845 protein-coding genes, 2 tRNA genes, 1 other RNA gene, 5 pseudogenes and 2 riboswitches (2 of these 855 cut by a window edge) are annotated in these 912,548 nt (G+C 60.3%); of the genes and pseudogenes, 362 read left to right on the top strand and 491 right to left on the bottom strand.

Annotated features, from left to right (window positions below; all coding sequences use genetic code 11):
• The 5 genes from ACHPFG_RS09520 to ACHPFG_RS09500 form a co-directional block, all read left to right on the top strand.
• Window positions 1–1,826, top strand: the final stretch of a protein-coding gene (locus tag ACHPFG_RS09520; RefSeq protein ID WP_431702221.1) for an RHS repeat-associated core domain-containing protein. 2,902 nt of this gene lie to the left of the window's left edge; only the last 1,826 of its 4,728 coding nucleotides appear in the window; the start codon falls outside the window, past its left edge; the stop codon is at window positions 1,824–1,826.
• A complete protein-coding gene (locus ACHPFG_RS09515) occupies window positions 1,810–2,211 on the top strand; it encodes an Imm50 family immunity protein (RefSeq protein ID WP_431702220.1) in 402 nt (133 codons plus the stop codon). Before ACHPFG_RS09520 ends, ACHPFG_RS09515 begins: the two co-directional genes overlap by 17 nt.
• A 148-nt stretch (window positions 2,212–2,359) precedes the next feature.
• Complete coding sequence (locus ACHPFG_RS09510; RefSeq protein ID WP_431702219.1) at window positions 2,360–2,578, top strand: hypothetical protein; 219 nt, start codon at window positions 2,360–2,362, stop codon at window positions 2,576–2,578.
• Window positions 2,578–2,967 (top strand): hypothetical protein, encoded by a 390-nt coding sequence (locus tag ACHPFG_RS09505; protein WP_431702218.1) that lies wholly within the window; start codon window positions 2,578–2,580, stop codon window positions 2,965–2,967. The genes ACHPFG_RS09510 and ACHPFG_RS09505 overlap by 1 nt, the downstream gene beginning before the upstream one ends.
• 117 nt (window positions 2,968–3,084) lie before the next feature.
• Window positions 3,085–3,447, top strand: a complete 363-nt coding sequence (locus ACHPFG_RS09500) for a terminase (protein WP_431702217.1) — start codon at window positions 3,085–3,087, stop codon at window positions 3,445–3,447.
• 3 nt (window positions 3,448–3,450) lie between these two features.
• On the opposite strand, the gene ACHPFG_RS09495 is transcribed toward ACHPFG_RS09500, so the two are convergent.
• From ACHPFG_RS09495 to ACHPFG_RS09485, 3 genes are all read right to left on the bottom strand, one after another.
• Window positions 3,451–4,248 (bottom strand): acyl-CoA thioesterase, encoded by a 798-nt coding sequence (locus ACHPFG_RS09495; protein ID WP_431702216.1) that lies wholly within the window; start codon window positions 4,246–4,248, stop codon window positions 3,451–3,453.
• A gap of 90 nt (window positions 4,249–4,338) precedes the next feature.
• Window positions 4,339–5,100 (bottom strand): CHAD domain-containing protein, encoded by a 762-nt coding sequence (locus ACHPFG_RS09490; RefSeq protein WP_431702215.1) that lies wholly within the window; start codon window positions 5,098–5,100, stop codon window positions 4,339–4,341.
• A gap of 44 nt (window positions 5,101–5,144) precedes the next feature.
• Window positions 5,145–5,423: a hypothetical protein gene (locus ACHPFG_RS09485; RefSeq protein ID WP_003172685.1), complete on the bottom strand. Its 279-nt coding sequence runs from the start codon at window positions 5,421–5,423 to the stop codon at window positions 5,145–5,147.
• Between the two features lie 216 nt (window positions 5,424–5,639).
• Between ACHPFG_RS09485 and ACHPFG_RS09480 the strand changes: the two genes are divergently transcribed.
• The gene (locus ACHPFG_RS09480; RefSeq protein ID WP_003172684.1) at window positions 5,640–6,677 is read left to right on the top strand and encodes a patatin-like phospholipase family protein; all 1,038 of its coding nucleotides are present in this window, start codon (window positions 5,640–5,642) and stop codon (window positions 6,675–6,677) included.
• Between the two features lie 6 nt (window positions 6,678–6,683).
• Here the strand turns inward: ACHPFG_RS09480 and ACHPFG_RS09475 are convergent, their stop codons facing one another.
• The 6 genes from ACHPFG_RS09475 to kdpF all read right to left on the bottom strand — a co-directional run bounded on the left by ACHPFG_RS09475 (window position 6,684) and on the right by kdpF (window position 14,673).
• Complete coding sequence (locus ACHPFG_RS09475) at window positions 6,684–7,373, bottom strand: response regulator (protein WP_145338873.1); 690 nt, start codon at window positions 7,371–7,373, stop codon at window positions 6,684–6,686.
• Between the two features lie 37 nt (window positions 7,374–7,410).
• Entirely contained in the window at window positions 7,411–10,062 is a 2,652-nt protein-coding gene (locus tag ACHPFG_RS09470; protein ID WP_431702214.1) for a DUF4118 domain-containing protein, read from the bottom strand.
• 135 nt (window positions 10,063–10,197) lie between these two features.
• Window positions 10,198–10,743: a potassium-transporting ATPase subunit KdpC gene (kdpC, locus tag ACHPFG_RS09465; RefSeq protein ID WP_431702213.1), complete on the bottom strand. Its 546-nt coding sequence runs from the start codon at window positions 10,741–10,743 to the stop codon at window positions 10,198–10,200.
• A 63-nt stretch (window positions 10,744–10,806) separates the two neighbouring features.
• A complete protein-coding gene (kdpB, locus tag ACHPFG_RS09460; protein ID WP_431702212.1) occupies window positions 10,807–12,864 on the bottom strand; it encodes a potassium-transporting ATPase subunit KdpB in 2,058 nt (685 codons plus the stop codon).
• Window positions 12,865–12,879: 15 nt separating this feature from the next.
• Window positions 12,880–14,574, bottom strand: a complete 1,695-nt coding sequence (gene kdpA, locus ACHPFG_RS09455; RefSeq protein WP_431702211.1) for a potassium-transporting ATPase subunit KdpA — start codon at window positions 14,572–14,574, stop codon at window positions 12,880–12,882.
• Window positions 14,575–14,583: 9 nt separating this feature from the next.
• Complete coding sequence (kdpF, locus tag ACHPFG_RS09450) at window positions 14,584–14,673, bottom strand: K(+)-transporting ATPase subunit F (protein WP_003218754.1); 90 nt, start codon at window positions 14,671–14,673, stop codon at window positions 14,584–14,586.
• 412 nt (window positions 14,674–15,085) lie between these two features.
• On the opposite strand from kdpF, the gene eat reads away from it, so the two are divergent.
• Both eat and ACHPFG_RS09440 read left to right on the top strand, forming a co-directional pair.
• Complete coding sequence (gene eat, locus ACHPFG_RS09445; RefSeq protein ID WP_431702210.1) at window positions 15,086–16,450, top strand: ethanolamine permease; 1,365 nt, start codon at window positions 15,086–15,088, stop codon at window positions 16,448–16,450.
• A gap of 110 nt (window positions 16,451–16,560) precedes the next feature.
• Window positions 16,561–16,728, top strand: coding sequence for a DUF2897 family protein (locus tag ACHPFG_RS09440; RefSeq protein WP_003172675.1), 168 nt, complete (start codon window positions 16,561–16,563; stop codon window positions 16,726–16,728).
• Window positions 16,729–16,734: 6 nt separating this feature from the next.
• Here ACHPFG_RS09440 and ACHPFG_RS09435 read toward each other — a convergent pair whose 3' ends face one another.
• The 21 genes from ACHPFG_RS09435 to ACHPFG_RS09335 all read right to left on the bottom strand — a co-directional run bounded on the left by ACHPFG_RS09435 (window position 16,735) and on the right by ACHPFG_RS09335 (window position 39,617).
• Window positions 16,735–17,583 carry an urea carboxylase-associated family protein gene (locus ACHPFG_RS09435; protein ID WP_431702209.1) on the bottom strand — a complete coding sequence of 283 codons (849 nt, stop codon included), beginning with the start codon at window positions 17,581–17,583 and terminating at the stop codon, window positions 16,735–16,737.
• A gap of 15 nt (window positions 17,584–17,598) precedes the next feature.
• Window positions 17,599–18,243 (bottom strand): GntR family transcriptional regulator, encoded by a 645-nt coding sequence (locus tag ACHPFG_RS09430; RefSeq protein ID WP_431702208.1) that lies wholly within the window; start codon window positions 18,241–18,243, stop codon window positions 17,599–17,601.
• Window positions 18,244–18,422: 179 nt separating this feature from the next.
• The gene (locus ACHPFG_RS09425; protein WP_431702207.1) at window positions 18,423–18,755 is read right to left on the bottom strand and encodes a ComEA family DNA-binding protein; all 333 of its coding nucleotides are present in this window, start codon (window positions 18,753–18,755) and stop codon (window positions 18,423–18,425) included.
• A 114-nt stretch (window positions 18,756–18,869) separates the two neighbouring features.
• On the bottom strand, window positions 18,870–20,867 hold the full coding sequence (locus ACHPFG_RS09420) for a polysaccharide biosynthesis protein (protein ID WP_431703458.1): 1,998 nt from the start codon (window positions 20,865–20,867) through the stop codon (window positions 18,870–18,872).
• A 64-nt stretch (window positions 20,868–20,931) separates the two neighbouring features.
• Window positions 20,932–21,957, bottom strand: a complete 1,026-nt coding sequence (locus ACHPFG_RS09415) for an MraY family glycosyltransferase (RefSeq protein ID WP_431702206.1) — start codon at window positions 21,955–21,957, stop codon at window positions 20,932–20,934.
• A gap of 16 nt (window positions 21,958–21,973) precedes the next feature.
• Entirely contained in the window at window positions 21,974–22,936 is a 963-nt protein-coding gene (locus ACHPFG_RS09410; RefSeq protein WP_431702205.1) for an NAD-dependent epimerase/dehydratase family protein, read from the bottom strand.
• Between the two features lie 5 nt (window positions 22,937–22,941).
• Entirely contained in the window at window positions 22,942–23,691 is a 750-nt protein-coding gene (locus ACHPFG_RS09405; RefSeq protein ID WP_431702204.1) for a glycosyltransferase family 2 protein, read from the bottom strand.
• Window positions 23,692–23,695: 4 nt separating this feature from the next.
• Window positions 23,696–25,111 carry a mannose-1-phosphate guanylyltransferase/mannose-6-phosphate isomerase gene (locus tag ACHPFG_RS09400; protein WP_431702203.1) on the bottom strand — a complete coding sequence of 472 codons (1,416 nt, stop codon included), beginning with the start codon at window positions 25,109–25,111 and terminating at the stop codon, window positions 23,696–23,698.
• A gap of 301 nt (window positions 25,112–25,412) precedes the next feature.
• On the bottom strand, window positions 25,413–26,387 hold the full coding sequence (fcl, locus tag ACHPFG_RS09395; RefSeq protein WP_431702202.1) for a GDP-L-fucose synthase: 975 nt from the start codon (window positions 26,385–26,387) through the stop codon (window positions 25,413–25,415).
• A 3-nt stretch (window positions 26,388–26,390) separates the two neighbouring features.
• Window positions 26,391–27,515 carry a GDP-mannose 4,6-dehydratase gene (gene gmd, locus ACHPFG_RS09390; RefSeq protein ID WP_253394261.1) on the bottom strand — a complete coding sequence of 375 codons (1,125 nt, stop codon included), beginning with the start codon at window positions 27,513–27,515 and terminating at the stop codon, window positions 26,391–26,393.
• Window positions 27,516–27,544: 29 nt separating this feature from the next.
• Complete coding sequence (locus tag ACHPFG_RS09385; protein ID WP_431702201.1) at window positions 27,545–28,501, bottom strand: GDP-mannose 4,6-dehydratase; 957 nt, start codon at window positions 28,499–28,501, stop codon at window positions 27,545–27,547.
• A 3-nt stretch (window positions 28,502–28,504) separates the two neighbouring features.
• Window positions 28,505–29,611 carry a glycosyltransferase family 4 protein gene (locus tag ACHPFG_RS09380; protein ID WP_431702200.1) on the bottom strand — a complete coding sequence of 369 codons (1,107 nt, stop codon included), beginning with the start codon at window positions 29,609–29,611 and terminating at the stop codon, window positions 28,505–28,507.
• A gap of 49 nt (window positions 29,612–29,660) precedes the next feature.
• Window positions 29,661–30,887 (bottom strand): O-antigen polymerase, encoded by a 1,227-nt coding sequence (locus tag ACHPFG_RS09375; protein WP_431702199.1) that lies wholly within the window; start codon window positions 30,885–30,887, stop codon window positions 29,661–29,663.
• A complete protein-coding gene (locus tag ACHPFG_RS09370) occupies window positions 30,884–31,747 on the bottom strand; it encodes a glycosyltransferase family 2 protein (protein ID WP_431702198.1) in 864 nt (287 codons plus the stop codon). The genes ACHPFG_RS09375 and ACHPFG_RS09370 overlap by 4 nt, the downstream gene beginning before the upstream one ends.
• A 59-nt stretch (window positions 31,748–31,806) precedes the next feature.
• The gene (locus tag ACHPFG_RS09365; RefSeq protein ID WP_431703457.1) at window positions 31,807–33,081 is read right to left on the bottom strand and encodes a lipopolysaccharide biosynthesis protein; all 1,275 of its coding nucleotides are present in this window, start codon (window positions 33,079–33,081) and stop codon (window positions 31,807–31,809) included.
• Between the two features lie 48 nt (window positions 33,082–33,129).
• Window positions 33,130–34,230 carry a hypothetical protein gene (locus ACHPFG_RS09360; RefSeq protein WP_431702197.1) on the bottom strand — a complete coding sequence of 367 codons (1,101 nt, stop codon included), beginning with the start codon at window positions 34,228–34,230 and terminating at the stop codon, window positions 33,130–33,132.
• A 53-nt stretch (window positions 34,231–34,283) separates the two neighbouring features.
• Window positions 34,284–35,189 carry an NAD-dependent epimerase/dehydratase family protein gene (locus tag ACHPFG_RS09355; RefSeq protein ID WP_431702196.1) on the bottom strand — a complete coding sequence of 302 codons (906 nt, stop codon included), beginning with the start codon at window positions 35,187–35,189 and terminating at the stop codon, window positions 34,284–34,286.
• A gap of 223 nt (window positions 35,190–35,412) precedes the next feature.
• A complete protein-coding gene (gene rfbH / locus ACHPFG_RS09350) occupies window positions 35,413–36,726 on the bottom strand; it encodes a lipopolysaccharide biosynthesis protein RfbH (protein ID WP_431702195.1) in 1,314 nt (437 codons plus the stop codon).
• Window positions 36,727–36,752: 26 nt separating this feature from the next.
• A complete protein-coding gene (gene rfbG, locus ACHPFG_RS09345; protein WP_431702194.1) occupies window positions 36,753–37,838 on the bottom strand; it encodes a CDP-glucose 4,6-dehydratase in 1,086 nt (361 codons plus the stop codon).
• A gap of 2 nt (window positions 37,839–37,840) precedes the next feature.
• Window positions 37,841–38,614, bottom strand: a complete 774-nt coding sequence (gene rfbF / locus ACHPFG_RS09340; protein ID WP_046483522.1) for a glucose-1-phosphate cytidylyltransferase — start codon at window positions 38,612–38,614, stop codon at window positions 37,841–37,843.
• A 13-nt stretch (window positions 38,615–38,627) separates the two neighbouring features.
• Window positions 38,628–39,617, bottom strand: coding sequence for an FAD-binding oxidoreductase (locus tag ACHPFG_RS09335; protein WP_431702193.1), 990 nt, complete (start codon window positions 39,615–39,617; stop codon window positions 38,628–38,630).
• A 608-nt stretch (window positions 39,618–40,225) separates the two neighbouring features.
• On the opposite strand from ACHPFG_RS09335, the gene ACHPFG_RS09330 reads away from it, so the two are divergent.
• From ACHPFG_RS09330 to ACHPFG_RS09295, 8 genes are all read left to right on the top strand, one after another.
• Window positions 40,226–42,319, top strand: a complete 2,094-nt coding sequence (locus ACHPFG_RS09330; RefSeq protein ID WP_431702192.1) for a sulfatase-like hydrolase/transferase — start codon at window positions 40,226–40,228, stop codon at window positions 42,317–42,319.
• A gap of 59 nt (window positions 42,320–42,378) precedes the next feature.
• Window positions 42,379–45,432 carry a PEP/pyruvate-binding domain-containing protein gene (locus ACHPFG_RS09325; protein WP_431702191.1) on the top strand — a complete coding sequence of 1,018 codons (3,054 nt, stop codon included), beginning with the start codon at window positions 42,379–42,381 and terminating at the stop codon, window positions 45,430–45,432.
• Window positions 45,432–46,079, top strand: a complete 648-nt coding sequence (locus tag ACHPFG_RS09320) for a gamma-glutamyl-gamma-aminobutyrate hydrolase family protein (RefSeq protein WP_431702190.1) — start codon at window positions 45,432–45,434, stop codon at window positions 46,077–46,079. The genes ACHPFG_RS09325 and ACHPFG_RS09320 overlap by 1 nt, the downstream gene beginning before the upstream one ends.
• Window positions 46,070–46,849: an NTP transferase domain-containing protein gene (locus tag ACHPFG_RS09315; RefSeq protein WP_431702189.1), complete on the top strand. Its 780-nt coding sequence runs from the start codon at window positions 46,070–46,072 to the stop codon at window positions 46,847–46,849. The genes ACHPFG_RS09320 and ACHPFG_RS09315 overlap by 10 nt, the downstream gene beginning before the upstream one ends.
• 2 nt (window positions 46,850–46,851) lie before the next feature.
• On the top strand, window positions 46,852–47,997 hold the full coding sequence (locus ACHPFG_RS09310; RefSeq protein ID WP_431702188.1) for a CDP-glycerol glycerophosphotransferase family protein: 1,146 nt from the start codon (window positions 46,852–46,854) through the stop codon (window positions 47,995–47,997).
• 16 nt (window positions 47,998–48,013) lie between these two features.
• On the top strand, window positions 48,014–48,241 hold the full coding sequence (locus tag ACHPFG_RS09305) for a hypothetical protein (RefSeq protein WP_253394223.1): 228 nt from the start codon (window positions 48,014–48,016) through the stop codon (window positions 48,239–48,241).
• A 118-nt stretch (window positions 48,242–48,359) separates the two neighbouring features.
• A complete protein-coding gene (locus ACHPFG_RS09300; RefSeq protein WP_431702187.1) occupies window positions 48,360–49,952 on the top strand; it encodes a YidC/Oxa1 family membrane protein insertase in 1,593 nt (530 codons plus the stop codon).
• A 4-nt stretch (window positions 49,953–49,956) separates the two neighbouring features.
• On the top strand, window positions 49,957–51,321 hold the full coding sequence (locus ACHPFG_RS09295; protein WP_431702186.1) for a hypothetical protein: 1,365 nt from the start codon (window positions 49,957–49,959) through the stop codon (window positions 51,319–51,321).
• 46 nt (window positions 51,322–51,367) lie between these two features.
• On the opposite strand, the gene ACHPFG_RS09290 is transcribed toward ACHPFG_RS09295, so the two are convergent.
• The 12 genes from ACHPFG_RS09290 to mtnA form a co-directional block, all read right to left on the bottom strand.
• Window positions 51,368–52,744, bottom strand: coding sequence for a Wzz/FepE/Etk N-terminal domain-containing protein (locus tag ACHPFG_RS09290; protein ID WP_431702185.1), 1,377 nt, complete (start codon window positions 52,742–52,744; stop codon window positions 51,368–51,370).
• Between the two features lie 426 nt (window positions 52,745–53,170).
• Entirely contained in the window at window positions 53,171–53,413 is a 243-nt protein-coding gene (locus ACHPFG_RS09285; RefSeq protein WP_167656139.1) for a LapA family protein, read from the bottom strand.
• Between the two features lie 24 nt (window positions 53,414–53,437).
• The gene (ihfB, locus tag ACHPFG_RS09280; protein ID WP_017848846.1) at window positions 53,438–53,734 is read right to left on the bottom strand and encodes an integration host factor subunit beta; all 297 of its coding nucleotides are present in this window, start codon (window positions 53,732–53,734) and stop codon (window positions 53,438–53,440) included.
• Between the two features lie 131 nt (window positions 53,735–53,865).
• Entirely contained in the window at window positions 53,866–54,150 is a 285-nt protein-coding gene (locus ACHPFG_RS09275) for a hypothetical protein (RefSeq protein ID WP_431703456.1), read from the bottom strand.
• Window positions 54,151–54,301: 151 nt separating this feature from the next.
• Complete coding sequence (rpsA, locus tag ACHPFG_RS09270; protein WP_027604177.1) at window positions 54,302–55,987, bottom strand: 30S ribosomal protein S1; 1,686 nt, start codon at window positions 55,985–55,987, stop codon at window positions 54,302–54,304.
• 120 nt (window positions 55,988–56,107) lie between these two features.
• Window positions 56,108–56,797 (bottom strand): (d)CMP kinase, encoded by a 690-nt coding sequence (cmk, locus tag ACHPFG_RS09265; protein ID WP_003172653.1) that lies wholly within the window; start codon window positions 56,795–56,797, stop codon window positions 56,108–56,110.
• Window positions 56,794–59,004 carry a bifunctional prephenate dehydrogenase/3-phosphoshikimate 1-carboxyvinyltransferase gene (locus ACHPFG_RS09260; RefSeq protein WP_431703455.1) on the bottom strand — a complete coding sequence of 737 codons (2,211 nt, stop codon included), beginning with the start codon at window positions 59,002–59,004 and terminating at the stop codon, window positions 56,794–56,796. The genes cmk and ACHPFG_RS09260 overlap by 4 nt, the downstream gene beginning before the upstream one ends.
• Before the next feature lie 28 nt (window positions 59,005–59,032).
• Complete coding sequence (gene hisC, locus ACHPFG_RS09255; protein ID WP_431702184.1) at window positions 59,033–60,145, bottom strand: histidinol-phosphate transaminase; 1,113 nt, start codon at window positions 60,143–60,145, stop codon at window positions 59,033–59,035.
• A 9-nt stretch (window positions 60,146–60,154) separates the two neighbouring features.
• Window positions 60,155–61,249: a prephenate dehydratase gene (pheA, locus tag ACHPFG_RS09250; protein WP_003172650.1), complete on the bottom strand. Its 1,095-nt coding sequence runs from the start codon at window positions 61,247–61,249 to the stop codon at window positions 60,155–60,157.
• Complete coding sequence (gene serC / locus ACHPFG_RS09245) at window positions 61,249–62,334, bottom strand: 3-phosphoserine/phosphohydroxythreonine transaminase (protein ID WP_053132455.1); 1,086 nt, start codon at window positions 62,332–62,334, stop codon at window positions 61,249–61,251. Before serC ends, pheA begins: the two co-directional genes overlap by 1 nt.
• A gap of 212 nt (window positions 62,335–62,546) precedes the next feature.
• The gene (gyrA, locus tag ACHPFG_RS09240) at window positions 62,547–65,201 is read right to left on the bottom strand and encodes a DNA gyrase subunit A (protein WP_090407433.1); all 2,655 of its coding nucleotides are present in this window, start codon (window positions 65,199–65,201) and stop codon (window positions 62,547–62,549) included.
• 424 nt (window positions 65,202–65,625) lie between these two features.
• On the bottom strand, window positions 65,626–66,696 hold the full coding sequence (mtnA, locus tag ACHPFG_RS09235) for an S-methyl-5-thioribose-1-phosphate isomerase (RefSeq protein ID WP_431702183.1): 1,071 nt from the start codon (window positions 66,694–66,696) through the stop codon (window positions 65,626–65,628).
• Between the two features lie 109 nt (window positions 66,697–66,805).
• Between mtnA and ACHPFG_RS09230 the strand changes: the two genes are divergently transcribed.
• From ACHPFG_RS09230 to ACHPFG_RS09215, 4 genes are all read left to right on the top strand, one after another.
• Window positions 66,806–68,137, top strand: a complete 1,332-nt coding sequence (locus ACHPFG_RS09230; protein ID WP_431702182.1) for a TRZ/ATZ family hydrolase — start codon at window positions 66,806–66,808, stop codon at window positions 68,135–68,137.
• A gap of 64 nt (window positions 68,138–68,201) precedes the next feature.
• Entirely contained in the window at window positions 68,202–68,900 is a 699-nt protein-coding gene (gene ubiG / locus ACHPFG_RS09225; protein WP_003172645.1) for a bifunctional 2-polyprenyl-6-hydroxyphenol methylase/3-demethylubiquinol 3-O-methyltransferase UbiG, read from the top strand.
• Window positions 68,901–68,904: 4 nt separating this feature from the next.
• The gene (gene mupP, locus ACHPFG_RS09220; RefSeq protein ID WP_131698992.1) at window positions 68,905–69,576 is read left to right on the top strand and encodes an N-acetylmuramic acid 6-phosphate phosphatase MupP; all 672 of its coding nucleotides are present in this window, start codon (window positions 68,905–68,907) and stop codon (window positions 69,574–69,576) included.
• Between the two features lie 125 nt (window positions 69,577–69,701).
• Window positions 69,702–70,442, top strand: coding sequence for a YciK family oxidoreductase (locus tag ACHPFG_RS09215; protein ID WP_131698991.1), 741 nt, complete (start codon window positions 69,702–69,704; stop codon window positions 70,440–70,442).
• A gap of 91 nt (window positions 70,443–70,533) precedes the next feature.
• Here ACHPFG_RS09215 and ACHPFG_RS09210 read toward each other — a convergent pair whose 3' ends face one another.
• Genes ACHPFG_RS09210 through ACHPFG_RS09185 form a run of 6 tightly spaced genes read right to left on the bottom strand, consistent with a single transcriptional unit; the run spans window position 70,534 to window position 76,691 of the window.
• On the bottom strand, window positions 70,534–72,048 hold the full coding sequence (locus ACHPFG_RS09210) for an ABC transporter substrate-binding protein (protein ID WP_145334809.1): 1,515 nt from the start codon (window positions 72,046–72,048) through the stop codon (window positions 70,534–70,536).
• Window positions 72,030–73,049, bottom strand: a complete 1,020-nt coding sequence (locus ACHPFG_RS09205) for an ABC transporter ATP-binding protein (RefSeq protein WP_431702181.1) — start codon at window positions 73,047–73,049, stop codon at window positions 72,030–72,032. Before ACHPFG_RS09205 ends, ACHPFG_RS09210 begins: the two co-directional genes overlap by 19 nt.
• Window positions 73,046–74,002: an ABC transporter ATP-binding protein gene (locus ACHPFG_RS09200; protein WP_431702180.1), complete on the bottom strand. Its 957-nt coding sequence runs from the start codon at window positions 74,000–74,002 to the stop codon at window positions 73,046–73,048. Before ACHPFG_RS09200 ends, ACHPFG_RS09205 begins: the two co-directional genes overlap by 4 nt.
• The gene (locus ACHPFG_RS09195) at window positions 73,999–74,856 is read right to left on the bottom strand and encodes an ABC transporter permease (RefSeq protein WP_431702179.1); all 858 of its coding nucleotides are present in this window, start codon (window positions 74,854–74,856) and stop codon (window positions 73,999–74,001) included. The genes ACHPFG_RS09200 and ACHPFG_RS09195 overlap by 4 nt, the downstream gene beginning before the upstream one ends.
• Window positions 74,853–75,800 carry an ABC transporter permease gene (locus ACHPFG_RS09190; RefSeq protein ID WP_431702178.1) on the bottom strand — a complete coding sequence of 316 codons (948 nt, stop codon included), beginning with the start codon at window positions 75,798–75,800 and terminating at the stop codon, window positions 74,853–74,855. The genes ACHPFG_RS09195 and ACHPFG_RS09190 overlap by 4 nt, the downstream gene beginning before the upstream one ends.
• 3 nt (window positions 75,801–75,803) lie before the next feature.
• Window positions 75,804–76,691: a proline iminopeptidase-family hydrolase gene (locus ACHPFG_RS09185; protein WP_131698985.1), complete on the bottom strand. Its 888-nt coding sequence runs from the start codon at window positions 76,689–76,691 to the stop codon at window positions 75,804–75,806.
• A 183-nt stretch (window positions 76,692–76,874) separates the two neighbouring features.
• Between ACHPFG_RS09185 and ACHPFG_RS09180 the strand changes: the two genes are divergently transcribed.
• Both ACHPFG_RS09180 and ACHPFG_RS09175 read left to right on the top strand, forming a co-directional pair.
• Complete coding sequence (locus tag ACHPFG_RS09180) at window positions 76,875–77,639, top strand: LuxR family transcriptional regulator (RefSeq protein ID WP_431702177.1); 765 nt, start codon at window positions 76,875–76,877, stop codon at window positions 77,637–77,639.
• A 94-nt stretch (window positions 77,640–77,733) separates the two neighbouring features.
• Complete coding sequence (locus ACHPFG_RS09175) at window positions 77,734–78,666, top strand: proline iminopeptidase-family hydrolase (protein ID WP_131698983.1); 933 nt, start codon at window positions 77,734–77,736, stop codon at window positions 78,664–78,666.
• Between the two features lie 53 nt (window positions 78,667–78,719).
• Here the strand turns inward: ACHPFG_RS09175 and ACHPFG_RS09170 are convergent, their stop codons facing one another.
• A complete protein-coding gene (locus ACHPFG_RS09170; RefSeq protein WP_431702176.1) occupies window positions 78,720–80,222 on the bottom strand; it encodes a nucleobase:cation symporter-2 family protein in 1,503 nt (500 codons plus the stop codon).
• Between the two features lie 159 nt (window positions 80,223–80,381).
• Between ACHPFG_RS09170 and ACHPFG_RS09165 the strand changes: the two genes are divergently transcribed.
• Complete coding sequence (locus tag ACHPFG_RS09165) at window positions 80,382–81,215, top strand: nucleoside-binding protein (RefSeq protein WP_340054322.1); 834 nt, start codon at window positions 80,382–80,384, stop codon at window positions 81,213–81,215.
• Here the strand turns inward: ACHPFG_RS09165 and punC are convergent.
• Window positions 81,212–82,396, bottom strand: a complete 1,185-nt coding sequence (gene punC, locus ACHPFG_RS09160; protein ID WP_431702175.1) for a purine nucleoside transporter PunC — start codon at window positions 82,394–82,396, stop codon at window positions 81,212–81,214. The two genes, ACHPFG_RS09165 and punC, sit on opposite strands and share 4 nt — an antisense overlap.
• Window positions 82,397–82,518: 122 nt before the next feature.
• On the opposite strand from punC, the gene punR reads away from it, so the two are divergent.
• Entirely contained in the window at window positions 82,519–83,439 is a 921-nt protein-coding gene (gene punR, locus ACHPFG_RS09155) for a DNA-binding transcriptional activator PunR (RefSeq protein WP_131698979.1), read from the top strand.
• Here the strand turns inward: punR and ACHPFG_RS09150 are convergent.
• The gene (locus ACHPFG_RS09150; protein ID WP_431702174.1) at window positions 83,428–84,597 is read right to left on the bottom strand and encodes an aspartate aminotransferase family protein; all 1,170 of its coding nucleotides are present in this window, start codon (window positions 84,595–84,597) and stop codon (window positions 83,428–83,430) included. The genes punR and ACHPFG_RS09150 overlap by 12 nt on opposite strands.
• A gap of 104 nt (window positions 84,598–84,701) precedes the next feature.
• Between ACHPFG_RS09150 and ACHPFG_RS09145 the strand changes: the two genes are divergently transcribed.
• Entirely contained in the window at window positions 84,702–85,607 is a 906-nt protein-coding gene (locus ACHPFG_RS09145) for a LysR family transcriptional regulator (RefSeq protein ID WP_145334817.1), read from the top strand.
• Here the strand turns inward: ACHPFG_RS09145 and ACHPFG_RS09140 are convergent.
• Window positions 85,604–86,227 (bottom strand): HAD family hydrolase, encoded by a 624-nt coding sequence (locus ACHPFG_RS09140; RefSeq protein ID WP_431702173.1) that lies wholly within the window; start codon window positions 86,225–86,227, stop codon window positions 85,604–85,606. The two genes, ACHPFG_RS09145 and ACHPFG_RS09140, sit on opposite strands and share 4 nt — an antisense overlap.
• 304 nt (window positions 86,228–86,531) lie before the next feature.
• Between ACHPFG_RS09140 and ACHPFG_RS09135 the strand changes: the two genes are divergently transcribed.
• Window positions 86,532–87,701, top strand: coding sequence for an anthrax toxin-like adenylyl cyclase domain-containing protein (locus ACHPFG_RS09135; RefSeq protein ID WP_431702172.1), 1,170 nt, complete (start codon window positions 86,532–86,534; stop codon window positions 87,699–87,701).
• Window positions 87,702–87,762: 61 nt separating this feature from the next.
• Here the strand turns inward: ACHPFG_RS09135 and fabV are convergent, their stop codons facing one another.
• Window positions 87,763–88,959, bottom strand: coding sequence for an enoyl-ACP reductase FabV (gene fabV, locus ACHPFG_RS09130; RefSeq protein WP_167656127.1), 1,197 nt, complete (start codon window positions 88,957–88,959; stop codon window positions 87,763–87,765).
• A gap of 309 nt (window positions 88,960–89,268) precedes the next feature.
• Between fabV and ACHPFG_RS09125 the strand changes: the two genes are divergently transcribed.
• The 5 genes from ACHPFG_RS09125 (at window position 89,269) to ACHPFG_RS09105 (ending at window position 92,921) form a co-directional block, all read left to right on the top strand.
• Window positions 89,269–90,093 carry an aspartyl/asparaginyl beta-hydroxylase domain-containing protein gene (locus ACHPFG_RS09125; protein WP_431702171.1) on the top strand — a complete coding sequence of 275 codons (825 nt, stop codon included), beginning with the start codon at window positions 89,269–89,271 and terminating at the stop codon, window positions 90,091–90,093.
• A gap of 147 nt (window positions 90,094–90,240) precedes the next feature.
• Window positions 90,241–91,614 (top strand): nucleotide 5'-monophosphate nucleosidase PpnN, encoded by a 1,374-nt coding sequence (ppnN, locus tag ACHPFG_RS09120; protein WP_131698972.1) that lies wholly within the window; start codon window positions 90,241–90,243, stop codon window positions 91,612–91,614.
• A gap of 214 nt (window positions 91,615–91,828) precedes the next feature.
• On the top strand, window positions 91,829–92,086 hold the full coding sequence (locus tag ACHPFG_RS09115) for an AbrB/MazE/SpoVT family DNA-binding domain-containing protein (protein ID WP_131699039.1): 258 nt from the start codon (window positions 91,829–91,831) through the stop codon (window positions 92,084–92,086).
• The gene (locus tag ACHPFG_RS09110; RefSeq protein ID WP_431702170.1) at window positions 92,083–92,478 is read left to right on the top strand and encodes a PIN domain-containing protein; all 396 of its coding nucleotides are present in this window, start codon (window positions 92,083–92,085) and stop codon (window positions 92,476–92,478) included. Before ACHPFG_RS09115 ends, ACHPFG_RS09110 begins: the two co-directional genes overlap by 4 nt.
• A 71-nt stretch (window positions 92,479–92,549) precedes the next feature.
• Window positions 92,550–92,921: a hypothetical protein gene (locus ACHPFG_RS09105; RefSeq protein ID WP_167656124.1), complete on the top strand. Its 372-nt coding sequence runs from the start codon at window positions 92,550–92,552 to the stop codon at window positions 92,919–92,921.
• Between the two features lie 7 nt (window positions 92,922–92,928).
• Here the strand turns inward: ACHPFG_RS09105 and ACHPFG_RS09100 are convergent, their stop codons facing one another.
• Together ACHPFG_RS09100 and ACHPFG_RS09095 are read right to left on the bottom strand one after the other, a co-directional pair.
• Entirely contained in the window at window positions 92,929–93,258 is a 330-nt protein-coding gene (locus ACHPFG_RS09100; RefSeq protein WP_131698969.1) for a YXWGXW repeat-containing protein, read from the bottom strand.
• A gap of 131 nt (window positions 93,259–93,389) precedes the next feature.
• Window positions 93,390–94,286: a LysR family transcriptional regulator gene (locus ACHPFG_RS09095; protein ID WP_431702169.1), complete on the bottom strand. Its 897-nt coding sequence runs from the start codon at window positions 94,284–94,286 to the stop codon at window positions 93,390–93,392.
• 50 nt (window positions 94,287–94,336) lie between these two features.
• Here ACHPFG_RS09095 and ACHPFG_RS09090 point away from each other — a divergent pair, with 50 nt between their 5' ends.
• Window positions 94,337–95,050 (top strand): NADPH-dependent F420 reductase, encoded by a 714-nt coding sequence (locus ACHPFG_RS09090; protein WP_431702168.1) that lies wholly within the window; start codon window positions 94,337–94,339, stop codon window positions 95,048–95,050.
• Between the two features lie 85 nt (window positions 95,051–95,135).
• On the opposite strand, the gene mqo (ACHPFG_RS09085) is transcribed toward ACHPFG_RS09090, so the two are convergent.
• Window positions 95,136–96,782 (bottom strand): malate dehydrogenase (quinone), encoded by a 1,647-nt coding sequence (gene mqo, locus ACHPFG_RS09085; protein ID WP_431702167.1) that lies wholly within the window; start codon window positions 96,780–96,782, stop codon window positions 95,136–95,138.
• A gap of 493 nt (window positions 96,783–97,275) precedes the next feature.
• On the opposite strand from mqo (ACHPFG_RS09085), the gene ACHPFG_RS09080 reads away from it, so the two are divergent.
• Both ACHPFG_RS09080 and ACHPFG_RS09075 read left to right on the top strand, forming a co-directional pair.
• Window positions 97,276–98,463 carry an MFS transporter gene (locus ACHPFG_RS09080; protein WP_431702166.1) on the top strand — a complete coding sequence of 396 codons (1,188 nt, stop codon included), beginning with the start codon at window positions 97,276–97,278 and terminating at the stop codon, window positions 98,461–98,463.
• A gap of 159 nt (window positions 98,464–98,622) precedes the next feature.
• On the top strand, window positions 98,623–99,462 hold the full coding sequence (locus ACHPFG_RS09075; protein WP_431702165.1) for a lipopolysaccharide kinase InaA family protein: 840 nt from the start codon (window positions 98,623–98,625) through the stop codon (window positions 99,460–99,462).
• A gap of 56 nt (window positions 99,463–99,518) precedes the next feature.
• Here the strand turns inward: ACHPFG_RS09075 and ACHPFG_RS09070 are convergent, their stop codons facing one another.
• Window positions 99,519–99,740, bottom strand: coding sequence for a hypothetical protein (locus ACHPFG_RS09070; RefSeq protein ID WP_431702164.1), 222 nt, complete (start codon window positions 99,738–99,740; stop codon window positions 99,519–99,521).
• 197 nt (window positions 99,741–99,937) lie between these two features.
• Here ACHPFG_RS09070 and ACHPFG_RS09065 point away from each other — a divergent pair, with 197 nt between their 5' ends.
• Window positions 99,938–100,690: a metallophosphoesterase gene (locus ACHPFG_RS09065; RefSeq protein WP_431702163.1), complete on the top strand. Its 753-nt coding sequence runs from the start codon at window positions 99,938–99,940 to the stop codon at window positions 100,688–100,690.
• Between the two features lie 248 nt (window positions 100,691–100,938).
• On the opposite strand, the gene ACHPFG_RS09060 is transcribed toward ACHPFG_RS09065, so the two are convergent.
• The 3 genes and pseudogenes from ACHPFG_RS09060 to ACHPFG_RS09050 all read right to left on the bottom strand — a co-directional run.
• Window positions 100,939–101,187: a CsbD family protein gene (locus tag ACHPFG_RS09060; protein ID WP_167656119.1), complete on the bottom strand. Its 249-nt coding sequence runs from the start codon at window positions 101,185–101,187 to the stop codon at window positions 100,939–100,941.
• Between the two features lie 335 nt (window positions 101,188–101,522).
• Window positions 101,523–102,044 (bottom strand): annotated as a pseudogene (locus tag ACHPFG_RS09055) (methyl-accepting chemotaxis protein); the annotation flags it as partial.
• Between the two features lie 609 nt (window positions 102,045–102,653).
• Window positions 102,654–103,163 (bottom strand): annotated as a pseudogene (locus ACHPFG_RS09050) (MCP four helix bundle domain-containing protein); the annotation flags it as partial.
• A 305-nt stretch (window positions 103,164–103,468) separates the two neighbouring features.
• On the opposite strand from ACHPFG_RS09050, the gene ACHPFG_RS09045 reads away from it, so the two are divergent.
• Window positions 103,469–103,609 (top strand): DUF2256 domain-containing protein, encoded by a 141-nt coding sequence (locus tag ACHPFG_RS09045; protein ID WP_082340960.1) that lies wholly within the window; start codon window positions 103,469–103,471, stop codon window positions 103,607–103,609.
• A gap of 55 nt (window positions 103,610–103,664) precedes the next feature.
• Here ACHPFG_RS09045 and ACHPFG_RS09040 read toward each other — a convergent pair whose 3' ends face one another.
• Window positions 103,665–103,955 carry a DUF6124 family protein gene (locus ACHPFG_RS09040; protein WP_053132332.1) on the bottom strand — a complete coding sequence of 97 codons (291 nt, stop codon included), beginning with the start codon at window positions 103,953–103,955 and terminating at the stop codon, window positions 103,665–103,667.
• 413 nt (window positions 103,956–104,368) lie between these two features.
• Here ACHPFG_RS09040 and ACHPFG_RS09035 point away from each other — a divergent pair, with 413 nt between their 5' ends.
• On the top strand, window positions 104,369–105,358 hold the full coding sequence (locus tag ACHPFG_RS09035; protein WP_431702162.1) for a ParA family protein: 990 nt from the start codon (window positions 104,369–104,371) through the stop codon (window positions 105,356–105,358).
• Window positions 105,359–106,024: 666 nt separating this feature from the next.
• Here ACHPFG_RS09035 and ACHPFG_RS09030 read toward each other — a convergent pair.
• Window positions 106,025–106,942, bottom strand: coding sequence for a sce7725 family protein (locus ACHPFG_RS09030; protein WP_431702161.1), 918 nt, complete (start codon window positions 106,940–106,942; stop codon window positions 106,025–106,027).
• Window positions 106,903–107,814 (bottom strand): sce7726 family protein, encoded by a 912-nt coding sequence (locus tag ACHPFG_RS09025; protein WP_431702160.1) that lies wholly within the window; start codon window positions 107,812–107,814, stop codon window positions 106,903–106,905. Before ACHPFG_RS09025 ends, ACHPFG_RS09030 begins: the two co-directional genes overlap by 40 nt.
• A gap of 246 nt (window positions 107,815–108,060) precedes the next feature.
• Here ACHPFG_RS09025 and dusA point away from each other — a divergent pair, with 246 nt between their 5' ends.
• Complete coding sequence (gene dusA / locus ACHPFG_RS09020; RefSeq protein WP_431702159.1) at window positions 108,061–109,056, top strand: tRNA dihydrouridine(20/20a) synthase DusA; 996 nt, start codon at window positions 108,061–108,063, stop codon at window positions 109,054–109,056.
• Between the two features lie 226 nt (window positions 109,057–109,282).
• Window positions 109,283–110,209: a transaldolase gene (gene tal, locus ACHPFG_RS09015; RefSeq protein ID WP_431702158.1), complete on the top strand. Its 927-nt coding sequence runs from the start codon at window positions 109,283–109,285 to the stop codon at window positions 110,207–110,209.
• A gap of 86 nt (window positions 110,210–110,295) precedes the next feature.
• Here the strand turns inward: tal and rssC are convergent, their stop codons facing one another.
• Both rssC and rssB read right to left on the bottom strand, forming a co-directional pair.
• Window positions 110,296–110,778, bottom strand: coding sequence for an anti-sigma factor antagonist RssC (gene rssC, locus ACHPFG_RS09010; RefSeq protein WP_003172602.1), 483 nt, complete (start codon window positions 110,776–110,778; stop codon window positions 110,296–110,298).
• Window positions 110,778–111,959: a two-component system response regulator RssB gene (rssB, locus tag ACHPFG_RS09005; RefSeq protein ID WP_131698958.1), complete on the bottom strand. Its 1,182-nt coding sequence runs from the start codon at window positions 111,957–111,959 to the stop codon at window positions 110,778–110,780. Before rssB ends, rssC begins: the two co-directional genes overlap by 1 nt.
• A gap of 276 nt (window positions 111,960–112,235) precedes the next feature.
• Here rssB and ACHPFG_RS09000 point away from each other — a divergent pair, with 276 nt between their 5' ends.
• The gene (locus ACHPFG_RS09000; protein ID WP_431702157.1) at window positions 112,236–112,532 is read left to right on the top strand and encodes a PilZ domain-containing protein; all 297 of its coding nucleotides are present in this window, start codon (window positions 112,236–112,238) and stop codon (window positions 112,530–112,532) included.
• Between the two features lie 61 nt (window positions 112,533–112,593).
• On the opposite strand, the gene ACHPFG_RS08995 is transcribed toward ACHPFG_RS09000, so the two are convergent.
• Window positions 112,594–113,283 (bottom strand): MlaA family lipoprotein, encoded by a 690-nt coding sequence (locus tag ACHPFG_RS08995; RefSeq protein WP_027604219.1) that lies wholly within the window; start codon window positions 113,281–113,283, stop codon window positions 112,594–112,596.
• A 195-nt stretch (window positions 113,284–113,478) separates the two neighbouring features.
• On the opposite strand from ACHPFG_RS08995, the gene ACHPFG_RS08990 reads away from it, so the two are divergent.
• Together ACHPFG_RS08990 and ACHPFG_RS08985 are read left to right on the top strand one after the other, a co-directional pair.
• The gene (locus ACHPFG_RS08990) at window positions 113,479–114,087 is read left to right on the top strand and encodes an HAD family phosphatase (RefSeq protein ID WP_431702156.1); all 609 of its coding nucleotides are present in this window, start codon (window positions 113,479–113,481) and stop codon (window positions 114,085–114,087) included.
• 110 nt (window positions 114,088–114,197) lie between these two features.
• Window positions 114,198–114,464, top strand: coding sequence for a DUF4404 family protein (locus ACHPFG_RS08985; RefSeq protein WP_065928147.1), 267 nt, complete (start codon window positions 114,198–114,200; stop codon window positions 114,462–114,464).
• 63 nt (window positions 114,465–114,527) lie between these two features.
• Here ACHPFG_RS08985 and queF read toward each other — a convergent pair whose 3' ends face one another.
• Entirely contained in the window at window positions 114,528–115,358 is an 831-nt protein-coding gene (gene queF, locus ACHPFG_RS08980; protein ID WP_131698954.1) for an NADPH-dependent 7-cyano-7-deazaguanine reductase QueF, read from the bottom strand.
• Between the two features lie 66 nt (window positions 115,359–115,424).
• Window positions 115,425–115,946 (bottom strand): cupredoxin domain-containing protein, encoded by a 522-nt coding sequence (locus ACHPFG_RS08975; RefSeq protein ID WP_431702155.1) that lies wholly within the window; start codon window positions 115,944–115,946, stop codon window positions 115,425–115,427.
• 157 nt (window positions 115,947–116,103) lie between these two features.
• On the opposite strand from ACHPFG_RS08975, the gene ACHPFG_RS08970 reads away from it, so the two are divergent.
• The gene (locus tag ACHPFG_RS08970; protein ID WP_431702154.1) at window positions 116,104–116,784 is read left to right on the top strand and encodes a heavy metal response regulator transcription factor; all 681 of its coding nucleotides are present in this window, start codon (window positions 116,104–116,106) and stop codon (window positions 116,782–116,784) included.
• On the top strand, window positions 116,781–118,136 hold the full coding sequence (locus ACHPFG_RS08965) for a heavy metal sensor histidine kinase (RefSeq protein WP_431702153.1): 1,356 nt from the start codon (window positions 116,781–116,783) through the stop codon (window positions 118,134–118,136). Before ACHPFG_RS08970 ends, ACHPFG_RS08965 begins: the two co-directional genes overlap by 4 nt.
• A gap of 36 nt (window positions 118,137–118,172) precedes the next feature.
• Here ACHPFG_RS08965 and ACHPFG_RS08960 read toward each other — a convergent pair whose 3' ends face one another.
• From ACHPFG_RS08960 to ACHPFG_RS08950, 3 genes are read right to left on the bottom strand one after another with little or no spacing between them, the layout of a single operon-like run.
• Complete coding sequence (locus ACHPFG_RS08960; protein WP_131698950.1) at window positions 118,173–119,417, bottom strand: lipoprotein-releasing ABC transporter permease subunit; 1,245 nt, start codon at window positions 119,415–119,417, stop codon at window positions 118,173–118,175.
• Between the two features lie 58 nt (window positions 119,418–119,475).
• Entirely contained in the window at window positions 119,476–120,159 is a 684-nt protein-coding gene (gene lolD, locus ACHPFG_RS08955; RefSeq protein WP_024074097.1) for a lipoprotein-releasing ABC transporter ATP-binding protein LolD, read from the bottom strand.
• 7 nt (window positions 120,160–120,166) lie between these two features.
• Window positions 120,167–121,417 (bottom strand): lipoprotein-releasing ABC transporter permease subunit, encoded by a 1,251-nt coding sequence (locus tag ACHPFG_RS08950; protein ID WP_027604228.1) that lies wholly within the window; start codon window positions 121,415–121,417, stop codon window positions 120,167–120,169.
• A gap of 94 nt (window positions 121,418–121,511) precedes the next feature.
• On the opposite strand from ACHPFG_RS08950, the gene ACHPFG_RS08945 reads away from it, so the two are divergent.
• Together ACHPFG_RS08945 and ACHPFG_RS08940 are read left to right on the top strand one after the other, a co-directional pair.
• Window positions 121,512–122,096 (top strand): PilZ domain-containing protein, encoded by a 585-nt coding sequence (locus ACHPFG_RS08945; protein WP_431702152.1) that lies wholly within the window; start codon window positions 121,512–121,514, stop codon window positions 122,094–122,096.
• 46 nt (window positions 122,097–122,142) lie between these two features.
• Window positions 122,143–122,865: a glycerophosphodiester phosphodiesterase gene (locus tag ACHPFG_RS08940; RefSeq protein ID WP_065901990.1), complete on the top strand. Its 723-nt coding sequence runs from the start codon at window positions 122,143–122,145 to the stop codon at window positions 122,863–122,865.
• 42 nt (window positions 122,866–122,907) lie between these two features.
• Here ACHPFG_RS08940 and sthA read toward each other — a convergent pair whose 3' ends face one another.
• Window positions 122,908–124,302 (bottom strand): Si-specific NAD(P)(+) transhydrogenase, encoded by a 1,395-nt coding sequence (gene sthA, locus ACHPFG_RS08935; protein ID WP_431702151.1) that lies wholly within the window; start codon window positions 124,300–124,302, stop codon window positions 122,908–122,910.
• Window positions 124,303–124,516: 214 nt separating this feature from the next.
• Between sthA and ACHPFG_RS08930 the strand changes: the two genes are divergently transcribed.
• A complete protein-coding gene (locus ACHPFG_RS08930; protein WP_431702150.1) occupies window positions 124,517–125,050 on the top strand; it encodes a chalcone isomerase family protein in 534 nt (177 codons plus the stop codon).
• 195 nt (window positions 125,051–125,245) lie between these two features.
• Here ACHPFG_RS08930 and ACHPFG_RS08925 read toward each other — a convergent pair whose 3' ends face one another.
• Complete coding sequence (locus ACHPFG_RS08925) at window positions 125,246–126,709, bottom strand: glyceraldehyde-3-phosphate dehydrogenase (protein WP_339451136.1); 1,464 nt, start codon at window positions 126,707–126,709, stop codon at window positions 125,246–125,248.
• Between the two features lie 340 nt (window positions 126,710–127,049).
• Between ACHPFG_RS08925 and mfd the strand changes: the two genes are divergently transcribed.
• The 3 genes from mfd to ACHPFG_RS08910 are packed head-to-tail and all read left to right on the top strand — an operon-like array spanning window position 127,050 to window position 133,780.
• Window positions 127,050–130,499: a transcription-repair coupling factor gene (gene mfd / locus ACHPFG_RS08920; RefSeq protein ID WP_431702149.1), complete on the top strand. Its 3,450-nt coding sequence runs from the start codon at window positions 127,050–127,052 to the stop codon at window positions 130,497–130,499.
• Between the two features lie 11 nt (window positions 130,500–130,510).
• The gene (locus tag ACHPFG_RS08915) at window positions 130,511–131,077 is read left to right on the top strand and encodes a CsiV family protein (protein ID WP_431702148.1); all 567 of its coding nucleotides are present in this window, start codon (window positions 130,511–130,513) and stop codon (window positions 131,075–131,077) included.
• Window positions 131,078–131,086: 9 nt separating this feature from the next.
• Window positions 131,087–133,780, top strand: a complete 2,694-nt coding sequence (locus ACHPFG_RS08910) for a DEAD/DEAH box helicase (RefSeq protein WP_431702147.1) — start codon at window positions 131,087–131,089, stop codon at window positions 133,778–133,780.
• Window positions 133,781–133,842: 62 nt separating this feature from the next.
• On the opposite strand, the gene nagZ is transcribed toward ACHPFG_RS08910, so the two are convergent.
• A complete protein-coding gene (gene nagZ, locus ACHPFG_RS08905) occupies window positions 133,843–134,853 on the bottom strand; it encodes a beta-N-acetylhexosaminidase (RefSeq protein WP_431702146.1) in 1,011 nt (336 codons plus the stop codon).
• 136 nt (window positions 134,854–134,989) lie between these two features.
• The gene (locus ACHPFG_RS08900; protein WP_131698942.1) at window positions 134,990–135,697 is read right to left on the bottom strand and encodes a TetR/AcrR family transcriptional regulator; all 708 of its coding nucleotides are present in this window, start codon (window positions 135,695–135,697) and stop codon (window positions 134,990–134,992) included.
• 263 nt (window positions 135,698–135,960) lie between these two features.
• Between ACHPFG_RS08900 and lexA the strand changes: the two genes are divergently transcribed.
• The gene (gene lexA / locus ACHPFG_RS08895; protein WP_003172575.1) at window positions 135,961–136,569 is read left to right on the top strand and encodes a transcriptional repressor LexA; all 609 of its coding nucleotides are present in this window, start codon (window positions 135,961–135,963) and stop codon (window positions 136,567–136,569) included.
• Window positions 136,570–136,579: 10 nt separating this feature from the next.
• The gene (sulA, locus tag ACHPFG_RS08890) at window positions 136,580–137,053 is read left to right on the top strand and encodes an SOS-induced cell division inhibitor SulA (protein ID WP_431702145.1); all 474 of its coding nucleotides are present in this window, start codon (window positions 136,580–136,582) and stop codon (window positions 137,051–137,053) included.
• 83 nt (window positions 137,054–137,136) lie between these two features.
• On the opposite strand, the gene ACHPFG_RS08885 is transcribed toward sulA, so the two are convergent.
• The 7 genes from ACHPFG_RS08885 to ACHPFG_RS08855 all read right to left on the bottom strand — a co-directional run bounded on the left by ACHPFG_RS08885 (window position 137,137) and on the right by ACHPFG_RS08855 (window position 145,615).
• Window positions 137,137–137,370 carry a hypothetical protein gene (locus tag ACHPFG_RS08885; protein WP_010212068.1) on the bottom strand — a complete coding sequence of 78 codons (234 nt, stop codon included), beginning with the start codon at window positions 137,368–137,370 and terminating at the stop codon, window positions 137,137–137,139.
• Between the two features lie 118 nt (window positions 137,371–137,488).
• Window positions 137,489–138,010 (bottom strand): DUF6586 family protein, encoded by a 522-nt coding sequence (locus tag ACHPFG_RS08880; protein WP_431702144.1) that lies wholly within the window; start codon window positions 138,008–138,010, stop codon window positions 137,489–137,491.
• Window positions 138,011–138,258: 248 nt separating this feature from the next.
• A complete protein-coding gene (gene topA / locus ACHPFG_RS08875) occupies window positions 138,259–140,880 on the bottom strand; it encodes a type I DNA topoisomerase (protein ID WP_027604240.1) in 2,622 nt (873 codons plus the stop codon).
• 114 nt (window positions 140,881–140,994) lie between these two features.
• Window positions 140,995–141,231, bottom strand: coding sequence for a DUF1653 domain-containing protein (locus ACHPFG_RS08870; protein WP_010212074.1), 237 nt, complete (start codon window positions 141,229–141,231; stop codon window positions 140,995–140,997).
• Window positions 141,232–141,329: 98 nt separating this feature from the next.
• Window positions 141,330–142,505, bottom strand: a complete 1,176-nt coding sequence (gene fadA, locus ACHPFG_RS08865; protein ID WP_026136849.1) for an acetyl-CoA C-acyltransferase FadA — start codon at window positions 142,503–142,505, stop codon at window positions 141,330–141,332.
• Window positions 142,506–142,534: 29 nt separating this feature from the next.
• On the bottom strand, window positions 142,535–144,682 hold the full coding sequence (gene fadB / locus ACHPFG_RS08860; RefSeq protein ID WP_431702143.1) for a fatty acid oxidation complex subunit alpha FadB: 2,148 nt from the start codon (window positions 144,680–144,682) through the stop codon (window positions 142,535–142,537).
• Window positions 144,683–145,177: 495 nt separating this feature from the next.
• A complete protein-coding gene (locus tag ACHPFG_RS08855) occupies window positions 145,178–145,615 on the bottom strand; it encodes a hypothetical protein (protein ID WP_431702142.1) in 438 nt (145 codons plus the stop codon).
• Window positions 145,616–145,720: 105 nt separating this feature from the next.
• On the opposite strand from ACHPFG_RS08855, the gene ACHPFG_RS08850 reads away from it, so the two are divergent.
• Window positions 145,721–146,161 (top strand): universal stress protein, encoded by a 441-nt coding sequence (locus ACHPFG_RS08850; protein ID WP_431702141.1) that lies wholly within the window; start codon window positions 145,721–145,723, stop codon window positions 146,159–146,161.
• Between the two features lie 132 nt (window positions 146,162–146,293).
• Here ACHPFG_RS08850 and ACHPFG_RS08845 read toward each other — a convergent pair whose 3' ends face one another.
• A complete protein-coding gene (locus tag ACHPFG_RS08845; RefSeq protein ID WP_431702140.1) occupies window positions 146,294–148,213 on the bottom strand; it encodes an ATP-binding cassette domain-containing protein in 1,920 nt (639 codons plus the stop codon).
• Window positions 148,214–148,426: 213 nt separating this feature from the next.
• On the opposite strand from ACHPFG_RS08845, the gene ACHPFG_RS08840 reads away from it, so the two are divergent.
• A complete protein-coding gene (locus ACHPFG_RS08840; protein ID WP_431702139.1) occupies window positions 148,427–150,355 on the top strand; it encodes a transglycosylase SLT domain-containing protein in 1,929 nt (642 codons plus the stop codon).
• 65 nt (window positions 150,356–150,420) lie between these two features.
• On the opposite strand, the gene ACHPFG_RS08835 is transcribed toward ACHPFG_RS08840, so the two are convergent.
• Window positions 150,421–152,205, bottom strand: coding sequence for an ABC transporter transmembrane domain-containing protein (locus tag ACHPFG_RS08835; protein ID WP_431702138.1), 1,785 nt, complete (start codon window positions 152,203–152,205; stop codon window positions 150,421–150,423).
• Between the two features lie 246 nt (window positions 152,206–152,451).
• Between ACHPFG_RS08835 and ACHPFG_RS08830 the strand changes: the two genes are divergently transcribed.
• The gene (locus ACHPFG_RS08830; protein ID WP_053136589.1) at window positions 152,452–152,625 is read left to right on the top strand and encodes a PA1571 family protein; all 174 of its coding nucleotides are present in this window, start codon (window positions 152,452–152,454) and stop codon (window positions 152,623–152,625) included.
• 54 nt (window positions 152,626–152,679) lie between these two features.
• On the opposite strand, the gene pdxB is transcribed toward ACHPFG_RS08830, so the two are convergent.
• Window positions 152,680–153,825: a 4-phosphoerythronate dehydrogenase PdxB gene (gene pdxB / locus ACHPFG_RS08825; protein WP_431702136.1), complete on the bottom strand. Its 1,146-nt coding sequence runs from the start codon at window positions 153,823–153,825 to the stop codon at window positions 152,680–152,682.
• Window positions 153,826–153,994: 169 nt separating this feature from the next.
• Here pdxB and ACHPFG_RS08820 point away from each other — a divergent pair, with 169 nt between their 5' ends.
• Complete coding sequence (locus ACHPFG_RS08820; RefSeq protein ID WP_090407797.1) at window positions 153,995–155,389, top strand: MATE family efflux transporter; 1,395 nt, start codon at window positions 153,995–153,997, stop codon at window positions 155,387–155,389.
• On the opposite strand, the gene tusA is transcribed toward ACHPFG_RS08820, so the two are convergent.
• Together tusA and rlmM are read right to left on the bottom strand one after the other, a co-directional pair.
• The gene (tusA, locus tag ACHPFG_RS08815) at window positions 155,386–155,637 is read right to left on the bottom strand and encodes a sulfurtransferase TusA (RefSeq protein WP_431702135.1); all 252 of its coding nucleotides are present in this window, start codon (window positions 155,635–155,637) and stop codon (window positions 155,386–155,388) included. The two genes, ACHPFG_RS08820 and tusA, sit on opposite strands and share 4 nt — an antisense overlap.
• Window positions 155,638–155,664: 27 nt before the next feature.
• Window positions 155,665–156,741, bottom strand: a complete 1,077-nt coding sequence (rlmM, locus tag ACHPFG_RS08810; RefSeq protein WP_046490414.1) for a 23S rRNA (cytidine(2498)-2'-O)-methyltransferase RlmM — start codon at window positions 156,739–156,741, stop codon at window positions 155,665–155,667.
• A 196-nt stretch (window positions 156,742–156,937) separates the two neighbouring features.
• Between rlmM and acnA the strand changes: the two genes are divergently transcribed.
• Window positions 156,938–159,679, top strand: a complete 2,742-nt coding sequence (gene acnA / locus ACHPFG_RS08805) for an aconitate hydratase AcnA (RefSeq protein WP_431702134.1) — start codon at window positions 156,938–156,940, stop codon at window positions 159,677–159,679.
• A gap of 131 nt (window positions 159,680–159,810) precedes the next feature.
• Here acnA and ACHPFG_RS08800 read toward each other — a convergent pair whose 3' ends face one another.
• On the bottom strand, window positions 159,811–160,749 hold the full coding sequence (locus tag ACHPFG_RS08800; protein WP_431702133.1) for an aspartyl/asparaginyl beta-hydroxylase domain-containing protein: 939 nt from the start codon (window positions 160,747–160,749) through the stop codon (window positions 159,811–159,813).
• A 127-nt stretch (window positions 160,750–160,876) separates the two neighbouring features.
• A complete protein-coding gene (gene cysK / locus ACHPFG_RS08795) occupies window positions 160,877–161,851 on the bottom strand; it encodes a cysteine synthase A (protein ID WP_108574007.1) in 975 nt (324 codons plus the stop codon).
• 128 nt (window positions 161,852–161,979) lie between these two features.
• On the opposite strand from cysK, the gene ACHPFG_RS08790 reads away from it, so the two are divergent.
• The 4 genes from ACHPFG_RS08790 (at window position 161,980) to ACHPFG_RS08775 (ending at window position 165,475) form a co-directional block, all read left to right on the top strand.
• A complete protein-coding gene (locus ACHPFG_RS08790; protein WP_431702132.1) occupies window positions 161,980–163,056 on the top strand; it encodes a DUF748 domain-containing protein in 1,077 nt (358 codons plus the stop codon).
• 66 nt (window positions 163,057–163,122) lie between these two features.
• A complete protein-coding gene (locus tag ACHPFG_RS08785; RefSeq protein ID WP_431702131.1) occupies window positions 163,123–163,359 on the top strand; it encodes a hypothetical protein in 237 nt (78 codons plus the stop codon).
• Between the two features lie 92 nt (window positions 163,360–163,451).
• Window positions 163,452–164,297 carry an AAA family ATPase gene (locus tag ACHPFG_RS08780; RefSeq protein ID WP_003210690.1) on the top strand — a complete coding sequence of 282 codons (846 nt, stop codon included), beginning with the start codon at window positions 163,452–163,454 and terminating at the stop codon, window positions 164,295–164,297.
• Window positions 164,297–165,475 carry a vWA domain-containing protein gene (locus ACHPFG_RS08775; protein ID WP_017848758.1) on the top strand — a complete coding sequence of 393 codons (1,179 nt, stop codon included), beginning with the start codon at window positions 164,297–164,299 and terminating at the stop codon, window positions 165,473–165,475. Before ACHPFG_RS08780 ends, ACHPFG_RS08775 begins: the two co-directional genes overlap by 1 nt.
• 164 nt (window positions 165,476–165,639) lie before the next feature.
• Here the strand turns inward: ACHPFG_RS08775 and ACHPFG_RS08770 are convergent, their stop codons facing one another.
• From ACHPFG_RS08770 to ACHPFG_RS08760, 3 genes are read right to left on the bottom strand one after another with little or no spacing between them, the layout of a single operon-like run.
• Complete coding sequence (locus ACHPFG_RS08770; RefSeq protein WP_431702130.1) at window positions 165,640–166,548, bottom strand: biotin-dependent carboxyltransferase family protein; 909 nt, start codon at window positions 166,546–166,548, stop codon at window positions 165,640–165,642.
• Window positions 166,545–167,249 (bottom strand): 5-oxoprolinase subunit B family protein, encoded by a 705-nt coding sequence (locus ACHPFG_RS08765; RefSeq protein ID WP_431702129.1) that lies wholly within the window; start codon window positions 167,247–167,249, stop codon window positions 166,545–166,547. The genes ACHPFG_RS08770 and ACHPFG_RS08765 overlap by 4 nt, the downstream gene beginning before the upstream one ends.
• On the bottom strand, window positions 167,246–167,986 hold the full coding sequence (locus tag ACHPFG_RS08760; RefSeq protein ID WP_431702128.1) for a 5-oxoprolinase subunit PxpA: 741 nt from the start codon (window positions 167,984–167,986) through the stop codon (window positions 167,246–167,248). Before ACHPFG_RS08760 ends, ACHPFG_RS08765 begins: the two co-directional genes overlap by 4 nt.
• A 175-nt stretch (window positions 167,987–168,161) precedes the next feature.
• On the opposite strand from ACHPFG_RS08760, the gene ACHPFG_RS08755 reads away from it, so the two are divergent.
• On the top strand, window positions 168,162–169,076 hold the full coding sequence (locus ACHPFG_RS08755; protein WP_431702126.1) for a LysR family transcriptional regulator: 915 nt from the start codon (window positions 168,162–168,164) through the stop codon (window positions 169,074–169,076).
• 155 nt (window positions 169,077–169,231) lie between these two features.
• Here ACHPFG_RS08755 and ACHPFG_RS08750 read toward each other — a convergent pair whose 3' ends face one another.
• From ACHPFG_RS08750 to ACHPFG_RS08740, 3 genes are read right to left on the bottom strand one after another with little or no spacing between them, the layout of a single operon-like run.
• The gene (locus ACHPFG_RS08750; protein WP_027604263.1) at window positions 169,232–169,774 is read right to left on the bottom strand and encodes a DUF2937 family protein; all 543 of its coding nucleotides are present in this window, start codon (window positions 169,772–169,774) and stop codon (window positions 169,232–169,234) included.
• Window positions 169,775–169,785: 11 nt separating this feature from the next.
• Window positions 169,786–170,562 (bottom strand): class II glutamine amidotransferase, encoded by a 777-nt coding sequence (locus tag ACHPFG_RS08745; RefSeq protein ID WP_053136626.1) that lies wholly within the window; start codon window positions 170,560–170,562, stop codon window positions 169,786–169,788.
• A 30-nt stretch (window positions 170,563–170,592) separates the two neighbouring features.
• Window positions 170,593–171,126: a hypothetical protein gene (locus tag ACHPFG_RS08740; protein ID WP_053136629.1), complete on the bottom strand. Its 534-nt coding sequence runs from the start codon at window positions 171,124–171,126 to the stop codon at window positions 170,593–170,595.
• Between the two features lie 24 nt (window positions 171,127–171,150).
• On the opposite strand from ACHPFG_RS08740, the gene ACHPFG_RS08735 reads away from it, so the two are divergent.
• Entirely contained in the window at window positions 171,151–173,193 is a 2,043-nt protein-coding gene (locus ACHPFG_RS08735; protein WP_431702125.1) for a S9 family peptidase, read from the top strand.
• 68 nt (window positions 173,194–173,261) lie between these two features.
• Window positions 173,262–173,735 carry a cyclic nucleotide-binding domain-containing protein gene (locus ACHPFG_RS08730; protein ID WP_131698919.1) on the top strand — a complete coding sequence of 158 codons (474 nt, stop codon included), beginning with the start codon at window positions 173,262–173,264 and terminating at the stop codon, window positions 173,733–173,735.
• On the opposite strand, the gene ACHPFG_RS08725 is transcribed toward ACHPFG_RS08730, so the two are convergent.
• A complete protein-coding gene (locus ACHPFG_RS08725) occupies window positions 173,732–174,010 on the bottom strand; it encodes a hypothetical protein (protein WP_090407826.1) in 279 nt (92 codons plus the stop codon). The two genes, ACHPFG_RS08730 and ACHPFG_RS08725, sit on opposite strands and share 4 nt — an antisense overlap.
• A gap of 78 nt (window positions 174,011–174,088) precedes the next feature.
• Here ACHPFG_RS08725 and ACHPFG_RS08720 point away from each other — a divergent pair, with 78 nt between their 5' ends.
• Complete coding sequence (locus ACHPFG_RS08720; RefSeq protein ID WP_431702124.1) at window positions 174,089–174,775, top strand: spermidine synthase; 687 nt, start codon at window positions 174,089–174,091, stop codon at window positions 174,773–174,775.
• Between the two features lie 43 nt (window positions 174,776–174,818).
• Here the strand turns inward: ACHPFG_RS08720 and ACHPFG_RS08715 are convergent, their stop codons facing one another.
• Window positions 174,819–175,739 carry a ParB/Srx family N-terminal domain-containing protein gene (locus ACHPFG_RS08715; protein ID WP_431702123.1) on the bottom strand — a complete coding sequence of 307 codons (921 nt, stop codon included), beginning with the start codon at window positions 175,737–175,739 and terminating at the stop codon, window positions 174,819–174,821.
• 106 nt (window positions 175,740–175,845) lie between these two features.
• Between ACHPFG_RS08715 and ACHPFG_RS08710 the strand changes: the two genes are divergently transcribed.
• The 3 genes from ACHPFG_RS08710 to ACHPFG_RS08700 all read left to right on the top strand — a co-directional run bounded on the left by ACHPFG_RS08710 (window position 175,846) and on the right by ACHPFG_RS08700 (window position 177,289).
• Complete coding sequence (locus ACHPFG_RS08710; RefSeq protein WP_003210675.1) at window positions 175,846–176,220, top strand: YajD family HNH nuclease; 375 nt, start codon at window positions 175,846–175,848, stop codon at window positions 176,218–176,220.
• A gap of 168 nt (window positions 176,221–176,388) precedes the next feature.
• Window positions 176,389–176,856: an RNA methyltransferase gene (locus tag ACHPFG_RS08705; protein ID WP_010563721.1), complete on the top strand. Its 468-nt coding sequence runs from the start codon at window positions 176,389–176,391 to the stop codon at window positions 176,854–176,856.
• 67 nt (window positions 176,857–176,923) lie between these two features.
• The gene (locus tag ACHPFG_RS08700; RefSeq protein WP_131698917.1) at window positions 176,924–177,289 is read left to right on the top strand and encodes a YgaP family membrane protein; all 366 of its coding nucleotides are present in this window, start codon (window positions 176,924–176,926) and stop codon (window positions 177,287–177,289) included.
• Window positions 177,290–177,348: 59 nt separating this feature from the next.
• Here the strand turns inward: ACHPFG_RS08700 and ACHPFG_RS08695 are convergent, their stop codons facing one another.
• Both ACHPFG_RS08695 and ACHPFG_RS08690 read right to left on the bottom strand, forming a co-directional pair.
• Window positions 177,349–178,569, bottom strand: a complete 1,221-nt coding sequence (locus ACHPFG_RS08695; RefSeq protein WP_431702122.1) for a hypothetical protein — start codon at window positions 178,567–178,569, stop codon at window positions 177,349–177,351.
• A 13-nt stretch (window positions 178,570–178,582) separates the two neighbouring features.
• Window positions 178,583–179,032 carry a YcgN family cysteine cluster protein gene (locus ACHPFG_RS08690; protein ID WP_003172524.1) on the bottom strand — a complete coding sequence of 150 codons (450 nt, stop codon included), beginning with the start codon at window positions 179,030–179,032 and terminating at the stop codon, window positions 178,583–178,585.
• A 153-nt stretch (window positions 179,033–179,185) separates the two neighbouring features.
• On the opposite strand from ACHPFG_RS08690, the gene ACHPFG_RS08685 reads away from it, so the two are divergent.
• On the top strand, window positions 179,186–179,770 hold the full coding sequence (locus tag ACHPFG_RS08685; RefSeq protein WP_053136656.1) for a nitroreductase family protein: 585 nt from the start codon (window positions 179,186–179,188) through the stop codon (window positions 179,768–179,770).
• A gap of 60 nt (window positions 179,771–179,830) precedes the next feature.
• Here the strand turns inward: ACHPFG_RS08685 and ACHPFG_RS08680 are convergent, their stop codons facing one another.
• The 5 genes from ACHPFG_RS08680 to ACHPFG_RS08660 form a co-directional block, all read right to left on the bottom strand.
• Window positions 179,831–180,763, bottom strand: a complete 933-nt coding sequence (locus tag ACHPFG_RS08680) for a D-2-hydroxyacid dehydrogenase (RefSeq protein ID WP_145334871.1) — start codon at window positions 180,761–180,763, stop codon at window positions 179,831–179,833.
• Window positions 180,764–180,870: 107 nt separating this feature from the next.
• Window positions 180,871–181,164: a YcgL domain-containing protein gene (locus ACHPFG_RS08675; RefSeq protein ID WP_431702121.1), complete on the bottom strand. Its 294-nt coding sequence runs from the start codon at window positions 181,162–181,164 to the stop codon at window positions 180,871–180,873.
• The gene (rnd, locus tag ACHPFG_RS08670) at window positions 181,161–182,294 is read right to left on the bottom strand and encodes a ribonuclease D (protein WP_131698913.1); all 1,134 of its coding nucleotides are present in this window, start codon (window positions 182,292–182,294) and stop codon (window positions 181,161–181,163) included. Before rnd ends, ACHPFG_RS08675 begins: the two co-directional genes overlap by 4 nt.
• 122 nt (window positions 182,295–182,416) lie before the next feature.
• Entirely contained in the window at window positions 182,417–183,016 is a 600-nt protein-coding gene (locus ACHPFG_RS08665; protein ID WP_431702120.1) for a class I SAM-dependent methyltransferase, read from the bottom strand.
• Between the two features lie 99 nt (window positions 183,017–183,115).
• Window positions 183,116–184,486: a glutamine synthetase family protein gene (locus tag ACHPFG_RS08660; RefSeq protein WP_431702119.1), complete on the bottom strand. Its 1,371-nt coding sequence runs from the start codon at window positions 184,484–184,486 to the stop codon at window positions 183,116–183,118.
• A 345-nt stretch (window positions 184,487–184,831) separates the two neighbouring features.
• Between ACHPFG_RS08660 and ACHPFG_RS08655 the strand changes: the two genes are divergently transcribed.
• Together ACHPFG_RS08655 and ACHPFG_RS08650 are read left to right on the top strand one after the other, a co-directional pair.
• Complete coding sequence (locus ACHPFG_RS08655) at window positions 184,832–185,605, top strand: transporter substrate-binding domain-containing protein (protein WP_431702118.1); 774 nt, start codon at window positions 184,832–184,834, stop codon at window positions 185,603–185,605.
• Between the two features lie 50 nt (window positions 185,606–185,655).
• Window positions 185,656–186,492 carry a cache domain-containing protein gene (locus ACHPFG_RS08650; RefSeq protein ID WP_431702117.1) on the top strand — a complete coding sequence of 279 codons (837 nt, stop codon included), beginning with the start codon at window positions 185,656–185,658 and terminating at the stop codon, window positions 186,490–186,492.
• 70 nt (window positions 186,493–186,562) lie between these two features.
• Here the strand turns inward: ACHPFG_RS08650 and ACHPFG_RS08645 are convergent, their stop codons facing one another.
• Both ACHPFG_RS08645 and pobA read right to left on the bottom strand, forming a co-directional pair.
• Window positions 186,563–188,080, bottom strand: a complete 1,518-nt coding sequence (locus ACHPFG_RS08645) for an MDR family MFS transporter (RefSeq protein ID WP_431702116.1) — start codon at window positions 188,078–188,080, stop codon at window positions 186,563–186,565.
• 66 nt (window positions 188,081–188,146) lie between these two features.
• The gene (gene pobA / locus ACHPFG_RS08640) at window positions 188,147–189,331 is read right to left on the bottom strand and encodes a 4-hydroxybenzoate 3-monooxygenase (protein ID WP_431703454.1); all 1,185 of its coding nucleotides are present in this window, start codon (window positions 189,329–189,331) and stop codon (window positions 188,147–188,149) included.
• A gap of 189 nt (window positions 189,332–189,520) precedes the next feature.
• On the opposite strand from pobA, the gene ACHPFG_RS08635 reads away from it, so the two are divergent.
• Window positions 189,521–190,399, top strand: coding sequence for a helix-turn-helix domain-containing protein (locus ACHPFG_RS08635; protein ID WP_131698906.1), 879 nt, complete (start codon window positions 189,521–189,523; stop codon window positions 190,397–190,399).
• On the opposite strand, the gene ACHPFG_RS08630 is transcribed toward ACHPFG_RS08635, so the two are convergent.
• Together ACHPFG_RS08630 and ACHPFG_RS08625 are read right to left on the bottom strand one after the other, a co-directional pair.
• Window positions 190,392–190,568, bottom strand: a complete 177-nt coding sequence (locus ACHPFG_RS08630; protein WP_167656097.1) for a hypothetical protein — start codon at window positions 190,566–190,568, stop codon at window positions 190,392–190,394. The two genes, ACHPFG_RS08635 and ACHPFG_RS08630, sit on opposite strands and share 8 nt — an antisense overlap.
• Before the next feature lie 100 nt (window positions 190,569–190,668).
• Complete coding sequence (locus tag ACHPFG_RS08625; RefSeq protein ID WP_431702115.1) at window positions 190,669–191,574, bottom strand: LysR family transcriptional regulator; 906 nt, start codon at window positions 191,572–191,574, stop codon at window positions 190,669–190,671.
• A gap of 107 nt (window positions 191,575–191,681) precedes the next feature.
• Between ACHPFG_RS08625 and ACHPFG_RS08620 the strand changes: the two genes are divergently transcribed.
• Window positions 191,682–192,545 (top strand): MBL fold metallo-hydrolase, encoded by an 864-nt coding sequence (locus ACHPFG_RS08620; RefSeq protein WP_431702114.1) that lies wholly within the window; start codon window positions 191,682–191,684, stop codon window positions 192,543–192,545.
• Between the two features lie 34 nt (window positions 192,546–192,579).
• Window positions 192,580–193,194: an NAD(P)-dependent oxidoreductase gene (locus ACHPFG_RS08615; protein ID WP_431702113.1), complete on the top strand. Its 615-nt coding sequence runs from the start codon at window positions 192,580–192,582 to the stop codon at window positions 193,192–193,194.
• Between the two features lie 123 nt (window positions 193,195–193,317).
• Here ACHPFG_RS08615 and ACHPFG_RS08610 read toward each other — a convergent pair whose 3' ends face one another.
• The gene (locus ACHPFG_RS08610; RefSeq protein ID WP_431702112.1) at window positions 193,318–194,190 is read right to left on the bottom strand and encodes a LysR substrate-binding domain-containing protein; all 873 of its coding nucleotides are present in this window, start codon (window positions 194,188–194,190) and stop codon (window positions 193,318–193,320) included.
• Window positions 194,191–194,301: 111 nt separating this feature from the next.
• On the opposite strand from ACHPFG_RS08610, the gene ACHPFG_RS08605 reads away from it, so the two are divergent.
• The 4 genes from ACHPFG_RS08605 to ACHPFG_RS08590 all read left to right on the top strand — a co-directional run bounded on the left by ACHPFG_RS08605 (window position 194,302) and on the right by ACHPFG_RS08590 (window position 199,863).
• On the top strand, window positions 194,302–195,927 hold the full coding sequence (locus ACHPFG_RS08605) for a 5-guanidino-2-oxopentanoate decarboxylase (RefSeq protein WP_431702111.1): 1,626 nt from the start codon (window positions 194,302–194,304) through the stop codon (window positions 195,925–195,927).
• Window positions 195,924–197,366 (top strand): aldehyde dehydrogenase family protein, encoded by a 1,443-nt coding sequence (locus ACHPFG_RS08600; protein WP_431702110.1) that lies wholly within the window; start codon window positions 195,924–195,926, stop codon window positions 197,364–197,366. Before ACHPFG_RS08605 ends, ACHPFG_RS08600 begins: the two co-directional genes overlap by 4 nt.
• A 236-nt stretch (window positions 197,367–197,602) precedes the next feature.
• Entirely contained in the window at window positions 197,603–198,790 is a 1,188-nt protein-coding gene (locus ACHPFG_RS08595; protein WP_431702109.1) for a cyanate transporter, read from the top strand.
• A gap of 137 nt (window positions 198,791–198,927) precedes the next feature.
• Entirely contained in the window at window positions 198,928–199,863 is a 936-nt protein-coding gene (locus tag ACHPFG_RS08590) for a LysR family transcriptional regulator (protein ID WP_431702107.1), read from the top strand.
• A gap of 46 nt (window positions 199,864–199,909) precedes the next feature.
• Here ACHPFG_RS08590 and ACHPFG_RS08585 read toward each other — a convergent pair whose 3' ends face one another.
• From ACHPFG_RS08585 to ACHPFG_RS08575, 3 genes are all read right to left on the bottom strand, one after another.
• Window positions 199,910–200,272, bottom strand: a complete 363-nt coding sequence (locus ACHPFG_RS08585) for a 5-carboxymethyl-2-hydroxymuconate Delta-isomerase (RefSeq protein WP_431702106.1) — start codon at window positions 200,270–200,272, stop codon at window positions 199,910–199,912.
• 55 nt (window positions 200,273–200,327) lie between these two features.
• Window positions 200,328–201,251 carry a LysR substrate-binding domain-containing protein gene (locus tag ACHPFG_RS08580; protein ID WP_131698896.1) on the bottom strand — a complete coding sequence of 308 codons (924 nt, stop codon included), beginning with the start codon at window positions 201,249–201,251 and terminating at the stop codon, window positions 200,328–200,330.
• A 90-nt stretch (window positions 201,252–201,341) separates the two neighbouring features.
• Window positions 201,342–201,488 (bottom strand): hypothetical protein, encoded by a 147-nt coding sequence (locus ACHPFG_RS08575; RefSeq protein WP_431702105.1) that lies wholly within the window; start codon window positions 201,486–201,488, stop codon window positions 201,342–201,344.
• 201 nt (window positions 201,489–201,689) lie between these two features.
• On the opposite strand from ACHPFG_RS08575, the gene ACHPFG_RS08570 reads away from it, so the two are divergent.
• Together ACHPFG_RS08570 and ACHPFG_RS08565 are read left to right on the top strand one after the other, a co-directional pair.
• Entirely contained in the window at window positions 201,690–202,994 is a 1,305-nt protein-coding gene (locus tag ACHPFG_RS08570; protein ID WP_431702104.1) for an MFS transporter, read from the top strand.
• On the top strand, window positions 202,994–203,752 hold the full coding sequence (locus ACHPFG_RS08565; RefSeq protein ID WP_431702103.1) for a substrate-binding domain-containing protein: 759 nt from the start codon (window positions 202,994–202,996) through the stop codon (window positions 203,750–203,752). Before ACHPFG_RS08570 ends, ACHPFG_RS08565 begins: the two co-directional genes overlap by 1 nt.
• Here ACHPFG_RS08565 and ACHPFG_RS08560 read toward each other — a convergent pair.
• Window positions 203,744–204,646: a LysR family transcriptional regulator gene (locus ACHPFG_RS08560; RefSeq protein WP_431702102.1), complete on the bottom strand. Its 903-nt coding sequence runs from the start codon at window positions 204,644–204,646 to the stop codon at window positions 203,744–203,746. The genes ACHPFG_RS08565 and ACHPFG_RS08560 overlap by 9 nt on opposite strands.
• A gap of 355 nt (window positions 204,647–205,001) precedes the next feature.
• On the opposite strand from ACHPFG_RS08560, the gene ACHPFG_RS08555 reads away from it, so the two are divergent.
• Both ACHPFG_RS08555 and ACHPFG_RS08550 read left to right on the top strand, forming a co-directional pair.
• The gene (locus ACHPFG_RS08555) at window positions 205,002–205,214 is read left to right on the top strand and encodes a cold-shock protein (protein ID WP_431702101.1); all 213 of its coding nucleotides are present in this window, start codon (window positions 205,002–205,004) and stop codon (window positions 205,212–205,214) included.
• Between the two features lie 67 nt (window positions 205,215–205,281).
• Window positions 205,282–205,494, top strand: a complete 213-nt coding sequence (locus ACHPFG_RS08550) for a cold-shock protein (RefSeq protein ID WP_431702100.1) — start codon at window positions 205,282–205,284, stop codon at window positions 205,492–205,494.
• 13 nt (window positions 205,495–205,507) lie between these two features.
• Here ACHPFG_RS08550 and ACHPFG_RS08545 read toward each other — a convergent pair whose 3' ends face one another.
• Both ACHPFG_RS08545 and ACHPFG_RS08540 read right to left on the bottom strand, forming a co-directional pair.
• On the bottom strand, window positions 205,508–206,317 hold the full coding sequence (locus tag ACHPFG_RS08545) for a methyl-accepting chemotaxis protein (RefSeq protein ID WP_431703453.1): 810 nt from the start codon (window positions 206,315–206,317) through the stop codon (window positions 205,508–205,510).
• Window positions 206,318–206,365: 48 nt separating this feature from the next.
• Window positions 206,366–207,133 (bottom strand): annotated as a pseudogene (locus ACHPFG_RS08540) (MCP four helix bundle domain-containing protein); the annotation flags it as partial.
• A 567-nt stretch (window positions 207,134–207,700) separates the two neighbouring features.
• Here ACHPFG_RS08540 and ACHPFG_RS08535 point away from each other — a divergent pair.
• Together ACHPFG_RS08535 and ACHPFG_RS08530 are read left to right on the top strand one after the other, a co-directional pair.
• Window positions 207,701–208,003 (top strand): type II toxin-antitoxin system HigB family toxin, encoded by a 303-nt coding sequence (locus ACHPFG_RS08535; RefSeq protein WP_431702099.1) that lies wholly within the window; start codon window positions 207,701–207,703, stop codon window positions 208,001–208,003.
• A gap of 3 nt (window positions 208,004–208,006) precedes the next feature.
• On the top strand, window positions 208,007–208,378 hold the full coding sequence (locus tag ACHPFG_RS08530; protein WP_090407934.1) for a helix-turn-helix domain-containing protein: 372 nt from the start codon (window positions 208,007–208,009) through the stop codon (window positions 208,376–208,378).
• 263 nt (window positions 208,379–208,641) lie between these two features.
• On the opposite strand, the gene ACHPFG_RS08525 is transcribed toward ACHPFG_RS08530, so the two are convergent.
• The 5 genes from ACHPFG_RS08525 to ACHPFG_RS08505 all read right to left on the bottom strand — a co-directional run bounded on the left by ACHPFG_RS08525 (window position 208,642) and on the right by ACHPFG_RS08505 (window position 213,420).
• Entirely contained in the window at window positions 208,642–209,742 is a 1,101-nt protein-coding gene (locus ACHPFG_RS08525) for a DNA cytosine methyltransferase (protein WP_431702098.1), read from the bottom strand.
• Entirely contained in the window at window positions 209,742–210,455 is a 714-nt protein-coding gene (locus ACHPFG_RS08520; RefSeq protein WP_431702097.1) for an MAE_28990/MAE_18760 family HEPN-like nuclease, read from the bottom strand. Before ACHPFG_RS08520 ends, ACHPFG_RS08525 begins: the two co-directional genes overlap by 1 nt.
• A complete protein-coding gene (locus ACHPFG_RS08515) occupies window positions 210,452–211,582 on the bottom strand; it encodes a DUF262 domain-containing protein (protein WP_431702096.1) in 1,131 nt (376 codons plus the stop codon). The genes ACHPFG_RS08520 and ACHPFG_RS08515 overlap by 4 nt, the downstream gene beginning before the upstream one ends.
• A 142-nt stretch (window positions 211,583–211,724) precedes the next feature.
• Window positions 211,725–213,002: a translesion error-prone DNA polymerase V subunit UmuC gene (gene umuC / locus ACHPFG_RS08510; RefSeq protein ID WP_431702095.1), complete on the bottom strand. Its 1,278-nt coding sequence runs from the start codon at window positions 213,000–213,002 to the stop codon at window positions 211,725–211,727.
• Complete coding sequence (locus ACHPFG_RS08505; protein ID WP_431702094.1) at window positions 212,995–213,420, bottom strand: LexA family protein; 426 nt, start codon at window positions 213,418–213,420, stop codon at window positions 212,995–212,997. Before ACHPFG_RS08505 ends, umuC begins: the two co-directional genes overlap by 8 nt.
• A gap of 321 nt (window positions 213,421–213,741) precedes the next feature.
• On the opposite strand from ACHPFG_RS08505, the gene ACHPFG_RS08500 reads away from it, so the two are divergent.
• Together ACHPFG_RS08500 and ACHPFG_RS08495 are read left to right on the top strand one after the other, a co-directional pair.
• Entirely contained in the window at window positions 213,742–214,041 is a 300-nt protein-coding gene (locus ACHPFG_RS08500; protein ID WP_431702093.1) for a hypothetical protein, read from the top strand.
• Window positions 214,042–214,105: 64 nt separating this feature from the next.
• Window positions 214,106–214,444, top strand: a complete 339-nt coding sequence (locus ACHPFG_RS08495) for a hypothetical protein (protein ID WP_431702092.1) — start codon at window positions 214,106–214,108, stop codon at window positions 214,442–214,444.
• Window positions 214,445–214,488: 44 nt separating this feature from the next.
• Here ACHPFG_RS08495 and ACHPFG_RS08490 read toward each other — a convergent pair whose 3' ends face one another.
• The gene (locus tag ACHPFG_RS08490) at window positions 214,489–215,283 is read right to left on the bottom strand and encodes a DNA adenine methylase (protein ID WP_431702091.1); all 795 of its coding nucleotides are present in this window, start codon (window positions 215,281–215,283) and stop codon (window positions 214,489–214,491) included.
• 20 nt (window positions 215,284–215,303) lie between these two features.
• Here ACHPFG_RS08490 and ACHPFG_RS08485 point away from each other — a divergent pair, with 20 nt between their 5' ends.
• Window positions 215,304–216,011, top strand: coding sequence for a hypothetical protein (locus tag ACHPFG_RS08485; protein WP_431702090.1), 708 nt, complete (start codon window positions 215,304–215,306; stop codon window positions 216,009–216,011).
• Here ACHPFG_RS08485 and ACHPFG_RS08480 read toward each other — a convergent pair whose 3' ends face one another.
• The 31 genes from ACHPFG_RS08480 to ACHPFG_RS08330 form a co-directional block, all read right to left on the bottom strand.
• Window positions 216,012–216,530, bottom strand: coding sequence for a lysis system i-spanin subunit Rz (locus ACHPFG_RS08480; protein WP_431703452.1), 519 nt, complete (start codon window positions 216,528–216,530; stop codon window positions 216,012–216,014).
• Complete coding sequence (locus ACHPFG_RS08475; protein ID WP_431702089.1) at window positions 216,527–216,841, bottom strand: DUF6527 family protein; 315 nt, start codon at window positions 216,839–216,841, stop codon at window positions 216,527–216,529. The genes ACHPFG_RS08480 and ACHPFG_RS08475 overlap by 4 nt, the downstream gene beginning before the upstream one ends.
• On the bottom strand, window positions 216,838–217,347 hold the full coding sequence (locus ACHPFG_RS08470; protein WP_431702088.1) for a glycoside hydrolase family 24 protein: 510 nt from the start codon (window positions 217,345–217,347) through the stop codon (window positions 216,838–216,840). Before ACHPFG_RS08470 ends, ACHPFG_RS08475 begins: the two co-directional genes overlap by 4 nt.
• 434 nt (window positions 217,348–217,781) lie before the next feature.
• Window positions 217,782–218,621 carry a hypothetical protein gene (locus tag ACHPFG_RS08465; protein ID WP_431702087.1) on the bottom strand — a complete coding sequence of 280 codons (840 nt, stop codon included), beginning with the start codon at window positions 218,619–218,621 and terminating at the stop codon, window positions 217,782–217,784.
• Window positions 218,621–220,492: a hypothetical protein gene (locus ACHPFG_RS08460; RefSeq protein ID WP_431702086.1), complete on the bottom strand. Its 1,872-nt coding sequence runs from the start codon at window positions 220,490–220,492 to the stop codon at window positions 218,621–218,623. Before ACHPFG_RS08460 ends, ACHPFG_RS08465 begins: the two co-directional genes overlap by 1 nt.
• Before the next feature lie 12 nt (window positions 220,493–220,504).
• On the bottom strand, window positions 220,505–223,015 hold the full coding sequence (locus tag ACHPFG_RS08455; RefSeq protein WP_431702085.1) for a phage tail protein: 2,511 nt from the start codon (window positions 223,013–223,015) through the stop codon (window positions 220,505–220,507).
• The gene (locus tag ACHPFG_RS08450; RefSeq protein ID WP_431702084.1) at window positions 222,999–223,457 is read right to left on the bottom strand and encodes a hypothetical protein; all 459 of its coding nucleotides are present in this window, start codon (window positions 223,455–223,457) and stop codon (window positions 222,999–223,001) included. Before ACHPFG_RS08450 ends, ACHPFG_RS08455 begins: the two co-directional genes overlap by 17 nt.
• Window positions 223,454–224,314 carry a DUF2163 domain-containing protein gene (locus ACHPFG_RS08445; RefSeq protein ID WP_431702083.1) on the bottom strand — a complete coding sequence of 287 codons (861 nt, stop codon included), beginning with the start codon at window positions 224,312–224,314 and terminating at the stop codon, window positions 223,454–223,456. Before ACHPFG_RS08445 ends, ACHPFG_RS08450 begins: the two co-directional genes overlap by 4 nt.
• Complete coding sequence (locus ACHPFG_RS08440; protein ID WP_431702082.1) at window positions 224,311–224,961, bottom strand: DUF2460 domain-containing protein; 651 nt, start codon at window positions 224,959–224,961, stop codon at window positions 224,311–224,313. The genes ACHPFG_RS08445 and ACHPFG_RS08440 overlap by 4 nt, the downstream gene beginning before the upstream one ends.
• 9 nt (window positions 224,962–224,970) lie before the next feature.
• Window positions 224,971–227,841: a hypothetical protein gene (locus ACHPFG_RS08435; RefSeq protein ID WP_431702081.1), complete on the bottom strand. Its 2,871-nt coding sequence runs from the start codon at window positions 227,839–227,841 to the stop codon at window positions 224,971–224,973.
• Window positions 227,810–228,397 (bottom strand): type VI secretion system-associated protein TagO, encoded by a 588-nt coding sequence (locus tag ACHPFG_RS08430; protein ID WP_431702080.1) that lies wholly within the window; start codon window positions 228,395–228,397, stop codon window positions 227,810–227,812. Before ACHPFG_RS08430 ends, ACHPFG_RS08435 begins: the two co-directional genes overlap by 32 nt.
• A 314-nt stretch (window positions 228,398–228,711) precedes the next feature.
• Window positions 228,712–229,059, bottom strand: coding sequence for a hypothetical protein (locus ACHPFG_RS08425; protein WP_431702079.1), 348 nt, complete (start codon window positions 229,057–229,059; stop codon window positions 228,712–228,714).
• Window positions 229,056–229,811 (bottom strand): hypothetical protein, encoded by a 756-nt coding sequence (locus tag ACHPFG_RS08420; protein WP_431702077.1) that lies wholly within the window; start codon window positions 229,809–229,811, stop codon window positions 229,056–229,058. Before ACHPFG_RS08420 ends, ACHPFG_RS08425 begins: the two co-directional genes overlap by 4 nt.
• A 10-nt stretch (window positions 229,812–229,821) precedes the next feature.
• Window positions 229,822–230,274, bottom strand: a complete 453-nt coding sequence (locus ACHPFG_RS08415) for a hypothetical protein (protein ID WP_431702076.1) — start codon at window positions 230,272–230,274, stop codon at window positions 229,822–229,824.
• 5 nt (window positions 230,275–230,279) lie between these two features.
• Entirely contained in the window at window positions 230,280–230,567 is a 288-nt protein-coding gene (locus tag ACHPFG_RS08410; RefSeq protein ID WP_431702075.1) for a hypothetical protein, read from the bottom strand.
• Complete coding sequence (locus ACHPFG_RS08405; RefSeq protein ID WP_431702074.1) at window positions 230,560–230,769, bottom strand: hypothetical protein; 210 nt, start codon at window positions 230,767–230,769, stop codon at window positions 230,560–230,562. Before ACHPFG_RS08405 ends, ACHPFG_RS08410 begins: the two co-directional genes overlap by 8 nt.
• Window positions 230,759–231,007, bottom strand: coding sequence for a hypothetical protein (locus ACHPFG_RS08400; protein WP_065899730.1), 249 nt, complete (start codon window positions 231,005–231,007; stop codon window positions 230,759–230,761). Before ACHPFG_RS08400 ends, ACHPFG_RS08405 begins: the two co-directional genes overlap by 11 nt.
• A gap of 35 nt (window positions 231,008–231,042) precedes the next feature.
• Window positions 231,043–231,990, bottom strand: coding sequence for a Mu-like prophage major head subunit gpT family protein (locus ACHPFG_RS08395; RefSeq protein WP_065927361.1), 948 nt, complete (start codon window positions 231,988–231,990; stop codon window positions 231,043–231,045).
• A gap of 57 nt (window positions 231,991–232,047) precedes the next feature.
• Window positions 232,048–232,464: a hypothetical protein gene (locus tag ACHPFG_RS08390; RefSeq protein WP_431702073.1), complete on the bottom strand. Its 417-nt coding sequence runs from the start codon at window positions 232,462–232,464 to the stop codon at window positions 232,048–232,050.
• A 42-nt stretch (window positions 232,465–232,506) separates the two neighbouring features.
• Window positions 232,507–233,871, bottom strand: a complete 1,365-nt coding sequence (locus tag ACHPFG_RS08385; RefSeq protein WP_431702072.1) for a S49 family peptidase — start codon at window positions 233,869–233,871, stop codon at window positions 232,507–232,509.
• A 2-nt stretch (window positions 233,872–233,873) separates the two neighbouring features.
• Window positions 233,874–235,484 carry a phage portal protein gene (locus ACHPFG_RS08380; protein WP_431702071.1) on the bottom strand — a complete coding sequence of 537 codons (1,611 nt, stop codon included), beginning with the start codon at window positions 235,482–235,484 and terminating at the stop codon, window positions 233,874–233,876.
• Window positions 235,481–235,702, bottom strand: coding sequence for a DUF6148 family protein (locus tag ACHPFG_RS08375; RefSeq protein ID WP_074844112.1), 222 nt, complete (start codon window positions 235,700–235,702; stop codon window positions 235,481–235,483). Before ACHPFG_RS08375 ends, ACHPFG_RS08380 begins: the two co-directional genes overlap by 4 nt.
• Window positions 235,703–235,705: 3 nt before the next feature.
• Window positions 235,706–237,778 (bottom strand): phage terminase large subunit family protein, encoded by a 2,073-nt coding sequence (locus ACHPFG_RS08370; protein ID WP_431702070.1) that lies wholly within the window; start codon window positions 237,776–237,778, stop codon window positions 235,706–235,708.
• Window positions 237,741–238,235, bottom strand: coding sequence for a hypothetical protein (locus ACHPFG_RS08365; protein WP_092484766.1), 495 nt, complete (start codon window positions 238,233–238,235; stop codon window positions 237,741–237,743). The genes ACHPFG_RS08370 and ACHPFG_RS08365 overlap by 38 nt, the downstream gene beginning before the upstream one ends.
• A 209-nt stretch (window positions 238,236–238,444) precedes the next feature.
• On the bottom strand, window positions 238,445–239,176 hold the full coding sequence (locus tag ACHPFG_RS08360; protein WP_141605306.1) for a hypothetical protein: 732 nt from the start codon (window positions 239,174–239,176) through the stop codon (window positions 238,445–238,447).
• A 19-nt stretch (window positions 239,177–239,195) separates the two neighbouring features.
• Complete coding sequence (locus ACHPFG_RS08355) at window positions 239,196–239,540, bottom strand: phage holin family protein (RefSeq protein ID WP_065927355.1); 345 nt, start codon at window positions 239,538–239,540, stop codon at window positions 239,196–239,198.
• Between the two features lie 58 nt (window positions 239,541–239,598).
• A complete protein-coding gene (locus tag ACHPFG_RS08350; protein WP_092484772.1) occupies window positions 239,599–239,898 on the bottom strand; it encodes a hypothetical protein in 300 nt (99 codons plus the stop codon).
• Between the two features lie 526 nt (window positions 239,899–240,424).
• Entirely contained in the window at window positions 240,425–240,763 is a 339-nt protein-coding gene (locus tag ACHPFG_RS08345) for a hypothetical protein (RefSeq protein ID WP_409563889.1), read from the bottom strand.
• Between the two features lie 17 nt (window positions 240,764–240,780).
• On the bottom strand, window positions 240,781–243,003 hold the full coding sequence (locus ACHPFG_RS08340; protein WP_431702069.1) for a VapE domain-containing protein: 2,223 nt from the start codon (window positions 243,001–243,003) through the stop codon (window positions 240,781–240,783).
• Between the two features lie 207 nt (window positions 243,004–243,210).
• Window positions 243,211–243,720 carry a phage regulatory CII family protein gene (locus tag ACHPFG_RS08335; RefSeq protein WP_074844100.1) on the bottom strand — a complete coding sequence of 170 codons (510 nt, stop codon included), beginning with the start codon at window positions 243,718–243,720 and terminating at the stop codon, window positions 243,211–243,213.
• Between the two features lie 274 nt (window positions 243,721–243,994).
• A complete protein-coding gene (locus tag ACHPFG_RS08330; protein ID WP_141605600.1) occupies window positions 243,995–244,183 on the bottom strand; it encodes a Cro/CI family transcriptional regulator in 189 nt (62 codons plus the stop codon).
• A 98-nt stretch (window positions 244,184–244,281) separates the two neighbouring features.
• Between ACHPFG_RS08330 and ACHPFG_RS08325 the strand changes: the two genes are divergently transcribed.
• From ACHPFG_RS08325 to ACHPFG_RS08275, 11 genes are all read left to right on the top strand, one after another.
• Entirely contained in the window at window positions 244,282–244,938 is a 657-nt protein-coding gene (locus tag ACHPFG_RS08325) for a S24 family peptidase (protein ID WP_431702068.1), read from the top strand.
• Between the two features lie 266 nt (window positions 244,939–245,204).
• Window positions 245,205–245,768: a hypothetical protein gene (locus tag ACHPFG_RS08320; protein WP_431702067.1), complete on the top strand. Its 564-nt coding sequence runs from the start codon at window positions 245,205–245,207 to the stop codon at window positions 245,766–245,768.
• Between the two features lie 9 nt (window positions 245,769–245,777).
• The gene (locus tag ACHPFG_RS08315; protein WP_419480624.1) at window positions 245,778–246,068 is read left to right on the top strand and encodes a phage antirepressor KilAC domain-containing protein; all 291 of its coding nucleotides are present in this window, start codon (window positions 245,778–245,780) and stop codon (window positions 246,066–246,068) included.
• Window positions 246,069–246,230: 162 nt separating this feature from the next.
• Window positions 246,231–246,698: a hypothetical protein gene (locus ACHPFG_RS08310; RefSeq protein ID WP_141605297.1), complete on the top strand. Its 468-nt coding sequence runs from the start codon at window positions 246,231–246,233 to the stop codon at window positions 246,696–246,698.
• Entirely contained in the window at window positions 246,695–247,015 is a 321-nt protein-coding gene (locus ACHPFG_RS08305; protein ID WP_431702066.1) for a pyocin activator PrtN family protein, read from the top strand. The genes ACHPFG_RS08310 and ACHPFG_RS08305 overlap by 4 nt, the downstream gene beginning before the upstream one ends.
• An 89-nt stretch (window positions 247,016–247,104) precedes the next feature.
• Complete coding sequence (locus ACHPFG_RS08300; protein WP_431702065.1) at window positions 247,105–247,503, top strand: hypothetical protein; 399 nt, start codon at window positions 247,105–247,107, stop codon at window positions 247,501–247,503.
• On the top strand, window positions 247,500–247,721 hold the full coding sequence (locus ACHPFG_RS08295; RefSeq protein WP_431702064.1) for a hypothetical protein: 222 nt from the start codon (window positions 247,500–247,502) through the stop codon (window positions 247,719–247,721). The genes ACHPFG_RS08300 and ACHPFG_RS08295 overlap by 4 nt, the downstream gene beginning before the upstream one ends.
• Window positions 247,718–248,260 carry a phosphohydrolase gene (locus ACHPFG_RS08290; protein WP_431702063.1) on the top strand — a complete coding sequence of 181 codons (543 nt, stop codon included), beginning with the start codon at window positions 247,718–247,720 and terminating at the stop codon, window positions 248,258–248,260. The genes ACHPFG_RS08295 and ACHPFG_RS08290 overlap by 4 nt, the downstream gene beginning before the upstream one ends.
• Window positions 248,261–248,803: 543 nt before the next feature.
• Window positions 248,804–249,793: a phosphoadenosine phosphosulfate reductase family protein gene (locus tag ACHPFG_RS08285; RefSeq protein ID WP_431702062.1), complete on the top strand. Its 990-nt coding sequence runs from the start codon at window positions 248,804–248,806 to the stop codon at window positions 249,791–249,793.
• A complete protein-coding gene (xisR, locus tag ACHPFG_RS08280; RefSeq protein WP_090408080.1) occupies window positions 249,790–250,005 on the top strand; it encodes an excisionase family protein in 216 nt (71 codons plus the stop codon). Before ACHPFG_RS08285 ends, xisR begins: the two co-directional genes overlap by 4 nt.
• Window positions 250,002–251,219, top strand: a complete 1,218-nt coding sequence (locus tag ACHPFG_RS08275; RefSeq protein WP_184744345.1) for an Arm DNA-binding domain-containing protein — start codon at window positions 250,002–250,004, stop codon at window positions 251,217–251,219. Before xisR ends, ACHPFG_RS08275 begins: the two co-directional genes overlap by 4 nt.
• Window positions 251,220–251,330: 111 nt before the next feature.
• Here ACHPFG_RS08275 and ACHPFG_RS08270 read toward each other — a convergent pair.
• The 5 genes from ACHPFG_RS08270 to dapA all read right to left on the bottom strand — a co-directional run bounded on the left by ACHPFG_RS08270 (window position 251,331) and on the right by dapA (window position 255,019).
• Window positions 251,331–251,420: transfer RNA gene (locus tag ACHPFG_RS08270), tRNA-Ser, on the bottom strand.
• An 83-nt stretch (window positions 251,421–251,503) separates the two neighbouring features.
• Complete coding sequence (gene purC / locus ACHPFG_RS08265) at window positions 251,504–252,217, bottom strand: phosphoribosylaminoimidazolesuccinocarboxamide synthase (RefSeq protein WP_027604309.1); 714 nt, start codon at window positions 252,215–252,217, stop codon at window positions 251,504–251,506.
• A 27-nt stretch (window positions 252,218–252,244) separates the two neighbouring features.
• Window positions 252,245–253,003, bottom strand: a complete 759-nt coding sequence (locus ACHPFG_RS08260; RefSeq protein ID WP_027604310.1) for an MBL fold metallo-hydrolase — start codon at window positions 253,001–253,003, stop codon at window positions 252,245–252,247.
• 4 nt (window positions 253,004–253,007) lie between these two features.
• Complete coding sequence (gene bamC, locus ACHPFG_RS08255) at window positions 253,008–254,123, bottom strand: outer membrane protein assembly factor BamC (protein ID WP_027604311.1); 1,116 nt, start codon at window positions 254,121–254,123, stop codon at window positions 253,008–253,010.
• A 17-nt stretch (window positions 254,124–254,140) separates the two neighbouring features.
• Entirely contained in the window at window positions 254,141–255,019 is an 879-nt protein-coding gene (dapA, locus tag ACHPFG_RS08250; RefSeq protein WP_131697108.1) for a 4-hydroxy-tetrahydrodipicolinate synthase, read from the bottom strand.
• Window positions 255,020–255,292: 273 nt separating this feature from the next.
• Between dapA and ACHPFG_RS08245 the strand changes: the two genes are divergently transcribed.
• Window positions 255,293–255,853 (top strand): glycine cleavage system protein R, encoded by a 561-nt coding sequence (locus tag ACHPFG_RS08245; protein ID WP_003172487.1) that lies wholly within the window; start codon window positions 255,293–255,295, stop codon window positions 255,851–255,853.
• Between the two features lie 10 nt (window positions 255,854–255,863).
• Window positions 255,864–256,337, top strand: a complete 474-nt coding sequence (locus ACHPFG_RS08240) for a peroxiredoxin (RefSeq protein ID WP_431702061.1) — start codon at window positions 255,864–255,866, stop codon at window positions 256,335–256,337.
• A 60-nt stretch (window positions 256,338–256,397) separates the two neighbouring features.
• Here the strand turns inward: ACHPFG_RS08240 and ACHPFG_RS08235 are convergent, their stop codons facing one another.
• Both ACHPFG_RS08235 and ACHPFG_RS08230 read right to left on the bottom strand, forming a co-directional pair.
• Window positions 256,398–257,468: an AI-2E family transporter gene (locus ACHPFG_RS08235; protein ID WP_053136801.1), complete on the bottom strand. Its 1,071-nt coding sequence runs from the start codon at window positions 257,466–257,468 to the stop codon at window positions 256,398–256,400.
• 31 nt (window positions 257,469–257,499) lie between these two features.
• On the bottom strand, window positions 257,500–257,739 hold the full coding sequence (locus tag ACHPFG_RS08230) for a sulfurtransferase TusA family protein (RefSeq protein WP_003172483.1): 240 nt from the start codon (window positions 257,737–257,739) through the stop codon (window positions 257,500–257,502).
• A gap of 95 nt (window positions 257,740–257,834) precedes the next feature.
• On the opposite strand from ACHPFG_RS08230, the gene ACHPFG_RS08225 reads away from it, so the two are divergent.
• On the top strand, window positions 257,835–259,268 hold the full coding sequence (locus ACHPFG_RS08225; RefSeq protein WP_431702060.1) for a M48 family metalloprotease: 1,434 nt from the start codon (window positions 257,835–257,837) through the stop codon (window positions 259,266–259,268).
• A 67-nt stretch (window positions 259,269–259,335) separates the two neighbouring features.
• Here the strand turns inward: ACHPFG_RS08225 and ACHPFG_RS08220 are convergent, their stop codons facing one another.
• From ACHPFG_RS08220 to rpoE, 4 genes are all read right to left on the bottom strand, one after another.
• A complete protein-coding gene (locus ACHPFG_RS08220) occupies window positions 259,336–260,775 on the bottom strand; it encodes a DegQ family serine endoprotease (protein WP_339541923.1) in 1,440 nt (479 codons plus the stop codon).
• Window positions 260,776–261,009: 234 nt separating this feature from the next.
• Complete coding sequence (locus ACHPFG_RS08215; RefSeq protein WP_431702059.1) at window positions 261,010–261,972, bottom strand: MucB/RseB C-terminal domain-containing protein; 963 nt, start codon at window positions 261,970–261,972, stop codon at window positions 261,010–261,012.
• A 16-nt stretch (window positions 261,973–261,988) separates the two neighbouring features.
• Window positions 261,989–262,576, bottom strand: coding sequence for a sigma-E factor negative regulatory protein (locus tag ACHPFG_RS08210; RefSeq protein WP_012722767.1), 588 nt, complete (start codon window positions 262,574–262,576; stop codon window positions 261,989–261,991).
• A gap of 32 nt (window positions 262,577–262,608) precedes the next feature.
• Window positions 262,609–263,190 (bottom strand): RNA polymerase sigma factor RpoE, encoded by a 582-nt coding sequence (gene rpoE / locus ACHPFG_RS08205; protein WP_003172477.1) that lies wholly within the window; start codon window positions 263,188–263,190, stop codon window positions 262,609–262,611.
• A gap of 463 nt (window positions 263,191–263,653) precedes the next feature.
• On the opposite strand from rpoE, the gene nadB reads away from it, so the two are divergent.
• Entirely contained in the window at window positions 263,654–265,270 is a 1,617-nt protein-coding gene (nadB, locus tag ACHPFG_RS08200) for an L-aspartate oxidase (RefSeq protein ID WP_431702058.1), read from the top strand.
• On the opposite strand, the gene ACHPFG_RS08195 is transcribed toward nadB, so the two are convergent.
• Both ACHPFG_RS08195 and ACHPFG_RS08190 read right to left on the bottom strand, forming a co-directional pair.
• On the bottom strand, window positions 265,239–265,685 hold the full coding sequence (locus ACHPFG_RS08195; RefSeq protein ID WP_431702057.1) for a protein YgfX: 447 nt from the start codon (window positions 265,683–265,685) through the stop codon (window positions 265,239–265,241). The two genes, nadB and ACHPFG_RS08195, sit on opposite strands and share 32 nt — an antisense overlap.
• Window positions 265,669–265,923, bottom strand: coding sequence for a succinate dehydrogenase assembly factor 2 (locus ACHPFG_RS08190; RefSeq protein ID WP_027604321.1), 255 nt, complete (start codon window positions 265,921–265,923; stop codon window positions 265,669–265,671). Before ACHPFG_RS08190 ends, ACHPFG_RS08195 begins: the two co-directional genes overlap by 17 nt.
• A 140-nt stretch (window positions 265,924–266,063) precedes the next feature.
• On the opposite strand from ACHPFG_RS08190, the gene ACHPFG_RS08185 reads away from it, so the two are divergent.
• On the top strand, window positions 266,064–267,005 hold the full coding sequence (locus tag ACHPFG_RS08185) for a YgfZ/GcvT domain-containing protein (protein WP_431702056.1): 942 nt from the start codon (window positions 266,064–266,066) through the stop codon (window positions 267,003–267,005).
• Window positions 267,006–267,041: 36 nt separating this feature from the next.
• A complete protein-coding gene (locus ACHPFG_RS08180) occupies window positions 267,042–267,863 on the top strand; it encodes an HDOD domain-containing protein (protein ID WP_431702055.1) in 822 nt (273 codons plus the stop codon).
• On the opposite strand, the gene ACHPFG_RS08175 is transcribed toward ACHPFG_RS08180, so the two are convergent.
• On the bottom strand, window positions 267,864–269,249 hold the full coding sequence (locus tag ACHPFG_RS08175; RefSeq protein ID WP_145334895.1) for a sensor histidine kinase: 1,386 nt from the start codon (window positions 269,247–269,249) through the stop codon (window positions 267,864–267,866).
• Window positions 269,242–269,913, bottom strand: coding sequence for a response regulator (locus tag ACHPFG_RS08170; RefSeq protein WP_027604325.1), 672 nt, complete (start codon window positions 269,911–269,913; stop codon window positions 269,242–269,244). The genes ACHPFG_RS08175 and ACHPFG_RS08170 overlap by 8 nt, the downstream gene beginning before the upstream one ends.
• A gap of 235 nt (window positions 269,914–270,148) precedes the next feature.
• Here ACHPFG_RS08170 and ACHPFG_RS08165 point away from each other — a divergent pair, with 235 nt between their 5' ends.
• The 5 genes from ACHPFG_RS08165 to ACHPFG_RS08145 all read left to right on the top strand — a co-directional run bounded on the left by ACHPFG_RS08165 (window position 270,149) and on the right by ACHPFG_RS08145 (window position 275,538).
• Window positions 270,149–271,441, top strand: a complete 1,293-nt coding sequence (locus ACHPFG_RS08165) for an OprD family porin (protein WP_431702054.1) — start codon at window positions 270,149–270,151, stop codon at window positions 271,439–271,441.
• A gap of 45 nt (window positions 271,442–271,486) precedes the next feature.
• On the top strand, window positions 271,487–272,470 hold the full coding sequence (locus ACHPFG_RS08160) for a Bug family tripartite tricarboxylate transporter substrate binding protein (protein ID WP_431702053.1): 984 nt from the start codon (window positions 271,487–271,489) through the stop codon (window positions 272,468–272,470).
• 63 nt (window positions 272,471–272,533) lie between these two features.
• Window positions 272,534–272,992 carry a tripartite tricarboxylate transporter TctB family protein gene (locus ACHPFG_RS08155; RefSeq protein ID WP_431702052.1) on the top strand — a complete coding sequence of 153 codons (459 nt, stop codon included), beginning with the start codon at window positions 272,534–272,536 and terminating at the stop codon, window positions 272,990–272,992.
• A gap of 1 nt (window position 272,993) precedes the next feature.
• The gene (locus ACHPFG_RS08150; RefSeq protein WP_032888527.1) at window positions 272,994–274,508 is read left to right on the top strand and encodes a tripartite tricarboxylate transporter permease; all 1,515 of its coding nucleotides are present in this window, start codon (window positions 272,994–272,996) and stop codon (window positions 274,506–274,508) included.
• Entirely contained in the window at window positions 274,501–275,538 is a 1,038-nt protein-coding gene (locus tag ACHPFG_RS08145) for an AbrB family transcriptional regulator (RefSeq protein ID WP_431702051.1), read from the top strand. Before ACHPFG_RS08150 ends, ACHPFG_RS08145 begins: the two co-directional genes overlap by 8 nt.
• A gap of 13 nt (window positions 275,539–275,551) precedes the next feature.
• On the opposite strand, the gene ung is transcribed toward ACHPFG_RS08145, so the two are convergent.
• A complete protein-coding gene (gene ung / locus ACHPFG_RS08140) occupies window positions 275,552–276,244 on the bottom strand; it encodes a uracil-DNA glycosylase (RefSeq protein WP_027604331.1) in 693 nt (230 codons plus the stop codon).
• Window positions 276,245–276,380: 136 nt separating this feature from the next.
• On the opposite strand from ung, the gene ACHPFG_RS08135 reads away from it, so the two are divergent.
• Window positions 276,381–277,493, top strand: coding sequence for an enoyl-CoA hydratase/isomerase family protein (locus tag ACHPFG_RS08135; protein WP_431702050.1), 1,113 nt, complete (start codon window positions 276,381–276,383; stop codon window positions 277,491–277,493).
• Between the two features lie 55 nt (window positions 277,494–277,548).
• Here the strand turns inward: ACHPFG_RS08135 and ACHPFG_RS08130 are convergent, their stop codons facing one another.
• Window positions 277,549–277,938, bottom strand: coding sequence for a hypothetical protein (locus tag ACHPFG_RS08130; RefSeq protein WP_431702049.1), 390 nt, complete (start codon window positions 277,936–277,938; stop codon window positions 277,549–277,551).
• 315 nt (window positions 277,939–278,253) lie between these two features.
• On the opposite strand from ACHPFG_RS08130, the gene ACHPFG_RS08125 reads away from it, so the two are divergent.
• The 13 genes from ACHPFG_RS08125 to ACHPFG_RS08065 all read left to right on the top strand — a co-directional run bounded on the left by ACHPFG_RS08125 (window position 278,254) and on the right by ACHPFG_RS08065 (window position 291,532).
• Window positions 278,254–279,876: a methyl-accepting chemotaxis protein gene (locus ACHPFG_RS08125; RefSeq protein WP_431702048.1), complete on the top strand. Its 1,623-nt coding sequence runs from the start codon at window positions 278,254–278,256 to the stop codon at window positions 279,874–279,876.
• A 167-nt stretch (window positions 279,877–280,043) separates the two neighbouring features.
• A riboswitch (guanidine-I (ykkC/yxkD leader) is annotated at window positions 280,044–280,145 on the top strand.
• A gap of 60 nt (window positions 280,146–280,205) precedes the next feature.
• On the top strand, window positions 280,206–281,273 hold the full coding sequence (locus ACHPFG_RS08120) for a putative urea ABC transporter substrate-binding protein (protein WP_431702047.1): 1,068 nt from the start codon (window positions 280,206–280,208) through the stop codon (window positions 281,271–281,273).
• Between the two features lie 12 nt (window positions 281,274–281,285).
• Entirely contained in the window at window positions 281,286–282,101 is an 816-nt protein-coding gene (locus ACHPFG_RS08115; protein WP_131697130.1) for an ABC transporter permease, read from the top strand.
• A complete protein-coding gene (locus ACHPFG_RS08110; RefSeq protein ID WP_431702046.1) occupies window positions 282,098–282,862 on the top strand; it encodes an ABC transporter ATP-binding protein in 765 nt (254 codons plus the stop codon). The genes ACHPFG_RS08115 and ACHPFG_RS08110 overlap by 4 nt, the downstream gene beginning before the upstream one ends.
• Window positions 282,859–283,584, top strand: coding sequence for an urea amidolyase associated protein UAAP1 (locus ACHPFG_RS08105; RefSeq protein WP_431702045.1), 726 nt, complete (start codon window positions 282,859–282,861; stop codon window positions 283,582–283,584). The genes ACHPFG_RS08110 and ACHPFG_RS08105 overlap by 4 nt, the downstream gene beginning before the upstream one ends.
• 9 nt (window positions 283,585–283,593) lie before the next feature.
• Entirely contained in the window at window positions 283,594–284,223 is a 630-nt protein-coding gene (locus ACHPFG_RS08100; RefSeq protein ID WP_074844417.1) for an urea amidolyase associated protein UAAP2, read from the top strand.
• 231 nt (window positions 284,224–284,454) lie between these two features.
• A complete protein-coding gene (gene uca, locus ACHPFG_RS08095; RefSeq protein ID WP_431702044.1) occupies window positions 284,455–288,060 on the top strand; it encodes an urea carboxylase in 3,606 nt (1,201 codons plus the stop codon).
• A 48-nt stretch (window positions 288,061–288,108) separates the two neighbouring features.
• Window positions 288,109–288,315, top strand: coding sequence for a cysteine-rich CWC family protein (locus ACHPFG_RS08090; RefSeq protein WP_065938870.1), 207 nt, complete (start codon window positions 288,109–288,111; stop codon window positions 288,313–288,315).
• Window positions 288,305–288,997: a 16S rRNA pseudouridine(516) synthase gene (locus tag ACHPFG_RS08085; protein WP_431702043.1), complete on the top strand. Its 693-nt coding sequence runs from the start codon at window positions 288,305–288,307 to the stop codon at window positions 288,995–288,997. Before ACHPFG_RS08090 ends, ACHPFG_RS08085 begins: the two co-directional genes overlap by 11 nt.
• Window positions 288,998–289,301: 304 nt before the next feature.
• A complete protein-coding gene (locus tag ACHPFG_RS08080) occupies window positions 289,302–290,186 on the top strand; it encodes an alpha/beta fold hydrolase (protein WP_431702042.1) in 885 nt (294 codons plus the stop codon).
• A gap of 223 nt (window positions 290,187–290,409) precedes the next feature.
• A tRNA-Gly gene (locus ACHPFG_RS08075) sits at window positions 290,410–290,483 on the top strand.
• Between the two features lie 199 nt (window positions 290,484–290,682).
• Window positions 290,683–291,207, top strand: coding sequence for a DUF3833 domain-containing protein (locus tag ACHPFG_RS08070; protein WP_053136867.1), 525 nt, complete (start codon window positions 290,683–290,685; stop codon window positions 291,205–291,207).
• Between the two features lie 19 nt (window positions 291,208–291,226).
• Window positions 291,227–291,532, top strand: a complete 306-nt coding sequence (locus ACHPFG_RS08065; protein WP_131697138.1) for a DUF6482 family protein — start codon at window positions 291,227–291,229, stop codon at window positions 291,530–291,532.
• A 68-nt stretch (window positions 291,533–291,600) separates the two neighbouring features.
• On the opposite strand, the gene ACHPFG_RS08060 is transcribed toward ACHPFG_RS08065, so the two are convergent.
• From ACHPFG_RS08060 to ACHPFG_RS08050, 3 genes are all read right to left on the bottom strand, one after another.
• Window positions 291,601–291,840 carry a DUF6124 family protein gene (locus tag ACHPFG_RS08060; protein ID WP_027604347.1) on the bottom strand — a complete coding sequence of 80 codons (240 nt, stop codon included), beginning with the start codon at window positions 291,838–291,840 and terminating at the stop codon, window positions 291,601–291,603.
• 430 nt (window positions 291,841–292,270) lie between these two features.
• Entirely contained in the window at window positions 292,271–293,485 is a 1,215-nt protein-coding gene (locus ACHPFG_RS08055) for an MFS transporter (RefSeq protein ID WP_431702041.1), read from the bottom strand.
• Complete coding sequence (locus ACHPFG_RS08050) at window positions 293,482–294,645, bottom strand: MFS transporter (protein ID WP_431702040.1); 1,164 nt, start codon at window positions 294,643–294,645, stop codon at window positions 293,482–293,484. Before ACHPFG_RS08050 ends, ACHPFG_RS08055 begins: the two co-directional genes overlap by 4 nt.
• Window positions 294,646–294,740: 95 nt before the next feature.
• Between ACHPFG_RS08050 and ACHPFG_RS08045 the strand changes: the two genes are divergently transcribed.
• From ACHPFG_RS08045 to ACHPFG_RS08035, 3 genes are all read left to right on the top strand, one after another.
• Complete coding sequence (locus ACHPFG_RS08045; RefSeq protein WP_431702039.1) at window positions 294,741–295,634, top strand: LysR family transcriptional regulator; 894 nt, start codon at window positions 294,741–294,743, stop codon at window positions 295,632–295,634.
• Between the two features lie 78 nt (window positions 295,635–295,712).
• The gene (locus ACHPFG_RS08040) at window positions 295,713–296,048 is read left to right on the top strand and encodes a hypothetical protein (protein WP_431702038.1); all 336 of its coding nucleotides are present in this window, start codon (window positions 295,713–295,715) and stop codon (window positions 296,046–296,048) included.
• A gap of 102 nt (window positions 296,049–296,150) precedes the next feature.
• Entirely contained in the window at window positions 296,151–296,651 is a 501-nt protein-coding gene (locus tag ACHPFG_RS08035) for a methylated-DNA--[protein]-cysteine S-methyltransferase (RefSeq protein WP_431702037.1), read from the top strand.
• On the opposite strand, the gene ACHPFG_RS08030 is transcribed toward ACHPFG_RS08035, so the two are convergent.
• Complete coding sequence (locus ACHPFG_RS08030; protein ID WP_431702036.1) at window positions 296,652–297,611, bottom strand: GNAT family N-acetyltransferase; 960 nt, start codon at window positions 297,609–297,611, stop codon at window positions 296,652–296,654.
• On the opposite strand from ACHPFG_RS08030, the gene ACHPFG_RS08025 reads away from it, so the two are divergent.
• Window positions 297,610–298,035, top strand: coding sequence for a low affinity iron permease family protein (locus tag ACHPFG_RS08025; protein WP_431702035.1), 426 nt, complete (start codon window positions 297,610–297,612; stop codon window positions 298,033–298,035). The genes ACHPFG_RS08030 and ACHPFG_RS08025 overlap by 2 nt on opposite strands.
• Window positions 298,036–298,089: 54 nt before the next feature.
• Here ACHPFG_RS08025 and ACHPFG_RS08020 read toward each other — a convergent pair whose 3' ends face one another.
• The 4 genes from ACHPFG_RS08020 to ACHPFG_RS08005 form a co-directional block, all read right to left on the bottom strand.
• On the bottom strand, window positions 298,090–298,617 hold the full coding sequence (locus ACHPFG_RS08020; RefSeq protein WP_027604356.1) for a DUF4142 domain-containing protein: 528 nt from the start codon (window positions 298,615–298,617) through the stop codon (window positions 298,090–298,092).
• 117 nt (window positions 298,618–298,734) lie between these two features.
• On the bottom strand, window positions 298,735–299,376 hold the full coding sequence (locus ACHPFG_RS08015; RefSeq protein WP_431702034.1) for a LysE family translocator: 642 nt from the start codon (window positions 299,374–299,376) through the stop codon (window positions 298,735–298,737).
• A 54-nt stretch (window positions 299,377–299,430) separates the two neighbouring features.
• Complete coding sequence (gene fos / locus ACHPFG_RS08010) at window positions 299,431–299,841, bottom strand: fosfomycin resistance glutathione transferase (RefSeq protein ID WP_184744386.1); 411 nt, start codon at window positions 299,839–299,841, stop codon at window positions 299,431–299,433.
• 12 nt (window positions 299,842–299,853) lie between these two features.
• A complete protein-coding gene (locus ACHPFG_RS08005; RefSeq protein WP_260403614.1) occupies window positions 299,854–300,771 on the bottom strand; it encodes a LysR family transcriptional regulator in 918 nt (305 codons plus the stop codon).
• Between the two features lie 77 nt (window positions 300,772–300,848).
• Between ACHPFG_RS08005 and ACHPFG_RS08000 the strand changes: the two genes are divergently transcribed.
• Window positions 300,849–301,337 carry a DMT family transporter gene (locus ACHPFG_RS08000; RefSeq protein ID WP_431702033.1) on the top strand — a complete coding sequence of 163 codons (489 nt, stop codon included), beginning with the start codon at window positions 300,849–300,851 and terminating at the stop codon, window positions 301,335–301,337.
• Here the strand turns inward: ACHPFG_RS08000 and ACHPFG_RS07995 are convergent, their stop codons facing one another.
• The 5 genes from ACHPFG_RS07995 to ACHPFG_RS07975 all read right to left on the bottom strand — a co-directional run bounded on the left by ACHPFG_RS07995 (window position 301,338) and on the right by ACHPFG_RS07975 (window position 306,532).
• Window positions 301,338–302,669 (bottom strand): MFS transporter, encoded by a 1,332-nt coding sequence (locus tag ACHPFG_RS07995; RefSeq protein ID WP_053136910.1) that lies wholly within the window; start codon window positions 302,667–302,669, stop codon window positions 301,338–301,340.
• Between the two features lie 59 nt (window positions 302,670–302,728).
• Window positions 302,729–303,670, bottom strand: a complete 942-nt coding sequence (locus ACHPFG_RS07990) for a hydroxymethylglutaryl-CoA lyase (protein ID WP_431702032.1) — start codon at window positions 303,668–303,670, stop codon at window positions 302,729–302,731.
• Window positions 303,667–304,860, bottom strand: coding sequence for a CaiB/BaiF CoA transferase family protein (locus ACHPFG_RS07985; protein WP_431702031.1), 1,194 nt, complete (start codon window positions 304,858–304,860; stop codon window positions 303,667–303,669). The genes ACHPFG_RS07990 and ACHPFG_RS07985 overlap by 4 nt, the downstream gene beginning before the upstream one ends.
• A gap of 89 nt (window positions 304,861–304,949) precedes the next feature.
• Window positions 304,950–305,858, bottom strand: coding sequence for a LysR family transcriptional regulator (locus ACHPFG_RS07980; protein ID WP_131697151.1), 909 nt, complete (start codon window positions 305,856–305,858; stop codon window positions 304,950–304,952).
• Window positions 305,858–306,532, bottom strand: a complete 675-nt coding sequence (locus tag ACHPFG_RS07975) for an NAD(P)H-binding protein (protein ID WP_431702030.1) — start codon at window positions 306,530–306,532, stop codon at window positions 305,858–305,860. The genes ACHPFG_RS07980 and ACHPFG_RS07975 overlap by 1 nt, the downstream gene beginning before the upstream one ends.
• A 355-nt stretch (window positions 306,533–306,887) precedes the next feature.
• On the opposite strand from ACHPFG_RS07975, the gene ACHPFG_RS07970 reads away from it, so the two are divergent.
• Together ACHPFG_RS07970 and ACHPFG_RS07965 are read left to right on the top strand one after the other, a co-directional pair.
• On the top strand, window positions 306,888–308,114 hold the full coding sequence (locus tag ACHPFG_RS07970; protein ID WP_431702029.1) for an aminotransferase class I/II-fold pyridoxal phosphate-dependent enzyme: 1,227 nt from the start codon (window positions 306,888–306,890) through the stop codon (window positions 308,112–308,114).
• 140 nt (window positions 308,115–308,254) lie between these two features.
• Window positions 308,255–309,442, top strand: coding sequence for an MFS transporter (locus tag ACHPFG_RS07965; RefSeq protein WP_431702028.1), 1,188 nt, complete (start codon window positions 308,255–308,257; stop codon window positions 309,440–309,442).
• On the opposite strand, the gene yiaY is transcribed toward ACHPFG_RS07965, so the two are convergent.
• Window positions 309,409–310,557 (bottom strand): L-threonine dehydrogenase, encoded by a 1,149-nt coding sequence (yiaY, locus tag ACHPFG_RS07960; RefSeq protein ID WP_431702027.1) that lies wholly within the window; start codon window positions 310,555–310,557, stop codon window positions 309,409–309,411. The two genes, ACHPFG_RS07965 and yiaY, sit on opposite strands and share 34 nt — an antisense overlap.
• A gap of 125 nt (window positions 310,558–310,682) precedes the next feature.
• On the opposite strand from yiaY, the gene ACHPFG_RS07955 reads away from it, so the two are divergent.
• The 6 genes and pseudogenes from ACHPFG_RS07955 to ACHPFG_RS07930 form a co-directional block, all read left to right on the top strand.
• Window positions 310,683–311,699, top strand: coding sequence for a DUF4917 family protein (locus tag ACHPFG_RS07955; protein WP_431702026.1), 1,017 nt, complete (start codon window positions 310,683–310,685; stop codon window positions 311,697–311,699).
• Between the two features lie 392 nt (window positions 311,700–312,091).
• Window positions 312,092–312,631, top strand: coding sequence for an RNA polymerase sigma factor (locus ACHPFG_RS07950; protein ID WP_431702025.1), 540 nt, complete (start codon window positions 312,092–312,094; stop codon window positions 312,629–312,631).
• Entirely contained in the window at window positions 312,628–313,596 is a 969-nt protein-coding gene (locus ACHPFG_RS07945; RefSeq protein ID WP_431702024.1) for a FecR family protein, read from the top strand. The genes ACHPFG_RS07950 and ACHPFG_RS07945 overlap by 4 nt, the downstream gene beginning before the upstream one ends.
• A 129-nt stretch (window positions 313,597–313,725) precedes the next feature.
• Window positions 313,726–316,296 (top strand): TonB-dependent hemoglobin/transferrin/lactoferrin family receptor, encoded by a 2,571-nt coding sequence (locus tag ACHPFG_RS07940; RefSeq protein ID WP_431702023.1) that lies wholly within the window; start codon window positions 313,726–313,728, stop codon window positions 316,294–316,296.
• A gap of 102 nt (window positions 316,297–316,398) precedes the next feature.
• Window positions 316,399–317,313, top strand: coding sequence for a DMT family transporter (locus ACHPFG_RS07935; RefSeq protein ID WP_431702022.1), 915 nt, complete (start codon window positions 316,399–316,401; stop codon window positions 317,311–317,313).
• A pseudogene (locus ACHPFG_RS07930) lies at window positions 317,267–317,383 on the top strand (outer membrane lipoprotein carrier protein LolA); the annotation flags it as partial. The gene ACHPFG_RS07935 and the pseudogene ACHPFG_RS07930, both read left to right, overlap by 47 nt.
• Window positions 317,384–317,391: 8 nt before the next feature.
• On the opposite strand, the gene ACHPFG_RS07925 reads toward ACHPFG_RS07930, so the two are convergent.
• The 4 genes from ACHPFG_RS07925 to ACHPFG_RS07910 all read right to left on the bottom strand — a co-directional run bounded on the left by ACHPFG_RS07925 (window position 317,392) and on the right by ACHPFG_RS07910 (window position 320,775).
• Complete coding sequence (locus tag ACHPFG_RS07925) at window positions 317,392–318,609, bottom strand: class I SAM-dependent methyltransferase (RefSeq protein WP_167656527.1); 1,218 nt, start codon at window positions 318,607–318,609, stop codon at window positions 317,392–317,394.
• Between the two features lie 159 nt (window positions 318,610–318,768).
• Entirely contained in the window at window positions 318,769–319,386 is a 618-nt protein-coding gene (locus ACHPFG_RS07920) for a TPM domain-containing protein (protein ID WP_431702021.1), read from the bottom strand.
• Window positions 319,387–319,414: 28 nt separating this feature from the next.
• Window positions 319,415–320,146 carry a TPM domain-containing protein gene (locus tag ACHPFG_RS07915; RefSeq protein WP_431702020.1) on the bottom strand — a complete coding sequence of 244 codons (732 nt, stop codon included), beginning with the start codon at window positions 320,144–320,146 and terminating at the stop codon, window positions 319,415–319,417.
• A gap of 17 nt (window positions 320,147–320,163) precedes the next feature.
• The gene (locus ACHPFG_RS07910; protein WP_131697162.1) at window positions 320,164–320,775 is read right to left on the bottom strand and encodes a LemA family protein; all 612 of its coding nucleotides are present in this window, start codon (window positions 320,773–320,775) and stop codon (window positions 320,164–320,166) included.
• Window positions 320,776–321,013: 238 nt separating this feature from the next.
• Between ACHPFG_RS07910 and bglX the strand changes: the two genes are divergently transcribed.
• The gene (gene bglX / locus ACHPFG_RS07905; RefSeq protein WP_431702019.1) at window positions 321,014–323,305 is read left to right on the top strand and encodes a beta-glucosidase BglX; all 2,292 of its coding nucleotides are present in this window, start codon (window positions 321,014–321,016) and stop codon (window positions 323,303–323,305) included.
• A 66-nt stretch (window positions 323,306–323,371) separates the two neighbouring features.
• Here the strand turns inward: bglX and ACHPFG_RS07900 are convergent, their stop codons facing one another.
• From ACHPFG_RS07900 to ACHPFG_RS07885, 4 genes are all read right to left on the bottom strand, one after another.
• Window positions 323,372–324,529 carry a phospholipase D-like domain-containing protein gene (locus ACHPFG_RS07900; protein WP_431702018.1) on the bottom strand — a complete coding sequence of 386 codons (1,158 nt, stop codon included), beginning with the start codon at window positions 324,527–324,529 and terminating at the stop codon, window positions 323,372–323,374.
• Between the two features lies 1 nt (window position 324,530).
• Window positions 324,531–325,121, bottom strand: a complete 591-nt coding sequence (locus tag ACHPFG_RS07895) for a YceI family protein (protein ID WP_145334959.1) — start codon at window positions 325,119–325,121, stop codon at window positions 324,531–324,533.
• 90 nt (window positions 325,122–325,211) lie between these two features.
• Complete coding sequence (locus ACHPFG_RS07890) at window positions 325,212–325,526, bottom strand: amidase (protein ID WP_065938841.1); 315 nt, start codon at window positions 325,524–325,526, stop codon at window positions 325,212–325,214.
• Window positions 325,523–326,596: a serine hydrolase domain-containing protein gene (locus ACHPFG_RS07885; protein ID WP_431702017.1), complete on the bottom strand. Its 1,074-nt coding sequence runs from the start codon at window positions 326,594–326,596 to the stop codon at window positions 325,523–325,525. The genes ACHPFG_RS07890 and ACHPFG_RS07885 overlap by 4 nt, the downstream gene beginning before the upstream one ends.
• A gap of 184 nt (window positions 326,597–326,780) precedes the next feature.
• On the opposite strand from ACHPFG_RS07885, the gene olsB reads away from it, so the two are divergent.
• Entirely contained in the window at window positions 326,781–327,536 is a 756-nt protein-coding gene (gene olsB / locus ACHPFG_RS07880) for an L-ornithine N(alpha)-acyltransferase (protein WP_131697168.1), read from the top strand.
• A complete protein-coding gene (locus tag ACHPFG_RS07875; protein ID WP_431702016.1) occupies window positions 327,536–328,327 on the top strand; it encodes a lysophospholipid acyltransferase family protein in 792 nt (263 codons plus the stop codon). Before olsB ends, ACHPFG_RS07875 begins: the two co-directional genes overlap by 1 nt.
• A gap of 114 nt (window positions 328,328–328,441) precedes the next feature.
• On the opposite strand, the gene ACHPFG_RS07870 is transcribed toward ACHPFG_RS07875, so the two are convergent.
• On the bottom strand, window positions 328,442–329,026 hold the full coding sequence (locus ACHPFG_RS07870) for an ACP phosphodiesterase (protein ID WP_184744401.1): 585 nt from the start codon (window positions 329,024–329,026) through the stop codon (window positions 328,442–328,444).
• Between the two features lie 154 nt (window positions 329,027–329,180).
• Between ACHPFG_RS07870 and ACHPFG_RS07865 the strand changes: the two genes are divergently transcribed.
• The 3 genes from ACHPFG_RS07865 to ACHPFG_RS07855 are packed head-to-tail and all read left to right on the top strand — an operon-like array spanning window position 329,181 to window position 331,771.
• On the top strand, window positions 329,181–329,507 hold the full coding sequence (locus ACHPFG_RS07865) for an ArsR/SmtB family transcription factor (RefSeq protein WP_431702015.1): 327 nt from the start codon (window positions 329,181–329,183) through the stop codon (window positions 329,505–329,507).
• 13 nt (window positions 329,508–329,520) lie between these two features.
• On the top strand, window positions 329,521–330,687 hold the full coding sequence (locus ACHPFG_RS07860; protein WP_431702014.1) for an MFS transporter: 1,167 nt from the start codon (window positions 329,521–329,523) through the stop codon (window positions 330,685–330,687).
• A 28-nt stretch (window positions 330,688–330,715) separates the two neighbouring features.
• Window positions 330,716–331,771, top strand: a complete 1,056-nt coding sequence (locus ACHPFG_RS07855) for an alkene reductase (protein WP_431702013.1) — start codon at window positions 330,716–330,718, stop codon at window positions 331,769–331,771.
• Window positions 331,772–332,076: 305 nt separating this feature from the next.
• Here ACHPFG_RS07855 and ACHPFG_RS07850 read toward each other — a convergent pair whose 3' ends face one another.
• Window positions 332,077–332,709: a TetR family transcriptional regulator gene (locus ACHPFG_RS07850; protein ID WP_090408288.1), complete on the bottom strand. Its 633-nt coding sequence runs from the start codon at window positions 332,707–332,709 to the stop codon at window positions 332,077–332,079.
• 286 nt (window positions 332,710–332,995) lie between these two features.
• Between ACHPFG_RS07850 and ACHPFG_RS07845 the strand changes: the two genes are divergently transcribed.
• The 7 genes from ACHPFG_RS07845 to ACHPFG_RS07815 all read left to right on the top strand — a co-directional run bounded on the left by ACHPFG_RS07845 (window position 332,996) and on the right by ACHPFG_RS07815 (window position 344,700).
• Window positions 332,996–334,144, top strand: a complete 1,149-nt coding sequence (locus tag ACHPFG_RS07845; RefSeq protein ID WP_131697174.1) for an efflux RND transporter periplasmic adaptor subunit — start codon at window positions 332,996–332,998, stop codon at window positions 334,142–334,144.
• 3 nt (window positions 334,145–334,147) lie between these two features.
• Complete coding sequence (locus tag ACHPFG_RS07840; protein ID WP_431702012.1) at window positions 334,148–337,309, top strand: efflux RND transporter permease subunit; 3,162 nt, start codon at window positions 334,148–334,150, stop codon at window positions 337,307–337,309.
• On the top strand, window positions 337,306–338,763 hold the full coding sequence (adeC, locus tag ACHPFG_RS07835; protein WP_431702011.1) for an AdeC/AdeK/OprM family multidrug efflux complex outer membrane factor: 1,458 nt from the start codon (window positions 337,306–337,308) through the stop codon (window positions 338,761–338,763). Before ACHPFG_RS07840 ends, adeC begins: the two co-directional genes overlap by 4 nt.
• Window positions 338,764–339,001: 238 nt before the next feature.
• Complete coding sequence (locus ACHPFG_RS07830) at window positions 339,002–340,699, top strand: molecular chaperone HscC (protein WP_131697176.1); 1,698 nt, start codon at window positions 339,002–339,004, stop codon at window positions 340,697–340,699.
• A gap of 10 nt (window positions 340,700–340,709) precedes the next feature.
• A complete protein-coding gene (locus tag ACHPFG_RS07825) occupies window positions 340,710–342,323 on the top strand; it encodes a J domain-containing protein (RefSeq protein WP_431702010.1) in 1,614 nt (537 codons plus the stop codon).
• 142 nt (window positions 342,324–342,465) lie between these two features.
• The gene (locus ACHPFG_RS07820) at window positions 342,466–343,716 is read left to right on the top strand and encodes an OprD family porin (protein WP_431702009.1); all 1,251 of its coding nucleotides are present in this window, start codon (window positions 342,466–342,468) and stop codon (window positions 343,714–343,716) included.
• A gap of 84 nt (window positions 343,717–343,800) precedes the next feature.
• Complete coding sequence (locus tag ACHPFG_RS07815) at window positions 343,801–344,700, top strand: polysaccharide deacetylase family protein (RefSeq protein WP_431702008.1); 900 nt, start codon at window positions 343,801–343,803, stop codon at window positions 344,698–344,700.
• Here ACHPFG_RS07815 and pcaC read toward each other — a convergent pair whose 3' ends face one another.
• From pcaC to pcaR, 11 genes are all read right to left on the bottom strand, one after another.
• The gene (pcaC, locus tag ACHPFG_RS07810; protein WP_024073913.1) at window positions 344,701–345,093 is read right to left on the bottom strand and encodes a 4-carboxymuconolactone decarboxylase; all 393 of its coding nucleotides are present in this window, start codon (window positions 345,091–345,093) and stop codon (window positions 344,701–344,703) included.
• A gap of 53 nt (window positions 345,094–345,146) precedes the next feature.
• Window positions 345,147–345,938 (bottom strand): 3-oxoadipate enol-lactonase, encoded by a 792-nt coding sequence (gene pcaD, locus ACHPFG_RS07805; RefSeq protein WP_431702007.1) that lies wholly within the window; start codon window positions 345,936–345,938, stop codon window positions 345,147–345,149.
• Window positions 345,939–345,948: 10 nt separating this feature from the next.
• The gene (locus tag ACHPFG_RS07800) at window positions 345,949–347,313 is read right to left on the bottom strand and encodes a 3-carboxy-cis,cis-muconate cycloisomerase (protein WP_431702006.1); all 1,365 of its coding nucleotides are present in this window, start codon (window positions 347,311–347,313) and stop codon (window positions 345,949–345,951) included.
• A 10-nt stretch (window positions 347,314–347,323) separates the two neighbouring features.
• Window positions 347,324–348,619 (bottom strand): MFS family transporter, encoded by a 1,296-nt coding sequence (locus ACHPFG_RS07795; protein ID WP_131697182.1) that lies wholly within the window; start codon window positions 348,617–348,619, stop codon window positions 347,324–347,326.
• 190 nt (window positions 348,620–348,809) lie between these two features.
• Complete coding sequence (gene pcaG, locus ACHPFG_RS07790) at window positions 348,810–349,376, bottom strand: protocatechuate 3,4-dioxygenase subunit alpha (protein ID WP_431702005.1); 567 nt, start codon at window positions 349,374–349,376, stop codon at window positions 348,810–348,812.
• 1 nt (window position 349,377) lies between these two features.
• A complete protein-coding gene (pcaH, locus tag ACHPFG_RS07785; RefSeq protein WP_027604405.1) occupies window positions 349,378–350,082 on the bottom strand; it encodes a protocatechuate 3,4-dioxygenase subunit beta in 705 nt (234 codons plus the stop codon).
• 17 nt (window positions 350,083–350,099) lie between these two features.
• Complete coding sequence (gene pcaF / locus ACHPFG_RS07780; protein ID WP_431703451.1) at window positions 350,100–351,302, bottom strand: 3-oxoadipyl-CoA thiolase; 1,203 nt, start codon at window positions 351,300–351,302, stop codon at window positions 350,100–350,102.
• Window positions 351,299–352,078: a CoA-transferase subunit beta gene (locus ACHPFG_RS07775; RefSeq protein ID WP_053137056.1), complete on the bottom strand. Its 780-nt coding sequence runs from the start codon at window positions 352,076–352,078 to the stop codon at window positions 351,299–351,301. Before ACHPFG_RS07775 ends, pcaF begins: the two co-directional genes overlap by 4 nt.
• Window positions 352,078–352,935: a CoA transferase subunit A gene (locus tag ACHPFG_RS07770; RefSeq protein ID WP_145334974.1), complete on the bottom strand. Its 858-nt coding sequence runs from the start codon at window positions 352,933–352,935 to the stop codon at window positions 352,078–352,080. Before ACHPFG_RS07770 ends, ACHPFG_RS07775 begins: the two co-directional genes overlap by 1 nt.
• Window positions 352,936–353,082: 147 nt before the next feature.
• Window positions 353,083–354,423: an MFS transporter gene (locus ACHPFG_RS07765; RefSeq protein ID WP_431702004.1), complete on the bottom strand. Its 1,341-nt coding sequence runs from the start codon at window positions 354,421–354,423 to the stop codon at window positions 353,083–353,085.
• Between the two features lie 145 nt (window positions 354,424–354,568).
• Window positions 354,569–355,411: a pca regulon transcriptional regulator PcaR gene (gene pcaR / locus ACHPFG_RS07760; RefSeq protein WP_431702003.1), complete on the bottom strand. Its 843-nt coding sequence runs from the start codon at window positions 355,409–355,411 to the stop codon at window positions 354,569–354,571.
• A gap of 559 nt (window positions 355,412–355,970) precedes the next feature.
• Here pcaR and ACHPFG_RS07755 point away from each other — a divergent pair.
• Complete coding sequence (locus ACHPFG_RS07755) at window positions 355,971–356,171, top strand: hypothetical protein (protein WP_181285158.1); 201 nt, start codon at window positions 355,971–355,973, stop codon at window positions 356,169–356,171.
• A gap of 312 nt (window positions 356,172–356,483) precedes the next feature.
• Window positions 356,484–357,959, top strand: coding sequence for an inorganic phosphate transporter (locus ACHPFG_RS07750; RefSeq protein WP_131697187.1), 1,476 nt, complete (start codon window positions 356,484–356,486; stop codon window positions 357,957–357,959).
• 151 nt (window positions 357,960–358,110) lie between these two features.
• Here the strand turns inward: ACHPFG_RS07750 and ccoM are convergent, their stop codons facing one another.
• Entirely contained in the window at window positions 358,111–358,227 is a 117-nt protein-coding gene (gene ccoM, locus ACHPFG_RS07745) for a cytochrome c oxidase subunit CcoM (RefSeq protein ID WP_010563588.1), read from the bottom strand.
• A gap of 143 nt (window positions 358,228–358,370) precedes the next feature.
• A complete protein-coding gene (locus ACHPFG_RS07740; RefSeq protein ID WP_145334978.1) occupies window positions 358,371–358,676 on the bottom strand; it encodes a hypothetical protein in 306 nt (101 codons plus the stop codon).
• Between ACHPFG_RS07740 and ACHPFG_RS07735 the strand changes: the two genes are divergently transcribed.
• The 3 genes from ACHPFG_RS07735 to ACHPFG_RS07725 all read left to right on the top strand — a co-directional run bounded on the left by ACHPFG_RS07735 (window position 358,665) and on the right by ACHPFG_RS07725 (window position 361,277).
• Entirely contained in the window at window positions 358,665–359,537 is an 873-nt protein-coding gene (locus ACHPFG_RS07735) for a LysR substrate-binding domain-containing protein (protein WP_431702002.1), read from the top strand. The two genes, ACHPFG_RS07740 and ACHPFG_RS07735, sit on opposite strands and share 12 nt — an antisense overlap.
• Before the next feature lie 91 nt (window positions 359,538–359,628).
• Entirely contained in the window at window positions 359,629–360,099 is a 471-nt protein-coding gene (locus ACHPFG_RS07730; RefSeq protein WP_431702001.1) for a RidA family protein, read from the top strand.
• Entirely contained in the window at window positions 360,096–361,277 is a 1,182-nt protein-coding gene (locus ACHPFG_RS07725) for an aminotransferase class V-fold PLP-dependent enzyme (RefSeq protein WP_431702000.1), read from the top strand. The genes ACHPFG_RS07730 and ACHPFG_RS07725 overlap by 4 nt, the downstream gene beginning before the upstream one ends.
• Here the strand turns inward: ACHPFG_RS07725 and ACHPFG_RS07720 are convergent.
• On the bottom strand, window positions 361,274–361,615 hold the full coding sequence (locus tag ACHPFG_RS07720) for an aspartate-semialdehyde dehydrogenase (RefSeq protein ID WP_065926412.1): 342 nt from the start codon (window positions 361,613–361,615) through the stop codon (window positions 361,274–361,276). The two genes, ACHPFG_RS07725 and ACHPFG_RS07720, sit on opposite strands and share 4 nt — an antisense overlap.
• 218 nt (window positions 361,616–361,833) lie before the next feature.
• Between ACHPFG_RS07720 and rapA the strand changes: the two genes are divergently transcribed.
• Entirely contained in the window at window positions 361,834–364,680 is a 2,847-nt protein-coding gene (rapA, locus tag ACHPFG_RS07715; RefSeq protein ID WP_431701999.1) for an RNA polymerase-associated protein RapA, read from the top strand.
• Window positions 364,681–364,860: 180 nt separating this feature from the next.
• On the opposite strand, the gene ACHPFG_RS07710 is transcribed toward rapA, so the two are convergent.
• The gene (locus ACHPFG_RS07710) at window positions 364,861–366,207 is read right to left on the bottom strand and encodes a spinster family MFS transporter (RefSeq protein WP_145334980.1); all 1,347 of its coding nucleotides are present in this window, start codon (window positions 366,205–366,207) and stop codon (window positions 364,861–364,863) included.
• Between the two features lie 251 nt (window positions 366,208–366,458).
• Between ACHPFG_RS07710 and ACHPFG_RS07705 the strand changes: the two genes are divergently transcribed.
• Window positions 366,459–366,824, top strand: coding sequence for a YkgJ family cysteine cluster protein (locus ACHPFG_RS07705; RefSeq protein ID WP_431701998.1), 366 nt, complete (start codon window positions 366,459–366,461; stop codon window positions 366,822–366,824).
• A gap of 493 nt (window positions 366,825–367,317) precedes the next feature.
• The gene (locus ACHPFG_RS07700; RefSeq protein ID WP_431701997.1) at window positions 367,318–369,495 is read left to right on the top strand and encodes a hypothetical protein; all 2,178 of its coding nucleotides are present in this window, start codon (window positions 367,318–367,320) and stop codon (window positions 369,493–369,495) included.
• 219 nt (window positions 369,496–369,714) lie between these two features.
• Here ACHPFG_RS07700 and ACHPFG_RS07695 read toward each other — a convergent pair whose 3' ends face one another.
• The gene (locus ACHPFG_RS07695; protein ID WP_184744420.1) at window positions 369,715–370,017 is read right to left on the bottom strand and encodes a DUF2288 domain-containing protein; all 303 of its coding nucleotides are present in this window, start codon (window positions 370,015–370,017) and stop codon (window positions 369,715–369,717) included.
• 353 nt (window positions 370,018–370,370) lie between these two features.
• Here ACHPFG_RS07695 and ACHPFG_RS07690 point away from each other — a divergent pair, with 353 nt between their 5' ends.
• The 9 genes from ACHPFG_RS07690 to ACHPFG_RS07650 all read left to right on the top strand — a co-directional run bounded on the left by ACHPFG_RS07690 (window position 370,371) and on the right by ACHPFG_RS07650 (window position 378,073).
• Complete coding sequence (locus ACHPFG_RS07690) at window positions 370,371–371,498, top strand: branched-chain amino acid ABC transporter substrate-binding protein (RefSeq protein WP_090408372.1); 1,128 nt, start codon at window positions 370,371–370,373, stop codon at window positions 371,496–371,498.
• A gap of 229 nt (window positions 371,499–371,727) precedes the next feature.
• Entirely contained in the window at window positions 371,728–372,651 is a 924-nt protein-coding gene (livH, locus tag ACHPFG_RS07685) for a high-affinity branched-chain amino acid ABC transporter permease LivH (RefSeq protein WP_003172375.1), read from the top strand.
• Window positions 372,648–373,901 (top strand): high-affinity branched-chain amino acid ABC transporter permease LivM, encoded by a 1,254-nt coding sequence (locus ACHPFG_RS07680; protein ID WP_431701996.1) that lies wholly within the window; start codon window positions 372,648–372,650, stop codon window positions 373,899–373,901. The genes livH and ACHPFG_RS07680 overlap by 4 nt, the downstream gene beginning before the upstream one ends.
• Window positions 373,898–374,665, top strand: a complete 768-nt coding sequence (livG, locus tag ACHPFG_RS07675) for a high-affinity branched-chain amino acid ABC transporter ATP-binding protein LivG (protein WP_012722652.1) — start codon at window positions 373,898–373,900, stop codon at window positions 374,663–374,665. The genes ACHPFG_RS07680 and livG overlap by 4 nt, the downstream gene beginning before the upstream one ends.
• A 1-nt stretch (window position 374,666) precedes the next feature.
• Window positions 374,667–375,368 carry an ABC transporter ATP-binding protein gene (locus tag ACHPFG_RS07670; protein WP_017844798.1) on the top strand — a complete coding sequence of 234 codons (702 nt, stop codon included), beginning with the start codon at window positions 374,667–374,669 and terminating at the stop codon, window positions 375,366–375,368.
• 251 nt (window positions 375,369–375,619) lie between these two features.
• Window positions 375,620–375,916: a BufA1 family periplasmic bufferin-type metallophore gene (locus ACHPFG_RS07665; protein WP_431701995.1), complete on the top strand. Its 297-nt coding sequence runs from the start codon at window positions 375,620–375,622 to the stop codon at window positions 375,914–375,916.
• A gap of 23 nt (window positions 375,917–375,939) precedes the next feature.
• Complete coding sequence (bufB, locus tag ACHPFG_RS07660; RefSeq protein ID WP_431701994.1) at window positions 375,940–376,818, top strand: MNIO family bufferin maturase; 879 nt, start codon at window positions 375,940–375,942, stop codon at window positions 376,816–376,818.
• Window positions 376,815–377,591: an HvfC/BufC family peptide modification chaperone gene (locus tag ACHPFG_RS07655; RefSeq protein WP_431701993.1), complete on the top strand. Its 777-nt coding sequence runs from the start codon at window positions 376,815–376,817 to the stop codon at window positions 377,589–377,591. The genes bufB and ACHPFG_RS07655 overlap by 4 nt, the downstream gene beginning before the upstream one ends.
• Complete coding sequence (locus ACHPFG_RS07650) at window positions 377,588–378,073, top strand: DoxX family protein (protein WP_431701992.1); 486 nt, start codon at window positions 377,588–377,590, stop codon at window positions 378,071–378,073. The genes ACHPFG_RS07655 and ACHPFG_RS07650 overlap by 4 nt, the downstream gene beginning before the upstream one ends.
• On the opposite strand, the gene ACHPFG_RS07645 is transcribed toward ACHPFG_RS07650, so the two are convergent.
• Window positions 378,070–378,978, bottom strand: coding sequence for a LysR family transcriptional regulator (locus ACHPFG_RS07645; RefSeq protein ID WP_184744421.1), 909 nt, complete (start codon window positions 378,976–378,978; stop codon window positions 378,070–378,072). The two genes, ACHPFG_RS07650 and ACHPFG_RS07645, sit on opposite strands and share 4 nt — an antisense overlap.
• Window positions 378,979–379,196: 218 nt before the next feature.
• Here ACHPFG_RS07645 and ACHPFG_RS07640 point away from each other — a divergent pair, with 218 nt between their 5' ends.
• The 3 genes from ACHPFG_RS07640 (at window position 379,197) to ACHPFG_RS07630 (ending at window position 382,284) form a co-directional block, all read left to right on the top strand.
• Entirely contained in the window at window positions 379,197–379,796 is a 600-nt protein-coding gene (locus tag ACHPFG_RS07640) for a short chain dehydrogenase (protein ID WP_431701991.1), read from the top strand.
• Between the two features lie 96 nt (window positions 379,797–379,892).
• Window positions 379,893–380,564 (top strand): COG3650 family protein, encoded by a 672-nt coding sequence (locus ACHPFG_RS07635; protein WP_145334984.1) that lies wholly within the window; start codon window positions 379,893–379,895, stop codon window positions 380,562–380,564.
• A gap of 106 nt (window positions 380,565–380,670) precedes the next feature.
• On the top strand, window positions 380,671–382,284 hold the full coding sequence (locus ACHPFG_RS07630; RefSeq protein ID WP_092487710.1) for an NAD(P)/FAD-dependent oxidoreductase: 1,614 nt from the start codon (window positions 380,671–380,673) through the stop codon (window positions 382,282–382,284).
• Between the two features lie 59 nt (window positions 382,285–382,343).
• Here ACHPFG_RS07630 and ACHPFG_RS07625 read toward each other — a convergent pair whose 3' ends face one another.
• Window positions 382,344–383,438, bottom strand: coding sequence for a PLP-dependent cysteine synthase family protein (locus tag ACHPFG_RS07625; protein ID WP_431701990.1), 1,095 nt, complete (start codon window positions 383,436–383,438; stop codon window positions 382,344–382,346).
• A 216-nt stretch (window positions 383,439–383,654) separates the two neighbouring features.
• Here ACHPFG_RS07625 and nhaA point away from each other — a divergent pair, with 216 nt between their 5' ends.
• Complete coding sequence (gene nhaA, locus ACHPFG_RS07620) at window positions 383,655–384,830, top strand: Na+/H+ antiporter NhaA (protein ID WP_431701989.1); 1,176 nt, start codon at window positions 383,655–383,657, stop codon at window positions 384,828–384,830.
• Window positions 384,831–384,907: 77 nt separating this feature from the next.
• Here nhaA and ACHPFG_RS07615 read toward each other — a convergent pair whose 3' ends face one another.
• A complete protein-coding gene (locus tag ACHPFG_RS07615; protein ID WP_003189251.1) occupies window positions 384,908–385,372 on the bottom strand; it encodes a glycine zipper 2TM domain-containing protein in 465 nt (154 codons plus the stop codon).
• A gap of 157 nt (window positions 385,373–385,529) precedes the next feature.
• Between ACHPFG_RS07615 and ACHPFG_RS07610 the strand changes: the two genes are divergently transcribed.
• Window positions 385,530–385,790 carry a hypothetical protein gene (locus ACHPFG_RS07610; RefSeq protein ID WP_431701988.1) on the top strand — a complete coding sequence of 87 codons (261 nt, stop codon included), beginning with the start codon at window positions 385,530–385,532 and terminating at the stop codon, window positions 385,788–385,790.
• 36 nt (window positions 385,791–385,826) lie between these two features.
• Here ACHPFG_RS07610 and pdxH read toward each other — a convergent pair whose 3' ends face one another.
• The 5 genes from pdxH to dinG all read right to left on the bottom strand — a co-directional run bounded on the left by pdxH (window position 385,827) and on the right by dinG (window position 393,577).
• Window positions 385,827–386,474, bottom strand: a complete 648-nt coding sequence (gene pdxH, locus ACHPFG_RS07605; protein WP_145334988.1) for a pyridoxamine 5'-phosphate oxidase — start codon at window positions 386,472–386,474, stop codon at window positions 385,827–385,829.
• Between the two features lie 27 nt (window positions 386,475–386,501).
• Window positions 386,502–387,665, bottom strand: coding sequence for an OmpA family protein (locus ACHPFG_RS07600; RefSeq protein ID WP_431701987.1), 1,164 nt, complete (start codon window positions 387,663–387,665; stop codon window positions 386,502–386,504).
• Between the two features lie 143 nt (window positions 387,666–387,808).
• Window positions 387,809–388,954 carry a serine hydrolase domain-containing protein gene (locus ACHPFG_RS07595; protein WP_431701986.1) on the bottom strand — a complete coding sequence of 382 codons (1,146 nt, stop codon included), beginning with the start codon at window positions 388,952–388,954 and terminating at the stop codon, window positions 387,809–387,811.
• An 82-nt stretch (window positions 388,955–389,036) separates the two neighbouring features.
• The gene (locus ACHPFG_RS07590) at window positions 389,037–391,334 is read right to left on the bottom strand and encodes a beta-galactosidase (protein ID WP_431701985.1); all 2,298 of its coding nucleotides are present in this window, start codon (window positions 391,332–391,334) and stop codon (window positions 389,037–389,039) included.
• A 98-nt stretch (window positions 391,335–391,432) separates the two neighbouring features.
• The gene (dinG, locus tag ACHPFG_RS07585) at window positions 391,433–393,577 is read right to left on the bottom strand and encodes an ATP-dependent DNA helicase DinG (protein WP_431701984.1); all 2,145 of its coding nucleotides are present in this window, start codon (window positions 393,575–393,577) and stop codon (window positions 391,433–391,435) included.
• 99 nt (window positions 393,578–393,676) lie between these two features.
• On the opposite strand from dinG, the gene ACHPFG_RS07580 reads away from it, so the two are divergent.
• A complete protein-coding gene (locus ACHPFG_RS07580; RefSeq protein ID WP_167654861.1) occupies window positions 393,677–394,141 on the top strand; it encodes a CopD family protein in 465 nt (154 codons plus the stop codon).
• Window positions 394,142–394,178: 37 nt separating this feature from the next.
• On the opposite strand, the gene ACHPFG_RS07575 is transcribed toward ACHPFG_RS07580, so the two are convergent.
• Together ACHPFG_RS07575 and ACHPFG_RS07570 are read right to left on the bottom strand one after the other, a co-directional pair.
• Entirely contained in the window at window positions 394,179–394,937 is a 759-nt protein-coding gene (locus tag ACHPFG_RS07575; RefSeq protein ID WP_431701983.1) for a collagen-like protein, read from the bottom strand.
• Between the two features lie 156 nt (window positions 394,938–395,093).
• Window positions 395,094–395,789, bottom strand: a complete 696-nt coding sequence (locus ACHPFG_RS07570; protein ID WP_131697216.1) for an OmpA family protein — start codon at window positions 395,787–395,789, stop codon at window positions 395,094–395,096.
• Between the two features lie 191 nt (window positions 395,790–395,980).
• Here ACHPFG_RS07570 and ACHPFG_RS07565 point away from each other — a divergent pair, with 191 nt between their 5' ends.
• A complete protein-coding gene (locus ACHPFG_RS07565) occupies window positions 395,981–396,478 on the top strand; it encodes a DUF6231 family protein (RefSeq protein ID WP_131697217.1) in 498 nt (165 codons plus the stop codon).
• A gap of 301 nt (window positions 396,479–396,779) precedes the next feature.
• Here the strand turns inward: ACHPFG_RS07565 and ACHPFG_RS07560 are convergent, their stop codons facing one another.
• Together ACHPFG_RS07560 and ACHPFG_RS07555 are read right to left on the bottom strand one after the other, a co-directional pair.
• On the bottom strand, window positions 396,780–398,195 hold the full coding sequence (locus ACHPFG_RS07560) for a diaminobutyrate--2-oxoglutarate transaminase (RefSeq protein ID WP_431701982.1): 1,416 nt from the start codon (window positions 398,193–398,195) through the stop codon (window positions 396,780–396,782).
• A 181-nt stretch (window positions 398,196–398,376) separates the two neighbouring features.
• Complete coding sequence (locus ACHPFG_RS07555; protein WP_131697219.1) at window positions 398,377–398,592, bottom strand: MbtH family protein; 216 nt, start codon at window positions 398,590–398,592, stop codon at window positions 398,377–398,379.
• A gap of 292 nt (window positions 398,593–398,884) precedes the next feature.
• Here ACHPFG_RS07555 and fhuF point away from each other — a divergent pair, with 292 nt between their 5' ends.
• The gene (gene fhuF, locus ACHPFG_RS07550) at window positions 398,885–399,610 is read left to right on the top strand and encodes a siderophore-iron reductase FhuF (protein WP_431701981.1); all 726 of its coding nucleotides are present in this window, start codon (window positions 398,885–398,887) and stop codon (window positions 399,608–399,610) included.
• A 14-nt stretch (window positions 399,611–399,624) separates the two neighbouring features.
• On the opposite strand, the gene ACHPFG_RS07545 is transcribed toward fhuF, so the two are convergent.
• The 10 genes from ACHPFG_RS07545 to ACHPFG_RS07500 all read right to left on the bottom strand — a co-directional run bounded on the left by ACHPFG_RS07545 (window position 399,625) and on the right by ACHPFG_RS07500 (window position 433,437).
• Window positions 399,625–401,268 (bottom strand): cyclic peptide export ABC transporter, encoded by a 1,644-nt coding sequence (locus ACHPFG_RS07545; protein WP_339451219.1) that lies wholly within the window; start codon window positions 401,266–401,268, stop codon window positions 399,625–399,627.
• The gene (locus tag ACHPFG_RS07540) at window positions 401,268–405,050 is read right to left on the bottom strand and encodes a non-ribosomal peptide synthetase (protein WP_431701980.1); all 3,783 of its coding nucleotides are present in this window, start codon (window positions 405,048–405,050) and stop codon (window positions 401,268–401,270) included. The genes ACHPFG_RS07545 and ACHPFG_RS07540 overlap by 1 nt, the downstream gene beginning before the upstream one ends.
• Window positions 405,047–414,076 (bottom strand): amino acid adenylation domain-containing protein, encoded by a 9,030-nt coding sequence (locus ACHPFG_RS07535; RefSeq protein WP_431701979.1) that lies wholly within the window; start codon window positions 414,074–414,076, stop codon window positions 405,047–405,049. Before ACHPFG_RS07535 ends, ACHPFG_RS07540 begins: the two co-directional genes overlap by 4 nt.
• 2 nt (window positions 414,077–414,078) lie before the next feature.
• Window positions 414,079–423,558 (bottom strand): amino acid adenylation domain-containing protein, encoded by a 9,480-nt coding sequence (locus tag ACHPFG_RS07530; protein WP_431701978.1) that lies wholly within the window; start codon window positions 423,556–423,558, stop codon window positions 414,079–414,081.
• A 50-nt stretch (window positions 423,559–423,608) separates the two neighbouring features.
• Window positions 423,609–428,414, bottom strand: a complete 4,806-nt coding sequence (locus ACHPFG_RS07525; protein WP_431701977.1) for a condensation domain-containing protein — start codon at window positions 428,412–428,414, stop codon at window positions 423,609–423,611.
• 67 nt (window positions 428,415–428,481) lie between these two features.
• Window positions 428,482–429,474 carry a TauD/TfdA family dioxygenase gene (locus ACHPFG_RS07520; RefSeq protein ID WP_131697226.1) on the bottom strand — a complete coding sequence of 331 codons (993 nt, stop codon included), beginning with the start codon at window positions 429,472–429,474 and terminating at the stop codon, window positions 428,482–428,484.
• A 172-nt stretch (window positions 429,475–429,646) separates the two neighbouring features.
• Window positions 429,647–430,585, bottom strand: coding sequence for an ABC transporter substrate-binding protein (locus tag ACHPFG_RS07515; protein ID WP_431701975.1), 939 nt, complete (start codon window positions 430,583–430,585; stop codon window positions 429,647–429,649).
• Window positions 430,586–430,613: 28 nt separating this feature from the next.
• Window positions 430,614–431,654, bottom strand: a complete 1,041-nt coding sequence (locus ACHPFG_RS07510) for a FecCD family ABC transporter permease (RefSeq protein WP_145335010.1) — start codon at window positions 431,652–431,654, stop codon at window positions 430,614–430,616.
• On the bottom strand, window positions 431,651–432,634 hold the full coding sequence (locus tag ACHPFG_RS07505) for a FecCD family ABC transporter permease (RefSeq protein ID WP_431701974.1): 984 nt from the start codon (window positions 432,632–432,634) through the stop codon (window positions 431,651–431,653). Before ACHPFG_RS07505 ends, ACHPFG_RS07510 begins: the two co-directional genes overlap by 4 nt.
• The gene (locus tag ACHPFG_RS07500) at window positions 432,631–433,437 is read right to left on the bottom strand and encodes an ABC transporter ATP-binding protein (RefSeq protein WP_145335014.1); all 807 of its coding nucleotides are present in this window, start codon (window positions 433,435–433,437) and stop codon (window positions 432,631–432,633) included. The genes ACHPFG_RS07505 and ACHPFG_RS07500 overlap by 4 nt, the downstream gene beginning before the upstream one ends.
• Window positions 433,438–433,792: 355 nt before the next feature.
• On the opposite strand from ACHPFG_RS07500, the gene ACHPFG_RS07495 reads away from it, so the two are divergent.
• The 14 genes from ACHPFG_RS07495 to pdeM all read left to right on the top strand — a co-directional run bounded on the left by ACHPFG_RS07495 (window position 433,793) and on the right by pdeM (window position 450,754).
• On the top strand, window positions 433,793–435,943 hold the full coding sequence (locus ACHPFG_RS07495; RefSeq protein WP_431703450.1) for a TonB-dependent siderophore receptor: 2,151 nt from the start codon (window positions 433,793–433,795) through the stop codon (window positions 435,941–435,943).
• 654 nt (window positions 435,944–436,597) lie between these two features.
• The gene (locus ACHPFG_RS07490; protein ID WP_027604445.1) at window positions 436,598–437,068 is read left to right on the top strand and encodes a YchJ family protein; all 471 of its coding nucleotides are present in this window, start codon (window positions 436,598–436,600) and stop codon (window positions 437,066–437,068) included.
• A gap of 23 nt (window positions 437,069–437,091) precedes the next feature.
• Window positions 437,092–437,574, top strand: coding sequence for an LEA type 2 family protein (locus ACHPFG_RS07485; protein WP_431701973.1), 483 nt, complete (start codon window positions 437,092–437,094; stop codon window positions 437,572–437,574).
• The gene (locus tag ACHPFG_RS07480) at window positions 437,571–437,771 is read left to right on the top strand and encodes an SEC-C metal-binding domain-containing protein (protein WP_003189235.1); all 201 of its coding nucleotides are present in this window, start codon (window positions 437,571–437,573) and stop codon (window positions 437,769–437,771) included. Before ACHPFG_RS07485 ends, ACHPFG_RS07480 begins: the two co-directional genes overlap by 4 nt.
• A gap of 166 nt (window positions 437,772–437,937) precedes the next feature.
• A complete protein-coding gene (locus ACHPFG_RS07475; protein ID WP_431701972.1) occupies window positions 437,938–440,379 on the top strand; it encodes a penicillin acylase family protein in 2,442 nt (813 codons plus the stop codon).
• 140 nt (window positions 440,380–440,519) lie between these two features.
• Complete coding sequence (locus ACHPFG_RS07470; RefSeq protein WP_431701971.1) at window positions 440,520–441,524, top strand: ligase-associated DNA damage response exonuclease; 1,005 nt, start codon at window positions 440,520–440,522, stop codon at window positions 441,522–441,524.
• Window positions 441,521–443,155 (top strand): ATP-dependent DNA ligase, encoded by a 1,635-nt coding sequence (locus ACHPFG_RS07465; protein ID WP_431701970.1) that lies wholly within the window; start codon window positions 441,521–441,523, stop codon window positions 443,153–443,155. Before ACHPFG_RS07470 ends, ACHPFG_RS07465 begins: the two co-directional genes overlap by 4 nt.
• Window positions 443,156–443,387: 232 nt before the next feature.
• The gene (locus ACHPFG_RS07460; RefSeq protein WP_027604451.1) at window positions 443,388–444,167 is read left to right on the top strand and encodes a transporter substrate-binding domain-containing protein; all 780 of its coding nucleotides are present in this window, start codon (window positions 443,388–443,390) and stop codon (window positions 444,165–444,167) included.
• 57 nt (window positions 444,168–444,224) lie between these two features.
• Complete coding sequence (locus tag ACHPFG_RS07455; RefSeq protein ID WP_184744450.1) at window positions 444,225–444,953, top strand: ABC transporter permease; 729 nt, start codon at window positions 444,225–444,227, stop codon at window positions 444,951–444,953.
• Entirely contained in the window at window positions 444,950–445,660 is a 711-nt protein-coding gene (locus ACHPFG_RS07450) for an ABC transporter permease (protein ID WP_090408453.1), read from the top strand. The genes ACHPFG_RS07455 and ACHPFG_RS07450 overlap by 4 nt, the downstream gene beginning before the upstream one ends.
• A gap of 9 nt (window positions 445,661–445,669) precedes the next feature.
• A complete protein-coding gene (locus ACHPFG_RS07445; protein WP_145335026.1) occupies window positions 445,670–446,788 on the top strand; it encodes a succinylglutamate desuccinylase/aspartoacylase family protein in 1,119 nt (372 codons plus the stop codon).
• Between the two features lie 13 nt (window positions 446,789–446,801).
• On the top strand, window positions 446,802–447,566 hold the full coding sequence (locus tag ACHPFG_RS07440; protein WP_012722621.1) for an ABC transporter ATP-binding protein: 765 nt from the start codon (window positions 446,802–446,804) through the stop codon (window positions 447,564–447,566).
• 57 nt (window positions 447,567–447,623) lie between these two features.
• On the top strand, window positions 447,624–450,104 hold the full coding sequence (locus ACHPFG_RS07435) for a ligase-associated DNA damage response DEXH box helicase (protein WP_431701969.1): 2,481 nt from the start codon (window positions 447,624–447,626) through the stop codon (window positions 450,102–450,104).
• Window positions 450,104–450,754: a ligase-associated DNA damage response endonuclease PdeM gene (pdeM, locus tag ACHPFG_RS07430; RefSeq protein ID WP_184744458.1), complete on the top strand. Its 651-nt coding sequence runs from the start codon at window positions 450,104–450,106 to the stop codon at window positions 450,752–450,754. The genes ACHPFG_RS07435 and pdeM overlap by 1 nt, the downstream gene beginning before the upstream one ends.
• 15 nt (window positions 450,755–450,769) lie before the next feature.
• On the opposite strand, the gene ACHPFG_RS07425 is transcribed toward pdeM, so the two are convergent.
• Together ACHPFG_RS07425 and dcd are read right to left on the bottom strand one after the other, a co-directional pair.
• Complete coding sequence (locus ACHPFG_RS07425) at window positions 450,770–450,970, bottom strand: hypothetical protein (RefSeq protein WP_027604457.1); 201 nt, start codon at window positions 450,968–450,970, stop codon at window positions 450,770–450,772.
• Window positions 450,971–451,077: 107 nt separating this feature from the next.
• A complete protein-coding gene (gene dcd, locus ACHPFG_RS07420; RefSeq protein WP_003172320.1) occupies window positions 451,078–451,644 on the bottom strand; it encodes a dCTP deaminase in 567 nt (188 codons plus the stop codon).
• Between the two features lie 388 nt (window positions 451,645–452,032).
• Here dcd and ACHPFG_RS07415 point away from each other — a divergent pair, with 388 nt between their 5' ends.
• Entirely contained in the window at window positions 452,033–452,242 is a 210-nt protein-coding gene (locus tag ACHPFG_RS07415) for a cold-shock protein (RefSeq protein WP_002554837.1), read from the top strand.
• A gap of 211 nt (window positions 452,243–452,453) precedes the next feature.
• On the opposite strand, the gene rpoS is transcribed toward ACHPFG_RS07415, so the two are convergent.
• The 8 genes from rpoS to ACHPFG_RS07375 all read right to left on the bottom strand — a co-directional run bounded on the left by rpoS (window position 452,454) and on the right by ACHPFG_RS07375 (window position 459,571).
• Entirely contained in the window at window positions 452,454–453,458 is a 1,005-nt protein-coding gene (rpoS, locus tag ACHPFG_RS07410) for an RNA polymerase sigma factor RpoS (RefSeq protein WP_131697241.1), read from the bottom strand.
• Between the two features lie 105 nt (window positions 453,459–453,563).
• Entirely contained in the window at window positions 453,564–454,400 is an 837-nt protein-coding gene (locus ACHPFG_RS07405) for a peptidoglycan DD-metalloendopeptidase family protein (RefSeq protein ID WP_092487660.1), read from the bottom strand.
• A gap of 207 nt (window positions 454,401–454,607) precedes the next feature.
• Window positions 454,608–455,243 (bottom strand): protein-L-isoaspartate(D-aspartate) O-methyltransferase, encoded by a 636-nt coding sequence (locus tag ACHPFG_RS07400; RefSeq protein ID WP_248083845.1) that lies wholly within the window; start codon window positions 455,241–455,243, stop codon window positions 454,608–454,610.
• 41 nt (window positions 455,244–455,284) lie between these two features.
• Complete coding sequence (gene surE / locus ACHPFG_RS07395) at window positions 455,285–456,034, bottom strand: 5'/3'-nucleotidase SurE (RefSeq protein WP_131697244.1); 750 nt, start codon at window positions 456,032–456,034, stop codon at window positions 455,285–455,287.
• Window positions 456,022–457,080 (bottom strand): tRNA pseudouridine(13) synthase TruD, encoded by a 1,059-nt coding sequence (truD, locus tag ACHPFG_RS07390; protein ID WP_431701968.1) that lies wholly within the window; start codon window positions 457,078–457,080, stop codon window positions 456,022–456,024. Before truD ends, surE begins: the two co-directional genes overlap by 13 nt.
• Window positions 457,077–457,550: a 2-C-methyl-D-erythritol 2,4-cyclodiphosphate synthase gene (gene ispF / locus ACHPFG_RS07385; RefSeq protein WP_431701967.1), complete on the bottom strand. Its 474-nt coding sequence runs from the start codon at window positions 457,548–457,550 to the stop codon at window positions 457,077–457,079. The genes truD and ispF overlap by 4 nt, the downstream gene beginning before the upstream one ends.
• Window positions 457,551–457,604: 54 nt before the next feature.
• A complete protein-coding gene (fghA, locus tag ACHPFG_RS07380) occupies window positions 457,605–458,450 on the bottom strand; it encodes an S-formylglutathione hydrolase (RefSeq protein ID WP_431701966.1) in 846 nt (281 codons plus the stop codon).
• Between the two features lie 8 nt (window positions 458,451–458,458).
• Window positions 458,459–459,571, bottom strand: a complete 1,113-nt coding sequence (locus tag ACHPFG_RS07375) for an S-(hydroxymethyl)glutathione dehydrogenase/class III alcohol dehydrogenase (protein WP_431701965.1) — start codon at window positions 459,569–459,571, stop codon at window positions 458,459–458,461.
• Window positions 459,572–459,680: 109 nt separating this feature from the next.
• Here ACHPFG_RS07375 and ACHPFG_RS07370 point away from each other — a divergent pair, with 109 nt between their 5' ends.
• Window positions 459,681–460,577, top strand: a complete 897-nt coding sequence (locus ACHPFG_RS07370; RefSeq protein WP_058425273.1) for a LysR substrate-binding domain-containing protein — start codon at window positions 459,681–459,683, stop codon at window positions 460,575–460,577.
• On the opposite strand, the gene ispD is transcribed toward ACHPFG_RS07370, so the two are convergent.
• From ispD to rpsB, 23 genes are all read right to left on the bottom strand, one after another.
• Window positions 460,578–461,285: a 2-C-methyl-D-erythritol 4-phosphate cytidylyltransferase gene (ispD, locus tag ACHPFG_RS07365; RefSeq protein ID WP_431701964.1), complete on the bottom strand. Its 708-nt coding sequence runs from the start codon at window positions 461,283–461,285 to the stop codon at window positions 460,578–460,580.
• The gene (ftsB, locus tag ACHPFG_RS07360) at window positions 461,282–461,560 is read right to left on the bottom strand and encodes a cell division protein FtsB (RefSeq protein ID WP_003172294.1); all 279 of its coding nucleotides are present in this window, start codon (window positions 461,558–461,560) and stop codon (window positions 461,282–461,284) included. The genes ispD and ftsB overlap by 4 nt, the downstream gene beginning before the upstream one ends.
• A 170-nt stretch (window positions 461,561–461,730) precedes the next feature.
• Window positions 461,731–463,020 carry a phosphopyruvate hydratase gene (eno, locus tag ACHPFG_RS07355; RefSeq protein ID WP_027604464.1) on the bottom strand — a complete coding sequence of 430 codons (1,290 nt, stop codon included), beginning with the start codon at window positions 463,018–463,020 and terminating at the stop codon, window positions 461,731–461,733.
• Between the two features lie 157 nt (window positions 463,021–463,177).
• Window positions 463,178–464,023, bottom strand: coding sequence for a 3-deoxy-8-phosphooctulonate synthase (gene kdsA, locus ACHPFG_RS07350; RefSeq protein ID WP_010212442.1), 846 nt, complete (start codon window positions 464,021–464,023; stop codon window positions 463,178–463,180).
• A 5-nt stretch (window positions 464,024–464,028) separates the two neighbouring features.
• Window positions 464,029–465,660 carry a CTP synthase gene (locus tag ACHPFG_RS07345; RefSeq protein WP_053137224.1) on the bottom strand — a complete coding sequence of 544 codons (1,632 nt, stop codon included), beginning with the start codon at window positions 465,658–465,660 and terminating at the stop codon, window positions 464,029–464,031.
• 273 nt (window positions 465,661–465,933) lie between these two features.
• The gene (tilS, locus tag ACHPFG_RS07340) at window positions 465,934–467,253 is read right to left on the bottom strand and encodes a tRNA lysidine(34) synthetase TilS (protein ID WP_431701963.1); all 1,320 of its coding nucleotides are present in this window, start codon (window positions 467,251–467,253) and stop codon (window positions 465,934–465,936) included.
• Window positions 467,254–467,416: 163 nt separating this feature from the next.
• Window positions 467,417–468,364: an acetyl-CoA carboxylase carboxyltransferase subunit alpha gene (locus ACHPFG_RS07335; RefSeq protein WP_431701962.1), complete on the bottom strand. Its 948-nt coding sequence runs from the start codon at window positions 468,362–468,364 to the stop codon at window positions 467,417–467,419.
• Between the two features lie 128 nt (window positions 468,365–468,492).
• On the bottom strand, window positions 468,493–472,014 hold the full coding sequence (gene dnaE / locus ACHPFG_RS07330) for a DNA polymerase III subunit alpha (protein WP_131697250.1): 3,522 nt from the start codon (window positions 472,012–472,014) through the stop codon (window positions 468,493–468,495).
• Between the two features lie 77 nt (window positions 472,015–472,091).
• Window positions 472,092–472,724 carry a ribonuclease HII gene (gene rnhB, locus ACHPFG_RS07325; RefSeq protein WP_027604470.1) on the bottom strand — a complete coding sequence of 211 codons (633 nt, stop codon included), beginning with the start codon at window positions 472,722–472,724 and terminating at the stop codon, window positions 472,092–472,094.
• Complete coding sequence (gene lpxB, locus ACHPFG_RS07320) at window positions 472,721–473,860, bottom strand: lipid-A-disaccharide synthase (protein WP_431701961.1); 1,140 nt, start codon at window positions 473,858–473,860, stop codon at window positions 472,721–472,723. The genes rnhB and lpxB overlap by 4 nt, the downstream gene beginning before the upstream one ends.
• A gap of 2 nt (window positions 473,861–473,862) precedes the next feature.
• A complete protein-coding gene (lpxA, locus tag ACHPFG_RS07315) occupies window positions 473,863–474,639 on the bottom strand; it encodes an acyl-ACP--UDP-N-acetylglucosamine O-acyltransferase (protein ID WP_025855134.1) in 777 nt (258 codons plus the stop codon).
• Window positions 474,636–475,076 carry a 3-hydroxyacyl-ACP dehydratase FabZ gene (gene fabZ / locus ACHPFG_RS07310; protein WP_003172281.1) on the bottom strand — a complete coding sequence of 147 codons (441 nt, stop codon included), beginning with the start codon at window positions 475,074–475,076 and terminating at the stop codon, window positions 474,636–474,638. The genes lpxA and fabZ overlap by 4 nt, the downstream gene beginning before the upstream one ends.
• Before the next feature lie 110 nt (window positions 475,077–475,186).
• Window positions 475,187–476,242: a UDP-3-O-(3-hydroxymyristoyl)glucosamine N-acyltransferase gene (lpxD, locus tag ACHPFG_RS07305; protein ID WP_431701960.1), complete on the bottom strand. Its 1,056-nt coding sequence runs from the start codon at window positions 476,240–476,242 to the stop codon at window positions 475,187–475,189.
• Window positions 476,243–476,245: 3 nt separating this feature from the next.
• Window positions 476,246–476,749: an OmpH family outer membrane protein gene (locus ACHPFG_RS07300; protein ID WP_003172279.1), complete on the bottom strand. Its 504-nt coding sequence runs from the start codon at window positions 476,747–476,749 to the stop codon at window positions 476,246–476,248.
• Between the two features lie 45 nt (window positions 476,750–476,794).
• Window positions 476,795–479,182: an outer membrane protein assembly factor BamA gene (gene bamA / locus ACHPFG_RS07295; protein ID WP_431701959.1), complete on the bottom strand. Its 2,388-nt coding sequence runs from the start codon at window positions 479,180–479,182 to the stop codon at window positions 476,795–476,797.
• Window positions 479,183–479,256: 74 nt separating this feature from the next.
• Window positions 479,257–480,609: a sigma E protease regulator RseP gene (rseP, locus tag ACHPFG_RS07290; RefSeq protein WP_431701957.1), complete on the bottom strand. Its 1,353-nt coding sequence runs from the start codon at window positions 480,607–480,609 to the stop codon at window positions 479,257–479,259.
• Between the two features lie 53 nt (window positions 480,610–480,662).
• Window positions 480,663–481,853, bottom strand: a complete 1,191-nt coding sequence (ispC, locus tag ACHPFG_RS07285) for a 1-deoxy-D-xylulose-5-phosphate reductoisomerase (RefSeq protein WP_431701956.1) — start codon at window positions 481,851–481,853, stop codon at window positions 480,663–480,665.
• A complete protein-coding gene (locus tag ACHPFG_RS07280) occupies window positions 481,850–482,659 on the bottom strand; it encodes a phosphatidate cytidylyltransferase (RefSeq protein ID WP_431701955.1) in 810 nt (269 codons plus the stop codon). Before ACHPFG_RS07280 ends, ispC begins: the two co-directional genes overlap by 4 nt.
• Complete coding sequence (uppS, locus tag ACHPFG_RS07275; RefSeq protein WP_167654844.1) at window positions 482,660–483,415, bottom strand: polyprenyl diphosphate synthase; 756 nt, start codon at window positions 483,413–483,415, stop codon at window positions 482,660–482,662. It abuts the gene before it with no gap.
• 17 nt (window positions 483,416–483,432) lie between these two features.
• Window positions 483,433–483,990 (bottom strand): ribosome recycling factor, encoded by a 558-nt coding sequence (gene frr / locus ACHPFG_RS07270; protein ID WP_016974404.1) that lies wholly within the window; start codon window positions 483,988–483,990, stop codon window positions 483,433–483,435.
• A complete protein-coding gene (gene pyrH / locus ACHPFG_RS07265) occupies window positions 483,987–484,730 on the bottom strand; it encodes a UMP kinase (protein WP_003172271.1) in 744 nt (247 codons plus the stop codon). Before pyrH ends, frr begins: the two co-directional genes overlap by 4 nt.
• A 211-nt stretch (window positions 484,731–484,941) precedes the next feature.
• Window positions 484,942–485,805 carry a translation elongation factor Ts gene (tsf, locus tag ACHPFG_RS07260; RefSeq protein ID WP_065926460.1) on the bottom strand — a complete coding sequence of 288 codons (864 nt, stop codon included), beginning with the start codon at window positions 485,803–485,805 and terminating at the stop codon, window positions 484,942–484,944.
• A gap of 192 nt (window positions 485,806–485,997) precedes the next feature.
• Window positions 485,998–486,735, bottom strand: a complete 738-nt coding sequence (gene rpsB / locus ACHPFG_RS07255) for a 30S ribosomal protein S2 (RefSeq protein ID WP_003219330.1) — start codon at window positions 486,733–486,735, stop codon at window positions 485,998–486,000.
• 388 nt (window positions 486,736–487,123) lie between these two features.
• Between rpsB and map the strand changes: the two genes are divergently transcribed.
• The 4 genes from map to ACHPFG_RS07235 all read left to right on the top strand — a co-directional run bounded on the left by map (window position 487,124) and on the right by ACHPFG_RS07235 (window position 492,876).
• Window positions 487,124–487,906, top strand: a complete 783-nt coding sequence (gene map, locus ACHPFG_RS07250; protein WP_016975842.1) for a type I methionyl aminopeptidase — start codon at window positions 487,124–487,126, stop codon at window positions 487,904–487,906.
• Between the two features lie 64 nt (window positions 487,907–487,970).
• The gene (locus tag ACHPFG_RS07245) at window positions 487,971–490,673 is read left to right on the top strand and encodes a [protein-PII] uridylyltransferase (RefSeq protein WP_431701954.1); all 2,703 of its coding nucleotides are present in this window, start codon (window positions 487,971–487,973) and stop codon (window positions 490,671–490,673) included.
• A 59-nt stretch (window positions 490,674–490,732) separates the two neighbouring features.
• Window positions 490,733–491,932 carry a succinyldiaminopimelate transaminase gene (gene dapC / locus ACHPFG_RS07240; protein WP_131697258.1) on the top strand — a complete coding sequence of 400 codons (1,200 nt, stop codon included), beginning with the start codon at window positions 490,733–490,735 and terminating at the stop codon, window positions 491,930–491,932.
• Window positions 491,933–492,108: 176 nt separating this feature from the next.
• Window positions 492,109–492,876, top strand: coding sequence for a M12 family metallopeptidase (locus ACHPFG_RS07235; protein ID WP_431701953.1), 768 nt, complete (start codon window positions 492,109–492,111; stop codon window positions 492,874–492,876).
• Window positions 492,877–492,884: 8 nt separating this feature from the next.
• Here ACHPFG_RS07235 and ACHPFG_RS07230 read toward each other — a convergent pair whose 3' ends face one another.
• Window positions 492,885–494,528, bottom strand: a complete 1,644-nt coding sequence (locus ACHPFG_RS07230) for a Na+/H+ antiporter (protein WP_431701952.1) — start codon at window positions 494,526–494,528, stop codon at window positions 492,885–492,887.
• 267 nt (window positions 494,529–494,795) lie between these two features.
• On the opposite strand from ACHPFG_RS07230, the gene ACHPFG_RS07225 reads away from it, so the two are divergent.
• The 4 genes from ACHPFG_RS07225 (at window position 494,796) to ACHPFG_RS07210 (ending at window position 497,851) form a co-directional block, all read left to right on the top strand.
• Window positions 494,796–495,104 (top strand): arsenate reductase, encoded by a 309-nt coding sequence (locus tag ACHPFG_RS07225; RefSeq protein ID WP_231982825.1) that lies wholly within the window; start codon window positions 494,796–494,798, stop codon window positions 495,102–495,104.
• 32 nt (window positions 495,105–495,136) lie between these two features.
• Window positions 495,137–496,171 carry a 2,3,4,5-tetrahydropyridine-2,6-dicarboxylate N-succinyltransferase gene (gene dapD, locus ACHPFG_RS07220; RefSeq protein ID WP_027604485.1) on the top strand — a complete coding sequence of 345 codons (1,035 nt, stop codon included), beginning with the start codon at window positions 495,137–495,139 and terminating at the stop codon, window positions 496,169–496,171.
• Window positions 496,172–496,235: 64 nt separating this feature from the next.
• Window positions 496,236–497,441 (top strand): aminotransferase class V-fold PLP-dependent enzyme, encoded by a 1,206-nt coding sequence (locus ACHPFG_RS07215; RefSeq protein ID WP_431701951.1) that lies wholly within the window; start codon window positions 496,236–496,238, stop codon window positions 497,439–497,441.
• Window positions 497,438–497,851, top strand: coding sequence for a SufE family protein (locus ACHPFG_RS07210; protein WP_431701950.1), 414 nt, complete (start codon window positions 497,438–497,440; stop codon window positions 497,849–497,851). The genes ACHPFG_RS07215 and ACHPFG_RS07210 overlap by 4 nt, the downstream gene beginning before the upstream one ends.
• Window positions 497,852–497,872: 21 nt before the next feature.
• Here ACHPFG_RS07210 and tcdA read toward each other — a convergent pair whose 3' ends face one another.
• Window positions 497,873–498,688, bottom strand: a complete 816-nt coding sequence (gene tcdA, locus ACHPFG_RS07205) for a tRNA cyclic N6-threonylcarbamoyladenosine(37) synthase TcdA (RefSeq protein WP_131697264.1) — start codon at window positions 498,686–498,688, stop codon at window positions 497,873–497,875.
• A gap of 211 nt (window positions 498,689–498,899) precedes the next feature.
• Here tcdA and ACHPFG_RS07200 point away from each other — a divergent pair, with 211 nt between their 5' ends.
• The 4 genes from ACHPFG_RS07200 to ACHPFG_RS07185 all read left to right on the top strand — a co-directional run bounded on the left by ACHPFG_RS07200 (window position 498,900) and on the right by ACHPFG_RS07185 (window position 503,995).
• Window positions 498,900–501,491 carry a glycosyltransferase gene (locus ACHPFG_RS07200; protein ID WP_431701949.1) on the top strand — a complete coding sequence of 864 codons (2,592 nt, stop codon included), beginning with the start codon at window positions 498,900–498,902 and terminating at the stop codon, window positions 501,489–501,491.
• 111 nt (window positions 501,492–501,602) lie between these two features.
• A complete protein-coding gene (gene dapE / locus ACHPFG_RS07195) occupies window positions 501,603–502,754 on the top strand; it encodes a succinyl-diaminopimelate desuccinylase (RefSeq protein WP_131697266.1) in 1,152 nt (383 codons plus the stop codon).
• Complete coding sequence (locus tag ACHPFG_RS07190; RefSeq protein ID WP_131697267.1) at window positions 502,754–503,563, top strand: putative RNA methyltransferase; 810 nt, start codon at window positions 502,754–502,756, stop codon at window positions 503,561–503,563. Before dapE ends, ACHPFG_RS07190 begins: the two co-directional genes overlap by 1 nt.
• Before the next feature lie 54 nt (window positions 503,564–503,617).
• The gene (locus tag ACHPFG_RS07185) at window positions 503,618–503,995 is read left to right on the top strand and encodes a hypothetical protein (RefSeq protein ID WP_065948851.1); all 378 of its coding nucleotides are present in this window, start codon (window positions 503,618–503,620) and stop codon (window positions 503,993–503,995) included.
• Between the two features lie 132 nt (window positions 503,996–504,127).
• Here ACHPFG_RS07185 and ACHPFG_RS07180 read toward each other — a convergent pair whose 3' ends face one another.
• A complete protein-coding gene (locus tag ACHPFG_RS07180; RefSeq protein ID WP_065886074.1) occupies window positions 504,128–504,337 on the bottom strand; it encodes a cold-shock protein in 210 nt (69 codons plus the stop codon).
• 180 nt (window positions 504,338–504,517) lie between these two features.
• On the opposite strand from ACHPFG_RS07180, the gene plsB reads away from it, so the two are divergent.
• Genes plsB through ACHPFG_RS07165 form a run of 3 tightly spaced genes read left to right on the top strand, consistent with a single transcriptional unit; the run spans window position 504,518 to window position 508,187 of the window.
• A complete protein-coding gene (plsB, locus tag ACHPFG_RS07175) occupies window positions 504,518–507,022 on the top strand; it encodes a glycerol-3-phosphate 1-O-acyltransferase PlsB (RefSeq protein ID WP_431701948.1) in 2,505 nt (834 codons plus the stop codon).
• Window positions 507,023–507,073: 51 nt separating this feature from the next.
• Window positions 507,074–507,475, top strand: coding sequence for a YbaY family lipoprotein (locus ACHPFG_RS07170; protein WP_141605634.1), 402 nt, complete (start codon window positions 507,074–507,076; stop codon window positions 507,473–507,475).
• A gap of 22 nt (window positions 507,476–507,497) precedes the next feature.
• Window positions 507,498–508,187: a DUF4197 domain-containing protein gene (locus ACHPFG_RS07165; RefSeq protein ID WP_431701947.1), complete on the top strand. Its 690-nt coding sequence runs from the start codon at window positions 507,498–507,500 to the stop codon at window positions 508,185–508,187.
• A gap of 124 nt (window positions 508,188–508,311) precedes the next feature.
• Here the strand turns inward: ACHPFG_RS07165 and ACHPFG_RS07160 are convergent, their stop codons facing one another.
• From ACHPFG_RS07160 to ACHPFG_RS07145, 4 genes are all read right to left on the bottom strand, one after another.
• Window positions 508,312–508,518: a hypothetical protein gene (locus tag ACHPFG_RS07160; RefSeq protein ID WP_431701946.1), complete on the bottom strand. Its 207-nt coding sequence runs from the start codon at window positions 508,516–508,518 to the stop codon at window positions 508,312–508,314.
• Between the two features lie 218 nt (window positions 508,519–508,736).
• Window positions 508,737–509,330 carry a LysE family translocator gene (locus ACHPFG_RS07155; protein ID WP_431701945.1) on the bottom strand — a complete coding sequence of 198 codons (594 nt, stop codon included), beginning with the start codon at window positions 509,328–509,330 and terminating at the stop codon, window positions 508,737–508,739.
• Between the two features lie 2 nt (window positions 509,331–509,332).
• Window positions 509,333–512,398: an efflux RND transporter permease subunit gene (locus ACHPFG_RS07150; protein ID WP_431701944.1), complete on the bottom strand. Its 3,066-nt coding sequence runs from the start codon at window positions 512,396–512,398 to the stop codon at window positions 509,333–509,335.
• 6 nt (window positions 512,399–512,404) lie between these two features.
• Window positions 512,405–513,505 (bottom strand): efflux RND transporter periplasmic adaptor subunit, encoded by a 1,101-nt coding sequence (locus ACHPFG_RS07145; protein ID WP_431701943.1) that lies wholly within the window; start codon window positions 513,503–513,505, stop codon window positions 512,405–512,407.
• Between the two features lie 93 nt (window positions 513,506–513,598).
• On the opposite strand from ACHPFG_RS07145, the gene ACHPFG_RS07140 reads away from it, so the two are divergent.
• Window positions 513,599–514,234 carry a TetR/AcrR family transcriptional regulator gene (locus ACHPFG_RS07140; protein ID WP_431701942.1) on the top strand — a complete coding sequence of 212 codons (636 nt, stop codon included), beginning with the start codon at window positions 513,599–513,601 and terminating at the stop codon, window positions 514,232–514,234.
• 30 nt (window positions 514,235–514,264) lie between these two features.
• Here ACHPFG_RS07140 and ACHPFG_RS07135 read toward each other — a convergent pair whose 3' ends face one another.
• Complete coding sequence (locus tag ACHPFG_RS07135) at window positions 514,265–515,047, bottom strand: class I SAM-dependent methyltransferase (RefSeq protein WP_431701941.1); 783 nt, start codon at window positions 515,045–515,047, stop codon at window positions 514,265–514,267.
• 96 nt (window positions 515,048–515,143) lie between these two features.
• On the opposite strand from ACHPFG_RS07135, the gene ACHPFG_RS07130 reads away from it, so the two are divergent.
• Complete coding sequence (locus ACHPFG_RS07130; RefSeq protein WP_131697276.1) at window positions 515,144–515,764, top strand: energy transducer TonB; 621 nt, start codon at window positions 515,144–515,146, stop codon at window positions 515,762–515,764.
• Here ACHPFG_RS07130 and ACHPFG_RS07125 read toward each other — a convergent pair.
• The 7 genes from ACHPFG_RS07125 to ppc all read right to left on the bottom strand — a co-directional run bounded on the left by ACHPFG_RS07125 (window position 515,761) and on the right by ppc (window position 522,993).
• On the bottom strand, window positions 515,761–516,459 hold the full coding sequence (locus ACHPFG_RS07125; protein WP_431701940.1) for an extensin family protein: 699 nt from the start codon (window positions 516,457–516,459) through the stop codon (window positions 515,761–515,763). The two genes, ACHPFG_RS07130 and ACHPFG_RS07125, sit on opposite strands and share 4 nt — an antisense overlap.
• A gap of 3 nt (window positions 516,460–516,462) precedes the next feature.
• The gene (locus ACHPFG_RS07120; RefSeq protein WP_431701939.1) at window positions 516,463–517,290 is read right to left on the bottom strand and encodes an isocitrate lyase/PEP mutase family protein; all 828 of its coding nucleotides are present in this window, start codon (window positions 517,288–517,290) and stop codon (window positions 516,463–516,465) included.
• A gap of 26 nt (window positions 517,291–517,316) precedes the next feature.
• Window positions 517,317–518,177, bottom strand: coding sequence for a DUF72 domain-containing protein (locus tag ACHPFG_RS07115; protein WP_431701938.1), 861 nt, complete (start codon window positions 518,175–518,177; stop codon window positions 517,317–517,319).
• On the bottom strand, window positions 518,177–518,467 hold the full coding sequence (locus ACHPFG_RS07110; protein WP_065926482.1) for a hypothetical protein: 291 nt from the start codon (window positions 518,465–518,467) through the stop codon (window positions 518,177–518,179). Before ACHPFG_RS07110 ends, ACHPFG_RS07115 begins: the two co-directional genes overlap by 1 nt.
• 160 nt (window positions 518,468–518,627) lie before the next feature.
• Window positions 518,628–519,314, bottom strand: a complete 687-nt coding sequence (gene tsaB / locus ACHPFG_RS07105) for a tRNA (adenosine(37)-N6)-threonylcarbamoyltransferase complex dimerization subunit type 1 TsaB (RefSeq protein ID WP_431701937.1) — start codon at window positions 519,312–519,314, stop codon at window positions 518,628–518,630.
• Between the two features lie 89 nt (window positions 519,315–519,403).
• The gene (adk, locus tag ACHPFG_RS07100) at window positions 519,404–520,051 is read right to left on the bottom strand and encodes an adenylate kinase (protein ID WP_010212617.1); all 648 of its coding nucleotides are present in this window, start codon (window positions 520,049–520,051) and stop codon (window positions 519,404–519,406) included.
• A 296-nt stretch (window positions 520,052–520,347) separates the two neighbouring features.
• Window positions 520,348–522,993 carry a phosphoenolpyruvate carboxylase gene (ppc, locus tag ACHPFG_RS07095; protein ID WP_145335080.1) on the bottom strand — a complete coding sequence of 882 codons (2,646 nt, stop codon included), beginning with the start codon at window positions 522,991–522,993 and terminating at the stop codon, window positions 520,348–520,350.
• Between the two features lie 183 nt (window positions 522,994–523,176).
• Between ppc and ACHPFG_RS07090 the strand changes: the two genes are divergently transcribed.
• From ACHPFG_RS07090 to ACHPFG_RS07080, 3 genes are all read left to right on the top strand, one after another.
• The gene (locus ACHPFG_RS07090; protein ID WP_431701936.1) at window positions 523,177–523,521 is read left to right on the top strand and encodes a pilin assembly protein; all 345 of its coding nucleotides are present in this window, start codon (window positions 523,177–523,179) and stop codon (window positions 523,519–523,521) included.
• Window positions 523,522–523,820: 299 nt separating this feature from the next.
• Window positions 523,821–524,231: a DUF4398 domain-containing protein gene (locus ACHPFG_RS07085; RefSeq protein ID WP_178116714.1), complete on the top strand. Its 411-nt coding sequence runs from the start codon at window positions 523,821–523,823 to the stop codon at window positions 524,229–524,231.
• Between the two features lie 55 nt (window positions 524,232–524,286).
• Window positions 524,287–525,072: an OmpA family protein gene (locus ACHPFG_RS07080; RefSeq protein ID WP_431701935.1), complete on the top strand. Its 786-nt coding sequence runs from the start codon at window positions 524,287–524,289 to the stop codon at window positions 525,070–525,072.
• A gap of 408 nt (window positions 525,073–525,480) precedes the next feature.
• Here the strand turns inward: ACHPFG_RS07080 and ACHPFG_RS07075 are convergent, their stop codons facing one another.
• The 16 genes from ACHPFG_RS07075 to ACHPFG_RS07000 all read right to left on the bottom strand — a co-directional run bounded on the left by ACHPFG_RS07075 (window position 525,481) and on the right by ACHPFG_RS07000 (window position 542,181).
• Window positions 525,481–525,909: a hypothetical protein gene (locus ACHPFG_RS07075; protein WP_431701934.1), complete on the bottom strand. Its 429-nt coding sequence runs from the start codon at window positions 525,907–525,909 to the stop codon at window positions 525,481–525,483.
• Between the two features lie 94 nt (window positions 525,910–526,003).
• Window positions 526,004–526,330, bottom strand: coding sequence for a hypothetical protein (locus ACHPFG_RS07070; protein ID WP_003172217.1), 327 nt, complete (start codon window positions 526,328–526,330; stop codon window positions 526,004–526,006).
• Complete coding sequence (locus ACHPFG_RS07065; RefSeq protein WP_431701933.1) at window positions 526,327–527,232, bottom strand: alpha/beta hydrolase; 906 nt, start codon at window positions 527,230–527,232, stop codon at window positions 526,327–526,329. Before ACHPFG_RS07065 ends, ACHPFG_RS07070 begins: the two co-directional genes overlap by 4 nt.
• A 27-nt stretch (window positions 527,233–527,259) precedes the next feature.
• Complete coding sequence (locus ACHPFG_RS07060; RefSeq protein WP_131697287.1) at window positions 527,260–528,537, bottom strand: flavohemoglobin expression-modulating QEGLA motif protein; 1,278 nt, start codon at window positions 528,535–528,537, stop codon at window positions 527,260–527,262.
• Between the two features lie 21 nt (window positions 528,538–528,558).
• Window positions 528,559–529,107, bottom strand: a complete 549-nt coding sequence (locus ACHPFG_RS07055; protein WP_431701932.1) for a hypothetical protein — start codon at window positions 529,105–529,107, stop codon at window positions 528,559–528,561.
• Between the two features lie 15 nt (window positions 529,108–529,122).
• Window positions 529,123–529,839 carry a TetR/AcrR family transcriptional regulator gene (locus tag ACHPFG_RS07050; RefSeq protein ID WP_131697289.1) on the bottom strand — a complete coding sequence of 239 codons (717 nt, stop codon included), beginning with the start codon at window positions 529,837–529,839 and terminating at the stop codon, window positions 529,123–529,125.
• A 151-nt stretch (window positions 529,840–529,990) separates the two neighbouring features.
• On the bottom strand, window positions 529,991–531,493 hold the full coding sequence (gene lysS / locus ACHPFG_RS07045; protein ID WP_131697290.1) for a lysine--tRNA ligase: 1,503 nt from the start codon (window positions 531,491–531,493) through the stop codon (window positions 529,991–529,993).
• Between the two features lie 76 nt (window positions 531,494–531,569).
• Window positions 531,570–532,665 (bottom strand): peptide chain release factor 2 gene (gene prfB, locus ACHPFG_RS07040; RefSeq protein ID WP_098465888.1). Its coding sequence is split into 2 segments (ribosomal slippage): window positions 531,570–532,592 and window positions 532,594–532,665, totalling 1,095 coding nucleotides; the frame shifts between segments, so codons are not numbered across the junction.
• Between the two features lie 236 nt (window positions 532,666–532,901).
• Window positions 532,902–533,903 carry a response regulator gene (locus ACHPFG_RS07035; RefSeq protein ID WP_131697291.1) on the bottom strand — a complete coding sequence of 334 codons (1,002 nt, stop codon included), beginning with the start codon at window positions 533,901–533,903 and terminating at the stop codon, window positions 532,902–532,904.
• Between the two features lie 51 nt (window positions 533,904–533,954).
• Window positions 533,955–534,965: a chemotaxis response regulator protein-glutamate methylesterase gene (locus ACHPFG_RS07030; protein ID WP_431701931.1), complete on the bottom strand. Its 1,011-nt coding sequence runs from the start codon at window positions 534,963–534,965 to the stop codon at window positions 533,955–533,957.
• Complete coding sequence (locus tag ACHPFG_RS07025) at window positions 534,962–537,235, bottom strand: hybrid sensor histidine kinase/response regulator (protein ID WP_431701930.1); 2,274 nt, start codon at window positions 537,233–537,235, stop codon at window positions 534,962–534,964. The genes ACHPFG_RS07030 and ACHPFG_RS07025 overlap by 4 nt, the downstream gene beginning before the upstream one ends.
• Window positions 537,232–537,933 carry a chemotaxis protein CheW gene (locus tag ACHPFG_RS07020; RefSeq protein WP_431701929.1) on the bottom strand — a complete coding sequence of 234 codons (702 nt, stop codon included), beginning with the start codon at window positions 537,931–537,933 and terminating at the stop codon, window positions 537,232–537,234. Before ACHPFG_RS07020 ends, ACHPFG_RS07025 begins: the two co-directional genes overlap by 4 nt.
• On the bottom strand, window positions 537,930–539,183 hold the full coding sequence (locus ACHPFG_RS07015; protein ID WP_431701928.1) for a CheR family methyltransferase: 1,254 nt from the start codon (window positions 539,181–539,183) through the stop codon (window positions 537,930–537,932). Before ACHPFG_RS07015 ends, ACHPFG_RS07020 begins: the two co-directional genes overlap by 4 nt.
• Window positions 539,180–539,692, bottom strand: a complete 513-nt coding sequence (locus ACHPFG_RS07010) for a chemotaxis protein CheW (protein ID WP_131697296.1) — start codon at window positions 539,690–539,692, stop codon at window positions 539,180–539,182. The genes ACHPFG_RS07015 and ACHPFG_RS07010 overlap by 4 nt, the downstream gene beginning before the upstream one ends.
• Window positions 539,692–541,314: a methyl-accepting chemotaxis protein gene (locus ACHPFG_RS07005; protein WP_431701927.1), complete on the bottom strand. Its 1,623-nt coding sequence runs from the start codon at window positions 541,312–541,314 to the stop codon at window positions 539,692–539,694. The genes ACHPFG_RS07010 and ACHPFG_RS07005 overlap by 1 nt, the downstream gene beginning before the upstream one ends.
• A gap of 159 nt (window positions 541,315–541,473) precedes the next feature.
• Complete coding sequence (locus ACHPFG_RS07000; RefSeq protein WP_431701926.1) at window positions 541,474–542,181, bottom strand: tellurite resistance TerB family protein; 708 nt, start codon at window positions 542,179–542,181, stop codon at window positions 541,474–541,476.
• 191 nt (window positions 542,182–542,372) lie between these two features.
• On the opposite strand from ACHPFG_RS07000, the gene ACHPFG_RS06995 reads away from it, so the two are divergent.
• The 8 genes from ACHPFG_RS06995 (at window position 542,373) to ACHPFG_RS06960 (ending at window position 552,575) form a co-directional block, all read left to right on the top strand.
• Window positions 542,373–543,284: a LysR family transcriptional regulator gene (locus ACHPFG_RS06995; protein ID WP_145335093.1), complete on the top strand. Its 912-nt coding sequence runs from the start codon at window positions 542,373–542,375 to the stop codon at window positions 543,282–543,284.
• Window positions 543,285–543,416: 132 nt separating this feature from the next.
• Window positions 543,417–544,874: a gamma-aminobutyraldehyde dehydrogenase gene (locus ACHPFG_RS06990; RefSeq protein WP_431703449.1), complete on the top strand. Its 1,458-nt coding sequence runs from the start codon at window positions 543,417–543,419 to the stop codon at window positions 544,872–544,874.
• A gap of 71 nt (window positions 544,875–544,945) precedes the next feature.
• The gene (gene ydcS, locus ACHPFG_RS06985; RefSeq protein WP_431701925.1) at window positions 544,946–546,097 is read left to right on the top strand and encodes a putative ABC transporter substrate-binding protein YdcS; all 1,152 of its coding nucleotides are present in this window, start codon (window positions 544,946–544,948) and stop codon (window positions 546,095–546,097) included.
• A 139-nt stretch (window positions 546,098–546,236) separates the two neighbouring features.
• On the top strand, window positions 546,237–547,271 hold the full coding sequence (locus tag ACHPFG_RS06980; RefSeq protein ID WP_431701923.1) for an ABC transporter ATP-binding protein: 1,035 nt from the start codon (window positions 546,237–546,239) through the stop codon (window positions 547,269–547,271).
• Window position 547,272: 1 nt separating this feature from the next.
• Entirely contained in the window at window positions 547,273–548,202 is a 930-nt protein-coding gene (locus tag ACHPFG_RS06975; RefSeq protein WP_090408657.1) for an ABC transporter permease, read from the top strand.
• Window positions 548,192–549,001: an ABC transporter permease gene (locus tag ACHPFG_RS06970; protein ID WP_016977919.1), complete on the top strand. Its 810-nt coding sequence runs from the start codon at window positions 548,192–548,194 to the stop codon at window positions 548,999–549,001. Before ACHPFG_RS06975 ends, ACHPFG_RS06970 begins: the two co-directional genes overlap by 11 nt.
• Before the next feature lie 169 nt (window positions 549,002–549,170).
• Window positions 549,171–550,595 carry a gamma-aminobutyraldehyde dehydrogenase gene (locus ACHPFG_RS06965; RefSeq protein ID WP_431701922.1) on the top strand — a complete coding sequence of 475 codons (1,425 nt, stop codon included), beginning with the start codon at window positions 549,171–549,173 and terminating at the stop codon, window positions 550,593–550,595.
• A 354-nt stretch (window positions 550,596–550,949) separates the two neighbouring features.
• Complete coding sequence (locus tag ACHPFG_RS06960; RefSeq protein WP_131697306.1) at window positions 550,950–552,575, top strand: glucan biosynthesis protein D; 1,626 nt, start codon at window positions 550,950–550,952, stop codon at window positions 552,573–552,575.
• A gap of 48 nt (window positions 552,576–552,623) precedes the next feature.
• Here the strand turns inward: ACHPFG_RS06960 and ACHPFG_RS06955 are convergent, their stop codons facing one another.
• From ACHPFG_RS06955 to ACHPFG_RS06945, 3 genes are all read right to left on the bottom strand, one after another.
• Complete coding sequence (locus ACHPFG_RS06955; protein ID WP_131697307.1) at window positions 552,624–552,809, bottom strand: hypothetical protein; 186 nt, start codon at window positions 552,807–552,809, stop codon at window positions 552,624–552,626.
• Between the two features lie 271 nt (window positions 552,810–553,080).
• Complete coding sequence (locus ACHPFG_RS06950; protein WP_131697308.1) at window positions 553,081–554,187, bottom strand: NADH:flavin oxidoreductase/NADH oxidase; 1,107 nt, start codon at window positions 554,185–554,187, stop codon at window positions 553,081–553,083.
• 221 nt (window positions 554,188–554,408) lie between these two features.
• Window positions 554,409–556,310, bottom strand: a complete 1,902-nt coding sequence (locus ACHPFG_RS06945; protein ID WP_027604535.1) for a potassium transporter Kup — start codon at window positions 556,308–556,310, stop codon at window positions 554,409–554,411.
• 289 nt (window positions 556,311–556,599) lie between these two features.
• On the opposite strand from ACHPFG_RS06945, the gene rimO reads away from it, so the two are divergent.
• The 5 genes from rimO to tsaA all read left to right on the top strand — a co-directional run bounded on the left by rimO (window position 556,600) and on the right by tsaA (window position 560,525).
• A complete protein-coding gene (rimO, locus tag ACHPFG_RS06940) occupies window positions 556,600–557,940 on the top strand; it encodes a 30S ribosomal protein S12 methylthiotransferase RimO (RefSeq protein ID WP_005785474.1) in 1,341 nt (446 codons plus the stop codon).
• A gap of 100 nt (window positions 557,941–558,040) precedes the next feature.
• Window positions 558,041–558,514 carry a GNAT family N-acetyltransferase gene (locus tag ACHPFG_RS06935; protein WP_431701921.1) on the top strand — a complete coding sequence of 158 codons (474 nt, stop codon included), beginning with the start codon at window positions 558,041–558,043 and terminating at the stop codon, window positions 558,512–558,514.
• Window positions 558,515–558,585: 71 nt separating this feature from the next.
• Entirely contained in the window at window positions 558,586–559,296 is a 711-nt protein-coding gene (locus ACHPFG_RS06930; RefSeq protein ID WP_027604539.1) for an rRNA pseudouridine synthase, read from the top strand.
• Window positions 559,297–559,364: 68 nt separating this feature from the next.
• Window positions 559,365–559,826 (top strand): DUF1456 family protein, encoded by a 462-nt coding sequence (locus tag ACHPFG_RS06925; protein WP_131697343.1) that lies wholly within the window; start codon window positions 559,365–559,367, stop codon window positions 559,824–559,826.
• Between the two features lie 3 nt (window positions 559,827–559,829).
• Entirely contained in the window at window positions 559,830–560,525 is a 696-nt protein-coding gene (gene tsaA, locus ACHPFG_RS06920) for a tRNA (N6-threonylcarbamoyladenosine(37)-N6)-methyltransferase TrmO (RefSeq protein ID WP_431701920.1), read from the top strand.
• 116 nt (window positions 560,526–560,641) lie between these two features.
• Here tsaA and fpr read toward each other — a convergent pair whose 3' ends face one another.
• Complete coding sequence (gene fpr / locus ACHPFG_RS06915; RefSeq protein WP_024073760.1) at window positions 560,642–561,421, bottom strand: ferredoxin-NADP reductase; 780 nt, start codon at window positions 561,419–561,421, stop codon at window positions 560,642–560,644.
• Between the two features lie 124 nt (window positions 561,422–561,545).
• Here fpr and ACHPFG_RS06910 point away from each other — a divergent pair, with 124 nt between their 5' ends.
• On the top strand, window positions 561,546–562,472 hold the full coding sequence (locus tag ACHPFG_RS06910; protein ID WP_042944277.1) for a LysR family transcriptional regulator: 927 nt from the start codon (window positions 561,546–561,548) through the stop codon (window positions 562,470–562,472).
• Between the two features lie 3 nt (window positions 562,473–562,475).
• Here ACHPFG_RS06910 and ACHPFG_RS06905 read toward each other — a convergent pair whose 3' ends face one another.
• The 3 genes from ACHPFG_RS06905 to ACHPFG_RS06895 form a co-directional block, all read right to left on the bottom strand.
• A complete protein-coding gene (locus tag ACHPFG_RS06905; protein ID WP_065938722.1) occupies window positions 562,476–562,838 on the bottom strand; it encodes a diacylglycerol kinase in 363 nt (120 codons plus the stop codon).
• A 75-nt stretch (window positions 562,839–562,913) separates the two neighbouring features.
• Window positions 562,914–563,564, bottom strand: coding sequence for a response regulator transcription factor ErdR (erdR, locus tag ACHPFG_RS06900; protein WP_431701919.1), 651 nt, complete (start codon window positions 563,562–563,564; stop codon window positions 562,914–562,916).
• Window positions 563,565–563,822: 258 nt separating this feature from the next.
• The gene (locus ACHPFG_RS06895; RefSeq protein WP_431701918.1) at window positions 563,823–564,536 is read right to left on the bottom strand and encodes a tRNA-uridine aminocarboxypropyltransferase; all 714 of its coding nucleotides are present in this window, start codon (window positions 564,534–564,536) and stop codon (window positions 563,823–563,825) included.
• A 179-nt stretch (window positions 564,537–564,715) separates the two neighbouring features.
• On the opposite strand from ACHPFG_RS06895, the gene ACHPFG_RS06890 reads away from it, so the two are divergent.
• Both ACHPFG_RS06890 and ACHPFG_RS06885 read left to right on the top strand, forming a co-directional pair.
• Window positions 564,716–565,156, top strand: coding sequence for a PA3611 family quorum-sensing-regulated virulence factor (locus ACHPFG_RS06890; RefSeq protein WP_065903274.1), 441 nt, complete (start codon window positions 564,716–564,718; stop codon window positions 565,154–565,156).
• 376 nt (window positions 565,157–565,532) lie between these two features.
• On the top strand, window positions 565,533–566,645 hold the full coding sequence (locus ACHPFG_RS06885) for a TIGR00730 family Rossman fold protein (RefSeq protein WP_131697347.1): 1,113 nt from the start codon (window positions 565,533–565,535) through the stop codon (window positions 566,643–566,645).
• A gap of 185 nt (window positions 566,646–566,830) precedes the next feature.
• On the opposite strand, the gene recX is transcribed toward ACHPFG_RS06885, so the two are convergent.
• From recX to ACHPFG_RS06770, 23 genes are all read right to left on the bottom strand, one after another.
• Window positions 566,831–567,298 carry a recombination regulator RecX gene (gene recX / locus ACHPFG_RS06880; protein WP_431701917.1) on the bottom strand — a complete coding sequence of 156 codons (468 nt, stop codon included), beginning with the start codon at window positions 567,296–567,298 and terminating at the stop codon, window positions 566,831–566,833.
• 8 nt (window positions 567,299–567,306) lie between these two features.
• The gene (gene recA, locus ACHPFG_RS06875) at window positions 567,307–568,365 is read right to left on the bottom strand and encodes a recombinase RecA (protein WP_048720087.1); all 1,059 of its coding nucleotides are present in this window, start codon (window positions 568,363–568,365) and stop codon (window positions 567,307–567,309) included.
• 83 nt (window positions 568,366–568,448) lie between these two features.
• Window positions 568,449–568,949 (bottom strand): CinA family protein, encoded by a 501-nt coding sequence (locus tag ACHPFG_RS06870; protein WP_131697348.1) that lies wholly within the window; start codon window positions 568,947–568,949, stop codon window positions 568,449–568,451.
• An 81-nt stretch (window positions 568,950–569,030) separates the two neighbouring features.
• A complete protein-coding gene (locus ACHPFG_RS06865) occupies window positions 569,031–569,531 on the bottom strand; it encodes a lysis system i-spanin subunit Rz (RefSeq protein ID WP_431701916.1) in 501 nt (166 codons plus the stop codon).
• On the bottom strand, window positions 569,519–570,076 hold the full coding sequence (locus ACHPFG_RS06860; RefSeq protein WP_431701915.1) for a glycoside hydrolase family 19 protein: 558 nt from the start codon (window positions 570,074–570,076) through the stop codon (window positions 569,519–569,521). Before ACHPFG_RS06860 ends, ACHPFG_RS06865 begins: the two co-directional genes overlap by 13 nt.
• 22 nt (window positions 570,077–570,098) lie before the next feature.
• Entirely contained in the window at window positions 570,099–571,109 is a 1,011-nt protein-coding gene (locus tag ACHPFG_RS06855) for a phage late control D family protein (protein WP_431701914.1), read from the bottom strand.
• Window positions 571,110–571,118: 9 nt separating this feature from the next.
• Window positions 571,119–571,331 (bottom strand): tail protein X, encoded by a 213-nt coding sequence (locus ACHPFG_RS06850; protein WP_431701913.1) that lies wholly within the window; start codon window positions 571,329–571,331, stop codon window positions 571,119–571,121.
• Window positions 571,324–571,707, bottom strand: coding sequence for a phage tail protein (locus ACHPFG_RS06845; RefSeq protein WP_431701912.1), 384 nt, complete (start codon window positions 571,705–571,707; stop codon window positions 571,324–571,326). Before ACHPFG_RS06845 ends, ACHPFG_RS06850 begins: the two co-directional genes overlap by 8 nt.
• The gene (locus ACHPFG_RS06840; protein ID WP_431701911.1) at window positions 571,707–573,164 is read right to left on the bottom strand and encodes a tail tape measure protein; all 1,458 of its coding nucleotides are present in this window, start codon (window positions 573,162–573,164) and stop codon (window positions 571,707–571,709) included. The genes ACHPFG_RS06845 and ACHPFG_RS06840 overlap by 1 nt, the downstream gene beginning before the upstream one ends.
• A 127-nt stretch (window positions 573,165–573,291) precedes the next feature.
• Complete coding sequence (locus ACHPFG_RS06835; protein ID WP_431701910.1) at window positions 573,292–573,864, bottom strand: phage tail assembly protein; 573 nt, start codon at window positions 573,862–573,864, stop codon at window positions 573,292–573,294.
• 51 nt (window positions 573,865–573,915) lie between these two features.
• A complete protein-coding gene (locus tag ACHPFG_RS06830; protein ID WP_145335110.1) occupies window positions 573,916–574,422 on the bottom strand; it encodes a phage major tail tube protein in 507 nt (168 codons plus the stop codon).
• Window positions 574,422–575,588: a phage tail protein gene (locus ACHPFG_RS06825; RefSeq protein ID WP_431701909.1), complete on the bottom strand. Its 1,167-nt coding sequence runs from the start codon at window positions 575,586–575,588 to the stop codon at window positions 574,422–574,424. The genes ACHPFG_RS06830 and ACHPFG_RS06825 overlap by 1 nt, the downstream gene beginning before the upstream one ends.
• A gap of 2 nt (window positions 575,589–575,590) precedes the next feature.
• A complete protein-coding gene (locus ACHPFG_RS06820; RefSeq protein ID WP_431701908.1) occupies window positions 575,591–575,782 on the bottom strand; it encodes a hypothetical protein in 192 nt (63 codons plus the stop codon).
• 84 nt (window positions 575,783–575,866) lie between these two features.
• Window positions 575,867–576,103, bottom strand: a complete 237-nt coding sequence (locus ACHPFG_RS06815) for a tail fiber assembly protein (protein WP_131697358.1) — start codon at window positions 576,101–576,103, stop codon at window positions 575,867–575,869.
• 9 nt (window positions 576,104–576,112) lie between these two features.
• Window positions 576,113–576,865: a hypothetical protein gene (locus tag ACHPFG_RS06810; protein ID WP_431701907.1), complete on the bottom strand. Its 753-nt coding sequence runs from the start codon at window positions 576,863–576,865 to the stop codon at window positions 576,113–576,115.
• Window positions 576,866–576,932: 67 nt separating this feature from the next.
• The gene (locus ACHPFG_RS06805) at window positions 576,933–577,475 is read right to left on the bottom strand and encodes a hypothetical protein (protein WP_431701906.1); all 543 of its coding nucleotides are present in this window, start codon (window positions 577,473–577,475) and stop codon (window positions 576,933–576,935) included.
• Window positions 577,472–578,110, bottom strand: a complete 639-nt coding sequence (locus ACHPFG_RS06800; RefSeq protein ID WP_259242273.1) for a phage tail protein I — start codon at window positions 578,108–578,110, stop codon at window positions 577,472–577,474. Before ACHPFG_RS06800 ends, ACHPFG_RS06805 begins: the two co-directional genes overlap by 4 nt.
• A complete protein-coding gene (locus ACHPFG_RS06795) occupies window positions 578,107–579,102 on the bottom strand; it encodes a baseplate J/gp47 family protein (RefSeq protein WP_145335116.1) in 996 nt (331 codons plus the stop codon). Before ACHPFG_RS06795 ends, ACHPFG_RS06800 begins: the two co-directional genes overlap by 4 nt.
• A complete protein-coding gene (locus ACHPFG_RS06790; protein ID WP_099601229.1) occupies window positions 579,099–579,431 on the bottom strand; it encodes a phage baseplate protein in 333 nt (110 codons plus the stop codon). The genes ACHPFG_RS06795 and ACHPFG_RS06790 overlap by 4 nt, the downstream gene beginning before the upstream one ends.
• 9 nt (window positions 579,432–579,440) lie before the next feature.
• Window positions 579,441–580,052 (bottom strand): phage baseplate assembly protein V, encoded by a 612-nt coding sequence (locus ACHPFG_RS06785; protein ID WP_431701905.1) that lies wholly within the window; start codon window positions 580,050–580,052, stop codon window positions 579,441–579,443.
• A 3-nt stretch (window positions 580,053–580,055) separates the two neighbouring features.
• Window positions 580,056–580,571, bottom strand: coding sequence for a hypothetical protein (locus tag ACHPFG_RS06780; RefSeq protein WP_431701904.1), 516 nt, complete (start codon window positions 580,569–580,571; stop codon window positions 580,056–580,058).
• Between the two features lie 20 nt (window positions 580,572–580,591).
• Window positions 580,592–580,936 carry a phage holin family protein gene (locus ACHPFG_RS06775; RefSeq protein WP_131697366.1) on the bottom strand — a complete coding sequence of 115 codons (345 nt, stop codon included), beginning with the start codon at window positions 580,934–580,936 and terminating at the stop codon, window positions 580,592–580,594.
• 597 nt (window positions 580,937–581,533) lie between these two features.
• Window positions 581,534–582,277 (bottom strand): LexA family transcriptional regulator, encoded by a 744-nt coding sequence (locus tag ACHPFG_RS06770; protein ID WP_178116720.1) that lies wholly within the window; start codon window positions 582,275–582,277, stop codon window positions 581,534–581,536.
• 175 nt (window positions 582,278–582,452) lie between these two features.
• On the opposite strand from ACHPFG_RS06770, the gene ACHPFG_RS06765 reads away from it, so the two are divergent.
• The 3 genes from ACHPFG_RS06765 (at window position 582,453) to fdxA (ending at window position 585,965) form a co-directional block, all read left to right on the top strand.
• The gene (locus tag ACHPFG_RS06765; protein ID WP_145335648.1) at window positions 582,453–582,674 is read left to right on the top strand and encodes a hypothetical protein; all 222 of its coding nucleotides are present in this window, start codon (window positions 582,453–582,455) and stop codon (window positions 582,672–582,674) included.
• Between the two features lie 233 nt (window positions 582,675–582,907).
• Window positions 582,908–585,499 carry a DNA mismatch repair protein MutS gene (gene mutS / locus ACHPFG_RS06760; RefSeq protein ID WP_431701903.1) on the top strand — a complete coding sequence of 864 codons (2,592 nt, stop codon included), beginning with the start codon at window positions 582,908–582,910 and terminating at the stop codon, window positions 585,497–585,499.
• Between the two features lie 142 nt (window positions 585,500–585,641).
• Window positions 585,642–585,965, top strand: a complete 324-nt coding sequence (fdxA, locus tag ACHPFG_RS06755; protein ID WP_053137462.1) for a ferredoxin FdxA — start codon at window positions 585,642–585,644, stop codon at window positions 585,963–585,965.
• A gap of 497 nt (window positions 585,966–586,462) precedes the next feature.
• Here fdxA and apbC read toward each other — a convergent pair whose 3' ends face one another.
• Entirely contained in the window at window positions 586,463–587,557 is a 1,095-nt protein-coding gene (gene apbC / locus ACHPFG_RS06750; protein ID WP_431701902.1) for an iron-sulfur cluster carrier protein ApbC, read from the bottom strand.
• A gap of 172 nt (window positions 587,558–587,729) precedes the next feature.
• Between apbC and metG the strand changes: the two genes are divergently transcribed.
• From metG to ACHPFG_RS06730, 4 genes are all read left to right on the top strand, one after another.
• Window positions 587,730–589,781, top strand: coding sequence for a methionine--tRNA ligase (gene metG / locus ACHPFG_RS06745; protein ID WP_431701901.1), 2,052 nt, complete (start codon window positions 587,730–587,732; stop codon window positions 589,779–589,781).
• A 114-nt stretch (window positions 589,782–589,895) separates the two neighbouring features.
• The gene (gene rsxB, locus ACHPFG_RS06740) at window positions 589,896–590,858 is read left to right on the top strand and encodes an electron transport complex subunit RsxB (RefSeq protein ID WP_431701900.1); all 963 of its coding nucleotides are present in this window, start codon (window positions 589,896–589,898) and stop codon (window positions 590,856–590,858) included.
• A 138-nt stretch (window positions 590,859–590,996) separates the two neighbouring features.
• The gene (nth, locus tag ACHPFG_RS06735; RefSeq protein WP_131697371.1) at window positions 590,997–591,635 is read left to right on the top strand and encodes an endonuclease III; all 639 of its coding nucleotides are present in this window, start codon (window positions 590,997–590,999) and stop codon (window positions 591,633–591,635) included.
• A 107-nt stretch (window positions 591,636–591,742) separates the two neighbouring features.
• Window positions 591,743–591,925 carry a PA3496 family putative envelope integrity protein gene (locus ACHPFG_RS06730; RefSeq protein ID WP_431701899.1) on the top strand — a complete coding sequence of 61 codons (183 nt, stop codon included), beginning with the start codon at window positions 591,743–591,745 and terminating at the stop codon, window positions 591,923–591,925.
• Between the two features lie 84 nt (window positions 591,926–592,009).
• Here ACHPFG_RS06730 and ACHPFG_RS06725 read toward each other — a convergent pair whose 3' ends face one another.
• The 3 genes from ACHPFG_RS06725 to ACHPFG_RS06715 form a co-directional block, all read right to left on the bottom strand.
• Entirely contained in the window at window positions 592,010–592,642 is a 633-nt protein-coding gene (locus ACHPFG_RS06725) for a response regulator transcription factor (RefSeq protein ID WP_027604587.1), read from the bottom strand.
• 591 nt (window positions 592,643–593,233) lie between these two features.
• Window positions 593,234–594,451, bottom strand: a complete 1,218-nt coding sequence (locus ACHPFG_RS06720) for an argininosuccinate synthase (protein ID WP_012722490.1) — start codon at window positions 594,449–594,451, stop codon at window positions 593,234–593,236.
• A 129-nt stretch (window positions 594,452–594,580) separates the two neighbouring features.
• Complete coding sequence (locus ACHPFG_RS06715; protein ID WP_431701898.1) at window positions 594,581–595,489, bottom strand: flagellar protein MotY; 909 nt, start codon at window positions 595,487–595,489, stop codon at window positions 594,581–594,583.
• 156 nt (window positions 595,490–595,645) lie between these two features.
• Here ACHPFG_RS06715 and pyrC point away from each other — a divergent pair, with 156 nt between their 5' ends.
• Window positions 595,646–596,692 carry a dihydroorotase gene (pyrC, locus tag ACHPFG_RS06710; RefSeq protein ID WP_431701897.1) on the top strand — a complete coding sequence of 349 codons (1,047 nt, stop codon included), beginning with the start codon at window positions 595,646–595,648 and terminating at the stop codon, window positions 596,690–596,692.
• Window positions 596,689–597,360 carry a ribonuclease T gene (rnt, locus tag ACHPFG_RS06705; protein ID WP_078740972.1) on the top strand — a complete coding sequence of 224 codons (672 nt, stop codon included), beginning with the start codon at window positions 596,689–596,691 and terminating at the stop codon, window positions 597,358–597,360. Before pyrC ends, rnt begins: the two co-directional genes overlap by 4 nt.
• A gap of 65 nt (window positions 597,361–597,425) precedes the next feature.
• On the opposite strand, the gene ACHPFG_RS06700 is transcribed toward rnt, so the two are convergent.
• On the bottom strand, window positions 597,426–598,028 hold the full coding sequence (locus ACHPFG_RS06700) for a peroxiredoxin (RefSeq protein WP_003172097.1): 603 nt from the start codon (window positions 598,026–598,028) through the stop codon (window positions 597,426–597,428).
• 244 nt (window positions 598,029–598,272) lie between these two features.
• On the opposite strand from ACHPFG_RS06700, the gene ACHPFG_RS06695 reads away from it, so the two are divergent.
• Window positions 598,273–598,491 (top strand): bacterioferritin-associated ferredoxin, encoded by a 219-nt coding sequence (locus ACHPFG_RS06695; protein ID WP_078740971.1) that lies wholly within the window; start codon window positions 598,273–598,275, stop codon window positions 598,489–598,491.
• 200 nt (window positions 598,492–598,691) lie between these two features.
• Window positions 598,692–599,162, top strand: a complete 471-nt coding sequence (gene bfr, locus ACHPFG_RS06690; RefSeq protein WP_012722487.1) for a bacterioferritin — start codon at window positions 598,692–598,694, stop codon at window positions 599,160–599,162.
• A 69-nt stretch (window positions 599,163–599,231) separates the two neighbouring features.
• Here bfr and grxD read toward each other — a convergent pair whose 3' ends face one another.
• Window positions 599,232–599,570, bottom strand: coding sequence for a Grx4 family monothiol glutaredoxin (gene grxD, locus ACHPFG_RS06685; RefSeq protein WP_032858447.1), 339 nt, complete (start codon window positions 599,568–599,570; stop codon window positions 599,232–599,234).
• Window positions 599,571–599,656: 86 nt separating this feature from the next.
• Entirely contained in the window at window positions 599,657–601,765 is a 2,109-nt protein-coding gene (locus tag ACHPFG_RS06680) for a molybdopterin oxidoreductase family protein (protein WP_431701896.1), read from the bottom strand.
• Between the two features lie 431 nt (window positions 601,766–602,196).
• Between ACHPFG_RS06680 and argF the strand changes: the two genes are divergently transcribed.
• Together argF and ACHPFG_RS06670 are read left to right on the top strand one after the other, a co-directional pair.
• Complete coding sequence (gene argF / locus ACHPFG_RS06675) at window positions 602,197–603,117, top strand: ornithine carbamoyltransferase (protein ID WP_145335132.1); 921 nt, start codon at window positions 602,197–602,199, stop codon at window positions 603,115–603,117.
• Window positions 603,114–604,223, top strand: coding sequence for an ABC transporter ATP-binding protein (locus ACHPFG_RS06670; RefSeq protein ID WP_431701895.1), 1,110 nt, complete (start codon window positions 603,114–603,116; stop codon window positions 604,221–604,223). Before argF ends, ACHPFG_RS06670 begins: the two co-directional genes overlap by 4 nt.
• A gap of 62 nt (window positions 604,224–604,285) precedes the next feature.
• Here ACHPFG_RS06670 and ybaK read toward each other — a convergent pair whose 3' ends face one another.
• Window positions 604,286–604,756 carry a Cys-tRNA(Pro) deacylase gene (gene ybaK / locus ACHPFG_RS06665; RefSeq protein ID WP_145335134.1) on the bottom strand — a complete coding sequence of 157 codons (471 nt, stop codon included), beginning with the start codon at window positions 604,754–604,756 and terminating at the stop codon, window positions 604,286–604,288.
• A 326-nt stretch (window positions 604,757–605,082) separates the two neighbouring features.
• Here ybaK and ACHPFG_RS06660 point away from each other — a divergent pair, with 326 nt between their 5' ends.
• From ACHPFG_RS06660 to ACHPFG_RS06610, 11 genes are all read left to right on the top strand, one after another.
• A complete protein-coding gene (locus ACHPFG_RS06660) occupies window positions 605,083–605,946 on the top strand; it encodes an MIP/aquaporin family protein (protein WP_431701894.1) in 864 nt (287 codons plus the stop codon).
• Window positions 605,947–606,023: 77 nt separating this feature from the next.
• Window positions 606,024–607,529, top strand: coding sequence for a glycerol kinase GlpK (gene glpK, locus ACHPFG_RS06655; RefSeq protein WP_145335138.1), 1,506 nt, complete (start codon window positions 606,024–606,026; stop codon window positions 607,527–607,529).
• 95 nt (window positions 607,530–607,624) lie between these two features.
• Window positions 607,625–608,380 (top strand): DeoR/GlpR family transcriptional regulator, encoded by a 756-nt coding sequence (locus ACHPFG_RS06650; protein ID WP_027604598.1) that lies wholly within the window; start codon window positions 607,625–607,627, stop codon window positions 608,378–608,380.
• Between the two features lie 235 nt (window positions 608,381–608,615).
• Window positions 608,616–610,154, top strand: coding sequence for a glycerol-3-phosphate dehydrogenase (gene glpD / locus ACHPFG_RS06645; protein ID WP_145335140.1), 1,539 nt, complete (start codon window positions 608,616–608,618; stop codon window positions 610,152–610,154).
• A gap of 313 nt (window positions 610,155–610,467) precedes the next feature.
• On the top strand, window positions 610,468–611,394 hold the full coding sequence (locus ACHPFG_RS06640) for a glutamate/aspartate ABC transporter substrate-binding protein (protein WP_090408822.1): 927 nt from the start codon (window positions 610,468–610,470) through the stop codon (window positions 611,392–611,394).
• Window positions 611,395–611,588: 194 nt separating this feature from the next.
• On the top strand, window positions 611,589–612,335 hold the full coding sequence (locus tag ACHPFG_RS06635; RefSeq protein WP_024073702.1) for an amino acid ABC transporter permease: 747 nt from the start codon (window positions 611,589–611,591) through the stop codon (window positions 612,333–612,335).
• The gene (locus ACHPFG_RS06630; RefSeq protein WP_027604601.1) at window positions 612,335–613,006 is read left to right on the top strand and encodes an amino acid ABC transporter permease; all 672 of its coding nucleotides are present in this window, start codon (window positions 612,335–612,337) and stop codon (window positions 613,004–613,006) included. The genes ACHPFG_RS06635 and ACHPFG_RS06630 overlap by 1 nt, the downstream gene beginning before the upstream one ends.
• Entirely contained in the window at window positions 613,003–613,737 is a 735-nt protein-coding gene (locus tag ACHPFG_RS06625) for an amino acid ABC transporter ATP-binding protein (protein WP_131697381.1), read from the top strand. The genes ACHPFG_RS06630 and ACHPFG_RS06625 overlap by 4 nt, the downstream gene beginning before the upstream one ends.
• A 107-nt stretch (window positions 613,738–613,844) precedes the next feature.
• Window positions 613,845–615,746, top strand: a complete 1,902-nt coding sequence (locus ACHPFG_RS06620) for a sensor histidine kinase (RefSeq protein WP_131697382.1) — start codon at window positions 613,845–613,847, stop codon at window positions 615,744–615,746.
• Complete coding sequence (locus ACHPFG_RS06615) at window positions 615,743–617,080, top strand: sigma-54-dependent transcriptional regulator (RefSeq protein WP_131697383.1); 1,338 nt, start codon at window positions 615,743–615,745, stop codon at window positions 617,078–617,080. The genes ACHPFG_RS06620 and ACHPFG_RS06615 overlap by 4 nt, the downstream gene beginning before the upstream one ends.
• Window positions 617,080–617,418 (top strand): GlpM family protein, encoded by a 339-nt coding sequence (locus ACHPFG_RS06610; RefSeq protein ID WP_431701892.1) that lies wholly within the window; start codon window positions 617,080–617,082, stop codon window positions 617,416–617,418. The genes ACHPFG_RS06615 and ACHPFG_RS06610 overlap by 1 nt, the downstream gene beginning before the upstream one ends.
• 63 nt (window positions 617,419–617,481) lie before the next feature.
• Here ACHPFG_RS06610 and ACHPFG_RS06605 read toward each other — a convergent pair whose 3' ends face one another.
• The 6 genes from ACHPFG_RS06605 to ACHPFG_RS06580 are packed head-to-tail and all read right to left on the bottom strand — an operon-like array spanning window position 617,482 to window position 624,838.
• Entirely contained in the window at window positions 617,482–618,879 is a 1,398-nt protein-coding gene (locus tag ACHPFG_RS06605) for a sigma-54-dependent transcriptional regulator (protein WP_431701891.1), read from the bottom strand.
• On the bottom strand, window positions 618,869–620,638 hold the full coding sequence (locus tag ACHPFG_RS06600; RefSeq protein WP_431701890.1) for an ATP-binding protein: 1,770 nt from the start codon (window positions 620,636–620,638) through the stop codon (window positions 618,869–618,871). The genes ACHPFG_RS06605 and ACHPFG_RS06600 overlap by 11 nt, the downstream gene beginning before the upstream one ends.
• Entirely contained in the window at window positions 620,638–621,762 is a 1,125-nt protein-coding gene (locus ACHPFG_RS06595; protein WP_131697387.1) for a GNAT family N-acetyltransferase, read from the bottom strand. Before ACHPFG_RS06595 ends, ACHPFG_RS06600 begins: the two co-directional genes overlap by 1 nt.
• A gap of 31 nt (window positions 621,763–621,793) precedes the next feature.
• The gene (locus ACHPFG_RS06590; protein WP_431701889.1) at window positions 621,794–622,753 is read right to left on the bottom strand and encodes an alpha/beta hydrolase; all 960 of its coding nucleotides are present in this window, start codon (window positions 622,751–622,753) and stop codon (window positions 621,794–621,796) included.
• Window positions 622,750–624,144 (bottom strand): aspartate aminotransferase family protein, encoded by a 1,395-nt coding sequence (locus tag ACHPFG_RS06585; protein WP_053133503.1) that lies wholly within the window; start codon window positions 624,142–624,144, stop codon window positions 622,750–622,752. The genes ACHPFG_RS06590 and ACHPFG_RS06585 overlap by 4 nt, the downstream gene beginning before the upstream one ends.
• Window positions 624,137–624,838 (bottom strand): MtnX-like HAD-IB family phosphatase, encoded by a 702-nt coding sequence (locus ACHPFG_RS06580; RefSeq protein WP_131697390.1) that lies wholly within the window; start codon window positions 624,836–624,838, stop codon window positions 624,137–624,139. Before ACHPFG_RS06580 ends, ACHPFG_RS06585 begins: the two co-directional genes overlap by 8 nt.
• Before the next feature lie 215 nt (window positions 624,839–625,053).
• Between ACHPFG_RS06580 and ACHPFG_RS06575 the strand changes: the two genes are divergently transcribed.
• Window positions 625,054–625,824, top strand: a complete 771-nt coding sequence (locus ACHPFG_RS06575) for a MipA/OmpV family protein (protein ID WP_431701888.1) — start codon at window positions 625,054–625,056, stop codon at window positions 625,822–625,824.
• Window positions 625,825–625,940: 116 nt separating this feature from the next.
• Here ACHPFG_RS06575 and ACHPFG_RS06570 read toward each other — a convergent pair whose 3' ends face one another.
• From ACHPFG_RS06570 to ACHPFG_RS06550, 5 genes are all read right to left on the bottom strand, one after another.
• Window positions 625,941–626,345, bottom strand: a complete 405-nt coding sequence (locus tag ACHPFG_RS06570) for an EamA family transporter (RefSeq protein WP_131697392.1) — start codon at window positions 626,343–626,345, stop codon at window positions 625,941–625,943.
• A complete protein-coding gene (locus ACHPFG_RS06565) occupies window positions 626,342–626,722 on the bottom strand; it encodes a transporter (RefSeq protein ID WP_131697393.1) in 381 nt (126 codons plus the stop codon). The genes ACHPFG_RS06570 and ACHPFG_RS06565 overlap by 4 nt, the downstream gene beginning before the upstream one ends.
• Window positions 626,719–627,639 (bottom strand): arginase, encoded by a 921-nt coding sequence (locus ACHPFG_RS06560; RefSeq protein WP_431701887.1) that lies wholly within the window; start codon window positions 627,637–627,639, stop codon window positions 626,719–626,721. Before ACHPFG_RS06560 ends, ACHPFG_RS06565 begins: the two co-directional genes overlap by 4 nt.
• 116 nt (window positions 627,640–627,755) lie before the next feature.
• Window positions 627,756–628,415: a DsbA family oxidoreductase gene (locus tag ACHPFG_RS06555; RefSeq protein WP_259242206.1), complete on the bottom strand. Its 660-nt coding sequence runs from the start codon at window positions 628,413–628,415 to the stop codon at window positions 627,756–627,758.
• A 55-nt stretch (window positions 628,416–628,470) separates the two neighbouring features.
• Window positions 628,471–629,490 (bottom strand): alpha/beta fold hydrolase, encoded by a 1,020-nt coding sequence (locus ACHPFG_RS06550; RefSeq protein WP_431701886.1) that lies wholly within the window; start codon window positions 629,488–629,490, stop codon window positions 628,471–628,473.
• Between the two features lie 182 nt (window positions 629,491–629,672).
• Here ACHPFG_RS06550 and metR point away from each other — a divergent pair, with 182 nt between their 5' ends.
• Window positions 629,673–630,590, top strand: coding sequence for a transcriptional regulator MetR (gene metR / locus ACHPFG_RS06545; RefSeq protein ID WP_431701885.1), 918 nt, complete (start codon window positions 629,673–629,675; stop codon window positions 630,588–630,590).
• A 17-nt stretch (window positions 630,591–630,607) separates the two neighbouring features.
• Here the strand turns inward: metR and ACHPFG_RS06540 are convergent, their stop codons facing one another.
• From ACHPFG_RS06540 to ACHPFG_RS06530, 3 genes are read right to left on the bottom strand one after another with little or no spacing between them, the layout of a single operon-like run.
• Window positions 630,608–631,114: an N-acetyltransferase family protein gene (locus ACHPFG_RS06540; RefSeq protein ID WP_431701884.1), complete on the bottom strand. Its 507-nt coding sequence runs from the start codon at window positions 631,112–631,114 to the stop codon at window positions 630,608–630,610.
• 5 nt (window positions 631,115–631,119) lie between these two features.
• Window positions 631,120–631,533 carry an NUDIX hydrolase gene (locus ACHPFG_RS06535; protein ID WP_145335158.1) on the bottom strand — a complete coding sequence of 138 codons (414 nt, stop codon included), beginning with the start codon at window positions 631,531–631,533 and terminating at the stop codon, window positions 631,120–631,122.
• Window positions 631,534–631,566: 33 nt separating this feature from the next.
• Window positions 631,567–632,883: an HD domain-containing phosphohydrolase gene (locus ACHPFG_RS06530; RefSeq protein WP_431701883.1), complete on the bottom strand. Its 1,317-nt coding sequence runs from the start codon at window positions 632,881–632,883 to the stop codon at window positions 631,567–631,569.
• A 256-nt stretch (window positions 632,884–633,139) separates the two neighbouring features.
• Here ACHPFG_RS06530 and ACHPFG_RS06525 point away from each other — a divergent pair, with 256 nt between their 5' ends.
• The 4 genes from ACHPFG_RS06525 to ACHPFG_RS06510 all read left to right on the top strand — a co-directional run bounded on the left by ACHPFG_RS06525 (window position 633,140) and on the right by ACHPFG_RS06510 (window position 639,209).
• Window positions 633,140–635,014: a putative bifunctional diguanylate cyclase/phosphodiesterase gene (locus tag ACHPFG_RS06525; RefSeq protein ID WP_431701882.1), complete on the top strand. Its 1,875-nt coding sequence runs from the start codon at window positions 633,140–633,142 to the stop codon at window positions 635,012–635,014.
• A gap of 85 nt (window positions 635,015–635,099) precedes the next feature.
• Complete coding sequence (locus tag ACHPFG_RS06520) at window positions 635,100–636,008, top strand: cytochrome-c peroxidase (protein WP_431703448.1); 909 nt, start codon at window positions 635,100–635,102, stop codon at window positions 636,006–636,008.
• Window positions 636,009–636,018: 10 nt separating this feature from the next.
• Entirely contained in the window at window positions 636,019–637,833 is a 1,815-nt protein-coding gene (locus ACHPFG_RS06515) for a DAHL domain-containing protein (RefSeq protein ID WP_431701881.1), read from the top strand.
• On the top strand, window positions 637,830–639,209 hold the full coding sequence (locus ACHPFG_RS06510) for an ATP-binding protein (RefSeq protein ID WP_431701880.1): 1,380 nt from the start codon (window positions 637,830–637,832) through the stop codon (window positions 639,207–639,209). The genes ACHPFG_RS06515 and ACHPFG_RS06510 overlap by 4 nt, the downstream gene beginning before the upstream one ends.
• Before the next feature lie 158 nt (window positions 639,210–639,367).
• Here the strand turns inward: ACHPFG_RS06510 and ACHPFG_RS06505 are convergent, their stop codons facing one another.
• The gene (locus ACHPFG_RS06505; RefSeq protein WP_431701879.1) at window positions 639,368–639,895 is read right to left on the bottom strand and encodes a hypothetical protein; all 528 of its coding nucleotides are present in this window, start codon (window positions 639,893–639,895) and stop codon (window positions 639,368–639,370) included.
• A gap of 371 nt (window positions 639,896–640,266) precedes the next feature.
• On the opposite strand from ACHPFG_RS06505, the gene ACHPFG_RS06500 reads away from it, so the two are divergent.
• From ACHPFG_RS06500 to ACHPFG_RS06470, 7 genes are all read left to right on the top strand, one after another.
• The gene (locus ACHPFG_RS06500; RefSeq protein ID WP_431703446.1) at window positions 640,267–641,847 is read left to right on the top strand and encodes a glucan biosynthesis protein; all 1,581 of its coding nucleotides are present in this window, start codon (window positions 640,267–640,269) and stop codon (window positions 641,845–641,847) included.
• A gap of 14 nt (window positions 641,848–641,861) precedes the next feature.
• Window positions 641,862–644,108 (top strand): glycoside hydrolase family 3 N-terminal domain-containing protein, encoded by a 2,247-nt coding sequence (locus ACHPFG_RS06495; protein ID WP_431701878.1) that lies wholly within the window; start codon window positions 641,862–641,864, stop codon window positions 644,106–644,108.
• Window positions 644,109–644,189: 81 nt separating this feature from the next.
• Entirely contained in the window at window positions 644,190–645,809 is a 1,620-nt protein-coding gene (locus ACHPFG_RS06490) for an FMN-binding glutamate synthase family protein (protein ID WP_167654799.1), read from the top strand.
• Window positions 645,810–645,821: 12 nt separating this feature from the next.
• Window positions 645,822–646,106, top strand: coding sequence for a putative quinol monooxygenase (locus tag ACHPFG_RS06485; protein ID WP_131697407.1), 285 nt, complete (start codon window positions 645,822–645,824; stop codon window positions 646,104–646,106).
• A gap of 59 nt (window positions 646,107–646,165) precedes the next feature.
• Window positions 646,166–646,345 carry a hypothetical protein gene (locus ACHPFG_RS06480; protein WP_431701877.1) on the top strand — a complete coding sequence of 60 codons (180 nt, stop codon included), beginning with the start codon at window positions 646,166–646,168 and terminating at the stop codon, window positions 646,343–646,345.
• A gap of 132 nt (window positions 646,346–646,477) precedes the next feature.
• Window positions 646,478–647,611: an OpgC family protein gene (locus tag ACHPFG_RS06475; protein WP_167654798.1), complete on the top strand. Its 1,134-nt coding sequence runs from the start codon at window positions 646,478–646,480 to the stop codon at window positions 647,609–647,611.
• 66 nt (window positions 647,612–647,677) lie between these two features.
• Window positions 647,678–654,166: an NEL-type E3 ubiquitin ligase domain-containing protein gene (locus ACHPFG_RS06470; protein WP_431701876.1), complete on the top strand. Its 6,489-nt coding sequence runs from the start codon at window positions 647,678–647,680 to the stop codon at window positions 654,164–654,166.
• A gap of 50 nt (window positions 654,167–654,216) precedes the next feature.
• Here ACHPFG_RS06470 and ACHPFG_RS06465 read toward each other — a convergent pair whose 3' ends face one another.
• Together ACHPFG_RS06465 and ACHPFG_RS06460 are read right to left on the bottom strand one after the other, a co-directional pair.
• Window positions 654,217–655,635 carry an amino acid permease gene (locus ACHPFG_RS06465; protein WP_339541644.1) on the bottom strand — a complete coding sequence of 473 codons (1,419 nt, stop codon included), beginning with the start codon at window positions 655,633–655,635 and terminating at the stop codon, window positions 654,217–654,219.
• A gap of 258 nt (window positions 655,636–655,893) precedes the next feature.
• On the bottom strand, window positions 655,894–660,513 hold the full coding sequence (locus tag ACHPFG_RS06460) for a hypothetical protein (protein ID WP_431701875.1): 4,620 nt from the start codon (window positions 660,511–660,513) through the stop codon (window positions 655,894–655,896).
• A 192-nt stretch (window positions 660,514–660,705) separates the two neighbouring features.
• Between ACHPFG_RS06460 and ACHPFG_RS06455 the strand changes: the two genes are divergently transcribed.
• The gene (locus ACHPFG_RS06455; RefSeq protein WP_431701874.1) at window positions 660,706–663,849 is read left to right on the top strand and encodes a transglycosylase domain-containing protein; all 3,144 of its coding nucleotides are present in this window, start codon (window positions 660,706–660,708) and stop codon (window positions 663,847–663,849) included.
• Here ACHPFG_RS06455 and ACHPFG_RS06450 read toward each other — a convergent pair.
• From ACHPFG_RS06450 to ACHPFG_RS06420, 7 genes are all read right to left on the bottom strand, one after another.
• Window positions 663,792–664,532 (bottom strand): molecular chaperone, encoded by a 741-nt coding sequence (locus ACHPFG_RS06450; protein ID WP_431701873.1) that lies wholly within the window; start codon window positions 664,530–664,532, stop codon window positions 663,792–663,794. The genes ACHPFG_RS06455 and ACHPFG_RS06450 overlap by 58 nt on opposite strands.
• Before the next feature lie 13 nt (window positions 664,533–664,545).
• Complete coding sequence (locus ACHPFG_RS06445; RefSeq protein ID WP_431701872.1) at window positions 664,546–665,064, bottom strand: CS1 type fimbrial major subunit; 519 nt, start codon at window positions 665,062–665,064, stop codon at window positions 664,546–664,548.
• Window positions 665,064–665,804, bottom strand: coding sequence for a molecular chaperone (locus tag ACHPFG_RS06440; RefSeq protein ID WP_431701871.1), 741 nt, complete (start codon window positions 665,802–665,804; stop codon window positions 665,064–665,066). The genes ACHPFG_RS06445 and ACHPFG_RS06440 overlap by 1 nt, the downstream gene beginning before the upstream one ends.
• Window positions 665,805–665,819: 15 nt before the next feature.
• Window positions 665,820–666,743: a hypothetical protein gene (locus tag ACHPFG_RS06435; protein ID WP_431701870.1), complete on the bottom strand. Its 924-nt coding sequence runs from the start codon at window positions 666,741–666,743 to the stop codon at window positions 665,820–665,822.
• 365 nt (window positions 666,744–667,108) lie between these two features.
• A complete protein-coding gene (locus tag ACHPFG_RS06430; protein WP_237683035.1) occupies window positions 667,109–668,368 on the bottom strand; it encodes a hypothetical protein in 1,260 nt (419 codons plus the stop codon).
• Window positions 668,369–668,373: 5 nt separating this feature from the next.
• Window positions 668,374–670,899, bottom strand: coding sequence for a CS1-pili formation C-terminal domain-containing protein (locus ACHPFG_RS06425; protein WP_431701869.1), 2,526 nt, complete (start codon window positions 670,897–670,899; stop codon window positions 668,374–668,376).
• 118 nt (window positions 670,900–671,017) lie between these two features.
• Window positions 671,018–671,509 (bottom strand): CS1 type fimbrial major subunit, encoded by a 492-nt coding sequence (locus ACHPFG_RS06420; RefSeq protein WP_431701868.1) that lies wholly within the window; start codon window positions 671,507–671,509, stop codon window positions 671,018–671,020.
• 522 nt (window positions 671,510–672,031) lie between these two features.
• On the opposite strand from ACHPFG_RS06420, the gene ACHPFG_RS06415 reads away from it, so the two are divergent.
• Window positions 672,032–672,580, top strand: a complete 549-nt coding sequence (locus ACHPFG_RS06415; RefSeq protein WP_145335182.1) for a PadR family transcriptional regulator — start codon at window positions 672,032–672,034, stop codon at window positions 672,578–672,580.
• A complete protein-coding gene (locus ACHPFG_RS06410; protein ID WP_431701867.1) occupies window positions 672,577–673,344 on the top strand; it encodes a siderophore-interacting protein in 768 nt (255 codons plus the stop codon). The genes ACHPFG_RS06415 and ACHPFG_RS06410 overlap by 4 nt, the downstream gene beginning before the upstream one ends.
• 18 nt (window positions 673,345–673,362) lie before the next feature.
• On the opposite strand, the gene ACHPFG_RS06405 is transcribed toward ACHPFG_RS06410, so the two are convergent.
• The 11 genes from ACHPFG_RS06405 to ACHPFG_RS06355 form a co-directional block, all read right to left on the bottom strand.
• Window positions 673,363–674,319, bottom strand: coding sequence for a fimbrial protein (locus tag ACHPFG_RS06405; protein ID WP_431701866.1), 957 nt, complete (start codon window positions 674,317–674,319; stop codon window positions 673,363–673,365).
• 106 nt (window positions 674,320–674,425) lie between these two features.
• On the bottom strand, window positions 674,426–674,974 hold the full coding sequence (locus ACHPFG_RS06400; RefSeq protein ID WP_431701865.1) for a fimbrial protein: 549 nt from the start codon (window positions 674,972–674,974) through the stop codon (window positions 674,426–674,428).
• Between the two features lie 11 nt (window positions 674,975–674,985).
• A complete protein-coding gene (locus ACHPFG_RS06395; RefSeq protein ID WP_431701864.1) occupies window positions 674,986–675,465 on the bottom strand; it encodes a fimbrial protein in 480 nt (159 codons plus the stop codon).
• A gap of 13 nt (window positions 675,466–675,478) precedes the next feature.
• Window positions 675,479–675,991: a fimbrial protein gene (locus ACHPFG_RS06390; RefSeq protein ID WP_371920959.1), complete on the bottom strand. Its 513-nt coding sequence runs from the start codon at window positions 675,989–675,991 to the stop codon at window positions 675,479–675,481.
• Entirely contained in the window at window positions 675,984–676,565 is a 582-nt protein-coding gene (locus ACHPFG_RS06385) for a fimbrial protein (RefSeq protein WP_131697423.1), read from the bottom strand. The genes ACHPFG_RS06390 and ACHPFG_RS06385 overlap by 8 nt, the downstream gene beginning before the upstream one ends.
• 21 nt (window positions 676,566–676,586) lie before the next feature.
• The gene (locus tag ACHPFG_RS06380) at window positions 676,587–677,348 is read right to left on the bottom strand and encodes a fimbria/pilus periplasmic chaperone (RefSeq protein WP_145335188.1); all 762 of its coding nucleotides are present in this window, start codon (window positions 677,346–677,348) and stop codon (window positions 676,587–676,589) included.
• On the bottom strand, window positions 677,345–679,948 hold the full coding sequence (locus tag ACHPFG_RS06375; protein ID WP_431701863.1) for an outer membrane usher protein: 2,604 nt from the start codon (window positions 679,946–679,948) through the stop codon (window positions 677,345–677,347). The genes ACHPFG_RS06380 and ACHPFG_RS06375 overlap by 4 nt, the downstream gene beginning before the upstream one ends.
• Before the next feature lie 19 nt (window positions 679,949–679,967).
• The gene (locus ACHPFG_RS06370) at window positions 679,968–680,528 is read right to left on the bottom strand and encodes a fimbrial protein (RefSeq protein ID WP_131697426.1); all 561 of its coding nucleotides are present in this window, start codon (window positions 680,526–680,528) and stop codon (window positions 679,968–679,970) included.
• Window positions 680,529–680,578: 50 nt separating this feature from the next.
• Complete coding sequence (locus tag ACHPFG_RS06365; protein WP_431701862.1) at window positions 680,579–681,088, bottom strand: fimbrial protein; 510 nt, start codon at window positions 681,086–681,088, stop codon at window positions 680,579–680,581.
• Window positions 681,089–681,527: 439 nt separating this feature from the next.
• Window positions 681,528–682,151 (bottom strand): Pr6Pr family membrane protein, encoded by a 624-nt coding sequence (locus tag ACHPFG_RS06360; protein WP_431701861.1) that lies wholly within the window; start codon window positions 682,149–682,151, stop codon window positions 681,528–681,530.
• A 4-nt stretch (window positions 682,152–682,155) separates the two neighbouring features.
• Window positions 682,156–682,389 (bottom strand): VF530 family DNA-binding protein, encoded by a 234-nt coding sequence (locus ACHPFG_RS06355; RefSeq protein WP_016977534.1) that lies wholly within the window; start codon window positions 682,387–682,389, stop codon window positions 682,156–682,158.
• A gap of 507 nt (window positions 682,390–682,896) precedes the next feature.
• Here ACHPFG_RS06355 and ACHPFG_RS06350 point away from each other — a divergent pair.
• Window positions 682,897–685,314 (top strand): glucose/quinate/shikimate family membrane-bound PQQ-dependent dehydrogenase, encoded by a 2,418-nt coding sequence (locus ACHPFG_RS06350; protein WP_145335192.1) that lies wholly within the window; start codon window positions 682,897–682,899, stop codon window positions 685,312–685,314.
• A gap of 104 nt (window positions 685,315–685,418) precedes the next feature.
• Here ACHPFG_RS06350 and ACHPFG_RS06345 read toward each other — a convergent pair whose 3' ends face one another.
• The 9 genes from ACHPFG_RS06345 to ACHPFG_RS06305 form a co-directional block, all read right to left on the bottom strand.
• Entirely contained in the window at window positions 685,419–687,755 is a 2,337-nt protein-coding gene (locus tag ACHPFG_RS06345; protein ID WP_431701860.1) for a putative bifunctional diguanylate cyclase/phosphodiesterase, read from the bottom strand.
• Between the two features lie 214 nt (window positions 687,756–687,969).
• Window positions 687,970–689,142: an ABC transporter substrate-binding protein gene (locus tag ACHPFG_RS06340; protein WP_131697431.1), complete on the bottom strand. Its 1,173-nt coding sequence runs from the start codon at window positions 689,140–689,142 to the stop codon at window positions 687,970–687,972.
• Window positions 689,139–690,113, bottom strand: coding sequence for a CobW family GTP-binding protein (locus tag ACHPFG_RS06335; RefSeq protein WP_431701859.1), 975 nt, complete (start codon window positions 690,111–690,113; stop codon window positions 689,139–689,141). The genes ACHPFG_RS06340 and ACHPFG_RS06335 overlap by 4 nt, the downstream gene beginning before the upstream one ends.
• Window positions 690,114–690,127: 14 nt before the next feature.
• The gene (locus ACHPFG_RS06330) at window positions 690,128–690,430 is read right to left on the bottom strand and encodes a hypothetical protein (protein ID WP_065926584.1); all 303 of its coding nucleotides are present in this window, start codon (window positions 690,428–690,430) and stop codon (window positions 690,128–690,130) included.
• Between the two features lie 13 nt (window positions 690,431–690,443).
• The gene (locus ACHPFG_RS06325; protein WP_431701858.1) at window positions 690,444–691,193 is read right to left on the bottom strand and encodes an SDR family NAD(P)-dependent oxidoreductase; all 750 of its coding nucleotides are present in this window, start codon (window positions 691,191–691,193) and stop codon (window positions 690,444–690,446) included.
• Window positions 691,194–691,331: 138 nt separating this feature from the next.
• The gene (locus tag ACHPFG_RS06320) at window positions 691,332–692,093 is read right to left on the bottom strand and encodes an SDR family oxidoreductase (protein ID WP_131697434.1); all 762 of its coding nucleotides are present in this window, start codon (window positions 692,091–692,093) and stop codon (window positions 691,332–691,334) included.
• Window positions 692,094–692,103: 10 nt separating this feature from the next.
• Entirely contained in the window at window positions 692,104–693,444 is a 1,341-nt protein-coding gene (locus tag ACHPFG_RS06315) for an MFS transporter (protein WP_065948897.1), read from the bottom strand.
• A gap of 38 nt (window positions 693,445–693,482) precedes the next feature.
• Window positions 693,483–694,361, bottom strand: a complete 879-nt coding sequence (locus ACHPFG_RS06310; RefSeq protein WP_003234086.1) for a polysaccharide deacetylase family protein — start codon at window positions 694,359–694,361, stop codon at window positions 693,483–693,485.
• Window positions 694,362–694,372: 11 nt separating this feature from the next.
• Window positions 694,373–695,704: an amidase gene (locus ACHPFG_RS06305; RefSeq protein ID WP_431701857.1), complete on the bottom strand. Its 1,332-nt coding sequence runs from the start codon at window positions 695,702–695,704 to the stop codon at window positions 694,373–694,375.
• A 336-nt stretch (window positions 695,705–696,040) separates the two neighbouring features.
• On the opposite strand from ACHPFG_RS06305, the gene ACHPFG_RS06300 reads away from it, so the two are divergent.
• From ACHPFG_RS06300 to cmoB, 6 genes are all read left to right on the top strand, one after another.
• Window positions 696,041–697,030 (top strand): GntR family transcriptional regulator, encoded by a 990-nt coding sequence (locus ACHPFG_RS06300; RefSeq protein WP_027604651.1) that lies wholly within the window; start codon window positions 696,041–696,043, stop codon window positions 697,028–697,030.
• 119 nt (window positions 697,031–697,149) lie between these two features.
• Entirely contained in the window at window positions 697,150–699,570 is a 2,421-nt protein-coding gene (gene lon / locus ACHPFG_RS06295; RefSeq protein WP_131697436.1) for an endopeptidase La, read from the top strand.
• Window positions 699,571–699,760: 190 nt separating this feature from the next.
• Window positions 699,761–700,150 (top strand): protease inhibitor I42 family protein, encoded by a 390-nt coding sequence (locus tag ACHPFG_RS06290; protein ID WP_131698287.1) that lies wholly within the window; start codon window positions 699,761–699,763, stop codon window positions 700,148–700,150.
• A 1-nt stretch (window position 700,151) separates the two neighbouring features.
• A complete protein-coding gene (locus tag ACHPFG_RS06285; RefSeq protein ID WP_431701855.1) occupies window positions 700,152–700,808 on the top strand; it encodes a lysoplasmalogenase in 657 nt (218 codons plus the stop codon).
• Window positions 700,809–700,843: 35 nt separating this feature from the next.
• Window positions 700,844–701,587 (top strand): carboxy-S-adenosyl-L-methionine synthase CmoA, encoded by a 744-nt coding sequence (gene cmoA, locus ACHPFG_RS06280; RefSeq protein WP_431701854.1) that lies wholly within the window; start codon window positions 700,844–700,846, stop codon window positions 701,585–701,587.
• The gene (gene cmoB / locus ACHPFG_RS06275; protein WP_131698290.1) at window positions 701,584–702,540 is read left to right on the top strand and encodes a tRNA 5-methoxyuridine(34)/uridine 5-oxyacetic acid(34) synthase CmoB; all 957 of its coding nucleotides are present in this window, start codon (window positions 701,584–701,586) and stop codon (window positions 702,538–702,540) included. Before cmoA ends, cmoB begins: the two co-directional genes overlap by 4 nt.
• 140 nt (window positions 702,541–702,680) lie before the next feature.
• Here cmoB and tadA read toward each other — a convergent pair whose 3' ends face one another.
• From tadA to lptF, 10 genes are all read right to left on the bottom strand, one after another.
• Window positions 702,681–703,178 (bottom strand): tRNA adenosine(34) deaminase TadA, encoded by a 498-nt coding sequence (gene tadA / locus ACHPFG_RS06270; RefSeq protein ID WP_145335208.1) that lies wholly within the window; start codon window positions 703,176–703,178, stop codon window positions 702,681–702,683.
• Entirely contained in the window at window positions 703,178–704,554 is a 1,377-nt protein-coding gene (locus tag ACHPFG_RS06265) for a multicopper oxidase family protein (protein WP_431701853.1), read from the bottom strand. Before ACHPFG_RS06265 ends, tadA begins: the two co-directional genes overlap by 1 nt.
• 153 nt (window positions 704,555–704,707) lie before the next feature.
• Window positions 704,708–705,451 carry a pyridoxine 5'-phosphate synthase gene (gene pdxJ / locus ACHPFG_RS06260; protein ID WP_027604659.1) on the bottom strand — a complete coding sequence of 248 codons (744 nt, stop codon included), beginning with the start codon at window positions 705,449–705,451 and terminating at the stop codon, window positions 704,708–704,710.
• Window positions 705,452–705,503: 52 nt separating this feature from the next.
• On the bottom strand, window positions 705,504–706,193 hold the full coding sequence (gene recO, locus ACHPFG_RS06255; protein ID WP_131698294.1) for a DNA repair protein RecO: 690 nt from the start codon (window positions 706,191–706,193) through the stop codon (window positions 705,504–705,506).
• Between the two features lie 142 nt (window positions 706,194–706,335).
• Entirely contained in the window at window positions 706,336–707,238 is a 903-nt protein-coding gene (era, locus tag ACHPFG_RS06250; protein ID WP_027604661.1) for a GTPase Era, read from the bottom strand.
• Window positions 707,231–707,920: a ribonuclease III gene (gene rnc / locus ACHPFG_RS06245; RefSeq protein WP_027604662.1), complete on the bottom strand. Its 690-nt coding sequence runs from the start codon at window positions 707,918–707,920 to the stop codon at window positions 707,231–707,233. The genes era and rnc overlap by 8 nt, the downstream gene beginning before the upstream one ends.
• A gap of 147 nt (window positions 707,921–708,067) precedes the next feature.
• A complete protein-coding gene (lepB, locus tag ACHPFG_RS06240; protein WP_431701852.1) occupies window positions 708,068–708,922 on the bottom strand; it encodes a signal peptidase I in 855 nt (284 codons plus the stop codon).
• A gap of 5 nt (window positions 708,923–708,927) precedes the next feature.
• The gene (lepA, locus tag ACHPFG_RS06235; protein WP_027604664.1) at window positions 708,928–710,727 is read right to left on the bottom strand and encodes a translation elongation factor 4; all 1,800 of its coding nucleotides are present in this window, start codon (window positions 710,725–710,727) and stop codon (window positions 708,928–708,930) included.
• Window positions 710,728–710,878: 151 nt separating this feature from the next.
• On the bottom strand, window positions 710,879–711,958 hold the full coding sequence (lptG, locus tag ACHPFG_RS06230; protein WP_145335212.1) for an LPS export ABC transporter permease LptG: 1,080 nt from the start codon (window positions 711,956–711,958) through the stop codon (window positions 710,879–710,881).
• On the bottom strand, window positions 711,951–713,069 hold the full coding sequence (lptF, locus tag ACHPFG_RS06225; RefSeq protein WP_131698297.1) for an LPS export ABC transporter permease LptF: 1,119 nt from the start codon (window positions 713,067–713,069) through the stop codon (window positions 711,951–711,953). The genes lptG and lptF overlap by 8 nt, the downstream gene beginning before the upstream one ends.
• A gap of 284 nt (window positions 713,070–713,353) precedes the next feature.
• On the opposite strand from lptF, the gene ACHPFG_RS06220 reads away from it, so the two are divergent.
• The 5 genes from ACHPFG_RS06220 (at window position 713,354) to rlmF (ending at window position 719,951) form a co-directional block, all read left to right on the top strand.
• A complete protein-coding gene (locus ACHPFG_RS06220; RefSeq protein WP_131698298.1) occupies window positions 713,354–714,844 on the top strand; it encodes a leucyl aminopeptidase in 1,491 nt (496 codons plus the stop codon).
• Between the two features lie 51 nt (window positions 714,845–714,895).
• Window positions 714,896–715,324 carry a DNA polymerase III subunit chi gene (locus ACHPFG_RS06215; protein ID WP_431701851.1) on the top strand — a complete coding sequence of 143 codons (429 nt, stop codon included), beginning with the start codon at window positions 714,896–714,898 and terminating at the stop codon, window positions 715,322–715,324.
• 4 nt (window positions 715,325–715,328) lie between these two features.
• Window positions 715,329–715,724, top strand: a complete 396-nt coding sequence (locus ACHPFG_RS06210) for a DNA polymerase III subunit chi (protein ID WP_082340980.1) — start codon at window positions 715,329–715,331, stop codon at window positions 715,722–715,724.
• 150 nt (window positions 715,725–715,874) lie between these two features.
• Window positions 715,875–718,721 carry a valine--tRNA ligase gene (locus tag ACHPFG_RS06205; protein WP_131698301.1) on the top strand — a complete coding sequence of 949 codons (2,847 nt, stop codon included), beginning with the start codon at window positions 715,875–715,877 and terminating at the stop codon, window positions 718,719–718,721.
• 213 nt (window positions 718,722–718,934) lie between these two features.
• Window positions 718,935–719,951: a 23S rRNA (adenine(1618)-N(6))-methyltransferase RlmF gene (gene rlmF / locus ACHPFG_RS06200; protein ID WP_431701850.1), complete on the top strand. Its 1,017-nt coding sequence runs from the start codon at window positions 718,935–718,937 to the stop codon at window positions 719,949–719,951.
• 67 nt (window positions 719,952–720,018) lie between these two features.
• On the opposite strand, the gene ACHPFG_RS06195 is transcribed toward rlmF, so the two are convergent.
• Window positions 720,019–720,300 carry an HU family DNA-binding protein gene (locus ACHPFG_RS06195; protein WP_003188840.1) on the bottom strand — a complete coding sequence of 94 codons (282 nt, stop codon included), beginning with the start codon at window positions 720,298–720,300 and terminating at the stop codon, window positions 720,019–720,021.
• A 395-nt stretch (window positions 720,301–720,695) separates the two neighbouring features.
• Between ACHPFG_RS06195 and yejK the strand changes: the two genes are divergently transcribed.
• On the top strand, window positions 720,696–721,700 hold the full coding sequence (gene yejK / locus ACHPFG_RS06190; RefSeq protein ID WP_131698303.1) for a nucleoid-associated protein YejK: 1,005 nt from the start codon (window positions 720,696–720,698) through the stop codon (window positions 721,698–721,700).
• On the top strand, window positions 721,700–722,050 hold the full coding sequence (locus ACHPFG_RS06185; protein ID WP_431701849.1) for a glutaredoxin family protein: 351 nt from the start codon (window positions 721,700–721,702) through the stop codon (window positions 722,048–722,050). The genes yejK and ACHPFG_RS06185 overlap by 1 nt, the downstream gene beginning before the upstream one ends.
• On the opposite strand, the gene ACHPFG_RS06180 is transcribed toward ACHPFG_RS06185, so the two are convergent.
• From ACHPFG_RS06180 to ACHPFG_RS06160, 5 genes are read right to left on the bottom strand one after another with little or no spacing between them, the layout of a single operon-like run.
• A complete protein-coding gene (locus ACHPFG_RS06180; RefSeq protein ID WP_431701848.1) occupies window positions 722,051–723,028 on the bottom strand; it encodes a FecR family protein in 978 nt (325 codons plus the stop codon).
• Window positions 723,025–723,600, bottom strand: a complete 576-nt coding sequence (locus tag ACHPFG_RS06175) for an RNA polymerase sigma factor (protein ID WP_431703445.1) — start codon at window positions 723,598–723,600, stop codon at window positions 723,025–723,027. Before ACHPFG_RS06175 ends, ACHPFG_RS06180 begins: the two co-directional genes overlap by 4 nt.
• A 12-nt stretch (window positions 723,601–723,612) precedes the next feature.
• Window positions 723,613–723,939, bottom strand: a complete 327-nt coding sequence (locus tag ACHPFG_RS06170; RefSeq protein ID WP_131698307.1) for a DUF3325 domain-containing protein — start codon at window positions 723,937–723,939, stop codon at window positions 723,613–723,615.
• A complete protein-coding gene (locus ACHPFG_RS06165; protein ID WP_431701847.1) occupies window positions 723,940–725,514 on the bottom strand; it encodes a PepSY-associated TM helix domain-containing protein in 1,575 nt (524 codons plus the stop codon).
• Window positions 725,511–725,813 (bottom strand): DUF3649 domain-containing protein, encoded by a 303-nt coding sequence (locus ACHPFG_RS06160; RefSeq protein ID WP_431701846.1) that lies wholly within the window; start codon window positions 725,811–725,813, stop codon window positions 725,511–725,513. Before ACHPFG_RS06160 ends, ACHPFG_RS06165 begins: the two co-directional genes overlap by 4 nt.
• A gap of 183 nt (window positions 725,814–725,996) precedes the next feature.
• On the opposite strand from ACHPFG_RS06160, the gene ACHPFG_RS06155 reads away from it, so the two are divergent.
• The 3 genes from ACHPFG_RS06155 to fecA all read left to right on the top strand — a co-directional run bounded on the left by ACHPFG_RS06155 (window position 725,997) and on the right by fecA (window position 729,853).
• Entirely contained in the window at window positions 725,997–726,485 is a 489-nt protein-coding gene (locus ACHPFG_RS06155) for a sigma-70 family RNA polymerase sigma factor (RefSeq protein WP_431701845.1), read from the top strand.
• A complete protein-coding gene (locus ACHPFG_RS06150; RefSeq protein ID WP_431701844.1) occupies window positions 726,482–727,423 on the top strand; it encodes a FecR domain-containing protein in 942 nt (313 codons plus the stop codon). The genes ACHPFG_RS06155 and ACHPFG_RS06150 overlap by 4 nt, the downstream gene beginning before the upstream one ends.
• A gap of 90 nt (window positions 727,424–727,513) precedes the next feature.
• The gene (fecA, locus tag ACHPFG_RS06145; RefSeq protein WP_431701843.1) at window positions 727,514–729,853 is read left to right on the top strand and encodes a TonB-dependent Fe(3+) dicitrate receptor FecA; all 2,340 of its coding nucleotides are present in this window, start codon (window positions 727,514–727,516) and stop codon (window positions 729,851–729,853) included.
• Here fecA and ACHPFG_RS06140 read toward each other — a convergent pair.
• Window positions 729,850–730,722, bottom strand: a complete 873-nt coding sequence (locus ACHPFG_RS06140) for a LysR family transcriptional regulator (RefSeq protein ID WP_431701842.1) — start codon at window positions 730,720–730,722, stop codon at window positions 729,850–729,852. The two genes, fecA and ACHPFG_RS06140, sit on opposite strands and share 4 nt — an antisense overlap.
• 104 nt (window positions 730,723–730,826) lie before the next feature.
• On the opposite strand from ACHPFG_RS06140, the gene ACHPFG_RS06135 reads away from it, so the two are divergent.
• Window positions 730,827–732,338 (top strand): MFS transporter, encoded by a 1,512-nt coding sequence (locus ACHPFG_RS06135; RefSeq protein WP_431701841.1) that lies wholly within the window; start codon window positions 730,827–730,829, stop codon window positions 732,336–732,338.
• 49 nt (window positions 732,339–732,387) lie between these two features.
• Here the strand turns inward: ACHPFG_RS06135 and ACHPFG_RS06130 are convergent, their stop codons facing one another.
• Together ACHPFG_RS06130 and ACHPFG_RS06125 are read right to left on the bottom strand one after the other, a co-directional pair.
• The gene (locus ACHPFG_RS06130; protein ID WP_027604683.1) at window positions 732,388–732,798 is read right to left on the bottom strand and encodes an HPF/RaiA family ribosome-associated protein; all 411 of its coding nucleotides are present in this window, start codon (window positions 732,796–732,798) and stop codon (window positions 732,388–732,390) included.
• Between the two features lie 213 nt (window positions 732,799–733,011).
• Window positions 733,012–733,959, bottom strand: a complete 948-nt coding sequence (locus tag ACHPFG_RS06125) for a LysR substrate-binding domain-containing protein (RefSeq protein WP_131698316.1) — start codon at window positions 733,957–733,959, stop codon at window positions 733,012–733,014.
• Window positions 733,960–734,096: 137 nt separating this feature from the next.
• Here ACHPFG_RS06125 and ACHPFG_RS06120 point away from each other — a divergent pair, with 137 nt between their 5' ends.
• Window positions 734,097–735,473 (top strand): L-serine ammonia-lyase, encoded by a 1,377-nt coding sequence (locus ACHPFG_RS06120; protein ID WP_431701840.1) that lies wholly within the window; start codon window positions 734,097–734,099, stop codon window positions 735,471–735,473.
• Window positions 735,474–735,810: 337 nt separating this feature from the next.
• Entirely contained in the window at window positions 735,811–736,128 is a 318-nt protein-coding gene (locus ACHPFG_RS06115) for a DUF3509 domain-containing protein (protein WP_131698318.1), read from the top strand.
• Here the strand turns inward: ACHPFG_RS06115 and ACHPFG_RS06110 are convergent.
• The 4 genes and pseudogenes from ACHPFG_RS06110 to ACHPFG_RS06095 form a co-directional block, all read right to left on the bottom strand.
• Window positions 736,125–736,613, bottom strand: a complete 489-nt coding sequence (locus tag ACHPFG_RS06110) for a phosphate-starvation-inducible protein PsiE (RefSeq protein ID WP_027604688.1) — start codon at window positions 736,611–736,613, stop codon at window positions 736,125–736,127. The genes ACHPFG_RS06115 and ACHPFG_RS06110 overlap by 4 nt on opposite strands.
• Before the next feature lie 168 nt (window positions 736,614–736,781).
• Window positions 736,782–737,052, bottom strand: a pseudogene (locus ACHPFG_RS06105) (type II toxin-antitoxin system RelE/ParE family toxin).
• Window positions 737,042–737,206: a type II toxin-antitoxin system RelB family antitoxin gene (relB, locus tag ACHPFG_RS06100; protein WP_431703444.1), complete on the bottom strand. Its 165-nt coding sequence runs from the start codon at window positions 737,204–737,206 to the stop codon at window positions 737,042–737,044. Before relB ends, ACHPFG_RS06105 begins: the two are co-directional and overlap by 11 nt.
• 177 nt (window positions 737,207–737,383) lie before the next feature.
• Window positions 737,384–737,728 (bottom strand): DUF6124 family protein, encoded by a 345-nt coding sequence (locus ACHPFG_RS06095; protein ID WP_431701839.1) that lies wholly within the window; start codon window positions 737,726–737,728, stop codon window positions 737,384–737,386.
• 323 nt (window positions 737,729–738,051) lie between these two features.
• Here ACHPFG_RS06095 and ACHPFG_RS06090 point away from each other — a divergent pair, with 323 nt between their 5' ends.
• On the top strand, window positions 738,052–738,312 hold the full coding sequence (locus ACHPFG_RS06090; RefSeq protein ID WP_012722374.1) for a YebG family protein: 261 nt from the start codon (window positions 738,052–738,054) through the stop codon (window positions 738,310–738,312).
• A gap of 55 nt (window positions 738,313–738,367) precedes the next feature.
• Here ACHPFG_RS06090 and ACHPFG_RS06085 read toward each other — a convergent pair whose 3' ends face one another.
• Window positions 738,368–739,387: a Leu/Phe/Val dehydrogenase gene (locus ACHPFG_RS06085; RefSeq protein WP_027604689.1), complete on the bottom strand. Its 1,020-nt coding sequence runs from the start codon at window positions 739,385–739,387 to the stop codon at window positions 738,368–738,370.
• Window positions 739,388–739,571: 184 nt separating this feature from the next.
• Between ACHPFG_RS06085 and ACHPFG_RS06080 the strand changes: the two genes are divergently transcribed.
• Complete coding sequence (locus ACHPFG_RS06080) at window positions 739,572–740,375, top strand: SirB1 family protein (RefSeq protein WP_145335242.1); 804 nt, start codon at window positions 739,572–739,574, stop codon at window positions 740,373–740,375.
• Window positions 740,376–740,536: 161 nt separating this feature from the next.
• On the opposite strand, the gene maiA is transcribed toward ACHPFG_RS06080, so the two are convergent.
• From maiA to hmgA, 3 genes are read right to left on the bottom strand one after another with little or no spacing between them, the layout of a single operon-like run.
• Entirely contained in the window at window positions 740,537–741,172 is a 636-nt protein-coding gene (maiA, locus tag ACHPFG_RS06075; RefSeq protein WP_431701838.1) for a maleylacetoacetate isomerase, read from the bottom strand.
• Window positions 741,173–741,184: 12 nt separating this feature from the next.
• Window positions 741,185–742,471, bottom strand: coding sequence for a fumarylacetoacetase (fahA, locus tag ACHPFG_RS06070; protein WP_431701837.1), 1,287 nt, complete (start codon window positions 742,469–742,471; stop codon window positions 741,185–741,187).
• Window positions 742,472–742,474: 3 nt separating this feature from the next.
• Window positions 742,475–743,758 (bottom strand): homogentisate 1,2-dioxygenase, encoded by a 1,284-nt coding sequence (gene hmgA / locus ACHPFG_RS06065; protein WP_431701836.1) that lies wholly within the window; start codon window positions 743,756–743,758, stop codon window positions 742,475–742,477.
• 120 nt (window positions 743,759–743,878) lie between these two features.
• Between hmgA and ACHPFG_RS06060 the strand changes: the two genes are divergently transcribed.
• The gene (locus ACHPFG_RS06060) at window positions 743,879–744,658 is read left to right on the top strand and encodes an IclR family transcriptional regulator (RefSeq protein WP_131698323.1); all 780 of its coding nucleotides are present in this window, start codon (window positions 743,879–743,881) and stop codon (window positions 744,656–744,658) included.
• A gap of 1 nt (window position 744,659) precedes the next feature.
• Here the strand turns inward: ACHPFG_RS06060 and dacB are convergent, their stop codons facing one another.
• The 7 genes from dacB to ACHPFG_RS06025 all read right to left on the bottom strand — a co-directional run bounded on the left by dacB (window position 744,660) and on the right by ACHPFG_RS06025 (window position 751,820).
• Entirely contained in the window at window positions 744,660–746,105 is a 1,446-nt protein-coding gene (gene dacB / locus ACHPFG_RS06055) for a D-alanyl-D-alanine carboxypeptidase/D-alanyl-D-alanine endopeptidase (protein ID WP_431701835.1), read from the bottom strand.
• Between the two features lie 207 nt (window positions 746,106–746,312).
• On the bottom strand, window positions 746,313–748,730 hold the full coding sequence (locus ACHPFG_RS06050; RefSeq protein WP_431701834.1) for a TonB-dependent siderophore receptor: 2,418 nt from the start codon (window positions 748,728–748,730) through the stop codon (window positions 746,313–746,315).
• A gap of 109 nt (window positions 748,731–748,839) precedes the next feature.
• Window positions 748,840–749,775 carry a glutathione S-transferase family protein gene (locus ACHPFG_RS06045; RefSeq protein ID WP_431701833.1) on the bottom strand — a complete coding sequence of 312 codons (936 nt, stop codon included), beginning with the start codon at window positions 749,773–749,775 and terminating at the stop codon, window positions 748,840–748,842.
• A 74-nt stretch (window positions 749,776–749,849) separates the two neighbouring features.
• A complete protein-coding gene (locus tag ACHPFG_RS06040) occupies window positions 749,850–750,125 on the bottom strand; it encodes a GIY-YIG nuclease family protein (protein ID WP_090409144.1) in 276 nt (91 codons plus the stop codon).
• A 36-nt stretch (window positions 750,126–750,161) separates the two neighbouring features.
• Window positions 750,162–750,632 carry a nuclear transport factor 2 family protein gene (locus tag ACHPFG_RS06035; protein WP_431701832.1) on the bottom strand — a complete coding sequence of 157 codons (471 nt, stop codon included), beginning with the start codon at window positions 750,630–750,632 and terminating at the stop codon, window positions 750,162–750,164.
• A gap of 96 nt (window positions 750,633–750,728) precedes the next feature.
• Window positions 750,729–751,364, bottom strand: a complete 636-nt coding sequence (locus ACHPFG_RS06030) for a response regulator transcription factor (protein WP_131698327.1) — start codon at window positions 751,362–751,364, stop codon at window positions 750,729–750,731.
• 207 nt (window positions 751,365–751,571) lie between these two features.
• The gene (locus ACHPFG_RS06025; RefSeq protein ID WP_145622915.1) at window positions 751,572–751,820 is read right to left on the bottom strand and encodes a hypothetical protein; all 249 of its coding nucleotides are present in this window, start codon (window positions 751,818–751,820) and stop codon (window positions 751,572–751,574) included.
• Window positions 751,821–752,449: 629 nt separating this feature from the next.
• Here ACHPFG_RS06025 and ACHPFG_RS06020 point away from each other — a divergent pair.
• From ACHPFG_RS06020 to ACHPFG_RS05985, 8 genes are all read left to right on the top strand, one after another.
• Window positions 752,450–753,076: a DUF1120 domain-containing protein gene (locus ACHPFG_RS06020; RefSeq protein ID WP_131698329.1), complete on the top strand. Its 627-nt coding sequence runs from the start codon at window positions 752,450–752,452 to the stop codon at window positions 753,074–753,076.
• 42 nt (window positions 753,077–753,118) lie between these two features.
• Complete coding sequence (locus ACHPFG_RS06015) at window positions 753,119–753,733, top strand: DUF1120 domain-containing protein (protein WP_131698330.1); 615 nt, start codon at window positions 753,119–753,121, stop codon at window positions 753,731–753,733.
• Between the two features lie 31 nt (window positions 753,734–753,764).
• A complete protein-coding gene (locus ACHPFG_RS06010; RefSeq protein ID WP_131698331.1) occupies window positions 753,765–754,385 on the top strand; it encodes a DUF1120 domain-containing protein in 621 nt (206 codons plus the stop codon).
• A gap of 89 nt (window positions 754,386–754,474) precedes the next feature.
• Window positions 754,475–755,101 carry a DUF1120 domain-containing protein gene (locus ACHPFG_RS06005; RefSeq protein WP_431701831.1) on the top strand — a complete coding sequence of 209 codons (627 nt, stop codon included), beginning with the start codon at window positions 754,475–754,477 and terminating at the stop codon, window positions 755,099–755,101.
• Window positions 755,102–755,133: 32 nt separating this feature from the next.
• Window positions 755,134–755,838: a fimbria/pilus chaperone family protein gene (locus ACHPFG_RS06000; protein ID WP_431701830.1), complete on the top strand. Its 705-nt coding sequence runs from the start codon at window positions 755,134–755,136 to the stop codon at window positions 755,836–755,838.
• Between the two features lie 79 nt (window positions 755,839–755,917).
• Window positions 755,918–758,350: a fimbria/pilus outer membrane usher protein gene (locus ACHPFG_RS05995; protein ID WP_431701829.1), complete on the top strand. Its 2,433-nt coding sequence runs from the start codon at window positions 755,918–755,920 to the stop codon at window positions 758,348–758,350.
• An 11-nt stretch (window positions 758,351–758,361) separates the two neighbouring features.
• Complete coding sequence (locus ACHPFG_RS05990; RefSeq protein ID WP_431701828.1) at window positions 758,362–759,501, top strand: DUF1120 domain-containing protein; 1,140 nt, start codon at window positions 758,362–758,364, stop codon at window positions 759,499–759,501.
• Window positions 759,502–759,518: 17 nt separating this feature from the next.
• Window positions 759,519–760,166: a DUF1120 domain-containing protein gene (locus tag ACHPFG_RS05985; protein ID WP_431701827.1), complete on the top strand. Its 648-nt coding sequence runs from the start codon at window positions 759,519–759,521 to the stop codon at window positions 760,164–760,166.
• Here ACHPFG_RS05985 and ACHPFG_RS05980 read toward each other — a convergent pair.
• The 6 genes from ACHPFG_RS05980 to ACHPFG_RS05955 all read right to left on the bottom strand — a co-directional run bounded on the left by ACHPFG_RS05980 (window position 760,163) and on the right by ACHPFG_RS05955 (window position 766,506).
• Window positions 760,163–761,428, bottom strand: coding sequence for a CynX/NimT family MFS transporter (locus ACHPFG_RS05980; RefSeq protein WP_431701826.1), 1,266 nt, complete (start codon window positions 761,426–761,428; stop codon window positions 760,163–760,165). The two genes, ACHPFG_RS05985 and ACHPFG_RS05980, sit on opposite strands and share 4 nt — an antisense overlap.
• Entirely contained in the window at window positions 761,418–762,077 is a 660-nt protein-coding gene (locus ACHPFG_RS05975; protein WP_431701825.1) for a FadR/GntR family transcriptional regulator, read from the bottom strand. The genes ACHPFG_RS05980 and ACHPFG_RS05975 overlap by 11 nt, the downstream gene beginning before the upstream one ends.
• A gap of 259 nt (window positions 762,078–762,336) precedes the next feature.
• Window positions 762,337–763,101: an amino acid ABC transporter ATP-binding protein gene (locus tag ACHPFG_RS05970; RefSeq protein ID WP_003171943.1), complete on the bottom strand. Its 765-nt coding sequence runs from the start codon at window positions 763,099–763,101 to the stop codon at window positions 762,337–762,339.
• A gap of 11 nt (window positions 763,102–763,112) precedes the next feature.
• Window positions 763,113–764,210 carry an amino acid ABC transporter permease gene (locus ACHPFG_RS05965; RefSeq protein WP_131698338.1) on the bottom strand — a complete coding sequence of 366 codons (1,098 nt, stop codon included), beginning with the start codon at window positions 764,208–764,210 and terminating at the stop codon, window positions 763,113–763,115.
• A 10-nt stretch (window positions 764,211–764,220) separates the two neighbouring features.
• Window positions 764,221–765,402: an amino acid ABC transporter permease gene (locus tag ACHPFG_RS05960; RefSeq protein ID WP_431701824.1), complete on the bottom strand. Its 1,182-nt coding sequence runs from the start codon at window positions 765,400–765,402 to the stop codon at window positions 764,221–764,223.
• A gap of 72 nt (window positions 765,403–765,474) precedes the next feature.
• On the bottom strand, window positions 765,475–766,506 hold the full coding sequence (locus ACHPFG_RS05955) for an amino acid ABC transporter substrate-binding protein (RefSeq protein WP_065875000.1): 1,032 nt from the start codon (window positions 766,504–766,506) through the stop codon (window positions 765,475–765,477).
• Between the two features lie 345 nt (window positions 766,507–766,851).
• Between ACHPFG_RS05955 and ACHPFG_RS05950 the strand changes: the two genes are divergently transcribed.
• Together ACHPFG_RS05950 and rhlB are read left to right on the top strand one after the other, a co-directional pair.
• Entirely contained in the window at window positions 766,852–767,508 is a 657-nt protein-coding gene (locus ACHPFG_RS05950) for an alpha/beta hydrolase (protein ID WP_131698341.1), read from the top strand.
• A gap of 95 nt (window positions 767,509–767,603) precedes the next feature.
• The gene (gene rhlB, locus ACHPFG_RS05945; protein ID WP_431703443.1) at window positions 767,604–769,067 is read left to right on the top strand and encodes an ATP-dependent RNA helicase RhlB; all 1,464 of its coding nucleotides are present in this window, start codon (window positions 767,604–767,606) and stop codon (window positions 769,065–769,067) included.
• A 129-nt stretch (window positions 769,068–769,196) separates the two neighbouring features.
• On the opposite strand, the gene moaE is transcribed toward rhlB, so the two are convergent.
• The 5 genes from moaE to ACHPFG_RS05920 all read right to left on the bottom strand — a co-directional run bounded on the left by moaE (window position 769,197) and on the right by ACHPFG_RS05920 (window position 773,316).
• Entirely contained in the window at window positions 769,197–769,646 is a 450-nt protein-coding gene (moaE, locus tag ACHPFG_RS05940) for a molybdopterin synthase catalytic subunit MoaE (protein WP_431701823.1), read from the bottom strand.
• A 2-nt stretch (window positions 769,647–769,648) separates the two neighbouring features.
• On the bottom strand, window positions 769,649–769,891 hold the full coding sequence (moaD, locus tag ACHPFG_RS05935; RefSeq protein ID WP_131698344.1) for a molybdopterin converting factor subunit 1: 243 nt from the start codon (window positions 769,889–769,891) through the stop codon (window positions 769,649–769,651).
• Window positions 769,888–770,361, bottom strand: coding sequence for a cyclic pyranopterin monophosphate synthase MoaC (gene moaC / locus ACHPFG_RS05930; protein WP_431701822.1), 474 nt, complete (start codon window positions 770,359–770,361; stop codon window positions 769,888–769,890). Before moaC ends, moaD begins: the two co-directional genes overlap by 4 nt.
• A gap of 88 nt (window positions 770,362–770,449) precedes the next feature.
• Window positions 770,450–771,844: a PhoH family protein gene (locus ACHPFG_RS05925; protein ID WP_131698346.1), complete on the bottom strand. Its 1,395-nt coding sequence runs from the start codon at window positions 771,842–771,844 to the stop codon at window positions 770,450–770,452.
• Between the two features lie 347 nt (window positions 771,845–772,191).
• On the bottom strand, window positions 772,192–773,316 hold the full coding sequence (locus tag ACHPFG_RS05920) for a polysaccharide deacetylase family protein (RefSeq protein ID WP_431701821.1): 1,125 nt from the start codon (window positions 773,314–773,316) through the stop codon (window positions 772,192–772,194).
• 119 nt (window positions 773,317–773,435) lie between these two features.
• On the opposite strand from ACHPFG_RS05920, the gene yaaA reads away from it, so the two are divergent.
• From yaaA to ACHPFG_RS05855, 13 genes are all read left to right on the top strand, one after another.
• Complete coding sequence (gene yaaA, locus ACHPFG_RS05915) at window positions 773,436–774,215, top strand: peroxide stress protein YaaA (protein ID WP_131698348.1); 780 nt, start codon at window positions 773,436–773,438, stop codon at window positions 774,213–774,215.
• Window positions 774,216–775,103: 888 nt separating this feature from the next.
• Window positions 775,104–776,420 carry a nucleotide sugar dehydrogenase gene (locus tag ACHPFG_RS05910; RefSeq protein ID WP_131698349.1) on the top strand — a complete coding sequence of 439 codons (1,317 nt, stop codon included), beginning with the start codon at window positions 775,104–775,106 and terminating at the stop codon, window positions 776,418–776,420.
• Window positions 776,421–776,503: 83 nt separating this feature from the next.
• The gene (alg8, locus tag ACHPFG_RS05905) at window positions 776,504–777,985 is read left to right on the top strand and encodes a mannuronan synthase (protein ID WP_053131348.1); all 1,482 of its coding nucleotides are present in this window, start codon (window positions 776,504–776,506) and stop codon (window positions 777,983–777,985) included.
• 38 nt (window positions 777,986–778,023) lie between these two features.
• A complete protein-coding gene (locus ACHPFG_RS05900) occupies window positions 778,024–779,190 on the top strand; it encodes a PilZ domain-containing protein (protein ID WP_431701820.1) in 1,167 nt (388 codons plus the stop codon).
• Between the two features lie 2 nt (window positions 779,191–779,192).
• Window positions 779,193–780,584: an alginate biosynthesis TPR repeat lipoprotein AlgK gene (gene algK, locus ACHPFG_RS05895; protein ID WP_431701819.1), complete on the top strand. Its 1,392-nt coding sequence runs from the start codon at window positions 779,193–779,195 to the stop codon at window positions 780,582–780,584.
• Window positions 780,581–782,068: an alginate export family protein gene (locus tag ACHPFG_RS05890; RefSeq protein WP_431701818.1), complete on the top strand. Its 1,488-nt coding sequence runs from the start codon at window positions 780,581–780,583 to the stop codon at window positions 782,066–782,068. Before algK ends, ACHPFG_RS05890 begins: the two co-directional genes overlap by 4 nt.
• Entirely contained in the window at window positions 782,068–783,636 is a 1,569-nt protein-coding gene (algG, locus tag ACHPFG_RS05885) for a mannuronan 5-epimerase AlgG (protein ID WP_431701817.1), read from the top strand. The genes ACHPFG_RS05890 and algG overlap by 1 nt, the downstream gene beginning before the upstream one ends.
• Before the next feature lie 11 nt (window positions 783,637–783,647).
• Complete coding sequence (locus ACHPFG_RS05880; RefSeq protein WP_431703442.1) at window positions 783,648–785,096, top strand: alginate O-acetyltransferase; 1,449 nt, start codon at window positions 783,648–783,650, stop codon at window positions 785,094–785,096.
• Window positions 785,097–785,104: 8 nt separating this feature from the next.
• Entirely contained in the window at window positions 785,105–786,214 is a 1,110-nt protein-coding gene (locus ACHPFG_RS05875; RefSeq protein WP_090409225.1) for a mannuronate-specific alginate lyase, read from the top strand.
• Between the two features lie 218 nt (window positions 786,215–786,432).
• On the top strand, window positions 786,433–787,965 hold the full coding sequence (locus ACHPFG_RS05870) for an MBOAT family O-acyltransferase (RefSeq protein WP_053131362.1): 1,533 nt from the start codon (window positions 786,433–786,435) through the stop codon (window positions 787,963–787,965).
• 11 nt (window positions 787,966–787,976) lie between these two features.
• The gene (locus ACHPFG_RS05865; RefSeq protein WP_431701816.1) at window positions 787,977–789,161 is read left to right on the top strand and encodes an alginate O-acetyltransferase; all 1,185 of its coding nucleotides are present in this window, start codon (window positions 787,977–787,979) and stop codon (window positions 789,159–789,161) included.
• A 16-nt stretch (window positions 789,162–789,177) separates the two neighbouring features.
• Window positions 789,178–789,831 carry an alginate O-acetyltransferase AlgF gene (locus ACHPFG_RS05860; protein WP_431701815.1) on the top strand — a complete coding sequence of 218 codons (654 nt, stop codon included), beginning with the start codon at window positions 789,178–789,180 and terminating at the stop codon, window positions 789,829–789,831.
• 105 nt (window positions 789,832–789,936) lie between these two features.
• Window positions 789,937–791,388: a mannose-1-phosphate guanylyltransferase/mannose-6-phosphate isomerase gene (locus tag ACHPFG_RS05855; protein WP_027604735.1), complete on the top strand. Its 1,452-nt coding sequence runs from the start codon at window positions 789,937–789,939 to the stop codon at window positions 791,386–791,388.
• A 130-nt stretch (window positions 791,389–791,518) separates the two neighbouring features.
• Here the strand turns inward: ACHPFG_RS05855 and ACHPFG_RS05850 are convergent, their stop codons facing one another.
• Window positions 791,519–791,986: a hypothetical protein gene (locus ACHPFG_RS05850; RefSeq protein ID WP_431701814.1), complete on the bottom strand. Its 468-nt coding sequence runs from the start codon at window positions 791,984–791,986 to the stop codon at window positions 791,519–791,521.
• A gap of 203 nt (window positions 791,987–792,189) precedes the next feature.
• Between ACHPFG_RS05850 and ACHPFG_RS05845 the strand changes: the two genes are divergently transcribed.
• The 3 genes from ACHPFG_RS05845 to ACHPFG_RS05835 are packed head-to-tail and all read left to right on the top strand — an operon-like array spanning window position 792,190 to window position 793,883.
• Window positions 792,190–792,654, top strand: coding sequence for a multidrug transporter (locus ACHPFG_RS05845; RefSeq protein ID WP_431701813.1), 465 nt, complete (start codon window positions 792,190–792,192; stop codon window positions 792,652–792,654).
• Window positions 792,655–792,668: 14 nt separating this feature from the next.
• Window positions 792,669–793,481, top strand: coding sequence for an SDR family oxidoreductase (locus tag ACHPFG_RS05840; RefSeq protein WP_431701812.1), 813 nt, complete (start codon window positions 792,669–792,671; stop codon window positions 793,479–793,481).
• A complete protein-coding gene (locus ACHPFG_RS05835) occupies window positions 793,482–793,883 on the top strand; it encodes a DUF4440 domain-containing protein (RefSeq protein WP_431701811.1) in 402 nt (133 codons plus the stop codon).
• Window positions 793,884–793,985: 102 nt separating this feature from the next.
• Here the strand turns inward: ACHPFG_RS05835 and ACHPFG_RS05830 are convergent, their stop codons facing one another.
• The 4 genes from ACHPFG_RS05830 to ACHPFG_RS05815 are packed head-to-tail and all read right to left on the bottom strand — an operon-like array spanning window position 793,986 to window position 798,746.
• Window positions 793,986–794,846, bottom strand: a complete 861-nt coding sequence (locus tag ACHPFG_RS05830) for an efflux RND transporter periplasmic adaptor subunit (RefSeq protein ID WP_259192211.1) — start codon at window positions 794,844–794,846, stop codon at window positions 793,986–793,988.
• A 10-nt stretch (window positions 794,847–794,856) separates the two neighbouring features.
• Window positions 794,857–795,057, bottom strand: coding sequence for a DUF1656 domain-containing protein (locus tag ACHPFG_RS05825; protein ID WP_017738673.1), 201 nt, complete (start codon window positions 795,055–795,057; stop codon window positions 794,857–794,859).
• On the bottom strand, window positions 795,047–797,224 hold the full coding sequence (locus ACHPFG_RS05820) for an FUSC family protein (protein ID WP_431701809.1): 2,178 nt from the start codon (window positions 797,222–797,224) through the stop codon (window positions 795,047–795,049). Before ACHPFG_RS05820 ends, ACHPFG_RS05825 begins: the two co-directional genes overlap by 11 nt.
• Before the next feature lie 10 nt (window positions 797,225–797,234).
• Window positions 797,235–798,746 carry an efflux transporter outer membrane subunit gene (locus ACHPFG_RS05815; protein WP_431701808.1) on the bottom strand — a complete coding sequence of 504 codons (1,512 nt, stop codon included), beginning with the start codon at window positions 798,744–798,746 and terminating at the stop codon, window positions 797,235–797,237.
• Window positions 798,747–798,976: 230 nt separating this feature from the next.
• Here ACHPFG_RS05815 and ACHPFG_RS05810 point away from each other — a divergent pair, with 230 nt between their 5' ends.
• The 6 genes from ACHPFG_RS05810 to ACHPFG_RS05785 all read left to right on the top strand — a co-directional run bounded on the left by ACHPFG_RS05810 (window position 798,977) and on the right by ACHPFG_RS05785 (window position 805,759).
• Entirely contained in the window at window positions 798,977–801,166 is a 2,190-nt protein-coding gene (locus tag ACHPFG_RS05810) for a hypothetical protein (RefSeq protein ID WP_431701807.1), read from the top strand.
• Window positions 801,167–801,262: 96 nt separating this feature from the next.
• Window positions 801,263–802,231 carry a LysR family transcriptional regulator gene (locus ACHPFG_RS05805; RefSeq protein WP_027604744.1) on the top strand — a complete coding sequence of 323 codons (969 nt, stop codon included), beginning with the start codon at window positions 801,263–801,265 and terminating at the stop codon, window positions 802,229–802,231.
• A gap of 213 nt (window positions 802,232–802,444) precedes the next feature.
• Window positions 802,445–803,419 (top strand): 2-hydroxyacid dehydrogenase, encoded by a 975-nt coding sequence (locus tag ACHPFG_RS05800; protein ID WP_090409267.1) that lies wholly within the window; start codon window positions 802,445–802,447, stop codon window positions 803,417–803,419.
• A 99-nt stretch (window positions 803,420–803,518) separates the two neighbouring features.
• Window positions 803,519–804,421, top strand: coding sequence for a chemotaxis protein CheV (locus ACHPFG_RS05795; protein ID WP_053131401.1), 903 nt, complete (start codon window positions 803,519–803,521; stop codon window positions 804,419–804,421).
• A 3-nt stretch (window positions 804,422–804,424) separates the two neighbouring features.
• Window positions 804,425–804,907, top strand: a complete 483-nt coding sequence (locus tag ACHPFG_RS05790; protein WP_431701806.1) for a GNAT family N-acetyltransferase — start codon at window positions 804,425–804,427, stop codon at window positions 804,905–804,907.
• A 108-nt stretch (window positions 804,908–805,015) separates the two neighbouring features.
• On the top strand, window positions 805,016–805,759 hold the full coding sequence (locus tag ACHPFG_RS05785; RefSeq protein WP_431701805.1) for a YkgJ family cysteine cluster protein: 744 nt from the start codon (window positions 805,016–805,018) through the stop codon (window positions 805,757–805,759).
• A gap of 30 nt (window positions 805,760–805,789) precedes the next feature.
• Here the strand turns inward: ACHPFG_RS05785 and ACHPFG_RS05780 are convergent, their stop codons facing one another.
• Together ACHPFG_RS05780 and ACHPFG_RS05775 are read right to left on the bottom strand one after the other, a co-directional pair.
• Entirely contained in the window at window positions 805,790–806,572 is a 783-nt protein-coding gene (locus ACHPFG_RS05780) for a transporter substrate-binding domain-containing protein (RefSeq protein WP_259242171.1), read from the bottom strand.
• Window positions 806,573–806,738: 166 nt separating this feature from the next.
• A complete protein-coding gene (locus tag ACHPFG_RS05775) occupies window positions 806,739–806,972 on the bottom strand; it encodes a hypothetical protein (protein ID WP_131698374.1) in 234 nt (77 codons plus the stop codon).
• Window positions 806,973–807,185: 213 nt separating this feature from the next.
• On the opposite strand from ACHPFG_RS05775, the gene ACHPFG_RS05770 reads away from it, so the two are divergent.
• The 6 genes from ACHPFG_RS05770 (at window position 807,186) to ACHPFG_RS05745 (ending at window position 816,698) form a co-directional block, all read left to right on the top strand.
• Window positions 807,186–808,352 carry an efflux RND transporter periplasmic adaptor subunit gene (locus tag ACHPFG_RS05770; RefSeq protein ID WP_431701804.1) on the top strand — a complete coding sequence of 389 codons (1,167 nt, stop codon included), beginning with the start codon at window positions 807,186–807,188 and terminating at the stop codon, window positions 808,350–808,352.
• Window positions 808,349–811,438 (top strand): multidrug efflux RND transporter permease subunit, encoded by a 3,090-nt coding sequence (locus tag ACHPFG_RS05765; protein ID WP_431701803.1) that lies wholly within the window; start codon window positions 808,349–808,351, stop codon window positions 811,436–811,438. Before ACHPFG_RS05770 ends, ACHPFG_RS05765 begins: the two co-directional genes overlap by 4 nt.
• Window positions 811,439–811,469: 31 nt before the next feature.
• Window positions 811,470–812,147, top strand: a complete 678-nt coding sequence (locus tag ACHPFG_RS05760; RefSeq protein ID WP_145335295.1) for a heavy metal response regulator transcription factor — start codon at window positions 811,470–811,472, stop codon at window positions 812,145–812,147.
• Window positions 812,137–813,501: a heavy metal sensor histidine kinase gene (locus tag ACHPFG_RS05755; RefSeq protein ID WP_431701802.1), complete on the top strand. Its 1,365-nt coding sequence runs from the start codon at window positions 812,137–812,139 to the stop codon at window positions 813,499–813,501. The genes ACHPFG_RS05760 and ACHPFG_RS05755 overlap by 11 nt, the downstream gene beginning before the upstream one ends.
• A 289-nt stretch (window positions 813,502–813,790) precedes the next feature.
• Entirely contained in the window at window positions 813,791–815,119 is a 1,329-nt protein-coding gene (locus ACHPFG_RS05750; protein ID WP_431701801.1) for an OprD family porin, read from the top strand.
• A gap of 85 nt (window positions 815,120–815,204) precedes the next feature.
• Window positions 815,205–816,698: a sensor domain-containing diguanylate cyclase gene (locus ACHPFG_RS05745; protein WP_431701800.1), complete on the top strand. Its 1,494-nt coding sequence runs from the start codon at window positions 815,205–815,207 to the stop codon at window positions 816,696–816,698.
• A 113-nt stretch (window positions 816,699–816,811) separates the two neighbouring features.
• Here the strand turns inward: ACHPFG_RS05745 and lpxC are convergent, their stop codons facing one another.
• The 18 genes from lpxC to rsmI form a co-directional block, all read right to left on the bottom strand.
• Window positions 816,812–817,723 (bottom strand): UDP-3-O-acyl-N-acetylglucosamine deacetylase, encoded by a 912-nt coding sequence (lpxC, locus tag ACHPFG_RS05740; protein WP_003171886.1) that lies wholly within the window; start codon window positions 817,721–817,723, stop codon window positions 816,812–816,814.
• Window positions 817,724–817,835: 112 nt separating this feature from the next.
• Complete coding sequence (gene ftsZ, locus ACHPFG_RS05735) at window positions 817,836–819,032, bottom strand: cell division protein FtsZ (RefSeq protein WP_053131424.1); 1,197 nt, start codon at window positions 819,030–819,032, stop codon at window positions 817,836–817,838.
• 74 nt (window positions 819,033–819,106) lie between these two features.
• A complete protein-coding gene (ftsA, locus tag ACHPFG_RS05730) occupies window positions 819,107–820,369 on the bottom strand; it encodes a cell division protein FtsA (protein ID WP_027604757.1) in 1,263 nt (420 codons plus the stop codon).
• A gap of 15 nt (window positions 820,370–820,384) precedes the next feature.
• Window positions 820,385–821,254 (bottom strand): cell division protein FtsQ/DivIB, encoded by an 870-nt coding sequence (locus ACHPFG_RS05725; protein ID WP_131698380.1) that lies wholly within the window; start codon window positions 821,252–821,254, stop codon window positions 820,385–820,387.
• A 4-nt stretch (window positions 821,255–821,258) separates the two neighbouring features.
• Entirely contained in the window at window positions 821,259–822,215 is a 957-nt protein-coding gene (locus ACHPFG_RS05720; protein WP_012722298.1) for a D-alanine--D-alanine ligase, read from the bottom strand.
• Window positions 822,212–823,657 carry a UDP-N-acetylmuramate--L-alanine ligase gene (gene murC / locus ACHPFG_RS05715; protein WP_431701799.1) on the bottom strand — a complete coding sequence of 482 codons (1,446 nt, stop codon included), beginning with the start codon at window positions 823,655–823,657 and terminating at the stop codon, window positions 822,212–822,214. The genes ACHPFG_RS05720 and murC overlap by 4 nt, the downstream gene beginning before the upstream one ends.
• Window positions 823,650–824,720, bottom strand: a complete 1,071-nt coding sequence (gene murG / locus ACHPFG_RS05710; protein ID WP_131698382.1) for an undecaprenyldiphospho-muramoylpentapeptide beta-N-acetylglucosaminyltransferase — start codon at window positions 824,718–824,720, stop codon at window positions 823,650–823,652. Before murG ends, murC begins: the two co-directional genes overlap by 8 nt.
• Window positions 824,710–825,933 (bottom strand): putative lipid II flippase FtsW, encoded by a 1,224-nt coding sequence (gene ftsW, locus ACHPFG_RS05705; RefSeq protein ID WP_053131437.1) that lies wholly within the window; start codon window positions 825,931–825,933, stop codon window positions 824,710–824,712. The genes murG and ftsW overlap by 11 nt, the downstream gene beginning before the upstream one ends.
• A complete protein-coding gene (murD, locus tag ACHPFG_RS05700; protein ID WP_431701798.1) occupies window positions 825,930–827,276 on the bottom strand; it encodes a UDP-N-acetylmuramoyl-L-alanine--D-glutamate ligase in 1,347 nt (448 codons plus the stop codon). The genes ftsW and murD overlap by 4 nt, the downstream gene beginning before the upstream one ends.
• Window positions 827,277–827,282: 6 nt before the next feature.
• The gene (gene mraY / locus ACHPFG_RS05695) at window positions 827,283–828,365 is read right to left on the bottom strand and encodes a phospho-N-acetylmuramoyl-pentapeptide-transferase (RefSeq protein ID WP_003171875.1); all 1,083 of its coding nucleotides are present in this window, start codon (window positions 828,363–828,365) and stop codon (window positions 827,283–827,285) included.
• A complete protein-coding gene (locus ACHPFG_RS05690; RefSeq protein WP_259242165.1) occupies window positions 828,365–829,735 on the bottom strand; it encodes a UDP-N-acetylmuramoyl-tripeptide--D-alanyl-D-alanine ligase in 1,371 nt (456 codons plus the stop codon). The genes mraY and ACHPFG_RS05690 overlap by 1 nt, the downstream gene beginning before the upstream one ends.
• Window positions 829,728–831,191: a UDP-N-acetylmuramoyl-L-alanyl-D-glutamate--2,6-diaminopimelate ligase gene (locus ACHPFG_RS05685; protein ID WP_431701797.1), complete on the bottom strand. Its 1,464-nt coding sequence runs from the start codon at window positions 831,189–831,191 to the stop codon at window positions 829,728–829,730. The genes ACHPFG_RS05690 and ACHPFG_RS05685 overlap by 8 nt, the downstream gene beginning before the upstream one ends.
• Complete coding sequence (locus tag ACHPFG_RS05680) at window positions 831,191–832,933, bottom strand: peptidoglycan D,D-transpeptidase FtsI family protein (protein WP_164673122.1); 1,743 nt, start codon at window positions 832,931–832,933, stop codon at window positions 831,191–831,193. Before ACHPFG_RS05680 ends, ACHPFG_RS05685 begins: the two co-directional genes overlap by 1 nt.
• Window positions 832,933–833,226 (bottom strand): cell division protein FtsL, encoded by a 294-nt coding sequence (ftsL, locus tag ACHPFG_RS05675; RefSeq protein ID WP_003216203.1) that lies wholly within the window; start codon window positions 833,224–833,226, stop codon window positions 832,933–832,935. The genes ACHPFG_RS05680 and ftsL overlap by 1 nt, the downstream gene beginning before the upstream one ends.
• The gene (rsmH, locus tag ACHPFG_RS05670; protein WP_012722289.1) at window positions 833,223–834,170 is read right to left on the bottom strand and encodes a 16S rRNA (cytosine(1402)-N(4))-methyltransferase RsmH; all 948 of its coding nucleotides are present in this window, start codon (window positions 834,168–834,170) and stop codon (window positions 833,223–833,225) included. Before rsmH ends, ftsL begins: the two co-directional genes overlap by 4 nt.
• On the bottom strand, window positions 834,167–834,622 hold the full coding sequence (gene mraZ, locus ACHPFG_RS05665; protein ID WP_003171868.1) for a division/cell wall cluster transcriptional repressor MraZ: 456 nt from the start codon (window positions 834,620–834,622) through the stop codon (window positions 834,167–834,169). Before mraZ ends, rsmH begins: the two co-directional genes overlap by 4 nt.
• A 355-nt stretch (window positions 834,623–834,977) precedes the next feature.
• An RNA gene (gene rnpB, locus ACHPFG_RS05660) (RNase P RNA component class A) lies at window positions 834,978–835,331 on the bottom strand.
• A 96-nt stretch (window positions 835,332–835,427) separates the two neighbouring features.
• Window positions 835,428–836,300, bottom strand: coding sequence for a 16S rRNA (cytidine(1402)-2'-O)-methyltransferase (rsmI, locus tag ACHPFG_RS05655; protein ID WP_431701796.1), 873 nt, complete (start codon window positions 836,298–836,300; stop codon window positions 835,428–835,430).
• Window positions 836,301–836,509: 209 nt separating this feature from the next.
• Here rsmI and ACHPFG_RS05650 point away from each other — a divergent pair, with 209 nt between their 5' ends.
• The 4 genes from ACHPFG_RS05650 (at window position 836,510) to ACHPFG_RS05635 (ending at window position 839,956) form a co-directional block, all read left to right on the top strand.
• Window positions 836,510–838,321: a penicillin-binding protein activator gene (locus ACHPFG_RS05650; protein ID WP_431701795.1), complete on the top strand. Its 1,812-nt coding sequence runs from the start codon at window positions 836,510–836,512 to the stop codon at window positions 838,319–838,321.
• Window positions 838,321–838,692, top strand: coding sequence for a YraN family protein (locus tag ACHPFG_RS05645; protein ID WP_074843924.1), 372 nt, complete (start codon window positions 838,321–838,323; stop codon window positions 838,690–838,692). Before ACHPFG_RS05650 ends, ACHPFG_RS05645 begins: the two co-directional genes overlap by 1 nt.
• Before the next feature lie 92 nt (window positions 838,693–838,784).
• Window positions 838,785–839,378: a phosphoheptose isomerase gene (locus tag ACHPFG_RS05640; RefSeq protein ID WP_007904374.1), complete on the top strand. Its 594-nt coding sequence runs from the start codon at window positions 838,785–838,787 to the stop codon at window positions 839,376–839,378.
• Entirely contained in the window at window positions 839,375–839,956 is a 582-nt protein-coding gene (locus ACHPFG_RS05635; protein WP_027604770.1) for a BON domain-containing protein, read from the top strand. The genes ACHPFG_RS05640 and ACHPFG_RS05635 overlap by 4 nt, the downstream gene beginning before the upstream one ends.
• 72 nt (window positions 839,957–840,028) lie before the next feature.
• Here ACHPFG_RS05635 and ACHPFG_RS05630 read toward each other — a convergent pair whose 3' ends face one another.
• Genes ACHPFG_RS05630 through ACHPFG_RS05620 form a run of 3 tightly spaced genes read right to left on the bottom strand, consistent with a single transcriptional unit; the run spans window position 840,029 to window position 843,558 of the window.
• Window positions 840,029–841,663 carry a GMC family oxidoreductase gene (locus tag ACHPFG_RS05630; RefSeq protein WP_431701794.1) on the bottom strand — a complete coding sequence of 545 codons (1,635 nt, stop codon included), beginning with the start codon at window positions 841,661–841,663 and terminating at the stop codon, window positions 840,029–840,031.
• Complete coding sequence (locus ACHPFG_RS05625; protein ID WP_431701793.1) at window positions 841,660–842,184, bottom strand: sugar dehydrogenase complex small subunit; 525 nt, start codon at window positions 842,182–842,184, stop codon at window positions 841,660–841,662. Before ACHPFG_RS05625 ends, ACHPFG_RS05630 begins: the two co-directional genes overlap by 4 nt.
• 3 nt (window positions 842,185–842,187) lie before the next feature.
• Window positions 842,188–843,558, bottom strand: a complete 1,371-nt coding sequence (locus ACHPFG_RS05620) for a cytochrome c (protein ID WP_431701792.1) — start codon at window positions 843,556–843,558, stop codon at window positions 842,188–842,190.
• A gap of 627 nt (window positions 843,559–844,185) precedes the next feature.
• Here ACHPFG_RS05620 and ACHPFG_RS05615 point away from each other — a divergent pair.
• Window positions 844,186–845,826: a methyl-accepting chemotaxis protein gene (locus tag ACHPFG_RS05615; RefSeq protein ID WP_431701791.1), complete on the top strand. Its 1,641-nt coding sequence runs from the start codon at window positions 844,186–844,188 to the stop codon at window positions 845,824–845,826.
• A 63-nt stretch (window positions 845,827–845,889) separates the two neighbouring features.
• On the opposite strand, the gene ACHPFG_RS05610 is transcribed toward ACHPFG_RS05615, so the two are convergent.
• A complete protein-coding gene (locus tag ACHPFG_RS05610) occupies window positions 845,890–846,663 on the bottom strand; it encodes an OmpA family protein (RefSeq protein ID WP_431701790.1) in 774 nt (257 codons plus the stop codon).
• A 215-nt stretch (window positions 846,664–846,878) separates the two neighbouring features.
• Window positions 846,879–847,523 (bottom strand): MBL fold metallo-hydrolase, encoded by a 645-nt coding sequence (locus ACHPFG_RS05605; protein ID WP_431701789.1) that lies wholly within the window; start codon window positions 847,521–847,523, stop codon window positions 846,879–846,881.
• Window positions 847,524–847,667: 144 nt separating this feature from the next.
• Here ACHPFG_RS05605 and ACHPFG_RS05600 point away from each other — a divergent pair, with 144 nt between their 5' ends.
• Genes ACHPFG_RS05600 through ACHPFG_RS05585 form a run of 4 tightly spaced genes read left to right on the top strand, consistent with a single transcriptional unit; the run spans window position 847,668 to window position 851,113 of the window.
• Window positions 847,668–848,258 (top strand): paraquat-inducible protein A, encoded by a 591-nt coding sequence (locus tag ACHPFG_RS05600; RefSeq protein ID WP_131698390.1) that lies wholly within the window; start codon window positions 847,668–847,670, stop codon window positions 848,256–848,258.
• A complete protein-coding gene (locus ACHPFG_RS05595) occupies window positions 848,255–848,899 on the top strand; it encodes a paraquat-inducible protein A (protein WP_431701788.1) in 645 nt (214 codons plus the stop codon). The genes ACHPFG_RS05600 and ACHPFG_RS05595 overlap by 4 nt, the downstream gene beginning before the upstream one ends.
• Window positions 848,880–850,535: an intermembrane transport protein PqiB gene (locus tag ACHPFG_RS05590; protein WP_431701787.1), complete on the top strand. Its 1,656-nt coding sequence runs from the start codon at window positions 848,880–848,882 to the stop codon at window positions 850,533–850,535. The genes ACHPFG_RS05595 and ACHPFG_RS05590 overlap by 20 nt, the downstream gene beginning before the upstream one ends.
• A 17-nt stretch (window positions 850,536–850,552) precedes the next feature.
• The gene (locus ACHPFG_RS05585; RefSeq protein WP_431701786.1) at window positions 850,553–851,113 is read left to right on the top strand and encodes a PqiC family protein; all 561 of its coding nucleotides are present in this window, start codon (window positions 850,553–850,555) and stop codon (window positions 851,111–851,113) included.
• Window positions 851,114–851,125: 12 nt separating this feature from the next.
• On the opposite strand, the gene ACHPFG_RS05580 is transcribed toward ACHPFG_RS05585, so the two are convergent.
• The 5 genes from ACHPFG_RS05580 to ACHPFG_RS05560 form a co-directional block, all read right to left on the bottom strand.
• Window positions 851,126–853,855, bottom strand: coding sequence for a LuxR C-terminal-related transcriptional regulator (locus ACHPFG_RS05580; protein ID WP_431701785.1), 2,730 nt, complete (start codon window positions 853,853–853,855; stop codon window positions 851,126–851,128).
• Window positions 853,856–854,097: 242 nt separating this feature from the next.
• The gene (locus ACHPFG_RS05575) at window positions 854,098–855,462 is read right to left on the bottom strand and encodes a DUF1329 domain-containing protein (protein WP_431701784.1); all 1,365 of its coding nucleotides are present in this window, start codon (window positions 855,460–855,462) and stop codon (window positions 854,098–854,100) included.
• Window positions 855,463–855,491: 29 nt separating this feature from the next.
• A complete protein-coding gene (locus ACHPFG_RS05570; RefSeq protein ID WP_431701783.1) occupies window positions 855,492–857,366 on the bottom strand; it encodes a DUF1302 domain-containing protein in 1,875 nt (624 codons plus the stop codon).
• Window positions 857,367–857,696: 330 nt separating this feature from the next.
• A complete protein-coding gene (locus ACHPFG_RS05565; RefSeq protein WP_131698397.1) occupies window positions 857,697–859,379 on the bottom strand; it encodes a fatty acid--CoA ligase in 1,683 nt (560 codons plus the stop codon).
• A 131-nt stretch (window positions 859,380–859,510) separates the two neighbouring features.
• Complete coding sequence (locus ACHPFG_RS05560) at window positions 859,511–860,143, bottom strand: LysE family translocator (RefSeq protein ID WP_131698398.1); 633 nt, start codon at window positions 860,141–860,143, stop codon at window positions 859,511–859,513.
• An 84-nt stretch (window positions 860,144–860,227) separates the two neighbouring features.
• On the opposite strand from ACHPFG_RS05560, the gene ACHPFG_RS05555 reads away from it, so the two are divergent.
• The 3 genes from ACHPFG_RS05555 to ACHPFG_RS05545 all read left to right on the top strand — a co-directional run bounded on the left by ACHPFG_RS05555 (window position 860,228) and on the right by ACHPFG_RS05545 (window position 863,067).
• Window positions 860,228–861,193: a 2-hydroxyacid dehydrogenase gene (locus ACHPFG_RS05555; RefSeq protein WP_431701782.1), complete on the top strand. Its 966-nt coding sequence runs from the start codon at window positions 860,228–860,230 to the stop codon at window positions 861,191–861,193.
• A 30-nt stretch (window positions 861,194–861,223) separates the two neighbouring features.
• On the top strand, window positions 861,224–862,222 hold the full coding sequence (locus tag ACHPFG_RS05550; protein ID WP_431701781.1) for a methyltransferase: 999 nt from the start codon (window positions 861,224–861,226) through the stop codon (window positions 862,220–862,222).
• A 50-nt stretch (window positions 862,223–862,272) separates the two neighbouring features.
• A riboswitch (yybP-ykoY riboswitch) is annotated at window positions 862,273–862,394 on the top strand.
• Window positions 862,395–862,482: 88 nt separating this feature from the next.
• Window positions 862,483–863,067: a TMEM165/GDT1 family protein gene (locus tag ACHPFG_RS05545; RefSeq protein ID WP_005784895.1), complete on the top strand. Its 585-nt coding sequence runs from the start codon at window positions 862,483–862,485 to the stop codon at window positions 863,065–863,067.
• Window positions 863,068–863,148: 81 nt separating this feature from the next.
• Here ACHPFG_RS05545 and ACHPFG_RS05540 read toward each other — a convergent pair whose 3' ends face one another.
• From ACHPFG_RS05540 to ACHPFG_RS05525, 4 genes are all read right to left on the bottom strand, one after another.
• Window positions 863,149–863,967, bottom strand: a complete 819-nt coding sequence (locus tag ACHPFG_RS05540; RefSeq protein ID WP_131698401.1) for a M48 family metallopeptidase — start codon at window positions 863,965–863,967, stop codon at window positions 863,149–863,151.
• Between the two features lie 150 nt (window positions 863,968–864,117).
• On the bottom strand, window positions 864,118–864,738 hold the full coding sequence (locus ACHPFG_RS05535) for an SOS response-associated peptidase (protein ID WP_131698402.1): 621 nt from the start codon (window positions 864,736–864,738) through the stop codon (window positions 864,118–864,120).
• Between the two features lie 36 nt (window positions 864,739–864,774).
• The gene (locus ACHPFG_RS05530; RefSeq protein ID WP_131698403.1) at window positions 864,775–865,035 is read right to left on the bottom strand and encodes a putative signal transducing protein; all 261 of its coding nucleotides are present in this window, start codon (window positions 865,033–865,035) and stop codon (window positions 864,775–864,777) included.
• An 11-nt stretch (window positions 865,036–865,046) separates the two neighbouring features.
• Complete coding sequence (locus ACHPFG_RS05525) at window positions 865,047–865,229, bottom strand: CPXCG motif-containing cysteine-rich protein (protein ID WP_027604787.1); 183 nt, start codon at window positions 865,227–865,229, stop codon at window positions 865,047–865,049.
• Window positions 865,230–865,362: 133 nt separating this feature from the next.
• Between ACHPFG_RS05525 and ACHPFG_RS05520 the strand changes: the two genes are divergently transcribed.
• Window positions 865,363–866,526 carry a 1-acyl-sn-glycerol-3-phosphate acyltransferase gene (locus ACHPFG_RS05520; RefSeq protein WP_178116709.1) on the top strand — a complete coding sequence of 388 codons (1,164 nt, stop codon included), beginning with the start codon at window positions 865,363–865,365 and terminating at the stop codon, window positions 866,524–866,526.
• 35 nt (window positions 866,527–866,561) lie between these two features.
• Here ACHPFG_RS05520 and ACHPFG_RS05515 read toward each other — a convergent pair whose 3' ends face one another.
• Entirely contained in the window at window positions 866,562–866,819 is a 258-nt protein-coding gene (locus ACHPFG_RS05515; protein ID WP_431701780.1) for a hypothetical protein, read from the bottom strand.
• 183 nt (window positions 866,820–867,002) lie between these two features.
• Here ACHPFG_RS05515 and ACHPFG_RS05510 point away from each other — a divergent pair, with 183 nt between their 5' ends.
• Window positions 867,003–867,212, top strand: coding sequence for a hypothetical protein (locus ACHPFG_RS05510; protein WP_090409383.1), 210 nt, complete (start codon window positions 867,003–867,005; stop codon window positions 867,210–867,212).
• A gap of 57 nt (window positions 867,213–867,269) precedes the next feature.
• On the opposite strand, the gene ACHPFG_RS05505 is transcribed toward ACHPFG_RS05510, so the two are convergent.
• Window positions 867,270–867,857 (bottom strand): YajG family lipoprotein, encoded by a 588-nt coding sequence (locus ACHPFG_RS05505; protein ID WP_071491162.1) that lies wholly within the window; start codon window positions 867,855–867,857, stop codon window positions 867,270–867,272.
• Window positions 867,858–868,051: 194 nt separating this feature from the next.
• On the opposite strand from ACHPFG_RS05505, the gene ACHPFG_RS05500 reads away from it, so the two are divergent.
• On the top strand, window positions 868,052–868,285 hold the full coding sequence (locus ACHPFG_RS05500; RefSeq protein WP_431701779.1) for a hypothetical protein: 234 nt from the start codon (window positions 868,052–868,054) through the stop codon (window positions 868,283–868,285).
• Window positions 868,286–869,013: 728 nt separating this feature from the next.
• Complete coding sequence (gene mqo, locus ACHPFG_RS05495; RefSeq protein WP_431701778.1) at window positions 869,014–870,540, top strand: malate dehydrogenase (quinone); 1,527 nt, start codon at window positions 869,014–869,016, stop codon at window positions 870,538–870,540.
• A 128-nt stretch (window positions 870,541–870,668) separates the two neighbouring features.
• Here mqo (ACHPFG_RS05495) and ACHPFG_RS05490 read toward each other — a convergent pair whose 3' ends face one another.
• The 4 genes from ACHPFG_RS05490 to ACHPFG_RS05475 form a co-directional block, all read right to left on the bottom strand.
• Window positions 870,669–870,956, bottom strand: coding sequence for a PA4642 family protein (locus ACHPFG_RS05490; RefSeq protein ID WP_145335328.1), 288 nt, complete (start codon window positions 870,954–870,956; stop codon window positions 870,669–870,671).
• A gap of 131 nt (window positions 870,957–871,087) precedes the next feature.
• Window positions 871,088–871,573 carry a hypothetical protein gene (locus ACHPFG_RS05485; RefSeq protein ID WP_431701777.1) on the bottom strand — a complete coding sequence of 162 codons (486 nt, stop codon included), beginning with the start codon at window positions 871,571–871,573 and terminating at the stop codon, window positions 871,088–871,090.
• 35 nt (window positions 871,574–871,608) lie between these two features.
• Entirely contained in the window at window positions 871,609–872,076 is a 468-nt protein-coding gene (locus ACHPFG_RS05480) for a WbuC family cupin fold metalloprotein (RefSeq protein ID WP_431701776.1), read from the bottom strand.
• A 3-nt stretch (window positions 872,077–872,079) separates the two neighbouring features.
• Window positions 872,080–872,637, bottom strand: coding sequence for a hypoxanthine-guanine phosphoribosyltransferase (locus ACHPFG_RS05475; protein ID WP_131698412.1), 558 nt, complete (start codon window positions 872,635–872,637; stop codon window positions 872,080–872,082).
• 163 nt (window positions 872,638–872,800) lie between these two features.
• Between ACHPFG_RS05475 and upp the strand changes: the two genes are divergently transcribed.
• Entirely contained in the window at window positions 872,801–873,439 is a 639-nt protein-coding gene (upp, locus tag ACHPFG_RS05470) for a uracil phosphoribosyltransferase (protein ID WP_027604798.1), read from the top strand.
• A 2-nt stretch (window positions 873,440–873,441) separates the two neighbouring features.
• The gene (locus ACHPFG_RS05465; RefSeq protein WP_431701775.1) at window positions 873,442–874,716 is read left to right on the top strand and encodes a uracil-xanthine permease family protein; all 1,275 of its coding nucleotides are present in this window, start codon (window positions 873,442–873,444) and stop codon (window positions 874,714–874,716) included.
• 130 nt (window positions 874,717–874,846) lie between these two features.
• On the opposite strand, the gene hisC (ACHPFG_RS05460) is transcribed toward ACHPFG_RS05465, so the two are convergent.
• From hisC (ACHPFG_RS05460) to ACHPFG_RS05415, 10 genes are all read right to left on the bottom strand, one after another.
• On the bottom strand, window positions 874,847–875,899 hold the full coding sequence (gene hisC / locus ACHPFG_RS05460; RefSeq protein WP_431701774.1) for a histidinol-phosphate transaminase: 1,053 nt from the start codon (window positions 875,897–875,899) through the stop codon (window positions 874,847–874,849).
• Window positions 875,900–875,902: 3 nt separating this feature from the next.
• Window positions 875,903–877,222 (bottom strand): histidinol dehydrogenase, encoded by a 1,320-nt coding sequence (gene hisD / locus ACHPFG_RS05455; protein ID WP_131698415.1) that lies wholly within the window; start codon window positions 877,220–877,222, stop codon window positions 875,903–875,905.
• A gap of 128 nt (window positions 877,223–877,350) precedes the next feature.
• Window positions 877,351–877,986: an ATP phosphoribosyltransferase gene (hisG, locus tag ACHPFG_RS05450; protein WP_027604802.1), complete on the bottom strand. Its 636-nt coding sequence runs from the start codon at window positions 877,984–877,986 to the stop codon at window positions 877,351–877,353.
• A gap of 213 nt (window positions 877,987–878,199) precedes the next feature.
• Window positions 878,200–879,465, bottom strand: a complete 1,266-nt coding sequence (gene murA / locus ACHPFG_RS05445; protein ID WP_024073479.1) for a UDP-N-acetylglucosamine 1-carboxyvinyltransferase — start codon at window positions 879,463–879,465, stop codon at window positions 878,200–878,202.
• 23 nt (window positions 879,466–879,488) lie between these two features.
• Window positions 879,489–879,728, bottom strand: a complete 240-nt coding sequence (locus ACHPFG_RS05440; RefSeq protein ID WP_027604803.1) for a BolA family protein — start codon at window positions 879,726–879,728, stop codon at window positions 879,489–879,491.
• A gap of 114 nt (window positions 879,729–879,842) precedes the next feature.
• Window positions 879,843–880,148: an STAS domain-containing protein gene (locus ACHPFG_RS05435; RefSeq protein ID WP_431701773.1), complete on the bottom strand. Its 306-nt coding sequence runs from the start codon at window positions 880,146–880,148 to the stop codon at window positions 879,843–879,845.
• Window positions 880,145–880,792, bottom strand: a complete 648-nt coding sequence (locus ACHPFG_RS05430; protein ID WP_065924288.1) for an MlaC/ttg2D family ABC transporter substrate-binding protein — start codon at window positions 880,790–880,792, stop codon at window positions 880,145–880,147. Before ACHPFG_RS05430 ends, ACHPFG_RS05435 begins: the two co-directional genes overlap by 4 nt.
• A gap of 11 nt (window positions 880,793–880,803) precedes the next feature.
• Window positions 880,804–881,271, bottom strand: a complete 468-nt coding sequence (mlaD, locus tag ACHPFG_RS05425) for an outer membrane lipid asymmetry maintenance protein MlaD (RefSeq protein WP_003171814.1) — start codon at window positions 881,269–881,271, stop codon at window positions 880,804–880,806.
• Window positions 881,271–882,068, bottom strand: coding sequence for a lipid asymmetry maintenance ABC transporter permease subunit MlaE (mlaE, locus tag ACHPFG_RS05420; RefSeq protein WP_065938534.1), 798 nt, complete (start codon window positions 882,066–882,068; stop codon window positions 881,271–881,273). The genes mlaD and mlaE overlap by 1 nt, the downstream gene beginning before the upstream one ends.
• A complete protein-coding gene (locus tag ACHPFG_RS05415; RefSeq protein WP_003171811.1) occupies window positions 882,068–882,877 on the bottom strand; it encodes an ATP-binding cassette domain-containing protein in 810 nt (269 codons plus the stop codon). The genes mlaE and ACHPFG_RS05415 overlap by 1 nt, the downstream gene beginning before the upstream one ends.
• 311 nt (window positions 882,878–883,188) lie before the next feature.
• On the opposite strand from ACHPFG_RS05415, the gene ACHPFG_RS05410 reads away from it, so the two are divergent.
• The 10 genes from ACHPFG_RS05410 to ACHPFG_RS05365 all read left to right on the top strand — a co-directional run bounded on the left by ACHPFG_RS05410 (window position 883,189) and on the right by ACHPFG_RS05365 (window position 890,198).
• Window positions 883,189–884,163 carry a KpsF/GutQ family sugar-phosphate isomerase gene (locus ACHPFG_RS05410; protein WP_431701772.1) on the top strand — a complete coding sequence of 325 codons (975 nt, stop codon included), beginning with the start codon at window positions 883,189–883,191 and terminating at the stop codon, window positions 884,161–884,163.
• Window positions 884,164–884,688 (top strand): KdsC family phosphatase, encoded by a 525-nt coding sequence (locus ACHPFG_RS05405; RefSeq protein ID WP_131698421.1) that lies wholly within the window; start codon window positions 884,164–884,166, stop codon window positions 884,686–884,688.
• A gap of 8 nt (window positions 884,689–884,696) precedes the next feature.
• Window positions 884,697–885,269 (top strand): LPS export ABC transporter periplasmic protein LptC, encoded by a 573-nt coding sequence (lptC, locus tag ACHPFG_RS05400; RefSeq protein ID WP_090409415.1) that lies wholly within the window; start codon window positions 884,697–884,699, stop codon window positions 885,267–885,269.
• On the top strand, window positions 885,256–885,789 hold the full coding sequence (gene lptA, locus ACHPFG_RS05395) for a lipopolysaccharide transport periplasmic protein LptA (protein ID WP_027604809.1): 534 nt from the start codon (window positions 885,256–885,258) through the stop codon (window positions 885,787–885,789). The genes lptC and lptA overlap by 14 nt, the downstream gene beginning before the upstream one ends.
• Complete coding sequence (gene lptB / locus ACHPFG_RS05390) at window positions 885,789–886,514, top strand: LPS export ABC transporter ATP-binding protein (RefSeq protein WP_027604810.1); 726 nt, start codon at window positions 885,789–885,791, stop codon at window positions 886,512–886,514. The genes lptA and lptB overlap by 1 nt, the downstream gene beginning before the upstream one ends.
• Before the next feature lie 185 nt (window positions 886,515–886,699).
• Window positions 886,700–888,193 (top strand): RNA polymerase factor sigma-54, encoded by a 1,494-nt coding sequence (locus tag ACHPFG_RS05385; protein ID WP_065924292.1) that lies wholly within the window; start codon window positions 886,700–886,702, stop codon window positions 888,191–888,193.
• Between the two features lie 75 nt (window positions 888,194–888,268).
• Complete coding sequence (hpf, locus tag ACHPFG_RS05380; RefSeq protein WP_090409416.1) at window positions 888,269–888,574, top strand: ribosome hibernation-promoting factor, HPF/YfiA family; 306 nt, start codon at window positions 888,269–888,271, stop codon at window positions 888,572–888,574.
• Window positions 888,575–888,584: 10 nt separating this feature from the next.
• The gene (ptsN, locus tag ACHPFG_RS05375; RefSeq protein ID WP_131698423.1) at window positions 888,585–889,049 is read left to right on the top strand and encodes a PTS IIA-like nitrogen regulatory protein PtsN; all 465 of its coding nucleotides are present in this window, start codon (window positions 888,585–888,587) and stop codon (window positions 889,047–889,049) included.
• Between the two features lie 2 nt (window positions 889,050–889,051).
• Window positions 889,052–889,909, top strand: coding sequence for an RNase adapter RapZ (gene rapZ, locus ACHPFG_RS05370; protein ID WP_027604814.1), 858 nt, complete (start codon window positions 889,052–889,054; stop codon window positions 889,907–889,909).
• A 16-nt stretch (window positions 889,910–889,925) separates the two neighbouring features.
• A complete protein-coding gene (locus tag ACHPFG_RS05365) occupies window positions 889,926–890,198 on the top strand; it encodes an HPr family phosphocarrier protein (protein WP_131698424.1) in 273 nt (90 codons plus the stop codon).
• Window positions 890,199–890,234: 36 nt separating this feature from the next.
• Here ACHPFG_RS05365 and ACHPFG_RS05360 read toward each other — a convergent pair whose 3' ends face one another.
• The 6 genes from ACHPFG_RS05360 to pmbA all read right to left on the bottom strand — a co-directional run bounded on the left by ACHPFG_RS05360 (window position 890,235) and on the right by pmbA (window position 895,489).
• Window positions 890,235–891,128, bottom strand: coding sequence for a ZIP family metal transporter (locus ACHPFG_RS05360; protein ID WP_431701771.1), 894 nt, complete (start codon window positions 891,126–891,128; stop codon window positions 890,235–890,237).
• Window positions 891,129–891,161: 33 nt separating this feature from the next.
• On the bottom strand, window positions 891,162–891,773 hold the full coding sequence (locus ACHPFG_RS05355) for a superoxide dismutase (protein ID WP_131698426.1): 612 nt from the start codon (window positions 891,771–891,773) through the stop codon (window positions 891,162–891,164).
• A 1-nt stretch (window position 891,774) separates the two neighbouring features.
• Window positions 891,775–892,203, bottom strand: a complete 429-nt coding sequence (locus ACHPFG_RS05350) for a hypothetical protein (RefSeq protein ID WP_431701770.1) — start codon at window positions 892,201–892,203, stop codon at window positions 891,775–891,777.
• A 27-nt stretch (window positions 892,204–892,230) separates the two neighbouring features.
• On the bottom strand, window positions 892,231–893,607 hold the full coding sequence (locus tag ACHPFG_RS05345) for a class II fumarate hydratase (protein WP_259242158.1): 1,377 nt from the start codon (window positions 893,605–893,607) through the stop codon (window positions 892,231–892,233).
• Window positions 893,600–893,995, bottom strand: coding sequence for a FagA protein (locus ACHPFG_RS05340; RefSeq protein ID WP_339541696.1), 396 nt, complete (start codon window positions 893,993–893,995; stop codon window positions 893,600–893,602). The genes ACHPFG_RS05345 and ACHPFG_RS05340 overlap by 8 nt, the downstream gene beginning before the upstream one ends.
• 147 nt (window positions 893,996–894,142) lie before the next feature.
• Window positions 894,143–895,489 (bottom strand): metalloprotease PmbA, encoded by a 1,347-nt coding sequence (gene pmbA / locus ACHPFG_RS05335; RefSeq protein ID WP_431701769.1) that lies wholly within the window; start codon window positions 895,487–895,489, stop codon window positions 894,143–894,145.
• Between the two features lie 108 nt (window positions 895,490–895,597).
• Between pmbA and yjgA the strand changes: the two genes are divergently transcribed.
• The gene (gene yjgA, locus ACHPFG_RS05330) at window positions 895,598–896,119 is read left to right on the top strand and encodes a ribosome biogenesis factor YjgA (RefSeq protein ID WP_017138246.1); all 522 of its coding nucleotides are present in this window, start codon (window positions 895,598–895,600) and stop codon (window positions 896,117–896,119) included.
• Between the two features lie 45 nt (window positions 896,120–896,164).
• On the opposite strand, the gene tldD is transcribed toward yjgA, so the two are convergent.
• From tldD to mreB, 8 genes are all read right to left on the bottom strand, one after another.
• Window positions 896,165–897,607: a metalloprotease TldD gene (tldD, locus tag ACHPFG_RS05325; RefSeq protein ID WP_431701768.1), complete on the bottom strand. Its 1,443-nt coding sequence runs from the start codon at window positions 897,605–897,607 to the stop codon at window positions 896,165–896,167.
• 16 nt (window positions 897,608–897,623) lie between these two features.
• Window positions 897,624–898,472 (bottom strand): carbon-nitrogen hydrolase family protein, encoded by an 849-nt coding sequence (locus tag ACHPFG_RS05320; RefSeq protein ID WP_431701767.1) that lies wholly within the window; start codon window positions 898,470–898,472, stop codon window positions 897,624–897,626.
• Between the two features lie 48 nt (window positions 898,473–898,520).
• Entirely contained in the window at window positions 898,521–902,336 is a 3,816-nt protein-coding gene (locus ACHPFG_RS05315) for a YhdP family protein (protein WP_431701766.1), read from the bottom strand.
• A 76-nt stretch (window positions 902,337–902,412) separates the two neighbouring features.
• Entirely contained in the window at window positions 902,413–903,870 is a 1,458-nt protein-coding gene (gene rng, locus ACHPFG_RS05310; protein ID WP_010213134.1) for a ribonuclease G, read from the bottom strand.
• A gap of 70 nt (window positions 903,871–903,940) precedes the next feature.
• Window positions 903,941–904,537, bottom strand: a complete 597-nt coding sequence (locus ACHPFG_RS05305; protein WP_431701765.1) for a Maf family protein — start codon at window positions 904,535–904,537, stop codon at window positions 903,941–903,943.
• A 51-nt stretch (window positions 904,538–904,588) separates the two neighbouring features.
• Window positions 904,589–905,077 carry a rod shape-determining protein MreD gene (gene mreD, locus ACHPFG_RS05300; protein ID WP_027604826.1) on the bottom strand — a complete coding sequence of 163 codons (489 nt, stop codon included), beginning with the start codon at window positions 905,075–905,077 and terminating at the stop codon, window positions 904,589–904,591.
• Complete coding sequence (mreC, locus tag ACHPFG_RS05295; protein WP_145335341.1) at window positions 905,077–906,198, bottom strand: rod shape-determining protein MreC; 1,122 nt, start codon at window positions 906,196–906,198, stop codon at window positions 905,077–905,079. The genes mreD and mreC overlap by 1 nt, the downstream gene beginning before the upstream one ends.
• Before the next feature lie 138 nt (window positions 906,199–906,336).
• Window positions 906,337–907,374: a rod shape-determining protein MreB gene (gene mreB / locus ACHPFG_RS05290; protein ID WP_002555108.1), complete on the bottom strand. Its 1,038-nt coding sequence runs from the start codon at window positions 907,372–907,374 to the stop codon at window positions 906,337–906,339.
• 210 nt (window positions 907,375–907,584) lie between these two features.
• Between mreB and gatC the strand changes: the two genes are divergently transcribed.
• The 6 genes from gatC to ACHPFG_RS05260 all read left to right on the top strand — a co-directional run.
• Window positions 907,585–907,872, top strand: coding sequence for an Asp-tRNA(Asn)/Glu-tRNA(Gln) amidotransferase subunit GatC (gene gatC, locus ACHPFG_RS05285; RefSeq protein ID WP_003171764.1), 288 nt, complete (start codon window positions 907,585–907,587; stop codon window positions 907,870–907,872).
• A gap of 16 nt (window positions 907,873–907,888) precedes the next feature.
• Window positions 907,889–909,340, top strand: a complete 1,452-nt coding sequence (gene gatA, locus ACHPFG_RS05280; RefSeq protein ID WP_223012963.1) for an Asp-tRNA(Asn)/Glu-tRNA(Gln) amidotransferase subunit GatA — start codon at window positions 907,889–907,891, stop codon at window positions 909,338–909,340.
• Between the two features lie 10 nt (window positions 909,341–909,350).
• Complete coding sequence (gene gatB / locus ACHPFG_RS05275) at window positions 909,351–910,796, top strand: Asp-tRNA(Asn)/Glu-tRNA(Gln) amidotransferase subunit GatB (protein ID WP_131698438.1); 1,446 nt, start codon at window positions 909,351–909,353, stop codon at window positions 910,794–910,796.
• A gap of 159 nt (window positions 910,797–910,955) precedes the next feature.
• On the top strand, window positions 910,956–911,327 hold the full coding sequence (locus ACHPFG_RS05270) for a septal ring lytic transglycosylase RlpA family protein (RefSeq protein WP_027604830.1): 372 nt from the start codon (window positions 910,956–910,958) through the stop codon (window positions 911,325–911,327).
• A gap of 58 nt (window positions 911,328–911,385) precedes the next feature.
• Window positions 911,386–912,432 carry a calcium/sodium antiporter gene (locus ACHPFG_RS05265; protein ID WP_431703441.1) on the top strand — a complete coding sequence of 349 codons (1,047 nt, stop codon included), beginning with the start codon at window positions 911,386–911,388 and terminating at the stop codon, window positions 912,430–912,432.
• Window positions 912,429–912,548, top strand: the 5' end (the start) of a protein-coding gene (locus tag ACHPFG_RS05260; RefSeq protein ID WP_431701764.1) for a carboxymuconolactone decarboxylase family protein. Its footprint extends 261 nt past the window's final position; only the first 120 of its 381 coding nucleotides appear in the window; it begins with the start codon at window positions 912,429–912,431; the stop codon falls past the right edge of the window. Before ACHPFG_RS05265 ends, ACHPFG_RS05260 begins: the two co-directional genes overlap by 4 nt.

Here is a 912,548-nt window from a genome sequence, read left to right as displayed (position 1 = left end):
CCGCCTACGCTTACGACCTCAACGGCAATCTGCAGGAAAAAACCGAACACGGTGACGACGGCAGTCAGCTCGTTACTCGTTACGAACGCGATCACGCCGGCCGCCTCGTACGAAAAACCCTGCCCGACGGCAACAAGGTCGATTACGCCTACGACCGCCAGGGCAACCTCCTCAGCGTCGACGACGGCCACTGGGCGCTGGCCTACGAATACGACAGCCAAAACCGCCTCACCGCCGAACACCAGGGCTGGGGCACCTTGCGCTATGGCTACGACGCCTGCGGCCAGCTTCAACACCTGCGACTGCCCGACAACAACCGCCTCACCTTCAACCACGCCAAAGGCGGCCACCTCGCCACCGTCGAATTAAATGGCGCGCTGCTGACCTCTCACCTGTTCAAAGCCGGTCAAGAACACCAACGCCAACAAGGCCAACTCCTCAGCCACTACCACTACGACGACCAGCACCGCCTGCACGCCCATGCGATCACCCAGCAACAAGACCACCTCTACCAACGTCAATACGACTACGACAAAACCGGCAACCTCACCCGCCTGCTCGACACCCGCAAAGGCGAACACCACTACCATTACGACCCACTAGGCCGCCTCACCCGCGCCGACCACTCCCAAGACCTGCAGGAACGCTTCGGCCACACCCTCGCCGGCAACCTGCTGATGCAAGACCGCCCCGGCCCCGACATCGTCGCCGGCAACCGCCTGATGATCCAGGGTGACCGCCACTACGACTATGACGCCTTCGGCAATCTGATCCGTGAACGGCGTGGCCGTGGACACGCGCTGATTACCGAATACCGCTACGACTGCCAGCATCGGCTGATCGGCATTACCCAACCCAATGGCCAAACCGCGAGCTATCGCTACGACCCATTTGGGCGGCGCATCAGCAAAACCGTGGACGGCATAACCACGGAGTTTTTCTGGCAAGGCGACAAGCTGATTGCTGAGCACCACGCGGACCGCCATCGCAGCTATCTCTATGAACCGAACAGTTTCAGGCCGCTGGTCCTGTTGGAAGGTTTAGGCCCAAAAGACACCAAGCCCTACCACTACCAACTCGACCACCTCGGCACGCCGCAGGAACTCACCGCCCCCGACGGTGAAATCGTTTGGTCCGCCCACTACCGCGCCTACGGCCAGATCAGCCGTCTCGACAAAGGCACAATCGACAACACGCTACGTTTTCAGGGCCAGTACTTTGATCAGGAAAGCGGGCTGCACTACAACCGTCATCGCTACTACAATCCGGATGTCGGTCGCTACCTGACGCCTGATCCGGTGAAGTTGGCGGGTGGGATTAATGCCTACCAGTACGCGCCCAACCCGACCGGATGGGTTGATCCTTTGGGGCTCAGCGCAAATTGCCCTGGATCAATAAGGAAAAATCCCGCTTGCGCTACTCCTACTGAACCGGACGCCCCTGACGTTTCTCGTAAGGGGGCTTTCAGGCAAGCTAAAAGAGATGCCCATATACCGATGAATCAGAGCCCAGATGTGATGACCCACCCGAAAACAGGACGGACGACACAGTACAAAATAGAAAATATGACCGATTTGAATGATAAAAAAATACTGGATGCCGCCGGCCACCCCATCAAGACGAGGGTATATCAATTTACAAGAAAAGATGGCTCACAAGTCCTTATTCAAGATCATTCTGCAGGGCATAAATACGGTAGAGCAGATGGAATTGGAGATCAAATAACACATTTCAATCTACGACCTATTGAACAACCCCGGAACGGAAAACTCATCGACGCAGAAGCACACTACTTCTTCAGGAAAAAAAATGAAATACTGGAATGAATTAGATAAAAATATATTTTTTGAAAAAATTTTTAGCCAGCCTGTAGAGATAGGAGAAATCACACTCTTCTCCTTACAAATAGACAATGATCGACCGTCTTTGGGGATTGGATTCGACATACCTGATTTCCCAGATATTCTACCGGAAAAATGGAAAAACAAAGGTTACAACGTTTGCAGACTTGGTGTTGATTGTCATGGCATTAGCGATCTAAAAATACTCAACATACCCGGCCGAGATAATTTTTACGTAAGAGTAAAAAAAGAAAAGGGTCAACTCTGTTTCTATGCTGCCAACAAAAATTCCTTAATCGAATTTAAGGCCAAGAGCATCTCAATTTGCGATCCTAACGTTTACATCAGAGGTAATGATGAAAATTTTTAAAATAACAGACATTAGAAATCAAAGTCAGCCATACGCTTCTTGTGCACATGGGCGAGCATGAATTCTTTATTTTCGCATGAACGTGGCTTGCTACATTGCATTTTATTAAGTAATAAATACAGCGTATCCAAATGGAGTAAAGACCAGCATGGAAATCATTCCCAAAAAATGGCGTGTACAAATAGGCCCAAATAAATTGGCCGAATTTAATATTGATGTTCCAATACTAGTCTTAAGCAAAAAAGGGCAGAAATCACCTCATATTGTTTATCAAACACCCGAAAAGAGAGCGGACAGAGGAGCAAAAAGACGTCATACACTTGTCCAACTGGTTCCCGTTAGCCGATCAATAATTGGGAATCACTGATGAATTACCTGAAAAAAGAACTAGATGAAGCTTTCAGGAGCTTAGAAATAAGCTCTATAGAATTTCAGATAGACGAAACCACAACACTAATAAATGACCTAACAAAGAAGTTCTTCAAATCCGAGAGCAACTTCCTCGACCCAGTCGAACTGAACGAGAAAAATTCAGAGCACAACCCCAATTTCTGGAAGGAAATACAGTACCGCATTAACCAAAAAAACCTGATTTTGTTGGTACTTGATTCAACATACTCGGGCTGGGAAATCGACAATGCGCAGGATATAACCTCTATCTTAGGTGAAACGACCGGATATCCGTTCTGGGTGACGGATAGCAAACTCACGTTTCTGGTACACATGGATGATCATGACTGCGTTATTTGGGCTTGAAGATGGTTTGCCACAACTGGCCTTCTATCACCTTCATAGCCAACCCCAATTCGCCCACCCGCCCACCCCCACCTAAACTCTCCCCATATTATTTCAACGGACAGAGGGTTCACCATCATGGGCAAACGTCATCCCAATCTCCCCGCCTGGCAATGGCGTAACTACCCGCAAAACCATCAGCACCCGACCAACCTGGCGTTGCACCTGATTGCCGTGCCGCTGTTTATCATCGGGTTTCTGTTGATTGTGTCCGGTGTGTTCAGCCTGAGCCTGGCCAGTTTCGCCATTGGCGTAGTCGGCATCCTCGCGGGCCTGGCGCTGCAGCGTCATGGCCACAGCCTGGAAGCCCAGGCCAGTGAGCCGTTCAGTGATCGTAAAGACGCGGTGCAGCGTTTGGTGGTCGAGCAGTTCCTGACGTTCCCGCGCTTTGTGTTGAGCGGTGGCTGGTGGAGTGCCTGGCGGCAGCGCCACCGCCACTGAGCATCAGGCGAAGACCACCACGGTCTGGCGGCTGAGGGCGATCAACGCGCCGGTTGGGCTCCACAGCGCGGCGGCGGCGTGACCGTAGCCGTCGCGCGCATGTTCAATGCTGACGTGGTACTGGCACCAGTCCAGGGTCGTCAGATTCTGCAACGGCTGGATGAACTCGATGGTCCAGGTCAGGGTGCTGCCCGGAGCGGGCTTTTTCAGGTGCGGCAGCAGCGCCGGTGGCCAGGCATCGACCAGGGCGAGGATATGCGCTTCGGTCAGCGGTTCCTCCTTCACATCCCCGCGCAATCGAACCCACCCGCCCATCTCGCGGGATTTATTACCGGTAAACGGCAAGCCGCCAACGCTCCAGCGCATCGCCAGGTGGCGCATGAACTCAGGCGTGACGCCCTTGATATAGGGCAGTTCCTGACATTCATCCCAGTGCTTGAACGTTGGCGGTGGTTCGCTCGCTACCTCGATTTCCGACTCGCGGGACGCACCAAAACTCGCCTGGACCAGCGTCGCCACGTCACCGTTCTGCACCACGCGACCGAGCAACTGGCTGACCGCCTTGCCTTCACGCAACACTTCGACTTGATAACTGGCGGGTACATCGGGCTCGACCGGGCCAACGAAGGTGATCGCGAGCGAGCGCAATGGGCGCTCCGTCGGCACCTGGGCGCGCAAGGCTTCGTATTGCAACGCCGCGACCAGGCCACCAAAGGAAGCTCGGCCCTGGGCCCATTCGGCAGGAACGGTGATCTCCAGCGGGTTGCTACGGGCGGCGTCGAGCAAATCACTAAAGCGCATGGCGACCTCACATCAAAAGAAACAGATGGTCGATCTTAACCATGGAGCCGGCAAGGTACAGCGCTTATTCCGGCCAAAAGCCGGACCGTTTTAGAAACAATCCGCGCTGAGTTTATCCAGCACGCGATCCGCCTGCCCTTCGGCCTTGGCCATGGTGCGATGCCATATCGCAACGCAGGGCTGCAGATCGGCTTGATGCTCAGCCTGGGCCAACCATTGCCAGCAGTCATGCCAATCACCCAGTGCCGCTTGGGCTTTCTTCAGGCGTGGCAGGGCATTGGAGGGCAACTTATCCAGCTGGGGGTAAGCCTCGGCGGCATAGCGCACACGCTTGATCAACAAGCGCAAACGGTGGCGATCATGGTCTGGATCTTTCAGTGCTTGATCGAGTTTCTGCCATTGCTTGACCAGGCGCTTCTCAATGCGCGGTCGCAACCCCTTGAGCAATTTCTGGTGCTCCGAGGCGCGGATAAAGCGCGGGAATGCATCAAGGATCAGCAGCAGATGGGCAACTTCCGGGCCTTGCGCCACCTGGCGATAGGCGTCGGGTTGCAGGCGCAGACGCCGGTCAGCGGCCTCGTGATAACCATGCTGATGCAAATACGCCGCCAGCACCTCTCGGTCGCGCAGCGGCGTCGTTAACTGGCCGACCGTGCTGGCCGCCGACTCGAGCTGTTCTACACCCGGCAGCCCGCGCAAAGGACGCAACAGGCTGCGCAGGCGGCGCACGGTGGTGCGCAGATCATGCAAGGCTTCATCATCGGTGACGGCAGCGAGGCGAGCCTGGCAGCTCAGTAACCCTACTTCCAGGCCAATGACCTGAGCGACTAGCTGATCGACCAAAGCTGACATCCTGCCCTCACTCTCAGATGAAAAATCCCACTCTGCGCTGCCAGTTAACGCCCGGCACGCGACTCACGAATATAGAACCGCGCTTTCTCGGCCTTGTTGGAGCAGCCTTCAAACGCTTCGAATTGCTGCTGAGTCTTGGCGCCAGTCAACAAAGACAGGGCCTTGGAGTAGCTGACGGTACCTGCAAACCCTTCGGCCTTGGCCAGGTCGAGCTCTTTCCAGGCGGCATCCAATTGCGAGCCACAGCTGTCGCGGTATGCAGTTTTCCCGGCGCAACCCGCCAGGGCCAACATGATCACGGGCACACACATCCAGGCTTTCATCGATGACACCTCGAAATAAAGAAAAACAGTCGTACGGTGTAGACGTTGCCTACAAGAAAAAGTGCCTTGTCCTTAGCCTGAAATCGGTAGTACCTATTGCCAGAGCATACCCGAGCCTGAGCGCTATTCTTGAAAAATATTGCCAGGCGCAACGAAGATTGAAGCAGCCCCTAAAATAGGTGCATTGTGGGCACCCGTTTATGAAGGACATCGACCATGAAGAAACGTGTTGCCTTGGTGTTGGGATCCGGCGGGGCCCGGGGCTACGCGCATATCGGGGTGATTGAGGAAATCGAACGGCGCGGCTACGACATCGCCTGTATCGCCGGTTGTTCCATGGGGGCCGTGGTGGGTGGGATCTACGCCGCGGGCAAACTGGACGAGTATCGAAACTGGATTGAAAGCCTCGACTACCTCGACGTGCTGCGTCTGGTGGACGTCAGTTTCCGCCTTGGGGCGATTCGCGGCGAAAAGGTCTTCGGGCAAATCCGCAAGATCGTCGGCGAGATCAATATCGAAGAGCTGCGCATCCCCTACACCGCCGTCGCCACCGACCTGACCAATCAACAGGAAATCTGGTTCCAGGAAGGCTGCCTGCACCAGGCCATGCGCGCCTCGGCGGCGATTCCCAGCCTGTTCACTCCGGTGATGCAAGGCAACCGCATGCTGGTGGACGGCGGCCTGCTCAACCCGCTGCCCATCGTGCCGGTGGTGTCGAGCCATTGTGACCTGATCATCGCGGTCAACCTCAACGCCACCAACCAGAAGCACTACCATTTGCCGGTGATCCAGCGTCCGCCGGCGTTCAAGAGCCGCTTCAACAGCCTGGCGAAATCATTGGGTTCGCACCTGCCGTTTCGCCGCAAGCAGGCCGAGCAGTTGATGAAACTTGAGCAGGAAGCCTTGCAGGCCCAGGCGGCCGAGATCAATCCGTGGCTGGAGTCGGCCGAACCCGAATCCCAGCAACCCGCCGCCGCACCGGAAAAGCCTGGGGCGCCGAAGTCGGCCACCGGTTCGTTCATCATCGATAACGTCGGGCCGGCGTCACTGCTGGACCTGATCAACCAGAGTTTCGAGGTGATGCAGACATCGCTGGCGCAGTACAAGATCGCGGGCTACCCGCCGGATGTGCTGATCAACGTGCCGAAGCGGGTGTGCCGGTTTTTCGAGTTCTACAAGGCCCCGGAGTTGATCGCACTGGGCCGGGAAATTGCCAGCGACACACTGGATCGCTATGAGAGTGAGCAGCGCTGACAGCTGTCAGGCACTCAACAGCCGATACCCCACTCCAGCCTCGGTCACGATAAACCTCGGCTGGGTCGGATCATCCGCCAGCTTCTGGCGCAGATGCCCCACCACAATCCGCAGGTAGTGACTGTCTTCAGTGTGAGTCGGCCCCCAGATGTCCTTGAGCAATTGCTGCTGGGTGATCACCCGTCCCGGATGCCGCGCCAGTTGTGCCAGCACTGCGTATTCCTTGCGGGTCAGTGCCACCTCGGCGCCGTCCAGCAGCACGCGGCGATAGGCCAGGTCCACCATCAACGGGCCAAACTGCAACGCCGCTTCCTGGGGCTCGCCCACGGGTGCCTGACGCAATAAGGCCCGCACGCGAGCCAGGAACTCCTGGATGCCGAAAGGCTTGGTGACATAATCATTGGCGCCACCGTCGAGGGCTTCGACCTTCTGCCCTTCGCTGGCCCTTACCGACAGCACCAGTACCGGCACCGTCGACCACTCACGAAACTCGCGCAGTACCTGCTGGCCGTCCATGTCCGGCAGGCCCAGGTCGAGCACCAGCAAGTCGGGCTTGCTCAACGCCGCCTGGGCCAGGCCTTCGTTGCCGGTACCGGCCTCGATCACTTTGTAGCCCTGGGAAGCCAGGCTGATGCGCAGGAATTTGCGGATTTGCGGTTCGTCATCAATGACTAAAATCGTCGCGGTCTGGCTCATGGCGTCCAATCAACATCCGTAGAGAAAACAGGGTAGCTCACGCCTCGCCTTCCAGGCCAGGCTGTGTCGGCAAGGGCAGGAACAACGTGATACAGGTACCGCGCCCATCAATGCCATCGGCCACGCTGATATGCCCACCGTGGGCGCCGACCATGCCCTGGCAGATCGCCAGGCCCAGGCCGGTGCCCTGCCCGCCTCGATCACCGCGTGCAGCGGTGTAGAACATATCGAAAATCTTCGCCCGCTCATCCTCAGGAATACCCGGCCCCTCATCCGCCACAGCGAAAAACAATTGGTTATTTGACACGCCGGCACTGAGTTGCAATCGACCTTGGGGCGGTGAAAAGCGCGCGGCGTTTTCCAATACATTGACCAGTGCCTGTTCGATCAACGCGGCATGTACATAGAGCAACGGCAACTCCGCCGGCACATCGGTGCTCACCTGCAGCGGCGCCAGCACCGCGCGCAAACGCCCGAGCGCACTGCCGACAATATCGCCAGGCGACACCCAGTCCCGCGCCAGCTTCAACGCGCCATGGCCCAGTCGAGTCATGTCCAGCAGGTTCTGGATATAGCGGTCCAGGCGTTCGGCTTCATCGCGGGTGCCTTCAAGCAACTCGCGGCGATCCTCCAGGGGGATGGCTTCACCGAGCGCCAGCAGGCTGTCGATACTGCCGCGCATGGAGGTCAACGGTGTGCGCAAATCGTGGGACACCGACGCAAGCAAGGCGCTGCGCAGTTGCTCGGTTTCGCCATGCAAACGTGCGGACTCTAACTCCTGGGCCAACTGCGCCCGTGCCAGGGCCTGGGCCAGAGGCTGGCTCAAGGCAGTGAGCAGTCGACGCCGTTGGCCACTCAATTCCAGACCCGGCTTGGCACTGACGCCGAGCAACCCCAACGGTCCCTCTTCACCCGACAACGGCCACCACCACCAGCGCCCGAACGGCAAGGTGCCGGTGCCCATGCCTGCCGGCTGGTCATGCTGCCAGGCCCAATCGGCCGCAGCCCGCTCAGCCTCGGTAAAGGTCAGCGGGCCGCCGGTCTCGACCTTCCAGCCACCCTGACCGTCGCGATTGACCAGGCACAGATCCAGGTCGCTCCAGCCTTCCAGATGGTGGGCGGCGGCACTGATCACCGCTTGGCGGTCGGTGGCGGCGGTGAGTTTGCGGGACAGGTCGAGCAGTTCGCTGGTTTCTTCCTGGGTGTCGCGCAACGCCTGCAACTGCCGACGCTGGCGCGCGGCCAGGTTGCCGGTCAGCGCCGCCATCAGCAGGAAGAACAACAGCGTCAGCACGTCCTCTTCACGCTGGATAGCGAAGGAGAAATTCGGCGGGATAAACAGGAAGTCGTAGGTCATGAACGACAACGCCGCACACACCAGGGATGGCCCCAGGCTGCTGCGCACCGCCACCAGCAACACGGCGGCGAGAAACACCAGCGAGATATTCGGCAACGGCAACACGCTTGCCACTGCCCAGGCCACACCTGCGGCGGCGACGGTCGCCACCACGGCCAAGGCGTAATCGAACCACACCAGACCGCGCACATCCGGCAAGCGTGGGACTGCGGGCACATCGTCGCTGTCGAGGACGTTGATTTCCAAACCCCGGGCATTACGCAACAACCGCGCCGCCAAGCCGCCACCGAACAGGCGACGCCGCCAACTCATTCGCGACTGCCCCACCAACAGCAGGCTGGCGCGGCGTTCGGCGGCATGCTGGATCAAGGTCTTGGCCACCTCCCCCGCCCGCAGCAGCACCACTTCGCCGCCAAGACGCTCGGCCAGTTGCTGGGCGTTTTGCAGGCGCAGACGGGCCTGTTCATCCCGCGCACGGCCGTTGTCGATATGCACCAGGCTCCACGGCAAATGCCGACGCTGGGCGACGCGACTGGCATGGCGCACCAGGCGTTCGGCTTGCGCATCGCCATCCACGCCCACCAACAAGCGCCCACGCACCGCCGGCGCCGCCTGGCCGAGCTGGCGATAGCCCTGGGCCAAATCGTCGTCGACGTGGGCGGCGGCAGTCTGCATCGCCAGCTCGCGCAGGGCCATCAGGTTGGTCTGGGTAAAGAATGCATCGATGGCAGCGCGGGCCTGCTCCGGCACATAGACCTTGCCGTCGCGCAGACGCTCGAGCAGTTCGCGGGACGGCAGGTCGATCAGCAGCAGTTCGTCGGCTTCCTGCAGCACCCAATCCGGCAAGGTTTCGCGCACCTGTACACCGGTGATGCCGCGGACCTGGTCATTCAGACTTTCCAAGTGCTGGACGTTGACCGTGGTAAACACGTTGATACCGGCGGCGAGCAGTTCCTGGATGTCTTGCCAGCGCTTTTCATGGCGGCTGCCGGGGGCGTTGCTGTGGGCCAGTTCGTCCACCAGCACCAGCTTGGGCCTGGCGGCGAGCAGGCCGTCGAGGTCCATTTCTTCGAGCATCACGCCACGGTATTCACTGCGCAACAGCGGTTGTTGCGGCAGGCCGCTGAGCAACGCTTCGGTCTCGGCGCGGCCGTGGGTTTCAACCACGCCGGCGATCAGCTTGACGCCCTGACGCAGTTGGGTGTGGGCGGCCTGGAGCATGGCGTAGGTCTTGCCCACACCCGGCGCGGCGCCGAGGAAAACTTTGAGCCGGCCACGGCCGTCCCGGGGCAGATCGGCTAACAGGGCATCGGCGCGGCCGGAGTCGCTCATGCTGGGGTTTCCTTCAATTGTTCAGACCCAGAGAAAATCCAATGTGGGAGGGGCTTACCCCCGATTTCGGTGGTTCAGTCGATACCTGTGTTGACTGACACTCTGCTATCGGGGGCAAGCCCCCTCCCACCGAGTTCAGAGTTTTTCCAGGGCCATGTTCAGCGCCAACACATTCACCACAGGCGGCCCCACCAGCGGGCTTTCGATATGTTCATCCATCAACCGTTGCAGGGTGGATACCGGCACATTTCGCGCGGCAGCCACACGCGCCAGTTGATAGGCAATCGCCTGGGGTGGCAAGTGTGGATCAAGACCGCTGCCGGAGGTAGTCAACGACGCCAAAGGCACCGGCCCCTGGCTAGGCACCCACTGCTTGTTAGCGTCATCGAACACGCGGGTGGCCAAGGCAGGGTTGCTTGGGCCAAGGTTACTGGCGCTGCTGGAAACCGTCGCAAAGGCACCTGCCGAAGGGCGCGGATGGAACCAGCTGTCACCGGTAAACTCCTGGGCGATCAGGCTGGAGCCCCGCACCTTGCCGCTGGCATCACGCACCAGGCTGCCGTTGGCCTGGTCCGGGAAGGCAACTTGGGCGACACCGGTGACCACCAGTGGATAGGCGACGCCGGTGATCAGGGTCATGAGCACCAGCAGGCTCAGGGCTGGACGGATTATGTTGGACATTTCAAATTCCTCAATTCGGTCTTTGCAACCTGTGGGCACGGGATGGTGCCCACCGGCATCGGGTCAAACCAGGTGCAATGCAGTCAGCAGCATGTCGATTGCCTTGATGCCCACAAACGGCACCAGCAGCCCGCCCAGGCCGTAGATCAACAGGTTGCGCCGCAGCAACGCCGCTGCACTCGCGGCATGCACACGCACGCCGCGCAACGCCAAGGGAATCAGCACGACGATGATCAGCGCGTTGAACACAATGGCCGAGAGAATCGCGCTCTGCGGGCTCTGCAAATGCATCACGTTGAGCACGCCCAACTGCGGGTAGATCGAGGCGAACAGCGCCGGCAGGATCGCGAAGTACTTGGCCACATCGTTGGCGATGGAAAAGGTGGTCAACGCGCCGCGAGTCACCAGCAACTCTTTACCGATCTGCACCACGTCCAGCAGCTTGGTGGGGTCGCTGTCGAGGTCGACCATGTTGGCGGCCTCGCGGGCGGCCTGGGTGCCGTCGTTCATCGCCATGCCGACGTCCGCCTGGGCCAGTGCCGGAGCGTCGTTGGCGCCGTCGCCACACATCGCCACCAGGCGGCCGTCGTTTTGCTCATGACGGATGCGCGCGAGTTTTTTCTCCGGGGTCGCTTCGGCCAGCACGTCATCCACACCGGCTTCGGCAGCAATCGCGGCGGCGGTCAACGGGTTGTCACCGGTGACCATCACGGTGCGAATGCCCAGCTTGCGCAGCTCGGCGAAACGTTCGCGGATACCGGGCTTGACCACGTCCTTCAAGTGAATTGCACCGAGCAATTTGCCGTCGGCACACACCAGCAATGGCGTGCCGCCGCTCTGGGCGATCTTGTCGATTTCCCGTGACAGAGCCGGTTGCAGGTCGCCGCGTTGCTGACCGATAAACGCCAGCAGCGAATCCACCGCGCCTTTGCGGAACACGCGGCCCTGGTAGTCAACACCGGACAAGCGGGTTTCGGCGCTGAACGGTACGGCGGTCAGCTCATCCAGGGTTGGCTCGGCCTGCGGGTGCAGAGCCCGCAGGTATTCGACGATGGATTTGCCTTCTGCCGTGTCGTCCGCCAGGGACGCCAGCAGCGCACCTTCGGCCAGGTCCTTGCCGCTGACACCCGGTGCCGCCACTACCGCTGAACAACGACGGTTACCGAAGGTGATGGTGCCGGTCTTGTCCAGCAGCAACACGTGCACGTCACCGGCCGCTTCCACGGCACGGCCGGACTTGGCGATCACGTTGAGGCGCACCAGGCGGTCCATGCCGGCAATACCGATGGCCGACAACAAGCCGCCGATGGTCGTAGGAATCAGCGTCACCAGCAGTGCGACCAAAAACACCAGCGGCAAGCTGCCATTGGCGAAGTGGGCGAACGGCTGCAAGGTCACGACCACCAGCAGGAAGATCAGAGTCAGGCCGATCAGCAGAATATCCAGCGCGACTTCGTTGGGGGTTTTCTGACGTTTGGCACCTTCGACCAGGGCGATCATGCGGTCCAGGGTGGACTCGCCGGGGTTGGCGGTGATGCGGATCAGCAGCCAGTCCGACACCAGCCGCGTATTGCCGGTGACGGCCGAGCGGTCGCCGCCGGACTCGCGGATCACCGGTGCGGATTCACCGGTGATCGCCGCTTCGTTGACCGCTGCGATGCCTTCGACAACCTCGCCATCGCCGGGGATCATTTCCCCGGCGGCCACACGCACCACATCACCTTTACGCAGGCTAGTGGCGGGCACGACCTTGAAGCTGCCATCGGCTTCCTTACGGCGCGCACTCAGGCCTTCGCTGCCGGCCTTGAGGCTGTCGGCGCGGGCTTTGCCGCGTCCTTCGGCCAAAGCTTCGGCGAAGTTGGCGAACAGCACGGTGAACCACAGCCACACCGCGATCTGCACGGCGACATAGGTCGGCACAGTGGTGTCGGGCACGAAGCACAACACGGTGGTGAGGATGGCGGTCAGCTCGACCACCAGCATCACTGGCGAGCGTTGCAGTTGGCGCGGGTCCAGCTTGACGAACGCCTGGACCAGCGCGGGGCGCCACAGGGACGAGATGGCGGTTTTAGCGGGTTCCTGGGTTTTGACCGGAGCCGCGTTTTTTGCAGGCATATTCATTTTCATATCCCCTTTTTAGAAGCCCATGCTCAAGTGTTCAGCGATGGGCCCTAACGCCAGCGTCGGCAGGAAAGTCAGGCCGCCCACCAGCAAAATGGTCACGGTCAACAGGGTCACGAACAGCGGACCATGGGTCGGGAAGCTGTTCTGGCCAATCGGTGCGGTCTTCTTCATCGCCAGGCTGCCGGCCAGGGCCAGTACCGGGAGGATGTAGCCGAAGCGGCCGATCAACATGCCCAGACCCAGCATCAGGTTATGGAACGGTGTATTGGCACTGAAACCGCCGAACGCCGAGCCGTTGTTGGCGCTGGCCGAGGTGTAGGCGTACAGCAACTGGCTGAAACCGTGAGGGCCGGGGTTGCTGATCGCGCCGGCAGGTCCGGGCAGGCTCGCGGCGATGGCACCCAGTACCAGCACGCCCACCGGCATCACCAACAGGGTCACGACCAGCAGTTGCACTTCCTTGGCCTGGAGTTTCTTGCCCAGGTATTCCGGGGTGCGGCCGATCATCAGGCCGGCCAGGAACACCGCGATCAACACGTTGAGCAACATGCCGTACATGCCAGCGCCGACGCCGCCGAAGATCACTTCGCCGACCATCATGTTGACCAGCGCCACCATGCCACTAAGGGGGTTGAGGCTGTCTTGCATGCCGTTGACCGAACCGTTGGACGCTGCGGTGGTGGTCACCGACCACAACACAGTGCCGGTGGTGCCGAAGCGCGCTTCCTTGCCTTCCAGCGGTGCGGTCTGCTCGACGGCCGGGTTGTTCAAGGTCGGGTTGGGCTGGTATTCGGACCACAGGGAAGTGGCGCCGCCGATCAGGAACAGCGCCAGCATGCAGCCAAGGATCGCACGGCTCTGGCGCAGGTCTTTCACGTAGTGGCCGAAGGTGAATACCAACGCCACCGGGATCAGGATGATCGAAGCCACTTCGAACAGGTTGGCCCAGGCGGTCGGGTCTTCAAACGGGTGCGCCGAGTTGACGCCGAAGAAGCCGCCGCCGTTGGTGCCCAGTTGCTTGATCGCAATCTGGCTGGCTGCCGGGCCCAGGGGGATCACTTGATCCACGCCTTGCAGGGTCACGGCATCCACATAGTGCGCGAAGGTTTGCGGCACGCCCTGCCATACCAGGAACAGCGCCAGCACCAGGCATAACGGCAGCAGACCGTAGAGCGTGGCGCGGGTCATGTCGACCCAGAAGTTACCCAGGGTCTTGGCGGATTTGCGCCCGATCCCACGGCACAGCGCGACCAGGACGGCCAGGCCGGTGGCCGCGCTGACGAAGTTCTGCACGGTCAGGCCAGCCATCTGGCTGAGGTAGCTCAGGGACGCCTCACCGCTGTAGGACTGCCAGTTGGTATTGGTCATGAAACTGACCGCGGTATTGAAGGCCAGGGTCCATTCCTGGCCCGGCAATTTCTGCGGGTTCAGTGGGAGATAGTCCTGGAACAGCAGGATCGCGAACAACAGCAAAAAGCCCGCGAGGTTGAACGCGAGCAAGGCCAGCATGTATTTCTGCCAGCTTTGTTCCTGATGCTCGTCCACCCCCGACAGGCGATAACAGGCTTTTTCGACAGGCCCCAGCACCGGGCTCAACCACGTGCGCTGGCCTTCCATTACTTTGTAGTAGAACCGCCCCAGGAACGGCGCCGGCACCAGTACCACGGCAAAGAAGGCAATGATCAGCCAATAGTCATAACTGTGCATGGCCAGCTCCTAGTTCCGATCCGCGCGTAACAGCGCAACCAGCAGATAAATGAACAGCGCCACGGCCAATAGCAGTGACACCCCGTCCAGAACGCTCATGGAAGTCTCTCCGTTTAGCGGCGAGTGCCGCGTGTGGGGCAATTGTCCGCAGGAGTGGCGTAAAGGAACGAGAGCGAGGGGGTGGGCGGGGCGTAAAGATGGCGTAAAGAGTGGGTTTATGCGGGGTTTACACTGCGGGTTCCAGCGTCTGGGCGGGCGATATCGGGAGCAAGCCCCCTCCCACACTTGACCGAGTTGTCATGCCGAGCGCCAGTCAACCTGTGGGAGGGGGCTTGCTCCCGATAGCGTCGGCACCGTCACCGCCGCACCTATCTGGTGCGACGCCGGCAAATTTCAAACGCCAAACCATCCCCCACACGACAGTCGCGCCGCTTTACGACAATGATTCTCAGGCTGGCATAGCCGCTGCAACACCTTGAATCATTCCAAACCGTTCAGGGAGCGCAGCACGATGAACACACAACTCAAACCCACCTTGGGCACTCTGCATTTATGGGGCATTGCCGTGGGGCTGGTGATTTCCGGGGAATACTTCGGCTGGAGCTATGGCTGGGGCGTGGCCGGGACCTTGGGCTTCCTGGTGACCTCGTTGATGGTCGCAGCGATGTATACCTGCTTTATCTTCAGTTTCACCGAGCTGACTACCGCCATTCCTCACGCGGGCGGGCCGTTTGCCTACAGTCGTCGCGCCTTTGGTGAGAAAGGCGGCTTGATCGCGGGCCTCGCCACACTGATCGAATTTGTCTTCGCTCCGCCCGCCATCGCCTTGGCGATCGGCGCGTATCTGAATGTGCAGTTCCCGGCCCTGGACCCCAAACACGCGGCCGTCGGTGCCTACATCGTGTTCATGGGGCTGAATATTCTCGGCGTGAAACTCGCCGCGACCTTCGAGCTGGTGGTATGCGTGCTCGCCGTCGCTGAACTGCTGGTGTTCATGGGTGTGGTCGCGCCCGCGTTCAGCTTCAGCAACTTTGCCCTGAATGGCTGGGCCGGTTCCGACACCTTCGGCGCCCCGGCGATTGCCGGGATGTTTGCGGCGATCCCGTTTGCCATCTGGTTCTTCCTGGCCATCGAAGGCGCGGCCATGGCGGCCGAGGAAGCGAAAGATCCGAAGCGCACCATTCCAAAGGCCTACATCAGCGGCATCCTGACCCTGGTGATCCTGGCCATGGGCGTGATGTTCTTCGCCGGCGGTGTGGGCGACTGGCGCACCCTATCGAACATCAACGATCCACTGCCGCAGGCGATGAAAACCGTGGTGGGCGACAGCTCCGGCTGGTTGCACATGCTGGTGTGGATCGGCCTGTTCGGCCTGGTGGCGAGCTTCCACGGCATTATCCTAGGCTACTCGCGCCAGTTCTTCGCCCTGGCCCGCGCCGGTTACCTGCCATCTTTCCTCGCCAAATTGTCGCGCTTTCAGACACCACACCGGGCAATCATTGCCGGTGGCGTGGTCGGCATCGCCGCGATCTATAGCGATGGCCTGATCAACCTGGGCGGCATGACCCTGACTGCGGCGATGATCACCATGGCGGTATTCGGCGCCATCGTGATGTACATCATGAGCATGCTCAGCCTGTTCAAACTGCGTAAGACCGAGCCGCTGCTGGAACGTACCTTCCGCGCGCCGGGTTATCCGATCGTGCCCGGCATTGCGTTGGTGCTGGCGCTGGTATGCCTGGTGGCCATGGCCTGGTTCAACGCGCTGATCGGGATGATCTTCCTCGGCTTCATGGCGGTGGGTTTCATCTACTTCCAGATGACCGCGCAGGACCGTGCCGATGCACCGGCAGATGCAATGTTGACCGGGCTCTAAGGTTTCGAGGCAGAACGGGCCTACACTGAACTACTCAGAAAGCCCGTAACTCAAAGTAGTTATTGCCGTGGGAAAATTCTCCCACGGTAATCTGCCTCAAGGAGAGCCTTATGCCGTGGTATGCGTGGTTGATTATGGTAGTTGCGATCGGGTCGATCGTCGGAGGGCTGATGATGCTGCGTGACAGCGCCAACAAGGTGGAACTCACCGACGAACAACGCAAACGCGTGGCCGAACGCAACGCCCAGGCGGATGCCAAGGACGCGCAGGACCGCTAGGACCGTTTACTCCCAATCCGCCTTGGCAATCTGCAAACCGTGCTGCCCTTTATAGGCAGCACGCTCCGGCTGGCTCCAGCCGTCCAGCAACTCGTCCTCCAACCTGTAGATCTCAACCCCCAGCGGACGGCACACCGTCAGCGGGTCCTGCGCATCCGGCCCCCACATCGGCAGTGACAAATCCCCGCCCGGGCACGTCGACAGCGCGCAGAGCAAATCAATCTCGGCAAAGAACTCCAAGTAATCGCCCTTCTTCGCCGGGCACGCCTTCATAAAATACATGTCGTCATGATTGAGGCCAGTGCACTGGAAGATATTCAGCACGTCATGCACATCGAATTCCGTTAGACCGTGAGGCAAAACCGCACGGGTCAGGTTCGAGTGGCAGTGGTGGTGGAAATCCTCGCCCGTGAGCATGCGGTTCACATAGGGATCGCAGCGCGTACCGAGCAAATCGTGCAGGCGGCCGCCGTGTTCATCGATGCCGTAGCTCGCCAGGCTGTCATCGGTGATAGTCACAAGGGGACGCAGAAAGGGCAGGTTCGACCACAGCCGATCATGGGTGCTCACATGGGCGCCCTGCAGCTGGCGGGTGCGCGCGGCCCAGAGACGTTCGCGGGGATCGTTGGCGTTCCACACGTTGAAGTCCCCCACCTGCGGGCCCATTGGGGTGGTGACACGAAACACATGCCCGGCGGGTACCTTCCACGCCCTGCCCGTGCGGATGGGCACCTCGAACTGTTCGATCAGCGTGCGTTGATCCGCGTTGTTGCGAATCCGTTCATAGAACGCCGTGTCGACCTGCAGCGCCGAGCCTTTGCTGACCTGATAAGCGGCCGGATAGTCTTTGTACATGATGTAGATCCTCGATCAGGGGTGGGTAAACAGGGCCAACGACAGGCGTTCCGAATCATCCAGGTACAGACTCATCGCCTCCCCTGCCGCCAGTTTATTTCCGTGGATCAGTAACTCGTATATTTCACGATCACGCTCCAGCCAGGGCGACTGAAAGCGCTGTTCATCGGGCGCGGCGCAAAACACCAGACGCAATTGGGCGATTACCTGAGCGAAAAACTCATCGAACAGCGGGCTGCGCATCATCCCGACAATCTGCTGGTGAAACACCAGGCTGTGGGTGGCCACCGCTCGCCAGTCCTCGCGCTCGCGGGCCAGCGCGGTGGCCTCGATGGCGTTTTGCATACGCTCGGATTGGTATTGGGTGAGCGCACCGCTCTGGGCAATGGCCTGCAATTCAAGGGTGCGACGGACGACAAATAAATCCCGCACCTCTGCGCGCTCCAACCGACGCACCATCACGCCCTTGTTGCGCACATAGCGCGTCAACCCTTCCTGGCCCAAACGGTGCAACGCCTCACGAATCGTATTGCGCGACGCGTTATAGGCCTTGACCAACTCCGCCTCGACCAGCGCCATTCCCGGCAACAGTCGCCCACCGATGATGTCGGCACGCAGTTCCAGAGCGATCTGGTCGGCTAAGGACAAGCTGAGTGGCATCGTTACCTCACGATTGTTGAACAATCCTCCCTGTGTCAGTAATCACTTTCCATGCCAAGAGCTGCGCGGTGGAAAACGATTCAGCTTGGTTAACATGCATCGTGGAAATCGTGGCCGACGGTTTGAAAGCGCAGAACCCGGATGAAAAAAAGGCCGGTCACTGACCGGCCTCTCGATACTTATTTGATCTCTAACCTACCCCGATTTTTCTCCAGCAACGCCTTGCCGATGCCCTTTACTTCCAACAATTCATCCACCGCCATGAACGGACCGTTGCTTTCGCGATAGGCGATGATTGCGTTGGCCTTCGCGGCACCGATGCCGAAGAGGTCACGACGCAGGGTTTCGGCATCAGCGGCGTTGAGGTTGACCTTGGTGGATTGTTCGGTTTTGGTCATCTGGGCGGCAATGGGGGTTGGGGGTTCGGATTTGATTGATGGGGCTGCGGTGGTGGCTACGGATAGAGTGGTGAGGAAGGCGAAGATTAGGGAAGTTAGGTAGGTGTTTTGCATTGGTGAGGCTCCATGACATCGATTAGGTAGAAAAAGCAGCTTTTCCGGAGCTGCTTTTCTACGTTAGGCGATGGATGGAGGGTGTCAAAAGTGGGTGGGTTACAGAGTGTTAACTCATGGTTCCAGGCGACGTTGCTGGTAGATCCAGTCGACGATTTCGCCTTCGGGGGAGTAGCCACTTACAGTTTCGCGCAAGAGTTGGCGGACGCGGGTGTAGTCGTCCTCCTCCACGGCAGCCAACAAGTCGTCCAGTCTGGCCTTGAGTACGTCCCAAGACAGATGGTCTTCATTCGCACTCATGATCATCGGGTGCCGGGTGGCAACGACGTTGTCGCCGATGAGTAACTCTTCGTAAAGTTTCTCACCAGGACGGAGGCCGGTGAACTCGATGGCAATATCTCCATGGAGATTTTTGTCGGAACGCACACTGAGACCCGACAGGTGAATCATCTTCTCAGCCAACTCGACAATTTTCACCGGCTCCCCCATGTCCAGCACAAATACATCACCGCCCAGCCCCATGGATCCAGCTTGAATAACCAATTGTGCCGCCTCGGGGATCGTCATGAAGTAACGAGTGATTTTCGGGTGGGTGACCGTTAATGGCCCACCGGATTTGATCTGCTTATGGAATAGCGGAATGACCGACCCCGACGAGCCCAGTACATTACCGAAACGAACCATGGTGAAGCGGGTTTTATTCACATGTGAAACATTGGACCTATCACCGAACAAAACTGGAGCCAGTTCACCGCTCAGAGCCTGCAGTGTCAATTCTGCCAAGCGCTTGGTACTCCCCATTACATTGGTCGGACGTACAGCCTTATCTGTAGAAATCAGAACAAAGTTAGCCACACCCGCTCGCAGTGCAGCCTGTGCGGTATTAAGCGTACCAATCACGTTGTTTAATACACCTTCGGCAATATTGTGCTCAACCATTGGCACATGCTTATAGGCCGCGGCATGGTAGACGGTGTCGACATGCCAAGTATTCATGACATCCAGTAGTTTGGATTGATTACGTACCGACCCTAGAATTGGCAAAATCCTGACCGACAACGACTCCCGAGCTACCCGCTGTTCAAGCTCAGAAAGAATACTGTAGAGATTGAACTCACTATGTTCAAACAGCAAAAGTGTCGTCGGCTGCAGAGCGAGAATTTGTCGACATAATTCAGAACCGATAGATCCCCCAGCGCCTGTAACCAGCACGCTTTGTCCCTTGATGCAGTGTTCCAGTAGATCCGGTAGGGCCGGGACTGCGTCACGACCCAGCAAGTCGGCAATGTCGACTTCTTGGATGTCATCGACCTTCACACGCCCACTTGCCAGGTCCATGAAACCCGGGACGCTTCTCACGTGAAGAGGGAACCCCTCGAGAAAACCAAGGATTTCACGACGTCGACCGCGACTTGAGGAAGGAATAGCAAGCAAAATCTCCTCGGCCCCCGTAGCGTCGATCATGCGTTGAATATGCTTGGGCTTGTAGACTTGGAGCCCCGAAATCACGCGATCACTAATACTCAGATCATCGTCGATAAAGGCCACTGGACGCATCACTCGGCCCATACGCAGAGCGGCAACCAACTGGTTACCCGCGGCACCGGCACCATAAATTGCAACTTTAGGCAGCCCATTGTCGCGATTGGTGAACGGCACATGTTGCGCGGCAGTGAACCAGTCTCCCAAAAAGTACTGACGCATCGCTAATCGCAGCCCGCCGATAGTGATCAGGCTGAGCCACCAATAGTTGAAAATGATGGAACGCGGCACCACGTTCTGATGATTGCTATACCAATAAACAACGACTGCCAATATCAAAGACGAAAGGCTCACAGCCTTGATAATAGCGATCAACGCATCGTTACCGAAGTACCGCATGACCGCTCGGTACATACCAAAGCGTATGAACAAGGGGATTGCGATCAGGGGCGCGGAGACGAAGAGCCATGGATGCATACGGATTGGATTGATCATTTCGTCGATCCCCAAACGCACAACGAAAGCCATCCAGAGTGCTAGCCACACCAGCACGACGTCGGTGAGAACCTGAATGGATCGTTTATATCGGCGAGGTAGACCTAACAAATAGATCCGTAACATATCCATAATTACCTCCGAACGGGTGAAGCATCGCAAAAAACAGCATTAATACTGCGGATATTCAGAAGATTTACTACCTGACTTCGATCTTCTCAACTGCACCCGACTGGAACTTCCATGCCAACATGACTAACGGAATATAAGCAATTATCACACCAACAAAACCATCCAGTCCCAACAGCGCAACGCACAATGCCACGGGAAGCAGCCAGACTACGTTCACAAGACCAACGGTCAAGGTCACCGGCAAGTGACGGCCGAACTGTCGTGACGCGTACTGATAAGCATGGCTACGGTGCGCTTCATAGACTTTGTCTCCACGAACCAGACGCCTAACAAGTGTAAATGTAGCATCCACCACGAAGACGCCCATCAGAATCACCCAAACCCAAAGGAGCACTGGAGACACCCAGGCCGCTTGCAAGGACAAAATCCCCAAGGTCACGCCCAAGAATCCGCTACCCGCATCTCCCATGAAAATCTTCGCAGGGGGAAAGTTCCAATACAAAAAGCCCGCTACCGTGAATGACAGGAGCAATGGAGCCCATGCCAACGAACTGAAACCCATCAATGCACAAATCAACGACGCACTGACGCAGACAGCGATAGCCTCAACACTGGCCAAGCCATCAATCCCATCCATAAAGTTATAAAGATTGAGCATCCACACCAAGTAGAACAGGGACAGCACCACCCCAATCCAGCCCATATCAAACACGACGCCCATTATAGTCAACGGGGGTATTCCTCCCAGCCAGAACAGTGCCCACACCGCGGCACTGAAATGACCAAGTAGCCGCCATCGTGCAGCGATATGACCATGATCATCTAGGAAACCCAACACCGCGACACCACCCCCGGCGCCTATCAGCCCCCAGGCAGAAGCCCAAGGTAAAAGCGAAAATATCGAGAGCAAAGGCACCAATAGCAGGAAACTCAACACGATAGCCACACCGCCACCACGGGGAGTGGGCACCGTATGAGAGCTCCGGGCATTGGGTACGTCTATCAAGCTTTTAGAAAGCGCATAGCGTCGTAGAGCACTCGTTAGCAGCAGGGAAATGCAACCGGCAATAACAAAAAATATCCAAACCATCACATACGACTCCAACGCTTCACGAACCGACGACTTTGTTACTGAACTCTTGTCCTGCTTTGATCATTGCCGCCTCAGCCGAAACAGGTGGCACCCAACCAAGCAGTTGTCTGGCGTTGGATGAATCTATCTGCAACGAACCGCACAATTGGGTATAAACCCCCTGCTTACCCAACAATTTCGCAGACACTCTCAAAAACGATATGGGCAAGTGGACCAGCCGCGTTTTCTTACCCATGCCTTTGGCCAAGAGATCAATTATTTGTCCGGTAGAAAAATCAACGCCATCAGACGCTAAAAACACTTGGTTAGCTGCAGACGGGTGCCCCACACAAACAGCGATGAGATCAACCAGGTTTTCCAGAGCGATCATGCTCCTACTGTTATTCACTCGCCCAAAAGGCAGCGGAATACCCGAATGAACAAGCTTCAGCAGACGGCGAAAGTTGCCTGGGGCATGAGCCGCATAAACCAGGGGCGGTCGAATGATGACAACTTCCATCTCCGTGTTCTTGGAGAGTTGCATCAAACCCATTTCTGCCTCCAGCTTTGAAACGGCGTAATCTGCATGAGGGGCAGGATCAGAAGTCTCTGAGAAAGGATGGCCGGTAGTGAGTGCGCCATTCACGCCGATTGAACTGATAAAAACGAAACGCCTGACCCCCTGGGCAGCCGCCTGCCTGGCCAGGTTAAGGGTCGCTTTGGTATTGGACTCGCGGAACATCTCCAGGGCATTAGCCTCACGCGCCAGGACGTGAGCCCGCCCAGCCAAATGAACCACACAATCAACACCAACCAGCGCCTCATGCCACAATGTCTGCGCGCCGAATTCGCCCAGATTGAATACCTGACACGGGTGGCTAACGCTCGCATGATCAGATCGGGAGGCGACGACAACCGAGTGACACCCGCGCTCAAGCAAATTCACCAAGAGCTGCGAACCGACAAAACCGGTCGCGCCTGTAAGTAGGAGCTTATTCACGGACGTCATTTAAAAAAATAACTGGCGACTTTGAAAGGAATCTTCATGGCAATCATGAAAATGTTGGTATAGATGCCGTTCTCTTTACACGCCCTAACGATCTCCATGTTTTGGTGAATCTTCCACCAAAACCCCGTGGTACTAATTCCGCCTTGACGCATCTTGACCATGTTCGCGTCATGCCTGGCGAGCTTGATGCCTTGGGTGATGAAACGGGTCATAAGCTCAAAGTCGGCCGAAACACGATAACCCAACTTATAGTAACCAAACTGCTCGAAAAGGCTGCGACGCGCGTAAAAGGTCGGATGCGGAATCATGAAACCAAAGCGAATTTTCCAGGCCGAAAATCCGGATGACGAGTATTTCCGCGTCACAACCTCAGTGTTATCGCGCTCGACAAATACCAGGTTTGCGTATAACGCTTCACAGGCGGGGTTGGCCTGCAAAAACTTCACCAGTTCCTCAATGGTAGAGGTACTGGAAAACACATCGTCCGAATTGAGAATGCCGACATAGTCTCCGGTCGCACATTTAATACCCTTGTTCATCGCGTCATAGATGCCTTTGTCTGGCTCGCTCAAAACAGTCGATATACGCCCCTCATACTCAGAGATGATGGCCAGCGTCGAATCTTTTGAAGCACCATCAATCACGATGTACTCAATGTTTTCGTAGGTTTGCGAGAGTACCGATTCCAAGGTGTCACGAATGGTCGAGGCGCTGTTATAGCAAACGGTGACGATTGAAATTTTCACACTATCAACCCTTCACTCGACCATAAATATCTTCGAAACGGACAATATCGTCTTCCCCCAGATAAGACCCGGATTGCACTTCAATCAATTCGAGAGGGATCATTCCCGGGTTTTCCAAGGCATGCACCTGACCAATAGGGATGTAGGTCGACTGGTTTTCAGTCACTAGATAGGTCTTTTCACCATTGGTCACACGAGCAGTTCCGCTCACCACAATCCAGTGTTCTGCGCGGTGATGATGCATTTGGACCGAGAGTTTCTCACCGGGCTTTACGGTGATTCGCTTGACCTGATAACGCTCACCATTGTCGATCGAGTCGTACACACCCCATGGTCGGTAGACCTCACGGTGGTTTGCGTGTTCTTGACGCTTACAATTCTTGAGCTGATCAACAATTTTCTTCACGTCCTGCACTTGATCCTTGTGCGCAACGAGTACGGCGTCTTTGGTCTCGACGATGATCAGATCGGCCACACCAACAGTAGTGACCAGACGATGCGTCGCATGTACGTAACTGCCGGAGGTGTTCTCGGAAAGAACATCGCCCTTGAACAAATTCCCTTCTGCGTTTTTTTCGCCAGCCTCCCAGAGCGCCGACCACGAGCCAATATCGCTCCATCCAGCATTCAAAGGGACCATTACAGCGTCCGACGTTTTTTCCATGACGGCATAGTCAATGGAATCATCAGGGCTGGTCGCAAATACTGCGCTGTCGACGCGGGTGAAGTGCATATCCTGCTGACCGCCGGCCAAAGCCTCACGGCATACAGAAACAATTTCCGGCTGAAACAGCTCAAGCTCTTGAAGGTAGCGGCTGGCGCGGAACATGAACATGCCGCTGTTCCAGAAATAGCTGCCTTCAGACAAGTACTGCTGCGCAGTTTCAAGGTCTGGCTTTTCAACGAAGCGATTGACCTCGAATCCTCCACCCCCTACTGGCGCGCCCATTTGAAGATAACCGTAGCCGGTTTCAGGATGGGTCGGCGTAATGGCGAACGTCACCAACTTGCCCGCTTCGGCAAGTGCTTGCGCCTTGGCAATGCTCTGGTGAAACGCCTCAACATCTTGAATCAGGTGATCGGCGGCCAGCACCAGCATGATGGGGTCGTTCTGCTCGGTTAGCGCCTGCAATGCTGCCAAAGCAATGGCCGGAGCAGTGTTTCGGCCCACTGGTTCGAGAATGATATTGGCCTCTTCCAGCCCCAATTGCCGAAGCTGTTCTGCCGCCAGAAAACGATGGCTTTCATTACAAATCAATCGAGGAACGGCATGCTCCAGTCCGTCAAGACGCTTGATGGTGGCCTGCAACATAGTCAGGTCAGCGTCCACCAACGGCAGGAATTGCTTTGGGTTCAACTGACGGGACAAAGGCCAAAGACGAGTGCCTGAGCCGCCCGCCATGATTACCGGAAGAAACATTCAATCATCCTTTGATTCTTTCTTGATCAGCGCAGCGCAATACTCGCAGGTGGAGTTATGTTCGATGCAGTGACGTTTATATAGGTTGTCTGGAGCTCATCATACGCTTGGTGGTGAGGTACTGGCATTGCTAAAATACCGACCTTGCGTCGATTCAGCATCACGCTTTTGCAATACACGCAAAGGTGATGAGTCAGGTCTGCGCCCTATTGATCGAGCCGCAAAATCGATGGGTTACAAGATCGAAATTCAAGACGGATGCAGACAACGCCCACCCTGAGCGGGCGTTGCCGCAAAACCATCAGTTTCGTGCGTCCAGACGGTTTGTGACAAACCACTGATAGGCATCTCTCAAACCGTCCTCAAGCTGGATGCTCGCCTGCCATCCCATGGACTTCAGTCGAGAAACATCCATCAGCTTTCGCGGCGTACCATCCGGCTTGGACGCATCAAACGTCAGCGTCCCCTTGAAACCAGTCACTTTGGCGATGGTCTCCGCCAGCTCACGAATCGTACAGTCGATACCTGTACCGACGTTGATATGGGAAAGCATCGGTTGAGTATTGGCACGATAGACTTCGCCATCTACTTCCATGACATGGACACTGGCTGCAGCCATATCATCAACGTGCAAGAACTCACGCATTGGCTTGCCACTGCCCCAGATTGCAACTTCTTCCACCGAACTCTCTACCGCATCGTGGAAACGACGCAGCAACGCCGGAATGACATGGCTGTTATCCGGGTGGTAGTTATCGTGTGGGCCGTACAAGTTGGTCGGCATCACGCTGCGATAATCACGACCGTGCTGACGGTTGTAACTCTCACACAACTTGATCCCAGCAATCTTGGCAATCGCGTAGGGTTCATTGGTTGACTCGAGCGTGCCGGTCAGCAGCGCCTGCTCCGTCATCGGCTGTTCCGCGAGCTTCGGATAGATGCAAGAGGAGCCCAAGAACAGCAGCTTCTGCACACCCGCGCGATGTGCAGCTTCAATCACATTCGCCTGAATCATCAGGTTGTCGTAAATGAAGTCCGCAGGGTAGGTATTGTTAGCATGAATACCCCCAACGCGCGCGGCTGCCAGATACACTTGGTCGACCTTGTGCTCATCGAAATATGCCCTCACCGCACTCTGATCGAGCAGATCCAAGTTTTCGCGGCCGAGCGTCAGGATATTCTTATAACCTAAGGCAGACAGGCGTCGTACGATGGCCGAGCCGACCATTCCTCGATACCCGACAACCAATACCGCTTCGGTCAAATTACGAGCCACTGATCAGTTCTCCGTTGCAACAGGAACCTCATGGCCATGCTGCTTGAGCAAGGCATGACGCTGCGCCACTTTCAAATCTTCCCGCACCATCTCGGCACACATTTCCTGAACCGTGATTTCCGGCGTCCAGCCCAACTTGGTTTTGGCTTTTGTCGGATCGCCAAGCAAGGTTTCAACTTCCGCAGGACGGAAGTAACGCGGGTCAACACGCACCACCACATCCCCCACGCTCAGCGCCGGAGTTTTATCACCCTCAATGGCTTCAACTACCGCGATTTCATCAACGCCGGTACCTTCGAAGCGCAACTTGATGCCAAGCTCGGCCGCCGACCAACGCACGAATTCGCGCACGGAATACTGGACGCCTGTGGCGATCACGAAATCTTCAGGCTCATCCTGTTGCAACATCATCCACTGCATGCGGACGTAGTCCTTGGCATGGCCCCAATCACGCAGTGCATCCATGTTGCCGAGGAACACACATTTCTCAAGGCCTTGAGAGATGTTTGCCAACGCACGGGTAATCTTGCGCGTTACGAATGTTTCGCCTCGACGCGGAGATTCGTGATTGAACAAAATGCCGTTACAGGCGTACATGCCATAGGCTTCACGGTAGTTAACCGTGATCCAGTAAGCGTACATTTTTGCTACGGCGTAAGGAGAGCGAGGGTAGAACGGTGTGGTTTCTTTCTGAGGAATCTCTTGCACCAAACCGTATAGCTCGGAGGTCGAAGCCTGATAAAACTTGGTTTTTTTCTCAAGACCGAGCAGACGAATGGCTTCCAGGATACGCAACGTGCCCATGGCATCGACGTCAGCAGTGTACTCAGGCGATTCAAAGCTCACGGCAACATGGGATTGTGCACCCAGGTTATACACTTCATCCGGTTGAACTTCCTGGATGATACGAGTGAGGTTGGACGAATCGGTCAAATCGCCATAATGCAGCACGAACTTTTGATTATCGACATGCGGGTCTTGGTAGATGTGGTCCACACGCTGGGTGTTGAAGGACGAAGCGCGGCGCTTGATGCCGTGGACTTCGTAGCCTTTTTCAAGCAGAAACTCGGCAAGATAGGAACCGTCCTGGCCTGTAATACCCGTAATAAGCGCTTTTTTAACCGACATAATATTTTCCTTTTAAATAAAACCAGTTTCTAGCCCAGCATGCCCTTGACAACATCTGCAACTTTATATCGTGCCTTCCAGCCCAACTGCCTTTCAGCCTTGGACGGATCTGCGCGACTGACCAACAAATCGGTAGGACGCAAAAACTCAGCATCTACGACGACATGATCCTTCCAGTCGAGATCCAGGCAACGAAACACCTCTGCCACGAATTCCTGCAGGGTTACCGTCGTACCTGTTGCGATAACATAATCCTCAGGGACATCCTGCTGGAGCATGAGCCACATGGCCTCGACATATTCTGGCGCCCAGCCCCAATCGCGCGAGATATCAAGCCTGCCAAGCTTCAATTTTTCAGTCGAACCGCTGGCTATGCGCCGGGCCGTACTGATGATCTTCTGCGTGACAAAACGAGTAGGTCTCAACGGCGATTCGTGGTTGAACAGAATCCCCGTACAGGCGTACAAGTTGTAAGCCGCCCGGTAATTCTCAACCAGCCAGTAGGCAGATGCCTTTGCAACCGCATACGGGCTTGAAGGTTTCAATGCTGTCGCCTCATTGGCCGCTTCGCCAAGCGTATCGCCGAAACACTCACTTGATCCCGCCTGGTAAAGCCTGACGGGGCGCTCAGCCATTCGGCAGGCCTCCAGCATATTCAGCGTACCCAGGGTAATGCTTTGAATCGTCTCGGCCGGCTGCTCAAAAGACAAGCCCACGGAAGATTGGCCAGCCAGATAGTAAACTTCGTCGGGATCACTTTTCCGTAGTGCCATAAAGACACTACGAAAATCCTCGGGCACCATTGAGAGTGTTTTTATTTGCCCCGGTTCGATTCCCAAGCGAGCCCAGTTGCTGAAAGAAGCTCCTTGCGCATCCCTCGAGCTGGCCCAGACAACATAGCCTCTGCTCAACAAAAACTTGGCCAGATAGGACCCATCTTGCCCACTTGCGCCGCAAATCAATGCAACTTTTTGGTCACGGTCCAATACTCACCTCACCACTTGAGTGTAAACATCCATAGTTTTCTCGGCGCAGGAAGCCCACGAAAATTTTTGCAGGCGATTATAACCGGCACTGACCATGGATTGCCTGAGGGACGGCGAGAAAACTACTTTTTCCATCGCAGCAGACATTTCTTCAATGGAGTGCGGATCGAAATAGCAGCCTGCGTCCCCAACCACCTCGGGCATTGAGCTGGAACGACTGACAATGACCGGGCAGCCTTTGGCCATAGCCTCAAGGGGCGGTAGGCCAAAACCTTCATACATAGAGGGATAAACAAAAGCAGCAGCCTGACTGTAGAGATCGCCAAGAACTTTGTCGCTGCCCCCCTGATGCCTAACACGATCCTCAGACAATCCCACGCTATGAATTAGTTCCTTCTCCGCGACAGTGAACGCACCACCGCCAAAACAGGCGATGTCGTAATCTACCTTCAAGGCAGGCGATAGAGCGAACGCTCGTAAAAAACCATGAAAATTCTTGTAGCCAGCTCGGTTACCCACAAACAGTAAATAAGGGCGACGAGAGCTCTCAAGGCTGTCAGTTCTGACACTGACATCGGTAAATGTGTCAAACCCCAAGTAAACAACCGAAACTTTAGACTCGTCCACATCAAATGCCTGGATCAAGTCGTTGCGGGTGCTTTCGGAAATGCAGATGACATGATCGGCTCGCTCAACAGCGGAACGTTTGCGGACACTGATATTGCCCCACTTCGAAAACTCTTCAGGGAATTTTTCGTGGACCATATCGTATACGGTCAAGACCGTGGGGCAGGAACGGCGTGGTGCCTTGAACATTGAGAAGTAGGTTTCGTGAACGATGTCGGGCGACCATGAATTGATTTTTTTGTTTGACATGAAGTGATTCACCGGCAGAGTCAATCGCATCAATTTAGAATTGCGCTTAGCAACCCGTTCGCCTTCCACTATCTGGGCCGAGGTGCTGGACAAATACTCATTACAATGAAAGGGAGCAAATATCTTTGGACTCTGCCCCATTAACATTAGCTCCTCCGCCAAGCTAACGTAATAGCGAGATATGCCCCCATAAACCTGGAGGGCAAAAATTTGATAGTCGAAACCTACTTTCATTTTTAAACTCCCTAACCTTGCTCCGAGCGAAGACAGAGCACAGCAAACTTTAACGCAAACCGGTTGAGCGGGACAGCGTGAGATTAGAAAAAAAGGCAATCAAGGCAAAATAGCCCAAATAAACCAAGGTGAAAAATTCGTTAAAATACATATTCACCGATGACGTGAAAATCGCATATACCCAATAAGACGAAAACAAGTAAAATACAAGTGAACGACTCACCACGAGCGCCCGAGAAACATACCCAAGAAACATAGTATAAATAAAACCGAAACACCCGTAATCCATGAACGTTTCAAGATAATATCCATAGGTATTGAAGCCACCCGCAGATGGGGGCTGCAACTCAAACAAGGAATAATAGTAGTCTTTAGATTGCAGGAGATTAAAAAAAGGTTTTATGAAGGTGTGCAAACCGAAACCATACCCTTGGTCATAGTAGCCCAGAAACCCTCGAAAATTCTCCAACGGCGTAGTGAAATACAAGTAAATCCAAGCAAATGGAATAGACCAAGTAGGCCAACCATCGAGCAACCCAATCTCTAGTAACGCATTGGCGTCCGTTGACGTGCGCATGGTACCGAATACAGTAATAATAACCAAAGCGAACCCGGCACCCAAGATAAGCTTTCGCCAGCGAAATACAATATGCCTCTCCCGTATAAATACAAATGCCGCCATAAACAACTGTGTCATAAGGACGGCACGAGCAAGCGTAGCCATTTGACATATAGCTATAAACAACACCAACAAGTAACAAGTTAACCTACGATAAGAGTATCGCTCAGCGATAAAAACAAATACCGCACTTACTGCAATCCCACACACTACCAAATAATGAACAAATGTCTGAGGGAAATTATAATAAGCTGTTAACTTATCTTCCGCGAGCAAAGGCGGCACCCAATGAGACATAGCCAACTCATAAAAAAATGCAGCACTAAAAAAACAGAACCCACCTAAATTTAGAATAAAAATCTTTCGAGCGCTCCTTGGAACCTTAACCCCCTCGCCTGCGCCAGGCGACAATAAGCAGTGCATAAAAAACCCAAGTATAAACCCAGCGATATAAGAAAGCAGTAGCCCCAACTCCCACCACTGCATATAATTCAGCAATCCCGACTGGTAGGTGAAAAACATCGCAATCGAAGCGAGATGCACATTAACAAAAACAAAAACCAAGTCAAACTTCTTGAATATATATAGAGAGTTGAAAATCATCAACAGCAAAAACAAAAAAATACTTACGTAAATACCGACATCATGAGTGATCATTTTATTTTCCTAATCCAATCTGACAACCAGATAGGAAAAATCAACTTAACCTTATCAGAAACAACTATAGCAACACCTTGCGCCCACAACCAAAACTTATCGGAAACAGACAAGGTTAGTGAGGAGCTCAAAATCCGAACTCGTTGCTGATGACTACTAATCCTCCGCACATCTGAAACACCGCCACTACTTATACTACTAACCACAATACTTACATAATGAAAACTACGCCCTTCAACCCATGCACGCACGACAAAATCATAGTCCGCCGCAGTGCGATATGAGACATCAAACGGTGTAGACACTAGAATAGAGCGAGCAGCAAACAGCGACTGGTGGCTAAACTGCATGCCTTGCTTTAGATACTCTATAACACCTGCCTTTTTTATTTTTTTAAATCCACCATAATCAACTTCTACATCACCGTATATCAAATCTTTCCCGCAGAACCCAGTATCACTGAAGACATCGCTTAAAACAGAGGCATTAAAAAATACGTCGCCAGAATTCATGAAATTAATCCACTCACCCGTCGCAGCCTCGACACCTTTATTCATTGCGTCATAGATACCACCGTCTTTCTCACTCAACCAATAGTCAATGGATAAGTTATTCCTAATAATATCCAACGTACCATCCTCACTACACCCATCGATGATAACGTGCTCAACATTTCCATATGTTTGAGAGGCAATACTCTCAATAGTTCGCTGTAAATTCCCAACATCATTGAAAACGACAGTCACCACCGAAACGAGTGGAAGTCCAGTGTGCACCTTAACGCTACCATTGCCGTCGCCTAGTCTTTTACCCCCCTCTAATCGCAGGACCGCGCCATCGTTTCTTTTCTTATTACTCAAAACCACCTCCAAAACAAAATACCTAGCCGCCCAGAGGACCATACGCAAAGGTCAGCCCATCAAGGCGCCACATCTTCAGTCGATTTGAAATACCAGTACACGCAAATGGGCAACAAAATTGCTGACAAAGATACTGTCAGTATCGATCCGTATATAACTCCCGGCACCCCATAGATACGCGCGATCGTCACAGACAGAGGAATATTAATCACTGCCTGAACAACAGCCAACCACATTTGCACTTTCAACACACCTACGCCGTTCAGGAAGTAAGCATATATATCACTCCACACCCTCAGAAGGACAAACACAGACATGGCCACAAGCAGATTGAAACCGGGATCTAAATAATATCCCGCCCATAAAAAAATAATCTCGTGGCCAAAAAAACATAAAATCATGGAAGGAACAAACAATAACGCACATACCCAGTGCGACCTACGGAGCGTCGTGCTCATCCATGAATAGTCCTTGGCTGCCGCGGCATGCGTGTACCGTGACCATAGCGGCGCCAGAAATAAAGTGCTCATGATCAAAATAGCACTATAGGCCTTAAAGACCAACTCATACTCTGTCAATGCCGCCGGGCCAAAAAGCTTTATAATAATAATCTTATCAGTACTAAATATAACCAAAACAGCCAACTGTATAATAAAAAACTGCCCCCCGAGAGAAGCAATAGCTTTCACTCTATCCAGCTTAAAAAGCTTGCAGCGAGGCATTAACTTTAAATTTTTTCTATAAAAAACAAATGATATCAAAATCGTCGTAAAGACTTGAGACACACCATAAACCACACAAATTACAAACAATGATGGAGCGACTAGGGCATTAGCCAACAAGACTGCTAGCAGCGCAACGAAGTTAGCTAGAAACTGATGAGCCACAGTGAGGAATGTTTTTTTAGACGCGTGAAGCACCTGCAGAATAATTAACAATGTAAAGTTCAACAAAAACAGAAAGACCATAATAGCCATTGACCATTGAAGTTCATATCGCGGAACAACATCCGTACTAAAAACCCCCTGCCAATCAATAAAAAAATTCACAGATAGAAAAGCCGCATACAAAAACAGGCTAAGCATACCCATGGAACCATAGGCAGTACTGACCAATATCGACGACTCTTCAAAGTCACCATTAGATAGTGACTCACTTAATTTATTTCTTAAGCCACTACCGAATCCGAGATCAAAAAACACTACCCATGAAACAACGCTAAAAATAGCGACCCACACACCAAATTTATCCCCTCCCAAATAATGCAACATCAGCGGTAATAGAATAAACGAGCAAGCAATTGCGAGCACTTTAAAAAACAAAGAGCCCCACATATCGAGCAAATATAGGTTAACCTCTCGCCCTCGCAGCAATCTCAAGTTTTAAGCCTCACTTCTAACAATCAATTCAAATATATTAACTGGCACTTGTGGAAAAATAGTGCCGGCTTTATTTTCATCAGCACAAGTTGTAACTGGTGATGCGAGCAGCTTTTGAACAACAACTGCAGCGGCCTGGACATTTCTTGGGAGACGAACGAACGCATCACTGGACACAAACTCTTTTTCGTAACCAAATTCAGTTTCAACAACCGCAACTCTTTTGGCAAAAAAGATCGACTTTTGTAGGGCACCTTCAATGGGGGCAGACCAGAGACTTGGATTCAGTACCAACTCAGACGTTTGAATAGCAGTTTTCAAACCAGTCTCCCAGGTACACTCCTTAAACGTAATATTATTCGCCGTAATGGCACGACCTATGACTTGTTCGCATTGGGTTCTTGAGGAGGGAATAAAAGCGGTATAACCCTCCAGCAACTCGGAGAGTTCTATAAAATATCTTATCCCTTTGGCCAATTGAGGAGCACCATGAAAAACCAAATCGTAACGCGGTATGACCTGGCTTGAACTGGAATTTCTCTCCCGGACTTCTTGCTCCAATTCGCCTGTATCCAGCCCCACTATTCTGATTTTTGTATCAGGACCAAATCGCGCTCGGACAAGTTCTGCCTGACTCACATTTTGAGCGAGAAATGTTATCTGATGAGCTATAGCCTCCAACCGCTCCAAGTATTCTAGGTTCTTGCTTTTTTCTATCTTCACCGGAAAAGGCTGACACGCGGGAAGAGCAAGCCGAGGACTCGATACACACCTCAAACACTCGACTTCAAGTTCCGGATGCAAATTGTACGATTTAATACAAAAGAAACTATTATCCATAACATACAGATAAACCTGGTTCTTCCTAACCATATTTAATAATCTGGCGAAACCAGCAGTCTGTGGATGTACGAACACAATCACCGCATGACTGAGACCTTTGACCTTCCATGCAAATTGGACATTATCAGCTATCCGTAAACCCATTTCGACAGCCACCCTTAGGTACTGCCTTTTATTTAGCATTTGGCCTATCGGCTGTGGACTTCTACGTGAAATAGTGAGAAACCCTGCTGCCTCACCCTGCACCATAAGGTTGCGCATGAGCCTCCCTACGCCACCATTGGATATACCTAACCCACTCACTAGATACTTTTTCATAAGTCCGCTTGTAAAGATGCCTTTATTAACTCTTGAATACCCTCATCAAGATCGACTTTCTTCCAGTCAGGTTCGAGTTCAGGGAGCTTGGCAGGGCACAAAATTTCCCTTGTGCGGTACGGCCGCCCCCCGAACACCGCATTTATTTTTCCTTTCCCATTTTTTTCAACGGCGGCGACCAACTGCTTAACGGTCAATCTAGTCCCACATACAGCCCGGCTCAGGCGCACTGCCTCTGAACTTTCATATAACTTTAACGCCGCCAACTCAAAAGAGTTTGCCACATCTTGGACATGCGAGATGTCGACGATTTGATCCCCAGGGCTCATACTCAATTCAGTAGGACTCCCCAAAGATCGGATCAAAAAGTTGATCAGCTTCGGTCGTTTGTCTCCCACGCCGTAAGTATCAGCCAAAATCAATGAAATAGCTGAAATACCGAACGCATCATGATAATAATCAACGATAACTTCAAAAGATTGCTTAGTTGCAGCATATAAATTGACTGCCTGGCGCTCGTCCTTTCCGGAAAATTGCCACAGCGTACTAGCGAGAACAATGTTGCCTACGCGAGCCTTAACCATGGCATCAAGCAGTTGAGTACCAAATATAATATTGGAAGATATTAAAGAAGGGATATCCGCAGTCTCATGCTCAACGAGCACCAAAGAAGCCAAATGAAAAACAACATCAGGCTTAACCCTAGTCATTATCTCGACTAGTGTTTCCCCAAGACCATCATATAAATGCATGGTACTTTCAGTTAATACATCCTGAATAAGCGATGTGTCCGATCCGTCACGAAGGACTAAAGCGACGGACCAACCATTTTTAAGGAGACTGCGAGCTAGTACCCCACCGATGAAACCGGTTGCTCCTGTTATGAGAGCTATCTTGTTCATTTTATTGCCGCGCAAAAACAAAAGGTGAGATTGGCATGCCAGACTCAAACGATAAGATAGAAGGAGGTATCTTAAACATTACGACTCCCAGCTAGTCATAGTTATAAAAACAGTATCACCGCCATTCGAGACTCGCTTTCAAGGTATACGGTTGATGGAGCACCAGTTAATGCTGGTACAACCCAACAAACGTAATCCTTGAGGCAAGCCATGCCATCTCAACTCAGAAGTTAATACCGAAAAACTCTTCCAACTTCTCGCCGATGTATTCGAACTGTTCCGCCCCCAGGCCAGGGTAAATCCCCAGCCAGAATGTCTGGTTCATCGTACGGTCGGTATTGGTCAGCTTGCCCACTACTCGGTGCTCGACGCCCTGGAAGTAAGGTTGACGTGTCAGGTTGCCTGCAAACAACAAACGCGAGCCAATATTGTTCTGATCTAAGAATTTCAGCAGATCAACGCGTTGGATGCCTGCGCTTTCCTTCAATGTCACTGGAAAGCCAAACCAAGAAGGATCGCTGTTTGGAGTAGGCTCGGCAATTTCGAGGAAGTCTGACAGGCTGCTCAGACGCTCCTTCAGCAGTACATAGTTGCGCTTGCGGGTGTCAATGAACTCCTGAGCACGATCCAATTGCGCAAGGCCGCAGGCCGCTTGCATATCGGTGATTTTGAGGTTGTAGCCTAAGTGCGCGTACACATACTTGTGGTCGTAGCCCTGTGGCAGGCTGCCAAACTGTTGACCAAAACGATCGCCACAGGTGTTGTCACAACCCGGCGCGCAGTAGCAGTCACGCCCCCAGTCACGGAAAGACTCAGCGATAACTTTCAACTGCGGGCTATTGGTGAAAACCGCCCCCCCTTCGCCCATAGTGATGTGGTGAGCAGGGTAAAAGCTCAAAGTGCAGATGTCACCGAAAGTCCCTACCAGCTTACCGTCATAGGTAGCCCCCAAGGCATCGCAGCAGTCTTCGATCAACCACAGGTTGTACTTGTCGCAGATAGCTTTGACTGCACCCAGGTTGAATGGGTTGCCCAAAGTGTGGGCGAGCATGATGGCCTTGGTCTTGGGCGTAATCGCCGCCTCAATCAAATCAGTATCGATGTTGTGGGTGGCCATATCGACATCGACGAACACTGGGATGGCGCCGAACTGCACGATTGGATTGACCGTAGTCGGGAAGCCGGCAGCAACACCGATCACTTCGTCACCTTTCTTGATCGCACGATCACCTAGCTTTGGCGAGGTAAGTGTACTGAAGGCAACCAAGTTGGCAGAAGAGCCAGAGTTGACCGACAGCGCAAATTTAACGCCCAGAAACTCAGCCAGTTTCCGTTCGAACTCTGCATTGAAGCGCCCGGTAGTCAGCCATCCATCCAGGGATGCCTCGACCATCAATTGCAGCTCACGAGCCCCAATAACCTTGCCTGAAGGCGGGATAACACTTTCGCCAGCAACGAAAGGTTTGGGCGCCAGGGCGACTTGAGCATACTGCTCGACGAGTTTACTGATTTCCTGGCGAAGCATATCGGGTGTCATGGCGTTTCCTGCTTGAAAAATATGAGTTACTTGCCGCATGAAGACATGGCGGCCATATAGGCATTGATTTCTGCGAGGCAAAGAGCGTGTACATCATGTCCGTTGAGCCAGGCTCTATGCCAATTCACGATGTATGCCAATGTCGTCTCCAATGACCACGTAGGCGACCAATGCAGATGTGTGCGGGCTTTTGACACATCGAGTTTCAAATAACGGGCCTCATGGGGCTGGGGATTCTGATCCAGGGCCCAGCTTGCGCCTTCCCCCCAGGTGTTCACCATGTGATCCAGAATCCAGTCGACAGGCCGGGCGTCTTCATCCTTCGGACCGAAGTTCCAGCCTTGAGCCACATCCTGACCGCGCGCCCACAGGTTTTCAGCCAACACGAGATAACCACTCAACGGCTCAAGCACGTGCTGCCAAGGCCGGGTCGCCTGGGGGTTGCGGATAATAACCGGCTGCTGCTTCTCGAAGGCGGCGAGTATATCCGGAATTAGGCGATCTTCGGCCCAATCACCGCCACCAATCACATTACCGGCGCGAGCGGACGCGAGAGCGACGGGTTGCTCTTTGCCAAAAAAGGAGTTGCGATACGCTGATGTGACAAGCTCCATGCAGCCTTTGCTGTTGCTGTAGGGATCGTGCCCGCCCATGGGCTCATCTTCTCGGTAGCCCCACTCCCATTCGCGGTTTTCGTAACACTTGTCCGTGGTCACATTAACAATTGCCCGCAGCCCGGGGCATTGACGGGCTGCTTCCAAAACATGCACTGTACCCATCACATTAGTGGCATAGGTCTCGACAGGCTGTTTATAAGAAAGGCGTACCAATGGTTGGGCAGCCATATGAATCAGGATATCCGGATTAAAACTGACCATGCTCTGCGTGACAGCGTGCAGGTCTCTAATATCACCAATCTGAGAGTGCATCCCCTTCTCTATTCGGGCCTCTTCAAAAAGAGCCGGCGTCGTCGGCGGCGCAAGGGCATAACCCGTGACCTCTGCCCCCATACTTTGCAGCCACAGGGAAAGCCAGCTTCCCTTGAAGCCGGTGTGCCCAGTCAGATATACCTTTTTGCCTTCCCAGAAGGCAGGAGTTACAGCGGCTTTCATTTTCACTCCCACGTCTTCCAGGGCGCCTTACCAGACATCCAGAGTTCCTCAAGCAAATGCTTGTCGCGCAGCGTATCCATCGGCTGCCAGAACCCCTGATGCTCGTAGGCCATCAGTTGCTGATCCGAGGCCAGGTTCATCAAAGGCTCCTGCTCCCATACGCTGGCGTCGCCAGTAATGTACTTCAACACCTCAGGCTTCAATACGAAGAAGCCGCCATTGATCATGGCGCCATCGCCTTTGGGCTTTTCCTTGAAATTGAGCACCTGTCCCTGACGAATATCCAGCGCACCAAAACGACCTGGCGGGTATGTCGCCGTCAGGGTTGCAGCCTTACCGTGCTTCTTGTGAAACTCAATGGTCGCACTGATATCGATGTCGCCAACGCCATCGCCATAGGTGAAGCAGAAAGACTCTTCATCCTTCACATAGTCGGCAACACGGTGCAGACGTCCGCCCGTCATGGAGTCATCGCCGGTATCCACCAGTGTCACATTCCAGGCTTCAGCACGCTTATCATGCACCTCCATGGTGTTGTCACGCATATTGAACGTGACATCCGACATATGCAGAAAATAGTTCGCAAAGTACTCTTTTATTACATAGCCTTTGTAACCACAGCAGATAATAAAATCATTGATACCGTGAGCAGAATACATCTTCATGATGTGCCACAAAATTGGCTTGCCACCAATCTCAACCATGGGTTTGGGCCGGGTACTGGTTTCTTCACTCAACCGGGTGCCTAGTCCGCCAGCCAAAATCACAGCTTTCATCTTTTATCCTTAATTAATTTGAGCTCACAAAAGCGTCGGAGTAGAAATTTTTGTGTGGAAGGCCAAGAGTCACAAGTTTTTCTTTAGCCGAATGAATCATATGCTCGGAGCCGCAGGCGTATACCACCGCATCAGCCAAATCGATACCGTCGTGCTCAAGCACGTCCTGCACATAACCGGTGCGCCCCTTCCAACTATCATTGGGTCGTGAAAGCACAGGTACGAAAAAGACTGCCGGCGAACTAAGCTCAGGCTGCCAATAAATGTCCTTGGCGTGACGTCCGCCCCAGTAAACCCATACCTTTTTATTCGCCACCTGCTCAGGGTTGGCTTTCAGTTGCTCAAGAATAGCCTTCACTGGCGCAATTCCTGTACCCGTTGCCAAAAATACCAAATTTTCCGGTGAGGTGTTGCGCAGGGCAAACGTACCCTGCGGCCCCTCAAGCCGGAGCAAGTCATTGGTAGCAAGCTCCTCAAACCAGTATTGGCTCATTACCCCGCCTTCAACCTTACGAATCTGCAACTCCAGCCTCCCATCCTGGCGAGGCGCATTCGCAATGGAGTAGCTCCTCCTCACCCCACCCTTCCCGATGACGTCAATATACTGGCCAGGCATATAGTTCAACGGATCCTTAGGCGGCAACCGCAAGACCACCTCTACCACGTCATCGGCCAGACGCTTGAATGAATCCACGCGACAGGGAAGTGTTTTGCTCTTGATATCCGCAAATTGACTCAAATCCTCGATATCAAGCCGGACATCACTCAAAGCGGTGCGACAACATGTCAAAATGTAACCAGATGCCAGCTCTTCAGGGGACAAGATGGACTCATGATGATGAATGACCTCGGTCTCGCCGATCACATGGGCCTTACAGACCCCACATCGACCAGAACGACAGCTGTACTCAAGGACTACACCTTGCTTTTTTGCACTGTCCAGGAGGGTTACGCCCGGCTCACAGGTGAATGCTCTTTCGTTGGACAAGGTTACAGTTGACATGGTGACCACAGTTCGTTTCTGAAAATTCAAGTTGGAAAGACGCTAGAGGTATGCATTGGCAGACAACCGATCAGCTCAAGATTTGCGGTTATAAGCTTGAGGGCACATCCCGTACATGCTGCCACCCTGCCGCTTACGGCCATCAATGGGCACGAGCGCTATTATCTAACATCACCAGCCGCTTGCTCGAACAGTCGGACCTGAGCAGGCCACTTTCATAGCCACTGACGATAAAAATTGCAGAGACCCACGCAAAGCCGCTAGCCCCCCCTGAATCGAGACATCATTTGAGTGCATGAAGACATCCAGGCACGCAAAAGCTTGTGTTTTATACTCGCGGCTGATTGGCCCACGATTGATGCCGACAACGATAAATTGGCGGATTATACGTCCATTAGACGCTTTCAGTAACCTTTGTATGACTAACCACACTCCATTGCCTCCCAGACAACGGAACGCTGCTAGACGCACCTCAATATGCCAAACCGCGAACGACAACAAAAAACAAACAAGGTTCACAAAATAGCTGAATACATAGGATTTTTCCTATAAAATCGCCAGCATTATAAAAACCGCTCATTTTACCTGCAAAGGAACCGGCAAACTGAATGTCCACCATTTTAAAACGCTCAGCGCTTTCATTCTTGACTGCATCCACTCTGTTTTTATGGATTCCACTTTATGTCGTTTACCTTGCGCTAAGCGACGTAAATTTCAGCATAAAAGAATTTTTCTTTTTTTCGATAGCATTGACCGCCATAGCAAGTAGCGTCCTTTTTTTTGCATCCACAGTTCTGACTTGGTTACGCCTAAACTGGCTAGCAACGGGTATACTTTATTTTATTATATTCTGGACCTGCCTGTCAGGCTTACTATTACCCTTAGCAGGCCAAGCGGGCATGGCGTCTCCTGAGGACTTGCCTATTAACTATCGAAACTTAGTAATCGTAGGCAGCCTGGCACTCATTCTGACCCTGTTGACTTATACAAAAATCAAACCTGCAACCCAAGCGTTCGTACTGATATTGCTTTCAACATCTTTGGGCTCCGCCGCATATACACTTATTGACACAGGAGCGTCTATGGGTCGCTTCTCCGGTCTCTCAAAAAACGATAACGTCATCGTTCTGAGCTTCGACGGTGTAGCCGGTAACGTAGCGAAGCAGGTAATTGAAGAACATCCAGATTTGAAGGCTGCGTTCAAGGACTTGATTTTTTATGACAACGCCATTTCCATAGCGCCAGCAACGGTGGCCTCGCTACGCTCTGAAATTTATGGAAATATGGATTTTAGGGCATTAAGCACCGTATCAGGCGAGCTGAATAATAAGCTATCTAAAAAAATAAACTCCATAAAACGCGAGCAACTAGCTTCCTCGGATGTCATGACGTATGGGGTATACAGTTCGTTCAATGGCACATTATCAGACGTCATCATCCCTGGAACCCTTATCGATAACAGTTTCGGCGAGCAAGCGTCGATTGCCATGAGCTTTTACCCACATATTGCGGCGCGCATTGGTTCTCCCGTTTTGGCCAAATTCGTAGCCGACGAGCTTCGAACCCTTAAACAGACTTATCTGCAAGACTCAAAAGCGGAGCGAACCCTGGTCCATCAAGGCGCGCCGTGGGACGCGCAGAACACCCTACAGCGTGACGATCTGGTAGCGCTCACTCAAAATCTGCACGTTACCAACTCACGACGTACAGTGCGTTTCATGCACTTCCTGCACACCCACTTCCCCGTGGACTTTGACGAAAATTGCACTTACAGAAGCGATAGCGCAGAGTGGTTCAATTCGAATCAAAACTATCAAGGCTTACTGAATGAGACTTACTGCGCACTTCAGCAGACCGCAACTTATATAGAGAAGCTCAAAGCGCTTGGCGTTTACGATCAAACGACTCTCATCGTAAAAAGTGATCATGGCGCGCCTGCCAACTACTTCGAATCTGATCCCGACGGTATCACATTCAACGATCACCCACTATGGGGTTATAACCGATACCGCCCACTTTTGATGATCAAGGCGCCGTCCAGCGCCAATGATTCAATAATATATAACAGCGAACTTAGTAGCCTGGCCGACCTCGCAAAAACACTGTGCCTTCACGCCTCCAGCGATTCTCAATGCAACGAATACACGGGAGTTGACCTTCTAAGCGCAACACCTCAACACGACGACAATAAACTCTATTTAGATGTAGTGAAAGATCAGACTTCGTCTTTTGATTTTGATACTCAGATCACAGTCAGCATTCCCAGAGATAATGATTTTTTATCCGCACTAAAATCCACCGGAGCAATTACATTCAGAGCGTCCGAAATGACGCGCTATGAACAGCGTCTACGCGACCTAGCTGAAATCCGGGACGCTCTGGAAAAATATCACCAGGCAAAAGGCAGCTACCCACTCAGCCAGGGCTTCGACGGTTTATTCAGTATCTGGGGACGCTCTGCGGCCGATTGGATCCCTGGTTTGGCACCTACTTTTATCAAAAAGTTGCCTCGGGATCCCGAACTCAGCCAGGAGAAGACTCCTCAGTACATATATCGATCCAATGGCGCGGGCTACAAGCTACTGGCACACGGCGCTTACGCCTCCTGCACGATCGCCTCAAGGCTAAATCCAGAGTTGCTTGACCCACTCCGCAAGTGCTTCGCCTTCGGCTATTGGAGCGAAGGCGCACAAGGCTGGTAATGGCCAATGGCGCTATCGGACCAATGATCAAACCTGCTCACGGACAACGAGAAACACTCATGCAGTCAGCCATAATTTTTCTCGGGGCAGGCAAGCCCTTCCAAGGTGACGAACACGCTGCGTTACGCAGCGCTTCTGGCCACACGCGCGTTATCGACTGGCTGCTTCACGCCACGACCTCGCGCGCGTCGGACGTTCATTTTGTCGGCGGCTATAAAGTGGATACGATCAAGGAACGGTACCCCGACTTCAACTACTGGATTAACGCCGACTGGCAGGTTACCCAATCTGCCTATTCATTTCTGCAAGTTGACCTGACCGATAAAACCAAAAGCCTGGTCTCCTACTCCGACATCCTGTTTCGTCGCGGTTTGATTGACGCCATGGTCGAGTCACAGGCCGATATCAGTGTTGCAGTCGACAGCCATTGGCGTACGCGCTACGCAGGCCGTACTCGTTCAGACTTGGAGCGTAGCGAGAAAGTCTGCCTTTTCGGACAGTTGATCACGCGACTGGGACCCGACATCCCATCTAGCCTCGCGTCGGCGGAGTTCGTTGGGTGCGTTCATTTTGGGCCGCGGGCAGTCCAGTACTTGCAGGAATCCAAAGTTGACCTGCAACAGCGCTTCCAGAAGGGTCACCTCTCTGATCTCGTTGAAGCACTGCGTTGCCAGGGAATGAATGTTCAAGCGATTGACGTGCAAGGTGACTGGGCAGAACTCAATGAGCCTCAAGACCTCGCACATTTCGTATTAGGCACCAAAGCACAGACTCTTCGCCGTTTGCGTCGAATGGTCAAGCTTAGCCGAATTGAAGATCAAGTCAGTTTCACCGTTGCCCAGTGGCGGGAAATCCCCGAGTCACTCATTGACACCATCCAGCGAGACTTCCCCGATCAATACTTGGTTATTCGCAGCAGTGCGCTGTCCGAAGATGGATTTGTCAACTCGAATGCGGGCGCCTACACCAGCCTGCTGAACATCGATGGCCGTAACGCTACCAGCCTGAAAGACGCAATTGAGCACGTTATCGCCTCTTATAATGATACCAACCCTGAGAATCAGGTGCTGGTTCAACCCATGCTGGAAAAAGTGCTGGCGAGCGGCGTCGCGTTCACTCGCAGCTTGAGCAATGGCGCGCCCTATTACGTCGTCAACTACGATGATACAAGCGGCAGTACTGAATCGATCACCAATGGCAGCAGTCACGATGACAAGACACTGCTGATGAGGCGTGATGCCTGCACGCACAGCACGAATATTCCCGAACGGTTGCGCGGACTACTTCCTGCGTTACGGGAGATTGAATCTTTATTGGGTTACGATTCTCTGGACGTTGAGTTTGCGATTACAGCCGACGCAGGATTACACATCCTGCAGGTTCGCCCCATCGCGGTGGATCATTCCAGATGGGACGGCAGCGACGTGGTTATCCTGAAACGCCTGGACGAAGCCCGCGAGCTGTTCAACCGACTGCAGCAACCGGCGCCGTTCGTTGTGGGGCAGCGAGGCTTATTCGGGATCATGCCGGACTGGAATCCCGCTGAAATCATTGGAACCAAACCGACACCTTTATCAGTCAGCCTCTACCAATATCTGATCATGGATGAGACATGGGCCACCCAACGGGCCGAGTACGGCTACCGGGATGTTCGCCCACAACCGCTATTGATCAGTTTTGCCGGCCACCCTTACGTCGATATCCGAGCAAGTTTCAACTCGTTTATTCCCAAGGGGCTGGACGATGCACTTGCAGGCCGCCTGGTTGACTTCTACCTGTCCTGGTTGGAACAACACCCTCACCTTCACGACAAGGTGGAGTTTGATGTTGTCCCCACTTGCTTTGCATTAGACTTTAATCGTTGGCATGAGCGACTGAGTACGCATGGCGGATTTCTCACTCAAGAGATCGAGCTTTTACGTGACGGATTACGAGAAATCAGCCAGAACGCCATTATGCGCAACAGCAACGATTTGGCTGTCGTAACTGAGCTTGAGCAGCGCTTTGCCCACCTCGCCTCGTCGTCCCTGCCCCCCTTGGAACTTGTCTCGACGTTATTACACGATTGTCGTCGGTATGGCGCATTGCCTTTCGCGCATTTAGCACGAAGCGCTTTCGTTGCTGTAACGTTCCTGCGCTCTGCAGTCAATACCGGTATTTTGACCGAAGCAGAAATGGATGACTTCCTGAGTTCCATTCGAACTATCAGCCATACGCTAACGCATGATGCCCTGGACTGCTTCAACGGAGAGATGAGCCGCGCAGACTTTGTCCATAAGTATGGCCACTTACGCCCGGGAACCTATGACATCAATTCGCTGAGCTATCGCGCAGACCCCGAACGCTACCTGACCCCCATCGTCGAAAGCGCGACCTCGCAACCTTTGACAACCTTGGTAAATGGTCAACTATGGCAGCAGGCGAGACAACGATTTACTAAAGCCCTGAACGAGCAAGGCATTGCAGGTAGTGCTGATGAACTGGAGCTATTTTTAAGGCAGGCTATCGAGGGACGCGAGTACGCTAAGTTTGCCTTCACCCGCAACCTTTCCATGGCTCTGGATACATTGGTGAACTGGGCCGAACCTCTGGGTATTTCCCGCGAAGACCTGGCCTACATCGAAATTCAAAAACTGATGGCGCTAAGAGGCTCAACGTTAAATCCAAAGGAGCTTAGCCAGAATTTGCTTGCGCAAGCCGATACAGGTAGGACTGAACATCAGCAAATACAAGTTATTGAACTGCCCCCCCTACTGTGTTCAACAGAGGACTTCAGTGCATTCCTCTATCCAGCAACGCAACCCAACTTTGTTGGCACGGGAATAGTACGAGGCACTTGCGTGGACCTGAGCCAAAGCATTGATGAGCAGGAGCTTGCTGGAAAAATTGCAATGATCCCACAGGCCGATCCCGGCTATGACTGGCTCTTCGGTCGACAGATTGCGGGGTTGATCACCATGTATGGCGGCGCCAACTCGCACATGGCCATCCGCGCAGCGGAGTTTGGCTTGCCAGCAGCATTAGGGGTCGGCGAGACGCAATATCGCGCATTGGCGGCCGCGCAAAGCCTGGAATTGGATGCAGGGAATCGCATAATTCGGGTGATCCGCTAGTGCGTATTGCAATTACACAGCGCGTTGAACGGGTCCCTGGGTACGAAGAGCAGCGTGATTGCCTTGATCAACGCTGGTCGACTTTCATGGAAAAACTGGGGATCGACTTGGTGCCGGTGCCCAATGGGTTATCATCGGCTGACGGCTGGTTCGAGCGCCAAAATGTTGCCGGCCTTATATTGAGTGGTGGAAATGATCTCGCCCATCTTCCCGCCGCCGTCAACTCGTCACCGGAGCGCGATGCTACGGAGACAGCTCTATTAGCCAGGGCCAGAGACATGAACCTTCCGGTGCTGGCCGTTTGTCGCGGAATGCAAATGCTCAATCATTTTCTGGGTGGCAGCCTCACACCTCTCTCTGGTCACGTTAGCTGTACACACACCATCAGCGTTGTAGAGCACGCGCCACTGCTGGCAGGCTATCGAGAAGTCAACAGTTTCCATGGCTGGGGTATTCAGCCCAAGGATCTGGCAGAAAACTTGCTAGCCCAAGCTTGGGCAGACGACGGCTCCATCGAGGCATTTGTTCACCGCCAACTTCCCTGGACAGCCATCATGTGGCATCCCGAGAGGCCCTCCGCTAACGCCATCCTCGATGCAAAGCTTATTCGTCACCTCTTCTTTAGTAAGGACACACCATGCGCGTAATTATCCTAGCAGCTGGTCAAGGCACACGACTGCGCCCTTTTACGGATGATCGGCCCAAGTGCCTGGTTGAACTGCATGGACGCCCCCTGCTGCACCGCCAACTGGATGTGCTGAGAGCCGCAGGATTGAAAGATATTGCGCTGGTAGGCGGATATCGCGCCGACTGTCTTGAGGGACAAGGCGTCGAAGTGCTGCACAACCCTCGCTTCGCTAGCACCAATATGGTCTCGACTCTATTTTGTGCGCAAGAATGGATGGTTGAGGGAGAGGATTTACTTATCGCTTACGGCGACATCGTCTATGAGCAGTCAGTACTTGAGAGCTTACTAGGCACTGACGCCCCGCTTGCGATCTCAATAGATCGAGAGTGGCGCCGGTTCTGGGAAATCCGCATGGAGAACCCCCTGTCGGATGCAGAAACATTGAAGCTAAACAGCGAAAACTGCATCACCGAGCTCGGGAAAAAGCCGTCGAGCTATAGCGATGTCCAAGGGCAGTACATGGGGTTGATCAAGGTTAGAGGGGATTGCGTAAAAGCTTTTCGCGATGCCTGGTACAAACTGGACCGTGCTGTTCTACGAGACGGAAAAGATTTCGACAATATGTACATGACGACGTTTTTGCAGCACCTGATCGATACCGGGTGGAGTGCCCGGGCTGCATTCACTGATAACGGATGGCTGGAAGTCGACACCGTCGAAGATCTGAACCAATATCATGAACTGCTTCGCAGCGGGCAGTTGGACACATTCATCCAGCTTAGGGACTGAGCATGCTGACTGCTATACGCAAAATGCTCCGCGAGTGGAGGGGCTTGCAAGCGTTCAAGCGCATTCCACGCGAAGAGCGCACGCTGGTGTTCTATTCCGAGGGTCGCGGCTACTGGACTTACTTTGAACCCATCTACAAAGCACTCCAAGTGAATCATGGCGCACCGATCTTATATGTGACATCTGCCGAGAACGACCCATTACTGGAAAAACCGCTAGCAGGAATGCGTTCTTTCTATATTGGTGAAGGCACTATGCGCACACTGTTCTTTGCCACATTGGACGCAGATGTTCTCTTGATGACCATGCCTGACTTGCAGAGCTTTCACATCAAACGCTCTCCCTTTTCGGTCCACTATACATACCTGCATCACTCGATCGTCAGCACACACATGATTTACCGTGCAGCGGCATTTGATCATTTTGATTCAATTCTGTGCGTCGGCCCTCACCACGTTAAAGAGACCAGAGCCAGGGAGAAACTACTCGACCTGCGTCCAAAAACTCTGATAGAGCATGGTTACGGACGTCTTGATACGATCCTCGAAAGCGGCCGTCAAGGCCCTCACGAACGTCACGGTGAACCGGTGCAGATACTGGTAGCGCCTACATGGGGTGAAAATGGCCTTATTGAGCGCCACGGGCTTGATGTGATCAGACCGCTGATCGATGCTGGCCTGAAGGTTGTACTACGCCCCCATCCCCGCACGCGCAAATTGAGACCCGACAAATTGGATATCATTGCCGCATATTACCGCGATGAACCGCGATTCCGACTGGATGAAGACAGTGATGCCGCCACCTCGCTGCTAGATTCGGATATCATGCTCAGCGACTGGTCCGGTGCGGCATTGGAGTTTTCACTGGGGCTGGAACGCCCGGTCATATTTGCAGACGTCCCACGCAAAGTACTCAACTCAGAATACACTGCAATCGGCATTGAACCGATAGAAGTACAAGCACGCGAGCACTTAGGTGTTGTGGTACCAACGAATGAGTTAGCAGAGCTAGGAAATATTGCGTGTGCCATAGCTGTCGATTCAAAAAAATGGCAAACAGCGCTGAAAAACATACGCCAGCGCTGGATTTATAACTCAGGGCAAAGCGGCGACACAGCTGCTGCTTATTTGGTTTCTTTAATTAAGTAATAATGGGGTGCAGTTCATGAAAAATTCCAACTTCTCAATAGTCGCCTTGCTCTGCTTGGTTTTCCTGCCAATCAATGCGTTCGCCTACCTAGATCCAGGTACTGGGAGTGCCATGCTGCAAGGTATTCTGGGAGCACTGGCGGCAATTGCCATGGTGATGAAACTTTATTGGCACCGATTATTGCGCATGCTCGGTTTGCGCAAAGATGTCATGAAAAAAGAAACTGACACCGAGAAAAAGTAAGTTTACTAGTGTTCGCAAGCAGCCCGCCGCGTTAGATTAATCTGCCGGGCGCTTGCAGGCACTAGCTCGTCTGCGAACTTAAATATCTTCCCGCCAAACGCAGCCAAAAGTCATTCCCATGCCCTCGCATAAAAAATACACTCCGCGCAATTGGTTCTGCTGGTTGCTGCTGCTGCTTATTCAAGTCGCGCAAGCAGCAGACCAGTCAACGGCCGCACTTTCAAATGCAAACTTGCATTTGGACTTTAACCTATCATCGGGCGCTGTTCAGCACTGGTCGCTCCCTCAACTGCGCGGTGCATCTGGGCACGCTCAAGACATGGCCGCACCCAAGGGTCAGCTGTTTTTGCTGAGTGGCGAGCTTGACGGTAAGTCTTTGACTGATTGGCAGTTAATTGCGGGCGGATGGAAGATCGTTGAGCAGCAGCCCAACGCTATAGTGATCGGCCTGGAAAGTCCTGAGCTACCGTTCAGCATCCGGAAGACCTGGCGACTGCAGGAAAACCAGTGGCGCGTTGACTTCGCGTTGGACCTGGATCTGAAAAATGTGAAACCGAACCAGGCCGATTACCTTGTCCTGCAAGTCGGACCCGGCATTGGAGAAATACCCGCCACCGGCCTAGGCATGGGGCAAAGTATTTATTCGTTTACTGAGCTTGTTTATCGCAACCCCGAAGGCATTGCCACACATCGATTGAACAATACTGACCTGCCAGATGGATACACATCTCATGACGCGGGTCAGTGGAAGTGGGTAGGCCTTCAAAGTCGCTACCTCGCCCTGATTATGGCGCCCTCCAACAATCTCGCGAAACGCGCTACCTGGCAAGCCACCATTCCGCAATCCTCAGTTGGCGACGCCGAGCACGCCTCGTTCGAAACCAACGTCAACATCCTATTACCCGTTGGAGAACAGGACAGCCAACCCGTTCAATCCTATCAATGGAGTGTGTTTGGGGGTGGTAAAGCCTATACAGCACTCATCGCTCAAGCACCTGAATTGGACGGGTTACTGTTTTCCGGGCTGTGGGATTGGATGCGATGGTTGAGCCTGGCCATCATGCATCTATTGCACTTCATCCAACAAATAGTCGGAAGCTGGGGCATTTCGATAATCCTGCTGGCTGTACTCGTACGTTTGGCGGTATACCCCATCGCCAAGAACGCAATTCAGGCCCAGAAGAAGTTTTCAGCTATTCAGGCCCGTATCCAGCCTGAGCTACAAGATATTCGTAAAAACTACAAAGGAGGAGAGCAAAGTGAAAGAATCCTTCAGCTTTACGAGCATCACAAAGTAAGCCCGCTGGCAGGGCTGAAACCGCTTTTGATTGTGCTGATTCAGGTGCCTATATTCATTTCACTTTACCATTTGCTAGGGCAAACATTTGAATTGAGAGATGCATCTTTCCTGTGGATGAAAACACTGGCTGAACCAGACCAGTTGTTTTCACTGGGAGTCGATTTACCTCTGTTTGGCTCCCATTTCAACTTACTCCCCGTACTGATGTCTCTGACCACGATACTGAGTATAAAACTTAACCCCGCTCCGCCAGCCGACGGAACGTCAAAGCTTCGCCAAAGCCTCACTACCGGACTGATGGGACTGGGATTCTTCCTGTTGTTTTACTCATTCCCTTCCGGGATGGTGCTGTACTGGACGGTTGCCAATATTCTGCAAGTCGCCCATCAAAAAATAGTAAAGGCAGCTTAAGTCCATGATGATCGAGCGTTTTATCCGCAACTACTTGCCCGCAGCACCGACTCTTCGCAAGCAAGACGCTTACTTTGACACTGCATCTGTATTGCGCGGCGCAGCCGAGCCCGCTGCATGGACAGATGATGTACACCAAGCCATGCAATTCCTCTCAAAGCGTGTTGAGATTTCTAAGTGCATCTACGAAAGCTACCAAGAGAGCGGCGCCAAGGCGTCCGCCAGCCGCCTGACTGCCGAACTGCAACCCTTGGCACTGGCGCTACTGTTCAAAGACTTCAGGCGCTTAGCCAGCGATAGAAACATGGCTTGTGCGGTCAAAAGGCTTAACGCCATACTCAAACTTCTTGACAGCTTGGGTGCAGAAAACATTGCCGTGGACCCAAGTCTGGTATCTCTGATTAATACCGAGGCTGAACAGTTTCTGACAACGTTCCCACGCACCGATACACCGCTCCCTGAAATGATCGCGACCACCCAGATGGCGGTTGACATTGGAATACTCCCGATCACGGTCCTGTTTTGGGAAGGGCCCATCGCTCGAGCGTACCTGGCCACCCTGAAGAGCATGGGCCTGAAGCCTGAAAAAATAATTCATCTTATATCAAAGAATGACTTGGTATCCCGGAAACCTATCGGGCGCTTTCTGCCAGGAAACTTGAAGTTGGCCTATGCACAATCCAGGCAAAAAAACAGTATCCATTTTTGGTCGACGACACTTCGAAAAACAGAGAAATCTCTTTATCACTCAATAAGAAAAACCGTCGAAAACAAGCTGTGCTTTTCGGATAGGGACGTAGATGAGGCATTGGCATTAGGCGATTTGAACGGCTATTCGCCTGACGTAGAAACGCTAATGATAGAAAGCCTGGCAGACGTTGCGCTCTACGACCGACTACGCTCTCTTCCACAAACGCAGATATTATTCACAGGTGGCGGAATCGTACCCAAACGGTTGCTGGAGATCACCGCTCTCAAGTTCATTCATATACACCCAGGCCACTTGCCAGAGGTACGCGGTGCCGATTGCGTGCTTTGGTCACACCTAATGAAAGGACGCACCTCTGCGACATGTTTCTACATGGCACCGGGAATCGATGACGGCGATATTATACTAGCGAGCTACTTACCCTCCCTGACTCCTCACCTAGAAGTAGCCGGCATAGACGTGAGGACACTGTACAGAGCCACTTACGCGTTTCTAGACCCATGGGTTCGGTCTTTTGTATTACGGCGAGCGCTGGTGGAGACTGCTGGTTTCACACACATTGCAGCCCTCCCACAAAACGAAGACGCAAGCGTGACTTATCACTTTATGCATGATCGGATTAAACGAGCGGTGTTTGCTCAACTATTTTCCGAGGAATGACCACATCGATACATTGTGGGGCCTGGCGCCCCACAATCTTAGATGACTACCGCGCCGCCAGGTCCGAGTACTCCTGCCGATCTGTCAGAGCATCGCCACGTGCATGAGTCTTTAATAATGGAACCGGTGCACCTGGCATACCTTCCTTTGCACTGGAACTGCTTGAAAGGATGACATACCTCAAGAGCGCGATGCCGATTGCAAGTACAACCCCACCAAATAAACCAAGCAATACGACAAGTAGACGATTTGGGTTAGCCGGGGCCAGCGGCTCAAGCGCCAGCTGATCGACAGTCACTAATTTCAGGCTCGTCATATCGATGTTCAGACTACCCAAACGACTCATCTCTGCACGCAATGGCTGAACACCTGCGAGAAAAATATCCTCATTTTTTCGTGCATTCAGCACTTCAACTTCGCGATTGGACGCCAGCAGTTGAAGCTCCTTGGCAATCTGAGCAATGCGAGGGTCCGTGAAATCATCCGACCTGCGCTGCTGTAACGCTGTGAGCTCAGCCGTAAGCGCCTCAGCCCCCATAAAATAAAGAGGTATCTGCTGATTATTGACTTCGGTGCGCATCATACTACCTGCACCTGTATTCAGCGACTCACCGAATGAAGATGGCGTAGTCGGTTTTTGGATACCCAAGGACTTGGCAATTACTATCGCTTCATTCAGTTGAGCAATACGATCGCTACGCACAGTTTTCAATTGAGAACGAAGTGCTTTCAACTCATCTTGCAACTGTGCACGTTTTAATGAATCAGCCTCTTGCAACGAAGCAATTTTAGCCGCTTTATCCATATCGTAATTCGAACGAGCCGAGTCAAATTTACCTGACAGCTCATTGAGTCGATTTTTTACGATTACATTCAAGTCAGCAGCAATCTGCTTACGTTCACTGACGATTGCATAGTCGACAAAGCCATTGAGAATAGCGACACCATCAATCCCCTTCGGATAAGTCATCTCCAGCTTTATGTAGGCACTTGATGCGTTTTTCTTATCAGCACCAGGAAGACTCAAATGAATAGAATTACGGTTGAACTCTTCAAAACTCTGTTCCAAGGTTTGGCCTGGACGCACAAACCTTTCGAATAGGTTCTGATTGGCTCTGAAGAACGCTAGACGAGTATCGTAAGACTCCAGTGCCTCGCCAACCTTGAGAAGCGCTTCAGCGGGAGGAAGCTGATAAACCTCAGAACGATTCAGCGCGTCTAACTCATTAATAGCAGCAGGACGCAACACCGCACTGACTTTATACTCTGGCGTCGCTAAAAAGGCATAGCACACCGCAATAAAGCCAACCGCCAGAGTTACTAGAAGCAGTAGCTTTTTTTGATGCCAGACAGATTTTAAAAGCTCGACGAGATCTATTTCGTCGGAAGAACGTACTGGGGGGGCACGGAAGCTACTACTCACAACAAAAACCTGCCTTCAAAAAGAAACTGCGGGCTCGTTATGCAGACAAAATTGTGTCTTTTTTATTCTAATTAGAAGACCGTCAAAACCCAGCGTCGCTGCCAAATTTTGAGCGCACAAATTGCCCGTTATCGAGAACAGATTTCATTTTGCCATCTCTCTGACATATTGCAAGTATTAACATAGGCATCAGGTTTTCTTACACGTACAGGGCCAAACCTCATGGAACACGCCCGAGGGATCTTGAAACAGAAAGAAAATTCCGAACTATCTAGCTAAAACCCAATGAATCCGAGGGACTTCCACTTGAGGGTAGCCGCATCATTACAAGGCGCCGCTGAAATTGATGGGCGATTTTGAAGCGATTTTCTGACGAGTGGTTGCCTCAGAATGCACACGAATTTTGCAGAGCGCCAGAGCCCCCCCCTAGGCACGCCCTACAGGAACAGACTTATGACGCCGACTCCGCACCAATACGCCTAACAATGGCCCTATCAGCATGCCGACAATCAACGCCACGATCACAAACACCGACACAGGTACCTGCCCGGTCGCCAGGCCAAGGAACGAGAGAGACACGCCCTGCTGGTTTTCGAGCACAAACGCTATAACCACCAGTGCAACCACCAGCACTGTCAGCAACACTACGACGCGCTTAATCCCACGCATACTCTTCTCCTGCCCCAAAGACACTCAGACGTTTTCTTCTTCGTCTTCGTTCACCCGATCACGCAATTCCTTGCCCGGCTTGAAGTGAGGCACGAATTTTCCATCGAGACTGACGGACTGGCCCGTCTTTGGATTACGACCTACACGAGGTGCGCGGTAATGCAGCGAAAAACTCCCAAACCCACGGATCTCAATACGATCCCCGGTAGCCAGGCATTGCGACATTTGTTCAAGCATGGTCTTGATAGCCAGCTCCACATCCTTGGATGAAAGCAGCCCTTGATGGGTGACAATTCGTTCGATCAACTCCGACTTCGTCATATTTTTCCCTTCTTTTTCAAGCAGCTAGGAAAAGCGCTTCGAAGGTTTTAGCATGACTTGGTGAATTTGAACAGCCCATGTATCAACTTATCTGTTGTTTGAATAAGGCTCGCCATGAACGATCAACACACTCAATTGCAGGTCACGAGCATGGTACGGGTGACCGCTCCAGCAGGGTTCCAACCGAACAAGTAATCACCCTCTTCGTCCCTGGCATCGTTGGACCTTGTGATGACCTTATAGCCCCGCATCTTGCATTCGCGTGCTGCGCGCTTCTCGCACTTCTCCCAGTTGTTGCCCAGCCCCGAGCAATCGACCTCGATGCCGCTAACACCACGCCTCGCGTGAGTTTTGGCGCTGGTGGCGGCACAGCCTGCAAGCGCTACTACTGCGAGCAGCACGATAAGCCTGTTCATTGAAATCCTTAACAACTCGGGAGCGCCTTTATCAATACTGTATTCAGCTCTGACACCAAGCTGCAGACCTTGGTTCTTGCCTGTTGATTCAACGAACTTCAGGCACAAAAAAGGGCGACCGAAGTCGCCCTTTTTAACAGCCTTACAGAACTTAGTTCTGTTTAGCCATTGCTTCGCGCAGCAGGGAGGCCATGGTGGTCTCGCCTGTTGCAGCTTCCGGAGCCGATTTCAGGCTCTGGATGGCTTCTTTCTCTTCCACTTCGTCTTTCGACTTGATGGAGAGCTGGATCACGCGGCTCTTGCGATCAACGCTGATGATCTTGGCTTCTACTTCCTGGCCTTCTTTCAGAACGTTGCGCGCGTCTTCAACGCGGTCACGGCTGATTTCGGAGGCTTTCAGAGTCGCTTCGATATCGTCGGCCAGAACGATGATGGCGCCTTTGGCGTCAACTTCTTTCACAGTGCCTTTAACGATTGCGCCTTTGTCGTTCTCTTGAACGTACTCGGAGAACGGATCGCTTTCCAGTTGCTTGATACCCAGGGAGATGCGCTCGCGCTCTGGGTCAACCGACAGGATAACGGTGTCCAGCTCGTCGCCCTTCTTGAAACGACGAACAGCTTCTTCGCCAACTTCGTTCCAGGAGATGTCGGACAGGTGAACCAGGCCGTCGATGCCGCCGTCCAGACCAATGAAGATACCGAAATCGGTGATCGACTTGATGGTGCCGGAGATTTTATCGCCCTTGTTGAACTGGCCAGAGAAATCTTCCCATGGGTTAGATTTGCACTGCTTGATGCCCAGGGAGATACGACGACGCTCTTCGTCGATGTCCAGAACCATAACTTCCACTTCGTCGCCGACTTGTACGACTTTCGAAGGGTGGATGTTCTTGTTGGTCCAGTCCATTTCGGAAACGTGTACCAGGCCTTCAACGCCTTCTTCCAGCTCAGCGAAGCAGCCGTAGTCAGTCAGGTTGGTAACACGCGCGGTGACGCGAGTGCTTTCTGGGTAACGGGCTTTGATAGCAACCCATGGATCTTCACCCAGTTGCTTCAGGCCCAGGGAAACACGATTGCGCTCGCGATCGTATTTCAGAACCTTGACATCGATCTCGTCGCCAACATTGACGATTTCGGAAGGATGCTTGATACGCTTCCAAGCCATGTCGGTAATGTGCAGCAGGCCATCGACGCCACCCAGATCGACGAATGCGCCGTAATCGGTGAGGTTCTTGACGATACCTTTGACTTGCTGGCCTTCCTGCAGGGATTCCAGCAGAGCTTCACGCTCGGCGGAGTTCTCTGCTTCCAGGACGCTGCGACGGGAAACGACAACGTTGTTGCGCTTCTGGTCGAGCTTGATGACCTTGAATTCGAGTTCTTTGCCTTCCAGGTGCGTGGTGTCGCGCACAGGACGAACGTCGACCAAAGAACCTGGCAGGAACGCACGGATGCCGTTAACGTCGACAGTGAAGCCGCCTTTAACCTTACCGTTGATAACGCCCTTGACCACTTCTTCAGCTGCGAAGGCTGCTTCGAGAACAATCCAGCATTCAGCGCGCTTGGCTTTTTCACGGGACAGCTTGGTTTCACCGAAACCGTCTTCAACCGAGTCCAGAGCAACGTGAACTTCGTCACCGACATTGATTGTCAGATCACCAGCATCGTTGTAGAACTGTTCCAGCGGGATCAGAGCTTCAGACTTCAGACCAGCGTGAACGGTTACCCAGCGAGCTTGGTAATCGATATCAACGATAACACCGGTGATGATGGAGCCTGCCTGAAGGTTCAGGGTTTTTAGGCTTTCTTCAAAGAGTTCCGCAAAGCTTTCGCTCATTTTAATTCCTGTTGATAAGGGCGAAGAATACGCCCATCTCCACACCCCAGACGGTGTGGGTCAGTTTCAGTTAAAAGAAGCCACCGCAGGACTATGACTGGTCCCCTGCGGCCTTCTTGATCACCCGGCGATATCGCGAATGGCGATTTCACTCAAGATGCGTTCCAGCACCTGCTCGATGGACAACTCCGTGGAATCCAGCTGTATGGCATCAGCCGCCGGCTTTAGCGGGGCTACTGCGCGCTGGGTATCACGCTCATCGCGTGCACGGATCTCATCTAGCAGACTCGACAGACTAACACCATCGACTTTGCCCTTCAACTGCAAGTAGCGGCGGCGAGCCCGCTCCTCGGCGCTGGCGGTCAGGAAAATCTTCAGCGGCGCCTCGGGAAACACGACCGTGCCCATGTCACGGCCATCGGCCACCAGGCCCGGCGGCTCCTGGAAAGCCCGCTGACGCTGCAACAGCGCATCACGCACAGCCGGCAGCGCGGCAACCTGAGAGGCCCAGGAGCCGACCTGCTCGTTACGCAAATCATCGGTCACATCGTCCCCTTCCAGGATGATGCGCTGGGGATGACCTTCCGTCGCGCCGACGAACTGCACATCGAGGTGCGCGGCCAGCAGCTTCAGGGATTCTTCGTTGGTCAGGTCGACGCCATGGTTGCGTGCGGCAAACGCCAGCAGGCGGTACAACGCGCCGGAATCCAACAGGCACCAGCCCAGGCGCTTGGCCAGGATGCCGGCGATCGTGCCTTTGCCCGAGCCGCTTGGCCCGTCGATGGTAATCACCGGTGCTTTGATATTCACAATTGAGCCTCTTGGGCAACACGGATGCCGACTTGGGCACACAGTGTAAGAAAGTTCGGAAAAGACGTAGCAACATTGGCGCAGTCATGGATACGAATCGGCGCAGCCGCCCGCAGGGAAGCCACACTGAAGGCCATGGCAATCCGGTGATCGCCATGGGCATGGACTTCACCACCCCCCATCAGGCCACCGTCAATGATAATCCCATCGGGGGTCGGTTCACACTTCACCCCCAACGCCAACAGACCGTCGGCCATGACCTGGATACGGTCGGACTCCTTCACACGCAACTCTTGCGCCCCCCGCAATACGGTTCGCCCTTCAGCGCAGGCCGCCGCGACGAACAGCACCGGGAACTCGTCGATCGCCAACGGCACCAGCGCCTCAGGGATCTCGATCCCTTTCAACGCAGCAGCACGCACACGCAGGTCAGCGACAGGCTCGCCACCCACTTCGCGCGGGTTTTCCAGGGTGATATCTGCCCCCATCAGACGCAGGATATCGATCACCCCAGTGCGGGTCGGGTTGATGCCGACATGCTCCAGCAACAACTCGGAGCCTTCGGCAATCGAAGCCGCCACCAGGAAGAATGCCGAAGAGGAGATGTCCCCCGGCACTTCGATATGGGTCGCGGTCAGTACATGACCCGATTCCACCGACGCAGTAGCACCCTCCACAGCAACCGGGTAACCAAAACCGCGCAGCATACGCTCGGTATGGTCACGGGTCGGCGCAGGCTCGGTCACTGCGGTTTTACCTTCGGCATACAGCCCAGCCAGCAACAGACAGGATTTGACCTGGGCGCTGGCCATCGGCAACGCATAAGTCAGGCCTTTCAGCGCCTGGCCGCCACGAATGGTCAGCGGCGGACGCCCTTCCGGCCCGGTCTCGATCACCGCGCCCATGTCCCGCAATGGCTTGGCCACGCGGTTCATCGGGCGCTTGGACAGGGAAGCATCGCCGGTCAATACGCTGTCAAAACGTTGCGCAGCCAACAAACCGGACAGCAGGCGCATGGACGTACCGGAATTGCCCAGGTAGATCGGGCCCGGCGCCGGCTTCAAACCGTACAAGCCCACACCATGAATGGTCACGCGCCCATGGTGCGGCCCCTCAATCACCACGCCCATGTCGCGAAACGCCTGCAGGGTCGCCAGGGCGTCTTCACCCTCAAGGAACCCTTCCACCTCCGTCACGCCCTCGGCCAACGAGCCGAGCATGATCGAGCGATGGGAGATCGACTTGTCACCCGGCACCCGGATACGCCCGCTCAAGCGGCCGCCGGGATTGGCGAGGAAGGTAAGGTCATCGGCGTTCACAGCGGTTTCCATATAGGCCCGGCGAGCCAGGATCTTGCTGAAATGCTCACGTGCGACCCGCGCACGGGTGAACACGCCCAATAGTTGATGGCCATCCCCGGCATCGACCGCGTCGCGCAAGGCGTCGAGGTCACTGCGGAAGGTGTCCAGGGTGCGCAACACCGCTTCGCGATTGGCGAGAAAGATGTCGTGCCACATCACCGGATCGCTGCCGGCAATCCGCGTGAAATCGCGGAAGCCACCGGCGGCGTAACGGAAAATCTCGAGGTTTTCGTTGCGCTTGGCCAGGGAGTCCACCAGGCCGAATGCCAACAGATGCGGCAAATGGCTGGTCGCCGCCAACACTTCGTCGTGGCGCTCGACCTGCATATGCTCCACGTCCGCCCCCAGCTCCCGCCAGAGACGATCCACCACGGCCAGCGCGGCCGGATCGGTTTGCTCCAGCGGCGTCAGGATCACTTTATGGCGGCGGAACAGCTGCGCATTGGACGCTTCCACCCCGCTCTGCTCGGAACCGGCAATCGGATGGCCCGGCACAAAACGCGACGGCATGCCGCCAAAGGCCTGTTGCGCCGCACGCACCACATTGCCCTTGGCACTGCCGACGTCCGTCAGGATCGCCTGGCCGAGGTCCATGCCGGCCAATACCGCCAGCAGTTTCTCCATCGCCAGGATCGGCACAGCGAGCTGAATGACATCAGCCCCCTGGCACGCCATCGCCAGGTCCGCCTCACAGCGATCCACCACGCCCAACTCCACCGCCAGCTGGCGCGATTGCGGGTCCAGGTCCACACCGACTACTTCGCCGCACAGCCCGCTTTCGCGCAGGCCTTTGGCGAAGGAGCCGCCGATCAAACCCAGCCCCACCACCACCAGGCGACCGATCATAGGCACAGCAGGTTGCAATGCAGTGACATCAACCACGAGCCAGGACCTTGGCCAACGCCTCCAGGAAGCGGCTGTTTTCAGCCGGCAAGCCGATGGTGATCCGCAGGTGGTTCGGCATGCCGTAGTTGGCCACCGGGCGCACAATCACACCTTCGCGCAGCAGCCCCTGGAATATCGGGGCTGCCACTTGGCCAAGGTCGACACAGATGAAGTTGCCCTTGGAGGGAATCCAGCCCAAACCCAGCTCACGGAAGCCATCCTGCAACTGCAGCATGCCGCTTGCGTTGATGCGACGACCTTCTTCAAGGTATTCGGCATCCTTCACCGCCGCACAGGCCGCCGCCAGGGCGAGGCTGTTGACGTTGAACGGCTGGCGCACGCGGTTCAGCACATCGGCAACCACCGCAGTCGACAGGCCATAGCCAACCCGCAGCGATGCCAGGCCATAAGCCTTGGAGAAGGTGCGCGACACCAGCAGGTTCGGGTAGGCCGCCAGGAAATCCAGGCCGTCCGGCAGGTCGCTGCCTTCGGCGTACTCGATGTAGGCCTCGTCCAGCACCACCAGCACATGCTCAGGCACGTCTTGCAGGAAGTCGTTGAGCGCTTGCGCATCGAACCAGGTGCCGGTCGGGTTGTTCGGGTTGGCGATAAACACGACGCGGGTCTGGGCGTCGATGGCGGCCAGCATGGCCGGCAGGTCATGGCCCCATTCCTTGGCAGGAATCACGCGGGCGTCAGCACCGACAGCCTGGGTGACGATCGGGTAAACCGCAAACGCGTGCTCGCTGAACACGGCGTTCAGGCCCGGCGCCAGGTAGGCACGCCCGACCAGCTCGAGGATGTCATTGGAACCGTTGCCCAGGGTGACCTGGTTCAGCTCGACCCGGCATGTTTCTGCCAGCAGGGATTTGAGGGCGAAGCCATTGCCGTCCGGGTAACGGGTCAGCTCGGCCAACTCTTCACGAATCGCCGCCAATACCTTGGGACTTGGGCCCAGTGGATTCTCGTTACTCGCCAGCTTGACGATTTTGGAAGGATCCAGGTTCAACTCACGCGCCAGCTCGTCCACAGGCTTGCCCGGAACGTAAGGCGACAGTTGTTGCACGCCCGGCTGAGCCAGGGCGAGGAAGTTGCCACTCATGTTAAAGCCTCACAAAACCGCTTTCGGGTAAGAGCCCAGCACCTTGAGCGCCACGGCTTCCTGACTGATCTTCTCCAGCACGCCCTTGACCAGCGGATCGCGGTGATGGCCGATGAAGTCGATAAAGAACACGTAGGTCCACTTACCGCTGCGCGAAGGACGCGTCTCGATGCGCGTCAGGTCAATCCCGTTGTCGTGGAACGGCACCAGCAGCTCATGCAGCGCGCCGGGCTTGTTGCTCATGGAGACGATGATCGAAGTCTTGTCGTCGCCGGTCGGCGGCACTTCCTGGCTGCCGATCATCAGGAAGCGCGTGGAGTTGTCCGGGCGATCCTCGATTTTCTCGGCCAGGCGCGTCAGGCCATACAGGCCTGCCGCCATATCACCGGCGATCGCCGCCGAATTCCACTCACCCTTGACCCGCTTGGCCGCTTCGGCGTTGCTGGACACCGCCACGCGCTCGACATTCGGGTAATGGGCGTCCAGCCACTTGCGGCACTGGGCCAGGGACTGGGCATGGGAATAGATGCGGCTGATGCTGTCGGTCTTGGTGTTCTCACCCACCAGCAGGTGATGGTGGATGCGCAGCTCGACTTCGCCGCAGATCACCATATCGTGCTCAAGGAAGCTGTCCAGCGTGTGGTTGACCGCGCCTTCGGTGGAGTTTTCCACCGGCACCACGCCAAAGTTCACCGCGCCGGCCGCCACTTCACGGAACACCTCGTCGATGGCAGCCATTGGTTTGCTGATCACCGCGTGGCCGAAGTGCTTCATGGCCGCCGCTTGGGTGAAGGTGCCTTCCGGGCCGAGGTAAGCCACTTTCAGTGGCTGCTCCAGCGCCAGGCACGACGACATGATTTCACGGAACAACCGCGCCATCTCTTCGTTGCCCAACGGCCCCTTGTTGCGCTCCATCACGCGCTTGAGCACCTGGGCTTCACGCTCCGGCCGGTAGAACACCGGCACTTCGCCTTCTGCCAGGGACGCCATCTTCACCCGTGCCACTTCCTGGGCGCAGCGCGCACGCTCACTGATCAGCTCCAGGACTTTCTCGTCCAGGCTGTCAATGCGTACACGCAGGGCCTTGAGTTCTTGTTCAGACATTAGCCGTGTTCCTTTTCGAACTCTGCCATGTAGGCAACCAGCGCGTTGATCGCGTGGATGTCGACAGCGTTGTAGATGGAGGCGCGCATGCCACCTACCGAGCGGTGACCCTTGAGGTTCAGCAGGCCGCGCGCGTCGGCACCGGCCAGGAATGGCTTGTCCAGGCGGTCGTCAGCCAGGCGGAACGGCACGTTCATCCACGAGCGGTCGGTCAGGTTGATCGGGTTGCTGTACAGGCCGCTGGCGTCGATGAAGTCGTACAGGGTTCGCTTCTTCTCTTCGTTGAGCTTGCCCATGGCGGCGACACCGCCTTGCTCCTTCAACCACTCGAACACCAGGCCCGACAGGTACCAGGCGAAGGCCGGCGGGGTGTTGTACATCGAGCCGTTGTCGGCTGCGACCTTGAAGTTGAGCATGGTCGGGCACAGCGAGCGGGCGCGACCCAGCAGGTCTTCACGGACGATGTTGACCAGGATGCCGCTCGGGCCAATGTTCTTCTGCGCGCCGGCGTAGATCATGCCGTAGCGCGACACGTCGATAGGCCGCGAGAGGATGTCCGAGGACATGTCGCACACCAGCGGAACGTCGCCGACTTCCGGCACCCAGTCGAACTCCAGGCCGCCAATGGTTTCGTTCGCGACGTAGTGCACGTAGGCCGCATCCTTGGACAGCTTCCATTCGTTCTGACCGGGAATGGCGAAGTAGTCGTAGGGCTTGGCGGTGCCGGCCACATTGACGTGACCGTAGCGCGAGGCCTCTTCAATAGCCTTCTGCCCCCAGATACCGGTGTCGATGTAGTCGGCAGTGCCGTCTTCCGGCAGCAGGTTCAGCGGGATTTGGGCGAACTGTTGGCTCGCGCCGCCTTGCAGGAACAGCACTTTGTAATTGGATGGGATGTCGAGCAAGTCGCGCAGATCCTGCTCAGCCTTGGTGGCAATGGACACGAACTCATCGCTGCGATGGCTCATTTCCATCACGGAGAGGCCTTTTCCATGCCAGTCGAGGAGTTCACCCTGCGCACGCTGCAGGACTGCTTCAGGAAGCGCCGCGGGACCGGCACAGAAGTTATAGGCTCTCTTGCTCACATCCAATCTCTCTGATCTGGTGGGACTGAAATCAAACACTGCAGGAGCGAGCTTGCTCGCGAAAAACCCGAGAGCGCAAGGGCGCATCAGGCAGCTCGCGTTATCGTTGACGATTTTCGCGAGCAAGCTCGCTCCTACAGGGGGCGGCGTTGTTCTTTCAAAGGGGACAAACAACAAGGGGGCGAATCTTCATCCGCCCCCTGTGTGTCCGCTTATTCCTGCGGTTCTTCTTCGTCTGCGGCAGCATCGAGGGTTGGCTCGTCGACGTTGTCATCGCCTGTTGCGATCACCTCGCCTTCAAACTCCTCACCTTCCAGCTCTTCGCCTTCCACTTCCGACGGCTCCTGGACACGCTCCAGGCCAACCAGTTTTTCGTCCTTGGCCAGCTTGATCAAGGTGACGCCCTGGGTGTTACGGCCCAGGCTCGACACTTCAGCCACACGGGTACGCACCAGGGTGCCCTGGTCGGAGATCAGCATGATTTCCTCGCCGTCGAGCACCTGCACCGCGCCGACCAGACGGCCGTTGCGGTCGTTGCTGACCATAGCGATAACGCCCTGGCCGCCACGCTTGTACTCCGGGAACTCGCTGATGGCGGTGCGTTTGCCATAACCACGCTCGGAAGCGGTGAGGATCTGGCTGCCTTCTTCCGGGATCAGCATCGAAATCAGCTTCTGCCCTTCCGGCAGGCGCATGCCGCGTACACCGCGGGCGGTACGGCCCATGGCGCGAACGTCGGATTCTTTGAAGCGTGTCACTTTGCCGCCATCGGAGAACAGCATGACCTCACGCTCGCCATCGGTAATGGCCGCGCTGATCAATACGTCGCCTTCGTCCAGCTCCAGGGCGATCAGGCCCACGCTGCGCTGGCGGCTGAAGGACTCCAGCGGGGTCTTCTTCACGGTGCCTTTGGCGGTAGCCATGAAGATGAAGTGACCTTCGGTGTATTCCTCGACCGGCAGCATGGTGGTGATGTATTCATCACTGTCCAGCGGCAGCAGGTTGACCAATGGACGACCACGGGCAGCGCGGGAGGCTTCCGGGATTTCGTAGGTCTTGAGCCAGTACACCTTGCCCTTGCTGGAGAAAAGCAACAGCGTGGTATGGCTGTTGGCGACCAGCAGGTGAGCAATGTAGTCCTCATCCTTCACGCCGGTAGCCGATTTACCTTTACCACCACGACGCTGGGCCTGGTACGCAGCCAATGGCTGGGTCTTGGCATAACCACCGTGGGAAATGGTCACCACGCGCTCTTCTTCCGGGATCATGTCACCCAGGGTCAGGTCGAGGCGAGCATCGAGGATTTCGGTGCGCCGCACGTCGCCGTATTCGGCGCGGATCACTTCCAGCTCTTCGCGGATCACTTCCATCAGGCGCACGGCGCTGTTGAGGATGCGGATCAGCTCGCCGATCTGGTTGAGGATCTCCTGGTACTCGGCCAGCAGCTTCTCGTGCTCCAGGCCGGTCAGGCGGTGCAGGCGCAGTTCCAGGATGGCCTGGGCCTGTTCCGGCGACAGGAAGTACTTGCCGTCACGCAGACCGTATTGCGGGTCCAGTGTCTCCGGGCGGCACGAGTCGGCGCCGGCACGTTCAACCATCGCCACGACGGCGCTGGATTCCCATGGCATCTTGATCAGCGCTTCCTTGGCTTCCGACGGCGTCGGCGAAGCCTTGATCAGGGCGATGACCGGGTCGATGTTCGACAGCGCTACAGCCTGGCCTTCCAGGATGTGGCCACGCTCGCGGGCCTTACGCAGTTCGAACACGGTACGACGGGTGACGACTTCGCGACGGTGACGTACGAAGGCTTCCAGCAGATCCTTAAGGTTCAGGATGCGTGGGCGGCCGTCGATCAATGCCACGACGTTGATACCAAACACGCTTTGCAGCTGGGTCTGGGCGTAGAGGTTGTTGAGGATCACCTCAGGCACTTCGCCACGACGCAGCTCGATCACCACGCGCATACCGTCTTTGTCGGATTCGTCGCGCAGCTCGGTGATGCCTTCGAGTTTCTTCTCTTTAACCAGCTCGGCGATCTTCTCGATCAGACGCGCCTTGTTCAGCTGGTACGGGAGTTCGGTGATGACGATCTGCTGACGGCCACCGACCTTGTCGATATCTTCGATCATCGAGCGGGCGCGCATGTAAATGCGGCCGCGACCGGTGCGGTAGGCTTCGATGATGCCGGCGCGACCGTTGATGATCGCAGCGGTTGGGAAGTCCGGGCCCGGGATGTATTGCATCAGCTCATCGACGGTCAGCTCAGGGTTGTCGATAAGCGCCAGGCAACCGTCGATGACTTCACCGAGGTTGTGCGGCGGGATGTTGGTGGCCATGCCCACGGCGATACCGCTGGAACCGTTGACCAGCAGGTTGGGGATCCGGGTAGGCATGACGGCCGGGATCATTTCGGTGCCGTCGTAGTTCGGCACCCAGTCCACGGTTTCTTTATGCAGGTCGGCCAGCAGCTCGTGCGCCAGCTTGGTCATGCGCACTTCGGTGTATCGCATGGCGGCGGCGTTGTCGCCGTCGACCGAACCGAAGTTGCCCTGGCCGTCTACCAGCAGGTAGCGCAGGGAAAACGGCTGGGCCATCCGAACGATGGTGTCGTACACCGCAGTGTCGCCGTGAGGGTGATACTTACCGATCACGTCACCGACAACACGGGCAGATTTCTTGTACGGCTTGTTCCAGTCGTTACCCAGCTCGCTCATTGCGAACAGCACACGCCGGTGCACGGGCTTCAAGCCATCGCGCGCATCAGGCAGTGCCCGACCGACAATTACGCTCATCGCGTAGTCGAGGTAGGACTGTTTCAGCTCGTCTTCGATATTGACCGGGAGGATTTCTTTGGCCAGTTCGCCCATGAGAAGCCTGATTCCTTTTTCGGGTGAAACCTCGTCGCATCCATATGGGACGAACGAAGCTCGCCGTTGCCGGCACACTGCCTGACAACGACTTACGACAAATCAACGAGTTATGACACGGATCTGCACGTTATGGGCAACCCCTGGGGGCGGCCCTGGAAACCGCCGGATGTTATCACAATCGCCGCCACGCACCTATCCCCCTGATGCGCATGGATACTAGTAATTTGACGGATGACAGGCTTGAGGGGGACGAGAGGGGCTCAGAGATGGGGTGGTGCTTTTTTTTGAGGGCGGATCTGAGGGTTTTATTGACTTTCAGGGCCAATCGGGGGCAAGCCCCCCTCCCACATTTTGACTGTGTTCACAATTCAAGTGTGGGAGGGGCTTGCCCCCGATAGCCATTTCACAGACACCACCGCCCTCAATGCAGCCGCTTACGGCACATCAACCTGGCCAATTTCGCCGTATCCGGCCGCTCAACCACGCCCTTCTCAGTCACAATCACATCAATCAAGTCGGCCGGCGTTACATCAAATACCGGATTAAACGCATTAACCTCCAAGCGCTGCCCCATCACCTCCAGCAACTCGCCGGGATCGCGCTCCTCCAAGGAGACATCGTCACCCGTGGCCATCATCAGGTCCAGGGTCGAACTCGGCGCCACCACCATGAAACGCACGCCGTGATGCATGGCGCACACTGCCAATTGATAGGTGCCGATCTTGCTGATCACATCGCCATTGGCGGCAATGCAATCGGCGCCGACGATCACCCAGGTGATGCCCTTGGTCTTGAGGATATGCGCGCCGGCCGAGTCGGCATTCACTGTGACCGGGATCCCCTCGCCCGCCAGCTCCCAGGCGGTCAGCCGCGAGCCTTGCAGCCATGGGCGGGTTTCATTGGCGTAGACGTGCTCGACCAAGCCTTCCAGGAAGGCGGCACGAATCACCCCGAGGGCCGTGCCGACACCGCCCGTCGCCAAGGCGCCGGCGTTGCCATGGGTCAAGATCGCCTGGGCATTGCCCTGATGCTTGCGAATCCGCTCAACACCCAACTGGGCCATGACGAGGTTGGCTTCCCGGTCGCTTTCATGGATAGCGATCGCTTCGGCCTCCAGCACCGCCAGCGGATCGGCGTGCTTCTTGACGCGGTCCAGGCGATCGCGCATGCGCTTGAGCGCCCAGAACAGGTTCGAGGCGGTCGGACGAGTATCGGCCAGCAGCGCGTAGTCCTCTTCCCAGGCGGCCTGCCAGTCACCGCCCTCGGCGATGCGCTCACGAGCGGCAAGCACCAGGCCATAGGCCGCGCTGATGCCGATCGCCGGTGCGCCACGCACCACCATGGCGCGAATGGCCGCAGCCACTTCATCGACCGTGGAGCAGGCCACCCAGCGTTCCTGGGACGGCAAGGCGCGTTGATCGAGCAGGTGCAGCGTGCCATCACGCCAATCGATGGCCTTCACTTTCTCCGCTGCCAACAGTCGATCGCGCATCCGTCACCCCGTACTCATCAACAAAAGCCGCCGATTATAGCGATCCGCCAGCCAGGACGCTCGGGTATACTTCGCGCTTCTTTTATAGCTGCCCGGGAAGAAGCCTGCGATGACCTCCACTGCCGCCCCGCTCGACTTATTGCTACTGCCAACCTGGCTGGTACCTGTCGAACCCGCCGGCGTAGTGCTCAAGGAACATGGCGTGGGCATCCGCGATGGGCGTATCGCCTTTATCGGTCCACGGGCTGCGGCGTTGAAGCTTTCGGCCACGCAAGTGCGCGAACTGCCGGGCATGCTGCTCAGTCCCGGCCTGATCAACGCCCACGGGCATGCGGCGATGAGCCTGTTTCGCGGAATGGCCGATGACCTGCCCTTGATGACCTGGCTGGAAAAACACATCTGGCCCGCCGAAGCCAAGTGGGTCGACGAGACCTTCGTGCGTGACGGCACCGACCTGGCCATTGCCGAGCAGCTCAAGGGCGGCATTACCTGCTTCTCGGACATGTACTTCTACCCCAAGGTCGCCAGCGATTGCGTGCACAACAGCGGCATGCGTGCGCAAATTGCGATTCCGATCCTCGATTTCCCGATTCCCGGCGCCAGCACCGCCGATGAGGCGATCCGCCAGGGCATCGAGCTGTTTGGCGACCTCAAGCACCACCCGCGCATCAAGATCACCTTCGGTCCCCATGCGCCCTACACCGTGTGCGATGCCAACCTGGAAAAGATCCGGGTAATCGCCGAAGAGCTGGACGCCGCGATCCATATGCATGTGCATGAAACCGCTTTCGAGGTACAACAGGCCGTCGAACAGAGCGGTGAACGGCCATTGGCGCGCCTGGGACGCCTCGGCTTGCTGGGCCCGCGCTTCCAGGCCGTTCATATGACCCAAATCAGCGAGGATGACCTGGCTTTGCTGGTAGAAAGCAACACCAGCGTCATCCATTGCCCGGAATCGAACCTGAAACTGGCCAGCGGCTTCTGCCCGGTGGAGCGTCTGTGGCAGGCTGGGGTCAATGTGGCCATCGGCACCGACGGCGCCGCCAGCAACAACGACTTGGACCTGCTGGGTGAAACCCGTACCGCCGCGATGCTGGCCAAGGCCGTCGCGGGTTCGGCCACTGCCCTGGATGCCCACCGTGCGCTGCGCATGGCTACGCTCAACGGTGCGCGCGCCATGGGCCTGGAAAGCGAAATCGGCTCCCTGGAAGTGGGCAAGGCGGCGGATATGGTCGCTTTCGATCTGACCGGGCTGGCGCAACAACCGATCTATGATCCGGTCTCACAGCTTATATATGCCACCGGACGCGATTGCGTGAAACACCTTTGGGTCGCCGGCAAGCAGTTGCTCGACGACCGGCAACTCACCCGCATGGATGAACAACAGTTGACCGCCACGGCCATTGCCTGGGGAAAACGTATCAGCGGGTACACCGAATAACGCCGGCTCTGAACCTGCGTGTTCAGGACCGACAAACCGATTTATCAGATTTAGAGGATTCACCATGAGCAACGTCGACCACGCCGAAATCGCCAAGTTTGAAGCCCTGGCCCACCGCTGGTGGGACCGCGAAAGCGAGTTCAAGCCCCTGCACGACATCAACCCGCTGCGGGTCAACTGGATTGACGAACGCGTCAATCTGGCCGGCAAGAAGGTGCTGGACGTCGGTTGCGGCGGCGGCATCCTCAGCGAAGCCATGGCCCAGCGCGGCGCGACCGTGATGGGAATCGACATGGGTGAAGCGCCGCTGGCCGTGGCCCAGTTGCACCAGTTGGAATCCGGTGTGAGCGTGGAATATCGCCAGATCACCGCCGAAGCCCTGGCCGAAGAAATGCCAGAGCAGTTCGACGTGGTCACCTGCCTGGAAATGCTGGAGCACGTGCCAGACCCCTCCTCGGTGATCCGCGCCTGCTTCCGCATGGTCAAACCGGGCGGCCAGGTGTTCTTCTCCACCATCAACCGCAACCCCAAGGCCTACCTGTTCGCGATCATCGGCGCCGAATACATCATGAAGCTGCTGCCGCGCGGCACCCACGACTTCAAGAAATTCATTCGCCCTTCCGAACTGGGTGCGTGGAGCCGCCAGGCCGGGCTGACCGTCAAGGACATCATCGGCCTGACCTACAACCCGCTGACCAAGCACTACAAGCTGGCCAGCGACGTTGACGTCAACTACATGATCCAGACCCTGCGCGAGGAATAAGCCTGTGAAGTTGCGAGCGGTTCTCTTCGACATGGACGGTACCCTCCTGGACACCGCGCCGGACTTTATCGCCATCTGCCAGGCCATGCGTGCCGACCGTGGCCTGCCACCGATCAACGACCAGCACATCCGCGATGAAATCTCCGGCGGTGCGCGGGCGATGGTCGCCGTGACCTTCTCGATGGACCCGGAAACGCCTGGCTTTGAAGAACTGCGCCTGGAATTCCTCGAGCGTTACCTGAAAGGTTGCGCCGTGCACAGCAAATTGTTCGACGGCATGGCCGAGCTTCTGGAAGACATCGAGAAGGCCAAGCTGATCTGGGGCGTCGTCACCAACAAGCCACTGCGCTTTGCCGAGCCGATCATGCAGCAGTTGGGCCTCGCCGAGCGTTCGGCCCTGCTGATCTGCCCGGACCACGTGAAAAACAGCAAGCCGGACCCGGAGCCGATGATCCTGGCGTGCAAGATGCTCGACCTGGACCCGGCCAGCGTGTTGTTCGTGGGCGATGACCTGCGCGACATCGAGTCCGGCCGCGACGCCGGCACCCGCACGGCGGCGGTGACTTATGGCTATATCCACCCGGATGACAACCCACGCCACTGGGGCGCGGATGTGGTGGTGGATCACCCGCTGGAACTGCGCAAGGTGCTGGATAACGCGCTGTGCAGTTGCTGATGGCTCACCGGCCTTACTGATTGATGAAGATCCAAATGTGGGAGGGGCTTGCCCCCTCCCACAGGGGATCTTCAGCGTTTTCCAGATTGGTGTTTGTAACCTGCTGAATTCTGTCGAGGCTTTTTATGTTTGATTACTCTGCACGTCCAGAACTGCTCAAAGGCCGGGTCATCCTGGTGACCGGCGCCGGTCGCGGGATTGGTGCGGCGGCGGCGAAAACCTACGCTGCCCATGGCGCCACCGTACTGTTGCTGGGCAAGACCGAAGCCAACCTGGCCCAGGTGTATGACGAGATCGAAGCGGCCGGCCACGCGCAGCCAGTGGTGATCCCCTTCAACCTGGAGACCGCCCTGCCCCATCAATACGATGAGCTGGCAGCGATGATCGAAAAAGAATTCGGCCACCTCGATGGCCTGCTGCACAACGCTTCGATCATCGGCCCACGTACGCCGATCGAGCAGTTGTCCGGCGAGAACTTCATGCGGGTGATGCACATCAACGTCAATGCGATGTTCATGCTCACCAGCACGTTGCTGCCGCTGCTCAAGCTGTCCCAGGATGCGTCGGTGGTGTTCACCTCCAGCAGCGTCGGGCGTAAGGGCCGGGCGTATTGGGGGGCTTATGGTGTGTCGAAATTTGCCACTGAAGGCTTGATGCAAACCCTGGCGGATGAGCTCGAAGACGTGGCTGCGGTAAGGGCCAACAGCATCAACCCGGGCGGCACGCGCACCAGCATGCGGGCCCAGGCGTATCCAGGGGAGAACCCGATGGAAAGGCCGGCACCGGAGGAGATCATGCCGGTGTACCTGTACCTGATGGGGCCGGACAGTACCGGCATCAATGGGCAGGCGTTTGACGCGCAGTAACAACTGACACAACCGGAACTAAATGTGGGAGGGGCGGTGCGACGATTCGACTTACCCCCTCCCACATTTTTATTGCGGTGTTCTCTGGCTCTTAGTTCTTCACCACTTCCTCAAGGGTGAAGCGCCCCAACGGGTTTTGCAGGAAGTTGCTCACATTCTTGCGTGAAATGTTGATGTACGGGCTGTAGTACAGGTCGATCCAGTTCACATCCTGTTTCGCCAGTTTCTGCAACTCCACATACATCTGCTCACGCTTGACCGGGTCGGCCTCAATGCGCGCCGCTGCGACCAAGTCCTTGACCTTGTCATTCTTGTAGCGGGTCATGTAGTTCTGGTTGGTGTCGTGGCCAAGCACGAAGGTGGTCTTCTGGTCCGGGTCGAGGATGTCGTTGGTCCAGTACATCACCGAAATATCGTACTCACCGTCCACCAGCATCTGCCAGCTTTGGGTCGGGTCGACTTTCTGCAGGTTGGCGGTCACACCGACCTTGGCCAACTGGTCCTTGATGATCACCGCGATCTGCTCGTCGGCTTCGTTGCCGGCGTTGACCACATAGTTGAGCTTCAAGTCCTTCGCGCCAGCCTTTTCCAACAGCTGCTTGGCGGCGGTCGGGTCATACGGGCGTTGCAGGTTGTTGGCGTAGTGGAACAACGAGCCTTTCGGGATGTAGGAATAGGCCACCGTGCCTTGACCGTAAGTGGCGGTTTTCACCAGCGACTGTTTGTCGATCGCCATGTCCAGCGCCTCGCGCACTTCCTGCTTGGCCAGCAGACCGTGGGCGTGGTTGATCAGCAGGTGATCTTCACGGGTGGACGGGTCGGAGTGGATCACCACGTTCTTGTCTTTCTTCAGTTCTTCAACCCGGGAAAACGGTACGAAGATCGCCGTGTCCAACTCGTTGTTCTGCACCATGCGCATCCGCGTGTTGTCGTCGGTCACGGAGACCCACTCCACGCCGTCCAGGCTGACCTTCTTGGCCTGCCAGAAATTCGGGTTCTTCTTCAGGATGACCCGGTCGCCCTTGCGCCATTCGTCCACGGTAAACGCGCCGGAGGTCACCGGATTTTCCGAGTAGGCGTCTTCCCCCATTTTGGTCATGGCTTTTTCCGACAGGATCGAAACCGTCGGCGAGGCCAGTTGCGACAGGAAAGCCACCGCCGGAGTCTTCAGCGTGACGACCAGGGTGTGCGGGTCTGATGCCTTGGCCGTGTTGATCAGGTTGAAAGGGTCAGCCCACAACGAAGCCTTGTTGTCGCGGATGCGCAACAGGCTGAACGCCGCGTCCTCGGCAGTGATCGGCGAGCCATCGGAGAACTTCGCATCACGCAGTTTGAACGTGTAGGTCAGGCCGTCCTTGGAGATGTCCCAGCTTTCAGCCAGGCCCGGCTCCATCTTGGTGCCCAGGTTATCCACGCGTACCAGGGTGTCGTAGACGTTGGCGAATACCCAGGTATCGCGGTTTTGCGCGCTTTTGATCGGGTCGAACGTGGTGCTGTCTTCACGGCAGCCGATGGTGAGAACGCCGGCGGCCTGGGCCAGGCCGGCGGTCAGCGACCAGGCTGTCAACGTGGCAGCGGCAAGCAACTTCAAGTGGCGGGATTGCATGTCATAACTCCTTGTTCATGATGGGCAGGAAGGGTCAACGGTTCTTCAAGCACGCAACTGTACCGATGCTCGTGCAGGGAATGGGTAGGCGGCAATACCACGGAACACATCGTCCTGGCGTACCGGCAACGCGGGTGGAAGGCACAGCCCGCAGGCAAATTCAGGGGGCTCGGCGGCTCGCCAGGCAACGGCTGCGTCGGCAAAGGCCGGTGCGGATCGATCTCCGGAATCGCCTCGATCAACGCGGCTGTATACGGATGGCGCGGCGACGTGAAGACCGCTTCCACCGGCCCTTCCTCGACGATCTTGCCCAGGTACATCACCGCCACGCGGTCGCACAGGCGCCGCACGATGGCCAAATCGTGGGCGATAAACAGGATCGCCAGGCTCATGCGCTGTTGCAGTTCCAACAGCAGGTTGATGATCTGACCCTGGATCGATACATCCAGCGCCGCCACGCATTCGTCGGCAATGATCAAGCGTGGCTCCGCCGCCAGCGCCCGGGCAATACCGACACGCTGGCATTGGCCGCCACTGAGGGAGCCGGGTTTGCGACTGGCCAGTTCGGGGCGCAGGCCGACCAGGTCAAGCAGTTCGTTGACGCGAGCCGGGATGCGCGCTGCCGGGACTTTGCGCTGCACCCGCAGCACCTCGGCGATGGTTTCGCCGATGGTGTGGCGCGGGTTCAACGCGGCGTAGGGATCCTGGAAGATCATCGCCGTTTCCTGGCGCAGGCGCGCGATGTCTACCGCGCTGCCATGGGCCATGTCGATGCCATCGAACAGCACCTGCCCGGCACTGATCGGGTTGAGGTGCAGGATCGCGCGGCCCAAGGTGCTTTTGCCGCTGCCGGACTCCCCCACCAACCCCAGGGTTTCACCGGCAGCCAGGTTCAGCGACACACCGTTCACCGCCCTCACCCACTGCTTGTTCAAGCCGAACACACCCGTGCCGGACGCGGCGAACCGCACCTCCAGGTCCTTGATCTGCAACAGGCTCATGTGCGTGCTCCCAACGGGTAGTGACACGCCACGCGCGCGCCTTCGGGCAACAGTTCGGTGCACAACGCGCCGACCTGCGGGCAACGCGGGTTGAAACGGCAGCCGTCGGGTAACGCATCGAGCAAGGGCGGCTGGCCGGGGATGGTGCGCAGCAACGCGTGGCCACTGCTGTGGGCCGGCTGGCAATCAATCAGGCCGGCGGTGTAGGGGTGTTGCGGATGGGCGAGCACGTCGTACTTGCTGCCGTGTTCACACAGGCGCCCGGCGTACATCACGGCGATGGAATCGCAGGTTTGCGCGACCACGCCGAGGTCGTGGGTGATCATGATGAGCGACAGGCCGCGCTGGTCACGCAGGTCCAGCAGCAGGCGCAGGATTTGCGCCTGCACGGTTACATCAAGGGCCGTGGTCGGCTCGTCGGCAATCAATACTTTTGGGTTGCAGCCCAGGGCCACGGCGATCATCGCGCGTTGGCGCATGCCACCGGAAAACTCATGGGGATAGTTGTCGACGCGTGCCTGGGGATCGGGAATGCCCACCTGGCGCAGCACCTCGATGGCTTGTCGGCGCGCGTCTTTTTTCGACGCACCCTGATGCAGGCGAATGCCTTCGGCGATCTGATCGCCGATGCGCATCAACGGGTCAAGGTGGCTGCTGGGGTTCTGGAAGATCATGCCCAACTGCCCGCCACGCACCGCGCGCATGCCGGTGTCATCCAGTTGCAGCAGGTCCTGGCCCGCCAGGCGTACCGCACCGCCCTGTACGCGCAGGTTGGGCGACGGCAACAGGCGCATCAAACCACGGCAGGCCATGGTCTTGCCCGAGCCGCTTTCACCCACCAGGCCGAGGATTTCGCCTTCGGCCAGGTCAAAGGACACGCGGTCGACCAAGGTCACATCGCGCCCGGCGTTATTGGCGATCACGCTGAGGTCTTGCACCTGCAACAGGCTCATGAGCGATCCCCTAACACTTGCGCCACGCCATCGGCCAGCAGGCTGAAGCCCATGGCCAGGGTCACGATGGCCAACCCCGGAAAGGTGCAGATCCACCAGGCCGTGGTGATAAACGCCTGCCCTTCGGCAATCATCGTGCCCCACTCCGCCGTCGGCGGTTGCACGCCCAGGCCCAGGTAGCTCACGGCCGCACCGTTGAGCAGCACCAGCACCGCGTCAGACATGGAAAACACAATCGAGCCAAACATCGCATTCGGCAGCAAATGCCGGAACAGGATGCGCCCATGGCCAAAACCCAGGCTCTTGGCCGCCAGGGCAAAGTCGCTCTCCTTGAGCACCAGGATCTGTGAGCGGATCAGCCGCGCGTACGAGACCCAGCCGACCAGCGCCATGGCGATATAAAAGCTCTTCAGGCCCGGACCGAGGATGGCCATGATCGCCAGCATCAACACCAGGAACGGAAACGCCAGGATCACATCGATCACGCGCATGCAGAAACTGTCGAAGCGCCCGCCGATATAGCCAGAAACGGCACCGACAAACGTGCCGATCATGAACGGGAATATCACCCCGATGATGGCAAGCTGCAGGTCGACGCGCGCGCCCCAGATAACCCTCGAAAGGATGTCTCGACCGTAATTATCAGTGCCAAATGGATGGGCCAGGCCAGGGCCGAGCAATGCCATTTCCGTGTCTTGCGCAATGGGGTCATAGGGGGCGATCCACGGCGCAAACACGGCCAGGGCCAGCCACACAGACAGAATCAACAGCCCCCACGCGGCCGTCAGTCGGCCATTGCGAAAACCAAAACGCAGGCGCAGGCGCCACGGGGCAATCAACGGGCGACTGCTCATTGCATCTTCACCCGTGGGTCGAGGGCCACCGTGACCACATCGGCGAGGAAGTTGACCACCACCGTCGCGCAGGCCAGCACCATCGCTACGCCCTGCACCACCATGTAGTCACGGGTGAAAATACCGCGCACCAGCAATTGGCCGATGCCGGGAATGGCGAACAGGCTTTCGATCACGACGGTGCCGCTGATCAGCCAGCCAATATTCACCGCCAGCAGGTTGACCGCCGGCACCAGGGAATTGGGCAGCACATGGCGACGGAACACCGCAGCTTCCGACAGCCCGCGGGCCCGCGCGGCAGTGACGTGGTCGGCCTGCAGCTCCATCAACATGCTCGCCCGCAGGTTGCGGACCAGCACCGCCGACAGCGCCAGGGCGATGGTCAGGCACGGCAAGACCATATGGTGCGCCTTGTCCAGCCAGGTGCGGCCGTAGCCGGACACCGGGAACAGGCCCCATTGCACACTGAACAGCAGGATCAGCATCAGGCCCAGCCAGAACGCCGGCATGCCCAGACCCACGGTGGTGAACACACGGATCAGGTTATCCGCCCATCCGCCTTTATTGCGTGCGGCCAACGTCGCCAGCGGCACCGCAATCAGCAGCGCCAGCACCACGCTGCCAAGCACCAGCACCAGAGTGGGTTCGATACGGGTGACGATCAACTTCAAGGCGTCGACTTTGTACAGCAGTGATTGGCCGAGGTCGCCCTTGAGCAGGTTCTTCAGGAAGTAGAAATACTGCTGCCACAAAGGCTGGTCGAGGCCGTACTGGGCGCGGATTTTCAGCAAAGCGTCCGGCGTGCTGCGCGAGCCGAGCAAGGCGCGTGCCGGGTCGCCCGGGATCGAGCGCACCAGCACAAACGTAATCAGGCTGATGCCAAACAGTACCGGCAGCAATTGCAGCGGCCGGGACAGTACAAAACGGTAGCGCGCCAGGTTCATCTGTCAGCCTCGGTGGCGAGCGAGAAAGTCCAACAGTACCGGAAAATAAGCGTGTGGCTCCTCATAGAACGGCATATGGCTGCTGTTGGGAAATACATGCAGTTCGGCGTGTCTGGCCGCCATCTTCATGCGCATGGCGCAGGCCGGGGTGAGTTCGTCGTGCTGGCCGGTGGTGATCAGGATCGGCATGCTGAAAGCGGCCATCTCGGGGATGCGGTTCCAGTCCTTGAGGTTGCCGACGTAGAGGAATTCATTGGGGCCCTGCATGGTTTCGTAGGGGCCCATGTTCCAGTCGCCGAGGGAGCGCTTGACCGGCTCGGGCCATTCGTCCAGGCGGCAGACGTGTCGATAGTTGAGCAAGGTGATTGCAGCCTGGTACTGCGGGTGATCCAGGGTGCCCATGGCTTCGTGGCGCTGCATCATCGCCACGGTCTCACTGCCCAGCGCGCCGCGCAGGCGTTCGAGTTCTTGAGAAAGATGCGGAATGTCGCCGACGGTGTTTTCGAGGATCAGGCTTTTCAGCGTGTCGGGGTAATGGATGGCGTATTCGATGCCCAGCCAGCCGCCCCAGGAATGCCCCAGCAGGTGCACGCGGCCGAGGTCCAGGGCTTGGCGCACGGTTTCGACTTCTTCGACATAACGGCGGATTTCCCACAGGGAAACATCGGTCGGTCTGGCTGATGCGCCTGTGCCAAGCTGGTCGAATGCAACCACTCGCAGGTTATGGTCCTTGAGCCAGCCATGGGCGTCGCGCAAGTAGTCACACGGCAGGCCCGGCCCGCCGTTGAGACACAAGAGCACCTCATCGCCTTCGCCGAAGCTGTAGACCACGAGGTTGTGGCCATCGACTTGCACGTTGTACTGCTGGTCGGGGGCAATTTCACGCCACATGCATACATTCCTTGTGTTGTATCGGCCTGGCGGGTAGCGGCCGTTTATCAGGCCAACACTACCGAGGATGCCGCGCGTCCATAACCTAGTATTTCTTATAGGTTTGGCCTGGCAGTCCTTCGCCGGGGCGTGGCATTCTACTTGCAGGAAGTCGAGATTCAAATGAATTCGGGAGCAGAACGGATGCTGGCCAAGCTAACTGCCTTCAACAATCGTCTGATGCCGGGCAGGAGCCTGGATGAGCAGATGGACAACACGTTCATCCTCGCCCAGCAGATGGGCTTCGATGCACTGGTGTACGACTACACCCCGGTGCCAATCGACCAGGATGGTGCATTGATCACCCCATCGGTGCTGGAGTTGCGCAACACGCCGACCGATTGGCATGGGTTGTGGTGCAGCAAAGGGTTCTACCAGATCGACCCGGTGCAACACCTGGCCCTGCGCACGGTGTCACCGTTCGTGTGGTCCTACGAAGCCAAGGCTGACACGGCCCTGCAAACCATCATCGACCCCTGCCACGCCCCCGTTTCGTCCTACCTGCACGACCAGCAACTGACCTGCGGCGTCAGCGTTCCGATGCATCTGCCCCGTGGCGGCTTCGCTTCACTGACCGGCTTGCGCACCGGCAACACGCCAACCGTGCTGCAGGACGCGCAGCAGACCTTGTCGGACTTCAGCCTGATTTCCCACGCTTTGCAGGAAGCGGCCTACCCGCTGTTCGGCAAGGAGCTGCGCACCTACCCGCACATTCACCTGACCAAACGCGAGCGCGAATGCCTTAAATGGGCCGCCGAAGGCCTGACCGCCGCCGAAATCGCCACGCAATTGAGCCGTTCACTGGCGGTGGTCACCCTGCACCTTGCCTCGGCGATGCACAAACTGGGGGCCAAGAACCGTGTACAGGCCGTGGTGCGCGCGACCCATTACCGCCTGCTCGAAGACTGACTTTTTGGCAAAACCTAGCTGTTTTGCTAGTTACCTGAATGTTGCCCAAGGCTTATCGTGTCCCTGATCCTTTATTTTCAGAGCAGGGTACGAAATGGAATTCATCGAAAAAATCCGCGAAGGGTATGCCACGTTTGGCGCCTACCAGACCTGGTACCGCGTCACGGGTGATCTGGCCAGCGGCCGTACACCGCTGGTGGTCATCCACGGTGGCCCCGGCTGCACCCATGATTATGTCGACGCCTTCAAGGACGTCGCAGCCAGCGGTCATGCGGTCATCCACTACGACCAACTCGGCAATGGCCGCTCCACGCACTTGCCTGAGAAAGACCCGTCCTTCTGGACCGTCGATCTGTTTCTTAAAGAACTGGATAACCTGCTGGACCACCTGCAAATCAGCGATAACTACGCGATCCTCGGCCAGTCCTGGGGCGGCATGCTCGGCAGCGAGCACGCAATCCTGCAACCCAAGGGCCTGCGTGCGTTTATCCCGGCCAACTCGCCAACCTGCATGCGCACCTGGGTCAGCGAGGCCAACCGCCTGCGCAAACTGCTGCCCCAAGGCGTGCATGAAACCCTGCTCAAGCATGAAGCCGCCGGCACGTATAACGACCCGGAATACCTCGCCGCCTCACGGGTGTTCTATGACCAGCATGTGTGCCGCGTTAACCCGTGGCCGGAAGAAGTGGCGCGCACCTTCGCCCAGGTCGACTCAGACCCCACGGTGTACCACGCCATGAGCGGCCCGACCGAGTTCCACGTAATCGGCAGCCTGAAGGACTGGAAATCCATTGGCCGCCTGTCGGCAATCAAGGTGCCGACCCTGGTGATCTCCGGCCGGCATGATGAGGCCACGCCATTGGTGGTCAAGCCGTTCCTGGATGAGATCGCGGATGTGCGCTGGGCGCTGTTCGAAGACTCCAGCCACATGCCCCACGTGGAAGAACGCCAGGCGTGCATGGGCACCGTGGTGAAGTTTCTGGATGAGGCATGTTCTGTTCCGCACACAGTCCGCAAGGCTGGTTGAGTTCCAAATGTGGGAGGGGCAAGTCGAATCGTCGCACCGCCCCTCCCACATTTTTAGACCTCTGTGGTTTCAGCGTGTGCAGCTTTCCTTGGCACCTCCGCCACCAATGGAATCTCCTTGCCCTCGGCATCGAACAACTTGCCGCCACTGAAGTAATCCCCCTCGCGCAACGCCGATACGTCGTGGAAGCACAAACTGCGCTCAGTCCCCGCCACAAACACCGACTGCTGGTCTGAATTACCCGCAGTGAAATGGTTGAACGCCAGGTTCAACAGGATCGCCATGATCGCCGACGAACTGATACCCGAGTGGAAAATGGTCGCGAACCAGCCGGGGAATTGGTCGTAGAAACTCGGCGCAGCAATCGGGATCATGCCGAAACCGATGGAGGTGGCAACGATGATCAGGTTCATGTTGTTGCGGTAGTCCACCTTGGACAAAGTGCGAATACCACTGGCCGCCACGGTGCCAAACAGCACAATCCCGGCACCGCCCAGTACCGAGGTCGGCACCGCGGCGATCACCCGCCCCATGAATGGCAGCAAGCCGAGGATCACCAGGAATAGACCACCCGTTGCGACCACAAAGCGACTCTTAACCCCGGTCACCGCCACCAGGCCTACGTTCTGGGCGAAGGCACTCTGGGTGAACGAACCGAAGATCGGCGCGAACATGCTCGACAGCATATCGGCGCGCAGGCCGTTGCCCAGGCGTTTGGAGTCGACCTTGGTGTCGATGATTTCGCCCACCGCCAGAATGTCGGCCGAGGTTTCCACCAGGGTCACCATCACCACGATGCACATGGAAATGATCGCCGCGATGTGAAAGGTCGGCATGCCGAAATGGAATGGCGTAGGGAAACCGAACATTGGCCCCTGGGTGACGCCGGAAAAATCCGCCATGCCGAGGAACACCGCTATCACCGTACCGATCACCATCGCCAGCAGGATCGACAGGCGCGAGATGGTTGCGCTGCCGATCTTGCTCAATAGCAGCACCAGCACCAGGGTCAACGCCGCCAGGCCGATATTGGGCATGCTGCCGAAATCCGCCGCGCGGCTGTTACCGCCCATGGCCCAGCGCGCCGCCACGGGCATCAGGGTGAGGCCGATGGTGGTAATCACGATACCGGTCACCAACGGCGGGAAAAACTGGGTGATCCGCGAGAACACCGGGGTGATCAACAGCCCGATAAACGACGCGGCCATCACCGCGCCGAGAATCGCCGGCACTCCGCCGGCGCCATCGCTGCCGACAATCGCCACCATGGTCGCCACACCGGCAAACGACACGCCCTGCACCAGCGGCAACTGACAGCCAAAGAACGGCAGGCCAAGGGTTTGCAACAAGGTGGCGAGGCCACCGGCAAACAACGATGCGGCGATCAAGAGACCAATATCCGCCGGCGACAGCCCGGCCGCCTGGCCGACGATCAAGGGTACCGCGACGATGCCGCCGTACATGGTGAGCACATGCTGCAGGCCGTAAGCCATGTTAGCGGCGACGCCTAGATTCTCATCTTCCGGCCGCTGCGGTGACGCCTTCGGGATAGTCATGGTGAGGGGATCTCTGTTTTTGTTGTGCGGACACTGTATTCAATCTTAAGACTAGATGTCCATATAGTTGTATACAATCAATCGAACAAGATACCCTCCACCGGCGTTACAAAAACCATTGGGCCGTGATGAGCCAGAACGCCAAAGGACACTAAAACAATGAAAAAGGCATTACAGGGCGCCACCGTTGCACTCACCCTCCTCGGCGGCGGGGAGGCTGTCGCGGTGGAATGGATGAACAACAGCGTCGGCTTTCGCTACGGCCAGCAGTTCACCAATCCGAATAACCCCGACGAATTCAGCAAGCGCATCTACAGCTTTACCCACGCCAGCGGCTACCGGTATGGCAGCAACTTCCTGAACCTGGATGTGTTCCTGTCCGACAGCCACGACCCGCGCAAGGGCACTGACCACGGCGGCAGTGAGGTGTACGCGGTGTACCGGCATCAGCTGTATGCGTCACGGGTGCTGGATGTGCCGCTGGGCACCGGGCTGATCAAGGATTACGCGCTGACCCTGGGCTTTGATGCCAACCGCAACAACAACGTCGCTTCGGCGAAAAAACGTGCGCTGGTGATCGGCCCTACCTTGAAGTTCAACACCGTGGGCGTGCTGGACCTGAGCCTCCTGTACTACAAGGAGCGCAACCACACCGGCATCCCCGGCGCGCAGGAGTCAGACCACACGTTCGACGACACCTACATGCTCAACCTGACGTGGATGCGCCCTTTCGAGATCGCCAACCATGCGGCGAAATTCCAGGGGTTTATCAATTACGTCGGGGAAAAAGGCGCGGACTACCATGGCCGCGACACGGCACCGGAAGCCCTGATGCGCAGCGCGCTGATGGTCGCGGTACGACCGGGCAAGGGCGTGAAGCCGAACCTGTACCTCGGGGTGGGTTACGAATACTGGCATAACAAGTTCGGCGTGGACGGCGGCCGGGGCAGCCGTACGTCAACGCCGACGGTGAACATGGAAGTGACGTTCTAGGCGGCCGCCAGTTCCGAATCGTCTGCGTTGCGCCGCGCCAGCCAATAGCCCAACACGGCCAAGGGCGCGGTCGCCAGCATCACGATCGCCGTGATCAGCAACGGCTGCTCGATCATCGACGACACCAACAGGCTGCTGAGAAAGCACAGGCCCAGTTGCAGGGTATTCTGCAGAGCGGCAGCCTTACCGGAATTTTCTGCAAACGGCATCAGCGCATTCGCCACCACGATCGGGTAGCTGGCGCCGTTGACCAGCGCCATCAGGCAGAACGGTATCAGCAAGGTGGTGAGCGTCGGCACGGTCAAGGTGGCGACCAGGTACAACACCACCATGCTGACGCAATAGGCGAGCAGCAACCACGGCAGCAACGTCTTGCCCTGGAAGCGCTGCAAGGCGCTGCGGCAACTGTAGCCACCCACCAGAAACGCCAAGGTTGGGAGCACGTAGCTTAGGCCGATGTCATTCGGGCTATAGCCCATGTCGCCCAGGATGAAAGGCGAAGCGGTCAGCCAGGCAAAGAAGCTGGCCGAGCAGGCGGCGAAGATCATCACATTGCCGGTAAACACCCGGGAGGTGAGCAACTGCCAATAGCCAAGGCGCGAAGATTCGCCTTCCCGTGTCTGAGGTTTCGGCACGGAGCGCAGGAACAACGTGGGCAGCAGCAACAGCAACGACACCCCCAGCAATACGCCGAAGATGGCCTGCCAACCGAAGTGGTTCAGCACCATTGCGCCCAACAACGGCGCCAGCGCCGGCGACAACGACATCAACGGCATGATGCTGGCGAACACGCGGTGGGCCTTGTCGGCCGGGTAGCGGTCGATCACCAGCGCCTGCCAGCTCACAGCCGCAGAACACACGCCAATCGCCTGCATAAAGCGCAAGGCCAGCAACTGCGGCGCGGTCTCGACCCAAAACATCCCCGCGCAACCCACGACAAACAGGCTCAAGCCTGCGAGCAAGATCGGCTTGCGCCCCAGGCGGTCGGACAACGGCCCCCACAGCAACTGCCCCACCGCAAAGCCCGCGAGGAAAATACTCAAGCTGGCGCCCACCGCGCCCGCCCCAATATGCAACTGCTCGCCCATGGCGCCGAACGCCGGCAAATACATGTCCATGGCGAGATAACCGAGCATGCTCAGCCCCGCCAGATACCAGGTGAAACCAAAAGAATTTTTCATTGAAGCCTTGTTAGTCTTGCCATCAAACTATTTGCTGACTGCCGCCCATTATGAAGTTGAGAGATTTTGTGTGAAGCGATAATAATTGGCGGCTCTTATCAATAATTTTGAAGGCAACCGTCATGTGGTCCGAATACTCCCTGGATGTCGTCGATGCGGTAGCGCGCCATGGCAGCTTCAGCGCCGCCGCCCAGGAATTGCACCGCGTGCCGTCAGCCATCAGTTATACCGTACGTCAACTTGAAGAGTGGCTCGCGGTGCCGCTGTTTGTGCGCCGGCATCGTGATGTGGAGCTGACACCCGCCGGCCGCCTGTTTATCGACGAAGCCCGCGGCGTGATGAAAAAAATGCTCGGCACACGGCGCCTGTGCCAGCAGGTGGCCAATGGCTGGAGTGGCCAGTTGAAGGTGGCGGTGGATTCCATCGTCAAACCCCAGCGCTGCCGGCAATTGGTGCTGGATTTCTATCGGCAGTTTCCCGAGGTGGAGTTGCTGCTGGAATACGAGGTGTACAACGGCGTGTGGGATGCCTTGGCGGATGAGCGCACCGATATTGTCATCGGTGCCACCAGCGCCGTGCCGGTGGCCAGTCACTTCACCTTTCGCGATATGGGCTTATTGAATTGGCTGTGCGTGGTCAGCGCCCGGCACCCGTTGGCGGCCGTGGAAGGGTTGCTCAATGACGACCAACTGCGCCCCTTCGCCTCACTGTGCATGACTGACACCTCGCGCAACCTGCCCAAGCGCGACACCTGGACCCTGGATAACCAACGGCGGCTGGTGGTGCCGAACTGGGCCTCCGCCATCGATTGCCTGCGCGATGGCCTGTGCGTCGGCATGGCACCGGCGCATCAGGTGTTGCCGTGGATCGAACGCGGTGAATTGGTGGCGCTGCAACTGACACGCCCCTTCCCGGCCAGCCCATCGTGCGTGGCCTGGGCACAGAGCAAACTGTCCCCGGCCATGGCATGGTTGCTGGAGTACCTGGGGGATACCGACACCCTGAACCAGGAGTGGCTCAACGGCAGGGACCTAGCTCAATAGCCGAGTGATGGCCCGCACGATCATCTCGACCTCCTTGGCCTCCAGGGTCAACGGCGGCAGCAGGCGAATGACCTTACCCCGCGTCACGTTGATCAGCAGCCCATGCTCCTGGGCGGCACGCTGGGCCAGGTCGCGACAGGGGCTGGCCAACTCAATACCGACCATCAAGCCCCGTCCGCGAATCGCCAGCACCTGTGGGAGGTCTTCCAATTCCATGCGTAACCGCGCTAGCAAGCGTTCGCCCTGTTGCGCAGCGTTCTGCAACAAACCTTGCTCTTCGATAATGTCCAACACCGTGCAGCCGACCCGGCACGCCAGCGGGTTGCCGCCAAAGGTGCTGCCGTGACTGCCGGGCGTGAACAGCTCGGCTATCGCAGCCCTGGCCAGGCAGGCACCGATGGGCACACCATTGCCGAGGCCTTTGGCCAGGGTCATCACATCCGGAACAATGCCTTCATGCTGGAAGGCAAACCAGACGCCGGTGCGGCCGATGCCGGTCTGGATCTCGTCGAGCATCATCAGCCAGCCGTGGCGTGTGCAGTGATCACGCAGGGCTTGCAGGTAACCCGGCGGCGCGGGCAGTACGCCACTTTCGCCCTGGATGGGTTCCAGCAAGACCGCCGCGATACGCGTGCCAAACGTCTGGGTGATTGCCTCGATCGCCGCCAGATCACCAAACCTGACCTTGAGAAAATCCCCCGGCAAGCGTTGGAAACCCAAGCGCACCGAGGGGCCATCGCTTGCCGCCATGGTGCCCAGCGTGCGGCCATGAAAAGCATTCTCCATCACCACCACCAACGGCTCTTCGATGCCTTTTTTCCAGCCATGCAACCGCGCCAGTTTCAGCGCCGTCTCGTTGGCTTCGGCGCCGGAATTGTTGAAGAAGGCACGGTCCAGGCTGGACAGCTGGGTCAGGCGCTGGGCGAGGCGTTGCTGCCAATCGATGCTGTAGAGGTTGGAGGTGTGCAACAACAGGCCGGCCTGCTCACTGATGGCCGCCACCAGTTTCGGGTGCGAATGCCCGACGTTGGTCACCGCAACGCCCGCCACCGCGTCCAGGTATTCACGCCCCTGCTGGTCCCACAGGCGCGTGCCGAGGCCACGGGTAAAACTCAGGGCTAAGGGTTGATACGTGGTCATCAGGCAGGCGGCGGTCATGGTGGCAGGCTCCAGTGCATCGTTGTGATGGGTTGAAGTATCGTTAGCCACCAGAGCTGGATAAACTGCACTTTCCTGCAATGACTTTAAACCAGGACTTTATAATGGATTTATTCCAGGCGATGTCGGTATACGTAAAAGTGGTGGAGAGCGGCAGCATGACCGCAGCCGCCCAGGCCTGCGGGATGTCGACCACGATGGTCGGCAACCACTTGCGCGCCCTCGAACAACGCCTGGGCGTCAGCCTGCTCAAGCGCACCACACGCAAGCAAAGCCTGACGGAGTTCGGCGGCCAGTATTACCAGCGTTGCCTGGAAGTACTGGGGCTGGTGGCCGACTCCGAGCAACTGGCCGAACAGGCCCACAGTGACATTCCCAAAGGCACTCTGCGCATCACCGCCCCACCCGCCTTCGGCACCGAACGCCTGGCGCCGGCCTTGAGCGAGTTTTCCCAACGCTACCCGCTGATCAAGCTGTACGTGGTGCTCAGCAACCAGCGTGTGGACATGGTCGACAGCGGCTTTGACGTGGCCATCCGCCTTGGCGAACTGGAAGCCTCAAGCCTGATCGCCCGACCGATGCAGGACTACACCATCACCCTGTGCGCCTCACCGGACTACCTGGCCCGACGTGGTACACCACAGACGCCCGAGGACCTGCAACAGCACGACTGCCTGGCGTTCGCCTACCCTTCCACCGATGACTGGCGCAACGCCGACAAGCTGTGGCGCATGACCGGCGCAGAAGGCGAAGTGGAAATCCCGGTGTCCGGCTCGCTGACCGTCAATAGCTCCCAGGCCTTGCGCCAGGCAGCCGTGCAAGGCATGGGGATCGTCATGCTGCCGGATGCCCTGGTGCAGCCCGACCTGCAAACCGGCAAGCTGGTGGCCTTGCTGACCACCTATCAACTGCCCAGCCGGCCCATGCATTTGCTGTACGGCCAGGATCGTTATCGCTTGCCGAAGCTGCGCGCCTTTGTGGATTTCGCCATGGAAAAGTGGGCGCGCTAGAAGCCCACGCCCAACTCGCGCAATCGCGCCGCCGTCTGCTCGGCAGACACATGGTGAATGCCTTGCCAGCCGAGGGCGACGGCCGCTTCGATATTGCCGGCGACATCATCGATAAACACCACTTCCCCCGGCTGGATATCCGGCAGGTACACCCGTACCTGGCTGAGACTGGCGTGGTAGATCGCCGCGTCGGGCTTGATCAACTTCAACTCGCCGGACACCACGATGTTGCAGAATTTCCGAAGGAAGGGGTAATTGGCAAGCGCATAGGGAAAGGTCTCCGCCGACCAGTTTGTGAGCCCGAACAATGGCATGTTGGCCTGATGCAGCGCGTTGAGAATCGCCACGCCTTCGGGCAACGGGCCACGCAGCATTTCGTGCCATCGGTCGTAGTAGGCCGCGATCAAGGGTTCATGGTGGGGGTATTGATCGATCAGGCTTTGCGTGGCTTCGGCCAGCGGCCGCCCCGCATCCTGCTCGGTGTTCCAGGCCTGGGTACAGATGTTATCGAGGAACCACTGCCGCTCTTGATCGTCGGCAATCAGTTTGCGGTACAGGTGCTGCGGGTTCCAGTCGAACAGTACACCGCCAAAGTCAAACACTACTGCGCGGATCGTCATGGGTTCCTCCCTTTTGTGCAACGCCAGAGTCAGGACAGTTTGGCATGTACCCGGCCCCTAGCAGCAAGTAAGCACGAGTAGGATTGTTCTGAGATTCAAACAAGGCGTGCGCAGGGAACCCGCAGCGTCCCTTGTTAATAAAGGCCTTTAGCTTTAATGCGCGGGCTCTATCTCACATAGATGGTCACACTTGTTCTCCCCGTTTGAAGGCGCCCTCACTTTAATCTCGGGCGTCCAACTCAAGGAGCTAGCGTCTGGAGGGAATCATCGAACTTCGCTGTAGATATGACTCGGAGAAACTTCAATGACAAGCATAACCTCTTCAGTGACCTCCCCTTCCGCATACAGCCTTGCCGCGCTGCAAAACTATCTTGCCCAAGGCGCAAATACTCCTACAGCAGTGCTGATCGATCGGGTCAAGGACGAAACAGGCATCGTGCCAAGCCATCTTGCCCCCTTGCAAGACATCGCAATGACCACCAACTCCATCATAGGCATACGCCCGGTCGAAACCGTCGCAACTGGCCTGATAGAAGCCGGGCACCCCACCAAGGACTTCCATATCAAAGGCAAGAGCGCCAACTGGGGCCCTCAGGCAGGTCTGATCTGTACAGACCAGGCATTCAGCAAACTTGAACAAGTTGCCGAAAAAACACCAGCCAAAGTAGCCAACGCCAATGAGCAAATCCAAGCGTGTATCCAAGAAGGCCATGCAGTTGCAACGCCCCTGCAGCTGTCGAGCCAGCGCCTTGATGTATTGGTCAAGCTCGGCCACATAACCCAACTGGCCGTTCAAGGCGCTGACGGCACATTGCAATTAAGCGCCCGCGGGCCCAGTCAGAAAACCTATACATTCGAAGCCCATCGCACGTCCCCCTCAAGCGACAGCTACTTCATCACCCATCAGGGCAAGCCCCTTGAAGTGCTGGCCAAGCATGCAGAAGGTAAACCGTTGACCGCCGATTACGACCTGCACCTGATCGCGCCCCATATCAGCGACTTCGGCCCCCAGGACAAACTCCCCATACCGGACGTGGCCCACAGTGTCTTCAAGGGTCGAGTTGAACGCTATAAGCAAGCTCCTGAAGCGCTACGCGCAGACTTCGAAAGCCCCGCCCATTTCTACCGGAAAGAAGATCCCCACCTTGGCAACGCAACACCACGGATAGAGCAGATGATAGGACTGATCAATCAAAAATTGGTCGGCGAGGGAGAGAGAGTGGTTCATCACAACGCGGACTCGGGCAGCCCGGCCACGGAAGTGGCTGCCAATTACCCGACGACGTTTTTCCTACCGGCAAAACTGGGTCGATTCGATGAAATCAGCATCATCCACGACAGCAGGGAAATGGCAGAACTGATCAAGACCGCCAAGGACAGCGGTTATCACGTACCGCTGAATCCCCTGTGGGAGAAAGAAGTAACCAACGTGAGGCGGTCCGCCTTCACCCAGGCAAAAAATAGCCTTGCCTGAATCATGACGGGAAGACAGCGGCCTGATAACCCGATGATCAGGCCGCTATCAGTCACATCATTTACGCTTGGATCAAGCCGTTGATCTTCACGGTCGGATTGACGTCAGCTTCGTAATCCACACCCTCGACTTCAAAGCCGAACAAGCGCAGGAACTCAGCCTTGTAGCCGGCAAAATCACTGATCTCGTTGACGTTCTCGTCGGTGACCTGGTTCCACAGTGCCGCCACGGCGTCCTGAACCTTCGGTTCCAGTTCAGCCAGGTCGGCACGCAAGCGACCATCGGCGTCAAGCTTCGGTTCGCTGCCGTACAGGCTGTCCTTGAACAGGCCGTAGACCTGCTCGATGCAGCCTTCGTGGGTGCCCTGCTCTTTCATTACTTTGAACAGCAACGACAAGTACAGCGGCATGATCGGAATTGCGGAACTGGCCTGGGTGACCACCGCCTTGAGTACCGACACGCGGGCGTCGCCCTTCAGTGCAGCGAGGTTGTCGCGCAGGGTCAGGACTTTCTTGTCCAGGTCTTTCTTGGCTTCGCCGATGGAGCCATTCCAGTAGATGTCCTGGGTCAACTTCTCACCGAGGTAGGTGAACGCGGTAGTCTTGGCGCCTTCGGCCAGTACGTCGGCGTCACGCAGGGCGTCGATCCACAGCTGCCAGTCTTCGCCGCCCATGACTTTCACGGTGCCGTCGATTTCTTCCTGGGTCGCAGGCTCGAGGGTGGTGTCGACCACGACGCCTTTGTCGGTATTGATACCGCGCAGGGTCACAGCCTTGCCGATTGGCTTGAGGGTGGAGTTGTAGACTTCACCGGTCTTGGGATCGGTGCGGCGTGGCGCGGCCAGGCTGTAGACGACCAGGTCGATCTTGCCCAGGTCTTTCTTGATGGTTTCGATGGTCAGGCGCTTGATCTCGTCGGAAAACGCGTCGCCATTGATGCTCTTGGCGTACAGGCCTTTTTCGACGGCAAACTTCTCGAACGCAGCGCTGTTGTACCAGCCGGCGGAACTCAGCTTGCCTTCTTCGCCTTCTTTCTCAAAAAACACGCCCAGGGTGTCGGCGCCGCAGCCAAACGCAGCACTGATGCGCGCGGCCAGGCCGTAGCCGGTGGAAGCGCCGAGGACCAGCACCTTCTTCGGGCCATCGTTGATGGCGCCGTGCTCAGTTACGTAGTCGATCTGTTCCTTGACGTTCGCCTCACAGCCAACAGGGTGAGCGGTCACACAGATAAAGCCACGAACCCGCGGTTTGATGATCATAAAATTTCTGCCTCTTCCAAGGTGCCGAAGGCCAATGGTGGCCATTCAACTTCAATCGTACCGGTCTATGACGTCCGAAAAACCGAAGCGTCACGATAGTCGCAAATCTTCCGTTTACAAAATCCAATCCACACGAGCCCACCAGGGTTAAAGACTGTGTCGAGCCTTCACAATTTCGCACTATTTAAAACGCCAATCCGCTGCTGAACGCCTTATCATGACGAAGATGTTTCATTATGTTTCAAAACCCCACCACTCGCAGCCACGGATCCGGACCTGTCGAATGGCGTCCTTCTGGAGCTGAGTTGCATGAACAAGTCTGCTTTGCGTAAGAAAGCGGTATCGGTCGCCTGGGTACTCGGCGTGCTGCTGATTATCGATGTGTTCCCCGAAACCACGCTGGTGTTCCTCTGCCTGGTACTGGTGTGCGGCGTTTACGACTTCCTGCGTAACGGCCTGTATGACAAGCCCACCTTCAAGAAATACTTTATCGGCAGTGGCCGCAATACCTGGCTGCTGGCACCGTTCAACACCCTGTTCGACCTGCTGAGCTCACGCAACCGTCACGTTTATACGATGCGCGACCTGCCGCCCGCCTGGCGTGCAGACCTGCAACGGGTGCTCGATGACGCCATGGCCCACAAGGATGAAATCATCGGTTACCTAGACGAGCGCATGGCCGAGAAGAAACGCGGCATGTTGTTTTTCCAGTGGTACGGGCGGCCGATCGAAACCACCCTGGATATTCCTGAACTGCGCAAAAAACTGCCGTTCGTGAAAACCATCGGCGTGTCGGTGTTCAACGAAAACCGCTCGACGTCTTTTCACTTCGGCCCGCTGCGCATGATGTTCCGCGTGCTCTACAACATGGCACCGGCGCCCCATCACGACGGCGTGTACATCCAGGTCGGCAAGCACAAGCACTACTGGCATGACGACCCGCTGTTTATCTTTGATGACACGCTGATGCATGCGTCCTTCAACAAGAACGACGCCAAGCGCTACTGCCTGTTTATCGACATCGTACGGCCTACGCCGCTGCCGTCGGTGCTTAACGCCGTGATCGCGGGGTTTGCCGGGATGGTCTTTACCCTGCGTCGAGTTTTCTACAAAAACTGGAAGCTGATTGAGTAAGTTCTGCGGCATGATGGTGTTGGACGGTATTTGCGCTCGGCCCTGCGCCTGAGGTAAATATCCGGCTCGTGCGCTCTAACCTGCGCCCACCATTCTCACGTCATCGCATCTCGACAGGTGCGGTGGCTGCGTTTTCAAGGAATCAGAATGCCCCAACGCCAAGTCATCAATGCCTCCGTCAGCCCCAAGGGCAGCCTCGAAACCCTGTCCCAACGTGAAGTCCAGCAACTGAGCGAAGCCGGTACCGGCAGCATCTACACTCTGTTTCGCCAGTGCGCCCTGGCGATCCTCAACACCGGCGCGCATATCGATAACGCCAAGACCATCCTCGACGCCTACAAAGACTTTGAAGTGCGCATCCACCAGCAGGACCGTGGCGTGCGCTTGGAGTTGTTGAACGCCCCCGCCGACGCCTTCGTCGATGGCGAAATGATCGCCAGCACTCGCGAAATGCTGTTCAGCGCCCTGCGCGACATCGTCTACACCGAGAACGAACTGGACAGCCAGCGCATCGACCTGAGCAACTCCCAGGGCATCACCGACTACGTATTCCACCTGCTGCGCAACGCTCGCACGCTCCGCCCGGGCGTGGAGCCGAAGATCGTGGTGTGCTGGGGCGGGCACTCGATCAATACCGAAGAATACAAATACACCAAGAAAGTCGGCCACGAACTCGGCCTGCGCAGCCTCGACGTGTGCACCGGTTGCGGCCCTGGCGTGATGAAAGGCCCGATGAAGGGTGCGACCATTTCCCACGCCAAGCAACGCATCACCGGCGGGCGTTACCTGGGCCTGACCGAGCCGGGCATCATTGCTGCCGAAGCGCCGAACCCCATCGTTAACGAACTGGTGATACTGCCGGACATCGAAAAGCGCCTGGAAGCCTTCGTGCGCGTTGGCCACGGCATCATTATCTTCCCCGGCGGTGCCGGCACGGCTGAAGAGTTTCTGTACCTGCTGGGCATCCTGATGCACCCGGACAACCGCGACGTGCCCTTCCCGGTCATTCTCACCGGGCCGAAACAAGCCGCGCCGTACCTGCAACAACTGCACGCCTTCGTCGGCGCCACCCTCGGCGAAGCCGCGCAGGCGCACTACCAGATCATCATCGACGACCCGGCCGAAGTGGCCCGCCAGATGACTGCCGGCCTCAAGGCGGTGAAGCAGTTCCGCCGTGAGCGCAACGACGCGTTCCACTTCAACTGGCTGCTGAAGATCGACGAAGGCTTCCAGCGCCCGTTCGACCCGACCCACGAAAACATGGCCAGCCTGCAACTGAGCCACGCACTGCCGCCCCATGAGCTGGCGGCCAACCTGCGCCGCGCGTTCTCCGGGATCGTGGCCGGTAACGTCAAGGACAAGGGCATTCGCCTGATCGAACAACACGGCCCGTACGAGATCAACGGCGACCCGGCCATCATGAAGCCACTGGATGAGCTGTTGCAGGCGTTTGTCGCCCAGCACCGCATGAAGTTGCCGGGCGGCGCGGCATATGTACCGTGCTATCGCGTGGTGCAGTGAGCTAGCCCGGCACTGCCGCGCGCTTGATGACAGCCGCCAGGCTTCAACTGGCGGTCGGTCATAGTTTGTATCGCTTTGCGGCGTGGGTAAGCGTGCGGCAGGACTGAGTTCGGACTAGTTTTTATGAGGCCGACTCACCCCACCAGAAGAGCGACCTATGGACCAACGGATATTGTCCTCCATCATTCCTTACCCTAAGGTAAGGAGCATCATGTTGGAGATCTTTACTATGGCGACCGCCACACTTACCTCAAAAGGGCAAATCACCATCCCCGTCCAAGTCAGGACCGCACTTGGCCTGGAAACAGGCGACCGCGTCGAGTTCGTCGAAACGGAAGATGGCAAGTTTTCCATCATTGCAGCGAGCAAGACGGTCCATGATCTCAAGGGGCTGATCCAGAAGCCTGCCAGGGCTGTGTCCATTGACGACATGAACCGCGCCATCGCAGCGCAGGGAGCGAAGGCTGGATGATCGGACTGGATACCAATGTACTGGTGCGCTACGTCACCCAGGATGATCCCGTTCAATCCCCCAAGGCATCCGAGTTGATCGAGTCCCTCACCACACTTTCGCCAGGGTTTGTCAGCCTGGTCTCCGTGGTGGAGCTGGTGTGGGTATTACAGAGCTGCTACCAATCCGCCAAAAATGACATTGTCGTCGTTCTGGAAACCCTGCTGCGCACCCGTGAATTGACCATCGAACATGCCGAAGTCATCTGGCAGGCGCTTCGACGGTTCACGGCCAACAACGCCGATTTCGCCGACTGCCTGATAGAGCGCTGCGGCCACGCCGCCGGGTGCGAATACACCGCCACCTTTGACCTCAGTGCGGCCAAGGCAGCGGGCATGAAACGTCTGGGCTGAGCCGGAACATTGCGGCGACGGGCAGGCTTTGGTAAAAGTCGCGCTAATCCCTGATCGAGAGAAAGCCCCACGTGCGCACGCTTCTTCTTGCTGCCCTGGCCCTGACGCCGTCCCTCGCCCTGGCCGAGATCATCTGGCCCGACCTGCCGAAGAGCTGCTTCGTCAGCGGGCGCTCTGCCACCAGTGTGGATGTCGACACCGGCTGCGCAGCGTTCCTGATCAATGTGAAAGGCAAAGCGGCGGGTACGCCGATCAAGGTGGATATTCCCCAATACGCTTTTCACATCGACGAAGCCAGCGGCAAAGAGACACCGGTGATCATCATCCAGGCCGAAGAGAACGGAGAGGTCAAGGCCGTGGGATACAGGGAACTGGGCACCGATCAACTCGGTGCCGCGCTGCTGCGGGAAGTACGGCTCCTGGGTACAAAGAAGCCCTCCTAGTCGGGGTTCAACGAACCCAGCCACCCACCTGCCAGTGGTAACCATCATTGCGCTGCACCCAATGCGGATGCACATAACGATAGCCTTCGCGCACCGGCTCCCAATGGCCGTGTACAGCAACGTAGCGCCCGCCTTCCCAGCGCCAGTAACCACGTGACCATATGTAACCTTCACGTACGGCAGGCTCGACTTCGATGATCTGGGCCGGCGGCGGTTGTGGCGCAACCACCTCGACATATTCACGCTGTACAGGCCGTCGCTCATGCACCACGCGCTCCTGCACACACCCGGACGCCGCGACCACAACTGCCGCTAATGCCGCGTAACGTAACAACATACAACCCCCTCGAGCGTTATCGCCCAACACCTGCACCGGTAAAAATGCCCCCGTTTTTCAGCCGCGCTCCTGCTCAGGCCTGGGTACTTTTTTAACAGGTTATATCTGTCGGATTGCTGAAGCAGCGCACATCAAGGGTGACCGAAGCGTCCCAACACTGCTTCGACAAAGCGTCTCAGCTTGGCCGTCCGCTGGCGGTTCGCTGTGTAGACAAGGTGCATCGGCCGGCTCGGCGCTTCATAGTCCGCCAGCACTCGGCGCAATTCGCCCCTGGCCAATGCCCCGCGCAAAAAGTCTTCCGGGCCGAGCACGATGCCAAAGCCATCCATAGCGGCGGACATCAAGGCCCTGCTTTCATTGATCTGCAAACGGCTGGCAACCTGCACCTTGTAAGGCGTCGAATCCTGGTAGAACACCCACTCGCGATCCGCCGGCCGCGACCAGAAGGCGTAGCCGAGGCATTCGTGATGCTCAAGATCCGCCGGGGCCTTCGGGGTACCGCGTGCCGCCAGGTATTCCGGCGAAGCACAGACCACCAGGCGGTAAGGTGCCAGTGGCCTGGCTGTCAGTCCGGTGGTCGCCAGGGGGCCGATACGAAAAGCGGCTTCATAGCCCTCATCCACCAGGTCCACGAAACGGTCGGTCAGGTGCAAGTCAATTTCCACATCCGGGTTGTCGCGCAGGAACCCGGTAATCAACGGCATCAGGCTGTAGGAACCGAAGGTGACGGGAGCGGTGATTTTCAGCTTGCCGCGCGGCGTATCGTTCATGATCTGCGCCAGTGAGTCGGCAGCCTCGGCTTCTATCAGGATATGTTTGCAACGCTCGTAGTACGCGCTCCCCAGTTCCGTCAGGCTTTGCCTTCGTGTGGTGCGGTTAAGCAAGCGAGCGCCCAGGCGCTGCTCCAGCGCGGTGACATGCTTGGCCACCATCTGCGGCGATATGCTCAAGCGCTCGGCAGCCCGCGCGTACGAGCCCAACTCTGCAGCCATCACAAAGGCATTCATGCTCGACAGGCGATCCATCATTCCCTACTCCCAGTAACAACATCCACACCAAAACGACGATTTATCGCCAATTGGTTGCCAATCATCATAACCGCTCCCCCATTCATTGGAGCAAGACCATGAAGATTGGTGTTATTGGAGCAGGCTTTATCGGGCGCGCCGTGGCCCAACTGGCGCTGGCGGCCGGACACGAAGTGATGTTGAGCAACTCCCGTGGCCCCCACACCATGAGCAGCGTAGTGAGCGGCATACTCGGCGTGCAGGTGGGCAGTGCCGACGACGCCGCCAAATTCGGCGATGTGGTGCTCGTGGCCATTCCCCTGGAGCATTACCGCAGCGTCCCGGCGCAATGGCTGGAGGGCAAGACCGTGATGGACGCCAATAATTATTACCCGAACCGCGACGGCCATATCCCGGTACTGGATCGCTTTGAAACCACTACCAGCCGGTTGCTCGCCGAGCATTTGCCCCATTCACATGTGGTGAAAGTGTTCAACGCGATCTTCGCTCCCGATCTGACGCAGGACGCCCGCCCCCACGGGGCCCCCGACCGCCGAGCGTTGCCGGTTGCAGCGGATGACGCCGCAGCGAAGGCACGCGTCATCACGCTACTCGACGAATTGGGTTTCGACGCCGTGGATGCCGGTAGCCTGGATGACAGCTGGCGGTTGGAACGCGGCAAGCCTGCCTATTGCGTCCCGCTGGACCAGGCTGGCTTGAAGGCAGCGCTGGCCGCCGCCGAGCGTACGGTTGAACTGCCGCCTGTCGAGCGCTCTCGCACTTGAACCCATAAAAAAGCCCGCTGACCGTTACCGGTTCAGCGGGCTTTTTGTTAGCGGTAAGGTCCTGACTCAGGACCTCGCCAGCAGCTTACAGCGCCAGGTCAGACGCCGGCTTGCTCGGCTCAGCCGCAGGCTTGGCGGCCTCGGTGGCCTTAGGAGCAGCCTGTTGCGGAATCGCGGGCGGCGCAGGCAGTTGCAGGATATTGGCGGTGTAGGCCCATTCCTTGGCAACAGCCTCAGGACTGTCGTTCAGCTTGGTGCCGTAGCTCGGTACGATCTGGTGCAGTTTTGCCTGCCACTCAGGGGTCGCGACTTTGTCCTTGAACACTTTCTGCAGCACGGTCAGCATGATCGGAGCCGCGGTGGACGCGCCTGGCGATGCACCCAACAGGCCTGCAATGGTGTTGTCGGCGGAGCTGACTACTTCGGTACCGAGTTTCAGGACGCCGCCCTGTTCTTCGTCACGCTTGATGATCTGCACGCGCTGACCGGCTTGCCACAGGCGCCAGTCGGATTGCTTGGCGTTCGGGAAGTACTCTTGCAGCGCCTTGAAGCGGTCGTCATCCGACAGCATCAGTTGGCCGGCGAGGTACTCGACCAGTGGGTATTCACGAATACCGACTTTGGTCATTGGCCAGATGTTGTGGGTGGTGGTGCTGGTCAGCAGGTCCAGGTACGAGCCTTCTTTCAGGAACTTGGTCGAGAAGGTGGCGAATGGGCCAAACAGAATCACGCGCTTGCCATCCAGCACGCGGGTGTCCAGGTGCGGAACCGACATCGGTGGCGCGCCAACCGAAGCCTTACCGTAGGCCTTGGCCAGATGCTGCTCGGCGACGGTTGGGTTATCGGTCACCAGGAACGAGCCGCCGACCGGGAAGCCTGCGTATTCCTTGGCTTCAGGAATGCCCGACTTTTGCAGCAGGTGCAGTGCACCGCCGCCGGCGCCGATGAACACGAACTTGGCGTCGGTTTCAGTCTTGGTGCCGTCTTTCAGGTTTTTGTAGCTGACACGCCACGAGCCGTCGGCGTTCTTGGTGATGTCCTGCACTTCGCTCGACAGTTTCAGGTCGAACTTAGGCGTGGTTTGCAGGTGAGCGACGAACTGGCGGGTAATCTCGCCGAAGTTCATGTCGGTACCCAGCGGGCTCCAGGTAGCCGCGATTTTCTGGTTCGGGTCACGCCCTTCCATCATCAGCGGAACCCATTTGGCGATCTGCGCCGGGTCTTCGGAGTACTGCATGCCGGCGAACAGTGGGCTCGCCTTCAAGGCTTCGTAGCGCTTCTTGAGGAACTTGATGTTGTCATCGCCCCACACAAAGCTCATGTGCGGTGTGGCGTTGATGAACGAACGCGGGTTCTTCAGCACGCCCTGCTGGACCTGCCAGGACCAGAACTGACGGGAGATCTGGAACGCTTCGTTGATCTCGACCGCTTTCGGGATCTCAACGTTGCCGTTCTTGTCTTCCGGGGTGTAGTTCAACTCAGCCAGGGCCGAGTGACCGGTACCGGCGTTGTTCCAGCCGTTGGAGCTTTCTTCGGCGACGCCATCGAGGCGCTCGACCATTTCCATCGACCAGCCCGGCTCCAGTTCGTTAAGCCAGACACCCAGGGTTGCACTCATGATGCCGCCGCCGATCAGCAGCACATCGACTTTCTTTGCCTCTTCCGCGTGAACGGACGTGATCCCCATCGACAAAGCCAGCCCCAGCAGGGCAGTGTTTACTTTTTTAAACATCAGTAGCACCTATGATAAAACGCCATCCGCCCCACCGCCCCTGATCATGGGCAACCCTCAATCACGCTGCGCCAGGCAACGCACCGCGGGGTTTGCACAGTCACTCGGGGACCGCAGGGTGGGCACACAAGGCCGACGTATCGACCTCACTTTTATGTCCCTTCTGCGCTGACTTCTTATCATTATTGGCTTCAGCTACCTGGGCGACAGCCAACCGCCGGGACGTATACGGATGTACGTACCGAGGAAAGACTAGACCAAGACGGCGCGCAGAATATCACGCTAAACGGCGTTTATGCGTCGTTTGGCCAATTGACAGCTCTAAATCGCTGGTTTTAACGCGCGGATGTCAAGCGTGGCAAACGCGACGTGGGGTCACAGGGTGTTTAATGAAACTGAACTCTGCCAAAAAAGGCTGTTCTAGACACCTTCGTCGCTGCTTGCGTAGCATCGGCGGCTTTCCCCCGTATCACCCTTCAACACAGAGCGATCCATGTCTATCCACCAAACTCCCGGGCATGTGCTGCCCGCGCGCAGCGCCGCAAAAATGGAAGCTGCCATGGCCGTGGGCGCTTTCGCTATCGGTACCGGCGAATTCGCCATCATGGGTTTGATGCCCGACATCGCCCAGAACCTAAGTTTAAGCGAACCCCAAGTCGGCCACGCCATCAGCGCCTATGCATTGGGCGTGATGGTCGGCGCCCCACTGCTGGCCATCCTCGGCGCCAAGCTGCTGCGCAAACATATGCTGCTGTTGCTGATGGGCCTGTATGCCCTGGGCAACCTCGCCACCGCCTTCACCCCGTCCTTCGGCTCACTGGTGGCGTTCCGCTTTATCAGCGGCCTGCCCCACGGCGCCTACTTCGGCATTGCCGCCGTGGTCGCCTCGAGCATGGTGCCCAACGACAAACGCGCCGGCGCCGTGGCGCGGGTGATGATGGGCCTGACCCTCGCAATGCTGCTCGGCAACCCCATCGCCACCTTCCTCGGCCAGCACTTGGGCTGGCGCTCGGCGTTTGCACTGGTGAGCGTGATCGCCCTGTGCACCATCGCCCTGGTCTGGCAATTCGTGCCCCATCGCCACGACGAACAACGCAGCGACCCACGCAAGGAACTGCGCGCCTTCACCAAACCCCAGGTGTGGATGGCCCTGTCGATTGGTGCCATCGGTTTTGCCGGCATGTTCTGCGTGTTCAGCTACCTGGCGCCGACCATGCTGGAAGTGACCAAAGTGTCGCCGCAGTGGATTCCATTTGGTCTGGCAGCGTTTGGCGTGGGCGGGATTATCGGCAACATCGCCGGCGGCAAGCTGTTTGACCGCATGCAGTTTCGCGCGGTGGGTTGGATTCTGGTGTGGTCGATGGCCGTGTTGCTGTTCTTCCCCCTCGCGGCGTCCTCGCTATGGGGCGTGCTGCTGAGCATGGGTCTGGTGGGCACCATGGTGTCGTTGGCCGCGCCGTTGCAGATCCGTCTGATGGACATCGCCCACGAAGCGCCAAGCCTCGCAGCGGCATCGAACCACGCGGCGTTCAATCTGGCGAACGCACTGGGGCCGTGGTTTGGCGGGTTGGCGATTACAGCCGGATACGGCTGGACCAGCACCGGCTACATAGGCGCAGCCACGGCGCTGGTTGGGCTCGGTATCTACTTGATAGCACGGCGGATGCAGGGAGGGCATTAAGCGCCCCGGGCCTATAAGCACACTTCAATTGTCAGGAACAGCGAATAATCGGTGTAATGGAGACTGTTTCACTTCCGTTCAGCTAAGGTTCAGGTTGGATCCAATAAACACAAGCTGTAACATGTCCGTCATGTTTATTCCAAATGACAAGGACGTGCTGTGAGCTTTCCTGACACAGGTGTATTACAGAGTTTTCCGATGACACTCACTCATCGCAACGCGACGATCTTCACCATCGCTCCCACCGACCACAGAACGCAGCAGGCGATTCAGGACCTGATCGACACGCGACACCAACTGACAGACCGCATCAGCGCACCGCTCAAAGGGATGGAAGCCAACCTGTTCGCCAAATCCCAGCCGCTGGACAGCCTCAGACCCAAATTGCGAGTGACCTTCGGGCGCGCCAAGCGAGACGGTGCGTTTGACTGGCCGGTCGAAGAGGTCATCAACACCCTCGGCGCCCAGAAACGCGGTGCACCGATTGCTGGCTTGTATGGGTTCGGTTACCGAAAGTCAGCGCTTGGCCTGATCCAGGAATTCTTCATCTTTACCGAGATGCTGGAGGGTTACCTTAATGGCCTGGAATGGCTCAACCAGAAGCGTGACATTCAGAGCCTGATCACCGCGTCGTTCAAACTGTTGCGCTGCCTGCATAGCAAAGGCGTAGTGCACATGGACTTCTGGGCAAACAATGTGATGATCAACCTGGAGCAGCCGACGCACGCCAGGGCCATCGACCTGGAAAACTGCTTTCTCACGCCAACGGATTACTTGTCCGAGGTGCTGGCGTTTCAATTTGGGTTCTATTATCGGCGGGAGATTTTCCGGTTCATGATCGAAGAGGATTACGACCGGAGGGTGCTGCAAGAGCTTGGCAACTACGACGGCGTTGATCGCGCTCGCTTTGACGAAATCTACACGTCAAGCAAACATGAAAACATCAGCCGCCGCGCCAGGCGCGAGATTTTCCATAAAGGGGTCGTGGTAACGGGCTGACTCACCTCCCTCGGCGACAAGGGCGCTTGCCCCGCCGGGCTATATGCGATGCGCCATCAATCATCATGCAACAGCCCCGCCCCAAACTCCCCATAACTACTCCCCAGCCCACTGCCGCCAAAATTCATCTTCGCGGCCTTGCTGGGGCTGTGGTCACCAAACGCCTGGCACCCGCCTGAAAAGCAAGGGTCGCTGCTCACACCGGACGAACCCGAAGAACAAGCACCCAACAGCAACGTACCAGTAACCATCGCGACTTTGACGAGGTTCGAGATCATTTTTTCAGTTCCCTAGGAGCTGGAGGCGCGGGGGGCCTCTCTTGAGCAAGATCGTAGACCTCAACGGTGTAGGGAATCATGAAACTTTGCTGGCTGTCAGGGAGGGTTCAGGTTGCCGCCTTGGCGGGGATGCCAGGTTTTCGGAGGCGTTGGCAATGATATAGTCCGCCAATGTCCACCCCATCGAAGCCCTGAACATGTACACCATCGAAGTATTTGAATCCAACCCAAAGGGCCGCGACTTCGTGGTGGGTGATATTCACGGGCATTTCAAGCTACTCGCGTCACTCATGAAAAAAGTAAACTTCAACACACTACAGGATCGCTTGTTTTGTGTGGGCGACCTTATTGATAGAGGCCCTGACTCTATAGACGTATTGAAGTGGCTCAGCGAACCCTGGTTTTACGGCGTACGCGGTAACCACGAACAGATGCTTCTTGATTGCCTCTGCGGTCGTGGCGACATCAACAGGCACACACGAAACGGCGGAGCGTGGCTTTATGCGCTGTCGCCCAGTGTCCAGACCGAGATTTACAACGTACTGCAAACGCTCCCAGTAATGATTGAGATCGGCTTATCGGATGGTCGAAAAATCGGCATCGTCCATGCTGAAGCTTTTCTTTCATGCGCCACCCACAGTTGGCAGGACGCGAAAGACGCTATCAGTGGAGTGTGTGGAGAAACTACGCAACAACAAGCGTTGAAAACCGCACTCTATGCCAGGGAAAAAATAGAGCAGCAAAACCAGGCATTGATCACAGGTCTGGATAAGTTATATGTGGGCCACTCGACAGTCCCCCATGTGCATGCATTGGGCAATGTCGTTTATATCGATACGGGTTGTTCTTTTTCGGACGGCGCGTTGAGTTTGATAGAGATGGAAAGTGGAGAGGTTGCGCATGTGAGCATGCATTCATTGCATGACTCTCTCGGGGTCAGCTCGCAGTAGTCACTTGAACGTGAGCAAATATTTCCCTAAGGGATTATGACTCTATGCTGGGGACAGCCCCTCCAGTGTCCATTTCCACGAGCTAAGTGGCCCAATAGTCTCGTAGTAATTCAGACGCGGTGCGCGGATGGAATTGAGTCGTGCATACCTGCCCGCGCCCCAGAAGCCCACTGATGGAAAAATCTAGGGGGCGGGGGTGAATAAACGCAAAAGGGAACGCCCCTGTCGGAACGTCCCTTCTTCCTCACTCAGCGACGAAAAAGACGGTCTAGAACCAACAGGGCAACTGCACCAATCGCGATTGCCGCAACTGGTTTTTCTTTAACGAATGTAGATACGCTGTCCAGTGCGTCGCCGTAGGCTTGTGTCAGCTGTCCAGCTGCTTGCCGACCAGCACCTTCAGCTTCCAGCTTCGAATCACCAAACAGTTTCCCAACTGCGCTCTGCGCTTTGCCGGCAACCTTTTCAACAACACCTTCTACCTGTTCGCTCTTCATGATTCACCAAACCTTCGTGTGTGATTGAGTAACCCAGAATAAACCTGGGCTTGAGGCAACCTTCACGGCATTAGGGAGACTCTGGTAATGATTAGTTCAAAGTTGATGAGGCTCACAGGTGGCCAGCTATCATTAACTCGAAACTTGAAGGAAACAGCCCCCGCTGACGGCATGCAGACGCCCTCAGCAAGACTCCATGTAGCAGCCCCATTAAGATAAGTTGGCATGTTCTGTCTTACTTCGACCGAGAATCCTGCGTGGCCAGTTAAACTTCTGAGTAGCCCAGCAGTCGCGCATAGACGTCAGTGCAGCAGTGAAAAGCTGTCCTGAATCCACTAAGCCGCAGAGAAGAACGCCACTTTAGCGGTAAGACGATCCGCCAAACCTGATAGCTCGATGCTAGCTGCCGCCACTTGGCGCGCGCCGTTGGCAGACTCAACAGTCGAACCATGAATGCGGTTGATATTTTCAGCGACCTCATCGGTCACACTACTCTGCTGCACGGAGGCGCTCGCGATCTGGGCGTTCATATGACTGATTGCGGCAACCTGCTCGCTGATCCTTGCCAATGCATGCTGCGCACTGCGGGTTTGTGTGACCGTTTGGCTCGCTAGCTCGCAACTATCGCGCATAGTTTGGGATGCCGTTTCGGTACCCAATTGCAGCGTACTGATCATCTCCCGAATTTCCTCGGTCGACTGCTGTGTACGATTGGCCAAAGAACGTACTTCGTCAGCTACCACCGCAAACCCACGCCCGTGCTCCCCAGCTCTCGCTGCCTCAATGGCAGCGTTCAAGGCAAGCAAATTGGTTTGCGAGGCGATAGCGTTGATGACGTCGATCACTGACGCGATATTTTCACTGTGTTTGGACACCTGGTTCACGGTAGCAGTGGTTTGCTCAAGCGTTACTGCCAACTGTTCAATGGCAAGCGTGGTACTTGCAACCAGCTTGTTCCCACTTCCCACTTCAGTATCAGCCAACCGGGAGGCGTCAGCTGCCTGCGCGGCATATCCAGATACTTCATTAACCGTCGCCGCCATTTGCATTATGGCTGCGGCCACCTGCTCGGCTTCGCGGGTTTGTAAGCTGGTCTGCTCATTGTTAGCCGATGATGCGGCAGACAACTGGGTGGAGGAGTGATTGACCTCTTGGGCCGCCTTACGTACTTGCTGAATAGTCTCTCCGAGATGGCCTAGCGCGTTTTTCAGGACGCCCATCACACTGCCGGGATAATCTGTGGAGATCGTCTGATTCAGATCACCAGCTGCCAGTCGCTCGATGGCCAATGCAACGTCTGTGGGCTCAGCACCCAGCGTGGATTTAACGAAGTGAATAATTACAGCCGACAACGTGATGCTCAGCAGCAAAGCAATACCTGTCGCTATAAGCATCAGCGTACTGAACTGACTGGCGGTTGCCTGCACTGCGCCCAGCTTTGCCTTGATTGATGCTTCCTCGTAGTCGATCAGTGCATTGACGCGTTTCAGCCACTCACTGTAATCCAAAGACGTTTGACGCATCAGCAGCGCCTGAGCTCCAGGTATGTCACCCGCTTGGCGCAGGGAGATTACCGCCCTGGTGGAGTTAAGGGTTTGTTGTTCGATGTCCTTGATAGCGCTCAGTAATCGAACCTCCTCGCCTGTTACGCTTGCACCCTTGAACAACTGATCCATTGGAGCCGCCGAGTCGGAGTAGGCCTTTTCCAAGGCTGTGACCTCCGATAAGTGTTTTGCCAAATCCGTATCAGTCGTCACCAGCACAGCATCCCGAATAGCGATGGCTCGGTTATGGACACTGCCTCGAAAATTGATTGCATAGCGCTGCACCTTGGCGGCATTTTCGCTGACGTCTTCCAAGGTGGAGTCAATGAACGCAACGCGGTGAATGCCGATGGCGGTTATCAACATGAGCAGCGCCAGGATGGCTGCGAAACTAAGCCCTATGCGTGTGGCCAACGACAGCGTTTTCTTCATGGCTAGCTCGAAAATATGACCTGTACAGGCCTTTGTTGATTTGGAAGAAGCGAACGGTACTACCAGCCCATTACGCTTGATGCCTTGACGATACGTCGACGCAGAAAGGTCATCCAGTTAGCAATACGCACCGCCATGATAGCGTATAGCTATCATCATGATGCGTATGTTCTACAGTGGCCTCGCGATTTACTTAGAGCATTTTTGCGCGGCTATGGCAGTAGGAGCTAATGAGGGAGGTCGCAAAGTCAACGGTCATTAGATCGCCACGTGGGTACCCGCAAGCCAGTTGAAGGTGAACAGTTTTGAAAAAGAGTGAGCTTCCAGTAAAAACCTGCCTTACCTGCGGCCTTCCCTTCACTTGGAGGAAGAAATGGGCGCGCTGCTGGGAGGAGGTTCGTTATTGCTCTGAACGCTGCCGACGCAGTAAGCCTGCTAACTGCTGAGCCAAAAGGGGGGGCAGATTGCCGCCTTCTTGGGGTAAGGCGGCAGGGTTGGGTGTCAGGCTGTGGCCGTGCTGGACGTCGCTTCGACTTGCTCTTGAGCTCGGTCGACAAGCAGAGAGCTCAACTCGATCAGTTGCTGAATGCCCAAAGCGATGGAGCGCTGGGATTCGTCGAGGTCGAACGCCAGGGTTGCCGTCATTTGATTGGCGGATGCGAGGTTTTCGGCGGCGTTGGCTAGTAGGGTTTCGGTGTCGACGTTGGGGCTGACGAGGAAGACATTGGCAGTGGATTGTTCGACTGGTGCAGCGTTTGAAGCGTGAGGCGGGTTAGGTGTGACTTTGTACATGGCGAAGCTCCTTAACTATTCAGGAACTGCCAAACTCACTTCCACATGAGGGTGGCAGCTGTACGCAGGTGTGGAAGACCAGGGCTAAGGACCCGGCGCACCGAAGTGCCCCGCGCACAGCCGCCGAAACACATAATACAGGCGTAAAAAAACGCCGGTAGCGGTTTATGGGCGATTGCGTCTTAGCTTGGTACGGACTTCCACATCCGGCCGCTGGTTTGCCAGCGGTTTGGGGAGGTTAGCTAGGTGAGGTCTGAGGGGCAAGCTGAGAAAAGTGTGGGAATTGTCCCAGGAAATATCGTGGCCTCCATCAGTGATTTTTCTGGTAGCTCTCCCAGTATTTAGAAATTGAATCTTCTCGGCTTGCTAGTAGCCTAGTGATAGCATCACGGGCTTAATCAGGGAGATAGATGATGCGAACACTTACGTTTTTCAATCATAAAGGTGGAGTCGGTAAAACCACGCTAACGGTCAATGTCGCGGACGCACTTGCCGATCAAGGACTTCGAGTCCTAATGATTGATGCTGACCCCCAATGTAATCTAACGGCATTTTATTTAGACGAAAAAAAGCTAGATGCACTGCTGGGCGAGTCCGACGATGCTGACGGCGGAACCCTCTGGTCCGCAATTAAACCAGTGGTTGATGGTAAGGGAGGCATCAAACCGGTAGACGCTTACAAAATCAAAAACGGACTTTATCTGTGTCCCGGCGACGTTTTATTAGCAGACTATGAGGAGGAATTACCTGCAGCGTGGACCGGATCGTTCGCCCGCAAAGGGCGTGACTACGACGTAATGTGTGCACTATCAGCAGCAGCAAGAGAAATGGGGCAACGCTATGAAGTTGATCTCGTTATCTACGACATCGGACCCAATGTCGGCCCTCTCAATAGAGCAATTCTGCTCGACTCGGACTTTTTCTGTACCCCGGTAGCCGCAGATCTTTTCTCTCTCCGAGCGCTCTCGACGGTAGGTCGCGCGGTGGCCCGCTGGATTACGGATTGGAAAACAGTCAGGGGACTAGCTTCGGCTGAATCACGAGACAAACTGCTTCATGGCCTTCCGACCTATCTCGGGTATGTAACATCAGCTTATAAAGTATCATCCGGTAGAATTTCGACACGCCCGCACGATTACTGGGAGAGCAAAATTGCACCTCGCGTTAAAAATCGCGTAGTTGACGTATTACGTGCTGTTGACCCTACCACAGTACCGTTCCCCTCGAATAAACTCGCTGCTATAAAAGACTTCCATAGTCTCGCCCCTCAAGCACAAGAGTACGGGTTAGCGATTGGAAAGCTCAGAACTCACGTCAACTCTGGCTATAACGCCCAAATACTTGAAGCCGCCACCGAGTTTTCAGGACTTGCGACTATTATCAGAAAACGCATGGGCATATAAAGAAAATCTCACCCTCTAAGTACCCGATTAGAGGGTGGGGGTTTTTACTATCTTGGGATAAAGGGGCCAGATAATAAAAACCAACAATCTGAGTGATATCGGGGTCATACCAGATACCCGGTTTTGAGTTGGCAGAAAAAAGCAAAAGAATCACTTCAAGGCACGCCTCAGGGCGAGCTGCTGATTCGACCCAGCGCTTCAAAATGTAAGATGCCTCAGAACCATCCCTCATCGAGGGTGCCATGACAGGGGTGTCCCTAAATATGCGTAAAGACTTGTCCAACTCTGTAGCCGAACTAGTCAAAAACCAGTGACCAAATAGCAAACTAACTCGCGACTGATATTCTTCGCGACTAAATTGAACACAAAAAATACGGCTTGCTCATATCGAGCCGAGAGTACAAAAACCAACGAAGGCAATTCTCTACCGACAATCAAATGATGACGATATGCTCTAGACGATAAAACGCATAATGCAGATCAGTTGGCTTGAAAAAGCATTCAAGGACTTTGAAGGCCAAGCAAACTGCGTTGCGATCGAAAGTATCTTGGCGACCGACTACCATTTCAGAAAATGGGAGCATATTTACTGTTCGCGCTATATCGCAAAAAATAGATACGCCCCTTTTCGCCACCTTGAGAAACAACCTAAACAATGACCGAAAGTCAAATAAAGTTACATACGGATTCAATATGATGTTTAATTGACATTTCCTTCACAATGCCTAAGCCAGGATAATGCCCAACTGCGTGAGAAGCCTTAAACTCGCCCATACCTAAAGTACTATCAAAAAAACCTGGATTGATCGCATCAAAATTAATTAATTTATCAAGAGCCTCTAAATACTTCCCTCCAGGGTTAGTTGGAAGCGTCCCTCCCGTCGTCGATAGAAAGTGTCTTACCTGTATAGAGTTTGGCAATAGTGCATCAATGTGAGAGGCATGAATAGCGACAACATATGCAGGGCCACCCGACTCACTATACTCTTCAGCCATAATAGTAAAATCGCCAAACCCTACTGCATTCTTTCTTTTCTTATACGATACATGCAAGTTCGAATAGAAAGATGAAGCACCATAGTCAGCATTGCGTTTTTTCTTTGCAAAATTATCCGCATATAACACTACCTTACTCAGCTTATCAACAACATCTGAATCAACTTTCTGCTGATTTAGAATAACAAGCGATGCAGTATTCAAGAGCGCTACCGAAGACATTAGAGCATCATTCTCCAGGTACACCGCAGCTCCAGGGTACATACTAAGCAGTGAAAGAGAAATTGAATCGGAGGAGTCGCGAACCTTGATGCAAGGGGTAAACCTATTAGCTGACTTCGTATTAGATTGGAGCTGACTAAACACATTTGCGGAAGTAGCCGATGAAAAAAATCCTTGAGAGGGATTTATAACCACTAAAGGCTGCACAGAATGCTTGTGCAGTTCCTCTACTGCATCGAACACTTCTACAAATGAGCGATTTACTGGCTCTATGACCGGTCTGTATTTTGCCGCATTCAACCTACTTGAAAGGTCATACAGCGAGTTCAGTTCGTGCCGTTTAGCCTTAAGAATTGGGTAGTACATGAAGTTTCCTTACTAAAATGTAGATTTAAGTTTTCCAACAACCCAGCTTTATCCACTGCAGAAATACGATATTCAATACCAGCAGCCAACAAACTAACCGGCAACCCTTCAATATAATTCCTATCTATCTTTCGGGTAACCTTCAAAACCTTACAAAATGCTCTTCTTAACTTCTCAGAATCCGCCCCTTCAAGAGCAATACGGCATTCATCATAAATCCTTGTATTGGGAACAGTGGGTACTTCCCCATATAGCTCCTTGACCAATGAAAGATACTCATGACGCCGCAACGAGGACATTAAAACACCCACGTCAACTGAGACAGCTGTTTGAAGAGCAGGTCTAATTTCAGTAAAACCACTCCTCTTACTCAACATCAAAATACCAACGCTTTCGGGAATTATTCTTTCCACCTTTGACAGATGTCCATCACCGACTACAACGTTAACTTTATCAAACAACCTCAAATAAGAATTAAGCTGATCCGAGAGCCGACCTAAACCATCAAATTCCGACTTGATTTCGTAACAGGTGCTACACCCATTCAAAATAACACTATCCGCCTTACTTTCACCAACCCTAAACTCGCTCAGTAGAGTTGTAGTATTTAATGAATAGCGCCCAATCAATATTTTTTCTGCAATCAAATTTTTAATATAATACTCAAGCTTATAATCCGAACGAAGAATCTTATAACATTCCTGAAAAACATCGCTCACACTAAAGACGTCATCAAGGAACTCATAGATCCCTCTAGCAACTTTAAAAAAAAACTCGAAATCCCCGCGCGCAATAGCATTTACTTCCTTACTGCTGAATATCTTCGCAACTTCCTTGGTATTCAATGGCGCACCAGCATCCTTAAAATACATATTCAACCCTAATCTATTAGTCCCACATCAAGGAACGATCGAATCTAGAGTTTAAAGAACAAGATGTATTCAAACATCTATTTTTTACCAGAAAGCGACGCACTGCATTTTTGAGATCATAGCGCCATCACAAGAGTGATGCTTGAGATTTTTTAGGGTTCGGTGCGTTTGCTGCTCAATGAACGAGCTGACTCCAACCCTGATAAACTCCCCAACTTCCCAGCCCCGCCCACACCAGAACAGCCAATGTCCCCGACCAGCGCCACAAATTCCCCACTCTCCCGCCGCTTTTCCGTCGCCCCGATGATGGATTGGACCGACCGCCACTGCCGGTTCTTCCTGCGCCTGCTCTCCAAGCACGCTCTGCTCTACACCGAGATGGTCACCACCGGCGCGATCCTCCATGGCGACCACGACCGTTTCCTGCGCCATAACGAAGCCGAGCACCCTCTGGCGCTCCAGCTGGGCGGCAGTGTCCCCGCCGACCTGGCCGCCTGTGCCCGCATGGCCGAAGCCGCTGACTACGACGAATTGAACCTGAACGTGGGCTGCCCGAGCGACCGGGTGCAGAACAACATGATCGGCGCGATCCTGATGGCTCACCCGGCCCTGGTGGCCGATTGCGTGAAGGCGATGCGTGATGCGGTGTCGATTCCGGTGACAGTGAAGCACCGTATCGGGATCAATGGTCGGGATAGTTACGCCGAGCTGTGTGATTTCGTCGGGACGGTGAAGGATGCGGGCTGCGCCAGTTTTACCGTGCATGCGCGGATTGCGATTCTTGAGGGGTTATCGCCTAAGGAGAACCGCGACATTCCGCCGTTGCGTTATGACGTGGCGGCACAGTTGAAGCGGGACTTCCCCGAGCTGGAAATTGTGCTCAACGGCGGGATCAAGACGCTGGAGCAGTGCCATGAGCATTTGCAGACGTTTGACGGGGTGATGCTGGGCCGGGAGGCTTATCACAATCCGTATCTGCTGGCGGAGGTGGATCAGCAGTTGTTTGGCAGTGAAGCGCCGGTGATCAGCCGAGCCGAGGCGTTGGCGCAGTTGCGGCCTTATATTGCTGAGCATTTGGAGACCGGCGGGACGATGCATCACATTACGCGGCATGTGTTGGGGTTGGGCACCGGTTTCCCTGGGGCGCGCAGATTCAGGCAGTTGTTGTCGGTGGATATTCATAAGGCTGCGGATCCGTTGGCATTGTTGGATCAGGCTGGGGCTTTGTTGGAAGGGCGTTGATTGGATAGCGTGCAGGGGGTCAGTTGGCATGAAGCGCTATCCTAGTGTCATCGGGCAGTTGGGTTGAACCTGTCGACCGTTCTGGTCTCCTATTCTGCAGTACGGCCGGGCATTCAAACGGCTGTTTTCAGGTTGTTGCCCTCGCAAACGATCGAACGCATTTGCGCCCTTGAGCGCCTGTCGGCGCTCGGGTAATGTCATCAGACCCATAGGACAGAGCACGCCCATGACTTCCAAGCTGGAACAACTCAAGCAATTCACTACTGTCGTAGCCGATACCGGCGATTTTTCTACCCTCGCCAAGCTCAAGCCCCAAGACGCCACTACCAACCCTTCCCTGCTGCTCAAGGCCGCGTCGATTCCGGGCTATGCCAAGCTGCTGGATGAGTGTGTGCAGGACTGCAACGGCGATGTCGGCCTGGCCAGCGACCGTTTCGCGGTGGCCGTGGGTCAAGAGATCCTTAAAGTAGTACCGGGGCGCATCTCCACCGAGGTGGACGCCCGTCTGTCGTTCGACACTGACGCCGTACTCAAGCGTGCGCACCGTCTGATCGACCTGTACGACAAAGCTGGGGTTAGCCGTGACCGCGTGCTGATCAAGATCGCGTCCACCTGGGAAGGCATCCGCGCGGCGGAGAAGCTGGAAAAAGAAGGCATCCAGACCAACCTGACCCTGCTGTTCTCGTTTGCCCAGGCTGTGGCGTGCGCAGAAGCCGGCGTGTTCCTGATTTCACCGTTCGTAGGCCGTATCTACGACTGGTACAAGAAAGCCAATGGCAACGACTACACCGGCGCTGATGATCCAGGCGTGCAGTCGGTGACGCGCATCTACAACTACTACAAGGCTAATGGCTACAAGACCGTGGTGATGGGTGCGAGTTTCCGTAACCTGAGCCAGATTGAAGAGCTGGCCGGCTGTGATCGCCTGACCATCAGCCCGGAACTGCTGGAGAAGCTGGCGGCGGATGAAGGCAAGCTGGAACGCAAGTTGTCGCCAGGGCATGCCGGGGAAGCGCGAGTGCATCTGACTGAAGCGCAGTTCCGTTGGGAGTCCAACGAGGATGCGATGGCGACTGAGAAGCTGGCGGAGGGGATTCGTCAGTTTGCTCGGGACCAGGAGAAGCTTGAGGCACTGTTGTCCGCCAAGCTGTAAACGGCGGAGGCGGCAAAAAGGGCGGTATCTGTGAGGATACCGCCCTTTTTTTGTCACCTACATTTGGAATGTGTTCGGCAGAAGGATTAGTGACGCTCGAGGGCGTTGACGAGGTCGTGGAAGGCCTCGCGGTTGGACTCGTTGAGGCCCATCAGGATCTTGTGCGCTTCCAGTACCTTGACCCGTACGACTTCCTCGGACTGATCCTGGGACGGCAGGTCGGTGAGGCATTCCGGGCACGGGATCGGGCGATCAACGATGTTGAACACCTGGTCGAAGCCCATGGACTGCAACAGACGGGTGATGTCTTCGTGGGTGGTGACGACGGTCGGCAGCAGGCCGACCTTCTGCCGAGACAGAATGGACAACTTGGCCAACAGCCCAAGGGTGGTGCTATCGATGCTGCGGGTTTCGGTCAGATCGATCACGATCGCCGAGAAATTCAACGCCGTGAAAATCCGCTCAATCGTCGCATCCAGCGCCGAACACAAGGTCAGGCGCACTTCACCGACAAACTTCAGGACGAAGGTCCCGTCCTGCTCGGCGAATTGGATTCTTCCGGTACTCATCAAAGATTCCTGCTCAACACCAATAGGGCGATATCATCCGGCATCTCCCCTAGCGTGGCCAATCCAAAAACCTGCCGCAGGCCATCCAGGCTGCCGCCCGCCGACTTGACCTTTTGGGGCAAGGCGGCTTCTTTCTCTTTGAGTGTAGGCTCTGGAAGAAGGTCCAGGATGCCATCGGACATCAGCGTCAGGCTGAACGTCGGCGGCAACTCCAGGATGTGGTCTTCATAGGTGGCTTCATTGAACAAGCCTACGGGCAGACCACGCCCTTCCAGGTAACGCACACTGTCGGGAGTGTATAAAACAGGCATCGGCAGGTGACCGCCGATGCTGTAGGTCAAAAGACCGGTTTCTTCATCAATCACGCCGCCCACCATCGTCACGTGCTTGCCCAGCTTGCAGCTGATCAGGCCTCGGTTGATGTGGCCCAGCACCTCGGAGGGGGTGAACTCCGGCAAAGTGCCATTGCGCTTGGATTCGAATAACAACCGTGTGGTCATGAACTTCAACAACACGGTGACAAAAGCAGAGGAAGCTCCATGGCCGGAGACATCGGCCAGGTAGAACGCGACACGACGCTCGTCTACGCGGAAATAATCGACAAAATCGCCCGACAGGTACAACGACGGGATGATCTGGTGAGCAAACTGGAATTCGTCGATGCTCCAGGGGCTGACCGGCAGCATGTTCATCTGCACCTGGCGACCGGCGTTCTGGTCTTCCTGGAGCAGGTTAAGGCTGGCTTCGAGTTCGCGGTTGGCGGTTTCGAGCTTTTCGCGGTAGCGCTGGTTCTCGACCAGCAGGCGCGCACGATCCAAGGCGCGGCGCACAGAGTGCTCCAGTACCGCCAGGTCTTCGAGGGGCTTGATCAGGTAGTCGGCAGCGCCCAGACGCAACGCCTCGACGGCATCGTTCATGACGCCGGCACCGGACACGACAATCACCGGCGTCTGCGGGGCAAGCTCGGTCACCTGGCGAATCAGCTCCAGGCCGCCCATCTGGGGCATGCGCAGGTCGCAGATCACGAGGTCGGGCTGGTCGCGCTCGAATACCTGGAGACCCTGTTGGCCATTACTGGCCTGCAGGACGCTGAAGCCACTGTCTTCCAAATAGGCCGCAAGGCTCGCGCGCACTACTTCGTCGTCATCGATTATCAGCAGCGTGGCACTGGTTTTTTGCATGTGGGCAAACGGCGCCAGAATTAGGTTGGCGTAGGCGGCTCGGCAATGGCCGGGCTCACGTACTGGATTCGCTTTCTAGCCTCTCTGTCCTACAACGCGATGGGATTTTTCCCATGCACAACCGTAAAGCAGAGGTGCCCTTCTAAGGCGCAGACGGTACTCCCATCCGCCAGGGGTTTCAAGCTCATGCCGATGGTCGCCGGGCGTCTTTACATCGCAAATCACCGGGAGTTATAAGAACAGCCAAGACCACAACACAAAGTAAGGATGGAACCGATGAGCGAACACGAGCGCGACTACGCCGAAAAACGCGATTTCATCCGCATGCGGGTGGATGCCGAAGTATCGTTGCTCCACGAAGGCCAGGAGTTTTCCGGGGTTTGTGTGGACCTTTCCAGCTCCGGGATGCAGGTGCAGGCACCGCGCCAGTTCACCGTGGGGGACCTGCTCACCGTGCGCATTGATTCAGAGCACGCGGCGCTCAAGGGCCTGGAGGCTGACACGGAAGTGGTCTGGACCAAAACGGCGAGCGACGAGCAACAACTGGGGCTTAAGATCCTGAAAATGCGCTGAAACCCGCGCACAAAAAAGGCGACCGCCAAGTCGCCTTTTTTTCATTTCAAAACATCACAGCTTAAAAGTCGTCGACGACCTTGCCGTCCTTGACCTTGAACTCGCGGTTCTGCAGGTAAGCATTGCGAATAAAGGTGTACTTGTCGCCGGTGATCAGCTTCTCGCTGTCGAGCAGGCTGGCACGGGTGTCAACGATGTTCAGGCCCATGGTGCTGTTGCGCCAGCCGATATCGTTCATATAGCGGTACGGTTGGGTGTAGCTGTCCACGTATTTGGACGGCGCATCACGCAAGGTGCTCGGCCCCAGCAGCGGGATCATAACGTAGGGACCGCTGCCCACGCCCCAGTAACCCAGGGTCTGGCCGAAGTCTTCATCACTGCGTTGCAGCCCCATTTTGGTGCCGACGTCGATAAAGCCCAGCACGCCGAACGTGGTATTAACCAGCAAGCGCGCAGTGTCGACCCCGGCATTGTGGGGTTTGAGCTGCAGCACGTTGTTGGCCAGGTTGCCGACATCGCCGATATTGCGGAAGAAGTTGTGGATACCGTCTTCGACAAATTGCGGGGTGATCCACTGATAGCCTTGGGCCAATGGCTTGAGGGCGTAGGTATCAACGGTGTCGTTGAAGGTGAAGATCGGGCGGTTGACGCTTTCCCATGGATCATCTTCCGATGCAGCCTGTGCAGCGAAAGGCGCCAGCAGGACAGTGGCACACACCGACAGCTGAGCGAAGTAGTGGCTCCAGCGCATAGCTTTTGCTCCTTGAATGGTCTGTCATGGGCGCTATGCCCTGAATAAGGCCGTCAGTATATGACGGAAGTCTCCAATTAGGCAGCTTCTAGGAATCGTCCTAACACAAATGGACAATTTTCCTACAATTAACCCGCCTGTCATCTACTTGTCATCCTGCCCCGATAGCGTCACAGCTATTTCAGGGATGTCGACATGCCTCACGCCGAGATAGCCATCGCCAACGCGCCCGCCTTGACTGCCGTTCTGTTTGGCCTGAGTGGTTGCCTGGTGGACTTTGGTTCCCAGGCGCGCACCGATTCACCCTCCCTGCACTCCCAAGCCACACCCGGCGCCCTGAAAATCCTGCGCAGCCTCAAGGAAAAAGGCATCCCCTGTGCCTGGCTGGATGAACTGCCGCCTTCGGTGACCACGCCACTGGCCGCCGTACTGCCCGGCTGGCTCAAGGCCGCGTCCCCCTCCTCCATCCGCTGGCCCGCCCCTCATGCCTGCTGGCAAGCCTTGATGGAACTGAACATTGAACGCCTGGAAGGTTGCGTACTGGTCAGCGGCGAACCAAGCTTGCTGCAATCGGGGTTGAATGCCGGTTTGTGGACCATTGGCCTGGCGTCCTGTGGTTCGCTGTGCGGCCTGGCGCCTGAGCAGTGGCAGGCGCTGAGCGACAAGGAGCGCGAGCATAAGCGTGGCAAAGCCACCGTTGAGCTATATGGGCTGGGGGTACACTCGGTGATCGATCACCTCGGGGAACTCGGCACCTGCCTGGCCGACATCAGCCTGCGCCAGCTCAAAGGCGAGAAGCCCTGATCGAGATCATGCACAGACGGCGCCCGTGGATTAATCTACAGGTCACCCCGTAGACCTTTCACGGCGCGCCGTGGTCTATGCCAGTGCCTATCGATAAAAGGAAGAACGTCATGCCTGATCGCAAAAAACTGGAAGAACAGGTCGAGATCCTGCGCGGGCAGCTGGAACAGGAACCCCCGCTGTCGGAAGAAAAACGTGAAGCGCTGCAAGCCTTGATTGCCAAGTTTGAATTGCAACTTGAACTTGAACCGGCCACTCAGACGCCGAGTATTTCCGACGATGTGAGTCAAGCTGCCATAGAGTTCGACGCTGAGCACCCGGTGATTTCCGGGACACTGCGCAATATCATGATCACCTTGGGCAACATGGGGATCTGACCCGAACCCAAGCCAGGCGCAGAACCAAAAGGTAGGAGAGGGCCTGCCCCCTCCCACCTTTGTTTACTGACGGGCCAGACGCACGTTCTGGAACGCCACATCCTCGGTACTGCGGTAAGGATTGATATCTAACCCACCCCGCCGCACATAGCGCGCATACACCGTCAACTTCTCCGGCTTCAGCAAACGCTGCAGGTCGAGGAAAATGCGCTCCACGCACTGTTCATGGAAATCCGAGTGCTGGCGAAAGCTCACCAGGTATTCCAGCAAACTCCCGTGATCCAACGCCGCACCGCGGTACTCCACCACCACGCTGCCCCAGTCGGGCTGGCTGGTGACCGGGCAGTTGGACTTGAGCAGGTGGCTGTGCACGCTCTCCTCGACAATGCGCGAGTCATCACAACGCAGCAGCTCCGGGCGCGGGTGTTCGTAGTTGCTGACACTGATATCCAGATCGTCAATGCACACGCCCGGCAACGCCATCACGCCTTCGGCCTCAATGTCGGCCAGGCTGCGGATACGCACGGTAACAGGCTTGCCGGCGGCGGCGCTGAGATCGGTGCGCAGGGTCGCTTCCAGGCTTTGCACATCGGCAAACGCGGTCTGGTTGAGCGAGTTGAGATACAGCTTGAACGACTTGGACTCGATGATGTTCGGCGAGTCGGCCGGGATGCTGAACTCACCGATGGCCACCACCGGCTTGCCCGACGGCAGCAACCAGGACAATTCGAAGCAGTTCCAGAAGTCCACGCCCTTGTACGGCAGGGTCTCGGCGCTCAGGCCCAGCTCGGTCCATTTGGCGGCGCGTGGAATCGGGAACAGCAACGAAGGGGTGTAGGTGGAGATGTATTCACTGGACTTGCCCAGCGGCGAATGTTCGGCTGCGGGATGCATGGCGGAAACCTGGCTAAATAAACCGCGCCAGTCTACCAGCCTTTGCCCCCGCCCTTAAGAAACGCCTTACTCAACGGTCAGCTTGCCGACCATGCCCGCCTGGTAATGACCGGGGAGGTTGCAGGCAAACTCCAGGCCGGTGGCCTTGGTGAACGTCCAGGTCAGCTCAGCGGTCTTGCCGGGCTCCACCAGTACGCTGTTGGGATCGTCGTGCTTCATGCCGCCCATTTCACCGTGGCCCATGGCACTGTGATCCATCTTGCCCATTCCCGTGGAGGTGAGCATGCCGCTGGCCTGCATCTGCAACATTTCCTTCTGGTGCTCGGCATGCATCGCTGCGTCACCGAGGTTGAATTCATGCAGCAACTGGCCTTTGTTGACCAGTACGAAGCGCACCGTCTCACCGGCCTTGACGTCCAGGGACTTGGGCGAAAAGGAAATATCCTGCAGCGTCACTTCCACAGTACGCGTGGCCTTTTCAGTCGGTGCCGGCTGGCCGAACGCGTAGGTATGGGCCGCATCCGCCATGGCATCGAAACTCAACGCCAACAGGCAGCCCGCCAACAACAGGGGTGTACGCAATGCCATCTCGATTCTCCAAAAAGTGTGCAATCTGCTTGGACAGCACTCTAAGAGTGCGCCGCTGCCAGCCAGCTGACTGCTAGATTACAACTTTGTCAGGTTGCGCCCTTCCCCTGGCCCCCAAGGTATAAAGCCCCTCGTGAACTGTTGCCAAGAGCCGCCCATGAAATTGCTGATCGTCGAAGACCAACCGAAAACCGGCCACTATCTGCGCCAAGGCCTGGCCGAGGCTGGTTTCACCACCGAACTGGTGGCCGACGGCACCAGCGGCCAGCACCTGGCGCTGACCGGCGATTATGACCTGTTGATCCTGGATGTGATGCTGCCCGGTCGCGACGGTTGGCAAATCCTGCAAGCGGTGCGCAGTGCCGGCCTGGAGATCCCGGTGCTGTTTCTGACCGCCCGGGATGCCGTGGAAGACCGCGTGCATGGCCTGGAACTGGGCGCCGACGATTACCTGGTCAAGCCCTTCGCCTTCTCCGAACTGCTCGCGCGTATACGCAGTCTGTTGCGCCGTGGCAGCAGCACGCCGCAGGAAACCGCCCTGCAACTGGCCGACCTGCGCCTGGACCTGATCCGCCGCCGCGTCGAACGGGACGGCCAGCGCATCGACCTCACCGCCAAGGAGTTCTCCCTGCTGGAACTGCTGCTGCGCCGCCAGGGCGAAGTACTGCCCAAGTCGCTGATTGCCTCCCAGGTGTGGGACATGAATTTCGACAGTGACACCAACATCATCGAAGTCGCGATCCGGCGTCTGCGCCTGAAAGTCGACGATCCCTTCCCCACCCAACTGATCCATACCGTGCGCGGCATGGGTTATGTACTGGAGGAGCGGAACCATTGATCCAGCGTCTGTCCCTGGCCAGCCGCCTGGCCCTGCTGTTTGCAGCGTGCACTGCGGTGGTCTCGTTGCTGGCGGGCGTACTGTTTAACCGTGCCAGCGAGGCGCACTTCATTGAATTGGACCAGCAGCAACTCGACAGCCAGTTGGTAGCGCTGCGCAGTACCTTGCAGGGGGTCAACTCGCCTGCGTTGTTTGCCCAGCGCGAGCAGCAGTTGCGCGTGGAGCTCAATCGCCAGCCCGAACTCGCCCTGCGCGTAACCGCAGGCGGCCAGCGCTGGCTTGATGATGCGCCCGGCGTCACACTGCCCGAGGGCCCCGGACTGCATAGCCTGCAAAACGCCGGGACCGACTACCGCGTCTACAACGTGCCGCTGATGGCGGGCCAACCCGACTCGCCGCAACTCAGCCTGGTGCTCGACATCACCCACCACCAGCACTTCCTGCAACGCATGCAGCATTTGATCTGGCTCACCGTCGGTCTCTCCGCCCTCGCCACCGCCGTGCTCGGTGCCTGGGCTGCACGCAGTGGCTTGCGCCCGTTGCGGCGCATGGGCGAAGTGGCTGCCGGTGTTTCGGCCCACTCCTTGACCCAGCGTCTGCCTCAACAGCAAATGCCGGCGGAATTGGCCGAACTGGCCCAGGCCTTCAATGCCATGCTGGGGCGTTTGGACGATGCATTCCAACGCCTGTCGGCCTTCTCCGCCGACATTGCCCATGAACTGCGCACGCCTCTGTCGAATCTGCTGACCCAGACCCAAGTCATCCTGACCCAACCGCGCCCCTTGGAGGATTACCGCGAAGCGCTGCACAGCAACCTGGAAGAGCTGCAATGGATGGCGCAGTTGGTGAATGACATGCTGTACCTGGCCAAGGCGGACCACGGCTTGCTGATACCCAAGTGCGAGCCTTTGGCACTGGCGAATGAAGTGGAGGCGTTGCTGGAGTTTTTCGCGTTGCTGGCAGAAGACGCAAAGGTCTCGCTGGTACGTGAAGGCAGCGCGCAAACAGCCAGCGATCGCGGCATGCTGCGCCGAGCCCTGTCGAACTTGCTGGATAATGCCCTCAGGTTTACCCCGGCCGGCGGCCAAGTGCGCGTGCGGATGGTTGAAGGCGTACGGGGCGTGACAGTGACGGTAGAGAACAGCGGGGAAGGTATTCCAGCGGACGTGCTACCGAGGTTGTTCGACCGATTCTACCGCGCGGACCCGGCGCGCCATGAAGGCAGCAGCGAGCATGCAGGACTGGGGTTGGCGATTACCCAGTCGATTGTGCGGGCCCATGGTGGGAGGATTTTTTGTGAGTCCGAGGCCGGATGGACAAGGTTCGTGATTGAGTTGCCCAAGGTAAATTGATGCAGGATGGGCCGGCCCCGATAGCGGTCTTAAAGGCTACGAATACCTAAGGGCATGCGCCGGCTCAATCTTCGCCGCCCGATACGCCGGGTAAATCGTCGCCAGGAAGCTCAACACAAACCCGGCCGTACAAATCAGCACCACATCGCCACTTTGCAGCTCGGAAGGCAGGTTGCTGACGAAGTACACGTCCGAACTGAAGATATGCTGCCCGCTCACCCGCTCCAGCCAACCTACCAGTTCACTCACGTTCAGCGCCGCAATCACGCCCAGCACACCGCCGATCAGGGTGCCGACAACGCCGATCACGGTGCCCTGTACCATGAAGATCGCCATGATCTGCCGTGGCGTGGCGCCGATGGTACGCAGGATCGCGATGTCCGCGCCCTTGTCGTTCACCACCATGATCAGCGTGGCGATGATGTTGAACGCCGCGACGGCGACGATCATCAGCAACAACAGGCCGATCATGGTCTTTTCCATCTTCATCGCGCTGAACAGGCTGCCCTGGGTGTGAGTCCAGTCATCGGGCTTGTAGCCGCTGCCCAGGCTGGCGGCGATATCTGCCGAGACCTTGGGCGCTGCGTACAGGTCTTTCAACGCCAGGCGCACGCTCTGCACCTGGTTCGGTTGCCAGTGCTGTATCTCGGCGGCGTCAGCCATGTGGATCAGGGCCATGGAGCCATCCAGCTCGGCGCCGACCTTGAAGATACCCACTACGTTCAGACGCTGCATGCGCGGGGTGATCCCCCCCGGCGCGCTGCTGATTTCCGGGACGATCAGGGTCAGTTTGTCACCCACATTCAGGCGAAAACGCCGGGCGGTGATTTCGCCGACCACCACGCCGAACTCGCCAGGCTTCAGGTCTTCCAGTTTGCCCTGCACGATATGCTGGGCCACGATCGACACCTTGCCTTCCTGGGCCGGGTCGACGCCGCTGATCTCGATCGGCTGCATCGCGCCCTTGTAGGAGAACATGCCGTCCATCTGCGTGAACGGTACGGCGGCAGTCACTTGCGGATTCTTCATCGCCGCAGCGGCCACCGGCTGCCAATCATCGATAGGGTTCACCCCGACGATGGTGGCGTGGGGCACCATGCCAAGGATGCGCGAGCTCATTTCGCGCTGGAAGCCGTTCATCACCGACAGCACCACGATCATCGCCAGCACGCCCAGGGCGAGGCCGATCATCGAGGTCATCGAGATAAACGAAACAAAACGGTTGCGGCGCTTGGCGCGGGTATAGCGCGTGCCGATGAAAATCGATAACGGTCTGAACATTCGCGGGCACCGTTGGAAAAATAGAAAACCCGGCGTCAGGCACCGGGCTTGAAACAGGTCAGATGGCGACCAGATGACCTTCCTGCAGATGCAGTACGCGGTCCATCTGGCGGGCCATGCTCATGTCATGGGTCACCACCAGGAACGCGGTGCGCATCTGGGTGCTCAGTTCCAGCATCAAGTCCTTGATGCCCTGGGCGGTGTGAGAGTCGAGGTTGCCGGTGGGCTCGTCGAGCATCACCAGCCCCGGGTTGTTCACCAGGGCACGGGCAATCGCCACACGCTGGCGCTCACCGCCGGACAGTTCGGCCGGTTTGTGCTCCAGGCGATGGCCGAGGCCGACGCGCTCGAGCAACGCCTTGGCACGCTGACGCGCTTCCGGGATCGCGGTCTTGCCGATCAACAGCGGCATGCACACGTTTTCCAGGGCGGTGAATTCCGGCAACAGGTGGTGGAACTGGTACACAAAGCCCAACGAGCGGTTGCGCAACTGGCCACGGGCCTTTTCATTCAAGGCCGATAGTTCTTCACCGGCCAGCCATACACTGCCCTGGGACGGCGTATCAAGGCCGCCCAACAGGTTGAGCAAGGTACTTTTGCCGGAACCGGAACTGCCGACGATCGCCACGCGCTCGCCGGGATGAAGTTCCAGTTGCAGGTTGGACAGCACCACAACCGACTCCGGGCCTTCCTCGTAGGATTTGCCCAGGTTGCGGCAGCTCAGGATTGCTTTTTCACTCATGCCCGATTCACTCATAACGTAAGGCCTGTGCTGGCTGGGTACGTGCCGCGCGCCACGCTGGATACAGGGTGGCAAGGAAACTCAGGACCAACGCGGCGCCGCCGACCATCAGCACGTCCTGGGCTTGCACCTGGGACGGCAGGTAATCGATGAAGTAGACGTCGGCGTTGAGGAACTTGTGGCCGATCACCTTTTCAAGCAAGGCGATGGCGGCGCTGACGTTCAGCGCGGCCAAAATGCCTACCGCGGTACCGATCAAGGTGCCGACCACGCCAATCACGGTGCCCTGCACCATGAAGATCGCCATGATCTGCCCCGGCGTGGCGCCCAGGGTGCGCAGGATGGCAATGTCGCCCTTCTTGTCATTCACCACCATCACCAGCGTGGAGATGATATTGAAGGCGGCAACGGCGACGATCAGCAGCAACAGCAGGCCGATCATGGCTTTTTCCATGCGGATGGCCTGGTACAGGTTGCCGTGGGTGCGGGTCCAGTCGCGGGCGTAGTACTGGCTTTCACCCAGGTGCTGGGCGATTTCCCAGGCGCCGCGCGGGGCATCGAACAGGTCGTTGAACTTCAGGCGCAGGCCTTGCACCTGGTCCGGCTGCCAGCGATGCAGGCGGGCCAGGTCGGTGAGGTTGGTCAGGCCGAGGTAGCCGTCGATCTCGCCGGCGCCGACGTGGAAGGTACCGACCACGGTAAAGCGCTTCATGCGCGGGAACATGCCGGCCGGCGTCACGGTGACTTCCGGGGCGACGAAGGTCAGCTTGTCGCCGATGCCCACGCCGAGTTTGGCCGCTGCCTTGTCACCGATGACAATGCCAAAACTGCCGGGGGCCAGATCGTCGAGTTTGCCCTGCAACATGAACTTATCGATGATCGAGACGTTGCGTTCCTGGGCCGGGTCGATGGCATTGAGAAGGATTTTCTGCACCTTGCCGTCATTGGTCAGCAGCCCCTGCATCTGGGTAAACGGCGCGACGGCCACTACCTTGGGGTTCTGCTTGACCTTGGCGGCCAGGCTTTGCCAGTCGCTGATGGGCGCATCGCCCTCGATGGTCGCGTGGGGCACCATGCCCAGCACGCGGGTGCGCATCTCATGATCGAAGCCGTTCATCACCGACAGCACCACGATCATCACGACCACGCCAAGGGCGAGACCGATCATCGAGGTCAAGGAAATGAACGACACAAAATGATTGCGACGCTTTGCACGGGTATAACGCGTGCCAATAAATACGAAGAGAGGTCTGAACATGTCGGGGCTTGTTCGGAGGAAAAGAAGACGTCCCGGTGGCGGGGTCTGGTAAGCAGCTTTACACTCAGACCATTACCGTTACCTGGGGTTCGCCATGTCGACATTAGATGAAGAAGAGCGCCGCGAATACTACCGTATCGACGACATGATCGCACTCCAAATCAAAAGCCTGTCTGCTCCCGAAGCGGCGAGCAAGGAAGTGTTGCTGGATGATTCACCGCTGTTCAATCTGCTCAGTGAACTGCACCTGAGCGAATTTGAAGCCCAGCACCTGCTGCGCCAGCTCAGCGAGAAGGATCGCACCCTCGTCGCCTTTCTCCGCGTGCAGAACAAACGCCTGGATTTGCTCAGCCAAATCATGGCCCGCGGCCTGCTGGATGAGGTCGGCGCCCCGCAGCCGGTGATCATTTCCGAGGGCGGCATCGATTTCCAACACCCCTCCCCCCTGACGGTGGGTGCGAACCTGGCGGTCAAGCTGGTGCTGATGCCCCAGGCACTCGGCCTGCTGCTGCGCGCACGGGTCACCCATTGCAATCCCAAGGGCACGGGCTTCGCCATCGGCACGGAATTCGAAGCCATGACCGATGCCCAACGCCAGCTGCTGGCACGCTACATCCTGCAGAAACAGGCGCAGGAACGGCGCCTGGCACGGGAACAGAGCGACGCCCAAGACACCTGAACTCTCGAATTCACCCCGCCAGACAACCTGGCGTAAAGGAGCAACTGTGACCCTGATCTACGGCCACCGCGGTGCCAAAGGCGAAGCACCGGAAAACACCCTGACCAGCTTCCAGGAGTGTCTCAAGCACGGTGTACGCCGCTGCGAACTGGATTTGCACCTGTCCATGGACGGCGAGCTGATGGTCATCCACGACCCGACCCTCAAGCGCACCACCGACCGGCGCGGCAAAGTCGTCGAGTATTCGGCAGCGGACCTGGTGAAGATGGACGCGCGCAAAGGCGGCCCGGGCTGGGTCAAGCCTTGCCCGATTCCGCGCCTGGAAGAGCTGTTCGAACAGTGCGACTTCGATCACTGGCAACTGGAAGTCAAAAGCGCCTCGCGCACCCGCGCCGCGACCACCGTGCTGGCAATTCGTGAGATGGCCGTACGCTTCGGCCTGATGGACAAAGTCACCGTGACCTCAAGCTCGCGGGAAGTGTTGAAAGCGGCGGTTGAACTCACTCCCGACCTGTCACGCGGACTGGTCGCCGAATATGCCTGGCTCGACCCGTTGAAGGTCGCGCAAAACTACGGCTGTGAGTTTCTGGCATTGAACTGGACGTTGTGCACCCCCGAGCGTCTGGAAAAAGCCCAGCGCCAGGGCCTGCACGTGTCCGTGTGGACGGTCAACGAACCTGCGCTGATGCGCAGGCTCGCCGACTTCGGCGTAGATAGCCTGATTACAGACTTTCCCGGTTTGGCCACTGCCACCCTCGAGAATTACTGAAATCGGTCTCCCCGGCCGGCTCAGGCCACCGGCCGGAGCCGCTCAAAAAAGCCGGTTGAGGCCGTCGTAGGCCGCTACCCGATAGGCTTCCGCCATGGTCGGGTAGTTGAACGTGGTGTTCACAAAATACTTGAGGGTATTTTGCTCACCCGGCTGGCTCATGATCGCCTGGCCGATGTGCACGATCTCCGAAGCCTGGTAGCCGAAGCAATGCACGCCGAGGACTTCCAGGGTTTCGCGGTGGAACAGGATCTTCAGCATGCCTTGCGGCTCACCGGCGATCTGCGCGCGCGCCATGCTCTTGAAGAACGCCTTGCCCACTTCATAAGGCACCTTGGCCTTGGTCAGTTCGTGCTCGTTCTTGCCGATCGAGCTGATCTCGGGAATCGTGTAGATCCCGGTGGGCACGTCGTTCACATAACGCCAGCTGCCGTTGTCGACAATGCTGCCGGCCGCCGAACGGCCCTGGTCATGCGCCGCACTGGCCAGGCTTGGCCAGCCGATCACGTCACCGGCACCGTAGATGTTGGTCACGCAGGTACGATAGTTCTCGTCGACTTCGATCTGGCCACGGCTGTTGACCTTGACCCCGATGTTTTCCATGCCGAGCTTGTCGGTGTTGCCAGTGCGGCCGTTGCACCACAGCAAGGCATCGGCCTTGATCTTCTTGCCGGACTTGAGGTGCAGGATCACGCCGTTGTCCAGGCCTTCGACCCGCTCGTATTCTTCGTTGTGACGCACGGTGATGTTGTTGTTGCTGAAGTGGTAACTCAACGCCTGGGAAATTTCCGAGTCGAGGAAGCTCAGCAACTGATCGCGGTTGTCCACCAGCTCCACCAGTACACCCAGGCCACTGAAGATCGAGGCGTATTCACAGCCGATCACGCCGGCGCCGTAGATGATCAGTTTGCGCGGGGTATGGCCCAGGCTCAGGATGGTGTCGCTATCGTAGATACGCGGGTGGTGGAAATCGATATCCGCCGGGCGATATGGGCGCGAACCGGTGGCGATGATGATGTGCTTGGCCACCAGCGTCTCGACCACGCCGTTGGCGCACACCACTTCGACGGTTTGCTCGTCGGCGAAGCTGCCGGTGCCGAAGAACAGGTCGACACGGTTACGGGCGTAGTACCCGGTACGCGAAGCGACTTGCTTGGAGATGACCTTCTCGGCGCTTTTCAGTACGTCCGGGAACGAGAACCAGCGCGGCTCACCAATCGCCCGGAACATCGGGTTGGTGTTGAACTGCATGATCTGGCGCACCGAGTGACGCAAAGCCTTGGACGGGATGGTACCCAGGTGGGTGCAGTTACCGCCGACCTGGCGACGGCTATCGACCATCGCCACCTTGCGCCCTGCCTTCGCGGCGTTCATCGCCGCACCTTCTCCAGCCGGGCCGGAACCCAGTACCACCACGTCGTAGTTGTAGACAGCCATGCGTACTCCTCAGAACAGGCCAGGCGCACGGTTGGGCGCCTGGCTAAATCATGCCGCGGCCAGCGGTCATGAAGGACAATTTGGCTCAAGTGTGTGAGCCGGGGCACAGTCTATATAAGGCTCAACGCCGCGCACATTAACCCTTGGTCGCGTCGTAGGCCAGTTTTGCCATACTACATGACGCAAATCAGCGCCGATTTCAGGATGAGCCATTATGCGACAACTATTTTTTTGTTTGATGCTGATGGTGTCGATCACAGCGCACGCCAATGAAGCGGAGCGACTCAAGCAAGCGGGCTTCCCGGCGCAGGTTGAGGGACTGACGCTGAAAAACCAGGCGGTGTTCAACTATCTCTGGGCGGATGTTTACGCCGCCGGGCTGTATGCCTCTGCGGATGTGAGCGCCAGACAGGCCTGGGCACAACAAAAGGATCTGCGCCTGGTGCTGTATTACTTTCGCAACCTCGACCCCAAGGATGTGATCAAGGCCGCCACGGCGACGTTGGAGCGCCAGCAAACCAGTGCTCGATTGAAGCCCGAGCTGGATCAGCTGCATGCGCGCTTTCGCAATATCCGTAACGGGGATCGTTATGCCCTGGATTTTCGGCCGGGTCGTGGCCTGAATTTGGAGATCAATGGGCAGGTGGTGTTCAGCAGCCGTAATGACGCGCTGGCAAGGGCCTACCTGGGCATCTGGCTGGCGCCCAAGGGTTTGTCTGATGAGTTGCGCGGCAAACTGCTGAAATGAAAATGGCCCACCAGTGAGGCATGCATCCACTGAACGACCGCTATCGGGGGCAGGCCCCCTCCCACCTTTCGACGTGTGAATACATTCAAATGTGGGAGGGAGCTTGCGCCCGATGAGGCCCTGATCGACAACACAAAACCTGCAGCCATAAAAAAGCCCCGAACCAGTCGGGGCTTTTTCATTCAACGCAGATGCTTAGCGCGGAAACGCTGGCGGGTTAACCCCAGCCATGTCTTCCATCACGCGAACTACCTGGCAGCTGTAGCCGAACTCGTTGTCGTACCAGACGTACAGCACAACGCGGTTGTCCTGGCTGATGGTCGCTTCCGCGTCCACTACACCGGCGTGGCGCGAGCCAACGAAGTCGGTGGACACCACTTCCTGGGAATTGACGAAGTCGATTTGCTTATGCAGGTCGGAGTGCAGCGCCATGTAGCGCAGGTACTCGTTCATCTCTTCACGGGTAGCGGCTTTCTCAAGGTTCAGGTTGAGAATGGCCATCGACACGTTAGGCGTCGGCACACGGATCGCGTTACCGGTCAGCTTGCCGGCCAGCTCAGGCAGGGCCTTGGCAGCGGCGGTGGCAGCACCGGTCTCGGTGATGACCATGTTCAGCGCGGCGCTGCGGCCACGGCGATCGCCCTTGTGGAAGTTGTCGATCAGGTTCTGGTCGTTGGTGTACGAGTGAACGGTTTCAACGTGGCCGTTAACGATGCCGAACTTGTCATTCACAGCCTTGAGCACCGGCACGATGGCGTTGGTGGTGCAGGAAGCGGCGGACACGATCTTGTCGTCAGCGGTAATTTCGCCGTGGTTGATGCCGTGCACGATGTTCTTGAGCTTGCCTTTGCCAGGCGCGGTCAGCACGACACGATCGATACCCGGGCAGGTCAGGTGCTGGCCCAGGCCTTCGGCATCACGCCATACACCGGTGTTGTCCACCAGCAGGGCGTCCTTGATGCCGTACTGGGTGTAATCCACCTCGGTCGGGTTCTTCGCGTAGATCACCTGGATCAGGTTACCGTTGGCGGTGATGGTGTTGTTTTCTTCGTCAATGGTGATGGTACCGTTGAACGAACCGTGTACCGAATCGCGGCGCAGCAGGCTGGCGCGTTTGGTCAGGTCGTTCTCGGCGCCTTTGCGCACCACGATGGCACGCAGGCGCAGGCCGTCGCCGCCACCGGTTTTTTCGATCAGGATGCGCGCCAGCAGGCGGCCGATACGACCGAAGCCGTACAGGACCACGTCGGTGCCTTTGCGGGCAGCGGCGTTTTGCTGGCCAACCACATCGGCCATTTCTTCACGCACGAACTGCTCGGCGGTACGGCCGGCACCTTCCTTGCGGAATTTGTAGGCCAGCTTGCCCAGGTCTACCGAAGCCGCGCCGAGCTTGAGCTCGCTCATGGCCTTGAGCAGGGGGAATGTTTCGTGGACGGAGAGTTCGCTGTCGTCGGCAGAACGATGGCGAGCAAAGCGATGCGCCTTGAGAATCGCGATGACTGATTGGTTGATCAGGCTGCGGCCATAGATCGAGCTCACCACATTGTTATTGCGGTACAGCTGACCGATAAGCGGGATCATCGCTTCTGCGAGTGCTTCACGGTCGATCCATTCACCAAGACACTGGTCGGGCTTCTGAGTCACGGGAACCTTCCACATGTAGGGGCTGAAAAAAGGGGCTACATTATGTCGTCCGACCGCCCTTTGAGCAATGCGCCAACCCCAACAAAAAGCCCTTGCAAAAAAATACCACCCCGCTACAGGCCAGGAAACACGCGGGTTTCAGAAGGCCACCAATGGCGCAGTGCCCCCAACTTGTCCGTAACTCTCCGAAACATCCGTGCAAAACGGCACTACATAATGAGTCAAAAGCCCCCTTTGTTTGTCTTAGCCACTACATTTCCTACAAACCGTAATAGGCTCAGTCAGCAACTGACAGGCGGCACCTCGGGCCGCTACAATTACCGACTTTGTCGCAACGCTTGGAGCTCAACCTTCCGTGCCCGTTCTGCGTCTACCGCTTCTCCCTGCCGCGGCAGGTAAACAGCACTGGGGCAACCTGCCCGGTGCAGCCCTGAGCCTGGCCATTGCCGAGGCTGCCAGCGCAGCCAAGCGCTTTACCCTGCTGCTCACCGCCGACAGCCAAAGCGCCGAACGGCTGGAGCAGGAGCTGAGCTTCTTCGCCCCCGATTTGCCGGTGCTGCATTTTCCCGACTGGGAAACCCTGCCCTACGACCTGTTCTCGCCGCACCAGGACATCATCTCCCAGCGTATCGCCAGCCTGTACCGCCTGCCGGAACTGGCCCACGGCGTGTTGGTGGTGCCGATCACCACCGCCCTGCACCGCCTGGCGCCGACCAAGTTCCTGCTGGGCAGCAGCCTGGTGCTGGATATCGGCCAGAAGCTCGACGTGGAACAGATGCGCACGCGCCTGGAAGCCAGCGGCTACCGCTGCGTCGACACGGTGTATGAGCACGGTGAATTCGCCGTGCGTGGTGCACTGATCGACCTGTTCCCGATGGGCAGCAAGTTGCCGTACCGCATCGACCTGTTCGATGACGAAATCGAGACCCTGCGCACCTTCGATCCGGAAAACCAGCGGTCCATCGACAAGGTCGAGTCCATCAAGCTGCTGCCGGCGCGGGAATTCCCGCTGCAAAAGGACGCAGTCACGCGCTTCAAGGCACGCTTCCGGGAACGCTTTGATGTGGACTTCCGCCGCTGCCCGATTTTCCAGGACTTGAGCAGCGGGATTACCCCGGCGGGCATCGAGTACTACCTGCCGCTGTTCTTCGACGAAACGTCGACGCTGTTCGACTACCTGCCCCAGGACACCCAAGTGTTCTCGCTGCCGGGCATCGAGCAAGCCGCAGAAAACTTTTGGAACGACGTGCGCAACCGCTATGAAGAGCGCCGCGTCGATCCGTCCCGGCCTTTATTGCCGCCCGCCGAGCTATTCCTGCCGGTGGAAGACTGCTTCGCCCGCCTGAAGAACTGGCCGCGCGTGGTCGCCAGCCAGCAGGATGTGGACGCCGGCAGCGGCCGCGAACGCTTCCCGGCGGGAACGCTGCCGGACCTGGCGATCCAGGCCAAAGCCACGCAACCACTGGAAGCACTCTCGAACTTCCTCGGCGACTTCCCTGGGCGCGTGCTGTTCACCGCCGAATCCGCCGGGCGCCGTGAAGTGCTGCTGGAACTGCTGGAACGCCTGAAGCTGCGGCCGAAAACCGTCGACAGCTGGCCGGATTTTGTCGCCAGCAAAGAGCGCCTGGCGATCACCATCGCGCCACTGGACGAGGGCCTGCTGCTGGATGACCCGGCCTTGGCGCTGATCGCCGAGAGCCCGCTGTTCGGCCAGCGCGTGATGCAGCGTCGCCGCCGTGAAAAACGCGCCGACGCCAACAACGACGCGGTGATCAAAAACCTCACGGAACTGCGCGAAGGCGCGCCGGTGGTGCATATCGACCACGGCGTCGGCCGCTACCTCGGCCTGCAGACCCTGGAGATCGACAACCAGGCCGCCGAATTCCTCACCATGGAATACGCCGAGGGCGCCAAGCTCTACGTGCCGGTGGCGAACCTGCACCTGATCGCCCGCTACACCGGCAGCGACGACGCCCTGGCGCCGTTGCACCGCCTGGGCTCCGAGACCTGGCAGAAAGCCAAGCGCAAGGCCGCCGAACAGGTGCGCGATGTCGCCGCCGAACTGCTCGACATCTATGCCCGTCGTGCGGCGCGCGAAGGGTATGCCTTCGCCGACCCGAAAGCCGACTATGCCACCTTCAGCGCCGGCTTCGCCTTCGAAGAAACCCCGGACCAGCAAACCACCATCGAAGCGGTGCGCGCCGACATGCTCGCGCCCAAGCCGATGGACCGCCTGGTGTGCGGCGACGTGGGCTTCGGCAAGACCGAAGTGGCCATGCGCGCAGCCTTTATTGCGGTACACGGCGGCAAGCAAGTGGCGATCCTGGTGCCAACCACCCTGCTCGCCCAGCAACACTACAACAGCTTCCGCGACCGCTTCGCCGACTGGCCGGTGACCGTGGAAGTGATGAGCCGCTTCAAGTCCGCCAAGGAAGTGAATGCCGCCGTCGCCGACCTTGCCGAAGGCAAGATCGACATCGTGATCGGTACGCACAAGCTGCTGTCGGACGATGTGAAGATCAAGAACCTGGGCCTGGTGATCATCGACGAAGAACACCGCTTCGGCGTGCGTCAAAAAGAACAGCTCAAGGCCCTGCGCAGTGAAGTCGACATCCTCACCCTCACCGCCACGCCGATTCCGCGCACGCTGAACATGGCCGTGTCGGGCATGCGCGACCTGTCGATCATCGCCACACCACCGGCACGGCGCCTGTCGGTGCGCACCTTCGTCATGGAGCAGAACAAAAGCACGGTCAAGGAAGCGCTGCTGCGGGAACTGCTGCGCGGCGGCCAGGTGTACTACCTGCACAACGACGTAAAAACCATCGAGAAATGCGCCGCCGACCTTGCCGAACTGGTGCCGGAAGCACGCATCGCCATCGGCCATGGGCAGATGCGCGAACGCGATCTCGAACAGGTGATGAGCGACTTCTACCACAAGCGCTTCAACGTGCTGATCGCCTCGACCATCATCGAGACCGGCATCGACGTGCCGAGTGCCAACACCATCATCATCGAACGGGCGGACAAGTTCGGCCTGGCCCAACTGCACCAGCTGCGCGGCCGGGTTGGGCGCAGTCACCACCAGGCGTATGCCTACCTGCTGACGCCGCCCCGCCAACAGATCACCGGGGACGCCGAAAAGCGCCTGGAAGCGATCGCCAACACCCAGGACCTGGGCGCCGGTTTTGTCCTGGCCACCAATGACCTGGAAATCCGCGGCGCAGGCGAACTGCTGGGCGATGGCCAGAGCGGGCAGATCCAGGCAGTCGGCTTCACCTTGTATATGGAGATGCTTGAACGCGCGGTGAAAGCCATCCGCAAGGGCGAGCAGCCGAACCTCGATCAACCCCTGGGCGGCGGTCCGGAAATCAACCTGCGCTTGCCGGCGTTGATCCCCGAAGACTACCTGCCGGATGTGCATGCACGGCTGATCCTGTACAAGCGCATCGCCTCGGCCACCGACGAAGAAGGCCTCAAGGACCTGCAGGTGGAGATGATCGACCGCTTCGGCCTGCTGCCCGAACCGACCAAGAACCTGGTGCGCCTGACCCTGCTCAAATTGCAGGCCGAGCAGCTTGGGATCAAGAAAGTCGACGCCGGGCCCCAGGGCGGGCGTATCGAGTTCGAAGCGCAGACACCGGTGGACCCACTGGTGCTGATCAAGCTGATCCAGGGCCAGCCCAACCGCTACAAGTTCGAAGGGGCTACGCTGTTCAAGTTCATGGTGCCGATGGAACGTGCCGAAGAACGCTTTAATACATTGGAGGCGCTGTTCGAGCGCCTCATCCCGAAATCTGTTTGAAGGACGCCCCAATGCGCCTGTTCCGCATTCTGAGCCTGTTATTGGTGGTATTCGCGCCTTCGGCATTTGCCGACAGTCCGTATCAGGTGGAAATGATCCTGGTACGCCAGAACGCGGAGCCGGCGCTCAACAGCCGCGCTGCGCCGGAAAACTGGGATGAAGGCGCGCAGCGGTTGGGCGACAGACTGAGCCCGCCGCGCCTGAACAATATCGTCGACAAACTCAACGCCGATAACAGCTTCACCGTGCTTGCGCACAAGGCCTGGGAACAGAACCTCGGCGAGCAGCCGGTAAAAATCGCGATCACCGACGGCCAGGAGCAGTTCGGCCAGTTCCCCATCGAGGGGGTGTTGAGCCTGCAACTGGGGCGTTTCACGGATATCGATGCGGACTTCTGGCTCAACACGTTCGACAGCAACGGCAGCGTGGTGGCCAGCGAACACCTGAGCCAGAAAGACGTGCGCACCAAGAACAACCAGCTCAACTACCTGGACGGCGGCCACCTGGCACTGTTGATCAAGATCACGTCGTTGACCGCCAAGCCACCCAGCGCCCCCCCGCCCGACATTCAGGACTGATCCAGCGCCATGCCCCTGACGTCGTCGCTGACCAAACCCCTGGCCCCTTCGTGGGCCAATCGCTTCAAAGAGCAAAGCCTGGAGCGCGGGCGACGCTACGCCCTGGAAAACCGTGTGCGCATCGTCGAGTCCGGCGACAGCACCATCATCGCCAGTTGCGAAGGCTCGGGGGGCAACGTTTACCGGCAGACCATCTCATTGCGCGAATCGGCCAAGGGCGCGCTGATCCTGGTGGACAGCCGCTGTACCTGCCCGGTGCACACCAACTGCAAACACATCGCGGCGGTGCTGCTCAAGGTCCAGGAAACCCTGGCCTACCCGGCAGCCGCCCAGGATGCCGAGTTACTGGAAAAGCTCCAGGCCGTGCTGGATAACCGCGTAGTGTTGCCGCAGGTGGTGATGGAAGACGTCGTGCCCGTGCCGCGCCTGTGGCTGGCCAGCGTCGAGTTCAGCGCGTTTGAACCGCGCAACGGCAAGATGCAGCGCTATATCCAGCACCGTGCGGCGCTGTCGTTCAACTATCTGGGCAACTATGTCAGTGGGCAGAAGAACGCCGATATCATCGTGCGCCAGGAAACCCATAGCCTGCGCATCAAGCGCCACCCCGAGCTGGAGCAACCCTATCGCGAGCAACTGCGCGTGCTCGGTTTCAAGATCGCCACGCGCCAGAGCAAGGCATTGCCGGAAAGCGCCGGCGAACTGTTCGAGATGGTCAATGACAGCGCCTGGCTGAACTTCACCCTCAACGCGTCGCCGACCCTGCGAGCAGAAGGTTGGGAGCTGCAGATCGATGAAGACTTCGGTTTTGACCTGAGCGCCGTCGACGACTGGTACGCCACCGTCGATGAAGGCCCGGAGCGCGACTGGTTCGACCTGGAGCTGGGGATTATCGTCAACGGTGAGCGCCTGAGCCTGCTGCCGATCCTGCTCAACCTGATGCGCTCCCACACCGAGATCCTCAACCCGGAGAAAGTTGCCCGGCGCCGCGACGACGAACTGATCCTGGTGAATATCCCCGGCCTGCCCAATGGCGGTCACGGCCCGCTGCAAGTAGCCCTGCCCTACGGCCGCTTGAAACCGGTACTGGCCACCCTCGGTGAGTTCTACCTGCAGGAGCCCGGCACCACCACGCTGCGCCTGTCCAAGGCCGATGCGATTCGCCTCAACCCGCTGGAAGACCTGCCCCTGCAATGGGAGGGCGGCGAGAAGATCCGCAACTTTGCCCAGCGCCTGCGGGATATCAAGGATTTCACCTGTGTGGCGCCCGAAGGCCTGAACGCGACCTTGCGGCCTTATCAACTGGAAGGTTTGAGCTGGATGCAGTCGCTGCGCCAGCTGGAGGTGGGCGGCATTCTTGCGGATGACATGGGCCTGGGCAAAACCCTGCAGACCCTGGCGCATATCCTCAGCGAAAAGATCGCCGGACGCCTCGACCGGCCTTGCATGGTGGTGATGCCCACCAGCCTGATCCCCAACTGGCTCGACGAGGCGGCGCACTTCACCCCGCAACTCAAGGTGCTGGCGCTGTACGGTGCCACGCGCAAAAAACACTTCGCCAGCCTGCAGGACTACGATCTGCTGCTGACCACTTATGCGTTGCTGCCCAAGGACATCGAACAACTGGCCGCCCTGCCCTTGCATGTACTGATCCTCGATGAAGCCCAGTACATCAAGAACCCTTCCAGCAAGGCTGCCCAGGCCGCGCGCGAGCTGAATGCCCGGCAGCGCCTGTGCCTGAGCGGCACACCGCTGGAAAACCACCTGGGCGAACTCTGGTCACTGTTCCACTTCCTGCTGCCGGGCTGGCTGGGCGACGTCAAAAGCTTTAACCGCGACTACCGCGTCCCCATCGAAAAGCGCGCCAGCGAGGTACGACTGCAGCACCTCAACGGTCGGATTAAACCCTTCCTGCTGCGCCGCACCAAGGAGCAGGTGGCCACGGAATTGCCGCCCAAGACCGAGATCATTCACTGGGTCGACCTCAATGAAGCCCAGCGCGATGTGTACGAGACCATGCGCCTGGCCATGGATAAGAAGGTCCGTGACGAAATCACCCTCAAAGGCGTAGCGCGCAGCCAGATCATCATTCTTGAAGCGCTGCTCAAGCTACGCCAAGTGTGCTGCGACCTGCGCCTGGTCAACGACGCCACCCTGCCCGCCCGTGGCAGCACCTCGGGCAAGCTCGACAGCCTGATGGAAATGCTCGAAGAGCTGTTTGAGGAAGGTCGTCGGATCCTGCTGTTTTCCCAGTTCACCTCGATGTTGAGCCTGATCGAAGCCGAGCTTAAAAAGCGCGGTGTCGCCTACGCCCTGCTGACGGGCCAGACCCGCGATCGGCGCACCCCCGTGAAGGATTTCCAGAGCGGCAAGTTGCAGATTTTTCTGATCAGCCTGAAGGCCGGTGGCGTGGGGCTGAACCTGACCGAAGCTGACACCGTGATTCACTACGACCCTTGGTGGAACCCGGCCACCGAAAACCAGGCCACCGACCGTGCGTATCGCATCGGCCAGGAAAAGCCGGTGTTCGTTTACAAGATGATTGCGCGGGGCACGGTGGAGGAGAAAATCCAGCACCTGCAGAAGGAAAAGTCCGACCTGGCGGCGGGTGTGCTGGATGGGCGTACGACGGGGGATTGGCAGTTGGGCAACGACGATATCGAAGCGTTGTTTGCGCCGCTGCCCAATAAGCAGGAAAAGCGCTGAAAAACATACCTGACGCCCCCCCGTAGATACCGTCTTATCCAACACCGCGCAAATCCGTGACATCAGTCGATGAGTTGAGCGGCTCTCAGAGCAGCCAGGGCCGTCAACCAACGTGGATCTTGCTTGTAGTCCGTCGAAGCAATCGCCTGGCCGCGCATACGTGCAATTCTTGCCGACGGCGTAACCTTCATCCGCTGGGCCGCACTGAGTGCCAGTTCAGCCGCCGCACGGTCGTTGCACACCAGCCCCATGTCGCAACCGGCGGTCAGCGCCGCCTCGATCCGACTGGCCGCGTCGCCGACCACATGGGCCCCGGCCATCGACAGGTCATCGCTGAAAATCACCCCATCGAACTGCAACTCGCCGCGCAGGATGTCCTGCAACCAGCGGCGTGAGAAGCCGGCAGGCTGCGCATCCACCTGCGGGTAGATAACATGCGCCGGCATCACTGCCGCCAACTGCTTGCTCAGGCGTGCGAAAGGCACCAGGTCATTGGCGCGAATCTGTTCCAGGCTGCGTTCGTCATTGGGAATCGCGACGTGGGAATCAGCCTCGGCCCAGCCATGGCCGGGGAAGTGTTTACCGGTGGCGGCCATGCCGGCGCTGTTCATGCCACGGATAAAGGCACCGGCGAGCACGGCGGCGCGCTCGGGATCGCCCTCGAAGGAACGGGTGCCGACCACGGCGCTGCGCTGGTAGTCCAGGTCCAGCACCGGGGCGAAACTTAGGTCCAGGCCGACCGCCAGTACTTCAGTGGCCATAATCCAGCCGCATTGCTCGGCCAGGTACTCGGCGTTGGGGTTGTCCGCCAACGCGCGCATGGCCGGCAGGCGCACAAAGCCCTGGCGCAGGCGTTGCACACGACCGCCTTCCTGGTCGACCGCCAACAGCAGGTCCGGGCGCACCGCACGAATCGTCGCGCTCAATTCCCGCACCTGGCGCGGATGCTCGATATTGCGCGCAAAAATGATCAGGCCACCGACCTCAGGCTGGCGCAACAGGTGACGATCCTCGGCCGTCAGCCAAGTACCAGCCACGTCGACCATCAAAGAACCTTGCAGGGCAGCAGTCATAAACCTTCCTTAAATAACGCACACAACCCGCTGCCCTCACCAGGCGCAGTGAGAACAACAGGTTGCGAGTAAATAGCTGAATTCGGCATGGGCGGCTAGCTTAGCGGATGCAAGCGGTCGCGCCCACCCGTGGCGGTCAAACCTTGGCGGGGGCTGGCGCGGATTTACTGCGTGGGCGCAATTGGGCGGCCGCCATGGCCGAGTCGGTCACGCCGGTTTCAGCACGCATGCCGGCGGCAAGGAACGGCACCATCAGGCGCATGACCTGCTCAATGGAGGTGTTCACGCCGAAATCGGTCTCGGCAATCGCACGCAACGCCTTGATCCCGGACATGCTGAATGCGGCCGCACCGAGCATGAAGTGCACGCGCCAAAACAGTTCGATAGGCGGAATACGCGGGGCAGCTTCGTTCACCAGCAACATATAGCGGCGGAAGACCTTGCCGTACATGTCTTCCAGGTAACGGCGCAAGTGGCCCTGGCTCTGGCTGAATGCCAGGCCCAACAGGCGCATGAAGATCGACAGATCGTTGCCGCTGCGCGGTTGAACCACCAGCGCTTGCTCCACGAGCATTTCCAGCAGGTCTTCCAGGGTGGGCTTGTGGTCGGCCTTGGCCTGGCGGCGCTCGAGTTCACGGTCGAGGCTGGCACAGAACGGCCCCAGGAAGCGCGAGAACACCGCCTGGATCAGGGCCTTTTTCGAGCCGAAATGGTAGTTCACTGCGGCGAGATTGACCCCGGCTTTGCTGGTGATCAGCCGCAATGAAGTTTCAGCAAATCCTTTTTCCGCGAACAATTGCTCAGCAGCATCGAGAATGCGTTCAACGGTTTCCGACTGGGCCATGGATACTCCGCCTGACAAACACTTGTTTGAAACATACGTTTCAGGGTGTGTCTTGTCAAGCCTGCAAGTTCGCTTTCCGGCCGGGCAGTCACCTATTTCATCGCTATTTAATCACAGACTCCCAGGTCTGTAGGCAGTGCCATCTCTGCCTTGTAGGACAGCTAACGAATGACCGTCCGGCGGCGTCGTAGAAAAGGATGATTGCCAAGCGCAGTTCACTGTATATAATCCCAGTCACTGTATAAAAAGACAGAGCGATCAACATGCTAAAACTGACGCCACGCCAAGCTGAGATTCTGGCTTTTATCAAGCGCTGCCTCGATGACAACGGCTATCCGCCGACGCGAGCGGAAATAGCGCTGGAACTGGGATTCAAGTCCCCCAACGCCGCCGAAGAACACCTCAAGGCCCTCGCGCGCAAAGGCGCGATCGAGATGACCCCGGGTGCTTCGCGGGGCATCCGTATCCCTGGCTTTGAAGCCAAGGCCGACGAATCGACACTGCCAATCATCGGTCGCGTAGCCGCCGGTGCGCCGATCCTGGCGCAGCAGCACGTCGAGGAATCCTGCAACATCAACCCGACCTTCTTCCATCCGCGTGCCGACTACCTGTTGCGGGTACATGGCATGAGCATGAAGGACGTGGGCATTTTCGATGGCGACCTGCTGGCCGTCCATACTACCCGCGAAGCCCGTAATGGCCAGATCGTCGTCGCCCGTATCGGCGATGAAGTCACCGTCAAACGCTTCAAGCGCGAAGGCAGCAAGGTCTGGCTCCTGGCCGAGAACCCTGAGTTCGCCCCGATTGAAGTGAACCTGAAAGATCAGGACCTGGTGATCGAAGGCCTGAGCGTCGGCGTCATTCGCCGCTAAAGGAGGCATCATGCAGCTCGTGCACACACCCCAACACACACAACTGTCGCTGTTCGAGGCCTTTATGGCCCAACCCCTTGCGCCCATCCTCAAGGAAACGGTTGAGGCGCCCTGGAGCGCCGAACCTGAGGCGTTCAGTGAACTGTCGTTGCGCGGTGCGGCCGGGAGCTGCCTGAGCCTGCTGGCGCCGATCCTTCGCGAACTGAGCGAAGAACAGGATGCACGCTGGTTGACGCTGATCGCCCCGCCCGCCAGCCTGACCCAGGCTTGGCTGCGGGACGCAGGCCTTAACCGCGAGCGCATCCTGTTGCTGCAGCCGCGTGGTACGCAAAGCGCTCAGCAACTGACCTGTGAAGCATTGCGCCTGGGCCGTAGCCACACCGTGGTCAGCTGGCTCAACCCGCTGAATGCCACTGCCAAGGCACAGCTGATCAGCGCTGCGCGTACAGGCGATGCGCAGAGCTTGAATATTCGATTGGGGTAATTCGGTGCGCCGCAGGCTATCCCTTTGGAGGGGGCCTGTTGTGGTGAGCGGGCTTGCCACAACAGCGAACCCACTTGCCACACTCAGTGAAGAACGCGCGGGCCGTCTTCTTTCTCCGGTTCGCCTTCTGCCAGGCGACCTGCCATCTGCACACCAACACTCAACATGGCTTTTGCCACTTCCACGTGCTGGCCCTGCAGGAACACCTTGGCGTCCTCGGAAAAATCCAGAATAACCAGAGAACCTTCGTCCTCAGCCCGGCGCAGCTCGATTCGGCCGTCAGGCAACTCAACAATTTCCAGAAAGGACGTTGGCATAAAAGTCTGTTCTCCACGAAAGGCCGGGATTATATCAGTCATCCTCCCGGCTTCGTTGAGGATCTGAAGAGGTTTCTTTACGGCTTGATGAACGGTGCCATGTGAATCCGACCAACGTTCAGCACTCGTTCAAACCTTCACGAAAGCGCAACGCCATCTTTTTCAGCTCCTGACGCCAGCCTTCCAGCTCTTCGCGACTCAATGGCTTGGGCTCTTCCTCTTCCAACGCAATCGCCACGATCAAGGGCTGGGTCACGTCGCCCTTGGGCACATGGGGAACACGGGGCGGCTGAAACATATCCGAGTGGGCCTTCAACAGACGCGCGACCCAGCTGTCAGGGCTCTGCGCCATTTCCACCAGCTCGGCCAGCTCAGGGATCGCCATGCTTTCCAGCACCTCACGATTCATGATCATTTCCGCACGGGGCGAACCGGCCTGGGGCAAGCGGTAGAATCCGGCGATCTCATGACACAAGCCCAGTAACGCACCATACAGGTGGAACAACGCAGCTTCACGACCGGCCTGGACCAGCGCAATAGCGTTCATCTCCTTCCCCTCCTCGGCACGGCCAAGGGCTTCCAGGGACAAACCCGCAAAATAAATTTTCTGATTGGTACGGGTATAGAGCTCGTTGGCCATAACGGCAATCTCCACAACGAATAAGCGTGATGCTGGCTGAACAGTGTCACGGATCAGCCGAGCCTACTGCAAGTGCAATAAACCGCTGCTTATGCGGGTCAAAACTCGACTTTCAGATCCAGACAGATCCAAATGTGGGAGGGGGCTTGCCCCCGATAGCGAAGAATCAGTCATACACATGTCGACTGATATACCGCTATCGGGGGGCAAGCCCCCTCCCACATTGGATCTTCAGCGCATCCGACGGATCAAGCCCCCTGGCGCTTGTCCTCGACCTTCCACTTGCCACCGTCGTAGAACGCTTTCCAGCCGGTAGGCTTGCCGTCCACTTCGGTCTGCACGTACTGCTCCTTGGTCTTGCGGCTATAGCGGATCACGGCCGGGCGACCATCCGGGTCCTTCTTCGGCGCTTCACACAGGAAGTGGTACTTCGGATCGATCTCGTCCTTGTGCGGCACGATCTCCAGCACCAACGGCGCTCGAGTCTCGCGGTTTTTCGGGAACTGGCTGGCCGCCAGGAACAACCCCGAAGCACCGTCACGCAGGATGTAGGTGTCGTTGACCTTCTCGCACTTGAGTTCCGGCATCTTCACCGGGTCCATCTTGGGCGGGGCCGCGTCACCGCTTTTCAGCAGTTTGCGCGTGTTCTTGCAGGTCGGGTTGGTGCAACCGAAGAACTTGCCGAAGCGGCCGGTCTTGAGCTGCATCTCGCTGCCGCACTTGTCGCATTCCAGGCTCGGGCCTTCGTAACCCTTGATGCGGTAGCTGCCCTCTTCGATCTCGTAGCCGTCGCAATCCGGGTTGTTACCGCAGATGTGCAACTTGTGCTTCTCGTCCAGCAGATAGGCGTCCATCGCCGTGCTGCAGATGGGGCAGCGGTGCTTGCCACGCAGTACCAGCGACTCGGATTCACCCTCGTCGTCTGCCGCAATTTCATCGCCCGGCACCAGGTTGACTGTCGCCTTGCAGCGCTCTTTCGGTGGCAGGCTGTAGCCCGAGCAACCGAGGAACACGCCAGTGGACGCAGTACGAATCTGCATCGGGCGGCCGCAGGTCAAGCATGGGATGTCGGTCATCACCGGCTGGTTGGCACGCATGCCGCTCTCAGGGCTTTCGGCCACTTCGAGTTTTTTCTTGAAGTCGCCGTAGAACTCGTCGAGCACGTTTTTCCAGTCGCGCTCGCCCTGGGCCACGTCATCGAGGTTCTCTTCCATACCGGCGGTAAAGCCGTAGTCCATCAGGTTGGAGAAGCTCTCGGACAAGCGTTCGGTGACGATGTCGCCCATCTTTTCCGAATAGAAACGACGGTTGTGCAGCGCGACGTAGCCACGGTCCTGGATGGTGGAGATGATCGCCGCGTAGGTCGAAGGACGACCGATACCGCGCTTCTCCATCTCTTTCACCAGGCTGGCTTCCGAATAACGCGCCGGCGGCTTGGTGAAGTGCTGGGACGGGTCGAGCTTGATCAGCTTCAACGTGTCGCCCTGGGCCATGTCCGGCAGCACATCGTCGTCGCCTGGCTTGGCGATCTGCGGCATCACGCGGGTGTAGCCATCGAACTTGAGGATACGGCCCTTGGCGCGCAGCTCGAAGTCCCCGGCGCCCACACTGACGGTAGTGGACAAGTATTGCGCCGGCAGCATCTGGCAAGCCAGGAACTGGCGCCAGATCAGCTCGTAGAGGCGCTCAGCGTCGCGTTCCATGCCGCTCAGCTTGCTTGGCTCGGTGTTGGCATCGGAAGGACGAATCGCTTCGTGAGCCTCCTGGGCGCCTTCTTTGCTGCTGTAGACGTTCGGCTTCTCCGGCAGGTACTTCTTGCCGAATTCGCTTTCAATATAGGTACGCGCCATTGCCACCGCGTCTTGCGACAGGTTGGTGGAGTCGGTACGCATGTAAGTGATGTAGCCGGCTTCGTACAGACGCTGGGCCATCATCATGGTTTTCTTCACACCGAAGCCCAGGCGGTTGCTCGCGGCCTGTTGCAGGGTGGACGTGATGAACGGTGCCGACGGCTTGCTGCTGGTCGGTTTGTCTTCGCGCTTGACGATGCTGTAGCTGGAGGCCTTGAGCTTCTCCAGCGCGGCCATGGCCTGGGCTTCGTTCAGCGGCTTGAACGCCTCGCCTTTCTCACGGGCCACTTCGAAGCGCACGTTGGCGCCCTTGGCAGTGCCCAGGTCGGCGTGAACTTCCCAGTATTCCTCGGGGTTGAACGCACGGATCTCACGTTCACGCTCCACCACCAGCTTGACCGCTACCGATTGCACACGGCCGGCGGACAGGCCACGGGCGATCTTGGCCCACAGCAGCGGCGAGACCATGTAGCCCACGACGCGGTCGAGGAAACGACGGGCCTGTTGGGCGTTGACACGGTCGATATCCAGTTCGCCCGGCTTGGAGAAGGCTTCCTGGATGGCTTTCTTGGTGATTTCGTTGAACACCACACGCTTGTAGCGGCTGTCATCACCGCCGATGGCTTCCCGCAGGTGCCAGGCAATGGCTTCCCCTTCGCGGTCCAAGTCCGTTGCGAGATAGATGGTGTCGGCATCTTTGGCGAGCCGGCGCAGCTCTTCGATGACCTTTTCCTTGCCCGGAAGGATTTCGTACTTGGCCTTCCAGCCATGATCCGGGTCCACACCCATGCGCGAGACCAGCTGCTTGCGCGCTTTCTCTTTAGGCGTGAGCACCGGACCTTCGCCCGCAGCCGCCTTGCCGCGCTTGGCGGCAGGCTCCTTGCTGGCGCTAGCCGAACCGCTGGTGGGCAGGTCTCGGATATGGCCGATACTCGACTTCACCACGTACTCGTTGCCCAAGTACTTGTTGATGGTCTTGGCCTTAGCCGGGGATTCCACAATGACCAGCGATTTGCCCATGGATCGGAAAATTCCTGAATTCGAGAAGTGAAAGGCAGTTGGCGCCTGACGCGGCAACGCTATATATAGTGGCAACAAGGTGAGGTCAAGCGCAGCATTCTGCGCGACCTGCCGTTATTGCCCTGAAAAAAGGCTGGGTTCGGCCTGGACCAAAGCAAAGCGCGGGACCTGCTCACCGTCAACTTCGACGGTCTCCAGGAACATGCTCAAGGGACGCACCCAAAAGCCGTAATCGCCATACAGTGCTTGGTAGAACACCACTTCCTCTTCGGTCTCGGAATGCCGTGCCACGCTGAAAACGCGGTACTGCGGACCTTTATAATGCTGGTAGAGCCCTGGTTCGACTTTCATGCTCTGGCCCCCTTACAAAATTTGTTAAAAAAAAAATATTAAAAATTCCAAAAAACAAAAACCGGGGCACTGGGCCCCGGCTTCCGTCAACTCAACGCTTAGACGCGTTCGAAGACGGTGGAAATGCCTTGGCCGAGACCAATGCACATGGTTGCAACCCCAAGGTTACCGCCATTTTGCTTCATCACGTTCAGCAAAGTGCCGGAAATACGTGCACCGGAGCAACCAAATGGGTGGCCCAGGGCAATCGCACCGCCGTGCAGGTTAACCTTCTCATTCATCTTGTCGAGCACTTTCAGATCTTTCAACACCGGCAGGGCCTGTGCGGCGAAAGCTTCGTTGAGCTCGAAGAAGTCGATATCGGAGATAGTCAGGCCTGCGCGCTTCAAGGCTTTTTGTGTCGCCGGTACTGGACCATAGCCCATGATTGCCGGGTCCACACCCGCCACGGCCATCGAGCGAATCACCGCCAGCGGCTGGATACCCAGGTCCTGGGCACGCTGTGCCGACATCACGATCATGCACGAAGCGCCATCGGTGATTTGCGACGAAGTGCCGGCAGTCACGGTGCCGCCCTTCGGATTGAAGGCAGGCTTGAGGGCCGCCAGGCTTTCCAGGGTGGTATCCGGACGAATGGTTTCGTCGTAGTCGAACAGCTTGAGGAAACCGTTCTCGTCGTAGCCGTTCATCGGGATGATTTCATCCTTGAACTTGCCTTCCACGGTCGCCTTGTGGGCGAGCTGGTGGGAACGCACGCCGAATGCGTCCTGGGCTTCACGGGTAATGCCATGCATCTTGCCGAGCATTTCCGCGGTCAGGCCCATCATGCCCGAGGCTTTTGCCGCGTACAGCGACATATGTGGGTTCGGATCGACACCGTGCATCATGCTGACGTGACCCATGTGCTCCACGCCACCGACCACGAACACGTCACCGTTACCGGTCATGATCGCCTGGGCGGCGGTGTGCAGCGCGCTCATGGACGAGCCACACAGGCGGCTGACGGTCTGGCCGGCAGCCGTGTGCGGGATCTGCGTCATCAGCGACGCCATGCGCGCGATGTTCCAGCCCTGCTCCAGGGTCTGGTTGACGCAGCCCCAGATCACGTCTTCGACTTCATTCGGGTCGACCTTGACGTTGCGTTCCAGCAGCTTGCTGATCAGGTGCGCCGACATGTCTTCAGCACGGGTGTTGCGGTGCATGCCGCCCTTGGAGCGGCCCATCGGTGTACGACCGAAGTCGACAATCACCACGTCTCTTGGATTCAAGCTCATAAATATTCTCGCTCTAGTCGTCTGGGCGCTTAACCGAAGAAGCTCTGGCCGTTTTTGGCCATTTCACGCAGCTTCGCGGTCGGGTGGTACAGCGGGCCCAGATCAGCGTATTGATCAGCCAGGGCAACGAACTCGGCCACACCGATCGAGTCGATGTAACGCAGTGCACCACCACGGAATGGAGGGAAACCAATACCGTACACCAGGCCCATATCGGCTTCGGCGGCAGTTTCAACGATGCCGTCTTCCAGGCAACGCACGGTTTCCAGGCACAGTGCGATCATCATCCAGTTGATGATGTCCTCGTCGGACACCTCACGCTGCTCGTAGATGACCGGCGCGAGTACTTCGTGCACCGAAGGGTCGGCCACTTTCTTCTGCTTGCCCTTCTTGTCCGCCTCGTAGGCGTAGAAGCCTTTGCCGTTCTTCTGGCCCAGGCGCTTGGCCTCGTAGAGCGCGTCGATCGCGGAGCGGCGGTCGTCTTTCATGCGGTCCGGGAAGCCTTCAGCCATCACGTCACGACCGTGGTGGCCGGTGTCGATGCCGACCACGTCCATCAGGTACGCCGGACCCATTGGCCAGCCGAATTTTTCCATGACCTTGTCGATGCGCACGAAGTCCACACCGGCACTCACGAGCTTGGCGAAACCGCCGAAGTACGGGAACAGCACGCGGTTGACCAGGAAGCCTGGGCAGTCGTTGACCACGATCGGGTTCTTGCCCATTTTCTTGGCGTAGGCAACGGTGGTGGCAATCGCCAGCTCGCTGGACTTCTCGCCACGGATCACTTCCACCAGCGGCATCATGTGCACCGGGTTGAAGAAGTGCATGCCGACGAAGTTTTCCGGACGCTTGAGGGCCTTGGCCAGCAGCGAAATGGAAATGGTCGAGGTGTTGGACGCCAGGATGGTGTCGTCTTTGACGTGGCCTTCAACTTCAGCCAGTACCGCCTGCTTGACCTTCGGATTCTCGACAACCGCTTCGACCACCAGGTCGACATGGCCGAAATCACCGTAGGACAGCGTAGGACGAATGCCGTTAAGCACTTCAGCCATCTTCGCAGCCGTCATGCGACCTTTATCAACGCGGCCGACCAGCAGCTTGGCGGCTTCGGCCAGGCCCTGTTCGATCCCGTGCTCGTTGATGTCCTTCATCAGGATCGGCGTGCCTTTGGACGCCGACTGATAGGCAATACCGCCGCCCATGATACCGGCGCCGAGTACGGCAGCCTGTTTCACGTCCTTGGCGATTTCGTCGTAGGCCTTGGCCTTTTTCTTCAGTTCCTGGTCGTTCAGGAACAGGCCGATCAGGCTCTGGGCAGCTGAGGTCTTGGCCAGTTTGACGAAGCCCGCAGCTTCCACTTCCAGGGCTTTGTCGCGACCGAAGTTCGCGGCCTTCTGGATGGTCTTGATCGCTTCAACCGGCGCCGGGTAGTTCGGGCCGGCCTGGCCAGCCACGAAACCCTTGGCGGTTTCGAACGACATCATTTGCTCGATGGCGTTGAGCTTGAGTTTTTCCAGCTTCGGCTGACGCTTGGCCTTGTAGTCAAATTCGCCGCTGATGGCGCCCTTGATCAGGTTCAACGCGGCTTCAGCCAGTTTGTCCGGAGCCACCACGGCGTCGACGGCACCGACTTTCAGTGCGTCCTCAGCGCGGTTTTCCTTACCGGCGGCAATCCACTCGATGGCGTTGTCGGCACCAATGATGCGCGGCAGGCGCACGGTGCCGCCGAAGCCTGGGTAGATGCCCAGTTTGACTTCAGGCAGACCGATTTTGGCAGTGGCCGCCATGACGCGGAAGTCCGCCGCCAGGCACATTTCCAGGCCGCCGCCCAGGGCGATGCCATTGATCGCGGCAACGGTCGGTACGTTGAGGTCTTCGAAATCGCTGAAAATCTTGTTGGCTTCGAGGTTGCCAGCCACCAGCTCGGCATCGGGCAGCTTGAAGTTGTCGACGAATTCGGTGATGTCAGCGCCGACGATGAACACGTCCTTGCCACTGGAGACGATCACGCCTTTGATCGATGCATCAGCCTTGATGGTGTCTACGGCCTGACGCAGTTCGTTCAGGGTTAGACGGTTGAACTTGTTGACGGACTCACCCTTGAGGTCGAACTTCAGTTCGACGATGCCACTTTCAAGAGCCTTAACCGTGATGGCTTTACCTTCGTAAATCATCAACTGATCTCCACGATATGGAAGCTGAACAGTACACATTGGACGCTGGCCTATGCTTGGACATTGATAATTTCGTCAATGCTCAGGCCAATCCGCCAGGCACACCCGCCAATGCGATAGTCGGGGTTCTGTATGAGCGGTCTGACAGACAAACGCTCAATTCATACGCCCGTTTGATTTGGGTACGCCACCTTCATCCAATTCCGAGCAATTGTCAATCGCTCGAAAGGCTAGGAAAAACGCGACTTTCCAGTCATTTCAGAACCCCAGGGCCAGGCCCGCGATTCGTCAATATTCAACTATTCACGAAATCAATAATGAAAAAGATAGGGGAAAACGCTGTACAGATCGGGATATGCCGCTAGGCTAGCGACAACCGTAACGCGCCTGGATGAACATCCGACGCGGGAAACACAGATTTACCGGCCTGCCTGGCCAACTCCAGCCCGATGATGCTTTCGGGCTTTTTATTGCCTGGCGTTTAACACCGAAGCATCAGGCCAGGGCCTTGAGCAATTTATCAATGGCCAGCAAGTCGCTCGCCTCGCCCTTCTCACCCCAGTAAAGGGCGATCATTTGCTTGTCGGCCTCGACCTTGTAGACATTCGCCGGCAGCGTTGCAAAATGCGGCAACAACTTCTCATCGACGCACACTTCGCGCCACTGATTGACCCACACGCCCGGCTCCAGCTGCCAGTAACTCCATACGGCCGGCGTGCTGCCGCGTCGAGGCCGACAGTACTGCGCACACGGGCTCGGCGGCTCTTGCTTGAGCCAATGCGGCCACTCCTGGGGCGCCAGTTGCATGGCCAGGCCGATGCGGCGTGCCTCCATGCGCAGGGCCATGCGCCCGCTCTGATGGCGCGATGGACGCAGCCATGCCAGAGGGCTCAGAACCAAGACAAGGATTGACACCACTATCCAGACCGTCATATGTGTACTCCCGATTTTTCTGATGAGCGGATTTGACCCGACACAACCCTATCCGCTTGAAAGCAGCCATACTGAATCTATTGCAGTCCCCTGGAGGAACGCCCCATGTCCTACGAACATATTCTGGTCGCCGTAGACCTGACCGAAGAGTGCGATCCAGTGATCAAGCGCGCCCGCGCCTTCGCCGTCGCCAGTGGCGCGAAACTGTCCCTGGTGCATATCGTGGAGCCCATGGCCATGGCCTTTGGCGGCGACGTGCCCATGGACCTTTCCCAATTGCAGCAACAACAGTTCGACCAGGCCAAGGAGCGCCTTGACCGCCTGATCGTCAAATACCCCGAAGTGACCAAGGAAAATTCCCACCTCACCTACGGCCAGCCCCGCCAGGAAATCCATCACCTGGCCAAGGAACAGCATTGCGACCTGATTGTGGTCGGCAGCCATGGCCGTCACGGTTTGGCGTTGCTGCTGGGCTCTACTGCCAATGATGTGCTGCACGGTGCGCCGTGCGATGTGTTGGCGGTAAAGCTGGTAAAAAGTTCGTAAGACCGATGCAGATCTAATGTGGGAGGGGGGGCGACGATTCGACTTGCCCCCTCCCACGTTTAAACCGTATTTCATATGAAAAACCCGGTGTTCATCAGATGAACACCGGGCTTTTTATTGCGTGTAGATCACTCAGGCATCCAGCTCGGCCCAACGCTCCACCAGCACTTCCAGCTCCTGGTTCAACGTCTCCAGGGAGGCGATGACCTTGGCGGTTTCCGCCGCGGGACGCAGGTAAAAACCCGCGTCAGCCATTTCCGCTTCCACCGCTGCAATCTGCTGTTCCTTGGCGTCGATATCACCCGGCAAGGCTTCCAGCTCACGCTGCAGCTTGTAGCTGAGTTTCTTCTTGGCGGCCGGTGCAGCTTCCTGGGCCGGTGCAGCAGCTTCCACCGGAGCCACCACAGCGGAGGTCAGGTCGGCCTTGCCGGACTTGCTCTCGGTCACGCCCAACAGGCGCGGCGAGCCGCCCTGGCGCAGCCAGTCCTGGTAACCACCGACGTATTCACGCACCTTGCCTTCACCTTCGAAGACCAGGGTGCTGGTGACTACGTTGTCGAGGAATGCCCGGTCGTGGCTGACCATCAGCACAGTGCCGTTGAAGGTCAGCAGGACCTCTTCCAGCAGCTCGAGGGTTTCCACGTCGAGGTCGTTGGTCGGTTCGTCGAGCACCAGCAGGTTGGCCGGCTTGCTGAACAGCTTGGCCAGCAGCAGGCGCGCACGCTCGCCACCGGACAAGGCTTTCACTGGCGTACGCGCACGCTGCGGGCTGAACAGGAAGTCGCCCAGGTAGCTGAGTACGTGGCGGCTCTGGCCGTCGATGTCGATAAAGTCGCGGCCTTCGGCGACGTTATCGATCACGGTTTTTTCCAGGTCCAACTGATGGCGCAACTGGTCGAAGTAGGCCACGTCGATGCGCGTGCCCTCTTCCACGGTGCCGCTGGTCGGTTTCAGGCCATTGAGCATCAGTTTGAGCAAGGTGGTCTTACCGGTACCGTTGGCGCCCAACAGGCCGATACGGTCGCCGCGCTGCAGGACCATCGAGAAGTCCTTGATCAGGAACGGGCCATCCGGGTGATGGAAGCTGACGTTCTCGAGCACCATGACCTGCTTGCCCGACTTATCGGCGGTATCCAGCTGGATATTGGCCTTGCCGGTGCGCTCGCGACGTTCGCTGCGCTCAACGCGCAGGGCCTTGAGGGCACGCACGCGGCCTTCGTTACGGGTGCGGCGCGCCTTGATGCCCTGGCGGATCCAGACTTCTTCCTGGGCCAGTTTCTTGTCGAACAGGGCGTTGGCGGTTTCTTCGGCGGACAGTGCAGCTTCCTTGTGCACCAGGAAGCTCGCGTAGTCGCCGTTCCAGTCGATCAGGCCACCACGGTCCAGTTCAAGAATGCGCGTCGCCAGGTTCTGCAGAAAGGAACGGTCGTGCGTGATGAACAGCACGGCGCCCTGGAAATCCTTGAGGGCTTCTTCCAGCCAGGCGATGGCGCCGATGTCCAGGTGGTTGGTCGGCTCGTCGAGCAGCAGCAGATCCGGCTCGGACACCAGGGCCTGGGCCAGCAGCACACGACGACGCCAGCCGCCGGACAACTCGGCGAGGGTCTTGTCGGCCGGCAGTTGCAGGCGGCTCAGGGTGCTGTCGACCAGTTGCTGCAGGCGCCAGCCGTCACGGGCTTCGAGGTCCTGCTGGACATGCATCAGCTTGTCCAGGTCCGCTTCGGTGACGCAGTTCTGCGCCAGGTGATGGTATTGCGCAAGCAACTCACCGACACCGTCCAGGCCTTCGGCAACCACGTCGAACACGGTCCGTCCGTCGGCCACCGGTAATTCCTGCGGCAATTCGCCAATCTTGAGGCCCGGGGCGCGCCATACGGAGCCGTCATCGGGCTTCTGGTCGCCCTTTACCAGCTTCATCATGCTGGACTTGCCGGTGCCGTTGCGACCGATGATGCACACCCGCTCACCACGGGCGATCTGCCAGGACACCTTGTCCAACAACGGCATAGCGCCGAAAGCAAGGGACACATCGCTGAATTTGAGCAGGGTCATACGCTTCTCCAAAAACTGGGCGCGCATTCTACCTGACTTGAGGGGGGGATGCGGCCAGCATTTTCTCTACCGACACGTTCTGTAGGACATTTCTGGCGAACTTGAAGGAAGCCACTGGCAAAGCTTTCGCCGGCCGCTGGCAAAAGGCTAAGCTAGGGGCAATCAGTGTCGGCGGTGCCGGTGCTAGTCGTGATTTCTCTGCACGGACGTCTCATGCGCAGTCGCCTTTTCAACTTTTTATCTTGTCTGCTTCTTTCCGCCACCGCCGTTCAATCCGCCCAGGCCGTGGACCTCACCACCCAACGTCAATATTACGATGAAGCCAAACGCGCCCTGGCCAAGGGCGATACGGGCCCCTACATGCAATACAGCCAGGCCCTGGCCGACTACCCGCTGACGCCCTACCTGGCCTACGACGAACTGACCGCCCGGTTGAAGACCGCCAGCAACGAGGAAATCGAACAATTCCTCGCCAAAAACGGCGACCTGCCCCAGGCCAACTGGATGAAACTGCGTTGGTTGCGCTGGTTGGCCGACCGTGGCGACTGGCAGACCTTTGAAAAGTACTACGACCCCAAGCTCAACTTCGTTGAGCTGGACTGCCTGCATGGCCAGTTCCAGCTGACCCAAAACTTGAAGGCTGAAGGCTACAAAACCACCGAAAAACTGTGGATGACCGGCAAATCCCAGCCGGCCGCCTGTGATGCCACCTTCGGCCAGTGGGCCGCCGACGGCCAACTCACCGAACAAAAAATCTGGGACCGCGCCAAACTCGCCGCTGAAGCACGCAACTACGCGCTGGCCAACAGCCTGGTAAAAACCCTGCCGACCCTGGGTGCCCAGGGCCGCCTGATGGTGGACGTGGCGCAAAAGCCCGACATGCTCAGCGACCCGTCGCGCTTCCTGCCGGCCACGGAGGCGATGTCTGACGCCGTCGGCCTGGGCCTGCGCCGCCTGGCACGCCAGGACCCGGACAAGGCCATGGCCCTGCTCGACGGTTACGCGAGCAGCATGCACTTCTCCCGTGACGAAAAAGTGGCAATTGCCCGTGAAATCGGCCTGACCCTGGCCAAGCGCTTCGACCCGCGCGCGCTTGAGGTGATGACCAAGTACGACCCCGAGTTGCGCGACAACACCGTGTCCGAATGGCGCCTGCGCCTGCTGTTGCGCCTGGCCCGCTGGGAAGATGCTTACCAACTGACGCGCAAACTCCCGCAGGATTTGGCCACCACCAACCGCTGGCGCTACTGGCAGGCCCGCAGCCTGGAACTGGCCGAGCCGAAAAACCCGCAGGCCCTGGTGCTGTACAAGAACCTGTCACGGGAGCGTGACTTCTACGGCTTCCTCGCAGCAGACCGCTCCAAAGCGCCGTACCAGCTGAACAACAAGCCGTTGGTGATGAGCCAGGCACTGATCAACAAGGTGCGTAACACCCCCGGCGTGCGCCGTGCCCTTGAGTTCTATGCCCGTGGTCAGATAGTGGATGGCCGCCGCGAGTGGTACCACGTCAGCCGCCACTTCAACCGTGATGAAATGGTTGCCCAGGCCAAGCTGGCCTACGACATGAAGTGGTACTTCCCGGCGATCCGCACCATCAGCCAGGCGCAGTACTGGGATGACCTGGACATCCGCTTCCCGATGGCCCACCGCGACACCCTGGTGCGCGAAGCCAAGGTCCGTGGCCTGCATTCCAGCTGGGTATTCGCCATCACCCGCCAGGAAAGTGCCTTCATGGACGACGCGCGCTCCGGCGTCGGCGCCAGCGGCCTAATGCAACTGATGCCCGGCACCGCCAAGGACACCGCGCGCAAGTTCAGCATCCCCCTGGCCTCCCCCGCCCAGGTGCTGGACCCGGACAAAAACATCCAGCTCGGCGCCGCTTACCTGAGCCAGGTGCACAGCCAGTTCAACGGCAACCGCGTCCTCGCCTCCGCCGCCTACAACGCCGGCCCCGGCCGCGTGCGCCAATGGCTGCGCGGCGCCGACCACCTGAGTTTCGACGTATGGGTGGAAAGCATCCCGTTCGACGAAACCCGCCAGTATGTGCAGAACGTGCTGTCTTATTCAGTGATCTACGGGCAGAAGCTCAACTCGCCACAGCCGTTGGTGGATTGGCATGAGCGGTACTTTGATGATCAATAAGGTTTGAAGCAGAAATGAAAATGCCCGCATTGAGAGATGCGGGCATTTTTTATGGGCACCAATATTCAGTGTTCGAGACTTTCCTCAACCCCATCACTGAACTGCAACGCCGCCAACCGCGCATACAGTGGGTTGCTCGCAATCAGCTGCTGGTGCGTCCCCACCGCCACCAGCTTGCCCTGGTCCATTACTGCAATCCGGTCCGCATGCTTCACGGTCGCCAAACGGTGGGCGATGACCAGCGTGGTGCGCCCTTGCATCAACTGCGGCAACGCTTGCTGGATCAGGTGTTCACTCTGGGCATCCAGGGCGCTGGTGGCTTCGTCCAGCAGCAGGATCGGCGCGTCTACCAACAACGCGCGGGCAATCGCCAGGCGTTGGCGTTGGCCGCCGGAGAGGCCCATGCCGCCGTCGCCGAGGTGGGTCTGGTAGCCATCGGGCATTTGCAGGATGAAATCGTGGGCGTGGGCAATACGGGCGGCGGCTTCGACGTGCTCGCGAGTGGCCGTCGGGTTGCCGTAGCGGATGTTCTCCTCAACGCTGCCGAAAAACAGCGCCGGGCTCTGCGACACCAGGGCGAAGTGGCGGCGCAGGTCCAGGGGATCGAGATCGGTCAACGCCTGGTCTTCCAGCAGGATGCGGCCTTGCTGCGGATCGTAGAAGCGCAGCAACAGGTCAAAAATCGTCGACTTGCCCGCGCCGGACGGGCCCACCAGCGCCAGGGTTTCGCCGGCGTTGATGGTCAGGCTCAAGCCGTCGATGGCATAGCTGTCCGGCCGTGAAGGGTAGGAAAAGCGCAGGTCCTGCAGCTCCATGCGACCGCTGACACGCTCCGGCAACTGCACTTTGCCCGTGGCCGGCGCCTGGATCTCGTTGCTCGACTGCAACAGCTCACCAATGCGCTCAGCCGCACCGGCGGCACGTTGCAATTCACCGAGGACTTCGCTGAGGGTACCGACGGCGCTGCCGACGATCAGGCTGTAGAACACAAATGCGGCCAGCTCGCCGCCGGAAATGCGCCCGCTGATCACGTCCATGCCGCCGACCCAGAGCATCACGCCCACCGCACCCAGCACCAGCATGATCACCAGGGTGATCAACCAGGCGCGCTGCGCGATGCGTTTGCGTGCGGTGGAGAACGCCTCTTCCACGGTCACGGCAAAGCGCTGCTCGTCCTGCACCTGATGGTTATAGGCCTGCACGGTCTTGATCTGGCCGAGGGTCTCGGACACGTAGCTGCCCACATCGGCAATACGGTCCTGGCTCAGGCGCGACAAGCTGCGTACACGACGACCGAAGATCAGGATCGGCGCCAGTACCAACGGCAGCGCCACCACCACGATGCTGGTGAGCTTGGGGTTAGTGATGAACAACAGCACGATGCCGCCGATCACCATCAAGGCATTACGCAGGAACAGCGACAGCGACGAGCCGATCACCGATTGCAGCAAGGTGGTGTCGGTGGTCAGCCGTGATTGGATTTCCGAGCTGCGGTTGTTTTCGTAGAAACCCGGGTGCAGGTAGATCAGGTGGTTGAAGACCTGCCGGCGAATGTCCGCCACCACCCGCTCGCCGATCCACGACACCAGGTAAAACCGCGCAAACGTGCCCACGGCCAAGCCCAGCACCAACACCATGAACAGGCCGATGGATTGGTTGAGCAGGTGCGGCGACTGGGTCATGAAGCCCTGGTCCACCAGCAGGCGAATGCCCTGGCCCATGGACAAGGTGATGCCGGCGGTGACGATAAGCGCCATCAGAGCACCCAGTGCCTGCCAGCGATAGGGCGCGATAAAGCGACTGGCCAGACGAATCGCGCGGCGTTGACGGACTGAGAACATGAGGGGCATCACCTGATCGGAAAGGGTTGGTACCTGCCTGCTTACATGGGGGGAACTTGGGCGAATAACAATGAGTCAGGTTAATTATGCCCACCGATGCTGACCCCTAGAGGCTATCGGTCTAACGCCCGGCTGGAAATCCTTAGCGGTTTCTGGTGGACTGGACGTTCGAACTGGTGATCTCGTAAGGAGTTGTAACAGCGCGGTCACTCGGGGGTTATACAGTAGGTACACAACCTGATGAGGAGACAGGCCATGACCTTGCAAAATAGCAGCGATGCCAAAATTGAAGTAATCCGCCAGCCACAGCAGTTGCCTTGCTCCGTGATCGACGCCCAGGGCCGCGAAGTGCAGATTACCGAAGAGATGATCCAGCAAGCGTGCCGCGAGCTGGAACAGCGACTGGTCAAGCCTGCCCAGCAAGGCTGAAGCGCCCACGCTCTTTCAAACCCGGCCGAGGTGGCCGGGTTTTTTATTCGGTGTTTAAACGGTTGCCGCGCCCAATGCGGACACGATGCTCGCCAACACCGCCGACTCCCCATTCACAATGCGCACCTTCAAGCCATCGATTTCACGACGCTCGGGATAATGCTTGCGCAGCAAGTCGAACGCCTTGCGTTGTTCTTCGACGATACCCACCAGGCTACGGCGGAAATCCGCATCATCACGGCGCGGGTCGTACACGCTGCGGCACAACGTCGCGAGCGCCCAGGCCGGGTCGGTCGATGCGTTCAAATGCACCTCGGCCAGCCATGGTTGCGGCAACAAGTCGCTCAACTGAATGCTCTGCTCCTGGCCCAGATGCGCGCAGAACGCCTGATAGATCTGCGCCGTACCGCGCTGCTTGCCGTCAAGGCTATAACCGGCGATATGCGGGGTGGCCAACACACACAGGTCGGCCAGGTCGACGTCCACCTCGGGCTCGCCTTCCCACACGTCCAGCACCGCTTGCAGGTCTTCACGCGCAAGCAGCACGTCGCGCAGGGCGGCGTTGTCGACCACCGGGCCACGGCTGGCATTGATCAGCCAGGTGCCGGGCTTGAGGCGGCTGAGCCGCTCGCGATCAAACAGATGCCAGGTGGAACCATTGCCGGACTTGGTCAGCGGCGTGTGCAGGCTGATCACATCGCATTGCTCGATGATCTGCTCAAGGCTGACGTAATCGCCGTCTTCGGCGATCTGTCGCGGCGGGTCGCAGACCAGTACGTTCCAGCCCAGGCCCTTGAGCACTTCGATCAGCCGCCCGCCCACTTCACCGGCGCCGACGACGCCATAGGTACGCTGATTGAGGTCGGCGCCTTCGATCTCGGCCAGGGTTTGCAGGCTGCCCAGCACATAGTCCACCACGCCACGGGCATTGCAGCCGGGGGCGCTGGACCACTGGATACCGGCCTGCTTGAAGTAATCGAGGTCGAGGTGATCGGTGCCGATGGTGCAGGTGCCGACAAAACGCACCTTCGTGCCGTCCAGCAGGGCGCGGTTGACGTTGGTCACCGAGCGCACCAGCAGTACATCGGCCTGTTCGACGGTGGCACGGTCGATGGAACGGCCGGACACTCGGCGAATCTCGCCAAATCCTTGGAAGAACTCATCGAGCAGCGGAATATTTTCGTCGGCAACAATCAGCATGGGAGGCTCCTTGGGCGGATCAGCAGTGTACAGGGATGCGATCTTCAATGTGGGAGGGGCGGTGGCACGACCGCTCGCTTACAAATCGCTAACACAGGTTTTTTCCTGACCATTACGTCAAGGCGTAGAATCCGCCGGCCTTGCGCCTTTCTCTATTGGACACCCGTACGTGAACACTGCCACTGCCCCCCTTACCCGCCCCGCCCGCATCAGCCGGGAAGTGGGTGGCCTGATGACGCTCGCGCTGCCGATCATGATCGGCCAACTGGCAACCACCTTCATGAGCTTTGTCGATGCGGTGATGGCCGGCCGCGTCAGCCCCCAGGACCTGGCGGCGGTGGGCCTGGGCAACTCGATCTGGATTCCGGTGTACCTGCTGATGACCGGTACGCTGTTGGCCACCACGCCGAAAGTCGCCCAACGCTACGGTGCGGGCCACTACGGTGAAATCGGGCCGTTGGTGCGTCAGTCATTGTGGCTGGCCGTGGTGGTCGGCATCATCGGCTCGCTGCTGCTGCTCTGCGCCGAGCCGATCCTGCATGCCATGAAGGTTGAACCCGAGCTTATCGCCCCCACCATGGGCTACCTGCATGGCATCGCCGCAGGGATGCCGGCCGTTGCCCTGTATTACGTGCTGCGCTGTTTCAGCGACGGCCTGGGCCGCACCCTGCCCAGCATGGCCATGGGCCTGTGCGGGTTGGCCCTGAATGTCCCGCTGAACTACATCTTCATCTACGGTCACCTGGGCTTACCGGCCATGGGCGGCGTGGGCTGCGGCTGGGCCACGGCGATTGCGATGTGGGTGATGATGCTCGGCATGGCCGCCTGGACCCGCTGGGGAGCGGCCTACCAGAGCAGTGAACTGTTCAAGCGCTTCGACTGGCCGCAGTGGTCGGTGATCAAGCGCGTATTGGGAATTGGCCTGCCAATCGGCATCGCGATCTTTGCCGAATCGAGCATCTTTGCCGTCATCGCGCTGCTGCTCGGCAGCCTGGGCGCCACGGTCGTGTCGGGGCACCAGATCGCGCTGAACGTCAGCTCATTGGTGTTCATGATCCCCTATTCCTTGAGCATGGCCGTCACCGTGCGCGTCGGCCAGGCCCTGGGGCGTGGAGAGGCGCGGGAAGCGCGTTTTGCCGCCGGGGTCGGCATGGGCACGGCGCTGGCGTACGCCTGCCTGTCCTGCAGCCTGATGCTGGTGTTTCGCGAGCAGATTGCGGCGATCTACACCCCGGACCCGATCGTGATTCATCTGGCATCGACGCTGATCGTGTTTTCAGCGCTGTTCCAGTTCAGTGACTCGATTCAGGTCACCGCTGCCGGCGCCCTACGTGGCTACCAGGACACCCGCGTCACCATGGTGCTGACCTTGTTTGCCTACTGGGGCGTGGGGCTGCCGGTGGGTTACGCCCTGGGGCTGACTCACTGGCTGGGCGAACCCAGCGGGCCGAGCGGTTTGTGGCAAGGGCTGATCGTGGGGTTGAGCTGTGCGGCGGGGATGCTGCTGGTGCGCCTGGCGCGCAGTGCACGCCGGCGCATTCGCCTGGAGAAAGCGCGGGGTTAATCGGCCTTTTTGCGGATCCAGTACAAGTACGTACCGGCCTGCTCCTGCTGATCCACCAGTTCATGGTCGAGGAACACGCAGAACTTGGGAATATCGCGGCGCGTTGACGGGTCGGTCGCGATTACCTTGAGCAGGCCGCCGGGCGGCAGGTCGCGGATGTGCTGGTGCAGCATCATCACCGGCTCAGGGCAGTTGAGGCCCGTTGCGTCGAGGGTGCCATCAACGGCGGTGTTGAAAATATCGCTCATTGTCTACTCCTGAAACCGGCGCTCAGTTTAGCGGGCCTTGGTTTTCTTCACATCCACCAGCCGACGCAGGTGGCAGGTCACTTCTTCACGGTCGTGATACAGCTGTTTGCAGCCGATCTCCACCCGAATGCCACGCGCCTTGAAACCGTCCTCGATACGTTCCAGCAGGCGCTTGACCTCGGCGTAACGCTGTTTCATCGGCAACTTCAGGTTCACCACCGCCTCGCGGCAATACCCTTCGCCGATCCAGGTCTCAAGCAGCGCCGCATTGCGCGCCGGCTTTTCGACGATGTCGCACACCATCCAGTCCACCGGCTGCTTGGGCACGAAGGTAAAACCGTCGGCCATCAGGTGCTGCACCAGGCCGGTGTCCATCAGGCTTTCGGCCATGGGGCCGTTGTCGATGGCGGTCACCAGCATGCCACGGTTGACCAGTTGCCAGGTCCAGCCGCCCGGGGCTGCGCCCAGATCGACGCCGGTCATGTCGCCATGCAGGCGCTCGTCCCACTGGTCGCGGGGGATAAAGTGGTGCCAGGCCTCTTCCAGCTTCAGGGTCGAGCGGCTGGGCGCGTCCCGGGGGAATTTCAACCGCGGGATGCCCATCGGCCACATCGCCGAGTTATTCGACTCGGCCAGGCCCATGAACACTTCGCGGCCGCTCTTGAAGGTCAGCAGCAGGCGCGGCTTGCTCGGGTCGTCCACCAGCTTGCCCGCGTTCAACAAGGCTTTGCGCAGGTGCACTTCGAATTTCTTGCAGAAGTTCGAGAGTTCCTTGCCGTCATTGGTGTCGACCATCTCCAGCCACAGGCTGCCGCACACCGGGAATTCACGCAGGTGAGCGAGGATCACGCTGATACGGTCGGTTTCCGGCAGGTCGATAAACACCCCGCGCGCCCACTGCCGCGGGAAGATCAGCTCGGCAAAGCGCTGGCCGTGCATCAGGCGCTGGGCGCCGTCTTCTTCGGTGCAGACAAATTCGGCGCAGGCGCTGCCGGTCTTGGCCTTGGCGTAGCCGGAAACGTTCAGGCGCGCGGCGTGTTCCGCGATCTCGGAACAGACTTCGCCCTCAAAACCCGGGCGGCAGTGCATAAAAAGGGTGTTCATCGACTCTCCTGGTGACTCAACTGACGTCGCGCTATCGCAATGCCTGTCATGAAAACGCGCGCATGATAGCCGAGTTCGGAACCTTGGTTCTGTCCATAGAGTCCAGTAATTAGCCAGCTACTGAAAACAGCGCTAGTTTGAAAGCTCTGTTCGTCCCGTCAGGTCCGTAGCCGTGCGGACCATAAGGAGTCATGTAATGTCATCCCTTGATAGCCTGAGAACCCTTAAAACTTTAGAAATCGACGACAAGACCTACCACTATTTCAGCCTGCCCGAGGCCGCCAAGAGCCTGGGTGACCTGGACAAGCTGCCGATGTCCCTCAAGGTGCTGCTGGAAAACCTGCTGCGCTGGGAAGACAACAAGACCGTCACCGGCGCCGACCTCAAGGCCATTGCCGCCTGGCTCAAAGAGCGCCAGTCCGACCGCGAGATCCAGTACCGCCCCGCCCGCGTCCTGATGCAGGACTTTACCGGCGTACCCGCCGTGGTCGACCTGGCCGCCATGCGCGCCGCCGTGGCCAAGGCCGGCGGCGACCCGCAGCGCATCAACCCGCTATCGCCCGTGGACCTGGTGATCGACCACTCGGTGATGGTCGACAAGTTCGGCAACGCCGACGCCTTCGAGCAGAACGTCGACATCGAAATGCAGCGCAACGGCGAACGCTACGCCTTCCTGCGCTGGGGCCAGAGTGCCTTCGACAACTTCAGCGTGGTACCGCCGGGCACCGGCATCTGCCACCAGGTCAACCTCGAATACCTGGGCCGCACCGTGTGGACCAAGGACGAGGACGGCCGCACCTACGCCTTCCCCGACACCCTGGTGGGCACCGACTCCCACACCACCATGATCAACGGCCTCGGCGTGCTCGGCTGGGGCGTGGGCGGGATCGAAGCGGAAGCGGCGATGCTCGGCCAACCGGTGTCGATGCTGATCCCGGAAGTGATCGGCTTCAAGCTCACCGGCAAGCTCAAGGAAGGCATCACCGCCACCGACCTGGTGCTGACCGTCACCCAAATGCTGCGCAAGAAAGGCGTGGTGGGTAAGTTCGTCGAGTTCTACGGCGACGGCCTGGCCGACCTGCCCCTGGCGGACCGCGCGACCATCGCCAACATGGCCCCGGAATACGGCGCCACCTGCGGCTTTTTCCCAGTGGATGAGGTGACCCTGGACTACCTGCGCCTCTCCGGTCGCCCGGCTGCCACCGTGAAGCTCGTCGAGGCCTACACCAAAGCCCAGGGCCTGTGGCGCAATGCAGGCCAGGAGCCGGTGTTTACCGACAGCCTGGCCCTCGACATGGGCAGCGTCGAAGCCAGCCTCGCTGGGCCAAAACGTCCACAGGACCGTGTGTCCCTGCCCAACGTCGGCCAGGCGTTCAGCGACTTCCTCGACCTGCAATTCAAGCCCACCAACAAAGAGGAAGGCCGCCTGGAAAGTGAAGGCGGCGGCGGTGTGGCCGTGGGCAACGCCGACCTGGTGGGCGAAACCGACTATGAATACGAAGGCCAGACCTATCGCCTGAAAAACGGCGCCGTGGTGATCGCCGCCATCACTTCCTGCACCAACACGTCCAACCCCAGCGTGATGATGGCCGCCGGGCTGGTGGCGAAAAAAGCCGTGGAGAAAGGCCTCACGCGCAAACCCTGGGTAAAAACCTCCCTGGCGCCCGGCTCCAAAGTGGTCACCGACTACTACAAGGCCGCGGGCCTCACCCAATATCTGGACAAACTTGGCTTCGACTTGGTGGGTTATGGCTGCACCACCTGCATCGGCAACTCCGGGCCGTTGCCTGAGCCGATTGAAAAAGCCATCCAGAAGGCCGACCTCGCCGTGGCCTCGGTGCTGTCCGGCAACCGCAACTTCGAAGGCCGCGTGCACCCACTGGTGAAAACCAACTGGCTGGCCTCGCCGCCCCTGGTAGTGGCCTACGCCTTGGCGGGGACCGTACGCATCGATATCAGCAGCGAACCGCTGGGTAACGATCAACAGGGTAATCCGGTGTATTTGAAGGACGTCTGGCCGAGCAGCCAGGAGATCGCTGACGCAGTAGCGCAAGTCAGCACCGGCATGTTCCACAAGGAATACGCCGAAGTGTTCGCCGGCGACGAACAGTGGCAAGCCATTGAAGTGCCACAGGCCGCGACCTATGTGTGGCAGAAAGACTCCACCTACATCCAGCACCCGCCGTTCTTCGATGACATTGCCGGCCCCCTGCCGGTGATCAAAGACGTCAAGGGCGCCAACGTACTGGCGCTGCTGGGCGACTCGGTGACCACCGACCACATCTCCCCCGCCGGCAATATCAAGGCCGACAGCCCCGCCGGCCGCTACCTGCGCGAGCAAGGCGTGGAGCCGCGTGACTTCAACTCCTACGGCTCACGCCGCGGCAACCATGAAGTGATGATGCGCGGCACCTTCGCCAACATCCGCATCCGCAATGAAATGCTCGGCGGCGAGGAAGGCGGCAATACGCTATACATCCCCACCGGCGAGAAAATGCCGATCTACGATGCAGCCATGAAGTACCAGGCCAGCGGCACACCGCTGGTGGTGATCGCCGGTCAGGAGTACGGCACCGGCTCCAGCCGCGACTGGGCAGCCAAGGGCACCAACCTGCTGGGGGTCAAGGCGGTGATCGCCGAGAGCTTCGAGCGGATTCACCGTTCCAACCTGGTGGGCATGGGCGTGCTGCCGCTGCAGTTCAAGCTGGATCAGAACCGCAAGACGCTGAAGCTTACGGGTAAGGAGAAGATCGATATTCTCGGCCTGACCGAGGTAGAGATCGTGCCGCGGATGAACCTGACGCTGGTGATTACCCGGGAGGATGGCAGCCGCGAGAAGGTCGACGTGCTGTGCCGGATCGACACCTTGAATGAAGTGGAATACTTCAAGTCGGGGGGGATTTTGCACTATGTGCTGCGGCAGTTGATCGCCTCTTAAGAACACAGGAGATCAAATGTGGGAGGGGGCTTGCTCCCGATAGCGGTATGTCAGTCAAAACATCTATGACTGATCCACCGCTATCGGGAGCAAGCCCCCTCCCACACTTTGACCGCGTTTAACGTTTCAGATCAGCCGAACAACCACCTCCACAACAGCACCAGCACCACCACCGCCAGCACCGGCCGCGCAATGCGGTAAGCCTTCGGATGCTTGCGCTTCCACTGCTTGACCACGCCGCTGAACTTGTCGCTGAAGGTCTTGCTCCAGGCGTAGGCCTGGTTGATGCCGCCGACGCGCTCGTCATCCAGGTTCTGCGGCGCGGTGGCGCGGCCCAGTTGCTTGCTGACCCAGCGGTTGACGCGGGTCATCAGGCGATTGCTCAGCGGGCGTTCGATGTCGCAGAACAGGATCACGCGGGTCTGTTCGGTTTCGTTCTTCACCCAGTGCACGTAGGTTTCGTCGAACATCACGTCGTCACCGTCGCGCCAGGCATACACCTGGCCGTCGACGAAGATGCGGCAGTCGTCGGAGTTCGGCGTGGACAAGCCCAGGTGATAACGCAGGGAACCGGCAAACGGGTCACGGTGCGGGTTGAGGTGGCTGCCGCCCGGCAACAGCGCGAACATCGCGCCCTTGACGTTGGGGATGCTGCTCACCAACGCCACGGTTTTCGGGCACAGCGCCTCGGCCGATGGCAGGGGTTTGTCGTACCACTTGAGGTAGAAACGCTTCCAGCCCTTCTTGAAGAACGAACCAAAACCGGCGTCGTTGTTCTTTTCGGCGGCGCGGATGTAACCCTCGTCGAACAGGTGCATGGCCTCTTCGCGGATCACTTCCCAGTTGTCCTTGAGTACGTCCAGTTCCGGAAACTTGCTGCGGTCCAGGTACGGCTTGGACGGCACCGCCGAAAACAGGTACATCAAGGCGTTATAGGGGGCGAACAGCGCCGAATGGTTGACGAACTGACGCAACATCGGCAAACGGGCCTTGCCGCGCAAGTGCACATACAGCGTGCTGCCGATAAACAGCAACAGCACCGACAGTTTGGCGGCCAAAGAAAAGGTCATGCAGCAACTCCTGGAAATAAGCGCCTGGCCAACAGCCTCCCGGCGATGGGAGACCAGACGTAACAGCCGGCCATGATAAACAGTTGGGCCATTATGCAGAAGGCCCAGGCTGACCGGCTGACATAAATCAAGCCTGGTTTTCTTGCTCGGTAAACAAATCGCTGAACAGCATGCTCGACAGGTAGCGCTCACCGGAGTCCGGCAGGATCACCACAATGGTCTTGCCCTGCATTTCCGGTTTCTCGGCCAGGCGCACGGCCACGGCCATGGCAGCACCGCAGGAGATACCGCACAGGATGCCCTCCTCCTGCATCAGGCGCAGGGCCATGGCCTTGGACTCGTCGTCGGTCACCAGCTCCACGCGGTCGACCATCGACAGGTCGAGGTTTTTCGGCACGAACCCGGCGCCAATACCCTGGATCTTGTGGGGGCTGGGCTTGATCTCTGCACCGGCCAGGGCCTGGGTGATCACCGGCGACACCATCGGCTCGACAGCCACCGACAGGATCGGCTTGCCCGCCGTGTTCTTGATGTAGCGCGACACACCAGTGATGGTCCCACCCGTGCCGACGCCCGCCACCAGCACGTCCACGGCGCCATCGGTGTCGTTCCAGATTTCCGGGCCGGTGGTTTTTTCGTGGATGGCCGGGTTGGCCGGGTTTTCGAACTGGGCCGGCATAAAATAGGTGGCCGGGTCGCTGGCAACGATCTCGCCCGCTTTGTCGATGGCGCCCTTCATGCCCTTCGCCGGCTCGGTCAGGACCAATTCAGCGCCGAGGGCCTTGAGCACCTTGCGTCGTTCGATGCTCATGGACGCCGGCATGGTCAGCAGCAACTTGTAACCACGGGCAGCGGCGACAAAGGCCAGGCCGATACCGGTATTGCCGGAAGTCGGTTCCACGATGGTCATGCCCGGCTTGAGTTTGCCGGTGCCTTCGGCGTCCCAGATCATGTTTGCGCCAATGCGGCACTTCACCGAGTAGCCCGGATTACGTCCTTCGATCTTGGCCAGGATGGTCACGCCACGCGGTGCGATACGGTTGATCTGAACCAGGGGCGTGTTACCGATGGAGTGCGCGTTGTCTGCAAAGATGCGGCTCATGGCGGGTCCTATTAGGCGGTTTTCAGAAAGGCTCCAAGGGTATGCCTCGTGTTGCAAAGCGTCCAGTCGAAGGAACGTTGCGCCTGTCGCAGAGGTCCACCCCACTATATGGACAGAGGACCCTCCCCATGAAACGTCGCTACAGCTGGCCACTATGGACCATTGCCGGATTGCTGGTGGTCCTGGTCGCCGTGAGCATCGCGCTGCCCTATCTGGTGCGTAACTACCTGAATGACAAGCTCGCCAACATGGGCGATTACCGCGGCCAGGTGACCGACGTGGACCTCGCGCTGTGGCGTGGCGCGTACCGGATCAACGGCCTTGAAATCATCAAGGTCGACGGCAAGGTGCCCGTCCCGTTCGTCAAGGCGCCGCTGATCGACCTGGCGGTGAGCTGGCATGCTCTTTGGTACGACCACGCGGTGGTGGCCAAAGTGCTGTTTATCGAGCCCGAAGTGAACTTCGTCGACGGCGGCGCCAACAAGCAAGCCTCCCAGACCGGTAAGGGTACCGACTGGCGCGAGCAGTTGAGTAAGTTGGCGCCCATCACCCTCGACGAAGTGCGCATCAAAGACGGCAAGATCGCCTTCCACAACTTCAGTTCCAAACCTGTGGTGAAGATCGACGCGACCGACGTCAACGCCAGCTTCTACAACCTGACCAATGTGGTGGACGTCAAAGGCCGGCGCGACGCGCGCTTCGACGGCAAGGCCCTGCTGCAAGGCCAGGCCCCGTTGGAAGCCACCGCCACTTTCGACCCGCTGAGCAATTTCGAGAATTTCGAGTTTCGCTTCCGCGCCAGGGACTTGCAGCTCAAGCGCATGAACGACTTCGCCTCGGCCTACGGCAAGTTCGACTTCAAGGCCGGCACCGGGGACGTGGTGATCGAAGCCCAGGCGGAAAAAGGCCAGTTGACCGGCTACATCAAGCCGCTGTTGCGCGATGTGGAGGTCTTCGACTGGCAACAGGACGTGGACAACAAGGACAAGAACATCTTTCGTTCGATCTGGGAGGCCGTGGTGGGCACCAGCGAGACCGTGCTGAAGAACCAGGCGAAGAACCAGTTCGCCACCCGCGTGGAGCTGAGTGGCAGCGTACACCAGCAAAATGTCAGCGCGTTCTCCGCATTTTTGGCGATTTTACGTAATGGTTTTATCCAGGCATTCAATGCGCGCTATGAACAGCCCAAGCCCTCGGCGGATTGAGCCCGGCCAGTGCCGCCCACTATGATGCCGTTCCCTACACCCCAACGATTGAGTAAGGACACTGAAATGCGCATCGTAGGCTGGATACTGACAATCATGGGCTATCTGTGGGCCTATTCAGGCGTGGTGAAAATAGCCGCGGCCGCCATGAACGGAGGGCCATTTGCGCAACAGTTCATTTTCACCGGCCTGGGTACGCTGATCGTGGCTGCACTCGCCCTTTGGGGCGGTAGCAAGCTCAGGGATAGAGCCGACGCGCGGGCGTGGGAGACGGAAAAAAACAAGAAGGGATCTGGGGCGTGACCCGTCATTCAGAGACTGAATAACCCGTCTGCGTTCACAGTCGCCGGGGCCTCGCGGTATAGTCGGGCATTGATGAATTCGAGGAATGACCGATGAAGTTCGAAGGCACCCAGGCCTACGTTGCCACCGACGACCTGAAACTGGCCGTCAACGCTGCCATCACCCTGGAGCGCCCGCTGCTGGTCAAGGGCGAGCCCGGCACCGGCAAGACCATGCTCGCCGAACAACTGGCCGAGTCCTTCGGCGCCAAGCTGATCACCTGGCACATCAAGTCCACCACCAAGGCCCATCAGGGCCTGTACGAGTACGACGCGGTCAGCCGCCTGCGCGACTCGCAGCTGGGCGTGGACAAGGTGCACGACGTGCGCAACTACCTGAAGAAAGGCAAGCTCTGGGAAGCGTTCGAGTCCGAGGAGCGGGTGATCCTGCTGATCGATGAAATCGACAAGGCTGACATCGAGTTCCCCAACGACCTGCTGCAAGAACTCGACAAGATGGAGTTCTACGTCTACGAAATCGACGAGACCATCAAGGCCAAGAAGCGCCCGATCATCATCATTACCTCCAACAACGAAAAAGAGCTGCCGGACGCGTTCCTGCGCCGCTGCTTCTTCCACTACATCGCCTTCCCCGACCGCACCACCCTGCAAAAAATCGTCGACGTGCACTACCCCGACATCAAGAAAGACCTGGTCAGCGAAGCGCTGGACGTGTTCTTCGACGTACGCAAAGTGCCGGGCCTGAAGAAAAAACCATCCACCTCCGAACTGGTCGACTGGCTCAAGCTGCTGATGGCCGACAATATCGGCGAAGCGGTGCTGCGCGAGCGCGACCCCACCAAGGCCATCCCGCCCCTGGCCGGTGCCTTGGTCAAGAACGAGCAAGACGTGCAGTTGCTGGAACGTCTGGCATTCATGAGCCGTCGCGGTAATCGCTAATGTTGCTCAACCTGTTCAATGAAATGCGGGCCGCCAAGGTCCCGGTGTCGGTGCGCGAGCTGCTCGACCTGATCAACGCGCTGAAACAGCGCGTGACCTTCGCCGACATGGACGAGTTTTACTACTTGGCCCGGGCGATCCTGGTCAAGGACGAGCGGCATTTCGACAAGTTCGACCGCGCCTTCAGCGCCTATTTCAACGGCCTGGAAAAGCTCGACGACCACCTGCAGGCGCTGATCCCCGAAGACTGGCTGCGCAAGGAATTCGAGCGCTCGCTGAGCGATGAAGAGCGCGCGCAGATCCAATCCCTGGGTGGCCTGGACAAGCTGATCGAGGAATTCAAAAAGCGCCTGGAAGAACAGAAAGAACGCCACGCCGGCGGCAACAAATGGATCGGCACCGGCGGCACCAGCCCGTTCGGCTCCGGCGGCTACAACCCGGAAGGCATTCGCGTCGGCGACGCCGGCAAGCGCCAGGGCAAGGCGGTAAAAGTCTGGGACCAGCGCGAGTACAAGAACCTCGATGACCAGGTGGAACTGGGCACGCGCAATATCAAGATCGCCCTGCGCCGCCTGCGCAAGTTCGCCCGCCAGGGTGCGGCCGAAGAGCTGGACATCGACGGCACCATCGACCACACCGCCCGCGATGCCGGGCTGCTGAATATCCAGATGCGCCCGGAACGGCGCAACACCATCAAGCTGCTGTTGCTGTTCGATATCGGCGGCTCGATGGACGCCCACGTGAAGATCTGCGAAGAGCTGTTTTCTGCGTGCAAGACCGAGTTCAAGCACCTGGAGTACTTCTACTTCCACAACTTCGTGTACGAGTCGGTGTGGAAGAACAACCAGCGCCGCACCTCCGAGCGCACCTCCACCCAGGACCTGCTGCACAAGTACGGTGCCGATTACAAAGTGATCTTTATCGGCGATGCGTCGATGGCGCCGTATGAAATCACCCAGGCCGGCGGCAGCGTCGAGCATTGGAATGAAGAACCGGGGTATGTGTGGATGCAGCGCTTCATGGCCAAGTACAAGAAACTGATCTGGATTAACCCGTATCCCAAGGATACGTGGGGCTATACGGCCTCGACGGGGATTGTGCGGGAGTTGGTGGAGGATCAGATGTACCCGCTGACGCTGCGCGGGCTTGAGGAAGGGATGCGCTTCCTCTCCAAATAAACGCCGATCCCCATAATGCAGGAGATCTCCTGTGGGAGGGGCGGTGCGACGATTCGACTTGCTCCCGATGGCGGTGGTTCAGTCACTGATGTGTTGACTGACACACTGCTATCGGGAGCAAGTCGAATCGTCGCACCGCCCCTCCCACATTTTAAATTGCGGTGTTATGTAAATCGGCGCAAATACTCGACATGCTGCCGATGCGCCGTTTCCTGCACCACCGGCGCCAACCTCACCTTTTCCCCCGGCAAACACTGCGCCAGCCGCGCCAGCGCCAATGGCGTCAACGCACCCAGACGCGGATACCCGCCAATGGTCTGCCGGTCATTGAGCAACACAATCGGCTGCCCATCCGGCGGCACCTGGATGCCACCCAACGGGATCCCTTCGGAAATCAGCGACGGCCCCTGGTACTGCAACGGCGTACCGAGCAAGCGCATGCCCATACGGTCGGCGCGACTGTCCAGGACCCAGTCGGTGTTGAAGGCATCGAACAGGCTCTGGCCGCTGAACTGGCCAATTTGGGCGCCGACGATCACATCCAGCGGCGCCTTGGCGGGCAGCGCCTGTGCGCTCAGCACTTTCATCGCTCCGCCGGCACCGGAATAGGCCAAGCGCCCGCCTTCGGCCAAGGCCTTGCCGAAACCGTCCGGCCCGCCCAGCGCTTCACGTACCACCGTGGCACAACTGCCCAGCACATCCGGCGCATCAAACCCGCCCGGCGCGGCCAGGTAAGCCCGCGCGCCGCTGAACGGCTGGGTAAAGCGCAGGCGCTGGCCCTTCTGCAGGATAAAACTGCGCCCGGGGCTGATCGCACGTTCATCGATATACGCGCCCAAATCCGCCCCGGCCAACGCCAGCAGACAGTAGTCCTCGGCCTGTACGGTAAAACCACCCAAGGTGATTTCCACTACCGGCGCATTCAGCGCATTGCCCAACAGCCAGTTGGCCCACGACATTGACACCCAATCCAGCGCGCCGCCTTGGGTTACGCCCAGGTGGCGCACGCCAAAACGACCGGCGTCCTGCAACAGGCACAGCGGCGTGCTGGCCTCGATGATCAAGCGGCTCATGCCTGCGCCTCCAACGGCGTGTCATCGCCACCCAGATTGATAAATTCGGCGTGGCTGACGGATTCAAAACGCACCGTGTCACCGGGCTGCATCAGGCTGTAGCCGTCGCGCTCGCGGTCAAACAGCTTGGCGGGGGTGCGGCCAATCAGGTTCCAGCCACCGGGGGACACCACCGGGTAGGCGGCGGTTTGCCGCTCGGCGATGCCTACGCTGCCGGCCGCCACGCGTTTGCGTGGCGTGCTCAGGCGCGGTGTGGCGAGGATCTCATCCACCAGCCCCATAAAGGCAAAACCGGGGGCGAAGCCGAGGGCGAACACCTGGTATTCGTGGGCGCTGTGGCGGCGGATCACCTCGTCGACGGCCAGGCCACTGCGCTGGGCGAGCAACGTCAGTTCAGGGCCGACACTCAGGTCATACCACACCGGCAGCACATGGCACTGGCCGCTGCCCTGGGCCTGGGGTTGCAGGTCGGCGAGGGCCTGGTCGATCAATGCCCGTGCCTGGGTCGGGCTCAACGCGGTGAGGTCGTAATGCAGCATCAGGGTGGTGTAGGACGGCACCAGGTCTACCAGTGCCGTGCCGAAACCAGCTCGCAGGCGCTGGGTGGCGGCAAGCATCCACGGCATATTGGCCTCGGCGATCACGTCGAACAGCCGCACCATCAGGCAGTCGATGGCCACCACTTCAATCCGTAGCTTCATACCGGCTTCAACGCCTCACGGATGCGCTTTACGGCAGCGACCGAGCTGGCGTTGTCGCCATGTACGCACAGGGTATTGGCGCGCAATAACAACGAGCTGCCATCGCTGGCGGTCAGGGGTTCGCCACGAGAGAGCGTCAATGATTGCTGGACGATGACCTCGGGATCATGGTGCACAGCGCCCGGCAACTGGCGCGAAACGAGATGGCCGTTACTGTCGTACGCACGGTCGGCAAAGGCTTCGAACCACAGGATTACCCCATACTCATCACCCAATGCCTGAGCCGCACTGTTGTCGCGGGTGGCCAGCAGCATCAGCGGCAGGTCGCCATAAGCAGCCACCGCCTGGATCACCGCCCGCAGTTGCGCCGGGTTAGCCATCATGTCGTTGTACATCGCGCCGTGGGGTTTGACGTAGCTGACCCGCCCGCCCTGGGCACGACAGATGCCATCCAGTGCGCCGATCTGGTAATGCAGCAGGTCCTGGATTTCCTCGGGCGTGTAGGCCATGGAGCGGCGGCCAAAGCCTTGCAGGTCCTGATACGCAGGGTGCGCGCCTACCTGTACGCCGTGCTTGAGCGCCAGGCTGACGGTCTTGCGCATGATGCTCGGATCGCCGGCATGAAAGCCGCAAGCCACGTTGGCGCAATCGATGAACGGCATGACCTCGGCGTCCAGACCCATGGTCCAGTTGCCAAAGCTCTCGCCAATGTCGCAATTCAATAGCAGACGGCTCACGGTGGTTGCTCCTGTAGGCTTTGTTTTTTTGTAGTGTGGGATTTTTTACGCAGAACTCGCAACTTGTCCTGATACCCCAACGGCGCTTATCGTGGAATGGCTCGATTTTTGGCGCTTGCCCGGTGCGGCGTCCAACTAATAAAAACCGATCCATGCATAAGAAAAAGTTGATCCCATGAATTTGAAGTTCCTCGAAACCTTCGTCTGGGTGGCCAAGCTCAAGAGCTTCCGCCTGACCGCCGAGAAGCTGTTCACCACCCAGGCCTCGATTTCCAGCCGCATCGCCGTGCTGGAGAGCGAGCTGGGGGTGAAGCTGTTTCTGCGCGACTCCCGGGGCGTGAGCCTGACCCCGGAAGGCTTGAAGGTGCTCGATTATGCCGAGCAGATGATGGTGACCATGCAGGGCCTCAAACAGTCCCTGGAAACCACCAGCAGCAAGGTCGGACGCATCCGGATCGGCGCAATGGACACGGTGATCCATACCTGGCTCAGCCCGTTGGTGGCGGAACTGATGGACCACTTCCCGTTGGTGGAAATCGAATTGATCGCCGATACCGCACTTAACCTCAGCGATCAGCTGCAAAAAGGCTTTCTCGATCTGATCCTGCAAACCGACCTGCTGCGCCTGGAAACCGTGCGCAGCCTGGAACTGGCCAGCCACCCCATGGCCTGGATCGTCGCCAGCCAGTCGATCTACAACCGCGACTACGCGTCCCTCGCCGAACTGGCCCAGGAGCGCATCATCACCTATTCGAAAAACTCCCACCCTCACCAGGACGTCCTCAGCCTGATGCAAGCCAACGGCGTGGCCGCGCCACGGATGAACTGCGTGAACTCGGTATCGGCGATTACCCGTCTGCTGCGCGATGGCTTCGGGATTGGCGCACTGCCGCCGGTGCTGGTCAGCGAAGAACTGGCGCGTGGCGAGTTGGTGATGTTGCCGATGGCGCAGAAACTGCCGAACCTGCAGGTGGTGGTGTCGTGGCGCGTGGGGGTGGAGTTGGTGGAGGAGATTGTCGGGCTGTGTCAGAAGGTGGTTGGCCGCTATGCCGAGGAAGTCGGTGAAGAGCGGATGATGCTGACCCCCTGACGAAACTCGATTAAAACTGTGGGAGGGGCGGTGCGACGATTCTACTTGCTCCCGATAGCGGTGGATCAGTCACCAGATGTAGCGACTGTTACTCTGCTATCGGGAGCAAGTCGAATCGTCGCACCGCCCCTCCCACATTGGATTTGTGCCGGTCTTTAGAGGCCTTTCAGGTCCCGCTCTTCGATTGGCCGGCTCTGGCGCAAGCGCTTGCCGCCCAGCACCACCCAGTCGATCAGGCGGAACAGGCACTCCAGGCCGAACGACAGCAGCATCGCCCCGCCCAGGCCCCAGCCCATGGCTTCAGGGGTCAGCAGGATCTGGTAGCTGTAGCCGTTCCAGGTTTCCAGGCGGATATCCGGGTCGGCGGCCACCGCCACTTGCAGGGCGCGGATGTACCACGGGCCTTGCATGGCCTGGAATTGCTTGTCCAACGCCACCTGGCGGTCAAGCATCGCGCCCAGGCTGTTGGCATCGCTCTGGAACACCGGGTCATCGCTGGCGCGGTAATGCGCCACCAAGGCCTTCAAGTCACCGTTGAAGAACTGCCGCGCGGTGGTTTCAAACCCGCTCAGGCCGGTTTGCGCCTCGATCAGGTGGGCTTCGACGCGCTTGGCGTAGTCGTTGATAAACCCCGGCACTTGCACGCCGACCAACAGGCCAATGGCAAACAGCACCAACCGCAGATAACTGAGCAACATGGTCGATATCCTTACTCGGTAACGCCCTGGCTGACGCATTCACCGCGTCGCCACAGGCTCCATTGGCCCGGTTCGTAACGGGTCCAGTTTTCGTTGTCGGTCAACGGTTCGGTAGCAATCACCGTCACCACATCGTTGGGGGTGGTTTCGGCCTGAAAATCGACGATCACGTCGACATCTTTGAGGCGCGCCGGGCCAAACGGTGCACGCCGGGTGATCTGCGCCAATTTGGTCGAGCAATAGCAAAACAGCCAGTCGCCATCGCTGAGCAGGCAGTTGAACACGCCTTTGCTGCGGTATTCGGCACAGGCGGCGATCAGGTCCGGCAGCATCTGTTCGATGTCCACCGGCTCGGGGAAGGCTTCGCGCACGCGGTTGAGCAGGTCGCAAAAGGCCGCTTCGCTGTCGGTATCGCCTACCGGGCGGTAGAAGGTGGCGCGGGGGGTGAAGTCCGCCAGTTGGCCGTTGTGGGCGAAACACCAGTTGCGACCCCACAGTTCGCGCACGAACGGGTGGGTGTTGGCCAGGCTCACCTTACCGACGTTGGCCTGGCGGATATGCCCGATCACCACTTCGCTTTTGATGGGGTAACGCTGCACCAGCAGAGCGACTTCCGACTCACTGCTCGCGGCCGGGTCCTGGAACAGGCGCAGGCCACGGCCTTCGTAGAAAGCGATGCCCCAACCGTCGCGGTGGGGGCCGGTGCGCCCACCACGCTGCATCAGCCCGGTAAAGCTGAACACGATATCGGTGGGGACGTTGGCACTCATGCCCAATAATTCACACATGCCAGGGCTCTCGCTGCAGGGCGGACAACGTTAAAGGCGCGGTTCGACCCGCATACCGCTCACCGGCGCAGGACGGCGGAAAGGCTCGTCGTCTTCGTCCACAGGCTCGGCGGCCAAGGCCGCATCGGTGGCAGCCTTGCGCTCACGGCGGGCGTTGGCGGCGCGCTCGATGGGCCAGCGGATCAGCACAAACACGATGTACACACCAAAGGCGATCAGGGTGTACATGAACAAATCGGAAATGGCCCGCCAGGCGTTATTGCCGACCTTGAGCACCAGGTCCAGCGCCGTGATGGCCACGGCCGGCGCGAACTGAGTCTTGACTGGATCGACGATGGTCGGGCTCAACAGCAGCACCGCCATGAGCAACTGCAGCGGCTCGCGCAGCCAGCGCCAGATCCAGCGGGTCATGCGCCACCACACCAACAGGCAGCCCAAAGCGGCGAAGGCGTAAAGGCCCCAAGCGGTCAGATAGTCGTTCTCGGTCATGGTGTCCATGGCAAGGTAGGCAAACAGGCGGCTATGATAACGGCTTTTGCGTGTCGCGGCTGCAATGCCTGCCACCTTCCGCCAGACAGAGAGTGCTCCATGCCTTCATCGACCGCCCCGATTGCCCGTAAAGCCCCAGGCCAGGACCCATACGCATGGCTGCAAGAGCGCGACAGCGTTGAAGTCCTTGATTACCTGAAGGCCGAAAATGCCTTCCAGGAAGCCCAGCTCGCCGACCAGCAGGCCCTGCGCGAAACCCTGTTCGAGGAGATCAAGGGCCGCATTCTCGAAACCGACCTGTCTCTGCCCTCCCCCTGGGGCCCGTACCTGTATTACACGCGCACCACCGCCGGTGACGAATACGCCCGCCACTACCGCTGCCGCCGCCCGGCCGACGACAGCAACCAGGTGGACGACAGCAGCGAAGAGCTGTTGCTGGACCCGAACGTGCTGGCCAACGGCGGCTTCTTTTCCCTCGGCGCATTCAGCATCAGCCCCGACCACCAGCGCCTGGCCTACAGCCTCGATACCAGTGGCGAAGAGATCTACACCCTGTTCGTGAAGGAATTGGCCACGGGCAAAGTCAGCGAACTGGAGTTTCAGGATTGCGACGGCAGCATGACCTGGGCCAATGACAGCCTGACCCTCTTCTTCGGCGAGCTGGACGACACCCACCGCCCGCACAAACTGTATCGCTACCGCCTGGATGGCACGGCGGCGCAGGAGGTGTTCCATGAGCCGGACGGGCGGTTCTTCCTGCATTGCTACCGCTCCAGTTCCGAGCGCCAGTTGCTGCTCTCGCTCGGCAGCAAGACCACCAGCGAGGTCTGGGCGCTGGACGCCAACCAGCCGCACCTGGACTTCACCTGCCTGGCGCCACGGGTCGAGGACCATGAATACGATGTTGACCACGGCCAACTCAATGGCGCGTGGACCTGGTTTATCCGCAGCAACCGCGATGGCATCAACTACGCCCTGTTTGTGGCTACCGACATTGGCGACGTGCCGACCGAGGAAGAGTGGCAGAACCTGATCCCCCACAGCGACGAGGTGATGCTCGACGGCGTCAGCCTGAACGTCAACGCCATGACCCTGAGCCTGCGCATCGGCGGCCTGCCGGTGATCGAAGTGCACCCCCAAGGCGTGCCGGCCTATCGCGTGGAATTGCCCGACGCCGCCTACAGCCTCTACGTACAGAACAGCCTGGAATTCGTCAGCGACAAGATCCGCCTGCGCTATGAAGCCCTGAACCGCCCGGCCCAGGTGCGCCAGCTGGAACTGGCCAGCGGCGCGCAGCAGGTGCTCAAGGAAACCCCGGTGCTCGGCGAGTTCAATGCCGATGACTACGTCAGCCAGCGCCTGTGGGCCACTTCCGCCGATGGCACCCAGGTGCCGATCAGCCTGGTGGTCAAGCGCGACCAGCTCGGCAAGCCGACACCGTTGTACCTGTATGGCTACGGCGCCTATGGCTCAAGCCTTGACCCGTGGTTTTCCCATGCACGCCTGAGCCTGCTGGACCGTGGCGTGGCCTTCGCCATTGCGCATGTGCGCGGCGGTGGCGAACTGGGTGAAGCCTGGTATCGCAATGGCAAGCAGGAACACAAGCAGAACACCTTCAGCGACTTTATCGCGTGTGCCAAGCACCTGATCGCCAAGGGCCTGACCACCTCCAAGCAACTGGCCATCAGCGGCGGCAGTGCCGGCGGCCTGTTGATCGGCGCGGTGCTCAACCAGCGTCCGGCGTTGTTCCAGGCGGCGATTGCCGAAGTGCCGTTTGTCGACGTACTCAACACCATGCTCGACCCGGAATTGCCGCTGACCATCACCGAGTACGACGAGTGGGGCAACCCCGAAGAGCCCGAAGTGTATGAACGCATCAAGGCCTACGCGCCATACGAGAACGTCAGCGCCCAGGCCTACCCGGCCACACTGGTGATCGCCGGCTACAACGACAGCCGCGTGCAGTACTGGGAGGCGGCCAAGTGGGTGGCCAAGTTGCGCGCTACCAAGACGGACGACAACCTGCTGTTGCTCAAGACCGAACTGGGTGCCGGCCACGGCGGGATGAGCGGTCGTTACCAGGGATTACGTGACGTAGCACTCGAATATGCATTTGTGTTCAAGGCGCTGGGGCTGATTTAAGGAACTTAGCGGGGCGGTTCTGTCTGAACTCAGGACCGCCTCCTGATTGATGGACCAAGATTGCAGCCATGGCACTACCGACGCTAATGAATACCGAAATCCGCGACATGCTCATGGATTGCGGCCTGTTCGACCCTTTGCTGCCGGAAGACTTTTACGTCGCTGCCGGCTACTTCAATATCAGCAGCATTGCCGAGGGCGAGGTGATTTTCCTCGAGGGCGATGCCGGCACCTTCATGTGCATCATCCACAGCGGCCAGGTGGCGGTGCAGAAAACCAACCACACCGGCCAGCGCCTGACCATCGCCACCCTGCGCAGCGGCCGCGCATTCGGTGAAATGGCCGTGCTTGACGGCGAGCGGCGCTCCGCCAGTTGCGTGGCCGCCAGTGACTGCGTGTTGTTGAACCTGGGCAAGGACGCCCTGGAAAAGATGCTCAATGAAACGCCGCGTGTGGCGGCGAAGATCATCCGCGCAATCGCCATCGCGCTGTCCAAGCGCCTGCGCATGGCCGATGGGCAATTACTCTCCCAACCGTTTTAACCGCCGGGCGTCTTCGGCTTGCTGTCGTTCTGCTGCAGGCCAGGCACCGTCTGGTCCTTCGGCGGTGTCGGCAATACGATGGGCACCAACGGCGGTGAGCCGTTCGTCTTCGGCACGGCCGGCGGGGTGATCTGCGGATACAGCGTCGGCGTCGGCGTGCCCGGTGCGCCTGGGGTAGGTGCCGGTGCCACCGGTACGGTTTGCAACTCCTGAGCCTGCGCCGCACCCAATGCGAGCGCGCTCAACACAATGACCGTTAGAATGCTGCACTTCATCGATGGCTCCATGGCCTGACCGGAATGTCGTAAGGCTACTCCCAACCGCGCAAGAATGCCCTTCCCAATGAGATTTCCATGAAACGTTTCGTTCTGCTGGACACCACCCCGATCCCCGACAACGGCGGTGCCTTGTGCCTGTTCGAATACGGTGAAGACTTTGTCATCAAGATCCAGGGCGGTGACGGCGGCCAGTTGATGAACACGCGCATGCACGGCTCCGAAGACGCGCTGGCGGAAATCCCTTGCCGCAAGGTCGCCGGGCGCCCGGGCTCACGGGTATTGATCGGCGGGTTGGGCATGGGCTTCACCTTGGCCTCGGCGCTCAAGCACCTGGGCAAGACCGCCGAAGTGGTGGTGGCGGAACTGGTGCCCGGTGTCGTGGAATGGAACCGTGGGCCGCTGGGGGAAAAGTCCGGCCGCCCACTGCTGGACCCGCGCACGGTGATCCGCCTGGAAGACGTGGCCAAGGTGCTGCAGGCCGAGCCCCAGGGCTTTGACGCGATCATGCTCGACGTCGATAACGGCCCCGAAGGCCTCACGCAGAAGGCCAACAGCTGGCTCTACTCAGCCGGTGGCCTGGCTGCCTGCGCCAAGGCCCTGCGGCCCAAGGGCGTGCTGGCGGTATGGTCCGCCAGCGCCGACAAGCTGTTCAGCGACAAACTGCGCAAGGCCGGTTTCAAGGCCGAGGAAGTGCAGGTGTTTGCCCACGGCAACAAGGGTACCAGGCACACCATCTGGATAGCGGAGAAGCTCAAGAGCTGAGCACGCTTCCCAAGGCCCCCCCCCTCCCACATGTTGATCCCTGTCAGTTGTGGGATTTGCGGTAGTCGATCACGTAAGGCACTTTTTTGTCGAAGGTCTTCTCCAGCTCATCGTGGTCCAACTGGGTCATGCCGCCCAGTTGATGGGCGGTGAAACCGCTGTCACCCACCTGCGAACCCGGCGCCAGGCTGACCATCCGCTTGGCGACCGCTTCGATAGCGTCCTTGTAGCCGCCCTTCTTGTTCAGGTTGTACTGGCCCAGATCAATCTGCGTGCGCAGCCAGTTGCCCCAATAGAACTCCAGGAACTCCGGTGCGATCTCGCCGCCATCCGGCTTGCCATAGGCGGCCTTGCGGGTGAAATACACCAGGCTGCGGAAGGTGTCGTCCTGCAGGTTCTTGAACCCCAGGTGCGCCGGCAGTTGTTCCGGCGGCAGGGTCTGGCCTTGGTTGTCCTTGAGCCAGACCTTGCGGGCCGCTTCCATGCGCTGCCAGAAGCTCGCCATGTTCGGGCTGTTGCTGAAGTCGTCGGTGACCTTGACCCACATCTTCAAGCGCGGGCCGCCGCCGGGCACTTCCCACAAAGTGGTGAAACTGTGGTGACCGTCGGTCAGGTACAGCTGGCCGGCGGGGCCGACCACCACGGTTTTCATGTCTTCGGGATGGGTGCCCACCGGGTCCTTGCAGGTGAAGCTGTCGGGCTGGTGCAGGTCAGCCTTGTTGGGCACCTTGTCGGCCTCGCCCTGGCCGTTGGTTTCGCAGTATTCATCGAAGACCCTGGCGGGTTTGTCGGCGAACAAGCCCAGGCTGTAATAGATCTGGTCGAAGCCCACCACTGCCTGGGTGGGGTGCAGCTGGTCGAGGGCCACTTCGATCACCTGGCCGGGCTTGGGCGTCGAGAACGCCTGGGCCTGAAGGGTAGCGACACTCAGTAGCAGTGCAACAGTCCATGAAAGCAGACGCATGTTTTTCAGATCCTTATGAGTAAAGTAAATCGATCCTAGCGGTCATTTGCGGCGCAAGCGGCTAGAATCAACCCTATCCGTGACCACCAAATAGCCAGGAGCCATGATGAGCTCGACCAACCCGCCCTCCCACACCGCCAAGCTGGACCGCATCCTCGCCGATGCCCAGCGCGATCGGGAAATGGGCTACCGCGACAAAGCCCTGAAGATGTACCCGCACGTGTGCGGCCGCTGCGCCCGTGAGTTCGCCGGCAAGCGCTTGAGTGAACTGACCGTACACCACCGTAACCACAATCATGATGACAATCCCCAGGATGGCTCCAACTGGGAGTTGCTGTGCCTGTACTGCCACGACAACGAACACTCGCGCTACACCGACCAGCAGTACTTCGGCGAAGGCTCCACCAGCAGCCCGACGATCGCCAAGGCCACGCATAACCCGTTTGCGGCGTTGGCGGGGTTGATGAAGAAAGACGACTGAAGAGTGTCGTCGCCTGTCCTGGCCTCATCGGGAGCAAGCCCCCTCCCACATTTTGAGTTGTAAACACTTTCAAATGTGGGAGGGGGCTTGCTCCCGATAGCGTTAGCCCAAGCAATACATCACCTTCAAGCCGTATAATCGCCGTTTTTCTCCAAGGCACCCTTCCCCGTGGGCAATAAACGCTACAGCTGCATCGGTCTGTATAACCCCAAATCCCCCGAAAACGTCGGCTCGGTCATGCGTGCCGCCGGCTGCTACGGCGTGGCCTCGGTGTTCTACACCGGCGTGCGTTACGAGCGCGCGCGGGATTTCATCACCGACACCAAGAAGGTCCACCACGATATTCCGCTGATCGGCATCGATGACCTGAAGAAGATCCTGCCGCTGGGCTGCATCCCGGTCGCCGTGGAGCTGGTGGAAGGCGCCCGCCCGCTGCCCGAATACACCCACCCCGACCGCGCGCTGTATATCTTCGGCCCTGAAGACGGGTCGCTGGATAAAGACATCCGCGACTGGTGCGAAGACGTCGTGTACATCCCGACCACTGGCTGCATGAACCTCGCTGCCACCGTCAACGTGGTGCTCTACGACCGCATGGCCAAGGGCAACAACACCCGTTCGGGCCCCAAGTACTGATTTTTTGGGAACATCCGGCGCTTGCACGCAGTCAGCTGCATACACTTGCCCTTGTTGGAGACAGATCATGAGCGACAGCAAAACCTTGCGACCTATCATCGAACACACCCCCTTCCAGAACCCGTCTCCCCAAAATCAGCCGACCCAGAACGTGCATGGCTGGGAACGCATCGGCTCAGTGGCCGGTGGCGTGATGATGGTGGGCAAAGGCCTGCGCCGTGGCGGGATTTTTGGGTTGATTCAGGTGGCGATCGGCGGTGTGGCGCTGGCTCGCGGCTTTACCGGGCACAGTACGCTTAAAGACAAGCTGGAACAGGGCCGCCAGGAAATGAACAGCGTGCGCACGAAAATCGAGCGTGCGGGTGCAGAGCTGAAAAGCCTGAAGACCAAGGCGGAAGTGGCGGCTGAGAAGGCCGTTAAAACCACTGGTTAGATTCAAATGTGGGAGGAGGCTTGCCCCCTCCCACATTTTGTTTTGTGTATGGCGAAGACTCAGCGTAACAACTTGCTGTCGAGCACCACCGACGATTCGCCGATGATGCTCTCGGCCAACTGCACGAACTCCGCAGTGGTGATGCTGTTGGCGCGCATCACCGCTTGCGCGAGGTCATCGAGGGAGCGCTTGTTGTGGGTTTTCACGCGGATCTCGCGGTCCAGCTCCTGCAACACCAGCACCGCCCGTGACACCGTCGCGCCGCTGACGTGGTCGCCGCGCAGGCTGGTCACGTCCTTGCCCTCCTTGGCCAACCGCGCCTGTATCGCCTGATAGCGCTCATCGGTAACCCCGCCTGCGCGGCGCACCAATTCGATGGCGTAGTACTCGCCCAGCCCTTCGCTGATCCAATCGCTGGTGTCGTGGTCGTTGAAGCGGCCAATCGCTTGCACCACTTCGCGAATCAACGGGCTGCTGCCGTTCTCGCTGACCAGCGGCGTGCGGCTGTTGAGGTAGATCGAGTCGCGCGCCGAGAACGCACCACGGCGCATCGGATCGCTGGCGCCTACCACCAGCAGCTTGGCCGGATGACGTGGGAACGCCGCTTCGACCTGCGGCCAGACAAAGGTCAGCAGTGTCAGCACATCCATACGCCGCATGGCTTGGCCCTTGGGCGAGGCGATGGTCACTTCGGTCTCGCCCAGGCGCACGCGGCGGCTGCCGAGGGTGCCGGCGAGCATCCAGCCGGTGGGCCGGTCGAACAGGCGCGAGACGTTGTCGATGCGGAATTTGTTCTTGCCGATGCGCGGCCAGGCGGTTTCGATGCTTTTCCAGCCGGCCGGCAGCTCGAACACCAGGCGCGAAACCAGCTCAACACCGTCCTGCTGGTCGAGGCGCGCCGGCGGCACCAGGTCTTCGCCGCGAAACAGCGCCCAGCTCGGGGTCATCCGCGCCTCATAAATACCCGGTTTGCGCGCGTGGCTCAGGCGTACACGGTAGGTCAGGCTGGCCTTGCTGGCGCTGGGTTGCCACAGGCCACGATGATCAGTGACGCTCCACTGGCCATCGGCCTTGAAGTCGCTGTAGTCGCCATCGCGCCCCAGGTCAAAGTTCAGGCTACGCACCGCCGAGCCCTGGGACAGGCTCACCCGCACCTCGGCCTGATCGCTCTGGGGCAGCAGCTTGACGTGATAATTCACATCGACTTTCTTCGCGCACCACGCAGGCATGCTCAACGCCAGCAACACCAGGCTTGCCGCCAGCTTGGTTCCCGCCCTCATACACACTCCTTGTTCAGCCCGCGCGGAAGATCAGGTAATCCTCCCAGTCGTCTTCGGGCACGCTGCCTTCGCTGAGCATGCGCCCGGACTGGGAAATGCGTTCGTGGTGCACGGCGTCGCGGTCACCGCAAACCAGGTGGTGCCACAACGGCAGGTCCTTGCGCTCGCTGACCAGGCGGTAACCACAGGTGGGCGGCAGCCATTTGAACTGGTCGGCCTGGCCTGGGGTGAGCTGGATGCAGTCGGGCACCGAGGCGCGGCGGTTGGGGTAGTCGGTGCACTGGCAGGTTTTCAGGTCCAGCAGTTTGCAGGCGATGCGCGTGTAATAGACGCTGTTGTCGTCTTCATCCTCAAGCTTTTGCAGGCAGCACAGGCCACAGCCGTCGCACAACGACTCCCACTCCTCCTGGTCGAGGTGTTCAAGGGTTTTGCGTATCCAGAAAGGTTCGACTTTGGCGGCCATGGCTCTACATCGGTATCGGTAGGTGAAAAGGCCGCCAGTCTAGTGCCCAAGGCCCCTGGGGCCAAGCGCTTACGACTGACGGTGTTCCAAGACTTGTCAGTCTAGCGGGGGCGCAGTAGCTTTGAGCGCCGAATTGACGATCAGGAGCTGCCCATGACACGCGTTGCCGATTACCCGATCCACACCCAGTTCACCGAACGCTGGTCGCCGCGCGCCTTTACCGGCGAGAGCATCCCGCAGGAAACCCTGCTGAGCTTTTTCGAAGCCGCACGCTGGGCACCGTCGGCCTACAACTCGCAGCCTTGGCGTTTTCTCTACGCACGCCGAGACACGCCGGATTGGGAGCGCTTCCTGGGCCTGCTGAATGAATTCAACCGTGGCTGGGCGCAGCATGCGTCGGCGCTGGTGATCATCGCCTCGAAAACCGACTTCATCGCCCCCGGCGCCACGGAAGAAACCCCGGCCCTGTGGCACACCTTCGACACCGGCTCGGCCTGGGGCCACCTGGCGCTGCAAGCCAGCCTCAGCGGCTGGCACACCCACGGCATGGCCGGCTTCGATCAGGAGCTGACGCGCAAGGAGCTGAAGATTCCAGAGGGTTATGCGCTGCATGCCGCCGTTGCGGTGGGCAAGCTGGGCGACAAATCGACCTTGCCGGAGTACCTGCAAGGCCGTGAAGTGCCAAGCCCGCGCAAGCCGCTGAGCGAGTTGGTGTCGGAAGGTGACTTCAGCCTCTGAAACTGACGCACTATTAAAATGTGGGAGCAAGCCCCTCCCACATTTTCTTCCCGCGTCGGCTCAGTAACCGCGCTCGAAATCCACTTCCCCACGCAGGGCTTGCTTGGCCTTGTACGCACGTAGGTTTTCCAGGAACAACTCCACCATCATCGACGGCGAGGTCGGCGCGGAGCTGTGTCCGGTCAACAGCAGGCCCCAGGCGGTCCAGAACGGGTGGCGCTGCGGCAACGGTTCCTGGCGGCACACGTCGATCACCGCGCCGGCCAGGTGCCCTTCTTTCAGGGCTTCGACCAAGTCGGCATCCACCACCGCCACACCGCGCCCAACGTTGATGAACAGGCCGGTCGGCTTGAATTGCTTGAACAGCGCGGCGTCGTACAGATCATGGGTATTCGGTGTGTTGGGCAGCAGGTTGATCACGTAGTCCACCTCCCCCACCAACCGGCCCAATTGGTCGAGGCCGGCCACTTCGATAAACGGCGCTTGTTCCCGCGCGGTACTGGCAATGCCGTACAGCTTGACGCCAAACGGCACGAGGAACTCTGCCACGCTGCGGCCAATATCGCCGGTGCCCACGATCAACGCCTTGCGCCCTGCCAGGCTCTGGCCGGTGCGGCTGTCCCACTTGCGCTCGACCTGGCTGACCAGCCGCGCGAGTACTTCGCGCTCGTGACCCAGCATGTAGGTGAGGACAAACTCGGCCATGACCTGGCCAAAAATACCGACGGCGCGGGTCAGGCGATAGTCGCGGGGCAAGCCTTCGGCCAGCAGCGGCGTGATGCCGGCCCAGGTCGATTGCAGCCACTGCGGCTGGTGGCCCTGGCGCAGCAGCGTCGCCAACAGGTCCGGCTGGCCCAGCCATATCGGGCAATCGGCGGCCAGGCGCGAGAGCTCGGCCGAGTCGCCGCTGGTGAGCACCTCAAGGTCCGGCGCGGCGTCATTGAGCAATTGGGCGTAGAGCGGGTGATCCTGTTCAGCAATCAGAACACGCATGGTTCAAACCTTTCAAAAACAGTGCAGACGGCCGCCCGCTTCCCTACGGCCACCGCCCACTAATACGATTCCATTGAAACCTGTGCCCCGGGCGGGGCACTGCCCGATCACATCGGGTCGTTGCGACGCAGCAGCTCTTCGGGCAAGTGCTCGATGTACTCGTCCTCGGCCGGCGGCATTTGCAGGTGGTAGCCCTGCTTGTCGAGGTTTTCCAGCACCACGACGATGTCTTCGCGGGACAACTTGCGCTCGGGTGTCAGTACCATGTCGAACGCGTGGTGCGGTTTACCGAAGGCCGCCATCAACGGCTTCGGCACGCGCTCCAGCGCGTCGCTTTTGAGCACGTAGAGGTACATGCCGTCTTTTTTCAAGCTGCGATAGATGGAGCAAATACGTTTCAAGGCTGTTCTCCGGCAGTGGCCAGGCTGTCGAGCAGCGCCTGGCCCATCAACTCGCGGCGCCAGCCACGCAGCGAGTCTGGCAATTTATAAGGCCCATCGGGGTAGCCACTTTTAACCAGGGCTTCGAGGGTTTTCTTGCGCAGCATCAGTTCCGGCGCCATCTCCAGGCGCTCGGCGAACGTCTGGCCCAGGGCGCGCAGTTGCTTTATCAGCGTGGCTGCGTCCACCGGCAGCGGTTCAGCCACGGCAGGCGGCCACTGGTCCATAGGCACGCTGCCAGCACGCTTGATCAGGTCCAGCAGGAACTGGCCATCCTGGCGCACGGTACGCGGGTGCATGTCTTCGATCTTGCCCAGCGCGGCGAGGTTGTCCGGCTGGGATTTGGCCAGGGGCCACAGCGAGTGTTCGCGAATGATGCGGTTGCGCGGCAGGTCGCGGGCGCGGGCCTGCTGCTCGCGCCAGGCGCAGAGTTCACGCAAGACGGCGAGCTGGGCACGGGACAGTTTCCACGCCAGCTTGGCGTCACGGTACACCTCGTACGGGTCGACTTCGCGGCGCAGGTTGGCAACCAGTTCGGCGCCATCTTCCAGGACCCAGGCGTATTTATCGTCCGACAACCGCGGGCGCAGGCGAATGTAGACCTCGGCCAGGTGCACGGCGTCTTCGGCGGCGTAGCTCACCTGGGTCTCGGACAATGGCCGCTGCAGCCAGTCCGAGCGGGTCTCGCCCTTGGGCAGCTCAATATCGAGCACGGCTTGCACCAGGCGCGAGTAGCCCATGGAGAAGCCAAGGTTCAGGTAAGCGGCGGCCAATTGGGTGTCGAACAGCGGCACCGGCAGGCTGCCGGTCAGGCGCAGCAACACCTCAAGGTCTTCGCTGCAGGCGTGCACCACCTTGATCACCGCCGGGTTCTCCAGCAAAGCGGCCAAGGGTTGCCAGTTGTCGATGGTCAGGGGATCGATCAGGTAAGCGCGTACGCCATCACCAATCTGGATCAGCCCGGCAATGGGATAAAAGGTGTCGACCCGCATGAATTCGGTGTCGAGGGCGACGAATGGCAACTGCTGCCATTCGGCGCAATGCTGGCCGAGGCTATCGTTGTCGCAGATCCAGTGAATATCGATGGCCACACGGCTCTCCCTTGAAGAATGGCGCGCAGTATATATCGCGAAAGGGGCTAGCGAGCATCCGCAGTGCACAGGCAACCATGAAAACTCAGACAGGACATGAAGAATAGTCCGACAAGCGGGAGTTATCCTTTCTTACGCAGAACATAGACCCGCCACAGGCTGGACCCCGGCATGAATTCCTGGTGATTCAAGACCTTGAATCCGGCCTGGCGAAATTCTTCTTCCACGGTGATACGCGACTGCACCGAGACAATCACTGTATCGCGGCTGACCCGATGAAACTCGCGCAGCAAGGCCATGCGCCCTTCGGTGCCGGGCACATGACGAAACAATTCCAGGCAGAAGATGCAGTCCACCGCATTCGCCGACAAGCCGATGGAAAACGCCGAGCCCTGAAAGGTCTTGACGCGCTTGAGCAAGGACGCCGGATGGTGGGTGCGGGCGTGGTCGAGCATGTCCTGGGAGTTGTCCGACGCCAGGATCACCCGGTTGATGTGTTCGGCCAACACCGGCCAGAAGCGTCCCGAGCCGCAGGCCAGGTCCAGGATCAGCCCCGGCTCGCCGGCGACCTTCAGCGCATGGCGCACCAGCCGTGCATCACGCCATGAGGCCAGGCGTTGGCGCACGCCGGGCGGGCGCGTGTCACCGCAGACCCTGGCGTGCTCGCGGTCGCAGCGCTCGGCGTATTCGATCTCGATGGAAGAAGGAGGTTGTGGCGACATCGCAGGCTCATGTGACAAACGGTAGTGAACGACATTGATTCGCAGCTTAACCACTGCAACGTGAAAAAAAGGTCGAAACCCTCACCGCCGTAAAAACCATCACGCCTGATGCAGGTACCAACGCCAGTCCTGCTCGCCCACCTCGCCCATGAACTGGCGGTATTCAGCACGTTTCACGGCCAGGTACACGCCCAGGAACTCGCTGCCGAACGTCTCCCGCGCCCAGTCGGAACCTTCCAGTGCACGCAGGGTGGTGAGCCAATCGGTGGGCAATAACTCCTTCGCTTGGGCGTAACCGTTGCCTTCCACCGGGGCGCCGGGGTCGCGTTGTTCGCGAATGCCACGATGGATACCCGCCAGGATCGCGGCCGCCGCCAGGTAAGGGTTGGCGTCGGCGCCGCAGATGCGGTGCTCGATATGCCGGGAGTGGGCCGGACCACCCGGCACCCGCAGGCTGACGGTGCGGTTGTCCACGCCCCAGGTGGCGGCCAGCGGCGCATAGCTGTTGGTTTGGAAACGGCGATAGGAGTTGGCGTTGGGGCAGAACATCAGCAGTGAATCGAGCAAAGTACTGAGCATGCCTCCCACTGCGTGGCGCAGCAGTGGCGTGCCGTCGGCGGCTTCACTGGCGAACAGGTTGTTGCCCTCGGCGTCGGCCAGGCTGACGTGCATATGCATGCCGGTGCCCGCCAGGTCATCGAATGGCTTGGCCATGAAGCACGCGGCCATGCCGTGTTTGTGCGCCACGCCCTTGACCAGGCGCTTGTAGCGCACCGCTTCGTCCATGGCTTGCAGGGCGTCGGCGCGGTGTTCCAGGGTGATCTCCACCTGGCCCGGGGCGTATTCGGAGATCGCCGTGCGCGCCGGAATGCCTTGCAGTTTGCAGGCACTGTATAGGTCGGCGAGGAACGGCTCGATCTGCTCCAGCTCACGCAGGCCGTAAACCTGGGTCGCGCGCGGGCGACCGCCGTCCACATCCCGTGCCGGTTGCGGGCGGCCATTGCTGTCGGGTTTCTGGTCGAGCAGGTAGAACTCCAGCTCCGCCGCCATCACCGGGTAATAACCGTCGGCGTTCAGACCTTCGATTACCTTGGCCAGCAAATGCCGGGGGTCGGCCACGGTGGCGGGCAGGCCTTCGGTGGGGTGCATGCTGACCTGCACCGCAGCGGTCGGGATCAGCCGCCACGGCATGCGCTGCAAACTGCCGCTGATCGGGTAGGCGCGGCAGTCGATATCACCCACCTCCCACACCAGCCCGGAATTCTCCACATCGTCGCCATTGATGGTCAGGCCCAGGATAGTGCTCGGCAGCGGCCGCCCGCTTTCATACACCGCCAGCAATTCATCACGGTGCAGCAACTTGCCGCGCGGCACGCCGTTGTTGTCGAGGATAAACAGCTCGAACATCTCGATGTCCGGATGCTGTTCAAGGAAGGTTTGGGCTTCGTGCAGGCTGGCAAAAACACTCATGGGGGTTCTCGTACGTTGGTTTCAGGCAGGCGCGCACAAGCGTGCGTCATCCATGGGGTAAATCAGCGTAGGAGAAGAGAATCTGGCGGGCGCGCGTGGCGGCAGTGGAACAGGGCCCAGAAGGCGAGCTCGGACGGCAATGTCGCAGGGTGAGTGTCGGGGGAGCCGTCCATAGGTGGATCACAACAATAGAGATGCGCCCAGCGTCACACGCCCGCATAGGTGTTTAAATTCAGGGTTGGCGGAGTTTGGTTGCAACATGGCTAAACATTCGCCACACCTTGCTACCTTGGCCCTTGCTGGAAATAATGACCGCCCCCGAGCATGCCCCAAGGACTCGATCGCATGAAAACAACGATAACCCTGTGCGTACTGGCAAGCCTGGCCACATCCGCCCTGGCCGACACCGCGCCCTCGCGCCTCGACCAGGTGCTTGAGCGCGGCACCCTCAGCGTCTGCACCACCGGCGACTACAAGCCCTACACCTCGTTGCGCGCCGATGGCAGCTATGAAGGCATCGACATTGCCATGGCCGAGTCCCTGGCCAAGAGCCTCAATGCCAGGATCCAATGGGTGCCCACCACCTGGAAAACCCTGATGCCGGACTTCCTCGCCCAGCGCTGCGACATCGCCGTGGGCGGTATTTCGGTGTCCTTGGAGCGCCAGAAAAAAGCCTTCTTCAGCCAGACCCTCGGGGTCGACGGCAAGATCCCGCTGGTGCGTTGCGCCGACGTCAAGCGCTACCAGACCGTGGAGCAGATCAACCAGCCCCAGGTGCGCGTGATCGAACCGGCAGGCGGCACCAACGAAATCTTTGCCCGCGCCCACCTGGGCCAGGCGCAGATCCGCCTGCACGACAACGTGACCATCTTCGACGAACTGCTGGCCGGCAAGGCTGACGTCATGATCACCGACGCCAGCGAAGCGCGTTACCAGCAGAAACTCAAGCCGGGGCTGTGTGCGGTCAACCCGGAGCGGCAGATGCAGTACAGCGAAAAAGCCTTTTTGCTGCCCCGCGATGATGTGGCGTGGAAGAGCTATGTCGACCAGTGGTTGCACCTGAGCGTGGCCACCGGTGTCTATGACGGTATCGTCAGCCAATGGCTGGCGGCGCCTTGAGCCACAGCCGTCTACGCTGTGGTCACATCAATAAGAACGAGGGACGGAACATGAAGGGATTGCTCCGCGCCACCTGGCTGCTGCTGTTGTGTTTCAGCCAGGCGCACGCCGACACGCCGGGTGAGGACGCCCAGGCCGCCAAGGCCTTGCTGGGAAAAGCCCTGGCCTACTACCAGAGCAACGGTGACAAGGCCTTCGCGGCGTTCAGCCGCCAGGGCGAGTTCATCGATCACGACCGCTATGTGTTCGTGGTCGACACCCAGGGCGTGCTGCTGGCCAGTGGAGGCCCCTCCTCCGCCTTGATCGGTCGCGATGTGTCCGAAGTGCTGGGACCGGACTTGCGCCAGTCATTCAAGGACGCGCTCAAGGTGCCGGAAAGCCAGGGTATCCAGCAGGCCGACTACCGTTGGCAGAACTGGAACGACGGCAAGGTCGAGCATAAGCATGTGTTTTACCAGCGCGTCGGCGAGCGCATCCTGGCCGTGGGCTACTACCTGCCACGCGCCACACCGGAACAGGCCCGGGCCCTGCGCAACAAGGCGGTGAACGCGCTGGTGAAGGATGAAGCCGGCACGCTCAAGGCCATCAACTCATTGCAGGGCGGCTTCCTGCAGGATGACCTCTATGTGTTTGTGGTGGACCTGAACACCCGACGCTACGTGGCCCACGGCACCAACCTGCGGCTGATCAACACCGACTTCAGCAAGATCAAGGACCCCGACGGCAAGCCGGTGGGCGAGCCGATCCTCAAGCTGATGGCCGAGCAGGACCAGGGGGAATACAAGTACCGCTGGAAAAACCCGGTGACGGGCAAGGTCGAGAACAAACACGCTTATGTGCGCAAGGCCGGGCACTTCATGGTTGCGGTGGGTTACTACAGCCCTTGATCTGAACTGGAATGCATTCAACTGTGGGAGGGGGCAAGCCCCCTCCCACACTAGGTCTCTATTGTGTCAGTCAGCGGATTTTGTCTTCACGCCCGCGCAGCACGCGATTGGGCATCGCGATCGCCGCCGCCAACCCCAACAGTGACACCCCCGCACTCACCAGCAGCAAATGCCGGAACGTCCCCCCCAATTCCCCACGCAAGGCCTCCTGGGCCGGGCCTGGCGCGGCGTTCAGGCCGTCGAGCAGCACGTTGCCGGAACTGCCCTCCGCCACCAGCGCACCGCTGGCCAGGTGGGCGAAGCTGGAGTCCTGCAACAACGCCAGCAGCAACGCCGACATGCACGCCACCCCCACCGCGCCGCCAAGGGAGCGGAACAGGTTGGTGGTGCTGGTGGCGACGCCGATGTCCCGTTGATCTACCGAGTTTTGCGACCCCACCAGGGAGGTGGGGAACTGCATGCCCGCGGCGATGCCGCACAGCAACATGAACACGCCGGTCAGCAGCACGTCCTGGGGCGCACTGTAGGCCATGCCCAGGATCGCCAGCGGGCTCAACAGCGCGCCGCTGAGGATCATCGGTTTGTAGCGCCCGGTCACCGAGGTCATGCGCCCGGCGCAATAGGCGCCGATGGGCAGGCCGATCGCCAGGGGCAGCAAATGCAAGGCCGCGCTGTCGGCACCACCTCCGGTCACTGTTTGAAAGCGCAGGGGCATCAGCACCGTCAGGGAAATCGCCTGGAAGCTGGTGAAGAAAATCGTGCACCAGCACAGCACCGCACTGCGGTTGGCAAACAGGTGCATCGGCAGCAAGGGCTCGCGGGCGCGGCGCTCGTGCCAGACAAACAGGGTCAATGCCACCAGCGCACAGGCCAACAACCCCAGCACCTGGCGGTCACGCCAATGATGGCCCTGGCCGATTTCGGTGATGCCCAATAGCAAGGCGGTGAGGCCGATGATCATCAGCACGGTGCCGAGGTAATCGATGATCGGCTTGCGTTGCGGCGCCGGCAGCCCCACCAGGGTGCGATGGGCCACGTACCAGGCACCCGCCCCCAACGGCAGGTTGATCAGGAACACCCAACGCCAGGATAAATACTCGGTCATGTAGCCGCCCAACACCGGCCCGGCCACGCTGGCCACTGCGTACATGCTGCTGAAATAGCCCTGATAGCGCCCGCGCTCACGGGGCGGAATGATGTCGCCGATGATCGCCTGGCTTACCGAGATCATCCCCCCCGCGCCAATGCCCTGCAGCACCCGCGCCAGCACCAGTTGTTCCATGCTCTGGGCCATGCCGCAGAACAACGATGCCACGGTGAACAGGCCCATGCCGATCAGCATCATCGGTCGGCGCCCGTAGAGGTCGCCGAGCTTGCCGTAGATCGGCACCGCCACCGTCATCGCCACCATATAGCCGGAGATCACCCAGGCCAGCAGGTTGACGTCGTGGAATTGCGCGGAGATGGCGGGCATGGACACGGCGACGATGGTTTGGTCCAGGGCACCGAGGAAGATCGCCATCATCAACGAGGCGAGAATACTGCGCACCGCGGGGAGCGGTGGCGCGGGCTGATTGAGCTGAGTCACGGCAGAACCTTCGAGCAGGGCCCGCGGGAAAAGGCGGCCCGCGGGAATGCTCGATACGATAGCAGGCTATTCGATAGGCTCGTAAGGAAGTCCGACGTAATTTTCCGCAATGGTCTTGCGTCCGGCTTCGGAGTGAATGAAGTACTCCAGTTCGCTCTGGGCGATACGCTGGCTGAACCCGTCGGACTCAGGGAATTGATGCAACATCGAGGTCATCCACCACGAAAACCGCTCGGCCTTCCACACCCGACGCAGGCAGATGGCGGAATAACGTTCCAGCAAGTCCACCCGTCCCTCGCCATACACCTTGAGCAAAATCCGGAACAACGTGCTCACGTCGCTGGCCGCCAGGTTCAAGCCCTTAGCCCCTGTGGGCGGCACGATATGGGCCGCATCGCCGAGCAGGAACAGGCGCCCGTACTGCATCGGTTCCACCACAAAACTGCGCAGTGGCGCGATGCTTTTTTCGATGGATGGGCCGGTGACCAGTTGTTCAGCCAAGGCGTTGGGCAGGCGGGTTTTCAGTTCCGCCCAGAAGCGTTCGTCCGACCATTGGCCCACCGGCTCCTCGGCCGGTACTTGCAGGTAATAGCGGCTGCGCGTCGGTGAACGCATGCTGCACAGCGCAAAGCCTCGGTCGTGCTTGGCGTACACCAGTTCCGCGTGCACAGGCGGGGTGTCGGCGAGGATGCCCAGCCAGCCAAAGGGGTAGACCCGCTCGAACACCTTCAGCGATTCAGCCGGGATCGACTGGCGCGCCACACCGTGGAACCCATCACAGCCGGCGATGTAGTCGCACTCCAGGCGAAACGCTTCGCCCTGATGCTCGAACGTCAGCCAGGGTCGATCACTTTTAAGATCATGGGGCTGCACGTCGCGCGCTTCATACAGGGTGGTGGCGCCAGCGGCGGCACGGGCGGCCATCAGGTCGCGGGTGACTTCGGTCTGGCCGTAGACCATCACGGACTGGCCGCCCGTCAGCGCCTTCAAATCGATGTGGGTCAGTTGACCGTCCAGCGCCAGCTCGAAGCCATCATGCACAAGGCCTTCGGCATCCATGCGCTCGCTGACGCCCGCCTCGCGCAGCAGGTTGACCATGCCCTGTTCCAGCACCCCGGCGCGGATGCGGCCTTGCACGTAGTCGGCACTCTGGCGCTCCAGGATGAGGGTCTGGATACCGGCGTTGTGCAACAGTTGGCCAAGCAACAGCCCGGAGGGACCGGCGCCGATAATGGCGACTTGGGTTTTCAGCGTTTTCATTATTTTTATCGCCCGCAAATTCCACACGAACGGATCGAGTGAAAGAGTTGTCATTGATCTGGTAGCTGACAGTTTTCACTTGAGTGCGCAGTATAAGAAGGTGAAAACTGCGATAAAACCTGCGCTTTTTGCCAATTCGGGCGATTACCGCACCACTGTCCTGAGTATCGGATTGAAACCATGACCAACACCGCGATTCCGGTCTTCAAGCTTTACGGAGAAAGCCAGCAATGGCCGACCCCCGATTTGTTGCACTGCGAAACCATTTCCCGCCGCAGTCGGGAATACCAGTGGGAAATCCAGCCCCACCGGCACGCGGATCTGTGCCAGCTGCTGTATGTGCACAAAGGCCAGGCCGAGTTAGAAATCGAAGGTCAGCGCACCACGCTCAACGAAGCCACACTGCAGGTCTTGCCGCCGTTGTGCGTGCATGGGTTTCGCTTTGCCGAAGATGTCGAAGGCTATGTGGTCACCCTCGCGGCTCCGCTGGTCAGCCACTTGCAAGCCCAACTGGGCGCAACGGCAGGCGGTTTGCAGACCCTGGGCAGCTACCCGGCGGGCCAGGACAGTGACTACCTCAACAGCCAGTTCGCCCGCCTGCAGGACGAATACGCCGACGACCAACCGGCCCGGGACATGTTGATGCACGCGCTGGTCAGTGTGCTGCTGGTGTGGATCAGCCGCCAGGCCATCCAGCGCCGCCACCCGCGCGCGCCAAGGGGCCGCGAGTACTTCCGGCGCTTTACGCAATTGGTTGAACAGCACTATCGGGAACACCCGAAGATTGAGGATCTGGCCCACAAGCTGGGTATCTCGGTCTCACACCTGAATGGGACGTGTCGGGAACTGGGCGGGCAGCCTGCCTTGCAGATCATGCATGACCGCCAATTACTCGAAGCCAAGCGCCTGCTGACCTACACCAGCATGACCATCAACGAAATGTCGGAAGTACTGGGTTTTTCCGACCCGACCAACTTCTCTCGGCTGTTCCGCCGACGGGTCGGGTTCTCACCCAAGGCGTTTCGCGAGCAACTCAAAGCCGAACAGCCGCTTACCTGAGTGCACTGAAACTACCGGTATGGGGAACGCAATGATCCTGATGACAGCTGATCGCAAAGGTCGGCTGCATACGGGTCTGCTCCACGCGGTAGGCGGCAGTTCCGTACAGTGCGCTGGCCAGGGCGCAGAGCGTGAAAATCATCAGGTATTTTCTGGTTTTGATGCTCATGGCACAGACCTCTGAACGGATCTACAGGGTGCTGTTTAAAGCATAGGCCAAGCAGGGCGAGTTGCCATTATTGGACGACATTCAACAGGGTTATGTCGCCTTAGAGACCAATGTCCCACAACGGCTCCTCGGGGAACCTCATCACCAGGAAATCCAGCAGGCTGCGCAGCGCCGAAGGCATGTGCTTGCGCGACGCATAGACCGCGTAGATGTTCATCTGCCGGGGTTCGGCCTCGGGCAGCAGACGTACCAGTTCACCCCGGCGGATGTGCTCGCCGGCCTGGTAGCTGGGCAACATCGCCACCCCGCCCCCGGCCAGCGTCACCCGCAACAACGTACTGGCTTCGTTAGCGGTGATATTGCCGTGCACCGGCACCGACACGTGCTCGCCGTGCTCTTCGAAATGCCACAGGCTTTTGCCGAAGTACGAGTGGGTCAGGCAGTTGTGCCGGGCCAGGTCTTCGACTTTCTGCGGCGCCGGGTGCTCCAACAGGTAGGCCGGGGTTGCGCATACCACGGAGCGACAGACCGTCAGGCGCCGGGCGATCAGGTTCGGGTCCAGGTCGTTACTGGTGCGGATGGCCAGGTCGATGCGCTCGTCCACCAGGTTCACCGTGCGGTCGAGCATTTGCAGGTCAATGCTCACCAAGGGGTAGCGCTTGACGTACTCGGCGATGGCCTCGGCCAATTGCGCCTGGCCGAACGAGGTGCTGACACTCAGGCGCAACAGGCCACGGGGCGCGTTATCGGGCTCACTGACGGCGGCCTGCATATCGCCACACAACTCCAGGAGTTGCCGACAGCGTGGCAAGGTTTCGCCACCGGCCGCCGTAAGGCTGAGTTTGCGCGTGGTGCGGTGCAACAGGCGCGCGCCGACCCAGTCTTCCAACTCGGCCAGGTAACGCGACACCACCGGGCGCGACAGGTCCAAATGGTCGGCGGCGGCGGACTGGCTGCCCAGGTCCACCACCGTGACAAATACGCGCATTGCTTGAAGACGATCCATGATTTGCCCGATTTCAGAAACAAACTATGTCCCAGCATCGCATTTTTAGTTCGGTTTAGTGCAACTAAGCTCTGTGCATCCTTTGAATCGACTGCTGGAGCTGCCCGATGTTCTCAACCCTCAAGCGCTTAACCTTCACCGCTGCCTTGGCGTTTGCCGGCCATGCAGCGGCGGCCGACCTGACCCTCGACGTGTACAACCCAGGCGAGGCGGCGATCTTCCCGGTCAGCTCGGTGCTGGTCAGCGGCGCCAAAGACGCGATCCTGGTGGATGCGCAATTCGGCAAGGGCCAGGCTGAGCAACTGGTGCAGAAGATCCGCGCCAGCGGCAAACACCTGACCACCATCTACATCAGCCACGGCGACCCGGATTACTACTTCGGCCTAGACACCCTGACAGCCGCGTTCCCCGACGCCAAGGTGCTGGCGCCGCAACCGGTGATCGACCATATCAACGCCACCGTGGCCGGCAAACTGGAGTTCTGGGGCCCGAAAATGGGTGCCGACAAACCGGGCAAAACCATCGTGCCCCAAGCGCTGCAAGGCCACAGCCTGGTCCTTGAAGGGCAGCAACTGGAGGTGATCGGCCTCGACGGCCCGCAACCGGACCGCAGCTTCGTGTGGATCCCGTCGATCAAGGCCGTGGTCGGGGGCGTGGTGGTCGCGCAAAACATTCACCTGTGGATGGCCGACACCCAAAGCGCGCAATCCCATAAAGACTGGCTTGCGACCCTGCAACGCATCGAACAGCTGAAGCCACGCACGGTGATTCCGGGCCACTACCTGGGCACGCCATCGCCGAAATCCGTGGCCTTTACTGCCGATTACATCAAGGCCTTCGACGTAGAAACCGCCAAGGCCAAGGACGCCGCCGCCCTGATCGCGGCCATGAAAAAACGTTACCCCTCCCTCGCCGACGAAAGCTCGCTGGAACTGAGCGCCAAAGTCGCCAAGGGCGAAATGAAGTGGTGAATGGCTTTAAACCCTAACCGTACTGGAGAACGTCATGAGCAAGATCGCAATCATTGGGGCCACCGGCCGTGCCGGCAGCCAATTGCTGGAAGAAGCACTGCGTCGCGGGCATAGCGTGGTGGCTATCGCGCGTAACACCGACAAGCTGGCTGTACGCCCCGGCGTCACCGTCAAGCAGGTTGATGCACTGGATGCCAATGCCCTGGAACAAGCCATCAGCGGCAGCGATGTGGTGATCAGTGCGGCACATTTCGCCACCCTGCCCGCCAGCGCCGTGATCGGCCCGGTGAAACAAGCCGGGGTGAACCGCCTGCTGGTGGTGGGCGGCGCCGGTTCGTTGCTGCTGCCGGGTGGCGGACGTGTGATCGACAGCGAGGGCTTCCCGGCGGAATACAAAACCGAAGCCAGTGCAGGGGCTGCGTTTCTCGATGTGCTGCGCCAGGAAAAGGACGTGGATTGGACGTTCCTGTCGCCGTCGGCCTTGTTCGATGGCACCGAGCGCACCGGTAAATTCCGCCTGGGCCAGGATGACTTGCTGGTGAGCAGTGACGGTACCAGCTCGATCAGCTTTGCCGACTACGCCATCGCCATGATCGACGAAGTGGAAGCACCGAAGCACTCGCGCCAGCGCTTCACCGTCGGCTACTGACCCAACGCGGTCAAGAAATGTGGGAGGGGGCTTGCTCCCGATAGCGGTGGTTCAGTTGGAGCCTCTTTGACTGACACACCGCTATCGGGAGCAAGCCCCCTCCCACATTTGGATCTTCAGCGCCTACGACTGTTGCGCCTGGCTCACTAGCCAATCCATCAGCGCTTCAAGCCCTGCCGACGGCACCGTTCCCGGCGGATACACCAGGTAATACCCCTTCCCCGTCGGCACCCGCAGTTCAAACGGCATCACCAACCGCCCCGCCTTCAGGTCCTCGCCCATCAACGCACTGTCGCCCATCGCCACCCCGGAGCCCTGGGAGGCCACGTTCATTGCCAAATCCAACGTCTCGAAATGATGCCCCTGGCTCAAGTTGCTCAACCGCGTATCCGCCGCCTTGAGCCACCGCGCCCAATCGCGCTCGTCCCGCGTGGGGTGCAGCAGCACCTGTTGCTGCAGGTCCGCCGGGGTGTGCAAACCGGCGAGCAGCGCGGGGGCGCAGACCGGGGTGAGTTGTTCGTCGAACAAGTGCCGCGCCTCGGCCGACTGCTCGGCGATGGGCGCATAGATCACCGCCGCGTCGAATTGCTCGCGACGAAAATCCACGCTGTAGGCCACGGTGGTGGTGAGTTCCACCGGCACATCCGGGCGTTCCTTTTGCCACTGCATCAAGCGCGGTAACAACCAGCGCATCACACAGGTGGACGCCTTGATTTGCAGGGTATGGCGACGATTGCCGATCTGCTCCACCGCGTCACCGAGCAGACCGAACACCTGCTGCACCCGTTGCGACCACTCGCGACCTTCTTCGGTCAGGCTCAACCCCCGTGCCTGGCGCTGGAACAAGGTGTAGCCCAAATGGCTCTCCAGCCCGGCGATCTGCCGGCTCACCGCGCCTTGGGTGATGTGCAGTTGCTCGGCGGCGCGGGTAAAGTTGCAGCACTGGGCCGTGACCCAGAAGGTATGCAACGCGGGCAGTGGCGGAAGGCGTTTCATAAGGGCGCAGCCATGACGTGAGGACATGGCTAGTATGACTTTTTATCGATTGTTGCCGCTACAGGCCAACCGGTCCAATACCGCCACGATTCCATAACAAGAGCGACACCTATGGCGACCTGCGGCGAAGTATTGGTCAACCTCCTGGAAAGCTACGGCGTGGACCAGGTGTTTGGTATCCCCGGCGTGCACACCGTGGAGCTGTATCGCGGCCTGGCCCGCTCGAGCATCCGCCACGTCACCCCGCGCCACGAACAGGGCGCCGGCTTTATGGCCGACGGCTACGCGCGCACGAGTGGCAAGCCGGGCGTGTGTTTCATCATCACCGGCCCGGGCATGACCAATATCACCACGGCCATGGGCCAGGCCTATGCCGACTCGATCCCGATGCTGGTGATTTCCAGCGTGCAATCGCGCAGCCAATTGGGCGGTGGGCGCGGCAAGCTGCATGAGCTGCCGAACCAGGGCGCGATGATCGCCGGCGTGGCGGCGTTCTCCCATACATTGATGTCGGCAGCGGAGTTGCCTGCCGTGCTGGCGCGGGCGTTTGCGTTGTTCCAGGCCGGCAGGCCGCGGCCGGTGCATATCGAGATTCCGTTGGATGTGCTGGTGGAAAACGCCGATGCACTGCTCGGCAGTCAACCGGTCAGCGTCGCCCGTGCCGGTGCGGCACCGTCGGCGGTCAAGCAGATGAACCAGTTGCTCGCCGCCGCCAAACGCCCGCTGATCCTGGCCGGTGGCGGCGCGATTGAGGCGGCCGCCGAATTGACCCGCCTGGCCGAAACCCTCGACGCGCCGGTGGCCCTGACTATCAACGCCAAGGGCATGCTGCCTTCCAATCATCCGCTGCTGATCGGCTCGACCCAGTCCCTGGTCGCTACCCGCGCGCTGGTCGCCGAGGCTGATGTGGTGCTGGCCATCGGCACCGAGTTGGCCGAGACCGACTACGACGTGACCTTCGCCGGTGGCTTCGAGATACCCGGCGCGCTGCTGCGCATCGATATCGACCCCGACCAGACCGTGCGCAACTACCCGCCGCACCTCGCACTGGTGGCCGATGCGCAGATCGCCGCCGATGCCTTGCTGACGGAATTGAACCGCACGCCGCTTGGCCCTCGCCGCACCGACTGGGGCGCTCAGCGCGTCGCCCGGTTGTGGGCCGAACTGGCCCCCACCTGGGACGCCGCCACCCGCGCGCAAACCCTGTTCCTCAATACGGTGCTGGAGGCTCTGCCGGGCACCGTGCTGGTGGGCGATTCGACCCAACCGGTGTACAGCGGCAACCTGACCCTGAACCTCGACCACCCGCGCCGCTGGTTCAATTCCTCCACCGGCTACGGCACCTTGGGCTACGCCCTGCCCGCCGCCATCGGCGCCTGGTTGGGCCGTGGCGATGGGCAGCCGGTGGTGTGTTTGATCGGCGACGGCGGGCTGCAATTCACCCTGCCGGAACTGGCCAGCGCAGTGGAAGCGCGCACGCCGATCATCGTGCTGCTGTGGAATAACCAGGGGTATGAAGAGATCAAGAAATACATGCTCAACCGCTCCATCGAACCGGTCGGCGTGGACATCTACACCCCGGACTTTATCGGCGTGGCCAAGGCCCTCGGCAGTGCTGCTGACAGTGCTCACAGCGTTGCACAGCTACGCAGCGCCTTGCGCGCCGCCGCTGATCGCCAGGGGCCGACGCTGATTGAGATCGACCAGAACCTATGGATGCAGGAGGTAGCGGTATGAGCGCAGTATTGAACGGTGTGTATATCGACGGCACATGGCGTGCAGGCCATGAAGTGCTGGAGGTGATCAACCCGGCCACCGAGGCGACGCTGGCGCGCATCAGCGTCGGCGATGCGCAGGCCGTGACCCAAGCCGTCGATGCGGCCAGCGCGGCCTTTGTCGATTGGTCTAAAAGTACCGGCCGTGATCGCGCCAGCCTGCTGCGCAAAATTGCCCAAGGCGTCAGCGCGCAGCGCGAACAACTGATGCACGTGCAGTCGAGCAACAACGGCAAGCCACTGTTTGAAGCCGGCATCGATGTGGACGACGTGATCGCCACGTTCGAATACTACGCCGGCATCGCCGACGCCATGGACGCCGGCCAGGACCTCCCGGTGGCGCTGCCCAGCGATGACTTCAGCGCGCGCCTGCGCCGTGAGCCGTGCGGCGTGGTGGGGCTGATCGTGCCGTGGAATTTCCCGATGGTCACCACCGCATGGAAACTCGCCCCGGCCCTCGCTGCCGGTTGCTGCGTGGTGCTCAAACCGTCGGAAGTCACGCCGCTGGCGGAGTTGCAGTTGGCGCAAATCATCGCTGACGCGGGCTGCCCGGCGGGGGTGTTCAACTTGGTGTGCGGCACCGGCTTGGCCGTTGGCGCACCGCTGGCGGCAGACCGTCGCGTGGCGAAGATTTCCTTCACCGGCAGCAACGCCGTGGGCGTACAGGTGATGCAACGCGCAGCGGAAACCATCAAGGGCGTAAGCCTGGAATTGGGTGGTAAATCTTCGCTGCTGATACTGGCGGATGCCGACCTCGACCTGGCGGTGGAGCTGGCGTGTGGCGGTGGTTTTTTCAACGCCGGGCAAATGTGTTCCGCCACCAGCCGCGTGCTGGTGGCCGACAACCTGGCGGATGAATTCCTGCAGCGCTTGCAGGCACGGGCTGAAGGGATTCGCGTCGCCGACCCATTTGCCGACGACGTGGAAATGGGCGCGTTGATCAACCGCGTGCAGTATCAGCGGGTGCTGGGGCATATCCAACGGGGCGTCGAGGCTGGCGCGCGATTGTTGTGTGGCGGTGAACGCCCGGCGAATCTGGCGAAGGGCTACTTCATTCGCCCGACGGTGTTTACCGACGTGCCATTGGACAGTGCATTGTGGAACGAAGAAATCTTCGGCCCGGTGCTATGTGTACGACCTTTTGCCACTGAGCAAGAGGCCATTGCCCTGGCCAACGACAGCGAGTTCGGCCTGGTGGCCAGCGTGATCAGCCGCAGCGTCGAGACCACCGAGCGCGTGGCGAATGCCTTGCAGGCCGGGTTGGTGTGGATCAACGCACCGCAGGTGATCTTCCCGCAGACCGCATGGGGTGGTTACAAGCAGAGCAGTCTCGGCCGTGAGCTGGGCCCGTGGGGGCTGGCGGCGTTTCAGGAGATCAAGCATGTGATCCGGTCTATCTGACGGTGCAGCCTCCCTGTGGAATGTGGACCAATGTGGGAGGGGGCTTGCTCCCGATAGCGCTGATTCAGTTGGAGCATCTTTGACTGACACACCGCTATCGGGAGCAAGCCCCCTCTCACATTTTGATTTGCGGTGTTTCAGTTAACTGCAATTTTTAGATAGCCCCTGCGACTTTCTCATTTGCCCCCCTCCCCCAGGCGTGGCCTGATTCGCCCTTGTTCATTCAAGGCAGGCCCATGGAAAACGTTCAGGCAAAACCCACCACCGCCGTATGGCTGATGATCAGTGTCGTTCTGGTCGCTCTTAACCTGCGGCCGTCGATGGCCGCCGTGGGGCCGTTGTTGTCGTCGATTCGCGGCGAGGTGCCGTTGAGTTTCAGCAGCGCGGCGTTGCTGACCATGTTGCCGGTCATGGCCATGGGCCTGGCAATGTTCTTTGGCATGGGCCTGGCCAAGCGTTTTGGCGAGCACCGCAGCATTGTGCTGTCACTGCTGGTGATTGGCGCGGCGACGTTGTCGCGATTGTTCCTGGATTCGCCCATGGAATTGATCGTCAGCGCGATTGCCGCCGGTGTGGGTATCGCCATGATCCAGGCCCTGATGCCGGCCCTGATCAAGTCGCGGTTCAGCGACAACGTTTCGTTGTTCATGGGCCTCTACGTCACCGCCATCATGGGCGGCGCGGCGCTGGCGGCAGCGTTCTCCCCCTTCGTGCAGGTGCAGACCGGCAGCTGGCGCATCGGGCTGGCGATCTGGGCGTTCCTGGCGCTGCTGGCCCTGGTGTTCTGGTACGCCCAGCGCTCGGTATTGCCACCGCTGCCCCACGCCGCCGCCGGCCCTCAGGAAGCGTTTTTCGGCAACGGCCGCGCCTGGTTGCTGGCGATCTTTTTCGGCCTCGGTACAGCGTCCTACACCTGCGTACTGGCGTGGCTGGCGCCGTACTACGTGGAGCAAGGCTGGAGCGAACAGAATGCCGGTTTGTTGCTGGGTTTTCTGACCGCGATGGAGGTGGTGTCCGGCCTGGTCACGCCGGCCATCGCCAACCGCCGCCGGGATAAACGCGGGGTGGTGGCGGTGTTGCTGGTGCTGATCATCCTCGGGTTCTGCGGCTTGATCCTCAGCCCGCAACACCTCAGCTTGCTGTGGCCATGCCTGCTCGGCCTGGGTATCGGCGGGTTGTTCCCGATGAGCCTGATCCTGTCCCTCGACCACCTCGACAACCCGCGTCGCGCGGGGGGCCTTACCGCATTCGTGCAGGGCATCGGCTACCTGATTGCCGGCCTGTCGCCGCTGATCGCCGGGATGATCCGCGACCAGCTGGGCAGCTTCGAATGGGCCTGGTGGTCGCTGACGGCGGTGATCGTGGTGATGCTGCTGATCGTCACGCGCTTCAACCCAAAGCATTACCCAGAACATATTCGCTGACGTCGTGTTGCAAACAGTATTTGTCCCACACCAAACATAGAAACGCCCTACAGAGCTTTCTATTGGCACGGCCGTTCCGTTAAGCTTTCGCGCTGTCTTGTACTGACTTCGGTACATGGGGTTTACGGACGAAACCGATGTTAAACAGTAACTTGCTCAGAAAACTCGATATGCAGGACTTGATGGTGTTTATCGCCGTCTATGACCAGAGCAGCGTTACCGACGTGTCAGAAACGCTGTTCGTCAGCCAGTCCACCGTGAGCTACAGCCTGAAGAAACTGCGGACCAGTTTTGAAGACGAGCTGTTTATCAACACGCGGGCGGGCATGCGGCCTACGTACAAGGCCACCACCATGTACGCCCATGTGCAAAAGATCCTCGAAAGCATCAACCTGTGCCACGCCGGTGGCCAGGCCTTCGATCCGACCCAGAAGGCCGTGACCTTCAATGTCTGCGCGCCGGAGTACTTCGAACAACTGATCCTGCCGCGCCTGTTGAAGCATTTCGACCGTGCCGACCTGCCGGTGATCGTCAATGTGCAGAAACTGGAAGCCGACATCCCCGCCGACGACCTGCGCGAGGGCCGCCTGGACCTGGTGATCTGCTTCGGCCCGCACTTTCACCGCGCCCATAAAGACTTCAAGACCCAGATGCTGCTGGAAGACGACCTGGTGTGCGTCTTCGATAAACGCGCGGCACCGCGCGAGGCGGCGTTCAGCCTGCAATCGTTCGTCGAGCGGCGCCACGTGTTCCCCACGCCCTGGACCTCCGACACCAACATGATCGACGGCTGGCTGGCGCGCCAGGCCCACAAGCGTCAGGTGATCGCCCGGGCCAACAGCTACAGCGCGGCGCTGAAGATGATCACCGGCACCGACTTCATCGTCACCCTGCCGCGTCGCGTGCAAAAACTGCTGGCGCCCGCGACGGTGTTCGGCCACTGCGAGGCCCCCAACGGGTTGCCGGGGTTCACCCTGGATATGCAGTGGAATGAAAGCAGTGAACAGGACAGTGCCAATACCTGGTTTCGTGAGCAGGTGGTGAAGGTGTGTGCGGATCAGGGATTACTCTAACGTCTGTGGCGAGGGCGTTTGCTCCCTCGCCACGATGGATTGCGGGTTAGCCGATGGCGACTTTGCTGTAGGAATCGCGATCCATGTCGACCAGCAGGACGCTGAGCTGAACCTGTATATCCGCCGGCCAGTCGCCCAGATCCTGCAATGCTGCCAGCAGGCTTTGCGACAATTGCTGCTTGACCTGCGGCGACCGCCCGCTGAGCAGTGACAGCTTCACCGCGATGAAACCGCGTGGGTTGAGGGAGGTGCCCACCTGAAAACTCTCGAGCTTCACGGCGCGGCTTTTGATATCGAACTCGGAACCGAACTGCCCGGACGCCATCAGCACATTGTTGAGCCGCAACAGGGTTTTCTCGACGGCCAGGTTTGTCAGGTTGGCGGTGTATTCCAAGTGCAGGTGTGGCATGGATGACTCCGAGTCATTCGTAAGAAGATTCGTAGATATACCACGGATAAACGCGTCAGGCCTTGTTCGCCAGGCCCCGATCACTCATGAACGCTTCCAGCCGCGAACGCACCCAGCGTTCAGCCGGGTCGGTGTCCACATGACTGAGCCAGACCATGGACAAATCCAGGGTCGGCGTCTCGAACGGAAACGGCTCACAGAACAGGTTGCCCGACACCGCCATGGCCTCGGCGGTGTAGTCCGGGAGACTGGCGATCAGGTCCGTCCCGGCCAGCAGCGCGGGCAATGCGCTGTATTGCGGCACCGACAACACCACATGGCGCTTGCGGCCGATTTCCGCCAGCCACTCATCGGCAAACCCGGACACGTTGGCGGTGTGGGACACCAGCACATGGGGGCGCGAGCAATATTCATCGAGGGTCAGCGGAGTGTCCGAGGCATCGGCGCGCAGCAGTCGCGGACGGATATGACGCAGCAGCTTGCGCTTGGCATTCGCCGGAAGGCCACGGGTCTGGGTGATGCCGACGGTAATATCGCCGGACGCCAGCAGATCGGGAATCCGCCAATAGTCCACGTGCTGCACCACGAACACCACCTGCGGCGCCTCCTGGCGCAAGGCGCGCAGCAGCGGCGGCAACAGGCCGAACTCGACGTCATCGGACAGGCCGATGCGAAAGGTCATGGTGCTGATGGATGGGTCGAAATCGTGGGTCAGGCTCAAGGCCGACGACAGTGAGTCCAGGGCGGGCGAGAGGTGCTGGATGATTTCCTCGGCGCGCGCAGTGGGTTCCATGCGATGGCCGACGCGAATGAACAGCGGGTCGTTGAACAAGGTACGCAGACGGTTGAGGGCCGAACTGATGGTTGGCTGGCCGAGAAACAGTTTCTCGGCCACCCGCGTCACATTGCGCTCAAGCATCAGTGCTTCGAAGACCACCATCAGGTTGATGTCGGCCTTGCGTAATTCATTGCGATTCATCGGCGCCTGCCCTTTCCCCAAGACAGGTCGCAGTGTAGAAAGCGCGGCGCACGGCGTCTATGCGCCAATCTGCTGATACCGGCCCCTTGCTCAGGGCTTGAGCGGAAACTCCTGATCCCGCTCGGACAGCTCCGTTCCGTCATCCGGATGTTTCCAGGTCTGGGGTTTTTCTTCTTCACGCCGTTGCTGGGGTTGTTCACGCTCCGGCTCATCCCGGCGCTTCTGTTCGTTGCCCATCGCCACCTCCCTCCCATCCGTAAGAATTGGTCACACCTTCCAGCATAGAACAAGGCAGGATTTTTGGCGGGCACGGGCATTGATAATCTGCGCGCATCAATAAATCCAAATCTTTCACTTATCATTTCTAAATGTGTCAGCCACTATCCTCAGTCTTAAGCGAAACAAGCACTTTAAAAAGAACGCTGGAGACACAAAACCATGACTAGCCCTTCCCGGCCCGACTCTACCCGTTCGAAAGTAGGCGCGGTATTCCGCGTTACTTCGGGCAACTTCCTCGAACAGTTCGACTTCTTTCTGTTTGGTTTCTACGCCACCTATATCGCTGCCGCGTTCTTCCCCGCCGCTAATGAGTTTGCGTCATTAATGATGACCTTCGCCGTGTTCGGCGCGGGCTTCCTGATGCGCCCACTGGGCGCAATCATCCTGGGTGCCTACATCGATGACGTCGGTCGCCGCAAAGGGCTGATCGTGACCCTGTCGATCATGGCCAGCGGCACGCTGTTGATCGTGCTGGTGCCGGGTTATCACACCATTGGCCTGTGGGCACCGCTGCTGGTGCTGGTGGGCCGCTTGCTGCAAGGCTTTTCGGCCGGTGCGGAGCTGGGCGGTGTGTCGGTGTACCTGTCTGAAATGGCCACGCCAGGCCGCAAGGGTTTCTACACCAGCTGGCAATCGGGCAGCCAACAGATCTCCATCGTGGTGGCTGCCGCCCTGGGCTATGGCTTGAACGTGTGGATGGAACCGGCCGTGGTTGCAGATTGGGGCTGGCGCATTCCGTTCGCCATCGGTTGCGTGATCATCCCGTTCATCTTTGTGCTGCGCCGTAACCTGCAGGAAACCGAAGAGTTCGCCAACCGCAAGCATCGCCCGACCATGCGCGAAGTGCTGGCCACACTGGTGAAAAACTGGACCGTGGTCATCGGCGGCATGCTGATGGTGGCCATGACTACCACCGCGTTCTACCTGATCACCGTGTACGCGCCGACCTTCGGCAAGACCGTGCTGCAACTGAGCACCTCCGACGCGCTGCTGGTGACCTTGCTGGTGGCGATATCGAACTTTGTCTGGCTGCCGATCGGCGGCACCTTGAGCGACCGCTTCGGCCGCAAGCCGGTGCTGATCGCCATGACCGCGCTGACGGTGCTCACGGCTTATCCGGCGCTGTCCTACGTGGTGAACGCACCGAGCTTCGCCCATATGCTGGAAACCCTGCTGTGGTTCTCGTTCCTGTACGGCATGTACAACGGTGCGATGATCCCCGCCCTCACGGAAATCATGCCGGTGGAAGTGCGCGTGGCGGGCTTCTCCCTGGCCTATAGCCTGGCGACCGCGATCTTCGGTGGGTTTACCCCGGCGATCTCCACCTGGTTCATCCATATCACCGAAGACAAGGCTTCGCCGGCCTACTGGATGATGTTTGCGGCCGTTTGCGCACTGTGCTCGACCCTGGCGCTGTACCGTCGTGCCAATGCGCGTGGGCAGGTGATGCAGGGGGCGGCGTGATGACGTCTCTGTTCAAGACCCTGACGGCCCTGGCCCTCGGCGCCCTGGCGCTGACGGCCCAGGCCGAGGAACTCAAGGTGATGACCTCCGGTGGCTTCACCGCCGCCTATAAACTGCTGGGCCCGCAATACGCCCAGCACAGCGGCGACACCCTCGACACGATACTCGGCCCGTCCATGGGCAAGGCACCGGAAGCGATTCCCAACCGCCTGGCCCGTGGCGAACATGCCGACGTGGTGATCATGGTCGGCTATGCCCTGGACGATCTGATCAAACAAGGCAAGGTTGACCCGGCGTCGCGCGTGGAACTGGCCGACTCACGTATCGGCCTGGTGGTGAAGGAAGGCGCGGCCAAACCTGTGATCGGCACCGATGCCGAACTCAAGGCCGTATTGAGCAAGGCCAAGTCCGTGGCGTATTCGGACAGCGCCAGCGGTGTGTATGTTGAGAAAGAGCTGTTCAAGAAGCTCGGCATGCCCGCCAAAGGCACCATGATCGAACGCCTCCCGGTGGCCGAACAGGTCGCCAAGGGCGATTACGAAGTGGGCTTGCAACAGGTGGCGGAGCTGTTGCCGGTGCCGGGTGTGACTTACGTCGGCAAGATCCCGGAAGACGTACAATCGGTGACGCGCTTTGCGGCGGGCATTCCGGTCAACGCCGAACACCCTGCGCAGGCCAAGGCGCTGTTGCAGTTCCTGGCCTCGCCCGAGGCCCAGCCGGTGGTGCAATCCACCGGCCTGGACTCGGTGTCACGCTGACCGAAACGGCATCTCGCGCACCAACCGTTCCAATTCCAGCGCCGCCGGCGGCAAGGTCCGCCCGCGGCGTTTGATCAAGCCCACGTTACGCATCACCTTCGGTTCCACCAGGGGCACACTCACCAAAATGGGGTGCTCCGAAGCCGGCATCGCAATCGACGGCACCATCGCCACTCCCAACCCCGCCTCCACCAGCCCGATCATGGTGGTCACGTGGTGCGTCTCGCAGATACTCGGCTTTTTCACCCGCACCCCGCGCAAGGCCTGGTCCAGCAGGAAGCGGTTGCCGGAGGTTTTATCCACCTCGATGTAGTCGTGCTCATAGGCCTCGGCCCAGCTCACGCTGTCGCGCCCGGCCAGCGGGTGGTCACGGCGACAGGCCAGCACATAGCGCTCCTGCAACAGCAATTCGAACTCCACCTCGTCGGCCAGGCTGCCGCTGAAACTCACGCCGAAATCCGCCTCGCCACTCTCTACCGCATTGCACACCTCGCCGGCACTGGCATCCAGGACCCGCAGGCGGATCTTCGGGTAGAGGTTGTGGAACTCGGAGATCACGTGGGGCATGAAGTAATACGCGGTGGACGGCACGCAGGCGATGGTGACGTTGCCCATGCGCGTGGACGCGACGTTGCTGATCCCCATCAGGGCGATGTCGAGGTCATCGAGCATGCGCTCCACCTGGGGCAGGAACGCGCGACCGACCATGGTCAGGCTGACACGTCGGGTGGTGCGCTCGAACAGCTTAACGTCGAGCGCCGATTCGAGCTTTTCGATGCGCCGGCTGAGGGCCGGCTGCGAGATCCGGATAGCCTCGGCGGCGCCACGAAAACTGCCCTTGTCTACCACGGCACGAAAGGCCTGGAGGTCGTTGAGGTCGAAATTGATGATCACAGAGGGTGGCCAGTTGAGTCGGGATGATCGGCATTATCGTCCGGGGGCCGGGCGCGCGCTAATTAACTTCAACAACCTGCTGACAGGGATCATCACCAGCCTGGGGTTGATCAATCGTGTCAACCAGACGAGGCAACTGCCTGGTGCCCGAACGCGGCGGAAATCGGATGCCCGCGCAGCACGAAAACCCATGGTAAAAACGGCGTAGTATCGCCCAACGGCGCAGGCGGCGAACCTGTCAGAAATAACAGTACCGCTGGTCTCGTGGCGCGTTGACGAGCAGCGGCTTCGGGACTTTGCTTATGGGTACCGCGACGAATCAGCAGCGGGATACACCGGTTCGAGGACACGAAGAATGAGCGACAGACAAAACGGCACAGTGAAGTGGTTCAACGATGAAAAGGGCTACGGATTCATCACACCGGAGAGCGGCCCTGACTTGTTCGTGCACTTCAGGGCAATCGAGGGCAACGGGTTCAAATCACTGAAGGAGGGTCAGAAAGTCACCTTCGAAGCCGTACAGGGCCAGAAAGGCATGCAGGCCGATAAAGTCCAAATCGTGTCCTGACCCGCTTGTCGCCCGCTGACGTACCTGCCCCGACGGGCCACCTATTGCACTGGAAAGGAGAACGGCCATGCCCAGAAAAACTCCACAGACTGCAATCTCCATCAGCAGCAAGAATGCCGCCTACGATGAGCAGGACATTTTCTTTCGCAGTGCCACCACCGCCCAGGGCGGCGGGCGGCTGCGCGAGGGGCAGACGGTCACCTACGAATTGGTCAGGGGCCCGGGCGGCGACTGGCAGGCCGTCAATATCGAGATCGTGGACGAGTCGACACTGAACTAGCCTACGCATTTGACTACAGCTGAAACCTTGCGACCGCTTCGTTCAGGGAAACGGCCAACTGCGCCAGCTCTCGGCTTGATCCATTGATCTGGCCGGCGCCGGAAGAGGATTGTGCGGACAGGTCGCGAATATTGACGATATTGCGATCGACTTCCTTGGCCACCTGGGCCTGCTCTTCGGCGGCGCTGGCAATCACCAGGTTGCGCTGGTGGATCTGATCGATGGAGTCGGTGATCTGGCTTAACGCGCCGCCCGCCCCCTCAGCCAAGGCCAGGGTGTCGGTGGCACGCTGGGTACTCGACTGCATCGAGCTCAACGCCTCGGTGGATCCCGTGCGCATCGCGGTCACCATCTGGTCGATTTCCAGGGTCGATTGCTGGGTACGGTGGGCCAGCGCACGGACTTCGTCAGCCACCACCGCAAAGCCGCGCCCTGATTCCCCGGCCCGCGCCGCCTCGATCGCGGCGTTGAGTGCCAGCAGGTTGGTCTGCTCGGCGATGGAGCGAATTACGTCGAGCACCTTGCCGATATCCCGCGATTGCTCGGCGAGGTTCTGCACCAGGGCCGAGGTTTCGCCGATGTTGGTGCTCAGGGCTTGAATGGCGCTGACGGTTTCGCCCACGCGGTGCTGGCCTTCGCGTGCGGTTTCATTGGAAAGGCGAGTGGATTCGGAGGTAGACACCGCATTGCGTGCCACCTCATCCGCCGCCGAGGTCATCTCGTTGACGGCGGTGGCGGCCTGCTCGATTTCAGCGGTCTGCTTTTGCAGGCTGCGGCTGCTCTGGTCGGTGATGCCGTTGAGGTCGGTGGCTGATGACGCCATCTGCCCCGCCGACTGGCGAATCAGTTGCAGGGTGCCGCGCAGGTTGGCCTGCATGGTCTTGAGTGCAACGAGCAGGCGAGTCACTTCGTCGTCGCCGGTCACGTCCACCGTTTGGGTCAGGTCACCTTGGGCAACGTTCTCGGCAGCCCGTACTGCATGGCTGAGCGGGCCGACAATGCTGCGCGTAAGCAACCAGGCCAGCAGCACGGTGCTCAAACCGGCCACGATCACAAAGCCGAACACCATGGTGCGCGAACGGCCGTACTGCGATTCGGCCGCCTGGCCTTGCTGGTTGATCTGGGCGTTGTAGTAGTCGGCCAGGGCATTGAGTTGGGCCCCGGAGCCATCGACCACCGTTTTCATATCCACCAGCAACAGTTTGTTGAGCTCGGCGCCCTGCTGCTTGTCGGCGAGGATGAACGACTGCGCCAGCCCTTGCTGGTATTGACGCAGCGAGACCTGGAATTGGTCGTAGAGCGTGCGTACTTCGGGGGTGTCGATCACCGCATCGAGGTCGGCCAGCCGTTTGTTCAGGTCCTGGCTGCGGGTGTCCATCTGGCTACGGTATTGCGGGATGCTCGCCGGGTTCGGGTCCAGGGCCATGCGCAAAGAGATCGTACGAATGCGCAGCATGATTTCGCGAATGTCCGCCACCAGCCGCATCTTCGGTACCAACCCGCTTTCCACCTGCACCGCGCTGGCGCGGATGTTTGCCATGTTCGAGAGCGCAAAAAAACCCAGCAGGGCCACGAGCAAAGCAATCAGGGCAAAACCCAGACCCGCACGGCGGGCGATGGACAGGCTGCGAAGGGACATTTAGGAGCGCTCTCTTATTGGGACACGATGTCGTATCAGAGCGTTTCGGCCGCGAGGATAAAGACTTGAGGGGCGCACTCGCGGGAAATGAGAAGTTATAAATATCAGTGAGTTATTTGCAGTATCGACGAGCAAGACGCCCACCAACGACAATACTGGGAACATCAAAGGATTACCCCACCAGCAGGTCTGACATGGAAAAAGCCGTCATTACTCTGGCACTGATTTCTTGCCTATACGGCTGCATCGGCGCACAACTTTCACTTCCAGAACAGAAAAACGTACGCCCCCTCCCCCAACAGAACCCGCCTGAACGAGCATGGTGCGGCGTGACGCTTTGGGCTGTAATTCCAATCCCCCTGAAGCTCCCCGTGTGCCGCTCACATCCCGCTCCCTCGCCCTTATACGCCTGTGGTCCTTTCATGTTCCTAGGACCGATCATGCACGGTTACAAGGGGAATGCCTTATGTGGAGAAATGCCTTGAGAGCCCATGACACCCGTCTGAAAAACTGCTTGCTCCCATGTGCCCACTTGCAAAAGTCCCAAGGCGGGACTAGGGTTTTCCCATGAGAATAGTCGCACTCAGTCAACTCAAAACCTTTTGGCACAAATACCCGGATTCGGAGCAACCGTTCCTGGCCTGGATAGACGAGGTAAAAAACGCCGACAGGTCAAACCCGGCTGACATCAAGGAACACTTTCGCAGCGCTAGCATTCTCAAAAGTCGAAGGGTCGTCTTCAACATCAAAGGTAACGACTACAGGCTCGTGGTCGCCGTGGCCTATCGCTATGGCGCTGTCTACATCAAGTTTGTCGGTACACATAAGCAGTACGACGCAATTGACGCCGATACCGTCGAAACGGAGTAACCCATGAACATCCGACCTATCCACACCGAACAGGATTACAAGGACGCACTCAAGTCTGTCTCCGCGCTGTTCGACAACGAACCAGAACCCGGCACCCCGGAAGGTGATTACTTTGACGTAATGATCACGCTGATCGAGGCCTATGAAGCCAAACATTTTCCCGTAGACCTGCCCAACCCAATCGATGCCATTCGCTTCAGAATGGAACAGTCCGGCCTGTCAGCGGCTGATCTTATTCCCGCCATTGGCCGTCAGAATCGTGTTTATGAAGTGCTGAATGGAAAACGAGCGCTGACCTTGCCGATGATTTGGAAGCTGCATGAGATGTTTGGAATTCCAGCAGAAAGCCTGATCAAGCCAGTAAGGCATGCTTGAAGACGGAATACGGTTGGTTGTGCCTGCTGGAAACAACCACGACGGCCCTGCTTGCTGCTCGGAACGAGTAGCTCTGCCACCAAATCTCAGAAACGAAAAAGCCCCGTAGCTTATTCAGCTACGGGGCTTTTTCTATGTAATGGCGGAGAGATAGGGATTCGAACCCCTTCTTGCGTCCGTTCATACCGCTTAGGGCCAGAAAACAATGTGCTTTCGTCCTTTGCTCATGGCGCCCTGCGGTCTATGGCGGCCCTGGATTTGCCCTAATTTTGCCCTAAAGACTCACTCGCCTCGCCAATACTCGAACTCCGATATTCTTCGACATGTTGCTTTATGAATTTCCCTATCACTGATCCTAGTGTTACCGGCACCGCGTTCCCAATCAACCTGCCAACCTTGGCAAAACTCACAGACTCACCTTCAGGAAGGAATGAATAATCGCGAGGAAATCCTTGAAGCATAGCGGCCTCACGCAGGCTAATTGCCCGATCCTGCTCTGGGTGGCCGAATCGCCCATTTCCATACCCAAAGCACTGTGTTGTTATCGTTGGCGCAGGGGAATTCCACTCCATTCGTCCATAGACCGACGGGTATGTCGCACCTGTTTCCTTCGTATGACACGACGAGAGAAGACGCTCAGGCCAGTCCCTCCAGGTTCCCCCAGGTACAGAAGCGCGAATGCGCTCTAAATTAGTGCTGCTTAGACGGCTCGCCTTATGAAGCCGATCATTTGGGTCTTGCCCACCCGCATTTATTTCTGGGAGGCCTCCAATAGTCGCCTGTACCGTTTTTCGCGGCAGATCAAAATCAGGAATTTTAATCGGTCCTAATCTAGACGCTACAAGCACTAGACGTTTTCTAGTTTGAGGAAGTCCGATTGAATTGCATTCTATAACTTTCCAATCGACCCAATAACCTTCTAGCGTTTCTAAAAATATTTTAAATACTTCCTGTTGCGCTAATGGCGGGACATTTTCCATGGTTACAATATCGGGTTGAACCTTGCGAACAATATTGCCGAAGTGCTCAGCTAGACGCCAGTCTTCACTTCTACCATCACCTGCATTTTCACCATGCCTTTGCTTTGCCGCACGCGAGTAAGTTGAGAAGGGTTGGCACGGCGCACAACCGGCGAGAAGCGTAAAATCCCCACCCTCCAAAGCCTTTTGGACTTTGTCAACGTCCAACGATGCTACATCAGCTTGTAAAAACTTAGCTTTAGAGTTCGCCTCAATTGCATGAGCGCAGTTAGGATCAATGTCCACCCCGAGGGCTACCGAAATACCAGCAGTCTCTAGTCCGTAGGTAAGACCTCCGGCACCACAGAAAAGATCGACCGCAACAATCTTGTTACCTTTTCGCATCAAACTACTGCCGCCACATAATGCTTATTATCTACAAAGCCCTGAAACGCATCCACGGCGTGCTCCATATATTCAATAGTTATATCAGCGAGATCTTGAAGATCCTGCAAAGTTAAATCCCTTGCACCGTCCTCAAATGAGCGTCTTCCATGAGCGATAATATTCCGCCTATCCGCCAGAAACTCCAGAGGAGTTTTGTCCCCATACTTTGAAGTCTTAGCCATCTTTATTGCCAAAGCAGGAGTCAATCTGAAATCAACTTTAAGCCGCTGTGAAAAAGTGTATATTATCTTATCCGACCATGTTCCCGATGGCTTTTTAAACGTCAAGCTTTGTATAGGCTCTTTAGTCAAAAGCTTTAGCGCTGCTTTATGAACTACTTCTAGACGCGAGTCTTCACTCCCTTCTGCGCCACTAGCAGCATAAAAACGCAGCCACTCTTTTAGAGTATCATTCGTCCATTCAGAAGGAGGAGTGATTTTAACTGCCGCCCCAACAGCTTCAATAGTGCGAGTCATCACAGACTCGACAATATTGTACAGATGAACGATAAGCCCAGATTTAATTGTCAACAAATGGCGCACCGTCAATGCCGTTTCACCGATCGACACCGGATCCCCTACAAACAAGCGGCGATCTAAAGCATGAGCTAGCGTCAAGTGAACTAAGAATTCCTCTTTCCGCTCTGACAGAATAGCGCGTAACGTAGTCATACTTCGCCCAGCATACGATATATAATGTCTATTCTTCCCTCTAACTTAGAACGCACGTTAGCGCCATCAGAGACTACCACACTGTCAAATTCACCATTCTGCATCCATTCCGATACAACTTTCGAATCGACCTTCAACTCAGGATTGGCTCTCAACGCAAGCGCAGACCCAACAGAGATAGCTTCAAATCTGACACGTGGAACTGTGTTAGCTGTCCCATTCTTTCTAAAACCGAGTTCAAATGTGTTTTGAACAAACGCCAGCATCCGAAAAAACTCATCACTCATATCCTGAATAAGATCCGGATGATCTATCGCAGCTAAATTCGCGTCCTTCAAATAGTCATATATAAATTTCTTGGGACGATCGCGATAACCAGGAAAGCGCCCCTCTGGGGTATCATTTCGATTTAGATAGGCAAAGAAACGCGTGACCAATTCTTCACGCTCACGAGAGCTAACGGCTTTGGCCGTTAGCGGAGTCATTGCCATAAATCTGTGGTCCTCAGCCAACTTGGCAATCAAATCAGTGACCGCTCCAGGCAACGACCCTCGACGAATTTCTGCTTCATTCGCAGTCGTGCCCATTCGATTGATTCGAGCAAACATTTCTGCCCGGGTCGAAGGATCTGTATCTGTATCCAGAATAATCGTACGTATTGTTATATCTTCTAATTTATTTACTCTGTCGCCGTGAAGATCCTTAACGGAGAAACCATTTAGTTCCGGGACCAAAACCAAGTCGCGCAAACGAAGACCTTCCTTTAAGAAGGCCCTCATAGCTCTCATACGTTGAGACCCATCAACAATTTCCATTCTCCCATCTCCAGTTTGATAGAAGAACATAAAGGGGATGGGCAACCCTATTATTAAAGACTCAATGAATTGTGATTTCTGCTCGTCATTCCATGCAAGATTTCGCTGATAGGACGGGACAAAATAACGATCATCAACATCATTCTTGAATCTTTCGACATACATAGAAACTGGATATTCAGCAACATTGAACTTCACCTGGCGCGCAACAACAGAAACGGCCGACTCAGCCTCTTGCTTCGCCTCTTCACTTGGCGCAACGCCTCTGCTTTTCTTGACCATTTGAACTGTTACCCCCAGGTTAAAATACATTCAAAAAAGCTAGACATCGTTATTTCATGTGTAAATAAATTTTAAACTAGCAATTTTAGTATATTCAAAAGTTTCCTATGGTATCACGCCTGAATTCCGGATCGGCAGAGCATAATGCCAATGAGCATTCGCCGACCTGCCGTTATCGGCATTCAACACGCCACAGCTCATCCAGCTTCGTCGTATAGCTCTGGCTGAGCATTTCACGGCGCATGCCCCAGCTCGGTGCCATCGGCACACTTGCCGAACGCAGAGTCCCCCTTCCCCAGCGACCATTGATTTGGTCCAGTACCGTCATCACCCTGCTGGCTTCCTCTGGCTGTGAGAACGCGAATAGATCCTCGGTGTACTCACCCGGCAGACACAGATTGAGCAGCATCACTTCAGCCTTGCTGTATTTGAAGCCCGGCCGGTAGATACGGTCGACCGCATCAACGGCCGCTTTTGTCAGCAGTCGCACATCATCGGTGGGATAAGGCATATCTACCACCACTCCGTTGGCATACTTCGCCTCCTCTGGATTGAACATGCCCGTGCGGATGCATACACGCACCTTCTTGCACAACGAACCCTGGGCCCGGAGCTTTTCTGAGGCCCGCATCATATAGGTCGCCAACGCCTCTTTAATCGGAGGCAGATCAGTCAGGCGCTTGCCGAACATTCGGCTGCAGCAGATCTCCTGCTTTAGTGAATCGGGCTCGTCCAGCTCAAGACAAGACGTTCCGGCCAGCTCACGGGCAGTCTTCTCGATCACGATGCTGAACTTCTTACGAAGCGTCCAAGGATCCGCCCTGGCCAGGTCCATGGCGGACTTGATGCCCAGGGCGTCGAGGTGGAGTTTCATCTTGCGGCCGACACCCCAGACTTCCGCCACATCCGTATTGCGCAGCACCCAGTCACGCTTAACCGGATCGGTGATGTTGACCACCCCACCGGTTTCGGACTGCAGGCGCTTCGCTGTGTGGTTTGCCAGCTTCGCCAGGGTCTTTGTATGCGCGATACCAACACCGACCGGGATGCCGGTGCAGCGAAGCACATGAGCGCGAATCTGTCGGCCTAAGGCATCCAGATCACCGATACCGGTCAAATCGGCGAATGCCTCATCAATGCTGTACACCTCGACCGCCGGCACCAGGGCCTCGATCAGGCTCATCACACGCTCGCTCATGTCGCCGTACAGCGCATAGTTGGAAGAGAAGGGGACAATGCCATGCTGCTTGAGCTTGTGCTGGATCTGGAAATACGGTTCGCCCATCTTGATGAAAGGCTTGGCATCGTAGCTACGGGCGATGACACAGCCATCGTTATTGCTCAGCACCACGACGGGCACCTTCGCTAGGTCTGGCCGGAATACCCGCTCGCAACTGGCATAGAAGCTATTGCAGTCGATCAGCGCAAAGGTGGGCTCTTGCTTAGACATGGCTGCGTACTGTGCTGGTGATGACGCCCCAGATCGACAGCTCATCGCCTTCAAGAATGTAACGTGCTGGGAATTTTGGGTTTTCGGACAGTAGGACCACCTCCCGGCCTCGCTTGCACAGGCGCTTGCAGACCGGCTCATTGTTCAGCAGGGCCACCACTACGTGCCCATGCATAGGCTCAATGGCACGATCCACCACGGCCAAGTCACCATCGAAGATCCCGACACCCTGCATGCTCTCGCCTGTGATGGCTACAAGGTACACATGAGGCGCACGGATATTCAGAACCTCATCCAGTGAGATGTGCTGCTCAATGTGATCCGCTGCCGGCGAAGGAAAGCCGGCCGGAACCTGGAACGAGCACAATGGTAGCTTCGCGCCTTCCTCGGCGAGGGAACCTAGAATGGTAAAGCTCATAGCGACGCCTTCTACAAATACTGTACGAATGTACAGTTAACTTTGTAAGGCCCTTGCGGTCAATTTTTCTATGGGGATTTCGACAGGCGGACTGGTGTGTGAATCCAATTGGCTCACTCGTACGATGCTAAAGCCTTTAGCCTGTCGACCTACGTGTTCATAAGTCCTCATATGGCTCATCGGCCAAGGAGGCAGATAGCCGTACCGCGCTGCCGCCTAGAAATACCTCGTTACAAACACGGGTAATTTTGGCGTTGAAAATTCGAAGCGTGGCCATCACCGTGGTATCACCCTATGACGGGTATATTGAGAGCGCATAACATGCCAAAGTTGACCAGAGCAGACCTGCATTATGAGTACAGCTGGAAGGTCTCAGAAGGAGATAATCCCAAGTTGATCAAAGAAGATGCCAATCATTTGAGCCGAAAGGAAGGCTATGAAATGCTGCTGTACCTAAATGGCTTAGCAGGAGCTGACAACGCAGATCTCGATAAGAGAACGCGTCTTATTGTTGAATGGATGCTTAAGGAGAAGTTTAAATCAACAGCTCCAAGCAGTGAGACCGTTACATCTTGGGTCGTGAAAAACTTTGCAGAAATGAAAAAAAGTTATCCTCGCTAATTTAGCGCCCCACAGACAGAGACATTCCCTGCCTGCGGCTTCCGCTACTACTCGGAAGTAATACATGAGCACATACTTTTCTCATCTAGGTATTAGTTCCTGCCAAATAGGCGGGCTTGTGGCTGAATCTCTTGTGCATGACTTGCGTGTGAATAATTTCACTTTCACAAATTTTCCTGAAGTAATTACTGAATGGGATGAAAAATCTTTCTTCATTCAACTCAGAGCACATGACTTCATCACAGAGCGAGAGCAGTTTACACACGAGGAGATAAAGGCGTTACTGAAAAGATTTACGAGTAAAATGCCTTTCGATAAAGCCTTCTTCAAAAAAATTCAGACTTTGGCGATTCAGCTTGAGGCTCTAAGTGGAGAGTCTCGTGACAACTCACGCTTTCAATAAAAACTAAAAGTATCGGTAGGTGACGGCTCCGCCGCCCCCTTTAATTAGAACAACGCTCCCAATGCTGCTGGCTCCCAATTCATAACTATGAGTTCTCCGCTGGACCTAGAGTTACTATTTCGCTGGTTGGCCGTACTGTAGCGGATGTCAACGGTCTCGAGATGGAAACTTTCAAACACTCGGCGAATGTCAGGATGGTCGTTGATGCTGACCATGACCTTCCCCTTGCAACGCCTCATAAAATCAGCCATGCGCTCGTAATTCTCAAAGTGAAAATCCACGCCATAGCCTGCCGTCTGCCAGTAAGGCGGATCCATGTAATGGAAGGTGTGGGCACGGTCGTAACGCTCAGCGCAATCCAACCATGGCAGGTTTTCAACGTAGGTACCGGACAACCGCTGCCACGCTGCCGACAGGTTCTCCTCAATCCGCAGCAAGTTGATGGCTGGACCGGTAGTCGCGGTACCAAATGTCTGCCCCGTCACCTTGCCGGCAAAGGCATGATGCTGCAGGTAAAAGAACCGAGCGGCGCGTTGGATGTCGGTGAGGGTTTCAGGACGAGTCATTTTCTGCCACTCGAACACCTGGCGGGAACTGATTGCCCATTTGAACTGGCGCACGAATTCTTCCAAATGGTTCTGCACGACACGGTACAGCGTCACTAGGTCGCCGTTTATGTCATTAAGGACTTCAACGGGCGCGGCCTGAGGGCGCATGAAGTAGAGCGCGGCGCCTCCGGCAAAGACTTCGACGTAGCATTCGTGAGGTGGAAACAGCGGAATCAGGCGGTCGGCGAGGCGGCGTTTGCCGCCCATCCAAGGGATGATGGGTATAGACATGGGAGCAAGACCTTTACTGTATGAATAAACAGGTGCTAGGCTCACCTTGCTTTGTGCACAAGGCAGGAGCCACGGCCGGACTTGCAGGATTGGACTGCGGGTTTGGCGGGCCGGACTTGATGTTGGTGCATCCGTCCGGCTCGCTCCTTTTAAAGCTATCAATTCATCGTGTGCCCTCAAGGAACATGCCAATGAACAAAAAGCCCAGCAACTTCAAAAAGGACACAATTGCGTTAACCAGCAAACTCCCTAGCGAATGGGTCTTGGCATTTTTATTGGGGACGCTACCGATTTTATTTTTCAGCACTACCCAAAAAGATGTTGACGACATAGTTCAAGGACTGCTTGCAATCGGCCCGCTAATTGAATACTCCACATACCTCACTGGCCTTTATGCTTTCGTTTTTCTAGTTAAACATGGAATACGGTTCAGTTCTGACAAAAGCAAAGATACCTTTAACTTCATCCATAAAATAATTGCAGAAATAGGAACCGGCTTTCTCACTATCACGAGAACTGGTTTAGGAGCAGTTTTTGGAGTTTTAGTATTAGGATTGACTACCGATATTATTACAATCAACAAGCATCAACTAATATCAATGACCATAATGATACTTTCACTCACCCTCGCTAATTGCGCACTCGCCCTAGGGAAAGATACCCTAATTGAACATACCAACAGACCATCTATAAAAAACCCTATTAAGCTGAGCCCCAAACTAAAGTGATCATTGACGGAGTTTCTGAATTATCGTCGAAACGTAAGCTTGGCAAGCTTTGAGTGCAATCAGTCCTTGATCTCCGGCATCGGTGATCCCGATAATTCGTTGAGCATGCGCTGGGTCAAGTTGGGCTCGACGGGCTCCATGAACCACGCCGACGGTGCTGGGGGTGGCAGACACGTTGCTGCCACTGGCTGGGTCCTTGGCGTCGAGAATGACTGACAGCCGTACATCAGCAGTAGCAAGGCGGTCACGCAATAAAGCCTGATTACGTTTGGCATCGGACAGTTCTCGGGTGTGCTGTTGATCGGAGACGGCGAGTTGTTGCTCTGTGGCCTGGCGCTTGTCCTGTTCGGTCTGTTGTTGGCGGAGCGCGGCCTGGGTCAGATTGTTTAGATCGTCAGCCTGCAGCGCGGCCTGGCTCGCGAGCTTTCCAGCGTAACGCCACGCTTGAACCTGCCAGGCCGCGCAGAACGCAATAGCCATAGCGATCAACAGGACTGCCAATTTCTGTGGCGTGGTCAGCATTGCTCATCCTCCCAATCCGGTAGATCGACGGTATGCCCCGCCAAGTGGTGAGTGCAGTCATCAAGGAACTGAATGCGCCCACCGGTCACGAACGAGTGACAAACCCGGGGGCCATCAGACCAGGTGTATCGGACCAGAATGCTCGGCGTGAACGTCGGCGCGTCCAAGTTCCCATTCCACCCCCACCGAGGACCAACCCCTGCGCCGTGCGAAATGCCATGAGCGATGCCGCACCCTGGACACTTAAAAAACAGACGGTCCGCGTCGGCTTGGGCCAGGCAGCGGGACACTTTCCGTAATGCCGTCATGACCGCACTCCACCCGCCAAATGGTACTGCTGGATCAGATCGTCAAGCCGGTGTTCACGTTGTCCATACCCTGCACCAGGCAGGCTTGCCCAAATATTCCGACACTTTGCGATTGCGCTTTCGACCCGGCCCGTATGCACGTCCGGTAGCGCGCGGCATTCGCGGATGTGCTGCATAGCCAGCAGGTCCTGGCTGATCGGGCTGAAGTCAGGCAGGGCCAGCAGCGTTCGGTAATACGGCCAATCTTTGAGCATCTGCTGGTACCGGCCAGAGGCATTAGATCTCAGGCCCTTGCTGTTGATGACCTTCGAGCCGCGCCCCTTTGCGAAGGGGTGGTCACTGAAATCTGTGAAGACCTCAGGCTTCCTGTCGATGCCCGTCACGATGACGTCGTAGCCATCCAGGGCAGTGGCCGACGATGTGCTGGTCCCCTCGGACCAAGCGAGCATGTCTAGGAAGGCCAACGCATTGCGGCTGCCTGCCTGGGTGGTCGAAAGTCGTGCCATAGCCTTTTCTCCAGACGAAAAAAACCCGCACAACGGCGGGGTTAGAAGTAAAAACCAACTCAATTGACTGAGGTTGATACGGTGCTGTACTCAATCGAATGGGGCCAGAACACTCATCGTGATAAGAAGTTCCGCCCCGTTATTCATTGACAGCCTTTGCAGTGGGGCACATCGCTATCATCTGCGCCAAATTTCGCTATGAAGGAACGCGTTAATGGTTCAGAGGCCCGCCAAAACTACCAATCACCACGGATGGGTTTGGGTCTACAAAAAAATCAGACGCTTTGGATTCTCTCCATTTACTGCTTTTTACAGAGCGAGCCGTTACGTTCTCACAGGAGACACCGGAACTTTCAGGTTCAAAAATGGCTGGGAAAAATTCCGCTTCCGCCGCTAATTACGGGTGGTGGTGGACTTGAGGTTTACCTGGCCAACTATGGGAAGGTCGACGGTGCCGTGAAGGTGTCACCAGCAAACCGACCACCTGCAGCGAAAGCGGCATCCCATAGCGCCTTGTCGAGGGCATCAACGTCTGCGTAGGTTCGCCCCGACACGGTCAGATCCTCGCAGTAGCCACGATAGAAGATGTCCGAGGGGCATTGATTGGTCAGCGCTGAACCGGATCCACCATTACCGAAAATAATGCTCCCGGCCGCTGCCGCCACCGTATCCCCACTCCCCGCAGACGCTCGCATTGAGGAGTACCGATTGGCTACGGCGTTGGCACCGCCGACGACGTTGTAAAGCCCGGAAGCCTTACCTGTGTTTCCGGCGCCACTCATGTAACCCAGGAAGTTGCCGCCACTACCGATCTCCATATACCGGTGACCGGTTGCGAGCGCTGCACGTGTCCGGTGCGCCCATACCGAGAAATAGAACAGGTGGGTCTTGTTAGCGATGATGTAATCGCGGATCGCAGCTGCGATATTGATCTGTGAACCATGACCATTCACCGTGTTGTTCACCTGGCTGTAAATGGCGTGCAGGCCCTTCTTGGGCGTCCGCTCAAACAATGCGTCGGCCGCGACCGCGTTGCTGCTGAAGACCCCGGCCAAGCTGCTCTCAGTGCCAGCGCCGAGCACCGCTGCCGCTTCGCCGTAAGCGATGTTGGGAATGGAGGCTCCAGCTGCCGGCACTCCGCTCACACCACCCAAGCTATGCCCCAAGTCGAACAAATACAGCGACCCCGCACTCAGCAACGCATCGGAACGCAGAATGGGCAACGTCGTATCGGTAAAGGTGATGCCATCCAGTACAGTTTTTTGTCCGGCCATTACCAGGACCTCCGGTTAATTTCATAGGCAATGCGACGAGCGATATGCCCGTTGCTGATCGTGGTGTTGTGAATGATGTCCAGCCGCAGTGAACGCGGAACCACGCCCTTGGCCACGTCGTCCAGATCGTCGGCGCTGCCGTCGTTGAACTGCATGAGCCACTCGCGGATCTTGATCACGCGATCGCCGTACTCGGCAGTGGCCCAATCCTCCAGCGCGACACAATTGTTGTAGGTGGCGGTACCAACCCCCTCCCCCGTCGACGTGCCCGGTGTCGGGTTACCGCCAAGCGGCGGAGTAATGATCAGGTAGCGTTTTTCAACGGTTTTCTGCACCCCCACCATCGCCCGAATGTCAGCCTTGATCTGCTCGATGTTGTCGAGGTTGTTGCGACCCATCCAGATGATTTCGGTGTAAAACCCGTCACCGGGCACGTCGGGCACAAACGGCGACTTGGGCGCGCTGTATCGGGCGTCTCCGGCAGCATCCCGAGCAAACGTGTAAACGTCCGACGAGTCCCCGGTCTCACTGTGCGTGCACGTCAGCGTCCCATGGATGCCGCCCAAGGTACCTGGCAACGTGTAGGTGCCGGAATTGGTCGCGGGCGTGGACAGCAGCAAGGTGCTCAGAGCTGTTACCGTCACCGAACCCGAGGCCGGGATCTGGTTGTCCGTGACGGTCAGCAGTGCGGTACCAGCACCGAAACGCGCGGCGATCTGGCGAGACGTCTGCCCGCCAATGCCGCCATTCACAATGGTCCGCGCACTGATCAGTGGCTCAAGTTGCTCCCGCCAGGTCACCTGGCTGCTATTGGCTGTCAGGGAATCCCCTACACACAGCAGATCGTGCACCGGCTTGAGGTACTCAATCCCTGTCACATCGGGAATATGAATATCAAAGTTACCCACCGTTTTGCCGGCTGTGGTGATGCCCAGCGCAATGCGGCCAACCGCATCGACGACGGCCCAGACATAACCGGACTCTGGACTCAGTTGAACGGCAATGAAGCCTGACAGATCGGCCCCTAGCGCTTTGCGAGGTACGGCACCGGTGCCGAGCAAGAATTTCCCGGTAACGGTCCCATCCACTCGAAGAGCCAGCCCAATCCGGCCCAGGGTATCGATCACTGCCCACGCGTATCCCGACTGAGGGTCCAACGCCTTGGCGATGAATCCGTCGAGGTCGAGTTTCAGCGTGTTGCGATCGACAGTGCCGTCGCGCAGCATGAACTTGCCCACGAGTGAACCATCTACCCGGCAACCCAGCGCCATGCGCCCAACCGAATCGACCAGGGCCCAGGTGTAACCGGACTCTACGGCCAATCGAACAAACCGCAGCTCCAAGCCGTTAAACGTGCCGCTCTCAACCGCAGAGGTGCGCACGTCTATCTCTGCGATGTAACCCACTGACGGATCATCGGAGACGTGCCTGGCCTCCGTGGCACTGACCCGCACATACAGACTGCGCGATATATCTGGCGAGGTGGGTTCCACGTAAAAGGACTGGCCGTCGACGGTGGCCAACAAACCGGCGGCTACGCTGGCATGCACTTTTCCATCGACCATATCGCGGTTGAGGCGATCAATTTCCGCATTGATCATATCCACCGGGTCACTGGTACCGATGCCCTGCAGCAGCGGCGCTCGGTACCCCGCATAGCCGATCTGAATATCGATGCGGGCCGCCGTGGTGTAGAAGAACACCCGCGCACTAGCATCGGCATGCATGGGGTTGGCTAGCACCACGGTCGCCGCTGCATCGGAAAACAGCGGCGCCAACGTCTCACTCCCCGAGACAAGCACACTCACCGTTGCTCCGGGCAATAGCACGCCGTCTTCAGCCCTTGCGGCAAAGAATTGAATAGGTTGCATGATGAGTCTCTATCAGGTGTTGAAGGTGATCGCCGGGGCGAAGTTGAGTTGACTGCGTACACTGCTCCAGGTGTCGTACGCTGCAGCGCAGAGGTAATACGTGGTGTCTGGCGTCAGTCCCGTGATCTGCCCGGTGCGTGATACTCCTTGATAGCCGACCGTTCCTGCAGTTGCCGGATCAAAGTCCTCCTCTGTCGAATACACAAACACATAGCCCGCCGTGTCTGCAGCTGCACTGGCCGCGCAACTGACATCCGCTGTGGTGGTGCCAGTGACCGTGGCGGCGGTTCCCGTAACGGGCGCCGGCGCCGTATTGGTGACCAACAACGATACCAACTGTGCCTGGCCTGCAGCGTTGCGCTCGATGACCTCCACCCGATAGCTGCGAATGAGCGCGCCATCCACCAGCGCATCTTCACGTTGGTACGTGAATGCCGTGCTGGTGGTCGCCACCTCTCGCAGGAGGGCATTACTGCCCGCGTGACGAACACGTACCAAGCGTTCCTCGGCACGAGCTCCGGCCACCCAGCTGACGGTGAAGTACGGCGCCTCGAAGGCCCCCACCAGGGCGAGGTTTTGCGCGGTATCAGGCGCTACCCGAGCCGGCGACAACGTGACGCTGTAGGCAGTGACATCCGCCAGATCCTCAAGCGCTCGACCAAACACGTTAAATGAGCGGAACTTGACCCAGACAGTCTTGCCGACCTGGTCGGACGTGTAGCTGTACTTCCAGACCGCATCATCCAACCGCACAAAGGGTGAACCGGCCGAATGACTGGAGATGGCCGTGCTCAGACGTCCGCGTCTCAGATAACTCAGCTCATAGCCTCCGACGCCCGTGAGCACCGCGTCTCGGTAACTCAGCAGCTCACCGGCCACCCAACACAGCGTGGCGCCACTGTCCGCTTCGGCGGTCGTGGCCGCTGCCAACTCGGTCGCCGCTGCCAGTTGCACCGACAAGGTGTTGACCGTATCGGGGTCGATTCCAGCGGCCAGCGTCGTCGTCAGTTGCCCCATGCGCGCCCTGCCGTAAATCGTCTCCGCTAACCGGTAGCTGTCGCCATCGGCGCTGATCCAGATCTCACAACCGCCCCAGGCTTCACCCACACCGGCAACACCGCCCCAGATCTGCAATGTGCCGGCGGGCAGCAAGCTCTCGGGTGGGTTGAACATGATGGGCGCCAGGACAGGACCAGGCGCGACGTTCTGATTGCCCTGATAACCGCTTTTGCTCTGCACCGGATAGTTAGGTGCGCTGCCGACGCCCAGCAACGCATCCTCGGCCACGATCGCCAACTTACCCAGCTCGTCCTCCTCAACCGAAATCAACCGGACCAGGCGTTGGTGCAGGTTCAAGTCAGGCTCAGTGATCGTCACCAGGTCCATAGGTTCGAGGAGCACATGCTGCCAGCCGAGGGAGAACTCGTATTCATTGCGCACATACAGCTTGCGTTGCACCAGCAACTGCGCCGCATGGGCTCCAATGGCGATATTGCAGATCTCGTACGCTTTGATGGTGTCCATCGGTTTGGAGCCAAACTGCTCAATAGCAGCCTGATCAGGCGCACGCACCACGTCGGTGTTGTACTCGTGATCGCGATCGAGGATTTCCAGCGACACTTCGTTGTAGCTGTCGGCCTGGCTCTTGATCTTGAGCGAAACCGGCGGCTCACCGTCCTCTGAAAGGAAATCGTCATCGGTCAGATCCGCCACCGGCGTGATGTTCGGAAACCACGTCACGCCATTGCCAGTGACGGCCTGGTCGCCGTAGGGAATCACCTTGAGTTGACCAGCAGACCACACCATCTCGCTGTTGGTCAGTTGCAACCAGCGCGCGATCGCCTCATTCGCCGGTGACTGCTCGTCGAGCACCGGACTTAAGAGTAAGTTTTCCGCCAAGCAATAGTTGCGGTAGTTCGACATATCCGCGACCCATGCAGGGGTAAAACCGATACCGTCCAATGGATCGAGCAAAAGCCCGGGCAGGAAATCGCCCGGGTTGGCATCCGGCAGCCCGGGCACCTGATAACGCCCGTCCACCTCGAAGGTATGATTCTGGACGCCGGCGTTATCGTTGAGCAGATACCTGCTGGAAAAGACGTAGGCCGTGTCAGCGTAGGCAATCGCTTCGGCCGGGTGGCGAGTTTGAAGAAACCCCCACACGGTCTGATCATGAGTGCCATTGGCGTAGTTCAAACCCACTTGAGCAAGCGATGTGAATACTTCCTTGTCGCGGAAGACACGGTGAATGGCACCCAGCGGCCCACGCCCGACCGCAAGGATCAGCGCCGCATAATAGGTATAGGTCGTGTCTTTTTGAGTAGCTCCGCCCCCGCCTTTACCTCCCGACTTTTTCGTCGTGGTTTTGGCGACAGCTTCGAAGTCACTGTAATAAATGAGATTAGGACTGACGCGATTGCGGCCGGCGATCCAGGCGATCGGCTTGCCACTCGCACTGCTCTGGATCTGCAGCGCGTTGATGCGCGTTGCACTGTTGGAAATGGTACTACTGCTGCCCCCCATCGCTGACTCCATATCGGTTAAGTGTGTAATAACGCACGGTGTGGCTGGAGAGCCGCTCCTCGCGCCTATCTGCAAACTCGACGCCGATGTCCCGATAGGCGTGAATGATGAGGTGCTCATCGACCACCACCGCGCCGTGGCTGAAGGTACGGCCGAACTTCCAGACCGCGACATCACCACGCTGTGGCGTATCGATCTGCCGGCCGTACAACTCCAGCCAGCCCAGATAACGCTCCTCACTGCGATGCAGGTGCCAGTCCTGGGCATACGCCCCGGGGTCGATCGTGGGAATCAACCCGGCGGCGTGATACACCTCAATCAGCAACCAGGCGCAATCGACGCCAACGCCGAGCAGGTGCTGCCGGTGCTGGTACGGCGTGCGCAACCAGCGCTCAGCCTGCGCGACCACGGCATCACGCTGCAGCACTTCGAACGGGCTCATACCGATGTCTCCGCGACGGGAATGAACGGCATACCCCGATACCGCGCCCGGTTGCCGAATTTGTTGGTGCAGGCATCCAACGTCCGTGGGCATCCCGGGTAAATCAGAAACTGATCACCTGCCACTGGCACGCCTGGCAGGCCCAGAATCATCGTCACGGCGCCATCTGCAGTGAATCGGCGTACGGTTCTTGTCACACCTGCATTGGCACCGTTCACGAAACGAATCACGCCCTGGTCGAACCAGCCCTGAGAGGCGGGCACATTGGAGTTCACACGCAGGGCCGTGCTGCCGCCCTGGACCACACCCACGGTTTCAAACAGGGCACGGTTCACCCCGCAGTCGGCGCTGTATACCGTGCGCAGGCATGAGGGCTGATAGACGCCCCGGGGCACCTTAGTATCCAGCAGCTCGATCGGCGACTTCACTGTCACCGTCGCCTGCTCGCGATCGGCAGGATCCACCTCGGCGACACGCCCGATAAAACGTGTGACCGTGCCCACCACGGGCGACCGCCAGTCCGCCATAAACGCTCGGACAAGGTTCAAAGTGGCCCCGTCAAAACCGCCGCCGGCAATGAATGGCAGCAAGGGCTCGCCGAACACGGTGTCGTCCATGCCGGCGGTAAAGGTCACGTTCAACGTGTCGACCTCAATCCCGCGCACCGCACGTACGCCGGTGCGCTTGATCAGAGGCCCACTGGCCGAGTAGTTCTGTCCGGCGTAGAAGATCTGCAAACCAGCATCGGTGTAACGCAGCACCTGGCCGCTGGCCAGGGCAATCGTGTACAGATCCGCCATGACGAAACTGCGCGCCGTGGCCAGAAAGGATTTCAGTTCAGGTGTGGCATCGATCATGGCTTGATACTCGTGAACGCGATGTTTTTGAGCTCCCAAATCGCGCGATAAGGCTGAGCCCCGTCGAGCGAATCGGCCTCGAAAGCACAGCGAAAATAAAACGCCCCACTCCACACCAGCACCGCGTCAATCGGAGGGGCCACCGTAAAGGTGATGCGCGCCAGCTCATCCACAGTGAAGGCTGAAGTAGGAGCACCACTGACAGTGACAACGTCCACATTGACGACCCCGTACACCGGCTCCACCCAGTGACCGATCTCCCGGGAAAGCTGGAATGTTCGCGTGGTGCCGTCCCCGGTGCCAAAGCGCTGAAGCGTTACCAGGTGATCACTGCGGTCAAAGAACAGAAACTCGCCGAATTGCCCTTTGCGCTGATTAAAGAACTCAATCAGCCTCGACCACTCATCCAACCCAGGGCGCTTGCGCACGGCGTTGTAACTCAGCTGGAAAGACCACAGCGGCGCCGGGTAGTACGCCGTTGTCCGGCGTCGACCACTGGCAGCTTTCTGCACGCCGGTACTCCACTCAGGTGCTTTTTTTGAAAGCAGGGTTTGCCCGGGCAGGCGCGGCAGAACTCCTTCCGCCGCCGCGCCCATATCGGGGTAACTGGCGATCCAGCGCGCCGGCCAAAAAGGTCCTAACGACATCTCGCCCTCCTAAGTTTTGATGGCGCCGTTGCGCCGCATTTTTTGCATTTCCTCAGCCAGCACCCGGGCACCACGGCGAATATCAGCGGGCGACATCCGGCCGCTGCTGTCGTGGTAGTGATAGCTGTTGCCAGAACCACCCAACTGCCCTTCCCCATTGGCTGCCTGGCGGATGACATTGGCGTATTGCTTAGGCAGCACCATTTCCTGCTCGTGGAGTTGTGTCATGGGGTTGGTACCGGCAGGGATGTCATAGCCGCCCTCGGCCGAAGCAACGTTTTTCACCAGGCCAAATACGAATGCGCCGGCAGCCACTGCAGCCGCCGCACCGAGGATCGGTCCAATGATCGGAATGGCCGACATGGCTGCAAAGGCACCGGCCATGGCCTGCCAGGCGCTGGCAATGATGTTTTTGATCGTGGCTGCGCCCCAGATCGCTACGGACATGGCCGCACCGCCTGCCTCTGCAGCCGTTCGAACGCCTACACCCACTACCGTGGCGCCGGTTTTAGCCGTCTCACCGAACATCCAAGCCATCAAAGGCTTGGTGACCATGTTCTCAACGAACGCGGTGCCGATGCTGTTGAAGATCCCGCGCAACAGGCCCTGGGTGCTCATGGTGCCGCTGATGATCCCGGTAAGCCCGCTCGACCAACTGGTACGCAGACTGTCGACCATGCCCGTCCAATTGCTTTGCGACTCGAAGGTTTGCTGCCTGCCAATCACAGCCATGCTGTTGCGGTGGGTTTGCTCCAGCGCCAGGATCTGCTGCTGGACCTGCTGCAGGGCGACCGGGTTACGGTCAGGATCCTGCTCCAGCAGCGCTTTACGTTCGGCCAATGCCTGAGCTTCGATCGCATACCGTTGCTTTTCGAACTCGGCCTGAGCCTGCAGCAGCTGGCCTAGGGTGATCAGATTGGCTTGCAGATCCAGCTGGGCCATCTGTTCGGCATGCGCAACATCGGTAAGCCGCGCCTGCTGATCGGCTGCCAGCTGCTGCTGTTTCATGTTGGTGATTTGCTGCTGCTTTTCGCGCTCGACAGCGACCACCTCTGCCGCAGCCTTGCGGTATTCCTGGCTGTCCTGGCCGTAGAGTTGCCGGCTGCGCTCTAATGTCTGCTGAGCGATCTGCAGACGCGCGTCCATATTGTTGCGGTACTGCTGCGCCTGGGCCTGCAGATCGGCAAAGGCTTGGCCTTCGTCCTGCCGGCGCAACGCATTCAGTGACGCCAGGTAATTGCGCTGAACGCTCAAACGTTCGGCCGCACTCAAATCCGTGCGCTTGAGAATGCCCTGCCAGTACTGCATTTCCTGCTGCTGGGAGAACTGCAGGAAGGTGCCCTGCTCGGCCTGCTGCTGTGCGTGAGCGACCTTCTGCGCGTCCAATGCTTCTGCCCACTCACTGACCCGTGACGTGGCCTTCGTCGGCGCACTTACCGGGTCATCCGCTTTTTTAGGGGGAGTTGTGGACTCAACTATTTTTTTCCGATGCTCGACGGCTGCAGCATATGCCTGCTCCAGCTTGGTCAACCGGGCGACTTCAACGCCGTAAGCGGTCGGACTTGTCCTACCCTGCTGCGGTGCTTTGGTCAGGGCTGTATCGCCGGTCGCGGCCATCTCCGCCACTTTGCGTCGCTGCTCTTCAATGCGAGCGGAACGGGAGCGCATACCCGCGTCGACTTCTTCCAGCTTATTGGACACCAACTGCATGTTTTCCAGCAGCAGGCGCTCTTCGACCAGCGTGGCTTCCAGCTGGGCCTTGCCACCCCCACCGCGCGGGCCGGCGATAACGGTCCCTAACATCGCTTCGTAGCGCGCGACGTTCGCCGCCACCTCATCAACGGTAAGGCCTACGCCGGTCATACCTTTCAATAGGTTGTTGAACCAACTGGCGGTTTCAGACAGACGCTTATTCAGGCTGATGAAGACAGGCTCAAGGATGGTACCGATGGTGACCTGCAGCTGGTTGCTTTTGGAGTCGAGCTCGGCCTGGCTCCCAGTCAACCCATCGGCCGCTTTGGCGGCGTTGCCGACCTGGGCCTCGGTCTCTTTCATGATGCCGTTGTATTCGGCCGTGATCTTTTGCGAGTCCGACAACTTGTCACGACTGGTGCCGATGCTCTTGGCGTACTCGTCCCACATTTTGGCGACGTTTTTCGTAACACCGGCGTTATCCACCAGCACCGAGTTTTCGTTTTTCAAGCCCTCGGTGGCCGACACCACAGCTTCCGACATGCTGAGATTGGCCTGCCGGTTGAACGCTGCAGCGTCTTTTAGGCGGTTGATCACCGCCACCGCCTGGTCAACGTTGTAGCCACGGCTGAGCAGGTTTTGAAGTGCTTTGGCTGCGTCACCGACGCTGAGCAAGCCATCAGAGGCGAGCTTGTTGGCCTCATCCATGGCCCGGCCGATACCGACACCGGCGTGATTGGCCACCGCTTCCAGGCCACGATAAGCAGCCTCCTGTTGGATCGCCGCGTCCTTGCTATCGCTAACGATCTGGCCCAGCTTGAAAGCGCCCAGACCAAACACACCCGCAATGCCAGCCGCCACACCACCGAGGCCCGAACGCATGATGGTGCTGACGCCGGAGAACGCCTCATTAACGGCCGGACCAAAGCGAGCCAGGCGGGTTTGGCTGCCGACCATCTCGGTGTTGATGGCACGCAGTTCGCGGCTGAATGTCGTCCGGGCGTCACGCATGTTGCGCTCGATGCTTTCAACTGCGCGGTCGAAACCCTGAGTGCCAGCCGTAAACTGGTAAGCAATGTTTCTATCCATACCTACCTCACCAAATATTACGCAATAAAAAGCCCCGTAAATACGGGGCTTTTTTACACTTAAAAATTCACCATCCACAGGCCTTTCGCAGAGGTTCAATCACCCCCTTAAGTCCGCTGATAGGAAATGTTACAGTCTCGGGCGACTGATTATAGGGGGTTGCCCTCACCAACATAACGTCATGGTCCAACAGAGATTTGATCATGGGGATAGCCTTCTTACCCGACCACAGACCTAGGGATTGGTTATTGGTAGATGCCGTAAATGCTCGGGTCTCTGCCTTCTGGTTATCAATGCGGTAAGTTACATCACCGTACCCACTAATATCCGCTAGAAACTCCCCCGCCAAATTGATCAAAAGTGAAGTTTCACGCTCTTGACATCGAAGCGTCAGCGTTGCTGTGTCAGAACCGCCAGAGCGTTTTTCAATACTTTCATTCGATACAACTTGCAGATATACGGCCTGACTATCGTCAACCTTCGAGACCTCATTGCTCACAATCCATTTACCTACTCTTTCGGTCTTATCGATAGGCTTATACTTCATATCGTAGCAAGCAAGCCGTTTTGTATCATCGGTAAGAGCGACACACTCATCTGCTGAGAACGCAGGTGAAGAAATTATTAAAAAACCGCTTAGAAAAATAAAACGCATTTTGATCCCTCCCTAGTCATAAGGAGGAAATTACCTGCAAGACGAAACGCCGTCTACTCACTGAGGAACAATGAGGGCGTCCAGTGCACTGCGCAGGTGATCGGGCAAATCATTCCGTAGATCAGCAGCTATTGCTTCTAGGTTGCTGGCTAGGTCAGGTGCATCAGTAACTTCTTGGATTGGCTTGTAGCCCATGTATCCGGCAACAAGGACGTGTACGGGCGGGTGACTACGCCAGTAGTCGGTCATATGGCCAACCATAACCATGTCCCAATCACGCCGAAGCGCGACCGGGCTTTGGCCGGTACAGGCGATCAGGTGAGCGTAGAGTTGGCCCCAGTCGAAGGGGCCTGGCCTTCCCCCGGTACCGGCTCCGTAACTTCCAGGCCAGAAGCGCTCATAACAGCATCCAACGCGTCACGCATGTTTCGAAGGTCCAGCAGCGCTGCCACCTCTGCGCGCTCGATGTCGGGATAGTTCCGACGCAATGCCGCGTGCGTGGCATCGATCACCGTTGCGATACTGTCCCGGTCCATATTGCCGGCCATCACCGCGTTGATCCGCTCCAGCAGTTGCTCCAGATCCCCCAGCGCAAGGGGTGGGATGACGAGCGTTTTCCCTGGAAACGGGAACGAAACACCGGGGACATTCACGACCGTCATTCGTTGGCACTCCAGTAGCACACCTCGCCGAACTCATCCGCGTAGCCGGTGAATTCAAAGTCCGGAATGGTGTAGTCGTCCTGTTTGGTGGCGATCCCCAGCTTGTTGCTGACAAAGTTCGGCACGCGCACGTACACAGTCTTGCCCTTGTATTTCAGGACAAGCTCGCCCTGAAATACCGGCATGTCACCCATGGGCAGGTTTTTCACCGAAAGGCTTTTACCTGTCGTAACGGTGTAGCGGTAATCAATGAACACCGACTTGGCCACGTCTGCAGCGGCAAATGCATATTCCCCCGTGGCGGCATCAAAGGTGTACTGCCCAACTGTCGGCGCGCTCAGTACCCGTACGTAAGGGATCGCACTGGCGCCCCGTACCCCAAGATCACCAGAGAGCGTCCCGCCGGCTGGAGGCTCCACGGTGATGGTGGCCCCTGCCGGCACCACTGTGGGCTCCGTGGAGTGATGAACTAAGACCTGGCCAGTGGTCAGGGTCTGCCCGAACACCAACTGATTCCACTGCAGCAGGCTGATCTGTGCGGACTTGGCCTTGCCCGTCAGCTTGCCCTGGCCCCGCGCCGCGTCGACCGCAAACTGCTCGCTGCCGAACAATTCCTTGGAATCAAACGACAGATCCACCGAGGCTTCTTGCATGATACCCAGCAGGATGGGGGTCGGAGCCGAAATGGCATTGCCATAGGCGTCCATCAGCGGAGTGGCGTAAAACAACCCGCTGCCGAATGCGATTTGCATAATGTGTTCCTCAGTAAAAGGTAGGTCCGGCCGTCAGGTCGCCGGTGTTGCACAGGTAGGTGAAGCGGTAGCGCACCATGCAGTTGCCGGCGGTGTTGTCGCCTTCGTCCTCGATCCAGTCGATGTAGAAGCGCTGCACCCGATCCGCCTCCTCAAAGGCGTCCTCTGCCATCAGGACCGCATGCACGGCAACCTTGACCAAGTCGGCGACCTGATCCCAGGCAGCACCTGTGACCGTGTCCTCCCGGGCGATGATTTCCACCGTCAGCTCGAACTGGTTGCGATCCACTGCAGCGCTTTCGCGCTCACAGGTTTCAAGGTCAGGGCGCAGCACGATCGCGGGCGTCATGTCCCGTTTAATCGCCTCAGTACGACTGCGATACACCCGGTTTGCCGCCAAGGTACCGGCGGCCAAAATCAGCCCCTGCGCCTTTGCGACGATGCGTTCTTGAATCGAGGGCATGAGGGTTAAACCTTGGTGAGGGAGGCCAGGCTAAAGGCGCCGTCATCGATCATTCGGCGGTCACGGACGCGAAAATTCACGCCGGCGACGGTGATCAGTTTGGGATTGTCGATGCCCAGGCGCTCGGCCTCGGCGGTGATGATCAGGATCTCGTAGCCGGTCGACTGGCTGTTGGTGCCACCCATACCGTGGATCTCGTCCGGCATATCCCGCGCGGCCAGAAACGGCTGACCATCAACCATCCCGCCGACATTGAAGTCCTCAAGGAAGCCCCTGAGATCTTCGTCAAGCATCAGGGCTCGCCTTGACGGGCTTGCGTCCGCCCTCAGCTGCAGCGGAAGGTGCCGGCACAGGCTCGACCACCAGCACTTCCAACTGGTGGCGAAAGCGTTGGGCCACGTCATCAGGCAACTCGATCACGCCCCCTGCCCCGGTCAGTTTGTCATCTGGCCCGCGAAACGAGCCGGATAGCACCGTGTAGGATTTATTCGGCATTACGCTCTCCTGCGACCTTGTCCAGTTTCGACAACCGCTGCCCCAACGCTTTGTCCGGCTCGCCGGGGATCACAATCACTTCCCCGGCTTTGAACTGAACGGGCGACACGATGGTGTAGCGACCCTTCTTGTTTTCGACCGGCTCCAGGTTATGCGCACGCGCACTGGCCTGGGCCGCATTCAGGATCAGTTCCCCCCCATAAAGGGTGATCGTCTGTTCCACGCGGTATTTCGGCATATCAATGCCCTCAGTGAGGTGTTAGGCCGAAAGGCTTACGCCACCAGTTGGTTAAGAACGGCGTACTGCCAGCGCCCAAAACCCACATTGCGCCAGGTGTCGACGCCGTATTGATGGGCATCGTTGTCGAACTCAAATTCCGAGCCTTCGGCCTTGGCCTTCATGGCCACGTCGGTTTCCTGCTGACGGATGAACGCTTTCAAACGACCGTCTGTGCGGAAGGTCACGAACTTGTCGACCCAGGCGTTGAGGCGCACGTTACCCACCACGCGGACAACCACGTTGTCCGGCATGACGATCTCGCTGATGTTGGTACCGCGCGGCACGCTGAGTGCCGTCTGCGCAACGCTCAGCAGGTTGAACGGCACCATCACCAGAAACTCACGTGCCAGTTCGTTGATGGGTTCGCCCTGGTCATCCTTGAAGCTGGTCAACTGGGTGACGGATCGAGCAACAGCCTGCTGAAACTCCTCAACACTCGGCCGACTGGGCGTCCCGTGAAGTGTCGCTGGCAGTTCGGAAATGTCGGTGGTGATCTTGTTGGACTGCACGCCGCTCTGGCCTTCTTCGTGGTCGGTATCGAAGAAGTACTGGCCGTCGTAGCAGGTCTGGCTTTCACCGTTGAGCAGCAGCACCGATAACAGTCGTGCCCAGTGCGCGTTGGTGCGGTCGGCCAGCTCGCCCAGGCGGATGCGCAACTGTCCGGTTTTATCGCGGCGCAGCTCAGTGACCAGCACTTCGAGGGTGGCCTCAAAGTGCAGGTTTTCGATTTCGAGATCAGCGCTGATAAAGCCCTTGGCGTGGCGACCGCCAATCCACTCACGCAAGGTCGGCACCATGCCGATCCACGGATAGGTTTCTTTGGCCTGGTCAGAGTCGAACAGGTTGGACACGGCGTCGATCCAGTTCGACCCCACATTCTGCTCGAGCAGTTCGTAAAACATGCCGATGATGGCACGGCTGGAAAGTACTTCAGCACCCATGGGTGATTCTCCTGAAGAAGGATACGGTCAGAAAAAAAGAATGGATTGAGTGATGCGTTACGCCGCGACAGGGACGGCCTGGGCGGTGAACTTAACGATGCCGACGCCAGTACGCGCGAACCGGTGAACATGCCCGATCAGGCTGTTACCGGCGGCGGTGAGCAGAAACGTGCCGCTGTCGCTGGCATACACCGGCTTACCGATGTCGGTGATCGCCAGCGCAGTGACGGGCAGTTCAACTTTGCCCTCTTCGCGAAGACGCACACGCGCTGCAGCAGCTGCACCGATTCGATTGTCGACGCCGCGATCGGCGAAGCCCACGAATAGATCCCCTGCCGCCAGAGGACGCGCAAGGCCGTTAGCCGCGACAATGCCAACCGCCGAGCCTTCGAAAATCTGCACACCGGCCGCAACAGACAAATCGTTAATTTCCCCGATCTCGTAAGCGCGGGGGGTATCGAGTGTAAGAGGCATAGGATTCTCCAGAGCCATGGGTGGAAAGGGGTTACCCGGTACTTACTTTTTCAGGACCTTGACCAGACCCCGCTCGGTGGCCTTGCGGTAGCCGTGATAGGCCTCGAAGGTGCCAAACTCGGCGCGCAGCTCCTTGTCGCTGTCCCAAGTCGCCTTGGCACGCTCCTCCAGCGGCGCCTCTGGATCCTCCTTCACAGCCTCAGGGGCTGCCGGTGGCGTCAGCGCATTGGGCACAGGCGCAGGCGCCTGGGCACGAATGTCGGCCAGGGCACCGGCACGTTTGGTTTTTTCGGCGCCGATAACCTGCGCCGCCGCTTCGGCACCGCTGGTTTTGCCGTCGAACTTGAGCGTGGCAATCAGCTCTTCGTGTCCGGGCAGTGCGGCGGCCTCCACCGCCTGGATGCGTTCGCACTCGGCGCGGGCGCCGGCAGCTGCACCAGCGGCATGCGCGTCATGTTCCAGGCTGGCCAGCAGCTCGGCATGATTCGCGGCCAGGTATTCGCGGTTGATAACGGGTTTGTCTGCAGTCGGCGCGGGGGCGTTACTGCTGGTGGTGGTGGACATAGGTTTTTCTCCAAAAGAACTGCTGTTGAACTCGGCGATGAGTTGTTCAAGGGTGGATTCACGGTCGGCCATGCCCAATGCCACGGCATCGGAGCCAATCCGCATATCGCCCTGGCCGAAGTCGGCCAAAACGGTTTCAACACTGAGGCCACGGTAATTGGCGACGTCCTCGACAAAGATGTCAGTGAGCCGGTCGACATGGGCCTGAGCGACAGCACGTCCTGATTCAGTGCTGAAGTCAGGGCGCTTTTTCGGGCTCTGGCTGCTGACGATCTCAAAACTGCCGTCGTCGTCGCTTTTACGCACCGTCAGCACCGTGCCGATGGAGCCCACAGCGCCGGTGCGGCTCATGACGATTTCATGGGCTGCTGCAGCTATCCAGTAGCCAGCGCTGGCCGCGTTACCGGACACATACGCAACCACCCTTTTGGGCGAGGCGCGGATCATCTGGCCGAATTCAGCGATGCCACTGGCAATACCACCGGGGGTGTCCATCACAAGGATGATGGTGTCGGTGCGCGGATCGTCGACGGCGGTAGTGAACTCCTTGGCCAGCACATCCAGCGACGTCGCACCGGACAGCGCCGTGAACAAGTTGGCGTAGCGGAACACCGGGCCGGTAACGGGCAGCAATGCCACATTGCCGCGCTGGGTCACCGCGCGGCTGTTCTGCAAGGGTTTGCCCTGCCTGGCCTCCAAGGCTTCCGGGCCTTCATGCTCCCGGCGGGCGATGGCGGTGATGGTCTGCAGCATGTCCGGGGTGATAGCCCAGGGCTCACGTGATACCAGGTCGAACGCCGTCACCCGGTGCACGGGAGGTGCATCGGTTGGGTTGTCGCTCATAGCTAGGTCCGTTCAGGAAGATCAGGATTGGCCGCAGGCTCATCCTCGGGGCGAGCCGTTGGTGACACGGATAGGCCGTCATCGCGCCTACGCTTCACTTCAAGCGCACGCTGTTCGTGGTTCTCTTCCCAGTCGCTACCGTCGTAAAGCATGGATTCCTTGGCGAGCGTGCTGACGCCAATATCGATGCGCTTTTCGGCGGCATTGATGTCTTTGAGCGGATCTACGGTGCCAGGACCATCCCCCACCCATAGCGACCCGCTGTACGCATAACGCAGCAACGGGTGGTCGAAAAACCCAGGAGCCTCGATGTCTCCCTGTGCCACGGCCTCTTCAAGCCAATGCTCGTACACGGGCTGGCAGAAATGCTGGCCCAGGAAGTCACGGCAACCGCGAACGAATTGCCAAGCCTCCATCACCGCAGCACGCGCGGCGGTGTAACTGGCGGTAAAGTGCTTGATCAGCACCTCATAGGGCAGCTCCAGTGCCATGCCGATCTGCCGGAGCATGGCGAGCACGAACGGGTCGAATGCCATGTTCGGGCGACCGGGTGATGCGGTATCGATCGACGCACCGTCGTCCAGCTCGGCGACAATGCCGCCACTGAGTGAGCCATCCCAACCGCCCTGGTCTCTCCCGGCGGGTTTATCGCCACCGACCGGTGTGTTGCCAGTAACGGCCGATGCCAGAGGGCTCAGATTGCCGCCCTGCCCCGGCTTGATGAACACGGCGAAGAACGCAGACACCACCGCCGCTTCCAGCTCGGCATCGGTGTAACGGTCCAACTGCTTGAGCTTCTCGATCACCGGCGCCAAGTACGGCACACCGCGTGGCTGGCCCACCCGACGACGCCGGTACACATGCAGCAGCACGCGACCGCCACGCTCATTGAAGAACGGACGGTCATCCCAAACGCGCTCTTTGACGCCGAGTGCCCCGGGGTGACTGCGCAAAATGTGAGCCTTGATCGGTGCACCATCGGCGTCACGCTCAATGCCGGCCGTGAGGGCTTCCGTGTCGGCCTTGTTGCTAGGGTTACAAACCCGGTCGGCCTCAATCAATTGGATGCACGCCGAGTAGTGCTGACCCGTTTGTTCTTTGTGCGTGAGCAACGTAAAGACGTCACCGCTGCTCAGCACAGATCGCCAGGTCAGATCCTGCAGACCATAGAAATTCTGCTCGCGGGTGATGTCGCAGCTGGTGGTTTCCGCCCAGGACTTGAACAGCGATTCGGTTTTGCGCTGCCACTCCCTGGCTTGGTCTTCGTCCCAGCCCAAAATCGAGCGATTGACCACTGACTTAAGCGCCAGGCCGGTGCCGACCGTTTTCGTCGTCACCGTATTGATCGCACCACCACCGATGGGGTTGTTGCGTTCAAGGTCTCGGCAGCGTTCGCGAAGCGTGGGCAAGTCGGGCAGCAGATCTGCTGCCGCACTGCCTGCCGTCGGGGTCCAGGCGCTCAACGTGCGCTTGGACTTCGACGCGCCGCTGTAACCACCCAAGGCGGTCATGGTCAACCGGGCGTGCATGCGCTTGGCGCCGCGCTCGGGGCTTAGCCAAGTGATGGCCTTATCCAGCAGCGTCGGCTCTGGCACTTTCGGCGAGCGGCTCATCGCGGCGTAATCCCACGCAGGACGATCCCCCGAGTGCGACCGCTCTCCAGGCGATCAACTTGCTGTTGCCAGTAGTCGATCGTCTTGGTGATTTCGGCAAGGTCGGCGTATTCCAACTGCCGGGTGCCGATGCGATAGCTCTGCTTTTGGCTGACCTTCATGCTCGCATCGAGCCAGGCTTGCAGCTGGCCCTGCGCTTGTTCCAGGGTGATAGCCATGAATTAATTCCTGCGTTGGGAGAGCACGCGCATTGCACTACGGCGCCCAGAAACAACTCTCCCGCCAGAGGGCGGGAGATTAGGTGGTTCGACTGGTGGTGTAGGTTCCGGACTGGTCCCGTCCGTTTCGGGAGCGGGTTCTGACTCGGATTGATCCGGCTCGGGTGGGTCAAACAACGCACCCTGACGGATCTGTGCATCGAGCCCAGCCCAGTCTTGCTCCCGCATCAAATGCGTTTTCAGGGAGCGGGCCGCGTGCAACGCATACGTCTCGCAGTCGGTACCTTCGTTCGGTTGGCCGGCCTTTTTCTGCCAGACCTTGCGGTAGTGGTGTCGCCGGCTGGGCGCCTTCACTTCGGCGGTGATCTGCCGGAAATAATCCGGGCGCACCGTTTTGTAAAAGTGCATCCGACCAGGACCATCACCGGTCAATGGCAGACGGCCCTCAATCCAAAGATCCTTGGCCCGCGAGGTGCCGACGATGTAAGGGCGCAGGCCGTACTTCGAGGCCTTTTGTTCTTTGTCCGTATCGACGCCCTGCCGAGGTGCGCTGAAGATCTCCCGACGCTCATCGTCGCGTGTGTTGCCGCGCTCGCTCGCGCCCTTGATCGCCATCACACCATTGCGCTGATGCTTACGGCAAAACGCATACGCCGCGTCCTGGGTGATGGTGCCGTCCGAGGTATCCAGCGAAGTAGCCAGTACTCTCAGCTTGGCGCCGCAGGCGTGTGAAATCGGCGCAAACAGCAACTTTTCCAGATCCAGCCAGACGCCCTGGTCAGGCAGCACCACTTCGCCGTAGATCTCGCCCCAGTAGATCAGCCAGGATTCCTCACCTCGGCCCCAGGCCCGCATCACCACCGCCAGGCGATCGTGCTGCACATCGACACCGGCGGTGATCACCAGGCCCTCCATGGGCACGAACATTTCCGGGTAGTCCTCCGCTCGCTCAGCCAGTTTATCGGCCTCAGGCAGGTCGGATTTGTACTCGTAGGCACGGCCCTGTTTCTGGTTGACGAACTTGATCAGCAACGACAGGTTGCCAATCGACGCCTGGTGTTCGGCGTTGAGTTTCTCCCGCACGATGTCGGCCAGGCTGGTACCGGGCAGGCACGCGTACAGTTCGTTCAGCTCAATGAATCCGGCACGACCAGCAAAGGGTTTAGTCGGTACCCAGCCGCAATAAGGGTCGCCGGCATCAATCGCATTGAACACTGTGTTGCGGATGTTCTCTTTGCGCTGGTAGTCGTCCCAAATTTCGCCACAGTGCGGGCAACCGTAGCCGGCGGTCTCTGGATCCGCACGGCCGTAGATCTCGTGTGGCTGGGCGTCCTCTTCAATGTCGAGCCACTTGATATGGGCAAAGTCCAACACATGCGACTGGCCGCAGCTGTGGCAGATGATTGGCAACACCCGGCAATCGGTCTGGGCCAGGCGCGCTTCGGTCTTGCTCGCGCCCTTGATCGCCGGCGTACCGCCCACCAGCATCTTGGAGCCGGGGTAGCGCTTGCCGCGCTCCTCGAGCAGGGCGATCGCATCACCCTGCCCCTTCACGTCGTCGCTGGTGTCGTCCGGTTCCTCCACCACCGACAAGCCCACCGACGACGTGGACTTAACGTTGCCTGGAGAGTTCGACGCCACCAGTTTGAGGAATCCGCCCGGGAAGGTCTTATGGTCCCAACGGTTGCCCGAGGTGCGGCTGACGTCGACTGGCATCAGCTTGGCCACCTCAGTGTTCGCCGTTACACCGAACTTGAGCTTTTCGTCATGAAAGTTTTTGCCGTCCTTTTCCTTGGCGAACAGAATCATGATCGGGCGCGGTAGGTTATGGATGAACTTGAACAGGTAGCCGATCAAGAACCACGTCCAGCCGATCTGCGCCGCTTTCATCAGATCCACCTCGCTCACCCGGGGATCATCTAGGGCGGCGGCGACGCCAAGGAAGTAAGGCGTGTATTGGAAATCGTACAGGCCATGCAGCACGCCGCTTTCAGCGGGCAGGTAAAACTCGGTGCTCAGGTAGTGCGCGGTCGGGATGTCACGCGGCGGGTTGAATTTCCCCGCTGCTGCCGACAAGCTCCGCGCCAAGTTTTCGCGCGTAGCCTGCAATTCGCTCGGTCGTAGGTCCAGCAACTTTGGCCACCACTGTTCGATCAACCGTGAGTTTCTGCACGTTCTCGATTTCCTGAATGATGCGTTCAAGGCCGCCCAGGTATTCCCGGTTTGCGAAACTGGCCCAGTCAGACAGCGCGCGCTCTGCCTCGCCGGAGGGAATCAATGAGCGCAGTTTTTCGTAATACACCAACCGTCCGTTGGCTGACTTCTGCTGCAGGTCATCGATCCGCGCTCTATTGAGTTCCTCAAGTTGGCTGCCCCCGCGCCCAGCGGCTTTCGCGCGTAAATCGCGGATATAGGCCGTTCGGATCTCGTCCATGCTTGCCGTTTGCCAATCCAGAGTCAGGCCCTTGAGCACGTCGCGGGCATTACGCTCGCTCATGTCCAGATGCTCGGCGATTTCATGTTGGGTTGGCATGATCTGGTCCTGTTGCTGGGAGGGAAGCGGAACCCCCCATGTCGGGTTGAATCTGCAAAAAAGTCGGGGTTCGAATTACCCCGATGGCCCCGCTGCCTGGAAGGACCCATTGATTTTGGATCGCAGGTCGACCTGTCAAGCCAAACCCCCGGCAAATCATTGAAAAATCACCGTTTTTATTAGAAAAAATGCTTTGAACCCACAAGAGGTCAGCCTCGCTCCATCTCCCGTGCCAGGGCACGTCGGAACAGCGGCTCGAACTCGGCTTCCGCTACGCGATTGGCTACCCCGTAGAAGTCAAAGCGCCGCCGATACGTCGGGCGCTTGACGAAGATCAAGATGGGCCGTGCCCCGTTGCCGATCCGTTGCCAGATACCCAAAGGGCCGGTGCCGTTGCCAGGCCGCCCCACGAAATAGTCCGGTGCGTTGCGGTTGCGGCGTCGGCTGCGCTTAGTGCGGTTTGCCATGAAGCCCGACACCCGCTCAGCTGCTCCGAGTGCGGACAGGATCTGCACGATCTGGCCGCGACTGATGTTGCCGTTGCCATCCATCCTGGCGCGCCGACCAGGGACGGCGTACATGTCCGCTGGCATCAAGCCGTAGTGGATCAGCGCTTTCTCAAATCGCTTATGTGGTCGGTTGCCACCGTCAATGTGCACCGGCAAGTACTTGGACGCGGGCACACCTGAGCTTGCTTCGTCCTTGATCCACACACGGGCAAACAGGCGGCTGGTCGTGGCACTGCGCTTGAAGACAGAGTTGAGCGTCCAGCGCGTCGGCCGATCAAATACCCGCTCCAGCTCGGCCTTCTCTGCCGCCTGTACGCGTTCAGCGGTGAAGGTCAGCGCTTTGGCAGCGGCTATTGGCACCTTCGACTTGCTGAGCCCACGCATCTCCCTAACGATCTTGTCGATGTTGTCACGCATCTCAAGTCGCATCATGGTCATTGCCCCTGGATGCTTATGGTCCAGCTTCACCGTTGGCTTGTGCTTCACGCAGACCAAGGCGCTTGGCCGCCCAGCGCTCGTACAGCCCGATCGCTACGTCTGCCCCTGCCATCGCCGTGAGGCATCCCAGCGCACCGGACGTCCAGATCGACATGCCTGCCGCATACAGCAGCATGATCGCCGATACCCCGCACACCACGCAGGCGCCGGACCGAAGGGCCAATCGTCGGATCAATGCCCAACCACGCGTCCCTTCCTTGTCCGCTCGCCACATCTCGCCCGACACACCGCCCACCAGGGCCAGGACGATCACTAACCAGATCGGCATTTCTGCCAGCGCTTGCTGTTCGTTCGTCATTGGTCTACTCCGTAAACGAAAAAGCCCTGCACTAGGCAGGGCTCAAAAACGTTGTTGTCTAGTGGATGGGGAGTTCACTGCTACGCGAACTCAACCTTCTACTTCTGTCGAGATAGTTATATCCCGCATTAGTGACGCGCTGGATACGTATATCCGGAGCGTCCCCTTCAACATTGATACAACCCAAATCTACAAGCAGCTCGATATGGCCATCCACGACTACACCGGACCAATGGACACACTCGGCGCTGGAGAATTTGCTGCGAATATCCTTCGCCGATAAATTGAGCTTCCAGTCATCGGAGTCCTTGATGCAGACGTCTAAGATTTTCACCAACAGCTTCTGATCTCGTTCCATTTCTCAGTTCCAAAAGAAAAATTGGCTGTACGAAGTAGTACGTCTGAGGAGAAATGAAAAAACCCGGCGCAAAGGCCGGGTTTTTGGTGAGATCGCTGTTTGCGTACCTCTTTGAACATGACTGATTTATACCCCTCCAGTCCGGTGGCAGCAAGAGCTCAGCGCTGCCACCCTGCAATCAACGGTAATCAACGGCAATACACCGGCAATCAACGGACATATAACGTTACTGGCTCTAGCGCCGCAGGCATGGACCCTCTTGTCCCACTGTTTTCAAGAGAGGCGCGACGTCTGAAACACCGATGAATCAAAGCGGCGCCCCTCCGTCCTACTATTTATTACTTTTTCCATGTAAAGGGAGAATTAATAAACGCTGCGCGTACGCGCGCGCGTATGTGGGTGTATGCGTCACATGCGGGAAAGATGCAAAAAAGGTGGGACGGTGGGCCATCATCAGTTAACACGCGGCGCGCAGATGAACCACCCGCCAAAACACTAGCAGGCCGTACAGGGACGCGCCGCACCATCAAGCTACGCGCTCCAGCAGCATGCCTGCGATCTCCAGATGTGCCGAATGCAAGCGCGCATAGAACTGCGTTCGACCACACCCGCAGTGCGCCCATTTCTGGCGTTCTACGCTTTCACGGTTCAGGTAATGCTCTTGCACCACTTGGGCCAGATGCCAGGACAGACGCTTGTTTACGATCACCTCAATGTCTGCACTCCATGGCAGCAGCATCTTCGAACCGCCGCGTGTGCCTCGAATCAATTCCCCCCGGCAATCGATCAATTGACCCAACATACTGCTGGCAGACCCGTCAGGGCCACCGCCACCGTGCATGTCGAGCGCCCATAATTTCAACATCTCATCCATTTCCGGGATCAAAATGCGGTCTCCTGCCTGGGCACCGCCGACCCTCGCTTCCACTCCGGCGGTTTCACATACTCATAGCTGCGCACACCACGCACACAGTTACCCTTGCGCCGGCGGGGCCAATTCATCCGATGCATAATCTTGCCGATGCGCATTTGCTCGGGTCTACCCCAGTGGCTTGGATCGATGTTAAGCGCATGCTCAAGCAAGTGCGCGCCCGTCACCGTATCGCCAATATGCTTGTCGGCCAGGTAGCCGACCACCAGGTCTTCCCACATATCTGCCTGATAACGCTGATCCTGCTCAGCTGCGAAAACATCAGCCTCATCGCGCTCCACCCACCAGATGTCACCTGCGCGAAAACAGGCTAACGCTTCGGCCCAGAGTTGATCACGGTCGGCTCGCAGTCCCTCTAGATCAACTTTAGTACACATTACCGGCCAGTAACGGCGGTTGCCCGTATCGTCCTTCAGGTACTCATCCTGGTTGGTCGTGCCGATAAAAACGCTCTGCCGGGGAACATCCAGCATCCGCCGGCCATAACTCTCGCGGTAGGTATCGATGGGCGATGAGACGAATTGCTTGGCCTTGGTCGACTCTGCCTTGTTCAGTGAGTCCAGCTCGGCCATCTCCACAATCCACTTACCCCGGATCGCCTGATAGGCGTCTTTGCTGCTCAGATCAAATGACGTATCCATGAACCACTCGCCGCCCAATACCCGCGCAGCCGTGGATTTCCCCTCGCCCTGCAAACCTTCCAAAATCAACATTGAGTCAGCCTTGCAGCCAGGTCGACACACGCGTGCCACCGCAGAAATCAGCCATCGCTTGCCCACCTTGCGGGTGTACGAACTATCCATAACACCCAGCCGATCCTGCAACCAACGTTCAAGGCGTCGCACGCCATCCCACTCAAGGCTTTCTAGATACTCACGCACCGGGTGGTAGGCGTTGTCATTCGCCACCGCACTTACAGCCTCAACAACGTGGGCAGTTTTCACTCGTAGCCCATAAACATCAGCAAGCCACAGCGCCACCCTGATGTCGTCAAGATCGGTCCAGTCCCCCTTACCCCCGCCATACGGAGGTGTACGCAGCTTGCGCGTCTTCGAGCTGAACGAATCCCAGGCGATTACGCCGGCCCAGCGTTTATCGTTACCCAGAATCAATGCCACATTGAATGGGTGTACGATCAATCCTCCTTTTTCAGAGTACTGCAGCTTCTCACGCCACCCCTCATCGGTAGAGGGTCGAACCACCGCCAACACCTGGCGGCGCACCGTGTCCATGCCCTCAGCACAGTGCAAGTCGTTAAAATCCGTCCAGCCGTCTTCCCGGTCGTTGTCGAATACCGGCATAACCACCTGCCCACCGACCACTACCGACGCATTGCCAGCCTTTATTACCCCCGCGTTATACGGGTGCCCATTCACTACAGTCTTCCAATCATCATCTGCGCAAAACACCAACTGCCGGCCGGGATACTTTGTGCGCATGGCTTGTGCCACCGGCAGCAAGTTGCCGGCATCAAAGCAAATGCACACCGTCAGTGAGGTCGCCATGTGCAGGCTGGCGCCTGTCGCGTATCCCTCTGCGATCAAAATCACGTCGCCCGGCTCTGGCTCCGGGCCGATCAGATGAAACGCGCCTTCTTTAGCCAAACCGTACGGCCAGTAGGTTTTGTTCCTGCCCGTAGCAGCCTGCTTTTCCGGGTACAGCACTTGTAGCCCGACAATATCGCCCTTCACATTGCGCATCGGCACGAAAGCCGTACCGCTCTTTGCCTTGTAACGCAGACCGATGCCGACTACCCGCTTGGCATCCAAGTAACACGAACCGCCCTTTTCAGATAGGTGCTTCCACATACCAGCAGCGCGCCGGGCGGCAGTGCGGTGCTTTCGGTCCTCAGCCAGGGCGGCCTTGCGCTGGCCTTCCTCGGCCCTGGCGCGCATCACCGCTCGATCTTCAGCGCTCAGCCGCCCGCCCTTTGGCTTGATCTTCTGCCAACTGCCCTTTTCACCCTGACGCCAGTCGCCAAAAGCGCCGCAATACAGTGTTTTGCCGTCACCAGTCAGATGCTCATAGATCACATACCAACCCGTTTTCTCCGGGGCCTTATCAACGCCGCACTCGCAACGCGTTCGCTTACCAATCTCCAATGGGGTTTCTGGTTTAAGCCCGTAGTCCTGCAACTGGGCCAACACATCATCGAGTAGTTCGTGATTGGTCATGCCCGTACCCCACGCCGGTCTGCCAGCTCCTGGCAGTCAGTGCAGCGCGTACAGCCGCGATCAAGCATTGCCAATCGCCGAGCCTCTAGGATGACATCCCCGCAGTCCACGCACTCGAGCGTACATTGGCCTGGATTGGCACTAGGACGCGCGGCCATCGCCACTGCAAGATTAAGAGCAATGACGTTATCAGCAACATCTGCGTTGTCAGACATAGGTCAGATCCTCCGCATGCATCTTGCGGAGTACTGCGCGCAACTTGAACACCGCCTGCACCATCCGCTCGGCCAGCAGTTCAAACTCAGCCAGTTCGTCATCGTCCAATTTGTCATCGGACAATGAGGTCGATACATGCGTGGCTAACTCCCCCTCACGAGAAAGCAACTCGCCAATGCCTGCCATTAGCGACTGCGCCGTATCGGTGTCGCTCAACTCGGAAACGTCGATTCCCACCCAACCGATGGGATGCAGCAACGCGTCTACGATGCGCGGATCGCGCGTGGCATCCAGCACCAGTTCAAGATCGCCAATGTTAGGCGTGTGGCTGGTGTTGGTCAGGCTCAGCTTATGATTGAGGGTGGTGGCGTTGCCGCCGTCGATAGCGGCAATGGCAGTGGCTCCGCCCGGATAATCACGTGCGGCGTGGAGCAAAGCTTGCGGTAGAGTCAACAGCGAACGCCGTGCGCGCTCAATGGAATTGAACTGTTTACGGTTCATGGCAAAACTCCAAAAACTCTGCCAGTGACCGCCGCATGCCTGTTTGGTACAGTTGCGCCGTGGTCACTCACAGGTGGTCGCATGCAGCCGGTTGCTCTGTGGTAGAAAACCCGGCTGCACCCCAATGGCAAGGCACACGCTCCGCATGTGCCCTGTCGTTACAGCCTGCAGACCGTGGTGGGTTAGCAGGCAACCCAGGGCATCCGTGCCTTGGGGGGGTGGTGGAACGGCGCGTTGTATTGGTTTGCTCCGCGCCGCTCTGCCTTTTACTTCGTTAAGCGGCCTGCTGGCTTGACGCTTTATCTGTCGCCCTGAGCTTTCCACCTGTAAGCACTTGAACCTGATACTGGCGTGACTGCGGCGGCTCAGAGCCCCATTGCGATACTGCAGCGGGAGAGACTTTCAGAGCCTCAGCCACTTTAGATTTCCCTCCGAAGAAGGCGATTACTTCTGTCGTGAGCATGGTGCTCTCCTGTTTGCCTGCCCAATACAGTAAGTACACTTAACTTATTTGGCAAGCAAATGAAGGACTCCAAACAAAGTAAGCCTTAAGCTAGCTTAATGAATACTCCAGCAGAAAGAATCGCATACGCCATTTCCAAGTGCGGAAAGAAAGCCAGCGTCTTGGCCATAGAGTCCAACCTGAGTGCTGCCAGAATTAGCCAGTTAGCGCAGGGAGACGGGAGCCTCAAGGCTGAAAATCTTTTCCTATTCGCACGCGCTACCGGGTTCTCAGCACAGTGGCTTGCCGAAGGCATAGGGGACAAATATGACGCCGGTGCCCTCGAGGAGGGCCATGTGCTGATTCCCCAATTCACCGCCAAGGCGGGTGCAGGCCCGGGTCATACAAACCACCACATAGAAGACCTCGGCGGCCTAATGTTTAGGAGAGACTGGCTTACCCGAATGGGCTTGAAGGAAAAGAACCTCAAGGTTATCTACAGCACAGGAATGAGCATGTTCCCGACCATTGCTGATGATGATGTGCTGCTGATTGACGAAGGCCAGCGCGAGCCGTTGAACGGCAGAATCTATGCAATTCAGCGCCCAGACGGAGACATCAGCATCAAGCGCTTAGTCCACACGCTTACCAACGGTTGGATAATTCGAAGCGACAACGAGGACAAACGCGCTTATCCGGATGAGAGCGCTACCGATACAAGCATTGGTCATCTACTCATCATGGGACGGGCCGTATGGCACGCTGGAGCCCTCTAGCTGTAGACCTCTTAACAAAATAGATTAAGCAATCTTGACTTCGAAAGTTAAGAGAACTTTAATTGCCTCACTCTCCCACCACAGAGCGAGGCAATTCCCATGCAAACCGCAACGTTGCACGTCCTACCAACGTGCCCAGAAAGCCGCGTTTTCGAGGTGCGCCGCCTAGCCATAATCCACGGCTGCGCCTTCGCCCCCACCAAACGCAAATCAACCACCAGCCCAACGCCTACCCCCTTCAATCCAGACGATGGAGGGCGTGCAGCATGAGCAGACTATCTCTCAACGCCAGCGCCTACATCCGTCTACAGGCCCAGGTAAACCTTAGCGGCACCTTCAATCACACCCTGCATTCGTGTGATGGCTGCCAATCCGTAGCGGCTCAGGTCGAGATCGAACAGTGCACCGCTGGCATAACGGTGATGGTGCGCATCTGCGGGACGCGCAATACCTCAGTCACCCTCGATAAGCACCGCAAAAACAACGCCACGCGCGTTGCGAGCTTTATCGAAGGTATCGCCAATGGCCGCAGCCCTACCGGTGTGCCTGACGTAGATGAGCACGAGGCTGTCAGTGACATAGAGGCGACGCTACGTCTGGCAATCCGCCGTGGGCGCGGCATTTACCATCTGATCGCTGACGAACTGGAGCCTTCTCTAAAGATACAGCGCAACCCACGCGGCGGTTTTATCGCCGTGATCGAAATCGACGACGACGCAGGCTGCCTACTCACCCTGCCCGCCGACAACCAGCGCGCTTACGTAATCTTGGCTGAAAACCTTAATCAATTCCTGCAGGGCTACCGCAACAGCCTCGCGGCCGCCGCTTGAGGTGTCGTCATGAGCATATCCCTCAAACGCGTAGCCGAACGCCTAGGTTTGGGTCACCGCGAACTGATGAAACGCATGCGCGACAAAGGCCTGCTGGATCAACACAACCTGCCAACCAACCCTGCATTGACCAAAGACTTTTTGGTCACCCGTGAGAGTCGCTGGTTTCACGAGAAGCATGGCATGCAATACAAGCGCACCACGCGCGTGACCGACATTGGTATTTCCTGGCTGGCCAGGCAGATCGGTATTGAGCGCCCAACCCCACCCGCCGCGCCTGACCCGCGAGAAGTCGCGTAATGAGACAGCCTGAAGCATGGCCGCGCCATTACGCCCGCCAGATCACAGCGATGCGATACCGCGAGGAACGCATTGCCGCGCTGGCAGAAGTACCGGAGCACCTACGCGATCTAGTACGCACCCACGTTGAGATCGCCTGGAACCACCCCCGAGGGAACACACATGGACCGCAAGCTGATTGACACCCTACTGATTGAGCTGCTGAACCTGCCCGAAGAACGCCGTACGCCCGAAAAAATTTTGGCCAACCTCACACTGGCCGCCACAGCTGCTGGCATTTCCCTCGAAGCCAGCGCCGCACCGCTGCAGATCGAACACCTACAACTGGCGGCTGCTCTTGACCATCTCGTCATCGATCTCGGCCCCAACTATCGGGCCCGCGCCATGCTGCGCCTCGGCTATGGCATTGAGGGAGTTGAGCTAGGTGCCGTGCTCGAACCGCTAGACAGCACCTCCCCACTGCCGCGCTTCGTGGCCTTTGGCAATACAGCACGCACAGCATTGGCAGCTATCAACCGCGATATTCGAGCCAGTAACCAACCCCATGCCAAAGCAGCGCCGCAACGTAGGCCCGGAAAGCTGACGCTCGGCACGCTCAAGGCCCAAGTAGATAAGGCGAACGCAGCATGACGGCCTCTGTACAGCGCGAACTGCGCCTGCCGATAGCGCCCAGAAGTCAAACCGTTGACCTGCTGTACCGAACCCTCGGGGATCTGCTCGTACCCGTCGAACAGGTACGTGAACGCTACTTCAGCAATCTCAACCAGGACAACTTCACTCGCGCACTGACAAGCGGCCGTGTAGCGCTACCCATCACCACTCTGGATACCAGCGCCAAGCGCCCCCGTTTTATCGACATCCGCCATCTGGCCATCTTCATTGATACCCAGGCTAATGCCGCAGACGAAGAACTGACAAACACTCAACCCCAGCCAGACGAGCGATGAATATTTAACCGACACACTTCGATAACAGCTGCACCACCGCAACCGCTGCACCACCAGCCAAGCGGAACAAAACAGTAGGAGCAAACCACATGACGGCATTTGAAATTTTCGCATTAATCAGCTTCGTAATTGCACTCGCCATTCTGTACTGGGTCGGGTACCGAGGCGGCTTAAGGGACGGCTGGAGCGAAGGCTACGACGACGGCCACGCTAAGGGCTACATCCTGGGCATTGAGGAGGGCGAGTCATCGGGCGCTACTGCTCTCGAAAACGCCACACGGCGATGTGAACGCCTGGAACTGATTTTGATCAGGGAACCCCAGGACCGTCAGATCCTTCTGGCCATCGCGGGAAAACTCAAACTCGCCGCCGATTTCTTCCACGCCATCAAATCGGAAAGCCACGCAACTCAAGCACTCATTTTACGTGACCACGCGTTGAACATGGCCGACGAGTTGAATTCCTTCTATCAGGAGTATGCAGCATGAGTCGCGCTATCCCAATGCTGCGTCTGACGCCCCAAGCCGCTGGAACACTGCAACAGCAGTACACCGAGACCATGAAGGAACTGAGCGCATTAACACGCCACAACAAAGAATTTGACCGACAGTTGAAAGCGCTGATTGGTTACGACGCACTCCGCGAATTGCATAAAACAACTGACAACGCCCTGCTGCTGGCCGATCTCGTGAAGGAGGCCGCATGAACTGGATCCTCACCCACACCGGCAAGCGTTTTGATCTGTTCGAGCCTGACGCCGACATGATCGATCCACGGGACATCTCCCACTCACTGGCACACCTCTGCCGCTTCAACGGGCATACCCGCGAGTTCTACAGCGTGGCTCAACACAGCTGCATCGTCGCCGAGCTGGTGCCGGAAAAACACAAGCTCGCCGCCTTACTCCACGACGCGCCAGAGGCGTACCTGGGCGACATGACCAAGCCACTTAAGCAGTGGATACATGCATACCAAGACTTTGAAGACTGGGTATGGCAACGCGTGTGCCAGCGCTTCGACATTGCTGCGGAACTTCCTGCATGCGTTCACCAGGCAGACTTGATTGCGCTGGCCACCGAACGCCGCGACCTCATGCCAACCGATCCGGCTATATGGGATTGTTTGGTCGGCATACAACCCGTGGCTGAAATCATCCGTCCATGGCCTGCCGCAGAAGCCCGACTCACCTATCACCAGCGCCTGATGGACCAACTCGCTGTCGAACATCGGAGGAAAGCGGCATGAAGAACCAACAGGAAAACATCAGCGCCGTGGCCGCTTTACTCCGCAGCACCAGTGGTGTCGACACGCCAGAAACAAACAGTCTCAGCTGCGCAGCAGCAGGCATTACTGCTCCTTCCAGCGTCACTACCAAGGCACGTATACCCCACGAAAAGCTGCGCGGGGCAGCGGTCAGCGATGCAACGCATACCGCTTCAGGACGCCCGCCCGCGCAGCTTGTCGTGGGGTATGCGCACGCTTCGGGACATATAAGCGTGGCTCAGCCGAGGGGTGCCGTATGACGGTCTTTCTTTTGCTCTACCTGTGCGCAGACGCCACACGAACGAACTGCCAGGTATTGCTAGCTCAGCATTGGAATGGACCGGACGCATACGAGCAGTGCATTGGCACCATTCCTGGGCTCACCAAAGCACTGACAGCCCCCAACCGGAAACGGCACCGCTTCGTGTGTGAGATCCAGTCTGACGGCGCACAACCTGCTGAACAGAAATTACCGCCGTCGCGTGCTCATCAATCGTTTCGGATGTAACAGGAAGAGGTGCATCAATGACTACGCACAACATCATCAGCCTCAGCGGCGGCAAAGACAGCACGGCGACGCTACTGGTCGCAATTGCCTTAGAGGCACCCAACCTGCAGGCCGTCTTCGCGGACACCGGCAACGAGCACCAACAGACCCACGAGTACCTGGATTACCTGGAACAAGCTACACGCACGAAAATAACCCGCGTGCGTGCTGATTTCACCCAGCGTATTGAAGGCAAGCGCCGATTCATCGAATCGAAATGGCGGGCGCAAGGCATAGCAGAGGAGGTAGTGCTGGCAGCGTTGGACGTGCTGCAGCCAACCGGCAACCCGTTCCTAGACCTGTGCATCTGGAAAGGCCGGTTCCCTAGCCGCAAAGCCCAGTTCTGCACCATAGAGCTGAAACGCGACCCTATGTTTGAACAAGTAGTTATGCCTTTGATGGATGCCGGCGACATGATCCTGAGCTGGCAAGGTGTACGCGCTGAAGAATCGCTTAACAGGCGATATTTGCCCGAGTGTGACGAAGTGGGCGGCGGCCTATTTAACTACCGGCCGATCTTAAAGTGGGATATTCCAGCAGTGTTCGAGGCTCACCGCTACATGGGTATCAAACCGAATCCGCTTTATTCCCAGGGCATGGGGCGCGTCGGCTGCATGCCCTGCATCAACTGCCGCAAGGATGAATTACGCGAAATTGCCCTCCGGTTCCCTGACGTGATTGACCGGATCGATCGCTGGGAGCGAACTGTCCAGCAGGCCAGCAAACGCGGCGCCGCCACGTTCTTTGCAGGGTCAAACGCCAAGCATCCAAAGGGCTCTATTGCAAACATGAGTGCGATCGAAGTGATGGAGATCGCTAGCATTCGCCAGGCCGTCGAGTGGTCCAAGACCGCTCGAGGAGGTATCCAGTACGACCTGATGATTGCAACAGATGCGCAGGCCTGCTCCAGCGCATACGGACTCTGTGACACAGATCCTGAACTCGTGAAAACACCGGAGGCAGCATGAGCGCAGCAGAAAAACTCGACTTCAACATCACCCCCGGCGCATGGTTTCGCCAGGATCTGCTGTACCCGGTCTTCGGCCTAAGCACCGAAGCGGTTCGCAAATACCGCTCCCGAGGTCTGTGGCTTGAGGGCAAGCACTGGCGTTACGACCCAGCTAACGTGATCGTCTACAACCGAGCGGCCATTGAGCGTTGGATGGAAGGGAAGCCATGATCAACAAGATGCCAACTGGCGTGGAGATGAACGGCAAGCAACTCCGCATCTGGTTCATCTTCAACGGTCAACGGTGCCGGGAACCACTGGAAGGGATCTCGAAGGTAAACAAGGCCGCGATCGCCTACGCCGACAACAAGCGACGTACCATTCTCGCGGAAATCAAAGAGGGCCGCTTCGACTATGCGGCCCACTTTCCCAAATCGCCAAGAGCTGCCATGTTCACCGGGACTGGCGGTCCTTCGCTCAAGCGTACCGTAAAGGAAGGTATTGACCGCTGGCTGGAGGTTCAACGCGCGCTCAAAGCTTCGAGCACCGTCATCAACTACGTCAGTAAAGCTGTGCACGTCGAGAACAAATTCGGCAAGCGTCGAATCGTCGACATCAGTAAGAGCGACATCGAGTTGTTTCAAGCACAGTTACTCAAGCAAGGCTTGGCCCCGAAGACAGTGAATGACATTTTTACCGTCATCCGAGGTATCTGGGCCGATGCATTCGGCGATGGCATCCTGAAAGCTAACCCGCTCGACAGGATCAGCAACGTCGGATCGGACGTCGACCTGGAGCATGCCGACCCTTTTAGTCGTACCGAGATCAAGCTGATCGCCGAAGCAGATCCTGACCGCCGAACTGACACCAGGATGATTGAGTTCAACTGCTGGGCCGGATTGTCCCTTTCCGAGCTCATCGGACTCGCCGTTGAAGACGTAGATCTTGAAGCCGGCCTGGTACACGTCCGCCGCGCACTGGTGGTAGGAGAATTCAAAGTCCCCAAAGAGCGCTCCAGGGTTCGAGCCATCGAACTCATAGACCCAGCCCTCGTACTAATGAAAGAGATAGTTGCCGCCGCAAAGGAAGCTGTAGCCGAAGAGATCACCGTTATCCAACGCGACAACATCACGTCCAAGAAGATGAAAGTCAGGTTCCTTTTCCGCAGTTCGACCAGCGGTTTACTCTGGAACGGCAAGACATTAAGCAACTGGTTCACTGCCCATCTGAAAAAAGCAGAGGTCCGCCACCGAGGCGCCAACCAATGCCGCCACACGTTTGCCAGTCAAATGCTGTCGAGTTACGTTCCGGTCGAATGGGTGGCCAGGCAACTGGGGCACGCCGATACAACCATGGTGCGAAAGCATTACGGGAGATGGATACCGAAGGACACCAAGAGCATGGCGGGTATCGTGTCGAAAATGTTGGGGTTTAGGCCGGACTAGAGCGGTATACAGGGAAAGGTTTTTGCCCTAAAAATGCCCTAAATGGTATGAAGAAAACGAAAAAGCCCCTTTAATCTCTAACGATTACAGGGGCTTAGTCATATTCAATAATGGCGGAGAGATAGGGATTCGAACCCTAGGTACCGGTGAAGGTACAACGGATTTCGAATCCGTCCCATTCGGCCACTCTGGCATCTCTCCAACGGCGCGCATCATAACAGCCTGTTTCGTGGAAGCAAAGCGCAGAAGCGATTTTTTTCCGTGCTATCAGATGCTTGCGTCGATTAAAGCGGTACGCCGAGACGCTTGGCGACTTCTTCGTAGGCTTCGATCACATCACCGAGGCCTTGGCGGAAGCGGTCCTTGTCCATCTTCTTCTTGGTGTCCTTGTCCCATAGGCGGCAGCCGTCCGGGCTGAATTCGTCGCCGAGGACGATGGAGCCATCGTGGAACACGCCGAATTCCAGTTTGAAGTCCACCAGCAGCAGGCCTGCGTCGTCGAACAGCTTGCTCAGCACGTCGTTGACCTTGAGGGACAACTCCTTCATGCGTGCCAGTTGCTCAGCGGTGCCCCAGCCGAACGCCACGACGTGGGATTCGTTGATGAACGGGTCGCCCTTGGCGTCGTCCTTCAGGAACAGCTCGAACGTGTAAGGGTTGAGCTTGAGGCCCTCTTCGACGCCCAGGCGCTTGACCAGGCTGCCGGCGGCGTAGTTACGCACGACGCATTCCACCGGGATCATGTCCAGCTTCTTCACCAGGCACTCGTTGTCGCCCAGCAGTTTGTCGAATTGGGTCGGAATGCCGGCCGCTTCGAGTTTCTGCATGATGAAGGCGTTGAACTTGTTGTTCACCATGCCCTTGCGATCAAGTTGTTCGATGCGCTTGCCGTCGAACGCCGAGGTGTCGTTGCGAAACAGCAGGATCAGGCGGTTGGCGTCGTCGGTCTTGTAAACCGACTTGGCTTTGCCGCGGTAGAGTTCTTCACGTTTTTCCATGATGGGCTCCGCTTTGAGTGAGGTGGGCTAGGCGATATGTCGCCAGTCGAGCCCTGAATCTTGATCGGCCAGTTGCAGCCAGTCCGGGTCGCACCCGAGGGTGTCGACAAAACATTGCCGGGCAAGCGTCGGCAGGTTGTTCTTGCTGCTCAAGTGGGCCAGGACCAGGTGTTGCAGGTCTTGCCAACCCAACTCATACACCAGGTACGCCGCCTGATGGTTGTTCAAATGTCCCAATTCGCCGCCGACCCGTTGCTTGAGAAAGTACGGATAGTGACCGCGAGCCAGCAGGTCTCGGCAGTGGTTGGACTCGATCATCAAGGCATCGAGGTTCCGGTAGCCGTCCAGCACCTTGGCGCAGTAGGAGCCCAGGTCGGTGAGCACGCCGAAACGCCGCTCTCCGTCACTGAATACATACTGCGTCGGTTCCTGGGCATCGTGCGCCACGGCAATCACATCGATGCTCAGGGCACCGATTTGCAGCTGCTCGCCACCAGCCAGGAAACCTGCGGGTTCTATGGGTTTGCGCATCCCGCGCAATGTGCCGCGACTGAGGTACACCGGAAGATTGTAGCGCCGAGACAGCAAACCCACGCCATGCACGTGGTCGGCATGTTCGTGGGTCACCAGAATCGCGCTCAGCTGCGAGGGGTGAACCCCCAGGCGCAGCAGGCGCCGCTCGGTTTCCTTTAACGAGAAACCACAATCCACCAGCACGTACGTGTCGTCATGGGCGACCAGCGTGCCGTTCCCTTGGCTACCGCTGCCGAGAACGGCAAAACGCATCGGATCAGCCCAGGTTGTCCTGAATCACGCCCAACACCTTGCGCGCTGTTTCAGCCGGCGCCACGGTGTTGATGTTCTTCTCGACGGTGACTTGCACAGTCTCGCCAACCTTGCTCAAACGCACCTGATAACGCTCGGCGCGGGTCTCGATTTCTTCCTTGGTCGGCTTGCTGCCGAACAGTTTGCCGAAGAAACCAGGCTCTTCGTCTTTGCGCTCGGCCTTTTCAGCCACGTTGATGTAGTACAGGCCCAGGCTGCGGTTGATGTCTTCAACACGCCAAGGGCCTTGCTCCAACGCGCGACCGACGCTGGCCCAGGCGCGATCCAGGTCTTCACCCAGGTTCAGCACCACGTTGCCGCTGCCGTCTTCGGTGAGGCTGACGCGGCTCGGGGTGTCGTAATCACGGGCGGCGAGCAGGGAAACGGAACCGCCCTTCTCGGAGATACGGCTCATGCTGGCCAGCATCTCGTCGACCAATGCCGAGTCGACACCGGTGTTGACCGAGCGATTGGTGAAGTCGACGTTTGCAGTGCTGCCGGCAGGACGCTCGGCGCTGACCACATAGACTTCACTGGTGTTGCGCTGCACGCCTGGCTCGATGCGCACACGCACACGGGCTTCGCTGTCGGCGGCGACACCACCGGCCTGCAGGCGCTTGGCCATAGTGGCGGACAGCTCGCTGCCCTGCTGCCATGCCGTGGTGAATTCACCGGTCTGCGGGCGCTGCTCGTCGATGCGGAAACCGTTGTCCTGGAAGAACTGCACCGCTACCGGCCAGACTTCGGCAGGTGGGCGCTGTGCCACGATCCAACGCGAATCACCGCTCTTCTGCAGGCTGTAGTCGCTGGCATCCGCCACGGCCGAGATCGGCTGTGGACGCGGCACCACGTATTCACCCTTGGTGGTGTCGTCGGCAACGTTGCGTGGAATCGGCAGCAACGGGTCAAGGCGCTTGGCGACGTTGACGTCCGGCGGCAACTGCATCGGTTTGGTTGCTTGTGCTTCCAGGTAATCGCTGCCGCGGTCACGGAAGTAGCCTTCCGGGCCCCAGATCCAACCGCAGCCACTGGTGCTGGAGATAATCAAGGCAAGTGCGGAAAGTCCGGCCAATCGCTTCATGCGTAGTGCTTCCTCAATTAAACCAGGACGCCGGACTGGCGCAGGGCCTGTCGCAGCGGTTCGTGACAGGCTTCGCTGAGGCGGGTGAGCGGCAGACGGATACCGTCCGGCATCAGGCCCATCTCGAACAGCGCCCACTTCACGGGAATAGGGTTGGATTCGATAAACAGTGTCTTGTTGAGCGGCATCAGCTTCTCGTGGATCGCACGGGCGGTCACGGCGTCGCCGGCAATGGCGGCGGCACACATGTCGCTCATGGCGCGCGGGGCCACGTTGGCGGTCACGGAGATATTGCCCTTGCCGCCCAGCAGGATCAGCTCGACAGCCGTGGCGTCGTCACCGGAATACAGCAGGAAGTCGCTGCTCACACCAGCCAGGATGTCCTTGGCGCGCTGCAGGTCGCCGGTGGCTTCCTTGATGCCGATGATGTTCGGCACGGTGGACAGGCGGATCACGGTCTCGGCCTTCATGTCGCACGCGGTACGACCCGGCACGTTATAGAGGATCTGCGGGATGTCGACGGCTTCGGCAATGGTGCGAAAGTGCTGGTACAGGCCTTCCTGGGTCGGCTTGTTGTAGTACGGGGTCACCAGCAGGCAAGCGTCGGCGCCAGCTTTCTTGGCGTTTTTGGTCAGCTCGATGGCTTCGCGCGTCGAGTTGGCGCCCGTGCCGGCGATCACGGCAATACGCCCCGCGACACGCTTGACCACGAATTCGATCACCTTGATGTGTTCTTCCACATCAAGGGTGGCCGATTCACCTGTGGTGCCGACCGCCACGATGGCGTTGGTGCCTTCTTGCAGGTGGAAGTCCACCAGTTTGCCCAGGCTGTCCCAGTCGAGATGACCTTGTGCATCCATGGGTGTGACCAGTGCCACCATACTGCCCGCAATCATGCAACCGCTCCTGCCGGAAAAAGAGAGCCGTAATGGTACTGGCGCCAAGATGCTTGTACAAGCGAAGTACCGCCTGAGGATGCGTTCTGGCGCAACTAAACGACGGGCAATGCCATCATTGAGCCAAAGCACGGGTTGAGGCAGGGCAAAATCAGGCGGATCACGCAATGAAAACGCCACCTCCTATCCCTTGGCGACGCTTTTCGCTACCCTTCATGCTTTGATCGATACAGCCCTCACAGTATCGACCGCTCATCGTTTTAGGAAGGCTGCATGTCCACCCCCACAGTTCGCGAACAATTCCTTGTTATCAGTGCCCTCGGCGCCAACCCCATGGAGCTGACCAACGTCCTGTGCCGCGCCAGCCATGAAAACCGCTGTGCCGTGGTGACCTCCCGCCTGACCCGCCATGGCGAGTGCAGTGCGCTGGTCCTGCAGATTTCCGGCACCTGGGATGCCCTGGCGCGCCTGGAGACCGGCCTGCCGGGCCTGGCCAAGAAGCACGACTTCACCGTTAACGTAGTGCGCAGCGCCGCGCTGGAAAATCGCCCGCAGGCGCTTCCTTATGTGGCGTATGTCAGCTCGGCCTACCGTTCGGACATCGTCAATGAGCTGTGCCAGTTCTTCATCGACCATAACGTCGAGCTGGAGAACCTGACCTGCGACACCTACCAGGCACCGCAAACCGGCGGCACCATGCTCAACGCCACCTTCACCGTGACCTTGCCGGCCGGCGTGCAGATCAGTTGGCTGCGCGACCAGTTCCTGGATTTCGCCGATGCCCTGAACCTCGACGCGTTGATCGAACCGTGGCGCCCACAGAACCCAATGTAAGGAAGTAACCATGGCGGTAGTCATCGATAAACCGGTCGCCGATTTCGAAGCCCAGGCCACCAGTGGCCAGACCTTCAGCCTTGCCGCCCTCAAGGGCAAGCAAGTGGTGATCTACTTCTACCCGAAGGACAGCACCCCGGGCTGTACCACCGAAGGCCAGGGTTTCCGTGACCAGTACGCAGCATTCAAGGCCGCCAACACCGAAGTGTTTGGCGTGTCGCGCGACAGCGTGAAGTCCCATGAGAACTTCAAGGGCAAGCAGGAATTCCCGTTTGAGCTGATCAGCGACAAGGATGAAGCGGTCTGCCAGTTGTTCGATGTCATCAAGCTGAAGAAGCTGTACGGCAAGGAATACCTGGGCGTGGATCGCAGCACCTTCCTGATCGACAAGGAAGGTGTGCTGCGCCAGGAATGGCGCGGCGTGAAGGTGCCAGGCCATGTAGATGCCGTTCTGACCGCAGCCCAGGCATTGAGCAAGGCCTGATCTGTAGCGCGGACCACTGTGGTGAGGGACACACCCCCTCACCACAATTCTCTCCTGCCGCTACAACAACGGCGCCACCACCGGCTCCTGCCGCGGCCACGCATCCAGCACGGCCTTGAACAGCGTCGCCAGGGGAATCGCAAAGAACACCCCCCAGAATCCCCACAGCCCACCAAACAACAACACCGCGCAGATGATCGCCACCGGGTGCAGGTTGACCGCCTCCGAGAACAGCAGCGGCACCAGTACGTTGCCATCCAGGGTCTGGATGATGCCGTAGACCGCCATCAGGTAGATGAACTGGTCGCTCCAGCCCCACTGGAACAAGGCTATCAAGGTCACCGGCACCGTCACCACCACAGCGCCGACATACGGCACCACCACCGAAATACCGACCAGCAGTGCCAGCAAGGCGGCGTAGTTGAGGTCCAGCGCGATAAACGCGATGTAGGTAACGCCCCCACAGATAATGATCTCGATGACTTTGCCACGAATGTAGTTGGCAATCTGCCGGTTCATTTCCTCGGCCACCCGGGTGATCAACGCCCGTTCGCGTGGCAGATAGCCGCGCACCCAGCGCCCGATCATGGCGCGGTCCTTGAGGAAAAAGAACACCAGGATCGGGACGAGCACCAGGTAGATCATGATGTTGACCAGCAGTGGCAGGCTGGACAGGGAAAAGGTCAGCGCCCATTGCCCGAACTTGCCGATTTCGCCGCGCGCCACTTCTATGGCCTGCAACACCTGCTCGTCCGAGACCAGATGCGGGTAGCGCTCCGGCAACAGCAGCAATAGCGACTGCCACTTGGCGAGCATGCCCGGCAACTCATTGAACAGCGTGATCAGTTGGTGCCACAGCAGCGGCAGCACCACCACGATAAACACCACCAGCAGCCCCATGAACAAGGCAAATACCAGGCCCACTGCTGCACCGCCCGGCAAGCGTAAACGCTCCAGGGTGGTGACCAGCCCCTGCATCAGGTAAGCCAGCACCATCCCCGCCAGCACCGGCGCCAGCATGCCACCCAAGGTGAGTACGGCCGTAAAGGCCAGAAACAGCAGGACCGCCAGCACCACGGCTTCTTCATCGGAGAAGTAGCGCTGGATCCAGTCTCGTAACACTTTGAACATCAATCAACCTCGGGTGATAGGGGCGAACGGCTCAGGCCTTGCGCAACCAGTAACGGTACACACCGGCGACGTCTTCTTCATGCAGCAGGGTGTGGCCGGCCAGCTTGGCAAACGTGCGAAAATCCCGTTGGGAACCTGCGTCTGTGGCAATCACTTTGAGCACAGCACCGCTGGCCAATCGATTGAGCTCCAGCTTGGCCTTGAGCAGAGGCAATGGGCAATTGAGGCCGCTGGCATCGAGTTCGGCATCAAAGGCTACAGCGTCGGTCATGGTTTTACTCCGGGCAAGCGTTCGGGGTGCTTAGAATATCTGGTCCGAAGCTCAGTGTCCGGCTACAGTAAGCTCTTTGTCGAAAGGCTCTGTGCATGACTTTTTTGCGCCCTACCCTGCTGACGCTGGCTTGCCTGCTGGCCTCCCCAGGCTTCGCTGACGACCTGCCGTCACTTGGCGACGCCAGTTCTGCCATTGTCTCGCCACAACAGGAGTATCAGTTGGGCCGCGCCTGGCTGGCCTATCTACGGGGCCAGGTCTCCCAGCTGAACGACCCTCAGCTCAAGGACTACGTGGAAACCAGCGTGTACAAGCTGGTGGAAACCAGCCAGGTGAATGACCGGCGCCTGGAATTCATCCTGATTAACAGTCCGCAGTTGAACGCCTTTGCCGCACCCGGCGGTATCGTCGGCGTGAACGGCGGCCTGTTTCTCAATGCCCAGACCGAAGGGGAATATGCGTCGGTACTGGCACACGAACTGGCTCACTTGTCCCAGCGCCACTTCGCCCGTGGTGTCGAGGCGCAGCAGCGCATGCAGATCCCAATGATGGCCGCCCTGCTCGGCGGCATCATTGCGGCCGCCGCCGGCGCAGGGGACGCGGGTATTGCTGCGATCGCCGGCACACAGGCCGCGGCCATCCAGGAACAACGGCGGTTTTCTCGCCAGAATGAACAGGAGGCGGACCGTATCGGCATCGTCAACCTGGAGAAAGCAGGCTACGACCCGCGTTCCATGCCGACCATGTTCGAACGCCTGATGCGTCAGTACCGCTTCGACGCGAAGCCGCCGGAATTCCTGCTGACTCACCCGGTGACCGAGTCGCGTATCGCCGACACCCGCAACCGCGCGGAACAAGCCAAGGCTGGCGGCAAGGAAGACAGCCTGCGCTACCAGCTGATTCGCGCACGGGTACAGCTGCAATACGAAGACACCTCAGGACTCGCCGCCAAGCGCTTTCAGGCGCAACTGGACGAGAACCCAAAAAACGATGTGGCACGCTATGGACTGGCCATCGCCCAGATCAAGGCCTCCCAGTTCAAGCAGGCACGGGAAAGCCTGCAACCTTTGCTGGCCAAGGCGCCCAATGACATCACCTACAACCTGGCGCAGATCCAGCTGGACATCGACAACAACCGCCTGCCCGATGCCCAGCAGCGCACAGACCGGATGCTGACCCAATACCCGGGCAACTACCCACTGAATCAGATTCGGGTAGATCTGTTGCTTAAGCAGAACCGCACTGCCGATGCGGAAAAAGCCCTGGATGGCTTGCTCAAGTCGCGCCCGGACGATCCGGACGTGTGGTACCAGGTCGCCGAGACACGCGGTTTGTCCGGCAACATCATCGGCCTGCATCAGGCGCGTGCCGAATACTTTGCATTGGTGGGTGACTTTCAGCAGGCGATTCAACAGTTGGACTTTGCCAAACGTCGCGCCGGCAGCAATTTCCCGCTGTCGTCACGTATCGATGCACGCCAGCGTGAGCTGATCGAACAGGAACGCCTGGTTAAAGGCATGATGAGCTAAACCCATCGCCCACAAAAAAGCCCCGCCCTCGTAAAACGAGCGCGGGGCTTTTTATTGGCCGGGTGGGTTACTCGGCCAGCTTGAAGGTAATGAAGCTGGCGCGCCCCTGACGAAGCACGCGCATCGATACCGAGCGGTTCTTCGGCAACGCCTTGGCGATGTCGGTGAACTGCTTGGTAGTGTCAATCGCCTGATTGTTCAGGTGAGTGATCACGTCGCCAGGCTGCAGGCCGATCAAGGCTGCAGGGCCGTCCTGCACTTCCTTGATTACCACACCGCTTTTGAGGTCGAAGCTTTTCTTCTGCTCATCGGTCAGCTCAGCCACGGCAATACCCAGGCGGTTGCTGCTGCGCTCGGCGCCCGGTTTGGTATTACCCAGGGCATCCAGGGTCGCGCCCTCTTCAGGGATCGCACCCACGGTCAGCTCAACATTCTGGCGCTTGCCGTCACGAATCACTTCCAGCTTGGCCTTGCTGCCGGCCTTGAGTGCGCCAACCAAGTGGGGCAGGTCGGCCGACATAACGATCGGTTGACCGTTCATGCTCAGGATCACGTCGCCGACTTGCAGGCCGCCTTTGGCAGCCGGGCCATCGTCCTGGATTTGCGCGACCAGGGCGCCGGCCGGTTTGTCGAGGCCGAAGGATTCAGCCAGGTCCTTGTTTACTTCCTGGATGACCACGCCCAACCAGCCGCGACTGACCTTGCCACCGCTTTTCAGCTGATTGGAAACATCCATGGCCACGTCGATAGGAATGGCGAACGATACCCCCATGAAGCCACCGGAACGGGTGTAGATCTGCGAGTTGATGCCCACCACTTCGCCCGCCAGGTTGAACAACGGGCCACCGGAGTTACCCGGGTTGATCGGCACGTCGGTCTGGATGAACGGCACATAGTTCTCGTTCGGCAGGCTGCGACCAATGGCACTGACGATACCCTGGGTGACGGTATGGTCAAAACCAAACGGCGAGCCGATAGCTACCACCCACTGCCCAGCCTTCAGGTCCTGGGACTTGCCCAGCTTCAGCACCGGCAGGTCTTTGCCCTCGATCTTCAGCAAGGCCACGTCGGAACGCGGGTCTGTGCCTACCAATTTGGCTTTCAGTTCACTGCGATCGGCCAGGCGCACGAGGATCTCGTCGGCGTCGGCAATCACATGGTTGTTGGTGAGGATGTAGCCATCTGGCGAGATGATGAAGCCCGACCCCAGGGACTGCGCTTCACGCTGGCCACCACCGCCGCCACGAGGCGTACGCGGTTGTGGCATGCCACGCTCGAAGAACTCGCGCAGCATAGGCGGCAGGCCTTCCAGGTCAGGCATTTGCTGGTTGGAGACTTTGCGATCCGGCAGCTTCTGGGTGGTACTGATGTTCACCACGGCAGGCGAGGCTTGCTCAACCAATTGGGTGAAGTCAGGCAACTCGACCGCTTGCGCGGATACGGCCTGACCCAGCACCAATACCGTGGCGACTATGGATAGGTAGGACTTCAAACGTGGTATCGACATACAGCTCCCGTTACGACGAGCAGGGTTGAGCGACAGGGTTCAATAAACGCCGAAAACTGCGACCGACATTTTTGTTCCGCGAACAAAACAAGGCCAGAGCCGACAAGCCCTGACCTATAAAAAACATGGGAGTTTTTTGCAAGTGAAAATGCTGATCCAGACATTTCATGCTCTCGGCAGCCAACCTGGCATGGACGTACTGTGAAATATCTGGATGAACATAGGATTAACGACTCACGGCTTGGGGGTGACCTTTTTTTCACCGCGCACCGACAGTGCGATGCGTTCGGCGGTCCCAATAGGTATTTCGCCCACGACCGTCACCATCATTTCGCCATCCACCGTGTTCAAGCGACGAGATACAGCGACCGTAGGGCCTAATTGGGTGCGAGTCTCGGTCACGCTCACATCGCTGATCGGTTCAAGAAACACTGAGAAGCGCGCCAGTCCATCCTCATACATCAGGCTGTCGACTCTGGTTTTGGTATGAGGGTCCCTGCGGGCGCTGCTATTGGTCAACTGAAAGCCCGGCGGCAACCACTCCAAGTGCCAAGCCTCGATGGCCTCTACGGCCGCTGCCTTGGTGTCGCCGACGGCTATAGACGTGCATTCGCTGCTGGGCTGCAAGTCACGATCACTGGGCGTGGTGGAGGTGTCTAGTCGAGTGAACTGAAAACGCTCCAGCAACTGTCCTTGATCGTTCAGCAACAAGGATTTAAGCGGCAGTGCGGTTTCACGATCAAGATGCAGCTCAAAGCCGTAGCGGTATTGATCACGCGGCGTGATCGACACAATTACCGCATTACGACCAGCCACGCGGGATTTTCCGATAACGGCCAGTTCGTAGAATTGCTTGAGTTTTTCGGGATCAAGTGCGCGCGAAGGTGCGTCACGCGAATTGCCAAGGCCGGCGACAAGAGTGCCGCTTACGCATTGAGTACGACCCTCTACACGGACGACTTCCTGGGCAGAACCATCAAGCTGCAAGAGCCGCTCACGGACCTGGCCATTCTGGACGCGATGCCAGATGTCATGGGTAGAAAAACTGCCATTGCGTTCGTAGACAAACGTACCTTGAAAACTTTGCTGCTGCTCTGCACGCCCAAGTCGAGTTAGCCAGTCTTGGGCTTCATCGGCATGGGCGGGGAGTGCAAACCAACCACTGAGCAATAGCGTAAGGAGCGGTATGGCGCGCATAGGGCTCCTTAACGTATCAGCGGTTTTCCAGGCTTGCAGCGCGAGCGTATGGCAGAGCGCTTTCAGTGCCTTTCAAAGCGGATTCCTGTGCGTGTTGGCGCAAGTAGCCTGGAAGACGCTGGTCCTGCCAGCCGGATTGCCCTTGCAACACACCGTTAGCCATAGGGCCGGTGGTGTCGGAGCTTTCCTTGTAGCCGGCCAGAACCGCTGGGCCTTTGACTTGCGGACCGGCCATGACCGGTTGCTGAGTCTGCTGGGCCAGTTCGGCACCGGCGATTTCGTCCTGGTTATACAGGCGAACACCGGCCAGCACTGCAACAGTTACCGAGGCAGCCACTGCCAGGCGACCCAGGCTGCGCCAAGGGCCACGAGTAGCTTTTGCCGGAACGGCTTCATCAGCCAGCGCGGCAGAAACGGCCGCAGCAATATCCAGACGAGGGATTAGAAGATCCTTGTGCATCACCGCCCGAGCGACTTGGTAACGAGACCAGGTATCACGGGTTTCGGCATCATCAAATGCATTAAGCACCCGACGAAGTTCCAGTTCATCCGCTTCGTTATCCATCACTGCGGACAGCGATTCCTGCAGGGCATCACGACTCATGGCGGTTCCTCTCTTGGCTGTCGCCGCTGTCTTTAGTTTTCCTGCAACAACGGTTGCAAGGCTTTATCGATGGCTTCCCGGGCCCGGAAAATCCGTGACCTTACAGTCCCCACCGGACACTGCATGACGCTCGCAATGTCTTCGTAACTCAGACCATCGAATTCACGTAAAGTTAACGCCGTACGTAAATCTTCTGGCAGTTGCTGAATTGTGCGATGAACGGTGCCTTCAATCTCGTCGCGCAGCAATGCACGCTCCGGCGACTCGAGATCTTTGAGGCCGTGATCACCATCGTAAAATTCTGCATCTTCTGAACTTACATCGCTATCCGGTGGGCGGCGTCCGCGAGACACCAGATAGTTCTTCGCCGTGTTGATGGCGATGCGGTACAGCCACGTGTAAAACGCACTATCACCGCGGAAATTGCCCAGCGCACGGTACGCCTTGATAAAGGCTTCCTGTGCAACGTCCTGCGCTTCATGGGTGTCGTGCACAAACCGCACGATCAACCCGAGAATTTTGTGCTGGTATTTCAGCACTAGCAGATCAAATGCTCGCTTGTCGCCGCGTTGAACGCGCTCGACCAGCTGCTGATCCTCTTCCTGGGTTAGCATGAACACTCCTCGTTGTACTTGAAGGAGGCTTGCATAACTAAACGATCAGGCTTGCAAACATAGACTCGGACTTTTCGCAAAAGTTCTCCCCCTCCAAGCAAGTTTCCGGCATGCACTGATTTGGCACACACGAAAAACGCAGCGCGGGTAACGCCGGCTGCGCGAATAATCTTGTCGTCGGTTTTCTGACGCGTCCAATGCTCCCGACGGGCCAATAAACTCAACGTTTTCCCAGCTTTCGGGCAACCTGCTATTGAGTAGAGGCCTATGCAAAAAGTTCCCGCCTCAATAACCGGGTGATTTTACCCGAGCCGTGCACCGTAATCTCACATTGCCACGAATGCCCGACTATTGTGCCGGTCCCCCCCTCTATATACTAGTGGCCCGTGTGACCCTTTGATTCGCCGATCCAGGCGTCCTGTTTGCGCCAGCCCTGTGGATCGCTTTTTGCGGAATCCTTCAAATGAGCCAACAGTTTCAACACGATGTGCTGGTGATCGGCAGCGGCGCGGCCGGCTTGAGCCTTGCGCTGACCCTTCCCAGACACCTGCGCATTGCCGTCCTGAGCAAAGGCGACCTGGCCAACGGTTCGACATTCTGGGCCCAGGGCGGTGTCGCCGCCGTGCTGGACGACACCGACACGGTGCAATCCCACGTTGAAGACACCCTCAACGCTGGCGGCGGCCTGTGCAACGAGGACGCGGTGCGCTTCACCGTCGAGCATAGCCGCGAGGCTATCCAATGGCTGATCGACCAGGGCGTGCCCTTCACCCGCGACGAACACGCCGGCAGCGACGACAGCGGCTTCGAATTCCACCTGACACGCGAAGGCGGCCACAGCCATCGCCGTATCATCCACGCCGCCGACGCTACCGGCGCCGCGATCTTCAAGACCTTGCTCGACCAGGCCCGCCAACGCCCCAACATCGAACTGCTGGAGCAACGCGTCGCCGTCGACCTGATCACCGAAAAACGCCTGGGCCTGGATGGCGAGCGCTGCCTCGGCGCCTACGTGCTCAACCGCACCAGCGGCGAAGTCGACACCTACGGCGCGCGGTTCACCATTCTTGCCTCGGGTGGCGCCGCCAAGGTCTACCTCTACACCAGCAACCCCGACGGCGCCTGCGGCGACGGCATTGCCATGGCCTGGCGCTCGGGTTGCCGGGTGGCCAACCTGGAATTCAACCAGTTCCACCCCACCTGCCTGTATCACCCGCAGGCCAAGAGTTTCCTGATCACCGAAGCCCTGCGCGGCGAAGGTGCACACCTCAAGCTGCCGAACGGTGAGCGCTTCATGCAGCGCTTCGACCCGCGCGCCGAGCTGGCACCGCGAGATATCGTCGCCCGCGCCATCGACCATGAGATGAAGCGCCTGGGTATCGACTGCGTCTACCTGGACATCAGCCACAAGCCCGAAGCGTTCATCAAGACCCACTTCCCGACCGTCTACGAGCGCTGCCTGGCGTTCAACATCGACATCACCAAAGGCCCGATCCCGGTGGTGCCGGCTGCGCACTACACCTGCGGCGGCGTGATGGTCGACCAGCATGGCCGTACGGATGTACCCGGCCTGTACGCGATTGGCGAAACCAGCTTCACCGGGCTGCACGGCGCCAACCGCATGGCCAGCAACTCGCTGCTCGAATGCTTCGTCTATGCCCGCTCGGCGGCGGCGGACATTCTCGAACAACTGCCACGCATTCCCGTACCGGCCGCCCTGCCCCGCTGGGATGCCAGCCAGGTTACCGATTCGGACGAAGACGTGATCATCGCCCACAACTGGGACGAACTGCGGCGCTTCATGTGGGACTACGTGGGGATCGTGCGCACCAACAAGCGCCTGCAACGGGCGCAGCACCGGGTGCGATTGCTGCTGGATGAGATTGATGAGTTCTACAGCAACTACAAGGTCAGCCGTGACCTGATCGAACTGCGCAACCTGGCCCAAGTCGCGGAGTTGATGATCCGCTCAGCCATGGAACGCAAGGAGAGCCGGGGCCTGCATTACACCCTCGACTACCCGCAGATGCTGCCCGAGGCCCGCGACACTATTCTGGTGCCAACCACCTACGGCGGCTGAACTTCAAGCGAACCCGCAGTCGCCGGTGCACATCGGCGGCCTGCGAATCCGTCGGCACGCAGACCGAACGCACCCACCACTCGCCCGGCAGCCGATAGCGCAGCACCACGATCAACGGCAACGCCAGGCTGTCGGGACGCAGTTGCACGCTATGCCAACCGCGCTCCCTGCTGAATAACTGCCAGCCATCTTCATCGCGGCGCAGGCCACGAATCGATGAACGGTGAGTCAGCAGGATATGACGCGGCAACACCCACCCGGCGTGAGCCAGGCACAACAGTATGCCAAGGCTTGAATAGTGCAGATCGACAAACAACAGCGCACCCAGCGCGAACAGCTGGGCAAGGAGATACGCCGCCAGCAACAGCCGTGAGGCCTGCCAGCGGCATTCGAATCGATTACTTGGGCTGGACACGATCCAGGATCATCCGGACCATGCGCTGCAGCTCCGGGTCTTCGGACTCTGCGCGCTCCATGAACCAGCCGAACATGTCCTGATCTTCGCAAGTCAGCAGCCTGACGTAGAGATCGCGATCTTCCTTATTGAGCGTCGCGTACACCTCTTTGGTAAAAGGCACCAGCAACACATCAAGCTCAAGCATGCCACGACGGCTGTGCCAGTAGAGACGATTGATTTCTACATCTTCGACCATGGAGCGCTCCTCAAATAGAGCGCAAGTATACAGGCCCGACGGCACCGGAACAGTCGGCTTTGGTCGCCCCATACGGAAACTATCCATTTGCCGAGCGCCCCTCTATGATGCACCCATGACTTTTTGACCTGCGATGACCCATGGCTGACTCTGCTTTCTTCTGCCCCCTATCCCACGAAGGCGTTCTCGCCGTCCGCGGCTCCGACGCTGCCAAGTTCCTGCAGGGACAACTCACCTGCAACCTCAATTACCTGAGCGACACCCAGGCCAGCCTCGGTGCGCGCTGCACACAAAAAGGCCGCATGCAGTCGAGCTTCCGCATCCTGTTGCAGGGCGACGGCGTACTCCTGGCCATGGCCACCGAGCTGCTCGAACCGCAACTGGCGGACCTGAAGAAATACGCGGTGTTCTCCAAGTCCAAGCTCACCGACGAAAGCGCCGCCTGGGTGCGTTTCGGTGTGACCGATGGCGATCATGCGCTGAGCGGCCTTGGCCTTGAGCTGCCTGCCGAGACGGACAGCGTTGCCCGTACCGAACACCTGATCGCCATCCGCGTCTCCCCCGCCCGCGCCGAACTCTGGGTACCTGCCGGGCAAGCCGACAGCGTACGCAGCCAATTGGCTGCACAGCTGACACAAACCGATTTGAATAACTGGCTGCTGGGCCAGATCCGCGCCGGTATCGGCCAGGTCATGCCCCAGACCCGTGAATTGTTCATCCCGCAAATGCTCAACCTGCAGGCCGTGGGCGGCGTCAGCTTCAAGAAAGGCTGCTACACCGGCCAGGAAATCGTCGCGCGCATGCAGTACCTCGGCAAACTCAAGCGTCGCCTGTACCGCTTGAGCCTGAACGCGGCTGAAATGCCCGAGCCAGGCACCCCGCTGTTTTCCCCCAGCCACAACAGTGCGATCGGCGAAGTGGTGATTGCAGCAAAAGCTGACCAGGTGATTGAACTTCTGGCGGTATTGCAAGCCGAAGCTGCCGATAGTGGCGATGTGCACTTAGGCACGCTGGAAGGCCCCGATTTGCAGCTGCTTGACCTGCCTTACACGCTTGACCGCGATCGTGAGATCCAGCGTTAGTCGCCGTATTTTTCTGCAACACCCTAGAGAGCATGAATGAACAAACTGGCGGAAAAAATCCAACAGGCGTTGGTTAAGGCCATCGACAACGATGACCTGGTTCTGCCGACATTACCGGAAGTGGCCCTGAACATCCGTCAGGCCGCTGAAGACCCGGAAATCAGCATCAGCCACTTGAGTAAAGTGATCGGCCGCGACACTGCGTTGTCAGCGCGCCTGATCAAAGTGGTCAATAGCCCGCTGTTGCGCGCCACCCAGGAAGTCACCGACCTGCACACCGCTATCACCCGGCTGGGCACCAACTACAGCAGCAACCTGGCCATCGGCCTGGTGATGGAACAGATCTTCCACGCCCGCTCCGATGTGGTCGAACAGAAAATGCGCGATGTATGGCGCCGCAGCCTGGAAGTGGCGGGCGTCAGCTATGCCCTGTGCCGCAACCACAGCCAGCTCAAGCCGGACCAGGCAGCGCTGGGCGGCCTGGTGCATCAGATCGGCGTGCTGCCGATCCTGACCTACGCCGAAGACCACTATGAGCTGCTGTCAGACCCGGTCAGCCTCAACCACGTGATCGACAGCATCCACCCGATGCTGGGCGACAAGTTGCTGAGTGGCTGGGACTTCCCGGAAATGCTGGCGAAACTGCCAGGCCAGTACCTGAACCTGGAACGCGACTCAGCCAGCCTCGACTACATCGACGTGGTGCAGATTGCCGTGCTGTATTGCCATCAAGGCACCGACCACCCCCTGGCAAAGGTGGACGTTTCCAGCGTGCCTGCGATGAAAAAACTGCGGGTTGACCCTTACAGCGAGAAGCTGCGCTCAGAGCTGGATGAAGCGCGCGCGATGTTCGATTGATCAACCAGCGATAAAACTTACCCGTACCTTCAACCCCGCGTGCTCGCCGTCATGCAAGCTGATCTGCGCCAGATGCGCGCGACAGATTTCGCCGACGATCGCCAGCCCCAGGCCTGAGCCCATGCCTTGCTGGCTGCGGCGGTAGAAGCGCTCGAACACCCGGTCGCGCTCATCCAGCGGAATACCGGGGCCGTCATCCTCGACTTCCAGTACCGCCGGCGCCGTCACCCGCAGGATCACGTTGCCACCCGGCGGCGTGTGCGCCAGGGCGTTGTCCACCAGGTTGCTCAACAGCTCGTTGAGCAGCGTCGGCTCGCCACGCAACCACACCGGTTCATCCGCCTCCAGCGCCAGTGCCACGCCGCGCGCATGGGCCAACGGCGCCATGGCCATGCCCAGTTCACGGGCCAATTGGCTGAGGTCGAGCAACTGCGCGCCACCTTCGGCAATCGCCCGGGCACCGTTTTCAATGCGCGCCAGGGACAGCAACTGATTGGCCAGGTGGGTCAACCGATCGGTGCCTTGGGCCGCGGTTTCCAGGGTACTGCGCCAGGTTGCGGGGTCTTCGGCGCGCAGGCCCAGTTCCAGGCGCGCCTTGAGCGCCGCCAACGGGGTACGCAGTTCATGGGATGCATCGGCAATAAACTGCGCCTGACGCTCGAACTGGCCGCGCAGGCGTTCGGTGAAGTGGTTGAGGGAACGCACCAGCGGGCCGAACTCATGCTGCACCTCCACCAGCGGCAACGGCCGCAAGTCATCGGGCTGGCGCTCTTCCACCGCCGTGCGCAGGCGCTCCAGCGGGCGCAAGGCGGCGCTGACGGCGAACCACACCAGCAACAAGGCGCCGATGGCGAGCATGCCCAGGCGCAGCAAGGTGTCGGCCATCAGGCTGCGGGCCATGCTCACGCGCGCTTCATCGGTTTCGGCCACGCGGATTTCCGCCATGCCGTTCATATTCGGTTCGGAGACCGCCTTGAGCAGACTGACCACCCGCACTTCCTGGCCTTGGTACTTGGCGTTGTAGAAACGCGCCAGCGCCGGGTAATCGTCGGTACGCGGCGTGCCTGGGGGCGGGCCGGGGAGGTTTTCGTAGCCGGAAATCAGCTTCTGATCAATGTCATTGACCTGGTAATAAATGCGCCCGGCGCTGTCGTAGGCAAAGGTGTCCAGGGCGACATAGGGCACGTTGGCGCTAAGGGTGCCGTCCACTTGGGTCAGGCCGGCGGCAATGGTACGCGCCGAGGCCAGCAACGTGCGGTCATAGGCGGTGTCGGCCGCCTCGCGGCCGTTCCAGTAGGCACTCATGCCACTGGCGAGCATCAACAGCACCAGCAGAAGCGCCAGGTTCCACAGCAGGCGCCAGCGCAGGCTGCTGGGCTTATGCATCGCGGGCTTCCAGCAGGTAGCCGAGACCGCGGAACGTCACGATGGCGATGGGTTGGCCATCGAGCTTCTTGCGCAGGCGGTGCACGTAGATTTCGATGGCGTCGGGGCTGGCCTCTTCGTCCAGGCCGAACACCTGGGAAGCCAGTTGCTCCTTGCTCATCACCCGGCCTGGGCGGGCGATCAGCGCTTCGAGCACGGCTTGCTCGCGGGAGGTCAACGTCATCAGCTCGCCGCCCACGGTGAAACGGCGGGTGTCGAGGTCATAGACCAGCACACCGCAGGCCTGCTGGCGCTCGCCGCCCAACACACTGCGGCGCAGCAGCGCCTTGACCCGCGCTTCCAGTTCGGTCAGTTCGAACGGTTTGGCCAGGTAATCATCGGCGCCCAGGTTCAGACCATGCACGCGGTCCTTCACATCGCTGCGCGCGGTCAGCATCAGCACCGGCAGGTTTTTCCCCCGCGCCCGCAAGCGCGCCAGCACCTCGAAACCGTCCATGCGGGGCAGGCCCACATCCAGGATGGCCACCGCGTAATCCTCACTGCTCAAGGCCAGGTCGGCGGCCACGCCGTCATGCAATACGTCAACGGTCAAACCCGTGCTCTTGAGCGCTTGGGCGACGCTTTCGGCGAGTTGCAGATGGTCTTCAACCAGAAGGACACGCATGGATTTCCACCTTATTCGGACGTGGTCGGCGCCACGCTTTGCCGGGCAGTTTACAGGCGCCGACTGCCCTGTGAAGCCTGAAAACATTGAAAGACCGCTGAAAGGTTAGTGAAAGCTTCGCCCTTTAGCATCAAGCCACGGTAGGTGATGCCTGCCGAGCGACCTGATGGGTCGCGACCGAAAAACGCCTCGAAGCGTTTTCGCCAAAATAAGAACAATAACGGAGTGCACCACGATGCTGTCGACACAGCCCCAGGCTTGCCCGCCTGTTCGTATTTCCCGCCTGACCCACACCGCCCTTGCCAGTGCCGCTGCCCTTGCCGGCTTTTCGCCGCTTGGCCAGGCTGCCTTCTTCGAAGACAGCAGCGCGACCCTGGAAACCCGCAACATGTACTTCAATCGCGACTTTCGCGACGGCACCAGCGCCCAGCAATCCAAGCGCGACGAATGGGCCCAGGGCTTCATGCTCAACCTGCAATCGGGCTACACCGACGGCACCGTCGGCTTTGGCGTGGATGCACTGGGCATGCTCGGGGTCAAGCTCGACTCCAGCCCCGACCGCACCGGCACCGGCCTGCTGCCCACCCACGACGATGGCCGCGCCGCCAACGAGTACTCCAAGCTGGGCCTGACCGGCAAAGTGAAGATTTCCGCCACCGAGCTGAAGATCGGTTCGCTGATGCCCGAGCTGCCGATCCTCAAGCCCAACGACGGCCGCATCCTGCCGCAGACCTTCAACGGTGGCCTGATCACCTCCAAGGAATTCAAGAACCTGGTCTTCACCGGTGGCCGTCTCGACAAAGCCAAGGACCGCGACGACAGCAACTACGAAGACATCGCCCTCAACAACAAGAACAGCCGCTTCCTCAGCGGTGCCACCGGCAAGCATTTCAACTTCGGCGGCGTCGACTACAAGTTCGCCGACAAGATCACCGGCAGCTACCACTTTGCCCAGCTCGATGACGTGTATCGCCAGCACTTCCTCGGCCTGGTCGCCGCGCGTCCGATGGGCCCCGGCACCTTCGCCACCGACCTGCGCCTGGCGCTCAGCGATGACACAGGCGCCGCCCGTGGCGGCAAGATCGACAACACCTCCCTCAACGGCCTGTTCAGCTATGCCCTCAATGGCCATAAGCTCAGCGCCGGCTACCAGCATATGTCCGGCGACAGCGCCTTTCCCTATGTGGATGGCAGCGACCCGTACCTGGTCAACTTCGTGCAGATCAACGACTTTGCCGGCGCCGAAGAGCGCTCCTGGCAGGCGCGCTACGACTACGACTTCACCAAGCTGGGCATTCCCGGCCTGAGTTTCATGAGCCGTTACCTGTCGGGTGACAATATCAAGCTCAGGAACGGCGACACCGGCAAGGAATGGGAGCGCAACAGCGAGATCAAGTACGTGGTGCAAAGCGGCACATTCAAGGATGTCGCCGTACGCCTGCGCAATGCCACGTACCGCTCCAACTACTCAGCCCGTGATGCGGATGAAATGCGCCTGCTGGTCAGCTACAGCGTTGCGCTCTGGTAAGTAGTGCCTGGTAAGCCACTCATAACAACAAAGACGGAGATCACCATGACCCCTTCACTGCGTAAATTTGCCCTCGCCGCCGGCTGCATGCTGTTCGCCGGCCACCTGCTGGCCGCCGACGAACCCAAGCGCCCGGAGTGCATCGCCCCAGCCTCCCCTGGCGGCGGTTTTGACCTGACCTGCAAGCTGGCGCAAAGCGCGCTGGTCAACGAGAAGTTGCTGAGCAAGCCGATGCGCGTGACCTACATGCCGGGCGGCGTGGGCGCGGTGGCCTATAACGCGGTGGTGGCCCAGCGTCCTGCGGACGGCGGTACGTTGGTGGCCTGGTCCAGCGGTTCGCTGTTGAACCTGGCCCAGGGCAAGTTCGGGCGCTTCGATGAGAGCGCCGTACGCTGGTTGGCCGCAGTCGGCACCAGCTACGGCGCCATCGCCGTTAAAGCCGATTCGCCCTACAAGACCCTCGACGACCTGGTTAAAGCCCTGAAGAAAGATCCGGGCAGCGTAGTGATCGGTTCCGGCGGCACCGTCGGCAGCCAGGACTGGATGCAAACCGCGCTGATCGCCAAGGCCGCCGGGATCAACCCGCGCGAACTGCGCTACGTGGCGCTCGAAGGCGGCGGTGAAATCGCCACCGCCCTGCTCGGTGGGCATATCCAGGTCGGCAGTACCGACATCTCCGACTCCATGCCGCACATCCTCAGCGGTGACATGCGCCTGCTGGCGGTGTTCTCCGAGGAGCGCCTGGACGAACCGGAAATGAAGAATATTCCGACCGCCAAAGAGCAAGGCTACGACATCGTCTGGCCGGTGGTGCGTGGCTTCTACCTCGGGCCAAAAGTCAGCGATGCCGACTACGCCTGGTGGAAGGAAGCCTTCGACAAACTGCTGGCCTCTGACGAGTTCGCCAAGCTGCGTGACCAGCGCGAACTGTTCCCGTTCGCCATGACCGGCCCGGAGCTGGACACCTACGTGAAGAAACAGGTGGCTGACTACAAAGTGCTGGCCAAAGAGTTCGGCCTGATCCAGTAATCGCCCCTTCTTCCTTGCGCGGCCACGCCCTCCTCCACAGCGGGTGTGGCCCAGGAGTTCTACATGCTCTTACAACGCATTTTTGCCGCAGTGCTGTTGCTGGCCTGTGCCGGCCTGGCACTGATGGCCTGGCCGTATCAGGCGGCTTTTTCCTACGAGCCGGTGGGGCCTCGGGCCTTCCCACTGCTGATGCTCGGGCTGATGAGCCTGGCGCTGATCTATATGCTGATCCGCCCGCAGCCGACCAAACATACTGAAGAAGAACCCGCGCTGGACCGCGCCACGTTGGTCAAGATCTGCATCTGCGTGGCGCTGTTGATCGTGTTTGCCGCCACCTTCGAACCGCTCGGTTTCATTCTCAGCAGCATGCTGATCGGCATCCCCATGGCGCGCCTGTATGGCGGCCGCTGGGTGCCCAGCGTGGTGATCGTCAGCCTGATGGCCATCGGTCTTTATCTGCTGTTCGATAAAGCCATGGATGTTCCGCTGCCCCTCGGCCTGCTCGACGTTCTGGAGAACTGATATGGATACTTTCGGCTATTTGGGCCAGGGCTTCGGCGTTGCACTGTCCCCCTACAACCTGGTGACCGCCCTGTGCGGCACCCTGATCGGCACCGTGGTCGGCCTGTTGCCCGGCCTGGGCCCGATCAATGGCGTGGCGCTGTTGATCCCCATCGCATTCGCCCTGGGCCTGCCGCCGGAATCGGCGTTGATCCTGCTGGCGGCCGTGTACCTGGGCTGCGAATACGGCGGCCGTATCAGCTCGATCCTGCTGAACATCCCGGGCGAAGCCTCCACCGTGATGACCACCCTCGACGGCTACCCGATGGCCCGCAAAGGCCTGGCCGGTGTGGCGCTGTCGTTATCCGCATGGAGTTCGTTCATCGGCGCGTTTATCGCCACCTGCGGCATGGTGCTGTTTGCGCCGCTGCTGGCCAAATGGGCGATTGCCTTCGGCCCGGCGGAATACTTCGTACTGATGGTGTTCGCGATTGTCTGCCTGGGCGGCATGGCCGGTGACAAGCCGCTGAAGACCTTCGTGGCGGCGCTGATCGGCCTGTTCCTTTCGGCCGTGGGCATCGACGCCAACAGCGGCGTGTACCGTTTTACCGGCGACAACATCCACCTCACCGACGGCATCCAGTTTGTGGTGTTGGTGCTGGGCCTGTTCTCCATCAGCGAGATCCTGTTGCTGCTGGAAAAAACCCACCGTGGCCAGGAAGCGGTAAAAGCCACCGGGCGGATGATGTTCAACCTGAAGGAAGCAGGTTCGGTGTTCGTGGTGAACATCCGTTGCGGCCTGCTCGGTTTCATCATGGGCGTGCTGCCCGGCGCGGGCGCCACCTTGGCCTCGGCCGTGGCCTACATGACCGAGAAACGCCTGGCCGGTGCCAGCGGCAAATTCGGCCAGGGCGACATGCGCGGCCTGGCTGCACCGGAAACCGCGATCGGCGCGTCCGCCTGCGGCGCCCTGGTGCCGATGCTGACCCTCGGCGTTCCCGGTTCGGGCACCACCGCGGTGATGATCGGAGCCCTGTCGCTGTACAACATCACCCCCGGCCCGCTGCTGTTCCAACAACAACCGGACATCGTCTGGGGCCTGATCGCCTCGTTGTTCATCGCCAACATCATGCTGGTGATCCTCAACATCCCGATGATCCGCATCTTCACGCGCATCCTCGCCGTGCCGAACTGGGCGCTGGTGCCGGTGATCGCGATCATCACCGCGATCGGTGTGTACGCGGTCCACGCCACCACTTTCGACCTGTTCCTGATGGTCGGTATCGGTATCTTCGGCTACATCCTGCGCAAGCTGGACTTCCCGCTGTCGCCGGTGCTGCTGGGCTTTATCCTCGGCGGCCTGATGGAGCAGAACCTGCGCCGCGCGCTGTCGATCTCCAACGGTGCGCTGGAAATCCTGTGGTCGAGCCCGATCACCTTTGGCGTCTGGGTGCTGACCGCCATCATGCTGTTTGTACCGTTGCTGCGTATCTGGCGTAAACGTGCCCAACAGCGTCGTGCCGTGGCCGATGTCTGAGGTCACCTTTAGACATTGGTGGGGAACACCGCTGGTCGGTCTGGCCGGCGGTTACCTGGCCAGCCTGGTCGGCTGGCCTTTGCCGTACATGGTCGGCTCATTGCTGGCGATTATCCTCGTGCGTTGCCTCACGCCGTGGCAATTGGCGGAGATTCCCGGCGGGCGCAAATGCGGCCAATGGGTGGTGGGCATCGGCATCGGCCTGCACTTCACCCCGGTGGTGATCGAGCAGGTAATGAGCCACTTCGGCCTGATTTTCTTCGGTGCGCTGGTCACCAGCCTATCGAGCGTGGTGGGCGTGTGGTTGATGCGCCGCAGTGGTGAAGACCGCGCCACGGCGTTTTTCTCCAGCATGCCGGGCGGTTCCGGGGAGATGGTCAACCTCGGCGCACGCAATGGCGCGGTGCTCAGCCGCGTGGCGGCCGGGCAGAGTTTGCGCGTGCTGGTGGTGGTGCTGTGCGTGCCGGCGATCTTCAAGTATTTGCTGGACGGTGGTGCGCCGCAGTTTCATCCGGCGCCAGTAAGTTGGGCGTGGCTGGCGGTGCTGTTTCCAGTCGGTGCTCTGGTGGCCTGGGGCTGGCAGCGCTTGCATCAGCCTAACCCGTGGTTGTTCGGCCCATTGCTGGTCAGTGCCACGGCCAGCGTGGTGTGGGACCTGCATATCGGCCTGCCCGACGGTGGCAGCCAGATCGGCCAATGGTTGATCGGCAGCGGGTTGGGCTGCCACTTCAATCGGCAGTTCTTCCGTCGAGCGCCGTCGTTCATGGGCCGCACCTTGATCGGCACGGCCTTGACCATGGCGCTGGCAACGTTGGCGGCAGTGGGCTTGAGCGCCCTCACCCATCTGGACCTGCGCTCGCTGACCCTGGGCATGATGCCCGGCGGGATTGCCGAGATGAGCCTCACGGCCGAGACCCTGCAACTGTCGGTGCCGTTGGTGACGGCGATGCAGGTGATGCGCTTGTTGTTTGTGCTGTTTTTGGCAGAGCCGTTGTTCCGGCATTGGAACCGTCAGCCGGAAACCATCTAAACCCTCAACGGCCTTAGAGCGGCGGCAACCGCCACTCAATCGGCGTCTCGCCATTCTGCTCAAGAAACTTGTTGGTGCGGCTGAAATGCCCGCAACCCAGAAACCCGCGATACGCCGACAACGGCGACGGATGCACCGACGTCAGCACCAGGTGCTTGGTGGCATCAACCAGCTTCTGCTTGCCCTGGGCATGGGCGCCCCACAACAGGAACACCAAATGCGGCTGGTGTTCGCTGACCACTTCGATAATCCGATCGGTAAAGAATTGCCAGCCCTTGCCCGCATGCGCATTGGCGTTGGCGCGTTCCACGGTCATGGTGGTGTTGAGCAGCAACACGCCCTGGTCGGCCCAGCTCTGCAGGCAGCCGTGATTGGGGATGTCGATGTTCAGGTCGCGCTTGAGCTCTTTGTAGATATTGACCAGAGACGGCGGCGCCGGCACGCCCGGTTGCACCGAGAAGCACAAGCCGTGGGCCTGCCCGGGGCCGTGGTACGGGTCCTGGCCGAGGATCACCACCTTGACCTTGTCCAGCGGCGTTGAGTTAAGCGCATTGAAGATCAGCGGACCGGGCGGGTAGATCTCTTTGCCGGCGGCATGTTCCTGGCGCAGGAACTCGCGCAACTGACCCATGTAGGGCTTATCGAACTCATCACGCAGGGCGTGTTTCCAGCTGGGTTCGAGTTTGATACGGTCGCCTTCGGTCATAGTTGAAATGTCTTGTAGAAAAGAATGAGGCGAACCCTAGGAAAGCCGGCCCTGCTTGTCAATTGATCTGACACACCACCGGCACTTTCCCACGAAGCGATCATACTGATCCTTCACCTTCTCGATTGAGGTCACGATGAATCTGCACTTCGAAGAACTGACCGGCAGTGGCGGCGCCCGCATTGGCATCGCCAGCCTGGACGCTGAAAAGTCCCTCAATGCCCTCTCCTTGCCGATGATCCTGGCCCTGACTGATCGCCTGGACACTTGGGCCAAAGACCCGAACATCGCCTGTGTGCTCCTGCGTGGCAACGGGCCCAAGGCCTTTTGCGCCGGCGGCGAGGTGCGCAGCCTGGCCCAGGCCTGCCGCGAGCAGCCGGGGGAAGTGCCAGCCCTGGCCGCACAGTTTTTTGCCGCGGAATATCGCCTCGACTACCGTTTGCACACTTACCCTAAACCGCTGATCTGTTGGGGCCACGGTTACGTGCTGGGCGGTGGCATGGGCCTGCTGCAAAGCGCGGCCATACGGATTGTCACGCCGAGCAGCCGCCTGGCCATGCCCGAGATCAGCATCGGCCTGTACCCGGACGTGGGCGCCAGCTGGTTCCTGTCGCGCCTGCCCGGCAAGCTGGGGTTATTCTTTGGCCTCACCGGCGCCCATATCAACGGCCGTGACGCCCTGGACCTGGGCCTGGCCGACCGTTTCCTGCGTGACGATCAACAAGACGAGTTACTCGAGGGTTTGCTGCAACTGAACTGGCAGGAACAGACCGCGATCCAGCTCAACAGCCTGCTCAAGGCCCTGGCCCAGGAAGCCGTGGCCCAGCAACCCGAGGCGCAATGGCTGCCACGTCGGGCACAAATCGACGAATGGCTGGACGTCGGTGATGTGCGCAGCGCCTGGCGCGCCTTGAGCCCGCTGCGCGACCACGCCGACCCGCTGTTCAACCGCGCCGGCAAGACACTGAGCGAAGGCTGCCCGCTGACCGCGCACCTGGTGTGGGAACAGATCCAGCGTGCCCGTCATCTGTCCCTGGCCGAGGTGTTCCAGATGGAATACACCCTGAGCCTGAACTGCTGCCGCCATCCGGAGTTCAGCGAAGGGGTGCGCGCGCGGTTGATCGACAAGGACCAGACGCCCCACTGGCATTGGCCGGACATCAATACGGTCCCCGACGCCGTGGTGCAGGCGCACTTCACCAAGGCGTGGGAAGGCCGGCATCCGCTGGCGGACTTGTCCGATTACTGACGTTTTGCGCCCATAAAAAAGCGGCGCTTCATGCGCCGCTTGTCATACAGGCCGGTCAACGGTGACCGCCGCGGCCACCTCCACGGTCATGATCACCACCGCGCCCATGCCCGCCATTGTTCCAACGATCCCCCCAGCCTTGGTTCGGGTAAGGCCGATAACCGGCCCTTGGCCCTGACGGGTAATAGCGAGGCGCCGGCTGGTAATAACGCGGCGCCGAGTAGTAACGCGGAGCCGAGTAGTAACGCGGAGCCGGAGCGTAGTAACGCGGCGACGGGTAGTAATCACGGCGATATTGATACGCCGTGCCGCCGCCGTAGTAATAAGCCGGCGCCGGGGAGGTGTAGACCTCGGAACGGTAATAGCTCTGGCCTCCATCGTAGTAGGGCACACAAGCGGAAAGGGTCAGACCGAGTAAAGCGCTGAGCAGCAGTCGTCGATACATGGCGGCCTCCTGGACCGCGAAAGAGCACCTCCAGCGACGCTGGGGAGCGGCATTCAGCTTTCACTGAATGACGAAACATCTGACATCAAAAACCGAATCTGGTGCGTTTTGGTAACAACTTGATACATCAATGCCAACTGCGGCCACACACCATTAAACGCACTGCCGCATAGCGCATATCTATCCCCCAGGTTTATCGTTTCAGTAAATTTTTCTGGCCCGAAACTTTCCCGATTGCGATGATGTCACTATGACATCGCATAAGCCAGGGAGGCTCTAACGTGCGCCCTTCGCCACTTTCGCCGGATCCGATCCATGAAAATTTCAACCAAACTGCTGCTTTCATTTCTAGTCTGTGCGCTGGTCACCCTCGGGGTCGGCCTGCTGGGTATCAAAAGCGTGGTCCGCCTCGCCAATGCATTGGAACTGACGTTCTCCAATAACCTGGCGTCCGTCAGCAACACCGCCGCGACCCTCAATGGCCTGGTGGCCCACAACCGTGGTTTGTACCGTTTGATGGATGCGAGCAAAGGCGACGTCGCCCAACAAGACCGCGACCGTGTGCGCCAGGACATCGCCAACGAACTCAAACGCAGCCAGAGCGCCTACGCCACCTACCGTGCCACGCCCCTGGAAGACGACGAACGGGCAGCTGGCGACAAGCTCGACCAGATCTGGCCAACTTACACCAGCAGCTCCGAACGCATCATGTCGATGCTCGACAATGGCCAGGTCGAGCAGGCCCGCGCCCAGCTCAACAGCACCAACAATGAACTGTTCCGCCAGGCGCGCGAGTTGATCCGTGTGATGATCGAGTCCAATAACCGCCAGATCAAGGAAGGCGCCGTCGCCGCCGAGGACCTTCGCAGCAGCGCATTGACCTGGATGATCAGCGGCATTGTCCTGGCCTTCATCATTGCGATCATCGTCGGTGTGCTGATCACGCGCCTGATCACCCGCCCTATCGCACAAGCGGTTGAGAACGCACAGCGCATCGCCAAGGGTGACCTGACCCATGCCATCACGACCGACCGTACCGACGAAGCCGGGCAACTGCTGATGGCGTTGTCCGATATGCAGGGCGGCCTGAAAAGCACGCTGATGGAAATCGCCAACGCTTCCGACCAGCTCGCGTCGGCAGCCGAAGAGCTGAGTGCCGTCACCGATGAAAGCACCCGTGGCCTGACCCGCCAGAACGACGAAATCCAACAAGCCGCCACCGCCGTCAACCAGATGACCGCAGCGGTCGACGAAGTGGCGAGCAACGCCGTGTCGACCTCCGAGGCGTCGCGCCAGGCCACCGCCGAAGCCGAGGACGGCCGCCAGCAGGTGGAGCAGGCCGTGTCGGGCATGTCATCGATGGTGGTCGAGATCAACGATTCGACCCAATCGGTCGCCGACCTCGCCGACCAGGTGCGCGAAATCGGCAAGGTGATCGATGTGATCCGCGGCATTGCCGACCAGACCAACCTGCTGGCGCTCAATGCCGCCATCGAAGCCGCCCGTGCCGGTGAACAAGGCCGTGGTTTTGCGGTGGTGGCCGATGAGGTGCGGGCGCTGGCCCATCGCACCCAGATCTCCACGGTCGACATCGAGAAAATGATCGGTGAAGTGCAGGCAGGCGCCGATGGTGCCGTGGCTGCCATGAACAAGAGCCTGACCTGGGCCAACAACACCCAGACCCTGGCGCAAAACGCCGGCCAGGCGCTGGAGCGCATCACCGCCAGCGTGTCCAGCATCAACGAGCGCAACCTGGTAATCGCCTCGGCGTCCGAGGAACAGGCCCAGGTGGCCCGCGAAGTGGATCGCAACCTGCTCAACATCCAGGATCTGTCCACCCAGACCGCCGCCGGTGCGCACCAAACCAACGCCTCCAGCCAGGACCTGTCGCGACTGGCCACCTCGTTCAATATGCTGGTCAGTAAGTTCCAGCTGTAAGCGCCTCATCGCAGTGCGCCGACGCACCCGCGTGGCGCACAACGCCCTCTTCTATGCCCTCCTTTCCCACCCGCCCGGCTGAACTGCCGGGCGTCGAAGCCACTTGGCACGACTCTCGCTTTATCTCTTGCGTGCAGGATTGATACAGGTTCGCGGCACCACAATTTGCAATGGCCGACTAGGGTTCCGGCTCGCCAAAAGCGAGTGGCTGGTCCGAGAGTTGGCGACCTCCAGTTGAGGTTACACGGCGGGATAAAAGCCCGGGAGACAAGCCACCGTTCACGGTGCCGCGTTGCTCCTGCTCGCCCTTGATCAACTGGAGAAGCCCCATGCCCTCAATCCGTTTACCCGCCCTGCTCGCCGCCGTCTTTGCCGCGGTGCTGAGCGTCCAGGCCCAAGCCGCCCCCAAAAACCACTTCAGCGTGTGCTGGACGATCTACGCCGGCTGGATGCCGTGGGAGTACGCCGGCAGCCAAGGCATCCTCGACAAGTGGGCCAAGAAGTACGGCATCACCATCGACATGGTGCAGCTCAATGACTACGTCGAATCCATCAACCAGTACACCGCCGGCCAGTTCGACGGCTGCACCATGACCAACATGGACGCCCTGACCATCCCCGCCGCCGGTGGCGTAGACAGCACCGCGCTGGTGGTCAGCGACTTCTCCAACGGCAACGACGGCGTGGTGATCAAGGGCACCGGCAAGACCGTGGCCGACCTCAAGGGCATGAACGTCAACCTGGTGGAACTCTCGGTGTCCCACTACCTGCTGGCCCGCGCGCTCGAATCGGCGGACCTCAGCGAAAAAGATTTGAAGGTGGTCAACACGTCGGATGCCGACATCGCAGCGGCCTTCAACACCGACCAGGTCCAGGCCGTCACCACCTGGAACCCGATGCTCTCGGAGATCAAGGCCAAGCCTGGCGTGAGCCAAGTGTTCGACTCCAGCAAAGTGCCCGGCGAAATCATGGACATGATGGTGGTCAACACCCAGGTCCTCAAAGACAACCCCAAGCTGGGTAAAGCCCTCACCGGCGCCTGGTTCGAAGTGGTCGCGCTGATGAACGCCAAGGGCCCCGCCAGCACCGAAGCCCTGGAACATATGGCCAAGGCTTCCGGCACTGACCTTGCGGGCTTCCAGTCGCAACTGGACACCACCAAGTTGTTCGCCACGCCCAAGGAAGCCCTGGCCTTCGCCACCAGTCCACAGTTGCCCGCCACCATGGGCAAAGTCGCCGAGTTCTCGTTTAAACACGGCCTGCTGGGTGAAGGCGCCAAGGACACCAGCGCCGTGGGCATGAGCTTCGCCAACGGCGTGACCAGCGGCGACAAAGCCAACCTCAAGCTGCAATTCGACCCCAGCTACGTGCAGATGGCCGCCGACGGCAAGCTGTAAGAGGACCCGGCCATGCGCCTGATCAACCGTCACCCGGACCGCTCCAGCCGCCTGTTGCTGGTGCTGCTGCCGTTCGCCCTGCTGCTGTTCGCCTACTTCGTGGGCTCGGCCGAGCGCCTGGCAGACAACCCCAACGACAAGCTGCTGCCCGGCGCCGGGCAAATGATTGACGCGGTAAAGCGCCTGGCCTTCAACGCCGACACCCGCACCGGCGAATACGTACTGTGGCAGGACAGCGCCTCCAGCCTGCGCCGCCTCGCCATCGGCCTGGGTATCAGCGCCCTCGCCGGCCTGTGCCTGGGGATCGCCGCCGGCACACTGCCGCTGTTTGGCGCACCGTTGTCACCGTTGCTGACGGTGCTGTCGATGGTGCCGCCGCTGGCGATCCTGCCGATTCTGTTCATCGTGTTCGGGCTGGGGGAACTGTCCAAAGTGATGCTGATCGTCATCGGCGTCACCCCCTGCCTGGCCCGTGACCTGGAACAGCGCGCGCGGGAAATTCCGGTCGAGCTGCTGGTGAAGGCGCAGACCCTCGGTGCCTCCACCTGGACCCTGATGCTGCGTGTGGTATTGCCGCAATTGCTGCCGCGCCTGTTGATCTCGCTGCGGCTGATGCTCGGCTCGGCGTGGTTGTTTTTGATCGCCGCCGAAGCCATCGCCTCCACCGACGGTTTGGGCTACCGGATCTTCCTGGTACGACGCTACCTGGCGATGGACGTGATCTTGCCTTACGTGGTGTGGATCACGCTGCTGGCCTGGCTGATGGACTGGGGCCTCAAGGCCCTGACCCGGCATGCGTTCCCCTGGTACGAAGGAGCGCGGGCATGAGCTTTATCAGCGTCAATAATGTGTGGCAGCGCTATGGCGACCAAGTGGTGCTCGAAGGCCTCAACCTGCACGTCGCCGAGGGTGAATTCTGCACGCTGGTCGGTACGTCCGGCTGTGGCAAGTCGACCTTCCTGCGCCTGTTGCTGGGCCAGGAAACCGCGAGCAAAGGCCAGATCCTGCTGGACGGCCAGGCCCTCGCCGCCGAGCCGGATGCCAGCCGTGGCGTGGTGTTCCAGCGCTACTCGGTGTTCCCACATTTGACTGTGCTCGACAACGTCGCCCTCGGCCTGGAACTGCCACGTTCACGCGTGCTGGGCCGGCTGTTCGGTAAAGCCAAGAAGGACGCCCGCGAACAGGCTGCCGCGCTGCTGCGCAAAGTCGGCCTCGGCCACGCCCTGGACAAGTACCCCGCGCAGCTCTCCGGCGGCATGCAACAACGCCTGGCCATCGCCCAGGCCCTGATCATGAAACCCCGCGTGTTGCTGCTGGACGAACCCTTCGGCGCCCTCGACCCGGGCATTCGCAAAGACATGCACCAGCTGCTGCTGGAACTGTGGCGCGAAACCCGGCTGACGGTGTTCATGGTCACCCACGACCTGAGCGAAGGCTTCAGCCTCGGCACGCGCCTGCTGGTGTTCGACAAGGTCCGCGTCGACCCCCACGCCCCCGGCGCCTATGGCGCCCGCATCACCTACGACATCCCTTTGAACAGCGAGCGCCGCAAGGCGCTCGCCGCCGAACTTGGAGCCACTTCCAAATGACCGATTCCACCCACCTGTTCCCACCCTTCGCCGAAGAAATGCTGCCCGGCGGCGGCCACCGTTCGTTCGTGCTCAAGCGCGGCCAACTGCTGCGCCTGACCGACCTTCGCGGCGGCGCCAACGTCAGCCTGACTCTGCTCAATGCCAACGAAAAAACCGAGCGTCTGAACCTGCCCGACAGCCTCAAATGCCAACACACCGCCAAGCTCACCACGGGCCATTGCCTGTACTCGGACATGGGCCGCGTACTGGCCGCGATCACCGCCGACACCTGCGGCTGGAGCGACAGCATCGGCGGTGTGCTGTGCGCCGCCGAAGTCGCCGAGAAGTACGGCCAGGGCCGCTATCAGGAACTGCGCAACGGCTTCTTCCGCAACGGCACCGACAACCTGCTGGTGGAGTTGGGCAAGTGGGGGCTGGGCCTGTCCGACCTGCTGATGACCCTCAACCTGTTCAGCAAAGTCACGGTGGACAGCGACGGAGGCCTGCACTTTGTGCCGGGTAATTCCAGGGCCGGCGATTACATCGAACTCTATGCGCCGATGGACACCCTGGTGGTGCTCACCGCCCTGCAACATCCGATGGACCCGAACCCGCACTACGCGCCGCAACCGCTGAAGCTGAGCTGGATGAACGCCGACAAAAGCGTCGCCGAACACTGCCGTACCTCGCGCCCGGAAAACGAGCGCGGCTTTATCAACACCGATCGCCTGTTCGCCTGAGGAGCTGCCATGTCTATCGCACTGAAACAACCGGACGCGGCCGTGTACCGCGCAACCATTCCCGCCGGCGAACCGTGGCTGATGGAGGTCAAGGCCGGGCAGACCCTGCGCATCCTCGACCTGGAGGGCAACCAGGCCGTCGACACGTTGTTCTACAGCGTGAAAAACCCGCGTGAGCGCTACGACGTGCAGCGCACGTTGCGCCGGCAAAACAGCGTGTACCTGGGCACCGGCAGCGTGCTGTATTCCAACCTCGGCCAGCCGATGCTGACCATCGTCGATGACACCTGCGGGCGCCACGACACCCTCGGCGGCGCCTGCGCCCAAGAGAGCAACACCGTGCGCTACGCCCTGGAAAAACGCTACATGCACAGCTGCCGCGACAACTACCTGCGCGCCTGTGCCCACGACGGCCGCCTGGGCAAAGGCGACATCGGGCCGAACATCAATTTCTTCATGAATGTGCCCGTGACGGCCGACGGCGGGCTGACCTTCGAAGACGGTATTTCCGCCCCCGGCAAGTACGTCGACCTGCGCGCCGAGATGGATGTGATCGTGCTGATCTCCAACTGCCCGCAGTTGAACAACCCGTGCAACGCCTACAACCCCACCCCTGCGGAGCTGCTGGTATGGAACTGAAACTCAAGCGCCTGCGCCATTGGTTATTTGCCCTGTGCCAATCCCGAGCCGGGCAGTGCCTGCAAAAACGCTAGAGATCCAATGTGGGAGGGAACTTGCCCTCGCTCCTACAGGCATTGGGCTTGCCCCCGATAGCGGTGGTCCAGTAATGCCCCCTCCCACACTAACCACACACACTGCGGACGACCGCAGTGCTCCCCCACTTTGCGGGACGGCCCGCAGGGTTTTGCCATGTTCGAAAAACTGTTGATCGCCAACCGTGGCGCCATCGCCTGCCGCATCCTGCGCACCTTGCGCGAGCTGCAGGTCAAGGGCATCGCCGTGTACGCCGAGGCCGATGCGGCGAGCCTGCATATCCAGCAAGCCGACGAGGCCTACAGCCTCGGTGAAGGCGCGGCGGCCAGTACGTATCTGGCGGTGGAAAAAATCCTCGCCACCGCCAAGGCCTGTGGGGCCAAGGCGATCCATCCCGGCTACGGCTTCCTGTCGGAGAACGCAGCGTTTGCCGAAGCCTGTGAAAACGCGGGCATCGCCTTTGTCGGGCCGACACCGCAACAACTTCGGGTCTTCGGCCTCAAGCACACCGCCCGCGCCTTGGCCAGGCAGCACAAGATCCCACTGCTGGAAGGTACCGAACTGCTCGACAGTCTCGCCTCTGCGTTGCTGGCCGCCGACGCCGTGGGCTATCCGGTGATGCTCAAAAGCACCGCCGGGGGAGGCGGTATCGGCATGCGCGTGTGCCGCAGCGCAGAGGAATTGAGTGAATCCTTCGAGGCGGTCAAACGCCTGGGGCAGAACAATTTCAGCGATGCCGGCGTGTTTATCGAGAAGTACATCGAGCACGCACGCCACCTGGAAGTGCAGGTGTTCGGCGACGGTGCCGGTGAAGTGATCGCCCTCGGCGTACGCGACTGCTCGGTGCAACGGCGCAACCAGAAAGTCCTCGAAGAAACCCCGGCGCCGAACCTGCCCGACGGCATGGCCGAGGCCCTGTGCGCGGCCGCCATCACCCTGGCCAAGGCCGTGAATTACCGCAGCGCCGGCACCGTGGAATTTATCTATGACAGTGCGGACGGGCGCTTCTACTTCCTCGAAGTGAACACGCGCTTGCAGGTGGAACACGGCGTCACCGAGCAGGTGTGGGGCGTGGACCTGGTGCGCTGGATGGTGCAACTGGCGGCCGGGGAAATGCCGCCGCTGAGCACACTCGAGTTAACCCCCCAGGGCCACGCGATCCAGGCGCGCCTGTATGCCGAAGACCCGGGCCGGGATTTCCAGCCGAGCCCCGGCTTGCTCACCCGTGTGGATTTCCCGCAGGCCGAGGGCCTGCGGATCGACACCTGGGTGGAAGCCGGCTGCGAGATCCCGCCGTACTTCGATCCGATGATCGCCAAGCTCATCACGTGGGCGCCCACCCGCGAACAGGCGCGCCTGGCTCTGCATCAGGCGTTGAGCGACAGCCAGTTGTACGGCGTGGAAACCAACCGCGATTACCTGCGCCAAATCCTGCTGGCCCCGCCCTTCGCCAATGGCCGGCCGTGGACGCGATGCCTGGAAGACCTGGTCTACGTGGCCGACACGTTTGAAGTCGTCAGCGCGGGCACGCAAACCAGTGTGCAGGACTATCCCGGCCGCCTCGGCTACTGGGCCGTGGGTGTGCCGCCGTCGGGGCCGATGGACAGCCGCGCGCTGCGCCTGGGCAATCGCCTGCTGGGCAACGACGAGGGGGCTGCGGCGCTGGAAATCACCATGAGCGGGCCGCTGCTGCGCTTCAATTGCGCGGCGGTGGTCGCAGTGACCGGTGCTGAAATCCCGTTGCGGTTGAATGATCGAGCCGTGCCAATGAACACCGCGTTGCTGATTGAGGCCGGGTCGATCCTGAGCCTGGGCACCCTCGCCGGCGCCGGGGCACGCAGTTACCTGTGCCTGCGTGGCGGGCTGCAAGTGCCGGACTACCTGGGCAGCAAAAGCACCTTCACCCTCGGCCAGTTTGGCGGGCATGGGGGTCGTGCCTTGCGGGCGGGCGATGTGTTGCATCTGTTGCCGTTGGAAGACCTGAACGCCGGGCAACAATTAGTCGCCGAACCGCTGCCGGAGGTCCGCACACTGCGGGTGATTTACGGCCCCCACGGCGCGCCGGAATACTTCCTGCCAGCGTACATCGACACCTTCTTCGCCACGCAGTGGGAAGTGCATTTCAACTCCAGCCGCACCGGTGTCCGGCTGATTGGGCCAAAGCCTCTTTGGGCACGCACGGATGGCGGTGAAGCAGGGCTGCATCCGTCGAATATCCATGACAACCCCTATGCGATCGGCGCGGTGGATTTCACCGGGGACATGCCGGTGATCCTGGGGCCGGACGGGCCAAGCCTGGGCGGTTTTGTGTGCCCGGTCACGGTGATCGAGGCGGATCTTTGGCAGCTCGGCCAGCTCAAGGCCGGTGACAAGATTCGCTTTGATCCCGTGGACCTCAAGACCGCCCGCGACCTTGCCCTGAACTGGGATCAAAGGGATGCCGAAACCCTGTGGGAGCAGAGCTTGCTCGCGATGGGCTCAACTCGGTGCGCCGCCAACATCGAGCAATTGGCATCCCCCATCATCCTGGACATCGGCCAAGCCGACACCCGCCTGGTCGCGCGCCTCGCCGGCGACACCCACCTGCTGCTGGAAATCGGCGCGCCGGAGCTGGACCTGGTGCTGCGCTTTCGCGCCCATGCCCTGATGCAGGCCCTCGAAACCCGAGCATTGAAGGGCGTGATCGACCTGACGCCCGGCATCCGCTCGCTGCAGATCCACTATCAACCCGAGCAACTGCCCCTGGCCGACCTGCTGGCACTGATCACCCACGAGTGGACCGCCGTGTGCACCCGCCAAAACCTGCAAGTGCCCTCGCGCATCGTGCACCTGCCGCTGTCCTGGGACGACCCGGCGTGCCAGCTGGCCATCGAAAAATACATGACCACTGTGCGCAAGGACGCCCCGTGGTGCCCGAGCAACCTGGAGTTCATCCGGCGCATCAACGACCTGGCCAACCTCGATGAAGTGCGCCACACCGTGTTCGACGCCAGCTACCTGGTGATGGGCCTGGGCGACGTCTACCTCGGCGCGCCGGTGGCCACGCCGCTGGACCCGCGTCATCGCCTGGTGACCACCAAATACAACCCGGCCCGCACCTGGACCGCGGAGAATTCGGTGGGCATCGGCGGCGCGTATTTGTGCGTGTACGGCATGGAAGGGCCCGGCGGTTATCAGTTTGTCGGGCGCACCTTGCAGATGTGGAACCGCTATCGCGAAGTGGCGGCGTTTGATGGAAAACCCTGGCTGCTGCGCTTCTTCGATCAGATTCGGTTCTATCCCGTGAGCGCGGATGAACTGGTGCGGATTCGTCGGGATTTTCCCCTGGGACGCTTCGAGCTGGATATCGAGGAGAGCACCCTGAACCTGGCGGATTACCAGGCATTTCTTGCGCGGGAAGCCTCGGGGATCGGTGCTTTTCGTGAACAACAGCAACAGGCGTTCAACGCCGAGCGTGAGCGCTGGATCGTCAGCGGCCAGGCACATTTCGACAGCGAAGAGCTCCCGGCGCCAGCGGGGCAGGACACGCCGCTTATGGCCAATGAATACAGCATCGACAGCCATATCGCCGGCAATCTCTGGCAGGTACAGGTAAGCGTGGGTGCGCGGGTTGCGGCCGGGGATGTGCTGGTGATACTGGAGTCGATGAAAATGGAGATCCCGGTGCTGGCGCCGTTTGCCGGGGTGGTGCGGGAAATCCCGGTGCGACCGGGCAGCGGGATTGGCGCAGGCCAGCGGGTCGTGGTGCTGGAACGGGACTGACCGGCGCTGTATCGTGCAGGGACTTCCGAGGCCCTGCCCCCACCGACCATGACCACGCCAACCCTTTGCCCCGCCTGCGGTGCCCGCAACGATTGCACCCTGGCCGACCCACGTACCGCCGACCAGCCGTGCTGGTGCTACAGCGTCACCATCGACCCGGCGGTGCTTGAAGCGCTGCCCGATGCATTGCGCAACACGGCCTGCCTGTGCCCGCGCTGTGCTCAGGTGGATGAGCAGCTTCGCAATGCGCGTTGACCGTTTCCTCAGCAACCTGCCGCGTTTCAATCGCCAGCAAGTGCGCGTGTTGCTGGTCGAGCGGCGGGTGACGGTGGATGGCGTGGCAGTCAGTGACCCTCATCATGAAGTGCGCGAATTCAGCCGCGTGTGTGTTGACGATGGCGTGTTGCAGGCAGGCAAAGCGGCGCGCTATTTCATGCTGCACAAACCTCAGGGCTGCGTCAGCGCCACCTCGGACCCGCAACACCCGACTGTCCTGGACCTGCTGGATGAGCCGGACAAAGGCGAGCTGCATATCGCCGGTCGCCTGGATTTCAACACCACCGGCCTGATGCTGATCACCAACGACGGCCAGTGGTCGCGGCGCCTGACGCAACCGCAGACCAAGCTGCCCAAGGTCTATCGGGTGGAGACCGAGCAGGACATCGGCCCGGCATACGCGGCAACCTTTGCGGCGGGCCTGTATTTCGCGTTTGAAGACCTGACGACGCAACCGGCCGAGCTGGAGCTGTTGGGGCCACGCCTGGCACGATTGAGCATCATCGAAGGCCGCTATCACCAGGTAAAGCGCATGTTCGGACACTTCAACAACAAAGTGATCGGCCTGCACCGTGAGCGAATGGGCCCATTGGGATTGGATGCGGCCCTGGCGCCGGGCGAGTACCGGGCGCTGTCCGAGGAAGAAATCCGACAGGTCTGACGACCGTTCGGCCGGTGATGGCAAAAACCCATTTCTGTGACTTGCGGCATCCCCGGTCTACTGCTTGAATCAAACCGTCAGCCAAATTATGACTGACGAGTCGCCTATAACCTCCAAGAAACACCTTGCCCCGCCCGCGCTTGATCTACGGGCCTCCCAGGCAAACAGCCCGCCATAACAACACCCGTCGGCCAGCCGTTATCGGACCGACATGGGCCCTCATCTTCCAGGCGTATGCCTACCTGTCATAAAGCTCGTGCAGAGTGATCTGCGCGCCCTACCCGCTTGCCAGGAGTCTTACGACATGAGGCCAGAAATCGCTGTGTTGGATATACAGGGTCAGTATCGGGTTTACACGGAGTTCTATCGCGCGGATGCTGCTGAAAAGACCATCATCCTGGTCAACGGCTCGCTGGCCACCACGGCCTCCTTCGCCCAAACCGTGAAAAGCCTGTACCCGCAATTCAATGTGGTTTTGTACGACCAGCCCTACGCCGGTCGGTCCAAAATCCATAACCGTCATGAGCAAATGCTGACGAAGGAAGTCGAAGGCCAGATCCTCCTGGAACTTATCGACCACTTCGCCGCCGAGCACGTGCTGTCCTTCTCCTGGGGCGGCGCCGCCACCCTGGTGGCCCTCGCCCAGCGGCCACGCCGTGTGGAAAAGGCCGTGATCAGCTCATTCTCGCCGGTGATCAACGCACCGATGCGTGACTACCTCGAGCGTGGCGTCGACTACCTCGGCAACCTCGACCGCGACCGCGTCGGCCACCTGATCAACAGCACCATCGGCAAACACCTGCCGTCGCTGTTCAAGCGATTCAACTACAAGCATGTGAGCAGCCTGGCCGAGCACGAATACAGGCAGATGCATTTTCACATCAGCCAGGTACTGCACAACGACCGCCTGTGCTACCTCAACGCCGCGCGGCAGATCGACGTGCCGGTGCTGTTTTTGAACGGCGAATGGGACGAATACACCAGCGCCGAAGATGCCAGGCAGTTCGGGCAGTACGTGGCGAAGAGCAGCTTCAGCACGATCCAGGCGACGGGGCATTTCCTGGATATGGAGCACAAGGCGGCGTGCCGGGATAGCCGGGAGGCGGTGGTGGGCTTTTTGAAACCGGAACGGCAGGTCAGCCGATTGCGTTATCACCAGGGCCAGACACAGCATGCCTTTGCCATCTGAAATACCGTGTAGGAGCGAGGGGGACGCCTAGTTCTTGCTCGCGAAGATCGCCAACGATGACGTGCGCGCCCTGGTTGAACGCGGCGCTCTTGAATTCTTCGCGAGCAAGCTCGCTCCTACATCGGCTCCGTTCGTCGCCAGGGCAAGTGCCTGCAACTCGCACATTTTTCGAAGAAAAACTTCAAATCCCGGCGCACATCTGGTACAAAGTCAGCCGCTCTGAGCGGGTGTCGTATAATGGCATTACTCCAGCTTCCCAAGCTGATAACGAGGGTTCGATTCCCTTCACCCGCTCCACTCAGACATAGATTCCACGCCAGCAGGGTTTTGGCGGGGGATGCATAAAAAAACCGGTCCTTGGTGGCCGGTTTTTTTATGGGTGGGATTTGAGATTCGAAAAATAAAGCGCGCACAAACCTGTACAAATTAGTTTTCTTGTACAAGTATCATGCTTCGAGCGGCGGCACTTCGCCCCGTACCTTCGAAGAGCCAGGCCATGACACGTCTACTGTTTTCACTGTTGCTGGTAGTGAGCTTGGCCAGTTGCAGCAACGTTGAGGTCGACCACTACGCCGACCAGCAACCGAAACTGGACCTGGAGCGCTTCTTCAGTAAACCCGTGAAAGCCTGGGGCATCTTCCAGAAGCGTTCGGGGGAAGTGGCCAAGCGCTTTGAGGTCGATATTGCCAGCCGGCGCGAGGGCAACGCGTTGATTCTGGACGAGCGTTTCTTATACAGCGATGGCACGCGCCAGCAACGGGTGTGGACACTGACGCCGGACGGCCCAGGGCGCTGGCGCGGACGAGCCGGGGATGTGGTGGGCGAGGCGATCGGCGAAGTGGCGGGTAATGCGCTGCGTTGGCGCTACCGGCTCAATCTGCCGGTGGATGGCTCGGTGTACGAAGTCAGCTTTGACGATTGGATGTACCTGATGGACGAGGACACCTTGATCAACCGCTCGAGCATGTCCAAGTTCGGTGTCGAGTGGGGTCAGGTCACGCTGTTCTTTCGTCGCCAATGAGTCCGAGCGAGGGTCAATCATGAATATGCAAATGCTGGCCGAGCTGGCCGGGAAAGGCGAAATACGTGAGCTGGAGTTGCTGTCCCTGGAGGGCGGTTTCTATATCGCTCGCGTCAGGCTGGAGCACGTCGAGGCAACGTTACTGGACGATCACGGCAAGCCGCTGCGCATCGGGTCCACCACGCATTTACGCGACCTGTTGCAACGGGTTCCGCCGTTTCCTTGCGTACTGGTGCAACACTGCGTTCACGATGAAATGTGCGGCACGCGTGAAGGGCCTATCGGTGCGTTGCGCATTCCGTTTTCGCTGGCGGCGACACTGTAAATTCTGGCTCCCCTCCCCCGTGGTATGGGCGGCCTGGGAAGGCAAGCCGTTTACACCGTACGGATGGCCTACGCGGCTCGGTCCACGCGGTCCTGAACAGCCTCGACCAGCAGCAGGCCCAGTTCAATCATCTGCTGAATGGCCAGGGCCAGATAGCGCTGTTGAGAGGGCAGGCTTTCGACGAACTCGTGGGTCATGGCACCTGCACCGGCGATGGTTTCGTAGGCGTTGGCGAGCAGCGCTTGAGTGTCGATTTCGGGACGGACGCTGAACAGTTTTACGGATGGATTGCATGAGTCAGTACACATCTGTTGATCCTCGATAAGGACCACCACCCACAGGGTAAGGGTGGCAGCTGTACGCAGGTTAGTAGACCGGGAAGTTCTTAGAACCGGCGCGCTCGAAAGCGCCCTGCATACAGCTACCGTCAAGCACAGGCACTAAAGTGCCTAACTCAACGAACAGCTACACGCCAAGAACTATATCGGGCTACTAAACCCGACCGCTGATGGGCAGCGGCTGACGAACCTTAAAGAGGTCGTCCAAGGCGCACAACTCGGACGAGTCTGATCGTTGTGTAGGCAATGCCGCAAGGTACAGACCCATGCTCGAAGCGTGAAGAAATCGAAGCTTTTGGCAACAAATAGCCGCTGAAGAACGTTTGAATTCAACCTGCCACTCACATCATTGTCCATGGCCCCACCCCACCAGAAATGCATACACAGGTTTGATCATGACTCAGCCATTGACCGCTTTCGATCTTGTTGACCTGCTCGACAGCGAGGAAGCCACCCACGCCAACGGCAACGTCACACCCAACATCCCCGCCAACACCATCACCGCCACCGGCACGCCCAGCGCATCCCCCACGCCACCAAACACCACCGGCGCCAACGCGCCCCCCCCAATGGTGCCGGTGTAGAACAGCGCAAACGCCTGCTCGCGCTTGCCCGCGCCGGCAAGGTCGGGCACGGCGCCGTACAGCACCGAGGAGGTGCCATTCAGTACCAACCCCAACAGCGGCAGCATCACCATCAACCCACTCAAGGGCAGGTACACCGCCGCGACGATCAGCAGTGCGGTGCTGGTTTCCGTGATCCACACGGTCTTCATCATGCCGATGCGTGCGCCGAGGTAGCCGCAGAACAGTTTGCCGAAGGCGCCGCCGATGAACAGCAGGGTCAGCGCAAGACCGATGCCGGCGGTACCGGCGCCTTTGGCTTGCAGCAGGAACGGCAGGAAGGTGAGGAAGCCCATGCGCACGGCACTGTCGAGGGTGCCGGTGAGGATCAGCGCGCGCAGGCCGGTGGCCGAGCCGTTGCGGCTGAAGGGTTTGGCTGTTTTTGTGGCGGTGGATGCGGATGATTGAGCAGGAATCAGCCACCACAACAGCCCCGCCGCCGCCAGGCCAAGCAGGCCCAGCAACGTGGCGCTGGCCTGCCAACTGATGACGGTGAGCAGCAGCCCGACCAGACCAGGAATCAGGGTTTTGCCGATATCGCCGGAGAAGTTGTACTGGGACAGCGCCTGCTTGATCCCACCGCCGTCCTCGTAAGCGTCGGTGATCATCGAGGAGGCCAATGGGTGCTGGGTGCTGGCGCCCAGGCCGCCGAGCAGCAGCGCCAGCAGCAACAAAGTCAGCCCTGTCGCCTGCCCCACCAACAGGTAGGCAACACCCGCCAGCGCAGTGCCGCCCACCAGCATCAGCGTGCGGCCCCAGCGTCTGGCGGCGCGACTGGCCAGCAATTGGAACACGGCCATCATCCCGGAATAGGCGCCACGTAACAGGCCGATCTGGGCGTAGGACAAGGCAAACTGAGCCTGCCAGACAGGCAACAAAACATAGATCACGTCGGTGAGCCCATCGTGCACGGCATGGGCGCTGCAACCGGCGAACAGGGCGCGACGGCGCGTTGTTAATTCGGGCGAAGGCACAGCGACGGTGTCGTTCATGGTGCAGAAATCAGCTCAGGTTTAAGGGGCTTCCAGCCGGTCAAGGCGATCAACAAGGTCAGCAGTTGGAAACCGATGATCAGCACCACGCAACCGGCCCAGCCCCAGCGTTCCCAGATCAGCGCCGGGACAATGGCGCCGCCACTGCCGCCCAGGTAATAACAGGTGAGATAAACCCCGACAGCGCCCGTCTTGTTATCGCGCGCGGTGGCGTTGATAAACGCATTGGCGGCGGCCTGGGCGAGGAACACGCCGGTGGAACTGAGCGCCAGGCCGACTACGATGCACCACAGGGACGGCACCAAGGTCAACGCCGAACCGCTGACGCCCAGCACGGCGGCGACACTCAGCAGTTCGGCATGGGGGCGGGCTTTGCTGAGGCGCCCGGCGATGGGGATCACGATCAACGCCAACAGGAACACCATGTACAACGTCCCCAAGGCCGCAGGCCCAAGGTTGAACGGCGGCAGGCCCAAGTACAAACCTGCGTAGGTAAACGCCGCGACTTGCGAGAACAGCACGCAGAAACCTACGGCGTAAGCGGCCAACAGCGGCCGGCGAAATACACCTGACGAAGAGGCTTTAACCTGCACGGCCCGTGGGCGGTTGGCCGGTAACAGAAACTGGATAAACCCGCCGACCATCAAGCTCAGTACCGCGAGCAATTCAAAGGCTTCGCGCCAGCCCACATATTCGGTCATCACCCCGGTGACGAAGCGCCCGGCGAACCCGCCCAACACGGTGCCCGCGACGTAGAGACTCGTGACCTCAGTGACCGTGCCACCGCTCCAGCGGTCGCCGATGTAAGCCACGCTGGTGGCAAACACCACCGGGATCAACATGCCTTCGACACAGCGCCACACCAGCACTTCGGCAAAGCTGTCGGCATAAGCGGTCATCAATGCCGGCAGCGCCAGCAGTAACGCCGCCACGACGATCACGCTGCGTTGCTCGAAGCGCCCGGTCAGGCGACTGACGAACGGGGCGGTGATCGCCACCGCCAGGGTGGTGACGGTGATGCTCCAACCCGCTTCCTTGGCACTGATATGAAAGTGCGCGGCAAACGTCTGGAGAATGCTTTGGGTCGCATAGAGGTTGAGAAACGCCGCGCAGCCACACAGGAACAGGGCAAGGCGGGCACAATGCAGGCGCGGTTTCATGAAACCTCTCGTTTTATTTTGAAAGGTCTTTATAGAATGGACGGCGGGTCTTAAACCAATACCGAATTCCGACCGATTGATACCCAAGGATCAGGATGCTCGACCTACGCAAGCTGCGTTACTTTCTGACGGTCGCCGAAGAATTGCACTTCGGTCGCGCCGCCCTGCGCCTGCACCTCGCCCAGCCGCCGTTGACCCGGCAGATTTCGGCGCTGGAGGCAGACTTGGGTTTCAAGCTGTTCGATCGCACCAGCCGCACGGTGACGCTCACCGCCCAGGGCCGCTCGTTCCTGCCCTACGCACGTGGCGTGTTGGAACAGGTGGAGTTGGCTCAGGTGATTGCCGGTAAGTTGGCAGCAGGGACAGCGGGTCAACTGGCCTTGGGCTACGTCAGCTCGATTGCCCTGTCGGACCTGTTCAGCCAATCGATCCAGGCCTTTGCCCAGCGCTTTCCCGATGTGCAACTGACCCTGGTGGAATGCGCCTCCGGCAGCCTCGGAGCACAGGTCGCCGACGGGCGGCTGGATATCGGCTTGAGCCGGCTGTTGCCGCAAAACGACAAGGTGCACGCGCTGTCATTGGGCGAGGAACGCCTTGTGGCCGCAGTGTCGAGTGACAGCCCGCTGGCTGACCAGGCCGGTATCAGCCTGGCGCAGCTCAGCGCATTTCCACTGATTCTGTTCCCCGCCGATTACGGCTCGGGGCTGAACCAGTCCATCGAGCAGCTTTACCGCCACCATGGCGTGCCATTGCATGCCGGACCGACCGGACGGCAGATCACCTCGATCATTGCGCTGGTGGCCGCCGGGCAAGGGGTGGCCCTGGTGCCAGCCTGTACGCAGAGTTTGATGAACAAGGGCGTGACTTATCGGCCTTTGGTGGAGGCGGATGCGTGTGCGCGGTTGTTGGTGTTGACCCGTAGAGAGGAACCGAATTTGTCAGTGCAAGCCTTTATAGCGCTCATTGATGAGGTTGCGCGCGCTCGATAACGCTCAGTCTTCAACTACCGGTTCATACACCACTATCGGAAAGTTCGCTCAACACTAGTTCCCCCCAGGGTTATTGACATGATTGAACCCAAAGAACACGCATCCACACCCGTACTGCGCCAAGTACTCGGCTGGGTGTTGGTGTTGCCACTGCTGGTCGCACTGGTGCGGCTTCCGTATCCCTGGGGCCTGGGGCTGGCACTCGGATCGATAGCCGCGTCCGTCTACGGCGTAGGGTTTGTCAGGCGCCATGCCAGCCGAGGCGTGACCGTATTCGCTGCAATCGTCACGCTGTTCAATCTGATTTCCCTGGTCGCAATCGGGGAGGCCTCAGTGATCATGGGGCTCTACCGGATTTCCTGGTTCTACTGGTATCCGTACTATTCCAACTGGGTGTATTGGAATTTCCAGTAGGTCCAGTGAGAATTCAAGCGCAAGAAACGTAGTTTTCAGTCCGGCGGATGGCATTACCGTAGGCCTGTAGCGTTTAACAACTGCCCTTCGAGGAGCCCGCTCATGCCCTATGAATACAAGCTCATGCCCTCCCCTGTCGGAGAACTCACCCTGGTGGCACGCGATGGCAAGCTCAGCGCCATCCTGTGGGAAGTGGAACGCGCCAACCGTGTGCGCCTGGGTGAGTTGCACGAAGCCAACGAGAGCCCGGTGCTGTTGGAAACCGAGCGCCAGTTGAAGGAGTATTTCGCCGGTAGTCGCCATACATTCGACCTGGAGCTGGATTTCGCCGGTACCGATTTTCAGAAGCAGGTCTGGCAGGCGCTGCTGACCATTCCTTTTGGCGAAACCCGCAGCTACAGCCAGATCGCCCAGCAGATCGGCAACCCGAAAGCCGTCCGTGCCGTGGGCGCTGCCAATGGGCGCAACCCTATCTCGATCATTGCACCGTGCCATCGGGTTATCGGCGCTTCGGGCACCTTGACCGGATTTGCCGGAGGGCTTGAAGCCAAGCAGTATCTGTTGACGCTTGAAGACCGCAGCCAGGTAAAAATGAGCGTCTGATCAGGCGACTGCAACCGGTCCCCGAATAAAAGACTGGTAGTCGAACAAACCTTCGAACCCCAACTTTCGATACACCGAGACGCCGTCCATCGATGCCTCGAGAAAACATCGCCGCGCACCCAGGCTCGAAGCGTGACGCAAAGCCGCTTGAATCAATCGCGTGGCGTAACCTCTGGTGCGAAAACCCACGAGCGTGCCGACATCGTTAAGCCGGGCCTCTCCATTACACAGGGATAAAGTCAACGAACACCTCACCTGCCCCTCGGTGGACAGGATGAAGTGGTGAAGCGATTGACCCGTTTCCAGAGCACGCTGGTGCCGGGCCTGATAACGCACAACGCCCTCGGGCGGCATCGAAAACGCATTACCAAGGGGAACGGCCCAATCGGCCAGGTTTCGAGTCAAGCTGATCTGCACAGAGGTGTCATCTGTAGATGAAACAAGGCTCGGCAGATCGAGGACCATCGCAGTCGTCTTTTCGGCAGGCTGAAAACCCATCCCCATGAGCGCCTCAGCGACCACCCCGACCTTTTCCTCATGAATCACTACGCGCGTATCCAGAAAAATACGGCGAAGCAGGTCCATCGGCACCGCCATTGCGCCCCCCATCGGCGCGCTGCCGACTCGGATAAACAACAGGTTCCACGGGTCGAAATAGTCGCCGGTAAAGTAAGCGTTGATACAGGTGTTGTAGCGGCGATGCAGCGAGCAGGTTGCGGCGAAATAATGATCTTCGGTCTGGTGATAAAGCGCAGTCAGGTCGCAGGCGGTGTCAGCGTGCATGGGATTTTCCGTATAAAACCCCAGTCTTGCGCCCGTCGTTGCAGAACGCCGTAGGCCCACTCCCAAGAACCCTGCAGAAAAACGCACAGCGTTGTTCACATCCCAAGTTGTAAAAAGAAATTTCAGAGCGTGCCTGCGGTCAGTATTTTCATCACTCACCTTAAGGAAAACGGTCATGAAATTCTCCGCAGTCTCACAATCCTTGTCCCGTTGGGCAGGCAGTGCCCGGACGTTCTATGCGGCGGTCGCGTTGATTTGCCTGTGGAGCTTGAGCGGCCCGTACTTCCACTACAACGACACCTGGCAGTTGATCATCAACACCTCGACCACCATCATCACCTTCCTGATGGTGTTCCTGATCCAGAACACGCAAAACCGCGATAACGACATCCTGCACATCAAGATTGACGAACTGCTGCGCGTCTCCAAGGATGCGCAGAACGCCGTGCTGAGCCTGGATGGCCTGGACCGCAAGGAACTGGAAAAACTGCGCCAGGAATACCGCAGCATTGGCAACACCGGCACCGTGAACCTGAACAGCAGTTGCGGCCACGCGGCCGACGATGCGGCCCCGAACAAGACCGACCTGAACCAGGCGTAAAAAAACGGCGGTTGGATATAATCCAACCGCCGTTTTTCATATCAAGTGAAGGTCTCAACCGTCGCCTTGATGGCCCTTACCGTAGGTCGACGCCAGGGCCCGGGCCTTTTGCAGACGCTCTTCCAGTTTAGGCAGCGTCTCATCCACCAGTGCTTTGATTTCCGGCACATCCGAGGCCGCACCTTCGCGCTTGAACAGGGCAATGGCGTCTTCGTTTTCCTTCACTTGCTGCGCGGTGTAGGCAGCGTCGAAGGAATCGCCGTCCTTGAGTTCGGGCATCAGCGTTTCGGCCTTGTCGACGATCTTCTCCCGTGGGGCCACGGGCAGGTCGAGCTTCTTGGCGATAGCCGCCAAATGCTGGTTGGCCAGGGTGCGCTCGTTGATCACCTCGATGGTGTAGTCCTTGATTTCCTGGGACGAGGTTTTGGCGTGGGCCATGCGACTGGTTTCGATATCGGCCATGCCTTTGGCCGAAGCCTGCTCGATGAATTCAGCAGGCGACTGGGCGAAAGCATTGCTGGCGCCGAGGCCCAGCAGCATCGCGAAACTGGCGGTGCGTAACCGGATAGCCATGCGGCTCATGATGGGTTCCTCCAGGGCAAAAATAGGTGCGGGGAAAGACACCTCGCCCTGAATTCGAATTTTCAGGGCGGCAAAGGTTTAGAAAAAACTTGCCCGTGCGACGAACGGTCGTGCCCGTCAGGCCGGTTTGCTGCCGAACAGGCCTGGCAACGCATGGGCCAGGGCATTGATGGCGAAGCCGATAAACATCACGCCGCAGAGCCTGGTGATGAGGATTTCATGGCGCTGATACACCGTGCGCACCCGCTGGGCACCGACCACGCCGATCAGGATCGCGTAGGCCAACAGGCCACCGACGAAGCTCAGGAAGATCAACGCCGGCAGCATCGACCAGGTCAGCAATTCGGCACGGCTGGACAGCAATGCAGTAAATGTCGCCACGGCCACCGGATACGCCTTGGGGTTGGTCAAGCCGAACACAATGCCGTGCCAGAACGGATGCCGCGCCGCACCCTGGGGGGCATCACTGCTGCGACGCTGGGTACGAATCGCGCGCCAGCCGAGCCAGAACAGGTACAGCCCACTGAGCACGCCGAGCACATCGAACGCGCTGCTGCCGACTTCCCGCGCGCCCACAATCGCGACCAACGCCGTACTGCACCACAGCACATCGCCGAGCAAGTGCCCGCACAGAAACCCCGCCCCGGCACGACGGCCCCGGGCAGCGCCGATACCAAACACCGCCAATACCCCGGGGCCAGGCGTAATACCGTAGATAAAACCCGAAGCGAGGACGGCGAGCAGCAAGGAGGAGGTCATGGGCGCGACTCTGACAAAGCGTGGGAAGGTGGACGGATTCTGCACGTTCCTGCGCTATGGGTAAAACCTCATTCCCGCATAGGGATTGTCGCGGCAAGCCAACAGGCGCGAAGCCAGGTCGCCCACATGGGCTTCGAGCTTATGGCCGTCGGGATCGAGGAAATAGAACGAGGCGCCTTCGCTGCGATTGTCGCGCCACTCTTGCACCTCGGCGGCGCGCAGACGCGAGACCAGCGCAGCGAAATCACTCGCGCCGACAGTGAACCCATAGTGGGTGTAATCGGCCGCCGGCTGCGAGTCGCGCAGCGGATCAAGCGACAGGCATAGCCATAGGCCCGGCAATGACAAATAGGCGCCGGTGTCCCACGTGGCGTCGAGCTTGAGTTGCAACAACTCATGGTAAAAGCCGACGCTGCGACTCAAGTCGGTGACAGCCAGGGTCAAGTGGTTGAAGCCTGAGAACATGTTTTTTTCCTGTTATCTGCAGCCTTCGGACAACATACCCTGCACCTGCCCAATCAACCACTGCAACCCCGAATCCCCGCCCCGTCGCGCATGCCATGCCAGCTCAAAGGTAAACGATGGGATATGAAACGGCGGGGCCACGGCGACCAGATGCGGGTGATCAATATTCAGCAAGCCTCGCGACGATACGGTGAGAATCAAGTCCGTGCCCTCAATCAACTGCGGCGCCACCCCCCAGTGCGGCAGGCTGATCGCCACATGCCGTCGTTCACGAATCGCTGTCAGCGCCCGTTCGATTTCCGGCGCGCCGCTGCCGCGCATTTCCAGCAGTACGTGGGGACGCGACAGATACGTGGGCAGGTCGAGCACACCGTTGTGCGACAGGCTGTTGCGGTCTAGCAGGCAGGTGTAATGCTCTTCGAACAACGGCGCAGTGCGCAGCTCGGCGGGCATGTCGGGGAAGACACCGGCTGCCAGGTCGAGATCACCATTGAGCACACCGTCGACCATGCCTTCGCGACTGGCCTGGATGATCTGCAGGTCGATACCGGGCGCCTCACGCCGCAGGACACGGACCAGACCTGGCAGGAAAATCGCCGCACTGTAGTCCGACATCGCCACGCGAAACCGGCGCTTGGCCGATGCCGGGTCAAAGCGATTCGGCGCCAGCAGCGCCTGCACCTGGGCCAGGGCTTCAGCCAATGGTGCCGCCAACTCCAGGGCACGGGCCGTGGGCACTAATGTGCCGCCCTGACGCACCAGCAGCGGGTCACTCAACATATCGCGCAAGCGCGCAAGTGCATGGCTGACCGCGGGCTGGCTGAGGTGCAAACGTTCGGCGGCGCGGGTGACGTGTTGCTCGCTGAGCAAGGCGTCGAGGATCACCAGCAGGTTGAGATCAATGCGGCGCAGATCATTCATCAGCTGCATGCTCGTCATAATAATATGGAATTTAAATTTGCGTGACGAATAGCTTAGAGTCCAGAAAAACCTCTGGGAGATTCGACATGACGACGTTGCATTGGGCAGGTTTATTGCTCCTGGCGGTGATCGCAGGAGCGGTGGTGCCGTTTCAAAGTGCGATCAACGCCAACCTCGGGCGCGGCCTTGGGCACCCGCTGTGGGCCACCCTGGCGTCGCTGCTGGTGAGCATTACCGTGCTGCTGCCGGTGATCGTCGCGCTGCGCTTGCCGCTGCCCAGCCTCACGTTCATCACCAAGGCGCCCCTGTGGATGTGGGCCGGTGGTGCGTTTGGCGTGTGCTTTATCGCGTTGGCGTTGATGCTGCTGCCCAAGCTGGGCGCTTCGGGGTTTATCGCCCTGGCCATGGCCGGGCAGATTCTTGCGTCGCTGCTACTGGATCACTTCGGCCTGTTTGGCTTGGCGGAGCGCCCCCTGACAACGTCCCGAATCCTTGGCGCGTTGTTGTTGATGGGCGGCGTGGCGTTGATTCAGTTCAGCGCCACACCGGCCCGTGCGCTGACAACCGCAGGCTGATCAGGCCTTGTCGAGGGTGCGCAGCTTTTGCGGCAGGCCCCACAGCAGCAGCGCCGCCGCCAACAACGCGCACACGCCTATCACATAGAGCGCCGGGGTGGTGCTGCCGGTAAGGTCCTTGATCCGTCCCACCATCACCGGGCTGACAATGCCACCGAACTGCCCGAGGGTGTTGATCACCGCAATCCCGCCCGCCGCGCCTGCGCCGGCACCGGCCAGCAACTTGGGTGGCAGGGTCCAGAAGGTCGGGATCGAAGCGATGATGCCGGCGCCCAACATCCCCAGGGCGATGATCAGGAAGGTGGTGTGGTCGGCAAAGATCCCGGCACTGAAGAAACCCACCGCGCCCAGCACCACCAGCCCGCAGACAAACTTGCGGCGCTCGCCGGTCGCGTCCGACAGCCGCCCGATCACCACCATGCTGATCGCGCCGCACACATAGGGAATCGCCGTGAGCAGGCCGATCATCACCGGGCTTTGGGTGCCGGCGCTGCGGATCAGTTGCGGCGCCCAGAAGTTGAGGCCGTAAGACGCCACCTGGATCAGGAAGTAGATAAACCCGAGCATCAAAAAGCCGGGAATGCGGATCGCCGACAGCAACGAGCCGCCATGTGTGTTCGGCTCATGCTGGGCAATACGGCTCGACAGCAGGGTTTTCTCCGCCGGCGTCAGCCAGTGTGCATCTTCGATACGGTCCTTGAGCAGCGTCAGCACCAGGAAGCCCAAGCCGATGCAGGGCAAGCCGCCGAGCAGGAACAGCCAGTGCCAGCCGCGCATCTGCAGCACGCCGTCGAGGTGCTCCAGCACCAGGCCGGAGAACGGTGCGCCGACCAAACCTGCAAAGGCGGACGCCAGGAACAGCATCGAGGTAATGCGCCCGCGGAAGTGCTGCGGGAACCACAACGTCAGGTAATACAGCACACCGGGCGCGAAGCCCGCCTCCATCGCGCCGATGATGAAACGCAGGCCATAGAACTGCCATTCGGCCGTGACAAACACCATGGCCGCCGTGGCCAGCCCCCACGACATCATGATCCGCGCGATCCAGCGCCGCGCGCCGACCTTGTACAGCATCATGTTGCTTGGCACTTCAAAGATCACATACCCCACCACGAACAACCCGGCGCCCAGGCCATAGGCGGTGTCGCTCAGGCTGAGGTCGGCTTGCAGCTGGAACTTGGCAAAGCTGATGTTGATGCGGTCAAAAAACGCGAACAGGTAACACACCATGATCAGCGGCATCAGGCGCCAGGCGACCTTGCTGACCAGGGCTTTTTCGGCATCGATTTCAGCGGCCGGGCGCGCGCCGACCTCTAACGTATTAGTGCTCATGGTTTCTCTCCAGCGGACTGCTCACAGGCGTCCGATTGTTTTTGTTGTCTGGTATGGCGTTACAAGGTGGCGACGTAATCCGGCGGCGGATGCAGGTCGCAATTGCGCCCGGCCTTGGCTACCTGGCCGGGCAATTCATGGCCTAGCAAGGCCGGCAAGCGGCGGGACAGGTCCAGCAGGTGCGGCAGGTCGATTCCGGTGTGAATGCCGACCTCTTCACACAGGTTGACCAGATCTTCGGTGCAGATATTGCCCGACGCCCCCGGCGCAAACGGGCACCCACCCAGGCCCCCCAGCGCCGCATCAAAGCGTCGGGCCCCGGCTTCGTAGGCGGCCAGCACATTGCACAAGCCCAGGCCGCGGGTGTTATGAAAATGCAGGGTCAGGTCGCTGGCAGGCACGCGTTGCAGCACGCGCTTGACCAGGCGTTCCACCTGGCGCGGGTTGGCCATGCCGGTGGTGTCGGCGAGGCTGATGCCCTGGATGCCCAGTTGCAGATACGCGTCGACCAGTTGCAGCACGCGGTCTTCATCGATCTTGCCTTCGAACGGGCAGCCAAAGGTGGTGGCGATGCTGCCATTGAGGCGTACCGGATGCTCGGCGGCAAAGCTGACGATATCGCCGAATGCCGCCAACGACGCCTCGCACCGCATGCGCATATTCGCCAGGTTGTGGGTCTGGCTGGCCGACATCACCAGGTTCAGTTCGTCGGCGCGCGACTCGACGGCACGCTGGGCGCCCTTAAGGTTAGGGATCAGCGCAACGTAGATCACACCGGCTTTACGCTCGATGCCCTGGAACACGTGTTCGCCATCGCGCAATGCAGGGATGGCCTTGGGCGACACGAAAGAACCGGCTTCGATCCGCGAAAAACCGGCCAGGGAAAGCTGGTCGATCAGGGCGATCTTGTCAGCGGTTTCGACCCAGGTCGGTTCGATTTGCAGGCCATCGCGCGGGGATACTTCCTGCACGATCAGCGGGTCGGAATAGTCAGTGATCATTGCACCACTCCCGAGGTTTTCAGGCGTTGGATGTCGGCAACCGTAAGGCCCAGGCTGCCGAGGATGTCATCGGTGTGCTGGCCCAGGCTCGGGCCCTGCCAGTTTACGGCGCCGGGGGTTTCCGAGAGCTTGGGCACGATGCCGGGCATCTTCACCGACACACCGCCAGGCAGCTCGGCATTGAGCAACATGTCGCGCGCCTGGTAGTGCGGGTCGCTGACGATATCGGCCACGGAGTAGATGCGCCCGGCCGGCACTTCGGCGGCTTCGAGGGCGCTGAGCACCTGCTCGATAGGCAGGCTGCTGGTCCAGTGGGTGATGGCGGCATCGAGCAAACCGCTTTTCGCCGCACGGCCATCGTTGTGGGCGAATTCGGCGGCTTCGGCCAGGTCGGCACGGCCGATGGTGGTCATCAAACGCTTGTAGATTGGGTCGCTGTTGCCGGCGATCACCACATAGGCACCGTCGGCAGTCAGGTAGGTATTCGAGGGGGCGATGCCGGGCAAGGCGCCGCCGCTGCGCTCACGCACGTGGCCGAGCATGTCGTATTCGGGCACCAGGCTTTCCATCAGGTTGAACACGCTTTCCGCCAGGGACACATCGACAATCTGCCCGTCACCCTGGCCGGTCTTGACCCGCAGCAACGACATCAGCGCGCCGATCACACCATGCAACGACGCGAGGGAGTCGCCGAGGCTCACGCCGACCCGCGCCGGGGGCGAATCGGGGTTGCCGGTGGTGTAGCGAATCCCGCCCATGGCTTCGCCGATGGCACCGAAACCAGGGCGGTCGCGGTAAGGGCCGGTCTGGCCGTAGCCGGAGATACGCACCAGGGTCAGTTTGGGGTTGAGCGCGTGCAGTACGTCCCAGCCCAGGCCGAGTTTTTCCAGGCCACCGGGGCGCAGGTTTTCGATCAGCACATCGGCATCGCCGAGCAGTTGCTTGATCAGGCTCAGGCCTTCAGCGGACTTGAGGTCCAGGGCCAGGGATTTCTTGTTGCGTGATTGCAGGTACCACCACAGCGAGGTGCCTTCATGCAGCTTTCGCCATTTACGAAGCGGATCGCCCTGCCCCAAGGCTTCGATCTTGATCACCTCGGCGCCGAACTCGGCCATCAGTCGGGCGGCGAACGGCGCCGCAATCAGCGTGCCGATCTCGATCACCTTGATACCGCTCAAGGGAGCCGTCATGGGGTGTACCTCTTATTCTTGGAATGTGAGCCCAAGGCTAGAGGACAGGGGCAGGAAAAATCCAACCGTCAGTTGGCAAGGAGCGTTCGCTAAATGCGAACGCTCAGATAATCGAACAACAGCCGACTCACTGGCGACAACTGCGCCTCATCGCGCACCACCAGGATCAAACTGCGGTCCGACCAGGCATCGGTCAGCGGCACGGCATGCAGGCCCAGGGCACGGCCAAACAATTCATAGGCCTTCAACGGCAGGATGCCGATGCCCATGTTCGCCTGGACCATCCGGCACATCGCATCAAAGCCCGGCACATGAATACGCAGACGCAGCATCTTGCCGGCCTCGCGCGCGGCGGCGTGGCTGCGCATGTTGATCGAGCTGGCGGCGTGCAGGCCAACGTAGTCACTGTCCAGGGTCTCGACGAAGGCCAGGCTTTCGCGCGGCGCCAACGGGTGATCCGCCGGCATCAACACCACCAGTTTGTCGTGGCGATAGGTCACCCTGGGCAGGCCTTTGGTGTCGGTATCACTGGAGCAAATCCCCAGGTCCGCCACCCCATCCAGCACGCCTTGCACCACGCCGTTGCTGGGGCGCTCTTCAAGGTCGGTTTTCACTTCGGGATGCAGCTCGGAAAAATCCCGCAAGTCTTCTGGAAGAAACTGAATAATCGCCGAAAGATTGGCCAGCATCCGCACGTAACCGCGCACGCCGTGACTGTGCTCGCCGAGCTCCAGGCCCATTTTTTCCACGTTGAACAGCATCTGCCTGGCATGGTGCAGCAAGGTTTCGCCAGCGGCTGTGAGGTCCATGCCCTTGGCGCGCCGTACGAACAGGCTCACACCCAGCACCTGCTCCAGTTCCATCAAGCGCTTGCTGGCTGCCGACACGGCGATGGCTTCGCGGGCGGCGGCACGGGTCAGGGTGCCCTCTTCGAACACCGCGACGAACAGTTGCAGGGTGATCAGATCGAGGCGACGCACCAGGCTCTTGTGCAACATCAGGCGCGCTCGGACGCCAGGCGATTGATCTCGGCCTGTTCCACCAGCGGTTGCGGCGCGCCATGGCGCACCGCCGCGAGCATCGCCCGGCCGACGGTCTCGGTGCTCACCACCCAGCCCGGCTTGACCCGACGCGCCAACGACAGCACTGGCCCGAGCACGGAATAGAAGGCTTGATACAACGGCGTCTTCGAGCGCACACCGTGCAGCGGCTGGATGATCCCCGGCCGGAACAGATACACCGCCTTGAATGGCAGGCGCAGCAAGGCATTCTCGGTCTTGCCCTTGACCCGCGCCCACATCGACTTGCCCGCCTCGGAGCTGTCGGTACCGGCGCCGGACACGTAGATGAACGTCATCTGCGGATTAAGCCGCGCCAGGGTGCTGGCGGCGACGAGGGTCAGGTCATAAGTGAGATGGGTGTACCGGGTTTCATTCATGCCCGCCGAAGAGACACCGAGGCAGAAGAAGCAGGCGTCAAACCCTTGCAGCAGGTTTTCCAGGGGTTGGAAATCCAGCATGTCGTTGTGCAACACCTGATGCAGCTTGCCGTGTTCCTGGGTCAGGGGCGTTCGGCCGACGGCGACGACTTCCTGTACGTCAGCGGCCAGCAGGCACTCGCGCAGGACGCCCTGGCCGACCATGCCGGTGGCACCGAATAACAGAACTCTCATCAAGTACTCCCTTCATCCATCTAGTTTCGACTACCCAAGAGACAGGTCCTTGAAGGCCATCGTCACATCCGGCCTGTATGCGGACACCTTACTCAATCCTGTGGGATACGACCTCAACAAAACGCGAACACCCCCACTGCATTTATTTACCCAATCACAATCAAATGTTCCCTGAATCCGCTACGTTGGGTCATGAACATAAGAATCGGTCGGATGTCCATTGGGACTCACAAAATGTAGGACCTTACTCACAACAAAATATCCATTCGGAGTAGCTTGCATGGGAAATATCTGACTTACCTTATCAAAATTTTCCCTTTACTGTTTTTGCCTTCCCTAAGGACAGGTAAAAACAATGGGAAATATTCAATCAAAAAATCAGTTCACAAATTACAAAAAACTAATTGATCTTGCCGACAGAGACTGGCACTCAGCACAGTCAGGCCGAATCTGCGAACTTAATGTAAAAGTCCAAAACAACAACCAACTTATTGATCAGCATGGACGAAAACTCCATCACTTCTGCACGACGTCATATCTTGGCCTCGACTATCACCCAAACATACTAAAAGGGGCTATACAGGGAATAAAAGAAGCCAAAACACTTCGCATCGCAAACTCAAAAAATCGATGCAAACTTGAAATACTCGAACGATATGAAACAGAGTTATCAGGTCTTTTCAACTCAATCTGCCTCAGCACTTTGTCCTGTAGTGCGGCCAGTTCCGGACTCTTGCCCATGCTCGCCAGCGGCGTATTTACCAATGACTCCCCACCCACTATGGTATTCGACAAACATTCCCACTATTCAATGAATCATATTAAAGCCTCGTGCGCAGATGAAACAGAAGTAAAAACCGCGCCTCACAATGACATGTGCTGGATTGAAGACTTGTGCAAAAAACGTAAAAATGTCGCTTATATAGCAGACGGCATATACAGCATGGGTGGAGTCGCAGATATTGATAGCCTGCTCTACTTGAAGGCACGTTACGGACTGTTCCTTTATTTGGATGACTCCCACGCCCTCTCAGCATTTGGAGATAAAGGGGGCGGCTTTATCCGGCCGCGCTTGCAAGAGATAGACAATAAAACCTTAATCGTGGCCTCTCTAGGCAAATCATTTGGTGCCAGTGGAGGACTGATCATGTTCGGTAGCGAAAGACAGAAAAGTCTAATGTACCGATACGGCGGCCCCAGTAACTGGTCCCAAAGTCTCAATTCTGCCGCCATAGGAGCCGGGCTGGCGTCAATAAAAATACATCAAACAACCGAGCTATCCGTGCGTCAAGAACAGCTTCAAACCAACATCCGGTTATTCGACAGCCTTATCCACACTGAACAACAGGGTGCCCACACCGCAATACGATTGGTAACCTGCGGCGAGGCTGAAAAAGCGAACACACTCGCTATACGACTGGCTGACAGCGGATTTTTTACTTCTGCCGTATTTTTTCCTGTGGTGCCCAAGGGAAAAGCAGCATTACGTATAACTCTTCGGGCAGACATGAGCCCTAAGACAGTAGAGTTGTTTTGCTCAACACTGACAGCCTTAATAGAGGAACACAAAAACGCAAACTAAATTTCGCACCTACTATAACCAACCTCCACATAAGCACTCTTATTTCTCAGTGAGCATAAGCATCAATCATTGTTCGGATCTATACGGAGGAATCGACTTACGATGACGTACGCAGAACTTAAGGCGCAGGATGCCTCCCCTTGAAAAAAACCACCAGTCTCGCCCTCGCGTGCTGCGCCGCCTTCCTCGCCCAAGTCGGCATTAGCAGCTATTTGCCCGCTGTACCGGTCATCGCCCAGTCCCTGCTCGCCGCCGAAGACCACGTCGCACTGGCGCTGGCGGTGTACCTGGTAGGAATGGCGCTGCCGATGTTGCTCTGGGGCAGCCTGGGGGAGCGTTTTGGCAGAAAGCCGGTACTGCTGGGGGCGCTGGCAGTATATGCCTTGGCAAGCGCAGCGATTCCATCGGCCTTTCACGTCGAATCTTTTTTGTCATTACGGCTGATTCAGGGTTTGGGGGCGGGCGGAGTCTCGGTTATGGCCAGATTGTTGGTGAGAGACAGTTTCAGCGGGGCGCTTTTGGCCAGGGGGTTGTCGTGGCTGGGGATGACGTTTGTAATCGCCCTAGGTATCGGCCAGTTCATGGGGTCGCTGTTGCAGGCGGCCTTCGGCTGGAAAGCAATTTTCTATGGGTTGGCAATAAGTGCTGTCACGTTGATTGCTGTGTTGCAAAGGGTGGTGTTTCCGTCGGTGATGAAGACTGATTCGCCAGACTCAGCCTGGCGGATCTACGCCACGATTGTGCGGCATCCCCCCTTTCTACACGCAGCATTGGCCGGTGGGCTGGGCTATGGGTTGATCATTGCATTCAACACCTGTGCACCGCTGATACTGCAAGGGCGTTTCGAGTGGAGCGCGGCGCAGTACGGCTGGCTGGGGTGGCCGATCAGCGGGGCCTATCTGGCGGGGGCGTTTATGGTTAATCGCTTCGTGGCCCGCATAGGGCGGTTGACGATGATGAGCTGGGGCGTGGGACTGGCGTTAACGGGAGCGGCGCTGATGCTGTTGGGCAGTGTGTTTGCCAGCGGGATCGCGCTGTTGTTGTGGCTGCCCTATTGCCTGGCGATATTTGGGCAATCGATGAGTTACCCCATCAGTTTGTCACTTGCTAATGATCAGTCGCCGGTCGGCGGTTCCTATGCCATAGCCTTGAGCGGCTTTATGCATCAGTTGATGGCGGCGTTGATCGGCGGCGTAGCAAGCCTGCTGGTGAGTCAGCAGGCATGGCCATTGGCGCTCTTGTGCGTGGCGTTGGCTGGCGGCGCATTCACGTGTGCCGCCAGTTGCCGGACAGATCAGAACGCGCTGCGAAAGATCTCCTCAATCTGACGCTGATCGGCGCGCCGTGGGTTGGTCAGCCCACATGCGTCCTTCAATGCATTGGTGGCCAGCAGCGGAATGTCCTGCAACTTGGCGCCCAGTTCGCGCAGGCCGGCGGGGATTTCAACGTCCTGGGACAAGCTGCGAATGGCGGCGATGGCGGCTTGGGCGCCCTCTTCGTCAGTGGTGCCCTTGGCGTCGACACCCAGCGCGCGGCCGACGTCGCTCAAGCGCTTGGCACTGACGCTGGCGTTGAAGCTTTGCACATGGGGCAGCAGCACCGCGTTGCACACGCCGTGAGGCAGGTCGTAGAGGCCGCCCAGTTGGTGGGCCATGGCATGCACGAAACCCAGGGACGCATTGTTGAACGCCATGCCCGCGAGGAACTGGGCATAGGCCATGTTTTCCCGCGCGACCTTGTCGCTGCCGTCGCGTACCGCCAGGCGCAGGTTGGCGCTGATCAGTTCGATGGCCTTGATCGCGCAGGCGTCGGTGATCGGGGTGGCCGCGGTGGACACGTAGGCTTCGATGGCGTGGGTCAGGGCGTCCATGCCGGTGGCGGCGGTGAGGCCCTTGGGCATGCCGATCATCAGGCTCGAATCGTTGACCGACAGCAGCGGCGTGACGTTGCGGTCGACGATGGCCATTTTCACGTGGCGGGTTTCGTCGGTGATGATGCAGAAACGGGTCATCTCGCTGGCGGTGCCGGCGGTGGTGTTGATCGCCACCAAGGGCATCTGCGGTTTGCTCGATTGGTCGACGCCCTCGTAGTCGCCGATATGCCCACCGTTGGTGGCGCACAGGGCGATGCCCTTGGCACAGTCATGGGGCGAACCGCCGCCCAGGGACACCACGAAATCGCAGGCGCTCTGCTGCAGCAACGCCAGGCCTTTCTCGACGTTTTCCACATTGGGGTTGGGCTTGGCGCCGTCGTAGATCACTGAATCGATGTCCTGCATCGCCAGCTTCTCGGCGATCATGCTGGCCACGCCCGCCTTGGCCAGGCCGGCGTCGGTGACGATCAATGCTTTGCGAAAACCGTAGTTGCGAATGGCATTCATGGCTTCGTCGAGGCAGTCGGTGCCCATGATGTTGACGGGGGGAATGAAGAAGGTGCTGCTCATGGCGAATCCTCGGATGACGTTTATGCCTACAGCATCAACCTCACCTGCCTGCGGCACCTTGATCAGGATCAACACCCACTCGTGATAAAGTCGCCATCCAGCTGATTTCGAGTAGACCCGCCGCAATGAAGGATTTCCAGGATATTGACGCTCACCTTGAAGACTGGAGCGCCCTGCGCAGCAGCACCGCCTTCAGTGGGATTCTGATCGGCAATGGCGCGAGCCGCACGATTTGGGAAGACTTCGCCTACGACTCGCTGTTCGAAAACGCGCGCACCGTCGAAGAAAAACCCTTGGGCCAATCCGAACTCAGCGTGTTCGACGCCCTGCAAACCCGCAGCTTCGAGCACGCCCTGGGCGCGCTGAAGACCACCAGTCGGGTCAACAAGGCCCTGGCGGTCAGCTCGGCGGCGCCGCGCAATCGCTACTACGCGATCAAGGAAGCGCTGATCAATACCATCCACGCCGTGCACATTCCGTGGCGCCTGGTGCAGCCGTTGACGCTGGCGACGATCAACCGCGAACTGACGAACTACGCCAGCGTGTTCACCACCAATTACGACCTGCTCAACTATTGGGCGATCCTGCACACGCCGGGCATCGATGACCTGTTCCGCAGTGCCGACTCAAGCTTCGACCTGCGCAACACCCACACCGATGCCACGCGCATCCTCTACCTGCACGGCGGCCTGCACCTGGTGCGCAACCTTGACGGCACCGCGCGCAAATTGCCAAGCACCGACAGCACCTTGCTCAGCAGCTTTGCGATCAACAACACGATCAAGACCCTGGACGATGTGCCGCTGTTTATCAACGAAGGCAAGGTGGAAGAGAAGCTCAAGACCATCCGCAGCTCGGATTACCTGTCGTTCTGCTATGAGCAGTTACTGACCCATGAGGGCGCGCTGTGCATCTTTGGCCATGACCTGGGGCCGCAGGATAAACACGTTGTGGATGCAATTCGCCAGGCTCGGCCGACCACCCTGGCGATCTCGGTATCGGGCCGCAGCGAGGGGTTTATTCGCCAGCAGAAGCGGCGGTATTCGGAGTTGTTTGATGGCAGCGGTGCGGCGTTGAAGTTTTTTGCGGCGCGTACGCATCCGCTGGGTGATCCAGCACTCTCAGTACCCGTGGAACGCTGATCAAGCCCCTCAAACTTAAAATAACTGACTGATTTTAAAGGGTTAAAATTTCACCCTAAAGTCTTGAGTCTTGCATAAGCAATTTCAATCGACTGCATTCTTGTGGCGAGCGGGCTTGTCCCGCGTTGGGCTGCGCAGCAGCCCCAAAACCAAGAGCAGAGGCGTGCCTGATACACCGCATTCGTCTTCATCAGGGGCGCTTCGCACCCCAACGCGGGACAAGCCCGCTCGCCACAGAGGTCCCCGTTTGCTGCACGACAGCGCTACGTCGAAGAGGTAGTGGGGCTTCCCACATTTTAAATCGAGTACATCCTTTAAATAGAGACAAATAACAATGATTCTCGATAGTATTCACGACTTTTCCACGTCGTGCTTCGTCAAGAAGGATCTCCATGTCTCGTCCCAAGCCCGACCCGTTGTCGGCCGATGCCTTTCGCGGGTTCTATGCAGATATTCTGCATTTCCTGCGCAAACGCACGGACAACGCCAGCGACGCGGCGGACATGACCCAGGATGTCTTTACCCAGTGGCTGGACTACCGCGACCGGGCCAAGGTCGAGCAGCCACGGGCATTTCTGTTCCAGATGGCACGTAACCTGCTGCGTGATCACTGGCGCAAACAGAAGGTACGGCAGACCGTCCACCCAGATCAGGCCGACAGGGACGCCGAACCGGTCAACGACGAGCAAAACGATCCCATGACCGCCGCGCTTCGTATGCAACGCCTGGAACAGCTGAAAGAAGTCCTCGCCGAACTCTCGCCCCGCAGGCGAGAAGCCCTTATGCTGCACCGCTTCGAAGGCCTGAGCCAGGCGCAGATCGCCGAGCGCATGGGCATTTCGACGAGCATGGTGGAAAAGCACATCGCTTTTGCCCTGCTGCATTGCAAGCGACGCCTTCAAAACGACCCCGGCACGGAGCAGCCAGAATGAACCGCCTGAGCGACACCGATGGCCTGGATATCGAAGCGAGAGATGCCATCGATGCCCAAGCCGCCAGTTGGTTTGCGCGCAACCATAACGACGCGGGCCGGGCCGACCGCAAGGCCTTTGCCGCCTGGCAGGCCACGCCCGCCCATGCCCGCGCCTATGCCGAATTCGAGCAGCTGTGGGCCGACCTGGCCCAGCTGCAGCAACTGAACAAACCCGTGGCACTGCCCACGCGCAAGCCGTCGGTGTGGCGCCCGGCCCTGGCCGTCGCCGCCGCCCTGCTATGCGCGGTATTGGCCAGCCATCTCGGCGCGCCCCGCGAGCTGTATCACAGCCAGGTGGCGGCCCATGCCAAGGGCATGCGCACCTTGAACCTGCCCGATGGCACCACCCTGTATGTGAATGCCAACACCCGCCTGCGCGTGGATTTCAGCGCCCACCAGCGCATCGTGCACCTGGACAAGGGCCAGGTGTATATCGAGGTGGCGGCCGACAAAGAGTGGCCGCTGTTCGTACAGGCGGGCGAGGCGAATGTGCGGGTGGTCGGCACTGGCTTCGATGTGCGCCGCAGCCAACAGCAACTGGTGGTCAGTGTCGCCCACGGCCAGGTCGCTTTCGAGCCGTCCGCCAAAAGCCCCGTTTCCCTGCTCGGCGCCCAGCAACGCGCCATCTACAGCTACGCCAAGGGCACAATGCAGCAGCAAACCCTCACGGCCGAAGAAGTAGCCGATTGGCGCAGCGGGCATTTGTCGTTCCGCAACCGTGAACTGGCCAGCCTGATCGATGAACTGAGCCTGTATCGCCCGCAGGCACCCTTGCAGGTCAGTAACGCGGTGGCGCACCTGAAAGTCTCGGGCAATCTGGATGTGAATGATCCCGACGCCCTGCTCAACGCCCTGCCCGCCTTGTTGCCGGTGAAAACCGTGGTCTCGGCCGATGGCATCGTGCGGATTGAACCGAGTAAATAACCCCCCCGAAAATCTTATTTGAGAATATTTTGCATTCGCAGGTGTGGATTTTTTTATCTGCCCCGTCTTCCTCCGGTCTGCATCTGATCAGCACACCTTTTTGGCCATTTGGCCGCACCGGGGGATTTCATGTTTCGCGCGCCTTGCCACGCTTCGCACCTGTTTTTTCGACCGACCCTCATCGCCACCTGCCTGGCATTCAGCCTCAGTGCCCAGGCCGAGTCGTTCACGCTGCACATGCCCGCCCAGGCGCTGGCCACGTCCCTGAGCCAGGTGGCGCAGCAGGCGAAGATCCAGCTGTTATTCGATGAGGCGCTGCTCAAGAACGTGCAGGCACCGGCGCTCAACGGCGACTTCACACCGGAAGTTGCGATTCGCAGCCTGCTGAAAAACGGCGAGTTCACCCTGATCAAGGTCGGCAGCACGTATGTGGTAAAGCCCGAAGAGGCCAAGACCACCCAGAGCGGCGCGATCCAGCTGGACGCCCTGAGCGTGATCGGCACCGGTAACCTAGTCGACTCCAGCACCGTCGGCCGCTCCACCCTGAGCCAGGCGGATATCGATCGCTACCAGCCCGACAACATTCCTTCGCTACTGCAAACGCTGCCTGGGGTATCCATGGGCGGTTCGCCCAAGCCAGGTGGCCAGACCATGAATATTCGCGGCATGGGCGACGCCGAGGATGTGCCGATGACCGTGGATGGCGCGACCAAAAGTGGCTTCGAGCGCTACCAGCAAGGCACGGTCTTCATCGAGCCCGAGCTGATCAAAAGCATTGAGGTGGAGAAGGGCCCCTACTCGCCCTTCACCGGCAACGGCGGTTTCGGCGGCACGGTCAACATGGTCACCAAGGATGCGCCGGACCTGCTCAAGGACGGGCGTAACACCGGGGCCATGATCAAATACGGCTACTCCAGCAACACCCATGAACAGGTGTACAGCAGCGCGGTATATGGCCGTACCGACGACGGTCGCATGGATGGCATGGTCTACCTGACCCAACGCGACGGCGGCGACTTGAAGCTCGCCGGCACGCCACCCGACCCGCGCAATGAATACCCGATCAACCCCAAGCGCCTCCCCAACAGCGCACAGGACGTAGAGGGCAAGCTGTTCAAATTCAACGCGCACTTCACGGACGAGCACAGCATGGGTCTGTCCTACTCCAGTGCCAAAAGCGAGCGCATGGCGCCATTCTCGGCAAAATCCTACCCATCACCACCGACCCAATCGAGTATCAACCGGTATGGCTACGAAGGCGCACTGAAACGCTTTCTGGCCGACCGAGAAACCGTGGATACCACCTGGTCGGGCAAGTACGAATACCAACCGCTGGACAACCCTCTGGTTGACCTGAAGCTCAGCTACTCGGCGTCCAAGACCGACCAGACCGACGAACGCGGCGAGAACGCAGTCATTGGCCTGAGCACCGGTGGGCGCAAGATGGAAACGTCTTATTCCGACCGCATTCTTGAGCTGCGCAATATCAGCCTGCTGACCACAGGCCCGCTGGAACATGCGGTGACCACCGGCGTGCAGATTCGCAAGCACAATCGAGAAACCGAAAGCTGGATGCCGGGCGCGACCTACAACACCGCGAGATACAACTACGGGCATTTCCAGCCGTATTTCATGCCCCACGGCAAGGCCGATACCCACTCGTTCTACCTCCAGGACGCCGTGACCCTGGGCGACGTGACAATCACCCCATCCCTGCGCTATGACCATGTGCGCAATCGCGGCGAAGCCAACGATGCGCCGTACTACAGCAACCCGGACCCCAGCGTCGGCCATGACTACAGCGACCGCACCTACACCGGCTGGTCGCCGCGCCTGGCCGCGTTCTGGAACCTGACCCCGGATGTGGCCTTCTTCGCCAGCTGGAACCGCACATGGCGTGCGCCGGTCATCGATGAACAGTACGAAGTCCAGGGCGCCGCCAGCACCCGCAGCGCCACAAGCCTTAACCTCGACCCGGAGCGCATTACCGCGATTACAGCGGGCAACGTGACCCACTTCTCCGGCGTCTTCACCCGGGGCGACGACCTGCAGTTGCGCACCACGCTGTTCCACAACCGCATCGAAGACGAGATCATGAAGGCCACCGGCATCGGCTGTGAACGGCAAATGACGGTGCCGGGCAATATCGATACGGTGTGCAACGACACGGCGTCCAGGACCAACTATCGCAACGTGGGCGGCATGACCATCAAGGGCGTGGAACTGGAAAGCTACTACGACTCGACGTACGTGTTCGGCTCCCTGACTTACTCGTGGGCTACGGGCAAACGCGACAACCCTTACACTAATCCGTGGGCAACCGACCGTCACGTATGGGCGCGGGATATTCCACCGGCCAAATGGGTGGTGGTGCTGGGCACCAAGATCCCGAGCTGGGATGCTCAGGTGGGCTGGCTAGGCCAGTTCGTGCGCAAGACCGACCGCGTGCCCACCGACGTCTATGCCAGCGGCTTGAACTCGACCATCGGCGACTTTATCTACGACCAGACCGAGAACGCCAGCTACGACACCCAGGGCCTGTTCGCCAACTGGAAACCGCAGCAGGCCGGCCTCAAGGGCACCGAGGTCAACTTCACCGTCGACAACCTGTTCAACCGCAGCTACCAACCGGCGCTCAGCGGGGAAGGTGTCTACAGCCAAGGGCGCAACGCCAAGATCAGCATCACGCGCTTCTTCTGAAAACTGTACGGATGAATCGGCACCCAGCTGTAAGCCCTTAATCGACGAGGGTTGTGGCTAGATGGGCTTCCCTTGAAGCCCTCTGGATTTCGGATCCCTCCCATGAGCTCGCGCGAAAACACCGGCATGGCCCTCGGCCTGCTGGGCGTCATCATCTTCAGCCTGACCCTGCCCTTCACCCGCATCGTGGTGCAGGAAATCCACCCGTTGCTCAACGGCCTGGGCCGTGCGTTGTTCGCGGCGGTGCCAGCGGCGGCGCTGTTGCTGTGGCGCCGTGAGCGCTGGCCGACCTGGCGGCAGGTGCGGGGTTTGTGCCTGGTAATTGCAGGGGTGATTCTAGGCTTCCCGGTGCTGTCGGCGTGGGCCATGCAAACCTTGCCGGCGTCCCATGGCGCGCTGGTCAACGGCCTGCAACCGCTGTGCGTGGCGCTGTATGCGGCGTGGCTGTCCCATGAGCGGCCGTCGAAAGCCTTCTGGGCCTGCGCGGCGTTGGGCAGTGCGCTGGTGTTGAGTTATGCGTTGATCACCGGCGCCGGCAGTATCCAGGCCGGCGACTTATTGATGCTCGGCGCGATAGCCGTCGGAGGCCTGGGCTATGCCGAAGGCGGCCGGTTGGCCAAGGAGATGGGCGGCTGGCAGGTGATCTGCTGGGCGCTGGTGCTGTCCACGCCGGTGTTAATCGGCCCGGTGTGGTACCTGGCGGCGCAGCACCAAGGCGCGATTTCCATGCGCACCTGGTGGGCGTTCGGCTATGTGTCGCTGTTCTCGCAGTTCCTGGGCTTCTTCGCCTGGTATGCCGGCTTGGCCATGGGCGGCATTGCGCGGGTCAGCCAGATTCAGCTGTTGCAGATCTTCTTCACCATCGCGTTTTCGGCGCTGTTCTTTGGTGAACATATCGAGCCGATTACCTGGGTGTTTGCCTGTGGGGTAATCGTCACGGTGATGCTCGGGCGCAAGACGGCGGTGCAGGCTGCGCCAGCGCCCTGTAGGAGCGAGCTTGCTCGCGAAGGTCGCTAACGATAACGCGGGAAACCTGGCAGCCTGCGGTGCTCTCAGGCTTTTCGCGAGCAAGCTCGCTCCTACAGTGGGCGGCGGTCAGATCAGGTAGCCATCCGCGCGCAGCAGGGTTTCCAGGCAGTGCTCAGTGATGTGATAGAACGCCTTCAGTTCCTGGATTTTTTCCAGCAACTGCGCGTTGTCCACCGGCTCCGCACGCTTGACCGCCAGGATCATCTTGTTCTTGTTGGTGTGCTCCAGGGAGATGAACTCGAACACCTTGGTCTCATAACCACAGGCTTCAAGGAACAACGCACGCAGGCTGTCGGTGACCATTTCCGCCTGCTGGCCCAGGTGCAGGCCGTATTGCAGCATCGGCTTGAGCAGCGCCGGGCTCTGGATCTGCAGGCGAATCTGCTTATGGCAGCACGGCGAGCACATGATGATCGACGCGCCGGAGCGGATGCCGGTGTGGATCGCGTAATCGGTGGCGATGTCGCAGGCATGCAGGGCGATCATCACGTCGAGTTCGCTGGGCGCCACGCTGCGTACGTCGCCGCACTTGAACACCAGCCCCGGGTGCTCCAGGCGAGCGGCGGCGGTGTTGCACAGCGTCACCATGTCTTCGCGCAGCTCAACGCCGGTGACTTCGCCTTCGGCCTTGAGGGTGTTGCGCAGGTAGTCGTGGATCGCAAACGTGAGGTAGCCCTTGCCCGAACCGAAATCGGCGACGCGCACCGGTTGGTCCAGCTTCAGCGGGGAGGAGGTCAGCGCATGGCTGAACACTTCGATGAACTTGTTGATCTGCTTCCACTTGCGCGACATCGACGGGATCAGCGCCTGCTTGGCGTCGGTCACGCCCAGGTCGGCGAGGAACGGCCGGCTCAGGTCCAGGAAGCGATTCTTCTCACGGTTATGCTCGGCCGATGGCGCCTCACGCAGTTGTTGCGGCTTGCTCCTGAACAGCGAGCTTTTGTTCTTCTTGCTGTATTCCAACTGGGCTTCGTCGGTCAGCGACAGCAGGTGCGCGTTCTTGAACGACGCCGGCAGCAACTCGGCAATCGCCGCCACGCCGTCAGCCAGCGGCAAGTTCTTGGTGATGTCGCGGGTCTTGTAGCGGTAGACAAAGGACAGGCACGGCTGCTCCTTGACCGTCACGGCCTTGATGATCAGCCGCTGCAACTCGGCTTCGTCACCGACGTACTTGGCCAGCACCAGCTTGATAAAGGCGTTCTGCGCAAGGCTTGTGCTCAGCAGTTCGATGAACTGGGCGTGATGATCCGGCGCGGGGCTGGCAGGTTGAACGGTGACAGACATGAACAAAAACGCCTCGGGCAGGGAATGCCGGGCATTTTAGGGGGGATGGGGATTAAGGGCACGGGGTTATTTGATCAACGGTACTTTGCCTGACCTCTTGGGACCCAATGTGGGAGGAGGCTTGCCCCCTCCCACATTGGATCTCCAGTGTTGGATGTTCTATTCGAGTACGACCAGGCGGTTGGGAAGTTCATTACGTGTCTGAGTCACCGGCACGTGCACCTTGAGCAACTCGCCACACGCCTCAATGCAGGCAATAAACCCAGCCAGCGTCTGCCCCTGTTTCACCTGCTGGGTAAACGCCTTGACGATCCCATCCCAATGACTGTCATCCAGGCGGCTGGAGATGCCGTCGTCCACCAGGATTTCCACATAGCGCTCGGCCTCGCTGACAAAAATCAGCACCCCGGTGCTACCCAGGGTGTGGTGCAGGTTCTGCTCCAGGAACTGCCGGCGCGCCAGGTTGGATGCACGCCAATGGCGCACCGAGCGCGGGATCAGGCGGGTCGTCACCTTGGGCAGGCGAAACACCAGGCACAACACGATGAACGTCGCCCACTGCGCCAGCAGCAAGGTGTACATGGTCAGGTAGCCCGACAAGTAATGCACCACGCCCGGCACCACCAAGGCGATCAGGCTGGCCCACAGCAGGGGGATGTAGGCATAGTCGTCGGCGCGGGCCGCCAGCACGGTGACCAGTTCGGCGTCGGTGTTTTTTTCGACCCGGGCAATCGCTTCGGCGACTTGGCGCTGCTCGTGTTCAGTCAGTAGTGCCATGGTTGTAGTTGCTCTCTAATTATTGTCATTACCAGCCGCCCGACGCGCCGCCGCCGCCGAAGCCACCACCACCGCCTCGGAAACCGCCGCCACCTCCCCCGCCACCGCCGCCGCCGCGTCCACTGCTGCTGAGGATCGCCAGCAGGATCGCACCTACCGGCAGGCCCATGCGATTGCACAGCCACAACACGCCGATCAGCAGGATGAACAGGCCGATGGAAAAGCCGGGATTATCCTTGGCAAAGTTGGCATCCGCCACATGCGCCGGCACCGCCAGCGGTTCACCGCCGACCACCTGCACCATCGCCGCCACGCCGTCGCTGATGCCCTGGCTGAAATTACCGGCCTTGAACTTGGGGGCAATCACCTGGTTGATGATCACCCAGGACTGCGCATCGGTGAGCACGCCTTCAAGGCCATAGCCGACTTCGATGCGCAACGTGCGCTCATCACGGGCGACGATCAGCAATGCGCCGTTGTCCTTGCCCTTCTGGCCGATGCCCCACTGGCGACCCAATTGGTAACCGTAGTCCTCGATGGGCACGCCCTGCAGGTCGGGCACCGTGACCACCACGATCTGGTCGCCACGGGTCTGTTCCAGCGCCTGCAACTGCTGGGTGATGTGTTCGCGCGTTGCCGGGTCGATCATCTGGGCGGTGTCCACCACCCGTCCGGTCAACGCCGGGAACGTCAGCGCTGCCTGGGCCACACCCACGCAGGCCAGCATCCATAGCGCCAGGCCTATCCGTAATAAACGCATCAACACCTCAGTGCAGCCTATTTGAACTTCACTTGCGGCGCTTTATCGGCATCGGCACTGGTGGCTTCAAAGGTGGCGCGGATCGGCAGATCGCTGTACATCACGCTGTGCCACAAGCGGCCAGGGAAAGTACGGATCTCGGTGTTGTACGCCTGTACGGCCTGGATGAAATCGCGACGGGCCACGGCGATGCGGTTTTCGGTGCCTTCAAGCTGGGATTGCAGGGCCAGGAAGTTCTGGTTGGCCTTCAGGTCCGGGTAGCGCTCGGAGACCACCATCAAGCGGCTGAGGGCACCGCTCAAACCGTCCTGGGCCTGCTGGAACTGCTTGAGTTTTTCCGGGTTATCGAGGGTGCTGGCATCCACCTGGATCGAGGTGGCCTTGGCCCGTGCCTCAATCACGGCGGTCAGGGTGTCTTGCTCATGGGCGGCGTAACCCTTGACCACTTCCACCAGGTTGGGAATCAGGTCAGCGCGGCGTTGGTACTGGTTCTGCACCTGGCCCCAGGCAGCCTTGGCCTGTTCGTCCAGGGTCGGAATGTTATTGATGCCGCAGCCGCTCAATACTGTGCTGATCAATAGCAAAGCCGCGGCCTTGAAGCCCCAGCGGTAATGTTGTGCTGCTTGCATGGTGTTTCTCCTGCCCAAACTTTATGGAATGTGACGACTAACCCTATAAACCGCGCGCTTGGGGCATAATCCGCCACCACTGGATTGCATCGAGCCAATCAGCTACAAAGATGCCCAGCGCGAAAAAGAGTTCAGAGTGTGCTGCATTTATCTGAACAACACCCGAACAACAATAGACGCTCCCCACATTTTGGCCGATCAGCCTAATCGCTGTGCAGTGAGCCGAAAAAGGATATTCATGAAGAAGCTGTGTTTGCTCGGCCTTGTTGCCACTCTGGCCACCCACCCCGTCTGGGCAGAAACAAAGCCTGCTGCGCTTAAAGACAAGGACGCCTTCGTCAGCGACCTGCTCAAGCAGATGACCCTTGATGAAAAGATCGGCCAATTGCGCCTGATCAGCATCGGCCCGGAAATGCCCCGTGAGCTGATCCGCAAGGAAATCGCCGCCGGCCGCATCGGTGGCACGTTCAACTCCATCACTCGCCCGGAAAACCGTCCGATGCAGGACGCGGCCATGCGCAGCCGCCTGAAGATCCCGATGTTCTTCGCCTATGACGTGATCCACGGCCACCGCACGATCTTCCCGATCAGCCTGGCCCTGGCCTCCAGCTGGGACATGGACGCCATCGGTCGCTCCGGGCGCATCGCCGCCCAGGAAGCCGCCGCCGACAGCCTCGACATCACCTTTGCGCCGATGGTCGACATCTCCCGCGACCCTCGCTGGGGTCGCACTTCCGAAGGTTTCGGTGAAGACACCTATCTGGTCTCGCGGATTGCCGAAGTGATGGTCAAGGCCTTCCAGGGCACCAGCCCCGCGAATGCCGACAGCCTCATGGCCAGCGTCAAGCACTTCGCCCTCTACGGCGCAGTGGAAGGCGGGCGTGACTACAACGTGGTCGACATGAGCCCGGTCAAGATGTACCAGGACTACCTGCCGCCGTACCACGCGGCGATCAAGGCCGGTTCCGGCGGTGTGATGGTGGCGCTGAACTCGATCAACGGCGTACCTGCCACCGCCAACACCTGGCTGATGAACGACCTGCTGCGCAGGGACTGGGGCTTCAAGGGCCTGACCGTGAGCGACCACGGGGCGATCTTCGAGCTGATCAAGCACGGCGTGGCCAAGGACGGGCGTGAAGCCGCGAAGCTGGCAATCAAGGCCGGTATCGACATGAGCATGAACGACTCGCTGTACGGCAAGGAACTGCCGGGGTTGCTCAAATCCGGCGAGATCGAACAGAGCGACATCGACAACGCCGTGCGTGAAGTGCTCGGCGCCAAGTACGACATGGGCCTGTTCAAGGACCCGTACCTGCGCATCGGCAAAGCCGAGGACGACCCGGCCGACACCTACGCCGACAGCCGCCTGCACCGTGCCGAGGCCCGTGATGTGGCGCGCCGCAGCCTGGTGTTGCTGAAAAACCAGAACAACACCCTGCCGCTGAAAAAATCCGCGACCATCGCACTCGTGGGCCCGCTGGCCAAGGCCCCGATCGACATGATGGGCAGTTGGGCAGCTGCCGGTAAGCCTGCGCAATCGGTGACCCTGCTCGACGGGTTGAATGCGGTGATCGGCGAGAAAGGCAAAATCGTCTACGCCCGTGGCGCCAACATCACCAACGACAAGGCCGTGGTCGACTACCTCAACTTCCTCAACTTCGATGCCCCGGAAGTGGTGGATGACAAGCGCGCGCCGCAGGTGATGATCGACGAAGCGGTCAAGGCCGCCAAGTCGGCCGACGTGGTGGTTGCCGCCGTGGGCGAGTCCCGAGGCATGTCCCACGAGTCCTCCAGCCGCACCGACCTGAACATCCCGCAAAGCCAGCGCGACCTGATCAAGGCCCTCAAGGCCACCGGCAAGCCGCTGGTATTGGTGCTGATGAACGGCCGTCCGCTGTCGATCCTGGAAGAGAACCAGCAGGCCGACGCCATCCTGGAAACCTGGTTCGCCGGTACCGAAGGCGGCAACGCCATTGCCGACGTGCTGTTCGGTGACTACAACCCGTCGGGCAAACTGCCGATCACCTTCCCACGCTCCGTGGGGCAGATTCCGACCTACTACAACCACCTGACCATCGGCCGGCCATTCACCCCGGGCAAGCCGGGCAACTACACCTCACAGTACTTCGATGACACCACCGGGCCGCTGTTCCCGTTTGGCTATGGCCTGAGCTACACCACGTTCAGCCTGTCGGACATGGCGCTGTCGTCCACCACCCTGAACAAGACCGGCAAGCTCGACGCCAGCGTCACGGTGCAGAACACCGGCAAGGTCGACGGCGAAACCGTGGTGCAGTTGTATATCCAGGACGTGGCAGGTTCGATGATCCGTCCGATCAAGGAACTGAAGAACTTCCAGAAAGTCATGCTCAAGGCTGGCGAAGAGCGCACCTTGCACTTCACCATCACCGAGGAAGACTTGAAGTTCTACAACACCCAGCTCAAGTTTGCGGCCGAACCGGGTGAGTTCAATGTGCAGATCGGCCTGGACTCCCAGGACGTACAGCAGCAGACCTTCGAACTGCTCTAACGCCTGACGCGGTCAAAAATTGTGGGAGGGGCAAGCCCCCTCCCACATTTGATCTCAGTGTTCTTGCTAGCCGCGTCGATCCAGCAGGTTCACCACCAACCGATCAATCCAGCCCCACACTCGTTGCTTCACCCGCCGCCACAATGGCCGCGCCTTCCACGCTTCCAGGCTGACCACCTGGCTCTGGGCAAAATCCGCGGTAAAACTCGCCACTACCGCCTGCGTCAGTTCAGGGTCCAACGCTTCGAGGTTGGCTTCCAGGTTGAAGCGCAGATTCCAGTGATCGAAATTGCACGAGCCGATACTCACCCAGTCGTCCACCAGCACCATCTTCAGGTGCAAAAAGCACGGCTGGTACTCAAATATCTGCACGCCTGAGCGCAGCAAGCGCGGGTAATAACGATGCCCGGCGTAGCGTACGGACGGGTGATCGGTGCGCGGGCCGGTGAGCAGCAGACGCACATCCACCCCACGCCCTGCCGCCCGACGCAATGCGCGGCGCACACCCCAAGTGGGCAGGAAGTACGGCGTGGCGAACCAGATACGTTGCTGGCTGCTGTTCAGCGCGCGGATCAACGATTGCAAGATGTCGCGGTGCTGTCGGGCATCAGCGTAGGCCACTCGGCCCAGGCCAGGCCCCGTCGCCGGCACCTTGGGCAAACGCGGCAGACCGAAATGGGTGGCGGGCTTCCACGCACGGCGCGCGACATTGGCGTGCCATTGCCGCTCGAACAGCGCTTGCCAGTCCAGCACCAGCGGGCCGCTGATCTGCACCATCACTTCATGCCAGTCGGCGGTGTCTTGCCCTGGCGTCCAGAACTCATCGGTGACGCCCGTGCCGCCGACCACGGCAATTTCCTGGTCGATCAGCAACAGCTTGCGGTGGTCTCGGTACAGGTTGCGCATCCAGCGGCGCCAGCTCAGGCGATTGTAGAAACGCAGCTCCACACCGGCGTCCGTCAGGCGTTTGCGCAGCCCAAGGGTAAAGGCCAGGCTGCCGTAATCATCAAACAGACAACGCACCCGCACGCCGCGCTCGGCCGCGAGCACCAATGCTTGCACCATGGCTTCGGCGCAGGCTCCGGCCTCCACCAGGTACAACTCCAACTCCACTTGCCGCTCGGCCCGGGCAATGCCCACCAGCATCTGCGGAAAAAACTGCGGGCCGTCGATCAACAACTCGAAACGGTTGGCGCTGCGCCACGGGAACACTGCGCCGCTCACGTCAGCGCGCCGTAAAAATCAGCACCGCACCCACCGGTACCGACAAACTGATCGACTTGAGCCCGGCCGCTTTGCGCAACACCGCCACCCCCGGCGCCAGGTCGAAATCCTCGGCATGCAACACCACCGGTTCCAGGGTCACCACCTGGAAACGCCGGTCATCCAAGCGCGTGGCCAACAACTCGGCGCTGTAGGTCTGGGTCTTGCCATGCAGGGTGACGCTCAGGGGCAAGCGCAGTTCCAGTTGCGCGCCGGGGGCCAGGTCATTGATCGGTTGCAGATTGATCTGTGCGCTGATCAGCGCTTCGGGGAAGGTCTTGATCTCGAACAGCTGATTGCGCATGCGCTCGTCACGCAGCGGAATGCCGCTGTTGACCGACTCCAGTTCCACTTCCAATTGCGCCGCGCCCTTGCTGTCGACCTTGCCATGCAGCACCAGGAAGCGATGGACTTCAGCGATCTCGGTATTTTTGGTGGTGACGAACGACAGGCGTGAGGACTCGTTGTCCAGATACCAGTCGGCGTGGGCGGGTACGGCGGCAGCGACCAGCAGGGCAAAGGCCAGGGGTTTGATTAAAGACGCGTTGAACATTAAGGACTCGTAGGGCGAAAAACCTGCACGAACCTTAAGCGCAATGTCACGAACGGCGCAAATCCAATGTGGAAGGTGACTTGCGCGGTGTCAGGGATTCAGACGACAGCCCTGCCGATCCCCCAACCACCTGGCACTGTGCGTACGCCCCAACCCGCTCGCCGTCACTTCACTGCGCTCCGGGTTGTCGCTGAACGCACTCGTGGGTACGTACTGCTTCACATAACCCCGGCAATAGTCGGCTGGATTGTTCGCCACATAGCGGCACGAGCAGTACTCCTTGGCGGTATACGCCGCGATGATGTCGGGGAAGGCTTGCAGGTTGACGCGCTCGTGCCAAACCCAGCCCGACAGGGCGAGCAACAGCACCAGAAAAAGGCTGGTAAACGGCCGACGACGAATCATGGTTGCACCGCCGCAAGCACGCGTTTGAGCAGTTCGTTATGGCGGTAACTGCCGTCGCGATCATCGCCATAACGCACGATGACCAGGTGTTCGTCAGGCATCACATACAGCGCCTGGCCCCAATGACCGAGGGCGGCGAAGGTGTCGGTGGGGGCATCGGGCCAGGGTCTTGGGGCGCCTTGGTTGAGCCACCATTGGCCACCGGGGACGGCTTCGTCCTGGCCTGCGGTGTATTTGTCGAAGGGTTGGCGGTTAAAAGCGACCCAGTCTTTGGGCAGCAATTGTTGATCCCCCCAGCGCCCGTCGCGAGCCATCAGCAGGCCGACACGCGCCAGGTCACGTGCGGTGAGGTAAGCGTAGGACGAGGCGACGAAGGTTTCGTCGGCATCGGTTTCCCAGGTGGCGTTGTGAATGCCCAGCGGCTTGAACAGCGCGTCCCAGGGGTAACTCATGTAGGCCTTGTGGCCGAGCATGCCCTTGAGCGCGGCGGACAGGATATTGCTGTCGCCGCTGGAATAACGAAAGGCCTGGCCTGGTGCACTGAAGGATTCGGTGTTGGCGGCGAACTCGGCCATATCGGCGCGACCACGGGTGTAGAGCATCGCAACCACCGAGGATTTCAGCGGCGCGTATTCATAGTCTTCCTGCCAGTCCAGGCCCGAGGCCCAGTGCAGCAGGTCGGCCATGGTCACCTTGGGATGCTGTTTCATCGGCGGGTAAAAACGCGACACCGGGTCGGTCAATTTGAAGCGGTTGTCGCCGTAGGCCACACCCAAGACAGTGGCCATCAGGCTTTTGCTGATGGACCAGGTCAGGTGCGGCGTGCTGGCCGTGGTCGGCGCGGCGTAGCGTTCATAGACAAGCACGCCGTCGCGGATCACCAGCAGCGCATCGGTGCGAATGCCTTGGCGGGTGGTGTCATCACGCGGGGGAAAAGCGTAGGCGTCAAGGGCGTCGACAGCGGGGCCGGCGAGCGGCGTACCCTTGGCCCACTCCTTGTCAGGCCAGGTTTCAGCGCAGGCGGTAACGGTGACGAACAGCAGGGCAACGCACAGCAGGCCTCTGACCATAGACACACACTCAAGGGAGCATTCAAGCCCGCGAGCCTAGCCGAGGGCGATGACAGATTTGCTACAGAGGGGCTGTCATCCAAGCGTCACCATAACTTCATGGAGATGACACCGAGCCTACATAGCCTGAGTTTGGACAAACAAGTCGACCGGCCTGAACGTGGCTGGCACTCGGAGATTCGCCATGACTCAGATCGCCCGCATCAGCGACACCGGCAATGAACGCCGTCTGCAAGCCGAACGCCTGGTTGGCGCCACGGCTTTGCAGGAAGCCCAGGCCCTGCGGTTCAACGTATTCAGCGGCGAGTTCAACGCCAAGCTGAAAGGCGCGGAACATGGCCTGGACATGGATGACTATGATGTTCACTGCAGCCACATCGGCGTGCGGGACTTGAACAGCGGTCGACTCGTCGCCACCACCCGTTTGCTCGACCACCAGGCCGCCAGCACCCTGGGCCGGTTCTACAGCGAAGAAGAATTCAGCCTGCATGGCCTGCTGCATCTGCAGGGCCCGATCCTGGAAATCGGCCGCACCTGCGTCGACCCGGCCTACCGCAACGGCGGCACCATCGCCGTGTTGTGGGGCGAGCTGGCCGAAGTGCTCAACCAGGGCGGCTACAGCTACTTGATGGGCTGCGCGAGCATCCCGATGCACGACGGCGGCATCCAGGCCCACGCGATCATGCAGCGCCTGCGCGAACGCTACCTGTGTAACGAACATCTGCGCGCCGAACCAAAAAAACCGTTGCCGGCGCTGGACCTGCCGACCAACGTAATCGCCGAGATGCCACCGCTGCTCAAGGCCTATATGCGCCTGGGTGCGAAGATCTGCGGCGAGCCATGCTGGGATGAAGATTTCCAGGTGGCCGACGTGTTCATCCTGCTTAAGCGCGATGAGCTATGCCCGCGCTATGCGCGCCACTTCAAGGCGGCCATGTGATGAGCCGCCTGCGCGTGTACGGGCGCATTGCCCGCGTACTGGTGGTAGTGGCGCTGGGCTTGAGCATGGCCAGTGTGTTTGGCCTGTTCGAACGCTTGGGCGTGGCCAACTCGATGGTGCGTCGCCAGCGCTGGTCGCGGTTCTTCATGGCGCGACTGACCAATGCCCTGCCCTTTCGCGTGACGGTGCACGGCGAGGTACCGCAAACGCCGATGCTGTGGGTGAGCAACCACGTGTCCTGGACCGATATCCCGTTGCTGGGCGCAGTGGCGCCGATGTCGTTTTTGTCCAAGGCCGAAGTGCGCACCTGGCCGGTGGCCGGCTGGTTGGCGGCCAAGGCCGGTAGCTTGTTTATCCGTCGCGGTTCGGGTGACAGCCAACTGATCCGCAAGCAGATGACCCGCCACCTGGAACAACAGCACCCGCTGCTGATGTTCCCCGAAGGCACCACCACCGACGGCCGCAGCCTGCGTACATTCCACGGGCGCTTGCTGGCCAGTGCGATTGACGCGGATGTGTCGCTGCAACCAGTGGCCATCCGTTATCTGCGCGATGGGCAGATCGACCCGCTGGCACCGTTTATTGGCGATGACGATTTGCTCTCACACCTGATGCGCCTGTTCGGCAATGACCAGGGCGATGTGGAAATCCATGTGCTCAAGCCGATTGCCTGCGCCGGGCAGGAACGCGCGGCGCTGGCGTTCCAGGCGCAACAGGCGGTGCAGAAGGCGTTGTTTGGGCCGGTGCCGGAGACTGAACAAGTGCATGCTCGACCGGCTTTTGCAGCCTGAGATGTGAACACAGTTCAAATGTGGGGGGGGGGGGGCTTGCTCCCGATAGCAGTGGATCAGCCCGCATCGGTGGTGGCTGGCACACCGTAATCGGGAGCAAGCCCCCTCCCACATTTAGCTTTGTGTTGTCAGGTGGTTATGCGCGAAGGCTTGCAGTTCGGGGTAGAAGATCCGGAAGTCTTCACTCAACGGTTCATACAACTCACGCAATTCCTGCATCGCACACCCTAATTCCTGGGGTTGTGTCAGCCGCCGCGAAATCCCGCGCAACACCGGCTCCATCACCGCAAACTCGCGGTACGACCCCAACCAATCATCCGCGGCCATAGACGGCGCAATCTGCGCCAGCCGTCCCGGTAACTGCGGTTCGGCAGCCAATACGCGGTACACCTGCGAGGTGAAGTGCTCCAGAGGCTGGTCGGCGTACAGCACCCAATCCCGCGCCAGGCAGTGATCGAAGAACACATCGAGGACAATCCCGGCATAGCGCCGGCGAGTCAGGCTGAAGCGCGACAACGCCTCGCCCACCAAAGGATGGCTGTCGGTAAAGCGGTCGATCGAGCGATGCAACTGGATCGCCGATTCGATTTGCGGGCTGAACTGGCCCTGCAGGCGGCCTTTGACGAAGTCGCCATAGAGGCTGCCCAGCAGTTGCGCAGGAAGTTGGCCGCCCAGGTGCAGATGTGCGAGATAATTCATGCCGCGCAGTTTAGCACTGCCATCAACGTATCGTTATAACCCGATATACCGATTTAGCCTGAGATCAGAGCGAAATCATATTTGTATATCGGGATATAACGATTTAAGGTTCGCCTCATCGCGATATAACGCTTTACGACACCGAGCACCTGCCATGTCCATCGACCTCGACGAAATAATAAAAGCCCTGGCACACCCAGTACGACGAGACATCCTCACCTGGCTGAAAGACCCGAAAGTGCAGTTCCCCGAGCAATTGCACAACCACGAATACGGCATCTGCGCCGGGCAGATCGACCAGCGCTGCGGCTTGTCCCAGTCGACCGTGTCGGCCCACCTGGCCACTTTGCAACGTGCGGGACTGATCAGCAGCCAGAAGGCCGGGCAGTGGCACTTTTTCAAGCGCAATGAGGAAGTGATCCAAGCTTTCCTCGCGGCGCTTACCACTGAACTCAGCGCTGAAATCAGCGCGCCGTTGTAACAAGGAAACGATAATGCCCCTCTCGCTACTCATACTGGCCCTGAGCGCCTTCGCCATCGGCACCACCGAGTTCGTGATCATGGGTTTGTTGCCCGATGTGGCGGCAGACCTCGGCGTGTCGATTCCCGGCGCCGGCTGGCTGGTCACCGGCTATGCCCTGGGCGTGGCCATCGGTGCACCGTTCATGGCACTGGCCACCGCCAAGCTGCCACGCAAGGCGGCGCTGGTAGCGTTGATGGGCATCTTCATTATCGGCAATCTGCTCTGTGCCCTGGCCAGTGACTACAACGTACTGATGTTTGCCCGTGTGATCACCGCGCTGTGCCACGGTGCGTTCTTCGGCATCGGTTCGGTGGTCGCCGCCAACCTGGTGCCGGCCAACAAGCGCGCTTCAGCCGTGGCCCTGATGTTCACCGGTTTGACCCTGGCCAACGTGCTCGGTGTGCCTCTGGGCACCGCGCTGGGCCAGGAAGCCGGCTGGCGCTCGACCTTCTGGGCGGTGACGGTGATTGGTGTGGTAGCGCTGATCGGCCTGATCCGCTTCCTGCCGGCCAAGCGTGACGAAGAAAAACTCGACATGCGCGCCGAACTGGCCGCCCTCAAGGGTGCCGGTATCTGGTTGTCGCTGAGCATGACCGCGCTGTTCGCCGCGTCCATGTTCACCCTCTTCACTTATGTTGCGCCGCTGCTCGGCGATGTCACCGGCGTCTCGCCCAAAGGCGTGACCTGGACCCTGCTGCTGATCGGCCTGGGCCTCACCGTGGGCAATATCATCGGCGGCAAGCTGGCGGACAAACGCCTGGCGGCCACCCTGATCGGCGTGTTTATCAGTATGGCGGTGGTGTCCACCGCACTGACCTGGACCAGCGTCGCCGTGATCCCGACCGAAATCACCCTGTTCCTGTGGGCCACCGCTTCGTTTGCCGCCGTACCGGCGCTGCAGATCAACGTGGTGACCTTCGGCAAGGCCGCACCGAACCTGGTGTCCACCCTGAATATCGGCGCCTTCAACATCGGCAACGCCCTCGGCGCCTGGGTGGGCGGCAGCGTGATTGCCCACGGTTTCGGCCTGACCAGCGTGCCTCTGGCGGCAGCCGCCCTGGCGATCCTGGCACTGCTGGTGACCCTGATTACTTTCCGTCAGGGCGGCGATGCCGACCTGGCCCCTGCGACCAACTGATCAACTTCAAAGAGAAGGGTGTTTTCCCATGACGACTATTTTCGATCCGATCAAACTGGGCGACCTGGAATTGTCGAACCGCATCATCATGGCGCCGCTGACCCGCTGCCGCGCCGATGCCGGCCGCGTACCCAACGCGCTGATGGCCGAGTACTACGTGCAACGTGCTTCCGCCGGGCTGATCCTCAGCGAAGCCACCTCGGTGACACCGCTGGGCGTGGGCTACCCGGACACGCCGGGCATCTGGTCCAATGACCAAGTGCGCGGCTGGGCCAACGTCACCAAGGCCATTCACGGCGCGGGGGGCAAGATCTTCCTGCAACTGTGGCATGTAGGGCGGATCTCCCATGAGTCCTACCTGAACGGCGAAACCCCGGTGGCGCCGAGCGCGATCCAACCCAAGGGCCACGTCAGCCTGATGCGCCCATTGGCCGACTACCCGACGCCGCGCGCCCTGGAAACCGCTGAAATCGCCGACATCGTCGACGCTTACCGCACCGGTGCCGAGAATGCCAAGGCCGCCGGCTTTGATGGCGTGGAGATCCACGGCGCCAACGGCTACCTGCTCGACCAGTTCCTGCAAAGCAGCACCAATAAGCGCACCGACAACTATGGGGGTTCCCTGGAAAACCGTGCACGCCTGCTGTTGGAAGTGACCGATGCGGCCATCGAAGTCTGGGGCCCTGGCCGTGTGGGTGTGCATTTGGCACCGCGCGCCGACTCCCACGACATGGGTGACGACAACCTGGCCGAAACCTTCACCTATGTCGCCAGCGAACTGGGCAAGCGTGGCATAGCGTTCATTTGCTCCCGTGAAAAGGAAGGGGCGGACAGCCTCGGCCCCCAATTGAAAAAAGCCTTCGGCGGCGTGTACATCGCCAACGAACGCTTCACCAAGGACAGTGCCAATGCGTGGCTGGCGGCTGGCAAGGCGGATGCGGTGGCCTTCGGCGTACCGTTCATTGCCAACCCGGACCTGCCGGCGCGCCTGAAGACCGATGCGCCGCTGAACGAAGCACATCCGGAAACCTTCTACGGCAAGGGCCCGGTGGGTTACATCGACTACCCGACCCTGCCGCTGTAATCGGCCGAAACCTGAAACCAAATGTGGGAGAGGGCTTGCCCCCGATGGCGGTGCGTCAGTCACAGTATGTGTTGACTGAACCACTGCCATCGGGGCTAGCCCTCTCCCACATTGTTGGCTGCGTGCAAGTTCTGGCTACATTGCTTCACAGAACCGCAACAAAATCCCTACAAAATACTTAGGCGGCTACCTATCAACCGCCCGCCAGCCCGTATATAAAGTCACCCCACCAATCAGGCAGAAGGACGATTGACTGTCCTTGGGCTTTACTGTTGACACACCCTGATGCAATTACGCATTTTGTCTTAATTGCGCAGGCTGGGGCTCCAGCGCAGCATGTCCAGCCCTGCATCCACCCAGCGTTCGGCTTCCTGATGTAACTGGAAGCTGTCGGGTACCAACAGCCACTGGCCAATCAGGCCGTTGATGTAGGCATGGATGCACACCGCGCCACGGGTAGTGTCGAGATTTTCCGGAAGTTGCCCGCGATGGACCGCGTTACGCAGTGTCAGGCCGATACGCAGGTTGCATTCCAGGCTGTGGGTCTGGCGCTGCCGGCGCATGTCGCACATTTCATCGGTGAATTCGCACTTATGGAACAGGATCTCATTGATGCGCCGGGTTTTCGGGTCCAGGGCCACTTGATGGAACAGATGAATCAGCAGCTTGCGCATACAGCCCAGCGGGTCGATTTCGTCCTCGCTTTCGCTGGCCCTGGCCAACTCGTCCAATGGCTCATGCAAGGTGTCGAGCAGCGCCTGCAACAGATCGGATTTATTGCTGAAGTGCCAGTAAATGGCGCCCCGCGTCACACCGGCCAACGCGGCGATGTCCGCCAGCGTAGTCCGCGCAACGCCGCGCTCGTAGAAGGCTTGCTCGGCGGCATCGAGAATCTGGCTGCGCGTTTCCTGAGCTTCCTCTTTGGTGCGACGAACCATGGCAGTAAAACCTCAATCAGGACACTTGGGACTGACGTTAACGCCGCGTTAACTGGCGCTGACGATCATCTGAATAATTGTGGGACGGCACCGTCATGGGCGCCGAACGTACTAAAATCGAGGCTTTTGACGATGCTTTGTAAGCATTGCGCAAAACCTGTCAAGAGTTTACAAACAACCATGAACGTAAGTATATTGCGTAGCAAGCTACTTATCCACTCACGGCTTGTTTTTTACCCTTCCACCCTTCTTGTGCGCACCCTGCGCGCCTGACCCGAGGATCTTCATGCAACTTAAGCCAGCTGTTACCGCTCTGGTCACTGCCGTCGCCCTGGCATCGCTGCTCAGCGGATGTAAAAAGGAAGAAGCGGCTCCGCCCGCTCAAGCCCCTCAGGTCGGCGTGGTCACCATTCAACCGCAAGCCTATACCCTGACGTCCGAGCTGCCAGGCCGCACCACCGCCTACCGCATCGCGGAAGTTCGCCCACAGGTCAACGGCATCATTCTCAAGCGCCTGTTCAAGGAAGGCGCGGATGTGAAGGAAGGCCAGCAGCTCTATCAGATCGACCCGTCGGTCTATGACGCCACGCTGAAAAGCGCACAAGCCAGCCTGACCCAGACCAAGTCCATCTCCGACCGCTACAAGCAGTTGGTCGATGAGCAAGCCGTGAGCCGTCAGGAATACGACACCGCCGTCGCCAACCGCATGACCGCGGAAGCAAACGTTCAAACCGCCCAGATCAACGTGCGCTACACCAAAGTGTTCGCGCCGATCTCCGGGCGTATCGGTCGTTCTTCGGTGACCGAAGGCGCGCTGGTCAGCAATGGCCAGGCCGATGCCATGGCCGTGATCCAGCAACTGGACCCGATCTACGTCGACGTCACGCAGTCTTCGGCTGAAATGCTGAAACTGCGCCGCGACCTGGAAAGCGGCCAACTGGAAAAAGCCGGCGCCAATGCCGCCAAGGTCAAGCTGACCCTGGAAGACGGCAGCGACTACGGCCACGACGGCAAGCTGGAATTCTCCGAAGTCTCGGTCGACCAGACCACCGGCTCCGTGACCCTGCGCGCCGTATTCCCCAACCCTGACCACACCCTGCTGCCGGGCATGTTCGTACACGCCCAGCTGCAAGCCGGCGTGAACAGCAAGGCCATCCTCGCACCACAGCAAGGCGTGACCCGCGACCTCAAGGGCATCCCGACCGCACTGGTGGTCAACGCCGACAACAAGGTCGAGCAGCGTGTACTGGTGGCCAACCGCACCGCCGGCGCCTATTGGCTGGTGGAGAAAGGCCTGAACGCCGGTGACCGCGTGATCACCGAAGGCTTGCAATACGTCAAGCCGGGTGTGGAGGTCAAGGTCAAGGAGGCTGACAACGCCAAGCCCGCCGGTTCCGCCGCTGCTCCTGCTGCCGCGCCTGGCCAGGGGGAGTAATCCATGTCGAAATTTTTTATCGACCGTCCCATTTTCGCCTGGGTAATTGCCCTGGTGATCATGCTGGTCGGGGCACTGTCGATCCTGAAGTTGCCCATCAACCAATACCCGGCCATCGCGCCAACCGCCATCGACATCCAGGTGACCTACCCAGGCGCGTCTGCACAAACCGTGCAGGACACCGTGGTGCAGGTCATCGAGCAACAGCTCAACGGTATCGACAACCTGCGTTATGTGGCCTCGGACAGTAACTCCGACGGCAGCATGACCATCACCGCGACGTTCAACCAGGGTACCAACCCGGACATCGCCCAGGTTCAGGTACAAAACAAGCTCAACCTGGCGACCCCACTGCTGCCGCAAGAAGTGCAGCAGCAGGGTATCCGTGTAACCAAGTCGGTGAAGAACTTCCTGATGGTAATCGGTCTGGTGTCGGAAGACGGCAGCATGACCAAGGATGACTTGTCCAACTACATCGTTTCCAACATCCAGGACCCGATTTCCCGGACTGCGGGTGTGGGTGACTTCCAGGTGTTCGGTTCGCAGTACGCCATGCGTATCTGGCTGGACCCGGCCAAGCTGAACAACTTCCAGCTCACGCCGGTCGATGTCAGCACCGCCATCGCCGCCCAGAACGTCCAGGTGGCCACCGGTCAATTGGGCGGCCTGCCTGCCCTGCCCGGTAACCAGCTGAACGCCACCATCATCGGCAAGACCCGCCTGCAAACGGCGGAGCAGTTCGGCAACATCCTGATGAAGGTCAATGCCGACGGTTCCCAGGTTCGCCTGCATGACGTTGCCCGCATCGAACTCGGCGGCCAGAACTACAGCATCAGTGCGCAGTTCAACGGCAACCCGGCTTCCGGTATGGCGATCAAGCTCGCATCGGGCGCCAACGCCCTGGACACCGCCAAGGCCATTCGTGCCACCGTGGCGTCCCTGGAACCGTTCTTCCCGCCTGGCATGAAGGCAGTGGTGCCGTATGACACCACCCCGGTCGTGACCGAGTCGATTTCCGGTGTGGTTGACACCCTGGTCGAAGCGATCGTGCTGGTGTTCCTGGTGATGTTCCTGTTCCTGCAGAACTTCCGTGCCACCATCATCACCACCATGACCGTACCGGTGGTATTGCTGGGTACCTTCGGGATCCTCGCGGCATTTGGTTTCACCATCAACACCCTGACCATGTTCGGCATGATCCTGGCCATCGGCTTGCTGGTGGACGACGCCATCGTCGTGGTGGAGAACGTCGAGCGGGTAATGGCCGAGGAACACCTGTCGCCGAAAGAAGCGACGGTCAAGTCCATGGGCCAGATCCAGGGCGCCCTGGTGGGTATTGCCCTGGTGCTGTCGGCGGTACTGTTGCCGATGGCGTTCTTCGGCGGCTCCACCGGTGTGATCTACAAACAGTTCTCCATCACCATCGTTTCGGCCATGGCGTTGTCGGTACTGGTTGCGCTGATCTTCACCCCGGCCCTGTGCGCCACCATGCTCAAGCCGATCGATCCGGAGAAGCACGGCCAACCCAAGCGCGGTTTCTTCGGCTGGTTCAACCGCACCTTCGACCGTGGCGTACTCAGCTACGAGCGCGGCGTGGGTAACATGATCAAGCACAAGATCCCGGCGTTCCTGGTGTACGCGCTGATCATCGCCGGCATGATCTGGCTGTTCATGCGCATCCCGGCTGCGTTCCTGCCCGATGAAGACCAGGGTGTGATCTTTGCCCAGGTGCAGACGCCGGTAGGTTCGTCGGCTGAACGTACGCAAAAAGTCATCGACGACATGCGCGCCTACCTGCTCAATGACAAGGAAGGCGAGCCAGGCGAAGGCAAAGGCGTGAAATCGGTGTTTACCGTAAACGGCTTCAACTTCGCCGGCCGTGGCCAGAGTTCGGGCCTGGCCTTCGTGATGCTCAAGCCGTGGGACGAGCGTGATGCTTCCACCTCGGTATTCGAGATTGCCAAGCGTGCCCAGGGTTACTTCATGCAGACCTTCCAGGACGCCATGGTGTTTGCCATTGTGCCGCCGTCTGTACTGGAACTCGGTAACGCCACCGGTTTCGACGTGTTCCTGCAAGACCAGGGCGGTGTCGGCCATGAAAAACTGATGGCTGCGCGTAACCAGTTCCTGGGCATGGCTGCCCAGAGCAAGATCCTGGCCGGTGTGCGCCCCAACGGCGTGAACGATGAGCCGCAATACGAGCTCACCGTGGATGACGAGAAGGCCAGCGCCCAAGGCATCACGCTGTCCAACATCAACCAGACCCTGGCGATTGCCTTGGGTGGCAGCTACGTCAACGACTTCATCGACCGTGGTCGAGTGAAGAAGGTGTACGTGCAGGGTGAAGCCGCGAGCCGGATGTCCCCGGAAGACCTGAACAAATGGTACGTGCGCAGCGACTCCGGGAAGATGGTGCCGTTGTCGGCCATCGCCTCGGGCAAGTGGATCTACGGCTCGCCGAAGCTCTCGCGTTATAACGGTGTAGCGGCGATGGAAATCCTCGGCACCCCGGCACCGGGCTACAGTACCGGTGACGCCATGGCCGAAGTTGAACGCATCGCCAAGCAATTGCCGGCGGGCGTGGGCTATGCCTGGACGGGCCTGTCGTATGAAGAACGCCTCTCCGGCTCCCAGGCGCCGGCGCTGTATGCGCTGTCGCTGCTGGTGGTGTTCCTGTGTCTCGCGGCACTGTACGAGAGCTGGTCAATCCCGATCGCAGTGATCCTGGTGGTTCCGCTGGGCGTGGTGGGTGCGTTGATCGCCACCAGCATGCGCGGCTTGTCCAACGACGTGTTCTTCCAGGTGGGCTTGTTGGTAACGGTGGGCCTGGCGGCGAAGAACGCCATTCTGATCGTCGAGTTCGCCAAAGAGCTCCACGAACAAGGCAAAGGCATCGTCGAGGCCGCCATCGAGGCTTCCCGGATGCGCCTGCGGCCGATCATCATGACCTCCATGGCGTTCGTCCTCGGCGTATTGCCGCTGGCGATCTCCTCGGGCGCCGGCTCAGGCAGCCAGCACGCGATCGGTACCGGCGTAATTGGCGGTATGATCACGGCCACGGTATTGGCGGTCTTCTGGGTGCCACTGTTCTTCGCAACCGTGTCCGCCATGGGCGAACGTAACAAGACTGAACCTAAGCACACTCCTAAAGAGGCTGGCCAATGAGCAAGTCGCTACTTTCCTTAGCCGTCACGGCATTCGTGCTCAGTGGCTGCTCGCTGATCCCTGACTACCAGCGCCCTGAAGCGCCGGTGGCAGCTCAGTTCCCACAGGGGCCGGCGTATTCGTCGGCCCAGGCGCCGGGACAGGCCGCTGCCGAGCAGGGCTGGAAACAATTTTTTCATGACCCTGCCCTGCAACAGCTGATCCAGACCGCGCTGGTGAACAACCGTGACCTGCGTGTCGCGGCCCTGAACATCGACGCCTATGCGGCGCAGTACCAGATCCAGCGTGCCGACCTGTTCCCGGCCGTATCGGCCACGGGCAGCGGAAGCCGTTCGCGCACCCCGGCCAAGCTGTCGCAGACCGGCGAATCGACCATCACCAGCCAGTACTCGGCCGGCCTCGGGATCAGTTCTTATGAGCTGGACCTGTTCGGTCGTGTGCGCAGCCTGAGTGAAGAAGCCCTGCAACAGTACTTCGCCACTGAAGAAGCGCGGCGCAGCACCCAGATCAGCCTGGTGGCCAGTGTGGCGAATGCCTACCTGACCTGGCAGGCCGACAAGGAACTGCTCAAGCTGACCCAGGACACCCTGGGTGCGTACGAGCAGAGCTTCAAGCTGACCTCGCGCAGCAACGAAGTCGGCGTGGCCTCGGCCCTCGACCTCAGCCAGGCGCGCACCTCGGTGGAAAACGCCCGCGTGGCACTGGCACGCTACACCCGCCAGGTGGCCCAGGACGAAAACAGCCTGACCCTGCTGCTGGGCACCGGCCTGCCGGCGAATATCGCCAGCAAGCCGCTGTCGGATGACCTGCTCAGCGACGTACCGGCCGGCTTGCCCTCGGACCTGCTGCAACGTCGTCCCGACATCGTGCAGGCCGAGTACAACCTCAAGGCCGCCAACGCCAACATCGGTGCGGCCCGTGCAGCGTTCTTCCCGAGCATCAGCCTGACCGCCAGCGCCGGCACTGCCAGCCCTACCCTGGGCGGCCTGTTCAAAGGCGGTTCGGGCACCTGGTCGTTCGCCCCGCAGATCAACATCCCGATCTTCAACGCCGGCAGCCTGCGCGCCAGCCTGGACTATTCGAAGATCCAGAAAGAGATCAACGTGGCGAACTACGAGAAGGCGATCCAGACCGGCTTCCAGGAAGTCTCCGACGGCCTCGCCGCGCGTGAGACCTACAAGCAGCAGCTGGAAGCCCAGCGTGGCTTCGTCGCGGCCAACCAGGATTACTACCGCCTGGCCGAGCGTCGCTACCGCATCGGTGTCGACAGCAACCTGACCTTCCTCGACGCCCAGCGCCAACTGTTCAGTGCCCAGCAATCGCTGATCACCGACCGCCTGGCGCAGCTGACCAGCGAGGTCAACCTGTACAAGGCCCTCGGCGGTGGCTGGAACGAGCAGACCGCGAAGAACGAGCCGCTGAAAGAAGAAGCACCGGCGTTGAAGTTGTTCTGATAGCGCCGTTGTAATCAAAACCGCTTCCTTTACTGGAAGCGGTTTTTTTATGCCCGGTCATCGGTGCTTTGCGATAGCCAGAATGTTTTTGTGACAGCGGGCTTGGTTTGGGGCTGCTTCGCAGCCCAACGCGGGGCAAGCCCGCTCGCCATAAAACTCGCCCGCCTTGCTTTGCGCTCAACCTTTCAGGGTAAAATCTGTCACAGATTCTTACAGACCACAGAGGGAGCTTGTCGTAATGATCGTAGGAATCGACTTGGGGACCACAAACAGTCTCGCAGCCGTCTGGCGCGGTGATGCCGCCGAAATGGTGCCCAATGCCCTGGGCCAGTTGCTGACCCCCAGCGTGGTCGGGCTGGATGACCAAGGCCGTGTCTTGGTAGGCCAGGCCGCCAAAGAGCGCCTGCACACCCACCCGCACCTGACCACCTCGCTGTTCAAGCGCTACATGGGCAGCGCCACCGAAGTGCGTCTGGGCGACCGCTCGTTCCGCCCCGAAGAACTCTCGGCGTTGGTGCTCAAAAGCCTCAAGGAGGACATAGAGCGTACCTACGGCCAAACCGTCACTGACGCAGTGATCAGCGTGCCCGCCTACTTCAGCGACGGCCAACGCAAGGCCACGCGCATCGCCGGTGAACTGGCGGGGCTCACCGTTGAGAAACTGATCAACGAACCGACCGCAGCGGCCCTGGCCTACGGCCTGCATCAGCGTGATAAAGAAACCTCGTTCCTGGTCTTCGACCTCGGCGGTGGCACCTTTGACGTGTCGATCATCGAGTTGTTCGACGGCGTGATGGAGGTCCGCGCCAGCGCCGGCGACAACTTCCTCGGTGGCGAAGACTTCGACACCCTGTTGCTCGAACACTTTGTCGACAGCCAACGTAACGCCACAGGTTTCCCGCCCACCCGCACTGTGCTGCAAGCCCTGCGCCGCGAAGCCGAGCGCGTGCGCAAAGCCCTGGGCCAGGATGACAGTGCTGAGTTCGCCCTGCGTGTCGACGGCCAGCAATGGGTTAAAACCGTCACCCAACAGGAGTTGGCCAAGCTCTACACCCCGCTGCTGGAGCGCCTGCGCGCGCCGATCGAACGCGCCCTGCGCGATGCGCGGATTCGGGTCGGCGACCTGGATGAAATCCTATTGGTGGGCGGCACCACGCGCATGCCGCTGGTGCGCAAACTCGCCGCCGGCCTGTTCGGGCGCTTCCCCTCCATCAGCCTCGATCCCGACCAGGTGGTCGCCCACGGCGCGGCGATCCAGGCCGCGCTCAAGGCGCGCTCCGCCGCCCTCGAAGAAGTGGTGCTGACCGACGTCTGCCCCTACACCCTGGGCATCGAAACCTCGAACCAGTACGGCGGCCATATCGAAAGCGGCCATTACCTGCCGTTGATCGAACGCAACAGCAGCGTGCCGGTGAGCCGGGTCAAAAGTGTGGTCACCCTGCACGACGACCAGACCCGCGTGCTGCTGAAGATCTATCAAGGCGAAAGCCGCCTGGTCAAAGACAACATTGAGCTGGGCCAACTGGATATTCCCGTGCCCAAGCGCAAGGCCGGTGAAGTCTCGCTGGACGTGCGTTTCACCTACGACAACAACGGCCTGCTGGAAGCCCAGGTGAATATCCCGCTGACCGGCGAGCAGCATTCGCTGGTGATCGAGAACAACCCCGGCGTGCTCAACCCGCAGGAGATCCAGCAACGCCTGCAAGCCCTGGCGCAATTGAAGGTCCACCCACGCGACCAGCAGGTCAACACCGTGCTCGTCGCCCGCCTCGAACGGCTCTACCAGGAAAACCTCGGCGAGCTGCGCGAACAGCTCGGCCATTGGGCGGCGCAGTTCCAGCAGGTACTCGACACCCAGGACGAACGCCGCATCCGCGAAGCGCGCAGCGAACTGACCCGTCAACTTGAGCAACTCGACAACGGGTTCTGGCGCTGAGGGAACACCGATGGATTGCTGGACCGTACTGCAACTGCCGGATGACGCCGACGAGCGCACCATCAAGCGCAGCTATGCGCGGCTGCTGAAAAGCTGCCGCCCGGACGACGATGCCCAAGGCTTCCAGCGCCTGCGCGAAGCCTATGAACACGCGCTGAGTGAAGCACGCTGGCGGGCTGATAACGAAGAGGAAGAACGCGTCCGGGCGCCCGTGGCCGACGCGGTCTACGGAAACCTGAATGACCTGGCCGAACTGATGGACATCAGCCCCGTCAGCCCTGCGCCCTTCGAAGCCCACACACCCGACCCGGCCCAGGCACTGCTCGACGGCCTCAACGCGCGTAACCTCGATGAACGCTGGGCCCAGGCTCGGCAACAGGGCTGCACCGATGCGTTCCAGGCCGGCCTGTTGCGCCATTGTTTCGACGCACCGGGCGAACGCAGCGCCATCGCCGGTTGGGCCGCGCAACACCTGGAATGGCTGACCCCCTGGCAACAGGTGGCGATGACATCCTGGCAATACGAAGCGCTGACCGGCGAACTGCTGCAAGACTACCGCCGCACCCTGCAGGAACTCCTGGAGCATAAGGCCGAGCGCGAGTTCATCACCCAGCTCACGCAGTACAACGACCAACCCTGGCTGCGGGTGTTCGACCTGCAACAGCAGTGGCAACGTATCGTCCTGCACCTGCTGCATGACACCCAATGGAGCGTGCCGCTGTTCGAGCGCGTGTGCCAGGCCTTCGGCTGGGACGACCAGAAAGGCGTCTACCCGGAACCGGCGTGGATGTGGCGCGAACTGGTGTCGCGTTGCGAGCAGGAAAGCTTCTACGCCAACTTGCAAGACAAGGCCCAGGATACGCGGCGCACATCAGCCGATGCCCTGGCCGCGCGCCTGCTGCTGACACCGATGTCCGCCACGCAACACAAACGCATGATCGATGGGTTTGGCGAAAACGAGTGGAACGCCTGCCAGCACCTGGCGCAAACACTGACCTGGCGCTATCCGCAACTGGTCGAGCGCCTGCCTCAAACAGACCTGTTCTTTTGGCGCAAATTCGTGCCTCGGCCGATCTACACCCAGGTGTTTATCCGGCTATGGGCCATCTTCGCTTTGGGGCTTGGCCTGAGCATCGCCCACGATAAGCCAGACAGAATGGACGGGATGTCGCTGGTCATTTTCATGTTGATGGCGCTCGTGCCGGCGGCCGTTGGCTTTCGCGTCACCCAAATGTGGGCCGGGATGAGTTCAACCTATCGGGTTCTGGATGTGTGGCTGAGCCAGTACCTGATCCCCAAGCGAATCAACCCCAATGACTACTGGCTGGTCATTCGCCACGGCGTCCCGCAGGCGATCATGCTGGTGGCCTGCGGCTTGATGCTCGGCGTGCTGGGCATGTTCACCTACGCGGGTATGGTCCTGATCAACCTATTGCACAAGACGCGTATCGGTCAGATGAGCCAGAAATTCAGTGAAAGCTACCCGTGGCTGAACGGTTTGCACTGGGCCTTCTGGAGCCCCCTGCAAGTGGTGTTTCTAGTAGTGATGGTGGCGCTGATCGTAGCTGCGCAACACTACCTGCCGGCGGTGCCCTGGACCCACTTCGACCTGCCCAAACGATAACCCGCAAATGCCGGGCCACAGCGCCCGGCAACTTGCGTTCGATCATCGCCCACAACCCGCCCACCCCCGATTGAACCGCCCCCGCACCGCCCCGCACCATGGCCGCCACCTGCATAAACCCAATAACAACAGGTTCTACGCCATGAGCACTTTTCATCCGCGCCGGCTGCTGCTGGCCACCACTATCGCCAGTCTTGCCCTGCCCGTCGTCGCCGAAGAACACGGTTTTCTCGAAGACGCCAGCGCCAACCTCAACCTGCGTAATTTCTTCTTCAACCGCAATTTCACCAACCCGACCAAGACCCAGGGCGGCGCACAGGAGTGGACGCAGAGTTTCATCCTCGATGCCAAGTCCGGCTTTACCCAGGGCACCGTCGGTTTCGGGGTGGATGTGCTGGGGCTGTACTCATTGAAGCTCGATGGCGGGCGCGGCACCGGGGGCACCCAGTTGTTGCCGCTGGACCACGATGGCCGCCCTGCGGATGAATTCGGGCGTCTCGGCGTGGCGTTCAAGGCGCGTATTTCCAAGACCGAAGTGAAGGTCGGCGAATGGATGCCGGTGCTGCCGATCCTGCGTGCCGACGATGGCCGCTCCCTGCCGCAAACCCTGCGCGGCGGGCAGATCACGTCAAAGGAAATCGACGGTCTGACCCTGTACGGCGGCCAGTTCCGCGCCAACAGCCCGCGCGACGACAGCAGCATGTCGGACATGTCGATGGTCGGCAAAACCGCGTTCACCTCGGACCGCTTCAACTTCCAGGGCGGCGAATACGCCTTCAACGACAAACGCACGCAGATCGGCCTGTGGAACGCCCAGCTCAAGGACATCTACAGCCAGCAGTTCGTCAACCTGATCCACAGCCAGCCCCTCGGCGACTGGACCCTGGGCGCCAACCTCGGGTTCTTCTACGGCAAGGACGACGGCAGCGCCCGCGCCGGCGACCTGGACAACAAGACCTGGTCCGGCCTGTTCTCGGCCAAGTACGGCGGCAACACCTTCTATGTCGGCCTGCAAAAACTCACCGGCAATAGCGCGTGGATGCGCGTCAACGGCACCAGCGGCGGCACCCTGGCCAACGACAGCTACAACTCGAGTTACGACAACGCCGAGGAAAAATCCTGGCAAGTACGCCACGACTACAACTTCGCCGCCCTCGGTGTACCGGGCCTGACCCTGATGAACCGCTATATCAGCGGCAGCAACGTGCACACGGGCACCATCACCGACGGCAAGGAGTGGGGTCGCGAAAGCGAATTGGGCTACACCGTACAAAGCGGCGTGATGAAAAACCTTATGGTGCGCTGGCGCAATTCCAGCATGCGCCGCGATTACAGCAACAACGAGTTCGATGAAAACCGGTTGATCGTCAGTTACCCGATAAGTCTGCTGTAATCCGGCGCGGCACTTACTGTATCGTGCGCGCCTGCCGCTGCTGATCTGCCCAGCAGCGGCCTCTTATTCGAGCCTGCGCACACCATGAAATCCTTTGCCTTAGCAAACGCCGTGCTTGCCCTGGTCTTATGCCTCAGCGGCTGTATCGGCGCGCCCATCGCCCTGACAACGCAGACCGAGCAACGCCTGCAAGCCGAGGCGCCGATCCGTTTTTTGCTGACCTTCGACGATGGCCCCAGTGCCTCGGGCTACGACAACCCCAGCCGTTCAGTGCTCGCCGACCTGGCACACAACCCGGTGCTGCCGGGGATCAAGGCGGTGTTCTTCCTGCAGACCGAAGCGGCCCGCTCCGGCGGCAGTTCGCGGGGGCGCAAGACCATGGAACGCGAGTATGCGGGCGGCCATATCCTGGCGTTCCATACGGCGACGGCGTTTCATACCAACCATCGCTGGCTGAGCAATACCGAACTGGAAAGCACCCTCACCCAGGGCGCGGCGGATATCGCCTCGATCACCGGCGCACCGCCCGTGCTGGTGCGCCCGCCGTTCTGGAACTACGACCGGCGCACCTTCGCCGCCTACCAGCGCCATGGCATGCAGGTCTTGCTGACCGACCTGAGCGCCAATGACGGCAAGATCTGGGGCTTCAACGGCAGCCCACGCCGCCGCGCCAACCTGTACCGACAACTGTCGGTGGTGCGCGAGCGCATCGCACTGGACGAATTGCCCACGGTGGACGGCGTGATACCGGTGGTGGTGACCTTCCACGACATCAACCGCTACACCGCGCGGCATATGCAGGAATACCTGCAGATCCTGCTGGACAGCGCCCGAGTCAACGGCATGAAGACCGCCACCGAACCGTTCTACACCGATACGGCCGCCCTGCAACGCGCGGCGCTGGCGCGTACGGTCAAAGATGTGAATGAAGCCGTGCATCTGCCGGGCGTGTGGAATTGGGTGTGGGACGCAGACTCCCACTGATCACTCGCGCGACTCGACACCCAGCTCATCCCATACAGACTCCGCCAAGTGAAACGTGGCATTCGCCGCCGGAATCCCGCAATAGATCGCACTCTGCATCAGTACTTCCTTGATCTCCGCGCGGGTCACGCCGTTACTGGCCGCCGCACGCAAATGCAGCTTCAACTCTTCACTGCGGTTCATGCCGATCAGCATGGCGATGGTGATCAGGCTGCGGGTGTGCCGAGGCAGCCCGGGGCGGGTCCAGATATCACCCCAGGCGTGGCGGGTGATCATTTCCTGGAACTCGCTGTTGAACTCGGTCAGGGCATTGAGGCTGCGGTCGACATGGGCATCGCCCAGCACTTCGCGGCGCACTTGCAGGCCGTCGGCATAACGTTGTTTCTCGTCCACAAAAAACTCCTGGTTCAATAAAATTTCAACTCGGTTACCTGTGGCGAGCGGCCTCAGCGGCCCAGCAGAAATTTGATCACCCGGTCACTGAATGCAGCACCGGCCTGTACGTTGGACAGGTGCGCGGCGTAGAACTCGGCGTACTCGGCGCCCTGCACATGCTGCTGGATAAAGTGACCACCGGCCGGTGGGGTGACGGCGTCTTCAGTGCCAGCAATCACCAGGGTTGGCGCCTTGATCTTCGACACCTGCTCACGGAAATCCGCATCACGCACGGCGGCACAGTTGGCCGCGTAACCTTGGGGCGAAGTCGCGGCAAGCATGTCGGTGATCTGCTTGGCCTGGTGCGGGTTGGCCGCCGCAAAATCGGCGGTGAACCAGCGTGCAATCGATGCATCGCGCAAGGCCACCATGGCTGCCGCGCCATCGCGCAGGACCATCTCGATCCGTGGGTTCCAGATCTCCGGCGTGCCAATTTTGGCGGCGGTGTTGCACACCACCAGGCGGTGCAGGCGCTCACCCGCGTTAATCCCCAGCCATTGGCCGATCAAGCCGCCCATGGACAGCCCGCAAAAATGCGCACGCTGAATATCCAGCGCATCCAGCAGTGCGATCACGTCGTGGCCCAGTTGCTCGATGCTGTAGGGTCCCTCAGTCACCAGGGATTTACCGTGGCCACGGGTGTCGAAACGCAACACCCGGAAATGCTCGGTCAACGCCGGGATCTGGATGTCCCACATGTGCAGGTCGGTGCCCAGCGAGTTGGACAGCACCAGCACCGGCGCATCCACGGGGCCATCGAGTTGGTAATGCAGTTCGCCCTCGGCGAGTTGTACGAAAGCCACAGCGTTCTCCTTAGGCGGTCAATGCAAAGTGTTCGGTAACAGCGCGCGTGACCCAGGTGCTCGCCTGGCCCAGGTAGTGGGCCGGATCGAGCAGGCGGTCCAACTCGGTGGCGGACAGCTCGGCGGTGACCTGCGGTTCGTCCGCCAGCACCGCGCGCAAGTGGCGCCCCTCGGCGACGGCGCGTTTGCAGCATTGCTCCAGCAGGTGGTGCGCGGTTTCCCGGCCCAGGCGCTGGGCAAGCACGATACTGACAGCCTCGGCCAGCACCAGGCCTTGGGTCAGGTCGAGGTTGTGCGCCATGCGCCCGGGGTCGACTTCCAGCCCTTCGCTCACCAGCAGCGCTTGTTTCAAGGCACCGGAAACCAGGCGGCAAATCTCCGGCAAGGTCTCCCATTCGGCGTGCCACAGGCCCAGGCTGCGTTCGTGTTCCTGGGGCATGGCGCTGAACATCGTCGCCACCAGGCCGGGCACGCGCGTAGCGGTGCTGATCAGCACGGCGGCGCCCACCGGGTTGCGTTTGTGGGGCATGGTCGACGAACCGCCTTTGCCGGGCGCCGAAGGCTCGAAGACTTCGGCCGCTTCGGTTTGCATCAGCAGACTGATATCGCGGCCCAGTTTGCCGAGGCTGCCGGCGATCAGGCCCAGGACGGCGGCAAACTCCACCAGACGATCGCGCTGCGTGTGCCAGGGTTGTTCAGGCAAGCTCAGTTGCAGTTCAGCCGCCAGCGCCTCGGCCACCGGCATGGCGTGTTCACCGAGTGCCGCCAACGTCCCCGACGCGCCGCCGAATTGCAGCACCAGCAAACGCGGTTTCAGTTCTTCCAAGCGCTGGCGACTGCGCGTCACCGCGCCCAGCCACCCGGCAATCTTCATCCCCAGGGTGACCGGCGTCGCGTGCTGCAACCAGGTACGCCCGGCCAACGGTGTCGTCGCATAACGCTGGGCCTGGGCGGCCAGAACGTCGCCCAGACGCGCCAGGTCCGTTTCAATCAACCCCAGCGCCCGCCGCAGTTGCAGCACCAACCCGGTGTCCATCACGTCCTGGCTGGTCGCGCCCAGGTGCACATAGCGCTCGGCCCCGGCATCCTCACTGGCAATCAACTTGCCCAGCGCCTTCACCAGCGGAATCGCCGAATTCCCCGCCGTGGCAATCGCCGCGCCGAGGGCATCCACGTCGTACAGCGACGCCAGGCACGCTTGGGCAATCGGCGCCACGGCCGCCTGTGGGATCAACCCGACCTGAGCCTCGGCACGGGCGAGTGCGGCTTCGAAATCGAGCATGCCCTGCAAGCGTCCCTGGTCGCAGAACACCTCGGCCATGCTGTCAGCGGTGAAGTAAGCGTCGAACAGTTGATTGCTCGTGCGCAGTGTCATAACTCATCCCTTACAAATCGTGATGCAGATACGCCGCCTGTTTCGGCAGGCGCAAGCTGAACAGGAACGCCACCGCCATCATCGCGGTGACGTACCAATAGAAAGTGTTTTCCATGCCGATGGATTTCAGGCTCAGCGCGACGACTTCCGCCGAACCACCAAACACCGCGTTAGCCACCGCATACGCCAGCCCCACGCCCAAAGCACGCACCTGGGGCGGGAACATCTCCGCTTTGACCAGGCCGCTGATGGAGGTGTAGAAGCTGACAATCGCCAGGGCCAGGGTGATCAGCACAAACGCCAGGAACGGGCTGGTGACGGTCTTCAAGGTCAGCAGGATCGGCACCGTGAACAGGGTGCCGAGGCCTGCGAACCAGAGCATCGAATTACGTCGGCCGATCTTGTCCGCCAACATACCGAAGAGCGGCTGCATGCACATATAGAGGAACAGTGCGCCGGTCATGATGTAGCTCGACGTCTTGGCGTGCATGCCCACGGTGTTCACCAGGTACTTTTGCATGTAAGTGGTGAAGGTGTAGAAAATCAGCGAGCCACCGGCGGTGTAGCCGAGCACCGTAACGAACGCTTTGCCGTGGTCGCGAAACAGCGCGACGATGCTGCCGGCGTCCTTGTCTTCACGCATTTCCTTGCTGGTGGTTTCCTTGAGGGTGCGACGCAGCAGCAGGGAAATCACCGCGGCAATCGCACCGATCACGAACGGAATCCGCCAGCCCCAGGCGCGCAACTCTTCTTCAGTGAGGATCTGTTGCAGGATCACCACCACCAGCACCGCCAACAGTTGGCCACCGATCAGGGTCACGTACTGGAACGAGGCGAAAAACCCACGCTGGCCCTTGAGCGCGACTTCACTCATGTAGGTCGCGGTGGTGCCATATTCGCCCCCCACCGACAGGCCCTGGAACAGCCGCGCCACCAGCAGCAAGGCCGGGGCCCAGGCGCCGATGTCTTTGTAGGTGGGCAAAAAGGCAATGACCAGGGAACCGGCGCACATCATCAGCACCGAGATCATCATCGAATTCTTGCGCCCGTGCTTGTCGGCAACCCGGCCGAACAGCCAGCCGCCGATGGGGCGCATCAGAAAGCCGGCGGCGAACACGCCAGCAGTGTTGAGCAGCTGGACCGTGGGGTCATCCGACGGGAAAAACGCCGGGGCGAAGTAAATGGCGCAGAAGGCATAGACGTAGAAGTCGAACCATTCGACCAGGTTGCCGGAGGAGGCACCGACAATCGCAAAGATCCGTTTGCTACGTTCTTCTCCGGTGTAGTGACTGGTGGTGGTTGTCATGGTTTTTTTCACTCAGTGGGAACGGTTATAGCCTAGACATACTTTGCAACAACCATGTTCCGCAAGCAGACTTTTGAGTAGGCAGTGCCTGAACCGGCCCCATCGGGGGCCAGCCCCCTCCCACCTTTTGACCGCGCCGCCGATCAAATGTGGGAGGGGGCTTGCCCTCGATGAGGCCCTGACAAGCGACTCAGTAATCGAAGAACACCGTTTCCTTATCTGTCCCCTGCAAAATCACATTCCACTGATGCACACCCGCCGCATCCGGCTTGGCAATCAACGTGCCGCGCCGCTCTGCGGGCACACACGCCAGCAGCGGGTCATCCGCATTCAACGCCTCGCCATCGAAATAAATCCGTGTCAGCAGGTGTTTCACCAAGCCACGGGCAAACACCAGCACCACCAGGTGCGGCGCCTGGGTCGTACCTTGCAGGCCCGGCACGCTGCCCGGCTTGATCGTGGTAAAGCGGAAGCGCCCTTCGGCATCCACCGGCACCCGGCCAAAGCCTTCGAAGTTCGGGTCCAGCGCCTTGTCCTGCTCATCTTCAGGGTGGTCGTACTTGCCGGCGGCATTGGCCTGCCAGACTTCGAGCATGGCGTCGTTGACAACATCACCGTTGCCGTCCAGCACTTGCCCGCTGATCGCCACGCGCTCACCGAGGGTGGCGGCGACGGTCAAGTCTTCGCGGTTCAGCCAGGTCAGGCCGATGTGGTAGTACGGCCCGACGGTGTGGGACGTGGTCGCGTTAAGTGTCATCTCATTTCTCCATCGGCGTGGCGTCGCGGCCGCGCAGGACGATGTCCCAGCGGTAGCCGAGGGCATAAGAAGGAATGGTCTTTTCCAGATCGAAACGGGCGATCAGGCGTTCCTTGGCGCTGGTATCCGGTACGCAGTTGTAGATCGGGTCGTATTCCAGCAGCGGGTCGCCAGGGAAATACATCTGCGTCACCAGGCGCGTCAGCACGCTTGGGCCGAACAGTGAAAAGTGGATATGCGCCGGGCGCCACGCGTTGTGGTGGTTGCCCCATGGGTAGGCCCCAGGCTTGATGGTCTGGAACTGGTACCAGCCATCGGCGTCGGTGACGGTGCGCCCGGTGCCGGTGAAGTTCGGGTCCAGCGGCGCATCGTGCAGGTCACGCTTGTGGTTGTAGCGACCGGCGGCGTTGGCCTGCCAGATCTCCACGAGGATGCCCGGCACCGGCAGGCCGTTTTCATCCAGCACGCGGCCATGAATGATGATGCGTTCACCCAGGGGCTCGCCGTCGTGTTGGGCGGTGAGGTCGTTGTCCTTCTCGCTGACTCGCTCGGCACCGATGGTCGGGCCGGTGATTTCCGACAAGGAATGGGGCAGGAACACCAACGGCTGGGACGGCGAACGCAGGTTCGTCGACTGGTAGGCCGGGTGCAGGTAATCAGGTTGAGTGCCCGCTTGCGGGCGCCGGTAACCGGGCTTGTCACTCATGGAGCAGTCCTCTCTTATTAGATGCGTTCAATCGCCAGGGCCAGGCCTTGGCCGACGCCCACGCACATGGTCGCCAGGCCTTTACGGCCGCCGGTTTTTTCCAACTGATGCAGGGCCGTCAGTACCAGACGCGCACCGCTCATGCCCAAGGGATGGCCAAGCGCAATGGCGCCACCGTTCGGGTTGACCTGGGGTGCGTCGTCGGCAATGCCCAGTTCACGCAGCACCGCCAGGCCTTGGCTGGCGAAGGCTTCGTTGAGTTCGATCACATCGAAGTCAGTGACGGCCAGGCCCAGGCGTTCCACCAGCTTGCGCACCGCCGGCACCGGGCCGATGCCCATCACCCGTGGCGCGACACCGGCGCTGGCCATGCCCAATACGCGAGCGCGGGCAGTCAGGCCGTGTTTTTTCACCGCGTCGGCAGACGCCAGGATCAGCGCGGCCGCGCCGTCATTCACACCCGAGGCATTGCCGGCGGTGACGGTTTTGTCCGGGCCGTTTACCGGCTTGAGTTTGGCCAGGGCGTCCAGGGTGGTGTCCCTGGGGTGCTCATCGTGCTCCACCACGGTTTCGCCTTTTTTATGGGCGACCCGTACCGGTACGATTTCTTCAGCGAAGAACCCGGCCGCCTGAGCGGCGGCGGTGCGTTGCTGGCTGCGCAGGGCGAAGGCGTCCTGGTCAGCGCGTGAAACCTGGTAGTCGTCGGCAACGTTATCGGCGGTCTGCGGCATGGCATCCACGCCGTACTGGGCCTTCATCAACGGGTTGATAAAACGCCAGCCGATGGTGGTGTCTTCCAGCTTCATGTTGCGCGAAAACGCCGCATCAGCCTTGCCCATCACGAACGGCGCACGGGACATCGACTCGACGCCACCGGCAATCGTCAGCTCCATTTCGCCACTGGCGATAGCGCGAAAGGCGGTGCCGATCGCATCCATGCCCGAGGCGCACAAACGGTTGAGGGTCACGCCCGGAATGCTCTCCGGCAGGCCGGCCAGCAACAGCGCCATGCGGGCGACGTTGCGGTTGTCTTCACCGGCCTGGTTGGCGCAGCCGAGGAACACCTCGTCAACGGCCGACCAGTCCACCGACGGGTTGCGCTCGATCAGCGCCTTGATCGGCAAGGCCGCCAGGTCATCGGCACGCACGGTGGACAGGCCGCCGCCAAAGCGGCCGATGGGCGTGCGAATGGCATCGCAGATAAATACCTCGCGCATCAGGCTTCTCCCGGTGCTTGGCCATGGGCGGCGGCCGTGCGTGCTTCGAGATCACGCAGGGCAGTCAGTTCCACCTCGGTAGGCTCGGCGGTGGTGCTGACCTGGTCGGCAAAGCGAATCGCCCAACCGGTGGCCGCTACGACTTGCTCGCGGGTCACGCCCGGATGGAGGGCGGTGACCACGAATTCATGGGTGCCCTCTTCCGGCTCCATGATGCACAGGTCGGTAATAATTCCGACAGGACCGGCACCCGGCAGACCCAGGCGTTTGCGCGAATCGCCGCCTTCGCCGTGGCCGACCGAGGTGATGAAGTCCAGTTTGTCGACAAACGAACGGGACGACTGCTTGAGGATGATCAGCACGCTCTTCGCCGAGCCGGCGATTTCAGGCGCGCCACCGGCGCCCGGCAGGCGCACCTTGGGTTGGTGATAATCACCGACCACGGTGGTGTTGATGTTGCCGAAGCGGTCGACTTGCGCGGCACCGAGGAAGCCCACGTCGATACGCCCGCCTTGCAGCCAGTAGCGAAAGATCTCACCAGTCGGCACCACGGTGTCGGCGGTTTCCGCCAGTTCGCCATCACCGATCGACAGAGGCAATACGTTGGGCTTGGCGCCAATCGGGCCGGACTCGTAGATCAGCACCACATCTGGCGATGAGGTCAGGCGTGCCAGGTTGGCGGCCTTGGACGGCAGGCCGATGCCCACAAAGCAGACCGAGCCGTTCTTGAGGCGGCGCGCGGCGGCGACGGTCATCATTTCATTGGTGGAGTAAGCCATTACTTGGCCTCCTGCTGTGTGGTCAGCTTGGCCTGGAATTCACTGAAATCGGCAGTGCCGTGGATGTATTCATCCATCCAGGCGGTAAAGGTCCCACGGTCGCGGGCGATTGGGTCCCACGCCTGGTAGAAGCGGTTGTCTCGCTCGTTGTAGCCGTGGGCGTAGGACGGATGTGCGCCACCGGGTACATGGCACACCGCAGTCAGGGCCCAGGTCGGCAGCACGCAGCTGTTCATCGGCGCGTTCAGGTCATCGACGATTTCTTCCACGGTGACGATGCAGCGCTTGGCCGCCAGGGCCGCTTCCTTCTGCACGCCAAGAATGCCCCAGAGCAGCACGTTGCCCTTGCGATCAGCCTTTTGCGCGTGGATCACGGTGACGTCCGGACGCACCGACGGCACCGCTGCCAGCACTTCACCGGTGAACGGGCAGGTCACGGTCTTGATCAGCGGGTTGACCTTGGGCAAGTCGGAACCGGCGTAGGCGCGCAGCACCGCGAAGGGCAGGCCGGATGCGCCGGCGACGTAGGCATTGGCCAAGTCGGCGTGGCTGTGCTCTTCGATTTCCAACGGTTGCGGCCATTGCTTTTCGACCGCGTCACGCAGGCGATGCAGGGAACCCACACCCGGGTTACCGCCCCAGGAGAAAATCAGCTTGCGCGCACACCCTGCGCCGATCAACTGGTCGTAGATCAAGTCAGGCGTCATACGCACCAGCGTCAGGTCTTTCTTGCCCTGACGAATGATTTCATGACCTGCGGCCGTAGGGATCAGGTGGGTAAAGCCTTCGAGGGCAACGGTATCGCCGTCGTTCACGAAGCGCTTGACCGCATCACGCAGGGTGAGAATTTCAGCCATGGGGTTGGGCTCCCGGTATGGATCGAAAAAGGCGCTGAGGTGGCGCCGAAGTGCTTGAAGATTAAGCCGGGGAAATGGGCCAAACAATCCGATAATCGACTCAGCGTTCGATTATCGAACGGATTGTTGGCAGGCTATCGATTGATCTCAGGTGGCATCCGCATGGCTGACCATGCCCTTGATGACAACGGCAGCAGTGGCCAGAGCGGCCGGAATCACCAGGGCGGTGAGCACCTGCTCGAAGTTCCAGCCCAGGCCGAGCAAGGTGGCGCCCATCCACGCGCCGAGGATCGCGCCGAAACGGCCGATGCCAAGCATCCACGACACGCCGGTGGCGCGGCCTTGGGTCGGGTAGAAGCGCGCGGCCAGGGACGGCATCGCCGATTGCGCACCGTTGACGCACATCCCGGCGACCAGCACCAAGGTGGCCAATAGGGTGATATTGCCCAGGCTCTGCCCTACTGCGTAGGCAAACACCCCGGCCAGCAGGTAGAAGGTGCCGATGACCTTGTGGGGATTGAACCGGTCCATCGCCCATCCCACGCCGACGGCGCTCAATACGCCACCAAACTGGAACAACGCCCCGATGAAGGCGGCCTGCTCCATGCTGGCGCCGCTGTCGCGCATCAGGGTCGGCAACCAACTGGTCAGCAGGTACACGATCACCAGACCCATGAAGTAAGTCAGCCACAACAACAAGGTGCCCGCGCTGTAGGTGCCGGAAAAGATCACCGCGAACACGTTGCGCGCCTTGACGGTTTTTTGTTCGGGCACGCTGAAGGCGGTGGCCTGGGCAACAATAGAAGGTTCGATCGGCGACAGGGTTTTGCGCACCTTGTCGGTGCCGCGGTTGCGCACCACCAGGTAACGTGCCGACTCCGGCAGCCACACCAGCAGTACCAAGGCGAGGATCAATGGCAGGATGCCGCCAATCAGCAGCAGGCTATGCCAGCCGAACGCGGGGATCAGCTTGGCCGAGATAAACCCGCCACCGGCCATGCCCAGGTTGAAACCACAGAACATGCTGGTCACCAGCAGCGATTTGTGACGCTCGGGGGTGTATTCGGACAGCAGGGTCGTGGCGTTCGGCATACCGGCGCCCAGGCCCAGCCCGGTGAGGAAGCGCAGCACCAGCAACTGATCGACATTGCTGCTGTAGGCCGAGGCCAGGCTGAACGCGCCAAACACCAGCACGGCGCCCACCAGCACCACTTTACGGCCGAAGCGGTCGGCCAGCGGCCCGGAACCCAGGGCGCCGAACACCATGCCGATCAATGCGGCGCTCATCACCGGGCCAAGGCTGGCGCGGTCGATGCCCCAGTCCTGGGACAGCGCGGGTGCGATAAAACCCATGGCGGCGGTGTCGAGGCCATCGAGGAAAACGATGAGGAAACACAGGATCACCACGCGCCACTGATAACGGGACAGTGGCTGGGTGTTAATAAAGGACTGCACGTCCAGGGTGGTACCGACAGAAGGCTGATTCATTATTCTTATTCCACACCGATGGCGGGCCAACGGCCTGGGGCCGTCATTATTATTGGGGCGCCCTCAAGAGCGCTGCCGCACAGTAATAAGCCGGGGGAAACATCGTCAATTCATCAAGCGGGGATCTGTGCGGTCACCGAACACCTTAGGCAAACAACTGCGCACTCAACTCACGGCTGGCGCTGAGCATGCTCGGCAGGAAACGCTGCTCCAGTTCGCTGCGGCTGACCCGTCCCGCGTGGGTGCTGACATTGAGCGCCGCCAGCACCTGGCCCGACGCGTCATACACCGGCACGGCGATGGAGCGCAGGCCCTGTTCCAGTTCCTGGTCGACAATGCACCAGCCCTGCTGCCGCACCTGTTGCAGGCACTCGAACAAGGCTTCGGGGGTGGTCAGGGTGCGGCTGGTCTTGGTTTGCAGGTCGGCGTGATCGAGATAGTCCTGCAGCGAAGCGTCATCCAATGCCGCGAGCAGGATGCGGCCCATGGAGGTGCAATAGGCCGGCAACCGTCCGCCCACCGACAGGTCCACGGAAATCAGGCGCTGGGTGGTGGCCGAACGGGCGATGTAGAGGATGTCGTCGCCTTCGAGGGTGGCCATGTTGCAGGCTTCGTGCAGTTGCTCGCTCATGCGGTCCAGGTACGGCTGGGCCGACACCGCCAACGGCGTGGATGACAGGTAGGCGTGGCCCAGGGTCAGGACTTTGGGCAGCAATGAATAGGAGCGCCCATCGGTGGTGGCGTAGCCGAGTTTGATCAGGGTATGCAGGCAGCGGCGTACGGCGGCGCGGGGGATTTCGGTGCGGTGGCTGATCTGGGCGATGGTCAGATGGCGCTTGCGCTCCTGGAACGCCTGCACCACGGCCAGGCCGCGGGCCAGCGAGGTCATGAAGTCCGGGTCACCGGTAAACGCCTGGATACGCTTGGCCGGCGAGGCAACGATCGGCGGCGCCACTGACGCGAAAGAGTTGCGCAATTGATCGTTCATGCCAGGTTCCTTTCTCTTATTGTCAACCGCAGGGGATTGGGCTGCTATTACAAGCCGGGCCGGCCGTGATGCACAAGGCAAGCCCAGCAACATTGGGCGATTATCGGACAACCATGCGATTATCGCAATTTTGCACCTCGCCTGAAGTCGACCTCCCATTCATGCCATCGGATAATAAAGCCGGTCATTTAATAGCGGGATCCCTTGTTGTATTTATGACGCCAGACTTTCAGCAAATACCGACGCGTCCGCGTAACAAAACACTCACACAAAGGTGACGCTTTTTAACTTTATGCCGATAGTGTTATTCAAATGCGCCGCTATAATGCACCCTGTGCGGAGGTCAACCCGGTTTCATATCGGGGCAGGAGCTCGCCAAACCATGCACAGGCCGTGCATGGACGGTCGCAATTACCTGCCTGGAATGACTGCCACAACAGTGGCCTCTCGTTTCTATTTCAAACTTGAACACTTCATGGGTTCAATTTGGAACGGCCCGAGGCGGCATTCAGGCATTAACGCTGCTACGTATTTACACTCAACTCAATTAGGTAACAATGTGACGAAAGATGAACTGCGCGCGGAACTTGAGCGCCAGGAGCAACGTTACAAGGATGTTTACGGCGGAGAAATCACCACCTACGCCGCCCAACCTGAACCTGAACGCAAACCATGGCGCAAGCGAGCAAGCCTGCTCGACCAGGCATTTGCCCAGGAAATCCAAAAGATTGAACAGGAACTCAAAGCCGAAGAGCCATAAGCGCTTCGGGTTGAGCCCAGGGTCCTGGCTGGAACGCTGTCACTTAGCCAGCTTCCAGTCGACCTCAATCTCACGATCACCTGTAAAATTTCATACAAATGTTTCAGGCATGACGATTTGGTGACAAAACCCTGTCTTTTCAGCCCTGCGCTTTATAAATCAAAGACTTGCCAAAGGCCCGAAAACCCTGGGATCGCCAGCTTTCGCCCGTGGCGATTCGATGAAGTTTGTTACCGATGAGCAGCTAGTGCATCGATTACCGAGGTTTTCTGGCATAATCGCGCCCCCTTACGACCGGGTCAGAAAACCTTCATGATCGATTTATTCAGCGGACTGGATGCTTGGGTTCTCGTGAGCCTGTTGCTCGCCCTGGCCTTTGTCCTCGCCTTCGAGTTCATCAATGGCTTTCATGACACCGCTAACGCGGTGGCCACAGTCATCTATACGAAAGCCATGCCGCCGCATCTGGCCGTGTTCTTCTCCGGGGTGTTCAATTTCCTCGGCGTGTTGCTCGGCGGTGTCGGTGTCGCCTACGCCATCGTGCACTTGCTGCCCGTGGAGTTGCTGATCAATGTGAACACCGGCCATGGTTTGGCCATGGTCTTCTCGTTGTTAGCTGCGGCGATCACCTGGAACCTGGGCACCTGGTACTTCGGTATCCCCGCCTCCAGCTCCCACACCCTGATCGGCTCAATCCTCGGTGTCGGCCTGGCCAACGCCCTGATCAACGACATCCCCCTGGCTGACGGTGTGAACTGGCAGAAGGCCGTCGATATCGGCGCATCCCTGGTGTTCTCGCCGATGGCCGGCTTCCTGGTCGCAGCCCTGGTGCTGCTCGGCCTGAAATGGTGGCGTCCGCTGTCAAAGATGCACAAGACCCCGGACCAGCGCCGCAAGCTTGATGACAAGAAGCACCCGCCGTTCTGGAACCGCCTGGTCCTGGTGATTTCGGCCATGGCCGTGAGTTTCGTGCACGGCTCCAACGATGGCCAGAAAGGCATCGGCCTGATCATGCTGGTGTTGATCGGTATCGTGCCGGCGCAGTTCGTACTTGACCTGGGCAGCACCACCTACCAGATCGAGCGTACCCGCGATGCGACCGTGCATTTGAGCCAGTTCTACCAGCGTAACAACGATACGCTTGGCGAATTCCTGGCCCTGGGTAAAAGCGTGAAGGACGATCTGCCGGGCAAATTCCAGTGCAATCCGCAGCAGACCGAGCCCACCATCAACGCACTCGTGAGTACATTGAAGGGTGTCTCCGACTACCATTCGTTGACCTCCGATCAGCGTATCGAAGTACGCCGCTACCTGCTGTGCCTGGACGACACCGCGAAAAAAGTCGGCAAGCTGCCGGGCCTGGAAGCGCGTGAGAAGTCCGACCTCGACAAGCTGCGCAAAGACCTGACCGCCACCACCGAGTACGCGCCATTCTGGGTGATCCTCGCGGTCGCACTGGCCCTGGGCCTGGGCACCATGGTGGGTTGGAAGCGTGTGGTACTGACTATCGGTGAGAAGATCGGCAAGCAGGGCATGACCTATGCCCAGGGCATGTCGGCACAGATCACCACCGCCACGATGATTGGCTTTGCCAATATCTTCGCCCTGCCGGTCTCCACGACCCACGTACTGTCTTCCGGCGTTGCGGGCACCATGGTTGCCAACAAGAGCGGCCTGCAAGGTGGCACGGTCAAGACCATCCTGATGGCTTGGGTGTTGACGCTGCCTGCGACCGTAGGCCTCTCGGCCGGCTTGTTCTGGCTGGCCTCCAAGGCACTGGGCAACTGATAGCCAGACGCTGAAAAAAAGGTGCGGCCTCTGTGAGGACCGCACCTTTTTTTATGGATATGAATTAACCGACATCATTAAATACCAGGCAAAAAAAAAGGCGACCGAAGTCGCCCAAAATGCCTTGCGTGCTCATGTAATCCGGAAAGACCTAAGGTTTTTTACGCTTGTTCGCGTCTTTCCAGATAAAAAATCCAAACCCTACAAAAAACAGCACCATGAGGCCTACAGTCAGCACTCCGGCGAATACCACATTGTCGATAAACATGACCGGCCTCCTGCACTTGCCTTGTTGCGATAGGGCTAAGTTAATGGAGAAGGCGGATTGAAAAATTGACAGGGATCAATGTTGCCCGCGACGGGGCGTAAAGCAGGGTAATAACTGACCTGCATCAATAGATGCAGGCCGTTTTAACGCTTTTTGGGTTTGTTCTTTGATTTTTTCTTGGCTTTACCTAAAGGCATCGCCTGTTCAAACGCCTGGCGCACTTCATTCAGGCGCTTGTCATTCAGGTCATGCACCCGCTTGGCGCGTTCGGCGTTCAGGTCGATCAGCTTGTCGTCATCACTCATGGCTTGGCTTACGTCGTGGCGAGTAAGGCTCAATAATGCGGACTCCTGCGCCCGACGGCAAATCAACCCGCGACAAATGGCAGGCCGTCGCCCAAAATCGGCACTTTTCACCCCTCCAGGAAGCGCATTCAGGTGGCACTGCATAAGGATCTTCCGCCGTTGCTGGCCCTGCGCGCCTTTGAAGCCGTGGCCCGGCACTTGAGTTTTATCAAGGCCGCGCAGGAATTGTCCGTGACCCAGAGCGCCCTGAGCCATCAGGTGCAAAAGCTCGAACAGCATCTGGGTAAACCGCTGTTTATCCGACGCACCCGTGCGATCGATCTGACTGCAGACGGCCAGCAGTACTACGATGAAATCCGTCCAGCCCTTGACGCCATTGCCGTCGCGACCCGCGCCCAACGGGTGCTGCCCAGCGCCACGGTGTTACGTGTCGGCCTGCTGGCGTCTTTTGCCACCCTGTGGTTGGCGCCGCGCCTGGCCGGTTTTCTCAACCGCTATCCGCATATCCAGGTGGAATTGCTGCCGGCGATTCAATTGGCCAACGTCGCAGGTGCCGAAGTCGACCTGGCCATTCGCTACGGCAAAGGCGACTGGCCCGACGTGCAGGCCACGCGGCTGATGCCGGAGGTGATCTCACCGGTGTGCAGCCCGGCATTCAAGGCCAGCCACCTGCACAACGGTGCGCTGTTGATGGCGACTTCGCACCGGCCTTTTGAGTGGACGGATTGGTCTCGGCATTATCAAGTCGACCTCAAGCACCATCCTCGCGTCATGCTCCACGACTACAACATCGTGGTCGAAGCCGCTGTGGCCGGCCAGGGCATTGCCATGGGCCGTCACCGCCTGATCCAACGCAGGCTCAATGACGGCAGCCTGGTGGAAGCCTTCGATTGGCCGCCCTATCACAGTGAAATAGGCTACTGGTTGATTGCACCGCAAGACACTGCCAATGACGCCGCGCGCTGTTTCAGCGAGTGGTTGAAGGAGATCTGCCGCGACGCGTGAGTTATTTCGATACGTCGCATGAGATCTATCCGTTTGTCGACAATCCCCCCTGCCCCACATGCTGAAACCTCCAGACCCAAGAGGATTCACCATGAGCGACTCCCTCAGCCACCGCGTGCAAGCCCTTGGCTTGACGCTGCCGTCCCCCAGCCAGCCGATTGCCAACTACATCAACCATGTGGTCAGCCAGAACCAGCTGTTTATCTCCGGGCAAATCCCGCTGATAGACGGCAAGCCCGCCTATGTCGGCCGCCTGGGCGAATCCCTCAGCGAGGAAGAAGGTGTCCAGGCCGCGGAGCTGGCCGCATTGAGCTTGCTCGCGCAATTGAGCGATGCCCTGGGCGATGACCTGTCGCGCCTGGTGCGCATACTGCGCCTGGGGGTGTTTATCGCCAGCAGCGGCGACTTCCAGCGCCAGGGCGCGGTGGCCAATGGGGCCTCCAACCTGCTGGTGAATGCCCTCGGCGAAAAGGGCCGTCATGTGCGCACGGCAGTGGGTGTTTCCAGCCTGCCGGCCGGCGTGGCGGTGGAGGTTGACGCGATTTTCGAGTTGCAACCGTGAGCCCGCTTGAAGTGCAACACCTGCGCGATGGCACACCCGGCTGCCAGTCGGGCATCGTGCACTTCAACCCTGCCGGCGCCTCATTACCAAGCCAGGCGACCCTCGACGCCATCATCGACCAACTGCAACGCGAAGCCCGTGACGGCCCGATGGAAGCCGGCGAATATGGCGCCGTGCTGGTGGAAAAAGCCCGCCACGCGGCCGCGCAGTTGCTCAACGCGCCCACCCCGTCGATTGCCTTTGCCAGCAGCGGCTCGACTGCCTGGAGCATGGCGTTCCAGGCCTTGGGCCCTTGGCAGCCGGGCGATCGCATTCTGGTAGGGCACCACGAATGGGGCGGCAATCTGGCGAGCATGCAGTTGGCGGTGCAAGCCGGCGCGCGGGTGGAGGTCATCCCGTGCGATGCTACCGGCGCGGTTTGCCCTGTGGCATTGGAAGCCATGATCGATGCAAACGTAAAACTGATCGACCTCACCTGGCTCCCCGCCAACGGCGGCCTGATCAACCCCGCCCAGGCCATCGGCGAAGTGGCCAGGCGTCATGGGATCGCCTACTTTATCGATGCCGGCCAAGCCGTCGGCCAGGTGCCGGTGGATGTGCAGGCGTTGCAGTGCGATGTGCTCAAAGCGGCCGGTCGCAAGCACCTGCGCGGGCCACGGGGCACGGCACTGCTGTACGTGCGGCCGGATTTCCTCCAGCACTTGAAACCGGCCCAACGCGATGTGTTTTCCGCCCCCTGGACCGCCGACGGTTTCGACCTGCGCAGCGACGCCCGGCGCTTTGAAACCAGCGAGGCGTCGTTTGCCCTGTTGGCGGGCTTGGGCAATGCGCTGCAGGAGATGAATCAATTGGGGATCGAGCGGGTGTGGGAAAGGGTCACGCAAACCAGCAGGCGAATACGCGAAGCATTGCGTAAGATTCCGGGTATTTCCCTGCATGACCTGGGCACGGTTCAATCAGGCTTGATCGCCTTCAACCTCGCCGGCTGGGACGCCTTCGAGCTCAAACGGCGATTGGGGTTGAAGCGGATCAATATTGGCGCTAACGGCGTGGCCTACACCCCGTTGGATATGCAGGCCCGTGGCCTGACCAGCATTGCGCGGATCTCCGTCAGCCCGCTCAACAACGATGACGACATCGCGTTGCTGATGACGGCCCTGCGGGCACTGCGGGGCTAAACCTCCACGTCCACCCACAAGCCCTGGCGCGGCGCGTCTTCGATCAGCGGCACAACCGGTACGGTATTGTCGGCATTGAGCAGGTCGCCCGGGATCGCCAAGTGTTGATCCGGGTCTTCATCGGCTTCGCGCCGGCGTTTCTGCTGTTCCTGCTGGCGGCGTTGTTCCTCGCGCAGCAAAAAGGTCGACTGCTCGGCATCGCCCTTTTTCAGGTCGATGGTGCTTTCGTTGGAGCCCGCTTGCACAGGGACCACGGGCGGAATATCCGGTTTCTGGCGGACCGGGTCGAGTTGCGACGTAACCGGTACGACGCTGACGGGCAGCATAGGTGGAAGCATAATAGTTGTTCTCCTGTCAGCAGGCTGTCGGCGGGCCGCGTGGCGACTTGAGCGCAGGTTCGTCAACCTGTGACCCAGTCGACACTCACAAGTGCCCGCCACCCGTCGATTCTGCACTCACCCGGCCACTCAAACGGCGTAGTTTTTGTCAGAGTCCTTGGGCGTGGGGCCTTGTTCCGTTAAGATAGTCGGCTTTTTCACGGCGGGAGTCAGGCAGCATGGCGCAGCAGTATCAACCGGGGCAACGCTGGATTAGTGACAGCGAAGCAGAGCTGGGGTTAGGCACCGTTCTGGCACAGGACGGCCGCTTATTGACCGTGCTCTATCCGGCCACTGGCGACACCCGCCAGTATGCGCTACGGAATGCGCCCCTCACCCGCGTGAGGTTCTCGCCGGGTGACTCCATCACCCATTTCGAAGGCTGGAAAATGACCGTACAGGAAGTCGACGACGTCGACGGCCTGCTGGTCTACCACGGCCTCAATGGGCAGAACGAGCAGGTCACCCTGCCGGAAACCCAGCTCTCCAACTTTATCCAGTTCCGCCTGGCCAGCGACCGTCTGTTCGCCGGACAGATCGACCCGCTGGCCTGGTTCTCGCTGCGCTATCACACCCTGGAACACACCAGCCGCCAATTGCAATCCTCGCTGTGGGGCCTGGGTGGCGTGCGTGCGCAACCTATTGCCCACCAATTGCATATCGCCCGTGAAGTCGCTGACCGTATCGCGCCACGGGTTTTGCTGGCGGACGAAGTGGGCCTGGGCAAGACCATCGAAGCCGGCCTGGTGATCCATCGCCAACTGCTCTCGGGCCGTGCCAACCGCGTACTGATCCTGGTACCGGAAAACCTGCAGCACCAGTGGCTGGTGGAAATGCGCCGCCGCTTCAACCTGCAAGTGGCGCTGTTCGATGAAGAACGCTTTATCGAAAGCGATGCCGCCAATCCGTTCGAAGACACCCAACTGGCCCTGGTCGCGCTGGAATGGCTGGTGGACGATGAGAAAGCCCAGGACGCGCTGTTCGCCGCCGGCTGGGACCTGATGGTGGTCGATGAAGCCCACCACTTGGTGTGGCATGAAGACAAAGCCAGCCCGGAATACAGCCTGGTCGAACAACTCGCCGAGGTCATCCCAGGCGTGTTGCTGCTCACCGCCACCCCGGAACAACTGGGCCAGGATAGCCACTTCGCGCGCCTGCGCCTGCTGGACCCCAACCGTTTCCACGACCTGCACGCCTTCCGCGCCGAAAGCGAGAACTATCGCCCGGTGGCCGAAGCCGTGCAGGAGCTGCTCGACAAGGGCCGCCTCTCCCCCGCCGCGCACAAGACTATCCAGGGCTTCCTCGGCAACGAAGGCGAAGCGCTGCTCACCGCCGTCAACGATGGCGACGCCGAAGCCAGCGCACGCCTGGTGCGTGAACTGCTCGACCGCCACGGCACCGGCCGCGTGCTGTTCCGTAACACCCGTGCCGCCGTGCAGGGCTTCCCGGAGCGTAAGCTGCACGCCTACCCGCTGCCGAACCCGGACGAATACCTCGAGTTGCCCCTGGGCGAACACGCCGAGCTGTACCCGGAAGTCAGCTTCCAGTCGCAACCGGACGTCGAGGAAGAAAACCGCTGGTGGCGCTTCGACCCGCGCGTCGAGTGGCTGATTGACCAGTTGAAAATGCTCAAGCGCACCAAGGTCCTGGTGATCTGCGCCCACGCCGAAACCGCCATGGACCTGGAAGACGCCCTGCGCGTGCGCTCCGGCATCCCGGCCACGGTGTTCCACGAGGGCATGAACATCCTCGAGCGTGACCGCGCCGCTGCTTACTTCGCCGATGAAGAATTCGGCGCCCAGGTGCTGATCTGCTCGGAAATCGGCAGTGAAGGCCGCAACTTCCAGTTCTCCCACCACCTGGTGCTGTTCGACCTGCCGTCCCACCCCGACCTGCTGGAACAGCGGATCGGTCGTCTGGACCGGATCGGCCAGAAGCATGTGATCGAACTGCACGTGCCGTACCTGGAAACCAGCCCGCAACAACGCCTGTTCCAGTGGTACCACGAAGCGCTGAACGCGTTCCTCAACACCTGCCCGACCGGCAACGCCTTGCAGCATCAGTTCGGCCCGCGCCTGCTGCCACTGCTGGAAAATGCCGACGACAGCGAGTGGCAAGCCCTGATCGACGAGGCCCGTGCCGAGCGCGAGCGCCTGGAACAGGAACTGCACACCGGCCGCGACCGCTTGCTGGAGCTCAACTCCGGCGGCGCCGGTGAAGGCGATGCGCTGGTGGAGGACATCCTCGAGCAAGACGACCAGTTCGCCCTGCCGATCTACATGGAAACCCTGTTCGACGCCTTTGGCATCGACAGCGAAGACCATTCGGAAAACGCGCTGATCCTCAAGCCCAGCGAAAAGATGCTCGACGCCAGCTTCCCCTTGGGCGACGACGAAGGCGTGACCATCACCTACGACCGTAACCAGGCGCTGTCCCGTGAAGACATGCAGTTCATCACCTGGGAACACCCGATGGTGCAGGGCGGCATGGACCTGGTGCTGTCCGGCTCCATGGGCAACACTGCCGTGGCGCTGATCAAGAACAAGGCGCTCAAGCCAGGCACCGTGTTGCTGGAACTGCTTTACGTCAGCGAAGTGGTCGCGCCGCGCGCGCTGCAATTGGGCCGCTACCTGCCGCCGGCGGCGCTGCGCTGCCTGCTGGATGCCAATGGCAACGACCTGTCCGGCCGCGTCTCGTTCGAAACCTTGAACGACCAGCTGGAAAGCGTGCCACGGGCCAGCGCCAACAAGTTCGTGCAGGCTCAGCGCGATCAACTCACACCACGGATCAACGCCGGTGAAGAGAAGATCACGCCGCGTCACGCCGAACGTGTGGCCGAAGCCAAACGTCGCCTGGCGGCAGACACCGACGAAGAACTGGCGCGCCTGACCGCGTTGCAAGCGGTCAACCCGACCGTACGCGACAGCGAGTTGGTCGCCCTGCGCAACCAACGCGAGCAAGGCCTGGCCATGCTCGACAAGGCTGCGCTGCGACTGGAAGCCATTCGGGTATTGGTAGCGGGTTGATTACCGCCCTGCCCTGTTGAATAGAGGCCCGCGCAATGCGGGCCTTTTTTATTCACTTGAGAACAGCGTTGGCTTTGCGGGCCTCATCGGGGGCAAGCCCCCTCCCACATTGATCAGTGCTCGACATGACAACTCGGTCAACTGTGGGAGGGAGCTTGCCCCGGTACAGTCACCGTGGTTTCAAGCCGTCGCTGCCGCAGCCGGCACCTCAACAGCCACCAATCCCTCCTTCATCCGCTTGGCATCACGCACAAAACTGCGTGACGCCTGGAACAGAAACAACATGGTCAGGAACAGCGCCACCGGAATCAGGTACATGGCGTCGTGCAAGCCCACTGCCTTGTAAGCCTCAGTCATCTGCTCCGCCCCCGCCGCATACATCGCCGCATGGGCAAAATGGTCGGACAGCCCGCCCACCACAATCGGCCCCATGCCTCCGCCCAGCAAGTACAAGCCGGCAAAGAACAACGCCATCGCCGTAGCCCGCAGGCGCGGCTCGACCACGTCCTGGATCGCCGTGTACACACAGGTGTAGAAGTTATACGCAAACAACCAGCCCACACTGAACAGCGCCACAAACACACCGATCTCGATGCGCCCGGCATGCAAGGCCCAGGCGGTGGTGACGGTGGAGATGATCAGGCTGCACGCCGCAAACAGGAGTCGGCCATTGGCAACGCGTTGATGGATCTTGTCGGCAATCCAGCCACCCAAGGTCAGGCCCACCAGACCGGTCAACCCGACGATGACGCCAGTGGCGACCGCCGCGTCCTGCAGTGGCATGAGGAAATAGCGCTGCAACATCGGCACCAGGAATGAATTGCACGCGTAGGTGGCGAAGTTGAAGCACAACCCGGCCAGCACCAACCACAGGAAGGTCGGCACGGCCAGCACGCGGCGGATCGGGCGGTCGACGCGCTCCTGGGAGACTTGTACGGCTTCGGCGGCGCCGCGCTTGGGTTCCTTGATATAGAACATGAACACCGCAAGGATCAGCCCCGGCACGGCGGCGATAAAGAATGGCGCGCGCCAGCTGTCGAACGCCTTGACCATCCAGCCGATAGTGAAGAACGCCAGCAACAGGCCCAAAGGCAGGCCCAGCATGAAAATCCCCATGGCCCGGGCACGACGGTGTGCCGGGAACAGGTCGCCAATCAGCGAGTTGGCAGCCGGCGCATAGCTGGCTTCACCGATACCGATGCCCATGCGCACCAGCAAAAACGTCCAGAAACTGCCAACCAGGCCGTTGACCGCTGTCAGCCCGCTCCACGCGAACAGGCCCCAGCCCATCAGCTTGCTGCGCGAGCCGGTATCGGCCAGACGCCCCAGCGGCAGGCCGGCAATGGCGTAGACGATGGTAAAGGCGGTGCCGATGATGCCGAGCTGGAAGTCGCTCAGGTGCCATTCCATGCGGATCGGCTCGATGATGATCGCCGGAATGGTGCGGTCGAAGAAGTTGAACAGGTTGGCGAGGAACAGCAGGAACAGAATGCGCCAGGCATTCGCCGCTTGGGTCGAGTTCTGCATGGGTCCGTCTCTTTTATTGTTATGAGAGCTGCGATGCCCGATGCATCCCGCCCGGAACCTGCAACATAGTCAGGCGAGCCGTGGTTGTCTGTAATGATTCGTAAAGCTGATAGGGCATGATTTCACCCGTCACTACGGGACTTTGCCGACAAAAATATAAGTGCATGCCCCCCTTCCCAACGGCCATGACCCGATTAGAATGGCGAGCCTTCCAGTAGTACCCCACTCTACTTTTCTTATCGATGACGCCCATGTCCGAAGCCAGTCCGTGTCTGAGTTGCGGTGCCTGCTGTTCCTACTTCCGTGTGTCTTTTTTCTGGGGTGAGTGCGCCTCATCGGGGGGCACGGTGCCCGACGACCTGGTGGTGCAGATCAATCCGACCCGCGTAGCGATGATCGGTACCGACCAGAAGCCCGCGCGCTGCTGCAGCCTTGAAGGCGAAGTCGGCAAAGGCACGAGCTGCTCGATTTATGAGCAACGCTCAAGCCCCTGCCGAGAATTCGAGGCCTCCTGGAGCCAGGGCGAGCAGAATGTCGATTGCGACGCGGCCCGTGCTGCGTTCGGCCTGCCGCCGTTACAAGCACCGTTCGAGTTGGAACTGCCCATCAGCGCTTAGCATTAATTGCTATGCACGGCATGCCAAAATCATTCAGGGCAAAGTGCCATTATCCCAGGAAAGTCCCGCGGGGCTTCTATACTCGACCTCATAGGTCAACGCCGTAGGCTGTGACGTGACGCTATGACGGGACATGCTAGGGATTGGCTGGGGCTGCCCTTTTTTACCGACCTCCCAGCAGACGGGCACTTATTACTCAATTGCGTGGCGGGGACCAAGGACACCTACCCGTCTAAAGAGCTCTCCCCAGGCTGCTCCGGATCCACCTCCAGCGTCAGACCAATTCGCTGACGTCGAATTTTTGGCATTTCGCCATCATTTACCTAAAGATCGCCGACGAACGGCCGATTCATCAGAGTCCGGCCAGGTTTTTCCTGAGCACACTGGGGTGAGCCTGATCGTTCCGGACAAGGACGCACTGTAAAGTCGCGAACTCCCATTCCGTGATGGCTATTTGCTGCTTTCAGCCATCCGCCCAGGCACATGGCGCACAATGACTTCTAAAAATAACTCTGGCACCGTGGTATCCGATGTGTTGCTCCCAGCTCCTGCGGAAAAGCCCTCAGGTTCAAAGTCATTGAGCACCGCACGCCCGCTGGCCACCCAGCAATACCTGTACTTCACCGAAACCAATACCGACCGCATCCTCGATAACCTCGACGGCCTGCGCGACATGGTGTTCCCGCGACCGCCTCACCTGGAAGGCGACAGCGAGCAGCACAGCGAGCAGGAATTCCCCTCGGTCTGCCTGATCGGCCTGGGCCGCTGCGGTTCGAACATCGCGCTGGACGTAGCGGAGTTGGTGTACAACGCGCGCAAGTTCTACCTCAACGAATTCAGCACTGAAGATAAATCCTTGGATAAGGGCTACAGCCCGGCCCAGTGGATTCGCAACAACCTGCGCCTGGGCGGCGGCAAGGCCAGCAAGCCGGTGTTCCTGGTAGAACCGCTGGTGATGCTGGGCGACCTGGACAAGGACATCGCCGGGCGTATCCGTTTCTCGCGCAAGGGCGAAAAAAGCGGCTTTCTGCGCGACTACAGCAAGATGAAAATCATGGACCTCTCCGAAGTCCATGCCGGTGGCGCCGGTAACGCGCCGATCCTCGGCCAGTACCTGGCCAAGATCATCCTCAACAAAGACACCCAGCGCTTTTCCAGCCCCGACTGGAAGATGATCCATTCGTACCTGATCGATTCCTGCGGCATCAAGGCCAATCAGTCGCGCCTGTACTTCTCGATCTTCAGCGCCGGCGGCGGTACCGGTTCAGGCATGGCCTCGGAATTCGGCCTGGCGCAGCAGCATTCGTACATGAACAAGACGTTCGACACCAAGCCCGCCGACGAGCACGACAGCAAGAGCGGCCACGCTTTCGTCTTCGAGCCGATCTTCACCAGCGGCATTTGTGTGCTGCCGAACATCTCCGACCACCGCAGCGAAATGTCCGAGGCACTGCACATCAACGCCGGACGCTTGCTGTGCAAATACCTTTCGGAAGAATGGGACTTCTCGTACAACTTCGACAATGAAGACAGCAGCGAAGCCAGCGTGAAGGGGCGTATCCGCCCGTGGAACGCGATGATGCTGATCTCCAACGACATCATGCGTTACGCCGAAGAGAGCGATGACGGCAATATCCAGAACATTGACGTCAATGCCATGGAAAAACACGCCAACCAGTACATCTCCCAGCAAATCTTCAACATCCTCACCGCCCAGGCCGTGACCACCGACTACGACCAGAACTACTTCCGTCGCGCCGGCATCGACATCGGCGAAACCATCCGCCTGGACGCCAATGACCTGTTCATGAGCCTGGCCGGGCCGGTGGCGATTGCCTACGCCGAATCCGTTGTACCGGAAACCCCGGTACCGTCGAATGACAAATTCAAAGTCTTCGAGAAAGAGCCCCAGCGCCTGAACATCGACGACCTGTTCTTCCGCTCCATCGACCTGCCGCACTTCAACAAGGTCACCCAGGCCATCGAAGGCATCAGCCTGTTGCCGATCGAGTCCAAGCGCTACAGGGCGTCCCTGGAGCAGTACAAGAACTCAGGCTACGACGCGGCGGCGCTGCACGACCTGCACTTCTTCAAGAACTGCTCGTCGGTGGTGTCCATCGTTTCGCTGCCCAAGGACTACAAGCTGTCCTACATGGACCTGAACCGGCTCAAGACCCACCTCAACAGCCTGTTCCCCAACACCACCCTCAAGCGCTATGCCCTGGTGATCGGCGCGTCGGCCAACCTGTCGCTGACCACCCTGATCGCCAAGAGCCCGTGCCTGTCGGATGACTTCCTGACGCTGATCGTGGCCTTCATCAAGCGGTGCTTCGCGCGCAACCCGTATCGCTTCGACGACACGCTGGATAACTCGATCCTGGATTTCATCATCCACGAGGACTTCGACGAAGACCGCATCGACGAACTGCTCAACGAGTTTGAAAACCCGGCGAAGATCCTCGATACCAATTGGTACGCGATCAAGCCGATGTATGAGAAGAAGTACCGCGAGTTGATCAACGACAAAGAGAAGTTCGTGTCGATCAATGACATTCGCCTGTCACGGGATTGCGTGAAGAAGGCGATCAAGTACCTGCGCGAGATTTACCGTCATCGCATTGGCAAGACCAAGGTTATTTCGTTGAATAACCATACCGGCAAGACCGCGTAAGCGTTTATGGCGAGGGAGATTGCTCCCTCGCCACGGTCCCTTAACACCCGGAAACAATTCCCACAACCTTTCGACCCGCGCAAAACTGTTCCCGTGACGTGCACGTCACCTTCGTGCTGTGATCTTTCTCCACGGCAAGATGCCATTACTGCGTCGGCGGTTACTCCACTACACACTTCGCCGAGCAAAAAACACGCACGTCTTTAGTGCATAAATTTCTTACGACGCCCTTTCCTGGATCAGTATCCAGGGCGAAACCACCACTGCCCACAAGCTAGGATCACGCTCCACCAAGTCCAATGCCCGCGTCGCAGACACTTCGCCCAGACTGCCGGAAGCCAGCCAGGCAGCGACTTTATCGCGGTTGTCTTCGGCCATTGCCTCTGCGGCCTCGATCAAATCCAGATCAGTATCGACCCACAATAGGGCACCCTTGGCAAAGAACGGTTCAAGCTCCTTCCAGGAAATTTCGGCGGTTTCACCGAGCAGCTTGGCATAGAGGGTGCTAGGTTCTTGCGTCATGGGAGTTCACCTGAGAAAAAATCGGCGCAATCATAACGTCGTGCCTTTCCTATAAAAAGCCAGGTAGAAAAACCCAGTTGCAAATGAGTCATCGATAGAAAGTGTCAGGAAAGCCAAGGATTGCCCGATACTCTGGCATCACCCCGCCGCAATTCTGTCTTTTTCTTTCATTTAAGCGACACACCCGGGTTTTGCCCCCAGCAGCCAGCTTTTCAAGCGATCAACCGGCGCTCTACACTGTACCGGTACAGTTGCCAGGGCACTGCCGGGGGATATCCGAGATATCTGATCCGGTTCTACAGCTCACAAGGCCGCTAGAACTATAAAAAATACAACAGTAAGAGTGGAGCACTATGAATAAGGCTACTAAGCAGATTTCCAAACTGTTTGCCGCTATGGTCCTGGCTGGGGTTGCCGGCCATTCGTTCGCAGCTGACACCATCAAGATCGGCATCGCCGGTCCAAAGACTGGTCCTGTAACGCAATACGGCGACATGCAATTCATGGGTGCCAAGCAGGCCATCGCCGACATCAACGCCAAGGGCGGCGTCGACGGCAAAATGCTCGAAGCCAAGGAATACGACGACGCCTGTGATCCTAAACAAGCCGTGGCCGTTGCCAACAAAGTGGTCAACGACGGCGTCAAGTTCGTGGTCGGTCACCTCTGCTCCAGCTCCACTCAGCCAGCGTCCGATATCTATGAAGACGAAGGCGTAATCATGATTACCCCGGCGGCCACCAGCCCGGAAATCACCGCCCGTGGCTACAAGCTGATCTTCCGCACCATCGGCCTGGACAGCGCCCAGGGCCCAGCGGCCGGCAACTACATCGCCGACCACGTGAAGCCGAAAATCGTTGCCGTCCTTCACGACAAGCAGCAATACGGTGAAGGTATCGCCACCGCCGTCAAACAGACCCTCGAGAAGAAAGGCGTGAAGGTTGCCGTCTTCGAAGGCCTGAACGCCGGCGACAAAGACTTCTCCTCGATCATCCAGAAGCTCAAGCAAGCCAACGTCGACTTCGTCTACTACGGCGGCTACCATCCGGAGCTGGGCCTGATCCTGCGCCAGTCCAAGGAAAAAGGCCTGAACGCCAAGTTCATGGGTCCAGAGGGCGTCGGCAACGATTCCATCTCGCAAATCGCCCAGGGTGCTTCCGAAGGCCTGCTGGTGACCTTGCCTAAATCCTTCGATACCGACCCGGCCAACAAAGCCATCGTTGACGAGTTCGCCAAGAACAAGCAGGACCCAACCGGTCCGTTCGTGTTCCCGGCCTACTCGGCCATTGAAGTCATCGCCGGCGGCATTACTGCTGCCAAGAGCGAAGACACCGCCAAAGTGGCTGCCGCCATCCACGCGGGCACCTTCAAGACCCCTACCGGCGAGCTGAGCTTCGACGCCAAGGGCGACCTGAAGGACTTCAAGTTCGTGGTCTACGAATGGCACTTCGGCAAACCAAAAACCGAAGTTTCCCCTCAGTAAGCCAGGCTTTACTGGTCCAACAAGCCCACTGTGAGAGCAGTGGGCTTTGTTTTACGAGGTTTATGGGCCTGTCACCCGCGATCCGGGCGCTGGCTCACCTGAAAATCTTAAAACCGTCACCAGCGGTTCGCTGGCAAACGCTTTGTGCAAATGTGCTCACAGAACACAGCACGGGGCCGGAACATGACTCCACCAGTGAAATGCGTATCGGGTTTTTAGGAGCGCTGTAATGCCTGAGATCTATCATTTTTTCCAACAGCTGGTTAATGGCCTGACCATTGGCAGCACCTATGCCTTGATAGCCATTGGCTACACAATGGTTTACGGCATCATTGGAATGATTAACTTCGCCCATGGCGAGGTGTACATGATTGGTTCCTACGTGGCCTTTATCGCCCTTGCCGGGCTGGCCATGATGGGTATCCACTCCCTGCCGCTGTTGATGACCGCCGCGTTCCTGGCGTCGATCGTCGTAACCAGTGCCTATGGCTACAGTATCGAGCGCGTTGCCTACCGTCCCTTGCGTGGCAGCAACCGTTTGATCCCGCTGATTTCCGCCATCGGCATGTCGATTTTCCTGCAGAACACCGTATTGCTGTCCCAGGACTCCAAGGATAAATCCATCCCCAACCTGATCCCGGGGAGCTTCTCCTTCGGCCCGGGTGGTGCGGAAGAAGTGCTGATTTCCTACATGCAGATCCTGGTCTTCGTCGTCACCCTGGTGGCCATGCTGGGCCTGACGCTGTTCATCTCCCGCTCCCGTCTGGGGCGCGCCTGCCGGGCCTGCGCCGAAGACATCAAGATGGCCAACCTGTTGGGTATCAACACCAACAACATCATCGCCCTGACCTTCGTGATCGGTGCCGCACTGGCAGCCGTCGCAGCGGTACTGCTGAGCATGCAGTACGGCGTGATCAACCCCAACGCCGGTTTCCTGGTAGGCCTCAAGGCCTTTACCGCAGCGGTATTGGGCGGCATCGGCAGTATTCCGGGCGCGATGCTCGGCGGTCTGGTGCTGGGGGTGGCCGAGGCGTTTGGTGCCGATATTTTCGGCGACCAATACAAGGACGTCGTGGCGTTCGGCCTGTTGGTCCTGGTGCTGTTGTTCCGTCCGACCGGCATCCTGGGCCGTCCGGAGGTTGAGAAAGTATGAGCAGATATCTTAAATCGGCGTTTTTCAGCGCCTTGCTGGTGTGGGCAGTGGCCTTCCCGGTACTCGGCCTCAAGCTGAGCATTGTCGGCATCAACCTGGAAGTGCATGGCACCGGTCCCGTGACCCTGACCATCATCGCCCTGTGTTCGGTGCTGATGTTCCTGCGCGTGCTGTTCACCCAGCAGGTCGGCGCTCTGTTCAAGCGCAACCGTGGCCCGTTGGTCTCGCCCAAGATCAGCCAATTCCTGACCCTGCCGCGCACCCAGCGCTACATCATCATCGGCCTGATCGTGGCCGCGCTGATCTGGCCGTTCTTCGGCTCGCGCGGTGCGGTCGACATCGCCACCCTGATCCTGATCTACGTGTTGCTGGGCCTGGGCCTGAACATCGTGGTGGGCCTCGCCGGCCTGCTCGACCTGGGTTATGTAGGCTTCTACGCCGTGGGCGCCTACACCTATGCGCTGCTCTCGCACTACCTGGGCTGGAGCTTCTGGATCTGCCTGCCGCTGGCCGGCATGGCGGCGGCCACGTTCGGCTTCCTGCTGGGCTTCCCGGTGTTGCGCCTGCGCGGTGACTACCTGGCCATCGTGACCCTGGGCTTCGGTGAAATCATCCGTCTGTTCCTGCGTAACCTGACCGACATCACCGGTGGCCCCAACGGCATCAGCAGCATCCCCAAGCCGACGTTCTTCGGGCTGTCGTTCGACCGCACCGCTGCCGAAGGCATGCAGACGTTCCACGAGTACTTCGGGATCGACTACAACCCGGTGAGCAAAGTGGTGTTCCTGTACCTGGTGGCGCTGTTGCTGGCGCTGGCGGCACTGTTCGTGATCAACCGCTTGCTGCGCATGCCCATCGGCCGTGCCTGGGAAGCGTTGCGCGAAGATGAAATCGCCTGCCGTGCCCTGGGCCTGAACCCGACCATCATCAAACTCTCCGCCTTTACCCTGGGTGCCGCGTTCGCCGGTTTTGCCGGCAGCTTCTTCGCCGCTCGCCAAGGCCTGGTGACCCCGGAGTCGTTCACCTTTATCGAGTCGGCGATCATCCTCGCCATCGTGGTATTGGGCGGCATGGGCTCGCAACTGGGCGTGATCCTGGCGGCGATCGTGATGATCCTGCTGCCGGAAATGATGCGTGAGTTCAGCGAATACCGCATGTTGATGTTCGGCGCCATGATGGTGCTGATGATGATCTGGCGACCTCAAGGCCTGCTGCCCATGCAACGTCCACACATGGAGCTGCGCAAATGAGCCGCGAGATCCTGAAAGTCGAAAACTTGAGCATGCGCTTCGGCGGTTTGCTGGCGGTCAACGGCGTGGCCCTGACCGTGAAAGAGAAACAGGTGGTTGCACTGATCGGCCCCAACGGCGCCGGCAAGACCACGGTGTTCAACTGCCTCACCGGTTTCTACAAACCGAGCGGTGGCAGCATCCTGCTGGACGGCCAGCCGATCCAGGGCCTGGCCGGTCACGAAATCGCTCGCAAGGGCGTGGTGCGGACCTTCCAGAACGTGCGGTTGTTCAAGGACATGACGGCGGTCGAGAACCTGCTGATCGCCCAGCATCGTCACCTGAACACCAACTTCTTTGCAGGCCTGTTCAAGACCCCGGCGTTTCGCAAGAGCGAGCGCGAGGCCATGGAATATGCGGAGTACTGGCTGGACAAGGTCAACCTCACCGAGTTCGCCAACCGCCCCGCCGGCACCCTGGCCTATGGTCAGCAACGTCGCCTGGAAATCGCCCGCTGCATGATGACCCGCCCGCGGATCCTGATGCTCGACGAACCGGCCGCCGGCCTGAACCCCAAGGAAACCGAAGACCTCAAGGCGCTGATCGGCGTGTTGCGTGAGGAAAACAACGCCACGGTGCTGTTGATCGAACACGACATGAAACTGGTCATGAGCATTTCCGACCATATCGTGGTGATCAACCAGGGCACGCCGCTGGCGGACGGGACGCCGGAGCAGATCCGCGACAATCCTGAAGTGATCAAAGCCTATCTGGGGGAAGCGTAAAATGCTGCAATTCGAAAACGTTTCCACTTTCTACGGCAAGATCCAGGCCTTGCACAGCGTCAACGTGGAAGTGCGCCAGGGTGAGATCGTCACGCTGATCGGCGCCAACGGCGCCGGCAAGTCGACCTTGCTGATGACCTTGTGCGGCTCGCCGCAGGCCCACAGCGGCAGCATCCGCTACATGGGTGAAGAGCTGGTGGGCCAGCAGTCGTCGCACATCATGCGCAAGAGCATTGCCGTGGTTCCGGAAGGCCGCCGGGTGTTCTCACGCCTGACCGTGGAGGAAAACCTGGCCATGGGCGGGTTCTTCACCGACAAGGGCGACTACCAGGAGCAGATGGACAAGGTGCTGCACCTGTTCCCTCGTCTCAAGGAGCGCTTCAGCCAGCGCGGCGGCACCATGTCCGGCGGCGAGCAGCAAATGCTCGCCATCGGCAGGGCGCTGATGAGCAAGCCCAAGCTGTTGCTGTTGGACGAACCGTCCCTGGGCCTGGCACCGATCATCATCCAGCAGATCTTCGACATCATCGAACAGCTGCGCAAGGACGGTGTAACGGTGTTCCTCGTGGAGCAGAACGCCAACCAGGCGCTGAAAATCGCCGACCGCGCCTACGTGCTGGAAAACGGCCGGGTGGTGATGCAGGGCACTGGCGAGCAGTTGCTGACCGATCCGAAGGTGCGTGAGGCGTACCTGGGCGGCTAAGAGACGGTTGCTGAATAAACCGGATCTAATGTGGGAGGGGCGGTGCGACGATTCGACTTGCCCCCGATGGCGGTACATCAGTCACATGCTCTGTGCCTGACACCCTGCCATCGGGAGCAAGCCCCCTCCCACATTTTTTTCCATTGTTTGAAATTATTTAGTCTGAGCTTGTAACGAACATCCCCCTCCCGCCTCTAGTGGTGCAAGCAGGCATTCAAGCCCGCTCCTCAACCTACTGCTGGAGATCCACCATGACGACCAAACTGTCCGCCGCTAGCCTCGTCTTCGCCCTGAGTTCGGCCTTGAGCCTGTCCGCCCTGACCACCACCGCCCACGCTGCCGACGACATGCAGAAGTGCTTCGGCGTCGCTGAAGCCGGCAAGAACGATTGCGCCGCAGGTGCCGGCACGTCCTGCGCCGGCACCTCGAAAACCAAGGATCAGGCCAACGCCTGGAAACTGGTCCCGGCCGGCACCTGCACCCAAACCCCAAGCTCCACCTCGCCGACCGGTTTCGGCCAGGAAGCCGCCTTCACCGGCAAGTCCTGAAACCCTGCCTCGCCTGAGTACGGATGATGACGCTTTCACACCTGCCCACAGTCTCACCGGTTCAGGTGCCCGGCCTCCCCTGTCGGGCTGGGCTGGGACTGAAGCACGAGCACTTCAAGGAAGTGCTCGATACTTCCCCCGACATCGGTTTTTTTGAAGTGCACGCCGAAAACTACATGGTGGCCGGCGGCCCGTTTCATCACTACCTGGGGTTGATTCGCGAACGTTACCCCCTGTCGTTGCACGGCGTGGGCCTGTCTATCGGTGGCGAAGGCCCGCTCAACCGTGAGCACCTGGGGCGCTTGGCCGTACTGATCGAACGCTACCAACCCCACTCATTTTCCGAACACCTGGCCTGGTCCAGCCACGGCCCGGCGTTTCTCAACGACCTGCTGCCCCTGGTTTATGACGCCACCACCTTGAGTCGGGTATGCGAGCACGTCGACCAGGTACAGTGCGCTCTCAAGCGGCCGATGCTGCTGGAGAACCCATCGACCTACCTGCAGTTCCAGCGCTCCACCCTGGACGAGACCGACTTTATCGGCGAGATCATCCGCCGCACCGGCTGCGGCCTGCTGTTGGACGTGAACAACGTCTACGTGTCATGCATCAACCACCAGCGCGACCCTCTGGCCTACATCAACGCCCTACCGTTGCGTGCCGTAGGTGAGATTCATCTGGCCGGCTTCGCCGAAGACACCGACAGCCTGGGCGATCGCCTGCTGATCGATGACCACGGCGCGCCCGTCGATAACGCAGTGTGGCTGCTATACGAACACGTGCTCGCGCTGACGGGCCCGGTCGCAACACTGATCGAGCGCGACAACCAAGTGCCGGCCTTCAGCGCGTTGTACGCGGAGGCGCAACACGCTGAACGGTATTTATCGCAGGTCCACCCATGAGCCTTCACGACGCATTTGCCAGCGCCCTGCTGGCGCCCGACCAGCCTTGCCCCCACGGCCTGTTCAGCAGCAACGGGGCCGATCCGGCCAGTCGTTTTGCGGTGTATCGCAACAATGTTCACAGTTCGTTGATCAAGGCGTTGGCAACGGCTTATCCCGTAACGGCGCAATTGGTAGGCGATGAATTTTTCCGCGCCATGGCCGGCATTTTCGTACAGGCATACCCGCCTGCCAGCCCGCTGATCAGCGAGTACGGCAGCACATTCGCCGACTTTATCCAGGGGTTTGAACCGGCCGCCAGCGTGCCTTACCTGGCCGATGTGGCCCGGTTGGAACGCTTGCGGGTTCGCGCTTATCACGCAGCGGATACAACCTTGGTAGATCCGCAAACCGTACTGCAGCAACTGCGAGCCCAAGCGACGCTGGGGGCGCTGCATCTGCAACTGCACCCGTCCGTTGGCACATTGAACTCCGCCTACGCAGTGGTTGCGGTATGGGCGGCACACCAGACCGAGGGCGCCCTGGCCACCCTGGATCCCTGGCATGCTCAAGGCGCACTGGTGTTGCGCCAAGGGTTGAATGTCAAGGTCTTCGCCATCGACGGCGGCTCGGTCGCCTTTATCAATAGCCTGAAACGCGGCTCGGCGCTGGAAATGGCCGTCGCAAATGCCCTCGAGGCCAGCGCCGAGTTCGACCTGCACCAATGCCTCACGCTGCTGATCAATCACAACGCCCTCACTCATCTGCTCCCAGAACAACAGGTATCGCCATGAGCACTTCCGATTCGTGCCTGATCAAACAGGCCATCGCGCTTTTCGAGAAAATCCCGTACAGCCTGCTCGCGTTTATTGCGCGCTTCTCCATTGCGGCAGTGTTCTGGAAATCCGGGCAAACCAAGGTCGAAGGCATTGCCATTGACCTGATCAACGGCACGTTCGAACTTGGTACCCCCAGACTCGCCGCCTCGACATTGCCGCTGTTTCGCAGTGAATACCATGTGCCGTTGCTGTCGCCCGAAGTGGCCGCGTACATGGCGGCGTTTGCCGAGCACTTCTTCCCGGTGCTGATCCTGGTAGGCCTGGCCACGCGCTTCTCGGCCCTGGCCTTGATCGGCATGACCCTGGTCATTCAGTTGTTCGTGTACCCGGACGCTTACCCCACCCACGGCACTTGGATTGCGCTGCTGTTGCTGTTGGTCGCCAAAGGGCCGGGCAGCCTGTCCATCGACCAACTGATTGCGCGCCGCTACCGTTAAAGCCGATCCAGTGCCTCGCCGCCGCGCTTGAACCAGTCCACCAGGTAGTCGGCCAATACCTGGGTACGCCTCGGCAGGCCGCCTTGATAAGGATGGACCAGGTACATCGGCATACTCCGCGTCTGGTAATCGCGCAGGAGCCAACGCAATCGGCCATCAGCCAATTCCGTCGGCAGTACGTAGGACGGCAAGCGGGCGATCCCGGCCCCCACCAGGGCAGCCTTCTTCAGCAGGTTGTAATGGTTGGAGGCAAAGGTGCCGCTCACCCTCACCCGCAACAACTCGTGCTGCTGGTGATACAGCCATTCCTCGCGGCCGCTGTAGTGGCTGTTGAGTAAACAGGTGTGCGCCGCAAGATCCCCAGGGGTCAGTGGTTCGCCGTGCTGCTCCAGATAAGCGGGACTGGCACAAGTCATCTCGTGCCAGGCCAGCAGCGGCTTGGCCACCAGACGCTCGTTTTCAATCGCCCCCGAACGCACCCCCAAGTCAAAGCCGTCTCGCGCCAGGTCTCGGTAGCTGTTATTGAGCTCCAGCTCGATCTGCACTTGGGGATAGTGCTTGGAAAACTCCAGCAACAAACCATCGAAGAAGGTTTCCCCTAATGAAACCGGAACCGTCATACGCACAGGCCCGGTCAAATCGTCCTTGAGACGCGCCAATGCCTGACGGGCGCGATCCACCTGTACCACCAGCGCTTGCGCCTGGGGCAACAACGCCGCACCGGCGGCGGTCAGGCTGAGCCTGCGTGTGGTGCGGTGCAACAAGACCACACAGAACTGCGCTTCCAAGTGGCTGATGCGCTTGGACAACTGGCCCTTGCTGCAACCCAGTTGCTCGGCCGCCACGGTAAAACTGCCGGCTTCGATCAATACGGCGAAGGCTGCCAGATCATCCATCTCGCTCATGGACTGTTTCCATTTGAAAACCAAAGGTTGCCTATTAGCGCGTTTATCTACCTGAAAAGCCACCCTAGACTTGATGCCTACCCCTACTGTAGGAGAAGGAGCTTGCTCGCGAAAATCGTCAACGATAACGCGGTCAGCCTGGTACACAGCGGCGCTTTTGCGTTTTTCGCGGGCAAGCCCGCTCCTACAGTTCCTGATAAACCCAGAGGAACAGCACCATGAAAATCCTATTGATTGGCGCCGGCGGCACCGTCGGCTCGGCTGTCAAGGCCGAACTGGCCCAGCGTCATGAGGTGATCAGCATTGGCCGCAGCAGCGGCGACTTCCAGGTGGATATCAGCGACAGCACCTCGATCCGCAAACTGTTCGAGCAGACCGGCAAATTCGACGCACTCGTCTGCGCTGCAGGCAACGTGAATTTCGTGGCGCTGGGGGATATGAGCGAAAGCGATTTTGAGCTGGGCTTGCGTGACAAGTTGATGGGTCAGGTCAACCTGCTGTTGATCGGCCGCGAGTATGCCAACGACGGCGCTTCATTCACCTTCACCAGTGGCATTCTCAACCGTGACCCGATCCGTACTGGCGCTTCGGCTGCGCTGGTCAATGGCGCGCTGGATGCGTTCGTCAAAGCCGCTGCGATCGAACTGCCACGAGGTTTACGCATCAACTCCGTAAGCCCCACGGTCCTGCTGGAAGCCATGGGCAGCTACGCGCCGTACTTCCGTGGCTACAAGCCGGCTGCTGGTGCCGACGTGGCATTGGCCTACGCCAAAAGTGTGGAGGGCTTACAGACTGGTCAAACCTTTACCATCGGCTGAATGTGAAGTCGGTAAGAAATGCCTGAAGCGAGCGGACGGGGTTGTGATGCAACGCCAGCCTGCGTAACGTGGCGGCACTTGTCTGGAGACCCGATAATGCGTGCCGCCCGTACCCTCGCCCTGTTTGCCTTGCTTCCTTTGTTCGCCGCGTGCCAGATGTTCGAAAACGAGCCGGCCAAACCCTCTACCGTCGGGCTGACCCGTATGCAGGGTGAACTCACGGCAGTAGGTGGCAAGCTGCTGTTCCAGCCGTGCGACGATAAACGCAACTATGTCGTCAACGACACCAGCGGCACCAGCATCCTGCAGGAAGCCGCCTCCCTGGCCGGCCAGCAAGGAGCACTGTTTGCCGACTTGCGTGGCAAGTTCTCGGGCGTCGCCAGCGGCACCCAAGGCAGCGTCGACCTGCAACAGCTCTACCGCGTAGAGCGCTCGACCTCTGCCTGCACCGACCCGGACTTCAAGCGCATGACCCTGCGGGCCAACGGCCACAAGCCGGCCTGGGCCATGAACGTCACCGCCAAGGGCATGGTGCTGGAGCGTGAAGGCCAGCCGCCACTGGCGGTGCCTTATGTCGAAGAGCAAATCGGCGACGGCCGCTTCAACCTGATGACCGAAGCCAACAACCAGCACATCGAACTGTGGGTAGCGCCGCAACGCTGCATCGACAGCGTCAGCGGCAGCCTGCAACACATGACTGCGGAATTGCGCGTCAACGGTCAGGTACAGCGCGGTTGCGCGGCGTTTGGTGGTTCCCGGGACGACTGATTCAGCGCTGCGCTGTTTTAACCTGACCGAAAACCGCCATTGAGGCTTATAATCGCCGGTTTGCAAAACAGCCGGCCTCTTTGTCCGCCGCCTACCGGATCCTGTCATGTTACGAATCACCGAGCTCAAGCTGCCCATCGACCATCCCGAAGAAGACCTGCGGCCTGCCATCGTGCAGCGCCTGGGCATCGCCAGTGATGACCTGCTCGATTTCACCCTGTTCAAACGCAGCTACGACGCGCGCAAGAAGTCGTCGGAGCTGTGCTTCATCTACACCATCGACCTTAACGTGAAGGGTGAGGCCGCCCTGCTGCTCAAGTTTGCCGATGACCGCAACGTCAACCCGGCGCCGGATGTCAGCTACAAGGTAGTGGGCCAGGCCCCGGAAGGCTTGGTCGAACGGCCTGTGGTCGTCGGTTTTGGCCCGTGCGGTATCTTCGCCGGGCTGTTGCTGGCACAGATGGGCTTCAAGCCGATCATCCTCGAACGCGGCAAGGAAGTACGCCAGCGCACCAAGGACACCTGGGGCCTGTGGCGCAAAAGCGTGCTCAACCCCGAGTCCAACGTGCAGTTCGGTGAAGGCGGCGCCGGGACCTTCTCCGACGGCAAGCTCTACAGCCAGATCAAGGACCCGAAATTCCACGGCCGCAAAGTCCTGCACGAGTTCGTCAAGGCCGGCGCGCCGGAAGAAATCCTCTACGTCAGCAAGCCCCACATCGGCACCTTCCGCCTGACCGGCGTGGTGGAAAACATGCGCGAGCAGATCATCGCCCTGGGCGGTGAAGTGCGCTTCGAGCAACGGGTGACCGACGTGCTGATCGAAGACGGCCAGTTGAATGGCGTGGTCATCGACGGTGGTGAGCAGATCCTCTCCAAACATGTGATCCTGGCCCTCGGCCACAGCGCCCGCGACACCTTCCGCATGCTCCACGGCCGTGGCGTATACATGGAAGCCAAACCGTTCTCGGTGGGTTTCCGGATCGAACACCCGCAATCGCTGATCGACGCCGCGCGCCTGGGCAAATATGCCGGGCACCCGAAGCTGGGCGCCGCCGACTACAAGCTGGTGCACCACGCCAAGAACGGCCGTTCGGTCTACAGCTTCTGCATGTGCCCGGGTGGCACCGTGGTGGCCGCGACCTCCGAGCCGAACCGTGTGGTGACCAACGGCATGAGCCAGTACTCGCGTAACGAGCGCAATGCCAACTCCGGCATCGTGGTCGGCATCACGCCGGAAGTGGATTACCCAGGCGGCCCGCTGGCGGGTATCGAGTTGCAGGAGCGCCTGGAGTCCCACGCCTACATCCTCGGCGGCAGCAACTACGAGGCCCCGGCACAGTTGGTCGGCGACTTTATCGCCGGTAAGCCGTCCACGGCCATCGGCAGTGTGGAACCGTCCTACAAGCCAGGTGTGGCCCTGGGGGACCTGGCCCTGGCCTTGCCGGACTTCGCCATCGAAGCGATCCGCGAAGCACTGCCGGCGTTCGAGAAGCAGATCAAGGGCTACTCGCTGCACGATGCCGTGTTGACCGGTATCGAGACGCGCACCTCTTCGCCGCTGCGGATTACCCGTGACGAATCGATGCAGAGCTTGAACGTGAAAGGCCTGTTCCCAGCCGGTGAAGGCGCTGGCTATGCGGGCGGGATTCTGTCGGCCGGTGTTGACGGGATTAGGATTGCCGAGGCGTTGGCGCGGGATATGCTCGGCATCGAGGCCTGAGAACAGCGCAAATTAAATGTGGAGGGGCAAGCCCCCTCCCACATTGGTTTTGCGTTGTATCAGATATTCGCGCGCAGGATGTCGGCTGGCAATGGCTCGCCCTGCTCCACGCTGGCCGCAACGGCCGTGATCAACCCCTCGAGCGCATAGCCCTGCCCCGCCAACCACGCCTGATCGTAATAGGTCGTTGCATACCGCTCGCCCCCATCACACAAGATCGCCACGATCGAACCTGACTGCCCCGCCGCTTTCATCTGCTGCGCCGCCACTAATGCGCCAATCAGGTTGGTCCCGCTGGAACCGCCGACTCGCCGCCCCAGGCGCTCAGCCAGGTAATGCATGGCCGCCAGCGACAGCGCATCCGGCACCTTGACCATCGCATCAATCACGTTGGGTAGAAACGACGCCTCGACCCGTGGCCGGCCAATGCCTTCGATACGCGAACCGCAGTCCAGGCGCAGGCTGGCGTCGCCGCTCCGGTAGAAATCGAAAAACACCGAGCGCTCGGCGTCGGCACACAACACGCGGGTGCAGTGCTGGCGATAACGCACATAACGGCCCAGCGTGGCGGTGGTGCCGCCGGTACCGGGGCTGGAAATCAACCAGCTCGGTTCCGGGTGCTGCTCAAAGCGCATCTGCTGGAAGATCGACTCGGCGATGTTGTTGTTCGCCCGCCAGTCGGTGGCACGCTCGGCATAAGTGAACTGATCCATGAAATGACCGCCGCTTTCCTGCGCCAAGCGTTCGGACTCGGCGTAGATCTGCGTGGGATCCTGTACCAGATGGCTCTTGCCGCCGTAGAACGCAATCTGCGCGATCTTTTCCTGGGATGTCGTGGCGGGCATCACCGCAATGAACGGCACCCCGAGCAGCCGGGCAAAGTACGCTTCGGAAATCGCCGTCGACCCGCTGGAGGCTTCAATTACCGGTGCGCCCGGCTTGAGCCAGCCATTGCACAGCGCGTACAGGAACAGCGAACGGGCCAGCCGATGTTTCAGGCTGCCGGTGGGGTGGCTGGATTCATCCTTGAAGTACAACTCGATGCCCGGCAGGCCCGGTAGCGGTAACGGAATCAGATGCGTGTCAGCACTGCGCTGGAAGTCCGCTTCAATGATGCGAATGGCTTCGCGGGCCCAGGGACGGTGGCCGCTCATGAGGGAGATCTCTAAGGATTTCAGCACCAATCTTAGGATGTTTCCTACACTGCACACAGATACAGTGACGACTCAATTGGACACACAATTGCTAGGCTTTGGCGCTACGCCACCCTAGCGCATCCCTTATAACAAATAAGAATATAACTTTTGTTTTAACAACTAACGGTACGGGTTAGGGTACCCACCTATTGAACCTGGATTGGAGAGCATCCCTTGCCTCTGCGTAGCACTTTCACCCGTTTTTTCCAGCTGGAAGCCGCCAGCGGCCTGTTGTTGATCGCCGCTGCCGCCTTGGCGCTGATCATCAACAACTCTCCGTTGTCGCACCTGTATGGCGCATTTCTCGACGTGCCGGTGGTAGCCCAGATCGGCGCGCTGCAAATCGCCAAGCCCGCGCTGCTGTGGATCAACGATGGCCTGATGGCCCTGTTCTTCCTGCTGATCGGCCTGGAGGTCAAGCGCGAGCTGCTTGACGGTCACCTGTCCAAGCCTTCGCAAGTGGTGCTGCCCGGCGCAGCCGCCATCGGCGGTATGGTGGTGCCGGCGCTGATCTACTGGGCCATCAACAAGGACTACCCCGCCGCCCTCTCCGGCTGGGCAATCCCGATGGCCACCGACATCGCCTTCGCACTGGGCGTCCTGGCACTGCTGGGCAAGCGAGTGCCGGTGTCCTTGAAGCTGTTCCTGATGACCCTGGCCATCATCGACGACCTTGGCGCGATCATTGTTATTGCAGTGTTCTATTCCGCCGACCTGTCCGGTGCAGCCCTGGCCGGCGCGGGCGCCTGCCTGGTTGCCCTGATTGCAATGAATCGCCTGGGCGTGATCAAGCTCGGGCCCTACCTGATCATCGGCCTGATCCTGTGGGTGTGCGTACTCAAGAGCGGCGTGCATGCCACCCTGGCCGGCGTGACCCTGGCGTTCTGCATCCCGATGCGCACCAGGAACGCCGAGCCCTCGCCGCTGCTCACACTGGAACACGCCCTGCATCCGTGGGTGGCCTATGGCATCCTGCCGCTGTTCGCCTTCGCCAACGCCGGTGTGTCACTCACCGGGGTCAGCCTGGAAAGCTTCACCCACCACGTGCCCATGGGCATTGCCGCCGGCCTGCTGATCGGCAAGACCGTCGGCGTGTTCGGCCTCACCTGGCTGGCCATCAAGACCGGCCTCGCAGCACTGCCCAGTGGCGCCAACTGGGGTCAGGTCTTCGGCGTGGCGATCCTGTGCGGCATCGGCTTCACCATGAGCCTGTTTGTCGGCTCCCTGGCGTTTGTGCCCGGTGCCAGTGAGTTTGCCGGCGAGGATCGAATGGGGATTCTGACCGGGTCGATACTCGCAGCGTGTATTGGTTATGCGGTGACGGCGATGGCGAGTCGCAAAAAAGCCTGAGCAGACTCAAACGCAGCCCATAAAAAACCCCAACCGGTCACCCGGTTGGGGTTTTTCTTTTGCCTGCGGCTTACCGGTCAGCGAGTAACGCGGCTGGTGCCATCAACGGTCATGATGCGTACGCGATCACCGATGCGGAAGATTTCATTTTCCTGCACGGCTTGTACGTAGGCGCGCATGCTGCCGTCGTCTTCGCGAACGGTGATTTCCACGCCCTGGGTGCGGGTCAGGCCTTCTTCGGTGGCCGAGCCGAGCAGGCCGCCGGCAACGGCGCCGATCACGGCAGTTACGATACTGCCACGGCCACCGCCGATGGCGCTGCCGCCAACACCACCGATGACCGCACCCGCAGCGCCGCCGATTGGGGTCTTGGTGCCTTCGATTTTCACCGGGCGCAGGGATTCGATGGTACCCATGCGCACGGTCTGTACACGACGCGCTTCGTCACGGGAGTACGAGTCGCCGGTCAGACTCGAAGCGCAGCCGCCCAGCAGAAGCGACAGGGTGGTAAAGCAGGCAACCAGTAAAACGGACTTACGCATAGCATCAACTCCAAAGGACAGGTATTCATTAAACGCTGCGGCTTGACGCCTGTCACGGCAAGCCAGGCAGAAAATTGCTTTCATTCAGCCTCAGTACAGACACCTCATACCAGAGATACCGACCAACGGTACCACTCTCATCGTAACCAGGAACTGCATGGACTATTTCATCATTGTAGTCATTACCGTCGCCGGCCTGTACTTCCATGGCTGGTTGTACCTGCGTATCAAACGCTGGATAGACCGCGACCTGGCACTCTCCCTGGCGGGCGAAGACCTGCACAAGCGCGCCTATATGTTGCAACAACTGGAGCAGGCTCGGGCGTCGAAGATCAAGCGAGGCGACTTGCCGCAGTGGCTGAAGAACGCCGCACGGCACTACACAGCCGAAACCTCTTCAACAGAGACTTCGGTGTGATCGACATCATTCCAGTGGGATGACGAAAGGTGCCGCTCAGGGCGCCAGGCGCTCGCGGGACCATTCGGTCCCTTGCAGGCGGTAGTTCAGGCGATCATGCAGGCGGCTGGCGCGGCCTTGCCAGAACTCGATACGCTCCGGCAACAGGCGATAGCCTCCCCAATGCTCGGGGCAATCGGGCTGGGTATCGCTGAAACGCTGTTCGGTGGCCTTGAGCAGGTCCTGCAGTTCTTCACGGTCGCGAATGACCTGGCTCTGCGGAGAGGCCCAGGCGCCTAAACGACTGCCCAGGGGGCGGACCTGATAATAAGCGTCGGACTCCTCAGGCGTGACCTTGACCACCCGCCCTTCAATGCGCACCTGGCGCTCCAGGGTCGGCCAGAAGAACGTCATGGCCGCAAACGGCCGCGCCGCGAGCTGTTCGCCCTTGGCGCTCTGATAGTTGGTGAAGAAGGTAAAGCCCTGCGCATCCAGGCCCTTGAGCAGCAGGATGCGGCAGTGCGGGCGACCGTCCTGGTCGACCGTAGCCAGGGTCATGGCATTGGCTTCCACCGGTGGCTGCTCGGTTTTCACCGCATCGGCAAACCACTGGTGGAACAACGCAAACGGCTCGTTCGGGGCCTGGGCCTCGCTCAAACCGTCCCGTGTGTAGTCACGGCGCATATCGGCCAGTGCCTGAGTCATGCGGCTTTATCCTCGTGGTTCAACGGATCAGTTTTTCGCCTGGTCGTTCGCAACCGGTGTAGCCGCCTTGGCTTTGGCCGGGGCCGGTTTCTTGGCGGCTGGCTTGGCCGGGGCTTTTTTAGCCGCTGGCTTGGCAGCCGCTTTTTTAGCGGCGGGTGCCTTTTTAGCCGGGGCTTTGGCGGCCGGGGCCGGGGCTGGAACGTTCTGCACCGCAACCATTTCGGCTACAGGCGGAGTCTTGCCCGACTGATACTTGCTCAACAGCGCCAGCATGGTCGTGCGCTGGGTGAACATGATTTCCATGCGACGGTTCAAGGCACGGCCCTGTGTGCTGTCGTTGGCGGCACGTGGCATCAGGTCACCCATGCCACGCAGCATCAGGCGGTCCTGTTTCAGGCCGCTGAGGCTGAAGATCGAGGCAATGGACTGCGCGCGTTCCTTGGTCAATGCCTGGCTGGCAGGCGCGGTACCAGTGGCATCCACGTGACCCAGGACCAGCACGGCGGTTTTGGGATCGGATTCAACCGCCTTGGCGACGCGAGTGAACGGACCCAGGGTAACCGGCAGCAGCATCGCCGGGCGTTTCGGGTTGTAGGAGCCGTCTACCGGAGCAATCACGACGAGTACGTTGTCGCGACGTTCCAGTTGCAGGTTGCTGTCCTTGATGGCGGCGCGCAGGCGCGGCTCATAGTCGTCCAACCAGGCCTGGGTGATTTTCGGGTCAGGCATCGGCACATTGGTCACGTCGACCTTGGCCAATGGCTTGGGTTTGCTTTCGAACGGCCACCACCAGTGGGTTTCGCTGTCGGTCTTGGCGACGGCAGGCGCGGCGTCTGGAGCCGGGGTCGCGGCCTTGAGGTCAGCTTTCAGGTCAGCCTTGGCATCAGCGGCCTTCTCGTCGGCGCTCTTGGAGGAAAACGGCCACCAGCTCGAACCGGTGTCAGCCTTGGCGGCCGGCGCTGGCGCGGCGGCAACAGGCGCAGCAGCTGCGGCTACAGGTGCTGCGGGCTTGGCGCCTGCAGCGGGTTTGGCATCCGGCTTGGCGTCGGTTTGGGTCACTGCGTCCTTGGTAGTGGCCTTATCCGACCCAAATGACCACCAATGCCCACCCTCGGCATCATTTTGTGGAGTTTGTGCGCAACCGGTAATAGTGAGGCAAAGCGCCAGTGCCAAGGACTTGTTCGATAACATGAGATATCCACAAAATGAGAAAAGAAACGGGGGTCTCGATGACCCGTTAAACAGACGCTTACAGAACATTAAAGTTACATCATTTCGTTCAGCGTCTTCTTATAGTTGCCTTTGTAACAAAAAAATGTGAAACAGCAAGGGGTTTACAGACAACCGGCCAATATTCTGACCAACTTCTGTGCCCGTGGGTCCATAAGTACATAAGGCCCCAATGTATTAGTCACGAAACCAAACGCTACATCATGCTCAGGGTCGGCAAAACCCACCGAACCGCCGGCGCCTGGATGCCCGAACGCACGGGCGCCAAGGCCAAACGTAGCATTGGGCAACTGTGGTTGATCCAACATGCAGCCCAGCCCGAAGCGGGTTTGTGTCAATAATGTTTTATCCGGCCCGATACTGTGTTCACGGGTCAATTCTTCGAGCATGTCGGCTTCCAGCAAACTACCGTCCAACAAACCACTATAAAAACCGGCCAGGCTACGTGCATTACCGTGACCATTTGCCGCCGGCTGCTGCATGCGTCGCCATTCAGGTTTATTAGTACTGGTGAGAATAGACGGTGGATTGGCAAATGCCCGCGTCGTCATGGCGGTGGGCTCGCGCATCATTACTTGCAGTAAACGTTGCGCGGCTTCATCGCCCATATTGCCTTTGCTGCGCGCAATATGTGCAACACGATAAAACTCTTCGTCGGCCAGGCCCACGTGAAAGTCCAGCCCCAGCGGCCGGGCCACCCGCGCCACAATGGACTCACCCGGCCCACGCCCATCGGCGCGGCGCAGCAATTCGCCGACCAGCCAACCGTAGGTGATCGCCTCGTAGCCATGACCCTGGCCCGGCGTCCACCACGGGGCTTCGGCGGCCAGGGTATCGACCATCAATTGCCAGTTATACAAGGCTTCGGCGGGCAGCATCTCGCGGATTGCCGGCAACCCGGCCTGGTGGCAGAGCAACTGGCGCAGGGTGATGCTTTCCTTGCCGGCGGCGGCAAACTCAGGCCAGTACTTGGCCACTGGCGCGTCCAATTGCAACTTGCCCTCGGCCACCAGTTGCAGGGCCGTGACGGCGGTGAAGGTCTTGGTGCAGGAAAACAGGTTGACGATGGTGTCGCTGTGCCAGGCCTCGGTACCGTCCTTGTCGGCGGTACCGGCCCACAGGTCAACGACGGTTTCGCCGCCGATCTGGATGCAGAGCCCTGCGCCACGCTCCTGCGGGTCATCGAATAACGCGGCAAACGCTTCACGCACCGCTTCGAACCGGAGCTCGTAATGACCCTGAACCTGCACCTAAGCCCCCTCGGAAAACACCGTAAAAAGTGGCCGACATTGTTCCAGCCATTATGGAATTTGTGAACCCATCAACGATGAATCAATGACCATTTCCCGAATGCCCACCGGCGTGTCCGGCGCCCTGCCCCGGGCCTTTGCCATCACGCCCTGGATTGCTGCCTTCGCTTTCATGAACCGTGCTGGCGGCCTTGGCCTTTTCCGCTTCCTTACCCAGTTGATCCACCGCCGCCAGGTTGCTTCTGCGCACACTGTCGACAAAACCCTGGAACGGTACGTCAGTGATGCCCACCAGGCCGAAGTGGCCGTTTTCACCGTCCAGCAACCGGCCGGTCACTGGCTGATCCAGGTACTGGAACCAATGCACGCCAACAATTGACGGCTCGGCCATGGCTTGTTTGAGGAAGTTGGCATATGCCGCGCTACGCTCTTCTTCCCTGGCCAACTGGGTCACGCCGCCCCAGAACGGGCCACGGTCCGCAGAACCGAAGTTGAATTCAGTGATCAACACCGGTTTGTCCAGTGCACGAAGCGCGGCAAAGTCATAGCCATCCTGGGGTTTGAGCGTGTACATGTTGAAGCTCAGCACATCGCAATACTGCGCACACGACGCCACGGCCTCCGGCGTACTCACCGCATAACGCCCGCCCAGCAGCAGTTGGTTGGGGGCGTGCCATTTCAGCGAATCGGAGATGGTCTTGAAGTAGGCATCGGCAAAGGTCTTCTGGAAGTATTTGAAGTCAGCTTCGATTTCCGGGTGCTCAGGGTTGGGCATCGGCGGCTCGAAGCCTGGGTCTTCCATCAGCTCCCACCCTGCTAACTCGATGCCCCAGGCTTTCGACAGGCCTTGCTCGTTGCGGTATTTGTCACGCAATTGCTTGAGGAACGCGCGCTTGGCCGGCACGTCGGTGGTCATGCGCAAGGTGCCGTAGGCCAGGGCGTAGCGGGATTTCGGATCCTCGCCGGGGCCGGCCCAGGCCAGTTCGTTATCGGCAAAGAAGCCGATCAGCCAGGGGTCGTCGCGGTGGTCGCGGGCGGCGATAGCCACCGCGCGCTCGGTCGCCATGGCGAAACGCGGATCGAACGGATCGGGCATGCCGCCCCACCAGTCGGTGCCGGTGCTGATGCTGGCGTAGTCGCCGACGATCGACAACGGCAAGGTGTACGGCACACGGTCGGCACTGGCCAACGCGCCGGCGCTCCAGTTGCCGACGGTATTGAAACCCCAGGCTTGCAGGCGATCAAGGGTGTGGGTCACCCAGCGTTTCTGGTCAAACCCTTCGCCGCCATAAGTACGCTGCAAGTTGGCGCCATAAAAATCGTACCAACGTCCGGCACCAAAGCCACGACCTTCACCCGCACCATTGCCGGTGCGGTTATCGCCGCTGCCGTAATACTTGTCGAAGGGTTCGCCGGCCTTTGGCAACGCCGCAAACATCCACTCACGACCGGCCACGTAGGTCTGGCTGTTGTCCGGGGCCACGGTATTGACGCCCAGGGAATAGAACGGATGGCCTTCCGGGGTCACCAGGTACCAGCGACCGTCGCGCTTTTCGGTGCGGAAAAAGCCGCTGGCCTTGAACGCCGGCCCTTTGTTCCAGCCGCCGAATTTGTCCAATGCGGATTTATCACGCGCGGCCAGCCAACCCTGCAGTTGGGTTTGCTCCTTTGCGGCGGCCGCCTTGAGTTGTTCGTCGCTGCTGACCTTTTCCGGCCAGCGCGCGCGGGTGGACTGGCCATAAGCATCTACCAGTTCGCTGTAGGCCGCCTTCAGCACCGGCTCGCTGTCCTGCACACCAAAGCGCTCCAGCAGAATGCTTTGCGCGGCGTTGGGCTTGATCATCGACAGGGTCACCGAGACCACTTGGCTGCGGTCGATTTCACCAGCGCTGCTGGCCAACAACACACGCTGGCCGTCCACGGTGATCGGCATCGGCGGGCCGGCCTTCATGCCCTGGCTCAACGGCGAGTTGGCTTGCAGCGGTACCAGCAAGGTCTGGGCCGGTCCAGCCGGCAGGTCGATGCGGCTGACCAGGGTCTTGCCATCGCTGCTCTGCACCTTGACGTAGAGGGTCAGCGCCCAGTCCATGGCGCTCTGGATACGCAGGCTCATGGCGCCGGACTGCGACCAGTCCCAGGCACCGGTCTGTGGACTGAGCACCAGGCTGGGCTCGGCGGCCGGATTGAAGGTGATGCGACGCAACACCTCGCCTTCCGGGGTTTGTTCGGCGTTGTATTGCGGCAGGCTGGCGTCCTGGGTCGCCACCTTGACCACATCGGCAGGCCGGACGAAGTTGAACAATGTCTGTTGCCCCGCGGGCGCGGCCATCAAGGGCGCAGTGAACAGCAGGGCAAAAAGGGCGGGCAGCGTGCGAATCATACGAACAAGGTTCTCCCAAACGGCCGGTGAATGGCCTGATGACATAAATCCATAGCAGTGAGATAGACCACGAAGTGGGCGAATTCGCCCACGATGGCTTAAGAAATTTCGCGCCGGAACGGCGGCAATGCATTCAGGATCGCCTTGCCGTAGCGCTGGGTAACCAGGCGGCGGTCGAGCAAGGTGATGGTGCCCCGGTCTTCCTCGGTACGCAGCAAGCGACCGCAGGCCTGCACCAGCTTCAAGGAAGCATCCGGCACCGAGATCTCCATGAACGGGTTACCGCCCCGCGCTTCGATCCATTCGGCCAATGCGGCCTCGACCGGATCATCCGGCACCGAGAACGGGATCTTGGCGATCACCACGTGTTCGCAGTAGGCACCGGGCAAGTCCACGCCTTCGGCGAAACTCGCCAGGCCGAACAGCACGCTGGAATCCCCGCCATCGACCCGCGCCTTGTGCTTGTTCAGGGTTTCCTGCTTGGACAGGTTGCCCTGGATAAACACCTGCTTGCGCCAGTCGCGGTCGAGGCCGTCGAACACGTCCTGCATCTGTTTGCGCGACGAGAACAACACCAGGGTGCCGCGCGAACCTTCCACCAAAGAGGGCAGGTCGCGGATGATCGCCGCGGTGTGCGCCGGTGCATCCCGTGGGTCGGCCTTGAGATCGGGCACCCGTAGCACACCGGCGTCGGCATGATGGAACGGGCTTGGCACTACCGCCGTGACGGCCTTTTTCGGCAAGCCCGCGCGCATGCGGAAGCGGTCGAAGGTGCCCAGGGCGGTCAGCGTGGCCGAGGTCACCAGGCAGCCATACGCCACGTTCCATAGGTTGCGCCGTAGCATTTCGGCGGCGAGGATCGGGCTGGCGTTGACCTCGATATCAAACAACGCACCGCTTTCCGACAGGGTCAGCCAGCGGGCCATGGGCGGGTTGTCTTCCGGGTCTTCGACGGTAAAGGCCGTCCACAACTCCCAGTTGCCCTGGGAACGGGACAACAGACTGCCGAACAGCGGGTACCACTCCTCGGCCTGGTTGCTGGCGATGCCGATGTTGACCTCACCGTCCATGCCTTCCTTGAGCAGGTCGGTCAGGCGGGTGAACAGGTCGGTGAGGCGCGAAAAGCCTTTCTTCAGCTCGATGCCCATTTCGCGCATATGTTCGGGAATCATCCCGCCGACAAAGCGGTGGCGCGGGCGCTCACGGCCTTCCACATCCTCACCGGGCTTGAAGTCGGCCACCTGTTCGCAGGCGCTGAACATGAACTGTTGCTGGGTCTTGATCTCCCGCGCCAGCTCCGGCACCTGTTCGATCAGCTTGCCCAGATCGCCGGGCAGCGGGTGCTGGGCGAGCAATTTAGTCAGATTCTTCGCGGTGGTTTCCAGCCAGTCGGCGGTGGAGCGCAGGCGCGTGTAGTGGGCGAAGTGGCCGATGGCCTTGTCGGGCAGGTGATGGCCTTCGTCGAACACGTAAAGGGTGTCACGCGGGTCCGGCAGCACGGCACCGCCGCCCAGGGCCAGGTCGGCCAGGACCATGTCGTGGTTGGTAACGATCACGTCGACCTTGCCCATGCCTTCGCGGGCCTTGTAGAAGGCGCACTGGCCGAAGTTGGGGCAATGACGGTTGGTGCACTGGCTGTGGTCGGTGGTCAGGCGTGCCCAGTCGGCATCTTCGAGGGCCGTGGGCCAACTGTCGCGATCGCCGTCCCATTTATTGCCCGCCAGCTTTTCGATCATGCTGGTAAACAGCTTCTGGCTGACCTCATCCACCTCGATCTTGAAGCCTTCTTCCTCGAACAGCGACGCCGTGGCAGTTTGTGCCTGGCCTTCCTGCAGCAGCACGTCGAGCTTGGACAGGCACATGTAGCGGCCACGGCCCTTGGCCAGGGCGAAGGTGAAGTTCAGGCCGCTGTTGCGCATCAGGTCGGGCAGGTCTTTGTAGACGATTTGCTCTTGCAGGGCGACGGTGGCGGTGGCGATCACCAGGCGCTTGCCGGCGGCCTTGGCGGTAGGGATCGCAGCCAGGCTGTAGGCCACGGTCTTGCCGGTACCGGTGCCGGCTTCGACGGCGACGACGGCGGGCTCACCTTCGCGGCGGCCTTCATCGTCGGTGTCGATATCCCCGAGGACCTTGGCCACTTCGGCGATCATCAGGCGTTGGCCGTAGCGCGGTTTCAAGCTCTTGGCTTCGAGAAAACGCGTATAGGCGCCCTGGATCGTGGTTTTGAGTTCAGTGCTGATCATGGATAGTCGGGCGCAAAAAACGCTGGATAAATTTTCAGTGGTTCGGATCGGCCGCTATCATACCCCGCTAATTAATCCCGCGCAGAACGGAGTACCACAATGACCGCGTTTAGCCTCGCTTACACCCTGCATGTATTGGCCGCCCTGATCTGGGTCGGCGGTATGTTTTTCGCCTGGATGATCCTGCGCCCCGCCGCCGTGGCGGCACTTGAAGGCCCTGCCCGGCTCAAGCTGTGGGCAAATGTGTTTCAACGTTTTTTCGTGTGGGTGTGGGTGGCGGTGCTGGTTTTGCCGATCAGCGGCGTCGGCCTGTTGCAACTGCGCTTCAGCGGATTTGAAACCGCACCGCGTTATGTGCAGGTGATGATGGGGTTGTACCTGGTAATGACGGCGCTGTTTATCCGCATCCAGGCGCTGAAGTTCCCGCAGCTGCGCGCGGCGGTGGCAGCCGAAGATTGGCCGGCGGGTGCGGCTGCACTGGGGCAGATTCGCAAGCTGGTGGGAATTAATTTGATCGTGGGGTTGGTGGTGGTGGCAATTGCTTCGGCTCGGCCGATGTTCTGAGTACAGCTGCAAGCTTGAAGCTTGCAGCTGCGGCTCTTTAGAGCCGCTGAATAGTCACTGTACCCGCAGGCCCCACCGGTCCCGGCTGCCCTTCCAACCCTGGGCGGCCCTTCTCGCCTCCCTCGGTGCGGTACACCAGGCAGCCTTTGGACTCCCCGCCTTTGCCCGGCTTGCCGGCCGTACCGGCCAAACCGCCAGCACCGCCATCCACCCAGACCTTGATGTGTTCAGCCGGGAAGTCCTTCGGTAACTCCACGCGGACCTGTGCACCCGCCCCACCCGGCAAGCCATCGCCGCCATTGTCGCCATTGGCACCGCGCCCAGCCGAACCCCAGGTGCACCCAGGATCCACGCCATTGGCGCCATCCAGCCCCGCATACCCTTGGGCACCGGCGCCGCCACGGGCATCCACCGACAGTTCTTCAGCCGTCAGCGAGTTGATGCGCAAGGTCAGGTCACGCCCGGCCTTGGCTGGTTTTTCATGGGTACCGGGGGCACCGCGCGAAGTGATCTGGCTGCCATGCTCAAGTTGCGCATGCCGCACTTGCAGTTGCAGCGCGGTATTGCCAGGAACAATTGCGATGCGCGCATCGCGGCCCAAGTGCAGTTCATCCACCGTGACCTGGCTGATGGTGGCCGGAATCAGCAAAGTGCCGTAGTCCGCCACGTCCAGGCGCTCCAGTTGCAACACGCTGGTGCTGGAGGGAAGGCGCATCAATGAGTTGGTTTGAACACTGACGCTCTGGGCCAGGGCAACGGGGCTGACCAACAGGGCCAACAGAAAAACCTTACGCATCATGGGGCTCCTGAGTGTTTTCGAATTTTTCTTTGGATGCACAGTAACGACTTCTACAGGCGATTTGCCAGTGAAGGTTCAAAAAACTTGAGAGGGCTGCGATTTAAGCGAGGATCGCCGGCAATGCCCCTGTGGATACCACAGGGGCAAGGGCTGTCAGCGGTTGATCTGGATTTCCGTACGGCGGTTCAAGGCGCGACCTTCAGCGGTCTTGTTGTCGGCGACCGGATGGCTTTCGCCCGCGCCGGTTACAGACACAAAGGCACTGCGGGGCACACCGGCGCCGACCAGGTAATCGGTGACCGAATGCGCACGTTTTTCCGAGAGTTTCTGGTTGTAGGCGTCTTTACCGACGCTGTCGGTGTGACCACTGACCCGCAGTTGGGCGCTCGGAGCTTCCTGTTTCAGGCGCGTGGCAATGGTGTCGAGTTTGGTTTTATCCGCTGCCGTCAACTTGGCGGAGTCGAACTGGAAGTGCACATCGCGGATCACAATGGTTTCTTCCTTGACCACGACCACCTCCTCAACCACCGCCGCTGGCGGCGCCGGTGGGCAACCATTGGCGTCGACCTGCACGCCTTTCGGGGTGCCCGGGCACTTGTCGCGGCTGTCCGGCACGCCATCGCCATCTTCGTCGCCATCGCCGTGCACCCAGCAATAGGCGCCGGCCATGCCGCCGACCAGCAACGCACCATAGCCTGCGTAGGCTGAGCTTTCAGTCGCACCGATCGCCGCACCGGTCACACCGCCGACAGCGGCGCAGGTAGGCCAATCGGTTTTTTGCAAGCCTGCGCAACCTGTCAATACTCCGGTTAGCAGAACCAAAGGTAGAGCTGTCCGCATGATGCTCATCTGACTTTCTCCTGAGGGGATCGGCGGGGGCCGATGAGTGGAGTAAAGACCGCTCTTTTCAACTGCGCCACTACGCCACGCCCCCGTATTCATTGAGGATGGCAGCCCACGTAGGACTTTTCGCAACCGCCCGCTCTAGGCCCGCACGCTCAGCCGCGCTAGTCTCTACGGTCCTGATGTGAGGATTTCTGATGACCGCTGGTATTTCTTCCCGTACGCCCCAGCAAGCCTTGGCTGCACTGCTGGATCTGCACCAGCCAAAACGCCTGTTGCTGTTGGGCGCCAGCCAGTTCCCGGCGCTGGATGCATTTAAAGACGCACACCCGGATACCCAGGTGTTTTGCGCCGATCCAGGGCCATTGCCGCAAGCATTGGCGGCACTGCGTTTTGACCTGGCGCTGGTGGTCGATTGCCTGGAGCACCTGTCAAAACCCCAGGGCCTGACCTTGCTCGGCGGCATCCGCAACCTCAACGCCAGCCGCATTGCGGTGCTGGTGGACCTGGGCGCCTGCGGATGGAAGGAAACCGACTTCTTCTCCCTGGCCCTGCAGGCCGGTGAGCGTTTCCAGCGCGATGAGCAGGTGCTGACGCTGTTTACCTACGATCTGCTTGACTATAAACAGGTGCCGGACTGGCTCAACGCCCGTTTCTGGGCCAACCCGGAAAACTTTGGAAAGTATTGGTGGTAACCCGATGATCTGACACCTTGCAAGCGTTAGATCCTCATCGTATTAGATGATAGCCCTACATATTCCCAGTCTTAGCTGGTGATTACGGGGCGATCTAATGACCCTGAACCTGTAAAGCAGCCTTTTTTTCGGCCGTTTTTGCGGGGCTGCCATTGGTATTGTCTTACCTGCCTCGCCTACGTTTTTCAACGGCTTGCTAAGGGCGACTGGCCCGCGGCGCAGCTCGCTACCGATTCACTGCCGCCCAGCCTGCCATACCGGTGGGGCCACCACCCTGCCAGGAACCTGTGGCATACCTGCATCAGCTCGCGGCGGCGATCTCCACGTTCTGCGCCGCCTGGTAGAGAATCTGCCCAACCAGATCGACCTCCGCTTCGCTGATGATCAGCGGCGGCAGGAAGCGAACGGTTGCGCCATGCCGGCCGCCCAGCTCGACGATCAGGCCACGTTCCAGACAAGCACGTTGTAGCTTGCGCGCCCGCTCGCCATCGGTAGCGGGCTGGCCCAGGGCATCCTGGCTGGCAGGATCGATGATCTCCATGCCCAGCATCAGACCACGGCCGCGCACGTCGCCGATCCAGTCGAACTCGGCCTGCAGCCCGTGCAGCAGCGTCTGCAAGCGTGCTCCGACGTTGCGCACATGGCTGCAGATGCCTTCGCGCTGAATGAAGCGCAGGGTGGCATCGCCAGCGGCCATGGCCAGTTGATTACCTCGGAAAGTGCCGGCATGGGCCCCGGGCTGCCATTGATCCAGCTCGCCCCGGTAGACCACCACCGACAGCGGCAGACCACCGCCGATGGCCTTCGACAGCGTCACCACATCAGGGGTGATGGCGCTGCGCTCAAAGGCAAACAGATCGCCGGTGCGCCCGATACCGCATTGGATCTCGTCGAGGATCAGGGGAACACCGTGCTCACGCGTGATCGTCCGCAGCCCCTGCAGCCAGCGATCAGGGGCGCAAATAACCCCGCCCTCGCCCTGCACCGTTTCCAGGATCATGGCCGCCGGCTGGGTCACGCCGCTTTCCGGGTCGGCGAGCAGGTGGCGGATGTAATGCAGGCTGGCGTCGATCGCCGGCTCGCCGCGCAGGCCGAACGGGCAACGGTAGTCATGTGGATACGGCAAGAATTGCACCCCCGCCAGCAGGCCACCCAAGGCATTCTTCGGCCCCAGGTTGCCGCTCACAGACAGCGTGCCGAGGGTCATACCGTGATAGGCGCCATGGAACGCCAGGATGCTCTGCCGCCCGGTTGCCGTGCGCGACAGCTTGAGCGCCGCCTCCACTGCGTCCGCCCCCGTGGGGCCACAGAACTGGATGCGCGCGTCCCTGGCGAAGTCGCCAGGCAGCAGATCGAAGACCGTCTCTACGAAGGCATCCTTGATCGGCGTACTCAGATCGAGGGCATGCAGCGGTATGCCCGAGGCCAGGGTCTTCTGGATCGCCTCCACGGTCACCGGGTGATTGTGTCCCAGCGCCAGGGTACCGGCACCGGCCAGGCAATCGATGTACACCTGCCCCCGCGAGTCCTCAACATACACCCCCTGCGCCCGCTTGAGCTCCAGCGGTATGCGCCGTGGGTAGCTGCGTGCATTCGACTCGCGCTGCATTTGCCGCTGCAATGCCGGCGTGCTGTCCAGGCAGTAGCGCTGGCTTAGCCCGCTGTGCCGGTACTGGAGTTCGAGCGTGGTGTTGGTGATCGGGGGGATTGCATTCATGAGTGCATCCTCGTGTTGCGCGGATAGCGCGTTATCTGACGACGCTGCCGGAACGTGCGTCATGCAGTGAACGACCAGCCAATTCAGGCGATTCCAAGTTGCTGCTATCGGCTACCGGACAACGCAGCGGGGGGGCTGCCGCCCGGCAATACGGAAAACCAGGGGCTGGATGCACAAGGCCTCAGCCGCGATCCTGGGGCTGCATGGCTTGACGCAAGCTCAAAGGCCGCATGTCAGTCCAGAACGACTCGATAAAAGCCAGGCACTCCTCCTTGCTGCCCTGCTTGCCGGCCGCGCGCCAGCCTTGCGGTATCTCCTTGTAATCCGGCCAGATCGAATACTGCTCCTCATCGTTGACTACAACCAGAAATCGCGTTTCAGGACTGTCCAGACTCATGTTCCACTCCGTTTCCACTGAAGATGCGAGTGCTCGCAGGGTAGTTTGAGCTTTGCATGCGAGCGGCCGTAGGATAATACAGTTAATAACAATTATCATTAGACGTTAGCGTGATGCGCTTACACGCTCTGGTGTCACAGACAGGGTTAGCCTGCATGCCCCCGGTTTGTTTATACTGATCGCCACCATTGATAACGAGTCTCAACAGCAAGCGCCTGACTATGCCTCGACTCACAACCTCCCTGACCAAGCATTGCGCAATGCCGCCTGACGGTGACACTGGGCCGCGAGGATGATCGCCAGCCTCGCCCCGCTGTTCAGCGGCCCGCTGGCGGACTATGGGGAAAACCTGCAACTGGCCAGTGATCAACAGCAGGCAATTGCCGGCTCGCAACTGTTTCAGCCGGACTATTTCGCCGAGTTCATTCGTGAACTGGCAGCCCACCATGGCAGCGACGATTTCATGGCGCTGACCTCTATCTGGTCGAAATGGTATTTCTGCTTCATAGCACCCGCCGTGGCGGCCAGCTTGCTCTTGCAGCGCGAGTTGCCTATCGCCCTGAGCGATGTCGGCGTCACCCTCTCGGCCGCGGGAAAGCCGCTTGGCCTGCACTTGCCCCATGAAGGCAGCGTTCTGCCCCCTTGCGCGCCCTTCGCGCGCTTCGAAGCCTTGATCGAGCGGCATCTGAAACCGGTGATCGAGGTAATGGCCAGCGTCTCGAAAGCCTCGCCACGACTGTTCTGGAGCAACGCCGGCAACCTCTTCGAATTCGCCACTACCCAAATCGAACTGCATCGATTGGCAACGTTCGATTGCGCAGCCCCGGCCAGAACCGTGCTGGAAAGCCGCCTGCGCCCCGATGGCCGGCGCAATCCGCTGTTCGCCCCGGTGTACTACAAGGACGTCGGCGCTAACGAACCGCAGCGGTTACGCCGTATCTGCTGCATTCGCTACCGCCTGCCCGGCATAGGCTATTGCAGCAGTTGCCCACTCGACCGCGACAAAACACCCGAATAAGCCGCTCCAAGCGGCTACCTGACCAACTGGAAAGGGTTCTCGCTGGTGTGGTCATAGTCCACCAACTGGCCGTAATCAAGCCGGTAGATGCGATCGGCCACGTCGAAGTAGCGGTCATCGTGAGTGATGGCGATGACCGTTTTTCCGGCCGCCTGCAACTCGGGCAGCAGCTCGTGATAGAACACGTGGCGGAACACCGGGTCCTGGTCCGCCGCCCATTCGTCTAGCAGCAGCACCTCGCGACCCTCCATCATCAGCAACAGCAGGGCCAGGCGCTTGCGCTGCCCCTGTGAAAGGGCCGTGGTGGACAGGCGTCCATCGACAAACTGCACCTTGTGCGCCAGCCCCAGGCGTTGCAGATAGTGATCGACCCGCTCCTCCAGCCCATCGAGCTGGCCGTTCTCACCGAGCACATCGGCGAACAAATAGAAGTCGGCGAAGATCGCCGCGAAATGCTCGCGGTGCCACTCGCTGTTCGAGACATCCAGCGTCACGCCATTGAGCGCGACCGTCCCCTCGCTAGGCTGGTAGAGCCCGGTCAGCAATTTGGCGAGGGTCGACTTGCCGCTGCCATTGCCGCCGACGATAAAGATCAGTTCGCCACGGCGAACGTGCAGATCGATGGGGCCCAGCTGGAAGGCGAATTCGTCGCTCTGCCCGGGGTAGCGGTATTGCACGTTGCTCAGGCGCAACTCACGGAAAGGCTCGGCGGCCTTGGGCGGCAAGGTGAAGTGCACCGTCTCGCCCAGGGCCAGGTCATCGATGGCCTGCAAGGCCACATGGCCGCGGATCACCGTCGGGACGGCATCGAGGATCATCGAGATCGGCGTACGCAGGAACATGATCGCCAACACGTAGCCCACCACCACCTGCTGGCTCAGCAGCCCGAGGCCCTGACCGAGGAAGAACAGCGTACCGATCAGCAAGAAAACCAGCAGCGACGTCCAGTTCAGGTTGATCGCCCACAGGGTATCGGCGCGCACCGAGGCCTGCAGCGAGGCCTGCGCGATCGGCTCCAGGCGCTGGTTGTACAGCATCTGCCGACGCTCCCGGCTCAAGGCCAGTTCGCAGCGGCCGTTAATGGTCGCCTCGAACTGCTCGGTCAACCGGTCGTCCTGCTGCCGCACCTGCTGCATCAGGCGCTTGACCTTGCGCCCGAGCAGCACGTCGAGCAGCACGCCGAAGGCGATCACCGCCAGGGTCAGGGCGAAGAAGGGCAGGCTCAGCCAGGCCATGTAAGCCAGGCCAGCCAGCAGCAGCAAGCCGTTGTACAGCGAGATCGGCAATTGCTTGAAGGCCGTGGCCACGGTGGTCACGTCCTTGGTCAGCGCGTTGTAGATGCGCGGGCTGCCCAGTCGCTCGATGCGCTCCAGGGCGGTGCCCAGCACCTTGCCCACCAGGCGCAGGCGCAACTGATAGACCAGGCGATGGCCAATCTGCACCAGCAGCCACTGGGCCAGGGTGCCGCTGACGAACAGCAGCAACAGCAGGCCGGCGAACAGCGCCAGCGCCTGGCTCAGGTCATCCAGACCCTGCTCCAGGCTGCGGTTGATATAGCCGATCAGGCCGATGCTGCTGACCGCACTCAAGGCACTGCACAGCACCGCCAGGAAAATGCGCCAGCGCGCCTCATGCAGCAGTTCCTTCAATAACATCATCAGTTCGACACCTTCTCGGCCTGGTGTTGCGGCGCAATGCTTGGCGCCAGCAAAGACAACAGATCCGCACTCAAGCGCGGCTCGGCAAGGATCGCATGATGGCCGACATCCAGGCTCCGATCATGCAGCGCCTTGCGCGTGTGGGCCTGCCAGGGTGTACGCAGATCACCGTGGGCATTGCTGCGCCACAACCAGATGGGCACGTCGACCACCGGTAAGGCCTGTTCGTACAGGCGCGTCTTGATCGCCCGGTAGCGCACCATCACGGCCTGCAACTCGGCATCAGCGCCGTGCGATTGCAGATGCTCACGCACCTCGGCGTCGGCCAGCATGCGGGTCACTCCCTCGGCATAATCGCAATCGACCAGTTGCCGGGCCAGACGCTCGCGCAACGTATCGCCAAGCGGCCGCGAACGGCTGCGACACAGGAACACCAGGTCGGCGAGCAACTGGCCACCCTCGTCGCCGTCGCCAGCAAGGCTGCGCTGCGGATCATGATCCACCGTCGCCAAGGCCTTGATGGTGAAACCGGCTGACTGTAGGTGCGCAACCAACAGCAGCGCCAGGCGAGAAGCCAGGCACCAGCCCAGCACCACCAGCGGCCGCTGCTTGAGCGACTCAGGAATGCTCTGCACATAGCGCTGCAGCAGCCTGCCCAGATCCTTGCTTTCCCAACCCTCGCCAAATGCCGCCAGGCCATAAACGGCCTGGTTTTCGCCAAGTTGCTCCACCAACGGTCGATAGTCTTTCAGGTGGCCCTCCGCGCCATGTACCAGGAGCAAGGCAGGCGCCTCACCGGCCACATCGTTCAGCACCTGCCAGCCCTCGCTACTCGCGCCCTGATCGAGGCTCTGCACCAGTTCGCGCACGGTCTGCCGCTCGAACAGCAGATTAGTTGGCGGGTTGAGCCCCAGTTGCTCGCGAATCAGCGCCACCACCTTGATCGCCGCCAGGGAATGCCCGCCCGTGGCGAAGAAGTTGTCGGTCACGCCGAGATCCTCGACACCCAGCACACGGCACCAGATTTCCAGCACGGCGCTTTCCAGTTCGCCGACCGGGGCCACCCGCGCACCTTGCAGGCGCTGTCGGGCACGCTCCAGCAGCGCCTGCCGATCGAGTTTGCCATTGCTGTTCAGCGGCAGGGCTTTCACGGCGAAGATGCCGGCGGGCAGCATGTAGTCCGGCAGTTGTTGGGCCAGATCGTCGCGCAGCAGGTTCGCGGCCCGGCTCTGCCCTTGCTCCTCCACGACGAAGGCCAACAGGCGCTCACCATCAAGCAACACCGCCGCCTGCTGCACACCCGGCAGGCCGCGCAACGCCTGTTCGACCTCCGCCAGTTCCAGACGAAAACCGCGAATCTTCACCTGCTGATCATTGCGCCCGAGAATGCGCAAGGCACCATCGGCCTGGCGCAACGCCAGATCACCAGTGCGATACAGGCGCGCGCCGGACCGCAGGTCTTGGCCGAATGCCGAACTGCCGACATCCCCCAGATAGCCACGGCCGACACTGGCCCCGGCCACGCACAACTCGCCCGCCTGCCCGCAGGGCACGGGGCGCTGTTGTTCGTCGAGCAGATAGATGCGGTTGTTGCCGAGCACCTGGTTCAAGGCCGTGCCGCTCGCCCCCTGCTCGCTGTCGATGGCCCGCCAGAGCACGCCGACCGTGGTTTCGCTCGGCCCGTAGTGGTTGTACAGGCGGCAACCAGACCCTGCCTGTGCCAGCCGCGCCAGCAGGCTCTCGCCCACCGCTTCACCGCCAAGCACCAGCACCTGACGCGGCAGCATACCCTCCAGCGGATGCTCGCCGATCAACGCCTCGAGGTGCGATGGAACGATCTTCAGCACATCCAGCGGATGATCGCGCAGCTCCTCGGCGAAGGCCTGCGCATCGGTGACGCTGGCCTGGCTCAGCAGGTGCACGCAGCCCCCCTGCAGCCAGGCCGGGTACAACACGGTATTGCCCAGGTCGGCGAGCAACGACGACACCAGCCCGTAGTGAGCACCTGCCGGCAGATCCAGCGCGTGAGTGATCTGGCTCGCGTAGTGGCGTAGCTGCCCCTGCTCGATCTGAACGCCCTTGGGCTTGCCGCTGGTGCCCGAGGTGTAAAGCACATAGGCCAGGTGCTGCGGCGCGCTGGCCACAGGCGCAGCGAGTGGTGCAGCGCTGCTGGCCTTCGACCAGGCCAGGCTGGGCACCTCGCAGACCAGGTTCGACTCATCCAGATGCAGCAGAACAGCAGGTTTGGAATCCTCGAGAATGCTGGCCAGACGCAGCGGTGGCAGCGCCGGGTCCAGCGGCAGATAGGCCGCGCCTGCCTTGAAGCAGGCCAGCATGGCGACCAGCATCTGCGCGCCACGCGGCAGCAGCAGCGCCACCACCTGGTCAGGGCCAACGCCGGCCTGCTGCAAACTGCCGGCCACCCGTTCGCTCAGCTCATCCACCTCGGCATAGGACAACAGCTGCCGGCCATCGCGCAGCGCCGGGCTGGCCGGCTGGTGGCGCGCATGGGCACGGAATCGCTCGACGATATCGACGTCCGCTGGCAGTTCCCCGCCAGTCGCTGTGGGCTGCGCCTCCTCCGTCAGCACGGTATCCAGACCGTCCAGCGGCGCTTGCGGCGCCTGCAGCAGTTGGCCGATCCAGTGCACGTAACGGCGCAGCAAGAGCTGCATCTGCTCACGGCGATACAACCCGGTGTCGTACACCAGCGCCAACTGGCCCTGGCCGGACTCATCCAGCAGCCAGTGCAGTTGCAGTTCCACCGGTGTGTCGAAGGACAAGGCCTGCAGCGCCTGTACCTCGGCCAGATGCTGCACGCGCAGCCCTGCCTGATAGCTGGCGCGCCACTCCGGCAGCAACTCAGCCTGGCCGAGGTACTCCTGCCAGAGCACGGCGCTTTCCAGTTGCCGGGCCAGTTGCCGGGCCAGGCTGACCCAACTGGCGTGCTCGGACAAATGCACCTGCATGGGCAGCGTTTGCTCGAACAGCCCGTAGGCGCCCTGCAGCTCCTCATAGTCGTCACGCGGGTCGTGCTGCAGGCCCAACTGCGCATGGCGTTGACCGTTCAGGCGGCCGAGCAAGGCGCCCCAGGCTGCCAGGGCGAGTGGTTCGATGGCCAAAGCCTCGCTCCCGGCCAGTGCCTGCACGGCACTGCACAGTGCAGGTTCGAGCGCCTGCTGCACGCAGCCACGGGCACCGCTGGCCATGCCATAGCGTTCGATCAGGCGCAGCCCCGGCACCTCCTGCAGGGCCAGGTTGCGCCAGAACTGAGCGCCCTGCTCGGCGTCCTCGTCCAGTTGCAGGCCGGCGATCCACTCGGCGTAGTCGCTGTACTGCATCGGCTCGGCCTCCAGTGCCGCGCCCTGCCCCAGCAGCTCACGGCGCAGTTGCTCGAGGCTGTGCAGATCCAGCGAGCAGGCCGGCAGCGCCAGCCATAGCTGCTCGTCGCGCCACCAGGCCAGCAGGTCGGGCTGCTGCGCCTGGCACTGGGCCTGGGCGTCGCGCTGCCAGGCCGCCGCATCGGTGCCGGCACCCGCCTGGTGCCAGTCCAGGCGCAACTCGCCCGGCTCGGCCACGCGCTGGCGCAGGCCAGTGGCGCCGAGCGGGCGCTGATAGCGCAGGCGCAGCGCATCGTGTTGGCCCAAGGCGTCACGCAGGCGCTGTTCGACCCGCTCTGGAGCAACGCCGGCGAGCGTCATGCGCACCCAGCGGTACGCCTGTGGGTTGGCCTCGGCCAATTGCTTCTGGGCCGGGGAAAGAGGCAGGCCAAGATCCATCATGGTGTCATCTCCAGAGCGTTTTCCTCAGCCGTAGCCGGTGCGGCCGCGACCTGATCGCGGCGATAGATGTCGCCCATGGCGACGACGATGCGCCGCTCGCCCTCGAAGGGGTCGCGGGCATGGGCGGCGAGCATGTTGTCGAGCATCACCACATCGCCGCGCTGCCAGTCGAAGCGCACCGCACAACGCTCGTAAGCGGCACTGATCGCCTCGATGGCGGCCTCTTCCAGTTCGCTGCCATCACCGTAGAACACCTGCCGGGGCATGACGCTATCGCGCCCCTTGAGGAACTGCTCACGGATATCGGCATCGAGAAACGCCGGATGGTAGAGCTGGATCTGGTTGAAGAAGCTGGCATCGCCGGTCAGCGGGTGGAGGATCACCGCCGGGCACACCTGACGCGTGTGCAATTCGTTGGCGCCGCGCCACTCGAACTCGATCCCGCCCTCATGGCAGATGCGCTCGGCCTCGGCACGCTCCTCAGTCTGGAAGAAGTGCTGCCAGCTGACATCCAGGCTGGCGCTGAAATTGCGCACGTACATCAGTTGCTTGCGACGCAGCTTGACCTGCAGCCATGCCGGCAGCTCGCGGTACACCTCACGGCTGTCGACGATGGGCGTGGCCCCGCCGCTGGTGGCCGGCGTCTCGCAATAGAACCACTGCCGGCGCGGCCAGCGATGCTGGTGAGCGCTCTCGTTGTGGAACATGATCATGCGGTCCTTCGGATAGGGCGTGGACTTGTAGATCTTGTTGCCGCCCTCCTTCTTCGGCAGATCGCCGTACTGGCCGTACAGCTCCGGGCACAGCGCCTGGCAGAACTGCTCGAAGTCCGCCGGGGTCGGCAGGTCGAAACCACGGAAGATAATCCCGCCGTGCTCGCGCAGCCAGCCTTCCACCTGCTCGCGATTGCTCTCGGCCCACACGGCGGGGGCCAGCTCGCGCTCGCGCAGTTGCACCAGCAGGGGGAAGCTGGAGCCGGCACGCAGCGGCCGGGTTTCGATCGGTGTGGCCGCGGCAGCCGGGCCATTCTGGCGCAGCTTGCCGAGCTTGCTCATCTTGCGTTGCAGCGGGTTGTCCGTGGTGGTGGACATGGCAGCGGCTCCCTTGGAAGGCAGAGGTAAGGCATCGATGGGGCTGTCCGGCGCACCCAGCGCAGCATCGAGCAGCGCCAGGAAGCTGTCGCGCAAACGCTCGATGGTGGCTGGGCGGAACAGGCTGGTGCGGTACACCCAGCGCAGGCTGAGGGCATCGCCGGCGGGGGTGGCGAACAGCGCCATGTCGAACTTGGAGTGTTGTTGTTCACGGCTCACCGGCGTGACCTCGAGGTTGCCGAGGCGGCGCGGCTGACGCGGCGTGTTGTCCAGTACGAAAAGGGTCTGCAGCAGCGGATGCTGGTTGGCCCCACGCGGCAGGTCGAGACATTCCACCACCTGCTCGAACGGTGTGTCCTGCCAGGCGAAGGCATCCAGGCAGACATCGCGCACCAATGCCGCCTGCTCACGGAAGCTCAGCTCCGGTTGCAGGCGAATGCGCAACGCCAGCAGGTTGACGAAGAAGCCGATCAGTGCCTCGGTAGCCGGGTGTTCGCGGTTGGCTACGTCGGTGCCGATGACCAGGTCGCGGCCCTGGGTTTCGCGCTGCAGCACGGCGGCATAGACGGTCAGCAGCAACATGAACAGCGACAAGCCGCTGTCACGCTGCAAGGCCTCCAGGCGTGCCAGCGTCGCCGCTGGCAACTGGAAGTCCAAGGCCGCACCACCAGCGCTATCGCGCTCGCCGCGTGGGAAGTCGAACGGCAACGGCACCTGGCTCGGTACGCCGGCGAGGGTACGTTGCCAGAACTGCTGGCCCTGGCGCTGACGGGCGCGCAGCGCCGCTGAAACCTGCCAGGCGGCATAGTCGACGTACTGGATCGCCAGTTCGCGCTCCACGGGCAGCCGGCCCTGGCTGTAGGCCTCGTAGCCTTCGACCAGCTCACCGATCAGCACCGAGCCGGACCAGCCGTCGGAGGCGATATGGTGCAGCACCAGTTGCAGCACATGCTCCTGCTCGCCCAGGCGATACAGCACCGCGCGCAGCGGCGCCTCAACGCTCAGGTCGAACGGGCGCGCGGCCATTTCATGTTCAGCCTGCGCCCACTGCGCCTGGCTCAGGGTCGCCAGTTGCAGCGTCAACGCAGAATCCGCCTGGATGCGCTGGCGCGCCTCGCCCTGCTGCTGATGGTAGGTGGTGCGCAGGATCGCATGGCGCCGTATCACACGCTGCAAGGCCCGCTGCAACGCCTGGGTATCAAGGGCGCCACGCAGGCGCACGTTGCTGCTCATGTTGAAGCTGCTGTCGCTCGGCTGCAGTTGCTGCATCAGCCAGACCCGTTGCTGCGCAGGCGACAGCGGCTGGTCGATGTGCTGATCGACCCGCGCGATGCTCAATCCAGCCGGGTCGATGGCGGTGGCCTGGGTGTCCAGGCGCGCCGCCAGCTCCGTCAGCAAAGGCGTCTCGAACAGCCAGCGCAGCGGCACCTCGAAGCCCTGCTCGCGCAGCCGCGAACGCACCTGCGCGGCCATCAGCGAGTGCCCGCCGAGCTGGAAGAAATGCCCATCGAGCGGCACCTGCTCAAGTTGCAGCACCTGGCCCCAGATCTCGCTCAGCAGGGCCTCGCTGGCGCTCATTGGCCGCTGCGCGCTGCCTGCTGCCGCCTGCTGCTGGTTGCGCAACTGCGGCAATTGCTGGCGATCCACCTTGCCGTTGCTGTTGAGCGGCAATGCCGGCAGCGCTTGCAGATGAGTTGGCAGCATATACACCGGCAGACGTGCCTGCAGATGTTCACGCAGCTCGTCTGCGCTCGGCTCGCCAGCCAGACTGGCAACCCAGAACGCGGCCAGGTGCTCACCCTGCACCGCCACCACCGCCTGGGCGACCCCCGGGTGACCGAGCAGCGCCGCCTCGATCTCGCCCAGCTCGATACGGAAGCCGCGCAGCTTGATCTGATCGTCGCTGCGGCCCAGGTAATACAACTGCCCATCGGCCTGCCAGCGGGCCACATCGCCGGTGCGGTACAGGCGCCCGCCAGCGCCGCCGAACGGGTCGGCGATGAAACGCTCGGCGCTCAGCGCCGGCTGCCCGGCATAACCACGGGCCAGCCCAAGGCCTGCGATATACAACTCGCCGGCACGGCCTGGCGGAACCTCACAGAGAAACTCGTCGAGCACATGGCAGCGCGTGTTGAGCAGCGGCCGGCCAATCGGCACCACCGGCTGATGCAGCTCCTCCACCGACGTCTGGGTCGACCAGACGCTGGTTTCGGTCGGCCCGTAGACGTTGATCAGGCAGCCGACGAGCTGCTTCAGCTCGCTGGCCATTTCCGCCGCCAGGGCCTCGCCGCCGGCCAGGGCGACCCGCCCGGCCAGTACCTGGCGATCGCCCTGCAACAGCATGGCCCAGGTCGCCGGGGTGGCCTGGATCAGCTCCACCGCCCGCTCACGGATCAACTGCGCCAGCAGCAGCGGGTCCTGGCGTTGCTCGTCATCGGCGAGCACCACGCTACCACCGCGCACCAACGGCAGGCACAGTTCCAGGCCGCTGATATCGAAGGTCACGGTGGTCAGCGCCAGGTAGCGCTGCACGCCGTCCAGCGGCAAGGCGCGCTCCATCGCCAGCAGGAAGTTGGCAAAGTTGCCCCGGCTGATCTGCACGCCCTTGGGCTGCCCGGTGGAGCCGGAGGTGTAGAGCGTGTAGGCCAGTTGCTGCAGGTGCCTCGGCAGCGCCGGTGCATCGGCCGGCTGCGCCTGTAACGCCAGGTCCTGCCAGAGCTGGCAGCGCACCGTGGCTGGGAAACGCTCATCCTGAAGGTCGCACAGCAGCAGATGCGGCCGTGCCCGCTGCACGATGGCCGCCTGCCGCGCAGGCGGATGGCTCGGATCGAGCGGCAGGTACTGCGCCCCAGCCTTCTGGATGCCCAGCAGGCAGACCAGCAGACGCTCGTCGCGCGGCAGGCAGAAGGCGATCGTTGACTCCGCCGTCACACCTTGCGTCAACAACCAGTGCGCAAGCTGGTTGGCCTGTGCCTGCAACTGCCCGTAGCTCAGTTGTCGGTCGCGGCAGAACACCGCGGTGCGCTCGGGATGCAAGGCGGCCTGAACCTCGAAGCGGGTCACGAAATCCGCCTCGATGTCCAGCTCGGCAGCTTCGCCCGCGCTGTGTAGGCGTTGTACCGAGGGCAGTGGCAGCGCCAGCAGCGGCTGCTGCAGATCGAGATGCGCCAAGCTGGCCAGCACGCCCAGGTAGTCGTCCACCAGGCACTGGATGCGGGCCGGGTCGAATAGCGCGGTGGCGTACTCGACTATCAGTTGGCTGCTGGCCTCATCGCCGCGGCCCTGGCTGAACAGGTTGAAGGTCAGGTCGAACTTGGCGCTGATCGCGCCCTGCGGCAATGCCAGGGGCGCTACCGTGACGCCCGGCAGTTGCAGATTGCGCTCGCCGAGGTGATCGACCTGGTAGTTGAACATGGCCTGGAACAATGGCGTGCGGTCGAGGCTGCGCTCGACCTCGAGCACGTCGAGCAGGCGCTCGAACGGCAATTGCTCATGGGCCCGATCATCCGCCAGGCGCTGGCCAAGGCGCTGCAGAAAATGCTCCAGGCTTTCCAGCTCATCAAGCTGCACGCGGTAGGCCAGGGTGTTGACGAACAGACCGACCAGCGCCTGGCTGTCCGCAGCCTCACGCCCGGACACCGGCAGGCCGATGGCGAAATCGCGGCGCCCGGCGTGTTTCCAGAGCAGCAGTTGCTGCGCGGCGAAATACAGCACGAAGGGGGTGACCCCAAGCTGCTTGGCACGGGCCGCGATTGCCGCGGTCAGCTCGCCTGGCAACGGGAACTGCTCACGCGCGCCGGCATACGCCTGCAGTGCCGGGCGCGGGCTTTCGCTGAGGGCCAGCGGCTCGTCACTCAAGCCCTGCAGGCGCTGCTGCCAGTAATCGAGCAGTACCTGGCCGGCATCCCCTTCCAGCGCCTGGCGCTGCGCTTCGATCACTTGCAAAAGGCCCGTTCTGGGCGCGGGCTGACGGCCCTCGTAGAGAGCGGCCAGATCCTGCACCAGCAGCCCCATGGACCAGCCGTCCACGGCGATATGGTGGGCGTTGAACAGCAGGCGATAGTCGTCTTCAGCGAACTGGAACAGGTCGATGGCCACCAACGGCCCATGGGCCAGGTCGAAAACCCGCTGCGCGGCCAGGGCAATCGCTGTCTCCCGCGCATCTGCCGGCGATGCGCGCAGATCGTGCAGGGCGAAGCTGGCCTCGGGCGCCTCCACCAGGCGCTGACGCACCTGCCCGTTGTCCTCGAAGAAACGGCAACGCAGGGCTTCGTGACGTTCGATCAGGCTCAGGCAGGCGCTGCGCAGGCGTGGCACGTGCAGTTCACCCTGCAAGACCAGCAGTTGCGTGACGTTGTAGGCGGTGGTGTCGGGTTCGAGCTGCTGCATGAACCACAGCCGCTCCTGGGCATGGGACAGCCGCGCCACCGCGCTGGCCAACGCTGGCGACGCCTCTGCCCGCTCGCTGCGGGTGGCAGGCGCCGGCTCCAGCGCGGCCGCCAGTTGCCGCGGCGTGGGGTTTTCCAGCAACTGGCGCGGCATCAGGCGCAGGTCGGCCTGACGCAGCCGGGCGATCAGTTGCAGGCTGAGAATCGAATCGCCACCAGCGGCGAAGAAGTCATCGTCCAGCCCCAGTTGCGGCTGGTCCAGCAGTTCTCGGAAGGCCGCCAGAATACTGGCCAGACGCGGCTGCGCGCGGCAGTCGGCACTTGCTGCCATGGCCGCCAGGGTCGGCTGTTCCAGCACGTCGCGCGGCTGCAGCCGGAGCCCTTCGCGCGCGGCCAGGCCGATCAGCTGCAAGCTGAGAATCGAATCGCCGCCGAGGGCGAAGAAATCGTCCTGGCGAGTGACCGCGGCGCAGCCGAGCACCTGGCACCACAGCCGGGCCAGCAATTGCTCGCTGACGCCCTGGAGCGCCTGCCCGCCCTCGTCCACCGCCACGTTAGTTCCAGGCTCGGGCAAGGCGCGGCGATCCAGCTTGCCATTGGCGGTCAGCGGCAAGGCGTCCAGGCTCGACCAGTACGCCGGCTGCAGCGGTTCGGGCAGTTGCGCCCGGGTCTGCGCCTGGATGGCGCTCAGTTCGTCCGGGGTCAGGCGCGGCGCGAGATAGGCCACCAGTTGCATGCGCCCCTGAATCTCGCGTGCCAACACAGCGGCTTCGCGTACCAGCGACTGCCCGCTCAGCCAGGTACTGACCTCACCGGGCTCGACGCGGAAACCGCGAATCTTCACCTGATCGTCCTGGCGCCCGAGGAACGCCAGACGCCCGTGGTGATCCAGGCGTACCCGATCACCGCTGCGGTAGAAACGCCGCCCTGCGTCATCGATGAAGGCGACGGCAGTAACTTGCGGCTGGCCAAGGTAGCCCAGCGCGACCTGGGGGCCGCCGATCAGCAACTCGCCCGCCACGCCGCGCGGCACGGACTGGCCCGCCGCATCGACGATACGCAGCTCGGCACCGGCCAATGGCTGGCCCAGTGGCAGGTAAGCGCCCTGCCCGGCCTCCGTCACCTCGCCACAGACCACACCGACGGTGGTTTCCGACGGGCCGTAGTGGTTGAACACGCGCAGCTCCGGCGCGAGTTTGCGGATGCGGGCGAACAGCGCCGCATCGAAGCCTTCACCGCCCAGGATCAGCAACTGCCGCGGCAGTACCCGCCGGGCATCGTCCAGCGCCAGCAGGCCACGCAAATGCGAGGGGGCGATCTTCAGGCAGTCCACGGGATGTTGGGCCAGGAAATCGGCCCAGCCTGGTGGATCGAAGGCCAGCGCGGCCTCCGGCAGGATCAGCGAATCACCTGAGTGCAAGGCGGCGAAGACGCAGGTCAGGCCGAGGTCGGCGGCGACCGTGGCCAGGGTCGCCCAACGGCTGCTGGCGCTGGCCTGCAGGCGCTGACTGACGGCGGCGGCGTAATGCGCCAGGTTGGCATGGCTGACCAGCACGCCCTTGGGCTGGCCGGTGGAGCCCGAGGTGTAGATCAGGTACGCGGCCTGCTCGGGCTGGCTAAGGCTGGGCACAGGCTGGCAAGGTGCGGGTGCGACGAGATCGGCGGCGCTCAGTTGCAGACGCGCGACCGCGCCGTTCAGCGCTGGCGCCTCGGCCAGGGTCAACAGCAGGCTCGCCGCGCTGCTTTCAAGCAGTAGCTGCAAGCGCTGCACGGGCTGCGCCGGGTCGAGGAACAGGCAGGTCGCACCACGTTGCCAGCAGGCCAACATCGCCAGCACCTGCTCGGCGCTGCGCGGCATGCACAGGGCGACTACCTGACCGGGGCCGACGCTCTGCTCGGCCAGGCGCAGCGCCAGTGCCTGCACGGCATTGGCCAGATCGCCGTAGGCCAGCGACTGCCGCGTATCGCACAGGGCGGGCGCTTGCGGCGTGCGCGCGGCCCACTGCTGCACCTGTCGATCCAGCGGCTCAGGGCTCGCGCCCAGCGCGGAGCCATGCAGTTCGCTGCCCGGCGAGGCCAGGCGCAGTGCCGACAACCGCTGCCCGGGATTGACTGATGCCTCCTGCAGGATGGCCTGCAGATCGTCGAGCAGTTGCTCGATGGTGGCCGCCTCGAACAGCTCGTCGCTGTATTCCAGCTCGCAGCGCAGGTGCTGGTCGGCGCAACGCAGCAGACGCAGAGTGAGATCGAAACGGGCATGACGCTGCGGCGGGTCGAGCACCTCGACGCTTACCCCCGGCAGGCTCAGGGTGCGGCTTTCCGGTAATTCGACCTGCACGAACATGGCCTGGAACAACGGGCTGGAACGCGGCCGATCGAGGGCTTCGAGGATCTTTTCATACGGCAGGGTCTGCTGGTCGAACGCCGCCGCCACGCTGTCGCGGGTGCGCAGCAGGGCGCTGCGAAAGTCCGGGTCGTCCTCCAGGCGCTGGCGAATCACCAGGGTGTTGAGCAGCGGCCCGATCAGCGGCGCCAGCTCGGGGCGATCGCGTTGCGCCACCGAAGTACCCAGGCACAGGTCACGCTCGCCGCTGTAGCGCGCCAGCAGGCAGGCAAAGGCGGTCAGGCCAAAGATGTACAGGGTCACGCCCTGCTCGCGGATGGCCCCATCCACCTGCGCCGACAAGTCAGCCGGCAATTCGCGCACCCGCACCGCGCCGCTATGGCGGCGCTGGTTGGCGGGCGGACGCGGATGATCGCAGGGCAAGGCCAGCGGCCCGGGCGCATCAGCCAACTGGCTGCGCCAGTAATCGAGCTGCTGGCCGCAGGCGTCGCTGGTCAGCCACTCGTGCTCCCAGGCGGCATAGTCGGCGTACTGGATGTCGAGCGGCGGCAACTGGGCTGGCGCGCCCAGGCTCAGGGCACGGTAGCCCTCGGCCAACTCGCGGGTCAGTTGCTGGGCCGACCAGGCGTCGTAGGCGACGTGATGGATGGTGAAGAACAGCCAGGTGCTGCCCTGCTCGGCATCGCTGAACGCGCGCCAGCGCCAGGGCACCTCGCGACTCAGGTCGAAGGGCTCGGCCAGTTGCCGGGCGTACTCGTCGGCGCACCATTGCTGCGGGTCGGCAAGCGCCTCGCGGGGTAGCGGCTCGACCGCCGGCAGGCCCGCCGTCCAGGGCTCGCAGTGCGCCTGCAAGCGGCCTTGGGCATCGGCCACGTAGCGAGTGCGCAGGATCGTGTGCCGCTCCACCAGTTGCTGCATGGCCTGCTGCAGGCACGCCAGGTCCAGACGGCCATCGAAGCGCAGCACCGAGCAGAGGTTGTACAGCGCACGACTGCTCAGGGCCTCGGCCGAGAGAAAACGCAGTTGCGCATGGGCCAGCGGCACCGCTGCACCCTCCCTGCCAGCGGCCGGGACGATGGGCAGGCGCCAGCTATCGATGCCCTTCTCGGCCAGGCGCTGGCGGAACAGCTGCTTCTTGTCCGCCGGCAGTGAGGCCAGGCGCTGGGCGATCTCGACAAAGGCCTGTTGGTTGGTCGCATTCATCTTCAGTCTTCCATCTCTGCCAGCAAACGCTGCATCTCATCCAGTGCCTGGTCGGTCGAAGGCCGCTGCGGGTTTTCGATCTGTGCGGCCAGGCCGGCAATGGTCGGGTTGTGGAACAGGCTGCGCAGCTCGACCTTGACGCCGAAGCGGCTCTCCACCCGGGTCATCAGGCGCATCGCCAGCAGCGAATGGCCACCGAGCTCGAAGAAGCTGGTGAGCACGCCGACCTGCGGCAGATCGAGTAGCTCCTGCCACAGCTCGGCCAGTTCGCACTCCAGCGCCGTACGCGGCGCCACGCCTTGCTCGGCCTGCGCTTGCGGCGCCGGCAGGGCCTTGCGGTCGATCTTGCCGTTGGCATTAAGGGCGAAACGCTGCACCTGGATGAAGCCGGCCGGCACCATGTAGGCCGGCAGCCGGCTTTCCAGATGACGGCGCAGCGCCACCTCGTCGACCGGGCTCGCGGCCTGCAGCCAGGCGAACAGGCTGTAGCTGCGCGCATCGAGCATGACCACCGCCTCTTCCACGCCGGGGTAACGGCGCAGCAGCGATTCGATCTCCCCCGGCTCGATGCGGAAACCACGCACCTTGACCTGGAAATCGGCGCGGCCGACGTAGGCCAGGCGCCCATCGCTGCGTCGGCGCACCAGGTCGCCGGTGCGGTACATGCGGCTGCCATGCTCGCTGGCGAACGGATCGGGCAGGTACGCCGCTGCGGTGATCGCCGGCGCCCGCTGGTAACCACGGGTCACCCCGCTGCCGGCGATATACAGCTCGCCGGTGCTGCCCAGCGGCACTGGCCGCAGGCATTCGTCGAGCACGTAGCAACGGGTGTTGAGCAGCGGCATGCCGATATCGGCCACGCCGGCCGGCACTTCGCGCAGCGCCTGGGTGGTCGACCAGACGGTGGTTTCCGTCGGGCCATAGGCGTTGATCAGCCTCACTCCCTTGGCCTGCAGCACACTCACCAGTTCGGCCGGCACCGCTTCGCCTCCGATCAGGCCGCGCAGGGCCGGCCAGTCGTCACGCCCGGTTTCCAGCAGGATCTGCCAGCCGGCTGGGGTGGCCTGGAACACCGTGGCACGGCGCAGCAGATCGAACAGGCGGTGGCCATCGACCACCTGCTCGCGACGCGCCAGGAGGATGGCCGCGCCCTTGAGCAGCGGCAGGAACAGCTCCGGCTTGCACATATCGAAGGCGTAGGTGGTGCTGGCCAGCCAGACGTCCTCGGCCGTCAACGGCAACTGGCGGTCGAGGCCGGCAAGCAGGTTGCTCAGGTTGCCGCGGGTGACCTGTACGCCCTTCGGCGTGCCGGTGGAGCCCGAGGTGTAGATCACGTAGGCCCGCTGCAGCGGTGCCACCGGTAATGCAAGGTCGTGCGCCGGCTGTTCGTCCAGCGGCAGGTGGTCGACGGCCAGGCTGTCGACACTGCCGAGCACGTCGGCGCAGGCCTGCTCGCTGAGCACCAGCTGCGGCCGCGCATGCTCGATGATGAAGCGCAGCCGTTCGCCCGGTTGCTGCGGATCCAGCGGCAAATAGGCCGCGCCTGCCTTGTGGATCGCCAGGATGCTGGGCAGCAGCCAGGGCCCACGGGTCAGGCACAGCGCGACCAGATCGTCGCAGCCGACACCCTGGGCACGCAGCCAGTGGGCCAGGCGGTTGCTCAGGGCATTGAGCTGGGCATAGCTGTAGCGTTGCTCCTGGCAATCCACGGCCAGCGCATCCGGGGTGCGCAGGGCCTGGCGCTCGAAGCGCGCGATCAGATCCTGTGTCTCGCTCAGCGCATGCGCTGGCAGGTTCCACGTGCGACGTGTCAGGGCATGATCGGCATTCGCCAGGTCGATATCCCACAGCCGCGCCTCGGGCCGCGCCAGCATGCCGTCGAGCAGGTGACAGTACTCGTCGGCGTAGCGTTGCATGGTGCTGGCGACGAACAGCTCGGTGTTGTACTCCAGCACGCAGTGCCAGGCGCTGCCGTGCTGCTCGATATGCAGGCCGATGTCCACCAGGGCGCTGTCGCTCTCGACATTCAGGCGCTGCGCCGGCAGGCCGGCAAAACCCTGGCCGACCGCCGCCACGTCATCGCGCTGGATCAGGTTGAACAGCGCCTGGAACAGCGGCGTATGGCTGAGATCGCGGCGTACCTGCAAAGCCTCCACCAGCCGCTCGAAAGGCACGTCGCCGTGCTGCTGCGCGGTCAGGTGGGTGGCTTGCAACGCCTGCCAGAACGACGCCACAGATTGCAGTGGGTCGATCTGGCTGCGCAGCACCTGGGTGCTGGCGAAATAGCCGATGAGGTTGTCGGTGTGCGCCTGCTGACGCTGCGCCACCGGCAGGCCGATCCACAGCTCGCGCTGCCCCGAATGCCTGGCCAGCAGCACTTTCCATGCTGCCAGCAGGGGCGCGAAGGCGGTCAGACCATGGCGCTGCGCGGTGCTACGCAGGCGTTCGACCAACTCGACGGGCAGCTCGAAACGCAGGCGCCGCCCGTGGTAGCCCTGCTCGGCAGGACGTGGCAGGTCGGTGGGCAGGTCCAGCACCGGCGGTTCGCCGGCCAGGGCCTGCCGCCAGTAGTCCAGCTGCGCTTCGATACGTGCCTGCCCGGCAGGGGTCTGCCAACTGGCGGCGACATCGCTGAACTGCAGCGGCAGCGGCGCCAACGCCGCCTGGGTGGCGCTCAGCTCGGCCTGGTAAAGACGTTGCAGCTCATCGAAGAAGATCTCCAGCGAGCGGGCGTCAGCGATGATGTGGTGCAAGGTGGCCTGCAGCACGCTCTGCCCTTCGCCCTGATACAGCCGCACCCGCCACAGCGGCGTCGCGCTCAGGTCGAAGGCGCGCTGCGCTTCCTCGCTCAAGGTGCGGGCGAAGGCCGGCGAATGCACATCCTGCTGCAAGGGCTCGACGCTGAGCAGCGTGCCGTGCAACTGCACGACCTGCTGCCGCGCGCCTGCTTGCGTCTCGCTGAACACGCTACGCAGGCTGTGCTGGCGCTCCACCAGTTGTGCCAGCGCGCGTTCCAGTACATCGGCTTGCAGAGTACCGTGCAGGTGCATGGCCAGTGACAGGTGGTAGGCCTGGGTGTCGCCCTGCAAGCGGTCGAGGAACCACAGCCGCTGCTGGGTGAAGTGCAGCGGCGCCGGCGCCTCGCCGAATGGCCGCAGGATGCTCTCGCCTGCGCCCTCGGCAGTGGCCAGGCTGGCCGCCAGTTCACCCAGGGTCGGGCACTCGAACACGCTGCGCAGCGGCAGTTGCCGCTCGTAGCGCTCGGCGATGCGCGCCACCAGCCGTGCCGCCAGCAGCGAATGGCCGCCGAGGGCGAAGAAATTGTCGCCTGCGCCAACCGCGTTGCAACCGAGCAGCTCGCCCCACAGTTCGGCCAGTTGCGCCTCCCAGGGTTTGCTCAACTCGCCGTCGCGCTGACCTTCATGTTGGATTGGAGCCGGCAGCGCCTTGCGCTCGACCTTGCCACTGGGGCTCAGCGGCAAGCTGTCGAGACGCACGAACTGGCTCGGCAGCATATAATCCGGCAGGTGCTGCGCCAGTTGCACGCGTAGCGCGGCGTCGCCCAGGTCAGCACCCGCCGCCTGCGTGACCGAGTAGTAAGCCACCAGGCGCGCGCTGTCGCCGCTGCCGAGCAGCACCACGGCCGCTTCCCGCACCCCGGTGAGCCGCGCCAGCAGGGCCTCGATCTCGCCCAGCTCGATACGGAAGCCACGCAGCTTGACCTGGAAATCCAGGCGCCCCTGATAGTCCAGGCTGCCTTGGGCGTTGCGCCGCACGCGGTCGCCGGTGCGGTACATGCGCCCCCCCGGCACGAAAGGATCGGGCAGGAAGCTCGCCGCGCTCAGGGCAGGTGCGGCGAAATAGCCACGCCCCAGGTTGGCACCCGCCAGGTACAGCTCGCCGGAAACGCCCGGCGCCACGGGTTGCAAGTCGGCGTCCAGCACATAGGCGGCGGTATTGACCACCGGCCGGCCGATCGGCACCTCCACCCCGCCGCTCTCGCCCTGACGCGGCTCGAAAGTGCTGTAGACGGTGGCCTCGGTCGGCCCATAACCGTTGATCACCTGGGCACCACGCTGCTCCATGGCCTCGGCCAGCGCGCACGGCAGGGCCTCGCCACCGGAAATGGCGCGCACGCCCTGCCAACGGCCCCCGGTGTGCGCCACCAACATGCGCCAGGTGGCAGGGGTGGCCTGCATCACCGTCGGCTGGCCGGCCTCGATCAGGCGGTCGAGGACTTGCGGGTCGCGTGCCTGCTCACGGTCGGCGAGCAGGATGCTGGCCCCGCGACTCAGCGGCAGCAGCAGCTCGACGATAGCGATATCGAAGGTCGCTGTGGTCAGCGCCAGCACCCTGTCCTGCGCCGTCAATGGCAGCACCTGCTGCACGCCGAGCATGAGGTTCATCAGGTTGCCACGGGCGATGGCCACGCCCTTGGGCTGGCCGGTGGAACCCGAGGTATAGAGCACGTAGGCGAGCTGGGCAGGATGCACGCTCGGTGCGCGGTAGGGCTCGGGGGTGGTCAGCGCATCGATATCCAGCAGTTCGCCGGCACTGCCCCACTCGGCCAGTTCCGCCAGGGACTCGGCATTGGTCAGGCACAACCGCGGCTGCGCATGGGCAAGGATGTAACGGCCGCGCTCGGCAGGGGTGTCCTCGGCCAGCGGCACGTAGGCGGCGCCAGCCTTGAGAATGGCCAGCATGGCCATGGGCAGCCGCGCATCGCGCGGCAGGCGCAGGGCCACACGATCCTCGGCGCCGACGCCACGGGCCTGCAAGGCAGCGGCCAGGCGTTCGGCCGCCTGGTTCAGTTCGGCATAGCTCAGTTGCCGTTCGCCGGCCTGCACGGCGATGGCTTCAGGCTGCCCGGCGACCTGCCGTGCAAAGGCCTGCAGGATGTCTTCCCGGCCCTCCACAGGCTCACCGTGCAAGCGCGCCAGCGCGTGCTGCTCGGGCTGCCAGGCGAGTTCGCCCAGTACCTGCTGCGGTTGTTCGAGCACGGCATCGAGCAGCGCCAGATACTGCTCGAGCATCGCCTGCGCGGTCTGCTCGCGGAACAGCTCGCTGCTGTACTGCAGGCTCAGGGCGATGCCGTGTTCGCTGTCGCGCACGTCCAGATGCAGGTCGCACAGGGCGCTGTCCGGGCGATTGTCGAGCGGCTCGGCGATCAGTTCGGTCAGCTCGAAACGCTCCAGGGCATGGCCCGGGAAGTAGTTGAACATGGCCTGGAACAACGGGTTGTAGCTGACCTGGCGGGCCACGCCGAGCTGTTCGATCAGGTAGTCGAAGGGCAGGTCCTGATGCGACTGCACCGCCACGGACAGCGCCTGCAACTCGCGCATCAGTTGCAGCAGGCTGGTCGTGCCGGAGAGCTTCTGGCGATAGACCAGAGTATTGACGAAGCAGCCCACCAGCGGCTGCAACGCCGCGTGATGGCGGTTGGCGGCCGGCACCCCGACGAGGATGTCGTGCTCGCCGCTGCGGCTGCGCAGCAGCAGCTGGAAGGCGCAGAGCATGGGGATGAAGTTGCTCCAGCCGTGGCTGGCGCTGAATGCCCGCAGGCGCGCCGCCAGCGCATCCGGCAGGCGTTGCTCGACGCGCCCGCCGGCCTGGCTGGCATGGGCCGGCCGGGGGAAGTCCGCGGCCAGCTCAAGCACCGGCAATTCGCCGGACAACTGCTCGCGCCAGTAGGCAAGCTCGTCCTGGCAGGCGGCGCTGTCCATCCACTGGCGTTGCCACAGGGCATAGTCGGCGTACTGCATCGGCGCCTCGGCCAACGCCGGTTTACGCCCCTGGCGCAGCTCGCGGTAATGGCTGCAAAGACCGTCGATGATCAGTTGCAGCGACCAGCCATCGGCGACGATATGGTGGCAATTGAGCGCCAGCACGTGCGCCTGCGGCCCGAGGCGATACAGGCAGGCACGCAGCAGCGGCGCACTGTCCAGGGCAAACGGAGTCATCGCGTCCTGGCGCAGCAGGTCGTGCAACTGCGCCTCACTGGCCACCTCGATCAGCGGCAAGGCCAGCTCGGCCTTGGCGAGAATGAGCTGCGACGGCTCACCGCCGTCGCTGACGAAACGGCTACGCAGGACTTCGTGCTGATCGACCAGGGCCTGCAAAGCTGCCTGCAGGTCAGCGACATACAGGTCGCCGCTCAGGCGCACCGCGCCGGCCAGGTTGTAGGCCGGGCTGTGCGGCTGCAGTTGCTGGAGGAACCACAGGCGCTGCTGGGCGAACGACAGCGGCAGGGTCTGCGGGCGCGGCAGGCGCATCGGCGTGGTTTTCTCGCCGGTCTGCTGTTGTTCCAGCCACTCGGCCATGGTGGCGATGGTCGGGCGCTCGAAGACCACGCGTAGGGGCAGTTCCTTGCCGCTAAGCTTGCCGATCTGGCCGATCAGTTGCGTGGCCAGCAGCGAATGCCCGCCCAGCTCGAAGAAGTGATCATGAATGCCGACCCGCGCGAGCCCCAGTACGCCCTGCCAGGCTTCGGCCAACTGCGCTTGCAGCTCACTGCGTGGCGCCACGTAGCGCGCCTCGCTCTGCGCGGCGAAGTCGGGCGCCGGCAGGGCCTTGCGGTCGATCTTACCGTTGGCGTTGAGCGGCATGCGCTCGAGCAGCATGAAAGCGCTGGGCAGCATGTAGGGCGGCAGGTTGGCGGCAACGAACTCGCGCAGCGCCTCGATGGAGGGCTGCGGCTCGGCCACCAGGTAGGCGACCAGCACCTTGGCGCGCTGCTGGTCGTCACGGGCCAGCAGCACCGCTTCACGCACGCCGGGGTAACGGGTCAGGCAGGCTTCGATCTCGTCCAGCTCGATACGGTGGCCGCGAATCTTCACCTGGTGGTCGGTACGACCGACGTACTCCAGCTCGCCATTGGCCAGAAAACGCGCCAGATCACCGGTGCGATACAGGCGGCTGCCGTCGTTGGCGATGGGGTCGGGCAAAAACACCGCCGCAGTGCGTGCCGGGTCGGCCATATAGCCACGTCCAACCCCCACGCCGGCGACGAAGATTTCACCCACCGCACCGCGCGGCAGCGGTTGCAATTCAGTATCGAGCAGGTACAGACGGTTGTTCAGGGTGGCGCGACCAATCGGCACACTGCTGCGCGCCTGGGCCAGGCGCTCGGTGAGCGGATGGAAGGCCACGTCGTCGGAGCATTCGGCCGGCCCGTAGGCGTTCATCAGCGGGATGCCGGGGTAGCGCTCGAACCAGCGCCGCGCCAGCGCCGGTGGCAGCGCCTCGCCAGTGGCCAATACCCAGCGCAGTGCGGTGCGCTCCAGGCCCGCCTCGAGCAGGCTCTGCATCAGCGACGGCACCGCTTCGAGAATGCTCACGCCATGGCGAGCGATGGCCTCGGCCAGGGCCTCGGGGTTCTGCATCACGCAGTCGCCGAGAATCACCGTGCGCGCCCCCAGCACCAGGCCGGCGAGGGTCTGCCAGACGGAGATGTCGAAGCACTGCGGCGCGCTCTGGGCGATCACGTCATCTTCATTCAGGCCCAGGCCCGGCAACTTGCCAAGCATGTTGTTGAGCATGCCGGCGTGGGCCACCATCGCCCCCTTGGGCGTGCCGGTGGAGCCCGAGGTGAAGATGCAGTAGGCCAACGACAGGCCATGCACGGGAATGTCCAGGTCGGCATCGCTGTAGCCGCTCAGGGCCGCTGGCTCGTAGCGGATCGCCGCCGGCGGCTGCGCCATCTGCTGCAGCGCCTGCTGTGCCAGCTCATCCTGCTCCACACCATGCAGCAGCAGCGGCGAACGGCTCTGGGTGAGCACTTGGGCCAGGCGTTGCGGCGGATTGCGCGGGTCCAGGGGCAGCCAGCCGGCGCCAGCCTTGAGTGTGGCGAGGATCATCAGCACCAGGTCGAGGCCACGCTCATCGAGCAACGCCAGCAGGTCGCCGTCCTGCACGCCATTGGCGCGCAGATGACGGGCCAGTCGGTTGGCCTCCCGGTTCAACTGATCGAAGCTCAGGCTGCGCTCGCCATGCACCACGGCGATTCGCTCGGGGGTGCGACGCACCTGCTGTTGCAGGCGCTCGACGTACAGCGGCTGCAGTTGCGCCGCGTCCGCCGCCAGGTCACCGCTGGCCCAGGCATGCTGTTGGGCGATCTCCGCCGCATCGAGCATGGCGATGCGTTGCAGCGGGATATCCGCCTCGCTGACCAGGCTGTCGCCCATGTTCAGCAGCAGCGTGCGGAAGTGGCGCAGCATCTGCTCGACTTCCTCGCGCAGGAACCAGTCGGTCTGGTAGGTCAACTGCAGGTGCAGGCGCTCGCCGGGCACGATCACCACGGTAACCGGATAGTTGGTGTGGGTGCGGTTGGCCATATCGCTGATCAGGTAGTCCAACTGGCCCTGGCGCAGGCTGGCGGAGATCGGCGCGTTCTCGAAGACGAACAGGCTCTGGAACAGATCCTGGCGCTGTACCTCGCTCCAGCTCTGGATCTGCGCCAGCGACACGCTTTCATGTTCGCGCAGGCTCAGGTTCTCGACCTGCAAGGCCTTGAGCCAGGCACCGAGGGACTGCTGCGGTTGCCAGCTCCAGCGCAGCGGCAGGCTGTTGATGAACAGCCCGACGATGCTCTCCATGCCCTGCATGTGCACCGGGCGCCCGGCCACGGTGACGCCGAACAGCAGGTCACGATTGCCGCTGTAGCGCGCCAGCACCAAGGCCCAGGCACCCTGCACCAGGGTGTTGAGGGTGATGCCCAGACCACTGGCGGCCTGCTGCAGGGCCTGTGTCTGCTCGACGCTGAGGTGCTCGACGCAATCCTCCACCGGCTCCGGCGCATCGATCACGCGGCCAGGGTGGCCGAAACCGAACTCGGTGGGGGTGTCGAAGCCGGCCAGGCGCTGCTGCCAGAAGGTCTGATGATCCTCAGGCTTCTGCTGCTCCAGCCAGCGGATGAAGTCGCGGTACGGGCGTGGCTTGGGCAGCTCCAGACGCCGCCCTTCACGCGCGGCGCGGTAACCGTCGAGAAAGTCCATCATGATGATGGAGAAGCACCAGGCATCCATGAGGATGTGGTGATAGCTGCGCACGAACTGGTAGGTGTCCGGGGCCAGCTTGAACAGGCGCACACGCATCAGCGGTGCCTGGGTGAAATCCAGCCCCTCGCGACGCTCCTCGGCCAGCAGATGTTCCAGACGCGCCTGCTGCTCAGCCTCGTCGATATCCGACCAGTCCTCATAGCTGATCGGCAGTTCGACCTGCTTGTGCACCACCTGCATCGGCCGCTTCTGCTGCTTCCAGACGAAGGAGGTGCGCAGCAGCTCGTGGCGCTCCACCACCTGTGCCCAGGCCTGGCGGAACGCCTGCAGATCGAGTTGCGGCAGCACCATCACATGGCGGTACTGCAGCAGGTACATGCCCTTGCCCGGGTGCATCAGGCTGTGAAACAGCAACCCCTGCTGCATGGGAGCCAGGGGATAGATGGCCTCGATATTGCGGGAAAGTGCTTTGACCTTATCGTTCATGCCGAGGGTCTCCTTGCCATGGGCTGGGGATGTGGGGGCGCCGGGGGTGCTCATTGCAGTTGCTCGAGCAGACCGAGGAATTCGTCGTCGGAAAGCCCCGAGTCGGCGAAGTCGGCAGCAGTGGCACGACCAACCTCGGGGGCCAGGCAGTGTTCGAACAGGGCTTCGATACCCTGCTGGAACTGCTGCGCCAGTGCGCCGATCAGGGCCTGGTCATGCACGTGCGGGGCGTAGCGCCATTCGATGTGCAACTGGCCCTGGTCGACCAGGGCGGTCACGTCGAGCAGATGGGTGCGGCGGGTGTCGGGGGCGCGCATGGCCGGGCACAGCGGCTGCGCCAGGCGCCACAGGCGCGAACCACCCAGCCACTGGTCGACCCGTCCCAGGTAGTTGAAGGTAAGCAGCGAAGCGGCACCAAGCCCGTGCTGTGGATCGAGGCGCAGCAGGCCGTAGCCGATGCCCTGCTCCGGTACGCGGCGCAATGCCTCCTTGGCGGCGATGATCGCCTCCTCCGGCTGTTCGGCGGCACGCACGGCCAACGGGTAGCGGCTGGTGTGCCAACCCACCGACCGCGACAGATCCGGGCCCTGCTCCCAGCCACTGCGACCGTGGCTCTCCATCTCCAGGGTGACCTGCTCGCGCCCCAGCCATTGGCCGATCGCGCCAGCCAGTGCCGCGACCAGCAGATCCTGCACCTGGGTGCTGTAGGCGCCATGGCAGTCGCCCAGCAACAATTCGGTTTTCTCGAGGGACAGTTTCGTTTCCAGCGTGCGGCTTTCGCCATACAGGCTGACATCACGGGCTACCTCGCCCTCCTCGGCCAACTGCGCCTGCCAGTAGTCGCGTTGGGCCAGCACCTCGGGGGCCTGGCGATGCCGCTGCAAGGCCTCGCTCCAGCGATCAAAGCGGGTGGAAACCACCGGCAACGAAGCCTGCGGGTCGTGGTACAGGCTTTCCAGCTCCTCAAGCAGCACCTGCCAGGACACCGCATCGACCAGCAAGTGGTGCGCCGTGCACAGCAGATGCTCGCTGCCGGTGAAATACACCCAGCGGATCAAAGGGGCTCGATCCAGTTGCCAGCCCTGCTGCCACTGCTGCAGCAGCACGTCGTCCAGCGGCTGTTCGACCACCTGCAGCAGCGTGTCGGCCATCGCCGCCGACAGCGGCTGATAGCGTTGCTGCCAGCCCTGCCCGCTCTGCTCGAAGATCAACCGCAGGCTGCTGTGACGCTGCAACAGGATCGCCAGTGCCTGGGCCAAACGCGCCGGTTCCAGCGGCTGGTGAACGGCCAGCAACAGGGACTGGTTCCAATACTGTGGCGTGGTCTGCCGCTGGTCGAAGAACCAGGCCTGGATCGGCGTCAGGGCGAAAGCGGCGTTCGGCTCGGCGCTATCGACCTTGGCGTGCTCGGCCACACTGGCGAGGTCCACAGCCTGCTCGGCCCAGCCGCTGACCGAAGGGAACTCGAAGATCTGCTTGGGCTTGAGCTGCAGGCCCTGCTGCTTGGCACGGGCGATAATCTGCAGGCTGAGGATCGAGTCGCCACCGACCGCGAAGAAGTTGTCGTCGGCTTGCAGATCGGGCTTTTCCAGAATCTCCCGGGCAATCACCAGCAGCCGCTCGACCCTGGCGCGCTGTGGCGTCTGCGCCACCCGCGCCAGCGCCCGCACGCTTGGCTCCGCGAACAGTTGCTTGGGGGTGAGGGTGATCTGTTGCTGGCGCGCGCGGGCAATGATCTGCAGGCCGAGAATCGAATCGCCGCCATGGGCGAAGAAGTTGTCGTCCGGGCCGATGTTCGGGTTGCCCAGCAGTTCACGCCAGATCGCCAGCAAGGCGCTTTCCAGTGCATTCAACGGCTGTTCGGTACGCGCCTCGAGATTGCGCGGCGCTTGCTCGGCCAGGTTCAACAACGCCCGACGATCGACCTTGCCATTGGCCAGCAGTGGCATCGCCTCCAGGCAATGCCACTGCGCCGGTTGCATGTAGTCCGGCAGGCGTGCCTGCAACGCGGCCTGAATGTCCGCCAGTGCGCTCGGCGCGGCGACCAGGAAGGCCACCAGGCGGTTGCCGGTCAATGGCGTCGGTGCGTTGAGCACGCGCACGTCATCGACCTGGGGCAGTGCACGCAATTGCGCCGCCACTTCCGAAGGCTCGACGCGGTAGCCGCGAATCTTCACCTGCTCGTCCAGGCGCCCGAGGAACAGCACCCGCCCCAGATGATCGAGGCGTGCCCGGTCACCCGTGCGGTAACCCAGTGCACCGAAGCGCGCCCGATCGGCCTCGCTGGCACTCAGGTAGCCACGCGCCACGGTTGCGCCCTCGATATACAACTCGCCGCTGACGCCAGCCGGCAGCACTGCGCCATCCGGCCCGCGCACGCTGACTCGCACGTTGCCCAGGGGGCGTCCGAGCGGTGCGTCACCCTCACCCTCGACGTCGTGGGTCAGCACACCCACCGTGGTTTCGCTGGGCCCGTAGTGGTTGACGATGCGCAGCTGCGGGCTTAGGGCGCGCACCCGCGCCAGCAGATCGGCGCCCGGGGCTTCGCCACCGAGTACCAGGCACTGGCGCGGCAACAGGCGCTGCGGCTCGCTGGCCACCAGCAGGGCGTTGAGGTGCGAGGGTACGATCTTCAGCATGTCCACGGGCTGCTGCCCGAGCAGCGCCGCCAGCGCCTCGGCATCGAAGGCCAGCGCTTCGTCCAGCAGGCACAAGCGCCGGCCGCTGAGCAGCGCGCCGAACAAGGCGGTGTGGCCCAGGTCCGTGGCGCAACTGGCCAGACTCGTCAGGCTGGCGTCGGCGCTCAAGCGCAGGCGTGCCAGGCAGGCGCTGGCATAGTGAACAAGGTTGCCCTGGGTCACCTCCACGCCCTTGGGCCGTCCGCTGGAGCCCGAGGTGTAGACCACGTAGGCCGGCAAGTCCGCCGGCACGCTGGTGCGCAGCGGCGCATCGCTGAACAGCGCCTCGACCGGCACGGCCAGCCACTGCACCTGCGTCGGTAACCAGTTTGGCCGTTCGCCCTCACCCACATAGACCCTGGGCATTGCATCCAGGCAGATGTCCTGCAGACGCGACTCGGGCCACTGCGGGTCGAGGGCCAGATAGGTCGCGCCGCACTGCCAGGCGGCGAGCATGTGCATCACCAGTTCGCGGCTGCGCGGCAGGCAAAGGGCAACCCTATCACCGCTCGCACTCAGCGAACCGTGCAGGCGCTCGCCACGGGCGACCACGGCCCTGGCCAGTTCGGCATAGCTCAATTGCCCCTGCTGATCCTCCAGGGCGATGGCCTGGGGCTTCTCCATGCAGTGTTTGGCAAAAGCCTTCCAGGCGCTCTCTTCCGGTACCGGCAGGCGTTCGCCAGACAATTGCGAACGCTGCTCGAGAGGCAGCCAGTCCAATTCGGCAAACGGCACGTCCGGCTGCTCCATGGCCGCCATGACCAGGGCAATGAACTGCGCCTGAAAACGCTCGACGCTCTCGCGCCGATACAGCGCCTTGCTGTAACGCCAGCGCCCGATGAACTCGGGCAGGTCATCGATGATCACCAGGTTCAATTCGTGGGCCGCGCCACGCTGCTCGCCAATCATGCGCTCGATATAGCGCTCGAACGGCACGTCACGCTCCTTGTTCAGCGTGAACATGTGCTGGAACACCGGTGCCCGGCCCCTCTGCCGCGGCAGATCCAGATGCTTGGCCAGGCGCGCGAAGGGATAGTGACGATGGCGCAAGGTCTGCCGGACAGTGGCAGCCACCTGCTTGGCCCACTCAGCGCTGGACAGGTCACGACGCAAACGGCAGCGCACCGGCAACGGGTTGACCAGATAGCCCGGCAGTTCAGCCTGCTCGCGCTTCAGGCGCCAGCCACTGGGCGTGCCGAGAACGAAATCATCCTGCCCGGACAGCACCCCGAGAAATTGCTGGAACAGTGAGAACCAATAGACGTAGGGCGTCACTCCCAGGCTTTTGGCGACCGCAAGCAGCCGCTCGCTGTTGTCCGCGCCAAAATGGAACGACAGCTCTCCGCCCTCGAAGCCCTGGGTGCTGCCATGGGCGAAGTCGGTGGGCAGCTCCAACGTCGGCGCATCGGCCAGTTGCGCCTGCCACCAGGTCAGTTCCTCGGCCTCGATCGCCTCGCTGCGCAGGTACAACGCGCTGCACCAGTTGCGATAGGCCTCGGGGTCGACATCGGCAAGCACGTCGCCATCGACCAGGGAGAACAGCTCACTGAACAGCACGTCGAAGGTGGTCAGGTCGGAGGCGATATGGTGGATGCCCAGCAGCACCGTGTGCTCGACACGATCGCCCAACTGGTTGCTCAACAGCACCAGCCGGCTGACCTCACCGGCAGCCAGATCGAAGGGTTTGTCGGCCAGCTCGATGACACGTTGCTGCACACTGGCCGCATCCGCGTCCTGCCAGATTTCGCATTGCAGTGAGGTGGGCTGCGGGCGGCTGTCCCACTGCAGCAACTCGCCATCACGCTCGACATAGGCACTGCACAGGTGCGGATAACGCTGCTGCACCGTCTGCCAGGCCCGCTCCAGACGATGCGGCAGATCCGCCCAGAGGTACTGCGGCCTGATACGCCCGGCCAGGGCGATGTTGTAGGCGCAACTGCCGGGATCCATACGCTGCAGGAACCACAGGGCCTGCTCGTTATCGTTGAGCGGGCGCGCCTGGAAGTAGTCCGGGTGGCGCGCCAACCAGGCCAGAATTTCCGCACTGCGCGCTTGCAGCTCACGCTCCAGCTCGGTACTCAGGGCCTCAGGCAAGCCAGTGGAAATCATCAGGCAGCCTTCGCTCGCGGACATGCGGATACCGCGCAGCCAGCAGTCATGCATCAGGCGATCGAACATGTGTCGTCCTTCATCGTGAGGATTCGAGGTCAGCCACCCTGGCAGTGGCTTCGAGGATTATTCAGCGTCAGACGGCCGAGGCGGGCTCGGCCATGGCCACCACCACCTTGCGTTCGCCCTGAAAGGTGGAGCGACCATGGGCGACCAGCATGTTGTCGAGCATCAGCGCATCGCCCGCCTGCCAGGGGAAGCTGATCTGGGTGCGCTGCAGGACATCGCGCACATGCTCCAGCGCCTCCAGCTCGATGGGCGAGCCATCACCGTAGAAGACGTTACGCGGCACGCCCTCCTCGCCGACGATCGACACCAGGGTTTCGCGTAGCGCTGCCGGGAGGTTGGAGATGTGGAACAGATGCGCCTGGTTGAACCAGACCCACTCCCCGGTGACTGGGTGCTGCGCGACGGCCTGGCAGACCTGGCGCGTACGCAGCTCGCCGTCGTCCTTCCACTCGAAGTCGATGTGGCTGAGCCGACAAAAGCGCTCGACCTCGCTGCGGTCCTCGGTGCTGAACGCCTGCTGCCAGGAGAGATCCAGACCATTGCCGTAGTTGCGCACGTACATCAGGCGCTTGTCGGCAAAACGCTGGCGGATGGCGGGATCGATGCGCTGATAGATCAGGCGACTGTCGGCGATGGGCGTCTCACCGCCGACCGGCGCGGCCTGGATGCAGTGAAACCAGATTTTCATCGGCCAGTTCAACGAGTAGGACTGCTCGTTGTGCAGCGGAATGACCTGGTGAGCGGGGTATTCGGTCGAGGTATAGACACGGCTGTTGAGCTTGGTGCGTGGCGTGGAGGCGTAGTCGTAGGTCAGCAGCTCGTGACCGAAACTGCGGGTGAAATCCTCGAAGTCGTTGGCGTCACGGAAGGCGAAATCGCGAAAGAGGATGCCACCGGTGGTCTGCAGGTCGCTGTCGGCGGCACGCCGGATCAGCTCTGCGTGATCACGCCAGGAGTCGCCGGGCACTGGGGCGCGCAACACGAAGGGCAGCGGTCCCTCGACACCCGCCTGAACCTCATCGAGTGAATGGTTTGCACGGTTGAGCAAATCGGTAAGCATCTGCGTTCCTTGGTGCTACTGACGAGACGCACAAAATTATCGCAAAGCCGACTCATTATCAAACAGGAATTAATATTATTTAAACTTAAAATCCCGGGCACTTACTGCTGCACACAAGCCGCGAAGCAACAGAGCTCGAGGCATTATTTAGCCATCACCCAGGCTGGCCGGCTCACTTTTCCTGCAGGTTGTAATCGCGTTCGCCGATATGCGACAGCAGCAGGTAGGCCGAGCCGATCATGCCCTGCATGGTGTCGGCAAAACGGCTGCGGTTGAAATATAGGAACTGATGATTCTTCACCGCGAATAGGTTCTGCCACTGCGGCGAACGGCGGAAGGCCTCGGTGCCAGCCTCCGAACCGAGCATTTCCTCATAGGTATCGATGATGAAATCACTGTCGAAGTCGCCAATGCGCTCCAGGCTGTAAGGCACGTTCTGACGCGCCTCCTTGAAGGCCGACACGCGCCCGAGGCCGAAGTCGGCGATCACGTCATCCATGCCGGAACGGCCGATCAGTTGGAAACCATCCGGATAGATCTCCAGGGTGGTTACCGTGATACGCCCCGGCTCCTTCACCCGCTTGGCGAATTCGCCGACGATCCATTGGTATTCGCTCAGCATCATCTGGTAGCGCTGCTGCTTGCCTACCAGTTCAGCCAGCTCCTTGGCGTAAGTCTTGATGTCGGCCTCGCGCGCCGGCAGCAGCACCACCGGGGCAATGCTGCTGAGGCGCTCTTTCAGGTCCTGGTGATAGGACAGCCCGACGATCAGGTCAGGCTTGAGCGCCGCGATGGCCTCGAGATCGGGCGACTGGTGCGTACCGACATAGCGAATGCCGGAGACATCGAAGCGCTGCTGAGCGCCACGGAACAACACATCCGAGAACAGCTTTTTGCGCCCCGTGGACCCGCAAGGGGTTATGCCCAGCTCGAGCAGTTGGGTGGTCAGGCTGAGGTCATGCAGGGATACCACGCAACGCGGTGCGACCGGCACTTCGACACGGCCGAAACGGTTCTCGAACACACGGGTGTCGGCGGCGACAGCCTGCATCGAACTCAGGCCCAGCAGTACACAGGCTATCAGGGAAAGGGCTTTGAACTTCACCATCATCTTCGTCATGTCCTTCAGTGACGACGCGTCAACGGTTGCGTTGCCGCGCCAGCAAAACCAACAGATAAGGCGCACCGATAATCGCCACCACCAGACCGGCCGGCAGTTGCAACGGCGGCAGCAAGGCGCGCCCCAGAGTGTCACCCAACAGAACCAGTACGGCCCCGAACAGGGCCGACAGCGGCAACAACGCGCCATGCCGGTCACCGCACAACTGCCGCGCCAGGTGCGGCGCGACCAGGCCAACGAAGGTCATAACGCCGATATTGGCCACCGTTGCTGCGGTCAACGTGACGCTGCACAGCAACAGCAAGAGCATTATCAGCGGTGCATTCAGGCCGCGGCTGAGCGCCACGCTCTCGCCCAGCTGCAGGAGATTGAGCTGGCGATGACAGAACAACAGGGGCATGCCCGCCACCAGCAGCCAGATCAGCAGGCTCTGCACCTGCGGCCAACCACTGCGATGCAGGCTGCCGCCAAGCCACATCAGCGCCGATTCGACCCGATCGATATTGCCGTAGGTGATCAGCAGATCGGCGACGGCACCTAGCATGGCCGTCAGCCCCACGCCAACCAGAATCAGGCGCAGCGGGGCAATGCCACCGCGCCAGGATAGCGCGACGATAAACAGCGCCACCGCCAGACCGCCGAGCAACGCTGCCAGAGGATAGAGCGGCAGCGGCAAGGCCTCCGGCCACTGCACCAGGATCAGCAACATGGTGACGCTGGCGCCCGCCTCCACCCCGACCAATCCCGGCGCAGCCAGTGGGTTGCGCGTCAGTGACTGCATCAACACGCCAGCCAGAGCCATCGCCGCGCCCCCGAGTATCGCCAGCAGGATGCGCGGCAGGCGCAACTCCCACAGCACGTTGGCCGACAGCGCCTTCTCATCGGCGAACAGGCCCTGCCAGAGCTGAGCCATGCCCATCGTGTAGCTGCCTACGCCCGCCGCGTACAGCGTCAGGCCCGTCAGCAACAAGAGCAGCACAGACGCCGCCAACACATCGATGGGTCGGCCGACCCAGGGCAACCCGGGGCAACGCCTTGGCGTGGTCAGCCAGCGACTCACTTGAGCTTCCTCAGTACCAGCGCGACGAATACCGGGCCGCCGATCAACGCGGTGACGATGCCGGTGTTGAGTTCGTAAGGGCTCACCAGGGTGCGCGCCACTACATCGGCCAGCACCAGCAGCAAGCCACCCAGCAGCGGCGTAGCCAGCAGCAGCTGCCGCAGGTCGTGGCCAACCAGCAGCCGCGCCGCATGCGGTACTACCAGCCCGACAAAACCGATGGGGCCAGCCAACGCCACTGCGCAACCGGACAGCAACACCACGGCCGCCAAACTCAACAGCCGCATCCGCAACAGGTTGACGCCCATGCTGGAGGCCACCTGAGCGCCCAGCCGATAGGCATTCAACGCCCGCACATTGATCAGGCAAAGCAACATGCCGACGATCACGTAGGGCCAGAGCCAGCTTGGCAGGTTTGCTCCGCTGATACCCAGCGAGCCGGTCAGCCAGCGGCGCAGGCTGTCCAGGCCCTGCTGATCGAGCAGCAGCAGAATCGCGGTGATGGCGCCGAACAGCGCGGCCATCATCGCCCCGGAAAGCGTCAGGCGCACCGGATTGGGCGTGCGCCCGGCCAGCAGCATGACGCCGATGGCGGCCACCAGAGCGCCGCTGAAAGCAAACAGGGGAATCATGGTCATGTCGTTGCCGGGTAGCACCAGCAAGCCAATGACCACGAACAAGGCCGCGCCACTGTTGATGCCGAGGATGCCCGGGTCGGCCAACGGATTGTCGCCCACCGCCTGCATCACCGTGCCGGCCAGCCCCAGGCAGGCGCCCACAGTCATCGCCACCCACAGGCGCGGCAGGCGCGAACCGCGGATGACGCTGTGATCAGAATTACTCGGGTCATACGCCAGCAGCGCCTGCCAGACATCGCTCCAGGGGATCGACTTGGCCCCCACTGCCAGGTGCAGCGTCGACGCCAGGCCGATGCCGATCAAGATCGATAACCAGATCGGCCAGCGCCACCCACCCGTCATCGGGCTACCTGGCTGTCGAGCGCGCGCAGGCGAGCAGGCGAAGCCGGCACGCACAGAGGATCACCGGAATGCGGATCGATGAGAATGTGCGCATCCAGATCGAACACAGCCTTGAGGTTGGCCGGAGTGAAGACCTCGGCAGGCGTGCCCTGGGCGTGCACTTTGCCCTGGCGCAACATCACCAGTTGATCGGCATAGCGCGCGGCCTGGTTGAGGTCATGCAGAACCGCGACGACAGTGCGCCCCTGGTCACACAGCTCGGCGAGCAGTTCGAGCAAGGCGATCTGATGAGCGATGTCGAGAAAGGTGGTGGGCTCGTCGAGCAGGATGACCGGGGTCTCCTGCGCCAGAGTCATGGCAATCCAGCAGCGCTGTAACTGCCCCCCGGACAGGCTGGTCAGGGTGCGGTCCAGCAGCATGCCGACGTCGGCCAGTGCCACGGCGCGGTCGATCGCCTGCTGATCGGCGTCACTCCACTGCTGCCACCAGCTTTGCCAGGGGTAGCGCCCCTGCATGACCAGCTCGCGCACGGTTATCCCGGCAGGCGAAGCGGTGCGTTGCGGCAACAGCGCTATTTGCCTGGCCAGATCACGTCGCGAGAGCTGAACGTGAGGCTTACCCTGCAGCAGTACGTCGCCGCTGGCTGGTCGTAGCATGCGCGCCAGCACGTTCAGCAAGGTGGTCTTGCCACAACCATTGGCACCGATCAATGCGGTAAAGCAGCCCTCGGGAATGGTCAGACTGATGTCATTCAGCACCTTCAATCCGTCGAATTGAAGCTGAAGCCCCATAGCTTTCAACATGCATACACACTCGAATTCGAACCACTGCGCCAGCGCCCGCCTGGCTCAGAGCGGGCATTGCCTATCAGGCAGCGTCCAAGCCTTGAATATTTATACGTAGTAGCTTGCAGTAATATCTTAGTGATGACAATAAATTGTAAGCTAGTACAAATCTTTCTCATTTAGATGTAGAGTTCGCGCGCTACAGCTGACTGCCACGGCGCACTGGCGTGAAGGATCACAGAATGTCCTCCGCATTGCGCGCACATACCAGAAGACCAGAGGATGTTCCTTCGCCATGCGCCAGGTTACGCACCTAAGCCCCGAACGTTTCGCCCGACGCCCAGCCTTCAGCCTTACCGCACTCACACTGGCCATGGCCAGCCTGGGCTCGGGCAGCCTGCATGCCGCTGAGACTAACCAGGCACCCACGGCTGCGTCCGTGGAGATTGATGCCATCAACGTTACCGGGCAAAGCGTTGAACAGCCCACCGAGCATGTGGTCGGCTATGTAGCCAAACGCAACATGAGCGCTACCAAGACCGATACGCCGATCACCGAAACGCCGCAGTCGCTGTCGGTGGTGACGAGCGACGAGATCCGCGACCGCCAGGCGGAAACGTTGGCCCAGGCGCTGAGCTACACGCCAGGGTTCACCGCCAGCGCGACCTCGTTCAACCGCACTGCGGACCGCTTCCGCATCCGCGGCTTCTCGGTCGAATCCGCCACCGGCGGCTCGCTGCGCGACGGCCTGCGCCTGCAGAACAACTCCTACGACGGCATTCAGGAACCCTATGGCCTGGAGCGCGTCGAGGTCATTCGCGGCGCTGCCTCGGTGCTCTACGGCCAGCTCTCGCCCGGCGGCATGGTAAATGGCGTCAGCAAGCGCCCAACCGAAACGCCGCTTCATGAGCTGCAACTGCAGGCGGGCTCCAATGACCGCAAGCAGCTCGCCGCCGATTTCAGCGGCGCACTGCCCGGTAGCGACACCCTGAGCTATCGCCTGACCCTGCTCAGCCGCAACAGCGACACCCAGCAGGATCATCTCAACGACGACAAGATCTACATCGCCCCGGCGCTGACCTGGCGCCCTGACGAAGACACATCGCTGACCCTGTTGTCCTTCTACCAGAAGACCGATACGCGTTTCCCCGCGCCCCTGCCCTATCAGTTGGTCAAAGGTGTGGGTGACGGCGCCTTCAAGATCGGCCGCCACGACTTTATCGGCGAGCCGGGCTACGACGACATGAATGGCGAGATGTCGGCCCTGGGGTACGAATTCACCCACCACTTCAACGAGCACTTCACGCTTAATCACAAGCTGCGTTACTCCGAGTCCGATGTGAAGTGGAAATACCTGCAGGTCAGAACCGGTAATCCGGCAGTCACTGCCGCGGTGATCAATCAGGCCGCCACGACCGGCATTCTGCAAAGGCAATACAGTGATCGCCGTGAGCGTGCTCGAACCCTGGGCAGCGATACCAATATCGAATCGAAATGGCAGCTCGGCAGCGTCGAGCACACCGTTCTGGTCGGTTTCGACGGCTATGACACTTCCTACGACTCCCATAACTTCCGAGGCACAGACCCCAGCCTGAACCTGGACCTGAGTCGCTACAATTATGGTCAGCCCGTAGTGGTCGACAGAAGCCCCGCCCTGGACCGTGGCTCGCAGCTGGATATGCTGCAAAAAGGTGCCTATTTCCAGGATCAGATCAAGTTCGGCGACAAGTGGGTCCTGCAGGTAGGTGGCCGCCACGACTGGGCTGACCAGCAGCAGACGGCGCATCGCAATGGCGCCAAGGCCAGCCAAAGCGACGAAGCCACCACTTGGCGTGCGGGCCTGGTCTACCTGGCGGACAACGGCCTGGCGCCCTATATCAGCTATAGCGAGTCGTTCTTCCCGGTTTCCGTTGCAGAAGTCACCGGCCAGACCTTCACCCCCACCGAAGGTAAACAGTACGAAGTAGGCGTGCGCTATCAGCCCAAGGACAGCAATATGCTGCTCAGCGCAGCAGTCTATGAGCTGACCCAGACCAACGTGCTCAAGCAGGATCCAGCTACCGACGAGTACCGCCAAACCGGCGAGGTACGTTCCCGCGGTCTGGAGCTGGAAGCCAAGGCGGATGTCACCCCGGCACTCAGCGTGATCGCCACCTACGCCTATACCGATGCACGCACCACCAAGAGCGCTATCGCCGCCGAAGTGGGTCAACGTACCGACGAAACGCCCTACCACCAGGCAGCCCTGTGGACCCGCTACGACTTCGTCAATTGGGGCATCCCGCAGCTGAGCGTGGGCGCCGGCGCTCGCTACATGGGTACAATACAGGCCTCGGGCATGGATTCCGCCATGCCAGCGTATACCCTGTTCGACGCCATGGCGCGCTACCAGATCGACGAACACTGGGACGTGACCGTCAACGCCAGCAACCTGACCGACAAGCGCTACGCGGAGTGCAGTTTCTCCACCTGTCACTACGGTGACGAGCGCACCCTGCTGACCTCGGTTAACTTCAACTGGTGATCTACCGCTCCGCGCGCCGAGCAAGCACCTTGCTGCGGCGCGCTGCCTTACCTGCCTAACGGACAGAGGCAGCGGGCGGAACAAGGATCGACAGCCATAGCGGCGCTCCGATTCCCAGACTGAGAGCGGTGCTGGTTTCGAAGTTTGGAAAGCGATAAAAACGCAAAACCGCCAATCATCCCGGCCATGTTATGGCTGGAGTGATTGGCGGTTAGCTTTTTCAGGACTTCGAGCAGAAACATGGTTCTGCTGAATCGACAGGCTGCAGACCTTAGTGAGTGCCTGCAGTGACGAACTGGAGCGAGACTCGCATTTTGCATACAAACAATTGAAATATAAGGTTTTTATTTTCTTGTCGAAGCAGGAAAGGGGGCCCCCACCACTGCTTAAGGCAAAGAGGCGCCTACAAAATCCGGGGCGATTCAAACATCGGTTATGCGCTCATACTTGTTTGCGCGTATAGCATGACCTCATAGACTAACCTTCACCTATGACGAACGCTTGATGAGAGGCTTGCCGTAGACCTGCAATGAGGCAGAGGGCGGTCGCTAATTTGCAACACGCGCTTGGGGTAAGCGAAACAAGTTAATTTAGGTAAGCGACTGATTTATGAAAAATAAAACACATATAACTGTTAGCAGAGTACCTGATCAAATGAGTACATCCATTTGCCCCTGCGGCAGTGGCAACCTGCTGGATGCCTGCTGCGGCCATTATCACGCTGGGCACCCGGCCCCCTGCGCCAGCGCCCTGATGCGTTCACGCTACAGCGCCTATGTGCTGGGCCTGGTGGACTACCTGGTCGCCACCACTTTGCCCGCGCAACAGGCTGGCCTGGACCGAGAAGCCATCGGCGCCTGGAGCGCCCAGAGCACCTGGCTCGGCCTGGAGGTTGAAAGTTCCGAGGTGTTCGGCGGCCAGCCGGAACACGCCTTCGTGACCTTTACCGCACGCTGGCATGACAGCACCGGCGAACATAGCCACCGCGAGCAGTCTTCTTTCGTACAGAATGAAGGGCGCTGGTACTTCATCGACCCCACGGTGGAAGTGAAAACCGGACGCAACGATGCCTGCCTGTGCGGCAGTGGGCAGAAATTCAAGAAGTGTTGTTCCAGCTACCTCTAATTCCCTACCACAGGACCAACGCCATGCTTCGGATCTACAGCTTGATGCTGGCGTTAATCTTTGGCCTGACCGGTTGCGTCTCCTGGTTCGAAGACAATTCGCCCCCACCCCACGTCTCCCTGGTGAAAGTCGAAGTGGTGCGGGCCAAGCTGCTGGAGCAGAAATTCAAGCTGTACTTTCGCGTGGATAACCGCGACGACTCGGACCTGACCGTGCGTGGGCTGATCTACAAGGTCACCCTGGATGATTTTGTGCTCACCGAAGGCGAGTCCAATGAATGGCTGACTGTACCGCCCAAGGGCCATGCATTTTTCAAGGTGTCGGTACGCACCAACCTCTGGCCGCAGATCCGCAATGTGGTACAACTGCTGAAAAAACCCGACCAGCCCGTGCCGTATCGCCTGGAAGGTGAGCTGAAAACCGGATTATTCATCGGTTATGACGTGCAGGTGAACCACAATGGCGAGATAATCCCCGGCGATTTTATTCCGGAGCGACATCGATGACTCAGCAACCCCATGTCCATGGTCCTGACTGCAACCACGATCATGATCACCATGATCACGACCACGGCCATGTCCACGGCCCGAACTGCGGCCACGCTCACCAGGAGCCGGTGCGCAACGCGTTGAAGGACGTCGGCCGCAACGATCCTTGCCCGTGCGGCAGCGAGAAAAAATTCAAGAAGTGCCACGGGGCGTAAGTTGCTCTGAAGGCCAAGGTGGGAGGGCACAAGCCCCCTCCCACACCGATTTGCGTCAGGCTTAAGTTTAAGTACTCATGTGTTTATACAACTCCTGCTTGCGTCGTTTCACCGCGCTCACTAACGTAGCGCCTTTACTGACGCTACCCCCCGCAGGAGCTTTGCCATGGCCTCGCCAGCCCTCTCACATTTTCTTCCCCGGTTCGGCGTTGCCGCGGCAGTAGCCAGTGCATTAAGCCTGGCCGGTTGCCAGCTCCAGAGCACCCAGGACACCCTGCCCCCCGTTGCCGGCGTACAGCCGATCAAGGGCCTCGCACAGAATGTTTCGATACGCCGCAACGCCCAGGGCATGCCGCTGATCGAAAGCAACACCTTCCACGACGCGCTGTTCAGCCTCGGTTATGTGCACGCCAGTGACCGCATCACCCAGATGGTTACCCTGCGCCTGCTGGCCCAGGGCCGCCTGGCGGAGATGTCCGGGCCTGAGGTGCTGGATGTGGACCGTTTCATGCGCGCGGTCAATCTGAAAAAAAGCGCCGGCGAGCTGTATAACGCCTCCTCGCCGCGCCTCAAGCGCTTCTTCGAAGTGTATGCCCGTGGCGTCAACGCCTACCTGTTCCGCTACCGCGACAAGCTGCCACCGGATCTGGCCCAGACCGGCTACAAGCCGGAATACTGGAAGCCGGAAGATTCGGCGCTGCTGTTCTGCCTGCTGAATTTCAGCGAATCGACCAACCTGCAGGAAGAACTTGCGTCCCTGGTGCTGGCACAAAAAGTCGGCGCGGACAAACTCGCCTGGCTGACGCCGAGCGCGCCGGATGAGCCGATCCCCCTGGCCGAGGCCGAGAAACTCAAGGGCGTGAACCTCAGCCAGATCACCGGCCTGGCCGGGCTGGACACCGTCAGCCAGCAATTGAGCAGCCTCAACTCGCTGGCCGTTACCACGTCGAGCAACTGGGCCATCGGCCCGCAACGCAGCCGCAGCGGCAAAAGCCTGCTGGCAGGCGACCTCGCCGCCCAGCCGCAGGCGCCGTCACCGTGGAACTACGTGCAGATTCGCGCACCGAAATACCAGGCCGTCGGCGCCTCGATTGCCGGCCTGCCGACCCTGTTGTCCGGTTTCAACGGCAACGTGGCGTGGAGCATGAGCACGGTCAAGGGCGATACCCAGGACCTGTTCCTGGAAAAGGTCAAACGCCAGGGCAGCGCGTTGTACTACGAGAACAACGGAAAATGGCTGCCGGCAGCGGTGCGTAACGAAACCTTCTTCGTCAAGGGCCAACGCTCGATTCGCGAAGTGGTATACGAAACCCGCCACGGCGCCCTGCTCAACAGCAGCCAGGCCCTGACCAGCGGTTTTGGCCTGGCCCTGCAAACCGCCGACTTCAAGGATGACAAGAGCCTCGACGCGTTCTTCGACCTCTCCCGCGCGCAAAACGCCGGCAAGGCCTCGGACGCAACCCGGAACATTCGCGCCATTGCCTTGAACATGGTCTTCGCCGACGCCAGCAGCATTGGCTGGCAGGTCACCGGCCGCTTCCCCAACCGCCGCGAAGGCGAAGGCCTGCTACCCTCGCCGGGCTGGGATACGCGCTTTGACTGGGACGGTTACGCCGACGCGATGCTGCACCCCTATGACCAGGACCCGGCTCAAGGCTGGATCGGCACCGCCAACCAGCGCACCGCGCCGCGTGGCTACGGCATGCAGTTGTCCAACTCCTGGGATGCACCGGAGCGCAGCGAGCGCCTGGCGCAACTGGCCAATGCCGGCAAGCACGACAGCCGCAGCATGATCGCCATGCAGTACGACCAGACCACCACTTTCGCCGCAAAGCTCAAGACCATGTTCCAGGCACCGGGAATGGCCCAACCGCTGAAACAGGCGATTGATGCGCTGCCAGCCGCCGAGCAGGCCAAGGCACGGGAGGCGCTGAAGCGCCTGATGGCGTTCGATGGGCGCCTGGTGTCCACCTCCGCAGACGCCGCGCTCTACGAGCTGTTCCTGCAGGAAAGCACCCGGCAGATCTTCCTTGACGAGCTTGGCCCGGAAAACAGCGCCAGTTGGAAAGCTTTTGTCAGCAACGCCAACCTGTCCTATGCCGCCCAGGCCGACCACCTGCTGGGCCGCGAAGACAGCCCGTTCTGGGACGACGTGCGCACCGCGCAAAAAGAAGACAAACCCGCCATCCTCGCCCGCAGCCTGGCCGCCGCGATCAGCGCCGGCGACAGCCAACTGGGCGCTGACCACAAGGCCTGGCAGTGGGGCAAGCTGCACAGCACCACCTGGAAAAACACCAGCGGCCAAGTGATTCGCGGCCCACTGGCGTCCGGTGGCGACCACAACACCTTGAACCCGGCGCCGTACAACTGGGGCCAGGACTTCAACACCACCCAGGTGCCGGCGCTGCGCATGATCGTCGACTTCGGCCAGCTGGAACCGATGATGGGCCAAGGTGGTATCGGCCAATCCGGCAACCCGGCGAGCCCTAACTACGCCAATGGCATCGACCCATCGCTCAAGGCGCAATACCTGAGCTTCCCGATGCAGCCGCAGAACTTCGAGAAGGTGTATGGCAAGGCCAGGTTGACCCTGACCCCAGGCAAGTGACCTGACTTCCACCTGACGAAACCGGATCCAAATGTGGGAGGGGGCAAGCCCCCTCCCACATTTGGCCCACATGCATTCAGATAGAACTTCTGCGCTCGCTCCCGCCTCATACCTGATAAGCCCATCGCCCCGGTCAGCCCATGGATCTTGTCATCGCCCGGCCCGAAGGCCTCTACTGCCCCGCCGGAGATTTCTACATCGATCCCTGGCGCCCGGTGGAACGCTCTGTCATCACCCACGCCCACGGCGACCACGCTCGCAGCGGCAACCAGCACTACCTGGCCGCCGCCCCCGGCGAAGGCATCCTGCGCTCGCGCCTGGGCCAGGACATCAACCTGCAAACCCTGGCCTATGGCGAACAACTCGTGCACCACGGCGTGACCCTGAGTTTTCACCCAGCCGGGCATGTACTCGGCTCGGCCCAGGTGCGCCTGGAATACCAAGGCGAAGTCTGGGTGGCTTCAGGCGACTACAAAGTGGAACCCGATGGCACCTGTGCGCCTTTCGAACCGGTGCGTTGCCACACCTTTATCACCGAATCCACCTTCGGCCTGCCGATCTACCGCTGGCAGCCCCAGGCGCAGATCTTTGCCGGGATCAACGACTGGTGGCAGGCCAATATCGCCGCCGGCAAAGCCAGCGTGTTGTTCTGTTATTCCTTCGGCAAAGCCCAGCGCATCCTGCATGGCATTGATGCCAGCATCGGCCCGATCCTCAGCCATGGTGCGGTGGAGCCGCTGAACCGGGTGTACCGCGAAGCCGGCATCTACATCCCCGAAACCCTCTACGCCGGAGATTTCAAAAAGACCGACCCGTTGCTGCGCCAGGCCCTGATCATCGCACCGCCGTCCGCTGGCGCTAGCAGTTGGATCAAGCGCTTTGGCGACTACAGCGATGCCTTCGCCAGCGGCTGGATGCGCCTGCGCGGTACCCGGCGACGGCGCGGGGTGGACCGGGGGTTCGTGCTGTCGGATCACGCCGACTGGCCCGGGCTGCTGTGGGCCATCGAACAAACCGGCGCAGAACGGGTGATGGTCACCCACGGTTCTGTCGGCGTATTGGTACGCCACCTGCGGGAAAAAGGCCTGGATGCCCAGGGCTTCACCACTGAATACGGCGATGACGAAGAAGAGGCCACGGCATGAAAGCCTTCGCCGAGCTGTACGCCAACCTCGACGCCACCACCTCCAGCAATGCCAAGCTCGCAGCCCTGCAAACCTACTTCCTGCAAGCGCCGCCGGAAGACGCCGCATGGGCCGTGTATTTCCTGTCTGGCGGGCGCCCCCGGCAATTGGTGCCCACGCGCCTGCTGCGGGACATGGCCACCGAAGCGTCCGGCATCGAACCGTGGCTGTTCGAAGAAAGCTACCAGTCTGTAGGCGACCTGGCCGAGACGATTTCCCTGCTCCTGCCGGAATCCACCTACACCTCCGAGGACGGCCTGGCCGTATGGCTGGAAGAAAAACTCCTGCCGCTGCGTGGCCTGTCGCCCCTGGACCTGGCCGAACGGTTGCCGGCGTTATGGGCGCAACTGGACCAGCCAAGCCTGATGGTGTGCATCAAGTTGATCACCGGCAGCTTTCGCGTCGGCGTATCCAAATTGCTCGTCACCCGCGCGCTCGCCGCCATGGCCGACCTCGACAGCAAGCGCGTGGCACAGCGGCTGGTGGGCTACACCGATTTGTCCAACCGACCGACAGCCGAAGGCTACCTCAAGCTGATCGCCGCCGAATCATCCGACGAGCATGCACAACGGGGCGGACAGCCCTATCCGTTTTTTCTCGCCCATGGGCTGGCGCAACCGGTGGAGCAATTCGACGCCTTGCTCGGCTCCCCCGCCGACTGGCAGGTGGAATGGAAGTGGGACGGCATTCGCGCGCAACTGGTCAAGCGCGAAGGCCGGCTGTGGATCTGGTCGCGGGGCGAAGAGCTGGTGACCGAACGCTTCCCCGAACTGCACAGCCTGGTCAGTGGGCTGCCCGATGGCACGGTGATCGATGGCGAGATCGTGGTCTGGAAGGACGCGGTGCAGCCCTTTGCCCTGCTGCAACAACGCATTGGCCGCAAGACCCTGAGCAAAAAGGTGCTCGACGATGCACCGGTCGCCGTCCTGGCCTATGACCTGCTGGAACATCAGGGCGACGACTGGCGCAACCACACCCAGGCTGAACGCCGTGCCCAACTGGAACAGGTGATTGCCCAGTGCAACCAACCTGTGCTGATGCCCTCGCCACTGCTGACGGGCGCCACATGGCAGGACCTGGCACAACAACGCGAAGCCTCCCGCAGCCTCGGCGTGGAGGGCATGATGCTCAAGGCACGCGACGGCCTGTACGGCGTGGGCCGCACCAAAGACATGGGCCTGTGGTGGAAGTGGAAAGTCGACCCCTTCAGTGTCGATGCGGTGTTGATCTATGCCCAACGCGGCCATGGCCGACGCGCCAGCCTCTACAGCGATTACACCTTTGCCGTGTGGGATGGCCCGCCCGGCAGCGAGCGGACCCTTGTGCCCTTCGCCAAGGCCTATTCGGGGCTGACCGACGAAGAGATGCGCAAGGTCGACGCCATCGTGCGCAAGACCACCGTGGAGAAGTTCGGCCCGGTCAGCAGCGTGACGCCAAGCATGGTGTTCGAGTTGGGGTTTGAAGGCATTGCCCTGTCCAAGCGGCATAAGAGTGGGATTGCAGTGCGCTTCCCGCGGATGTTGCGTTGGCGGCAGGATAAGACGGTGGACGAGGCAGACAACCTTGCCACCCTGCAGGACTTACTGGCCTGACACAGAACACCGCCCTCCCACAATTGAATCTCCAAATGTTCCGAAATGGTGCGATCAATTTTCAACGCCCATTTTCGGGCATCTCCTACGCTCATGACTCCCTTGTCCCACCTTTTAAAACGCTCATTCGGAACTATGGTGCAGAAATTGCTACTCGTGATCCGTCTGACACCGTTCAGTAACAGTCCTAAACGCGCCACAAGCGCTTATCTTGGTTTCCAGGGATTACATAATGAAAAAAGCATTGCTGACCCTTTCTGCACTGGCTCTGTGCATGGCCGCCGGTACCGCGCTGGCCAAGGAATACAAGGAACTGCGTTTTGGTGTCGATCCGTCCTACGCTCCGTTCGAATCCAAGGCAGCCGATGGCAGCCTGGTGGGCTTCGATATCGACCTGGGCAATGCGATCTGCGCCGAACTGAAAGTGAAGTGCAAGTGGGTCGAAAGTGACTTCGACGGGATGATTCCAGGCCTCAAAGCCAACAAGTTCGACGGTGTGATTTCGTCCATGACCGTGACCCCGGTGCGTGAGAAGGCCATCGACTTCTCCAGCGAACTGTTCTCCGGCCCAACTTCGCTGGTGTTCAAGAAAGGCGCGGGCTACTCGACGCCAGAGTCCCTCAAGGGCAAATCCGTGGGCTACGAGCAAGGCACCATCCAGGAAGCCTACGCCAAGGCCGTGTTGGATAAAGCCGGTGTAACCACCAAGGCCTACGCCAACCAGGACCAGGTTTATGCCGACTTGACCTCCGGTCGTCTCGACGCTTCGGTGCAGGACATGCTGCAAGCCGAACTGGGCTTTTTGAAGTCCCCGGCCGGTGCCGGCTACGAAGTCAGCGCCGCCATCGATGACCCGTTGCTGCCATCGAAAACCGCCATCGGTATCAAAAAAGGTAACACTGAACTGAAGGCCCTTTTGGATAAAGGTATCAAAGCGTTACACGATGATGGCACCTACGCCACCATCCAGAAGAAACACTTCGGCGATCTGAACCTGTACAGCGGCAAATAATGCCTGGGGCGCCCCTTCTCTCAAGGGGCGCTTTTTTATCGCCATAGGTCCTGATTTATGTTCGAAGAACTGTTGCAAACCCTCGGGCTGAGCGCACTCAGCTTGAAGGGTTTCGGCCCGTTGTTGCTGCAAGGCACCTGGATGACCATCAAGTTGTCGGTGCTGTCCCTGGCCGTCAGCGTATTGCTGGGCCTGCTCGGCGCCAGCGCCAAGCTTTCCAGCCTGCCCTTCCTGCGCATCCCCGCCCAGCTCTACACCACACTGATTCGCGGTGTACCGGACCTGGTGCTGATGCTGCTGATTTTCTACAGCCTGCAAACCTGGCTTACCAGCCTGACCGACTTCATGGAATGGGAATACATCGAGATCGACCCATTCAGCGCCGGGGTGATCACCCTGGGCTTTATCTACGGTGCTTATTTCACCGAGACGTTTCGCGGCGCGATCCTCGCCGTCCCCCGTGGCCAGCTGGAAGCCGCCACGGCCTATGGCCTCAAGCGCGGGCAACGCTTCCGCTACGTGACCTTCCCGCAGATGATGCGCTTTGCCCTGCCGGGTATCGGCAACAACTGGATGGTGATGCTCAAGGCCACGGCCCTGGTGTCGATCATCGGCCTGGCGGACCTGGTCAAGGCCGCCCAGGATGCCGGCAAAAGCACCTACCAGCTGTTCTACTTCCTGGTGCTCGCCGCGCTGATCTACCTGTTGATCACCAGCGCGTCCAACTTCGTCCTGCGGCGTCTTGAACGTCGCTACTCCGCAGGCTCACGGGAGGCGGTGCGATGATCGAACTCTTGCAGGAATACTGGCGCCCCTTCCTTTATAGCGACGGCCAGCACATCACCGGCCTGGCGATGACCATGTGGTTGCTCAGCGCCGCCCTGGTCATCGGCTTTGTGGTGTCGATCCCGCTGTCCATCGCCCGTGTATCGCGCAACCCGCTGGTACGCTGGCCGGTGCAGTTCTACACCTACCTGTTCCGTGGCACGCCGCTCTATATCCAGTTGCTGATCTGCTACACCGGCATCTACAGCATTGCCGCCGTGCGTGAACAACCGGTGCTGGATGCGTTCTTTCGCGATGCGATGAACTGCACGATCCTGGCCTTCGCGCTCAACACCTGCGCCTACACCACCGAGATTTTCGCCGGTTCCATCCGCAGCATGGCCCACGGCGAAGTCGAGGCCGCCAAGGCCTATGGCTTGAGCGGCTGGAAGCTGTACGCCTACGTGATCATGCCGTCGGCGTTGCGCCGCTCGCTGCCCTACTACAGCAACGAAGTGATCTTGATGCTGCACTCGACCACGGTAGCGTTTACCGCGACGATTCCAGACATCCTCAAGGTGGCGCGGGACGCCAACTCGGCCACGTTCATGACGTTCCAATCATTCGGCATCGCCGCGCTGATCTACTTGACCGTGACCTTTGCCCTGGTCGGTTTGTTTCGTCTGGCGGAGCGCCGCTGGCTGGCGTTTCTCGGGCCAAGCCATTAAGGAGCTTTCATGCGTCATCAGGTACACGATCTGATCGCGCCGGTGCCCGGCACGGCGCGGCAGATTCACAGTTTCCACTTCGGCCCCGAACACGCCGAAGGCAAGGTCTATATCCAGTCATCGCTGCATGCCGATGAACTGCCGGGCATGCTGGTGGCCTGGCACTTGAAGGTGCGCCTGGCCGAGCTTGCCGCCGCCGGGCGCTTGCGCAGCGAAATCGTGCTGGTGCCCATCGCCAACCCGGTGGGCCTGGAACAGGTGTTGATGGATATCCCGCTGGGCCGCTACGAGTTGGAAAGCGGGCAGAACTTCAATCGCCTGTTTGTCGACCTCAGCGATACCGTCGGCGATCAGGTCGAGGGCTCGCTCGGCGATAACCCGCAACAAAACGTCGAACTGATTCGCGCCGCGTTGAGCGCCGCCCTGGCCGGACAAACCGCCGCGACACAGTTGCACTCCCAACGCCTGGTGTTGCAACGCCTGGCCTGCGACGCCGACATCGTGCTGGACCTGCATTGCGACTTCGAAGCCGTGGCGCACCTCTACACCACGCCCGAAGCCTGGCCGCAGGTGGAACCGCTGGCGCGCTATCTCGGCTCGGAGGCCAATTTGCTCGCCACCGACTCCGGCGGGCAGTCCTTCGATGAGTGTTTCACCCTGGTGTGGTGGCAGTTGCAGCAACGTTTCGGCACGCGCTTCCCGATCCCCATGGGCAGCTTTTCGGTGACCGTCGAGCTGCGCGGCCAGGGCGACGTCAACCATGGGTTGGCCGCCCTCGACTGCCAGGCAATCATCGACTACCTGATCCACTTCGGCGCGATTGCCGGCGACGCAGCGCCGCTGCCGGCACTGCCCTACCCCGCTACGCCCCTGGCCGGTGTCGAACCCGTGGCGACGCCGGTGGGCGGCCTGCTGGTATTCAGCGCCCTACCCGGTGAATACCTGGAAGCCGGGCAACTGATCGCCGAAATCATCGACCCCATTACCGACCGCGTAACGCCCGTGCACTGCCAAAAGGCCGGCCTGCTTTACGCTCGTTCGCTGCGCCGCATGGCCACTGCCGGGATGGTCATCGGCCATGTCGCAGGCACCGAGGCCTACCGCAGCGGCTATCTACTTTCGCCTTGAGGATGCACGCCCCATGTACAAATTGACCGTTGAAGGCCTGCATAAAAGCTATGGCGACAATGAGGTGCTCAAAGGTGTCTCGCTCAAGGCCAAGACCGGTGATGTGATCAGCCTGATCGGCGCCAGCGGCTCGGGCAAAAGCACCTTTTTGCGCTGTATCAACTTCCTGGAAACCCCCAACGACGGCGCCATGACCCTCGACGGCCAGCCGATCCGCATGGTCAGCGACCGCCATGGCATGCGCGTGGCCGACGATGCCGAACTGCAGCGCCTGCGCACGCGGCTGGCGATGGTGTTCCAGCATTTCAACCTGTGGAGCCATATGAGCGTGCTGGAAAACATCACCATGGCCCCGCGCCGGGTGCTGGGTTGCAGCAAGAAGGACGCCGAAGACCGCGCCCGTCGCTACCTGGACAAGGTGGGTTTACCGGCACGGGTAGCGGACCAATACCCGGCGTTCCTGTCCGGTGGCCAGCAGCAACGGGTGGCCATCGCCCGCGCCCTGGCCATGGAGCCGGAAGTGATGCTGTTCGACGAACCCACCTCGGCCCTCGACCCGGAGCTGGTGGGTGAAGTGTTGAAGGTGATCCAGGGCCTGGCCGAGGAAGGCCGCACCATGATCATGGTGACCCACGAAATGAGCTTTGCGCGCAAGGTGTCCAGCCAGGTGCTGTTCCTGCACAAGGGCCTGGTGGAAGAGCAAGGCGCGCCAGAGGATGTGCTGGGCAATCCCAAGAGCGAGCGCCTGCAACAGTTCCTGAGCGGCAATTTGAAGTAAACCTTTGCGACGCCTGGAGGGTCTGTGGAATAGACCCTCCAGAGCGTTTGCTGCCGCATGGCAAAACCCCTCGACTTCGCCAAAACGTGGTTTGCCGCCAAAGGCTGGAAGCCGTTCGCCTTCCAGAAAGACGTATGGACGGCGGTCAAGGACGGCCAGTCGGGCTTGCTGCACGCCAGCACCGGCGCCGGCAAAACCTACGCCCTGTGGTTTGCCGCCCTCAATCGTTTCGCCACCACCCGCCCGCCGGCCTCCGGTAAACGTAAACCACCGGCAGAGCCGCTCACTGTGCTGTGGATCACGCCCATGCGTGCGTTGGCCGCCGATACCGCACGCGCCCTCGAAGCGCCGCTCGAGGCCTTGCAGATTCCCTGGAGCGTCGGCCTGCGCACCGGCGACACCAGCAGCAGCGAACGCGCCCGGCAAACCCGACGCCAGCCCACCGCGCTGGTCACCACCCCGGAAAGCCTGACCCTGATGCTCGCCCGCGCCGACAGCGAAACGAGCCTGGCGCACCTGCGCATGGTGGTGGTGGATGAATGGCATGAGCTGATCGGCAACAAGCGCGGCGTGCAGTTGCAACTGGCGTTGGCGCGTCTGCGGCGCTGGCACCCCGAACTGATGGTCTGGGGCATTTCGGCCACCCTCGGGAACCAGTCCCATGCCTTGGAGGTGCTGGTCCCACAAGGGGACGGGATTAATGTACAGGGGCAAACGGCCAAGCAGTTGCACGTCGACACCTTGCTGCCGCCCACCGCCGAGCGGTTTCCGTGGGCCGGGCATATCGGCTTGAAGATGCTGCCGCAGGTGGTCGCCGAAGTCGACGCCAGCAGCAGTTGCCTGGTGTTTACCAACACGCGGGCGCAGTCGGAAATCTGGTATCAGGCGTTGCTGGAGACGCGGCCCGATTGGGCCGGGGTGATTGCCCTGCACCATGGCTCGCTGTCCCGCGAGACCCGCGACTGGGTGGAGCGGGCGTTGAAAGACGGTCAGCTGAAGGCAGTGGTGTGCACATCCAGCCTGGACCTGGGGGTGGATTTTTTACCGGTGGAGCGCGTGCTGCAAATCGGCTCGGCCAAAGGCGTGGCGCGTCTGATGCAACGCGCCGGGCGCTCGGGTCATGCACCCGGACGGCCGTCGCGGGTGACCCTGGTGCCGACCCACAGCCTGGAACTGGTGGAAGCCGCTGCGGCCCAGGACGCCATTGCAGAGCGGCGTATCGAAGCCCGCGAATCGCCCCACAAGCCGCTGGATGTGCTCGTACAACATTTGGTGAGCATGGCCCTCGGCGGTGGCTTTACGCCGCAGGCGCTGCTGGCGGAGGTCCGTGGCGCCTGGGCCTATCGTGACCTCACCGAGGCCGATTGGGCCTGGGCCCTGGGCTTTGTACGGCATGGCGGCTTATCGCTGACCGCTTACCCGGATTACCGCCGCGTGGAGCCGGACGAGCATGGCATCTGGCGTGTTCCCGATGCCCGACTTGCGCGCCGCCATCGCATGAGCGTGGGCACCATTGTCAGCGACGCCAGCATCCAGCTGAAATTCTGGAGCAAGGGCGGCGGCGGCAAGAACCTGGGCAGCGTTGAAGAAGGCTTTATTGCACGGCTCAAGCCGGGTGATGGCTTCTTGTTTGCCGGCCGCCTGCTGGAATTGGTGCGAGTGGAAAACATGACCGCCTATGTGCGCCGCAGCAGCGCCAAAAAAGCCGCGGTACCGCGCTGGAATGGCGGGCGCATGCCCCTTTCCAATGAGCTGGCCCAAGCCGTGGTGGAGCGCTTCGATGCGGCGGCGCACGGGCTCTACGAGGGCCCGGAAATGCAGGCGGTGCAACCGCTGCTGCAGACGCAGTTGCGCTGGTCCGGCTTGCCGACGCGCACACACTTGCTGGCCGAAGCCTTGAAATCGCGGGAGGGCTGGCACCTGTTCCTCTACCCGTTTGCCGGCCGCCAGGTGCACCTGGGGCTGGCGAGCCTATTGGCGTGGCGGGTCAGCCAGCAGCAGCCTGTGACATTCTCGATTGCCGTCAACGATTACGGCTTGGAGTTGCTCAGCGCCACCGAGGTGGATTGGCCACGCTTACTGAATGAGGCGCTATTGAGCCCGAAGCAGTTGTTGGCAGACGTGGCAGCCAGCCTGAACGCCGGAGAACTGGCCCTGCGCCGCTTTCGCGAGATTGCGCGTATCGCCGGGCTGGTGTTTGCCGGTTACCCCGGCGCGCCGAAAAGCACGCGCCAAGTGCAAGCTTCCAGCGGGCTGTTCTTTGAGGTGTTCAAGCAATATGACCCGCAGAACCTGTTGCTGGCCCAGGCGGGTGAAGAAGTCCTGCGCGATGAGCTGGATATTCGTCGGCTGGAAGAGACCTTGCTTCGCCTCTCGGCGCTGACACTGGACTTGCATGTAATTGAACGTCCTACACCCCTGGCCTTCCCGCTGCTGGTAGAACGGATGCGCGAAAGCATGAGTTCGGAAAAACTCTCGGAGCGCATTGCGCGGATGGTCAAGGACTTGGAAAAAGTCGCCGATAACGGCAAACGCTGATGGTGTGCTCAGTCACGCTGGAGGGCGAAGAATTGTGGCTGTTGGCGGATAAGGCGCTCTACTGGCCGGGGCGCGAGTGCCTGCTGATCGCCGATGCACACTTTGGCAAGGCATCGGCCTACCGCAGCCTGGGCCAGCCGGTACCGCAAGGCACCACCACCGAGAACCTGCAGCGCCTGGATCGGCTGTTGGCGGCCGTGCCGTGCGCACACGTGATCTTTCTCGGCGACTTCCTGCATGGGCCCGGCTCCCACGCCAGCGGTACCCTCAGCGCCTTGAGAGCCTGGCGAGCACGTCATTGCGACCTGTCGATGACCTTGATTCGCGGTAATCACGATAAACGCGCGGGCGACCCACCGGCTGACTTGAGGATCGACGTAGTGCCGGAGCCACTGCTGATGGGGCCTTTCGCCCTGCAACACGAACCGCACGCCCATGCCAGCCACCATGTGCTGGCGGGGCATGTGCACCCGGTGTATCGCTTGCGCGGCAAGGGCCGGCAGAGCCTGCGCCTGCCGTGCTTTCAGTTCGGCACGCGCGTCAGCCTGCTACCGGCGTTTGGGGCGTTTACCGGGGGGTATGCAGTCGATCAGGACAATGACCACCGAATCTTTGTCATCGGCGATCACCAGGTGTGGCAGGTTCGCTGACCCGCCTTCCGTGCCTCAGGCGACCGGCGCGGGAGGCGGCTCATCCGGAAGGGTTGGCTCACCGGGCTCGGTGGGCTGCTGGGGCCAATCTTCATCAGGTTGGCCGGGGATACCGCCCGCATACGCGGGGTCGGCCATCAGGGACCAGGCCAGAACGCCAATCTGGTTGGGTTCAAGCCGGGCAAGTTCTGCGCTGATTCGCGGGTCAATCTTCATAAGGCACTCCTCAAGCGTGGCTCGGCGCGTTTTGCACGCACCGAGGCAGTACACCCAATAGAGTCACTTTCTGCGGACTAATTCCCTTTACGCGTAGGACCTTTCGATCAAGCGCGTGGCAAGGTGACGCCGCGCTGGCCCTGGTACTTGCCGGCCCGGTCTTTGTAGGACACTTCACAGGCCTCGTCAGACTGCAGGAACAGCATCTGCGCCACGCCTTCGTTGGCGTAGATCTTCGCAGGCAGGGTGGTGGTGTTGGAGAACTCCAGGGTCACGTGGCCTTCCCACTCAGGCTCAAGCGGCGTCACGTTGACGATAATGCCGCAACGCGCGTAGGTGCTTTTACCCAGGCAAATGGTCAGCACGTCGCGGGGGATACGGAAGAACTCCACGGTGCGTGCCAGGGCAAAGGAGTTGGGCGGGATAATGCACACGTCGCTTTTCACGTCGACGAAGCTCTTTTCGTCAAAGTTCTTCGGATCGACGATCGCCGAGTTGATGTTGGTGAACACCTTGAACTCATCGGCGCAACGCACATCGTAGCCGTAGCTGGAAACGCCGTACGAGATCACGCGGTCATCGCCTTCGCCACGAATCTGGCGCTCAACGAAGGGCTCGATCATGCCGTGCTCTTGCGCCATGCGGCGAATCCACTTGTCCGATTTGATGCTCATGGCGGGTGTCCTGAATAGCGAGGTGGAAAAATCTGTGTGGCATCTTACCGGGGCCGGCGTTGGGGTTCAAAGGGCGTGGATCTTTTCTTGATGAATGTGCCGGCAGCTATAAGGTTCAGCCAGCGGGGCCGGGCCCCGTATTGCCGCAACCGGCGCCTGTAAATACCACCGCCAGTCACGAAAATAGAGAAACCTTCGGAAATACCATTGGCACGTCCCGGAAAAAGGGTTAAGGTGGCGCCACTGTGCTGCTTGTGTCACTGAGAATCTCTACACGATATGTTGAATTTCGATCCAACCATCTCCAAGAATTTTTCCTGCTCTTTGCACTCAGTCTCGGCCAGGGCTTTTCCTGAGTCGCAGTTAACTTTGTCCAAGGAGATACACCATGTCTAATCGCCAAACTGGTACCGTTAAGTGGTTCAACGATGAAAAAGGCTTCGGCTTCATCACTCCACAATCCGGTGACGACCTGTTCGTTCACTTCAAAGCTATCCAATCCGACGGCTTCAAAAGCCTGAAAGAAGGCCAACAGGTTTCTTTCATCGCTACCCGCGGTCAGAAAGGCATGCAAGCTGAAGAAGTTCAAGTTATCTAACTTGTACTGACTTAGTCGAAAAGACCCCGCCCTTAAAAGCGGGGTTTTTTTATGCCTGGAATTTGGTATTAACACCCATTTGATACCTGACACAAAAAATGTGGGAGGGGGCTTTCTCCCGATGGCGGCGTAGCAGTCGATACTTGCATTGACTGACACACTGCTATCGGGGGCAAGCCCCCTCCCACATTCAAGCATTCAAGCTGTGTCGTTATTGAAACAACGACTCACTCGACAGGCCATTCTTCTCCAGAATCTCGCGCAAGCGCTTGAGCCCTTCCACCTGGATTTGCCGCACCCGCTCACGGGTCAGGCCGATCTCCAGGCCTACGTCCTCCAGCGTGCTGCTCTCATGACCACGCAGGCCAAAGCGGCGAATCACCACCTCACGCTGTTTGTCAGTGAGTTCCGACAGCCACTGGTCAATGCTTTGGGAAAGATCAACGTCCTGCAGCAGCTCGCAAGGATCCGTAGGACGATCATCCGTCAGGGTGTCCAGCAGGGTTTTATCCGAATCCGGACCCAGCGAGACGTCGACCGAAGACACCCGCTCGTTAAGACCAAGCATGCGCTTGACCTCCCCTACCGGTTTTTCCAGCAAGTTGGCGATTTCTTCGGGCGAGGGTTCATGATCGAGTTTTTGAGTGAGCTCGCGCGCTGCCCGCAGGTAGACGTTGAGCTCCTTGACCACATGGATCGGCAACCGGATCGTGCGGGTCTGATTCATGATCGCCCGTTCGATGGTCTGGCGAATCCACCAGGTAGCATAGGTCGAGAAGCGGAAGCCCCGCTCAGGGTCGAACTTCTCCACAGCCCGGATCAAGCCCAGGTTGCCCTCCTCGATCAGGTCCAACAAGGACAGCCCACGATTGACGTAGCGTCGGGCGATTTTCACCACCAGGCGCAGGTTGCTTTCAATCATGCGCTTGCGCCCAGCCGGATCCCCCTTTTGCGATAAGCGCGCAAAATGGACTTCTTCTTCGGGGGTCAGCAGAGGGGAAAAGCCGATTTCATTGAGGTACAACTGGGTCGCATCGAGCGCCCGCGTGTAATCAATGTATTTGTGTTGCTTTAACGCGGTGGAGTTCTTGGATTTGGTGCGAACTGAAGGTACAGCAGGTCCCTCATTCGACATCGATTCCGTAGCGATACCGGTCTCCATAAGGAGAACCTCATCGTCGATGTCAAACTCCGGCGCTTCTTTACTGAGAGCCATTGTTATAGTCCTTTGGTGAGTTCGACCTCAAGCTCAAGCGACGCCTTTATCCTTGGCAACGCTGGAGCCTGTTCCTTCTACGCGAGGAACAGGCTGTGCAACACATCAACGACGGGGTAGGAATTGCAGCGGATCTACAGGCTTCCCTTGACGGCGAATCTCAAAGTGCAGTTTCACCCGGTCTGTACCAGTTGACCCCATTTCGGCAATTGTCTGTCCGACTTTGACTTGCTGCCCCTCCCGAACCAACAGCCTACGGTTGTGGCCGTAAGCACTGACGTAGGTATCGCTGTGTTTGATGATGACCAGCTCGCCGTAGCCCCGCAAACCACTCCCGGCGTACACCACCGTCCCATCAGACGCAGCTAAAACAGGCTGTCCCAAATCCCCGGCAATATCAATGCCTTTATTCAAACTGCCGTTTGAAGAGAATTTCCCAATTAACACTCCATTTGAGGGCCATCCCCAACCGGTCGGCGCAGGCCCTGCAGGGGGCAACGGCGCGGGTGCCGGCTTGTTCGCAACACTCGGCGAAGCGGTACCGGCAGGCCGGGTGATGATGGTGGTTTTGCTCGAAGACGACGGCGAAGATCCGGTGTTTGTCACAACTGCCGTAGGGGTAGAACCGGTGCGACCGTCAAAGCGAATCGTCTGACCCGGATGTATCGTGTAAGGCACGGGAATATTGTTACGGGCTGCGAGCGCCTTGTAGTCCCAGCCATATCGGAAGGCGATCGAGAACAGCGTGTCGCCCTTGCGCACCACATATTGCCCGGTCGTTACCGTCGGCTTTTGCGGCGCGGCGTTATTGCGGTCAACGACCCGCGCACCGCTGCTTGGCGAGCTGGAGCACCCTACCAGAAGGGAACCAAAGACAAGGCCAAGCACCAGTCGCTGAAAACTTGTTTTACTCATACGCTGCGCAAGACCTGTGAGACTCACCCGCCGCTCCCTTTGTGGTGGCTGAACATGAACGCCTGTATCAGGCTTGAAATATGACGCAAGTATAACTGGGCATTGAAGTTTTACCGTCACGCGACTGAAACGAATCATTCAGTGCGTTGAATCGATCTGCCCATCATGTTGATTTGATAGACCCCGCCGTAAGACACATCCTCACCGACAGAATTCACTGCCAGCGTGAAATGATCAGGCCAGCGGGCCGTTGAGTAACGGAACAAATCGTACGGCCCCCAATACATGTCGGGAAAAGCCATTCTCTTCACGGACAATAAGCATCAATTGTTGCACTTCACCGGACCCCACCGGGATGACCAGGCGCCCGCCCGGGGCCAGCTGGTCGAGCAACGCTTGCGGAACATCAGTGGCCACGGCGGTGACGATAATCCCGTTGTACGGCGCCAGTGCCGGCCACCCTTCCCAACCATCGCCCCAGCGGAATACCACGTTGCGCAGGTTCAGCTCCACCAGGCGTTCCTTGGCGCGATCCTGCAGCACCTTGATGCGCTCCACCGAGAACACCCGCTCCACCAGTTGCGACAGCACGGCCGTCTGGTAGCCGGAACCAGTGCCGATCTCCAGCACCTTGTCCAACGGCCCCGCCGCCAGCAGCAGCTCACTCATGCGCGCAACCATATAAGGCTGGGAGATGGTCTGGTTATGGCCGATGGGCAATGCCGTGTCTTCATAGGCACGATGGGCCAAGGCTTCATCGACAAAGAGGTGCCGAGGCGTACGCCGGATCACTTCCAACACCTGGGCGTTGGAAAGCCCCTCTTCGTACAGGCGCTGGATCAAACGCTCACGGGTGCGCTGGGAGGTCATCCCGATGCCCCGGCGCAGCAGGTCGTCTTGTTCACGAGCCATCAGCGCAGCCCCTCCAGCCAGCCATCGAGACTACTGAAGGCATCACTGAAGGTGCGATCAAGTTGCAACGGGGTAATCGACACATAGCCTTGCATCACCGCGTGAAAGTCCGTGCCTGGGCCACCGTCTTCGGCATCGCCCGCTGCCGCGATCCAATAGCCTTCCTTGCCACGCGGGTCGACCACCTTCAACGGTGCTGCCGCACGGGCGCGATGGCCCAGGCGCGTAAGCTGGATGCCGCGAATGTGGTCGAGGGGCAAATTGGGAATATTGACGTTGAGCACCGTGCGCGGCGGCAGGTCCAGGGAGCCATGGGCCTCCACCAGCTTGCGTGCGAAATAGGCCGCGGTGGGCAAGTTGTCCAATTGGCGCGATGCCAACGAAAATGCAAACGAGGTCCGGCCGAGGAAGCGCCCTTCAAGCGCCGCCGCCACCGTACCGGAATACAGCACGTCGTCGCCCAGGTTGGCGCCGAGGTTGATGCCCGACACCACCAGGTCCGGCTCGTGATCCAACAGGCTGTTGATCGCCAGGTGCACGCAGTCGGTGGGGGTGCCGTTCACACTGATAAAGCCATTGGCCAGAACCTGCGGGTGCAGCGGACGGTCGAGCGTCAGCGAACTGCTGGCGCCGCTCTTGTCCTGGTCGGGGGCAACCACCACGCACTCGGCGTAACCTTCCAGCGCACCATAGAGCGCGGCAAGACCGGGTGCGGTGGCACCGTCATCGTTTGATATCAGAATACGCATGGGCTGTCCGTCTGCCCCACCGGCACCAGATCAACAAGCTCGCGCACCAAGACAGTGGCGAAGCATCCGGCCGGCAGGACGAATTCCAATTGCAGAATGTCAGGCCCGGGATAATGCCACGTCAACCCGCCAATGGGCAGTCGCAGAATGCGACGTTCCTGGCTCATGCCGGCATTCACCAGCCAATCACGCAGGTCGGCTTCACCGGCGGCAACCGCCTGCTCCAACTCAAACGTGACGCCTGTCGCCGGAGAATCACCCTCGCCCCACTGCGGGCCGGTGGGGTGAAGGTCCAGGATCGCCAGGCGCGGGTCGCTGCACTCAGCCTCCCCCGCCGGAAAAAAGCTGCGACTGTCGGTGAACGCCAACAGATCGCCCACTTGCGCGCGCTGCCAGGAACCGTCGGCGACGCGCGCCGCCAGCACTTTGTTGAACAGGAAGCTACGCGCGGTTGACAACAACCGCGAACGCACATTGCGCTGCTCCGGGAGGGCCTTGCGCGCCGCCCATTCCCGCGCGTCGACGACATTGCCACCGTTGTGGCCAAAACGCTGGGTGCCGAAATAGTTGGGAATGCCGTACTGGGCAATCAATTTCAGCCGCGCGTCGATGGCGGCGGTATCACCGGCCAATTGGGTCAGGCGCAAGGTAAAACCGTTGGCCGAGTGCGCGCCACGCTGCAGCTTGCGCTTGTGGCGGGCGGTTTTCAGGATCTTGAGGGTGTCGTTTTCCGCACCGCTCATGTCCGGATCGGCCTTGCCCGGCAGTTGTACGCTGAACCACTGGCGGGTCAACGCCTGACGATCCTTGAGCCCGGCATAGCTGACGGTGCGCAACGGCACGCCAGCCGCCTTGGCGATACGCCGCGCGGCTTCCTCGGTATTGAGCCCGCGCTTCTCAACCCACAACCACAGGTGCTCGCCTTCGCCGGTGAACGGAATATCGAGTACTTCGTCGACCTGGAAATCTTCAGCCGTGGCCTTCAGAACCGCGCTGCCCAGGGCCTCGCCATAGGCACGCGGGCCCAGCAGTTGCAGGTCGTTCATGCGCACAGCAACAAGGCGACGGAGTGCACCGCGATGCCCTCTTCACGACCGGTGAACCCGAGCTTTTCGGTGGTGGTGGCTTTCACGTTGACTTGATCCAATTCAATTTGCAGGTCTGCGGCAATCAGTGCGCGCATGGATTCGATATGCGGGGACATTTTTGGCGCCTGGGCCACGATGGTGTTATCGACGTTACCGACCTTCCAGCCCTTGGCATGGATCAGGCCAACCACATGGCGCAGCAAGACACGGCTGTCCGCGCCCTTGAAGGTGGGATCGGTATCCGGAAAGTGCTTGCCGATATCGCCCAGCGCCGCCGCGCCGAGCAAGGCATCGCTCAAGGCATGCAATACAACGTCGCCGTCGGAATGAGCCAGCAACCCATGGTGGTGCGCAATGCGCACGCCGCCCAGGGTGATGAAATCGCCTTCAGCGAAACGGTGCACATCGTAGCCGTGGCCAATACGCATAAAAAAACGCCCCGATTTAATTCAGGGCGTGATTCTACCTACTTTTGCCTCACATTAACCGAGCAAAGCACGCCCATGATGTCGCAAATGGTCTTCGATGAAGCTGGCGATAAAGAAGTAGCTGTGGTCGTAGCCAGGCTGCAGGCGCAGTTCCAGTGGATGGTTCGCCGCCTTGGCCGCTTGCTGCAAGGCTTCGGGCTTGAGCTGCACCGCGAGGAAATCGTCGCGGTCGCCCTGATCCACCAGCAGTGGCAGCTTTTCCGAGGCTTCGCCGATCAGCACACAGGCATCCCATTCGCGCCATTTGGCGCGTTCTTCTCCCAGATAACGGGAGAAGGCTTTCTGGCCCCACGGGCAATCCATCGGGTTGTTGATCGGCGAAAACGCCGACACCGACAGGTAACGCCCGGGGTTGCGCAAGGCACACACCAACGCACCGTGGCCGCCCATGGAGTGGCCACTGATGCCGCGTTTGTCCGAAGCCGGGAAATGCGCTTCAACCAATGCCGGCAATTCCTGCACCACGTAGTCATGCATCCGATAGTGCTTGGCCCACGGCTCCTGCGTGGCATTCAGGTAAAACCCTGCGCCCAGGCCGAAATCCCAGGCGTTATCCGGGTCGCCCGGTACACCTGGCCCACGCGGGCTGGTGTCCGGCGCCACGATGATCAACCCCAGCTCCGCCGCCATGCGCTGGGCACCGGCTTTCTGCATGAAGTTCTCATCGGTGCAGGTCAGGCCGGACAGCCAGTACAGCACCGGCAGCTTGCCGCCCTGCTCCGCTTGCGGCGGCAGGTAGACGGCGAAGGTCATGTCGCAGCCGAGCACATCCGAGTGATGCTTGTAGCGTTTATGCCAGCCGCCGAAGCTCTTCTGGCACGACAGGTTTTCCAGACTCATGGCCGACCTCAGAAGTGGATGACGGTACGAATGCTCTTGCCTTCATGCATCAGGTCAAACGCTTTGTTGATGTCTTCCAGGCCCATGGTGTGGGTGATGAACGTGTCCAGCGGAATCTCGCCGGTCTGGGCCATTTCCACGTAGCTTGGCAATTCAGTACGGCCGCGTACGCCACCGAACGCCGAGCCACGCCAGACGCGACCGGTCACCAGCTGGAATGGACGGGTGGAGATTTCCTGGCCAGCACCGGCAACGCCGATGATCACCGACTCGCCCCAACCCTTGTGGCAGCACTCGAGCGCGGCACGCATCAGTTGCACGTTGCCGATGCACTCGAAGGAAAAGTCCACGCCGCCGTCAGTCAAATCGACAATCACGTCCTGAATCGGGCGGTCATAGTCTTTCGGGTTGATGCAGTCGGTGGCGCCCAGTTGCTTGGCGATCTCGAACTTGGCCGGGTTGATGTCAATCGCAATGATACGGCCGGCCTTGGCCTTGACCGCACCGATCACGGCTGACAGGCCGATACCGCCGAGACCGAAGATGGCCACGGTGTCGCCCGGCTTGACCTTGGCGGTGTTGATCACAGCACCGATGCCGGTGGTGACGCCGCAGCCGAGCAGACAGACCTTCTCCAGCGGTGCTTCTTTAGGAATCTTGGCGACGGAAATTTCCGGCAGCACGGTGTACTCGGAGAACGTCGAGGTGCCCATGTAGTGGAAAATCGGCTGACCCTTGTAGGAGAAACGCGTGGTGCCATCCGGCATCAGGCCTTTGCCTTGGGTGGAACGAATGGCCTGACACAGGTTGGTCTTACCCGACAGGCAGAATTTGCACTTGCCGCACTCCGGGGTGTACAGCGGGATCACATGGTCGCCCACCGCCACCGAAGTCACGCCTTCACCGACGGCTTCGACCACCGCACCGCCTTCATGACCAAGGATGGACGGGAAGATGCCTTCCGGGTCAGCGCCAGACAGGGTGTAGGCGTCAGTGTGGCAAACCCCGGAGGCGACCACACGCAACAGCACTTCGCCCGCCTTGGGCATGGCCACATCGACTTCCACGATCTCGAGGGGTTTCTTGGCTTCAAAGGCAACGGCAGCGCGGGACTTGATCATCCAGGTTTCTCCAGGGAGTTAAAAGCTGATGGAGAGAGTGTAAAACATGCCTCCATGATTAATAATCCAGGCAAAAGCAAAACTTTATTGCTATACAGGGATAATCGCCATGCTGGAGAACCGCTGGGAAGGCATCGATGAATTCGTTGCCGTCGCCGAATGCAGCCAATTTACGGCGGCTGCCGAGCGACTGGGTGTGTCTTCGTCCCACATCAGCCGCCAGGTGGCACGCCTGGAAGAGCGCCTGCAAACACGGTTGCTGTATCGCAGCACCCGGAAGGTGACCCTGACTGAAGCGGGTCAGACATTTCTGCAACATTGCCAGCGCTTACAGGACGGCCGCGAAGAAGCCCTGCGCGCCGTGGGTGACCTCACCAGCGAACCGAAAGGGATGTTGCGCATGACCTGCGCGGTGGCCTATGGCGAACGTTTCATCGTGCCACTGGTGACGCGGTTCATGGGCCTGTACCCGCAATTGCGGGTGGATATCGAACTGAGCAACCGCCAACTGGATCTGGTGCACGAAGGCCTCGACCTGGCGATTCGCCTGGGACGCTTGCAGGATTCGCGCATGGTCGCCAGCCGCCTCGCGCCTCGGCGCATGTACCTGTGCGCGTCGCCGTCCTACCTGGCCCGGTACGGACGCCCACACAGCTTGTCGGAGTTGAGTCGGCATAACTGCCTGATCGGCAGCTCGGATATTTGGCAATTGGCCCAGGACGGGCGGGAATTTTCCCAACGGGTACAGGGCAACTGGCGCTGCAACAGTGGGCAAGCGGTTTTGGATGCGGCGCTGCAAGGGGTGGGGTTGTGTCAACTGCCCGACTATTACGTGCTGGAGCACCTGCACAGCGGCGCATTGGTGTCGCTGCTGGAGGCGCATCAGCCGCCGAATACGGCGGTGTGGGCGCTGTATCCGCAACAACGGCACTTGTCGCCGAAGGTCAGGAAGTTGGTGGATTTCTTGAAAGAGGGGTTGGCCGAGCGGCCGGAGTACAGCAGTTGATTAACGACGATTCGCCCAACGCAACCGCAGCCACTCCAGGTCTTCCGGCCGGGTCACCTTGATATTGTCCGATCGCCCTTCGATCAAACGCGGCGCCTGTCCAGACCATTCCATGGCTGAGGCTTCATCGGTGATCAGCGCTTCGGCCACCAGGCTGTCAGCCAACGCGCGATGCAAGGCCCCCAGGCGGAACATCTGCGGCGTGTAGGCCTGCCAGATCAAGCTGCGGTCGACGGTTTCCACCACCCGCCCCTGCTTGTCGACGCGCTTGAGGGTGTCGCGGGCCGGCACAGCCAGCAAGCCGCCTACCGGATCGTCCGCCAACTCGGCCAGCAACTTGTCGAGGTCATCACGGCTCAGGTTAGGCCGCGCCGCATCATGCACCAACACCCAATCGTCATCGCTGGCGCCCAGGACATTGAGTTGCAGCAGCGCATTGAGCACCGAACCCGAGCGCTCCGAACCACCGTCCGCACGTTGGATACGCGGGTCTGCGGCACACGCCAGGCTGGGCCAATACGGATCATCAACAGCAAGACTGACCACCAACCCCTTGAGGCTGGGGTGGTCGAGAAAACAGCCAAGGCTGTGTTCGAGAATAGTGCGCCCGCCCAACTGCAAGTATTGCTTGGGACGGTCCGCGACCATACGGGCACCGACGCCCGCGGCAGGTATCACGGCCCAGAAGGCCGGCAAACGGTAACTCATTGAGCCAACTGGTAGAGGGTTTCGCCCTCCTTGACCATGCCCAACTCATGACGGGCCCGCTCTTCAACGGTCTCGGTACCCTTTTTCAGCTCAAGCACCTCTGCATCGAGGACGCGGTTGCGCTCCAGCAGGCGTTCGTTCTCGGCGTGCTGGTCGGCAATTTGCTGGGTCAAGTCTTTTACCTGCGCAAAGCTGCCATTACCTACCCATAGGCGGTATTGCAGGCCAGCCAGCAACAAGAGCAAGACGAGGAACAACCAATTGGGACTGCGCATCGAATATCGGGTATCCAGTGAAAAAACACGCCATGCAAAACTTTTACAGCAACTGATAGCACGAAGCCTGGAAAAACCAGGCTTGTGCTTGATAGCCATCAGATTAGCGCCGAAATGTTCACTATCGTGAATTTTCCGACGCAATCTGCCGACTTTTTACCATCTACCGATCAGCCGCGAAACTCGCCGCGACCGTTGTACTTGGCTTTGCCGGCCAGTTGCTCTTCGATACGCAGCAATTGGTTGTACTTGGACACACGGTCAGAGCGGCACAGAGAGCCGGTCTTGATCTGGCCCGCCGAAGTGCCCACGGCCAGGTCGGCGATGGTCGAGTCTTCGGTTTCGCCGGAGCGGTGCGAGATCACGGCGGTGTAGCCCGCGGCCTTGGCCATCTGGATGGCTTCCAGGGTTTCGGTCAGGGTACCGATCTGGTTGAACTTGATCAGGATCGAGTTGGCGATCTTTTTGTCGATGCCTTCTTTCAGGATCTTGGTGTTGGTCACGAACAGGTCGTCGCCCACCAGCTGCACTTTTTCGCCGATCTTGTCGGTGAGGATCTTCCAGCCATCCCAGTCGGACTCGTCCAGGCCGTCTTCGATCGAGATGATCGGGTAGCGCTGGGTCAGGCCCTTCAGGTAGTCGGCAAAACCTTCGGAGTTGAACACCTGGCCTTCGCCGGACAGGTTGTATTTGCCATCTTCGTAGAATTCGCTGGCGGCGCAGTCCAGGGCCAGGGTCACGTCGGTGCCCAGCGTGTAGCCGGCGTTGGCCACGGCTTCCGAGATCACTTTCAGTGCATCTTCGTTGGATGCCAGGTTCGGTGCGAAACCACCTTCGTCACCTACGGCAGTGCTCAGGCCACGGGCTTTCAGCACGGCTTTGAGGTGATGGAAAATCTCGGTGCCCATGCGCAGGCCTTCGGAGAAGGTCTTGGCGCCGACCGGCTGCACCATGAATTCCTGGATGTCGACGTTGTTATCGGCATGCTCGCCACCGTTGATGATGTTCATCATCGGAACCGGCATCGAGTAGACACCCGGGGTACCGTTCAGGTTGGCGATGTGGGCGTACAGCGGCAAATCCTGGTCCTGGGCGGCGGCCTTGGCAGCAGCCAGGGACACGGCGAGGATGGCGTTGGCGCCGAGGCTGCCTTTGTTTTCAGTGCCGTCGAGCTTGATCATCGCGTGGTCCAGGGCTTTCTGGTCCAGCGGGTCTTTGCCCAGCAGCAGGTCACGGATCGGGCCGTTGATGTTGGCTACAGCCTTGAGGACACCCTTGCCCAGGTAACGGCTCTTGTCGCCATCACGCAGTTCCAGCGCTTCGCGCGAACCTGTGGAAGCACCGGACGGCGCGCAGGCGCTGCCGATGATGCCGTTATCGAGAAGCACGTCGGCTTCGACGGTGGGGTTGCCACGGGAGTCGAGAACTTCACGACCTTTGATGTCGACGATTTTTGCCATTGTTGTAAACACTCCAAAGTTGACGAAAACGACGCAGCTGAAGGAAATCTTTTGACCGACCGCAAGGGTGGAACAACGGGGCAGGCTTGCAGGCGACAAGGCTCAGGCCCGTAGGCCTGAGCGTAAAGCGTGGGAAAGTCTACCGGAGAATCAACGCTTACGCGGTCTCTACCGTCGGAAAACTCTTGACCAGTTCGTCCAACTGCTTGAGCTGGGCCAGGAATGGTTCCAGCTTGTCCAGGCGCAGGGCACATGGGCCGTCGCATTTGGCGTTGTCCGGGTCCGGGTGGGCTTCCAGGAACAGACCGGCGAGGGACTGGCTGATGCCGGCCTTGGCCAGGTCCAGTACCTGGGCACGGCGCCCACCGGCGGAGTCGGCGCGACCACCAGGCATTTGCAGCGCGTGGGTCACGTCGAAGAACACCGGGTATTCGAACTGTTTCATGATGCCGAAACCGAGCATGTCCACCACGAGGTTGTTGTAGCCGAAGCTCGAACCACGCTCGCAGAGAATCAACTGGTCGTTACCCGCTTCCACGCACTTGTTCAGGATGTGTTTCATTTCCTGGGGTGCGAGGAACTGGGCTTTCTTGATATTGATCACAGCACCGGTCTTGGCCATCGCAACGACCAGGTCGGTCTGGCGTGACAGAAAGGCCGGCAACTGGATGATGTCGCACACCTCGGCGACCACGGCAGCCTGTTCAGGCTCGTGGACGTCGGTGATGATCGGCACGCCGAAGGCTTGCTTGATGTCCTGGAAGATCCGCATGCCTTCTTCAAGGCCCGGGCCGCGATAGGAGGTAACGGACGAACGGTTGGCCTTGTCGAAGCTGGCCTTGAACACGTAAGGGATACCCAGTTTCTCGGTAACCTTTACGTACTCTTCACAGACCTGCATCGCCATGTCACGGCTTTCCAGCACGTTCATGCCGCCGAACAGCACCATGGGCTTGTCGTTGGCAATCTCGATGTCGCCTACGCGAATGATCTTCTGGGCCATCAGGTTTACGCCTTCTTCTGGTGTTGCGTCAGTGCAGCCTTGACGAAACCGCTGAACAACGGGTGACCGTCACGTGGAGTCGAGGTGAACTCTGGGTGGAACTGGCAAGCGACGAACCACGGATGATCCGGGGCCTCGACCACTTCAACCAGCGCGCCATCACCGGAGCGACCGGAGATTTTCAGGCCAGCTTCTTTGATTTGCGGCAGCAGGTTGTTGTTCACTTCGTAGCGGTGACGGTGACGCTCGACGATCACGTCCTTGCCGTAGCAATCGTGAACCAGGGAACCCGGCTCCAGCAGGCAGTCTTGCGCGCCAAGGCGCATGGTGCCGCCCAGGTCGGAGCTTTCGGTACGGGTTTCGACAGCGCCGGTGGCGTCTTCCCACTCGGTGATCAAGCCCACGACCGGGTGGCCGCTCTTGCTGTCGAACTCGGTGGAGTTGGCGTCTTTCCAGCCCATCACGTTACGGGCGAATTCGATAACGGCCACTTGCATGCCCAGGCAGATGCCCAGGTACGGCACCTTGTTCTCACGAGCGTATTGCACGGCGGTGATCTTGCCTTCCACGCCACGCAGGCCGAAACCGCCTGGAACGAGGATCGCATCGACACCTTCGAGCAACGCGGTGCCCTGGTTCTCGATGTCTTCGGAATCGATGTAGCGCAGGTTGACCTTGGTACGGTTGCTGATGCCCGCGTGGCTCATCGCTTCGATCAGCGACTTGTACGCGTCCAGCAGTTCCATGTACTTGCCGACCATGGCGATGGTGACTTCGTGCTCAGGGTTGAGCTTGGCGTCAACCACGGCTTCCCACTCGGACAGGTCCGCGCCGTTGCACTGCAGGCCGAAACGCTCGACCACAAAATCATCCAGGCCTTGCGAATGCAGGATGCCCGGGATCTTGTAGATGGTGTCGGCGTCTTCCAGGGCGATCACCGCACGCTCTTCAACGTTGGTGAACTGCGCGATCTTGCGACGCGAGGAAATGTCGATCGGGTGATCGGAGCGGCAGACCAGCACGTCCGGCTGCAGGCCGATGGAACGCAGTTCCTTGACCGAGTGCTGGGTAGGCTTGGTTTTGGTCTCGCCGGCAGTGGCGATGTACGGCACCAACGTGAGGTGCATCAGCATCGCGCGCTTGGCGCCGACTTCGAAACGCAGCTGGCGGATGGCTTCGAGGAATGGTTGGGATTCGATGTCACCCACGGTGCCACCGATCTCGACCATCGCCACGTCGGCATCGCCTGCACCCTTGATGATGCGGCGCTTGATTTCGTCGGTGATGTGCGGGATCACCTGGATGGTTGCACCCAGGTAGTCACCACGGCGCTCTTTGCGCAGTACGTGCTCGTAGACACGGCCGGTGGTGAAGTTGTTGTTCTGGGTCATGGTCGTGCGGATGAACCGCTCGTAGTGGCCCAGGTCCAGGTCGGTCTCGGCGCCGTCGTGTGTGACGAACACTTCACCGTGCTGGAACGGGCTCATGGTGCCCGGGTCGACGTTGATGTACGGGTCCAGCTTGAGCATGGTGACTTTAAGCCCCCGCGCCTCCAGGATGGCCGCCAATGAAGCGGAGGCAATGCCTTTCCCCAATGAAGAAACAACACCGCCCGTGACGAATATGTAGCGCGTCATGAAAAACCCTAGAAGTCTGCGTTAAAGCGGTCCGAGCCGCCGGGGAAAGCGAAGAGAGGCCGAAGCCCCCGATCACCTGCATTAATCACAGTGCACCTTTCAAAAAAACCGCCGCGTTGTGACAGACCAGCAATGAAACACCGGTACGTTGATCGCTACACATTTTTTGGAATCGCCCAGCAAAGACTGCTTGGTAATCGGCAACTGCTGCGATTCAGGCGAATCCACAGAAGTTGTATCAAGAAGGGAGCGTAGTCTACCGGAAAGGCGCTATCAGCTCAAACCTTGATCGCAGGTCTGTGGTATCCAATCTAATTGCCAGCCTTCGCGCGGTGCTCCCCGGAGTCCAGTGAGGTGAGGCACGCCGAGCAATTGCTCGCCCTGATAGAGCAGCGGCAATCTGCCACGGACGAACACTGGCACTCCACATTCATTAAGCAGACGCTTCAAGTCGCGCCGGCCTCGGCCTGGCACATCGAGCATTTCACCGCCCTGGCGATAACGGACTTCCAAAGGGCCTTCGGGCGCCTTGCCGATAATCTTCAGCAGGCCATTGCCAGGTAACTCTAGTGGGTTTCGCGGATCAGGCCAGCTCACCGACCCGTGGGAAAATTCCGACCAGACGCCAGGCAGCCACCAAATGCGCTCGCCGCAACGGTGCAATTCCCCATCGGCAAGACGCCATAAGGGCTGTGCGTCGCCCTTGGCATCACGTAGGGAATACCAGCCAGCCCAATGGTCGCTGTCGGGTAACCGGGTCAGCGGAGCCAGCCAATGGCGCAGGGCGTTGAGCTGGCGAGCATCGGAAAGTTCGCGCAGTGGACCGAGCGCCAATGATGGCAAAAGCAGCCAAGGAAACCGTGAAGGTTGATCGGCGGCTTGCAGGTCCATACAGGCTAACTCGCCCAGCAACGCCTGGGCCTCACCGAGGTGCTCGGCAGTGCGGGCCAGGCTGGAGACGGCTTGGGGCCAACGCTCCGTCAACGTCGGGATCACGCGGTGCCGCAGGTAATTACGGGAGAAGCGTGGATCGGCGTTGGAAGGATCTTCAATCCACTTGAGTTGATGATCACCGGCATAGGCTTCCAACTCGACGCGCGAGACATCCAGCAACGGCCGCACCAGAAAACCACCCGCCAACGGACGATGCGCAGGCATTGCGGCGAGCCCGCGCACCCCAGCACCGCGCAGTAGACGGAATAGCAGCGTTTCGGCTTGATCATCACGATGTTGGCCGGTGAGCACTGCTTCCCCCACCCTGGCCATTTCGGTAAACGCCTGGTAACGCGCCTCACGGGCGGCACGCTCAAGGCTGGCGCCGGGCTGCACGTGCACGTGCATAACCCGCAAGGGTACGCCCAGGCTGTCGCACACCGACTGGCAATGGCTTGGCCAGGCGTCGGCAACAGCCTGCAGACCATGGTGGACATGGACAGCGCTGAGGGGCGGTAATGTTTCGGATTTTGCCAGGCTGGCCAGGAGATGCAGAAGGACAGTGGAATCAAGCCCACCTGAGAAAGCGATATGCCAGGCCGGGGCGTTGCGCCAGGGGGACAGGGCTTGCAGGAGCTTGGCGGGCAAGGTTGGTTTCATCAAACGTTACCGCCGCAAATCTGGAATACGTTGACCAAGCATACACAAAGCAAATGTGGGAGGGGGCTTGCTCCCGATAGCGGTGGGTCAGTCACGAGATGTGGTGACTGAGCTCCTGCAATCGGGGGGCAAGCCCCCTCCCACATTAAATTACGGCGTCGGCTTACAGACCGTAGCTCATCAGGCGCTCGTAGCGACGGGCCAGCAGCGCTTCGTTATCCAGCTTATTGAGCATCGCCAGTTGCGAACCCAACTCGGCACGGATAGTGGCGGCGGCGGCGGCCGGGTCGCGGTGGGCGCCGCCCAATGGCTCGGCGATCACTTTGTCGACGATACCCAGGCCCTTGAGGCGATCGGCAGTGATGCCCATGGCTTCGGCAGCGTCCGGCGCCTTTTCTGCGGTTTTCCACAGGATCGAGGCGCAACCTTCCGGCGAGATCACCGCGTAGGTCGAATATTGCAGCATGTTCAACTGGTCACAGACACCGATGGCCAGTGCACCGCCAGAACCACCCTCACCGATCACCGTGGCAATGATTGGGGTTTTCAGACGAGACATGACGCGCAGGTTCCAGGCAATGGCTTCGCTCTGGTTGCGTTCTTCGGCGTCGATACCTGGGTAAGCACCCGGCGTATCGATAAAGGTCAGGATCGGCATCTTGAAGCGCTCGGCCATTTCCATCAAACGGCAGGCCTTACGGTAGCCTTCCGGACGCGGCATGCCGAAGTTACGGCGTACCTTCTCGCGCACTTCACGGCCTTTCTGGTGACCGATGACCATGACCGGCTGGTCGTCCAGGCGAGCGATACCGCCCACGATGGCCGCGTCGTCGGAGAAGTGGCGGTCGCCGTGCAGCTCGTCGAACTCGGTGAAGATGTGCTGAATGTAGTCCAGGGTGTACGGACGGCGCGGGTGGCGGGCCAGGCGCGCAATCTGCCAGCTGGTCAGCTTGCCGAAGATGTCTTCGGTGAGCGTGCTGCTCTTGTCTTGCAGGCGAGCGATCTCATCGCCGATATTCAGCGAATTGTCATTGCCGACCAGGCGCAGCTCTTCGATCTTGGCTTGCAGGTCAGCGATCGGCTGTTCGAAATCAAGAAAATTCGGGTTCATAAGCGTCCGTCTTGGGTCGACGGCCAAGGGTTGCCTGGCCAGCCGGTTGTCTATTCGCGCCCTACCTTAAGGGAGAGGCGCGTTTAGGTCGAGATTAAATGTTCAGCCGAGGTCAGGCGCTCTGACCGTCAACGGTATTGGAGGAAGACGTTGTCACGGCCGAACTGGTCACGCAAAGCTTGAATCAAGCCATCAGCAGGATCAATTCGCCAGGTCTCACCGAACTGCAACATCGCCTTGGCGTCGTTGCCGGTGTACTCCATGGTCACCGGGCAGGCGCCGCGATGACGCTTGAGCAGGTCACCCAACCAGCGTAGCTGATCGCCCTTGAGGGCTTCGGTTTTCACCTTCAGGCGCAGGCTTTCGGCCAGGTTGGTGCGTGCATCCTCCATGCTCATCACCCGCTTGATCCGCAGACGCAGGCCGCCGGAGAAGTCATCGTTGCTGACCTCCCCTTCCACCACCACCATGGCGTCGGTCTGCAGCAGCGACTGCGCAGAGTGAAACGCGTCGGCAAACAGCGACGCTTCGATCCGGCCCGAGCGGTCGTCGAGGGTGATAAAGCCCATCTTGTCGCCTTTTTTGTTTTTCATCACCCGCAAGGCGATGATCATGCCGGCGACGGTCTGGGTATCCCGCGCCGGTTTCAGGTCGATGATGCGCTGACGGGCGAAGCGGCGGATTTCGCCTTCATATTCGTCAATCGGGTGGCCGGTCAGGTAGAGGCCCAAGGTGTCTTTCTCACCCTTGAGGCGCTCCTTGAGGGTCAGCTCCTTGGCCTTGCGATGGTTGGCGTACACATCGGCATCTTCTTCGACGAACAACCCGCCAAACAGGTCGGCGTGACCGCTGTCGTGGGTCCGGGCGGTCTGTTCGGCGGCCTTGATCGCTTCTTCCATGGCGGTGAGCAGCACCGCGCGGTTGCGATCGATATTTGCCTGGTACGCCTTCGGCTCATCATGGAAATACGGGCCGAGACGGTCGAGTGCGCCGCTGCGGATCAGGCCATCGAGGGTGCGTTTGTTGATGCGCTTGAGGTCAACCCGCGCGCAGAAGTCGAACAAATCCTTGAACGGCCCGTCCTGGCGCGCTTCGGTGATGGCTTCCACCGGGCCTTCGCCCACGCCCTTGATCGCGCCCAGGCCATAGATGATGCGACCTTCGTCGTTCACCGTGAACTTGAACTCCGAGGCGTTAACGTCCGGCGCGTCGAGGCGCAGCTTCATGGTGCGCACTTCCTCGATCAAGGTCACGACCTTGTCGGTGTTGTGCATATCCGCCGAAAGTACCGCAGCCATGAACGGCGCCGGGTAGTGGGCTTTCAGCCAGGCGGTCTGGTACGACACCAGGCCGTAGGCGGCGGAGTGGGATTTATTGAAGCCATAACCGGCGAATTTTTCCACCAGGTCGAAAATGTTACCGGCGAGGTCCGCGTCGATATTGTTGGTGGCGCAACCTTCAATGAAACCGCCGCGCTGCTTGGCCATTTCCTCGGGCTTTTTCTTACCCATAGCACGACGCAGCATGTCCGCACCACCGAGGGTGTAGCCGGCCATGACCTGGGCGATCTGCATCACCTGTTCCTGGTACAGGATGATGCCGTAGGTCGGCGCCAGTACTGGCTTGAGGCCTTCGTACTGGTAGTCGGAGTGCGGGTACGCCAGCTCGGCGCGACCGTGCTTACGGTTGATGAAGTCATCCACCATGCCTGATTGCAGCGGGCCCGGACGGAACAGGGCCACCAGTGCGATCAAGTCTTCCAGGCAGTCGGGCTTGAGCTTTTTGATCAGCTCTTTCATTCCGCGGGATTCAAGCTGGAACACCGCCGTGGTTTCGGCTTTTTGCAGCAAGGTGTAGGTCGGCTTGTCGTCCAGCGGGATAAACGCGATATCCAGTGGTTCTTCGTTGACCTTGGCGCGGTCGCGGTTGATGGTCTTGAGCGCCCAGTCGATGATCGTCAGGGTCCGCAGGCCAAGGAAGTCGAACTTCACCAGGCCGGCCGCCTCCACATCGTCCTTGTCGAACTGGGTGACCAGGCCGCCGCCCTCTTCATCGCAATAGATCGGCGAAAAGTCAGTCAGCTTGGTCGGCGCGATAACCACGCCACCGGCGTGTTTACCGACGTTACGCACCACGCCTTCGAGCTTGCGCGCCATGTCCCAGATTTCGGCGGCTTCTTCATCGACCTTGATGAAGTCGCGCAGGATCTCTTCCTGCTCGTAGGCTTTTTCCAGGGTCATGCCGACTTCGAACGGGATCATCTTCGACAGGCGGTCCGCCAGGCCGTAGGACTTGCCCTGCACCCGCGCCACGTCACGGATTACCGCCTTGGCCGCCATGGAACCGAAGGTGATGATCTGGCTCACGGCGTTGCGGCCATATTTCTCGGCCACGTATTCGATCACGCGGTCCCGGCCGTCCATGCAGAAGTCGACGTCGAAGTCGGGCATGGAGACCCGTTCCGGGTTCAGGAACCGTTCGAACAGCAGGTCATATTCCAGCGGGTCTAGGTCGGTGATCTTCTGTACATAGGCGACCAGCGAACCAGCACCCGAGCCCCGGCCCGGACCGACCGGTACGCCGTTGCTCTTGGCCCACTGGATAAAGTCCATCACGATCAGGAAGTAACCGGGAAACCCCATCTGGATGATGATATCCAGCTCGAAATTCAGCCGGTCGACGTAGACCTGGCGCTTGGCCTCGTAATCTTCGGTAGTGTCCTTGGGCAGCAGGACGGACAGACGCTCCTCCAGACCATCAAACGACACCTTGCGGAAATACTCATCGATGGTCATGCCATCGGGAATCGGGAAGTTGGGCAAAAAGTGTTTGCCCAGCTTCACTTCGATATTGCAGCGTTTGGCGATCTCAACGGAGTTTTCCAGGGCCTCGGGCAGGTCGCTGAACAGCTCGGCCATCTCCTCCGCGCTCTTGAGGTACTGCTCTTCGCTGTAGTTCTTGGAGCGGCGCGGGTCATCCAGGGCCCGGCCTTCGCCGATGCACACGCGTGTTTCGTGGGCCTCGAAATCTTCCTTCTTGATAAAGCGCACATCGTTGGTCGCCACCAAGGGCGCGCCCAGCTTGTCGGCCAGGGCCACGGCGGCGTGCAGATGCTCTTCATCGTTGGGACGATTGGTGCGCTGGACTTCCAGGTAGAAACGGTCGGGGAAGACCTGCATCCACTCCCTCGCCAGCACTTCGGCCTCATGGGGATTACCGCCCAGCAGCGCGATACCGATCTCGCCCTCTTTGGCGGCCGACAGCATGATCAGGCCTTCGCTGGCCTCGGCGACCCATTCGCGCTCGATGATGATGGAGCCGTTGCGCTGACCGTCGATAAATCCACGGGAAATCAATTCGGTGAGGTTGCGATAACCCACGCCATTCATCGCCAGGAGGCTGATGCGGCTCAGGGGGTTATCCGGGTCTTTGTTGGACAGCCACAGGTCGGCGCCGCAGATCGGCTTGATGCCGGCGCCCATGGCGTTCTTGTAGAACTTGACCAGGGAGCACATGTTGTTTTGATCGGTAACCGCGACCGCAGGCATGTTCATGCCCACCAGGGTCTTGACCAGCGGTTTGATCCGTACCAGGCCGTCGACCAGGGAGTATTCAGTGTGCAGGCGCAGGTGAACGAATGAAGCCGGCATAGTGATCCTGTCCAGAAACTTAGAAACAACAAGGCCCGGGATTGTACCGGGCCTTGGCAAAAACATCAGCCTTGCGACTAAACCTCGCTGAGGTTCTCGCGCAGCTCATAAGCCTGGCGCACCGGGGCAAACGAGCGTCGGTGGATCGGCGTTGGACCGAGACGGGCCAGGGCTTCCAGATGAACGGGCGTCGGATAGCCCTTGTGCCCTCCGATGCCGTAGCCGGGGTAGATCAATTCGAACGCCGCCATTTCACGGTCTCGGCTGACCTTGGCCAGGATCGAAGCCGCTGCAATGGCAGGCACCTTGCTATCACCCTTGACCACCGCTTCAGCCGGCATCGCCAGCTTCGGGCAACGGTTGCCGTCGATCATCGCCAGTTTTGGGGTGATATGCAGACCTTCAACGGCACGCTGCATGGCCAGCATCGTGGCGTGCAGAATATTCAACTCGTCGATTTCTTCGACTTCAGCCCGGGCGATATGCCAACTCAGGGCCTTTTCACAGATTTCGTCGTAGAGTTTTTCACGACGCGCTTCAGTGAGTTTTTTCGAGTCGTTGAGGCCCAGGATCGGACGGTTCGGATCAAGGATCACGGCCGCCGTAACCACCGCGCCACACAGCGGGCCGCGCCCCACTTCGTCAACACCGGCCACCAGTTCGTGGGTTTGGGCAACCAGGCTGAAATCCAGGCCTATTTGCGTGCTCATAAAGCTTCCTGTTTTTGGCCGATCAAGGTCAATACGGCGTCCGCCGCCTGGTTCGATGCATCACGGCGCAGGGTGCGGTGGATGTCGTCAAAACCACGGGTCTGTTCTTCGCCGCCGTCGATCAAGGGTAGTAGGGTTTGCGCGAGGGCTTCGGGCGTTGCATCGTCCTGCAACAACTCCGGCACCAACAGGCGCTGGGCCAGCAAGTTGGGCAGGGAGATGTAAGGACTTTTGACCATGCGCTTGAGAATCCAGAACGTCAGCGGTGCCAGGCGATAGGCCACGACCATCGGGCGCTTGTACAGCAGCGCCTCCAAGGTCGCGGTACCCGAAGCGATCAGCACTGCATCACAGGCCGCCAAGGCCAGGTGCGACCGACCGTCGAGCAGGGTTAATGGCAGATTGCGCCCGACCAACAGTGTTTCGATTTGCGCGCGCCGTTGCGGGCTGGCGCAGGGCAACACGAAACGTACCCCGGGCTTCAAGGCTTGCAGGCGCTCGGCAGCATCGAAAAACACGCTGGCAAGACGGCCGACTTCGCCGCCTCGACTGCCCGGCATCAGCGCGACGAGCGGGCCTTCGGGCAACCCCAGCTCGGCACGCGCTGCTGCACGGTCAGCCTGCAAAGGAATATTGTCAGCCAGGGTATGCCCGACAAACCGTACCGGCACGCCCTTCTCCTCGTAGAACCTGGCTTCGAACGGCAACAGGGTCAACATCAGGTCGCAGCCTTCGCGGATCTTCAACACACGCTTCTGCCGCCACGCCCACACAGAGGGACTGACGTAGTGCACGGTCTTGATCCCGGCCTGACGCAACTTGAGTTCGATATTGAGGGTGAAGTCCGGCGCATCGATTCCGATAAAGACATCGGGCTTTTCTTCGATCAGCGTCTGGATCAGCAGCTTGCGACGAGCCAGCAGCTCACGCAAGCGACCCAACACCTCGACCAGGCCCATGACCGACAGACGCTCCATGGGGAAGTATGACGTAAGGCCTTCGGCCTGCATCAGCGGGCCGCCGACACCGATAAATTCCACCGCAGGGTGCCGCGCCTTGAGCGCCCGCATAAGACCTGCGCCCAAAATGTCGCCGGAAGCTTCTCCGGCCACCAGCGCGATACGCAGAGTAGCCATGATCAGCGGGTGATGCCGCGGGTCGAAGCCTGGATCGAGTCACGGAACACCGCGACTTCCGGAAACAACGCTGCTGGCTCGGCCAGTTGGATCAACGCCTGGTCTACCGTCAGCCCCTGACGGTAGACCACCTTGTAGGCACGGCGCAGGGCGTGAATCGCGTCTTCGCTGAACCCACGACGGCGCATGCCTTCGAAGTTCATGCTGCGGGCTTCGGCCGGGTTGCCGAACACCGTGACGAACGCCGGAACGTCCTTGCCGATGGCGGTGCCCATGCCGGAAAAGCTGTGGGCGCCGATATGGCAATACTGATGCACCAAGGTAAAGCCGGACAGGATCGCCCAATCGTCAACGTGTACATGGCCAGCCAACGCCGTGTTGTTGACCAGGATGCAGTGGTTGCCGATCACGCTGTCATGGCCGATATGGGCATAGGCCATGACCAGGTTGTGATCACCCAGCGTGGTCTCGGCACGATCCTGCACGGTGCCACGGTGAATGGTCACGCCTTCACGGATGATGTTGTGATCACCGATTACCAGGCGCGTCTCCTCACCCTTGTACTTCATGTCGGGGGTGTCTTCGCCTACCGAGGAAAACTGGTAGATGCGGTTGTGTTTGCCAATGCGGGTCGGACCTTTGAGGATCACGTGCGGCCCGATGACAGTCCCCTCGCCGATTTCCACACCTGCGCCGATGATCGACCAGGGGCCGACCTCAACGTCGGCGGCCAGTACGGCCGACGGATCGATGATTGCGCGAGGGTCAATCAAACTCATAGTTTGCGTTCCGCACAGATGATCTCGGCCGAGCACACCGGCTTGCCGTCTACCGAGGCCTGGCATTCGAACTTCCAGATCTGGCGCTTGCAGCTGATGAACTTGGCTTCCAGGATCAACTGATCACCCGGAGTAACCGGGTTGCGAAAGCGCAACTTGTCGGAGCCCACGAAATAGTAAAGCGTGCCGTCGGCAGGCTTGAGGTCGAGCATTTTGAAACCAAGGATACCGGCAGCCTGGGCCATTGCTTCGATGATCAATACGCCCGGCATGATGGGATGCGCGGGGAAGTGACCGTTGAAGAACGGTTCGTTGATGCTGACATTCTTGTAGGCACGAATGCGCTTTTCCTCAACATTGAGGTCCACTACACGGTCCACCAGCAGGAACGGGTAACGGTGAGGCAGGTATTCGCGAATCTCGTTGATGTCCATCATTTCGGGGGGAAGCCTGTAATAAAGATTGGGGGCGGGCGACTAAACGCACGCCCCGCTAGCAAATCAAGGAGGCAGTCTAGCGGCTGTGCACACTTGATATGGAAATGGTATCAGCCTTCAGATGAAGCATTACCGCCAGGGGTCACGTCCCCAACACGCTTTTCCAGCTGTTTGAGACGTCGAGCCATGTCGTCGAGCTGCCTCAAACGTGCTGCACTCTTGCGCCATTCAGCTGCGGGCTGCATGGCGGTACCAGATGAGTAGGCCCCCGGTTCGGTAATCGAGTGGGTCACCATGGTCATGCCGGTGATGAAAACGTTGTCGCAAATATCGATATGCCCCACCAGCCCTACGCCACCGGCGAGCATGCAATGCTTGCCGATCCTGGTGCTGCCGGAAATGCCTACACAGGCGGCCATGGCGGTGTGATCGCCAATCTGCACGTTGTGAGCGATCTGGATCTGATTGTCGAGCTTCACGCCGTTACCAATCACGGTATCGGCCAGGGCTCCGCGATCGACAGCCGTGTTGACACCGATTTCCACGTCGTCGCCGATCAATACACCGCCGACCTGGGCAATCTTGTGCCAGACGCCTTTCGAGTTGGCAAAGCCGAAGCCTTCACCACCGATCACGGCACCCGATTGAATCACTACACGCTCCCCGATACGCACATCGTGGTACAGGGTCACGCGAGGTGCCAACCAACCATCGGCACCGATCTCGCAGCGCGCACCGATAAAACAATGGGCACCGACCGTCACACCTGCGCCAATGCGCGCGCCACTCTCGATCACCGCAAAGGCGCCAATACTTGCCGCAGGATCAACCTGGGCATCATCGGCGATCACCGCCGACGCATGAATACCGCCGGCTGCCTTGGGTTTCGGATCGAACAGGTGCGACACCCGCGCATAGGCCAGGTATGGGTCGGGTACCACCAGCGCATCCCCGGCAAACCCTTCGGCATCAGCTGCCTTCAACAACACGGCTGCAGCCTGGCTGTCGACGAGGTATTTACGGTATTGAGGGTTTGCAAGGAAGCTCAACTGAGCTGGGCCAGCCTCCTGCAAGGTGGCTAGCCCAGTGATTTCCTTCTCCGGGGAACCACGCAAGGTGGCTCCCAGGAACTCGGCCAACTCGCCGAGCTTGATAGTCGCGGTCATGGCTTACTTCAGCTGGTTCATGCGCTCGATCACCTGACGGGTGATGTCGTATTGAGGCTTGACGTCGATCACTGCGCCACGCTCGAACACCAGGTCAAAGGCACCTTTCTTGATGACTTCTTCCACAGCGCTGTCGAGTTTAGGCTTGAGCTGCTTCAGCATTTCACGGTCGGCAACAGCCTTGGCTTCGTTCAGCTCCTTGGATTGGAACTGGTAGTCACGGGCCTTTTGCTTGAACTCAAGCTCCAGACGCTCGCGCTCGCCTTGCTGCATCTTGTCGCCACCCGCTACCAGACGGTCCTGGATACCCTTGGCGCTGCTTTCCAACGTCTTGAGCTTGGTCAGTTGCGGACCGAATTTCTTCTCGGCATCCACGGCGTATTTCTTGGCCGCGTCGGATTCCAGCAGGGCCATCTGATAGTTCAGGACGGCGATTTTCATTTCGGCGAAGGCCGGGGTGGTTACCAGCACGGTGGCCAGCAGAACCAATTGAGTCAACTTACGCACGATGTACTCCTACAGAATCCGTTGTCGTTATCTTGGGTCAGACGCTTAGAACGTCTGGCCGAGGGAGAATTGGAAAATCTGGGTTTCAGCGTTATCCGGTTTCTTGATCGGCATGGCCAGAGCAAAGCTCAACGGGCCAAGCGCAGTCACCCAGGTCACACCTACACCCACCGAGCTCGCCAAGTTGCTTAGGCTCACGTCGTTGCACTCAGTACTGGACTTCACGCCGCTTGGGTTGGTGATCTGTTCACACTTGGAGTCGAACACGTTACCCACATCCCAGAAGACCGAAGTACGCAGGGACCGCTGATCTTTGACGAACGGCAGCGGGAACAGGATTTCCGCCCCCCCCTGGATCAACACGTTACCACCGAATGGCAGCGGGTCGTTGTCGGAGTCAGCTACGGTGCCCTGGTTACCGGTCACACCAACACCACGGCTCGGTGTACCACGGGGGCCCAGGGTGCTGTCCTTGAAGCCCCGCACGGAGTTGAAGCCACCCGCGTAGTAGTTCTCGTAGAACGGCAGCCCATTGGTGGAACCATAACCGTCGCCATAACCCAACTCAGTGTGCAGGCGCATGGTGTAGTTATCGCTCAGCGGCTGGAACAACTGGCCACGGTAATCGAGCTTGAAGAACGACAGGTCGCTGCCTGGCGTCGTTGCTTCCAGAGTCAGGCTCTGGGAGTGACCACGGGTGGCAAGCACGCCCTTGTTCAGGGTCGACTCGGACCAGCCGGCGGACGCCTTGAAGTTCAGGAACTTGTCGCCTTCCTTGCGAGTGAAGTCGAAGATCTCATCCACGGTGTACACACCGGTCTTGATCTCATCCTGTTGCGCGGTCAGGCCGAAGGTCAGGCGCGAAGTCTCGCTGATCGGGTAACCGATGTTGGCGCCCACACCCAGGCTGTCGATTGCATAGCTTGCTACGTCAACGTCGAGGTCTTTGTAGTCGGTGGTGCGATAGAAGGCGTTGTAGCCCAGGCTCACACCGTCTGCTGTCCAGTAGGGGTCGACATAACCGAAGTTATAACGGCTCTGGTATTCGCTTCGGGTCAGGCCGATGGACACCTTGTTACCAGTACCCAGGAAGTTGTTCTGGGTGATGGAACCACCGAGGATCAGACCGGCGCTCTGCGCGAAACCGACACTGGCGGTGATCGAACCCGACGCTTGCTCTTCCACGGCGTAGTTCACGTCAACCTGGTCATCCACACCCGGTACGGCTGGCGTTTCGACGTTCACTTCCTTGAAGAAGCCCAGGCGTTCAAGACGGGTCTTGGACTGGTCGATCAGGTAAGTCGACGCCCAGCCACCTTCCATCTGGCGCATTTCGCGGCGCAGCACTTCGTCCGCAGACTTGGTGTTGCCACGGAAGTTGATGCGGTTCACGTAGGCACGCTTACCTGGATCGACGACAAAGGTGATGTCCACAGTGTGGTCTTCATCGTGTGGGGTAGGCACGCCGTTGACGTTGGCGAAGGTATAGCCTTCGTTACCCAGGCGACGGGTGATCAGTTCGGACGTGGTGGTCATCAGCTTGCGCGAGAACACCTGGTCTTTCTGCACCAGCAACAGGGCCTTGACCTGGTCTTCAGGCACTTTCAAGTCGCCGCTGAGCTTCACGTCACGAACCTTGTACTTCTCGCCTTCGTTGACGTTGACAGTGATGTAGACGTGTTTCTTGTCCGGGGTGATGGACACCTGGGTCGAAGCGATATCCATGTTGATATAGCCACGGTCCAGGTAGTAGGAACGCAGGCGTTCCAGGTCACCGGAAAGTTTTTCACGGGCGTACTTGTCATCGTTCTTGAAGAACGACAACCAGTTGGTGGTCTTGAGCTCGAACAGGTCGATCAGGTCTTCATCAGCGAACTTGGTGTTACCCACCACGTTGATGTGCTGAATGGCCGCCACGGTACCTTCGTTGATGTTGACCTTGAGGCCGACACGGTTACGAGGCTGCGGCACCACTTCCGTTTCCACGGTCGCGGAGTAGCGGCCCTGGGCAACGTACTGGCGTTGCAGTTCGTTACGAACACCTTCAAGGGTGGCGCGCTGGAAGATCTCGCCCTCGGCCAGGCCAGATTGCTTCAGGCCTTTCATCAGGTCTTCAGTGGAGATCGCCTTGTTGCCTTCGATCTCGATACTGGCGACGGAAGGTCGCTCGACGACGGTGATGACCAGGACGTTACCTTCACGACCCAGTTGGATGTCTTGAAAGAACCCGGTTTTGAACAGCGCACGAGTGGATTCCACCAGGCGACGGTCATCAGCCTGTTCCCCGACGTTCAACGGCAAGGCACCAAAGACGCTACCCGCGGAAACCCGCTGGAGGCCGTTGACGCGAATATCGGAGATGGTGAAGGACTCGGCGTGAACTTCGGCGATCATCAATACGGTGAGAACCGCAGTTAGCAGCAGACGTTTCATGAAGTCCTTTCTTATTCCAACTGGCAATAAACAAACTGCCGCAAAATGCGGCAGATTCGCAATTCAGCGAAGCGTTACAGTCGACCCAGATCGTTGACCAAGGCTAATAACATCACCCCAACCACCAAACTGATACCGATCTGTATCCCCCAACCCTGCACCCGATCCGACAAGGGGCGACCACGCACCCACTCGACCAGATAAAACAACAGATGCCCCCCATCCAATACTGGAATGGGCAGCAAATTCAGAACACCCAGGCTAATACTCAGATAAGCCAGGAAATTCAGGAAATCCGCGACACCCGACTGGGCAGAAGCGCCCGCCACTTTAGCAATGGTTATCGGTCCACTCAAGTTTTTTACCGAGAGCTCGCCGAACAACATTTTCTTGAGGGATTCGAGGGTCAGCACACTCATGGTCCAGGTGCGTTTTGCACCCTCCCCGATTGCCGCCAACGGCCCGAAACTGACCTCACGCACCATCGATGGCGGCCACTCCGGACTCTTGACGCCAGCGCCCAGGTACCCCGCGGCCGCCTTGGCTTCCCCACGTACCGCCAGGGTCACGGGGACGTCGATTTGAGCACCGTCGCGTTCAACTTTCAGCACAATTTTGGTATCAGGGCGTACCCGGACCAGATCGACCACCTGCTCCCACTCACCCAGCACCTGGCCATCGAGGGCCAGCAAGCGATCGCCGGTTTTCAGGCCAGCGGCCTGGGCCGGACCTTTCGGGTCCAGCTCAGCCAGTACCGGCGGCAGCGCAGGACGCCATGGACGGATGCCCAGGGACTTGATCGGATCAGGCTCATCAGCGCCCTTGAGCCAATGGTCCAGAGCCAACGCGCGAGGGGTCTCGGCACTGGAATCCTGCTCACGCACCACGACATTGACCGTGCCGCTTTCACCCAAACGACGTACCAGTTGCAAATTGACCGCGCCCCAACCCGTCGTCGGCTCACCATCAATGGAAACAATTTCCTGTCCCGCGACCAGACCTGCCTTGGCCGCGATACTGTCCGCTTCGACCGCGCCGATGACAGGACGCACCTGCTCGCTGCCGAGCATGGCCAAGACCCAGAAGAACAGCATCGCCAACAAAAAGTTGGCAATCGGACCGGCGGCAACAATGGCGATACGCTGACGAACGGTCTTGCGATTGAAGGATTGGTCCAGTTGATCGGCCGGCACTTCGCCTTCACGCTCATCGAGCATCTTGACGTAGCCACCCAACGGGATGGCCGCGATCACGAACTCGGTGCCGCGTCGGTCGTGCCAGCGAACCAACGGCATGCCGAAGCCGACGGAAAAGCGCAGTACCTTGACGCCGCAACGACGTGCCACCCAAAAGTGGCCGAATTCGTGGAAGGTAACCAGCACGCCCAGAGCAACCAGGGTGCCGACAATCATGTAAAGCGCACTCATCTAATTTCTCCGCATTCCAATCCAGTGCCCCAAGGCTCAATCGCGCCCACAACCTAACGCGCGTTGCGGTTCAACCATTGTTCGGCCAAGGCGCGTGCCTTGGTGTCCGCCTCGAATACCGCGTCGAGGTCATTCACCGCCACCACGGGCTCAAGACCCAGGACGTCCTCGATGATACTCGCGATCTGCGGAAAGCGGATGCGCCGTTCGAGAAACGCCGCCACCGCCACTTCATTCGCCGCATTGAGCATCGCCGGCGCGCTGTTACCCGCCTCCGCCGCCTCACGCGCCAGGCGCAGACAAGGAAAACGTTGTTCGTCCGGTGCCTCGAAGTCCAAGCGGGCAATGGCAAACAGATCCAGTGGCGCCACGCCGGAATCAATTCGCTCCGGCCAGGCCAGGGCATTGGCGATCGGGGTACGCATATCGGGATTGCCCAATTGGGCCAATACCGAGCCATCCACATAGTCGACCAGTGAATGAATCACACTTTGCGGGTGAATCACCACCTCGACTTGATCCGGTTGCGCATCGAACAACCAGCAGGCCTCGATCAACTCCAGGCCTTTATTCATCATGCTTGCCGAGTCTACGGAGATTTTGCGCCCCATAGACCAGTTAGGATGAGCGCACGCCTGGTCCGGAGACACATGCTCCAACTCCGCCAAGGGAGTTTGCCGAAAAGGACCACCCGAAGCGGTCAGCAGAATCCGACGCACACCCACCTGACTGAGACCGCGAGCAAAGTCACCAGGCATGCATTGGAAGATAGCATTGTGCTCGCTGTCGAGGGGCAGCAGTACGGCACCGCTCTTGCGCACAGCCTGCATGAAGAGCGCGCCGGACATCACCAGCGCTTCTTTGTTGGCCAGCAGAATTTTCTTGCCCGCGTCCACGGCGGCCAAGGTCGGACGCAAGCCGGCGGCACCGACGATAGCGGCTACCACCGTATCCACCTCGGCATCGGCCGAGACCTGGCACAACCCCTCCTCCCCCACCAGCACCTGAGTGGCCAGCCCGGCAGCCCGCAGATCATCCTGCAGGCTCCGCGCCGCCGAACGCTCGGGCACGACAGCAAAGCGCGGCACGTGGCGCACGCACAGCGCCAGCAGTTCGCTGAGGCGGGTGAATCCGGTCAAGGCAAATACTTGATAGCGGTCAGGATGACGAGCGATCACATCCAGGGCGCTCAACCCTACCGAACCGGTTGCACCCAGCACGGTCACTTGTTGCAGGCGACTCACGAAGCGGTCATCCACAACAGCACGGCAAAGATCGGGATGGCAGCGGTAAGGCTGTCGATACGATCCAGCACCCCGCCATGTCCCGGCAGCAGGTTGCTGCTGTCCTTGATCCCGGCCTGGCGCTTGAACATGCTTTCAGTGAGGTCGCCCACCACCGAAATGAATACGACGATGGCCGTACCGAGCAGTGCCAGGAAGATTTCCATCACCGACCAGCCCCGTAACACACCCACCACAAGCGTGATCAACAGCGTCAACGCCAGGCCGCCATACACACCTTCCCAGCTCTTGCCCGGACTGACCGCCGGCGCCAGCTTTCGCTTGCCGAATGCACGACCAGAGAAGTAGGCGCCGATGTCTGCACCCCAGACCAGCACCATCACTGCCATGATCAGCCAGTTACCCATCGGCGAATTCTTGATCTCCACCAGCCCTTGCCAGGCGGGCAACAGGATCAACAAGCCAATCACCAACTTGCTGGCGACACTGGACCACTGGCCACTGCTGCGCGGAAAAGTCAGCACCAGGTAGGTCGCAAGCGCCCACCACAACACCGCGGCCCCCAACACCCAAGGCACGATGATGCTCGACAGGGTATGCATCAGAAACAGCAGCACCGCCACCACAAGGGCATACACCACACGCGGCAACTGCGCGTTGAAGCCTGCCAATCGTGCCCATTCCCAGGCACCCAGGGTTACCACCAGGCCGATAAACAGTGCAAAGCCGGAGCCATCCAGCAGGAAGAACCCGCACAAGGCAATCGGCAACAGTATCAGCGCTGTGATGATTCGTTGTTTAAGCATTTAAACCCGGGCTCCAGCTTCGATCTGCTCACTCGTTTTACCGAAGCGACGCTGACGGGAAGCGAAATCGGCCAGCGCAGTGCGCATGGCATCGTGTTTGAAGTCCGGCCAGAACAGGTCGGAGAAGTACAGCTCGGTATAGGCCAACTGCCATAAGAGAAAATTGCTGATGCGATGCTCACCACCGGTACGGATACACAAGTCAGGCAACGGCAGGTCACCGGTCACCAGGCAGGTTTGTAACAGTTCAGGCGAGATGTCGTCCGGCCGCAGATGACCGGCCTGCACTTCACGGGCCAGTCGCTGCGCAGCCTGGGCAATATCCCACTGACCACCGTAGTTGGCCGCGATTTGTAGCACAAAGCGGTCAGTGCCAGCAGTGATCGCCTCGGCTTCACGCATGGCCGCCTGCAGTTCCGGATGGAAGCGCGAGCGGTCGCCGATGATGCGCAGGCTGATGTTGTTGTCATTCAGGCGCTTGGCCTCGCGACGCAGTGCCTTGAAGAACAGATCCATCAAGGCACTGACTTCTTCGGCGGGCCGCTGCCAGTTTTCACTGGAGAACGCGAACAAGGTCAATACCTCGACCTTGGCCTCGGCGCATACCTCGATCACAGCCCGTACCGCATCGACACCCGCTTTATGCCCGGCAACACCCGGCATAAAGCGTTTCTTCGCCCAGCGATTATTCCCATCCATGATGATCGCGACATGGCGCGGCACCACAGAGGGCACAGTCTGCTTGGTCTTTTCCATGAAGGCGTCCTGACCCCTTATACGGCCATCAGGTCCTTTTCTTTTTCTTCCGTGGCCTTGGTGATCTGGGCCTCGGCATCCTTGGTCAGCTTATCGATATCGGCGACGGCACGACGCTCTTCGTCTTCGCTGATTTCCTTGTCCTTGACCAGTTTCTTCAAGTCACCCAAGGCATCGCGACGGATGTTGCGCACGGCAACACGCGCATCTTCAGCGGCGCTGCGGGCCTGCTTGGTGAAGCCCTTGCGGGTTTCTTCAGTCAGGGCCGGCATGGAGATCAGCAGCAACTCGCCCAGGTTGGTCGGGTTGAGGTTCAGGCCGGCGCTCTGGATGGCTTTGTCGACTGCGGCGAGCATGTTGCGCTCGAAGGCCACGACTTGCAGGGTGCGCGAATCTTTTACGGTAACGTTGGCCACGCCGCTCAGCGGGGTATCAGCGCCGTAATAAGGCACCATCACGCTGCCCAGAATGCTCGGGTGCGCCTTGCCGGTACGAATCTGGCCGAATGCGTGGCTCAGAGACTCCAGGGATTTCTGCATACGCGCTTGGGCGTCTTTCTTGATTTCATTGATCATTGTTGGCCTTCCTCGATCAGAGTCCCTTCCGCGCCGCCGTGTACGATATTCAGCAGGGCACCGGGCTTGTTCATGTTAAATACGCGCAGTGGCATCTTATGGTCGCGACACAGGCAAATAGCCGTCAGGTCCATCACGCCCAGCTTGCGATCCAGCACTTCATCGTAGGTCAGATGATCGAACTTCTCGGCATGCGGGTCTTTGAACGGGTCTGCGGTGTACACGCCATCTACCTTGGTCGCCTTGAGCACTACGTCAGCATCGATCTCGATGGCGCGCAGGCAGGCAGCCGAGTCCGTGGTGAAGAACGGGTTGCCGGTACCGGCAGCAAAGATCACCACCTCTTTGGCGTTCAGGTGGCGCATGGCTTTGCGACGATCATAGTGATCGGTCACGCCCACCATGGAAATAGCCGACATCACGATAGCCGAAATATTGGCACGCTCCAGGGCGTCACGCATGGCCAGGGCGTTCATCACAGTGGCCAGCATGCCCATGTGGTCGCCAGTGACCCGATCCATACCGGCCGCACTCAGTGCCGCACCGCGGAACAGATTGCCCCCGCCGATCACCAGGCCGACTTGTACGCCGATGCCGACCAACTGGCCGACTTCCAGCGCCATGCGGTCGAGGACCTTGGGATCGATCCCGAACTCTTCCGAGCCCATCAGGGCCTCGCCGCTAAGCTTGAGTAGAATGCGTTTATAGCGAGCCTGATAACCACTGCCCTGCTGAGCCATTGCGAATCTCTCCTGCGGCGTATTTTTAAAAAATTCTTGGCGAGCCATTTACGGCTTGCGTTCACTCTAGCTGGACGCTCTCACAGCGCCATCGGAACACGGCTTTGTAAGCCAGTTCCGAGGGTAAGCCAAATAAAATCGGCCTGCCCATTTGAAAAGAGGCTGCGCGCGTGAGCGGGCAGCCTCTTTCGGGCGACAGTTAAAAACTGTCTTATTGCTTGGCGGCAGCCAGCTGGGCAGCAACTTCTTCAGCGAAGTTGTCGACCGGCTTCTCGATGCCTTCGCCTACCTTGAAGTAAGTGAAGGAAACGATTTCAGCACCGGCTTTCTTGGCCAATTCGCCAACCTTGACTTCAGGGTTCTTGACGAACGCCTGCTCAACCAGGCTTGCTTCGGCCAGGAACTTGCTGATACGGCCCTTGACCATATTCTCAACAATGTTTTCTGGCTTGCCTTTGATTTTTTCTTCGTTCAGCTGCAGGAACACAGCTTTCTCACGCTCGATCGCTTCGGCAGAAACTTCCGAAGGCAGCAGGAACTCAGGGTTGCTGGCCGCTACGTGCATAGCGATGTCCTTGGCCAGCTCAACATTGCCGCCCTTCAGGACAACTGCAACGCCGATCTTGTTGCCGTGCAGGTAACCACCAACTACATCACCTTCAACGCGCACCAGGCGACGGATGTTGACGTTTTCGCCAACCTTGCCGACCAGTACCAGGCGATCAGCTTCTTGAGCGGCGATCAGCGGAGCGACGTCAGTCAGCTTGTCGGCGAACGCTTTTTCAACGCTGGCAGCAACAAAGGCCTTGAAGTCGTCCTGCAGGGCCAGGAAGTCGGTCTGAGAGTTCACTTCCAGCAGAACAGCAGATTTGCCGTCTTCTTTCAGAGCGATAGCGCCTTCAGCAGCCACGTTGCCTGCTTTCTTGGCAGCCTTGATGGCGCCGGAAGCACGCATGTCATCAATGGCTTTTTCGATGTCGCCGTCAGCCTTTTCCAGGGCTTTCTTGCAATCCATCATGCCTTCGCCGGTACGCTCACGCAGTTCTTTAACCAACGCTGCAGTAATTGCTGCCATTTTCAAATTCCTCTTGGATAGGTTTTCAACCATTCCACCCGATCGAACGGGGGATCAATTCTTCCCGAACCACCCTTGTTAGCCGCTGCACGTTACAGGTGATGTAGCTGCGCTGCTCACAAATGGTTTTCGAGGTGGCAAAAAGGGGGCCAAGCCCCCTTTTTGCTTACTGAGTCAACGCCAGGGCGTCAATTACTCAGCTGCGGCTACCGGAGCTTCTTCAACGAACTGCTCAGTACCACCAGCAACGTGGTTGCGACCACGGATTACAGCGTCAGCCATCGAACCCATGTACAGCTGGATAGCGCGGATGGCGTCATCGTTGCCTGGGATGATGTAGTCAACGCCTTCCGGGCTGCTGTTGGTATCGACTACGCCGATAACAGGGATGCCCAGCTTGTTGGCTTCGGTGATCGCGATGCGCTCGTGATCAACGTCGATAACGAACAGTGCGTCAGGCAGACCGCCCATGTCCTTGATACCACCCAGGGAACGATCGAGCTTTTCCAGGTCACGAGTGCGCATCAGCGCTTCTTTCTTGGTCAGCTTGGCGAAAGTACCGTCTTCGGCTTGCACTTCAAGGTCACGCAGACGCTTGATGGAAGCACGGATGGTTTTGAAGTTGGTCAGCATGCCGCCCAACCAGCGGTGATCGACGTACGGCGAACCGCAACGTGCTGCTTCTTCAGCAACGATCTTGCCAGCGGAACGCTTGGTGCCGACGAACAGGATCTTGTTTTTGCCCTGAGCCAGGCGCTCTACGAAAGTCAGAGCTTCGTTGAACATTGGCAGGGTTTTTTCAAGGTTGATGATGTGGATCTTGTTACGCGCGCCGAAAATGTATTTACCCATTTTCGGGTTCCAGTAACGGGTCTGGTGACCGAAGTGCACACCGGCCTTCAGCATATCGCGCATATTGACTTGGGACATGATAGTTCCTTAATAAGTCGGGTTTGGCCTCCACGTATCCCAATGACCAACCAGCGGCATCAAGGCCTCCGGCACCCAGGTCATCGTGTCGACACGTGTGTGGATTTAAGCTTTGCGGGGCATCCCCGGAAAGCGGCGCATTTTATACCACACGAAGGGCGAAAACGAAACACGCAATCACATTTGGCCTGAGCGACTTGTACGCAACCCTTTGAATAGACCCGATATAACCCCACCTGATAGAGAGAAGCGATCGTCAGGGGCTCATGATTTGCCGCCCGCGTCTGTTAGAATCGCGTTTTTTGGCGCTTGTGCGAATTCTGCAACCTTTTTGTCGCACGCCCGTAAACCGTATTGATTTCAGCGCATCGCGCTAGAGAGAGCCTGTATGACCGTTAGTTTGAAAACCGCCGAAGACATCGCCGGCATGCGCATTGCCGGCAAACTGGCTGCCGACGTGCTGGAAATGATTGCCGAGCACGTCAAGCCCGGCGTTACCACGGAAACCCTGAACCAGATCTGCCATGACTATATAGTCAATGTGCAGGGCGCCATTCCTGCGCCGCTGAACTACAAGGGCTTCCCCAAGTCGATCTGCACGTCGGTCAACCACGTGGTCTGCCACGGGATTCCGGGCGACAAGCCGTTGAAGGACGGCGACACCCTGAACATCGACGTCACGGTGATCAAGGACCGCTACTTCGGTGACACCAGCCGCATGTTCCACGTCGGCAACGTGCCGGTCTGGGCCGAGCGCCTGTCCCAGGTCACCCAGGAATGCATGTACAAAGCCATCGAGATCGTCAAGCCTGGCTGCCGCCTGGGCGACATCGGTGAAGTGATCCAGAAGCACGCCGAAAAGAACGGTTTCTCGGTGGTGCGCGAATTCTGCGGCCACGGTATCGGCACGGTCTTCCACGAAGAACCGCAGATCCTGCACTATGGCCGCGCCGGCACCGGTATGGAGCTCAAGGCAGGCATGACCTTTACCATCGAGCCGATGATCAACCAGGGCAAGGCCGATACCAAGGTGCTGGGCGACGGCTGGACCGCCATCACCAAGGACCGCAAGCTCTCGGCCCAGTGGGAACACACCCTGCTGGTCACCGAGACCGGCTACGAGATCTTCACCCTGCGCGCCGACGACACGATCCCACGCGTTTCGGCGTAAAGGCTGCCAAGGTTTTCCCAAACTGTGTTGTGACTGACTGATAGATAGAAAGGAAAGCCGATCAATGCCCCAGGTGGATCCCGAACTCTTCGACCGTGGCCAGTTCCAGGCCGAGCTGGCCCTGAAAGCGAGCCCCATCGCCGCGTTCAAAAAGGCAATCCGCCAGGCCCGCGAGGTACTCGACGAGCGCTTTCGCAGCGGCCGGGACATCCGCCGGCTGATCGAGGACCGCGCTTGGTTCGTCGATAACATCCTGCAAAAGGCCTGGGAGCAGTTCAGCTGGAGCGAAGACGCCGATATTGCCCTGGTAGCGGTCGGCGGATACGGTCGTGGCGAGCTGCACCCGTACTCCGACATCGACCTGCTGATCCTGCTGGACAGCGCCGACCATGAGATCTTTCGCGATTCCATCGAGCGCTTTCTGACACTGTTGTGGGACATTGGCCTGGAAGTCGGCCAGAGCGTGCGCTCGGTCGATGAATGCGCCGAAGAGGCCCGCGCCGACCTCACCGTCATCACCAACCTGATGGAAAGCCGCACCATTGCCGGCCCCGAGCGCCTGCGCCAGCGCATGCTCGAAGTCACCAGCACCGCACACATGTGGCCGAGCAAGGATTTCTTCCTGGCCAAGCGCGCCGAGCAGAAGGCCCGGCACCACAAGTACAACGACACCGAATACAACCTCGAACCCAACGTCAAAGGCTCGCCGGGCGGGCTGCGCGACATCCAGACGATTTTGTGGGTAGCGCGTCGCCAATACGGCACCCTGAACCTGCGCGCCCTGGCCGGCGAAGGCTTCCTGGTGGAGAGCGAAAACGCCCTGCTGGCGTCGTCCCAGGAGTTCCTGTGGAAAGTGCGCTACGCCCTGCACATGCTCGCCGGGCGCTCCGAAGATCGCCTGCTGTTCGACCACCAGCGCTGCATCGCAACCCTGCTGGGGTTTGAAGGTGAAGACGCGAAGACCAGCATCGAAAGCTTCATGCAGCAGTACTACCGGGTGGTCATGAGCATTGCCCAGCTCAGCGATCTGATCATCCAGCATTTCGAAGAAGTGATCCTGGCCCCGGAAGACGAAGCACCGCCGCAGCCGATCAACTCGCGCTTCCAGCTGCACGACGGCTATATCGAGGCGCATAATGACAATGTGTTCCGCCGCACCCCGTTCGCCATGCTGGAAATCTTCGTGCTGATGGCCCAGCAGCCGGAAATCAAGGGCGTACGCGCCGATACCATCCGCCTGCTGCGAGAAAACCGTCACCTGATCGACGATGACTTTCGCAACGACATTCGCAACACCAGCCTGTTCATCGAGCTGTTCAAGTGCAAGATCGGCATCCATCGCAACCTGCGCCGCATGAACCGCTATGGCATCCTCGGGCGTTACCTGCCGGAGTTCGGTTTCATCGTCGGGCAGATGCAGCACGATCTGTTCCACATCTATACCGTAGACGCCCACACCCTGAACCTGATCAAGCACTTGCGTAAGTTGCAGTACACCCAGGTGTCAGAGAAATTCCCGCTGGCCAGCAAGCTCATGGCCAAGCTGCCCAAGCCGGAGTTGATCTACCTCGCCGGTCTGTACCACGACATCGGCAAGGGCCGGCATGGAGACCACTCGGAAATCGGCGCGGTCGATGCCGAGGCGTTCTGCCAGCGCCACCAGCTGCCGCTGTGGGACAGCCGCCTGATCGTGTGGCTGGTGCAGAACCATCTGCTGATGTCGACCACCGCCCAGCGCAAGGACTTGTCCGACCCGCAGGTGATCCACGACTTCGCCGGGATCGTCGGCGATGAAACCCACCTCGACTACCTGTACGTGCTGACCGTTTCCGACATCAACGCCACCAATCCGACCCTGTGGAACTCCTGGCGCGCCAGTCTGTTGCGCCAGCTGTACACCGAAACCAAGCGCGCGCTGCGTCGTGGCCTGGAAAACCCGGTGGACCGCGAAGAGCAGATCCGCCGCACCCAAAGCGCGGCACTCGATATCCTGGTGCGCGGTGGCAACGACCCGGACGACGTCGAGCAGTTGTGGTCGCAACTGGGCGATGATTACTTCCTGCGCCACACCGCCGGCGATGTGGCCTGGCACAGTGACGCGATCCTGCAGCAGCCTGCCGATGGCGGCCCACTGGTGCTGATCAAGGAAACCACCCAGCGCGAATTCGAAGGCGGCACGCAGATCTTCATCTATGCGCCCGACCAGCACGACTTCTTCGCCGTGACCGTGGCGGCCATGGATCAGCTCAACCTGAACATCCATGACGCCCGGGTCATCACCTCCAGCAGCCAGTTCACCCTCGATACCTATATCGTGCTGGATACCGAAGGCGAGTCCATCGGCGATAACCCGGCGCGGGTGAAAAAGATCCGCGAAGGCCTGACCGAAGCGCTGCGCAACCCCGATGACTACCCGACCATCATCCAGCGCCGGGTACCGCGCCAGCTCAAGCACTTTGCCTTTGCGCCCCAGGTGACCATTTCCAACGACGCCCAACGCCCGGTCACGGTGCTGGAGCTCAGCGCGCCGGATCGCCCGGGGCTGCTGGCACGGATCGGCGGGATTTTTCTGGAGTTCGACCTGTCGTTGCAGAACGCCAAGATTGCAACCCTCGGCGAGCGGGTGGAAGACGTGTTCTTTATTACCGACGCCGACAACCAGCCCCTGTCCGACCCCGAGCTTTGCCTGCGCTTGCAGGCGGCGATCGTGCAGCAGTTGAGCGTGCCCCAGGAACCCGGTGTCGAACTGACGCGCCTGACGATTTGATACCAGGAGCGGCCCACCGCTCCCCTCCCAGTTTTTAACGCCTTGCACGAGATCCACCGATGAACAACGCCCTGAATCAGCTCCAGCCCTACCCGTTCGAAAAGCTACGCGCCCTGCTGGGCAGCGTCACACCGAACCCGGACAAGCGCCCGATCGCGTTGTCCATCGGCGAGCCCAAGCACAAGTCGCCGCAGTTCGTTGCCGATGCCCTGGCCAACAACCTCGACCAGATGGCGGTGTACCCCACCACCCTGGGCATCCCGGCTTTGCGCGAGGCCATTGGCGCCTGGTGCGAGCGCCGCTTCGACGTACCCAAGGGCTGGCTGGATCCGGCGCGCAATATCCTGCCGGTCAACGGCACCCGTGAAGCGCTGTTTGCCTTCACCCAGACCGTGGTCAACCGTGGTGACGACGCGCTGGTGGTCAGTCCGAATCCGTTCTACCAGATCTACGAAGGCGCGGCGTTCCTGGCCGGGGCCAAGCCACATTACCTGCCCTGCCTGGATGAAAACGGCTTCAACCCGGATTTCGACGCCGTGTCGCCAGACATCTGGAAACGCTGCCAGATCCTGTTCCTCTGCTCCCCGGGCAACCCGACGGGTGCACTGATCCCGGTCGACACCCTGAAAAAACTCATCGCCCTGGCCGACGAACATGACTTCGTGATCGCCGCCGACGAGTGCTACAGCGAACTCTACTTCGACGAACAAACCCCACCGCCGGGCCTGCTCAGCGCGTGTGTCGAACTGGGCCGCCAGGACTTCAAGCGCTGCGTGGTGTTCCACAGCCTGTCCAAGCGCTCCAACCTGCCAGGCCTGCGTTCCGGTTTTGTCGCGGGCGATGCCGAGATCCTCAAGGGCTTCCTGCTGTACCGCACTTACCATGGTTGTGCGATGCCGGTGCAAACCCAGCTGGCAAGTATCGCGGCCTGGCAGGACGAGGCCCATGTGCAGGCCAACCGGGACTTGTACCGCGAGAAGTTTGATGCCGTGCTGGCGATCCTCAAACCGGTGCTGGACGTACAGGCCCCGGACGGCGGGTTCTACCTGTGGCCGAATGTGCAAGGCGATGATGCCGCGTTCTGCCGCGATTTATTCGTCGAGGAACACGTGACCGTGGTGCCGGGTTCGTACCTGTCCCGGGAAGTGGATGGCGTCAACCCTGGGGCTGGCCGTGTGCGCCTGGCGCTGGTTGCACCGCTTGCCGAGTGCGTGGAAGCGGCTGAGCGAATTCGGGACTTCATTCAGCGTCATCGCTGATCCCAAGGGCCGCTCGCGTGTTCCGGAGCGGCCAACTCAAAGAAAGATCAAGCAACCCTTTGAATGGGAACACGCCCGCGTTTCTCACCCACCAAAAGTAGTAGCCAACAATGATGCCAATGGCAGCCCATGCCGTTCATGGCTGCCTGGCCTTTTACTTTTGATGGAGAGAAGACATGACCGTCTGCAACTTGCCTCCCCCTACTTCCTCATACAACACAGCCGCCTTTACGACGCCCGAATCAAATCCCACCCGGCATAAACGTGGCATCGCCACCCCCGACAAACTCTGGCCACAGCATTCAGTCCTGAAGATAGCTTTGCTGGATATGACGGACGCGCAGAAGACGCTGGTAAAAGCCAATATAAGAAAATGGACGCCTCACACCAACCTGCACTTCAAGTTCGTCGATTCAGCGCATGGCGATATCAGAATTACCGCAAATAACACGAGCACTGCAGGCTGGTCGTACATTGGAACGGACGCAAAAAATATCTCCCCCTCTGAACCGACGATGAGCATTGGCTTCGGCAGTTCGCCGGAACGTATTGAGGCGCAGGTGCTACATGAGTTTGGTCATGCGCTGGGTTTAAGGCATGAACACCAGCACCCGGATCGGACATTGGTATTTGATGAGGATGAAGTTTACAAAGATTACGAATCCCGAAATAAAACAAGAGGTGACGCTTACCACGACGTCCTCAAGAAATCACGCCGCAGCACCGTGAAAACTTCGCCTTACGATGAACAATCAATCATGCATTACAGTTTTTCCAAGCCCCGATTGAAAAATCCAAACGAAATCCCTAAACCGTTGCAATTGTCGGACGGCGATAAGGGTTTTATTCAATCGCTTTATCCGCAGGACAGCACGCCTGCGGGGCAACTGATTTATACGTTGATGAAGGTGTTAATCAAAACTGATCGCCCTCCCACTGCGTAATACCTCCTCTACTTCACGGGCCCCAAGTTCGCCTCACTCATATCCAGCTCTGCCAGCACCTCTCGCAACACGTCATCACCAATCTGGTGATGACGGCTCAAGCTGTACAGCTCCAACCGCTGCGCGCGCAGCGCCTTGAGACGCAACTTTCGCTCCAGTTGGTCCATCTGCTGCGCCAATGCCTGGGCTTCGGCCGAGTCATTGAACACTTCCAACTGATGGCGATATTCCGACATCAGGCGTGCCTTGAGTTCAGTGGCCAACGCGGCCTGGGCGGCGTCCTGGGTTGCGATGTCAACGGGCTCATCTGCCTCCAAGGCATGGATCGCCGCCACGGCGGTTTTTTTCCAGGCCTCGCGCACTTCGTTATGGCGCTTTTCATCCGGACTCTTTTCAACGCCGCGCAAGAGCAGCGGCAGGGCGATGCATGCGGCGATCAGTGACAGCAGGATCACACCGGCCGCGATAAAGATCAGCAGGTCGCGCTCAGGGAAATCCTGGCCCGGCACCAGCAACAATGGCACCGACATTACACCGGCCAGGGTCACCGCACCGCGCACTCCGCCCACGGTCAACAGCCAACAGGAACGCGCGGTCGGCACCAGGGTCAACTCACTTTTCCCACGTAGCCGCCGGAGTAAACCCGACAGGCGCCAGATGCTCTGTACCCAGATAAAGCGCAACACCACCAGCACCAGAAAGATCGCAATCACATCCAGGCAGCGATACAACAAGGCGGGCCACAGCGTCGGCTCATGACTGACCACGGCCTTGATGATGTCCGGCAGTTGCAAGCCCAGCAGCAGGAAGATCAGGCCATTGAAAGCAAACTCCAGCAATGACCAGACACTGCGATTGAGCAAACGCGTGCTGGTCTGGCGAGGCAACAGGTCGAGCCAGCTTTGCATCATGCCCGCCGCGACCGCCGACAAGATGCCCGAGGCGCCGAGGCGTTCGGCCAGCACGTAGGCCGCAAAGGGCAGCAGCAACATGAACACCACGTGCGTTGCCGGGTCATCCCAACCTCGAGCAATCATCCAGGCACGCAGGCGGCCGACCAGCCAGCTCAGCGCCACCCCGACCGCCAGGCCGCCCACGGCCACCAAAACAAAGGTCAGGCTGGCATCGGCCAGAGAGAACACGCCGGTCAATGCTGCGGCCAAGGCGAACTTGAAGGTCACCAGGCCCGAGGCATCATTCATCAACGCTTCGCCCTGGAGCATATGCATCAGCGGTGTCGGCAAGCGGTTCTGGGCAATCGCCGACACGGCCACGGCATCTGTCGGCGACAACACGGCAGCGAGGGCGAAGGCCACCGGCAGCGGGATCGTCGGCAATAGCCAATGAATGAAGTAGCCAGCACCGACCACGGTGAAAAGCACCAGGCCGACGGCCAGCGTCAGGATCGGCCCACGCAGGCGCCACAATTCGCGCTTGGGCATGCGCCAGCCGTCGGAGAACAGCAGCGGTGGCAGGAATAGAAACAGGAACAGCTCCGGGTCCAGCGCCACATGCAGCCCCAGTGTGGGCCAGGCCAGCAAGGCGCCAGCGGCAATCTGCACCAGGGGTAACGGCAGGGGGATGACACGCCCGACCAGACGCGAAACGCTGACCAGCATCAGCAGGATAAGAACGGTGTAGGCGGTTTGCATAACGCGGTTTCCCGGACAATCGACTTGCAACGACACACATCAGGCAACAACCAGCCGTTGAAGTGCCATATTACCCGGCTATGTTAAGCGCTGGCTTTTGCACAAAGGTCGCACGATGCTGACGAGCGGCACCCAAACCCGCTGGTCGTGGCATAATCCGTGATCTTTCATTTTCATTGGCACTGACATCAGTAAAGCAGGGGGGGCAATTCCTTGACCGCTTCAAGCAAAACGTTGCACCTTTTCGGCATCAAAGCCTGCGACACCATGAAAAAGGCGCGCACCTGGCTCGATGAGCACGCGGTGAGCTATGAGTTCCACGACTACAAAACGGCCGGTATCGACCGTGAACACTTGACCCAATGGTGCAACGAGCACGGTTGGCAGGTGGTTTTGAACCGTGCGGGCACCACCTTTCGCAAACTCGAAGACGAACGCAAAGCCGATCTCGATCAGTCGAAAGCCATTGAATTGATGCTCGCACAACCTTCGATGATCAAGCGTCCGGTGCTTGATCTCGGTGACAGAACCCTGATTGGCTTCAAGCCAGATAGTTATTCGGCGGCCCTCAAGTAGGCCAGCCCTTCCATTTTTGTAGAGGTAACAGCATGTCCAATTCCCTGTTCAGCCTGGGCTTCGGCGTCGGCACTCAGAACCGCCAAGGTGCTTGGCTGGAAGTGTTTTACGCGCAACCCTTGCTCAACCCATCGGCTGAAATCGTTGCCGCTATTGCGCCGATCCTCGGCTACAGCGAAGGCAACCAGGCGATCACCTTCACCGTCGCCCAGGCCCTGCAACTGGCTGACGCGCTCAAGGGCGTCGACGCCACCCAAGCCGCTCTGCTGAGCCGTCTGGCTGAAAGCCACACGCCGCTGGTTGCCACCTTGCTGGCCGAAGACGCCGCACTGACGTCCACCCCAGAGGCCTACCTCAAGCTGCACCTGCTGTCCCATCGCCTGGTCAAGCCACACGGCCTGAGCCTCGCCGGTGTGTTCCCGCAGTTGCCGAACGTGGCCTGGACCAGCCAGGGCGCAATCGACATCAATGAGCTGGCCGAACGCCAACTGGAAGCACGCCTGCGTGGCGAGTTGCTGGAAGTGTTCTCGGTGGACAAGTTCCCGAAAATGACCGACTACGTGGTACCGAGCGGCGTGCGTATCGCTGATGCCGCGCGTATCCGCCTCGGCGCCTATGTGGGCGAAGGCACCACCGTGATGCACGAAGGTTTCGTCAACTTCAACGCCGGCACCGAAGGCCCGGGCATGATCGAAGGCCGTGTATCGGCTGGCGTGTTCGTCGGCAAGGGTTCGGACCTGGGCGGCGGTTGCTCGACCATGGGCACCCTGTCGGGCGGCGGCAACATCGTGATCAAGGTTGGCGAAGGCTGCCTGATCGGCGCCAATGCCGGTATCGGTATCCCGTTGGGCGACCGCAACACCGTGGAGTCGGGCCTGTACGTCACCGCCGGCACCAAGGTTGCATTGCTGGACGAGTCGAACCAACTGGTCAAGGTGGTCAAGGCGCGCGAGCTGGCCGGCCAACCGGACCTGCTGTTCCGCCGCAACTCCGAGACCGGTGCCGTGGAGTGCAAAACCCACAAATCGGCCATCGAACTGAACGAAGCGCTGCACGCTCACAACTAAGCAGCCACTCGATGCCACTAGCGGGCCCCGACCCTGGGGCCCGCTTATACGAGTCTTGAACACCATGCTAGTGCCCTCCCCCTGGCGCGCCGACTTTCCGGCCATCGCCACCCTGCAACGGCAAGACCAGACCTACCTGGACAACGCCGCCACCACGCAAAAACCCCAAGCCTTGCTGGATGCCATCAGCCATTACTACGCCAATGGCGCCGCCAATGTGCACCGTGCCCAGCATTTGCCGGGAGCCCATGCGACCCAGGCTTTCGAGGACAGTCGCAGCAAGGTTGCGCAGTGGTTGAATGCAGGCGACAGCGGGCAAATCGTGTTTACCCACGGCGCGACGTCAGCGCTGAACCTTTTGGCTTATGGTCTTGAGCACTTATTCAATGCGGGCGATGAGCTTGTCATCAGCGCCCTGGAACACCACGCCAACCTGTTGCCGTGGCAGCAACTGGCCAAGCGTCGCGCGCTCACACTGGTGCTATTGCCGCTTGACGATGACGGCGTGATCGACCTGCAAGCCGCCGCCGAGTTGATCGGCCCGCGTACGCGCCTGCTGGCGGTGAGCCAACTGTCCAACGTCCTCGGCACCTGGCAACCGCTGCAAGCCTTGCTGGCGTTAGCCCAGACCCACGGCGCCCTGACCGTGGTCGATGGCGCCCAAGGCATCGTCCACGGCCGTCACGACGTGCAGGCCCTGGGCTGCGACTTTTATGTGTTTTCCAGCCACAAGCTGTACGGCCCCGACGGCGTCGGCGTGCTGTATGGCCGCAACGAGGCCCTGCATCACCTGCGCCATTGGCAATTCGGTGGCGAGATGGTGCAACAGGCCGACTACCACAGCGCCAGCTTCCGCCCGGCACCGCTGGGGTTCGAGGCCGGCACCCCACCGATTGCCGGCGTGATCGGCCTGGGCGCGTCCCTGGACTATTTGAATTCGCTGGATCAACACGCCGTTCTGGCCCATGAAGCCGCCCTGCATGACTACCTGTTGCGCGGGCTGCAAGCGCGCAAGGGTGTCCGTGTGCTGGGTTCTCCGCAGGCGGCGCTGGTCAGCTTTGTGGTCGAGGGCGTGCACAACGCCGACCTTGCGCACCTGCTGACCGAGCAAGGCATTGCCGTACGTGCCGGGCATCATTGCGCGATGCCGTTGCTCAAGGCGATGCACTTGTCGGGTGCAATCCGCGTATCCCTGGCGCTGTATAACGACTCCGATGACCTGGAGCGCTTCTTCGAAGCGCTGGACCAGGCGCTGGATATGCTGCGATGAGCCTGCCGGTGGATGCAGTTGCCGCGCTGGAGGCCTTTCAGTCGGTGGGCAGCTGGGAGCAACGCGCGCGAATGCTGATGCAGTGGGGTGAACGTCTGCCCGTATTGGCGGATGAGGAGAAGGTCGACGCCAACCTGGTGCAGGGCTGTGAGAGCCTGGTGTGGTTGGTGGGGCGCTTCGAGCACGGTCATTGGCAATTCGCCGCGAGCAGCGATGCGCGGATGATTCGTGGCTTGGTGGCATTGCTGCTGGCGCGGGTCAATGGGTTGTCGGCGCACGAGTTGCAGGCGGTCGACTTGCCTGACTGGTTCAATCAACTCGGGCTTTCCCGCCAACTGTCGCCATCGCGCAGCAATGGCTTGAATGCAGTCCTGCAGCGCATGCGAACGCTAAGCCATACACAGGACTAAAGGTGGGAGGGCCGGTGCGACTCAGGCGGGTTTGACCCGCTCGGAAGGCCTGCGCACCCCGGCCACAATCTTGTCCACCGCCTTGGTCGCCGCGACCATGCCGAAGGTCGCCGTCACCATCATCACCGCGCCAAACCCGCCGGCGCAGTCGAGCTTCACCCCATCACCGACAAAACTCTTCTGCAAACAGATGCTGCCATCCGGCTTGGGATAACGCAGTTGCTCGGTGGAAAACACACACGGCACGCTGTAATGACGGGTCACGGTGCGGGAAAAGCCGTAGTCACGGCGTAAGGTGGAGCGCACTTTCGACGCCAACGGGTCATTGAAGGTGCGGTTCAGGTCGCACACCTGGATCAGCGTCGGGTCGATCTGCCCGCCGGCGCCGCCGGTGGTGATGATCTGGATCTTGCGGCGCTTGCACCAGGCGATCAGCGCGGCCTTGGCGTTGACGGCATCGATGCAGTCGATCACGCAATCGATGTTGGGCGTGATGTACTCGGCCATGGTCTCGCGGGTCACGAAATCTGCCACCGCATGCACCGTGCAGTCCGGATTGATGCCGCGCAAGCGCTCGGCCATCACCTCGACCTTGGGCTTGCCCACGGTGCTGTCCAGGGCGTGCAGCTGGCGGTTGCTGTTGCTGACGCAGACGTCGTCCAGGTCGAACAGCGAAATCTCGCCTACCCCGCAGCGGGCCATGGCTTCCGCCGCCCACGAGCCCACGCCGCCGACACCGACGATCGCCACATGGGCCGCTTTCAAGCGTTCCAGGCCTTCAATGCCATACAAACGGGCGACGCCTGCAAACCGCGGATCTTCTGTGCTCATGACCATTACCCCAAAAACCGGCGCGCATTATGGACTACGTAGCGACAAGTTCGAAGCCACAAGCTACAAGTAAAGAACTTAGAGGGTATTTCGCTGACTAACGTCCGGCTTTTCTCTGTCTGCTATACGCTCAGGGAGCGGCCGGTGTAGGATGCGCGCCGTTCGGCGCAGGCCGACACCTCTTTTCGTTCCGCACCCTTTGGAACCCGAAATAGCCATGTCATCGCGTAAATTTGGACTCAACCTGGTGGTAGTGCTGGCAATTGCCGCGCTGTTCACCGGCTTCTGGGCGCTGATCAACCGCCCGGTCACTGCTCCCAACTGGCCCGAGCAGATCTCCGGTTTTTCCTACTCGCCGTTCCAGCAAGGCCAGTTCCCGCAGAAAGACCAGTACCCCACCGACGAACAGATGCGTCGCGATCTGGAGATCATGAGCAAGCTGACGGACAACATCCGTACTTACTCGGTCGACGGCACATTGGGGGACATTCCCAAACTCGCCGAAGAGTTCGGCCTGCGCGTAACGCTGGGGATCTGGATCAGCCCGGACCTGGAGCGTAACGAGCGCGAAGTCCAGCGCGCCATCGAGATCGCCAACAGCTCGCGCAGTGTCGTGCGGGTTGTCGTCGGTAACGAGGCCCTGTTCCGTGAAGAGATCACCCCTGAAGCGCTGATTGTGCTGCTGGACCGGGTGCGCGCCGCCGTGAAAGTCCCGGTGACGACCTCCGAGCAATGGCATATCTGGGAAAAGAACCCGCAACTGGCCAAGCACGTCGACCTGATCGCCGCGCACATCCTGCCGTTCTGGGAATACATCCCGATGGACAAGGCCGGCCAGTATGTCCTCGACCGCGCCAAGGATCTGAAGAAACTGTTCCCGAAAAAGCCGCTGCTGCTGTCGGAAGTTGGCTGGCCAAGCAACGGTCGTATGCGCGGTGGTAATGAAACGTCCCCGGCAGACCAGGCGATTTACCTGCGTACGCTGGTGAACAAGCTGAATCGCCAGGGCTACAACTACTTCGTGATCGAGGCGTTCGACCAGCCCTGGAAAGTCAGCGACGAAGGCTCGGCCGGCGCTTATTGGGGCGTGTATAACGCCGCGCGCCAGCAGAAGTTCAACTTCGAAGGGCCCGTCGTTGCCATCCCGCAATGGCGCGTCCTGGCGATCGGGTCGGTGGTGCTCGCATTGCTGTCCCTGACCCTGCTGATGATTGACGGCTCATCTCTGCGCCAGCGTGGCCGCACCTTCCTGACCTTTATTGCGTTCCTCTGCGGTTCGGTACTGGTGTGGATCGGCTACGACTACAGCCAGCAATACAGCACGTGGTTCAGCGTAACCGTTGGCATTTTGTTGGCTCTGGGCGCCCTCGGCGTATTCATCGTGTTGCTGACCGAAGCCCACGAACTGGCGGAAGCGGTCTGGACCCACAAGCGCCGGCGTGAATTCCTGCCGGTGGAAGGGGAATCAGACTACCGCCCGAAAGTGTCGATCCATGTGCCGTGCTACAACGAGCCGCCAGAGATGGTCAAACAGACCCTCGACGCCCTGGCCGCCCTCGATTACCCGGACTACGAAGTCCTGATCATCGACAACAACACCAAGGACCCGGCGGTATGGGAACCGGTGCGCGACTACTGCGAAACCCTCGGCCCGCGCTTCAAGTTCTTCCACGTCGCACCCCTGGCCGGCTTCAAGGGCGGTGCACTGAACTACCTGATCCCGCACACCGCCAAGGATGCCGAAGTGATCGCGGTGATCGACTCGGACTACTGCGTGTCGCCGAACTGGCTCAAGCACATGGTGCCGCACTTCGCCGACCCGAAAATCGCCGTGGTGCAGTCGCCGCAGGACTACCGCGACCAGAACGAAAGCACCTTCAAGAAGCTCTGCTACGCCGAATACAAAGGCTTCTTCCATATCGGCATGGTCACCCGTAACGACCGCGACGCGATCATCCAGCACGGCACCATGACCATGACCCGTCGCTCGGTGCTCGAGGAACTGGGCTGGGCCGACTGGTGCATCTGCGAAGACGCCGAACTGGGCCTGCGGGTATTCGAGAAAGGCCTGTCGGCGGCGTACTACCACGACAGCTACGGCAAGGGCCTGATGCCGGATACCTTTATCGACTTCAAGAAACAGCGTTTCCGCTGGGCCTATGGCGCGATCCAGATCATCAAGCGTCACACCGCCAGCCTGCTGCGCGGCAAAGACACCGAGTTGACCCGTGGCCAGCGCTACCACTTCCTCGCGGGCTGGTTGCCGTGGGTGGCGGACGGCATGAACATCTTCTTCACCGTCGGCGCGCTGTTGTGGTCGGCGGCGATGATCATCGTGCCGACCCGGGTCGACCCGCCGCTGCTGATTTTCGCGATCCCGCCGTTGGCGTTGTTCGTGTTCAAGGTGGGCAAGATCATCTTCCTCTACCGCCGCGCCGTGGGCGTGAACCTCAAGGACGCGTTCTGCGCCGCCCTGGCTGGACTGGCGCTGTCCCACACCATCGCCAAGGCGGTGCTGTATGGCTTCTTTACCACCAGCATTCCGTTCTTTCGTACACCGAAAAACGCGGATAACCACGGCTTCTGGGTAGCCATTTCCGAAGCCCGCGAAGAAATGTTCATCATGCTGCTGTTGTGGGGCGCCGCGCTGGGGATCTACCTGGTGCAAGGCCTGCCGAGCAATGACATGCGTTTCTGGGTGGTGATGCTGCTGGTGCAATCGCTGCCGTATGTGGCGGCGTTGATCATGGCGTTCCTGTCGTCGCTGCCAAAACCGACAGTGGCACCTGAGCCTGCACCTGCGGCTTAAAAACTTGCGCAATGCACTAAACGGCGGCCTCTGGCCGCCGTTTTGCTATAAGATAACGGCCGTTTTGTCTGCCCGCCCTGCTCTTCCAAACATGCTTTCCGGAGTTTTCCCATGACGGCCCATGCCGACCTTTCGCCGACCCTTCAACTTGCCATCGACCTGATCCGTCGTCCCTCGGTCACGCCGATCGACGCCGATTGCCAGAAGCTGATGATGCAGCGCCTGGGCGACGCCGGTTTTGCGCTGGAGCCGATGCGCATCGAGGATGTGGACAACTTCTGGGCCACCCATGGCAAGCACGAGGGTCCGGTGCTGTGCTTCGCCGGCCACACCGACGTGGTCCCCACCGGTCCGGTGCACGCCTGGCAGAACGACCCGTTCGACGCATTGATCGACGAAAACGGCATGCTCTGCGGGCGTGGCGCAGCGGACATGAAGGGCAGCCTGGCCGCGATGCTGGTGGCGGCGGAGCGCTTCGTCAGCGACTACCCGGACCACAAGGGCTCCGTCGCTTTCCTGATCACCAGCGATGAGGAAGGCCCGGCGCACCACGGCACCAAGGCCGTGATTGAACGCCTGGCGGCGCGCAAGGAGCGCCTGGACTGGTGCATCGTCGGCGAACCGTCGAGCACCACCCTGGTGGGCGATGTGGTCAAGAACGGCCGTCGCGGCTCCCTCGGCGCCACCCTGACCGTGCGCGGTGTACAGGGCCATGTGGCCTACCCGCACCTGGCGAAGAACCCGATCCACCTGGCCGCACCGGCCCTGGCCGAACTGGCCGCCGAGCACTGGGACAACGGCAACGCCTTCTTCCCGCCGACCAGCTTCCAGATCTCCAACCTCAACTCTGGCACCGGCGCCACCAACGTGATTCCGGGTGACCTGACGGCGGTGTTCAACTTCCGTTTTTCCACCGAATCCACTGTCGAAGGCCTGCAACAGCGGGTTGCGGCGATTCTCGACAAGCATGGCCTGGACTGGCACGTGGAATGGGCGCTGTCGGGCCTGCCGTTCCTTACCGAGCCGGGCGCGTTGCTCGATGCGGTGTCGGCCAGCATCAAGGCGATCACCGGGCGTGAGACCCAGGCCTCCACCAGTGGCGGCACTTCCGACGGGCGCTTCATTGCGACCCTCGGCACCCAGGTGGTCGAGTTGGGCCCGGTGAATGCGACGATCCACCAGGTCAACGAGCGGATCCTGGCCAGCGACCTCGATGTGCTGACCGAAATCTATTACCAGACCCTGATCAAGTTGCTCGCCTGATGCTTGCCTGCCCCATTTGCAACGCACCGCTCAATGCGGTGGACAATGGCGTGGCGTGCCCGGCCGGGCATCGTTTCGACCGCGCGCGCCAGGGTTACCTGAACCTGTTGCCGGTGCAGCACAAGAACAGCCGCGACCCGGGCGACAACCTGGCCATGGTCGAGGCGCGTCGTGACTTTCTCAACGCCGGGCACTACGCCCCGGTAGCCAAGCGCCTGGCCGAGCTGGCCGCCGAACGTGCACCGCAGCGCTGGGTGGACATCGGTTGCGGCGAGGGTTACTACACCGCGCAAATCGCCGCGGCCCTGCCCCATGCCGATGGCTACGCGCTGGACATTTCCAAGGAAGCGGTCAAGCGCGCGTGCAAACGCAACCCGGCGCTGACTTGGTTGATCGCCAGCATGGCCCGCGTGCCGTTGGCCGACGCCAGCTGCCAGTTCCTCGCCAGTGTATTCAGCCCGTTGGACTGGCAAGAGGCTAAGCGCCTGCTCAGCCCGGGCGGAGGCCTGATGAAGGTCGGCCCTACCAGCGGCCATCTGATGGAACTGCGCGAGCGCCTGTACGACGAAGTGCGCGAGTACACCGACGACAAGCACCTCGCCCTGGTGCCGGACGGCATGAGCCTGGCGCACAGCGAAACCCTGGAATTCACGTTGAGCCTGGCCGAGCCCCAGGACCGCGCCAACCTGCTGGCCATGACCCCTCACGGCTGGCGCGCGAGTGCCGAACGCCGTGCCGAGGTGATCGAGGCGGCCGAACCGCTGCTGGTCACGGTGTCGATGCGCTACGATTATTTCGTGCTTCAATAACCGACTTTTAAACATCCGCGAATGGATTTTCGAATCCCGCAACGAGGAATATCCATGCGCCAACCCGATATCGAGATTTACCTGAAGGACGCCGACGTCGACTACAAGGCTATCGCCGCCTGGCTGGGCGCCGCCCTGGGCCCTTGCAGCGACTGGGTCCAACGTGGCCAGACCTACAAGTGCAAGGCCGGCAATGTGCCGGTCACCTGGCTGCCGAAAGCCGTGGGCAAGTGGAACAGCCTGTACCTGGAAAGTGACCAGACGCCGTGGGAAGACGACATTGCCTGCGCCCGCGCTGCGTTTGCTGCACTGAACGTGGAAGTGCGCTGCGCGCCGGGAAGCTGGGTCGAGGAGGAAGGTGAGGAAAGCGCCGACACCTGGATTCGCATCAGCGCAGACGGTGAAGAGCAGATCACCTGGAAAACTGCCTGAGCCTGAACAGTAAACCACAATCAACATGTGGGAGGGGGCTTGCCCCCGATAGCGGTGTATCAGCCAATGTATTCAGTGACTGACACTCTGCCATCGGGAGCAAGCCCCCTCCCACATGGGTTCAGTGATGAACTACAGACCGACCACATCCTCTGCCTGCAACCCCTTCTCGCCAGTCACCACGGCATATTCCACCTGCTGGCCCTCGGCCAACGAACGGTGGCCATCGCCGCGAATGGCGCGGTAGTGCACAAACACATCCTTGCCATCTTCACGCTGGATAAAGCCATAGCCCTTGGCGTCGTTGAACCACTTCACATTGCCTGTCTCGCGCGTTGTCATCTGTTCACTCCCACTTGATTGTTATTGTTGAGCCGGTCGCGTTGAACTGCCGAGTATAAGACAGGCTCAAAAACGATCAACTCAAGTTTACATCGCTGCTTTTTTGCCGATTTTCGGCGAATACGGCACACTACCCGCCCGAGCGCCTGCTCGGTTTTTCCCACTTGAAGCAGCTCGCCTATGACCCGCTCCCCGTTCCGCCGTCTGGTATTTGGCACCTTGCGCCGACTGTTGTACCTCTGGGTTCGCTCGGAGACGATCAACCAGTCGTCCCTAACCCTTAACCTCGACCGCAGCCGGCCGGTGTTTTACGTCCTGCAATCGCCCTCCCTCACCGAATTGGCCGTGGTCGATGCCGAGTGCACCAAGGCCGGCCTGCCGCGCCCGGTGCTGCCGGTATCGGTAGGCCCGTTGATGGAACCCGCGGCGTTCTTCTACCTCACGCCCGAGCCGGACTGGCTGGGGCGTCAGGACAAGCGCGGCGCCCCGCCGACCCTGACCCGACTGGTCAACACCCTCAGCGAACACGCCGAAGAGAATGCACAAATCATTCCGGTCAGCGTGTTCTGGGGGCAAACCCCTGCCAGCGAGTCCAGCCCGTGGAAACTGCTGTTTGCCGACAGCTGGGCGGTCACCGGGCGTCTACGCCGGTTGTTGAGCATCCTGATCCTGGGACGCAAGACCCGCGTGCAATTCTCCGCGCCCATCAACCTGCGTGAATTGATCGAGCACAATAAAGGCCACGAACGCACCGTTCGCATGGCCCAACGCATCCTGCGCGTGCACTTTCGTAACCTGAAGACTGCGGTGATTGGCCCCGATTTGTCCCACCGGCGCAATCTGGTGAAAGGCCTGGTCAACATGCCGCTGGTGCGCCAGGCCATCCTTGACGAAGCCGAGCGGGAAAAAATCAGTCCGGAAAAAGCCAAGGCCCTGGCCCTGCGCTACGGCAATGAGATCGCCTCGGACTACACCTACACCGCGATCCGCTTCCTGGAAGTGGTGCTGAGCTGGTTCTGGAACAAAATCTACGACGGCATCAAGGTCAATAACATCGAGGGCGTGCAAAAGGTTGCCCAGGGCTACGAGGTGATTTATGTGCCTTGCCACCGCAGCCATATCGACTACCTGCTGCTGTCCTACCTGCTGTTCAAGAACGGCCTGACCCCGCCGCATATCGCCGCCGGCATCAACCTGAACATGCCGGTGATCGGCAGCCTGTTGCGCCGCGGCGGTGCGTTTTTCATGCGCCGCACCTTCAAGGGCAACCCGCTGTACACCTCGGTGTTCAACGAATACCTGCATACCCTGTTCACCAAGGGCTTCCCGGTGGAGTACTTCGTCGAAGGTGGACGCTCGCGCACCGGGCGCATGTTGCAGCCGAAGACCGGGATGCTGGCCATCACCCTGCGCAGCTTCCTGCGTTCCTCGCGCATGCCGATCGTGTTCGTGCCGGTGTATATCGGCTATGAGCGCGTGCTCGAAGGCCGTACGTATCTCGGCGAGCTGCGTGGGGCGAGCAAGAAGAAAGAGTCGATCTTCGATATTTTCAAAGTGGTCGGCGCACTCAAGCAGCGCTTTGGCCAGGTCGCGGTCAACTTCGGCGAGCCGATCAAGCTGGCGGAATTCCTCGACGCCGAGCAACCGGACTGGCGCGCCCAGGAACTGGGCCCGAACTACAAACCGGCCTGGCTCAACGAAACCACCAACCGCCTCGGCGAGCAGGTGGCCCGCCACTTGAACGAAGCCGCCGCGGTGAACCCGGTGAACCTGGTCGCCCTGGCGCTACTGTCCACCACACGCCTGGCCCTGGATGAACAGGCCATGGCCCGCCAGTTGGACCTGTACCTGGCGCTGCTGCGCCGCGTGCCTTATTCGCCGCACACCACCTTGCCCGAAGGCGACGGCCTGGCGCTGATCAAGCACGTCAAGGACATGGATCTATTGTCGGAACAGAGCGATGCCCTGGGCAAGATTCTGTACCTGGACGAGCAGAACGCCGTCCTGATGACCTACTACCGCAACAACGTGCTGCACATCTTCGCCCTGCCGGCGCTGCTGGCCAGCTTCTTCCAGAGCAGCTCGCGGATGAGTCGCGAACAGATCCTGCGCTATACCCATGCGCTGTACCCGTACCTGCAATCGGAGCTGTTTATCCGCTGGTCGCTGGAAGAGCTGGATACCGTGGTCGATCAATGGCTGGACGCGTTCGTCGAACAAGGCCTGCTGCGCTTCGAAAACAACGTGTACCTGCGCCCGGCACCGAGCTCACGACACTTCGTGTTGCTGACGCTACTGTCCAAAACCATCGCACAGACCCTGCAACGCTTCTACATGGCGATCTCGCTGCTGCTCAACAGCGGCCAGAACAGCATCAGCGCCGAAGAACTGGAAGACCTGTGCACAATCATGGCCCAGCGCCTGTCGATCCTGCATGGCCTCAACGCCCCGGAATTCTTCGACAAGAGCCTTTTCCGACATTTCATCCAGACCTTGCTGGAGCAAGATGTGCTGCGCCGCGACGAGGCCGGCAAGTTGAGCTACCACGATCTGCTCGGCGAACTGGCCGAAGGCGCGGCCAAACGCGTGTTGCCCGCGGAGATTCGCCTGTCGATCCGCCAGGTGGCCTTGCACCGTGTGGATGGTGCGGCGGAAGCGCCGGTGGAAGCAGAAGAAACACGCTAGATTGAACAAGGCGCCAGTTGGATGCTGGCGCCGTTGAAAAGGAGCTGCACCATGAAAAAAATCATTCTCCTGGGCCTCACCGCCCTGCTGGGAGCCTGCCAATCCATGCATCCCACCCCCAAGGCCAGCCTCGACGGCGAAGTGTTCTACCTGCAACGCATTGCCCTGCCACCCGCCGCCACCTTGAGTGTCAGCCTCCAGGACGTGTCCCTGGCGGATGCACCCGCCGTGACCCTCGCCGAACAGAAAGGTCCGGTCAAAGGCCAGGTACCGCTGCCGTTTCACCTGACCTACGACCCGGCACAGGTCAAGCCGGGCCACAGTTATTCGGTGAGCGCTCGCATCGAACTGGATGGCAAGCTACTGTTTATCACCACCGAACGGCACACAGTGCAGCTCAACGGCCAGGATCCACAGCCGCTGCGCGTGCGCGTGAACGCCGTAGCACCCTGACTTCGAACATAAGGAAGCGCCCATGCTCCGCAACTCCCTTCGCCTCACTGCCCTGTGTGCCGGCCTGCTGCTCGGCGCCAATGCCATGGCTCTGGACCTCAGTAGCCTGTCCCAGGGCGACGCCAGCGGCGGCCTCAAGGACGCCTTGACCCAAGGCGCACAGATCGCCGTAAAACAACTCGGTGTACCCGGCGGTTTCAGCAACAACCCTGAAGTGAAGATCGGCCTGCCGGGCAAGCTGGGCAAAGTCGCCGAAAAACTGAAAATGTTCGGCATGGGTGACCAGGTCACGCAGTTGGAAGACAGCATGAACAAAGCTGCTGAAACCGCCGTGACCCAGGCCCAGCCGATCCTGGTCAACGCGGTGAAAAACATGAGCGTGACCGACGCCAAGGGCATCCTCAGCGGCGGCCAGGACTCCGCCACCCAGTACTTGAACAAGAGCAGTCGCGAACAGATCCGCGCCAAGTTCCTGCCGATCGTCAAGGCCGCCACCGACAAAGTGGGTGTGGCCCAGCAATACAACGCCCTGGCCGGCAAGGCCGCCGCATTTGGCGCCGTGGATGCCAAGAGCGCCAACGTCGAAAACTATGTGACCGAGCAGGCGCTGGATGGTTTGTTCAAGATGATTGCGCAGCAGGAAGAGACGATTCGCAAGAACCCGGCGGCTGCGGCCACCAGTTTGGCGAAGAAAGTGTTCGGCGCACTTTAAACGGCAGGCAAGACAGTACTGAGCCACGAAAAAGCCCTGATGACCTCAGGGCTTTTTTGTTTCTTGCTGCAGCGCCAGGGGTCAAAGCATTCAACGCTCATGACCCAAGCCATAAGGGGTACTTTTAATAACGTATCCAAGGCCTGCCCGGAAGACTCGACAGGTTGATCGAGGTCTGGTTGGCGTTTAGGTTGTCGTTCAGGTTGTTATTGTGATTGTTGATATTGATGTTGATAGGTGGGTTCTGGCGCATCCCCCCTCCGAGCCCCATGCCACCGCCCAGCATCGAGCTCATGATTTGCAGCGGTAACGTGAATATAGGTAAAAGCATCATCTCTCCTTCCAATTCAATTTAAACCAACGCCCGGCGCCCGCGAGCTGCAGGTTCGCTGCATGCGGGCGGGTAATGCTGTGTGGCGAACAGGCTTGAATGGTTCCGTCCCTCGTAAGAAACAGCGCGATGTTCCAGCAGCCCCGTACATGCCAGATGAGCGGCCTGAGTGGGCCACGCGTTGAGACACCGTCATAACCGCAGCAGGACGGATCGCGTCAGTTGAGAATCGAGGTCGCCAGGCGGCCAAGCAGGACCGAGGCAAAACAACCAATGGCGAGCGCAGCAGTCCTGTTGATGACACGCGGCGTCAACCATTGACGCCCGCGCCCGACGACACCGACGCCGAATACGATCCAGGCCGACCCGACCGGAACCACGACCAATGCCAGCGTGCACATGAAGGAAAGGTAGCCGGTCCAGTGGGTAAACGTATCCGGTGGCGCGATCAACGAGGCGATCAACAGCCCTTTTGGATTCATCACCGTCATCCAGAAAAAATACCCACCCGTGAAGCGATCCTGGGTCACACCGTCCGAGGTTTTTGCGCTGCGCCATAAGCGCCAGGACACCACGAGCAAGTAAGTACCCGCCGCCAACTGGATCAGTTTGACGGCCCAAGGGGAGTAAGCGGCCAGGTAGAGCAACGCTACGCCCCACACCGAGACTTGCAGCACGTAGGCCAGGCACTCGATAAATACCAGTGTCCACGAAGCCCGGAACCCGAACAGCCCCCCTGCACGAAACAGCAGGGTATTGGTCGGGCCGGGGGCGAGCAGCAACAACATCAGGGCAGAAACAGTGGCCAGCATGATTACTCGACGTCCTTCCTCACTCGGAACCACGCAGCATACAGGGCCGGCAGGAACAATAGGGTCAATGCCGTCGCCACGATCAAGCCGCCCATGATCGCCACCGCCATCGGCCCGAAGAACACACTGCGTGACAGCGGGATCATCGCCAGCACCGCCGCCAGGGCGGTCAGCACAATCGGGCGGAAACGCCGCACCGTAGCTTCGATAATCGCCTGCCACGGCGCCAGGCCGGCCTTGATATCTTGCTCGATCTGGTCCACCAGGATCACCGAGTTGCGCATGATCATCCCAGACAACGCGATGGTCCCGAGCATGGCCACAAAGCCGAAGGGCTGGCGGAACACCAGCAGGAACAGCGTCACACCAATCAGGCCCAACGGCGCGGTCAGAAAAACCATCGCGGAGCGTGAGAAGCTGCGCAGTTGCAGCATCAGCAAGGTCAGCACCACCACGATAAACAGCGGCACGCCGGCCTTCACCGAGTTCTGCCCGCGAGCGGAGTCTTCGACGGTGCCACCGACTTCCAGCAGGTAGCCATCCGGCAGTTCGGCGCGCACGCCTTCAAGGGTTGGCAGGATCTGCTGCACCAGGGTCGCCGGTTGTTCCTTGCCGTAGATATCGGCGCGCACGGTCACCGTCGGCAGACGGTTGCGGTGCCAGATAATGCCCTCTTCAAAGCCGTATTCGAGAGTGGCGATCTGCGACAGGGCCACGCTTTTACCGTTGTCAGTCGGCACCGCCAGGCTTGGCAACAGCGACAACTCGGTGCGTTCGTGGACGGTGCCGCGCAGGAGGATTTCGATCAACTCGTTGTCCTCCCGATATTGGCTGACGCTGGAGCCGGTCAGTGAGCTTTGCAGGAATTTCGACAGGTTGGCGGTACTGACGCCGAGTGCGCGGGCGCGGTCCTGGTCGATATTGAGGTAGACGATCTTGCTCGGCTCTTCCCAGTCCAGGTGCACGTTGACCACGTGGGTATTTTCACGAACCTTGGCCGCGACTTTCCGCGCAAGGGCGCGGACTTCCTCGATGTGTTCGCCGGTGACGCGAAACTGCACCGGATAGCCCACGGGCGGGCCGTTCTCCAGGCGGGTGACACGGGAGCGCAGGTCGGGAAATTGTTCGTTAAGCGTTTCGATCAGCCAGGTGCGCAGGCTTTCGCGTCCCTCGATGGTTTTAGCCAACACCACGAACTGCGCAAAACTGGCCGCTGGCAGTTGCTGGTCCAGTGGCAGGTAGAAACGCGGCGAACCGGTGCCGACGTAGGCCACATAGTTATCAATGCCGGCGTGCTCCTTGAGCAAGGCTTCCAGGCGCTTGACCTGGTCAGCGGTATTGCTCAGGGAAGCGCCTTCAGCTAGTTTCAGGTCGACCATCAGCTCCAGGCGGCCCGAGGCCGGGAAGAACTGTTGTGGCACAAAGCGAAACAACGCCACCGAGCCGATAAACAGCAGCAACGTCAGCACAATCACGGTTTTGCGCCGACGCACGCACCACTCCACCAAGCGTCTTACACGTTGGTAGAACGGCGTGCCGTAGGGATCCGGACCATCGGTGCCGTGTTTGGCCGCGTGAATCTTCGCCAGGTCCGGCAGGAGCTTTTCCCCCAGGTACGGCACAAACACCACGGCGGCGACCCATGAGGCGAGCAACGCGATGGTCACCACCTGGAAAATCGAGCGCGTGTATTCACCTGTGCTCGACTGCGCAGTAGCAATCGGCAGGAAGCCCGCCGCCGTGATCAGCGTGCCGGTGAGCATCGGGAAGGCGGTGCTGGTCCAGGCAAAACTGGCAGCTTTGAGCCGGTCGTAGCCCTGCTCCATTTTGATTGCCATCATTTCCACGGCGATGATCGCGTCATCCACCAGCAAGCCGAGGGCCAATACCAGCGCACCGAGGGAGATCTTGTGCAGGCCGATGCCGAGGTAATACATGGTGGCAAAGGTCATTGCCAGCACCAGCGGTATCGCCAGGGCCACCACCATGCCGGTGCGTACCCCCAGGGAGAAGAAGCTCACCAGCAATACAATGGCCAACGCCTCGGCCAACACCTGCACGAATTCGCCGACGCCGGTTTTCACCGCTGCCGGTTGGTCTGACACCTTGCGCAGCTCCATGCCCGCCGGCAGGTTCTTTTGCAAGCGTGCGAATTCGCCTTCGAGAGCCTTGCCCAGCACCAGAATATCGCCGCCATCACGCATGGCCACGGCCAGTCCGATAGCATCCGCCCCCATGTAACGCATGCGCGGCGCCGGTGGATCGTTGAAGCCGCGGTGAATGTCGGCAACATCGCCGATGCGGAAGGTTCGATCAGCGACACGAATAGGAAAATTGCGGATCTCTTCCACCGTCTTGAAGTTACCCGACACACGCAGTTGCACACGCTCGCTCGGGGTTTCAAAGAAGCCGGCAGTGGACACCGCGTTCTGCTCCTGCAACGCCTGCTGTACAGCGGCCAACGGCAGGCCGAGGGTGGCGAGCTTGAGGTTGGACAGCTCGATCCAGATCTTCTCATCCTGTAGGCCAAGTAACTCGACCTTGCCCACATCCGCCACCCGTTGCAGCTGAATCTGGATGCGGTCGGCGTAGTCCTTAAGTACGGCATAGTCGAAGCCGTCGCCGGTCAGGGCGTAGATATTGCCGAAGGTGGTGCCGAACTCATCGTTGAAAAACGGCCCCTGGATATCCGGCGGCAAGGTTTGCCGGATGTCGCTGATCTTCTTGCGCACCTGGTACCACAGCTCAGGAATCTTCACAGAGTGCATGGAGTCGCGCGCAATGAAGGTGACGGTGGACTCTCCCGGGCGAGAGAAGGAGACGATGCGCTCGTATTCGCCGGTCTCCATCAGTTTTTTCTCGATGCGCTCGGTGACCTGGCGCGAGACTTCCTGGGCCGTAGCGCCGGGCCAGTTGGTCTTGATCACCATGGCTTTGAAGGTGAACGGTGGGTCTTCGCTTTGCCCCAGCTTGGTATAGGACAAGGTACCGACCACAGCCAGCAGGATCATCAGGAACAGTACGATCTGGCGGTTACGCAACGCCCATTCGGAAAGATTGAAAGCCATCGGGGACTACTCCTTGGCCGCCAGGTTCACTATACGGTTGGAGCCATCCACCGGGCGCACTTGCTGGCCCTCGTGGAGCACATGCACGCCTGCTGCGACCACCCAGTCGGTGGGGGTCAAGCCCTCCAGCACTGGTACGGTTTTTTCGCCGAAGGCACCGATGCGTACCGGTGTGCGCTTGAGGGTGCTGTCCGGCTGTACACGCCAGACGTAGGACGCACCGTTCTCCGCACTCAGGGCAGACAGCGGCACCGACAGCGGAATAACTCCATCGGTCTGTATGAATACGCGAGCGCTTTGACCCAGTTCCGCCGGGACTTTGCCGCCGGTGAAGGCAACGCGAGCCGCGAAGGTGCGCGATTTTGGATCCGCCGCAGGCGACAGTTCACGAATGCGCCCGGTGAAACGCTGGTCCGGTTGGCTCCACAATTCCACGGCTACCGGCTGACCGATCTTGAAGCGCCCAAACCCTTGTTCGGGCAGGCTGATGAGCACTTCACGCTCGCCATCGGTGGCCAGGGTGAACACGGTCTGGCCAGCGGATACCACTTGGCCGACTTCCACCACGCGCCTGGCGACGACGCCATCCTGGGGAGCACGCAATACGGAGTAACCGGCCTGGTTACTGGCCACGTCGAACTCGGCCTTGATCTGCTTGAGGCGAGCTTCGCCGGAACGGTAAAGGTTTTCGGAATTGTCGTACTGGGAACGGCTGACCATCTGACGGTCCATCAGAGTCTTGTAGCGATCACGCTCGGCGCGCACCAGGCTCAGGTTGGCCTCGGCAGCGGCCACCTGGGCACGGGCGGCCTCCAGTTGCAGGCGCACATCCTGAGGGTCAAGTTCCGCCAGTGCCTGGTTGGTCTTGACCCGCTCGCCCTCCTCCACCAGACGCTTGCTGACTTTGCCACCGATGCGAAAGGCCAGGTCCGGCTCATAACGAGCGCGTACTTCACCCGGGTAGCTGTCCGTCGACTGCGCCGAGGGCTGCGGCTGCACCACCATGGCCGGGCGGACGGTAGTCTGAATCGGGTCTTCATGGCCGCAAGCGGCCAACAGGAAGACCAGGCAGACAGGCAACGCAAAGGGCAGGAAAGTGCTGCGCATGCTGAAGGACCTTTCGCAAATGAAGCTAGGAATAATTATACTGGCCGGTATGTTATTAATACCAAACTCACCAGTCCAGTATTAAAGGTGAAAATGTCCGACAATCGTGTAAACACCAATAGCCCTGGGCGTCCCAAGGACATGGCAAAACGCCAGGCTATCCTCTCGGCAGCGAAAACCCTGTTCTTGAGCAACGGCTACGCCAACACCAGCATGGATGCCGTGGCCCATGAGGCCGGCGTGTCTAAACTGACCGTCTACAGCCACTTCACCGACAAAGAAACCTTGTTCACCGCCGCTGTGGTGGCCAAGTGCGAGGAACAATTGCCGGTGATGTACTTCGAACTGCCCGAAGGCATGCCGGTGGAAACGGTATTGTTGAATATCGGGCGGGGGTTCCATCGGCTGATCAACAGTGAAGAGTCGGTGAACCTGCATCGTCTGATGATGACCACCGGCAATCAGGACGTGAAACTCTCCCAAATCTTCTTTGAAGCCGGGCCCATGCGCATGCTCCAGGGCATGGAACGCCTGCTCGGCAAGATTGACCAGAGCGGCGCCCTGAGCATCGACAGACCGCTTACCGCGGCCGAGCACTTCTTCTGCCTGCTAAAGGGCACGGCGAACTTTTGCCTGCTTTATGGCTGTGGGGGGCGACTGAGTGAAGAAGCCGCCGAAGCCCATGTGCAGGAGGTGGTGGGGTTGTTTATGCGGGCCTATAGGCCTTGAGCGGGCTCGCTACAAGTTCTAGCGTACCTTTTAAGGCTTGAGTGCTTTCTTGGGATAAATGTCATACCGGCTGGACTTGCCATCCAGCGCATGGCTCGGCTTGGGCCCCTCGATGCAGGGCGCCTTGCGCGGGCGCTTCACCACCACGCGGTGGCTGGCCAGGGCCAGGGCGGCAGCCAGCAAGGACGGTGCGTCCGGGTCATCGCCCACCAACGGGCGGAACAGGCGCATTTCTTTCTTTACCAGGGCGGTTTTCTCACGGTGAGGGAACATCGGGTCGAGGTAAATCACCTGGGGCGGCTCCCCTTGCCAATTGAGCATCACGTCAATGGAGTTGCCCTTGAGCAGCTTCATGCGCGCGACGATGGGCGCCACCTCAAAATCCTGCGCGCCGCGCGCCAGGCCATCTTCGAGCAGGGCACCGATCAGCGGTTGGCGCTCGATCAGGCTCATCTCGCAGCCCAGGCTGGCCAGCACGAACGCGTCCTTGCCCAGACCGGCCGTGGCATCCAATACACGGGGGCGCACGCCTTGGGCAATGCCCACGGCCTTGGCAATCATCTGCCCGCTGCCGCCGCCATATAGCCGCCGGTGAGCCGCGCCGCCTTCGACAAAGTCCACCCGCACCGGCCCCGGTGCGTCAGGCCCAAGCTGTTGCAGTTGCAGGCCGTGCTCCCCTACCTGCAGGGAAAAATCCGCCTCCGCGAGCTGTAAAGGCAAGCCGAGCTGTTCAGCCCACTGCTCGGCCCGGGCCTGGAAACCTTCGCCCAAGGCCTCGACCTGGATGCGGCTGGCCGCTGGTTGTTCGCTCATCAATCGCTACGCTCAAAAATATTAAGGATCGGCAAACAACGGCCGATAAAAACAACAGTCAGGTATTTTGCCAGAGCTGAGCGTCGACCGAGAAAAATGTCAGACATTCTCCCCCTAACCATCGGTGTACTGCCGACCCATAACCACTACGGCCTGCGCAATACTCAAGCGCTGGCCGGGGTGAGTCATGTGTGGCAGGACTTCTTCGCCCGGGCGCTGGCCGAGCAGCTCGGTGAAACGCCGGACGCGCTCGCCGCCAAGGCGCCTGCACCGGCGGACCCGGCAGTAGAGCCCAGCGCCGGCGCCGACCTGTTGTCGCAGATCCTCACCCAGCGTGAGTGCGACGTCAAAGACACCGAGATCGCCCCACCTGAGCCGCTGTTCCTGCCCATCGCCGAATTCGAAACCGAGCTGCTGCCACCGGCCGCCACGCCATTCCCGCAGGAAGAAATCGTCGCTCAACAACGCCAGCAGAATTTCGAAAGCACTTGGGTTCGCCCCATCGTCCTGACTGCCGGCCAGCCGCTGCCTGAGCCCGGCCCAGCGCCGGAACCACGCCCTCTGCACTTGCCGATTGCCGAGTTCGAACTGGACCTGTTGCCACCACCTGCCACGCCTTACCCAACCGAAGAACTGCTGGCACAGCAAAAGGCGCTGGACTTCGACTACCACTGGGCACGCCCACTGATCACCCACAACCTGCGCCTGGCGGCCTAGCGACACACCCACCAACGGCCCATGTCCAGATGGAAATGGTTGCGGTGCGCGGCGTTGTAGTCCGGGCTCAACACCACATTGAAAGCATCACAGGCGCCATCGCGCACCTGGCGCAGGAACCGCGCACTGTCACCCTCCCCCGACCAATCCTTGAGCACGCTGATACTGCGCCCATCCGCCAGGCGAAACCCGGCGATATCCAGGGCATTCGCGGACGCATGTTGGCTCAGACGCCCTTCGGCACGGTTATACATGTTGCGACAGGCAAAACTGCCCAGGTGATCGACCCGCGTCACCGCTTGGCCGAACACCGCCTGCGCCGCTGGCTGCAGGCTATGACGCTCGAACAGCGCGAACGCCACGGCCAACGGACAGCTGGCGAGAAAGCTGCTGCTTAATGCCACGTCTGCCCCCTGCACACGCAAGGTATTGCGCAGCGGACAGGCAGCGTCGGCGGGCGTGTCAGCCTGATGGCTGACCCGCAGGCCAGCGGTTTTCAGCACCTGGTCGCACAGCGCGGGGTCGTCCTGCAGGCGTCCCAACTTGTAGCGGGTCAACAGGTTAGGGCTGGACCGTACATCCAGCGGCGACCAGGGGTTCCATTCAGCCGGCAACGGCAGCCAGCCACGCCATACACCCACGGCAAATGCGCCGCCGAGCACCAGCAGTGCACCCAGCACTTTGAAAAAACGCACGGCTTAGTCCTTGAAGAACTGATTGGCCTTGCTGAAGGGCATCGAGCGCTCGGTAAAGCTGAAGGTGCCCAGCTCATACACTTCCTGGGCCGCTCGGTAGAATTCACCATAGGCCGCCAGTGCCATGGCCGAGCCCACGCTGATGCGCTTTACCCCCATCGCGCTCAATTGCGCCACGCTGAGTTTCAGGCCGCCGGACATCAACACGTTCACCGGCTTTGGCGCCACGGCCTTGACCACCGCGAGCACGTCCTCGGCACTGCGCAGGCCCGGCGCATAGAGCACGTCGGCACCGGCTTCGGCGTAGGCCTGCAGGCGGCGAATGGTGTCGGGCAGATCCAGGCGACCATGCAGGAGGTTTTCCGCGCGGGCCGTCAGTGTGAAGGGGAATGGCAAGCTGCGGGCAGCGGCGACGGCAGCTTCCACGCGCTCTACGGAGAGGTCGAAGGGATAGATTGGGTCGACGGCAATGCCGGTGGCATCCTCGATAGAGCCACCGACGATGCCGCTGCCGGCGGCACTCAGTATGGCCTGTGCACACCCTTCGGGGGTGTCGCTGAAACCGTTTTCCAGGTCGGCCGCCACCGGCAGCGCGGTAGCCTTGGCGATCATGGCGGCATTGCGCAAGGTGTCTTCCAGGGACAATGCCCCTTCCGCGTCCGGGCGCCCCAGGCTGAACGCATAACCTGCACTGGTCGTGGCCAGGGCTTCAAAGCCAAGGCTGGCGAGCATCACGGCAGAGCCCGCGTCCCATGGATTGGGCATCACGAAGGCGCGGTCGCGCTCATGCAGGGCCTTGAAGGTTTCGGCGCGAAGGGTTTGGGCATCCATGACTGACTCCTGGCGGGAAAAGAGCCCTAGAGTAACCCCAGTTGTTCCGCTTCGGGTTGCCGATCCAACGTCGGCAGTGCCGGAAGGCCGGGCAGGCGCACCATCAACTTGGCGTGGAAACGCAGGGCCAGTTGTGCGGCCAGGCGGTTGTCCGAGGTGTGCAGGAATACGTAGGGCGTGCGGCCTTCTTCGATCCAACCAGCGATTTTTTCCACCCACGGGAGCAGGAACGGGTCATTGGCCTCAAGCTCCGGATGACCGATAAAACGCACTTGGGGGAACTGGGTCAGCGCTGCCGGACGGGGCGGCACCTTGGGCTTTTTCGATTGTGCATGCAGCACCGCGGCTGAAGTTGACGTGCAACTGAACAACGCGCGCGGATCGAGACAGATGCGCTCGACACCTCGATCACGCAGCAAGCGGTTGAGCGTACGTTCGGCATCCCCCCTGGCGAAGAACTCAGGGTGGCGTACTTCCACCGCCATCGGGCGTTCCAGGCCATCAATAAAGCCGGCCAGTTCAGCCAGGCGTTGCGGCGAAAAACTCGCCGACAGTTGCAGCCATAGCGGTGAAACACGTTCACCGAGCGGGCTCATCAAACCGACAAAACTTTCCGCTGCCGGCAATTGCTCACGCAAGTCACCACCGTGACTGATGTCACCGGGGAACTTGGCGGTGAAGCGAAAATCTTCGGGCATGATTTCAGCCCAGCGCTGCACGGTAGCGGCCGAGGGGCGAGCGTAGAACGTAGTATTGCCTTCAACGGCGTTGAAGACCTGGGAATAAAGGGCAAGGTAATCGCCGGAGCGGGCGTCGGCTGGGTACAAGTACTCGCGCCAGGCGTTTTCACTCCAGGACGGGCAGCCGAGGTAGTAAGGCAAGCGCATCAGATGTGGATGTCGAGACCCAGCACTTCCATATCCCATTCGACAAATCCGGCGGTGGTCAGGTAGCTGGCCAGGGCGGTGGCAACGCTTTTGCTCATGGAGCGCGGGAAGACCATGTCTTGCTGGCGGGCGGGAACGCCGCTGATGCGGGCTTGTGAACTGGCCTGCGCATCGGATTGGACCTCGATGAAATCGGGCGAATCCTCGACGGAGTCGTCCACCGTGGCGTTTGCCTTACGCGGCTTGCGCTTGATTGGGTACGACTGTGAGGAAAATCCATCAATACGCATAGGCGCGAACTCGCTATCAGTAATGGCATTTTGGCAGCACTGTCCGTCGCGCGCAAATGCTCTGGTGATAACTAGAACACATAATTTGAAAAAGGTTTAAAAACGAGGGCAAATTCTGACGATTGGAGACTTTTGCCTCAAATTGCCATCATTTTTGGCGTCAACTAATCCCTCTTTCCGCCTTGGTCTGCGCCACTTTATCGCGCAAGTAAACCGGTGCAGCCTGATCCGCAGGAATCGCCTCGCCACGTTCGAACGCAAAGCGCGCCAGGGTCAGCAGATCCTCGGCGTGAGGCAACAGGGCGGCGTCCTGGCCAGCGGGTTGAACGCCGATACGCTCGCCATAACCCCAGCCGGTGCCAGCGCCGAACCAGTCACCGCTGGCATCGGCGGGCAATACCGCCGATTCCGGTGGCTGCACGGCTTCCACGCCGACAAGGCGCATTTCGCCAGCCGTTTCGCGGTAGCAGCCCCAATACACTTCGTCCATACGTGCATCGATAGCCGCCGCCACCTGCCGGGCACCGTGTTCGCGCAAAGCGCGCTGAGCCAGTACGGCAAGGTTGGAGACCGGCAGCACCGGGCGCTCCAACGCAAAGGCCAGGCCCTGAACCACACCAATGGCGATACGCACACCAGTAAACGCTCCCGGGCCGCGGCCAAAGGCAATGGCGTCCACGGCAGACAGCGTGATGCCAGCGTCTTCGAGCAACTGCTTGATCATCGGCAACAGCTTCTGCGCGTGCAGGCGCGGGATCACCTCGTAGTGGCTTGTGACTTTGCCATCATGCAGCAAGGCAACGGAGCAAGCTTCAGTCGCGGTGTCCAGGGCCAGCAGGGTGCTCATCGGTGTGTGTGTCCAAGTCGAAAAAAAGTGCGCCAGTATAAACAACAACGGCCCGCAAGCGGGCCGTTGTGTATCGAGCCGACGAAGGATCAGCTCAGTGCTTGCAGCACCTTGGCGGTGATGGCTTCCACCGAGCCGACACCTGGGATGTGGCTGTACTTCGGCTTGCCCTGGGCTGCGGACAGCTTCTGGTAGAAATCCACCAGCGGCTTGGTCTGGGAATGGTAGACCGACAGGCGATGACGCACGGTTTCTTCAGTGTCGTCTTTACGCTGCACCAGGTCTTCACCGGTGACATCGTCCTTGCCTTCGACTTTAGGCGGGTTGTAGACGGTGTGGTACACGCGGCCAGAGGCTTCGTGAACGCGACGACCGGCAATACGCTGGACGATTTCTTCGTCTTCAACCGCGATTTCGACCACGGCGTCCAGCTCGACGCCGGCTTTCACCAAGGCTTCAGCCTGGGGAATGGTGCGTGGGAAGCCGTCGAACAGGAAACCGTTCTTGCAGTCTTCCTGGCTGATGCGTTCCTTGACCAGGTTGATGATCAGGTCATCGGAGACCAGGCCGCCACTGTCCATCACGCTCTTGGCGATCAGGCCCAGCTCGGTGCCGGCCTTGACGGCTGCGCGCAGCATGTCACCGGTGGAGATTTGTGGAATGCCGAATTTTTCAGTGATGAACTTTGCCTGAGTACCTTTACCGGCCCCGGGAGCTCCCAGCAGAATGACGCGCATCGATGTGCTCCTCAATTTTTTATAGAGATGACGCTCGGATTCGCCGCGTGGGGCCAATCTCGTAAAAATATGTGGCTCATAAAAATATGGGCCCAAGCCGCCCAAACGGCCAAAGGCTGATCAAGATACACAGCAGGCTCTAACCACACAAGCCGCCAAAAGTCGCAGGAACCCGCGCCACGCGTACGTCATAGGTAGGGTGTGCCTGAGTGCAACCAGCGCTGTAAACGCCGACCACCCCTTTCAGGGCGGCCGTCGTGGTTTATTCGCAAGCCTTTGAGAACACGCAAAAAACCTCAGCCGGTGTTGCGCAGGCCGGCCGCAATACCGGCCACGGACACCAGCAGCGCCTGTTCCAGAGGGCTGTCTTGCGCGGCTTCCTGGCGACGCGAGCGCGCCAGCAACTCGGCCTGCAACAGGTGCAGGGGGTCAAGATAGGTGTTACGCAGGCGGATGAACTCCAGGGTGTCAGGACTATGGGCCAGCAGTTGCGACTGGCCGGTCAGGCCAAGCACCACGCCGCATGCCTGCGACAATAGGTCGCGTAAGTGCGCCCCCAATGGCAACAGGTCCGGCTGCACCAGGCGCTCGTCATACAGGCGCGCAATATCGGCGTCGGCCTTGGCCAGGACCATTTCCAGCATATCGATGCGGGTGCGGAAGAACGGCCACTGTTCGCGCATCTGCCCCAGCAGTTCGCCTTCACCGCGTTCCAGGGCCTTGCTCAACGCAGCTTCCCAACCCAGCCAGGCCGGCAGCATCAGGCGGGTCTGGGTCCAGCCGAAGATCCACGGAATGGCGCGCAGGCTTTCTATACCACCGGCACGCCGCTTGGCGGGGCGACTGCCCAAGGGTAGACGGCCCAGCTCCTGCTCGGGGGTGGACTGGCGAAAATACTCGACGAATTGCGGATTTTCCCGCACCACTGCGCGGTAAGCGCTGACACCGTCGGCCGCCAATTCATCCATCAAGTGGCGCCACGCCGGCTCCGGTGGCGGCGGTGGCAGCAACGTCGCTTCCAACACGGCAGCCAAATAGAGATTGAGGTTCTGTTCAGCAATGTCCGGCAAGCCGAATTTGAAGCGAATCATCTCGCCTTGCTCGGTGGTACGGAAACGCCCCGCCACCGAACCCGGCGGTTGCGACAGGATCGCCGCGTGGGCCGGGCCGCCGCCACGCCCGACGGTCCCGCCGCGGCCATGGAACAACAGCAATTCCACCTGTTGCTCCCGGCAAATATCCACCAACCGCTCCTGGGCGCGGTACTGCGCCCAGGCGGCAGCGGTGGTGCCGGCGTCCTTGGCCGAGTCGGAATAGCCGATCATCACTTCCTGCGGGCCCTGCAAGCGCGCGCGGTAGCCCGGCAGCAGCAACAGTTGCTCGATCACGGGACCGGCGTTATCCAGGTCGGCCAGGGTTTCGAACAGCGGTACCACACGCATCGGCCGTTGAACGCCCGACTCTTTAAGCAGCAGCTGCACCGCCAATACATCCGAGGCGGCACCGGCCATGGAGATGACATACGAGCCTAACGATGCGGCAGGTGCGGCGGCCACTTCCTTGCAGGTGTTGAGCACTTCGGCCGTATCCGCCGACGGCTTGAAATAGCCCGGCAACAGCGGTCGACGGTTGGCCAGCTCCTTCATCAGGAAGCTGATACGCATGTCTTCGTTCCAGTCCTCGTACCGGCCCAGGCCCAGATAATCGGTGATTTCGGTCATGGCCGCCGAATGGCGACTGGAGTCCTGGCGTACATCCAGGCGCACCAGGAACAGACCAAAGGTTACGGCCCGGCGCAGGCAATCGAGCAACGGGCCGTCGGCGATCACGCCCATGCCGCATTCGTGCAGCGACTGGTAGCAAAGCTCCAGTGGCTCGAGCAGGTCGCGGTTGTTCTGCAACACCTCGGCAGGCGCCGGCGTGCTGCTGCTCAACGCGGTATGGGCCCATTGGCGCGTGGCGCGCAGGCGTTCGCGCAGTTGCTTGAGCAGGGCACGATAGGGTTCGACGCTATCGCCGACCTTGGCCTGCAACGCCGGGCTGGCCTTTTGCATCGACAGTTCGGAGGCCAGGTGGTCGATATCGCGCAGGTACAGGTCGGCAGCCATCCAGCGCGCCAGCAGCAACACCTCGCGGGTGACCGGCGCGGTGACATTCGGGTTGCCGTCACGGTCGCCGCCCATCCACGACGCAAAGCGGATCGGCGCGGCTTCCAGGGGCAAACGCAGGCCCGTCGCAGCGTGTAATGCCTGGTCGGCCTTGCGCAGATAATTGGGGATGGCGTGCCACAACGAATGCTCGATCACCGCGAAGCCCCACTTGGCTTCATCCACCGGGGTAGGCCGGGTGCGACGGATTTCTTCGGTGTGCCAGGCTTCAGCGATCAGGCGTTGCAGGCGCTGGCGGATCTGCTCGCGCTCAGCGGTGGTGAGGTCACGGTGATCCTGCAACGCCAGTTGCGCGGCGATAGCGTCGTATTTCTGGATCAGGGTGCGACGCGCCACTTCGGTGGGGTGGGCGGTGAGGACCAGTTCGATTTCCAGGCGTCCCAACTGACGGGCCAGGGACTCGTTGCTGTGGCCTTCGCCTTGCAGGCGGGCCAGCAACTCCGGCAAGACACGGGACTCGAACGGTGCCGGTTGCGACTCATCGCGCCGGTGAATCAACTGGTACTGCTCGGCGATATTGGCCAGGTTGAGGAACTGGTTGAAGGCCCGCGCCACGGGCAGCAGTTCGTCTTCCTGCAACTGATTGAGGCTGGCGCTCAGTTCATCACCAGCGGCTTTGTCCGGGGCGGCTCCGCGGCGGTCGGCCTTGGCGCCTTTGCGGATCTGCTCGATCTTGTCGAGGAAATCATCGCCGTACTGCTCTCGAATGGTGTTGCCCAACAGCTCACCCAGGAGGTGAACATCCTCACGCAAGCGTGCATCGATATCACTCATCAGCCAATCTCCAGCCAGAAATCCGGGACGCGCAGGTCTGCCAGAGTGCCGCCAGCATCGTTTTATGACAAGACTTTAAACCTTGTGACTTGCAGCTAGTCTCAATTGTGAGTCGCCGCGTTATCCAGGCGAGCGACTGGTCACTCATCACCGCCTGCCATCGCGGGTTCTATTGAGGTTGCCATGAAAATTCGAGAACTGGCCCAGCATTGGGAAGAGAACGCCAAGGGTCGCTTGACCAAGACCGAGTACGCCATCCATCTGGATGTAGAGGCCGCTGCGCGGTTGGCGGCCATTGCCGAGATGTACCCCAAGCGCCACACCGAAGAACTGCTCGGCGAACTGATCGGGGCGGCCCTGGAAGAGCTGGAAGCCAGCTTTCCGTACATCAAGGGGCAGCAGGTGATTGCCACCGATGAGGAGGGTGACCCGCTGTACGAGGACGTCGGCCCTACCCCGCGTTTTCTGACCCTGTCGCGGCGCTACTTGCATGATATGTCGGCGAGTAGCGACGAACAAAAGCACTGACAGCATCGCGGAAAAATCCCGCATCCCTCAGTATCCCGGGCCTTTCACAGGCCCGGCGGTACCGCTGAGCATTGCAAAAGTTCCACGATCAATACACTGACCACTCGGTCAGATATTTTTTTAGGCAAATCGCCATCTTCTCTGAACTTTTAAAAAAAGCCTCCGGTCACAGCCAGTAAGCCATCACTTGGAACGGCCGTTTGAAAGGGCCCGTCGTGCTTTACCGCCGCGCCCCAGCCGCTCACCGACTGAGATGGATTTTGATGTTTTTCAGGAGTTATCCAATGGAGTTGAAGACGATGAAGACCAGCACTGCCAAATCCACGTTTAACCACCTGCGCGGGCTTAAATTGGCCGCGCTGGCAATCGGCACCAGCTTCGTTTTGGCTGGCTGCGCCGGCAACCCGCCTACAGAGCAATACGCGGTGACTCAATCTGCGGTCAACAGCGCAGTCAGCGCGGGCGGTACCGAGTACGCGGCCGTAGAGATGAAGTCGGCTCAGGACAAGCTCAAGCAAGCCGAAATCGCCATGCACGACAAGAACTATGACGAGGCGCGTCGCCTGGCCGAACAAGCCGAATGGGATGCTCGCGTTGCAGAGCGCAAGTCCCAGGCCGCCAAGGCCGAACAGGCTGTGAAGGATTCCCAGAAAGCTGTTCAGGAGCTGCGTCAGGAAGGTATGCGCCCGGCTGCTATCCAGCAGCAATAAACCGGCGCGCCTGATTGCACTGCACCCGATATCGAATTGAAAGGACGACACGACTATGCGTAAACAATTGATGATCCCTGCCCTGCTGGCGATGAGCGTTGCCCTGGCGGCCTGCTCCACCCCGCCCAACGCGAACCTGGAAAACGCACGGACAAACTTCTCGTCCCTGCAAACCAACCCGCAAGCCACCAAGCTTGCCGCGCTGGAAACCAAGGACGCCAGCGAATGGCTGGACAAGGCTGACAAGGCTTACCGCGACAAGGAAGACCAGAAGAAAGTTGACCAGCTGGCCTACCTGACCAACCAGCGTGTTGAAGTGGCCAAAGACACCATCGTGCTGCGCGAATCCGAAGCCAAGCTGAAAAACGCCGGCGACGAACGTGCCCGTGCACTGCTTGAGGCCCGTGATGCGCAGATCAAGCAGCTGCAGGACAGCCTGAATGCCAAGCAAACCGACCGCGGTACGCTGGTGACATTCGGCGACGTGCTGTTCGCTACCAACAAGTCCGACCTGAAATCCAGCGGCCTGGTGAACATCACCAAGCTTGCGCAGTTCCTGCGTGACAATCCGGATCGTAAGGTGATCGTCGAAGGCTATACCGACAGCACCGGTTCCGACTCCTACAACCAGAGCCTGTCGGAGCGCCGCGCGGCATCGGTACAACGCGCACTGGCTCAGCAAGGCGTGGATATTTCGCGCATCGTGACTCAGGGTTATGGCAAGGAATACCCTGTTGCCGACAACGGCAGCGTCTCGGGCCGTGCCATGAACCGCCGTGTTGAAGTGACCATCTCCAACGACAACCAGCCCGTCAAGCCACGTTCGTCCATGGCGAACTGATTGATTGATGCTGGATAAAAAAACCCACCTCACGGTGGGTTTTTTTTCGGTTCGCCGAACTGGATAGAACGGTGCGTGTCCTCCGCTGGCAGCTCAATTTTTGGTTTACGCTCCTGTTGGGCCCGCCGTTCCAGATCCCCATGACACCTGCACATGTTCAGCAGGTTGCGAAATGCCTGACTTTCAGAACTTGCCGGATGTACAGGAGGTAAAGGATTTGCAATTGTCGCCACTTTCTCGGCCCTGATCTGTGTAAGTTACCCCGCTTTCTGTGGCTTCTTACGCGACATGGTTCCAAATAAACCCGTCGCCGATTGTTGCTGCAAGTGCAGAATCCTTCGCCGACTCATCGTCTCCTGCACTCTAAAAAAACCCGCCTATGACCGGCGGGTTTTCTCAGGCGGCCAATCAGCTGCCAACCCTGCCTGACCCCTGGTAGTCCGGCGTCTGGATTTGCGCACCGCTCTGTGCGCCATCTTGACTGCCTTGCTGACTCTGACCGTCTTGCGCACCCTGACCGGCCTGTGCACCTTGGCTCGCTTGTGCAAGCAGTTTTTCCAGCTGCTTCAACAGTTCCTCAAGGCTTTCTCCACCCCCGGCACCGCCGCTTCCCTGCCCACCTTGGGAACCTTGCGACTGCTGTTGCTTAATTTTACTTTGTAAGTCCTGAATCTGCTGTTCAAGGCCGCCTTGAGCCCCGCCGCCAGCGTTACCAATATTGCCCACACTCCCAGCACCCGATACTCCGTTGATACCTGCCATAAATATCGACTCCACATTAACTAATAAAAAGGACCGATCAGTAATACCAATCAGCCCATAATCTGTGGTTGGCAAATTGAGATGGTTCCAGTCTTATGAGGATCGCAGGTGCATCGAGGGACTAATCGCCAGGTTTCATCGCGTTTTCCCACGGCGGGGATGCGATAGCTTACTGCTGCAATTGCGGCGTTTCCTGCCCCATGCAACGCACAGCCTGCTTCTTGTTGTTTACCAGCACACCACTCAGGCCTTTCTGCTCGGTGTCGAACATTACCAGTACACCATCAACACACTGCGCCACTTGCGCGGCCGGGGTAAGGGAGATCTTGTAATCCTCACCAGGCACAGTCTTGAGCATGGTGAAGTCACTGAGCAGCAGCGCATCTTCCGGCTTGGCGAAGTGCAGATAGCCGTAGTACCACAGACAACCGACAGTACCGATGATGGTGCCGATGCCGGTGAGGATCAGCGGGATCATGTTGCGTTCTTCGCTCATTGCGGGCTCTCTGATGGATCAACTTTAGGAGTCGGATAGTTCGGAATTTCGCCCAGGCGGCGCAGGCCGTTGAAATGTTGCGGGTCGTCCAGATAGCGCAGCATCACGGTTTGCCAGGTTTTGTCGGCAAAGGTTTGCACATGGCCACCTCGGGTCAACTGCAACACTCGTGGCGGTGGCGCGGCCTGATACAGGCGGATACCGTTGGCCACGGGCACGACCGGGTCATCCAGACTGTGGAACAGCAATTTCGGCACGCCGGTCAGTTGCGGCACGGCGTTGATCGCGCTGTCGGCGTCGGGCACCAACCAAGACAAAGGCACTTGGAATGGCCATGTTAACCAGGAGGTGCTCAGGGCGAATTGTCCTACGTCACGATAACTGGCGGGCACACCGTCCAGTACCAGGGCTTTGAGTTGGGACTGACGCTGTGGGTGTTCCGCCAGGTAATGCACCGCCAGCGCGCCGCCGAGGCTTTGGCCGAGCACGATCAACGGTTGGCCCTGGGTTTCGGGAGCCTTGTCGAGCCAACTGAAAGCCGCATCCACATCCTGATAAATCGCCGGCAATGAGGGCTTGCCTTCCGACAGCCCATAACCGCGATAGTCCAGCAGCAGTACCTGGTAACCTTGTTCCGGCAACCACCAACTGCCCCCCAGGTGCCAGGCCAGGTTGCCGCCGTTGCCGTGCAGGTGCAGTACCGTACCTTTGACGGGCACTCCGGCCTTGGCCGGCAGCCACCATGCATGCAGCTTCACACCGTCGGCGGTGGTGAGGGTGACATCGCGGTATTGCAAGTGCGCTTTTTCGGGCGTGAACGGCAGGCCGGGTTCGGGGTAGAACAGCAACGAGCTGCAACCGTTCAATGTGAGTAGCAGGCATAGAATGCCGAGGATTCTCATCCGTTGAAGCCTCGTGAATAACAACGTTTAAAGGATATTGGAGTAATCCGCCTCGATCCGGTCCAGGCTCAAGTGGTTGAGGAAGTTGGAGAAGCACATCCATGCCGCCAGTGCGTTCATGTCGCGGAACTGTTCGGGCAGGTACTTGGGGGGCACCACCAGGCCTTCGTCGACCAGTTGGCGCAAGGTGCGCATGTCTTCCAGGGTGGTCTTGCCGCAGAACAGCAGCGGCACTTGCTCCAGCTTGCCTTTGCGCACGGCCAGCTGGATGTAGTTGTAAACCATGATAAAGCCCTTGAGGTAGGACAAATCCTTGGTAAACGGCAGGCCGTCCGGCACAGAGCCACGGAATACCCGGCTGGCATTGCCATAGCTTTCGGCCATTTCAAAGCCTTGTTCGCGGAAGAACTCGAACACCTGCAGGAAGTCCGCGCCCTCTTCCACCATGTGGATGGCACGGGTGCGGTTGGTCAGTTTGCGCAAGCGGCTCGGGTAGGAGGCGAACGTGATGATCTCCATCAGGATCGCCAAGCCTTCCTGGGTCACGGTGGACGACGGAGGGCCCTTGGACAGAAACGTGCAGATCGGCTGGTTCTGACCGTTGAGCGTGGTACCCACATGCACCAGGCCTTCGTGGACTTCCAGCGCACGCACGTCGCGGTCGTTGAACATCGCGTCGGCGCGGATCTTGATGTAGTCGGCGCCCGCTGCGGCATCGGCGACGATACCGTCGGACTCAAACACACGGATGGTCTCTTCCGCCTCGCCAAATACCTTGTTCAGGCGGGTTTGCAGCAGGGCCACGGCGTCCTTGGCCGTGAGTGTCTTGGCTTCGTCCTTGAGGTCGCCACGGCCGTCGATATTGTTCAGGTAGTCGGAGAGCATCAGGCCCAGGTCAGCCAGGGTCGGGTCGCCGGCGTGGAAGGCATCGGACGCGGCGCCGTACAGTTCCTGGGAAATCAGGCCGAAATCCTCGGTGCCGCGGGCTTCGAGCATGCGCACCACCATGCGGTATTCGCGGCACATGCGACGCATGATCTGCCCTACCGGGCTGAACTGGCCGAGGCGGCGAGTGATGTCGCGTTCGATGTTCTGGAATTCCAGTTTTACCGCACTGGAGTCGAACGACAGCGGCCGGTTCAGGTAATAGTCGCGGTCCACGGCGGGCATGGCCTTGCCCTTGGCCTTGAGGAATCCCTGGCGAATGTTGTCATCCCACTTCACAGCGTCGAGGACGCGAATCGGTGTTTGCGCCAGCACAATGCGATCGGACAAGGTGCGTATCGTCTGCTGGTAATCGTCCACCCGGTGCTTCCTCTTTAAACGTTATTTGCCCGCACGCCGGTAGCGCACGGCTTCAACGAACACATCGGCATTGGCCGGATCATCCAGATAGGCAAACACCTGGCTCATGGAACTGTCGACCAGCACGCCGACGCCCTCGACGGTATCCACGCTGCTGCCGTGCAGCACCTGTTGCCCGATGGCCTGGTGAATCTGTTCGAGGTCGAGGTTATAGACCACCAATTCGTGCTTATCGTCGAACTCGAACCCCGCCAGGAAGTAATGCCCTCCGAACCTGGCCGGCAACGGCGCCGACAGGTACCAGCGGCTGCCATGACGCGAAACCGTAAACAGGTACTCATCGCGCTGGGCCGGTGTGGCTTTAGGGTAGCTCACCGCCTTATAACGGTGCTCACCGGCACTGCTGATTTGCAGATTGAGCGGTTCGCCCCAGGCATTCCTGCTGGTCCAATGGCCCAGCAATTCATCCGGCGCCGCCTCATGGGCGGGCAACGGGTCCTTGAACGTTACCAGGCAACCGCTGAGCAACAGGAACGACAAGGCGATTATCGCCACACGCCAGGTTTTCATTGGACTCCCCCGGTGTCAGACCGAGGCCAACACCAAATGCATGTAACGCTTGAGGATCTCAAGCATCTCTTCACCGGTCAGAGGCTCTGCGCCGCCCAGCAGGCCCTGATATTCCATCCGACTGATAATCGCCGTCAACACCTTGGCGTCCTGTTGCGGCTCGCGGGAGCCCAATACCTGGAAAAACTGTCCCGTGCCCTGCAACAGAATCTGCTGGTGGGAACGCACCAATTGCGCCAGGCGCGGGTTGAGCAAGGCTTCCTGGCGAAAGGCCTGCTCGGCCATCAAGTGTTCGCGGCGATTGGTCAGTTGGCGCAGCACATAGTCGGCGGTCAACCGCGCGATGTCATCGGCCAGTTGCGAACGCGATTCCGGGCTGCCATCGCCATAGGCGACCATCTCACGCAGCAGGCCTTCGTTACGCACCCATAGCTTGCCCATGAACGCAGCGCTGCGCTCGACGTACTGGGCGAACGTGTCGGTGAGCAAATCGTCGATATCTTTGAAGTAATAGGTGGTAGCCGACAACGGCACGCCGGCCTCGGCCGCCACGGCCCGATGGCGCACGGCCCGCACGCCATCGCGCACCACAATGCGCATGGCCGCATCGAGAATGTCTTGCCTGCGTTGCTCGCTGCCCCGACGGCTGGCCTTACGGCCCTGGTACTGGACGCTTTCAGCCACGGCAGCGGCAATGCCGGCGGCGCCTTCTTGAGCGGTTACGCGGTTCACGACGGATCTTCCTTATCAGGTGACGCGGGGCGTCACGGTGTGCATTCCCACGCAGAGCGCGGGAACGATCCCATGGCGCTGTTTGTTTGACGCTTATTAATGCCACATAAAAAAGCCGCCTTATAAAAGGCGGCTTCGGATTTCGCTACGCTTACGCTTGTGGCCGCATGTGCGGGAACAAGATCACATCGCGGATCGACGGCGAGTTGGTCAACAACATCACCAGGCGGTCGATGCCGATACCTTCACCGGCCGTTGGCGGCATGCCGTATTCCAGGGCACGTACGAAGTCGGCGTCGTAGTGCATGGCTTCGTCGTCGCCGGCGTCCTTGTCGGCCACCTGGGCCATGAAGCGCTCGGCCTGGTCTTCCGCGTCGTTAAGCTCGGAGTAGGCGTTGGCGATTTCGCGGCCACCGATGAACAGCTCGAAACGGTCGGTGACGTTCGGGTTGTCGTCGTTACGACGGGCCAGCGGCGACACTTCGAACGGGTACTGGGTAATGAAGTGCGGCTGTTCCAGCTTGTGCTCCACCAGCTCTTCGAAAATCATCACCTGCAGTTTGCCCAGGCCTTCGAAGCCCAGCACCTTGGCACCGGCTTTCTTGGCGATGGCGCGTGCCTTGTCGATGTCATTGAGGTCGTCGGCGGTCAGCTCAGGGTTGTACTTGAGGATCGAGTCGAACACCGACAGGCGCACGAACGGCTCGCCGAAGTGGAACACCTTGTCACCGTACGGCACGTCAGTGCTGCCCAGGACCAGTTGCGCCAGTTCGCGGAACAGTTCTTCGGTCAGGTCCATGTTGTCTTCGTAGTCGGCGTAGGCCTGGTAGAACTCCAACATGGTGAATTCCGGGTTGTGACGGGTCGAGACGCCTTCGTTACGGAAGTTGCGGTTGATCTCGAACACCTTCTCAAAGCCGCCGACAACAAGACGCTTGAGGTACAGCTCAGGCGCGATACGCAGGAACATTTCCAGGTCCAGTGCGTTGTGGTGGGTTTCGAACGGCTTGGCTGCAGCACCACCCGGGATGGTCTGCAGCATCGGGGTTTCCACTTCCAGGAAGTCACGCTGCATCAGGAAACTGCGGATGTGCGCGATGACTTGCGAACGCACGCGGAACGTCTGGCGCACCTCTTCGTTGACGATCAGGTCGACATAACGCTGGCGGTAGCGCTGCTCGGTATCGGTCAGGCCGTGGTGCTTGTCCGGCAGCGGGCGCAGGGACTTGGTCAGCAGACGCACACTGGTCATTTCTACGTACAGGTCGCCCTTGCCGGAACGGGCCAGGGTACCTTCGGCGGCGATGATGTCGCCCATGTCCCAGGTTTTCACCGAGGCCAGGGTTTCTTCAGGCAAGGTCTTGCGGTTGACGTAGACCTGGATACGCCCGGTCATGTCCTGGATCACCATGAACGAGCCACGGTTGAGCATGATGCGACCTGCTACCTTGACCGGGATCGCAGCCTCTGCCAGCTCTTCCTTGGTCTTGTCCGCGTACTGCTTCTGCAAGGCATCGCAGTAGTTTTCGCGGCGGAAGTCGTTGGGGAAGGCATTGCCCTTGGCGCGCTCGGCAGCCAGCTTTTCCTTGCGCAGGGCGATCAGGGAGTTTTCTTCCTGTTGCAGGACTTGCGGGTCGAGTTGTTGGTCGCTCATGTCTTTAAATTTTCCATCAGGTTCGTTGTCCCAGGCGTAGGCCGGGGATCGCCGGCATGCCGGCTCCTACAAGGGGTTACAGGCCAGATTTCAGGCTGGCTTCCAGGTATTCGTCAATGTCACCGTCGAGTACCTTGTCGCAGTCGCTGCGTTCGATGTTAGTGCGCAGATCCTTGATCCGCGACGCATCGAGCACATAAGAGCGGATCTGGTGACCCCAGCCGATATCCGACTTGGTGTCTTCCAGCGCCTGGGAAGCCGCGTTGCGCTTCTGCATTTCCTGCTCGTACAACTTGGCCCGCAGCATTTTCATGGCGGTGTCCTTGTTCGCGTGCTGGGAACGTTCGTTCTGGCAGCTCACCACGGTGTTGGTCGGGACGTGGGTAATACGGACGGCCGAGTCGGTGGTGTTTACGTGCTGGCCACCGGCACCGGAGGAGCGGTAGGTGTCGATCCGCAGGTCGGCCGGGTTGATCTCGATTTCCACCTTGTCATCGATCTCGGGCGAGACGAACACCGCAGAGAACGAGGTGTGGCGACGGTTACCGGAGTCGAACGGACTCTTGCGCACCAGGCGGTGCACGCCGATCTCGGTACGCAGCCAGCCAAAGGCGTATTCACCCTTGATGTGCACGGTCGCGCCCTTGATGCCGGCGACTTCACCGGCCGACAGCTCCATGATGGTGGCGTCGAAACCGCGTTTGTCGGCCCAGCGCAGGTACATGCGCAGCAGGATGTTGGCCCAGTCCTGGGCTTCGGTGCCGCCGGAACCGGCCTGGATGTCCAGGTAGGCGTTGTTCGGGTCCATTTCGTGGCTGAACATGCGGCGGAATTCAAGCTTGGCGAGGTTTTCCTCGAGACGGGCCAGCTCGGCGACGACATCGCCCACTGCGCCTTCGTCGTTTTCTTCGACGGCCATGTCCAGCAGGTCGCGGCAGTCGGCCAGACCGGTGTTCAGTTCGTCGAGGGTGTCGACGATCTGCGCCAGCGCAGCGCGCTCGCGCCCCAGTTCCTGGGCGTATTCAGGTTTGTTCCAGACACTCGGATCTTCAAGCTCGCGATTGACTTCGGTCAGACGCTCATGCTTTTGATCGTAGTCAAAGATACCCCCGAATAGTTTCGGAGCGCTCGGACAGGTCCTTGATGGTGTTAAGGATCGGGTTGATTTCCATGGCGGGCAGCACTCGTTGGCGAACTTTTGAAAGCCGGCGAGTATAACGGCAAACAGCTGGAAACGGCAGTCCGCCGAGCCGAAAAGGCGGGATCTGTACACAATCCAAGCCCCATGAAGATCCAAATGTGGGAGGGGGCTTGCCCCCGATGGCAGCCTGTCAGCCAATGAGGTTGTGACTGACCCACCGCTATCGGGGCAAGCCCCTCCCACATTTTGATCTGTTGCGGCCTCGACTCACTCGATGCCGACCAGATTGCGCCCGTTGTGCTTGGCCGTATACAAGCCCTTGTCCGCCGCCATGATCAACTGGCGGCAATCCGTACCCTGCACCGGCGTCATGGTCGACAGGCCGATGCTGATGGTCAGGCTTGAGCCTTCAGCTGGGGCAATATGCGGGATTTTCAGCGCGGCAACGGCCATGCGCAGCTTTTCCGCCACCAGACGTGCGCCACCCGGCGAGGTGTTCGGCAGCACCAGGGCGAACTCTTCGCCGCCGTAGCGCGCCGGCAGGTCCGAGGGACGGCTGCTGGCTTCACGGATGGTGTTGGCGACTTTACGCAGGGCTTCGTCGCCCTCGACGTGGCCGAAGCTGTCGTTGTAGGTCTTGAAGAAGTCCACATCGATCATCAGCAACGACAGCTGGGTCTGGTCACGCATGGCGCGTCGCCATTCCAGCTCCAGGTATTCGTCGAAGTGGCGGCGGTTGGACAGCCCGGTCAGGCCATCGGAGTTCATCAGCCGTTGCAGCACCAGGTTGGTGTCCAGCAGCTGTTGCTGGCTGACCCGCAGCGCACGGTAGGCGGCATCGCGCTGCAACAGGGTCATGTAGGAGCGCGAGTGATAGCGGATGCGCGCCACCAACTCGATGTTGTCCGGCAGCTTGACCAGGTAATCGTTGGCCCCCGCCGAGAACGCCGCGCTCTTGATCAGCGGGTCTTCCTTGGTGGAAAGCACGATGATCGGGATGTTCTGCGTGGCCGGGTGGTTGCGGTATTCGCGCACCAGGGTCAGGCCGTCGAGGCCGGGCATCACCAGATCCTGCAGGATCACCGTGGGCTTGATACGGATGGCCTGGGCAATCGCCTGGTGCGGGTCGGCGCAGAAGTGGAAGTCGATGTTTTCTTCATGGGCCAGGCCGCGCCGTACGGCTTCGCCGATCATGGCCTGGTCGTCGACCAGCAACACCATGGCGGCATTTTCGTCGGTCTTGATGCCGTCGATCTGTAAATCATTCATGTGCAGTCACCTGAATTACTGCCTGCAAGCCAGCACCGCCGAAGGTCATGATCATTTTGCAAAGACCTCCAGCAGTCGGGGCGCAATTCTATCCAGTGGGCGAATTTCAACAGCAGCATCAATCGCCGCCGCCGCTTTGGGCATGCCATACACCGCCGAACTCTGCTGATCCTGGGCGATGGTCAAATAACCTTGTTCACGCATTAACTTGAGCCCCTGGGCCCCGTCACGGCCCATACCGGTGAGCAGTACGCCGACGGCATCGCCATTCCAGTGGCTGGCCACGCTTTCGAAGAACACGTCGATCGAAGGCCGGTAAATCTCATTCACCGGCTCTGCGGTATAGGCTAGCGTGCCATTCTTCAATAAACGAATGTGATGATTAGTGCCGGCCAGCAGCACCACCCCGCTTTGCGGCGGTTCGCCTTCCCGGGCCAGGCGTACCGGCAGGCCCGAGGCACTGCTCAGCCACTCGGCCATGCCGGCGGCGAATACCTGGTCCACATGCTGCACCAGCACAATGGCCGCGGCAAAGTCCCGGGGCAAACCCTTGAGCAGGATTTCCAGGGCCGCCGGGCCACCCGCCGAAGAACCGATGGCCACCAGGCTCTGGCGTTTGCCGGTGCTGCGCTCCGGTGTGGTTTCGGCGCGCACACGGCTGCCGCGCTGGCCGATCAGCCAGCCGATGTTGAGGATCTTGCGCAGCAACGGCGCCGCCGCATCCTTGGGGTTGCCCACGCCGAGCGCCGGCGTATCCACCACATCCAGGGCGCCGTGACCCATGGCTTCGAACACCCGACTCATATTGGCCTGGCGGTCGACGGTCACCAGCAGGATCGCGCACGGGGTCTCGGCCATGATCTGCCGAGTGGCCTCCACGCCGTCCATCACCGGCATGATCAAGTCCATCAGGATCAGGTCCGGGGTCAATTCAGCGCAGCGCTGCACCGCCTCCAGGCCATTGCTGGCCACCCACACCACCTGGTGCGCGGGTTCGAAGCTCAAGGCCCGGCGCAGGGCCTCCACGGCCAGGGGCATGTCGTTGACGATCGCAATCCTCATGACCGCGCACCTCCAATCAGTTCCACCACGGCATCCAGCAGCGCGTCATCGTGGAAGCTGGCTTTGGCCAGATAATAATCGGCGCCAGCGTCCAGCCCGCGACGGCGGTCTTCTTCACGGTCTTTGTACGACACCACCATCACCGGCAACGATTGCAGGCGACTGTCACGGCGCAAGAGTGTGACCAATTCAATACCGTCCATACGAGGCATATCGATGTCAGTGATAAGCAGGTCGAAGTCTTCGGAGCGCAAGGCGTTCCAGCCGTCCATGCCGTCGACCGCGACAGCCACTTCGTACCCGCGATTAAGCAGCAATTTGCGTTGCAACTCCCGCACGGTGAGCGAGTCGTCCACCACCAGTACTCGCTTGCGCGGTGCTTCGTTGGCCTGCTGGCTGCGCCGGGCGATGCGTTCCAGGCGCCCGGTGTTGAGCAGCTTGTCCACCGAGCGCAACATGTCTTCCACATCGACGATCAATACCACCGAGCCGTCGTCCAGCAAGGCGCCGGCGGAGATATCCTGGACCTTGCCCAGGCGATCATCCAGCGGCAGCACCACCAATGTGCGCTCGCCGATAAAGCGCTCCACGGCGATACCGTAAACCGCATCGCGCTCGCGGATCACCACCACCTTCAAGGTTTCATCATTGTTCTGCCCTGGCGGGCGCTGCAATAACTGGCTGGCGGCGACCAGGCCAACATGCCGACCCTCGTGCCAGAAATGCTGGCGGCCTTCCAACTGCACGATATCGTCAGGCGCCAGGTCGCACATACGCTCGATATGGGCCAGCGGGAACGCATAGGCTTCCTCACCGACCTCCACCACCAGGCTGCGGACCACCGACAGGGTCAGCGGCACCTCCAGATGGAAGCGGCTGCCCTGCCCTGCCGTCTGCTCCAGCACCACCGCGCCACGCAGTTGACGGACCATATGTTGCACCGCATCCAGGCCGACACCACGCCCGGACACTTCGGTAACCTTGTCGCGCAGGCTGAAGCCCGGCAGAAACAGGAACGTCAGCAGTTCCTCTTCGCTCAGGCGCAGGGCGGTTTCCAGTGGTGACAGGTGCCGGTCGACGATGGTGCCGCGCAGGCGCTCCAGGTCGACGCCGTTGCCGTCGTCACTCAGTTCCAGCACCAGCAAACCGGCCTGATGGGACGCACGCAGGCGGATCAAGCCTTCGGCAGGCTTGCCTGCCAGCAGGCGTTGGTCGGGCATTTCGATGCCGTGGTCGACAGCATTGCGTAATAGATGGGTAAGGGGCGCCTCGAGTTTTTCCAGCACGTCGCGGTCGACCTGGGTCTTTTCGCCCTCGATCTCCAGGCGCACTTGTTTGCCCAGGCTGCGGCCGAGGTCGCGCACCATGCGCACCTGCCCGGCCAGCACATCGGCAAACGGGCGCATGCGACACGCCAGCGCGGTGTCGTAGAGCACCTGGGCGCGTTGCCCGGCCTGCCAGCCGAATTCATCCAGCTCGGCGGTCTTTTCCGCCAGCAACGCCTGGGCTTCGCTCAGCAGGCGTCGGGTATCGGCCAGCGCTTCCTGGGCTTCGAGATTCAAGTTCAGGGTCTTGAGCTGGCCGTCCAGGTTGTCCAGGGCACGCACGCTGTTGCTCTGGATCCGCTTGAGGCGTTGCATGCTGGCGAGGTAGGGCTTGAGGCGCTGGGTCTCCACCAGGGATTTACTGGACAAGTCCAGCAGGCTGTTCAGGCGCTCCGCGGTCACCCGCAGCACGCGTTCGCCGCCTTCGGTCATGCGCTTGTTCTGGCGCACAGGCTCGCTGGTGACCGGTGGCGCGGGCGCGGGCTCGGGTTCTGCGGGCAGCTCTTCGACCATAGGCGCAGGCTCGGGTGGCGGCGCGAGCCTGGCAGCGGGCTGGGACGGGTCGAGCAGGCGCTCCATCAGCGCCACGTAGGCTTCGATGTCCGCCGGCCCCACGTCATTGCCGGGGGTGGCGATGCGCATCAGCAGGTCGGTGCCCTGCAGCAGCGCGTCGATATGTTCGGGTTGCAGGTACAGGCGGCCTTCCTGGGCGCTGACCAGGCAATCCTCCATGACATGCGCCACGCTGACGCCGGCGTCCAGCCCAACGATTCGCGCCGCGCCCTTGAGCGAGTGCGCGGCGCGCATGCAGGCTTCCAACTGGTCGGCCTGGGTCGGGTTGCGTTCCAGGGCCAGCAGGCCCGCGCTCAATACCTGAGTCTGCGCATCGGCTTCCAGGCTGAACAGTTCCAGCAGCGAAGCATCACGCATCTGGTCGGGGGTCATGTGAGGCTCCGGGTCACGGCGGACAACAATTGCGCCTCGTCCAGCCAACGCAGACTGCGGCCCTTCCACTGCAATACGCCCTGGGTAAAGCGGCCGCTGGCCTGGGCACCGGATGCCGACGCCGCCTTCAAGGTGCGCTCATCGATGGCATGGATACCGTCGACTTCGTCCACCGGCACCACCACCGGGCCGTCCTGGGCGGCAATAATCAACATCCGCGGCATGATCCGCCCACCGCTGGCGCCATGGCCGGTGGTGTCCAGGCCCAGCAGCTCCACCAGCGACAGGCATGCCACCAGCGCGCCGCGTACATTGGCCACGCCGAGCAACGCCCGTGAACGCTGATGCGGCAAAGAGTGGATCGGTTGCAGGGTTGCCACCTCTACCAGGCAACGGGTGGCGATACCCAGCCATTCTTCGCCGAGGCGGAATATCAGCAATGAACGGGTGGCCACCTCCTCGCCACGCGCAACGCCGGCCTGCGGGCGATGATCGTCCTGTTGCAGGGCATAGCGGTCCAACAGGCGCGTGGCTGCCGCCGAATACACTGAGCAATTGCGGCAGTGAATATGGTCCGCCAGCAACGGGCAGGATTTGTCACCATGAATACCGATGCGGTTCCAGCAGTCGTCGATGGCTTGCGTGTCGGCCAGGGTCAAGTCCAGGCCGGTAGTGTCGAGCGCGTCGGGGCTACTCATGGTTTTTGCTCACTGTCGGCTCGCTCGCTACGCGCGGCCCGCGCCTGCAACCGGCGCGCCCCCGCACTGTCGCCCTGGGACTCGAGCAAGGCGGCCAGGTGCATCAAGGCCTGCGAATGCTGGGGCTCCAAGTACAAGGCTTTTCGATAATAGCCCTGGGCTTCCAGGGCGCTGCCGGCCACATCACTGAGCAGTCCCAGCCAGTAGAACACTTGGGCGGCCGGCGGGTGGTTGTTCAGATATTGTTCGCACGCGGCGCGGGCATCAACGCTTTTGCCTTCATTGGCCAAGGTAGCGATCCGGCTGAGCAAGGCGCTCGCATCGGACGCCGGCGCCTTGATCGGCACCACTTGGGCGCTGACTGTGCTGAACGGTCGCGGCTTGACAGGAATCGGTGCGGCGCTGCGCTGGGGTACGGACATCGGCACGAAAACCGGCTCGGGCTTGACCGGCTCGGCATGTCGGCTGAACGCAAAGGACTGCGGCACACCGATCGAACGCATGCCATGCCGGCCCAGCAGGCTGCCCTCGGCCGGACCGATAAACAGCACGCCGTCCACGTGGGTCAGGCCTTTGAGCACATCGAAGACTTGCTTCTGGGTCGGCTGGTCGAAGTAGATCAGCAGGTTGCGGCAAAACACAAAATCGTAGCTCGCCTCGTTGGCCAGCAATGCTGGGTCGAGCAGGTTGCCCACCTGCAGGCGCACCTGTTCGCGCACCCGCTCGGCGATGTGAAAGCCGTCGCCATATTCGACGAAGTGGCGATCACGAAAGGCGATGTCCCCGCCGCGAAACGAGTTCTTGCCGTACACCCCGCGCCGGGCACGCTCCACCGACAGAGGGCTGACGTCGATGCCCTGCACTTTGAACTGATGCGGCGCGAGGCCGGCATCCAGCAGCGCCATTGCGATCGAATAAGGCTCTTCGCCGGTGGAACAGGGCAGGCTGAGGATACGCAGCGCACGCATCTGGTTGATCTCGAGCAGGCGCGCCTTGGCCAGGCGGGCCAGGGTCGCGAAAGATTCGGGGTAACGGAAAAACCAGGTTTCGGGGACGATCACCGCTTCGATCAGCGCTTGCTGCTCATCGTGGGAACGCTGCAGATGGTGCCAGTAGTCATTCGTGGTGCCGGCCTGAATGGCTTGGCACCGCTGGCGTACGGCACGTTCGATGATGGCCTCGCCGACCGAGGCGACATCCAGGCCGATGCGTTCCTTCAGGAAGGCAAAGAAGCGCGGGTCGCTGCTCATAGGCTCTGCTCGGCGCTGAACAGCAAAGTGCGCACTGGCTCAGTGAGCAATTCATCGACGCCGATCCACTGCATCAGGCCCAACGCATCTTCACGGACCAGCCCCAGGTACGGGGCTTCACGGTTGTCCAGGCCATAAGGTTTGAATTCCTCAATCGCGCAACGCAGGGTGTCGGTGGCCTGCTCCAGGATCAGCCCCAGCCAGCGCGCTTCGACCCAGGGTTCGGGTTGATAGTTGACCAGCACCAGCCGCGTGCTGGTGCGGGCCTGGGCAGGTTTGCCGAAGGTCAGGGCGCTGAGGTCGATGACCGGCACCAGCAGGCCACGATGGGCGAAGATCCCCGCCACCCACTGCGGCGCATGGGCGATGGGCTTGAGGGGCAGGCGCGGCAGCACCTCGGCCACTTCCGTAGCCTTGAGGGCAAAGCGCTCCTGGCCGACGTGGAACACCAGGAACAACGCTTTTTTCGCTGCCGGGACGGCGCCGCGTTTAGCCGCGAGGTCGCTCATCAGACTTTGAAACGCGACACGCCGCTGCGCAGACCCACCGCAACCTGGCTCAGTTCATCGATGGCAAAGCTGGCCTGGCGCAGGGACTCCACCGTCTGGCTGCTGGCATCACCCAGTTGCACCAGGGCGTGGTTGATCTGCTCGGCGCCCGTGGCCTGGGCCTGCATGCCTTCGTTGACCATCAACACCCGCGGCGCCAGCGCCTGTACCTGATGAATGATCTGCGACAGCTGCTCGCCCACTTGCTGCACTTCGAACATGCCTCGGCGCACTTCTTCGGAGAACTTGTCCATGCCCATGACACCAGCGGAAACCGCCGACTGAATCTCACGCACCATCTGCTCGATGTCGTAGGTCGCCACGGCAGTCTGGTCGGCCAGGCGCCGCACTTCGGTGGCCACCACGGCAAAACCGCGCCCGTATTCACCGGCCTTTTCGGCTTCGATGGCGGCATTCAAGGACAGCAGGTTGGTCTGGTCGGCGACCTTGACGATGGTCACCACTACCTGGTTGATGTTGCCGGCCTTCTCGTTGAGGATCGCCAGCTTGGCGTTGACCAGATCGGCGGCGCCCATCACCGAATGCATGGTTTCTTCCATCCGCGCCAGGCCTTGCTGGCCGGAACCGGCGGCCACCGAGGCCTGGTCGGCGGCGGTGGACACTTCGGTCATGGTACGGACCAGATCCTTGGAAGTGGCAGCGATCTCCCGCGAAGTGGCACCGATCTCGGTGGTAGTCGCAGCAGTTTCAGTGGCAGTGGCCTGTTGCTGCTTGGAGGTGGCGGCAATCTCGGTGACCGAGGTGGTGACCTGTACCGAAGAACGCTGGGCCTGGGACACCAGGGCCGTAAGCTCGGTCATCATGTCGTTGAAGCCGGTTTCCACCGCGTTGAATTCGTCCTTGCGCGCCAGGTTCAGGCGTTTGCTCAGGTCACCGTCACGCATGGTGCCGAGGATGTCGACGATGCGCTGCATCGGCGCCATGATCGCGCGCATCAGCAGCAGGCCGCACAGACCAGCGGCAAGAATCGCCACGGCCAGCGACATGAACATGCTGACCTTGGCCGAGGCAACCGCGTCGTCAATAGCCGCCGTTGCGTTATCCGACACGGCCTTGTTTTCGGTGATGATGTCGTTGAGCTTCATGCGCCCTTCGGTCCAGATCGGCGTCAATTGCTCTTCCAACAACTCGCGTGCGGCCGGCATGTCGTTAGCTTCGACGCGCTCAAGCACCTGGCCCAACACCTTGTTGTAGTTGATGTGAGCGGCCTTGAAGTTATCGAACTCCATGCGATCGGCCTGGCTATGGACCGTTGTTTCGTAGTTGGCCATCTGCTGTTCGATACGCGATTCGAAGGCCCTGTAGTCCGACTTATCGCTACTGGTGAGGGTTTTATCCTCGCGCAGGCCAATGATATCGATGGTCTGCAAATAGCTGTCGACCCACGCGCTGCGAATCATCGAACTGAGATAAACCCCCGGCACCGCATCGTCACGCACCGATTCCTGACTGGCTTCGATCTTCATCAACCGTGAGTAGGACACCACAACCATCAGCAGCATGATCGCGATAATGACCGCAAAGCTCGCCAAAATCCGCTGGCGCAAGGTCCAATTCTTCACAGTACTTCCTCGAAGGGCCATTCAAATGGAGGGGAGTATAGCTGAGCAGAAGCCCTCATTTATCAATGGGTTTTGGTGTTGTGCCGACATAAATGCAAAAACACCTGTGGGAGGGGGCAAGCCACCTCCCACATCTATGGTTTTGCATACACCCGGTGGTTATTGACTAAGCCGTACCTGCTTTTCCAGCTCCAGCTTCAAGCCGGGCTCGAGTTTCAGTTGGCGGGCCAATTCGTCCAGATACGCCTTTTCCATAAAGTTCTCCTCGTCCACCAGCATCACGCTGGCGATGTACATCTCGGCGGCCATTTCCGGGGTACTGGCGGCGCGGGCGACGTCGGTCGGGTCCAGCGGTTTGTTCAACTCGGCGTGCAGCCAGCTTTGCAGTTCGCGGTCGTCGTCGAGCTTGGTGAATTCACCTTCGATCAGTGCGCGTTCACGCTCATCCACATGCCCGTCGGCCTTGGCTGCAGCGACCAGGGCCTTGAGGATCGCCTGGCTGTGCTGCTCGACCTGGGCCGGTGGCAGGCGGTCGATGGTTTGCGGCTCGCCCTGAGGCGCGTTGGCCTGGTTGGCCTGCCAGTTGCCGTAGGCTTTGTAGGCAATCACGCCCAATGCGGCCAGCCCGCCGTAGGTCAGAGCCTTGCCGCCAAACTTGCGCGCCTTCTTGTTGCCCAGCAACAGGCCCATGGCACCCGCCGCCAGGGCGCCGCCGCCCGCACCGCCGAGCAAGCTACCCAGACCGCCGCCGCCGAGCAGCCCGCCGAGGGCGCCTTTGTCGTCCTGCTTGCGCTGGCCGCCGGTTTTGTTCTGCAACATGTCCTGGCCGGACTTGAGCAACTGATCGAGCAATCCACGGGTATTCATTCGTAGCCTCCAGACACTAGGGTTCATAGGACCAATAGGCCCTCAGCGTAAAACTAAGTGCCAAAAAGCCGCGATCTAGAGTGCTTCCAGATGTAACGCCGCGCTGGCCGCTTGTAGCTTGTCGCTGCCGTTCGCTAAAACCGATATACACTCGGACAAATCTATAAAAACACCCCACCGGTAATTCCAGCATGATGACCTTGCGTCAAATCCGGCATTTTATCGCCGTGGCCGAGACCGGCTCGATCTCCGCAGCCGCGCAGACCGCGTTCATTTCCCAGTCCACGCTGACCCTGGCGATCCAGCAACTGGAGCAGGAAATCGGCGTCAACCTGTTCAACCGCCATGCCAAGGGCATGAGCCTCACGCATCAGGGCCATCAGTTTTTGCGCCAGGCGCACCTGATCCTCGCCACCGTCGACAATGCCAAGCGCAGCCTGCAACAGAGCACCGATCAGGTAGCCGGGCAGTTGATCGTCGGCGTGACCAGCCTGGTCGCTGGCTATTACCTGGCAGATTTGCTCACCCGCTTCCAGCGTGCCTATCCCAACGTGGAGATCCGCGTGATGGAAGACGAGCGCCCGTATATCGAGCATTTGCTGGTCAGCGGTGAAATCGACGTGGGCGTGCTGATCCTCTCCAACCTGGAAGATCGCCACGCCCTGCAGACCGAGGTCCTCACCCACTCGCCCCACCGCCTGTGGCTGCCGGCGCAACACCCGCTGCTGGAGCACGACAGCATCAACCTCGCCGACGTGGCAAGCGAGCCGCTGATTCAGCTGAACGTCGACGAAATGGGGCATAACGCCCAGCGCATGTGGACCGGTGCCGGCCTGCAACCGCGCGTGACCCTGCGCACCGCCTCCACCGAGGCCGTGCGCAGCCTGGTGGCGGCAGGCCTGGGCGTGTCGATCCAACCGGACATGACCTACCGCCCCTGGTCCCTGGAGGGCGACATTATTGAAGCGCGACCGATTGCCGACCTCAGCCAGACCCTGGACGTCGGCCTGGCTTGGCGTCGGGGCACTGCACGCCCGGCATTGGTGGATCCGTTCCTCACCGTAGCGCGGGAACAGCCACACCCACGCAAGCCATCTATTTAATCGAATGCTGCGTTCAGTATTTAGTATTTGTTGACCTCGCGCCTGACCTCTAGTCTCTCTCTATCCATAAGAGAAGGTGAGGCGCCTCGTAGGAGAACGCCCATGACCACACAAGAAAAGAGATCGCGAAAAATGTCCGGCGCGCCCACCCCGCTGCTCACTGCGTTGTTGATCGACGGCGAACTGGTCCAGGGCCAGGGCGTTGCCGAGCCGATCCTCAACCCGGCCACCGGCGAAGTGCTCACCCGGATCGCCGAAGCCAGCACCGAGCAGGTCGAAAGCGCCATCCTCGCCGCCCACCGCGCCTTTGCCGGTTGGTCGCGGACCACGCCGCAGCAGCGCTCGAACATCCTCCTGGGCATCGCCGACGCCATCGAGAAACAAGCCGACTACCTGGCCCGCCTGGAATCGCTGAACTGCGGCAAGCCATTGCACCTGGCGCGCCAGGATGACTTGAGCGCCACCGTCGATGTGTTCCGCTTCTTCGCCGGCGCCGTGCGCTGCCAGACCGGCCAGCTCAGCGGCGAGTACCTGCCGGGCTACACCAGCATGGTGCGCCGCGATCCGATTGGCGTGGTGGCCTCGATTGCGCCGTGGAACTACCCCTTGATGATGGCCGCATGGAAGATCGCCCCGGCGCTGGCGGCCGGTAATACCCTGGTGTTCAAGCCGTCTGAACATACGCCGCTGTCGATCCTCGCATTGGCCCCGGTCATGAAGGACTTGTTACCACACGGGGTCGTCAACATTCTGTGTGGCGGCGGTGAAGGCGTCGGCAGCCATTTGGTCAGCCACCCGAAGGTGCGCATGGTGTCGCTGACCGGCGATATCGTCACCGGGCAGAAAATCCTGCAAGCCGCCTCCAGGACACTCAAACGCACACACCTGGAACTGGGCGGCAAGGCGCCGGTGATCGTGTGCAACGACGCCGACCTGCAGGCCGTGGTCGAAGGCGTGCGTGCCTACGGTTACTACAATGCCGGCCAGGACTGCACCGCGGCGTGCCGCATCTACGCTCAGGCGGGCATCCACGACAAATTGGTCGCCGAACTGGGCGCGGCGGTCAGCAGCCTGCGCTTTGCCGGCAAGCGCGATGCCGATAACGAACTCGGCCCGCTGATCAGCACACGCCAGCGCGACCGCGTGGCCAGCTTTGTCGAACGCGCCCTCGGCCAACCGCATATCGAGCGGGTCACCGGTGCCGCCGTGCATTCGGGGGCCGGCTTCTATTACCAGCCGACGCTGCTCGCCGGCTGCAAACAAAACGATGAAATCGTCCAGCGCGAAGTGTTCGGCCCGGTGGTCACCGTGACCCGCTTCGACGCACTGGAACAGGCGGTGGACTGGGCCAACGATTCCGAATACGGCCTGGCCTCCTCCGTCTGGACCCAGAACCTGGACAAGGCCATGCAGGTCGCCGCGCGCCTGCAATACGGCTGCACCTGGATCAACAGCCATTTCATGCTGGTCAGCGAAATGCCCCATGGCGGGTTGAAGCGCTCGGGGTATGGGAAAGATCTGTCCAGCGATTCTCTACAGGACTACAGCGTGGTGCGCCACATCATGGCCCGCCACGGCCAGCACCTTTAAAACAACAACTAAGCTCATGCGTTACGGCTTCACACACTGCCCCGACCATAATTAAAGAAGAGGGAACCCCCATGTCTGCGCATAAGACCGCACTGCTCAGTGCCCTGACCACCGCGCTGCTGGCCAGCGTCAGTATCCAGGCCGCCGAACCGCTCAAGGCGGTGGGCGCTGGTGAAGGCCAGTTGGATATCGTCGCCTGGCCCGGCTATATCGAACGTGGCGAAAGCGACAAGGCCTACGACTGGGTCACAGGTTTCGAGAAGGAAACCGGCTGCAAGGTCAACGTGAAAACCGCCGCCACCTCTGACGAAATGGTCAGTTTGATGGCCAAGGGCGGTTATGACCTGGTCACCGCGTCGGGCGATGCGTCGCTGCGGTTGATCGTCGGCAAGCGTGTGCAACCGATCAACACGGCGTTGATCCCCAACTGGAAGAGCATCGACCCGCGCCTCAAGGATGCGCCGTGGTATGTGGTGGGCCAGCAGACCTACGGCACCCCGTACCAGTGGGGCCCGAACGTGCTGATGTACAACACCACCGTGTTCAAGACCGCGCCGACCAGTTGGAACGTGCTGTTCGATGCGCAAAACCTGCCGGACGGCAAGCCGAACAAAGGTCGCGTGCAGGCCTATGACGGGCCGATCTACATCGCCGATGCGGCGCTGTACCTCAAGTCCACCAAGCCTGAGCTGGGCATCCAGAGCCCGTACGAGCTGACCGAGACCCAGTACAAAGCCGTGCTCGAGCTGTTGCGCGCGCAGCAACCGTTGATCCACCGCTACTGGCATGACACCACCGTGCAAATGAGTGACTTCAAGAACGAAGGCGTGGTGGCCTCCAGCGCCTGGCCGTATCAGGTCAACGGCCTGCAAAACGAGAAGCAGCCGATTGCCTCGACCATTCCCAAGGAAGGCGCCACCGGCTGGGCCGACACCACCATGTTGCACAGCGAGGCCAAACACCCCAATTGCGCCTACAAGTGGATGGACTGGTCGCTGCAGCCGAAGGTCCAGGGCGATGTCGCCGCCTGGTTCGGCTCGCTGCCGGCGGTGCCTGCAGCCTGTAAGAAAAGCGAACTGCTCGGCGCCGAGGGTTGCAAGACCAACGGCTTCGACCAGTTCGACAAGATCGCCTTCTGGAAAACCCCGCAAGCTGAGGGCGGCAAATTCGTGCCGTACAGCCGCTGGACCCAGGATTACATCGCGATCATGGGCGGCAGGTAAGACCCTGCAGACGGCATAGATCCCCTGTGGGAGGGGGGCAAGCCCCCTCCCACATTGACCGCATTCACAGATGTTTTGACTTTTCAGAAGTCCAGGCCGGGCCGCTGCGACGACCCGCGCCCTTTTGGAGCACCGCACCATGACGCTTGCAGTCCAATTCACCCACGTCTCCCGTCAGTTCGGCGAAGTGAAAGCCGTTGACCGGGTTTCCATCGATATCCAGGACGGCGAGTTCTTTTCCATGCTCGGCCCATCCGGCTCGGGCAAGACCACCTGTCTGCGCCTGATCGCCGGTTTCGAGCAGCCCAGCGCAGGCTCGATCCGGATTCATGGCGAGGAAGCCGCCGGCTTGCCGCCGTATCAACGTGATGTAAACACTGTGTTCCAGGACTACGCGCTGTTCCCCCATATGAATGTGCGCGACAACGTCGCCTATGGCCTCAAGGTCAAGGGTGTGGGCAAGAGCGAACGTCGCAACCGCGCCGAAGAAGCCTTAGGGATGGTCGCCCTCGGTGGCTATGGCGAGCGCAAGCCGGTGCAGCTCTCCGGCGGCCAACGCCAACGGGTGGCCCTGGCCCGCGCGCTGGTCAATCGCCCGCGCGTGTTGCTATTGGACGAGCCGTTGGGCGCCCTCGACCTCAAGCTGCGCGAACAAATGCAAAGCGAGCTGAAGAAGCTGCAACGCCAGCTTGGCATTACTTTTATCTTCGTCACCCACGACCAGACCGAAGCGCTGTCGATGTCCGACCGTGTGGCGGTGTTCAACAAAGGCCGGATCGAACAGGTCGACACCCCGCGCAACCTGTATATGAAACCGGCCACCGCGTTCGTCGCCGAGTTCGTCGGCACCTCCAACGTCATTCGCGGCGAGTTGGCCCAGCGCCTCAGCGGCAGCACGCAGCCGTTCTCGATTCGTCCGGAGCACGTACGTTTTGCCGAGGGCCCGCTGGGTGCTGGCGAAGTGGAAATCAGCGGCTTGCTGCACGACATCCAGTACCAGGGCAGCGCCACCCGCTATGAACTGAAACTGGAAAACGGTCAGGCGCTGAATATCAGCCAGGCCAACAACCAGTGGCTGGACATCAGCAGCGGCCATCAGGTCGGCCAGTCCATCACCGCCCGCTGGGCACGGGAAGCCATGACGCCGCTGACTGACCGCGCAGGCGAGGTGTGACATGAGCCTGGCCCTTTCCCAACCGCCGATGCGCAGGTTTTCCAACCTGCTGTACCGCAAGCCCAACCTATACCTGGCGATGCTGCTGATACCGCCGCTGATCTGGTTCGGCGCGATCTACCTGGGTTCGTTGCTGACCCTGCTGTGGCAAGGCTTCTATACCTTTGACGACTTCACCATGGCGGTCACGCCGGACCTGACCCTGGCCAACTTCGCCGCGCTGTTCCAGCCGTCGAACTTCGACATCATCCTGCGCACCTTGAGCATGGCGATCGTGGTGTCGATCGCCAGCGCCATCGTCGCCTTCCCGATTGCCTACTACATGGCGCGCTACACCACGGGCAAGACCAAGGCGTTTTTCTATATCGCGGTGATGATGCCGATGTGGGCCAGCTATATCGTCAAGGCGTATGCCTGGACCCTGCTGCTGGCCAAGGGCGGCGTGGCGCAATGGTTCGTGCAGCACCTGGGCCTTGAGCCGGTGTTGCAATTCGTGCTGGGCATTCCCGGCGTGGGCGGCAGCACCTTGAGCACCTCGCACCTGGGGCGCTTCATGGTGTTCGTCTATATCTGGCTGCCCTTCATGATTCTGCCGATCCAGGCGTCCCTGGAGCGCTTGCCGCCGTCACTGCTGCAAGCCTCCGCCGACCTGGGCGCCAAGCCGCGCCAGACCTTCATGCAGGTGATTCTGCCACTCTCGGTGCCGGGGATTGCCGCCGGTTCGATCTTCACGTTTTCGCTGACCCTGGGCGACTTCATCGTGCCGCAACTGGTGGGCCCGCCGGGCTATTTCGTCGGCGGCATGGTGTACGCCCAGCAAGGTGCCATCGGCAATATGCCCATGGCCGCGGCGTTCACCCTGGTGCCGATCGTGCTGATCGCGGTTTACCTGTCCATCGTCAAACGCCTGGGGGCCTTCGATGCACTCTGAAAAATCGTCTATTGGCCTGAAGATCGCTGCTTGGGGTGGATTGGTGTTTCTCCATTTCCCGATCCTGATCATCTTCCTCTACGCCTTCAACACCGAAGAAGCCGCGTTCAGCTTTCCGCCCCAGGGCTTTACCCTGAAGTGGTTCAGCGTGGCCTTCGCCCGGCCGGACGTACTGGAAGCGATCAAACTGTCGTTGCAGATCGCCGCCATCGCCACCCTGATTGCCATGGTGCTTGGCACCCTGGCTTCGGCGGCGCTGTATCGCCGCGAGTTCTTTGGCAAGCAAGGCGTGTCGTTGATGTTGATCCTGCCGATCGCGCTGCCGGGGATCATCACCGGTATTGCGTTGCTGGCGACCTTCAAGACCCTGGGCATCGAGCCGGGGATGTTCACCATCATCGTCGGCCACGCGACGTTCTGCGTGGTGATCGTCTACAACAACGTGATCGCCCGTCTGCGCCGCACGTCCCACAGCCTGATCGAAGCCTCGATGGACCTGGGTGCCGACGGCTGGCAGACCTTCCGTTACATCATCATGCCCAACCTCGGCTCGGCGCTGCTGGCCGGCGGCATGCTGGCGTTTGCACTGTCGTTCGACGAAATCATCGTCACCACCTTTACCGCCGGTCATGAACGTACGTTGCCGCTGTGGTTGCTCAACCAGTTGAGCCGGCCACGGGATGTGCCGGTGACCAACGTGGTCGCGATGCTGGTGATGCTGGTGACGATGTTCCCGATCCTCGGTGCCTATTACCTGACCCGCGGCGGTGAAAGCGTGGCCGGGAGTGGTGGTAAATAATTTTTTGTTGAAGACACCGAGCTCAAATGTGGGAGGGGGCTTGCTCCCGATAGCAGTGTGTCAGTTGTAGATGATGTGACTGAAAGACTGTCATCGGGAGCAAGCCCCCTCCCACATTCAGAGCCGGTTTATTCAGTGACATAACGATCGCTTTTTGGAGGACAGAACCATGCAAACCAAACTCTTGATCAACGGCCACCTGGTCGAAGGCGAAGGCCCGGCGCAAGCAGTGTTCAACCCGGCACTGGGCCGTGTGCTGGTGGAAATCAACGAAGCCAGCGAAGCCCAGGTCGACGCCGCCGTGCGCGCCGCCGATGCGGCCTTCGAAGGCTGGTCGCAAACCGCGCCCAAGGATCGCTCGCTGTTGCTGCTGAAACTGGCCGACGTGATCGAAGCCCATGGCGCAGAGCTGGCCAAGCTGGAATCGGACAACTGCGGCAAGCCCTACAGCGCCGCCCTGAACGACGAGATTCCGGCGATTGCCGACGTGTTCCGCTTCTTCGCCGGCGCCAGCCGTTGCATGAGCGGTTCGGCCGGTGGTGAATACTTGCCTGGCCACACCTCGATGATCCGGCGCGACCCGGTGGGTGTGATCGCGTCCATCGCGCCCTGGAACTACCCGCTGATGATGGTCGCCTGGAAAATCGCTCCCGCCTTGGCAGCAGGTAATACCGTGGTGCTCAAGCCATCGGAACAAACCCCGCTGACCGCGCTGCGCATGGTCGAATTGGCGTCGGAGATTTTCCCGGCCGGTGTACTCAACCTGGTATTCGGCCGTGGGCCTACCGTGGGCAGTCCGCTGGTGAACCATCCGAAAGTGCGCATGGTGTCATTGACCGGCTCCATCGCCACTGGCGCCAATATCATCTCCAGCACCGCCGACAGCGTGAAGCGCATGCACATGGAGTTAGGCGGCAAGGCCCCCGTGATCATCTTCAACGACGCAGATATCGATGCCGCCGTGGAAGGTATTCGCACTTTCGGCTTCTACAACGCCGGCCAGGATTGCACCGCTGCGTGCCGGATTTATGCGCAAGCGGATATCTACGATGCGTTCGTCGAAAAGCTCGGCGCGGCGGTCGCCAGCATCAAATATGGCGTGCAGGATGACCCGGCGACCGAGCTGGGCCCGCTGATCACCGCGCAACACCGCGACCGTGTCGCCGGGTTTGTCGAACGCGCCGTAGCACAACCGCATATCCGCCTGGTCACCGGTGGCAAGGCGGTGCAAGGCAATGGTTTCTTCTTTGAGCCGACCGTCCTGGCTGACGCGCAGCAGGATGACGAGATCGTGCGCCGCGAGGTGTTCGGGCCGGTGGTGTCGGTAACCAAGTTCACCGATGAGGCGCAGGTGCTGGGCTGGGCCAATGATTCGGACTACGGGTTGGCGTCGTCCGTGTGGACCGCCGACGTAGGACGTGCCCACCGCCTGGCCGCGCGCTTGCAATACGGCTGCACCTGGGTAAACACCCATTTCATGCTCGTCAGCGAAATGCCTCACGGTGGTCAGAAACTGTCGGGGTATGGCAAGGACATGTCCATGTACGGGCTGGAGGACTACACCACCGTTCGGCATGTGATGTTCAAGCACTGATCTCCCCAAGCGCCGTAACGCTTTATTGTAGGAGCGAGCTTGCTCGCTCCTACACGCTTCCCCCATGGACATCACCCGCCGCGACTTCCTCAACGGCGTCGCCATCCGCCCTCCCACATTTGGAACTTCATAATTCCCAGGTAATGTGTCCACTCACAGCGCTGGAAATGTCTTGTTTCACATGCAATGCCATCACCCAGCCATCAATCAATTTTCCTACGTCATCGAACCGCTTAAGCTATCCGGCGTCTGTTTAATGTCCGTTGTGTTTGGCCGAAGGCATGTCCGAACCGTAATTTCTGATCCAGCACGTGCCAGGAACGGCGCGGGATTTGCTCACGACAGGTTGTCTCTATGCACCGCAGGAATTTGCTCAAAGCCTCCATGGCCATTGCGGCCTACACCGGTTTGTCAGCCAGCGGCCTGCTTGCCGCGCAGGCCTGGGCTGGTAACCGTGCCGCCGATGGCAAGGCCGTGGCGTTCGATTTTGAAACGCTCAAGGCCCAAGCCAAGCAGCTCGCCGGCACCGCGTATAAAGACACCAAACAGGTGCTGCCGCCCACACTGGCGACCATGACCCCGCAGAATTTCAATGCCATCGGCTACGACGGCAACCATTCGCTGTGGAAGGAATTGAACGGCCAACTTGACGTGCAGTTCTTCCACGTCGGCATGGGCTTCAAGACGCCGGTGCGCATGCACAGCGTCGACCCCAAGACCCGTGAAGCCCGTGAGGTGCATTTCCGTCCTTCGCTGTTCAACTATGAAAAAACCACTGTCGACACCAAACAGCTGACCGGCGACCTGGGTTTCTCCGGCTTCAAGTTGTTCAAGGCGCCGGAGCTGGATCGCCATGACGTGCTGTCGTTTCTCGGCGCCAGCTACTTCCGCGCGGTGGACTCCACCGGCCAGTACGGCCTCTCCGCCCGTGGCCTGGCGATTGATACCTACGCGAAAAAACGCGAGGAGTTCCCCGACTTCACGCAGTTCTGGTTCGAGACCCCGGACAAGAACGCTACCCGCTTTGTGGTCTACGCCCTGCTCGACTCGCCGAGCGCCACCGGTGCCTATCGTTTCGATATCGACTGCCAGGCCAACCAGGTGGTGATGGCCATCGACGCCAACATCAATGCCCGCACCGCCATCGAACAGCTGGGCATTGCAGCCATGACCAGCATGTTCAGCTGCGGCACCCACGAGCGGCGCATGTGCGACACCATCCATCCGCAAATCCACGATTCGGACCGCCTGGCAATGTGGCGTGGCAACGGCGAGTGGATCTGCCGCCCGTTGAACAACCCGGCCAAGCTGCAGTTCAACGCATTCGCCGACACCGACCCGAAAGGTTTCGGCCTGGTGCAGACCGATCATGAATTCGCCAGCTACCAGGACACCGTCGACTGGTACAGCAAGCGCCCAAGCCTGTGGGTCGAACCGACCACCGCGTGGGGCGAAGGCTCGATCGACCTGCTGGAAATCCCCACCACCGGCGAGACCCTGGACAACATCGTGGCCTTCTGGACCCCGAAAAAACCCGTGGCGGCCGGCGACTCACTCAACTATGGCTACAAGCTGTACTGGAGCGCATTGCCACCCGTGAGCACGCCGCTGGCGCAAGTCGACGCGACCCGTTCCGGCATGGGCGGCTTTACCGAAGGCTGGGCGCCGGGCGAGCACTACCCGCAAGTGTGGGCACGCCGCTTTGCCGTGGACTTCAAGGGTGGCGGCCTGGACCGTCTGCCAGCCGGCACCGGGATCGAGCCGGTGGTGACCTGCTCCCACGGTGAAGTGAAGGATTTCAGCGTGCTGGTGCTCGACAACATCAAGGGCTATCGCATTCTGTTCGATTGGTACCCAACCAGCGACAGCGTAGAACCGGTGGAACTGCGTCTGTTTATCCGCACCCAGGACCGCACCCTGAGTGAAACCTGGTTGTATCAGTACTTCCCGCCGGCACCGGACCAACGTAAGTACACCTGATCCCGATCGTTCCCACGCCCTGCGTGGGAACGATCCTTCAGCATGGCATCAGAACCGCGACACACTCTTCATCGCCCCAATCAGATAGCGCATCGCCACCTGATCGCTCTCGGTCAGGGCGCGATACTGCGCCAGTAATTCGGCTTCGTCCGAACTTAACCTGCGGCCACGCAAGGACACCCTGCGGGTGAAAAAAGACGCCACCACACCCGCTACACCATAGGACTTGGCCATGGACTGTTTCTCCTGATATCGATCAAATACTCCTGTGCCCACAAACCGTTTCCCGTGAAGCGCAATGCCCCCGTGGACAAACAGACTGACTCCCTGGGCCAGAAATCAGTCCTAACCTAAGCGTAGAAACAATCTCGTCACGTGTGGGATTTTTTTAGAGTATTCACTTAAAAAATCACTTCGGTAACAAATACCTACAACCTCATCCCACAGCATCAGGCAAAAAAAAACCCACCGATTCAAGGTGGGTTTCGATGGAGCCGATGCAGGATCAATCCCTCAAGTCAGACTCATGAATCGGCTGGTCCCGGTGGGTCGCCCGTTGGTACTGAGCCGGCCAAATGGCCTTGCGCCCGCCCAGATCATCATCGGCGTGCAACGGCCAGTAAGGATCACGCAGCAGTTCACGAGCCAGGAAGATGATGTCGGCCTGGCAGGTACGCAGGATGTGCTCGGCCTGGGCCGGTTCGGTGATCATGCCGACGGTGCCGGTGGCGATGCCCGACTCCTTGCGCACGCGCTCGGCAAAGCGCGTCTGGTAGCCAGGGCCGGTGGGGATTTCGGCGTTGGCGGCAGTGCCACCGGAGGACACGTCGATCAGGTCAACGCCCAGGTCTTTGAGACGGCGCGCCAGTTCCACGGTTTCATCGGGGTTCCAGCCATCTTCCACCCAATCGGTGGCCGACACCCGCACGAACAGCGGCAGCTCCTGGGGCCAGACTTCGCGCACGGCTTCGGTCACTTGCAGCACCAGGCGGATACGGTTCTCAAAGGAGCCGCCGTATTGGTCCTGACGCTGGTTGCTGATGGGCGAGAGGAATTGATGCAGCAGGTAACCATGAGCAGCGTGGATTTCCACCACTTCAAAACCGGCGGTCAGGGCGCGCCTGGCGGCGGCGACAAAATCGGCGATCACCTGCTGGATCTGCGCCTCATCCAATGGCTTGGGTTGTGTGTGCTGCGGGTCAAAGGCAATCGGCGACGGCCCCACCGGCACCCAGCCACCGTCCTGCGGCTTGACGCTGCCGTGCTTGCCGATCCACGGCCGGTGGGTGCTGGCCTTGCGTCCGGCATGGGCCAGCTGGATGCCCGCCACCGCGCCCTGGGCGGCGATAAAGCGGGTGATGCGTTGCAGGGGGGCGATCTGTTCGTCGTTCCACAGGCCCAGGTCTTCGGCCGTGATACGGCCATCGGCGGTCACGGCAGTGGCCTCGGTGAATATCAACCCGGCGCCGCCAACCGCGCGGCTGCCGAGGTGGACCAGGTGCCAGTCGTTGGCCAGGCCATCGACACTTGAGTACTGACACATTGGCGACACGGCGATGCGGTTGAGCAGGGTCAATTGGCGCAGGGTATAGGGTTCGAGCAGCTGACTCATGGCGCACCTCTTCTTGGCTTTTGGGCACTTTTGTAGGAGCGAGCTTGCTCGCGAAGGCCTCATAGGCGCCGCGTTTATCCAGGATTAACGCGTTACCGTGACGTTTTTCGCGGGCAAGTCCGCTCCTACACAACAGTGCTTAGAGCCTAGTCGACAACAGTGGATTGCACAGGGTTCAGAAGCAAAGCGGGAGCCGATTGCCGGCTCCCGTACCGCCGCGCTTACATTTCGACCTGGGTGCCCAGCTCGATCACCCGGTTGACCGGGAGCTTGAAGAACCGCAGGTTGCCGTTGGCGTTCTTGAGCATGAACGCAAACAACGCTTCGCGCCAACGGGCCATGCCCTTGATGCGCGAGGCGATGACTGTTTCACGGCTGAGGAAGTAGGTGGTCCGCATCGGACTGAAATCCAGGCCGTCCAAATGGCACAGTTTCAAGGCTTCGGGCACGTCCGGCTCATCGGTAAAGCCGAAGTGCAGGATCACGCGGAAGAACCCTTCGCCGTAGGAGTCCACTTCGAAACGCCGTGAGGCCGGGACACGCGGGATGTCTTCGTAGACCACCGTCAGCAACACCACTTGTTCATGCAGCACCTGGTTATGCAGCAGGTTGTGCAACAGCGCGTGGGGCACCGCGTCCGGGCGGGCGGTGAGGAACACCGCCGTGCCCTGCACGCGATGCGGCGGCTGCACGCGGATGCTGCTGATGAAGATCGGCAACGGCAGGCCACCTTCGTCGAGGCGGTCCACCAGCAATTGCTTGCCGCGCTTCCAAGTGGTCATCAGTACGAACAGCACAATCCCCGCCAATACCGGGAAGGCGCCGCCCTGAATGATCTTCGGCACGTTCGCCGCGAAGTACAGCCCGTCCACCAACAGACAGCAGACCAGGACCGGCACGGCCAGAATCGGTGGCCATTTCCACAGCAACAGCATGACTGCCGACACCAGGATAGTGGTCATCAGCATGGTCCCCGTCACCGCCACGCCGTAGGCCGACGCCAGCGCGTTGGAGGACTCGAAACCCAGCACCAGCAGGATCACGCCGACCATCAACGACCAGTTCACCGCACCGATATAGATCTGGCCCTGTTCGGCGCTTGAGGTGTGCTGGATATGCATGCGCGGGATATAACCCAGCTGGATCGCCTGGCGCGTCAACGAGAACGCACCGGAAATCACCGCCTGGGACGCAATCACCGTGGCCAGGGTGGACAACACCACCAGCGGGATCAGCGCCCAACTCGGCGCCAGCAAGTAGAAGGGGTTGCGCGCGGCTTCCGGATCGCCCAGCAGCATGGCGCCCTGGCCGAAATAGTTGAGCACCAGCGCCGGCAACACCAGGATGAACCAGGCGCGGGCGATGGGCTTGCGGCCGAAGTGGCCCATGTCGGCATACAGCGCTTCGGCACCGGTCAACGCCAGCACGACCGCACCGAGGATCGCCACGCCAATGCCAGGGTGGGCCTCGAAGAAACGCACGCCCCACATCGGGTTCAGGGCATTGAGCACTTCAGGGTGCAGGGTAATGCCATACACGCCGAGGCCACCCAGCACCAGGAACCAAGTCACCATCACCGGCCCGAACAGCTTGCCGATGCGGTCAGTACCGTGCTTCTGGATCAGGAACAGCGCCACCAGCACCACCAAGGCGATCGGCACCACCCATTTTTCCAGGCCGTCGAACGCCAGTTCCAGGCCTTCAATGGCCGACAGCACGGAAATCGCCGGCGTGATCATGCTGTCGCCATAGAACAGCGCCGCACCGCACAGGCCGCACACCACGAGGAAACTGCGCAACTTCTTGCGCTCCCCTGCCGCCCTTCGCGCCAACGCGGTCAGGGCCATGATGCCGCCTTCGCCCTGGTTATCGGCGCGCAGCACAAACAGCATGTACTTGATCGACACCACCCAGATCAACGACCAGAAGATCAGCGCCAGGATCCCCAGCACGCCGTCATGGTTGACCTGCACCCCATAACCACCGTTGAACACCTCTTTGAGGGTATAGAGCGGGCTGGTACCGATATCGCCGTAAACCACCCCGACCGCTGCCACCAGCATGCCGATCGGCTTTGCGTTGGAATGCTCGGCACCTGCTGCCTGACTACTTGCCTGACCCATCAACCACTCCTGCCCTTTGACCTGAGGTCTCTTATAAACAACGCGTCTAAGCTGACCCTAGCATGCGCTGTTTTACTTCTCGTAACAGACGTTTTATTGACCCAAGGGTTTTACCCATGAGCAACGGCGCGAAGCATAGCGCAGCACTCGTCGCATTTCCCTGCATAAAGCTGGTCAAGTGCGTTGCCCGTCGCTAGAATTGCGCACTTTTTGATCAGAGGCGCAGCAAGCGCCCGTCCGCAGCCCTGTCGTGCCCGACTGGCGGCGTCATTCAATACCGAGGTTAGACATGTCCACCACCATCGCAAAAGCCAACCCCAAGGTTGGCTTTGTTTCCCTGGGTTGCCCGAAGGCTCTCGTCGATTCCGAGCGCATCCTCACGCAACTGCGTATGGAAGGCTATGACGTTGTGTCCACTTACCAGGACGCCGACGTGGTGGTGGTCAACACCTGCGGCTTTATCGACTCGGCCAAGGCAGAGTCCCTGGAAGTGATCGGCGAAGCCATCAAGGAAAACGGCAAGGTCATCGTGACCGGTTGCATGGGTGTGGAAGAAGGCAATATCCGCAACGTGCACCCAAGCGTGCTGGCCGTGACCGGCCCGCAGCAGTACGAGCAGGTGGTCAATGCGGTGCACGACGTGGTGCCGCCGCGCCAGGATCACAACCCGCTGATCGACCTGGTGCCGCCCCAAGGCATCAAGCTGACCCCACGTCACTATGCGTACCTGAAGATTTCCGAAGGCTGCAACCACAGCTGCAGCTTCTGCATCATCCCGTCGATGCGTGGCAAGCTGGTCAGCCGTCCGGTAGGTGATGTACTCGACGAGGCCCAGCGCCTGGTCAAATCCGGCGTCAAAGAGCTGCTGGTGATCTCCCAGGACACCAGCGCCTACGGCGTCGACGTGAAATACCGCACCGGCTTCTGGAACGGCGCGCCGGTGAAAACCCGCATGACCGAACTCTGCGAAGCCCTCAGCAGCCTGGGCGTGTGGGTGCGTCTGCACTACGTCTATCCGTACCCGCACGTGGACGAGCTGATCCCATTGATGGCCGCCGGCAAGATCCTGCCGTACCTGGACATCCCGTTCCAGCACGCCAGCCCGAAAGTGCTCAAGGCCATGAAACGCCCGGCCTTCGAAGACAAGACCCTGGCGCGCATCAAGAACTGGCGCGAGATCTGCCCCGAGCTGATCATCCGTTCGACCTTCATCGTCGGCTTCCCCGGCGAAACCGAAGAAGACTTCCAGTACCTGCTGGACTGGCTGACCGAAGCGCAACTGGACCGCGTGGGTTGCTTCCAGTACTCGCCCGTGGAAGGTGCGCCGGCCAACCTGCTGGACCTGGCCGTGGTCCCGGATGACGTCAAGCAGGACCGTTGGGAGCGCTTCATGGCGCACCAACAGGCAATCAGCTCGGCGCGTCTGCAACTGCGTATCGGCAAGGAAATCGAAGTACTGATCGACGAAGTGGACGAGCAAGGCGCAGTCGGCCGTTGCTTCTTCGATGCACCGGAAATCGACGGTAACGTGTTTATCGACGATGCCAGCGGCTTGAAGCCGGGTGACAAGGTCTGGTGCACCGTGACCGACGCTGATGAGTACGATCTGTGGGCTGAAAAGCGCGACTGATCAAAAAAACTTGAAAAGCCCTGCCTCTGGACAAGATGCGGGGCTTTTTTAGGTCTATTGTTTTGCCCATCGGCACCCATCATGGCAAGGGGCAGCGGGCATGCGCCAGCATTCGGTTATCCACACACCTAAAACCAGCGACTACGCAGAATTGACGCGCATCTGGGAGGCCTCGGTGCGGGCCACCCATGATTTTTTACCGGACAGCTACATCGAGCTGCTGAAAAACCTGGTGCTGACCCGCTACCTGGATTCGGTGATGCTGATCTGCACCCGTGACCCGCGCCAACGCATCACCGGGTTTGCCGGGGTGGCGTGCGGTAAGGTGGAGATGCTGTTTATCGACCCGCAATACCGCGGGCAGGGCCTCGGCCGGCAGTTGCTGCGTTATGCAATCGAAAGCATGAACGCCGACGAACTGGACGTTAACGAGCAGAATCCCCAGGCCTTGGGGTTCTATTTCAAACAGGGTTTCGAAGTGATCGGGCGCACCGAGCATGATGGCTTGGGGCAGCCTTATCCATTGCTGCACCTGCGGCTGCGCCAGCAACAACAAAAGGCCCGTCAGGGCTAAATGAAATGGGGCCGGGATTAACCGCGCCCACACAGGTACAATAGCCGCCCCCTTTTGTTACGGCCCTTGTCATGACTGACCCCATACGCCTCTCCAAACGCCTTATCGAACTGGTCGGTTGCTCCCGTCGGGAGGCTGAGCTGTTTATCGAAGGCGGCTGGGTCTCGGTGGACGGTGAAGTGATCGACGAACCGCAATTCAAGATCACCACCCAGAAGGTCGAACTGGACCCAGAGGCCAAGGCCACCGCGCCAGAGCCGGTGACCATCCTGTTCCACGCCCCGGTCGGTGTAGATGCAGAGACGGCAATGGCCTCGATCAGCGCCGAAACCCTGTCCGAAGAACACCGCTTCAGCAAGCGTCCGCTCAAGGGCCACTTCCTGCGCCTGACCGCCAGCGCCGACCTGCAAGCCAAGGCCAGCGGCCTGTTGGTGTTTACCCAGGACTGGAAGATTCTGCGCAAGTTGACCGCCGATGCCGCCAAGATCGAGCAGGAATACGTGGTGGAGGTTGAAGGCGACATGGTTGCCCACGGCCTCAACCGCCTGAACCACGGCCTGACCTACAAAGGCAAAGAGCTGCCAGCCGTGAAAGCCAGCTGGCAGAACGAAAATCGCCTGCGCTTTGCGATGAAGAACCCGCAACCGGGCGTGATCGCCCTGTTCTGCGAAGCCGTTGGCCTGAAAGTCGTTGCCATCCGCCGCATTCGCATCGGCGGCGTGTCCATCGGCAAAGTGCCAGTCGGCCAATGGCGTTACCTGTCCGGCAAAGAGAAGTTCTAAGCCGCCTCCCCTTTCCAGGCTCCGCCCCACCCGGCGGCGCCCACCGTTGAAAACCAGGATTGCCCACCATGATTCACAACGACGTACTGCGCAGCGTGCGCTACATGCTCGACATCAGCGACAACAAGATGGTCGAGCTGATCAAGCTCGGCGGCATGGAAGTGACCAAGGAAGACCTGCTGACTTACCTCAAGAAAGATGAGGAAGAAGGCTTTGTGTTCTGCCCGGATGACGTCATGGCCCACTTCCTTGATGGCCTGGTGATTTTCAAGCGCGGCAAGGACGAAAGCCGTCCGCCGCAGCCGATCGAAACCCCGGTGACCAACAACATCATCCTCAAGAAACTGCGCGTGGCCTTCGAACTGAAGGAAGACGACATGCACGCCATCCTCAAGGCCGCCGAATTCCCGGTGTCCAAGCCTGAACTGAGCGCACTGTTCCGTAAGTTCGGCCACACCAACTACCGCACCTGTGGCGACCAGTTGCTGCGCAACTTCCTCAAGGGCCTGACGCTGCGGGTTCGCGCGTAAGCCATGAGTTACCAGGTCTCGCCCGTCGGTTTCGTACGCTCCTGCTTCAAGGAGAAGTTCGCTATTCCGCGCCAACCGCAACTGGCGCCTGCCGCGCGGGGCGTGCTGGAGTTGGTGGCGCCGTTCGACCAGGGTGAGGCGGTACAGGGTCTGGAACAGGTCAGCCATGTGTGGCTGTTGTTCCTGTTCCACCAGGCCCTGGAAGATAAGCCTCGTCTGAAAGTGCGCCCGCCACGCCTGGGCGGCAACACGTCCATGGGCGTGTTTGCGACCCGCGCGACTCATCGGCCCAACGGGATTGGCCAGTCAGTGGTCAAGCTGGACAAAGTGGAGCCGGGGCGGCTGTGGATTTCCGGGATCGATTTGCTCGATGGCACACCGGTGTTGGATATCAAGCCGTATGTGCCCTACGCCGACATCATCGACACGGCCACCAACAACATCGCCAGTGGAGCGCCACAGTTAATTTCCGTGCAGTGGCTGAAGACGGCTCTGCAGCAGGCACAAGGCCACGCTCAGCGCCTTGGAGAGCCATTGGTGGAGTTGATCGATCAGTGTCTGGCACAGGATCCACGGCCGGCGTACCAGACGCCTGGGCCTGAGCGCGAATACGGGGCGCAGTTCTGGGATGTGGATGTGCGCTGGCACTATCCTGAGGCTGGGATGATTTGTGTGCTGGAAGTGGTTCCGGCGGGATAAACCGGAAACCAAATGTGGGAGGGGGCTTGCTCCCGATGGCGGTGGGTCAGTCGATATACAAGTTGACTGATCCACTGCCATCGGGGGCAAGCCCCCTCCCATATTTTTTACCGCAGTTATTTCTCGACGAACGCGCGTTCGATCAAGTAATCACCCGGCTCACGCATGCGTGGCGAAACCTTCAGGCCGAAGCTGTTCAGCACTTCGCTGGTCTCATCCAACATGCTTGGGCTGCCGCACAACATGGCGCGGTCGTCCTCGGGGTTGATCGGTGGCAGGCCGATGTCGCGGAACAGCTTGCCACTGCGCATCAGGTCGGTCAGGCGGCCTTCGTTTTCGAACGGCTCGCGGGTCACGGTCGGGTAGTAGATCAACTTTTCACGCAGGGCCTCGCCGAAGAACTCGTTCTGCGGCAGGTGCTCGGTGATGAATTCGCGATAAGCGACTTCGTTGACGTAACGCACGCCGTGGCACAGGATCACTTTTTCGAAACGCTCGTAGGTTTCCGGGTCCTGGATCACGCTCATGAACGGAGCAAGGCCGGTACCGGTGCTGAGCAGGTACAGGTGTTTACCCGGCTTCAGATCGTCAAGCACCAGGGTGCCTGTCGGTTTCTTGCTGATGATGATCTCGTCGCCTTCCTTCAAGTGCTGCAATTGGGAAGTCAGCGGGCCATCCGGCACCTTGATGCTGAAGAACTCCAGATGCTCTTCCCAGTTCGGGCTGGCAATGGAGTAAGCGCGCATGAGCGGGCGGCCGTTGGGCTGTTGCAGGCCGATCATCACGAACTGACCGTTCTCGAAGCGCAGGCCCGGATCGCGGGTGCACTTGAAGCTGAACAGAGTGTCGTTCCAGTGATGAACACTGAGGACACGCTCGTGGTTCATGTTGCTCATGTACGGGGGACTCCTGGAAATGGGTCTGCGCCAAAGATGAAGTGCGCAATTGCACAGCATTCTAATGGCGGCGACAATATCTGTTAACTGGATTATTAAGATAAGGGTTATCGGTTATATCGATATGCGATTTACTCTCCGTCAACTGCAAGTCTTCGTCGCCGTCGCCCAGCAGGAAAGCGTCTCCCGCGCTGCTGGCCTTCTGGCCTTATCTCAATCCGCCGCCAGCACCTCGATTACCGAGCTGGAGCGCCAATCAAGCTGCCAATTATTCGACCGCGCCGGTAAACGCCTGAGTCTCAACGCCTTGGGCCATCAGCTGTTGCCTCAAGCGGTGGCGCTGTTGGACCAGGCCAAGGAGATCGAAGACCTGCTCAACGGTAAGTCCGGCTTCGGCTCCCTGGCGGTCGGCGCTACCTTGACCATTGGCAATTACCTGGCCACCCTGCTGATCGGCAGCTTCATGCAGCAGCACCCGGAAAGCCAGGTGAAGCTGCATGTGCAGAACACTGCCAATATCGTGCACCAGGTTGCGCACTACGAAATTGATCTGGGTCTAATCGAAGGCGACTGCAGCCATCCCGATATAGAGGTTCAAACCTGGGTGGAAGATGAGCTGGTGGTGTTTTGTGCGCCTCAGCACCACCTGGCCAAGCGCGGCGTGGCCACCATGGAAGAGTTGACCCATGAGGCATGGATCCTGCGGGAACAAGGCTCGGGCACGCGCCTGACCTTCGACCAAGCCATGCGCCATCACCGCAGCGCGCTGAATATCCGCCTGGAGCTGGAGCACACCGAGGCGATCAAACGGGCGGTGGAATCGGGTTTGGGGATTGGGTGTATTTCCCGGCTGGCGCTGCGCGATGCATTTCGCCGTGGCAGCCTGGTGCCGGTAGAAACCCCGGACCTGGACCTGGCCCGGCAGTTCTACTTCATCTGGCATAAACAGAAATACCAGACCTCAGCGATGCGCGAGTTCCTGGAGCTGTGCCGCGCCTTCACCGCTGGGGTTCAGCGCAGCGACGAGATCGTGCTGCCAAGCATTGCCTGATCGTTAGATCAGAATCACTGCCCACACCAGGGTGATCATGGTCAGTGCCACGAATTGCGCGGCGCTGCCCATGTCCTTGGCATTTTTTGACAGGGGGTGGCGGTCAAGGGAAATACGGTCGATCGCCGCTTCTACCGCCGAATTGAGCAATTCAACGATCAAGGCCAACAGGCACACCGCAATCAGCAGCGCCCGCTCAACCCGGCTGACGTGCAGGAAAAAACTCAGCGGGATCAGGATGACGTTCAACAGCACCAGTTGACGGAACGCCGCCTCACCGGTGAAAGCCGCGCGCAGGCCATCCAGGGAATAGCCCCCTGCATTAAAGATACGTTTGAGACCGGTTTGACCCTTGAAAGGCGACATAGACGTAGGCAACTGAACCAAAGAAGTGGGGAAACTAGATCACGCAAAGTCAAAAAAGCGTGAATCGGTAACAACTTAATGCTGCGAAATAGACTCAAGTTGTTGCAAGAGCAGCGCCGCCTGGGTACGTGTGCGCACCCCCAATTTGCGAAAAATCGCCGTGACGTGAGCCTTGATGGTCGCTTCCGACACACTCAGCTCATAGGCGATCTGCTTGTTCAGCAAACCTTCGCAGACCATGGTCAGCACTCGAAACTGCTGGGGCGTCAGGCTGGCCAGGCCATCGCGGGCGGCCTTGGCTTCGTCGGACACGTTGATTTGCTCAAACGCTTGGGGCGGCCAGGAAACATCACCGTCCAACACTGCGCGCACGGCCTTCTGAATATCTTCCATCGCGCTGGACTTTGGAATGAAGCCACTGGCGCCAAATTCCTTGGAGCGCACCACTACATCGGCGTCTTCCTGGGCAGAGACCATCACCACGGGGATCTGAGGGTATTGCCCACGCAGGAGCACCAGCCCCGAGAAACCGTAGGCGCCAGGCATGTTCAGGTCGAGCAGCACCAGGTCCCAATCGGATTTTTCAGTAAGGCGGACTTCAAGCTCGGCAATGCTGGCCACTTCAACCAGGCGCACGTCGGGGCCAAGGCCCAGGGTCACGGCCTGATGCAGCGCACTGCGAAACAGGGGGTGGTCATCGGCTATCAGGATTTCGTATGTGGCCATTGATTAAATGATCCTGTTTTTTATGGCAGCCCTGATGGGTTCAGGGTTCGCCAGTACACCAGGCAACGGCCAGGCAGCCATTGCCACAGGGCAGGTTCAACGTCAAAAGCACCTGAATCGACGTCGAAAATTCACGGTTGCGCCCCAATCGGCGCTCAGCATGCCCAGCGCAGCCTGGGGGGTCAAGCACTACGCCCATGGGCATTTTAGCGAGGGGCGAGTTTACGGTGCCATCATGCAAACGTCGTCTGGTTATAGCTAGGGTATATAGGGCGCAAGACGAGTATGGACCCTGTCGGTCGGGTCCAGCGGTAACTGGAACTTGGCAGCCAGGTAGTGGGTGCTGAATACATCCAGGTAGGCATCCAGCACTTCGCTTGCAGCAGCGTCCTCGGCCAGCTCCAGGCACAGGGCCGCGACTTCGGCGGTGCAGAAATGGTCATCGCGCTTGGAGCGACGCAGCTTGTAGCGCGAGAGTTGCTCAGGTGCCAGGCTCAATACCGGCAGATGTTCCAGATACGGACTCTTGCGGAACATTTTGCGTGCTTCGCTCCAGGTGCCGTCCAGCAGGATGAACAGCGGGCGCTTGCCTTTTGCCACCGTCACGGTACTGACGACACGCTCGGGCGCCACGAATTCGCCGGGAAACACGATGTAGGGCTGCCACTGCGGGTCAGCGAGCAGGGTGAGCAAATCCGGGTCGGCTTCAGTGCGCGACCAGGCGAATGCGCTGGTGTCGTCGATAACATCGGCGATCAGCCAGCCGGTGTTGCTGGGCTTCATCGGTTCGACATCGTGCATCAGCAGGCACATGGCAGACCTGGCTGCGACCCGGGGGCGCCAGGCGCATAGGCAATACTCGGGAATGACCCGGCAGCCGGGACAGCGTTCGGCACGGGAGCCTCGATTGACGAACGGCTTGATCGCGCGTGCCAGTCGCTGGGTACGCAGGCGGGAGACAGCGTGGCTCATCGGATGCGCCGTACAGAGGGGTAGATCGACACGGACAAAACTCGTGAAAGGCTGAAGTGGCCGCAGTTTACCAGCGATACGCCTGGCTGTAGTGGCAAGGCGTCACCTATAATTGCGCGCCACTGAACGCACAGCGCAGTGGCTGGTCTATGCACCAGTAACCGAATCAGGAGAGTTTCATGCTGCGTTCCATGCTGCGTCTTGCCGCCCCATCCATCGCACTTGCGCTGGTACTGCCCGTGGGCGCCCAGGCGGCCTCGCTGCTGGAGGCCCAAATGAACCGGAAGCTGCAAAGCGTCGCTGCTGAAAGTAACAAGGACCTGCCCCGGGAAATCGACGAAAAAACCCTCGAAGTCGCTTACACCGTTGAAGGCATGCAGTTGATCGATCACCTGAGCGTCTTGCCCGACCGTGCCGAACAAATGCGCGCCAACCCCAAGGCTGTGTACTTCCAACTCGGGCAAAGCGTATGCCTGAACAAAGGTTATCGCGAGCTGATGGCCAAGGGCGCAGTGATGCGCTACGAAATCACCGAGAACAAGACCAACCGTCCTGTGGCATCGGTGAAGTTCGTGGAAGCGGATTGCCCGGCACCGGCTGCCGCCAAGAAGAAAAAGTAATCTTCGCTAGCCCCTCGCGCGCTGCTGTCCAGTAGCGCGCACTCCCCCGCGTCAACTCCCTGAACATCGCTGAACTACCTGATGAGCGACCAATAAGCGGTTGCCAGCCAAGGGTTTTTCGGCCCATCATCAAGTCATCCCAATCGCCCGTTCATAACGGCTCCCGTGCTGTTCTGTAACAATTTCTGGGCAAAACAGGGTTGCCCTCCTGCGACTTGCAGTGCAAAGGTTTTTTAAATCACAAGGAACATACAGAGCCCGTTTGTCGCCTGGCAAACATGTGCAATGCCTTGGGCATGCAGCGACACAAGCAGTGTCGTGGCCCCGGACGAATTTCTCGCCGCAGGCCCAGCCTCTGTGAAGAAGGAGAAGTTGAATGCCTTACGAACCGAATGACAGCCTGATCCGGCATTTTGAAGAAAACGGCGCTGACCTTACGCAGCAGGTCGAAGCTCAACTCCAGCAGATCGCCCCCAACAGCCCGAATATCCCCCTGTATCGCGACATGATTCTGACCGTGCTACGCATGGCCCAGGACGACCGCAACCGCTGGAATGCCAAGATCACCTTGCAAGCCATTCGCGAACTGGACCACGCCTTCCGTGTACTCGAACAGTTCAAGGGGCGCCGCAAAGTCACGGTGTTCGGCTCGGCACGCACCCCGGTGGAAAGCCCGCTGTACGCCTTGGCCCGCGAGGTGGGAGCCGCACTGGCACGCTCGGACCTGATGGTGATCACCGGTGGCGGCGGCGGCATCATGGCGGCGGCCCACGAAGGGGCTGGCCTGGAACACAGCCTGGGCTTCAACATTACCCTGCCGTTTGAACAGCATGCCAACCCAACCATCGATGGCACCGAGAACCTGCTGTCCTTCCACTTCTTCTTTACCCGCAAGCTGTTCTTCGTCAAGGAAGCCGATGCGCTTGTGCTGTGCCCGGGTGGTTTCGGCACACTGGATGAAGCCCTGGAAGTATTGACCCTGATCCAGACCGGCAAAAGCCCGCTGGTGCCGGTGGTGTTGCTGGATGCGCCGGGTGGCGGTTTCTGGCAAGGCGCCCTGGACTTTATCCGTAGCCAACTGGAAGCCAATCGCTACATCCTGCCCACTGACCTCAAGCTGGTACGCCTGGTGTACAGCGCTGAAGAGGCAGTGGAAGAGATCAATAGGTTTTATGCCAACTTCCATTCCACGCGCTGGTTGAAACGTGAGTTTGTGGTGCGCATGAATCACCCGCTCAGTGATCGAGCGCTGGCGCATTTGCAGAGTGAATTTGCCAGCCTGCGGTTGAGTGGAGAATTCCAGCAGCTTGCCTATACGGGCGAGGAGCATGATGAGCCGAAGTTCAGCCATTTGACGCGGTTGGTGTTCAACTTCAATGGCCGCGACCAGGGGCGGCTGCGGGAGCTGGTGGATTACATCAACCTGCCGGAGAACTGGGCCCAGGCTCAGGGGAAGACGCAACAGCGGGTAGCGCCGCAGCCGGCGTGAATTCCAGAAACGCAGAATCCAGAAACGAAAAAAGGCCCGCTATTTTCATAGCGGGCCTTTTTTGGGTGTTTCAGTTTTGGTGTTTCAGGTTTAGATCGAAGGTGAGGCCATTGAGGCTGCTTCGCAGCCCGACGCGGGGCAAGCCCGCTCGCCACAACAAGCCCATTCATCACACAACAAGGTGTTCAGTCGTCCATATCTCGACCGCTGAGTAAGCGGCTGATCATTTCCATCGAAAAACCGCGATAACTCAGGAAGCGCCCTTGCTTTGCGCGCTCCCTGGCATCGATGGGGAGATGACCAGAAAATTTGCGGCGCCAGGTGTCCTCCAGTTGCGCTTGCCAACTGATACCGCACTCACGCAAGGCAAGGTCGATATCGACGCGCTGCAAACCGCGCTGGCTCAGCTCTTCGCGAATCCGCGCAGGGCCGTAGCCGGCGCGGGCTCGATAGGAGACAAAACTTTCGAGGTAACGGGCTTCCGAAAGCAGCCCCTCTTCCGTCAAACGGTCGAGGGCAGTTTCGATCATCTCGGGTTCCGCGCCGCGCTGACGCAGTTTACGCGTCAGCTCGACTCGACCGTGCTCACGGCGAGCGAGCAGATCCATTGCGGTACGCCGAACGGCGACAAGTGTATCCAGTACAACAGTCATCGTTTGCTTCAGATGTCAGTGTCGGCTTCTTCTACTTCTTCAACCGGCTCGCGGTTGGCGGCAGCTTTCACGTCTGGTGCTGGGGTCAGCAGCTTGTCGCGAATCTGCTTCTCAAGCGTGGCAGCGATATCCGGGTTGTCCGCCAGGAACTTGGCCGAGTTGGCCTTGCCCTGACCGATCTTGCTGCCGTTATAGGCATACCAGGCACCGGACTTCTCGACGAAGCCGTGCAGCACACCCAGATCGATCATCTCGCCGTTCAGGTAGATACCCTTGCCGTAGAGAATCTGGAATTCAGCCTGGCGGAAAGGTGGAGCCACTTTGTTCTTCACGACCTTGACGCGGGTTTCGCTACCCACAACCTCATCACCCTCTTTCACCGCGCCAGTACGGCGGATGTCCAGGCGGACCGACGCGTAGAACTTCAGCGCGTTACCACCGGTGGTGGTTTCCGGGCTGCCGAACATCACGCCGATCTTCATACGGATCTGGTTGATGAAGATCACCAGGCAGTTGGCGTTCTTGATGTTACCGGTGATTTTACGCAGCGCCTGGGACATCAGGCGGGCTTGCAGGCCCACGTGCATGTCGCCCATTTCACCTTCGATTTCAGCCTTGGGTACCAGGGCTGCCACGGAGTCGACCACGATCACGTCGATGGCGTTGGAGCGCACCAGCATGTCGGTGATTTCCAGGGCTTGCTCACCAGTGTCCGGCTGGGACACCAGCAGGTCGTCAACGTTGACGCCCAGCTTGCCAGCGTATTCAGGATCCAGGGCGTGCTCGGCGTCGACGAACGCGCACGTGGCGCCCATTTTTTGCGCTTGGGCAATCACCGACAGGGTCAGGGTGGTTTTACCGGAAGATTCAGGACCGTAGATTTCAACGATACGGCCTTTTGGCAGGCCGCCAATGCCGAGCGCGATGTCCAGACCCAGAGAGCCAGTGGAAATAGCCGGGATCGCCTGACGGTCGTGATCGCCCATACGCATTACGGCACCCTTGCCGAATTGACGTTCGATCTGACCCAGGGCCGCAGCCAAGGCTTTCTTCTTGTTGTCGTCCATTAAAGTCCTCACGTAATCAATAAGGCCTGACGGCCAACACCTGTATAAGTAGACAGTATTGTTCCACAAAGATCAGAGATCGCCTACCCCTGATTTTCTATTTCTGCTGCAGCTCGTCGCAACAAGCCCTCCAGCGCAGCCTTCACCGTTTGTCGGCGGACCTCATCGCGGTTGCCGGGGAAGTGCGCAAGCTCGGCCGTGACCTCCTCGCCAACACCAAAGGCCAACCATACGGTGCCCACCGGCTTGTCCGCCGAACCACCATCGGGCCCCGCCACACCGCTGACCGCCACGGCAAAGCGCGCCAGGCTTTTCTCCTGGGCGCCACGCACCATGGCCTCCACTACTTCCTGGCTGACCGCCCCAACCTTTGGAAACAACGTCTCCGGCACATTCAACTGCCGGGTCTTCTGCCGATTGGAATAGGTGACATACCCCGCCTCGAACCAGGCCGAACTCCCCGGGATCCGCGTAATGGCCTCGGCGATACCGCCACCGGTACAGGATTCGGCCGTGGTGACGTGGGCATTGAGCACCTGCAGGCGGCGACCCAGCTCAGCGGCAAGTTGAGTGATTTCCTTCACGACGGTCTCCAGAAGTGGGCGGGGGTTTGCCTACCCTACAGGAGCAAATCGCTCATGCAAGCGACAGACTGGAACAAGAGATTAGCGCGTGACAGCGCGCACATAAGCCTGGCAAGCGCGCAAGGCGATCAGTCCTTGGTCGCCGGCATCGGTGATGCCGATAATTCGTTGAGCATGCGCCGGGTCAAGTCGGGCTCGCGCGGCTGCATGAACCACGCCGACGGCGGTGGCGGCGGTTGGCATTGCACAGCCACTGGCGGGCTCGGCTGCGTCGAGGAGGACTGACAACCGCACATCAGCAGTGGCCAGGCGGTCGCGCAGAGCAGCCTGGTTATGTTGCGCATCGCTTAACTCCCGCGCATGGTGTTGGTCGCTGGCACTGAGCTGTTGCTCCAGGGCCAGCCGTTTGTCCTGTTCAGCCTGTTGTTGATGCAAAGCCGCCAGGTTTTGCTGGCTGAGCGCCTGTGCATGGGCAGAAGCCTGGCGCTCAAGTTGCGCACCCAACCGCCAGGCCTGTACCTGCCAAGTCGCCGCCACCAACAGGCAAACGCCAATCAGGCGGCAGGCCACTAGGAAACGCATAACACCGCCTTCGCGCGCGCCCACAGCCGCAAGCGATCCTCCAGCCCATTCAGCCCACCGTTGATACGCCGCGTAATGGCGGTGAACTGGTCCTTGTCTGCCAGCTCATTCAGGCCATTGCTCTGCCAGAACCAGGCGGCCGACTCAGCCGCCCATTGTGGTTGCTCCAACAACGTGGGATCTCTTAACAGACGATCATCACCAAACAATGCCTGACTGCAGGCCAGGTAATTGCGCCGACCGGTGATCTGGATCAGCCCCCTGCCCCGGTACAACTGACCATCGCCATCCGCTTCGGAGGTGTTGCCCAGGCGCGCGGCCAGGCTGCCGGTGTCGTATTGGCTCAGGTAGTGATCGCTGCCCAGTTCACGGACGTAACGCAGTTCGGCGGATTCGTGGCCAATCTGGGCGAGGAAGGCGGCGATGCGCTTCGCACGGTTAATCTCGAAGCGAACGAAAGCCGCATTTAAGGGCGTTAAAAAAACGCCCGCTCTAAGGCGGGCATCCGGCATAACGCCAAGCAGCTGGGGGAGTGTTATCACCATTGGTTTTACTCTCGAAAAGTACCTATATCGACAACCCACCCGCCGTGATCGAACTGCGGTATCCCGTCGCCGGATCGCCGACATGAACCACTTGCTTTATCGACCATCGCCCCTGCATATAGGACGGCCAGCTCTCATCCAGCACTAACAGCCCTTCCGCGGCCAACAATGGATTGCCCGGGCAATCGATCAGCAACTTCAAATTTTCACGCCCCACACGGCGTAGTTCGCCTTCGGCAACGGCGCGGGCTTCGGCTTCGTTCTGGTAGCGTTGGCGTAAGGTTTTGAACGGGGCGTTCCCCACCTTGACTACGCGCTGCTTGCAGGCTGAGGCATCCCACCAACTGGCGCGGCAGCCTTCGTATTTCGAGCGGGATTTTTCGTCGAGTTTGGCGGTGATGAAGCTCTGTTCACCGGGGCGGTTATCATCCGTCACGGACAGCTTCACTTCCGGCAGTAGCTGGCCGGAGAGCGACTTGACTCGGCCGGCTTCGGCCAACACATAGAGTTCGTTGAACGGTTTGGTCACCGCACTATAGAGGCGGGCAAGGCGCGAAATGAACGCCATGTCACTTTCGTTGGACTGGTCGATGTGCGCGATCGCAATCCCCTCCAGCGCCGGCGCCACTCGCGGTGAATAGCCGTGACGACTGACCAGTTGGCGAAACAGCGCGCCCAGGGTGGTCGGACCGTAACTGGCGGATCGACGCTGGCGGTAACCCGTTGCATCGACCACGCTGAAGGGCGCTGCGGTGGCCACGATCATCAAGCGCATGGGAAACAGCACCGGGGTTCGTTGGGTGACGACAAACTCGCCCTTCTCCACCAACCCCGATTCCAGGTAACCGACACGCAAGCCGATCTTGCCGTTCAGCGTGGGCAGGCCGTCCAGTCCCTCGATATTGAGGGTCAGCTCCAGCCGGTCAGTCTCAATGCCCGCAGCGTCGGTGTGGCTCCAGCGCATCAGGCGTTGATTGAGCAGCGCCGCGTTGGCGCCATAAAACTCCACGATAGGCGTAAATCCCTGTGCCATAGAGCCTCCTTAGTCCCAGGCCAAAACGGGGCGCACAGCACCCGGCCGAGCGTGCATTTCAGGCACGACCACCCACACGCCGGCCGGCAGCACCGGGCCATATTCGGCAAGTTCGGGGTTCAGGCGCCAGAGGGTTTCTTCCGCTGCGTCATCGCAGCGGCCCAACTCCCGATAAAGCAACAGGTTGACCGAATCACCGGCAATACTTCGCACTCTACGCATTGACGAACTCCTCCAACTCCAGCGTCCAGGCCATGACCATGGCGGTGCCGTCATCGATCACATTGCTCTGGGTTTCCACCACCGAATTGATCCGCCACAAGCCCCAGTTACGGCCGATGCCGTCAACCAAAGGCAACGGCGCCCGCGTATTTTGCAGAGCGCGCAACTCGTCCAGGCGCTGCATGCCGGTGGCGTACATCGCCGCACCGCTGAACGTGAGCTTTTCCAGCTTCTGCCCGCTCTGTCGCGACTGGGGCTTACTGGCAATAATCACCAAGTCACTCCAGCCGCCGTCGTTGGTACGTACCAACGAGGAATAGGCAAACCCACGGGATAAGCCAAAGATAAAGTCGCCGAGCACCATTTGTTGTCGCATCAATCACCTCCTGGAGGATCGGCCAGTGCCGCGTTGCGTCGGATGCCCAGGGTGTCGGTGACCATCGGCATGCATTGGAACTGCAAGGCTTGGATTACCTGGTTGACGACCTGCTGGGCGTCGGCGGGGTTTACACCGGTGATCTGGATACTCGGGGCGAGGGTGACTTGCACGTTATCCGTGCGCGCCGCGTTGAGTTCCTTGCTCACCGCATTGGGTGCAGGCAGGCGATCACTTGAACTGAACAATTTGTTGCCCAGCCAGGCGCCCGCCTCACTGCCCAGCAAACCGCCAATTGCGCCACCGACAGCAGTGCCAATACCGGGGAAAATCAGAGTGCCGATAGCGGCGCCTGCAGAGGCACCGGCCCAGGCACCACCGGCGGTGCTGAGGCCTGAGCCGACGGCGTTTACGTCACCATTGCGTACGCCTTGAACCACATTGACCGCAGCGTCGACGTACCGCAGCGGACCGAGACGGCGGGCGCCGACCGACTCCAGCCGGTTCATCGTGTCAGCCAGGCGGAAGGTTGCCGGCATTGGTACGCGGACAACATCCCCAGTGGAATGACTCAAAGGGCTGGGCGATATAGGTTGGGGAGTATTCGCACCCACTTGGCGGGGCATCGGAACCAAGCCTCGTTCCAACGCGTCAATTAACCCGACGCCCTTACCTGGCGCCAGATTGCGCACGGCACTGCTCCCCAGCCGAGTATCCGGCGAACTTGGGGAGACACGCTGAGTTGTTGCACCTCCATGAAAGCCTAATCGTGGGGCTTCCAACACCTTGCTCACCTTCTCGAACAGGTTGCGCACCGTCGCGTTAAACCCACTGGTCGCTTTGCTGGAGGTAGAGGTGTTCCTCAACCTCGCCAACCTTGGTCTACCCGATTTTTTGCGCCCGCTCGTGTACTTTGGTCCGAAGCGCTCGCGCCCACGTAGCGCCTCGCTGACGCCAGGGCAGCAACCGTCGCTCCCCTTGCTGGCGCCCTTGAACAACGCGCCGACGCCGGGAATTTTACCAAGCGTCACCTCAAGTGCTTTGTCTGAAACCTTGGTCCTGGCCGACTCCGCCAGGCCTTCACCCGACCACTTGAGCAACTGTGTGATCGAGGATTCGTCGGCAGACGCTTTTTCTTTCGGCGTGTTTTTCGCTTCACTGCCGGTGGAGCCGCCAGCCGTGCCCGCCAGTGCTGCGCTCGTAATGAACAATGTGCTGTTGAAAGTTTCCAGTGTTTCACGCAGCCGCACTTGCTCCAGGGTCAAGGCGTTGATATCCACACTGACGGTGATCAGCGCCGAGCTGAGTTCCGACTGCGGCTGCGGTGCCGCCTCCAGACTCAGAGGAGTGGCAAGGCTTGCGGAAAAGGGCGCGAGCACATTACCAAGTTCCACATCGCCGATCATCCAGCGCTTGTCTTCCTGGGCGAGCCTGGTCTGATATTGAGTCTCTTGCATCCCGCTTACTCCTGTTTAACGCCAAGGCGAGTGATCGCGATGTCGTAGCGGCGCAATGCTTTGCCGGCGTCCCAGTCAAGGATCTCAGCCTCATTGACCGAGTAAATCAGCGGCACCACATCGAGGATTACTTCGATGTCGCGCTCCGAAAGAAGTCCGCCGGTTTGTTTAAAAAATCGTCGATACGCTCCTGCAGTTCGGTCCAGTCGGGCACGGTCAGGTTGGCGAGGTCGGGGATCATCAAGCCGGTGCAATGGGCGGTAATGAACTCGGCGCGCTCTTTGTTGGTGACGAGTTTTTTCATTACCTTGGTGGCACGCAGAGCGGGCATTTCCAAGGGCAGTTCAGTGAGTGTCCGACCGGCCGCGTCGAGAGGCAGCAACAATTGGACGGGCTGCTCGTGGGTTGCCGTCGCTTGCTTATCCAGGAAAAACGACGCAGGACGCGTCGACATCTCGTGTACGTATTGGGCGATGCTGACGTAGTCCGGGCGCTTGAGTTGATCGAGCTCTTTTTCCGACAGGCCGGTGGCGAGTTTTGCCAGTTCGAAGAACTGGTCGTCCTCATCGTCACCGGCCCGGGCCAGCGCTTCTTTTTGCGCGGCGTAGTACAGCGGCTTGAGTTGAACCTGCTGGATCGGCGCGCCTGTGTCGGCGGTGATCGGGGACAGCAGGCTATGCAGCGGTGGCATCCAGGCCATGGGGCAATTCCTTGGTTAAGTATGGGGGCGAGCACGCACGCCCCCCGGGGGTTACGGCATCAGCACGGCGCGGCGCGCATCGCCGAGAATGTCGACACCGTTGAGCACGAATTTCTGAGTGCGCACGTCGATGTCGATAACCGGAATGCCGTTCTCCAGGCGGTTGTAGGTGCGGCAGGACAGCTCCAGGGTGGTGGTAGGTTTCTCGCCCATCTTCAGCGCGGCCTCGCCCAGGGACTTCAGCTTGCCGCCGACGGTGTGGTAGGTGAAATACGTCCTGCCGTCCTGGTCCTGGCCGGCTTCACGCACGTTCAGCAGGATGTCCTCGCCCAAGGTTACGCCCAGGGCCAGCATGATTTCCGGACCCGCGCCTTGCAGTTCCAAAGTGGCATTCAGCACCTTGGCGCTCTTGGCCATTTCTTCGCCGATGAAGCGTCCGCCGGTCATCGACTCCATGTCGAAATCGATCTTCGGCGGTGTGAACGAGTTGACCGTCGCGGACAACGGCAGGCCTTGAAGGGTGGCCGCAATGGCCTGTCTGACTCGGTTGGTAAACATTAGAGAACGTCCTCCAGGAACTGCTCGATGATCTCATCGCGGGCGTTGAGTTGATAAATCATGTGTTCGTTCGGCGCATAGCGGCCGTAGTCGATAACGATGAACCAGGTGCCGTTCTTGTACTTCTCGACACTGTTCAGTTCCGGGTGCAGGTACACGCTGCCGCCGGGAATGGTTTCGTCGGCGACCAGGGTTTGCAGCCAGTCGTTGATACGCTTGACCTCCTGGTCCATGAAGGACTTGGTGAGGTTCTTGGCCATGGCCTTCTGGCCCGCCTTGACCAGTTTGCGGCTGATGGCGTCTTCCAGGCCGACGTAGCTGATGAACTTGCCAGTGATGGAACGGTTACCCAACAGCGAAAAACCGCCGAGAATGGTGCGGGCGTAGTAGCTCACGCCATAACGGTTGAGCAGGTCGCCTTCGGTGGAGGTGTCGAGGATGTTGTACTCGACCACGCGGGAAACGTCCTCGGCGAACGTCACCTGATTACCCGGGCTTTCCCATTGCTTGACCTTGGCCAGCGCAGCGATCGCCAGAGACGACGGCGCAAGGAACACGTTTTTCTTCGCCGCCTTGGAGTACACCGACGGCATGTTGTGCACCAGCAGGCAACGGTCGAAACCGAGGTCGGCACCGCCCAGTTCACCGCTGTAGGTCACCTGGTCGGCCACCGCAGCATCCTTGCCATCCAGCACCACACGGGCCTTGATACGCTTGCCGAAGGCAGCGAACTCACCGGCCACCGCCTTGGTACCGGTGAAGCCTGGGGCGCCGATGATGGTCAGGTCTTCCGGCACGCTGGCCAGTGCCGCCAGTCCCAGCTTGCGACCGGTGACCGGCTCGTTGCCGCCGATTACATTGTTGATAGTGTCCGCCGGGGTGGCGCCCTCTTCCACGATCACCACGTAGACTGGAACCTTGACCACTTTGAGGATCTGGTAGACCGCGTGGAACAGCGTGCCAGTCTCCGCACCAGTAGGGTCCAGCAGCGCCTGGGTGGTGAAACTGTTGATACGGAACGGCGCGTTTTTCGGGATCGACGCATGGGCATTCGGCGCGGTGCCGACCAGGCCGATCACGTTGTCGCCGAGGCCACCCATGGCCTCGGGGGATTCGGTGGCATTCACAGTGATGCCGTTGTGCTCGAAGTTCAGAACCTCAGCCATGGTTAGTCAGCCTTCTTGGTGGCGGCCTTTTTGGCCGGGGTGGCATTGAGGACGCTGGTCAGTTCCAGGCGGCCAGCGGTGCGCAGGGCGGATGCTTCGACGTCCAGCAATTCCAGTTCCTCGCCGACGGTGGACCAGTGGCCACCTCCGGTGGGGAATGGGATGAGGACGGTGTAGGTTTGGCGGGTGGGCATGAGTGGAATTCTCCGAGTGGAAAACGCCAAAGCCCCTGCGGGAGGGGCTTTGGGGAGGCGAAAAAAAACCGCTTTCGCGGAGGGTTACTTTAGGAACTCCGGTTTAGGAGGCCATACAACGGCATCAGGATCGCTCCCTTGATCTGGAATATCTCGCAGGCCCTGACGGTACGCCAAGAACACAGCTTTATTTTTATCCAACATTGGATAGTCGGGCATCGCCGCATAATCACTGGCAGACAAATCCTGATCACGAGCACTACGAATGACTTGCCACTTAATGAGTGGGTGAAGTTCGGCAGGCACAAAAATTGGTTTCATAGTCTCTCCTTAGCTCAACGCCAACATAGTTCCCCAGTCGCCTGGACTGGTAACAACACCTGTACACGCGCCTGCCAACATCACTTCGACAATGCCGGAAGCAGAAGTCCGCATTGGATGAAGGTGGTAATAGGCGCCAAACAGTTCACTGGGCGCAACCACCGTCGAGCACCAGCGCCACTTGCCTTTTTCTGCACCGACACTCCAAGCGCCAGTAATTGAACCCTCCAAGACACGAACGAAAGCGCCCAATGTAATATAGGAGTTGAGTGGAACCGCGCCCGTTCCATTAGCAAGCGCCGTATCAACCGTATAAGGGAAAGCGAGCCAAGGAGCAGCGTCTGCGGTTGCCCACTTCAATTGCCACACGTTTACAATAGTTCGAAAATACTCACTGGCTCTGATATTGAAGCCGGGGAATTGTTCGCGCACGTCTGCCTGGACCTGCAGCAGAAAATCCACATCTGCCTGCGGACGACCTGTAGCTTGAGAGGCAGTGGTGATTGAACGAAGCTTGTTACATGCCACCTCGCCATGAATCCCCCAGTTATCGATCAACTTTCCATCGCCGCTGGGGTACAAATTGAAATTTTTAGTCACCGCAAGTCTGGGCAAACGGCTTTTCAAATCTAAAAGCTGTGCATCGTAGGCGCGCCGAGCATCCGCAATCGCCTTATCAATCTCACCGACCTTTCCAGTGATTACATTGGTAAGACTATTCGCCGCACTGACGACGGCAGCCAGCTGCTGTTCTGTACTCAAAATACGATCTCCTTATCTGTTTTGATCACTCAGAAAAACTTAATTAATCACTACAAAAAATTCACTGCTAAAAAGTACTGCCCTTACGCTCAAGTACCATTACTCGAAATAAGAGCCCGACCCCTCTGGCCATATTGTCGACACTCGCGGCAGAGAGAGCCGCCAACTCATCGACCAACAACACATTAAGGTTTTCACTCCCTATCACAATTGTCACGCTATCCGCCGGCAACGGCGAAACATCCAACGTAAACTTTTGCAGTACCCGGGCTGCCGCCGCTTTATACGTCAGCAACTTCCCCGCCACGGAATACACCGCCAGCAAAGTCCCACTGGCGAGGTAAAAACCAAACTCGCCAATTTCATACTCAGCCTCGCCATCAAACAGCGCGGCCATCCTGAGTTGGCGGTCGCCCAGGTCTTCGTAATCCACAATGGCGACCCGCTGGCGCTCATCGCGCAAGGCCAGCTCTGTGCCCTCAGGGTTGTAGCGGCCGGTACCGGCGCCGATGTGCGTGATTTCGCCTTTCAAACCCTGGTTTTTAGCCTGCAACACTTCATCCAAACCCTTGGAGGTGAAGCGCACCAGGCGCGTAATGTCATCTGTCATGGCTGCGCCCTAAGGTCGTAGTCGTTAATGGTGTAGTGCTGGGCGACGCCTGCACTGTTTAGTCGAGCAACCAATGCCAATTCAGGTAGTGCACCTCGCAGGCTTAACTCGCTGTCGCTGAACGGGGCGTGAACAAACGCGGTCAAGGCAAGTCGACCTTGCGTCTCATGCACTACGGTGATCGTGGCTCGATCCCGCTCACTCTGAGCCGCATTGATACGGCGAATCAGCCGATTGTGATCACCACTGGACCAACTGCGCCCGATGATCGCCTGCACATCAAAGGTGTAAGGCACGCCCAATGGCCGCTGCTGATACCACGCGCTGATGTTGGGGGTGAAACCCAGCGATTCCACCGCGTGGTTCAACGATTTTGGTGTGCCCGCCTGGCGCTGGATCTGCCAGGACAAGGCCACGGTGAGACGTTTTTCGGTCTCGCTGGCGTCTGCATCCCATTCGCTGACGCCACGGTCGGCGGCCAAGTAAGGAAGAAATTCGGTGGGCGTCTGCAGCGGATTCATCAAGGCAGGAAAAGGTGGTACAACCCGCTCCAGCAACGTCCCAAACCCCAAATCCAAGGCCTTTTCCAGTGGTGAGCTGTTGGCGGGCAACAAACTCGCTTTGGGTTCACTCATAGCGTGCGCACCTCCACCTCGACGCCCGTGCAATACGGTGCCTGGAATGCCGTGCTGATGATCGGTGCCAGCGGCTCGAGGATCTGCAGTTGCGCCGCGCCGGCGCTGTGGATCGCATAGTCGATCCAACTTGGGTCCACACGGCCTTCCAGCCGATGGCAGGACTCTGCGTAGTCTTGCAGCAGTTTCTGCGCAGCCACTTGCGTGAGCCCGGAGTCCGGGCCGGCGTTGATCTTCGCGATCACGCGGATTTTGTAAGGCAGGATTTGCGCAGCTTGCACGCTGACCAGATCGGTCTCTGGTCGTACATCCGGCCGTGCGAAATGTCGGCGAACACCGTCAAGCAAATTGGCGGAAGGTGCTCCGTCGCCGTCCCTGGAAAGCACGGTCACCATCACTTCGCCGGGCGCGGTTCGTCGACCGTTGCCGTCCTTGACCTGGGCCGCGTAGCCGTCCGGATCGAAGGTGTAGCTGACAGTCACCACGCCTGGCGTGGCGCTTTGCACCTTGACCGACGGCCGCTCGCCAAGGGTGAAGACTTCGCGGCGATACTGCATACGCGAACCCGCCGCCGGCGCATGGGGTGCCAGGTAATAACGCAGCCGCGCGTCGTCATCGCTCTCCAATGTCGGCGGTACAGGCGGGAAAGCCGCCGGATCACCGGGGTCGAGCACTTGGCGCTCCAGGCCCATATCGGCCAGGCGTGCATCCAGGTTACTGCCGGTGGCCCACCACGCCAGCATCTGCTTGATGCGGGCGTTGTACTTGCGTTCGTGGGTTTGCAGGCGTACGCAAAACGCTTCCAGGGCCAGGGTCAGCAGCTCGCTCTCGTTGTCGAGGCTGACCTTGAGTTTGGCCGCGCTTTGCGGCGCGCGGGTGGCGACGTAATCGACGACAAACGCCTTGAATTCCGCCAGCAGCGGTTCGAATTCATCGACCGCGATAATCGCCGGCTCCGCCAGTTGGTTCTGGCCTGGGATCAGCATGCTCATGTCACGACCTCGAAGGATTGTTGGCGGTTTTTCCAGGTGCCGGCAAAACGCAGCAATAAACCGGCGCCCTGGCGGGTGGCGACGATGACCTGGGGTTGAAAGTCGGCAATGCCGTTCTGGGTGTTATAGAAGGCTTGCGCGGCATGGCTTTGAGCAAGGATCAGCAGGTCGTCGCCGAGGTTCTGGCCGAGCAGTTGCGGGATCATCGAGCCGTACATCGGGCGCTTCTGACGAGTGCCTAAGGGGGTGGTCAGCGCTCGGGTGGCACGCTGTACGAATTGCAGCCAGTCATCGACGGCTGCCCCGGTGTTCCTATCGATTCCAATCACGGCAAATCCTTATGCGCTGCTGATCACGCGCCCCTGGTGATCCACCACCGGGCCGCTCAAATGCACGCCGGCGGTATCCAGCGAGAGGCTGGTAGCGCCGAATTGCAGGGTGATGCTCCGGGCGGTCATGGCCAGGCTGGCAGCGCCGACCTTGATGTCGACCTGTTCGCGAGAACCGCTGAATGTGGTTGGGCCGTTGATCCAGTTGAAAGTGTGGCTGGCGTCGTCGTAGTCGCTTTGGGTGCCATCCTGATGGCGCCGTCGGGTCAGCGAGGCCACGCTGGACACGGGTGGAAACAGACTACTGTTCAGCCCGAACAACGCCACAGACTGCGTGCCCCCTTCCCCACCGCCGTAGTTGAACAGCAGGCATTGTTCGCCCACCGATGGAATACGGGTTTCGGTCTGCGCACCCGCACTGGGGTTGAAGAATCGAATCGCCGGGGTAAGTAACTCACCATGGCTGACCTTGCAGGTATTGCTGGCAGGGTCGACCTCCTGGCACACGCCAATGCGACAGAAACTTTCCGCGCGTCGATACAGGTCTTCGAGCTGGGCCTCCATTTCCGCCAGACGCTCGACAATCGGCCCCAGTTGCATGCGTAACAATGCGTCGAACATGGACTACTCCTGCAGGGGCCGATATTGATCCGGATCGTCGATATCCGAGACTTCCCAAGTGCGGGCAAACAGCGGTGTGCCTGTGGGATCGTCGAGCAACAACGGACCGAGATAGAGGGTTTGGGTGAAGGAAACTGTCCAGGTGTCGTAGTCCGTTTCGGCGCTGGAAAATCCGGAAGGCGCCGCAACGATGGACGTGGGTAAATCGCACTGATCCGGCGGCAGGCCCCAGCGGTTATCCAGGGCCAGGTCCATCAATTGGCTGGCTAGGTCGCACGCGTCAAAAGGTGCCGCGCCGCTGGCGACCATCGTCCTGAGTGAAACCGACAAAACATGCGCCTTGCGCCCTTCAGGAGAACGAACCCCGGGACCGTTACGCTCCACGCTGATCAGCACGCCGGTGTGATCCCCGGCACGGGCAAAGTCCTGGTGGTTGCCTACCTGTAATTGTGGGAAGGCACGCTTCAGCGCGTCCTCAATCGCTACAGGCAGTTGGGATGGTTTTTCGATATGTGTCATCAGTTGCCTCCTTGCAGCAGTTACTGCTGATCCGGTCGGGACGTCGGCGCTTCGTTGACCCCGATGCGCTTGGCCGCCCAGCGTTCATAAAGGCCGATGGCGACGTCTGCGCCGGCCATGGCGGTCAGGCAGCCAATGGCGCCGGCGGTCCAGATCGACATGCCGGCGGCGTAGCACAGCATCAATGCCGAAACCCCGCAGACCATGCATGCCCCGGACCGTAGGGCCAGGCGCCGGACCAGCGACCAACCGCGGGCGCCCTCCTTGTCGGCGCGCCACATTTCGCCGGATACGCCGCCGATCAGGGCCAGTGCGATCACCAGCCAGATAGGCATTTCCGCTAACGCTTGCTGCTCGTTTGTCATGTCACGCCTCCTGGCTGAGCTATGCCGGCAAAGACCGGCTTTTGGTAAATCCATTTATCGGTAGGCATTCCAAAAAGCCCGGTTGCCCGGGCTTTTCAGTAATGCGGTCCAGCTTCGATCTTTCGGCGCTACTGGCGCGGTACGGATCTTTCCTCAATGTTTTTCCGACCACGATCCCTGTCTGCCGGATAACTGCTTCTGGTGCTTTACGCTGCGCACCCGGGTCAGTTGCCAACCCTCTGAACCGTTAAGGCCGGTTCATCGCTGCCTGTTCTTGCAAAGCTGTGAAACTAAAGAGCGTCGGCATCCTTGCCGGTGTTGCCTGGCATCCCTGCCATCGCTCTGATGGCGTCCTTGCCGATGTTGCGTGCCTTCCTTGTCTTCCTTGGCAGCATCCTTGCCGCCTCCACCAGGCCTTGTTGGCTGGCTTGAGATGAAGAATATGCATGCATGCATATACAGTCAATGCACAAATGCATTTATTTTCGACATACTCATGCATGGATGCATTTCCGACCTTACGGGTAAAGGGTTTGACGATTTTCTACAGACGAAAAAAAGCCCGCTCGATGGCGGGCTTTCTCTTACACAAGAAGGTTAACGGGCGTACATCCCCCACCAGAACACATGGCCAAGGATGCTGATCTGCTCATCCTGAATATCCTGGAAGCTGTAGTCCTCATCCGGGTGTTCATCGCGATTGAAACTACGCAGGCGAATCCCGGAAGGCAGGCGATAGAGCTGTTTCACTCGCAACTGGCCGTTGTGATTGATGGCATACAAGTCGCCATCGACGATGTCGCCGATGCCACTTTTGCCAGCATTCACGCCGACCGTCGCGCCGTCGCGCAGTACCGGCAACATACTGTTGCCGCGCACCGTCACACACTTGGCCTGGTCGAACTGCACACCGTTATGCCGCAGGCTGCGCTTTCCAAAACGCAGGCTGGCCTTCTCGCTTTCCTCGATGACGAATCTTCCTGATCCAGCAGCCAATTCAACCTCGCGCAGAAAGGGGATCGACACCTCGTCATCATTAACGGGAGTGTCGTCGTCCCACAGGCTTATATCCTTGAGTTCCGAATGCATCGGGTCGCGCCCGTCATCGCGCAAAGCCCCCACTGCTGCGCGCCCGCGCAGTTGGTCGGTGCTGACGCGGAAGTACTCGGCGATGCGCGAGATGTGTTTATCCGACGGATCAACGATCTTGCCGCTGAGGATCCGGGACAACGTGGATTGAGGCACGCCAGTACGCCGGTGAAGCTCCGTAGGGGAGATCCGGTCGCGGTCCAGCAGCTCTCTCAAGACGATAGAAACGTTGCGTTTTTGCATAGCGGGGATAGTGAAGGGAGTTTTCGGGGTTGGCAAATGCTAATTTGCATAATCCATGCATTAATAATGCATTTGCCATGCCTGCGTCGCCTTCAACCTTGCGTGCTAACCTTGCCGCCATCACAAAACATGCCGGGCCAAGAGCCCCTTTAGCCCATTTGAAGCGGTATTCGGAAAACCAAGAATGACCCAATGGCGAAATCAGAGCTTCTGGGGCAAGGCATGGATCTATGCTCTGCTGGCACTCTTCATGATAATTTCCGATGGCTCAGATCTTAGCTCGCTGGGCGACGGGGGCTCATCCAATCGCAAGCGCGTCTTCAGCCCGGGATTTATTGTGCTATGCGTTTTCGTCGCAGTGATTGAATTGACAGCGCTGAACCATTTTTATGGGGCGAACGCATGAGTCAGGCGCTGTAGTACAACGTTAAAGCCGCCCCCATCAAGTAAGGCTGCTCGGCCCCTGCAACGAAGCCTTGCGCATTTAAATTAATGCACCACCCCCTTTGCGTTTTACCTATCCGCTTGCGACCTGCGAAGGGCCGACCTCGCGTGTTAACCTTGCGGCCATTGCAAAATCAGCAGGGCCGAGCGCCCCACCTTTGCCCCACTCCTTTCAACGAATTTGCCTATTATCCAATGAGTAAAAACACGTCCGATCTGTCCTCCCACACCCCGATGATGCAGCAGTACTGGCGCCTGAAAAACCAGCACCCTGATCAGTTGATGTTCTATCGCATGGGCGACTTCTACGAGATCTTCTATGAAGACGCGAAGAAGGCGGCCAAGTTGCTGGACATCACCCTGACCGCGCGCGGGCAGTCGGCGGGGCAGTCGATTCCGATGTGCGGAATTCCCTACCATTCGTTGGAAGGCTACCTGGTCAAGCTGGTGAAGCTGGGCGAGTCGGTGGTGATCTGTGAGCAGATCGGCGATCCGGCCACCAGCAAGGGCCCGGTGGAACGTCAGGTGGTGCGCATTATTACGCCGGGGACGGTGAGTGATGAGGCGCTGCTGGATGAGCGTCGCGATAACCTGATCGCCGCGGTGCTGGGCGATGAGCGCTTGTTCGGGCTTTCGGTACTGGACATCACCAGCGGCAATTTCAGCGTGTTGGAGATCAAGGGCTGGGAGAACCTGCTGGCGGAGCTGGAGCGCATCAACCCGGTGGAGTTGTTGATCCCGGATGATTGGCCGAAGGATCTGCCAGCGGAAAAACGTCGTGGGACCAAGCGTCGTGCGCCGTGGGATTTCGAGCGTGATTCGGCGCTGAAAAGCCTGTGCCAGCAGTTCTCGGTACAAGACCTGAAGGGCTTCGGCTGCGAAACCCTGACCCTGGCCATCGGCGCTGCCGGCTGCCTGCTCAGCTACGCCAAGGAAACCCAACGCACCGCCCTGCCGCATTTGCGCAGCCTGCGCCATGAGCGCCTGGACGACACCGTGGTGCTCGATGGCGCGAGCCGTCGCAACCTGGAACTGGACACTAACCTGGCCGGCGGGCGCGATAACACGTTGCAATCGGTGGTCGACCGTTGCCAGACGGCCATGGGCAGCCGCTTGCTGACCCGCTGGCTGAACCGTCCACTGCGGGATTTGACGGTACTGCAAGCGCGTCAGACATCTATTACCTGTCTGCTGGACGGCTATCGCTTTGAAAAGCTGCAACCGCAGTTGAAGGAGATCGGCGACATCGAGCGCATCCTGGCACGGATCGGCCTGCGCAATGCGCGGCCCCGCGACCTGGCGCGTCTGCGCGATGCCCTCAGCGCCCTGCCACAACTGCAAGTGGCAATGACCGAGCTGGATACCCCTCACCTGCAACAGCTCGCTGTAACGGCTGGTACCTACCCGGAACTGGCAGCGCTGTTGGAAAAGGCCATCATCGACAACCCGCCGGCGATCATCCGTGACGGTGGTGTACTCAAGACCGGCTACGACAGCGAACTGGACGAACTGCAGTCCCTGAGCGAAAACGCCGGGCAGTTCCTGATCGATCTGGAAGCCCGCGAAAAAGCCCGCACCGGCCTGGCCAACCTGAAGGTGGGCTACAACCGCGTGCATGGCTATTTTATCGAGCTGCCGAGCAAGCAGGCCGAGTCGGCGCCGATCGACTATCAACGCCGCCAGACACTCAAAGGTGCCGAGCGTTTCATCACGCCCGAACTGAAAGAGTTCGAAGACAAGGCGCTGTCGGCCAAGAGCCGTGCCCTGGCCCGGGAAAAGATGCTCTACGAGGCCTTGCTCGAGGACTTGATCAGCCAACTCGCGCCGCTGCAGGACACCGCTGCGGCCCTGGCGGAACTGGATGTGCTGAGCAACCTCGCCGAACGGGCGCTGAACCTCGATCTGAACTGCCCGCGCTTTGTCAGCGAGCCGTGCATGCGCATCGTGCAGGGGCGTCACCCGGTGGTGGAGCAGGTGCTGACCACGCCGTTCGTCGCCAACGACCTGTCGCTGGATGACGATACCCGCATGTTGGTGATCACCGGTCCGAACATGGGCGGTAAATCCACCTACATGCGTCAAACCGCGTTGATCGTACTGCTGGCGCATATCGGCAGTTTTGTACCGGCAGCCAGTTGCGAGCTGTCCCTGGTGGACCGCATCTTCACCCGGATCGGCTCCAGCGATGACCTGGCCGGTGGCCGTTCGACCTTTATGGTGGAAATGAGCGAAACCGCCAACATCCTGCACAACGCTACCGAACGCAGCCTGGTGCTGATGGACGAAGTGGGACGCGGCACCAGCACCTTCGACGGCCTGTCCCTGGCTTGGGCTGCGGCCGAACGGCTGGCGCACCTGCGTGCCTATACGTTGTTCGCCACCCACTACTTCGAACTGACCGTGCTGCCGGAAAGCGAGCCGTTGGTGGCCAATGTGCATCTCAATGCCACCGAGCACAACGAACGCATCGTGTTCCTGCATCACGTGCTGCCCGGGCCCGCCAGCCAGAGTTACGGCCTGGCCGTGGCGCAATTGGCCGGCGTGCCGAACGACGTGATCACCCGTGCCCGCGAGCACCTCAGCCGCCTGGAAACCACGGCCCTGCCCCATGAAACCGTAGTTGCCAGCCCAGCCAAGACGAGCCGCAAACCCGCCGCGCCGCACCAGAGCGATATGTTCGCCAGCCTGCCGCACCCGGTGCTGGATGAGTTGGCAAAGATTGACCTGGACGACTTGACGCCGCGAAAAGCGTTAGAAATGTTATATGCACTGAAGACTCGGATATAACGCTGACGCTTACAAGCTGATAGACTCTCGCGCGGTTTGGGATGCTGCTGGCTTTTAGCCTGGCCTGCAGACTATCGCTCCCGAACCTCGCGAGCCCTACCACAAAGGGTTTCGCTGCCGCCGCCTGAGGAGAGAATTAGAAATGACCTTCGTCGTCACCGACAACTGCATCAAGTGCAAGTACACCGACTGCGTAGAAGTGTGTCCGGTGGACTGCTTCTACGAAGGGCCGAATTTCCTGGTTATCCACCCGGACGAGTGCATTGACTGCGCCCTGTGTGAGCCTGAATGCCCGGCCGTCGCTATTTTCTCCGAGGACGAAGTCCCGGCGGATATGCAGGAATTTATTCAGTTGAACGTCGAGCTGGCGGAAATCTGGCCGAATATCACTGAGAAGAAAGAACCGCTTCCAGACGCGGAAGAGTGGGATGGCAAGAAAGGCAAAATCAAAGACCTTGAGCGCTAACGCGCTGCTGCCCTCCCAAAAAGGCCCCTTGCGGGCCTTTTTTTGCATTCAGGGGCAGGCGTTCACTTTTCTACAGGCAAAAAAAAGGGGCGGTATGACCCGCCCACATTTTTTCCCTAGTCCCTGTGTTCCTTTTCATCATCCTGATGAATCGCATCCTGCGACGTTCCTTCAACCATCGTTCCTTGATGGCTGTGTCAATCCGTGGACACAGGGCTGATGTTAGAGAGTTCCCAGGGAAGTTCAACGGGATCCAACCCGGGCACCGACAGGATTCAGCGTACAGACAAATATAATTAATTGTTATATTTCAAACAGTTAGAAAAATCTCTCAAAGATTCGAGACGCACACCCCCTGCAAAAAAACTAAACACTTACGAGAAAGTAAGTGAATGCTTACACGAGCAATTGCGTAAAAGCGCAAGGGAACCCCGTTGACCGATCTCCAGGCAAGAAAAAGCCCCGACAACGTCGAGGCTTCTTGTCCTTCAGCGAGTTCAGTCGTCGCTGACCGTAATCGTCGGCATTGCCGGGGCGGCCGCTTCCTGCAGGACGATCCGCGCGCCCACATGACGAGCCAGCTCCTGGTAGATCAGGGCGATCTGACCCTCGGGCTCTGCCGCTACAGTGGGTTTGCCGCCGTCGGCCTGTTCACGAATGCCCATCGACAATGGCAACGAGGCCAGCAGTTCAACGCCGTACTGGGTCGCCAGCTTCTCGCCACCGCCCTCGCCGAACAGGTGCTCGGCGTGACCGCAGTTGGAGCAGATATGCACCGCCATGTTCTCCACGACACCCAGCACCGGGATGTTGACCTTGCGGAACATCTCCACGCCTTTCCTGGCGTCCAGCAGCGCCAGATCCTGGGGCGTGGTCACGATCACCGAGCCGGCCACCGGGACTTTCTGCGCCAGGGTCAGCTGGATATCGCCGGTGCCTGGCGGCATGTCGATCACCAGGTAATCCAGGTCGCCCCAGGCGGTCTGGGTAACCAATTGCAGCAGGGCGCCGGAGACCATCGGTCCACGCCACACCATAGGCGTGTTGTCATCTGTAAGGAACGCCATGGACATGACTTCCACGCCCATGGATTCGATCGGCACGAACCACTTCTGGTCCTTGACCTTAGGTCGCGTGCCTTCGGCGATGCCGAACATCACGCCTTGGCTTGGGCCGTAGATGTCGGCGTCGAGAATCCCCACGCGCGCGCCTTCACGGGCCAGGGCCAGGGCCAGGTTGGCCGCCGTGGTGGATTTGCCCACGCCGCCCTTGCCGGAAGCGACTGCCACCACGTTCTTGACATTGGCCAGGCCCGGGATCTGCGCCTGGGCCTTGTGCGCGGCAATCACGCACTGGATGTCGACTTTGGCCGAACGCACACCGTCGAGACCCTCGATGGCGATTTGCAGCATCTGCGCCCAACCGCTCTTGAACAGGCCGGCGGCATAACCCAGTTCCAGTTGAACCGAGACCTGATCGCCCTGGATTTCGATGGCGCGTACACAACCGGCGCTGACCGGGTCCTGGTTCAAATAGGGGTCGGTGTACTGGCGAAGAACGGCTTCCACCGCTGCGCGATTGACGGCGCTCATGGGCTACTCCCGAAAAAAGACTGACTGAAACAGGCGGCTATCCTAACCGTTCCAGCGGCGTTACGGCACGCTTTCGCAGATGCAGAAGATTCTGAAACAGCGCCACGGGGTGAAATAAATTTCCCGGCGCTTTATAGTGGCCGACCTCCGTTTCATCAAGTAGCCGAGCCCCATGTCCGAGCCACGCAAGATCCTCGTCACCAGCGCCCTGCCCTATGCCAATGGTTCCATCCATCTTGGCCATATGCTTGAGTACATCCAGACCGATATGTGGGTGCGCTTCCAGAAGCATCGCGGCAATCAATGCATCTATGTCTGCGCAGACGACGCCCACGGTTCGGCCATCATGCTGCGCGCCGAAAAGGAAGGGATCACCCCGGAACAACTGATCGCCAATGTGCAGGCTGAACACAGCGCCGACTTTGCCGAGTTCCTGGTGGATTTCGACAATTTCCATTCGACCCATTCCGAAGAAAACCGTGAGCTGTCGAGCCAGATCTACCTGCGGTTGAAAGACGCCGGGCACATTGCCACGCGCTCGATCACGCAGTATTTCGACCCGGAAAAGAAAATGTTCCTGGCCGACCGTTTCATCAAGGGCACCTGCCCGAAATGCGGCACCGAAGACCAGTACGGCGACAACTGCGAGAAGTGCGGTGCCACCTATGCCCCCACCGACCTGAAGGATCCTAAGTCGGCGATCTCCGGCGCCACACCGGTGCTCAAGGATTCCCAGCACTTCTTCTTCAAGCTCCCGGATTTCCAGCAGATGCTGCAAACCTGGACCCGCAGCGGCACCCTGCAGGACGCCGTGGCGAACAAGATTGCCGAATGGCTGGACGCAGGCCTGCAGCAGTGGGACATCTCCCGCGATGCGCCGTACTTCGGCTTCGAGATCCCTGGCGAGCCCGGCAAATACTTCTATGTGTGGCTGGACGCGCCGATCGGCTACATGGCCAGCTTCAAGAACCTCTGCGACCGCACGCCGGAACTGGACTTCGACGCGTTCTGGAGCAAGGACTCCACCGCCGAGCTGTACCACTTCATCGGCAAGGACATCGTCAATTTCCACGCCCTGTTCTGGCCAGCCATGCTCGAAGGTTCGGGCTACCGCAAGCCCACCGGCATCGCCGTACATGGCTACCTGACGGTCAACGGCCAGAAGATGTCCAAGTCCCGTGGCACCTTTATCAAGGCACGCACTTATCTGGATCACCTGTCGCCGGAATACCTGCGCTACTACTACGCCTCCAAGCTGGGCCGTGGTGTGGACGACCTCGACCTGAACCTGGAAGACTTCGTACAAAAGGTCAATTCGGACCTGGTCGGCAAGGTGGTCAACATCGCCAGCCGTTGCGCCGGGTTTATTCACAAGGGCAACGCGGGCCTGCTGGTGGCCGAGAATGCCGCGCCGGAACTGACCGACGCGTTCCTGGCTGCCGCGCCAAGCATCGCGGACGCCTATGAAGCCCGCGACTTCGCCCGCGCCATGCGCGAGATCATGGGCCTGGCTGACCGCGCCAACGCCTGGATTGCCGACAAGGCCCCCTGGTCGCTGAACAAGCAGGAAGGCAAGCAGGCTGAGGTCCAGGCGATCTGCGCCACCGGCGTCAACCTGTTCCGCCAGTTGGTGATCTTCCTCAAGCCGGTGCTGCCGTTGCTGGCCGCGGACGCCGAGGCGTTCCTCAATGTCGCGCCGCTGACCTGGAACGACCACGCCACCTGGCTCAGCAACCACCAGTTGAACGAATTCAAGCCTTTGATGACCCGTATCGACCCAGTCAAGGTCCAGGCCATGACCGACGCATCGAAAGAAGACCTGGCCGCCAGCCAGACCGATACCGGCGAATCGAAACCGGCCGGTAACGGCGAGCTGGCCAAGGACCCGCTTTCTCCGGAAATCGACTTTGACGCCTTTGCTGCCGTGGACCTGCGTGTGGCGCTGATCATCAAGGCCGAAGCCGTGGAAGGTGCGGACAAGCTGCTGCGCCTCACACTGGATATTGGTGACGAACAACGCAACGTGTTCTCCGGGATCAAGAGCGCTTATCCGGACCCGTCCAAGCTCGATGGTCGCCTGACCATGATGATTGCCAACCTCAAGCCGCGGAAAATGAAATTCGGCATCTCCGAAGGCATGGTGATGGCGGCAGGCCCTGGCGGCGAAGAGATCTACCTGCTGAGCCCGGACAGTGGCGCCAAGCCGGGTCAACGTATCAAGTAAGCCCTGCAAAACAGCCCTGTCGTTTCTGCGACGGGGCTTTTCAGCTAGTCCCCCTTTCTCGCTTGCCGGATAATCAGACCCTGTTTGTTCAACCGGCACGCCAATGATCACTCCATGAATCTGATTCAACGTATCGACGCGCTGCTGCCGCAGACACAATGCGGCAAGTGCGGGCACCCGGGATGCAAGCCTTACGCCGAAGGTATCGCGCGCGGCGAGGCGATCAACAAGTGTCCGCCCGGGGGACAGGAGACCATCGCTGGCCTTGCGCTATTGCTGCGTGTGCCGGTTCTGGAACTGGACACCAGCCGCGGGGAAGCGCCGGCCCAGGTCGCCTACATCCGCGAGGCCGAATGCATCGGCTGCACCAAATGCATCCAGGCCTGCCCGGTGGACGCGATTGTCGGCGCCGCCAAGTTGATGCACACCGTTATCATTGATGAGTGCACCGGTTGCGACCTGTGTGTCGCGCCCTGCCCTGTCGACTGCATTGAGATGCGCCCACTGGCCACAGGGCTGCCGATCGTTGGCGGCCTGGCAGCGAACGAAAACGAGCGCCGTGAACGAGGCTTCAAGCGCGACCGTGCCCGGCAACGCTTTGAACAACGCCATGCGCGCCTGCGACGGGAAGAAGAACACAGGATTGCCCAACGTTTGGCGCGAGCCCAGCGCTCAGCGCCAGTGCCCCCCTTGCCACTTGACGCAGTGCGGGCCACCCAGGATGCGGCGGTAAAAAAAGCCAAGATCAATGTGGCCATGAGCCGCGCGCAATTGCACAAATCCTTGAAGGCTTTTGGGCACCCGCCGACCTTTGACCAGCAATCCCAGCTGATCGCCCTGCAACAGCAGTTCGAGGCAGCGGAGCAGGTATTGGCAGCCTTGGACCAGCCTCACACACCCGCGACACCGCTGCCTGCCGTCAAAAACCCCGACCTCAAGCGCGCCAAAATCCAACTGGCGATGCGCCGAGCCGAGTTGAAGAAAGCCCTGGATCAACAGGCTGATCCGCAACAATTGGCCGACGCGCAACACAAGCTCGATGACGCGCAGCGCCAAGTAGACGCCCATGGTGCATGACCGAATAATCCTGGGGGTTGTTACGGTCCATCGCCGACACCACATTGATATCCGTCGGGTTGATCCCGCTCGCAGGCTCCCAGGCCTGGCCCCATTATTCGAAACTACGCTGACCGCCCGAAAGGAAGCCTCAACCCCATGAACGCCGCAAAACGCCTGGAAATTTTCCGCAGGCTTCACGAAGACAATCCGGAGCCCAAGACCGAACTGGCCTACTCCTCGCCGTTCGAGTTATTGATTGCAGTGATCCTGTCGGCCCAATCCACAGACGTCGGCGTCAACAAGGCCACGGCCAAGCTTTACCCCGTGGCAAACACGCCAGAGGCGATTTATGCCTTGGGTGTGGATGGGTTATCGGAGTACATCAAGACCATCGGCCTGTACAACAGTAAGGCCAAGAATGTCATCGAGACCTGCCGCTTGCTGATAGAACGGCATGACAGCGAAGTGCCACAAACCCGCGAAGCGCTGGAAGCCCTGCCGGGGGTGGGCCGCAAAACCGCCAACGTGGTGCTCAACACCGCATTCCGGCAATTGACCATGGCCGTGGATACCCACATTTTTCGGGTCAGTAACCGAACCGGCATAGCCCGTGGCAAGAACGTGGTCGAAGTGGAAAAGCAGCTGATGAAGTTCGTGCCCAAGCCATACCTGCTCGACTCTCACCACTGGCTGATCCTGCACGGGCGCTATGTTTGCCAGGCCCGCAAGCCGCGCTGCGGCAGCTGTCGCATCGAAGACCTTTGCGAATATAAGGACAAGACATCCGACGATTGAGGGTTCATTGGTTTTCTCGATCAGCCGATTGAAAAAATCTTTTTTACCCATTCATGGATTATCGTTATAAGGAGCGCCAACGGCAGTCTTACTCCGGAGTTAACGTTATGAGCACTGACAAAGAACAGTTGGATGTAGAAAACGACCTCGTTGAGTCGGAGGACGATGGCGCAGAGGCACCTGTGGCAGAGGTCGCCAAGACCAATCTGAGCAAACGCCGTACTATCGACAACCTTCTGGAAGAACGACGCTTGCAAAAACAACTGGCCGACTACGACTTCGACCTCTAATCAAGCGGTCGACGGCCGGAAGCCTCCCTGACGGAGGCTTTTTTCTGCCGGTTACGCGGCCTGTGTGCAGTGCTGTGCCCTCACCTATACCAAGCCGTTACGCTGGGCCAACTCGATCAGGTCCACGAGAGAGCGGGCATTGAGCTTGAGCAGCAGACGAGTCTTGTAGGTGCTGACGGTCTTGTTGCTGAGAAACATACCGTCGGCAATCTCCTTGTTGGTTCTGCCCCGAGCCAATTGCTGCAACACCATCATCTCCCGGCCCGACAGACGCTCGACCATATCGGCCTCACTGGCATTGCCCATGGTGGAGCGTACCGAGTTGAGTGCCTGGTTTGGAAAATAGCTATAGCCCGACAAAACCGCCTTGATCGCACTCAGCAACTCGGTCAGGTCCTGTTGCTTGCACACATAGCCAGCAGCGCCCGCCTGCATACAACGCATGGAAAAGTGACCTGGGGCCTGGGAGGTGAGCACCAGGACCTTGAACGGTACAGCCTGTTTGGTAGACGAAAGCCGGCAAATAACTTCCAGGCCATCGAGTTTGGGAATCCCAATATCCAGTATGACAATGTCCGGCATATGCTCCCGCGCAAGTTGCAACGCATCGACACCGTTATTGGTCTCGGCAACGACCTCATAACCATGACGTTCCATTAGCATACGCACAGCAAGACGAATGACGGGATGATCATCCACGATCAGCACTTTATTCATAAGAAAGTCCAATTTCGCTGTTCGAATTATTTAGAGCAAACACAATAGCCTAGTCGTTTCCTAGTTGGCATAGCGTTCCCCCCCGAGCAACAGCAAGCAGAGACCCACCCCACAACGATAAAGGAAATCCCCTACAAAAAAACACCGATTCGGATGTTTCCAGTTTTATGGAGCCTTTCAGAACTTTCCGGGGCATCACATATTTTGAGTGAAATTTCCAGAGTCCCCAGGGGATAAGGTAAACGTGCCGTACGCAACTATCAGGAAATGCCCCTTGCCTGGCGACTGCATGTGCCGGAGCTGGCAGAGAAAAATCGGTAGTTTCAGTTCCATTCAACATATTTACTTACATCCTTATTTCCTACAGAATTTTTGACTTCTTACGTACTCCTCGCATCTATATGAGTGAATTATCTGTAAGACTGGTTCCTACATAAATGATAAAAAATCATTCGCCCGACAAAAAACCAGCGACCCGATAAGTTGGAGCACTGATTAAACAAGTTTAAACAACGTGGACTTAATCAAAATCTCCAGGCAAAAAAAATGGCCCCTTGAACAAGGGGCCATTTTTTACAACAGGCTAAACACTCAGAACAACGAACGGCCTTTGTTGGCAGCAATGCGCATGCGCAATGCATTCAACTTGATAAAGCCCGCTGCGTCGGCCTGGTTGTAGGCGCCGCCATCTTCTTCGAAGGTGGCGATGTTGGCGTCGAACAGCGAGTCATCGGATTTGCGGCCGGTAACGATCACATTGCCCTTGTACAACTTCAGACGCACAACGCCGTTCACGTGGGCCTGGGAAGCGTCGATCATCTGTTGCAGCATCAGACGCTCAGGGCTCCACCAGTAGCCGGTATAGATCAGGCTGGCGTACTTGGGCATCAGCTCGTCTTTGAGGTGAGCCACTTCACGGTCCAGGGTGATGGATTCGATGGCGCGGTGGGCACGCAGCATGATGGTGCCACCGGGGGTTTCGTAGCAGCCACGGGACTTCATGCCCACATAGCGGTTCTCGACGATGTCGAGGCGGCCGATGCCGTGTTCGCCACCGATACGGTTCAGGGTCGCCAATACAGTGGCCGGGGTCATTTCCACGCCGTCCAGCGCGACGATGTCGCCGTTGCGGTAGGTCAGTTCCAGGTACTGCGGCTTGTCTGGAGCGTTCTCCGGGGAGACGGTCCATTTCCACATGTCTTCTTCGTGCTCGGTCCAGGTGTCTTCCAGCACGCCGCCTTCATAGGAGATGTGCAGCAGGTTGGCGTCCATCGAGTACGGGGACTTCTTCTTGCCATGACGCTCGATCGGGATCGCGTGCTTTTCAGCGTAATCCATCAGCTTTTCACGGGACAGCAGGTCCCATTCACGCCAAGGGGCAATCACTTTCACGCCGGGCTTGAGCGCGTAGGCACCCAGTTCGAAACGCACCTGGTCGTTGCCCTTGCCGGTAGCGCCATGGGAAATGGCATCAGCGCCGGTTTCGTTGGCGATTTCGATCAGGCGCTTGGCGATCAGCGGACGTGCGATGGAAGTACCCAGCAGGTACTCGCCTTCGTAGACGGTGTTGGCGCGAAACATCGGGAAGACGAAATCGCGGACGAACTCTTCGCGCAGGTCGTCAATGTAGATCTCTTTCACGCCCATGGCTTGCGCCTTGGCACGTGCAGGTTCGACCTCTTCGCCCTGACCCAGGTCAGCGGTGAAGGTCACCACTTCACAGTTATAAGTATCCTGCAGCCACTTGAGGATCACCGAAGTGTCCAGGCCGCCGGAATACGCGAGAACGACCTTGTTTACGTCGGCCATGCCATCACTCCACGGGGTTTTACGGAAAGGCGTCGATTCTACCGATCAAAACCGTGGATTTACAGGGGCGCGACAGCAAATGAAGATAAAGCGACAGATTATGTCGAGCGAGCGACCGATGGTCGCACGTTACGAAGTGTGCGCAGGGTTGCTCGGGCCAGTGGCCTGGGGGACCGGTTTCTCGGGGGCAGCCACACGTTCGAGCTGAATATTCACACGGCGGTTACGGGCCCGGTTGGCGGCAGTGGTGTTGGGCGCCAAGGGGTAACTTTCGCCATGGAACCGCAGGGTGATCTGGGACTCCGGGATACCGTTGGCCTTGAAGTAGTCCATCACCGCCAGCGCGCGACGGCGTGAAACATCACGGTTGCTCAGGCGATTGCCGCTGTTGTCCGAGTGACCGTTCAACTCGATATGGTTGACGGTCGGGTCCGCCTTCATGAATTCGAGAATCACCGCCAGTTTCTGCTTCGCCGCAGCGTCCAGCTCGATGCCGCCACCGGGGAAGCCCACTTCGGTCTGCTTGACCTGATCGTAATTCATCGGCAGCAATTTGGCCGTGCACAGCTGATAGTCGCTGTAGGCCTTGTTGAATTTCACCGGCAGCAGGCGAATCTCTGAATAGCCACCCTCGCGTCCATAGTGCCGCACAGTGGGCGAGCGTCCATCGAGCAACCCGTTGAAAAGACGCCCGGCCTGGGCCTGAGAGCTGTTGAAGAGCACATCACCGCTGCCGGCACGTACGGCACCGAGATTGATGTCACCCCGACCGGGCTGCCAGGGGGCAGCGGCGGCCAACAAGGTGGCAGACCCTGCACCCAGCGATCCGTTATAGGCTTTCAGACGAAACGTCGCCTGCTCGCCGGCCCGGCGCACGAACTCACCCGAACCGAAGTCGGTAATCGGTTGGGTCAGGCGGCACTCGAACTTGTCCCCCTCTACCTTCCACTCAATGTTCTCCAGACGTGTCTGGAACGTGAGGGCCATCGCAGGCAGGCTGGCGAACACACTGAGCAAGGCTAGATAATGCTGGCGCACGGGAGGCTCCACTGGTTTCTACAACACTTCAAAGCGTCATACATCTATAAGGCATACGAAAGGCTATCGGATGCATCCCGCAAAACTTGATAGCGAGTGCCTGCAAGAGTCTTTTCCGGTAGCATTCCCACCAGATTGACCCGCCTGGAATCCCCAATGTCCAACCGCCTGACCCTGCTGCGTCCCGACGACTGGCATATTCATCTTCGCGATGGTGCTGCGTTGCCCCAAACCGTGGCCGATGTAGCGCGTACGTTTGGCCGCGCCATCATCATGCCTAACCTGGTACCACCGGTGCGTAACGCCGCCGAAGCCGACGCCTATCGCCAGCGTATCCTCGCTGCACGGCCGGCCGGCAGCCGCTTCGAACCGTTGATGGTGCTCTACCTCACCGACCGTACCCAACCTTCCGAGATCCGTGAGGCCAAGGCCAGCGGCTTCGTGCACGCCGCCAAGCTGTACCCGGCCGGCGCAACCACCAACTCCGACTCCGGCGTGACCAGCATCGACAAGATCCTGCCCGCCATCGAAGCCATGGCCGAAGTCGGCATGCCGCTGCTGATCCACGGTGAAGTCACCCGTGGTGATGTGGACGTGTTCGATCGCGAGAAGATCTTCATCGACGAGCATATGCGCCGTGTGGTCGAGCTGTTCCCGACCCTCAAGGTGGTGTTCGAGCACATCACCACGGCCGATGCCGTGCAGTTCGTCACCGAGGCCTCGGCCAACGTCGGCGCGACCATCACCGCTCATCACCTGCTGTACAACCGCAACCACATGCTGGTGGGCGGGATTCGGCCGCACTTCTATTGCCTGCCGATCCTCAAGCGCAATACCCACCAGGTGGCCTTGCTGGATGCTGCGACCAGCGGTAATCCGAAGTTTTTCCTCGGCACCGACTCTGCGCCCCACGCTCAGCACGCCAAGGAAGCCGCATGCGGTTGTGCCGGTTGCTACACCGCGTTCGCCGCCATCGAGTTGTATGCCGAAGCGTTCGAACAGCGCAACGCCCTGGATAAACTCGAAGGTTTCGCCAGCCTCAATGGCCCGCGTTTCTACGGCCTGCCAGCGAATACCGACCGCATTACCCTGGTCCGTGAAGACTGGACCGCCCCTGCCAGCCTGCCGTTTGGCGAGCTGACCGTTATCCCGCTGCGCGCCGGTGAAACACTGCGCTGGCGCCTGCTGGAGGAAAGCAAGTGAGTGAAGACCATTACGATGACGAACACGAGCACAGTGGTGGCGGCTCCCGCCACCCGATGGCCGAGCGGTTTCGCGGCTATCTGCCGGTTGTCATCGACGTAGAAACCGGTGGTTTCAACTGCGCCACCGACGCCCTGCTTGAAATCGCCGCGACCACCATCGGCATGGACGAACAGGGCTTTGTGTTCCCGGAGCACACCCACTTCTTCCGCGTCGAGCCGTTTGAAGGCGCGAACATCGAAGCAGCGGCCCTGGAATTCACGGGGATCAAGCTCGACCACCCACTGCGCATGGCAGTCAGTGAGGAAGCGGCGCTGACCGATATCTTCCGTGGCGTACGCAAGGCCTTGAAGGCCAATGGCTGCAAGCGCGCGATCCTGGTCGGGCATAACAGCAGCTTCGACCTGGGCTTCCTCAACGCCGCCGTGACGCGGTTGGACATGAAGCGTAACCCGTTCCACCCGTTCTCCAGTTTCGACACCGCCACCCTCGCCGGCCTGGCCTATGGCCAGACCGTATTGGCCAAGGCCTGCCAGGCGGCCGGTATCGACTTCGACGGTCGCGAAGCCCACTCGGCCCGCTACGACACCGAGAAGACAGCCGAACTGTTCTGCGGCATCGTCAACCGCTGGAAACAAATGGGCGGCTGGGAAGACTTCGGCGACTGAGGTCAAATCCCACGCATAAAAAAACCGGCCTTCTCAGGCCGGTTTTTTTGTCCCGCGAATCTGGCTTACAGCTTGCCAGCGTTCTCGGTCAGGTAAGCCGCAACGCCTTCTGGCGAAGCGTTCATGCCCTTGTCGCCTTTTTTCCAATTGGCAGGACAGACTTCACCGTGCTCTTCGTGGAATTGCAGGGCGTCGACCAGACGGATCAGCTCTTCCATGTTACGGCCCAGTGGCAGGTCGTTGATGATCTGGGAGCGTACAACGCCCTTGTCGTCGATCAGGAACGCGCCACGGAAAGCCACGCCGCCTTCGGACTCAACGTCGTAGGCCTTGGCGATGTCGTGCTTCATGTCGGCTGCCATGGTGTATTTGACTTTGCCGATGCCGCCATCGTTAATGGCAGTGTTGCGCCAGGCGTTATGGGTGAAATGGGAGTCGATGGAAACGGCAACCACTTCAACGTTACGCGCCTTGAAATCGTCCATGCGGTGGTCCAGAGCGATCAGCTCCGAAGGGCAGACGAAGGTGAAGTCCAGCGGGTAGAAGAACACCAGGCCGTATTTGCCTTTGATGGCTTCAGACAGTTTGAAGCTGTCAACGATTTCGCCATTGCCGAGTACGGCAGGTACGTCGAAATCCGGGGCTTGTTTGCCGACGAGTACGCTCATTGGGTATCTCCTGATGTAAAGGTGACGATTGAAGTAAAAGGACCGGCCCTGAGTCTGCCGCATTCAAGCGACAGCCCTGTGACGCAGTCACGCTTCGTGAAGACCGACCATCATACACTGAAAAAACCGTTCGTCAGCGTGAGGGCAACGCAGGCAAATACCCTACGAATCTACTTTGACAATCATTCTCGTTAACATTAAGATCCATCGCACTTAAGCCTTAAACCCGCGACGGTTCTCCCTTATGTATGTGTGCCTGTGTACTGGCGTCACCGACGGACAAATCCGCGAAGCGATCTACGAAGGTTGCTGCAGCTACAAGGAAGTACGTGAAACCACCGGCGTTGCCAGCCAGTGTGGTAAATGTGCTTGCCTCGCCAAGCAAGTGGTACGGGAAACCCTGACGCAGCTGCAAACAGCCCAGGCTGCGCTCCCCTATACAGCAGAATTTACACACGCATAATTGGCGTGTTTTAAAGAGCCGGACTTAGTGTCCGGTTTTTTTATGCCTTTAATTCAATTAGTTAGCGCCAAGACGCGGAACACAAACATTCTTATTCAGATTAATTTTCATTTATTATTCAATAACTTAGGTTTGACACTAGGGTTTTCGCCGCTCAAACTCCGCCTTATACACAGCTATTACAGGGCAGGACCCCAGTCATGAAAGGCGACATCTCAGTCATCCAGCAACTCAATAAAATCCTTGCCAATGAACTGGTCGCGATCAATCAGTACTTCCTGCATGCGCGCATGTACGACGATTGGGGCCTGGAAAAGCTGGGCAAGCGCGAATACAAAGAATCCATCAAGGCCATGAAGGACGCCGACGCGCTGATCAAGCGCATCCTGTTTCTGGAAGGGCTGCCGAACGTCCAGGACCTGGGCAAGCTGAACATCGGCGAGCACACCCAGGAAATGATCAGCAGCGACCTGGGCTTCGAGCGCAAGAGCCACAGCGACCTCAAGGCCGCCATTGCGCACTGCGAAACCAAAGGCGACTTCGGCAGCCGTGAACTGCTGGAAGACATCCTGGAAGACCAGGAAGAACATATCGACTGGCTTGAAACCCAACTGGGCCTGATCGACAAAGTCAGCCTGGAGAACTACCTGCAATCGCAGATGGGTGAATAACCCCGTCGCTCACAGGTACAAAAAAGCCCCGCTCTCTCACGAGAAGCGGGGCTTTTTATTGCAGGCGAATCACGCTTCAGTCTTGGCTGCCGCTTTTTCCGCTGCATCTTTGATCAACGCCTGCAACGAACCATCAGCTGCCATTTCAGTGATGATATCGCTACCGCCGACCAGCTCACCGGCTACCCACAGTTGTGGGAAAGTAGGCCAGTTGGCGTACTTCGGCAGGTTGGCGCGGATTTCCGGGTTTTGCAGAATATCCACGTAAGCGAACTTCTCGCCACACTGCATCACGGCCTGGGAAGCCTTCGCGGAGAAACCGCACTGAGGAGCGTTAGGTGCGCCCTTCATGTAAAGCAGAATGGTGTTGTTGGCAATCTGCTCTTTGATCGTTTCGATGATATCCATGGAACACCTCGGCTGGAACTTTGCGACTCACAGGTCGGCACGGTGGCGCATTGTAACGCAAAATTCCAACGCGGTGCTCGGGCTCCTTATGCGGCAGCGACTTGGACCGGTACGCCATTCAATGCCGCATTGCCCGATAACTCATCCAATTGCCGCTCGTCGGTTAAGTCATTGGCGCTCGCCCCCGGTAACTCGCTGGCGATGGTCATCTGCACGCCCGGACGGCCGTGGCCCCAACCATGGGGCAGGCTGACCACGCCGGGCATCATGTCCAGGCTGGCGACCACCTCCACCTCGATCATGCCGATACGTGAACTGACGCGCACCCGCTGCCCATCTGCCAACTGGCGACTGGCCAGGTCGTCGGGATGCATATGCAGCTGGTGCCGAGGCTTACCCTTCACCAGCCGGTGATAGTTATGCATCCAGGAATTATTACTGCGCACATGGCGACGGCCGATCAGCAGCAACTCGCCAGCCACCGGCATCGGCTGCGCCGCAAAGCGCGCCAGATCCGCCAGAATCACTGCCGGTGCTGCCTGCACTTTGCCATCCACGGTTTTCAAGCGCGCGGCAAGATTGGGCTTGAGCGGCCCCAGGTCCATGCCATGAGGATGATCCGCCAGCTTCGCCACCGACAACTGATAGCTCGACGCATCACCATAAGCACCGGCGCGCAGCCCGAAGTCGATCATTTGCGCAGGCGGCATGGTGGGCTTGAGCGCGCTACCGGTCTGCGCAGCGAATGCCGTGGCCAGGCCGACAAAAATCTCCCAGTCATGCAGCGCCCCGTCAGGCTTGGGCAGGATCGCGCGATTGAAACGTGTGACATTGCGCACGGCGAACATATTGAACGTGGTGTCGTAGTGGTCGTTTTCCAGTGCCGACGTGGAGGGCAGGATCAGATCGGCATAACGCGTGGTCTCGTTGATATAGAGGTCGACGCTGACCATGAACTCCAAGCCGTCCAGCGCCTGCTCCAACTGGCGGCCATTGGGCGTCGACAGCACCGGGTTGCCCGCCACCGTCACCAGCGCGCGGATCTGTCCTTCGCCGCCGGTGAGCATTTCTTCTGCCAACGCAGACACTGGCAACTCGCCACCGTACTCCGGGCGCCCGGACACGCGACTCTGCCAGCGATTGAAATGCCCGCCACCGGTAGACGCGACCAAATCCACCGCCGGACTGGTGCATAACGCACCGCCCTCGCGGTCGAGGTTACCGGTGACCAAGTTGATCAACTGCACCAGCCAATGACACAGCGTGCCGAACGCCTGGGTCGACACCCCCATACGCCCGTAGCACACCGCTTTATTCGCAGCAGCGAAATCCCGCGCCAACTGGCGGATCTGCCCGGCGGGCACTGCACACTGGCGACTCATGGCTTCGGCGGTAAAACCGGCAATTGCACGACGCACCTCCTCAAGGCCTTCTACCGGCAAATGACTGTCGCGCGTCAGGTTCTCGGTAAACAGCGTATTGAGTACCCCGAACAGCAGCGCCGCATCCCCACCAGGCCGCACGAACAGGTGCTGATCAGCGATCGCCGCCGTCTCACTGCGCCGAGGATCGACCACCACTACTTTGCCACCCCGGGCCTGGATGGCCTTGAGGCGCTTCTCCACATCGGGCACGGTCATGATGCTGCCATTGGAGGCCAACGGGTTGCCGCCCAGGATCAGCATGAAGTCGGTGTGGTCGATGTCCGGAATCGGCAGCAACAGGCCGTGGCCGTACATCAGGTGGCTGGTGAGGTGATGGGGCAACTGGTCAACGGAGGTGGCAGAAAACCGGTTGCGCGTCTTGAGCAGGCCCAGGAAGTAGTTGCTGTGGGTCATGAGCCCATAGTTGTGCACGCTGGGGTTGCCCTGGTACACCGCCACCGCATTCTGTCCATGCCGCGCCTGGATGCCCGCCAGCCGCTCGGCGACCAGGGCAAACGCCTCATCCCACGGGATGGGCTGCCATTCGCTGCCCACCCGCAACATGGGCTGATGCAGGCGGTCAGGATCATTCTGGATGTCCTGCAACGCCACGGCCTTCGGGCAGATGTGGCCACGGCTGAAGCTGTCCAGCGCGTCGCCCTTGATCGAGGTGATCGCCAGGCTGCCGTCTTCGGCTTGGGTGGTTTCCAGGGTCAGGCCACAAATGGCTTCACACAGATGGCATGCACGGTGGTGGAGAGTCTTGGTCATGGCCAGTCTCTTTATTGGGCTTTGGCCTGACTATGGGCCGTGACCATGACAGGCACCAGCATCGTTAGTCCTGTGAATCGAGAGCCATCAAGCCAGGCCATGAGCAAACATGAGCAAATGTTACAGACCCTGTAATCAACCCCTGAAACCGACGCAGCCTGGCCCAAGCCCGCCCCCGCGCATTGCAAAAGGTTGCGGCGTCAGTGTACAAATGGCCCGCTGCTGTCTGGAAATCGTCTTCAAAAGCGCTAGCGCGCCCGTCTGAACACCCGTAAAAACCGTAGCCCTATTGGTAAGACGCGACATTTAATTATAAGATCGCGCCTTCCCCTATTTCGTCGCCCCGTGCGGCTTTCGCCGCAGGTCTCGCCCGTTGTCACAATAAACAAGGCTTTGAGTATCTGCGGTCTGTTGCAAAAAGGTAGTTAATGATGAGCGCAAGGCACTTTCTCTCCCTGATGGATTGCACGCCCGAAGAGCTGGTCAGCGTGATCCGTCGAGGCATTGAGCTTAAAGACCTGCGTAACCGCGGCGTACTGTTCGAGCCTTTGAAAAACCGCGTGCTCGGGATGATTTTCGAGAAGTCGTCGACCCGCACTCGCCTGTCCTTCGAAGCCGGCATGATCCAGCTGGGTGGCCAGGCCATCTTCCTGTCGCCGCGTGACACCCAACTGGGCCGTGGCGAGCCGATCAGCGACTGCGCCATCGTCATGTCGCGCATGCTCGATGCGGTGATGATCCGTACCTTCGCCCACAGCACCCTGACCGAATTCGCCGCCTACTCCCGCGTGCCAGTGATCAACGGCCTGTCCGATGACCTGCACCCGTGCCAGTTGCTGGCCGACATGCAGACCTTCCTTGAGCACCGTGGCTCGATCCAAGGCAAGACCGTGGCCTGGATCGGTGACGGCAACAACATGTGCAACAGCTATATAGAAGCGGCGATTCAGTTCGACTTCCACCTGCGCATTGCCTGCCCGGAAGGCTTCGAGCCGGCTGCCGAGTTCCTGGCCAAGGCCGATGGCCGCGTGCAAATCCTGCGCGATCCAAAGGATGCAGTGATCGGCGCGCACCTGGTCAGCACCGACGTCTGGACCTCGATGGGCCAGGAAGACGAAACGGCCAAGCGTCTCGCTATGTTCGCTCCCTACCAGGTTACGCGGGAACTGCTCGACCTGGCCGCGCCAGATGTACTGTTCATGCACTGTCTGCCGGCACACCGTGGCGAAGAGATCAGCCTCGACCTGCTCGACGACCCGCGCTCCGTAGCCTGGGACCAGGCCGAAAACCGCCTGCATGCCCAGAAGGCCCTGCTCGAATTCCTCGTCGAACCGGCGTACCACCACGCATGAGCCAGCCCTTACTGCTGAACTTGCGCAATCTGGCATGCGGCTATCAGGATCAACGGGTGGTGCAGAACCTCAATCTGCACCTCAACGCCGGCGATATCGGTTGCCTGCTCGGTTCTTCGGGCTGCGGCAAAACTACGACGTTGCGGGCAATTGCCGGGTTTGAGCCGGTGCACGAAGGCGAAATCAGCCTCGCCGGCGAAGTGATCTCCAGCGCCGGCTTCACCTTGGCACCGGAGAAACGTCGCATCGGCATGGTGTTCCAGGACTACGCGCTGTTTCCCCACCTCAGCGTGGCCGACAACATCGCCTTCGGCATTCGCAAACACCCGCAAAAAGACCGCGTGGTCGCCGAACTGCTGGAATTGGTCAACCTGAAGAGCCTGGGCAAGCGATTCCCCCACGAATTGTCGGGCGGCCAACAGCAACGCGTCGCCCTCGCCCGCGCCCTGGCGCCGGAGCCACAACTGTTGCTGCTGGACGAGCCGTTCTCCAACCTCGACGGCGAACTGCGGCGCAAGCTCAGCCACGAGGTACGCGATATCCTCAAGGCGCGGGGCACCAGTGCGATCCTGGTCACCCATGACCAGGAAGAGGCGTTCGCCGTGAGTGATCACGTCGGAGTCTTCAAGGAAGGCCGCCTGGAACAGTGGGACACGCCCTACAACCTCTATCACGAACCACTGACGCCTTATGTCGCCAGCTTTATTGGGCAGGGCTATTTCATCCGCGGCCAATTAAGTTCGCCCGATTCCGTCCATACCGAACTGGGGGACCTGCGCGGTAACCGGGCCTACACCTGGCCTACCGGAGGCGCGGTGGATGTATTGCTACGCCCGGACGACATCGTCTACGCGCCGGACAGCCCCTTGAAAGCGCGGATCGTCGGCAAGACATTCCTCGGCGCGTCAACCTTGTACCGTCTGCAACTGCCGACAGGTGCGCAGCTGGAGTCGATTTTCCCGAGCCATGCCGACCATCAGGTGGGCGCCGAGGTGGGCATTCGCGTAGCCGCTGAGCATTTGGTGCTGTTCCAGGCGTCAGGCAGCATCGCGGCGCAGGTGCCTCGATCCGAGTCCGGCGTACGGCGCTACAGCCCGGCTGGCTGAGTCGATGATCAACGTGTGGGAGGGGCTTGTCCCTCCCACATTGGCTCTCCAGTGGCCAGGGATTACACCCGGCCAATTTCTGCAAATTTGGCCTGGGTATGTTCCGCCAGCACCGCGGCGGACAACTCCACTTCCAGCCCCCTTCTCCCCGCACTCACAAAAATTGTCGCAAACGGCTGCGCCGTCACGTCGATAAATGTGCGCAAACGCTTCTTCTGCCCCAGCGGGCTGATACCGCCCAGCAGGTAACCGGTAGAACGCTGCGCCGCAGCTGGATCCGCCATTTCGACTTTTTTTACCCCGGCCGCATGAGCAAGGGCTTTTAGGTCAAGACTTCCGACGACCGGCACTACAGCCACCAATAATTCGCCTTTTTCGCTGCTGGCCAACAAAGTCTTGAATACCCGCCCCGGGTCGAGGCCCAATTTTTCTGCGGCCTCCAGGCCATAGGAGGCCGCCTTGGGGTCATGTTCATAACTGTGGATGCGATGTTCGGCGCGAACTTTTTTCAACAAATCCAATGCGGGGGTCATGACCTCTCCGGGCGTGGCAAACAGATGGCCAATTCTAGGCCAAGCCCGCGCAAAACGCTCTAGTCCGCCCTCCCCGCCAACAATACTTAAAGTCGCGAGCGTGATCATTCATCAAACCAATAGTTCGAAAGTGACCAACAGTTCACTTTCGACCTTTGACAGCCGTCATTCTTGTCTATATTTTTTCGTTTCCGAATACTGTAGGAATACCTCTACAGAGTTCCAGCAGTAAGCCGTGCCTTGGATGGGGATCCTCGTCACGGTGAAAATCGCGCAACCGCCCGTTGAGGCCGTGCGCCAGACAAGAACAACAATCGAGGTTTTCCATGACAACTGCTCTTCAACAGCCTTCACTTTCAAGCCAATGCATGGCTGAGTTCCTGGGGACTGCGCTTCTGATCTTCTTCGGTACGGGATGTGTCGCTGCGCTCAAGGTCGCGGGTGCCAGCTTTGGGTTATGGGAAATCAGTATCATCTGGGGGATCGGCGTCAGCATGGCGATCTACCTGAGCGCCGGCATCTCCGGGGCTCACCTCAACCCAGCGGTGAGTATCGCCCTGTGTATTTTTGCGGATTTCGAAAAGCGCAAACTGCCCTTCTACATTCTTGCCCAAGTCGCCGGCGCCTTCTGCTCGGCCGCCCTGGTGTACACCCTCTACAGCAACCTGTTTTTCGATTACGAACAAACCCACCACATGGTCCGTGGCACCCAAGCCAGTCTGGAATTGGCGTCGGTATTCTCCACCTACCCTCACGCGCTGCTGAGCACCGCCCAGGCCTTCCTGGTGGAAATGGTCATTACCGCGATCCTGATGGGCGTGATCATGGCCCTTACCGATGACAACAACGGCCTGCCGCGCGGCCCGCTGGCGCCCCTGCTGATCGGACTGCTGATTGCGGTGATTGGCAGCGCCATGGGGCCGCTGACCGGTTTTGCGATGAACCCGGCGCGGGATTTCGGGCCCAAGCTGATGACCTTTTTCGCCGGCTGGGGTGAAATGGCCTTCACTGGCGGCCGCGATATTCCTTACTTCCTGGTTCCGATTTTCGCGCCGATTATCGGCGCATGCCTCGGTGCTGCGGCCTATCGCGGGCTGATTGCCCGCCACTTGCCGAGCGCCGCACCTGCTATAGCTGAAACAACTGAAACAACTGACACGGCTGTCAACGGCAAGACTCGTATTTCCTGAAAGCGCCAGCCTGGTCCTCTGCCCTTTGCGGCCCAGACTGATTTCTGACTTCCTTATTTCCGTGCAAGGCAATCAATATGACCGACCTTCAGAATAAGAACTACATCATTGCCCTTGACCAAGGCACCACCAGTTCCCGGGCGATCATCTTCGATCGTGACGCCAACGTGGTCTGCACCGCCCAGCGTGAATTCACGCAGCACTACCCACAGGCTGGTTGGGTCGAACATGACCCGATGGAAATCTTCGCCACCCAGAGCGCGGTGATGGTAGAAGCCCTGGCACAAGCCGGCCTGCACCATGACCAAGTCGCCGCCATCGGTATCACCAACCAGCGTGAAACCACCGTGGTATGGGACAAGGTCACCGGCCGTCCGATCTACAACGCCATCGTCTGGCAGTGCCGCCGCAGCACCGAGATCTGCCAGCAGCTCAAGCGCGACGGCCACGAACAATACATCAACGACACCACCGGCCTGGTCACCGACCCGTACTTCTCCGGCACCAAGCTCAAGTGGATCCTCGATAACGTCGAAGGCAGCCGCGAGCGCGCGCGCAACGGCGAGTTGCTGTTCGGCACCATCGACAGCTGGCTGATCTGGAAATTTACCGGCGGCAAGACCCACGTCACCGACTACACCAACGCCTCGCGCACCATGCTCTTCAACATCCACACCCTGGAGTGGGATGCGAAGATGCTGGAGATCCTCGACGTTCCGCGGGAAATGCTGCCGGAAGTGAAGTCTTCCTCCGAGATCTACGGCCGCACCAAAAGCGGCATCGCCATCGGCGGTATCGCCGGTGACCAGCAAGCGGCGCTGTTCGGCCAGATGTGCGTGGAGGCCGGCCAGGCCAAGAACACCTACGGCACCGGCTGCTTCCTGCTGATGAACACCGGTGATAAAGCGGTGAAATCCAAGCACGGCATGCTCACCACCATCGCCTGTGGCCCGCGTGGCGAAGTGGCGTATGCGCTGGAAGGCGCGGTGTTCAACGGTGGCTCCACCGTGCAATGGCTGCGTGACGAGCTGAAAATCATCGCCGATGCCACCGACACCGAATACTTCGCCGGCAAGGTCAAGGACAGCAACGGCGTGTACCTGGTGCCGGCCTTCACCGGTCTGGGCGCCCCGTACTGGGACCCGTATGCCCGTGGCGCACTGTTTGGCCTGACCCGCGGCGTACGCGTGGATCACATTATTCGTGCCGCTTTGGAGTCGATTGCCTACCAGACCCGCGACGTACTCGACGCCATGCAACAGGACTCGGGCGAACGCCTCAAGGCCCTGCGCGTAGACGGCGGCGCGGTGGCCAACAACTTCCTGATGCAGTTCCAGGCCGATATCCTCGGTACCCAGGTCGAACGTCCGCAAATGCGTGAAACCACGGCACTCGGCGCCGCTTACCTGGCAGGCCTGGCCTGTGGCTTCTGGAGCAGCCTGGACGAGTTGCGCGGCAAGGCCGTGATCGAGCGCGAATTCGAACCGCAACTGGAAGAAACCGCCAAAGAGAAACTCTACGCCGGCTGGCAAAAAGCGGTGAGCCGCACCCGTGACTGGGAACCGCACGAAGGCGCCGAATAAGCCACGCGCTGGACCCATATTGGGTTGTAACTGGCAGGGAGCACATTCCTGCGTCATCATGGGCCACTTTTGTATGGCAGCCCAAAGGACGCCCCATGAATCTGCCTCCCCGCCAGCAGCAAATCCTCGAACTGGTCCGCGAACGCGGCTACGTGAGTATCGAGGAAATGGCGCAGCTATTCGTTGTCACCCCGCAAACCATCCGCCGCGACATCAACCAGCTGGCGGACGCCAATCTGCTGCGCCGCTACCACGGCGGCGCGGCCTATGACTCCAGTGTCGAGAACACCGCATACGCCATGCGTGCCGACCAGATGCGCGATGAGAAACAACGCATCGGCGAAGCCATCGCGGCACAAATCCCCGATCACGCCTCGCTGTTCATCAATATCGGCACCACCACCGAATCCATCGCCCGTGCGCTGCTCAACCACAACCACCTGAAAATCATCACCAACAACCTCAACGTCGCCACCATGCTCAGCGCCAAGGACGACTTCGATGTGTTGCTGACCGGCGGCAATGTGCGCCGTGACGGCGGCGTGGTGGGCCAGGCCAGTGTCGACTTCATCAACCAGTTCAAGGTCGACTTCGCGTTGGTGGGTATCAGCGGTATCGACGAGGACGGCAGCCTGCTGGACTTCGACTACCAGGAAGTCCGGGTTTCCCAGGCGATCATCGCCAATGCGCGCCAGGTGATCCTGGCGGCGGACTCGAGCAAATTCGGGCGCAATGCCATGATTCGACTCGGGCCGATCAGCCTGGTGGACTGCCTGGTGACGGATCAGGAGCCGGTGCCCGCCTTGGTGCAGTTGTTGAATCAGCACAAGGTTCGTCTGGAAGTCGTATAGCGCCTGCACTGACGCCATCGGGGGCGACGATTCGACTTGCCCCCGATGGCGGTTTATCCAGCGCTTTTTTCTCGAGCCTTGCCCAGGCTTATGTTCACAAATTTTCCTTTTCCCGCCCTTCGATGAGTTTTTTCAATCGAAGTCGGCTGGCTGTGGCCACGTTTATCAGCTACCATTTTCGGAAATGAACATTAATGTTCGAATTCCAATATGAAAAAGATCGCGAGGCCAGCCGATGAACCCTTCTACCTTGCCTGCTCCACCGCTTGCCGAAGTCTATGACGTTGCCGTAATCGGTGGCGGGATCAATGGCGTCGGCATTGCAGCAGACGCAGCCGGTCGCGGTTTGTCGGTATTCCTTTGCGAAAAGGACGACCTGGCCAGCCACACCTCCTCCGCCAGCAGCAAGCTGATCCACGGCGGCCTGCGCTACCTCGAACATTACGAATTCCGCCTGGTACGCGAAGCCCTGGCCGAACGTGAAGTACTGCTGGCCAAGGCCCCGCACATCGTCAAGCAGATGCGCTTTGTCCTGCCACACCGCCCACACCTGCGCCCAGCGTGGATGATCCGTGCCGGCCTGTTCCTGTATGACCACCTGGGCAAGCGCGAGAAACTTGCTGGCTCCAAGAGCCTCAAGTTCGGTCCCGACAGCCCGCTGAAAAGCGAAATCACCAAAGGCTTCGAATACTCCGACTGCTGGGTCGACGACGCGCGCCTGGTGGTACTCAACGCCATGGCTGCCCGTGAAAAGGGTGCGCATATCCACACCCAGACCCGCTGCATCAGCGCCCATCGCAGCAATGGCATGTGGGACATGAACATGGAACGCGCCGATGGCAGCCTGTTCTCGATCCGCGCCCGCGCGCTGGTGAACGCCGCCGGCCCGTGGGTCGCCAAGTTCATCAGGGACGACCTGAAGCTGGACTCGCCCTACGGCATCCGCCTGATCCAGGGCAGCCACCTGATCGTGCCGAAGCTGTATGAAGGCGCCCACGCACACATCCTGCAGAACGAAGACCAGCGTATCGTCTTCACTATTCCGTACCTGAACCACCTGACCATCATCGGCACCACCGACCGCGAATACACCGGCGACCCGGCGAAAGTGGCGATCACCGAAGGTGAAACCGACTACATGCTCAAGGTGGTTAACGCGCACTTCAAGAAACAGCTGAGCCGCGACGACATCGTCCACACTTATTCCGGCGTACGCCCGCTGTGCAACGACGAGTCGGACAACCCGTCGGCCATCACCCGCGACTACACCCTGTCGCTGTCCGGTGGCGTGGGCGAGGCGCCGATCCTGTCGGTGTTCGGCGGCAAACTGACCACCTATCGCAAGCTCGCCGAATCGGCGATGGCGCAACTGGCCCCATACTTCACCCAGATGCGTCCAAGCTGGACCGCCACCGCCAGCCTGCCCGGCGGCGAGGACATGACCACGCCAGAAGCCCTGGCCGAGGCCATTCGCAGCAAATTCGACTGGGTGCCGAGCGAGATCGCGCGCCGTTGGTCCACCACCTATGGCAGCCGCACCTGGCGCCTGCTGGAAGGCGTGCAATCGCTGGCTGACCTGGGCGAGCATCTGGGTGGCGGCCTGTACACCCGCGAGGTCGATTACCTGTGTGCCGAGGAATGGGTAACCCAGCCCCAGGACGTGCTGTGGCGCCGCACCAAACTCGGCCTGTTCACCACCCCGCAGGAACAGGACAACCTGCAGCGCTACCTGTCCAAGGTTGAGCAGAACCGCAGCAAGATCGAAGCGGCCTGACAGGCCCGTCGTACAAAAGCCCCTGCGCCGTAAGGCCCAGGGGCTTTTTTATGCCGGCCTTGGCATTCGGTTTTCCGAACGCCACAGGTAAGCCTATTCGGTTTGCCGGATCAAACAGTTACACATACGCTGCCACACAAATTAAATTTTCATATAAATCATACGGTTAACCTTTTGATCCGGGTCTGGCACGACTCATGCTCTACACTCTTTGACGATTGCCTGAAACGCCTTAGGAGCCGTCACGGGCATTCGCTGTACAAGAGAGCCGTTAGCTGGCTTCATAAAAAAAACAAATGTCGAGGAAGTATTGATGCGCATCGTTCCCCATATCCTGGGCGCAGCTATCGCTGCTGCTCTGATCAGCACTCCAGTTTTTGCCGCCGAACTCACCGGCACGCTGAAGAAAATCAACGACTCCGGCACCATCACCCTCGGGCACCGCGACAGCTCCATTCCGTTTTCCTACATTGCGGATGGTTCGGGCAAACCTGTGGGCTACTCTCACGACATTCAGTTGGCCATCGTTGAAGCCCTGAAAAAAGACCTGAACAAACCCGATCTGCAGGCCAAGTACAACCTGGTCACCTCACAGACCCGTATTCCGCTGGTTCAGAACGGCACCGTCGACATTGAGTGCGGTTCCACCACCAACAACGCCGAACGCGCTCAGCAAGTCGCCTTCACCACCAACATCTTCGAAATCGGCACCCGCCTGCTGGTCAAGAAAGACAAGGAAGGCAAGCCTAGCTACGCCGACTTCGCCGACCTGAAAGGCAAGAACGTCGTCACCACCGCCGGCACCACGTCCGAGCGCATCATCAAGGCGATGAACGCTGACAAGCAGATGGGCATGAACGTCATCTCCGCCAAAGACCACGGCGAGTCCTTCCAGATGCTGGAAAGCGGCCGTGCCGTAGCCTTCATGATGGACGACGCCCTGCTGGCCGGTGAAGAAGCCAAGGCCAAGAAGCCGGATGACTGGGTCATCACCGGTACTCCACAGTCCTTCGAAGCCTACGCGTGCATGGTTCGCAAAGAAGACCCTGCCTTCAAGAAAGCGGTAGATGACGCCATCGCGGGCCTGTACAAGTCCGGCGAAATCAACAAGATCTACGCCAAGTGGTTCGAAAGCCCGATCCCACCCAAAAACCTGAACCTGAACTTCCCAATGAGCGACAAGGTTAAGGAACTGATCAAGAACCCGACTGACAAGCCGGCGCCTGACGTAAAAATCTGATTTCTGACTAACCTTATCGCCTGAGGGAGCCAACCCTCCCTCAGGCGTCTGTTACTACCTGCTGGCTATACTTTGGAACACTCGACCTGGCGGTTTTCGAGCCGATCGTGTGTGCCTGGCGTTCATCGTCAGGCGGGAATGGACTTTCCCCAAGCGGGTGCTTGTACATCGATCGATCTCGAGGGGAGACCCTAATGAATTACAACTGGGACTGGGGCGTGTTCTTCAAGTCCACCGGCGTGGGCAGCGAGACTTATCTCGACTGGTACATCGCCGGTTTGGGCTGGACCATCGCCATCGCTGTCGTGGCATGGATTATCGCCTTGCTGCTGGGCTCCATTCTTGGGGTCATGCGCACTGTGCCAAACCGCCTCGTATCAGGCATCGCGACCTGCTACGTGGAACTGTTTCGTAACGTGCCGCTGCTGGTGCAGCTGTTCATCTGGTACTTCCTGATACCCGACCTGCTGCCGCAGAACCTGCAGGACTGGTACAAGCAGGACCTGAACCCCACCACCTCGGCCTACCTGAGCGTTGTCGTGTGCCTGGGCCTGTTCACCGCGGCCCGTGTGTGCGAGCAAGTGCGCACCGGTATCCAGGCGCTGCCACGCGGCCAAGAGGCCGCTGCACGTGCCATGGGCTTCAAGCTGCCGCAGATCTACTGGAACGTGCTGCTGCCCCAGGCTTACCGGATCATCATTCCACCGCTTACCTCGGAATTCCTCAACGTCTTCAAGAACTCCTCCGTGGCGTCCTTGATCGGCCTGATGGAACTGCTGGCGCAAACCAAACAGACCGCCGAGTTCTCGGCCAACCTGTTTGAAGCCTTCACCCTGGCCACGCTGATCTACTTCACCCTGAACATGAGCCTGATGCTGCTGATGCGCGTGGTCGAGAAGAAAGTCGCCGTGCCCGGCCTGATCTCCGTGGGGGGTAAATAATGGAACTCGATTTCAGCGGCATCATCCCCGCCATCCCAGGCCTGTGGAACGGCATGGTCATGACCTTGAAGCTGATGGTCATGGGCGTGATCGGCGGTATCGCGCTGGGTACGATCCTCGCACTGATGCGCCTGTCGTCAAGCAAACTGCTGTCCCGGGTGGCCGGCGCCTATGTGAACTACTTCCGCTCGATCCCGCTGCTGCTGGTGATCACCTGGTTCTACCTGGCGGTGCCGTTCGTGCTGCGCTGGATCACAGGCGAAGACACACCGATCGGCGCGTTCACCTCCTGCGTCGTGGCGTTCATGATGTTCGAAGCCGCGTACTTCTGTGAGATCGTGCGGGCCGGCGTGCAGTCGATCCCCAAGGGCCAGATGGCCGCCGCACAAGCGATGGGCATGACCTATGGCCAGACCATGCGCCTGATCATCCTGCCCCAGGCGTTCCGCAAGATGACCCCGTTGCTGCTGCAACAGTCGATCATCCTGTTCCAGGACACCTCGCTGGTCTACACCGTGGGTCTGGTGGACTTCCTCAACTCCGCCCGCTCCAACGGCGACATCATCGGGCGCTCCAATGAGTTCCTGATCTTCGCCGGTGTCGTCTACTTCATCATCAGCTTTTCCGCCTCGCTGCTGGTCAAGCGTCTGCAAAAAAGGTTTGCCGTATGATCTCTATCAAGAACATCAACAAGTGGTATGGCGACTTCCAGGTGCTGACCGATTGCAGCACCGAGGTTAAAAAAGGCGAAGTGATCGTGGTGTGCGGGCCATCGGGTTCGGGCAAGTCCACCCTGATCAAGTGCGTCAACGCGCTGGAACCGTTCCAGAAAGGCGACGTGATCGTCGACGGCACGTCCATCGCCGATCCGAAGACCAACCTGCCGCAACTGCGCTCGCGCGTGGGCATGGTGTTCCAGCACTTCGAGCTGTTCCCGCACCTGACCATCACCGAAAACCTGACCATCGCGCAGATCAAGGTGCTCGGCCGCAGCAAGGAAGAAGCCACCAAGAAAGGCCTGCAACTGCTTGAGCGCGTGGGCCTGTCGGAACACGCCCACAAGCACCCCGGCCAACTCTCGGGAGGTCAGCAACAACGCGTGGCCATTGCGCGTGCACTGGCCATGGACCCGATCGTCATGCTGTTCGACGAACCGACCTCGGCGCTGGACCCGGAAATGGTCAACGAAGTGCTGGACGTGATGGTGCAACTGGCCCAGGAAGGCATGACCATGATGTGCGTGACCCACGAAATGGGCTTTGCCCGCAAAGTGGCCGATCGCGTGATCTTCATGGACAAAGGCCAGATCATCGAAGACTGCCCGAAAGAGGAATTCTTCGGCGACGTCAGCGCCCGCTCCGAACGCGCGCAGCACTTCCTTGAGAAAATCCTGCAGCACTAAGCACTCCATAGCGCCTACTGTAGAAACCGGGCCAATGTGGGAAGGGGCAGCCCCTTCCACATTGGACCGTACAGGCTGGCAGCTCTGGTTGACCCAAGGCATCTGTGATGAAATGCGACCCCAACCAATTTCGCGCCGCACCGCCATCACTTGCCGTGAAACCTCGCCTGATTCGCCAACTGTTCCTGCCGCCGTTGATCATCGCCCTGATGATCGGCCTGGGTTATATCGGCTTCTGGATCAGTGAGTACTACGGCATCCGTACGCTCAGCGACAATGGCGAACGCCAGCTGGAGCTGCACGCCCGCACCGTCGAAAGCGAAATCAGCAAATACACCTACCTGCCCAGCCTGCTGGAGCTGGAGACCAGCGTCTCCAAGCTGCTGGCCGAGCCTAACCAGGAAACCCGCAAAGCGGTCAACGACTACCTCGAAGGCCTGAACCGACGCAGTCGCAGTCGGGCGATCTACGTGATGGACACCACCGGACGTGTGCTGGCCACCAGTAATTGGCGCGATGCCGACAGTTACCAGGGTGAAGACCTGTCCTTTCGCGCCTATTTCCAGAATGCCGTGCGCGGCCAGCCCGGGCGTTTCTACGGCATCGGCAGCACCAACGGCGAACCCGGTTACTACCTGGCCCACGGCCTGGAAGAGCACGGCAAGATCATCGGCGTGGCGGTGGTCAAAGTGCGCCTGGAAGCCCTGGAGGAACGCTGGCAACGTGCGCGCCTCGAAGCCTTTGTAAGCGACGAGAACGGCATCATCATTCTCTCCAGCGATCCCGCCCGTCGCCTCAAGGCGGTACGCCCGCTGAGCGATGAGATCAAGGAACGCCTGGCTCACAGTCTGCAATATTACTGGGCCACGCTGAACGAGCTGGAACCCCTGGCCCGCGAGCGCTTGAATGAACGCAGCGAAAAGTTGACCTTCCCGGCCAACACCGAAGTGGTCAACGACGAGCACGAAGTCAGCTACCTGGCGCAAACCCGTCCACTCAATGACACACCGTGGAATTTCACCCTGCTCACCCCGCTCAACGACCTGCGCCGCGCGGCGATCAACCAGGGCATCCTGGTGGCTGTCGCGTTTGGCCTCGTCGCGTTTTTGCTGATTGCCTGGAACGAGCGACGCAAAGTCATTGCCACCCGCCTCGCTGCGCGCGAAGCCTTGCAGGAAGCCAACAGCCAGCTGGAGCGACGGATTGCCGAACGCACCGCCGACCTGCGCGCCAGCAACGAACGACTCAAGGGCCAGATCCGCGAACGGCGCCAGGCCGAAGAAACCCTGCGCCGCGCCCAGGATGAACTGGTACAGGCCGGCAAACTGGCAGCCATCGGCCAGATGTCCACCAGCATTGCCCATGAACTGAACCAGCCGCTGGCCGCGCTGCGCACCTTGTCCGGCAACACTGTGCGCTTCCTCGAACGCGGTGCGCTGGACACTGCCAGCGCCAACCTCAAGACCATCAACGAACTGATCGACCGCATGGGCCGCATCACCGCCAGCCTGCGCTCCTTTGCCCGACGCGGCGATGACCAGGGCGAAGCCAGCCTGGCCAAGGCCGTGGACGCCGCGTTCCAGGTCCTCGGCCCACGCCTGGACAGCCTGCCGCTGACCCTGCACCGCGACTTTATCCCGGCCCAATTGCAGATCGACCAGACACGCCTGGAACAGATCCTGGTCAACCTGATCGGCAACGCCCTCGATGCCATGCAGGCACAACCGGCTCCCGAGTTGTGGCTGGAAGGCAGCGTCGCCGAGGGCAAATACCGCCTGCTGGTGCGCGATAACGGCCACGGCATCGACGCCGAGGTCCGCAAGCATTTATTCGAACCGTTCTTCACCACCAAGCCCGGCGAGCAAGGCCTGGGCCTGGGCCTGACCCTCTCCGCCAGCCTCGCGGCGGCCACCGGCGGCAGCCTCGCCGTGGAACACCCGGCCGGTGGTGGAACTGCCTTTGTCCTGAGCCTGCCGCTGGTGGGCGCTCAACAAGCTGAGTCGACATGAATATTGATCCTCAAGACCTCACCGTGCTGATCGTCGAAGACGATCCCCATGTGCTGCTCGGCTGCCAGCAAGCCCTGGCGCTGGAAGATATCCCAAGCGTGGGCGTGGGCAGTGCCGAGGAGGCATTGAAACGTATCGGCGAGAACTTCGCCGGCATTGTGATCAGCGATATTCGCCTGCCGGGCATCGACGGCCTGGAGCTGCTCACCCGTCTCAAGACCCTGGATAAAAGCCTGCCCGTGGTGCTGATCACCGGGCATGGCGATATTTCCATGGCCGTCGGCGCCATGCGCAATGGCGCTTACGATTTTATGGAAAAGCCCTTCTCCCCCGAACGCCTGGTCGATGTCGCACGTCGCGCCCTGGAACAACGCGGGCTGGCGCGGGAAGTCTGGTCGCTGCGCCGCCAGTTGGCTGAACGGGATTCGTTGGAAGGCCGCATCATCGGTCGCTCGCCGGCCATGCAGAACCTGCGTGAGCTGATCGCCAACGTGGCCGACACCTCGGCCAACGTGCTGATCGAAGGCGAGACCGGCACCGGCAAGGAACTGGTCGCGCGTTGCCTGCATGACTTCAGCCGCCGCCACGATCACCAGTTCGTCGCCCTCAACTGCGGCGGCCTGCCCGAGAACCTGTTCGAAAGCGAGATTTTCGGCCACGAAGCCAACGCCTTTACCGGCGCCGGCAAGCGCCGTATCGGCAAGATCGAGCACGCCCACGAAGGCACGCTGTTCCTCGATGAAGTGGAAAGCATGCCGATCAACCTGCAGATCAAATTGCTGCGGGTGTTGCAGGAGCGCACCCTGGAACGCCTGGGCTCGAACCAGAGCGTGGCCGTGGATTGCCGGGTAATCGCCGCCACCAAGTCCGACCTCGACGAACTGAGCCGCGCCAGCCAGTTCCGCAGCGACCTGTACTACCGCCTCAACGTGGTGACCTTGGAACTGCCGCCCCTGCGCGAGCGCCGCGAGGACATCCTGCAACTGTTCGAACACTTCCTGCAGCAGTCGTCGCTGCGTTTTGACCGCACCGCGCCGGAACTGGACAACCAGACCCTGTCCAGCCTGATGAGCCACGACTGGCCCGGCAACGTACGCGAACTGCGCAACGTCGCCGAACGCTTCGCCCTCGGCTTGCCCGCCTTCAAGAAAAGTGGCAGCAGCAGCGGCAGCCAAGGCCTGGCCTTTACCGAGGCGGTCGAAGCCTTTGAACGCAACCTGCTCAGCGATGCCCTGCAACGCAGCGGCGGCAACCTGACCCAGGCCAGTCAGGAACTGGGCATGGCCAAGACCACCCTGTTCGACAAGGTCAAGAAATACGGGTTGAGCCACTGATGGATCTTTTTTTGAAAGCCGCCCTTGGCGCGGCGGTGGTGTTGATCCTGGCGGCACTGGCCAAGACCAAAAACTATTACATCGCAGGGCTGGTGCCGCTGTTTCCGACCTTTGCGTTGATCGCCCACTACATCGTCGGCAAGGGCCGTTCGGTGGACGATTTGAAGACCACCATCGTGTTCGGGATGTGGTCGATCATTCCGTACGCTGTGTATTTGGCGACGTTGTATGTGATGGTGGATCGGATGCGGCTGGAGGCCTCTTTAGCCGTAGCGGCGGTAGCGTGGCTGATGGCCGCGACGATCCTGGTGAGTATCTGGGTACGCATCCATACCTGACCCGATTCGGCCAAAACATGTGGGAGGGGGCTTGCCCCCTCCCACATTTTTAATCGAGGCGTGTCAGCGAACTATCTTGTCGACCTGGATCCCAAGCTTCTTCAGGCGATACCAGAAACTGCGCTCAGAAATCCCGATCTTCGCCGCCGCAGCAGCCTGCACGCCGTTGCTCTCCTGCAAGGCGGCCAGGATATAAGCCTTTTCCACCTCCGCCAGCGCCGCATCCAGGTCCCGGGGAATGCCCGGCCCGTCGCTGAGGATCGCGGTCACGCCGCCTTCGCTGGGTTTGGAAGCAAACAGATACCCCGGTAAATCAATGTCTTCGATCACAGGCGTGGCGGCCACGATGGTCGCGCGCTCCACACAGTTTTGCAGCTCACGAATATTGCCCGGCCAGTGATACGCGGCCATGGCCTGCAACGCCTCAGGGCTGAAACCGGTGATACGCTTGCCGGCCGTGGCGCTGAGGGTCTGGGCAAAGTGACGGGCCAGGGGCGCGATGTCCTCCACACGCTCACGCAGGGCCGGCAGCGGGATCGGGAAGACGTTGAGGCGGTAATACAGGTCTTCGCGAAACTCTTTATTGGCCACCGCCTCCAGCAGGTTCTTGTTGGTGGCGGCGATCACCCGTACATCCACCTTGCGCTCGCGCGGGTCGCCCACCGGCTCGATCACCCGCTCCTGCAAGGCCCTCAGGATCTTGGCTTGCAGCGCCAGGGGCATATCGCCCACTTCATCAAGAAACAGCGTGCCCTTGTCGGCCTGCTGGAAACGCCCTACCCGGTCAGACACGGCGCCGGTAAACGCGCCCTTGCGATGGCCGAACATTTCGCTTTCCAGCAGCCCTTCGGGGATCGCCGCGCAGTTGACCGCCACGAACGGTTTGTCGGCACGGCTGCCGTGCTTATGGATGGCGCGGGCGACCATTTCCTTGCCGGTGCCGCTTTCGCCGGTCAGCAGAATGGTGGTGCTGCTGTCGCGCACCGAATCCACCGCCTGCAGCACTTTGCGAAACGCCGGGCTGTCGCCGACCAGGCTGTCGAACTGCGTCTGCTCATCCAGCTCGGCGCGCAGGCGGACGTTGTCGCGCATGATGTCGCGAAACTGCAGGGCCTTGGCCACGGTGATGTCCAGCTCGTCGATATCGAACGGCTTGGCGATGTAGTCGTAGGCACCGTTGCGCATCGACTGCACGGCGTTTTTCACCGTGCTGTAGGCGGTCATCACGATCACCGGCACCTGGGGGTAACGCACCTTGATCTCGGCCAACAAGGCCGGCCCGTCCATGCCCGGCATGCGCCAGTCACTGATCACCAGGTCGATGTCTTCCTGTTCCAGCACCTTGAGCGCATGCAGGCCGTTGCCCGCAATGAACACCTGCACGTTGTTCTGGCCCAGGGCCGACGCCAACAGGTCGCAGAGCTTGGGTTCGTCGTCGACTACCAGAATGTTATGCGTCATGACTGTCCTCGTCGTCTTCGCCTATCGCTGGAATGTACAGGCTGAAGGTGGCACCGGCATCGTTTTCGCTGGCGCATTCGATGCTGCCGTCGTGACTTTCCATGATCGAATAGACCTTGGCCAGGCCCAGGCCCGTGCCCGAGGCCTTGGTGGTGACGAAGGGCGTAAAGATGCGCTCGATCATCTCCGGCGCAATGCCCTGGCCGGTGTCGGCGATGGTGATGACGGTGTTGTCGCCCACGTTGCGAATGCCCAGGGTCAGCCGCCCGCCTTCGGGCATGGCATCGATAGCGTTGAGAATCAGGTTGAGGCACGCCTGCTTGAGTTGCTTGGCATCGGCGTAGATCGTCGCTCCTGGCGCCTGGTCATCGATCTGCGCGTCGATGTTATGGCTGGCCAGTTCAGGCGCACAGAAGCCAAGGATCTCCTCCACCAACGGGCGGGCCGGTTGCAGCACGCGCAACGGTGGGTTGGGTTTGGCAAAGTCGAGGAACTCTGTGATCAAGTCGTTGATGCGGCTGACTTCGCTGATCACATATTCCAGGTGACGCTTGTCGGCGTCCGGCAGGTCTGCGCGGCGGTGCAACAACTGGGTCGCCGTCTTGATGATGCCCAACGGGTTACGGATCTCGTGGGCCAGGCCCATGGCAACTTCACCCAGGGCATGCAGGCGATCACGCCGGCGCAGTTGGGCTTCGAGGTGGTGCAGCTCGCCCAGGCGCTCGGTCATATGGTTGAAGGTGCTGCTCAATTGCGCCAGTTCGTCACCACCACTGACCAGCACGCGGTGCGCGTAGTTGCCTGAGATCACCGCGCTCACGCCTTCGGACAAGTCCCGCAACGGCTTGGTCAGGCGCCGCGACACCAGCACACCGGCCGCCAGGGACAATGCCGAACTGAGCAGAAAAATCAGCACGAACAGGTTGCTCTGGTTCACCAGCCCCACCAGGCTGGTATGGCGCAGCAGGCCGCTGAAAATCACGCCTTGCAGGTCACCGGCGTCATTGAAGATCGGCCAGTACAACCCACTGTAGCTGTTGGTGAACTGCTCGCTGGGCTGCTTGGTGCTACGCATCGCGGTCTCGACACTTTTCGGGATGCGCGAAGGGTGATCCACAAAGCGCTGGGTCGAAAATATCTCCGAGAACCCCTCGGGGTTGGCCAGGTACAAGCGCAGGTCGAGGGAATGCACATCGGCCACGCTGGTGAGGAAGCTGCTGTCCAGGTAGGTCGCCACCAGCAAGCGGTAGTCGACGCCGTCCTGGCTGGTTTCGAAGGTCGAGACCACAATCCCCGTGCTCACCCCCCCCACTTGCACGGTCTGCAGCACCGCGTTGCTGGTCAGGCTGATCTGTTTGACGATGTCATCGGAGGCGGTGCTGAACACCACCTTTTGATCGCTGGTGCGAATCAGCGCCACCACGTCGATGTCAGTGGCATCGGCGATGTCCGCGGTCAGCCGGTCATGCTTGGCAGCCTGCTTGCTTGAGGGGGGGCTGGTGTAGCGCAGGAACAACTTGGCCATGCGCGCGTTGTCGTGAAGGATGTCGCCGATCTCATCCTTGACGATCTTGGTCGACTCCTGCAGCCAGATACGCACGTTGCTGTCGAAAATCTGCGACAGCGTGGTCGCCGCCAGCTCCGCCGCGATCATGGTGGGAATCACGCTGACCAACCAGAACGCCAGCACCAGCTTGCGCTGGACGCTCCAGCGCGAAATGGCAAAGGGGCGGGCTTTCTGGCGGGTCTTGGTGATCATCAGGTTTCGCTTATCGCAGCAGCCATGGCAGGGTCGGAACGATCCGGTCGAATAAACAGTTTTACAAGCTTGAGCAGGCCGTTGACCAGCCGGTTGCGGTGGCGGAAAAACACACTGTTACCCTGGAACTCGCAGCCCAGGCGCAGCTTACTGGCATACCCGGCCTGACCGCACTCATACACCGCAATATTGTGTTGAATACAGTAGTCGACGTTGGTCAGCCAGCTGCGGAAGTACAGGTTGTAGTCACGGGAGAACGCAACGTCATGCCCGAAAAACTTGTCCACCAGTCGGTGCTCGTCCACCAGGATCAGGTTGAACGCCACTAACTGCTCGTCGACCCAGTAAAGAACACAGACGGCGCGATCGCCAAGGCGTTCGAGCACGCCGGTGAAATAGCCGGCAGGCAGGCGTTCGAACTGCAACTCGGCCCGCTTCAGCGTGGCCTCGTACAGGCGCATGACCTCGGGCAGCACATCATCGATATTGCCTCGCCATTCCACCCGTGGTCCAGGTGCACGCAGCTTGCGGCGCAGGTCCTTGCGGGTGGATTTGCCCAGCGAGCCGAGGTAGGCGTCCACCGAGCCGTACGGCAGCGGCAACACCCCGGTGGGCAAGCTCGGCATGCTTTGAAAACCCACCGCCCGGCAACTGTCGAGCCAATGCGGGTCCTGGCTGGGTGCATCCTTGACCGCCACCAGGCCGATACCGAAATCATCGGCATCCTGGCGCGCGGCGTCCAGCAAGTGTTTAAGCAACAACGGTCGACGCGACTCGGGCACGCCACTGGCAACCCCGGCGTCGCAACGCTCGGCCACAGGGGAACCAATGGCATACAGGCCCAATTGCAAAACACCCGGCCACAGCCGCTCCACACGTTCGGCCAAACGCTTACCGGCGCCCGACACCGTGGTATCGAGCCGATAATGGGTGATGAACGCAGTGGCCACGGCCACCAGCGTTCCATCGTCGTAGACCGCCAGGTAGCGCCATTGGAAGTCATCGATGGCGGCGTTTTCCACGGCGACGTAATAGTCCCAGTCTTCCAGCGCACCGGGAAAACAGTCGTTCCAGGCGCTACGCTGGAGGGCCCGGATGGTCGGGAAGGCTTGGGTGGTGATCACAGGTATCCCTTATTTCTGTGGTGAACGCCGATCAAATGTGGGAGCTGTCGAGCCCCGGCGAGGCTGCGATGGCATCACCTCGGTGTACCTGAAAGACCGAGGCGCCTGCAGCGCAGCCTCGCTGAAGCTCGACAGCTCCCACATCGACCTGTATTGGGTTGACGCCCGTGTGCTGCTCGACAAAGTCGGCACTCAACTCGATCACCCGCCGGTATTGCAGGTCGACGGTGATCATGTGGTAGCAGTTGTCCAGCAGGATCTTGGTCACCGGGCCACCCAGGTGACGCTCCACGTAATCGGCGTTCCAGCGACTGGTGATGTCGTCCTCGATGGAGTGCAACACCAGTGCCGGCACCTTGACCTTGGGCATGCGTTTCCTGACCACGGCGTTCATGCGGTGCAACTCGCGCACCGTGATGCCTTCCATGGTCAACAAACCGGCTTCGCTGCTCTCCCCTTCCTTCATCTGCCGCTCGACGATTGCCCGCAAGCGTTCGTTCTTGATGCCGTAGGGCGGCTTCTCTTCGAAGCGACAGACGTGCACGCCGAACGGAATCTTCATCAGCAACGGCGTGAGGAACGCCAGTTTGTTGATGCTCCAACCGTCGTACTTGAGGGTGGTGGAATACATCAGGAGCCCGGCGACTTGCCCTGGGTGCTCGGCGGCCACGTACATCGACATCACCGCGCCCATGGACAAGCCACCGACAAACACCTGTTCGTGGCGTTGCCTGACCTGTACGAAGGTCTTGCGCACGCCTTCGTACCAGTCGCGCCAGCCGGTGGCCTGCAGGTCGCTGTTATCGCCGCAATGCCCGGCCAGGGTGGGCACGTACACCGTGCAGTTACCCGCCTTGGCCAGGCCCTTGGCGACCTGGCGCAATTCCGTCGGGGTGCCGGTCAGGCCGTGGATCAACAGGATCCCGACCGGACCTTCACCGAGAACGAAACCGGCACTACCTTCACCGAGGTCGATCCCAGTTGCGTTCACCGTTTGGTCGCCCGTACCAGCAGTTGTTCGAGCAGCTTCAGGCCCAGCTCGATTTCCGGGTAGCTGATTTCCAGGGACGGTGCCAGGGTGATCACGTTTTTGTAGTAGCCGCCCACGTCGAGGATCAGGCCGAGTTTGCGCCCATCCACCACCATGTCGCCTTTCATGCCTTCTTCGACCATGTAGTCCAGGGTCGCCTTGTCTGGCGTGAAGCCGTCCGGGCCGCAGATTTCGCAGCGCAGGGCCAGGCCCAGGCCGTCGACGTCGCCGATGATCGGGAAACGCTTCTGCAGGTCCTGCAGGCCTTCGAGGAAGAATTTGCCTTTGGCCATGACCATCGCGCCGTAGTCGACTTCGTTGGTCATCTTGAACATCTCCAGGCCCACCGCCGTGCCCAATGGGTTGGAGGCGAAGGTGGAGTGGGTCGAACCTGGCGGGAAGATCTTCGGGTTGATCAACTCTTCACGGGCCCAGATGCCGCCCAATGGGTTGAGGCCGTTGGTCAGCGCCTTGCCGAACACGATCACATCCGGTTGTACGTCGAAGTGCTCGATCGACCAGAGTTTGCCGGTGCGGTAGAAGCCCATCTGGATTTCGTCGGACACCATCAGGATGCCGTGCTGGTCCAGCACATGCTTGAGCTCGCGGTAGAAGTTCATCGGCGGGATCACGTAGCCACCGGTGCCCTGGATCGGCTCGACGTAGAACGCGGCGTATTCACTCTGGCCGACTTTCGGGTCCCACACGCCGTTGTATTCGGTCTCGAACAAGCGGGCAAATTGCTGCACGCAGTGGCTGCCGTACTCTTCCTTGGTCATACCTTTGGGGCCGCGGAAGTGGTACGGGAACGGGATGAACTGGGCACGCTCGCCGAAGTGACCGTAGCGACGACGGTAACGGTAGCTGGACGTGATCGACGAGGCGCCGAGGGTACGGCCGTGGTAGCCGCCTTCGAAGGCGAACATCAGGCTTTTGCCGTTGGTGGCGTTACGCACCACCTTCAGGGAGTCTTCGATCGACTGCGAGCCGCCGACGTTGAAGTGCACGCGACCGTCGAGGCCGAATTTCTTCTTGGCGTCCACCGCGATCATTTCCGACAGCTCGATTTTGCCTTTGTGCAGGTACTGGCTGGCGATTTGCGGCAGGGTGTCGATCTGCTGTTTCAGCGCGTTGTTCAGGCGCGGGTTGGCGTAGCCGAAGTTGACCGCCGAGTACCACATTTGCAGGTCGAGGTAGGCCTGGTCTTCGGTGTCCCACACGTAGGAGCCTTCGCAACGGCTGAAAATACGCGGTGGCTCGATGTAGTGGACGGTGTCGCCGTAGGAGCAGTACTTGGCTTCTTTATCCAGAAGGATCTGGTCTTCGGCGGTGGCGATACGGATATCAGACATGATGGAAGAGTTCCTGGTTGTCGGCAGCAGAAAAAGGGGTGGCGTTGGCGGCGATGCCCTGAGGCAGTCGGGCCAGCAATGCAGGCACTTCGGCGAAGGTGTCGAAGCGCGCGTAAGGAATGTTGTTGGCTTCGCAGTACAGGGCGAGGCTGCCTTTGGCGAACACGAAGTCGGCGGTGGAGGCCACGCACATGTCCGACTTGCCGTCGCCGATCACCAGCACGCGCTTGTTGCGCGGGGTGGATTTGCACTTGCAGTTGCCGGACGCCGCGCGGCAGGCGTCGCTGGCGTACGGGAAGTCGATGCGCCAGCTGTTCTGGTCGACCTGGCGCAGGCGGTTGGCGAGGATCGGCAGCAAGGTCACGTAGTTGCGCGACAGGATCCGCGCGATACCTTGCTCGATGCCGTCGCTGACCACTTCGATGGACGCACCCAGGCCCATGACGTGATCGACGAAATCCGGGAAGTCCGGGTCGATCTCGACACTGTCGAAGTACGCCAGCAGTTCGCTTGGGGTCGCCTTGATCAGCGCCAGTTGGCGGCTCAGGCATTCGCGGGAACCGATATGCCCATCCAGCCATTCCTGTTCGATGGTTTCCCACTCGGGGCCGGCGAAGCGTTGGAGGACGTTGTCGATGACATCGGTGGGGGTAATGGTCCCGTCGAAGTCACACACGATATGCCAGTGGATCATCTGCGTTTACCTTGAGGAGCGCGCTGTGTGCGCTTGCCCAAGGGGTAGAGCAGGGAGTGTGCCAACTGGCTGAAGCCCGGCGGGGCTGGGCGCGCGCGGGGATATGTGTCGCAGGAGCTACAATTTTTGTAGCTTGCTACAAACAAGATGAGTGCTTGCGCAGGCGCGGCGGTTTGCGCGTTCATGCGGGCGTATTCAATCAAGGAACTGTGACCATGTTGAGGATCACATGCGCGGCATTCGCCGGTTTACTCGGACTGTGGAGTGTCTCCAACACCGCATTGGCGAATAGCATCAGCGGTGACGTCGGTGCTGGCATCAGCTACCAGCCCCACGACCCCACCGGCAGCCGCTATGAAACTCGGCCGGTGCCCTATCTCGACCTGGACTGGGGCAACGTCAGCCTGGGCACCGATGACGGTCTGACCTGGAGCGCGCTGAACACCCAAGGCTTCAGCGCCGGCCCTTACATCAATTACCTGCAGGGGCGCACCTCCAATGGCTCGCTGCAGGGGCTGCGCAATGTGTCGGACATGGCCGAGATCGGCGGTTTCATCCAATACGCACCGGCCGACTTCTGGCGGGTCTATGCCCAACTGGGCCAGGCGGTTGGAGGCGGTCATTCGCAAAGCGGCGCGCTCGGCAAGGTAGGCGGCGAACTGGGCTACCCGCTGGGCGGTGGGATTATCGGCAGCAGCGGCCTGGTGGCGCACTTTGCCGATGCGCGCCAGACCCAGACGTTTTTCGGGGTAGACGATAACGAGGCGGCAGCCACAGGTTTCAAGGCCTATAACGCCAGCGGTGGTTTCCAGAACATCACGCTGAGCCAGAGTTTCCAGTTCCCGCTGGCGCCCAACTGGTCACTGCTGACCAGCGCCAGTTGGGTGCACCTGGTGGGTTCGGCGGCCAACAGCAGCATCGTCAAGGAAACCGGCGACGTGAACCAGGGCCAGGTGCAGACGGCGATCAGCTACACGTTCGATTGATCACTTCGGACAACATGTGGGAGGGGGCGTGCTCCCGATAGCGCAGGGTCAGCCAATGCATACGGGACTGATCTACCGCTATCGGGAGCAAGCCCCCTCCCACATGGGTGCGTATTTCAGTTTTCTTCGCCTTCGGCCAGCAGCGCTATACCGCCAATAATCACCGCCACCCCCGCCCAATGCAGCGGGCTGATATGTTCCCCCAGCCCCAGCCACGAACCCAGCAACACCACCACAAACACCAGCGAACTCAGGGGAAACGCCAGGGACAGGCTGCTGCGCCGCAGGATCAGCATCCACACGAAAAACGCGCCGATATAGCAGGCAATCGCCGCCAGGATCCCCGGATTGCGCGCCACCTCGGACAACCACTGCCAGTTGAAATCCATCTGCCCCAACTGGTCGCCGGCAACCTTGGTAAACAGCTGCCCGGCACTCTCGGTGCAGATCAGCAAGGCCCATAGCACCACCGTGCCCAGGCGCCCATGTAACCAACCGGTATGGATCGTTTGCGTACTCATGCCTGACTCCCTGCAATCGCTACCAGCATCACACCCAAGGTAATCACCAGCGTGCCCAGCCAACGGCGGCGGCTGACGACTTCGCCCAGTACCACCTTGCCCGCCAGCACCACGCCGCAATAGGCCAGCGCCGCGGCCGGGAACAACAGGCTTAACGGCGCACGAGACAGCGCTTCGAGCCACACGAAAAACTCAATCACATAAGCACCGATCCCCGCCCACAGCAGCGGCGCATTGAATACCTGGCCCCAGAACGCATTCAGGCGAAAGTTGCCCTCCAGCTCCGGCAAACGGTCCAGGCCGAGCTTGAAACACAATTGGCCGATCACATCGAGCACGATGGAAAAGGCCACCAGCAACACCACGGTCAGGGTCACGGGAACAGCTCCTCAAACAGGTCGATCAGGGCTTCATTGGTGGCGGCGTTGCGCTGCAAATCCTCCGGGCTCCAGCGCTCCGGTGGCGGCTGGTCGGACTTGGCTTCCCAACGCTTGAACGCATTGCTGAAGGCCGGCGTGGCGAACTCGCCGCACACGTCGATGCCGATGATGCGCTTACGCGCTGCCAGCGCCCGCAGGGCTTGCAGCAGGTGGGTCAGGCGCATGCCGCCCTGGTCCCAGTTGGTGGCGGCGTCTTCGCTGGCGAGCACGTCTTTGTCGAGGGTGATCCAGATCGCTACGGTGGGCAGGCTGCTGATCATCTGTTCGAGAAACGCCGCCCAGTCCAACTCGGCCAGGTTGCGCCAGTGCAGGTGGTTTTCCCGTTGCTGGTGGCCGGCGCCATCGCCGACCCGGCCCCAGACTTTCGACGGTGGGTGCTGCCAGGGAAACAACTGCAACTGCCCACGCTTGAGGGCGGCGAGGTTACCGCCACGCAACTGCGGGTTATGCAGGTCATCGCTGCACGGGCCGAGGGTGACGATGCGCTTGATCGCCGGCATGTTCAGCGCGCGGTTGACCCACGAGCCACAGTGGCGCTTGGGCGCAAAGCGTACCCAGTCGGGGTGGTTGTCGAAGTGGATCAGGCTGATGGGTTCTTTCAGGTCGGCCAGGAACGCCGGGGTCAGGTGGTGATAATCGCCGGAGCCGACGAACAGAATTTCCGGGCGCGCATCCGTAGGCCGGGGCCGCTGGGCCAGGCGTTCGGCGAAGCGCTTCCAGGTTTTTTCGGTAGACCACAGGCGCAGCTTCGGGCCCAGGTCCAGCAGGTCGATACGCGTGGCACGGCCACTGGCCAAACGTCGGGCAATCGGTGCCTGACCGGTGAGGCTGTGGTCGAGGTCAAGAATGTTCAAGGTCATGTTCCCCTATGGCTTTAGGGGGTCAATGCAAGGGGCGGGCCAGCGCTTACCTCAAGGTCAGTGAGAAATAAATGTGGGAGGGGCTTGCCCCCTCCCACATTGGATCTCAGTCAGGCTTGGTTTTTGGCTTCGCTGATGATCTGGCGAATCGCGCCGACAAAGGCTTCCGCCGGCTGGCCACCGCTGACGGCGTACTGGTCGTTGAACACGATGGTCGGCACCGACGTCACCCCACGGGAAGTCCACAACTGCTCTTGCTCGCGGACTTCAGCGGCGTATTCATCGGAGGCGAGAATCTCGGCGGCGCGCTTTATATCCAGGCCGACGCTTTCAGCGATGATCGCCAGGGTGGCGTGATCGGAAGGGTCCTGGCCATCGGTGAAGTAGGCTTTGAACAACGCTTCCTTGAGGTTGTACTGCAAGCCTTCGAGCCCGGCCCAATGCAACAGGCGATGCGCGTCGAAGGTGTTGTAGATGCGGCTTTGGCCATCGGTGCGAAAGGCAAAACCGAGCTCGGCGCCCATGTCACGGATGCGCGCACGGTTGGCCTGGGATTCTTCGGCGCTGGAGCCGTACTTCTCGGTGATGTGTTCGACGATGTTCTGACCGATGGCGGGCATGTTCGGGTTCAGTTCGAACGGCTGGAAATGGATCTCGGCCTGCACCTCGGCACCGAGCTGGTCGAGGGCTTCGGTCAGGCCGCGCAGGCCGATGATGCACCAGGGGCAGGACACGTCGCTGACGAAATCGATTTTCAGGGGAGTACTCATGGTAGGCAACCTCGCAGGCTTCAATACGCCGTAAAGGGTGCACGATACACCAATGTCACAGCAGCTTCGAAGGCGCGACCGGATCGATCTGCGCCCAATGTGCGGCATCTTCGCGATGAGCCTGCAGGTACGGCAACACCGCTGTCAGCAGCGGCGCCTTGAACGCTTCCTGGAAACGATGGGCCATGCCAGGAATCAACTTCAACTGGCTGCCCTGGATATGCGCCGCCAGGTGCACGCCGTGCATCACCGGCAGCAACGGATCGGCGGTGCCGTGGACCACCAGCGTCGGTACACGCAGTTGGTTGAGCAACGGCACGCGGCTCGGTTCGGCGAGGATCGCCATGATCTGGCGCTTCACGCCTTCCGGGTTGAAGGCGCGGTCGTAAGACAGCGCCGCCTGGTGCAGCAACGCCTGGCGATCATCCTTCACGTTCGGGCTGCCCAGCGCCGCGAGCAAATCGGCCTGCTGCTCCAGCGCCACTTCACGATTCGGCGCACTGCGTCGCGACAACAACTGCACCAGCGCCGCATTCGGTGCCGGCAAGCCTTCGGCACCGGAGCTGGTCATGATCAGGGTCAGGCTTTCCACGCGCTGCGGCGCCATCGCCGCCAGGTGCTGGGCGATCATGCCGCCCATGCTCGCGCCCAGTACGTGGAATTGCTGAACCTGCAAGGCGTCCATCAAGCCCAGGGCGTCATCGGCCATATCCGTCAGAGTGTAAGGTGCCGCCACCGGCAGTCCGAGCTTGTAGCGCAGTACCTCAAAGGTCAGGTTGGCGTTTACCGGCGCCTGGCGCCAGGTCGACAGGCCGACATCGCGGTTGTCATAGCGGATCACTCGGAAACCCTGCTGGCACAGGGCGACGACGACTTCGTCGGGCCAGTGGATCAGTTGCCCGCCCAACCCCATCACCAGCAGCAAGGCAGGGTCGGACGCACGGCCGATACTCTGGTAAGCAATGCTCACCTGAGCCAGGTCGACCGTTTGGGTCGGGACATTGACATCACATCGAGAAGCCGCAAAAGACGGCAGGCCGAACAGTAGAGCGGCCAGTAAAAGCAACACGCGCATGAAAAACACCGAAACGCAGAACCCCAGTAGAGCGCGAGTCTGATGAAGTTTGTTCAAGCGCGCTGCCACAGTTCCATGACAGTTTGATGAAGAGTGCCCGGCGGCCCTGGTCGACACGCGCTGCAACATGAGACAAACTCACGCTATTCCGCTTCGTCACAAATTGTCTTCATGGAGAGCCCGTGCTCGAGATCCGCCACCTCAAGACCCTGCACGCCTTGCGCGAAGCCGACAGCCTGGTGGAGGCCGCCGAGCGCCTGCACCTGACGCAGTCGGCGCTGTCCCACCAGTTCAAGGAGCTGGAAGAACGCCTGGGCATGCCGCTGTTCGTGCGCAAGACCAAACCCGTGCGCTTCACCAGCGCCGGTCTGCGCCTGCTGCAATTGGCCGACGCCACCCTGCCCCTGCTGCGCGGCGCCGAACGCGACATCGCGCGTTTGGCCGGTGGCACCGCCGGGCGCTTGCACATGGCGATCGAGTGCCACAGTTGTTTCCAGTGGCTGATGCCGACCATCGACCAATTCCGCGATGCCTGGCCGGAAGTCGAGCTGGACCTGGCGTCGGGCTTTGCGTTCGCCCCGCTGCCGGCCTTGGCCCGTGGCGACCTGGACCTGGTGGTGACCTCCGACCCGCTGGAGCTGCCGGGCATCACCTATGTGCCGCTGTTCACCTACGAAGCCATGCTCGCCGTGGCCAACCAGCACGCGCTGGCGAACAAGGCGTACATCGTGCCCGAAGACCTGCTGAACGAAACCCTGATCACCTACCCGGTGGAGCGCGATCGCCTGGACATCTTCACCCGCTTCCTGGAACCGGCCGATGTGGAACCGGCCCAGGTGCGCACCTCGGAACTCACGGTGATGATGATGCAACTGGTCGCCAGCGGCCGCGGCGTGTGCGGCATGCCCCATTGGGCGCTGCATGAATACAGCTCGCGCGGCTACGTGAAGGCCAAGCGTTTGGGCGAGAAAGGGCTGTTTGCGACGTTGTACGCGGGGATTCGTGCGGACATGCTGGATGCGCCGTACATGCGCGACTTTTTGCTGACGGCCAAGGACACGTCGTTTTCAACGCTGGATGGCGTGAGCGCGGTACGCTGAAACAACACATCTGGAACTCAGTGAGCCGTGAGTTCGCGCCACATGTAGATTTTGTCGAAGTAGTCCACGCCCACCCGCACCGCCAACGGTTCCAGGCCGTACTGGATAAACCCGCAGCGTCGGTACAGTGCAAACGCTGCATCGTTGCCGGCAGTGACGGTCAGCTGGATCACTTTCAGACGCGGATGTCGGCGCGCTTCATCCAGCGCGGCCTCGACCAAGCGCCGACCCAAGCCTTTGTGCTGGTAAGCCGCGTTCACGTACATGCCGAACAGAGTCACCTTGTGCCGCGCCTTCTCGCGAGGCTCGAAGGCCAGGCCGACGATGCCGGCCAGTTCCCCGTCGACGTACGCGCCGAGCAAACGATCCAGCGGACTCTCCAGGCGCTTTTCCCACCAGCTCAACGGCATGGCTGCACGCTCGGCCACACTGGAAGTGAACGCCTGGGGATAGGCGCCGTAAGCTTCCAGCATCAACGCCCGATAAGCTTCGGCATCGTTGGTCCCCAGCGCACGGACGCTCATTCGCGTCAGGCCGGCGTGGTCAGTGACGCACGGTAAAACGGCAGGATCAGGTCACGGGTCAAGGGCGCCAGAACCAGGCCACCATCACCGGCAGGGTCGATCCAGCGCACCTCTTCGATTTCAGCGGCCGGGCTGACCGGACCATCGATCTGCACCTGGAACAATTCAGCGTCCACGGTGAATCCCGGTTCGTTGGCTGCGGGGGCCGAGAAGTGACCGAGGTAGACCGCGTCACCGGGCTTGATGCGCAGGTTCAGCTCTTCGTACAGCTCGCGGGCCAGGGCCTCGGCGGGCTGCTCACCGGCGTCGATCTTGCCACCGGGTTGCATAAAGGCCTGGGTGCCGCGCTTGCGTACCAGCAGGGTGTGGCCATCGCTGCCGATCAGCAGGGCAGCGGCGATACGGATAGTGCTAGGCATGAACTGAAAACCTTGAACTTAAAAAAATGAAAATTAATGAAGCACCGCGTCGGTCTCGTCCGGCTCCTTGATAAACACGCTGTACTTGGCGCCTTCCATCGCCTCGAACGCAATCAGCTTGTCCACCAACGGCAGGTTCAGCACCTTGCCGGCATTGAGCAGCAACATGCCGTTATCGGCGTTGAGGTTGCGCGCCAGGACCATGCCTTCTTCCAGCTCACGGGTGGTGAGCACCTTGACGGTGGGGTCGCCCAGGGTCACATCACTGAGAAACGCGGCGCAGGCCAGGATGAAGTCCTCGACCAGCTCCGGATCGTAGAGGCGCCCGGCATATTTGCGGATGTACAACAATGCCTCATCGCTGTTCATCTGCCGCTCAAGGATCAACCCCTTCTGCAACTCGATGAAGTCCACCGCCAGTTTCAGCAGGCGCGAACCAAACGGAATCGCATCGCCCTTGAGGTGGTCGGGAAAACCGCTGCCGTCCCAGCGTTCCTGGTGATGACGAATGATCCGCGCGGCATCCTTCATCGGCTCCAGGGTCATCAGCAGCGATTCGCTCTGGGCCGGATAGCCACGGTAGCGCTCGCGATCAGTGCTGTGCAGCTTGTCGGCCGGCTCGATCAACATGCTGTCGCTCCAGCTCAGCTTGCCGATGTTGTACAACGCGGCGGCCATGGCCAGGTCGCGCGAACTGGCTTCGTCCATGTACTGGGCGGCGCAGTACACGCGCACCAGTTCGATCAGCGGACGATTGGTCTGTTTGTTCTTGGGCAGGCGCAGGTTGGCCAACAACGAAAACACTTCAGTGCCGGTCACGTAGCTGCGCTTTAGCTCGTCGTAGGCAAGGTCGAGCATGTCGGCGGTTTGCTGCAACTCGGACGTGCGCGCCGCCACCCGTTTTTCGAGGGTGGCGTTGAGCACCTTGAGCTGTTCGTTCTGCTCCTGGGTCAAGCGCTCCAGGCGCTGATGATCCAGGGTCTGCTGGAGGATCAGCTTGAGTTCGTCGTCGTTCCAGGGCTTGCCGATATAGCGGTGGATCTGCCCTTCGTTGATCGCCTTGATGATCGTCGGCAGATCGGCGTAACCGGTCAACAGGATACGGCAGGTGCCGGGGTACAACCGATGGACTTCGGCCAGCAATTGCGCGCCGTCCATGCCAGGCATACGCGCATCGCTCATGATCAGGTCGATGGGCTGGGCCGCCATTATTTCCAGGGCCTGGGCACCGCTGCCGGCCAGCACCACATCGAAAGGCTGGCCACGCAGCAGCCGACGCAGGCTGTTGAGGATCGACTCTTCGTCGTCGACCAGCAAAATAGTGGGCTGTTTAGCGAGTTGTTCATCCATGCTGACTGCGCCTTCAAGTTAAACAAAATTGAGCCGATTTATACACTTGTGCCATGCCGGCTCCGTCTCTGGAAGGGCAAAGCCGGTCGACCCGGTGTGTATACATGCAAAAACCTGCACTGATTTGACGCCAACTGGCCGTCGATATCAAGGGAGCTCGACTATGCTGTCACCTTAAGTTGGGCGTCTCACTCATCTTTGCAACCAGGGAAGGAATCGTTATGTCGTCGAGTCGCTTGCAGCTGTGGAGTGCGTCATGACCCCGGACTCAGGACGGGCCAATCGGCGAATTCTGATCGTCGATGACACCACATCCATCCACCAGGACTTTCGCAAGATCCTCTGCGCCGATACAGACGGCGAGGCTTCCCTGGACACTCTTGAGCAAACTCTGTTCGGCACCACGACGGTTGTGCGCCAGGCGTTTGTGCTGGACTCCGCCTACCAGGGCCAGGAAGCCCTGAATCTGGTGAATCGGGCCCTGGCAGCCAATGCGCCCTATGCCATGGCGTTCATCGACATGCGCATGCCGCCGGGCTGGGACGGCCTGGAAACCATCGAGCAGTTGTGGAACGTCGATCCCAACCTGCAGATCGCCCTGTGCACCGCCTATTCCGACTATTCGTTTGAAGCGATCGAAGCGCGATTGAAGTACAACGACCAGTTGCTGATCCTGAAGAAGCCCTTCGACCACCTGGAAATCCGCCAGATGGCCAGCGCCCTGACCTGGAAATGGCAGCTCGCCCAGGATGCCGCCCTTAAGGTGATCGGGCTCGAACGCACGATTGAGGAACGCGTGCAGGAGCTGCTGAAAGTCTCGCACCTGCTGCAATACGACGCGCTCACGGAGTTGCCCAACAGCACGTTGCTGGGCGACCGCCTGACCCAGGCCATTGCCCTGGGCCGACGCCATGACACGCAACTGGCGGTGATGTTTATCGGGCTCGACCGCTTCAAGCGCATCAACAACGCCCTGGGTTATCCGGTGGGAGATGAGGTGCTCCAGCAGGTCAGCCAAAGCCTGGTGGCGGCCGTTCGGGCGTCGGACTCGGTGTTTCGCTATGGCTCGGACGAGTTTGTGATCCTGCTCAATGATGTCCAGCATCCCCAGCAAACCCAGCACATCGCCCAGAAGGTACTCAAGGCCATCAGCGTCACCCGCCATGTCGCGGGGCACGACCTGAGCGTTACCGCGAGCCTGGGCATCAGCATTTATCCGAATGACAGCAGCACTGCGGTGGAGCTGATCAAGCACGCCGAAACCGCCATGCACACCACCAAGGAGCGTGGCCCGGACGATCTGAGTTTCTACACCGAAGACATGAACCTGCGCGCCCAGCATCAACAGAACCTGGAAAGCGCGATCCGCCAGGCCCTGGAACACGATGAGTTTGCGCTGCACTACCAGCCCAAGCTGGACCTGAAAACCGGACGGATCCTCGGCGCAGAGGCGCTGATCCGCTGGTTTCAACCGCGCTCGGGCTGGGTCCACCCGGCCGACTTCATTCCGGTGGCCGAAGACAGCGGGCTGATCGTCCCCTTGACCCAGTGGGTGCTGCGCCACGCCTGCGAACAGGCACAGGCCTGGCGCACCATGGGCCTGCCGCCGCTGCGAATCTCGGTGAACATCTCGGCCATCGACTTCCGCCAGCGGGAGTTTGTCGACAACCTGGCCGCCATCCTCAAGCAGACCAGCCTGCCGCCCAACCAGCTGGAGCTGGAAATCACCGAAAGCGTACTGATGCAGAATGTCGACGATACGGTCGATATCCTGAACCGGATCAAGGCCATGGGCGTGCGCCTGGCCCTGGATGATTTCGGCACCGGCTACTCCAGCCTCAGCTACCTGCGACGCTTTCCCATCGATGTGCTGAAGATCGACCAATCATTCGTGCGCGGGCTGCACGAAAATAGCCAGGACGCGCAGCTGATCAGCGCTATCATCGGCATGGGCAAGAGCCTGGAGCTGAACATCATCGCCGAAGGGGTGGAGACCGTCGAACAGCTGAACTTCCTGAGAGCCCAGCACTGCGAAGAAGGCCAGGGTTTTCTGTTCAGCAAGGCCGTACCTGCGAAGGATTTCGCCCAGTTGCTGCAGGTGGGCAGCCCCACACTGATGCCCGACCAATAGCCCTATGCCTGCAAGGAGTGCTCGCTTGAGCGACGTTTCAACCTACCGTTTCGGCCTCACCCTCTCGTTGGGGCTGTGCCTGGGGATGACCGTGACGGCCGCGCCGCTGGACGAAGCGCTCAAACCGCTGCCACCGCTGCCGCACCTCGACCCGGCCAAGGTCGAGCTGGGGCGCCAACTGTTCAATGAGCCGCGCCTGTCGGTCAACAACACACTGTCCTGTGCCAGCTGCCATCACCTCGAATCCGGGGGCGCCGACACGAAACCCTTCTCCCTGGGTTTCGACGGCAAGCCCGTGGAAATCAATACGCCTTCGGTATTCAACGCCAGCCTGAACTTCAAACAGTTCTGGAATGGCCGGGTGGATACCCTGGAAGCGCAGGTCGAGCAGGTGGTCATCAGCCCGGTGGAAATGGGCAGCGACTGGAAAACCGTGGTGCAGAACCTGACCGCCCTGCCCGCCTACCAGGCAGCGTTCAAACAGACCTACCCCGATGGCATCACCGCGGCCAATGTGCAAAATGCCCTGGCCACCTATGAACGCACGCTGCTGACGCCCAACTCACGGTTTGACCAGTACCTGCTGGGCAACACGGAAATCCTCACGATCCAGGAAAAGTACGGCTACCAGCGCTTCAAGGATTACGGCTGCATCGCCTGTCACCAGGGCATCAACATCGGCGGCAACATGTTCCAGAAGTTCGGCGTGATGGGCGACTACTTCAAGGCACGCGGCAACCCCGTCGAGTCGGACCTGGGGCGTTACCTGCTGACCAAGGATGAAGAAGACCGCCACGTGTTCAAGGTGCCCAGCCTGCGCAACGTCGCGGTCACGGCGCCGTATTTTCACGATGCCTCGGCCAGGACCCTGGAAGAAGCGGTTGACGTCATGTTCAAGTACCAACTGGGACGCAACCCCTCACAGGAGGATAAAGACCTGATTATCCAGTTTCTCAAGACCCTGACCGGCGAATGGTCGGGCAAGCCTTTATGAGCAGATCGTCATGACCCTCTATCGCCGCCGCGCCAGCCAGTTGGCCTTGGGGTTCATCACCCTGTTGCTGGCCTCGACGCTGATCTTCCTGTACATCAAGTCGTCCAGCGACCAGGCGTCTTCCTACACCCACTCCCGGGACCTGATCCGGCAGCTGCAACAACTCAACGCCCAGTGGGACAGCGAAGTGCTCAAGGCCAGGATCGCCATCACCCACAATTACGACCCCCTGGTGGCGCCTCTGACAGAAATGACGCGGCTGTGGGCCGAGCTGGAAGCGCACGACTCGTACCACAGCCCGCAAGACCTGCCCGCCTGGCAAGCCAGCCGGCAGGCTTATCAAGCGGCCATCCAGGAAAAGGCCCGGCGCATCGACCAGTTCAAGTCCCACAATGCCGTGTTGCGCAACTCCCTGGCCTTCCTGCCGACCGCCGAAGACGATATCCAGGCGCAGTTCAACCAGGTGAACGACGATACAAAACCGCAACTGCAAAGCGTGGCCACCGACACCTACGACTTGCTGCTCAGCAGCCTGGAATTCGCCCTGGTCACCACCCAAGAGCGCGCCGCCGACATCCTCGTCGGCCTGGGCAAGCTGGCCGTCAACAAGGAACTGCTGCCCAGCGAGTTCCGCGCCCCGGTGGAGATCCTGAGCAATCACATCGAACTGATCTTGCGCGAGCAGCCGGTGGTGAACACCTTGCTCGAAGAGATCGCCGCCATCCCGGTTGCCGAACGCCTGGATGACCTGACCAACCACCTCAACCAGGACCAACAGGCCCTTGACCTGGTCGAGCAGAAATACCACCGCTACCTGCTGGTGTTCTCGACCCTGCTGGTGGCCTTGCTGCTGTACCTGACGATTCGCTTGCTGCGCAGTTTCGCCGAGATCAACCGCGTCAATCGCGCCTTGCAGGCGGTGAACGAAACCCTGGAACAGCGCGTGGAGCGGCGCACCCAACAGCTCAAGAATGCCCAAACCGAGCTGATGGACAGCGCGCGCCAGGCCGGCATGGCAGAGATCGCCACCAACGTGCTGCACAATGTCGGCAACGTGCTTAACAGCGTGAACATCTCCGCCGACCTGGTCACCCGCAAACTGCGCAGCAGCAAGGCGATGGGCCTGGGCAAAGCCATGCAGTTGATCAATGAGCGCCAGGCCGACCTGGGTACCTTTATCACCGAGGATGAAAAGGGCAAACTGCTGCCCGGCTACTTGAACCAGTTGGTGGACGCCATTGCCGTCGAGCAACAAGGCCTGATCGAGGAACTGGCGCAGTTGAGCAAAAGCGTGGACCACATCAAGGACATCGTCTCCACCCAACAATCCTATGCGGGTGCAGCCTCACTGAAGGAGCCGGTGCAGATCAGCACCTTGATGGAAGACGCCCTGCGCATGAACGCGGGGGCACTGAGCCGGCACAATGTCACGGTGGTCAAGCACTACGGGCAGGTTCCGGAAGTCCTCGGCGACAAACATCGCTTGCTGCTGATCATGGTCAACCTGATCAGCAACGCCAAGTACGCCATGTCCAACCTCACCGACCGGCCACGGCAGATGACCCTGACGGTCCAGCAGCTGGATGAAGACACTCTGCAGATCAGCGTGAAGGACGAGGGCGAAGGTATACCCGCAGAAAATATGACGCGCATCTTCACCCACGGTTTTACCACCCGCAAGGAAGGCCACGGCTTCGGCCTGCACAGCTGCGCACTGGCCGCCGTGGAAATGAATGGACGGCTCACCGCCCATAGCGACGGGCCGGGCCAAGGTGCGATATTCACCCTGACAATCCCCCTCACTCCTGCCGGAAGCCCCGTATGAACCAGCCTCCCAACCGGCGCATCCTGCTGATTGATGACACGCCGTCGATTCACGACGATTTCCGCAAGATCCTGATGCCTGCCGTTGAATCCAACCAGGTGCTGGACGACATGGAGTCGGCACTTTTCGGCGATACAGCCAAAGCCCAGGCCCAGGTGTTCGACCTGCACTCGGCCTACGGCGGCGAAGAAGGCCTGCAGTTGCTCATCACCGCCATGGCGCAACAAAAGCCCTATGCCCTGGCGTTTGTCGACATGCGTATGCCCCAAGGCTGGGACGGTGCGAAGACCATAGAAGAACTCTGGAAAGTCGCCCCCGACCTGCAAGTGGTGGTGTGCACCGCGTACTCGGACTATTCCTGGGAAGACCTGCTGGATCGCCTGCACGGTCATGATCGCTTGCTGATCCTGAAAAAGCCGTTCGACAACATCGAAGTCCAGCAGATGGCCAACACCCTGAGCAATAAATGGGACATGGCCCGTCGCGCCACCCTGCAAACCACCCAGCTGGAACGGCAGGTGGAACAACGCACGCAAGCGCTGCAGCAGGAAATCGAGGAGCGCAAGCACCTGGAAAGCCAACTGGTGCAGTCGGAAAAACTCGCCTCGCTGGGGCAGCTCGCCGCGGGCGTGGCCCATGAGATCAACAACCCGGTAGGCTTTATCTCGTCCAATCTCAGCACGCTCGACGGCTACTTCAACCAGTTGCAACAGATGCTGGAGGCTTACCAGCAGGCCGAAGAAACCCTCGCCACGGGTGAACAGCACGCGCAGCTCAAGGCATTGCGCACCCGCCTGGAACTGGACTTTCTACAGGACGACATTCCGATATTGATCCACGAGTCCAAGGAAGGCATCGGTCGCGTGGCGCAGATCGTCAAGGACCTGAAAAACTTTTCGCGGGTGGACAACGACCAGACCTGGCAATTCGCAAACCTGCAACAAGGCATCGATTCGACACTGAACATCGTTGCCAGCGAACTCAAGTACAAGGCCGATGTGGTCAAGCACTACGCGCCGCTGCCAGAGATCGAATGCCTGGCCTCGCAGCTCAACCAGGTGGTGATGAACCTGGTGATCAATGCGGCGCAGGCCATCGGGCCGGAACGCGGCATCATCACCCTCAGCAACGGTGTGGAAGGCGAGAACGTGTGGCTGGAAGTGGCGGACAACGGCTGCGGGATTGCCCCCGAGGCGATACAGAAAATCTTCGACCCGTTTTTCACCACCAAGCCGGTGGGCGAAGGCACGGGGTTGGGGCTGTCACTCTCCTACGGCATCGTCAAGAAACACCATGGAGATATCTCTGTCAGCAGTGAGCTGGGCAAGGGGACGACGTTTCGCGTGGTATTGCCGATTCGGCAGACGACGACGTAGGACACACCCTCCGCGAACTGAACGTAGGCCGCTTGACGCTCAGCGGCCCCGCCAGTAAGGACATCGCTCGAATGCGGGGGATCAAATCCCAGTCGGCGCTGTTTTCAGTGCTCCTGCAAGCCCGGCAGCGCAAACGAACGTGCCCCCCAGCGCCTGGGTCAGCCCAACATCGACTTGACCGACTTGGGCGTGGACTCGTTATGGGCGACCGCTTGCCCGTATCCGTTCATAACCGACAACCAATCGCCCCTCGTGGCCCCCGCAATCGCTGTAGCCAAACCCGTCTTCAGGGTTTTATCAAGGCCGCTCTTCAGCCCTTCCATCATCCCGTCTACGCTGCCATCTGACTTTTCCACCCCATGAAGCATGTTGCTCAAGCCGGGAATAAACCAGGTGTGCCGAGCAATGTCGCCACTCGCCTTTTGTATCCCGCTGCGCTCCGCGGCTTCGGGCGTCTGCGCCGATGGAGCCCGGTGAGTCGAACCCAATGACGGTGCCAGTTGCCGATCGAGCCTGGACTTGACCAACGCGTTGTCATTGGACATGGCGGGTGCAGATTCGCGGCGTGTCGACGTATAGAGCGGCGCGCTGTCTGACGCAGAATGAGGCGTAGTAGAAGGCACCTGCGGCGGCTGGGCAAAGCGTGCCAGGAGATCCAAAGAGGTCAGGGCAGTATTGATATTCATGGTCGGCTCACTTTGGGAAAGGTGGAGGAACTCCCGTTTAAGTGGCCAGGGGCGACCTATGAGTTCCGCGCGCCAAGGCCTCTGAAATGGGCACCTGCGTGGCCAAGCCTTGGCCGCGATTTCGCAGCAGACGCAGCATGAACGATCAACCTTTGAAAAAAACTGCTCAGAGCGTTGATCTGCCTGCCCTCGCAACCTGTTATTTCTGACAGTAGACAGACCCTTTTCCCGACTCGACACTCCACACAAGCAACACGATTGCATGCCGGTGGCGTGCTGAACGTGAGGCCTGGCCCCTCATCGTCGAAGGAAAGGACACCATGTCTACGCGCCGCGAGTTCCTCACATTCGCTTCACTGGGCGTCCTGCTCATGCCTCTGGGCAGGGGTGCCCTGGCGGGCAATACACCCGACCAGTCACGCGCTTTTTCCTTCGAAGACTTGATCGAACAGGCACAAGCCGATGCCTTGAAACCCTACACCTACCCCAGCACCGCATCGGCCACGCTGCTGGCGAGACTCGACTACGCCACCCACGGCCGGATCCGCTTCAAACCCGAGCGCGCCCTGTTCGCCAAAGGCCCGGGTAAGTTCCCTGTGACCTTCTTTCACCTGGGGTCGTTTTTTCGCACGCCCGTAAGGATGTATGTCCTGGACAACGGCGTCGCCCGCGAGATCGTCTACGACCCGGCGCACTTCGATATGCCAGGCGACAGCCCGGCCCATGCCTTGCCCCGTAACAGTGGGTTCGCCGGTTTCCGTATCCAGGAAAGCCGCCTGGGCGACCAGGCCAGACTGGCGTGGCAACAAAACGACTGGGTGGCCTTTCTTGGCGCATCGTACTTCCGGGCCATCGGCGAGTTGTACCAGTACGGTTTGTCGGCACGGGCTATTGCCCTGGACGTGGCACAAGCCGGCAAGGCCGAAGAATTTCCCGACTTCACCCACATCTGGTTCGAGCCACCAAAGCACCCACACGCAAACGCCATGACCCTCTATGCGCGGCTCGATGGTCCCAGTATCTGCGGCGCCTACCGTTTCGAGATCCACCGCACACAGGGCGTGGTCATGGACATCGACTGCACGTTTTTCCTGCGCAAGAACGTCAGCCGGCTGGGCATTGCGCCGCTGACCTCGATGTTCTGGTTCAGTGAAACCGCCAAGCGCACCGCCGCCGACTGGCGCCCCGAGGTCCACGACAGTGACGGCCTGGCGCTGTGGACCGGCAGCGGAGAACGTATCTGGCGCCCCCTGAACAACCCGCCGCGCACCCTGGTTTCAGCATTCAGCGATCATCAACCGAAGGGCTTCGGCCTGTTACAGCGCGACCGCAATTTTGACCACTACCTCGATGGGGTGAATTACCAGCGGCGCCCCAGCTTGTGGGTCGAACCGTTGGGCGATTGGGGCGAAGGCAGCGTGCAACTGATGGAAAACGGTACCGACGACGAGATCCACGACAACATCGTCGCAATGTGGGTGCCCTCGGCGCCAGCCGAAGCGGGCAACCGCTATGCGCTGCGCTATCGCCTGCACTGGCTGGCCCGGGAGCCCTACGTCTCGCCACTGGCAGTGTGCGTGGCCACACGCCTGGGCAAAGGCGGCCAACCGGGCCAGCCGCGCGCTGTGGGTGTGCGTAAATTCGTGGTCGAATTCCAAGGCACACCCTTGGAAAAACTCGCGCCGGGGGTCAAGCCCGAGGCCGTGATCAGTTGCTCCAGAGGCGAGCTCAGCCAGGTTTTTACCGAAGCGGTACCGGACGACGTCGCCGGCCATTGGCGAGCACAGTTCGATTTGAGCGTCGACGGCAAGGACCCGGTGGAATTGCGCCTTTTCCTGCGCCTTGACGGCCAGCCGCTGTCAGAGACCTGGCTGTATCAGTACCATCCCTTCAATTCGGAATCGACGGCAATCGGTACCCCTTCAACGGCTGACACCGGCAATCGTCCGTGAGGCTCTGTAGCACATTGGCACTGTTGTACCTGGCGTTCAGTATCAGCGGCCGCGCCCTTCACGCGGGCGAGCAAGACCCCGTCGAGCGCTTGTTGCAGCAGATGACACTCGAAGAAAAAGTTGGCCAACTCAACCAACTCGGCGTCCAGGACACGCCTACCGGCCCCGTCATTGACCAGGGCGAACTGACGCAACTGCCCATGCACACCGTTGGTTCGGTCCTCGGCGTCTACGGTTTCGAGCGGACTCGCCGGTTGCAGGAACACGTCGTCACACGTTCGCGCCTGCATATACCGTTGTTGTTTGCCTTTGATGTGATCCACGGGTTTCGTACCGTATTTCCCGTGCCGCTGGCAGAATCCGCGGCCTGGGACCCCGACCTGGCGCAACGGACCGCTCGCGCGGCGGCCGTTGAAGCGACGGCCAGCGGCGTGCATTGGACCTTCGCCCCGATGGTCGACATTGCCCGCGACCCGCGCTGGGGTCGCGTGGTGGAAGGTACCGGCGAAGATCCGTTCCTGGGCGCGGCGCTGGCCAGCGCTAAAGTGCTGGGGTTCCATGGTCCCGGGCCTCCAGCCCCCTCATTTATGCTGGCGACCGCGAAACACTTCGTGACCTACGGCGCGGCCGAAGGCGGGCGCGACTACAACGTCGCTGACGTGTCGGAACGCACGTTGCGGGAAGTGTATTTGCCGCCTTTCCAGGCGGCTATAGCAGCTGGCGTCGATGGGATCATGCCCTCGTTCAACGAACTGGCCGGGACGCCCCTGCACAGCAACACCGCCCTGTTGACCGGCGTGCTGCGCAATCAATGGAGGTTTCGCGGCCTCATCGTCAGTGACTTCAACGCCATTTGGGAGCTGAGCCAGCACGGCATCGCAGGAGGCCCGGCCGACAGGGCAAGGCTGGCGTTCAACGCCGGCGTGGACATCGACATGGCCAGCCAGACTTACCGCCAATACCTGCCCACGCTGGTGCGCAATGGCCAGGTCCCCCTGACCGCCGTGGACGATGCGGTGCGCCGCGTACTCCAGGCCAAGCAGCGCCTGGGACTGCTTGAAGATCCCTACCGCTACAGCGACGAGGCACGGCAACGGGCCAATGTGCTGACACCGCAGCACCGGGCACTGGCGCGCGAGGCCGCGCAGAAGTCGATCGTCTTGTTGAAAAACACCGACGCTCTGCTGCCGCTGTCCAAGCACCTGCGTAACGTGCTGGTGGTCGGCAGCCTGGCCACGGATGCCGAGGCTACGATCGGCCCATGGGCCTTGGCGGGTCATCCCGAAGATTCGATCACGGTCTTGCAGGGCATACGCCGCGCTGTCGCGCCTGACACTGAGGTGGTTTACCTGGCCGGCGCTTCGCCCATCAGCAACGAGACTCAGAACCTTATCGAGCTCCAGCAGGCCGCCCGCGTTGCCGAGGTGGTGGTCGCCGTACTCGGCGAGCACGCAGATCAGAGCGGCGAAGCCCGCAGTCGCGCGAATCTGGGCTTGCCGGGTGGCCAGGAGGCGCTGTTGCGTACCCTGCTGGACAGCGGCAAACCCGTGGTCATCCTGCTGATGAATGGCCGCCCGTTGGTGCTCTCGCAGACCGTGCGCCAGGCGCCGGCGCTGCTGGAAACCTGGTTCCTGGGCAGTGAGATGGGCAATGCCGTGGCCGACATCCTGTTCGGTAACGTCAACCCCAGCGGCAAACTGCCGATCACGTTCCCGCGCAGCGTGGGGCAGATCCCCCTCTACTACGCGCACAAGCGCACCGGTCGTCCGCCCGGCGGCGATGAGAGGTATGTCTCCGGCTACATCGATGAGCACTGGGCACCTCTGTACCCCTTCGGCTTCGGCCTCAGCTACACCTCGTTCAGCTACTCCGCGCCGCGGCTCAGCGCACAGCGGCTGGCGTCCACCCAAGCGTTGGCCGTATCGGTCACCGTCACCAATACCGGAGCGCGCTCAGGCGACGAAATCGTGCAGTTGTACCTGCGCGATGATGTCGCCAGCGTGACCCGCCCGGTTCGCCAATTACGCGGCTTTCGCAAAGTGCACTTGGCGCCCGGCGAGGCTCGGGACCTGACCTTTACCCTTGATCAAGAGGACTTCGCCCTGCTGGACCGCGATTTTTCGCCGGTGGTTGAGGCCGGCACGTTCACCGTCTTCGTCGGGGCAGATTCGACCACCGAAAACCAGGCCCGGTTTGAACTGACCGATAGCCGCGCATTGTCTATTTCGGGCCAGTCTGTCCCATCACGGGGATCAAACTGAGCACACCTGCAGGTTGTCTGGCGTTTCGTTACTGGCGCAGAATGCCGGATCGACCTGAGAGTCCGAACCCAAGGAAACCGTATGAGCCTGTCCTTGCTAAGCCGTTACGCCTTCTTTGCCGTGTGCGTCATTTTCACCCTCGCCAGCCTCCCCTTTATCCAACACGAATGGCTGTGGCCCATCACCCTGGTCACCGGTGTGTTGAGCCTGATCGGTATTTTCGACCTGTTGCAAAGCCCCCACGCGGTGCGCCGCAACTACCCGATCCTGGGCAATATCCGTTACCTGGTAGAAGCCATCCGCCCGGAAATCCGCCAGTATCTGCTGGAGTCCGACAGCGACGCCCTGCCCTTCTCGCGCTCGCAGCGCTCGCTGGTGTATTCGCGCGCCAAGAACGAAACCGCCGACAAACCCTTCGGCACCCTGATCGATGTGTACCAGCTGGGTTTCGAATTTATCGGCCACTCCATGCGCCCCGCACCACTGAGCGACCCCAGTGCCTTTCGCGTGATGGTCGGTGGTCCGCAATGCACGCAGCCGTATTCGGCGTCGGTGTTCAATATCTCGGCGATGAGCTTTGGCTCGTTGAGCGCCAACGCGATTCGCGCGCTCAACCAAGGCGCCAAGCTCGGCAATTTCGCCCATGACACCGGCGAAGGCAGCATCAGCCCCTATCACCGCGAAAACGGCGGCGACCTGACCTGGGAATTGGGCAGCGGCTACTTCGGCTGCCGCACCAGCGACGGCCGCTTCGACCCGGAGCGCTTTGCGGTGCAGGCGCAAAACCCGCAGGTGCGCATGATCGAAATCAAGATGAGCCAGGGCGCAAAACCCGGCCACGGCGGTATCCTGCCCAAGCACAAGGTGACTAAAGAGATTGCCGAAACGCGCGGCATCATGATGGGCGAAGACTGCATCTCGCCGTCGCGTCACAGCGCCTTCTCCACCCCTGTCGAGTTGATGCAGTTCATCGCGCAACTGCGCGAACTGTCCGGCGGCAAGCCGGTGGGCTTCAAGTTCTGCCTGGGCCACCCGTGGGAGTTCATGGGCATTGCCAAGGCCATGCTCGAAACCGGCATCCTCCCGGACTTTATCGTGGTCGACGGCAAGGAAGGCGGTACTGGCGCGGCGCCCGTGGAGTTCACCGACCATATCGGCGTGCCGCTGCGCGAAGGCCTGTTGTTCGTGCACAACACCCTGGTGGGCCTGAACCTGCGCGACAAGATCAAGCTCGGTGCCAGCGGCAAGATCGTCAGCGCCTTCGACATCGCCAGCGTGCTGGCCATCGGCGCCGACTGGGCCAACTCGGCGCGTGGCTTCATGTTCGCCATCGGCTGCATTCAGTCCCAAAGCTGTCACACCAACAAATGCCCGACCGGCGTCGCCACCCAGGACCCATTGCGCCAACGCGCCCTGGTGGTACCGGACAAGGCCCAACGCGTGTTCAACTTCCACCGCAACACCCTCAAGGCCCTGGCCGAGATGCTCGCGGCGGCAGGTTTGGACCATCCGTCGCAGCTGTCGGCCAAACACTTGGTACGGCGCATGTCGGCGACCGAGATCAAGCTGTTCTCGCAGTTGCATGTGTTCCTCAAGCCTGGCGAATTGCTCACCGGCGAGGTCACTGGCGAGTTTTATTCACGCATGTGGCAAATGGCGCGGGCGGACAGTTTTGAGCCCCATGAAGTCGACGCTGCTTAAAGGACCCAGATCGTGTTGAAAGTCATCGCCGAAGATTTCATCAAACCCGAATACCTCGACACCGTGCGCCCCTGGTACGCCGAACTGGTGGAAAAAACCCGCCAGGAACCGCTGTGCATTTCGTACGATCTGTTTGTCGATCAGAAAGACCCAGGGCACTTCATTTTCATCGAGCAATGGCCCGACCAGGCCGCGCTCGACACCCATTGCCGGACCGAACACTTCACCCGGCTGGTGCCGCAGATCAACGAGCACCAAGCCAAGCCGTGCACAGTACTGTTGATGAATGCGTTCTAGCCCACCCTTTCCCCGCTGAACCGGACCACCGACGGCATCGTTGAAGCAAGGAGATTCACATGCCGTTACTGGACTTCGCTGCAATCGCCGGGCTACTGGTGATCAGCGGCCTTTTACGCCTGGGCATCGCTGATGAAGAGATCCACGTAGAGGCGGGTCAGATGTACCTCGTGAAAGCGGACACCGTTCATGCCGTACTTCCAGGTAGCCGGGGCACCTTAATGATCATTGACGCCTAGAGACATTCAGTAATACCCAACCTTTGCAATTACTTACAAATAACGCCAACCTGCGCCCGCCCGACGTGCGGCGTACGACGACGCGCGCGTTCGCCTGTCATTACTAAACCTTTTGTTCAAGAGCCCGCTGCCATGCTGAACGGACGCGACCCACGCATCGATTTTTTTCGGGGCCTGGCGTTGATCTTCATTTTCTGGGATCACGTCCCCCACAATCCTCTCGGCCAGATCACCCTGCGAAATTTCGGCTTCAGCGATGCGGCGGAGGTCTTTGTATTCCTCGCGGGTTACGCCGCCGTCCTGGCCTACGGCAAGATCCTGCAACGTGACGGCTACTGGATTGCCGCACTGAAAATCCTGCGCCGCGCCTGGGTGTTGTACGTGGTGCATATCTTCCTGCTGGCGATGCTGATGGGCATCGTGTTCTTCGCCAACAGCCATGTGGAAACCCGCGACCTGGTCGAGGAGATGGGCCTGACGCACTTCGTCACCCACCCGCAACAGGCCCTGACCGATGAGTTGCTGCTGCGCTTCAAACCCAACCTGATGGACCCGTTGCCGCTGTACATCGTGCTGCTTGCGGGATTGCCGCTGGTGTTGCCGCTGCTGTTGCGCAAGACCTGGCTGGTGGTGGCCGCGTCGGCGACCGTGTACCTGCTGGCGCCCTGGATGGGCTGGAACCTGCGCGCGATTGCCGACGGTGTGTGGTACTTCAACCCGGTGACGTGGCAGTTCCTGTTTATCCTCGGTGGCGCGGCGGCGCTGCATGCCAGCCAAGCGCGCCCGCCGGAACAGCGCCCGCTCAAGCGCCAGCCGTTGTTCCTGGCGGCGGCGGTGTACACCGTGGTGGCGTGTGTGCTGACGCTGTCGTGGCGCTGGCCCGAGGTGCATGACGCGGTGATGCCGTCCTGGCTCAGCGACCTGATCTACCCCATCAGCAAGACCAACCTTTCGCCGCTACGCCTGCTGCACTTCCTGGCCCTGGCCTATGTCACCGCCAAACTGTTGCCGGGTCGCGGCTGGACGCAAAACTGGCTGGCCGAGCAAAGCTGCCGCATGGGCCGCTACTCCCTGGAGGTATTCTGCCTCGGGGTGCTGCTGGCGCCGCTGGCAGACATGCTCAACGCCCAGGCCGAGGATGCCTGGCCTATGCAGATTTTCAGCGCACTGCTGGGGCTGGCGCTGATGGCCGGGCTGGCGGCGTGGCTGGAGTTCAACAAGCGTCTGGACCAGACGCTGCGCGGCGATGCACCGGCCTTTAAATAGATAGCCCCGGCGCCGGCATGCGCGATGGTTCCATCTGCCTTCCACTTATCGTGAAAGGTAGAGCGCATGCCGACTCATCAATTACTCAACGGCCTGTCCGGCAATCTGCAATCAAGTACCGCCTGGTCCCAGCAACAGGCACTGGCACTGATCCAGCGTAATGTCCTGCAAGCCCTGGAGGGCCTGGACGCCGAGGAAAAACCACGTTTCCTGCGCTTGCAACGCAACGCCCTGGCGGCCCTGGCCGCGGTTGAGGCCGAAAAGGAGCGGGTGGTACGCAGCTTCAAGACAGATGGTCTGGCGCAGTTGCGTAACCGAATCGGTGGGCGCGATCCAGAGCACTATCGCTTCGAGACCACCTACCTGGAAAAGGTCGAGCAACCCTTGCCCTGGGACCGGCAGCCGGGCAGCCACGTCCGCGTGCCGCGTCGCTCCGATAGGGATCTGCGCAACATCGAACACGTCAAGAGCCTGTCGTTATGGGAAGCCGCCTGCCTGAATTTTGGTTTCACCACTTCGATCCGCCAGAACTCCGGCTACAGCCTGGTGGACGCCAGCCGCGTCGTGGGCGAAGACGGTGATCTGAGCCTCACGGCGCAGGCATTCATCGCCATTGCCCGCGAGCTGGACCTGGGCCACCAACTGCAAGTGAAAATCCAGGCCACCCTCGGTGAGAACGGCACGCTGCGCCGGCTGATGGGCGAGGCGGCGCTGGCGCTGTTGCAATTCGATGTGCTCGACGCCTGGCGCAACCGCGCCCGCAACGGCCTGACCCGCGAGGTGTATGACCGCCTCTCGACATCGCTCGAAGGCAGTGGGCCGCAACTGCCGGTCGACAGCCTGAGCCTGACCTCCGGCGTCACGCCCATCATCGCCGTGCCTTTCGTCCCCTGGGAAAGCGCGATTCCCGTACCGCTGCTGCTGATCAGGGTGGCCAGCCTCGGCGTGCTGTCCTATTTTCCGTTCCGCCCCGGCGGGGCGTTGCGCCACCACAGCGACGCGCGCGCGGCAGAGGCGGATTTTCGCCAGCAGTTGCTGGACAGTCACCAGCAAGGCGACCTGGGTTGGTTTTCCCAGCAACTGCCGTTGGTGGGGCTGTCGCTGTTCCAGTCGTTGCTGACCCAGGCGCCACGCCCCGAGGGCATGAGCTGGCTGGCCGGGCGGCTCTACGATGGCTTTCACACGGCGTTCCCGGAGCGGACGCTCAACGATATGCGCTTCTCCACCGACCCGCATACCGGCCCCGCCGTCACCCTGGTGCAAGCCCTGACTTACCGGCAGATCCAGCGCTGCCAGGCCGATCTGGACACCCTGGCCAACAGCCGTTCCGAAGCCGATTGGCAAGCGGTCAAGGACGCCACCGCCGCCATTGCCGCCGAAGTCCTGCAACTGCTGCTCACACCCCTGCCCGGCGGGGTCACGGGCATGAACCGGGTCATGCAACTGGCAGTACTGGGCAGCATGACCTACAGCGTCAGCGCAGGCCTGGATGAAGCGGTCAAGGGTGATGCCAGCAGCTTCGCCTCGACCCTGAGCGATGTCGCCGACCTGGCCATCAGCGGGCGCTTGATCAGCGTTGCCGGCAGCGCCCATCGCCAGCGCATGCGCGAACACCTGCACCGGCTGGGCAACCCGCGCAAAGTCACGCGCCCCGACGGTGTGGATGAACTGTGGAAACCCGACGCCCGCCCCTACGCCCACAGCCAGCAATACCTGCTCGAGGGTAAACGCGCCGACGCCCTGTGCGTGTTCACCGTACAAGACCGGCAATACGTCAAGCTACACCATGACAACCAGACCCTGGTGGCAGAGGTCGTCCACGACCAGGTCTCGCAGCGCTACAGCCTCAAGCGCAGCAGCAGCGGGTACAAGCCGCCGATTATCTTCAACCCGGCGCTGCAAGCCTGGACCTTCGACCTGCACAACACCCAAGCCCTGTCGGATACCCAATTGCTGCAGCAGATGCTGCCCAACAATGCATCGGTTATCGCCCAGGCCGATCTGGAACGCACACTGCGCAGCACGGCCACCTCCCGCGATACCCTGGAGCATGTGTGGCGCGGCGAACCGGCACCGTTGAACCTGATCGAAGGCGTGCGACGCCTGCAGGCCGACCAGGTGATCGAACACATCATCAATCGCTTTCATGAAGCTGGCTACCTGCCCCCCTATGGCGAAAGCGTGGTGTTATGCCTGCTGACCCAGCTCGCCGATTGGCCCAGCGCCGCCCTGCTGAGCATCAAGGACCCGCAACGCAGCGTGATCGCAACCTTCGGCAAGACCGAGCAGCCGATGCCCGGCTCGACGACGATCACGATCATCCGCAGCGCTAACGGCAGCTACCAGGCCGAAGGCGATCACGGCCAGCCGCCCTATCGGTCCGAACCCCTGTTGAGCCTGGTCATCAGCCTGCAACCGGGCACCTCACAACTGGGCTTCACGGATCAACCCGACGCCACGCCTGAACAGCGGATCATGGCGGTACGGCGCGACGTTGCCGCCCTCGCGCGGCGCGAACGCCTGGCATTGTTCGCCGCCGTGGTGAATTACGCCGGTTATGAAAAACATGAGGCATTGCCACCCACCAATGTGCGGCGCTTCCTGCCACTCAAGGCGTCAGCGCCGGCGGTCGCCGTCACTCCACTGCTGAAAAAATTGCGCGACCTCAATAACCCACTGTCACCGGCCATGCTGGAGCGTCTGTTGGCACAGCATCCGCTGACCCCGCGCCAGCAGCAGGCCTACTTACGAGAAGGAGGACTGCCGACGGTCTTTGCCGAACTGCTGGATAACCATCGCACCGCGCTGCGTATCGACGCCGCGATCGACGCGCTGTATCACCCGCGCCAGTTCAACAACGATGCCGATCAATGGGCCAGGGAGTTCGCCTCGGCGTTGATACGCCAAAGTCTCAAGCGCAATTTCGTCATCACCGAAGTGGTTGCCGGCCGTATCGCCAAGCCGTATGCCAGCAGCGGTCCTGACGACCTCACAGTAGAGCTGCGTCACTACGGCGAGGGCGTCTATGAAGCCTACGATATGCACAATGCCGGCACGATTGCGGTATCGCTGGCGGTGGACAGTTTCTACCTGGCCATCAGCTCGGTGCTGCAACCCCATGAGCGGCAACAATTGGGCATGCGCAGTGCATCCGACGCCATGGGCCTGCGGGTCACCTTGGGCGACTACATGAGCAACCAGCGCGGCCCGGAGGGTTTTGTGAGGCTGGCCGACGGGTCGCTGGCGCAGTACGAGCATACGCTGTCACTGCCGACCCACCTGCGGCCGGATGCCCTGGGCATTTTCGCGCTTGGGGGCGAGCACTATCTGCCTCTGTTCGGTTCCTGGTACCGGATTGTCCATGACACGCGGACCTTCAAGTGGCGGCTCAAGCACCCGCAAAAGATCGGCGTCGACACGCCAACCCTGGAGCACAATGGCGACGGCGCCTGGCGCCTGTCCAGCGAGAATCCCATGGGGTGGGACGACCACAGCCTGCTCTATCGTCTTGGGGGCGACCACTACCCATTCCCTCGGGATACCGCCCGCACCCTTCTCGCCCTGACCGACACCCCGGCCCACGTGCTGCGCCAGGCACACCGCAGCGGCCGGGCGGCGCCGCCGCTGCTGGCCGATACCTGCAAACGCCTGCGTATCGACCAGGAAATCAACCGGTTCATCGAGGCAATGTATGAGTTCCCCGGCTCCCCTTCCGCGCGCCCGGACCTGCAATTGCTGGTGATCTCCAGCCTGCCCGGCTGGCCCGACAGCCACGTGCTGCAGATTGTCGACAGCAATGATCGTGTCACCCACCAATACCCTGAGCATCGGCGGCCCAACGACCAGGTCGTGAAGGTCACCGATGCGCAGTTCAAAAGCGCCAGGCTGCTGGACGCCATCGTCCCCCACGACGATGTGGTCCAGGGCCTGCTGGGCCGGCTACCGAAGACCCCGGAACAGCGCCGGGTCGAGCTGATTACGCAAATCGTCGAGTACACCGACCGGGAGCGGGCGCAAATCCTCAAGTCCCTTTACCGACGCAGCGAGTCCGAAGGCACCGAGCAAGAGCGCCGCTTCAAGACCCGGCATCCAGACCTGCCGACCCGCACGGTCAAGGCCATTCTTGGCCACGCCTCGCCACGCGAGCTGAAGCAGTTGCATGAGAAAAACCAGCTGAGCCTGCGCCTTTCGGAACAGGCGCGCCTGAGTAGCCACGAGTTGCGCTTGAATCGCGCCTTCGAAGGCTTATATGCAGACGCCTGCGCCAATGCCGACAGCGACCGGATCACCTTGTACCTGCTGCGTTCCCTGCCGGGTTGGCCACGGAGCCTGCGCATCGATATCCGTGAACGGGACAACGAGGGGCGCCTGCTGGAAACGGCGGGGTACCTGGTGGGTTCATCACGCAAGACCGTGGCCCGAACCACCCACGGCTATCAAGCCTATGACCAACAGGGCCGAGCCTTGGGCCAGCCTTCGATCAGACTGCTGCGAGTCATTCTCAGCACCTTGACTGCCGCCGAGCAGGCCGTCCTTGAAGTGGACACCGAAGCCGGTATCGCCGACCTGCGCAACCAGCTTGCCGAACTGGCCTTCGCCCGTCGCGTGGACATCAAGGGCCTGCTGGACATCCCGCACCTGCAGCCCTGGATGCAACCGGCCATGGGGCTGGACCGTTCGTTTCTGGTGTATCCGCTATGGCGCCAGATCCAGTCTTTTTTCGGCCCCCGACCGCCGAGTCTGGTGGCCAAGGCCCAGGAGCTTTACCCCAGCTTCAACAACGACGACGCACGGCGCTTCTTGCGGTCGTTGAACATGACGGACCCGGAAATACTGATCGAGCTGGAGCGCCGCCAGGCCGAGTACCAGGCCATGGATGTGGAGCTTTCCCGCTGGAGTGAAACCTTGCTGCCGGCTGACAACGCACTCAATGACCCCTTGGGCATGAACCGTGGCCGGCGCCGCCATATCGCCTACCAACTGCGGGGCGCATGGCGGCGCGAAAACGCGACGTTCTATATCGCCGGCCTGTTCAACGTGCCGTCACTGGAGTTGCAACTGGACGATGAAGGTCTGCCGCCGGGGTCTTTCCTGACGGGTACCAGCGGCTTCAGCCACATTGAATACCTGCGAATTTCCGGCAACACGTTCCCTGCCACGGGGGCGGAATTTCTCAGTAAGTTCGCCCAGCTCAAGGCATTGCGCGTCGACTGTCGCCTCACGGACTTGCCCAGCGCGATCACGGATATGACCACCCTCACCCACCTTGACCTGAGTGACAACGACCTGCGTTTGACCGAAGAGGCCGTGCAGCGCCTGGCAAACATGGTCAACTTGCAAAAACTCGACCTGAACGACAACCCGGACCTGACCCTCACACCGGATGTCAGCCGGATGCTGCAGATGAATACACTGCGCCTGGCCAACACCGGCATCACGCAATGGCCCATCGGGGCCAGCGCGCTGCCGGTGCTTACAGAGCTGCACCTGCAGGCAAACGGGATCACTACCGTTCCCGAAGAAGTCTTCACCAACCCCTGGCTGCAAACCGCCAATCGCAACACCCTGCTGCACGAAAACCCGCTGTCGGTGGAGACCCTGGAGAGCATCGACGCCTACCGGATTGCCACGGGTATCCGACTGGGTGGCCAACTGCGTACACCGGCCCATGCCCCGGCGGCGCCGAACGACCTCGATACCTGGCTGACCGGCGTGGCGGCGCAGGACGTGGCCGCCCGCCAACAACTGTGGGAGCAGTTGAAGGCGAATGAAACGGCAAGTGCCGATGATGTGTTCCGGGTCCTGCGTGACCTGAAGAGGACCCACGCCTACCGCAGCCCCGCGTCAAGAACACGGCTGACCGAGCGGGTCTGGACCCTGCTGCTTGCCATGGGCGAGTCGACGCAACTGCGCAACACGATCTGCCTCAATACCTACGGTTCAGGCAATTGCGGCGACAGCGTGCTGCTGGCCTTTACCAACATGGAGCTGCATCACCGTATTCACCAGGCCAAGCTGCAACCCAGGAGCTACCTGGCCGACAGGGCCTTGCTGGAACTGGCCAAGAGTTGCTTCTACCTCAATCAGCTCGATCACTTTGCCGACCAGTTCGTGCTTGCGCGCGAGCGTGCCGACCTGGACGTCGATCCCGCCGAGGTGACCATCTACCTGCGCAGTAAACTGGCGCGGGAATTCAACCTGCCGTTTTATCCACTGGAGCTGCTGTACAGCGTGGATGACTATGTGACGCCGGCAGTGATCGACGACGCGCGCCGGACCCTGCGCAGGCTCGGCCAGTCACCGGCGTTGCAGGAGGCGATCGTAGCCACCGAGTTCTGGATCGAGTACCTGGCCAGCAGTGAGCCGGAGGCGTTTTTCACCGTCAAGGACACCATCACCTACAAAGTCAGCGTGTTGGATCAGACGTTTTCGGACAGGCGTTCGGATGAATACCTGGAGCGTCGCCAGCAACTGGCCGACGAGGAAGCCAACGAACACAACCGCCTGGTGCGGCAGTTGACCGAGGGCACGCAACGCACGTTGCAGCGGGTCTGAGACAGTGCGGGCCGACCTGTCGCGAAACAGGCCGGCCCGCGCTCAAGGGATCACACCGACGGCTGTGAACCCTGGGCGACCTGGGTCGGCTGCAGCTTGAACACGTAGAACAACACGGTCAGCAGTACCAGGAAGGCCGGTCCCACATAGAGCGCCACGCGGGTATCCGGGAAGTACGCCATCAGGGCCACCACCAGCACCAGGAACGCCAGGGCCAGGTACGAACTGACCGGGTACAGCCACATGCGGTACTTGAGGGCTTTCTGTTCGGCCGGGCTCAGGCTGCTGCGGAACTTGAGCTGCGCCAGCAGGATCATGACCCACGTCCAGATCGCACCGAAGGTAGCGATGGACGTGACCCAGACGAAGACTTTCTCCGGCACCAGGTAGTTGAGCAACACGCCCAGCAGCAAGGCAAAAATCGACAACAGCAGTGCCTTGCGCGGTACCCCGTTGCTCGAGGTGGTACCGAACGCGGCCGGTGCCTGGCCGTTCTGCGCCAGGCTGTAGAGCATGCGCCCGGTGCTGAAGATGCCGCCGTTGCATGACGACAACGCTGCGGTGATCACCACGAAGTTGATGATGCCGGCGGCGGTCTTGATGCCCAGGCGCTCGAAGGTCATCACGAACGGGCTGCCCTGGGTGCCGATTTCATTCCATGGGTAGATCGACAGGATCACGAACAACGCGCCCACGTAGAACAGCAGAATGCGCCAGAACACCGAACCGATGGCACGGGGAATGGTTTTCTGCGGGTTCTTCGCTTCCCCGGCGGTGAGGCCGATCATCTCTACGCCCAGGTAGGCGAACATCACCATTTGCAGGGACATCAACACGCCCTGGACGCCATTGGGCATAAAGCCGCCGTGGGTCCACAGGTTGGAAATGCCGAGTGCCACGCCGTCGTTGCCAAAGCCGAACGCGATGATGCCGACGCCGCCGATCACCATCGCAATGATGGTGACGATCTTGATCAGCGCGAACCAGAATTCGAATTCACCGAAGGCCTTCACTGCGATCAGGTTGATGGTGCCCATGCTGATCAGGGCCGCCAGGGCCCAGATCCAGCGCGGTGTGTCGGGGAACCACACGCCCATGTAAACGGCCACGGCGGTAATCTCCGCCACGCAGGTCACCAGCCACAGGAACCAGTAGTTCCAGCCGGTCAGGAAGCCCGCCAACGGGCCGAGGTAGTCCTGGGCATAGCGGCTGAACGAGCCGGCGACCGGGTTGTGCACGGCCATTTCGCCGAGGGCGCGCATGATCACCAGGATGGCCAGGCCGCCGATGATGTAGGAGAGCATGATGGCCGGGCCGGCCATTTCGATGGCCTTGGCCGAGCCAAGGAACAGGCCGACACCGATACAGGCGCCGAGCGCCATCAGGCGGATATGCCGTTCGCCCAGTTCGCGTTTGAGCGGGCCGCCCGAAGCGGTCTCGCCATGGGGCAGGTGGTTGCCGACTGGCATAGGGATACAACCTCGTCTTGTTATTGGATATGAGCCTCCGAGTCCGGCACGCCACGGCGGGTGCGCCATGGGGTGCCGTCTCCGCTTGACCTTTTGGGTCAAACGGTCTGGCCGGGCCAGATCAGGGGGGTGCAGTATAAAAAGCTCAACCCAGTGATTTTCACTCTATAAACGGCAATATTCAGCGGGAACTCCCGGAAAACTCCGATTGCGCGGTTGGAGTATCGCACGGCAATGGTGCGTCATTTCAAGCCGCGCCTATTCGTCACGCCTCCACTGCGGTGCGTCGAAGAACAACTTGCGGGCCATGCGCAGGTTGATTTCGCCACGATGGATCTCCAGGGCCTGCAAGGCCCGCCCGCCCTGCCCGGCCTGGATGCTGGCAAACGCCTGGGCCTGCGCCTGGGCCTGGGTTTGTTTGCCCATGCGGTGTTGCTCCGGGGTCTTGAGGTGCGCCGCAGTGAAATGGTCGTCCGGCCCCGCCTGGCGTTCATAGTGGAAATGCGCGTACCACAGGGGCTGGCGCGTGTGTACATCCACCACCCCATAAGCCTGCAACCAATCATTGGGGCGTGCGGCCAGGGCGACACGCCCGCCCTGCCGGAAAATATTCGCCTCATGATGGCTGACCAGCACGTCCACCCCGGACTGAGTGGGCAGGCGGGCCTTGATCGCATTCAATCGAGCCTGCAGGCCCTGCTCGGATAAACGACTGGCCGCAGCCCGCAGTGCGTCGGCTTCGGTCCTGGCCCGCGCCCGCTGGGTGGCAGCCAGGCGCGCCGGCTCGCTGTGCTGAAGGTGGCGCTGGATGGCCTCGGCACACTGGCGCAACTTGTCGGCGCGCTGCTCCAGGATGTCCTGCAGCGACTGTGGTTCGTTGGCCCTGCGCGCCATTTTCAGGACTTCGCCAATGGCTTGCTCCACCGCAGCCCGCAAGGCCTGGCCCTGCTCAATCAAGCGACTGAGACTGGGCATTGAACCTGCACGCCGGGGAGCCGCTTTCTCGACCGGTTCCCAGATCCCATCGGCGGCCGGGGTGAACGAGGCAATCACGCTGTTCCGGACATCCAACACCTCTGCCACCTGCGTCGGCTGCTCGCCAGTCGTCATCTTGAGTTGAGCGACATACAAACCCTGATTGCGTGTGCGAATGATATTTTTGCGCGGTGCACGAGGTGCCGGTGCCGGGCGTGGCGCAGGGTTCGCGGGCATCAGGGCCGCAGACAGCTCGCGTTCGACATCAGCGTGCAGTTGGGTGAACAGCTGCTGCAATTTATCCAGGTAATCGAGATGGAATTTATCCGGCTCCATGGCCCGCCAGAATTCGATGCGGTCATCGGTCTGGGCGTAGACACGGTTGAAGCTCTCCAGCAACTCGATGCGTAACTCCGTGCTATGGGGCGCCAATTCGTCCAGTTGCGCCTGGGACCCGCTGGCCCAACGCGCGCGCTGAATGGTGTCGTCCAGGCTTTGGAAAAAATCTTCATCCAGCCTCGGCCCTTCGGTCTTCAGCGCCACCGCCCACAGGGCCGTCACCTGCAACGACTGCAGTTCCAGCACCGTCGGCCCCACCAACTCGCTCTGCCGCAAGGCTTGGGCCCTGTCCCGCCCGAACTTGGGAACCGCTTCCAGCTCTTGCAGCAAGTTGAGTTCCTGAGTACGCCAGCGGATCGCATTTTCGTTGCTGTCAGCCAACTGCCGCAGCCCTTCCATCAACACCTGGTGGGCCTGTTGATTGACGTCCCAGGTGGCCTCGTCCTCACTCAGCGATTGCACCCGGTCCAGCACCGGTACCAATCGGGCATTGATGGCGACGGTCGTTGCCCGGGCGTGCATCAGCAGTTGCCGCAGGCTGAGGATCAGCCCCTCGAGCGACGTCGACAGTTCACGTTCATAGCCCGCTCGGGGCTTGAGCAGTTGCAGCGCCTTGAGGCATTGCAGTTCCAGCAACGACGCCTCCAGCTTGCTCTGCAACTCCTGGGTATAACGACTGCTCGCCGTGGCGCGCTGCTGGTCGGTGACGCTGGCGGCATCACTGGTCTTGAGGGTGTAGGCCACGACCATGGCCCGATTCGCGGTTTCCCGACGCTGGCCGTATTGACGATAGTCCCGCTCCAATTGCTCGTGACGCGACTCAGTGTCCGCCCCTGCCACCGGTGTATCGGGCTGCCCGCCGATCAAGCGCAGACGCAGGCTCAAATCCACGTCCCAATAGACACTGTCCACCAACTTGAGCCAAGGCCCGGACACGCGACCATCGGCGCTGATGATCCGCACACTGTTGTCCGTGACCCTGGCCCGGTACAAATGACCGCGTACCAGCACCTGCCACTGCGGCGGTTGCGTGGCGGGGTTGAATAACATCCCATTGAGCCGCCCGCCCACCTGCGCGCCGGGCAAACGTACCGGCCAAGGCAGGGCAAAGGCCTTGAGACTCAGCTGCTCAAGGCGGGCTTTCAAATCCGCTGTCAGGGTGTCGCGGGCATTGCTCCAGCCACCGGGGGCGCGAAGTTGCACGTCGAGTGGGCCACGCACCAGGGTTGCCGGCGCGAGCCTCGGGGGGGTCGGCGCGAACGCCGGGTGTTGCAGGTCCAGGGTCGACGGCCACTCGTGGGGCGAAGCCCGGTGCGCGAGTATCAGCACCAGGTTGCTCAACAGGTCCATCACACCCGATGCCTGTAAGGCCGGCTGGTTGCCGCTGATGGCCTGCACGTCCTGCTGAACACTGTCCATCACCTGAACCATCCATCCCACCAACGCCACCGGTCCCCTGAGGAACGGCAACAGGCTGTTGAACAGCAACCAGCCGCCTTCCTTCAACGTCGCCCAGCGCTGCTCGGCGTTGGACACCGATTGGCGTCGGGCCAGACTGATCAGCGCCTGGACCGTGGAAGCAAATACCTGAGGCAGCGGGTCAGCGGCCAGCGGTTGCTTGCTCAAGCGCGCCGGCGCCGGGCGCTCGGGCACGCTGAACTCATCGCCGGCCAGGAAGCGCCGCACATGCGGTTCCTCGAAACCGCCGTTGGCATACACCGCCTGGCGTGTCGCGGGGAGCCAGGCCAGTACCGTGTCCTGCAGTTCGCCGGGAGCCTTGATCGCATCGAACAAGGCTTGAGCCGTTGCGAATTCACGCAGGCAGGGACTGAACAAGGGCCGGTAGAGCAGGTGCGGCCCCTCCTCGGACTGCCGGGGGCCAATCACATACAGATTGACCACCGCATCCGACGATGAGGTCGGCGTGGCCTTGAATGTCAACGGCCAAAACGCCGCCTCCGGCTGCTGCATCACGGCCGCCTGCACCAGGCGATAACCGGCCTCGGTCAAGCCGTGCTCGCCCTTGATCTTCATCTGCAACGCCAGCAGCGGCAGTTGTGCACCGACCTGCCGGGTGAACAACGCTTCACGGCGCTGCCGCTCAGCCGCATCGTCCACCAGCGTTTGCTGGAGCAGCGCCGGGTAGGTTTGCCCGATATCCACCTCGGTCACACATCCCTTGAGCAACGTTGCCGTCAGCCAGTCGGGGGCGGGGCTGCCGTTGAGGTGGATCGACGACGGCAAATGGGGAAAACCACCCAGGTTCGCCAAGGCCAGGTCCGTAAGGCTCAGGCTCACCGGGTGCACCTCGCCCGTGGCAAACCCGCCCGGCGTCATCGCCGCCGTCACGATGTGGTAAGTCAGTTCGATGTCCTCCGGCTCGATGCCGTCGGCCCGGCGATCCTTGCGCAGGCATTGCTTCAGAGCCTGTGCGGCAAAGGTACGCAGCGGCGCGATGCCGTCAACAAAGCTACGCCCGCCGGCTGCGGCCTGCGCCACGACCAGTGCCTGAAGCGCACGGGCGTACGCCAGGCTGTCTGCCGCCGACGCATGGATCAGCCACAGCGGCAGTTGGTCCTGCAAGCGCAGTTGAAACGGGGTCAGGACTGACTCAAACCAGCGCGAAGGATCAGTCACATAATCGAGCATGTGCTGAAACTGCGCGGGCGTTCGGGGCACCGTGAGGTCGATGGCCAATACATCCGCCCGCTGACGCTCGGCATAACTGGCGGCCAGCGCATCGAACGGATCCCCCCAGGGCACCTGGACAAACCACTCGAGCGTCGGGCCGACCAGGCGCTGGCTGAGGTAGTCGGGAATCAATGGCTCGATGTCCTCCAGGCGGGCGAGCGGGTGAAGGCCGGTCGCCGGGCTGAACAGCAGCAAGGTAGGCAGCTCGGCACCGGGCAACCGATGGGCGAGGATCAGCAGCGGCAGCATTTCCGAGGTCTGTGAACCTTGCGGCCTGACATGTACGGTCTGGACCTGCAACGTTGCGCCGTGCAGGCTCCATTCGCGATCCGGGCGACCGGCGCGTAACGCCGTGCGGGGGAATAACCGGGCAAATTGCTGCTCATCCATCCCCGGCGGTTTCTGGCTGTCATACAACAAGGCCAGGCAGTCATCGGACAGGTAGGCCCATCGTGTGGTGTTCACCGGTACCGTTGCCCGCCACCACGCCTCCAGCCGCTCCAGCCAGGCCTGCAACAGGTTCGGCCCGAGCTGGTTGACCACCTGCTCGATAGCCGCCAAGGGCGGGCCACCGGGCACATGGATTTCTCGTTGACGCAGGCATACCTGATGGTAGTCCTCGATATACCGCATCGGCCGGGCACTGGTCAGGCGCACCATCACCTCGTCGGCAAGCAGGCTGTAGTGGTACTGGTCGGCCTGCATCGGGGTGCCGATGGCCACCCGTTCGGCCAGCAGGTTGAAGGCTGGGAAACGTCGATCGAGTGTGGCCTGCACCTGCGTGATCGCCACCTCCCGCAGGGTGGGGACGTTGGAAAACAGCGTGAGAACTTGCTCGATATGGTTACGACGCAATGAAGGTGTTTCAGGCATGGGCTGGACTTCCTTGTACGGACGCTGGAATCGGTCCGATAAGCCCTGAACGGTAGGGGCAGTCCCGCGCCCATTTGTGGTAACCGGGTATGCACCCGCCCGCCCTCACTGCAGACAATTTCCTCGACAGCGCCAATCAGCGTCTAAGCTTCAGTCAAGTCCGATCAATCTGCCGGGATGGATCAATCGACTATGGGCGCTTTATGGCAAACCGATTCAACCGAGGCTGCGGCTCCCACCGACAGCATGGACGAACAGCCATTGCCACGACGCCCCCGCAAACCGTTGTACAGGTGGCGAATGGTATGGCTGCTGCTGGTGATCGGCCTGATCGCTGCGGGCTTTGCCGCCCAGCGCGAAATGCGCACGTCGCACTGGCAGGCCCGGGAACTGAGCCGCCTGGCCGCGACCTTGACCTACACCCTGGAACCCGGCCCCAGCGAGGCGCTGGTTTATCCCGGTGCCGGGCCGTTCGACAAACGCCTGGGCTACAGCGACCTCGATGAGTTCCTGCCGCGCCTGCTCAAGCGCAACTACCTGATCCAGAGCCAGGTGCGCTTCTCCGCGCCCTTGATGACCTATGTCGAGCGCGGTCTGTTCGTGCCCTACACGGAGAAAATCCAGGCGGGCTTGTCGATCAGCGACTGCCGCGCCGAGCCGTTGTACCAGTTCACCTATCCACAGCAGTCCTACCAGCGTTTCGACGCGATTCCGCCCGTGGTGGTCAACAGCCTGCTGTTCATCGAAAACCGCGACCTGCTCGACCCGGCACAGCCCCAGGCCAACCCGGCGGTGGACTGGCCGCGTTTCGCCAAGGCGGCGTGGTCGCAAGTGGCCAAGCTGTTGCATTTGCCCGGACAGACGGCCGGCGGCAGCACCCTGGCCACCCAGCTGGAAAAATACCGCCACTCCCCTGATGGGTTGACGCTGTCGGGCGGCGAGAAACTGCGCCAGATGTTTTCCGCCAGCGTGCGCGCCTATCAGGACGGCCCGCAGACCTTGCAGGCGCGCCAGAACATCGTGCGCGACTACCTCAACAGCGTGCCGTTGTCTGCGGTGCCCGGTCACGGCGAAGTGCATGGTATGGCCGACGGTCTGCGGGTGTGGTACGGCGCCGACTTCAACCGCACCAATGCGCTGCTCGCCGACAACAGCCCGCAGAACCTCGCGCAAAAGGGCCTGGCCCTGCGCGAAGTGTTGTCGTTGATGATCGCCCAGCGCCGGCCTTCCCATTACCTGTCCAAAGGCCACGCGGAGCTGGCGACCCTGACCGACAGCCATATCCGCCTGCTGGAACAAAACAGCGTCATCGCCCCTGCCCTGGCCAAGGCGGCCCTGGCCAGCAAGGTCAGTTACCGCGACTGGCAGCAGCAACCGACGATCCAACCGATTGAAACCAACAAAGGCATCAGCGTGGCCCGCAACCGTCTAGCCACCCTGCTCAACCGCCCGCTGTATGACCTTGATCGCCTGGACCTGAGCGCCACCAGCACCTTGCAAAACGACCTGCAAACCCAGGCCACCGCCTACCTCAAGCACCTGGCCGATCCGGCCTTCGCCGGGCAACTCGGCCTGCTCGGCCCGCGCCTGCTGACACCCGCCAGCACGACTCAGGTGCGCTACAGCTTCACGCTCTACGAGATGACCGGCGACGGCGCGCGGGTGCGGGTGCAGACCGACAACACCGACCAACCTTTCGATATCAATGAGAGCAGCAAGCTCGAACTGGGCTCCACCGCCAAGCTGCGGGTGCTCACCACCTACCTGCAAATCATCAGCGAGTTGCACCAGCGCTATGCCGGCCAGACGCCCGCCGTGTTGAAAAAAGTCGAGATTGACGAGCAGGACCGCTTGTCGCGCTGGGCCGTGGACTACCTGGTGCAAAACCGCGACCAGAGCCTGTCGAAAATGCTCGACGCCGCGCTCGACCGGCAATATTCCGCCAGCCCCGGCGAAAGCTTTTTTACCGGTGGCGGCCTGCATCGCTTCCATAACTTTCGCAATGAAGACAACGGCCGCAACCCGACCTTGCGCGACGCCCTGCGCGAGTCGATCAACCTGCCGTTCATTCGCCTGATGCGCGACCTGGTGCGCTACAGCACCTATCACGGTGACAACAACAGTGCCGAGTTGCTCAAGGACGACAGCGACCCACGGCGCCAGGAATACCTGGCCCAGTTCGCCGACCGCGAAGGCACGACCTTCCTGCTGCGCTTCTGGAAAAAATACCGCAACAAGGACACCCAGGCCCGGCTCGCGACCTTTCTGGACGGCCTGCACCCTACCGCCATCCGCCTGGCCGCCGTGCACCGCTACCTGTTGCCCCAGGCCAGCCAGGCGAGTTTCAACAGCTTCGTGCGCTCGCACCTGACCGGCACCAAAACCGCGGAAAAACTCACCGACGAGCGCCTGAGCAAGCTCTACAAAGACTACGGCCCCGGTGCCTACGACCTGCCGGACCAAGGCTATATCGCCAAGGTCCACCCCCTGGACCTGTGGCTGCTCGGTTACCTGCTGAACCACCCCGACGCCACCTTCACCCAGGCCGTCGCCGCCAGCGAGCACGAGCGCCAGGAGGTCTATGGCTGGCTGTTCAAGAGCCGCCATAAGAGCGCGCGCGACAGTCGCATCCGCACCATGCTGGAGATCGAGGCGTTCCTGGATATTCATCAACGCTGGCAGGCGGTCGGCTACCCGTTCGACCATTTGGTGCCGTCACTGGCCACCGCCATCGGCAGCTCGGGAGACCGCCCGGCGGCGTTGGCGGAACTGGTGGGGACGATCCTTAACGACGGCATACGCGAGCCGACGCTGCGCATCGACAGCCTGCATTTTGCCGCCGACACCCCCTATGAAACCCACCTGGTCAACAACCCCGACAAAGGCAAGCGGGTGATGCCCAGCGAAGTCGCCACCGCCTTGCGCGGCGCGTTGTCCCAGGTAGTGGATGCGGGCACGGCGAAACGCGTGTCGGGCAGCTTCAAGCTGACCGACGGCACACCGCTGGCCATGGGCGGCAAGACCGGCACCGGCGACAACCGCATCGAAGCGATTGGCGCCGGTGGGCGCGTGCTCAGCTCGAAGTCGATCAACCGCACGGCAACCTTTGTGTTCTATATCGGCGACCGGCATTTCGGCACCCTCACCGCCTTCGTCCCTGGCAGCGGCGCGCAGAACTTCACCTTTACCTCGGCACTGCCGGTGCAGGTGCTCAAGGGCATGGCGCCGGTGCTGATGCCGTATCTGCAACCGGGTGGTCATACCTTGTGCAGCGTGCCTCAGCCACTGATCTCGACGACTTTCTCGGTGCTGCCCTCTACCACGAAGAACCGATAGACCCGTCCGGCCTGCTTCTCAAAGCTGAACACCCGTCCCGGGAAGATATGGTTCTTGGTGATCGGCGCGCAGTCCGTGCGGTCGGCGACCGAACAGTCCTTGAACTCATCCACCACTACGACGGTGTTACCGGCATTGCGCAGGGTGTAGGTGCGCCCGCCGTTCTCGACGCGGGTATCAAAACGGCTGTGTTCGGGCCGCACGAAAAACACCGTGCCGTATCCGGACATCACCCGCACACCCGCCGCCAGGGATGCTTCATAGGCGGCGCGGTCTTCATCATTGATGCCGAAGTCATCGTCCTTTTCCGGCGCCACCGGCAGGTAGCGCACCCGGAAGTAACGTTCACGATCGCGCTCGCCCATGAACAGAAAGCGCGTGCTTTGCATCGCATTGGCCGGCACGATCAGGCGTGCCGGGCTGGCCATCAGGCCATCGCGCACGAGGCCGTCGGCCTGGCTTTTGAGGGGCACTTCGTCGTAGCTGCCATCGGGTTTGTAGAGCATCTCCGTGACTTTGATCTTGACGAACGCGGTGCTGGTGCCGCCGTTGAACACACGCTTGAGGTAAGTGTTCTTGTCGCCATTCAAATAGTCGTAAAAATCGCCGACGTTGATGGCCGGCCCGGCCTGGGCGTTGAAGGACCACAGGCACATGCCCAGTACTGCATAAATGTATTTCATAAGCACCTCGTTATCACGGTCGCAACGCGTCGAATATCAGATGAACGCTGCCGAAATAGTCGCCCGGGGTATAACCGTCCTCGGGCTCGACAGCGGCAATTTCCAACAGCACCCGCTTGCCGGCCCGCGCCTCCTCGGCGGGCACCACCAGGGTGTCGGTCAAGTCCAGCCATTCGCCGTTGAAGGTGACATTCAACAGAATCAGGCGCCGGCCGTTGGAGAGCACCGGCAACTCCCCCAGGCGCGCAACGATGCCGCCGCCGCTGTTCTTCACATCGAAGTGCTCACGCAATGGCTTGAGCGTGCGACTCACCAGGTTCCAGGCCATCTCCTGCTCGCGCTCCAGAAATACCGGGTTGATGGGCAGCACGTAAAAGTCGGCGGTTGGGATGGTGACCGACACATCGAACACCTGCTCCTCACGGATCGCGAGGGCCTGGGTACTGAGCAGCGCTGTAACCATCAACAGCAATAGCGTCGCGATGACCTTGTCCGGGCGATACCCGGCTCCATGGGCTCTTTTTCTGAGCATCAGCCTTTGACCTCATAAGGTTTTTTTTCGCTGCCCTCAACCAGGGTAAAGCGGTAGGTACGCCCGGCCTGCTTGGGAAAGCTGAAGGCACGACCCGGCAGGATGTGGTTCTTGGTGACGGGCAGGCAGTCCTGGGCATTGCCGCTGGCGCAGTCCTTGAACTGATCCACCACCACGACGCTGTTACCGTCGTTATGCAGCGCGTATTCGGCGGGTTGCTCGTCGATACGGGTGGCAAAGCGAGTGTCTTTGGGGCGCACGAAGAACACCGTGCCAAACCCGGCCAGCACCGTGACCCCGGCCGAGAGACTTTCTTTGTAAGATTCACGCGCCTCACTGGACACGGCAAAGTCATCCTCCGGCTCCGGCATCACCGGCACGAAGCGCAGACGGAAATAGCGCTCTTTTTCCCGCGCGCCCAGGTACAGCAAGCGTGTGCCCTGCATGCCATTGGAGGGGACGATCAGACGCGCCGGCGTAGCCATCAAGCCATCGCGAGCGGTGTTTTCTGCGTTGCTCTGGAGCTCGACTTCCTCGGAACTGCCGTCGGCCTTGTAGAGGATCTCCATCACCGACACCTTGATGAACGCCGTACTGTCGCCGCCGTTGAAGATCCGTTTCAGGTAGGTGCTTTTGTCGCCGTCCAGGTAGTCATAAAACACCCCCACGTTGATATTGGGGGCCGCCGGTGCCGACAGCGGCAACCAGCACAGCGCGCACAGCGCCAACAAATGTTTCATTGCTGTAAACCTCATTTAGAGCTCCGAATCCCAGACCACCGTGACCTGGCCCGAGTAGGTGGATCCACCCCGGCTGAGCATCTGGTCGGCGTAATCCTTCTTGACCTCGAAGTGCAAGGTGCCGGGCCGTTGGTTGACATAGAAGCCCGGCTGGAACTGCTCGGTACCGGCGCCGCTGAGCAACAGCGGTTGGCGATTCACGGCGCTGCCGTCCGGTCGATTCAGGCCATGGGGCAGGCTGACGCTGACGTCCAGCGGCACCTCATGGCCGTCGGTGGGGTTCTTCAGGGCGCAGGTGTCGCCTATGGTCCGCTCGCAGCTCATTTGCATCTTGAAACGCGACGAAGCAGAAATGCGGAAGGTCTGGTCGCGGAACAAACGCGCAGGTTTGCGGCCCTGGTTCAGCCAGGCTTGCCAACCGCCGTGGGGCACCAGCTCGATACGGTTGCCGTTGGGGGGAACTTCGACTTTAAGGTCATGTTGCACCGCCAGGGTGAAGTTCAGGGTCAGGGTAGGACTGCTGGGCAACATCACGTCGCCCAAATCAAAGTCCTTCCCTGGCCCTACGGTGTATTGATGGCGACCGACGTACTCCCCTGAAGTCATGCCCAAGGGGTTGGGCGTGATGAGTTCATAGGCGAACTCCAGGTTGGTTAAGCGCATGGTGGGAATATCGAACCTGGCTTGTCTGGCACAGAGAGAACCGACCGGTGTTCGCCAGAAAAACCCATACGTTGTCGTCCCATACAAGCTCACCCCGGTGCCCAGGCAGGTGCGCGGCGGGTAAACCCAACTGGAGCCGGTCCATAATTGCTGGTGAGCCTGCAAAGGGGTAACGCCGCCGCCCACCAGGCTGACCAGATTGGGGATGGCATACGTCGAGCCGACACCCATGATCCGTACCCTTAACGTCTCGGTCTCCTGAGTCTGTCGATGCACGACGGTCAGGTCCTGCCACTCCGTTGGCACTTTAAACATCGCGCCTTGGCGTTGATCCGTATGAAAAGCAGCGATCTGCGTAACGGAATCCGCCGAAATGGCGGCCCTGAGACTGAATATGTTCAGGGCAGTACATTGGGCGGGAAAAGACGCACAGTAACCAACGCTTGGCGTTTTGTTCTCGAACTTATTCAAGTGCGGCTGTGAAGGGTCCGGCCGAAACTCAGCATGGATGTTCATCTCCACACCCATTACGGGCATTGCCAGCGACGCCAATAACAAACTGGCAGCAAGCTGCGAACACCGCCCTGCCAGCCTCGATACAGTCTTGCCTCTTCCAGCAACGGCATCTATCTGAGGGCACCTCATACTTCTGAATCCCAGACCACAGAAACCTGGCCCGAATAGGTCGATCCGCCCCGGCTGAGCATCTGGTCGGCGGAGTCTTTCGTGACCTCGAAGTGCAACGTACCGGGCCGTCGATCGACGTAGAACCCCGGCTGGAACAACTCGGTACCGGCACCGCTCAACAGCAGCGGCTGGCGGTTCACGGCTGCGCCATCCTGACGATTCAAGCCATGGGGCAGGCTGACGCTGATATCCAGGGGTACTTCATGACCGTCAGTGTTGTTTTTCAATGCACAGGTGTCCCCGATGACGCGCTCGCAGGCCATCTGCATCTTGAAACGCGACGAGGCGGAAATATTGAAGGTCTGGTCACGGAACAGCCGCGCCGGCTTGCGCCCCTGGTTCAACCAGGCCTGCCAGCCGCCCTGAGGGATCAGTTCGACACGGTTGCCACCGGGCGGGACCTCGACCTGAAGTTGGTGTTGCACAGTCAGGGTGAAATTGAAGGTGATGGAATTTTGTGAGGGCATCATCACATCACCAAAATCATAATCGCCCCGAGGTCCCATCGTGTAGGTGAGGCTACCGGTGTATTCGCCGGAGGACATGCCCAGCGGGTTGGGCGTCCTGAGCTCATAGGCATACTCCAGCTGAGTGAACCTCATCACCGGGATGTCCACCGAGGGCTTTCGATTGCAAATGCCAGCCCCTTCAGGAACCAGCCAGAAGTACGAGGCAAACGTAACGCCTGCCGCCAGATGGTTGGTGCTTTGGCAAGGACTGGGCGCTTGTCGCCATTGACGGTCCCAGCCAACACCTGGTTGGGCCCAAGCCGAGACTCCCGGCGGGCGCGAAACACTCCACATCCCACCCAGACCTGCAATGCGCATCTGTACAGTCTCAGTCTCTCCCGTTCTAAGATGCGTGACGGTCAAATCTCGCCAGTCTGAAGGCACCTGCACCATAAACCCTTGACGGTCGTCCTCGTGATTGGCCAAAACCGGTCCATTGGAGCTGGCGGTGAAGGTCGGTTCTCGAAGACTGAAAATATCCAGCGCCTTGCACCGCGCCGGAATATGGAATTCGCAGATCGTACTGATGGGCGTGGTGTTCTTGAATTTGTTGACCATCGGGTTGCCGGGATCGGGGCTGAACACAGCAGTAATTTCCTGGGTAAATGCAGCCGCCGTTGTACTGAACAACAGAGCTGCGCCCACACTGCCGAACCGGGTGATCAATGTGCTGATAGGTCTCATGGTAATTAGTGAACGTGTCATGACACTCAACCTGCTACGTGTGTGGTGATAGCGGAATCGGCCAACGTATCCGGCGTACACCGCAGATCACCGATCATCAGCACGTCGTTTTCATTGCGCGCGTTGGCGGTATCCAGGCGGAACTGGCACAGCAACTGGTTGTTGCGGCGCACTTCGAGGGTGGGCGAGCTGGCGTTCATTTCCAGGGAGAAGAACCCGTCGACCTCGCTCACCCCACGGCTGGCGTGGTTGAGGATGTGATGGCCCTTGAGCGGTTTGCCCTGGGGGTCCACCAGGCGCCCGAGTACGGTGACGGTGCGCATCACGCTGACCTTGCGATAGTCCACGCCGCCCTTGTTCAAGTGGTAGGCCGTGCGCGGTGGCTGGATATTCGCCGCCGGAGCGTGGTTGCCGTCGAAGTCGAAGCTGACCGAGCTGCCCTTGTAGGCGGTGATCGGGATGAAGTTGCGCCCCGGCCGCAGCACGGTGCTGCCGCCACTCAGGTCATCGGCGCGCAGGACGATGTCGTCCACGTCGCTTTCAATATCGACAATCATCCCCGAGCCGCTGCCGGCGTATTGGCTGGTGAACACCATCTTCTGCCCGCCGAAGGCGAAGGTACTGTCCAGGTTCAGGCCACCGGTCAGTTCGTTATTGAACGATGAGCGCTGCACGAAGCCGTCGCCATTGACCGCGTCGTTCTGGAAGCTGGCCATGCCCGACAGGCCCACGCCGTAGGTATCGGCCAGTACCGTAGCGGAGACGCTTTGCAGCACGTGGTCCTGCAGGTCGCGTCGGTAGCTCAGCGAGCCATTGTTGTCACGCTTGCCATCGCGGGAGGTTCGCGTACCGATGCTGGCGGACCACTGCTCGCCGGGGCTGCCGAGCGCCAGGCTGACGCTCAGGTCGATCCCGCGATTGCGTTTGTCGCCGGTGCTGGAGCTGGCCGGGCGGTCGAACACCGACAAGCGCCAGTTGGCATCGCTGCCGAACAATTGGGTGCGTTCGGTCCAGCCCAGGTCCAGGCCCAGGCCTTCGTTGTTACCTTCGCTGTAGGCCAGCCGCGCATTGATGGAGCGCAGGTTGCTCAGGCGATGATTGATGGACAGCGACGAAAGGCTGGTCTGGCCGATGAACACATCGCGCTGGCGGATGCGGGTACCGTCGGGCAGGGTTTCGTAGGTGTTGCGGTTGTCCAGCCAACTGCGCGTGTGGTTGAACACCACGCTGCCCAGGCCGTAGTTGTAGAGGCTGTTGAAGTCGACGCCGGTGCCGTAGTTGTCGGTCTGGTAGACGTTGGCATACAGGCTGGCGTTACTGGCCAGGCTCCAGTCCAGCGACGTGCCGTATTGCATGCTGTCCTTGACCTGGCGCCCGGACATGCCCAGCACCACCCGCGGGTGAGCCAGGTAGTTGAGGGATACGCCGGCAGTCAGGTCGCCGCTGGATTGTTCGTCCCAGTTGCTGAGCAACTTGCTCTCTTGCCCGGCAAATACGTTGTAGCGCCAGCGGTTGTCGAGGTTGCGCCAGTTGTTGGGCTTGTACACCAACTCCTGGGTGGTGCTGGTGATCTGGCCGTCTTCTACCAGGCGCACTTCCACCTCGTAGATGCCGCCGGGCAAGGGCCGCGTGTCCAGGCTTTGCAGGCCGGTGGAAACGGCTTGGGTGTTGATCAGCAGGCCGTTGCGGTAGATCTCCACCGAGGCCTGGCGATTGGCGGTGACGTAAATCGGGTAGATGCTCGGCTTGGGGTTGCTGATCATCAGGCTGTCGGAGCTGCCATACATCACGCCGACGGCGGTGTCGGGGCTGGCACCGAAGGTGCGCAGTTGGCGGGTCAGGCCTTCGGCATTGGGGGTGAAATAGCCCAGGCGCAGGAACTCACCGTGCATTTCGCGCTGGGCATACAGCGAGTACACGGCATGGTTGAGGGCATCGTCGTCCGGGCCGCCCAAGCGCGAAAACTGCATGTTCATCACCTGGTTCCAGTTGCCCAGGCTGCCGCTGGCGTCCAGCCCCAGGCGTCCGCCGAGGTCCTGGCCCTGGCCGCCGCTGAGGTTGAGCTGGTTACGTACGATCAGGCCGGTGCTGCCACCGGAGGGCAGGGAGTAATACTTGGACTCTTGCCCCTCACGTTCGGCGTTTTCGGTCAGCAACGTGACCAGGGACTTTTCCAGGTTGTAGTGGACTGCCAGCAGTTGCGCCGGGCAGCTGCTTTCGCAGGCGCCCAACGGCACGCCCTGCTTGAGGTAATCACCCCAACTATCACGCTCGACGTCCTTGATCACACTGCCTTCGTGATCGGTGAAATCCAGCAGGGTCAGGCGGTCATCACGGGTCAGCACGATCATCGCCTCGGCGACAAACTCCTGGTCCAATTCGACCCGTACTGCCAACGGCACATCAAAAAAGTGCTCTTCAAAGTCCGCCGGTAAACCCTTGGCCTGGGACAGCAAACTTCTTGGGGTTGTGCCAGTTGTCGCGTCAGCTGCAAACGCCCCCGTACAAAACAACAAGGCAAGCGCTGCCGCGATGAGAATCATCGGGAACATGAACGGATACTCTGATTACACTCGGGGAATTCTTGGATACCGATCAACCGACAGAGGCTGCCCGTCGATCGGTAAGGGCTAAGCAATAAGCCGATGCTTATCGATCAACAAATCGCGCTCAACGGGTGACGCGCGGCTCGTGATCGAACACCACGGTGTAGTTGGTGGTGAACAGGCCAGCGTCGGTGTCAGCCGGTTTGGCGGCCGCAACGACCAGGTCAGCCTGGGTGCCGGGAGTGGAGCTGGCATCATCCACGACTTCCAGTGGCGAACCGGTGAGGGTCACGCCGTTGAAGGTGGTGGTCAGGGCAATCGAAGAGGTGCCGTTGCTCAGGGAAGCCGGGCCGCCTTCGATGTAGGCCTTGATCGAACCGTCGGTATTTTTTACCGCGTAGGTCGCACGGATCGGGGTCAACTGACCGGTCACGGTGTTGTAGGACATGGTTTCGTCCTTACCGAAATCCGGGTCCAACGGCTGGGCGTGGAACTGTTTGGTTGGGATCGTTGCCTTGATGTTGATGACGCTGGTGGCTTCACCGGCGGCAAACACGCTGGAAGAGCCGACAGCCAGTGCGATCAGTGGCAGTACGAAAGCGGTCTTTTTAAGCATTTTAATTACCTGTTGTGGCATCAGATGTTAGTGGGGGATTCGTTATTTACCGCATGGCAAAACCCGAGCAATTCGTGTCTTGCGACGCCGGTAAATAGTCCCTCGAAAACCCACTTAACGATGCCAGCGCTTTCGCTTAAACGCGTAATTAATCACGACGCGACGCGACAGATAAAAACCTTATTATTCAATAAGATGAATATTAACTGTCATCCATTTATTACACCGCAGATACCTCAGTACCACTCGCATTAATCACTTATCCGTAGGACATGGGCTACACGCTATCTATTGAGGGGTTCTCAACGTGATTAGAACTAACGCACTGATTAAGCAGTTTATCCTTCATTCATAAAAGTGCCATTTACCTGTCAAGTAATTGCTGGTATTGCCAGGCGCTAATTCAATGCATCCGGCCCGTTGCAGGCTGCCTTTTGTCGCCGCTACCGCTCGTCAGACGCTTTTGCGCAAAGCGTAAGATATATCTTAAGTTGTATCTAAATCAGACAGGAGAACACGACAATGAGAGACCCTCATCACCACCGAGACCACGGTGACGACCGCGACGGCTTCGAAAAACGCCCCGGCCGCGAACGCGGCGGACGTGGCCCGCGCGTCTTTGCGCCGGGTGACCTGAAATTGCTGCTGCCGGCGCTGATCGCCGAACAGCCGTGCCACGGCTATGACCTGATTCGCCGGATCGAAACCCTCTTCGACGGCGCCTACAGCCCCAGCCCCGGCGTGATCTACCCCACGCTGACCTTCCTGGAAGAAAGCGAATTGATCGCCGGCGATGCCGAGGGTGGGAAAAAACGCTACACAATCACCGACGCCGGTCGTCTGTTCTTAAGCGAACAGGCTGTCGCTCTCGACGGCATTCGCCTGCGCATGGAGGTGAGCAAGCGCTCGTTGCGCGGCCATGATCGCCCAGCGGAAATCCACGAGGCGGTGCATAACCTGCGTCACGCCTTGCATTCGCACCACGGGCGCTGGAGCCCGGAAGAAATCGTTCGTGTCGCGGCGCTGCTCAACGGCACCGCCCAAGCCATTGCCGACGGGGAAGCCCAATGAATACCCAAGCCATCCACCGCGTGACCCACGAAATCAAACGCCGCCGTCTCGAGGTACTGCGGGTAGTCGATATCACCCCGCGCATGCGCCGCATCACCTTGGGCGGGCCGGAACTGGCGGGCTTTATCAGCCTGGGCAGTGACGATCACATCAAGCTGCTGTTCCCGCAGAACGCCGCCGAACAGGCAGCGCTGGAGAGCCCGACGTTCAGCATCAAGGGTGACGGCCCGCAACCGGCGATGCGCGACTACACGCCACGCCGCTTCGACCTGGACACCGGCGAGCTGGACATCGACTTCGTGCTGCACGGCGACGGCCCCGCCTCCACCTGGGCCGACCAGGCCAAGGTCGGCCAACACCTGCACATCGGCGGGCCACGCGGCTCGATGATCGTGCCGGACATCTTCGACAGCTACCTGCTGATCGGTGACGAAACCGCGCTGCCGGCCATTGGTCGACGCCTGGAAGAACTGCCGGCGGGGCGCAAGGTACTTGCGCTGATTGAAATCGCCAATGCGGCGGAACAGCAGGCCCTGGAAAGCGCCGCCGATGTGGAGGTGATCTGGGTGGTGCGCGGTCAGGATGACCTGCTCGACAGCGTGAAAAACCTCACGCTGCCGAGTGGCTCGCTGTACAGCTTTGTCGCCACCGAAACCAAGCTGTCGCGCCAGATCCGCCGGGTGCTGCTCGACACGCATAAGGTCAATGAGGAATTCCTCAAGGCCGTGGGTTACTGGCGTGCGGCCGACAGCGAAGAGGAGTAAGCCTCAGGGGTGGGAATGTCATGGCACCCCCATGACAAGTACACCGCTGCCGCTCACAGCCCCGGCGGCAGGCAAGGACCCGGCACGCCGTACGAGGGAAAACGTCACATCGTCGCCTCCTACACTGTTGGTAATCTGGGTCAGGAACGAACCACCGACTTGAACCGCACTTGCGCCACGAACAAGGGCTGTCCCCACATCCGGGTTGGTCATCATCAGCAGACGCGTGTCGAACGATGAGGGGCTGCCCTTGTAAGTGATGGTGATCGGCGTGGTAATCCCGCCGTCCGGGCATGAATAAGTGAGCCGGCGATTGCTGCGGATGGACGTGGTCAGCGGATCGGTACCTATTGCTCTCTGATGAACATCGCCGAAGTTGATCTCGATCGGGTTGTTATTGTTGATCGTGCAGGTAGACGGGGAGATGGTGAAGTTGTTGGCGGCCGTATAAGTGACGGTGAGTTGCGGCCGAGTCGCGTCGTAATTGTTCGAGCTGGTCAGGCGTAACAGGCCGAGGGTGTCGCCTGCTCGAATATCGATCGGGTTGGAGGGACTGTGGCGCACCAGAATATAGGGGGTGATATTGATCGGATAGCCGATCCCGTTGTTGGGCATGGTGGCCACCCGTATACCCGCCGGAACCGGGGTATTGAGGAAAGCGCCATTGATGCGCAAACCACTCTGTTCACCGGCAAACTTGGGGCCGGATGTCCAAGGTGTACCTGAGGCATTGCCCGTTTCCCAATAGTCAGCGCCCCAAACGGGGCCCGCTCCAGCCGTAAACCGACATTCGAGCCGAGCACCTTCCATCAGAATCCTCGTGCGATCTGTATCGAGTCGCACAGTGACGGGAACGGTCAGATGAGTGACGCGCGCCCACTCACCGCCATTGACCCGGCAGTCTACGGCTTGCGCGGTCGTGTTAATGCCCATCAGCAGGAGAAGCACAATGGCGCTGTCATATAGTCGTTTCATGTTGATCTCTCGTTGCTTCTCTACACAGGCGCCATCCAGCGAACAATCAGCCCGTGTAAATGACCTGAAAGCCAATGCGTATGCACCCGGTTGTTGAGCTTATGAATTACGGATAGTCCAGCGTAAACGTAGAGGTCACGGTGTAGGCGCCATGGCCAATGGTCTGATCCCTGATGGCATTCGGCTCACCCTGCACATAGGCTTTGAGCTCAATCACATTGCTGCCATTGACCAATACCTGTTCGTCACTGACGTTATTCACGGGTAATGGCTTGTTGCTCAGCGTCTCCAGCCCCAGCCCGATACCCGAGGCACCGCTGCCGCCATCAAGCGCAAACAACCCGGGCAGCGCCTGGTTTTCCACACCGCCGAACGTGATGGTCACCGTGTTGCCGATCGTGGTGTCACAGTCCTCCAGATGCAGCTTGAAACCTTTGCCCACTGAGCGCGTGTTGATGTAGAGGTGCTTGCTGGTAAGGTCCCAGAGCTCCAGGGTAATGGCCTCGTCGCCAGGCCGGATAGTGCAGGCCTCTTCAACCAGGGCGCCCTTGAAATTCAGGTTGTCCGCCGCCTGCGCCCCGGGGATCAGGCTGAAGGCTGGCAGCCCCGCCAGCACGGCACACAGCCACCTCCGATGAACCCTTTCATGTCCCATGGCTTCAACTCCTACTGGTATTCGGCCAACAGCGTGGCCACCGCTGTAAACCTTGCGGGGGCCAGCGTTGCACCCGGCTGCTTGACCGGCACGACTTCCAATACCGGCGGTGACGACACGGTTATGTCCAGTGGCGTATTGAGTCGAAACGGCAGGTTATTCTGAAATATCCGAATCCCCAGGTCTGGCGCACTGGTCTGCAATGCCGCGCCGTCGAATGTCGTAGGTGTCCCGTTGACACTCAACTTCAGCACCCACGGCAGCGTGTCGGCCCCACAACTGATGGTGTAGCCAATCTCCTGACGGTATCTCACACCATCGACTCGCTTTACGCCGACATCGCCGAAATCGACTTCAATTTTGTTCCCCGCATCGATCGTGCAGGGCGGCGGTTCATTAAGCGTTCCGCTGAAGGTCAAGTTGGCCGAGGCGCCGCTGCTGAGGGCGATGGAACACAAGGCGAGCAAGGCTCGCCGCTGCCAACAGGTCATTGATCGTTCCTCATCACTGGTAATCGACCACGAGGGTAGCGGCGGCATCGAACGCGCCCCCCGTCAGTCTGCTGCCCGCGCGTTTGACAGGCACCGCCTGCACGACGGGGAAGGTTGGATAGGTAAAGTTCACGGCCGCATTCAGGGGCCAATCCGCGCCATTAACGAACAGTTTCACCCCAAGATCCGGGTTACGGGTCGAGAGTACGCGACCATCGAACGAAGCCCCGGTGCCCCTGAGCTCAAGCCTCATCGCATTGCTGAAAGGCGCGTCGCAGGTGACGGTATAGGGCACGTCGCGACGATAGTTGACACCGTCCACCCGCGACGTCAGCAGATCATTGCCAAAGGGCACGTTGAGCGTACTCCCACCATTAATGACGCATGGAGGAGGCGCAATGATGACCGCGCGGATGATCAGGCTGGTTTCGGCCAGCGCACCCTGGCTGACGGCCCACAGCAGGCCTCCCCCTATAAGAATGGCCCGCGAGCCGACTGCCTTCGTCATTAGATTGCCCTCACTCATAACTGAGCCTGAAATCCACCACGGCCCGAAATGCCCCACTGGTCAACGGAGCGGAGGTGCGCGTGGGTTGAACATGCCAGGTCTGGAGACTGCTGCCCTCGGTCAAAAACAACGGCTCGCCCCGGGAGCCCAGTTGCACGTCCCGGCCCAGGGCGTCGGTCAAACGCAGCCCCATCCCGGTGATGCCTTGCACCTTGACCAGCCGTGGATCATCAGCATCGGCAGGCGCGATAAACGTGACCGACAGCACCGGTTGATGGGCGCTCCATGCCAGGTTCCCGGTACGCTCACTGCGGATACTGCCGGCGATGCGCTGGCAGTCCTGGAAGCGCAGCTGAAAGGGCCTCGATGGCGCCTGGTCGCCAGGTCTTTGCAACTGGCTGGCCGACACGGCGCCCAGGTCAATCGTTTGATGGCGCGATGTCATCTCCAGGCTGCAAGGCGATTCATGCATGGACCCGTTAACGTTCAACCGGCCACGCTGGCCATCGATACCGTCGTCATCCTCGGCGCTCACACGCGCCGCCAAGGCCAATAACACGCAGCCCAGGACTTTCACGTTGTGCGACTTCATGGCGTTCTCCCGCAGCAGACGCTACTCATTAGGCGATGAGACTTGCGCGTTCACCGTGCAAGTCTGGCCACTGCAGGTGAACGCCAGGAGCGGGCGTCCACCGTAATCGTTCACATAGGCCAGATAGGGGGCCTGGCCAAGTGCCTTGGCCGTTGGCCCCAAAGCCAGCGTGCCCTTGGGCGGGATCATCACCGGTTCAAAGCCCGCCACGGTTTTGCCGTCTTTGCTGCTGCGCGCGTCCACCAGGGACACGTAGTAAGGCGTGGGGTTATTCACCTGGTAACGGTCGCCTTGCCGGGTGAGGGTGAGCTTTTCCTGCCAGGGATTGGCCAAGTCCTGCTGGCTGGGCATGATGGCTTGCGGGCGGTAAAACAATTTGATGCGGGTCTGCAGCGCAATTTGCAGGGTGTTGGATTTGTCGCTGCGCGGAGGAATTTCCCGCAGGTTGAAGTAGTAGACGGTCTCGCGATCCTGGGGCAACGATTTGACCGCTGGCAACGCCTGGACTTTCACCTGGCTTTGTTTACCGGGCTCCAAGCGTTGAACCGGCGGCAGCACGATAAGGGGCGAGGCGATTTTGTTGCCCTGCTCGTCCTCGATCCACCCCTGGGCCAGGTACGGCAACTGGGTGTTGTTATTGGTAATGTTCACGCTGGTGGCATCCTTGCCCCCATCAAAAATCACACGGGTCCGGTCCAGGCCAACCGCAGCGTCAGCGTTCGGATTGAGGCCCAGAGCCAGCAGTGCGAAGACCAGGAGTGTAGGGCGCGTATTGAGCATCATGAGGCGGTATTCTCCGTATCGGTGCGCTTCCCGGTCAGCGCTGCTGGCTCGGGTGAGGATTGATCAGTGGCGACACTCTGGCAGCGCAGTTGCAGGGCATCGGTCAAGCTGTCGGCTGGCAAAACCACAGGCAGCGTGAGCAGGCATTGGTCGATGCCGCCCCAACTGACGATCATCTGCTCGCCGGCCTGGATGCCGCTCAGGTAAACGGCGCCGCCGTCGTTCACAATTCCGGTGTCCTGCTGTTTTATGTTTTTCACCGTCGCGCCGAAGGGCGGTGAACTGCCATCCGGCAGGCGCAGGACTGCCATGGCCTTTTCACCGGCAATCACGTCCAGCGATCGATAACCAATGGCCCCGTCGGTGAGTGTCAGTTGCGTCACCGACTGAGTGGCCTCGACGTTGCTCGGCAAGCTCTCCAGGTCAACACTGGCGGCCGTACGCTGGTAGCTGCTGATATCGGAGATCACCGCCTTGCCGAAGGCATTGGTGCGGGTCGACACGCCGTAACCCCGCACAGGCACGTCGGGTACCCCACCGGTGTCGAGCATCAGGCGGGTCCCGCCGACGGTATTGGTTCGGTGCAGGGCCGCACCGTAGGGCGTGAGCGTGCCGCCACCGCGAATAGACGCACTGAGGGTTCTGCCATTGCCTTGTTGTGTGCTGGCGCTGAGATCGATATCAGCCTGGTCGCCAATATGGCTCAGATAACCACTGGCAGAACGATCGCTGGCACTGAGCTGGTAGCTGTTGCGTTCATCGATGCGGTCACTGTAACGCGTGGAAAAGCTCTCTTTGCCCGAGGTCCTGCTCCCATCCAGCGACAGTGTGCCGCTGCGCCCCAATGGCAGGCTGACCGTCAGCGCCATTCCGCTATCCTTGTAGGCGTACTCCTGACTGCGGTACATGTTCAGGGACAGGCTCATGTTCCTGACGGAGCCCACATTGAAGTAGCGCGACATCGACAGGTTCCAGCGCTGCGTGTCCGGGCGCCCCCAATACGTCTGTTTGTTGTAACTGGCGTAGACCGTCGCCCCAAGGTCACGAAACTGCTTATTGAGCGTCACCGTATACAGTGCCTTGCTGTCGCCGATCGGTTTCCAGCCCTCGATGAACTCAACATTATCGATTTCGCCGCGCTCGCCGTTCAACCCGTAATGGCGAGCGTCCAGGTACTCACTCATGCTCAAGTAGTTTTTCTCGGAAAACCGGTAACCGGCAAACGTCACCTGGCTGTCGTACTGCTCGAAGTGCTTGGAGTATTGAAGGCGGTAGGATTTGCCCGAGAGCGACTGACTCCACACACTGGCGTGGGACTGAGTGACATCCAGCGATACGGCTCCAAGCGCCAACAGGTCACGACCGGCGCCGACAGACAACGCACGGTAGTTGTTATCGGTGATAGCGCCGCCGAACAGCGACCAGCCATTGCTGACGCCCCAGGAGAATTCACCGGTGCCGAAAACATTGCCATCGGCGCCGTATTGAAGATCGGAGGGTCGCCCCACCGCCAGCTTGTAACGAACCTGGCCAGGGCGCGTCAGGTAGGGAATGCTTGCCGTATCGATCTGGAAGGTGTGTACCGAACCATCCTGCTCTTCCACCCGCACATCCAGGGTGCCGCTCACGGCGTCATTGAGGTCCTGAATACGATACGGGCCTGCCGCGACCAGCGTTTCATAGAGCACGCGGCCCTTCTGGCTGATAACAACCCTGGCATTTGTTTTGGCGACCCCCACCACTTCCGGCGCGTAACCACGCAAGTTGGGGGGCAGCTGGCTTGCATCGGAAATGAGAGCGGCGCCGGTATAGCGGAAGCTGTCAAACAGGTCCGAATACAGGTAGTCCTCTCCCACCGTCAGGCGCGCCTTCAGTGCAGGCACTGCGCGATAGGCGTAGTAACGACTCCACTCCAGCTGTTGTGGGTCCCCGTACCCGCTGTCGAGGCCTTTTTCGACACGCGCCTGCCAGTCCGCCCTCAGGCGCCAGGCCCCGGCATTCGCCCCCAGGGTACCGTTACCACTGAGATTGTTACGGGTGCCGTCATTCTTCTGATAACTGGACTGCACCGTCATGTTGTAATCGACCAGCAGCCCCGGCACGCCCTCATCCCAACGGGAAGGCGGATCCCAATTGATGGCGCTGTATTCAAGGTAGGCCTGGGGCACGCTGATGTTCAGCGTGGAGGTGGCCAGGTCGCCACTGACCTCCATGCCCGGCAAGCTTTCTATATCCAGGCAGTCGCTGCCTTTCCACCACTTGAGTTCAGCAGCGCCCGACGCCTTGAGGCCCAACAGGCCCACCAGGGCCGGCGACAAACAGGCCTGGCTGCCTTTAGGATCATTATCGGGAGGATAGAAAGCCACTGAGTGCTCGGCAATCGCCTGGTTATTGATCTGCACCCCCATCGAGTAAGTGCCAGGCAGAATAAAACCGCTGCGCGCGAACTGAGACAAGTCAATATTAGTTCGATCACTCAGATCAAGAACGTCCGTATTAAACTCAATATCCCCGACAGCCATCGCAGTGCCCGGCAATAATATCAACCCACTGAAAAAGTTTGAGCGCAGCGTATTTTTGACCTTCGCCGTATTCAACATGCAAGCAACCCATCAAAGTTCAGAAATATTCCAACTTGAACCGCACTGCGGCACGGTGCGCGCCGGCCACTATGGGCAATCCGTTGCCAACAAAATGAAGCGTGAAGTGAAGCGTCATGTCGCCTTCCGACAAGGGATGCGGCGTCATCGGCTGACCGGGAATACTCAATTGGCCAACGGAATCCTCGATATTGAGGGCAACACCTTGTGAGCCACCAAACACCGCAAAAGAGCGACCACCTCTGTCGGTGGGGCCATCGAATGTCACCCGCAGGTGCTGCCAGTCGGGCAGCGTTACTCCAGGGCGCAACGGGTCGGTGCGACTCAATGTGCAATTGACCAGGCGCAACTGGAAGGATTGGTCCCCTCCCCTGGCGCGTCGCAAAAACCGGCCAATGGGCTCGGGGTCCACATCGATGGTTTGATCGACACTGACCAACTCCAGCCCACAGGCCGAGTCAACGACCTCTCCTCCCAGCGTGACGAGCCCATTACCTTGCGCAGGCACCTGGGCAACCACCCAAGGGCTGATGAACATCGTCAATGAAGAGGAAATAGCGAGACTTATGAATGTTTTCACCTATGCCTCCACCAGCCTCCCCCGCCACCCTGGGTGGCGGGGGAAAAAGCTTACTGATAAGCCAAGGTGAAATTGGTCACCGCGCTGAAATCGCCCGGCACGATGTCGCCCGTAGCAGCGCCTTGCACATAGGCACCGAACTCCAGTGTGTTATCACCGGTGGCAATAACCTGCGGTGTGGTAGCCACACCCAACTGAACGGGTTGGCTGCCATGGGTCATCATGATGCCCACATTGCCCGCGCTACCGACGGTACCCAGCGCACCCGGCACAACGCTGGATGGCGCCCCCGTGAAAGTCGTGGTCACGGTGTTATCGGTGAGGCCGGCCAGATCGCAGCCTTCGAGCTCAATCAGCAAGCGCCGAGGCTCGGACTTCCCTCCCGCCTGCAACTGATGCTTGGCAATCGCGCCGAGGGGAATGGTTTGATCGACGGAGTCAGGCTTGATGGAGCAGGCCCCGGAATGGACCGAGCCCACAAACGTGACCGTTCCATCCGCCGCCTGAGCGACAGACATCGACCCTACCAACAACCCGATAGATAACAGCGCAGTGTTCATTTTAGCGTTCATGTATAGAGGCTCACATAGTAATAAACGTCATTAAGTCATTCCGCCGCTTTAGCACGCAGAACATCCCACTTTTTTTCCAATTACTTGCATTGCAACTCAGCTCATTTGAAGCCCGGCAATTATCCAGCGCAGATTTTAGAAGTTAAGTCGGCAGATTCATTTAATTACGTAGCCCTGCAACACCAAGACACATAGGAAAATTATGGCAATTTGCCAAAACTTTAAATGTATCTGTAAGAATTGGATTACATGGATTCTAACGAGAAGGTTTTATGGGTAAATATAACTGTAGGAACAGGATTACATCACCTGAAAAACCAGGGCATTTATGTGAAAAGATTAACTAATGAGTTGAAGAGTTCGAGAGGAAGCGCGCTACCGTTCGACAAGACGGTGCATGCCCAATAGCGCTAAGGAAAGGAGTGAATCAGGGGCGGGGCTTGATGAGCTTATCCAGCCCCACCGCAGCCAGTGCAACCAGCACAAACCCGGCCAGAATGCCCCCGGCATTCACAAACACCTGTGGATAACCGAGGGTGCCGACATCGATGAACGGGTATTGATACTGCCCGAGCAAATCCCCGCGCAGCAGCACATAAGCGAAGTAGATCAGCGGATAAATTACCCACGCACCAATGTGCTTGAGGCGCAGGCTGCCCTTGGGTACACACCGGCACCAGTAGATGACAAACAACACCGGCATCACGTCGTGCAGCAATTCGTCGGCGATAAATTGAAAGCCTTCGGGCTGCCACAAGTGCCGCAGCAACAGGCTGTAGGCCAGGCTCACCACCACGATGCTCACGGCAATGCCACTGCTGACACTGGGCGCGAGAAAAAACCGCCTGGCGGCAGAGTCCCGACGGATCAGTGCGTAACTGAGCACCACCGCTGCCAGGGTATTGGTCAGCACCGTGAAGAAACTGAAGAAGTTGATCAGCCCGCCCAGCAGGCTGGCGCCGGCTTCCCAGCGCGAATAGAAAATCAGGTATTGCTGAATCGCCAACCCCACCCAACCGGCCAGCGCCGCTGCCGCCACATACCGCTTCATGGGATCAATCCAGCGGGCGTTTGGTGCGCATCAGCTTGACGTACAAACCTTCGACCTTCTCCCGCGCCCAAGGCGTCTTGCGCAGGAAGGTCAGGCTGGACTTGATACTCGGGTCACTCTTGAAGCAGCGCACATCAATGCGTTCGGCAAGGCCTTCCCATTCGTAATGTTCCACCAGGGTGGTGAGGACGTGTTGCAGGGTCACGCCGTGGAGGGGGTCGTTGCTTGTCGCGGTCATGCCGGGCCTATGAAAAAGTACTCACGAAGGTGCACACCTTATCACTCCACCCTTACAGGTAAAAAAGTTCCCGCTTTCGGCGAAAGACAGATGTTAGGTTGTAACCACCCGTCTCAACCCTTTTCACCGTCCGCCCCACCGTCTAAAAAAAACCTGACGTTCCCCCTCCCCCCCTATTTGGCAGCGACGATCTGTCACTGTTACCAAATCGGAAATGATGCATCTTGCGATTCGTGCTTTCTCTTGGTGCGCCAGCGCTTTATCCTTGTCGGCAATAACCTGAAACGTTTCACTCCCCCGGTCGACCCCATTTTGCTGATTATTCCTACCCGTCAAGACAGCGCTGTCTTACACCGATCTGCGCCTGGGAATAAATCGCCCGCCTGTGGATAACGCTGATATCCCCAGAAAAACGCAATTAACGCTGAACCAAGCCCGTGCCGAATCGTCATCTACAGTGAAGAAACACGGGGATACATAATTCCAACGTAACGGAGAAACACAACTATGAGCACTGACGGTGCTTCAAGTCCAAGCCGCCTGCTGCCCAGGCTGCTAGGCGTCTTGCTGCTGATCATGGGGCTGGCCCTGCTGGCCGGTGGTATCAAGCTGAGCCTGCTCGGCGGGTCGCTGTATTACCTGCTGGCCGGTATCGGCATCACCCTGACCGGCCTGTTGCTGCTGGCCACCCGCCGCGCCGCGCTGGGCCTGTACGCGCTGGTGCTGTTCGCCAGCACCGTGTGGGCCCTGTGGGAAGTCGGCCTGGATTGGTGGCAGTTGGTGCCGCGCCTGGCGCTGCTGTTCGCCCTCGGCATCGTCATGCTGCTCCCGTGGTTTCGCCGTCCGTTGCTGCGTGGCCAACCTGCCCCGCTGGGCACTGGAGCGCTGAGCGTGGCCGTGGTGCTGGCCGGTGCTACCGCCCTTGCCAGCCAATTCACCAACCCCGGTGAAATGGTCAAGACCGGCCAACTGGACCGCGACGCGGTACCGGGCATGGCCAGCGCCGCACCGTCCCAGGCGGATGGCGATTGGAATTCCTATGGCCGCTCGGCCTACGGTGATCGCTACTCGCCATTGGCGCAGATCACCCCGGAAAACGCGCACAAGCTGGTACCGGCGTGGACCTATCGCACCGGCGACATCCCAGGCCCGAACGATCCGGGTGAAACCACCGCAGAAAACACCCCGCTGAAAGTCAACGGCATGCTCTACGTGTGCACGCCGCACAGCCAGGTGATCGCGCTGGACCCGGACACCGGCAAGGAAATCTGGCGCTTCGATCCGAAGATCAGCAGCCAGGGCGCCGAGAACTTCAAGGGTTGGGCGCACATGACCTGCCGTGGCGTGTCGTATCACGATGACGCCGCCTACGCTTCCGAGCAGAGCCCGACCGGCAGCGCCAGCCCGGCTGCCGCGCCGAATGCCTGCCCGAAACGCATCTTCGTACCGACCGCAGACACCCGCCTGATCGCCCTGAACGCTGACACCGGCAAGATGTGCGAAGACTTCGGTGACAAAGGCCAGGTCGACCTGCGTGCCAATATCGGCAGCTTCGCTCCCGGCGGTTACTACTCCACTTCGCCACCGGCCGTGACCAAGAACCTGGTGGTGATCGGCGGCCACGTGACCGACAACGTCTCCACCGACGAGCCCAGCGGCGTGATCCGCGCGTTCGACGTACACACCGGCAAGCTGGTGTGGAACTGGGACAGCGGCAACCCGGACGACACCACCCCGTTGGCCGAGGGCAAGACCTACACCCGCAACTCGCCGAACATGTGGTCCATGTTCGCCGTGGATGAAAAACTCGGCATGCTCTACCTGCCGATGGGCAACCAGATGCCTGACCAATACGGCGGCGACCGTACCGACGATTCCGAGAAGTACGCAGCGGGCCTCACCGCTTTGGACATCGACAGCGGCCACGTGAAGTGGACCTTCCAGTTCACTCACCATGACCTGTGGGACATGGACGTTGGCGGCCAGCCGTCGCTGATCGACATCAAGACCGAAGCCGGCGTGAAGCAGGCGGTGATGGCGTCGACCAAGCAAGGCAGCATCTACGTACTGGACCGCGCCACCGGCCAGCCGGTCGTGCCGATCCACGAAGTGGCCGTGCCGCAAGGTGCAGTCGCGGGTGACCGTACTTCCCCGACCCAACCGAAGTCCGAACTGAACTTCATGCCACCGCCGCTCAAAGAGCGTGACATGTGGGGCGTGACGCCGTTCGACCAGATGCTGTGCCGTATCGATTTCAAATCCATGCGCTACGACGGTGCTTTCACCCCGCCTTCGCTGCAAGGTTCGATCGTTTACCCAGGTAACTTCGGCGTGTTCGACTGGGGTGGCATTTCCGTCGACCCGGTACGTCAGATCGCCTTCGTGAACCCGAGCTACATGGCGTTCAAATCCAAGCTGATCCCGGCGGCCGATATCGCCAAGCAAGGCCCACGCGTCAGCGAAACCGAAGGCGTGCAGCCGAACAAAGGCGCGCCGTACGGCGTGATCCTCGAAGCCCTGCTGTCGCCCCTGGGCCTGCCGTGCCAGGCACCGGCATGGGGTTACGTGGCCGCGGTCGACCTGACCACCCACCAGACCATCTGGATGCACAAGAACGGCACCGTGCGTGACAGCTCGCCGGTCCCGGTTCCCCTGACCATGGGCGTACCGAGCCTGGGCGGCACCTTCACCACCGCCGGTGGCGTGTCGTTCCTCAGCGGTACCCTCGACCAGTACCTGCGTGCCTACGACGTGAAAAACGGCAAGCAACTGTGGGAAGGCCGCCTGCCAGCCGGCGCGCAAACCACACCGATGACCTACACCGGCAAGGACGGCAAGCAGTACGTGCTGGTCGTGGCGGGTGGTCATGGTTCCCTGGGGACCAAACAGGGTGACTACGTGATGGCGTTTAAACTGCCGGATTAAGCGTTATCGGCGGCAAAACAAAGGCGGCTACCCTCACAGGTAGCCGCCTTTTTCATAAGCAATGAAGATCAAAATCCGGGAGGGGCGATGGACGGCACCCGTCGTTAGAGCGGTGTCCGTTCACGCCGCATCCACATCTCGAACGCCATGGCATTGAGCGGCCGGCTGATCAGGTAGCCCTGGGCAGTGTCGCAGTTCCAAAGCTTGAGCAGCTTGAGGCTGGGCTCGAATTCCACGCCTTCGGCCACCACCTTGAGCCCCAGGTTGTGGCTCATTTCGATGGTCGAACGCACGATCACGCCATCACCGCTGGTGCTGTCGAGGTTGCGCACGAAGGATTGGTCGATCTTCAACTCCTGCACCGGCAGGCGCTGCAGTTGCGCCAGCGACGAATAGCCGGTACCGAAGTCATCCACCGACAGGCTGATGCCACAATCGCGCAGTTGCTCCAGCACGCTCAAGGCTTGTTGCGGGTTGTGCATGATCGCGCTTTCGGTGATCTCGAAAATCAGCTGCTTGGCCGCCACGCCGTACTGCTTCAGCAGGGTGGTGACACGGATCGCCAGGTCGTCATCGACCAGGTCATCCACCGAGATATTCACCGACAACTGAATGTGCATGCCGCGCTGCGACCACTCACCGATCTGGCGGATGGCTTCTTCGATCACCCACTGGGTCAGCCCGCCCATGCTGCCGGTGCGCTCGGCCAGGGGGATGAATTCGGCGGGCGACACCAGCCCCAGGGTGGGATGCTGCCAGCGCAGCAAGGCTTCGGCCTGGCACACGTCGCCGTGCTTGAGGTCGAGCTTGGGCTGGTAGCACAGGTACAACTCGCCTTCGACGACGGCCCGGCGCAGGTCGCGGATCAGGGTGATCTGGCGCTGGTGGGCGAGGTCGCGGTCCTGCTGGTAGATCTGCAGATAGCCCGGCAGCGTCGCCGCATCATGGCGGGCGATGGCGGCGCGACTGATCAACTCTTCCACCTGCTGGCCATCGGCGGGATAGGCGGCGATACCGATGCTGACTTCGTGGCGCACTTCGTCATTGCCGATACGCTGGGGTTCGGTGAGCAGTGCGTAGAGGCGGTCGGCGCGGGCCACGGCGCGGTCGATCTCGGTGTTTTCCAGCAACAGCAAAAACTCGCTGCCGGTGATGCGTGCCGCCGTGTCGCTGGCCAGCAGGCTCATGGACAGGCAGCGGCTGGCTTCGCGCAGCATTTCATCCACACCCTCGGGACCGAAGCCCTCGTTGATCACCCGGTAGTTCTCGATCCCCAGGTACAGCAACACCACCGGCCGCCGCGCACTGATCGCACTGCCCAGGCGCTCCATGGCCAGGGCACGGTTGGGCAGGCCGGTGAGGGAGTCATGCAAAGCGTTATGGGCCAGTTGCCGTTCGCGCACGGCGATGCCGCTTTGCATGGCATTGAAGGCACGGGCCAGCAAACCGAATTCATCGTGGCTGCGTACCCGCACCGGCGTGCGGTAATCACCGGCCCCGATGCGCCCGGCCGCCTCCACGAGTGCGTTGAGCGGGCGCGAGACCCGCCGCGCCAGGAACAGCGCGCCGGCCAACGATACCAGCAGCACCGCCAGGGCAATCCCGAGAAACTGCCGGTCCAGCGGCGCAAAGGATTCCAGTGCATGGTCCAGCGGGCTCTGAAGCAATACACGCACTTCATCACCCTCGCCAGTGTTGGCCAACGCCAGCACTCGGCTGAGCACGCGCTGACCGTGAAACACATGGATCTGCGCCTCAGGGTTGAGCGGTGCGCCGTGCAGCAGGCTGAGGGCAGTGGCCTGGTACGCGTCGGGCTGGGTGCTGAACAGCGGGCCGGGCGTGCCGTCCTGCACACTGAGGAACGACACTTCCAGGTTGCTCATGGAGCGCAGTTCATAGGCGAACAGTTGGTCCATGGCAAAGCCCATCACGATGCGCGCGATGGGCAACGGGTCGCGCACCTCATCCTGCACCAGCAGGTAAGGCCGCCCGTCCAGGGCCACGATCAACATTTGCAGGCCATTGCGCCGCGCATGACGCAAGGCGACGTCATAGGGGAACCGCTGGCCGCGGGTGAGGATGGGGAGCGTGCTGACCATGACCTTGCCGTCCAGGCCCAGCACAAACACTTCACTGGAACGGATGCCGGTGCCGTGGCGACGCAGTGCCGCTAGGATCGGCGCGGGCTTGCCCCCGGCCACGGCCTGCTTGAACGGGCCATCGCCGGCGAGCCAGTCGAGCCCGTATTGCAGGCGCCGCCCGCGCAGGTCCAGCAGACGCTCGAATACCTGGGTTCCGGTTTTCAGTTGGACTTGTGCCTGGTTTTCCACGGCACGGCGGGTGGCGCTCTTGACGGCGAAATAGGTCGCGGCGACCACCACCAGCAGCAACAGCGCCAACACCCCGGCGATGCGGGTTTGAAAGGTATGGCGCCATGTCATGGCAGTGCCCTCCGGCAGCGTTCGCCTCTCTCTGCCGCCGCGTCCCTTAGTCATGTGCATTCCCTACGCCCAGACCCGCCGTCAAAAAAACATCCATTTAGACTGGAAATTTTGTCTTAGCAGATTAGCTGGGACAGAGCGGAAGCGCACCGAATAAAAACGGGGTTTTCGCCGTCACTTTATTGGCGACAACCCCTTGGCCATACCCGCTTATTCAGCCGCGGGCGCGCATAAAGTCCCCCCAACGCCGCACCAGATAGTTGTGCTCATCCATAACCGAATTCCACACCGCGATATGCCCCATGCGCTGCTCATAGGAGCCGCCATCGCGCACCTCGCCGATATCGATCAACGGCAACCCATCGCTGCCGGGCAACTCCTCCCGCGCAGGCTTGCCGGCGTACCAGTAATCCCACTCGGCACTGCTGAGGTGATCGCGGCTGCGCGCCGGATTGCCGATGTAGTAACCCTGGCGCGCCATCACCGCACCCGGCCAGCCCGACAACCACCAATTGAGGTACGCATACGCCGCATCCAGCACCGGGCCCTGGGCATGGCGCGACAATGACAAGCCGCCGAACCAGGCGCGATAGCCTTCGCGGGGGACTGCCAGGCGGTATTTCACCCCGGCGCGGTGCAGGCGCATCAGGGTCGGCGACCACAAGCTCTGAATATCGATGCTCGGGCTGAGCATCAGTTGCGCCGCCTCTTCATCGTCGGACCAGAACGCAGCGAAATGCCCTTCCTTCTGCTTGCGCACCAGAATATCGGCGAGCACGTCGATCTCTTCGATGCTCATATTGCCGATGTCGTTGAAGCGCGCCAGCCCCGCGCCCTGCACGGCCAGCGCAGCATCCAGGGCGCCGATGGCGGCATCGCTCTGCAACGCCGTGCGGGCGCGCCACGCCGGGTCCAGCAGCCAGCCCCAGCTTTCGTTACCGTGGCAAAACCCCTCGGGCAGGCGCTCGGGGCGGTAGGCGAAGCTGTCGGCATTGTGGGTCAGGGGCAGCATGCTGATGCGTTCGGTGACGGTGCTGCCAAGGCCGCCGTCGTGCTGAACGAATAGGCGCTCGCTGGGCACGCTGCCGCTGCCGAGGCGGTCGCTGGGCGACAGCCGACCGCGCTTGGGCAGGTCGTTGATCTCGTGCCACAGCGCGATGCGCCGCGTGTCGATGGGCTGGATCGCCCGGGCCGGCCACACGAAGTCGACGTTGTGAAACCATTGGTCGTACAGGTCATAACTGTCGGGCTGCATCACCGCGATGCGCTGGGCCTGTTCGACGTCGTGCACCTGGTACACCAGGCGAATCCCCAGTTCCTGTTCGGCGCGCACGCGCAGGCATTCGAGCAAGGTGACCGAGGTGCCGAGCACCCGTAAGGTGATCATCCGGCGAACCGCCGTGAGAACACTTCAAAGGAACGCTGCAGCAGCGCAGGATCGAGGCCACGCAGGATAAACACCAGGCGCGATTGCCGGTCGGTGCCTGGCCACGCAGGCAGATGGACCGGAGCATGCAGGCAATGCTGCACGCCATGAATGACGATGGGGGCGTTACTGGCGTTCACGTTGAGCAGTCCTTTGACGCGAAGGATTCGTTCGCCATGGCATCTTAACAGCATCGACAACCACACCCCGAAGCCGACCCAGTCCAGCGGCTGGTCGAAGGTCATACTGCACACTTGGGCCGCGCCGTGGCTGGCGTTGGTGGTCTGATGCAATTGCCAGCGGCTGACTTCCATGGCGGGTTCGGCACTGCGCAGGCCTTCACCGAGCAACAGTTGGTCGCCGCTGTGGATGGCGTGGGTATCGAGGATCGGCGTACCGGCGTTGAGCGCCTGCAGGTGCGCACGCAGCGGTTCGCAGTCATCCACAAGATCAGTCTTGCTCAGCAGCAAACGATCTGCCGCCGCGACCTGGGCCAGCCATTCCGGGTGCAGGCGTTCTTGCAGCGCGGCGTGGCTGGCGTCGACCAGCGTCACCACCAGGCCGATATGAAAACGCCCGCGCAGTTGCACGTCGTTGTTCAAGGTGGCGAGGATCGGGGCCGGGTCGGCCAGGCCGGTGGTCTCGAGGATCACCCGTTTGAACGCAGGAATTTCGCCACGCTCGCGGCGTTGCAACAGACCGAGCAACGCGTCCTTGAGCTCGCCACGGATGGAGCAGCAGATGCAGCCGCTGGGCAACAGCACGGTATTAGGCGCGACTTCTTCCACCAGCAGATGATCGATGCCGATGTCGCCGAATTCGTTGATCAGCAGTGCCGTGTCACCCAGGCTTTCGCCTTGCAGCAGGCGCTGGAGCAAGGTGGTTTTGCCGCTGCCGAGGAAGCCGGTGATCACATTTAGAGCAATGCTCATATTTACCTCCGCTCCTACAATGGGGTGTTTTCCAGGTGGTCAAGTAGACGCGGGTCAAGGGGATCCAGCGGCCGGCCGAGCATGGCTTCAGCTGCCTGCCAGAGTTGATCCAGCCCGCTTGCCAGTGCCTGTTTGCCGGTGGCGCCCAACAGCAGATAGGAGGCGCCCTGGAAGTCTTCGACCTTGAGTCGGAACACCGCCAGCACCTGGTTGATCGCGGCGATACGGCGCAGGCGTTCGCGGCGCCTGGGCAGTTCATCGCCCAGGGGGTCGCTCCAGTGCAGGTCTTCGCCGAGCAATCCGCAGAGTCCGCACATGGCTACACCTCACTCATGGCATGACATCGCCGGAGTTCGGGCCCAGGGTCTGGCCGACGAACAGGTTGCCACCGGGTTCACTGGCCAGCAGCACAGCGGTGGGCGCCACTTCGTCCGCCAGGCCGAAGCGCCCCAAGGGCAGTTCGGCGGCCTTGGCGCGTTTCCAGTCGGCGCTGATGCCGCCCACTAACGGCGTCTCGATCGGGCCGGGGGCGATGGCGTTGACCAGCACGTTGTCCTTGGCCACTTCCAACGCCAGGGATTTGGTAAAGCCGATCACCCCGGCCTTGGCGGCCGCGTAGTGGGTCAGTTCGGCGCCGCCCTTGATGCCCAGTTGCGACGCCACGTTGATGATCCGTCCCCAACGCTGCGCGAGCATATGCGGCAAGGCGCGCTGGCTGGCGACGAACACGCTGGTGAGGTCGACGCGCAGCATGTCGTTCCACATCTCGATGGACAGGTCGACGCAACGCGCCTGGGTAAGCATCCCGGCATTGTTGACCAGGATATCGATGCCGCCGAAGTGTTCGACGCAACGGTCGACACTGGCCTGGGCACCTTCGACCGTGCCGACATCGGCCACGCACTCGACCACTTCGGCACCGAGGTTGCGGCAGGTGATTGCGGTTTCGGCGAGGCTGGCGGCGTTGCGGTCGGCCAATAGCAGACGCGCGCCTTCAACGGCGTAGGCGCGGGCGATGGCGGCACCGATGCCGCTGCCGGCACCGGTGATCACGGCCCGGCGGTTGGTCAGTTGGTTCATGCAAAAACTCCTGAAAAATTCCACTTCCAATGTGGGAGGGGGCTTGCCCCCGATGGCAGTGGGTCAGTCACAGATGGGCTAACTGAACCACCGCCATCGGGGGCAAGCCCCCTCCCACATTTGGATCAAGTACATCAGTCAGTCAGGCCAGCGCACGGTCAGGCCGCCGTCGATGACGATGCTCTGCCCGGTCAAATAACTCGACGCCTCACTGGTCAAGAACTGCACCAGCGACGCCACTTCATCCGCGCGCCCTACCCGCCCCAGCGGAATCGCCCGCGCGGCCTTGGCCAGGCCTTCCGGGCCGAGGGAGTTCTTCGCATCCAGCGATTGCGGTGTCTCGATCAACCCCGGGATCACCGCATTGCAGCGAATGCCCAGGGGCGCCAACTCCACTGCCAGCGAGCGGCACAACCCCGGCACTCCAGCCTTGGCTGCGGCGTAGTGGCTGTGGTCCTGCCAGCCATACACGCCGCCGGCAATCGAAGAGATCGCCACCAGCGCGCCGCCTTCGTTCATATGCCGCGTCGCCGCGCGGAAGGTGCGCATCACCCCCGTGAGGTCGACATTGAGCATCTCGTTCCATAACTCATCGGTCATTTCCAGCAGCGGCGCACGGCGCAGCAAACCGGCGTTGGCCACCGCGTAATCCAGCCGGCCGAAATGCTGTACCGCCTGTTCGGCGAGGGCGTCCACCGAGGCGGTATCGCCCACGTCCAGCGGTAACATCAGGCACTCGCCCCCCGCCTCTTCCACCTGGGACACGGTGGTGCTCGGGTCGTGGGGATCGGCCGGGTAATACCCGCCCACCACCGCCACGCCGCTGCGTGCATAGGCCACGGCGAGGGCTTGGCCAATGCCACTGGCGGCACCGGTAATCAGCGCAACTTTACGGCTCATCACATTCTCCTTACTGAACGGTTTCCGGACGCACATGGCGGGCGGCAAACATCAGGGCGCCGGACAAGAAGCACGGCAGCGCGCCGAACCACAGCGCGGCGGTCTGCCAGTCACTGCCGGCGGACAACACCTGGGTCGCACCAAAACCTGCGACCACGGCACCAATCGGGCCCATGGCATGGATGATCGCGCCACCGGTGGCGCGGATGCTGGTGGGGAAACTTTCACTGATAAAGAACAGCGCCGCCGAGTACGGCCCGATCAGGAAGAACAGGCCCAGGCTGTACAGCCCGACCACCATCGGCATATTGCTCGGACCAAACAGCATGCCGGCAAACGCCAGGCCGCCGAGCATCCAACCCAAGCCGATGACGTTACGACGGCCGATCTTGTCGCCCATCCAGCCGTGGCTGAGGTAGCCGCAGTAACCCACCAGGTTCGACAGCACGAGGATGATCAGCGAGTTCTCGAACGAGATGTGGTGCACGCTGACGATCACCGAGGTGCCGAGCACGCTGAACACCTGGATCGCTGCCCAGTTGAGCAGCAGCGCAGCGCCGATCACCAGCGTGGCGCGACGGGCCGGGCCACGGAAGGCCGCCTTGAGACCGGCCTTGCTGTGTTCGTCGTAGTCCACGCCGTAGGTCACGGCAACGTTTTGCGCTTCGGTTACCGCACCGCTTTTACGCAGTTGGCTGATGCGCTGGTGGATCTGGAACTGCGGGCTCTCCTTGAGCTTGCGCGCCATGATCGCGATCACCACCGCGGGGATCGCGGCGAAGATGAAGCAACCCTGCCAGCCGATGATCGGCAGCAACAGCGCGGTCAAACCGGCGGCGATCAACGCACCGACCGGCCAGCCGCCCTGCACCAGGCTGTAGATGAAGCCGCGACGCTTGGTCAGTCGCGGGTCTTCTGACGCACCATACAACTCGGTCAGATAGGTGGCGTTGACGGTTTCTTCGGCATACCCCAGGCCGCCCAGCGAACGGATCAGAATCAGCGGCGACTTGCCCCACGCCCCGCCAATGGCGGTCAGTGCCGAGCACAGTGCGGAACCGGCCACGGTGAAAATAATCCCTTTGCGCCGCCCCAGCTTGTCGACGATCGGCCCGATGGCCAAGGCGACGACGGCGGTACCCACCGCCACCCAGGTCGCGATTTCAGCTTGCTCCACTTCACCCCAGCCAAAGTGCCGGCCGATCTCCGGCAGCAAGGTGCCGAACAGGATGAAGTCATACACCGCAAACACCCAGGCGAAAAACGCGATCCAGGTGGCGAAGCGTACTTCCTGGGACGTCAGTTGCCGGGGTTTCCAGCCAGTCAGGTCAAGCTTGTTGTAGATGGACATAATCGCGCCTCGGGAGGTGGGGGCTGCTTGGGTTGGGATCAGGTACGCGGTTGGCGGCGGATAAAGTCGTCGGCGATTTCGTCGAAGGTGACGAAACGCACGCCGGCATGGCTCTGGATGTGTTCGATCAAGCGCTCGAGCATCAGCAGCACTTGCGGGCGGCCGGACACGTCGGGGTGGATGGTCATGGTGAACACCGCGTGTTCGTGCTCGCGGTAGACCCAGTCGAACTGGTCGCGCCACATTTCTTCGAGGTGACGCGGGTTGACGAAGCCGTGGCTGTTGGGGGCTTTCTTGATGAACATCATCGGCGGCAGGTCGTCGAGGTACCAGTTGGCCGGGATCTCCACCAGGTCGGTTTCTTCACCGCGCACCAGGGGTTTCATCCAGGTGTCGGGGTGCTGGCTGTAGTCGATCTTGGTCCAGCTGTCGCCCTTGCGCACGTAGTAGGGGTGGAAGTCGTTGTGCATCAGGCTGTGGTCGTACTTGATGCCTTTCTTCAGCAGCAGCTCGTTGGTGACCTTGCTGAATTCCCACCACGGCGCGACGTAGCCGGTGGGACGCTTGCCGGTGACTTGGGTGATCAGTTCGATGGACTTGTCGAGGACGATTTCTTCCTGCTCGGCGGTCATCGCAATCGGGTTTTCGTGGCTGTAGCCATGCACGCCGATTTCGTGACCGGCGTCGGCCACGGCCTTCATCTGCTCGGGGAAGGTTTCCATCGAGTGGCCGGGGATAAACCAGGTGGTGCGCAGGCCGTAGCGCTCGAACAGTTTGAGCAGGCGCGGCGCACCGATTTCACCGGCGAACAGGCCACGGGAGATGTCGTCGGGCGAGTCTTCGCCGCCATAGGAACCGAGCCAGCCGGCGACGGCGTCGACGTCGACGCCAAATGCACAGAGGATGTCTTTAGCCATGGTGTGTCTCCTTAAATGTTGAGTACGGATTCGACGGATAAGGCCGCGCGCAACAGCCGCGCGTCTTCTCCGGTCGGGGCGCTGAGCAGCAGCCCGGTGGGCAGGCCCTGGGCATCGCGGCCACTGGGTAAGCTGACGCCTGGCATGTCGAGAAAGCTGCCGGGCATGGTCAGGCGCAGGGTGGCGAGGTTGGTTTTGACGAACAGTTCGTCGTCGGCTTCAAGCGGTGCCAACGCCGGGGCGACATGGGCGACGGTGGGGGTGATCAGGATCGCGCCGTCAAGCGCGTCGAGCAGTTGCTGTTGCAGGCGGCGGCGCGCGTCGGTCAGGTGGATCAGTTGGCTGGCCGGCAATCCGCGCGCGGCTTCAAGGCGGCGGCGCACGCGGGGGTCGAGGTGCTCGGCATCAGCACTGTCGAGCAGGGCCTGGTGCAGGGCGAAGGCTTCGAACGCGCCGAGCCAGCCGTGGTGCTTGATCAGGTCCAGGGTGGCCTGGAACGGGGTGCTTTCACGCTCTTCAATCAGCGCGCCTTCCGCCTTCAGTCGCTCAACGGCGCGTAGCAGGTTGTTGCGCACGGCAGGCTCCACGTCGGCCAGCACGCCTTGCTCCAACACAAAACGCTGCCCTTTCAGGCTGCGGGCACTGTGGCGCTGGCTGCGGCCGTGGAGCAGGTCGTCGATGACCAGGGCATCGCGCACGCTGCGCGTCAACGGACCGAGGCTGTCGAGGGAGTGGGCCAAGGGAAACACACCGTCGCGGCTGTAGCGTCGGCTGCTGCTGCGGTACCCCACCAGTCCGTTGAGCGCCGCCGGAATGCGGATGGAACCGGCAGTGTCGGTGCCCATGGCGATCGGCACGATATCGGCCGCGACCGCCACCGCCGACCCGGACGACGAGCCCCCGGGAATGCGCGCCTGGTCCGTGCCATGGGGATTGTGCGGCGTGCCGAAATGCGGGTTCAGGCCCAAACCGGAATAGGCCAGTTCGCTGAGGTTGGTCTTGCCGACGCTGACCATCCCGGCACGGCACAACAGGCCCACGCTGGGGGCGTCGAGCAACGCGGCGGGCGCAGTACGGCGGTAGGCGGCGCCGGCGGTGGTGATGCTGCCGGCTACGTCGAACAGGTCTTTCCAGGCCAGGGGTACACCGTCGAACACGCTCAAGGGCTGGCCGGCACGCCAACGGGCGGCGGACGCTTCAGCTTCACGGCGGGCGCGCTCGGCGGTCAGGGAAATAAATACGCTGGTCGAGCGGCTCGCTTGATCGAGTGCCTGCTCAAGGACTTGCACCGGGTCGCTGCGACCGCTGGCGAAATCCTCGGCCAGTGAAGTGGCGTCTGACATCAGGGAAACCTCATAAAACGTACATATTCATAAAATGTACATTTTACAAAGGCAGCTTTCGTGCCAGTCTCTGCGTAGCGCTCTTGGCGCGATTACGCATTCTTACCCAGAGCTACGGGATAGATGGTGTTGATCGATGGAAAAAAAACTTGCGCCACGCTTGCGAAGCGCCTCTGATGAAATAATGTACCTTTTATTAATAAGTACATTTTGGTGCAGAAAAGTAACATTCCTACATTCAAGGCCCCAAAAAAGTGCCACCGACGTGGCGCAGAGTGACAGGCGCAACTTATGAGAGAATCCCCGGCCACCGTCCTACATGCCTTTGAGAAATCGATGAAAGCAGTGTCCGCCTCGGCCTCCCGTTACGCGATGATTCACCAGGTGTTGCGCGACGCGATCGTCAACGGCACCGCCCGCCATGGCCTGGTATTGCTGGAAGCGCCCCTGGCCGAACTGTTCGGCACCAGCCGCGTGCCGGTGCGCAAGGCGCTGGACCTGCTGCACGCTGAAGGCTTGATCTGCCGTTTCAACGGCCGGGGTTACCTGATCAATCCCGAAGGCCTGGCCATGGAACCGCTGCGCCTGCCCCTGAGCCATGCGCACCTGGGCCTCAACGGCGAAGCCGAACTGGTGGACACCCGGCCGTTGGGCGAGCGCATCGTCGAGGAAATCGGCGCGGCGCTGTCCACCTGCATCGCGTTTGGCCATTACCGCCTGGATGAACAGGCCGCCGCCGACCACTATGGCGTCAGCCGCGCGGTGGTGCGTGAAGCGCTGATGCGCCTGCGCGACCGCGGCCTGGTGGAAAAAGAGCCCTATTCCCAATGGCTGGCGGGGCCACTGACCGCGCGGGAGGTCACCGAGGATTACGAACTGCGCGCCTGCCTGGAACCCGAAGCCCTGCGCCAGAGTGCCCCGAACCTCGACCGCGACATGCTTGAAGCCATGCTGCAGCGCGTGCTGGATGCCCAGGACAGTCCCCAGTGCAGCCTGGAAGCCATCGAGCAAATCGAAGAGGACCTGCACCAGCGCTGCCTGGCCGGCCTGCAAAACCGCAAGATTGCCGCGCTGATTCGCCAGGGCCAGAGCCCGATGATCATCAGCCGGATTTTTTACCGATTGCTGGGGATCGGTGCTGATCCGGCGATGCTCGCCGAACATCGCTTGATTCTGGAGTTGTTGCTGCATGGTGCATTCGATGCGGCCGCGTTGAACCTGCGCGAGCATTTACAGCGGGCGCGGCAGCGGATGTTGCAGCGCCTGAAAGTGCTGTCGGTGCTGCCAGAACAGCCACTCCCCGCCTACCTCCACAAAATCAGCTGACCCACATTGACCAAGTCGCCGCAGTAATTTCATGCAATATGTTGCTATCTCACCCCCACCATTGAAACCACTGCTACCCCGCCCCATCTAACCTGCATACTTCCTTATGCAGGTGCCCCATGAGCGACCAGCAAGAATTCCCTGATTACGACCTCAACGATTACGCCGACCCCGAAAACGCTGAAACCCCTTCGTCCAATACCGGCCTGGCCCTGCCTGGGCAAAACCTGCCGGACAAGGTCTACATCATCCCGATCCACAATCGGCCGTTCTTCCCGGCGCAAGTGCTGCCGGTGATCGTCAACGAAGAGCCGTGGGCCGAGACCCTGGAGCTGGTGAGCAAATCCGACCACCACTCCCTCGCCCTGTTCTTCATGGACACGCCACCGGAAGACCCACGCCATTTCGACACCTCCGCCCTGCCGCTGTACGGCACCCTGGTGAAGGTGCACCACGCCAGCCGCGAAAACGGCAAGCTGCAATTCGTCGCCCAGGGCCTGACCCGCGTGCGGATCAAAACCTGGCTCAAGCACCACCGCCCACCGTATCTGGTGGAAGTCGAATACCCGCACCAGCCAAGCGATCCGACCGACGAGGTCAAGGCCTACGGCATGGCGCTGATCAATGCGATCAAGGAACTGCTGCCGCTCAACCCGCTGTACAGCGAAGAGCTGAAGAACTACCTCAACCGCTTCAGCCCCAACGACCCGTCGCCCCTCACCGACTTCGCCGCCGCCCTCACGTCGGCCACCGGTAATGAGCTGCAGGAAGTGCTGGACTGCGTGCCAATGCTCAAACGCATGGAAAAAGTCCTGCCGATGCTGCGCAAGGAGGTCGAAGTCGCGCGCCTGCAAAAAGAACTCTCCGCCGAGGTGAACCGCAAGATCGGCGAGCACCAGCGCGAGTTCTTCCTCAAGGAACAGCTCAAGGTCATCCAGCAGGAACTGGGCCTGACCAAGGACGACCGCAGCGCCGACGTCGAACAGTTCGAGCAACGCCTGGAGGGCAAGGTGCTGCCGGCCCAGGCGAAAAAACGTATCGATGAAGAACTGAACAAACTGTCGATCCTCGAAACCGGCTCGCCGGAATACGCGGTGACGCGCAATTATCTGGACTGGGCCACCTCGGTGCCATGGGGCGTGTATGGCGAGGACAAACTCGACCTCAAACACGCGCGCAAGGTGTTGGACAAGCACCATGCCGGCCTGGATGACATCAAGAGCCGCATTCTCGAATTCCTTGCGGTGGGCGCCTATAAAGGCGAAGTCGCCGGCTCCATCGTGCTGCTGGTGGGTCCGCCGGGCGTGGGCAAGACCAGCGTGGGCAAATCCATCGCCGAGTCCCTCGGGCGGCCGTTCTATCGCTTCAGCGTCGGCGGCATGCGCGACGAGGCCGAGATCAAGGGCCATCGCCGCACCTACATCGGCGCCATGCCGGGCAAGCTGGTGCAGGCGCTCAAGGACGTGGAGGTGATGAACCCGGTGATCATGCTCGACGAGATCGACAAAATGGGCCAGAGCTACCAGGGCGACCCGGCCTCGGCGCTGCTCGAAACCCTCGACCCGGAGCAGAACGTCGAATTCCTCGACCACTACCTGGACCTGCGCCTGGACCTGTCCAAGGTGCTGTTCGTGTGCACCGCCAACACCCTGGACTCGATCCCCGGCCCGCTGCTGGACCGTATGGAAGTGATTCGCCTGTCGGGCTATATCACCGAAGAAAAAGTCGCCATCGCCAAACGCCACCTGTGGCCAAAACAGCTGGAAAAAGCCGGCGTTTCGAAAAACAGCCTGAGCATCAGCGACGGCGCCCTGCGTGCACTGATCGACGGGTACGCCCGCGAGGCCGGGGTGCGCCAGCTGGAGAAACAGCTGGGCAAACTGGTGCGCAAGGCGGTGGTCAAGCTGCTGGATGCGCCGAACTCGGTGATCAAGATCGGCAACAAGGACCTGGAAAGCTCCCTCGGCATGCCGGTGTTCCGCAACGAGCAGGTGTTGTCGGGTACCGGTGTGATCACCGGCCTGGCCTGGACCAGCATGGGTGGCGCTACGTTGCCGATCGAGGCGACGCGCATCCACACCCTCAATCGCGGCTTCAAGCTGACCGGGCAGTTGGGTGAGGTGATGAAAGAGTCCGCCGAAATCGCCTACAGCTATATCAGCTCCAACCTGAAGTCGTTTGGCGGCGATCCGAAGTTCTTCGACGAAGCCTTCGTGCACTTGCACGTACCGGAAGGCGCCACGCCGAAGGACGGCCCGAGCGCCGGGGTGACCATGGCCAGCGCGCTGCTGTCCCTGGCCCGCAATCAAGCGCCGAAAAAAGGCGTGGCCATGACCGGCGAACTGACGTTGACCGGGCATGTGCTGCCAATTGGCGGGGTGCGTGAAAAGGTGATTGCGGCGCGGCGCCAGAAGATTCACGAGTTGATCTTGCCGGAGCCCAATCGCGGCAGTTTTGAAGAGTTGCCGGAGTACCTGAAGGAAGGCATGACCGTGCACTTTGCCAAGCGCTTTGCGGATGTGGCGAAGGTGTTGTTCTGATAGAGCGCTAGCGCCTGAACTGGCCTCATCGGGGGCAAGCCCCCTCCCACACTTGAATGTGTTCACACATCAACATGTGGGAGGGGGCTTGCCCCCGATGGCGTGAGTGGCCGCAACCTGTATCCTGCTTGTAACACCCTGTCTTATCTTCGGTTATGCTCGGTCTTCGTCGCCAAACAACGGAGCCCCCATGACCGCTGCCCGCCTGCTTCTCCCCCTGAGCCTTTGCCTGCTCGCCGCCTGTGCCAGTGCGCCGAAGCAAAACGTCACCGTGGAAGAACAGGGCGCTTGTCCGCTGCAACTCAAAACCGGGCAAAACCTGATCCTCACCCTGCCAAGCAACCCAACCACGGGTTATCGCTGGGCCATCCAGGATTCCGCCGGAGGCGTACTGCGCGCACTGAGCCCCGAGGTGTACAGCAGCTCAGAATCCGGTGTGGTCGGTGGCGGAGGCCAGTCCACCTGGCGCTTCCAGGCTTTCACGGCCGGCCAGGGACGTTTGCGCCTGACCTCCCAGCAACCCTGGGAACCGGAAGCCGAGCCCGCCGAGACCTTCGACTGCGCCATTACGGTGAACTGATATGCCATGGCTGATTCTTGCGCTGATGGGCGCAGGCACCTTTATATACGGCCTGAGCACCCATGCCACGTTGCTGTGCCTGCTGGTCAAGCCGCTGCCGGTACTGGCGCTGCTGGGCTGGCTGCATGATGCGCCGCCTACTGACTATCGACGCTGGATCAGCCTCGGGCTGATTTTTTCCCTGGTCGGCGATGTATTGCTGGCCTGGCCGGGCGACCTGTTTATCTTCGGCCTCGGCGCCTTCCTGTTTGCGCACCTGGCCTATCTCAAAGCCTATTTCAGTGACTGCCGCCGTTTGGCGCTGTTGCCGTTGGTATTGGCGCTGGGCGTGGGCGCGGTCCTGCTGAGCATCCTGATCTCCCACGGCCTCGGTGAACTGCTGATACCGGTGGTGGTTTACGCACTGGTGATCAGCGCCATGCTTTGGCGCGCGCTGGCACGCCTGGGCAGCGATGTGCCGAAACGCTCGGCGCTGCTGGCGGCGGCGGGGGCGGTGTCGTTTGTGTTTTCCGACACGCTGATCGGCATCAATCGGTTTGTGCTGTCATTCGAGGCCGCGCCGTATTTGTTGATCACAACTTACTGGCTCGGCCAATGGGGGATCACGGCTTCGGCTTTCCATCAGACAACCCGCGCATCCGCTGACCAACTTGGCTAAAATGCCGGCCTTTCCCCCTCGTCGCCGGAACAACCGTGAGCAAAGAACCCGATCGCCTATTCGCCCAGCCCCTGCCCCAGGTGCCGGACTTCGCCTTTAACGAGGACGTGGTGCGGGTGTTCCCGGACATGATCAAGCGCTCGGTGCCCGGTTACCCGACGATTGTCGAAAACCTCGGCGTGCTCGCGGCGCAATTTGCCCAACCGAACAGCGTGCTCTACGACCTGGGCTCGTCCCTGGGTGCGGTGACCCAGGCCTTGCGTCGCCATGTGCGCACGGACGGTTGCCGAGTCATCGCTGTGGATAACTCGGCGGCCATGGTCGAGCGCTGCCGCGAATACCTCAATGGCCAGGACTCGATGTTCCAGGAGCTGCTGCCGGTCGAGGTAATCGAGGGCGACATCCTCGCGCTGCAGTTCCAACCGGCCTCGGTGGTGGCGTTGAACTTCACCCTGCAATTCATCGCCCCGGATGAGCGCCTGGCGTTGCTCGGGCGTATCCGCCAGTCATTGCTGCCAGGCGGTGCATTGATCCTTTCGGAAAAGCTGCGTTTCAATGACCTTGAAGAACAGGCACTGCTCACCGACCTGCATATCGCGTTCAAACGCGCCAACGGCTACAGCGAACTGGAGATCGCCCAGAAGCGCAGCGCCATCGAAAACGTCATGAAGCCCGACAGCCTCGAAGAACACCGCGAACGCCTGCTGGCGGCCGGGTTCTTGAAAGTCGTGCCGTGGTTCCAGTGTCTTAACTTTACCTCGTTGATTGCCTTGCCATGATTGATCTGTCCCCCCTCGCCCGCCATCTGGTCGGCACCCCTCTGGCTGTATGGGCCCAAGGCCTGCAGGCGCAGCTCGATAGCAAGATGGAAAAGGGTCATGGCGACCTGGAGCGTTGGCAGAGTGCCCTGGACGCGCTGCCAAAGATCCAGCCCAGCGAAGTCGACTTGCTCAATGGCTTGGTGCTGGACACCGATTGCGACGATGCCACCCGCGCGCAGATGCACACCGCGCTGATGGGCTTGAGCCCGTGGCGCAAGGGTCCGTTCCACCTGTTCGGCGTGCATGTGGACACCGAATGGCGCTCGGACTGGAAGTGGTCGCGTGTGGCCCCGCACCTGGACCTGAAGGGCAAGCGCATTCTCGATGTCGGTTGCGGCAACGGTTACTACATGTGGCGCATGCTCGGTGCCGGGGCCGACAGCGTGATTGGCGTCGACCCGAACTGGCTGTTTTTCTGCCAGTTCCAAGCCGTACAGCGTTACCTGTCTGAACCCAAGGCCTGGCACCTGCCGTTCCCGTTTGAAGACCTGCCGGCGAACCTGGAAGGCTTCGACACAGTGTTTTCCATGGGTGTGTTCTATCACCGTCGCTCGCCGATCGAGCATCTGCTGGCGCTGAAGGACACCCTGGTCAAGGGCGGCGAACTGGTCCTGGAAACCCTGGTAGTGGAAGGCGATCAGCAACAGGTGCTGGTGCCGGAAGACCGTTATGCGCAGATGCGTAACGTGTGGTTCCTGCCGTCGGTACCGGCATTGATGCTGTGGCTGCGGCGTGCCGGGTTCAGTGATGTGAGGTGCGTGGATGTGAGCGTGACTACGGTGGAGGAACAGCGCGGGACGGCGTGGATGAAGTATCAGTCCCTCAGCGACTTCCTCGATCCGCAGGATCACAGCAAGACGATTGAAGGGCTGCCGGCGCCGATGCGGGCGGTCATCATCGCCAAGAAGTAACCGCTAATCTCCCGGAAACAACAGAGATCCAAATGTGGGAGGGGGCTTGCCCCCGATAGCGATGTATCAGCCATAGATGTGGTGGCTGACACTCGGCTATCGGGGGCAAGCCCCCTCCCACATTTGCTCATCAGTTTTTTTTAGAGCGGGGGCTTGGCCCGGCGGGCCTTGAAAAATTCGCTCAACACCGTGCCGCACTCCTCGGCCAGCACACCGCCTTCGAACAACACCCGATGGTTCAGAAAGCCCTGGGTAAAAAACTGCCCCTGGCTTTGCACAATCCCCGCCTTTGGCTCCAACGCGCCATACACCACCCGCGCGATGCGTGAATGCACGATCAGGCCGGCGCACATGCTGCACGGTTCCAGGGTCACGTACAGAGTACTGCCCGGCAGGCGGTAGTTGCTGACCGCTTGCGCAGCCGCGCGGATGGCGACCATTTCGGCATGGGCGCTGGGGTCATGGCCGCTGATCGGGCAGTTGAAGCCACGTCCGATGATTTCACCGTCCTGCACCAGCACCGCGCCTACCGGCACTTCGCCCAGCGTCGCGCCTTGGGCGGCAAGGGCCAGGGCCTCGCGCATGAAATCCTGATCGCGGCTGCGGTCGATAATCGCCGTGGGGCGAAACTGGCGCATCACGCCACCTCGATGGCGGCCATCAGGCCGGTTTCCATATGATCGATCACGTGGCAGTGAAACATCCACACCCCCGGGTTATCCGCCACCAAGGCCACGCGAGCGCGTTCATTCTTGCCCAGCAGGTAAGTGTCGGTGAAGTACGGGATCACCTTGTGACGGTTCGAGGCGATCACCTTGAAACTCATGCCGTGCAGGTGGATCGGGTGTTGGTACTGGGTCATGTTCTTCAATTCGAAAATGTAGCTCTTGCCCTTTTCCAGCTTGGCAATCGGGCGGTCGGCGCAGGTCTTGTCGGTGATGTCCCAGGCCTGGCCGTTGATCTGCCACAGGCTCGGCGGCTTGCCGTTATCCACCGATACGGAGCCGACCCACTCGAAATTGAAGTTGAGTTTCTCCGCATTGGCCAGGTCCGGCTCGGCAATCGGGTTGGCGGGCAATGCCGGGGGCCATTCGGTCGGTGCATCGGTGTTGGCGACTGAGCGGAAAGTGCCCAGGCGCACCGGGCCGTTACGGATCGACAGTTCTTCGCCCGCCGGCGGCGCCTTGATCGCCAGGCAGATACGCATGCCCGGGCCCAGCCAGTATTCCTTGCCCAGCGGGCGCGGCTCGACGGGGTTGCCGTCCAGCGCGTAGATCTGCGCTTCGACGTCGGGGATGTTGATGCGATAGGTCAGGGTGTTATCGAGGTTGAGCAGGCGCACGCGGGTGATCTGCCCGGCCGGCAGGTCGATCACGGCCTGGGATACGCCATTGATCGTCGACAGCCGCCCGGCCGTGCCGCCACGCGCGGCTTCACGGGGAATGCTGAAGGCGACGAAGGCGCCCTCTTCGTCCACGTGCCAGCTCTTCAGGCTGAGGGTGCGTTCGTGCTTGAAACCGGTGGGCTCGCGCTCTTCGATGATCAGCGGGCCGACCAGGCCTCGGCCGAGTTCTTCGCTGCTGTTCACATGGGGGTGATACCAGTAGCTGCCGGCATCGGGCACGCGGAATGTGTAGTCGAAGTATTCGCCGGGTAACACCGGCAATTGCGAGACGTAAGGCACGCCGTCCATTTCCAGCGGCAGGCGGATGCCGTGCCAGTGGATCGTGGTGGCGACCGGCAGGTGGTTGATAAAGCGCACCCGCAGCCACTCACCCTGGCGCACGCGCAACTCGGTGCCAGGTGCCGAAGGGCCGAAGGCCCAGGCTTCGGTCTTGTGCCCCGGCACCAGCTCTACATCGAGCGGCGCGGCGATCAGTTCGTAATCGTGCCCCGCTTCGGCTTCGGCGACCTTCCCCAGCCAGTAGCGGTAGGCGCCACCGGCACCGACGCCCACTACGGCCAGGCCTGCAAGACCACCCAGGATTTGTCGACGGGAAAAGGATCGGGACACAACAACCTCACGTATCTGCCGCAGGCGCAGGGCCTGCAAAGGGCAGATACGATACACCTGCATTGGCTAAACAGTAAGGCTTCGCATTGCCGCATGACACAAAGACGGCGCACACCTGTAGGAGCGAGCTTGCTCCTACAGGTGAATCTGCGGTCAGCGCTTGGCGGCCGCCAGGATCAACGCTTTCATCTCGGCCACAGCGCCTTTGAAACCGACGAACAGCGCATGAGCCACCAGCGCATGGCCGATGTTCAGCTCGTTGATGCCCTTGATCGCAGCCACCGCTTCGACGTTGTGGTAATGCAGGCCGTGGCCGGCGTTGACGATCAGGCCTTCATTAAGGCCGCAGTTCACACCGTCAATGATGCGCTGCAGTTCATCCGCCACTTCGGTCGGTGTGGTGGCGTCGGCGTAACGGCCGGTGTGCAGTTCGATGGCCGGCGCGCCGACACGGCGGGACGCTTCGATCTGGCGCTCGTCGGCGTCGATGAACAGCGACACTTCGCTGCCGATCTTCGACAGGCGCTCCACCGCAGCCTTGATCCGCGCTTCCTGGCCGGCTACGTCGAGGCCGCCTTCGGTGGTCAGTTCCTGGCGGGTTTCCGGGACCAGGCAGATGTGCGCCGGGCGGATGCGCTCGGCGAAGGCCATCATTTCTTCGGTGACGCCCATCTCGAAGTTCATGCGGGTTTGCAGCACGTCCTTGAGCAGCAGCACATCGCGCTCCTGGATGTGGCGGCGGTCTTCGCGCAGGTGCACGGTGATGCCGTCGGCGCCCGCTTCTTCGGCGTCCAGCGCGGCCTTGACCGGGTCAGGGTAACGGGTGCCCCGGGCCTGGCGCAGGGTAGCGACGTGGTCGATGTTGACGCCAAGAAGAATGCGATTGCTGGTGGTCACGGAAGCGCTCCTGAAAAGGGGAAAGAAACGCTGCACAGCATACACGGGGATGTCAGGGCTTTCGAAACAACTCGCGACTGACCAGCGGCCGCCCACCCAAGTGCACGGCCAGGGCCTGGCGCATCAAGCGCTTGGCGGCGGACAACGCACCGGGTGCGCTCCAGTCGGCCTCGCTCATGGCCAGCAGCTCGGTACCCTGGAACAGGCCCGGTTGCAGCAGGTACACACGCTCCAGGCCCGCATCCACTTGCAGGCGGTACATGCCGTCGGCGGCGATGGGCTCGCCATGCAGGTCATTGTTCAGTTCAAAACCGTAGCCCAGGTCGTCGAGCAGGCGCCATTCGAAGGCGCGCAGCAGCGGCTCCAGGGGGCGGCCTTCTGCCAGGGCCAACAAGGTGGCGGCGTAGTGGTCGAAGACAGCCGGGTGCGGGTCTTCGGCGGGCAACAGGCGGATCAGCAATTCATTGAGGTAGAGCCCACTGAACAACGCATCGCCATTGAGCCAGGCGGAAGTGCCGACGCTTTCCAGGCGGCCGACGTTTTTCAGCTCGCCCTTGCCGCGAAACTCCACGTCCAATGCCACGAAGGGCCGCGCCAATGTCCCTGCCTTGCCCCGCGCGCTACGCAACACCGCGCGCAGGCGGCCTTGCGGCGTGAGGAAATCCACCAGCGCGCTGGTCTCACGGTAGGCGCGGCTGTGCAGGACGTAGGCGAGTTGGCTAGGGGGTTGGGATTGGGACATGGGTTCTCTATCTTGAAAACAACACAAACCTAATGTGGGAGGGGGCTTGCTCCCGATGGCAGTGTGTCAGTCACTTATTTATTAACTGACTCACCGCCATCGGGAGCAAGCCCCCTCCCACATTTTTTGCCCTGCGGTGTTCTTACAGGTCGCCGTAACCGAGGGAACGCAGAGCGCGCTCATCATCGGACCAACCACCCTTCACCTTCACCCACAGGTTGAGCATGATCTTGGAATCGAACAGCAATTCCATGTCCTTGCGCGCTTCGGTGCCGATGCGCTTGATGCGCTCGCCCTTGTCGCCAATGATGATTTTCTTCTGGCCGTCACGTTCGACGAGGATCAGCGCATGGATATGCAGGGTCTTGCCCTGCTGCTTGAACTCTTCGATTTCGACGGTGATCTGGTACGGCAGCTCGGCGCCCATCTGGCGCATGATTTTCTCACGCACCAGTTCGGCGGCGAGGAAACGGCTGCTGCGGTCGGTGATCTGGTCTTCCGGGAAGAAGTGCTCGTTCTCCGGCAGGTAGCCGGCGATCACGCGCTCCAGGGCTTCGAGGTTGTGGCCGTGCTGGGCCGAGATCGGCATGATCTGCGCGTTCGGCAGTTGCTCCTGCAACCAGCTCAGGTGCGGCATCAGCTCGGCTTTGTCTTCGATACGGTCGGTCTTGTTCAACGCGACGATCAAAGGCCCGGTGACGTACTGCACACGCTCGAGGACCATCTGGTCTTCGTCGGTCCACTTGGTGCGGTCGACCACGAAGATCACCACGTCGACGTCTTTCAACGCCGCCGAAGCGGTCTTGTTCATGTAGCGGTTGAGGGCTTTCTCGCCGCCTTTGTGCATACCCGGGGTGTCGACATACACCGCTTGCACGCTGCCTTCGGTCTTGATGCCCAGCATGTTGTGGCGGGTGGTCTGCGGCTTGCGCGAGGTGATTGCAAGCTTCTGGCCGAGGATATGGTTCAGCAGCGTGGACTTGCCCACGTTCGGGCGGCCGACGATGGCAACATAGCCACAGCGTGTTGCGGTTGAATCAGTCATGGCCATTCTCCACGCCCAGGGCAATCAGTGCTGCAGCGGCCGCTACCTGTTCGGCAATACGACGGCTCACACCCTGACCTCGGCTTTTTTCATTCAATAAGGTGATTTCACATTCCACGAAGAACACGCGGCAATGGGGCTCACCCTGGATATCCACCACTTCGTAGCGTGGCAGGTCACAACCGCGCGATTGCAGGAATTCCTGCAGGCGGGTCTTCGGATCCTTGTTGGTGTCGACCAGCGTGAGGCTTTCGATCTCGGAGGTCAGCCACGCGGTGACGCGCTCCTTGGCCGCTTCCATGCCTGCATCGAGGTAGATCGCACCGATCAACGCCTCAAGCGCATCGGCCAGGATCGACTCACGGCGGAACCCACCGCTCTTCAACTCACCGGAGCCGAGGCGCAAGTACTCACCCAGACCAAAACCACGGGCCAGTACGGCCAGGGTCTCGCCCTTTACCAGCCGTGCGCGCAAACGCGACAGCTGACCTTCACGGGCTTGGGGAAAGCGCTCGAAGAGGGCTTCACCGGCGACGAAATTGAGGATGGCATCACCGAGAAATTCCAGGCGTTCGTTATTACGCCCTGCAAAGCTGCGGTGTGTGAGGGCAAGGACCATCAATTCCTGATCCTTGAAGGTGTAGCCGAGCTGGCGCTCGAGACGACTTAGAGAAACGGTCACGGTTTACCCATATCTGTGTGGTGGCACCGGCGGCCATCGACGATTGACGCAGTGTTCAAATTCAAATCCTGGTTGGTATTGCACGGGGACGGAAAATGTCCAAGCCCCAGAAAAGCATTCGGCGCTGTGTTCACAGCGCCGCTTGTATTACTTGATCAGCCCGACCCGCGAGAAGTTCGGCAGGTGGCTGAGCTTGGGTTCCGGCCAGCTCATCCAGACCGCAAAGGCCTTGCCGACGATATTCTGGTCGGGAACCATGCCCAGCAGATCCTTGGGAATGCTGGGGTCATCCCAATAGCGACTGTCATTGGAGTTGTCGCGGTTGTCGCCCATCATGAAATAGTGCCCGGCCGGCACTTTCCACTCGCCATCAGGCATGGCGCGGTAGCGGCTCATTTCCTTGCGGATTTCGTGCTCTACCGCCCCGAGTTTTTCCTGGTACAGCTCGGCACTGCCCAGGCTGTTCGGTTCGGAACCGATCAGCTTCTCGGCCACCGACTCGCCATTGATGAACAGACGCTTGTCGCTGGTGTAGCGAATCACGTCGCCCGGCAGGCCCACCACACGTTTGATGTAGTTGACGTTCGGGTCGCTCGGGTAGCGGAACACCATCACATCGCCGCGCTGCGGGTCACCGACTTCGATGACCTTCTTGTCGATCACCGGCAGGCGAATCCCGTAGGAGAACTTGTTCACCAGGATGAAGTCGCCCACGTCCAGGGTAGGTTTCATCGAGCCCGACGGGATCTGAAACGGCTCCACCAGGAACGAACGCAGCACCAGCACGATGAACAACACCGGAAAGAACGACTTGCCGTATTCAACCAGCAAGGGCTCTTTGTTCAGCTTCTCGATCACCAGGCCATCGGGCTGGCTGACGCTGCCCTGATAGGACGCGATAGCCGCCCGCCGACGCGGGGCGAAGAACACCAGATCGAGCAACGCCAGGAGACCGCAAACGGCAACGGCGATGACCAGCAACAGCGGGAAATTTAGCGACATAGGACCTAACTATCCAACCTGAGCACCGCAAGGAAGGCTTCTTGTGGAATTTCCACGTTGCCCACTTGCTTCATGCGTTTTTTACCGGCCTTTTGCTTCTCAAGCAGCTTGCGCTTACGGCTGACGTCGCCACCGTAGCATTTGGCCAGTACGTTCTTTCTGAGAGCCTTGACGGAGGTTCGCGCAATGATCTGCCCGCCAATGGCGGCCTGGATCGCGACGTCGAACATCTGGCGCGGAATCAGTTCTTTCATCTTTTCGGTCAACTGGCGCCCTTTATAGTGCGCATTGTCCTTGTGCACGATCAGTGCCAGGGCATCGACCTTGTCGCCGTTGATCAACACATCCAGTTTCACCAGATTAGCCGATTGGTAACGGTCGAAATGGTAATCCAGCGAAGCATAGCCGCGACTGGTGGATTTGAGACGGTCAAAGAAGTCCAGGACCACTTCGTTCATCGGCAAATCGTAGGTCACTTGCACCTGGGTACCGAGGAACAGCATGTCGTGCTGCACGCCACGCTTTTCGATACACAGGGTAATGACGTTGCCCAGGTGTTCCTGCGGCACAAGAATATTGGCCCGCACGATCGGTTCGCGCATGTCTTCGATGGAAGACAGGTCTGGGAGCTTGGACGGGTTGTCGACGTAAATCGTTTCACCGTTTTTGAGCAGCAGCTCGAAAATAACCGTCGGCGCCGTGGTAATCAGGTCCAGGTCGTACTCGCGCTCCAGGCGCTCCTGGATGATTTCCATGTGCAGCATGCCGAGGAAGCCGCAGCGGAAGCCGAAGCCCAGGGCGTCGGAGCTTTCCGGGGTGTACTGCAACGACGAGTCGTTGAGGGTCAGCTTTTGCAGGGCTTCGCGGAAGTCTTCGAAGTCGTCGGAGCTGACCGGGAACAGGCCGGCGTAGACCTGCGGCTGGATGCGTTTGAAGCCCGGCAGCACGTCGACGTCAGGGGTGGAGCTCAACGTCAGGGTGTCACCCACCGGTGCACCGTGAATGTCCTTGATACCGGCGATAATGAAGCCTACTTCGCCGGCTTTCAGATCAGTGGTCGCGGTGTGCTTGGGGTTGAATACGCCGACGCTGTCCACCAGGTGGATCTTGCCGGTGGACTTGACCAGGATCTTGTCGCCCTTCTTCACACGGCCGTGACGCACGCGTACCAGGGAGACAACCCCCAGGTAGTTGTCGAACCAGGAGTCGATGATCAACGCTTGCAGCGGATCTTCGTAGTTGCCGGTGGGGGCTGGAATGGTCTTGACCAGGCGCTCGAGCACTTCGTCGACGCCCAGGCCGGTCTTGGCGCTGCACTCGACGGCGTCGGTGGCGTCAATGCCGATGATTTTTTCGATTTCTTCCTTTACCCGGTCCGGATCGGCCTGTGGCAGGTCGATCTTGTTCAGTACCGGCATGACTTCCAGGCCTTGCTCAATGGCGGTGTAGCAGTTGGCCACGGACTGGGCTTCAACGCCCTGGCCCGCGTCCACCACCAGCAGCGCACCTTCGCAGGCCGCCAGGGAGCGGCTGACTTCGTAGGTGAAGTCAACGTGGCCAGGGGTGTCAATGAAGTTCAACTGGTACTTGATACCGTCTTTGGCGGTGTAGTACAGGGTAACGCTGTGGGCCTTGATGGTGATCCCGCGCTCGCGTTCGAGGTCCATGGAGTCCAGCACCTGGGCTTCCATTTCACGCTCGGCAAGGCCGCCGCACATCTGGATGAATCGATCGGCCAGCGTCGACTTACCATGGTCAATGTGGGCGATGATGGAGAAATTGCGGATATGACTCAAATCACTCACGGATCAACACTCAAAAAGGCTGCAGGCAGATTGCCCGCTGAAAAATAGCCGGGAATTGTACCTGATGCTCAGGCCAGGCGTCATCTTTGCTGACCAGAACAAAAATGCCCCACTCATTCGAGCGGGGCATTTTTTATGCAGGCGTGCGTTATCAGCCGGCCCGGCGCAGCAGCCAGAACCCGGCCAGGGCGCAGATGGTCGTCGGCACCAGCACCGCAAACAGTGGCGAGAACCCGAACACCAAGCTAGATGGGCCGAGCAGGTCCTGGGCGATGCGGAAGGTGAAACCCACCAGCACCCCGGTAAACACGCGCTGGCCGAGGGTTACGGAGCGCAACGGACCGAAGATGAACGAGATCGCCATCAATACCAGTGCCGCGGTCACCACCGGTTGCAACACCTTGACCCAAAATGCCAGCCAGTAACGACCGTTATTCAAGCCTTGGTCCTTCAGGTAGTGGATATAACCCCACAGGCCGGAGATCGGCAGGCTTTCGGGGATCATCACCACCGTATTGAGCAGTTCCGGCTTGAGGGCGATGTCCCACTCTTCACTTGGCACATTGATCACTTCGGTGCTGGCCTTGGTGCCTTGGCCGACATTGCGGAAGTAAGTCGTGGTGATGTCGGTCAATTGCCACTTTTCGTCGCTGTACTGCGCGCGTTTGGCGAAGCTGGACGACAGCATGTGACGTTCCTTATCGAACGTGTAGCGCGTCACACCGATCAGCAGTCCGCCCGGTTGCACGGCGTTGATGTGGATGAACTCATCACCCTGACGGTGCCACAGGCCATGTTTGGCGCTCTGTGCATCGCCCGAGCCCTGGGCCAGGGCGCGATTGGCCTGGGCGGTGGTTTCGGCCGGCGGCGCTACGTATTCACCGATCAGCACGCTGCACAGCATCAGCAGCAACATTGGCTTCATGACCGCCCAGACGATACGACCGATGGACACCCCGGCGGCGCGCATGATGGTCAGTTCGCTGTTGCTGGCCAGGCTGCCCAGGCCGATCAGGCAGCCGATCAGCGCGGCCATCGGCATCATGTCGTAGAGACGACGCGGCGCGGTCAGTGCCACGTAGCTGAGCACGTCCCAGACGGTATAGGTGTCGCTGACGTTGCCGACTTCATCGATGAAAGCGAACAACGAGGCCAGGCCCAGGATGATGCCCAGTACCGCCAGGATGGCGATCAGGACGCTGCTACCTATGTAGCGATCGAGCTTAGCCACGAGCCAACTCCTTCTGGCCACGACGGCTCATCATTTTCAAACGAATAGGCTCCCAATAAAGCAGCCCCAGGCCGATCAGCAGGAACATTCCGTGCACCCACCACAGGCCCAGGGTCGGCGACAGCTTGCCTTTCTCCAGGGAGCCACGGGCGGAAATCAGGATAGTGAGGTAAGCCATGTACAGCAGGATCGCCGGCAACAGCTTGAGGAAACGGCCCTGGCGCGGGTTGACGCGCGACAGCGGCACGGCCATGAGGGTCACGATAAACACCAGCAGCGGCAGGGAAATCCGCCATTGCAGCTCGGCAATGGAGCGCAGTTCCTTGCTGCCGAGCAGGTCCTTCGTGGGGATGGCGTCGCGGTCGGTGACTTCGTCGCTGATGTCCGGGCGGGCCAGCATCACACCATAGGTGTCGTACTTGATCGCGCGATAGTCGGCCATGCCTGGACTGCCATCGTATCGATAGCCATTTTCCAGAATCAGGTAGCGGCTGCCGTCAGGGCGCACTTCCTGGCGACCCGAATCAGCCACCAGCACGGAAATGCCACGGTCTTTCTTGTCTTGGCCAAAACGCTTCTCGGAGATGAACACGCCGCCCAGGTTGGCGCGGTCGTCAGTCAGGGTTTCCGTGTAAGTCACCCGCGAGCCGTCATTGAGCGCCTGAAAACGGCCCGGCTCGAGGGTGTCGAACTCAGTCATCGCGTCCTGTTTGTTCAACACCAGCTGGAACTGCATGGCGCCCTGGGGAGCCAGGCTCAGGCTCAGCCAGGCCACGATCAGCGCAACGCCGGCCGCCGGAATCATGGTCATGCCCAGCAGACGCTGCTGGCTCATGCCGGTGGCCGAGAGCACGGTCATTTCACTTTCAAGGTACAAGCGGCCGTAGGCCAGCAGGATCCCAAGGAACAGGCCCAGCGGCAGGATCAGTTGCAAGAACCCCGGCAGGCGAAAGCCCATGATCAGGAACAGCGAGCCTGGGTCCAGGGCGCCGGAGGCAGCCTGGGCCAGGTATTTGACGAAACGACCACTCATGATGATGACCAGCAGAACCGCACTCACGGCACTCAGGGTCAACAGGACTTCGCGGGACAGATAACGGAAGACGATCAAACCAGACACTCCAGGGTTGTCAGGCTAAGGCGGCCAAACAAGCAAGCATACCGAGTCAGCCCGTTTACACCGGGCCGGCTAAAAAGATGGCGCATTATCCTGTGATTGACCGCGCCTGTCACTGCGCAACCTCACGCGCACCTACAAAGCGTGCGCCAAGGGTTGTCAGGCTCCGTCGGCGAGGTTCAAACTGCGGCCTTTGTCGCTGGCGGTTTACACGGCTGCCAAGCTTTAAAGCCTGCGTACAGACGCGAGGCTCTCAGACCTTTATAAGGGACCCGAAAATGGAATTGGTTGTAAAAAGCGTTAGCCCCGAAACGTTGAAAACCGCCACCCTCGTGGTCGCCATCGGCGAAGGCCGCAAGCTCGGCGTGGCCGCCAAGCAACTCGACGAACTCAGCGGCGGCGCCATCAGCGCGGTCCTCAAACGCGGCGACCTGGCCGGTAAAGTCGGCCAGAGCCTGCTGCTGCAAAGCCTGCCTAACCTGAAAGCCGAACGCGTATTGCTGGTGGGCGTGGGCAAGGACGCTGAACTGGGCGACCGCCCGTTCCGCAAGATCATCAGCGGTATCCTCAACACCCTCAAGGGCCTGGGCGGCAGCGATGCAGCGCTGGCACTCGATGAAATCGTTGTAAAAGGCCGTGACAGCTACGGCAAGACTCGCCTGCTGGCCGAAACCCTGGTGGACGGCGGCTACCTCTTCGACCAGTTCAAGAGCCAGAAAGCCGAACCCCGCGCCCTGAAGAAAATCACCCTGCTGACCATCAAGGCCGCCCAGGCTGAAGTCGAGCGCGCCGTGACCCACGCCCAGGCCATCGCCAATGGCATGTCGTTCACCCGCGATTTGGGCAACCTGCCGCCGAACATTTGCCACCCAACCTACCTGGGCGAACAAGCCAAGGCATTGGGTAAAGAGTTCAAGGGCCTGAAAGTCGAAGTGCTGGACGAGAAGAAGATCAAGGAACTGGGCATGGGCTCGTTCTATGCCGTGGGCCAGGGCAGCGACCAGCCGCCACGCCTGATCGTGATGCAATACAACGGCGGCAAGAAGTCCGAGAAACCTTACGCCCTCGTCGGTAAAGGCATCACCTTCGACACCGGCGGCATCAGCCTCAAGCCGGGCCTGGGCATGGACGAGATGAAGTACGACATGGGCGGCGCCGCCAGCGTGTTCGGTACCCTGCGTGCCGTGCTGGAGCTGAAGCTGCCGATCAACCTGGTGTGCATCCTGGCCTGCGCCGAGAACATGCCGAGCGGCGGCGCTGCCCGTCCGGGCGACATCGTCACCACCCTCAGTGGCCAGACCGTGGAAATCCTCAACACCGACGCCGAAGGCCGCCTGGTGCTGTGCGATGCCCTGACCTACGCCGAGCGCTTCAAGCCGCAAGCCGTGATCGACATCGCCACCCTGACCGGCGCCTGCATCGTAGCCCTGGGTTCCCACACCTCGGGCCTGCTGGGCAACAACGACGAGCTGATCGAGCAGTTGCTCAGCGCCGGCAAGGCCGCCGACGACCGCGCCTGGCAACTGCCGCTGTTCGATGAGTACCAGGAACAGCTGGACAGCCCGTTCGCCGACATCGCCAACATCGGAGGCCCGAAAGCCGGCACCATCACCGCTGCGTGCTTCCTGTCGCGCTTTGCCAAGAACTTCAACTGGGCGCACCTGGACATCGCCGGCACTGCCTGGACCAGCGGCGGCAAGGACAAAGGCGCCACCGGCCGTCCGGTGCCACTGCTGACCCAATACCTGCTGGACCGCGCCAAAGCCTGACACTGAAGATGCCGGGGTGGTGATCTCGCCGCCCCGGCCTCAGGAACCGCAATGACCCAAGTCGACTTCTATATATTGCCCAGCGCCGATCCACTCGCGCGCCTGGACTTTGCCTGCAAACTCACCGAAAAAGCCTGGCGCATGGGCCACCGCATCTACCTGCATTGCAGCGATGCCGCCCAACGCGACGAGCTCGACGCCCGCCTGTGGCGCTTCAAGGGCGAAAGCTTCGTGCCCCACGGCCCCGCAGAATCCGAACCCGAAGGCCAGGTTGTCCTGGGTTTGGGCGACAGTTGCGGCGACCACCATGACCTGCTGGTCAACCTCGACCTGAAAGTACCGCCGTTTGCCAAGGCCTTCGCCCGTGTGGCGGAAGTGGTGGTGGAGGATCCGGCTATTCGTCAGGCCGCGCGGGAGAGTTTCCGTTTCTACCGCGAACAGGGCTATCCTTTGCAAGATCACCGGCTACAACGACTTTGAGTACATGATGGACACTCCCAACCCGACAAAAAAAGATGACCACCTGCTGGACGACCTCGAGTCGATCCGTCAGTTGCTGGGTGATGATGGCTTGCAACCGCCACTGCTGACCGAACAGGCCGATGGCGAGGTACAGATTCCGCTGTTGTTCGACATGGTCGGTAGCAAGCAGGCTGCACCGGAGCCGGTCGTCGAAGCCCCCGTCGTCGTGGACACTGCCCCTGCGCCCGCTGAAAAGGGCCCCGACGCCCTGCTGCTGCACCTGGACAACGAACTGCGTGCCGCTGCGCAATTGATCATGCAAGACGTGATCGACGACTTTGCCCCCCATATCGAAACCGAGATCAAGCGCCGGATGGATGCGCGGATGGAGCGGCTGCTCAGCCAGTACCAGTCTTAAACCGTCCATCAGATCCCCTGTGGGAGGGGGCTTGCCCCTCCCTCATTTGATTGCCTGCACCTTAAGCCCGCCTTCGCCTCGCCCTGCGCCCTATCCCCCGTTATACTTGCCGGCTTTCCTGAATAAATGCCAACTAGGGTCCCGCCGCGCATGGATAAGACCTACCAGCCGCACGCTATTGAAACTTCCTGGTACAACACCTGGGAGTCCGAGAACTATTTCGCTCCGCAAGGCGCGGGCGAGTCCTACACCATCATGATTCCGCCACCGAACGTCACTGGCAGCCTGCACATGGGCCATGGCTTCAACAACGCGATCATGGATGCCCTGATTCGCTTCCGCCGCATGCAGGGCCGCAACACCCTGTGGCAACCGGGTACCGACCACGCCGGTATCGCCACCCAGATGCTGGTGGAGCGCCAACTCGAAGCCACCGGCCAGAACCGTCACGACCTGGGTCGCGAGAAATTCCTGGAAAAGATCTGGGAATGGAAAGACCAGTCCGGCGGCAACATCAGCCGTCAGATCCGTCGCCTCGGTTCCTCCGTCGATTGGAGCCGCGAGCGCTTCACCATGGACGACGGCCTGTCGGAGTCGGTGAAAGAAGCCTTCGTGCGCCTGCATGAAGACGGCCTGATCTACCGCGGCAAGCGCCTGGTCAACTGGGACACCAAGTTGCACACGGCGATTTCCGACCTTGAAGTGGAAAACCACGACGAGAAAGGTTTCCTGTGGAACCTCAAGTACCCGCTGGCCGACGGCGCCAAGACCGCTGAAGGCAACGACTACCTGATCGTCGCGACCACCCGTCCGGAAACCATGCTCGGCGACGCCGCCGTAGCGGTTAACCCGAACGACGAGCGCTACCAGGCACTGATCGGCAAGTTCGTCGAGCTGCCGTTGGTAGGCCGCCGCATCCCGATCATTGCGGACGACTACTGCGACCCTGAATTCGGCACCGGCTGCGTGAAAATCACCCCGGCCCACGATTTCAACGACTACGAAGTCGGCAAGCGCCACAACCTGCCGCTGCTCAACATCTTCGACAAGAACGCCGCCGTATTGCCGGCCTGCCAGGTGTTCAACCTGGACGGTACGCTGAACGACAGCATCGACGGCAAGATCCCGGCCGAATACGCCGGCCTTGACCGTTTCGAAGCGCGTAAGCAGATCGTTGCTGCCTTCGACGCCGCCGGCCTGCTGGTCAGCGTTGACGACCACGGCCTGAAAGTGCCGAAGGGCGACCGTTCCGGCACCATCATCGAGCCGTGGCTGACCGACCAATGGTACGTGTCCACCAAGCCGCTGGCCGAGCCGGCAATCGCGGCGGTGGAAGACGGCCGTATCCAGTTCGTGCCTAAACAGTACGAAAACATGTACTTCTCGTGGATGCGTGACATCCAGGATTGGTGCATCAGCCGTCAGCTGTGGTGGGGCCATCGCATTCCGGCCTGGTACGACGAGTCGGGCAAGGTCTATGTCGGCCGCGACGAAGCCGAAGTACGCGCCAAGAACAATCTGGGTCCGGACGTCGCGCTGCAGCAGGACAACGACGTACTCGACACCTGGTTCAGCTCGGGCCTGTGGACGTTCTCCACCCTGGGTTGGCCGCAACAGACCGAGTTCCTGAAAAAATTCCACTCCACCGACGTGCTGGTCACCGGCTTCGACATCATTTTCTTCTGGGTTGCCCGGATGATCATGCTCACCATGCACTTGGTGAAGAATGAAGACGGCACCCCGCAGGTACCGTTCAAGACCGTGTACGTGCATGGCCTGGTGCGTGATGGCCAAGGCCAGAAGATGTCCAAGTCCAAGGGCAACGTCCTGGACCCGCTGGACATCATCGACGGCATCGACCTGGAAACCCTGGTGCAGAAACGCACCTCGGGCCTGATGCAGCCGAAACTGGCGAAGAAGATCGAGAAGCAGACCCGCGATGAATTCGCCGACGGCATTGCCAGCTATGGCACCGACGCGCTGCGCTTCACCTTCTGCTCGCTGGCGTCCACCGGTCGCGACATCAAGTTCGACATGGGCCGCGTCGAAGGCTATCGCAACTTCTGCAACAAGATCTGGAACGCCGCGCGCTACGTACTGGATAAAGGCGAAGACTGCGGCCAGAACGGCGAAGCCGTTGAACTGAGCCTGGCCGATCGCTGGATCATCTCGCAGCTGCAGCGCACCGAAGCCGAAGTGACCCGCCAACTCGACCAGTTCCGTTTCGACCTGGCCGCACAAGCCTTGTACGAGTTCATCTGGAACCAGTATTGCGACTGGTACCTGGAACTGTCCAAGCCCGTGCTGTGGGACGAAAACGCGCCGATCGAACGCCAGCGCGGTACCCGTCGCACCCTGGTGCGTGTGCTCGAAGTGGCATTGCGCCTGGCGCATCCGTTCATGCCGTTCATCACCGAAGAAATCTGGCAGCGCCTGGCGCCGCTGGCCGGTATCGAAGGCAAGACCATCATGCTGCAGCCTTGGCCGGTGGCCAATGAAGCACGCATCGATGAAGCCGCTGAAAGCGATATCGAATGGCTCAAGACCCTGATGCTCGGCACGCGCAACATCCGCGCCGAGATGAACATCGGGCCGGGCAAGCCTCTGGCGGTGTTCGTGAAGAACGCCAGCGCCGAAGACCAGCGTCGTCTCACCGAGAACGATGCGCTGCTCAAGAAGCTGGCGAAGCTGGAATCGATCACCGTATTGGCTGATGGCGCCGAAGCACCACTGTCGGCAACCGCATTGGTCGGCGACATGGAAGTGCTGGTGCCGATGGCCGGCTTGATCGACAAGGGCGCGGAACTGGCCCGTCTCGACAAGGAAATCCTGCGCCTGCAAGGTGAAGTGGCGCGGGTGGGCGGCAAGCTGTCCAACGCGGCATTCGTCGACAAGGCACCGGCTGAAGTGATCGACAAAGAACGCGCCAAGCTGGCCGAGGCCGAACAGGCCCTGGGCAAACTGGCCGAGCAACATGCGCGGATTTCCAGCCTGTAAGGGGCAATCCGTGTGAAAAAAGAGACCTTCGGGTCTCTTTTTTTGTGCTTGCGGCCAATGTGGGAGGGGGCTTGCTCCCGATAGCGGTGTATCAGTCCCAGCATTTTTGACTGCCACACCGCTATCGGGAGCAAGCCCCCTCCCACATTTGACCGAGGGCACCTCAAGAATGTGTGACAATGGCCGCCACTTTGAGCCAACACCAGAATCATCATGACCGCCCCCACTACGCCCAAACCTCCACGCAAGAAGCCTAAAACCGCAGCCACGGCCAAACCCGTCGCGCCGCGCAAAGAGGCTACCCTGCACCCACGCAACCGCCACACAGGCCGTTATGACTTCCAGGCGCTGATCAAGACCACGCCGGAACTGGCGCAATTCGTGATCATCAACCCCTATGGCAAAGAGAGCATCGACTTCGCCAGCCCGGACGCGGTGCGGGTGTTCAACCGGGCGCTGCTCAAGGCGTTCTATGGCATCCAGCATTGGGATATCCCGCAGGATTACCTGTGCCCGCCGGTACCGGGACGTGCCGACTATGTGCACTTCCTCGCCGACCTGCTGGCCAGCGTCAACGAAGGCAAGATCCCGCGCGGTTCAATCGTCAAGGTGCTGGACATCGGCATGGGCGCCAACTGCGTCTACCCGCTGATTGGCTATATGGAGTACCGCTGGAACTTCCTCGGCTCGGAGGTCGATCCTATCGCCGTGGCCGCCGCCAAGGCCATCGTGCAATCCAACGACCTGAGCAAGGTCATCCAGTTGCGCCAGCAGGAAAATCCCAAGCACATCCTGCTGGGCCTGCTGGAGCCGGGTGAGCGCTTTGACCTGACCATGTGCAACCCGCCTTTCCATGCGTCCATGGACGAAGCCACCAAAGGCAGCGAGCGCAAGTGGCGCGCCCTGGGCAGGGCCGATCCCAAGCGCAAATTGCCGGTGCTGAACTTCGGTGGTCAATCGGCCGAGTTGTGGTGTGAAGGCGGTGAAGCGCGCTTCGTGACGCAGTTGATCGCCGAGAGCGCGCACTTTGCCCACAAGGTGCTGTGGTTCAGCACCCTGGTATCAAAAGCGTCAAACCTGCCCGCGATCGAGACCGCCCTGAAAAAAGCCGGCGTGCTGGAAAGCCAGGTGGTGGAAATGTCCCAGGGCCAGAAGCAGAGCCGTTTCGTGGCCTGGACCTTCCAGACCAAGAACGAGCAGCAGATCTGGCGCCAGCGCTGGGTGCGATAGAGACAAATCGCAGGCAACAAAAAACCGTGCCCGGATCGCTCCGGAGCACGGTTTTTTTTGCTGCGTCTTACTTGTTAACAGCGTCGGTCAGGCCTTTGGCCACAACCAGCTTGATAACTTTCTTGGCAGCGATTTCGATGGCAGCGCCAGTCGAAGGGTTACGGCCAGTACGGGCAGGACGCTCAGTCACTTTCAGTTTGCCAACGCCTGGCAGAGTGATTTCGCCGCCGTTTTCCAGCTGATCAGCAACAACTTGGCTCAGTTGGTCCAGCAGAGCGCGCACGGTGGTTTTCGGTGCGTCTACTGCTTCAGCCAGGTCAGCGATCAGTTGGTCTTTAGTAATAGCCATTGTGGTGTTCCTTCCCTATCAAATTCATATGGATTGCAGAGTGCAGTGTCAGCCGTCGAGCCCGACCGTCATGGCCTGGCACCCCCGGCTATAACCACGGAGATCGGGGTTATAGATGCTTGAAACGGGGATTGGTTCGACCTGACAGATGCTGAATGCACGCTTATCGCCGAGACTTGGCGTAAGACGGGGCAAAACTAGCACAGAGACGGGGAAATATCCGCCTCTACCTACCCATTTGGTCAGCTTTATCGCTCTAAACCGTGAAAAAAAGGCATATGCCCCGTCGGAAGGCACCCAAAACACCTTCGAAGCACGTCTTGGCCAATGGGTGCGGTACACTGGGCGACTTTTCGGGGAGGCCAACCGCTCCCCTTCAACCAGCCGAGAAGCCCATGCCGATCCGTCATTGCATCGTCCACCTGATCGACAAAAAACCCGACGGCACACCCGCAGTTCTCCACGCCCGCGACTCCGAGCTTGCCGAGTCGGCCGCCATCGAGAACATGCTTGCCGACCTCAACGAGAGCTACAACGCCAAACAAGGCAAGGCCTGGGGTTTCTTCCATGCCGAGTCCGGCGCGCACCCGTTCAGCGGCTGGTTGAAGGACTATTTCGAGGGTGGCCAGGATTTCACCACGTTCAGCCGCACCGCCGTCGAGCACCTGCAGAAGCTGATGGAAGAGTCCAACCTCTCCACCGGCGGCCACGTGCTGTTTGCCCACTACCAGCAAGGCATGACCGACTACCTGGCCATCGCCCTGCTGCACCACAGCGAAGGCGTGGCGGTGACCGATGAGCTGGACGTGACCCCGTCCCGTCACCTGGACCTGGGCCAACTGCACCTGGCGGCGCGTATCAACGTGTCCGAGTGGCAGAACAACAAGCAGTCCAAGCAGTACATCTCGTTTATCAAAGGCAAGAACGGCAAGAAGGTCTCGGAGTACTTCCGCGACTTCATCGGCTGCCAGGAAGGCGTCGACGGCCCCGGCGAGACGCGCACCCTGCTCAAGGCCTTCAGCGACTTCGTCGAAAGCGAAGATTTGCCGGACGAATCCGCCCGCGAAAAAACCAAGACCCTGGTCGATTACGCCAGCAGCCAGGCCAAGCTCGGCGAACCCATGGGCCTTGAAGAATTGTCGGGGTTGATCGATGAAGATCGGCCTAAGGCGTTCTACGACCATATCCGCAACAAGGACTACGGCCTGTCGCCGGAAATCCCGGCCGATAAACGCACTCTCAACCAGTTCCGCCGCTTCACCGGCCGCGCCGAAGGCCTGTCCATCAGCTTTGAAGCACACCTGCTGGGCGACAAGATCGAGTACGACGAAGCCGCCGGTACCCTGATCATCAAGGGCCTGCCGACCCAACTGACCGACCAGCTCAAGCGCCGTAACTGATGCTCGGCGGGGTCCTCAAGAAAGTCCTGCTGGTGTTGCTGGTGGTGGTGGTTATCCAGAACTGGGGCAAGATCGAGCGGCTGTTCAACCCCTCCCAGGTGGTGCCGGAGCAGACGCGAGCCTCGGCGCGGGTAGTGCTCTACGCCACCGAGTGGTGTGGCTACTGCAAGCAGATCCGCCGCTTCCTCGACCAGAAGGGCATTCCGTACCAGGCCTTCGATATCGAGAAGGACGCCCAGGCGCGCAAGGCGTATGAGGCGCTGGGGGGTGGCGGGATTCCGTTTGTGGATGTGAATGGGACGTTGATTCGCGAATACAACCCTGACGCGATCATGGCCGCGCTGAAGTAATCAGCGCACCACGATCACCCGCCCCAACAAATTGTGCTGCTCGAACCCCAACACCGCTTGCAAGGCGTTGAGTACCGCCTGGGGGTCCTTGCTCGGGAAGCTGCCGCTGACGCGCCTGGCACCCATCGCTTCGTTGAGCAGCAGGATGCGGCCAGGGTAGTAACGCCCCAGGTCCTTGACCACCTCCGCCAGCGGCGCCTTGTAGTAGTTGAGCCAGCCATCCCGCCAGGCCAGGCGGGATTCGCTGTCGACCGCGTGCAGGGGATCGGCGCTGCCATCGGCGTAGGCCATTTGCTGGCCCGCCGTCAGAATGTGCTGCTGGCCCTGTTTCGACGCGGTCACGCCGACCCGCCCCGACAACACCGTCACCTCGGCCCCTGCCGGTTGCAGGCGCACTTCGAACTGCGTCCCCAGCACCCGCGCTTCGCCGCTGCCCGCCTCGACCACAAAGGACTCGCCGGTGTGGGTGACGTTGAAAAACCCTGCACCGCGACGCAATTGGATATGCCGCTCACCGTGGCTGAAGTCCACGGCAATTGCACTGTCCGCATCCAGCGTGACCTGGGACTGATCGGCCAGGGTGACGGTCTTCACTTCTCCCGGTGCGCTCACGTAATCGGCGCCGAAGTCATCGATCCAACGCGAAGGCTGCCAACCGGCACCCATGGACACCATCAACACCAGGCACGCCGCCACGGCCAAAGCGCCGGACCAGCGCACCACCCGTGAGCGCTTCGGTGTGTTCATCGCATTGAGGTAGCCCTGCAATGCCAGCGCGTCCTCATCCGCCAGTTGGCGTGCCGCCACTTCGCTCAACTCCCAGAGCACCTGGGCCTGGGCATACGCTTCGACGTGCGCAGGATCAGCCCTCAGCCAGCGGCTGAAAGTGGCCTGGTCGCCACTGCTGGGCTGGTCGTGCAACAGGCTTAGCCAGGCCAGCGCGGCTTGTTCCTGGTCAGGCGTGGGGGTCAGATTCACGGTGCTTTCCCTGGCGTGCGCGATGGCGATGGTTCGCGAAGGCTGGCTTTGCAGGCTTCAAGGGCACGCATCATATGTTTTTCCACGGCGCTTTGGGACAGGCCCATGGCCTTGGCGATTTGCGCGTACTTGCGCCCGTGAATGCGGTTGAGCAGGAAGATCTGCCGGGTGCGCTCCGGCAGGCTGCGCAAGGCGGCTTCGACATGCCGCAGGTCGTTGCCCGCCTCGAGCGCCGCCTGGGGTTCGGAACCCTGGTTATCCTGCTGCTCCGGCAGCCAGCCTTCACTGCTGCGTACCCGCGCGCCTTCGCTGCGCAGATGGTCGATGGCGATATTGCCGGCGCAACGCAGCAGGTAGGTGCTGAGTTCTTCGACCTGCACCAATGGCCGACGCCAAAAACGCAGGAACAGGTCCTGCACCAGGTCGGCCGCCGTGGCGCGGCACCCTACACGTCGGCTCACCAACGCTTCCATCTGCGAACGCTGGGACAAGAACACTTGCAGAAAATGCGCGCGCCCACCCGCCGCGTCAGCCTGCGGGCTGTCCTGGGAATCGGGTGGCGTGCTGGTCATCATGGCAGGGGCTCAGAAAACAGCGAAGGCCGCAACGGGACTGGCCAGCAGGCCGACGCCTGCCAGGATCAAGGCCAGCCTTGGCCGATACGGCAACAACAGCACCAACAACAGGGCGCTGAGCATCAACACCGCGCACCACTCCACCAGGCCCTGCCCCCAACCGGCACTAGCCACTGCGGGCCAGATCGCGACGGTCAGCAGCAGCCAACCGATGACGCGCAAAGCAAGCCGCCGCCGAGGCGATGGCTTGCTGTGCAGCAGTTCGCCGTGGTGGCGGTCGGTGGACAGGCATAAGGCGGTGAACCCGGCGTAGCACATCAGCAGCGCAAGGAGCATTCAGTTCGCCTCCTGCTTGAAGTGGAGCGCCCGCGTCCGCTCGGCCTTGGGCTGCGGGGCCTTGCGGTGTTGCATCTTCCAGGCCGCCCAGGCGAGGAACACGCCGCTGGCCAGGCAGGTCAGGTCGAAGCCGGCCATGGCCCAGTCGCCCGTTGCCAGTGACGTGCCCAGGTGCTGCGAGGTGGTCAGGGCATTGAGCAACGGGATTGCGACAAACAGCAGTGCTGCGAAGCTCAATTGCTCAACCCAACCTTGGCGGCCCCGGCGCAGGATCGCATGCAACAGGCTCAGGCCCCAGGCGATAAAGAAGGCCTGCACTTCCCAATCGGAGCGCTCGGCGAAGCTCACCGGCAATAAACGGTTGGCCCAGAAGAACGCTGCAATGGCGATCAACAACCCGGACATGCTGGCGATGTTCAGCACTTCCACCAGCCGCAGTTCAAACGGCATCACCGCGGATTTTGCATGCTTGAGTTGACGCTTGCCGAGCCAGATCACCAGCCCCGTACCGATCATCGCCGTGCCCGCCAGGCCGCAGATAAAGTACAACCAGCGCAGCACCGGGCCGGCGAAATGGCCCATGTGCAGGCCATAGAAGCTGCCGCCGATCGCCGCCGGCAGCGATTGTTCGCCACTGACCCGCAGCAGCTCGCCGGTGTTGCCGTTGAACGACACGGTACTGCCGAAATCATGCACCACGCGGTCGGAGCCGGCACGGAACACGTTGACCGAGGCGTTTACATCACTCGGGTTGTTCACCGCCAGCCGCCCGACATGTCCACCCGCCCACTGCGCCCTCGCCTGCTCGTACATCGGCACCAATGACAGCAATTGGCCTGGCTGGCCCAGCGCCGGTGCGTTGTTGGTGGCGGGGAACACGTCATTGAAGAAGGCCCGGGTGTCGTTGCCATAGGAGGCCATGATCGGCGCCGGCATCACCATGCTCATGAAAATCACCAGGCTGCTGTAGGTGATCATCAAGTGAAACGGCAGCACCAGCACACCCACCGCGTTATGCCCGTCGAGCCAGGAGCGCTGGCCCTTGCGGGGGCGGAAGGTGAAGAAGTCCTTGAAGATTTTCTTGTGGGTGATGATGCCGGTGATCAACGCCACGAACATCACCATCGCAGCAATGGTCGACAGCCAGCGGCCCCAGGGATACGGCATTTGCAGCTGGAAGTGGAAGCGGTAGAAGAAATCCCCGCCCATGCTTTCCCGGGCCTCTACGGCTTGCCCGCTCACGGGGTCGAGGGTTTTCTGCATGAAATTGCCGCGTTTGCCGGGGTCGACTTTGTCTTGCCACATCACTGACAGGCCAGGGTCGCGGCTATCCGGCAGGGTGATGAACCAGCGTGCGGCCGTGGGTGCGACTTTCTGCAGGTAGTCCTGGGCGACACTCAGACTGCGCGCGTCATCCAGGGGATGGGCCTGTACCTCGGGTTGCATCCAGTGAGTGATCTCATCCTTGAAATAGGCCAGGGTGCCCGTCAGGAAAATCGCAAACAGCAGCCAGCCAAAGATCAGCCCGGCCCAGGTGTGCAACCAGGCCATGGCCTGGCGAAAGCCCTCTTTCATGTGCGTGCCATCCACAAGCCCGCGCCCGCCAGGGTCGCCAACACCGCACTCGGCAGCATCACGCCACACCAGGCGCGCCATGCCGTACGACAGGCAAAGCACCACAGCACCGCCAACAGGTAGAACACAAACGAACTCATCATCCCGGTGATCACCGCATCGGCGCGGGAGGTCGGCATCCACAGCGCCAGGCAGATGCTGGCCAGGGACGCCATCAAGTATCCGCCGACCACAGCGGCGAGCACCCGCGATGTGACAGCGAGGCGGTAGGAGGAGCGCAGTGAGGTTTTGCTTTTCATGCGGGAGGCGCCAGGTTCATCAGCGCGCAATATTAATGATAAATATTCTCATAAGCAAAACAGAACGGATGAAACACCTGCCTTCACGCATTGCCGAACGGTTTCCGGCCCCCTACAATGCGAACAATTCTTGTTCTCTAAAGCATGCCGATGTTTGCCGGCCTGTAAAAAAGGGAGATCGCGTTGCAGCCGTCCAACACTGTCGAAGTGCTCTACAACGACCATCACCACTGGCTCACCGGCTGGTTGCGACGCAAGCTCGGCTGCCCGGAAAGCGCTGCGGACCTGGCGCAGGACACCTTCATCCGGGTCCTGACCGCACGGGAAGCGCCGACGCTGATCGAGCCCCGCGCCTTCCTCACCACGGTCGCCAAGCGTGTGCTGTTCAACTTCTACCGCCGCCAGGACCTGGAGCGCGCCTACCTCGACGCATTGGCGCAGATGCCTGAACAGGTAGCGCCATCGGAAGAAGAACGCGCGATCATCCTGCAAACCCTGGTCGAGCTGGACCAATTGCTTGATGGCTTGCCCACCCTGGTCAAACGCGCGTTCCTGCTGGCCCAACTCGACGGGCTGACGTATGCGCAGATCGGCGCCGAACTGGGCATCTCCATCGCCACCGTCAAACGCCACCTGCATAAAGCCGCCCTGCGCTGCTACTTCGCCCTATGAATGTCTCGACCCAGGTTGCCGAACAGGCCGTGCATTGGCTGATGGAAATGCAGCAAGGCGCGCTCACCCCACGCCAGCAAGCGGCTTGGCAGCAATGGCTGAATGCCCACAGCGAACACCAGCGCGCCTGGGACCATATCCAGCGTGTCAACCAACGCCTGCGCGGCATGCCCTCGCCCCTGGCCCACGCGGCGTTGAACGCACCTAAGTCCAGCAGCCGGCGCCAGGCGCTGAAGTTGTTGCTGATCCTCGGCGCCGGTTCGGCCGCCGCCTGGAGCCTGCGCCAGCAACATATCCTGCCGCCGCTGAGCGCCGACTACCGCAGCCCGGTCGGGCAACGGCGCAAGGTGCAATTGGCCGACGGCAGCCAGTTGCAGCTCAATACCGGCAGCGCCGTGGATGTGCATTTCGACGGCCGGCAACGGCTGATCCGCCTGCTCGAAGGCGAGATCCTGCTCACCGGCATTGCCGGCAACGCGCCGCTGCAGGTGCTGACCGGCCAGGGCCTGCTCAGCAGCCAGGCGGCGCGCCTGAATGTGCGCCAGTTCAACGACCACACTCAACTGGCGGTCTTCGACGGCCACGTCGACGTGATGCCCAACAGCTACAGCGGCCTGCCCCTGACGGTCGAAGCGGCGCGCCAGGTCAATTTCACCCGCAAGGGCTGGGACACCCCGCGCCCTACCGACGCCAACAGCGGCGCCTGGGCCGACGGCATGCTGGTGGCCGCGCATATGCGCCTGGAGGATTTCCTCGCCGAACTGGGCCGCTATCGCCGGGGCCAGGTCAATTGCGACCCGCAAGTCGCCAACCTGCTGCTGTCCGGCAGCTACCCGCTGGACGACAGCGAACGCATTCTCGACCTGCTGGAAGTCAGCCTGCCGGTAAAAGTGCGGCGTTTTACCCGCTATTGGGTGAGCGTCCAGGCACGCGCGTAAATTATTTTCAGCCACCGTGAGCCGTTTTCCGCACCTCGCGTGACAGAGAAGGAAAGCCACCTTGATCCTTCCTTCTCAGGACCGCCCTTCATGCCCCAGCAACCCACCCTCCTCGCCCGCACCTTGCGCCAACTGCTACTGGGCGCCAGCCTCAGCTTCACCGTACTGCCTGGCGTGATGGCGGCCGATGCCAAGCCGTATCACATCGCCCCAAGCTCGCTGGAAGCAGCCCTGAACCAGTTTGGCCGCGAAGCCGGGGTGTTGATTTCCTTCGGTTCCGAGGTCACCGCGGGCATGCAGAGCCGTGGTTTGTCCGGCAACTACAGCGCTGCCGAGGGCCTGCAAAAGTTGCTGGAAGGCACCGGTCTGCAAGCCCGCGCCGAGGGCGACAATGCGTACAGCCTGCAACCGGCAACAGCGCCGGCGACTGTCGAGTTGGCGACCTCCAGTGTGGTCGGCGACTGGCTCGGCGATGCGGCACAAACCAATGTATTCGAACACCCCGGCGCCCGTGACGTGATCCGCCGCGAAGAGTTCGAACGCCAGGGCGCTACCCAGGCCAAGGACGTGCTCAATCGCATCCCCGGCGTCAACGCCCCGGACAATAACGGCACCGGCAGCCATGATATGGCGCTGAACTTCGGCATTCGCGGCCTCAACCCGCGCCTGGCATCGCGCTCAACGGTGCTGATGGACGGCATCCCGGTGCCCTTCGCGCCGTACGGCCAACCGCAGTTGTCCTTCGCGCCGATCAGCATGGGCAACATGGACGCCGTGGACGTGGTACGTGGCGGCGGCGCGGTGCGCTACGGCCCGCAGAACGTCGGCGGCGTGGTCAACTTCGTGACCCGCGCGATCCCGGATGCGCCCACCGTCAAAGGTGGCTTGCAGACCGAAACCAGCCCGTCTTCCAGCCATGACGGTTTCAAGACCACCGGCAACCTGCTGGCCGGCGGCACTGCCGAGAATGGCCTGGGTGGCGCGATTTTGTATTCCGGCACCCGTGGCGGCGACTGGCGCGAAAACAGCAACACGCGCATCGACGACCTGATCCTCAAAGGCAAATACCAGCTCGACGACGCCAACAGCTTCAACGCCATGGCGCAGTACTACGAAGGCCAGGCCGATATGCCTGGGGGCTTGAACGTCGCGGACTACAAGGCCGATCCGTATCAGTCCACCCGCCCCTACGACAAATTCTGGGGCCGCCGTACGATGTTCAACGTCGGCTATCGCTACGAGCAGGACCGCCGCGAATTCACCGTCAACAGCTTCTTCACCAAGACCCTGCGCAGTGGCTACCTGGACCAGGGCACCTTCCTGTCGCTGTCCCCGCGTGAATACTGGGTGCGCGGCGTGGAAACCCGTTTCGCCCAAGGCTTCGACCTCGGCCCGACCAGCCATGAAGTGGGCGTCGGCTACCGCTACATCAACGAAGCCGGCCACGAGTTGCGCTACCGCACGCCGATTTCCGCCAATAACCAGCAAATCCCCAGCACCGACAGCCGCAATGACCGCGACACCCGCGGCGGCACCGAAGCCAATGCGTTCTTCATCGATGACCGGATTGATATCGGCAAATGGACCATCACCCCGGGCATCCGCTACGAGATGATCGAGTCCCAGCAGAGCAACAACCTGACCAACGTCAAATACAAAGGCGACTACAACACCGCGCTGCCGGCGTTGAACGTGCTCTATCACCTGACCGACGACTGGAACCTGTACGCCAACACCGAAGGTTCATTCGGCAGCGTGCAGTACAGCCAGATGCCCAACCGTGTGACCAGCGGTGAAGTGAAACCGGAAAAAGCCCGCACCTGGGAACTGGGTACCCGCTATGACGACGGCACCTTGCGCGCGGAGATCGGCGCGTTCCTGATCAACTTCGACAACCAATATGAAAGCAACCAGACCAACGATTCGGTGATCGCCCGCGGCGAGACGCGCCACCAGGGTATTGAAACCAGCGTCAACTACGCCCTCGATGGTTTGAGCCCGGCGTTGGCCGGTTTCGATGTGTACGCCACCTACGCCTACGTCGACGCCACCATCCGCGAAGACGGCCCGAACAAAGGCAACCGCGTGCCCTTCTCGTCCAAGCACAAGGGCACCCTCGGCGTGGGTTACACCGAAGGGCGCTGGAAACTCAATGTGGACAGCAGCTACCAGAGCAGCCAGTTCGCCGATAACGCCAACACCGAGGCCGAGACCGCTGACGGCGCCAACGGACGCATCCCCGGCTACATGCTGTTCAGCAGCCGCGCGGCCTATGATTTCGGCCCGCAACTGTCGGACTTGAACGTGGCGGTCGGCGTGAAGAACATCTTCAACAAGCAGTACTTCACGCGCTCGTTCGACGATAACAACAAGGGCAAATACGTTGGTGAACCGCGTACGGTGTACGTGCAGACCTCCATCGCGTTCTAACTGCCCGCCAGGCAACTGGGGGTGGCCGCGACCAACGCATCGATTGCACAACGTGTCTTGGCCGGCATATGGACGGCCGTGGGCCAGATCACATGGATGGGCGCAGGTTGGTCGCGATAGTCGGGCAACACCGCGACCAACTGCCCACGCAGCACGTAATGCGCAATCAACCAACTCGGTAACCAGGTCAGGCCGACGCCCGCGATGGCGGCATCGGCCACGGCCTGGAGGTCGTCCATCATTAACGGCGAAGCCACGCGATTGCGCTGCGGGGTGGTACTGCGATAGGCGATGCCGCGGTGGTCAGCAAGGTCTTCAATGCATTCAATCGGCCCAACGCGCTGCAAGTACGCCGGTGACGCCGCCAGTCCCATGGCCTGCTCGCCCAAGCGACGAGCACTGAGGCGGTCGGTGTCGGGCAGCGGGCCGATTCGCACGGCGACGTCGAAGCCCTCCTGTGCCAGGTCCACCAGCCGATCGGCGAAGCTGATCTCGATCTCCAGTTCCGGATAACGCGCCATCAATCCCCACAATGCCGGGGCCGCATAGTGGTGCCCGAAGGCCAGCGGCAAGCTGGCCCGCAAACGTCCGCGTGGCTGTTGCCGGCCGCTTTCCAGCACTGACTCGGCAGCCTCGAGTTCCGCCAACGCCCGCAGGCAATGCTCGTAGTACGCCTGGCCATCCTCGGTCAGACGCTGGCGGCGGGTGGAGCGCTGCAGCAGGCACGTGCCCAGTCGTGCCTCCAATCGCGCCAGGCCCTTGCCAACCGCAGAGCGTGTGAGATTCAGCCGTTCGGCGGCCTCAGTCAGGTTGCCGCTTTCGACGATGTGCAGAAACAGCTCAACGCCATCAAAACGCGGTGTGGCCATGGCTCTATTGTCGCCTTTGATTCCCCTATGAACAGAAAACTTATCACGAATAACGAACCTTGCTCCCCTGAAAATACCCCGATACCCATCCACAGGAGAATCCCATGCCACCCGCCGCCACGTTAACCGCCGCCAGCCGCCCGCGTACCGCCAGGGATGGGCTGGCCCTCACTGCCGTGTGCCTCGTCGCCCTGATGTTCGGCCTGGAGATTTCCAGCGTCCCGGTGATCCTGCCGACGCTCGAGCGAGAATTGGGCACGGGCTTCCAGGACGCGCAATGGATCATGAACGCCTACACCCTCGCCTGCACCAGCGTGCTGATGGCAGCGGGCACATTGGCGGATCGCTTTGGTCGCCGCCGCATGCTGGTGTTGTGCCTGTGGGTGTTTGGCCTGGCCTCGCTGGCCTGCGGGCTGGCCGAGGATGCCTCGCTGCTGATCACGGGGCGGTTTGTCCAGGGCATCGGCGCCGGAGCGATGATGATTTGCCAGTTCGCCATCCTGTCGCACCTGTTCAGCGAACCGGTAGCGCGGGCACGGGCGTTTGCAATATGGGGCGTGATTGCCGGCGTGGGCCTGGGCTTCGGACCGATGATCGGCGCCTTGATCCTGGCGGTGGCGGATTGGCGTTGGGTGTTCCTCGTGCACGTGCCGCTCACCCTGTTCACCCTGGTGCTGCTGCGCATCAGCGTGCAGGAGTCCCGTGACCCGGCCGCCCGTCGCCTGGACATCGCCGGCATGCTCACCTTGACCGTGTCGGTGTTTGCCCTGGTGTACTTCATCACCCAAGGCAGCGAGCACGGCTTCGGCACACCGGCCATGCTCGGTTGGGCGGCGTTGTCGGTGCTCGGCTTGCTGCTGTTCATCACGGTCGAGCTTCGCAGTGCGCACCCGATGTTCGACTTCTCGGTGTTCCGCATCCAGCGTTTCAACGGCGCGTTGATGGGTTCGATCGGCATGAACTTCAGCTTCTGGCCGTTCATGATCTACCTGCCGTTGTACTTTCAGGCGGGCCTGGGTTACGACACCTTGACCACGGGCGCCGCGTTGCTCGCCTACACCCTGCCGACCTTGCTGGTGCCGCCGCTGGCCGAGCGCCTGGCCCTGCGCTATGGCGCCGAACGCATCATCCCCCTGGGCCTGGGCCTGATGGGCGCGGGCTTTCTGGCCATGGCCGCCGTCAACGGCGCCGAGCACCCACGTATCGAGATGGTGCTGCTCGGTTGCGTGATCGCCGGCGTAGGCCTGGCGCTGACCAACTCGCCCACCACCAACACCACCACCGGTTCGGTGTCGGCGGACCGCGCGGGCATGGCCTCAGGCATCGACCTCAGTGCGCGGCTGATCACCCTGGCGCTCAACATTGCCCTGATGGGGTGGGTGCTGTTGCTGGGGATCAGCCATCAACTGGCCGAGGTGCTGCCCGCCACCACGGCAATGGATTGGCCGGTTATCAGTCAAAACATTGCCGCAGGAAAACTCGAGTCGATGGGGCTGACAGTCAACGACGCCCAGGCGGCACTGCGCCACGGCACCGGTTGGGCGATGCTGTTTGCCGGGTGGGGTGCTGGCGGGTTGGCGCTGTTGAGCCGGTATTTTTTCCGACGCGGCCGCTAAACGAAAACGGGCCTGCAGATGCAGGCCCGTTTGCAGGGGGTGAAAAAAGTTAGCCGTTGATGACAGCGTTTTCGTTTTCCAGGAATTCCTGTTCCAGCGCGTCTTCGTTCACTTTGTTGATGGGCTGGTTTTTCGCGGCAGCGCGGGGCTTGCCTTGCAGTCTGCCAAACAGATGTTCCAACGCGTGATCAAGCTTGGTGGCCGCACTGTCAATCGCCTGTTCCAAGGTATCGCCCTTGGCGGACACCGACAGCGGTTGATGGCCTTTAGGCCGCGCTTCCAGGCGGCAACTTAAATCGTGGGGACCGGGCTTGTCGCCGTTCTCATCCCGCAGGTAGACCTCCACTCGGGTCAGGTCTTCTTCATAACGTTCGAGCGTGCTCTCAATGGTAGTACGTACCCACTCCTCCAGTCGGATGCTGCTTTCAATATGGTTATCGCTATTGACTTGGATTTGCATAGTTCTTCCCTTATTTCAGCTAGCTCGCGGGAGGTCACAAACTGCAACACCGGGGTGGTGAAACCATGACCTCTTGGTTACACAATTGAGCAGCCAGAGAAACATTTCAACCCCTTTGCAAAGATAAATCCTACATTACAAATTAACCCTGACGACAAGCAAAAACGCTGTTAGGGTGGGGAGTTAGTTACATCTTCTTACGCCCTGCGATCCTCACAATTGCCCCTCTCCCAGCGGGTGCAAGGCGCGAAAAATCCCTGCTTCCTCTACCAGCCAGTCATGCACCGCGCGCACGCCCGGATGGCTCAGCGCGCCCGGCGCATACAGCAGCACATAGCGTTTGTGGTTGGGCACCGCGAGGCCGAACGGTACGATCAAGGTGCCGCGTTCCAGCTCATCGTTGAGCAAGGTGCGTCGCGCAATCGCCACGCCCATGCCGGCGATGGCGGCTTCGATGGTCAGGTGGTTGCGGTTGAAGGTGTGGCCACGGCGTACGTCTGCGTCGTGGTAGCCGATGGCATTCAGATAGAACTCCCACTCCGCATACTCATAACTCCCACGCCAGGCGGTAATGTCGTGCAGCAGCGGGAAATGCACGAGGTCGGCTGGGCCGTGCAACGGCGGCCGCCCTCGCAACAGGCTCGGCGCGCACACCGGGAAAATCTGCTCATCCAACAGGGCTGTGGATAACAGCCCGGGGTAGCTGCCGTCATTGAGGTCGATGGCGAGGTCGAAGTCACCTTCGTGCAGGGCGATGCTGCTGTCCTCGGCGACCATACGCAGTTGAATATCCGGGAAGCGCTGCTGCAAGCGCGGTAAACGTGGAGTCAGCCACTTGCCGAGAAACGACGGGATCGAGCGCAGGCGCAAGGTGCCGCTGATCATCCCCGCGTCCAGGCGCTGCAACTCGGCGTCGATGCTGCCGTAAGCCTCCCCCACCGTTGCCGCCAGGCGCTGGCCCTCGGCACTCAGCTCCACACCTCGCGCTCGTCGATGAAACAGCCGAAACCCAAGACGCTCCTCCAACTGGCGGATTTGTTGGCTCACCGCCCCCGGTGTGATGTGCAGTTCCTCGGCGCAGCGGGTGAACGACAAATGCCGTGCAGCGCAGGAAAACACGTGCAGCCAGACATAAGTCTGGCCATTGAGAGGGCGAGCCATAGGATTTAGTCCTGCTAAAGGGTGTCTTAGGATAATTCGTTGGTCAGCGCTGATCCAGAGGCTCAGTATCACGCCAATTGCGCTCGTCCTACAAAACATGGCAGCGATTCCTACTCCATTGCTTGTAAGGCTTTAGCATGACTATCAGCGTTTTCGATCTATTCAAGGTGGGCATCGGCCCTTCCAGCTCCCATACCGTCGGCCCCATGCGCGCGGCGGCGACCTTCGTCCAAGCCCTGAGCGACCAGCAATGGCTGGGTGAAACGCGCCGCGTCGAAGTGCGCCTGTATGGCTCGCTGTCCGCCACCGGTGTCGGCCACGCCACCGACCGTGCCTGTGTCATGGGCCTGATGGGCGAATGGCCGGATCAGGTCGATCCCACCTCGATCAACCCGCGTATCCAGCAACTGCGCGAGTCCGGTCGCTTGTTACTGGCCGGCAAGCATGAAATTGCCTTCAACTGGCAAAGCGACCTCCTACTGCTGGACGAAAGCCTGCCCTACCACCCCAACGCCATGTCCCTGCAGGCCTACGGGGACAACGGCCTGCTGAGTGAGCAAACCTATTATTCGGTGGGTGGCGGTTTCATCATCGACGCCGCTGAAGCCGCTTCGGGCATTGCACCGACCAGCGATGTGCAATTGCCTTACGAGTTTTCCAGCGCCGTCGAACTGCTGGCCCTGTGCAACAAGCATGGCCTGCGGGTTTCCGAATTGATGATGGCCAACGAGCGCGCATGGCGCAGCGATGAACAGATCCGCAGCGGCCTGCTGCATATCTGGTCGGTGATGCGCGAATGCGTGGAACAAGGCCTGCGTGACGAAGGCATCCTCCCAGGTGGCCTGGACGTGCCCCGCCGCGCAGCAAAACTGCACCGCAGCCTGCTGGAAATCGGCAAACCCAATGTGATCACCTCGACCTTGTCGGCCATGGAATGGGTCAACCTGTTCGCCCTCGCCGTCAACGAAGAAAATGCCGCGGGCGGTCGCATGGTCACCGCGCCGACCAATGGCGCGGCGGGGATCATCCCGGCGGTGCTGCATTACTACATGAAGTTCAACGCCGACGCGTCCGACGACGATGTGGTCAATTTCTTCCTGGCCGCCGCAGCCGTCGGCATTCTGTGTAAGAAAAACGCCTCAATCTCCGGTGCCGAAGTCGGCTGCCAGGGCGAAGTCGGGTCAGCCTGCGCCATGGCCGCCGCCGGCTTGGCCGACATCCTCGGCGCCAGCCCCGAACAACTGGAAAACGCCGCCGAAATCGGCCTGGAACACAACCTCGGCCTGACCTGCGACCCAGTCGGCGGCCTGGTGCAAGTGCCGTGCATCGAGCGTAATGCCATCGCCGCGGTCAAGGCCATCAACGCCACGCAAATGGCCCTGCGCGGCGACGGCAAGCACTTCATTTCCCTCGACCGGGTGATCCGCACCATGCGCGATACCGGCGCCGACATGCATGACAAATACAAAGAAACGTCACGGGGCGGCCTGGCGGTCAGCTGGGTGGAGTGCTGATTGCGCTGTCAGCGATCGTTTTTTCCGTGTTGCCCTGAAACGGATCACCGATCTCAATAACAACACAGAACCCATGTGGGAGGGGGCTTGCTCCCGATAGCGGTGCATCAGCCAAGTATTCATTGACTGATGCACCGCTATCGGGAGCAAGCCCCCTCCCACATAAGCAGCTCATTGTTTGACAGATCGCTGTACGGCACGCCCTTTGCTGTACAGCTCATGAGGTAAACGGAATTTGTACAACCTCAGCGACGGAGTGGCCGGTGGTCAGGCAACGCGAACTAATCACGACACCGGTCGTCAATGACTGCATGTTCTTATCAGGCGGTAACGCACCATGGACAATCCTTTTCAGATCATCACCGACACCTTCACCCCAAAATACCGCGTCAACCTGAGCATCCAACGGCTCGACGGCAGCATCATGCTCACCCTCTCGGATGAGACGGGCGTAGTGGCCAAACGCATGATCAGCGCCGAACAGCGCAACGATCCGCAACGGCTTAAACGCCTGGTGCAGAGCATTCAATTCGGCATTGCCATCGAGCAGGGCCACAGCGCCATGGAGATCCTGACGGTGATGACGGACGGCGACAGCCACAAATTGTTGCAGCGGCCACCGGCCCGCGCCCTGCCCTTCAGCGTCGGGCTTTAAAGCTCACCCTTCTCGGTTTCCAGGCTCGCCTCGCCCTTGCGACGCGGGCCTTCGACCTTCACCGACGGGAACGCCGACGACGCGTAACGCACCACCAGAATCGCAAACGCCAACAGCAGAATCCCGCCGCACAGGTAGATGATGCCGAGGTCGGGCGGGTTGTGGTGGGACACGTTGGAGATCAACAGACGCGTCAGCGCGGTGATTGCCACGTAGATCAGGAAGCGCACCGGCATGTGGTTGGTCTTGAAATAAATCCCGACCATCGCGCCCAATTCCAGGTAGATGAACAGCAGCAAGATGTCATCGATCTTGATGTGTCCATTCTCCAGCATCCCCAGAAATTCCATCACCGCTGCCCAGGCGGTCACCGCACCGATGGCGAACAACGCCAGGTAGTGGAACGACTCGACAAACAGGTTACCCAGGGACTCGGCCAGCCCATGGACTTGATGGCGCAGCTTTTCGGCCCAATTAAATTTCACGATGGTGCTTCCTTAGGTCGGTTCGACCGGATAGTGCAGGTTGGACGTGACGGTTGTTCTGCATGCAGAAAAAAGGCCAGAGGCGGATATAAGATGATGGCGGGATGACATGAGACACGTGGGAGGATGAGCAGACTAGATACTTTGCCCATCCGAGAAGCGGATTTTTCAAGGATATCGCTGGCGGGCGTGTAAAACCGAGATGACCCGAATGTTGTCTGTCACCTTATAAACGACCAGATAATTCGGGTGGTACCACCATCTCTCGCGTGCCGATGACACGCCCAGGGCGGTAAAGATGGGGCCTACGAGAAAGAGCCAGCACGGAGGCTTCTATTGCTTGGTTTAGCTCAAGCGCAGCAACTGGATTGCGGTCGCTGATGTAATCAGTAATTTGCCGGAGTTGCACCCGCGCTGCGGGAGCCCACTCAATCAGCATCGCCTTTCTTGCGTTTGGATTCGATTAACGCGCGCATCTCTGCCATCACTTCATCATGAGGAATGCCAGGGCTTGGATCATCAAGAGCGGCCTGTACCTTGGCGCGAAACCAGCGGTCATAGCTGTCGGCCTGCTCTTCGGTATCTGCGGGGATACCTCAGGAAAAGGAAGTGTCCATAAAGCCTCCGTTGTCGATGAAGAAGGAGTCTAGTCGCTGGAGTTTTTACTGTCGTGCTCCGAGCGATGAAGTGAGTAACAGGAAAAATCGAAGCCATTTGTGACTATTTTTTGACCGTTCCCATAAACGTAGGAACGGTCAGAGGGCTTGGCATCAAACTGGTGCGACTTTCTCTAGCGCTTGGTCGACTAACAGACCGCCAATCTCAACCAATTGGTGAATGGCCAATACCAGACTTCGCTGCGGACCTTCAAGGTCGAATGCCAGCATATTAGCCATTTCACGGGCGCTGTTCAGGGTTTCGCTGGCGTTAGCCAGTAAGGTTTCTGTGTCAGCTTCAGGCGTGACGCTGAATAGCGTCGAATCGGTGGACGGGGGTTGGGAGTGATTTTTTTCATAGATTAGTTCCTTAGTTAAGAAACCATCACTGCCTGCCGCCAAGCAGGTTGGGTGACGGATTGCACAAGGTTGGCGGACCGGTAAGGAACAACCCGGCACCCCGAAGGGTCCATGCGCAACCCGCCATGACACAAGAATGCAAATGCAAAAAACGCCTGCAGTCTTATAGGGGTGTTGTTGCGCTTCCTTGTTGGGCCGCCAAGCCCGCTAGCTGCATTTGCAGCGCCCGGTGAAAGTAAGCCACCGGACAATTCCAGCGCAACCCCGGCAAGTTGTCAGAAATTTCCGGTGTAGCAAACCCCTATTTCCCGGCTACATTAAAAAACTGCTACCCAAACCCCACAGTTTGGCTTACCCTTTTAGCTGTATATAAATACAGTAGTCGAAAAAGACAACTATCGTGAAGGCATGTGAGGTGGTGAATGGCCGTCGAAGTGGTATACCGCAGCAGCCGAGATCTGGAGCGTTTGTTCATGGATAAAGCCGAAGCTGACCGTCATGACAAGATGCTTGAACTCGCTGAGTTGCTCGCAGAAGTGTTGCAAAAAGCCGTGCCGTCCCTGAGCGAGCAGCAGGTGGAAGAAGCGGGGATCTACATGGCGAAGAATCGCGATGTGTTCGCCAAGGCGTTCAAGAGCCAACCGGACGCGTTGTCCGAGTTGCTGAACGCACCGGCGGAATAAACTCCGAATTGAACAGGCCCTGAGTCCATGATTCAGGGCCTTTTTAATGCCTGGCCTATTTGTAGAGCAAACGCTCGGCCAGTTCGTCCGCGACCCGTGCCGGGGAGCGTTTTTCGGCCTGGGCGTGGGCGAAGATTTCGGTCAGGCGCGTGCCGATATTGGACAGGTGCGCGGTGATGGTCGGCAGTTCGGCGCCGCTGTGCTTGAGGGCGACGTAGATCAGGCCACCGGAGTTGATCACGTAGTCCGGGGCGTAGAGGATGCCGCGACCTTCGAGTTGGTCGGCCACTTGCAGGTTGGTCAGTTGCGCACTGGCGGAACCGGCCACGGCGGCGCAGCGTAGCTGGCCGACGCTCTGGCGGTTGAACACAGCGCCCAGGCCGCAGGGTGCGAGGATGTCGCACGGGGTGCTGAGCAAGGCGTCGTTGGCGATCGGGTGCGCGCCGAGCTGTTCCATGGCCAGTTGCACCTTGCCGTGATCGATGTCGCTGACCAGCAGTTCGGCGCCGGCGGCGTGCAGTTGTTCGGCCAGGGCGAAGCCCACGTTGCCCAGGCCCTGGATGGCCACGCGCAAGCCTTCGAGGTTGTCGCTGCCCAGACGGGCCATGGCGGTGGTGCGGATACCGGCGAACACGCCCATGGCGGCATGGGGCGAAGGGTCCCCGGCGGCGGTGGTGCTGGTAACGAAACGGGTGTGTTGAGCGATGCAGTCCATGTCGGCGACCGAGGTGCCGCTGTCGGTGGCGGTGATGTAGCGACCGTCGAGTTGCTCGATGCAACGACCGAAGGCTTCAAACAGTGCCGCACGGTTTTCCACATGGGCGGGGCGCAGGATCACCGCCGTACCGCCACCCACCGGCAACCCGGCCAGGGCGGCCTTGTAGCTCATGCCTTGGGCCAGGCGCGCGGCGTCCGCCACGGCGCTTTCATCGTCGGGGTAAGCAAGGTAGCGACAACCACCCAGGGCTGGGCCCAGGCGGCTGTTGTGGATGGCTATGACCGCCTTCAACCCCGTCACCGGGTCGATGCTCAGGTGCAGCGATTCAAGGCGGGTGCTGTGCATGAGAGCAAACATCGTCGAGCTCCCGAATCACTTCTTGTGTCGCCAAGTATAGGCTTGCGGCAGAAAACTGCCGAAGTGCGCTGGAATAAGCCGCTCGGTTTTGCAGGCCCTGCGACATAAGCACGTAGGATATCTCTCAAGACACTGGACGAAATTTCCCAGCAAGGCTAAAACGGGGCATCTGCCGGAGAAAGCAATGAATCCCCGCCAAGCCTTTTTCGCCTGCCTGGAACGTTCGCCCCCCGCGCTGTTTGAAGCCGCGCTGTGGATTGCCGCCGAGCATGACCCGGCGGTGCTACCGGCGTTGATCATGCAGGACCTGAAATTGCTCGAGCAACAGGTCAACCAGGGCATGCCCATGCTGCCGGCGGACGAACTGGGGCAGCCCTTGCTGCGACGCATGAATGACCTCGGCTTCGCCCAGGATGACTTCACCCCGCTGCGCCCCGCCGCCGCCCTGCTGGACAAGGTGTTGCAACGCAAACGCGGGCAGCCCCTGGCCCTGGGGTTGATTGCCATGGAGCTGGCTCGACGCCTGGGCATCCCCATGGTCGGCGTCAACTTCCCCGGCCACTTCCTGTTGCGGGTGCCCGGTGCCGATCACCTGCTGGACCCCTGCGGCGGGCGACGCCTGTACCCCAACGATTGCCGCGAGCTGCTGCAACGCCAGTACGGCCCCAACCTCAAGTTGCAGGTCGACCACCTGCACACCGCCGAACCCCGTTCGATCCTGCAACGGCTGTCCCGCAACCTGCGCCAGTTGCACCTGGCCAATGACAACCCTTTGGCCGCGTTGATCGACGCCGAGCGCGTGCTGGAACTGGGCAATGCCAGCGCTGCCGATTACCTCGCGCGGGCCAGCCTGTATCAGCGCCTGGACTGCCCCAACGCCGAGCGCTTCGACCTCGAACACGCGCTGATGCTCAGCGAAGACCCGATCCAACGCCTACGCCTGACTGAGCGGCTGGGGCACCTGCCGCCCAACTTCGTGGTGCATTGAACCCACGACTTTTCAGCAGCAAATTGTCCTGTGGCGAGCGGACTTGCCACAGTGAACCTTGCTCTTCAATCGATCGGTAAAACCAGGCCATGCCGATGGCGAAGGTGCCGGCAAACAGGAACATCAAGGTTTTTATCGTTCCCGCGCGTGGGAACGATCATTCAAGGCGTATCGGGTTGGCTGGCAGGATGGGCCTGGATAAATGCCGGATGCTGCGCCGCCAACGCCGCCACCCTGCCGATCCGCGGATATGCCCCCAACGGCACCTTGAAGCGCTCCGCCGCATACAACTGGGGAATCAGGAATGCGTCCGCCATCCCCGGCTGCTCGCCAAAGCAATAACCCTTATCGCCAATCAACTGCTCCACCGCACCCAACCCCAGGCTGATCCAATGCCCGATCCACTCCAGCACCTGCACTTCATCATGCCCCCACTGACGCAGCAGGTTCTGGGTGCTGGAATTGTGCAACGGGTGAATATCGCAGCCGATGATCGACGCCACTGCGCGTTCATGGGCACGGGTGACCATGTCCTTGGAAAGCAGCGGCGCCTGTGGATAACGTTCGTCCAGATATTCAATGATCGCCGCGGACTGAATCAGCAACTCGCCCTCATCGGTGCGCAAGGCCGGGACGCGACCTTGGGGGTTGATGGCCAGGTATTCGGGCTGGCGATTGGCGCCACCCGCCGGCACCAGCAGGTTGACGGGCACCGCAGTGAAATCCAGGCCCTTGAGCGCGAGGGCGATGCGCACCCGGTATGACGCCGTTGAACGGTAGTAGGTATAGAGTTCCATCGCCCTGCCCTCCTAGCGCGCCGCGACCACGGTGCCACGGCATTCGCCGAAGCCGATGGAGGCAAAGCCTTCACGGTTGCAACGGGCGCGCAGAATGACTTCATCACCGTCTTCAAGGAACCTGCGCACTTCGCCGGAAGGCAGTTCGATGACCTTCTTACCGCCCTCGGTCATCTCCAGCAGGCTACCGAACTGCCCTGCCTCAGGGCCGGACAAGGTGCCCGAACCGAACAGGTCGCCGGCCTGCAATTGGCAGCCGTTGACGCTGTGGTGCGCCACCAACTGCGCGACGGTCCAGTACATATGCAGGCTGTTGCTCAGGGCCAGACGATGGGCCGGCAGGTTTTGCTCGCGCATCGACGCCGTGGTGAGCAGTACTTCCAGCTCAATATCGAGCGCGCCGGCCGCCTGATCGCGGTTATCCAGCAGGTACGGCAGCGGTTGCGGATCGCCTTCGGGCCGCGCTGGTTGGGCTTTACGGAACGGTTCCAGGGCTTCGGCCGTGACCACCCACGGTGAAATGGTGGTGATGAAGCTCTTCGACAGAAACGGCCCCAGCGGCTGGTATTCCCAGGCCTGGATGTCCCGCGCCGACCAGTCATTGAGCAGGCAGAAACCGGCGATATGCTCGGCCGCATCGCCAATGGCAATCGAGTCGCCCATGGCATTGCCCTGGCCGATCCAGATGCCCAGTTCCAGCTCATAGTCCAGGCGTGCGCAGGGGCCGAAGCTCGGCTCAGTCTGGCCGGCCGGCAAGGTCTGGCCTTTGGGGCGACGTACCTCGGCACCCGAGGTGCGAATGGTCGAGGCGCGGCCGTGATAACCGATCGGGACGTACTTGTAGTTCGGCAGCAGCGGGTTATCCGGGCGGAACAGTTTGCCGACGTTCTGCGCGTGCTCGATTCCGACGTAGAAGTCGGTGTAGTCGTTGATCTTCGCCGGCAGGTGCATCTGGCAATCGGCGGCGCGGTGCAGCACCTGCGCTTCACGGGTTTGCAGTTTGCTGCCCTCCGCCAGCAGTTCCAGCAGGCGCTCGCGCAAGGCCACGCGCGGGCCACGGCCCAGCTCGAAAAAGGCGTTCAACTGGCCGCCCACGGTGGATTCAACGGCTCGGCGGGCCTCGCCTTCAAACTCATCCAGGGCGGCGTGCAGGTCGAGGATCGCGTCGCCAATCGCCACGCCGCTGCGCGGGGCCGAGCCATTGATGCTGAACACCCCCAGCGGCAGGTTTTGCAGGGGGAAATCGCGGTGACCGTTGGCGGAGGCTACCCAGCTGCGGGTAAGGGTTGGCTGCGTCATGGGTTATCTCCGGTTCGGGTTGAAGGTGGCGGGCAGCGAGGCCCAGCACGCGTCATAAGAAGGTTGCAGTTGCGGGCACTCCAGGGCGAACTGGGTCGGACGCAGCACTTGGCTGGTCTCGAACATGAAGGCCATGGTGTTGTCGATCTTGTGCGGCGCCAGGTCCACGTTGATGGCTTTGGTGCAGGTCTCGCCGTCCGGGCCGTGGGCGCTCATGCAGCTGTGCAGCGACGCGCCGCCGGGCAGGAAGCCTTCGGCCTTGGCGTCGTAGGCGCCCTGGATCAAGCCCATGTATTCGTTCATCAGGTTGCGGTGGAACCACGGCGGACGGAAGGTGTTCTCGGCCACCATCCAGCGCGGCGGGAATATCACGAAGTCGAGGTTGGCCAGGCCGTGGGTGCTGGTGGGCGAGGTCAATACAGTGAAGATCGACGGGTCGGGGTGATCGAAACTTACCGTGCCAATGGTGTTGAAACGGCGCAGGTCGTATTTGTACGGCACGTTGTTGCCGTGCCAGGCCACCACGTTCAGCGGTGAATGGTCCAGCTCGCAGGCCCACAGTTCACCGAGGAACTTCTGCACCAGCGTGGTCGGTTGCTTGAGGTCTTCGTAGTGGGCCACCGGCGTGAGGAAGTCACGCGGGTTGGCCAGGCCGTTGCTGCCGATAGGCCCCAGGTCCGGCAGGCGCAGCGGTGCTCCATGGTTTTCGGCGACGTAACCGCGCGCTTGTGCATCCAGCAACTCAACGCGAAATTTGAGACCACGGGGCAACACCGCAATGTCCAACGGCTCGACGTCCAGCACGCCCAATTCGGTGGCGATGCGCAGGCGGCCCTGCTCGGGCACGATCAACAGTTCGCCGTCGGCATTGAAGAACACACGGTCCATGGAGCGATTAGCGCAGTAGTTATAGATGCTGATGCCCGAGGGTTTTTCCGACCCGGCGTTGGCCACCATGCCGACCAGGCCGTCGATAAAGTCCGTCGGCTCAGTCGGAAGATCCAACGGGTTCCAGCGCAGGCGATTGGGCGTCACCGCGCCCAAAGGGCCACCGGTCAGCTGCCGCTCCAGCTTGATAAACGCCGGGTGATTGGCCGATGGCTGGATGCGGTACAGCCAGGTGCGGCGGGCTTCGCTGCGCACCATGGTGAAGGCGGTGCCGGAAAACAGTTCGGTATACAGCCCGTAGGGCGCTTTTTGCGGGGAGTTCTGCCCGACCGGCAAGGCGCCGGGCAGGGCTTCGCTGGCGAATTCATTGCCGAAGCCCGACAGGTATTCGAGGTTCATGGATCATCCTCTATGCGGAAGTTGTTTTTATCGTAATCCAGTTACGCATAACGTAATTTGATCGCTGTCGACCGTCAAGCTATAAAGACGCCCATTCATCTCTCGGATTCTCGCCTCTCCATGGAAAAGCCCCGCGACACCGGTAAACAGAAAGTCCGCTCGGCCGAAGTGGGCACCGATATCCTCAAGGCCTTGGCCGAACTGTCGCCCTCCACGTCGCTGTCGCGGCTGGCCGACCATGTGCAGATGCCGGCGAGCAAGGTGCACCGTTATCTACAGGCGCTGATCGCCTCGGGTTTTGCCGAACAGAACACCGCCACCAACCATTACGGCCTGGGGCGCGAAGCGTTGCGTGTGGGCCTGGCCGCGCTGGGTAGCATGGACGTGCTGAAAGTCGGCGCGATGCCCCTGGCAGAGCTGCGCGACGATTTGAATGAAACCTGCTTTCTGGCGGTATGGGGCAACCAGGGCGCAACCGTGGTACAGATCGAACCGGCCGTGCGCGCCGTGACGGTGGTGACGCAATTGGGTTCGGTGTTACCGCTGCTCAGTTCATCCACCGGGCTGGTGTTCAGTGCCTTCCTGCCGTCGCGGGAAACCGTCGAGTTGCGTGAGCGTGAAATCCAGGCCGGTACCGCCCATGCCCTCGCCAACGACCAGGCCTACGCCACGGCCTGTGAACAGATCCGCCAGCGCGGCCTGCACTTTGTGCATGGCCTGCTGATGCCGGGGGTGGATGCGTTGTCGGCGCCGGTGTTCAACGCGGTCGGGCAAGTGGCGGCGGTGATGACCGTGGTCGGTCCCACCTCGCTGTTCCACGCCGACGAAGATGGCCCGGCGGCGCAGCGCTTGCTGGCGGCGACCCGGGCCGTGAGTTGGCGGATGGGCTACCAGCCCTGAGCTAGTCGTGCCACTGGGACAGCGCCAGCGCCAGGCGGTTTTCGAGGTCGCGGATAGGGGCTGCGTCGCTGACGTAGTTATTGCTGATCATCGAAAATACCAGGCGCCGTCCCTCGGCATCGGTGATATAGCCGCTCAACGATGATACGCCGGCCATGGAGCCGGTCTTGGCGTGCAGGTTGTTTTGGGCAGCCGTCCCGCGCAGGCGATATCGCAGGCTGCCGCCGGTCATACGGTCGGCATTGCCGGCAATCGGCAAGGCGTTGTACCAGGCGTCGAACCAGGGTTGCTTGGCGGTGAGCAGCAGCAGATCCGTCAGGTTCTGCGCCGACACCAGGTTGCGTCGCGACAAACCTGAGCCATCCACCTGGCTCAGCGTCGCCGGGTCCAGGCCCTGGCGCTGCATGAACGCCGCTACCGCCGCCACGCCCGCCGCCGCCGTACCCGCGTTGGCCGTTTTGCGGCCCATGGCCTTGAGCAACGCTTCGGACATGTTGTTGTTCGAGAGCTTGAGCAGCGGCGTGATCAGCGCCTGCAGCGGTGCCGACTGATGCTCCGCCAACAGCGTGGCCGTGTTGGGACTGACGCCCCCGATCACCCGCCGCCCCAGTACCCGGATGCCCTGCTGCGCCAAGGCCTGCTCAAACAGATTGGCCACCAGTTGCGTCGGTTCCCACACACTCACCCATTGCCGGCTTTGCTTGCCCGGTGCGAGCGCGCCGGTGAGTTGCAGCAGGTTGGTGCCGTGCTGGCGGGTGATGCCGTAGCTGTTGCCGGGGCCGCTGACGGCACGGTTGCTCAGTTGCACGTAGTCAGTGGACGGGCTCACCACCACGCTCACTGGCTGGCCCAGTGCGACGGGAGCCTTCGCCGTGACGAGCAAGGTGCCCGCGTCAAAATCCGCATTCGGCGACACCGTCAGCGCCGAAATCTGCGCGCCGTAGTAGGTACTTTCGTCGTCCTGGGCCCAATCCACGCCCAGGCGCTCGGCATCGAACCACGTGTCATCGAACACCAGGTCGCCTTGCACCTGGCGCACGCCCTGACTGGCCAGCTGGACGGCCAATGCCTGGTAGTCGGCGAACTGCGTGGTCGGGTCGCCGAGGCCGCGCAGGTACAGGTTGCCGGCAAGACTTTCACCTTGCCGGGTGCCGTCGCTCAACAGTTGGGTGGAGAAGCGGTATTGCGGCCCCAGCACATCCATCGCCGCAGCGGTGGTGAGCAACTTGAGGTTGGAGGCCGGGATCAGGCGTGTGCGCGGATTGTGTTGATAGAGGGTGCTGCCGCTGCGGGCGTCGCGCACCATGACGGAAACCGTGGCGCCATCGAGGGCAGGATCGGCCAGCAGGTGATCCAGTGTTGAAGGCGTGGAAGGCTGCGAAACACTCGCGCAGCCGCCCAGTAAAACGCTCAGGCACAGCAGGTGTAGCCATCGTCCAAAGTGCATCGGTACTGTGTTCCGCAAAGCCATTAATGGCCGCAACGCTAACAGCTCCGTATCTTTGTGGCGAGCGGGCTTGCCCCGCGCTGGGTGGCGAAGCCGCCCTTACTAATGCCGCCGTGTTTTTTCAGGAACACCGCAGAACCTGTTTTGGGGGCCGCTTCGCAGCCCAACGCGGGGCAAGCCCGCTCACTACAGGGAACCCGCCGGGGTTTAGAACTCCAGGGTGCTGGACACCGACACCTGCCGCGCATCGCCCATGGACACAAACAAGCGACTGGCCGCCGAGGTGTAGTAGACGCGGTCGAACAGGTTCTTCACGTTGACCTGGAATTTGACCTTCTGCCCCTCGATCCTGGTGTCGTAGGTGGCGAAGGCATCCGCCACGGTGTAGCCCGGCAGGTTGAAGTCGTTGGCGGCGTCACCTGCGCGCTCGCCGACATACCGCGCACCGGTGCCGACACGCAACTGATCGCCGCCGAAAATGTTGCCGAAATCGTAGGCCACCGACAGCGAACCGGTGTGCTTGGCCACGTTTTGCAGGCGGTTGCCTTCAAGCGCCGGGTTGTTGTCCTTGATGTCTTCGGCATCGGTAAAGGCGTAGCTGCCGATCAGGCTCCACTTGTCGGTCAACTGGCCGGTGGCGTCCAGTTCCAGGCCACGGGAACGTACTTGCCCCGCGATGCTGTAGACGGTGTTCGCACCGGAGCCTACCGACACCAGCACATTGCGCTTGTCGATAGTGAACAACGCGGCACTGGCGGTGATGCGCCCCGGGATATCGAGCTTGGCGCCCAGCTCCCACGACTTGGATTCCTCAGGCGTGAGGTCACCGGTCAGCGTGCTGCCATCGAGCAAAGGGGCGATGGTGGAGTTGGGTTTGAACGACTCGGTGTAGCTGCCGTAGAACGACAGCTCATCGGTGTAGCGATACACCAGGCCGGCACGCGGCACCCAGGCCTGGCCGTTGCCGTCGGTGTTGGCCTTGAACGGCACGCCCTTGCCGGCGTACTGGTCATACATCTGATAGCGCGCACCGGCCACGAAGATCCACTGGTCGGTCAGGTGAATCGCGTCCTGGAAGAACAGCGAGTCGCTGCGCAACAGGTCGGTCTGGGCGCTGTCGGCAGCACTGACGTTGGTGCCCGCGACTTCGTTGCCGTACACCGGGTTGTTGTAGTTGAACGTGGAGCGCGAATCCTGACGAATCAGGTCGGCGCGGTAGATCTTGCGGTACTCGTCGTCCAGGCCGAACACCAGGTCATGCTGCATGCCCAGTACATTGACCTTGCCTTCCAGGCTCGCCGTGGTGAAGCGGTCAGTGGTGATCGCGCCCTGGGTGCCGTCCATCTTGCGGGTCAGGGTGCCGTTGGTGCTCACCGCGCTGACGCGCACCTGGCTGGCGTCGTAGGTTTCACGGTTCCAGCTGTAGCCGAAATGGGCTTTCCAGTCGTCGTTCAAGTCGTGGTCGGCTTCAAAGCGGTACAGGTCGGAACGGCCTTCCATGTTGTTGAACGGCTCATCCAGACGGCGAGTGGCCGGGATGTCCAATGGGTGGTTGGACTTGTCGATGGCCGTGCCGCGGTCGAACGGCGAGAGAAATTCGCGGTGTTCGTAGGCGAACAATAACTTGGTTGAATCGCCATACCAGGCCAGGGACGGCGCCACCAGTGACTCGCGGTGAGTGCCGAAGTTGCGCCAGTAGTCTTCGTCTTCATGGTCGACGATCAGGCGATACGCCAGGCCCGAATCCCCGATGGGGCCGGTGGTGTCGAGGTTGCCACCGCTGCCGTTCTTGCCGTCACCGAAGGTCGAGCCGCGCACGGTCAGGGACGTGGCCTGGGTCAGTTGCGGCTTTTTGCTGACGATATTGACTACACCGCCCGGGTCCTGGATGCCATACAGCAGCGACGACGGGCCCTTGAGCACTTCGACCCGTTCTGCGGTTGAATTCAACGCCCGGCCCTGCACCACCGGCATGCCATCGCGCATGATCGAACCGTTACGGTTGTCGCCAAAACCGCGCAGCATCACCGCGTCCTGGGTGCTGGCCAGGGTATTGGCCTGGGTGATGCCGCTGATGTTGGCCAGGGCATCATCCAGATTGCGCGGGGTCTGGTCGCGCAGCACTTGGGCGGGGACCACGTTGACGGTTTGCGGGGTTTCCAGCAGCAAAGCACGGGAGCGCATCACCGAGCTCGTGGGCGGGGGCTGGTAGCTGGTGCTGTCCTCGGTTTGGCCGACGCCGCTGATGGTGGTCGCGCCGAGGTTGAGCGCGCCATCGGTGGGCACCGGTTCCAGGGCCAAGGTGCGGGCGTCGATCTGGCGGAACGTGAAGCCGGAGTTGCCCAGCAGACGTTGCAGGGCCTGGTTGGCACTCATTTGCCCGCTGACCGCCGGGGCACTGAGGCCGTAAGGCGCTTCATCGGTGTAGATCACGCTGATCCCGGTGACCCGGCTGAAATCGCTCAGGGCCTGGGGCAGCGGCTTGGCTGCCAGGGCAAAGGTGAACTGGGCGCTTTGCTGCTCCTGCGCCTGCGCCACGCCGAGGGGCAGCAACGCCAGCCCCGACACCGCCAATACCGAGGCTCCCAGCCACTGTTTAACCAAACCGCCCGCCGTCGACTTCATGCTGTGAGAACCCGTGTAGAAAACGCTATTAATGCGAATAGATCGCAGTTTCAAGCACTACACGGATGGGCGGGCGATTTACCTCACCTTTGTTGGCAAATATTTTTATTTATTGCGTCTGAATGCGGAATCCCCAGCGTGGGAAATGCACATGCACGGTGCCGGCGCGTTCATCGGTGCGGCGCAGGATCAGTTCCTCGCGCCCGGCAAACAACAGCTCACCCACGACCGGGTCGGTGCCGTAGTCAGTGGCCGAGATGCTCACCTGCTGGCCGGGCTTGAAGCCGTTCAAGTCCTCGAACAGCGCTTCGGGCAGCGCCGCCGGTGTGGCATTGCGCGCCACGTCCAGGGCTTGCTCGGCGCTCATCTGGGTAGCAGTGCCATGGCCGAAGCTCAGCACGCGGTCAAGCCAGGCGACTACGGCGGGATAGGCGTCCACCAGCGGCGCCGTCACCGAAGAGCCTTTGAGGAACCACAGCGGGTGCGCCAGGGCAAAGTCGGCAATCGAAGGTTCGCCGAACAGGAAATCCCCAGGCGCGTGCTGCAATTGCTGATCAATGCGGCCGATGATGACCGGCCATTGGTGCTTGGCCTGGTCGAGTTGCACACGGGCTGCCGTGCCATCGCTGAACAGTTTGCCGCGGTCAGCCACCAGCACCTGAAGCAGCTCCGGCGGTACCTTGGCAAATTTGACCGCCAGGGATTCGGGCTGGAACACCAGCGCTACGGCATGGGAAAACACCACCGAATCCGCCCAGGCCGCGAAGCCTTGGGTGACCAGTTCCAGGCCTTGGGGAAACAGCGCCGGTGCCGCTTTATCCTGCTCCAGGCGCCGGGCGATCAACGCGGTGTCGCAGTAGATATCGGCGCCGACTTGCAACACCGGGGTCTTGCGATAGCCGCCGGTGAGGGCGGTCAGGTCAGGCTTGGGCATCACCGGCGAGATATGCACCGAGTGCCAGGACAAGCCCTTGAAGCCCAGCAACAGGCGGGCTTTTTCAGCGAATGGGGACAGCGGGTAGTGGTGCAGGATCAGCTCGGACATGCCCGGCTCCGTTGGCGAGTGAGCCACTAGCTTAGCCTGCAACACCGCGCGTGGGGACGATGGCAACCCATCAATCAAATCAATGAGCCACTCGCCGCCAGGCATTCCTTGGCGCTTTTCTTCAACTTCTTGATCAAGCGTTCCTGACGCAACGCCTCGCCTTTGCTCGCGCATTGCTCCGTGTACACCAGCGCGACCGCCGGGCTGGACAGGAAAAACCGTGCGCCCTTGCCGCTCTGATGAGAGGCAAAACGGCGCACCGGGTCATTGCTGATGCCGCAATACAACGCGCCATTGGCGGCGCGTACCAGGTACACAAACCAGGGTTTGGGTTCAGAAGGATCAGTCACGGGTCGATTCGGCAAACCAGAAGAGCGCCAAGCTTATCAACGACCGGCCTGAAATGCCCTGAGGCCTTTGAGTGCCTTGGCACGCACGGCGTTTTTCAGCGCCGGCGACCAGCCCAGCAACAGGCCCTTGAGGCCCAGAGCCTGACGCGACCAGCGCCACAGGTCGAAGTGGTCGTGGTGTTCGCAGATCTTGCCATCGCGAAACACGAACCGCGCGCCGATATCGTTGACCACCGTATTGCCGGTGGCGCTGAACAGGTAAGTCGCGACCCAATGCGCGCTGCCGGTCGTTTCATCGCTGCGTACATGGTCGAACGTCAGGGAAAAATCCTTGGCCCGGGTAGTGAGCATGCGCCACATATCGCCGGCGTCACGCCCGCGTAATTCACCGAAAGCCGGGTCGCTGAACAGCACATCCTCGGTGTAGCAGGCCGCCATGGCCTCGGCATCCAGCCGCTGGAAGGCGCTGTAGAACTCGGTGATCAGGGCGTTGTGTGCGTCGCTCATGGGCAGGTTCCAAACCAGGGGTTTTAAGCCGTCCAAGATAGTCCGGGCGCCGGTAAAACTCTATCGCCATTTACACCGGGAATGACCCACCCGGCGCTACGGCACCATGCCGCAGCTGCGGGCATAGGCAAACAGATCCACGTCGGTGGAAATGCACAGCCGGCTCATGGCGGTGCTTTTCTGCTTGCTGATCGTGGAAATACTGCGATTGACCCGGGCAGCAATCTGGCTGACGGTCATGCCGCTGGCCAGCATCCTCACCACTTCGCGTTCCTTGCTGGATAACTGCGGTTGTTGCAGTTGATCTCCGGTGCCCGCCTCCACCAACTGGGCCCGCAGGCATTCACTGACAAATGTCTCGCCCTTGATCACTGTACCGATGGCGGTGGGCAGCTCCCTGGCCGAGGCGCTCTTGGCGACAATCGCCCGTGCCCCATGGGCAAAGGAAGCACGCAACGTCGCCACATTGGCAAACATGGTGACCAGAATCACTGGCAAATTCGGGTACTGGCGTCGCAACAATCCCAGCAACCCGTAGCCGTCCGCCTGCTGACCACCCGGCATGGCGAAGTCAGTCACCAGCACGTCACACGCCACCGTACTCAACAACCGGAGTAATTCATCGGGACCGTCGGCCTCACCGACCACTTTGCATCTACCGCCCGCCTCAATCACCACCCGTTGCCCGATGCGCACAATGGGGTGATCGTCGGCAATAATTACACGCAGCATAAATACCCACGAATGATGGCAACTGGAATTGGCGCAAAAATACCTGTGTCCTCGCGCGTCAACAACCACTCGGTGCGACACGTTCCGGACCGCGACCCGTGTTTGATAGCTGACAAACTTATACCTACAAAACAAAAAGAAACTACCTACATACAAAGCCTCCAGCACAAAGGAAAAACATCCTACAAGGCTCTCTATTCCAAGGATTCATAACCGGCTTAGATAAGCAATGTATACGCGCAAGTTACGCTGAAAGACTTGCAACTGCGGCATATTCGCCACCACACCACGGGCCTGGACTCGAGCGATCAACTGCTCGGCGCGGCGCTCCAGGTCAACGCCCCCGACGAACGCCAGGCTGCCCACCAGTCGGTGCAACCGCTCCACCACCAATGACGCATCGGCGCGGGCCTGCGCCAGGTCCAACAACGCGTTGTCTTCACGTGCTTCATCCATCAGGCTGGCCAGCGCCCGGTTCACCATCTCATCACTGCCGAAAATGTCGATCAGGCGGGCACGCGTCGGCCACGCGATCGCACCTGCACAACACGCCGGCGCCTCCACTAGCGGTGGTGGGGGCGAGGGTGCCAACTTCAGGACAGGTACTTGATTGGAAAATACCCTTGTCACCATGGTCACCTCACTGCGCTTACATTGATTGTTCAGCCCATGAGTTCATCAATACCCATCTGAGTGGGGTTGGAAGATGCAACAGCCAGATCAACGAACAGCGTGCAACATTCCCGTGGTGCTCATATGACTGTCATAAGCAACAATGAATATCCCTAAGGATGTAAAAAAGACGATACAACAACTACGAAAAATCCAGTTTTCCTACGACTTAGAGCATAAATTCCCACGAACTAACGCCCAAATACCTGTTACTTCGATTGTCGTAATAGTTGTATTTCCCCCATCCCGCCCCCCGGCTAAATTGCCGCCACCCCGCAAAGAGGGAATGGTCTCGCTGACTTAAGCGGCCCTGACCAAATACAACCCGCCGCCTTGCTCGCCGCCTTCGCCGAAAGACCGGACGATGCCGTGCGCGCGCTTTATCAGCCAGCCCTGTAGTGGAACGTATAGAAATGAGCAAGTCCCTAATCCTGTTGAGCGCCGCCCTGTTGCTCACCAGTGCTACATCCACCTTTGCCGCCAGCAGCGTGGACCTGACCGTCAAGGGCCTGATCACTCCAAGCGCCTGCACCCTCACACTGCCGGGTACGGTCGACTTCGGGAAGATCTCGGCCAAAGACTTGAATCAGGACGGAACGACACGACTTGAAGACAAAACCCTTCAGTTGACGGTGAACTGCGAGGCCCAGACTCTGTTTGCGATCAATCCAGTCGATAACCGGGCCGGGACATCGTCCAACAGCAACATCGCAGGCTACGGGCTGGGACTGATCAACGGCACGGAAAAACTCGGCTTGTATGTCGTGATCGTGCGTAACCCGGTCGCCGATATCCCGTCCGATATGCTGCAATTTCGCGACGGCGCATGGCGGATGCAATGGGACGATGACTACGTCGCGCCGAACCGATTGATTGCATTCGGCAGCTTCGTTCCGGATGTCGGTTACTTGCCCCACCCCCTCGAAAATGCCTCCGTGGAAGTCTTGTTCAACACCTGGATCGCCCCGGCAAACACCCTGACCCTGACCGACGAAGTCGCTCTGGACGGTTCGGCGACCCTGGAAGTGAAGTACCTGTAACCCGACGATCCGTTGAACCCTCCTGACAAGGAAACCGTGCCTATGAACGCTCTAGCCTCGCGGCTCATGCTGATGCTGCTGTTCACTCCGCCAGCGTTTGCCGCCAGCACCACCGACCTGACTGTCAAAGGCAGCATCACCCCCAGTGCCTGTGCCCCACTGGTCTCCGGTGGCGGTGTGATCGAATTCGGGAAGATGTCGGCCAAGTCGCTCAATGCAGAGCAACACACCGTGCTGCCCAACCAAAGCATGCAATTGAGTGTGCGCTGCGAAGGGCCGACATTTTTCACCCTCAATACCATTGATAACCGCACTGGCTCGTCGGCCAACCACGATCATTGGCATGGCCTGGGTATGACGCCAAACGATGAAAAGCTCGGCGGCACCGCCTTTCACCTGTACACACCGGTGGCGGATGGCATCGCCGCAACCATCATTACTTCAAGCGATGGCGGTGTGACTTGGGAGCCGACCAATCAGCTCAATCACATGAAACTGACGGCCGTGGCAATCGGCGATCAGCGGCTGCCTATCGCCGTTCGGGACTTTGACGCCGAGATCCGCCTGTATACCCATGTCGCCCCTGCCGACACCTTGACCCTGCTGGACGAAGTCCCCATCGACGGGCACGCCACGGTCCAGCTCAAGTACTTGTAACCACCCTCTTAGCGAAAGGAGTTCGATCACCATGAAGATACTGCTCAGTACCGTCGCCACCAGCCTGATGCTGCTGACCTGCGCTTCCACCTATGCGGCCTCCACCGTAGACCTGACGGTCAAGGGCCTGATCGTGCCCAGTGCCTGCACACCCAACCTGACCAGCGGCGGGGTCATCGACCACGGCAAGATTTCCGCCAAAGACCTGCGCCCGGATAACGCCACGCACATCGGGACTCACGTCATGACCATGGCGGTAACCTGCGATGCACCGATTCAATTTGCCCTGCACTCCGTCGACAACCGTGCCGGGTCATCGATATCCACCTCCGACTACGGCCTGGGCCTGATCAACGGCACCCAGAAACTCGGCTGGTTTCAACTGACGCTGCGCAATGCCGTCGCCGACGGTACGCCGATGCAAACCATTGCCTCCGGGGACGGTGGCAATACCTGGTACAGCGAAAAACTCTGGGACGCAGGCTTGTATATGTCGGTCGCCACGATGGATGACGCCACACAGCCGGCCTCGGTCAAGGAACTGGTGACGGAGCTGGTGGTGGATACCTCTATCGCCCGCACCGATGGCCTGGACCTGAGCAACGAGGTCACCCTCGACGGTTCAGCCACCCTTGAAGTGAAGTACCTGTAAGCCCATGGGCGCCCATGCCTGGCGTGATTCGCAGGCCTGGGCGTGTTTTTCGTATCGCCCGCATTCACCTCGACACGTGGCGCCTTCCCATGAACACGCTCCCTCGCCTGCCGGCGGTTTTGCTCTTGCTGACAACCACTCATCCGGTCTTCGCTGCATCCGCTGTCGACCTCACCGTAACCGGCCGCCTGACCCCGGATGCCTGTCACGTCACGCTGTCAGACGAGGGTACGATCGACCACGGGAAAATCCCCTCCCATACGCTCAACGCCAGCGAGTTCACCGCCCTGCCCAGCCGCGTGCTGGAGCTGAATGTGCAGTGCAGCCGACCAATGCTGTTCACCTTGGTGGGGCTTGATAACCGAGCAGAGTCCTCACTGGTGCCCGGATCGCTCTACGGCCTGGGCGAAAACCCCCACGCCCCGCAGGAGCGCCTGGGGTCCGTGGCAGTGTCTTATCAAAACCCGGTAGGCGACGCGCAGTCCCTACAGGTGCTGGCCTCCACCGATAGCGGTGAAACCTGGGCCCCGGAGCCCAATGCCTACCCCAAAGCCTACATGGGCTTTGCGCCACTCGGTGATCGCCAGCCCGACTTTATCGGCCAACTGCGCGCTCAGTTGCGCATCGACACCACTATCAACTTTGCCCAGTACCTGACCCTGAATCAGGAAGTCCCCCTCGATGGCTCCATCGTGCTGGATCTTCGTTACCTCTGATTTTTCACACAGCCCCAATGGAAAACCCCGTCATGACGACGACATTGTTCAACACCGCCACCTGCCTCTTGGCCCTGACGCTGCTGCTTGCCACGGGTGCACAGGCTGACGGCATGGTCCCGGACACCTCCGTCGTGATCGTTCACGAAGCCGAGGGTGAAGCCGCCGTGTCGGTCACTAACACCGACAGCCAACTGGCCCTGCTCCACGTCACGCTGGAAGACATTCCCGAAGACCCCGAGCCGCTGCTGGTGGTGACTCCGCCGCTGTCGCGGGTGGAGCCGTCCAAATCGCAACTGGTGCGTTTCATTTTGCAAAGCCCCCAACCGCTGCACACCCAACGGCTCAAGCGCGTGATTTTCGAAGGCATGCCCCAAGGCCGATCGGCGACCGAAGCCGGACACGCGCGGGTCGGCGTGACGGTACGTCAGAACCTGCCCGTCATCATTCACCCCAAAGGGCTCGCCCCCAACCGCACGCCCTGGACCGGCCTGACCTGGTCACTCAAAGGCGGCACGTTGCAGGTGCGTAACGACACCCCTTACGTGGTGCGACTGGCCCAGGAACTGCGCCTGTTGCCTGGCAACGGTCGAGCGATGTTGCCGCGCACCTATGTGTTGCCCGGGGAACACCTGAGCGTTGCGGCCACCGGCGGTGCGGCCAGTACAGTCCGGCTGCAGCCGGCAACGGTCTATGGCTTTGCCGTAGGCGCTTATGAAGCGCCCCTCACCTTCTGACGAAAACCCCGGGCGTCCAGGCGCCTGTATCACGAAGTGACGGCTCACTGACCGTCACCACACCCTTCGAGTGCCTTTCGTGAAAACAGTATTGAGTTACCGTGACGGCGAAGCCCTGCCCGACAGGCCACCCCGTTTTGCACTGCCGACGATACTGTTGGCGTGCGCACTGCTGCCCACCAAGGCTTGGGCGGATGAACGACCGAGCTTTGATGCCACCACCTTGCACCAACGTGGAATTGATCCGACGCTCGCCAACCTGCTGCTGGACGCCCCGCGTTTTGCCGCAGGACGGCATGCCGTGAGCCTGCTGGTCAATGGCCAGCGCCGCGGGCGACTGGAAGTCGGCTTTGATCAAGACGGCGCCTTGTGTTTCGACCGTGCGTTGCTGGATCTCGCCAACCTGATCATTCCCGACGACAGCGAGCGCTGCCACGCCTTTCTTGACCAGTACCCGCAAACCCTGGTGGAGCCGGACCCCGCCACGCTCATGGTGTCGCTGGTGGTACCGACGGAAGCGCTACGGCCGCTGCAGCAGGACGTCTCAGGGTACGAAACCGGTGGTTTTGCCGGCCTGCTCAATTACGACCTCACCGGTTTTTATAACCGCTTCGGTGACGACGACAGCCGCTTCGGCTCGGCCAATACCGAGGTGGGGTTCAACGCCGGCGACTGGGTCGTACGCAGCCGCCAGGTACAGACCTGGCAGGATGGCCTCTCGCGCAGTACGCACCTGGAGGCCTACGCCCAGCGTACCTTCGCCAGCCATCAGGCGGTGCTGCAAGCGGGGCAAATCAACCTCTACAACCCGGTGTTGTCCGGTGCGCAGATCACCGGGGTCCAGGTCCTCACCGAACAGGCCCTTCAAGAACAAGGCCAGGGCGCGACCATCGACGGTATCGCCAACAGCCCGGCGCAAGTCGAGGTGCGACAGAACGGTGCGTTGATTCATTCCACGGTGGTTCCGGCCGGGCCGTTTTCGCTGACCGATGTACGGCGCCTGAACTCACGCTCTGACGTCGAAGTCACGGTCAAGGAAAGCAGCGGTGGCGAGCGCCGCTTCACCGTCCCGGCGGCCATGCTCGGCCTTGGGATGGCGGCGCCCGGGTACTCGATGGCGGCGGGACGGGTGCGCAATATCGGCGACGGCCAAGGCGACGAGCCTTGGGTGGTCAGCGCGGGTTGGACCGGTGCCGTGCACCCGCAGCTGTCCTTGGGCAGCGGTGTGCTGGCGTCCAGCGAATACCGGGCTGCGGGTGTGAGCCTGGGCTGGCTGCCATGGTTGGACAGCCAGGTCCAACTGTCCACCCAGGTTGCCGATACCCAGGCGCCGCACGCCGTACGTGGCGTGCAAACCGACCTGTCATGGTCCCAGCGCTTGAACGATCAATGGTCGTTCAGCGCCGCCAACTCCTGGCGTTCACCGGGTTATCGCGAGCTGGAGGAAGCGACCTACGCGCCTGAATCTACCCAGCAACGACGCTCCCGTTATCGCGACCAACAAAGCGCCACGCTGGGCTGGTCCCACCCATGGCTGGGCGCATTCAGTGCCGGGGTTTCGCGCTCCAGCAATTTTGACGGCAACACCAGCAGCCGCGGCCTGGCGTCGTGGGGCACGAACGTCGGCGGTGTATCGCTGTCGGCGAGTGCCGAATGGCAGATGGGCGGACGCCAGCAGCAGGACAATGCCGTCTACCTGAATGTCAGCCTGCCCCTGGGCGAGAGTCGTCGAGTGCGAGCCTGGGTACGCAACTCGGGCGGCGAACATCGCACCGGGGTGGGGTTGAATGAACAGATCGACGATCAACTGAGCTACCGCGTCAGCGCCGAACATGACACCCGCGACCAACAGGTGGAGACCACCCTCGGTCTTTCGGCACTGCCCCGCTACAGCCAACTCGACTTCAGCTACAGCCGCGCCGATGCCGAACGATCAAGCTATCAAGGCAGTGCCCGAGGCGGCGTGGTGGTGCATGGCGGCGGGGTGACGTTGTCGCCGTATCCGGTGCGTGACACCTTCGCCCTGGTCTCGGTGGGCGAGATGAGCGGCGTAAAACTGAGTACCCCCAGCGGCCCGGTCTGGACCGATTGGCAAGGCCAGGCCGTGGTTCCCCACGTGAGCGCCTATGGCCGCAGCCCGGTGGAAGTACAGCCCCGTTCACTGCCGCGCAATGCCGATATCAACAACGGCCTGGCGATGATCTCGGCCGGGCGTGGTGCAGTGGATCGGGTCGATTTCGCCGTGACATTGACTCGCCGGGTGTTGCTCACCGTACGCACCGAACACGGCGCACTGCTGCCCCGTGGTGCCTCCGTCAGTACCGATGCGGGCGAGTTCGTGACCCTGGTCCAGGACAGTGGCCAAGTGTTTCTACCCAACGTCCTGGAGCAATCAGGGTTGTGGGTCAGCGCGCCAGGATTGACGCGCTGCCGACTGCAGTTCGAGTTACCGCCCAAGGGCGACCCCCTGGTGTATTTCGAAACCGCGCCCGCACGCTGCAACCCTTCATGAGGAAGATCGCCATGCCCTTTATTCGCGCCCCATGGCTGACGGCCGTTTTGATGACCGTCAGTCTCGTCGGCACCGCCTTGGCCGACGACGAGTGCCAGTTGAACATCAGCGAACCTTTGCTGGACTTCGGCCTGATGAAGCGTCTCGCACAAAACGACAGCGCCCCCCAACGCCTGCTCGGCGAGCGCCGCTTGAGCCTGAACCTCAACTGCCCGGAAACGACGGACATGAGTGTGTTCTATCGGGCTCTGGCGGCCGATGCACAACGCCTGCAATTTACCGAGCACGGCAGTTATGCAATTGAAGTCAGTGATGGCGTGCTGGATGGCCGGGCGGTTGAGCTGGGGTTGCTGCAGGCCGCCGCGCAGCCGCCCGCCGCCATCGGTAGCGCAGTGAATTGGCGCCCGGGCTATGGCGTGGCGCCGGTGCAAGGCGGGGCCGTGCTACGGGGTAAACACCTGTCCTTGCAACTGAGCCTCAGCGCCTGGGCGGACATGGCGGCCACCCATGTCCGCGAGGCCACCACGTGGGAAGTGTCCGGGACATTCGACGCCCACCAGAGCGGTCGCTCTCGGGAGTTGACCCTGCGCGCCCACTTTGCGCCCGCCGCCTGCACACCGCAGCTGTCCAACGGCGGCCTGGTGGATTACGGCACGCTGCTGGCCAAGGACCTGAGCGCCACCCACGAAAACCCGCTGCCCACCCGCCCGCTGCAATTTTCCGTCGGCTGTGATGCGCCGGCACGCTTCGCCTTGCGCATGCACGACAACCGCGACGGCTCGGCCACCGGCGGCACCGATGAAACCGCTTATGGATTGGACCGGGACAACAGCCAGAACAAGATCGGCCGCTTCTACGTGAACATTGACCCGGCAGACTTTGTCGCCGATGCCTACGGCACGCTCTATCGCACCGATTCCACCAGCAATGGCACCGCCTGGAGCAGCGCAAGTGCCAGACAGATCCCTATCGCAGCCAACAGCTACATGGGCTTTACCGACAAGGCCGGCAGCACCCAGGGGCCCGTAGCGATCCAACACCTCACCGGAATCCTGCGCATCAAGGCTTACCTGGCCCCCCTGCAATCGCTGGACCTGCGCCAGGTGGTGCAGATCAATGGTTCCGGCACTCTCGAAATCATCTACCTCTAGCCTGTGGAGCTTCCCTCGTGAACACGTACTGCCTGAGTTTTTCTGCCCTGCTGCTGTGCTCAGCCCAGCCAGCGCTGGCCGCTTCCTCCGTGGACCTTAACGTCAAAGGCCGGATCACGCCGACCGCCTGCACACCGCTGCTGTCCAGTGGCGGGGTGATCGACTACGGCAAGCTGTCCCAACAAGACCTCAACGTCGACAAGGGCACACGCCTGCCGGTCAAACAGCTGCAAGTCAGTATCGGTTGCAACGCGCCGAGTCGCTTCGCCCTGCGCATGCGCGACAATCGTGACGGCACGGCCACGGTCAACAGCGAGATTTACTATGGGCTGGGGCTGGACAAAAGCGGCAACCGCATCGGTCTCTATTCCTTGAGTTTCGACCCTCGCCAGACCCAGGTCGACACCACCGCGCCGGTCTACGGGACCGAATCCACCACCGGTGGCATAGCCTGGCGCACGGCCAACCTCAACACGATCGACATAGGTGCCAACAGTTACCTGGGCTTCACCGACACGGCCGGCAGCACAACCGGCCCGTCAGCGATCCGGGAGCTGATCAGCACGGTCAAGGTCGAAACCGTGATCAACGCCACGAAGAACCTGGACCTGAGCAGCGACACCTTGCTCGACGGCTCGGCGACCCTGGAGGTGGTGTATCTCTAGCGTTTCTCGCTGCTGACCTGCACATACAGCGCCCGTCCCGCGCCCAGCCCGGCGATGATCGCACCCACGCCGATCACCGCGAAAATCCAGCCGATGGCCGACCAACCGCCGGTCCAGTCGTGCACCAGGCCCACCGCGAATGGACCGACGGACGCAAGGGTGTAACCGAAGCCCTGGGCCATGCTCGACAGGTTGGCGGCCACATGGGAATCACGCGAGCGCAGCACGATCAAAGTCAGCGCCAGGCTGAACGTGCCGCCCTGCCCCAGACCGAGCAGAATGGCCCAGCCCCACAGACCGTCCAACGGTGCATACAGGCAACCGAACAATCCAACCAGGGTGAACAGCATCACCACCACAATCGCCAGGCGCTGGTCCTTGCCGCGCGTGGCAAGCCACGGTGCGGCCAGGGAACTGAACAACTGCATGATGATGGAGCCGGACAACGCCAAACCGGCTTCGGTGGCACTCAGGCCACGACCGATCAAAATCGACGGCAGCCAGCCAAACACGATGTACGACAGGGACGATTGCAGACCCATGTACAGGGTGACCTGCCAGGCCAACGGGTCACGCAACAGGCCCTTCACTCGATAGGCGACCTGGTGGGCGCCGTGTTTCTGGCCGACCTGCGGTAACCAGAACAACGCTGCCACCAACGCCGGCAGAATCCAGAAGCCCAGGCCAATGGTCCAGCGGTCGCCGAAGTAATGACTCAGCGGCACCGTGGCGCCCGCCGCCAACGCTGCGCCCAGACACAGGGCCATGGTGTACACGCCGGTCATGGCGCCGGCGTGTCTGGCGAAATCGCGCTTGATGATGCCCGGCAGCAATACGCCGATGATGCCGATGCTCGCACCGGCAATCAGGCTGCCGGCGAACAACCCCACTTCGCCAAACGAACTGCGCAGGATGATGCCGGCGGCCAGGCTCAGCAAAATCCCCAACACCACTCGCTCGGCGCCAAACCGCCGGGCCAGGATCGGGGCCATGGGTGCGAACAAGCCGAGGCACAACACCGGCAAGGTGGTCAGCAAACCGGCCTTGGCCGCCGACAATCCCAGGCTGCTGGAAACCTCGGCCAGCAACGGCGCCACGCTCGACAACGCCGGGCGCAGGTTCAACGCCACCAGGATCAGGCTCAGCAGCAACAGCCAAGGGCGGCTTACCAGCGGGTGACTGGCTTGCACCACTTCGTCATCGGCTTCGGCGTCGATCAACAGTTCGTCCAACTCGCTCGTACGTTTGGTTTCAGGGTTCATTGATCAACTGCCGGCAAAGGGATTTGGCGCGTTCCGCGTCCTGGTGTTCCACGGCTTCGAGGAGCGCGATATGCAGGTCGAACACCGCCTGGCGGCGCGGCGAAATGTTCAGGGTCTGGCGCAACTGGGCGCCGACGATGGCGGAAAAGTACTGGTACAGCTCGCTCAATGCCGGGTTGTGCGCGGCGTCCACCAGGCGTTTGTGGAACACCAGGTCGGCGCTGATATAGGCCTCCAGGTCACCGTGGTACAGCACCGCGCTGGCCTTGAGTGCCTCGTGCAAACCCGTGAGGTCGGCTTCGGTACGGCGCAACGCCGCGAGCCCGATGGCCTCCACTTCCAGGATCTGCCGCGTCTCCTGCGCCTGCTCCAGGCTGCAGTGGGATAACGCGCGCATGGCCCCCAGCGGGTCGGTCATGGAGCGCAGGTAACTGCCGTCGCCCTGGCGGATCTCGATCAACCCGGAAAACGCCAACACACGCATGGCTTCGCGCACGGTGTTGCGGCTGATGCCCAGCTCGGCGGCCAGCTCCGGCTCGGTGGGCAGGCGTTCGCCGACGGCCCACTTGCCTTCGGTAATGCGCCAGCGCAACTGCTCCAGAGCCTGGTCGACCAAGGAGCGTTTGATCAGGGGGGCGATGTCTGTCATGGGATGCAGGCTTTCGTCCAATCATAGGATGAATTTTCCTACAGACTATTCAGAGTTGCCTACAAAGGCAACGCACTAGGGTTCTTAGGCTGGAAAGGGGCAGTATTTTCGATTGGTACAATTACCCTTAGAGGGTAATTATTCAGCGCAGGTGTCTTATGGAAAAGTACACACCTCATTACGATCTGGCGGTGATGAAGGCCTCCTGAACAGACAAAAATAAACCCGGCCAGGCCGGGTTTATTTTTTCAAGCATCTATCAATGCAGGATCTGGCTCAAGAACAGCTTGGTCCGGTCATTCTGCGGGTTGTCGAAGAAGTCATTCGGCGCCGCCTGTTCGACGATCTCGCCCTTGTCCATGAAGATCACGCGGTTGGCCACGGTGCGGGCGAAGCCCATTTCGTGGGTCACGCACAACATGGTCATGCCGTCTTCGGCCAGGCCGATCATGGTGTCGAGTACTTCCTTGACCATTTCCGGGTCGAGGGCCGAGGTCGGCTCGTCGAACAGCATGATTTTCGGCTTCATGCACAGGGCACGGGCAATCGCCACACGCTGTTGCTGGCCGCCGGACAGTTGCCCCGGAAACTTGTGGGCCTGCTCCGGGATGCGCACACGCTCCAGGTAGTGCATGGCGATTTCCTCGGCCTTGCGCTTGGGCATCTTGCGCACCCACATCGGCGCCAGCGTGCAGTTCTGCAGGATGGTCAGGTGCGGGAACAGGTTGAAGTGCTGGAACACCATGCCGACTTCGCGGCGAATCGCTTCGATCTGCTTGAGGTCGTTGGTCAGCTCCACGCCATCGACCACGATGCGGCCCTGCTGGTGCTCTTCCAGACGGTTGAGGCAACGGATGGTGGTGGACTTGCCCGAACCCGACGGGCCGCACAGCACGATACGCTCGCCCTGCTTGACGTTGAGGTTGATGTCTTTCAACACGTGGAACTGGCCGTACCACTTGTTGACGCCCTGCATCTGGATAATGCCTTCAGGGCTCACAGGCTGTTTGATCGCTTCGCTCATAACATCAACTCCTAACGCTTGTGGCCTGTGTCGAGCTTATGTTCCAAATGAATGGAATAGCGCGACATACCAAAACAGAAAATCCAGAACACCAGGGCGGCAAACACATAGCCTTCGGTGGCCATACCCAACCATTTAGGGTCGGCGGCGGCTTGCTTGACGCTGTTGAGCAGGTCGAACAAACCGATGATGATCACCAGGCTGGTGTCCTTGAACAACGCGATAAACGTGTTGACGATGCCCGGGATTACCATCTTCAGGGCTTGCGGCAGAATCACCAGGCCCATGCTGCGCCAGTAACCCAGGCCCATCGCCGCGGCCGCTTCGTACTGACCTTTAGGAATCGCCTGCAAGCCACCGCGCACCACTTCGGCCACGTAGGCCGACTGGAACAGGATCACGCCGATCAACGCCCGCAGCAGCTTGTCGATGCCCATGCCTTCAGGCAGGAACAACGGCAGCATCACCGAGGACATGAACAGCACGGTGATCAACGGCACGCCGCGCCAGAACTCGATAAAGGTCACGCAGACCACACGAATCGCCGGCATGTTCGAACGCCGTCCCAGCGCCAGCACAATGCCCAGTGGCAAGGCACCGGCGATGCCGACGGTGGCGATGACCAGGGTCAGCATCAGGCCGCCCCATTGGCTGGTGGCCACGTTGGTCAAGCCGAAGATCCCGCCGTGCAGCAGGAAAAACGCGATGATCGGGTACAACACCAGGAAGCCCAGGCCGTAAATCGCCTTGCGCGGGAAACGCGAGATGAACAACGGTGCCACGCCGACAATGGCCAGCCACACGGTCAGGTCTACACGCCAGCGCAGGTCGCCGGGGTAGTAGCCGTACATGAACTGCCCGAAGCGCTGTTGGATAAACACCCAGCACGCGCCCTCTTTAGTGCAATCGGCGCGAGTGGTGCCGACCCAGTTGGCATCGAGGATGGCCCAATGCAGGATCGGCGGCACCACCAGGTAGATCAGGTAAAACGCCAACAGCGTCAGCAGGGTATTGAGCCAACTGGAAAACAGGTTGGCACGCATCCAGGCCATCGGTCCGAAGACTTTGCTCGGCGGCGGCATGTCAGGTTTGAAAGTATGCGAACTCATGTGCGTTTCCTCACCGCTCGATCAGCGCAATGCGCTTGTTGTACCAGTTCATCAGCAGGGAAATGCTGATGCTGATCGCCAGGTACACGCTCATGGTGATGGCAATAACCTCGATGGCCTGGCCGGTCTGGTTGAGCACCGTGCCGGCAAACAGCGAAACCATTTCCGGGTAACCGATACCGGCGGCCAGCGACGAGTTCTTCGCCAGGTTCAGGTACTGGCTGGTCAGCGGCGGAATGATCACCCGCAGGGCTTGCGGGATGATGACCTTGCGCAGCGTCGGCCCAGGGCGCAGGCCCAGGGAACGCGCAGCCTCGGTCTGGCCGTGACTGACGGACTTGATGCCCGAACGCACGATCTCGGCGATAAACGCTGCCGTGTACACGGTAAGCGCCAGGGTCAGCGCCAGCAGTTCAGGGATCAGTACCCAGCCGCCGACAAAGTTGAAGCCTTGCAGCTTGGGCATTTCCCAGTGCAGCGGCGCGCCGAAGATCAAGGCACACAACGCCGGGATCACGATAAACAGCGCCAGGCCCGCCCAGAACTTATGGAAGGGTACGCCGGTCGCTTCAAAACGCTTGTTGGCCCAACGCGCCATCAGCACGATTGCCACGATGGCAACCACGATGCTGGCCACAAACGGCCAGAACCCGTCAGCGGTCAGCGCTGCCGGCATGTTCAGGCCACGGCTGCTGACAAAGAAAGTGTCGCCGAAGTTATGGCTGTTGCGCGGCCCCGGCATGGTCAGGAACACCGCGAAGTACCAGAACAGGATCTGCAGCAGCGGCGGAATGTTGCGGAACACTTCCACATACACGGTCGCCAGCTTGTTGATCATCCAGTTCGGGGACAGACGTGCCACACCGATGATGAAGCCGAGCAGCGTCGCCAGGACCACCCCGATCACGGTCACCAGCAAGGTGTTGAGCAAGCCGATGACAAAGACGCGGGCATAGCTGTCCGATTCGGTGTAGTCGATCAGATGCTGCGCGATGCCGAAGCCGGCACTGCGCTCAAGAAAGTCGAAACCCGAGGTAATGCCCCGGTGCTGAAGGTTGGTCTGGGTATTGTCGAAGAGGTACCAGCCCAGCGAGATCACCGCCACAATCGTGATGATCTGGAAGAGCCACGCACGCACTTTGGGATCGCTGAAGCTGAGCTTCTGCTTTGGTGCGCCGATTTGTTTTTGCATGAAGTGCCCCGGAAAGAATGGAACAGAACATCACCCGGCGGTTGGCCCTCCGGGTGACAGAACCATCAGCGATCAGCGCACAGGGGGTGCGTATTGAATGCCGCCAGCGTTCCACAGCGCGTTCAGGCCACGGTCGATTTCCAGCGGGGTGCTCTTGCCCAGGTTGCGCTCGAACACTTCACCGTAGTTACCGACTTGCTTGACGATCTGTACGACCCAATCTTTCTTCACTTTCAAGTCTTTGCCGTATTCGCCGTCAGCACCGAGCAGACGTGCAACGTCCGGGTTCTTGGTGGACTTGGCTTCAGCTTCAACGTTTTTGGAAGTGATGCCGGCTTCTTCAGCGTTGAGCATGGCGTAGCCCACCCAGCGCACGATGGCCAGCCACTCGTCATCGCCGTTACGCACGACAGGGCCCAGCGGCTCCTTGGAAATGGTTTCCGGCAGAACCACGTAGTCCTTCGGCGCGGCCAGCTTGCTGCGCTGGGCGAACAGTTGGGACTTGTCGGAGGTCAGTACGTCGCAACGACCGGATTCCAGCGACTTGGCGCTTTCATCGGAGGTGTCGAAGGTGATCGGGGTGTACTTGAGGTTGTTGCCACGGAAGTAGTCGGAAACGTTCAGCTCGGTGGTAGTACCGGCCTGGATGCAGATGGTTGCACCGTCCAGTTCCTTGGCACTCTTGACCCCCAGCTTATTGTTAACCAGGAAGCCGATGCCGTCGTAGTAAGTGATGAAGCCTGGGAATTTCAGGCCCATACCCGCATCGCGGGAGCTGGTCATGGTGGTGTTACGCGACAGGATGTCCACTTCGCCGGACTGAAGCGCGGTGAAACGCTCCTTGGCGTTCAACTGGCTGAATTTGACCTTGGTGGCGTCGCCAAAAACGGCAGCGGCCACGGCACGGCAAACGTCAGCATCGATCCCGAGGATCTTGCCGCTGGCATCCGGTACCGAGAAACCCGGCAAGCCGTCACTCACGCCACATTGCACAAAACCTTTCTTCTGCACGGCGTCCAGCGTAGCGCCAGCCTGGGCGAAACCACTGACACCCAGTACAGCCGCCGCAGAAACGATGGCCAGGGTGGATTTCAATACCTTCATTCAAACCTCCAGTTGCTCTTGTTGTGTCGAAGCTCCAACCTCAGCGCACCCTTATGAGGCGATATCGACCCGTGTTGGCTTTTTTTGGGGTCAAGCGGCATGAGGCTTTCGCGGAAATTCCAGCTGCTATCCCGAAAGCGGCAGTCACTGATAGTGTTACCGTCCCAGGAAAGTTCTGACATCGCCCTACACATAGCAAGGCGCGTACCAGAACGACGGCTGAGTCGTTTCAGCCTCTGGTCAATGGAAAAAGATTCACCCTTGCGACATTCTCTTAACAGATCAACCTGTCGCGCACCGTTCCGATGCACCCAATCGGAGCGCACGCACATATATGGAGCAGACATGACCGAACCCTTGATTCTTCAGCCCGCCAAGCCCGCAGACGCCTGCGTAATCTGGTTGCATGGCCTGGGTGCCGATCGCTACGACTTCCTGCCGGTGGCCGAGGCGCTGCAGGAAAGTTTGCTGTCCACCCGCTTTGTATTGCCCCAGGCACCGACCCGCCCAGTGACGATCAACGGCGGCTACGAGATGCCCAGTTGGTACGACATCAAGGCCATGAGCCCGGCGCGCTCGATCAGCCTGGAAGAGCTGGAAGTGTCGGCAAAAATGGTGACCGACCTGATCGAAGCACAGAAGAGAACCGGAATAGACGCTTCGCGGATTTTCCTCGCGGGCTTTTCCCAAGGTGGGGCCGTGGTATTCCACACCGCGTTCCTGAATTGGGAGGGGCCATTGGGCGGCGTAATCGCCCTCTCCACCTACGCGCCCACCTTCAGTGACGAGCTCGAATTGTCGGCCAGCCAGCAACGCATTCCCACCCTGTGCCTGCATGGTCAGTACGACGAGGTAGTACAGAACGCCATGGGCCGCAGCGCCTACGAGCATCTGAAAACCCGTGGTGTCACCGTGACATGGCAGGAATACCCAATGGGCCACGAAGTGTTACCCCAGGAGATACACGATATAGGGACTTGGTTGACCGCTCGCCTGGGCTGAAACCCACGTTTATGTAGCCGTATGACAGACGCACTACGCCGCGCCCGATTCTTGCATTACACTGGCCGGCGTACATTCCTTAACCAATTAATGAGATCACCGTGCTCAAAGCACTCAAGAAAATGTTCGGCAAAAGCGAGGCTGAGCCGCTCGCGCCTGTTCCCAGTGCTCCTGTCCCCTCCTCCGGCAGCCGCAATGACGGTCAACAGCCAGGCCGGACTGCACCTGTCGCCCAGCCGAAGACGCCGACGGTGACACCGCCCGAACAGGCAAAACCTGAGGCTGAAGCCGCCCCCGCACCCAAGCCTCGCCGAGAACGCGCGCCCAAGCCGCCGGTGATCCCGTGGAAACTCGAAGACTTCGTCGTCGAGCCTCAGGAAGGCAAGACCCGCTTCCACGATTTCAACCTGGCCCCTGAATTGATGCACGCCATCCAGGACCTGGGGTTCCCGTACTGCACGCCGATCCAGGCGCAGGTATTGGGCTTCACCCTGGCCGGCAAAGACGCCATCGGCCGCGCCCAGACCGGTACCGGCAAGACCGCCGCGTTCCTGATCTCGATCATCACCCAGTTGCTGCAAACGCCGCCGCCCAAAGAGCGCTACATGGGTGAACCGCGCGCACTGATCATCGCGCCTACCCGTGAACTGGTGGTGCAGATCGCCAAGGACGCCGCCGACCTGACCAAGTACACCGGCCTCAACGTGATGACGTTCGTCGGCGGCATGGACTTCGACAAGCAGCTCAAGCACCTCGAAGCCCGCCACTGCGACATCCTGGTCGCCACCCCCGGCCGCCTGCTGGACTTCAACCAGCGCGGTGATGTGCACCTGGACATGGTCGAAGTGATGGTGCTGGACGAAGCCGACCGCATGCTCGACATGGGCTTCATCCCACAAGTGCGCCAGATCATTCGCCAGACCCCGCCAAAGGCAGAGCGCCAGACCCTGCTGTTCTCCGCGACCTTCACCGAAGACGTGATGAACCTCGCCAAGCAGTGGACCACCGAGCCGTCCATCGTCGAAATCGAGGCGCTGAACGTCGCCAGCGAAAATGTCGAACAGCACATCTATGCCGTGGCCGGTGCCGACAAGTACAAGCTGCTCTATAACCTGGTCAACGACAACGGTTGGGAGCGCGTGATGGTGTTCGCCAACCGCAAGGACGAAGTGCGTCGCATCGAAGAACGCCTGGTGCGCGATGGCGTCAACGCCGCGCAACTGTCCGGCGACGTGCCGCAACACAAGCGCATCAAGACCCTGGAAGGCTTCCGCGAAGGCAAGATTCGCGTGCTGGTGGCCACCGACGTGGCCGGGCGCGGGATTCACATCGACGGCATCAGCCACGTGATCAACTTCACCCTGCCGGAAGTACCGGACGACTATGTGCACCGTATTGGCCGCACCGGCCGGGCGGGCGCAGCGGGTGTGTCGATCAGCTTTGCCGGGGAAGATGACTCGTATCAGTTGCCGTCGATCGAGACCTTGCTGGGGCGCAAGATCAGCTGCGAGACACCGCCGACGCATCTGTTGCGGGCAGTAGAGCGCAAACGCCCATAAGCTGAAATGCGATAAAAATGTGGGAGGGGGCTTGCTCCCGATGGCAGTGGCACATTCAACATCTCTGTTGACTGATCCACTGCCATCGGGAGCAAGCCCCCTCCCACATTTGGTTCTGTGTTCGGCTGGCTATTTCCAGCGATCCGCAGCAGCGTGGTCGCTGTCCCGACCTTCCACCCAACGCGCACCTTCGCTGGTATTTTCCTTCTTCCAGAACGGCGCACGGGTTTTCAGGTAATCCATCACAAACGCACAGGCATCAAACGCGGCCTGGCGATGGGCACTGGCGGCCGCCACGAACACAATCGGCTCCCCCGGCTCCAGCGCACCGATACGATGCAGCACTTCGAGCTTGAGCAGGGGCCAGCGCTGCTCGGCTTCGACGGCAATCTTGGCCAGGGCTTTTTCAGTCATGCCCGGATAATGTTCGAGGAACATCCCGGACACATCTCGGCCCTCGTTGAAATCGCGCACATAGCCGACAAAACTCACCACCGCCCCCACACCCACATTCGCGGCGTGCATCGCGTTGACTTCTTTGCCGGGGTCAAAGGCCTCGACCTGTACACGAATGGCCATGTTCAGCCTCCGGTCACGGGCGGGAAGAACGCGACTTCATCACCGGCCTGCAACGGCTCGTCGAGACCGCACAACTCCTGGTTGCGGGCACACATCAAGCTGGTTTCGTTGAGCACTTCAAAGCCCGGATCAGCGGCCAGCGCCTGGCGCACGGCATCGACAGTGGCGAAGTCGCCCTCCATCTCAAGTGAATCCAGGCCTATTTTTTCGCTGTAACGCGCGAAAAACAGTACGTTGATGCTCATTGTTCATCCGCCTTGAAATGCCCGCTTTTACCGCCGAGCTTTTCCAGCAGGCGAATGGTTTCGATGGTCATGCCGCGATCCACGGCCTTGCACATGTCGTAGATGGTCAGCGCGGCGACACTGGCCGCCGTCAACGCCTCCATCTCCACGCCGGTCTGCCCGGACAGCTTGCAGCGCGCGACGATGTGCACCGAGTCTGCGCCATCGGCACTCAGTTCGACCTTGACCCCGGTCAACATCAGCGGGTGACACAGGGGGATCAAATCACTGGTTTTTTTCGCCGCCTGGATCCCGGCAATGCGGGCCACGGCAAACACGTCGCCCTTGGGATGGGCGCCGTCGACAATCATTTGCAGGGTTTCGGGCAGCATGCGCACCCGCGCTTCGGCCACCGCCTCCCGGAACGTCACGGACTTGTCGGTGACGTCGACCATATGGGCGCGACCTTGGGAATCGAGATGAGTCAGCACAGGGATACTCCTGATCAGGAGCAGCGATTGTAAACCCAATGCATAACAAATGTGGGAGGGAGCAAGCCCCCTCCCACACTGACCGCGTTTACAAATGCGATTCGGCGTATTCGGCCAGAATCGAGCGAGGTACCCCTTGCAGCGCAATGTGCACGCCGTTCGGGAAATCCTTGAAGCGTTCCGTCAGGTAAGTCAGCCCGGAGCTGGTCGCGGACAGGTAAGGGGTGTCGATCTGTGCCAGGTTGCCCAGGCACACCACTTTGGAACCGGCACCGGCACGGGTGATGATGGTTTTCATCTGGTGCGGGGTCAGGTTCTGGCATTCATCGATCAAAATCAGGCTTTGCTGGAAGCTGCGACCTCGGATGTAGTTGAGGGATTTGAACTGCAACGGCACTTTGCTGAGGATGTAGTCGACGCTGCCATGGGTGTTTTCGTCATCCATGTGCAAGGCCTCGAGGTTGTCGGTGATCGCCCCCAGCCACGGCTCCATTTTTTCCGCCTCGGTACCGGGCAAAAAGCCGATTTCCTGGTCCAGGCCCTGTACGGAGCGAGTGGCGATGATGCGGCGATAGCGCTTGGTCACCATGGTCTGCTCAATGGCGGCGGCCAGGGCGAGGATGGTTTTCCCCGAGCCTGCGGCGCCGGTCAGGTTGACCAGGTGGATGTCCGGGTCGAGCAGCGCATACAGCGCCAGGCTCTGGTAGATGTCACGCGGTTTCAGGCCCCAGGCTTCCTGGTGCAACAGGGGCTCCTGATGCAGGTCGAGGATCAGCAGCTTGTCGACCTGGATCTCTTTGATCCAGCCCACGAAGCCCTGCTCGTCGACGATGAATTCATTGATATGCACGGCCGGCAGGTTGTCGATCAACTGTACCTGGTGCCAGGTGCGGCCATGGTCCTGACGGGTCTCGACCTTGCTGACACGGTCCCAGAACGAGCCGGTCATCATGTGATAACCACGGGACAGCATCGACACGTCATCGACCAGTTGGTCGGTACTGTAGTCCTCGGCAGCGATCCCACACGCTCGTGCCTTGAGGCGCATATTGATGTCTTTGGTCACCAGCACCACGCGCAGGTCCTTGTCGCGAGCGTGCAGGTCGATCAATTGGTTGATGATTTTGTTGTCGTTGAGGTTTTCCGGCAGCAGGCTGTTGGGCTCGCTGCGCTTGCTCATCAGGATCGACAGCAAGCCCTTGGGCCCGCTTTTGCCGCGCTGGATCGGCACACCGACTTCAACGTCGTCGGGTGACGCTTCGCCCAGGGTCTTGTCGATCAGGCGGATGGCCTGGCGGCATTCGGCAGCCACGCTGTGGTGGCCGCTTTTGAGTTTGTCGAGCTCCTCAAGCACGATCATCGGGATGGCGACGTGGTGTTCTTCGAAGTTAAGCAGTGCGTTTGGATCGTGGATCAATACATTGGTATCAAGCACATAAAGGATTGGCTGGTCGGAAGAAGGGGTGCGTCCATGATCATCCATACTCGGTCACCTTTGTGGGAGCCAGTCGACGCAATACCACGACAGTGCTGCGCCTCGATTCGACCACCGACTGCACCTGAGTGACGTCAAGCGCAGTGCCCACATGAGGAGTCTTGGAAGACGCCACCTGTGTTGCAGGTTTCGGCGATCTGACTTCGTAATACCGCAAAACCCATGACAGGAAAAAGCACTTTGACGCTTTTTTGAAGTTTATTTTTCAGGATGACGAATAGCACTAGCCGAGTGCCCGATGCACCGTTAAAGTCGGAAGTCCGCCTGCATCGAAATGTCGCACAAAATCACCCCGAAAATGCCTCTCACCCAACAGGGCCGGGCACTTCATCTTTTTAACGAAATGCCTCCCGGCAGTCCTGCCAACCCAGCCCACTTTGCGCCGTTGCCTGCAGCAACATCGGCAGTGCCACCCGCGCCTTGTCCTGGGTGTCGTGAAACACAATCACGCCTTTGCGCCACAACAGCATCAACGTCAGCACCCGCTGCGCCGACTCATCGGCCTTGAGCTTGCCCGGCTCGTCCTGGGAATCGATGTCCCATAACGCCACCTGCAAGCCCTGCGACTGGAAAAACCCCTGGCTGTCCGCGCGACGTTGCCCGTAAGGCGGGCGGAACAGCGGCACGTAGTTTTCCGGCATCAGGTTCTGCACCAACTGCGCGCTGCGGGTGATGGAGCCTTGCCAGTCCACCCAATGGCTGTGGGAACGGTACTGCCAGCCCTGGGTGCCGACGCACTGCCCCTGGTACAACGCCTCCACCTCCGCGGCGGAACTGCGCTCCACACGGGTTTGCAGGCTGCTGCCGAGGGCAAAGAAGGTGGCGTTCATCTTCTGCTTGCGCAGGTAGTCGGCAAGCCAGTCGGTATTGCCGCTGACCGGCGCCGGTCCGCCGTCGAAGGTCAGCAGGAAGAGGCGGTCGTTGAACTCGTCGCCATTGCGTTCATGCTCGCCAAAGCGCGCAACTTCGCTGCTGATCTGCGGAAACAGCGCGGCCTTGCGCAGCAGTTCGTCCAGATAGCGCTCATGGAAGGCATGGCTGGGGGCTGCCCAGCCTATATAGAAAGAGTCTTCGCTGATCGCCAACTTGCCGGCCTGCTCGCGCAGGTCGTCCATGTTCTCCACCAGGTAGCAGAACGAGGCGTCGACTTCGCAGCTCTGCTGGGCAAAGGTGTAGTTCTCCAGCAGGCGCTGCCAAAGCTCGCGGCGCAGGTCGTCGATGGCCGCCAGGTTGATGATCTTCAAGCCCAGGCGCTGCTTGAGTGCGGCTTCGTCCAGGGATTCACTGGCCAGCAGGCTGTGGGCGAACATCAGGATTTCCGCACGCGAAGCCACATCGAACAGCGCCGGGCTGCTGAGTTTTTCCGGCCAGGTGCCACGGTCCAGACTGGCTACATCCACCGGCGCCGCCTGGGCATTCAGGCACAGCAGGCAAGCCGACAACAAAAGCGCTATTCGCACACAGGGTCTCCCTCTTCAGAGTCACCGGCCATCATAGCGGATCGCGCCTATCGCCATCATAGGTGGAGTCAAAACGCCCGAGCCCCTAGAATCCCCGCACGATTACAGGAGACGACTTCATGCTGATGGTGATTTCCCCCGCCAAAACCCTCGATTTCGAGACCCCAGCGGTGACCCAGCGCTTTACCCAGCCGCAGTACCTGGACCACTCCCAGGTGCTGATCGAGCAACTGCGCGAACTGAGCCCGGCGCAGATCAGCGAATTGATGCACGTGTCCGACAAGATCGGCGGCCTCAACGCCGCCCGCTTCGGCAGCTGGACCCCGGCCTTCACCCCTGAGAATGCCAAGCAGGCCTTGCTGGCGTTCAAGGGCGACGTGTACACCGGCCTGAACGCCGAGACCTTCACCGATGCCGACTTCAGCTACGCCCAGGACCACCTGCGCATGCTCTCGGGCCTGTACGGCCTGCTGCGCCCCCTGGACCTGATGATGCCGTACCGCCTGGAGATGGGCACCAAACTCGCCAACGCCCGTGGCAAGGACCTGTACGCCTTCTGGGGCACGCGCATCAGCGAGTGGCTGAACGAAGCCCTGGCCGAACAAGGCGATGACGTACTGCTCAACCTGGCCTCCAACGAGTACTTCTCGGCGGTCAAGCGCACGGCCCTGAACGCGCGGATCATCAACACCGAGTTCAAGGACCTGAAGAACGGCCAGTACAAGATCATCAGCTTCTACGCAAAAAAGGCCCGAGGCATGATGAGCCGCTTCGTGATCGAAGAGCGCATCAATGATCCGGCCAAGCTCAAGCAGTTCGATGTGCAGGGTTACCGCTTCAATGCGGAGCAGTCCAAGCCGGACAATCTGGTGTTTTTGCGCGATCACGCACCGGAATAAGGCCGTACCAGCCTCTTTCAGACAGTGAAATCCAAATGTGGGAGGGGGCTTGCCCCCGATGGCAGTGCATCAGTCGATACATAGGCGACTGACACAACGCAATCGGGAGCAAGCCCCCTCCCACATTTTTGTCCGCGCTCCACACCAAAAACCGCCATTTATTTGACGTCAAAAAAAATCCAGACACATCCCTAACATTTCTTTCACTCGACATTTCCAATTTTTTTTCGTAGTGGCACCACTTTTTAAAATCACTAGTGGCACAAAACTATCCCTGCGCGCCAACTACCTGTAACTACTGGCCCAGATAGCAAGTGCTATCAATATAGTACCAGTGCCATCTTTGCCTATATTTCAAGAAATTTCCGGAAACAGGATGAGCGGCCAGGAACTTCGTCCTAAAGCACCGCTCATACCACCGGTAACGAAATTCTCTGTTTCTGTAGGAGATGACTTACAAGGCGGACCAACGGAAGTAGCGAAGTTGTCATATTCAACTTTGACTCAGTGGTCACATTACCAACCGATTAGTTGAGAGCGGCGATAAGGATCCATTGCCACGAACTATAAGGCCAAGGCTGTGCTTACCCTAATGGGTCAGTGAGACACCCCAAGGCATTGATACTTAAAGGCTTACAGCCTCTATCAAGGCCCTGCGGCACTGGCGCCAGACCCTTCTCCCAGGAAGGCTGGCTGCATTTCAGGGCAGGCCCCAATAACAAGGCCAAGTTGCGCACAACTTGAGTGCAATAGTTAGTCACTCGTTATTCAACATGCCTGTACGCGGCAAGTCGGCGTCTATTCGCCCAACTTTCGCGGCATTTGTGACGTTTGCAAACATGAACTCCGGCCATCTAATGGCATGATTTAAATACAGAGGTAATTGCGATGCGCATCAGCATATTTGGTTTGGGTTACGTTGGCGCAGTGTGTGCCGGTTGCCTGTCTGCCCGTGGCCACGAAGTGGTTGGCGTAGACATCTCCAAGGAAAAGATCGACCTGATCAACGCCGGCAAATCGCCGATCGTCGAGCCGGGTCTGGGCGAACTGTTGAGCCAGGGCATCGCAAACGGTCGACTGCGCGGCACCACCAACTTCGCCGAAGCCATCCGTGATACTGACCTGTCGATGATTTGCGTCGGCACGCCGAGTAAGAAAAACGGCGACCTGGAACTCAACTACATCGAATCGGTATGCCGCGAGATCGGTTTTGTCCTGCGTGACAAGACCACCCGCCACACCATCGTGGTTCGCAGCACCGTGTTGCCGGGCACCGTCGCCAACGTGGTGATCCCGATCCTCGAAGACTGCTCCGGCAAGAAAGCCGGCGTCGACTTCGGCGTTGCGGTCAACCCGGAATTCCTGCGCGAATCCACCGCCATCGCCGACTACGACCTGCCACCGATGACCGTCATCGGCGAATTCGACAAAGCCTCCGGCGATGTCCTGCAGTCGCTGTACGAAGAACTCGACGCACCGATCATCCGCAAGGACATCGCTGTGGCCGAGATGATCAAGTACACCTGCAACGTGTGGCACGCCACCAAGGTCACCTTCGCCAACGAGATCGGCAACATTGCCAAGGCAGTCGGCGTCGACGGTCGCGAAGTGATGGAAGTGGTCTGCCAGGACAAGACCCTCAACCTGTCCCAGTACTACATGCGCCCAGGCTTTGCGTTCGGCGGCTCCTGCCTGCCTAAAGACGTTCGCGCCTTGACCTACCGCGCCAGCTCCCTGGACGTGGAAGCGCCGCTGCTCAACTCGCTGATGCGCAGCAACGAGTCCCAGGTGCAGAACGCCTTCGACATCGTTGCCGGCCACGACAAACGCAAAGTCGCCCTGCTGGGCCTGAGCTTCAAGGCCGGTACCGACGACCTGCGCGAAAGCCCGCTGGTAGAACTGGCCGAGATGCTGATCGGCAAGGGTTACGACCTGAGCATCTACGACAGCAACGTCGAGTACGCCCGTGTGCACGGCGCGAACAAGGACTACATCGAAGGCAAGATCCCCCACGTGTCGTCCCTGCTCAACTCGGACTTCGATGACGTGATCAACAACTCCGACGTGATCATCCTCGGCAACCGCGACGAGAAGTTCCGTTCCCTGGCGCAGAACGCACCGCACGGCAAGCAAGTGATCGACCTGGTGGGCTTCATGTCCAAGGCGACCTGCACGACCGGTCGTACCGAAGGCATTTGCTGGTAACAGCAACGGTAAGTTTCGAGCTGCAGGCGTATCAATCCCCAGCGCTTGCAGCTCGAAGCCTTCTTCACCTTCGGATGACGCTTATGTCCAAGTTAAAACACGTACTGCTCCACTCCGCCGGCTGGCTGTTCTTTCTGAGCCTGCTGATGGGTCTCGCCCTGCTGTTGCCGGCGAGTACGTTCGACTCCGAGTCGAAGAATTTTATTTTCCTGATTGGCGCCGTCGGTATCTGGCGCTACTCGATGGGTGCTACGCATTTCTTTCGCGGCATGCTGTTCCTGTACGTGGTCTACCCACACCTGCGCCGTAAAGTACGCAAGTTGGGCAAGGCTGCGGACCCGTCCCACGTGTTCCTGATGGTCACCAGCTTCCGTATCGATGCGCTGACCACCGCGCAGGTCTACAGCTCGGTGATTCGCGAGGCCATCGAATGCGGCTTCCCGACCACCGTGGTCTGCTCGCTGGTGGAAATGTCCGACGAGCTGCTGGTCAAGAGCCTGTGGGAACGCATGAACCCGCCGGACCACGTCAAGCTCGACTTCGTGCGTATCGCCGGTACCGGCAAACGCGACGGCCTGGCCTTCGGTTTCCGCGCCATCTCCCGCCACCTGCCGGACGACCGCGCCGTGGTTGCGGTGATCGATGGCGACACCGTGCTCGCCGAAGGCGTGGTGCGCAAGACCGTGCCGTGGTTCCAGCTGTTCGGCAACGTCGGTGGCCTGACCACCAACGAATTCTGCGAAGTGCGCGGCGGCTACATCATGAGCGAGTGGCACAAGCTGCGCTTTGCCCAGCGCCACATCAACATGTGCTCCATGGCCCTGTCCAAGCGCGTACTGACCATGACCGGTCGCATGTCGGTGTTCCGTGCCAACGTCGTGACTGACCCGGGCTTTATCGCCGACGTGGAAAGCGACTCGCTGCAACACTGGCGCCTGGGCCGCTTCAAGTTCCTCACCGGTGATGACAAGTCCAGCTGGTTCAGCTTGATGCGCCTGGGCTACGACACCTTCTACGTGCCCGATGCCGCGATCCATACCGTGGAACACCCGCCGGAAAAGAGCTTTATCAAGGCCAGCCGCAAGCTGATGTTCCGCTGGTACGGCAACAACCTGCGCCAGAACTCTCGAGCCCTCGGCCTGGGTGTACGCCGCCTCGGCCTGTTCACCAGCATCGTGTTGTTCGACCAGCGCGTGTCGATGTGGACCTCCCTGCTCGGCCTGACCGTGGCAATCATCGCCACCTTCAAGTACGGCGGCGCGTTCATCCTCGCGTACCTGCTGTGGATCGGCATCACCCGCCTGATCCTGACCCTGCTGCTGTCGTGCTCCGGCCACAAGATCGGCCCGGCTTACCCGGTGATTCTCTATTACAACCAGATCATGGGCGCGCTGGTGAAGATCTACGTGTTCTTCCGCCTTGATCAACAGTCCTGGACACGCCAGGACACCAAACTGACCCGCGATTTGGCCAGCTTTCAACGTTGGTTCAACACCTGGTCGTCTCGGACCATGACCTTCTCCGCCGGCAGCATCTTCGTTGCCGTGTTGCTGATGATGGTCTGACCCTGCCAAGCCTGAATTAACCAAGGAATTACACCGTCATGAACAGCCAAGTAAACGCCAACGTTGTCCACGAATCCGAAGCCCAGCGTCAACATGCCCGGGTCAAAATCCCGGCCAAGCTGCGCTTTTTCAACACTGACCGCACCCAGACCGAAGCACGGGTCATCGACCTGTCCGCCGGCGGCCTGGCGTTCACTGCCACCCAGCCGTTGACCGTGGGTGAAGTGCACAAGGGTCGCCTGCAATTCGTCATCGACAACCTCGGCCTGGCCATGGATGTGGAGCTGCAGATCCGCTCCTACGACCGCCAGAGCGGCCGCACCGGTTGCCAGTTCCAGAACCTCGACGCCCAGGATATCTCCACCCTGCGCCACCTGATCACCTCGCACCTGTCGGGTGACATCGTGACCATGGGTGATGTGCTGGCGACCCTCCAACGCGATAACTTCACCAAGGCACGCAAGGTCAAGGACGGCGGCAGCAACATGAGCGCCTTTGGCCGCCTGCGCGCCGTGACGTTCAGCCTGGCGATCTTCCTGTTGGGTCTCGCAGCCTTCGGTTTCGTCTTCAAGTCGGTGTACGGCATGTACTTCGTCAGCCACGCCCAGGCGGGCCTGGTAAGCGTGCCTGGCATGAACGTGACCATGCCGCGCGACGGCACCGTGCAAAGCCTGCTCAAAGGTGACGCGGTGGCGGCCAAAGGTGCGCCACTGGCGACCTTCAGCACCAGCATGCTGGATGTGCTCAAGGGCCACCTGGACGAAGACCAGTTGCAACCGGCCAAGGTCGAAGAACTGTTCGGCAAGCAAATGACCGGCACCCTCACCTCGCCGTGCGATTGCGTGGTCGCCCAGCAACTGGTCGCCGACGGCCAGTACGCCAGCAAAGGCGACGTGATCTTCCAACTGGTGCCACGCGGCAGCCAGGCCAATGTGGAAGCACGCTTCTCCTATCGTCAGTTCGGTGACGTGCGCCCAGGCACCCCGGTGAGCTTCCAGGTGGCTGACGAAGAGCAGACCCGCACCGGCACCATCGTCAGCAGCACCAGCCTGAACAGCGCCGACCTGTCCTCCGACATCCGCGTACAGATCAAGCCTGACGCCCCGCTGGACAGCGCCTACGCCGGCCGTCCGGTGGAAGTGACCAGCGACCGTGGCCCATCCCTGAACTGGCTGATCGATAAAGCCATGGCTGCGGGTCTTTAATCATGAGCGCCCTTCGAACCCTGCCCGTGCCCCTGGCGCTGGCCATCGCCCTCGCCGGTTGCGCCGGCCTGCCCGACCAACGCCTGGCCAATGAAGCGCTCAAGCGTGGCGACACCGTCACCGCGCAGCAGAATTACCAGCAACTGGCAGAGCTGGGTTACAGCGAGGCCCAGGTGGGCCTGGCCGATATCCAGGTAGGCACCCGCGATCCGGCGCAAATCAAACAGGCCGAGGCCACTTACCGTGCCGCGGCGGATACCTCGCCGCGTGCCCAGGCGCGTCTCGGTCGCCTGCTGGTGGCCAAGCCAGGCTCCACCGAAGCCGAACACCATGAAGCCGAAGGCCTGCTGAAAAAAGCCTTTGCCAATGGCGAAGGCAACACGTTGATCCCGCTGGCGATGCTGTACCTGCAATACCCGCACAGCTTCCCCAACGTGAATGCCCAGCAGCAGATCAGCAAGTGGCAGGCGGCCGGTTACCCGGAAGCCGGCCTGGCCCAGGTGCTGCTGTATCGCACCCAGGACACCTACGACCAGCATCTGGATGACGTTGAGCGCATCTGTAAGGCCGCGTTGAACACCACCGATATCTGCTACGTCGAGCTGGCCACGGTCTACCAGAAAAAAGCCGAGCCGGATAAACAGGCCGAACTGCTCAAGCAGATGGAAGCCGGCTACAGCCGCGGCACCGTCACCGCCCAACGCGTCGACAGCGTAGCCCGCGTACTGGGCGACGCCACGCTGGGCAAGACCGACGAGAAAACCGCCCAGGCCCTGCTGGAAAAAATCGCCCCCGGCTACCCGGCTTCCTGGGTCAGCCTGGCGCAACTGCTCTACGACTTCCCCGAACTGGGCGACGTCGACCAGATGATGAAGTACCTGGACAACGGCCGCGCCGCCGACCAGCCGCGCGCCGAGCTGTTGCTGGGCAAGCTCTACTACGAAGGCAAGTGGGTGCCGGCGGACGCCAAGGCGGCTGAAGCGCACTTCCAGAAAGCCGTGGGCCGCGAAGTGGCTGCCGACTACTACCTCGGCCAGATCTACCGCCGTGGTTACCTGGGCCAGGTCTATTCACAAAAAGCCCTGGACCACCTGCTGACCGCTGCGCGCAACGGCCAGAACAGCGCCGACTTCGCCATCGCCCAATTGTTTTCCCAAGGCAAGGGCACCAAGCCCGACCCATTGAATGCCTATGTCTTCAGCCAACTGGCTAAAGCCCAGGACACGCCAGAGGCCAATGACCTGGCCACGCAGCTCGAAGCCCCGCTCACACCGGAACAACGCGCCCAAGGCCAACGCCTGGTGCAACAGGAACTGGCCGCCCGCGGCACCCTGGCCCAGAGCACGCTGCAACTGCACGCCCTGGAAGAAGAAGACGGCGAGGAATCCCTATGAAGCTCAATCCATTCGTGCAGGCCGGCATCGGCCTGACCTTCGCCCTGCTGTGGTCGTGCCCGACCCTGGCCGCGCTGACCGAAGCCAAGAACTTCGGCCTGGAAGTCAAAGCCACCGCGCAGTCCGAAGATGACCGCGACCTCGGCACCCAGAAAGGCGGCGACGTCAACGGTGTCGGCCTCGACCTGCGCCCGTGGATCTACGGCGAAAGCGGCGCGTGGAGTGCCTACGCCATGGGCCAGGCGGTCGTGTCGAGCGACATCATCGAGACCGACACCCTGCAACAGTCGGCGGATGACGAGAACCAGCAAACCACCAACAACGACCGCAAGACCAAGAAAAACTACCTGGCCATGCGTGAGTTCTGGGTCGGCTACAGCGGCTTCACGCCCTACCCCGGCGAGATCCTCAAGCTCGGTCGCCAACGCCTGCGCAACGACGACGGCCAATGGCGCGACACCAACATCGAAGCGCTGAACTGGACCTTCGACACCACCCTGCTCAAGGCCAACGTCGGCGTCGCCGAACGTTTCAGCGAATACCGCACCGACCTCAAGGAACTGTCGCCCAAGGACAAGGACCGTCAGCACCTCTACGCCGACGCGTCCTACCAGTGGACGCCAGGCCAATGGATCGGCCTGCGTGGCCATCACACCCATGACAACGGCAAGCTCGACTACCCGGAACCGGGCGTGGCCACCGACTCCCTGGACAAGCGCGAGAACGGCGACCTGACCTGGCTCGGCATCGAAGCCAACAGCGACGCCTACAACTGGCGCAACACCAACACCGTCAACTACTGGGCCAGCATCACCGGCATGAAAGGCGACCGCGACTCGGTCAATGCCTTGAACGCCGACGGCACCCGTCCGACAGAGGCCAAGCGCAGCGATGACGTCAGTGGCTGGGCGACCGATCTGGGTATTCGCCTGCGTCTGGACCCGCAATGGCAAGTGGGTGCGGCCTATGCCCGCGCCAGTGCCGAGTACGAGCAGAACGGCCTGCAAAGCAACCGTTCGAACTTCACCGGCACCCAGTCCCGCGTGCACCGTTTCGGCGAAGCGTTTCGTGGCGAGATGAACAACATGCAGTCCATGAGCCTGTTCGGTTCCTGGCAACTGCGTGAGGACTATGACGCCAGCCTCGTGTACCACAAGTTCTGGCGTGTCGACGGCAACAAGCCGGTGGGCAGCAACGGCATCGACGCCGTGCAGAACAACACCGATGACGTGACCGGCGCGATCCTGTCCAGCACTTCCCTGCCGCTTGAAGACGGCAAGAAAGACCTGGGCCAGGAAATGGACCTGGTCGTCACCAAGTACTTCAAGACCGGCCTGCTGCCGGCCGCGCTCAGCCAGTCGATCGACGAGCCGTCGGCCCTGGTGCGTTTCCGTGCAGGTGTGTTCAAACCGGGTGACGCTTACGGCAGCCAGGTCGACTCGTACATGCATCGCGCGTTTGTCGACGTGATCTGGAAATTCTGATGGGAGCCTGTGCAATGAATGCTCAAAGCCTACTCGTCGCGGCAATGCTGATGGCCAGTGCCACAGCGTTCGCCGATACGGCGGCCAAGGCGCCGACCATCGCCAAGGAACTGCAACAGGCCAAGACCTACACCATTTCCAGCCCGCCGACCGCGCCGCTGGAAATGGCCAAGCCAGCCCTGCCGGACCTGTCGGGCTACACCGCCGCAGCGATGGAAAAGAAGATCGTACGCACCAAGCCCGGCAAGATCAGCATCCGCCGCATGATGCAGGAAGACGCCCTCAAGGACTTTATCGGCGGCGACAACAAGATGGCCGAATGGGTGGTGCGCCAGCACGGCATTCCCCAGGCGATCTTTGTCGACGACGGTTACATGAACCTCAAGGACCTGCTCGGCAAAGTGCCCAAGCAGTACTTCAGCGAAACCTCGCCGGGCGTGTTCCTGGCCAAGTTGCCGATCGTGGTCGGCCGCAAGGGCATCCTGGACATCGACAAGCAGACCAAAGAACTGCGCCTGTCCCAGGAAGCCGGTTCGTTCCTGATCAACGACGGCCAGCTCTTTGTGCGTGACACCCAGATCACCGGCTGGAAAGAGAAGGCCAACGGCCCGGCGACCTTCCAGTCGCCCAAGGAATTCCGCCCGTTCCTGCTGGCCTGGGGCGGTACCGAAACCTACATCTCCAAGACCAAGATGGCCAGCTTCGGCTATGCCAACAGTAAGTCGTACGGGGTGAGTATTTCCCAGTACACGCCGAACATGGCCAAGGTGCTCAAGCGCCCTGAGCCGACCGGTTGGATCATCGACTCCGAGTTCTCGGACATGTGGTACGGCTTCTACTGCTACGAGACCACGGGCTTCGTGATCAAGGGCAATACCTACAAAGACAACATCGTCTACGGCATTGACCCCCATGACCGTTCCCACGGCCTGATCATCGCGGACAACACCGTCTACGGCACCAAGAAAAAGCACGGCATCATCATTTCCCGGGAAGTGAACGACAGCTTCATCTTCAACAACCGCAGCTACGACAACAAGCTTTCGGGCCTGGTGATCGACCGTAACAGCGTCAACAACCTGATCGCCGACAACGAGATCTACCGCAACCACACCGACGGCATCACCCTCTATGAGAGCGGCGACAACCTGCTGTGGGGCAACAAGGTGATCAGCAACCGTCGCCACGGCATCCGGATTCGTAACAGCGTGAACATCAAGCTGTACGAAAACACTTCGATGGCCAACGGCCTGACCGGCGTGTACGGCCACATCAAGGATTTGACCGATACCGACCGCGACATCGCCCTCGACCCGTTCGACGCCAAGGTCTCGCTGATCGTGGTCGGCGGTGAGTTGGCGGGTAACGGCAGCGGGCCGCTGTCCATCGACTCGCCATTGAGTATCGAGCTGTACCGCGTGTCGATGCTGGCGCCGACCAAATCCAGCGGCATCAGCTTCTCCGGCGTGCTGGGCGATCGTCAGGAAGAAATTCTCGACCTGCTGGTGCGCCAGCAGAAAGCCGTGCTGATCGACCCTGTCGAACGCCAGACCGAAATGCAGGACTGAGGATGACCCTTATGCACCCACACATGATCAAACTGCTGAGCCTCTCGGGTCTGACCCTCGGCCTGCTCGCGGCCAGCCAGGGCGTGCGCGCCGACGAAATCAAGGCGCCGACTTTCACTGCCGAACCGTGCTGCAGCCTGTGCCCGGCCGCCCACGACGCGAAGAACTACACCACGCGCTACCAGCAGAACTTCACCACCCTGGTGCAAGCCCAGGGCGACTGGCTGTTCCGTACCCAGGAAGACCTGCGCACCGAATTCGACACCAGCCCTTCCGGCTACAAGCGCATGCAGCAGTTACACGATGCGTTCAAGGCCAAGGGCGTGGAACTGGTGGTGGTCTACCAGCCGACCCGTGGCCTGGTGAACCGCAACAAGCTCAACCCTGCGGAAAAAGCCTCGTTCGATTTCGACAAAGCCCTGGGCAACTACAAGACCATGCTCGGCCGTTTCGCCAAGATGGGCTACGTGGTGCCGGACCTGTCGCCGTTGACCAATGAGCAGCTGCCGGACGAACTGCCGGCCCATGATTTCTACTTCCGCGGTGACCAACACTGGACCCCGTACGGCGCCCAGCGCACGGCGAAAATCGTCGCGGCCAAGGTCAAGCAAATGCCTGAGTATGCCGAGATTCCCAAGCGCGAATTCGAGACCAAGCGCTCCGGGCGCATGGGCAAGACCGGCACCCTGCACAACATGGCCGGGCAACTGTGCGGCACCAGCTACGCGATCCAGTACATGGACCAGTTCACCACCGAGCCGAAAGGCGAAGCCGGTGATGGCGACCTGTTCGGCGATTCGGGCAACCCGCAGATCACCCTGGTGGGCACCAGCCACAGCGGCAAGAACTACAACTTCGCCGGGTTCCTGGAAGAAGAAATCGGCGCCGATATCCTCAACGTCGCCTTCCCCGGCGGTGGCCTGGAAGGTTCGATGATCCAGTACCTGGGCAGCGACGAATTCCAGAAGAGCCCGCCGAAAATCCTTATCTGGGAGTTCTCGCCGCTGTATCGCCTGGACCAGGAGACCATCTACCGCCAGATGATGTCGCTGCTCGACAACGGCTGCGAAGGCAAGACCGCGCAGATGACTGCGAGCACAACATTGAAACCCGGCAAGAACGAATTGATGGTTAACAGTTCGAACAAAGACCTGCGTAATGCCAATCACCAGGTTGATATCCGCTTCGCCGACCCGTCGGTGAAAACCTTGCAAGCCACCCTCTGGTACATGAACGGGCGCCACGAGGACATCAAGATCGAGAAACCCGAAACATCCGATACAGACGGGCGTTTCGCCTTTGAACTGCGCACCGATGAAGACTGGGCCTCGCAGAACTTGCTGGCCGTGGAAGTACAGGGCCCCGAAGCGGGCGCTGCCGCGCAGAAGGTCGAAGCGAAAATTTGCACACGCAACGTATTCCCAAGCGGCGGTCAGAAGACTGCCTCACTCGGGCAATGAGGTTACTTATGCAGAAGTTATTGATTCCATCGTTGCTGGGCCTGGCGATCTTCGCCGGTGCAGCCAACGCCGCCGCGCCACTGCGCCCGCCCCAGGGCTATTTCGCACCGATTGAAGCGTTCAAGACCGGCGACTTCAAGAATGACTGCGATGCCATGCCGGCGCCTTACACCGGCTCGCTGCAATTTCGCAGCAAGTACGAAGGCTCCGACAAGGCCCGTTCCACGCTGAATGTTCAGTCGGAAAAAGCCTTCCGCGACAGCACCGCCGACATCACCAAGCTGGAAAAAGACACCAGCAAGCGCGTGATGCAGTTCATGCGCGACGGTCGTCCGGAGCAGCTGGAATGCACGCTCAACTGGCTGACCAGTTGGGCCAAGGCCGATGCGCTGATGTCCAAGGACTTCAACCACACCGGCAAGTCCATGCGCAAATGGGCCCTGGGCAGCATGGCGTCGGCCTATGTACGCCTGAAGTTCTCCGACTCGCACCCGTTGGCCAATCACCAGCAGGAATCGCAACTGATCGAAGCCTGGTTCAACAAACTGGCCGATCAGGTGGTGAGCGACTGGGACAACCTGCCGCTGGAAAAAACCAACAACCACTCCTACTGGGCCGCCTGGTCGGTGATGGCAACCTCCATCGCCACCAACCGTCGCGACCTGTTTGATTGGGCCGTGAAGGAATACAAGGTCGGCGTGAACCAGGTCGACGACCAAGGCTTCCTGCCGAACGAGTTGAAACGTCAGCAGCGTGCCCTGTCGTACCACAACTACGCCCTGCCGCCGCTGTCGATGATCGCCAGTTTTGCCCTGGTCAACGGTGTGGACCTGCGCCAGGAAAACAACAGCGCGCTCAAGCGCCTGGGCGACAAAGTGCTGGCCGGGGTCAAGGACCCGGAGATCTTCGAACAGAAGAACGGCAAAGAGCAGGATATGAAGGACCTGAAGGAGGACATGAAGTATGCCTGGCTCGAACCGTTCTGCACCCTCTACACCTGCGCGCCGGATGTGATCGAGCGCAAGCACGGGATGCAGCCGTTCAAGACCTTCCGCCTCGGGGGTGACCTGACCAAGGTCTACGACCCGGCGCATGAAAAAGGCAACAAAGGTTCCTGAGCGAACTCGGTAAAAAATGTGGGAGGGGGCTTGCCCCCGATAGCAGGGGGTCATTCAACACAGATGGCGACTGTTACACCGCCATCGGGAGCAAGCCCCCTCCCACATTTTTGAGCCGGTTTCGTCAGTAGGAATGTTGTACCGCCCTCCCCGTTTTTTCGTGGGGGGTTTGGGGGGGCTCTGGCCCTTGACTGTTGGTTAAACATGGAGAGATCGGGATGGTTTTCTCGTCCAATGTGTTCCTGTTTCTGTTCTTGCCGATCTTTCTCGGCTTGTACTACTTGAGCGGGCAACGCTATCGCAACCTGCTGCTGCTGTTGGCCAGCTACGTGTTCTACGCCTGGTGGCGAGTGGACTTCCTGGCGCTGTTTGCGGCCGTCACGCTGTGGAACTACTGGATCGGCCTCAAGGTCGGTGCCGCCGGCGTGCGCACCAAGCCGGCCCAGCGCTGGCTGCTGCTCGGCGTGGTGGTCGACCTGTGCATCCTCGGCTACTTCAAGTACGCCAACTTCGGCGTCGACAGCATCAACGTGATGATGAAGTCGGCGGGCCTGGAGCCGTTTATCCTCACCCACGTGCTGCTGCCGATCGGGATCTCGTTCTACATCTTCGAGTCCATCAGCTACATCATCGACGTGTACCGTGGCGATACCCCGGCGACCCGCAACCTCATCGACTTCGCGGCGTTCGTGGCGATCTTCCCGCACTTGATCGCCGGCCCGGTGTTGCGTTTCCGCGACCTGGCCGACCAGTTCAATAACCGCACCCACACCCTCGACAAGTTCTCCGAGGGCTGCACGCGGTTCATGCAGGGTTTCATCAAGAAGGTCTTCATCGCCGACACCCTGGCGGTGGTGGCCGACCACTGCTTCGCCCTGCAAAACCCCACCACCGGCGATGCCTGGCTGGGGGCGCTGGCCTACACCGCGCAGTTGTACTTCGACTTCTCCGGCTACAGCGACATGGCGATCGGCCTGGGCTTGATGATGGGTTTCCGCTTCATGGAAAACTTCAAGCAGCCGTACATCAGCCAGTCGATCACCGAGTTCTGGCGCCGCTGGCACATCAGCTTGTCCACCTGGCTGCGTGACTACCTGTACATCACCCTGGGCGGCAACCGTAAAGGCACGCTGACCACCTACCGCAACCTGTTCCTGACCATGCTGCTCGGTGGCCTGTGGCACGGTGCGAACATCACCTACATCGTGTGGGGTGCCTGGCACGGCATGTGGCTGGCGATTGAAAAAGCCATCGGCCTCAACACCGCACCACGCAGTTTCAACGTCCTCCGCTGGGCTTTCACTTTCCTGCTGGTTGTGATGGGCTGGGTGATCTTCCGCTCCGAAAACCTGCACGTCGCCGGCCGTATGTACGGTGCGATGTTCAGCTTTGGCGAGTGGTCGCTGTCGGAACTCAACCGCGCCAACCTCACCGGCCTGCAAGTGGCAACCCTGGTGGTGGCGTACGCAACGTTGGCGTTCTTCGGCCTGCGCGACTTCTACACCAACCGCCCTGCCGAGAAAACCAAGCCGGCCGACCCGAGCCTGATCAAGGCCGTGCCGGGCGACAACCCAGGCAGCATCCACGAGCCAGGTTTCACCGTAGGTCGCGACGCTGCCGTGCAACCGGCCTACTGGACCGCTGACTGGCCACGCTACGCCATGCGCGCTGCGGTGCTGCTGCTGTTCGTGGCGTCGATTCTCAAACTGTCGGCGCAGAGTTTCTCGCCGTTCCTTTACTTCCAATTCTGAGGGAGCCGACCATGACCCGTTCATTACGCGTCCTCTATATCGGCCTGTTCCTGGTGGTGCTGCTGTCCCTGGGTGCCTGGTCGCTGCGCAGCTTCCTGGGCTTCAGCACCAACGCCGACGCGACCGTGCTCAACGGTCGCTGGACCAAGGCCGTCGAGACCCATTACGACGAGGAGTTCCCGATCAAGCGATTGGGCACCAACCTCTGGGCCGCGCTGGACTACAAGCTGTTCAATGAAGGCCGCCCTGGCGTAGTGCTGGGCCGCGATCACTGGCTGTACAGCGACGAGGAGTTCAACCCCGCCGTCAACGAAGACCAGAACCTTGAAGGCAACTACGCGCTGGTCGAAGGCGTACGCCAGAAGCTCAAGGCCCAGGGCATCCAGTTGGTGATGGCGATCGTGCCGGCCAAGGTGCGCCTGTACCCGGAACACTTGGGTGAAGTGAAACCGGCGAGCATCCACGCCAACCTGTACCAGGACTTCCACGCCCGTGTCGCCGCCGACAAGATCATCGCCCCGGACCTGCTCGGCCCGCTGCAACAGGCCAAGCTAAGCGGCAAGCAAGTGTTCCTGCGCACCGACACCCACTGGACCCCGGATGGCGCCGAAATCGCCGCCAAGCAGTTGGCTCAAACCATCGCCGACAAGACCCCGCTCCACGGCGAGCCGCAGCGTTTTGTCACCGAGGCCGAGAAGACCGAGCCGCATAAAGGCGACCTGCGTCTGTTCCTGCCCCTGGACCCGCTGTTCGAAAACCTGATGCCGCCGAAGGAGCCGCTGCAAAAACGCGTCACGCACCTGGCCGAAACCAAAGGCGACGACGCGCTGTTCAGCGACAGCGAAACCCCGGTGGCACTGGTGGGCACCAGCTACAGCGCCAACCCCAACTGGAATTTCGTCGGCGCCCTCAAGCAAGCCCTGGGCAGCGACGTGGTCAGCTACGCCGAAGACGGACACGGCCCGATCCTGCCGATGCTCAGCTACCTGAAAAGTGACGACTTCAAGAACAGCCCGCCACAGGTGCTGATCTGGGAGTTTCCTGAACGTTATCTGCCCGTGAACAACGAAATCGGTGATGCCGACCCATCGTGGGTTGCGCAACTTAAACAAGCCGGTTCGCGCCAACAAAACATGGCAATCAACACCCCAGCTAAAAACCCAAAATCCGAGACGCCCGACCGGGCGCAAAACTGAAAGAGAGGTAACTCACATGACTTTCACTACTACTCCGCGTCGTCTCGCTAAGACTCTGGCCCTGGCTGCCGGTATGAGCTTGGTATCCCTGTCCGCCTTCGCCGGTGACGCTGCCTTGTACGGCCCAGTCGCACCGAAAGGCTCAAGCTTCGTGCGTGTCTACAACGCCTCCAACCAGGAAGTCAGCGCCACTGTCGGCAGCACCAACCTCAGCGAAGTGGCCCCGCTGGCCAGCAGCGACTTCAGCTTCATGCCCGGCGGCGACTACAGCGCCAAGATCGGCAGCCAGACCGTGCCGGTCAAACTCGCCGCCGATCACTACTACACCCTGGTCAATAACAGCAGCGGCCAGCCACAGCTGATCGAAGAACCGCCGTTCAAGAACAAGCAGAAATCCCTGGTGCGCGTGCAGAACCTGAGCGACAAGGCCCTGACCTTGAAGACCGCCGACGGCAAGACCGACGTGGTCAAGTCGGTGGCCGCCAAAGGCCGTGGCGAACGTGAAATCAACCCGGTGAAGGTGAGCCTGGCGCTGTATGACGGCGACAAGAAAGTCGGCGACGTCAAGCCGGTGGCCCTGGAACGCGGTGAAGCAGCGGTGCTGTACGTGACCGGTTCGGGCTCGAGCATTTCGCCAGTCTGGGTAAAACGTCCGGTGTCGACCCGCTGAATGAATTTTCCGGGCCGGCTGCGGCCGGCCCGGACACGAGACAAAAACAAGAGTGAAACGACAAACCTTCGTAGCTCTGACCCAAATTGATTCAAGGAGAAACACATGATCCCAGTAATCCTTTCCGGTGGTAGCGGCTCACGTCTTTGGCCGCTTTCCCGTAAACAGTTCCCAAAACAATTCCTGGCCCTGACCGGCGAGCACACGCTGTTCCAGCAAACCCTGGAACGCCTGGTGTTCGAAGGCATGGACTCCCCGATCGTGGTCTGCAACAAGGACCATCGCTTCATCGTCAACGAGCAACTGGCCAACCGTAAACTGGAGTGCCAACGCATCCTGATGGAACCCTTCGGCCGCAACACCGCGCCGGCCGTGGCCCTCACCGCGATGATGCTGGTCAACGAAGGCCGCGATGAACTGATGTTGGTGCTGCCGGCCGACCACGTGATCGACGACCAAAAAGCCCTGCAACGTGCCCTGGCCCTGGCCACCGTGGCCGCCGAGCGTGGCGAGATGGTGCTGTTCGGCGTGCCGGCGACCCGTCCGGAAACCGGCTACGGCTACATCAAGTCCACCAACGATTCGCTGCTGCCGGAAGGCGTGAGCCGCGTGCAGCAGTTCGTGGAAAAACCCGATGAAAAACGCGCCGTCGAGTTCGTCAAAAGCGGCGGTTACTTCTGGAACAGCGGCATGTTCCTGTTCCGCGCCAGCCGCTTCCTGGAAGAGCTGAAAAAGCACGATCCGGACATCTACGACACCTGCGTGCTGACCCTGGAACGCAGCCAGCAAGACGCCGACACCGTGACCTTCGACGAAGCCACCTTCGCCTGCTGCCCGGACAACTCCATCGACTACGCCGTGATGGAAAAAACCCAGCGCGCCTGCGTAGTACCGTTGAGCGCCGGTTGGAGCGACGTGGGTTGCTGGGCTTCGCTGTGGGCGGTCAACGATAAAGACGCCAACGGCAACGTCACCAAGGGCGACGTGGTGATCCAGGACAGCAAGAACTGCATGATCCACGGCAACGGCAAGCTGGTATCGGTGATCGGCCTGGAAAACATCGTCGTGGTGGAAACCAAGGACGCGATGATGATTGCCCACAAGGACAAGGTCCAGGGCGTCAAGCAGATGGTCAACACCCTCAACGAACAGGGCCGCAGCGAAACCCAGAACCACTGCGAAGTCTATCGTCCGTGGGGCTCCTATGACTCGGTGGACATGGGCGGCCGCTTCCAGGTCAAGCACATCTCGGTCAAGCCGGGCGCGTGCCTGTCGTTGCAGATGCACCACCACCGCGCCGAACACTGGATCGTGGTCAGCGGCACCGCCGAAGTCACCTGTGACGAGAACGTGTTCCTGCTTTGCGAGAACCAGTCCACCTACATCCCGATCGCCTCGGTGCACCGCCTGCGCAACCCGGGCAAGATCCCGTTGGAGATCATCGAAGTGCAATCGGGCAGCTACCTGGGCGAAGACGATATCGAGCGGTTTGAAGATATCTATGGTCGCTCGACCCCGGTTGAACGTGGCGTGTCGGTGAAAACTATCGCGCAGTAAAACAGTCGTAAAAAGAAGCCCTCGCCCAGCCCATTGCGTCCCCTATCCGCAGTGGGTTGGGTGGGGGCTTTTTCGTTCAATGCCCGTCAAAGCGTACCGACGAACCAGGGCATGCTGTCATGCCTGGTTTTTAACGAGCCCAGTTACGCGGGGCAAAGGCGTTATAGTTGCCATCTTCTTTGGGTTCAGCATTTTTGTAGGTGTTCTTGCCAATTTTCTCGGCAGCTTTGCCCCCCCACATAAGAACCGAACCTGCGACTTTCGAGGAAACGCCACCCGAGCCTGCCAGCTGTTTACCGGCCACTTTTGCCGCCGCACCACCCACCGCCAAGACTGCCCCAAAAGCTTTATCTTTAGTCGAATCATTGATGTGAAGCGCCATGGATGGCAAAAAATGCGAACGGACCTGATGGTTGATACCTTGCAGTACAGTTTGCTTCAAGCTAGTGAGCCCCAGACTTTGCATACGAGGTCCCGAGCGCGATTCGCTGGGGTCGGCACCCGCTTGAGTGACGTTTGCCGAGTGACTGGGTGCCGCTGCGGAAGCGGATACATTGAGGGGGGTGGACAGGCTTACAGCAGCGTCTGAAACGTTCATAAAATAGTTCACCTGGTATAAGTGTGAGGTTGAGCTCCCTCATGGATCAGCCAAGCCTCCTTGCACAAACTCTGTGGAAAACTATTCAAATCAGTTCCCAGTATCGTCGGATGTATAACTGCCTACGAGGAAAAAGCCCCCCACGATAGGCAACCGGGTTAACCCGCGAGTAGGATGTTTTATCCCTGTGCGAGGTTGTTGTTATGTTCTTCGGTGTTTTGCTGATCATCACCTGGCTGATCCTCCTGCTGCGCTACCCGGCCAAAGCCCTTCCGGTTTCCCTCGCCGCCTTGGCTGGCCTGGGTTGCGTAGCCGTTTGGGTGGTCTGGCTGGACAACCGTGAAGCCTCACAACTGGCGCGCCTGGAACTGCGCATCACCTACGCCCCGCAGGAATGCCCGGCCGACCGACCGCTCAAGCTGACCCTGAACAACGGCAACGACGTGCCCCTCACCGAACTGCGCTGGCGCGTCGCCGCCTATGCACCGGGCGACACCGTCAACCTGGCCGACAACGTCTACGCCGCTCCACGCTATCGCGGCCCCGGCGAGTTGCAGGCCGGTGCCACCTGGGACGATTGCCTGCCCACCCCGCCGCTGCGCCCCGGCTACCGCCCGCAAACCCTGGAATTTCGTGCCGAGCACCTGCAAGGCAGTTTCTCGGACTGACAAAGGACTGATCCATGCCCAACGTACTCATCACCGGTTGCTCCAGCGGTATTGGCCGCGCCCTGGCCGATGCCTTCAAATCCGCCGGTTTCAACGTGTGGGCCAGCGCCCGCCGCCCGGAAGACGTCACCGCCCTCGCCGCCGCGGGTTTCAATGCAGTCGAACTCGACGTCAACGACAGTGCGGCGTTACAGCGCCTGGCCGAACAACTGGGCGAGCTGGATGTGCTGGTCAACAATGCCGGCTACGGCGCCATGGGCCCGCTGCTCGATGGCGGCACCGAAGCGATGCAGCGCCAGTTCGAGACCAATGTATTTTCCATCGTCGGCGTGACCCAGACGCTGTTCCCGCACCTGCGCCGCAGCAAAGGCCTGGTGGTGAATATCGGCAGCGTTTCCGGCGTACTGGTCACGCCGTTTGCCGGCGCCTACTGCGCCTCCAAGGCGGCGGTGCATGCGTTGAGTGATGCATTGCGCATGGAGCTGGCACCCTTTGGTATCCGAGTGATGGAAGTGCAGCCCGGCGCCATCGATACAAGCTTTGCAAAAAATGCCGGCGCCCAGGCCGAGCTGTTGATCAACGAAAAATCGCCGTGGTGGCCATTGCGCGAGGGCATTCGCGCACGCAGCCAGGCCTCTCAGGACAAGCCCACCCCGGCCGGCGTGTTTGCAGCGGATGTGCTCAAGGCGGTGCAACAACCACAGCCGCCGCGCCTGTTGCGTTCGGGCAATGGCAGCCGGGCGTTGCCGTTGATGGCGGCGTTGTTGCCCAAGGGATTATTGGAAGCCGTGTTGAAAAAACGCTTTGGTTTGAATGGGAGTTTGTAAATGATCGACTACAGCGATTTTTTTGAAGAAGTGATCCAGACCCACGTCGAGATCGAACAATGGTTTTCCGGGAGCGCCCCCGAAGGCACTCTGCAAAATCTACTTGCCCGCTTCTCTCCCGAATTCAGCATGATCGCCCCCGCTACCGGCGCACGCGTCAATGCAGCCGGGGTCAATGCCCTGTTCACTCGCCTGGGCGGCATGCGCTCCGGGTTGAAAATCACCTTGAGTGAAATGACCGGGATTGACCGGCATGCACGCGGGGCCACGGTGACTTATCGCGAGCATCAGATCGATGCCAGCGGCACCCAGACAGATCGTCGCGCCACGGTAGTGTTTGAAAAGCAGGCCAGCGGTGCGCTGCTGTGGCGTCATCTGCATGAAACATTTATCAAGGCCTGACTCGGTCAAATGTGGGAGGGGGCTTGCTCCCGATTGCGGTGATTCAGTCAACGTATCAAGTGACTGATACTCCGCAATCGGGAGCAAGCCCCCTCCCACATTTCAGTTAGGCGTTTGGTTAACGATCACCGTGCAGGTAATCCCCGCTGCCAACAGCACCCCCTCCGGCACTTCATCAATGTGAATCCGCACCGGCACCCGCTGGGCCAGGCGCACCCAGTTGAAGGTCGGGTTCACATCGGCGATCAGCTCACGACTCTCCGGGTTGTCGCGGTCGTAGATGCCGCGCGAGATGCTTTCTACGTGCCCCTTCAACGTCTCGCCGCTCATCAGCTGCATGTCGGCTTTGTCACCCACCTTCACATGGGGCAACTTGGTTTCTTCGAAGAAGCCATAGACCCAGAACGAGTTCATATCGACCACGGCCATCTTGGCTTCGCCGATGCGTGCGTAGTCGCCGCGATGCACGTTGAGATTGGTGACGTAGCCGTCCACCGCCGCCACGACCTGGGTGCGTTTCAAGTTGAGTTCGGCCGCTTCGAGTTGCGCCAGCGCGTGCTGGTAATCCGCCAGGGCCGAGTCGGCGATGTTGCTGGCGTCGTCGCGGTTTTCCTTGGAGATCACCAGGGCGTCGAGGTCGGCGCGGCGGTGGGCGTTGACCTTGCGCATTTCCCAGGTGGCTTTGCGCGAGGCGACCAGGGACTGCGCCTGCTTGACCGCGATGCGGTAGTGCTCGGGGTCGATCTGCATCAGCAGGTCGCCCTTTTTCACCAACTGGTTATCGCGCACCGGCACGTCGACCACTTCGCCGGTGACGTCGGCGGCCACGTTGATGATGTCGGCGCGCACCCGGCCGTCGCGGGTCCACGGCGTTTCCATGTAGTGCACCCACAACGTGCGGCCAATCCAGATCGCCAAAGCCAGTACCAGCAAGGTCGCGAGCAGGCTGAAAAACTTTTTCATCGGGGCATTCTCAACGGTAGACGGTCAGCGCCAGGGCGCCGAACAGGCAAACGAACAGGCTCAGGCGCAGCAACGCCGGGTGCCAGAAAAAACGGTACAGGTCGAACCCGGCCAGAAAGCGGTCCAGGGCCCAGGCCAGCACGGCCGCGATCAGGAACATGAGAGTCATGGTCGGCATATAGATGCCGTGGAATGCGATTTCACGAGGCATTCGGGATTCCTTTGAGGGCCGCCAGCGGTGATTGCGGGTCCAGCAACGAGGTGCGGATAAAGTGCAGGTAGCTTTTCACCCGGCGCAGGGCCGAGGTGTCGAAGTGTGGGGCGAAGGGTTCGTCGGTGGCCTGCACGCGGCTGATCGCGTGGTCGACGGCGATCAGGCCACGCTCCAGGTTGCTGGCGCTGGGTTGCAGGAACAGTCGCACCAACGAGCGGCCCATCACCCGGATCGCCTGGCGCCAGGGCTGGGATTCGGCATAGGCCGGATGCACCGGCAGGATCGCCTGTTCCTTGCGCAACTCGATGATCGCGTGACCGACTTCCAGCACCACAAACATCCAGCGCAGCAAGTCGCGTTGCACTTGCGGCTGGCCGACAGCGAGGCCGTAGGCCTGGTGCAGCAGGTCACGGGTGCGGCTTTCGAAACTCGACGCCAACCCCTTGAGCTTGCCGCTGATGGCATACACCACCTGCTCGCGCAGGTCCTGCTCCAGGCGGCGCCACAGCCAGCGGCTGTTGGGCGGCAGGATGATCGCCCCCGCCGCCGCGCACACCAGCATGCCAATGATCATGGCGATGTAGTCGTTGATAAAGGTGTAGGGGTTGTAGACCGTGAGGTTGTCCGGCACCGAGCCGGTGCTGAAGAAAATCAGCAAGCCCACGCCAACCCCGGCGTATTGCGGGCGTGAGGCGAGGAAAGCACCGAGGATGATCACCGGCGCAAGCATCACGCACAACAGCGGGAAGCCGTCGATCCACGGGAACACGAAGAACATGTCGACAAAGCCCACCAACGCGCCGATCAAGGTGCCGCAGGCCATCTGGAACGCCATGCGCTTGGGGTTGGGTGTGGCGGCGGACAAGCCGACGGTTGCGGCGGCGATCAAGGTCATGGTGGCGCCGCTGGGCCAGGCCGTGGCCACCCAATAGCTGCCCAGCACAATCAGGATGAACGACGCGCGAATCCCCGAGGCGGCGCAGGCCAGCCAGTTGGTTTTCGGGCTGAAGGTTTCGTCCCATTGCTCCCGTGCATGGCTGTGATCAGCCAGGGATGCATGGGTTAGCGCGTAGTTGTGCAGGTCATCGACGAAGCGGTAGAGCAGTTCATAAGCGGTGTGAAAATCCAGCTGTTCGGCTTCACTCGGGCTGCCCTCCTGGAAGGTCGCACGCAGGCTGCGCACTTTGGCGGGCAGGCTGTCCTTGTAGGCACTGAGTTGGTTGACCAACCGCGCGGCATCGGGGCTGGTGAGGGCACGACCGGAAAAGCCGTCGAGCACTTCGGCCAGGTCCTGCAGGCCCGGTTTGATCGCCGCCACCACATGATCCGCGGAGTCCCTGCGCAGGCGTTCGAGCAACTGGTGCAAGGCATTGAAACGCGTGGTGATACTCATGAACTCGCTGTTGAGGCGACTGAGCCGACCGTTGCGCCGGCGCATGTGCGGGTCTTCGAACACCGTGAGGCTGCGCAGCCCTTCCAGGCCCACGGCCTCGGCGATAAAGCGCACGTTGCTGGCCTCGAACCCTTCACGCTGGCTGCGCCCACGCAGGCCGTCGGTGACAAACAACGCGAACACACCAAAACGCTGATAGAGCGCGTTGCGCATCGCGGCACTGGACGTCTGCGGCAGGATCGCCGCGCTGACCAGGGTGGAACACAGGATCCCCAGGGAGATTTCCAGCACCCGCCATACCGCCGCCATAAAGGCGCCATCCGGATGGGCCAGGGCCGGCAGGCCGACCATCGCTGCCGTATACCCCGCGAGCACGAAGCCGTAGGCGCGAAAGTTACGGTTGCGTGTCGCGCCAGCGGTGCAAATGCCGACCCAGATCGCCAGCGCCCCCAGGAACAACTCGGTGTTCTGCGCAAACAACGCGATCAACAACACCATCACCGCCGACCCCGCCAGGGTGCCGAGGAAACGATAGAAGCTCTTGGCGAACACCTGGCCGCTCTGGGGTTGCATCACGATAAATACGGTGATCATCGCGGTGCGCGGTTGCGGCAGTTCCAGGCGCATCGCCAGCCACAGCGTGAGGAACGCGGCGATCAGCACCTTGAAGATGTACACCCAGGTCACGCCGTCGCTGCGTGCCCAGTCAAAAAAACCACGGCGCCACTCAAGGGAATGCAGCCAGCGCAGCGGTGCAGGCAAGGGAGTCATTAAATCCTACTCAGTGGTCAAACACGGCAAGCGCCGCCGGGGTCTTGCTCGGGAGGGTCTTGGCGTCTTGCGGTACGTCTTTGCCGGCGTCGAGGCCGCCACCCAGTGCGGTCACCAGTTCGGCATGGGCGCCAAGCCGCGCGGCCTGTACCTGTTGCTCGATCTGTTGTTGGCGAAACAGCAGGGTCTGGGCATTGAGCACATTGAGGTAATCGGTCAGGCCGCGCTGGTAGGCGATCATCGCGATGTCGTAGGTCTTTTGCGCCGAGGCCACCGACTGCGCGGCAAACGAAGCTTGCTTGTCCATGGACTCGCGGCGGATCAACTGGTCGCTGATGCCCTTGAGCGCATTGACCAGGGTCTGGTTGTAGTGCGCCACGGCGATGTCATAGCCGGCGCTGGCCTCACCCAGCTCGGCACGCAGGCGACCGCCGTCGAAGATCGGCAAGCTGATCGCCGGGCCGACGGTGTAGTTGAATTTCTTGCCGGCGAGAAACGCCAGCATGCCGCCGCCGGTGGCCATGTAGCCGAGGCTGCCGACCAGGTCGACGTTAGGGTAGAAACCGGCGTGGGCGACATCGATGCCACGGGCTTGCGCCGCGACCTGCCAACGGCTGGCAACCACATCCGGGCGTTGGCCGAGCAATTGCGCGGGCAGGCTCGAGGGCAGTTTCAGCGGTGCGGCAAGGGACAGCGTCGGACGTTGCAACGTCGCGCCCTCCCCCGGCCCCTTGCCGGCCAACGCCGCCAACTGGTTACGGCTCAGGGCGATTTCTTCGTCCAGGGCATCCAATTGGCGATGGGTTTCCGGCAGCGGTGTTTCGGCCTGGCTCACGTCGAAATGGGTGCCGATGCCGGCGTCCAGGCGTTTGTTGGCCAGGTCAAGGATCTGCTGTTGCTGGGCCAGGGTCGCCGCGACGATATCGCGGTTGGCGTAATGCAGCGACAGCTGGATATAGGCGCGCACCACGTTGTTCTGCAGCTCAAGCTGGGCCTGGCGGGCTTCGGCCGCGCTCATGTGGGCCAGGTCGACGGCACGCTCGGTGGCGTTGCTTTCGCGGCCCCACAGGTCGAGGGCGTAGCTCAAACCCAGGGACGCATTGTTGTCCCAGGTGTTGGCACCGCTCAATTCACCCGGGCCGTAGAACTGATCCTTGGGCCAATTGTGGCGTTTGAGGGTGGTATCACCGTTGATCTGCAGCGACTCGGCCGACTCGGCAACCCCGGCCATGGCGCGCGCTTCCCGCACTCGTGCGGCGGCCATGGCCATGCTTGGGCTGCTTTGGGTGGCGAGTTCGACCCAGCGGTTGAGCTGAGGGTCGCCATAGGCCTGCCACCATTGTGCGGTGGGCCAGTGGGCGTCCTGGGCGGCGCTGCGGATCGCTTCGTCGGTGGCCAGGGTAGTGGCATTGAGGGCCTGGCCTTGGGGGGCGATTCCTCCGGTTCCGATGCAGCCGCTGATTGCTAACGATAAAGCCCAAACACTGAGAGCCTTCAGCTCTCTGTTGATGCGACGCGGCACGGCGAACGAATTCCTGAGGTGGTGTTGCAGGGAGAGGTGGCGCAATTCTAGGCGGCGGCACGGAGGACGATAAGCAGGTATTCCTGTGATTCTTTATTACCGTTCCAGCGACAATCCCGGTTCGACGGGCGTGTGGTTCGGATATTTATCCAGGCATCTGCATACTTGCCCTACATCGATCCGCGTAACCGCGCACCAGAGTAGTCAGCCGACTGCCCCCGGAGCGCCTCATGCTTTCAGCCCTCAATACGCGGTTGTCGACACAAGAGAGCGTCGATGCTCTGCGCAGGCAGCTGCACCTCGATCCTGTGGCTCTGCGTCCCGGGATGCTGCCTCTACAAAGGGATGTGCGCTGGATCGCCGACAAGATTCTGGAAAAGCTCACCCCTCTTGCAGGCTACCCTCGCGACCAGTTGGCAATAGAGGCGCTCCACCACAGACTGTCCAACGGCCCTCCAAGCCTGGAAGTGTCGGTTGAGGCGTTACCTGACTTGTACGCATTTTTCAAAAAGGCCGAACACGTGCTCAGCCGTCATCGATCTCGTCAAAACCCGGACATCGAGGCCGATTACACACTGTGTCGTGCGCTCAAATGGCAGTTTCGCGCAGCCGTCAGCGAGGGCAACCACCAGCGCCTGACGCACAATCTGCTGCAGTCGCTGAGCTATATCCGCGACGGCGGCGAACGGATCAACCATCGTCATATCGGCTACGACATTGCCCTGGAATCGACGCGACAGATCAGTGCCGGGCCGCATCTGGCTGCCGACTCTCGCTTGGCAACCACGGCAGATCAGCGGATCAAGAGCACGCGCATCATTGCCCTGCAGGGCAAATTGAAATCAACGCTGTCACAACCGAGCGAGTCCCGGTCTCGCGCCCAACTTGGCCTTGGCTATGTATCGTCTCGCGAGTACTCGAGCCTGGAGCACTACGCCGATGCCCGCAGCCATTCTGTACGCACGTCGCTGAGCGAGAGCATCGGGCGCACCGCCAATAACTTGCGCAACCTGGTGAGTGACAGCTGCAACCTGCAAAGGCACTGCGCTTACTCAGCACAGAGCCAACCCTATGTCAGGGATACGCTTGCCCGCGCAGACCTGGTCGACGTTGAACTGCCCTGCCTGCATCCCCCCTCCCAACCAGTCATGACCGAAAGGGGCATCGCCCTGACTATGCGAGGCAAGGTGGCGGTCGACTTCTTCAATTTCCTGAATGTGCACACCACGATCGAACTCACTTTGCAGCGCACCCGGCAACATAAAGCACTGGATATTCTCGGCTTGCACGAAATGTCCACGGTGCTGGCGAAGCAGCAACTGGTCTCTCTCAAGCGTCCCGATGACAGCCCCACGGCCCTGTTGAATGACATGAAAAACCATGTCATTTCCAGCAGCCGGCAATTCACCCGGAGCGTCAGCAAGCCCGTGCCGGCGTCCAAGTTGAACGCCGCCCTGCACACAAGCAACCGACAGGCCAGGTCACTGCTGGAACGGTATGTACTGCTCAAGACCGACTCACGCCTGGACACGCACCTGGACCGCGAAATACGCGCGCTGATCCAGCGCAACCCTGTGCTGCTTCGCCCCGAAGCGTTAAGGACCTACACGCTGACAGCCCAGGCGCAAACACTGTCAGGCTCAGCAGGGGTCACGGCTTCGTCACGGGCCGAGGCAGGCGGTAAAGGGGTGTCCATCGAATTCAGCCATCGCAAGAGTGATGACCCGCATCTGAGTGGCGATTACCTGACGATCGACATCGCAGCGCTCAAGTCCGTGGCGGTGGTACAAAAAACGCTGCGGCACGCATTGTCATCCATCGGAGACCAGGCGTTCGACTGGGAAAAGCTGGTCCGTTCGATCAGTGAATCGCTGCTCGATCCTGCCAGACCTTCGTCTACCCATGTGCTGGTAAAAATCAAGCACGGCGAACCCGTGGTATTACTCACGCGCCATACGATGAACAAACAGCGCAACCTGGGACTGCCCAAGCCCGTTGAACAGTTCAGCGGCATTGATGTGCAGTCTCTGCGCACACGGCAAACCTTGGGTACCGAACGACTGGGCACCGACTCGCTGGATCATGTTTTACCCATCGCTCGCCGCTATCTGGGAAACCCTGATGAGAAGCCGGGTTGGGACAATTATGTACAGCGCCACGCCGATGACTTTCACGCGTTACTCGACGCCCTCGGCCGGCCGTCACACGGTACAACGCTGGCGGCCGATCTCGACGCGATCAAACGCATCAGCCCGGCACTCGAACGGGCGGCTGAAGACCTGACCCGGCAGGCCAACGCCGCCCTTGAAGCGCCTACCGCCGAACACCGCGCCAGTGCACGGGAGGCATTCAATCACCTGCTGCGGGAATACCTGCCGCACTATGAGGCGAAAGTCAGTCAGGCCTGGACCTTATCCTGAGCCTGCGCCAGCAATGTCCAGGCGGAGCGCGCCCAGCGGATGCACACCTGCGCGCAACTTCATGTCACAATTTGGCATCTCCCCTGAGAACTCTCCATGGACACTTTGCAAAACATGCGCGCCTTCAGTTGCGTGGCCGAAGCCGGCAGCTTCACCGCCGCCGCCGCGCAACTGGACACCACCACCGCCAACGTCTCGCGCGCGGTCTCCAACCTTGAGGCCCATCTGCAAACCCGCTTGCTCAACCGCACCACCCGCCGCATAGCCCTCACCGAGGCAGGTAAACGCTACCTGCTGCGCTGCGAGCAGATCCTGGCCTACGTCGAAGAAGCCGAAGCCGAAGCCAGCGATGCCCACGCTCGCCCCGCCGGGCAGCTGAAAGTGCACACCATGACCGGCATCGGCCAGCATTTCGTCATCGACGCAATTGCCCGCTACCGCCGCACCCACCCGGACGTGACCTTCGACCTGACCCTGGCCAACCGCGTGCCGGACCTGTTGGACGAGGGCTACGACGTGTCCATCGTGCTGGCCAGCGAACTGCCGGACTCGGGCTTCGTCTCCCAACGCCTGGGCATCACCTACAGCATCGCCTGCGCCTCGCCGGACTACGTCAAGGCCAAGGGCTGCGCGCAACGTCCCCAGGACTTGCTCAACCACGCCTGCCTGCGCCTGGTCAGCCCGGTGATCCAGTTGGACAAGTGGACCTTCAACGGCCCCGAAGGCCAGGAGAGCGTGGCGATCAATACATCGCCGTTCCTGGTCAACTCGGCCGACGCGATGAAAACCGCGATCACCAGCGGCATGGGCGTCGGCCTGTTGCCGGTGTATGCGGCCATCGAAGGCCTGCGCAACGGCACATTGGTGCGGGTCATGCCCACCTACCGTTCCCAGGAACTGAACCTGTACGCCATCTACCCCTCGCGCCAGTACCTGGATGCGAAGATCAAGACCTGGGTGGAATACCTGCGCGGCTCGCTGCCTGAGATCCTGGCGGCGCACCAGGCAGAGCTGGTGGCGTATGAGTTGAGCGGCAGCCTGAGCGGTGCGCGGCTGGCGAACTGATTTCTACCAGGCGATACAGGTCAAATGTGGGAGTGGGCTTGCCCCCGATGGCAGTGGATCGGTCAATACATCTGGCGACTGACGCACCGCTATCGGGAGCAAGCCCCCTCCCACATTTTTCCCTGCCCACTTTAGGTCTGCAGTGTCCTGACAACAGTGGCAAGGAATGTTAGCTTGCTTGGCATTCTTCCGTAGTCGATGAGCCCGCCTGCAATGAAAAAGACTGTTCTCGCCTTCAGCCGTGTCACCCCGGAAATGATCGAACGCCTGCAACAGGATTTCGACGTAATCGCGCCCAACCCCAAGCTGGGCGATATCAACGCTCAATTCAATGAAGCCCTGCCCCACGCCCACGGTTTGATCGGCGTGGGTCGCAAGCTGGGCCGCGCGCAACTTGAAGGCGCGAGCAAGCTGGAGGTGGTGTCCAGTGTGTCGGTGGGCTACGACAACTACGACGTGCCGTACTTCAACGAGCGCGGGATCATGCTCACCAACACCCCGGACGTACTCACCGAAAGCACCGCCGACCTGGCCTTCGCCCTGCTGATGAGCAGCGCACGCCGGGTGGCCGAGCTGGACGCCTGGACCAAGGCCGGCCAATGGAAAGCCAGCGTCGGCGCGCCGCTGTTTGGCTGTGACGTGCATGGCAAGACCCTCGGCATCGTCGGCATGGGTAACATCGGCGCAGCCGTGGCCCGTCGCGGGCGCCTGGGTTTCAATATGCCGATCCTGTACAGCGGCAACAGCCGCAAGACCGCGCTGGAACAGGAACTGGGCGCGCAGTTCCGCAGCCTGGACCAGTTGCTGGCCGAGGCGGATTTCGTGTGCCTGGTGGTGCCGTTGAGCGACAAGACCCGCCACCTGATCAGCACCCGCGAATTGGGGCTGATGAAGTCCAGCGCGATTCTGATCAATATCTCCCGTGGTCCGGTGGTCGACGAACCGGCGCTGATCCAGGCCCTGCAAAACCAGACCATTCGCGGCGCCGGGCTGGATGTGTATGAACAGGAGCCGTTGGCCGAGTCGCCACTGTTCCAGTTGAGCAATGCGGTGACCCTGCCGCACATCGGCTCGGCGACCCATGAAACCCGCGAAGCCATGGCCAACCGCGCGTTGGACAACCTGCGCAGCGCCCTGCTGGGCCAGCGTCCGCAGGATCTGGTGAACCCGCAGGTGTGGAAGGGCTGAGACGGGCCCAACCCGACACAAAATCGGGTTAAAGCCTGGCTCTCCCGAGTCGATAACCTTCAATAGAAGTTCGTCATCCCTGATCCACAGAAGGTTTTTATGTCCACCACCAAAGCCCGCGCAGACTCACTCTCGCTTCTGCTCTTTACCTTGCGCAGCGGCAAACTCATGGCCATCAACCTGCTGAAAGTCAGTGAAATCATCCCTTGCCCGCCGCTGACGAAGCTTCCGGAGTCCCATCCGCACGTCAAAGGCATCGCCACCCTACGAGGCAATTCGTTGGCGGTGATCGACCTGAGTCGCGCCCTGGGGGAAATGCCCCTGGAAGACCCGGACGGCGGCTGCCTGATCGTCACCGACGTGAGCCGTTCCAAGCAGGGCCTGCATGTGCAGGCCGTGAGCAAGATCGTGCACTGCCTGACCACCGATATCCGCCCGCCACCCTACGGCTCCGGCGGCAACCGGGCGTTCATCACCGGGGTGACCCAGGTGGAAGGCGGGCTGGTGCAGGTGCTGGACATCGAAAAAGTCATCCACGGTATCGCCCCGGCGCCGATTGAAGCGGCGCCCACCGACCTGACCATGGAAGAGGCGGAAGTGCTCGGCAATGCGCGGATCCTGGTGGTGGATGACAGCCAGGTCGCCTTGCAGCAGTCGGTGCACACCCTGCGCAACCTCGGCCTGACCTGCCACACCGCGCGCAGCGCCAAGGAAGCCATCGATGTGCTGCTGGAACTGCAAGGCACGGCCGCGCAGATCAATGTGGTGGTGTCGGACATCGAGATGTCCGAAATGGATGGTTATGCCCTGACCCGCACCCTGCGCGAAACCCCGGACTTCCAGGATCTTTACGTGTTGCTGCACACCTCCCTGGACAGCGCGATGAACAGCGAAAAGGCGCGCCTGGCCGGTGCCAACGCCGTGCTGACCAAGTTCTCCTCGCCCGAACTGACCAAGTGCCTGGTGGTCGCCGCCCAGACCGTGGCGCAACAGGGGCTGTAACCGGTGGCGGAGTATTTCCAACTGCTGCGCCGCGACCTCACCGGCAGCCTGCCTGCGCCGCAATGGCCGGCCCATACACAGTTGGATCATTACCGCGACGAGCGGGCCCCGGCGATCCATGCGGTGCTGCGCATGACCCAGGAACAAGGTGGTGGCCGCGTTCCCCATCTGAAAGCCTGGCAGCATCTGTTCGTCAGCGATGCCGAATTCGATCCTACGCTATGCCTGGTGGCCAGCAACGGCGATGGCATTCTCGGTGTGGCGCAGTGCTGGACCAGCGCGTTTATCAAGAACCTGTCCGTGCATCCTTGCGCTCAAGGCCAGGGCTTGGGCCGGGCGTTGTTGCTGCACTGCTTCCAGGTGTTCAAGCAGCGCGGCGAACCCTATGTCGACCTCAAGGTGCTGGAGAGCAATCTGCGTGCGCGACAACTGTACGAAAGCGCGGGCATGGTCTTTGTGCTGCGGGATGTGGTCGCCGACGACTGACAGGCGCTGGCGCATAACTTGCTTCCAGAGCAGTACAACGGTGGACAGAGGTAAAAACCCGTCACCGTTATTGCGTACCCTCTGACATAGCCTGGTGACAGATCCGCCATGAACACCCATTTTTCCTGCGTCGGCTGCGGCAAATGCTGCACCGACCATCACGTCCCCCTGACCCTCGCGGAAGCCCGTATGTGGGCGGCGGACGGCGGTAACGTCATTGTTCTGGTAGAGGGTTTCCTCGGAAATGGCCTGGGCCTGCCTCAGCAGCAGCGCGAACATGCCGAGCGCCGTTCGGTGGTGGTACCCAGCGGCAACACCGAGGCGTTTGTGGCCATCACCTTTGCCGCCTATAACGTCGGGCGCTGCCGGAATCTTGACGCAGACAACCTGTGCCGCATCTATGAGCGTCGCCCGTTGGTGTGCCGCATCTACCCGATGGAGATCAACCCGCATATCCCGCTCAGCCCCGCCGCCAAAGATTGCCCGCCGGAATCCTGGGAACAGGGCCCGGCGTTGATCGTCGGTGGTGAATTGATCGATCAGGAACTGGTGGAACTGATCCAGCGCTCACGCCAGGCCGACCGAGACGACGTGCAGACCAAGGAGGCCGTGTGCGCGTTGCTCGGCATTCGCACCACGGCGCTCAAGGGGGATGGGTTTACCGCCTACCTGCCGGACATGGGCGCATTTGCCCAGGCGATTGAGCGGGCAGTCGACCGGCCTGCCGTGGCCAATGAATGGGTGTTTCATGTATCGGGGATGGACATCGCCGAGCAGTTGCTGGACGCCGGCGCGCAGATTGCCACCGAGGTGCCGGCCAACTATGCGTTTATTTCGCTGCGGGCCGCCTAAACCTCACTGGCCACATCGCGCGGCGGTCGATCACTGCTCGGCAGGAACGGCGTCAAGGCGGTAGGGCTGGATGATCCGCTGGTACTCGCCATTCTGCTTCAGCTGTTCAAGGGCGCAGTTGAGTTCGTTGCGCAATGCCGTGTCGGGCTTGCGCACCGCGATGGCCACGCCATCACCCAGTAACGTCGACGAAATGGCAGGGCCGACGAAGTCGAAATCCTGACCGTCTTCAGTGTCGAGCAGAGCTTCACGAATTTCGACGGTGCCTTGCAGGGTCGCGTCAATTTCGTCGGCTATTAGGCTGCGGACCAGCTCACTATTGAGCCAGAAACTCTTGACGATGACGCCCTTGGGTACCCACGCCGACCGCGCAAAAGCCTCACGATTGCTCCCCAGCAACACGCCGACGCGCTTGCCCTTGAGCGACTTTGCACGCGGCTGCAAGCCTGACGTGCTGCGGGCCACCAGACGCGTGGTGAAGGGGTAGAGGTTATCGGTGAAGCTCACCCAGCGCCGCCGTTGCGACGTAGGTGCCATCCCCATGATTGCGTCGAATTTTCTGGCTTCAAGGGAGGTGAAGTCTTCGGCAAGCACCTGGTCGACCCAGATGCAGCGTGCATTCAACTGCACGCACAGGGCGTTGCCCAGCTCGATATTCAAGCCTATCAACTGCCCTTGCGGGTCGCGGCTCTGGAAGGGGGGGAATTGGGCGGCAACAGCAAAACGGATTTCGCGACGTGGTTGATCATCAGCCGCAGAGGCATCAGCCAAAAGCAACAGGGCAAGCACTACACAAATGTGTATCAGGGCCAAGGGAGACGTCCTTTTCCGGAAAGACCAGCATCACCCCGCTCCCCCCTGAAACCACTGGGGCAGAGCAAAGGCTGTGCAAGCTTTCAAGAAACGGTCGTAGACCTACAATCAGAAATTTCAGCAGAAACTGTAGGCAATAGTCGACACAACGTGCGACTTGTTAACCTCAGCGTTTACCCATCGAACGACGCGTACCCGGCGGTGCCATGCCTGGCGACTTGGTATGGCCGTTCTTGGCGCCGTTTTTGTACCACGGTTGGGCCGCATTCCTGGCCCCAGCCAGCTCACCCGGCTTGAACGGAAACTTGAACGCCGGGATCTCGGCTTTTTCAACGCCTTCGGCGTTGGCCGGATCGACGATGTCGGTCGCTTCAACAGGGGGTTGTGTCGGGGAAGTCATGAAAGCTCCGGAGCGTGCAAAAAATGATGCGAGGCCGGCTTGCGGGCCACACTGGCGCGCAGTATACCTGCGAGCTTCAGATCTTTAACCACCACCTGTACGAATGGTCGGAGTTTGCTGACAGCGCTGTCAGTTAGCCGTCACCGTGCTGACCGGGTTGAAGGGCTATAAAGACCGCTCACTCTCCCCATCCTTTGCCCCGGCGCCTCACCCATGCACATTCAACGAAAAACTGCCCTGATCGTGGGTGTCCTCGTGGTCGTGGCAGTTGCAGCCTGGGCGCTGACCCGCCCAGCCAAGGCCAGACTGGCGGCACCGACCGCGATCCCGGTGCGGGCGGTGAGCGTAGCGCAGCAGGACATTCCACGCTTTGTCAGCGGCATCGGCACGGTGTTGTCCTTGCACAGCGTGGTCATTCGCCCGCAAGTCGACGGCATTCTCACCCAATTGCTGGTCAAGGAAGGCCAGTTGGTCAAGGCCGGCGACTTGCTGGCCAGAATCGATGATCGCTCGATCCGCGCCAGCCTCGACCAGGCCAAGGCACAGCTGGGCGAGAGCCAGGCGCAGTTGCAGGTGGCGCTGGTCAACCTCAAGCGCTACAAGGAATTGAGCGTCGACGACGGCGTGTCCAAGCAGACCTACGACCAGCAACAAGCGCTGGTCAACCAACTCAAGGCCACCGCCCAAGGTAACCAGGCCGCGATCGATGCGGCCCAGGTACAGCTTTCCTACACCCAGATTCGCTCACCCGTCAGTGGCCGCGTCGGTATTCGCAATGTGGATGAAGGCAACTTCCTGCGCACCAGCGATACCCAGGGCCTGTTCTCCGTGACCCAGATCGACCCGATTGCCGTTGAGTTCTCTCTGCCGCAACAGATGCTGCCGACCCTGCAAGGCCTGATCGCCGCACCTACCCAGGCCAGCGTCGACGCCTACCTGGGTGCCGACACCGACGGCCAGACCGGTGATTTACTGGGAGAAGGCCACTTGAGCCTGATCGACAACCAGATCAGCTCCACCACCGGCACCCTGCGCGCCAAGGCCGAGTTCAACAACGCCTCGCAACGCCTGTGGCCGGGGCAACTGGTGACGATCAAGATCCAGACGGCCCTCGACAAAAATGCCTTGGTGGTGCCGCCGACCGTGGTGCAACGCGGCCTGGATTCGCACTTCGTGTACCGGGTCAATGGCGACAAGGTTGAGGTGGTGCCGGTGCAAGTCACCTATCAAAACAGCGACGTGAACATCATCAAGGGCGTGCAGGCCGGTGACGTGCTGGTCAGTGATGGCCAGTCGCGGCTCAAGGCCGGTGCCCAGGTGGAGGTGCTCAAGGAACCCCCGCAGGTGATCCAGACCGTCGACGCCAAGGTGCAGCCATGAGCCGCTCGCCGTCAGCCTGGTGCGTCGACCACCCGGTCGCCACCCTGCTGCTGACCTTCGCCCTGGTGCTGCTCGGGATCATTGCCTTCCCGCGCCTGGCCATCGCGCCGCTGCCGGAGGCGGAATTTCCGACGATCCAGGTCACCGCACAATTGCCCGGCGCCAGCCCGGATACCATGGCCTCCTCGGTGGCGACGCCGCTGGAAGTGCAGTTCAGCGCCATCCCCGGCATGACCCAGATGACCTCCAGCAGTGCCTTGGGCTCAAGCCTGTTGACGCTGCAGTTCACCCTCGACAAGAGCATCGACACCGCCGCGCAAGAAGTGCAGGCGGCGATCAACACCGCATCCGGCAAGCTGCCCAGCGACATGCCAAGCCTGCCCACCTGGAAGAAGGTCAACCCGGCGGACAGCCCGGTACTCATCCTCAGTGTCAGCTCCGACAGCATGCCCAGCACCGAACTGAGTGACTATGTGGAAACCCTGCTGGCGCGGCAGATCAGCCAGATCGACGGCGTCGGCCAGATCAACATCACCGGCCAGCAACGCCCGGCGATCCGCGTGCAGGCCTCCCCCGACAAACTCGCGGCCATCGGCCTGACCCTGGCCGATATACGCCTGGCCATCCAGCAATCGAGCCTCAACCTGGCCAAGGGTGCGATCTACGGCGAAAACAGCGTGTCGACCCTGTCGACCAACGACCAACTGTTCCATCCGGAGGACTACGCGCAGTTGATCGTGTCCTACAAGGACGGCGCACCGGTGCAACTGCGCGATATTGCCAAAGTCATCAATGGTTCGGAAAACGCCTACGTGCAGGCCTGGTCCGGCGACACTCCGGGGGTCAACCTGGTGATTTCGCGCCAGCCAGGCGCCAACATTGTCGAGACGGTGGACCGCATCCAGGCCGAGCTGCCGCGCCTGCAAGGCATGCTGCCGGCCTCGGTGCAGGTCAGCGTATTGTCTGACCGCACCAAGACCATCCGCGCGTCCCTGCATGAAGTGGAAGTGACCCTGCTGATCGCCATCCTGCTGGTGGTGGCGGTGATGGCGCTGTTCCTGCGCCAGTTGTCGGCGACGCTGATTGTGTCCAGCGTGCTCGGCGTGTCGCTGGTCGCCAGCTTTGCGCTGATGTACTTGATGGGCTTCAGCCTGAACAACCTGACCCTGGTGGCGATCGTGATCGCCGTGGGCTTTGTGGTGGACGATGCCATCGTGGTGGTGGAGAACATTCACCGCCACCTTGAGGCGGGGCTCGACAAGCGCGAAGCGGCGATCAAGGGCGCCGGCGAGATTGGCTTTACCGTGGTGTCCATCAGCTTCTCGCTGGTGGCGGCGTTTATTCCGCTGCTGTTCATGGGCGGTGTGGTCGGACGGTTGTTCAAGGAATTCGCGCTGACGGCCACCTCGACCATCCTGATTTCGGTGGTGGTCTCGTTGACCCTGGCGCCGACATTGGCGGCGCTGTTCATGCGTGCCCCGACCCATCCCGCCCACGATAAACCCGGCTTCAGCGAGCGCCTGCTGGCCGGTTATGCGCGCAACCTGCGCCGCGCGCTGGCCCATCAACGCACCATGGCCGCCATTTTCGTGGTGACCCTGGCCCTGGCCGTGGTCGGCTACGTGTTTATCCCCAAGGGCTTCTTTCCGGTACAGGACACCGGCTTTGTGCTCGGCACCAGCGAAGCGGCTGCCGATGTGTCGTACCCGGACATGGTGGCCAAGCACAAGGCCCTGGCCGAGATCGTCAAGGATGACCCGGCGGTGCAGGCGTTTTCCCATTCGGTGGGCGTGACCGGCAGCAACCAGACCATCGCCAACGGCCGCTTCTGGATCGCCTTGAAAGACCGGGGTGATCGCGACGTGTCCGCGAGCCAGTTTATCGACCGCATCCGACCCAAGCTCGCAAAAGTGCCGGGCATCGTGCTGTACCTGCGCGCCGGCCAGGACATCAACCTCAGCTCCGGCCCCAGCCGTGCCCAGTACCAGTACGTGCTCAAGAGCAATGACGGCCCGACACTCAACACCTGGACCCAGCGCCTGACCGAAAAACTGCGCGCCAACCCGGCGTTTCGCGACCTGTCCAACGACCTGCAACTGGGCGGCAGCATCACCCATATCAGCATCGACCGTCAGGCGGCCGCGCGCTTTGGCCTGACCGCCACCGATGTCGACCAGGCGCTGTACGACGCTTTCGGTCAGCGCCAGATCAACGAGTTCCAGACCGAGATCAACCAGTATCAGGTAGTGCTGGAGCTGGACACCCAACAGCGCGGCAAGGCCGAAAGCCTGAACTACTTCTACCTGCGCTCGCCGTTGACCAACGAGATGGTGCCGTTGTCGGCGGTGGCCAAGGTCGACCCGCCGACCGTGGGGCCCTTGTCCATCAGCCATGACGGCATGTTCCCCGCCGCCAACTTGTCGTTCAACCTGGCACCCGGTGTGGCGCTGGGCGACGCGGTGATCATGCTCAACCAGGCCAAGAATGAAATCGGCATGCCGACCACCATCATCGGCAACTTCCAGGGCGCGGCCCAGGCGTTCCAGAGTTCGCTGGCCAGCCAGCCCTGGCTGATCCTCGCGGCGCTGGTGGCGGTCTACATCATTCTGGGTGTGTTGTATGAGAGCTTCGTGCACCCGCTGACGATTATCTCCACCTTGCCCTCGGCGGGGTTGGGCGCGCTGATCATGCTGTCGCTGATGGGCCAGGACTTTTCGATCATGGCGCTGATCGGCCTGGTGCTGTTGATCGGCATCGTGAAGAAGAACGGCATCCTGATGATCGACTTTGCCCTGGAGGCCCAGCGCGTCAGGGGCATGTCGCCGGAAGATGCGATCTACGAAGCCTGCGTCACGCGTTTCCGCCCGATCATCATGACCACCCTCGCCGCCCTGCTCGGTGCGGTACCGCTGATGCTCGGCGCCGGCCCCGGCGCGGAAATGCGCCAGCCCCTGGGCATTGCGGTGGTCGGCGGCTTGCTGGTGAGCCAGGCGCTGACGCTGTTCACCACACCGGTCATATACTTGTACCTTGAGAAATTTTTCCACCGGCCCAAACCGGCTGCCGAGCTGGCGACCACACACTGAGGCCAAGGCACCGCCCTGGAGCAAAAGGCTCATGCGCGTACTGATTGTTGAAGATGAAGAAAAAACCGCCGACTACCTGCACCGTGGGCTGACGGAGCAAGGCTACGCCGTCGACGTGGCGCGCGAGGGCGTCGAGGGCCTGCACCTGGCGCTGGAGAACGATTACGCGGTGATCGTGCTCGACGTGATGCTGCCCGGCCTCGACGGCTTTGGCGTGTTGCGCGCATTACGTGCGCGCAAGCAGACGCCGGTGATCATGCTCACCGCCCGTGAGCGCGTGGAAGACCGTATCCGCGGGCTACGCGAAGGCGCCGACGATTACCTCGGCAAACCGTTTTCATTCCTTGAACTGGTGGCGCGCCTGCAAGCCCTGACCCGCCGCAGCGGCGGCCACGAGCCGGTGCAAGTGACCGTGGCCGACCTGTGGATCGACCTGATCAGCCGCAAGGCCAGCCGCAATGGCCAGCGCCTGGACTTGACCGCCAAAGAGTTCTCGCTGCTCAGCGTATTGGCGCGGCGCCAGGGCGAGATCCTCTCCAAGACATCCATTGCGGAGATGGTCTGGGACATCAATTTCGACAGCGACGCCAACGTCGTGGAAGTGGCGATCAAGCGCCTGCGCGCCAAGCTTGACGGGCCGTTCGAACACAAGCTGCTGCACACCATTCGCGGCATGGGTTATGTACTGGAGAATCGCAGTGTCGGCTAACTCCATTGCCCTGCGCCTCAGCAGCATGTTCACCTTGGTGGCGGCGCTGATATTCCTGTTGATCGGCGGCGCGCTGTATCAGCAGGTAGACCGCAGCCTGGGCTTGCTACCCGGGGCGGAGTTGGATGCGCGCTACAGCGTGTTGGAATCCTCCGTTAACCGCTTCGGCACACCGGACCATTGGGTGAAGATTCAAGCCAAGCTCAAATTATTGGGTGAGGAAGACAAGCGTATTCGCTTCTGGGTCGTCAGCAGCGATCCGAACTACGAGTATGGCAACCCCGATGCGCAGATCCGCGCCTTCGCCGAAGGCCCAACGGGTAAGCGCGATCTGCGCCTGCCGGGGCGCGACTACCCGCTCAAAGTGCTGGTGAGCCAGTTCCCTGCCAAGGACCTACGCCCGCCGTTGCGTTTCATGATCGCCATCGACACCGAAAACTTCCGTGCCACCCAGCACCATCTGCTGGTGGCGCTGGTCAGCCTGGCGCTGGTCGGCGTGGTGCTGGCCTCGCTGCTGGGGTTCTGGGTTTCGCGCATTGGCCTCAAGCCGCTGAGCAAACTTTCGGATGAAGCACAGAAGCTGGCGCCGCCGAAGCTCTCCGGGCGCCTGCAACTGTCGCCGCTGCCGCCGGAGCTGAGTCAGTTCGTCAACTCATTCAACGCCACCCTGGACCGCGTGGAACAGGCTTACTCGCGACTGGAGTCGTTCAACGCCGACGTCGCCCACGAACTGCGTTCGCCGCTGACCAACCTGATCGGCCAGACCCAGGTCGCCCTGACGCGCGGGCGTTCGGCCGAGCACTACTTCGAGGTGCTGCAATCCAACCTCGAGGAACTGGAACGCCTGCGTTCGATCATCAACGATATGCTGTTCCTCGCCAGCGCCGACCAGGGCAGCAAGGCCACCAAGCTGATTGAAAGCTCATTGGCCGACGAGGTCGCCACCACCCTCGACTACCTGGACTTCATCCTCGAAGACGCCCAGGTCCGGGTGCTGGTCCACGGCGACGCCCAGGTGCAGATCGAAAAAGCCCACCTGCGCCGCGCCCTGATCAACCTGCTGAGCAACGCGGTGCAGCACACCGCGCCCGGGCAGGTGATCGACGTGAACATCGATGTGCAGGAGCATCAGGTAGCGATCGGCGTGACCAACCCTGGCGAGGTGATTGCCAGCGAACACCTGCCACGGTTGTTCGAACGCTTCTATCGGGTGGATGCGTCGCGCAGCAACAGCGGGGCGAATCACGGTTTGGGGCTGGCGATCGTCAAGGCGATTGCGCTGATGCATGGCGGCGATGTGTTCGTGCGCAGCGACGTCAGTGGCAATACCTTCGGCATTACCTTGCCGGTCTAGACACCTCTCACATGGCCTTCAGCATCACTGTTGCGATTTTGGCAACAGTCATTATCTTGTTACACTCTGTATCGCAGCGCTCGCCTGCGTTAATTTGACGCATCGATGATGCGCGACGGCAAAGGCAGCTGACCCGCTTACCCGAATTTCCCTCGACTTATTTCCAGGGCTCTACACTGGGAATCTGTCTTAAAGCCGCTGACTTCAGCGGCTTTTTTTTGCCGTAAAAAAAGGCCAGGCACACCCCCACGACATTGGCCGTTTTCGATTGACCAAAGGAGCTGTACCGGTGAAGAACTCGCTGACGTTCACCCCGTTATTCCTCGCGATTGCAGCAATGATCGTTCCCCTCGCCCACGCGGCAGACACCGGCCCCGCCGGCGGATTCGTCGAAGGCTCGCACCTCAACATCAACACCCGCAACTACTACATGAACCGCGACCGGCGCGACATTCACACCGATGACAGCAAGGAGTGGGGCCAAGGTTTTATCGGCACCTTCGAATCCGGCTACACCCACGGCATCGTCGGCTTCGGCCTGGACGCCCACGCCATGCTCGGCCTCAAGCTCGACGGCGGTGGCGGCACCGACGGTTCCAGTATCCTTCCCTACGGGAGCACTGACGGCAGCGGCAAAGCGCCCGGTTCGTTCTCCACCGCAGGGGGCACCTTGAAGATGCGCGCCTTCGACACCGAGTTGAAGGCCGGTGACCTGTTCCTCAACAACCCGGTGATTGCCGGCGGCATGACGCGCATGCTGCCGCAGACCTTCCGGGGCGTAAGCCTGACCAACCACAGCTTCGACGGCTGGATGCTCGAAGGCGGCCAGGCCAGCTTCACCAAACTCTACAACCAGAGCGGCCACCGACGCATCGGCACCAGCTATGGCGTATTGCCCAGTAACGCTGACAGCCAGCACATGAATTGGGCCGGTGTGTCTTTCAGCGGTATTCCCGGCCTGACCAGCAACCTGTACGCTTCCGAACTCAAGGACGTGTGGCACCAGTACTACTACGACCTGGACTACACCTACGCGTTGAATGACCTGGTCAGCCTCAACCCGGGCCTGCACTACTACCACACCCAGGACACCGGCCAGTCGCTGCTCGGCGATATCGACAACAACACCTATAGCCTGCATTTCACCGTCGGCGTGGGTCACCACAGCGTCACCGCCGCCTACCAGCGGGTCAACGGCAACACGCCGTTCGACTACATCAGCCAGGGCGACAGCGTGTACCTGGACAACTCCCAGCAATACTCGGACTTCAACGGCCCCAACGAACGCTCCTGGAAGCTCAAGTACGCCTATGACTTCGCCGGCCTCGGCATGCCCGGCCTGACCTCGGCGGTGTCCTATATCAGCGGCAAGACCGACCTGACCAAAGTCGACCCGCAAAGCCGTGGCTACAGTGCCTGGTACAGCGCCGATGGCAAGGACGCCAAACACTGGGAGCGGGATATCGATTTGAAGTATGTGATGCAAAGTGGCAAGGCCAAGGACTTGGCCGTGCGCCTGCAATGGGCGACCCATCGCGGCAGCCATGGCTACTCGGCGGTGGATCGGGATGTGGATGAATACCGGGTGATCGTCGACTATCCGATCAACGTGTTCTGACACCCGGATCTTTCTTTTTTACCGAGTATTTAATTTTCATCGGGTACAACTAAACTGCCAGTATTGTCCCGCTGAAGTTTGCCCGATGAGTCCACCCCGCGTTCGAAACCTACCGGCACGCCCAGAGCTATTACTGCTTCTGGGCAGTGGCCTTACCGTCGCCCTGATCGTGGTCATCGTCGCGGTGTTGCTGATCCGCGAACACGCCAGCACCCTGCAGGCCGCGACGCGCTCAACCACCAATATCGCCCAGTTGATCAACGCCGACGTGCTGCGTAACGTCGAACTCTACGACCTGGCCCTCAAGGGGTTGATTGCTGCCAGGCAACGTGAGGACCTGTCCCAGGTTTCGGCGAATATCCAGCACCTGGTGCAGTTTGACCTGTCCACCGCCGCGCCTTTCAAAGGTGAAGTGCTGTTGTTGGATGCCAATGGCGCGGTGATCGCCGATTCTTCCACCCTGCAGCCCACCCCGCGCAATTTTGCCAACCGCGATTACTTCCAGGTGCATACCAAGGACGCCCAGGCCGGCTTGTATATCAGCCGGCCGTTCAAGATTCATTGCGACTGCGACCAGGTCTGGCGCATGGCATTCAGCCGGCGTGTGTCAGGGCCTAACGGTGAGTTTGCTGGCGTTGCGGTCGCGACCATGCGCCTGGCGTATTTCGACCAGCTGTTCAACACCGTCACCATCGGCAACAGCAGCAGCGTCAACCTGCTTAATAAAAAAGGCTTTTTATTGGCCCAGCAGCCGCTGCTCGAAAGCGACATGATCGACAAGGACCTGAGCGATCGACCCAATTTCAAGAGGATACTGCATGAAGGCAGTGGCACCTTCCAGGCCGTCTCTGCCATCAGCGGCAAGGAGCGTCTGTACACCTTCACCAATGTGGGTGAGCTACCGCTGATTGTGGTGGTAGCACTGTCCAGCCAGGATGTATTCGCCCCTTGGAAACGCGCCGCTCTGCTGACCAGTGGCGCCACCGGCATCCTGTGTATCGGTTTGTTATGGCTGACCTGGATGCTGCGCCGCGAACTGCGACGCCGCTATCGCGCGGAACGCGTGCTGTCAGAACTGGCAGCCATCGACGCCCTGACCGGCTTGGCCAACCGTCGCATCCTGGACGAACGCCTGCGCCTGGAATGGGACCGCGCGCAACGCTCGCTCGAACCACTGACCGTGCTGATGATCGACGTCGACCACTTCAAAGCCTTCAATGACCGCCATGGCCATCACGGTGGAGACGCGGCATTGCGCATTGTGGCGCAGGTGATAGGCGCCAATATCCGCCGCCCGGCTGATCTCGCGGCGCGCTATGGCGGCGAGGAATTCGCGGTGGTGCTGCCCCATACGGACGCGAAGGGTGCCTGGGTCATCGCCGAGCATATCCGTAGCAGCATCGAGCATTTGCCAAGGATGGCCGGGGATGAGCGGCCGATTACGGCGAGCATCGGCATGAGCACCTGGGACAAGCGCAGCCGTATGTCCCTGGAGGCGTTGCTGCGCAGTGCGGACCGGGCGTTGTATGAGGCCAAGCACACGGGGCGCAATCGGATTGTGGATGCGTCGGCAGCCTGAATAGCGCAAGCGGCCCTCGTGGCGAGCGGGCTTGCCCGGCAAGGGAAGTGTCCAGACAATAAAAAAGGCCACCCGAAGGCAGCCTTTAAAAACTAAAGAAAGAGAGTTGTTACTTACACCGCCGCAACGGGACGCATGTAAGAGATCGGTGCGGTGCTGGCATCTTCGAAGGTCACGACTTCCCAAGCGTCTGTCTGCTCAATCAACTTGCGCAGCAGCTGGTTGTTAAGGGCGTGGCCCGACTTGAAGCCTTTGAACTCGCCTATCAGGCTATTGCCCAGCAGGTAGAGGTCACCGATTGCATCGAGGATCTTGTGCTTCACGAATTCGTCTTCATAGCGAAGGCCGTCTTCGTTCAGTACACCATCCGCGTCGACCACAATGGCGTTTTCAACGCTGCCGCCGAGTGCAAGGTTGTGCTTGCGCAGGTACTCGATGTCACTCATGAAACCAAAAGTACGGGCGCGGCTGACTTCTTTTACGAACGAAGTGCTGGAAAAATCCACGCTTGCACTTTGGGTGCGGTCACGGAATACCGGGTGATCGAAATCGATCTCAAAGCTCACTTTAAAGCCTTCGAACGGGACGAAGGTGGCGCGCTTGTCGCCGTCTTCTACTGTCACTTCCCGCAGAATGCGTATGAACTTCTTAGCTGCGTCCTGTTCTTCCAGGCCGGCAGATTGAATCAAGAATACGAAGGGTCCAGCGCTGCCATCCATGATAGGGACTTCGGACGCGGAGAGCTCGACGTAGGCGTTATCGATGCCCAAACCGGCCATGGCCGAGAGCAAGTGCTCCACCGTGTCCACTTTGACGTCACCGTTGACCAACGTGGTCGACATCGTGGTTTCGCCAACATTTTCCGCGCGAGCAGGAATCTGCACCACAGGGTCCAGGTCGGCACGCACAAACACGATGCCGGTATCGACAGGTGCAGGCTTGAGGGTCAGGTATACCTTCTCCCCGGAGTGCAGACCTACACCTGTGGCACGAATAATATTCTTCAGGGTGCGTTGTTTAATCATGGCTTGGACCGCTTCAGCGCAAATTGCGAACTGGTATCAACAAAGGCTGGCGATAATAGCAGACCAGACCTTTGCTGAACACCAATCACCTTCATAGCCCTGATACATTCCATTAATCGGCCTGACGACGCAGGAATGCCGGGATATCCAGGTAGTCCAGATCATCTTGCGGATTCGGGCTACGGGACGCCGCAGCACCGGCCTGAGCCTGGTTGCGCATCACGGTCGGACGGTCCAGGTCACGGTAGTTCACCGACGGCAGTTCCTGGCGCGAAGGCGCTGGAGCGGCAGCCGCTTGGCTGGCGTGGCTGGTATGAACGGTATTGTCGATGACCTTCACAGGCTTCTCGATTTTTGCGCCCAGGCCGGTAGCAACCACGGTCACGTGCAGTTCGTCGCGCATGTCCGGGTCGATAACGGTACCGACTTTGACCATGGCGTGCTCGGAAGCGAAGGCTTCGATGATGCTACCCACGTCGGAGTACTCACCCAGGGACAGGTCAGGACCGGCGGTGATATTCACCAGGATGCCGCGTGCGCCTTGCAGGTTCACGTCTTCCAGCAACGGGTTGCGGATGGCCGCTTCGGTGGCTTCGCGTGCACGGTTAGGACCGCTGGCGCAGCCAGTGCCCATCATTGCCATGCCCATTTCGCTCATGACAGTACGTACGTCGGCAAAGTCGACGTTGATCATGCCTGGACGCTTGATGATGTCGGAGATACCGCGAACGGCACCGGCCAGTACATCGTCAGCCTTGGCGAACGCGGACAGCAGGCTTGCGTCCTTGCCCAGGATGGTCAGCAGCTTCTCGTTGGGAATGGTGATCAACGAGTCGACGCTTTCAGACAGCAGACGGATACCTTCGTCGGCGATCTGCATGCGCTTGCGGCCTTCGAACGGGAACGGACGAGTCACGACAGCGACCGTCAGAATCCCCATTTCCTTGGCCACTTCGGCAATGATCGGCGCTGCACCGGTACCGGTACCGCCGCCCATGCCAGTGGTGATGAACACCATGTTGGTGCCCTGCAGCACTTCGGCAATACGCTCACGGTCTTCCAGGGCGGCTTGACGGCCGACTTCCGGATTGGCGCCAGCGCCGAGGCCCTTGGTCACGGCTGTGCCCAATTGCAGGATGGTCCGCGCGCCGATGCTTTTCAGCGCCTGGGCATCAGTGTTGGCGCAGATGAATTCAACGCCTTCAATGTTGCTCTTGACCATATGGTTGACAGCGTTGCCGCCGCCACCGCCGACACCGATCACTTTGATGACCGGGCTGGCGGGGATGTTGTCTACGAGTTCGAACATGTTCCCTCTCCTTTCATTTTCTCTAGTTTTTTCGCCTACTGCTTGTTTCGGTGCTGCGGTGTTGCGGTAAATCTTTAGAAATTGCCTTTTACCCAAGCCTGCAACCGCTCGAACAACGGCGCCTTGGCCTCGTCGTCGCTGCGGTAGCTGTCACGGTTGCTCGGGCCCGACAGGGAAATGCCGTCTGTCTGCTTCTGCAGCCCGTACAACAGCAAGCCCACACCGGTGGAATAAATCGGGTTGCGCACCACGTCGCCCAGGCCTTTCACGCCATGGGGGACACCCAGGCGTACCGGCATGTGGAAGATTTCCTCGGCCAGTTCGACCGCGCCTTCCATCTTCGAGGTACCGCCGGTCAGCACGATGCCGGCCGGGATCAAATCTTCGTAGCCGCTGCGGCGCAATTCAGCCTGGATCAGGGTGAACAGCTCGTCGTAGCGCGGCTCGACCACTTCGGCCAGGGCCTGGCGCGACAGCTCGCGCGGTGGACGGTCGCCCACGCTTGGCACCTTGATGGTTTCACCCGCACCGGCCAGCTTGGCCAGGGCGCAGGCGTAGCGAATCTTGATTTCTTCGGCGTACTGGGTCGGTGTACGCAGCGCCATGGCGATGTCGTTGGTCACCTGGTCGCCGGCAATCGGGATCACGGCGGTGTGACGGATCGCACCCTCGGTGAAGATCGCGATGTCGGTGGTGCCGCCGCCGATGTCCACCAGGCAAACGCCCAGTTCTTTTTCGTCGTCGGTCAGTACCGAGTAGGCCGAAGCCAGTTGTTCGAGAATGATGTCGTCGATTTCCAGGCCGCAGCGGCGCACGCATTTTTCAATGTTCTGCGCGGCATTGACGGCACAGGTCACCACGTGGACCTTGGCTTCCAGGCGTACGCCCGACATGCCCAGCGGCTCGCGAACGCCTTCCTGGTTATCGATCACGTAGTCCTGCGGCAAGGTGTGCAGCACGCGCTGGTCAGCCGGGATCGCCACGGCCTGGGCGGCGTCGAGGACGCGCTCAAGGTCGGCTGCGCTGACTTCACGGTCGCGAATCGCCACGATGCCGTGGGAGTTCAGGCTGCGGATATGGTTGCCCGCCACGCCGACGAACGCCGAGTGAATCCGGCAACCGGCCATCAGCTGCGCTTCTTCGATGGCGCGCTGGATCGATTGCACGGTGGACTCGATGTTGACCACCACGCCCTTCTTCAGGCCACGGGACGGATGCGTGCCAATACCGACGATTTCGATCGTGCCGTCTTCCCCGACCTCGCCTACCAGCGCCACCACCTTGGAGGTGCCGATATCGAGACCGACGATCATTTTGCCGCTTTGCACGTTTGCCATGGGTCCTGCCTCTTCTTAATTCTTCGCGACAGCGGGTTGCGCTGCCGTGGGCGCAGCCGGTTCACGCCAGCCGACGGCAAGGCCGTTGGCGTAACGCAGGTCGACGCTCGCAATGTTCGTAATCTGTTCTTTCAAGGTCTTGTCATAGATGGCGATGAAGCGGCGCATCTTTTCCACCAAGCGGTCGCGTCCCAGCAACAACTGGATGCCCGGGCCGGAACTGCCTGCCCCGGTCGTCAAAAACCAGCTGCCCCGTTCACGCAATTCCAGGCGTGCAATGGAGAAGCCCATTGGCCGCAGCATCTGGCTCAGGGCCTGGTACTGCTGCATCACTTGCTGCTGCGCCCGCTGCGGCCCGAACAGCTGCGGCAGGTGCTCGTAGTTGGCCAGCTCACGCGGGGTGAACGCCTGGCCCTGGTTGTTCAACAGCGCCTCTTCGCCCCAACGGGCCACGGGCAGTTGTTCTTCCAGGCGGATCGTCACCTGGTCCGGCCATACGCGGCGGACTTCGGCGTGGGCGATCCAAGGCATCTGTTCCAGCTCCCGGCGCATGCCGGCCAGGTCGATGGTGAAGAAGCTAGCGGCCAGGAACGGACCAATACGCTGCTGCACCGCTTGCTGGCTGATGTAGCTCAAGTCGCCCTGCACGCTGATCTTGGTGATTGGCCGGTCGGCATAGGGCAATAGACGCTGTGCACCTTCGTAAGTGCCGAAGCCCAACACCACCAGCAACACCGGCCAGAACAGCGCCTTGAGGAAACCAAAGTTGGCTTTCGGCAGGCGCGCCGACATCGGCTCTTTAGCCACCATTCGACTGGCACCCCGTGGCACCGGCTTGCGGCTCGGTGCTTGTGGGGGCTGATGACGAAGCGATGCGCCTTTCATGTCCTTAGCCTCTTGGCTCAATGCTGGCGGCAAGAATTGCCAGCACCAACTGCTGGAAATCCAGGCCGGCTGCGCGAGCGGCCATAGGTACCAGGCTGTGGTCGGTCATACCCGGCGCAGTGTTGACTTCCAGGAACCAGAAATTCCCTTGGTCATCCTGCATCACGTCTGCCCGTGCCCAACCGGCAATACCCAACGCCTCACAGGCTTTCGCCGTGAGGTCCATCAATTCCTGTTCTTTGGTTGCGTCCAGGCCGCACGGGATCCGGTACTGGGTATCGGAAGCCACGTACTTGGCGTCGTAGTCGTAAAAGGTGTGGGGCGTGCCCAATGCGATAGGCGGCAATACCTGGCCACGCAGGGTGGCGATGGTGTACTCGGGACCCTGGATCCACTGTTCCACCAACACTTGCGAATCGTAGGTACTTGCCGCTTTCCATGCGTCGATCAATTCGGCGGCCGAGTTCACTTTAGCCATGCCGATACTGGAGCCTTCATGGGCTGGTTTGACGATCAAAGGCAGGCCCAGTTCCTTGGCTGCGGAAATACAATCGTCTTCACTGCACAGAACACTGTGACGCGGCGTTGGAATGCCCAGGCTGTGCCACACCTGCTTGGTGCGCAACTTGTCCATGGCCAGTGCCGAAGCAAGGATGCCGCTGCCGGTATAAGGAATACCGGCGCACTCCAACAGGCCCTGCATGCTGCCGTCTTCACCGCCACGGCCGTGCAGGATGATGAAGGCACGGTCGATCTTCTCGGCCTGCAGGCGGGCGAGGAAGTCATCGCCCACGTCGATACCGAACGCATTCACACCGGCGCTTTGCAGCGCTTCGAGCACGGCATTGCCGGACTTGAGCGACACTTCGCGCTCGGCGCTCTTGCCGCCGAACAGCACGGCCACGCGGCCGAAGTCGGCAGGCGTGATGGTGGAGAACAGGGAGCCGTAGTCAGTGGTCATTTCGACTTCCCCTTCTCGGCGGCAAACAGCGGGCTCGCCAATAGTTTAGGGGCAAGGCCACCGATATCACCGGCACCCTGGCACAGCAGGATGTCGCCTGCGCGCAGCAGCGGCTTGACGATCGGAGCCAGGTCCACACCGCGCTCTATGTAGATGGGGTCCAACTGGCCGCGCTGGCGAATGCTGTTGCACAGCTTGCGGCTGTCGGCGCCCGGGATCGGTTCTTCACCGGCCGGATAGACTTCCATCAACAGCAGTACGTTGGCATCGGCCAATACATTGACGAAATCGTCGTACAAATCGCGGGTGCGGCTGTAGCGGTGCGGCTGGTAAATCATCACCAGGCGACGCTCCGGCCAACCACCCCGTACGGCCTTGATGACTGCGGCGACTTCGGTCGGGTGGTGGCCGTAGTCGTCCACCAACATCACGTCACCGCCTTCCACCGGCAGTTGGCCGTATACCTGGAAGCGCCTGCCGACACCGGCAAAGCGCGACAAGCCTTCGACAATGGCCTCATCGCTGACGCCCTCATCGGAGGCGATGCAGATGGTCGCCAGGGAATTCAATACGTTGTGGTTGCCCGGCATGTTCACCGACACATCCAGCGGCTCACGGTCGGGACGCAGCACGGTGAAGTAGGTCTGCATGCCTTCCTGGCGCACATTGATTGCGCGCACGTCAGCGTCTTCGCTGAAGCCGTAGGTCACGGTCGGACGCTTGACCTGCGGCAGGATTTCACGCACCACCGGGTCGTCCAGGCACACCACGGCCAAACCGTAGAACGGCAGGTTGTGCAGGAACTCGACGAAGGTTTTCTTCAACTTATTGAAGTCACCGTCGTAGGTGGCCATGTGATCTTCGTCGATGTTGGTGACGACGGCGACCAGCGGTTGCAGGTGCAGGAAACTGGCGTCGCTTTCATCGGCTTCGGCGATCAGGTAGCGGCTGGTACCGAGCTGGGCATTGGTACCGGCTGCATTCAGGCGGCCACCGATCACGAAGGTCGGGTCCAGGCCACCGGCGGCGAACACCGAAGCGATCAGGCTGGTGGTGGTGGTCTTGCCATGGGTACCGGCGACGGCGATGCCGTGGCGATAGCGCATCAGCTCGGCGAGCATCTCGGCGCGTGGCACCACGGGAATGCGGCGCTCGAGGGCGGTGGCCACTTCCGGGTTGGAGGTGTTCACGGCGCTCGACACCACCAGCACGTCAGCGTCGGCGGCGTTCTCGGCGCGGTGGCCGATAAAGATCTGCGCGCCAAAGGACTTCAGGCGCTCGGTGACCGGCGACTCTTTCAAGTCCGAGCCGGACACCTGGTAGCCCAGGTTCAGCAACACTTCGGCAATACCGCACATGCCCACGCCGCCGATACCGACGAAGTGGATGCGACGGATGCGGCGCATTTCCGGTTGTGGCATGGCTTTCTGATTCTCAACCATGGGCCACCTCCAGGCAGATATCGACCACGGTGCGGGTTGCGTCAGGTTTGGCCAGGCGGCTTGCAGTGCTCGCCATGTTGTTGAGTCGTTCCGGTTGCATCAAAACCTCAGTCAGGCGTGCGGCCAAATCGGCGGCGCCAGTCGTTCTTTGCGGCAGCAGGAAGGCAGCGCCCTCCCCGGCCAAATATTCGGCGTTGCGGGTCTGGTGATCGTCGATGGCGTGGGGCAAAGGCACCAGCAAGGACGGCAGACCGGCGGCGGCCAGTTCACTGACGGTCAGCGCACCCGCGCGACAGACCACCAGGTCGGCCCAGCCATAGGCATGGGCCATGTCTTTGATGAAGGGCTGCACATTGGCCTCCACACCGGCGTCGCGATAACGCGTGGCGGTGACTTCATCGTGGTTCTTGCCGGCCTGGTGGAAGATCTCCGGGCGCAATTCCACAGGGAGTTGCGCCACGGCTTCCGGCAGCAATTTATTCAGCGGCTCGGCGCCCAGGCTTCCGCCCAGGATCAGCAGGTGCGCCTTACGCCCTGCGAGTGCTTCGCGGGCGATGTCCATAAACAGCTCGGTGCGCACCGGGTTGCCGGTGGTACGGCGCTTATCCGACACACTGAAGGTGTTGGGAAACGCTTCACACACCCGCGCAGCCAACGGCACCAGCAAACGGTTGGCGGTACCGGCCACGGCGTTCTGCTCGTGCACGATCACCGGCACGCCAGCAAGTCTGGCGGCGACGCCACCCGGGCCAGTCACATAACCACCGAAGCCGAGCACGCACACCGGCTGCAAGTCACGGATGACCTTGCGCGCCTGCCACACTGCCTTGAGCAACACGAACGGTGCCTTGAGCAGGGACAATTTGCCCTTGCCGCGCAGGCCCGTGACGTTGATCAGATGCAACGGCAGACCGGCATTCGGTACCAACTCGTTTTCGATGCCGCGCGGTGTACCCAGCCAGTGCACGGTGTAGCCACGGTTCTGGAATTCCCGCGCGCACGCCAGGGCCGGGAACACATGGCCCCCGGTGCCACCGGCCATGATCAGCACGTTAGCGCCCATGGGTCGGCTCCTCGGCGAAGTCGCTTTCGCTGAACTCCATCTCTTCGCTGCCCAGGTGGGTTCGACTCTCCCACTCGATGCGCAGCAACAAGCCAAGACAGGCGCAGCAGATCACCAACGAACTGCCGCCGTAACTGAGGAACGGCAAGGTCAGGCCCTTGGTCGGCAGCAGGCCGACGTTCACCCCGATGTTGATCAGGAACTGGCCGATCCACAGGAACGACAAGCCGTACGCCACGTAAGCGGCGAAATACTGTTTGGCCCTTTCGGCCCACAAGCCGATGTACATGCCGCGGACACACACGAATACGAACAGCGCGACGGTGCACAGAGACCCCACCACGCCGAGTTCTTCGGCGAGTACGGAGAACACGAAGTCGGTGTGCGCTTCCGGCAGGTAGAACTGCTTCTGCACGCTGTTGCCCAGGCCGACGCCCAGCCATTCGCCGCGCCCGAAGGCGATCAATGCCTGGGTCAATTGGTAGCCGGAGCCGAACTGGTCGGACCAAGGGTCGGTAAAGGTGATCAGACGCGCCATCCGGTAGGGTTGCGCCTGTACCAGGATGGTCACCGCAGCCACCGCCAGCACCACCATCAAGCTGAAGCGGAACAAGCCCACGCCACCGAGGAACAGCATCGCCGCCGCCGCGCCCATCATCACGACGGTCGCGCCGAAGTCGGGTTCCATCAGCAACAGGCCGGCCATGGGCAGCAGCACGATGAATGGCTTGAAGAAGCCCATCCAGCTTTCGCGCACTTCTTTCTGGCGACGCACCAGGTAACCAGCCAGGTAGATCACCACGAACACCTTGGCGATTTCCGACGGCTGCACGTTGAACGCGCCGAAGCCGATCCAGCGCATCGAGCCGTTCACCTCACGGCCGATGCCGGGCAGGATCACCATGATCAGCAAACCGAACGCGCCGATCAGCATCAGCCAACCCAGGCGCTGCCAGGTGGCAATCGGGATCATCATGGTGACGATGCACGTGCCCAGGCCGATGATCAGGTACACCAGGTGACGGATCATCATGTACAGGGTGTTGCCCGACTGCACGGCGGCCACTTCGGAAGAAGCCGAGGTGATCATCACCAGGCCCAGGCCCAGCAACGCGAGGCAACCGGCGAGCATTGGGAAATCAAGGTCGATGCCACGCCCGGTGATGATCGGCGACGGGTACGGCTTGATGATGTTTCTGAAATCGATGCTCATGCCAAGCCCTCCACGGCGCGGGCGAACAACTGGCCGCGTTCTTCGTAGTTCTTGAACATGTCGAAACTGGCGCACGCCGGCGACAGCAGTACCGCATCGCCTGGTTGAGCCAGGGCTTGGCACTGGGCAATGGCGTCGTCCAGGGAGGTGGCACGCACCTGCGGCACGGCGTCGCCAAGCGCGGCGGCGATCAAATCGGAGTCGCGGCCCATCAACACCACGGCGCGGCAATGCGCAGCCACCGGTGCCTTGAGGTCTTTGAAATCGGCACCCTTGCCGTCGCCACCGGCGATCAGCACCAGTTTGCCTTCGATATCGGCACCCAGGCCTTCGATGGCGGCCAATGCGGCCCCCACGTTGGTGGCCTTGGAGTCGTTGTAGTAACTGACACCATTAAGGTCGCGTACCCACTGGCAACGATGCTCAAGGCCGCCGAAGGTGCGCAGGCTCGACAGCATGGCGTCGAACGGCAAACCCACGGCATGCCCCAACGCCAACGCGGCCAAGGCGTTGGACTGGTTATGGGCGCCACGGATTTTCAGCTCGCGCACCGGCATCAGGTTCTGGAATTCGAAGGCCAGGTATTTCTCGCCGTTCTCTTCACGAATGCCGAAGGCCTTGAAGTCGGGTTTGCTCAGGCCGAAGGTCCAGCACGGCATGCCATCGCCCATCAGCGGACGGCTCAGCGCATCCTGGCGATTGACAACAAATTGCTTGGCACCGCGGAAGATCCGGTGCTTGGCCAGGTGGTACGCCGGCAGGCCGCTGTAGCGGTCCATGTGGTCTTCGCTGACGTTCAACACGGTGGCCACTTCAGCGCCCAGGTCGTGGGTGGTTTCCAGTTGGAAGCTCGACAGCTCCATCACGTACAGCTCGATGTCGTCGCTGAGCAGGTCCAACGCCGGAGTGCCGAGGTTACCGCCCACGGCCACGCGCTTGCCGGCCGCCATCGCCATCTCGCCGACCAGAGTAGTCACGGTGCTTTTCGCGTTGGAACCGCTGATGGCCACGATCGGCGCCTTCGCATTACGTGCGAACAGGTCGATGTCGCCGGACAGCTTCACGCCACGCGCCGCTGCGGCTTGCAGGGCCGGAGTCGCCAGGGCCAGGCCGGGGCTCACGTAGAGCTCATCAGCGCGGCACAGAAACTCGACATCCAATTCGCCACAACGCACTTCCACGTGCGGGTAGTCACGGCGCAGCGTGACCAGCTCCGGTGGATTTTCCCGCGTATCGGCCACGGCAAACGACGTGCCCCGGTTCGCCAGGAAGCGAACCAGGGACATGCCGCTCTTGCCGAGGCCGACAACGATGCGGAAGTGGTCTGAAGCGATCAGGGACACTCGTTTCTACCTCAGTTTCAGGGTGGCAAGGCCGACCAGGACCAGAATCACGGTGATGATCCAGAAACGGACAATCACACGCGGCTCAGGCCAGCCCTTGAGTTCAAAGTGGTGGTGAATCGGCGCCATGCGGAACACGCGGCGCCCGGTCAACTTGAAGGACGCCACCTGGATGACCACCGACAGGGTTTCCATCACGAACACACCGCCCATGATGAACAGCACGATTTCCTGGCGAACGATCACCGCGATGGTGCCCAGGGCTGCGCCCAGCGCCAGTGCGCCGACGTCACCCATGAAGACTTGTGCGGGGTAGGTGTTGAACCACAGGAACCCCAGCCCGGCACCGATCAAGGCGCCGCAGAACACGATCAGTTCACCCGCGCCCGGCACGTAGGGGATCAGCAGGTATTCAGCGAATTTCACGTTACCCGACAGGTAGCAGAAAATGCCCAGCGCGCCGCCTACCATCACCGTCGGCATGATCGCCAGGCCGTCGAGGCCGTCGGTCAGGTTCACTGCGTTGCTGGAGCCGACGATCACGAAGTAGGTCAGCACCACGAAGCCGATGCCCAGTGGGATGCTGGCGTCCTTGAGCATCGGGATGATCAAGGTGGTTTCCACGGCGCTTGGCGCGGTGGTGTAGAGGAAGATCGCGGCGGCCAGGCCGAACACCGACTGCCAGAAATACTTCCAGCGGCTTGGCAGCCCCTTGGAGTTTTTCTCGATCACTTTGCGGTAGTCATCGACCCAGCCGATGGCGCCGAACAGCAGGGTCACCAGCAACACCACCCACACGTAGCGGTTGTGCAGGTCAGCCCACAGCAAGGTGCTGATACCGATGGACGAGAGGATCAGCGCGCCCCCCATGGTCGGGGTGCCGGACTTGGACAGGTGCGACTGCGGGCCGTCATTACGAACCGATTGACCAATTTGCAGGTTCTGCAGGGTGCGGATCATCCACGGCCCCAAAAACAGCGACAAAGACAGCGCGGTCAGCACACCCAGGATCCCGCGCAGGGTCAGGTACTGAAAGACCGCGAAGCCTTTGTGGAACTGTTGCAGATACTCAGCCAGCAGCAGCAGCATTAATGTTTCTCCGTACTTGAGCCACACAAGGCCGCGACGACGTTTTCCATCACCGCGCTGCGCGATCCCTTGATCAAAATGGTTGTGTGTTTATCTTGTTCTGCCACGCCCAGCGCCTGGATCAACTCGGCCTGGGTTGCGAAATGTCGCGCACCGGGGCCAAAGGCGCTTACCGCATGGGCCATGTTCGTGCCAACGGCGTAGAGGGCGTCGACTTTGCCTGCGGCATACGCGCCGACTTCGCGGTGGCCTTGTTCAGCCCAGTCGCCCAATTCGCCGATATCACCCAGTACCAGCACCTTGCGACCGTCAAAACCCTTGAGCAGGTCTACAGCGGCATTAATGGAGGATGGGTTGGCGTTGTAGGTGTCATCAATTACACGCATGCCGTTGGTTGCCAACTGCGCCACGGTACGGCCCTTGACCGGTTGCACCGCGCCCAGACCTGTGGCGATGCCGAACAGCGACACGCCCAAGGCATGGGCGGCAGCGGCGGCGGCCAGGGCATTGGCGACGTTATGGTTGCCCAACAAATTCAGTTGTACGTGTTCGTCACCTTGCGGGGTGTGCAAGGTGAAGGACGGGCAGCCACGGGCATCGACGGTGATGTTGGAGGCATGGAAATCAGCCGCTGCGTTAAGCACGGCAAACGTCAGGACCTTGCGACCGGCGGCGCGTACACGCCAGGTCTCGAAGGCCTTGTCGTCCAGGTTCAAGACTGCGGTGCCCGATGCATCGAGGCCCTCAAGGATTTCACCCTTGGCCTCGACGATTTTTTCCGGGCCGCCGAACTCGCCAACATGGGCAGTACCGGCGTTGTTGATAATTGCAACGTGGGGCTTGGTCAGCGCCACGGTGTAGGCGATTTCGCCGATGCGCGAAGCCCCCAGTTCGATCACCGCCGCCGTGTGTTCCGGGGCCAGTTCAAGCAGGGTCAGCGGAGCGCCGAAATCATTGTTCAGGTTGCCACGGGTCGCCAACACGGGGCCGCGCGTACGCAGGACACCGGCGAGCAGTTCCTTGACCGTGGTCTTACCGCTGGAGCCGGTGATGGCGGCAACGGGCTTATCGAAAGCGGCGCGGTTCAGCGCCCCCAATTGGCCGAGGGCCAGGCGAGTATCAGCCACCAGCAGTTGCGGCAAGGTGGAATCGGCCACTTCGCGCTGTACCAAGGCACCTACGGCACCTTTGGCGGCGACTTCGTTCAGGTAGTCGTGACCGTCGAAACGCGGGCCGGCCAGGGCGACAAACAGTTGCCCCGGTTTGATCGCACGGCTGTCGATGCTCACGCCGCTGAAGCTGCAATCGCTCGACAGTAAGCGTGCCGACAGGGCTTGAGTCAGTTCGCTGAACGTCATCGCCTTAAGCATGGGCGACCTCCCAGGCGGTCAAGGCGTGATCGGCCTCGACCAGATCGGAGAAGGCATGACGCTCGCCATTGATTTCCTGGTAATCCTCGTGCCCTTTACCGGCCAGCACGACCACGTCGTCAGCGCTGGCGCTGGCGATCAACCGGGCGATTGCCGCGCCGCGACCGGCAACGAAGGTGGCCTTGGACGCGTCTTTGAAGCCGGTGCGGATATCATCGAAAATCCGGCTCGGATCTTCGCTGCGCGGGTTGTCATCGGTGACCACTACACCATCGGCCAGACGCTCGACGATCTCGGCCATCAACGGACGCTTGCCGCGATCACGATCACCACCGCAGCCGAACAGGCAAAGCAATTTGCCCTTGGCGTGAGGGCGCAAGGCTTCGAGGACTTTTTCCAGGGCGTCAGGGGTATGGGCGTAATCGACCACCACCAGCGGTTGAGTACCCCCACCCAGGCGCTGCATGCGACCGGCCGGGCCGTCCAGCTTCGGCAACACCTTGAGGATTTCGTCGAGAGCGTAATCCAGGCCGAGCAACGCGCCGATGGCGGCGAGTACGTTGCTCAGGTTGAAACGCCCGAGCAGGGTGCTGCGCAAGTGGTGCTCGCCCTGAGGCGTCACCAGCGTGGCGCGCACGCCTTCGTCATTGAATTGGGCTTCACGGCAATACAGGTACGCCCTGGAGTCTTCCAGGCTGTAGGTGATCAGGCGCGCTTCGCTGTCTTGGGCGGCCAGTTGGCGACCAAAGGCGTCATCCAGATTGACCACCCGGCACTTGAGGTCATTCCAGGCAAACAGCTTGGCCTTGGCGGCGGCGTACGCTTCCATGGTGCCGTGATAATCCAGGTGATCGCGGGACAGGTTGGTCATCACTGCCACATCAAAGGCCAGGGCGGTGACGCGGCCCTGGTCCAGGCCGTGGGACGACACTTCCATGGCAACCGCCTGGGCACCGGCCTTTTTCAGGTCGGCCAGGGTCGCTTGCACGGCGATAGGGTTCGGCGTGGTGTGCAGGCCGCTTTGCAGCGCGCCATAAAAACCGGTGCCCAGGGTGCCGACGATGCCGCAATGCTGGCCCAGCAGGTCAAGGGCTTGGGCAACCAACTGGGTCACGCTGGTCTTGCCGTTGGTGCCCGTCACGCCCACCAGATTGAGGTGACGGCTAGGGTCGCCATAAAAGCGCCCGGCAATATCGGACAGCTGCTTGGCCAGACCCTTGACCGGAATCAGCGGCACGTCGGTGATCGGCAGCACCGTGGCGCCTTCCACTTCATACGCCACGGCAGCCGCGCCGCGCTGCAACGCGTCGGCGATGTGCGCACGGCCATCGTACTTGCCGCCCGGTACCGCCAGGAACAGGTCGCCAGCGCGCACGTTACGGCTGTCCAGGGTCAACTCGCGAATCAGCAGATCGCGGCCGGCGTGGGCAAAAATCTTGTTCAGGCTAAGAGACATCAGCCGCGCCCTCCATTGGCTTTTACTGCAGCGGCCGGTGGTCCGGCATTCGCTTGTTGGGTCGGCGGCAGGTTATCCGGCGTGATGTTCATCAGGCGCAGGGTGCCGGACATCACTTTGCTGAACACCGGCGCCGATACCAGGCCACCGAAGTAACCGGCTTTGCTCGGCTCATCGATCACAACGACGATGGCGTAGCGCGGGTCGCTCATCGGGCCGAAGCCGGCGAACAGCGAGCGGTAGGAGTTTTCGGCATAGCCCTTGGTGCCGACCGACGTTTTACGCGCGGTACCGGACTTCCCCGCCACGTGATACGCCGGCACCTGGGCGCGGAATACACCGCGCGGCGCTTCGATCACTTGTTGCAGCATGCCTTGCATGGTCTTGGCGACGTTTTCAGGGATCACCTGGGTGGCTTTCGGCGCCTCATCGACGTGGATCAGGCTCAGCGGCACCATGCGACCGTTGTTGGCCAGCACGGAGAAGGCATGGGCCAGTTGGATCGCGGTCACCGACAGGCCGTAGCCGTAGGAAAGCGTGGCGGTCTCGGCTTTCTTCCAGTCGCGGTAGTTGGGCAGGTTGCCGACGCGCTCACCCGGGAAATCCAGGCCGGTGGGTTGCCCCAGGCCGATCTTCTGCGCGAGGTGGTAGATGGTTTCACCACCGATATCGAAGGCGACCTTACTCATGCCCACGTTACTGGAGTTGATCAGGATACCTGTCAAATCCAGCACCGGACCTTCAGTACGGGACACGTCACGAATAGTGTATTTACCCAGCTGCAAAGTACCCGGATACACCTCGACCTTGTCGCTGGGCTTCCAGCGACCGGTTTCCAGGGCGGCACTCATGGAGATGGCTTTCATGGTCGAACCCGGCTCGAACACGTCGATCATTGCGCGGTTACGCATCATCGCTGGTTGCAGGTTGCGACGGTTGTTCGGGTTGTAGGTCGGCTGGTTGACCATGGCGAGGATCTCGCCGGTCTTCACGTCCATGATCACCAGGCTACCGGCCTTGGCGCCGTTCTCGATGATCGCGTTACGCAGCTCGCGGTTGGCCAGATATTGCAGGCGCAGGTCAATCGACAACGCCAAGGGCTTACCGGCCTTGGCGTTCTTGGTGACTTGGACATCCTTGATCAGTCTGCCGCGCCGATCCTTGATGACTTGTCGTTTGCCGGGAACCCCGGCGAGCCATTCATCGTAGGCGAGTTCAACGCCTTCACGACCGTGATCATCGATGTCGGTAAAACCCACCATATGGGCAGTGGTTTCACCGGCCGGGTAGAAACGACGGAATTCCTCGATGCCGTAGACACCGGGGACTTTAAGGTCGAGCACTTGCTGGCCTTGCTCGGGGGTAAGGCCGCGAACGAGGTAGATAAATTCTTTATTTGCCTGGGCTTCAAGGCGCTCGGCCAAGGCTTTCGGGTCCTGGCCCAGGGCGGCAGCCAGTTGCGGCCACTTGTCCTTGGCAACCTGCAATTCCTTGGCGTTGGCCCACAGGGTGGTCACCGGCGTACTCACCGCCAACGGCTCGCCGTTACGGTCGGTGATCAGGCCGCGGTGCGCAGGGATCGGAATATGACGCAGGCTACGGGCATCGCCCTGGCCGATCAGGAAGTCACGATCGACCACTTGCAGGTCGATGATCCGCCAGGCAATCGCCCCCACCATCAATGCCAGCAAGCCCAGCATCAGGCGGAAGCGCCATGGGTAGAGTGCGCCTTCAAGTTTCATCATGGCGCCACCATGCGAACTTCGGCCGCGCCCGGGATGTGCATTTTCAGCTGTTCGGTGGCCAGCACTTCGATACGGCTATGGGCCGTCCAGGTGCTTTGCTCGAGGATCAACCGGCCCCACTCCGCCTGCGCCTTGTCACGCACGCTCAATTCCCCATAGAGGGTATTGAGCAGTTGGCGGTTGTAATGGGCGCTGTAGGACACCGCAATTGCGGACACCAGCACGCCGACAAACAGCAGCAACATAAAGAAGCTGCCGCCCGGGAGGGGCTTGGCGAAAAGCTTGCTCACCGCAGCTTCTCCGCAACGCGCATGACGGCGCTACGGGAACGTGGGTTGGCCTTGAGTTCGGCTTCGGAAGCGAACTGCGCTTTGCCATGGATTTTGATTTTCGGCACAAAGGCTTCGAAACGTACCGGCAGGTTGCGCGGCAGGTTATCGGACTCGCCCTTGACCAGGCGGCGCATGAACAGTTTGACGATGCGGTCTTCCAGGGAGTGGAAACTGATCACCACCAGGCGACCGCCCACTTCCAGCGCCTCGAGGGCGGCCTCGAGGCCAGCCTCCAGGTCGCCCAATTCGTTGTTGACGTGAATACGCAGGCCCTGGAACGCACGGGTCGCCGGGTTCTTGCCTTTTTCCCACGCTGGGTTGGCGACTTTCAGCACCTCGGCCAGGTCGGCGGTGCGCTCGAAGGGCTGGATTTCGCGGCGCTCGACCACGGCACGGGCCATGCGGCCGGCGAAGCGTTCTTCACCATATTCCTTGAACACGCGGGCGATTTCTTCCACCGGCGCGGTGGCAATGAACTGCGCGGCACTGACGCCACGGGTAGGGTCCATGCGCATGTCGAGGGGACCGTCGTTCATGAAGCTGAAGCCGCGCTCCGGGTCATCGAGCTGCGGCGAAGACACGCCCAGGTCGAGCAAAACCCCGGCCACCTTGCCCGCCATGCCACGCTCGGCGACTTCGGCACCCAGCTCGGCAAAGCTGCGCTGCACAACGACAAAGCGGCCGTCTTCGGCCGCTAGCGCTTGCCCGGTGGCAATCGCTTGGGGGTCTTTGTCAAACCCGAGAAGCTTGCCGTCGGACCCGAGCTGGCTGAGTATCAACCGGCTATGCCCGCCCCTGCCGAAGGTACCGTCCAAATAGCAGCCATCCGCGCGTACGGCGAGAGCCTCAACGGCTTCGTCAAGCAGTACGGTGATGTGGTTAAAGCCGCTATCAATAGTCACAGGATCAAATCACGCAGTTCATCAGGCATGGCGCCCGGTTGTTGAATAGCAGCCAGGTCAGCTGCAGAAACAGCATCCCAGGCATCTTCGTCCCATAATTGGAACTTGTTCAGTTGGCCGACCAGCATCGCGCGCTTATCCAGCTTGGCGTACTCGCGCAAGCGCGGGGGCACCAGGAAACGACCACTGCCATCGAGCTCGAGGTCGACGGCATTACCAATCAGCAAACGCTGCAGGCGGCGGTTTTCTTCACGCAATGAAGGCAGGGCACGCAACTTGGTCTCAATCAACTCCCACTCATCGAGGGGGTAAACACATAAACAAGGGTCAACGGCATCAATGGTGATGATCAACTGCCCGGAACTTCGCGAAATCAGCTCGTCACGATACCGGCTCGGCATGGCGAGACGGCCTTTTGCATCGAGACTGATAGCGTTAGCTCCGCGAAACACAGATGCGTTTCTCCAAATTTTAGCGTTTTACGTTCAAAAAACCCACTTTGTGCCACTTTCCGCCACTTGCGCACACTATAGGAATGCGCCCACCACACCGTCAAGGCGCGGATTCAAGGAAAAGCCTTACAGATCGGAGATTTAGGAGCGTAAAAGGAGGAGAAACCAGAGTTCGGCGGTGTTTTTGGCTCGACAAGCACAAATAGCTCAAAGAGCTACAGCTCAAAGTTAAAGTAATTTATTAAGAGTAAGATTTTTTTGGTATTACGAAGATGCATCTGCCAATGATTTGGCAGGGAGGGTTTCTTGCGTTACTACCGGTTTTCTGTCCGAGATTCGCACAGAGGGAAAAAAGGTGGAGAGTCGATCTATAAGCCGGGTTCTGTCTTGAACAGTCATTCGTCTACGATGGCCATCACTGGACATCTTTAGCAACCTACCCGGTCCCAGCGCGGGCCACGCCTTGGGACCCTATTTGGTCTTGCTCCAAGTGGGGTTTACCTAGCCACGAACTGTTGCCAGTCGTGCGGTGCGCTCTTACCGCACCTTTTCACCCTTACCGGCACCGAAATGCTTAGGCGGTTATTTTCTGTGGCACTTTCCGTAGGCTCACGCCTCCCAGGCATTACCTGGCACTTCGCCCTATGGAGCCCGGACTTTCCTCCCCCCCCTAATTTTCATAGAGGGCAGCGACTGTCCAATCGACTCTCCGCCGCGCAGGTTAACGGCACGGCGGCCTCAGGACAAGTATTAAAAGTGCAGCATTGCCATCACGTTCGGACGGAATACCGGTTTAACCCCGGAACTATTCGGCTTTCTGTTTATCCAGCGCAACTTGATACAGCACATTCTTGCGCACGCCGGTAATTTCCGCCGCCAACGCCGCCGCGCGCTTGAGGGGCATCTCCTTGAGCAACAGGTCGAGGATACGCATGGCCTCGCTGCCGACTGCGTCTTCCGCCTCCGGTGCTGTCCAGCCTGCCACCAGCACCACGCACTCTCCACGCTGCTGATTGCTGTCGCCTTCGACAAACGCGCGCAGTTCTTCCAGCGGCAAGCCCTTGAGGGTTTCGAACGTCTTGGTCAGTTCACGCGCCAGCAACGCAAGACGCTCGCCACCAAACACCAGCTCCATGTCCTGCAGGCATTCGAGGATACGGTGCGGGGCTTCGTAGAAGATCAGGGTGCGCGGTTCTTCCTTTACTGCCTGGAGACGGGCACGGCGCCCCACCGCCTTGGCCGGCAGGAAACCTTCGAAGATAAAGCGATCCGAGGGCAGGCCCGCCGCCGACAACGCCGCTATCAGCGCGCACGCCCCGGGAACAGGTACTACATTGATACCTGCGGCCCGCGCCTGGCGAACCAGGTGATAACCCGGATCGGAGATCAGCGGCGTACCCGCATCGGAGATCAGTGCGACATCGTCACCAGCCAACAGGCGGACAATAAAGCGGCTGCCTTCTTCGCGCTCATTGTGTTCGTGGCAGGCCGCCAGTGGTGTGCTGATACCAAAATGCTGCATCAAGCGCTGGGAGTGCCGGGTGTCTTCGGCCGCGATCAATTTAACCTCGCGCAACACTTTCAGTGCTCGGGCACTGATGTCGTCCAGGTTGCCAATGGGCGTCGCCACGACAAAAAGCGAGCCTGCAGTGGAATTCAAAGGACCTGGAGCAGTCAAAGCGCACACCTCGATGGTTGGCAAAAGCCATATTGTAGCGCGTAGGCGCCTTGAAAATATGCCATCACGGCCGATGCCTTTTCTGCCATCAATTGCCAACAGCAACATTTGCACGACCTAAATCAAAGGTTTCACGCCAGTAACATCGCGCCTGGGCCAGTGCTTGGGTACAATTCCACGCTAATTTGATCGGTATCAGGAACACTTACATGATCGCTTGCCTGCGGCTGCTCTCCGCCCTCTGCCTCGCTGCCTTACTGGCCGCTTGCGCCAGCTCGCCCTCGTCCAGCCTTGGCGACCTTCCACGGACCCCGGACGCCAGTATCGAGCAACTGCTCGAACAGGCCACCACCGCCAAGACACCAGAAAAGGCCGCATTGCTGCGCCTGAGTGCGGCAGACATGGCCTACCGCCAGAACAACCCCGGCCGCTCGTCGCAGATTCTTGCGCAAGTATCCCTGGATGTCCTCAAGCCAGCCGCGCAAGTCTTCGCCAGCACCCTGGCCGCCGAATTGGCCATGACGCGCAACCAGCCCAAGGCCGCGTTGACCGCCTTGAACCATCCGAGCCTGCAAAGCCTGAAAGAGCTGCCGACCGAACAGCAGATCCGCACCGGAACCGTGCACGCCCGCGCTTATGAAGCCGATGGCCAGACCCTGGCCGCTGCTCGCGAGCGCGTTGCCATGGCGTCACTGCTCAGCGGCGATGCAGCCAAAAGCAATCACGAAGCCATCTGGACCTTGATTGCCGCACTGCCTGCAGAACAACTGCAAGCCACCGGCAACCCGACCCTGGACGGCTGGATCACCCTGGCCCAGGCGGTCAAGGGCGCCGGTACGCTCGAGCAACAACAGGCCGCTATCGACACCTGGCGCGCACAGAACCCAGGCCACCCGGCCGCCGTGCAACTGCCAACCCCGCTGACCAAGCTCAAGGAACTGGCCAGCCAGCCCTTGAACAAGATCGCCCTGCTACTGCCGCAGGAAGGCCCACTGGCCTCCGTCGGCAAGGCGCTGCGCGAAGGCTTCATGGCGGCGCACTACCAGGCTGAACAAGCCGGGCAGAAGCCACCGGCCATCGAGTTCTATGACAGTTCGCGCCTGACCTCCATCGACGACTTCTACGCCAAGGCCCAGGCCGCCGGCGTGCAACTGGTGGTCGGCCCGCTGGAGAAGCCGCTGGTCAAACAACTCAGTGCGCGCCCTCAATTGCCGATCACCACCCTCGCGCTGAACTACAGCGAGACCGACCAGAGCCCACCGCAACTGTTCCAGTTCGGCCTGGCCGCTGAAGACGAAGCCCGCGAAGTGTCGCGCCGCGCCCGTGCCGATGGCCTGCACCGCGCTGCTGCCATGGTGCCCCGTGGCGAATGGGGCGAGCGTGTCTACAAGGCCTTCCGCCAGGATTGGGAAGCCAACGGTGGCACGGTTGTCGGTGTTGAGTATGTCGACCAGCCGGTCGCCCTCGCCCAGCAAATCGCCGACCTGTTCCAACTGCGCAAAAGCGAAGGTCGCGCCAAGAGCCTGCAAAGCGCAGTGGGCACAGACGTAGCGGCACAGCCGTCACGTCGCCAGGACATCGAGTTCATCTTCCTGGCCGTTACCCCGCAGCTGGCCCAGCAGATCAAGCCGACCCTGAACTTCCAGTACGCCGGTGATGTGCCGGTGTACGCCACGTCCCATGTGTTCAGCGCCAGCGGCGACAAGAACCAGTACCTGGACATGACCAACGTGATGTTCTGCGAAACCCCTTGGCTGCTCAACACCACCGACCCGCTGCGCAACCAGGTTGCCGCACAATGGCCGCAAGCCAATGGCAGCCTTGGCCGCCTGTATGCGATGGGCGTCGACGCCTACCGCCTGGCGCCGCGCCTGGGCCAGTTGAAGGCACTGCCGGATACACGGGTTGACGGCCTCTCGGGCAACCTGGGCATCAGCACCAACCAGCGCGTCGATCGCCAGATGCCATGGGCGAAGTTCGTCGGTGGCGAGATCCAACGCCTGCCGGACACCCCGCGCTGATGCCGGAGCGGTCCACTGCACAAAGCGGCAAGGATGCCGAACTTCAAGCGCTGAAACACTTGCAACAACAGGGTCTGCGCCTGCTGGCGCAGAACTGGTTGTGTAAACGCGGCGAGCTTGATCTGGTCATGCTTGACGGCGATACAGTAGTATTCGTCGAAGTCCGCTACAGAAAACACGCACAATGGGGTGGCGCGCTCGCCAGTATCGACGGGCGCAAGCGTCAGAAGCTGATACTCGCTGCGCAGTTTTTTCTGCAAAAAGAGCATCGCTGGGCCGACGCCCCCTGCCGTTTCGATGTGGTTGCCATGGAAAGCACACCGTCTGGTCAAGTTGATCTGAACTGGCTGCAAAATGCCTTCGACAGCTGATTCGCCGGACACCTTCATCACACACTTTTGCTCTTTGCTTTGCGGGCTGCACATTTCTGTGCCAAACAGCCGCGCTACTTAAGGTCACACAGATGGACATGCAATCCCGAATTCGCCAGCTTTTCCAGGCCAGCATCGACACCAAGCAACAGGCGATGGACGTACTTGCACCGCACATCGAGCAAGCCAGTCAGGTCATGGTCAATGCCTTGCTCAACGAGGGCAAAATGCTTTCGTGCGGCAACGGCGGTTCGGCCGGCGATGCCCAGCATTTTTCGTCGGAGCTGCTCAACCGCTTCGAGCGCGAGCGCCCGAGCCTGCCGGCCATCGCCTTGACCACCGATTCGTCGACGATCACCTCGATCGCCAACGACTACAGCTACAACGAAATTTTCTCCAAGCAGATCCGCGCCCTGGGCCAACCAGGCGATGTGCTGCTGGCGATTTCCACCAGCGGCAACTCGGCGAATATTATTCAAGCGATCCAGGCCGCACATGATCGCGAAATGATTGTCGTAGCATTGACCGGACGCGACGGCGGCGGCATGGCCTCGCTGCTGCTGCCCGAAGATGTAGAGATTCGCGTCCCGGCCAATGTCACCGCACGTATTCAGGAAGTCCACCTGCTGGCGATCCACTGCCTGTGCGATCTGATCGACAGCCAACTGTTTGGGAGTGAAGAATGACCGTTAACCGCCTCGGCCTTTTGGCCATTACGTTGTGCCTCGGCATCAGCGGCTGCAGCACGGCAATCACTGCGACACGTGACACCCCTATTCAGGATGACAAGGGCACCCGCACCTTCGGCAGCAAGATTGACGACTCGCTGATCGAAACCAAGGTCGAAGTCAACATTGCCAAAGCCGCCACGGACCTGGGCAACGGTGCTTCACGCATCGTCGTGACCAGCTTCAACGGCGTGGTACTGCTCGCAGGCCAAACGCCACGCGCCGACCTCAAAGCCCAGGCCGAACAAGCCGCCTCGGCCGTACAACGAGTCAAGAAGGTCCACAACGAATTGCAGGTGATGGACCCGATCACCCTGTTGGCCATCAGCAACGACGCCCTGCTGACTACCAAGATCAAGGCGCAGATGCTGACCGACAACGCGATTCCCGGCTCGCGGATCAAAGTCGTTACCGATAACGGCATCGTCTACCTGATGGGCCTGCTGACCCAGGCGGAAGCCACGCGCGCAGCCAACCTGGTGCAGGGCGTGTCCGGCGTGCAGAAGATCGTGAAGGTGTTCGAATACATCGACTAATGTAAGGCCGTACAAAGAAGCCCCCTGCGCTATTGGCGTCAGGGGGCTTTTTTTATCGAGCTGCCTGGTGACTCAAACTTCACTCACCAGTACGTCGGCGATACGAATACTCAAGGCAGCGCCGGTCAGCGTCGGGTTCACGCAGGACGACGACGGCATCACGCTCGTACCCGCAATGAACAGGTTTGCGTGGTCATGGCTGCGGCAATCACGGTCCACCACCGAATCCTTGGGGTCATCACCCATGATCGTCGTGCCCATGATGTGCTGACGGTTCTGGAAACCGACATCCGTGCTGAGGATGTCCGCATCCAGCAGCTTGGCGAACCGCTTGAAGTCCTCCAGTGCTTTCTCTTTACCCGCATGCCAGTAGTCAGGAACGCTGTAATAGATCTCAGGCACCGGCAAGCCGATGGCATCGAACTTGGTTTTACTTGGTGTTACGCGGTTTTCCGGCAGCGGCAGGGTTTCGAAATCCACCGCCCAGTTGAGCGACCGAGCCGACTGCAGACGAATCTGCTCATCCAGCTTGGAACCCAGCACGCCCTTGGCGATCAGGTTAGAAGTGATTTGCGACGTAGGGACGGTGTTGCGCACCTTGATCTTGTAGCCAGGGTAGTCCTTGCGAAACGCACCGTCGCGACTGTTCAGGTATACCAGCAATTGCGTGGGCCCTTCTCCCGGCCACATATCTTCCTTGGTCATGACATTCATGCTGATGCCGGTATGGTCCATCAGGTTTCGGCCCACTTGATCGGACGAGTTGGCAATGCCGTTAGGGTATCGCTCGGAGGTCGACATCAGCAGCAACTTCGGCGACTCGATGCCATACGCGGCCAGCACAAAATAGCGCGCAGTCAGCTTGTGGGTCGACTTGTCTGGGCGCATGTACCAGACAGCGGTAATCTTGCCGTCATCCCCTGCCTCGATTTTGTACACCACCGAGTTCTCCAGGACTTTGGCACCATGGCGTTCAGCCTCATCGATGTGCATCGAACCATCATACTTGGCGGCAATCGGGCACACCGGGTTGCAGTTGTTATTGCCGGCGCACGGCGGGCGCTTGCCATACGGGCGGGTGGCGCGGCCGTTGGGCTCAAGGATCGGGTTATAGCCGCCCTTGCCAAGCATTTCCGAAAGTCGGGTAAACATATAGCTGGGCTTGAGCCCTTCCATCGGGTATGGGATCGAACGCGGCGGATAAGCCTCACCGCCCTGCCCGCTTTCATCCTGGCCATCGACGCCGGAGACCCCCAGCTCGGTTTCGGCACGGGCATAGAACGGCTCAAGCTCGTCGTAGCTGATTGGCCAGTCACGGCCACGACCATACAACGACTTCAAGCGAAAATCATTCGGCAACATGCGCCACAACGATGAGCCGAAGTGCCAGGTGGTACCCCCGACTACACGTAAGTAGGAGGTGTTGTATTTGACCGGGCCGACCTGCTGCAAGTAGTCGCCATAGGTCGACGGCGCATGGGGCAGGCTGGGATACGGCGAACCGGCACCCTGCAATTTCGCGTTGGCCAGCGACAGCTTGACAGGCGCATTGCGGAAGGTTTCCACCACATCGCGGCGGTTGACCCGAGGGCCAGCCTCAAGAACGATCACCGATTTGTTCGCCTTGGCCAGGCCAGTAGCAATCAGCCCCCCCATGACACCGGAGCCGATGATGACTACGTCGGCATCGAAATCAGCGTTGCTCATAGTTTGAAATCCTGTGGCGCCTTAGGTTTAGAGCCCCATGAATCAGGGCCACCACCGTAAGTGGGGATGATGAGAGTGCCGTGAGTTGGCCGGTACATCAGTGCATTGCTGTAACTGATGAGTTCGGCGTCGGCCGGCTCACCGACGATGCCCAAGTACCAGGCGGAAATGATGCTGGTGGCTGTGGCCTTCAACGAGGGATCGGCATCGGCCAGAAGCAGGTAGTCATCGACATGCTTGAGGCCGCGCTCGGCGATCAACTGTTTGAGGGCGATCACGTTGGTCGAGAAGTTCGGTGCGCGCTTTTCCAGGGCCGCGTAGTAGCGTGCAGCCAGAACCGGGCTGACCGGGCGACTGACCAAAAATTGTGACAAGCCAGCAAAGTCTGTGCCCGACTGCGCAGCCGCCGCGGCCGATTGCCAGGGCACCAGACCGCTGACCAGGGCGGTCAGTCCCAGCGTGATAGAACCACGTAGCAAACTGCGACGCGAAAGTGCAAGTGCATTTATTGATGAATCCATAATTCAAACCTCTCGGCTTCGACGACGGACCATAACGACCACCACCAAGGCAATCAGGATGCAGGCCAAGATGATGGCTGGGATGGTGAACTTCGCCATTACCGCCAACGGTGCCTTGGGCCCACCCTCACGAATTTGGGCAACATCGGCTGCGGTCACTTTCAACGCGTCATTGCCGTAACGGGAAAGCACGTAGTTGCTTACGTCGGCAATCTGCTGGTCATTGAGACGGTCGGTGAACAGTGCATCCGGGCCGAATGCTGGCATTTCGACAACCACACCGTCGACTTCACGATGCACGCCGTACACGATCGCGGCGACGAGGTTGTCGCTGCGGCTGGTGGCAGTGTTGTGGAAAAGCGACGGGTACTCACGGGTACCCTGGCCATTGGCCTGATGGCAGTTGGCGCAGGTGCCGCTGAAAATGTGCCAACCGGGGTTGTCTTCGGGCTTGCCACCGCGCAGGGTCAACTCATCAGCGGAAGCCTGGCCGAACGCGTGGCGCGCCTTGGTCTCGCCAGTACTGATCGGCTGGGTTTGCAGCAGGTAAGCCGCAATGGCCTTGAGGTCAACATCGTCCAGATGTTGCAGGCTGTGCTCGACAGCTTCGGCCATCGGCCCGGCGGCCTGCGCCTTGCCCTCAACATGACCGGTACGCAGGTACGCCACCAGCTCATCGGTGGACCACGCGCCGATACCGCTGGTTTTATCTGAGGTGATATTGGGCGCGTACCAACTGCCCAACGCGCCGCCGGCGAGTGGCTTGCTGTTATCGGCGGCCATCAGTACGTTACGCGGAGTGTGGCAAGTGTCGCAGTGGGCCAGGGCATTGACCAGGTAGTCGCCGCGGTTCACTTCGGCGGATTTGCCAGGGTCGGGGGTGAAGCGCTTCTGACTATGAAACAAAGCGTTCCAACCGAGCATCGAGGCTCGGATGTTGAACGGGAAGTCCAGGTCGGTCTTCTTTGTCGTGGCGTCGACAGGCTGCACTTCGTGCATGAAGTAGTGGTAGAGATCCGCCACGTCGGAGTCGGTCATCTTTGCATAGGAGGTGTAGGGCATGGCCGGATACAGATGAGTGCCATCCGGCGTTACACCGTCCCTGACCGCGCGGGCAAATTGTTCAACGGTATAGCCACCGATACCCGCAGATTTGGACGGGGTAATATTGGTCGAATAAATGACCCCCATCGGCGAGCTGAGCGGGTAGCCGCCCGCAAACGGTTGGCCCCCGGACGCGGTATGACACGCCACGCAGTCCGCAGCGACAGCCAGGCGCTTTCCTGGCGATACAGTGGCATCCAGCACCTCGCCCTTAGCGCTGCCGCCCATGCACACAACGAGCGCGAGTACGCCCGCCAAGGCATGCGTCATGCCTTTTTCCCTACCCGTTTTACGTGGCATGTCTGTTTACCCCAGGCAACTGCATTCATGATTTTCGATGACCCACACGACACGGAGACTGATCGAATTATTCATGATGTTATCGGACGTCATATGACAAGAAAGCGCGAATATTTCACGGCTCGCAACATTTGGCAACAACCAAGTGGGCGAAATGCCATCAATCTGCGGCCTCCGTAAAAGCCTCTATAACAAGGCTTTCAGCCTGCTTCCTGTATTGGCGACGCTTACATTAATAAGATTTTTGAAGAAAATAGACGAATTTCTGTAAATTCCGGCGATGCTTGAACGTTTGTGCTGTTATCCCTCGTTTTTAGCGCCGTTAAAATTGCCTTTAAATAATTTTATCTAATTGATTTTTATAGACTTTAATCATTTTTTAAAAATCATGTTTAATTTGATAAATAGCCTCCTTTCCAGCTGAAAACCCGCCAAAAATCCCGCAAAGACCCCGTTTTAGAGCCATTTCACGCCCCGACACCTTTAGGAAATCTTCAGTCTTGGCTGAAGCTGTCGATAGAAGTACGACAACTGCCGCCACCCGAAGGGGGTGCCGGTGCTCACTTCGTTGATGAATCAATCATTCCAGGGGAACCGATGAGCTGGCTTAACGACGCAAAACTCTCGACCAAACTAATCACATCATTCTCACTCTGCGCCCTGATCACCCTGGGCGTAGGCGTACTGGGAAGCCGAGGGGTGTCTGCCCTGTCGAAAAGCCTGAAGTCGGTGTTCAACAACAATCTGGTATCGATCACCAACACCGCTCAAAACAAGGTCAAGGCTGTAGGGCAAAGCCGTGATTTGTATCGCTTGTATGTGGCTTACGCCAGCGACGCGCCCCAGGGTGTAAAAGACGAATTCATAGCCTCGATGATTGCAAACCGGCAGGCCAGCGAGAAGGCATTTGCCGTGTACCGCCAGCGCCCCATGGGCGACGAGGAGCGCGTGGCTGGTGATAAAATGGAGCGCGACTGGCCTGCGTACCAGGCCATGGTGCAGCAGTACCTCGCCCTGCTGAACGCGCATGAACTGGATAAAGCCCGGACGCTATTGTTCGGCGACCTGCAAAAGGCCTATCGCGTTGTGATGGATGAGCAGACCATCATTGTTGACGCCAACGACCGCCAGGTTGCCGAAAGTGCGGCAGACGCCACAGTGCAGGAATCTTCGGCCAGGAATACCCTGTATTCGGGCATTGCCCTGGCGTTTATTGCAGCGATTGTCTTGGGCCTGTTTATCAGCCGCCTGATCAGCCGCCCGATCGCTACTGCCGTGACCAGCGCACGACGCATTGCCGATGGCGACCTGACTCAAGCCATCGTCAGCAGCGGTCGCGATGAAACCGGCCAACTGCTGAGCGCCTTGGGGGATATGCAAGCGAGCTTGAAACGAACGATCCAGCAAATCGCCAGCGCCTCGGATCAACTGGCGTCAGCGGCGGAAGAACTGACAGCGGTCACCGACAATGGCAGCCGCAGTCTGATTCGCCAGAACGACGAGATTCAGCAAGCCGCAACGGCGGTGACCGAGATGACATCGGCGGTAGAAGAAGTGGCGCGCAATGCGGTATCCACATCCGAGGCCTCACACACGACCAGCGAGCAAGCCACCAACGGCCGCGACCAGGCGCGCAAGGCTGTCACCGCGATCAATCACGCCACCACCGAGATCGATACCTCGACCACCATGGTCAAGGACCTGGCCAGCCAGGTACGCGATATCGGAAAGGTGCTGGATGTGATTCGCGGCATTGCCGAGCAGACCAACCTGCTGGCACTCAATGCCGCTATCGAGGCCGCCAGGGCCGGTGAGCAGGGACGTGGTTTTGCGGTGGTCGCCGACGAAGTACGCGCCCTCGCCGCCCGCACTCAGGCCTCGACCGGTGAAATCGAAGGCATGATCAACACGGTACAAGCCAGCGCCGACCAGGCCGTGGGGGCCATGGGCAAAAGCCAGGCGTTGGTCAACGACACCCAGGCCCTCGCCCAATCCACCGGCCAAGCATTGGAACTGATCGCTGATGGCATTTCCCAGATCAACGAACGCAACCTGGTAATCGCAACCGCTTCGGAAGAACAGGCCCACGTTGCACGGGAAGTCGACCGCAACTTGGTGAACATCCAGGACCTGTCGACTCAAACGGCGGCGGGCGCTCACCAGACCAATGCATCGACCCAAGAACTGTCGAACCTGGCAACCTCGTTCAACACCCTCGTCAGCCGTTTCCGCCTGTAAATATCCAGCCACAAAAAGGGCGCCGTGCATTGACTGCACGGCGCCCTTTTTACTAGCGGTTGTTTACTGATACTGCGAGTACGGGTTGCCCTGGAATTGGTTGTTCTGTTGCGGTGCCTGCTGCTGGGCACCTGGCTGACCGTACTGCTGGCCCGGGATCGGACCGAGGTTCACTTCTACCCGACGGTTCTGGGCACGGCCATTGACGTCGGCGTTGCTGGCAATCGGGTTATCCGGGCCGGCACCGCGTGCGCTGAGGTTCGCACCGTTGACGCCTTGGGAAGTCAGGTAGTTGGCCACGCTCTGGGCACGGCGCTGGGACAGGTCCATATTCAGTTGGCGGCTGCCGGTGCTATCGGTGTAACCCACGATCTGGATGGTGTTCTGGTTGAACTGCTTGAGGGAGTTGGCCAAGTTGTTCAGCGGCTGGTAAAAGCTGCTGGAGATCGCGTCCGAGTTGGTGGCGAAGGTGATGTTACCCGGCATGATCAGCTTGATCTGGTCGCCCTGGCGCTGAACTTCAACCCCGGTATTGGCCATGCTTTCGCGCAGTTTCTTTTCCTGCTGGTCGGCGTAGTAGCCATAGCCCGCGGCGCCGGCACCCGCAACCACTGCGCCAATGAGCGCGCCCTTGCCACGGTTGTTATGGTCGATGGCAGCCCCCGCCAATGCACCGGCCAGGGCACCCAAACCACCGTATTTGGCGGTCTTGCTCATACCGCTGGATTCATTATTCGCCTGTCCCTGGCTGCTGCCGTCATAAGGATTAGGTGAAGCGCAGCCGGACAACAAGGCTACGGCGGTAGCGACAACAAGCAGACGACGCGGAGTGAACATGAAGGGAGCTCCTACTTTTTGCATTCTGTGGTGCAAAGGACATTGGCAATGGACCCGTGCCGAGTTTGGAACGCGACAAACGGTAAAAATTCCGTGTACACGCCCCGAGCTGTAACAAAACATTCGGGACTTGCGTTGCTACAGAAACCGTAGCAGACACATGCTGAACGCGGCCTGTGTTTTTGCTACAGCGGATTGCCGTTTGAACCATTGCTTCACGCCCGAACAAACGGGTTCTCACGCATTTCGTCACCCAGGCGCGTGTCCGGGCCATGACCGGTCACCACCGTCGCGCCTTCATCCAGCGTGTAGAGCCGTTGCTTGATCGAACGCACGATCGTCGCCTGGTCCCCGCCCCACAAATCCGTACGCCCTACCCCGCGCCGAAACAGCGTGTCCCCGGCAATCAGCAGCTTGGCATCGGCAAACCAGAAGCTCATCGAGCCTGGCGTGTGCCCCGGTGTATGCAGCGCCACACCGCACCCACAGGCCAACTCTTCATCATCGGCCAGCCAGCGATCCGGCGACGGCACCGGGGTGTAGGGCACACCAAACATCTGGCACTGCATCTCCAGGTTGTCCCAGAGAAACTGGTCTTCCTTGTGCAGGTGCAGGGTGGCACCGGTCTTTTCCTTCAATTGCCCCGAGGCCAGGAAGTGATCGAGATGGGCATGGGTGTGGATGATGCTCACCACTTTCAGGCCCAGTGCATCGAGACGTGCCAGGATCAATTCATGATTGCCACCCGGGTCGACCACGATGGCCTTTTTGGTGATGGGGTCGCCAAAGATCGTGCAGTTGCACTGCAACGGGCCGACCGGGAAGGTTTCGCGGATCAGCGCGGCTTTTTCAATATTCATCGGTGCTCCTGCGGGCTCTATGGCATATTCCGCACAGTATGGTTGACGAGGTGCCAGACCTGAAGAGCAGCGACTGCTAAGCTTGCCCACACCATCGAAAAACAACCCAGCCCCCCGCCACCGTGCCGCGTTGGAGCGATCTCCATGGCGAATCAACTGATCATCTGCGAGCACTGCGACTGTGTTTACGAAAAAGTCACGCTCGCCAGACATCAAAAAGCCCACTGCATACGGTGCGCCGGCGTACTCCAGCGCTACAACGGCCTGTCGGTGCAACAGCGCCTCGCCCTGACGCTGACGGCTGCGGTGCTGTGGACTTTCGCCAATTTCTATCCCGTGATGAGTATCAGCCTGCAAGGCCTGAAAAGCAGCGCCACGCTATGGGATTCGGTAGTAGCGCTGAGCCTGGGGCCGATCACCTTTATCGCGCTGGTGGCGGCCATTTCCATCATCATCGCGCCCGTGTTCCAGTTGCTGCTGTTGACGTGGGTCTTGAGTTTCGCCCTCGCGGGCAAGCGCTCACCGGCGTTCCGGCTGTGCATGCGTTGGCTGGAGGCGCTCCGGCCCTGGAGCATGCTGGAGGTGTGCCTGCTCGGGGCGATGGTGGCGGTGTTCAAGCTGGCCGGCATGCTTGATGTGATACCCGGCACCGGCCTGTTTGCCCTGGCCGTGCTCAGCCTGTTGCTGATCCGCATTGCCGGACGTGATGTGCGCGACCTATGGGACACCGTATGAACACACCACCCACGGCCAGTGAGCTCGATCTGTGCCTCTGTCACAGCTGCGGATTGTCCTGCGACATGCGCGCCGGGCCGACCGAATGCGAGCGCTGCGGCGCGCCCCTGCACCGGCGCAAGGTCAGTTCCCTGACACGCACCTGGGCCTACATGCTCACCGCGCTGGCGTTCTATGTGCCCGCCAACCTCCTGCCGGTGATGAACACCACCATGCTCGGCTCAGGGGCGGACAGCACCATCATGAGCGGGGTGCTGGAGTTCTGGCAGCATGGCGCGTGGGACATTGCGCTGATTATTTTCATCGCCAGCATCGCAGTGCCCGGCATCAAGTTTGTGTCCCTGACCCTGCTGCTGGTCACCGTGCAGCGCAATAGCCTTTGGGCACGCAAGGAACGTTCGAAGCTGTTCCGCTTCGTCGAACTGATTGGTTACTGGTCCATGCTGGATGTCATCGTGGTTGCGCTGGTGGCCGCACTGGTGAAGTTCCAGGCCCTGGGCACCATCGAGCCGCGCCTGGGCATCCTGTTTTTCGGCCTGGTGGTGGTGTTTACCATGCTGGCCGCCATGAGCTTCGATCCGAGGCTGATCTGGGAAACCCCACACAACAAGGAGACCGCGGATGACGTCACATCCCACTGACACCCCGCAACCCCCAGGATCGCCTGCGATCAAGACACGGCGCTTCAGCGTTTCGCTGGTGTGGATCGTGCCGATCGTCGCGGTGCTGGTGGGGATTTCGCTGGTGGTACACAGCGTCCTCCAGCAGGGCCCGACCATCACCCTCAATTTCAAGACCGGCAGCGGTTTGACCGCGAATAAAACCGAGGTCAAGTACCGCAACGTGGTGATCGGCCAGGTGACCGACGTCGCCTTGAGTGACGACCAGAAAAGCGTCAACGCCACCGTTCAACTGGCCAAGCAGGCCGAAAGCTTCACCCGCGCCGACTCGCAGTTCTGGGTGGTGCGCCCGCGTATCGGCGCCGGCGGTGTATCCGGCATCGACACCCTGCTCTCCGGCGACTACATCGGTGCCGACATCGGCCAATCGGAGACACGTGCCAAGCAGTTCAAAGGCCTGGAAAACCCGCCGCCCATCACCTACGGCGAACCGGGCAAGCGTTTCACGCTGCACACGCAGACCCTTGGTTCGCTGGATATCGGCTCACCGGTGTACTACCGCAAAATCGAGGTCGGCCAGGTGGTGGCCTACGAGCTGGATGCCGAAGGCAAGGGTGTCAATGTCGAGGTGTTCGTGCATGCGCCCAATGATGCCTATGTCACCGAAAACACGCGTTTCTGGAATGCCAGCGGGGTTGACCTGAGCGTGGGCGCCAATGGCTTTGCGCTGAAGACCGAATCGCTCTCGTCCATGCTGGTCGGTGGCATCGCCTTTCGGGCGCCGCCGTACAGCCCGAACGACAAACCGGCCGACGAAGCACGTACCTTTGAGCTCTTCGACGATCAAGACAGCGCCCTCGCCCCACCCAGCGGCGAGGGCCAATACATGGTCCTGCGATTCGACCAGGCTTTGCGCGGGCTCAAGGTCGGTGCGCCGGTGGAATTCCTCGGTGTCGAGTTTGGCAAAGTGGTGTCGATCAACCTGGACTTCGATGCCAATAAACGCAGCTTCCCACTCAACGTCGGCATCGTGATCTATCCACAGTTGCTCGGGCAGGCCCACACCAAGCTGCTCAAGGTCATGAACCATAATCCCAACGACGAGGCCGCAGGCGTACGTCTGATCGGTTCGTTCATCGAAAATGGCCTACGCGCCCAGGCACGCAGTGGCAACTTGCTGACCGGCCAGTTATACATCGCGCTGGACTTCTACCCGAAAGCCGAGAAGGTCAAATTTGACCCTAGCCTGCGCCCCGTCAGCATTCCAACCATTCCCGGCAACCTGGAGCAGTTGCAGGAAAAACTCGAGAGCATCGTCAACAAGATCAACCAACTGCCGATCGAACGCATTGCCGGTAACCTCGACAGCAACCTGGTCGAGCTGCGCAAAGGCCTGACCCAATTCAACGCCAAAACCCTGCCCGGCGTTCAGAACACCCTGGCTGACGTGAGCAAGACGCTGCAATCGGCCAGCTCGACCCTGGCCGAGGATTCACCGCAGCGCGAGCAGCTGACCCAGACCCTGGATGAACTGGGGCGTATGTCGCGCTCGCTGCGCGAACTGTCGGACTACCTGGGCCGTCACCCGGAATCGCTGATCCGCGGTCGCCCCGACAACGCCGCGCCCCTGGACCTACAAGGACCTCCGCGCAAATGACCCCTGGAGCAAGCGCCATGACGTTTCCGTTGAAAATCACCTTGATCGGCATGTTCATGTTGCTGGCGGCGTGCAGCAGTACTCCGATTACCTTTCATACGCTGACCCCGGCGCACTGGAATACGGCCACTGGAGCCGACGCAGGCACCCTCCGGATTGAAAGCATCACCGTTCCACCCCAGGTCGACCGACCGCAGATTGTGATCCGCCAGGGCGACAGTGGCGTGGCGATCCTGGAAACCCAGTGGTGGGCCGCGAGCCTCGCGGATGAGTTGAGGAGTGCGCTGGTGGACCAACTGGCCAACAGCAACCCTCGGCAATCTATGTTGCTGCGTCTTGAAGTACAGCGCTTTGACTCCGTACCCGGCCAATACGCGCTGCTCGACGTCAAATGGCGCCTACGCCCGGCCGGTGGCACCGAGCGCCCGCCGCTGACCTGCCGGACCACATTGCAGTCGCCCGCCGGGCCGAGCATCGACGACGTGGTGCTCGCCCATCAAAACAATATCAAGCGCTTTGCCGCGCAGGTCAGGCAGGCGGTCGACAGGTCAACCGGCCAGTGCCCGACGGCACCGTAAACCGCCCAGCACTTACGCCAGCAAGCCCATCGCCTTGGCTCGCGCCACGGCCTGGGTGCGCCGCTCCACCCCAAGCTTGCTGTTGATGTGGCTGGCGTGGGTCTTGACGGTGTGCAGGGAGATAAACAGCTGGTTGCTGATCTCCTGATTAGAGCAACCTTGGGCGATCAGTTGCAAGACCGCCAGCTCGCGCGTGCTCAGGGTTTCGTGGCTGGTCGTGACCTCGGGCGCCACAACCGCCGGGAGAAGCGCGAGCAGGCTCTGGTGCAGCGGACCTTGCGGGTCTTTGCCCAATTGCTCGCGCATCCAGTCCGGATACCCGTCCAACAAGCGCTGGAACGGCTGTAACGCGCCCCCGGCGCCCGCCTCAAACGCCTGGGCCAGCACCAGCCGCGCCCTGGCTTCCTGACCGCACTCGAGCAGCAACTCGGCCTGCAGGGTCAGCGCCATCAGAGCAATCATCTGGCGCCCGCTGTTGCGGGCCTGTTGCGCCAATTCTTCAAGCCGCTCCAGCGCCGCCTGGGGCTGATGGCGCACGGCATCGAGGGCGGCTTGTTGCAGCCCGATATGTTGCGGCAGGTGCGGGTGGAATTCCGGTGCAGCGGCGGCTTTTTCGCCGTTGTAGGTCTGGCCCAGCCGCGTCAGCCAGGCATCCGCCAGGTCGGTGCGGCCTTGGGCCAGCCACAGTTCGCATTTGATCAGGGTAATCATCGCCAGGTAGTAGATCGGCGGCACATCCCAGATATGCATCAAACGCTCGGCTTCGGCGAGTTCGGCGAAGGCTTTGGGAAAGTCATGGCGCCGCCCTTCGAAGCTGGCGATCACGCAATGGCCGATCAGCACGCTGATATCGCGACAGGCCCGCGCCTCGGCCAGGCCCGCGCGCAAGTGGGCGATGCCGGCTTCGGACTGGTTACGCACCAACAGCAAGTAGCCTTCGTAGAGCGACAGCCGCGCACGCACCGCATACAGTCGCTGCGGTGCCAGGCCGTGCAGGCGCTGCTGGCCCTGGCGCACCTCATCGAGGGCGCGCAGGATTTCGCCACGGGCCTGTAGCACCCGTGCACGGTCGTAATGGGCCAGGGCTTCGAACAATGGGTTGCCGACGCGCTGAGCCAGTTCCAGGGATTCACGGTTCAGGCCACGGGCGCGCCACAAATCGCCATCGGCGATGGCCAGGTTGGACAGGGTCGACAGGCACACCAGGCGCTGGCCGTAACGCCGTTGCGGCAGGCTTTCCAACGCCTCGCTGCAATAGCGCTGAGTCAACTCACGCTCACCTCGGCCGCGGGCGATAATCCCGCTCAGCGCCAACCACTGGGCCAGCATCGAACGCTGTGCAGTGGCCGAGGGCGCCGGCAGGAAGCGACTGAGGTACGCGGATAACTCCTCCGCCGCATCCAACTGGCAGGCCAACCCCAATGCCCAGCTGTACAGCACAATCAGACGCGGCGTGCTGATCAGCAGGCTGTCGGGCAAGTCCATTTTCCAGCGCAGCAACATGCCGACATTCTGCTCGGCCAGCAGTTGTTCTTCGGACAGGTTCTGCACCAGGTTGGCCGCCACGTCGAGGTGCCCGGCGCGCAATGCTTGCTCCACCGCCTCGTCGATCAAGCCCTGGGCGTTGAACCAACGGCACGCGCGCAGGTGAAGGCTGGCGGCCGGCAATACATTGCTGCTCGCGCGGCGGGTGCGCAGCAGGTCGGAGAACAAATGGTGATAACGGTACCAGTGCCCCTGTTCGTCCAAGGGCACCAGGAACACCTGGTGGGCTTGCAGGTAACGCAGGATCTCGGCGCTGTCATGAGCTTCGCGCACGGCATCGCACAACTCGCTGCAAAAACGGTCCAGGGGCGCGGTGTCGAACAGGAACGCTTGCACTTCGGGTGGCAGGCAGTCGATCACTTCTTCCAGCAGGTAGTCGCGAATCAGCCCTTCCCCACCGTGCAGGCTTTGCGGCAGGGCGTCCTCGTTGCCGGCTTCGGAGGCCGCCAGCAACCAAAAGCGCAGGCCGGCCACCCAGCCTTCGCTGCGGCGGATGAGGTTGTCGAGGGCTTCACCACTCAAGGAATTGCTGTGGCGATCCAGCAAGGCCTGGGATTCGGCATGGGTCAGGCGCAGGTCTTGCTCGTGCAACTCCAGCAAATGCCGTGACAACCGCAAGCGCGCCAGATGCCAGTCCGGGCGCTGGCGGCTTGTGACCAGCAGCACCAGGCCCTCGGGCAAATGGTTGAGGAAAAATTGCAGGCAACGGTCCAGCACCGGTCCCTGGGCCAGATGGTAGTCATCCAGCACCAGCAATAAAGGCGCACGGGTCGACAGGTGCACGGTCAGCTCATCGAGCAGACCATCGAGCCATTCTTCAAATGCAAAGGGTTGGTGCCGCTGGCGCATTTTCAGCAGGCCCAGGGATTGGGTGCCGAGTGCCGGGAAGTAGTGCTGCAACCCTTCGAGCAGACGCTCAAGAAAACGCCCGGGCTCGTTGTCCCGAGGGCTCAGGCCCAGCCACAAGCTTTGCCAGTGAGCCGGCAGGCCCTGGCAGAATTCCACCGCCAACGAACTTTTGCCGAACCCGGCCGGTGCGCTGACCAGCAGCAACCGCCCTTCCAGGCCTTCGCTCAGCCGTTCACACAGCCGCGGGCGCAGCACGTAGCCGTCGGGTAGAGGAGGCCTGTAGAAGCGGCCTTCCAGGGTCGGGATTACCGCACTGGCGGGCCCTTGGATTCGGGACAGATCAGTCATCGCCGGGCTCTTGTAGAAGGCTGTTGTCGGCATTGCAGATGTCCGCAGACTAGCGGTAAAAGTGGCGGGTTTGTAGATCTTTGCAACATTTGCCTGAAAAAGAACTGAGACAAGAAATATCGCCACAAACAAAAAGTGGGAGGGGGCGTGCTCCCGATAGAGGCGGATCAGTCAATGCATGCGCTGACTGTCACATCGCTATCGGGGGCAAGCCCCCTCCCACATTGAGGCGCTAGTGGAATTTAGCGAACACCGTCCTGGCGCAGAGCCGCTGGGGTGAAATCGCTGGTGGTGGCGGTGAAGCCGAAGTCATAGGCCTGTTTCTCTTCGTTCTTCATGCCCAGTGCCAGGTAACGGCCGGACTGCAGGTCGTAGAGGGTTTCGAGGGCGTACCACGGTACTTGCTTGTCGTAGTAGTTCTCGGCATGGGCTTCGGCAACGCGCCACAGTTGACCACGGCCGTCGTAGTGGTCGATCACTGCGGCTTGCCAGGTGTCTTCGTCGATGTAAAAGTCACGCTTGGCATAAATATGGCGCTGGCCTTCCTTCAAGGTGGCGACCACGTGCCAGACACGGCGCAGCTCGTAGCGTGTCAGGTCCTGGTTGATGTGGCCGGCCTTGATGATGTCGGCGTACTTGAGCTTCGGATCGTCGATCTTGTAGCTGTTGGAGGCGATGTAGATTTCCTTCTTGCCTTCCAGTTTCCAGTCGTAGCGGTCCGGCGCACCGTTGTACATGTCGAGGTTGTCAGAGGTCCGCAGGCCATCGGCGGCGGTACCCGGCCCGTCATAGGACACTTGTGGTGCCCGGCGCACACGGCGCTGGCCGGCGTTGTAGACCCACGCCGAACGCGGCTCCTTCACCTGGTCCAGGGTTTCGTGCACCAGCAGCACACCACCGGCCAGACGTGCCGGAGCGGTCACTTGCTGCTTGAAGTAGAACAGGATGTTGCCTGGGTTTTTCGGGTCGAAGTCCTTCATCTTGTCGCGGAACACGAACTGGTCGCGGAAGTACACCAGGCTGTAGGAACCGTTGGTTTGTGGCGTGGCCTGGGTCACCAGACGAGTCACGCTGCCACCGCGATAACGGGTGATGTGGTTCCAGATCACTTCCACGCCGCTTTTCGGGATCGGGAACGGAACGGCGGTTTCAAAGTTTTCCAGGCCGTTGCCGCCCGACACCAGGTTGGTGGTGGTGGCGTTCTTCTTGATGGATGCGAACACATCGGCCGGCACGGTAGCGCCGCGATGAGTTGGGTAGACCGGCATCTTGAAGGTTTCCGGGTAACGCTTGAACATCGCGTACTGCCCCGGTGCCAGCTTGTCTTTGTACTGCTCGACGTTCTGCGCGGTGATGGTGAATTGCGGTTGTTCGCTGGCGTACGGGTTGGCCAGGAACCCACGGGCGTCGACGGCGCCGGCGTTGGTAGGCATAGGCGACCATTTAGGGATGGTGCCCGCTGCGTTACCGGCCATTTCCGCGCCCATCGGCGTCAGGGTCGTGCCCAGCTTGGCGGCTTCATCCGCCGACACCGCCGCCATGACGTTGCTCGCCAGGATCGACAGCCCAAGCACACCCACGTGCAACAGACTTTTGGTTATTTTCATGTTCTGGTCTTCCTGAAAATACAGTGTGCTTAGAAGTTCGCGCCGAAGCTCAGGGCGACGAAGTCGCGGTCACTCGAGGTATTGAAGTCGCCCCCAAAGAAGTTGGTATAGGCAAGGCTCGCTGTGTAGGTGTTCTGATACTCAGCATCCAACCCCAGGCTCACCGCTTTGCGACCCTCTTCAAAGTTGCCACCAGGACCTGGCGAATAACCGCTCACGTCATGGGACCACGCCACGTTGGGTTTGAGATTCACACCGGCAAAGACATCCGGGTATTCCCAGATTGCGCGGCCACGGTAGCCCCAGGAAGTGGAGGTGGTGAAGCCATCATTGTTGCAGTTAGCCGTACGGTTGCTGGCATCGGCACCAGGACCGGCACCGGTGATCGTGCCGGAGTTAAGCGTTGCACAGAGAGCACCTTGTCCAGGGCCGTACACAGGGTCACGCCCGTAACGCGCTTTGTCGCGGCTTTCCAAGCCCCCCACATGCGTCACGCCCACTTCGCCGACCAGCGTAAGACGGCTGGCACCCATGACCTGATCGAAAAAGTGCGTGAAGGTTGTCTGGAACTGAGTGATTTCCTTACGGCGATAGCCGTTCAGGTCCGTGTCGGCAGCACCCTTGAGCGGAGAAGCAGCGCCCAGACCAATCAGCGGCGTGACGCCCGCGTAGAGGATGTCAGTGGTATTGAGTTGCACCGGAGCGTTTGGTCGGTAGCTGAGTTCTCCGCTCCATGCCGTACCGGTAGGTAACGTCGTGGAGAAGCTCAAGCCATAAAGGCGGATATCCTCTGGGTACTCGACAAAGTAGCTGGAGTTACCCGCGACAATGAGCGGACGCAGGCCCACCGCCGGCGTAGGTGTCAGAGAGTTGGCCGCTGCATAAGTCGCAGCCGACGCCCCCCGCGCACTGAAAATCGGAGCCCGGCTGTGATAGTTCATGAAGTAGGCGCCGAACTCGGTGTCCAGCGGTTCGTAGTTATAGTGAAACGCCACGCCGAATTGACCACTGTCGCGCGCATCACGATCAGGCCCACGCTTGACCAGCACGCCCTCTTCGTTAACGTTGACCCCAAAGTTGTTCAGCAGCGGTAACGCGCCAGGCTGAGTCGCGAGGAACGAACGTTTGCTGAGCAGTCGGAGGTTGTCCGTACAGCCATCGGAAATAACATCAGGCTGAGAGAAGAACGTCCCGCAGTTATCCGTAACGGTCTGGTCCCATTCCAACTGATAAAACGCTTCTGCCGACAAGTTATCGGTCAGGGTTTGCGACACATAGAACATGTTGACCGGAATCAAGCCTTCCTTGATTTCGGCACCCGGACGACGGAATGCGGACACGTCGATCGGGTTGATGGAGTTGATACCGCCGCCGATAAATGTACTTTCACCCCAGCTCACTACCTGCTTGCCGAACCGCACGTTGCCGGGCTGATCGGCAATGGAATAGTTGTGGTAGATAAACGCATCAAGAATCTGCCCACCAGAAGACTTGGCGCCCTCTTTGCGGTTGTTATCGCTGATGTCCTTGAACTCACGGCTTTCATCCTTGAGTTCGAAGTCATACCAGTACTTGCCGCGCACAAACACACCGGTATCGCCGTACTTCAGTTCCAGATCGTGGATACCCTTGAATATCTTCGAAAACGTTTCCCCACGCTTGAAGTTCAAGTGGCCGTCATCGGAGGTCTGGGACAACCCCTTGCCACCATTGTTGACGCCAATGAGGTCACGGTTGGGCTTGGCTGTCGACCAGCTCGCCCCCACAGACAGCGACGAGTCAAAACTACCTTCGATTTCACCGATATTGAAACTGACGCCGAATGCGGGCCCGGCGAGCGTAGAGGCGAGACTGACGGCCAGGGGCAGTCTTGCCCGGCGCCAGAACTGGTTTACTGAGGTCATCGACGCTACTCCATGTGCATTATTGTTATGGCAGTGAGTTCTTTCTGTGATGCTTGTAACGGCCGGAATACAACGATTCCAATGCCGCCTGGCAACTGAACCTCCATGGCCCGAAGCGACGCATCCTTGAAAAACTCTGGGTGGGACTATAGCCAGCAGGGGGTACCGCTTGATCCCTCTAAAGTGTGATTTGCATCACCAACCCGTCTGCCACAGCCCTTTCGCCATGTCGGCGAAGGCCGACGCGGCAAGGATGGCTGAAAATTGGCAAATCACAAGTGAAGGCGCGAGATAGAGCATCGCCGTGCCACGAGGGCACGGCAAATCAGCTCAGAGGGTGGACAGGAAGGTGCTGTTGTTGGCCTGCCATTCAATGATGTCAACGCGGATACGTTTTTTGTCGAGCTTGCCGACACTGGTCTTGGGAATTTCCGTAACAACGGCAATCTGGCTCGGAATCGCCCACTTGCTCAAATGGCCCAATTCGACAAAAGGCTTGAGATGTTCCTTGAGCTCGCGAGCCCCAATCTCATGGCCATCACGCACCACCAGCAACGCAAACGGGCGCTCGCCCCACTGCGGGTCGGCGATGCCCACCACCGCTACTTCGCGTACCGCCGGGTGACGGCTGACCAGGTCTTCGAGGGCCAGGGAGGAGATCCACTCGCCGCCGGTTTTGATCACATCCTTGATGCGGTCGCGAATATCGATCACGCCAAATGCATCGAGGGTGGCCACGTCGCCCGTGTGCATCCAGCCGCCCGCCCACAGCTCGGCGCCCTTCTGCGGCTCGTTGTAATAACCCTCGGTCAGCCACGGCGCGCGCAGGACCAACTCGCCCTGGGACTCGCCGTCGGCGGGCAGGAAGTTACCCTCAGCGTCCATGATCGCCGCTTCCACCAATGGCCCAGGCACACCGGCCTTGATGCGGTAGGTGATGCGCTCGTCCTCGGTGCCGGCCATCAGTTCTTCGTTGAGGTGGGCGCAGGACACCAGCGGGCCGGTCTCGGACATGCCGTACGCGGCGGTCAGTTGAATCCCACGGGCCTTTGCCGCCTCATACAGCGTACGGTTGAGGGCGCTGCCACCGATGACGATTTTCCAACCGCCAAAATCCACGCCTTGGGCGGCCTTGGCGTTGAGCACCATTTGCAGGATGGTCGGCACGCAGTGGGAGAAGGTGACCTTCTCCTTGCGCCAAAGCTCCACCAGGTATTCCGGATCGTAGCGGCCGGGGTAGACCTGTTTCAGGCCGAGCATGGTTGCCACATACGGCAGGCCCCAGGCATGCACGTGGAACATCGGCGTGATCGGCATGTACACGTCGTTGGTGCCCAGCAGGCGCACGCTGTCGACGCTGCCCATGATGGTCGCCACGCCGATGGTGTGCAGCACCAGTTGGCGATGGGTGAAGTACACGCCCTTGGGGTTACCGGTTGTGCCGGTGGTGTAGAAGGTGGTGGCGACGGAGTGTTCGTCGAAGTCCTGGAAGTCGTACTTCGGGCTGGCGGCAGCCAACAGGGTTTCGTACTCACCGACCAGGTTGGGCAGCTCGGCGGTCTTGGCTTCGCCGTCAGTGAGCAGCAGGGTCTTGTCGACGGTGGTGAGCTGCCCGGCAATGGCCTGGTAGAGCCCCACGAACTCGCTGTTGACCAGCACGAAGCGGTCCTCGGCGTGGTTCATGGTGTAGAGAATCTGTTCCGGCGACAGGCGCACGTTGATGGTGTGGATTACCGCGCCGATCATCGGGATGGCGAACATGCATTCCAGGTAACGATGACTGTCCCAATCCATCACCGCCACCGTGTCACCGGCCTTGACCCCGGCTTCGGTGAGCACGTTAGCCAGGCGCGCGACCCGCTCGATCAAGGTCGGGTAGGTGTAGCGCAGCTTGTCGCGGTAGACGATTTCCCGGGTCTTCTCGTAACGGGTACCGGACATCAACAGGCGCTTGATCAACAGCGGGTATTGATACGCACCTTCGGCGGGCGGAATAACACGGGTCTGCAACATACGAATCCCTTTTATGACTGCACGGTCTTGGCTTGAAGACCTGCACTGTAGAGAGGTTATGTTTCAGCTAAATCAGCCAAAGGAATGATTTGCAGACCGCCGCAAATGCTAGCTTTGCGCCAGCATCCGCCCTATTTCACGCTGGTAAACGCCAACTTCACCCCAATCGCAATCAACACCGCCCCCATGGTCCGATCAAACCAATGCCCCATCCGCGCAAAACCCGCACGCACGCGTTGCTGGCTGAACAGCATGGCCACCAGGCAGAACCACAACGCCGTCGCCACCGCCAGGTACACGCCGTAACCGGCCTGGATCGCCAGCGGTGTGTGCGGGTTGATCACCACGGTGAACAGCGACAGAAAGAACAACGTCGCCTTGGGGTTCAGGCCGTTGGTGACGAAGCCTGCGGTAAACGCGCCACGCGGGGTACGCTCGCCCGCTTCGCGGTGCAACTCGCCCTCGGCGGCAGGCTTGGCTGGTTTGGCGCGCAGGGCCTTGAAGCCGATGTACAGCAGGTAGGCGGCCGCCGCCCATTTCAGTGCGTTGAACAACACGATGGACTGGGACACGATCAGGCCGATGCCGAGCAACGAATAGCCCACGTGCAGGAAAATCGCCGAGCCCACGCCCAACGCAGTCCAGGTTCCGGCGCGGCGGCCGTGGGTCACACTCTCGCGCACCACCACCGCGAAATCCGGGCCGGGGCTGGCCACCGCCAGCAAGTGAATCAGGGCTACGGTCAAAAACTCGGCGGCGTACATACTCACTCCATTAAGTAACGGATTATTTCATCTGATAGGCTCGGCAGATTACGCCTTCGAACCCTGTCGCAAAAGGTACAGTTGATGACGAACATTCGCCGCGCCGTCTTCCTTGATCACCCCTCCCTGGATCTGGGCGACCTCGACCTCAGCGAGTTGCACGGCAGCTTCAGCGACTTGCAGCTGTTGACGGGCACCACGCCGCAGAATGTGGTCGAGCGTCTCCAAGGCGCGCAGGTGGCGATCAGTAACAAAATCGCGCTCAACCGCGAAACCCTGGCGGCCTGCCCGGAACTCAAGTTGATCCTGGTTTCGGCCACCGGCACCAACAACATTGACCTGGAAGCCGCCCGCGCCCATGGCATCACCGTGAGCAACTGCCAGGGCTACGGCACACCGTCGGTGGCGCAGCACACGATCATGCTGTTGCTCAACCTGGCGACGCGCTTGAAGGACTATCAACGCGATGTGAGCGCCGGCAAATGGCAGGAGGCCAAGCAGTTCTGCCTGCTGGACCACCCGATTGTCGAGCTGGAAGGCAAGACCCTCGGCCTGCTGGGCCATGGCGAGTTGGGCAGTGCGGTGGCGCGCCTGGCCGAAGCCTTCGGGATGCGCGTGCTACTCGGCGCGATTCCCGGGCGCCCTGCCCGTGCCGACCGCGTGCCGCTGGATGAATTGCTGGCGCAGGTGGACGCACTCACCTTGCACTGCCCGCTCAATGAACACACCCGTAACTTCATCGGCGCCCGTGAATTGGCGCTGCTCAAGCCCGGCGCGTTTATCGTCAACACCGCGCGTGGTGGTTTGATCAACGAACAAGCCCTGGTCGATGCCTTGCGCAGCGGCCACCTGGGCGGCGCAGCGACCGATGTGCTGAGTGTTGAGCCTCCGGTCAATGGCAACCCGTTGCTGGCCGGCGATATTCCTCGATTGATCGTCACGCCCCACAATGCCTGGGGCAGCCGTGAAGCGCGCCAGCGTATCGTCGGCCAACTGGCAGAAAACGCCCGGGGCTTTTTCAGCGGCGCCCCGCTGCGCGTCGTCAGTTGATAAACTGCGCCCCTTTTCAAGGAGCAGACCATGGATCCGCGCAGTGAAGTACTGCTTCGTCAGGCCGAACTTTTTCAAGGCAACCTGCTGCTGGTGGGTTTGCCCGCCGACGACCTGCTGGGTCGCCTGCCCAACGCCCACGGCTGGTGCTGGCATGCCGGTGACCAGGCGGCGCTCGACGCACGCTTCCCGGAGCGCAGCCAATTCGGCGTGAACGTGCCCGAGCGTGCGTTTGATGCAGCGGTGATCTTCCTGCCCAAATCCAAGGACCTCACCGACTACCTGCTCAACGCCGTGGCAGCGCGACTGCCCGGCGCCGAGCTGTTCCTGGTGGGGGAGAAAAAAGGCGGTATCGAAAGCGCCGCCAAGCAGATGGCGCCGTATGGCAAACCGCGTAAGCTCGACAACGCGCGACATTGCCAGCTGTGGCAAATCACCGTGGCCAACGCGCCGCAAGCGGTCGAGCTGGAGAGCCTGGCGCAGGTGTTCGACGTACCGCTGGCCGAAGGCCCGCTCAAGGTGGTGAGCCTGCCGGGCGTGTTCAGCCACGGCCGTCTGGATCGCGGCACCGAGTTGTTGCTGGAGCACTTGGACAAACTGCCGAGTGGCCATTTGCTCGACTTCGGTTGCGGCGCTGGTGTGCTGGGGGCGGCGGTCAAACGTCGCTACCCGCACAACACCGTGACGATGCTGGATGTGGATGCTTTCGCCGCCGCCAGCAGCCGCCTGACCCTGGCCGCCAACGGCCTGGAAGCGGAGGTATTGACCGGTGACGGCATCGACGCCGCGCCGATGGGGTTGAATGCAATCTTGAGCAACCCACCGTTCCATGTCGGCGTGCACACCGACTATTTCGCCACCGAGAACCTGCTGCGAAAAGCGGCGAAACATCTGGCAAAGGGTGGCGAACTTCGCCTGGTTGCCAACAGTTTCCTGAAGTACCAGCCGTTGATCGAAGAGCACCTGGGCGTGTGTGCAGTCAAGGCCGAGGGCAATGGTTTTCGCATCTACCGCGCCAAGCGAGGCTGATGGCTATTTGAAAAAGAAGGCTTGCCGAATGGATTTTGCCTAGGCAGAATCCGCTCCGTCCTAGGGGAGTAGTCTCCCACGAGCGCCACGCTCGTCCGGCATACGTCAACATACTTGGTCAACAGGCCATGGCGTATGCGACCCAGGAGTCCGCACAGACGGACCGGGGTTTGACAAGACCTATGACACGCACACCTTACCCGGGGCGGGAAGGCTGTACGTGTCATAGCCGTGTCGACCCGCCCCTGGAAACCTACCTGATGCTGGATTCATTACTCGTTCCTACCGCAATCGTTGCCTTGGCCGAAATCGGCGACAAGACGCAACTGCTCGCGCTCATCCTTGCCGCACGCTTTCGCAAACCCTGGCCGATCATCGCCGGCATCGTTGCCGCGACCCTGGCCAACCATGCGGCGGCCGGTGCCGTGGGGGCCTGGTTCGGAAGTTTCTTCTCGGATGCGGTGTTGCACTGGATTCTCGCGGCCAGCTTCTGCGCCACCGCGCTGTGGACCCTGGTGCCAGACAAACTCGACGATGACGAAGCCAGCACCACCCGCAAGTTCGGGCCGTTCCTGACCACACTGATTGCATTCTTCCTGGCGGAAATCGGGGACAAGACCCAGATCGCCACGGTGATGCTGGCAGCGCAATATCCGGAGCTGTGGCTGGTAATTATCGGCACCACCCTGGGCATGCTGATTGCCAACGTACCGGTGGTTCTGGCGGGGAATTTTGCGGCGGAGAAACTGCCGCTGACGTTGATTCGTCGACTGGCGGCGACGGCGTTTTTTGTCCTGGCCATCGTGGCAGTGTACAAGGCCATGCAGAGCAGTGGCTGGATCTAGCTGCAAGCTTCAAGCCTCAAGTTGCAGGAAGAAGCAGTGCTTTTTCTTGCAGCTTGAAGCTTGCTACTTGTAGTTGAAGTCTTAGGACTTCTTGGCCTTCTGGTAGAGCGGCATCACCTTCGGAATCGCCGCCTGCAACGAGGCGATCCGGCTGTCGGAGGCCGGGTGAGTGCTCATGAATTCAGGCGGCGCGCCTTCCGAAGCCTTGGCCATCTTGTTCCACAGCGTGATGGCCGCGTTCGGGTTATAGCCGGCGCGAGCCGCCAGTTCCAGGCCGATCAGATCCGCTTCGTTTTCATTGCTGCGGCTATTGGGCAAGGTCATGCCGTAGTTGGCCACGGTATCGGCCAGCGCCAGGCTGTCCTGGCCCAGGCCGAACAACGCACCGGCGCCCTGCTTGGCCATCTCGATGCCGTAGGCCTTGGACATGGCTTCGCGACCGTGCTCACGCAAGGCGTGGGCGATTTCATGGCCCATCACGGCAGCCAGCTCATCATCGGTGAGCTTGAGGTTGTCGATCAACGCGCTGTACACGAAGATCTTGCCGCCAGGTCCGCAGTTGGCGTTCATCTCATCGCTCTTGATCAGGTTTACTTCCCACTTCCACTGCGCCGCATCCGGGCGGAAGGTGGGCGCCTGGGCGATCAGGCGATTGGCGATCGCCTGCACGCGCTTGGCATTGGCGCTGGTCTTGTCCAGTTGGCCTTTGCTACTGGCCTCGCCCAGGGTCTGCTGGTAGGACTGGGCGTACATCTGGTCGACTTCCTGGCTCGACAGCATGCTGAACATATATTGCTTGCGCTCAACCCCGACGGCGCCGCCGCTGGTGGTGTTGACCGACTGACACCCGGCCAGCAGCATCGCCGCAGCCAATACACTTACCGCCAATGATTTCTTCATCAATACACTCTCCCTGAAAAGACGCCCTGAAAACATGGCGCGTATCGTAGGCGCTCATTTGTATCGGCGCCAGATACACCAGACGCGTAACCGATGAATTTCGGATACATCTCACACATCCGACAATTCAGCGAGCAATCGGCCTCAGGCTCAGGCCGGGGTCAGGCACTCCGGCCCGTTGAGCTTGGGATCATTGACCATGTTGGCCAGGACCCGCTCGCGCAACGCGACCGGCTCACTGGCCAGCAAGCCTTGCAACACATGCAAGGGCGTCTCGGGATCGAGCCAGGCGGCTTGTCCCGCCGCATCCAGAATCAACGGCCGGCGCTGACTCTGGGCGGCCTGGGTCACCACTGCCGTGCTCAGCCACACCTGCTCCTGCACCGGGTATGCCTCCCAGATCGCGGCAAAAAACAAGGTGGAGCCCTCCCCCGGCGTCAGCCAGTACGGGCGTTTGCGCTGGGTGCCGCGCCATTCATAGAAACCGTTGGCCGGCAGCAGGCAACGGCGCTGGCGAAACGCTTCGCGAAACATCGGTTGTTCGGCCAGGGTTTCGGCACGGGCATGGGCCGGCGTGCGGGAAAGATCCGTCAGCCAGGGCGGCGTCAGGCCCCAGCGCGCCCGGGCCAGGGTGCGCTGGCCTTCGTTCTGGCGCTGGATCAGCACCGAATCATTCGGGGAGATGTTCCACTGGGCCTGCTGGTCGGCCGGGAAGCCAGGCAAGGCAGCAAAGGTAGGGTTCCAGCGAAACAGGGCATAACGTCCACACATGGGGTAACACGACTCTTGGGTAAACCGACCGACAGCCTAACAGACCAATACGTCAGGGAAGCTGTCGGGTTCATCGCCGGGCAGGGGTTGCGCGCCGATATAGGCGGTAATCAGCTCGCGGGCTTCAGCCGCCCGGTCGTTAGCCACTTCCAGCCCCAGCAGGCCAAAGATCGGCAACTCCCCCGTACCGCCGAGCAAATGGCGCCCTACCAGGTGCGCCTCGATGCCCTCGCTGGCAAGCATTTGTTGCAGCAGCTCGCCTTCCATCAGGTTTTCCGGTTCGTAGATTCGCTGCATGGGCGTACCTGTTATTCGTTTTCACTGCGGGTTTCGAGCATCCACTCTTCACCATGGACCTGTAGGTTGAAAATAATCGGTCGGCAACACACCTGACAGTCTTCTATGTACGTCTGATCACCGCCGGATAAATCCACCGCGGTCTCTACCGCTTCACCACAATAAGGACAATCGTACAGCGCAGTTTCCAGCATCGCAGTCTCCCAAGTGACTTGTGCGTATAATCGCCGGTCTATTTACAGGGCTATTTTCCGGCCGGGTCAATTACCTGGGCCACACCCTGGTATTTCCTTTACTTACCCTAGCCGTTTCTAACAAGAGAGCATGATGGGCGAATTCGATACCATCCGACCTTACAACGACAGCGAAGTCCCGGCAGTGCTGGCACGGCTGTTCAGTGACAAGGCCTTTCTGGACATCCTGACCCACTTCCGCTTCCCGCGCTTTGCCGGCACTCTTGGCTGGCTGCTCAAGCCGATGATCGCGCGCAAACTGCGCCGTGAGTTCGCCGGTGTCACCACCGTGGCCACGCTGCAGGACAAAGTCGAGTATTACGTCGACCACACCATTGACCGGGCGACCGACGGCGTGACCTATACCGGCGTGGAACAGCTCAAATCGGGCACTGCCTATGTGTTTCTGGCCAACCATCGCGACATCGTGATGGATCCGGCCTTTGTCAACTATGCCGTCTACCACGCCGGCCTGCCGACGCCACGCATCGCCATCGGCGACAACCTGCTGCAAAAGCCATTTGTCAGCGACCTGATGCGCCTGAACAAGAGCTTCATCGTGCACCGCTCGATCACCGGGCGAAAGGAGAAGATGGCGGCGTTCAACCTGCTGTCAGCTTATATCAACCATTCGATCCGCAACGACTGCCAGTCGATCTGGATCGCCCAGGCCGAAGGCCGCGCCAAGGATGGGGATGACCGCACCGAGTCGGCGATCCTCAAGATGTTCCATGTCAGCCGCAAGGACGAGCCGTTTGCCGAAGTGATCCAGTCACTGAACCTGACGCCGGTGTCCATCAGCTACGAGTACGACCCGTGCGATGCCGCCAAAGCACGTGAGCTGTATATCCGCGCCACCACCGGCACCTACGTCAAGGCACCGGGCGAAGATGACGTCAGTATTGCCCTGGGCATCACTGGCTACAAAGGCCGTGTACATATCAACTTCGCACCGCCGATTACCGAGCGCTTCGAAGACACCAAAGTGCTGGCCGTGGAAATGGATCGGCAGATTCTCGGCGGCTATCGGCTGTTCCCGGTGCACTACCTGGCCTACGCCCAATGGAGCGATGCCGACCCGCAGTTGCAGGTGCCAAAGGCGGCCGACGTGTTCCCGGCGGACGAACTGGCCAAGGCAAAGGCAGAGTGGGAGCGGCGCCTGAGCGAATGCCCGGCCGAGCACCGGCCGTTCCTGGTGGTGCAATACGCGACGCCAGTGCGCAATCAGTATCGGGTCAAGGCTGGAATCCCGCTGTAACCACCGATCAAAAAAAATGTGGGAGCGGCGGTTTTTTAGATTCGGGTGCTGAGCCAGGAAATAGCCAGCGCCAACCCAAGGCAGGCGAACCCAATGCGGTAAGCCACACGATTCGCCCGCTCGGTGCGCACATCCAGGAACAGCATGGGCTGGTCAATTGCGCGCTCTTCACTTTGCGCAGCCAGATCAGCCATGGCGCGTTGCTCGCGCAGGCGGGTGATGAACAGCAGCGCTGCGCCTGGGCAGGCCACCAATAAAGCCACAACATTGATCAACAGTGCGGGCAGCGCCATCGCAAACCTCGGGTGAAACGGTGTCTGGGTATCGGTTCAGATAGCAACCTGAACGGTAGTGGCAGCCAGCGCCAAACCGCTCCCTCTCCCATGGACGGCTAATGTATCCAGTAATTTACGGCGTCACCTGAACGTCACCTTAACAAGCCACTCTGTTGCCCTTCGAACATTCAGGAGCTTGTCATGCTGCACGCGCACAACCAGGATCGGCTGTATCTGATAGCCCCAAGCGACGAGCAGGAGGCGCTGATCGGCGGCCTCGCGTTCAACGTGCAGGACCGCCACTGGCTGGTGTATTGCGCCCTTGGTGGGCACCAGCATGCGGACTTGCCGGAGGCCGATCTGTTGACGGGGGTGAGCATGCTGGACTTTTGTATCGACACAGCCGCGTGAAACTGAAGGCATAAAAAAACCGGACTCATCGCTGAGCCCGGTTTTTTGTTTGAGCGGTTACTGCGCGCTGAGCAATGAACCGATGCTTGGGTCCTTGAACAGGCGGGTCAAGGCGTCACTCAAGACATCGCTGACCAGCTTGGTGTTGGTTTCCTGGTTAGGCGACATGCCGAAACGCTGGTTCAGCGAAGCACCGTAACGGCCGCTGTAGCGACGAGTGCCGGCGGTGACGTCGGACTTGAAGGTGGCGCCAATGGACGCCTCGGTCACGTAAAGACCGTCTTTAGGCGACTGATACTTCAATTCGGCCAGGGTGATCGTCAACTGCGGAGCGCCCGGCGCGTTGGGACTGGGGGTGAACCCCAGCAGGCGCACAGCTGCTTCGGCCTGGGCTTGCAACTTGGGCAGCACATCTTGAGCGTTCACCGACACCAGGGCGGTTTCCGGGTACAGGCCACCGCGCGAACCGAGTGTCGGCGACGGACGACCGTCCACCACCCGTACCGACACCGGCTGGCCGTGGCCCACCGGGGCCAGTTGCGTGGTGATTTTCGGTTCCGGGGTCAGTTGCTGCGGGCTGTTGGCGCAGCCAACCAGGGTCAAGCTGGTCACAGTGATCAAACCGAACAACAGGCGTTGCAACATGCGCTTCTCTCCAGAAATCAGGTACCGACAGGCGGGCAGTATAGCGGGGCGCCCCCGCAGGGAACTAGCGTCAGTTACAACCTATGACCTGTCGCCCCGGCGGCGGTTCGTTGTCACTGATATGTAATAGCTGTTACATCCGCTCGTCATCCCCGACGGGCATGCTTGGCCCCAATCTTAGGAGGTCTATCGCCATGCATTTTCTCTGGTCGCTGTTTACGCGCAAGCCCGCCCTTCGCCAGTTTGCCCTGCTCGATGCGCAAGGCCGTTGCCAGGCCTTCAAAGAGTGCTGCCAGCCTCCCGTCGGCGAAGGCTGGGTGGAAATCGAAGAAATTCGCCTGAGCTGGATGCATCATCCATTGCCGGCCCGCGCCCGTGTAAGCCCACGCCCTGTGCGGTCGCCCCGTCACCAGGCGTTGGCCGCCTGACCGAACGCCTAATAAAAGTCATAAAACACGCCCATTTCCCTGGCGTTCTTCGCTACAATCTCCCCCCGATTATAAGGACGTCTCCTGATCGGGCCTCGCAGCATCGTTAATGCCTCGGTATTAACCCCAAGAATCGCCCACAGAGAGCCGCCCACACAGATCGAGTGAAGCTGGCGCGCTTGCTGTTTCCTTTGCAAACCACCCGTCTTTACCGAATCTGCCAGAGCTGCCATTGCGCTCGGCCACTTGAGTTGTTTGCCCGTTTTGCCGCGTGTCGGCAGAGGTTTGCGGGCCAGGTGCCAGGCCGGGGTAGCCCTTTTTTGAGGTTCACGTCTTCAAAAGAGCGTGAAAAAAACGGGTTTTCACAACTTCACAAGAGTGTGGCGAGCAAATGAATAGTTTGGCGTTTGTACAAGCACCATCAGCGTCTGGAACAGCCCAACCACACAGGCCCGAGTACTCCGCAAACACCGGAGCTTGAGCCTGTCCGCTACGGATTGATTGCACGAATCGCACGCTTTGACCATAAGTCGAATTGCCACAGGCGCCCATGAATGCGTTCATAGGCAGATCAGGCCGGGCAGGAAGCGTGCGCTGAAGTTGCAAAGAATTGCGAAACGGACATGGCGATCCTGGCCATGGGTACCCTGGGGCAACACGTGAACCGCCCCGTCACTCCTGGCAGCCATGCCGTCAATTTGGTGCTGCAGATTTTGGAGACGCGTTAAATGGCGCATAACGAAGCAGTCGACGTAGTACTGGTAGGGGCCGGCATCATGAGTGCCACCCTGGCCGTACTGCTCAAAGAGCTCGACCCCGGCCTCAAGCTGGAAGTCGTTGAGCTGATGGACTCGGGTGCCGCGGAAAGTTCCAACCCGTGGAACAACGCCGGTACCGGCCACGCCGGGCTGTGTGAGCTGAACTACACGCCCCAGGCCACCGATGGCTCCATCGACATCAAGAAAGCCGTGCACATCAACACCCAGTTCGAGGTGTCGAAGCAGTTCTGGGCCTACCTGACCAAGAAGGGCACCTTTGGCTCGTCCAAGTCCTTTATCAGCCCGGTGCCGCACCTGAGCTTCGTGCAGGGCGAAAAAGGCGTGGAGTTCCTCAGGAAGCGCTTTGAAACCCTCAGCCAGCACCATGCGTTCTCGGACATGCACTACACCGAAGACCGCAACGAGATGGCCGAGTGGATGCCACTGATGATGCCGGGCCGCCCGCTCGACGAAAAAATCGCGGCCACCCGCGTGATGAACGGCACCGACGTCAACTTCGGCGCCCTGACCAACCAGTTGCTCGCTCACCTGACCAGCTCCCCGGACGCCCAGGTCAAGTACAGCAAGCGCGTGACCGGCCTCAAGCGTAACGGTGCGGGCTGGACTGTGAGCATCAAGGACGTCAACAGCGGCAACAGCCGCGAAGTGGACGCCAAGTTCGTGTTCCTCGGCGCCGGTGGCGCGGCCCTGCCGCTGCTGCAAGCCTCGGGTATCGAAGAAAGCAAAGGGTTTGGCGGTTTCCCGGTCAGCGGCCAGTGGCTGCGTTGCGACAACCCGGAAGTGGTCAAGCACCACCAGGCCAAGGTCTACAGCCAGGCTGCCGTGGGCTCGCCGCCGATGTCCGTGCCGCACCTGGACACCCGCGTAGTCGACGGCAAGAAATCCCTGCTGTTCGGACCGTACGCCGGCTTTACCACCAAGTTCCTCAAGCACGGCTCGTTCCTCGACCTGCCGCTGTCGGTTCGCGCCGGCAACATCGGCCCGATGCTGGCTGTGGCCCGCGATAACATGGACCTGACCAAGTACCTGGTCAGCGAAGTGATGCAATCGATGGAGCAGCGCCTGGAATCCCTGCGTCGTTTCTACCCGGAAGCCAAAGCTGAAGACTGGCGCCTGGAAGTGGCCGGCCAACGGGTGCAGATCATCAAGAAGGACCCGAAGAAAGGCGGCGTGCTGCAATTTGGCACCGAGCTGGTCGCGGCCAAGGACGGTTCACTGGCAGCGCTGCTGGGCGCCTCCCCAGGCGCTTCGGTGACGGTGTCGATCATGCTGGACTTGATCGAGCGTTGCTTCCCGCAGAAAGCTACCGGTGAGTGGGCGACCAAGCTGCACGAGATCTTCCCGGCTCGGGAGAAGGTCCTGGAGACTGATGCTGAGTTGTATCGCAAGATCAACGCGCAGAACAACATCAGCCTGGAGCTGGTTGAACCTGCCGCCGAGACCGATAGGAGCGAGCTTGCTCGCGAAGATCGTTAACGATAACGCCGCGCATCTGGTTTAACGCGGCGTTCTCTGGTTTTTCGCGAGCAAGCTCGCTCCTACAGTAAAAAGCAAAAACGCCCCGCTCTCGCGATGAGAACGGGGCGTTTTTTTGCCCGGAAGCATCAGCCGCGGGCGTTGTCGATCAGCTCGATGTACTCGGCGGCGTTGCGCTGGTCCTTGATCAGGTCGACGAAGGTCTGGCCGTGCTCATCCTTGCCATCCAGGTCCAAACCGGCTTCCTTGAAGAAAACCAGGAAGCGCTCGAAGTCGTCGATACGCAGGCCGCGGTAGGCCTTGATCAGTTTGTGCAGGGACGGGGAAATCGCGTCAACCGGCTCGAAGTCCAGGAACAACTTGATCTGGTCGTCGCCGATCTCGTCACCAATCACCTGTTTCTTATCTTTACGCATTACCGACTCCAGCCAGCAGACATTTACACGGGGTTTGAAGTCTACCTGTGCAACGCAGGCTTCGAAAGCGCTCGAGGACCAATGTGGGAGGGGGCTTTCCCCCTCCTACATTGGGATCGTCAGTGTTTTTGCTATTGGGTACGAACAGCACCGGTATGCACATCCGCCCAGATATGCCCGTTGGTGTAACTGAGGAACTGCACATACACCGTGTCATTGCGCAGCAAGTCGACAATCACTCGGTACTGGGCCACCGGGTACGACAGGGTCAAGGTTTTACTCTTCTCATCGTATGCCGGCTTTTTCAGGCTTTTGCTTTCGGCATCGAAGTTGAGCACCACCTGGTTGATGGTCGCGCCCTTGTTCAGGGACTTGCCCTTGAGGCGGATCATCAGCGGTGAGGTCACGGGGATCGGTTGCTGGTTGGATTGACGTTGGTTGCCCACCACTACGGTGTACTCGGTGACTTGCAGCAACTGCTGCTGGTCAGGCGCCTCGGCGCGCAGGACAAGGTCGTCGGCCGGCAGGAATTGGTTGTGCATCGGTGCAGGAGCAGCGGCCAGGGGCAAACTGAGGGTCAACGCCAGGGCGGCGCAGGTGCGTATCAACAGGCTCATGGGCCGCTCCGCAAGAGGTGGCCCAGCACTGTAGCTCAATCGAACTGGGCAAGCATCCAGCGTTGATAGTCGGCCACGTTGGCGTCGCCTTCACGGGGCGCCCAATCAGCCAATTCGCCTTCGCCCACCGGCCGATAAGGCCCGGCCTTGCACTCGAACATCACCGTGTCGGGCGCGAGCACCACCAGGCCATGAAACACGCCGGGCGGCAGGTCGACGCCCGAGCATTCGCCGCCGGCCTGCATCACCCGCTTGGCGAGCACCTCGCCGGTATCGCTGAACACCAGCAAGCCCAAGCGCCCCTGGAGGACCAGCAAGGTTTCCGCCTTGTCAGCGCTCAAGTGCCGATGTGGCGGCACATACGTGTTGGGCTGCAGACCCACGGCCAGGCGATGGCACGGCTCTTCCATTTGATGGAAGTTGTGATGATGCCGACCACGCGGGCTGGCGCCCGCTTTCTCGGCCAGCTCGGCAAACAGCGTCTGATCAAGAAAGCGCGTCATACGTTACATACCTTTGACGGCGTAGATTCCATTGGCGTTGCGCCAGTAGCCCTTGTAATCCATGCCGTAACCGAAGATGTAGCGATCGATGCATGGCAAGCCGACGAAATCGGCTTTCAACTCGGGACGGGCCTTGCGGTCGTGGTCTTTGTCGATCAGCACGGCGGTGTGCACTTTGCGTGCGCCAGCGTGTTTGCAGAAGTCGATGATCGCACCCAGGGTGTGGCCCTCATCGAGGATGTCGTCGATGATCAACACGTCGCGGTCGATAAACGAGACTTCCGGCTTGGCTTTCCAGAACAGGTCGCCGCCAGTGGTTTCGTTGCGATAGCGGGTGGCGTGCAGGTAAGACGCTTCCAACGGGAATTGCAGGTGAGTCAGCAATTTGCCGGCGAAAATCAGGCCACCGTTCATCACGCAGAAGACCACCGGGTTGGTGTCGGCCATTTCGCGGGTGATGTGTGCGCCAACCTTGGCGATCGCTGCTTCGACTTGCGCTTCGGTGTACAGGCAGTCAGCCTCGCGCATGATTTGACGGATATGCTCGAGATCAGCGGACATGGCGCTCTCCAAGGGGTGCTGTGGCAAGAAAAGCGGGCAAAGGTACGCATGTGAGGCGCAACGATCAAGCCTTAATGGACTAACGTACTAGATGTCTATAGGACAACACCCTCGGATAGATTAATCTAGGCCGGTTTTTTTGCCCGCCGCCGGAGCCTTTCCCATGCCCACTCGCGAGATCCGCCACCCGCTGATCCGACACAAACTCGGCCTTATGCGCCGTGCCGACATTAGCACGAAGAATTTCCGTGAGCTTGCTCAGGAAGTTGGAGCGCTGCTCACTTACGAAGCCACCAAAGATTTACCTCTGGAAACCTACGACATCGAAGGATGGGCTGGCACCGTCCAGGTCGAGAAGATCGCAGGTAAGAAGATCACCGTGGTGCCGATCCTGCGCGCCGGTATCGGCATGCTCGAAGGCGTGCTCAGCCTGATTCCGGGCGCCAAGGTCAGCGCCGTCGGCGTAGCCCGCAACGAAGAAACCCTGCAGGCCCACACCTACCTGGAAAAACTCGTACCGGAAATCAACGAGCGCCTGGCCATGATCATCGACCCGATGCTCGCCACCGGCAGCTCCATGGTTGCCACCATCGACCTGCTGAAAAAAGCCGGTTGCCGGGACATCCGCGCCATGGTGCTGGTGGCCGCGCCCGAAGGCATCGCCGCCGTCGAGAAAGCCCACCCGGACGTGCAGATCTACACCGCCTCCATCGATGAGCGCCTGAACGAACACGGTTACATCATCCCAGGCCTGGGCGATGCCGGTGACAAGATCTTCGGCACCAAGCAGAAGGACGCGTGAGCATGCAGGATGAATTCAACGACCCGCTTTGGCGCCAGATCCTGTCTGGCGCACAGATGCTCTTCGTCGCATTTGGCGCGCTGGTGTTGATGCCACTGATCACAGGTCTTGATCCAAACGTCGCACTGTTCACCGCCGGCCTGGGCACGCTGTTGTTCCAGGTGGTGACAGGGCGGCAGGTGCCGGTCTTCCTGGCGTCGAGCTTTGCCTTCATCACCCCGATTATTCTCGCCAAGGACCAGTTCGGCCTCGCAGCGACCATGGGCGGGGTGATGGCAGCCGGGTTTGTCTATACCTTCCTCGGCCTGGCCGTGAAGATCAAAGGCACCGGTTTCATCGACCGCCTGCTGCCTCCGGTGGTCATCGGCCCCGTGATTATTTCCATCGGACTGGCCATGGCACCGATCGCCGCGAATATGGCGATGGGGAAATCCGGCGATGGCGCCGAACTGATTCATTACCAGACGGCGATGATGATCTCGATGCCTGCGCTGCTCACCACGTTGATCGTGGCGGTGTTCGGCAAGGGTATCTTCCGCCTGGTGCCGATCATCTCCGGCGTGCTGGTGGGCTTTGCCATGGCCTTCTATTTTGGCGTGGTCGACACGGCGAAAATCGCCGCCGCACCGTGGTTCGCCCTGCCCCACTTCACCGCGCCGGAGTTCAACTGGCAGGCGATCCTGTTTATCGTCCCGGTAGCGCTGGCGCCGGCGATCGAACATATCGGCGGTGTGATTGCAGTAGGCAGCGTGACCGGTCGCGACTACCTGAAGAAGCCTGGCCTGCACCGCACCTTGCTCGGTGACGGCATTGCCACCACCGCCGCCGGCCTGTTTGGCGGCCCACCGAACACCACGTACGCCGAAGTGACGGGCGCGGTGATGCTGACCAAGAACTACAACCCGAAGATCATGACCTGGGCGGCAGTATTTGCCATCAGCCTGGCGTTCATCGGCAAGTTCGGTGCACTGCTGCAAAGCATCCCGGTGCCGGTGATGGGCGGGATCCTGTGCCTGCTGTTCGGCTCGATTGCCGCGGTGGGGATGAACACGTTGATCCGCCACAGGATCGACCTGGGTGAAGCGCGCAATCTGGTGATTGTGTCGGTGACCCTGGTGTTCGGCATTGGCGGTGTGCTGGTGGGGACCGGTACGGGTCCGGATGACTTCGGCCTGAAGGGCATTGCACTGTGTGCGGTGGTAGCGATTGGCTTGAACCTGCTGCTGCCGGGCAATGATGGCTGGAAGAACAAGAAACCGGATGAGCCGCTGATCTAACACATATGGCAGAACCTAATGTGGGAGGGGGCTTGCTCCCGATGGCAGTGTGTCAGTCAATTCATTAGCTGACTGATACACCGCTATCGGGGGCAAGCCCCCTCCCACATTTTTTGATCTTCAGTGTGGCTTAGAGCTCACCCAACCCATCGATCAGCGCCTGGTTCTGCTCCGGCGTACCGATGCTTATCCGCAGGAACTGGGCAATCCGCTCCTGCTTGAAGTGCCGCACAATCACCCCTTGCTCACGCAGCTTGGCCGCCAGGCCGGCAGCGTCGTGCCGTGGGTGGCGCGCAAAGATGAAGTTGGCCGCTGACGGCAACACTTCAAAGCCCTTACCTTCCAGTTGCGCGACCAGCTGGTTGCGACTATCGATAACCAACTGGCACGTCTTCTCGAAGTACTCACGATCCTCGAAGGCCGCTGCCGCGCCGACAATCGCCAGGCGATCCAGCGGATAAGAGTTGAAGCTGTTCTTGACCCGCTCCAGCGCTTCGATGAGGTCCGGGTGACCCACGGCCAGGCCCACACGCAAACCGGCCAGTGAGCGCGATTTGGACAGGGTCTGGGTCACCAGCAGGTTCGGGTAACGATCCACCAGGCTGATGGCGGTTTCGCCGCCAAAGTCGATATAGGCTTCATCGACCACCACCACCGAATCCGGGCTGGCCCTGAGAATCTGCTCAACGGCGTCCAGCGCCAGGACGCAGCCAGTGGGTGCGTTCGGGTTGGGGAAGATGATCCCGCCGTTGGGCTTGGCGTAGTCCGCTACGCGGATCTGGAACTGCTCGTCCAACGGCACCGGGTTGGACTTGATGCCGTAGAGGCCGCAGTACACCGGATAGAAGCTGTAGCTGATATCCGGGAACAGCAGCGGCAGCTCGTGCTGGAACAAGCCGTGGAAGATGTGCGCCAGGACTTCGTCGGAACCGTTGCCAAGGAACACCTTGCCGGCGTCGATCCCGTAATACTTGGCCACGGCCTGCTTGAGCAGGTCGCTGTTGGGGTCCGGGTACAGGCGCAGGTTGTCGTTCAACTCGGCCCGCATCGCGGCCAGCGCCTTGGGCGACGGGCCGTAGGGGTTTTCATTGGTGTTGAGCTTGACCAGCCTGGTCAGCTTCGGTTGCTCGCCGGGCACGTAAGGCACGAGATCCTTGACGAAGGGGCTCCAGAATTTGCTCATGGGTTATTTCCCCTCTTCCAGGATTCGATACTCAGCACTACGGGCGTGGGCGCTCAGGGATTCACCACGGGCCAGTACCGAAGCGGTCTTGCCCAATTCGGAAGCGCCTTGTGGAGAGCAAAAGATGATCGACGAACGTTTCTGGAAGTCATACACCCCCAGCGGCGACGAGAAGCGCGCGGTGCCGGAAGTCGGCAGCACGTGGTTGGGGCCGGCGCAGTAGTCGCCCAGCGCTTCGCTGGTGTGGCGACCCATAAAGATCGCACCCGCATGGCGAATCGACGGCAGCCAGGCCTGTGGATCGGCGACGGACAACTCCAGGTGCTCCGGTGCGATACGGTTGGCCACTTCGATGGCCTGTTCCATGTCACGCACCAGGATCAGCGCGCCACGGCCATTGATCGACTTCTCGATGATCTCGGCGCGGTCCATGGTCGGCAGCAGCTTATTGATGCTGGCGGCGACCTTGTCGAGGAACTCGGCGTCCGGGCTGACCAGGATCGCCTGGGCGTCTTCGTCGTGCTCGGCCTGGGAGAACAGGTCCATGGCGATCCAGTCCGGGTCGGTCTGGCCGTCGCACACCACGAGGATTTCCGACGGGCCGGCGATCATGTCGATACCGACCTGGCCGAACACATGGCGCTTGGCAGTGGCGACGTAGATGTTGCCGGGACCGACCACCTTGTCGACCTTCGGCACGCTTTCGGTGCCATAAGCCAGGGCGGCAACCGCTTGGGCACCGCCGATGGTGAACACGCGGTCGACACCGGCAATACAGGCGGCAGCCAGTACCAGTTCGTTGATTTCACCGCGCGGGGTCGGTACCACCATGACCACTTCGGTCACGCCGGCCACTTTGGCCGGGATCGCGTTCATCAATACTGAGGACGGGTAAGAAGCTTTGCCGCCCGGTACGTACAGACCAGCACGATCCAGCGGCGTGACCTTCTGGCCCAGCACGGTGCCGTCGGCCTCGGTGTAGCTCCAGGAGTCCTGCTTCTGTTTTTCGTGGTAGCTGCGCACTCGGCTCGCGGCGACTTCGAGGGCTTCGCGCTGTGGCGCGGTGATGCGCGTCAGGGCCAGTTCCAGGCGTTCGCGAGGCAGGATCAGGTCGGACATGGACTTGACGTCCAGACCGTCGAACTGCCGGGTGAAATCCACCAGCGCCGCATCACCGCGCTCGCGCACGGCCTTGATAATGTCGAGCACTCGCTGGTTGACCGAGTCGTCGGACACGCTTTCCCAGCTCAGCAGATGATCCAGATGATGGGCGAAATCCGGGTCGGCAGCGTTGAGTCGGGCAATTGCAGTGGACGTGGTCATAGCGAGGGCCTCAATAGAATTGGCAAAAACTCAGGCGCCCTAAACTAGCAGTCGTTTCCGCTTGGGCACCTGAGAATTCTGGCTATGAGGCGGATAGACGGGCGCAGCTTTTCAGCTACGCAGGTGAGTCAACCGCGGTGTCGAGACTCCACTGCCTGGCGCAGGGTGTCGATCAACGCCTGGATACGGGCGTGTTGCATCTTCATCGACGCTTTGTTGACGATCAGCCGAGAGCTGATGTCGGCGATAAAGTCCTGTGGTTCGAGACCGTTGGCACGCAGGGTGTTGCCGGTGTCGACCACGTCGATGATCTTGTCAGCCAGGCCGATCAGCGGCGCCAGCTCCATCGAGCCGTAGAGCTTGATGATGTCGACCTGACGGCCTTGTTCGGCGTAGTAACGCTTGGCAACGTTGACGAACTTGGTGGCCACGCGCAGGCGGCCTTTAGGCTCGACGTCACCGACACGGCCGGCAGTCATCAGCTTGCACAGGGCAATGCGCAGGTCCAGCGGCTCGTAGAGGCCTTGGCCGCCGTATTCCATCAGCACGTCTTTACCGGCGACGCCGAGGTCGGCCGCGCCATGTTCAACGTAAGTTGGCACGTCGGTAGCCCGTACGATCAGCAGGCGAACGTCGTCCTGGGTCGTAGGGATGATCAGCTTGCGGCTCTTGTCCGGATTCTCGGTCGGCACGATGCCCGCTTCAGCCAGAAGCGGCAAAGTGTCGTCAAGGATGCGGCCCTTGGACAGTGCGATGGTCAACATGGGAAACGTCAATCCTTCATCAGGCTATTGCTGTCCGGTCGCAAACGGCGCCAGACACAGATCGAGGCCATGACAGCCTCGACTTGAAACAAATCAGTGTATGTAGGAGCGAGCTTGCTCGCGAAAAACGTCAACGACAACGCGTATATTCAGACTCAACGCGGTGCCCACGAGTTCTTCGCGAGCAAGCTCGCTCCTACAATGCAGTGGGGACTAGCCCGGTACGCGGCGGATTTTCGCGCCGAGCATCTGCAGTTTTTCCTCGATGCACTCATAACCACGGTCGATGTGGTAGATGCGGTCGATCAGGGTATCGCCTTCGGCGATCAGCGCCGAGATCACCAGGCTGGCCGAAGCGCGCAGGTCGGTGGCCATGACTGGCGCGCCCTTGAGCTTCTCGGTGCCGGTAACGATGGCAGTGTTGCCTTCAACCTGGATCTTCGCGCCCATGCGGTGCAGTTCGTACACGTGCATGAAGCGGTTTTCGAAGATGGTCTCGATCACTGCACCCGTGCCTTCGGCAATGGCGTTCAAGGAGATGAACTGCGCCTGCATGTCGGTCGGGAACGCCGGGTACGGAGCGGTACGCACGTTAACGGCTTTTGGCCGCTTGCCGTGCATGTTCAGCTCGATCCAGTCTTCACCGGTAGTGATTTCGGCACCGGCTTCGCGCAGTTTTTCCAGGACCGCTTCCAGAATGGTCGGATCGGTGTCCTTGACCTTGACGCGACCACCGGTGACGGCGGCAGCAACCAGGTAGGTACCGGTCTCGATACGGTCCGGCATTACTTTGTAGGTGGCAGGGTGCAGGCGTTTCACACCGTCGATGGTGATGGTGTCGGTGCCGGCGCCGGTGATGTTGGCACCCATGGCGATCAGGAAGTTGGCCAGGTCGACCACTTCAGGCTCGCGCGCAGCGTTTTGCAGCACACTGCGGCCGTTGGCCAGGGCAGCGGCCATCATGATGTTTTCGGTACCGGTCACGCTGACGGTATCAAAGAAGAAGTTCGCGCCACGCAGGCCGCCTTCCGGCGCCTTGGCCTTGATGTAGCCGCCTTCGACGTCGATGGTCGCGCCCATGGCTTCAAGGCCACGGATGTGCAGGTCCACCGGACGCGAGCCAATGGCGCAACCGCCAGGCAATGCGACTTCGGCCTCGCCGAAGCGGGCGACCATCGGGCCCAATACCAGGATCGACGCACGCATGGTTTTCACCAGTTCGTACGGGGCGATCAGGGTCTTGATGGTGCGCGGATCGATTTCGACGGACAGCTTCTCGTCGATAACCGGCTCAATACCCATGCGACCAAACAGCTCGATCATGGTGGTGATGTCGTGCAGGTGCGGCAGGTTGGCTACGGTTACCGGGCCATCGCACAGCAGGGTCGCGGCCAGGATCGGCAAGGCAGAGTTTTTCGCACCGGAAATGCGAATCTCGCCATCGAGGCGGGCACCGCCGGTAATAATCAATTTATCCATAAGAATCTCGACGCCTTGGGGGCTCAGGTGCGCTCGGCCCAGGCCGCGCGACTGAAAAATTTCATAGTGACCGCGTGGATGCTGCCATCGGTGATCCACGGGTTCAAATGGGCATAGATCTGCTGCTGACGCTTGACCGGGCTGAGTGCCGCCAGTTCATCGCTAATCACGTTCAGCTGGAAGTTGCAGCCTTCGCCTTCAACTTCTACGTTCGTATCCGGCAGCTTTCCTTCGAGAAAGCTCTTAACTTCTAGGGCCTGCATGATCAACCTCTATCGGCGCCCAGTGCGCACGGGTCGCACATCATACAAAAAAGCCCCGCGCCTGCGAACCCCGCATAGCAGGACTCTGACGGGGGGCTTCATCGATAATGTGTATTAAGGATGCGCCAATAGCTCGGTCAAACCGGAAACTTCGGCGATTTCACGCATGTCTTCGGGCAATGCACGGATGCTGACCGGCTTTTTGGCCGCCTCGGCATCACGCATGAAGCACAGCAGCAACGACAAGCCGACGCTGCTGGACTTGGTTACCGCCGAGCAATCCAGCACCAACGCAGGAGCAGTGCTGCTCTTGATCAGCGCTTGGCCCTGCTTGCGCAGGTCAGGCCCGGTGCGGTAATCCAGCACTCCGCTGAGGAACAACTCGCCAGCGTCGCCGAGACGAACAGCCGACTCGGTCATTGCGCAGGCTTCCCGGCGGCTTTATCAGTCTCTTCCTTGGCCTTGGCGACTTCACCGGCCCAACCATTGATGGTTTTGTCCAGGTCGTTGCCATTGCGCTGCATGGCGTCGGCGAACTGGTCACGGAACAGCTTGCCGATGTTGATGCCGTTGATGATCACATTGCGTAGTTTCCACTCGCCATTGATCTTCTCCAGCGTGTACTGCACCGGGTAAACGGCACCATTGTTGCCCTTGACGCTCATGTTGACACTGGTGCGGTCACCCGACTCATCCCCGGCAGGAGCGACGGTAATGCCCTGGTTGTTGTACTCAAGCAAAGCGTTGCCATAGAACTGGAACAGGCCGCGCTTGAAGTTTTCCTGGAACGTTTGCATTTGCGCAGGGGTGGCCTTGCGCGAATATTTGACCGTCATGATGCTACGCGAAATACCTTCAGCATCGACGACAGGGCCGACGATGGTATTTAGCGCTTCGTAGAATTTGCTCGGGTCTTGCTTGTACTGCTCTTTATTGGCAGTCAGGTCAGCCAACATCCTGTTGGTAGTGTCCTGCACCAGTTCGTGCGCAGAACCTGCTGCGTTGGCCATCAACGGCAGCGCTGCAAGCAGTACCAGGAGACCACGTCGCAAGGTAGAGATCATGTACAGATTCCTCATTTAGCGTCTTTATTGACCGTATTGAGCAGGAATTTACCGATCAGGTCTTCAAGCACCAACGACGACTGTGTGTCGTGGATTGTCGAGCCATCCTTGAGCAGGGCTGTTTCCCCGCCCACGCTGACACCGATGTATTTCTCGCCCAGCAGACCCGCAGTGAGGATAGATGCAGTGGAATCGGTAGGCAGATTATCTACCTTCTTGTCCAGCTGCATCGTCACTCGACCCGTGAAGCTGTCACGATCCAGATCGATTGCCGTGACCTTGCCGATGGTGACACCGGCCATGGTCACTTTAGCTCTGACAGTCAAACCAGCGATATTGTCGAAGTACGCGTAAAGTTTATAAGTATCGGCGGTGGGGCTGGCCGAAAGGCCGCTGACTCGCAGGGCCAGCAACAGTAAAGCCAGGATGCCAGCCAGCAAGAAAAGGCCGACACCGATTTCCACAGTGCGGTTTTGCATCAGAAATCTCCAAACATCAAGGCGGTCAAAATGAAGTCAAGACCCAGTACTGCCAGTGAGGCGTACACAACGGTCTTGGTGGTGGCGCGACTGATCCCTTCTGAAGTGGGCTCACAGTCATAGCCTTGGAATACGGCGATCCAGGTCACTACAAAGGCGAAGACGATGCTCTTTATGACGCCATTGAGCACGTCACCGCTGAAAGTCACGCTGTTTTGCATGTTGGCCCAGTAGGAGCCGTCGTAGACGCCCAGCCAGTCCACTGCCACCCAGGAGCCGCCCCAGATACCGACCACGCTGAAGATCATCGCCAGCAAAGGCAGGGAAATAAAGCCGGCCCACAGGCGCGGGGCAACAATGTACTTGAGCGGGTCCACGCCGATCATTTCCAGGCTGGACAACTGCTCGGTGGACTTCATGTTGCCGATTTCGGCAGTCAACGCGGAACCCGCCCGTCCGGCGAACAGCAACGCGGTCACGACCGGCCCCAACTCACGCAGCAGCGTCAGGGCAACCATCTGCCCCACCGCCTGCTCCGAACCGTAGCTGGACAGGATATTGAAGCCCTGCAACGCCAGCACCATCCCGATGAACACCCCGGAGACCACAATGATCACCAGGGACATCACGCCCACCGAATGCAGTTGCTTGATCAACAGGCCGAAGCCGCCACCAATGCCACCGCGGCCGAGCAAGGCGTGAAACAGGAAAATTGTCGAGCGGCCCAGCACTTCGACGATGTCGATACCGGATCGACCGAAAAGGCGAACCTTCTCGATGAGAGATGTCTTGCGCATCAGCGCTTCCCCAGAAGGTCTGAGCGGTAATCCGCTGCCGGAAAGTGAAAAGGCACAGGGCCATCTGGATCGCCGGTCATGAATTGGCGAATACGTGGGTTGTCGGCGTTCATCAGTTCTTCAGGCGTACCCTGCCCCAGCACCTGGCCATCGCCCACTACATAGAGGTAGTCGGCAATGCTCGCGGTTTCTGCAAGGTCGTGAGAGACCACGATGCTGGTGATACCCAGCGCATCGTTGAGCAGACGAATCAGGCGCACCAGCACGCCCATGGCAATCGGATCCTGGCCGACGAAAGGCTCGTCGTACATGAGGATCTGCGGGTCGAGGGCAATGGCACGCGCCAGGGCCACACGGCGCTTCATGCCGCCGGACAGTTCGTCGGGCATCAGGTCGATGGCACCACGAAGGCCTACGGCCTGCAATTTCAGCAACACAATGTCACGAATCATTTCGTCGGACAGCTGGGTATGCACCCGCAACGGAAACGCCACGTTCTCGAACACATCGAGGTCGGTAAACAGCGCACCGCTCTGGAACAGCACCCCCATATGCTTGCGCGCATCGAACAGATCGCTGCGTGACAAGGTCGGCAGGTTCTGGCCGTTGACCCACACTTCACCGGCGCTGGGGCGCAATTGCATGCCCATCAGACGCAACAGCGTGGTCTTGCCGCAACCGGACGGACCCATGATGCCCGTGACCTTGCCGCGGGGAATGCGAATATCGACGTTATTGAAGATGCTGCGCGTCCCGCGCTTGAAGGTCAGTCCCTTCAGCTCGACCGCGTAGGCGTTATCGGCACTCATCTAAACTCCTTGGGATGCAGCCTCTCACTCAGACACCATGCATGCGACAAACGTTTGCAACGGTGACGCATATAGATAGCCTCATGGGCTGGGCGGACTGAACTGGCGGCGAACTATATCACTGCTGGTACAGGGCGCCCAAGGCCGGAACAGCGCTAGTTCAGTTTAGGGACAGGGAAAAAACGTTGCTGGCTATGTTACTGAGGATCGATCTCAGGTACTCGTTGAATAAAGCCTGACGAACTTGCGTGAGGGAATTGATCATTACCGCTATAATCGCCGACTTTTCGTCAGGCTATACGACTTCAGACATGAGCCAATCCAGCGACCTTATTCAATCCGCGCAACGCACCATCCGCCTCGAAGTTGAAGCCGTAGAAGGCTTGCTGGCTCATATCGACGCAGATTTCGTACGCGCCTGCGAGATGATTCTGGCCAGCAAGGGCCGTGTTGTCGTGGTCGGCATGGGCAAGTCGGGCCACGTCGGCAACAAGATCGCCGCCACCCTGGCCAGCACCGGGACCACCGCATTTTTCGTACATCCGGCCGAAGCCAGCCACGGCGACATGGGCATGATCACTAAGGATGACATCATCCTGGCGCTGTCCAACTCCGGCACCACCAACGAAATCGTGACCCTGCTGCCGCTGATCAAGCGCCTGGGCATCAAGATGATCAGCGTCACCGGCAACCCGGAATCAACGCTGGCCAAGGCTGGCGACGTGAACCTGAATGTTCACGTGGACCACGAGGCCTGCCCACTGAACCTGGCGCCGACCTCCTCCACCACCGCCGCCCTGGTCATGGGCGACGCCTTGGCCGTAGCGCTGCTGGAAGCCCGCGGATTCACCGCTGAAGACTTCGCGTTTTCCCACCCAGGTGGTGCCCTGGGCCGCCGTCTGTTGCTGAAAGTGGAAAATGTCATGCATTCGGGCGAGGAATTGCCCCACGTCCAGCGCGGCACCCTGCTGAAGGACGCGCTGATGGAAATGACCCGCAAGGGCCTGGGTATGACCGTGATCCTGGAAGCCGATGGGCGCCTGGCCGGGGTATTCACTGACGGTGATTTGCGCCGCACCCTGGACCGCGCCATCGATATCCGCACCGCAACCATCGACGCCGTGATGACCCCCCATGGCAAGACTGCACGCCCTGAAATGCTGGCAGCCGAAGCATTGAAGATCATGGAAGACCACAAGATCGGCGCACTGGTGGTGATCGATAGCAACGACCACCCGGTTGGCGCCCTGAACATGCACGACTTGCTGCGTGCGGGAGTGATGTAAATGACCAGCGACCTGTTGCAACGCGGCAAACACATCAAACTGGCGATTTTCGACGTTGACGGCGTGCTGACCGATGGCCGCCTGTACTTTCTCGAAGACGGCAGCGAATTCAAGACGTTCAACACCCTCGACGGCCAGGGCATCAAGATGCTGATGGCTTCGGGCGTGCAAACGGCGATTATCAGCGGCAGAAAAACCCCCGTTGTGGAACGCCGCGCACAAAACCTCGGTATTCCTCACCTGTATCAGGGCCGCGAGGATAAACTGGTGGTTCTGGACGAGCTTCTTGGCAAACTCAACCTAAGCTATGAGCAGGTCGCCTATCTGGGCGATGATCTGCCTGACTTGCCGGTCATTCGCCGAGTAGGCCTGGGCATGGCCGTCGCCAATGCGGCGACATTTGTTCGCGAGCACGCCCACGGCATCACCACCGCCCGTGGCGGCGAAGGTGCCGCCCGCGAGTTCTGTGAACTGATCCTGCGAGCCCAAGGCAGTCTTGAAGCGGCCCACGCCGCCTACCTATAGAGCGTTTTATGCTGAGCAAAAAGATTCGCAACTTCCTGCTATTCGGAGTCATCGCCGCGCTGTTCCTTGCGGTGGGCTACTGGAATATCAGCCCGGGGCGCTTCCTCGACCAGCCTGCCGCGCAGGTTGACGGCGGGGCCATCGACTATTACGCCACCAATGCCTATAGCGTGCAGTTCCTGCCCGACGGCAAGGTGCAGTACGAAATGACGTCGGACAAAGTCGAGCATTTGAAGGCCACGGAAGTCACCCTGCTGACCAACCCGGACCTGAACCTGTACCGCGGCACCGAGTTTCCGTGGCATGTCACGAGCAAGCGTGGCGAGGTGAACCCGGACGGCACCGAGGTAGAACTGATCGACTCGGTACGCGTTGCGCGTACTGACGCGAAAAACCGTGACACCGTGATTACCAGCAGTCGCATGACCGTATTCCCACAGAAGCAATATGCGCAGACCGAGCAAGACGTTAGAATCGACGGCGCTGGCGGTGTATCGACTGGCAAGGGAATGAAAGCGTATTTGAAAGAAAGCAGGATACACCTGCTATCGAACGTAAGAGGACAGTATGAGGCTCGTTAAAACTCTCCCTATTTTGCTCGGTCTGGGCGCAGCACTGGGAAGCGTGAGCGCCTGGGCTCTGCCGAACGATAGCCAGCAACCGATCCACATCTCGGCTGACGATGCGCAACTGGATGACAAGCAAGGCGTCGCCACCTATACCGGCGGCGTGATCATCACCCAGGGTTCGATGAAGATCACCGGCAACACGGTGACACTGACGCGCACCCAAGCGGGCGATATCGACGTGGTGACGTCGGTGGGCAACCTGGCTTACTTCGAACAGAAGCAGTCGGCTACCGACACCGGCCCGATGAAGGGCTACGGCAAGACCATCCAGTATCACGCCCAGCAGAATCGCATCGTGCTGATCGACCAGGCCAAGGTACTCAGCCCCGATGGCAACTCCACGGAAGGTGAAAAGATCACCTATGACACCGTGAAGCAGATTGCCAACGCCGGTCGCGCCAATGGCAGCAAGGTCACCGCGCCACGCCCCCGTATCGACATGGTTATCCAGCCGAAGAAGAAGGCCGAGTAATGGCAACCCTGAAAGCCCAGCATCTGGCCAAGGCCTATAAAAGCCGTCAGGTCGTGCGCGACGTCAGCCTGTCGATCGACAGCGGCCAGATCGTCGGCTTGCTTGGCCCCAACGGCGCCGGCAAGACTACCTGCTTCTACATGATTGTCGGCCTGGTCCAGGCGGACCAAGGTCGCGTACTGATCGACGACCTGGATGTAAGCCACCAGCCAATGCACGGGCGCGCCCGTGCCGGTATCGGCTATCTTCCGCAGGAAGCGTCGATCTTCCGCAAGCTGTCGGTATCCGACAACATCATGGCCATCCTTGAAACCCGCAAGGAACTCGACCGTGAAGGCCGCCGCAAAGAATTGGAAAGCCTGCTTCAGGAATTCCACATCAACCACATTCGAGACAACCTTGGCATGAGCCTGTCCGGTGGCGAGCGGCGTCGCGTGGAAATCGCCCGCGCCCTGGCCACCGCCCCCAAGTTCATCCTGCTGGACGAACCGTTTGCCGGCGTCGACCCCATCTCGGTCGGCGACATCAAGCAGATCATCCATCACCTCAAGGCCAAGGGCATCGGTGTACTGATCACCGACCACAACGTGCGTGAGACCCTCGACATCTGTGAAACCGCGTATATCGTCAACGATGGTCAGCTGATCGCCGAAGGCGACTCTGCCACCATCCTGGCCAACGAGCTGGTCAAGGAAGTGTACCTGGGTCACGAGTTTCGCCTGTAAACACCGTGGTGTCACGGCCGCTCGCCAAAGCGCGCGGGAGTCAATGAAAACCTCCGGATTTTTATTGTTACCGCGCTCTAGGCAAAGCCCCCGATATCAGGCATATAATTTGCTTATGTTTGGCGCTCACGCGCCCTGTCGTGGATGGCGCATTGCGCCGGCGAATAAGGTGTTAAGCCCCTGCCATGAAACCATCGCTAGTCCTGAGAATGGGCCAGCAGCTGACGATGACACCGCAGCTGCAACAGGCCATCCGCCTGCTCCAATTGTCGACCCTGGACCTGCAACAGGAAATCCAGGAGGCCCTGGAGTCCAATCCGATGCTCGAACGCCAGGAAGAAGGCGACGACTTCGATAATGCAGACCCACTGGCCGACAACATCGAGCAAAAACCCAATTCCGACGTACAGGAACCCTCCTACCAGGAAACCGCCCCCACGGTGGATAACCTGGAGGAAGGCGATTGGAACGAACGTATTCCCAACGAGCTCCCGGTGGACACCGCCTGGGAGGATGTCTACCAGACCAGCGCCAGCAGCCTGCCCAGCAATGACGATGACGAGTGGGACTTCACCACCCGCACTTCCGCCGGCGAGAGCCTGCAGAGCCATCTGCTGTGGCAACTGAACCTCGCGCCGATGTCGGACACCGATCGCCTGATCGCCGTGACCCTGATCGACTGCATCAATAACCAGGGCTATCTGGACGAGACGCTGGAGGAGATTCTCGAGGCCTTCGACCCGGAACTGGACATCGAGCTGGACGAAATCGAAGCGGTCCTGCACCGCATCCAACAATTCGAGCCCGCCGGCATCGGTGCCCGCACCCTGAGCGAATGCCTGCTGCTGCAACTGCGTCAGTTGCCCGCCAAGACCCCATGGCTCGCCGAGGCCCAGCGCCTGGTCACCGACTACATTGACCTGCTGGGCAGCCGCGACTACAGCCAGTTGATGCGGCGCATGAAGCTCAAGGAAGACGACCTGCGCCAGGTCATCGAGCTGGTGCAAAGCCTCAACCCGCGTCCAGGCTCGCAGATTGAGTCCAGCGAAGCCGAATACGTCGTTCCCGACGTGATCGTGCGCAAGGACAACGAACGCTGGCTGGTGGAACTGAACCAGGAATCGGTGCCGCGCCTGCGGGTCAACCCGCAATATGCCGGTTTTGTGCGCCGCGCCGACACCAGTGCCGACAACACCTTCATGCGCAACCAGTTGCAGGAAGCGCGCTGGTTCATCAAGAGCCTGCAAAGCCGCAACGAAACCCTGATGAAAGTGGCCACCCAGATCGTCGAGCACCAGCGCGGCTTCCTGGAATATGGTGACGAGGCGATGAAGCCGCTGGTCCTGCACGACATCGCAGAAGCAGTGGGCATGCACGAATCGACGATTTCCCGGGTGACCACACAAAAATTCATGCATACCCCACGGGGTATTTATGAGTTGAAATACTTTTTCTCCAGTCATGTCAGCACCTCGGAAGGCGGTGAATGCTCGTCTACGGCAATCCGCGCGATCATCAAAAAACTGGTTGCTGCTGAAAATCAGAAAAAGCCGTTGAGTGACAGCAAGATCGCTGGTTTACTGGAAGCACAAGGCATTCAGGTCGCCCGTCGAACCGTCGCCAAGTACCGCGAATCCCTTGGGATCGCGCCTTCCAGCGAGCGTAAGCGTTTGATGTGACGGGCGGGCCACAGCGTTCCAGTGGCGGGTATTCCTACCCGCCGCTTTATGCACTGGCAACGAAGGAGAAGCTGTATGCAAGTCAACATCAGTGGACACCATATAGAAGTCACCCCTCCACTACGCGACTACGTCGAGCAGAAGCTGAGGAAGCTTGAGGGCCATTTCGACAAGATCACCAACGTGCAGGTCATCATGAAGGTCGACAAGCTTCAGCAGAAAATCGAAGCGACACTTCAGATACCCGGTGGAGAAGTGGTCGCCAATGCCGAACATGAAGACATGTATGCATCAATCGACTTGCTCACAGACAAGCTTGACCGCCAACTCAAAAAGCATAAGGAAAAGAATCTGAGCCTGCTTCAGGGCACAGGTCGTTAACTCTCCCCCCATGATCCGACTTGAAACCATCCTGACCCCCGGCCGTTCCCTCGTGAACGTGCCGGGCGGCAGCAAGAAGAAAGCCCTCGAACAAATTGCCAACCTGATCAGCAGCCAAGTGCCTGATCTGGAGATGCAGGATGTCTTTGAGGCTCTGATCGCCCGTGAAAAACTCGGTTCCACCGGTTTTGGCAACGGCATCGCCATTCCTCACTGCCGCCTCAAAGGCTGCGAGACACCTGTCAGCGCCCTGCTGCACCTGGACGCACCTATCGATTTCGACGCGATCGACGGTGCCCCGGTGGACCTGCTTTTTGTTCTGCTGGTCCCCCAGGCCGCCACCGATGCACACCTGGAACTGCTTCGGCAGATCGCAAGCATGCTCGACCGCAAGGAAGTACGCGACAAACTGCGCAGTGCCAGTAGCAACGAGGCGCTGTACCAAGTTGTCCTGGATGAGCAAAACGGGCAGTAATCATGCGTTTGATCATCGTCAGCGGCCGCTCCGGCTCAGGTAAAAGTACCGCCCTCAACGTTCTTGAGGACAACGGATTCTATTGCATCGACAACTTGCCGGCCGGACTGCTCCCGGAATTGGCAGAGCGGGCACTGATCCATACCGAATTGGCGCAACCCCTGGTCGCCGTTTCGATTGACGCCCGCAACCTGCCGAGCCACCTCACGCGTTTTCCGGAATTGCTCGAAGAAGTGCGCGCCAAGCACATTCACTGCGATGTGCTGTATCTGGACGCCGACGAAGAAACCCTGCTTAAGCGCTTCTCAGAGACCCGTCGACGTCACCCCCTCAGCAGCCCACACCGTTCTCTGGCCGAAGCCATCGAGGATGAAACCAAGCTGCTGGGGCCGATCATTGACCTCGCCGATCTCAAGATCAACACCACCAGCCTCAACCTGTATCAGTTGCGCGATGCCATCAAGCTACGCCTGCTGAACCAGCCGGAGCCTGGCACGGCATTTCTGGTCGAGTCCTTTGGGTTCAAACGTGGCATGCCGGTGGATGCCGACCTGGTGTTCGACGTGCGCTGCCTGCCCAATCCTTATTGGAAGCCGGAACTGCGTGACCAATCGGGGCTGGATCAGCCAGTGGCCGATTACCTGGCCGCGCAACCGGATGTGGAGGAGATGTTCCAGGACATTTCCAGCTACCTGCTCAAATGGTTGCCGCGTTTTGCCGCGAGCAATCGAGCCTATGTCACCATTGCCATCGGCTGCACCGGCGGCCACCACCGTTCCGTCTACCTGACCGAGCGCCTGGGCCAGGTGCTGCAACAAACCCTCAAGAACGTCCAGGTTCGCCACCGCGACCTTAGCTGAAAGGAACACCCCCGCGATGCCCGCTCTGGAAATTGAAATCATCAACAAGCTGGGCCTGCATGCCCGCGCCTCGGCCAAATTCGTTGGTATTGCCGGGCAGTTCCCTTGCCAGGTCCGCGCCGGGCGCACACCGGAGAGCATGGTCGATGGCAAAAGCATCATGGCGATGATGATGTTGGCGGCCGGCAAGGGCACCAAGATTCATCTGAGCACCGAGGGCGAGCAAGAGCAGGAAGCAATGGACGCCCTGGTGGCGCTGATCAACAACTTCTTTGATGAGGGTGAGTAAAACTCACCCGTTGAGGCGGGTGTGAAGCTAGAGGCTTCACCCCAAGGCGGTATCCATCACCATCATCAAGCAGAACCCGATGCACAACCCCAGGCTCGCAAGCTTTTCGTGACCATTGCGGCGCGACTCCGGGATCACTTCGTGGGTGACCACCAACAACATCGCGCCAGCGGCCAGCGCCAGGCCCAACGGCAACAGCACCTCGGCCAGGGTCACCAGCCAGGCGCAAAGCACGGCGAACACCGGTTCCACCAAGCCTGACGCGGCGCCGATCAGGAATGCCTTGACCCGCGACATCCCTGCCCCAGCCAAAACCAGCGCAATGACCAAACCTTCGGGCACATCCTGCAAAGCAATGCCCATGGCCAGACTGTCGGCATCCGGCATGCCGCCGCCGGCTGAGACGCCAACCGCCATGCCTTCGGGGATGTTGTGGGCGATGATGGCAAACACGAACAGCCAGATGCGCGGTGGAATCACCGGTTTATCCGGCGTGCCCACCAAAATCTCCGGGCTGGCGCCGGAGACCTTGCGGTCCACCAGGTACAAACCGAATGCCCCCAGCATGATGCCGAAGCTGATAAGCCCCCCTGCGCCCCAGGGCGAAAGGCCAAGGGTTTCGGCAGCGGCAATACCCGGTACGACCAGCGAAAAGGCGGTCGCCGCCAGCATCACGCCAGCACCGAAGCCCAACAAGGTATCGCTCAACGCCAGCGGCATCCGCCGAATCACCAAGACCGGAACCGCCCCCAGCGCCGTGCCAAGCGCGCAAATCGCCCCGCCCTGCAAGGCGCGCATGATGCGCGGCTCCAGATCCAGCCAGGCCAGCCCGTGAGCCACCAGCAATGCAGTACCTGCCAATAGCAGCAGCGAGCCAAACGCATAACGAAACATTCGCACGCTGCTGATCGCCAGTGTTTCAGTGCCCATAGTCGGCCTTAGATCTTGTTATCGAAGTGAATGTCAGGCCAACGCGGCCTGATAGCGTGCGGCAACTTCCGGCCAGTTAATAACACTGTAGAAGGCATTGATGTATTCAGGACGACGGTTCTGGTACCGCAGGTAATAAGCATGCTCCCAGACGTCCAGGCCGAGGATCGGCGTATTGCCATTCATCAGTGGGCTGTCCTGATTGCCGCTGCTTTCCACTATCAGCATCTTTTGCGGGGTGACGCTCAGCCAGGCCCAGCCGCTGCCGAAACGGGTCAAGGCGGCTTTGGTGAAGGCCTCCTTGAAACTGTCGAAACCGCCGAGCTGTTCTTCAACAGCTTTTCCCAACGCACCGTCGGGCTTGCCGCCACCTTTAGGTGACATCACTGCCCAGAACAGTGAGTGGTTAGCGTGGCCGCCGCCTTGGTTGATGACGGCCGCACGCAGTTTTTCCGGCAGCTGCTGCACGCTGGACACCAGTTTCTCTACAGGCCAGCCCGCAAATTCGGTGCCCTCGACCGCAGCATTGAGGTTATTGATGTAGGTCTGGTGGTGCTTGGTGTAGTGAATCTCCATGGTTTGCGCATCGATATGCGGTTCCAGGGCATCGTAGGCATAGGGCAAGGCAGGCAAGGTGTAGGTCATATCAATGTGCTCCGTATTGAGACGTGGTCGGCTGCACCGCAGCACCGCCCAGTAAGCGATGGGTGCGCGGGTACTCACCGTGATCGCTGATGAAATTCAACAGTTCGACGTAAGTCTTGCTGCTCTGGCGCAGGGCCGCTTCGCGCAGCTGCGGGCTCAGGCGCACGTCCTGTATGGCCTGCAGCAAGCGCTGGTGAATAGCGCAGAGGTATTCGGCACTTTCCTCGGGCTGATTCAGGCGCAGGTGCAGGTCTGCCAGGTTGTGATGGGAAATGACATAAGCCGCGACTGCTTCGTCGGCATTCGCCCAGCGTTCGAACAGCACTTGAGCCAGGGCCAGGGCTTGCAGATAGGCCTCGCGAGCGTCAACCAACTCGCCCTGCATAAAGCAGTGATTGGCGCGTTCGATCGTGCGTTTCCAGTGCTCCATGGTGAGCCTCCAAAGCAGGGTCGGTGATTACACGCCGCCAGCCGTGAGTTTTTCCGGATCCAACAGGACTTCCAGTTGGTTACGGGGCAGGTCGGTGTGTTCAAGGGCTACCTCAATCACCGGACGGCCTTGCTGATAAGCCTTCTTGGCAATCTCGGCGGCCTTTTGGTAACCAATGATCGGGTTGAGTGCAGTGACCAGGATCGGGTTGCGCGACAACGCTTCCTTGAGCTTGGCTTCGTTGACCTTGAAGCTGGCGATGGCCTTGTCCGCCAGCAGGCGGCTGGCGTTGGCCAACAATTCGAGGCTGCTGAGCAGGTTCTGGGCAATGATCGGCAGCATTACATTCAATTCGAAGTTGCCGGATTGGCCGGCAACGGTAATCACCGTGTCATTGCCGATGACTTGTGCAGCCACCATGGCCGTGGCTTCCGGAATCACCGGATTGACCTTGCCTGGCATGATCGAGGACCCCGGCTGGAGGCCTTCCAGTTCGATCTCCCCCAGGCCGGCCAGCGGGCCGGAGTTCATCCAGCGCAGGTCGTTGGCGATTTTCATCAGCGATACGGCGGTGGCCTTCAACTGGCCGGAGACGGCGACGGCAGTGTCCTGGGAGCCGATCAGCGCGAACAGGTTCTTGCCGGGAGTGAATTTCACGCCGGTCAGGCTGCTCAGCTGTTGGCTGAAACGTGCCGAAAACTCCGGATGTGCGTTGATCCCGGTGCCCACAGCGGTACCGCCCTGGGCGAGAGCCTGCAGGGCCGGCAACAAGTCCTGCAGGTGACCGATATTGGCCTTGAGTTGCTGCGCCCAGCCATTGAGCACTTGGCTCATGCGCACGGGCATGGCATCCATCAGATGAGTACGGCCGGTCTTGATGAACGGGTGAACCTCTTCGGCTTTCTGCTCGATCACTTGTACCAGATGCTGCAAGGCCGGCAGCGTTTGCTCGTGCAGCACCAGCGCAGCACTGACGTGGATGGTGGTCGGAATGATGTCGTTGCTGCTTTGGCCACAGTTCACATGATCGTTGGGATTGACCGCTTCGCCAAGCAAACGGCTGGCGAGCGTCGCAATCACTTCGTTGGCGTTCATGTTCGAACTGGTGCCGGAACCGGTCTGGAAGATATCCACAGGGAAGTGCTGCATATAATCGCCTTCGAGCAAGCCTTGGGCGGCATCGACGATGGCTTTGCCCTGCCCTTCACTGATCTGCTTGAGGTCGACGTTGACCTTGGCAGCCGCCGCCTTGGCCAGGATCAGTGCGCGAATGAACTGCGCCGGCATGCGTTGGTGGCTGATCGGAAAGTTGTTCACCGCGCGCTGGGTTTGCGCACCGTACAAGGCCTCGGCGGGGACTTGCAGTTCGCCCATGCTGTCGCGTTCGATACGGGTGTTACTCATCGTTAGATCCTTGCACCAAGTCGGAGTGAGAGATTGATGGCAGCAATTCGCAGGTCGCCAATTGCCAGGCAAAGGTCTGCCAGCGCTTGAGGCGGCAGGCACAGTGAGAGAGTTTTTCCAGGTCGCGTAATGGGCGCCAGGCCTGGTCAAGGCAAACGGAGCGCCAATGCCACGGCAGTGCAATATCGCTGGCGGTGTCGATCAGCAGGCGGAATGAGGTTTCAGCGATGGTCCACGGATGGGTCGCGGTACAACACGCCAGGTATCGGCCCTCGTTGAGGTAATGTTCGATCAGGCGAGGTTCATTGGGATCCAGACCACAGCGAATCTGGCGACTCATCCAGCGCCAGCTTTCCAGGTAAGGATCCTCATGCAGGACAGAACTCATGATCCACACTCATCCGGTAATGATATTTATTATTAAATGATATTGAGAATCAAAACAAGAGCGACACCTCAAACCTCCTGAAACACGCCCACAAAAAAGGCGCGCCATCCGTAAGAAGGCGCGCCTTTTTGTGAAGCTGTAGCGGGATTAACTGCCTGCGACGGTCATCCGCTCGATCAGCACCGAGCCTGTGCGAATATTGCTGCGCAGCTCCAGGTCATTCCCCACGGCAACGATCTGCTTGAACATATCGCGCATATTGCCGGCGATGGTCACTTCCTGGACGGGAAACTGAATCTCACCGTTTTCCACCCAGAAACCCGCCGCGCCACGTGAATAATCCCCAGTGACCATATTCAGGCCATGGCCCATCAATTCGGTCACCAAAAGGCCACGTCCCATGCGACGCAACAGCGCCGCCTGGTCTTCGTCGCCATGGGTCACGAACAGGTTATGCACGCCGCCGGCGTTGGCAGTGCTTGGCAGGCCGAGTTTGCGGCCTGAATAGGTGCCGAGTACGTAAGACACCAGCTCACCGTTTTCGACGAACGGCTTGGCATACGTGGCCAGGCCGTCCCCGTCGAACGCCGAACTGCCCATGGCACGCATCAAGTGCGGACGCTCATCGATGGTCAGCCACTCGGGAAACAATGTCTGGCCGATCGCCCCTTCAAGGAACGAAGACTTGCGATACAGATTGCCGCCAGAAATGGCCCCCAGGAAACTGCCAAACAAACCGCCTGCCAGCTCCGCCGAAAACAGTACAGGCACTTCACACGTCGGCACCGGGCGCGCGCCCAGGCGGCTCGCGGCACGTTGTGCGGCACGTTGACCAATGCTGACCGGGTCTGCCAGCAATTCACCCTGACGACTTACGTCGTACCAGTAATCACGCTGCATCTGGCCATTGGCCTCGGCGATCATCACGCAGCTCAAACTATGGCGAGTGGACGCATACCCGCCGATAAACCCGTGGCTGTTGCCGTATACGCGACAGCCCTGGTGAGTGTTCAATGTGGTGCCATCGGCGTTCTTGATGCGGGTATCGGCATCGAACGCTGCCGCTTCACAGGTCAGCGCCAGCTCGATGGCCCGCTCGGGCGTGATATCCCAGGCATGGAACAGATCGAAATCCTTCAAGTCCTTGGCCATCAGCGCCTTATCGGCCAAGCCCGAGCTTTCATCCTCGGAGGTGTGCTGGGCAATCGCCAATGCGGCGGCAACCGTTTCGCGTATTGCCTCCGGTCCGCTGGCCGACGTACTGGCCGAACCTTTGCGTTGCCCCACGTACAAGGTGATGCCAAATCCCTGGTCACGGTTGAATTCAACGGTTTCCACTTCACGCTGGCGCACCGAGGTCGACAACCCTTGCTCCAGCGACACCGCCACTTCACAGGCACTGGCCCCCTGGCGCTTGGCCTCGGCAAGGATCTGCTCGACTTGTTCCTGCAGGGCCGGTAACGCTTGCGGACCGACGCTTTGGGCTGCACTCATGGTTTTCTCCACTCAAATTCTGCTTTCGGTTAAGGCCATCGAGCGACCGGGCCGGACAAGCGGCCCCCGACTGGTTATCATGGCGGCGTTTCTTTGCGGACTGCCACCATGGTTGATTCTTACGACGACTCCCTCGATGGGGAGAAAAGCAAAACCCAGGTCAAACGTGAGCTGCATGCTCTGGTTGACCTGGGCGAGCGCCTTACAACGCTCAAGAAAGACTTGATTGCAAAACTGCCACTGACCGACGAAATGCGCCGGGCGCTTGCGGACGCGCCCAAGCACACCGCGAATATCGCGCGTAAACGGCACATCATGTTTATCGGCAAGCTGATGCGCGATCAGGACACTGACGCCATTCTCGCCTTGCTTGATCAAACCGATGCCTCCACTCGCCAGTACAACGAACGTTTCCATAACCTGGAACGTTGGCGTGACCGCCTGATCTCGGGCGATGACGCGGTGCTGGAGAAATTCGTGCTGGATTACCCGGATGCGGACCGCCAGCAACTGCGCTCCCTGATCCGTCAGGCCCAGCACGAGCAGGCGCATAACAAGGCGCCGGCCACCAGCCGTAAAATCTTCAAATACATCCGTGAGCTGGACGAGACTCAACGCGGCCTGCGTTGATGCCCTTCCCCGGGTGGCGATCTTCGCCACCCGAAGCTCCACCCCTTATGACCCCGTGCCACCCACGGTGATCGCATCAATTTTCAGCGTTGGCTGGCCGACCCCTACCGGCACCGACTGCCCATCTTTCCCGCACATGCCCACACCACTGTCCAGGGCCAGGTCGTTGCCGACCATCGACACCTTGCTCATGGCTTCAGGGCCATTGCCAATCAACGTTGCCCCTTTGACTGGCGCGGTAATCTTGCCGTCTTCGATCAGGTACGCCTCGCTGGTGGAGAACACGAACTTGCCGCTGGTGATATCCACCTGGCCGCCGCCGAGGTTGGCGCAGTAGATACCGCGCTTCACCGAGGCGATGATCTCCGCCGGGTCGCTTTCGCCACCGAGCATGTAGGTGTTGGTCATGCGTGGCATCGGCAGGTGGGCATAAGATTCGCGACGGCCATTACCGGTGCGCGCCACGCCCATCAGACGGGCATTGAGCTTGTCCTGCATGTAGCCCTTGAGCACACCGTTTTCAATCAAGGTGGTGCATTCGGTTGGCGTGCCTTCATCATCGACACTCAGCGAGCCACGGCGACCGGCCAGGGTGCCATCATCGACAATGGTGCAGAGCTTGGACGCAACCATCTCGCCCATGCGCCCGCTGTAGGCGGAGCTGCCTTTGCGGTTGAAGTCGCCTTCCAGGCCATGGCCCACGGCCTCGTGCAGCAATACGCCGGACCAGCCCGAGCCCAACACCACCGGCAACGTGCCGGCCGGCGCCGGAATGGCTTCAAGGTTCACCAACGCCTGGCGCAAAGCCTCACGGGCATAGCCCATGGCACGGTCGTCGGTGAGGAAGTAACGGTAGTCGGTACGCCCGCCGCCGCCATGGCCGCCACGCTCACGGCGGCCGTTCTGCTCGACGATCACGCTGACATTGAAACGCACCAGCGGCCGCACGTCCGCCGCCAGGCCCCCGTCGGTGGACGCCACCAGGATGCGTTCCCACACACCAGCCATGCTCACGGAGACTTGCTGGATACGCGGGTCCAGGGCGCGGGTGGCGGCGTCGACACGCTTGAGCAGCTCGACCTTTTCCGCGCGGCTGATCACTTCCAAGGGATTGTCCGGGGCATACAACTGCGCCACGTCCTGGGTACTGAACGCCTGCACGGTGCCATTTTGGCCCGCACGGGAGATCGAACGCGCAGCACGCGCCGCCAAGCCCAAGGCTTCCAGAGTGATCGCGTTACTGTAGGCGAAACCGGTCTTTTCACCGGATTGCGCGCGTACGCCTACACCTTGGTCAAGATTGAAACTGCCCTCCTTGACGATTCCGTCTTCGAGGGACCAGGACTCGGAGATCTGCCCCTGGAAATACAGGTCGGCGGCATCGATGCCTGGCCCGGCCAGGTCGCCAAGCACGGTTTGCAAGCTTTCGATGGTCACGCCACCGGGCGCCAGGAGGTGTTCACTGACTGAGGACAACAACTCGCTCATAGGTTTGGCCTTAAATTCATCGTTCTGAAGCAGGTCGCTGTGCGCCCTGCGAGAAAAAGCGCCGATGGTTCACCACCGGCATGCGCGCCCGTATCGACGCCTGTTCACTGCTATCGCGTTCGGCCAGCAACACCGCTTCGCCTTGACCCTGTTGTGTCAGCACCTGGCCCCATGGGTCGACGATCGCCGCGTGACCATAGGTTTCCCGCGGCCCTGGATGCACGCCGCCCTGGGCGGCCGCCAGCAGGTAACACTGGGTCTCGATGGCCCGCGCACGAATCAGCACGTCCCAGTGGGCAGCGCCCGTGACGGCGGTAAAGGCCGAGGGTGCGGTGATCAATTCAGCCCCCGCTGCGCGTAGCTCGCTGTACAACTCAGGGAAGCGCAGGTCGTAACAGACCGTCAGGCCCAAACGGCCAACCGGCGTATCCGCCACCACCACATTGCTTCCAAAAGCATAGTCATCGGATTCCCGATAGCGACCCCGGGCGTCCGCCACATCCACATCGAACAAATGCAGCTTGTCGTAACGGGCAACGACTTCGCCGCGATCATCAATCAGCAGCGAGCAGGCGTTGGGCTTGGCGTGTGGATGGTCCTTGGGCGGCAACGGTAATGTGCCAGCCACTATCCATAAGGTGAGGTCACGGGCGGTCTGTTTCAACCACGGCAGGATCGGACCTTCGCCCAGTGCCTCGGCGCGGCCAATATCCGCGGCGTCGCGGCGGCCCATGGCGGCAAAGTTTTCCGGCAGCACCGCCAGCTTCGCACCGCCGGCCGCCGCTTGTTCCAGTAAGCGCCGGGCCTGGACTAGGTTGGCCAGCACATCGCTCTGACTGACCATTTGAATTACCGCAAAGGACATGGGCCGATACTCCGTAAAAGGCATGGGGCCATGCTACTCCACAGGCTCTCAGTTTGGTTTTTCAAAGGGCTTGTCGAAGGTGATTTTTGGATCCTTCCATGGGCCTTCCACCTTGTATTGCACGCTGGCGAAGCGCGAAACACGGTCACCGATCAGCTTGTCGATCAGGAACAGTGCGCCACCAATCGCCGGCGCGCCCACGATCAGCGCGGCAATCGGCAGGTTGTTGGTCACCGGCAACGTCACCAGCAACTTGGCATCGACACGATCAGCCACCAGGTCCAGGGTGCCATTGAGCTCCAGGTTGCTCGACGGGCCGGTCATGGTGATCGGCTCGCGCGTCACGAACACGCCATTGCTGGCGACCAATTGCCCCTTGACCCGGTCATAACTCAAGCCCTTGCCCAGCAGGTCGGAGAAGTCCAGGCGCAGGCGGCGCCCGATGGAGTTGAAGTTGAGCAGGCCGAATACCCGCAGCGCCTGGGCGCCACCTTCCACCTCGACAAACTGACCTTTACGGAACGCCGCATCCAGGCTACCGGAAAAACGCTTTGGCCCGACCCAGGCCGGCGAACCCGGCCAACGTCCATCCACATCCAGGTGGAAGTCCTCGCTGGTGACCGTGGGCGCATAGCCCCAGCCTTTGAGTACGTCGGCGATGTTCTTGCCATCCAGGCGGCCCTTGTACCAGCTGCTGCTGTCACCCGGAGCCCCTTCCCATCCGCCGGCGCCCTTGAGTTGCATGCCCTTGAGGCCCAGGTCCAGCGTATTGAACGCCAGACCCTTGGCAGTTGGTCGGATCTTGAGCGACCAGGCGCCAATCAGGTCCGGCCCCTGAAACAGCTGGTCAATGGCAATATCCAGCGCGGGAATATCCTTGGGATCAATACTGGCCAACGGGTCCGGTGCATTTTCATCAGCCTGTACCGTCGGGTCCACCGCCGGCAGCTTCACGTATTGCAGGTTGACCGCAATCGGCGCGCCCTTGGCATCCGGCAGGTTCACGGCCCCCTTGGCCTGCTGGCTGTCGAACTGTAAGCCCCAGGCAGCGGACTTGCGATCCAGCAGCAGGTTGACCTGATCGAACTGGGTACCCAGACCGGTGAGCTTGCCAATCTTGAATTCGGCACCGCTCAGCAGTTGTTTGGCACTGCCACCAGGGTCATTGCCAGCATACTGGTTCACCAGCTTTTTCCATGGATCGATATCCAGTTCCGAGAGCACGCCGCGGATGCGCAAACCCTTGGCGCCTGGCAGTACGGCATCACCATCGCCAAGGAACAACTCGCCACGGCCGTCATTGAGTTTGTCTGGCGGCGCGGCAAAGGTGAAGTTGGCCAACTCACCATAATCGAACCAGTAGCGGCGCTCAGCCCCCTGCAAAGTCATGCGGAATACGCTGTCACGTCCCTGGCTGGCCGGCATGCCGAACGGCGCAGGCAAATCCACCGCAACGCCCTTGAGATTGGAGCTGACCATCAGTTGGCTGTCGGCCCCGTCCAGGTTGAGCTGCAACTGATACGAAATATCACCGGACACCGGCAACGGCTGGCTGACTTTCAACCAATCCGTCAAGCGCTTGACCGTCACCTGCCCCCTGGCGGCGACACGGGTACTGATATTGCCCGGCTTGCCATCGGCAAAGATCTGCGCGGTGATCGGCCGGTCAAATGCCTGGGCTGTAATCTTTTCGCCGCTCAGGCCCTTGGCGCTGTCGAAGCGGAAACTGCCCTTGAGCTGCGTCAGGTCCAGGGGCGGCTCCGCCAATTGCAGGCGCGCCTTATCAGTCTGGAAATCCACCACGATCCTGGGCTCGATACCCTTGACCAGCGGAACGTCCAGATCCAGCGTGCCTTGCAGGTCTCCTTCGCCTTTCCAGCCGGCGAAAGTGGATGCCGTGCCAATGGGCGCTTCCTGGAGGATCTTCAGCCCATCACCCAGGCCACCGGCAAAACCACCGGTAAGCAACAGATGACTTTCCTTACCGGACGGCGCGTGGGGAATATTGACGTAGACGTCCTTGACCTTGGTGTCGAGCAACTGCCCCTTGCTGGCCAGGATGCGCACGCCGGTCTCTTCAACAAACACTTCACCATTGACCTTGTTCACATGGGGCCAGCCCGGCTGGAAAGCCAACTCGGCGTCATGCACCTTGAAGAACAGGCTGATATTGCGCGCGGCCGGCAACGCGTCGTGGTTCAGCGACCCCTGGTACTGGAAGAACCCCTGATCCACCGCGCCCTTGAGAATCGCCGTGCGCAGCCACTCATCCAACGCGGGGCTCAGCACGGCGGGCAGGTATTTAGGGGTAAAGCGTCCATCGCCATCGACCATACCGACCCGCAGGTCCATATAGTCTTCCTGGCTGTGGTCGAAATGCAGGCGAATCAGGAAATCGGCGGCGATCTTGCCTTCTTCCCCCAGCACCTTGATATACGGGGCGATCAGGGTGAAGCCTTCTTTATCCAGCTTCCACGTCAGACGTGCATTGGCCTGGAGATACTGCCAGGGCTTGGCGAAGATCGGATCGAGGTGCAGGGAAAAATCCTTGCTGTCCATGCGCAACTCGCCTTGGCCCAGGTCGCCGCTGATACTGCCGGAAACGTTGCGCGCGGCCGGCGCACCGAAGTAGGCGTCAAACCCGACCCGCTCCAGGTTGGCGGCAAAGCTGACTTTTTGATCGGTAGTGTCTTGAGGACGGAAATCCACCAGCACATTACGCAGCAGGCCGGTGGCCTTCAGATGCTCGACGGTCTTGGCGACACCTTCCGGCAGCGGCGCCAGGGCGTTGAGCAACGGTGTGATGGGGGTCAGGTCGAGGCGGTCAGCCTGCAGCTTCCAGGCTTCCTGAGCCTTGTCGGTAGCCAGTGTCTGCTGCAATTGCAGGCGCGATTCCCATCGGGTCTCGCCCAGGCTCATCGCCAGGGAATCAAACAACACCTTCAAGCCGGTATCACTGCGTTGCAAATAGGCCGTAAGTGCAAGGTTTTCGACATGGACCGGCTTGCGCTCGGCGTAGCTGCCCTTCACTTGCGGCGAGTTGAGGCGCACTACCGCACTTTGCACAGTGCCCTTACCCCAGCTCAGCCAGAATTCACCACCGGCCTTGAACTGCGTGAGTTTCCACTGCTGGGTCAGCCTGGCGGGAATCCACTTGGCCCAGTCGCTTTGGGGCAGGCTCAGGTAGGCCTCGACTTCAGCGTCCTTCCACTGGCTCGCGCGAATGCGACTGCGCAGGCTCAGGGCAAGGGGCTGGCCGTCGGGCAAGGTCAGGCGAGCGTCCAGGCGCTGGCGGGTGACGCCCGTGTGCAGGCTCAGGCCCACATACGTCAGGGTCAGCGGCGCCTGGTCGAACGGTTGCAGGGTGACCTGGCTGTCGAGCAGCGACACGCGCTTGACCATCTGCATGCGCTTGAGCAACTGCTCCGGGTCCAGCGGCTGGTCATCCTGCATCGGCAAGCCTTGCAGGGCCCAATGGCCGTCCTTGTCTTCCTTGGCGCTCAGTTGCAGGCCACTGACTTCCAGGTGCGCAATACGCACTTCGCGCGCCATCAGGCTCGCCCATATATCCGGCACCACTTCGACCTGATCCAGGCGCAAGGCATTGCTGCCCTCGCCGACCATCACGTCGTGGGCCAGCAACATGGGCGCGAAGCCGCTCCAACGGCCTTCAAGGCTGCCGATGTGCACAGGCATGTCCACCGCAGCCTGGGCCTTGGCTTCGATTTCCGCGCGGTATTCGGCCACCAGCGGGGTCAATTCACGCCCCAGGCTCACATACACCGCCGCCAACACCAGCAGCAAGGCGCACAGCCCAAGGCCCCAACGGGTCAAAGCGGCAAAAAAGCGTATCAGACGCTCCATGTCAGGCGACCCTCAAGGCAGTAGGCGAACGGCAGCTCAAGGTCTGCAAGTCTCGTAAAAAGAAAACGAATGAGGATCAGAGCAGCACCACGTCGTATTGTTCCTGTGAATACATGGTTTCGACCTGGAAGCGAATCGTACGCCCGATAAAACCCTCCAGTTCAGCCACGTTACCGGACTCTTCATCCAGCAGGCGGTCAACCACTTTCTGGTTGGCCAACACTCTATAACCTTCGGCCTGATAGGCCCGCGCCTCTCGCAGGATTTCCCGGAAAATCTCGTAGCAAACCGTTTCCGGGGTTTTCAACTTGCCGCGGCCCTGGCAACTGCTGCACGGCTCGCACAGCACCTGCTCCAGGCTCTCGCGGGTGCGCTTGCGGGTCATCTGCACCAGGCCCAGCTCAGTGATGCCGATGATATTGGTCTTGGCGTGATCGCGCTCCAGCTGCTTTTCAAGGGTGCGCAGCACCTGGCGCTGGTGCTCTTCATCTTCCATGTCGATGAAGTCGATGATGATGATACCGCCCAGGTTACGCAGGCGCAGTTGGCGAGCAATGGCCGTTGCCGCTTCGAGATTGGTCTTGAAGATGGTCTCTTCAAGGTTGCGATGGCCAACGAACGCACCGGTGTTGACGTCGATGGTGGTCATGGCTTCCGCCGGGTCCACCACCAGGTAACCGCCGGACTTAAGCGGCACCTTGCGCTCCAAGGCTTTCTGGATTTCGTCCTCGACGCCATACAGGTCGAAGATCGGCCGTTCGCCAGGGTAGTGCTCCAGGCGATCGGCAATTTCCGGCATCAGCTCGGCAACAAATTGCGTGGTGCGCTGGAAGGTTTCCCGCGAGTCGATGCGAATTTTCTCAATCTTGGGGCTGACCAGGTCGCGCAATGTGCGCAGGGCCAAGCCCAGGTCTTCGTAGATCACGCTCGGCGCGCCGATGGTCTTTATCTGTGCGCCGATCTGGTCCCACAGGCGCCGCAGGTAGCGAATGTCCATGAGAATTTCGTCAGCGCCTGCGCCCTCGGCAGCGGTGCGCAGGATAAAACCACCCGCTTCCTTGATACCTTCGGCGGCCACGCAGTCGCTGACCACCTTTTTCAGGCGCTCGCGCTCGGCTTCATCTTCAATCTTCAGGGAAATGCCGACATGGGCGGTGCGCGGCATGTAAACCAGGTAGCGCGAAGGAATCGACAGCTGAGTCGTCAGCCGCGCGCCCTTGGAACCGATGGGGTCCTTGGTGACTTGCACCACCAGGCTCTGCCCCTCATGCACCAAGGCACTGATGCTTTCCACTGCCGGCCCTTCGCGCAGGGAGATCTCCGAGGCGTGGATAAACGCCGCCCGGTCCAGGCCGATGTCGACAAATGCCGCCTGCATGCCCGGCAACACCCGTACCACCTTGCCCTTGTAGATATTGCCGACGATCCCGCGTTTCTGGGTGCGCTCGACATGCACTTCTTGCAGAACACCGTTCTCTACCACCGCCACGCGCGATTCCATCGGCGTGATATTGATCAGAATCTCTTCACTCATGGCTGGGTCTCGTTCAGGCGTTTTCACAATAGTGACCGATCGCTTAAGGCTGGGCGCTGACGTCACGCGCTCAGCGCACGGTAAGGTTTTGCCAACAGGGTATGCCGAATTGGGCCAGCAGTTGCGCGGTTTCGCACACCGGCAGGCCTACCACGGCGGAATAGCTGCCATTGAGCCCGGCCACAAACACCGACCCAAGCCCTTGAATAGCATAGCCGCCCGCCTTGTCCTGGGGTTCGCCGCTGTGCCAGTAGGTTGTAGCCTCCTCGACAGAAATCCCACGAAAAAGTACACGACTACTGACACATCGGGTTTCACAGCGCAGGCCATCAGTGAGCGCGATGGCGGTGAGGACTTCATGCTCACGCCCCGCCAAGGCCATCAACATCGCCAGGGCATCGGCCTGGTCCACAGGCTTGCCAAGGATCTGGCCGTCCACAACCACCGCCGTATCGGCGCCCAGCACGCAAGCACCTGGCTCTTCCCCAAGCGCAGCAAATCCCGCCGCCGCCTTGCCGCGCGCAAGACGCTCAACGTAGGCAACAGCCGATTCATTGGTAAAGGGAGTTTCATCGATCGCGGCGCTGACCACAGTGAAAGGCACACCGATCTGGGTCAGCAGTTCACGCCGCCTCGGGGAGCCCGAGGCCAGATAAAGCGAATTCATTGCAGACTCTCCCTGTGGGGTTCGATAACCAGGCAGAGCCTCGCAATCCATTCAATTGATTTTATAGCGGCGACGTAACCCGCGCAGGCCAAAACTGATCCACGGCCACAGCAGCGCACTGACCAGGGCCGGTAACACGAGCGCCAGGGTTGGCTGGCGGTTACCGGTCAAGGCACTGAGCCACAGCTGTACCAACTGCGCCAGGCCGAAGATCACCAGGATCACCAGGCATTGCTGCCACATCGGGAACATCCGCAGGCGCTGCTGCAACGACAGTACCAGGAAGGTGATCAGGGTCAGGATCAACGCGTTCTGGCCCAGCAAGGTGCCATACAGCACATCTTCCGCCAAGCCCAGGAACATGGCCGTAACCATGCCCACTTTATGCGGCAGGTTCAGCGACCAGAATGCCAGCAGCAATGCCAGCCACAGCGGACGCAGGATCTCCATGAATTGCGGCAGCGGCGAAACGCTGAGCAGCAAGCCGATGGCGAATGTCAGCCAGACGATCCAGCCATTGCTCGAATGGGTACCGGCCATTATTCCTCCCTCTGCCGTGTGGTTGCCGGGGCGGCGGCTGGAGGCTTCGCAGCAGGCGTCGTGGTGGCAGGTGTGGTGGCAGGTGGTTTCGCAGCAGTCGGTTTCACCGGGTGCGCACTATGGGCTGCAGGCTTGACCGGTGTGGCCACAGGCGCCGTAGCTGCCGGAGTTGCCGCCGGTACAACGGGGGTAGTCGACTGAGGCTTGGGCACGGTCGCAGGAATGATCGGCGCAGTGCCGTTCTTCTTGTCTTCCGCTTCCTGGGCCTGGGCGGCGTCGTTGGCACGCTCTTCCGGGGTACGGTTGTCGCTGAACACCAGCAGCAGGTAGCGGCTGCGGTTCAGGGCGGCAGTGGGCACGGCGCGCACAATGGCGAATGGCTGGCCGGAGTCGTGGATCACCTCCTTGACCGTTGCCACCGGGTAACCCGCCGGGAACCGCTGGCCCAGGCCGGAGCTGACCAGCAGGTCGCCTTCCTTGATGTCGGCCGTGTCCGCGACGTGACGCAATTCCAGGCGCTCGGGGTTACCGGTACCGCTGGCAATCGCGCGCAAGCCGTTACGGTTGACCTGCACCGGAATGCTGTGGGTGGTGTCCGTCAGCAACAGGACCCGCGAGGTGTAGGGCATCAACTCTACGACCTGCCCCATCAGTCCCCGAGCATCCAGTACCGGCTGACCAAGCACCACACCGTCGCGCTCACCCTTGTTGATGATGATGCGATGGGTAAAGGGGTTGGGGTCCATGCCGATCAACTCGGCGACTTCGACCTTCTCGTTGACCAACGCGGAAGAGTTGAGCAACTCGCGCAGCCGAACGTTCTGCTCGGTGAGGGCCGCCAGCTTTTGCATGCGCCCCTGCAACAGCAGGTTTTCGGTCTTGAGTTTTTCGTTCTCGGCAACCAGCTCGGTGCGGCTGCCAAATTGGCTGGCCACGCCCTGGTAGAGACGTTGCGGCAGGTCGGTGATCCAGTAGGTCTGCATCAACACCAGCGACATTTGGCTACGCACCGGCTTGAGCAGCGCAAAGCGGGCGTCGACCACCATCAATGCGACCGAAAGCACGACCAGCACCAATAAGCGCACGCCCAATGAGGGGCCTTTGGCGAAAAGCGGTTTAATAAGCCGCTCCTCCCAGGCAAATGTTCTCTTTATTCATACGGCATCTAACCGGCCTGGATGCAGATTGAAGACGATAAACGCCAACAGGCAGCACTGCAAAGTGCTGCCTGCGGGCGAAACATGGTGCAACCAACGATCTTATTCGCTGGAGAGCAGGTCCATGGTGTGTTTATCCATCATTTCCAGTGCACGACCGCCACCACGGGCAACGCAGGTCAGCGGGTCTTCGGCGACGATCACCGGCAGGCCGGTTTCCTGGGCCAGCAGCTTGTCGAGGTCGCGCAACAGGGCGCCACCACCGGTCAGCACCAGGCCTCGCTCGGCGATGTCGGAAGCCAGTTCCGGCGGCGATTGCTCCAGGGCGCTCTTCACAGCCTGAACGATGGTGGCCAGGGACTCTTGCAGAGCTTCCAGCACTTCATTGGAGTTCAGGGTGAAGGCACGTGGAACGCCTTCGGCCAGGTTGCGACCGCGAACATCGACTTCGCGAACTTCGCCGCCCGGGTAAGCGGTACCGATTTCCTGCTTGATGCGCTCGGCGGTGGATTCGCCGATCAGGCTGCCGTAGTTGCGACGGACATAAGTGATGATCGCTTCGTCGAAACGGTCGCCGCCTACCCGTACGGATTCGGCATACACCACACCGTTCAGGGAAATCAGGGCGATTTCAGTGGTACCACCACCGATATCCACCACCATCGAACCGCGCGCTTCTTCAACCGGCAGGCCGGCACCGATCGCAGCAGCCATCGGCTCTTCGATCAGGAACACTTCGCGGGCACCGGCGCCAAGGGCCGATTCACGGATGGCACGACGCTCCACCTGGGTGGATTTGCACGGAACGCAGATCAGCACACGAGGGCTGGGCTGCAGGAAACTGTTTTCGTGAACCTTGTTGATGAAGTACTGCAGCATCTTCTCGCAGACGCTGAAGTCGGCGATCACGCCGTCCTTCATCGGACGAATGGCAGCAATATTGCCTGGTGTTCGGCCGAGCATGCGCTTGGCCTCGGTGCCGACGGCAACGACACTTTTCTGATTACCATGGGTCCGAATGGCCACAACCGATGGCTCATTCAGAACGATACCGCGCTCGCGCACGTAAATAAGGGTGTTGGCAGTGCCCAGGTCAATGGAAAGATCGCTGGAAAACATGCCACGCAGTTTCTTGAACATGGGGAAAGGACCCTAGGCAACGCGTGGGTAAAAAAGTGCGGCAAACTCTAACAACGACAGGGATTTTGGGCAAGGCGCCAATGTGCTAAATTGGCCGACTTTCTGTGCACCAACCCCCACAATCGCGGCCGTAAGACCGTAGAAATGCGGTAGTGTTCCGACAATCTAACACACGGACAGCCTCCGTTCTGTTTTCCACTGGAGATTCCCATGGCGCTTGAACGCTCCGACGTGGAAAAAATCGCTCATCTGGCCTCGCTTGGCCTGAATGAAGCCGATCTTCCACAGACCACCGCAGCCCTGAACAGCATTCTAGGGCTGGTTGACCAAATGCAGGCCGTGAATACCGACGGCATCGAGCCCCTGGCTCACCCGCTGGAAGCCAGCCAGCGCCTGCGCGCAGACGTCGTGACCGAGCGCAATAATCGCGAGGCCTACCAGTCCATCGCGCCAGCGGTCGAAAACGGCCTGTACCTGGTTCCGAAAGTCATCGACTAAAGGGAAAGAGCCTGCAATGCATCACATGACTCTGGCCGAGATCGCCCGCGGTCTCGCCGACAAAAAGTTTTCTTCCGAAGAGCTGACCAAGACCCTGCTTGCGCGTATCGCCGAGCTGGATCCCAAAGTCAACAGCTTCATCAGCCTCACCGAAGAGCTGGCCCTGAGCCAGGCCAAGGCTGCGGATGTACGCCGCGCCAACGGTGAAAACGGTGCCCTGCTGGGCGCACCTATCGCCCACAAGGATCTGTTCTGCACCCAGGGCATTCGCACCAGTTGCGGCTCGAAGATGCTCGACAACTTCAAGGCGCCCTACGACGCCACCGTGGTCGCCAAGTTGGCCGCTGCCGGGGCCGTGACCCTGGGCAAGACCAACATGGACGAATTCGCCATGGGTTCGGCCAACGAGTCGAGCTACTACGGTGCGGTGAAGAACCCCTGGAACCTGGAACACGTGCCCGGCGGTTCGTCCGGTGGTTCGGCTGCGGCCGTTGCCGCGCGCTTCCTGCCGGCCGCCACGGCCACCGACACCGGCGGCTCGATCCGCCAGCCGGCGGCCTTCACCAACCTCACCGGCCTGAAGCCGACCTACGGTCGCGTTTCCCGTTGGGGCATGATCGCCTACGCCTCCAGCCTCGATCAGGGCGGCACCCTGGCCCGCACGGCCGAAGACTGCGCGATTTTGTTACAAGGCATGGCAGGCTTCGACACGCAGGACTCCACCAGCATCGATGAACCGGTGCCGGACTACAGCGCCAGCCTCAACACTTCGCTCAAGGGCCTGCGCATCGGTGTGCCGAAGGAATACTTCAGCGCCGGTCTCGACCCGCGCATTGCCGAATTGGTGCACAACAGCGTCAAAGAGCTGGAAAAGCTCGGCGCGGTGATCAAGGAAATCAGCCTGCCGAACAACCAGCACGCGATCCCTGCCTACTACGTGATCGCGCCGGCGGAAGCGTCCTCCAACCTGTCGCGTTTCGACGGCGTGCGCTTCGGCTACCGCTGCGAAAACCCGAAGGACCTGACCGACCTGTACAAACGCTCCCGTGGCGAAGGCTTCGGTGCCGAAGTTCAACGCCGGATCATGGTCGGTGCCTACGCCCTGTCCGCCGGCTATTACGACGCGTACTACCTCAAGGCGCAAAAAATCCGTCGCCTGATCAAGAACGACTTCATGGCGGCCTTTGAAGAAGTCGACGTGATCCTCGGTCCAACCACGCCGAACCCGGCCTGGAAGATCGGCGCCAAGACCGGCGACCCGATTGCCGAGTACCTGGAAGACCTCTACACCATCACCGCCAACCTCGCGGGCCTGCCGGGCTTGTCCATGCCTGCCGGTTTCGTCGATGGCCTGCCGGTGGGCGTGCAATTGCTCGCCCCGTATTTCCAGGAAGGCCGCCTGCTCAATGTGGCGCACCAGTACCAGTTGAACACCGACTGGCACACTCGCACCCCTACCGGCTTCTGAGGAGAACACTATGCAATGGGAAGTTGTGATCGGGCTGGAGATTCATACCCAGCTCGCCACCCAATCGAAGATTTTCTCCGGTAGCGCCACCACGTTCGGCTCCGAGCCCAACACCCAGGCCAGCCTGGTAGACCTGGGCATGCCCGGCGTACTGCCGGTGTTGAACCAGGAAGCCGTGCGCATGGCAGTGATGTTCGGCCTGGCGATTGACGCCGAGATCGGCCAGCACAACGTGTTCGCGCGCAAGAACTACTTCTACCCGGACCTGCCCAAGGGCTACCAGATCAGCCAGATGGAATTGCCGATCGTCGGCAAGGGCTACCTGGACATCCCGCTGGAAGACGGCACCATCAAGCGTGTCGGCGTCACCCGTGCGCACCTGGAAGAAGACGCCGGCAAGAGCCTGCACGAAGAATTCAACGGTGCCACCGGTATCGACCTGAACCGTGCCGGCACGCCGCTGCTGGAGATCGTGTCCGAGCCGGACATGCGCAGCGCCAAGGAAGCCGTGGCCTACGTCAAGACGATCCACGCGCTGGTGCGTTACCTGGGTATCTGTGACGGCAACATGGCCGAAGGCTCGCTGCGTTGCGACTGCAACGTGTCGGTGCGTCCAAAAGGCCAGGCCGAGTACGGCACCCGCTGCGAGATCAAGAACGTCAACTCGTTCCGCTTCATCGAAAAAGCGATCAACACCGAAGTGCGTCGCCAGATCGAACTGATCGAGGACGGCGGCAAGGTGATCCAGCAAACGCGCCTGTACGACCCGAACAAAGACGAAACCCGCGCCATGCGCAGCAAAGAGGAAGCCAACGACTATCGTTACTTCCCCGATCCGGACCTGTTGCCGGTAGTGCTGGAGGATTCGTTCCTCAATGACATCCGCGCCACCCTGCCGGAATTGCCGCCGCAAAAACGCGAGCGTTTCCAGGCGCAGTTCGGCCTGTCGGTCTACGATGCCAGCGTGCTGGCTTCGAGCCGTGAGCAAGCCGACTACTTCGAAAAAGTCGTGAGCATTGCCGGTGACGCCAAGCTGGCGGCCAACTGGGTGATGGTCGAGCTGGGCAGCCTGTTGAACAAACAGGGCCTGGAGATCGACGAAGCCCCGGTGAGCGCCGAGCAACTGGGCGGCATGCTGCTGCGCATCAAGGACAACACCATCTCCGGCAAAATCGCCAAGACCGTGTTCGAAGCCATGGCCAACGGTGAAGGCAGCGCCGACGAGATCATCGACAAGCGCGGTCTCAAGCAGGTCACCGACAGCGGCGCTATCTCGGCCGTGCTGGATGAAATGCTGGCGGCCAACGCCGAGCAGGTCGAACAGTACCGTGCGGCAGACGAAGCCAAGCGCGGCAAGATGTTCGGCTTCTTTGTCGGCCAGGCGATGAAAGCCTCCAAAGGCAAGGCCAACCCGCAACAGGTGAACGAACTGCTGAAAAGCAAGCTCGAAGGCTGATTGCGATGAAGGGTCCGGGTGAGAATTCACGCTTAACTCGGACCCCCTGTGGGAGGAGGCTTGCCCCCGATAGCGGAGTATCAGTCACTACTGTTTTGACTGAATCACCACTATCGGGGGCGAGCCCCCTCCCACATTTGTGATGGGGGCACCTTGATAATGAAGCGTCTATTAGGTCTATGGGCCCTGTTCTCACTGCTGGCCGGCTGCGCCAGCGGCCTCATCGACCCCAACGGCTACGACGAAACCGGCACCGCCTCTTATTACGGCGCCAGGCACCATGGCAAAAAAACCGCCAGCGGTGAACCCTTCAACCAGAACGCCCTGACCGCTGCCCACCGGCGACTGCCCTTCGGCACCCAGGTCAAGGTCACCAATCTCGACAACGACAAATCCGTCGTGGTCCGTATCAACGATCGCGGCCCGCATACCCGTGGGCGCTTGATCGATCTATCACGCAAGGCTGCCGAGCAACTGGGTATGCTGAGCAGCGGCACCGCACGCGTTCGCGTGCAAGCCCTGAGCAACTGAAGACGGAGCCCTGGCCATTTTCGGATTAACCACCCTCTCGCCCTGGAGCCTGCTCGAACTGGTCAGCGGCCTGGTGCTGCTGATCATCGGCGCCGAAATTCTGGTGCGCGCCGCCGTGCGCCTGGCCGCCAGCCTCAAGGTGCGGCCGCTGATCATCGGCCTTACGGTCGTCGCGTTCGGCAGCAGCGCGCCACAGATGACCGTCAGCCTGCAGGCCACCCTGGCCGGTAATACCGACATTGCCGTGGGCAGCGTGATCGGCAGCAGCATCTTCAACATCCTCGTGACCCTGGGCCTGTCGGCGCTGATCATCCCCCTGCGCGTCTCGCGACAGCTGGTGCGCGTGGATATTCCGGTGATGATCCTCGCCGGGTTGCTGGTATTTACCCTGGCGGCCAATGAAGAACTGACGCCGGTCGATGGCCTGTTGCTGCTGATTGCCCTGCTGGCCTACCTCGGCGTGCTGCACTACCAGACTCGCCATTCCCGCCGTCCGCGCACCCTGGATACCGTCGCCAGGGCGCCCTGGCTGAGCAGCGTGCTGCTGATGCTGGGCGGGCTGTTGATCCTGGTGCTGGCCGGGCATTTGCTGCTCGGCGCGGCAGTGGATGTGGCGGCGGACCTGGGGTTGTCGGAGCGCATCATCGGCCTGACGCTGATCGGCGTCGGCACCTCCCTGCCATGCCTGGCCACCTCACTGATTGCCGCCCTGCGCGGCCAGCGGGACATTGCCGTGGGCAACGTGATCGGCAGCAACCTGTTCAACCTGCTGGGCGTATTAGGGCTGACCGCGCTGCTCGCGCCCTCGCCGCTGTCGGTCTCGCCCAACGCCCTGGACTTCGACCTGCCGGTGATGCTCGGCGTGGTGGTGCTGTGCCTGCCGGTGTTTTATACCGGCTACCGCGTTACCCGCGTCGAAGGCCTGGTGTTGCTGGGCCTGTACCTGGCGTATGGGCTGCACGTGATGTCATTCACCACCGGCATGCCCCTGGCCAACAAGCTTGAACAACTGATGCTGTATTACGTCCTGCCAGTGCTGGTGGCTTTCCTGTTGTTCAGCACGCTGCGAGCCTGGCGCCGCCAACACAAGAGGGAATCGCAATGACCGATCAGAAAAAGCCCGGGGTTGAAATGCGTCGCCAGGTGATGGGCGATGTGTTCGTCGACCGCGCTCTGGGCAACGCCACCGAGTTCACCCAGCCGCTGCAGGACTTCGTCAAC

Origin of the sequence: Pseudomonas sp. BR20 (assembly GCF_050780135.1) — a bacterium.
Taxonomy (GTDB): domain Bacteria; phylum Pseudomonadota; class Gammaproteobacteria; order Pseudomonadales; family Pseudomonadaceae; genus Aquipseudomonas.
This window is presented reverse-complemented; position numbering and strand designations above follow the sequence as displayed.

What these genes read in the sequence shown, in the direction of transcription:
- ACHPFG_RS09515 (WP_431702220.1), top strand. Translation starts at nt 1,810, where the DNA reads ATGAAATACTGGAATGAATTAGATAAAAATATATTTTTTGAAAAAATT.
- ACHPFG_RS09510 (WP_431702219.1), top strand. Translation starts at nt 2,360, where the DNA reads ATGGAAATCATTCCCAAAAAATGGCGTGTACAAATAGGCCCAAATAAA.
- ACHPFG_RS09505 (WP_431702218.1), top strand. Translation starts at nt 2,578, where the DNA reads ATGAATTACCTGAAAAAAGAACTAGATGAAGCTTTCAGGAGCTTAGAA.
- ACHPFG_RS09500 (WP_431702217.1), top strand. Translation starts at nt 3,085, where the DNA reads ATGGGCAAACGTCATCCCAATCTCCCCGCCTGGCAATGGCGTAACTAC.
- ACHPFG_RS09495 (WP_431702216.1), bottom strand. Translation starts at nt 4,248, where the DNA reads ATGCGCTTTAGTGATTTGCTCGACGCCGCCCGTAGCAACCCGCTGGAG.
- ACHPFG_RS09490 (WP_431702215.1), bottom strand. Translation starts at nt 5,100, where the DNA reads ATGTCAGCTTTGGTCGATCAGCTAGTCGCTCAGGTCATTGGCCTGGAA.
- ACHPFG_RS09485 (WP_003172685.1), bottom strand. Translation starts at nt 5,423, where the DNA reads ATGAAAGCCTGGATGTGTGTGCCCGTGATCATGTTGGCCCTGGCGGGT.
- ACHPFG_RS09480 (WP_003172684.1), top strand. Translation starts at nt 5,640, where the DNA reads ATGAAGAAACGTGTTGCCTTGGTGTTGGGATCCGGCGGGGCCCGGGGC.
- ACHPFG_RS09475 (WP_145338873.1), bottom strand. Translation starts at nt 7,373, where the DNA reads ATGAGCCAGACCGCGACGATTTTAGTCATTGATGACGAACCGCAAATC.
- ACHPFG_RS09470 (WP_431702214.1), bottom strand. Translation starts at nt 10,062, where the DNA reads ATGAGCGACTCCGGCCGCGCCGATGCCCTGTTAGCCGATCTGCCCCGG.
- kdpC (WP_431702213.1), bottom strand. Translation starts at nt 10,743, where the DNA reads ATGTCCAACATAATCCGTCCAGCCCTGAGCCTGCTGGTGCTCATGACC.
- kdpB (WP_431702212.1), bottom strand. Translation starts at nt 12,864, where the DNA reads ATGAATATGCCTGCAAAAAACGCGGCTCCGGTCAAAACCCAGGAACCC.
- kdpA (WP_431702211.1), bottom strand. Translation starts at nt 14,574, where the DNA reads ATGCACAGTTATGACTATTGGCTGATCATTGCCTTCTTTGCCGTGGTA.
- kdpF (WP_003218754.1), bottom strand. Translation starts at nt 14,673, where the DNA reads ATGAGCGTTCTGGACGGGGTGTCACTGCTATTGGCCGTGGCGCTGTTC.
- eat (WP_431702210.1), top strand. Translation starts at nt 15,086, where the DNA reads ATGAACACACAACTCAAACCCACCTTGGGCACTCTGCATTTATGGGGC.
- ACHPFG_RS09440 (WP_003172675.1), top strand. Translation starts at nt 16,561, where the DNA reads ATGCCGTGGTATGCGTGGTTGATTATGGTAGTTGCGATCGGGTCGATC.
- ACHPFG_RS09435 (WP_431702209.1), bottom strand. Translation starts at nt 17,583, where the DNA reads ATGTACAAAGACTATCCGGCCGCTTATCAGGTCAGCAAAGGCTCGGCG.
- ACHPFG_RS09430 (WP_431702208.1), bottom strand. Translation starts at nt 18,243, where the DNA reads ATGCCACTCAGCTTGTCCTTAGCCGACCAGATCGCTCTGGAACTGCGT.
- ACHPFG_RS09425 (WP_431702207.1), bottom strand. Translation starts at nt 18,755, where the DNA reads ATGCAAAACACCTACCTAACTTCCCTAATCTTCGCCTTCCTCACCACT.
- ACHPFG_RS09400 (WP_431702203.1), bottom strand. Translation starts at nt 25,111, where the DNA reads ATGTTTCTTCCGGTAATCATGGCGGGCGGCTCAGGCACTCGTCTTTGG.
- gmd (WP_253394261.1), bottom strand. Translation starts at nt 27,515, where the DNA reads ATGTCGGTTAAAAAAGCGCTTATTACGGGTATTACAGGCCAGGACGGT.
- ACHPFG_RS09380 (WP_431702200.1), bottom strand. Translation starts at nt 29,611, where the DNA reads ATGAAAGTAGGTTTCGACTATCAAATTTTTGCCCTCCAGGTTTATGGG.
- ACHPFG_RS09375 (WP_431702199.1), bottom strand. Translation starts at nt 30,887, where the DNA reads ATGATCACTCATGATGTCGGTATTTACGTAAGTATTTTTTTGTTTTTG.
- ACHPFG_RS09365 (WP_431703457.1), bottom strand. Translation starts at nt 33,081, where the DNA reads ATGTGGGGCTCTTTGTTTTTTAAAGTGCTCGCAATTGCTTGCTCGTTT.
- ACHPFG_RS09360 (WP_431702197.1), bottom strand. Translation starts at nt 34,230, where the DNA reads ATGCGCAACCTTATGGTGCAGGGTGAGGCAGCAGGGTTTCTCACTATT.
- ACHPFG_RS09355 (WP_431702196.1), bottom strand. Translation starts at nt 35,189, where the DNA reads ATGAACAAGATAGCTCTCATAACAGGAGCAACCGGTTTCATCGGTGGG.
- rfbH (WP_431702195.1), bottom strand. Translation starts at nt 36,726, where the DNA reads ATGACACCCGATATGCTTCGCCAGGAAATCAGTAAACTCGTCGAGCAG.
- rfbG (WP_431702194.1), bottom strand. Translation starts at nt 37,838, where the DNA reads ATGAAAGCCGCTGTAACTCCTGCCTTCTGGGAAGGCAAAAAGGTATAT.
- rfbF (WP_046483522.1), bottom strand. Translation starts at nt 38,614, where the DNA reads ATGAAAGCTGTGATTTTGGCTGGCGGACTAGGCACCCGGTTGAGTGAA.
- ACHPFG_RS09335 (WP_431702193.1), bottom strand. Translation starts at nt 39,617, where the DNA reads ATGTCAACTGTAACCTTGTCCAACGAAAGAGCATTCACCTGTGAGCCG.
- ACHPFG_RS09330 (WP_431702192.1), top strand. Translation starts at nt 40,226, where the DNA reads ATGTCCACCATTTTAAAACGCTCAGCGCTTTCATTCTTGACTGCATCC.
- ACHPFG_RS09325 (WP_431702191.1), top strand. Translation starts at nt 42,379, where the DNA reads ATGCAGTCAGCCATAATTTTTCTCGGGGCAGGCAAGCCCTTCCAAGGT.
- ACHPFG_RS09315 (WP_431702189.1), top strand. Translation starts at nt 46,070, where the DNA reads ATGCGCGTAATTATCCTAGCAGCTGGTCAAGGCACACGACTGCGCCCT.
- ACHPFG_RS09310 (WP_431702188.1), top strand. Translation starts at nt 46,852, where the DNA reads ATGCTGACTGCTATACGCAAAATGCTCCGCGAGTGGAGGGGCTTGCAA.
- ACHPFG_RS09305 (WP_253394223.1), top strand. Translation starts at nt 48,014, where the DNA reads ATGAAAAATTCCAACTTCTCAATAGTCGCCTTGCTCTGCTTGGTTTTC.
- ACHPFG_RS09300 (WP_431702187.1), top strand. Translation starts at nt 48,360, where the DNA reads ATGCCCTCGCATAAAAAATACACTCCGCGCAATTGGTTCTGCTGGTTG.
- ACHPFG_RS09295 (WP_431702186.1), top strand. Translation starts at nt 49,957, where the DNA reads ATGATGATCGAGCGTTTTATCCGCAACTACTTGCCCGCAGCACCGACT.
- ACHPFG_RS09285 (WP_167656139.1), bottom strand. Translation starts at nt 53,413, where the DNA reads ATGCGTGGGATTAAGCGCGTCGTAGTGTTGCTGACAGTGCTGGTGGTT.
- ihfB (WP_017848846.1), bottom strand. Translation starts at nt 53,734, where the DNA reads ATGACGAAGTCGGAGTTGATCGAACGAATTGTCACCCATCAAGGGCTG.
- ACHPFG_RS09275 (WP_431703456.1), bottom strand. Translation starts at nt 54,150, where the DNA reads ATGAACAGGCTTATCGTGCTGCTCGCAGTAGTAGCGCTTGCAGGCTGT.
- rpsA (WP_027604177.1), bottom strand. Translation starts at nt 55,987, where the DNA reads ATGAGCGAAAGCTTTGCGGAACTCTTTGAAGAAAGCCTAAAAACCCTG.
- ACHPFG_RS09260 (WP_431703455.1), bottom strand. Translation starts at nt 59,004, where the DNA reads ATGATCGGTCGCCTGGTGGTGGTGGGGCTGGGTTTGATCGGCGGCTCC.
- hisC (WP_431702184.1), bottom strand. Translation starts at nt 60,145, where the DNA reads ATGAGTGGCAACTTCCTCGCCCTGGCTCAGCCGGGCGTGCAACAACTG.
- pheA (WP_003172650.1), bottom strand. Translation starts at nt 61,249, where the DNA reads ATGTCTGAACAAGAACTCAAGGCCCTGCGTGTACGCATTGACAGCCTG.
- gyrA (WP_090407433.1), bottom strand. Translation starts at nt 65,201, where the DNA reads ATGGGCGAACTGGCCAAAGAAATCCTCCCGGTCAATATCGAAGACGAG.
- mtnA (WP_431702183.1), bottom strand. Translation starts at nt 66,696, where the DNA reads ATGCGCGATCGACTGTTGGCAGCGGAGAAAGTGAAGGCCATCGATTGG.
- ACHPFG_RS09230 (WP_431702182.1), top strand. Translation starts at nt 66,806, where the DNA reads ATGACCTCCACTGCCGCCCCGCTCGACTTATTGCTACTGCCAACCTGG.
- ubiG (WP_003172645.1), top strand. Translation starts at nt 68,202, where the DNA reads ATGAGCAACGTCGACCACGCCGAAATCGCCAAGTTTGAAGCCCTGGCC.
- ACHPFG_RS09215 (WP_131698991.1), top strand. Translation starts at nt 69,702, where the DNA reads ATGTTTGATTACTCTGCACGTCCAGAACTGCTCAAAGGCCGGGTCATC.
- ACHPFG_RS09210 (WP_145334809.1), bottom strand. Translation starts at nt 72,048, where the DNA reads ATGCAATCCCGCCACTTGAAGTTGCTTGCCGCTGCCACGTTGACAGCC.
- ACHPFG_RS09205 (WP_431702181.1), bottom strand. Translation starts at nt 73,049, where the DNA reads ATGAGCCTGTTGCAGATCAAGGACCTGGAGGTGCGGTTCGCCGCGTCC.
- ACHPFG_RS09200 (WP_431702180.1), bottom strand. Translation starts at nt 74,002, where the DNA reads ATGAGCCTGTTGCAGGTGCAAGACCTCAGCGTGATCGCCAATAACGCC.
- ACHPFG_RS09195 (WP_431702179.1), bottom strand. Translation starts at nt 74,856, where the DNA reads ATGAGCAGTCGCCCGTTGATTGCCCCGTGGCGCCTGCGCCTGCGTTTT.
- ACHPFG_RS09190 (WP_431702178.1), bottom strand. Translation starts at nt 75,800, where the DNA reads ATGAACCTGGCGCGCTACCGTTTTGTACTGTCCCGGCCGCTGCAATTG.
- ACHPFG_RS09185 (WP_131698985.1), bottom strand. Translation starts at nt 76,691, where the DNA reads ATGTGGCGTGAAATTGCCCCCGACCAGCAGTACAACGTGCAAGTCGAT.
- ACHPFG_RS09180 (WP_431702177.1), top strand. Translation starts at nt 76,875, where the DNA reads ATGCTGGCCAAGCTAACTGCCTTCAACAATCGTCTGATGCCGGGCAGG.
- ACHPFG_RS09175 (WP_131698983.1), top strand. Translation starts at nt 77,734, where the DNA reads ATGGAATTCATCGAAAAAATCCGCGAAGGGTATGCCACGTTTGGCGCC.
- ACHPFG_RS09170 (WP_431702176.1), bottom strand. Translation starts at nt 80,222, where the DNA reads ATGACTATCCCGAAGGCGTCACCGCAGCGGCCGGAAGATGAGAATCTA.
- ACHPFG_RS09165 (WP_340054322.1), top strand. Translation starts at nt 80,382, where the DNA reads ATGAAAAAGGCATTACAGGGCGCCACCGTTGCACTCACCCTCCTCGGC.
- punC (WP_431702175.1), bottom strand. Translation starts at nt 82,396, where the DNA reads ATGAAAAATTCTTTTGGTTTCACCTGGTATCTGGCGGGGCTGAGCATG.
- punR (WP_131698979.1), top strand. Translation starts at nt 82,519, where the DNA reads ATGTGGTCCGAATACTCCCTGGATGTCGTCGATGCGGTAGCGCGCCAT.
- ACHPFG_RS09150 (WP_431702174.1), bottom strand. Translation starts at nt 84,597, where the DNA reads ATGACCGCCGCCTGCCTGATGACCACGTATCAACCCTTAGCCCTGAGT.
- ACHPFG_RS09145 (WP_145334817.1), top strand. Translation starts at nt 84,702, where the DNA reads ATGGATTTATTCCAGGCGATGTCGGTATACGTAAAAGTGGTGGAGAGC.
- ACHPFG_RS09140 (WP_431702173.1), bottom strand. Translation starts at nt 86,227, where the DNA reads ATGACGATCCGCGCAGTAGTGTTTGACTTTGGCGGTGTACTGTTCGAC.
- ACHPFG_RS09135 (WP_431702172.1), top strand. Translation starts at nt 86,532, where the DNA reads ATGACAAGCATAACCTCTTCAGTGACCTCCCCTTCCGCATACAGCCTT.
- fabV (WP_167656127.1), bottom strand. Translation starts at nt 88,959, where the DNA reads ATGATCATCAAACCGCGGGTTCGTGGCTTTATCTGTGTGACCGCTCAC.
- ACHPFG_RS09125 (WP_431702171.1), top strand. Translation starts at nt 89,269, where the DNA reads ATGAACAAGTCTGCTTTGCGTAAGAAAGCGGTATCGGTCGCCTGGGTA.
- ppnN (WP_131698972.1), top strand. Translation starts at nt 90,241, where the DNA reads ATGCCCCAACGCCAAGTCATCAATGCCTCCGTCAGCCCCAAGGGCAGC.
- ACHPFG_RS09110 (WP_431702170.1), top strand. Translation starts at nt 92,083, where the DNA reads ATGATCGGACTGGATACCAATGTACTGGTGCGCTACGTCACCCAGGAT.
- ACHPFG_RS09100 (WP_131698969.1), bottom strand. Translation starts at nt 93,258, where the DNA reads ATGTTGTTACGTTACGCGGCATTAGCGGCAGTTGTGGTCGCGGCGTCC.
- ACHPFG_RS09095 (WP_431702169.1), bottom strand. Translation starts at nt 94,286, where the DNA reads ATGATGGATCGCCTGTCGAGCATGAATGCCTTTGTGATGGCTGCAGAG.
- mqo (WP_431702167.1), bottom strand. Translation starts at nt 96,782, where the DNA reads ATGTTTAAAAAAGTAAACACTGCCCTGCTGGGGCTGGCTTTGTCGATG.
- ACHPFG_RS09080 (WP_431702166.1), top strand. Translation starts at nt 97,276, where the DNA reads ATGTCTATCCACCAAACTCCCGGGCATGTGCTGCCCGCGCGCAGCGCC.
- ACHPFG_RS09070 (WP_431702164.1), bottom strand. Translation starts at nt 99,740, where the DNA reads ATGATCTCGAACCTCGTCAAAGTCGCGATGGTTACTGGTACGTTGCTG.
- ACHPFG_RS09065 (WP_431702163.1), top strand. Translation starts at nt 99,938, where the DNA reads ATGTACACCATCGAAGTATTTGAATCCAACCCAAAGGGCCGCGACTTC.
- ACHPFG_RS09060 (WP_167656119.1), bottom strand. Translation starts at nt 101,187, where the DNA reads ATGAAGAGCGAACAGGTAGAAGGTGTTGTTGAAAAGGTTGCCGGCAAA.
- ACHPFG_RS09040 (WP_053132332.1), bottom strand. Translation starts at nt 103,955, where the DNA reads ATGTACAAAGTCACACCTAACCCGCCTCACGCTTCAAACGCTGCACCA.
- ACHPFG_RS09035 (WP_431702162.1), top strand. Translation starts at nt 104,369, where the DNA reads ATGCGAACACTTACGTTTTTCAATCATAAAGGTGGAGTCGGTAAAACC.
- ACHPFG_RS09030 (WP_431702161.1), bottom strand. Translation starts at nt 106,942, where the DNA reads ATGTACTACCCAATTCTTAAGGCTAAACGGCACGAACTGAACTCGCTG.
- ACHPFG_RS09025 (WP_431702160.1), bottom strand. Translation starts at nt 107,814, where the DNA reads ATGTATTTTAAGGATGCTGGTGCGCCATTGAATACCAAGGAAGTTGCG.
- dusA (WP_431702159.1), top strand. Translation starts at nt 108,061, where the DNA reads ATGTCCCCGACCAGCGCCACAAATTCCCCACTCTCCCGCCGCTTTTCC.
- tal (WP_431702158.1), top strand. Translation starts at nt 109,283, where the DNA reads ATGACTTCCAAGCTGGAACAACTCAAGCAATTCACTACTGTCGTAGCC.
- rssC (WP_003172602.1), bottom strand. Translation starts at nt 110,778, where the DNA reads ATGAGTACCGGAAGAATCCAATTCGCCGAGCAGGACGGGACCTTCGTC.
- rssB (WP_131698958.1), bottom strand. Translation starts at nt 111,959, where the DNA reads ATGCAAAAAACCAGTGCCACGCTGCTGATAATCGATGACGACGAAGTA.
- ACHPFG_RS09000 (WP_431702157.1), top strand. Translation starts at nt 112,236, where the DNA reads ATGAGCGAACACGAGCGCGACTACGCCGAAAAACGCGATTTCATCCGC.
- ACHPFG_RS08995 (WP_027604219.1), bottom strand. Translation starts at nt 113,283, where the DNA reads ATGCGCTGGAGCCACTACTTCGCTCAGCTGTCGGTGTGTGCCACTGTC.
- ACHPFG_RS08990 (WP_431702156.1), top strand. Translation starts at nt 113,479, where the DNA reads ATGCCTCACGCCGAGATAGCCATCGCCAACGCGCCCGCCTTGACTGCC.
- ACHPFG_RS08985 (WP_065928147.1), top strand. Translation starts at nt 114,198, where the DNA reads ATGCCTGATCGCAAAAAACTGGAAGAACAGGTCGAGATCCTGCGCGGG.
- queF (WP_131698954.1), bottom strand. Translation starts at nt 115,358, where the DNA reads ATGCATCCCGCAGCCGAACATTCGCCGCTGGGCAAGTCCAGTGAATAC.
- ACHPFG_RS08975 (WP_431702155.1), bottom strand. Translation starts at nt 115,946, where the DNA reads ATGGCATTGCGTACACCCCTGTTGTTGGCGGGCTGCCTGTTGGCGTTG.
- ACHPFG_RS08970 (WP_431702154.1), top strand. Translation starts at nt 116,104, where the DNA reads ATGAAATTGCTGATCGTCGAAGACCAACCGAAAACCGGCCACTATCTG.
- ACHPFG_RS08960 (WP_131698950.1), bottom strand. Translation starts at nt 119,417, where the DNA reads ATGTTCAGACCGTTATCGATTTTCATCGGCACGCGCTATACCCGCGCC.
- lolD (WP_024074097.1), bottom strand. Translation starts at nt 120,159, where the DNA reads ATGAGTGAAAAAGCAATCCTGAGCTGCCGCAACCTGGGCAAATCCTAC.
- ACHPFG_RS08950 (WP_027604228.1), bottom strand. Translation starts at nt 121,417, where the DNA reads ATGTTCAGACCTCTCTTCGTATTTATTGGCACGCGTTATACCCGTGCA.
- ACHPFG_RS08945 (WP_431702152.1), top strand. Translation starts at nt 121,512, where the DNA reads ATGTCGACATTAGATGAAGAAGAGCGCCGCGAATACTACCGTATCGAC.
- sthA (WP_431702151.1), bottom strand. Translation starts at nt 124,302, where the DNA reads ATGGCTGTCTACAACTACGACGTGGTGGTACTGGGTTCCGGCCCGGCT.
- ACHPFG_RS08930 (WP_431702150.1), top strand. Translation starts at nt 124,517, where the DNA reads ATGCGACAACTATTTTTTTGTTTGATGCTGATGGTGTCGATCACAGCG.
- ACHPFG_RS08925 (WP_339451136.1), bottom strand. Translation starts at nt 126,709, where the DNA reads ATGTGGAAGGTTCCCGTGACTCAGAAGCCCGACCAGTGTCTTGGTGAA.
- ACHPFG_RS08915 (WP_431702148.1), top strand. Translation starts at nt 130,511, where the DNA reads ATGCGCCTGTTCCGCATTCTGAGCCTGTTATTGGTGGTATTCGCGCCT.
- ACHPFG_RS08910 (WP_431702147.1), top strand. Translation starts at nt 131,087, where the DNA reads ATGCCCCTGACGTCGTCGCTGACCAAACCCCTGGCCCCTTCGTGGGCC.
- nagZ (WP_431702146.1), bottom strand. Translation starts at nt 134,853, where the DNA reads ATGACTGCTGCCCTGCAAGGTTCTTTGATGGTCGACGTGGCTGGTACT.
- ACHPFG_RS08900 (WP_131698942.1), bottom strand. Translation starts at nt 135,697, where the DNA reads ATGGCCCAGTCGGAAACCGTTGAACGCATTCTCGATGCTGCTGAGCAA.
- lexA (WP_003172575.1), top strand. Translation starts at nt 135,961, where the DNA reads ATGCTAAAACTGACGCCACGCCAAGCTGAGATTCTGGCTTTTATCAAG.
- sulA (WP_431702145.1), top strand. Translation starts at nt 136,580, where the DNA reads ATGCAGCTCGTGCACACACCCCAACACACACAACTGTCGCTGTTCGAG.
- ACHPFG_RS08885 (WP_010212068.1), bottom strand. Translation starts at nt 137,370, where the DNA reads ATGCCAACGTCCTTTCTGGAAATTGTTGAGTTGCCTGACGGCCGAATC.
- ACHPFG_RS08880 (WP_431702144.1), bottom strand. Translation starts at nt 138,010, where the DNA reads ATGGCCAACGAGCTCTATACCCGTACCAATCAGAAAATTTATTTTGCG.
- topA (WP_027604240.1), bottom strand. Translation starts at nt 140,880, where the DNA reads ATGGGCAAATCGCTGGTCATTGTGGAATCCCCGGCTAAGGCCAAGACC.
- ACHPFG_RS08870 (WP_010212074.1), bottom strand. Translation starts at nt 141,231, where the DNA reads ATGAAAGTCGAACCAGGGCTCTACCAGCATTATAAAGGTCCGCAGTAC.
- fadA (WP_026136849.1), bottom strand. Translation starts at nt 142,505, where the DNA reads ATGAGCTTGAATCCAAGAGACGTGGTGATTGTCGACTTCGGTCGTACA.
- fadB (WP_431702143.1), bottom strand. Translation starts at nt 144,682, where the DNA reads ATGATTTACGAAGGTAAAGCCATCACGGTTAAGGCTCTTGAAAGTGGC.
- ACHPFG_RS08855 (WP_431702142.1), bottom strand. Translation starts at nt 145,615, where the DNA reads ATGACGGTCTGGATAGTGGTGTCAATCCTTGTCTTGGTTCTGAGCCCT.
- ACHPFG_RS08850 (WP_431702141.1), top strand. Translation starts at nt 145,721, where the DNA reads ATGTCCTACGAACATATTCTGGTCGCCGTAGACCTGACCGAAGAGTGC.
- ACHPFG_RS08845 (WP_431702140.1), bottom strand. Translation starts at nt 148,213, where the DNA reads ATGACCCTGCTCAAATTCAGCGATGTGTCCCTTGCTTTCGGCGCTATG.
- ACHPFG_RS08840 (WP_431702139.1), top strand. Translation starts at nt 148,427, where the DNA reads ATGCGCAGTCGCCTTTTCAACTTTTTATCTTGTCTGCTTCTTTCCGCC.
- ACHPFG_RS08835 (WP_431702138.1), bottom strand. Translation starts at nt 152,205, where the DNA reads ATGCCCCTCATGTTCTCAGTCCGTCAACGCCGCGCGATTCGTCTGGCC.
- ACHPFG_RS08830 (WP_053136589.1), top strand. Translation starts at nt 152,452, where the DNA reads ATGACCTTGCAAAATAGCAGCGATGCCAAAATTGAAGTAATCCGCCAG.
- pdxB (WP_431702136.1), bottom strand. Translation starts at nt 153,825, where the DNA reads ATGCTGATTGTTGCCGACGAAAATATTCCGCTGCTCGATGAGTTCTTC.
- tusA (WP_431702135.1), bottom strand. Translation starts at nt 155,637, where the DNA reads ATGAGCGATATTTTCAACACCGCCGTTGATGGCACCCTCGACGCAACG.
- rlmM (WP_046490414.1), bottom strand. Translation starts at nt 156,741, where the DNA reads ATGAACACCCTTTTTATGCACTGCCGCCCGGGTTTTGAGGGCGAAGTC.
- acnA (WP_431702134.1), top strand. Translation starts at nt 156,938, where the DNA reads ATGTCATCCCTTGATAGCCTGAGAACCCTTAAAACTTTAGAAATCGAC.
- ACHPFG_RS08800 (WP_431702133.1), bottom strand. Translation starts at nt 160,749, where the DNA reads ATGACCTTTTCTTTGGCCGCCAAACTGTCGGTGCTGTTGCTGTTTATC.
- cysK (WP_108574007.1), bottom strand. Translation starts at nt 161,851, where the DNA reads ATGAGCCGCATCTTTGCAGACAACGCGCACTCCATCGGTAACACGCCC.
- ACHPFG_RS08790 (WP_431702132.1), top strand. Translation starts at nt 161,980, where the DNA reads ATGAAACGTCGCTACAGCTGGCCACTATGGACCATTGCCGGATTGCTG.
- ACHPFG_RS08785 (WP_431702131.1), top strand. Translation starts at nt 163,123, where the DNA reads ATGCGCATCGTAGGCTGGATACTGACAATCATGGGCTATCTGTGGGCC.
- ACHPFG_RS08780 (WP_003210690.1), top strand. Translation starts at nt 163,452, where the DNA reads ATGAAGTTCGAAGGCACCCAGGCCTACGTTGCCACCGACGACCTGAAA.
- ACHPFG_RS08775 (WP_017848758.1), top strand. Translation starts at nt 164,297, where the DNA reads ATGTTGCTCAACCTGTTCAATGAAATGCGGGCCGCCAAGGTCCCGGTG.
- ACHPFG_RS08770 (WP_431702130.1), bottom strand. Translation starts at nt 166,548, where the DNA reads ATGAGCCGCTTGATCATCGAGGCCAGCACGCCGCTGTGCCTGTTGCAG.
- ACHPFG_RS08765 (WP_431702129.1), bottom strand. Translation starts at nt 167,249, where the DNA reads ATGAAGCTACGGATTGAAGTGGTGGCCATCGACTGCCTGATGGTGCGG.
- ACHPFG_RS08755 (WP_431702126.1), top strand. Translation starts at nt 168,162, where the DNA reads ATGAATTTGAAGTTCCTCGAAACCTTCGTCTGGGTGGCCAAGCTCAAG.
- ACHPFG_RS08750 (WP_027604263.1), bottom strand. Translation starts at nt 169,774, where the DNA reads ATGTTGCTCAGTTATCTGCGGTTGGTGCTGTTTGCCATTGGCCTGTTG.
- ACHPFG_RS08745 (WP_053136626.1), bottom strand. Translation starts at nt 170,562, where the DNA reads ATGTGTGAATTATTGGGCATGAGTGCCAACGTCCCCACCGATATCGTG.
- ACHPFG_RS08735 (WP_431702125.1), top strand. Translation starts at nt 171,151, where the DNA reads ATGCCTTCATCGACCGCCCCGATTGCCCGTAAAGCCCCAGGCCAGGAC.
- ACHPFG_RS08730 (WP_131698919.1), top strand. Translation starts at nt 173,262, where the DNA reads ATGGCACTACCGACGCTAATGAATACCGAAATCCGCGACATGCTCATG.
- ACHPFG_RS08725 (WP_090407826.1), bottom strand. Translation starts at nt 174,010, where the DNA reads ATGAAGTGCAGCATTCTAACGGTCATTGTGTTGAGCGCGCTCGCATTG.
- ACHPFG_RS08720 (WP_431702124.1), top strand. Translation starts at nt 174,089, where the DNA reads ATGAAACGTTTCGTTCTGCTGGACACCACCCCGATCCCCGACAACGGC.
- ACHPFG_RS08715 (WP_431702123.1), bottom strand. Translation starts at nt 175,739, where the DNA reads ATGCGTCTGCTTTCATGGACTGTTGCACTGCTACTGAGTGTCGCTACC.
- ACHPFG_RS08710 (WP_003210675.1), top strand. Translation starts at nt 175,846, where the DNA reads ATGAGCTCGACCAACCCGCCCTCCCACACCGCCAAGCTGGACCGCATC.
- ACHPFG_RS08700 (WP_131698917.1), top strand. Translation starts at nt 176,924, where the DNA reads ATGAGCGACAGCAAAACCTTGCGACCTATCATCGAACACACCCCCTTC.
- ACHPFG_RS08695 (WP_431702122.1), bottom strand. Translation starts at nt 178,569, where the DNA reads ATGAGGGCGGGAACCAAGCTGGCGGCAAGCCTGGTGTTGCTGGCGTTG.
- ACHPFG_RS08690 (WP_003172524.1), bottom strand. Translation starts at nt 179,032, where the DNA reads ATGGCCGCCAAAGTCGAACCTTTCTGGATACGCAAAACCCTTGAACAC.
- ACHPFG_RS08685 (WP_053136656.1), top strand. Translation starts at nt 179,186, where the DNA reads ATGACACGCGTTGCCGATTACCCGATCCACACCCAGTTCACCGAACGC.
- ACHPFG_RS08680 (WP_145334871.1), bottom strand. Translation starts at nt 180,763, where the DNA reads ATGCGTGTTCTGATTGCTGAACAGGATCACCCGCTCTACGCCCAATTG.
- ACHPFG_RS08665 (WP_431702120.1), bottom strand. Translation starts at nt 183,016, where the DNA reads ATGTCGCCACAACCTCCTTCTTCCATCGAGATCGAATACGCCGAGCGC.
- ACHPFG_RS08660 (WP_431702119.1), bottom strand. Translation starts at nt 184,486, where the DNA reads ATGAGTGTTTTTGCCAGCCTGCACGAAGCCCAAACCTTCCTTGAACAG.
- ACHPFG_RS08655 (WP_431702118.1), top strand. Translation starts at nt 184,832, where the DNA reads ATGAAAACAACGATAACCCTGTGCGTACTGGCAAGCCTGGCCACATCC.
- ACHPFG_RS08650 (WP_431702117.1), top strand. Translation starts at nt 185,656, where the DNA reads ATGAAGGGATTGCTCCGCGCCACCTGGCTGCTGCTGTTGTGTTTCAGC.
- ACHPFG_RS08635 (WP_131698906.1), top strand. Translation starts at nt 189,521, where the DNA reads ATGACCAACACCGCGATTCCGGTCTTCAAGCTTTACGGAGAAAGCCAG.
- ACHPFG_RS08630 (WP_167656097.1), bottom strand. Translation starts at nt 190,568, where the DNA reads ATGAGCATCAAAACCAGAAAATACCTGATGATTTTCACGCTCTGCGCC.
- ACHPFG_RS08625 (WP_431702115.1), bottom strand. Translation starts at nt 191,574, where the DNA reads ATGGATCGTCTTCAAGCAATGCGCGTATTTGTCACGGTGGTGGACCTG.
- ACHPFG_RS08620 (WP_431702114.1), top strand. Translation starts at nt 191,682, where the DNA reads ATGTTCTCAACCCTCAAGCGCTTAACCTTCACCGCTGCCTTGGCGTTT.
- ACHPFG_RS08615 (WP_431702113.1), top strand. Translation starts at nt 192,580, where the DNA reads ATGAGCAAGATCGCAATCATTGGGGCCACCGGCCGTGCCGGCAGCCAA.
- ACHPFG_RS08610 (WP_431702112.1), bottom strand. Translation starts at nt 194,190, where the DNA reads ATGAAACGCCTTCCGCCACTGCCCGCGTTGCATACCTTCTGGGTCACG.
- ACHPFG_RS08605 (WP_431702111.1), top strand. Translation starts at nt 194,302, where the DNA reads ATGGCGACCTGCGGCGAAGTATTGGTCAACCTCCTGGAAAGCTACGGC.
- ACHPFG_RS08600 (WP_431702110.1), top strand. Translation starts at nt 195,924, where the DNA reads ATGAGCGCAGTATTGAACGGTGTGTATATCGACGGCACATGGCGTGCA.
- ACHPFG_RS08595 (WP_431702109.1), top strand. Translation starts at nt 197,603, where the DNA reads ATGGAAAACGTTCAGGCAAAACCCACCACCGCCGTATGGCTGATGATC.
- ACHPFG_RS08590 (WP_431702107.1), top strand. Translation starts at nt 198,928, where the DNA reads ATGTTAAACAGTAACTTGCTCAGAAAACTCGATATGCAGGACTTGATG.
- ACHPFG_RS08585 (WP_431702106.1), bottom strand. Translation starts at nt 200,272, where the DNA reads ATGCCACACCTGCACTTGGAATACACCGCCAACCTGACAAACCTGGCC.
- ACHPFG_RS08580 (WP_131698896.1), bottom strand. Translation starts at nt 201,251, where the DNA reads ATGAATCGCAATGAATTACGCAAGGCCGACATCAACCTGATGGTGGTC.
- ACHPFG_RS08575 (WP_431702105.1), bottom strand. Translation starts at nt 201,488, where the DNA reads ATGGGCAACGAACAGAAGCGCCGGGATGAGCCGGAGCGTGAACAACCC.
- ACHPFG_RS08570 (WP_431702104.1), top strand. Translation starts at nt 201,690, where the DNA reads ATGACTAGCCCTTCCCGGCCCGACTCTACCCGTTCGAAAGTAGGCGCG.
- ACHPFG_RS08565 (WP_431702103.1), top strand. Translation starts at nt 202,994, where the DNA reads ATGACGTCTCTGTTCAAGACCCTGACGGCCCTGGCCCTCGGCGCCCTG.
- ACHPFG_RS08555 (WP_431702101.1), top strand. Translation starts at nt 205,002, where the DNA reads ATGAGCGACAGACAAAACGGCACAGTGAAGTGGTTCAACGATGAAAAG.
- ACHPFG_RS08550 (WP_431702100.1), top strand. Translation starts at nt 205,282, where the DNA reads ATGCCCAGAAAAACTCCACAGACTGCAATCTCCATCAGCAGCAAGAAT.
- ACHPFG_RS08545 (WP_431703453.1), bottom strand. Translation starts at nt 206,317, where the DNA reads ATGGCGTCATCAGCCACCGACCTCAACGGCATCACCGACCAGAGCAGC.
- ACHPFG_RS08535 (WP_431702099.1), top strand. Translation starts at nt 207,701, where the DNA reads ATGAGAATAGTCGCACTCAGTCAACTCAAAACCTTTTGGCACAAATAC.
- ACHPFG_RS08530 (WP_090407934.1), top strand. Translation starts at nt 208,007, where the DNA reads ATGAACATCCGACCTATCCACACCGAACAGGATTACAAGGACGCACTC.
- ACHPFG_RS08525 (WP_431702098.1), bottom strand. Translation starts at nt 209,742, where the DNA reads ATGCGAAAAGGTAACAAGATTGTTGCGGTCGATCTTTTCTGTGGTGCC.
- ACHPFG_RS08520 (WP_431702097.1), bottom strand. Translation starts at nt 210,455, where the DNA reads ATGACTACGTTACGCGCTATTCTGTCAGAGCGGAAAGAGGAATTCTTA.
- ACHPFG_RS08515 (WP_431702096.1), bottom strand. Translation starts at nt 211,582, where the DNA reads ATGTATTTTAACCTGGGGGTAACAGTTCAAATGGTCAAGAAAAGCAGA.
- umuC (WP_431702095.1), bottom strand. Translation starts at nt 213,002, where the DNA reads ATGTCTAAGCAAGAGCCCACCTTTGCGCTGATCGACTGCAATAGCTTC.
- ACHPFG_RS08505 (WP_431702094.1), bottom strand. Translation starts at nt 213,420, where the DNA reads ATGAGCTTTACCATTCTAGGTTCCCTCGCCGAGGAAGGCGCGAAGCTA.
- ACHPFG_RS08500 (WP_431702093.1), top strand. Translation starts at nt 213,742, where the DNA reads ATGCCAAAGTTGACCAGAGCAGACCTGCATTATGAGTACAGCTGGAAG.
- ACHPFG_RS08495 (WP_431702092.1), top strand. Translation starts at nt 214,106, where the DNA reads ATGAGCACATACTTTTCTCATCTAGGTATTAGTTCCTGCCAAATAGGC.
- ACHPFG_RS08490 (WP_431702091.1), bottom strand. Translation starts at nt 215,283, where the DNA reads ATGTCTATACCCATCATCCCTTGGATGGGCGGCAAACGCCGCCTCGCC.
- ACHPFG_RS08485 (WP_431702090.1), top strand. Translation starts at nt 215,304, where the DNA reads ATGAATAAACAGGTGCTAGGCTCACCTTGCTTTGTGCACAAGGCAGGA.
- ACHPFG_RS08475 (WP_431702089.1), bottom strand. Translation starts at nt 216,841, where the DNA reads ATGACGGCATTACGGAAAGTGTCCCGCTGCCTGGCCCAAGCCGACGCG.
- ACHPFG_RS08470 (WP_431702088.1), bottom strand. Translation starts at nt 217,347, where the DNA reads ATGGCACGACTTTCGACCACCCAGGCAGGCAGCCGCAATGCGTTGGCC.
- ACHPFG_RS08465 (WP_431702087.1), bottom strand. Translation starts at nt 218,621, where the DNA reads ATGGCCGGACAAAAAACTGTACTGGATGGCATCACCTTTACCGATACG.
- ACHPFG_RS08460 (WP_431702086.1), bottom strand. Translation starts at nt 220,492, where the DNA reads ATGCAACCTATTCAATTCTTTGCCGCAAGGGCTGAAGACGGCGTGCTA.
- ACHPFG_RS08455 (WP_431702085.1), bottom strand. Translation starts at nt 223,015, where the DNA reads ATGGGGGGCAGCAGTAGTACCATTTCCAACAGTGCAACGCGCATCAAC.
- ACHPFG_RS08450 (WP_431702084.1), bottom strand. Translation starts at nt 223,457, where the DNA reads ATGAGCCCGTTCGAAGTGCTGCAGCGTGATGCCGTGGTCGCGCAGGCT.
- ACHPFG_RS08445 (WP_431702083.1), bottom strand. Translation starts at nt 224,314, where the DNA reads ATGATCGATGCCACACCTGAACTGAAATCCTTTCTGGCCACGGCGCGC.
- ACHPFG_RS08440 (WP_431702082.1), bottom strand. Translation starts at nt 224,961, where the DNA reads ATGTCGTTAGGACCTTTTTGGCCGGCGCGCTGGATCGCCAGTTACCCC.
- ACHPFG_RS08430 (WP_431702080.1), bottom strand. Translation starts at nt 228,397, where the DNA reads ATGCGTTTTATTTTTCTAAGCGGTTTTTTAATAATTTCTTCACCTGCG.
- ACHPFG_RS08425 (WP_431702079.1), bottom strand. Translation starts at nt 229,059, where the DNA reads ATGACGGTCGTGAATGTCCCCGGTGTTTCGTTCCCGTTTCCAGGGAAA.
- ACHPFG_RS08420 (WP_431702077.1), bottom strand. Translation starts at nt 229,811, where the DNA reads ATGCAAATCGCATTCGGCAGCGGGTTGTTTTACGCCACTCCGCTGATG.
- ACHPFG_RS08415 (WP_431702076.1), bottom strand. Translation starts at nt 230,274, where the DNA reads ATGCCCTCGATTCAAGAACGCATCGTCGCAAAGGCGCAGGGGCTGATT.
- ACHPFG_RS08410 (WP_431702075.1), bottom strand. Translation starts at nt 230,567, where the DNA reads ATGCTTGACGAAGATCTCAGGGGCTTCCTTGAGGACTTCAATGTCGGC.
- ACHPFG_RS08405 (WP_431702074.1), bottom strand. Translation starts at nt 230,769, where the DNA reads ATGCCGAATAAATCCTACACGGTGCTATCCGGCTCGTTTCGCGGGCCA.
- ACHPFG_RS08400 (WP_065899730.1), bottom strand. Translation starts at nt 231,007, where the DNA reads ATGCCGAAATACCGCGTGGAACAGACGATCACCCTTTATGGGGGGGAA.
- ACHPFG_RS08395 (WP_065927361.1), bottom strand. Translation starts at nt 231,990, where the DNA reads ATGGGTGCTGAAGTACTTTCCAGCCGTGCCATCATCGGCATGTTTTAC.
- ACHPFG_RS08390 (WP_431702073.1), bottom strand. Translation starts at nt 232,464, where the DNA reads ATGCCTCTTACACTCGATACCCCCCGCGCTTACGAGATCGGGGAAATT.
- ACHPFG_RS08385 (WP_431702072.1), bottom strand. Translation starts at nt 233,871, where the DNA reads ATGAGCGACAACCCAACCGATGCACCTCCCGTGCACCGGGTGACGGCG.
- ACHPFG_RS08380 (WP_431702071.1), bottom strand. Translation starts at nt 235,484, where the DNA reads ATGAGCCGCTCGCCGAAAGTGCCAGAGCCGACGCTGCTGGATAAGGCC.
- ACHPFG_RS08375 (WP_074844112.1), bottom strand. Translation starts at nt 235,702, where the DNA reads ATGGCTATCACCCTGGAACAAGCGCAGGGCCAGCTGCAAGCCTGGCTC.
- ACHPFG_RS08365 (WP_092484766.1), bottom strand. Translation starts at nt 238,235, where the DNA reads ATGCCAACCCAACATGAAATCGCCGAGCATCTGGACATGAGCGAGCGT.
- ACHPFG_RS08360 (WP_141605306.1), bottom strand. Translation starts at nt 239,176, where the DNA reads ATGATGCGACTTGAGATGCGTGACAACATCGACAAGATCGTTAGGGAG.
- ACHPFG_RS08355 (WP_065927355.1), bottom strand. Translation starts at nt 239,540, where the DNA reads ATGACGAACGAACAGCAAGCGCTGGCAGAAATGCCGATCTGGTTAGTG.
- ACHPFG_RS08350 (WP_092484772.1), bottom strand. Translation starts at nt 239,898, where the DNA reads ATGGAACGAGATCAGAAGCTGTTGGTGAAAATCTTAGACGTCTGCATC.
- ACHPFG_RS08345 (WP_409563889.1), bottom strand. Translation starts at nt 240,763, where the DNA reads ATGTTGAAATTATGGGCGCTCGACATGCACGGTGGCGGTGGCCCTGAC.
- ACHPFG_RS08340 (WP_431702069.1), bottom strand. Translation starts at nt 243,003, where the DNA reads ATGACCAATCACGAACTACTCGATGATGTGTTGGCCCAGTTGCAGGAC.
- ACHPFG_RS08335 (WP_074844100.1), bottom strand. Translation starts at nt 243,720, where the DNA reads ATGAACCGTAAACAGTTCAATTCCATTGAGCGCGCACGGCGTTCGCTG.
- ACHPFG_RS08330 (WP_141605600.1), bottom strand. Translation starts at nt 244,183, where the DNA reads ATGCTCACGACAGAAGTAATCGCCTTCTTCGGAGGGAAATCTAAAGTG.
- ACHPFG_RS08325 (WP_431702068.1), top strand. Translation starts at nt 244,282, where the DNA reads ATGAATACTCCAGCAGAAAGAATCGCATACGCCATTTCCAAGTGCGGA.
- ACHPFG_RS08320 (WP_431702067.1), top strand. Translation starts at nt 245,205, where the DNA reads ATGAGCAGACTATCTCTCAACGCCAGCGCCTACATCCGTCTACAGGCC.
- ACHPFG_RS08315 (WP_419480624.1), top strand. Translation starts at nt 245,778, where the DNA reads ATGAGCATATCCCTCAAACGCGTAGCCGAACGCCTAGGTTTGGGTCAC.
- ACHPFG_RS08310 (WP_141605297.1), top strand. Translation starts at nt 246,231, where the DNA reads ATGGACCGCAAGCTGATTGACACCCTACTGATTGAGCTGCTGAACCTG.
- ACHPFG_RS08305 (WP_431702066.1), top strand. Translation starts at nt 246,695, where the DNA reads ATGACGGCCTCTGTACAGCGCGAACTGCGCCTGCCGATAGCGCCCAGA.
- ACHPFG_RS08300 (WP_431702065.1), top strand. Translation starts at nt 247,105, where the DNA reads ATGACGGCATTTGAAATTTTCGCATTAATCAGCTTCGTAATTGCACTC.
- ACHPFG_RS08295 (WP_431702064.1), top strand. Translation starts at nt 247,500, where the DNA reads ATGAGTCGCGCTATCCCAATGCTGCGTCTGACGCCCCAAGCCGCTGGA.
- ACHPFG_RS08290 (WP_431702063.1), top strand. Translation starts at nt 247,718, where the DNA reads ATGAACTGGATCCTCACCCACACCGGCAAGCGTTTTGATCTGTTCGAG.
- ACHPFG_RS08285 (WP_431702062.1), top strand. Translation starts at nt 248,804, where the DNA reads ATGACTACGCACAACATCATCAGCCTCAGCGGCGGCAAAGACAGCACG.
- xisR (WP_090408080.1), top strand. Translation starts at nt 249,790, where the DNA reads ATGAGCGCAGCAGAAAAACTCGACTTCAACATCACCCCCGGCGCATGG.
- ACHPFG_RS08275 (WP_184744345.1), top strand. Translation starts at nt 250,002, where the DNA reads ATGATCAACAAGATGCCAACTGGCGTGGAGATGAACGGCAAGCAACTC.
- purC (WP_027604309.1), bottom strand. Translation starts at nt 252,217, where the DNA reads ATGGAAAAACGTGAAGAACTCTACCGCGGCAAAGCCAAGTCGGTTTAC.
- ACHPFG_RS08260 (WP_027604310.1), bottom strand. Translation starts at nt 253,003, where the DNA reads ATGCGTTTTGCCGTTCTCGGCAGCGGTAGCCAAGGGAACGGCACGCTG.
- bamC (WP_027604311.1), bottom strand. Translation starts at nt 254,123, where the DNA reads ATGAAGCGATTGGCCGGACTTTCCGCACTTGCCTTGATTATCTCCAGC.
- dapA (WP_131697108.1), bottom strand. Translation starts at nt 255,019, where the DNA reads ATGATTGCGGGCAGTATGGTGGCACTGGTCACACCCATGGATGCACAA.
- ACHPFG_RS08245 (WP_003172487.1), top strand. Translation starts at nt 255,293, where the DNA reads ATGTCCACCCCCACAGTTCGCGAACAATTCCTTGTTATCAGTGCCCTC.
- ACHPFG_RS08240 (WP_431702061.1), top strand. Translation starts at nt 255,864, where the DNA reads ATGGCGGTAGTCATCGATAAACCGGTCGCCGATTTCGAAGCCCAGGCC.
- ACHPFG_RS08235 (WP_053136801.1), bottom strand. Translation starts at nt 257,468, where the DNA reads ATGTTCAAAGTGTTACGAGACTGGATCCAGCGCTACTTCTCCGATGAA.
- ACHPFG_RS08230 (WP_003172483.1), bottom strand. Translation starts at nt 257,739, where the DNA reads ATGACCGACGCTGTAGCCTTTGATGCCGAACTCGATGCCAGCGGCCTC.
- ACHPFG_RS08225 (WP_431702060.1), top strand. Translation starts at nt 257,835, where the DNA reads ATGACTTTTTTGCGCCCTACCCTGCTGACGCTGGCTTGCCTGCTGGCC.
- ACHPFG_RS08220 (WP_339541923.1), bottom strand. Translation starts at nt 260,775, where the DNA reads ATGTCGATACCACGTTTGAAGTCCTACCTATCCATAGTCGCCACGGTA.
- ACHPFG_RS08215 (WP_431702059.1), bottom strand. Translation starts at nt 261,972, where the DNA reads ATGCGCGCCATACCGCTCCTTACGCTATTGCTCAGTGGTTGGTTTGCA.
- ACHPFG_RS08210 (WP_012722767.1), bottom strand. Translation starts at nt 262,576, where the DNA reads ATGAGTCGTGATGCCCTGCAGGAATCGCTGTCCGCAGTGATGGATAAC.
- rpoE (WP_003172477.1), bottom strand. Translation starts at nt 263,190, where the DNA reads ATGCTAACCCAGGAAGAGGATCAGCAGCTGGTCGAGCGCGTTCAACGC.
- nadB (WP_431702058.1), top strand. Translation starts at nt 263,654, where the DNA reads ATGAGCCAACAGTTTCAACACGATGTGCTGGTGATCGGCAGCGGCGCG.
- ACHPFG_RS08190 (WP_027604321.1), bottom strand. Translation starts at nt 265,923, where the DNA reads ATGGTCGAAGATGTAGAAATCAATCGTCTCTACTGGCACAGCCGTCGT.
- ACHPFG_RS08185 (WP_431702056.1), top strand. Translation starts at nt 266,064, where the DNA reads ATGGCTGACTCTGCTTTCTTCTGCCCCCTATCCCACGAAGGCGTTCTC.
- ACHPFG_RS08180 (WP_431702055.1), top strand. Translation starts at nt 267,042, where the DNA reads ATGAACAAACTGGCGGAAAAAATCCAACAGGCGTTGGTTAAGGCCATC.
- ACHPFG_RS08175 (WP_145334895.1), bottom strand. Translation starts at nt 269,249, where the DNA reads ATGCATAAGCCCAGCAGCCTGCGCTGGCGCCTGCTGTGGAACCTGGCG.
- ACHPFG_RS08170 (WP_027604325.1), bottom strand. Translation starts at nt 269,913, where the DNA reads ATGCGTGTCCTTCTGGTTGAAGACCATCTGCAACTCGCCGAAAGCGTC.
- ACHPFG_RS08165 (WP_431702054.1), top strand. Translation starts at nt 270,149, where the DNA reads ATGCTGTCGACACAGCCCCAGGCTTGCCCGCCTGTTCGTATTTCCCGC.
- ACHPFG_RS08160 (WP_431702053.1), top strand. Translation starts at nt 271,487, where the DNA reads ATGACCCCTTCACTGCGTAAATTTGCCCTCGCCGCCGGCTGCATGCTG.
- ACHPFG_RS08155 (WP_431702052.1), top strand. Translation starts at nt 272,534, where the DNA reads ATGCTCTTACAACGCATTTTTGCCGCAGTGCTGTTGCTGGCCTGTGCC.
- ACHPFG_RS08150 (WP_032888527.1), top strand. Translation starts at nt 272,994, where the DNA reads ATGGATACTTTCGGCTATTTGGGCCAGGGCTTCGGCGTTGCACTGTCC.
- ACHPFG_RS08145 (WP_431702051.1), top strand. Translation starts at nt 274,501, where the DNA reads ATGTCTGAGGTCACCTTTAGACATTGGTGGGGAACACCGCTGGTCGGT.
- ung (WP_027604331.1), bottom strand. Translation starts at nt 276,244, where the DNA reads ATGACCGAAGGCGACCGTATCAAACTCGAACCCAGCTGGAAACACGCC.
- ACHPFG_RS08135 (WP_431702050.1), top strand. Translation starts at nt 276,381, where the DNA reads ATGAATCTGCACTTCGAAGAACTGACCGGCAGTGGCGGCGCCCGCATT.
- ACHPFG_RS08130 (WP_431702049.1), bottom strand. Translation starts at nt 277,938, where the DNA reads ATGTATCGACGACTGCTGCTCAGCGCTTTACTCGGTCTGACCCTTTCC.
- ACHPFG_RS08125 (WP_431702048.1), top strand. Translation starts at nt 278,254, where the DNA reads ATGAAAATTTCAACCAAACTGCTGCTTTCATTTCTAGTCTGTGCGCTG.
- ACHPFG_RS08120 (WP_431702047.1), top strand. Translation starts at nt 280,206, where the DNA reads ATGCCCTCAATCCGTTTACCCGCCCTGCTCGCCGCCGTCTTTGCCGCG.
- ACHPFG_RS08115 (WP_131697130.1), top strand. Translation starts at nt 281,286, where the DNA reads ATGCGCCTGATCAACCGTCACCCGGACCGCTCCAGCCGCCTGTTGCTG.
- ACHPFG_RS08110 (WP_431702046.1), top strand. Translation starts at nt 282,098, where the DNA reads ATGAGCTTTATCAGCGTCAATAATGTGTGGCAGCGCTATGGCGACCAA.
- ACHPFG_RS08105 (WP_431702045.1), top strand. Translation starts at nt 282,859, where the DNA reads ATGACCGATTCCACCCACCTGTTCCCACCCTTCGCCGAAGAAATGCTG.
- ACHPFG_RS08100 (WP_074844417.1), top strand. Translation starts at nt 283,594, where the DNA reads ATGTCTATCGCACTGAAACAACCGGACGCGGCCGTGTACCGCGCAACC.
- uca (WP_431702044.1), top strand. Translation starts at nt 284,455, where the DNA reads ATGTTCGAAAAACTGTTGATCGCCAACCGTGGCGCCATCGCCTGCCGC.
- ACHPFG_RS08090 (WP_065938870.1), top strand. Translation starts at nt 288,109, where the DNA reads ATGACCACGCCAACCCTTTGCCCCGCCTGCGGTGCCCGCAACGATTGC.
- ACHPFG_RS08085 (WP_431702043.1), top strand. Translation starts at nt 288,305, where the DNA reads ATGCGCGTTGACCGTTTCCTCAGCAACCTGCCGCGTTTCAATCGCCAG.
- ACHPFG_RS08080 (WP_431702042.1), top strand. Translation starts at nt 289,302, where the DNA reads ATGAGGCCAGAAATCGCTGTGTTGGATATACAGGGTCAGTATCGGGTT.
- ACHPFG_RS08070 (WP_053136867.1), top strand. Translation starts at nt 290,683, where the DNA reads ATGACACGTCTACTGTTTTCACTGTTGCTGGTAGTGAGCTTGGCCAGT.
- ACHPFG_RS08065 (WP_131697138.1), top strand. Translation starts at nt 291,227, where the DNA reads ATGAATATGCAAATGCTGGCCGAGCTGGCCGGGAAAGGCGAAATACGT.
- ACHPFG_RS08060 (WP_027604347.1), bottom strand. Translation starts at nt 291,840, where the DNA reads ATGTGTACTGACTCATGCAATCCATCCGTAAAACTGTTCAGCGTCCGT.
- ACHPFG_RS08055 (WP_431702041.1), bottom strand. Translation starts at nt 293,485, where the DNA reads ATGAACGACACCGTCGCTGTGCCTTCGCCCGAATTAACAACGCGCCGT.
- ACHPFG_RS08050 (WP_431702040.1), bottom strand. Translation starts at nt 294,645, where the DNA reads ATGAAACCGCGCCTGCATTGTGCCCGCCTTGCCCTGTTCCTGTGTGGC.
- ACHPFG_RS08045 (WP_431702039.1), top strand. Translation starts at nt 294,741, where the DNA reads ATGCTCGACCTACGCAAGCTGCGTTACTTTCTGACGGTCGCCGAAGAA.
- ACHPFG_RS08040 (WP_431702038.1), top strand. Translation starts at nt 295,713, where the DNA reads ATGATTGAACCCAAAGAACACGCATCCACACCCGTACTGCGCCAAGTA.
- ACHPFG_RS08035 (WP_431702037.1), top strand. Translation starts at nt 296,151, where the DNA reads ATGCCCTATGAATACAAGCTCATGCCCTCCCCTGTCGGAGAACTCACC.
- ACHPFG_RS08025 (WP_431702035.1), top strand. Translation starts at nt 297,610, where the DNA reads ATGAAATTCTCCGCAGTCTCACAATCCTTGTCCCGTTGGGCAGGCAGT.
- ACHPFG_RS08030 (WP_431702036.1), bottom strand. Translation starts at nt 297,611, where the DNA reads ATGACCGTTTTCCTTAAGGTGAGTGATGAAAATACTGACCGCAGGCAC.
- ACHPFG_RS08020 (WP_027604356.1), bottom strand. Translation starts at nt 298,617, where the DNA reads ATGAGCCGCATGGCTATCCGGTTACGCACCGCCAGTTTCGCGATGCTG.
- ACHPFG_RS08015 (WP_431702034.1), bottom strand. Translation starts at nt 299,376, where the DNA reads ATGACCTCCTCCTTGCTGCTCGCCGTCCTCGCTTCGGGTTTTATCTAC.
- fos (WP_184744386.1), bottom strand. Translation starts at nt 299,841, where the DNA reads ATGTTCTCAGGCTTCAACCACTTGACCCTGGCTGTCACCGACTTGAGT.
- ACHPFG_RS08005 (WP_260403614.1), bottom strand. Translation starts at nt 300,771, where the DNA reads ATGCAGCTGATGAATGATCTGCGCCGCATTGATCTCAACCTGCTGGTG.
- ACHPFG_RS08000 (WP_431702033.1), top strand. Translation starts at nt 300,849, where the DNA reads ATGACGACGTTGCATTGGGCAGGTTTATTGCTCCTGGCGGTGATCGCA.
- ACHPFG_RS07995 (WP_053136910.1), bottom strand. Translation starts at nt 302,669, where the DNA reads ATGAGCACTAATACGTTAGAGGTCGGCGCGCGCCCGGCCGCTGAAATC.
- ACHPFG_RS07990 (WP_431702032.1), bottom strand. Translation starts at nt 303,670, where the DNA reads ATGATCACTGACTATTCCGACCCGCTGATCGTGCAGGAAGTATCCCCG.
- ACHPFG_RS07985 (WP_431702031.1), bottom strand. Translation starts at nt 304,860, where the DNA reads ATGACGGCTCCCTTGAGCGGTATCAAGGTGATCGAGATCGGCACGCTG.
- ACHPFG_RS07980 (WP_131697151.1), bottom strand. Translation starts at nt 305,858, where the DNA reads ATGTTGCACAAGAGCCTGGTGCGTCGCCTCGATCTGATCACCCTGCAA.
- ACHPFG_RS07975 (WP_431702030.1), bottom strand. Translation starts at nt 306,532, where the DNA reads ATGAGAGTTCTGTTATTCGGTGCCACCGGCATGGTCGGCCAGGGCGTC.
- ACHPFG_RS07970 (WP_431702029.1), top strand. Translation starts at nt 306,888, where the DNA reads ATGGGAAATATTCAATCAAAAAATCAGTTCACAAATTACAAAAAACTA.
- yiaY (WP_431702027.1), bottom strand. Translation starts at nt 310,557, where the DNA reads ATGAGCAGCACCTTCTTCATTCCCCCCGTCAACATCATGGGCACCGAC.
- ACHPFG_RS07955 (WP_431702026.1), top strand. Translation starts at nt 310,683, where the DNA reads ATGAAGGATTTCCAGGATATTGACGCTCACCTTGAAGACTGGAGCGCC.
- ACHPFG_RS07950 (WP_431702025.1), top strand. Translation starts at nt 312,092, where the DNA reads ATGTCTCGTCCCAAGCCCGACCCGTTGTCGGCCGATGCCTTTCGCGGG.
- ACHPFG_RS07945 (WP_431702024.1), top strand. Translation starts at nt 312,628, where the DNA reads ATGAACCGCCTGAGCGACACCGATGGCCTGGATATCGAAGCGAGAGAT.
- ACHPFG_RS07940 (WP_431702023.1), top strand. Translation starts at nt 313,726, where the DNA reads ATGTTTCGCGCGCCTTGCCACGCTTCGCACCTGTTTTTTCGACCGACC.
- ACHPFG_RS07935 (WP_431702022.1), top strand. Translation starts at nt 316,399, where the DNA reads ATGAGCTCGCGCGAAAACACCGGCATGGCCCTCGGCCTGCTGGGCGTC.
- ACHPFG_RS07925 (WP_167656527.1), bottom strand. Translation starts at nt 318,609, where the DNA reads ATGTCTGTCACCGTTCAACCTGCCAGCCCCGCGCCGGATCATCACGCC.
- ACHPFG_RS07920 (WP_431702021.1), bottom strand. Translation starts at nt 319,386, where the DNA reads ATGGCACTACTGACTGAACACGAGCAGCGCCAAGTCGCCGAAGCGATT.
- ACHPFG_RS07915 (WP_431702020.1), bottom strand. Translation starts at nt 320,146, where the DNA reads ATGCGTTTATTACGGATAGGCCTGGCGCTATGGATGCTGGCCTGCGTG.
- ACHPFG_RS07910 (WP_131697162.1), bottom strand. Translation starts at nt 320,775, where the DNA reads ATGCAAGCAGCACAACATTACCGCTGGGGCTTCAAGGCCGCGGCTTTG.
- bglX (WP_431702019.1), top strand. Translation starts at nt 321,014, where the DNA reads ATGAAGAAGCTGTGTTTGCTCGGCCTTGTTGCCACTCTGGCCACCCAC.
- ACHPFG_RS07895 (WP_145334959.1), bottom strand. Translation starts at nt 325,121, where the DNA reads ATGTTCAACGCGTCTTTAATCAAACCCCTGGCCTTTGCCCTGCTGGTC.
- ACHPFG_RS07890 (WP_065938841.1), bottom strand. Translation starts at nt 325,526, where the DNA reads ATGATTCGTCGTCGGCCGTTTACCAGCCTTTTTCTGGTGCTGTTGCTC.
- ACHPFG_RS07885 (WP_431702017.1), bottom strand. Translation starts at nt 326,596, where the DNA reads ATGGTCAGAGGCCTGCTGTGCGTTGCCCTGCTGTTCGTCACCGTTACC.
- olsB (WP_131697168.1), top strand. Translation starts at nt 326,781, where the DNA reads ATGACTCAGATCGCCCGCATCAGCGACACCGGCAATGAACGCCGTCTG.
- ACHPFG_RS07875 (WP_431702016.1), top strand. Translation starts at nt 327,536, where the DNA reads ATGAGCCGCCTGCGCGTGTACGGGCGCATTGCCCGCGTACTGGTGGTA.
- ACHPFG_RS07870 (WP_184744401.1), bottom strand. Translation starts at nt 329,026, where the DNA reads ATGAATTATCTCGCACATCTGCACCTGGGCGGCCAACTTCCTGCGCAA.
- ACHPFG_RS07865 (WP_431702015.1), top strand. Translation starts at nt 329,181, where the DNA reads ATGTCCATCGACCTCGACGAAATAATAAAAGCCCTGGCACACCCAGTA.
- ACHPFG_RS07860 (WP_431702014.1), top strand. Translation starts at nt 329,521, where the DNA reads ATGCCCCTCTCGCTACTCATACTGGCCCTGAGCGCCTTCGCCATCGGC.
- ACHPFG_RS07855 (WP_431702013.1), top strand. Translation starts at nt 330,716, where the DNA reads ATGACGACTATTTTCGATCCGATCAAACTGGGCGACCTGGAATTGTCG.
- ACHPFG_RS07850 (WP_090408288.1), bottom strand. Translation starts at nt 332,709, where the DNA reads ATGGTTCGTCGCACCAAAGAGGAAGCTCAGGAAACGCGCAGCCAGATT.
- ACHPFG_RS07845 (WP_131697174.1), top strand. Translation starts at nt 332,996, where the DNA reads ATGCAACTTAAGCCAGCTGTTACCGCTCTGGTCACTGCCGTCGCCCTG.
- ACHPFG_RS07840 (WP_431702012.1), top strand. Translation starts at nt 334,148, where the DNA reads ATGTCGAAATTTTTTATCGACCGTCCCATTTTCGCCTGGGTAATTGCC.
- adeC (WP_431702011.1), top strand. Translation starts at nt 337,306, where the DNA reads ATGAGCAAGTCGCTACTTTCCTTAGCCGTCACGGCATTCGTGCTCAGT.
- ACHPFG_RS07830 (WP_131697176.1), top strand. Translation starts at nt 339,002, where the DNA reads ATGATCGTAGGAATCGACTTGGGGACCACAAACAGTCTCGCAGCCGTC.
- ACHPFG_RS07825 (WP_431702010.1), top strand. Translation starts at nt 340,710, where the DNA reads ATGGATTGCTGGACCGTACTGCAACTGCCGGATGACGCCGACGAGCGC.
- ACHPFG_RS07820 (WP_431702009.1), top strand. Translation starts at nt 342,466, where the DNA reads ATGAGCACTTTTCATCCGCGCCGGCTGCTGCTGGCCACCACTATCGCC.
- ACHPFG_RS07815 (WP_431702008.1), top strand. Translation starts at nt 343,801, where the DNA reads ATGAAATCCTTTGCCTTAGCAAACGCCGTGCTTGCCCTGGTCTTATGC.
- ACHPFG_RS07800 (WP_431702006.1), bottom strand. Translation starts at nt 347,313, where the DNA reads ATGACACTGCGCACGAGCAATCAACTGTTCGACGCTTACTTCACCGCT.
- ACHPFG_RS07795 (WP_131697182.1), bottom strand. Translation starts at nt 348,619, where the DNA reads ATGACAACCACCACCAGTCACTACACCGGAGAAGAACGTAGCAAACGG.
- pcaG (WP_431702005.1), bottom strand. Translation starts at nt 349,376, where the DNA reads ATGACACTTAACGCGACCACGTCCCACACCGTCGGGCCGTACTACCAC.
- pcaH (WP_027604405.1), bottom strand. Translation starts at nt 350,082, where the DNA reads ATGAGTGACAAGCCCGGTTACCGGCGCCCGCAAGCGGGCACTCAACCT.
- ACHPFG_RS07775 (WP_053137056.1), bottom strand. Translation starts at nt 352,078, where the DNA reads ATGGCTTACTCCACCAATGAAATGATGACCGTCGCCGCCGCGCGCCGC.
- ACHPFG_RS07770 (WP_145334974.1), bottom strand. Translation starts at nt 352,935, where the DNA reads ATGGCTGAAATTCTCACCCTGCGTGATGCGGTCAAGCGCTTCGTGAAC.
- ACHPFG_RS07765 (WP_431702004.1), bottom strand. Translation starts at nt 354,423, where the DNA reads ATGAATCAGCCTTCTGTCGGTACCACCCTGGACGTGCAGTCCTTTATT.
- pcaR (WP_431702003.1), bottom strand. Translation starts at nt 355,411, where the DNA reads ATGAACGATCAATTGCGCAACTCTTTCGCGTCAGTGGCGCCGCCGATC.
- ACHPFG_RS07750 (WP_131697187.1), top strand. Translation starts at nt 356,484, where the DNA reads ATGATCGATTTATTCAGCGGACTGGATGCTTGGGTTCTCGTGAGCCTG.
- ccoM (WP_010563588.1), bottom strand. Translation starts at nt 358,227, where the DNA reads ATGTTTATCGACAATGTGGTATTCGCCGGAGTGCTGACTGTAGGCCTC.
- ACHPFG_RS07740 (WP_145334978.1), bottom strand. Translation starts at nt 358,676, where the DNA reads ATGCAGTGCCACCTGAATGCGCTTCCTGGAGGGGTGAAAAGTGCCGAT.
- ACHPFG_RS07730 (WP_431702001.1), top strand. Translation starts at nt 359,629, where the DNA reads ATGAGCGACTCCCTCAGCCACCGCGTGCAAGCCCTTGGCTTGACGCTG.
- ACHPFG_RS07720 (WP_065926412.1), bottom strand. Translation starts at nt 361,615, where the DNA reads ATGCTTCCACCTATGCTGCCCGTCAGCGTCGTACCGGTTACGTCGCAA.
- rapA (WP_431701999.1), top strand. Translation starts at nt 361,834, where the DNA reads ATGGCGCAGCAGTATCAACCGGGGCAACGCTGGATTAGTGACAGCGAA.
- ACHPFG_RS07710 (WP_145334980.1), bottom strand. Translation starts at nt 366,207, where the DNA reads ATGCAGAACTCGACCCAAGCGGCGAATGCCTGGCGCATTCTGTTCCTG.
- ACHPFG_RS07705 (WP_431701998.1), top strand. Translation starts at nt 366,459, where the DNA reads ATGTCCGAAGCCAGTCCGTGTCTGAGTTGCGGTGCCTGCTGTTCCTAC.
- ACHPFG_RS07700 (WP_431701997.1), top strand. Translation starts at nt 367,318, where the DNA reads ATGACTTCTAAAAATAACTCTGGCACCGTGGTATCCGATGTGTTGCTC.
- ACHPFG_RS07695 (WP_184744420.1), bottom strand. Translation starts at nt 370,017, where the DNA reads ATGACGCAAGAACCTAGCACCCTCTATGCCAAGCTGCTCGGTGAAACC.
- ACHPFG_RS07690 (WP_090408372.1), top strand. Translation starts at nt 370,371, where the DNA reads ATGAATAAGGCTACTAAGCAGATTTCCAAACTGTTTGCCGCTATGGTC.
- livH (WP_003172375.1), top strand. Translation starts at nt 371,728, where the DNA reads ATGCCTGAGATCTATCATTTTTTCCAACAGCTGGTTAATGGCCTGACC.
- ACHPFG_RS07680 (WP_431701996.1), top strand. Translation starts at nt 372,648, where the DNA reads ATGAGCAGATATCTTAAATCGGCGTTTTTCAGCGCCTTGCTGGTGTGG.
- livG (WP_012722652.1), top strand. Translation starts at nt 373,898, where the DNA reads ATGAGCCGCGAGATCCTGAAAGTCGAAAACTTGAGCATGCGCTTCGGC.
- ACHPFG_RS07670 (WP_017844798.1), top strand. Translation starts at nt 374,667, where the DNA reads ATGCTGCAATTCGAAAACGTTTCCACTTTCTACGGCAAGATCCAGGCC.
- ACHPFG_RS07665 (WP_431701995.1), top strand. Translation starts at nt 375,620, where the DNA reads ATGACGACCAAACTGTCCGCCGCTAGCCTCGTCTTCGCCCTGAGTTCG.
- bufB (WP_431701994.1), top strand. Translation starts at nt 375,940, where the DNA reads ATGATGACGCTTTCACACCTGCCCACAGTCTCACCGGTTCAGGTGCCC.
- ACHPFG_RS07655 (WP_431701993.1), top strand. Translation starts at nt 376,815, where the DNA reads ATGAGCCTTCACGACGCATTTGCCAGCGCCCTGCTGGCGCCCGACCAG.
- ACHPFG_RS07650 (WP_431701992.1), top strand. Translation starts at nt 377,588, where the DNA reads ATGAGCACTTCCGATTCGTGCCTGATCAAACAGGCCATCGCGCTTTTC.
- ACHPFG_RS07645 (WP_184744421.1), bottom strand. Translation starts at nt 378,978, where the DNA reads ATGAGCGAGATGGATGATCTGGCAGCCTTCGCCGTATTGATCGAAGCC.
- ACHPFG_RS07640 (WP_431701991.1), top strand. Translation starts at nt 379,197, where the DNA reads ATGAAAATCCTATTGATTGGCGCCGGCGGCACCGTCGGCTCGGCTGTC.
- ACHPFG_RS07635 (WP_145334984.1), top strand. Translation starts at nt 379,893, where the DNA reads ATGCGTGCCGCCCGTACCCTCGCCCTGTTTGCCTTGCTTCCTTTGTTC.
- ACHPFG_RS07630 (WP_092487710.1), top strand. Translation starts at nt 380,671, where the DNA reads ATGTTACGAATCACCGAGCTCAAGCTGCCCATCGACCATCCCGAAGAA.
- ACHPFG_RS07625 (WP_431701990.1), bottom strand. Translation starts at nt 383,438, where the DNA reads ATGAGCGGCCACCGTCCCTGGGCCCGCGAAGCCATTCGCATCATTGAA.
- ACHPFG_RS07615 (WP_003189251.1), bottom strand. Translation starts at nt 385,372, where the DNA reads ATGCGTAAGTCCGTTTTACTGGTTGCCTGCTTTACCACCCTGTCGCTT.
- ACHPFG_RS07610 (WP_431701988.1), top strand. Translation starts at nt 385,530, where the DNA reads ATGGACTATTTCATCATTGTAGTCATTACCGTCGCCGGCCTGTACTTC.
- pdxH (WP_145334988.1), bottom strand. Translation starts at nt 386,474, where the DNA reads ATGACTCAGGCACTGGCCGATATGCGCCGTGACTACACACGGGACGGT.
- ACHPFG_RS07600 (WP_431701987.1), bottom strand. Translation starts at nt 387,665, where the DNA reads ATGTTATCGAACAAGTCCTTGGCACTGGCGCTTTGCCTCACTATTACC.
- ACHPFG_RS07590 (WP_431701985.1), bottom strand. Translation starts at nt 391,334, where the DNA reads ATGATTCGCACGCTGCCCGCCCTTTTTGCCCTGCTGTTCACTGCGCCC.
- dinG (WP_431701984.1), bottom strand. Translation starts at nt 393,577, where the DNA reads ATGATCAGCACTGAACTCAAAACCACGATCCAGGGCGCCTATACGCGT.
- ACHPFG_RS07580 (WP_167654861.1), top strand. Translation starts at nt 393,677, where the DNA reads ATGACCGCGTTTAGCCTCGCTTACACCCTGCATGTATTGGCCGCCCTG.
- ACHPFG_RS07575 (WP_431701983.1), bottom strand. Translation starts at nt 394,937, where the DNA reads ATGCGTAAGGTTTTTCTGTTGGCCCTGTTGGTCAGCCCCGTTGCCCTG.
- ACHPFG_RS07570 (WP_131697216.1), bottom strand. Translation starts at nt 395,789, where the DNA reads ATGAGCATCATGCGGACAGCTCTACCTTTGGTTCTGCTAACCGGAGTA.
- ACHPFG_RS07565 (WP_131697217.1), top strand. Translation starts at nt 395,981, where the DNA reads ATGACCGCTGGTATTTCTTCCCGTACGCCCCAGCAAGCCTTGGCTGCA.
- ACHPFG_RS07560 (WP_431701982.1), bottom strand. Translation starts at nt 398,195, where the DNA reads ATGAATGCAATCCCCCCGATCACCAACACCACGCTCGAACTCCAGTAC.
- ACHPFG_RS07555 (WP_131697219.1), bottom strand. Translation starts at nt 398,592, where the DNA reads ATGAGTCTGGACAGTCCTGAAACGCGATTTCTGGTTGTAGTCAACGAT.
- fhuF (WP_431701981.1), top strand. Translation starts at nt 398,885, where the DNA reads ATGATCGCCAGCCTCGCCCCGCTGTTCAGCGGCCCGCTGGCGGACTAT.
- ACHPFG_RS07545 (WP_339451219.1), bottom strand. Translation starts at nt 401,268, where the DNA reads ATGATGTTATTGAAGGAACTGCTGCATGAGGCGCGCTGGCGCATTTTC.
- ACHPFG_RS07540 (WP_431701980.1), bottom strand. Translation starts at nt 405,050, where the DNA reads ATGATGGATCTTGGCCTGCCTCTTTCCCCGGCCCAGAAGCAATTGGCC.
- ACHPFG_RS07535 (WP_431701979.1), bottom strand. Translation starts at nt 414,076, where the DNA reads ATGAATGCGACCAACCAACAGGCCTTTGTCGAGATCGCCCAGCGCCTG.
- ACHPFG_RS07530 (WP_431701978.1), bottom strand. Translation starts at nt 423,558, where the DNA reads ATGAACGATAAGGTCAAAGCACTTTCCCGCAATATCGAGGCCATCTAT.
- ACHPFG_RS07525 (WP_431701977.1), bottom strand. Translation starts at nt 428,414, where the DNA reads ATGTTCGATCGCCTGATGCATGACTGCTGGCTGCGCGGTATCCGCATG.
- ACHPFG_RS07520 (WP_131697226.1), bottom strand. Translation starts at nt 429,474, where the DNA reads ATGCTTACCGATTTGCTCAACCGTGCAAACCATTCACTCGATGAGGTT.
- ACHPFG_RS07515 (WP_431701975.1), bottom strand. Translation starts at nt 430,585, where the DNA reads ATGATGGTGAAGTTCAAAGCCCTTTCCCTGATAGCCTGTGTACTGCTG.
- ACHPFG_RS07505 (WP_431701974.1), bottom strand. Translation starts at nt 432,634, where the DNA reads ATGACGGGTGGGTGGCGCTGGCCGATCTGGTTATCGATCTTGATCGGC.
- ACHPFG_RS07500 (WP_145335014.1), bottom strand. Translation starts at nt 433,437, where the DNA reads ATGTTGAAAGCTATGGGGCTTCAGCTTCAATTCGACGGATTGAAGGTG.
- ACHPFG_RS07495 (WP_431703450.1), top strand. Translation starts at nt 433,793, where the DNA reads ATGGCCAGCCTGGGCTCGGGCAGCCTGCATGCCGCTGAGACTAACCAG.
- ACHPFG_RS07490 (WP_027604445.1), top strand. Translation starts at nt 436,598, where the DNA reads ATGAGTACATCCATTTGCCCCTGCGGCAGTGGCAACCTGCTGGATGCC.
- ACHPFG_RS07485 (WP_431701973.1), top strand. Translation starts at nt 437,092, where the DNA reads ATGCTTCGGATCTACAGCTTGATGCTGGCGTTAATCTTTGGCCTGACC.
- ACHPFG_RS07480 (WP_003189235.1), top strand. Translation starts at nt 437,571, where the DNA reads ATGACTCAGCAACCCCATGTCCATGGTCCTGACTGCAACCACGATCAT.
- ACHPFG_RS07475 (WP_431701972.1), top strand. Translation starts at nt 437,938, where the DNA reads ATGGCCTCGCCAGCCCTCTCACATTTTCTTCCCCGGTTCGGCGTTGCC.
- ACHPFG_RS07470 (WP_431701971.1), top strand. Translation starts at nt 440,520, where the DNA reads ATGGATCTTGTCATCGCCCGGCCCGAAGGCCTCTACTGCCCCGCCGGA.
- ACHPFG_RS07465 (WP_431701970.1), top strand. Translation starts at nt 441,521, where the DNA reads ATGAAAGCCTTCGCCGAGCTGTACGCCAACCTCGACGCCACCACCTCC.
- ACHPFG_RS07460 (WP_027604451.1), top strand. Translation starts at nt 443,388, where the DNA reads ATGAAAAAAGCATTGCTGACCCTTTCTGCACTGGCTCTGTGCATGGCC.
- ACHPFG_RS07455 (WP_184744450.1), top strand. Translation starts at nt 444,225, where the DNA reads ATGTTCGAAGAACTGTTGCAAACCCTCGGGCTGAGCGCACTCAGCTTG.
- ACHPFG_RS07450 (WP_090408453.1), top strand. Translation starts at nt 444,950, where the DNA reads ATGATCGAACTCTTGCAGGAATACTGGCGCCCCTTCCTTTATAGCGAC.
- ACHPFG_RS07445 (WP_145335026.1), top strand. Translation starts at nt 445,670, where the DNA reads ATGCGTCATCAGGTACACGATCTGATCGCGCCGGTGCCCGGCACGGCG.
- ACHPFG_RS07440 (WP_012722621.1), top strand. Translation starts at nt 446,802, where the DNA reads ATGTACAAATTGACCGTTGAAGGCCTGCATAAAAGCTATGGCGACAAT.
- ACHPFG_RS07435 (WP_431701969.1), top strand. Translation starts at nt 447,624, where the DNA reads ATGGCAAAACCCCTCGACTTCGCCAAAACGTGGTTTGCCGCCAAAGGC.
- pdeM (WP_184744458.1), top strand. Translation starts at nt 450,104, where the DNA reads ATGGTGTGCTCAGTCACGCTGGAGGGCGAAGAATTGTGGCTGTTGGCG.
- ACHPFG_RS07425 (WP_027604457.1), bottom strand. Translation starts at nt 450,970, where the DNA reads ATGAAGATTGACCCGCGAATCAGCGCAGAACTTGCCCGGCTTGAACCC.
- dcd (WP_003172320.1), bottom strand. Translation starts at nt 451,644, where the DNA reads ATGAGCATCAAATCGGACAAGTGGATTCGCCGCATGGCGCAAGAGCAC.
- ACHPFG_RS07415 (WP_002554837.1), top strand. Translation starts at nt 452,033, where the DNA reads ATGTCTAATCGCCAAACTGGTACCGTTAAGTGGTTCAACGATGAAAAA.
- rpoS (WP_131697241.1), bottom strand. Translation starts at nt 453,458, where the DNA reads ATGGCTCTCAGTAAAGAAGCGCCGGAGTTTGACATCGACGATGAGGTT.
- ACHPFG_RS07400 (WP_248083845.1), bottom strand. Translation starts at nt 455,243, where the DNA reads ATGACCTCCCAGCGCACCCGTGAGCGTTTGATCCAGCGCCTGTACGAA.
- surE (WP_131697244.1), bottom strand. Translation starts at nt 456,034, where the DNA reads ATGCGTATTCTGATATCAAACGATGACGGTGCCACCGCACCCGGTCTT.
- truD (WP_431701968.1), bottom strand. Translation starts at nt 457,080, where the DNA reads ATGAACGACCTGCAACTGCTGGGCCCGCGTGCCTATGGCGAGGCCCTG.
- ispF (WP_431701967.1), bottom strand. Translation starts at nt 457,550, where the DNA reads ATGCGTATTGGCCACGGCTACGATGTGCACCGTTTCGCTGAAGGCGAT.
- fghA (WP_431701966.1), bottom strand. Translation starts at nt 458,450, where the DNA reads ATGAGTCTGGAAAACCTGTCGTGCCAGAAGAGCTTCGGCGGCTGGCAT.
- ACHPFG_RS07375 (WP_431701965.1), bottom strand. Translation starts at nt 459,571, where the DNA reads ATGATCAAGTCCCGCGCTGCCGTTGCCTTTGAAGCCAAGAAACCCCTC.
- ACHPFG_RS07370 (WP_058425273.1), top strand. Translation starts at nt 459,681, where the DNA reads ATGCTGGAGAACCGCTGGGAAGGCATCGATGAATTCGTTGCCGTCGCC.
- ispD (WP_431701964.1), bottom strand. Translation starts at nt 461,285, where the DNA reads ATGAGTTACCGTTTGCCGGCCTTCTGGGCCGTGATACCTGCCGCGGGC.
- ftsB (WP_003172294.1), bottom strand. Translation starts at nt 461,560, where the DNA reads ATGCGCAGTCCCAATTGGTTGTTCCTCGTCTTGCTCTTGTTGCTGGCT.
- eno (WP_027604464.1), bottom strand. Translation starts at nt 463,020, where the DNA reads ATGGCAAAAATCGTCGACATCAAAGGTCGTGAAGTTCTCGACTCCCGT.
- kdsA (WP_010212442.1), bottom strand. Translation starts at nt 464,023, where the DNA reads ATGGCCCAGAAGATCATTCGCGTAGGCGACATCGAGATTGCCAACGAC.
- ACHPFG_RS07345 (WP_053137224.1), bottom strand. Translation starts at nt 465,660, where the DNA reads ATGACGCGCTACATATTCGTCACGGGCGGTGTTGTTTCTTCATTGGGG.
- tilS (WP_431701963.1), bottom strand. Translation starts at nt 467,253, where the DNA reads ATGAAACCAACCTTGCCCGCCAAGCTCCTGCAAGCCCTGTCCCCCTGG.
- ACHPFG_RS07335 (WP_431701962.1), bottom strand. Translation starts at nt 468,364, where the DNA reads ATGAACCCGAATTTTCTTGATTTCGAACAGCCGATCGCTGACCTGCAA.
- dnaE (WP_131697250.1), bottom strand. Translation starts at nt 472,014, where the DNA reads ATGCCGGCTTCATTCGTTCACCTGCGCCTGCACACTGAATACTCCCTG.
- rnhB (WP_027604470.1), bottom strand. Translation starts at nt 472,724, where the DNA reads ATGAGCACGCAAATAGGCCTGGATTTCAGCCTGGTTGCCCAAACCCAC.
- lpxB (WP_431701961.1), bottom strand. Translation starts at nt 473,860, where the DNA reads ATGGCTACTCTGCGTATCGCGCTGGTGGCCGGAGAAGCTTCCGGCGAC.
- lpxA (WP_025855134.1), bottom strand. Translation starts at nt 474,639, where the DNA reads ATGAGTTTGATTGACCCTCGCGCAATCATCGATCCGTCGGCCGTACTG.
- fabZ (WP_003172281.1), bottom strand. Translation starts at nt 475,076, where the DNA reads ATGATGGACATCAACGAGATTCGCGAATACCTGCCTCACCGTTACCCG.
- lpxD (WP_431701960.1), bottom strand. Translation starts at nt 476,242, where the DNA reads ATGACCGCGACTATCAAGCTCGGCGAGTTGGCCGAGTTCCTGGGAGCC.
- bamA (WP_431701959.1), bottom strand. Translation starts at nt 479,182, where the DNA reads ATGAAACGTCTGCTGCTAACTGCGGTTCTCACCGTATTGATGATCGCC.
- rseP (WP_431701957.1), bottom strand. Translation starts at nt 480,609, where the DNA reads ATGAGTGCGCTTTACATGATTGTCGGCACCCTGGTTGCTCTGGGCGTG.
- ACHPFG_RS07280 (WP_431701955.1), bottom strand. Translation starts at nt 482,659, where the DNA reads ATGCTTAAACAACGAATCATCACAGCGCTGATACTGTTGCCGATTGCC.
- uppS (WP_167654844.1), bottom strand. Translation starts at nt 483,415, where the DNA reads ATGGAAAAGACCAAGCAGACTGTGCCCTCTGTGGTGCCGCGCCATGTC.
- frr (WP_016974404.1), bottom strand. Translation starts at nt 483,990, where the DNA reads ATGATCAATGAAATCAAGAAAGACGCCCAAGCGCGTATGCAGAAATCC.
- pyrH (WP_003172271.1), bottom strand. Translation starts at nt 484,730, where the DNA reads ATGGCTCAGCAGGGCAGTGGTTATCAGGCTCGCTATAAACGCATTCTA.
- tsf (WP_065926460.1), bottom strand. Translation starts at nt 485,805, where the DNA reads ATGGCAGCAATTACTGCAGCGTTGGTTAAAGAACTGCGTGAGCGTACC.
- rpsB (WP_003219330.1), bottom strand. Translation starts at nt 486,735, where the DNA reads ATGTCCCAAGTCAATATGCGCGATATGCTGAAGGCCGGTGTGCACTTC.
- map (WP_016975842.1), top strand. Translation starts at nt 487,124, where the DNA reads ATGACCGTTAGTTTGAAAACCGCCGAAGACATCGCCGGCATGCGCATT.
- ACHPFG_RS07245 (WP_431701954.1), top strand. Translation starts at nt 487,971, where the DNA reads ATGCCCCAGGTGGATCCCGAACTCTTCGACCGTGGCCAGTTCCAGGCC.
- dapC (WP_131697258.1), top strand. Translation starts at nt 490,733, where the DNA reads ATGAACAACGCCCTGAATCAGCTCCAGCCCTACCCGTTCGAAAAGCTA.
- ACHPFG_RS07235 (WP_431701953.1), top strand. Translation starts at nt 492,109, where the DNA reads ATGACCGTCTGCAACTTGCCTCCCCCTACTTCCTCATACAACACAGCC.
- ACHPFG_RS07230 (WP_431701952.1), bottom strand. Translation starts at nt 494,528, where the DNA reads ATGCAAACCGCCTACACCGTTCTTATCCTGCTGATGCTGGTCAGCGTT.
- ACHPFG_RS07225 (WP_231982825.1), top strand. Translation starts at nt 494,796, where the DNA reads ATGAAAAAGGCGCGCACCTGGCTCGATGAGCACGCGGTGAGCTATGAG.
- dapD (WP_027604485.1), top strand. Translation starts at nt 495,137, where the DNA reads ATGTCCAATTCCCTGTTCAGCCTGGGCTTCGGCGTCGGCACTCAGAAC.
- ACHPFG_RS07215 (WP_431701951.1), top strand. Translation starts at nt 496,236, where the DNA reads ATGCTAGTGCCCTCCCCCTGGCGCGCCGACTTTCCGGCCATCGCCACC.
- ACHPFG_RS07210 (WP_431701950.1), top strand. Translation starts at nt 497,438, where the DNA reads ATGAGCCTGCCGGTGGATGCAGTTGCCGCGCTGGAGGCCTTTCAGTCG.
- tcdA (WP_131697264.1), bottom strand. Translation starts at nt 498,688, where the DNA reads ATGGTCATGAGCACAGAAGATCCGCGGTTTGCAGGCGTCGCCCGTTTG.
- ACHPFG_RS07200 (WP_431701949.1), top strand. Translation starts at nt 498,900, where the DNA reads ATGTCATCGCGTAAATTTGGACTCAACCTGGTGGTAGTGCTGGCAATT.
- dapE (WP_131697266.1), top strand. Translation starts at nt 501,603, where the DNA reads ATGACGGCCCATGCCGACCTTTCGCCGACCCTTCAACTTGCCATCGAC.
- ACHPFG_RS07190 (WP_131697267.1), top strand. Translation starts at nt 502,754, where the DNA reads ATGCTTGCCTGCCCCATTTGCAACGCACCGCTCAATGCGGTGGACAAT.
- ACHPFG_RS07185 (WP_065948851.1), top strand. Translation starts at nt 503,618, where the DNA reads ATGCGCCAACCCGATATCGAGATTTACCTGAAGGACGCCGACGTCGAC.
- ACHPFG_RS07180 (WP_065886074.1), bottom strand. Translation starts at nt 504,337, where the DNA reads ATGACAACGCGCGAGACAGGCAATGTGAAGTGGTTCAACGACGCCAAG.
- plsB (WP_431701948.1), top strand. Translation starts at nt 504,518, where the DNA reads ATGACCCGCTCCCCGTTCCGCCGTCTGGTATTTGGCACCTTGCGCCGA.
- ACHPFG_RS07170 (WP_141605634.1), top strand. Translation starts at nt 507,074, where the DNA reads ATGAAAAAAATCATTCTCCTGGGCCTCACCGCCCTGCTGGGAGCCTGC.
- ACHPFG_RS07165 (WP_431701947.1), top strand. Translation starts at nt 507,498, where the DNA reads ATGCTCCGCAACTCCCTTCGCCTCACTGCCCTGTGTGCCGGCCTGCTG.
- ACHPFG_RS07160 (WP_431701946.1), bottom strand. Translation starts at nt 508,518, where the DNA reads ATGCTTTTACCTATATTCACGTTACCGCTGCAAATCATGAGCTCGATG.
- ACHPFG_RS07155 (WP_431701945.1), bottom strand. Translation starts at nt 509,330, where the DNA reads ATGCTGGCCACTGTTTCTGCCCTGATGTTGTTGCTGCTCGCCCCCGGC.
- ACHPFG_RS07150 (WP_431701944.1), bottom strand. Translation starts at nt 512,398, where the DNA reads ATGGCTTTCAATCTTTCCGAATGGGCGTTGCGTAACCGCCAGATCGTA.
- ACHPFG_RS07145 (WP_431701943.1), bottom strand. Translation starts at nt 513,505, where the DNA reads ATGCGCAGCACTTTCCTGCCCTTTGCGTTGCCTGTCTGCCTGGTCTTC.
- ACHPFG_RS07140 (WP_431701942.1), top strand. Translation starts at nt 513,599, where the DNA reads ATGTCCGACAATCGTGTAAACACCAATAGCCCTGGGCGTCCCAAGGAC.
- ACHPFG_RS07135 (WP_431701941.1), bottom strand. Translation starts at nt 515,047, where the DNA reads ATGAGCGAACAACCAGCGGCCAGCCGCATCCAGGTCGAGGCCTTGGGC.
- ACHPFG_RS07130 (WP_131697276.1), top strand. Translation starts at nt 515,144, where the DNA reads ATGTCAGACATTCTCCCCCTAACCATCGGTGTACTGCCGACCCATAAC.
- ACHPFG_RS07120 (WP_431701939.1), bottom strand. Translation starts at nt 517,290, where the DNA reads ATGGATGCCCAAACCCTTCGCGCCGAAACCTTCAAGGCCCTGCATGAG.
- ACHPFG_RS07115 (WP_431701938.1), bottom strand. Translation starts at nt 518,177, where the DNA reads ATGCGCTTGCCTTACTACCTCGGCTGCCCGTCCTGGAGTGAAAACGCC.
- ACHPFG_RS07110 (WP_065926482.1), bottom strand. Translation starts at nt 518,467, where the DNA reads ATGCGTATTGATGGATTTTCCTCACAGTCGTACCCAATCAAGCGCAAG.
- tsaB (WP_431701937.1), bottom strand. Translation starts at nt 519,314, where the DNA reads ATGAGCACCCTGCTGGCCCTGGACACCGCGACTGAAGCTTGCTCCGTT.
- adk (WP_010212617.1), bottom strand. Translation starts at nt 520,051, where the DNA reads ATGCGCGTCATTCTGCTGGGAGCTCCCGGGGCCGGTAAAGGTACTCAG.
- ppc (WP_145335080.1), bottom strand. Translation starts at nt 522,993, where the DNA reads ATGAGTGATATCGATGCACGCTTGCGTGAGGATGTTCACCTCCTGGGT.
- ACHPFG_RS07090 (WP_431701936.1), top strand. Translation starts at nt 523,177, where the DNA reads ATGAAAATTCGAGAACTGGCCCAGCATTGGGAAGAGAACGCCAAGGGT.
- ACHPFG_RS07085 (WP_178116714.1), top strand. Translation starts at nt 523,821, where the DNA reads ATGAAGACCAGCACTGCCAAATCCACGTTTAACCACCTGCGCGGGCTT.
- ACHPFG_RS07080 (WP_431701935.1), top strand. Translation starts at nt 524,287, where the DNA reads ATGCGTAAACAATTGATGATCCCTGCCCTGCTGGCGATGAGCGTTGCC.
- ACHPFG_RS07070 (WP_003172217.1), bottom strand. Translation starts at nt 526,330, where the DNA reads ATGAGCGAAGAACGCAACATGATCCCGCTGATCCTCACCGGCATCGGC.
- ACHPFG_RS07065 (WP_431701933.1), bottom strand. Translation starts at nt 527,232, where the DNA reads ATGAGAATCCTCGGCATTCTATGCCTGCTACTCACATTGAACGGTTGC.
- ACHPFG_RS07055 (WP_431701932.1), bottom strand. Translation starts at nt 529,107, where the DNA reads ATGAAAACCTGGCGTGTGGCGATAATCGCCTTGTCGTTCCTGTTGCTC.
- lysS (WP_131697290.1), bottom strand. Translation starts at nt 531,493, where the DNA reads ATGAGCGACCAACAACTCGACCCGCAAGTCCTGCAACAGGAAGAAAAC.
- ACHPFG_RS07035 (WP_131697291.1), bottom strand. Translation starts at nt 533,903, where the DNA reads ATGAATGATTTACAGATCGACGGCATCAAGACCGACGAAAATGCCGCC.
- ACHPFG_RS07030 (WP_431701931.1), bottom strand. Translation starts at nt 534,965, where the DNA reads ATGAGGATTGCGATCGTCAACGACATGCCCCTGGCCGTGGAGGCCCTG.
- ACHPFG_RS07025 (WP_431701930.1), bottom strand. Translation starts at nt 537,235, where the DNA reads ATGACCCCCGACCAGATGCGTGATGCTTCGCTGCTGGAACTGTTCAGC.
- ACHPFG_RS07020 (WP_431701929.1), bottom strand. Translation starts at nt 537,933, where the DNA reads ATGAGTAGCCCCGACGCGCTCGACACTACCGGCCTGGACTTGACCCTG.
- ACHPFG_RS07015 (WP_431701928.1), bottom strand. Translation starts at nt 539,183, where the DNA reads ATGAGCAGCGACCCGCGCTTCTTTGCCTTCCTGAAGGAACGCATCGGC.
- ACHPFG_RS07010 (WP_131697296.1), bottom strand. Translation starts at nt 539,692, where the DNA reads ATGAGCGACCTCGCGGCTAAACGCGGCGCCGTCCCGGCAGCGAAAAAA.
- ACHPFG_RS07000 (WP_431701926.1), bottom strand. Translation starts at nt 542,181, where the DNA reads ATGAATACCCGTGGATTGCTCGATCAGTTGCTCAAGTCCGGCCAGGAC.
- ACHPFG_RS06995 (WP_145335093.1), top strand. Translation starts at nt 542,373, where the DNA reads ATGATGACCTTGCGTCAAATCCGGCATTTTATCGCCGTGGCCGAGACC.
- ACHPFG_RS06990 (WP_431703449.1), top strand. Translation starts at nt 543,417, where the DNA reads ATGTCCGGCGCGCCCACCCCGCTGCTCACTGCGTTGTTGATCGACGGC.
- ydcS (WP_431701925.1), top strand. Translation starts at nt 544,946, where the DNA reads ATGTCTGCGCATAAGACCGCACTGCTCAGTGCCCTGACCACCGCGCTG.
- ACHPFG_RS06980 (WP_431701923.1), top strand. Translation starts at nt 546,237, where the DNA reads ATGACGCTTGCAGTCCAATTCACCCACGTCTCCCGTCAGTTCGGCGAA.
- ACHPFG_RS06975 (WP_090408657.1), top strand. Translation starts at nt 547,273, where the DNA reads ATGAGCCTGGCCCTTTCCCAACCGCCGATGCGCAGGTTTTCCAACCTG.
- ACHPFG_RS06970 (WP_016977919.1), top strand. Translation starts at nt 548,192, where the DNA reads ATGCACTCTGAAAAATCGTCTATTGGCCTGAAGATCGCTGCTTGGGGT.
- ACHPFG_RS06965 (WP_431701922.1), top strand. Translation starts at nt 549,171, where the DNA reads ATGCAAACCAAACTCTTGATCAACGGCCACCTGGTCGAAGGCGAAGGC.
- ACHPFG_RS06960 (WP_131697306.1), top strand. Translation starts at nt 550,950, where the DNA reads ATGCACCGCAGGAATTTGCTCAAAGCCTCCATGGCCATTGCGGCCTAC.
- ACHPFG_RS06955 (WP_131697307.1), bottom strand. Translation starts at nt 552,809, where the DNA reads ATGGCCAAGTCCTATGGTGTAGCGGGTGTGGTGGCGTCTTTTTTCACC.
- ACHPFG_RS06950 (WP_131697308.1), bottom strand. Translation starts at nt 554,187, where the DNA reads ATGAGTCAGCTGCTCGAACCCTATACCCTGCGCCAATTGACCCTGCTC.
- ACHPFG_RS06945 (WP_027604535.1), bottom strand. Translation starts at nt 556,310, where the DNA reads ATGGGTCAGGCAAGTAGTCAGGCAGCAGGTGCCGAGCATTCCAACGCA.
- rimO (WP_005785474.1), top strand. Translation starts at nt 556,600, where the DNA reads ATGTCCACCACCATCGCAAAAGCCAACCCCAAGGTTGGCTTTGTTTCC.
- ACHPFG_RS06935 (WP_431701921.1), top strand. Translation starts at nt 558,041, where the DNA reads ATGCGCCAGCATTCGGTTATCCACACACCTAAAACCAGCGACTACGCA.
- ACHPFG_RS06930 (WP_027604539.1), top strand. Translation starts at nt 558,586, where the DNA reads ATGACTGACCCCATACGCCTCTCCAAACGCCTTATCGAACTGGTCGGT.
- ACHPFG_RS06925 (WP_131697343.1), top strand. Translation starts at nt 559,365, where the DNA reads ATGATTCACAACGACGTACTGCGCAGCGTGCGCTACATGCTCGACATC.
- tsaA (WP_431701920.1), top strand. Translation starts at nt 559,830, where the DNA reads ATGAGTTACCAGGTCTCGCCCGTCGGTTTCGTACGCTCCTGCTTCAAG.
- fpr (WP_024073760.1), bottom strand. Translation starts at nt 561,421, where the DNA reads ATGAGCAACATGAACCACGAGCGTGTCCTCAGTGTTCATCACTGGAAC.
- ACHPFG_RS06910 (WP_042944277.1), top strand. Translation starts at nt 561,546, where the DNA reads ATGCGATTTACTCTCCGTCAACTGCAAGTCTTCGTCGCCGTCGCCCAG.
- ACHPFG_RS06905 (WP_065938722.1), bottom strand. Translation starts at nt 562,838, where the DNA reads ATGTCGCCTTTCAAGGGTCAAACCGGTCTCAAACGTATCTTTAATGCA.
- erdR (WP_431701919.1), bottom strand. Translation starts at nt 563,564, where the DNA reads ATGGCCACATACGAAATCCTGATAGCCGATGACCACCCCCTGTTTCGC.
- ACHPFG_RS06895 (WP_431701918.1), bottom strand. Translation starts at nt 564,536, where the DNA reads ATGAGCCACGCTGTCTCCCGCCTGCGTACCCAGCGACTGGCACGCGCG.
- ACHPFG_RS06890 (WP_065903274.1), top strand. Translation starts at nt 564,716, where the DNA reads ATGCTGCGTTCCATGCTGCGTCTTGCCGCCCCATCCATCGCACTTGCG.
- ACHPFG_RS06885 (WP_131697347.1), top strand. Translation starts at nt 565,533, where the DNA reads ATGCCTTACGAACCGAATGACAGCCTGATCCGGCATTTTGAAGAAAAC.
- recX (WP_431701917.1), bottom strand. Translation starts at nt 567,298, where the DNA reads ATGACTGTTGTACTGGATACACTTGTCGCCGTTCGGCGTACCGCAATG.
- recA (WP_048720087.1), bottom strand. Translation starts at nt 568,365, where the DNA reads ATGGACGACAACAAGAAGAAAGCCTTGGCTGCGGCCCTGGGTCAGATC.
- ACHPFG_RS06865 (WP_431701916.1), bottom strand. Translation starts at nt 569,531, where the DNA reads ATGCGTTTCCTAGTGGCCTGCCGCCTGATTGGCGTTTGCCTGTTGGTG.
- ACHPFG_RS06860 (WP_431701915.1), bottom strand. Translation starts at nt 570,076, where the DNA reads ATGGTGATAACACTCCCCCAGCTGCTTGGCGTTATGCCGGATGCCCGC.
- ACHPFG_RS06855 (WP_431701914.1), bottom strand. Translation starts at nt 571,109, where the DNA reads ATGGCACAGGGATTTACGCCTATCGTGGAGTTTTATGGCGCCAACGCG.
- ACHPFG_RS06850 (WP_431701913.1), bottom strand. Translation starts at nt 571,331, where the DNA reads ATGCGTAGAGTGCGAAGTATTGCCGGTGATTCGGTCAACCTGTTGCTT.
- ACHPFG_RS06845 (WP_431701912.1), bottom strand. Translation starts at nt 571,707, where the DNA reads ATGCGACAACAAATGGTGCTCGGCGACTTTATCTTTGGCTTATCCCGT.
- ACHPFG_RS06840 (WP_431701911.1), bottom strand. Translation starts at nt 573,164, where the DNA reads ATGCAAGAGACTCAATATCAGACCAGGCTCGCCCAGGAAGACAAGCGC.
- ACHPFG_RS06835 (WP_431701910.1), bottom strand. Translation starts at nt 573,864, where the DNA reads ATGGCCTGGATGCCACCGCTGCATAGCCTGCTGTCCCCGATCACCGCC.
- ACHPFG_RS06830 (WP_145335110.1), bottom strand. Translation starts at nt 574,422, where the DNA reads ATGTTTACCAACCGAGTCAGACAGGCCATTGCGGCCACCCTTCAAGGC.
- ACHPFG_RS06825 (WP_431701909.1), bottom strand. Translation starts at nt 575,588, where the DNA reads ATGGCTGAGGTTCTGAACTTCGAGCACAACGGCATCACTGTGAATGCC.
- ACHPFG_RS06820 (WP_431701908.1), bottom strand. Translation starts at nt 575,782, where the DNA reads ATGCCCACCCGCCAAACCTACACCGTCCTCATCCCATTCCCCACCGGA.
- ACHPFG_RS06815 (WP_131697358.1), bottom strand. Translation starts at nt 576,103, where the DNA reads ATGAAACCAATTTTTGTGCCTGCCGAACTTCACCCACTCATTAAGTGG.
- ACHPFG_RS06805 (WP_431701906.1), bottom strand. Translation starts at nt 577,475, where the DNA reads ATGACAGATGACATTACGCGCCTGGTGCGCTTCACCTCCAAGGGTTTG.
- ACHPFG_RS06800 (WP_259242273.1), bottom strand. Translation starts at nt 578,110, where the DNA reads ATGAGTGAACCCAAAGCGAGTTTGTTGCCCGCCAACAGCTCACCACTG.
- ACHPFG_RS06795 (WP_145335116.1), bottom strand. Translation starts at nt 579,102, where the DNA reads ATGAGCATGCTGATCCCAGGCCAGAACCAACTGGCGGAGCCGGCGATT.
- ACHPFG_RS06785 (WP_431701905.1), bottom strand. Translation starts at nt 580,052, where the DNA reads ATGTTCGACGCATTGTTACGCATGCAACTGGGGCCGATTGTCGAGCGT.
- ACHPFG_RS06780 (WP_431701904.1), bottom strand. Translation starts at nt 580,571, where the DNA reads ATGACACATATCGAAAAACCATCCCAACTGCCTGTAGCGATTGAGGAC.
- ACHPFG_RS06775 (WP_131697366.1), bottom strand. Translation starts at nt 580,936, where the DNA reads ATGACAAACGAGCAGCAAGCGTTAGCGGAAATGCCTATCTGGCTGGTG.
- ACHPFG_RS06765 (WP_145335648.1), top strand. Translation starts at nt 582,453, where the DNA reads ATGACCCAATGGCGAAATCAGAGCTTCTGGGGCAAGGCATGGATCTAT.
- mutS (WP_431701903.1), top strand. Translation starts at nt 582,908, where the DNA reads ATGAGTAAAAACACGTCCGATCTGTCCTCCCACACCCCGATGATGCAG.
- fdxA (WP_053137462.1), top strand. Translation starts at nt 585,642, where the DNA reads ATGACCTTCGTCGTCACCGACAACTGCATCAAGTGCAAGTACACCGAC.
- apbC (WP_431701902.1), bottom strand. Translation starts at nt 587,557, where the DNA reads ATGAGCGCCGTCAATCGCGCAGCGGTGGAAGCCGTTCTTCGCCAGTAC.
- metG (WP_431701901.1), top strand. Translation starts at nt 587,730, where the DNA reads ATGTCCGAGCCACGCAAGATCCTCGTCACCAGCGCCCTGCCCTATGCC.
- rsxB (WP_431701900.1), top strand. Translation starts at nt 589,896, where the DNA reads ATGAATCTGATTCAACGTATCGACGCGCTGCTGCCGCAGACACAATGC.
- nth (WP_131697371.1), top strand. Translation starts at nt 590,997, where the DNA reads ATGAACGCCGCAAAACGCCTGGAAATTTTCCGCAGGCTTCACGAAGAC.
- ACHPFG_RS06730 (WP_431701899.1), top strand. Translation starts at nt 591,743, where the DNA reads ATGAGCACTGACAAAGAACAGTTGGATGTAGAAAACGACCTCGTTGAG.
- ACHPFG_RS06725 (WP_027604587.1), bottom strand. Translation starts at nt 592,642, where the DNA reads ATGAATAAAGTGCTGATCGTGGATGATCATCCCGTCATTCGTCTTGCT.
- ACHPFG_RS06720 (WP_012722490.1), bottom strand. Translation starts at nt 594,451, where the DNA reads ATGGCCGACGTAAACAAGGTCGTTCTCGCGTATTCCGGCGGCCTGGAC.
- pyrC (WP_431701897.1), top strand. Translation starts at nt 595,646, where the DNA reads ATGTCCAACCGCCTGACCCTGCTGCGTCCCGACGACTGGCATATTCAT.
- ACHPFG_RS06700 (WP_003172097.1), bottom strand. Translation starts at nt 598,028, where the DNA reads ATGAGCGTACTCGTCGGCAAACAAGCCCCGGATTTCGACGTACCTGCC.
- ACHPFG_RS06695 (WP_078740971.1), top strand. Translation starts at nt 598,273, where the DNA reads ATGTATGTGTGCCTGTGTACTGGCGTCACCGACGGACAAATCCGCGAA.
- bfr (WP_012722487.1), top strand. Translation starts at nt 598,692, where the DNA reads ATGAAAGGCGACATCTCAGTCATCCAGCAACTCAATAAAATCCTTGCC.
- grxD (WP_032858447.1), bottom strand. Translation starts at nt 599,570, where the DNA reads ATGGATATCATCGAAACGATCAAAGAGCAGATTGCCAACAACACCATT.
- ACHPFG_RS06680 (WP_431701896.1), bottom strand. Translation starts at nt 601,765, where the DNA reads ATGACCAAGACTCTCCACCACCGTGCATGCCATCTGTGTGAAGCCATT.
- argF (WP_145335132.1), top strand. Translation starts at nt 602,197, where the DNA reads ATGAGCGCAAGGCACTTTCTCTCCCTGATGGATTGCACGCCCGAAGAG.
- ACHPFG_RS06670 (WP_431701895.1), top strand. Translation starts at nt 603,114, where the DNA reads ATGAGCCAGCCCTTACTGCTGAACTTGCGCAATCTGGCATGCGGCTAT.
- ybaK (WP_145335134.1), bottom strand. Translation starts at nt 604,756, where the DNA reads ATGACCCCCGCATTGGATTTGTTGAAAAAAGTTCGCGCCGAACATCGC.
- ACHPFG_RS06660 (WP_431701894.1), top strand. Translation starts at nt 605,083, where the DNA reads ATGACAACTGCTCTTCAACAGCCTTCACTTTCAAGCCAATGCATGGCT.
- glpK (WP_145335138.1), top strand. Translation starts at nt 606,024, where the DNA reads ATGACCGACCTTCAGAATAAGAACTACATCATTGCCCTTGACCAAGGC.
- ACHPFG_RS06650 (WP_027604598.1), top strand. Translation starts at nt 607,625, where the DNA reads ATGAATCTGCCTCCCCGCCAGCAGCAAATCCTCGAACTGGTCCGCGAA.
- glpD (WP_145335140.1), top strand. Translation starts at nt 608,616, where the DNA reads ATGAACCCTTCTACCTTGCCTGCTCCACCGCTTGCCGAAGTCTATGAC.
- ACHPFG_RS06640 (WP_090408822.1), top strand. Translation starts at nt 610,468, where the DNA reads ATGCGCATCGTTCCCCATATCCTGGGCGCAGCTATCGCTGCTGCTCTG.
- ACHPFG_RS06635 (WP_024073702.1), top strand. Translation starts at nt 611,589, where the DNA reads ATGAATTACAACTGGGACTGGGGCGTGTTCTTCAAGTCCACCGGCGTG.
- ACHPFG_RS06630 (WP_027604601.1), top strand. Translation starts at nt 612,335, where the DNA reads ATGGAACTCGATTTCAGCGGCATCATCCCCGCCATCCCAGGCCTGTGG.
- ACHPFG_RS06625 (WP_131697381.1), top strand. Translation starts at nt 613,003, where the DNA reads ATGATCTCTATCAAGAACATCAACAAGTGGTATGGCGACTTCCAGGTG.
- ACHPFG_RS06620 (WP_131697382.1), top strand. Translation starts at nt 613,845, where the DNA reads ATGAAATGCGACCCCAACCAATTTCGCGCCGCACCGCCATCACTTGCC.
- ACHPFG_RS06615 (WP_131697383.1), top strand. Translation starts at nt 615,743, where the DNA reads ATGAATATTGATCCTCAAGACCTCACCGTGCTGATCGTCGAAGACGAT.
- ACHPFG_RS06610 (WP_431701892.1), top strand. Translation starts at nt 617,080, where the DNA reads ATGGATCTTTTTTTGAAAGCCGCCCTTGGCGCGGCGGTGGTGTTGATC.
- ACHPFG_RS06605 (WP_431701891.1), bottom strand. Translation starts at nt 618,879, where the DNA reads ATGACGCATAACATTCTGGTAGTCGACGACGAACCCAAGCTCTGCGAC.
- ACHPFG_RS06600 (WP_431701890.1), bottom strand. Translation starts at nt 620,638, where the DNA reads ATGATCACCAAGACCCGCCAGAAAGCCCGCCCCTTTGCCATTTCGCGC.
- ACHPFG_RS06585 (WP_053133503.1), bottom strand. Translation starts at nt 624,144, where the DNA reads ATGTCTGATATCCGTATCGCCACCGCCGAAGACCAGATCCTTCTGGAT.
- ACHPFG_RS06580 (WP_131697390.1), bottom strand. Translation starts at nt 624,838, where the DNA reads ATGATCCACTGGCATATCGTGTGTGACTTCGACGGGACCATTACCCCC.
- ACHPFG_RS06575 (WP_431701888.1), top strand. Translation starts at nt 625,054, where the DNA reads ATGTTGAGGATCACATGCGCGGCATTCGCCGGTTTACTCGGACTGTGG.
- ACHPFG_RS06570 (WP_131697392.1), bottom strand. Translation starts at nt 626,345, where the DNA reads ATGAGTACGCAAACGATCCATACCGGTTGGTTACATGGGCGCCTGGGC.
- ACHPFG_RS06555 (WP_259242206.1), bottom strand. Translation starts at nt 628,415, where the DNA reads ATGAGTACTCCCCTGAAAATCGATTTCGTCAGCGACGTGTCCTGCCCC.
- ACHPFG_RS06550 (WP_431701886.1), bottom strand. Translation starts at nt 629,490, where the DNA reads ATGCGCGTGTTGCTTTTACTGGCCGCTCTACTGTTCGGCCTGCCGTCT.
- ACHPFG_RS06540 (WP_431701884.1), bottom strand. Translation starts at nt 631,114, where the DNA reads ATGAGCGTCCGTGCGCTGGGGACCAACGATGCCGAAGCTTATCGGGCG.
- ACHPFG_RS06535 (WP_145335158.1), bottom strand. Translation starts at nt 631,533, where the DNA reads ATGCCTAGCACTATCCGTATCGCCGCTGCCCTGCTGATCGGCAGCGAT.
- ACHPFG_RS06530 (WP_431701883.1), bottom strand. Translation starts at nt 632,883, where the DNA reads ATGGATGAACAACTCGCTAAACAGCCCACTATTTTGCTGGTCGACGAC.
- ACHPFG_RS06525 (WP_431701882.1), top strand. Translation starts at nt 633,140, where the DNA reads ATGACCCCGGACTCAGGACGGGCCAATCGGCGAATTCTGATCGTCGAT.
- ACHPFG_RS06520 (WP_431703448.1), top strand. Translation starts at nt 635,100, where the DNA reads ATGACCGTGACGGCCGCGCCGCTGGACGAAGCGCTCAAACCGCTGCCA.
- ACHPFG_RS06515 (WP_431701881.1), top strand. Translation starts at nt 636,019, where the DNA reads ATGACCCTCTATCGCCGCCGCGCCAGCCAGTTGGCCTTGGGGTTCATC.
- ACHPFG_RS06510 (WP_431701880.1), top strand. Translation starts at nt 637,830, where the DNA reads ATGAACCAGCCTCCCAACCGGCGCATCCTGCTGATTGATGACACGCCG.
- ACHPFG_RS06505 (WP_431701879.1), bottom strand. Translation starts at nt 639,895, where the DNA reads ATGAATATCAATACTGCCCTGACCTCTTTGGATCTCCTGGCACGCTTT.
- ACHPFG_RS06500 (WP_431703446.1), top strand. Translation starts at nt 640,267, where the DNA reads ATGCCTCTGGGCAGGGGTGCCCTGGCGGGCAATACACCCGACCAGTCA.
- ACHPFG_RS06490 (WP_167654799.1), top strand. Translation starts at nt 644,190, where the DNA reads ATGAGCCTGTCCTTGCTAAGCCGTTACGCCTTCTTTGCCGTGTGCGTC.
- ACHPFG_RS06480 (WP_431701877.1), top strand. Translation starts at nt 646,166, where the DNA reads ATGCCGTTACTGGACTTCGCTGCAATCGCCGGGCTACTGGTGATCAGC.
- ACHPFG_RS06475 (WP_167654798.1), top strand. Translation starts at nt 646,478, where the DNA reads ATGCTGAACGGACGCGACCCACGCATCGATTTTTTTCGGGGCCTGGCG.
- ACHPFG_RS06470 (WP_431701876.1), top strand. Translation starts at nt 647,678, where the DNA reads ATGCCGACTCATCAATTACTCAACGGCCTGTCCGGCAATCTGCAATCA.
- ACHPFG_RS06465 (WP_339541644.1), bottom strand. Translation starts at nt 655,635, where the DNA reads ATGCCAGTCGGCAACCACCTGCCCCATGGCGAGACCGCTTCGGGCGGC.
- ACHPFG_RS06460 (WP_431701875.1), bottom strand. Translation starts at nt 660,513, where the DNA reads ATGCCTGAAACACCTTCATTGCGTCGTAACCATATCGAGCAAGTTCTC.
- ACHPFG_RS06455 (WP_431701874.1), top strand. Translation starts at nt 660,706, where the DNA reads ATGGGCGCTTTATGGCAAACCGATTCAACCGAGGCTGCGGCTCCCACC.
- ACHPFG_RS06450 (WP_431701873.1), bottom strand. Translation starts at nt 664,532, where the DNA reads ATGAAATACATTTATGCAGTACTGGGCATGTGCCTGTGGTCCTTCAAC.
- ACHPFG_RS06445 (WP_431701872.1), bottom strand. Translation starts at nt 665,064, where the DNA reads ATGCTCAGAAAAAGAGCCCATGGAGCCGGGTATCGCCCGGACAAGGTC.
- ACHPFG_RS06440 (WP_431701871.1), bottom strand. Translation starts at nt 665,804, where the DNA reads ATGAAACATTTGTTGGCGCTGTGCGCGCTGTGCTGGTTGCCGCTGTCG.
- ACHPFG_RS06430 (WP_237683035.1), bottom strand. Translation starts at nt 668,368, where the DNA reads ATGACACGTTCACTAATTACCATGAGACCTATCAGCACATTGATCACC.
- ACHPFG_RS06425 (WP_431701869.1), bottom strand. Translation starts at nt 670,899, where the DNA reads ATGTTCCCGATGATTCTCATCGCGGCAGCGCTTGCCTTGTTGTTTTGT.
- ACHPFG_RS06420 (WP_431701868.1), bottom strand. Translation starts at nt 671,509, where the DNA reads ATGCTTAAAAAGACCGCTTTCGTACTGCCACTGATCGCACTGGCTGTC.
- ACHPFG_RS06415 (WP_145335182.1), top strand. Translation starts at nt 672,032, where the DNA reads ATGAGAGACCCTCATCACCACCGAGACCACGGTGACGACCGCGACGGC.
- ACHPFG_RS06410 (WP_431701867.1), top strand. Translation starts at nt 672,577, where the DNA reads ATGAATACCCAAGCCATCCACCGCGTGACCCACGAAATCAAACGCCGC.
- ACHPFG_RS06405 (WP_431701866.1), bottom strand. Translation starts at nt 674,319, where the DNA reads ATGAAACGACTATATGACAGCGCCATTGTGCTTCTCCTGCTGATGGGC.
- ACHPFG_RS06400 (WP_431701865.1), bottom strand. Translation starts at nt 674,974, where the DNA reads ATGGGACATGAAAGGGTTCATCGGAGGTGGCTGTGTGCCGTGCTGGCG.
- ACHPFG_RS06395 (WP_431701864.1), bottom strand. Translation starts at nt 675,465, where the DNA reads ATGACCTGTTGGCAGCGGCGAGCCTTGCTCGCCTTGTGTTCCATCGCC.
- ACHPFG_RS06390 (WP_371920959.1), bottom strand. Translation starts at nt 675,991, where the DNA reads ATGAGTGAGGGCAATCTAATGACGAAGGCAGTCGGCTCGCGGGCCATT.
- ACHPFG_RS06385 (WP_131697423.1), bottom strand. Translation starts at nt 676,565, where the DNA reads ATGAAGTCGCACAACGTGAAAGTCCTGGGCTGCGTGTTATTGGCCTTG.
- ACHPFG_RS06380 (WP_145335188.1), bottom strand. Translation starts at nt 677,348, where the DNA reads ATGATGCTCAATACGCGCCCTACACTCCTGGTCTTCGCACTGCTGGCT.
- ACHPFG_RS06375 (WP_431701863.1), bottom strand. Translation starts at nt 679,948, where the DNA reads ATGTTGAATACGGCGAAGGTCAAAAATACGCTGCGCTCAAACTTTTTC.
- ACHPFG_RS06365 (WP_431701862.1), bottom strand. Translation starts at nt 681,088, where the DNA reads ATGAACACTGCGCTGTTATCTATCGGGTTGTTGGTAGGGTCGATGTCT.
- ACHPFG_RS06360 (WP_431701861.1), bottom strand. Translation starts at nt 682,151, where the DNA reads ATGAAGCGGTATGTGGCGGCAGCGGCGCTGGCCGGTTGGGTGGGGTTG.
- ACHPFG_RS06355 (WP_016977534.1), bottom strand. Translation starts at nt 682,389, where the DNA reads ATGACCGCGACAAGCAACGACCCCCTCCACGGCGTGACCCTGCAACAC.
- ACHPFG_RS06350 (WP_145335192.1), top strand. Translation starts at nt 682,897, where the DNA reads ATGAGCACTGACGGTGCTTCAAGTCCAAGCCGCCTGCTGCCCAGGCTG.
- ACHPFG_RS06345 (WP_431701860.1), bottom strand. Translation starts at nt 687,755, where the DNA reads ATGACATGGCGCCATACCTTTCAAACCCGCATCGCCGGGGTGTTGGCG.
- ACHPFG_RS06340 (WP_131697431.1), bottom strand. Translation starts at nt 689,142, where the DNA reads ATGATCACCTTACGGGTGCTCGGCACCTCGGTCACCTTGCTCGAATGC.
- ACHPFG_RS06335 (WP_431701859.1), bottom strand. Translation starts at nt 690,113, where the DNA reads ATGAGCATTGCTCTAAATGTGATCACCGGCTTCCTCGGCAGCGGCAAA.
- ACHPFG_RS06330 (WP_065926584.1), bottom strand. Translation starts at nt 690,430, where the DNA reads ATGTGCGGACTCTGCGGATTGCTCGGCGAAGACCTGCACTGGAGCGAC.
- ACHPFG_RS06325 (WP_431701858.1), bottom strand. Translation starts at nt 691,193, where the DNA reads ATGAACCAACTGACCAACCGCCGGGCCGTGATCACCGGTGCCGGCAGC.
- ACHPFG_RS06320 (WP_131697434.1), bottom strand. Translation starts at nt 692,093, where the DNA reads ATGAGCCGTAAAGTTGCGCTGATTACCGGTGCCGCCAGTGGCATTGGC.
- ACHPFG_RS06315 (WP_065948897.1), bottom strand. Translation starts at nt 693,444, where the DNA reads ATGTCCATCTACAACAAGCTTGACCTGACTGGCTGGAAACCCCGGCAA.
- ACHPFG_RS06310 (WP_003234086.1), bottom strand. Translation starts at nt 694,361, where the DNA reads ATGGCTAAAGACATCCTCTGTGCATTTGGCGTCGACGTCGACGCCGTC.
- ACHPFG_RS06305 (WP_431701857.1), bottom strand. Translation starts at nt 695,704, where the DNA reads ATGTCAGACGCCACTTCACTGGCCGAGGATTTCGCCAGCGGTCGCAGC.
- ACHPFG_RS06300 (WP_027604651.1), top strand. Translation starts at nt 696,041, where the DNA reads ATGAAAGCAGTGTCCGCCTCGGCCTCCCGTTACGCGATGATTCACCAG.
- lon (WP_131697436.1), top strand. Translation starts at nt 697,150, where the DNA reads ATGAGCGACCAGCAAGAATTCCCTGATTACGACCTCAACGATTACGCC.
- ACHPFG_RS06290 (WP_131698287.1), top strand. Translation starts at nt 699,761, where the DNA reads ATGACCGCTGCCCGCCTGCTTCTCCCCCTGAGCCTTTGCCTGCTCGCC.
- ACHPFG_RS06285 (WP_431701855.1), top strand. Translation starts at nt 700,152, where the DNA reads ATGCCATGGCTGATTCTTGCGCTGATGGGCGCAGGCACCTTTATATAC.
- cmoB (WP_131698290.1), top strand. Translation starts at nt 701,584, where the DNA reads ATGATTGATCTGTCCCCCCTCGCCCGCCATCTGGTCGGCACCCCTCTG.
- tadA (WP_145335208.1), bottom strand. Translation starts at nt 703,178, where the DNA reads ATGCGCCAGTTTCGCCCCACGGCGATTATCGACCGCAGCCGCGATCAG.
- recO (WP_131698294.1), bottom strand. Translation starts at nt 706,193, where the DNA reads ATGTCCCAATCCCAACCCCCTAGCCAACTCGCCTACGTCCTGCACAGC.
- era (WP_027604661.1), bottom strand. Translation starts at nt 707,238, where the DNA reads ATGACTGATTCAACCGCAACACGCTGTGGCTATGTTGCCATCGTCGGC.
- lepB (WP_431701852.1), bottom strand. Translation starts at nt 708,922, where the DNA reads ATGTCGCTAAATTTCCCGCTGTTGCTGGTCATCGCCGTTGCCGTTTGC.
- ACHPFG_RS06220 (WP_131698298.1), top strand. Translation starts at nt 713,354, where the DNA reads ATGGAATTGGTTGTAAAAAGCGTTAGCCCCGAAACGTTGAAAACCGCC.
- ACHPFG_RS06215 (WP_431701851.1), top strand. Translation starts at nt 714,896, where the DNA reads ATGACCCAAGTCGACTTCTATATATTGCCCAGCGCCGATCCACTCGCG.
- ACHPFG_RS06210 (WP_082340980.1), top strand. Translation starts at nt 715,329, where the DNA reads ATGATGGACACTCCCAACCCGACAAAAAAAGATGACCACCTGCTGGAC.
- ACHPFG_RS06205 (WP_131698301.1), top strand. Translation starts at nt 715,875, where the DNA reads ATGGATAAGACCTACCAGCCGCACGCTATTGAAACTTCCTGGTACAAC.
- rlmF (WP_431701850.1), top strand. Translation starts at nt 718,935, where the DNA reads ATGACCGCCCCCACTACGCCCAAACCTCCACGCAAGAAGCCTAAAACC.
- ACHPFG_RS06195 (WP_003188840.1), bottom strand. Translation starts at nt 720,300, where the DNA reads ATGGCTATTACTAAAGACCAACTGATCGCTGACCTGGCTGAAGCAGTA.
- yejK (WP_131698303.1), top strand. Translation starts at nt 720,696, where the DNA reads ATGCCGATCCGTCATTGCATCGTCCACCTGATCGACAAAAAACCCGAC.
- ACHPFG_RS06185 (WP_431701849.1), top strand. Translation starts at nt 721,700, where the DNA reads ATGCTCGGCGGGGTCCTCAAGAAAGTCCTGCTGGTGTTGCTGGTGGTG.
- ACHPFG_RS06175 (WP_431703445.1), bottom strand. Translation starts at nt 723,600, where the DNA reads ATGACCAGCACGCCACCCGATTCCCAGGACAGCCCGCAGGCTGACGCG.
- ACHPFG_RS06170 (WP_131698307.1), bottom strand. Translation starts at nt 723,939, where the DNA reads ATGCTCCTTGCGCTGCTGATGTGCTACGCCGGGTTCACCGCCTTATGC.
- ACHPFG_RS06165 (WP_431701847.1), bottom strand. Translation starts at nt 725,514, where the DNA reads ATGAAAGAGGGCTTTCGCCAGGCCATGGCCTGGTTGCACACCTGGGCC.
- ACHPFG_RS06160 (WP_431701846.1), bottom strand. Translation starts at nt 725,813, where the DNA reads ATGAAAAGCAAAACCTCACTGCGCTCCTCCTACCGCCTCGCTGTCACA.
- ACHPFG_RS06150 (WP_431701844.1), top strand. Translation starts at nt 726,482, where the DNA reads ATGAATGTCTCGACCCAGGTTGCCGAACAGGCCGTGCATTGGCTGATG.
- fecA (WP_431701843.1), top strand. Translation starts at nt 727,514, where the DNA reads ATGCCCCAGCAACCCACCCTCCTCGCCCGCACCTTGCGCCAACTGCTA.
- ACHPFG_RS06140 (WP_431701842.1), bottom strand. Translation starts at nt 730,722, where the DNA reads ATGGCCACACCGCGTTTTGATGGCGTTGAGCTGTTTCTGCACATCGTC.
- ACHPFG_RS06135 (WP_431701841.1), top strand. Translation starts at nt 730,827, where the DNA reads ATGCCACCCGCCGCCACGTTAACCGCCGCCAGCCGCCCGCGTACCGCC.
- ACHPFG_RS06130 (WP_027604683.1), bottom strand. Translation starts at nt 732,798, where the DNA reads ATGCAAATCCAAGTCAATAGCGATAACCATATTGAAAGCAGCATCCGA.
- ACHPFG_RS06125 (WP_131698316.1), bottom strand. Translation starts at nt 733,959, where the DNA reads ATGGCTCGCCCTCTCAATGGCCAGACTTATGTCTGGCTGCACGTGTTT.
- ACHPFG_RS06120 (WP_431701840.1), top strand. Translation starts at nt 734,097, where the DNA reads ATGACTATCAGCGTTTTCGATCTATTCAAGGTGGGCATCGGCCCTTCC.
- ACHPFG_RS06115 (WP_131698318.1), top strand. Translation starts at nt 735,811, where the DNA reads ATGGACAATCCTTTTCAGATCATCACCGACACCTTCACCCCAAAATAC.
- ACHPFG_RS06090 (WP_012722374.1), top strand. Translation starts at nt 738,052, where the DNA reads ATGGCCGTCGAAGTGGTATACCGCAGCAGCCGAGATCTGGAGCGTTTG.
- ACHPFG_RS06085 (WP_027604689.1), bottom strand. Translation starts at nt 739,387, where the DNA reads ATGTTTGCTCTCATGCACAGCACCCGCCTTGAATCGCTGCACCTGAGC.
- ACHPFG_RS06080 (WP_145335242.1), top strand. Translation starts at nt 739,572, where the DNA reads ATGAATCCCCGCCAAGCCTTTTTCGCCTGCCTGGAACGTTCGCCCCCC.
- maiA (WP_431701838.1), bottom strand. Translation starts at nt 741,172, where the DNA reads ATGGAACTCTATACCTACTACCGTTCAACGGCGTCATACCGGGTGCGC.
- fahA (WP_431701837.1), bottom strand. Translation starts at nt 742,471, where the DNA reads ATGACGCAGCCAACCCTTACCCGCAGCTGGGTAGCCTCCGCCAACGGT.
- hmgA (WP_431701836.1), bottom strand. Translation starts at nt 743,758, where the DNA reads ATGAACCTCGAATACCTGTCGGGCTTCGGCAATGAATTCGCCAGCGAA.
- ACHPFG_RS06060 (WP_131698323.1), top strand. Translation starts at nt 743,879, where the DNA reads ATGGAAAAGCCCCGCGACACCGGTAAACAGAAAGTCCGCTCGGCCGAA.
- dacB (WP_431701835.1), bottom strand. Translation starts at nt 746,105, where the DNA reads ATGCACTTTGGACGATGGCTACACCTGCTGTGCCTGAGCGTTTTACTG.
- ACHPFG_RS06050 (WP_431701834.1), bottom strand. Translation starts at nt 748,730, where the DNA reads ATGAAGTCGACGGCGGGCGGTTTGGTTAAACAGTGGCTGGGAGCCTCG.
- ACHPFG_RS06045 (WP_431701833.1), bottom strand. Translation starts at nt 749,775, where the DNA reads ATGTCCGAGCTGATCCTGCACCACTACCCGCTGTCCCCATTCGCTGAA.
- ACHPFG_RS06035 (WP_431701832.1), bottom strand. Translation starts at nt 750,632, where the DNA reads ATGAGCGACGCACACAACGCCCTGATCACCGAGTTCTACAGCGCCTTC.
- ACHPFG_RS06030 (WP_131698327.1), bottom strand. Translation starts at nt 751,364, where the DNA reads ATGCTGCGTGTAATTATTGCCGACGATCACCCCATTGTGCGCATCGGG.
- ACHPFG_RS06025 (WP_145622915.1), bottom strand. Translation starts at nt 751,820, where the DNA reads ATGGATGAAGCACGTGAAGACAACGCGTTGTTGGACCTGGCGCAGGCC.
- ACHPFG_RS06020 (WP_131698329.1), top strand. Translation starts at nt 752,450, where the DNA reads ATGAGCAAGTCCCTAATCCTGTTGAGCGCCGCCCTGTTGCTCACCAGT.
- ACHPFG_RS06015 (WP_131698330.1), top strand. Translation starts at nt 753,119, where the DNA reads ATGAACGCTCTAGCCTCGCGGCTCATGCTGATGCTGCTGTTCACTCCG.
- ACHPFG_RS06010 (WP_131698331.1), top strand. Translation starts at nt 753,765, where the DNA reads ATGAAGATACTGCTCAGTACCGTCGCCACCAGCCTGATGCTGCTGACC.
- ACHPFG_RS06005 (WP_431701831.1), top strand. Translation starts at nt 754,475, where the DNA reads ATGAACACGCTCCCTCGCCTGCCGGCGGTTTTGCTCTTGCTGACAACC.
- ACHPFG_RS06000 (WP_431701830.1), top strand. Translation starts at nt 755,134, where the DNA reads ATGACGACGACATTGTTCAACACCGCCACCTGCCTCTTGGCCCTGACG.
- ACHPFG_RS05990 (WP_431701828.1), top strand. Translation starts at nt 758,362, where the DNA reads ATGCCCTTTATTCGCGCCCCATGGCTGACGGCCGTTTTGATGACCGTC.
- ACHPFG_RS05980 (WP_431701826.1), bottom strand. Translation starts at nt 761,428, where the DNA reads ATGAACCCTGAAACCAAACGTACGAGCGAGTTGGACGAACTGTTGATC.
- ACHPFG_RS05975 (WP_431701825.1), bottom strand. Translation starts at nt 762,077, where the DNA reads ATGACAGACATCGCCCCCCTGATCAAACGCTCCTTGGTCGACCAGGCT.
- ACHPFG_RS05970 (WP_003171943.1), bottom strand. Translation starts at nt 763,101, where the DNA reads ATGAGCGAAGCGATCAAACAGCCTGTGAGCCCTGAAGGCATTATCCAG.
- ACHPFG_RS05965 (WP_131698338.1), bottom strand. Translation starts at nt 764,210, where the DNA reads ATGAGTTCGCATACTTTCAAACCTGACATGCCGCCGCCGAGCAAAGTC.
- ACHPFG_RS05960 (WP_431701824.1), bottom strand. Translation starts at nt 765,402, where the DNA reads ATGCAAAAACAAATCGGCGCACCAAAGCAGAAGCTCAGCTTCAGCGAT.
- ACHPFG_RS05955 (WP_065875000.1), bottom strand. Translation starts at nt 766,506, where the DNA reads ATGAAGGTATTGAAATCCACCCTGGCCATCGTTTCTGCGGCGGCTGTA.
- ACHPFG_RS05950 (WP_131698341.1), top strand. Translation starts at nt 766,852, where the DNA reads ATGACCGAACCCTTGATTCTTCAGCCCGCCAAGCCCGCAGACGCCTGC.
- moaE (WP_431701823.1), bottom strand. Translation starts at nt 769,646, where the DNA reads ATGGCCATTCGTGTACAGGTCGAGGCCTTTGACCCCGGCAAAGAAGTC.
- moaD (WP_131698344.1), bottom strand. Translation starts at nt 769,891, where the DNA reads ATGAGCATCAACGTACTGTTTTTCGCGCGTTACAGCGAAAAAATAGGC.
- ACHPFG_RS05925 (WP_131698346.1), bottom strand. Translation starts at nt 771,844, where the DNA reads ATGGATGATCATGGACGCACCCCTTCTTCCGACCAGCCAATCCTTTAT.
- yaaA (WP_131698348.1), top strand. Translation starts at nt 773,436, where the DNA reads ATGCTGATGGTGATTTCCCCCGCCAAAACCCTCGATTTCGAGACCCCA.
- ACHPFG_RS05910 (WP_131698349.1), top strand. Translation starts at nt 775,104, where the DNA reads ATGCGCATCAGCATATTTGGTTTGGGTTACGTTGGCGCAGTGTGTGCC.
- alg8 (WP_053131348.1), top strand. Translation starts at nt 776,504, where the DNA reads ATGTCCAAGTTAAAACACGTACTGCTCCACTCCGCCGGCTGGCTGTTC.
- ACHPFG_RS05900 (WP_431701820.1), top strand. Translation starts at nt 778,024, where the DNA reads ATGAACAGCCAAGTAAACGCCAACGTTGTCCACGAATCCGAAGCCCAG.
- algK (WP_431701819.1), top strand. Translation starts at nt 779,193, where the DNA reads ATGAGCGCCCTTCGAACCCTGCCCGTGCCCCTGGCGCTGGCCATCGCC.
- ACHPFG_RS05890 (WP_431701818.1), top strand. Translation starts at nt 780,581, where the DNA reads ATGAAGCTCAATCCATTCGTGCAGGCCGGCATCGGCCTGACCTTCGCC.
- algG (WP_431701817.1), top strand. Translation starts at nt 782,068, where the DNA reads ATGGGAGCCTGTGCAATGAATGCTCAAAGCCTACTCGTCGCGGCAATG.
- ACHPFG_RS05880 (WP_431703442.1), top strand. Translation starts at nt 783,648, where the DNA reads ATGCACCCACACATGATCAAACTGCTGAGCCTCTCGGGTCTGACCCTC.
- ACHPFG_RS05875 (WP_090409225.1), top strand. Translation starts at nt 785,105, where the DNA reads ATGCAGAAGTTATTGATTCCATCGTTGCTGGGCCTGGCGATCTTCGCC.
- ACHPFG_RS05870 (WP_053131362.1), top strand. Translation starts at nt 786,433, where the DNA reads ATGGTTTTCTCGTCCAATGTGTTCCTGTTTCTGTTCTTGCCGATCTTT.
- ACHPFG_RS05865 (WP_431701816.1), top strand. Translation starts at nt 787,977, where the DNA reads ATGACCCGTTCATTACGCGTCCTCTATATCGGCCTGTTCCTGGTGGTG.
- ACHPFG_RS05860 (WP_431701815.1), top strand. Translation starts at nt 789,178, where the DNA reads ATGACTTTCACTACTACTCCGCGTCGTCTCGCTAAGACTCTGGCCCTG.
- ACHPFG_RS05855 (WP_027604735.1), top strand. Translation starts at nt 789,937, where the DNA reads ATGATCCCAGTAATCCTTTCCGGTGGTAGCGGCTCACGTCTTTGGCCG.
- ACHPFG_RS05850 (WP_431701814.1), bottom strand. Translation starts at nt 791,986, where the DNA reads ATGAACGTTTCAGACGCTGCTGTAAGCCTGTCCACCCCCCTCAATGTA.
- ACHPFG_RS05845 (WP_431701813.1), top strand. Translation starts at nt 792,190, where the DNA reads ATGTTCTTCGGTGTTTTGCTGATCATCACCTGGCTGATCCTCCTGCTG.
- ACHPFG_RS05840 (WP_431701812.1), top strand. Translation starts at nt 792,669, where the DNA reads ATGCCCAACGTACTCATCACCGGTTGCTCCAGCGGTATTGGCCGCGCC.
- ACHPFG_RS05835 (WP_431701811.1), top strand. Translation starts at nt 793,482, where the DNA reads ATGATCGACTACAGCGATTTTTTTGAAGAAGTGATCCAGACCCACGTC.
- ACHPFG_RS05830 (WP_259192211.1), bottom strand. Translation starts at nt 794,846, where the DNA reads ATGAAAAAGTTTTTCAGCCTGCTCGCGACCTTGCTGGTACTGGCTTTG.
- ACHPFG_RS05825 (WP_017738673.1), bottom strand. Translation starts at nt 795,057, where the DNA reads ATGCCTCGTGAAATCGCATTCCACGGCATCTATATGCCGACCATGACT.
- ACHPFG_RS05820 (WP_431701809.1), bottom strand. Translation starts at nt 797,224, where the DNA reads ATGACTCCCTTGCCTGCACCGCTGCGCTGGCTGCATTCCCTTGAGTGG.
- ACHPFG_RS05810 (WP_431701807.1), top strand. Translation starts at nt 798,977, where the DNA reads ATGCTTTCAGCCCTCAATACGCGGTTGTCGACACAAGAGAGCGTCGAT.
- ACHPFG_RS05805 (WP_027604744.1), top strand. Translation starts at nt 801,263, where the DNA reads ATGGACACTTTGCAAAACATGCGCGCCTTCAGTTGCGTGGCCGAAGCC.
- ACHPFG_RS05800 (WP_090409267.1), top strand. Translation starts at nt 802,445, where the DNA reads ATGAAAAAGACTGTTCTCGCCTTCAGCCGTGTCACCCCGGAAATGATC.
- ACHPFG_RS05795 (WP_053131401.1), top strand. Translation starts at nt 803,519, where the DNA reads ATGTCCACCACCAAAGCCCGCGCAGACTCACTCTCGCTTCTGCTCTTT.
- ACHPFG_RS05785 (WP_431701805.1), top strand. Translation starts at nt 805,016, where the DNA reads ATGAACACCCATTTTTCCTGCGTCGGCTGCGGCAAATGCTGCACCGAC.
- ACHPFG_RS05775 (WP_131698374.1), bottom strand. Translation starts at nt 806,972, where the DNA reads ATGACTTCCCCGACACAACCCCCTGTTGAAGCGACCGACATCGTCGAT.
- ACHPFG_RS05770 (WP_431701804.1), top strand. Translation starts at nt 807,186, where the DNA reads ATGCACATTCAACGAAAAACTGCCCTGATCGTGGGTGTCCTCGTGGTC.
- ACHPFG_RS05765 (WP_431701803.1), top strand. Translation starts at nt 808,349, where the DNA reads ATGAGCCGCTCGCCGTCAGCCTGGTGCGTCGACCACCCGGTCGCCACC.
- ACHPFG_RS05760 (WP_145335295.1), top strand. Translation starts at nt 811,470, where the DNA reads ATGCGCGTACTGATTGTTGAAGATGAAGAAAAAACCGCCGACTACCTG.
- ACHPFG_RS05745 (WP_431701800.1), top strand. Translation starts at nt 815,205, where the DNA reads ATGAGTCCACCCCGCGTTCGAAACCTACCGGCACGCCCAGAGCTATTA.
- lpxC (WP_003171886.1), bottom strand. Translation starts at nt 817,723, where the DNA reads ATGATTAAACAACGCACCCTGAAGAATATTATTCGTGCCACAGGTGTA.
- ftsZ (WP_053131424.1), bottom strand. Translation starts at nt 819,032, where the DNA reads ATGTTCGAACTCGTAGACAACATCCCCGCCAGCCCGGTCATCAAAGTG.
- ftsA (WP_027604757.1), bottom strand. Translation starts at nt 820,369, where the DNA reads ATGGCAAACGTGCAAAGCGGCAAAATGATCGTCGGTCTCGATATCGGC.
- ACHPFG_RS05725 (WP_131698380.1), bottom strand. Translation starts at nt 821,254, where the DNA reads ATGAAAGGCGCATCGCTTCGTCATCAGCCCCCACAAGCACCGAGCCGC.
- ACHPFG_RS05720 (WP_012722298.1), bottom strand. Translation starts at nt 822,215, where the DNA reads ATGACCACTGACTACGGCTCCCTGTTCTCCACCATCACGCCTGCCGAC.
- murC (WP_431701799.1), bottom strand. Translation starts at nt 823,657, where the DNA reads ATGGTTGAGAATCAGAAAGCCATGCCACAACCGGAAATGCGCCGCATC.
- murG (WP_131698382.1), bottom strand. Translation starts at nt 824,720, where the DNA reads ATGGGCGCTAACGTGCTGATCATGGCCGGTGGCACCGGGGGCCATGTG.
- ftsW (WP_053131437.1), bottom strand. Translation starts at nt 825,933, where the DNA reads ATGAGCATCGATTTCAGAAACATCATCAAGCCGTACCCGTCGCCGATC.
- mraY (WP_003171875.1), bottom strand. Translation starts at nt 828,365, where the DNA reads ATGCTGCTGCTGCTGGCTGAGTATCTGCAACAGTTCCACAAAGGCTTC.
- ACHPFG_RS05690 (WP_259242165.1), bottom strand. Translation starts at nt 829,735, where the DNA reads ATGCTTAAGGCGATGACGTTCAGCGAACTGACTCAAGCCCTGTCGGCA.
- ACHPFG_RS05685 (WP_431701797.1), bottom strand. Translation starts at nt 831,191, where the DNA reads ATGTCTCTTAGCCTGAACAAGATTTTTGCCCACGCCGGCCGCGATCTG.
- ACHPFG_RS05680 (WP_164673122.1), bottom strand. Translation starts at nt 832,933, where the DNA reads ATGAAACTTGAAGGCGCACTCTACCCATGGCGCTTCCGCCTGATGCTG.
- ACHPFG_RS05650 (WP_431701795.1), top strand. Translation starts at nt 836,510, where the DNA reads ATGATCGCTTGCCTGCGGCTGCTCTCCGCCCTCTGCCTCGCTGCCTTA.
- ACHPFG_RS05645 (WP_074843924.1), top strand. Translation starts at nt 838,321, where the DNA reads ATGCCGGAGCGGTCCACTGCACAAAGCGGCAAGGATGCCGAACTTCAA.
- ACHPFG_RS05640 (WP_007904374.1), top strand. Translation starts at nt 838,785, where the DNA reads ATGGACATGCAATCCCGAATTCGCCAGCTTTTCCAGGCCAGCATCGAC.
- ACHPFG_RS05635 (WP_027604770.1), top strand. Translation starts at nt 839,375, where the DNA reads ATGACCGTTAACCGCCTCGGCCTTTTGGCCATTACGTTGTGCCTCGGC.
- ACHPFG_RS05630 (WP_431701794.1), bottom strand. Translation starts at nt 841,663, where the DNA reads ATGAGCAACGCTGATTTCGATGCCGACGTAGTCATCATCGGCTCCGGT.
- ACHPFG_RS05625 (WP_431701793.1), bottom strand. Translation starts at nt 842,184, where the DNA reads ATGGATTCATCAATAAATGCACTTGCACTTTCGCGTCGCAGTTTGCTA.
- ACHPFG_RS05620 (WP_431701792.1), bottom strand. Translation starts at nt 843,558, where the DNA reads ATGACGCATGCCTTGGCGGGCGTACTCGCGCTCGTTGTGTGCATGGGC.
- ACHPFG_RS05615 (WP_431701791.1), top strand. Translation starts at nt 844,186, where the DNA reads ATGAGCTGGCTTAACGACGCAAAACTCTCGACCAAACTAATCACATCA.
- ACHPFG_RS05610 (WP_431701790.1), bottom strand. Translation starts at nt 846,663, where the DNA reads ATGTTCACTCCGCGTCGTCTGCTTGTTGTCGCTACCGCCGTAGCCTTG.
- ACHPFG_RS05605 (WP_431701789.1), bottom strand. Translation starts at nt 847,523, where the DNA reads ATGAATATTGAAAAAGCCGCGCTGATCCGCGAAACCTTCCCGGTCGGC.
- ACHPFG_RS05600 (WP_131698390.1), top strand. Translation starts at nt 847,668, where the DNA reads ATGGCGAATCAACTGATCATCTGCGAGCACTGCGACTGTGTTTACGAA.
- ACHPFG_RS05595 (WP_431701788.1), top strand. Translation starts at nt 848,255, where the DNA reads ATGAACACACCACCCACGGCCAGTGAGCTCGATCTGTGCCTCTGTCAC.
- ACHPFG_RS05590 (WP_431701787.1), top strand. Translation starts at nt 848,880, where the DNA reads ATGACGTCACATCCCACTGACACCCCGCAACCCCCAGGATCGCCTGCG.
- ACHPFG_RS05585 (WP_431701786.1), top strand. Translation starts at nt 850,553, where the DNA reads ATGACGTTTCCGTTGAAAATCACCTTGATCGGCATGTTCATGTTGCTG.
- ACHPFG_RS05580 (WP_431701785.1), bottom strand. Translation starts at nt 853,855, where the DNA reads ATGACTGATCTGTCCCGAATCCAAGGGCCCGCCAGTGCGGTAATCCCG.
- ACHPFG_RS05575 (WP_431701784.1), bottom strand. Translation starts at nt 855,462, where the DNA reads ATGAAAATAACCAAAAGTCTGTTGCACGTGGGTGTGCTTGGGCTGTCG.
- ACHPFG_RS05570 (WP_431701783.1), bottom strand. Translation starts at nt 857,366, where the DNA reads ATGACCTCAGTAAACCAGTTCTGGCGCCGGGCAAGACTGCCCCTGGCC.
- ACHPFG_RS05565 (WP_131698397.1), bottom strand. Translation starts at nt 859,379, where the DNA reads ATGTTGCAGACCCGTGTTATTCCGCCCGCCGAAGGTGCGTATCAATAC.
- ACHPFG_RS05560 (WP_131698398.1), bottom strand. Translation starts at nt 860,143, where the DNA reads ATGTACGCCGCCGAGTTTTTGACCGTAGCCCTGATTCACTTGCTGGCG.
- ACHPFG_RS05555 (WP_431701782.1), top strand. Translation starts at nt 860,228, where the DNA reads ATGACGAACATTCGCCGCGCCGTCTTCCTTGATCACCCCTCCCTGGAT.
- ACHPFG_RS05550 (WP_431701781.1), top strand. Translation starts at nt 861,224, where the DNA reads ATGGATCCGCGCAGTGAAGTACTGCTTCGTCAGGCCGAACTTTTTCAA.
- ACHPFG_RS05545 (WP_005784895.1), top strand. Translation starts at nt 862,483, where the DNA reads ATGCTGGATTCATTACTCGTTCCTACCGCAATCGTTGCCTTGGCCGAA.
- ACHPFG_RS05540 (WP_131698401.1), bottom strand. Translation starts at nt 863,967, where the DNA reads ATGAAGAAATCATTGGCGGTAAGTGTATTGGCTGCGGCGATGCTGCTG.
- ACHPFG_RS05535 (WP_131698402.1), bottom strand. Translation starts at nt 864,738, where the DNA reads ATGTGTGGACGTTATGCCCTGTTTCGCTGGAACCCTACCTTTGCTGCC.
- ACHPFG_RS05530 (WP_131698403.1), bottom strand. Translation starts at nt 865,035, where the DNA reads ATGCAGCGAATCTACGAACCGGAAAACCTGATGGAAGGCGAGCTGCTG.
- ACHPFG_RS05525 (WP_027604787.1), bottom strand. Translation starts at nt 865,229, where the DNA reads ATGCTGGAAACTGCGCTGTACGATTGTCCTTATTGTGGTGAAGCGGTA.
- ACHPFG_RS05520 (WP_178116709.1), top strand. Translation starts at nt 865,363, where the DNA reads ATGGGCGAATTCGATACCATCCGACCTTACAACGACAGCGAAGTCCCG.
- ACHPFG_RS05515 (WP_431701780.1), bottom strand. Translation starts at nt 866,819, where the DNA reads ATGGCGCTGCCCGCACTGTTGATCAATGTTGTGGCTTTATTGGTGGCC.
- ACHPFG_RS05510 (WP_090409383.1), top strand. Translation starts at nt 867,003, where the DNA reads ATGCTGCACGCGCACAACCAGGATCGGCTGTATCTGATAGCCCCAAGC.
- ACHPFG_RS05505 (WP_071491162.1), bottom strand. Translation starts at nt 867,857, where the DNA reads ATGTTGCAACGCCTGTTGTTCGGTTTGATCACTGTGACCAGCTTGACC.
- ACHPFG_RS05500 (WP_431701779.1), top strand. Translation starts at nt 868,052, where the DNA reads ATGCATTTTCTCTGGTCGCTGTTTACGCGCAAGCCCGCCCTTCGCCAG.
- mqo (WP_431701778.1), top strand. Translation starts at nt 869,014, where the DNA reads ATGGCGCATAACGAAGCAGTCGACGTAGTACTGGTAGGGGCCGGCATC.
- ACHPFG_RS05490 (WP_145335328.1), bottom strand. Translation starts at nt 870,956, where the DNA reads ATGCGTAAAGATAAGAAACAGGTGATTGGTGACGAGATCGGCGACGAC.
- ACHPFG_RS05485 (WP_431701777.1), bottom strand. Translation starts at nt 871,573, where the DNA reads ATGAGCCTGTTGATACGCACCTGCGCCGCCCTGGCGTTGACCCTCAGT.
- ACHPFG_RS05480 (WP_431701776.1), bottom strand. Translation starts at nt 872,076, where the DNA reads ATGACGCGCTTTCTTGATCAGACGCTGTTTGCCGAGCTGGCCGAGAAA.
- ACHPFG_RS05475 (WP_131698412.1), bottom strand. Translation starts at nt 872,637, where the DNA reads ATGTCCGCTGATCTCGAGCATATCCGTCAAATCATGCGCGAGGCTGAC.
- upp (WP_027604798.1), top strand. Translation starts at nt 872,801, where the DNA reads ATGCCCACTCGCGAGATCCGCCACCCGCTGATCCGACACAAACTCGGC.
- ACHPFG_RS05465 (WP_431701775.1), top strand. Translation starts at nt 873,442, where the DNA reads ATGCAGGATGAATTCAACGACCCGCTTTGGCGCCAGATCCTGTCTGGC.
- hisC (WP_431701774.1), bottom strand. Translation starts at nt 875,899, where the DNA reads ATGAGCAAATTCTGGAGCCCCTTCGTCAAGGATCTCGTGCCTTACGTG.
- hisD (WP_131698415.1), bottom strand. Translation starts at nt 877,222, where the DNA reads ATGACCACGTCCACTGCAATTGCCCGACTCAACGCTGCCGACCCGGAT.
- hisG (WP_027604802.1), bottom strand. Translation starts at nt 877,986, where the DNA reads ATGTTGACCATCGCACTGTCCAAGGGCCGCATCCTTGACGACACTTTG.
- murA (WP_024073479.1), bottom strand. Translation starts at nt 879,465, where the DNA reads ATGGATAAATTGATTATTACCGGCGGTGCCCGCCTCGATGGCGAGATT.
- ACHPFG_RS05440 (WP_027604803.1), bottom strand. Translation starts at nt 879,728, where the DNA reads ATGCAGGCCCTAGAAGTTAAGAGCTTTCTCGAAGGAAAGCTGCCGGAT.
- ACHPFG_RS05435 (WP_431701773.1), bottom strand. Translation starts at nt 880,148, where the DNA reads ATGACCGAGTCGGCTGTTCGTCTCGGCGACGCTGGCGAGTTGTTCCTC.
- ACHPFG_RS05430 (WP_065924288.1), bottom strand. Translation starts at nt 880,792, where the DNA reads ATGATCTCTACCTTGCGACGTGGTCTCCTGGTACTGCTTGCAGCGCTG.
- mlaD (WP_003171814.1), bottom strand. Translation starts at nt 881,271, where the DNA reads ATGCAAAACCGCACTGTGGAAATCGGTGTCGGCCTTTTCTTGCTGGCT.
- mlaE (WP_065938534.1), bottom strand. Translation starts at nt 882,068, where the DNA reads ATGCGCAAGACATCTCTCATCGAGAAGGTTCGCCTTTTCGGTCGATCC.
- ACHPFG_RS05415 (WP_003171811.1), bottom strand. Translation starts at nt 882,877, where the DNA reads ATGAGTGCCGATAACGCCTACGCGGTCGAGCTGAAGGGACTGACCTTC.
- ACHPFG_RS05410 (WP_431701772.1), top strand. Translation starts at nt 883,189, where the DNA reads ATGAGCCAATCCAGCGACCTTATTCAATCCGCGCAACGCACCATCCGC.
- ACHPFG_RS05405 (WP_131698421.1), top strand. Translation starts at nt 884,164, where the DNA reads ATGACCAGCGACCTGTTGCAACGCGGCAAACACATCAAACTGGCGATT.
- lptC (WP_090409415.1), top strand. Translation starts at nt 884,697, where the DNA reads ATGCTGAGCAAAAAGATTCGCAACTTCCTGCTATTCGGAGTCATCGCC.
- lptA (WP_027604809.1), top strand. Translation starts at nt 885,256, where the DNA reads ATGAGGCTCGTTAAAACTCTCCCTATTTTGCTCGGTCTGGGCGCAGCA.
- lptB (WP_027604810.1), top strand. Translation starts at nt 885,789, where the DNA reads ATGGCAACCCTGAAAGCCCAGCATCTGGCCAAGGCCTATAAAAGCCGT.
- ACHPFG_RS05385 (WP_065924292.1), top strand. Translation starts at nt 886,700, where the DNA reads ATGAAACCATCGCTAGTCCTGAGAATGGGCCAGCAGCTGACGATGACA.
- hpf (WP_090409416.1), top strand. Translation starts at nt 888,269, where the DNA reads ATGCAAGTCAACATCAGTGGACACCATATAGAAGTCACCCCTCCACTA.
- ptsN (WP_131698423.1), top strand. Translation starts at nt 888,585, where the DNA reads ATGATCCGACTTGAAACCATCCTGACCCCCGGCCGTTCCCTCGTGAAC.
- rapZ (WP_027604814.1), top strand. Translation starts at nt 889,052, where the DNA reads ATGCGTTTGATCATCGTCAGCGGCCGCTCCGGCTCAGGTAAAAGTACC.
- ACHPFG_RS05365 (WP_131698424.1), top strand. Translation starts at nt 889,926, where the DNA reads ATGCCCGCTCTGGAAATTGAAATCATCAACAAGCTGGGCCTGCATGCC.
- ACHPFG_RS05360 (WP_431701771.1), bottom strand. Translation starts at nt 891,128, where the DNA reads ATGGGCACTGAAACACTGGCGATCAGCAGCGTGCGAATGTTTCGTTAT.
- ACHPFG_RS05355 (WP_131698426.1), bottom strand. Translation starts at nt 891,773, where the DNA reads ATGACCTACACCTTGCCTGCCTTGCCCTATGCCTACGATGCCCTGGAA.
- ACHPFG_RS05350 (WP_431701770.1), bottom strand. Translation starts at nt 892,203, where the DNA reads ATGGAGCACTGGAAACGCACGATCGAACGCGCCAATCACTGCTTTATG.
- ACHPFG_RS05345 (WP_259242158.1), bottom strand. Translation starts at nt 893,607, where the DNA reads ATGAGTAACACCCGTATCGAACGCGACAGCATGGGCGAACTGCAAGTC.
- ACHPFG_RS05340 (WP_339541696.1), bottom strand. Translation starts at nt 893,995, where the DNA reads ATGAGTTCTGTCCTGCATGAGGATCCTTACCTGGAAAGCTGGCGCTGG.
- pmbA (WP_431701769.1), bottom strand. Translation starts at nt 895,489, where the DNA reads ATGAGTGCAGCCCAAAGCGTCGGTCCGCAAGCGTTACCGGCCCTGCAG.
- yjgA (WP_017138246.1), top strand. Translation starts at nt 895,598, where the DNA reads ATGGTTGATTCTTACGACGACTCCCTCGATGGGGAGAAAAGCAAAACC.
- tldD (WP_431701768.1), bottom strand. Translation starts at nt 897,607, where the DNA reads ATGAGCGAGTTGTTGTCCTCAGTCAGTGAACACCTCCTGGCGCCCGGT.
- ACHPFG_RS05320 (WP_431701767.1), bottom strand. Translation starts at nt 898,472, where the DNA reads ATGTCCTTTGCGGTAATTCAAATGGTCAGTCAGAGCGATGTGCTGGCC.
- ACHPFG_RS05315 (WP_431701766.1), bottom strand. Translation starts at nt 902,336, where the DNA reads ATGGAGCGTCTGATACGCTTTTTTGCCGCTTTGACCCGTTGGGGCCTT.
- rng (WP_010213134.1), bottom strand. Translation starts at nt 903,870, where the DNA reads ATGAGTGAAGAGATTCTGATCAATATCACGCCGATGGAATCGCGCGTG.
- ACHPFG_RS05305 (WP_431701765.1), bottom strand. Translation starts at nt 904,537, where the DNA reads ATGAATTCGCTTTATCTGGCCTCGGGCTCCCCGAGGCGGCGTGAACTG.
- mreD (WP_027604826.1), bottom strand. Translation starts at nt 905,077, where the DNA reads ATGGCCGGTACCCATTCGAGCAATGGCTGGATCGTCTGGCTGACATTC.
- mreB (WP_002555108.1), bottom strand. Translation starts at nt 907,374, where the DNA reads ATGTTCAAGAAACTGCGTGGCATGTTTTCCAGCGATCTTTCCATTGAC.
- gatC (WP_003171764.1), top strand. Translation starts at nt 907,585, where the DNA reads ATGGCGCTTGAACGCTCCGACGTGGAAAAAATCGCTCATCTGGCCTCG.
- gatA (WP_223012963.1), top strand. Translation starts at nt 907,889, where the DNA reads ATGCATCACATGACTCTGGCCGAGATCGCCCGCGGTCTCGCCGACAAA.
- gatB (WP_131698438.1), top strand. Translation starts at nt 909,351, where the DNA reads ATGCAATGGGAAGTTGTGATCGGGCTGGAGATTCATACCCAGCTCGCC.
- ACHPFG_RS05270 (WP_027604830.1), top strand. Translation starts at nt 910,956, where the DNA reads ATGAAGCGTCTATTAGGTCTATGGGCCCTGTTCTCACTGCTGGCCGGC.